At 71.0% G+C, this 922,746-nt stretch carries 790 protein-coding genes, 11 pseudogenes and 2 riboswitches (2 of these 803 running past the window's edge); of the genes and pseudogenes, 350 read left to right on the top strand and 451 right to left on the bottom strand.

The genetic code is table 11. The features are described from left to right. Window positions 1–428: the 3' portion of a LysE family translocator gene (locus tag OG992_RS04525; RefSeq protein WP_266302458.1), read on the top strand. 223 nt of this gene lie to the left of the window's left edge; only the last 428 of its 651 coding nucleotides appear in the window; its start codon lies beyond the left edge, outside the window; it ends in the stop codon at window positions 426–428. Between the two features lie 8 nt (window positions 429–436). Here the strand turns inward: OG992_RS04525 and OG992_RS04520 are convergent, their stop codons facing one another. The 3 genes from OG992_RS04520 to OG992_RS04510 are packed head-to-tail and all read right to left on the bottom strand — an operon-like array spanning window position 437 to window position 3,301. Next, a complete protein-coding gene (locus tag OG992_RS04520; RefSeq protein WP_266302457.1) occupies window positions 437–1,261 on the bottom strand; it encodes an SDR family oxidoreductase in 825 nt (274 codons plus the stop codon). Next, complete coding sequence (locus tag OG992_RS04515; protein ID WP_266302456.1) at window positions 1,258–2,598, bottom strand: NAD(P)/FAD-dependent oxidoreductase; 1,341 nt, start codon at window positions 2,596–2,598, stop codon at window positions 1,258–1,260. The genes OG992_RS04520 and OG992_RS04515 overlap by 4 nt, the downstream gene beginning before the upstream one ends. A 55-nt stretch (window positions 2,599–2,653) precedes the next feature. Beyond that, window positions 2,654–3,301 (bottom strand): TetR/AcrR family transcriptional regulator, encoded by a 648-nt coding sequence (locus OG992_RS04510; protein ID WP_238685582.1) that lies wholly within the window; start codon window positions 3,299–3,301, stop codon window positions 2,654–2,656. A 57-nt stretch (window positions 3,302–3,358) separates the two neighbouring features. Here OG992_RS04510 and OG992_RS04505 point away from each other — a divergent pair, with 57 nt between their 5' ends. From OG992_RS04505 to OG992_RS04495, 3 genes are all read left to right on the top strand, one after another. After that, complete coding sequence (locus OG992_RS04505) at window positions 3,359–4,717, top strand: MFS transporter (protein ID WP_238685581.1); 1,359 nt, start codon at window positions 3,359–3,361, stop codon at window positions 4,715–4,717. 26 nt (window positions 4,718–4,743) lie between these two features. Next, window positions 4,744–5,898 carry a hypothetical protein gene (locus OG992_RS04500; protein WP_266302455.1) on the top strand — a complete coding sequence of 385 codons (1,155 nt, stop codon included), beginning with the start codon at window positions 4,744–4,746 and terminating at the stop codon, window positions 5,896–5,898. Window positions 5,899–6,129: 231 nt separating this feature from the next. Beyond that, on the top strand, window positions 6,130–6,471 hold the full coding sequence (locus OG992_RS04495) for an RNA polymerase-binding protein RbpA (protein ID WP_091398247.1): 342 nt from the start codon (window positions 6,130–6,132) through the stop codon (window positions 6,469–6,471). An 86-nt stretch (window positions 6,472–6,557) separates the two neighbouring features. Here the strand turns inward: OG992_RS04495 and OG992_RS04490 are convergent, their stop codons facing one another. From OG992_RS04490 to OG992_RS04450, 9 genes are all read right to left on the bottom strand, one after another. Beyond that, complete coding sequence (locus tag OG992_RS04490) at window positions 6,558–7,088, bottom strand: FxsA family protein (protein WP_266302454.1); 531 nt, start codon at window positions 7,086–7,088, stop codon at window positions 6,558–6,560. 92 nt (window positions 7,089–7,180) lie between these two features. Next, a complete protein-coding gene (locus OG992_RS04485; RefSeq protein WP_238685579.1) occupies window positions 7,181–7,990 on the bottom strand; it encodes a polyprenol monophosphomannose synthase in 810 nt (269 codons plus the stop codon). A gap of 34 nt (window positions 7,991–8,024) precedes the next feature. Continuing rightward, entirely contained in the window at window positions 8,025–9,686 is a 1,662-nt protein-coding gene (lnt, locus tag OG992_RS04480) for an apolipoprotein N-acyltransferase (RefSeq protein WP_323181941.1), read from the bottom strand. A gap of 521 nt (window positions 9,687–10,207) precedes the next feature. Then, a complete protein-coding gene (locus tag OG992_RS04475; protein ID WP_266302453.1) occupies window positions 10,208–11,545 on the bottom strand; it encodes a glutamate mutase L in 1,338 nt (445 codons plus the stop codon). Between the two features lie 40 nt (window positions 11,546–11,585). Continuing rightward, complete coding sequence (locus OG992_RS04470; RefSeq protein WP_266302452.1) at window positions 11,586–11,993, bottom strand: hotdog domain-containing protein; 408 nt, start codon at window positions 11,991–11,993, stop codon at window positions 11,586–11,588. Then, complete coding sequence (locus OG992_RS04465; RefSeq protein WP_266302451.1) at window positions 11,990–12,739, bottom strand: OAM dimerization domain-containing protein; 750 nt, start codon at window positions 12,737–12,739, stop codon at window positions 11,990–11,992. Before OG992_RS04465 ends, OG992_RS04470 begins: the two co-directional genes overlap by 4 nt. Continuing rightward, complete coding sequence (locus OG992_RS04460) at window positions 12,736–14,295, bottom strand: lysine 5,6-aminomutase subunit alpha (RefSeq protein ID WP_238685576.1); 1,560 nt, start codon at window positions 14,293–14,295, stop codon at window positions 12,736–12,738. The genes OG992_RS04465 and OG992_RS04460 overlap by 4 nt, the downstream gene beginning before the upstream one ends. Beyond that, window positions 14,292–15,857 (bottom strand): amidohydrolase, encoded by a 1,566-nt coding sequence (locus OG992_RS04455; protein ID WP_266302450.1) that lies wholly within the window; start codon window positions 15,855–15,857, stop codon window positions 14,292–14,294. Before OG992_RS04455 ends, OG992_RS04460 begins: the two co-directional genes overlap by 4 nt. Window positions 15,858–15,861: 4 nt before the next feature. Then, window positions 15,862–16,911, bottom strand: a complete 1,050-nt coding sequence (locus tag OG992_RS04450) for a zinc-binding alcohol dehydrogenase (RefSeq protein WP_266305149.1) — start codon at window positions 16,909–16,911, stop codon at window positions 15,862–15,864. Between the two features lie 153 nt (window positions 16,912–17,064). On the opposite strand from OG992_RS04450, the gene OG992_RS04445 reads away from it, so the two are divergent. After that, the gene (locus OG992_RS04445; RefSeq protein WP_266302449.1) at window positions 17,065–18,456 is read left to right on the top strand and encodes a KamA family radical SAM protein; all 1,392 of its coding nucleotides are present in this window, start codon (window positions 17,065–17,067) and stop codon (window positions 18,454–18,456) included. A gap of 55 nt (window positions 18,457–18,511) precedes the next feature. On the opposite strand, the gene OG992_RS04440 is transcribed toward OG992_RS04445, so the two are convergent. The 3 genes from OG992_RS04440 to OG992_RS04430 are packed head-to-tail and all read right to left on the bottom strand — an operon-like array spanning window position 18,512 to window position 20,729. Next, window positions 18,512–19,570 (bottom strand): hypothetical protein, encoded by a 1,059-nt coding sequence (locus OG992_RS04440; RefSeq protein ID WP_266302448.1) that lies wholly within the window; start codon window positions 19,568–19,570, stop codon window positions 18,512–18,514. After that, window positions 19,570–20,133 carry an RNA polymerase sigma factor gene (locus tag OG992_RS04435; protein ID WP_266302447.1) on the bottom strand — a complete coding sequence of 188 codons (564 nt, stop codon included), beginning with the start codon at window positions 20,131–20,133 and terminating at the stop codon, window positions 19,570–19,572. Before OG992_RS04435 ends, OG992_RS04440 begins: the two co-directional genes overlap by 1 nt. A 47-nt stretch (window positions 20,134–20,180) precedes the next feature. After that, the gene (locus tag OG992_RS04430) at window positions 20,181–20,729 is read right to left on the bottom strand and encodes a TetR/AcrR family transcriptional regulator (protein WP_266302446.1); all 549 of its coding nucleotides are present in this window, start codon (window positions 20,727–20,729) and stop codon (window positions 20,181–20,183) included. Between the two features lie 113 nt (window positions 20,730–20,842). On the opposite strand from OG992_RS04430, the gene OG992_RS04425 reads away from it, so the two are divergent. Continuing rightward, window positions 20,843–21,787: an NADP-dependent oxidoreductase gene (locus OG992_RS04425; RefSeq protein ID WP_266302445.1), complete on the top strand. Its 945-nt coding sequence runs from the start codon at window positions 20,843–20,845 to the stop codon at window positions 21,785–21,787. Between the two features lie 3 nt (window positions 21,788–21,790). Here OG992_RS04425 and OG992_RS04420 read toward each other — a convergent pair whose 3' ends face one another. Both OG992_RS04420 and OG992_RS04415 read right to left on the bottom strand, forming a co-directional pair. Further along, window positions 21,791–22,453 (bottom strand): polysaccharide deacetylase family protein, encoded by a 663-nt coding sequence (locus OG992_RS04420; protein WP_145788528.1) that lies wholly within the window; start codon window positions 22,451–22,453, stop codon window positions 21,791–21,793. A 655-nt stretch (window positions 22,454–23,108) separates the two neighbouring features. Continuing rightward, entirely contained in the window at window positions 23,109–23,303 is a 195-nt protein-coding gene (locus OG992_RS04415) for a CsbD family protein (RefSeq protein ID WP_088989634.1), read from the bottom strand. 157 nt (window positions 23,304–23,460) lie between these two features. Between OG992_RS04415 and OG992_RS04410 the strand changes: the two genes are divergently transcribed. Beyond that, window positions 23,461–24,072 carry a histidine phosphatase family protein gene (locus tag OG992_RS04410; protein WP_210785778.1) on the top strand — a complete coding sequence of 204 codons (612 nt, stop codon included), beginning with the start codon at window positions 23,461–23,463 and terminating at the stop codon, window positions 24,070–24,072. On the opposite strand, the gene OG992_RS04405 is transcribed toward OG992_RS04410, so the two are convergent. From OG992_RS04405 to OG992_RS04395, 3 genes are all read right to left on the bottom strand, one after another. Further along, complete coding sequence (locus OG992_RS04405) at window positions 24,002–24,508, bottom strand: Lrp/AsnC family transcriptional regulator (RefSeq protein ID WP_091398289.1); 507 nt, start codon at window positions 24,506–24,508, stop codon at window positions 24,002–24,004. The genes OG992_RS04410 and OG992_RS04405 overlap by 71 nt on opposite strands. 107 nt (window positions 24,509–24,615) lie before the next feature. Then, window positions 24,616–25,758, bottom strand: a complete 1,143-nt coding sequence (locus OG992_RS04400; RefSeq protein ID WP_266302444.1) for an acyl-CoA dehydrogenase family protein — start codon at window positions 25,756–25,758, stop codon at window positions 24,616–24,618. After that, window positions 25,755–26,870 carry a Xaa-Pro peptidase family protein gene (locus OG992_RS04395; RefSeq protein WP_266302443.1) on the bottom strand — a complete coding sequence of 372 codons (1,116 nt, stop codon included), beginning with the start codon at window positions 26,868–26,870 and terminating at the stop codon, window positions 25,755–25,757. The genes OG992_RS04400 and OG992_RS04395 overlap by 4 nt, the downstream gene beginning before the upstream one ends. 202 nt (window positions 26,871–27,072) lie before the next feature. On the opposite strand from OG992_RS04395, the gene OG992_RS04390 reads away from it, so the two are divergent. Then, window positions 27,073–28,440 (top strand): glycosyl hydrolase family 18 protein, encoded by a 1,368-nt coding sequence (locus OG992_RS04390; RefSeq protein ID WP_266302442.1) that lies wholly within the window; start codon window positions 27,073–27,075, stop codon window positions 28,438–28,440. 100 nt (window positions 28,441–28,540) lie between these two features. Here the strand turns inward: OG992_RS04390 and OG992_RS04385 are convergent, their stop codons facing one another. Next, entirely contained in the window at window positions 28,541–29,905 is a 1,365-nt protein-coding gene (locus OG992_RS04385) for an MFS transporter (RefSeq protein ID WP_266302441.1), read from the bottom strand. Window positions 29,906–29,943: 38 nt separating this feature from the next. Beyond that, window positions 29,944–30,897, bottom strand: coding sequence for a DMT family transporter (locus OG992_RS04380; protein ID WP_266302440.1), 954 nt, complete (start codon window positions 30,895–30,897; stop codon window positions 29,944–29,946). A 93-nt stretch (window positions 30,898–30,990) separates the two neighbouring features. On the opposite strand from OG992_RS04380, the gene OG992_RS04375 reads away from it, so the two are divergent. Beyond that, window positions 30,991–31,881: a LysR family transcriptional regulator gene (locus OG992_RS04375; protein ID WP_238685564.1), complete on the top strand. Its 891-nt coding sequence runs from the start codon at window positions 30,991–30,993 to the stop codon at window positions 31,879–31,881. A gap of 55 nt (window positions 31,882–31,936) precedes the next feature. Here OG992_RS04375 and OG992_RS04370 read toward each other — a convergent pair whose 3' ends face one another. Continuing rightward, entirely contained in the window at window positions 31,937–32,815 is an 879-nt protein-coding gene (locus tag OG992_RS04370) for a winged helix-turn-helix transcriptional regulator (RefSeq protein ID WP_266302439.1), read from the bottom strand. Between the two features lie 205 nt (window positions 32,816–33,020). Further along, complete coding sequence (locus OG992_RS04365; RefSeq protein ID WP_238685562.1) at window positions 33,021–33,515, bottom strand: CAP family protein; 495 nt, start codon at window positions 33,513–33,515, stop codon at window positions 33,021–33,023. Between the two features lie 249 nt (window positions 33,516–33,764). Here OG992_RS04365 and OG992_RS33770 point away from each other — a divergent pair, with 249 nt between their 5' ends. The 3 genes from OG992_RS33770 to OG992_RS04350 all read left to right on the top strand — a co-directional run bounded on the left by OG992_RS33770 (window position 33,765) and on the right by OG992_RS04350 (window position 36,628). After that, window positions 33,765–34,277 carry a DUF3040 domain-containing protein gene (locus OG992_RS33770; protein ID WP_323181781.1) on the top strand — a complete coding sequence of 171 codons (513 nt, stop codon included), beginning with the start codon at window positions 33,765–33,767 and terminating at the stop codon, window positions 34,275–34,277. A 58-nt stretch (window positions 34,278–34,335) separates the two neighbouring features. Further along, complete coding sequence (locus OG992_RS04355) at window positions 34,336–35,292, top strand: 5'-3' exonuclease (RefSeq protein ID WP_266302438.1); 957 nt, start codon at window positions 34,336–34,338, stop codon at window positions 35,290–35,292. A 127-nt stretch (window positions 35,293–35,419) separates the two neighbouring features. Further along, complete coding sequence (locus tag OG992_RS04350; protein WP_238685560.1) at window positions 35,420–36,628, top strand: low temperature requirement protein A; 1,209 nt, start codon at window positions 35,420–35,422, stop codon at window positions 36,626–36,628. 14 nt (window positions 36,629–36,642) lie between these two features. Here OG992_RS04350 and OG992_RS04345 read toward each other — a convergent pair whose 3' ends face one another. Continuing rightward, on the bottom strand, window positions 36,643–37,401 hold the full coding sequence (locus OG992_RS04345) for an Asp/Glu racemase (protein WP_266302437.1): 759 nt from the start codon (window positions 37,399–37,401) through the stop codon (window positions 36,643–36,645). Beyond that, window positions 37,398–38,225, bottom strand: coding sequence for a hypothetical protein (locus OG992_RS04340; protein ID WP_238685558.1), 828 nt, complete (start codon window positions 38,223–38,225; stop codon window positions 37,398–37,400). The genes OG992_RS04345 and OG992_RS04340 overlap by 4 nt, the downstream gene beginning before the upstream one ends. Before the next feature lie 252 nt (window positions 38,226–38,477). Here OG992_RS04340 and OG992_RS04335 point away from each other — a divergent pair, with 252 nt between their 5' ends. Next, on the top strand, window positions 38,478–38,684 hold the full coding sequence (locus tag OG992_RS04335) for a hypothetical protein (RefSeq protein WP_007460667.1): 207 nt from the start codon (window positions 38,478–38,480) through the stop codon (window positions 38,682–38,684). A 243-nt stretch (window positions 38,685–38,927) separates the two neighbouring features. Here OG992_RS04335 and OG992_RS04330 read toward each other — a convergent pair whose 3' ends face one another. Then, window positions 38,928–39,290 (bottom strand): helix-turn-helix domain-containing protein, encoded by a 363-nt coding sequence (locus OG992_RS04330; RefSeq protein ID WP_238685557.1) that lies wholly within the window; start codon window positions 39,288–39,290, stop codon window positions 38,928–38,930. Window positions 39,291–39,385: 95 nt separating this feature from the next. On the opposite strand from OG992_RS04330, the gene OG992_RS04325 reads away from it, so the two are divergent. Then, on the top strand, window positions 39,386–40,267 hold the full coding sequence (locus OG992_RS04325) for an NAD(P)-dependent oxidoreductase (protein ID WP_266302436.1): 882 nt from the start codon (window positions 39,386–39,388) through the stop codon (window positions 40,265–40,267). 161 nt (window positions 40,268–40,428) lie between these two features. Further along, window positions 40,429–41,388, top strand: a complete 960-nt coding sequence (locus OG992_RS04320) for a TIGR03557 family F420-dependent LLM class oxidoreductase (protein ID WP_266302435.1) — start codon at window positions 40,429–40,431, stop codon at window positions 41,386–41,388. A gap of 203 nt (window positions 41,389–41,591) precedes the next feature. On the opposite strand, the gene OG992_RS04315 is transcribed toward OG992_RS04320, so the two are convergent. The 5 genes from OG992_RS04315 to OG992_RS04295 all read right to left on the bottom strand — a co-directional run bounded on the left by OG992_RS04315 (window position 41,592) and on the right by OG992_RS04295 (window position 49,984). Next, the gene (locus OG992_RS04315) at window positions 41,592–42,953 is read right to left on the bottom strand and encodes a right-handed parallel beta-helix repeat-containing protein (protein ID WP_266302434.1); all 1,362 of its coding nucleotides are present in this window, start codon (window positions 42,951–42,953) and stop codon (window positions 41,592–41,594) included. 261 nt (window positions 42,954–43,214) lie between these two features. Then, complete coding sequence (locus OG992_RS04310; RefSeq protein ID WP_238685554.1) at window positions 43,215–45,311, bottom strand: amino acid transporter; 2,097 nt, start codon at window positions 45,309–45,311, stop codon at window positions 43,215–43,217. Window positions 45,312–45,398: 87 nt separating this feature from the next. After that, window positions 45,399–45,800, bottom strand: coding sequence for a hypothetical protein (locus tag OG992_RS04305; protein WP_238685956.1), 402 nt, complete (start codon window positions 45,798–45,800; stop codon window positions 45,399–45,401). A gap of 376 nt (window positions 45,801–46,176) precedes the next feature. Continuing rightward, window positions 46,177–46,947 carry a DUF5995 family protein gene (locus OG992_RS04300; RefSeq protein WP_266302433.1) on the bottom strand — a complete coding sequence of 257 codons (771 nt, stop codon included), beginning with the start codon at window positions 46,945–46,947 and terminating at the stop codon, window positions 46,177–46,179. Window positions 46,948–47,086: 139 nt separating this feature from the next. Continuing rightward, window positions 47,087–49,984, bottom strand: a complete 2,898-nt coding sequence (locus OG992_RS04295) for a helix-turn-helix transcriptional regulator (protein ID WP_238686195.1) — start codon at window positions 49,982–49,984, stop codon at window positions 47,087–47,089. Window positions 49,985–50,178: 194 nt separating this feature from the next. On the opposite strand from OG992_RS04295, the gene OG992_RS04290 reads away from it, so the two are divergent. Beyond that, window positions 50,179–52,401: an adenylate/guanylate cyclase domain-containing protein gene (locus tag OG992_RS04290; RefSeq protein ID WP_266302432.1), complete on the top strand. Its 2,223-nt coding sequence runs from the start codon at window positions 50,179–50,181 to the stop codon at window positions 52,399–52,401. A 19-nt stretch (window positions 52,402–52,420) separates the two neighbouring features. Here the strand turns inward: OG992_RS04290 and OG992_RS04285 are convergent, their stop codons facing one another. Further along, a complete protein-coding gene (locus OG992_RS04285) occupies window positions 52,421–52,966 on the bottom strand; it encodes a YciI family protein (protein WP_266302431.1) in 546 nt (181 codons plus the stop codon). Window positions 52,967–53,130: 164 nt separating this feature from the next. Between OG992_RS04285 and OG992_RS04280 the strand changes: the two genes are divergently transcribed. Both OG992_RS04280 and OG992_RS04275 read left to right on the top strand, forming a co-directional pair. Next, entirely contained in the window at window positions 53,131–56,415 is a 3,285-nt protein-coding gene (locus OG992_RS04280; RefSeq protein WP_266302430.1) for a BTAD domain-containing putative transcriptional regulator, read from the top strand. Between the two features lie 91 nt (window positions 56,416–56,506). Continuing rightward, a complete protein-coding gene (locus tag OG992_RS04275; protein WP_266302429.1) occupies window positions 56,507–57,199 on the top strand; it encodes a hemerythrin domain-containing protein in 693 nt (230 codons plus the stop codon). A 92-nt stretch (window positions 57,200–57,291) separates the two neighbouring features. Here OG992_RS04275 and OG992_RS04270 read toward each other — a convergent pair whose 3' ends face one another. Then, the gene (locus OG992_RS04270) at window positions 57,292–57,939 is read right to left on the bottom strand and encodes a TetR/AcrR family transcriptional regulator (RefSeq protein ID WP_238686190.1); all 648 of its coding nucleotides are present in this window, start codon (window positions 57,937–57,939) and stop codon (window positions 57,292–57,294) included. Between the two features lie 50 nt (window positions 57,940–57,989). Here OG992_RS04270 and OG992_RS04265 point away from each other — a divergent pair, with 50 nt between their 5' ends. Then, a complete protein-coding gene (locus tag OG992_RS04265; protein ID WP_266302428.1) occupies window positions 57,990–58,919 on the top strand; it encodes an NADP-dependent oxidoreductase in 930 nt (309 codons plus the stop codon). Between the two features lie 87 nt (window positions 58,920–59,006). Here the strand turns inward: OG992_RS04265 and OG992_RS04260 are convergent, their stop codons facing one another. The 6 genes and pseudogenes from OG992_RS04260 to OG992_RS04235 form a co-directional block, all read right to left on the bottom strand. Continuing rightward, window positions 59,007–59,573, bottom strand: a complete 567-nt coding sequence (locus tag OG992_RS04260) for a dienelactone hydrolase family protein (RefSeq protein WP_266302427.1) — start codon at window positions 59,571–59,573, stop codon at window positions 59,007–59,009. A gap of 147 nt (window positions 59,574–59,720) precedes the next feature. Further along, window positions 59,721–60,290, bottom strand: a complete 570-nt coding sequence (locus OG992_RS04255; protein WP_266302426.1) for a kinase — start codon at window positions 60,288–60,290, stop codon at window positions 59,721–59,723. Beyond that, window positions 60,290–60,409 (bottom strand): annotated as a pseudogene (locus tag OG992_RS04250) (pentapeptide repeat-containing protein); the annotation flags it as partial. The gene OG992_RS04255 and the pseudogene OG992_RS04250, both read right to left, overlap by 1 nt. 80 nt (window positions 60,410–60,489) lie before the next feature. Further along, entirely contained in the window at window positions 60,490–61,596 is a 1,107-nt protein-coding gene (locus tag OG992_RS04245; protein WP_266302425.1) for a nucleotide disphospho-sugar-binding domain-containing protein, read from the bottom strand. A gap of 57 nt (window positions 61,597–61,653) precedes the next feature. Next, entirely contained in the window at window positions 61,654–62,961 is a 1,308-nt protein-coding gene (paaK, locus tag OG992_RS04240) for a phenylacetate--CoA ligase PaaK (RefSeq protein WP_266302424.1), read from the bottom strand. A 78-nt stretch (window positions 62,962–63,039) separates the two neighbouring features. Then, window positions 63,040–63,489, bottom strand: coding sequence for a MarR family winged helix-turn-helix transcriptional regulator (locus tag OG992_RS04235; protein ID WP_266302423.1), 450 nt, complete (start codon window positions 63,487–63,489; stop codon window positions 63,040–63,042). Window positions 63,490–63,625: 136 nt separating this feature from the next. On the opposite strand from OG992_RS04235, the gene OG992_RS04230 reads away from it, so the two are divergent. The 7 genes from OG992_RS04230 (at window position 63,626) to OG992_RS04200 (ending at window position 70,135) form a co-directional block, all read left to right on the top strand. Then, window positions 63,626–64,846: an MFS transporter gene (locus OG992_RS04230; RefSeq protein ID WP_266302422.1), complete on the top strand. Its 1,221-nt coding sequence runs from the start codon at window positions 63,626–63,628 to the stop codon at window positions 64,844–64,846. Between the two features lie 142 nt (window positions 64,847–64,988). Beyond that, window positions 64,989–65,747 carry a trans-aconitate 2-methyltransferase gene (locus OG992_RS04225; RefSeq protein ID WP_266302421.1) on the top strand — a complete coding sequence of 253 codons (759 nt, stop codon included), beginning with the start codon at window positions 64,989–64,991 and terminating at the stop codon, window positions 65,745–65,747. A gap of 85 nt (window positions 65,748–65,832) precedes the next feature. Then, window positions 65,833–66,306, top strand: coding sequence for a CrcB family protein (locus OG992_RS04220; RefSeq protein ID WP_266302420.1), 474 nt, complete (start codon window positions 65,833–65,835; stop codon window positions 66,304–66,306). Beyond that, window positions 66,303–66,665 (top strand): fluoride efflux transporter CrcB, encoded by a 363-nt coding sequence (crcB, locus tag OG992_RS04215; protein ID WP_266302419.1) that lies wholly within the window; start codon window positions 66,303–66,305, stop codon window positions 66,663–66,665. Before OG992_RS04220 ends, crcB begins: the two co-directional genes overlap by 4 nt. Before the next feature lie 115 nt (window positions 66,666–66,780). Next, window positions 66,781–67,305 carry a PadR family transcriptional regulator gene (locus OG992_RS04210; RefSeq protein ID WP_091398392.1) on the top strand — a complete coding sequence of 175 codons (525 nt, stop codon included), beginning with the start codon at window positions 66,781–66,783 and terminating at the stop codon, window positions 67,303–67,305. Then, window positions 67,302–67,982 carry an ABC transporter ATP-binding protein gene (locus OG992_RS04205; RefSeq protein WP_112672048.1) on the top strand — a complete coding sequence of 227 codons (681 nt, stop codon included), beginning with the start codon at window positions 67,302–67,304 and terminating at the stop codon, window positions 67,980–67,982. The genes OG992_RS04210 and OG992_RS04205 overlap by 4 nt, the downstream gene beginning before the upstream one ends. Continuing rightward, a complete protein-coding gene (locus OG992_RS04200; RefSeq protein WP_266302418.1) occupies window positions 67,979–70,135 on the top strand; it encodes an FtsX-like permease family protein in 2,157 nt (718 codons plus the stop codon). The genes OG992_RS04205 and OG992_RS04200 overlap by 4 nt, the downstream gene beginning before the upstream one ends. A 3-nt stretch (window positions 70,136–70,138) precedes the next feature. Here OG992_RS04200 and cobA read toward each other — a convergent pair whose 3' ends face one another. The 12 genes and pseudogenes from cobA to cobN form a co-directional block, all read right to left on the bottom strand. Continuing rightward, window positions 70,139–71,818 carry a uroporphyrinogen-III C-methyltransferase gene (cobA, locus tag OG992_RS04195; protein ID WP_266302417.1) on the bottom strand — a complete coding sequence of 560 codons (1,680 nt, stop codon included), beginning with the start codon at window positions 71,816–71,818 and terminating at the stop codon, window positions 70,139–70,141. After that, a complete protein-coding gene (locus OG992_RS04190) occupies window positions 71,815–72,411 on the bottom strand; it encodes a precorrin-8X methylmutase (RefSeq protein ID WP_266302416.1) in 597 nt (198 codons plus the stop codon). The genes cobA and OG992_RS04190 overlap by 4 nt, the downstream gene beginning before the upstream one ends. After that, window positions 72,408–72,605, bottom strand: a complete 198-nt coding sequence (locus OG992_RS04185) for a DUF362 domain-containing protein (RefSeq protein ID WP_238686175.1) — start codon at window positions 72,603–72,605, stop codon at window positions 72,408–72,410. The genes OG992_RS04190 and OG992_RS04185 overlap by 4 nt, the downstream gene beginning before the upstream one ends. Further along, window positions 72,593–74,320, bottom strand: coding sequence for a precorrin-3B C(17)-methyltransferase (gene cobJ / locus OG992_RS04180; protein ID WP_266302415.1), 1,728 nt, complete (start codon window positions 74,318–74,320; stop codon window positions 72,593–72,595). The genes OG992_RS04185 and cobJ overlap by 13 nt, the downstream gene beginning before the upstream one ends. Next, a pseudogene (gene cbiE / locus OG992_RS04175) lies at window positions 74,317–75,591 on the bottom strand (precorrin-6y C5,15-methyltransferase (decarboxylating) subunit CbiE); the annotation flags it as partial. The pseudogene cbiE and the gene cobJ, both read right to left, overlap by 4 nt. Next, window positions 75,579–76,730, bottom strand: coding sequence for a cobalt-precorrin-5B (C(1))-methyltransferase (locus tag OG992_RS04170; protein ID WP_266302413.1), 1,152 nt, complete (start codon window positions 76,728–76,730; stop codon window positions 75,579–75,581). The pseudogene cbiE and the gene OG992_RS04170, both read right to left, overlap by 13 nt. Next, on the bottom strand, window positions 76,727–77,572 hold the full coding sequence (gene cobM, locus OG992_RS04165; protein ID WP_266302412.1) for a precorrin-4 C(11)-methyltransferase: 846 nt from the start codon (window positions 77,570–77,572) through the stop codon (window positions 76,727–76,729). The genes OG992_RS04170 and cobM overlap by 4 nt, the downstream gene beginning before the upstream one ends. After that, window positions 77,569–78,348 (bottom strand): precorrin-2 C(20)-methyltransferase, encoded by a 780-nt coding sequence (gene cobI / locus OG992_RS04160; protein WP_266302411.1) that lies wholly within the window; start codon window positions 78,346–78,348, stop codon window positions 77,569–77,571. Before cobI ends, cobM begins: the two co-directional genes overlap by 4 nt. Continuing rightward, the gene (locus OG992_RS04155; protein WP_266302410.1) at window positions 78,345–79,700 is read right to left on the bottom strand and encodes a cobyrinate a,c-diamide synthase; all 1,356 of its coding nucleotides are present in this window, start codon (window positions 79,698–79,700) and stop codon (window positions 78,345–78,347) included. Before OG992_RS04155 ends, cobI begins: the two co-directional genes overlap by 4 nt. Next, window positions 79,694–80,305 carry a cob(I)yrinic acid a,c-diamide adenosyltransferase gene (cobO, locus tag OG992_RS04150; RefSeq protein WP_112673096.1) on the bottom strand — a complete coding sequence of 204 codons (612 nt, stop codon included), beginning with the start codon at window positions 80,303–80,305 and terminating at the stop codon, window positions 79,694–79,696. Before cobO ends, OG992_RS04155 begins: the two co-directional genes overlap by 7 nt. 72 nt (window positions 80,306–80,377) lie before the next feature. Beyond that, entirely contained in the window at window positions 80,378–82,564 is a 2,187-nt protein-coding gene (locus tag OG992_RS04145) for a magnesium chelatase subunit D family protein (RefSeq protein ID WP_323181780.1), read from the bottom strand. Further along, complete coding sequence (cobN, locus tag OG992_RS04140; protein WP_266302409.1) at window positions 82,561–86,229, bottom strand: cobaltochelatase subunit CobN; 3,669 nt, start codon at window positions 86,227–86,229, stop codon at window positions 82,561–82,563. Before cobN ends, OG992_RS04145 begins: the two co-directional genes overlap by 4 nt. 280 nt (window positions 86,230–86,509) lie before the next feature. Beyond that, a riboswitch (cobalamin riboswitch) is annotated at window positions 86,510–86,639 on the bottom strand. A gap of 340 nt (window positions 86,640–86,979) precedes the next feature. Here cobN and OG992_RS04135 point away from each other — a divergent pair. Next, window positions 86,980–87,486, top strand: coding sequence for an MBL fold metallo-hydrolase (locus tag OG992_RS04135; RefSeq protein WP_266302408.1), 507 nt, complete (start codon window positions 86,980–86,982; stop codon window positions 87,484–87,486). Window positions 87,487–87,579: 93 nt separating this feature from the next. On the opposite strand, the gene OG992_RS04130 is transcribed toward OG992_RS04135, so the two are convergent. Continuing rightward, window positions 87,580–88,539, bottom strand: a complete 960-nt coding sequence (locus tag OG992_RS04130) for a helix-turn-helix transcriptional regulator (RefSeq protein WP_238686166.1) — start codon at window positions 88,537–88,539, stop codon at window positions 87,580–87,582. 58 nt (window positions 88,540–88,597) lie between these two features. Here OG992_RS04130 and OG992_RS04125 point away from each other — a divergent pair, with 58 nt between their 5' ends. After that, window positions 88,598–89,893: an MFS transporter gene (locus OG992_RS04125; RefSeq protein WP_266302407.1), complete on the top strand. Its 1,296-nt coding sequence runs from the start codon at window positions 88,598–88,600 to the stop codon at window positions 89,891–89,893. Between the two features lie 7 nt (window positions 89,894–89,900). Here OG992_RS04125 and OG992_RS04120 read toward each other — a convergent pair whose 3' ends face one another. After that, window positions 89,901–90,236: a hypothetical protein gene (locus OG992_RS04120; protein ID WP_124859681.1), complete on the bottom strand. Its 336-nt coding sequence runs from the start codon at window positions 90,234–90,236 to the stop codon at window positions 89,901–89,903. A gap of 127 nt (window positions 90,237–90,363) precedes the next feature. Between OG992_RS04120 and OG992_RS04115 the strand changes: the two genes are divergently transcribed. Next, window positions 90,364–90,945 (top strand): RNA polymerase sigma factor, encoded by a 582-nt coding sequence (locus tag OG992_RS04115; RefSeq protein WP_266302406.1) that lies wholly within the window; start codon window positions 90,364–90,366, stop codon window positions 90,943–90,945. After that, window positions 90,938–91,657 (top strand): hypothetical protein, encoded by a 720-nt coding sequence (locus OG992_RS04110; RefSeq protein ID WP_266302405.1) that lies wholly within the window; start codon window positions 90,938–90,940, stop codon window positions 91,655–91,657. The genes OG992_RS04115 and OG992_RS04110 overlap by 8 nt, the downstream gene beginning before the upstream one ends. Here the strand turns inward: OG992_RS04110 and OG992_RS04105 are convergent. After that, complete coding sequence (locus tag OG992_RS04105; RefSeq protein WP_266302404.1) at window positions 91,646–91,948, bottom strand: hypothetical protein; 303 nt, start codon at window positions 91,946–91,948, stop codon at window positions 91,646–91,648. The two genes, OG992_RS04110 and OG992_RS04105, sit on opposite strands and share 12 nt — an antisense overlap. Window position 91,949: 1 nt before the next feature. Between OG992_RS04105 and OG992_RS04100 the strand changes: the two genes are divergently transcribed. The 3 genes from OG992_RS04100 (at window position 91,950) to ileS (ending at window position 96,351) form a co-directional block, all read left to right on the top strand. Continuing rightward, a complete protein-coding gene (locus OG992_RS04100) occupies window positions 91,950–92,231 on the top strand; it encodes a hypothetical protein (protein ID WP_238686162.1) in 282 nt (93 codons plus the stop codon). Window positions 92,232–92,262: 31 nt separating this feature from the next. After that, window positions 92,263–92,925, top strand: a complete 663-nt coding sequence (locus OG992_RS04095) for a hypothetical protein (RefSeq protein ID WP_266302403.1) — start codon at window positions 92,263–92,265, stop codon at window positions 92,923–92,925. 279 nt (window positions 92,926–93,204) lie between these two features. Continuing rightward, window positions 93,205–96,351: an isoleucine--tRNA ligase gene (gene ileS / locus OG992_RS04090; RefSeq protein ID WP_266302402.1), complete on the top strand. Its 3,147-nt coding sequence runs from the start codon at window positions 93,205–93,207 to the stop codon at window positions 96,349–96,351. A gap of 74 nt (window positions 96,352–96,425) precedes the next feature. On the opposite strand, the gene OG992_RS04085 is transcribed toward ileS, so the two are convergent. Next, window positions 96,426–97,688, bottom strand: coding sequence for an MFS transporter (locus OG992_RS04085; protein WP_266302401.1), 1,263 nt, complete (start codon window positions 97,686–97,688; stop codon window positions 96,426–96,428). Between the two features lie 160 nt (window positions 97,689–97,848). On the opposite strand from OG992_RS04085, the gene OG992_RS04080 reads away from it, so the two are divergent. Together OG992_RS04080 and OG992_RS04075 are read left to right on the top strand one after the other, a co-directional pair. Next, window positions 97,849–98,838 (top strand): LacI family DNA-binding transcriptional regulator, encoded by a 990-nt coding sequence (locus tag OG992_RS04080; protein ID WP_266302400.1) that lies wholly within the window; start codon window positions 97,849–97,851, stop codon window positions 98,836–98,838. Window positions 98,839–98,929: 91 nt separating this feature from the next. Beyond that, window positions 98,930–99,658: an alpha/beta hydrolase gene (locus OG992_RS04075; protein ID WP_266302399.1), complete on the top strand. Its 729-nt coding sequence runs from the start codon at window positions 98,930–98,932 to the stop codon at window positions 99,656–99,658. A gap of 12 nt (window positions 99,659–99,670) precedes the next feature. Here the strand turns inward: OG992_RS04075 and OG992_RS04070 are convergent, their stop codons facing one another. Together OG992_RS04070 and OG992_RS04065 are read right to left on the bottom strand one after the other, a co-directional pair. Continuing rightward, window positions 99,671–100,795 carry an aromatic acid exporter family protein gene (locus tag OG992_RS04070; RefSeq protein ID WP_266302398.1) on the bottom strand — a complete coding sequence of 375 codons (1,125 nt, stop codon included), beginning with the start codon at window positions 100,793–100,795 and terminating at the stop codon, window positions 99,671–99,673. Between the two features lie 496 nt (window positions 100,796–101,291). Next, entirely contained in the window at window positions 101,292–101,921 is a 630-nt protein-coding gene (locus OG992_RS04065; protein ID WP_238686155.1) for a TetR/AcrR family transcriptional regulator, read from the bottom strand. Window positions 101,922–101,988: 67 nt separating this feature from the next. Here OG992_RS04065 and OG992_RS04060 point away from each other — a divergent pair, with 67 nt between their 5' ends. Beyond that, window positions 101,989–103,152, top strand: a complete 1,164-nt coding sequence (locus tag OG992_RS04060; protein ID WP_266302397.1) for an FAD-dependent oxidoreductase — start codon at window positions 101,989–101,991, stop codon at window positions 103,150–103,152. On the opposite strand, the gene OG992_RS04055 is transcribed toward OG992_RS04060, so the two are convergent. Further along, complete coding sequence (locus tag OG992_RS04055; RefSeq protein ID WP_266302396.1) at window positions 103,122–103,586, bottom strand: NUDIX domain-containing protein; 465 nt, start codon at window positions 103,584–103,586, stop codon at window positions 103,122–103,124. The two genes, OG992_RS04060 and OG992_RS04055, sit on opposite strands and share 31 nt — an antisense overlap. Before the next feature lie 248 nt (window positions 103,587–103,834). Here OG992_RS04055 and OG992_RS04050 point away from each other — a divergent pair, with 248 nt between their 5' ends. From OG992_RS04050 to OG992_RS03975, 16 genes are all read left to right on the top strand, one after another. After that, entirely contained in the window at window positions 103,835–104,539 is a 705-nt protein-coding gene (locus OG992_RS04050) for a DUF3153 domain-containing protein (RefSeq protein ID WP_266302395.1), read from the top strand. Window positions 104,540–104,684: 145 nt separating this feature from the next. Beyond that, a complete protein-coding gene (locus OG992_RS04045) occupies window positions 104,685–105,020 on the top strand; it encodes a hypothetical protein (protein ID WP_210787143.1) in 336 nt (111 codons plus the stop codon). A gap of 11 nt (window positions 105,021–105,031) precedes the next feature. Beyond that, window positions 105,032–105,640 (top strand): glycine zipper family protein, encoded by a 609-nt coding sequence (locus OG992_RS04040; RefSeq protein ID WP_266302394.1) that lies wholly within the window; start codon window positions 105,032–105,034, stop codon window positions 105,638–105,640. Continuing rightward, window positions 105,637–106,335 (top strand): carboxypeptidase regulatory-like domain-containing protein, encoded by a 699-nt coding sequence (locus OG992_RS04035; RefSeq protein ID WP_238686150.1) that lies wholly within the window; start codon window positions 105,637–105,639, stop codon window positions 106,333–106,335. The genes OG992_RS04040 and OG992_RS04035 overlap by 4 nt, the downstream gene beginning before the upstream one ends. 23 nt (window positions 106,336–106,358) lie before the next feature. Next, entirely contained in the window at window positions 106,359–107,621 is a 1,263-nt protein-coding gene (locus tag OG992_RS04030; protein ID WP_238686149.1) for a phage tail sheath subtilisin-like domain-containing protein, read from the top strand. Between the two features lies 1 nt (window position 107,622). Further along, a complete protein-coding gene (locus OG992_RS04025; RefSeq protein ID WP_030327509.1) occupies window positions 107,623–108,105 on the top strand; it encodes a phage tail protein in 483 nt (160 codons plus the stop codon). Beyond that, the gene (locus OG992_RS04020) at window positions 108,080–109,426 is read left to right on the top strand and encodes a hypothetical protein (RefSeq protein WP_266302393.1); all 1,347 of its coding nucleotides are present in this window, start codon (window positions 108,080–108,082) and stop codon (window positions 109,424–109,426) included. Before OG992_RS04025 ends, OG992_RS04020 begins: the two co-directional genes overlap by 26 nt. Further along, on the top strand, window positions 109,426–110,307 hold the full coding sequence (locus OG992_RS04015) for a hypothetical protein (protein WP_266302392.1): 882 nt from the start codon (window positions 109,426–109,428) through the stop codon (window positions 110,305–110,307). Before OG992_RS04020 ends, OG992_RS04015 begins: the two co-directional genes overlap by 1 nt. After that, entirely contained in the window at window positions 110,304–111,896 is a 1,593-nt protein-coding gene (locus OG992_RS04010; protein ID WP_266302391.1) for a contractile injection system protein, VgrG/Pvc8 family, read from the top strand. Before OG992_RS04015 ends, OG992_RS04010 begins: the two co-directional genes overlap by 4 nt. Further along, complete coding sequence (locus OG992_RS04005) at window positions 111,896–112,234, top strand: hypothetical protein (protein ID WP_238686145.1); 339 nt, start codon at window positions 111,896–111,898, stop codon at window positions 112,232–112,234. The genes OG992_RS04010 and OG992_RS04005 overlap by 1 nt, the downstream gene beginning before the upstream one ends. Continuing rightward, a complete protein-coding gene (locus tag OG992_RS04000; RefSeq protein WP_238686144.1) occupies window positions 112,231–112,665 on the top strand; it encodes a GPW/gp25 family protein in 435 nt (144 codons plus the stop codon). The genes OG992_RS04005 and OG992_RS04000 overlap by 4 nt, the downstream gene beginning before the upstream one ends. Then, window positions 112,662–115,334 (top strand): putative baseplate assembly protein, encoded by a 2,673-nt coding sequence (locus tag OG992_RS03995; protein ID WP_266302390.1) that lies wholly within the window; start codon window positions 112,662–112,664, stop codon window positions 115,332–115,334. The genes OG992_RS04000 and OG992_RS03995 overlap by 4 nt, the downstream gene beginning before the upstream one ends. Next, complete coding sequence (locus OG992_RS03990; RefSeq protein ID WP_238686142.1) at window positions 115,315–115,830, top strand: phage tail protein; 516 nt, start codon at window positions 115,315–115,317, stop codon at window positions 115,828–115,830. The genes OG992_RS03995 and OG992_RS03990 overlap by 20 nt, the downstream gene beginning before the upstream one ends. Further along, complete coding sequence (locus tag OG992_RS03985) at window positions 115,827–116,756, top strand: hypothetical protein (RefSeq protein ID WP_238686141.1); 930 nt, start codon at window positions 115,827–115,829, stop codon at window positions 116,754–116,756. Before OG992_RS03990 ends, OG992_RS03985 begins: the two co-directional genes overlap by 4 nt. After that, complete coding sequence (locus tag OG992_RS03980) at window positions 116,753–117,214, top strand: hypothetical protein (protein WP_238686140.1); 462 nt, start codon at window positions 116,753–116,755, stop codon at window positions 117,212–117,214. The genes OG992_RS03985 and OG992_RS03980 overlap by 4 nt, the downstream gene beginning before the upstream one ends. 30 nt (window positions 117,215–117,244) lie before the next feature. Continuing rightward, window positions 117,245–118,018 (top strand): hypothetical protein, encoded by a 774-nt coding sequence (locus OG992_RS03975; RefSeq protein WP_266302389.1) that lies wholly within the window; start codon window positions 117,245–117,247, stop codon window positions 118,016–118,018. 83 nt (window positions 118,019–118,101) lie between these two features. Here OG992_RS03975 and OG992_RS03970 read toward each other — a convergent pair whose 3' ends face one another. The 6 genes from OG992_RS03970 to OG992_RS03945 are packed head-to-tail and all read right to left on the bottom strand — an operon-like array spanning window position 118,102 to window position 124,036. After that, on the bottom strand, window positions 118,102–118,956 hold the full coding sequence (locus OG992_RS03970; RefSeq protein ID WP_266302388.1) for a PmoA family protein: 855 nt from the start codon (window positions 118,954–118,956) through the stop codon (window positions 118,102–118,104). Continuing rightward, complete coding sequence (locus OG992_RS03965; protein ID WP_266302387.1) at window positions 118,953–119,633, bottom strand: hypothetical protein; 681 nt, start codon at window positions 119,631–119,633, stop codon at window positions 118,953–118,955. The genes OG992_RS03970 and OG992_RS03965 overlap by 4 nt, the downstream gene beginning before the upstream one ends. A 4-nt stretch (window positions 119,634–119,637) precedes the next feature. Further along, the gene (locus tag OG992_RS03960) at window positions 119,638–120,522 is read right to left on the bottom strand and encodes a carbohydrate ABC transporter permease (RefSeq protein WP_238686137.1); all 885 of its coding nucleotides are present in this window, start codon (window positions 120,520–120,522) and stop codon (window positions 119,638–119,640) included. After that, the gene (locus tag OG992_RS03955; RefSeq protein WP_238686136.1) at window positions 120,522–121,505 is read right to left on the bottom strand and encodes a carbohydrate ABC transporter permease; all 984 of its coding nucleotides are present in this window, start codon (window positions 121,503–121,505) and stop codon (window positions 120,522–120,524) included. Before OG992_RS03955 ends, OG992_RS03960 begins: the two co-directional genes overlap by 1 nt. 31 nt (window positions 121,506–121,536) lie before the next feature. Beyond that, a complete protein-coding gene (locus OG992_RS03950; RefSeq protein ID WP_238686135.1) occupies window positions 121,537–122,886 on the bottom strand; it encodes an ABC transporter substrate-binding protein in 1,350 nt (449 codons plus the stop codon). A 19-nt stretch (window positions 122,887–122,905) separates the two neighbouring features. Then, a complete protein-coding gene (locus OG992_RS03945; RefSeq protein WP_238686134.1) occupies window positions 122,906–124,036 on the bottom strand; it encodes a LacI family DNA-binding transcriptional regulator in 1,131 nt (376 codons plus the stop codon). A gap of 236 nt (window positions 124,037–124,272) precedes the next feature. Between OG992_RS03945 and OG992_RS03940 the strand changes: the two genes are divergently transcribed. From OG992_RS03940 to OG992_RS03905, 8 genes are all read left to right on the top strand, one after another. Beyond that, window positions 124,273–125,601, top strand: coding sequence for a Gfo/Idh/MocA family protein (locus OG992_RS03940; protein WP_266302386.1), 1,329 nt, complete (start codon window positions 124,273–124,275; stop codon window positions 125,599–125,601). A gap of 25 nt (window positions 125,602–125,626) precedes the next feature. Further along, on the top strand, window positions 125,627–127,060 hold the full coding sequence (uxaC, locus tag OG992_RS03935; protein WP_266302385.1) for a glucuronate isomerase: 1,434 nt from the start codon (window positions 125,627–125,629) through the stop codon (window positions 127,058–127,060). Next, on the top strand, window positions 127,057–128,361 hold the full coding sequence (locus tag OG992_RS03930; protein ID WP_266302384.1) for an enolase C-terminal domain-like protein: 1,305 nt from the start codon (window positions 127,057–127,059) through the stop codon (window positions 128,359–128,361). The genes uxaC and OG992_RS03930 overlap by 4 nt, the downstream gene beginning before the upstream one ends. Beyond that, on the top strand, window positions 128,352–129,845 hold the full coding sequence (locus tag OG992_RS03925) for a mannitol dehydrogenase family protein (RefSeq protein WP_266302383.1): 1,494 nt from the start codon (window positions 128,352–128,354) through the stop codon (window positions 129,843–129,845). Before OG992_RS03930 ends, OG992_RS03925 begins: the two co-directional genes overlap by 10 nt. After that, entirely contained in the window at window positions 129,835–131,049 is a 1,215-nt protein-coding gene (locus tag OG992_RS03920) for a Gfo/Idh/MocA family protein (protein ID WP_266302382.1), read from the top strand. The genes OG992_RS03925 and OG992_RS03920 overlap by 11 nt, the downstream gene beginning before the upstream one ends. 51 nt (window positions 131,050–131,100) lie before the next feature. Continuing rightward, complete coding sequence (locus OG992_RS03915) at window positions 131,101–132,456, top strand: polysaccharide lyase family 1 protein (RefSeq protein ID WP_266302381.1); 1,356 nt, start codon at window positions 131,101–131,103, stop codon at window positions 132,454–132,456. A gap of 169 nt (window positions 132,457–132,625) precedes the next feature. After that, a complete protein-coding gene (locus OG992_RS03910) occupies window positions 132,626–133,351 on the top strand; it encodes an HD domain-containing protein (RefSeq protein ID WP_266302380.1) in 726 nt (241 codons plus the stop codon). Between the two features lie 150 nt (window positions 133,352–133,501). Beyond that, on the top strand, window positions 133,502–134,995 hold the full coding sequence (locus tag OG992_RS03905; protein WP_266302379.1) for an FAD-binding oxidoreductase: 1,494 nt from the start codon (window positions 133,502–133,504) through the stop codon (window positions 134,993–134,995). Between the two features lie 78 nt (window positions 134,996–135,073). On the opposite strand, the gene OG992_RS03900 is transcribed toward OG992_RS03905, so the two are convergent. Beyond that, the gene (locus tag OG992_RS03900; protein ID WP_266302378.1) at window positions 135,074–135,439 is read right to left on the bottom strand and encodes a barstar family protein; all 366 of its coding nucleotides are present in this window, start codon (window positions 135,437–135,439) and stop codon (window positions 135,074–135,076) included. A 76-nt stretch (window positions 135,440–135,515) separates the two neighbouring features. Next, window positions 135,516–135,965, bottom strand: coding sequence for a ribonuclease domain-containing protein (locus tag OG992_RS03895; RefSeq protein WP_266302377.1), 450 nt, complete (start codon window positions 135,963–135,965; stop codon window positions 135,516–135,518). Window positions 135,966–136,210: 245 nt separating this feature from the next. Here OG992_RS03895 and OG992_RS03890 point away from each other — a divergent pair, with 245 nt between their 5' ends. From OG992_RS03890 to OG992_RS03880, 3 genes are all read left to right on the top strand, one after another. Beyond that, complete coding sequence (locus OG992_RS03890) at window positions 136,211–137,041, top strand: hypothetical protein (RefSeq protein WP_266302376.1); 831 nt, start codon at window positions 136,211–136,213, stop codon at window positions 137,039–137,041. 441 nt (window positions 137,042–137,482) lie between these two features. Further along, window positions 137,483–138,622 carry a hypothetical protein gene (locus OG992_RS03885; protein ID WP_266302375.1) on the top strand — a complete coding sequence of 380 codons (1,140 nt, stop codon included), beginning with the start codon at window positions 137,483–137,485 and terminating at the stop codon, window positions 138,620–138,622. A gap of 209 nt (window positions 138,623–138,831) precedes the next feature. After that, complete coding sequence (locus OG992_RS03880) at window positions 138,832–139,224, top strand: hypothetical protein (protein ID WP_238686122.1); 393 nt, start codon at window positions 138,832–138,834, stop codon at window positions 139,222–139,224. Window positions 139,225–139,820: 596 nt separating this feature from the next. Here OG992_RS03880 and OG992_RS03875 read toward each other — a convergent pair. The 11 genes from OG992_RS03875 to OG992_RS03825 form a co-directional block, all read right to left on the bottom strand. Further along, the gene (locus OG992_RS03875) at window positions 139,821–139,997 is read right to left on the bottom strand and encodes a hypothetical protein (RefSeq protein ID WP_266302374.1); all 177 of its coding nucleotides are present in this window, start codon (window positions 139,995–139,997) and stop codon (window positions 139,821–139,823) included. Between the two features lie 13 nt (window positions 139,998–140,010). Next, window positions 140,011–140,727, bottom strand: a complete 717-nt coding sequence (locus tag OG992_RS03870) for a hypothetical protein (RefSeq protein WP_266302373.1) — start codon at window positions 140,725–140,727, stop codon at window positions 140,011–140,013. 12 nt (window positions 140,728–140,739) lie between these two features. Continuing rightward, window positions 140,740–140,991, bottom strand: coding sequence for a hypothetical protein (locus tag OG992_RS03865; RefSeq protein WP_266302372.1), 252 nt, complete (start codon window positions 140,989–140,991; stop codon window positions 140,740–140,742). 318 nt (window positions 140,992–141,309) lie between these two features. Next, window positions 141,310–141,696 carry a hypothetical protein gene (locus tag OG992_RS03860; protein WP_266302371.1) on the bottom strand — a complete coding sequence of 129 codons (387 nt, stop codon included), beginning with the start codon at window positions 141,694–141,696 and terminating at the stop codon, window positions 141,310–141,312. 166 nt (window positions 141,697–141,862) lie between these two features. Next, the gene (locus OG992_RS03855) at window positions 141,863–142,120 is read right to left on the bottom strand and encodes a hypothetical protein (RefSeq protein WP_266302370.1); all 258 of its coding nucleotides are present in this window, start codon (window positions 142,118–142,120) and stop codon (window positions 141,863–141,865) included. Between the two features lie 729 nt (window positions 142,121–142,849). Beyond that, entirely contained in the window at window positions 142,850–143,419 is a 570-nt protein-coding gene (locus OG992_RS03850) for a carboxymuconolactone decarboxylase family protein (RefSeq protein ID WP_266302369.1), read from the bottom strand. 75 nt (window positions 143,420–143,494) lie between these two features. Continuing rightward, a complete protein-coding gene (locus OG992_RS03845; RefSeq protein ID WP_266302368.1) occupies window positions 143,495–144,121 on the bottom strand; it encodes a restriction endonuclease in 627 nt (208 codons plus the stop codon). A 248-nt stretch (window positions 144,122–144,369) separates the two neighbouring features. After that, window positions 144,370–144,942 carry a hypothetical protein gene (locus OG992_RS03840; protein ID WP_266302367.1) on the bottom strand — a complete coding sequence of 191 codons (573 nt, stop codon included), beginning with the start codon at window positions 144,940–144,942 and terminating at the stop codon, window positions 144,370–144,372. Between the two features lie 32 nt (window positions 144,943–144,974). Beyond that, complete coding sequence (locus OG992_RS03835; protein WP_266302366.1) at window positions 144,975–145,934, bottom strand: DUF559 domain-containing protein; 960 nt, start codon at window positions 145,932–145,934, stop codon at window positions 144,975–144,977. Window positions 145,935–146,133: 199 nt separating this feature from the next. Continuing rightward, window positions 146,134–147,759, bottom strand: coding sequence for an ABC transporter permease (locus OG992_RS03830; protein ID WP_266302365.1), 1,626 nt, complete (start codon window positions 147,757–147,759; stop codon window positions 146,134–146,136). Continuing rightward, window positions 147,756–148,721: an ABC transporter ATP-binding protein gene (locus OG992_RS03825; RefSeq protein ID WP_266302364.1), complete on the bottom strand. Its 966-nt coding sequence runs from the start codon at window positions 148,719–148,721 to the stop codon at window positions 147,756–147,758. The genes OG992_RS03830 and OG992_RS03825 overlap by 4 nt, the downstream gene beginning before the upstream one ends. A gap of 109 nt (window positions 148,722–148,830) precedes the next feature. On the opposite strand from OG992_RS03825, the gene OG992_RS03820 reads away from it, so the two are divergent. Continuing rightward, entirely contained in the window at window positions 148,831–149,760 is a 930-nt protein-coding gene (locus tag OG992_RS03820; protein WP_266302363.1) for a TetR family transcriptional regulator, read from the top strand. A gap of 44 nt (window positions 149,761–149,804) precedes the next feature. On the opposite strand, the gene OG992_RS03815 is transcribed toward OG992_RS03820, so the two are convergent. After that, window positions 149,805–151,598 (bottom strand): ABC transporter ATP-binding protein, encoded by a 1,794-nt coding sequence (locus OG992_RS03815; protein WP_323181778.1) that lies wholly within the window; start codon window positions 151,596–151,598, stop codon window positions 149,805–149,807. A gap of 82 nt (window positions 151,599–151,680) precedes the next feature. On the opposite strand from OG992_RS03815, the gene OG992_RS03810 reads away from it, so the two are divergent. Together OG992_RS03810 and OG992_RS03805 are read left to right on the top strand one after the other, a co-directional pair. After that, window positions 151,681–152,112 carry a MarR family winged helix-turn-helix transcriptional regulator gene (locus tag OG992_RS03810; protein ID WP_112590140.1) on the top strand — a complete coding sequence of 144 codons (432 nt, stop codon included), beginning with the start codon at window positions 151,681–151,683 and terminating at the stop codon, window positions 152,110–152,112. 97 nt (window positions 152,113–152,209) lie between these two features. After that, a complete protein-coding gene (locus OG992_RS03805; protein ID WP_266302362.1) occupies window positions 152,210–153,994 on the top strand; it encodes an N-acetylglutaminylglutamine amidotransferase in 1,785 nt (594 codons plus the stop codon). Window positions 153,995–154,016: 22 nt separating this feature from the next. On the opposite strand, the gene OG992_RS03800 is transcribed toward OG992_RS03805, so the two are convergent. The 3 genes and pseudogenes from OG992_RS03800 to OG992_RS03790 form a co-directional block, all read right to left on the bottom strand. Continuing rightward, the gene (locus OG992_RS03800; protein ID WP_266302361.1) at window positions 154,017–155,150 is read right to left on the bottom strand and encodes a glutamate--cysteine ligase; all 1,134 of its coding nucleotides are present in this window, start codon (window positions 155,148–155,150) and stop codon (window positions 154,017–154,019) included. A gap of 67 nt (window positions 155,151–155,217) precedes the next feature. Then, window positions 155,218–156,426, bottom strand: a pseudogene (locus tag OG992_RS03795) (RNA polymerase sigma factor). A 2-nt stretch (window positions 156,427–156,428) separates the two neighbouring features. Continuing rightward, window positions 156,429–156,785, bottom strand: coding sequence for a YciI family protein (locus OG992_RS03790; RefSeq protein WP_238686107.1), 357 nt, complete (start codon window positions 156,783–156,785; stop codon window positions 156,429–156,431). A gap of 362 nt (window positions 156,786–157,147) precedes the next feature. Between OG992_RS03790 and OG992_RS03785 the strand changes: the two genes are divergently transcribed. Further along, window positions 157,148–158,452, top strand: coding sequence for an FAD-dependent oxidoreductase (locus tag OG992_RS03785; protein ID WP_323181940.1), 1,305 nt, complete (start codon window positions 157,148–157,150; stop codon window positions 158,450–158,452). 108 nt (window positions 158,453–158,560) lie between these two features. Here OG992_RS03785 and OG992_RS03780 read toward each other — a convergent pair whose 3' ends face one another. Both OG992_RS03780 and OG992_RS03775 read right to left on the bottom strand, forming a co-directional pair. After that, window positions 158,561–161,194, bottom strand: a complete 2,634-nt coding sequence (locus OG992_RS03780) for a discoidin domain-containing protein (RefSeq protein WP_266302359.1) — start codon at window positions 161,192–161,194, stop codon at window positions 158,561–158,563. A gap of 229 nt (window positions 161,195–161,423) precedes the next feature. Continuing rightward, window positions 161,424–162,623 carry an ROK family transcriptional regulator gene (locus OG992_RS03775; protein ID WP_238686104.1) on the bottom strand — a complete coding sequence of 400 codons (1,200 nt, stop codon included), beginning with the start codon at window positions 162,621–162,623 and terminating at the stop codon, window positions 161,424–161,426. Window positions 162,624–162,858: 235 nt separating this feature from the next. On the opposite strand from OG992_RS03775, the gene OG992_RS03770 reads away from it, so the two are divergent. The 4 genes from OG992_RS03770 (at window position 162,859) to OG992_RS03755 (ending at window position 167,458) form a co-directional block, all read left to right on the top strand. Continuing rightward, the gene (locus OG992_RS03770) at window positions 162,859–164,157 is read left to right on the top strand and encodes an ABC transporter substrate-binding protein (protein WP_238686103.1); all 1,299 of its coding nucleotides are present in this window, start codon (window positions 162,859–162,861) and stop codon (window positions 164,155–164,157) included. A 70-nt stretch (window positions 164,158–164,227) separates the two neighbouring features. Beyond that, window positions 164,228–165,220, top strand: a complete 993-nt coding sequence (locus tag OG992_RS03765) for a carbohydrate ABC transporter permease (protein WP_266302358.1) — start codon at window positions 164,228–164,230, stop codon at window positions 165,218–165,220. Then, window positions 165,213–166,052, top strand: a complete 840-nt coding sequence (locus OG992_RS03760) for a carbohydrate ABC transporter permease (protein WP_266302357.1) — start codon at window positions 165,213–165,215, stop codon at window positions 166,050–166,052. Before OG992_RS03765 ends, OG992_RS03760 begins: the two co-directional genes overlap by 8 nt. Before the next feature lie 29 nt (window positions 166,053–166,081). After that, a complete protein-coding gene (locus tag OG992_RS03755) occupies window positions 166,082–167,458 on the top strand; it encodes a GH1 family beta-glucosidase (RefSeq protein WP_266302356.1) in 1,377 nt (458 codons plus the stop codon). 59 nt (window positions 167,459–167,517) lie between these two features. On the opposite strand, the gene OG992_RS03750 is transcribed toward OG992_RS03755, so the two are convergent. Then, window positions 167,518–168,087, bottom strand: a complete 570-nt coding sequence (locus tag OG992_RS03750) for an NTP transferase domain-containing protein (protein ID WP_266305147.1) — start codon at window positions 168,085–168,087, stop codon at window positions 167,518–167,520. A 119-nt stretch (window positions 168,088–168,206) separates the two neighbouring features. Here OG992_RS03750 and OG992_RS03745 point away from each other — a divergent pair, with 119 nt between their 5' ends. The 6 genes from OG992_RS03745 (at window position 168,207) to OG992_RS03720 (ending at window position 173,443) form a co-directional block, all read left to right on the top strand. Continuing rightward, window positions 168,207–168,704: a 2Fe-2S iron-sulfur cluster-binding protein gene (locus OG992_RS03745; RefSeq protein ID WP_266305146.1), complete on the top strand. Its 498-nt coding sequence runs from the start codon at window positions 168,207–168,209 to the stop codon at window positions 168,702–168,704. Beyond that, complete coding sequence (locus tag OG992_RS03740) at window positions 168,701–169,684, top strand: xanthine dehydrogenase family protein subunit M (RefSeq protein WP_266302355.1); 984 nt, start codon at window positions 168,701–168,703, stop codon at window positions 169,682–169,684. The genes OG992_RS03745 and OG992_RS03740 overlap by 4 nt, the downstream gene beginning before the upstream one ends. Then, window positions 169,681–171,771, top strand: a complete 2,091-nt coding sequence (locus OG992_RS03735) for a xanthine dehydrogenase family protein molybdopterin-binding subunit (protein ID WP_266302354.1) — start codon at window positions 169,681–169,683, stop codon at window positions 171,769–171,771. Before OG992_RS03740 ends, OG992_RS03735 begins: the two co-directional genes overlap by 4 nt. Window positions 171,772–171,799: 28 nt before the next feature. Continuing rightward, window positions 171,800–172,165, top strand: a complete 366-nt coding sequence (locus OG992_RS03730; protein WP_266302353.1) for a helix-turn-helix transcriptional regulator — start codon at window positions 171,800–171,802, stop codon at window positions 172,163–172,165. After that, the gene (locus OG992_RS03725; protein WP_238686098.1) at window positions 172,165–172,806 is read left to right on the top strand and encodes an SRPBCC family protein; all 642 of its coding nucleotides are present in this window, start codon (window positions 172,165–172,167) and stop codon (window positions 172,804–172,806) included. Before OG992_RS03730 ends, OG992_RS03725 begins: the two co-directional genes overlap by 1 nt. A 121-nt stretch (window positions 172,807–172,927) precedes the next feature. Next, window positions 172,928–173,443 carry an NUDIX domain-containing protein gene (locus OG992_RS03720; RefSeq protein ID WP_266302352.1) on the top strand — a complete coding sequence of 172 codons (516 nt, stop codon included), beginning with the start codon at window positions 172,928–172,930 and terminating at the stop codon, window positions 173,441–173,443. Window positions 173,444–173,544: 101 nt separating this feature from the next. Here the strand turns inward: OG992_RS03720 and OG992_RS03715 are convergent, their stop codons facing one another. From OG992_RS03715 to OG992_RS03705, 3 genes are all read right to left on the bottom strand, one after another. Next, the gene (locus tag OG992_RS03715) at window positions 173,545–175,491 is read right to left on the bottom strand and encodes an ABC transporter ATP-binding protein (protein WP_266305145.1); all 1,947 of its coding nucleotides are present in this window, start codon (window positions 175,489–175,491) and stop codon (window positions 173,545–173,547) included. Between the two features lie 75 nt (window positions 175,492–175,566). Beyond that, a complete protein-coding gene (locus tag OG992_RS03710) occupies window positions 175,567–177,024 on the bottom strand; it encodes an ATP-binding protein (RefSeq protein WP_266302351.1) in 1,458 nt (485 codons plus the stop codon). An 86-nt stretch (window positions 177,025–177,110) separates the two neighbouring features. Then, entirely contained in the window at window positions 177,111–178,769 is a 1,659-nt protein-coding gene (locus OG992_RS03705; RefSeq protein WP_238686095.1) for an FAD-dependent oxidoreductase, read from the bottom strand. Window positions 178,770–178,920: 151 nt separating this feature from the next. On the opposite strand from OG992_RS03705, the gene OG992_RS03700 reads away from it, so the two are divergent. The 7 genes from OG992_RS03700 (at window position 178,921) to OG992_RS03670 (ending at window position 186,128) form a co-directional block, all read left to right on the top strand. Further along, window positions 178,921–181,158, top strand: coding sequence for a hypothetical protein (locus OG992_RS03700; RefSeq protein WP_238686094.1), 2,238 nt, complete (start codon window positions 178,921–178,923; stop codon window positions 181,156–181,158). A 43-nt stretch (window positions 181,159–181,201) separates the two neighbouring features. Beyond that, on the top strand, window positions 181,202–181,693 hold the full coding sequence (gene smpB, locus OG992_RS03695) for an SsrA-binding protein SmpB (RefSeq protein WP_238686093.1): 492 nt from the start codon (window positions 181,202–181,204) through the stop codon (window positions 181,691–181,693). Between the two features lie 309 nt (window positions 181,694–182,002). Next, window positions 182,003–182,395, top strand: coding sequence for an SCO5389 family protein (locus tag OG992_RS03690; protein WP_266302350.1), 393 nt, complete (start codon window positions 182,003–182,005; stop codon window positions 182,393–182,395). Between the two features lie 541 nt (window positions 182,396–182,936). Beyond that, entirely contained in the window at window positions 182,937–183,359 is a 423-nt protein-coding gene (locus OG992_RS03685) for a molybdopterin-binding protein (RefSeq protein WP_238685181.1), read from the top strand. A 68-nt stretch (window positions 183,360–183,427) separates the two neighbouring features. After that, entirely contained in the window at window positions 183,428–184,231 is an 804-nt protein-coding gene (gene modA / locus OG992_RS03680; RefSeq protein WP_266305144.1) for a molybdate ABC transporter substrate-binding protein, read from the top strand. Next, window positions 184,228–185,064, top strand: coding sequence for a molybdate ABC transporter permease subunit (gene modB, locus OG992_RS03675; RefSeq protein ID WP_266302349.1), 837 nt, complete (start codon window positions 184,228–184,230; stop codon window positions 185,062–185,064). The genes modA and modB overlap by 4 nt, the downstream gene beginning before the upstream one ends. Further along, the gene (locus tag OG992_RS03670) at window positions 185,046–186,128 is read left to right on the top strand and encodes an ABC transporter ATP-binding protein (RefSeq protein WP_266305143.1); all 1,083 of its coding nucleotides are present in this window, start codon (window positions 185,046–185,048) and stop codon (window positions 186,126–186,128) included. Before modB ends, OG992_RS03670 begins: the two co-directional genes overlap by 19 nt. A gap of 320 nt (window positions 186,129–186,448) precedes the next feature. On the opposite strand, the gene OG992_RS03665 is transcribed toward OG992_RS03670, so the two are convergent. From OG992_RS03665 to OG992_RS03650, 4 genes are all read right to left on the bottom strand, one after another. Then, entirely contained in the window at window positions 186,449–186,862 is a 414-nt protein-coding gene (locus OG992_RS03665) for a type II toxin-antitoxin system Phd/YefM family antitoxin (RefSeq protein ID WP_266302348.1), read from the bottom strand. Window positions 186,863–186,891: 29 nt separating this feature from the next. Beyond that, window positions 186,892–187,464 (bottom strand): GNAT family N-acetyltransferase, encoded by a 573-nt coding sequence (locus OG992_RS03660; RefSeq protein ID WP_266305142.1) that lies wholly within the window; start codon window positions 187,462–187,464, stop codon window positions 186,892–186,894. Window positions 187,465–187,545: 81 nt separating this feature from the next. Beyond that, window positions 187,546–187,986 carry a hypothetical protein gene (locus OG992_RS03655; protein WP_266302347.1) on the bottom strand — a complete coding sequence of 147 codons (441 nt, stop codon included), beginning with the start codon at window positions 187,984–187,986 and terminating at the stop codon, window positions 187,546–187,548. A 34-nt stretch (window positions 187,987–188,020) separates the two neighbouring features. After that, window positions 188,021–189,247: a hypothetical protein gene (locus tag OG992_RS03650; protein WP_266302346.1), complete on the bottom strand. Its 1,227-nt coding sequence runs from the start codon at window positions 189,245–189,247 to the stop codon at window positions 188,021–188,023. A 176-nt stretch (window positions 189,248–189,423) separates the two neighbouring features. On the opposite strand from OG992_RS03650, the gene OG992_RS03645 reads away from it, so the two are divergent. Next, window positions 189,424–190,977 carry an NAD(P)/FAD-dependent oxidoreductase gene (locus OG992_RS03645; RefSeq protein WP_266302345.1) on the top strand — a complete coding sequence of 518 codons (1,554 nt, stop codon included), beginning with the start codon at window positions 189,424–189,426 and terminating at the stop codon, window positions 190,975–190,977. A 33-nt stretch (window positions 190,978–191,010) separates the two neighbouring features. Here the strand turns inward: OG992_RS03645 and OG992_RS03640 are convergent, their stop codons facing one another. Beyond that, on the bottom strand, window positions 191,011–191,829 hold the full coding sequence (locus OG992_RS03640; protein WP_266302344.1) for a hypothetical protein: 819 nt from the start codon (window positions 191,827–191,829) through the stop codon (window positions 191,011–191,013). A 48-nt stretch (window positions 191,830–191,877) separates the two neighbouring features. Beyond that, window positions 191,878–192,603, bottom strand: a complete 726-nt coding sequence (locus OG992_RS03635; protein WP_266302343.1) for a TetR/AcrR family transcriptional regulator — start codon at window positions 192,601–192,603, stop codon at window positions 191,878–191,880. Between the two features lie 22 nt (window positions 192,604–192,625). Here OG992_RS03635 and OG992_RS03630 point away from each other — a divergent pair, with 22 nt between their 5' ends. Further along, window positions 192,626–193,753 (top strand): NAD(P)/FAD-dependent oxidoreductase, encoded by a 1,128-nt coding sequence (locus OG992_RS03630; protein ID WP_266302342.1) that lies wholly within the window; start codon window positions 192,626–192,628, stop codon window positions 193,751–193,753. A gap of 38 nt (window positions 193,754–193,791) precedes the next feature. Then, a complete protein-coding gene (locus OG992_RS03625) occupies window positions 193,792–194,328 on the top strand; it encodes a hypothetical protein (RefSeq protein ID WP_266302341.1) in 537 nt (178 codons plus the stop codon). 156 nt (window positions 194,329–194,484) lie between these two features. On the opposite strand, the gene OG992_RS03620 is transcribed toward OG992_RS03625, so the two are convergent. Beyond that, window positions 194,485–195,330, bottom strand: a complete 846-nt coding sequence (locus OG992_RS03620) for an SAM-dependent methyltransferase (RefSeq protein WP_266302340.1) — start codon at window positions 195,328–195,330, stop codon at window positions 194,485–194,487. Window positions 195,331–195,563: 233 nt separating this feature from the next. Here OG992_RS03620 and OG992_RS03615 point away from each other — a divergent pair, with 233 nt between their 5' ends. Further along, window positions 195,564–199,028 carry a ThuA domain-containing protein gene (locus OG992_RS03615; protein WP_266302339.1) on the top strand — a complete coding sequence of 1,155 codons (3,465 nt, stop codon included), beginning with the start codon at window positions 195,564–195,566 and terminating at the stop codon, window positions 199,026–199,028. 148 nt (window positions 199,029–199,176) lie between these two features. Here the strand turns inward: OG992_RS03615 and OG992_RS03610 are convergent, their stop codons facing one another. Then, window positions 199,177–199,644 (bottom strand): nuclear transport factor 2 family protein, encoded by a 468-nt coding sequence (locus OG992_RS03610; RefSeq protein ID WP_238685169.1) that lies wholly within the window; start codon window positions 199,642–199,644, stop codon window positions 199,177–199,179. Window positions 199,645–199,840: 196 nt separating this feature from the next. On the opposite strand from OG992_RS03610, the gene OG992_RS03605 reads away from it, so the two are divergent. After that, on the top strand, window positions 199,841–200,485 hold the full coding sequence (locus OG992_RS03605) for an alpha/beta fold hydrolase (protein ID WP_266302338.1): 645 nt from the start codon (window positions 199,841–199,843) through the stop codon (window positions 200,483–200,485). 69 nt (window positions 200,486–200,554) lie between these two features. Here the strand turns inward: OG992_RS03605 and OG992_RS33765 are convergent, their stop codons facing one another. Further along, complete coding sequence (locus OG992_RS33765; protein ID WP_323181775.1) at window positions 200,555–203,626, bottom strand: S8 family serine peptidase; 3,072 nt, start codon at window positions 203,624–203,626, stop codon at window positions 200,555–200,557. Between the two features lie 271 nt (window positions 203,627–203,897). Here OG992_RS33765 and OG992_RS03585 point away from each other — a divergent pair, with 271 nt between their 5' ends. After that, entirely contained in the window at window positions 203,898–204,857 is a 960-nt protein-coding gene (locus tag OG992_RS03585; protein WP_266302337.1) for a DUF4034 domain-containing protein, read from the top strand. A 154-nt stretch (window positions 204,858–205,011) separates the two neighbouring features. Next, window positions 205,012–206,571 (top strand): acetolactate synthase large subunit, encoded by a 1,560-nt coding sequence (locus OG992_RS03580; RefSeq protein ID WP_266302336.1) that lies wholly within the window; start codon window positions 205,012–205,014, stop codon window positions 206,569–206,571. Here OG992_RS03580 and OG992_RS03575 read toward each other — a convergent pair. From OG992_RS03575 to OG992_RS03535, 9 genes are all read right to left on the bottom strand, one after another. Then, window positions 206,568–207,731 carry a hypothetical protein gene (locus OG992_RS03575; protein WP_266302335.1) on the bottom strand — a complete coding sequence of 388 codons (1,164 nt, stop codon included), beginning with the start codon at window positions 207,729–207,731 and terminating at the stop codon, window positions 206,568–206,570. The two genes, OG992_RS03580 and OG992_RS03575, sit on opposite strands and share 4 nt — an antisense overlap. Further along, window positions 207,724–208,527 carry a sugar phosphate isomerase/epimerase gene (locus OG992_RS03570; RefSeq protein ID WP_266302334.1) on the bottom strand — a complete coding sequence of 268 codons (804 nt, stop codon included), beginning with the start codon at window positions 208,525–208,527 and terminating at the stop codon, window positions 207,724–207,726. Before OG992_RS03570 ends, OG992_RS03575 begins: the two co-directional genes overlap by 8 nt. Window positions 208,528–208,583: 56 nt before the next feature. Then, window positions 208,584–209,735, bottom strand: a complete 1,152-nt coding sequence (locus OG992_RS03565; RefSeq protein ID WP_266302333.1) for a dihydrodipicolinate synthase family protein — start codon at window positions 209,733–209,735, stop codon at window positions 208,584–208,586. Beyond that, complete coding sequence (locus OG992_RS03560; protein ID WP_266302332.1) at window positions 209,732–210,883, bottom strand: Gfo/Idh/MocA family protein; 1,152 nt, start codon at window positions 210,881–210,883, stop codon at window positions 209,732–209,734. The genes OG992_RS03565 and OG992_RS03560 overlap by 4 nt, the downstream gene beginning before the upstream one ends. A gap of 38 nt (window positions 210,884–210,921) precedes the next feature. Beyond that, a complete protein-coding gene (locus OG992_RS03555; protein WP_266302331.1) occupies window positions 210,922–211,716 on the bottom strand; it encodes an ABC transporter ATP-binding protein in 795 nt (264 codons plus the stop codon). 4 nt (window positions 211,717–211,720) lie between these two features. Beyond that, entirely contained in the window at window positions 211,721–212,725 is a 1,005-nt protein-coding gene (locus OG992_RS03550) for an ABC transporter substrate-binding protein (protein WP_210782234.1), read from the bottom strand. 23 nt (window positions 212,726–212,748) lie between these two features. Next, complete coding sequence (locus tag OG992_RS03545) at window positions 212,749–213,717, bottom strand: ABC transporter permease (protein WP_238685161.1); 969 nt, start codon at window positions 213,715–213,717, stop codon at window positions 212,749–212,751. Window positions 213,718–213,883: 166 nt separating this feature from the next. After that, window positions 213,884–214,600 (bottom strand): cupin domain-containing protein, encoded by a 717-nt coding sequence (locus OG992_RS03540; protein WP_238685160.1) that lies wholly within the window; start codon window positions 214,598–214,600, stop codon window positions 213,884–213,886. Beyond that, complete coding sequence (locus OG992_RS03535) at window positions 214,593–214,937, bottom strand: cupin domain-containing protein (RefSeq protein WP_124856015.1); 345 nt, start codon at window positions 214,935–214,937, stop codon at window positions 214,593–214,595. The genes OG992_RS03540 and OG992_RS03535 overlap by 8 nt, the downstream gene beginning before the upstream one ends. A gap of 93 nt (window positions 214,938–215,030) precedes the next feature. Here OG992_RS03535 and OG992_RS03530 point away from each other — a divergent pair, with 93 nt between their 5' ends. Then, on the top strand, window positions 215,031–216,104 hold the full coding sequence (locus tag OG992_RS03530; protein ID WP_238685159.1) for a LacI family DNA-binding transcriptional regulator: 1,074 nt from the start codon (window positions 215,031–215,033) through the stop codon (window positions 216,102–216,104). Next, window positions 216,101–217,120: a phosphotransferase family protein gene (locus tag OG992_RS03525; protein ID WP_266302330.1), complete on the top strand. Its 1,020-nt coding sequence runs from the start codon at window positions 216,101–216,103 to the stop codon at window positions 217,118–217,120. The genes OG992_RS03530 and OG992_RS03525 overlap by 4 nt, the downstream gene beginning before the upstream one ends. 50 nt (window positions 217,121–217,170) lie before the next feature. Here OG992_RS03525 and OG992_RS03520 read toward each other — a convergent pair whose 3' ends face one another. Next, on the bottom strand, window positions 217,171–217,833 hold the full coding sequence (locus tag OG992_RS03520; RefSeq protein WP_266302329.1) for a fasciclin domain-containing protein: 663 nt from the start codon (window positions 217,831–217,833) through the stop codon (window positions 217,171–217,173). A gap of 134 nt (window positions 217,834–217,967) precedes the next feature. Between OG992_RS03520 and OG992_RS03515 the strand changes: the two genes are divergently transcribed. Continuing rightward, window positions 217,968–218,453: a GNAT family N-acetyltransferase gene (locus OG992_RS03515; RefSeq protein WP_266302328.1), complete on the top strand. Its 486-nt coding sequence runs from the start codon at window positions 217,968–217,970 to the stop codon at window positions 218,451–218,453. 224 nt (window positions 218,454–218,677) lie between these two features. Here OG992_RS03515 and OG992_RS03510 read toward each other — a convergent pair whose 3' ends face one another. Then, entirely contained in the window at window positions 218,678–219,958 is a 1,281-nt protein-coding gene (locus OG992_RS03510) for an MFS transporter (RefSeq protein ID WP_266302327.1), read from the bottom strand. Between the two features lie 134 nt (window positions 219,959–220,092). Beyond that, the gene (locus OG992_RS03505; RefSeq protein WP_266302326.1) at window positions 220,093–220,653 is read right to left on the bottom strand and encodes an NADPH-dependent FMN reductase; all 561 of its coding nucleotides are present in this window, start codon (window positions 220,651–220,653) and stop codon (window positions 220,093–220,095) included. 137 nt (window positions 220,654–220,790) lie between these two features. Between OG992_RS03505 and OG992_RS03500 the strand changes: the two genes are divergently transcribed. Beyond that, a complete protein-coding gene (locus OG992_RS03500; protein ID WP_238685153.1) occupies window positions 220,791–221,264 on the top strand; it encodes a MarR family winged helix-turn-helix transcriptional regulator in 474 nt (157 codons plus the stop codon). Between the two features lie 34 nt (window positions 221,265–221,298). Here OG992_RS03500 and OG992_RS03495 read toward each other — a convergent pair whose 3' ends face one another. From OG992_RS03495 to OG992_RS03465, 7 genes are all read right to left on the bottom strand, one after another. After that, a complete protein-coding gene (locus OG992_RS03495; RefSeq protein ID WP_266302325.1) occupies window positions 221,299–221,799 on the bottom strand; it encodes a DUF1772 domain-containing protein in 501 nt (166 codons plus the stop codon). A 48-nt stretch (window positions 221,800–221,847) separates the two neighbouring features. Beyond that, window positions 221,848–223,698, bottom strand: a complete 1,851-nt coding sequence (locus OG992_RS03490; RefSeq protein WP_323181774.1) for an IucA/IucC family siderophore biosynthesis protein — start codon at window positions 223,696–223,698, stop codon at window positions 221,848–221,850. After that, window positions 223,695–224,303, bottom strand: a complete 609-nt coding sequence (locus OG992_RS03485) for a GNAT family N-acetyltransferase (RefSeq protein ID WP_266302324.1) — start codon at window positions 224,301–224,303, stop codon at window positions 223,695–223,697. The genes OG992_RS03490 and OG992_RS03485 overlap by 4 nt, the downstream gene beginning before the upstream one ends. Beyond that, window positions 224,300–225,577, bottom strand: coding sequence for a lysine N(6)-hydroxylase/L-ornithine N(5)-oxygenase family protein (locus OG992_RS03480; protein WP_266305139.1), 1,278 nt, complete (start codon window positions 225,575–225,577; stop codon window positions 224,300–224,302). The genes OG992_RS03485 and OG992_RS03480 overlap by 4 nt, the downstream gene beginning before the upstream one ends. A gap of 61 nt (window positions 225,578–225,638) precedes the next feature. Then, complete coding sequence (locus OG992_RS03475) at window positions 225,639–227,177, bottom strand: aspartate aminotransferase family protein (protein ID WP_266302323.1); 1,539 nt, start codon at window positions 227,175–227,177, stop codon at window positions 225,639–225,641. Window positions 227,178–227,275: 98 nt separating this feature from the next. Further along, window positions 227,276–228,133 carry a siderophore-interacting protein gene (locus OG992_RS03470; RefSeq protein WP_266302322.1) on the bottom strand — a complete coding sequence of 286 codons (858 nt, stop codon included), beginning with the start codon at window positions 228,131–228,133 and terminating at the stop codon, window positions 227,276–227,278. Window positions 228,134–228,137: 4 nt separating this feature from the next. Beyond that, window positions 228,138–229,169 (bottom strand): ABC transporter substrate-binding protein, encoded by a 1,032-nt coding sequence (locus OG992_RS03465; RefSeq protein ID WP_238685147.1) that lies wholly within the window; start codon window positions 229,167–229,169, stop codon window positions 228,138–228,140. A 157-nt stretch (window positions 229,170–229,326) separates the two neighbouring features. Here OG992_RS03465 and OG992_RS03460 point away from each other — a divergent pair, with 157 nt between their 5' ends. The 4 genes from OG992_RS03460 to OG992_RS03445 all read left to right on the top strand — a co-directional run bounded on the left by OG992_RS03460 (window position 229,327) and on the right by OG992_RS03445 (window position 234,392). Continuing rightward, complete coding sequence (locus OG992_RS03460; RefSeq protein WP_266305138.1) at window positions 229,327–230,355, top strand: iron ABC transporter permease; 1,029 nt, start codon at window positions 229,327–229,329, stop codon at window positions 230,353–230,355. 76 nt (window positions 230,356–230,431) lie between these two features. After that, entirely contained in the window at window positions 230,432–231,460 is a 1,029-nt protein-coding gene (locus OG992_RS03455; RefSeq protein WP_238685146.1) for an iron chelate uptake ABC transporter family permease subunit, read from the top strand. 29 nt (window positions 231,461–231,489) lie between these two features. Beyond that, window positions 231,490–232,314 (top strand): ABC transporter ATP-binding protein, encoded by an 825-nt coding sequence (locus OG992_RS03450; protein WP_266302321.1) that lies wholly within the window; start codon window positions 231,490–231,492, stop codon window positions 232,312–232,314. Continuing rightward, window positions 232,311–234,392 (top strand): penicillin acylase family protein, encoded by a 2,082-nt coding sequence (locus tag OG992_RS03445; RefSeq protein WP_266302320.1) that lies wholly within the window; start codon window positions 232,311–232,313, stop codon window positions 234,390–234,392. Before OG992_RS03450 ends, OG992_RS03445 begins: the two co-directional genes overlap by 4 nt. Before the next feature lie 61 nt (window positions 234,393–234,453). On the opposite strand, the gene OG992_RS03440 is transcribed toward OG992_RS03445, so the two are convergent. From OG992_RS03440 to OG992_RS03425, 4 genes are all read right to left on the bottom strand, one after another. Further along, complete coding sequence (locus tag OG992_RS03440; RefSeq protein ID WP_266302319.1) at window positions 234,454–238,167, bottom strand: S8 family serine peptidase; 3,714 nt, start codon at window positions 238,165–238,167, stop codon at window positions 234,454–234,456. A gap of 243 nt (window positions 238,168–238,410) precedes the next feature. Continuing rightward, on the bottom strand, window positions 238,411–239,019 hold the full coding sequence (locus tag OG992_RS03435) for a bifunctional 4-hydroxy-2-oxoglutarate aldolase/2-dehydro-3-deoxy-phosphogluconate aldolase (protein ID WP_238685142.1): 609 nt from the start codon (window positions 239,017–239,019) through the stop codon (window positions 238,411–238,413). 67 nt (window positions 239,020–239,086) lie between these two features. Then, complete coding sequence (locus tag OG992_RS03430; protein WP_266302318.1) at window positions 239,087–240,112, bottom strand: sugar kinase; 1,026 nt, start codon at window positions 240,110–240,112, stop codon at window positions 239,087–239,089. 95 nt (window positions 240,113–240,207) lie between these two features. Then, a complete protein-coding gene (locus tag OG992_RS03425; RefSeq protein WP_266302317.1) occupies window positions 240,208–241,071 on the bottom strand; it encodes a S1 family peptidase in 864 nt (287 codons plus the stop codon). 171 nt (window positions 241,072–241,242) lie between these two features. Here OG992_RS03425 and OG992_RS03420 point away from each other — a divergent pair, with 171 nt between their 5' ends. Together OG992_RS03420 and OG992_RS03415 are read left to right on the top strand one after the other, a co-directional pair. Then, window positions 241,243–242,424: a low temperature requirement protein A gene (locus OG992_RS03420; protein WP_266302316.1), complete on the top strand. Its 1,182-nt coding sequence runs from the start codon at window positions 241,243–241,245 to the stop codon at window positions 242,422–242,424. A 95-nt stretch (window positions 242,425–242,519) separates the two neighbouring features. Beyond that, window positions 242,520–243,704 (top strand): low temperature requirement protein A, encoded by a 1,185-nt coding sequence (locus OG992_RS03415; RefSeq protein ID WP_238685138.1) that lies wholly within the window; start codon window positions 242,520–242,522, stop codon window positions 243,702–243,704. 11 nt (window positions 243,705–243,715) lie between these two features. Here the strand turns inward: OG992_RS03415 and OG992_RS03410 are convergent, their stop codons facing one another. The 12 genes from OG992_RS03410 to OG992_RS03355 form a co-directional block, all read right to left on the bottom strand. After that, complete coding sequence (locus OG992_RS03410; protein ID WP_238685137.1) at window positions 243,716–244,288, bottom strand: nucleosidase; 573 nt, start codon at window positions 244,286–244,288, stop codon at window positions 243,716–243,718. 37 nt (window positions 244,289–244,325) lie between these two features. Beyond that, window positions 244,326–247,016, bottom strand: coding sequence for an Hsp70 family protein (locus OG992_RS03405; protein WP_266302315.1), 2,691 nt, complete (start codon window positions 247,014–247,016; stop codon window positions 244,326–244,328). A 102-nt stretch (window positions 247,017–247,118) separates the two neighbouring features. Next, window positions 247,119–247,562, bottom strand: coding sequence for a GNAT family N-acetyltransferase (locus OG992_RS03400; RefSeq protein WP_266305137.1), 444 nt, complete (start codon window positions 247,560–247,562; stop codon window positions 247,119–247,121). Between the two features lie 25 nt (window positions 247,563–247,587). Then, on the bottom strand, window positions 247,588–248,403 hold the full coding sequence (locus tag OG992_RS03395) for a TetR/AcrR family transcriptional regulator (protein ID WP_238682381.1): 816 nt from the start codon (window positions 248,401–248,403) through the stop codon (window positions 247,588–247,590). Window positions 248,404–248,444: 41 nt separating this feature from the next. Continuing rightward, window positions 248,445–249,002, bottom strand: coding sequence for a DinB family protein (locus OG992_RS03390; protein WP_266302314.1), 558 nt, complete (start codon window positions 249,000–249,002; stop codon window positions 248,445–248,447). A gap of 123 nt (window positions 249,003–249,125) precedes the next feature. Next, window positions 249,126–249,881: a dihydrofolate reductase family protein gene (locus tag OG992_RS03385; protein WP_238682383.1), complete on the bottom strand. Its 756-nt coding sequence runs from the start codon at window positions 249,879–249,881 to the stop codon at window positions 249,126–249,128. Next, window positions 249,878–250,579 (bottom strand): GTP cyclohydrolase II, encoded by a 702-nt coding sequence (gene ribA / locus OG992_RS03380; protein WP_238682384.1) that lies wholly within the window; start codon window positions 250,577–250,579, stop codon window positions 249,878–249,880. Before ribA ends, OG992_RS03385 begins: the two co-directional genes overlap by 4 nt. A gap of 58 nt (window positions 250,580–250,637) precedes the next feature. Further along, window positions 250,638–251,576 (bottom strand): lysylphosphatidylglycerol synthase transmembrane domain-containing protein, encoded by a 939-nt coding sequence (locus tag OG992_RS03375; RefSeq protein ID WP_238682385.1) that lies wholly within the window; start codon window positions 251,574–251,576, stop codon window positions 250,638–250,640. 66 nt (window positions 251,577–251,642) lie between these two features. After that, a complete protein-coding gene (locus tag OG992_RS03370) occupies window positions 251,643–252,461 on the bottom strand; it encodes a class I SAM-dependent methyltransferase (RefSeq protein ID WP_266302313.1) in 819 nt (272 codons plus the stop codon). Beyond that, window positions 252,458–253,504: a glycosyltransferase family 4 protein gene (locus OG992_RS03365; RefSeq protein ID WP_266302312.1), complete on the bottom strand. Its 1,047-nt coding sequence runs from the start codon at window positions 253,502–253,504 to the stop codon at window positions 252,458–252,460. Before OG992_RS03365 ends, OG992_RS03370 begins: the two co-directional genes overlap by 4 nt. Continuing rightward, the gene (locus tag OG992_RS03360; RefSeq protein ID WP_238682388.1) at window positions 253,501–253,899 is read right to left on the bottom strand and encodes a 6-carboxytetrahydropterin synthase; all 399 of its coding nucleotides are present in this window, start codon (window positions 253,897–253,899) and stop codon (window positions 253,501–253,503) included. The genes OG992_RS03365 and OG992_RS03360 overlap by 4 nt, the downstream gene beginning before the upstream one ends. A gap of 2 nt (window positions 253,900–253,901) precedes the next feature. Next, window positions 253,902–254,885 carry a zinc-binding alcohol dehydrogenase gene (locus OG992_RS03355; RefSeq protein WP_238682389.1) on the bottom strand — a complete coding sequence of 328 codons (984 nt, stop codon included), beginning with the start codon at window positions 254,883–254,885 and terminating at the stop codon, window positions 253,902–253,904. Between the two features lie 200 nt (window positions 254,886–255,085). On the opposite strand from OG992_RS03355, the pseudogene OG992_RS03350 reads away from it, so the two are divergent. From OG992_RS03350 to argJ, 3 genes and pseudogenes are all read left to right on the top strand, one after another. After that, window positions 255,086–256,186: pseudogene (locus OG992_RS03350) on the top strand (choice-of-anchor A family protein); the annotation flags it as partial. A 75-nt stretch (window positions 256,187–256,261) separates the two neighbouring features. Beyond that, on the top strand, window positions 256,262–259,936 hold the full coding sequence (locus tag OG992_RS03345; protein WP_266305136.1) for a hypothetical protein: 3,675 nt from the start codon (window positions 256,262–256,264) through the stop codon (window positions 259,934–259,936). A gap of 374 nt (window positions 259,937–260,310) precedes the next feature. After that, window positions 260,311–261,459, top strand: coding sequence for a bifunctional glutamate N-acetyltransferase/amino-acid acetyltransferase ArgJ (gene argJ, locus OG992_RS03340; protein ID WP_266302311.1), 1,149 nt, complete (start codon window positions 260,311–260,313; stop codon window positions 261,457–261,459). A gap of 18 nt (window positions 261,460–261,477) precedes the next feature. Here the strand turns inward: argJ and OG992_RS03335 are convergent, their stop codons facing one another. After that, complete coding sequence (locus tag OG992_RS03335; protein WP_266302310.1) at window positions 261,478–262,074, bottom strand: helix-turn-helix transcriptional regulator; 597 nt, start codon at window positions 262,072–262,074, stop codon at window positions 261,478–261,480. Between the two features lie 76 nt (window positions 262,075–262,150). Here OG992_RS03335 and OG992_RS03330 point away from each other — a divergent pair, with 76 nt between their 5' ends. The 3 genes from OG992_RS03330 to OG992_RS03320 all read left to right on the top strand — a co-directional run bounded on the left by OG992_RS03330 (window position 262,151) and on the right by OG992_RS03320 (window position 267,372). Continuing rightward, window positions 262,151–263,725: a bifunctional NAD(P)/FAD-dependent oxidoreductase/class I SAM-dependent methyltransferase gene (locus OG992_RS03330; protein ID WP_266302309.1), complete on the top strand. Its 1,575-nt coding sequence runs from the start codon at window positions 262,151–262,153 to the stop codon at window positions 263,723–263,725. Between the two features lie 247 nt (window positions 263,726–263,972). After that, window positions 263,973–265,715: a hypothetical protein gene (locus OG992_RS03325; RefSeq protein ID WP_266302308.1), complete on the top strand. Its 1,743-nt coding sequence runs from the start codon at window positions 263,973–263,975 to the stop codon at window positions 265,713–265,715. Window positions 265,716–265,977: 262 nt separating this feature from the next. Further along, on the top strand, window positions 265,978–267,372 hold the full coding sequence (locus OG992_RS03320; protein WP_266302307.1) for an NAD(P)/FAD-dependent oxidoreductase: 1,395 nt from the start codon (window positions 265,978–265,980) through the stop codon (window positions 267,370–267,372). Window positions 267,373–267,407: 35 nt separating this feature from the next. Here the strand turns inward: OG992_RS03320 and OG992_RS03315 are convergent, their stop codons facing one another. From OG992_RS03315 to OG992_RS03305, 3 genes are read right to left on the bottom strand one after another with little or no spacing between them, the layout of a single operon-like run. Continuing rightward, window positions 267,408–268,175, bottom strand: a complete 768-nt coding sequence (locus OG992_RS03315) for a nucleotidyltransferase domain-containing protein (RefSeq protein ID WP_266302306.1) — start codon at window positions 268,173–268,175, stop codon at window positions 267,408–267,410. Window positions 268,176–268,212: 37 nt separating this feature from the next. Next, complete coding sequence (locus tag OG992_RS03310; RefSeq protein ID WP_266302305.1) at window positions 268,213–269,553, bottom strand: hypothetical protein; 1,341 nt, start codon at window positions 269,551–269,553, stop codon at window positions 268,213–268,215. Between the two features lie 5 nt (window positions 269,554–269,558). Continuing rightward, complete coding sequence (locus OG992_RS03305; protein ID WP_266302304.1) at window positions 269,559–270,035, bottom strand: hypothetical protein; 477 nt, start codon at window positions 270,033–270,035, stop codon at window positions 269,559–269,561. Between the two features lie 103 nt (window positions 270,036–270,138). Between OG992_RS03305 and OG992_RS03300 the strand changes: the two genes are divergently transcribed. Both OG992_RS03300 and OG992_RS03295 read left to right on the top strand, forming a co-directional pair. Further along, window positions 270,139–271,005 carry a copper resistance protein CopC gene (locus tag OG992_RS03300; RefSeq protein ID WP_266302303.1) on the top strand — a complete coding sequence of 289 codons (867 nt, stop codon included), beginning with the start codon at window positions 270,139–270,141 and terminating at the stop codon, window positions 271,003–271,005. Window positions 271,006–271,253: 248 nt separating this feature from the next. Beyond that, window positions 271,254–273,659 carry a ricin-type beta-trefoil lectin domain protein gene (locus OG992_RS03295; RefSeq protein ID WP_266302302.1) on the top strand — a complete coding sequence of 802 codons (2,406 nt, stop codon included), beginning with the start codon at window positions 271,254–271,256 and terminating at the stop codon, window positions 273,657–273,659. A 75-nt stretch (window positions 273,660–273,734) separates the two neighbouring features. Here OG992_RS03295 and OG992_RS03290 read toward each other — a convergent pair whose 3' ends face one another. Next, window positions 273,735–274,694 (bottom strand): hypothetical protein, encoded by a 960-nt coding sequence (locus OG992_RS03290; protein ID WP_266305135.1) that lies wholly within the window; start codon window positions 274,692–274,694, stop codon window positions 273,735–273,737. Window positions 274,695–274,867: 173 nt separating this feature from the next. Beyond that, the gene (locus OG992_RS03285) at window positions 274,868–275,254 is read right to left on the bottom strand and encodes a DUF2267 domain-containing protein (protein WP_238682405.1); all 387 of its coding nucleotides are present in this window, start codon (window positions 275,252–275,254) and stop codon (window positions 274,868–274,870) included. A gap of 181 nt (window positions 275,255–275,435) precedes the next feature. Here OG992_RS03285 and OG992_RS03280 point away from each other — a divergent pair, with 181 nt between their 5' ends. From OG992_RS03280 to OG992_RS03270, 3 genes are all read left to right on the top strand, one after another. Further along, window positions 275,436–275,768 carry a nuclear transport factor 2 family protein gene (locus tag OG992_RS03280; protein WP_238682406.1) on the top strand — a complete coding sequence of 111 codons (333 nt, stop codon included), beginning with the start codon at window positions 275,436–275,438 and terminating at the stop codon, window positions 275,766–275,768. Window positions 275,769–275,865: 97 nt separating this feature from the next. Beyond that, window positions 275,866–276,417 (top strand): ATP-binding protein, encoded by a 552-nt coding sequence (locus tag OG992_RS03275; protein WP_266305134.1) that lies wholly within the window; start codon window positions 275,866–275,868, stop codon window positions 276,415–276,417. 105 nt (window positions 276,418–276,522) lie between these two features. Next, complete coding sequence (locus OG992_RS03270; RefSeq protein ID WP_112672939.1) at window positions 276,523–276,900, top strand: nuclear transport factor 2 family protein; 378 nt, start codon at window positions 276,523–276,525, stop codon at window positions 276,898–276,900. 1 nt (window position 276,901) lies between these two features. Here the strand turns inward: OG992_RS03270 and OG992_RS03265 are convergent, their stop codons facing one another. The 4 genes from OG992_RS03265 to OG992_RS03250 all read right to left on the bottom strand — a co-directional run bounded on the left by OG992_RS03265 (window position 276,902) and on the right by OG992_RS03250 (window position 281,240). Continuing rightward, window positions 276,902–277,429 (bottom strand): hypothetical protein, encoded by a 528-nt coding sequence (locus OG992_RS03265; RefSeq protein WP_238682407.1) that lies wholly within the window; start codon window positions 277,427–277,429, stop codon window positions 276,902–276,904. 158 nt (window positions 277,430–277,587) lie between these two features. Next, window positions 277,588–278,058, bottom strand: coding sequence for a molybdenum cofactor biosysynthesis protein (locus OG992_RS03260; protein WP_112589888.1), 471 nt, complete (start codon window positions 278,056–278,058; stop codon window positions 277,588–277,590). A 94-nt stretch (window positions 278,059–278,152) separates the two neighbouring features. Continuing rightward, window positions 278,153–280,255: a sorbosone dehydrogenase family protein gene (locus tag OG992_RS03255; RefSeq protein WP_266302301.1), complete on the bottom strand. Its 2,103-nt coding sequence runs from the start codon at window positions 280,253–280,255 to the stop codon at window positions 278,153–278,155. A gap of 37 nt (window positions 280,256–280,292) precedes the next feature. Next, window positions 280,293–281,240 (bottom strand): LamG-like jellyroll fold domain-containing protein, encoded by a 948-nt coding sequence (locus OG992_RS03250; RefSeq protein ID WP_266302300.1) that lies wholly within the window; start codon window positions 281,238–281,240, stop codon window positions 280,293–280,295. Between the two features lie 133 nt (window positions 281,241–281,373). Here OG992_RS03250 and OG992_RS03245 point away from each other — a divergent pair, with 133 nt between their 5' ends. Further along, window positions 281,374–282,408, top strand: coding sequence for a LacI family DNA-binding transcriptional regulator (locus OG992_RS03245; protein WP_266302299.1), 1,035 nt, complete (start codon window positions 281,374–281,376; stop codon window positions 282,406–282,408). A gap of 15 nt (window positions 282,409–282,423) precedes the next feature. Here the strand turns inward: OG992_RS03245 and urtE are convergent, their stop codons facing one another. From urtE to OG992_RS03215, 6 genes are all read right to left on the bottom strand, one after another. Then, complete coding sequence (urtE, locus tag OG992_RS03240; RefSeq protein ID WP_238682411.1) at window positions 282,424–283,116, bottom strand: urea ABC transporter ATP-binding subunit UrtE; 693 nt, start codon at window positions 283,114–283,116, stop codon at window positions 282,424–282,426. Continuing rightward, a complete protein-coding gene (gene urtD / locus OG992_RS03235) occupies window positions 283,116–283,892 on the bottom strand; it encodes an urea ABC transporter ATP-binding protein UrtD (RefSeq protein WP_238682412.1) in 777 nt (258 codons plus the stop codon). Before urtD ends, urtE begins: the two co-directional genes overlap by 1 nt. Then, a complete protein-coding gene (urtC, locus tag OG992_RS03230; protein WP_266302298.1) occupies window positions 283,889–285,076 on the bottom strand; it encodes an urea ABC transporter permease subunit UrtC in 1,188 nt (395 codons plus the stop codon). Before urtC ends, urtD begins: the two co-directional genes overlap by 4 nt. Next, window positions 285,073–285,960 (bottom strand): urea ABC transporter permease subunit UrtB, encoded by an 888-nt coding sequence (urtB, locus tag OG992_RS03225; RefSeq protein WP_112605839.1) that lies wholly within the window; start codon window positions 285,958–285,960, stop codon window positions 285,073–285,075. The genes urtC and urtB overlap by 4 nt, the downstream gene beginning before the upstream one ends. A 75-nt stretch (window positions 285,961–286,035) precedes the next feature. Continuing rightward, window positions 286,036–287,280, bottom strand: coding sequence for an urea ABC transporter substrate-binding protein (gene urtA / locus OG992_RS03220; RefSeq protein ID WP_238682415.1), 1,245 nt, complete (start codon window positions 287,278–287,280; stop codon window positions 286,036–286,038). Between the two features lie 419 nt (window positions 287,281–287,699). Further along, window positions 287,700–288,782: a substrate-binding domain-containing protein gene (locus tag OG992_RS03215; RefSeq protein WP_238682416.1), complete on the bottom strand. Its 1,083-nt coding sequence runs from the start codon at window positions 288,780–288,782 to the stop codon at window positions 287,700–287,702. A gap of 96 nt (window positions 288,783–288,878) precedes the next feature. On the opposite strand from OG992_RS03215, the gene OG992_RS03210 reads away from it, so the two are divergent. Then, window positions 288,879–289,382 carry a MarR family winged helix-turn-helix transcriptional regulator gene (locus OG992_RS03210; protein ID WP_266302297.1) on the top strand — a complete coding sequence of 168 codons (504 nt, stop codon included), beginning with the start codon at window positions 288,879–288,881 and terminating at the stop codon, window positions 289,380–289,382. 457 nt (window positions 289,383–289,839) lie between these two features. Then, window positions 289,840–290,031 carry a hypothetical protein gene (locus OG992_RS03205; RefSeq protein ID WP_266302296.1) on the top strand — a complete coding sequence of 64 codons (192 nt, stop codon included), beginning with the start codon at window positions 289,840–289,842 and terminating at the stop codon, window positions 290,029–290,031. A 6-nt stretch (window positions 290,032–290,037) separates the two neighbouring features. Here OG992_RS03205 and OG992_RS03200 read toward each other — a convergent pair whose 3' ends face one another. The 7 genes from OG992_RS03200 to OG992_RS03170 form a co-directional block, all read right to left on the bottom strand. Further along, window positions 290,038–290,754: an urease accessory protein UreD gene (locus OG992_RS03200; protein WP_266302295.1), complete on the bottom strand. Its 717-nt coding sequence runs from the start codon at window positions 290,752–290,754 to the stop codon at window positions 290,038–290,040. After that, window positions 290,754–291,425 carry an urease accessory protein UreG gene (ureG, locus tag OG992_RS03195; protein WP_323181773.1) on the bottom strand — a complete coding sequence of 224 codons (672 nt, stop codon included), beginning with the start codon at window positions 291,423–291,425 and terminating at the stop codon, window positions 290,754–290,756. Before ureG ends, OG992_RS03200 begins: the two co-directional genes overlap by 1 nt. A 118-nt stretch (window positions 291,426–291,543) precedes the next feature. Beyond that, window positions 291,544–292,290, bottom strand: a complete 747-nt coding sequence (locus OG992_RS03190) for an urease accessory protein UreF (protein ID WP_266302293.1) — start codon at window positions 292,288–292,290, stop codon at window positions 291,544–291,546. After that, complete coding sequence (locus tag OG992_RS03185; RefSeq protein WP_266302292.1) at window positions 292,290–293,993, bottom strand: urease subunit alpha; 1,704 nt, start codon at window positions 293,991–293,993, stop codon at window positions 292,290–292,292. The genes OG992_RS03190 and OG992_RS03185 overlap by 1 nt, the downstream gene beginning before the upstream one ends. Further along, complete coding sequence (locus tag OG992_RS03180; protein WP_308193602.1) at window positions 293,990–294,337, bottom strand: urease subunit beta; 348 nt, start codon at window positions 294,335–294,337, stop codon at window positions 293,990–293,992. Before OG992_RS03180 ends, OG992_RS03185 begins: the two co-directional genes overlap by 4 nt. Further along, the gene (locus OG992_RS03175) at window positions 294,334–294,636 is read right to left on the bottom strand and encodes an urease subunit gamma (protein ID WP_030335444.1); all 303 of its coding nucleotides are present in this window, start codon (window positions 294,634–294,636) and stop codon (window positions 294,334–294,336) included. The genes OG992_RS03180 and OG992_RS03175 overlap by 4 nt, the downstream gene beginning before the upstream one ends. A 66-nt stretch (window positions 294,637–294,702) precedes the next feature. Beyond that, entirely contained in the window at window positions 294,703–294,864 is a 162-nt protein-coding gene (locus tag OG992_RS03170; protein ID WP_266302291.1) for a hypothetical protein, read from the bottom strand. A gap of 83 nt (window positions 294,865–294,947) precedes the next feature. Between OG992_RS03170 and OG992_RS03165 the strand changes: the two genes are divergently transcribed. The 4 genes from OG992_RS03165 to OG992_RS03150 all read left to right on the top strand — a co-directional run bounded on the left by OG992_RS03165 (window position 294,948) and on the right by OG992_RS03150 (window position 298,045). Beyond that, complete coding sequence (locus OG992_RS03165) at window positions 294,948–295,343, top strand: hypothetical protein (RefSeq protein ID WP_266302290.1); 396 nt, start codon at window positions 294,948–294,950, stop codon at window positions 295,341–295,343. Then, entirely contained in the window at window positions 295,244–296,053 is an 810-nt protein-coding gene (locus OG992_RS03160; RefSeq protein ID WP_323181772.1) for a GAD-like domain-containing protein, read from the top strand. Before OG992_RS03165 ends, OG992_RS03160 begins: the two co-directional genes overlap by 100 nt. A 384-nt stretch (window positions 296,054–296,437) precedes the next feature. Then, entirely contained in the window at window positions 296,438–296,800 is a 363-nt protein-coding gene (locus tag OG992_RS03155) for a hypothetical protein (protein ID WP_266302288.1), read from the top strand. 228 nt (window positions 296,801–297,028) lie between these two features. Beyond that, window positions 297,029–298,045, top strand: coding sequence for an acetylserotonin O-methyltransferase (locus OG992_RS03150; protein ID WP_238682426.1), 1,017 nt, complete (start codon window positions 297,029–297,031; stop codon window positions 298,043–298,045). An 89-nt stretch (window positions 298,046–298,134) separates the two neighbouring features. On the opposite strand, the gene OG992_RS03145 is transcribed toward OG992_RS03150, so the two are convergent. Further along, complete coding sequence (locus OG992_RS03145; RefSeq protein ID WP_238682427.1) at window positions 298,135–298,986, bottom strand: alpha/beta fold hydrolase; 852 nt, start codon at window positions 298,984–298,986, stop codon at window positions 298,135–298,137. Window positions 298,987–299,127: 141 nt separating this feature from the next. On the opposite strand from OG992_RS03145, the gene OG992_RS03140 reads away from it, so the two are divergent. Next, window positions 299,128–299,994 carry a metallophosphoesterase gene (locus OG992_RS03140; RefSeq protein ID WP_266302287.1) on the top strand — a complete coding sequence of 289 codons (867 nt, stop codon included), beginning with the start codon at window positions 299,128–299,130 and terminating at the stop codon, window positions 299,992–299,994. Between the two features lie 5 nt (window positions 299,995–299,999). Here OG992_RS03140 and OG992_RS03135 read toward each other — a convergent pair whose 3' ends face one another. Continuing rightward, window positions 300,000–301,196 (bottom strand): epoxide hydrolase family protein, encoded by a 1,197-nt coding sequence (locus OG992_RS03135; RefSeq protein WP_266302286.1) that lies wholly within the window; start codon window positions 301,194–301,196, stop codon window positions 300,000–300,002. 145 nt (window positions 301,197–301,341) lie between these two features. Here OG992_RS03135 and OG992_RS03130 point away from each other — a divergent pair, with 145 nt between their 5' ends. After that, window positions 301,342–301,791 carry a hypothetical protein gene (locus tag OG992_RS03130; protein WP_266302285.1) on the top strand — a complete coding sequence of 150 codons (450 nt, stop codon included), beginning with the start codon at window positions 301,342–301,344 and terminating at the stop codon, window positions 301,789–301,791. A gap of 131 nt (window positions 301,792–301,922) precedes the next feature. On the opposite strand, the gene OG992_RS03125 is transcribed toward OG992_RS03130, so the two are convergent. Beyond that, window positions 301,923–302,138 carry a hypothetical protein gene (locus OG992_RS03125; protein WP_266302284.1) on the bottom strand — a complete coding sequence of 72 codons (216 nt, stop codon included), beginning with the start codon at window positions 302,136–302,138 and terminating at the stop codon, window positions 301,923–301,925. A gap of 195 nt (window positions 302,139–302,333) precedes the next feature. On the opposite strand from OG992_RS03125, the gene OG992_RS03120 reads away from it, so the two are divergent. Further along, the gene (locus OG992_RS03120) at window positions 302,334–302,531 is read left to right on the top strand and encodes a hypothetical protein (protein WP_238682431.1); all 198 of its coding nucleotides are present in this window, start codon (window positions 302,334–302,336) and stop codon (window positions 302,529–302,531) included. 191 nt (window positions 302,532–302,722) lie between these two features. Here the strand turns inward: OG992_RS03120 and OG992_RS03115 are convergent, their stop codons facing one another. Both OG992_RS03115 and OG992_RS03110 read right to left on the bottom strand, forming a co-directional pair. Then, window positions 302,723–305,110 (bottom strand): discoidin domain-containing protein, encoded by a 2,388-nt coding sequence (locus OG992_RS03115; RefSeq protein ID WP_266302283.1) that lies wholly within the window; start codon window positions 305,108–305,110, stop codon window positions 302,723–302,725. A 124-nt stretch (window positions 305,111–305,234) separates the two neighbouring features. Continuing rightward, window positions 305,235–306,287, bottom strand: coding sequence for a GDP-mannose 4,6-dehydratase (locus OG992_RS03110; RefSeq protein WP_266302282.1), 1,053 nt, complete (start codon window positions 306,285–306,287; stop codon window positions 305,235–305,237). A gap of 292 nt (window positions 306,288–306,579) precedes the next feature. Here OG992_RS03110 and OG992_RS03105 point away from each other — a divergent pair, with 292 nt between their 5' ends. The 11 genes from OG992_RS03105 (at window position 306,580) to OG992_RS03055 (ending at window position 319,765) form a co-directional block, all read left to right on the top strand. After that, complete coding sequence (locus OG992_RS03105) at window positions 306,580–307,617, top strand: sugar transferase (RefSeq protein WP_238682434.1); 1,038 nt, start codon at window positions 306,580–306,582, stop codon at window positions 307,615–307,617. Continuing rightward, the gene (locus OG992_RS03100; protein ID WP_266302281.1) at window positions 307,610–309,175 is read left to right on the top strand and encodes a lipopolysaccharide biosynthesis protein; all 1,566 of its coding nucleotides are present in this window, start codon (window positions 307,610–307,612) and stop codon (window positions 309,173–309,175) included. Before OG992_RS03105 ends, OG992_RS03100 begins: the two co-directional genes overlap by 8 nt. Then, a complete protein-coding gene (locus OG992_RS03095; RefSeq protein WP_238682436.1) occupies window positions 309,172–310,020 on the top strand; it encodes a class I SAM-dependent methyltransferase in 849 nt (282 codons plus the stop codon). Before OG992_RS03100 ends, OG992_RS03095 begins: the two co-directional genes overlap by 4 nt. After that, entirely contained in the window at window positions 310,020–310,871 is an 852-nt protein-coding gene (locus OG992_RS03090) for a class I SAM-dependent methyltransferase (protein WP_266302280.1), read from the top strand. Before OG992_RS03095 ends, OG992_RS03090 begins: the two co-directional genes overlap by 1 nt. Then, window positions 310,871–312,178 carry a glycosyltransferase family 2 protein gene (locus OG992_RS03085; protein WP_266302279.1) on the top strand — a complete coding sequence of 436 codons (1,308 nt, stop codon included), beginning with the start codon at window positions 310,871–310,873 and terminating at the stop codon, window positions 312,176–312,178. Before OG992_RS03090 ends, OG992_RS03085 begins: the two co-directional genes overlap by 1 nt. Continuing rightward, window positions 312,171–313,334, top strand: a complete 1,164-nt coding sequence (locus OG992_RS03080; protein WP_238682439.1) for a glycosyltransferase — start codon at window positions 312,171–312,173, stop codon at window positions 313,332–313,334. Before OG992_RS03085 ends, OG992_RS03080 begins: the two co-directional genes overlap by 8 nt. Further along, a complete protein-coding gene (locus tag OG992_RS03075) occupies window positions 313,331–314,647 on the top strand; it encodes an O-antigen ligase family protein (RefSeq protein ID WP_266302278.1) in 1,317 nt (438 codons plus the stop codon). Before OG992_RS03080 ends, OG992_RS03075 begins: the two co-directional genes overlap by 4 nt. Further along, on the top strand, window positions 314,644–315,591 hold the full coding sequence (locus tag OG992_RS03070) for a glycosyltransferase family 2 protein (protein ID WP_266302277.1): 948 nt from the start codon (window positions 314,644–314,646) through the stop codon (window positions 315,589–315,591). The genes OG992_RS03075 and OG992_RS03070 overlap by 4 nt, the downstream gene beginning before the upstream one ends. Next, the gene (locus OG992_RS03065; RefSeq protein ID WP_266302275.1) at window positions 315,591–316,790 is read left to right on the top strand and encodes a glycosyltransferase family 4 protein; all 1,200 of its coding nucleotides are present in this window, start codon (window positions 315,591–315,593) and stop codon (window positions 316,788–316,790) included. The genes OG992_RS03070 and OG992_RS03065 overlap by 1 nt, the downstream gene beginning before the upstream one ends. Further along, complete coding sequence (locus OG992_RS03060; protein WP_238682443.1) at window positions 316,790–318,814, top strand: hypothetical protein; 2,025 nt, start codon at window positions 316,790–316,792, stop codon at window positions 318,812–318,814. The genes OG992_RS03065 and OG992_RS03060 overlap by 1 nt, the downstream gene beginning before the upstream one ends. Window positions 318,815–318,901: 87 nt before the next feature. Next, entirely contained in the window at window positions 318,902–319,765 is an 864-nt protein-coding gene (locus OG992_RS03055) for a TylF/MycF family methyltransferase (RefSeq protein WP_266302274.1), read from the top strand. Between the two features lie 68 nt (window positions 319,766–319,833). Here OG992_RS03055 and OG992_RS03050 read toward each other — a convergent pair whose 3' ends face one another. Next, entirely contained in the window at window positions 319,834–320,880 is a 1,047-nt protein-coding gene (locus tag OG992_RS03050) for an LCP family protein (protein WP_266302273.1), read from the bottom strand. Window positions 320,881–321,067: 187 nt separating this feature from the next. On the opposite strand from OG992_RS03050, the gene OG992_RS03045 reads away from it, so the two are divergent. The 6 genes from OG992_RS03045 (at window position 321,068) to OG992_RS03020 (ending at window position 326,937) form a co-directional block, all read left to right on the top strand. Then, on the top strand, window positions 321,068–321,217 hold the full coding sequence (locus tag OG992_RS03045) for a peptidase (RefSeq protein ID WP_088989215.1): 150 nt from the start codon (window positions 321,068–321,070) through the stop codon (window positions 321,215–321,217). Beyond that, window positions 321,214–321,756, top strand: coding sequence for a hypothetical protein (locus OG992_RS03040; RefSeq protein WP_238682446.1), 543 nt, complete (start codon window positions 321,214–321,216; stop codon window positions 321,754–321,756). Before OG992_RS03045 ends, OG992_RS03040 begins: the two co-directional genes overlap by 4 nt. After that, window positions 321,746–323,296 (top strand): glycosyltransferase family 2 protein, encoded by a 1,551-nt coding sequence (locus OG992_RS03035; RefSeq protein ID WP_266302272.1) that lies wholly within the window; start codon window positions 321,746–321,748, stop codon window positions 323,294–323,296. Before OG992_RS03040 ends, OG992_RS03035 begins: the two co-directional genes overlap by 11 nt. A gap of 6 nt (window positions 323,297–323,302) precedes the next feature. Then, window positions 323,303–324,166 (top strand): choice-of-anchor P family protein, encoded by an 864-nt coding sequence (locus OG992_RS03030; protein WP_238682449.1) that lies wholly within the window; start codon window positions 323,303–323,305, stop codon window positions 324,164–324,166. Window positions 324,167–324,172: 6 nt separating this feature from the next. After that, entirely contained in the window at window positions 324,173–325,333 is a 1,161-nt protein-coding gene (gene wecB / locus OG992_RS03025) for a non-hydrolyzing UDP-N-acetylglucosamine 2-epimerase (protein ID WP_266302271.1), read from the top strand. 128 nt (window positions 325,334–325,461) lie between these two features. Then, window positions 325,462–326,937: an acyltransferase gene (locus tag OG992_RS03020; RefSeq protein WP_238682451.1), complete on the top strand. Its 1,476-nt coding sequence runs from the start codon at window positions 325,462–325,464 to the stop codon at window positions 326,935–326,937. A 65-nt stretch (window positions 326,938–327,002) separates the two neighbouring features. Here the strand turns inward: OG992_RS03020 and OG992_RS03015 are convergent, their stop codons facing one another. The 3 genes from OG992_RS03015 to OG992_RS03005 all read right to left on the bottom strand — a co-directional run bounded on the left by OG992_RS03015 (window position 327,003) and on the right by OG992_RS03005 (window position 330,613). After that, entirely contained in the window at window positions 327,003–328,223 is a 1,221-nt protein-coding gene (locus tag OG992_RS03015) for a YeiH family protein (protein ID WP_266302270.1), read from the bottom strand. After that, a complete protein-coding gene (locus tag OG992_RS03010; RefSeq protein ID WP_181548476.1) occupies window positions 328,223–328,369 on the bottom strand; it encodes a hypothetical protein in 147 nt (48 codons plus the stop codon). Before OG992_RS03010 ends, OG992_RS03015 begins: the two co-directional genes overlap by 1 nt. A gap of 369 nt (window positions 328,370–328,738) precedes the next feature. Beyond that, window positions 328,739–330,613 carry an adenylyl cyclase gene (locus tag OG992_RS03005; RefSeq protein WP_266302269.1) on the bottom strand — a complete coding sequence of 625 codons (1,875 nt, stop codon included), beginning with the start codon at window positions 330,611–330,613 and terminating at the stop codon, window positions 328,739–328,741. A gap of 230 nt (window positions 330,614–330,843) precedes the next feature. Between OG992_RS03005 and OG992_RS03000 the strand changes: the two genes are divergently transcribed. Both OG992_RS03000 and OG992_RS02995 read left to right on the top strand, forming a co-directional pair. Next, window positions 330,844–331,788 carry a hypothetical protein gene (locus OG992_RS03000; protein WP_266302268.1) on the top strand — a complete coding sequence of 315 codons (945 nt, stop codon included), beginning with the start codon at window positions 330,844–330,846 and terminating at the stop codon, window positions 331,786–331,788. 39 nt (window positions 331,789–331,827) lie between these two features. After that, complete coding sequence (locus tag OG992_RS02995) at window positions 331,828–332,382, top strand: hypothetical protein (protein ID WP_238682458.1); 555 nt, start codon at window positions 331,828–331,830, stop codon at window positions 332,380–332,382. A gap of 48 nt (window positions 332,383–332,430) precedes the next feature. Here the strand turns inward: OG992_RS02995 and OG992_RS02990 are convergent, their stop codons facing one another. Continuing rightward, window positions 332,431–333,165 carry an AfsR/SARP family transcriptional regulator gene (locus OG992_RS02990; RefSeq protein ID WP_238682608.1) on the bottom strand — a complete coding sequence of 245 codons (735 nt, stop codon included), beginning with the start codon at window positions 333,163–333,165 and terminating at the stop codon, window positions 332,431–332,433. Window positions 333,166–333,364: 199 nt separating this feature from the next. Here OG992_RS02990 and OG992_RS02985 point away from each other — a divergent pair, with 199 nt between their 5' ends. Both OG992_RS02985 and OG992_RS02980 read left to right on the top strand, forming a co-directional pair. Continuing rightward, the gene (locus OG992_RS02985; protein WP_266302267.1) at window positions 333,365–336,433 is read left to right on the top strand and encodes an AfsR/SARP family transcriptional regulator; all 3,069 of its coding nucleotides are present in this window, start codon (window positions 333,365–333,367) and stop codon (window positions 336,431–336,433) included. A 65-nt stretch (window positions 336,434–336,498) separates the two neighbouring features. Further along, window positions 336,499–339,531, top strand: coding sequence for a BTAD domain-containing putative transcriptional regulator (locus OG992_RS02980; RefSeq protein ID WP_266302266.1), 3,033 nt, complete (start codon window positions 336,499–336,501; stop codon window positions 339,529–339,531). A 7-nt stretch (window positions 339,532–339,538) separates the two neighbouring features. Here OG992_RS02980 and OG992_RS02975 read toward each other — a convergent pair whose 3' ends face one another. The 6 genes from OG992_RS02975 to OG992_RS02950 all read right to left on the bottom strand — a co-directional run bounded on the left by OG992_RS02975 (window position 339,539) and on the right by OG992_RS02950 (window position 347,822). Continuing rightward, window positions 339,539–340,093 carry a dihydrofolate reductase family protein gene (locus OG992_RS02975; protein WP_266302265.1) on the bottom strand — a complete coding sequence of 185 codons (555 nt, stop codon included), beginning with the start codon at window positions 340,091–340,093 and terminating at the stop codon, window positions 339,539–339,541. A gap of 61 nt (window positions 340,094–340,154) precedes the next feature. Beyond that, complete coding sequence (locus OG992_RS02970; RefSeq protein WP_266302264.1) at window positions 340,155–340,733, bottom strand: hypothetical protein; 579 nt, start codon at window positions 340,731–340,733, stop codon at window positions 340,155–340,157. Between the two features lie 17 nt (window positions 340,734–340,750). Continuing rightward, complete coding sequence (locus OG992_RS02965; RefSeq protein ID WP_266302263.1) at window positions 340,751–342,595, bottom strand: S9 family peptidase; 1,845 nt, start codon at window positions 342,593–342,595, stop codon at window positions 340,751–340,753. Further along, complete coding sequence (locus tag OG992_RS02960; protein WP_266302262.1) at window positions 342,596–344,374, bottom strand: N-acetylglutaminylglutamine amidotransferase; 1,779 nt, start codon at window positions 344,372–344,374, stop codon at window positions 342,596–342,598. It lies immediately after the preceding gene. A 99-nt stretch (window positions 344,375–344,473) separates the two neighbouring features. Next, window positions 344,474–347,143: a carboxylate--amine ligase/circularly permuted type 2 ATP-grasp protein gene (locus OG992_RS02955; RefSeq protein ID WP_266302261.1), complete on the bottom strand. Its 2,670-nt coding sequence runs from the start codon at window positions 347,141–347,143 to the stop codon at window positions 344,474–344,476. Between the two features lie 112 nt (window positions 347,144–347,255). After that, on the bottom strand, window positions 347,256–347,822 hold the full coding sequence (locus OG992_RS02950; protein WP_266302260.1) for a DJ-1/PfpI family protein: 567 nt from the start codon (window positions 347,820–347,822) through the stop codon (window positions 347,256–347,258). A gap of 53 nt (window positions 347,823–347,875) precedes the next feature. Between OG992_RS02950 and OG992_RS02945 the strand changes: the two genes are divergently transcribed. Next, on the top strand, window positions 347,876–348,820 hold the full coding sequence (locus tag OG992_RS02945; protein WP_266302259.1) for a GlxA family transcriptional regulator: 945 nt from the start codon (window positions 347,876–347,878) through the stop codon (window positions 348,818–348,820). Between the two features lie 124 nt (window positions 348,821–348,944). On the opposite strand, the gene OG992_RS02940 is transcribed toward OG992_RS02945, so the two are convergent. From OG992_RS02940 to OG992_RS02920, 5 genes are all read right to left on the bottom strand, one after another. Further along, window positions 348,945–350,297, bottom strand: a complete 1,353-nt coding sequence (locus tag OG992_RS02940) for a cellulase family glycosylhydrolase (RefSeq protein WP_266302258.1) — start codon at window positions 350,295–350,297, stop codon at window positions 348,945–348,947. Between the two features lie 110 nt (window positions 350,298–350,407). After that, a complete protein-coding gene (locus OG992_RS02935) occupies window positions 350,408–351,010 on the bottom strand; it encodes a dihydrofolate reductase family protein (protein WP_266302257.1) in 603 nt (200 codons plus the stop codon). 133 nt (window positions 351,011–351,143) lie between these two features. Then, entirely contained in the window at window positions 351,144–351,710 is a 567-nt protein-coding gene (locus OG992_RS02930) for a TetR/AcrR family transcriptional regulator (protein WP_238682474.1), read from the bottom strand. 4 nt (window positions 351,711–351,714) lie between these two features. Then, window positions 351,715–352,275, bottom strand: a complete 561-nt coding sequence (locus OG992_RS02925; RefSeq protein WP_266302256.1) for a carboxymuconolactone decarboxylase family protein — start codon at window positions 352,273–352,275, stop codon at window positions 351,715–351,717. Between the two features lie 33 nt (window positions 352,276–352,308). Further along, a complete protein-coding gene (locus OG992_RS02920; RefSeq protein WP_266302255.1) occupies window positions 352,309–352,668 on the bottom strand; it encodes a hypothetical protein in 360 nt (119 codons plus the stop codon). 172 nt (window positions 352,669–352,840) lie between these two features. On the opposite strand from OG992_RS02920, the gene OG992_RS02915 reads away from it, so the two are divergent. Next, entirely contained in the window at window positions 352,841–353,818 is a 978-nt protein-coding gene (locus OG992_RS02915) for an aldo/keto reductase (protein ID WP_266302254.1), read from the top strand. Here the strand turns inward: OG992_RS02915 and OG992_RS02910 are convergent. Both OG992_RS02910 and OG992_RS02905 read right to left on the bottom strand, forming a co-directional pair. Continuing rightward, entirely contained in the window at window positions 353,812–354,576 is a 765-nt protein-coding gene (locus OG992_RS02910) for a YqjF family protein (RefSeq protein ID WP_266302253.1), read from the bottom strand. The two genes, OG992_RS02915 and OG992_RS02910, sit on opposite strands and share 7 nt — an antisense overlap. 37 nt (window positions 354,577–354,613) lie before the next feature. Further along, window positions 354,614–355,771, bottom strand: coding sequence for a winged helix DNA-binding domain-containing protein (locus OG992_RS02905; RefSeq protein WP_266302252.1), 1,158 nt, complete (start codon window positions 355,769–355,771; stop codon window positions 354,614–354,616). 270 nt (window positions 355,772–356,041) lie between these two features. On the opposite strand from OG992_RS02905, the gene OG992_RS02900 reads away from it, so the two are divergent. The 3 genes from OG992_RS02900 to OG992_RS02890 all read left to right on the top strand — a co-directional run bounded on the left by OG992_RS02900 (window position 356,042) and on the right by OG992_RS02890 (window position 358,545). After that, entirely contained in the window at window positions 356,042–356,965 is a 924-nt protein-coding gene (locus OG992_RS02900) for an RNA polymerase sigma factor (protein ID WP_266302251.1), read from the top strand. A 112-nt stretch (window positions 356,966–357,077) separates the two neighbouring features. Next, a complete protein-coding gene (locus OG992_RS02895; protein ID WP_266302250.1) occupies window positions 357,078–357,962 on the top strand; it encodes an alpha/beta fold hydrolase in 885 nt (294 codons plus the stop codon). Window positions 357,963–358,083: 121 nt separating this feature from the next. Then, window positions 358,084–358,545 carry a DUF5709 domain-containing protein gene (locus OG992_RS02890; RefSeq protein WP_266302249.1) on the top strand — a complete coding sequence of 154 codons (462 nt, stop codon included), beginning with the start codon at window positions 358,084–358,086 and terminating at the stop codon, window positions 358,543–358,545. Between the two features lie 55 nt (window positions 358,546–358,600). Here the strand turns inward: OG992_RS02890 and OG992_RS02885 are convergent, their stop codons facing one another. From OG992_RS02885 to OG992_RS02865, 5 genes are all read right to left on the bottom strand, one after another. Next, window positions 358,601–360,181, bottom strand: coding sequence for a DHA2 family efflux MFS transporter permease subunit (locus tag OG992_RS02885; RefSeq protein WP_238682490.1), 1,581 nt, complete (start codon window positions 360,179–360,181; stop codon window positions 358,601–358,603). A 720-nt stretch (window positions 360,182–360,901) separates the two neighbouring features. Beyond that, entirely contained in the window at window positions 360,902–362,152 is a 1,251-nt protein-coding gene (locus OG992_RS02880) for an HNH endonuclease signature motif containing protein (RefSeq protein ID WP_266302248.1), read from the bottom strand. 107 nt (window positions 362,153–362,259) lie between these two features. Beyond that, window positions 362,260–362,835, bottom strand: a complete 576-nt coding sequence (locus OG992_RS02875) for a DinB family protein (RefSeq protein WP_266302247.1) — start codon at window positions 362,833–362,835, stop codon at window positions 362,260–362,262. 78 nt (window positions 362,836–362,913) lie between these two features. Then, window positions 362,914–363,717, bottom strand: a complete 804-nt coding sequence (locus OG992_RS02870) for an IclR family transcriptional regulator C-terminal domain-containing protein (protein ID WP_238682497.1) — start codon at window positions 363,715–363,717, stop codon at window positions 362,914–362,916. Between the two features lie 4 nt (window positions 363,718–363,721). Beyond that, window positions 363,722–365,158, bottom strand: coding sequence for an amidohydrolase family protein (locus tag OG992_RS02865; protein WP_266302246.1), 1,437 nt, complete (start codon window positions 365,156–365,158; stop codon window positions 363,722–363,724). Between the two features lie 198 nt (window positions 365,159–365,356). On the opposite strand from OG992_RS02865, the gene OG992_RS02860 reads away from it, so the two are divergent. The 7 genes from OG992_RS02860 (at window position 365,357) to OG992_RS02830 (ending at window position 372,064) form a co-directional block, all read left to right on the top strand. Beyond that, window positions 365,357–366,493, top strand: a complete 1,137-nt coding sequence (locus OG992_RS02860; protein ID WP_266302245.1) for a CaiB/BaiF CoA-transferase family protein — start codon at window positions 365,357–365,359, stop codon at window positions 366,491–366,493. Next, window positions 366,478–367,248 (top strand): citryl-CoA lyase, encoded by a 771-nt coding sequence (locus OG992_RS02855; protein ID WP_266302244.1) that lies wholly within the window; start codon window positions 366,478–366,480, stop codon window positions 367,246–367,248. Before OG992_RS02860 ends, OG992_RS02855 begins: the two co-directional genes overlap by 16 nt. A 30-nt stretch (window positions 367,249–367,278) precedes the next feature. Then, window positions 367,279–368,142 carry an extradiol ring-cleavage dioxygenase gene (locus OG992_RS02850; protein WP_238682502.1) on the top strand — a complete coding sequence of 288 codons (864 nt, stop codon included), beginning with the start codon at window positions 367,279–367,281 and terminating at the stop codon, window positions 368,140–368,142. Further along, a complete protein-coding gene (locus tag OG992_RS02845) occupies window positions 368,139–368,501 on the top strand; it encodes a hypothetical protein (RefSeq protein WP_238682508.1) in 363 nt (120 codons plus the stop codon). The genes OG992_RS02850 and OG992_RS02845 overlap by 4 nt, the downstream gene beginning before the upstream one ends. Then, window positions 368,498–369,463, top strand: coding sequence for a zinc-binding alcohol dehydrogenase family protein (locus OG992_RS02840; RefSeq protein WP_266302243.1), 966 nt, complete (start codon window positions 368,498–368,500; stop codon window positions 369,461–369,463). Before OG992_RS02845 ends, OG992_RS02840 begins: the two co-directional genes overlap by 4 nt. An 84-nt stretch (window positions 369,464–369,547) precedes the next feature. Beyond that, a complete protein-coding gene (locus OG992_RS02835; protein WP_238682510.1) occupies window positions 369,548–370,972 on the top strand; it encodes an aldehyde dehydrogenase family protein in 1,425 nt (474 codons plus the stop codon). A gap of 258 nt (window positions 370,973–371,230) precedes the next feature. After that, complete coding sequence (locus tag OG992_RS02830) at window positions 371,231–372,064, top strand: helix-turn-helix transcriptional regulator (protein WP_266302241.1); 834 nt, start codon at window positions 371,231–371,233, stop codon at window positions 372,062–372,064. Between the two features lie 6 nt (window positions 372,065–372,070). Here OG992_RS02830 and OG992_RS02825 read toward each other — a convergent pair whose 3' ends face one another. After that, window positions 372,071–372,874, bottom strand: coding sequence for an AraC family transcriptional regulator (locus tag OG992_RS02825; protein WP_266302240.1), 804 nt, complete (start codon window positions 372,872–372,874; stop codon window positions 372,071–372,073). 50 nt (window positions 372,875–372,924) lie between these two features. On the opposite strand from OG992_RS02825, the gene OG992_RS02820 reads away from it, so the two are divergent. Next, window positions 372,925–373,347 carry a DUF2000 domain-containing protein gene (locus OG992_RS02820; protein WP_238682513.1) on the top strand — a complete coding sequence of 141 codons (423 nt, stop codon included), beginning with the start codon at window positions 372,925–372,927 and terminating at the stop codon, window positions 373,345–373,347. A gap of 96 nt (window positions 373,348–373,443) precedes the next feature. Then, on the top strand, window positions 373,444–375,057 hold the full coding sequence (locus OG992_RS02815; RefSeq protein WP_266302239.1) for a ricin-type beta-trefoil lectin domain protein: 1,614 nt from the start codon (window positions 373,444–373,446) through the stop codon (window positions 375,055–375,057). 51 nt (window positions 375,058–375,108) lie between these two features. Here the strand turns inward: OG992_RS02815 and OG992_RS02810 are convergent, their stop codons facing one another. Both OG992_RS02810 and OG992_RS02805 read right to left on the bottom strand, forming a co-directional pair. Beyond that, window positions 375,109–377,628, bottom strand: a complete 2,520-nt coding sequence (locus OG992_RS02810) for an ABC transporter permease (RefSeq protein WP_266302238.1) — start codon at window positions 377,626–377,628, stop codon at window positions 375,109–375,111. Between the two features lie 8 nt (window positions 377,629–377,636). After that, a complete protein-coding gene (locus OG992_RS02805) occupies window positions 377,637–378,395 on the bottom strand; it encodes an ABC transporter ATP-binding protein (protein ID WP_238682516.1) in 759 nt (252 codons plus the stop codon). 146 nt (window positions 378,396–378,541) lie between these two features. Between OG992_RS02805 and OG992_RS02800 the strand changes: the two genes are divergently transcribed. From OG992_RS02800 to sthA, 4 genes are all read left to right on the top strand, one after another. Further along, window positions 378,542–379,744 carry a sensor histidine kinase gene (locus OG992_RS02800; RefSeq protein WP_266302237.1) on the top strand — a complete coding sequence of 401 codons (1,203 nt, stop codon included), beginning with the start codon at window positions 378,542–378,544 and terminating at the stop codon, window positions 379,742–379,744. After that, complete coding sequence (locus tag OG992_RS02795; protein ID WP_238682518.1) at window positions 379,741–380,379, top strand: response regulator transcription factor; 639 nt, start codon at window positions 379,741–379,743, stop codon at window positions 380,377–380,379. Before OG992_RS02800 ends, OG992_RS02795 begins: the two co-directional genes overlap by 4 nt. A 294-nt stretch (window positions 380,380–380,673) precedes the next feature. Next, complete coding sequence (locus OG992_RS02790; RefSeq protein WP_266302236.1) at window positions 380,674–381,696, top strand: fibronectin type III domain-containing protein; 1,023 nt, start codon at window positions 380,674–380,676, stop codon at window positions 381,694–381,696. Between the two features lie 53 nt (window positions 381,697–381,749). After that, window positions 381,750–383,153, top strand: a complete 1,404-nt coding sequence (gene sthA / locus OG992_RS02785) for a Si-specific NAD(P)(+) transhydrogenase (RefSeq protein ID WP_238682520.1) — start codon at window positions 381,750–381,752, stop codon at window positions 383,151–383,153. A 129-nt stretch (window positions 383,154–383,282) separates the two neighbouring features. Here sthA and OG992_RS02780 read toward each other — a convergent pair whose 3' ends face one another. The 9 genes from OG992_RS02780 to OG992_RS02740 all read right to left on the bottom strand — a co-directional run bounded on the left by OG992_RS02780 (window position 383,283) and on the right by OG992_RS02740 (window position 397,229). Next, window positions 383,283–384,590: an endo-1,4-beta-xylanase gene (locus OG992_RS02780; RefSeq protein ID WP_238682610.1), complete on the bottom strand. Its 1,308-nt coding sequence runs from the start codon at window positions 384,588–384,590 to the stop codon at window positions 383,283–383,285. Between the two features lie 115 nt (window positions 384,591–384,705). Continuing rightward, window positions 384,706–386,016: a PHB depolymerase family esterase gene (locus tag OG992_RS02775; RefSeq protein WP_238682521.1), complete on the bottom strand. Its 1,311-nt coding sequence runs from the start codon at window positions 386,014–386,016 to the stop codon at window positions 384,706–384,708. A gap of 309 nt (window positions 386,017–386,325) precedes the next feature. Beyond that, the gene (locus OG992_RS02770) at window positions 386,326–388,464 is read right to left on the bottom strand and encodes an alpha-glucuronidase (protein WP_266302235.1); all 2,139 of its coding nucleotides are present in this window, start codon (window positions 388,462–388,464) and stop codon (window positions 386,326–386,328) included. Continuing rightward, window positions 388,461–390,494, bottom strand: coding sequence for a beta-galactosidase (locus OG992_RS02765; protein WP_266302234.1), 2,034 nt, complete (start codon window positions 390,492–390,494; stop codon window positions 388,461–388,463). The genes OG992_RS02770 and OG992_RS02765 overlap by 4 nt, the downstream gene beginning before the upstream one ends. Further along, on the bottom strand, window positions 390,491–391,180 hold the full coding sequence (locus OG992_RS02760; RefSeq protein ID WP_266302233.1) for a DUF624 domain-containing protein: 690 nt from the start codon (window positions 391,178–391,180) through the stop codon (window positions 390,491–390,493). The genes OG992_RS02765 and OG992_RS02760 overlap by 4 nt, the downstream gene beginning before the upstream one ends. A gap of 87 nt (window positions 391,181–391,267) precedes the next feature. Then, window positions 391,268–392,905: an extracellular solute-binding protein gene (locus OG992_RS02755; RefSeq protein ID WP_238682525.1), complete on the bottom strand. Its 1,638-nt coding sequence runs from the start codon at window positions 392,903–392,905 to the stop codon at window positions 391,268–391,270. Between the two features lie 55 nt (window positions 392,906–392,960). After that, window positions 392,961–393,869, bottom strand: a complete 909-nt coding sequence (locus OG992_RS02750; RefSeq protein WP_238682526.1) for a carbohydrate ABC transporter permease — start codon at window positions 393,867–393,869, stop codon at window positions 392,961–392,963. Further along, window positions 393,866–394,855: a sugar ABC transporter permease gene (locus tag OG992_RS02745; protein WP_238682527.1), complete on the bottom strand. Its 990-nt coding sequence runs from the start codon at window positions 394,853–394,855 to the stop codon at window positions 393,866–393,868. The genes OG992_RS02750 and OG992_RS02745 overlap by 4 nt, the downstream gene beginning before the upstream one ends. A gap of 10 nt (window positions 394,856–394,865) precedes the next feature. Next, window positions 394,866–397,229: a glycoside hydrolase family 3 N-terminal domain-containing protein gene (locus OG992_RS02740; protein ID WP_266302232.1), complete on the bottom strand. Its 2,364-nt coding sequence runs from the start codon at window positions 397,227–397,229 to the stop codon at window positions 394,866–394,868. A gap of 319 nt (window positions 397,230–397,548) precedes the next feature. Here OG992_RS02740 and OG992_RS02735 point away from each other — a divergent pair, with 319 nt between their 5' ends. The 3 genes from OG992_RS02735 (at window position 397,549) to OG992_RS02725 (ending at window position 407,262) form a co-directional block, all read left to right on the top strand. Continuing rightward, window positions 397,549–398,586, top strand: coding sequence for a LacI family DNA-binding transcriptional regulator (locus OG992_RS02735; RefSeq protein WP_238682529.1), 1,038 nt, complete (start codon window positions 397,549–397,551; stop codon window positions 398,584–398,586). A gap of 21 nt (window positions 398,587–398,607) precedes the next feature. Further along, window positions 398,608–399,606: an acetylxylan esterase gene (locus tag OG992_RS02730; RefSeq protein ID WP_238682530.1), complete on the top strand. Its 999-nt coding sequence runs from the start codon at window positions 398,608–398,610 to the stop codon at window positions 399,604–399,606. A gap of 150 nt (window positions 399,607–399,756) precedes the next feature. Further along, on the top strand, window positions 399,757–407,262 hold the full coding sequence (locus OG992_RS02725) for a CHAT domain-containing protein (RefSeq protein WP_266302231.1): 7,506 nt from the start codon (window positions 399,757–399,759) through the stop codon (window positions 407,260–407,262). 23 nt (window positions 407,263–407,285) lie between these two features. On the opposite strand, the gene OG992_RS02720 is transcribed toward OG992_RS02725, so the two are convergent. The 12 genes from OG992_RS02720 to OG992_RS02665 form a co-directional block, all read right to left on the bottom strand. Then, on the bottom strand, window positions 407,286–410,930 hold the full coding sequence (locus OG992_RS02720) for a hypothetical protein (protein ID WP_266302230.1): 3,645 nt from the start codon (window positions 410,928–410,930) through the stop codon (window positions 407,286–407,288). A gap of 430 nt (window positions 410,931–411,360) precedes the next feature. Beyond that, window positions 411,361–411,825, bottom strand: coding sequence for a MaoC family dehydratase (locus tag OG992_RS02715; protein ID WP_238682533.1), 465 nt, complete (start codon window positions 411,823–411,825; stop codon window positions 411,361–411,363). Window positions 411,826–411,842: 17 nt separating this feature from the next. Then, a complete protein-coding gene (locus OG992_RS02710; RefSeq protein WP_266302229.1) occupies window positions 411,843–412,991 on the bottom strand; it encodes an acyl-CoA dehydrogenase family protein in 1,149 nt (382 codons plus the stop codon). Window positions 412,992–413,037: 46 nt separating this feature from the next. Next, the gene (locus tag OG992_RS02705) at window positions 413,038–415,863 is read right to left on the bottom strand and encodes a LuxR family transcriptional regulator (RefSeq protein ID WP_266302228.1); all 2,826 of its coding nucleotides are present in this window, start codon (window positions 415,861–415,863) and stop codon (window positions 413,038–413,040) included. Between the two features lie 64 nt (window positions 415,864–415,927). Beyond that, entirely contained in the window at window positions 415,928–416,539 is a 612-nt protein-coding gene (locus tag OG992_RS02700; RefSeq protein ID WP_238682536.1) for a TetR/AcrR family transcriptional regulator, read from the bottom strand. 94 nt (window positions 416,540–416,633) lie between these two features. After that, entirely contained in the window at window positions 416,634–417,401 is a 768-nt protein-coding gene (locus OG992_RS02695) for an SDR family oxidoreductase (protein ID WP_238682537.1), read from the bottom strand. A 144-nt stretch (window positions 417,402–417,545) separates the two neighbouring features. Next, on the bottom strand, window positions 417,546–418,832 hold the full coding sequence (locus OG992_RS02690) for an ABC transporter substrate-binding protein (protein ID WP_266302227.1): 1,287 nt from the start codon (window positions 418,830–418,832) through the stop codon (window positions 417,546–417,548). Window positions 418,833–418,918: 86 nt separating this feature from the next. Next, window positions 418,919–420,031, bottom strand: coding sequence for a branched-chain amino acid ABC transporter permease (locus tag OG992_RS02685; RefSeq protein ID WP_266302226.1), 1,113 nt, complete (start codon window positions 420,029–420,031; stop codon window positions 418,919–418,921). Further along, window positions 420,028–420,906, bottom strand: coding sequence for a branched-chain amino acid ABC transporter permease (locus OG992_RS02680; RefSeq protein ID WP_091399163.1), 879 nt, complete (start codon window positions 420,904–420,906; stop codon window positions 420,028–420,030). The genes OG992_RS02685 and OG992_RS02680 overlap by 4 nt, the downstream gene beginning before the upstream one ends. Before the next feature lie 33 nt (window positions 420,907–420,939). Next, window positions 420,940–421,662, bottom strand: coding sequence for an ABC transporter ATP-binding protein (locus OG992_RS02675; protein WP_238682540.1), 723 nt, complete (start codon window positions 421,660–421,662; stop codon window positions 420,940–420,942). Continuing rightward, the gene (locus OG992_RS02670; protein ID WP_266302225.1) at window positions 421,659–422,447 is read right to left on the bottom strand and encodes an ABC transporter ATP-binding protein; all 789 of its coding nucleotides are present in this window, start codon (window positions 422,445–422,447) and stop codon (window positions 421,659–421,661) included. Before OG992_RS02670 ends, OG992_RS02675 begins: the two co-directional genes overlap by 4 nt. Window positions 422,448–422,583: 136 nt before the next feature. After that, complete coding sequence (locus OG992_RS02665) at window positions 422,584–423,483, bottom strand: alpha/beta hydrolase (RefSeq protein WP_238682542.1); 900 nt, start codon at window positions 423,481–423,483, stop codon at window positions 422,584–422,586. A gap of 184 nt (window positions 423,484–423,667) precedes the next feature. On the opposite strand from OG992_RS02665, the gene OG992_RS02660 reads away from it, so the two are divergent. Beyond that, on the top strand, window positions 423,668–425,929 hold the full coding sequence (locus OG992_RS02660) for a catalase (RefSeq protein ID WP_323181769.1): 2,262 nt from the start codon (window positions 423,668–423,670) through the stop codon (window positions 425,927–425,929). Window positions 425,930–425,994: 65 nt separating this feature from the next. On the opposite strand, the gene OG992_RS02655 is transcribed toward OG992_RS02660, so the two are convergent. From OG992_RS02655 to OG992_RS02645, 3 genes and pseudogenes are all read right to left on the bottom strand, one after another. Further along, the gene (locus tag OG992_RS02655; RefSeq protein ID WP_266305132.1) at window positions 425,995–426,366 is read right to left on the bottom strand and encodes an RICIN domain-containing protein; all 372 of its coding nucleotides are present in this window, start codon (window positions 426,364–426,366) and stop codon (window positions 425,995–425,997) included. A gap of 93 nt (window positions 426,367–426,459) precedes the next feature. Then, window positions 426,460–428,040 (bottom strand): annotated as a pseudogene (locus OG992_RS02650) (protein kinase); the annotation flags it as partial. 183 nt (window positions 428,041–428,223) lie between these two features. After that, entirely contained in the window at window positions 428,224–429,096 is an 873-nt protein-coding gene (locus tag OG992_RS02645; RefSeq protein ID WP_266302224.1) for an LLM class F420-dependent oxidoreductase, read from the bottom strand. 149 nt (window positions 429,097–429,245) lie between these two features. On the opposite strand from OG992_RS02645, the gene OG992_RS02640 reads away from it, so the two are divergent. The 3 genes from OG992_RS02640 to OG992_RS02630 are packed head-to-tail and all read left to right on the top strand — an operon-like array spanning window position 429,246 to window position 432,570. Further along, on the top strand, window positions 429,246–430,409 hold the full coding sequence (locus OG992_RS02640) for an acyltransferase (RefSeq protein ID WP_266302223.1): 1,164 nt from the start codon (window positions 429,246–429,248) through the stop codon (window positions 430,407–430,409). Then, entirely contained in the window at window positions 430,406–431,548 is a 1,143-nt protein-coding gene (gene alr, locus OG992_RS02635; protein ID WP_266302222.1) for an alanine racemase, read from the top strand. The genes OG992_RS02640 and alr overlap by 4 nt, the downstream gene beginning before the upstream one ends. Beyond that, complete coding sequence (locus OG992_RS02630; RefSeq protein ID WP_266302221.1) at window positions 431,545–432,570, top strand: D-alanine--D-alanine ligase family protein; 1,026 nt, start codon at window positions 431,545–431,547, stop codon at window positions 432,568–432,570. The genes alr and OG992_RS02630 overlap by 4 nt, the downstream gene beginning before the upstream one ends. A 12-nt stretch (window positions 432,571–432,582) precedes the next feature. Here OG992_RS02630 and OG992_RS02625 read toward each other — a convergent pair whose 3' ends face one another. From OG992_RS02625 to OG992_RS02610, 4 genes are read right to left on the bottom strand one after another with little or no spacing between them, the layout of a single operon-like run. Then, entirely contained in the window at window positions 432,583–433,086 is a 504-nt protein-coding gene (locus OG992_RS02625; protein WP_238682547.1) for a hypothetical protein, read from the bottom strand. Further along, entirely contained in the window at window positions 433,083–434,543 is a 1,461-nt protein-coding gene (locus OG992_RS02620) for a sensor histidine kinase (RefSeq protein WP_238682548.1), read from the bottom strand. The genes OG992_RS02625 and OG992_RS02620 overlap by 4 nt, the downstream gene beginning before the upstream one ends. After that, on the bottom strand, window positions 434,540–435,232 hold the full coding sequence (locus OG992_RS02615) for a response regulator transcription factor (RefSeq protein WP_238682549.1): 693 nt from the start codon (window positions 435,230–435,232) through the stop codon (window positions 434,540–434,542). The genes OG992_RS02620 and OG992_RS02615 overlap by 4 nt, the downstream gene beginning before the upstream one ends. Window positions 435,233–435,248: 16 nt before the next feature. Further along, window positions 435,249–436,262, bottom strand: coding sequence for a phosphatase PAP2 family protein (locus tag OG992_RS02610; RefSeq protein ID WP_266302220.1), 1,014 nt, complete (start codon window positions 436,260–436,262; stop codon window positions 435,249–435,251). Between the two features lie 233 nt (window positions 436,263–436,495). Here OG992_RS02610 and OG992_RS02605 point away from each other — a divergent pair, with 233 nt between their 5' ends. Continuing rightward, window positions 436,496–437,002, top strand: a complete 507-nt coding sequence (locus OG992_RS02605) for a winged helix-turn-helix domain-containing protein (protein ID WP_238682551.1) — start codon at window positions 436,496–436,498, stop codon at window positions 437,000–437,002. Between the two features lie 73 nt (window positions 437,003–437,075). Here the strand turns inward: OG992_RS02605 and OG992_RS02600 are convergent, their stop codons facing one another. Further along, complete coding sequence (locus OG992_RS02600; protein WP_266302219.1) at window positions 437,076–441,500, bottom strand: S8 family serine peptidase; 4,425 nt, start codon at window positions 441,498–441,500, stop codon at window positions 437,076–437,078. Between the two features lie 240 nt (window positions 441,501–441,740). On the opposite strand from OG992_RS02600, the gene OG992_RS02595 reads away from it, so the two are divergent. Together OG992_RS02595 and OG992_RS02590 are read left to right on the top strand one after the other, a co-directional pair. Beyond that, a complete protein-coding gene (locus OG992_RS02595; protein WP_238682553.1) occupies window positions 441,741–442,265 on the top strand; it encodes a winged helix-turn-helix domain-containing protein in 525 nt (174 codons plus the stop codon). A 92-nt stretch (window positions 442,266–442,357) separates the two neighbouring features. Then, window positions 442,358–442,864, top strand: a complete 507-nt coding sequence (locus OG992_RS02590) for a VOC family protein (protein WP_266302218.1) — start codon at window positions 442,358–442,360, stop codon at window positions 442,862–442,864. Between the two features lie 67 nt (window positions 442,865–442,931). Here OG992_RS02590 and OG992_RS02585 read toward each other — a convergent pair whose 3' ends face one another. Then, on the bottom strand, window positions 442,932–443,822 hold the full coding sequence (locus OG992_RS02585) for a diiron oxygenase (protein ID WP_266302217.1): 891 nt from the start codon (window positions 443,820–443,822) through the stop codon (window positions 442,932–442,934). A 48-nt stretch (window positions 443,823–443,870) separates the two neighbouring features. Between OG992_RS02585 and OG992_RS02580 the strand changes: the two genes are divergently transcribed. From OG992_RS02580 to OG992_RS02545, 8 genes are all read left to right on the top strand, one after another. Then, the gene (locus tag OG992_RS02580; protein WP_238682556.1) at window positions 443,871–444,599 is read left to right on the top strand and encodes a TetR family transcriptional regulator; all 729 of its coding nucleotides are present in this window, start codon (window positions 443,871–443,873) and stop codon (window positions 444,597–444,599) included. Then, the gene (locus OG992_RS02575; protein ID WP_238682557.1) at window positions 444,596–444,895 is read left to right on the top strand and encodes a DUF4873 domain-containing protein; all 300 of its coding nucleotides are present in this window, start codon (window positions 444,596–444,598) and stop codon (window positions 444,893–444,895) included. The genes OG992_RS02580 and OG992_RS02575 overlap by 4 nt, the downstream gene beginning before the upstream one ends. Beyond that, on the top strand, window positions 444,896–446,389 hold the full coding sequence (locus tag OG992_RS02570; RefSeq protein ID WP_266302216.1) for an NAD(P)/FAD-dependent oxidoreductase: 1,494 nt from the start codon (window positions 444,896–444,898) through the stop codon (window positions 446,387–446,389). Then, entirely contained in the window at window positions 446,379–447,251 is an 873-nt protein-coding gene (locus tag OG992_RS02565) for an SDR family oxidoreductase (protein ID WP_266302215.1), read from the top strand. The genes OG992_RS02570 and OG992_RS02565 overlap by 11 nt, the downstream gene beginning before the upstream one ends. Next, the gene (locus OG992_RS02560) at window positions 447,248–448,108 is read left to right on the top strand and encodes an alpha/beta fold hydrolase (protein ID WP_238682560.1); all 861 of its coding nucleotides are present in this window, start codon (window positions 447,248–447,250) and stop codon (window positions 448,106–448,108) included. The genes OG992_RS02565 and OG992_RS02560 overlap by 4 nt, the downstream gene beginning before the upstream one ends. 41 nt (window positions 448,109–448,149) lie before the next feature. Then, complete coding sequence (locus tag OG992_RS02555; protein ID WP_266302214.1) at window positions 448,150–448,770, top strand: TetR family transcriptional regulator; 621 nt, start codon at window positions 448,150–448,152, stop codon at window positions 448,768–448,770. A gap of 78 nt (window positions 448,771–448,848) precedes the next feature. Next, window positions 448,849–450,429, top strand: a complete 1,581-nt coding sequence (locus tag OG992_RS02550) for an MDR family MFS transporter (RefSeq protein WP_238682562.1) — start codon at window positions 448,849–448,851, stop codon at window positions 450,427–450,429. Between the two features lie 233 nt (window positions 450,430–450,662). Beyond that, window positions 450,663–452,222 carry an OFA family MFS transporter gene (locus tag OG992_RS02545; protein WP_238682613.1) on the top strand — a complete coding sequence of 520 codons (1,560 nt, stop codon included), beginning with the start codon at window positions 450,663–450,665 and terminating at the stop codon, window positions 452,220–452,222. An 87-nt stretch (window positions 452,223–452,309) separates the two neighbouring features. Here the strand turns inward: OG992_RS02545 and nrfD are convergent, their stop codons facing one another. The 4 genes from nrfD to OG992_RS02525 all read right to left on the bottom strand — a co-directional run bounded on the left by nrfD (window position 452,310) and on the right by OG992_RS02525 (window position 458,537). Further along, window positions 452,310–453,275 (bottom strand): NrfD/PsrC family molybdoenzyme membrane anchor subunit, encoded by a 966-nt coding sequence (nrfD, locus tag OG992_RS02540; protein WP_238682563.1) that lies wholly within the window; start codon window positions 453,273–453,275, stop codon window positions 452,310–452,312. Beyond that, window positions 453,272–454,315 (bottom strand): 4Fe-4S dicluster domain-containing protein, encoded by a 1,044-nt coding sequence (locus OG992_RS02535; RefSeq protein WP_266302213.1) that lies wholly within the window; start codon window positions 454,313–454,315, stop codon window positions 453,272–453,274. The genes nrfD and OG992_RS02535 overlap by 4 nt, the downstream gene beginning before the upstream one ends. 3 nt (window positions 454,316–454,318) lie before the next feature. Continuing rightward, on the bottom strand, window positions 454,319–457,594 hold the full coding sequence (gene fdh, locus OG992_RS02530; protein WP_266302212.1) for a formate dehydrogenase: 3,276 nt from the start codon (window positions 457,592–457,594) through the stop codon (window positions 454,319–454,321). Window positions 457,595–457,739: 145 nt separating this feature from the next. After that, window positions 457,740–458,537 carry a PrsW family intramembrane metalloprotease gene (locus OG992_RS02525; protein ID WP_238682565.1) on the bottom strand — a complete coding sequence of 266 codons (798 nt, stop codon included), beginning with the start codon at window positions 458,535–458,537 and terminating at the stop codon, window positions 457,740–457,742. A gap of 297 nt (window positions 458,538–458,834) precedes the next feature. Between OG992_RS02525 and OG992_RS02520 the strand changes: the two genes are divergently transcribed. Continuing rightward, a complete protein-coding gene (locus tag OG992_RS02520) occupies window positions 458,835–459,833 on the top strand; it encodes a hypothetical protein (RefSeq protein ID WP_266302211.1) in 999 nt (332 codons plus the stop codon). Between the two features lie 27 nt (window positions 459,834–459,860). Here OG992_RS02520 and OG992_RS02515 read toward each other — a convergent pair whose 3' ends face one another. The 4 genes from OG992_RS02515 to OG992_RS02500 all read right to left on the bottom strand — a co-directional run bounded on the left by OG992_RS02515 (window position 459,861) and on the right by OG992_RS02500 (window position 464,088). Continuing rightward, the gene (locus OG992_RS02515; protein ID WP_266302210.1) at window positions 459,861–461,723 is read right to left on the bottom strand and encodes a hypothetical protein; all 1,863 of its coding nucleotides are present in this window, start codon (window positions 461,721–461,723) and stop codon (window positions 459,861–459,863) included. Continuing rightward, window positions 461,720–462,484, bottom strand: coding sequence for an ABC transporter ATP-binding protein (locus OG992_RS02510; protein ID WP_266302209.1), 765 nt, complete (start codon window positions 462,482–462,484; stop codon window positions 461,720–461,722). The genes OG992_RS02515 and OG992_RS02510 overlap by 4 nt, the downstream gene beginning before the upstream one ends. Before the next feature lie 70 nt (window positions 462,485–462,554). Further along, entirely contained in the window at window positions 462,555–462,974 is a 420-nt protein-coding gene (locus OG992_RS02505) for an ASCH domain-containing protein (protein ID WP_266302208.1), read from the bottom strand. Window positions 462,975–463,014: 40 nt separating this feature from the next. Then, window positions 463,015–464,088, bottom strand: a complete 1,074-nt coding sequence (locus OG992_RS02500; RefSeq protein ID WP_238682570.1) for an XdhC/CoxI family protein — start codon at window positions 464,086–464,088, stop codon at window positions 463,015–463,017. Between the two features lie 118 nt (window positions 464,089–464,206). Between OG992_RS02500 and OG992_RS02495 the strand changes: the two genes are divergently transcribed. From OG992_RS02495 to OG992_RS02460, 8 genes are read left to right on the top strand one after another with little or no spacing between them, the layout of a single operon-like run. Next, window positions 464,207–465,079 (top strand): xanthine dehydrogenase family protein subunit M, encoded by an 873-nt coding sequence (locus tag OG992_RS02495; protein ID WP_266302206.1) that lies wholly within the window; start codon window positions 464,207–464,209, stop codon window positions 465,077–465,079. Window positions 465,080–465,081: 2 nt separating this feature from the next. Next, on the top strand, window positions 465,082–465,630 hold the full coding sequence (locus OG992_RS02490) for a (2Fe-2S)-binding protein (RefSeq protein WP_088948676.1): 549 nt from the start codon (window positions 465,082–465,084) through the stop codon (window positions 465,628–465,630). After that, window positions 465,627–468,017: an aerobic carbon-monoxide dehydrogenase large subunit gene (locus tag OG992_RS02485; protein ID WP_266302205.1), complete on the top strand. Its 2,391-nt coding sequence runs from the start codon at window positions 465,627–465,629 to the stop codon at window positions 468,015–468,017. The genes OG992_RS02490 and OG992_RS02485 overlap by 4 nt, the downstream gene beginning before the upstream one ends. A gap of 10 nt (window positions 468,018–468,027) precedes the next feature. Beyond that, on the top strand, window positions 468,028–468,894 hold the full coding sequence (locus OG992_RS02480; RefSeq protein WP_266302204.1) for an XdhC family protein: 867 nt from the start codon (window positions 468,028–468,030) through the stop codon (window positions 468,892–468,894). Between the two features lie 3 nt (window positions 468,895–468,897). Next, window positions 468,898–469,473 carry an NTP transferase domain-containing protein gene (locus OG992_RS02475; RefSeq protein ID WP_266302203.1) on the top strand — a complete coding sequence of 192 codons (576 nt, stop codon included), beginning with the start codon at window positions 468,898–468,900 and terminating at the stop codon, window positions 469,471–469,473. Further along, window positions 469,470–470,339 carry a MoxR family ATPase gene (locus tag OG992_RS02470; protein ID WP_266302202.1) on the top strand — a complete coding sequence of 290 codons (870 nt, stop codon included), beginning with the start codon at window positions 469,470–469,472 and terminating at the stop codon, window positions 470,337–470,339. Before OG992_RS02475 ends, OG992_RS02470 begins: the two co-directional genes overlap by 4 nt. Continuing rightward, window positions 470,336–471,184 (top strand): SRPBCC family protein, encoded by an 849-nt coding sequence (locus OG992_RS02465; protein WP_266302201.1) that lies wholly within the window; start codon window positions 470,336–470,338, stop codon window positions 471,182–471,184. The genes OG992_RS02470 and OG992_RS02465 overlap by 4 nt, the downstream gene beginning before the upstream one ends. After that, window positions 471,181–472,419, top strand: coding sequence for a VWA domain-containing protein (locus OG992_RS02460; protein WP_266302200.1), 1,239 nt, complete (start codon window positions 471,181–471,183; stop codon window positions 472,417–472,419). The genes OG992_RS02465 and OG992_RS02460 overlap by 4 nt, the downstream gene beginning before the upstream one ends. Here OG992_RS02460 and OG992_RS02455 read toward each other — a convergent pair. The 5 genes and pseudogenes from OG992_RS02455 to map all read right to left on the bottom strand — a co-directional run bounded on the left by OG992_RS02455 (window position 472,344) and on the right by map (window position 477,877). Further along, entirely contained in the window at window positions 472,344–473,300 is a 957-nt protein-coding gene (locus OG992_RS02455; RefSeq protein WP_238682577.1) for a LysR family transcriptional regulator, read from the bottom strand. The genes OG992_RS02460 and OG992_RS02455 overlap by 76 nt on opposite strands. A 157-nt stretch (window positions 473,301–473,457) precedes the next feature. Continuing rightward, complete coding sequence (locus tag OG992_RS02450; protein WP_238682578.1) at window positions 473,458–474,258, bottom strand: FkbM family methyltransferase; 801 nt, start codon at window positions 474,256–474,258, stop codon at window positions 473,458–473,460. Between the two features lie 35 nt (window positions 474,259–474,293). Beyond that, window positions 474,294–475,949, bottom strand: a complete 1,656-nt coding sequence (locus OG992_RS02445) for a sulfatase-like hydrolase/transferase (protein WP_238682579.1) — start codon at window positions 475,947–475,949, stop codon at window positions 474,294–474,296. 293 nt (window positions 475,950–476,242) lie between these two features. After that, window positions 476,243–476,917: pseudogene (locus OG992_RS02440) on the bottom strand (CDP-alcohol phosphatidyltransferase family protein); the annotation flags it as partial. A gap of 183 nt (window positions 476,918–477,100) precedes the next feature. Continuing rightward, on the bottom strand, window positions 477,101–477,877 hold the full coding sequence (gene map, locus OG992_RS02435; protein WP_266302198.1) for a type I methionyl aminopeptidase: 777 nt from the start codon (window positions 477,875–477,877) through the stop codon (window positions 477,101–477,103). Window positions 477,878–477,942: 65 nt separating this feature from the next. Between map and OG992_RS02430 the strand changes: the two genes are divergently transcribed. After that, window positions 477,943–478,245: a helix-turn-helix domain-containing protein gene (locus OG992_RS02430; RefSeq protein WP_210785397.1), complete on the top strand. Its 303-nt coding sequence runs from the start codon at window positions 477,943–477,945 to the stop codon at window positions 478,243–478,245. A gap of 182 nt (window positions 478,246–478,427) precedes the next feature. Beyond that, on the top strand, window positions 478,428–479,294 hold the full coding sequence (locus OG992_RS02425; RefSeq protein WP_266302197.1) for an aldo/keto reductase: 867 nt from the start codon (window positions 478,428–478,430) through the stop codon (window positions 479,292–479,294). A gap of 253 nt (window positions 479,295–479,547) precedes the next feature. Here OG992_RS02425 and OG992_RS02420 read toward each other — a convergent pair whose 3' ends face one another. Both OG992_RS02420 and OG992_RS02415 read right to left on the bottom strand, forming a co-directional pair. Next, window positions 479,548–480,720 (bottom strand): beta-propeller fold lactonase family protein, encoded by a 1,173-nt coding sequence (locus OG992_RS02420; RefSeq protein ID WP_238682585.1) that lies wholly within the window; start codon window positions 480,718–480,720, stop codon window positions 479,548–479,550. Between the two features lie 178 nt (window positions 480,721–480,898). Then, window positions 480,899–481,783, bottom strand: coding sequence for a LysR family transcriptional regulator (locus OG992_RS02415; RefSeq protein WP_266302196.1), 885 nt, complete (start codon window positions 481,781–481,783; stop codon window positions 480,899–480,901). 82 nt (window positions 481,784–481,865) lie between these two features. Between OG992_RS02415 and OG992_RS02410 the strand changes: the two genes are divergently transcribed. Then, window positions 481,866–483,116, top strand: a complete 1,251-nt coding sequence (locus tag OG992_RS02410) for an MFS transporter (protein ID WP_266302195.1) — start codon at window positions 481,866–481,868, stop codon at window positions 483,114–483,116. Window positions 483,117–483,133: 17 nt separating this feature from the next. Here the strand turns inward: OG992_RS02410 and OG992_RS02405 are convergent, their stop codons facing one another. Continuing rightward, window positions 483,134–483,883: a glyoxalase gene (locus OG992_RS02405; protein WP_266302194.1), complete on the bottom strand. Its 750-nt coding sequence runs from the start codon at window positions 483,881–483,883 to the stop codon at window positions 483,134–483,136. A 166-nt stretch (window positions 483,884–484,049) separates the two neighbouring features. Here OG992_RS02405 and OG992_RS02400 point away from each other — a divergent pair, with 166 nt between their 5' ends. The 4 genes from OG992_RS02400 to OG992_RS02385 are packed head-to-tail and all read left to right on the top strand — an operon-like array spanning window position 484,050 to window position 487,304. After that, complete coding sequence (locus OG992_RS02400; protein WP_266302193.1) at window positions 484,050–484,976, top strand: hypothetical protein; 927 nt, start codon at window positions 484,050–484,052, stop codon at window positions 484,974–484,976. After that, on the top strand, window positions 484,973–485,425 hold the full coding sequence (locus tag OG992_RS02395; RefSeq protein ID WP_266302192.1) for an ABA4-like family protein: 453 nt from the start codon (window positions 484,973–484,975) through the stop codon (window positions 485,423–485,425). Before OG992_RS02400 ends, OG992_RS02395 begins: the two co-directional genes overlap by 4 nt. A 5-nt stretch (window positions 485,426–485,430) precedes the next feature. After that, a complete protein-coding gene (locus OG992_RS02390) occupies window positions 485,431–486,681 on the top strand; it encodes a sensor histidine kinase (RefSeq protein ID WP_266302191.1) in 1,251 nt (416 codons plus the stop codon). Next, window positions 486,678–487,304, top strand: coding sequence for a response regulator transcription factor (locus OG992_RS02385; protein WP_238682592.1), 627 nt, complete (start codon window positions 486,678–486,680; stop codon window positions 487,302–487,304). Before OG992_RS02390 ends, OG992_RS02385 begins: the two co-directional genes overlap by 4 nt. Window positions 487,305–487,307: 3 nt before the next feature. On the opposite strand, the gene OG992_RS02380 is transcribed toward OG992_RS02385, so the two are convergent. Next, entirely contained in the window at window positions 487,308–488,024 is a 717-nt protein-coding gene (locus OG992_RS02380) for a YoaK family protein (protein WP_266302190.1), read from the bottom strand. A 70-nt stretch (window positions 488,025–488,094) separates the two neighbouring features. Between OG992_RS02380 and OG992_RS02375 the strand changes: the two genes are divergently transcribed. Beyond that, window positions 488,095–488,775, top strand: coding sequence for a GntR family transcriptional regulator (locus OG992_RS02375; RefSeq protein WP_167457549.1), 681 nt, complete (start codon window positions 488,095–488,097; stop codon window positions 488,773–488,775). A gap of 23 nt (window positions 488,776–488,798) precedes the next feature. Here the strand turns inward: OG992_RS02375 and OG992_RS02370 are convergent, their stop codons facing one another. The 9 genes from OG992_RS02370 to OG992_RS02330 form a co-directional block, all read right to left on the bottom strand. Beyond that, window positions 488,799–490,589 (bottom strand): gamma-glutamyltransferase family protein, encoded by a 1,791-nt coding sequence (locus tag OG992_RS02370; RefSeq protein ID WP_266302189.1) that lies wholly within the window; start codon window positions 490,587–490,589, stop codon window positions 488,799–488,801. Beyond that, complete coding sequence (locus tag OG992_RS02365; protein WP_266302188.1) at window positions 490,586–491,587, bottom strand: ABC transporter ATP-binding protein; 1,002 nt, start codon at window positions 491,585–491,587, stop codon at window positions 490,586–490,588. Before OG992_RS02365 ends, OG992_RS02370 begins: the two co-directional genes overlap by 4 nt. After that, window positions 491,584–492,600, bottom strand: a complete 1,017-nt coding sequence (locus OG992_RS02360) for an ABC transporter ATP-binding protein (RefSeq protein WP_238682596.1) — start codon at window positions 492,598–492,600, stop codon at window positions 491,584–491,586. Before OG992_RS02360 ends, OG992_RS02365 begins: the two co-directional genes overlap by 4 nt. Beyond that, window positions 492,597–493,484 (bottom strand): ABC transporter permease, encoded by an 888-nt coding sequence (locus OG992_RS02355; protein ID WP_266302187.1) that lies wholly within the window; start codon window positions 493,482–493,484, stop codon window positions 492,597–492,599. Before OG992_RS02355 ends, OG992_RS02360 begins: the two co-directional genes overlap by 4 nt. Beyond that, window positions 493,481–494,437 carry an ABC transporter permease gene (locus OG992_RS02350; RefSeq protein WP_091399352.1) on the bottom strand — a complete coding sequence of 319 codons (957 nt, stop codon included), beginning with the start codon at window positions 494,435–494,437 and terminating at the stop codon, window positions 493,481–493,483. Before OG992_RS02350 ends, OG992_RS02355 begins: the two co-directional genes overlap by 4 nt. A gap of 6 nt (window positions 494,438–494,443) precedes the next feature. Next, the gene (locus OG992_RS02345; RefSeq protein WP_266302185.1) at window positions 494,444–496,120 is read right to left on the bottom strand and encodes an ABC transporter substrate-binding protein; all 1,677 of its coding nucleotides are present in this window, start codon (window positions 496,118–496,120) and stop codon (window positions 494,444–494,446) included. A 117-nt stretch (window positions 496,121–496,237) separates the two neighbouring features. Next, window positions 496,238–497,425 (bottom strand): MFS transporter, encoded by a 1,188-nt coding sequence (locus OG992_RS02340; protein ID WP_266302184.1) that lies wholly within the window; start codon window positions 497,423–497,425, stop codon window positions 496,238–496,240. A gap of 127 nt (window positions 497,426–497,552) precedes the next feature. Continuing rightward, window positions 497,553–501,587: a discoidin domain-containing protein gene (locus OG992_RS02335; protein WP_266302183.1), complete on the bottom strand. Its 4,035-nt coding sequence runs from the start codon at window positions 501,585–501,587 to the stop codon at window positions 497,553–497,555. Window positions 501,588–501,756: 169 nt separating this feature from the next. Next, entirely contained in the window at window positions 501,757–502,323 is a 567-nt protein-coding gene (locus OG992_RS02330) for a TetR/AcrR family transcriptional regulator (protein WP_238682601.1), read from the bottom strand. A gap of 111 nt (window positions 502,324–502,434) precedes the next feature. Between OG992_RS02330 and OG992_RS02325 the strand changes: the two genes are divergently transcribed. Beyond that, complete coding sequence (locus OG992_RS02325) at window positions 502,435–503,826, top strand: MFS transporter (protein WP_266302182.1); 1,392 nt, start codon at window positions 502,435–502,437, stop codon at window positions 503,824–503,826. Between the two features lie 619 nt (window positions 503,827–504,445). On the opposite strand, the gene OG992_RS02320 is transcribed toward OG992_RS02325, so the two are convergent. From OG992_RS02320 to OG992_RS02305, 4 genes are read right to left on the bottom strand one after another with little or no spacing between them, the layout of a single operon-like run. Continuing rightward, window positions 504,446–506,380 carry a Na+/H+ antiporter NhaA gene (locus OG992_RS02320; RefSeq protein WP_238686984.1) on the bottom strand — a complete coding sequence of 645 codons (1,935 nt, stop codon included), beginning with the start codon at window positions 506,378–506,380 and terminating at the stop codon, window positions 504,446–504,448. Window positions 506,381–506,423: 43 nt separating this feature from the next. Beyond that, window positions 506,424–507,929, bottom strand: a complete 1,506-nt coding sequence (locus OG992_RS02315) for a tripartite tricarboxylate transporter permease (protein WP_238686983.1) — start codon at window positions 507,927–507,929, stop codon at window positions 506,424–506,426. A 20-nt stretch (window positions 507,930–507,949) separates the two neighbouring features. Beyond that, window positions 507,950–508,411, bottom strand: coding sequence for a tripartite tricarboxylate transporter TctB family protein (locus OG992_RS02310; protein WP_238686982.1), 462 nt, complete (start codon window positions 508,409–508,411; stop codon window positions 507,950–507,952). Window position 508,412: 1 nt separating this feature from the next. Then, window positions 508,413–509,435 (bottom strand): tripartite tricarboxylate transporter substrate-binding protein, encoded by a 1,023-nt coding sequence (locus OG992_RS02305; RefSeq protein WP_238686981.1) that lies wholly within the window; start codon window positions 509,433–509,435, stop codon window positions 508,413–508,415. Between the two features lie 145 nt (window positions 509,436–509,580). On the opposite strand from OG992_RS02305, the gene OG992_RS02300 reads away from it, so the two are divergent. After that, entirely contained in the window at window positions 509,581–510,264 is a 684-nt protein-coding gene (locus OG992_RS02300) for a response regulator transcription factor (RefSeq protein ID WP_266302181.1), read from the top strand. Between the two features lie 4 nt (window positions 510,265–510,268). After that, entirely contained in the window at window positions 510,269–511,750 is a 1,482-nt protein-coding gene (locus OG992_RS02295; RefSeq protein WP_238686979.1) for a HAMP domain-containing sensor histidine kinase, read from the top strand. A gap of 22 nt (window positions 511,751–511,772) precedes the next feature. On the opposite strand, the gene OG992_RS02290 is transcribed toward OG992_RS02295, so the two are convergent. Further along, the gene (locus tag OG992_RS02290) at window positions 511,773–512,717 is read right to left on the bottom strand and encodes a TAXI family TRAP transporter solute-binding subunit (protein WP_266302180.1); all 945 of its coding nucleotides are present in this window, start codon (window positions 512,715–512,717) and stop codon (window positions 511,773–511,775) included. A 133-nt stretch (window positions 512,718–512,850) separates the two neighbouring features. Here OG992_RS02290 and OG992_RS02285 point away from each other — a divergent pair, with 133 nt between their 5' ends. The 3 genes from OG992_RS02285 to OG992_RS33895 all read left to right on the top strand — a co-directional run bounded on the left by OG992_RS02285 (window position 512,851) and on the right by OG992_RS33895 (window position 513,934). Continuing rightward, window positions 512,851–513,024: a hypothetical protein gene (locus tag OG992_RS02285; RefSeq protein WP_266302179.1), complete on the top strand. Its 174-nt coding sequence runs from the start codon at window positions 512,851–512,853 to the stop codon at window positions 513,022–513,024. A gap of 67 nt (window positions 513,025–513,091) precedes the next feature. Beyond that, window positions 513,092–513,292 (top strand): DUF4926 domain-containing protein, encoded by a 201-nt coding sequence (locus OG992_RS02280; protein WP_266302178.1) that lies wholly within the window; start codon window positions 513,092–513,094, stop codon window positions 513,290–513,292. A gap of 3 nt (window positions 513,293–513,295) precedes the next feature. Further along, a complete protein-coding gene (locus tag OG992_RS33895) occupies window positions 513,296–513,934 on the top strand; it encodes a DUF6308 family protein (RefSeq protein ID WP_353962151.1) in 639 nt (212 codons plus the stop codon). A 489-nt stretch (window positions 513,935–514,423) separates the two neighbouring features. Here OG992_RS33895 and OG992_RS02275 read toward each other — a convergent pair whose 3' ends face one another. From OG992_RS02275 to OG992_RS02250, 6 genes are all read right to left on the bottom strand, one after another. Continuing rightward, on the bottom strand, window positions 514,424–516,007 hold the full coding sequence (locus OG992_RS02275) for a DEAD/DEAH box helicase (protein ID WP_266302177.1): 1,584 nt from the start codon (window positions 516,005–516,007) through the stop codon (window positions 514,424–514,426). A 311-nt stretch (window positions 516,008–516,318) separates the two neighbouring features. After that, window positions 516,319–516,570, bottom strand: a complete 252-nt coding sequence (locus OG992_RS02270; protein WP_266302176.1) for a hypothetical protein — start codon at window positions 516,568–516,570, stop codon at window positions 516,319–516,321. After that, on the bottom strand, window positions 516,567–516,875 hold the full coding sequence (locus tag OG992_RS02265; RefSeq protein ID WP_266302175.1) for a DivIVA domain-containing protein: 309 nt from the start codon (window positions 516,873–516,875) through the stop codon (window positions 516,567–516,569). The genes OG992_RS02270 and OG992_RS02265 overlap by 4 nt, the downstream gene beginning before the upstream one ends. 398 nt (window positions 516,876–517,273) lie before the next feature. Next, entirely contained in the window at window positions 517,274–518,548 is a 1,275-nt protein-coding gene (locus tag OG992_RS02260; RefSeq protein ID WP_266302174.1) for a serine/threonine-protein kinase, read from the bottom strand. 50 nt (window positions 518,549–518,598) lie between these two features. Beyond that, window positions 518,599–520,782, bottom strand: a complete 2,184-nt coding sequence (locus tag OG992_RS02255) for a UvrD-helicase domain-containing protein (protein ID WP_266302173.1) — start codon at window positions 520,780–520,782, stop codon at window positions 518,599–518,601. Next, window positions 520,779–527,207 (bottom strand): DEAD/DEAH box helicase, encoded by a 6,429-nt coding sequence (locus OG992_RS02250; RefSeq protein WP_266302172.1) that lies wholly within the window; start codon window positions 527,205–527,207, stop codon window positions 520,779–520,781. Before OG992_RS02250 ends, OG992_RS02255 begins: the two co-directional genes overlap by 4 nt. A gap of 258 nt (window positions 527,208–527,465) precedes the next feature. On the opposite strand from OG992_RS02250, the gene OG992_RS02245 reads away from it, so the two are divergent. Together OG992_RS02245 and OG992_RS02240 are read left to right on the top strand one after the other, a co-directional pair. Continuing rightward, window positions 527,466–530,015: a DUF262 domain-containing protein gene (locus OG992_RS02245; protein WP_266302171.1), complete on the top strand. Its 2,550-nt coding sequence runs from the start codon at window positions 527,466–527,468 to the stop codon at window positions 530,013–530,015. Between the two features lie 72 nt (window positions 530,016–530,087). Next, window positions 530,088–530,672: a hypothetical protein gene (locus tag OG992_RS02240; protein WP_266302170.1), complete on the top strand. Its 585-nt coding sequence runs from the start codon at window positions 530,088–530,090 to the stop codon at window positions 530,670–530,672. Window positions 530,673–531,052: 380 nt separating this feature from the next. On the opposite strand, the gene OG992_RS02235 is transcribed toward OG992_RS02240, so the two are convergent. The 5 genes from OG992_RS02235 to OG992_RS02215 all read right to left on the bottom strand — a co-directional run bounded on the left by OG992_RS02235 (window position 531,053) and on the right by OG992_RS02215 (window position 534,447). Next, window positions 531,053–531,496, bottom strand: coding sequence for an NUDIX domain-containing protein (locus tag OG992_RS02235; RefSeq protein WP_266302169.1), 444 nt, complete (start codon window positions 531,494–531,496; stop codon window positions 531,053–531,055). Between the two features lie 27 nt (window positions 531,497–531,523). Beyond that, window positions 531,524–532,324: a protein phosphatase 2C domain-containing protein gene (locus OG992_RS02230; protein ID WP_266302168.1), complete on the bottom strand. Its 801-nt coding sequence runs from the start codon at window positions 532,322–532,324 to the stop codon at window positions 531,524–531,526. A gap of 14 nt (window positions 532,325–532,338) precedes the next feature. Then, window positions 532,339–533,292 (bottom strand): hypothetical protein, encoded by a 954-nt coding sequence (locus tag OG992_RS02225; protein ID WP_266302167.1) that lies wholly within the window; start codon window positions 533,290–533,292, stop codon window positions 532,339–532,341. Between the two features lie 61 nt (window positions 533,293–533,353). Further along, window positions 533,354–534,094 (bottom strand): TauD/TfdA family dioxygenase, encoded by a 741-nt coding sequence (locus OG992_RS02220; RefSeq protein WP_266302166.1) that lies wholly within the window; start codon window positions 534,092–534,094, stop codon window positions 533,354–533,356. Window positions 534,095–534,114: 20 nt separating this feature from the next. Then, the gene (locus tag OG992_RS02215; protein ID WP_112678173.1) at window positions 534,115–534,447 is read right to left on the bottom strand and encodes a hypothetical protein; all 333 of its coding nucleotides are present in this window, start codon (window positions 534,445–534,447) and stop codon (window positions 534,115–534,117) included. A gap of 271 nt (window positions 534,448–534,718) precedes the next feature. On the opposite strand from OG992_RS02215, the gene OG992_RS02210 reads away from it, so the two are divergent. From OG992_RS02210 to OG992_RS02190, 5 genes are all read left to right on the top strand, one after another. Continuing rightward, window positions 534,719–535,222, top strand: a complete 504-nt coding sequence (locus OG992_RS02210; protein ID WP_266302165.1) for a hypothetical protein — start codon at window positions 534,719–534,721, stop codon at window positions 535,220–535,222. A 161-nt stretch (window positions 535,223–535,383) separates the two neighbouring features. After that, a complete protein-coding gene (locus tag OG992_RS02205) occupies window positions 535,384–536,808 on the top strand; it encodes a hypothetical protein (protein ID WP_266302164.1) in 1,425 nt (474 codons plus the stop codon). 140 nt (window positions 536,809–536,948) lie between these two features. Then, on the top strand, window positions 536,949–537,263 hold the full coding sequence (locus tag OG992_RS02200; protein ID WP_266302163.1) for a hypothetical protein: 315 nt from the start codon (window positions 536,949–536,951) through the stop codon (window positions 537,261–537,263). A 210-nt stretch (window positions 537,264–537,473) separates the two neighbouring features. Next, a complete protein-coding gene (locus OG992_RS02195) occupies window positions 537,474–538,355 on the top strand; it encodes a helix-turn-helix transcriptional regulator (protein WP_266302162.1) in 882 nt (293 codons plus the stop codon). Beyond that, complete coding sequence (locus OG992_RS02190; protein WP_266302161.1) at window positions 538,348–538,542, top strand: DUF397 domain-containing protein; 195 nt, start codon at window positions 538,348–538,350, stop codon at window positions 538,540–538,542. The genes OG992_RS02195 and OG992_RS02190 overlap by 8 nt, the downstream gene beginning before the upstream one ends. Window positions 538,543–538,746: 204 nt before the next feature. Here OG992_RS02190 and OG992_RS02185 read toward each other — a convergent pair. From OG992_RS02185 to OG992_RS02145, 9 genes and pseudogenes are all read right to left on the bottom strand, one after another. Next, window positions 538,747–539,021 (bottom strand): annotated as a pseudogene (locus OG992_RS02185) (IS5/IS1182 family transposase); the annotation flags it as partial. Between the two features lie 129 nt (window positions 539,022–539,150). Continuing rightward, window positions 539,151–544,064: a class I SAM-dependent DNA methyltransferase gene (locus OG992_RS02180; protein WP_266302160.1), complete on the bottom strand. Its 4,914-nt coding sequence runs from the start codon at window positions 544,062–544,064 to the stop codon at window positions 539,151–539,153. Window positions 544,065–544,140: 76 nt separating this feature from the next. After that, on the bottom strand, window positions 544,141–546,942 hold the full coding sequence (locus tag OG992_RS02175) for a helicase-related protein (RefSeq protein WP_266302159.1): 2,802 nt from the start codon (window positions 546,940–546,942) through the stop codon (window positions 544,141–544,143). Between the two features lie 13 nt (window positions 546,943–546,955). Next, window positions 546,956–548,017 carry a serine/threonine-protein kinase gene (locus tag OG992_RS02170; protein WP_266302158.1) on the bottom strand — a complete coding sequence of 354 codons (1,062 nt, stop codon included), beginning with the start codon at window positions 548,015–548,017 and terminating at the stop codon, window positions 546,956–546,958. 195 nt (window positions 548,018–548,212) lie between these two features. Continuing rightward, entirely contained in the window at window positions 548,213–548,593 is a 381-nt protein-coding gene (locus tag OG992_RS02165) for a hypothetical protein (protein WP_266302157.1), read from the bottom strand. Between the two features lie 29 nt (window positions 548,594–548,622). Next, a complete protein-coding gene (locus OG992_RS02160; RefSeq protein WP_266302156.1) occupies window positions 548,623–550,005 on the bottom strand; it encodes a WXG100 family type VII secretion target in 1,383 nt (460 codons plus the stop codon). Next, the gene (locus OG992_RS02155; protein WP_146765155.1) at window positions 550,002–550,334 is read right to left on the bottom strand and encodes a hypothetical protein; all 333 of its coding nucleotides are present in this window, start codon (window positions 550,332–550,334) and stop codon (window positions 550,002–550,004) included. Before OG992_RS02155 ends, OG992_RS02160 begins: the two co-directional genes overlap by 4 nt. Beyond that, on the bottom strand, window positions 550,324–550,740 hold the full coding sequence (locus tag OG992_RS02150; RefSeq protein WP_266302155.1) for a YbaB/EbfC family nucleoid-associated protein: 417 nt from the start codon (window positions 550,738–550,740) through the stop codon (window positions 550,324–550,326). The genes OG992_RS02155 and OG992_RS02150 overlap by 11 nt, the downstream gene beginning before the upstream one ends. A gap of 208 nt (window positions 550,741–550,948) precedes the next feature. Then, the gene (locus OG992_RS02145) at window positions 550,949–552,853 is read right to left on the bottom strand and encodes an N-6 DNA methylase (protein ID WP_266302154.1); all 1,905 of its coding nucleotides are present in this window, start codon (window positions 552,851–552,853) and stop codon (window positions 550,949–550,951) included. Window positions 552,854–552,955: 102 nt separating this feature from the next. Here OG992_RS02145 and OG992_RS02140 point away from each other — a divergent pair, with 102 nt between their 5' ends. The 5 genes from OG992_RS02140 to OG992_RS02120 all read left to right on the top strand — a co-directional run bounded on the left by OG992_RS02140 (window position 552,956) and on the right by OG992_RS02120 (window position 559,265). After that, entirely contained in the window at window positions 552,956–553,480 is a 525-nt protein-coding gene (locus tag OG992_RS02140) for a DUF4352 domain-containing protein (protein WP_266302153.1), read from the top strand. Window positions 553,481–553,711: 231 nt separating this feature from the next. Next, window positions 553,712–554,605: a hypothetical protein gene (locus tag OG992_RS02135; RefSeq protein ID WP_266302152.1), complete on the top strand. Its 894-nt coding sequence runs from the start codon at window positions 553,712–553,714 to the stop codon at window positions 554,603–554,605. An 82-nt stretch (window positions 554,606–554,687) separates the two neighbouring features. Then, window positions 554,688–557,141 carry an AAA family ATPase gene (locus tag OG992_RS02130; protein WP_266302151.1) on the top strand — a complete coding sequence of 818 codons (2,454 nt, stop codon included), beginning with the start codon at window positions 554,688–554,690 and terminating at the stop codon, window positions 557,139–557,141. Continuing rightward, on the top strand, window positions 557,138–557,536 hold the full coding sequence (locus tag OG992_RS02125) for a hypothetical protein (protein WP_266302150.1): 399 nt from the start codon (window positions 557,138–557,140) through the stop codon (window positions 557,534–557,536). Before OG992_RS02130 ends, OG992_RS02125 begins: the two co-directional genes overlap by 4 nt. Window positions 557,537–557,654: 118 nt before the next feature. Continuing rightward, window positions 557,655–559,265, top strand: coding sequence for a hypothetical protein (locus tag OG992_RS02120; protein ID WP_266302149.1), 1,611 nt, complete (start codon window positions 557,655–557,657; stop codon window positions 559,263–559,265). Window positions 559,266–559,504: 239 nt separating this feature from the next. Here the strand turns inward: OG992_RS02120 and OG992_RS02115 are convergent, their stop codons facing one another. Then, entirely contained in the window at window positions 559,505–559,852 is a 348-nt protein-coding gene (locus OG992_RS02115; protein ID WP_266302148.1) for a hypothetical protein, read from the bottom strand. Window positions 559,853–560,304: 452 nt separating this feature from the next. Between OG992_RS02115 and OG992_RS02110 the strand changes: the two genes are divergently transcribed. Then, entirely contained in the window at window positions 560,305–560,688 is a 384-nt protein-coding gene (locus OG992_RS02110; RefSeq protein WP_266302147.1) for a hypothetical protein, read from the top strand. 98 nt (window positions 560,689–560,786) lie between these two features. Continuing rightward, window positions 560,787–561,623 (top strand): aldo/keto reductase, encoded by an 837-nt coding sequence (locus OG992_RS02105; RefSeq protein WP_238686970.1) that lies wholly within the window; start codon window positions 560,787–560,789, stop codon window positions 561,621–561,623. Window positions 561,624–561,675: 52 nt separating this feature from the next. Here the strand turns inward: OG992_RS02105 and OG992_RS02100 are convergent, their stop codons facing one another. Further along, entirely contained in the window at window positions 561,676–562,149 is a 474-nt protein-coding gene (locus tag OG992_RS02100) for a VOC family protein (protein WP_266302146.1), read from the bottom strand. A gap of 104 nt (window positions 562,150–562,253) precedes the next feature. Here OG992_RS02100 and OG992_RS02095 point away from each other — a divergent pair, with 104 nt between their 5' ends. Beyond that, window positions 562,254–563,270 (top strand): YafY family protein, encoded by a 1,017-nt coding sequence (locus OG992_RS02095; RefSeq protein WP_266302145.1) that lies wholly within the window; start codon window positions 562,254–562,256, stop codon window positions 563,268–563,270. A gap of 80 nt (window positions 563,271–563,350) precedes the next feature. Here OG992_RS02095 and OG992_RS02090 read toward each other — a convergent pair whose 3' ends face one another. Then, entirely contained in the window at window positions 563,351–565,420 is a 2,070-nt protein-coding gene (locus tag OG992_RS02090) for a phosphocholine-specific phospholipase C (protein WP_266302144.1), read from the bottom strand. 133 nt (window positions 565,421–565,553) lie between these two features. Then, complete coding sequence (locus OG992_RS02085) at window positions 565,554–566,480, bottom strand: AraC family transcriptional regulator (protein ID WP_266302143.1); 927 nt, start codon at window positions 566,478–566,480, stop codon at window positions 565,554–565,556. 103 nt (window positions 566,481–566,583) lie between these two features. On the opposite strand from OG992_RS02085, the gene OG992_RS02080 reads away from it, so the two are divergent. From OG992_RS02080 to OG992_RS02060, 5 genes are all read left to right on the top strand, one after another. Next, window positions 566,584–567,414 carry an NAD(P)H-binding protein gene (locus tag OG992_RS02080; protein ID WP_266302142.1) on the top strand — a complete coding sequence of 277 codons (831 nt, stop codon included), beginning with the start codon at window positions 566,584–566,586 and terminating at the stop codon, window positions 567,412–567,414. Between the two features lie 79 nt (window positions 567,415–567,493). Then, on the top strand, window positions 567,494–568,537 hold the full coding sequence (locus OG992_RS02075; protein WP_266302141.1) for an SEC-C domain-containing protein: 1,044 nt from the start codon (window positions 567,494–567,496) through the stop codon (window positions 568,535–568,537). An 89-nt stretch (window positions 568,538–568,626) separates the two neighbouring features. Next, a complete protein-coding gene (locus tag OG992_RS02070) occupies window positions 568,627–569,373 on the top strand; it encodes a metallophosphoesterase (protein ID WP_266302140.1) in 747 nt (248 codons plus the stop codon). 2 nt (window positions 569,374–569,375) lie between these two features. Further along, a complete protein-coding gene (locus tag OG992_RS02065; RefSeq protein ID WP_266302139.1) occupies window positions 569,376–570,011 on the top strand; it encodes a LysE family translocator in 636 nt (211 codons plus the stop codon). Window positions 570,012–570,102: 91 nt separating this feature from the next. Beyond that, window positions 570,103–570,597, top strand: coding sequence for a DUF2231 domain-containing protein (locus OG992_RS02060; RefSeq protein WP_266302138.1), 495 nt, complete (start codon window positions 570,103–570,105; stop codon window positions 570,595–570,597). Between the two features lie 10 nt (window positions 570,598–570,607). Here the strand turns inward: OG992_RS02060 and OG992_RS02055 are convergent, their stop codons facing one another. The 12 genes from OG992_RS02055 to OG992_RS02000 form a co-directional block, all read right to left on the bottom strand. After that, a complete protein-coding gene (locus OG992_RS02055; RefSeq protein ID WP_266302137.1) occupies window positions 570,608–571,051 on the bottom strand; it encodes a DUF1801 domain-containing protein in 444 nt (147 codons plus the stop codon). A gap of 164 nt (window positions 571,052–571,215) precedes the next feature. Further along, window positions 571,216–574,557 (bottom strand): S8 family serine peptidase, encoded by a 3,342-nt coding sequence (locus tag OG992_RS02050; RefSeq protein WP_266302136.1) that lies wholly within the window; start codon window positions 574,555–574,557, stop codon window positions 571,216–571,218. A gap of 101 nt (window positions 574,558–574,658) precedes the next feature. After that, the gene (locus OG992_RS02045; protein ID WP_266302135.1) at window positions 574,659–575,651 is read right to left on the bottom strand and encodes an LLM class flavin-dependent oxidoreductase; all 993 of its coding nucleotides are present in this window, start codon (window positions 575,649–575,651) and stop codon (window positions 574,659–574,661) included. Then, window positions 575,648–575,974, bottom strand: a complete 327-nt coding sequence (locus OG992_RS02040) for a TIGR04076 family protein (protein ID WP_238686957.1) — start codon at window positions 575,972–575,974, stop codon at window positions 575,648–575,650. Before OG992_RS02040 ends, OG992_RS02045 begins: the two co-directional genes overlap by 4 nt. Further along, a complete protein-coding gene (locus tag OG992_RS02035; RefSeq protein WP_266302134.1) occupies window positions 575,971–576,342 on the bottom strand; it encodes a nuclear transport factor 2 family protein in 372 nt (123 codons plus the stop codon). Before OG992_RS02035 ends, OG992_RS02040 begins: the two co-directional genes overlap by 4 nt. 38 nt (window positions 576,343–576,380) lie before the next feature. Continuing rightward, window positions 576,381–578,024: a DUF885 domain-containing protein gene (locus OG992_RS02030; protein ID WP_266302133.1), complete on the bottom strand. Its 1,644-nt coding sequence runs from the start codon at window positions 578,022–578,024 to the stop codon at window positions 576,381–576,383. After that, entirely contained in the window at window positions 578,021–579,259 is a 1,239-nt protein-coding gene (locus tag OG992_RS02025) for an amidohydrolase family protein (protein WP_266302132.1), read from the bottom strand. The genes OG992_RS02030 and OG992_RS02025 overlap by 4 nt, the downstream gene beginning before the upstream one ends. 8 nt (window positions 579,260–579,267) lie before the next feature. Next, window positions 579,268–580,245, bottom strand: a complete 978-nt coding sequence (locus OG992_RS02020; RefSeq protein WP_238686953.1) for an ABC transporter ATP-binding protein — start codon at window positions 580,243–580,245, stop codon at window positions 579,268–579,270. Then, window positions 580,242–581,219, bottom strand: a complete 978-nt coding sequence (locus tag OG992_RS02015; protein ID WP_238686952.1) for an ABC transporter ATP-binding protein — start codon at window positions 581,217–581,219, stop codon at window positions 580,242–580,244. The genes OG992_RS02020 and OG992_RS02015 overlap by 4 nt, the downstream gene beginning before the upstream one ends. A gap of 1 nt (window position 581,220) precedes the next feature. Next, a complete protein-coding gene (locus OG992_RS02010; protein WP_238686951.1) occupies window positions 581,221–582,120 on the bottom strand; it encodes an ABC transporter permease in 900 nt (299 codons plus the stop codon). Further along, window positions 582,117–583,202: an ABC transporter permease gene (locus OG992_RS02005; protein ID WP_266302131.1), complete on the bottom strand. Its 1,086-nt coding sequence runs from the start codon at window positions 583,200–583,202 to the stop codon at window positions 582,117–582,119. The genes OG992_RS02010 and OG992_RS02005 overlap by 4 nt, the downstream gene beginning before the upstream one ends. A gap of 10 nt (window positions 583,203–583,212) precedes the next feature. Beyond that, window positions 583,213–584,817 carry an ABC transporter substrate-binding protein gene (locus OG992_RS02000; RefSeq protein ID WP_266302130.1) on the bottom strand — a complete coding sequence of 535 codons (1,605 nt, stop codon included), beginning with the start codon at window positions 584,815–584,817 and terminating at the stop codon, window positions 583,213–583,215. Window positions 584,818–585,107: 290 nt separating this feature from the next. On the opposite strand from OG992_RS02000, the gene OG992_RS01995 reads away from it, so the two are divergent. From OG992_RS01995 to OG992_RS01975, 5 genes are all read left to right on the top strand, one after another. Next, on the top strand, window positions 585,108–585,644 hold the full coding sequence (locus tag OG992_RS01995; protein ID WP_124772961.1) for a helix-turn-helix domain-containing protein: 537 nt from the start codon (window positions 585,108–585,110) through the stop codon (window positions 585,642–585,644). A gap of 140 nt (window positions 585,645–585,784) precedes the next feature. Then, a complete protein-coding gene (locus OG992_RS01990) occupies window positions 585,785–587,668 on the top strand; it encodes a Xaa-Pro dipeptidyl-peptidase (protein WP_266302129.1) in 1,884 nt (627 codons plus the stop codon). Window positions 587,669–588,748: 1,080 nt separating this feature from the next. Then, window positions 588,749–589,411 (top strand): C39 family peptidase, encoded by a 663-nt coding sequence (locus tag OG992_RS01985; RefSeq protein ID WP_266302128.1) that lies wholly within the window; start codon window positions 588,749–588,751, stop codon window positions 589,409–589,411. A gap of 244 nt (window positions 589,412–589,655) precedes the next feature. Next, entirely contained in the window at window positions 589,656–590,570 is a 915-nt protein-coding gene (locus tag OG992_RS01980) for a DUF1996 domain-containing protein (RefSeq protein WP_266302127.1), read from the top strand. A gap of 71 nt (window positions 590,571–590,641) precedes the next feature. Continuing rightward, window positions 590,642–591,262, top strand: a complete 621-nt coding sequence (locus OG992_RS01975) for a DUF305 domain-containing protein (protein WP_266302126.1) — start codon at window positions 590,642–590,644, stop codon at window positions 591,260–591,262. A 55-nt stretch (window positions 591,263–591,317) separates the two neighbouring features. Here the strand turns inward: OG992_RS01975 and OG992_RS01970 are convergent, their stop codons facing one another. The 12 genes from OG992_RS01970 to OG992_RS01915 all read right to left on the bottom strand — a co-directional run bounded on the left by OG992_RS01970 (window position 591,318) and on the right by OG992_RS01915 (window position 605,590). Then, complete coding sequence (locus OG992_RS01970) at window positions 591,318–592,139, bottom strand: CoA ester lyase (protein WP_266302125.1); 822 nt, start codon at window positions 592,137–592,139, stop codon at window positions 591,318–591,320. Continuing rightward, window positions 592,139–593,326, bottom strand: a complete 1,188-nt coding sequence (locus tag OG992_RS01965; RefSeq protein ID WP_266302124.1) for a CaiB/BaiF CoA-transferase family protein — start codon at window positions 593,324–593,326, stop codon at window positions 592,139–592,141. The genes OG992_RS01970 and OG992_RS01965 overlap by 1 nt, the downstream gene beginning before the upstream one ends. Then, the gene (locus tag OG992_RS01960) at window positions 593,323–595,272 is read right to left on the bottom strand and encodes an SUMF1/EgtB/PvdO family nonheme iron enzyme (protein ID WP_266302123.1); all 1,950 of its coding nucleotides are present in this window, start codon (window positions 595,270–595,272) and stop codon (window positions 593,323–593,325) included. The genes OG992_RS01965 and OG992_RS01960 overlap by 4 nt, the downstream gene beginning before the upstream one ends. After that, window positions 595,269–596,207: a ribokinase gene (locus OG992_RS01955; RefSeq protein WP_266302122.1), complete on the bottom strand. Its 939-nt coding sequence runs from the start codon at window positions 596,205–596,207 to the stop codon at window positions 595,269–595,271. The genes OG992_RS01960 and OG992_RS01955 overlap by 4 nt, the downstream gene beginning before the upstream one ends. After that, window positions 596,204–597,565: an ADP-ribosylglycohydrolase family protein gene (locus OG992_RS01950; protein WP_266302121.1), complete on the bottom strand. Its 1,362-nt coding sequence runs from the start codon at window positions 597,563–597,565 to the stop codon at window positions 596,204–596,206. The genes OG992_RS01955 and OG992_RS01950 overlap by 4 nt, the downstream gene beginning before the upstream one ends. Next, window positions 597,562–598,731, bottom strand: coding sequence for an ADP-ribosylglycohydrolase family protein (locus OG992_RS01945; RefSeq protein ID WP_266302120.1), 1,170 nt, complete (start codon window positions 598,729–598,731; stop codon window positions 597,562–597,564). The genes OG992_RS01950 and OG992_RS01945 overlap by 4 nt, the downstream gene beginning before the upstream one ends. A 4-nt stretch (window positions 598,732–598,735) precedes the next feature. Continuing rightward, window positions 598,736–600,028 (bottom strand): sugar ABC transporter substrate-binding protein, encoded by a 1,293-nt coding sequence (locus tag OG992_RS01940; protein ID WP_266302119.1) that lies wholly within the window; start codon window positions 600,026–600,028, stop codon window positions 598,736–598,738. Between the two features lie 40 nt (window positions 600,029–600,068). After that, entirely contained in the window at window positions 600,069–600,908 is an 840-nt protein-coding gene (locus tag OG992_RS01935; RefSeq protein ID WP_112678219.1) for a carbohydrate ABC transporter permease, read from the bottom strand. Between the two features lies 1 nt (window position 600,909). Beyond that, window positions 600,910–601,845: a carbohydrate ABC transporter permease gene (locus OG992_RS01930; protein ID WP_238683877.1), complete on the bottom strand. Its 936-nt coding sequence runs from the start codon at window positions 601,843–601,845 to the stop codon at window positions 600,910–600,912. Next, entirely contained in the window at window positions 601,842–602,945 is a 1,104-nt protein-coding gene (locus OG992_RS01925; protein WP_238683878.1) for a LacI family DNA-binding transcriptional regulator, read from the bottom strand. The genes OG992_RS01930 and OG992_RS01925 overlap by 4 nt, the downstream gene beginning before the upstream one ends. Window positions 602,946–603,141: 196 nt before the next feature. Further along, window positions 603,142–604,767, bottom strand: a complete 1,626-nt coding sequence (locus OG992_RS01920; protein ID WP_266302118.1) for an ABC-F family ATP-binding cassette domain-containing protein — start codon at window positions 604,765–604,767, stop codon at window positions 603,142–603,144. Window positions 604,768–604,978: 211 nt separating this feature from the next. After that, the gene (locus OG992_RS01915) at window positions 604,979–605,590 is read right to left on the bottom strand and encodes a TetR/AcrR family transcriptional regulator (protein ID WP_266302117.1); all 612 of its coding nucleotides are present in this window, start codon (window positions 605,588–605,590) and stop codon (window positions 604,979–604,981) included. 132 nt (window positions 605,591–605,722) lie between these two features. On the opposite strand from OG992_RS01915, the gene OG992_RS01910 reads away from it, so the two are divergent. After that, window positions 605,723–606,817, top strand: a complete 1,095-nt coding sequence (locus tag OG992_RS01910) for an aldo/keto reductase (protein ID WP_266302116.1) — start codon at window positions 605,723–605,725, stop codon at window positions 606,815–606,817. 181 nt (window positions 606,818–606,998) lie between these two features. Here OG992_RS01910 and OG992_RS01905 read toward each other — a convergent pair whose 3' ends face one another. From OG992_RS01905 to OG992_RS01890, 4 genes are all read right to left on the bottom strand, one after another. Then, complete coding sequence (locus OG992_RS01905) at window positions 606,999–607,973, bottom strand: alpha/beta fold hydrolase (RefSeq protein WP_266302115.1); 975 nt, start codon at window positions 607,971–607,973, stop codon at window positions 606,999–607,001. Window positions 607,974–608,048: 75 nt separating this feature from the next. Further along, entirely contained in the window at window positions 608,049–608,945 is an 897-nt protein-coding gene (locus tag OG992_RS01900) for an acetyltransferase (RefSeq protein WP_266302114.1), read from the bottom strand. Window positions 608,946–609,103: 158 nt separating this feature from the next. Further along, window positions 609,104–610,303, bottom strand: a complete 1,200-nt coding sequence (locus tag OG992_RS01895; protein WP_238683883.1) for a low temperature requirement protein A — start codon at window positions 610,301–610,303, stop codon at window positions 609,104–609,106. A gap of 115 nt (window positions 610,304–610,418) precedes the next feature. Continuing rightward, window positions 610,419–611,960 carry an NAD(P)/FAD-dependent oxidoreductase gene (locus tag OG992_RS01890; protein ID WP_266302113.1) on the bottom strand — a complete coding sequence of 514 codons (1,542 nt, stop codon included), beginning with the start codon at window positions 611,958–611,960 and terminating at the stop codon, window positions 610,419–610,421. 219 nt (window positions 611,961–612,179) lie between these two features. Between OG992_RS01890 and OG992_RS01885 the strand changes: the two genes are divergently transcribed. Together OG992_RS01885 and OG992_RS01880 are read left to right on the top strand one after the other, a co-directional pair. Then, window positions 612,180–613,142 carry an AraC family transcriptional regulator gene (locus tag OG992_RS01885; protein WP_266302112.1) on the top strand — a complete coding sequence of 321 codons (963 nt, stop codon included), beginning with the start codon at window positions 612,180–612,182 and terminating at the stop codon, window positions 613,140–613,142. Between the two features lie 236 nt (window positions 613,143–613,378). Further along, entirely contained in the window at window positions 613,379–614,485 is a 1,107-nt protein-coding gene (locus tag OG992_RS01880) for a glycoside hydrolase family protein (protein WP_266302111.1), read from the top strand. Between the two features lies 1 nt (window position 614,486). Here the strand turns inward: OG992_RS01880 and OG992_RS01875 are convergent, their stop codons facing one another. Next, window positions 614,487–615,380 carry an NAD(P)-dependent oxidoreductase gene (locus tag OG992_RS01875; RefSeq protein ID WP_238683890.1) on the bottom strand — a complete coding sequence of 298 codons (894 nt, stop codon included), beginning with the start codon at window positions 615,378–615,380 and terminating at the stop codon, window positions 614,487–614,489. Between the two features lie 140 nt (window positions 615,381–615,520). On the opposite strand from OG992_RS01875, the gene OG992_RS01870 reads away from it, so the two are divergent. Then, window positions 615,521–615,940 carry a PPOX class F420-dependent oxidoreductase gene (locus OG992_RS01870; protein ID WP_196926210.1) on the top strand — a complete coding sequence of 140 codons (420 nt, stop codon included), beginning with the start codon at window positions 615,521–615,523 and terminating at the stop codon, window positions 615,938–615,940. 59 nt (window positions 615,941–615,999) lie between these two features. Here OG992_RS01870 and OG992_RS01865 read toward each other — a convergent pair whose 3' ends face one another. Continuing rightward, window positions 616,000–616,884, bottom strand: coding sequence for a bile acid:sodium symporter family protein (locus OG992_RS01865; protein WP_266302110.1), 885 nt, complete (start codon window positions 616,882–616,884; stop codon window positions 616,000–616,002). Window positions 616,885–617,030: 146 nt separating this feature from the next. Between OG992_RS01865 and OG992_RS01860 the strand changes: the two genes are divergently transcribed. Then, window positions 617,031–618,374, top strand: a complete 1,344-nt coding sequence (locus tag OG992_RS01860) for a glycoside hydrolase family 18 protein (protein ID WP_238683892.1) — start codon at window positions 617,031–617,033, stop codon at window positions 618,372–618,374. Window positions 618,375–618,435: 61 nt separating this feature from the next. Here OG992_RS01860 and OG992_RS01855 read toward each other — a convergent pair whose 3' ends face one another. The 3 genes from OG992_RS01855 to OG992_RS01845 form a co-directional block, all read right to left on the bottom strand. Continuing rightward, window positions 618,436–620,697, bottom strand: coding sequence for a hypothetical protein (locus OG992_RS01855; RefSeq protein ID WP_266302109.1), 2,262 nt, complete (start codon window positions 620,695–620,697; stop codon window positions 618,436–618,438). Between the two features lie 10 nt (window positions 620,698–620,707). Then, the gene (locus OG992_RS01850) at window positions 620,708–622,801 is read right to left on the bottom strand and encodes a hypothetical protein (RefSeq protein WP_266305131.1); all 2,094 of its coding nucleotides are present in this window, start codon (window positions 622,799–622,801) and stop codon (window positions 620,708–620,710) included. Between the two features lie 203 nt (window positions 622,802–623,004). Next, window positions 623,005–623,382 (bottom strand): hypothetical protein, encoded by a 378-nt coding sequence (locus tag OG992_RS01845; RefSeq protein ID WP_266305130.1) that lies wholly within the window; start codon window positions 623,380–623,382, stop codon window positions 623,005–623,007. A 187-nt stretch (window positions 623,383–623,569) separates the two neighbouring features. Here OG992_RS01845 and OG992_RS01840 point away from each other — a divergent pair, with 187 nt between their 5' ends. Then, window positions 623,570–626,362 (top strand): M14 family zinc carboxypeptidase, encoded by a 2,793-nt coding sequence (locus tag OG992_RS01840; RefSeq protein ID WP_266302108.1) that lies wholly within the window; start codon window positions 623,570–623,572, stop codon window positions 626,360–626,362. Between the two features lie 71 nt (window positions 626,363–626,433). On the opposite strand, the gene OG992_RS01835 is transcribed toward OG992_RS01840, so the two are convergent. From OG992_RS01835 to OG992_RS01820, 4 genes are all read right to left on the bottom strand, one after another. Then, window positions 626,434–626,625, bottom strand: a complete 192-nt coding sequence (locus OG992_RS01835; RefSeq protein ID WP_196923666.1) for a DUF397 domain-containing protein — start codon at window positions 626,623–626,625, stop codon at window positions 626,434–626,436. After that, window positions 626,616–627,416 (bottom strand): helix-turn-helix transcriptional regulator, encoded by an 801-nt coding sequence (locus OG992_RS01830; RefSeq protein WP_196923667.1) that lies wholly within the window; start codon window positions 627,414–627,416, stop codon window positions 626,616–626,618. Before OG992_RS01830 ends, OG992_RS01835 begins: the two co-directional genes overlap by 10 nt. 166 nt (window positions 627,417–627,582) lie before the next feature. Further along, a complete protein-coding gene (locus OG992_RS01825; protein ID WP_266302107.1) occupies window positions 627,583–628,233 on the bottom strand; it encodes a GNAT family N-acetyltransferase in 651 nt (216 codons plus the stop codon). Between the two features lie 63 nt (window positions 628,234–628,296). Beyond that, window positions 628,297–629,442 (bottom strand): MFS transporter, encoded by a 1,146-nt coding sequence (locus OG992_RS01820; RefSeq protein WP_266302106.1) that lies wholly within the window; start codon window positions 629,440–629,442, stop codon window positions 628,297–628,299. Between the two features lie 54 nt (window positions 629,443–629,496). Between OG992_RS01820 and OG992_RS01815 the strand changes: the two genes are divergently transcribed. The 3 genes from OG992_RS01815 (at window position 629,497) to OG992_RS01805 (ending at window position 633,342) form a co-directional block, all read left to right on the top strand. Then, window positions 629,497–630,240 carry a helix-turn-helix transcriptional regulator gene (locus OG992_RS01815; protein WP_266302105.1) on the top strand — a complete coding sequence of 248 codons (744 nt, stop codon included), beginning with the start codon at window positions 629,497–629,499 and terminating at the stop codon, window positions 630,238–630,240. Window positions 630,241–630,388: 148 nt separating this feature from the next. Next, window positions 630,389–630,991, top strand: coding sequence for a hypothetical protein (locus tag OG992_RS01810; protein WP_266302104.1), 603 nt, complete (start codon window positions 630,389–630,391; stop codon window positions 630,989–630,991). Beyond that, a complete protein-coding gene (locus OG992_RS01805) occupies window positions 630,988–633,342 on the top strand; it encodes a VWD domain-containing protein (protein ID WP_266302103.1) in 2,355 nt (784 codons plus the stop codon). The genes OG992_RS01810 and OG992_RS01805 overlap by 4 nt, the downstream gene beginning before the upstream one ends. A 118-nt stretch (window positions 633,343–633,460) precedes the next feature. Here OG992_RS01805 and OG992_RS01800 read toward each other — a convergent pair whose 3' ends face one another. Beyond that, complete coding sequence (locus OG992_RS01800; protein WP_146766340.1) at window positions 633,461–633,838, bottom strand: hypothetical protein; 378 nt, start codon at window positions 633,836–633,838, stop codon at window positions 633,461–633,463. Continuing rightward, window positions 633,835–634,212 carry a hypothetical protein gene (locus tag OG992_RS01795; protein WP_146766342.1) on the bottom strand — a complete coding sequence of 126 codons (378 nt, stop codon included), beginning with the start codon at window positions 634,210–634,212 and terminating at the stop codon, window positions 633,835–633,837. The genes OG992_RS01800 and OG992_RS01795 overlap by 4 nt, the downstream gene beginning before the upstream one ends. 147 nt (window positions 634,213–634,359) lie before the next feature. Here OG992_RS01795 and OG992_RS01790 point away from each other — a divergent pair, with 147 nt between their 5' ends. Further along, entirely contained in the window at window positions 634,360–637,119 is a 2,760-nt protein-coding gene (locus OG992_RS01790) for a BTAD domain-containing putative transcriptional regulator (RefSeq protein WP_266302102.1), read from the top strand. Window positions 637,120–637,200: 81 nt separating this feature from the next. On the opposite strand, the gene OG992_RS01785 is transcribed toward OG992_RS01790, so the two are convergent. Further along, a complete protein-coding gene (locus tag OG992_RS01785; RefSeq protein ID WP_266302101.1) occupies window positions 637,201–639,261 on the bottom strand; it encodes a cellulose binding domain-containing protein in 2,061 nt (686 codons plus the stop codon). A 440-nt stretch (window positions 639,262–639,701) separates the two neighbouring features. Here OG992_RS01785 and OG992_RS01780 point away from each other — a divergent pair, with 440 nt between their 5' ends. Together OG992_RS01780 and OG992_RS01775 are read left to right on the top strand one after the other, a co-directional pair. Continuing rightward, complete coding sequence (locus tag OG992_RS01780) at window positions 639,702–641,036, top strand: PHB depolymerase family esterase (protein ID WP_266302100.1); 1,335 nt, start codon at window positions 639,702–639,704, stop codon at window positions 641,034–641,036. Window positions 641,037–641,562: 526 nt separating this feature from the next. After that, window positions 641,563–642,270, top strand: a complete 708-nt coding sequence (locus tag OG992_RS01775) for a vancomycin high temperature exclusion protein (protein WP_266302099.1) — start codon at window positions 641,563–641,565, stop codon at window positions 642,268–642,270. Window positions 642,271–642,276: 6 nt separating this feature from the next. On the opposite strand, the gene OG992_RS01770 is transcribed toward OG992_RS01775, so the two are convergent. Next, window positions 642,277–643,296, bottom strand: a complete 1,020-nt coding sequence (locus tag OG992_RS01770; protein ID WP_238683901.1) for a LacI family DNA-binding transcriptional regulator — start codon at window positions 643,294–643,296, stop codon at window positions 642,277–642,279. Between the two features lie 206 nt (window positions 643,297–643,502). Here OG992_RS01770 and OG992_RS01765 point away from each other — a divergent pair, with 206 nt between their 5' ends. Next, window positions 643,503–645,128: a glycoside hydrolase family 43 protein gene (locus OG992_RS01765; protein WP_266302098.1), complete on the top strand. Its 1,626-nt coding sequence runs from the start codon at window positions 643,503–643,505 to the stop codon at window positions 645,126–645,128. 46 nt (window positions 645,129–645,174) lie between these two features. Here OG992_RS01765 and OG992_RS01760 read toward each other — a convergent pair whose 3' ends face one another. From OG992_RS01760 to OG992_RS01750, 3 genes are all read right to left on the bottom strand, one after another. Continuing rightward, window positions 645,175–645,798, bottom strand: a complete 624-nt coding sequence (locus OG992_RS01760) for a hypothetical protein (protein ID WP_238683903.1) — start codon at window positions 645,796–645,798, stop codon at window positions 645,175–645,177. A gap of 141 nt (window positions 645,799–645,939) precedes the next feature. Beyond that, window positions 645,940–646,653 carry a hypothetical protein gene (locus OG992_RS01755; RefSeq protein WP_266302097.1) on the bottom strand — a complete coding sequence of 238 codons (714 nt, stop codon included), beginning with the start codon at window positions 646,651–646,653 and terminating at the stop codon, window positions 645,940–645,942. After that, complete coding sequence (locus OG992_RS01750; protein WP_238683905.1) at window positions 646,650–647,249, bottom strand: RNA polymerase sigma factor; 600 nt, start codon at window positions 647,247–647,249, stop codon at window positions 646,650–646,652. The genes OG992_RS01755 and OG992_RS01750 overlap by 4 nt, the downstream gene beginning before the upstream one ends. A gap of 271 nt (window positions 647,250–647,520) precedes the next feature. On the opposite strand from OG992_RS01750, the gene OG992_RS01745 reads away from it, so the two are divergent. From OG992_RS01745 to OG992_RS01730, 4 genes are all read left to right on the top strand, one after another. Beyond that, a complete protein-coding gene (locus OG992_RS01745) occupies window positions 647,521–648,732 on the top strand; it encodes a chitosanase (protein ID WP_266302096.1) in 1,212 nt (403 codons plus the stop codon). Window positions 648,733–649,013: 281 nt separating this feature from the next. Then, window positions 649,014–649,499, top strand: a complete 486-nt coding sequence (locus tag OG992_RS01740) for an HAD domain-containing protein (RefSeq protein WP_266302095.1) — start codon at window positions 649,014–649,016, stop codon at window positions 649,497–649,499. A 433-nt stretch (window positions 649,500–649,932) separates the two neighbouring features. Further along, window positions 649,933–651,183 (top strand): HNH endonuclease signature motif containing protein, encoded by a 1,251-nt coding sequence (locus tag OG992_RS01735; RefSeq protein ID WP_266302094.1) that lies wholly within the window; start codon window positions 649,933–649,935, stop codon window positions 651,181–651,183. 682 nt (window positions 651,184–651,865) lie between these two features. Next, a complete protein-coding gene (locus OG992_RS01730; protein WP_238683909.1) occupies window positions 651,866–653,758 on the top strand; it encodes an ABC transporter ATP-binding protein in 1,893 nt (630 codons plus the stop codon). Window positions 653,759–653,859: 101 nt separating this feature from the next. Here the strand turns inward: OG992_RS01730 and OG992_RS01725 are convergent, their stop codons facing one another. The 4 genes from OG992_RS01725 to OG992_RS01710 form a co-directional block, all read right to left on the bottom strand. Beyond that, entirely contained in the window at window positions 653,860–654,396 is a 537-nt protein-coding gene (locus OG992_RS01725; protein ID WP_266302093.1) for a PepSY domain-containing protein, read from the bottom strand. Between the two features lie 106 nt (window positions 654,397–654,502). Beyond that, window positions 654,503–655,057 carry a DUF5872 domain-containing protein gene (locus OG992_RS01720; RefSeq protein WP_238683911.1) on the bottom strand — a complete coding sequence of 185 codons (555 nt, stop codon included), beginning with the start codon at window positions 655,055–655,057 and terminating at the stop codon, window positions 654,503–654,505. Window positions 655,058–655,085: 28 nt separating this feature from the next. Next, on the bottom strand, window positions 655,086–656,381 hold the full coding sequence (locus OG992_RS01715) for a HAMP domain-containing sensor histidine kinase (protein ID WP_238683912.1): 1,296 nt from the start codon (window positions 656,379–656,381) through the stop codon (window positions 655,086–655,088). Next, window positions 656,378–657,073, bottom strand: coding sequence for a response regulator transcription factor (locus tag OG992_RS01710; RefSeq protein WP_091399570.1), 696 nt, complete (start codon window positions 657,071–657,073; stop codon window positions 656,378–656,380). The genes OG992_RS01715 and OG992_RS01710 overlap by 4 nt, the downstream gene beginning before the upstream one ends. Window positions 657,074–657,175: 102 nt before the next feature. Between OG992_RS01710 and OG992_RS01705 the strand changes: the two genes are divergently transcribed. Further along, complete coding sequence (locus OG992_RS01705) at window positions 657,176–657,664, top strand: septum formation initiator (protein ID WP_238683913.1); 489 nt, start codon at window positions 657,176–657,178, stop codon at window positions 657,662–657,664. Window positions 657,665–657,692: 28 nt separating this feature from the next. On the opposite strand, the gene OG992_RS01700 is transcribed toward OG992_RS01705, so the two are convergent. Further along, on the bottom strand, window positions 657,693–658,529 hold the full coding sequence (locus OG992_RS01700; protein ID WP_238683914.1) for a MerR family transcriptional regulator: 837 nt from the start codon (window positions 658,527–658,529) through the stop codon (window positions 657,693–657,695). A 78-nt stretch (window positions 658,530–658,607) separates the two neighbouring features. On the opposite strand from OG992_RS01700, the gene OG992_RS01695 reads away from it, so the two are divergent. Together OG992_RS01695 and OG992_RS01690 are read left to right on the top strand one after the other, a co-directional pair. Then, entirely contained in the window at window positions 658,608–658,970 is a 363-nt protein-coding gene (locus OG992_RS01695; RefSeq protein ID WP_238683915.1) for a nuclear transport factor 2 family protein, read from the top strand. A gap of 37 nt (window positions 658,971–659,007) precedes the next feature. Further along, window positions 659,008–659,796 (top strand): SDR family oxidoreductase, encoded by a 789-nt coding sequence (locus tag OG992_RS01690; RefSeq protein ID WP_238683916.1) that lies wholly within the window; start codon window positions 659,008–659,010, stop codon window positions 659,794–659,796. Between the two features lie 315 nt (window positions 659,797–660,111). On the opposite strand, the gene OG992_RS01680 is transcribed toward OG992_RS01690, so the two are convergent. Continuing rightward, window positions 660,112–664,053, bottom strand: coding sequence for a ThuA domain-containing protein (locus OG992_RS01680; RefSeq protein ID WP_266302092.1), 3,942 nt, complete (start codon window positions 664,051–664,053; stop codon window positions 660,112–660,114). A gap of 255 nt (window positions 664,054–664,308) precedes the next feature. Further along, the gene (gene rpsD / locus OG992_RS01675; RefSeq protein WP_266302091.1) at window positions 664,309–664,917 is read right to left on the bottom strand and encodes a 30S ribosomal protein S4; all 609 of its coding nucleotides are present in this window, start codon (window positions 664,915–664,917) and stop codon (window positions 664,309–664,311) included. Window positions 664,918–664,958: 41 nt separating this feature from the next. On the opposite strand from rpsD, the gene OG992_RS01670 reads away from it, so the two are divergent. Beyond that, a complete protein-coding gene (locus OG992_RS01670; RefSeq protein WP_266302090.1) occupies window positions 664,959–665,690 on the top strand; it encodes a DUF2470 domain-containing protein in 732 nt (243 codons plus the stop codon). 136 nt (window positions 665,691–665,826) lie between these two features. Next, the gene (locus tag OG992_RS01665; RefSeq protein WP_112678265.1) at window positions 665,827–666,117 is read left to right on the top strand and encodes a DUF1540 domain-containing protein; all 291 of its coding nucleotides are present in this window, start codon (window positions 665,827–665,829) and stop codon (window positions 666,115–666,117) included. 63 nt (window positions 666,118–666,180) lie between these two features. Here the strand turns inward: OG992_RS01665 and OG992_RS01660 are convergent, their stop codons facing one another. The 7 genes from OG992_RS01660 to OG992_RS01630 form a co-directional block, all read right to left on the bottom strand. Then, entirely contained in the window at window positions 666,181–666,954 is a 774-nt protein-coding gene (locus OG992_RS01660) for an ABC transporter ATP-binding protein (protein ID WP_266302089.1), read from the bottom strand. Beyond that, a complete protein-coding gene (locus tag OG992_RS01655; RefSeq protein ID WP_266302088.1) occupies window positions 666,951–668,036 on the bottom strand; it encodes an iron chelate uptake ABC transporter family permease subunit in 1,086 nt (361 codons plus the stop codon). The genes OG992_RS01660 and OG992_RS01655 overlap by 4 nt, the downstream gene beginning before the upstream one ends. Before the next feature lie 2 nt (window positions 668,037–668,038). Continuing rightward, complete coding sequence (locus tag OG992_RS01650) at window positions 668,039–669,046, bottom strand: iron ABC transporter permease (RefSeq protein ID WP_238683921.1); 1,008 nt, start codon at window positions 669,044–669,046, stop codon at window positions 668,039–668,041. A 31-nt stretch (window positions 669,047–669,077) separates the two neighbouring features. Further along, the gene (locus OG992_RS01645; RefSeq protein ID WP_266302087.1) at window positions 669,078–670,100 is read right to left on the bottom strand and encodes an ABC transporter substrate-binding protein; all 1,023 of its coding nucleotides are present in this window, start codon (window positions 670,098–670,100) and stop codon (window positions 669,078–669,080) included. Window positions 670,101–670,237: 137 nt separating this feature from the next. Beyond that, window positions 670,238–671,698 (bottom strand): GTPase, encoded by a 1,461-nt coding sequence (locus tag OG992_RS01640; RefSeq protein WP_238683923.1) that lies wholly within the window; start codon window positions 671,696–671,698, stop codon window positions 670,238–670,240. Continuing rightward, entirely contained in the window at window positions 671,695–673,551 is a 1,857-nt protein-coding gene (locus tag OG992_RS01635; RefSeq protein ID WP_238684376.1) for a dynamin family protein, read from the bottom strand. Before OG992_RS01635 ends, OG992_RS01640 begins: the two co-directional genes overlap by 4 nt. Window positions 673,552–673,666: 115 nt before the next feature. Continuing rightward, a complete protein-coding gene (locus tag OG992_RS01630; RefSeq protein ID WP_238683924.1) occupies window positions 673,667–674,548 on the bottom strand; it encodes an IniB N-terminal domain-containing protein in 882 nt (293 codons plus the stop codon). 302 nt (window positions 674,549–674,850) lie between these two features. Here OG992_RS01630 and OG992_RS01625 point away from each other — a divergent pair, with 302 nt between their 5' ends. From OG992_RS01625 to OG992_RS01595, 7 genes are all read left to right on the top strand, one after another. Continuing rightward, window positions 674,851–676,110, top strand: coding sequence for an Hsp70 family protein (locus OG992_RS01625; protein WP_238683925.1), 1,260 nt, complete (start codon window positions 674,851–674,853; stop codon window positions 676,108–676,110). Window positions 676,111–676,115: 5 nt separating this feature from the next. Further along, window positions 676,116–678,677, top strand: coding sequence for a LuxR C-terminal-related transcriptional regulator (locus tag OG992_RS01620; protein WP_266302086.1), 2,562 nt, complete (start codon window positions 676,116–676,118; stop codon window positions 678,675–678,677). Next, window positions 678,674–680,626, top strand: coding sequence for a nitrate- and nitrite sensing domain-containing protein (locus OG992_RS01615; protein ID WP_266302085.1), 1,953 nt, complete (start codon window positions 678,674–678,676; stop codon window positions 680,624–680,626). The genes OG992_RS01620 and OG992_RS01615 overlap by 4 nt, the downstream gene beginning before the upstream one ends. Beyond that, entirely contained in the window at window positions 680,623–681,072 is a 450-nt protein-coding gene (locus OG992_RS01610; protein WP_238683929.1) for a roadblock/LC7 domain-containing protein, read from the top strand. Before OG992_RS01615 ends, OG992_RS01610 begins: the two co-directional genes overlap by 4 nt. Beyond that, window positions 681,050–681,430, top strand: coding sequence for a DUF742 domain-containing protein (locus OG992_RS01605; protein WP_266302084.1), 381 nt, complete (start codon window positions 681,050–681,052; stop codon window positions 681,428–681,430). Before OG992_RS01610 ends, OG992_RS01605 begins: the two co-directional genes overlap by 23 nt. A 74-nt stretch (window positions 681,431–681,504) precedes the next feature. Continuing rightward, entirely contained in the window at window positions 681,505–682,242 is a 738-nt protein-coding gene (locus tag OG992_RS01600) for a cellulose binding domain-containing protein (RefSeq protein WP_266302083.1), read from the top strand. A 101-nt stretch (window positions 682,243–682,343) separates the two neighbouring features. Continuing rightward, entirely contained in the window at window positions 682,344–684,260 is a 1,917-nt protein-coding gene (locus OG992_RS01595; RefSeq protein ID WP_266302082.1) for a glycerophosphodiester phosphodiesterase family protein, read from the top strand. Window positions 684,261–684,311: 51 nt separating this feature from the next. On the opposite strand, the gene OG992_RS01590 is transcribed toward OG992_RS01595, so the two are convergent. From OG992_RS01590 to OG992_RS01575, 4 genes are all read right to left on the bottom strand, one after another. Continuing rightward, window positions 684,312–684,908 (bottom strand): hypothetical protein, encoded by a 597-nt coding sequence (locus OG992_RS01590; protein WP_266302081.1) that lies wholly within the window; start codon window positions 684,906–684,908, stop codon window positions 684,312–684,314. 162 nt (window positions 684,909–685,070) lie between these two features. Continuing rightward, a complete protein-coding gene (locus tag OG992_RS01585) occupies window positions 685,071–685,634 on the bottom strand; it encodes a GerMN domain-containing protein (RefSeq protein WP_266302080.1) in 564 nt (187 codons plus the stop codon). Next, the gene (locus OG992_RS01580) at window positions 685,631–686,986 is read right to left on the bottom strand and encodes a cell wall metabolism sensor histidine kinase WalK (protein WP_266302079.1); all 1,356 of its coding nucleotides are present in this window, start codon (window positions 686,984–686,986) and stop codon (window positions 685,631–685,633) included. Before OG992_RS01580 ends, OG992_RS01585 begins: the two co-directional genes overlap by 4 nt. Then, window positions 686,983–687,672, bottom strand: coding sequence for a response regulator transcription factor (locus tag OG992_RS01575; protein WP_112678279.1), 690 nt, complete (start codon window positions 687,670–687,672; stop codon window positions 686,983–686,985). The genes OG992_RS01580 and OG992_RS01575 overlap by 4 nt, the downstream gene beginning before the upstream one ends. 152 nt (window positions 687,673–687,824) lie before the next feature. Between OG992_RS01575 and OG992_RS01570 the strand changes: the two genes are divergently transcribed. From OG992_RS01570 to helR, 4 genes are all read left to right on the top strand, one after another. After that, window positions 687,825–688,154: an STAS domain-containing protein gene (locus OG992_RS01570; RefSeq protein ID WP_238683935.1), complete on the top strand. Its 330-nt coding sequence runs from the start codon at window positions 687,825–687,827 to the stop codon at window positions 688,152–688,154. Then, complete coding sequence (locus OG992_RS01565) at window positions 688,151–688,765, top strand: STAS domain-containing protein (RefSeq protein ID WP_266302078.1); 615 nt, start codon at window positions 688,151–688,153, stop codon at window positions 688,763–688,765. Before OG992_RS01570 ends, OG992_RS01565 begins: the two co-directional genes overlap by 4 nt. A gap of 48 nt (window positions 688,766–688,813) precedes the next feature. Then, a complete protein-coding gene (locus OG992_RS01560; protein ID WP_266302077.1) occupies window positions 688,814–689,194 on the top strand; it encodes a YccF domain-containing protein in 381 nt (126 codons plus the stop codon). A 154-nt stretch (window positions 689,195–689,348) separates the two neighbouring features. Beyond that, on the top strand, window positions 689,349–691,484 hold the full coding sequence (gene helR / locus OG992_RS01555; protein WP_266302076.1) for an RNA polymerase recycling motor ATPase HelR: 2,136 nt from the start codon (window positions 689,349–689,351) through the stop codon (window positions 691,482–691,484). Window positions 691,485–691,510: 26 nt separating this feature from the next. Here the strand turns inward: helR and OG992_RS01550 are convergent, their stop codons facing one another. Continuing rightward, window positions 691,511–693,592, bottom strand: coding sequence for a PQQ-dependent sugar dehydrogenase (locus OG992_RS01550; protein WP_266302075.1), 2,082 nt, complete (start codon window positions 693,590–693,592; stop codon window positions 691,511–691,513). A 173-nt stretch (window positions 693,593–693,765) separates the two neighbouring features. Then, window positions 693,766–694,314 (bottom strand): RNA polymerase sigma factor, encoded by a 549-nt coding sequence (locus tag OG992_RS01545; RefSeq protein ID WP_266302074.1) that lies wholly within the window; start codon window positions 694,312–694,314, stop codon window positions 693,766–693,768. Window positions 694,315–694,370: 56 nt separating this feature from the next. Between OG992_RS01545 and OG992_RS01540 the strand changes: the two genes are divergently transcribed. Then, window positions 694,371–695,735 (top strand): serine/threonine-protein kinase, encoded by a 1,365-nt coding sequence (locus OG992_RS01540; RefSeq protein WP_238683942.1) that lies wholly within the window; start codon window positions 694,371–694,373, stop codon window positions 695,733–695,735. On the opposite strand, the gene OG992_RS01535 is transcribed toward OG992_RS01540, so the two are convergent. Beyond that, window positions 695,732–696,445 carry a hypothetical protein gene (locus OG992_RS01535; RefSeq protein ID WP_238683943.1) on the bottom strand — a complete coding sequence of 238 codons (714 nt, stop codon included), beginning with the start codon at window positions 696,443–696,445 and terminating at the stop codon, window positions 695,732–695,734. The two genes, OG992_RS01540 and OG992_RS01535, sit on opposite strands and share 4 nt — an antisense overlap. Window positions 696,446–696,695: 250 nt before the next feature. Here OG992_RS01535 and OG992_RS01530 point away from each other — a divergent pair, with 250 nt between their 5' ends. The 4 genes from OG992_RS01530 to OG992_RS01515 all read left to right on the top strand — a co-directional run bounded on the left by OG992_RS01530 (window position 696,696) and on the right by OG992_RS01515 (window position 701,650). Then, entirely contained in the window at window positions 696,696–698,732 is a 2,037-nt protein-coding gene (locus tag OG992_RS01530; RefSeq protein ID WP_266302073.1) for a serine hydrolase, read from the top strand. 42 nt (window positions 698,733–698,774) lie between these two features. Next, complete coding sequence (locus OG992_RS01525) at window positions 698,775–700,070, top strand: sensor histidine kinase (protein ID WP_266302072.1); 1,296 nt, start codon at window positions 698,775–698,777, stop codon at window positions 700,068–700,070. 8 nt (window positions 700,071–700,078) lie between these two features. Further along, window positions 700,079–700,723 carry a response regulator transcription factor gene (locus OG992_RS01520; protein ID WP_238684378.1) on the top strand — a complete coding sequence of 215 codons (645 nt, stop codon included), beginning with the start codon at window positions 700,079–700,081 and terminating at the stop codon, window positions 700,721–700,723. Window positions 700,724–700,852: 129 nt separating this feature from the next. Further along, window positions 700,853–701,650, top strand: coding sequence for an SAM-dependent methyltransferase (locus OG992_RS01515; RefSeq protein ID WP_238683946.1), 798 nt, complete (start codon window positions 700,853–700,855; stop codon window positions 701,648–701,650). A gap of 106 nt (window positions 701,651–701,756) precedes the next feature. On the opposite strand, the gene OG992_RS01510 is transcribed toward OG992_RS01515, so the two are convergent. Further along, entirely contained in the window at window positions 701,757–702,854 is a 1,098-nt protein-coding gene (locus OG992_RS01510) for a winged helix DNA-binding domain-containing protein (protein ID WP_266302071.1), read from the bottom strand. A gap of 875 nt (window positions 702,855–703,729) precedes the next feature. On the opposite strand from OG992_RS01510, the gene OG992_RS01505 reads away from it, so the two are divergent. Beyond that, complete coding sequence (locus OG992_RS01505) at window positions 703,730–709,192, top strand: carboxyl transferase domain-containing protein (protein ID WP_266302070.1); 5,463 nt, start codon at window positions 703,730–703,732, stop codon at window positions 709,190–709,192. Between the two features lie 86 nt (window positions 709,193–709,278). On the opposite strand, the gene OG992_RS01500 is transcribed toward OG992_RS01505, so the two are convergent. The 10 genes from OG992_RS01500 to OG992_RS01455 form a co-directional block, all read right to left on the bottom strand. Further along, the gene (locus OG992_RS01500) at window positions 709,279–709,740 is read right to left on the bottom strand and encodes a hypothetical protein (protein ID WP_266302069.1); all 462 of its coding nucleotides are present in this window, start codon (window positions 709,738–709,740) and stop codon (window positions 709,279–709,281) included. A 301-nt stretch (window positions 709,741–710,041) separates the two neighbouring features. Beyond that, complete coding sequence (locus OG992_RS01495; protein ID WP_266302068.1) at window positions 710,042–710,620, bottom strand: sigma-70 family RNA polymerase sigma factor; 579 nt, start codon at window positions 710,618–710,620, stop codon at window positions 710,042–710,044. Window positions 710,621–710,790: 170 nt separating this feature from the next. Next, window positions 710,791–712,617, bottom strand: a complete 1,827-nt coding sequence (locus OG992_RS01490; RefSeq protein ID WP_266302067.1) for an ABC transporter ATP-binding protein — start codon at window positions 712,615–712,617, stop codon at window positions 710,791–710,793. After that, window positions 712,614–714,320 carry an ABC transporter ATP-binding protein gene (locus tag OG992_RS01485; RefSeq protein WP_266302066.1) on the bottom strand — a complete coding sequence of 569 codons (1,707 nt, stop codon included), beginning with the start codon at window positions 714,318–714,320 and terminating at the stop codon, window positions 712,614–712,616. Before OG992_RS01485 ends, OG992_RS01490 begins: the two co-directional genes overlap by 4 nt. Before the next feature lie 55 nt (window positions 714,321–714,375). Then, a complete protein-coding gene (locus OG992_RS01480) occupies window positions 714,376–714,966 on the bottom strand; it encodes a gluconokinase (protein WP_266302065.1) in 591 nt (196 codons plus the stop codon). Beyond that, window positions 714,956–716,185: a D-mannonate dehydratase ManD gene (gene manD, locus OG992_RS01475; protein WP_145795781.1), complete on the bottom strand. Its 1,230-nt coding sequence runs from the start codon at window positions 716,183–716,185 to the stop codon at window positions 714,956–714,958. The genes OG992_RS01480 and manD overlap by 11 nt, the downstream gene beginning before the upstream one ends. 31 nt (window positions 716,186–716,216) lie before the next feature. After that, on the bottom strand, window positions 716,217–717,365 hold the full coding sequence (dgoD, locus tag OG992_RS01470; RefSeq protein ID WP_266302064.1) for a galactonate dehydratase: 1,149 nt from the start codon (window positions 717,363–717,365) through the stop codon (window positions 716,217–716,219). 7 nt (window positions 717,366–717,372) lie between these two features. Beyond that, entirely contained in the window at window positions 717,373–718,188 is an 816-nt protein-coding gene (locus OG992_RS01465) for a carbohydrate ABC transporter permease (protein WP_238683956.1), read from the bottom strand. Beyond that, window positions 718,185–719,138 carry a carbohydrate ABC transporter permease gene (locus OG992_RS01460; protein WP_266302063.1) on the bottom strand — a complete coding sequence of 318 codons (954 nt, stop codon included), beginning with the start codon at window positions 719,136–719,138 and terminating at the stop codon, window positions 718,185–718,187. Before OG992_RS01460 ends, OG992_RS01465 begins: the two co-directional genes overlap by 4 nt. Window positions 719,139–719,213: 75 nt before the next feature. Then, window positions 719,214–720,452, bottom strand: a complete 1,239-nt coding sequence (locus tag OG992_RS01455; RefSeq protein ID WP_266302062.1) for a sugar ABC transporter substrate-binding protein — start codon at window positions 720,450–720,452, stop codon at window positions 719,214–719,216. Between the two features lie 183 nt (window positions 720,453–720,635). Here OG992_RS01455 and OG992_RS01450 point away from each other — a divergent pair, with 183 nt between their 5' ends. Continuing rightward, window positions 720,636–721,409, top strand: a complete 774-nt coding sequence (locus OG992_RS01450) for a FadR/GntR family transcriptional regulator (RefSeq protein ID WP_266302061.1) — start codon at window positions 720,636–720,638, stop codon at window positions 721,407–721,409. Window positions 721,410–721,427: 18 nt separating this feature from the next. Here the strand turns inward: OG992_RS01450 and OG992_RS01445 are convergent, their stop codons facing one another. The 6 genes from OG992_RS01445 to OG992_RS01420 form a co-directional block, all read right to left on the bottom strand. Beyond that, window positions 721,428–722,753 (bottom strand): carbohydrate-binding domain-containing protein, encoded by a 1,326-nt coding sequence (locus tag OG992_RS01445; RefSeq protein ID WP_266302060.1) that lies wholly within the window; start codon window positions 722,751–722,753, stop codon window positions 721,428–721,430. Window positions 722,754–722,905: 152 nt separating this feature from the next. After that, window positions 722,906–723,361 (bottom strand): DUF6069 family protein, encoded by a 456-nt coding sequence (locus OG992_RS01440; RefSeq protein WP_266302059.1) that lies wholly within the window; start codon window positions 723,359–723,361, stop codon window positions 722,906–722,908. A 113-nt stretch (window positions 723,362–723,474) separates the two neighbouring features. Beyond that, on the bottom strand, window positions 723,475–724,473 hold the full coding sequence (locus OG992_RS01435; RefSeq protein WP_266302058.1) for an RNA polymerase subunit sigma-70: 999 nt from the start codon (window positions 724,471–724,473) through the stop codon (window positions 723,475–723,477). A 126-nt stretch (window positions 724,474–724,599) separates the two neighbouring features. Next, window positions 724,600–725,508: a hypothetical protein gene (locus OG992_RS01430; protein ID WP_266302057.1), complete on the bottom strand. Its 909-nt coding sequence runs from the start codon at window positions 725,506–725,508 to the stop codon at window positions 724,600–724,602. A gap of 12 nt (window positions 725,509–725,520) precedes the next feature. Then, a complete protein-coding gene (locus tag OG992_RS01425; RefSeq protein WP_323181762.1) occupies window positions 725,521–726,282 on the bottom strand; it encodes an SDR family oxidoreductase in 762 nt (253 codons plus the stop codon). Window positions 726,283–726,308: 26 nt separating this feature from the next. Next, entirely contained in the window at window positions 726,309–727,148 is an 840-nt protein-coding gene (locus tag OG992_RS01420) for a fumarylacetoacetate hydrolase family protein (protein WP_266302055.1), read from the bottom strand. Window positions 727,149–727,260: 112 nt separating this feature from the next. Between OG992_RS01420 and OG992_RS01415 the strand changes: the two genes are divergently transcribed. Genes OG992_RS01415 through OG992_RS01400 form a run of 4 tightly spaced genes read left to right on the top strand, consistent with a single transcriptional unit; the run spans window position 727,261 to window position 730,772 of the window. Continuing rightward, complete coding sequence (locus tag OG992_RS01415; RefSeq protein WP_238683966.1) at window positions 727,261–727,980, top strand: GntR family transcriptional regulator; 720 nt, start codon at window positions 727,261–727,263, stop codon at window positions 727,978–727,980. A 28-nt stretch (window positions 727,981–728,008) separates the two neighbouring features. Further along, the gene (locus OG992_RS01410; RefSeq protein WP_266302054.1) at window positions 728,009–728,719 is read left to right on the top strand and encodes a (Fe-S)-binding protein; all 711 of its coding nucleotides are present in this window, start codon (window positions 728,009–728,011) and stop codon (window positions 728,717–728,719) included. Next, on the top strand, window positions 728,716–730,161 hold the full coding sequence (locus tag OG992_RS01405; RefSeq protein WP_238683967.1) for a LutB/LldF family L-lactate oxidation iron-sulfur protein: 1,446 nt from the start codon (window positions 728,716–728,718) through the stop codon (window positions 730,159–730,161). Before OG992_RS01410 ends, OG992_RS01405 begins: the two co-directional genes overlap by 4 nt. Next, window positions 730,158–730,772 (top strand): LUD domain-containing protein, encoded by a 615-nt coding sequence (locus OG992_RS01400; protein WP_266302053.1) that lies wholly within the window; start codon window positions 730,158–730,160, stop codon window positions 730,770–730,772. The genes OG992_RS01405 and OG992_RS01400 overlap by 4 nt, the downstream gene beginning before the upstream one ends. On the opposite strand, the gene OG992_RS01395 is transcribed toward OG992_RS01400, so the two are convergent. After that, window positions 730,761–731,270 (bottom strand): signal peptidase II, encoded by a 510-nt coding sequence (locus OG992_RS01395; protein ID WP_266302052.1) that lies wholly within the window; start codon window positions 731,268–731,270, stop codon window positions 730,761–730,763. The two genes, OG992_RS01400 and OG992_RS01395, sit on opposite strands and share 12 nt — an antisense overlap. Window positions 731,271–731,457: 187 nt before the next feature. Between OG992_RS01395 and OG992_RS01390 the strand changes: the two genes are divergently transcribed. Genes OG992_RS01390 through OG992_RS01370 form a run of 5 tightly spaced genes read left to right on the top strand, consistent with a single transcriptional unit; the run spans window position 731,458 to window position 736,591 of the window. Further along, window positions 731,458–733,047, top strand: coding sequence for an ABC transporter substrate-binding protein (locus OG992_RS01390; RefSeq protein WP_266305129.1), 1,590 nt, complete (start codon window positions 731,458–731,460; stop codon window positions 733,045–733,047). Further along, window positions 733,017–734,036 (top strand): ABC transporter permease, encoded by a 1,020-nt coding sequence (locus OG992_RS01385; protein ID WP_266302051.1) that lies wholly within the window; start codon window positions 733,017–733,019, stop codon window positions 734,034–734,036. Before OG992_RS01390 ends, OG992_RS01385 begins: the two co-directional genes overlap by 31 nt. Continuing rightward, the gene (locus OG992_RS01380; protein ID WP_238683971.1) at window positions 734,029–734,913 is read left to right on the top strand and encodes an ABC transporter permease; all 885 of its coding nucleotides are present in this window, start codon (window positions 734,029–734,031) and stop codon (window positions 734,911–734,913) included. Before OG992_RS01385 ends, OG992_RS01380 begins: the two co-directional genes overlap by 8 nt. After that, a complete protein-coding gene (locus tag OG992_RS01375; RefSeq protein ID WP_266302050.1) occupies window positions 734,910–735,914 on the top strand; it encodes an ABC transporter ATP-binding protein in 1,005 nt (334 codons plus the stop codon). The genes OG992_RS01380 and OG992_RS01375 overlap by 4 nt, the downstream gene beginning before the upstream one ends. Beyond that, window positions 735,911–736,591 (top strand): ABC transporter ATP-binding protein, encoded by a 681-nt coding sequence (locus tag OG992_RS01370; protein ID WP_266302049.1) that lies wholly within the window; start codon window positions 735,911–735,913, stop codon window positions 736,589–736,591. The genes OG992_RS01375 and OG992_RS01370 overlap by 4 nt, the downstream gene beginning before the upstream one ends. Before the next feature lie 78 nt (window positions 736,592–736,669). Here OG992_RS01370 and OG992_RS01365 read toward each other — a convergent pair whose 3' ends face one another. Continuing rightward, window positions 736,670–737,569 (bottom strand): ABC transporter substrate-binding protein, encoded by a 900-nt coding sequence (locus OG992_RS01365; RefSeq protein WP_266302048.1) that lies wholly within the window; start codon window positions 737,567–737,569, stop codon window positions 736,670–736,672. Window positions 737,570–737,745: 176 nt separating this feature from the next. Between OG992_RS01365 and OG992_RS01360 the strand changes: the two genes are divergently transcribed. Next, window positions 737,746–738,105 (top strand): ankyrin repeat domain-containing protein, encoded by a 360-nt coding sequence (locus OG992_RS01360; protein WP_266302047.1) that lies wholly within the window; start codon window positions 737,746–737,748, stop codon window positions 738,103–738,105. 60 nt (window positions 738,106–738,165) lie between these two features. Here OG992_RS01360 and OG992_RS01355 read toward each other — a convergent pair whose 3' ends face one another. After that, window positions 738,166–739,059, bottom strand: a complete 894-nt coding sequence (locus OG992_RS01355) for a sigma-70 family RNA polymerase sigma factor (protein WP_266302046.1) — start codon at window positions 739,057–739,059, stop codon at window positions 738,166–738,168. 108 nt (window positions 739,060–739,167) lie between these two features. Here OG992_RS01355 and OG992_RS01350 point away from each other — a divergent pair. From OG992_RS01350 to OG992_RS01340, 3 genes and pseudogenes are all read left to right on the top strand, one after another. Further along, a pseudogene (locus tag OG992_RS01350) lies at window positions 739,168–739,278 on the top strand (transcriptional regulator); the annotation flags it as partial. Between the two features lie 536 nt (window positions 739,279–739,814). Beyond that, entirely contained in the window at window positions 739,815–740,345 is a 531-nt protein-coding gene (locus OG992_RS01345; protein WP_238683977.1) for an AAA family ATPase, read from the top strand. Between the two features lie 351 nt (window positions 740,346–740,696). Then, window positions 740,697–741,065 (top strand): hypothetical protein, encoded by a 369-nt coding sequence (locus tag OG992_RS01340; RefSeq protein WP_238683978.1) that lies wholly within the window; start codon window positions 740,697–740,699, stop codon window positions 741,063–741,065. A 1,051-nt stretch (window positions 741,066–742,116) separates the two neighbouring features. Here OG992_RS01340 and OG992_RS01335 read toward each other — a convergent pair. Next, complete coding sequence (locus OG992_RS01335) at window positions 742,117–743,715, bottom strand: MFS transporter (protein ID WP_266302045.1); 1,599 nt, start codon at window positions 743,713–743,715, stop codon at window positions 742,117–742,119. 133 nt (window positions 743,716–743,848) lie between these two features. Next, entirely contained in the window at window positions 743,849–744,826 is a 978-nt protein-coding gene (locus OG992_RS01330) for an NAD(P)/FAD-dependent oxidoreductase (protein WP_266302044.1), read from the bottom strand. Between the two features lie 79 nt (window positions 744,827–744,905). Here OG992_RS01330 and OG992_RS01325 point away from each other — a divergent pair, with 79 nt between their 5' ends. The 4 genes from OG992_RS01325 to OG992_RS01310 all read left to right on the top strand — a co-directional run bounded on the left by OG992_RS01325 (window position 744,906) and on the right by OG992_RS01310 (window position 748,351). Further along, window positions 744,906–745,508, top strand: coding sequence for a helix-turn-helix domain-containing protein (locus tag OG992_RS01325; protein ID WP_266302043.1), 603 nt, complete (start codon window positions 744,906–744,908; stop codon window positions 745,506–745,508). A 276-nt stretch (window positions 745,509–745,784) separates the two neighbouring features. Next, on the top strand, window positions 745,785–746,678 hold the full coding sequence (locus OG992_RS01320) for an NAD(P)H-binding protein (protein WP_266302042.1): 894 nt from the start codon (window positions 745,785–745,787) through the stop codon (window positions 746,676–746,678). Beyond that, a complete protein-coding gene (locus tag OG992_RS01315) occupies window positions 746,675–747,511 on the top strand; it encodes an NAD(P)H-binding protein (protein ID WP_266302041.1) in 837 nt (278 codons plus the stop codon). Before OG992_RS01320 ends, OG992_RS01315 begins: the two co-directional genes overlap by 4 nt. A 282-nt stretch (window positions 747,512–747,793) precedes the next feature. Further along, window positions 747,794–748,351 carry a hypothetical protein gene (locus OG992_RS01310; protein WP_266302040.1) on the top strand — a complete coding sequence of 186 codons (558 nt, stop codon included), beginning with the start codon at window positions 747,794–747,796 and terminating at the stop codon, window positions 748,349–748,351. Window positions 748,352–748,611: 260 nt separating this feature from the next. Here the strand turns inward: OG992_RS01310 and OG992_RS01305 are convergent, their stop codons facing one another. From OG992_RS01305 to OG992_RS01295, 3 genes are all read right to left on the bottom strand, one after another. Further along, the gene (locus OG992_RS01305; protein WP_266302039.1) at window positions 748,612–749,544 is read right to left on the bottom strand and encodes a GNAT family N-acetyltransferase; all 933 of its coding nucleotides are present in this window, start codon (window positions 749,542–749,544) and stop codon (window positions 748,612–748,614) included. Between the two features lie 537 nt (window positions 749,545–750,081). Beyond that, window positions 750,082–751,074, bottom strand: a complete 993-nt coding sequence (locus OG992_RS01300; RefSeq protein WP_266302038.1) for a zinc-dependent alcohol dehydrogenase family protein — start codon at window positions 751,072–751,074, stop codon at window positions 750,082–750,084. Between the two features lie 109 nt (window positions 751,075–751,183). Next, window positions 751,184–751,630: an acyl-CoA thioesterase gene (locus OG992_RS01295; protein WP_238684380.1), complete on the bottom strand. Its 447-nt coding sequence runs from the start codon at window positions 751,628–751,630 to the stop codon at window positions 751,184–751,186. Between the two features lie 202 nt (window positions 751,631–751,832). Next, a riboswitch (cobalamin riboswitch) is annotated at window positions 751,833–752,047 on the bottom strand. A gap of 130 nt (window positions 752,048–752,177) precedes the next feature. On the opposite strand from OG992_RS01295, the gene OG992_RS01290 reads away from it, so the two are divergent. The 6 genes from OG992_RS01290 (at window position 752,178) to OG992_RS01265 (ending at window position 760,379) form a co-directional block, all read left to right on the top strand. Beyond that, window positions 752,178–754,271, top strand: a complete 2,094-nt coding sequence (locus OG992_RS01290) for a copper resistance protein CopC (protein WP_266302037.1) — start codon at window positions 752,178–752,180, stop codon at window positions 754,269–754,271. Window positions 754,272–754,336: 65 nt separating this feature from the next. Next, window positions 754,337–754,939, top strand: a complete 603-nt coding sequence (locus OG992_RS01285) for a copper chaperone PCu(A)C (RefSeq protein ID WP_266302036.1) — start codon at window positions 754,337–754,339, stop codon at window positions 754,937–754,939. Between the two features lie 23 nt (window positions 754,940–754,962). Beyond that, window positions 754,963–756,177, top strand: a complete 1,215-nt coding sequence (locus OG992_RS01280) for a Dyp-type peroxidase (RefSeq protein ID WP_266302035.1) — start codon at window positions 754,963–754,965, stop codon at window positions 756,175–756,177. Then, on the top strand, window positions 756,174–756,755 hold the full coding sequence (locus OG992_RS01275; RefSeq protein ID WP_266302034.1) for a copper resistance protein CopC: 582 nt from the start codon (window positions 756,174–756,176) through the stop codon (window positions 756,753–756,755). Before OG992_RS01280 ends, OG992_RS01275 begins: the two co-directional genes overlap by 4 nt. A 58-nt stretch (window positions 756,756–756,813) precedes the next feature. Beyond that, window positions 756,814–759,069, top strand: a complete 2,256-nt coding sequence (locus OG992_RS01270; protein ID WP_266302033.1) for a cytochrome c oxidase assembly protein — start codon at window positions 756,814–756,816, stop codon at window positions 759,067–759,069. Further along, window positions 759,003–760,379, top strand: coding sequence for a PepSY domain-containing protein (locus OG992_RS01265; protein WP_266305128.1), 1,377 nt, complete (start codon window positions 759,003–759,005; stop codon window positions 760,377–760,379). Before OG992_RS01270 ends, OG992_RS01265 begins: the two co-directional genes overlap by 67 nt. A 48-nt stretch (window positions 760,380–760,427) precedes the next feature. Here OG992_RS01265 and OG992_RS01260 read toward each other — a convergent pair whose 3' ends face one another. Then, window positions 760,428–761,561 (bottom strand): cupin domain-containing protein, encoded by a 1,134-nt coding sequence (locus OG992_RS01260; RefSeq protein ID WP_266302032.1) that lies wholly within the window; start codon window positions 761,559–761,561, stop codon window positions 760,428–760,430. A gap of 13 nt (window positions 761,562–761,574) precedes the next feature. Then, window positions 761,575–761,835, bottom strand: a complete 261-nt coding sequence (locus tag OG992_RS01255; protein ID WP_266302031.1) for a hypothetical protein — start codon at window positions 761,833–761,835, stop codon at window positions 761,575–761,577. A gap of 198 nt (window positions 761,836–762,033) precedes the next feature. Between OG992_RS01255 and OG992_RS01250 the strand changes: the two genes are divergently transcribed. Both OG992_RS01250 and OG992_RS01245 read left to right on the top strand, forming a co-directional pair. Continuing rightward, window positions 762,034–763,605, top strand: coding sequence for a helix-turn-helix transcriptional regulator (locus OG992_RS01250; RefSeq protein ID WP_266302030.1), 1,572 nt, complete (start codon window positions 762,034–762,036; stop codon window positions 763,603–763,605). A 7-nt stretch (window positions 763,606–763,612) separates the two neighbouring features. After that, window positions 763,613–764,440: a hypothetical protein gene (locus OG992_RS01245; protein WP_266302029.1), complete on the top strand. Its 828-nt coding sequence runs from the start codon at window positions 763,613–763,615 to the stop codon at window positions 764,438–764,440. 3 nt (window positions 764,441–764,443) lie between these two features. On the opposite strand, the gene OG992_RS01240 is transcribed toward OG992_RS01245, so the two are convergent. Continuing rightward, a complete protein-coding gene (locus tag OG992_RS01240) occupies window positions 764,444–765,454 on the bottom strand; it encodes an aldo/keto reductase (protein WP_238683996.1) in 1,011 nt (336 codons plus the stop codon). 116 nt (window positions 765,455–765,570) lie between these two features. On the opposite strand from OG992_RS01240, the gene OG992_RS01235 reads away from it, so the two are divergent. Together OG992_RS01235 and OG992_RS01230 are read left to right on the top strand one after the other, a co-directional pair. Next, window positions 765,571–766,179 (top strand): TetR/AcrR family transcriptional regulator, encoded by a 609-nt coding sequence (locus tag OG992_RS01235; RefSeq protein WP_238683997.1) that lies wholly within the window; start codon window positions 765,571–765,573, stop codon window positions 766,177–766,179. A 162-nt stretch (window positions 766,180–766,341) separates the two neighbouring features. Continuing rightward, a complete protein-coding gene (locus tag OG992_RS01230; protein ID WP_266302028.1) occupies window positions 766,342–769,179 on the top strand; it encodes a BTAD domain-containing putative transcriptional regulator in 2,838 nt (945 codons plus the stop codon). A gap of 9 nt (window positions 769,180–769,188) precedes the next feature. Here OG992_RS01230 and OG992_RS01225 read toward each other — a convergent pair whose 3' ends face one another. The 10 genes from OG992_RS01225 to OG992_RS01180 form a co-directional block, all read right to left on the bottom strand. Beyond that, entirely contained in the window at window positions 769,189–771,363 is a 2,175-nt protein-coding gene (locus OG992_RS01225; protein ID WP_266302027.1) for a peptidase domain-containing ABC transporter, read from the bottom strand. Next, window positions 771,360–771,857 (bottom strand): hypothetical protein, encoded by a 498-nt coding sequence (locus OG992_RS01220; protein WP_238684000.1) that lies wholly within the window; start codon window positions 771,855–771,857, stop codon window positions 771,360–771,362. The genes OG992_RS01225 and OG992_RS01220 overlap by 4 nt, the downstream gene beginning before the upstream one ends. Then, a complete protein-coding gene (locus tag OG992_RS01215; RefSeq protein WP_266302026.1) occupies window positions 771,850–775,188 on the bottom strand; it encodes a type 2 lanthipeptide synthetase LanM family protein in 3,339 nt (1,112 codons plus the stop codon). The genes OG992_RS01220 and OG992_RS01215 overlap by 8 nt, the downstream gene beginning before the upstream one ends. A gap of 93 nt (window positions 775,189–775,281) precedes the next feature. Then, complete coding sequence (locus OG992_RS01210) at window positions 775,282–775,560, bottom strand: mersacidin/lichenicidin family type 2 lantibiotic (protein ID WP_091399738.1); 279 nt, start codon at window positions 775,558–775,560, stop codon at window positions 775,282–775,284. Window positions 775,561–775,648: 88 nt separating this feature from the next. Next, complete coding sequence (locus tag OG992_RS01205; protein WP_112603060.1) at window positions 775,649–775,900, bottom strand: mersacidin/lichenicidin family type 2 lantibiotic; 252 nt, start codon at window positions 775,898–775,900, stop codon at window positions 775,649–775,651. A gap of 73 nt (window positions 775,901–775,973) precedes the next feature. Continuing rightward, complete coding sequence (locus OG992_RS01200; protein WP_266302025.1) at window positions 775,974–779,291, bottom strand: type 2 lanthipeptide synthetase LanM family protein; 3,318 nt, start codon at window positions 779,289–779,291, stop codon at window positions 775,974–775,976. Window positions 779,292–779,324: 33 nt separating this feature from the next. Beyond that, a complete protein-coding gene (locus tag OG992_RS01195; RefSeq protein WP_266302024.1) occupies window positions 779,325–780,149 on the bottom strand; it encodes an AfsR/SARP family transcriptional regulator in 825 nt (274 codons plus the stop codon). A 286-nt stretch (window positions 780,150–780,435) separates the two neighbouring features. After that, on the bottom strand, window positions 780,436–781,065 hold the full coding sequence (locus OG992_RS01190) for a VOC family protein (RefSeq protein WP_238684004.1): 630 nt from the start codon (window positions 781,063–781,065) through the stop codon (window positions 780,436–780,438). Between the two features lie 64 nt (window positions 781,066–781,129). Further along, the gene (locus tag OG992_RS01185) at window positions 781,130–782,320 is read right to left on the bottom strand and encodes an MFS transporter (protein WP_238684005.1); all 1,191 of its coding nucleotides are present in this window, start codon (window positions 782,318–782,320) and stop codon (window positions 781,130–781,132) included. Between the two features lie 101 nt (window positions 782,321–782,421). Next, window positions 782,422–782,901 (bottom strand): MarR family winged helix-turn-helix transcriptional regulator, encoded by a 480-nt coding sequence (locus OG992_RS01180; RefSeq protein ID WP_266302023.1) that lies wholly within the window; start codon window positions 782,899–782,901, stop codon window positions 782,422–782,424. Window positions 782,902–782,988: 87 nt separating this feature from the next. On the opposite strand from OG992_RS01180, the gene OG992_RS01175 reads away from it, so the two are divergent. Continuing rightward, window positions 782,989–783,834, top strand: a complete 846-nt coding sequence (locus OG992_RS01175) for an SDR family oxidoreductase (protein WP_238684007.1) — start codon at window positions 782,989–782,991, stop codon at window positions 783,832–783,834. Between the two features lie 77 nt (window positions 783,835–783,911). Here the strand turns inward: OG992_RS01175 and OG992_RS01170 are convergent, their stop codons facing one another. The 3 genes from OG992_RS01170 to OG992_RS01160 all read right to left on the bottom strand — a co-directional run bounded on the left by OG992_RS01170 (window position 783,912) and on the right by OG992_RS01160 (window position 786,154). Beyond that, a complete protein-coding gene (locus OG992_RS01170; RefSeq protein WP_266302022.1) occupies window positions 783,912–784,796 on the bottom strand; it encodes a pyridoxal-phosphate dependent enzyme in 885 nt (294 codons plus the stop codon). A gap of 64 nt (window positions 784,797–784,860) precedes the next feature. Beyond that, complete coding sequence (locus OG992_RS01165; RefSeq protein ID WP_266302021.1) at window positions 784,861–785,394, bottom strand: hypothetical protein; 534 nt, start codon at window positions 785,392–785,394, stop codon at window positions 784,861–784,863. A 43-nt stretch (window positions 785,395–785,437) separates the two neighbouring features. Then, window positions 785,438–786,154, bottom strand: coding sequence for a GAF and ANTAR domain-containing protein (locus tag OG992_RS01160; protein ID WP_266302020.1), 717 nt, complete (start codon window positions 786,152–786,154; stop codon window positions 785,438–785,440). Window positions 786,155–786,312: 158 nt separating this feature from the next. Between OG992_RS01160 and OG992_RS01155 the strand changes: the two genes are divergently transcribed. Beyond that, window positions 786,313–787,023 (top strand): DNA alkylation repair protein, encoded by a 711-nt coding sequence (locus OG992_RS01155; protein WP_266302019.1) that lies wholly within the window; start codon window positions 786,313–786,315, stop codon window positions 787,021–787,023. Here the strand turns inward: OG992_RS01155 and OG992_RS01150 are convergent. Next, window positions 787,002–789,299, bottom strand: a complete 2,298-nt coding sequence (locus OG992_RS01150; protein WP_266302018.1) for an LLM class flavin-dependent oxidoreductase — start codon at window positions 789,297–789,299, stop codon at window positions 787,002–787,004. The two genes, OG992_RS01155 and OG992_RS01150, sit on opposite strands and share 22 nt — an antisense overlap. A gap of 143 nt (window positions 789,300–789,442) precedes the next feature. Here OG992_RS01150 and OG992_RS01145 point away from each other — a divergent pair, with 143 nt between their 5' ends. Continuing rightward, window positions 789,443–789,967 carry a MarR family winged helix-turn-helix transcriptional regulator gene (locus OG992_RS01145; protein WP_238684013.1) on the top strand — a complete coding sequence of 175 codons (525 nt, stop codon included), beginning with the start codon at window positions 789,443–789,445 and terminating at the stop codon, window positions 789,965–789,967. A gap of 73 nt (window positions 789,968–790,040) precedes the next feature. Here OG992_RS01145 and OG992_RS01140 read toward each other — a convergent pair whose 3' ends face one another. Continuing rightward, complete coding sequence (locus OG992_RS01140; protein ID WP_266305127.1) at window positions 790,041–790,868, bottom strand: SAM-dependent methyltransferase; 828 nt, start codon at window positions 790,866–790,868, stop codon at window positions 790,041–790,043. A 224-nt stretch (window positions 790,869–791,092) separates the two neighbouring features. On the opposite strand from OG992_RS01140, the gene OG992_RS01135 reads away from it, so the two are divergent. Further along, a complete protein-coding gene (locus tag OG992_RS01135; RefSeq protein ID WP_266302017.1) occupies window positions 791,093–792,028 on the top strand; it encodes a hypothetical protein in 936 nt (311 codons plus the stop codon). Window positions 792,029–792,204: 176 nt separating this feature from the next. Then, a complete protein-coding gene (locus OG992_RS01130) occupies window positions 792,205–793,905 on the top strand; it encodes a cellulose binding domain-containing protein (RefSeq protein ID WP_323181760.1) in 1,701 nt (566 codons plus the stop codon). A gap of 98 nt (window positions 793,906–794,003) precedes the next feature. Here OG992_RS01130 and OG992_RS01125 read toward each other — a convergent pair whose 3' ends face one another. The 8 genes from OG992_RS01125 to OG992_RS01090 all read right to left on the bottom strand — a co-directional run bounded on the left by OG992_RS01125 (window position 794,004) and on the right by OG992_RS01090 (window position 806,234). Continuing rightward, window positions 794,004–794,990 carry a LacI family DNA-binding transcriptional regulator gene (locus tag OG992_RS01125; RefSeq protein ID WP_266305125.1) on the bottom strand — a complete coding sequence of 329 codons (987 nt, stop codon included), beginning with the start codon at window positions 794,988–794,990 and terminating at the stop codon, window positions 794,004–794,006. Window positions 794,991–795,102: 112 nt separating this feature from the next. Beyond that, window positions 795,103–796,830: an IlvD/Edd family dehydratase gene (locus OG992_RS01120; RefSeq protein WP_266302016.1), complete on the bottom strand. Its 1,728-nt coding sequence runs from the start codon at window positions 796,828–796,830 to the stop codon at window positions 795,103–795,105. 83 nt (window positions 796,831–796,913) lie between these two features. Next, complete coding sequence (locus OG992_RS01115) at window positions 796,914–797,798, bottom strand: carbohydrate ABC transporter permease (RefSeq protein WP_238684017.1); 885 nt, start codon at window positions 797,796–797,798, stop codon at window positions 796,914–796,916. Continuing rightward, window positions 797,798–798,739: a carbohydrate ABC transporter permease gene (locus tag OG992_RS01110; protein WP_112589083.1), complete on the bottom strand. Its 942-nt coding sequence runs from the start codon at window positions 798,737–798,739 to the stop codon at window positions 797,798–797,800. The genes OG992_RS01115 and OG992_RS01110 overlap by 1 nt, the downstream gene beginning before the upstream one ends. A gap of 76 nt (window positions 798,740–798,815) precedes the next feature. Further along, entirely contained in the window at window positions 798,816–800,156 is a 1,341-nt protein-coding gene (locus OG992_RS01105; protein ID WP_238684018.1) for an ABC transporter substrate-binding protein, read from the bottom strand. A 104-nt stretch (window positions 800,157–800,260) separates the two neighbouring features. Beyond that, window positions 800,261–802,444, bottom strand: a complete 2,184-nt coding sequence (locus OG992_RS01100) for an esterase family protein (protein WP_266302015.1) — start codon at window positions 802,442–802,444, stop codon at window positions 800,261–800,263. A gap of 104 nt (window positions 802,445–802,548) precedes the next feature. Further along, window positions 802,549–803,544, bottom strand: coding sequence for a LacI family DNA-binding transcriptional regulator (locus OG992_RS01095; protein ID WP_266305124.1), 996 nt, complete (start codon window positions 803,542–803,544; stop codon window positions 802,549–802,551). A gap of 317 nt (window positions 803,545–803,861) precedes the next feature. Further along, a complete protein-coding gene (locus OG992_RS01090) occupies window positions 803,862–806,234 on the bottom strand; it encodes a glycoside hydrolase family 3 N-terminal domain-containing protein (protein ID WP_266302014.1) in 2,373 nt (790 codons plus the stop codon). Window positions 806,235–806,518: 284 nt separating this feature from the next. Between OG992_RS01090 and OG992_RS01085 the strand changes: the two genes are divergently transcribed. Further along, window positions 806,519–808,042 carry an alpha-N-arabinofuranosidase gene (locus OG992_RS01085; protein WP_266302013.1) on the top strand — a complete coding sequence of 508 codons (1,524 nt, stop codon included), beginning with the start codon at window positions 806,519–806,521 and terminating at the stop codon, window positions 808,040–808,042. A 111-nt stretch (window positions 808,043–808,153) separates the two neighbouring features. Here OG992_RS01085 and OG992_RS01080 read toward each other — a convergent pair whose 3' ends face one another. The 7 genes from OG992_RS01080 to OG992_RS01050 form a co-directional block, all read right to left on the bottom strand. Further along, window positions 808,154–809,701, bottom strand: a complete 1,548-nt coding sequence (locus tag OG992_RS01080; protein ID WP_266302012.1) for an alpha/beta hydrolase-fold protein — start codon at window positions 809,699–809,701, stop codon at window positions 808,154–808,156. A 351-nt stretch (window positions 809,702–810,052) separates the two neighbouring features. Further along, complete coding sequence (locus OG992_RS01075) at window positions 810,053–811,570, bottom strand: aldehyde dehydrogenase (NADP(+)) (protein ID WP_266302011.1); 1,518 nt, start codon at window positions 811,568–811,570, stop codon at window positions 810,053–810,055. Continuing rightward, window positions 811,567–812,775 (bottom strand): fumarylacetoacetate hydrolase family protein, encoded by a 1,209-nt coding sequence (locus OG992_RS01070; protein WP_266302010.1) that lies wholly within the window; start codon window positions 812,773–812,775, stop codon window positions 811,567–811,569. Before OG992_RS01070 ends, OG992_RS01075 begins: the two co-directional genes overlap by 4 nt. Further along, window positions 812,772–813,953: a mandelate racemase/muconate lactonizing enzyme family protein gene (locus OG992_RS01065; RefSeq protein WP_266302009.1), complete on the bottom strand. Its 1,182-nt coding sequence runs from the start codon at window positions 813,951–813,953 to the stop codon at window positions 812,772–812,774. Before OG992_RS01065 ends, OG992_RS01070 begins: the two co-directional genes overlap by 4 nt. 8 nt (window positions 813,954–813,961) lie before the next feature. Next, on the bottom strand, window positions 813,962–814,792 hold the full coding sequence (locus OG992_RS01060; protein WP_266302008.1) for a carbohydrate ABC transporter permease: 831 nt from the start codon (window positions 814,790–814,792) through the stop codon (window positions 813,962–813,964). After that, window positions 814,789–815,736, bottom strand: a complete 948-nt coding sequence (locus tag OG992_RS01055) for a carbohydrate ABC transporter permease (RefSeq protein ID WP_266302007.1) — start codon at window positions 815,734–815,736, stop codon at window positions 814,789–814,791. The genes OG992_RS01060 and OG992_RS01055 overlap by 4 nt, the downstream gene beginning before the upstream one ends. Before the next feature lie 76 nt (window positions 815,737–815,812). Then, complete coding sequence (locus tag OG992_RS01050) at window positions 815,813–817,087, bottom strand: sugar ABC transporter substrate-binding protein (RefSeq protein WP_266302006.1); 1,275 nt, start codon at window positions 817,085–817,087, stop codon at window positions 815,813–815,815. Window positions 817,088–817,222: 135 nt separating this feature from the next. Here OG992_RS01050 and OG992_RS01045 point away from each other — a divergent pair, with 135 nt between their 5' ends. Next, window positions 817,223–818,014 carry an IclR family transcriptional regulator gene (locus OG992_RS01045; protein WP_266302005.1) on the top strand — a complete coding sequence of 264 codons (792 nt, stop codon included), beginning with the start codon at window positions 817,223–817,225 and terminating at the stop codon, window positions 818,012–818,014. 19 nt (window positions 818,015–818,033) lie between these two features. On the opposite strand, the gene OG992_RS01040 is transcribed toward OG992_RS01045, so the two are convergent. Further along, entirely contained in the window at window positions 818,034–818,348 is a 315-nt protein-coding gene (locus OG992_RS01040; protein ID WP_266302004.1) for a chorismate mutase, read from the bottom strand. A gap of 123 nt (window positions 818,349–818,471) precedes the next feature. Next, complete coding sequence (locus tag OG992_RS01035) at window positions 818,472–819,089, bottom strand: TetR/AcrR family transcriptional regulator (protein WP_238684032.1); 618 nt, start codon at window positions 819,087–819,089, stop codon at window positions 818,472–818,474. An 81-nt stretch (window positions 819,090–819,170) separates the two neighbouring features. On the opposite strand from OG992_RS01035, the gene OG992_RS01030 reads away from it, so the two are divergent. Together OG992_RS01030 and OG992_RS01025 are read left to right on the top strand one after the other, a co-directional pair. Continuing rightward, window positions 819,171–819,599, top strand: coding sequence for a hypothetical protein (locus OG992_RS01030; protein WP_266302003.1), 429 nt, complete (start codon window positions 819,171–819,173; stop codon window positions 819,597–819,599). Window positions 819,600–819,610: 11 nt separating this feature from the next. After that, window positions 819,611–819,997 carry a hypothetical protein gene (locus OG992_RS01025; RefSeq protein ID WP_238684034.1) on the top strand — a complete coding sequence of 129 codons (387 nt, stop codon included), beginning with the start codon at window positions 819,611–819,613 and terminating at the stop codon, window positions 819,995–819,997. A gap of 137 nt (window positions 819,998–820,134) precedes the next feature. Here the strand turns inward: OG992_RS01025 and OG992_RS01020 are convergent, their stop codons facing one another. The 4 genes from OG992_RS01020 to OG992_RS01005 form a co-directional block, all read right to left on the bottom strand. Next, window positions 820,135–820,386 (bottom strand): hypothetical protein, encoded by a 252-nt coding sequence (locus OG992_RS01020; protein ID WP_266302002.1) that lies wholly within the window; start codon window positions 820,384–820,386, stop codon window positions 820,135–820,137. Between the two features lie 170 nt (window positions 820,387–820,556). Further along, the gene (locus OG992_RS01015; RefSeq protein ID WP_266302001.1) at window positions 820,557–821,147 is read right to left on the bottom strand and encodes a TetR/AcrR family transcriptional regulator; all 591 of its coding nucleotides are present in this window, start codon (window positions 821,145–821,147) and stop codon (window positions 820,557–820,559) included. Further along, window positions 821,140–821,976, bottom strand: a complete 837-nt coding sequence (locus OG992_RS01010; protein ID WP_266302000.1) for an alpha/beta fold hydrolase — start codon at window positions 821,974–821,976, stop codon at window positions 821,140–821,142. Before OG992_RS01010 ends, OG992_RS01015 begins: the two co-directional genes overlap by 8 nt. A gap of 76 nt (window positions 821,977–822,052) precedes the next feature. Continuing rightward, the gene (locus OG992_RS01005; RefSeq protein ID WP_266301999.1) at window positions 822,053–822,835 is read right to left on the bottom strand and encodes a hypothetical protein; all 783 of its coding nucleotides are present in this window, start codon (window positions 822,833–822,835) and stop codon (window positions 822,053–822,055) included. Window positions 822,836–822,888: 53 nt separating this feature from the next. Between OG992_RS01005 and OG992_RS01000 the strand changes: the two genes are divergently transcribed. Beyond that, entirely contained in the window at window positions 822,889–823,491 is a 603-nt protein-coding gene (locus OG992_RS01000) for a bifunctional 2-polyprenyl-6-hydroxyphenol methylase/3-demethylubiquinol 3-O-methyltransferase UbiG (protein ID WP_266301998.1), read from the top strand. A 94-nt stretch (window positions 823,492–823,585) separates the two neighbouring features. On the opposite strand, the gene wrbA is transcribed toward OG992_RS01000, so the two are convergent. Continuing rightward, window positions 823,586–824,185, bottom strand: coding sequence for an NAD(P)H:quinone oxidoreductase (gene wrbA, locus OG992_RS00995; RefSeq protein WP_196923813.1), 600 nt, complete (start codon window positions 824,183–824,185; stop codon window positions 823,586–823,588). Window positions 824,186–824,383: 198 nt separating this feature from the next. On the opposite strand from wrbA, the gene OG992_RS00990 reads away from it, so the two are divergent. Both OG992_RS00990 and OG992_RS00985 read left to right on the top strand, forming a co-directional pair. Next, entirely contained in the window at window positions 824,384–827,212 is a 2,829-nt protein-coding gene (locus OG992_RS00990; RefSeq protein WP_266301997.1) for a BTAD domain-containing putative transcriptional regulator, read from the top strand. Window positions 827,213–827,275: 63 nt separating this feature from the next. Next, window positions 827,276–828,838 carry an alpha/beta fold hydrolase gene (locus OG992_RS00985; protein ID WP_266301996.1) on the top strand — a complete coding sequence of 521 codons (1,563 nt, stop codon included), beginning with the start codon at window positions 827,276–827,278 and terminating at the stop codon, window positions 828,836–828,838. A gap of 117 nt (window positions 828,839–828,955) precedes the next feature. Here the strand turns inward: OG992_RS00985 and OG992_RS00980 are convergent, their stop codons facing one another. Next, on the bottom strand, window positions 828,956–829,348 hold the full coding sequence (locus OG992_RS00980; RefSeq protein ID WP_238684043.1) for a nuclear transport factor 2 family protein: 393 nt from the start codon (window positions 829,346–829,348) through the stop codon (window positions 828,956–828,958). 346 nt (window positions 829,349–829,694) lie between these two features. Between OG992_RS00980 and OG992_RS00975 the strand changes: the two genes are divergently transcribed. Then, window positions 829,695–831,458 carry an alpha/beta hydrolase-fold protein gene (locus OG992_RS00975; protein WP_266301995.1) on the top strand — a complete coding sequence of 588 codons (1,764 nt, stop codon included), beginning with the start codon at window positions 829,695–829,697 and terminating at the stop codon, window positions 831,456–831,458. 65 nt (window positions 831,459–831,523) lie between these two features. Here the strand turns inward: OG992_RS00975 and OG992_RS00970 are convergent, their stop codons facing one another. Next, a complete protein-coding gene (locus OG992_RS00970) occupies window positions 831,524–832,237 on the bottom strand; it encodes an alpha/beta fold hydrolase (RefSeq protein WP_238684045.1) in 714 nt (237 codons plus the stop codon). 236 nt (window positions 832,238–832,473) lie between these two features. Between OG992_RS00970 and OG992_RS00965 the strand changes: the two genes are divergently transcribed. The 4 genes and pseudogenes from OG992_RS00965 to OG992_RS00950 all read left to right on the top strand — a co-directional run. Further along, on the top strand, window positions 832,474–833,112 hold the full coding sequence (locus OG992_RS00965; RefSeq protein ID WP_274530921.1) for a DNA alkylation repair protein: 639 nt from the start codon (window positions 832,474–832,476) through the stop codon (window positions 833,110–833,112). A 74-nt stretch (window positions 833,113–833,186) separates the two neighbouring features. Then, entirely contained in the window at window positions 833,187–834,425 is a 1,239-nt protein-coding gene (locus OG992_RS00960) for an MFS transporter (protein WP_266301994.1), read from the top strand. 981 nt (window positions 834,426–835,406) lie between these two features. Then, window positions 835,407–835,691: a hypothetical protein gene (locus OG992_RS00955; RefSeq protein ID WP_238684048.1), complete on the top strand. Its 285-nt coding sequence runs from the start codon at window positions 835,407–835,409 to the stop codon at window positions 835,689–835,691. 163 nt (window positions 835,692–835,854) lie between these two features. After that, window positions 835,855–836,181, top strand: a pseudogene (locus OG992_RS00950) (ADP-ribosylation/crystallin J1); the annotation flags it as partial. A gap of 478 nt (window positions 836,182–836,659) precedes the next feature. Here the strand turns inward: OG992_RS00950 and murQ are convergent. After that, window positions 836,660–837,553: an N-acetylmuramic acid 6-phosphate etherase gene (gene murQ / locus OG992_RS00945; RefSeq protein WP_238684049.1), complete on the bottom strand. Its 894-nt coding sequence runs from the start codon at window positions 837,551–837,553 to the stop codon at window positions 836,660–836,662. Window positions 837,554–837,805: 252 nt separating this feature from the next. On the opposite strand from murQ, the gene OG992_RS00940 reads away from it, so the two are divergent. Genes OG992_RS00940 through OG992_RS00930 form a run of 3 tightly spaced genes read left to right on the top strand, consistent with a single transcriptional unit; the run spans window position 837,806 to window position 843,458 of the window. Then, window positions 837,806–839,371, top strand: coding sequence for a sodium:solute symporter (locus OG992_RS00940; protein WP_238684050.1), 1,566 nt, complete (start codon window positions 837,806–837,808; stop codon window positions 839,369–839,371). A gap of 11 nt (window positions 839,372–839,382) precedes the next feature. Continuing rightward, window positions 839,383–840,567: an anhydro-N-acetylmuramic acid kinase gene (locus OG992_RS00935; protein ID WP_266301993.1), complete on the top strand. Its 1,185-nt coding sequence runs from the start codon at window positions 839,383–839,385 to the stop codon at window positions 840,565–840,567. 23 nt (window positions 840,568–840,590) lie between these two features. Further along, window positions 840,591–843,458 carry an FAD-binding and (Fe-S)-binding domain-containing protein gene (locus OG992_RS00930; RefSeq protein WP_266301992.1) on the top strand — a complete coding sequence of 956 codons (2,868 nt, stop codon included), beginning with the start codon at window positions 840,591–840,593 and terminating at the stop codon, window positions 843,456–843,458. Window positions 843,459–843,527: 69 nt separating this feature from the next. Here OG992_RS00930 and OG992_RS00925 read toward each other — a convergent pair whose 3' ends face one another. From OG992_RS00925 to OG992_RS00905, 5 genes are all read right to left on the bottom strand, one after another. Next, window positions 843,528–844,451, bottom strand: coding sequence for a SpoIID/LytB domain-containing protein (locus tag OG992_RS00925; RefSeq protein WP_266301991.1), 924 nt, complete (start codon window positions 844,449–844,451; stop codon window positions 843,528–843,530). Between the two features lie 6 nt (window positions 844,452–844,457). Continuing rightward, window positions 844,458–845,342, bottom strand: a complete 885-nt coding sequence (locus OG992_RS00920) for a peptidase inhibitor family I36 protein (RefSeq protein WP_266301990.1) — start codon at window positions 845,340–845,342, stop codon at window positions 844,458–844,460. 33 nt (window positions 845,343–845,375) lie between these two features. Beyond that, entirely contained in the window at window positions 845,376–846,239 is an 864-nt protein-coding gene (locus OG992_RS00915) for a peptidoglycan-binding protein (RefSeq protein ID WP_266301989.1), read from the bottom strand. Window positions 846,240–846,446: 207 nt separating this feature from the next. Then, window positions 846,447–847,469 carry an NBR1-Ig-like domain-containing protein gene (locus OG992_RS00910; protein ID WP_266301988.1) on the bottom strand — a complete coding sequence of 341 codons (1,023 nt, stop codon included), beginning with the start codon at window positions 847,467–847,469 and terminating at the stop codon, window positions 846,447–846,449. A 176-nt stretch (window positions 847,470–847,645) separates the two neighbouring features. Continuing rightward, the gene (locus OG992_RS00905; protein WP_266301987.1) at window positions 847,646–849,094 is read right to left on the bottom strand and encodes a serine hydrolase; all 1,449 of its coding nucleotides are present in this window, start codon (window positions 849,092–849,094) and stop codon (window positions 847,646–847,648) included. 130 nt (window positions 849,095–849,224) lie between these two features. Between OG992_RS00905 and OG992_RS00900 the strand changes: the two genes are divergently transcribed. After that, the gene (locus tag OG992_RS00900) at window positions 849,225–849,806 is read left to right on the top strand and encodes a TetR/AcrR family transcriptional regulator (protein WP_266301986.1); all 582 of its coding nucleotides are present in this window, start codon (window positions 849,225–849,227) and stop codon (window positions 849,804–849,806) included. Window positions 849,807–849,850: 44 nt separating this feature from the next. On the opposite strand, the gene OG992_RS00895 is transcribed toward OG992_RS00900, so the two are convergent. The 8 genes from OG992_RS00895 to OG992_RS00860 all read right to left on the bottom strand — a co-directional run bounded on the left by OG992_RS00895 (window position 849,851) and on the right by OG992_RS00860 (window position 858,192). Beyond that, window positions 849,851–851,890, bottom strand: a complete 2,040-nt coding sequence (locus OG992_RS00895) for a hypothetical protein (protein WP_266301985.1) — start codon at window positions 851,888–851,890, stop codon at window positions 849,851–849,853. Window positions 851,891–852,046: 156 nt separating this feature from the next. After that, the gene (locus tag OG992_RS00890) at window positions 852,047–852,193 is read right to left on the bottom strand and encodes a hypothetical protein (protein WP_167337290.1); all 147 of its coding nucleotides are present in this window, start codon (window positions 852,191–852,193) and stop codon (window positions 852,047–852,049) included. Window positions 852,194–852,325: 132 nt separating this feature from the next. Continuing rightward, window positions 852,326–852,967: a GNAT family N-acetyltransferase gene (locus OG992_RS00885; RefSeq protein WP_266301984.1), complete on the bottom strand. Its 642-nt coding sequence runs from the start codon at window positions 852,965–852,967 to the stop codon at window positions 852,326–852,328. A gap of 112 nt (window positions 852,968–853,079) precedes the next feature. Further along, a complete protein-coding gene (locus tag OG992_RS00880) occupies window positions 853,080–853,913 on the bottom strand; it encodes an ABC transporter ATP-binding protein (RefSeq protein WP_266301983.1) in 834 nt (277 codons plus the stop codon). Further along, window positions 853,910–854,899, bottom strand: coding sequence for an iron ABC transporter permease (locus OG992_RS00875; RefSeq protein ID WP_266301982.1), 990 nt, complete (start codon window positions 854,897–854,899; stop codon window positions 853,910–853,912). Before OG992_RS00875 ends, OG992_RS00880 begins: the two co-directional genes overlap by 4 nt. Before the next feature lie 95 nt (window positions 854,900–854,994). Further along, window positions 854,995–855,783: a trans-aconitate 2-methyltransferase gene (locus OG992_RS00870; protein ID WP_238684058.1), complete on the bottom strand. Its 789-nt coding sequence runs from the start codon at window positions 855,781–855,783 to the stop codon at window positions 854,995–854,997. Beyond that, a complete protein-coding gene (locus OG992_RS00865; protein ID WP_266301981.1) occupies window positions 855,780–856,784 on the bottom strand; it encodes an ABC transporter substrate-binding protein in 1,005 nt (334 codons plus the stop codon). Before OG992_RS00865 ends, OG992_RS00870 begins: the two co-directional genes overlap by 4 nt. A 193-nt stretch (window positions 856,785–856,977) precedes the next feature. Beyond that, window positions 856,978–858,192 carry a cellulose-binding domain-containing protein gene (locus tag OG992_RS00860; protein WP_266301980.1) on the bottom strand — a complete coding sequence of 405 codons (1,215 nt, stop codon included), beginning with the start codon at window positions 858,190–858,192 and terminating at the stop codon, window positions 856,978–856,980. 430 nt (window positions 858,193–858,622) lie between these two features. On the opposite strand from OG992_RS00860, the gene OG992_RS00855 reads away from it, so the two are divergent. The 4 genes from OG992_RS00855 (at window position 858,623) to OG992_RS00840 (ending at window position 862,792) form a co-directional block, all read left to right on the top strand. Continuing rightward, complete coding sequence (locus tag OG992_RS00855) at window positions 858,623–859,009, top strand: YciI family protein (protein WP_238684061.1); 387 nt, start codon at window positions 858,623–858,625, stop codon at window positions 859,007–859,009. Continuing rightward, a complete protein-coding gene (locus tag OG992_RS00850; protein ID WP_266301979.1) occupies window positions 858,991–860,217 on the top strand; it encodes an RNA polymerase sigma factor in 1,227 nt (408 codons plus the stop codon). The genes OG992_RS00855 and OG992_RS00850 overlap by 19 nt, the downstream gene beginning before the upstream one ends. 14 nt (window positions 860,218–860,231) lie before the next feature. Beyond that, window positions 860,232–860,474, top strand: a complete 243-nt coding sequence (locus tag OG992_RS00845; protein ID WP_266301978.1) for a VOC family protein — start codon at window positions 860,232–860,234, stop codon at window positions 860,472–860,474. Window positions 860,475–860,662: 188 nt separating this feature from the next. Then, window positions 860,663–862,792: a ThuA domain-containing protein gene (locus tag OG992_RS00840; RefSeq protein ID WP_323181758.1), complete on the top strand. Its 2,130-nt coding sequence runs from the start codon at window positions 860,663–860,665 to the stop codon at window positions 862,790–862,792. A gap of 19 nt (window positions 862,793–862,811) precedes the next feature. Here OG992_RS00840 and OG992_RS00830 read toward each other — a convergent pair whose 3' ends face one another. Then, window positions 862,812–863,288, bottom strand: coding sequence for an Rrf2 family transcriptional regulator (locus OG992_RS00830; protein ID WP_266301977.1), 477 nt, complete (start codon window positions 863,286–863,288; stop codon window positions 862,812–862,814). 110 nt (window positions 863,289–863,398) lie between these two features. On the opposite strand from OG992_RS00830, the gene OG992_RS00825 reads away from it, so the two are divergent. Next, window positions 863,399–863,866 carry a cupin domain-containing protein gene (locus OG992_RS00825; protein ID WP_266301976.1) on the top strand — a complete coding sequence of 156 codons (468 nt, stop codon included), beginning with the start codon at window positions 863,399–863,401 and terminating at the stop codon, window positions 863,864–863,866. Between the two features lie 81 nt (window positions 863,867–863,947). Here OG992_RS00825 and OG992_RS00820 read toward each other — a convergent pair whose 3' ends face one another. Beyond that, a complete protein-coding gene (locus OG992_RS00820) occupies window positions 863,948–866,428 on the bottom strand; it encodes a M14 family metallopeptidase (protein WP_266301975.1) in 2,481 nt (826 codons plus the stop codon). A gap of 231 nt (window positions 866,429–866,659) precedes the next feature. On the opposite strand from OG992_RS00820, the gene OG992_RS00815 reads away from it, so the two are divergent. The 3 genes from OG992_RS00815 to OG992_RS00805 are packed head-to-tail and all read left to right on the top strand — an operon-like array spanning window position 866,660 to window position 868,407. Further along, window positions 866,660–867,688, top strand: coding sequence for a hypothetical protein (locus OG992_RS00815; protein WP_266301974.1), 1,029 nt, complete (start codon window positions 866,660–866,662; stop codon window positions 867,686–867,688). Continuing rightward, window positions 867,675–868,202: a hypothetical protein gene (locus tag OG992_RS00810; protein WP_266301973.1), complete on the top strand. Its 528-nt coding sequence runs from the start codon at window positions 867,675–867,677 to the stop codon at window positions 868,200–868,202. The genes OG992_RS00815 and OG992_RS00810 overlap by 14 nt, the downstream gene beginning before the upstream one ends. Window positions 868,203–868,239: 37 nt before the next feature. Beyond that, window positions 868,240–868,407, top strand: a complete 168-nt coding sequence (locus OG992_RS00805) for a hypothetical protein (RefSeq protein WP_266301972.1) — start codon at window positions 868,240–868,242, stop codon at window positions 868,405–868,407. 40 nt (window positions 868,408–868,447) lie between these two features. Here the strand turns inward: OG992_RS00805 and OG992_RS00800 are convergent, their stop codons facing one another. From OG992_RS00800 to OG992_RS00790, 3 genes are all read right to left on the bottom strand, one after another. Continuing rightward, window positions 868,448–869,401 (bottom strand): cyclase family protein, encoded by a 954-nt coding sequence (locus OG992_RS00800; RefSeq protein ID WP_266301971.1) that lies wholly within the window; start codon window positions 869,399–869,401, stop codon window positions 868,448–868,450. A 111-nt stretch (window positions 869,402–869,512) separates the two neighbouring features. Continuing rightward, a complete protein-coding gene (locus OG992_RS00795) occupies window positions 869,513–870,391 on the bottom strand; it encodes a DUF1963 domain-containing protein (protein ID WP_266301970.1) in 879 nt (292 codons plus the stop codon). A 62-nt stretch (window positions 870,392–870,453) separates the two neighbouring features. Next, window positions 870,454–870,873 (bottom strand): VOC family protein, encoded by a 420-nt coding sequence (locus OG992_RS00790; RefSeq protein WP_266301969.1) that lies wholly within the window; start codon window positions 870,871–870,873, stop codon window positions 870,454–870,456. Between the two features lie 230 nt (window positions 870,874–871,103). On the opposite strand from OG992_RS00790, the gene OG992_RS00785 reads away from it, so the two are divergent. Then, window positions 871,104–872,291: an amidohydrolase family protein gene (locus tag OG992_RS00785; RefSeq protein ID WP_266301968.1), complete on the top strand. Its 1,188-nt coding sequence runs from the start codon at window positions 871,104–871,106 to the stop codon at window positions 872,289–872,291. A gap of 14 nt (window positions 872,292–872,305) precedes the next feature. Here OG992_RS00785 and OG992_RS00780 read toward each other — a convergent pair whose 3' ends face one another. Further along, window positions 872,306–872,740 (bottom strand): glutaredoxin domain-containing protein, encoded by a 435-nt coding sequence (locus tag OG992_RS00780; protein WP_238684072.1) that lies wholly within the window; start codon window positions 872,738–872,740, stop codon window positions 872,306–872,308. Between the two features lie 259 nt (window positions 872,741–872,999). Between OG992_RS00780 and OG992_RS00775 the strand changes: the two genes are divergently transcribed. The 6 genes and pseudogenes from OG992_RS00775 to OG992_RS00750 form a co-directional block, all read left to right on the top strand. Beyond that, entirely contained in the window at window positions 873,000–874,514 is a 1,515-nt protein-coding gene (locus OG992_RS00775; RefSeq protein WP_266301967.1) for a family 43 glycosylhydrolase, read from the top strand. A 140-nt stretch (window positions 874,515–874,654) separates the two neighbouring features. Further along, window positions 874,655–876,232, top strand: coding sequence for an RICIN domain-containing protein (locus OG992_RS00770; protein WP_266305122.1), 1,578 nt, complete (start codon window positions 874,655–874,657; stop codon window positions 876,230–876,232). Between the two features lie 55 nt (window positions 876,233–876,287). Next, window positions 876,288–876,797 carry a hypothetical protein gene (locus tag OG992_RS00765; protein ID WP_266301966.1) on the top strand — a complete coding sequence of 170 codons (510 nt, stop codon included), beginning with the start codon at window positions 876,288–876,290 and terminating at the stop codon, window positions 876,795–876,797. Window positions 876,798–876,806: 9 nt separating this feature from the next. After that, window positions 876,807–877,328: a hypothetical protein gene (locus OG992_RS00760; protein ID WP_266301965.1), complete on the top strand. Its 522-nt coding sequence runs from the start codon at window positions 876,807–876,809 to the stop codon at window positions 877,326–877,328. Between the two features lie 54 nt (window positions 877,329–877,382). Beyond that, window positions 877,383–878,789, top strand: a pseudogene (locus tag OG992_RS00755) (cellulose-binding protein); the annotation flags it as partial. 33 nt (window positions 878,790–878,822) lie between these two features. Then, window positions 878,823–879,251 (top strand): annotated as a pseudogene (locus OG992_RS00750) (RICIN domain-containing protein); the annotation flags it as partial. 70 nt (window positions 879,252–879,321) lie between these two features. Here OG992_RS00750 and OG992_RS00745 read toward each other — a convergent pair. Beyond that, on the bottom strand, window positions 879,322–880,587 hold the full coding sequence (locus OG992_RS00745; RefSeq protein ID WP_266301964.1) for a PHB depolymerase family esterase: 1,266 nt from the start codon (window positions 880,585–880,587) through the stop codon (window positions 879,322–879,324). Between the two features lie 169 nt (window positions 880,588–880,756). Then, window positions 880,757–881,356 (bottom strand): hypothetical protein, encoded by a 600-nt coding sequence (locus OG992_RS00740; protein WP_238684077.1) that lies wholly within the window; start codon window positions 881,354–881,356, stop codon window positions 880,757–880,759. A gap of 349 nt (window positions 881,357–881,705) precedes the next feature. Here OG992_RS00740 and OG992_RS00735 point away from each other — a divergent pair, with 349 nt between their 5' ends. From OG992_RS00735 to OG992_RS00725, 3 genes are all read left to right on the top strand, one after another. Beyond that, complete coding sequence (locus OG992_RS00735; RefSeq protein ID WP_238684079.1) at window positions 881,706–882,845, top strand: sensor histidine kinase; 1,140 nt, start codon at window positions 881,706–881,708, stop codon at window positions 882,843–882,845. After that, the gene (locus OG992_RS00730) at window positions 882,842–883,504 is read left to right on the top strand and encodes a response regulator transcription factor (protein WP_266301963.1); all 663 of its coding nucleotides are present in this window, start codon (window positions 882,842–882,844) and stop codon (window positions 883,502–883,504) included. Before OG992_RS00735 ends, OG992_RS00730 begins: the two co-directional genes overlap by 4 nt. A 98-nt stretch (window positions 883,505–883,602) precedes the next feature. Beyond that, a complete protein-coding gene (locus OG992_RS00725) occupies window positions 883,603–884,268 on the top strand; it encodes a DUF2306 domain-containing protein (protein ID WP_266301962.1) in 666 nt (221 codons plus the stop codon). Between the two features lie 72 nt (window positions 884,269–884,340). Here the strand turns inward: OG992_RS00725 and OG992_RS00720 are convergent, their stop codons facing one another. The 11 genes from OG992_RS00720 to OG992_RS00670 all read right to left on the bottom strand — a co-directional run bounded on the left by OG992_RS00720 (window position 884,341) and on the right by OG992_RS00670 (window position 896,107). After that, the gene (locus OG992_RS00720) at window positions 884,341–884,673 is read right to left on the bottom strand and encodes a TraR/DksA C4-type zinc finger protein (protein WP_266301961.1); all 333 of its coding nucleotides are present in this window, start codon (window positions 884,671–884,673) and stop codon (window positions 884,341–884,343) included. Window positions 884,674–885,088: 415 nt separating this feature from the next. After that, window positions 885,089–885,823 carry a VOC family protein gene (locus OG992_RS00715; RefSeq protein WP_266301960.1) on the bottom strand — a complete coding sequence of 245 codons (735 nt, stop codon included), beginning with the start codon at window positions 885,821–885,823 and terminating at the stop codon, window positions 885,089–885,091. A gap of 58 nt (window positions 885,824–885,881) precedes the next feature. Then, window positions 885,882–886,241 (bottom strand): DNA polymerase ligase N-terminal domain-containing protein, encoded by a 360-nt coding sequence (locus tag OG992_RS00710; RefSeq protein ID WP_266301959.1) that lies wholly within the window; start codon window positions 886,239–886,241, stop codon window positions 885,882–885,884. Window positions 886,242–886,291: 50 nt separating this feature from the next. Next, the gene (locus tag OG992_RS00705; protein ID WP_266301958.1) at window positions 886,292–887,404 is read right to left on the bottom strand and encodes a Gfo/Idh/MocA family protein; all 1,113 of its coding nucleotides are present in this window, start codon (window positions 887,402–887,404) and stop codon (window positions 886,292–886,294) included. Then, window positions 887,374–888,084, bottom strand: coding sequence for a ThuA domain-containing protein (locus OG992_RS00700; protein WP_238684387.1), 711 nt, complete (start codon window positions 888,082–888,084; stop codon window positions 887,374–887,376). Before OG992_RS00700 ends, OG992_RS00705 begins: the two co-directional genes overlap by 31 nt. A 241-nt stretch (window positions 888,085–888,325) precedes the next feature. Further along, entirely contained in the window at window positions 888,326–888,565 is a 240-nt protein-coding gene (locus OG992_RS00695; RefSeq protein WP_238684085.1) for a hypothetical protein, read from the bottom strand. Window positions 888,566–888,881: 316 nt separating this feature from the next. After that, window positions 888,882–889,913: a hypothetical protein gene (locus OG992_RS00690; RefSeq protein ID WP_266301957.1), complete on the bottom strand. Its 1,032-nt coding sequence runs from the start codon at window positions 889,911–889,913 to the stop codon at window positions 888,882–888,884. 376 nt (window positions 889,914–890,289) lie between these two features. Then, window positions 890,290–891,783, bottom strand: a complete 1,494-nt coding sequence (locus tag OG992_RS00685; protein WP_266301956.1) for an RICIN domain-containing protein — start codon at window positions 891,781–891,783, stop codon at window positions 890,290–890,292. Between the two features lie 51 nt (window positions 891,784–891,834). After that, window positions 891,835–893,274: a glycoside hydrolase family 43 protein gene (locus OG992_RS00680; protein ID WP_266301955.1), complete on the bottom strand. Its 1,440-nt coding sequence runs from the start codon at window positions 893,272–893,274 to the stop codon at window positions 891,835–891,837. Between the two features lie 36 nt (window positions 893,275–893,310). Continuing rightward, entirely contained in the window at window positions 893,311–894,720 is a 1,410-nt protein-coding gene (locus tag OG992_RS00675; RefSeq protein WP_266301954.1) for a family 43 glycosylhydrolase, read from the bottom strand. A 544-nt stretch (window positions 894,721–895,264) separates the two neighbouring features. Continuing rightward, window positions 895,265–896,107, bottom strand: coding sequence for an ATP-grasp domain-containing protein (locus OG992_RS00670; RefSeq protein WP_266301953.1), 843 nt, complete (start codon window positions 896,105–896,107; stop codon window positions 895,265–895,267). 61 nt (window positions 896,108–896,168) lie between these two features. Between OG992_RS00670 and OG992_RS00665 the strand changes: the two genes are divergently transcribed. Then, window positions 896,169–896,768, top strand: a complete 600-nt coding sequence (locus OG992_RS00665; RefSeq protein WP_238684091.1) for a GNAT family N-acetyltransferase — start codon at window positions 896,169–896,171, stop codon at window positions 896,766–896,768. Between the two features lie 22 nt (window positions 896,769–896,790). On the opposite strand, the gene OG992_RS00660 is transcribed toward OG992_RS00665, so the two are convergent. Together OG992_RS00660 and OG992_RS00655 are read right to left on the bottom strand one after the other, a co-directional pair. After that, window positions 896,791–897,666: an endonuclease/exonuclease/phosphatase family protein gene (locus OG992_RS00660; RefSeq protein WP_266301952.1), complete on the bottom strand. Its 876-nt coding sequence runs from the start codon at window positions 897,664–897,666 to the stop codon at window positions 896,791–896,793. A gap of 151 nt (window positions 897,667–897,817) precedes the next feature. Beyond that, a complete protein-coding gene (locus OG992_RS00655; protein WP_323181756.1) occupies window positions 897,818–898,444 on the bottom strand; it encodes a disulfide bond formation protein DsbA in 627 nt (208 codons plus the stop codon). Between the two features lie 39 nt (window positions 898,445–898,483). Here OG992_RS00655 and OG992_RS00650 point away from each other — a divergent pair, with 39 nt between their 5' ends. From OG992_RS00650 to OG992_RS00640, 3 genes are all read left to right on the top strand, one after another. After that, window positions 898,484–899,011 (top strand): MarR family winged helix-turn-helix transcriptional regulator, encoded by a 528-nt coding sequence (locus tag OG992_RS00650; protein WP_266301951.1) that lies wholly within the window; start codon window positions 898,484–898,486, stop codon window positions 899,009–899,011. Between the two features lie 44 nt (window positions 899,012–899,055). Then, window positions 899,056–899,586 carry a GNAT family N-acetyltransferase gene (locus tag OG992_RS00645; protein ID WP_266301950.1) on the top strand — a complete coding sequence of 177 codons (531 nt, stop codon included), beginning with the start codon at window positions 899,056–899,058 and terminating at the stop codon, window positions 899,584–899,586. Between the two features lie 92 nt (window positions 899,587–899,678). Further along, window positions 899,679–900,281: a GNAT family N-acetyltransferase gene (locus OG992_RS00640; RefSeq protein WP_266301949.1), complete on the top strand. Its 603-nt coding sequence runs from the start codon at window positions 899,679–899,681 to the stop codon at window positions 900,279–900,281. Window positions 900,282–900,323: 42 nt separating this feature from the next. Here the strand turns inward: OG992_RS00640 and OG992_RS00635 are convergent, their stop codons facing one another. The 8 genes from OG992_RS00635 to OG992_RS00600 all read right to left on the bottom strand — a co-directional run bounded on the left by OG992_RS00635 (window position 900,324) and on the right by OG992_RS00600 (window position 905,057). Then, window positions 900,324–900,863, bottom strand: a complete 540-nt coding sequence (locus OG992_RS00635; RefSeq protein WP_238684096.1) for an SUKH-4 family immunity protein — start codon at window positions 900,861–900,863, stop codon at window positions 900,324–900,326. After that, on the bottom strand, window positions 900,860–901,402 hold the full coding sequence (locus OG992_RS00630; RefSeq protein WP_266301948.1) for an SUKH-4 family immunity protein: 543 nt from the start codon (window positions 901,400–901,402) through the stop codon (window positions 900,860–900,862). The genes OG992_RS00635 and OG992_RS00630 overlap by 4 nt, the downstream gene beginning before the upstream one ends. Beyond that, window positions 901,399–901,929 carry an endonuclease gene (locus OG992_RS00625; protein ID WP_238684098.1) on the bottom strand — a complete coding sequence of 177 codons (531 nt, stop codon included), beginning with the start codon at window positions 901,927–901,929 and terminating at the stop codon, window positions 901,399–901,401. Before OG992_RS00625 ends, OG992_RS00630 begins: the two co-directional genes overlap by 4 nt. Beyond that, complete coding sequence (locus OG992_RS00620; RefSeq protein ID WP_266301947.1) at window positions 901,922–902,416, bottom strand: hypothetical protein; 495 nt, start codon at window positions 902,414–902,416, stop codon at window positions 901,922–901,924. The genes OG992_RS00625 and OG992_RS00620 overlap by 8 nt, the downstream gene beginning before the upstream one ends. A 4-nt stretch (window positions 902,417–902,420) precedes the next feature. Further along, window positions 902,421–902,744: a hypothetical protein gene (locus OG992_RS00615; RefSeq protein WP_238684100.1), complete on the bottom strand. Its 324-nt coding sequence runs from the start codon at window positions 902,742–902,744 to the stop codon at window positions 902,421–902,423. Then, on the bottom strand, window positions 902,741–903,163 hold the full coding sequence (locus OG992_RS00610) for a YbaB/EbfC family nucleoid-associated protein (protein WP_238684101.1): 423 nt from the start codon (window positions 903,161–903,163) through the stop codon (window positions 902,741–902,743). Before OG992_RS00610 ends, OG992_RS00615 begins: the two co-directional genes overlap by 4 nt. A gap of 189 nt (window positions 903,164–903,352) precedes the next feature. Next, entirely contained in the window at window positions 903,353–904,369 is a 1,017-nt protein-coding gene (locus tag OG992_RS00605; RefSeq protein WP_266301946.1) for a sensor histidine kinase KdpD, read from the bottom strand. Then, window positions 904,362–905,057, bottom strand: coding sequence for a response regulator transcription factor (locus OG992_RS00600; protein WP_238684103.1), 696 nt, complete (start codon window positions 905,055–905,057; stop codon window positions 904,362–904,364). The genes OG992_RS00605 and OG992_RS00600 overlap by 8 nt, the downstream gene beginning before the upstream one ends. Before the next feature lie 159 nt (window positions 905,058–905,216). Between OG992_RS00600 and OG992_RS00595 the strand changes: the two genes are divergently transcribed. After that, window positions 905,217–906,296: an NAD(P)-dependent oxidoreductase gene (locus OG992_RS00595; protein ID WP_238684104.1), complete on the top strand. Its 1,080-nt coding sequence runs from the start codon at window positions 905,217–905,219 to the stop codon at window positions 906,294–906,296. Here OG992_RS00595 and OG992_RS00590 read toward each other — a convergent pair. After that, window positions 906,268–907,632 (bottom strand): hypothetical protein, encoded by a 1,365-nt coding sequence (locus OG992_RS00590; RefSeq protein WP_266301945.1) that lies wholly within the window; start codon window positions 907,630–907,632, stop codon window positions 906,268–906,270. The two genes, OG992_RS00595 and OG992_RS00590, sit on opposite strands and share 29 nt — an antisense overlap. Window positions 907,633–907,779: 147 nt before the next feature. On the opposite strand from OG992_RS00590, the gene OG992_RS00585 reads away from it, so the two are divergent. The 9 genes from OG992_RS00585 to OG992_RS00545 all read left to right on the top strand — a co-directional run bounded on the left by OG992_RS00585 (window position 907,780) and on the right by OG992_RS00545 (window position 916,098). Next, a complete protein-coding gene (locus tag OG992_RS00585) occupies window positions 907,780–908,457 on the top strand; it encodes a glycosyltransferase family 2 protein (RefSeq protein WP_266301944.1) in 678 nt (225 codons plus the stop codon). Next, window positions 908,454–909,134, top strand: a complete 681-nt coding sequence (locus tag OG992_RS00580) for a DUF2064 domain-containing protein (RefSeq protein ID WP_266301943.1) — start codon at window positions 908,454–908,456, stop codon at window positions 909,132–909,134. Before OG992_RS00585 ends, OG992_RS00580 begins: the two co-directional genes overlap by 4 nt. 122 nt (window positions 909,135–909,256) lie before the next feature. After that, window positions 909,257–909,844, top strand: a complete 588-nt coding sequence (locus tag OG992_RS00575) for a class I SAM-dependent methyltransferase (RefSeq protein WP_323181938.1) — start codon at window positions 909,257–909,259, stop codon at window positions 909,842–909,844. Then, window positions 909,841–911,007, top strand: coding sequence for a molybdopterin-dependent oxidoreductase (locus OG992_RS00570; RefSeq protein WP_266301941.1), 1,167 nt, complete (start codon window positions 909,841–909,843; stop codon window positions 911,005–911,007). The genes OG992_RS00575 and OG992_RS00570 overlap by 4 nt, the downstream gene beginning before the upstream one ends. Next, window positions 911,004–911,429 carry a hypothetical protein gene (locus tag OG992_RS00565; RefSeq protein ID WP_238684110.1) on the top strand — a complete coding sequence of 142 codons (426 nt, stop codon included), beginning with the start codon at window positions 911,004–911,006 and terminating at the stop codon, window positions 911,427–911,429. Before OG992_RS00570 ends, OG992_RS00565 begins: the two co-directional genes overlap by 4 nt. A 46-nt stretch (window positions 911,430–911,475) precedes the next feature. Continuing rightward, the gene (locus OG992_RS00560; RefSeq protein WP_266301940.1) at window positions 911,476–912,315 is read left to right on the top strand and encodes an S-methyl-5'-thioadenosine phosphorylase; all 840 of its coding nucleotides are present in this window, start codon (window positions 911,476–911,478) and stop codon (window positions 912,313–912,315) included. 78 nt (window positions 912,316–912,393) lie between these two features. Continuing rightward, complete coding sequence (locus OG992_RS00555; protein WP_266305120.1) at window positions 912,394–912,966, top strand: DM13 domain-containing protein; 573 nt, start codon at window positions 912,394–912,396, stop codon at window positions 912,964–912,966. A 373-nt stretch (window positions 912,967–913,339) separates the two neighbouring features. Continuing rightward, window positions 913,340–914,692 (top strand): ricin-type beta-trefoil lectin domain protein, encoded by a 1,353-nt coding sequence (locus OG992_RS00550; protein ID WP_266301939.1) that lies wholly within the window; start codon window positions 913,340–913,342, stop codon window positions 914,690–914,692. 119 nt (window positions 914,693–914,811) lie between these two features. Further along, the gene (locus tag OG992_RS00545) at window positions 914,812–916,098 is read left to right on the top strand and encodes a ricin-type beta-trefoil lectin domain protein (protein WP_238684390.1); all 1,287 of its coding nucleotides are present in this window, start codon (window positions 914,812–914,814) and stop codon (window positions 916,096–916,098) included. A 218-nt stretch (window positions 916,099–916,316) separates the two neighbouring features. Here the strand turns inward: OG992_RS00545 and OG992_RS00535 are convergent, their stop codons facing one another. The 4 genes from OG992_RS00535 to OG992_RS00520 all read right to left on the bottom strand — a co-directional run bounded on the left by OG992_RS00535 (window position 916,317) and on the right by OG992_RS00520 (window position 919,264). Continuing rightward, window positions 916,317–917,576: a PP2C family protein-serine/threonine phosphatase gene (locus OG992_RS00535; RefSeq protein WP_266301938.1), complete on the bottom strand. Its 1,260-nt coding sequence runs from the start codon at window positions 917,574–917,576 to the stop codon at window positions 916,317–916,319. Next, window positions 917,573–918,379, bottom strand: a complete 807-nt coding sequence (locus tag OG992_RS00530; RefSeq protein WP_266301937.1) for an alpha/beta fold hydrolase — start codon at window positions 918,377–918,379, stop codon at window positions 917,573–917,575. The genes OG992_RS00535 and OG992_RS00530 overlap by 4 nt, the downstream gene beginning before the upstream one ends. 97 nt (window positions 918,380–918,476) lie before the next feature. Beyond that, window positions 918,477–918,620: a hypothetical protein gene (locus OG992_RS00525; RefSeq protein WP_266301936.1), complete on the bottom strand. Its 144-nt coding sequence runs from the start codon at window positions 918,618–918,620 to the stop codon at window positions 918,477–918,479. Window positions 918,621–918,820: 200 nt separating this feature from the next. Further along, on the bottom strand, window positions 918,821–919,264 hold the full coding sequence (locus OG992_RS00520) for an STAS domain-containing protein (protein WP_266301935.1): 444 nt from the start codon (window positions 919,262–919,264) through the stop codon (window positions 918,821–918,823). Window positions 919,265–919,486: 222 nt separating this feature from the next. Between OG992_RS00520 and OG992_RS00515 the strand changes: the two genes are divergently transcribed. The 3 genes in view from OG992_RS00515 to OG992_RS00505 are tightly spaced (at most 12 nt apart) and all read left to right on the top strand, a layout consistent with a single transcriptional unit that may run on beyond the window. Beyond that, the gene (locus OG992_RS00515; RefSeq protein ID WP_266301934.1) at window positions 919,487–921,313 is read left to right on the top strand and encodes a thiamine pyrophosphate-requiring protein; all 1,827 of its coding nucleotides are present in this window, start codon (window positions 919,487–919,489) and stop codon (window positions 921,311–921,313) included. A gap of 12 nt (window positions 921,314–921,325) precedes the next feature. Continuing rightward, window positions 921,326–921,952, top strand: a complete 627-nt coding sequence (locus tag OG992_RS00510) for an HPP family protein (RefSeq protein ID WP_266301933.1) — start codon at window positions 921,326–921,328, stop codon at window positions 921,950–921,952. Further along, window positions 921,921–922,746 carry the start of a molybdopterin oxidoreductase family protein gene (locus OG992_RS00505; protein WP_266301932.1) on the top strand. 1,610 nt of this gene lie beyond the right edge of the window, so 826 of the gene's 2,436 nt are visible here — the first part of the coding sequence; its start codon is at window positions 921,921–921,923; the stop codon falls past the right edge of the window. The genes OG992_RS00510 and OG992_RS00505 overlap by 32 nt, the downstream gene beginning before the upstream one ends.

Here is a 922,746-nt window from a genome sequence, read left to right as displayed (position 1 = left end):
TGGTGAAGCTGGCCGGCGCCGGCTACCTGCTCTGGCTGGCCTGGCGGACACTGCGTCCGGGCGGGCACTCGCCGTTCACGCCCGCGCCGCTGCCGCCGGACCCGCCCCGGCGGCTGTTCACCATGGGCCTGGTCACCAACCTGCTGAACCCGAAGATCGCGATCCTCTACGTGTCGCTGCTACCGCAGTTCATCGACCCGACGCGGGGGCATCTGGCCACGCAGAGCCTGCTGCTCGGTCTGACCCAGATCGTCGTGGCGCTGAGCGTGAACGCGCTGATCGTGCTCAGCGCCGGCTCGCTGGCCGGGTTCTTCGCCCGCCGGCCGGTGTGGTTGCGGGTGCAGCGGTGGGTGACCGGCACGGCGCTCGCGGCGCTGGCCGTGCGGATCGCCGCCGACCGGTCGCGCGCGGCCGTCGCCACGCCCTGACCCGGTGCTCAGTGCCCCCGGTGGCGGCCGAGCATCCCGGCGGCCAGTGGCGCGGCGTCCAGGTCACCGGCGGCGAGCCGGGCGGCGAGGGTGCGGCGGACCAGTCGGTCGGCCAGGGCGGGAGCGTGCCGGCCGACGGCCATCTCCAGCCGGCCGCGTGCGGTGGTCGCCACGTCCCGGGGTGCCCGTCGGGCGGTGGCGGTCCGCAGGATCGCCGCGACCACCCCTTCGACGGGTTCGGGGCGCGACACTCCTCGCAGGGACAGCCCTGCCTCGGCGGTGCTGTCGTGGATCGGGGAGGCGACCATGCTCGGGTAGACGACGCTGACCCCGACGTGGCTGCCCACCTCGTGGCGCAGCGCGTCGGCGTAGGCGACCAGGGCCCGTTTGCTCACCCCGTACGCGGCCGCGAGCGGCAGCGGCAGCACCGCCATCCGACTGGATACGAAGATCACCCGCCCGCGTGCGGTGACCAGCGGGGGCAGCGCGGCGGCGGTGGTGCGCCAGGCGGCGAGCAGGTTGACCTCCAGTTGCCGGCGGACCACCTCGTCGGGCGGCAACTCGGCCGGAGCGGGACCACCGACCCCGGCGTTGTTGATCAGCAGGTCGAGCCCGCCGAGTCGGTCGACGACGGCCCGCACCGCCGCCGGCACGGCGTCCGGGTCGGTCAGGTCGCAGCCCAGCACCGGAACGTCGTCGTCGGGACGGGCGTGCAGGTCGAGCCCCACCACCCGGGCGCCGGCCGCGCTCAGGGCGGCGCCGAGGTGGCGGCCGAAGGTCCCGCTCGCCCCGGTGACCAGCACCCGCCGACCGGCAAGTGTTCGGTCCCTCACCGGGGTGCCCTTACCCGGGGCGTCGCGCCGGAGCGGGCGCGGCGGGTCCCGGCGGTCAACTCCCTGGCCAGCTCGGCCAGGTAGACGTCGAAGTCCACCCGCATCGCCGGGCGGCGCTGACCCCAGCGGGCGGTCGCGGCCCGCAGTTCGGCCCGGCACGCGGCGCGCTGTCGCTCCGGGTCCGGCAGCGCGTACCGGCCGGCGAGGTGCGCCGCGATCAGCTTGGCCTGCGCCTCGACCAGCGGGAACGCGGAGCCGGTGGACTGCATCAACCCGACGAAGCTCAGCCCGGGGGCGTCGGGGTGGAACACGTGCCGGTACAACGGAAGGGTGTCGGCGCCTCCGGCGAGCAGCGCCGGGTCGAGGAACGGGACGTCCACCCGGTAGCCGGTGCACCAGATGATCAGATCGACGCTGTCGCTGCGGCCGTCGGTGAACTCCACCCGGTCGCCGTCGAGGGCGGCGACGCCGGGTCGGGCCTCGACGTCACCGTGGGTCAGCCGCGACAGCAACCCGTCGGAGAGCGTCGGGTGGTCCTGGAGGAAGCCGTGCGTCGGCGCGGGCAGCCCGTAGCGGGCGGGGTTGCCGACTGTGGTGCTCAGCATCGTCTGGCTGATGCGTTGGCGCAGACGCCACGGCAGCCGGCGGGCCAACGCCCCGTTGAGAGTGTCCGAAGGGCGCCCCAGCAGGTACTTCGGCACCACCCAGACGCCCCGGCGCAGCGACAGCAGGGTCCGGGTGGCGGCGTACGACGCGTCGACGGCGATGTCCATCGCGGAGTTGCCGCCGCCGACGACCAGGACCCGCCTGCCGACCAACTGCTCCGGGCCCCGGTAGTCGTGGCTGTGGATCTGCTCGGCGGTGCTGGTGCCGGGGTAGCCGGGGTCGGGCAGCCGGGGCACCCGGTTGTGCCCGTTGGCGACGACCACGGCGTCGACGGTGACCTCGACCGGGCCGCTCGGACCGCTGGCGGTGACCGTCCAGGTGCCGTCGGGGTGCTGGGTGACCCGCTCGACGGTGTGACGCAGCCGGATGGTGTCGGCCAGCCCGAAGCGGGTGGCGTAGTCGGCGAGGTAACCGGCGACACGACGGTGGTCGGGGTAGTCGGGCCAGTCGGTCGGCATCGGGTGGTCGGCGAACTGGGTACGACCACGGCTGGTGTTGAGGTGCAGCGTGCGGTACGCGGGTGAGTCGGGTGCCCCGTACACCCAGAGGCCACCGACCTGCTCGGCGGCCTCGAAGCCCACAGTTGGCACGTCGGCGTCGCGGAGTGCCTTGACCGCGGCGAGGCCGGCGGCGCCGGCCCCGATCACCGCCACCCGCTGTGGTACGCCCATTGCCGCCCCCATTAATCCAACGTCCGATGGATAATCGTCGCGTGGCGGCGGCCCGTCAAGGGGTCGGCGGTCCGTACAGCCCGTCGAGCAGGCGATGCACGAACGCCCGGAACTCGCGCCGTTCCCGAGCCCCGGGCGCGCCCGCGGCCAGCGCCACCACGTGCCCGTGCGTCGCCCACACCAGACTGCGCACGGTGATGTGCGGGGTCGGCTCGGCCAGCGCGCCGGTCGCCGCGGCGGCGGTGAGCAGCTCCGCGACCAGCCGGTACAACGGGTCGGCGTAGCGCTGGTCGAGTTCGGCGTGCCGCTGCGGTTCCAACCAGCGGCGCAGCCACAGCGCTGTGGTCTCGGGGCGGTCCTCCAGGAAGTCGACGAAGACGTCGACCAGCTCGTGCAAGGCCCGCCGCGCCGCGTCCGGACCCGCGTCGAGAGCGGCGCGGGCCTGCTCGGCGGCCTCGGTCAGCACGTCCCGCTCGGCGGCGAACACCCGGGCGAAGCACGCGTCGTAGAGCGCCGCCTTCGTACCCGTGTGGTGCGCGACAGTGGCGACGTCGACCCCGGCGGCGGCGGCGACCTCCCGCAGCCCGACGGCGTCGAAGCCCCGCTCGGCGAAGAGCGCGGTCGCCGCGGTGAGCACCACCTCGCGGGTCGGCCGGGTCTCGTCACGGCGGGGCCGACCCGGGCGGCGGCGGGGCATGGTCATGACCGCCATTCTGCCCCTAGAATCCAGCAACCGTTGGATTGCGGAGAGGATGCGGCGATGACCGGGCTGGACCGGCGGCCCGCGGCCGCCACCGACGCGACCCTGCCGCGCGGCCCCCTGGCGGGCTTCGCGGCCGGCTCGCTCGGCATGGGTGTCTGGGTGACGGTGCCCGGCCTGCTGCTGCTCTACTTCCTCACCGACGTGCTGGCCGTCGGACCGTGGCTGGCCGGCCTGGCGCTGCTGCTGCCGAAGATCGCCGACGTGCTGCTGCACCCCTGGGTGGGGCACCGCGCCGACGTCGAGCAGACCCGACGCGGCGACCGTCGTCGCCTGTTGCTGCTCGGCTGCGCCCTACCTGTCGCGTTCGCCGCGCTCTTCGCGGTGCCCGGCGGCCTGACCGGCGCGCCGGCGGCGGCGTGGGTGGCGGTGTTCTTCATCGCCGGCAACCTGCTCTTCGCCGCCTACCAGGTCCCCTACCTGTCCACCCCGGCCGACCTGCGCATCGGCTACCACGAACGCACCCGGCTGATGGCGTTCCGGATGGTGGTGCTCACCCTGGGCATCCTGGTCTCCGGGCTGCTGGCCCCGCTGCTCACCGGCGGCGACGCGGCGACACGGGACGGCTACCAGCGGATGGGCGTGGTCCTGGCCGTGGGGATGCTGGTGGCCATGCTGGTCGGTGTCGCCGGCATCGCCCGGCTGCGCGGGTCCGCGCCGGCCAGCGCCGCGTCCGGGCACGGTGGGTGGCGGGCGTTGCGCACGGCGCTGCGCGACAGGCAGTTCCGGTGGCTGGTCGCCGCGTACCTGGCGATGTCCACCACCACCCACCTGGTGCTCGCCGGGGTGCCCTACTACGCCGAGTACGAGCTGCGCGCCCCCGGCCTGACCACGGTGCTGGTGGCCGCGTTCGTGGCGCCGGCGCTGCTGGTCACCCCGGCCTGGCTGGTGGTGGCCCGACGCGTCGGCAAACAGCGGGCGCTGCTCGGCGCGCAGGGCGCGTTCGCGATCGGCTCGGTGGTGCTGGCGGTGGGCCGACCGGCCGGCCTGCCGGTGCTGGTCGCCGCGGTGGCGGTGCTCGGGGTGGCGTTCGCCGGCATGCAGCTGCTGCCGTTCTCGATGCTGCCCGACGTGATTCGCGCCGCCAGCAACGCCGGCAGCACCGGGGCCGGCACCTACACCGGGGTGTGGACGGCCACCGAGGCCACCGGCGCGGCCCTGGGCCCGTACGCGTACGCGCTGTGCCTGACAGTGGGTGGTTTCGTGGCGTCCACGGCCGGTGAGTCGCCGGTGCAGCCGGACGCCGCGCTCGCTGCGGTCCGCTACGGCTTCGGGTTGCTGCCGGCGGTGACGATGCTCGCGGCGCTGCTGCTGCAACGCCGCTACACCCTGGACGCGACGGCCCGGGCGGCGAGCTGATCGGGCGGCACTAGACTTCGCCCTCGATGGACGCCCAGCCCAGCACCACCGAGACCCGCCCGTGCGCCCACTGTGGAGCGCCGGTGCCGCAGCGAGTCGGCGCGGGCCGACCGTTTCGCTACTGCCGCGACAACGACGGCGCCTGCCAGCGCGCCTCCCGCAACAGCCGGATGCGCCACCGCAACGCCCCCGGTCTGCCCGGGCAGGTCGCCCGCACCTGGGAGGCGGTGGACCGACTCGAACAGATCGTCGAGACGTTGACCGAGTCGCTGCACGCCGAGTTGTCCCCGGTGGGTGTGCAGCGCCAGCTCGCGCAGGTCCGCGCGGAGGCCGCCACCGAGATCGCGGCGGCGCAGACCGAACGCGACGAGGCCCGCGACGACGCCGAGACCGTGGCGGCCGACGCGGCGCGCGCCCGCGAGCAGGCCCGCGAGGCCCGCGCCGAGGCCGACGACGCCCGCCAGCGCGCCGAGCTGGCGCAGCGGCAGGCCACCGCCGCCGACGAGCGGGCGCGGCACGCCGAGGCCGCCCGCGACCAGGCGCGCCACGATGCCAGCGCCGCCGAGGCGCTGCGCGCCCAGGCCGAGCGCGACCGCGACCAGGCCCGCGTCGAGGCGCGGGACCTGCGCGCGGAACGCGACGCGCAACGGCAGCGGGTGGCCGACCTGGGCGTGGAACGCGACGCGCTACGCGCCGAGGCCGAGCGGGCCAGCCGGGCCGCCGCCGAGGCGACCGAGCGGGCCGGTCGGTGGCAGGCCGAGGTGCACGACGTCCGCCGCCAGATCGAGCAGTCCCGCGCCGACGCGGCGCGGACCCGCGCCGAGGCCGCCGACGCCGCCCGGGCGCGCGAGCAGGCCGACCGGGCCCGCGACCGCGCCGAGGTCGCCGCCCGGCAGGCCGACGACGCCCGGCAGGAGGCCGCCGAGTTGGCCGCGCGGCTGCGCGCGGAGGTGGCGGCCCTGGCCGCCCAGCGCGACACGCTCACCGCCGAGCTGAGCGTGGCCCGGCAGGCCGCGGCGACCGCCGAGGGTCACCGCACCGCCCTGACGGTACGACTCGACGCCGCCGAGACCGACCGGGACCTGGCCCAGCGGCGGGTGGCGCAGCTCGGTGACCAGGTCAGTGACCTGGCGTTGGCGCTGGCCCGCCTCGGCGCCGCCACTCCCGGCGACGCCACCTGATGATCGTGGCGCAACCTTCGGTAGGCTCGGGCGGTTAACCTCCCCGGTGGCAGCGGACACACACCGTTGTCCCGACCCGCCTGGGGATCACCTCACCGGGTGAGCGTCCCGGCCGGTTACCCTTGGTCCCGGCCCACCCGTGGACGCCTCACGCCCTCGGGCGGGAATGGCTCGACGGGGACGCACCGTTACACCCAGAAGACCAGCACCACGAACGAGGGGAAGTCGATCATGGGCGAGCGTATGCTGCGCGGAAGCCGCCTTGGCGCGGTGAGCTACGAATCCGACCGCAACACGGAGCTCGCGCCGCGTCAGACCCGCGAGTACCTCTGCGCCAAGGGCCACCAGTTCGAGGTGCCGTTCGCCGTCGACGCCGAGGTCCCGACGACCTGGGAATGCAAGTTCGACGGCAGCGTCGCCCGACTCGTCGACGGCAACGAGCCGGAGCAGAAGAAGGCCAAGCCGCCGCGTACCCACTGGGACATGCTTCTGGAGCGGCGTTCCATCGCCGAGCTGGAGGACATCCTGGAGGAGCGCCTGCAGGAGGTTCGGACCCGCCGCGGCCGCGCCTGAGCCGCACGACGCACGACGACGGCGCCCCCGGGGTCTTCCCCGGGGGCGCCGTCGTGTCTGTCTTCAGCGGGGTAGCTGGCCTGGTCTCAGTGCCGGCCGGGTTCGACGATCTCGCCCTCGATGGCGCGACCGCCGTCGACCACCACCGGCTGTTCCGGCTGGGGAGTCGGCTGCGGGGTGGGTTGCGGCGCACCTTGGCGCACCCGCACCGTGCGGGGCCCGAACAGGTCACCGGCGACCATCGACGACACCCGCCGCTCGGTGGCGCGGCGCACCCCGGCGCGGGCCAGTCGACGCACCGGCGGCACCAGCAGCAGCAACCCGACCAACCCGCTGACCAGGCCGGGCACCGCCAGCAACAGCGCGCCGGCCAACCCGACGAGCCCATCGGTCACCTGCCCACCCGGTGGCTGCCCGGCCGCCGCGGCGGCGCGGAACCCACGCCAGGCGCGCATCCCCTCGCGGCGCAGCAGCACCAACCCCAGCAGGGACGCGGCGAACACCAGCAACACCGCCGCGCCGAACCCCAGCGCCCGCCCCACGCCGACGAACACCGCCAGCTCCAGCACCACCGCCAGCAACAGGGCCAACGGTACGAACCTCAGTCCTCCGCGCATCTCACCTCATCGCCATTCCTGCGGACACCACGGACGTGTTTCGCTCATCCAGCATGACACGGCCGCGCCCACGGCCACCGTGCCTGACCCGCTCACGGCCACCGTGCCTGGCCGGTGGCGGTGCCGTGCAGGCCCCGGCGCACCGCCTGGCGCCGGTCGCGCACCCCCCAGGCGGTGATCCGCCACAGCGCCTCGGCCACGATCTTCGGGCTCATCTTGCTGTCGCCGCGTTCCCGCTCGGCGAAGGTGATCGGCACCTCCACGATCCGCACCCCGGCCCGGTGCGCCAGCCGCGACAGCTCCACCTGGAACGAGTAGCCCTGCGAGGTCACCGACTCCAGGTCGATGGCGTCCAACGCGCTGATCCGGTACACCCGGTAACCGCCGGTGGCGTCCGAGACGGGCATGCCCAACGCCAGTCGCGCGTACAGGTTGCCGCCACGCGACAGCAACAGCCGCCGCAGCGGCCAGTTGAGCACCCGCGCGCCCCTGGTCCACCGGGACCCGATGACCACGTCGGCGTCGCGGGCGGCGTCCAGCAGCGCCGGCAGGTCCTCCGGGGCGTGCGAGCCGTCCGCGTCCATCTCCACGACCGCCTGGTAGCCACGCTCGCGCGCCCACCCGAACCCGGCCAGGTACGCCGCACCCAGGCCCTGCTTGCCCTGGCGGTGCATCACCTGCACGTGCGCGTCGCCGTCGGCGAGGGCGTCGGCGATCGCGCCGGTGCCGTCGGGGCTGTTGTCGTCGGCGATGAGGATCCGCACCGCCGGGGCGGCCCGCCGGACCCGGCCCACGATCACGGCGATGTTGTCGGCCTCGTTGTAGGTGGGGATCACCACCAGCACCCGGCCCACCCCGGGCACCTCGTCCGCGCGTCGGATCGTATCGGTCGCCTGGATCACGGTTCCTCCGCTCCCGCCGGCGTACCGGCTGTTGCTATCCGGGCCTGACCCGCTGCCGCCGGCGCAGCACCGCCGCGCCGACCAGGGCCGCCGCGGCCAGCGCGGCGAGCGCCACCTCGGGCCACCAGCCGAGGCGGGTGGCGAGGGTGCGTCCGTCGTCGAGCCGCAACTGCCGCACCACGACCTCCCGGGTGTTGAACCCGGTGGCATCGCTTACCCGCCCGTCGGGTGCGACGAACCCGGACACCCCGACCGTGGAGGCCATCAACGCCGGCCGTCCGTGCTCCACCGCCCGCAGCCGCACCATGGCCATCTGCTGGCGGGCCTCCGCCACGTCGAAGGTGGCGTTGTTGGTCTGCACCACCAGCAGTTGCGCCCCGCCGGTGACGGTGTCGCGGACCACCTCGTCGTAGGCGACCTCGAAGCAGATCACGTCACCGAGCACGGTGGGGCCGGCGCGTACCACGCCCGGGGTGCTTCCGGGTACGAAGTCGTTGCGGATCAGGTCGACCTTCTTGCTGACCATCCGGGCCACGTCGCGCAGCGGCACGTACTCGGCGAACGGCACCGGGTGGCGTTTGGTGTACAGCTGCCCAAGGTCCGCGCCGGTGCCGGGGCGCCACAGGATGCCCGCGTTGCGGACCTGCCCGGCGTCGGGACCCAGCAGCACCGCGCCGACCAGGATCGGCGCGCCGATGGTGTCGGCGGCCTGGGAGATCCGCGCACCGGCGGTGGGGTTGCGCAGCGGGTCGATGTCGCTGGAGTTCTCCGGCCACACCACCAGGTCGGGTCGCCGCTGCTGCCCGGCGGCGACCCGCTCGGCCAGTTCGATGGTGGCGTCGACGTGGTTGTTGAGCACCGCCTGCCGTTGGGCGTTGAAGTCCAGGCCCAGCCGGGGCACGTTGCCCTGCACGATCGCCACTGTGACGGTGTCGCCGGACCCGGCGGTGGCCACCGGCACCAGCAGGCCCCCGGCGGTCAGCGCGACGGCCACGACGGCCGGTACGACCACCGGCGTCCACGGCCGCGCCGCCGCACCCCCGGGGCGTGCCGGGCCGTCCAGCGGGCCGTCAGCGCCCGGCGTGGCGTCGCCCGGCGCGGTGGTGGGCTCAGCTGCCCGGCGTTGGGCGGTGACCCAGCCCCGCCAGGCGGCGGTGACCAGCAACCCGCCGATGAGGGCCACGACGAAGGTGACCAGCGGGGCGCCGCCGAGCGCGGCCAGGCGCAGCAGCGGTGAGCCGTCCTGGCTGAACGCCAACCGCCCCCACGGGAACCCGCCGAACGGGGTGCGGTCGCGCAGCGCCTCCTGCCCGACCCAGAGCAGCCCGGTCAGCGCCGGCCACGCCCAGCGGGCGCGGTCGACCAGCGGCGACACCCAGGCGGTGGCCACCCCCAGCAACGCCAGGTAGCCGGCCTGCAGCAGCGACAGCAGCACCCACGGCAGGTAGCCGGTGTGCAGGTTCGTCCAGGCCAGCAGCGGGGCGAAGAACGCCACCCCGGTCAGGAAGCCCAGGCCGGCGCCGGCGCGTAAGCGCCGCCGATGCGCGGCGGCGGCCAGCAACGCCACCCCGACGGGCGCGAGCGGCCACACCCCGTACGGGGGGAACGCCACCAGCAGGGCCAGCCCGGCGGCCACGGCCAGGGGCACGGCGACCCGCAGCGGCAGCGGCCGACCGGGAACGACCGGCCGGGGCAGCGCCGCCGGGGTGTGCGTCTCATCCCGGTCCAGGGTCGTCACCGCTTCACCTCGATCACGGGGCGAAGGTTACCTGGCTGGCGGGTGCACCGGACCCGTCGGGCCGTCGGGCACGAACCGCCCGGTGGACATGAAATCGGGGCGCGGCTCGCGCCGCGCCCCGATGCTCCCAGGCCCTTCCCGGCCGGTGTGGCGAGGATGGGGCACGACGACCTTCGGACCGACCGGACGTGGACTGGCTGCCCCCGCCGGGCCGTTGTCTACTGGCCGTGCACCTCACCCTGCCCGTACACCGGTAACCGCGGCCGGTTCGCGCCGCCCCGCCGACCCCCGCCCGCTGGACCTGGCCGCCGCGACGATGATGCTCAAAAATGTCGCTCGGCCAGCGGACGAAGGGACGAAGCGAACAACAGCCGCTTCCCGTGGTAGGACTCAAAGACGGTACGTGCCGACCCCCGTCGGTTGTCAACCCGCAGCCGGCCTGTCGTGTGTTGCGACACGGCGTGTCGGGTCGGCGAGTCTCAATGCGTCCGCAGATGCTGACGCAGCAGCGCCTGCGCCGCCCCCCGGTGCTCCTCGGCGAGCAGCCCTCCGGCGGCCAACACGTAGTCGGCGTCGACCACCGCCGCGGCGGCGCGCGGCAGCGCCCACCCGCCGGCGTGGTCGGCCAGGACCGCCGTCAGCACCTGCCCGGACACGTCCGGCGGCGAGTGCCGCAGCACCCCACCGGAGCCCACCAGCATCCGCACGTCGCGCAGGTCCCTCCCGGCCCGCTCACCGGTGGCGGCGCCCCGGGCGTGCCGGCGCAGCGCCACCGTCGCGGCGAGGGTGGCGATGCGCCGGTCCACGGCCCGCTCGACGTCGTCGACGGCCAGGAACGCCGGGTCGGCCGCCCGCCGCGCCGCGGCGGCACCCAGGTCGTCGGCTTCGCCGTCGGTGAGCAGCCGCTCCTCCGCGGCGGCCCGCACCACCCCGGGGGCGCTCCACCGCATGCCCAGATCGCCCTCCACGGTGCGGGCCCGCCACAGGCTGCCGGCGACCTCCCGGCCCGGCCCGGTGGCCCGCTCGTCGGGCGTGAGCACCGAGTACACGTCGGTGGTGGCCCCACCCACGTCGACGACGGCCAGGTCACCGCCCAGGGTGTCGGCGAGCACCTCCACACCGGTGAGCACCGCGTCGGGGGTGGCCGCCCGCACCAGCCGCGCGAACCGGGCACCCCGCGACAGTCGTTTACCACCGATGACGTGGCGCAGGAACACCGCGCGGATCGCCGCCCGCGCCGACGCCGGGGCGAGCACCCCGATGCGCGGCAGGACGTTGTCGGCGTCGGTGACCGGCACCCCGGCGTCACGCAGCAGCCCGGTCACCTGCTCGCGCACGTCGGCGTTGCCCGCGTACACCACGGGCCGGCGCCACCGGGCCCGGGCCAGGCGGGTGGCGTTGTGGGTGACCGTGTCGGCGTCGCCGCCGTCGGTGCCGCCCACGAGCAGCACCACGTCCGGGCGGGCCGCCCGCAACGCCGTCAGGTCGGCGGCGCCGAGCCGTCCGGCCGCGACGTGCACCACGTGCGCGCCGGCGGACAACCCGACCCGCCGGCCGGCCTGCGCGGTGACCAGCGGCTCGTAGCCGATCACGGCCAGGCGCAGCCCACCACCGGCCGACGAGCACACGTACCACGGCACGTCGCGCACGCCGAGCCCGGCGGTGGCCGCCGCGACCGCGGCGTCCAGGCCGTGCAACACGTCGGTGCCCACAGTGGTGGGCGCCGACGCCGCACCGGCCAGGACACCGGCGGCCAGGTCCACGACCGCCACCTTCGTGTACGTGGAACCGACGTCGGCGCAGACCGCCAGGGTCACGAGCTTCCCTGTTCGCGACTGCGGGGCTCGCAACCCCGGCTCACTCCTCGCGACTCACGCTGGCGGCGGGGACGACCACGGCGCCGGTCGCGGTGACCGCCACGATCGGCGGGTCGAGGACCTCCGCGGCGGACGCGGAGCGGTCCGGGCGGCCCCGGCACACCACCGCGCACTCCAGTTCGAGGGTGCGGCTGCGGGTGCCCACCCGCGACACCCGCGCGGTGACCTCCACCACGTCCCCGGCGTGCACGGGCGCGTGGAAGCGCACATCGGCGTACCCGGCGAACAGGCCCTCGTCACCGTCGGTGCGGATGCACACCTCGGTGGCGACGTCGCCGAACAACCCCAGCGCGTACGCCCCGTCGACGAGGTTGCCGGCGTAGTGGGCGTGCGAGTACGGCACATACCGCCGGTGCGTCACCGTCAACCCGAGCCGTGCGTCGGTCATGCCATCGCCTTCCGTTGCGTGATCAGGGCGTGCACGAGGTAGCTGGCCACCTCGCCGGGCGTGGTGCCGCGACCGAAGATCCGGTCCACGCCCAACTCGTCGGTCATCGACTCGTCGAAGCGGGGACCACCGACGATCAGCAGCGGACGCCGCCCCGCCGGCATCGCCTCCCGGAACGCGGCGGACATCTCCCGGGTGTTGTGCAGGTGCGCGTCGCGTTGGGTGACCACCTGCGACACGAGCACCGCGTCGGCCTTCTCCGCCCGGGCGGTCTCCACCAACTCCGGCACGCTGACCTGCGCGCCCATGTTGGTGACCTTCAACTCCCGGTAGTACTCCAGGCCCTTCTCCCCCGCGATGCCCTTGACGTTGAGGATCGCGTCGATGCCCACCGTGTGCGCGTCGGTGCCGATGCACGCCCCGACCACTGACAGCTTGCGCCGCAACCGCTGCTTGATCACGGTGTTGACGTCCTTCGCCGACAGCAGCGCGAAGTCGCGTTCCACCACCTGCACGGCGCCCAGGTCGACCAGGTGGTTGACCCGCCCGTAGACGACGAAGAACGTGAACCCGTCGCCCATCGGCTTGGCGTGCACCACCATCGCCGGGTCGATGCCCATCTTGTTGGCCAACTGCACCGCCGCGCCCTCGGCGCGCTTGTCGTGGGTCACCGGCAGGGTGAACGACACCTGCACCATCCCGTCACCGGTGGTGTCCCCGTACGGGCGCACGATCTGCTTGCTCACGCGGCGGCCTCCAGGATGTCGGTGGCCGGGTTGCAGTAGTCGGCCTCGTGCGCGGCGACCCCGGACAGGCCCTTGCCGCGGTCCGCGGGCCGCTTCATGATCCCGAAGGTGCCCTCGGCGATCGCCGTGAGCAGCGTCTGCTCCCCGATGCGCTCCAGCAGGTCCAGTGCCTCACCGAGGACCTGGTTGGCGCGGCGGCGGATGAACCCGCCCGGCGCCGGCACGAAGTCCTCGTGCAGCCCACCTGCCGCGCCGAGGACGTAACGCACGTTCTGCAGGGCGATGTCCCGGTCGGACAACCACGGCGTCACCACCGCCTCGGTCATCATCCCCACCAGCAGGATGCCCTGACCGGTCAGCGCGCCGGCCAGGTTGAAGAACCCGTCGAGCAGGTTGCCCCGGAACACGTCACCGGTCATGTGCTTCGTCGGCGGCATCCACTTCAACGGGGCGTCGGGGAACAACTCCCGGGCCAGCAACGCGTGCGCCAACTCCAACCGGAACGACTCCGGCACCTCCGGGTTGATCTCGAACGCGTGCCCCAACCCCAACTGCCAGTCCGCCAGCCCCGCCTCGTGGGCGAAGAACTCGTTGAGCAACTGCGACACCGTCACCGTGTGCGCCTCGTCGACAGCGTCGGCGGTGGTCAGGTAGTTGTCCTCACCGGTGTTGATGATGATCCCGGCGCGGGCGTGCACCTGCCGGGAGAACCGCTGGTCGACGAACGTGCGCACCGGGTTGATGTCGCGGAACAAAATCCCGTACATCGAGTCGTTCAACATCATGTCGAGGCGTTCCAACCCGGCCAGCGTCGCCATCTCCGGCATGCACAGCCCGGACGCGTAGTTGGTCAACCGCACGTAACGGCCCACCTCCTTCGACGACTCGTCCAACGCCGCGCGCATCAGCCGGAAGTTCTCCTGCGTGGCGTACGTGCCGGCGAACCCCTCCCGGGTCGCGCCCTCGGGCACGTAGTCCAGCAACGACTGCCCGGTGGACCGGATCACCGCGATCACGTCCGCGCCGGCGCGCGCCGCCGCCTGCGCCTGCGGAATGTCCTCGTAGATGTCACCGGTGGCGACGATCAGGTAGATCCACGGTCGCTGCGCCGGGTCGCCGTGGCGCTTCACCAGCCGGTCCCGCTCGGCGCGCCGCCGGTCGATGCGCCGAATGCCCGCGCCGACCGCCTTGCGCGCCGCCGACCGGGCCGCCGTGGCCGCCCTCCCGGTGGGCAGGGCGAACCGCACCGACCCGGCGGCCGCCTTCTGCGCCAGCAACGTCACGTCGGTGCTGCCCTCACGGACCAGGGCGTCGAACACCGGCACCGCCACCCCGTGACCCAACCCCACGTCCGCGGCGACCGCGTCGACCAGCCGGTTCACCCACGGAATGCCATCCGGGTCGGCGCCGGTCACCCCGGCCAACCGCAGCACCGCCCGCTCCACCGACACCGTGGTGTGGCTGCGCGCCAAGTCCACCACCGGCTGCCCGGCCCGACGCGCCAACTCCCGCGCCCGCGCCACCAGCACCGGATCAAGATCAAGCTTTCCGGTCATGATGACCCTTCCTCGTAGATGACCTCACCACGCAGCACCAGACGCCGGCACACCGGCAACGGCGTCGGATCGTCCGGACCCCGCGCCTCCGGGTCCTCGGCCTGCAACACCGGCAGACCCCGCTCGACCCCCGCCGGCGTCGACCACACCGCGAACGTCGCCGGCGCACCCAACGCCAGGACCCCCTCGACGTCCAGGTGCACCGCCCGCCACCCGCCCCGGGTATGCGCCGCGAACGCCGAGCGCACACCCATCCGCTGCGCCGGGTTGTGGTGCGCCACCGCCGCCCGCACCGAACCCCACGGGTCCAGCGCGGTCACCGGCGAATCCGACCCGAACGCCAACGCCACCCCCACCGAGTGCATCGCACCCATCGGGTTCGACTCCAACGCCCGGTCCAACCCCAACCGCGTCTCGTACATCCGGCCCGCGCCGCCCCACAACCGGTCGAACGCCGGCTGCATGCTCGCCACCACCCCGTACTCCACGAACCGCGCGATCAACGCCTTACTCATGATCTCCGCGTGTTCGATGCGGTGCCGGGCCGCGCGCAACCGCTCCACCCCCACCGTCCGCGCCGCCGCCGCGAACCCGTCCAGGACGGTGCCGATCGCCGCGTCACCGATGGCGTGGAAACCACCCTGCATGCCGTGCGCCGCGCAGTCCAACAGGTGATCGCGCACCTGCTCGACCGACAGGTACCCGTGCCCGCAGCCGTCACCGTCGCCGTACGGCCGCGACACGTGCGCCGTGCGCGAGCCCAACGCCCCGTCGGCGAACAGGTCCCCACCGGCGCCGACCGCGCCCAACTCCCGGGCCCGCGCCGCGCCACCCAACTCACCCCAGTACCCGTACACCTCCGGCAACCCCGCGCCGGAGATGCCCAGCAGACCGGTGAAGTCCTCCTCGTCGGAGATCTCCGGGCCACCACACTCGTGCACCGCCGCGATCCCCAACGACGCCGCGTGACCCAGGGCCACCCGCTGCGCCGCGACCCGCTGCGCCCGACTCACCGACGCCTGCGCCGCCGCCCGCACCACGTGGTGCGCGTCGCGCCGCAACCAGCCCGACGCGTCGTACCCGGCCACCTGCGCCGCCTGCGGACACGCCGCCAGCAACGCCGACGACACCAACGCCGAGTGGATCGACGCCTGCGACAGGTACACCCGCCGGCCACCGGCGGCCCGGTCCAGCGCCGCGGCGTCCGGCAACGTCGGATCCGACCAACCCGACTCGTCCCAGCCGTGCCCCAGCACCACCGCGTCCGCCGGCAGACCCGCCGCGAACCCCGCCACCGCGTCGAGCAGCTGCCCCGCCGAACGCACCCCGGACAACGCCAACCCGGACAACGCCAACCCGGTGTCGGTGGCGTGCACGTGCGCGTCGACGAACGCCGGCGTCACCAACGCCCCGCCCAGGTCCACCACCCGGTCGGCCGGCGGCGCGTCACCGTCGGTCCCCAACCAGGCGATCCGCCCACCGGACACCAGCAGCGCGGTGGCGCTCGGGTCGGCGGGGCAGTGCAGCACGCCGCCGCGATACAACGTCGAGGGGTTCGTCATGACCTCAGTCTGCCGCGACCCGCGCCGCGAACAGCTGACGCACCCCAGGCTCGGCCCGCAGCAGCCCCAACGCCAACTCCGCGTGCCCCGGCACGTACCCGTTGCCCACCAGCATCGTCAAATCCGCCGCCAACCCCTCCGCGCCCAACGCGGCCGCGGAGAAGCTCGTCGCCATCGAGAAGAAGATCACCGTCCCGCCGTCGGCGGTGGCCAGCACCGCCCCGTGCTCACACCCCGGCACGTCCACGCAGACCACCGTCACGTCCGCCGGCACCCCCAGCGCCGTGGTCACCGCGGTGGACAACCCCACCGGGTCACGTGCGTCGGCCAACGCCACCACCGACGCCAGACCGGCGGCCGTCAGCGCATCGCGCTCGGCCGCCACCGGCACCACCCCGACGGTACGCGCGGCGCCCGCCCGTCGCGCCGCCGCCAGTGACAGCGACCCGCTCTTACCCGCCCCACCGATCACCGCGACCCGCACCGGCGTCGGATCACCGCTACGCCGACGCTCCTCGACGTAGCGCGACACCACCCGGGCGGTCAGCGCGGGCGCCCCGCACACGTCCAGCACGGCGAGGGACAACTGCGGGTCCTCGCCGTCGGGCAGCACAGCGGCGATGGAGCGCGCGAACAGGATCGCCCACCCGTCGCAGGGCACCTGCTCGCTGCGCCCGTCCCAACGGGCCAACCCATCGGTGATCACCAGGGGCGTCAACGTCAACGACACCAGCGTCGCGACCTGCTGCCCCGCTCTCAGCCCCAGCGGAGACCGCCGACCGGCCTCCTCGACCGTGCCGATCAACATCCCGCCGGAACCGGTCACCGGGTTCTGCATCTTCCCCCGGGTCGCGATGATCTCCAGCACCTCGGCGCGGACCGCGTCACCGTCCCCGCCGTGCTTCTCGGACAACTGCCGGAAGCTCGCCGCGTCCAGGTTGAGCCGCTGCACCCGGATCCGCACCTCGTTCGGCGCGATCGCCGCCGACGTGTCCAGGCGCCAGGCCGCCTGCGGCAGCACCCCCGCCGGTTGCACGACGCGGTGCAGTCCCACCGGTGACGTCACGCCAACCTCCCCCTGACAGCCGTCCGAAGCCCCGGTCAAGGCTCGCGTAACGGGAAAACTTACGGCAGACTAGTTTCTGTACCGAATATTTTCCAGTAGCCTTCGGGCTTCGATGATCAGCCGCAACACCGAGGAGGGGCCGTGACCCAGACCATCCCGCACCCCCGTCACGTCCCGGCCGCCACACCGACCGCCGGGCAGCCCTACGAATACCACCGCCGCCCCCTGGTCGAACCCGACTGGACCCGCTTCCCCGGCTGGCGCCACGTCACCCGCGACCAGTGGGAATCCGCCCAGTGGCAGCGCGTCAACTGCGTCAAGAACATCAAGCAGCTCCGCGCCGTCTTCGGTGACCTGATCGACGAAACCTTCTACGCCGACCTCGAGGCCGACCAGTTGGCCCTGGCCACCATGTCCATGCTGGTGCCACCACAAATGATCAACACGATGGTGCCGTTCGCGACCCTCACCACCGAGGCGCTGCTCGCCGACCCCATCCGCCGCTACATGATCCCGGTCGCCTCCGACCGACGCACCGACTGGCCCTCACACCCCTACGCCAGCCGCGACAGCCTCCACGAGCACGACATGTGGGTCGCCGAAGGGCTCACCCACCGCTACCCCACCAAGGTCCTCGCCGAGCTGCTCTCCACCTGCCCCCAGTACTGCGGGCACTGCACCCGCATGGACCTCGTCGGCAACTCCACCCCCGCCGTCGACAAACTCAAACTCACCCTCAAGCCCGTCGACCGCTACGACGCCCACATCGCCTACCTCAAGGCCCACCCCGGCGTCCGCGACGTGGTCGTCTCCGGCGGCGACGTGGCCAACGTCCCCTGGCGCAACCTCGAGTCGTACCTCATGCGCCTGCTGGAACTGGACACGGTCCGCGACATCCGGCTCGCCACCAAGGCCCTCATGGGCCTACCCCAACACTGGCTGCAGCCCGACGTCGTCGAGGGCCTGGAGCGGGTGGCCCGCACCGCCGCCCGCCGCGGCGTCAACCTCGCCATCCACACCCACGTCAACCACGCCCAGTCGCTCACCCCACTGGTCGCCAAGGCCGCCCAGACCGCCCTCGACGTCGGCGTCCGCGACGTCCGCAACCAGGGCGTCCTCATGCGCGGCGTCAACGCCACCACCCCGGAACTGCTCGACCTCTGCTTCGCCCTCCAAGGCGAAGCCGGGATCCTGCCGTACTACTTCTACATGTGCGACATGATCCCCAACGCCGAACACTGGCGGGTTCCGGTCTGGCACGCCCAACAACTCCAGCACGACATCATGGGCTACCTGCCCGGCTACGCCACCCCCCGCATCGTCTGCGACGTCCCCTTCGTCGGCAAGCGCTGGGTGCACATGCTCACCGACTACGACCGCGAACGCGGCATCTCCTACTGGACGAAGAACTACCGCACCTCCATCGAATCCGCCGACCTGGAGGCGCTCAACAAGCGCTACGCCTACTACGACCCGATCGACACCCTGCCCGAGGGCGGCCAGCAGTGGTGGCACGACCACCGCGACGACTGACCCACCGACAGCGGCGCCCCCGGGGTGGTCTTCCCGGGGGCGCCGCTGTCTTCCGTCACTGGCAGCCCAAGCCCGGGACGTAGGAGGGTCGCAGGGTCCCAGCCGAAATCTCGTCGGCGTACTCCCAGAACACCTCCGGCCAGTCGCCGGCCTTGTCCATGTCCCGCAGCACCCGCCACCCGTGACTGCTCCGCAACGCGTCGGCGGCCCGCCGCACCCCGGCCTCGTCCCCACTCGCCCTCGCCCGCTGCCACTCCGCGATCCACCCGCAGCCGACCCGGGACGTCACACCCACACCGAACTGGTACGAGTCACTCACGCCGATGTCCTCCAGCGCCGCGACGTCGAACCCGGGCGGCAGCGGCACATCGGCGAGCACCTTCGCCGCCCTCTCCCCCACCGGCATGACCATCTCCGCCGGAAGCGCGGCCAACCACGTCCGCGCGTCCACCCGGACGATGTCCGCGAGAACCCTGTCCAGGTCCTCACGCGACCAGTTCCCGGAGGTGCTCATCTCCACCACCACGTCGTCGTGGGGACGCAACAGCACCGTGAAATCACCGTTGAGGTTCTGGAACAGATCACCCGGCCAACCAGCGACCCGCACCGACTTCGGAGGACCGTCGGCCAGCCGATCGGAATAGCGATACGTGTACACCCACGCCGAAAACCAGTTCATCTCCAACTCCCGCTCACCCCGGCGAAAACGGATCATGCCCAGCTCCTCGGTGAAACCCGACAGATCAGTCACCTTCCAGCCAGGCCGATCGATCAGCAGCCGCGGGTTCCGCTCCGCCGCCCCCAGCACCAACGGCGAAAAGACGACCCCCTCGGCCGGGGTGACAATCGGAGAAACCCCACCGCCCTCGGCCTGCCCCCGCAACACCATGGAGGCCGGCACGACGCTCATGAGCACCGCTGCCGCCGTCACCACGCCCGCGAAGCGACGCACCCGCAACCGCCGCCGCGCAATACCGGCACCGCCCTCGACCCCCGACTCGGACACGATCTCCTCCAAGAGGGCTCGCTTCACCCCTGCGAGGTCCCCGACGCCACCGAGCCCACCCGGGTCGGCATCCCGAACCAGCCGGTCAACACGCTCATCGCCGCTCATCAGTCCTCCGTACGGGTAGGCGCGGTCAACACATCCAGCACATGTCCGGGCGGCCCCGGGTCGTCACCAACCAGCCCCCGCAACCTCGCCCGCGCCCGCAACAACCGGGTCCGAACCACGGTGGAACCCACCCCCAGCACCGCAGCCACCTCATGCGGCCGCAGACCCTCCCAGACGGTCAGCATCAGCACCTCCCGGTCCACCTCAGCCAGACCCGCCAACGCCGCCCGAACCGCAAGCCGCTCCGGCACCTCACTCCCCGGATCGGCGACCGAAACCACGATCTGCTGGCGCAACCGCTCACCGAGGCGCTGCCGCCGAACACCACCACGGTGCTGGTTGGCCAACACCCGCCGGGCCACCCCGTACAGCCACAGCCGAGCCTCACCGCCTTCCGGAATGTCCTGCCGGCGACGCCACGCCACCAGGAAGGTCTCCGCGACGACGTCAGCCGCATCCTCCGGATGCGCGACCCGACGCAACGCGTACGCCAACAGCGCCTCGAAGTCCTCGGCGTAGACCCGCCGGAAGCGGTCCTCGTCCTGCTCTGTCCCTGAGCTCACATCCAGTCCATGTCCGGTGTGACGACAACCGTAACAGCCCGCACCGGTCAGGCGCGGAGACCGGCGAGCACCAGATCGGCGACCCTACCGATCACCTGGGCACTCGTCGTAGCCGGCAACCGCCGTAGCGACGCGATGGCCAGCAGGCCGGCCCGCACGTCGTCCACGTCGACGCCGTCGCGCAGCACACCCGCCGCCCGGGCCCGCCCGACCAGCACGTTCAACGCCTGCGCGTGCTCCCGCCGCTCCCGCTGAAACGCCGCACTCACCTCACCCGGCCCCAACAACGCCTCGTTGAGCGCCCGGTCGTGGATCTGCCGCTCGGCGAACTCGCGCACCACGCCGGACAACGCCCGCCACGGGTCCGGGTCGTCGAGCGCGCGGCGCATCCGCACACCGCAGTCGTCCACCCGCTCGGCCAGGACCGTCGCGACCAACTCCGTACGCGTCGGGAAGTGCCGGTACAGGGTCGCCACACCTACCCCCGCCCGTCGCGCCACCTCCCGCATGGGCACCTCGAGCCCCGCCGACGCGAACGCCTCCCGTGCCGCCGCCACCACCCGGTCACGGTTGAACCGGGCATCGGCACGCTGCATCTGAGACATCTCCGACCGCCCTCCCTCTCACTTGACCCCACAGCGGAACGGCCGCTCCGTTTCCGGCCTACGGTACGACCATCACCCCGTCTTCCCAGGCAGAGGAGCCCCTGATGTTCGCCGTGCAGTACGACCGGTTCGGCGGCCCCGAGGTACTGCACCTCGGGACCACTCACGCGCCACGGCCCCGGGCCGGCCAGATCCGCATCCGCGTCCAGGCCGCCGGCGTCTCCCCCGTCGACATCGGCCTCCGCTCCGGCCGCACCCCGATGAGCGCCCAACTGCCGCTGCCACACATCCCCGGCGTCGACGCGGCCGGCATCGTCGACGAGATCGGCGACGACGTCGACGGGGTCACCCTCGGCGACCATGTCTTCGGCATAGTCGAGCTGGCCAGACTCGGCGGCGCGAGCGCACAGTTCGCGGTACTACAGCTCTGGGCGCACAAGCCCACCGCCATGCCCTGGGCCCAGGCGGGCGCGGCGGGCACCAGCATCGAGACCGCCACCCGTGCCCTCGACGTGCTGGACCTACGGCCCGGCATGACGCTCCTCGTCGACGGCGCCGCCGGTGGCGTCGGCAGCACCGCCGTCCAACTCGCCACCGCCCGCGGCGTCCACGTCATCGGCACCGCCCGCGCCGACAACCACGACTTCCTCCGCCAGCTCGGGACGACACCGGTCACCTACGGCCCCGACCTCACAGGCCGCCTCGACGCCCTGGGCGTGACCCGGATCGACCGCGCCCTCGACGTCGCCGGCGCCGGGTCCCTGCCCGAACTGCTCCACCTCACCGGCGACCCGACAGCGGTGCTCACCCTTGCCGACTTCACCGCGCCCACCCACGGCGTCCGACTGTCCATGGGGCAACTGGCCGGCGAACCCGACGGCCGCCACGGCCTGCCCGCCGCAGCCGAACTGTTCACCGAGGGCCGGTTCAGGGTGCCCATCGAAGCGACCTTCCCGCTCGAGAAGGCGGACGACGCGCACCAGACGGCCGAGCACGGATCCCGCCGCGGAAAGATCGTCCTGACCGTCGACGACGTGCAGGAAAGCTGAGCCTCAGCCCTCGGCCAGCACCTCGGACAACGGCGCCGGCACCAGCCCTCGCTCCCGCAACCCGGCCAGGATGTGCGGCAACGCCTCATCCGTCATCGCCGCGTTCGCCTCGGTCACGTGCATGATCACCACCGAGCCGGGGCGTACGTGGTCCAACACCGCCCGCACCAACGGCTTCCACGCCGTCGCGAACGGATCGCCGCTCACCACATCCCCGTCGACCACCGTCACACCCAGCGGCGCCAACGCGTCCAACGCCGCCGCGTCGTGGCACAACCCCGGAAACCGGAAGTACCGGGTCTGCCGACCCCCGTACGGCGCGATCACCTCGAACGTCTTCGCCACATCGCCGGCCAGCTCGTCGACCGGCAGCCGGGGCAGGTCGTAACAGTCGGCGGTGAACGCCGCGTGCCCGTAGGTGTGGTTGGCCAACTCGAAGCGCGGGTTGCCGGCGATCCGCCGGGTCACGTCCGGATACCGCTTGACCCACTTGCCGGTCAGGAAGAACGTCGCCGGCACCTGCTCGCGCTCCAGCAGGTCGAGGATGCGCAGGTTCGCGTACGACTTCACCCGCCCGGCCCGCAGGCTGGCCAACATCCCGTCGGTCATGTCCGCGTCGAAGGTCAGCGCGACAGTGGCACCGGTGCGCGGCCCGTGATCCACCACCGGCGCCCTGCTCCCCACCCGCGTCGCCCCCGGGACAGCAGCCGCAACCGTCGGCGTCGGGGCACTCTGTGGGGTGGTGGGAGCCGTCGGCGTCGGAACCGCCTGCGAGGCGCCGGCCGACGGCGCGGCCGCGGAGGCGGACGAGCCGACGAAGACCGGCCCCTCCGGCGGTGGAACCCGGGAGGCCGTGCACGCGACACTGCCGACAACGGCAGCCGCAACCAGTACGCCGCACCACAATGGGCGGAGGCGGGGTCGGATCACGCCGCAGATCATCGCAGACGCGAAAGCGCCTCACTGTCCCGCGCGCACCGTCCCGAACGCCGGCGGACGCACCTCGCCCACCTCGTCCAGAGCAGGCAGTGGCCCCTGGCGACGCGGGCCTTGCGCGCGTCGCGCGTCGGGGCGGTGCCGCTCCGGTAAGCGATATACCTCAGAGGCATAAATATGACTCCCAGGTATATGGCTCACCAAGAGTTCTCCCGCCCGAGAGGGTGCCGAGGCCGCCACCGCAGTTGGCCACGCAGGGCCGAGCGGGGCGTTCATGGTGACCGCCACGCCCAGCAGGAAAGAGGCCAACGCGGCCAGCACCAGGGAACGCAGCACGACGGGTCCCCGGGCGACGGTGCGCCCGGGGACCCGTGGACCGCTCAGGTCACTTCGTGAACGAGTCCTTCACGTTGCGACCAGCGTCCTTGACGTTCTGACCGGCCTGCTTGGCGCGCGCGTCGCTCTGCTGGCTGGCGCCCTCGCCACGCATCCGCTCGTTGTCGGTCATGTCGCCGACGCGCTCCCTCGCGGCGCCGGCCATCTGCTCAACCTTGTTCTTTGCCTTCTCGGTGAAGCTCATCGCGCCTCCTCGGTCTGGCGGTTGTCCTGGCTCGCTTGCCCGGTCTCCGGGTGCCGAAACCGGCAGTGCCGGTCGGCACACCCGCTAAGGCATCCTAGGAAGATGGGTAGTGGGAGGGTCTCCTGTCGGCACCGCCCCACGATGGTTAACTGACCGCATGGGAGAGCTCCTGCTGATCCGGCACGGCGAGACCACCTGGAGCGCCAGCCTGCGGCACACCTCGTACACCGACCTGGAGCTGACACCCGACGGCGAGCGACAGGCGCGCACCCTGGCCGCGTTCCTGGCCGGCCGGCGCTTCGTCACGGTGCTGACCAGCCCCCGCTCCCGTGCGCTGCGCACCGCGCAGCTGGCCGGGCTCACCGTCGACGCCGTCGACGAGGACCTCAGCGAGTGGAACTACGGCGAGTACGAGGGCCGCACCACCGTCGACATCCACGACGACGATCCGCACTGGAACATCTGGACCGACGGCTGCCCCGGCGGCGAGTCCCCCGCGCAGGTGGGCGAACGGCTCGACCGGGTGCTGGCCCGCGTCACTCCCCTGCTCGACCGTGGCACCGTCGCGCTGGTCGGGCACGCGCACAGCCTGCGGGTGCTCGGCGCCCGCTGGATCGGCCTGCCCCCGTCCGCCGGTGGGCGGCTACGCCTGGACACCGCCACGGTCAGCGCGCTCGGTCACGAACACGGCCGGCAGGTCATCCTGCGGTGGAACCAGCCGGCTCCTCCGGCGCCCGGGACCGCGACCGACTCGGTGCCGCAGAGCTGATCTTCGGTGGCCGGTTCTCGTACGGCGTGGACAACACCACAGTCGTCCGGGTCGTGACGTTCGCCGAGGTGCGGATCTCCTGGAGCACCCGCTCCAGGTCGGTGGGGCTGGCCACCCGCACCAGCAGCAGGTAGAAGTCCTCCCCCGCCACCGAATAGCAGGAGTCGATCTCCGGCAGGTGGGCCAGTCGCTCCGGTGCGTCGTCCGGCTGCGACGGATCGAACGGCCGGATCGCCACGAACGCGGTCAGCGGCAGGTCCAGCGCCTCGAACGACACCCGGGCGGCGTACCCCTTGATCACCCCGCGCTGCTCCAGCCGACGGACCCGCTGGTGCACGGCGGACACCGACAGCCCCACCCGCTCGGCCAGGTCGGTGTACGACAGACGGCCGTCGGCGGTCAGCGCGGCGACGATAGCGCGGTCGATCTCCTCCACGGCGTGCAACCTACCGGGAAAACCGTCGCACGGCGACGAGGTACCCGAGTGGCGGACCGCTGTGGGCCGTGACGCACCCACCGCGGCCCCACCACCGCGTGCCGTCGTCAGCCCTTGGCCAGCGCCCGGGAGATCACCATCCGCTGGATCTGATTGGTGCCCTCCACGATCTGCAACACCTTCGCCTCACGCATGTACCGCTCCACCGGGTGGTCGGCCACGTAACCCGCGCCGCCGAGCACCTGCACCGCGTCGGTGGTCACCCGCATCGCCATGTCGGTGGCGAACAGCTTCGCCTTGGCCGCCTCGATCGAGTACGGGCGGCCGGCGTCGCGCAGCCGGGCCGCCGCCAGGGTCAGCGCGCGGGCGGCGGAGATCTGGGTGGCCGCGTCGGCGAGGAGGAACCCCAACCCCTGGAAGTCGATGATGGAGCGCCCGAACTGCTGCCGCTCCCGGGCGTAGGAGACCGCGTAGTCCAGGGCGGCCTGGGCCAGCCCGACAGCGCACGCCGCGATGCCCAGGCGGCCGGAGTCCAGCGCGGACATCGCGATGGTGAAGCCCATCCCCTCGCCGCCGATCAACCGGTCGGCCGGCACCCGCGCCTCGTCGAAGGCGATCTGCGCCACCGGGGAGGCGCGCAGCCCCATCGTCCGCTCGGCCGCCTGCGGGGCGATGCCGGCGGTGCCCGCGTCGGCGAGCAGGCAGGAGATCCCCTTCGGGCCGGGCCCTCCGGTGCGGCAGAAGACGTTGTAGAAGTCGGCGGTGTGGGCGTGGGTGATCCACGCCTTGGTGCCGGAGACCAGGTAGGCGTCCCCGTCACGATCCGCCCGGGTGGTCAGCGCCGCCGCGTCCGAGCCACCCTGCGGCTCGGAGAGGCAGTACGCGCCCAGCAACTCGCCACCGAGCATGTCCGGCAGCAGCTTGCGCTGCTCGTCGCTGCCGAACGCCGCCACCGGGTAGCAGGACAGGGTGTGCACGCTGACCGCTTCGGCGACGGCGAGCCAGCGGCTGGCCAGGATCTCCAGCACCTGCAGGTACACCTCGTACGGTTGCGCCGCTCCGCCGTGCTCCTCGGGGTAGGGCAGGCCGAGCAGGCCGGCGCGGCCCAGCGTGCGCAGCACCTCGCGGGGGAACTCGGCGCGTTCCTCGAAGGCCGCGGCCTTCGGCGCGAGCTCGCCGTCGGCGAGCTCGGTGGCGAGACCCAGCAGGTCGTGGGCCTCGTCGGTGGGGAGGATCCGGTCGACAGTCATAGCGCGATGAGCTCCGTGGGGGTGGTGTTGAGCCGTTGCACGCCGTCCGTCGTGCAGACGACGATGTCCTCGATGCGGGCGCCGTGCCGGCCCGCCAGGTAGATGCCCGGTTCGATGGAGAACGCCATGCCGGCGTCGAGGGGTCGGTCGTTGCCGGCCACCAGGTACGGCTCCTCGTGCCCGTCCAGGCCGATGCCGTGGCCGGTGCGGTGCAGGAACGCGGGACCGTAGCCGGCGGCGGCGATCGGCGCGCGGGCCGCGGCGTCGGCCGCCGCGGCGGTGGTCCCGGGGCGCACCGCCTCGACGGCGGCGCGTTGGGCGTCGCGCAGCACCGCGTAGTAGTCCAGGAAGTCGGCTGGCGCCGACCCGCCCGCCAGGTAGGTGCGGGTGCAGTCCGAGCGGTAGCCCGACGCCATGGTGCCGCCGATGTCGACCACCACCGGCTCGTCGACGCCGATGGGACGGTCGGAGGTGCCGTGGTGCGGGCTGGCGCCGTTGGGCCCGGCCGCCACGATGACGAAGTCGACGGTGACGTGCCCGGCGGCGCGGATCGCCGCGGCGATGTCGGTGGCGACCTCGGCCTCGGTGCGACCGGGGCGCAGCCACTCGCCCATCCGCAGGTGCACCTCGTCGATCGCCGCGCCAGCCTCGGCGAGCGCCGCGACCTCCGCCGGGGACTTGCGGATCCGCAACTCGCGCAGCACCTCCCCGGCGAGCCGTTGCGCGGCGTCGGGCAGCGCCGCGCGCAGGCCGAGGACCTGCTCGGCCCACATCCGGTCGGCGAGCCCGACCGCGGCGACCGGGCCGTCGAGGGCGGCGACGACCAGAGGGTACGGGTCGGTGCCGTCGACGTGGTCGACGATGCGCACTCCGGTCGCCGGCGCGGGGGACGCCTCGGCGGCCGGGCGTTCGAGCCGGGGCACGACGAGGGTCGGCTCACCCTCGGCGGGCAGCACCAGGCAGGTGAGCCGCTCCCCCGCGTGGGCGTCGTACCCGGTCAGATACCGCAGGTCGGAGCCGGGCGTGAGCAGGAGGGCGTCCAGGCCGGCGGCGGCCGTCGCGCGCTGCGCGGCGATCAACCGATCCGGCGGATACAGCTCGTCGAGTCCCACCCCGTCAGCTTAACGGTCGTTTGGGCAAACCCCATATCGACACCGATCGTCGGAAAATCCATCGACGTTGATTGACGCGGACAGTTAACACTCTTTAAGATTTGGCTGCCTCGAGGCCCACCCGTCCCTGCGTCCCCGCACCCCCCGCCCGCGACAACCCTGCGCGGGCGGGTGTCGTCCCCCGCCCACGGGAAGGCCCCCGATGTCCTCACCACTGCGCCGCACCCTCGCCGCCGGCCTGCTCGCGCTGGCCACCGCCGGCGCCACCCTCACCGTCACCAGCGCCCCCGCGCAGGCCGTGGTGCTGCCGAACAACTTCAAGAGCGTCGGCTACATGCCCTCCTGGGCCGGCAACATCAACACCATCCAGTACAACAAGCTCACCCACATCAACTACGCCTTCGTCCTGCCCAACAGCAACGGCACCCTGCAAGGGGTGGACGGGGCCCGGCTCTCCTCGCTGGTCTCGCAGGGGCACGCCAACAACGTCAAGGTCTCCATCGCCGTCGGCGGCTGGAACGACGGCAACGACTCGGCCTTCGAGACGCTCGCCGCCAACGCCACCAGCCGCACCAACTTCGTCAACAACCTGATCAACTTCGTCAACCAGTACAACCTCGACGGCGTCGACATGGACTGGGAGTACCCCGACCCGGGCGCCTCGGCCAACAACTACACGGCGCTCATGACGCAGCTCAGCAGCGCCCTGCACAGTCGCGGCAAGCTGCTCACCGCCGCCGTGGTCAGCGAGGGCGGTAGCGTCCAGGGCGTCCAGACGGCAGTGTTCAACCAGGTCGACTGGCTCAACATCATGGCGTACGACGGCGGCAGCCCGCATGCCAACTACGACTGGTCGATCAACAGCATCAACCTGTGGAAGGCCCGCGGCCTGCCGGCCAGCAAGGCAGTCCTCGGCATCCCGTTCTACAGCCGCCCCGTCTACTACAACTACTCGTACCTGGTCGGACTCGACCCGGCGAACGCCAACCGGGACTGCGCCACCATCGGCGGCAGCCAGCAGTGCTGGAACGGCATTCCGACAGTCAAGCGCAAGACGCAGTGGGCCCTCGCAAACGCCGGCGGCGTGATGAACTGGGAGCTGTCGCAGGACACCAGCGGCTCGACCTCACTGCTCAGCGCCATGTACGACACCATCATGGGCGGCACCACCCCGCCGCCGACCGGTCGCACCGGTCAGATCACCGGGATCGCCGGCAAGTGCGTCGACGTGGCCTCGGCGAGCACCGCCAACGGCGCCGCCGTCCAGCTCTGGGGCTGCAACGGCACCAACGCGCAGACCTGGACCGTGGCCAGCGACAGCACGCTGCGCGCCCTCGGCAAGTGCGCCGACATCACCAGCGGCTCCACCGCCAACGGCGCGAAGGTCCAACTCTGGGACTGCAACGGCAGCGGCGCGCAGGTCTGGCAGGCGCAGTCCAACGGCACGCTGCGCAACCCGCAGTCGAACAAGTGCCTCGACGCCAGCGACAACAGCTCCGCCGACGGCACCCGGTTGCAGATCTGGGACTGCTTCGCCGGCGCCAACCAGCGTTGGACGCTCCCGGCCTGACGGTAAGGGTTGAGGAAGGGCCTCTTGTTGACGTACGTACGTCAACAAGAGGCCCTTCCTCAACCGGCCCCGCGCTGGGGTTGCTGTCCCAGCTCGCCAATTACTTGATCATGGCGCGGTCAGTGTTCGGCGATGGTGGACCGGACAACAGACCCGGCGTTTCAGCCACCGGACGGTTCGCACCGGCCAGCGCCAGGGACCCGGTTCGTTGATCGGCGCCGTCGTTCTTGCCCGCCGGCGATTCTGGCAAGTCGCGGCGGGTGCGAAGGGGCGAGAGAAACACGGGCAGGAAGGCCACCGTCAGCACGGCACCCCCTACCCAGAGCGTGGCGTGCGCGGTGGCCAACTCGCCGATCAGTCCGGCCACGGCGGCGCCGATCGCGAGTGCGCCGGTGAGCAGGAAGCGGAAGGTGGCGTTCATCCTGCCGAGGAGGGAGTCCGGTGTCATCCGCTGTCGCAGGCTGACGCCGAGTACGTTGTCCATGCCCGTCTTGAACAGGGCGAGCAGCCATCCGGTCCCGGCGAGCCATAACCAGGGGCCCCGGTCGATGAGCGGTACGAGCAGTCCGGCGGGCGCCAGGCACAGGCCGACGAGACCGAGCGCGCGGCCGTAGCCGAGCCGTCCGGCGATGGGGCGAGCGCAGCGGGATCCCAGCAGCAGGCCGGCCCCGCCCACCGCCCAGAACAGGCCCAGCGCGCCGGCCGGGAGGCCGAGTTCCCGGATGAACAGCACCGGAAGCATGGTATTGATGATCTGCGAGCCGAGGTTGGACAGGGTTGCGGTGAGCGCGAGGGCCCGTAGTTCCGGGTTGTTGAAGACGTGCTGCAGCCCTTCGGCGATCTGTGTGCTCAACCGGGTCGCTTGCCCCGTCCCGGCCGACGCCGGGGTACGGCGAATGGCGGTGAGCCGAAGGGCCGAGGCCAGGTAGCCCACGGCCGCGCACGCCACCGCCACGGGCGCGCTGAGTAGCTGGACCAGCGCCCCGCCCGCGCCCCGCCCGGCTATGTTGCCGACCGCCATCAGGCTCACCACGGCGGCGTTCGCCTGGACCAGGCCGTCACGGCCGACGACTCGCGGCAACACGCTCTGCGCGCCGACATCGCTGAAGACGGTGGCGCAGCCGTTCAACAAGACGACCAGATACAACTGCCAGAGCGTGAGGGCGTCCCACCACCAGGCCAGCGGGATGAGGGCGAACAGCGCGGCTCGGGCCAGGTCAGCGGTGATCAGTACGCGCCGATGGCGCATCCGGTCCACCCAGGCCCCGGCGGGAAGACCGATGAGGAGGAAGGCGGCGGTGCTCAGGGTGGCCAGTGCCCCGACCTGGCCGGGACGGGCGTCGAGGGCAGACACGGCGATGAGCGGGACGGCGACGTACCCGACGTTGGTGCCGAGTTGGCTGAGGCTCGTCGCGGTGAACAGGGCGCGGAAGTCGGAGTTTCGCCACGGGGAGTTGGGTTGCATGATCCGTTCATCCGGTGGTTGGGTTCGCGGCACCGCCGTCATCCGGCAGCGGCCTTGCTGGTGGGGGCGGTATGGGTGCCGGGTGTCGCGGCATCCTCGCTGACCGATCGCGGAGGCTGCTGTCGCCGGGTCATCGCGACACCGAGGAACACGACGACCATCCCCGCGATGACCCGCAGACCGATTTGCTCATCGAGCACGATCGCCCCCAGCGCCACCGAGACGATCGGCAGCAGGTACCCGACGGTGGCGGCGCTGGTCGCCCCCTCGTCCGCGATCAGCCGGTAACTGAGGTAGAAGGTGAATCCGGTGCTGAGGATGCCGAGAAGGGCGACCGCGATCACGGCCTTCGGATTGAATTCCGGCGGTGTCATCCCGCCGGCTGGCAAGGCCAGCGCGCTCAGCGCGGTGGCGGTGAGAAGCTGGGCCGCGGCGAGGGCGATCGGGGCGGTGCCCCTCCCGGTGAGCTTTCGGGCCATGTAGGCGAAGGCGACGGCGTAGCTCGCCGCCGCGCCGAGTAGGGCAAGAGTGCCCCAGCTCAGCAGCCCGGCCGCATGCCAGGGGGCGAAGATCAGCAAGGTACCGGCGAAGCCGAGCAGCAGCCCGCCCAGGCGGACCGGGCCCAGGCCACGTTCTGCCCCGATCCCGATGCCGATCAGCAGAGACCACAGCGGCGTGGTCGCATTCAGCACGCCGGCCAGCCCGGAGTCGACGGTCTGCTCGCCGAGGCTGAAGAGGAAGAACGGCAGGGCGTTGCAGAAGAAGGCGGCCACGACGAGATGGCACCAGGTCGTCCGGTCCCGGGGCACTCGCTGGCGTGCGGACCAGGCCAGGCCCAGCAGGACCGCCGCGCCGAGCGCGGAGCGCGCGAAGGTGATCTGCAGGGGGGTCAGACCGTTGTTCAGGGCCAGCTTGATCCAGAGGAAGCCGGAGCCCCACAGCAGCGCGAGCACGGCCATCCGTCCCAACGCGCCACGTCCGCCAATGTTCACTTCTTGCCTCCCGGTCGAATCGACATGAACGCTGCCGGAGCGGACTCGACAGGACAAGTGAAAGGTTCTTCAGAGACCGTTAAGCTCAGCTACATGATTGACGTACGCCGCATGCAGGTCCTCCGCGCGGTGGTTGCCACGGGCTCGGTGACCGCAGCGGCGGCGGATCTCGGGTACACCCCGTCCGCGGTCAGCCAGCAGGTGGCGGCCCTCGAAAAGGAGGCCGGGATCGCGCTGTTGGAGCGCGTCGGCCGGGGCGTACGGCCGACGGCTGCCGGACGGCTGCTCACCGAACACGCGGCCATCATCGGCAAGCAACTGGCCGAGGCGGAGACGGCGCTGGCCGATCTGCGGGCCGGGCGTACCGGGCGGCTGGCGATCGGCTACTTTGCCACCGCCGGAGCCACCCTGATGGCACCCGCGCTCGCTCGGCTCCGGCAGGCGTACCCGGGCGTCCGGGTCGACCTCAGGATGACCGACCCCGCCGACCCGCTGCCGGCGGTGACGCAGGGCCGGATCGACCTGGCCATCGTGGTCAGATCCGCGGATCGGCCACCGGAGGGCGTCCACCTGGTCCACCTGCTCGACGACCCCTATCGCGCCGCCCTACCCAAGGGGCACCGGCTCGCCTCGAAGCGGGTCGTCGACCTGATCGATCTGGCTGGTGAGCCGTGGGTCGGCAGCGAGTGTCCCGGCCCGTGCCTCGATGTCATCCTCGACGGCTGCGCTGCGGCCGGCTTCCAGCCGAACGTGGTGGCGCGGAGCGAGGATTACGCCACCGCGCAGGGCTTTGTCGCCGCAGGCCTGGGCGTCAGTCTGATTCCGGAGTTGGGGCTGGCCAACCGGCACCCCGGCGTCGTGATGCGCAAGATCCGCAACCCGGAACCCGTACGGGCGATCCAGGCGGCGGTGCGGCAGACATCGCTGGGCCAGCCGGCGCTCGACGGATTGCTCGCCGCACTGCGGCACGCGGCAACCGACTGAGGGCCAACCTCGGGGGCGCGGCGGGACTGCCTGGGACAGCTCCCCCAGCGGGGGCTCACACCTGGTGCGCGCGGACCAGGGTGAGCATCTCGTCCACCGACCCCGCTGGGTCGGAGACCGGGAACTGCAAGGCTCGCACCACCGCCTGCGGGTCGACCAGCAGGGTCAGCCGCTTGAACCGGGTCATCCCACCGGCGCGGAAGACGGGCAGCAGCAGCCCGGCGGCCAGCCGGCCGTCCTCATCGGACAGCAACGGGAAGGGCAGTTCGGCGTACGCGGCGAAATCGGCGAGCTGGTCGGGCCGCTGGGTGCTGATGCCGTACACGCGCACGCCGGCGGTCACGAAGTCCGGATGACGCTTGGCGTAGGTGGTCGACTCCAGGGTGCACCCCCGGGCGCCGGGAATCTCCGCCCAGCCGGGCGGATAGCCGTGCGTTCCCGGCGCGTACGCCCCGGGGAACAGGTAGAGGACCGTCCACGCACCCGTCGCGGCCACCGCCACCGGTTGCCCGTCGGCGGCGGTCAGGACGACATCGGGCAACCGTCGGCCGACCAGGTCGTGCGCCCGGCGCGCCTCGGCCGAACCCGCGTCGGCCGTCGCGGTCACGTCACCGTCGCCCATCAGATGCCTCGTTCCCCACTCCTGCAGCGCGATCAGCACCGGCAACAGCCCCTCGCCCCTCGCGGTGAGCAGGTAGTCGTAGCGCGGCGGGTGTCGTGAGTACGGGCGGCGCTCCAGCACACCGTGCTCGACAAGCGCGCCGAGGCGCTCGGTCAGCGCCCGCCGACTGACACCCAGCTCGCGTTGCAGCCCGTCGAAGCGGGTCGTCCCGCCGGCGACGTCACGCACGATGAGGAACGTCCACCAGTCCCCCAGTACGCCGAGCGCCTGCGCGATGCCGCAGTCCGCATCGGCGAGATCCTCTCGCCGCACCCGCTACCTCCATTGGTCCCGTCCGACTATAGTCCGTTCCAGATTGGAACTCGCCGGCTTGACGAACGGGGGACGGCGACATTCCCGTCGACGAACGGGCCGGGGCGGGGCGGGCATGCCCGTCGCCTCGGCCCTGAGGGCGGTTCGGGGGCAACCCCCGGGGGCGCACCGGTCACCACCGGTACGCCCGCCGGGGGTCGGCGTCTCAGCTCGCGGGCGTCACGTTCATCACGTACTGGCCTCCCATGTTTCCGGGCGGCGAGAAGTTGGCCACGATGAAGGTCTCCCACCATTTCGCGCCCTGGCCGGCGACCCGCCCCACGCCCAGCTTCGTGGTGTTCTTCCAGACCAGCGCGGTGAAGTGCCCGATGGCCTTCGTGGAGTCGATGGCCTTCCCCGTGGCGAAGTCGTAGTTGCTGATCTCGCTGTACCAGGAGTCGACGGCAGCGGTCCCGGAGCCTGCCGTCGGGCCAGTCGAGGCGCCCGCCCACGACCCGTTCTCACCGGTGTCCGGTCGCAGACCCTCGTGGGTGAGATTGCCCTTCTCGGCCATGAAGGACGCCCGCGACTTCGAGTACTCCACGAGCTCCAGGTCGAGGGTGAGCAACGACGATCCGTGCCGCGCCCGCAGTTCGTTGACCTTGCTCAGCACCTCTTGCAGGAACTCGTCGTTGGTTCGATCCGCGAATCCATCTCGCATGATGTGACACCTCTTCTGAAGAAGAACGGCGGAATGTCTGCCCCTGGTGGGCGGCTCGGCCCTCGACGGCTGACACGGCGGGTCGGATGGCCATCGACAGCCTTCCATCGGCAGACACGAAAGAGCCGTCACTGAAGGTGATGGATTGATGACAGAAGCGATAACACCGGCTCTCGCCGGTGAACCGATGCGGAGATGCCGCAGCGGGCCTGGCCGCACCGCCCCAGGTGGTGACCGGGGCACCCTGGCGTGGACGCACCGTCAGCGGCACGCGGTCTCAGACCCGAACGACATCAGCGGCGTGACAGAGAATTTCCTCTTCTCTGTCACAACGGCGATTTCACACCCCGCCGTCGACCGGTGCCGTTCGCTGACGACATCGACGCTGCGTCGCCACCCGATTGCCCACCTCGTCACGACTTCGGCACACCGGCCGGCAGGTGCTCCGCCTGCAATTTCCGGCCCCGCGCGTCCCCGCGGCCCCTAGCCTGGGATCGGGACGCCCGCGCGGGCGACCCGACCGGGAGGACCGACGTGGCAGGGAACCAGGCGAACCGGGCGGCGACCCGCCGTCGCCGCCAACTGTGGGCCGGGGTCCTCGCACTCGTCGGCCTGGTCCTGCTGGTCATCGGCGTCACCGTCGCCGACGGCGTCGCGGCCTGGGTCGAGGTGGTGGTCGCCATCCTGCTGCTGGTGACCAGCTACGTCGTGCAGCGCCTGGCCCGACGGGAGACCGTCTACCGGCCCGACGAGCGACGCTGACACCACCGGCGGCCGGGCGTACACCAGATCGTCGGACGGTTGTGCCAGGCTGTCCGGCGTGGCACACCGACCCCCGATCCTGCTGATCGACGCAGCCAGCCTCTACTTCCGGGCCTACTTCGGCATACCGGAGTCCGCAGCAAAGGCTGAGGACGGCACCCCGGTCAACGCGGTGCGCGGCTTCCTCGACATGCTCGCCACCCTGATCCGGGTGCGGGGCGCCGACCGGATGATCTGCGCCCTGGACTACGACTGGCGCCCGGCGTGGCGGGTGGACCTGCTGCCGTCGTACAAGGCGCACCGGGTCGCCCCGCAGGGCGGCGAGATCGTTCCGGACACCCTCTCCCCGCAGGTGCCGATGATCCTGGAGGTGCTGACCGCTGTGGGCATCACCGCGGTCGGCGCGACCGGTTACGAGGCGGACGACGTGCTCGGCACCCTCTCGGTGACCCAGCCCGGCCCGGTGGAGGTGGTCTCCGGCGACCGGGACCTGTTCCAACTCGTCGACGACGCCCGACCGGTCCGGCTGCTCTACGTCGGGCGCGGCGTCGCCAAGCTCGACGACTGCGACGACGCCGCCGTACGGGCCCGCTACGGTGTGCCCGCCGACCGGTACGCCGACTTCGCCGCGCTACGCGGCGACCCGAGTGACGGGTTGCCCGGGGTGGCCGGCGTCGGCGACAAGACCGCCGCCCGGCTGATCGAACGCTACGGCAGCATCGCCGGCATCCTGGCCGCGCTCGACGACTCCGACTCGTCCTTCGCACCGGGCCTGCGCGCCAAGCTGGTCGCGGCCCGCGACTACCTGGGCGTCGCGCCGACGGTGGTCCGGGTCGCCCTGGACGTGCCCCTGCCGGAGCTGCCCACCGCGCTGCCGAGCGCGCCGGCCGACCCGGACCGGCTGCTCGAGCTCGCCCAACGATGGAACCTGGCCGGCTCGGCCCGCCGCCTCGTCGACGCCCTCGCCGCCCCTCGCGGCGGCGAGAAGCCCTCGACATCCCCGCAAGCGCGGTAACCACCCGACACGACCCGGTCGGGGGACGAGCGGGCGAACGCGGGATGCCGGGCTCGCCCGCCCGTTACCGTCCGCAGAGGTGGACCGGACAGGTCCATCGAGTCGAGCGGTTCCGCAGGAGTATCCCGTGCACCTCGCCGCGCCGGAGCCCGGATCGCCACGGGCCAGCGGTCCGCCGGTGCGCGACCCGGAGGGCCCACGTCGGGTCACCCTCCTCGAACTCTTCTTCGACCTGGTGTACGTGGTCGCGCTGGCGCTCATCTCACGGGGAATGGTCGACCAGCTCGACTGGCACCGCGCCGCCGAGGCACTGATCATGCTGGCCGCCGTCTGGTGGACCTGGGCGATCACCACGCTGGTCACCGACCTGTACAACCCGGAACGCACCGAGATCAAGCTGCTGATCAGCGCGGTGATGTTCGGCGCGCTGCTGATGACCACGGCGATCCCGGAGGCGTTCAACGATCGGGGGCTCGTCTTCGCCGGCACCTACGTGGCGATCCACCTCGGGCGTGGCCTGTTCCTGATGCCTGCGGTACGCCGCGAACCGCAGACCCAGCGTCGGGCGGCCCGCATCTTCGTCTGGTTCGCGGTGTCGGCGATCCCGTGGCTCATCGGCGCCTTCGTCAGCGGGGACGCCCGGATCGCGTGCTGGGCCATCGCGCTCGTCATCGACTACACCGGCTTCCGCCTCGCGTACCCGGTGCCGGGGCTCGGGGTGGTGCCCGAGAAGCAGCGCAACGTCACCGCCGAGCATCTCTCCGAGCGCTACCAGCAGTTCTTCATCATCGCGCTCGGCGACGCCATCCTGACGATCGGCACCATGTTCAGCATGGAGCACAACGAGGCCGAGAACATCGGGGCCTTCGCTGTGGCGTTCCTGACCACGCTGCTGCTCTGGCGGATCTACGTGCACAAGTCCGGCGAGCTGCTGCCGACAGCGATCCAGGCAGCCCGGTCGCCCAGCAAATTCCTGTTCAGCGCGCCGTACACCCACCTGTTGATGATCGCCGGCGTGGTCACCACGGCGGCCGGCTTCCACCTGGTGCTGCACGAGCCGACCGGGCGGACGCCGCCGGCCTGGCTGGCGGTGATCCTCGGCGGCCCGGCTCTGTTCCTGGCCGGCCGGGCCTCGTTCGAGTACGAGGTGTTCAGCCGGGTGTCGTGGTCGCGACCCGGTGGGGTGCTGGCGCTGCTGACCATCGCCCCCGGCGTGCTGTACCTGCCGCCGGTCTTCGCCTCCCTCGGCGGGCTGCTGGTGCTGGTCGGCGTGGCCTACGCGGACTTCCGGCGTAGCCACGGCAAGCCGCCGGAGGCCCCGTCACCCCCGCACTGAACCACACCCGCCTTTTATTGCGGAATCGGGCCGGCCAGCAGCCGACCCGCGTCGGGCACGTACGGCTCGACACCCAGACCGGTGAGCAGTTGATGCACCGTCGCCGTCGCCGCGGTGAGCACCGGGCGACCGAGACCGGCCTCCACCAGCGGCACCACCGCCAGTGACGGCAACTGCACGCAGGCGGAGAGGACCACGGCGTCCACGCCGGTCACGTCCAGACGACCGGCCAGCTCGACCAGACGCTCCGCGGGGATGCGCCCTACCGCCACGTTGTCCGGCTCGCAGAGGCTCACCGCGTCGGTCACCCGCACGCCGTACGCGGCGAGGTAGGCGACGACGGTCGCTGTCAACGGCGGCAGGTACGGCGCGACCAGGGCCACCCGGCGGGCACCCAGCGCCCGCAGCCCCGCGACCAACGCGCCGGCACTGGTCACCACCGGCATGTCGTGCCCGGCGCGACCGGCCGCGCGGCCCAACCGCCGCTCGGCCCGCTCGTGCGCGCCGGCGCCCTCGCACATCACCGCCACCAGACAGGCGTACGCGAGCACGTCGCAGCGGGCGTCGGCCAGCTCGGCGGCACACCGCAGGGCGGAGCGGTTCATCCGGGCCAACTCGTCGGCGGTCACCTGACGCAGCCGTACCCGACTGGCGTGGGTGGTGAAGCGGACCGTCGGATCAACGGCCTCACGCCGGCGCAGCATCGCCGGGATCTCGGTTTCCATTGTGGTGTTGGAACTGGGCACCACCAGGCCGATGCGATAGCCGCTCACACCAGTGCCCCGGCGTACCCACGGACCTGCAATCGTTCCCGGGCACCTCCGGCCAGGCGCACCTGCAGGCCGAGCGGCGCGGCGGCGCGGCGGACGTCGTCCAGGTGCAGCGATCCGTGCCGGTCCACCGTGAGCACCGGCGGTTCTTCGAGGTCACCCTCCGGCGCGTGGAACGAAAGCAGGGTGACCGAGGTGGTGAGGTAGCCCGGGTACGCGGCGCGGGCCGCGGCCTCGTCCCGGTGGACCAGCACCACCAGATCGTCGAGATGGGCGAAGTCGGCGGCGAGGGCGCCCGCCTTCCAGTGCGCCGGTTCCTCGGCAGCGCCGGTGAGATGCCGGGAGCGGTTCGCCGAGGTGATGTAGAGGTGATCCGTTCCGGTCTCGGCGAGCGCCCGCTCGAAGAAGGCGTTGGACGGGCACGTCAGCCCTGGTGCGATCACCTGGGTGGTCCGCAAACCCTGGTCGACCTGGGTGAGGTGGTCGGGAAGCCGGTCCGCGGCCGGCCCGCGGAAGCCGAACGGCCCGGCCCCGTAGAGGGCGTCCATCAGCGCCCGCACCCGGCCGACCGGCAACCGCGGCGAGATCCGCGTCCAGTCGAACATCCCGGGGATCCGGCCGATCGCTGTGGTGATGCTGCCGACCTGCTGGACCGGTCGGCCCTTGGCCAGGTTGACCCGGCGCACGGTGGCCGCGTCGGGACGCGTCACGATGACGTAGAAGTTGGCGAACGCCGCCGCGACGATCGCGCCGCCGGCAAGCGCGCGGGCCGCGACCGCGACGTCCTCGGGGCGGTCGATGTAGAGGGGCGGTGTCGGGGCGTCCATGAGTCCTCCTCGGCGGGGCCGTGAGGCAGTTCTACGTCCACTCACCCGGATGACGGCGAGGTCGGTCGCCGATCCGATAGCCGACAGGCGCTACCCGGTGCGGGCGGCGGATGCCCGGGCGGTACACAACGGCGGACGGCATCGGCCGGATGGGGGATCCGCGGGGGGTCGTAGCACGCAACCGTTAGCCGCGCGACCCGATTGGGTACAACGGCTGCACCTCAGATCCACCACATACCTCAGGAGGCAGCGATGCGCGGCACCTCGATTCTCGGAGTCATCGTCGTGATCTGGTTGGTGATCGGCGCCATCGCCGGTGGCCAGCGCGGTTACTACAGCGGCGACGACACCAATTGCGCCGAGGCCGGCACCATCCTGGTCACCATCGTGGCCGGGCCGTTGAACTACATCGGCGCCAACCCGAAGGTCGACTGCAAGCTGCCCGAGCCTTCCAAGTAGACGACAGACGCACCACGGCCCGTGCCCCCGCAGTGGGGGCACGGGCCGGCGCGGTTTCGGCGAGGTCGCTCCGGAGCCCAAGGGCCTGTTTCATAAGGGCGGTCGAGCCGAGGCGGAGTCCGGGCGGCGATCCGGCAAGGCGCGGTTTCGTTCGGATACCGGTGTTGTATCCGGACGAAACCGCAACGCCGCCGGTCGTCGTTCGGGCCCGCCGCAGGCCGGCCAGTTCTTATGAAACAGGCCCTAGCCCGTCTCCTCCCCCGACCGCGCAACTGTCGACCGGTCGCGTCCCCAGGCGGCCAGCGGCTCGAGGGCCTCGTTGAGGCGAGTGCCGTCCTCGGTCAACGAGTACTCGACGCGGGGCGGCACCTCGTCGTAGGAGACGCGGTGCACGACGCCGTCCGCCTCCATCTCCCGTAGGTGTGAGGCCAGCACCTTCTCGGTGATCCCCGGAAGCAGTCGACGCAGCTCGCCGAAGCGACGCAGGGGGTGCTCGTGGAGCGCCCAGAGGATCAGCACCTTCCACTTGCCGCCGATCACCTCCATCGCGGTGTCGATACCGCACGCGTGTCCGTCCGCGGTGCCCGGCCGGTTCACCGTCGCCATAACCACCCCTCCGACGTGCTCGCTCACCCCCTGGTGAGTACGCACTCCGAAGTGCGTACTTGATCATCTGAGGGCCGATGACCAGCCTAATCGGCATGGAACCGAACACTGTGGAGAAACCTTCCGTCACGATGCTGGGACTCGGCGCGATGGGTACGGCGCTGGCCCGCGCCTGGCTTGCCGCCGGCTACCCGCTCACCGTCTGGAACCGCACCCCTGCCCGCGCAACAGCGCTCGCGTCCGACGGGGCGAGGGTCGCGGGCAGCGCCGCCGAGGCGGTCGCGGCGAGCACCCTGGTCGTCGTCTGCCTATTGGACGACAGCTCGGTCGACGAGGTGCTGGCCGGTGTGGACCTGGTCGGCCGGGACCTGGTCAACCTGACCACCAGCACCCCTACCCAGGCCCGCGCCCGCGCGGCCTGGGCCCGCAGCCGCGGCGCCCGCTACCTGGACGGTGGAATCATGGCTGTCCCGCCGATGATCGGCGTCCCGGCGGCCGGCGCATACGTCTTCTACAGCGGCTCGCGAGCGCTGTTCGAACGGCACCGGGAGACGCTGGGCGTCCCGGTCGGCACCACCTACGTCGGCGAGGACGCGGGCTTCGCGGCCCTGCACGACGTGGCTCTGCTCAGCGCCATGTACGGGATGTTCGCCGGGGCCGCGCACGCCTTCGCCCTGATCCGTCGGGAGGACATCGACCCGGCGGCGCTCGCCCCACTGCTCGCCGACTGGCTCGTCGCGATGGTCCCGGCGGTGCACCAGACCGCCGACCAACTGCGCAGCGGGGACTACACCACTGGGGTCGTCTCCCCTCTCGCCATGCAGGTGGCCGGAACGCCGACCTTTCTGCGCACCGCCGAGCAGCAGGGCGTCAGCCCCGAACTGCTCCGCCCCTACTTCGACCTGATGCGCCGCCGCCTGGCGGAGGGCGGTGGCGAGGAGGACCTGACGGGAGTCATCGATCTGCTGGTGCGGTGAGATGCCCGGTGGCGGGAGGCGGTCCGTTGGTGCCTCCCGCCACACACCGCACACCGCCTAAGGCATCCTAGGAGGCTGGTGTGCGACTTACCGGCGTTTGTCCGCGCCGAGGCCGGGAACCGCCGATGCCTCAGTCAGCGAACGGGATCGGGAGTGTGGGCATGCAGATCGGCTACAAGCTGGCCGCCGAGGGGTACGGCCCGCAGGACATCATCCGACAGGCTGTCCTGGCCGAGCGGGCCGGCTTCGACTTCGTCGAGATGAGCGACCACTTCCACCCGTGGCTGGACGCGCAGGGACACTCGTCCTTCACCTGGAGCGTGCTCGGCGCCATCGCGGCCAAGACCAGCACCCTGCGCCTGGCCACCGGGGTCACCTGCCCGACCGTCCGCTACCACCCGGCGATCATCGCGCAGGCCGCGGCGACCATGGCGCTGATCTCCGACGGCCGGTTCACCCTCGGGGTGGGCGCCGGAGAGCGGCTCAACGAGCACGTGGTCGGCCAGGGCTTCCCCAGCGTGCGCGGGCGACACGAGCGACTACGCGAGGCGCTGGAGATCATCCGGCTGCTCTGGCAGGGCGGCTACCAGTCGTACGAGGGCCGGCACCTGCAACTGGAGGACGCCCGGATCTTCGATCTGCCGGACACTCTGCCCGTGATCGCGGTGGCGGCCAGCGGTGAGGTGTCGGCACGGCTCGCCGCCGAGTTGGGCGACGGCCTGTTCGCCACCGAGCCGGACGCGTCGATCGTCGAGCACTACCGACGCGCCCAGGGTTCGGGGCCGCGCTACGCCGAGGTGCCACTGGCCTGGGCCACCGACGAGCAACAGGCGGTGCAGGCGGTGTTGCAGACGAGCCGATGGATGGTCACCGGCTGGAAGGTGATGAGCGAGCTGCCGAACCCGGTCAACTTCGACGCGGCCAGCGCGTACGTCGAGGAGAAGCACATCCGGCAGCTGTTCGCCGTCGGTCCGGACCCGGAGCCGCACGTCGCCAAGGTCCGGTCGTACGTCGAGGCCGGCTTCGACCACATCGTCCTGCAGAACGCCGGCCCCGACCCGGACGGCTTCCTCGACTTCTTCGCCGGCGACCTCTCCGGCCGTCTGCGCGCGATGGGCTGAGAGCGGACCATCCGCTCGCCGACGAGCGGGCCAGGAGGCTGGTTTGGAGCATTCGCCGCCGGGCCGTCACCCGCATGACCATCAGCTCCACCCAGGGGTACAGCCGGCGCACCCGGCCCACTGGCGATCGGTCGATCGCTCCTGCGGGCCGGGTGCGTTCCGGACCGGTGTCCGCCACCCGGCGGGCCACCTTGCTGACGTGGTCAGCGGAAACAGTTGGGAACCGGCGCCGTGCTGTCCAGGCAGTTGCTGGGCTCGTTGCCGCTGATCTCGGTCTCGTCATCGACCTTGGCCTGGGCCTTGTCCACGAAGAGGCCGCCAGGCCGCACGTCGGAGACGTTGTCGGCCACCCGGCTCTTGAACAGCGAGACCTGGCCCATGGTGACGAAGATGCCGCCCGCCTTCTTGTCGGCGTCGTTGCGGCTGACGGCGCTACGGCGCACCAGCAGGTTGGACTTCTCGGAGTAGATCCCACCACCGTCGCCTTCGGACGTGTTGTGCGTGATGGTGCTCTCGTCGAGCGGAAGCAGGCCCTGGAAGGTGGAGATGCCGCCGCCCTTGACCGTGGCGGTGTTGTCACGGATCGTCATGCCCCGCAGGTAGAGCACCGCGTCCGAGTTGGCGATGCCCCCGCCGACCTCGGCGGTGTTACCGATCACCCGGACGTCCGAGACCTTGCTGCGCGCCGAGAAGCTGGCGAAGCCCCCGCCCTGCGCCGCCTTGTTGTCGGCGAACGTGCTCCGGTGGACCTCGGCCGCTCCCCGGTAGTTGCCGAGCCCACCGCCGTAGCTGGCGGCGGTGTTCTCGAAGAACTTCGACTTGTCCAGGGTGAGCACGCCACCGTTGAGCAGCCCTCCGCCCTTACCCTCCTTGCCGATGGCGCGGTTGCCGACGAAGGTGCTGTCGCTGATCGTCATGTTGCCGTCGTTGAAGACCGCGCCACCGCCTCCCTCGGCGGAGCGGGAGGTGCTTCCGATGATCGTCGTGCGCCGCACGGCGGCGGCGGCTCCATGGACCACGTGGATGCTGCCCCCCTCGGCTGCCGACCGGCCGTTCTTGAGGACGACGTCACTCAGGTCCAGCTCACCACCATCGCGGACGGTGAAGAACCGGAACTCCTCGGCGTCTGGGTCGCGCCGGATGGTGGCGCCCTCCCCCCGGATGGTGATGGCGTGGTAGATGACAGGCAGACCGGCCTTGTCGTCCTTCGGATCGCGCGGGGGCGCTTCGGCGTCCCCGGGGTTCTCCGCGGTGTCGGCAGCCTCGCGGGCGTCCCGGATGCCGCCGTCGTAATCGTCGGGTTGCTGGAATGCCTCGGTGAGGGTGTAGGTGCACTTGCGCGCCAGGCGAAGCTCGCCGCCACCCTCGGCGTTGGCACGGACGAGCGCCGCGATGAGCCGGTCGGAGTCGCAGGGCACCGTCACCCGGTCGGCCGCCGCAGCCGCCACGCCGGTCAGACCCGTCGTCGCCACCACCATGCCGCCAGCCACCAGACCACCGGTTAAGAACCACCGGGACCGCCGCCTGGGCCGCGCTGGGCGTCGACTCGCTCGGTACGTGAACATAGAACTTCCCTGCCCCTCGTGCATCTGACACGGCCGCCCCCAAAACAGGCGCGGGGTGGCTAACGTCCCTACCGCCACCGAAATGACGATACGACGGTCAAATGTGACAAGGCAGGCGAACGTGAATAACCTTGCGATTGCGCTTGGGCACCCCCTTCCGCCGCCCCCCGGCACAGCAGGGTCGAATCCGCCCGAAACAGCGGTTGGGGCCCGCTCCAGGCCCAGGGGCCAGCCCTTATGGCGGCCACGTCGGCGCCGAGCTCACCCGCCGACGTGGATGCCGGGTCGACGCAGCGGGTCCCGTTCGGTCCGGCGGATGATCTCCCGCACCACCGGCGGGGTGTCTCCCCGGCCCAGGATGAGGTAGCGCGCCAGGTGCGCGATCGGGCTGCCCTCCGACCACTCGAAGTGCGCGTGCGGCCGGACTCCGGTGGCGTCCCGCAGGGCCAGCAGGATCGCGGCGATCGCGTTCGGCGCGGCCGGGCTGTTGGCCCGCAACACCCGGAAGCCGCCCACCTCGATCCCGTGCACGCGCAACACCTGACTGAACTCCGACGGATCGACCACGTCGATCTCCAGGAACAGCACGTCCGCGGCCCCGGGCACCGGATTCATCCCCCGCTGCGCACGCTCCTTGATCGTGTACTCCTTCACCGACCCCTTCTGGCGCTTGTTCGCGATCAGGTGCAACTGCCCGTCGTGCGCCAGCGACTCGGTGATGAACCGACGGGCCGCCTCGTCGAACTCGATCCGCTCGGCGCGCAGCTCGGTGGTCCGGGTGACCCGGGAGACCAACGAGACCACGATGATGCCGAGGATGAACAGCGCGGAGATCGTGATGCCGTCCGGCTGTTCGATGACGTTCTCCAGCAACGCGTACAGCAGCACCAGGGTCAGCACTGTGAAGCCGATCGCGGAGCCACGCCGGTGATGACGGGCCGCGGAGATCGTCACCGCCACCGCCCCGGACACCATCATGGCCAGGATCCCGGTGGCGTACGCACCGGCCTGGGCGTTGACGTCGGCGCGGAAGGCGATAGTGATGGCGACGCTGACGACGGTGTAGACGATCACCACGGGGCGTACCGCCCGCGCCCACTCCGGCGCCATGCCGTACGACGGCAGGTAGCGCGGCACGATGTTGATCAGCCCGGCCATCGCCGAGGCGCCGGCGAACCAGAGGATGAGCACGCTGCTCACGTCGTAGACGCTGCCGAACACCTCCCCCAGGTAGGTGTGCGCCAGGAACGCCAGCGCCCGCCCGTTCGCGCCGCCGCCCGGCCGGAACTCCTCCGCCGGAATGAGCGCCGTGGTCACGAAGGTCGTCGAGATCAGGTACACCGACATGATCAACGCGGCGGTGGTGAGCAGCCGACGTGTGTTACGGATCCGGGCGGCGAGCCGGGCCTGCTTGTCCGGGCCGTCGGCCGCCACCAGGGGCATCATGCTGACCCCGGTCTCGAAACCGGACAGCCCCAGCACCAGCAGCGGGAACGCCAACACGGCGGTGAGCAGCACCCCGCCCGGGCCGCCACCGGTCGAGGTCACCGCGGCCGTCCAGTTCGACACGATGCCCGGGTCCTCGACGATTCGGGCCACAGCGACCACGACGATCACCGCGTTGAGGACCAGGAAGACCGCGACCAGCGGGATGGCCACCACCACCGCCTCGCGGAACCCGAGCAGGAACACCCCACCGAGGATGAGCAGCAGCACCACAGTCACCACGACCGGCACCACGGACCCGTGCAGGACGTCCGGCAGGTACGGGTTCTCCAGCAGGTGCACTGTGGCGTCGGCCGAGGAGAGGGTGATCGTGATGATCCAGGAGGTGGCCACGAAGCCGAGCAGCACGAGGACGAAGATCTTGCCCCGCCAGAACGGCAGCAACCGCTCCAACATCGCCACCGAGCCCTGACCGTGCGGGCTCTCGTGGGCCACCCGCCGGTACATCGGCAGCATGCCGAACAGGGTGAGCACGACGATCAACAGGGTTGCCAGCGGGGAGAGCGCCCCGGCCGCCACCGCCGCGATGCCAGGCAGGTACGACAGCGTGGAGAAGTAGTCCACGCCCGTCAGGCACATCACCTGCCACCAGGCGTGCCGACGGTTCTGTCCCTCGGTCGCCTCGGGGCCGGGCGGCTGCACCTGGTGCTGGAAGAGCCACCGGCGCAGCGGGCTGGCCGGCGGCGCCGAGCGGGCCGGGGTGGCCACGCGTTCGGGCACCACGACGCCGTGCCGGCCGCCCCGGTGTGGGCGGGCCGGGTCGCGGGCCGCCCGCAGCGCCGGGTCCGGGCCGCTCGGCGCGTGGCGGCGCCCGTTCCAGCGCCGTGGTTTCGCCCGGTGCTCGTCAGCCATCGCCAGTCCCACCCTCACAGGTCCTGATCTGACGGTAGGCGGTGACCCGGCGCCTGATCGGCGGAACCGGGTACCTGTTGGGCCTGCTCAGGACAGGTCCGCGACGGCGAGCAGCCGGGCCAGCGCGGGTGGGTCGGCGACGGTCACCGTGGCCGCCGGGTGCCGGGGCCGCCCTCCGGGCACGAGCGCCGGCACCGGTACGCCGAAGCGCAGGCAGATCCCGCCGGCCGCGCTGCTGCCGAAGGTCGCACCGCCGTCGGCCAGCGACAGGTGTGGGCCGATCGCCCGCCACCAGCGGTACGGCCCGCTCAGCTCGACGGCGGTGACGTTGTCCCGGTCGGTCCGCAGCCGCCACGGCCCGTACCGGATCATCAGGTCCCGTTCGGTGACGGCGACCCAGGCCGTCGCCGGGCGGACCCCCAGCAGCGCCAGCACTGGGCGGAACACCGGGTCGAAGCGGAACGGAAACCGGGCCACGACGCCGGTCATCGGGCGCCGGGCCGAGCGGTGGGTCGCGACACCGGGCCGCCCGGCCGCAGGGGGCCGGGCCGCGCGGGCCGGGGGCGGGCGGCGGGCCGGCGCCGGGCCAGGACGGTCATGGCGCGGGCGTACCCGATCCGAGCCCGCCGACACCCCCGGATCCGCACACCGTGGAACTGATCCCCGTTCGGCGCTCCCCCACCGCCGGCCGGCACCCCCCGGGCCGGCCGACGGCGGCAGACGGTCGACACCCCCCGGGCCGACCGGCTGTCCCCCTGCGTGACCGGCCCGACCTCGGGCGGGCACGCTGGGGTGGAACTGGTGGGACGCGCCCCCGCGCTCCGCCGCCCCCCACGGGGCGGAGCGCGGAGGCCCCCCGTCCCGGCTACTGCAGGAACGCCCCGAGGGGCGAGAGCAGCAACCGGCCGAGCGCCGCGGCGTTGTCGTCCAACCGTGTGCGCTCACACTCGCGGGCGTCCGGATCGTGCCGGCACCGCCAGATCTTCTGCGCGTTGCGCCAGGCGACATCGCGGGTGTACTCGACCAGTTCCCCCTGGTACCAGTCGTCGATGTCGCCGTTGAGCATGTCGATGAGCAGCTGCCACCGCTCCAGGTAGCCCCGACGTAGGCCAGGGATCTTGTCCGCGAAGATGTTGTTGATCTCGAGGTAGTCGTGGTGCTGGTCGCTGCCGTCGACCGGCTCCGACTCCAGGTGGTCGAACGTGGTCACCAGGGCGAACGGCAGGTCGAAGTTGATGTGCGCGTTCACCCCGGCCGCCGCCGACGGCAGCGGGCGGGCATCAGGCCCCCGCATCCGCTCGAAGAGGCACGACCACGCCTTCGGGGTGCCGGGGCTGGAGTCGGTCCACAGCCGCATCGCGTCGAAGTACCGGGCGGCGAACTCGACGTCGAGCCGGGAGAGGAAGACCGGATCGACGAAGCGGTCGTCGTACAGCCCGTCCAGCACGCTGCTGGTGATGGTCAGGTAGAGCTTGTTGAAGTCGGCCAGGGGGCAACTGTCTTCCAACGGTGGCAACCGGACCAGCATGTCCTGGAGCTTGGTCAGATGATCGACCACGGCCGGCACGTCCGCGGGATGATCGGCGAGCAGGTCGACGATGTCCCGGTGAACGGGCCCCCAGACCGGTTCGATCATTTCTCCTCCATTGTGGTCGGCGGCATCCCCCGTGCCGTCGTCGACGCGGCCCAGCCTCTCAGCCGACACCCGCCCGCCGGATCAGTAAAACGACGTATCCCGGCGCGAACACGCGCCGGGATACGTACGCAGTGATGGGTCAGGCCCGTTGGTTGCGCAACTGGATCGCGCTGGCCTGCACGCGGGTACGGACCTGGAGTTTGTCGAAGATGTGCGACACGTGCACCCCGATGGTCCGCTCGCTGATGAACAGCCGCTGACCGATCTCCCTGTTGGTCAGCCCCTCGGCGACCAGGGCGAGCACTTCCCGCTCCCGGGCGGTGAGCGCCGCCAACTCGTCGTCGGACGCCTCGACCGGGACGCCGCGGGCACCGGTGCTGCTGTCGCGCTCGTCCAGCGACACCCGGGCCCGCCCGGCCAGCTCGCGGATCTCCGAGGTCAACGGCACCGCGCCCAAGCCCTGCGCCACCCGGTACGCCTCCCGCAGGAGCTTGCCGGCGGTGGCCACCCGGCTGCGCCGAGCCAGCAGCGCCTCGGCCTGCCGCAGCCGTGAGTAGGCCGCCGGATAGGGGTGATTGCGTCGATCCCACTCGGCCGCCGACGCGGCCCACAGCTCCGGATCGCTGCCGTCGAGGCGGCTGACCTCGGCGGCGCACAGCGCCAGGAAGCCCTCCACCACCGAGCGCACCGGCCGAGCGGCACCGGCGCTCTTGCGGGCCACCCGTTCGGCCACCTCCCGCAGCCGGCGTACCGCCGTGGGGTCCACCTCCACCGTGCGGCTGGCGTGCGCCTCGGCCTCGGCGCGCAGGCCGTGCCAGACCAGCGCCGAGAGGATCATCACGTCGTCGGAACGGCTCTCGGTGAGGCCGCGCTGCACCGCCTGCCGCGCCACATCGTGCCGGCCCTCCCACATGGCCAGCCCGGAGCGCAGGGTGAGCAACGGAATGACGTGTCGCGCCCCGCCGCCGGCGAGCAGGGTCGCCACCGCGTCGAGATCCCGACCGGCGGCCTCGATGTCGCCGTAGCCCACCGACAGCCGGCACCGGGCCAGCAGCAGTTCCACGGCGTCCGCACCGGACGGTCGGTGCCGCAGGGCCGCCGCCACCACCTTCTCCGCCTCGGCCCACTGGCCCACCCGGAACAGCCCGTTGATGGCGATGGCCAGCAGCCGGGTGCCCCAGGTGCGACCCAGCCCCAGCTCGGCCACCCGCTCGGCGCCCCGCCGGGCCACCACCACGCCCTCTTCGAGGACGTTCAGCGGCCCGGTCAGCAGCTCCGCCAGGTGCAGGTACGCGCAGGCCACGTCCTCGGGCTGACCGGCACGCTCGGCGGTGTCGAGGGCGTCGCGCATGACCGCCAGACCGGCGTCCGGGTCTTCCAGACAGGCGTCGCTGAAGCCCAACGCCGAACTGGCCAGCACCACCTCGGTTGCCGAGCCCGCCACGTTCTCGGCCAACGCGAGCGCCTCGCGGGCCCGCTCACCGGCGTCGGCGTAGCGACCCAGGTGCAGCAGTAGCTCGGCCAGGCGGGCGGCGGCGCTCGCCCGGTCCCGAGGGGAGCAGTCCCCCGCCTTCAGCGCCCGCTGGTATTCCTCCTCGGCCAGCGCGGAGCGACCGGCGGCGGCCAGGTAACGGGCCCGGCGGATGTGCAGCGCGCAGCTCGGCTCGCCACCCCGCAGCGTGGCCAACTCCTCCAGCAGGGCCAACGCGCGGGCGTGCTCCCCGCAGTGGTGGGCCGCCTCGGCGGCGTTCTCGAGCAACTCGACCCGGTCCACAGTCAGCGGGCCCGGCTCGGCGGCCAACTGCAACGCCGCCGACCAGTGCCGGTGCGCCTCGGCGTAACCGTGCAGCCGCTCGGCCTCCTGGGCGGCGGCCACCGCCGCCGGCAGAGCGCGCGCCGGCTCGCCGGCCAGCCGCCAGTGGTGCGCCAGCCGGGCCTGGTGCAGCTCACCCGGCGCCGTGGTCAGCGCCTCGGCGTAGCGGCGGTGCAGCCCGGAGCGCTCGGCCGGCAGGAGCTCGTGCGCCAGCACCTCGGCCACCAGGCGGTGCCGCAGCCGGTAACCCTCGTCGGCGCCGACAAGCAGCCGGTGCGCCACCGCGGCCCGCGCCGCGGCGATCAGCTCGTCCTCCGGCATCCGCAGCACCTCGGCCAGAAGCCAGTGCTGCACCGGCTCGACCCCGGCGGCCACCGCGTGCACCACGGCGTGCGCGTGCTGGGGCAGCGCGTCGACCCGGTCGAGGAAGATCTCCCGCAGGGTCTCGGACAGGCCGTCGCGGCCGTCGCGCAGATCCCGGGCCAACTCCTCGATGACGAACGGGTTGCCACCACTGCGCTGCCACACCTGCTCGGCCGCGTCCGCGGTCAGCGTCCGGCCGACCACAGCGGCAGCGAGCGTCTCGGTGTCGGCCCGACCCAGCGGCGCCAGGTCGAGCACCCGCACCGTGCGGAGCCGACGCAGCTCGGTGAGCACCCGGCGCAACGGGTGCGCGCCCTGCAACGACTCGGCGCGCACCGCCGCCAACACCGACAACTGAAGATCACCCAAGCCGGCGAGCAGGTAGAGCAGGAGCTGCCGGGTGCTGCGGTCGACCCACTGGAGGTCGTCGAGGATCAGCACCAGCGGGCGACCCTCGGCGATCAGATGCAGGCCACGGGAGACCCGCTCCAGCAACGCGCCAGCGCCGTCCGGGCCGGCGGTCTCGTCGGCGAACATCTGCAGCAGACCTCGCACCGCCGAGGAGGTGCGGGCGGGCGAAGCGGACACCTCGGTGTCGAACCGGCGCAGCGCCTGCAACAGCGGGTGCAGCGGGGAGGCGTCGCCGATGTCCAGGCAGCTGCCGGTGAGCACGACGGCGCCCCGCTCCCGTAGGTGGTCGCCGATCTCGCCCAACAGCCGGGTCTTTCCCACACCGCTCTCGCCGGTCAGGAAGACCGCCGCGGTCTGCCCGTGCGCGGCGTCGCCGAGCAACGCGGACCGAACCGTCTGCACCAGCTCGGCCCGGCCCACGAGCGGTGCGGTGTCCACATCGCTGGCCATGCCACGCAGCCTAATCACAGTGCCCCTCACCGTTCTACGGCCGCCCATCGCTTGTGGTACTCCTCGCGTCGACTTTGCGACTAAAGGTTGCAGGTGGCCGACATACGTCGTTCGGCAGATCCCCCGTCGGCCCACTAATGCCAATCTCCGGAGGTGATCAGGCAACAGCGGGAAGAAAGGCCGGTGCGACACCCATGACCACCAGCATCATCGTCGACACGCAACGGACCGTCACCCCGCTCTGGCCGGTACCCCAGGAGAGGCGCGTCGTCACCGTCCTCTTCGCGGACATCGTCGGCTCCACGGCCCTGGTGGACCGTCTCGACCCCGAGGACGTCCGAGCGTTGCAGCGGGCCTACTTCGACACCGTCGCAGGTGTGCTGCACCGCTGGCACGGGGTGGTGGAGAAGTACATCGGCGACGCCGTGATGGCGCTCTTCGGCGCTCGGCACTCCGACGGCTTCGACGCGTACCGGGCGGTGCGCGCCGGGCTCGAGATCCAGGCCGCGCTGGACCGACGGCCCATGGTCGACGGCATCAGGCTGCGTGTCCGGGTCGGTGTCGCCACCGGCGAGGTCGTCGTCGACCTGGGCGACGTCGTCACCGGTGGGCACGGCGTGGCCAGCGGCGCGGTGATCACCACTGCGGCCCGCCTGCAGGAGTACGCCGCGCCCGGTGCCGTGGCGCTCTGCGCGGCCACCGCGCGCGCCACCGCCGGCCTGATCACCCAGCGTCAGCTGACGCCGGTGCCGGTCGCCGGCCGGGTGCCGCCGGTGCCGGTCTGGCACGCCGTCGGTCCGGTACGCCCCGGCGCCGACCGGCACGACGGCCCGTTGATCGGTCGACGCCGCGAACTGGCGACCATCCGCGACCAGGTGGGCGCGGCCATCCGAACCCGGACACCACGGTGGATCTCACTGGTCGGCCCCACCGGCAGCGGCCGCAGCCGGCTGCTGCACGAGCTGACCCGTGGGTTGACCACGGTGGACGGATTGTCGGTCCGCTGGTGCGTGGCGCACTGTCAGCCGTACCCCGATCAGGTGTTGGCGCCGGTCGCGCACCTGCTCCGCGGCCTCGCCGGGATCCGGCACAGCGACGGCCCGGCGGCGGTCCACGACCGGCTCGTCGCCGCCCTGACGCCGCTGTTCCCGCCGACCCGGGTGGCCACCGCGGTTCCGGCGCTCCAGCGGATGCTGACCACCCCGGACGGCTCGGCCGCCGCCCTCGCCGGCGCGTCGATCTGCCGCGAGGTCCTGCTGCGGCTGGCCGCCCACCGGCCGCTGATCGTGGCCGTCGACGACCTGGACCGGGCCGCACCCGCGGTGAGCCGTTTCCTGCACGCGCTGTTCGGCGCGGCGACGGAGCGCGGGCTGCCGCTGGCCCTGCTGACCGTGCACCAGCCGCAATGGGCCGACACCCGGCCCGGTCCGGCCCGTCAGATGACGATCGGACCACTGGCCACTGTGCAGTCCGGACGGCTGCTGCGCCACCTGCTCACGCGGGCCGGGCAGCCGGTGGCCCTGGTCGACCGGCTGCTGCCGCTGGTGGGAGGACGCCCCGGGCACGCGGCGGCGTACGTCACGTCGCTGGTGGACGGCGCCGACCCGGCGGCGCTCCCGCTGCCCGAGGCGGTACGCCGGGCCGTCGGCGCGGAGCTGGACCACCTCGACGGTGAGCGGCGGGCGGTGCTGATGGCCGCCGGCACCCTCGGCGGCCTGATCTCCGGGGCGGCCGTGGACCGGGCACTCGGTTGGACGCCCGGCCGGTCCGCACCCGCGCTCCGCACGCTGGTCGCCGCCGGGCTGCTGCTCCCCCATCACGTCGACGGGTACGCGTTCGCCGCTCCAGCGCTGCGCCAGGTCGCCGCCGAGCGGTTGCCCCGCGCCCTGCGCGCCGTCTTCCAACACCGACTCGCAGGCGCGCCGCACCTCGACACCGTGCACCGGGACGCCAACCCGCCCGCTGGTGCGGTCAACGGCTCGGCGGCGAGGAGTGCCGAGATCGTGCGCCTCGACACCGTCGGCGCTCGGACCGGCCGCCTCGACGCGGTCTTCGCGGCGCTGGCCTCGACCGGGCCGGGCGGTGCCACCGGCCCGACCGCGCCGAGGCGACGCAGCCCCATCCCGACGAAGGCCACCCGTCCCGCCGCGTCGGGTTCCGACGCCAACCGTACGGAGGGCCCACGCCGGCTCCGAGCCGTCGCCTCGGCGGGCGACGTACCGCCGACGCCGGCGACCCGACCTCCGCGCGGTGCGGGCGGTGACCTGTCCCGGGACATCGGACGGGCCGCAACGCCGATCCGATCCGCGCCGACGAGTTCGGCTGGGCACTGGACACCCGCCGATGCCGGGGTGGTGCGGGCAGTACCCCGCCCACCGTTGATCCGCCCACTGGACGGCCTGCCCGCCTCTGCCTGACTCTGGGCATCGGGACAGGTCAGGACGGTCTTCCGCCGAACTGCCAGTTATGCACCTCGATGTCGACGTACCGGTCGGCCGTCAGGATGGCGCGCGCCGCGTCGGGGTTCGGCGCCCGGAGCAGCGCGGCGGTGCCGAGCCAGGTGACGCCGTCGTCGGCCAGCAGCGGCCCGTACGCGATCAACTCGTCCGGGTCGGGCGGCACGGCCAGGTCGACGGCCTGCCCGGCGCCGAGCCCGAGCACCAGATACCGGTTGCCACCGGTCCGGCCGCCGGGGAAGTCCCACATGGTGCGGCCCAGCGTGTTGCGCCACCGACGCAGCAGCACGTCCCGGTACACACCGGCCTGGTAGTTGGGTTCCTCGAACGCGAATGCCCGCGCGGCGGCCCGGTCGGGCACGTCGACGATGTGCACGCTGCCGGTGGGCGTGTCGCCGACGAAGGTCGGGCCGCGGGCGATCATTCCCGCCGCGTACCGGTCCATGTACGACCAGTGCTCGGGCAACAGTTCGTCGCGCAACGTGGCCGAGCCGGGCCGGTCACTGTGGTAACAGAGAAACTCCACGCCGCATTCTCGCCGGGTGCCCCTCGTCGGCGGCGGGCCGGGTGCCGCAGTGGCCCTCCGGTACGGACGCCGAGGCCAGCAGCGCGCGCCTGCCACGTGCTGGCTGCCGGGTGTCCCGTGGGAGCGGATGAACCGCCCACCAGCGCGACTAGGATTGGTCCGTCATGCTGGTACGGGTGCTCGGGCCGCTTGAGGTCGAGGTCGACACAGGCGGGCCGGTCGACCTCGGCGGCCCCCGCCAACGCGCCGTGCTCGCACTGCTGCTCGCGGCCCGCGGTGAGGTCGTCTCCGTCGGGCAGATGATCGAGGATCTGTGGCGGGGTGACCCGCCACCCCGGGCGATCGCCTCCCTCCAGGCGTACGTCTCGCATCTGCGCCGCCTCCTGGAGCCGGCCCGCGAGCGACGAACGCCGGCCCGGGTCCTGGTCACCGCGCCACCGGGCTACGCGCTGCGGCTGCCGGCGGACGCCGTCGACGCCGGTCGGTTCGAGACGCTGCTGGCCGAGGCGCGTGCGGTCGGCCCCGTAGACCCGGGCCGGGCACGCCGGTTGCTCAGCGTCGGGCTCGATCTGTGGCGCGGTCGGGCGTACGCCGAATTCGCCGGTGAGCCGTGGGCGCAGCCGGAGGTGCTGCGGCTGGAGGAGCTGCGGCTCGGCGCCCGGGAACTGCTGCTCGACGTGACAGTGCGCTGCGGCGACGCGGCCGAGGCGGTGCCGGAGGCGGAGCTGTTGACCCGGCAGGCGCCGCTGCGGGAGGAGAGCTGGCGGCTGCTGGCGCTGGCGTTGTGGCGTACCGGTCGGCAGGGCGACGCGCTCGCCGCGCTGCGCCGGGCCCGGGCGACCCTGGCCGACCAGCTCGGACTGGACCCGGGCCCGGCGTTGGTCGAGGTGGAGTCCGCCATCCTGGGCCAGCGACTCGACCTGCTGCCACCGGTGGCGGCGACAGCGGTACGCGTTCAGCGGCAGGCGTCGGAGGAGGTCTTCGTCGGCCGGGAGGCCGAGCTGGAGGCGCTCCGGCAGACAGCCGCCGAGACGGTGGCGAACGGGCCGCGAGTCGCTCTGCTCAGCGGCGAGGCCGGGGCCGGCAAGACGAGCCTGCTCACCCGGTTTCGGGGCGAGCTCACCGCCCACGGCTGGCTGGTCGCCGTCGGCCGCTGCCCCGAGGTCGAGGGCGCCCCGCCGGCCTGGGCCTGGGTCGAGGCGCTGCGGCAACTCGCCGAGCAGGCACCCCCGGGTGACCGCGCACCGGCGCTCGCCCCGCTGCTCGGTGGGGGCGACGGCGAGCCCGGCGGCGACGTCACCGCCGGCCGGTTCCGGCTGCACCGCGCCGTCGGCGCCTGGTTGGACGCCGCAGCGGCCCGCAGACCGGTCACCGTGATCCTCGACGACCTGCACGCCGCCGACGCGGAGACGTTGCTGCTGTTGCAGAGCGTCACCGAGATGACCACCGGCACCGTCCTGTTCGTCGCGGCGCTGCGTCCCGCCGACAACACCGAGCGGCTCGCCGACACGATGGCCGTCCTGGCCCGCCGGTCACCACAGCGGATCCCGTTGGGCGGTCTGAGCACGTCCGAGGTCGAACGGCTGCTCGGCGCGCTGTCCCGCAGCACCGTCGACCCGGACACGGTCGCCGCGTTGGCCGAGCGGACCGGCGGCAACCCGTTCTACGTCCGGGAGTCGGCGCGACTGCTCGCCGCCGAGGGCACGCTCGTGGCCACCTCCGACGTGCCCGAGGGCGTACGCGACGTGCTGCGCCGACGACTCTCCCGTCTCCCGTCGACGGCCGTCTCGGTGCTGCGTCTCGCCTCGGCCGTGGGGCGGGAGGCCGAGGTGCGAACGCTCGTCGACGCCGCCGGCACCGACGAGGGCACCGTCCTGCGGGCGCTGGAAACCGGGTTGGCCGCCGGGTTGCTCACCGAACCGGCGCCCGGGCGGGTGCGGTTCGTGCACGGCTTGGTCTGCGACACCATCTACACCGACCTGCCACAACTGCGCCGCACCCGCCTGCACGCGCGGATCGCCGCCGCCACCCGTCGGATGCGGCCCGACGACTACCCCGCCCTGGCCCACCAGTACGCCCGCGCCGCGTCGGCCGACACCGCGCCGCTCGCCGTCGACTACGCCATCCGGGCCGCCGAGCTGGCCGAGCGGCGGTACGCGTACGACGCCGCGATCGAGCTGCTCGGCAACGCTGTCGAGGCCGCCGCCGCTGTCGCCGGGGACCGCGACGCGCTCCGGGTCGACCTGCTCGGGCGGCTGCTGCGCGCCCAGGCGCGGGCCGGCGCGGTGGCGGCCGCCCGGCAGACCCGCGCTCGGGCGGTCGACGTCGCCGCGGCGTCCGGCCGCGACGACCTGCTGGTCGCGGCGTTCACCGCGTGGACCGTCCCCACCCCGTGGCTGACCCACGAGTACGGCGTGGTGGACGACCGGGTCGTCGAACTGCTCACCCGACTGCTGCGCGCCGACGACCTGGACCCGGTCGCCCGCTGCCGGCTGCTGGAGGCGCTGGCCACGGAGTTGGACGGCGAGTCCGATCCGCGAGGCGTGGCCGCCGGACGGGAGGCGCTGACTCTCTCGCAGCGGCTGGACGACCCCGAGCTGCGCGCTCTCGGGCTGGCCGCGCGGCTGCGCACCATGAGCTACGAGCGGGAGGCGCCGGACCGCCGGGCCTTCGCCCTGGAGCTGCGTGACCTCGCCGACGAGCACGGGCTGGTGACCTACCGCTCGGTCGCCGAGCAGGCGCTGGGCCACTGCGCTGCCGCGCTCAACGAGCCGGACGAACTGCGCCTCAGCGTCGCCCGGCAGGGGCGGCTGGCCGAGACGTACCAGCTGAACGAGGCGCAGACGATCAACCTGTGCTCGTTGGGCGCCCTCGCGCACATCGCCGGCGACTTCGACGCGGCGCGGCGGCACTACGATCAGGTCGCCGTGCAGATGCGGCGGCAGGGTTCGCTGCACGCCGAGGCCTTCCACTACTTCTCGACCGGCACCCTGCTGATCAGCCAGGGGCGGTTCGGTGAGCACCTGGAGGCGACGCGGCGGGTACGGGGGTCGTTGGGCCCGATCGTGGACGACCTGCTGGCGCTGGCGCTGATCGGGAGCGGACGCCTGGACGAGGCGCGGGCCATGCCGATCGGGCGGCACACCTACCGCCCGGACTATTTCGAGTCGGCGCTGCTCAGCGTGCGCGGGATGGTCGTCGTGGCGCTGGGTCGACGGGACCTGGCCCACCCCGTGATCGACGCGCTGCTCCCGGTACGCGACCAACTGGCCGGTTTCTCCACCACAGCGGCGGTGGTGCGGCCGGTCGCGCTGACCCTCGGTGAGCTGTTCCGGCTGGTGGGCCGCACCGAGGAGGCGACCCTGCACTTCACTCTCGCCGCGCGGGTCGCCCGCCGGTGGGAGTCGCCGCACTGGCTGGCCGAGGCGACGGCGGCGATGGTCCGCTGACCGTCAGGGTTGGTGGATTCCAAGCCGGTTCCAAGTGGCACCGAGCATGATCAACAGATCTGTGCCAGTTGATCCCTCGGAAAGGTCACCGTTGAACCAGAACCACCGCGAAGCCATGGCCGACGTACGCGACATGTACATGGCGCACTCGGCGCTCCGTCGCGAGTTCAGCCTGCTGCCGCAGCTCGTCCGCGACGTCACCCCGGGCGACGCCACGCGCGCGGAGGTCGTCGGCGCCCACGCCGAGATGCTCTGCCACATCCTGCACCTGCACCACGAGGGCGAGGACCTGCTGCTCTGGCCCCTGCTGCTGGAGCGCGGCGGCGCGGAGGCCGCGGCGATCGTGCCCACCATGGAGGCGCAGCACCACGCCATCGAGGACGCCCACGCGGCGGTGGTCGGCCTCCTCCCCCAGTGGCGCCGCACCGCCCGCGGCGGTGAGCACCTCGCGGACGCCCTGGAGCAGCTACGCGCCGCGCTGATCGAGCACATGGCCCTGGAGGAGAGCAAGATCCTGCCGCTGGCGCAACGGCACGTCACCGCCCGGGAGTGGATGCAGCTCGGCGAGCACGGCATGAGCAAGTCCCCGAAGAAGCAGCTCCCGCTGGCCTTCGGCATTGCCATGTACGAGGGCGACCCGGAGGTGGTCAAGGCCGTGCTGGCGCACGCTCCGCTGCCGGCCCGGCTACTCATGCCGATCATCGCGCCCCGGCTGTTCGCCAGTCACGCCAAGCGGGTGCACGGCACCGCCACGCCCCCGCGCATCGGCGCCAGCGTCCGCTGAGCGAGGTCGGCGAAACTCCGCCTCACCCCTGCACATGATCGATCCGGTGACCCGGCCGGCCGGGATCCCAGCCGGCCGGGTCGCCGGGACTGCTAGCCCACTTGGCTGCCTCTGGATACCGACGCCGGCGGTGCCAACCGCGCCACGGGCGGGAGCGGCGAGATGTCCGGAGAGGCTTGGAACGCCGAGATGGCGAGCGCGGCGAAGCGCCGCGAGGCGCTGACCTGAGTAGTCGGTGAGGTCGCGTGGATACCGCTGTTGGCCATGAGCACGAGGATGACGTCGTCCAGGACGAAGTCGGGGCGGAGGCGACCGGCGTCCTTGGCGCGGCGGGCCAGCTCGTCGATCGCTCTGAGCGCGTATTCACGGCGCGCCTCGAAATCAACTGCTTTGGGAAAGGTCGATATGAGAGCTGCGGTAAAGCCTCGGTCGCGTGCGTGCAGTTCACACATTTTCTCGATCACGAGACAGAAACCGCGCCATGGATCCGAATCGGCAAGGCCCTCGTCGACAACGCCGCGACACGCGTACATCTGTTCTGTGAATGCCTCGGTGACCAGCATCTCCTTGGTCGGAAATCGGCGGTACAGGGTGGCGGGTGCGACTCCGGCCCGCCGGGCAACCTCCCGCATCGGCACGTCCAGGCCGTCAACGGCGAAGACCGCGCGGGCGGCGTCGAGGATGCGCTCGCGGTTGTCCAGGGCGTCGGAGCGAAGAGCGTGAGGCAAACGATCGGTCACGGCTCTCACTTTAGCGAGGCGGACAGCGGCGTGCGTTAGCGTCCGTCTGCATGAGGGCTTTGCAATTTTCGAAGTACGGTCCCGCGAGTGTCCTTGAGGTCTCGGAGGCACCGGAACCCCATGCCGGACCCGGCCAGATACGGGTGGCCGTTCGGGCGTCGGGTGTCAATCCGGCCGACACCTACGTTCGCGCCGGCCGATTCCAGGAGTGGATTCCGCTCCGCCTGCCGCACGTGCCCGGTGTCGACGCTGCCGGCGTGGTGGACGAGGTCGGTGACGGGGTGACCACGGCTCGGGTAGGCGACGAGGTTTTCGGGATCACGGACTACGCCCAGATGGGCGGAGCGAACGCCGAACAAGCCGTCCTGGCCGCGTGGGCACGGAAGCCGGCCGCCCTGACCTGGGAGCAGGCCGGCGGCGCGGCGGGCAACATCGAGACGGCCACCCGAGTGCTCGACCTGCTGGGCGTCAAGGACGGCACCACGCTGTTGATCGAGGGCGCGGCCGGCGGGGTCGGTACGACCGCGATCCAGCTCGCTGTCGCTCGCGGGGCGGCCGTCATCGGCACGGCCAGCGACCGCAACCACGAGTTCGTCGCCTCGCTCGGGGCGATCCCGACCACCTACGGCCCCGGGCTGGCCGAGCGTGTCCACACTCTGGTGCCCGGCGGGGTGGATGTCGTACTCGACTGTGCCGGCTCCGGTTCGCTGCCAGACCTGGTCGGCTTGGTAGCGAGCCCGGACCGGGTGGTGAGCATCGCCGACATCAACGCTGCTGCCTACGGTGTGCACCTGTCGCGCGGCTCTGGCCCCGGCGCGGACACACCGGCACTCGACGGAATCGCCGCCGCCGGTGAACTCGCCGAGCGGGGTCGTTTCACAGTGCCGGTCGCGGCCATGTTCTCGCTGGAAGAGGCGGCCGCCGCCCACGAGCTGAGTGAATCCCGCCATGCGCGAGGCAAGATCGTGCTGAAGCCGTAGGTGCCCCGCAACCTCTGTCCACCTGACCCGAGCACGCGCGGCCGACCATCCGGTGTGGTGGGCGAGCGCGGTCCGCGGGACGGGTGCTCAGCGGGCGGCCAGGAAGGCCAGCACGCGCGGCCAGACCGCCGCGGTGGCGTCCGGGGAGTGCTCGGCCAGGTCCGGGTCGGTGAACAGGTGACCCACGCCGGGATAGCGGAAGACCGCCAGGTCGGCACCGGCGTCGGTCATGCCCTGCTGCCACTCGTCGACCTCGTCCGGCGCGTCGTACGGGTCGGGGTCGGCGAGGTGCAGGTGCATCGGCAACCCGGGTCGGACCGCGTCCGGGTCGCCGCCGGTGCCGTGCAGCAGGAGCAGACCGGCGGCGGCGGGGCGTTCGGCCAGCAGCGCCCCGGCCACCCCGGCGCCCATCGAGAAGCCGGCGAGCACCGTCTCCGGTGGCAGGTCACGCAGCGCGGCCCGGGCCCGGTCCAGAACCACCTCGTGGCCGATCTTGTCGAGCAGCGCGAAGCCGTCCTCGACGGTGTCGGCTGCCGGGACGCCGTACAGGTCGGGGGTGCTGACCTGGTGCCCGGCGGCGCGCAGCCGGTCGGCGGCGGCGCGCACGGCGGGTCGCAGCCCGTACACGGAGTGGAACAGCACGACGTGTCGCATCCGGTCATCCTGCCGCAGCCGACCGGCCGTCCGGTGTGGCCACGCGGACGGGGACCATGATCGTGGTCGAGTCGTCGGGTAGCCACCCGGGGCTGATGGTGGCGAACGGTGCGCCGGATGGCGACATCGGTAGCCGGCTGAGCTGCTCTACGGGGACGGAACGGTCGGAGGCAGGTCGTCGTCTCGGCCGGTCTGAGGTAGCCCGGCCACGGTGGCGATGGCCTTGACGGCCTCGTTCAGTCCGGTGGTCTCGGGTAGGACGAGTTCGTCGGGCCAGTCCAGGACGTCGTGGGCGGCGTACCAGCCGCTCATGTGCTCGGCGGTGAACTCACTGACCTGCGGGCGGGTGAGGTGTCGGCGCAGGGTCTCGGCCAGGGACACGTCGAGGTAGCAGAACAGGGACCGGCCGCGGTGGTCGTCCCGCAGGGAGGTCAGCACGCTGCGGTAGCGGCTGCTGTGCATGATGCCCTCCAGCACCACGTGGTAGCCGTGGTCGAGGGCGATCCGAACGGTCTGCGCGATCAACGCCGGTGCTGCCCCGCCGGGCTTGTCCCGCTCGCGCAACAGGATGCGGCGCAGGTAGTCCTGCTCGACCAGGGCGCAGCCCCGGCCGTGCCGGCGTCGTAGCTCGCGGGCGATGCTGCTCTTGCCGGAGCCGGAGTTGCCCCGGACGCAGACGAGGATCGTGTCCGGGCTGCCAGTGGGTTCAGCTAGCACGCTGCGCCCTCGACGAGGGCTTCGGTGAGGCCGCCGTCAAGGTCAGTCGTGGTGTCGAGGTCGTCCGGTTCGAGGTCCGGCAGCAGGACCTTCACGTCGCCGATCGTGGTGGTGCGCATGTGTCCTCAACCTCTGTGGGCGCGGGGTGGGCACGCCATCCCTGCGGTCCGTCGTCACGACGTCACCCGCGAATCAAGAGTCAGACCAGTGCCGCCAGCCGCGCGACCAGGTCCGTCGGTGGCGGCATCGCGGCGATCTCGCGGCTGACCTGCGTGGCAGCGGTCCGCAGGCGCTCGTCGGTGAGCAGCTGGGTCAGTGCCCGCGCGGTGATGTCCCGGGGGCGTAGCGCCAGGCCGGCGCCGCGGCGGGCCACCAGCTCGGCGTTGTGCCGCCGGTCCCCCGGACCCGTGGTGGCCAGTTGGGGCCGGCCTGCGGCGAGGGCGCCGAAGGCGCTGCCCGCACCACCGTGGTGCACCAGCGCCGCGCTCGCCGGCAACGCCTCGTCGAGCGGAATCCAGCCGACCACCCGTACGTTGCCGGGCACCGAGCGGGCCGAACGTTCGTCGGGGCGGACCAGCACGATCTCGGCGTCCACCTGGGCGGCGGCGGCCACCACGGCGGGCATCGGCCCCCGGTCGCCGGGGCCGGTGAGGGTGCTGCGGGTGACCAGGATCCGGGGGCGCTCACCCGGCTCACGCAGCCAGGCTGGCAGTTCCCCGCCGCCGACATAGGACGTGTAGCGCATCGGCCAGCCGCCCTGCGTGGCGACGCTGGGTGGGGCCACGGCGAGGGCGGCGGCCGGCGCCGGCAGCTCGGTGAGGCCGTGGCGGCGCAGTGCGGCGCCGAGTCGGACGACTGTGGCGCGGACCAGGTCCCGGCCGTCGAAGAGGGCGTTCTCCTGGCGTACGGCCGGCACGTCGAGCCGGGCGGCGGCCACCGCACCGGCGACCGCGAACGGCTCGTACAGCACCAGATCCGGCCGCCACCGGGTGGCCAGCGCTACCACCGGGTCGGTGAGCTGGTCGTTGAGCGCGCCGAACAGCAGGCCGGCGCCCCGGGTGCCGGCGGTGCCGGCCATTTCCGCCCGTGCGATCAGCGGATGGCGGGGGAAGACCCGCAGCGCGATCCGGCCGAATTCGAAGCCCGGCGCGATGTCGTGCACCGGCAGACCAGCGTCGGCGGCGGCCAGGGCTCCGCCGCCGGTGGCCACCAGCACGTCGTGGCCGGCGTCGCGGAGCGCGACAGCGAGCGGCACCAGCGGGAAGACGTGCCCGACGAGCGGGGCGGAGACCACCAGCACGCGCATGGGCACGATCCTATGTCGACCACTGCCACTGCCGAGGACCCGGAACGTCGGCAGCGACTAGCCGGACGGTCGCTGGTCGACGATGCGGCGCATTTTGCCCATCGACCGCTCCACGGTGTCGGGGGCGAGGACGTCGACCGCCACGCTTACCCCGATGGTGTTCTTCACCAACTGGACCAGCGCGTCGCCGGCCCGGTCGGCGGCGTCTACGTCGATGTCGGCCCGCCGCTCCACCCGCACCGTCAGGGTGTCCAGCCGACCGCGCCGGTCGAGGACGCACTGGAAGTGCGGTGACAGCTGCGGGGTGCGCAGGATCAGCTCCTCGATCTGGGTGGGGAAGATGTTCACCCCCCGCAGGATCATCATGTCGTCGGTGCGGCCGGTGATCTTCTCGATCCGGCGCATCGGGCGGGCGGTGCCGGGCAGCAGGCGGGTCAGGTCGCGGGTGCGGTAGCGCACGACCGGCATCGCCTCCTTGGTCAGGGAGGTCAACACCAGCTCACCCCGCTCGCCGTCGGGCAGCACCGCCCCGGTGACCGGGTCGATGATCTCCGGGTAGAAGTGGTCCTCCCAGAGGTGCAGCCCGTCCTTGGTCTCGACGCACTCGGTCGCCACGCCGGGGCCCATCACCTCGGACAGCCCGTAGATGTCGACGGCGTGGATGTCCAATTGCTGCTCGATCTCGCGGCGCATGTCCTCGGTCCACGGCTCGGCCCCGAAGATGCCCACCCACAGTGAGGTGGCGCGTGGGTCGATGCCCTGGCGGCGCATCTCGTCGACGATGGCCAGCAGGTAGCTGGGCGTGACCATGATGACCTCGGGCTCGAAGTCGCGGATCAGCATGACCTGACGCTCGGTCATGCCTCCGGAGACCGGGATGACGGTGCAGCCCAGCTCCTCGGCCCCGTAATGCGCGCCGAGGCCGCCGGTGAAGAGCCCGTAGCCGTACGCGACGTGCACCCGGTCGCCGGGGCGGCCACCGGAGGCGCGGATCGAGCGGGCCATCAGTCGCGCCCAGGTGCGCAGGTCGTCGCGGGTGTAGCCGACCACCGTCGGCCGGCCGGTGGTGCCGGAGGAGGCGTGCAGGCGGGCGACCCGCTCCCGGGGTACGGCGAACATGCCGAATGGGTAGTTCTCCCGCAGCTCCGCCTTGCCGGTGAACGGGAAGCGCGCCAGGTCGTCGAGATCCCGGCAGTCGTCGGGGTGCACCCCGGCCGCGTCGAACGCCTGCCGGTAGTGCGGCACGTTGTCGTACGCGTGCCGCAGCGACCAGCGCAGTCGGTCGCGTTGCAGGGCGCGCAGCTCGTCGATGCCGGCGCGCTCGATCGGCTCCAGCTCCTCCGGACGAGGGGTGCGGTCCTGCATCGGCTGCCTCCTTGGCGCGGCGGTCCCGGTGGGGCTGCGGGTACCGTACGCCCGCTGTCGCCGGGCCCGGCGGGGCGGTCAGCGGGTGGCCGGCAGCCGGTGCAGGGCGTCGACCAGCGGCGCCAGCTCGGGGGTGGCCTCCGCCTGGGCGAGCGCGTCAGCGAGCACCCGGTCGTGGGTCGGTCGGGTCTGGGCGAGCAGCTCGGAGCCGGCCGGGGTCAGCTCGGTGTAGATGCCGCGCCGGTCGTCGGCGCAGAGGATGCGGGTGAGCAGCCCTCGCTGTTCGAGGCGGGTGACCAGCCGCGTGGTGGCGCTGCCGGAGAGCGCGGCGGCGCGGGCGAGCTGGCTCATCCGCATGTGCCAGCCGTCCTGGCGGGAAAGCGCGTCGAGCACCGTGTATTCGACGACGGAGAGGTCGTGGCCGGCCTGTAGGGCCCGCTCCAGGGATGTCTCGATCAGCCCGTGCAGGGCGGCGAGGGTGCGCCAGCCCTGCGCGCGGATCTCGACCGCGTCGTCGGCGATGCCCATGCCGGCCCTCCTCGGTGTGATCTGAACGGACCCCAGGTTACCACGCTTGCGCCGATATGAAGCGCGTGCAAGTATTTCGTTGCCGGCGCGCGTAGTTGCACGCGCCGCATATCTGACCCCTCCCGATGGGAAGACCATGTCCGTACGCCCACAGTCCCTGCCGCCCGGCCTGATCGCGCTGGCCATCGGCGCCTTCGGCATCGGGCTCACCGAGTTCGTGATCATGGGGCTGCTGCCCGAGGTGGCCGCCGACTTCGCGGTCACCGAGCCGGTGGCCGGCTGGTTGATCTCCGGCTACGCGCTCAGCGTGGCCGTCGGCGGCGTCGCTCTCACCGCGGCGGTCACCCGCCTACCGCGCAAACCCGTGCTGCTCGGCCTGATGGTGCTGTTCATCATCGGCAACCTGCTCTCCGCCATCGCCGGCGACTACGCCGTGATGATGGCCGGCCGGATCGTCGCCGCGCTCTGCCACGGCGCGTTCTTCGGCATCGGCGCCGTCGTCGCCGCCGGCCTGGTCGCACCGGCCCGACGGGCGGGCGCCATCGCCATGATGTTCGCCGGCCTGACCATCGCCAACGTGCTCGGCGTGCCGTTCGGCACCTTCCTCGGGCAGCACTTCGGCTGGCGGTCGACGTTCTGGGCGATCACCGCCATCGGGGTGGTCGCCCTGATCGGGTTGGCCCTGCTCATCCCGGCGGCCGACACCGCCAACGCCGACCGCCCGGCCGGAGGGCTGCGCGGCGAGTTGCGGGCCTTCACCCACCCGCAGGTCTGGCTCTCCCTGGTGATCACCGTCCTGGGCTTCGGTGGGATGTTCGGCGCGTTCACCTACATCGCCTACACGTTGACCGAGGTCAGCGGCTTCGCCACCAGCACCGTGCCGTGGCTGCTCGTCCTCTTCGGCGTGGGGCTCTTCGCGGGCAACCTGCTCGGCGGCCGGGCGGCCGACAGGTCACTGTCGCGCACGCTGGTCACCGTCCTGGCGGTGCTCACAGTGGTGCTCGTCGGCTTCGCCTTGACCGCCACGAATCCGGCGCTGACCATCGTCGCGCTGGTGCTGATGGGCGGTTTCGGCTTCGCCACAGTGCCGCCGCTGCAAATGCGGATCATGCGGTACGCCCACCAGGCGCCGACCCTGGCGTCCGGGGCGAACATCGCCGCGTTCAACCTCGGCAACGCGTTGGGCGCCTGGATCGGTGGGGTGACCATCGCCGCCGGACTCGGCTACACCTCGCCGATCTGGGCCGGCGCCGCACTCACCCTCATCGGTCTGGGCGTGCTCCTCGGCGCGCTACGGCTGGCCCGCCGCGACGAGCCGTCCCGGGCCGACGCGAGCCTGGTGGACGCCCCGGTCTGACCTCGCCGGAAAGACGACGCCGGGCCGGGCGGATGCCCGACCCGGCGTCGCTCTGATCATCGCCCTGCCATCTTCTCGCAATTGCAAAACATGTGCAACAAGGTCTGGACAACGCGCTCGTGCCGTAACTAGCCTGATCGTCATGAGTCCTTACATCGTGGATCCCTGGGCCTGGCAGGAGAGCTGGGACCGCCAGCAGGAGGCCTACCTCCCGGACCGGGAACACCGGTTCACCGCCATGCTCGACACCGTCGACGCGGTCCTCGACGGCCGGCCGCCGCGCGTGCTCGACCTGGCCGGCGGCACCGGCAGCATCTCGCTGCGGACGCTGGCGCGCTTCCCCGCCGCCGAGACGACAGTGGTCGACCTCGACCCGGCGCTGCTCGCCATCGCCGGCGCCTCACTGGCCGAGCGGGCCACCATCATCACGGCCGACCTCGGCACCCCCGAGTGGCGCTCCACGCTCCCCCACCAGGATTACGACGCCGTGCTCACCGCCACCGCCCTGCACTGGCTGCCGGCCGAGCGGCTCGGGCAGCTCTACGCCGAACTGCGCGACGTGCTGCGACCGGGCGGGGTCTTCGTCAACGCCGACCACATGCCCGACGACACCCTGCCGGAGCTGACCAAGCGGCTGATGGACCGGGCCCGGGACCGGCGCAACGCCCGGTACGCCGCCGGCTCGATGCTGTCCTGGTCGGACTGGTGGGATCGGGCCGGCGCCGACCCGGCGCTCGCCCCGTTGGTCGCCCAACGACACGAGATCTACCCGACCGGGCACAGCCCCGAGTGGAACCCGCCGGTCTCCTGGCACCTCGCCGCGCTCACCGTGGCGGGCTTCAGCGAGGTCGGCACGGTCTGGCGAGGCGGCCCGGACGCCGTTGTCGCGGCAGTGCGCTGACGCCACCCCTCGCCAGCAGCGCGCTGACGCCGCCCTCACCGGGAGGTGACCGACGTCGCCGTCGCCGGCACTAGGCTGAGGAGCCGTGCCAGAGCCGTTCGAGCCGCGTACCGACCCCGACGTCGACCTGCGCGTCCCCGCCGACCGCCGCGAGCTGACCGCGCGTCCCGCGACGATCCTCGCCGCGATCGCGGCCGGCGGGGTGCTCGGCGCGCTGGCCCGGGCCGGCCTGCAACACGCCGTTCCGCACCCACCGGCCGGCTTCGGTTGGGCCACGTTCACCATCAACACGTCCGGCTGCCTCCTGATCGGCGTGCTGATGGCGGTGCTCGGGCACCTCGACGGCGGCCCCCCGTTGGCTCGTCCGTTCCTCGGGGTCGGGGTGCTCGGTGGTTTCACCACCTTCTCCACCTACGCGGTCGACGTCCAGCAGGCGATCGTCGCGGGCGCACCGGGCACCGCGCTGGCGTACCTCGCCGCGACGGTGCTCGGGGCGCTCGTCGCGGTCGCCGTGGGCGACGCCGTCACCGCCGGGCTGCTGCGTCGGGTGACCCGATGACAGTGCTGCTCATCGCCCTGGGCGCGGCCGTCGGTGCGCCGTTGCGCTACCTCACCGACCGGGCCGTGCAGTCCCGGCACGGCTCGGCGTTCCCCTGGGGGACGCTGCTCGTCAACGTGTCCGGGTCGTTGCTGCTCGGCGTCCTGGTCGGGTGGCCGGCCAGCCCGTCCGTCAGCGCGTTGCTCGGCACCGGGTTCTGCGGCGCGCTGACCACCTACTCCACCTTCAGCTACGAGACGCTGCGGCTGACCACTGGCGGTCATCGGCTCCTCGCGCTGGCCAACGTGCTCGGCAGCGTGGCCGCCGGGCTCGCCGCGGCTACCGTCGGCTACGCGGTGGCCCGTGCCCTGATCGGCTGACCGCACACCAGCCGCAGCGCGCCCGTCTCCATCCCCAGCGAACGCCTGACCAGCGACGATCCACCACACACCGAGGGTATATACGCGAGGTATACCCTCGGTGTAGTCTGCTGGCATGAGCGTGCCACTGACCCTCCTCGGACTCCTCGAACGCGAGCCCAGCCACGGTTACGACCTGAAGCGCGACTACGACGCCTTCTTCGGCCGGGGCAAGCCACTGCCGTTCGGCCAGGTCTACTCCACCCTGAGCCGACTGGCCCGCGACGGCAAGGTGGTGATCAGCGACGTCGCCCCGGGCTCCGGCCCCGACCGCAAGCGCTACATCATCACCGACGTCGGCGCGACCGAGGTCGAGCAGTGGCTGACCCAACCGGTCGACCCGGAACCGCATTTGCAGACGGTGCTCTTCGCCAAGGTCGTGCTCGCGCTGATGCTGGACCGCCCGGCCGCCGAATACCTCGACACCCAGCGCAGCGCGCACCTGCACCGGATGCGGGAGCTGACCGAGATCAAGCGCGCCGGCAGCCTGGTCGACGCGCTGCTCGCCGACCACGGCCTCTACCACCTGGAGGCCGACCTCCGATGGATCGAGATGACCGGCGCCCGCCTGGACGCCCTGCGGAAAGAGGTACGGCCGTGAGCGTCGTGATCGAAGCGCGCGACGTCGAGTTCTCCTTCGGTCAGACCCCCGCCCTGCGCGGCGCCAGCGTCGCCGTGGAGGCGGGCGAGATCCTCGCCGTCATGGGCCCCAGCGGTTCGGGCAAGTCCACCCTGCTGCACTGCCTGGCCGGCATCCTGGTGCCCGACTCCGGCGAGATCCTCTTCGACGGGGCCCGGGTGCACGCCATGGCCGAGACCGAGCGCAGCAGCCTGCGCCGGGACCGGTTCGGCTTCGTGTTCCAGTTCGGTCAACTCGTCCCCGAGCTGACCGCTGTGGAGAACGTCGCGCTGCCGCTGCTGCTCAGCGGCGTACACCGCAAGCAGGCGCTGCCCAGGGCGCGAGCCTGGTTCGCGCGCCTCGGGCTGGACGGCCTGGAGCAGCGGCGCTCGGGTGAGCTCTCCGGCGGGCAGGCGCAACGGGTCGCCCTGGCTCGCGGCCTGGTCGCCGAGCCGCAGGTGCTCTTCGCCGACGAGCCGACCGGCGCGCTCGACTCGCTCACCGGCGAGCAGGTGATGGACCTGCTGGTCGGGGCCGCCCGCGAGCAGGGCACCACCGTCATCCTGGTCACCCACGAGCCGAGGATCGCGGCGTACGCCGACCGCGAGGTCATGGTCCGCGACGGGCGCGTGAACGCGCCGGACCGGATCGCCTCGTGATCCGCTTCGGGCTCCGCCTCGCCGTGGCCGGCGGCCGTGAGGCGCTCACCCGCCTGATCGTCATCGCCGCCGCCGTCGCGGTCGGCAGCGGTCTGCTGCTGACCACTCTCGCCGGGGTCAACGCTGTCAACTCCCAGCTCACCCGGTACGCGTCGGTCTATCCCAACGCCTCGACGGGCGGCGACGCCGATCCCCTGTGGTGGTCGACGCGCGAGGACTACTTCCACGGCAAGCAGATCATTCGGATCGACGTCGCGGCCACCGGGCCGAGCGCCCCCACTCCGACCGGCATCCCGAGCACGCCCGGCCCCGGGGAGTACTACGCCTCCCCCGCCCTGCGCGACCTGCTGGCCGCTCACCCGGCCGACGAACTCGGCGAGCGCTATCCGGGGCGCGCCGTCGGCACCGTCGGCCCGGCCGCACTTACCTCACCGGACACCCTGCTCGTCATCATGGGTCGCACCCCCGACGAAGTGGCCGCGCTGCCCGCCGCCACGAAGCTCACCCGCGTCGGCGACACCCCCGCGCTCCCCGAGACAACGATGAACCTCATCCTGGGCGTGATCGCCGGCGGGCTGCTGTTCCCGTTGCTGATCTTCGTCGGCACCGCCACCCGGCTCAGCGCGGCCCGCCGGGAGCAGCGCTTCGCCGCGATGCGCCTGGTCGGCGCCACCCCGAGGCAGATCTCGGTGGTCGCGGCGGTGGAGGCGACTACCGCTGCCGTCGTCGGCACCGCCGTCGGCTTCGGCCTGTTCTACGCCTTCCGCGGCCCGATGGCTGGCATCCCGTTCACGGGCATGCCGTTCTTCCCCAGCGACATGTCGCTGGGCCTGCTGGACGTCCTGCTCGTGGCGCTCGGCGTCCCGGCCGGCGCGGCCGTGGCGGCCCAGGTCTCGTTGCGCCGGGTACGGATCTCGCCGCTGGGCGTCACCCGGCGGGTCACACCCCGGGCGCCGCGCGCGTACCGGCTGATTCCGATGGTGCTCGGCGTCGCCGTGCTGCTCTTCGCCATCGGCTTCCGGCCCGAGACGTCCGACGGCCAGGCCGCGGTGTTCCTGCCCGGACTGCTGCTCATCATGGCCGGCCTGGTCTTCGCCGGCCCGTGGCTGACGATGGTCGGCGCCCGGGTGATGGCCCGGTACGCCAACCGCCCGGCCACGCTCATCGCCGCGCGTCGCCTCGCTGACAACCCGAAGGCCGGCTTCCGGGCGATCAGCGGCATCATGCTCGCGCTCTTCGTCACGAGCGTGTCCGTCGGCGTGATCACCACGATCGTCGCCAACCGCGGCCCGGCACCGGTCGGCTCGACCGAGGCGGGACAGGTGTCGCTCTACCTTCCTGAGGATGCACCGGCGACGCCTGACTCGCTCTTCACCGACCTACGCTCGATGACCGGCGTGCGGTCGGCCTTCGCGGTGCGCGAGAACCCGGACTGGATGAGCGCCAGCGAGCCCGGCCTGATCGCGTGCGCCGAGATCCCGAGCGCGTACGGCCGGTGCGCCGAGGGCGCCACCGTCGCCGAGGTAGCGACGGGTCTCATCCCCTTCCGGGAGTCGGCGTCGTCCACCAGGGTCTGGCCCGCCGCATCGGTTCCACTCGGCGAACTCCAACAGCTGCCGGTGATGTCGATCGTCGTCGACACGGACGGTTCCGCCGCCACCATCGAGCGCTCGCGGACCGTGCTCGAGACCGCCCTGCCGGCCTTCCGGGTGGCGCCGAACGTGCCCGGTGACTTCGAGTCGGAGTTCGCCAACACGCTACGCGGCTGGGAACAACTGGCAAACGTCATCATCATCGCCAGCCTCGCGCTCGGTGGGTGCAGCCTCGCGGTCAGCGTCATCGGCGGTCTCACCGAACGCCGACGCCCGTTCAGCCTGCTGCGCCTCAGCGGCGCTCCGGTGCGCGTCCTGCGCCGGGTGGTGGCGTTGGAGAGCGCCGTGCCGATGCTCGCCGTCGCCGCCGTCGCCATCGGCATGGGCCTCCTCGCCGCCCACCTGTTCCTGCGGGCACAGATGGGCTACACCCTCGTCGCGCCGCAGCCGGGCTTCTACGTGATCGTCGTGGTCGGGTTGGCAGCCTGCCTCGGCGTCATCGCCTCCACCCTGCCGCTGCTGGAACGCATCACCGGGCCGGAGACCGCCCGCAGCGAGTGATCGTCAGGCCGTCGGCCCGGTGGTGGTGAGAGCCACCACCGGGCCGAGGACGAAGACAGCGGGTGGGCCGATGCCCTCCCGGGCGGCGACGGCGCCGATCTCGTCCAGCCGGGCGGGCACCGACCGCTGGGCGGGCAGCCCGGCGTCCTGCACGGCCAGCACGGGGGTCTCCGGGGCGCGACCGTGCTCGATCAGCACGTTCGCGATCTTGGCGATGGTGTCGACCGCCATCAGCAGCACGACGGTGCCCCGGGCTCGGGCCAGCGCCGCCCAGTCGACGAGAGAGTCGGGGTGCCCGGGCGGCAGATGCCCCGACACGACAGTGACGTCGTGCGCCACGCCCCGATGCGTCGCCGGCACGCCCGCGAGAGCCGGAGCGGCGAGCGCACTGCTCACCCCGGGCACCACAGTCACCGGCACCCCGGCCGCCGCGCAGGCCTGCACCTCCTCGTGGCCGCGCCCGAAGACGTACGGGTCACCACCCTTGAGCCGGACCACCCGGCGACCGGCGCGGGCGTGCGACACCAGGGCCTCGTTGATCGCCTCCTGGGCCATCGACGGGCCACGGGGCACCTTCGCCGCGTCGACCACCAGCACGTCGGGGCGCAGCCCCGCGAGCAACCCCTGCGGGGCGAGGCGGTCGACCACCACGACGTCCGCCGCGTCGAGCAGCGCCTTTCCGCGTACCGTGATCAGGTCGTCGGGCCCCGGCCCGCCGCCGACCACGGCGACCGAGCCGTGGTCGTGCCCGTGGTATGCGTGCCCGTGGTCGTGGTGGTCGTGCCCGTGATCGTGATGGTGGCCGACCGGGTCGTCGGGGTGGTCGTGCGGGCGTTGCGGGCGACCCACCTTGTCCGCGAAGCCGGGCATCAACACCCGGTAGGCGCAGGTGTCGCAGTTCATCCGGATGTCCCCGCCCAACGCCTCGGCGTACCGCTCCCCGACGAGGTCGGCGAGGGCGTCACAGTCGCCGATCACCTCGGCGACGCGGACGTCCAGGTCGGGGTGGGCGGCGGCGAACTCCGCCGACTGGGCGACGATCCGGTCCGGCAGCACCCCGGCGAACAGGAAGTAGGGAGCCACCACGATCCGCCGCGCGCCGAGACGGCGCAGACGCTCCAGCACGGCCGGCACCGACGGCTGCGCCAGGGAGATGAACCCCGGCTCCACGCCCGCGTAGCCGCGTCCCTCCCAGAGCAGGCGGGCGACCTTGGCGACCTCGGCGTTGGCGTCCGGGTCGGTGGACCCCCGACCGATCAACGCCACCCACGTGTCGGCCCGGCCGGCGCCGGACAGCTCCGTGTCGGCCCGGCCGGCGCCGGACAGTGCGGCGTCGATGCGCTGTTCGAGGGCTTCGTGCAGCAGCGGGTGGGGGCCGAGCGGGCGGCCGTAGCGGTAACTCAGCCCGGTGTGGCGCTGCTGCTCCCGGGCCATCGCGGCGGGGATGTCGCCCTTGCCGTGACCGGCGCCGGTGAGCACCAGCGGCAGCGCCACCAGCGCCCGGTGCCCCCGGGCGACGAGCGCGCCGACCGCGTCGGTCAGCGGCGGGCGGGACAGCTCGATGAAGCCGCCCTCGACGTCGCCGATGTCGCCGCGACCGCGGACCCGCTCGACGAGAGCGGCGAACTGCTCGACCCCGGCCGCGCTGCGCGTGCCGTGCCCGACGATGACCAATCCGGTCATGACTTCTCCTCGACGTAGAGCAGGGCGTTGAGGGCGGCGGCGGCGACCGCCGAGCCACCCTTCTCCCCCACGTTGGACACGGCGGGCAGGCCGCTGGCCCGCAGCGCCGCCTTCGACTCGGCGGCGCCCACGAAGCCGACCGGCAGGCCGACGACGAGCGCCGGTGCGGCATCCACTGTGAGCAGTTCGACGAGCGCCGTGGGCGCGCAGCCGACCACCCAGACCGCTCCGGTCCCGACCCGCTCCACTGCGATCCGGACGGCCGCCGCCGAGCGGGTGATGCCGGCCGAGCGGCCCAGCGCGGCGGCGGCCGGCTCGGCGACCGGGCAGACCAGTTCCAGGCCGGCGCGGGTGATTCCGGCGGCGACCATCGCCACGTCGGTGACCACTGGCGACCCGGCGCGCAGCGCCGCCAGCCCCGATTCCAGGGCGGCCTCGTCGCACACCAACTCGTCGACGTACGCGAGGTCGGCGCTGGCGTGCACCACCCGCTCGGTCACCGCGCGGCTCAGCGGCGGCAGGTGCGACAGGTCGACGCGCTCGCGCAGGATGCGGTACGACTCGGCCTCGATGGGGTGCACCACCCGGCTCATCGGGCTCCTTCACAACGGTCGGGCTCGACGACGCGGATCGCGTCGACCGGGCAGATCTCCAGGCACTCCAGGCAGCCGGTGCACAGGTCGGCGCGGACCGTGAGGCCACCGGCGACCGGGCGGATCGCGTGCGTGGGGCAGGTGAGCAGGCAGGCGCCGCAGCCCTGGCAGGCGTCGATCGTCACGAGCGCCATCGGTACCCCCGGGGTGTGACCATCCGGCCGGCGACCAGCCGGGTGTCGCTGCTGCCCACGACCACGACGCTGTACATGTCGACGATGGCCGGGTCGAGCGTGGCCACCGTGGCGAGGTGCACCTGTTCGCCGGGGCGGCTGGCATTGCGCACCACACCGACGGGGGTGTCCGGTGGCCGGTGCGCGGCGAGGATGCCGAGCGCCTTGCCGAGCTGCCAGTCGCGGGCCCGGCTGCGCGGGTTGTAGAAGAGCGTCACGAAGTCACCCTCGGCGGCGGCGGTCACCCGCCGCTCGATGACGTCCCACGGGGTGTGCAGGTCGGACAGGCTCACATAGGCGTGGTCGTGGCCGAGCGGTGCGCCGAGCAGCGCCCCGGCGGCCAGCGCCGCGGTCACCCCGGGCACGCCGACCACGTCGATCCGCTCGTCGGCGTACTCCAGGGCGGGGCTGGCCATCGCGTACACCCCGGCGTCGCCGGAGCCGATCAGTGCGACCGCCCGGCCGGCGGCGGCCTCGGCAACGGCGGCGCGCGCCCGCGCCTCCTCCGCGCCCAGCCCGCTGGAGAGCACCCGGGTGCCGGGGCGGAGCACGTCGCGGACCTGCTCCAGGTACTGGTCGAGGCCGACCACCACGGCGGCGCGACGTAGCTCGGCCACCGCGCGGGGGGTGCGCAGGTCGGCGGCGCCCGGCCCGAGGCCGACGACGGCGAGCCGGCCGCGTGGCGCGTGCCGGGCCACCGCGACGGTGGCCATCGCCGTCGCGGTCTTGCCCACCAGCAGCGTCGCGTCGTCGGCCCGGCCGTCCGGGCCGAGCAGGGCCGCGGCCTCCGCCACGCTCGGCGTGCCGACCGCGGCCCGGACCACCTCGCTGGGGTGCGGCACGTCGACCGCCGCCAGCCGCGCCGCCGGCCAGGTCACCAGGGGTACGCCGAGCGCGTCGGCGGTGCTGCGGATGCCCGCCTCGTCGGCCTTGATGTCGGCGGTGGCCAGGCAGCGCAGGCTCGCTGGGTCGAGGCCGGCCTCGGCCAGCACCCGGTGCAGCAGCTCCGCCACCTCGGCGGCGGGTACGCCCCGACTCGCCCCCACGCCGGCGACCAGCGACGGCGGCCGCAGCACGGCGGTCCGTTCGTCGGGTGACACGACCCGGTCGGTGACCAGCAGCCGGTACCCGGTGTCCGTCGGGTCCTCGTCAGCGGCGCGCACGTTCGGGGGCAGGGCGGGCAGCGGCCAGTCGGCGTCGGCGATCAGCCGGACCGGCTCGCCGTCCAGGATGGCCCGGGACACCGTGGCGACAGCGCCCTGCACGGGCCAGCCGAGGGTGTCCAGCCCCGGCAGGTCGACAGCGTCGGTGGCGGTGGTGATCACCGGTCGGGCGTCCAGCAGGGCGGCGACCTGCTCGGCGAGGTCGTTGCCCCCGCCGGCGTGCCCGCCGAGCAGCGCCACGGCGTGCCGGGCCGCCTCGTCGACGACCACCACCGCCGGATCGGTGCGCTTGTCGTCGAGCAGCGGCGCGACGATCCGCACCACAGCCCCGGTGGCCAGGAACGCGATGACCGCGTCACACCCGGCCCAGGCGGTCCGCAGCGCGTCGGCGACGGTCTGTCCCTCGACCAGCCGGGCGTGCGGCCAGGCGGCGGTCAGGATGTCGGCGTGCCGGCGGCCGGCGGCGGTGGCCGCCACCAGGCCGATCCGGGCGGGCGGGTTCTGGTCGGTCACTGGCCCTCCCCGGTGAGGACGACCACCGGGTTGGTGGCCGCGAGGCGGATCGACCCGCCGGGCAGGTCGGCGAGGCGGGCGGCGGAGAGCTGGCTGCCCTCGACCGTGTAGCCGGCGGCGCGCAGCAGGCCCACTGCCGGTGCGACCCGGTCCAGTGCGGCCAGGGTGAGCACCACCCGCTCGGGTTGGCGGGACACCACTGCGGTGAGGACGTCGACACCGCCACCGCCGACGAAGACCGCGTCGGGCTCGGGGAGGCCGGCCAGCGCCGCCGGCGCACGTCCGGTAACGAGCCGGACGTGTACGCCGTGAGCGGCGGCGTTGGTCTGGACGGTCGCGCCGGCGCCGGGGTCCTGTTCGACGGCGAGCACTGCCGCGCCGAGCAGCGCGCACTCGATGCCGACCGACCCGCTGCCCGCCCCGATGTCCCAGATCAGCCGACCCAGGCGGGGGCGCAGGCGGGCGACGACGAGGGCGCGCACCTCCGACTTCGTGATCATGGAGTCGCGGTGGGCGTACCGGGCCTCCGGCAGCGCCCAGCCTCCGGCTGGCGCGGCGGCGGGCTGGTTGTCCGACCGCATGCCACCGGGCGCGACCAGAGGAGCGGCGTCGGGTGCGGGGTCCGCTGCGTCGGGGGCGGGTTCGGTGGCGTCGGGGGCGGCGAGGCTGAGCAGGACGTGCGGGTCGGCCCAGGTCTCGGCGGCGGCCTGCTCGGGGGTGACCGCGCGGATCCGTTCGGCGGCGGTGCCCAGGTGCTCGGCGACCAGCAGACGGCGGGACCAGCCGACCAGGCCGGCGCCCAGTTCGGCCGCGCCGGCGCCGGGCGCGGTGAGCACCGCGACCAGTGGCAGCGCCCGACAGGCGTTCACTGCGGCTCGGGGGTCGCGCCCGTGCGCGCTGACCACCGCGGCGCCGTCCCAGGGCAGCCCGGCGCGGGCGAACGCTGTGGCCACACTGGACACCGCCGGCACCACCCGCAGCGGCAGCCCGGCCGCGCGCAGCCGCCGGACGATGCCGAACAGGCCGGGATCGCCGCTGGCCAGCACCACGGCCGACACCCCGGCGTCGACGGCCTCGGCGAGGCGGCGCAGGGCGGGAGCGAGCGGCCCGAGGGCGACGGTGTCCGCGACGGCCGGTACGGGCACCGCGGCCAGGTGCCGGGCGGCCCCGACCACCAGCCCGGCGGCGGCCAGCACCGGGGCGAGCGCGGGGTGCGGCGGTGCGCCCGCGGCGTCCAGGCCGACCACCGTCACGCCGCTCACCGGGGCCACCGGCCGGACGAGGCGACGACGTGCGCTCCGGCGAAGTCGACCATCGCCACGTCGACGGTGACCGTGGGCCCGGCGAAGCGCCGCAGCACCTGGCGGACCCGCTGGCAGAGCAGGTCGCCGGCCGGGGCGAGCAACCCGGCGGCCTCCCACAGCTCGTACGCGTGCCGCCCGGTGTTCGCCTCGGTCACGGCGGCGACCAGCGACGGGTCACCGCCGGCCTCCGCGGTCACCGCGCCGAGTAGGGAGAGGTCCACTGTGGAGCGGGTGTAGTGGGTCATCAGGATGCCGGCCGCCAGTTTGGCGAGCTTGCCGGCCATGCCGACGAAGACCACACCGGTCATGCCGTCGCCCACGGCGGCGGTCACCGCGGCCCCGGTGAAGTCGCCGACCTCGACGAAACAGACCTCGGGCAGGTCGGGCAGGAGCGCGCGGGCGGCCCGCTCGGTACGCCCGCCGGTGCAGAGCACCACTGTCGGCTCGCCCTGGGCGGCCATCACGTGCACGGCCTGCACGACGCTGGCCCGCCACGACGCGGTGGAGAAGGGACGGACGATGCCGGTGGTGCCGAGGATCGAGATGCCGCCGAGGATGCCGAGCCGACGGTTGGTGGTCTTGCGGGCCATGATCTCGCCGCGGGGCACACTGATCACCACCCGGACTCCGACCTCGCTGAGGTCGACCACCTCGGCCACCGCCTCGCCGATCATCCGGCGGGGGGTGTCGTTGATCGCTGGGCCGCCGACTGCGAGCCCGAGGCCGGGCTTGGTGACGGTGCCGACGCCGGCACCACCGGCCAGCCGCAGGCCGGGGACGTCGGTCCAGTTCACCGTGGCGGTCAGCTCGGCGCCGTGGGTGACGTCCGGGTCGTCCCCGGCGTCCTTGACCACCACCGCTTCGGCCCGGACCGGTGGGGTGCCGGTCACCTCGCAGCGTTCCACCGGGAAGCGCACCCGACGTCCGGCGGGCAGGCCGATCTCCACCTCCTGCTGGGGGGTGCCGGTGACCAGCGCGGTGACAGCGGCCTTGGCCGCCGCCGTGGCGCACGCGCCGGTGGTCCAGCCGGTGCGCAGCGCGGTGGGCCGGACCTTCGCGGTACGCGGCAGGTCCGGCTCGCGCAGCGGCGGCTCGGCGTACGTCATGGTGTGTGCCCCGGTGTGGCGGTCCCCCCGGTACGGGCGCCGGCCTGGCGACGCAGTTCGGCGCGGGCGGCCGGCTCGGCCCGGCGGAAGGTGTGGAAGTGCCCGGGGTGGTAGAGGTGCGAGCGAGTGCCCTCGGCGGCGAGGGCCGGGCCGACCAGGAAGAGGGTGTGCTTCCACAGTTTGTGCTGCTTGACCGTCGCCTCCAGCGTGCCGACGGTGCATCGCACCACCAGTTCGTCGGGCCAGGTCGCCTGGTACGCCACCACGGCAGGGGTGTTCTCCGGGTAGCCGCCGGCCAGCAGCTCGGCCTGCACCTGCCCGGAGCGGGCGGCGGACAGGAACAGCGCCATTGTGGTGCCGTGCCGGGCGAAGTCACGGACCCGCTCGCCGGGCGGCATTGGGGTCTTGCCACCTTCGAGGCGGGTGAGGATCACCGACTGGGCCACCTCGGGCACTGTCAGCTCGCGCCCGACGATCGCCGCGACGGCGGTGAACGAGGACACCCCGGGCACAATCTCGACGGCCAGGTCGAGCGCCCGGCACACGTCCAGTTGTTCCTGCACCGCGCCCCACAGGGCCGGGTCTCCGGAGTGGATCCGGGCCACGGTCAGCCCCTGCTCGGCGGCGCGCCGGTAGAGCGGCAGCACACCCTCGATGGGTAGCTGCGACGAGTCGACGATCTCCGCGCCGGGGCGGGCGTGGTCGAGCACGTCGGCGTGCACCAGGCTCGCCGCCCAGATCACGATGTCCGCCTCGGCGATGACCCGCGCGGCCCGCAGTGTCAGCAGGTCCGCGGCCCCCGGGCCGGCTCCGACGAACCACACCTTGCCGTCGCTGGTCACAGCTTTCCTCCTCGGTGCTCGCGGCGGGCCGGAACCAGCAGCGTCGACAGGTAGGGCAGGTCGTGCTCGGTGTCGCCGACCGGCCCGACGCGTTCACCGGGCAGCCCCAGGCTGCGTCCGAGCACGGCGTCGGCGAGGCGACCCTGCCGGCGCAGCTCGGCGAGCAGTTCCGGGTGCCGACGCCAGCCCTTGTAGGCGACGACGGTGCCCGGCCCGGCGAGGGCGTCGGCGAAGAGCGCCAGGCCGGCGGTGGCCGGCAGCAGGGTGAGCGGTTCGCGTCCCTCGCAGAGCGGGATGCCGCTGCGGGCCGCCAGCTCCTGCATGGCGGTGACGCCGGGCACCGTCGCCACCCGCACCGTCGGGCGCAGCGCGCGGACGCTCTGGGCCAGGTAACCGAAGGTGGAGTAGATGTTCGGGTCGCCGATGGTGGCGAACGCGACGGACCGCGCGCCCGCGTCGATCGCCTCGACCACCACCCGGGCGGCGTCGTCCCAGGCGGCCGCCCGACGCGCGGTGACCCCACCCCGGTCGTCCAGCGCGAACGGCAGCCGGCGCAGCCGCTCCGGCGTGACGTGGGAGCGCACTGTCGCCTCGGCCCGCCCGACGTCCGCGCCCGGCGGCGTCGGGCCGGCGGTCACGGTGGGCGCGACCCGGTCCGCCATCACGGGTACGAAGACCACGTCGGCCTCGCGCAGCAGCCGCACCGCCTTGACGGTGAGCAGTTCCGGGTCGCCCGGGCCGACGCCGACCCCGGTGAGCGTGGCGTCGGCGCTCATCGGCACGCCTCGACCAGTCGCCGGGCGGCGTCCGGGTGACCGGCCCAGTGGGTGTGCAGGTAGGACGCGTGCACCCGACCGGTGACGAAGCCGTGCTCGGTGTCGTTCCAGCGCCACGCCGACGCGTCGCCGTGCCCCGGGTCGGTGGTGGTGCGGTGGAACTCGTGGCCGCGAACCGGCTCGCCGGCGCGCGCCACCGGGGAGTCGGTGACGGCGAGGGCCTCCCGGTAGCCAAGGGTGAGCCGGTCGGTCATCCGGGCGGTCAGGTCCAGCCGGCCGCACATCGGTACGCCGTCGAGGGACCGCCCGAGGTAGAGCAGTCCGGCGCACTCGGCCACGATCGGCCCGTCGAAGTCGGCCAGTTCGGCGCGGAGCGCGGTGTTGTCGGCCAGCGTCTGGGCGTACGCCTCGGGGAAGCCGCCGCCGATCACCACCGCCCGGGTGCCGGCGGGCAGCGCCGCGTCACGCAGCGGGTCGACGGTGACGACGTCCGCGCCGGCCGCGGCGAGCAGTTCGGCGGTCTCCGCGTACGAGAAGGTGAAGGCCGGACCACCGGCGAGGGCGACGCGTGGTCGCTCGACGCCGGCCGGCCCGCCGACTGCGGCGACCGGGTCCCAGGCCGGGGTGGTCAGCGGCGGGGCGGTCCGGGCCAGTTCGAGCACGGCGTCGAGGTCCACAGTGGCCTCGACCAGTTCGGCGAGCGCGGTGACGATCGCGACGGATTCGGGTGCCCGCTCGGCGACCGGCACCAGTCCGAGGTGCCGGGCCGGCGCGGCCACCTCGGCGGCGCGGGTGACAGCGCCGAGCACTGGCACGTCCACCTCGGCGAGGGCGTCGCGCAGCAGCGTCTCGTGCCGGGGTGAGCCGACCCGGTTGAGGATCACCCCGCCGATCCGTACCGCCGGATCGAACGCTGCCATGCCGAGGGTGAGGGCGGCGGCCGACCGGCCCTGCGCGGTGGTGTCCAACACCAGCAGCACGGGTGCCTCGATGAGCCGGGCGACGTGCGCGGTGGAGGCGTAGTCGCGGCGGCCCACCGCACCGTCGTGCAGGCCCATGACGCCCTCGACCACGGCGATGTCGGCGGGCGTGGGGACGCTCGCGCCGTGTCGCAGCAGGGGGGCGATCCGGTCGGCCCCGACCAGGAACGGGTCGAGGTTGCGCCCGGGTCGGCCGGCGGCGAGGGCGTGGTAGCCCGGGTCGATGTAGTCGGGGCCGACCTTGTGCGGGCTGACCGTCAGGCCCCGTCGACGCAGCGCGGCGAGCAGCCCGGTGGCCACAGTCGTCTTGCCGTGGCCGCTGGCCGGGGCGGCGACCACCACCCGGGGCAGCGCCCAGTGCGCGCTCACCACTCGATGCCCTTCTGGCCCTTCTGGCCGGCGTCCATCGGGTGCTTGACCTTGGTCAGCTCGGCGACCAGGTCGGCGGCGGCGACCAGGCGCGGGTCGGCGTCCCGACCGGTGATCACGACGTGTTGGAAGCCGGGGCGGTCGGCCAGGGTGGCGACCACCTCGTCGACGTCCACCCAGCCCCACTTCATCGGGTAGGTGAACTCGTCCAGCACGTACAGCCCGTAGCGCTCGGCGGCCAGGTCACGCTGGATCTGCCGCCAACCCTCCAGGGCGTCGGCGGCGTGGTCGGCGTCGCCGCCGCGCTGGATCCAGGACCAGCCCTCGCCCATCTTGTGCCAGGCCACCGGCGCGCCCTGGCCGGTGCGCTCGTGCACCTCGCCGAGCGCCCGGAAGGCGTTCTCCTCCCCCACCCGCCACTTGGCGCTCTTGACGAACTGGAACACCCCGACCGGCAGCCCAGCGGTCCAGGCCCGCAACGCCAGCCCGAAGGCCGCCGTCGACTTCCCCTTCATCTGTCCCGTGTGGACGATCAGCAGTGGCCGGTGCCGCCGCTGCCGGGTCGTCAACCCGTCAGCGGGCACCGAACTCGGTTGTCCCTGCGGCATCAGTCCGTCCCCCGTCCCGCGGACACTCCCGCGATCTTGCGGTTTCTGTTGGTCATATGCGCTCTTGGTCCGTTATGCCGCGACAGAAAGTGCAAGATCGCGGGAGTGGGGGTGGGTGAGGGCTTCGAGGGGGGTTCTTGGGGCGTTCAGCTGGGTGGCCAGGCGCGCGGCCAGGTGCAGTCGGACCGGGCCGGATTCGCAGTCGACGACCACGCACGGAGCCCCCGTGGCGGCCAGGATGCCGGCCGCCGCTGCCGCCCGGTCCAGCGGGCGGGTGCCTGCCGTGGCTCTCCCGTCGGTGACGATGAGGACCAGTGGGCGGCGCTTCGGGTCGCGCAGGCGCTCCACCCGCAACAGGTCCGCGGCGGCGAGCAGCCCCTCGGCCAGCGGCGTACGCCCGCCGGTGGGCAGCTCGGCCAGCCGGGTCGAGGCGGCCAGCACCGACGAGGTCGCCGGCAGCAGGGTCCGGGCGCCGCCACCGCGGAACGCGATCACCGCAACCTTGTCCCGCCGCTGGTACGCGTCGGTGAGTAGGGCGAGCACCGCGTCCTTCACTGTGGTCATCCGCTGTCGGGCGCCCATCGAGCCGCTCGCGTCCACCACGAACAGCACCAGGTTGCCCTCGCGCCCCTCACGAACCGCCTCGCGCAGGTCGTCCCGGCGCAGTCGCAGCGGGCCGGCGACCCGGCCCCGGGCCGCCTGGTGGGGCGCGGCGGCGCGGATCGTGGCCGGCAGGTGCAGCGCGCCCACCCGGCCCGCCGGCACCCGGGCGCCGGTGGTGCGGCCCCGCCCGGTGCGGGCCCGCGACCGTCGGCCCGGCACCCCGTCACCCACGCCGGGCGCGGTGAGCACCCGCGCCTTCAAGCCACCCCGGGGTACGGCCACCGGCTGGGACTCCCCGCCGCCGGTCGGGTCGTCGGCACCGGTCGCCGATTGCCGGCCACCGCGCGGACGCGAGTTCTGGCCGCCGTCGCCCTGCTGGTGCTGCGGCCAGCCGCCGGTGTCGTCCGAGCCGTCGGTGCGCCCCTCGGGGCCGGCGCCGTTCCGCGCCGTCGAGTGCTCCGTCGACCCGGCTTCACCCTCGTCGACGCCGTTGCCGCCCTGCGCTCCGCCGCCACTCGGGCCGCCCCCGTTTGGGCCGCCCCCGTTTGGGCCTCCGTCACCCGCCGGGCCGCCGCCCTGCGGGCCGCCGCCGTCCGGGCCACTGTCGTCGGGGCCGGCGTCGTCCGGGTCGTCGGGGTGGGCGTCCTGGGCGCGCTGCAACGCCTCGTCGAGGCGCTTCTCGTCCAGCCCCGGGGTGTCGAACGGGTCGCGGCGGCGGCGGTGCGGCAGCGCCAGCCGGGCGGCCACCCGGACGTCGTCGATGGTGACCCGGTCCCGGCCGTGCCAGGCGGCGTGGGCGAGGGCGGTCCGGGCGGTGACGATGTCGGCCCGCATCCCGTCCACGTCGAACGCCGCACACACCTCGGCGATCTGCCGCAACGCGGCGTCCGGCAGTCGTACCCCGGGAAGTCGGCGGCGGGCGGCGGCCACCTGGCCGGCGATCTCCGCGTCGGCGTCGGCCCAGCGGGCGGCGAAGCCAACCGGGTCCGCGTCGGCGGCCAGCCGGCGGCGGACCACCTCGACCCGGATCTCCGGGTCCCGGCTGGCGCCCACCTCCACTGTGAGCCCGAACCGGTCGAGCAGCTGCGGGCGCAGCTCCCCCTCCTCCGGGTTCATCGTGCCGACCAGCAGGAACCGGGCCGCGTGGCTGACCGAGACGCCCTCCCGCTCGACGTGGCTGCGGCCCATCGCCGCCGCGTCGAGCAGCAGGTCGACGAGGTGGTCGTGCAGCAGGTTGACCTCGTCGACGTAGAGCACGCCCCGGTGCGCGGCGGCGAGCAGGCCCGGCTCGAAGGCGCGTACCCCCTCGCCGATCGCCTTCTCCAGGTCCAGCGCGCCAACCACCCGGTCCTCGGCGGCGCCCACCGGCAGCTCCACGAGGCGGGCCGGACGGGTCTCGGCGGCGGCGTCGGCGGGGTGAGGGCCGTCCGGGCAGGCCGGGTCGGGCTCGGCCGGGTCACAGCCGAAGCGGCAGCCCACCACCTGGCGCACCGGGGGTAGCAGCGCGGCGAGGGCCCGGACGGCGGTGGATTTGGCGGTGCCCTTCTCGCCCCGGACCAGCACCCCGCCGATCGCCGGGGAGACCGCGTTGAGCAGCAACGCCAGCCGCATGTCGGCCATGCCGAGCACCGCGCTGAACGGGTAGGTCGCGGTCATGCCCGGTCCTCCAGATCGCCCTCACTGGCCAGGTACGTGTCGCGCAGCCGGTCGAGGGTGGCCGGCTCCGGCTCGGCCCACAGCCCCCGGTCGGCGGCCTCCAACAGCCGCTCGGTGATGCCCCGCAACGCCCACGGGTTGGACTTCTCCAGGAACTCCCGGGTGGTGTCGTCGAAGAGGTACGCGGCGGCCAGGTGCTCGTACATCCAGTCGTCGACCACGCCGGCGGTGGCGTCGTAGCCGAACAGGTAGTCCACTGTGGCCGCCAGCTCGAACGCGCCCTTGTAGCCGTGCCGACGCATCGCGGCGATCCACTTCGGGTTGACCACCCGGGCCCGGAACACCCGCCGGGTCTCCTCGCCCAGCGTGCGGGTACGCACGTCGTGCGGCATCGCCGAGTCACCCACGTACGCCTGCGGTGACGTGTCGGTGAGATGGCGGACCATCGCCACCATCCCGCCGTGGTACTGGAAGTAATCGTCGGAGTCGACGATGTCGTGCTCGCGGGTGTCCTGGTTCTTCACCGCAACCGCGATCCGGGCGAACGAGCGCTCCATGTCGGCGCGCGCCTCCCGCCCGTCCAGGCCCCGGCCGTACGCGTAGCCGCCCCACACCGCGTACACCTCGGCCAGGTCGGCGTCGCTGCGCCAGGTACGGGCGTCGATCAGGGGCAGCAGCCCAGCGCCGTACGCGCCGGGCTTGGAGCCGAAGATCCGGGCGGTGGCCCGCCGCTCGTCGCCGTGCTCGGCGAGGTCGGCGGCGACGTGCGCGCGCAGGTAGTTCTCCTCGTCCGGCTCGTTGAGGGCGGCGACCCGCCGGACGGCGTCGTCGAGCAGCGCCACCACGTGCGGGAACGCGTCGCGGAAGAAGCCGGAGATGCGCACCGTGACGTCGACGCGGGGGCGGCCCAGCTCGGCGGTCGGCACCACCTCGATGCCGGTGACCCGCCGGGACCTGTCGTCCCAGACCGGCCGGCAGCCCAGCAGCGCGAGCACCTCGGCGATGTCGTCGCCCTGGGTCCGCATGGCGCTGGTGCCCCACACCGTCAACCCCACCGAGCGGGGGTACGCCCCGGTGTCGGCGAGGTGCCGGGCCAGCAGCGAGTCGGCGAGGGCCACCCCGACGTCCCAGGCGTTGCGGCTGGGGATGGCCTTCGGGTCGACGGAGTAGAAGTTGCGGCCGGTGGGCAGCACGTTGACCAGGCCCCGGGTGGGTGAGCCGGACGGGCCGGGCGGCACGAACCGTCCGTCGAGCGCGCCGAGGGTGTTTGTCAGCTCGTCGGTGGTGCGGTCCAGTCGGGGCACCAGCTCGGTGGCGGCGAAGTGCAGCACCGCGGCGACGTCCGGGATCGACCGACCGGTCACCTCGGCCACCACGGCGTCGACAGTGTCCACGGCCCAGCCCAGGGTCTCCATGCCGACGACCAGCCGCCGCGCGAGGGCCTCGATGAGGTCGATCGCGTCGGCGGCGGTGCCGGCCGGCCCGTCCACCACGTCGGTCAGCGCCGCGGGCAGCGCCAGTCGCTGTCCCGGCGACGCGAGCAGTTCCTGCTCGTCGAGGGAGTACGCGACGGCGAGTGCCTGTCGCAGGCCGGGCAGGGCCCGGGCGCCGCCCCAGATCTGCGGGGCGCGCAGCACCGCCAGGACCAGGTTGACCCGGGGCTCGCCGGTGGGCGCGTCGGCGAGGATGTGCAGCCCGTCGCGGATCTGGACGTCCTTGACCTCGCACAGGTACCCGTCGAGGTGCAGCACGAAGTCGTCGAAGTCGTCCGCGTCGGGCATCGCCTCGGCGTGCAGGTCGTGGTGCAGCTCGGCGGCGCGCACCAGGTCCCAGATCTGGGCCCGCACGGTGGGCACCTTGGCCGGGTCGAGGGCCTGCACTGTCGCGTACTCGTCGAGCAGTTGTTCCAGTTTGGCCAGGTCGCCGTAGGTCTCGGCGCGGGCCATCGGCGGGACCAGGTGGTCGACCACCACGGCGTGCGCTCGCCGCTTGGCCTGGGTGCCCTCGCCGGGGTCGTTGACGATGAACGGGTACACCAGCGGCAGGTCGCCGAGGACCGCGTCGGGCGCGCAGTCCGCGGCCAGGCCGAGGCCCTTGCCGGGCAGCCACTCCAGGGTGCCGTGCTTGCCCAGGTGCACGACGGCGTCCGCGCCGAAGCCACCGTCCGCGGCGGGCGCCGTCAGCCAGCGGTACGCGGCCAGGTAGTGGTGGCTGGGCGGCAGGTCCGGGTCGTGGTAGATGGCGATGGGGTTCTCCCCGAAGCCGCGGGGCGGCTGGATCAGCAGCACCACGTTGCCGAAGCGCAGCCCGGCGAGCACGATGTCGCCGCCCTCGGTGTACAGCTCGCCCGGCGGCTCACCCCAGTGCTCCCGCATCCGCTCCCGCAGCTCGGCCGGGACCTGGTCGAACCAGCGCCGATACGTCGACCCCGGTATCCGGGCCTCGGCGGCGGCCAACTGCTCCGGGGTGAGCCACTCCACGTCGTGACCACCGGCGGCGATCAGCGCGTGGATCAGCGCGTCACCGTCGCCGGGCGGTGGCGCGTCACCCAGGTCGTAGCCGGCCTCGGCCAGCGCGGCGAACAGCCGGACCGCCGAGGCCGGCGTGTCCAATCCGACGGCATTGCCGACCCTGGAGTGCTTGGTGGGGTACGAGCTGAGCACCACGGCGACCCGCTTGTCGGCGTGCGGCACGTACCGCAGCCGGGCGTGGCGCACCGCGATCCCGGCGACCCGGGCGGCCCGCTCGGGGTCGGCGGCGTAGACCGAGAGCCCGTCGGCGTCGATCTGCTTGAACGAGAACGGCACTGTGACGATCCGGCCGTCGAACTCGGGGATGGCCACCTGCATGGCGGCGTCCAGCGGGGACAGGCCGGCGTCGCTGTCGGCCCACTGCGCGCGGGTGCTGGTGAGGCAGAGCGCCTGGATGACCGGCACGTCCAGGGCGGCCAGTGCGCCGACGTCCCAGGCGTCCTCGTCGCCGCCACCGGAGGCGTCGGCGGCGACCGCACCTCCGGCCGCGAGCACAGTGACCAGCAGCGCGTCACAGCGGGCGAAGAGCCCGAGTGGGCCGGCGCCCGCGGTCAGCCCGCGCAGCGAGCCGCAGAAGATCGGCAGCGGGTTACCGCCGGCTTTGTGGACCGCGTCCGCGAGCACGTCGACGAAGTCGGTGTTGCCGGCGAGGGCGTGTGCCCGGTAGAAGACGATTCCCACTGTGGGCCGGTCCGGGTCGGCGGGGTGTTCGCCGTGCACGCCGTACGCCGGGGTGGGCGCGGGTGCGGCGAATCCCTCGCCGGTGAGCAGCACCGTGTCGGAGAGGAACCGGGCCAACTGCCCGAGGTTGTCCGGACCGCCCTCCACGAGGTACACCAGCGACTGGGTGACGACCCCGGACGGCACCGTGGAGATGGCCATCAGCTCGGCGTCGGGCAGCGCCTCGCCGCCGAGCACCACCGTCGGCACGCCGGTGGCGAGCACCGCGGCGAGGCCATCCGCCCACGCCTGCCGACCGCCGAGCAGGCGTACGACGACGAGGGCGACCCCGTCGAGCAGGGCGGGCACCTCCTCGGCGGCGACTCGGGCGGGGTTGGCCAACCGGTAGTCGGCGCCGCTGGCGCGGGCGGCCAGCAGGTCGGTGTCGGCGGTGGACAGCAGCAGGATGCGCACGGCATGCTCCGGAAAGTGACGCCCTGGACCCTCACGGGGGTGACCGGGGCGATGCGAGTGGGTACGGCGTCAGCCGGTACGACGGCCCGCGCGAACGGCGCACCGACGCATGCGTCGGGGCCGGACAGCGCCGGGCGATCAGCTCAGCGGTGCCGGTGGCCGGTGTCCTTGGAACGCACTGCCTGGAGCGCGATACGACGATAGTCGTCGATGAATGAGACGCCGTGCGTCATCGGGTCCTCCTCGGGTGTCCACGCCCTGGGGTACGTCCCGACGGCCGAAGTATCCTGGCTTCCGGATCGACGCTCTCCCCCGGCCTTCCAACCGCAGACACACGGCCGTGACTCACGAGGGGGGATCGCTCCCCGGTGACAGTGGCGGGACCGCGTCGGATTCGCACCGACTTCCTTCACTGCCGTCAGGCCGCGAATGCTGCCACACCGCCGCGCCGCCGGTCAACGCCGGTCCGACCCCGCCGGGCGGACGGGACTCATCGAGATTCAACGATTAATACGAGCGCGACTCCGCGCGACGGAATGCCTCAGATCAATGTGCGACGTCCTTTGCTCTGCTTACCTATGTGCACCAGACACGGAGCGTCACCGGCGCCTATAGGTAAGCAGAGCAAAGGTGGCCGGACGAGTCCTGACCTGCGCCGATCCTCCGGCAGGGCGGTGCCGGCCGACACCCTCACCTAGGATCGGCGAACGCCACACCAGTGTCCGCGATCAATCTCGGAGGTCGATCATCATGGTCGCCCCGCAGTTCCATCACCTGGCGGGCCGTGTCTGGCAGTATCCGGGCGATCCCGACCCGGAGGCGGTCCAGGCCGGTGTCGCCGTCGTCGCCGACGAACGCGGCAGTGTGATGATCGACGCCGGGCAGAGCCCCGCGCACGCCCGCGAGATCCAGGCCGCGCTGGCCGCCGCCGGGCTTCCGGAGCCGCGCTGGCTGGTCTACACCCACCATCACTGGGACCACGTGTGGGGCGCCTGCGCCTGGCCCGGCGTGGAGATCGTCGGGCACGAGACGGCCGTGGCGCTGCTGCGCGCCGAGGCCGCCCGGCCGTGGAGCCACCCCTACCTGCAGGAGCAGATACGCGCCGATGCCCGCCTCCGCCCGAGCTTCTCAGCCCGCGCACGCGCGATGGCGTCCTGGGAAGACTTCGCCATCCTGCCGCCGACCCGCACCTTCGCCGACCTGGACGAGCTGCCGGTCGGGGTCGAGCTACGCCACGTCGGCGGCGGGAGCCGATGACGCTCGAGCAGGCCCGCTCGGCCGTCGAGGGCGCCTGATCCAGGCGGCAAACGCTCTCCGGCACCGGGTGCGGGCACCTGACGCCGTGACCCTTCAGAACGATGAGGCCCCGGCCACCAGCGTCCGTGCCGCATCCGTCCACCAGTAGAGGACCTCCCGGCCTGACCGGCGCTTCTGGAGCAAACCGGCATCCGTCAGCACGCGCAGGTGACCACCGACGGTACCGAGCGGCAGCCCGGTCGCGGCGACCACGGCCGTGGTGCTGACCGGCTCAGCCGCCTGCACCAGAATCGTGCTCCGCGCGTTCCCGAGCAGGCGGCGCAGTGGATCCGGGGTGGTGAGAGCCGCCTCGGCGAAGATTCCCGTCACCGGATAGACGATCCCGAAGCGGTCGGGCAACCTCCAGGAGATCCAGCCTCCCCGGCAGTGGGCCGCGAAGAACGTCAGCGTCCCGCCGCGCACGTCGGACGGTGGGTAGGGCCGCTCCTCGACCTGCAGCCGGCCGTTGCCCAGCCAGCGCGTGCCGGGCCTCATGTCGTTGAGGACCCCGGACCATCCGTCCCGGCCCAGCCGGGAGATCCGGGACACCACGTCGGCGCGCAGCACCGACTGCCGGCGCGGCCAATCCGCCTCAATGGTGTGGTGCCAGACCCAGCGCAGGAGAGCGGCCGTCCGGCTCGCCAACCCCGAACCGCGCAGTTCCGCAGCCAGCGGAGAACGTACGTGGGCCAGATCGGCACGGATCCGGTCATCCGGCAGCGATTCCAGCTCCACGAGTTCGTCGTCCAGCGTCATGTCCGGACGGGCGGGCGGCACCGTCAGGAAGTCGGCCATCCAGGAGGACGATATGGCGTGCGCCAGAATGGCCCGGGTCACCGGGTCACCGTCGAGATAGCCCCGGAAGGCATCGACGTGCTGGTCCCGCCAGACCCGATGCCACGGAAGCGGCTGAGCCCGGCGCAGGATATTCAGCGCCCCCAACGTCTCGGTGAGCTGCGAGGTGCCGAAACGCGCCCGCGCCATCACTTCGGCGTCGACCAGGAACACCGCCACGTTTCGCCTCCAGTCGAAACTCTAGGGAGGTGCCGCAGGATGTCGCAAGCTCCTGGCCATGCACAGCGACACCCAACCAGGCGACCCGACGACAGTGAGCACGCGGAACTTCAACGCCCTGTGGGCCGGTGCCGCCATCACCAACCTGGCTGACGGCGTCGTCAAGCTGACAGTGCCTCTGGTGGCCGTCTCGATGACGGACTCCCCTGCGCTGGTCGCCGGTGCCACCCTGGCCAACACCCTGCCCTGGTTGCTGTTCGCACTGCCCGCCGGTGCCCTCGCCGACCGGGTGGACCACCGGCGCCTGATCATGACGATGGCCGCCGCGCGCGCCCTGGTCCTCGCCGTGCTCGTGGGCGCCGTCCTCGTGGACGCCCTCCCGCTGGCCGGCCTGTACGCGGGTGCGCTGCTCCTCGGCACCGCCGAGGTGTTCGCCGACACCACCCGGATGTCGGTCGTGCCGATGGTCATACCCCGCAGTCGCATGGAATCCGCGTTCGCGAAATTGACAGCGACCGAGACCGCGGCCAACGAGTTCATCGGGCCCCCGCTGGGTGGTCTGCTCGCCGCCGCCGGACTGGCCGTGGCACTCGGTGCCGGCGGCGTTGGTTACGCAGGCGCACTACTCGCACTGGCAGTCATGACCGGTCACTACCGCAGCAGCGGTCACCCCGGACCGAGGGCGAAGCTTCCGGGCCTCCGCGTCGACATCCGCGAGGGCATCCGGTACGTGTGGCAGGCAAGAATTCTGCGGTCCCTGCTGCTGGTGGCCGGTGCGGCGAGCGGGTGCTGGGCGGCCTGGATGGCGGTCATCGCCGTCTACGCGATCGCACCCGGACCGATGAACCTGAGCCACGCGGAATACGGCCTGCTGATCGGAGCCCTGGGGGTGGGCGGCGTGGTGGGAGCCTCCGCCGCACCCTTTCTCACCCGCCGCCTCGGACGGCGGGTCGTCCTCGCCGCGTCGATGGCGAGCTTCGCCGTCCTGCTGGTAACACCGGCCATCACCTCGTCCCCCCGGCTGGTCGCCGCGGCGACCGTCCTGGGCGGCGCCGGCTCCGGCGCGTGGAACGTCACCTACAGCTCGCTGCGCGCACTCGTCGTGCCCGACGAGATGATGGGGCGCTACAGCGGGGTCAGCCGCCTGACCAGTTGGGGTTCCATGCCGCTCGGGGCCCTGGCCGCCGGCCTCACCGCCGAACTGGTCAGCGTCAGAGCGGTCTTCTGGGGCGGAGCAGCTCTCTGCGTCCTGGTGCTCACCGTGACGGTACGAACTGTCACCTCACCCGAATTCCGACTGGTGCAGGCCCGCGCTACCGCTCTCCACGAACCCGCGCCGGCCCAGCCGCACTGACCTGGCCTCAGCGGGCATGGCGCTCCGGGTGGGCCCGGCTCCAGGTCCGCATCCGTTCCGGGTAGCCGGTGCGCGCCGCCTCGTACAGCGGCACCGCGTGCTTGCGGGCGATGGACCCGGCCGCGCGCGGCGTTCCGGTACGGCGGCGGATCCACTCGCCGTCGTGCGCGATCGCCACCACAGTGGTGTCCGTCGCGGTCGTCTCCGGCTCCAGGTAGAACTCCACCCCGCGCCGGGTGGCCACGAACGCCTCCAGCGCCGCGAGGTCGTCGCGGGTCGCCTCCCGGTCCAGCTTCGTCGGGGTCGCCTCGGCACCCCGTGACCGGCGGTTGAACCAGCTCATGCCCGCCCCTCTCCTCGACGTCCCTCCAGTGCAGCACCGGTTCCTGGCAATACGCTGCACGCCGGATGGGAGAGAGCTGACCCACGTCGGGAAATCCCCGTGGAACCCGCGGCGGGTGGGCGGTGTCATGAGTGTGATCCGAACGGAGGCTCCCCTGGACGACGAGGCGCTCGTCACCCGCGCTCGGGCAGGTGACCTGGAGGCGTACAACCTCCTGGTCGCCCGGCACACCGCGTCCGCGTACCGGACCGCGGTGCTGCTCGGCGCGGGCTCGGACTCCGAGGACGTCATCCAGGAGGCGTTTGTGAAGGCGTACCGGAAGCTGTCCCGATACCGGGGTGACGCGTCCTTCCGGTCGTGGCTGCTCGCGATCGTCGCCAACGAGACCCGCAACCTGCACCGCTCCCGTGGCCGGCGCGACGGGCTCGTGCTGCGGGCGGCGGCAGCGGACCCGACGTCCGAGATCGCCGAGGACGATGCGGTCGGCGGGGTCCTCGCCGGTGAGCGCCGGGCGTCGCTGGTACAGGCGCTGCGACAACTGCCGGTACGGGACCGTGAGGTGATCGTCTGCCGGTTCTTCCTCGATCTCACCGAGGAGGAGACGGTGTCGGCTCTGGGCTGGCCCCGGGGCACTGTGAAGTCGCGTACGTCCCGGGCGCTGGCGAAGCTCCGTGGCCTGCTCGACAGTGCGGAGGTCCGGCATGGGTGACCTCGAACGGGAACTGCGCGACCTGTCCACCTGGCTGGACACCCCCGATCCGCCCGACGTGACCGCCCGCGTCCGCGTACGGCTCGGCACGCCGTCGCCCCGGCGGCGCCGGTGGCGGTCGCTCGCCGCGGTGGCGCTCGTCGCCCTGCTGGTGGCGGTGTTGCCGCCGACGCGGGCCGCGATCGCCGACGCCGTCACGGGGCTGCTGCGCTTCGCCGGGGTCAGCATCGCCACCTCGCCCGCCCCGACGCCGCCCGCCGGCACCGCGTCGCCGTTGCCCGGGCAGCGGACCGTCGCCCTGGACGAGGCCCAACGGTCGGTACGGTTCCCGATCCGCCTGCCGGCGATGCTGGGCACGCCCGAACAGGTGCTGGTCGCCGACCCCGACGCCACGGGCCGGTACCGGGTGGCGACGCTGCTCTACGACGGGGGCGCGCTGCGCGTCGACGCGTTCGACGGTCACCTCGACCTGGCCTTCCACAAGGAGGTCAGCCCGCCGGGCGCGAACTGGGTCCAGGTCAACGGCGACTTCGCCGTCTGGGTCGACGGCCCGCACGCGTTGTCCTACGTGGACCGGGCGGGCGAGATCCGCCGGGAGACCGCCCGACTGGCCGGCTCGACCCTGATCTGGCAGGACGACGACGTGAGCTACCGGATTGAGGGCACCCTCACCAAGGCCGAGGCGATCGAGATCGCGCGCTCACTGGGCTAGGAACCCGGCGGGCGTGGGCGGTGTCGGAAGGGTGGACGAGTCGTCGACGCGTACCGGAAGGGGTGAGATGGTTTCCTGGGGCAGGTTGACGCTGGCATCCTCGGTGGTCCTGCTGGCGGGGTGCACGACCACGACCAGCGGAGCGGCGCCAACGGCGGGTGCGGCCACCACGGCGAGCACCGCGACCGCCTGCGCGGCGCGGGTCGAGACGGGGTCCCTGCCGGACTGGGCGGACGCCGGGTTCAGCGGGGACGCGCGGGTTCCGCACGTCTTCGGCGCGAAGGGTGACATCGTGGCGGTGCTGTTCGCCCATCCGCTGCGGCAGGTCCGGACGGACGGGTCGAACAACAAGATCCTCTGGGTGGCCCGCGCCGCCACGACCTCGCCCGACCCGACCGCGCCGGCAACCCTGGTGATCACCGCGAGACTGGACGGCACGGACACCCGGGTGATCCGGGAGGTCGCCGGTGGCCCCGGTCCGTCGATCATCGACCTGCCGCAGGCCGGTTGCTGGCGCCTCGACCTGCGCTGGTCCGGGCACACCGACACGATGGACCTGGTCTACGCCCCCTGAGCCAGTGCCCCGGCCGGCTAGGCTGCCCGACGTGCTGGAGGACATGCGGACGGCGGCCCGCAACAACGCCGAATGGTGCGACATCGTCTGCGGCAGCCAAGGGCTGGTCGGCCGTACCGACGCCGACGCCTGGTCGGTCCCCCACCGTTCGCCACAGTGGTACCCGGACGCGGTCACAGTGCGGCCGGGCGTCGACGCCGAGGCCCTGCTGGCCCGGATCGACGCGGGGCCCGGCGCGTCGGTGAAGGACAGCTTCGCCGACCTCGACCTGTCCGGGTACGGGTTCCGGGTGCTCTTCGACGCCCAGTGGATCCACCGGCCAACGTCGGCACCGCCTGTGGACACGCCGCTGACCCCGGTCACCACACCCGACGAGTTGGTGGCCTGGGCGGCGGCCCACGGCGGTGGAGAGCTGTTCCGCCCCGCGCTCCTGGCCGACCCCCGCGTACGGGTGCTCGCCCGCCACGACGACCGGGGTGTGATCACCGGAGGAGCGGTGCTCAGCGGCGACGGCCCGTACGGCGTCTCCAACCTGTTCACCCGCACCGACAACTCCCGGGACGTCTGGCGCGCGGTGTCTGCCACGATGCCCAACGCGCCGCTGGTCGGCTACGAAACCACAGCGGACCTGACGTCGGCGCTGTCCGCTGGCTTCACCACCACCGGCCCTCTCCGCGTCTGGCTGCACGCCTAGCGCTCTGGCCACTGGCTCCGCGCACGGACAGCTATGCTGGGCGGCATCGGCACCGATCCGGCCATCACCGGGGAGCCTCCGGAAGAACGGGCAGTTCGACCGCCTCAGTAGAACCGGACGTCGCGGCACGTCACGTCGTGAAATTGAGCGGCGCCCGCACCATCGAGGCGCAAGCGGGGTGGTACCGCGGAGTCCTGGCCATACGCCCGGCGCTTCGTCCCCGCGTGGGCAGTGAGCAGATGCCCGCGCGAGCGGACGTGGAGTGTAGGGAGAACGTCGGTGCCGGACGGTCCGTCGAAGTCGCCATTCGTGCCACTACCCACCAAGATCGATCTTGGTGGGATGGACCGTGCGGTCATCGAGTGGTGGCAGGCAAACAACGTGTTCAACCGGAGTCTGGAGCAGACTGCCGACGGTCCGCCGTGGGTGTTCTACGAGGGTCCGCCGACCGCCAACGGCACGCCGGGCACCCACCACATCGAGGCGAGGGTCTTCAAGGACCTGTTCCCCCGGTACCGGACGATGCGGGGCTTCTCGGTGCCACGCCGTGCCGGGTGGGACTGCCACGGCCTGCCCGTTGAGCTCGCGGTGGAGAAGGAACTGGGGCTCAGCGGCAAGCCCGACATCGAGAAGATGGGCGTCGCGGAGTTCAACGCCCTGTGCCGCACCTCGGTGCTGCGGCACGTGGACGAGTTCGTCCAGCTCAGCGAGCGGATGGGTTACTGGATCGACCTGGAGCACCCGTACCAGACCATGTCCCCGGAGTACGTGGACAGCGTCTGGTGGTCACTGAAGCAGATCCACGACGGCGGGCGACTGGTGGAGGACTTCCGGGTCGCTCCGTACTGCACCCGCGACGGCACGACCCTGTCCGACCACGAGGTGGCGCAGGGGTACGAGACCGTCACCGACCCCTCCGTGTACGTGCGGTTTCCGTTGCGCGGGGAAGTGGCCGGTCACAGCGGTGTCGACCTGCTGATCTGGACCACCACCCCGTGGACCCTGGTATCCAACACCGCCGTCGCCGTACACCCCACTGTGACGTACGCCCTGGCCCGCACCGAGCGGGGCACGTTCGTCGTCGCCGAACCGCTGACCCGGCGGGTCCTCGGCGAGGAGGCGGAGATCCTGGCGACCGTACCGGGGTCGGCCCTTGAGGGTCTGCGGTACGAGCGGCCGTTCGACCTGGTGGACATCCCGGACGCGCACCGGGTGGTCCTCGCGGAGTACGTGACGACCGAGGACGGCACCGGCCTGGTGCACCAGGCGCCGGCCTTCGGCGCGGACGACCTCGCGGTCTGCCGCGCGTACGGGTTGCCGCTGGTGAACCCGGTCGCCCCGAACGGGAGGTTCAACGACGGCATCGACCTGGTCGGTGGGGTGTTCTTCAAGGACGCCGACGCGTTGCTCATCGACCGCCTCAATAGGTCTGGTCGGTTGTTCCGGCACGAGCCGTTCGAGCACCCCTACCCGCACTGCTGGCGGTGCCACACCCCGCTGATGTACTACGCGCAGCCGTCCTGGTACATCCGGACGACCGAGGTCCGCGACGAGCTGACGCGGGAGAACGAGAACACCAACTGGTTCCCGGAGCACATCAAACACGGCCGCTACGGCGACTGGCTGAAGAACAACATCGACTGGGCGGTGTCCCGCTCCCGGTACTGGGGTACCCCGCTGCCGCTCTGGCGATGCCCGGACAACCACATCACGGCTGTTGGTTCCCGTACCGAGCTCGGGGAGCTGGCCGGCGCCGACCTGTCCGAGCTGGATCCGCACCGCCCGTACGTCGACGAGATCACCTTCGCCTGCCCGGACTGCGGCCAGGTCGCCGCCCGCGTCCCCGAAGTGATCGACGCCTGGTACGACTCCGGGGCGATGCCGTTCGCGTCGTTGGGCTACCCCCACGTGCCGGGCAGCAGGGAGATCTTCGAGCGCACCTACCCGGCCCAGTACATCTGCGAGGCGATCGATCAGACGCGGGGGTGGTTCTACACGCTGATGGCGGTGGGCACGCTGGTCTTCGACCGGTCCCCGTACGAGAACGTCGTCTGCCTCGGACACATCCTGGCCGAGGACGGCCGCAAGATGAGCAAACACCTGGGCAACATCCTGCTGCCGATCCCGTTGATGGACACCCACGGCGCCGACGCGGTGCGCTGGTTCATGGCCTGCTCCGGCTCACCGTGGTCGCCGCGCCGGATCGGGCCCGGCCCACTCGACGAGATCGTCCGCAAGGTGTTGATGACCTACTGGAACACCGCGGCGTTCTTCTCCCTGTACGCGGCGAACTCGACGTGGGCGCCGCACCTGGCGCAGCCGGTCGCCCAGCGACCGGTGTTGGACCGGTGGATCGTCGGCGAGGTCCACGACCTCGCGGCCGCCGTCGACGAACGGATGCAGAACTACGACACGGCGCGCGCCGGCCGACTGCTCGCCGACTTCATCGACGACCTGTCGAACTGGTACGTACGGCGGTCGCGGCAGCGTTTCTGGGAGGGCGATCCCAACGCCCTCACCACCCTGTACGAGTGCCTCGACATCCTCACGCGGCTACTGGCGCCGTTCATTCCCTTCGTCACGGAGGAGGTGTGGCAGCAGGTCGTCCGGCGCGGTGCCGAGTCGGCCCCCGAGTCGGTGCACCTGGCGACCTGGCCCACACCCGACACGACAGTGATCAGCACGGAGTTGTCGTCCCAGGTGGCCACGGCGCGGGCATTGGCCGAGGCGGGCCGGTCCGCGCGTAAGGCGAGCGGCCTGCGGATCCGCCAGCCGTTGAGCCGGGCGCTCGTGGGTCTGCCGGCCGGCACCGTCCTCCCGCAGGCGTTGCTGGACGACATCGGCGACGAGTTGAACGTCAAGGTCCTCCAGCCGCTCGATGCCCAGAGCGGGGTCATCGACGTGCAGGTCAAGGCGAACTTCCGGACCCTGGGCCGCCGGTTCGGCAACCGTACCCAGCACGTCGCGAAGGCAATCGCCGGCGTGACCCCCCGGGACCTGGTCGACGGCGTCCGGGCGAACGGGACGTACCCACTGTCGGTCGACGGCGCGCAGGTCGAGGTGGGCCTGGACGACATCCTGATCACGGAGGTGCCGCGCACCGGTTGGGTAGTGGAGTCCCAGCGCGGCGCGACGATCGCGTTGGACACCGAGATCACCCCCGAACTGGCGGCCGAGGGCGTCGCACGGGACGTCGTCCGCATCATCCAGCAGGCCCGCCGCGACGCCGACTTCGAGGTCTCCGACCGGATCACGGTGTCGATCGCCGCCCCCGCGGACGTCGCGGCGGCGCTCTCCACGCATCAGAAGCTCATCGCGCACGAGACCCTCGCGCTCCAACTGACGGTCGTGGACACGTTGTCGGAGGGGTTCCCCGGCACCGTGGGCGACGGTCAGGACATCGTCGTGCACGTCGTGCGGGCCTGAGCGGGCGACCGTAACCGGCGCGGGTGCGCGGCGCAGTCGGCCGCGCACCCGCTACCGCCCGGCGGCGAGGTGGGTCAGTTCTTAACCACCGACGGAGCGGTCTCAGCGGAGTGCGGCGGACGCAGCACCGGCACCAGCAGCAGGGTCGGCAGCAGCAACAGCGGCACCGCCAGCAGCGCGCGTAGGGTGCCGACCTCGTCGCCGACCAGCCCCAGCAACGGCGGGCCACCGAGGAACGCGGTGTAGCCGATCACCGCGACCACGCTCACCCGCACCGCCGCGTGCGCCTCGTCGTCGGCCGCCGCGCTCATCCCGACGGGGAAGCCCAGCGACGCACCCAGGCCCCACAGCGCGACGCCGATGACGGCCACCGGCCCGGAGCCCGCCAGCACGGCCAGGCCGGCGCCGACCACGGCAAGGCCGATGGTGCCGCTGAGCACCGGCACCCGACCCCACCGGTCCAACGCGATGGTGCCGACAGTGCGGCCGACGGTCATGCCGACCACGAAGACCGCGAAGACCGCCGCGCCGGCGGCCTCGCTCAAATCCCGTCCATCAATGAACGCCACGGCCAGCCAGTCGTTGGCGGCACCCTCGGTGAACGCCGCCACCAGCACGAACAGGCCGATCAGCAGGGTGCGCGGCTCCCGCCAGGCGGCGAGTTGCGCTCGGCGACGGGCGGCCGGGGTGGCGTCCGCCGGGTCGCCGGTGTGGTCGCTGCCCACGGGCAGGAACTTCCGGGCGGCGAGCGCGGTGCCGGCCAACACGACCACCGCCACCGCGACGAGATGCGCGCCGACCGACACGTCGAACCGGGCCGCCCCGGCGCCGAGCGCCGCTCCGGCCACCGAACCGAGGCTCCACCCGGCGTGGAACCGGGGCATGATCGTGCGGCCCAGCCGCCGTTCCACCGCCGCGCCCTCGACGTTCATCGCCACGTCGCAGGCGCCGGAGCCGTAGCCGAGGGCGACCAGTCCCAGGGCGACGATGGCGAACGACCCGGTCATCGTGGCGCCCAACCCCGCCACGGTCAGGCCGACCGCGACCAGGACGGTGGCCATCGTGACGGTGCGGGCGGCACCGAACCGCTGGGCGAGCAGGCCGGAGGTGGGCATGGCGAGCAGCGCGCCGACGCTCATCGCCAGCAACAGCAACCCGAGTCGGCCGGCGGAGAGGTCCAACGCCTCCCGGACGGCCGGGACGCGGGAGAACCAACTGCCGACGGCCAGCCCGTTGAGGGTGAAGGTGACGGCGACGCCGTTGCGGGCGAGCCGCACCGCCCGCAGGGTCGGCGAGGCGTTGTCCGGGGCTACGGGTCGACTGGTGGGGGCGCTCACGAGGGTGGGTCCTCTTTCTCGGGGTGATCTCCTGGCACGATCGCACACCTGAGAGCGCTACCACCACAACCGGGAACCGCCCCTTACCGCTGCTGGTCCGGCCGGGGCATGATGTGAGCAGGCGTTGGTCCGACCGGACGGGCCGCCGCGGGAGGCGACGATGACGACAGCGGCACACCGACCGGCCACTCTCGAGGACGTGGCCCGGGTCGCCGGGGTGTCCCGGTCCACGGCGTCGCGGGTGATCGCCGGCACCGGGTTCGCCTCGCCGGCCGCCCGGAGACAGGTCACGGCAGCCGTCGACCAGCTCGGCTACGTGCCCAATCCGGCTGCCCGGGCGCTGGTCCGCGGCGGCGGCGTACGCCTGGTCGTGGCCGTCCAGGGGACCAGCGCGGCGGTGCTGGACGATCCGTACGTGCACCAGGTGGTCGGCTCGGCCGCCCGGGTGTGCACGCCCGCCGGTGTCGGGGTGGCGCTGTACTGGCTGCCGTTCGGCGACCCCCGCAGCCTCGACCAACTCGACGGGGATCGCAGCGTGTGCGGGGTGATCCTGGTCAACACGACCGAGGAACTGCTGGAGGCGGTGCCCCGGTCGCTACGCGGTCGGGTGGTCTCGATCGGCGTCGGCTCGGCGACAGTGCCGTCATTCGACGTCGACAACGCCGCCGGCTCCGAGGAGGTGCTGCGCCATCTGTACGCCTCGGGTCGGCGCCGGATCGCCATGGTGACCGGCCCCCGCTGGCTGCCCTGCGCGCAACGCCCGGTGCGGACGTACCGCCGGCTCATGGCCGAGGCTGGCCTACCGGAGCGGATACTGCCCGGGGACTTCCGGGCGGCCCGCGGCCGTACCGCGGCCGGCGAGGCGCTCAACCGCTGGCCGGACATCGACGCGATCTACGCGATCAGCGACGACACCGCGCTCGGCGTGATCGCGGGCCTGCGGGACGCCGGTGCGCGGGTGCCCGGCGACGTCGCGGTGGCCGGCTTCGACGACATTCCGTTGGCCGGGATGACCGCCCCGGCGCTGACCACGGCGAGTCATCCGGTGGGGCGGATCGCCGTCGCCGCGGCCACCGCCCTGCTGGATGGGCGCCCGGCGGCTCCGGTGACCCTCTTCCCGTCCGCCCTGGTGGCGCGGGCCAGCGCCTGAGTCGACGCTCGATCGAGCACGCCGACGGTTAACCCCGCACGGGCCGGGTAACCGCGTTGGACCTTTCGTCCACCGCGAGGAGCGCCGAACCGTGTCCGACTCCGCGCCGTCGCACTGGGACCCGGCGCCGAGCCCCCGGGACGGCCGGTTGACCGCCCGCCGCCACCCGCCGGTGGCGCCGGGCCGCACCGGGCTGGTGCCGATGGCCGGCCCCGATGGCGGCCGGCTGGCCCTGGGGTACGCCCCAGAGCCCGCCAGCGACGGTTCGGCCTACCGGTTGGTGCTGCTCCTGCACGGTGCGGGCGGCTCGGCGCGACAGGGGCTGGACCTGCTCTTGCCGGTCGCGGACGCGCAGCACCTGCTGCTGGTCGCCCCGGACTCGTCAGCGGCCAGTTGGGACCTGATCGCCGGCGGCTTCGGGGCGGACGTGGGGCGCATCGACGGGCTGTTGGCGACCGTCTTCGACACCTACCCAGTGGCCGACGTGACGGTCGGCGGCTTCTCCGACGGCGCCTCGTACGCGCTGTCGCTGGGCCTGGGGAACGGGGATCTGGTCGACGCGGTGCTGGCCTTCTCCCCCGGTTTCGCCGCGCCACCGGTCACCCACGGTCGGCCACGGATCTTCATCTCGCACGGCGTCGACGACCGGGTGTTGCCCATCGACGTGTGTAGCCGTCGCCTCGTTCCCCACCTTCACGACCTCGGCTATGACGTGACCTACCAGGAGTTCCCCGGCGGCCACGAGATCCCCGCACCGATCCGCGATTCCGCCATCGTCTGGCTCACCGCCCATCCCCCACGGGCAGGGAACCACAGTTGAGCGGTGTGGACGTCAGACCGGCGGAAGGCCCAGGGCGTCGTCGACGCGGGCGAGGACGGCGGCGTCGTCCTCCGGGTTGACGCCGCGCAGTAGGTCGATGGCCGTGGCCCGGACCTGACCGATGATCATCACTAGGGGCAGGGTCTGCGTGGGACCGAAGAGCTGCCCGGCGGCGTGTACCGCTGCCAACGCCGACTCGTCGGCCCGGGTGGCGTGTCGGTCGGCGGTCTCCTCCTGCCCGTTCAGGTCGGCGGCGAGGGCGGCACCGGCCTGACGGACCGCCTCGGCCAGTGACCGCAGGGCGGCGCCCAGCTCAGGCGGGGCCGCAGTGTGCAGCCGGCTGAGGGTCACGCCCGCACGGGCCAGCACCCGGACGTTACGGACCGCGTAGTCGATCTGGCGGATCGACTCGTCCACCGAACGCAGCCGACCGATGTGCCGACGTCGACGGACGTTGAGCCGCAGCGCCTCACCGGCGGCCAGCACACCGTCGCGCAGTCCGTCCACCCGGGCGTCCATCCCCCGCGCCTGCCGCAGCGCGGCGACCGCCGCCGGCTCGTCGCGGTCGTCCAACGCGTCGGCGATCCCGCCGAGCAGCCCGGCCAACTCGTCGAAGGTCCGCCGCACCTCGGCGACCAGCGGCGCGAGGGGATGCCGGGCGTCGACCAGCAGGCTGGCCGCGAGGGCGACCGCGCCGCCGACCAGCGCGTCGACGAAGCGGAACGGCACCAACGAGCCGTCCGGCGGTGCGACCACCACCAGGTAGAGCGCGGAGACCGCCGCCTGCACCAGCGTCACGCCGGTGGCGCCGAAGGCCACCGCGAGGAGGACTGTGAGCAGGATGACGGTGAACACCGTCCAGGTGCTGCCCGGGCCGAGCGCCTGCACCACCAGGTCCGCGACGAGCACCCCGGCGGCGACCCCGAGGACGACCTCGACGGCCCGGCGGATGCGCTGCCCCCGGGCCTGCCCGAGGACGATCAGCGCGGCGGCTGGCGCGAAGAAGGGCTGCGGGTGCCCGAGCAACCGGGTCGCCAGCAGCCAGGCCACGGTCGCCGCGACGGTCGCTTCCAGCACCGGCCGCCAGCCGTGCCGCAACCGCCCGCCGGCCGTCCGCAGGCCGCTGAACCGCACCATCGCCCAACCTCCCCCACCCACCCACCCACGCCGCCCGGCCCGCCGCCACGGCCCCGACCCCGACCCCGACCCCGACCCCGACCCCGGCCCCGGCCCCGGCCCCGGCCCCGGCCCCGGCCCCGGCCCCGGCCCCAGCTCACCACACCCGCCACCAGCTCACGCCGGCACACCGCCAGCTCACCGCAGCACCCTGTCCGCTCGCCCTTTGGAGCTGATGCCGTAGACGAATCAGGCGCGATGTCGTAAGCGGTTCAGCTCCAAAGGGCCGGCCCACGACACCATGCCGGCGGCCCACGGCATCTCGGGGCGATCGTCTCCCATCACGCGGCGGACCTGATCACCGGGCTGCTCGCGACCCGGCCGGGTGCCAGCGCGCAGACGGGCCCACACCCAGCCAGGCCCGCACACCGTCGGGTCCGCACGCAGCCGGGCCCACACACCGTCAGGCCCACACCGTCAGGCCTGACGGCCCGCTCGCCGACCGGCGCCGGCCGGGTCAGCTTCCGGTGAGGGCGCGTAGCAGCGTACGGACGGCGGCGCTCAGGTCGGCCCGGCTGGCCGCGGTGCCGGGCGGTGGGGCGCTGAGCGCGCCCGCGCCGGCCAGCCGGTCGAAGAGCAGCCCGTCCACGAACGCCACGAACTGGTCGCCCTGCCGGTCGGGGTCGGTGGCCCCGGCCCGGGTCAGCAGGTCCCGGGCCTGCACCCGCAGGCCGGTGCCGTGTTGCAGGATGCCGCGCAGCTCGGGCCGGTGCACCGCCTCCAGCAGGCAGGCGTAGCGGGCGAGGCTTCGGCTGCGTCCGGTGCTCAGCCAGCGGTCGAGCACCTCGGCGACACCGCCCGCGAGGGCGTCGAGGTCGCCGCTGTCGAGCCGGGGGGCAGGCGTCGGGGGTGGCGGGCCGGTCGGCAGGTCGTACGCGGCCAGGTCGGCCCGGTCCCGCTCGGCGAGCCGTCCGACGACTGCCTCGATCAGCGCCTGTCGGGTCCGCAGGTACGCCGAGGTGGTGCCCGGCGGCATTCCGGCGCGGCCGTCGACCGCCCGGTGGGTCAGGGCTCGCATGCCACCGTCGGCGATCAGTTCGATGGCCGCGTCGGTCAGTGTCGCGATCCGGTTCTCCCGCGCCGTCATGGCACTCCTCCCTTCTGGTGGTCCGGAGGTAGTATCACTCTTCTACAGGTGTAGAAGGAGGATCGACATGGACGACTCACACGCGGTGGTGGTGGGCGCCGGCATCGGCGGGTTGAGCGCGGCGCTCGCCCTGCACCGGCAGGGGTGGCGGGTCACCGTGCTGGAGCGCGCCCCCGAAATGCGCGAGGTCGGCGCCGGCCTGAGCCTGATGGCCAACGCCGTACGCGCGCTGGACGCCCTCGGCCTCGGCCCGGCCCTGCGCCGGGGTGGACACGGTGAGGCACCCGGTGGGATCCGCGACCGGCACGGGCGATGGTTGTCCCGGGTGGACGCCTCGGAGATGATCCGGCAGCTGGGCACCACGGCGCTCGGCGTGCACCGGGCCACGCTGCACCGCATCCTGCGCGAGGCCCTGCCGGCGTCGTCCCTGCACACAAACGCCGTGGTGGAGCACGTCGAACCCGGCCCGGACCACGCCGAGGTGCGCTACCAGGGGCCGGACGGCCCCCACACTCTCACCGCCGATCTGGTGGTCGGTGCCGACGGCCTGCGTAGCCGGGTGCGCGCCCAGCTCTGGCCGCACCACCCCGGCCCGGTGTACGCCGGATCGACGACGTGGCGGGCGGCAATCGCCTTTCCCGATCCGATCCCGGCCGCCATCACCTGGGGGCCGGGAGCCGAGTTCGGCATGGTGCCGATCGGCGACGGTCAGCTCTACTGGTACGGCGCGCTGAACGCCCCGCCCGGCGGCCACGCCCCCGACGAGTTGGCAGCCGTGCGGGAGCGCTTCGGCGACTGGCACGACCCCATCCCGGCGCTTCTCGCGGCAACCCCACTCGACGTCGTGCTGCGCAACGACATCAACTACCTGGCCGAGCCGCTGCCCTCGTACGTCCGGGGCCGGGTGGCGCTGCTCGGCGACGCCGCCCACCCGATGACACCCAACCTCGGGCAGGGCGCCGGGCAGGCCATCGAGGACGCGGTGGTGCTCGGAACGGTCTGCGCCAGCGGCGCCAAGGGAGTGCCCGCCGCCCTGGCCGCGTACGACGAGCAGCGTCGACCACGCAGTCAGTCCATTGCCCGCGCCTCCTACGTCGCCGGCCGGTTCGGACAGCAGCTGCACAACCCGATTGCCCTCACGATGCGGACCATCGCGTTGCGGCTCACCCCGGGCCGGGTCGCCCTGCGCAGCATGGCCCGTTACGCGGACTGGCGACCACCGGCGGGCTGAGCTGGCCCAGCGATCCGGCCGGTGGCCAGGGCGGCGTACTCCGCCGAGGCGAGGAACTCGGTCAACACCTCCACGGTGCCCGGCGTCCACTGACGACCGTCGAGCACCTCGGCACCGGGGACGAAGAGCATCGCCGCGCCCTCGCCGAGCACCACGTCCTCCTGCCGGGCCCTGGTGCTGCCGAGGAAGTAGTGCTTCTCGCGGGCCAGCTCGGGCAGCGATTGCACGGCGACCGGTTGCAGTGGACCGTCGGCGCGCAGGCCGGTCTCCTCCAACAACTCCCGCTCGGCGGTCTGCTCCGGCGTCTCCCCCGGCTCGCCGTGGCCGCCGGGCAGCCCCCACACGTTCGGGTGGTGCGTCGCGTCGCCGTCGCGCAGTTGCAACAGCAGCTGCCCGTCGGGATCTACCAGCAGGACGCACGCGACAATTCTCATCGGACCAGACTACGGCCGACGAGGAACCATCGTTGCCCCAAAGCTCCAGAATAGTCATTCGGGTCCTCGTGGGGGCCAATCAAAGACGACAGCGCGCCGGTACAATCGGCGACTTCGTTGTGACCGATCGCTGACTGCTGATAGTGAAAGCGATCACACACACTGACCCCATGAACAGGAGAGTCAACCGCGGTAGGGCACTCCGCGTCGCGGTGTGCCTCGTTCTTCTCGCCGCGCTGAGCGGCTGCATGCAGCTCAACATGGGGTTGACCGTCAACGCCGACGACACGGTCGACGGGCAGCTCCTCCTGACGGCCCAGAAGTCCGTGCTGAGCGGTCGTAACAAGAACCTGCCGGTCGCCTTCGCCGAGCTGCGGCAGAACATCCCCGCCCTACCGGCGGGCGAGGAAACCCTTTACCAGGACGACACTTTCTACGGTTCCCAGATCAGTTACCGCAAGGCGCCGCTGGCCGGTTTCGACACCGAGAGCGTGAAACTGGTCAGGGATGGCGATCTCTACCGCTTCACGCTGCCGCTGGATCCGAAGAAATATGGCGGAAAGGTTGCGGAGCAGAATCCGCAAAACCAACAGGCGTTCCTCAAGCTCATGTCGTTCGAGATCTCGGTGACATTTCCCGGACGGGTGATCGACAGCAATGGCACCGTCAACGGCCGTTCGGTCAGTTGGAAGGTCGATCCCAACCAGGAGAAGCCAGCCGAACTGCGGGCGGTGGCCGAGGCGCCACCTCGACCGTCCACCTCGCCGGTTGCCGCCGGCGAGGAGGACGACGGCGAATTCCCCTGGCTGCTCGTCGTCGGCGGTGTCCTCCTCCTGCTGCTGCTCGCCGCGGTGGGCGTACTCCTGGTGCGCCGCCGTCACCCCGCGGCGCCGGTGGCGCCCGGTCCGACCCCGCCGCCGGGCCCGCCCGCCGGCGCCCCGGGGCCTGGCTGATCCATCTGGTGGCCGGCTCAGCCGGCCACGCCCGGCTCCGGCCGCCCCCGGAAACGACGGCGACCGGCCCCGGTGCTCCCCGTGGGGGGCATCGGACCTCACCACCACCACATCCCGGTCGCACCATCGCAGAAGGGGGATCGTCATGAACGATCTCTTCACCTGGGCAGCCCTGGGGACCATCGCCGGCGCGAGCGCCGCCACCCTGCTGGCCACCAACGTCATCGGCGGGCTGATCGGCCCGAGCGGCGACAAACTCCGCAAGTGGATCGCCATCGCCATCGCGCTGCTGCTGTCCTACCTGACAGCGGCGTTCGCCGACGACGCCGGCGCCGAGAAGTGGATCATCGCGTTCTTCAACGCGCTGGTCATCTTCTCCGCCGCGCTCGGCGTCAACCAGTTCCCGCCCGGCAACCGACAGGCGACGCCGACCCAGGTCGCGAGCGGTCGTGAGCCCCGAGTCTTCCGTTCCTGGGTCTGAGGGGTGTCGTCATGGTCTTCGGAATTCTCAGCGCAGCCATCCAGGTCGGCTTCGCCGCCCTGCTCGGCTTCCTCGCCGGTGGCTCGATCGGGCTGCTGATCGGCGCCGTCGTGGGCCTGGTGGTCGGCACGGTCTTCGGCTGGTCGGTGGCCTCCGCCGGGGTGTACGGCTCGGACGCCCGCGGCATCTTCCTCTTCGTCGTCGACCACACCTGGAGTCTGCTCAACACTGTCGTCGGCGCCATCTACCTGACCGTGCACCTGATCTTCGGGCACTCACTGGACCGGCCCACGTCACTGAACAGCGGTCGGGTCAGCGTGGTGGAGGGGGTCTCGCCCCGTTACGCCACCACCATCGGCACCGTCTGCGCCGGCTCCAGCTCCGGCATCCAGCGGCACGAGGACGTGCACATCTTCCAGGGTCGCCTGCTTGGGCCGCTCTACATCCCCCTCGTCCTGGCCAACTACGTCCTGTTCACCATCGCGCCGGTGTGGCTGCTCTACCACGACCACACCAACGCGCCGATCAACCGCTTCACCCGATACTTCGAGATCGGCGTCTACCCGCACGTGTGGAACGAGGCCATCGCGTACCGGATCCAGGGGACGCCGCCGCGATGACCACCCACGGGCGCGGACCGATCGAGACCGCCACCGCCGAGTTGGTCGCCTGGGTGACCAGCGCGGCGGGGCAACCGGTCCCGGTCGGTCCGCCCCGCGCGTGCGACGACGCCGACGGACTCACCCTCTGGCCGATGGACCTGCGCCCTGCCCGGCAGACCCGCTCCAGCGGCGCGGTCCGCGAACCGTACCGGTTCACTGTCCGCCACCTGCTCTGCGTCACCGGTCCGGCCGGGTTGCCCCGGCTGGACCGGGTGCTCACCGCCGCGACCAGCGACGGCAACTACCCGGTCGTGCTGGAGGCCGGCGACCCACCACTGTGGACGGCGTTCGGTACGGCGCCCCGCCCGGCGCTGCTGATCGACGTGGCGGCACAGGTGGACCACCCGACTCCGGCCGCGCCGCCGGTGCTGCAACCGCTGCGGTTGCGGCAACTCGACGTGCGCAGCCTCGGTGGGCGGGTGATCGGCCCCCAGGAGCAGCCACTGGCCGCGATGCGGGTCGAGCTGCCCGCCACCGGGGCCGCCACCCACACCGACACCGAGGGCCGGTTCCTGATCGTCGGCGTTCCGCATGACCCCGAGCACCCGAGCCCGGTCCGGCTGCGGCTGACCGGACGCGGGCTCGTCCTCACCGCCGACGTCGACCCGACCGAGGACGACATCGTCATCGTCTGCGCGCCACCGACCCACTGACACCCACAGGCACAGGAGGACCGATGCCCAGTTACTTCTCCCCCGGCATCTACGTCGAGGAGGTCCCCAGCGGCGCCCGACCGATTGGGCCGGCGAGCACCAGCATCGCCGCCTTCGTCGGCGTCGCCCCGGACCGCTCCGCCCACCTGGGCAAGGCGGTGCCGGTCAACAACTGGACGGAGTTCCTGCGGCTCTTCGCCGGTGGGGAGCGGGTGGAGAGCACCCCGCTGGCTCGCGCGGTCTTCGGCTTCCTGGACAACGGGGGCGCGCGCTGCTGGGTGGTCAACGTCGGCGAGGGTGGCGCGATCACCGGCTCCGGGCAGCGGCGCGGTGGTCTGCAACTGCTGGAGGCCGTCGACGAGATCTCCATCATCGCCGCGCCCGGTTTCCACGACGTGGTGTCCCACGAGGCGCTGCTCAGCATGGCCGAGCGCACCCGCACCATGGTCGCGATCTGCGACCCGGCACCGGACATCGACGACATCTCCGCGTTGACCCGGGTGGCCACCCCGTCCTCCGGAAAACCGCCCAAGCCCGCCGAGGGTACGGGAGGCGGCGCGGCCGGCGGTCCCGGCGGCAGCGCGGCCCAGCCGGGCGGCTCCGGCGGCCACGAGGGGGCCGCCTACCGGCCGCGACAGTCCGAGTTCGGCGCGTTCTACTACCCCTGGCTACGGGTACGCGACCCGATCAGCGGCGAACTGGAACTCACCCCGCCGAGCGGGCACCTGGCCGGCATCTGGGCCCGCACCGACGCCCTGCGCGGAGTGCACAAGGCACCGGCCAACGAACCGGTGCGCGGCGCCGTCGACCTGGGCTACCTGGTCACCCGACCGGAACACGACGTGCTCAATCCCAAGGGCGTCAACGTGATCCGCTACTTCGCCGGTGAGGGCATCCGCGTCTGGGGCGCCCGTACGCTCGCCGCCGAAGCCAGCGAGTGGCGCTACCTCAACGTCCGACGCCTCAGCATCGCCATCGAGCAGGCCATCGCCAACGGCACCCGGTGGATGGTGTTCGAGCCCAACGACTTCACCCTCTGGCGTTCGATCCGACGCGACATCGGGGCGTTCCTCACCCGGGTGTGGCGCGACGGCGCGCTGCTGGGGCGCAGCCCGGAGGAGGCGTTCTTCGTCAAGTGCGACGAGGAGACCAACCCGCCGGACGTCCGCGACGCGGGCATGGTGATCGCCCACATCGGCATCGCGGTCGTCAAGCCCGCCGAATTCGTGGTGTTCAAGCTGAGCCAGTGGGCCGGCGGCACCGAGACCGAGACGATCGGAGGCTGACATGCCCACCACCGCCACCCCGCAACCCGGGGCCCCGGTCGACCCGTACCGGGCCTACAACTTCCGACTGCTCATCAACGGCGTCACCAACGGCCACTTCACCGAGATGACCGGGTTGGAGGTGAACATCCCCGGGCAGCCGTACCGGGAGCACGGCCTGGGTCGGATGCGGATGGTGCCCGGTCAGGCCGAGTACGAGCCGGTGACGCTGCACTTCGGCCTCACCGCCTCCCGAGAGTTGTGGGACTGGGTGAACGCCACCGCCCAGGGCACCCTCAACCGGCGCAACGTCTCGGTGGTGCTGCTCGACTCGGTCGGGACGGCCGAGGTGCTGCGCTGGAACCTGATCGACGCCTGGCCCACCCGGTGGCGCGGGGCACACCTCAACACCCTCAGCCACGAGATCGCCATCGCCTCGCTGACCCTGCGCTACGAGGGCCTGGAGCTGGAGACCGGCGGTGCCACCGCGCCGACGCCCGCGTAGCTGGCTGGCCGGCCGGTTGCGCTCGGCGGCCGGGGCGGTGCAGCGCCTCGCCGGGCGGGTCGAGCCCGCAGGGCAGCTTCCACCGTCGACGCAGACGCCCGTGGTGGCCCCACGCCGCTTCGGGGAGCCTCCGCGGCACTGGCTGGACCTGGTCGCCGCCCACGCGCCCGGCCTGCTGCATGACCTGGAGCTCGACCCGTCCCCGACCGGCATCGCCGAGGTCGGGGCCCACAGCGACGGGCAGGGCGGATCCACCGGTCGGGTCGACGCCGACGGTGCGGACCCGGCCGCGAACGCCAGGCCCGGCAGGTCCGGCAGGTCCAGCAGGTCCGACGGGTCCGGCAGGTCCAGCAGATCCGGCAGGCTCGGCAACGAGGGGGACGCGGGTGGTTCCGGTGCGAGCGGGACGCCTTCGTCCGGCTCGGACCTGACAACCCCGCCGGCCGGATCCACCTGGCCGCACGCGTCGCGCCCGCCAGCCGGATCCACCTGGTCGGTGAGACCGAGCGCGGAGGTGCCTCCGGAACGGCGGACGACCCGGCTCGACACCACGAACCCGGACACCACGAACCCCGACACCACAGCCCTCGACCCCACGGCCGCCGACGCGAGCGAGCTGCCCCGGTCGGATGGACCCCGACAGCCGATCCCCTCCATGGTCTTCGGGCAGCACAGTTCGCCGAGCGTCCGCCCGCACCGGGCGGAGGCCGAAGTCACCCGAACCACCTCACACCCGCCCCTGGAAGCTCTGTGGTCCGGCGAGGTCGACCACTGGCGTTCCGCCGACTCGTCTCCCGTACGACCCACCGCCGACCGGCTCTCCGGTGGTCGCGACGGGTTCCGGGGCGACGGGGACGGTCAGCCCTCGCCCAGGGAGGACCCGAGCGGTCACCTGCGTGGCGATGCACCCAGCGCGGCCCGGTCGCCGGGAGTGGACGCGGTGGTCGCGCACCGCCCCGTGAGCAGGTCGAACCGGGACGGGATCGACCCGGCCTGGACCGGCTACACGGCGACGAGCGCCGGGAACCCGTCGACCTCTGCACACGGCGACCTGGATCGCCTCGCTGACGGTGGACCCTGGCTGGCCCTGCCCGGCGAACCGGCGCGACCCCGGCCACCGGCCCCGCCGCGCGACGCCGGTACGGGAACGGCCAGCGGCGGACGAGCGCCCGGCATTGACGGGCCGCCGCCCAGCGCGGTGGCGCGGAGCGTCGACCCGTGGCCGGCTCTGCCCGACGACACCGCGCTGTGGTCTGTCGCCGGCACGGCGGTGGACACCGCCCAGCTGACCCGACTGGACCGGGAACAGGCGGCTGACTGATGGAACGCGTCGCCTTCCTCATCGACTCCTCAGGCGTTCGGGTGGACTGCCTGCTCAACCCGGAGACCGTGCAGGTGACCCGGCTCGCCGGCGTACGCCAACGGGGTGCCGGCGGCGGGCAGCTCACCGGGGCCGGTCTGGCCGACGACCCGCTGGTCTTCACCGGCGGTGGCCGTACCGAGCTGGTGCTGGACCTGCTCTTCGACGTCGACTTCGTGGAGGCGCAACTGCGTCCGGCCGACGTCCGGGTGCTCACCCGTCCGCTGTGGATGCTGGCGGAGAACTCCACGGCCGAGCATGGTTGGCTGCGACCGCCGTTGGTCCGGTTGGTCTGGGGCAAGACCTGGAACGTGCCGGGTGTGATCATCGCGGTGGCGGAACGGTTCGACGCGTTCACCGGCACCGGGTCGCCACGCCGGTCCTGGCTGCGGCTGAAGCTGGTCCGCGCCGCCGAGACGGCCGATCAGGCCGAGGCCGGCTTCGCCGAGGAGTTGGCCGCCGCGAGCACCCCGACCGCCACGCCGGGCAGCGCGGTGATCGCCGCCGGTGACGGCGCGGCCGAGCCGGGTCGCTCCGGTGTGCGTTTCGACCTGCTGGCCAACGACGCGCTGGGCTCGCCGCTGCGCTGGCGGCTGCTGGCCGACCACAACCGGATCACCGATCCGTTGGCCGTGCCGGCCGGCACCACCCTCGCCGTCCCACCACCCGGCGCGCCGAGCGGTGGATCGGTGGTGGGTGCGGTGACCGGCGCCGCGCGGGCGCTGGCCGGCGCGGCGGGTGCCGGCGCGTCGTTCGTCGGGGCCTCGATCGCCACCGCGCCCGCCGCCTGGGGCCCGTCGGGCCCCACTGCCACCAGCACCAGCCCGGGGGGTACGCCATGACCAGCGTCGCGCCCCGGGCGTTGATCGTCCTGCTGGACGGCGCCGAGCTGGTCGGCGCGGCTCGTCAGCGGGTCCGCTCAGTGCGGGTCGCGGCCCGGCTCGACCAGCCCACCCAGGCCGAGCTGGTGCTCGCCACCACCGCCGGGACCGGCGCGTTCGACCCGGCGGTACGCCCCGGCACGGCGCTCGACGTACGGCTCGCCGACCACGCGGACGCCCTGTTCACCGGTGAGGTCACCTGCGTCGAGGTGGAGTACGCCGCCGACGGGGCGGCGGTGCTGCGGCTGCGGGCGTACGACGCGCTGCACCGGCTGCGTAAGCGGCAGGGGTTGCGGGTCTTCACCTCGGTGACCGCCGTCGAGCTGGCCCGGGAGCTGTGCGGCGCGGTGGGGCTGACGGTCGACGCCGAGGTCGACGGCCCTCGGTTGGAGCGGCTGCTTCAGCACCGGCACAGTGATCTGGAGCTGCTGCGCGAGGTGACCGGCCGGGCCGGGCTGCACCTGGCCGCCGACGGGGACACGGTCCGGCTGGTCACCCTCGCCGGCTACGGGGAGCCGGTCGCGTTGGCGCTCGGCGCGGGGGTGCACACGGTGCGCCTGTCCATGAACACCGACCAGGCCAGCGGTGCCAGCGCGGCCCTGGGCTGGCATCCGCAGCGGGCCGAGGTGATCAGCCAGCAGGTCGACGCGGCCCGCTGCGGGCGGCCCGCCGACGACCGCCCGGATCCGGCGGACGTGGGTGCCGACGGCGTTCGCACCGCCGTGAACCAGCCCGGCCGCAGCGACGACGAGTTGGCGGCGCTGGCCCAGGCCCGGCTGGACACCCGGGCGGCGGCGCTGGCCACGGCCGAGGGGGTGGCCGAGGGCGATCCGGCGTTACGGCCGGGCCGTCGCGTCGACCTCGGCGGGGTGCCCGACCCGGTCGCCGGGACGTACGTGCTGACCGAGGTGGTGCACACGGTGGACGGCAACGGGCACCTGACCCGTTTCTCCACGGTGCCGCCGGCCACCCCGACAACCCCGACCGGCGGCGCGGTGGTCACCCTCGGCAGCGTCACCGACGTCGCCGACCCGGACCGGCTGGGACGGGTCCGGTTGACCCTGCCGGCGTACGGGGACCTCGACGCCGGCTGGCTCGCCGTGCTCTGCCCCGGCGCCGGGCCGGGCAAGGGTCTGGTGGCGCTGCCCGATCCGGGCGACACCGTGCTGGTGGTGCTGCCGGGCGGCGAGCCGGCCTCGGGCATCGTGCTCGGTTCGCTGTTCGGCGCCGTCGAGCCGTACGACGCGGGCATCGACGACGGAAAGGCCCGCCGCTGGACGATGCGCACCGCCGGCGGGCAGTCGATCGTCGTCGACGACGTGCGGCGCAGCCTGCGGCTGGGCACCCAGGGAGGCAGCTTCCTGGAGCTGACCCCCGACCTGGCCACCCTGCACGCGGCGTCCGACCTGGTGATCTCCGCACCCGGCCGGGCCATGGTGGTGCGCGCCCGCAGCGTGGACTTCCTGCACGCCGAATCGACCGAGGACCCGACCACCGCGGCGGAGCAGGCCCGTTCGCTCGCCCGCGCCCACCATGAAGGAGGCGGCTGATGCGCTGGATCCACAGTGACTCCGTGATCACCTGCGATCACGACGGCCGGGTCGAGAACCGACCCTCGCGGCACTGGGTGACCGTCACCGGTGTGCCCGTGCTCGTCGACGACGACCCGGAGGGACGCAAGATAGTCGCCTGCCCGAACTACGGCCCGACCATCAAGCCGTGCACGACGACGCTGACCGTCCGGGTCGGCTACAGCGACTGGGTCCGCGTCGACGGGCACCGGGTGGTGCTGTCGCACCTGGAGGGGTTCACCAACGGCACACCGCCAGGGTTGGTCAAGCACACGGTGCGCGACCCCCGCCAGCAGTTCCTGGGGGCGGACCGATGAGGGCCTTCCGCTTCGTCGGCGCCGGCTTCGACGCCGGTCGCGCCGGCGGGTTGGCGCTCACCGCGGCCGGCGGCCTGGCGATGACCGAGGGCGACGAGAGCGTCCGGCAGGCGCTGTTCCTGCTCCTGTCGACCACGCCGGGCGAGCGGCTGATGCGACCCGGGTACGGCTCCCGGCTGCACCGGTTGATCTTCGCGCCCAACGACGACACCACTGCTGGTCTGGCCATCCACTACGTCCGGCAGGCCATCGCCCGCTGGGAGCCCCGCGTCGAGGTGATCGACGTGGACGCCGGGCCGGACCCGGACGACGCGTGGCGGTTGGTGATCCGGTTGGACTACCGGGTGCGGGCCAGCCTGACACCCGGGCAACTGGTCTTCTCAGTGGATCTACTCCCGGTCGACGAGCCCGCCCAGGGAGGAGCGTCATGACGCTGCCCGTGCCGCACCTGGACGATCGCGGCTTCCTCGACCTGGTCACCGAGGCCCGGGAACGGATCCGGCAGTCCTGCCCAGCGTGGACCGACCTGTCGGCGCACGACCCCGGCATGGCGCTGGTGGAGACGTTCGCGCACCTCACCGAGGTGATGATCTACCGGTTGAACCAGTTGCCGGAGAAGGCGTACGTCTCGTTCCTGAACCTGCTCGGGGTCACCCGGCACGCGCCGACGGCGGCCTGGGCGGACGTCCGGTTCACCCGTACCGGCACCGACCGCGGCGCGGTCCGGATCCCGGCCGGGCTGCGGGTCGCCGCGGCCCGGGGCGCGGACCCCCGGCCGGTCGTTTTCGTCACCACCGAGCCGACGTCGCTGCCCGCCGACGAGACGTCGGTGACGGTACGGATGCACCACTGCGAACCGGTCGAGGCGGAGCTGCTCGGGGTGGGCACCGGCCAGCCGGGGCAGGTGCTGCGCGCGGCGCACGCGCCTCTGACACACACCGCCGAGGCGCTGGACCTGCTGCTCGGGGTGGAGGTGCCGGCCGGCACCGTCGAGCTCGGCGCGGCGGCCCGCGAGCACGACGGTCGCACGTTCGAGATCTGGCAGCCGGTGGACAGCTTCGCCGGGCTCGGCCCGCAGGCCAAGGCGTACCTGGTCGACCGCTGCTCCGGCACTGTCATCTTCGCCCCGGCCCTCGACCTGCGACCCCCCGCCGGGGCGACCCCGCCCGGCGAGGTCACCGCCGACGCGACCGCACCGACGAGCACCGTGCCGCCGGTGACCGTCGCGGCGGTGCCGCCGGCCGGACGGCAGATCCGGCTCTGGTACCGCGCCGGTGGCGGGCCCACCGGCAACGTGGCGGCGGGCACGCTAACCAGCCTGCGTGACCCACTACCGGGGGTACGCGTGGACAACCCCGCCCCGGCGGCCGGCGGTCGGGACATGGAGGCGCTCGAGTCGGTGCTGCTGCGCGGCCCGTACGAGTTCTTCGCCCAGCAGCGGGCGGTCACCGCCCGCGACTTCGAGGTCCTCGCGACCAGCTCCGGCGCGGTGGCGCGGGCGCGGGCGTTCACCCGCGCGGCGGTGTACAGCTTCGCCCGGCCGGGGGAGGTCGAGGTGGTGCTGGTGCCGTACGTGCCCGAGGCGGCCCGACCGGGCGGTCGGCTACCGGTTGCGGTGCTGCGCGAGCACGAGGTGCCCGAGGCACGGCACCGGGTCGAGGCGGACCTGGAGGAACGCCGGATGCTCGGCATCCGCTCCCGGGCCACCTGGGCGCGGTTCAAGGCGGTGTCCGTGCGGGCCCGGGTGGTGGTCCGCCGCGAGGAGGACGTGGACGCGGTCCGTCGCCGCATCCACGACCGGCTGCACCAGACGTTGAGTCCGCTGCCCACCGCGCTCAACCCGACCGGCTGGCCGTTCGGCGAGCCGCTGCGGGCGTCCAACGTGTACCGGCTGCTGGAGCACGCCGAGCCGGGGGTGCGCTACGTCGAGTCGGTGCGGTTCGTGGTCGACGAGGCCCCCGACGCCGGCGTCCGCGCCCTCGCCGTGGACCAGTACCAGCCGCGCACCTGGTACGCCGGGCGCGGCCCGGTGCTGTTCCGCTCCAGCAACGGCGGCGCGGGTTGGGAACCTGCCGGTCGCTTCGACGACGAGACGGTGCTGCGGGTGGCGCCCGCGCCCGCGCCGGTACGGCCGGGCATCGTCGCGCGTCCCGGCTCGGTGGCAGTGGTGACGCTGCGCGCCTCGGGCGGCTCGCGGGTGCACCTGAGCACCGACCTGGGCGAGACGTGGTCGCTGCTCACCGACCTGGACTCGCGGATCTCCGACGTGGCCTGGCTGGACCGCGACGGCGCGGGCGCGCTGCTGGCCGCCACCGACACCGGCCTGTACGAGGTGTCGCTGCTGCCCGGGGCGGTGCCGTTGCAGATCCTGGTCGACCCGTCCGACGCCGACCGGGGCTTCTACGCGGTCCGCACGTTCGTCTCCGAGCGGGGCGCGCCGGGGGTGGCGGTGGCCGCGCAAGCCAGCTTCGGGGTGTACCTGTCGACCAGCGGCGGCCGACCCGGCAGCTTCACCCACGTCGGTCTGGCCAACGTGGACAACCGGGTCCTCGCCGTGCAGTACGACGGCCCGGCCACCCTGCTGTGGAGCGGCGCCGGCGAGCCGGATCCGAAGAAACCCGGCCAGGGCTGTCATCGCACCCGGCTGTTCGAGTCCGACGTGAAGTGGCAGTCGATGCAGGCGGGGTGGAGCGGCGGCACCTGCCGGGACCTCGCGTTCGCCGGACAGCAGGCGGTGGCGGCCACGCAGAGCGGCGGGGTGCTGCGGCTGGACACCCTGGCCGCCCAGCCGCAGTGGCAGGCGGTGTCAGTCAACTGCGGGTTGCCGTTGCGGGACCGTACCCGGTTCGTGCCGGTCGACGCCATCGCGGTGAGCGGCCCGACGGCCGGGAGCGCCGCGCCCGGCGGCACCGGCGCGACGGAGCGGCTGATCCTGGCCAGCGGCGAACGCGGCGTGCACCGCAGCGCCGACGCCGTCACCTGGACGCCCAGCGCCAACCAGGCCACCGCCGACGTGGTGACAGTCCCCGATACCTGGCTGCTCTGCTCCGGCGAGCACGACATCGAGGTGGTGCGCCAGGATGCGACGCTCGGCGATTGAACGGCTGCTGCCCGCCGCCTATCAGCGGGCCTGCGTGCCCGGCAGCGTGCTCTGGGCGCTGCTGGACGTGATGGAGGGGCTGCACGCCCCGGACGAGGCGATCCTCGCCGAGGTGGACGCGCTGTTCGACCCGTACCGGGCGCCGGACGGGCTGGTCGTGCGGTTGACCCGCTGGGTGGCGATGGACCACGTGGTGGCCTCGCCCCGACCGGACACCCCGCTGCCGCTGCCGGTGGGTCGGCTGCGCGACCTGGTGGCCAACGCCGCCCTGCTGGCCCGATGGCGCGGCACCCCGTACGGGATGTGCCGGGCCCTGGAGCTGGCCACCGGGATGTCGGGCTTCGGCATCGACGAGCCCGCCGACCAGCCGTTCCACGTCGTGGTGCGGGTGCCGGTCGCCGCCGCCGGTCAGCTCGCCGTGATCACCCGCATCGTCGAGGCGGAGAAACCCGCCTCGGCCACTGTCGAGATCGTCCTGGAAGAGGAGTCGTCATGACCACCGAGTGGGCGGTCGTCGCCGCCGCCGAGCAGTTCACAGTCGACCCGCGCAACAGCGGCGAGCTGACGTTCACCGTCTCCAACCCGGGCAACGCGCCGGACACGGTGGTGTTCGACGTGGCGCCCGGTGACGGCTCGCAGCGGGCGTGGTTCACCGTCACCGAACCCCAACGGGTGGTACCCGGCCAGGGCTCGGTGTCGTTCCTGGTCAAGCTCGCCGTGCCGGCCGGCACCCCGCCTCGGCGCTACGACATGACCGGGTTCGCGTACTCGGCGAACACCGCGCCGGAGGAGAGTTCCCGCTCCAGCGGCCGGGTCACGTACGAGGTGCGGGCGGTCGCGCCGCCACGGCGTACCCCGTGGTTGTGGATCGCCGCCGCGGCGGCGTTGGTGCTGGTGGTGGTCGCCGTGGGGGTGGTGTTGCTGACCCGCGACGGCGAGCCGGCCCCCGGCGAGCCGCGGGTGGTCACCGTCGAGGCGGAGAGCCTGGTGCCAGGGGCGGTGGTGGACTCCCCGGCGAAGAACGGGGCGAAGGTGGAGGCGCAACCCAACTGCTGCGGAGTGACCTGGTCCGGCGACAGGCAGCTGTTCTTCCAAGGGCTTGCCATCGGCGACAAGGTCACCGTGACGGTGCAGATCCCGGCCGACGGCACCTGGCGTTTCGCAGCGGTACGCACCACCTCCCTCGACTACGCCAACACCGTCTTCGCCATCGACGGCAACCAGGTTGGCGGCACGTTCCTCGGTTTCACGCCGACAGTGCGCAAGACGGAGTTCCTGGACGTCGGCACGGTCCAGCTCGCCAAGGGCCCCCACCAGGTCACGCTTCTGGTGGTTGGTAAGACGCAGGGCACCAACCGCTACTTCGCGGGCGTCGACGAGATCCGGTTCACCGAGATCGTGGCGAAGGCCGTGGCGCGATGAGTGGTCGGCAGAAGGCGCTGCTGGGGCTGTTCGCCGTCCTGCTGGTGGCGCTGTTCGTGGTCGCGGTCAGCACGGGTCGCAACCAGCCGGGTGATCCGGAGGCCCGGCACGGGTTGGTCGAGCGGTTGGGCGCCCTGGGCGGCGAGCGTTCCGCCGTGGATCCGGCGACGGTCAGCGCCGACTGCGCCGACGACGCAGGCCGGCTGACGTTCTCCGGCAGCTGCGTGGTGCGCATCGCGGACCCCGGCGGGCTGCACACCCTGATGCTGCGCAGCGCGGCGCGGTTCACAGTTGTCGCCCGGGCGCCCGGCGACGCCGACCTCACCATCCGCGACGAGGTCGAGCCGGCGGCGGACGGCACCGGCGCGGTGGCGAAGATCGCCGTCGACCAGGCCACCGAGGTGGGCCTGGTCTGCCCCGGCCTGGGCGGCTGCACTGTCGTCGTGGCCACGTCCTGACCCGACCCGGGCTGAGAGGAAGGTGCCGCCGTGGGTGACCTGCGCAAGCCGTTCCTGCTGCTGGCCATGCTCGCCATCGTCCTGGCGATCGGGGTGGAGCTCGGTGCCGGGCTGCTGCTCGGCGGCGCCGACGCCGACGCGGCCCTCGCCGACAGCGCCGGGGCGCTGGACGTGGAGATCGACGACGTGTCAGGGGTCAGCGAACCGTCCGGCCGGGGCACCGGCTACCTGGCGCTGATCGACGCCGTGGCGGTCTGGAGCACCGGGCTGTTCTGCCTGGGCCTGCTGCTGCCCGAGCGCGTCCAGGGTCGGGTGCAGGGCGTCGCCAGCCTGATCTTCTCGATCATCCTGATCATCGTCGGGCTGGTCGCGCTGGTCGTCGCGTTCGTGGAGCTGTCCATCATGGTGTCGCTGTTCCTGGCCGTCCCGTTCGGCACGCTGGCGTACCTGGCGCTGTGGGGGTTCTTCCCGGTCGGCGAGGCGGCGGTGCTGCTCGGGCTGGTGCTGCTGCTCAAGCTGGTGTGGGCCGGGATGCTGGTGCTGGCCCAGCCGCGCTTCCTGCAGAACAAGGGTCTCGTCCTGCTGATCCTCACCACACTGCTGTGCACCGTCGTGCTGGAGTTCCTGCACAACCTGGTGCCGGTGATCCTGGTCAGCATCGTCGACGACGTGGCGGCGTTGATCTTCGCGATCATCGCGATCGTCTGGGGGCTGGTGCTGTTGATCGGCTCGATCCCGGCGATCGTCAAAGCCGTCCGAGTAACCGCAGCCCTACCGACCCGCACCAGCTCCTCACCCCGTTGATCATGAAGTTGTTGCCACTCCGCCCGGCGTGTCGTGGCAATAACTTCATGGTCAACGAGGGGTGTTCGGGCTCGGAGCCCCGCTCAGAGTGGTCTTGGCACCGTCGTGACCAGGGCGTCGACACCGTTCCGGTCGAGGGTTCCGTCGGCCACCCACACCTGGTATCGGCCGTGCCTGCTCCCACCAGCCGGCACCACCGCCGGGCGGTCGAACGCGAACGCCACACAGACCCCCGGATACATGCTCGTCCGCACGAACCACCGGTCGCCGCGGCCGAGGCCCGCGAAGACCAGTGTGTACGCCCCGCCACCCGACCCGGCGCCGGTCAGCGCGAGCCACGGCGCCGCGCTGCCGTTGACAGTCTCCTCCCCGGCCGCGTCGGCGGTGAACACCGCCGAATCGCCGTCGGCGGCGGCCCGCCAGAAGAACCCGCCATAGCCGGCCCCGCCCGGGCGGCCGTTGGTGGCCGGGCTGCCCAACCGGATCTCCCGGTGCTCCGGGGCAACGAGGACGGACTCCAGGTCGAGCCGCCAGGCGTCCGGCGCGACCACCGACGCGGCGAGCCACCTCCGCTCGGTCAGCAGCACCCCGCCGGCCCTGTCGCGCCACTCGACATCGTGCGCGTACCGGCCCGCGGACCGTTCGACCTCACCGGTGTGCGCGATGACGCCGTGGTCGTCGCGCCACGTGTAGCCCACGTCGCGGACGTAGGTGCGCCCGCCCCAGAGGTTGCTGCCGTCGACGTCCTGCACCGCGAGGGACGCCCCGAGGTGCCACACGTGGTCGGCGGGGAGCGCATCGGTGACCACCGTTCCGCCGAGCGTGCGTACCGGGTGCAGGTACGGTCGGGGCCCGTGTCGCGCGTCCAGCGCCGGGTCGAGGATGTACTCGGCCACCTCAGTGGTCCCGACCGTCAACCGAACCGGCTCCCCGCTCACGGCAGCTCCCGACGGCCGGCGACGGCGACCGACACCCGCCGGCGGGCGTTGGGGTCGGCTGGTCTCTGCCGGCCGCCGACGACGGCGACCGACACCGGCCGGCGGACGGTGACGGCGTGCAGGGCGGCCACCGTGTAGCCGGCGAGGATCGGCACCGCGACCGGGGTGACCAGGACGGTGAGCAGCCCGGCCAGCGCGACGACACCGGTGAGCGCCGCCCAGCGGGTGGGCACGTCGAGGCAGGCGCGGGCGGCGGAGCGGGCCGAGGCCCACCACCGCCCGCCCCCGTTGCCGCCCACCTCGACGACGACCAACCCGCCGTACCCGGCCAGGCCGGCCGCGATCAGCGCCGTCACGAGCAGCGCAGCCGGGCCGCCCGGCACCCGGCCGGTGGCCAGCGCCGCCAGGTCGGCGGCGAGCAGCACGGCGCTGGCGAGCGCGAGCAGGCTCACCGGGACACCGGGCAGCACCGCGCGGCCGAACCGGCGCAGTGTCGTGCGCGCCGACGGCCAACTGCCGGTACGCGTCCAGTCGTGCACCGCCGCGCTGGCCGTGCCCGCCGCCGCGGCGGCGGTGAGCAGGGGAACCGCCGCGAGGGTCAGCAGGATGCCCAGCAACGCCAGGTCGGCGGCGTCGCGGGCGACGTCGCGCCAGTCCCGCCGCCCGCCGGTGTCCACGGGTTCAGCCCTTGATGCCACTGGTGTTGATCCCCTCGACGAGCATCCGCTGGAACGCGACGAAGAACAGGAAGACCGGCAGCAGCGACAGCACCGACATGGCGAACATCGGGCCGACCGCGCTCTGGCTGGTCGAGTCGATGAACAGGGTCAGCGCGACCGGAACGGTGTAGTCCTCCAGTTGGGACAGGAAGACCAGCTGGCGGAAGAAGTCGTTCCAGGTCCAGATGAACGAGAAGATCGCCGTGGTGACCAGCGCCGGGCGGCTCAGCGGCAGGATGATGTGCCGGAAGATGCCGAACGGGCCGGCGCCGTCGATGCGGGCCGCCTCGTCCAGCTCCCGGGGGACGCCCCGCATGAACTGCACCATGAGGAAGACGAAGAACGCCTCGGTGGCCAGGAACTGCGGGATGAGCAGCGGCAGGTACGGCCAGTCGCCGCCGACCAGCCCGAGCGTGCGGAACAGGATGTACTGCGGAACGATCAGCACGTGCTGCGGCAGCAGCAGCGTGCCGATCATGACGGCGAACCACATGCCGCGTAGCCGAAACCGCAGCCGCGCGAAGGCGTACGCGGCCAGCAGGCAGGAGAGCCCGTTGCCGATGACGGTGAGCAGGCTGACCATGGCGCTGTTGAGGAAGAACCGACCGAAGCTGACGTCGAAGTTGGACCACCCGGCGGTGTAGTTGCCCGGGGTGAAACGCTCGGGCAGCAGCCCGACGTTGTTGACGATCTCCTCCTGGGACTTCAGCGAGGTGCCCACCATCCAGATCAGCGGGTAGAGCACCACGGCGACGATCGCCACCAGGATCAGCAGTCGCAGCACGGGCCGTCCGCCGGGTCGTCGGCGCGCGGTCGGCGCTGCGGTCGTCGGGGTCACCGTCACCATCACCGGTCCTCCCCGTCGGAGTAGTGCACCCAGAACCGTCCGGTGCTGAAGAAGATCGCGGTGATGACCGCGATGGCGAGCAGGAACACCCAGGCCATCGCCGAGGCGTAGCCCATGTTGAGGTCGGTGAAGCCGGTGATGTAGAGGTTCAGCGTGTACATCAGGGTGGAGTCGACAGGGCCGCCGGTGCCGTTGCTGAGCACGAACGCGGCGGTGAAGCCCTGGAAGCCGTTGATGGTCTCCAGCACCAGGTTGAAGAAGATGACCGGGGAGAGCATCGGCAGTGTGACGTTGCGGAACTGACGGAACCGGCCGGCCCCGTCGACCGACGCGGCCTCGTACAGCTCGGTGGGCACCTGCTTGAGCCCGGCCAAAAAGATCACCATCGGTGCGCCGAACTGCCAGATGGCCAGCACCATCAGTGTTTCGAGGGCCCAGTCGGGGTCGTTGACCCACGGCTTGCCGGTGATGCCGACGAGGCTCAGCAACGAGTTGAACGCCCCGTCGCGGTTGAACATGTTGACCCAGACGATGGCCAGCGCGACGCTGCCGCCGAGCAGGGACGGCAGGTAGAACAGCCCGCGGAACAGCCCGACGCCGCGCCAGGCGCGGTTGAGCAGCAGCGCCACGCCGAGCGCCGCGGCCAGCTTCAGCGGTACGGCGATCAGCGCGAAGGTCAGTGTGACCCGCACCGCGTGCCAGTACGACGGGTCGGCGGTGAACATGCGTTCGTAGTTGGCCAGCCCCACCCACTCCACCTCGGAGAAGGGGGTGAGGATGTCGTAGTTGGTGAAGCTCAGGTAGAGCGAGAGCACCATGGGGATTGCCGTGACACCCATCAGGCCGATGAGCCACGGCGACAGGAAGACGTACCCCGCCAGACCTTCGCTGTGCCGGAAGCGTCCGGGCCCACGCCTCTCAGCGTGGGCCCGGTCGGATCCGGGGCCGCGTCGGGTCGGGTCGGGTGCCGTGGTCAACGCCACGAACAGCTCCTCTCCTCGCCTCGCGGCGCGGTCAGGCGATGGCGGACTTGCACGCCTCGATGAACTGGGCGGCGGCCTCGGCGGGGGTGGCCCGGCCGTACTGCGCGTTCTCGGCGGCCTTGATCAGCTCGGACTTCACCTTGCTGTGGCCCTTGATCGGCACCTGCGGTGACTTGCCGAACTTCTGGGTCAGCTCCGCCTCGACGGCGATGGACTGCTTCATGGCCGGGTCGGTGGTGTCGTCGCTGACCACGCGGCGCAGGTCGAGGTTGGACGGCAGACCGCGGTCGGTGCCGAGCAGTTTGACCGCCTCCTGGTCGTTGTTCAGGAAGTTGATCACGTCGACCGCGACGTCCTTGTTCTTGCTGCCCTTGAACACCGACCAGTACATCGAGGCTCGGGCCCACTGCGCGCTCGGATCACCGGGGTAGGCGATCACGCCCAGCTCGTCCTTGGTGTTCTTCTTCAGGTCCGGCATCTGGTTGGCCCAGACCCAGGAGGTCGCCGACTTGCCGGTGACCACCAGTTGCTTGGTGACGTCGCTGGAGTTGCCCTCGTGGATGACGTCGGCGCTCGGGGTGGCCTTGCGGTCCCGGGCGCCCTTCCACAGGTCGAACCACTTGGTCACGTCCTCGGCGGTGAAGCCCAGCTCCTTGCCCTTGTAGAGGTCCTTGCCCTGCTGGCGCAGCCAGACCCAGAACGCCTTGTAGTCGGCGCTCGGGTCCTGCGTGCCGGGCACCTTGGTCTTGGCGGTGACCTGCTCGGCCCAGGCGATGTGCTGCTCCCAGGTCATCCCGGTGGTCGGCTCGGGCAGGTTGTTAGTGGTCAACAGCGTCTTGTTGTAGACCAGGCCCTGGGTGTTCTCCCCGGCGGCCAGACCGGCGAGCTTGCCGTCGACCACGCCGTACTGCCAGAGGCTCTCCGGGAACTTGGACGTGTCCAGTTTTCCGGACTCCTGGTACGAGGTCAGGTCGAGCGTGGTGTTGCGGGCCGCGTACTCGGCGAGGTAGTTGTCGTCGATCTGGAACAGGTCCGGCGGGTTGCCGCCGGCGGTGAGGGTGGCCAGCTTGTCGAAGTAGCCCTGGTTGGCCTGCCAGGTCTTTTCGAAGGTCACGTTCGGGTGCTTCTTGGTGTAGAGGGCCAGGGCGTCCTCGGTCAGCTTGGCCCGGGCGTCGCCACCCCACCAGAAGATGGAGAGCTTGACCGGGGCGTTCGGGTCGGCGGCGCCTCCGTCGTCGTCTCCGCAGGCGGCGGCGCCGAACATCAGCGGTGCGGCGACAGTCACGGCGAGCAGGCCACGCAGCAGGCGCCGCCGAGGCAGCGGGGTACGGTGGGCGCGCCCGACGGGCGCGGCAGTGGTGGGGGGCGTTGCGGGGTGCATGTGCGCTCACTCCTCGGCATTAGGAGGCGACGGCGTCACCGGTGGCCGCAGTCGGGGTGCCCGGGTCCGCAGGGCAATGCGGGCCCGGGCCACGTGGTGCGGCCAGGGGACGTGCCGGTCGGGCGTACGGGCCCGGGCCGGTCGAGTCGCGGATGACCAGGTCGGTCTGGAGCATTACCTGTGCGGTGGTACGACGGACGCCGAGCGCCGTGCCGGCACCGGACCCCCGCGCACCGCGCGGTGACTCGATGTCCTGTTGCAGCAGCATGTCGACGGCCGTCCGGCCGGCGGCCCCGGTGGGTGTGGCCACCGTCGTCAGTTTGGGGCGGGTCAGCCGGCTCAGGGTGATGTCGTCGACCCCGACGACGCTCACCTCCTGCGGCACCCGGACCCCGAGCGCGTCCAGCCCCTCGATCAGGCCGATCGCCATCAGGTCGTTGTAGGCGAGCACTGCCGACACCCCACTGCGTCGCACCTGCTCGGCGACGGCGGAACCGCCGACCTCGGTGGGCGCGTTGGGGCCGAGCATGGTCAGCTCCGCGCCGCCGGCTCGGGCGGCCGCGCCGGCGGCACGGCGCATCTCCCGGTTGGTCCACGAGCTGCGCGGGCCACCGAGCAGCGCGATGCTGCGGTGCCCCAGGCCCACCAGGTGCTCGATCGCCGAGCGGGCACCCTGCCCGACGTCCATCAGCACGCAGGGCAGGCCGGTCACCTGGCGGTTGACCACGACCAGTGGCACCTCGCGGCTGAGCTGCTCGATCAGGCTGTTGCTCATCCGAGGGCTGCACAGCAGCACCCCGTCCACCTGCTTGGCCAGCGCGTGGACCAGTTCTTCCTCGGCGGTCGGGTCCTCGTTGGTGTCGGCCACGAAGACGTGATAGTCGCGGTGTCGGGCCTGACTCTCCGCCGCCTTGATCAGCGGCGGGAAGAACGGGTTCGCGATGTCCGCGATGATCAGCCCGATGTTGTGCGTCCGCCCGGTGATCAGTGCCCGGGCGGCGCGGTTGGGCCGATAGCCCAGATCTTCCGCGCAGGCCAGCACCCGGACCCGGGTCTCAGGGTTGACCAGGTGTGGAGCGGAGAAGGTGCGGGACACGGTGGAGATGTGCACACCGGACGCGCGGGCGACGTCCCGGATGGTGACTGGCACGGCGGCCCCTTCGTCCGATGTGGTGGCGGTCACGCAGGTGTGGCCCATTAATGCAAACGGTTGCGCCAGTGTCAACGGTCAATGATTACGGCTTCGTTGCACCCACACTCCTCTTGGTCACCTGCCGCCCCTCAAACACTGACAAATGACGCCGATCCCGCCGTCGTCGTTGACGCGAACGGATCGATCGTGATTACTTCATTGCAAACCTTTGCAGGATCACGGGAGGCGACCGCATGTCACCGAGAGCCGCCGGGCGAGTCCGGTACGCCGTCGTGGGCACCGGCGCGCGGGCAGAGATGTTCGTCCGGGCGCTGGTGCTCGACCACGCCGACACCACCGAGCTGGTCGCCTTCGCCGACGTCAACCAGGCCCGGATGGACGCGCACAACCGCTGGCTGGCCGAGCTGGGCCACCGCCCGGTGCCCACGTACCCGGCCGGTGACTTCGCGGCCATGCTGGACAAGGAGCGCGTCGACGTCGTCCTGGTCACCAGCGTGGACGTCACCCACGACGAGTACGTGGTGGCCGCGCTGCGCGCCGGTCGTGAGGTCGTCACCGAGAAGCCGATGACAGTGGACGTGGCCCGCTGCCGGCGGATCCTGGACACGGTCACCGAGACCGGTGGGCGGGTCACTGTCGCCTTCAACTACCGCTACAACCCGCTGCACGAACAGGTTCGCCGGCTGCTCGCCGAGGGCGCGGTCGGCGAGATCGGCTCGGTGCACTTCGAGTGGCTGCTCGACGTCCGCCACGGCGCCGACTACTTCCGCCGCTGGCACCGCGACAAGGCCACCTCCGGGGGGCTGATGGTGCACAAGGCCAGCCACCACTTCGACCTGGTCAACTGGTGGCTGGCCGCCACGCCCGTCGAGGTGTACGCGGCCGGCCGACTCTTCTTCTACGGCGAGGACGGTCGCCGGCACGGCTACGCCCGCGACTACGACCGGGCGCACGGCTCCCCCGCCGCCACCGACGACCCGTTCGCCCTGCGCCTGGACGCGCACCCCCGGCTGCGCGAGTTGTACCTCGACGCCGAGGCCGAGGACGGCTACCAGCGCGACCGCAACGTCTTCGCGCCCGGTGTGAGCATCGAGGACGACATGGCGGTGCTGGCCCGCTACTCCACCGGCGCCACGATGACCTACCACCTCACCGCGTACGCGCCCTGGGAGGGCTACCGGGTGATGGTCAACGGCAGCCGGGGCCGACTGGAGCTGGACGTGGCCGAGAACGACTACGTCGACAGGGGCACCGCCGGCGCGGTCAAGGGCGCCGCCCTGCACGGCGCCGAGGCGCCGGCCGAGGGCGGTGGTGCGACGCTTACCCTGCGCCCGTTCTGGGCCCCGCCCCGGCAGATCCCGGTGGAGGGTCGCAGTCGGCACGGGCATGGCGGCGCCGACGCCCGGATGACCGGGGTGCTCCTCGGCGGTCAACCCGACCCGTTGGGCCGCGCCGCGACCGCCGACGACGGCGCGTTGGCACTGCTCACCGGTCTGGCCGCCAACCGGTCCTTCGAGACCGGCCAACCCGTCCGCGTCGCCGATCTGCTCACCCCCCGCTGACACAGGAGACGAGGAGCCCCACTCCGTGCCCACGTTCGACCACACCGACCTGCTCCTGCCGCCCGAGCCGGGCCAGCGCGCGCTGGCCCGGGAGCTGTACGCCCTGGCGGCGGAGCAGCCCATCATCTCGCCGCACGGGCACGTCGACCCGGCCCTGCTCGCCGAGGACCGCCCCTTCCCGGACCCGGCCCAGTTGCTCATCGTGCCCGACCACTACCTGACCCGGATGCTGCTCAGTCAGGGCGTACCCCCGGCGGATCTGGGTGTGCCCACCCGCGACGGCAGCCCGGTGGAGACCGACGGCCGGGTGATCTGGCGACGCTTCGCCGCGCACTGGCACCTGTTCCGGGGCACCCCGTCGCGACTCTGGCTGGAGCAGACCTTCCGCACCGTGTTCGGGGTGCACACCCCGCTTGGCCCGAGCACCGCCGACGCCCTCTACGACGAGATCGCGGCCCGGCTCGCCGAGCCGGACTTCCGGCCCCGGGCGCTGTTCGAGCGGTTCAACATCGAGGTCCTCGCCACCACCGAGTCGCCGCTGGACGATCTCGCGCAGCACGCCAAGCTCGCCGCCGACGGGTGGGGTGGGCCGGGCGGTCGGGTGGTCACCACGTTCCGCCCGGACGACGTGGTGGACATGGAGTTCGAGGGGTGGTCGACGAATGTGGACCGGCTCGGCGATCGGGCCGGCGAGGACACCGGCACGTACGCCGGCTACCTGGCGGCGCTACGGGCCCGACGCGCCGCGTTCATCGCCGCCGGCGCCACCTCCTCCGACCACGGCCACCCCACCGCGCGCACCCTGGACCTGACCCCGGCCGAGGCCGAACGGCTCTACGACCGGGGCCGGCGCGGCGAGGCCGACGCCGCCGACGCGGAGGCGTTCCGGGCGCACATGCTCGTGGAGTTCGCCCGGATGTCGCTCGACGACGGCCTGGTCATGCAACTGCACCCCGGCGCGGTGCGCAACCACAACCGGTGGTTGCACGCCCGGCACGGCCGCGACGTCGGCGGCGACATCCCGCAGGCCACCGAGTACGTCCACGCGCTCGCGCCGCTGCTGGAGCGCTACGGCAACGACCCCCGGCTGCGACTGGTCCTCTACACCCTCGACGAGGACACCTTCACCCGCGAGTTGGCACCCCTCGCGGGCGGGTACGCCGCGCTGCTGCTCGGCGCGCCCTGGTGGTTCCTGGACTCCCCTGAGGTGCTGCGCCGGTTCCGGGAGACGGTGACCGAGAGCGCCGGCTTCTACAACACCACCGGGTTCGTCGACGACACCCGGGCGTTCTGTTCCATCCCGGTACGCCACGACGTGGCCCGCCGGGTGGACGCCGGCTTCCTGGCCCGGCTCGTCGCCGAGCACCGGCTGCCGATGGACGAGGCCGCCGAGACCATCGTCGACCTGGCGTACCGGCTGCCCAAGCGGGTCTTCAACTTCGGAGGACAGGCTCAATGACGGTCACCATCACCTCCGTCGAGGTGCACGACGTGCGGTTCCCCACCGCCGCCCGGGGCGACGGCTCCGACGCGATCAACCGGGGTGACTACTCGGCGACGTACGTGGAGCTGGGCACCGACGCCGGCCCGACCGGCGCCGGGTTCACCTTCACCAACGGCCGAGGCAACGAGATCACCTGCGCGGCGGTGCGTGCCCTGGCCCACCACGTCCAGGGCCGCACCATCGAGGAGATCACGGCCGAGCCGGTGGCGTTCTGGCGGTCGCTCAGCGCCGACGTGCAGCTGCGCTGGCTGGGCCCGGAGAAGGGCGTCATCCACATGGCGACCGGCGCGCTGGTCAACGCGGTGTGGGACCTGCGGGCCACCCTGGCCGGCAAGCCGATGTGGCGCTTCCTCGCCGACCTGCCCACCGACGACCTCGTGGCCAGCGTCGACTTCAAGCACATCACCGACGCGCTCACCCCGGACGAGGCAGCGGCCATCCTCGACAAGGGACGCGACGGGCTGGCCGACCGGTTGGCCGCCCTCGACCGTGACGGTTTCCCGTCGTACACCACCTCGGTCGGGTGGCTCGGCTACCCGGACGACAAGGTGCGGGCGCTGACCCGGCAGGCGTACGCGGACGGCTGGCGGGCGATGAAGATGAAGGTCGGCGGCCCGCTCGCCGACGATCTGCGGCGGGCCCGGATCATCCGGGAGGAGATCGGCCCGGACGCGCTGTTGATGATGGACGCCAACCAGGTCTGGGACGTCGACGAGGCGATCACCGCGATGGCGGCGCTGGCCGAGGTGGACCCGTACTGGATCGAGGAGCCCACCCACGCCGACGACATCCTCGGGCATGCCCGGATCGCCCGCGCGGTGACCGAGTTGACCGCCGGCCGGTGCCGGGTGGCCACCGGGGAGGTGGCCGCCAACCGAGTGATCTTCAAACAGCTGCTCCAGGCCGAGGCGATCGGGGTGATGCAGGTCGACGCCTGCCGGGTCGGCGGCGTCAACGAGGTCCTGGCCGAGCTGCTGCTGGCGGCGAAGTTCGGCGTGCCGGTCTGCCCGCACGCCGGCGGCGTGGGCCTCTGTGAGTACGTCCAGCACCTGGCGATCTTCGACTACCTGCGGGTGGGCACCGGTCTGGACGGTCGGATGATCGAATACGTCGACCATCTGCACGAACACTTCGTCGACCCGGTGCGGACCCGCGGTGGTCGCTACCTGCTGCCCGAACGGCCCGGTTACAGCGCCACCATGAAGCCCGCGTCGATCGCCGAGTTCCGCTTCCCGGACGGTCCGGCATGGCGGTGACCGTCGGGGCCTCCCGGCTCGGCATGGGCATGCTGCGCCGCCTGCCCGCCGAGGCCCGCCCGCTGATCCGGCCGGGCACCGTGCCGACCGGCGTCGTACACCTGGGGTTGGGCGCGTTCCACCGGGCCCACCAGGCCGTCTTCACCGAGGCGGCGGTCGGCGCGGCCGGGGGTGACTGGGGCATCGTGGCCGTCGCCCCGCGCAGCAGCGCCGTGGTCGAGGCGATCGCCGCGCAGGACAACCTGTTCAGCGTCAGCGCCCTCTCCGCGGCCGGCAGCTCCACCCGCGTGGTGGGCGCCCTCAGCGGTGTCCGGCACGCGCCCAGCGACCCGGACGCCGTGGTGGCGTTGCTCGCCGACCCGGCCGTCCGCGTGGTGACCCTGACCGTCACCGAGAAGGCGTACCAACTCGACCCGGTGACCGGCCGACTGTCCCCGGATTCGGCGCTCGCCGCGGACCTGGCTGGCGGCGCGTCGCCGACCACGGTGCCGGGGCTGCTGCTGCGCGGGCTGGCCGCCCGGGCCGCCGCGGACGCCGGGCCGGTGGCCCTGGTGAGCTGCGACAACCTACCGGCCAACGGTCGACGACTGCGCGGCATGCTCGACCAGGCGGTCGGCCGGGCCGGCGGGGTGCCCGCCGGGCTGGTCGACTGGGTGGCCGGCAACGTCACCTGCCCCGGCACCATGGTGGACCGGATCGTGCCGGCCAGCACCCCGGAGACGATCGAGGCGGCCCGGCGGGCGCTCGGCGTGACCGACCTGGCCGCGGTGGCCGCCGAGCCGTACGCGCAGTGGGTGATCGAGGACGACTTCCCCGGCGGTCGGCCCGGCTGGGAGTTCGCCGGGGCGGTGCTCACCGACGACGCCGGCCCGTGGGAGCGGTTGAAGCTGCGCGCCCTCAACGGGGTGCACTCCGCCATCGCGTACCTCGGAGCGTTGGCCGGTCGGGAGACGATCGCCGACGCGCTGGAGATCCCGCACCTGCGTGACGTGCTGCGCCGGCTGATCGCCGAGGACGTGGCGGCCAGCTTCACCCCACCGGACGGGGTGCTGGTGGTCGACTACGGCGAGCAGGCCCTCGCCCGGTTCGGTAACCCGGCGATCCACCACCGCACCCTCCAGGTGGCGATCGACGGCTCCCAGAAGCTCCCGCAGCGCGTCCTGCACACGATCGCCGACCTGCGCGCGACCGGGCGGTCCGCGCGCTGGGGCGCGCTGGTCGTGGCGTCCTGGTTGCGCTTCGCGCTGGGGTACGCCGACGACGGCCGGCCGTTGCCGTTCCAGGACCCACTGGCCGGGCCGATCCGGGCCGCGCTGGACGCCGGGGCGCAGAGCCCGGCGGGCGCTGTCGACGCGGTCTTCGCGTTGCGCGACGTCATCCCGATGGAGGTGGCCGAGGACGACGAGGTCCGCGCCGACGTGATCGCCTGGCTGACCGCGTTGGAGCGGCACGGCGTCGAGGCCACACTGGCCGGTGCCCGGTGACCGGGTCCACCCGGACCGGTCGGCGGTGAGCGGGGCAACCCGGCCGCCCCGGGTGGCGGTGATCGGGGCGAACGGGCACGGTCGCTGGCACCGGCGGGTCATCGCGCCCCTGCACGACGCCGGTCGGTTGCGGTTGGTCGCCCTGGTCGACGTCCGACCGGTGGAGGACGACCCGGCCGCCCCGGTGCCGCCCGGGGTGGCGGTGTTCACCGACCACCGGGCGATGCTCGCCGCCACCCGACCGGAGGTGGTGGTGATCTGCACGCCGCCGCACACCCACCTGGCGATCGCCCGTGACGCCCTGGCCACCGGCGCGGACCTGCTGCTGGAGAAACCGCCGGTGCTGTCGTTGGCCGAGCACGAGGAGCTGACCTGGGCCCTCACCGCCGCCGGTCGGGTGGCCCAGGTCGGTTTCCAGGCGGTCGGCTCGGCGGCCCTCACCGCGCTGACCGACGCGCTGGCCGCCGGCCGGTTGGGCACTGTCACCGGCATCTCCACCATCGCCGCCTGGCAGCGGCCGGACGCCTACTACACCCGCTCCCCCTGGGCCGGTCGACGAAGTGTGGACGGCCGCCCGGTGCTGGACGGCGCGCTCGTCAACCCGCTCGCGCACGCGGTGATGCAGTGCCTGGCGATCGCCGAGGCGCTCGCCGGGGCGACGCCGTGGCCGGTCGCGATCGAGGTGGAACGCTATCGGGTCCGGCCGATCGAGGTGGAGGACACCGCAGTGCTGCGGGTCCGGTTCCGCGCCGGGCCGCCGGTGCTGGTGGCGGTGACCCTGGCCGCCGAGGAGTTCGTGGCGGGCGAGGTGGTGGTGACCGGTACGACGGGACAGGCGGTGCTGGAGTACCCGACCGACCGGCTGCGCCTGCCCGGGGACGTGGTGACCCGCCGGGTGCCGGGGCGGCTGGGCCTGCTGGAGAACCTGCTCGCCCACCGGCTCGACCCGTCGGGCGTGCCACTGATCGCACCGCTTGCCCGTACCGCACCGTTCACCGCGCTGCTGGACGCGTTGCGGCCCGCGCCGGAGCCCCGACTGCTCGACGGCGAGCTGGTGACCACCCTCGGCGAGGGCGGGGAGCGGGTCCGCCACCTGCGTGGCGTCGTCGACGTGTTGCGCCGGGCGGCCGAGCGCGGGGCGCTGCCCAGCGAACTGGGGGTGCCGTGGGCGTCCGGCGCGTACCGCGCCGAGCTGGCCGGATAACGGCAGACACCACGTGGACGGACCTCCACCACAAACGAACGGAGTGAGTCGATGCGCAGAATCCTCGGCGGCGCCACAGTGGTCGCCCTTCTCCTCGGCGCCGCGCCGGCCGCCGCCGCTGCCCGTCCGGACGTCCCGTCCGCCGACCGGCTCTCCTGGTTGGCCGACCACCTCGGCCGGCAGACGCTGCCCGAGCGCGACGGTTGGGCGGCCGACGGCCCCGGCACCACCGGCGGCTCGGCGGCCACCCCAGAGCGGACCCGGGTGGTCCACGACCGGGCGGAGCTGGTCGCCGCGCTGGGCGGCGACAACGCCGGCAACGCCACCGACGCCACCCCGAAGCTCATCTACGTCGACGGCGCCATCGACGGCTTCGAAGGACCCGGTGGCACACCGCTGAGCTGCGACGACCTGGCCGACCCGGCCTACCGGTTGGACGCCTACCTGGCCGCGTACGACCCGGCGGTGTGGGGACGGGTGCCACCGAGCGGGCCGCTGGAGGAGGCTCGGGTGCGCTCGGTGACCAACCAGACCCGGCAGACTCAGATCAACGTCGGCCCGAACACCACTATCGTCGGGCTGCGCGGCGCTCGACTGACCGGCCTCACCCTCATGATCGACCGGGCGTCGAACGTCATCGTGCGCAATCTGACCCTGGTCGACGCCCGGGACTGCTTCCCCGCCTGGTCGCCGACCGACGGTGACGCCGGCAACTGGAACAGCCAGTACGACCAGATCTCGGTACGCCGCAGCGAGAACGTCTGGGTCGACCACAACACCTTCACCGACGGCGACAACCCGGACAGCGCCCAGCCGGTGTACTTCGGTCGGCCGTACCAGGTGCACGACGGGTCCCTGGACGTCACACACACCGCCAGCCTGGTCACCGCCTCCTGGAACCGCTTCACGGGTCGGGACAAGCTGCTGTTGATCGGCTCGTCCAACACCGTCGGCCCGGACGTGGGCCGGCTGCGGGTCACACTGCACCACAACCTCTTCGACGGCGTCCTGCAACGGCTGCCCCGGGTGCGTTTCGGTCAGGTCGACATCTACAACAACCACTACCAAGTCGGCGGGGAGGACTTCCAGTACGCGCTCGGCGTCGGTGTCCAGTCGGCGATCTACGCGCAGAACAACTTCTTCACACTGGACGCGGCGGTCGACCCGGCGGACCTGCTCTACGACTGGGGCGGCACCGCGGTGACCGAGCGAGGCTCCTGGGTCCGCCAGGGCGGCGGGGCGGCCCGACCGGTCGACCTGCTGGCGGCGTACAACGCGAATCATGACCCCGACCTGGCCGGAGACGCGGGGTGGACGCCCACCCTGCGCCGCGACCCCGTGCTGCCGGCACCGCTGGTCCCCCTCCTGGTGAACCCGCTGGCCGGCGCCGACCGGCTGCCGATCTAACCCGCCGAACGGCTCCGCGATCTTGCACTTCCTGTCCCGACACACAGAACGATCCACTCACATCTACGACCGGAACTGCACGATCGCGGCGGCGGCGCGCGGCGCGGTCGCGGTCGGGTCGGCGACGTACGGGCTCATCGATCAGGTGAAGATCGGCTATAAGTGACGCATGGAGTTCCCGCCGCACCTGGGTAGCATGCCGATGCACGCGATCACCGAGATCCACGGCGAACCGGGCCTGCTGGAACGTTTCCGGTTGGAGGTCCAGCAGTTCGACGACGCAGCCCGGGCGCGGTTGACCGCCGCGCTCGATCTCGCCGCCGAACTGCACCGCGACGATCGACGCGTGCGCGAGCCGTACCTGAACCACCTGCTGCGGGTGGCGATCAGACTGATGCACCACTACCAGGTGCGGGACGTCGACGTGATCGTCGCCGGTCTGCTGCACGACGCGGTGGAGGACCATCCGGTCGAGCTGGCCGACGGCGACCCGGGCACCGACCCGACCGGGGCCGCGCTGGCCGCGCTGGCCGCGCGGTTCGGGCCACGGGTGGCCACCCTGGTCGCCGCTGTCACCAATCCGGTGTACGACCCCGAGCGGGACCGCAACGCGCAGTACCGGGAGCATCTGGCGGTCAGCCTGGACCGGGAGCCCTGGGCCCGGGTGATCAAGGTGTCGGACTTCACCGACAACGGGGTGGGCGTGATCCACACGGTCGGGCCGAAGGTGATCTCGTCGGCCCGGAAGTACCGGCCGCTGGTGCCGCTGTTCCGGGACCTGATCGGCCGGCCGGACACCCCGTTGTCGCCTGCGGTGAAGCGGCACATCTTCGGCCAGCTGGACCTCGCCGAGGAGCGGTTCAGCGCCATCCTGGACCAGCCCGCCCCGCACTGACCCGTTTCCGGATCACCCGACCGGGTTCCGTGACAAGTTCTCAGATCTGCCGGGAAGCTTCGGGCCTTACGGTTGGTTTGCGCCAGATGAGAGGAAATGCCCCTCTCGGTTCACTTTTCGGGCGTGTCACCAATCGAGAGGATTCGGACCATGCGCGACCTTTCCCGTCGTGACCTGCTCAGGGCGACGGCCGTCGGCGCCGGGGCGGTCGCCATCCCGAGCGTGATCACCGGCAGTTCGGCCGTCGCGGCCGACGGTCCCGGTTGGCCTTCCGACACGAAGTTCCCGCCAGCGCGGCTGACCGGCCGGATCGTCCGCCCGCAGAGCCCCCACTACGCGGAGGCCAGCCTCGGCTGGGACGAGCTGTTCGTGCACTATCCGCTGGTCATCGTCTTCGCTCAGGAGACCCAGGACGTGGTCAACGCGCTCACCTGGGCGCGGCAGCACAACGTCGCGCTGCGGGTACGCAGTGGCCGACACAACCTGGAAGGCTGGTCGAACGTCGACAACGGCATCGTGATCGACGTCAGCGAGCTGAAGGACGTCCACATCGACACCGCCACCCGCACGGCGAAGGTCGGCGCGGGGCTCACCCAGTCGGAGGCGGTGACCGCCCTCGGGGAGCACGACCTCGCGGCGACGACGGGCACGGAGGGGACAGTGGGCCTCTCCGGCGCCACCCTCGGCGGCGGTCTCGGTTTCTTCACCCGCTACCTCGGGATGGCCTGCGACAACCTGATCGGCGCGGAGATCGTCGTGGCGGCGGGCGCCGACGGGGCGAAGGTGCTCGAGGTCGACCCGTGGAACTACTCGGACCTGCTCTGGGCGCTGCGCGGCGCGGGCAACGGCAACTTCGGGATCGTCACCTCCCTGACCTACAAGGTCGCTCCGGTCACCAGCGTCGCGTACCTGCAGGTGACCTGGCCCGGTCTCGACGACCTGCACGAGGTCTTCGACACCTGGCAGCGCGTCGCACCCTTCACCGACCCGCGCCTCGGCAGCCAGGTCGAGGTCCACCCGACCGAGATCCTGTTCTTCGCGGTCCTGGCGGACGGATCCGAGGCGGAGGCCAGGGAGCTGCTGGCGCCGATCCTGTCGATCGGCAACCCCACAGTCACCGTGCAGACCGGCAACTGGGGCGACGTCTACGCCGGCTTCCAGACCCCGAGCGAGGACGACCCGGCGAACTGGAAGTTCTTCTCCCAGTTCACCCGCGAGCCGTTTCCGGAGAAGGCGGTCAGCATCGTCCGCGAGTTCATGGAGAAGGCGCCCTCGCCCGACAGCAACTTCTTCACCCAGGCCTTCGGCCGGGGAGCGCAACGACAGGAGCCCTTCGGCGGCTCGGCGTTCCCGCACCGCGACGCGCTCTTCTACTCGGAGCCCGGCGCGGGCTGGGGCAAACGAGGCGAACCCGACAGCGGCGATGCCATCACCCCGATCGCCCAGACCTGGATCGCCGAGTTCAGCCAGGCGCTGCGGCCCTACGTCGACGGCGCCTACGTGAACGTGCCGAACATCGGCATGGCCGAGTGGGAGAAGGCCTACTGGGGGCACAACTTCCCGCGCCTGCGCAAGATCAAGGCGAAGTACGACCCGCACAACGTCTTCCAGTACGAGCAGAGCATCCCGCCCGCGACGCACTGATCCGTGATGACCGGCGGTGCGGGTGGCACCCGCCCGCACCGCCGGGCACCGCCGCCGACGGCGGGCTCGAATCACCGGTCAGGAGGGCACCGCCTCGTCGAGGACGACGCGCAACGGGTGCGGGGCGCTGGTGGCGAGGTCGCCGAGCACGGCGAGCAGCCGACCGTACTGATCGGACGGCTCATCGACGAGCAGTTGGCCGGCGTCGGTGATCAGCACCGTAAGCGGACCGGCGTCGAGCTGGTCCCGGAGGACGTCGGAGAGGGCGTCCCAGGTCTCCCCCAGGTACGCCGGCAGGGCCAGTACGGAGGCGAGCGCGGCGAACAACCCGGCCCTGGTCCGTGTCGTCGCTCCGGGCAACACCACAGCGCCGGGCACGTCGAGGCCGCCGCCGTGGCGAACGATCAGCCAATCGGGCACCCGACCCTCGTGCTCGGCGACCATCACGTTCCTCCTGATCTGATCGGTACGACGACCCGCGGCGGGGCCGACCGATTGCGGCCGGCCGGCCCCAGGTCGGTCAGAGCCGGTAGAAGTCGGTGTAGTGGTTGGGCGAGAACCAGGTGACCCCGGTGCTGCGGTTCACCACGATCCGGTACGCGTCCCGGGCGGCGCCCTGGGTGCGCGGGTAGACGTCGTACTCGTGGTAGGTGGCGTTGGTGGGCAGTTGACCCTCGTAGTTGTAGAACCGGCCGCCGGCGAAGTTGGACTTCCCGCCGCTCCAGGAGTACCAGCCTCGGCTGGTCGGGAACCCCTTGGCGGACCAGCCCGAACGGGCGGTGCGGGCGTCCGCGCAGCGGCTCATGGTGCAGGAGCTGTAGACCGCCGCCGAGGCCGGATCGGTCAATCGAGGGGAGACCACGGACGGGCCGACCAGCGCGGCGGCGACCAGGGCGAGGAGCAGTGCGAGGGTGGTGGTACGCCGGCGGATCGCGCCGAGCGTGGCCAGCGGGGACACGAGGGTGGACACAGGCTGCCTCCAGACCATCCAATCCATCGATCCGAATGATTGTCGGACCGAACCTAGTCTCACCGCTGCCGGTCGACGACAACACCCCTCGGCACCCCAACTGCTCCGCAATGGTGGGTGAACCCCGAATGATCACCAGTCTGGTTGGTGTCGATATGCCGTCTGCTCGGTGACGGCGTGGCGGCAGGCATATCGGGCACCGGTTGTTAGCGTGAGACGCGGATCCGTGACCGTGGAGGGGTGCCATGACGGACGCCCCCGACGGGAGGCCGAGGCCCGCGGACCGGTGGCGGCGCCGGGGTGTACGCGGGTTGACCATCGCCCGCGACGGCGGTGTGCGCGGTTGGCGGTGGTGGGCGCGTAGCTGGGATCGACTGGTCGCCGCGCTTCAGGACGAGGCGCCCGTCGGCTCCGCTGCCGCGCCGTCGCCGTCCGGTCCACTCGTCGAACAACGCGACGCACCCCGGCTGATCGCGGTCCCCGCACGCGGGTACGTGTACTCGTTCTACATCCGCGCCACGTTCGCCTGGTCGTCACCGGCGAGCCTGCGGTCCGAGGTGCTGAGCTGGTACGTGCAGTACTTCCAACCGAACGCGATCCAGCGGCTGACCCGGCTGGCCGCCGACGCCGGCCGGGACCTGCCGCCGAACCGGGCAGCGGACCTGGAGGTGGCGTTGCAGCGGGCGCTCGCCGACGATCCCGTTTGGCGCTACCGGCGGGGCGAGGTCGTCATCACCTGCCGACCCGACGCCGCCGTCCGGCTCGACGACCGGATCCTGCCGGCACTCAAGCCGCACATCGACCGGCTGGTCAAGCTGGAGTACCAGTTCGACGAGCAGCTCCGGCAGGCCAGGTACGCCGAGGAGCTGAGCCGTCGGTGGACGGCGATCCTTAACGAACACGTCGACGAGACAGCTGACCAGGACATCACCGACGCCCGTGACCACATGCTCACCGCCCAACAGGACGCCGCACGCTGGATCAACGAACTCCTCAGCCACCACCCCGACCCGACCCCCTCTGCCTCCGTCCCACCCCAACAGACTCGCTCGGCCCCTGATTCATCCCCTTCATGATCACTCGATGGTCTGTAGTTCGGTGGGGCTGTTGCGGCGTTTCGGGTCAGGTAGCGGGGAGGTAGGCCACTCGGGCGGGTCCCCCCGGAGGAGCGGGCAACAATCGGCAGAGGCACTGTCCGGTACATGTCATTGACATTGCGTCACGAAGCTGACAAGACTTTGCATTCCCACGCCGCCGATCAGCCACAAGCCGACGGTCGCCCCTCGTGATCCGGTCACTCTGTGCGACCCGCGCTGCCACTACCGCCGCTGCGCTCGCCGATGGGCAGGCCATCGGCCAGCCACCTCAGCGCCCTCGAGCTCCGTCCAGAAGCGATGCGAAGTGCTGCGCCAAGTCCGGTGTGGACAGGTAGAGCAGAAGGGAGTTCTCGTGGAACCTCATCCCCGCGGCGCTGTTCGAGTTCCGCATCGGCGCGTAGGGAAGCGGGCGGTGGGCTGATGCTCCGAATCATGTTGTGCGGCGCCCACGACACAGAGCGCTACCGCGAGGACTTCATTCACGTCGCCAACGGCTTTGACGCGGAGGTCTGGCACTACCTGTCCGGAGACATCCTGCACGTCAACCATGCGCAGGCAAGCTGGGAGACCAACTCGCGCGACACCGTGCAGCATGCACATGTGTGCGTGTTCGTCATCGTCGAGGCGTACGGAGAGATCACGTGGAGGACGGAACTGCGGGAGGCGCTGGCCATCGGGAAGCCGACCCTGGTCTTCTGCCTGGATCGGACCTACCAGGTGTACAAGACTCTCACCAGAGAGGCCGCCGGAATCCTCGACCCCGACAAGCAGAAGCTTGTCGACATCCTCAGCGAGGTGGAGTCAGAGCGACGGCTGACCATCATCCCGTTCTCGTACGGGGGCTTCAAGGACCGCTTCAAGAGTCAGCTGTCCAGACTGACAGAACTGGCCCTACGCCAGATGGAGGAACGCAACAAGCGGGCCGCGGTGGTCCGGCTGTTCAATGAGGGCACTCGGCTTAGCCGGTCCGAACTACTGGTCGGCGCTGAAATCGCGGTCGACGAGTTCGAGAACAAGATCGCTCGTAAGCAGGCGATCCGCGTGCTCGCCGCGCACCGTGCCGCAGACGAGGAGATCATCATCGCGCTGATGTCCAGCATGGAGCAGGGCGTACAGCGACTCGCGATCGAGCTGCTACCGCAGCTCTACGCACCCCGGCCCGCCGATCCGGACTTCTTCGCGCACTGCATCTCGGTGGCCAACCGGGCCGCCGACGTCGGCGTCGCCAGACGCCTCATCCCGGCGCTGGTCGGCATCGATCTGCCCGCCGCCGTTCGCGCGATGGCGACGCTCGAACTTGTCGAGTCCGGTGCCCGCCGCCGGCTGGCCGAAACCCTCGAGACGTACGAGCAGCGCATCACCGATCCCGAGGTCGTCGACGGCGTGTGTTCCCTGCTCACGCGCTGCCTGACGAGCGAGGCGGAATTGGACTGGAAAAATCGCTGCCGCGCGTTCTACGAACGGCTGACCTCGGGTCGGCCCGGCGACCGCGGCCACTCCAGCCACAATGGCGATGGACAGCCGCAATGTCCGGACGACGGCAACCGAGCGGCCGATTGAGCCCACCGAAGCTCCAACGCAATTTCGTCCGAAAGTCGTCGTCGAATTGACAGATCTTGTATAGCGCGTGAATCAGGGGTTGCGGTTTCCCCGTAAGTGGAGTGCACTCACTTTTGCCCCGAACGATGGGCAGAAGGCCGGTGCGACCGAGCAATTAGTTCTGACGCATGAGCGCCTTCTCCGCCAAGAAACGGCATAGGAGGGTCAACATGGCGACTTGGGCCGACCTCAAATCCTACGTACGGTCGAACTACAAGATTTCCGATGACCAGCAGGACCTGATCAAGCTCGTCTTCGAGACCGGGAACCTCCGTTCGCAGGTAGTGCTGCTCTGGCATGTCACCCTGGCGGACGGGTCCGAGGAGTGGGTGCAGATCGAGTCGTCCTTCGGGGAGTTGCACTCGGTCAACGTGGTGCAGGCGCTGCGCGAGATCGGAAACACGGTCTGCGGTGGGATGTCCGTCCTGGGCGACATGGTGACGTTCCGCCACGCCGTGCCGCTGCTCAACCTGAACATCAACGAGTTCGAACGGCCACTGGCGCTCGTGACCTCGACCGCCGACCGCCTTGAGCAACTCCTCACCGGGGCCGACCGGTACTGAAGCGTGACGCGTCGGCTGGGCGGCTGCATCCAGCCGGAGGACGTCACTCGAAAGGCCGATAGGGTGCCTATTGTCGATCAGTATTCTGTGACGGCAGATAAAGGCGCGCTGCCCTCTGAACGACCATCCAACACTCGCACCCCTGGGCGCCGTCTCCGCTGAGAGCGTGTTCGAGAAGGTCCGTTGAAAACGGTGTGGCGGGATGACATCCGCCGGCGGCGAAATACCGGCCTGGAACGATTCGACGCCGACACGAAGCAGGCGTGGCGGCTGGTGTTCGAGAAGAACTGGCGCGGATGACGCGCGGCGAAGTGAAACAGGAGGCAACGATGGGCTGTGCATGCGTCAAGGCAGGCAAATCGAAGTGCGCGTGGTGCAAGGAGGCTGAAGGGCTCAGGCGGAAGCCCTCGGGCCACAACTGTCAATGGGGAACTTGTTCCTGACAACCGCCGAGCCGTAGATGCCCCTGGTCTGTCCGGCTGGCCAGGTCAGGGGCCTTCGGAGCTGGGCGAACCTGCTCAGTATTCGTGAGCGACCGGCGTTGCCGGAGACCGAGTGAGTCGCACCGCTGCCTGCTGATCCACAGTCCTAAACCGTCAGCGGTGGTTGTGGTTGCCGGCGGCGGACTTGCCACCGACTCCGCGGCAGGTCGGGCAGGTTTCGTCGATGTGGTAAGCGTTGCCCCGGTCCAGGCGCGTACGCCGCACGACACCGGTGCCCCGGCAGGTCCCGTACTTCATGCAGTTGTCGCAGTTCGGGTCATAGCCAGGCATGGTTGCTCTGTCGTCAGATGCTCGGTCGGGGAAGCGGGATGTAGGGCTCCAGCTCTGCGCTCACCCAGTGGGGCGGTGACTGCAGCGCCAGGCCGACATTGACGAAGACTTCGTAGAGCGAGGCGGCCTGCTTCCACTGGCTGCGGGAGCGGGTCGGGTCCTCGTCGCTGTACCGCGCGTCGATCAGAGCGAGGTACGCCCCTGAGTCGTCCCGGCACACGTGGAGGGTGTTCGAATCGCGGTCGGCGGTCAGCGTGGCGACGTGGCGCACCTCGCCCGGTGCCAGCTCACGCAGCCCGGACCGCTCCGGCGGCGGCGGCGGGATCGTCGGGAGCGAGTTGGTGACATCGCCGCCGGTGTCGACCCACCGGTTCCACTCGTAACCACGCACCCGCAGCGGCGGGACGCCGTTCTGGCGCAGGAAACGGATTCCACCGTCCAGCACGACCTTTGCGTCGTCACCCTCGAAGCCGAGGCCGAGCAGCTCGGCCACCACCCGACTCGCCCCGTACGCCGACCATCCGCCCTGTGGGGTCACCTCCCAGGCGAGCGCGGCAGTCAGGCCGGCCGGGTCGGACTGGCTCAGCGGCAGCAGCGTCGACAGCATCCCCCACGCCTGTTCGGGCCCGATGCCGCTGCGCTCGCCGTACCACTCGTAGCGGGCGAAGTCCGCCAGCATGGCGGCGGTGCCAGGCGGCAGTTTGCCCGGACGGCCGCGGTGATTCGACATACCCTGGTCCTCTTACATCCCGGCGGCGCGCCGACGCCGCTCCCTGGCCTTGTCGTTGAAGACAATCCGTGGCTCCGGGCGACCCCGGGCAAGCCAGACAACAAAGCTGACCGGCCAGAACATCAGAGTCAGCAGGGACCCGACGAACCATTCCAGACCGACCCCGCCCTCACCAATGATCTTGATCCGGCCCTGCCCGAGACCCGCCCTGGCTCGCACGTAAATCAGGCCGATGAAGAAGCCGAGGAAATAGATCAGCGGCATGACACATTCCATTGACGTGCTCCCATCGCACACAGGCCATCCGTGGTGGCCGAGGGGCTGAGACTGATCTTCTGTCGATCCATGCCGCATCGGCGCTGACGGTTGAGCCACGCTCACTGTGCGGCGGGTGGAGGCTCACCGTACGGAGCCTCACGCAGCGACATCAAGAACTTCGAATGAGTTACCGTCGGGTATGGCCGGTCCGGTCCCGTCGACGAGACCGGACCGGACGGGGCAGGCGGGAGACGGCCATCAGGAACTGACCGGTCGGCCGGGCACTTCACCTACCGGCCCGGCCGACCAGGCCGAATCGGTTGCTCAGGCCAGAACGCTGCGGTGGGCGTTCACCACCCAGGCGTCCGGCAAGCCGATCCACTCGTTGTCGCCCACCCGCACCACCGCACCGTCCAGCTTGGGCAGCAGCGCCGGGCCCTCCATCCGACAGAGCACCCACACGCCCCCCGCCCCACCGCGCGCCGCGTCGGCCAGCTCGTAGAGCCGGTCCATTGCCCGGTACCGCGCCAGCACCGCCGCGTCGTGCAGCGGCACCGGCCCAGTCGCGGTCGACAACGAGGCGCGCAGCGCCGGCACGGTGAGCTGCCACGCCTGTTCGACGTACGCCCCGAGCTTGGCCAACTCCGGCGACTCGGCCGTCCGCCGGCTCGGCGCGGCGGTCACCGACGGCCGCCGCTGCAGGATCGACACCGACGACGAGGCGGCTTGCGGCGGCGGTGGGACGTACCTGTCGCGGTCCCAGCGCAGCTCGAAGCCGGCTTCGGCGAGCAGCCGGTCCAGCAGGGATGCCGCCGCCGGTCTGGTCGACCCGGCGGCGGCCGATGGGCCCGAGAGCGCCCGTCCGAGCAGCTACGCGCTAGGAGGTGAAGGTCCAGAGGAAGTAGAAGCCGGGGGCGTTGGGGCCGTACTGGCGGTACTCGCAGTAGTACCGGCTCCACAGGCCGGTCCGAACGCCCTCGCTGCCATAGCTGTTGCAGAACTGACCGTCGGAGTAGACGTTGCGCAACGTCCCGCCCGGCGGATCCGCCGCAGCCGGAGTAGCGCTGGCCCCGACCAATCCGCCCAATGTCAGCGCCACCGCCGTCACCAGGGTCGCCCATCTGCGTCCGCGCATGAAGCCTCCTCGTATCACTGTCCACAGTGCATAACGGCGCCACGCCGAGCCGAGACCAGGACATCGAAGTTCGTGAAAGTAGAGGCTCGCATGGGCGCGTGTGGTTCGACTCCCGACAACGGGCGGCGCTACCGCGACGATCCGCCAGCGATCTCCGTCGAATGGGCATCCGCCCTGAACACGCGTCAGCCGCCGTGCCACATGGGGCGTCACGACGGACACCCTGCTAGTGGGGCAATCACCGAGCACCAGCCGGTCAGGTTGCAGAATGGTAGATCATCTGAGAGCGGCGGTGGAGCAGGCGGCCCCCGAGCGGACGACCGCCCTTCCAGACCCACCACACGGACCTCCCGCGCTCCCGCCTGCCCTCAGAGAGGATCGTCGTGGCTCAGGTGTATCGAGGTGGCCAGCCCTATCCCGCCGGCCACCCAGGCAGGTAGACGCCGCACGAGGTGCGGACCCCGGCATTCCGCCGCTTCAGCGAGATTCCTTAGCTGCCAGACGGGCCTGCGCGCCGTCCGCATCCATTGATGGTGTCGGATTGCTGATGGACGTGGCCGAAACGATCTGCAGGCCCGATGGCGACAAGCGCCTGGGCGATTCCGTCCCAGGGCTTACCGAAGGCGAAGTCGCCGCGCGGGCGTTGCGAGCGGCGAGCGCTACCTCCTCGACAAGTCGGCGCTCGCCCTCTGGTGCTGGGACAGCCCGGTTGGTGCGTTCTCTCTGGGTCTAGCCGCCGAAGCTCAGCGCCCGCCGCAGATCCACGTCCAGGCTCTCGTCGTACTGCGGATCGGGCTCAGCCCCGGCAGCGCTAAGGACGGTGCTGAAAAAGCATCTGGCGCCAACGGCGAGGATCACGTGGAAGATGTCCGCGTCATCGAGACCGAGGCCGCGCAACCCCACGACGTCGGCCTCGGTGACGGAGTTCGCATCGGCCGCGACCTTTCCGGCGAAGGCGACGACTGCGACCTCCTGCGCGGAGAGACCGGCGCTGCCATGGTCCGACGCGATGGCGGCGACGGTTGGCGCGTCGAAGAACTTGTCGCGTAGGACCTTTCCATGTGCCAGGCCGCAGTAGGAGGATTTCAGGGCCCTGGCTGCGGCGAGGGTCGCCAACTCATATCGGCGCAGCTCCATCCCGGCCTTCACCGCACCGTTGAGCTGCTGCCAAGCCCTGTACACCGCCGGACTCTGGGCGAACAACCTGGTGTAGTTGGGAAGGTAGCCCATCGCCTTCGTGTCGGCCTCGAACAACCGCTCGGTGTCCAGCGACTGCTCTGCCTGCTGCAGGAAACTCATCCGACTCCTCCCATGCTTGACCCGGGACAGTACGCCGTTGGGACTACGGACGCTGTCGGGAAATCGGCGTGGGCGTCAATGCGATCCGCCTCCCGCGATGGACCCCAGCGCTGGTCTCCCCGTCCAGGCCCACATTTCCAGCGCATCCCGGTCGACGAGCGTGATGTTGAGCTGTCGGGCTATCTGAATACCGTCGCCCGCGGTGAAGAAACTGTTAGTCACGAGCATGCAGATCTCGCCACCGTGGATGTCCCGACAGGTGCCGGCGAACCGCTGGATCGCGGCACTGCCGACCCGGTTGTTAGGGCTCTGCCGCTTGCACTGCACCACGACGCGTCGGCCGTCGGGGGCGATCGCCAGGACGTCCGCTCCCCGGTCGCCGGAACCACCGCACACCCTCACGTCCCGAAACCCGGACGCGACCAGGATCCGGGCGAACCACTGCTCGAACTCGGGTCCGCTCATCGTGTCCGTCACCGCGATCAGCCTGTCCCGCTGGGCCTGGTCGGCCCGTTCGCGGGCACGCTGCTTCGACACGACGAGACCCACCGTGGCCGCCGCCATGACGACGAGGCTCACCAGGAGAGCGGACCAGTATGGATGCCGCTGAACGAAATCGATGACCATGCGGAGGAGCACGAAAGCGACGACGGCACACAGCGCCAGAGCCCAGCCGTTGGCAGATCTGCCGCCACCGGCCACGCGGCGGACCGTCGATCTGCGCCGAATGCTGCCCGTGCGCCGTCTTCGGTAATGCGCCCGAACCCGTGCGCCACCCTTCCTGGTGTGGGACCTGACATACGGCACGAGGCACCTCCCCGGTCGGGAAAGCCTCAGTGTCGCGGTAGCGTGCGACAAACCCCCTGCACGGCCGTCGATGGTGTCCGGTACCCGTCGCGGTCGGCGTCCCATACGGGAGCGCCCGCAGCGAGCCCCCGGCACCGCCGCGCTCAGTTGGCGGGCACCTCCGGCTTCGCGGTGGACCGGTCGACCAACGCCCGCCGCAGCGTCGCGGACTGCTCCACCGACCCCCCGTGCACCCCGAGACTGTGCCGGGCCGCCCGGTAGTACCCGTCGCGGGCCTCGTCCACGCGGGTCAGCATTTCCGCCACGTCCGATGGCGGCTCGACGATTCCCCGGGCGAGCCGTTCGACCTGCCAGATCGCGTCCCGCCAGTCTGCGGCGGCGGCGACAGTCGGCTCGTCGCCGAGCAGCAGCAGGTTCTCCCAGACGATGGTGCGCCGAGCGTCCGCCTCAGCCAGCCGGACTAGCCCCTCCTCGCGGTCGATGGGGTGGCTCCGCGATCCCGGCCGGTGGTCGGCCGTCAGTCGCAGCGCCACCGCGTGACTCTCCTTGAGGGCGTGCGCGTAGTCGACGTACGCGTCGAGCCGTCGCTCGTCCCAGCGGACGCTCTGGCTTCGCCGCCACCGGGCGCGGTCGGCGAGGGAGGTGGCGAGGATCGTGCCCAGGGTGCCAACCAGGACGCCGAGGAGCGCCGGAAGCTGCGTCAAAAGGTCGCTCACGCGCTCGAGGCTGCCAGCACCAGGCAACCCCCTCACCCTCTGCCCACCGCGTCAGTTCGGCGGGTCGCCAAGATGGCAAGGGTTTCCCGGCGTACTTCGTCGACGTCGTGCACGAGGCGGCGGTGGGCGAAGCGAACGACCAGGATCCCGACGGCCGCCAGCAGGGCATCACGGCGCAGGTCGATCTCCCGCTGGTCTGGGCTGCCGTGGGTGGTGGCCCCGTCGAGTTCGATGTTGACCCGTTCCCGCTCGGCGAACATGTCGAGGTACACCAGGCGGCGCCCGACACGCACCGGCACCTGCCGGCGGAGCGCCGGCATTCCGGGACCGGTGAAGACGTGCTCGTGTCCCCAGATCTCGAGCGGGCTGCGGCAGCCGTCGGCAAGCTGCGTCAGCAGATGCCGGAGCGCCGCCCGGTCGATCAGCTTCGGCGCCCGCTCCAGGGCTGCCGACAGCCGTTCGGGTGTGGTCAGCCAGTCGTTGACCGCTCGGATCACCGACGCCCGTCGGTCGGCGGGCGGCATCGTCGGCCACGAGTCGACGAGTGCCTGTTCGAGGCGGGTGACCGTCAGGCCCCGCCGAACTATCACCTGCGGCGGCTCGATGGTCAGGCCGTGGCGTCGATGCACGATCACCCCGGGCCGGGTGCGCACGCTCGCGCTCGCCGGCACGCTCAAGTGCACGAGGTCACCAACCACCTCGGGGCGCAGTCCCCATACGGCGAGCGCGCTGACATGACTGAGCGCGCCGCAGCCGCCGGCCCAGGCAAGAGCCGCCCGCCGGCTCAGGGCAGGGTCGAGCCGACTCAGAGCCGGAGCGCCGGGTCGCCCACCGACGAGGTGCGCCGCCACGAACACCTCGGGCAGCACCCGTACCAATTCGCCGTTACGGCAAGCCTGCTGAAGCGTCCACGACGGCACCACCTGCCCGGCCGCCCCGAGCGTCACCAGCCCACCGCCAAGCTCCACGAGTTCCCGAAGCACCGAGTTCACGCACGGAACCGTGAAGCTTTACCCCAGCCCTCCGCAACCGCACCAGCCGGCCCTCTGTGGACAGCCGCCGACCTGTGTAAAACGCCCGGCCGGAACTTACCTGTGCTAGTTCAGGTGATCGGTGGCAGCTCAGCAGGGCTGGCGTCGGCGTGTCGAGTCGCTCAGCTGCCAGCGATCATCGGGACGCCCGAGCCGTGGCTCAGGACGGGACGTCGCGGTGCCGGAAGGCGGCCACGCCGACCGCGAGCAGGGCCGCGGCCACCGCCGCCAGCACCACCAGGGGAAGCACCGCCGGGTCGACAGCGGGCACGGCCGGCACATGGGTGTACGGCGAGACGTTGAGCGCGGCCTGCGGCAGCTCCAGCACGGCGCCGAGCTGCCCGAGGAGCAGGAAGACCAGCAGCGCCGTCCAGGACAGCACTACCGACCAGCGGGGCAGCAGCCCGAAGATCGCGGTCACCACGCCGGCGATCACGAGCAGGGCGGGTAGGCGCAGCAGCGCGGCGCCGCCCAGCTCGACGGCCTGGCCGAGCGGGTCTCCGGTGACGATGCCGTAGCCGAGGCCGGTGGTCACGCCGGCGAGCAGCAGCAGGGCGAGCGCGCCGAGTGTCGCGGCGAGCACCTGGGTGCCGAGCCAGCGGGTACGGCTGACCGCCGTGGCGAGGGCGGCCTCCAGCACCCCGTCGGCTTCGTCGCCGCGTACGCGCAGTAGGGCCTGCACGACGTACGCGCCGATGGTCAGGGCGAAGAGGCCGAGCATCGCCGCCAGGTACGCGTTGATCAGGTCGGCTCCGCCCCCCATCGCGTTGATCGCTTCGGCGGCGGCGGGATTCGCGCCGATCATGTCGTTGAACTCGTCGCCGGCGACGCCCATGGAGAGGCCGAGCACTGCCACCCCGACAGCCCAGCCGAGCAGCGTGCCGCGCTGCGTCCGCCAGGCCAACCCGGTGGGGCTGAGCAGCCGTGGCGCTCCGGTGGCCGGGCCGCGTCGGGGGGCGATCAGCCCGGCGCCCTGGTCGCGTCGCTCGGCGAGGGTGTACGCCAGCGCCACTCCGGCGAGCAGCAGCGCGACGGGCAGGGCGAGCACCCACCAGCGTTCACCGTCGAAGGCTCGTACCTGGTTGCCCCAGCCGAGTGGGGAGATCCACGACGGCCAGGCGCTGCGCACGCGGGTGCCGTCGGCGCTCTGTTCGCCGAGGACGTCTCCGGCGGCGCGCAGGACGAAGGCGAGCCCGACGGTGGCGGCGGCGAGCGCGTTGGCGCCGCGCGAGGTGACGGAGAGCTGGGCGGTGACCGCGGCGATCGCGGTGAAGGCGACCCCGACGCCGCCGATCGCGGCCGCCGCCGTGACGGAGCCGGCGAGCGGCAGACCGGCGCCGACCAGCGCGACCGCGAGCAGCACGGCGGCCACCGTGTTCGCCGCGACGATGACGAGCAGCGCGGCGGTGAGCGGCGCGTAGCGGCCGACCACGTTGGCGCCGAGCAGTTCGGCCCGGCCGGTCTCCTCGTTCTGGCGGGTGTGCCGGGTCACCGCGAAGGTGCTCAGCAGCGCGACGATCAGGGCCAGCGTCACGTACGTCTCGGCGACGACCACGGCACCGAGGTCGGTGCCGTGGATGGGGCCGTTGAAGGCGCGGGCGACCAGACTGGACGCCGAGGTGGTGGCGTAACCCAGCCGGGCCTCCTGGTCCGGGTAGATGCCGGCGACGCTGCCGGCGAGGGCGTAACCGAGCAGGGGCGTGCCGAGGATCCAAATGGCGAGGCGGATCCGGTCGCGGCGCAGTACGAGCCGGGCCAGTCGAGTCGTGCCGGTGAGGGCGCTCACCGGGCACCGCCCTGCGAGGCGTCAGCCTGCAAGTCGGCGTCCGAGAAGCCGGCGGCGGGAGCACCAGATGCAGCAGCAGCGGGGTCGTCGCCGTAGTGGCGGAGGAAGAGCTGCTCCAGGGTGGGTGGTGTGCTGGTCAGCGCGCGGACGCCGAAGCGGATGAGCTGGCCGAGCAGCTCGTCGAGGTGGGCGGGCTCGACCTCCAGGTGGGTGCGGCCGTCGACCTCGTGCACGTCGTGCACGCCGGGCAGCGCGTCCAGGCCGCTGACCGGGCGGGCGGTCTCGACGGTCACCGCCGTGCGGGTGAGGTGGCGCAGCTCGGTGAGGGTTCCGGATTCGACGGTGCGGCCCTCGCGGATGATGCTGACCCGGTCGCAGAGCGCCTCGACCTCGGCGAGCACGTGACTGGAGAGCAGCACTGTGGCGCCGGCCTGCTTGACCCGCCGGACCTCGTCCTGGAACACCGCTTCCATGAGGGGATCGAGGCCGGAGGTCGGCTCGTCGAGCACGTACAGCTCCACCGGGGAGGAGAAGGCGGCGACGATGGCGACCTTCTGCCGATTGCCCTTGGAGTAGGTGCGGCAACGGCGGGTCGGGTCCAGGTCGAAGCGGTGCAGCAGCTCGTCGCGGCGACGCCGGTCGAGGCCGCCGCGCAGTTGACCGAGCAGATCGATGGCTTCCCCGCCGGTGAGGTTGGGCCAGAGGTTGACGTCGCCCGGCACGTACGCCAGCCGGCGGTGCAGGCGGACCGCGTCGCGCCACGGGTCGGCGCCGAGCACCTGGGCGTCACCGGAGTCGCGGCGGAGCAGCCCGAGCAGGATCCGGATGGTGGTGGACTTTCCGGAGCCGTTGGGCCCGAGGAAGCCGTGCACCTCCCCCTGCTCCACGCGCAGGTCCAACCCGTCGAGTGCCCGGATGGCGCCGAACGTCTTGACCAGGTTGCCGATCGCGATGACGGGCATGGCCCCTCCTGCCGTTGGCTACGTCGACCATCACCACTGTACTGACCAACGGTCAGTCGAATCAATGGTGATCGTGCCCACCGGTCAGGACGTCGCTAGGCTTGCCGGCATGACCGCCGATCCCGCGGACGACACCCGCACCCGGATCCTGCGCGCCGCGCTCGACCTGTTCGCCGAACACGGCTACCAGCGCACCTCGCTGCGCCAGATCGGCGAGCGGCTGCGGCTCTCCAAGACCGCGATCCTGTACCACTTCCCCGCCAAGGAGCATCTGCTCGCCGCCCTGGTCGAGCCCTTGGTGGCGGACCTGGAGGCGCTGCTCGACTCGGCACGGACAGAGCCCACCGAGCGGGCCCGGTGGACGGTGCTGGAGGGCTGGCTGGACATCATGCTCGCCCACCGCCGGCCGCTCGGCATGCTCTTCCACGACATCGCGCTGATCGGTCGGGGCGACACGTACCACCGCCTGATGGAGGTCGCGATGCGGGCCAATGACCTCATCGCCGGACCGAACGCTGGGCGCCGCGAGCGGGTCCTCGCGGTCCAGGCGGTGGGCGCGTGCAGCGATCCGGTCGTCTTCTTCACCGACGTGTCCGACGAGGTGTTGCGCGCCGACATGCTCGACGGCGCACGCCGACTACTGGCCCCGCTGCCCGCGGACACCGCGGCCGGCCCACCCGCGGACACCTCGGCCGAGCCGCGCACGGACTCCTCGGCCGGGTCACACGCACACGCCGCAGCGAGGACACGCACGGACGCCGCCGGGTCACACACGGACGCCGCAGCCAGGCCACACGCGGGCGCCGCCGGGCGGAACTCAGACGCGACCCCGGGGAGCGCGACCGCGGCGATACCAGCGGGCACGGCCAGCGGGGCGGCGAGCCGACGTCGGCGGCCGGGACGGCCGCCCGCGCTGGGTCGGGAGCAGATCGAGGCGGCTCGGCGCATGCACGCGGCGGGCACCCACTCCGTGGACGCCATCGCCGCGGCGCTGGGTGTCTCGCGGGCCACCGTCTACCGCCACCTGACCGCGCCGTAACGAGACAGTTCCGAGACTGTTTCGAGACGGTTGTGATCCGGTGTTCAGGCCGCCAGCGTGGCGTAGCGGCCGTTGCGGTCCAGCAGGCTGGCGTGGGTGCCGGCCTCGACGATCCGACCGTGGTCGAGCACCGCGATCTGGTCGGCGTCGCGGACCGTGGAGAGCCGGTGGGCGATGGTGATCGTGGTGCGCCCCTGGGCGAGCACGTCGAAGGCCCGCTGTACGGCGCGTTCGGTCTCGGTGTCCAGTGCGCTGGTGGCCTCGTCGAGGACCAGGATGCGCGGGTCACGCAGCAGTGTCCGGGCGATGGCGAGGCGCTGCTTCTCACCGCCGGAGAACCGGTGCCCGCGTGAGCCGACCATGGTGTCGTACCCGTCGGGCAGCCCGGCGATCAGGTCGTGGATCTGGGCGGCACGAGCAGCGTCCTCGATCTCGGTGTCGGTGGCCCCCGGCCGGGCGTAGCGCAGATTCTCCCGGACGGTGGTGTGCAGCAGGTACGTCTCCTGGCTGACCACGCCGACGATCGCGGCCAGGTCGGCCAGGCGCAGGTCGCGCAGGTCGACGCCGTCGATGGTGATCCGGCCGGCGGTCGGGTCGTGCAGCCGGCTGACCAGCCCGGCGAGGGTGCTCTTGCCGGAGCCGGTCTCGCCGACCAGGGCGAGGCTGGTGCCGGCGGGCACGTCGAGGGTGATCCCGGCGAGGGCGGCGGTGTCGCTGCCCGGATAGCCGAAGGTGACGTCTTCCAGGCGCAGGTGGCCGCGTACCTGGGCGGGGTCGAGACGGACCGGCTCGGTGGGGTCGGCCACGTCGACCGGAAGGTCCAGGTATTCGAAGATCCGCGCGAAGAGCGCCAGCGAGGCGGTGAGCGAGACACCCACGTTGAGCAGGCCCATCAGCGGTCGGAACAGGCCGCCCTGCAGGGCCGTGAAGGCGACAAGGGTACCGATGCTCAGCGTGCCGGCGGTGCCGGGCAGCCCGGCGGCGAGGTAGATGACCGCCGGTACGGCGGCGAAGATGATGCTCATCGAGGCCATCCGCCAGCGGCCGGCCAGCTCACTACGCAACTCCAGGTCGACCAGGCGGGCCGAGGAGGCGGTGAAGCGGTCGATCAGCGCGGGGCCGGTGCCGAGGGTCTTGGCCAGCTGTATGCCACTGATCGAGAGCCCCTCCTCCACCGTGACGTTGAGGTCGGCGAGTTCGCGTTGCCGTTGGGCGGTGATCTCGCGGCGCATCCGGGCGACCCGACGGGTGAGCCAGATGGCCGGCGGCAGCACCACGAGCGAGACCAGGGAGAGCTGCCAGGAGAGCGCGACCATGGCGACAGTGGTGGCGACCACTGTGGTGAGGTTGGCGGCGACGGCGGTGGCGGTGGAGGTGACCACCGACTGCATGCCGCCGATGTCGTTGGTGATCCGGGACTGCACCTCGCCGGTGCGGGTGCGGGTGAAGAAGCCGAGCGACTGGCGCTGGAGGTGGCTGAAGACGTCGGTGCGCAGCCGGTGCATGACCCGCTGGCCGACCTGGGTGGAGATCCAGGTCTGCACGACGCCGAGGGCGGAGGTCACCGCCGCGACGGCGACCATGCCGACGACCAGCCAGACCAGCAGCGTCACGTCGGCCTGCGGCAGGGCCCGGTCGATCACGGCACGCAGCAGGAACGGGGTGGCCATCGCGATGATCGAGGAGAGCACGATGATCGCGGTGACGGCGGCCAGGGCGGGCCGGTGGGGGGTGAACAGGCGACCGATGCGGCGCAGCGACACCTGACGGGCCTGCGTCTTCTCTTCGGCGCTGACGGTGCGGTGGCCGCGGTCGCGGCCCTTCGGGGTGGGTTCCAAGGGGGCACTACCTTTCGTCGACAATATTGCTGAGGTTACCTCATCATGAGGGAGCAACCACATATCCTGCTACCGTATTCCGGTGACCGAGCACACCGTCGAGAGCGCCGACGACGAGAGCCTGGCGGAGACGTTCTGGGCCGTGGCGTCCCGTCTGCGCCGGCAGAGCCGCGACTCACTGGCGCCCTGGGACGTCACCCCCAGCCAGTCCCGGGCCCTCGGCGTGCTGGCCCGGCACGGAGAGGTACGCCCCGGCACCCTCGCCGAGCACCTGCGCATCGCGCCCCGCTCGGCGACGGAGGTCGTCGACGACCTCCAGACCCGAGGGCTGGTCGAACGCCGACCCGACCCGGCCGACCGTCGGGCGACGCTGGTCGCGCTTACCGAGGAGGGCGACCGGGTCAGCACCGCCATCCGGGCCGCGCGCCGGGCCGAGGCCGACCGCTTCTTCGGCCACCTCAACGACACCGACCGCGCCGAGCTGGCCCGCATCCTGCGCACCCTGCGCGGCTGACGGGTTTGCTCCCCCCGCCCACGGGTAGCCAGCGGCCCCGTCCGGTCGGCGGGACCGGCCGACACCGGTCGGGGCGAGGTGACGGGAGGCCCGGCTGATGTGCGGGATCAGCGGGGAGGCGCGGTTCGACGGCCGCTCGCCCGACGCGGCGGCGGTCACCCGGATGACCGAGGCGATGCGCTCACGCGGCCCGGACGACGAGGGTCTGTTCGCCGACGGTTGGGTGACCCTCGGGCACCGCAGGCTGACCATCATCGACCTGTCCGACGCGGGCGGGCAGCCGATGGTCCGCGACGACCTGGGCCTGGCGTTGGTCTTCAACGGCTGCATCTACAACTACCCGGAACTGCGCGAGGAGTTGCGCCGCGCCGGGTACGCCTTCCACTCCACCAGCGACACCGAGGTGATCCTGGTGGCGTACGCCCACTGGGGTGAACGTTTCGTCGACCACCTGGTCGGCATGTTCGCGATCGGGCTGGTCGACCGGGTCCGGCGGCGGTTGATCCTGGCCCGCGACCGGCTCGGCATCAAACCGCTCTACCTCGCCGAGACACCTGGGCGGCTGCGGTTCGCCTCGACCCTGCCCGCGCTGTTGCGGGCCGGTGACGTCGACACCGGCATCGATCCGGTGGCGCTGCACCACTACCTGTCCTGGCACTCTATCGTGCCCGCGCCGCGGACGGTACTGCGTGGCGTGCGCAAGCTGCCACCGGCCACCCTGCGGGTCATCGAGGCGGACGGGAGCAGCCGCGAGGAGGTCTACTGGCGACCCGACTACGTGCGGGAGCCCGCCGACGCGGGGATGGACGCCGCCGACTGGCGGGCCGCGATCGGCGGCGCGCTGCGCGCGGCGGTACGCCGACGGTTGGTCGCCGACGTGCCGGTGGGGGTTCTGCTCTCCGGCGGACTGGACTCCAGCCTCATCGTGGCGCTGCTCGCCGAGGCCGGCCAGCAACACCTGCGGACGTTCAGCATCGGCTTCGACAGCCGCGACGGCGAGTCCGGCGACGAGTTCCACTACTCCGACCTGGTGGCCCGCGCGTACGACACCGACCACCATCGGATCCGACTGGCCGACGACGATCTGGTGCCCGCCGTCCGACGGGCCGTGCTGGCGATGACCGAGCCGATGGGCAGCCACGACGTGGTCGCCTTCCACCTGCTGTCCGAGCAGGTGGCGCAACACGTGAAGGTGGCCCAGTCGGGTCAGGGCGCCGACGAGGTGTTCGCCGGCTACGGCTACCACCAGCCACTGGTCGAGGCGCCCCGGCACGGCGCCGCCGAGACGTTCGCCGCCGCGTTCTTCGACCGCGGTCACGACGAGCTGCGCCGCATAGTCGGCCCGGCGTACGCGCTGGAGCACGACGCCAGCCGGGACCTGCTCACCGGGCACCTCGCCGCGCCCGGGGCGCAGACCGCGCTGGACGCCGTGCTGCGCCTGGACACCCACCTGATGCTTCCCGACGACCCGGTCAAGCGGGTGGACAGCATGAGCATGGCGTGGGGTCTGGAGGTGCGTACGCCCTTCCTCGATCAGGACCTGGTCACCCTGGCCGCGCACTGCCCGCCGGAGCACAAGGTCAGCCAGGGCGGCAAGGGCGTGCTCAAGGAGGTCGCCCGTGAGGTGCTGCCCGCCGAGGTGGTCGACCGACCCAAGGGCTACTTCCCGGTGCCGGCGCTGCGCAATGTGGACGGCCCGGTGCGCGAGCTGGTGGCCGAGGCGTTGCAGGCGCCGGCCGCGCGCGAGCGCGGGCTGTTCCGCCCGGAGTACGTGGCACATCTGCTGGCCGAGCCGGACCGGGCGGAGGCCGCGGCTGGCAGCAACAAGCTGTGGCAACTCGGCCTGCTGGAGCTGTGGCTACAGACCCACGACATCCGCTGACCCCGGTGGGCAGTGCCGGGGGTCAGCCGGCGGCGGTGCGGGCGACCAGGTCGTCGAGGACCGCGTGCAGGTCTCCGGCGCGCTCCAGCACTCGCCGCTGCCGGGTGGCGCCGGTGCCGTCGCGACGCAGTCGGGCGAGCTGCGCCAACACCTGTCCGAGGTCGCCGTGGCGCAGCAGGGCCGGGGCGATCACCGCCATCAGCTCGTCGACGAGTGCCCAGGCGGGGCGGGTCCCGCCGGCACGCAGGTCGATCAGCTCGCCGTCGAGACCGTCGTGGGCGGCCCGCCAGTGCGCCGCGGCGACCAGGCAGTCCCTGACGTTCGGGGCGCTCACCCCGGCACGTACGTCGTCGGCGAGGGTGGCCACGAGGGAGCGGACCAGCGCGGCGACCAGCACCGCGTCGTCCACCTCGGTGCAGACGTCACCGACCCGCACCTCCACCGTCGGGTAGGTCGACGACGGTCGGGCGTACCAGTAGACCATCGCCGCGTCGAGCATGATGCCGGCGGCGATCAGCTCGTCGACAGTGCGGTCGTAGTCGGCGACGGAGTCGAAGTACGGCGTCGGACCGATACTGGGCCAGCGTTCCAACTGCATCGAGCGCCAACTGGCGTGCCCGGTGTCGTACCCGTCGTGCAGCGGCGAGTTGGTGGTGATCGCCTGCACCACCGGCAGCCACACCCGCAGGTGGTTGCAGACCTGCACGGCCAGTTCCCGGTCGGGCAGCCCGACGTGCACGTGGCAGCCGCACACCGCCGGGTCGTGCGCCACCGGGCCGTACCGGCGCGACATCGCGTGGTAGCGCGGTTCGTCGGGCACCGTCCGGTGCGGTTCGGCCACCGGTGTGGCGCCGACCGCCACCAGTCGGGCGCCGGCCGCCGTGGCGGCCTCGGCGGCGGAGCGGCGCAGTGCCACCAGGTGCGCGCGCAGTTCGGTGAGGTCGGCGCAGACCGGGGTGACCATCTCCACCATGCTGTGCCGGAACTCCTGACGGCTCTGGTCCCGGGCGGGGCCGCGCAGCGCGGCTAGCACCTGGTCGGCGACAGGGAGGTTCCGGCCGCTGTCCGGGTCGAGCAGCAGGTACTCCTCCTCCACGCCCAGCGTGAGGGTGGACAGGTCGGGCGCGGTGTCGACGACTGTCGGTCGGTACGCCATGGCCCCTCCCCATCCCCCTGCTACGGCGGTGCCTCGGGTTCCCGGCCGCCCCTGCGGCAAACCGCCCTCAGGGCGTCGCCAGGGCCGTCGCGCGTGCGGTGAGGAAGGCCCGTTCGGCCGCGTTGTCCGTCAGGGCGACGGCCGTCCGGTACGCCTCGACGGCCTCGCCGCCCCGGCCGAGCCGAGCCAGCAGGTCGGCGCGGACCACGTGGTAGACGTGGAAGCCGACCAGGTCGAGGCGGTTCACCTCGGTCAGCGCGACCGCCGCACCGGACACCTCGGCGAGCGCGACGGCCCGGTTCAGCGCCACCACCGGGCTGGGGGCGACAACCCTCAGTTGGTCGTACAGCTGAAGGATCTGCGCCCAGTCGGTGTCGGCGGCGCTCCGCCCGGCCGTGTGCACGGCGGCGATCGCGGCCTGGATCTGGTACGGGCCGGGCCGGTCGCGGCGCAGGCAGCGGCGGACCAGGGCCTGACCTTTGGCGATCAAGGCGCTGTCCCACCCGCGCCGGTCCTGCTCGGCCAGCGGCACCAGCTCGCCGTCGGCGGTGGTCCGCGTCGCCCGGCGGGCTTCGGTCAGGAGCATCAGGGCGAGCAGGCCGAGCGCCTCCGGTTCGTCCGGCATCAGCTCCACCAGCAGCCTGGTCAACCGGATCGCCTCGGCGCACAACTCGGCGCGGACCAGGTGCGGGCCGGCGCTGGCCGTATATCCCTCGTTGAAGATCAGGTAGAGCACCGCGAGGACGCCGTCCAGCCGGCCGGGCAGGTCGGCGTCACGGGGCACCCGGTACGGGATCCCGGCGTTACGGATCTTCGACTAGGCGCGGACCAACCGCTGCGCCATGGTCGGCTCCGGCACCAGGAAGGCTCGGGCGATCTCGGCGGTGCTCAGTCCGCCGAGCAGCCGCAGGGTGAGCGCGACCCGGGTGCCCGGGGCGAGCGCCGGATGGCAGCAGGTGAAGATCAGCCGTAGCCGGTCGTCGTGCACCGGTCCCTCCTCGGCGGGACTGTCGGCGGCGTACAGCAGGGCCGCCTGGGTGTGCCGGTCGACACGGGACGCGTCGCGGCGCAGTCGGTCGATCGCCCGGTTCCGGGCCGTGGTGATGATCCAGCCGGCCGGACTGGGCGGCAGGCCGGTCGTCGGCCAGCGCGCCGCCGCGACGACGAAAGCCTCCTGGACGGCCTCCTCGGCGAGGTCGATGTCGCCGAGGAGGCGAACCAGGACGGCAACCGCACGGCCGTACTCCGCGCGGAACACCGCCTCCACGTCGAGCACTGTCAGTCGCCGGCCCCGGCGTGGAAGGGGCGCACCTCGATCGGCAGGGTCGTGGCCAGCGCGTAGCGGCGACCCCAGTGCAGGGCGGCGTCCAGGTCCGGCACGTCGATGATCGTGATGCCGCCCAGGTACTCCTTGCCCTCCACGAACGGTCCGTCGGTGATGAGCACCTCGCCGTCGCGAGGCCGCAGCACGGTGGCGGTCTCCGGGCCGTGCAGGCCCTGCCCGAAGACCCACGACCCGGTGGACGCCAACTCGTCGCGCAGCTCGCCGAGCTGACGCATCACCCCGGCCAGGAACTCCGGCTCCGGCGGCAGCTCACCCTGCGGCTGGTGGATGCTGAGCAGGTAGCGCGTCATCGTTCCTCCTCACGGACGGCCGGCCCGTCGCCGACCTCTCATCCTCCACACGATCGGCCGCTGCCCGAATCGACAGGCCGGCGGAAAGTTTCTCGGTGGCCGGGCCGGCCCCGGCGTTGGCGTGCCCTTTGCTCTGCACCCGCCGACGCGACACTGCCCCGGCGGCCGACCCGGGCCCCCGGCGTCGGGCTGCCCTTTGCTCTGCACCCGCGGAGGCGACGGTGCGCAGACACGGGTGGTGCCTCGGCGGGTGCAGAGCAAAGGACGCAGGACAGGCGTACGGTCCCTCAGTGCGGCGACCAGGCTGGTAGCCATGCCTGCGACGGTTGTGGGTAGACCCCGGTGTGGTCGACGGCTTGCGGGTGGTCGTGGTCGGCGCCGGCTTCTCCGGGCTCGCCGCCGCGCTGGCGCTCACCCGTGCCGGCGCCCAGGTGCGATTGTTGGAGGCCCGAGACCGGGTGGGCGGTCGGGTGCTGACCCGATGGCTGCCCGAGCTCACGCAACTCGACCTGGGGGCGCAGTGGATCGGGCCGACCCAGGACCGGATGTACGCGTTGGTCGCCGAGCACGGGTTGGCCACCTTCGCCTCGGCATCGGTCGGCGCGCCCACGGTGCTCTGGGCCGGTGCGCCCCGGGCCGAGCCGCCCGCACAGGTGGGCCGGGTGCTCGGTCTGCTCGACGAGTACGCCGCACGACTGGACCCGGCCGCACCCTGGGCGACGCCGGAGGCCGCACTGTGGGACCGGACGACCCTCGGCGGGTGGCTCGCCGCCACGGCCGGGGACGACGACACCGCCGACTACCTGGGGCGGGTGCTCGCCGGCGGGCTGCTGGCCACCGGCGCTGACGAGCTGTCCCTGTTGCACCTGCTGTTCTACCTGCGCAGCGCCGGCGGGACCGGGCCGTTGCTGGGGATGGCCGGCGGCGCGCAGCAGGACCGGATCGTGGGCGGGCCGCCGGCGCTTGCCGAACGGATGGCCACCGCCCTGCCGCCGGGCGCGCTGACGCTGGCCGCGCCGGTGCGGGCCATCGAACAGACAGCCGCCGGCGCGACGGCGTGGACCGACACCGGGCGCGTCGACGGCGATGCCGTGGTGGTCGCGCTGGCCCCGGCACTGGCCGGCCGGATCCGGTACGACCCGCCGCTGCCCCCGTTGCGCGACGGGCTCACCCAGCGCATGCCGATGGGTTCGGCGCTGAAGGTGCACGCCGTCTACCCGGAGCCGTTCTGGCGTGCCGACGGGCGCTCCGGGGTGGCCACCACCAGCGCCGGTCCGCTCACCGAGACGGTCGACAACTCCACCCCCACCTCACCGATCGGGGTGCTGACCGGGTTCAGCTACTCCACCGACGCCGCCACGCTGCGCGGCATGTCCGCCGCGCGGCGTCGACGATGCCTCCTGGAGGCGTTCGCCAGCGTGGTCGGGCCGCGCGCCGAGGACCCGGTGGATCTCGTCGAGTACGACTGGTCGGCCGACGAGTGGACCCGGGGCTGTTTCTCCGGTGCGTTCACCCCGGGCACGTGGCGGACGTACGGCCCGCACCTGCGGACGCCGGTGGGGCGGGTGTACTGGGCGGGCACCGAGACGGCCACCCGCTGGAGTGGCTACCTGGAGGGCGCGGTGCTCGCCGGTGAACGGGCGGCGGCCGAGGTGCTGATTGGCTGAGCGGCACGACCGCGCCGGCCCGGTCTCGGCGGGACCGGGCCGGCCACGGCCCTGGGTGCTACCCGGCCGACCCGGTCACAGAGGACCGGGCCGGCGCGGGCGCCCCGGTCAGGGATAGGTGGTCAGGTACACCTGCTGGTTGGCCGCGTTCGCGGTGCCACCGGCGTTGTTGATCACCCGGTTGATGGTGCCGACGCCTCCGAGCGAGACGGTGACCATGTTCGTGAAGCGCACGTTCGGGTTGGTGGGCACCTCGAAGGCCCGCTCCTCCACGACGGCGGGGTTGACGTTGAAGTAGCTGTAGCTGCCCAGCCCGAACGCCTGGTGGCTGGTCACCGAATCGGCCACCTTGTACGCGGCGTAGCCCCGGGTCGACCCGTTCATCCAGGCCGCCTGGTTGGGCGGGTCGTAGGGCAGTTCGTTCTGGTAGAAGTACGTCCGCCCGCCGTTGCCGTTCCAGATGGTCTGGTACTTCTGGTAGTGCTCGACGAAGAGGCCGTACATGGTGACGTTGTCGCCGTTGACAGTGAGCCCGGTGTCGGCGGTGTTCAGCGTCCACCCGGTCGGTACGCCGCTGGCCGCGTGGTCGGCCCGCCACAGCCACATGTGGTCGCCGATCACGTTGTCGCTGTTGACGGTCAACGTGTTGGTGGCCTTGCCGACGTGGGGCCCGCCGATGCGGAAGAACACATCGTGCAGCGAGGTCGGGTTGCTGGCGTGGCTCGCGGACGAGCCGGACGGCCCGACCTCCATCAGCACCGGCGAGTTCGTCGTACCGGCCTCGAACATGATGCCGGCCACCTTCACACCGTCCACATCGGCCACCCGCATGCCCACCGCGCCGTTGTCGGCCTGGATGGTGGCCAGGCCGAGACCGAGGACGACGGTGTCGGCCCGGTTGACCTGGATCGGCTCGGTGACGTGGTGCACGCCCGGGGTGAAGAGCAGGTGCCGCCCCTGGGCGAGGGCCGCGTTGATGGTGGCGGCGCTGGTGCCGGGCTGGACCACGAAGAACTGCGACAGCGAGATGGACGAGCCGGCCGGGGTCTTGTTGTACCAGCTGGTGCCTGTCGAGTTGGTGCGCAGCGCGGGCACGAAGACCCGGTACTCACCGGTGCCGTCGACGTAGAGGAACGGCTTCTCCCGTATCTGTGGGGTCTGCGGGATGACGGTGTGCGACGGGTTGGGGAAGCTCGGCGCGGGAGCGCCGTTGACGCCCTGGAAGACCATGTTCCACACCGAGCCGGTCCAGCCGTTGCCGAACTCGCTGTTGCGGGAGTACCACTGCTGCTGCGAACCGGAGACGACCAGGCCGTCGATGCGGGTGTCGGCCATCAGGCCACCGCTGGACCAGCCGTCGCCGCCGTTCCAGAGCTGGATCTGGTTCTGCGCGCCGCGCAGGTGCATCCGCCGGTACGGCGCCGCCTGGGACACCGCCCAGCGCTCCACGGTCTGCCCGGCGGGCAGGGTGACCGACAGGTTCTCGGCGGCCCGCCAGAAGTTCTGGGTGGCGTTGCCGCCGAACCAGAACGCCTCGGCACGCACGTGGCCGTTGAGGTTGACGTCGTCGGGGCTCATGCCGAGGCCGGCGACCTGGGTGAAGAAGCCGAGGTTGACGTCGGCGGTGTAGTTGCCGGGCTTGAACAGCACCGCGTGGCGCTGCGGGCCGAACTGGTTGGTCTCCTGCTGGGTGAAGAGGGTGTTCAGTCGACTCTGGATGGTCGACGTCGGCGTGCTCGGGTCGAAGACGTAGGTGTTCGGCCCGAGGTTGGGGTTGTACGGGTCGGTAGTGCCGACCGGGGGTTCACTGGTGCCGCCGGTCGTGTTCACCGCCAGCTCCCACAGCGAGTAGCCGTAGGCGGTGCCCCGGGCGGTGCCGTACATCCGCAGGTAGCGCCCGCTGCCGGTGACGGTGAGGGACTGCGTGCCGCCGGTGGCCGTGGTGGTGGAGTAGATCGTCGTCCAGGTGGCCCCGTCGGCCGAGGTCTGGAGCTGGAAGGCCCGGGCGTACGCGGCCTCCCAGGTGAGAACCACCCGGCAGATGGTGCGGGTGCTGCCGAGGTCGACGCGCAACCACTGCGGGTCGCTGGCGGTGCTGGCCCAGCGGGTGCCCTGGTTGCCGTCGACCGCCGCGGATGCCGCGAGGCCGGCGTCCTGGCTGGACGAGGCGGTCGCCGGGCCGCCCTGCGCGACGTTGGTGCTGCCGCAGGTCGGCGTGCTGCCGCCGGTCTCGCCGTACACCTGGAACTCCCAGAGCGAGTAGCCGTAGCCGGTGCCCCGGGCGGTGCCGTTCATGCGTACGTAGCGGCCGGCGCCGGTGACGGTGAGGTTCTGGGTGCCGCCGGTGCCGGTGGTGGTCGAGTAGATCGTCGTCCAGGTGGCACCGTCGTCGGAGGTCTGGAGCTGGAAGGCCCGGCCGTAGGCGCCCTCCCAGAGCAGGTTCACCTGACTGATGGTGGCCCGGGCGCCCAGGTCGACCTGGAGCCATTGTGGGTCGCTGAACGCGCTGGCCCAGCGGGTGCCGGTGTTGCCGTCGACGGCCGCGGAGGCCGGGGTGCCGGCGTTCTCGCTGGACGAGGCGGTGGCGGGGCGGCCCTGGGACAGCAGGGTGGGTGCGGCCTGCGCGGGCGCGGTGGCACCGGTCGGGGTGAGCGCCGCGACCAGGGCCACGGTGAGCCCGACCAGCAGATGCCGGACGACGCGTCGAGGACGCGGGCGTACGGATGTTGCACGAGATGTCATGACATCGCCTGTCGATAGGGGGCTACGAGGGGGTGCCGCGTGGATGGGATCGGCTCGCCCCGTGGCGCCGTGGGTGGTGCCGCCGATGCGGCGTCGCGGGTCGGAGAGCGCTCTCGTAGGAGTGTTGCGGCGAGATTGCGACGGCGTCAAGACATCGATCTATAACTTCGTTATTTATCCCGAGGATTCTTTTTGGGTAATTTGCCGACGGCGCAGCAGTCGTTCCCGCTCAGCGGCGGACGCCACCCTCGGTGAGGAAGCGGGCGATCGGGAGGGTTGCCGCGCCCAGCGCCACCGCGTCCACCCCGAGCCGGCACAGCTCGATCGACGCCTGCTCGTACGGCTGGCGCAGCGCCTGCCGACCGGCGGCCTCCCGCACGGCCGGCAGCAGGTCGCCGAGGGCCATCGCCGCCCAGCCGCCGAGCACCACGCGCTCCGGGTTGAACAGGTTGATCAGGTTGGCCACCCCGGCGCCGAGGTACCCGGCGGTGTCCTCCAGCACCCGTCGGGCGGTGGCCGAGGTCTCGGCGGCGGCGACCAGCGCGGCGATCTGGGACTCCTCATCGTCGCCCGGCACCGGTCGACCCCGGCGCGCCTCCCGGTAGCGGTCGATGATCGCCTCCGCGCCCACGTACGCCTCCAGGCACCCGCGCGCGCCGCACCGGCAGACCCGGCCGCCGTACACCAGGGTGGTGTGCCCCCACTCCCCCGCGCTGCTGGACGCGCCCCGGTAGGTGGCGCCGTTGGTCACCACCGACGCGCCCACCCCGGAGCCGACAAGCGCGAAGACGGCGTGCCGGGCGCCACGGCCGGCGCCGAACCACATCTCGGCCTGGCCGAGGGTCTTCGCGCCGTTGTCGATGTGCAGCGGAAGGTCGGTGCCAGCGCCGATCAGACGCTCCAGCGGCACCCGGTCCCAGCCGAGGGCCTGGGCGTGCACGACGGCCTCGGTGCCCTGCTCGACCACGCCGGAGACACCGATGCCGACGCCGAGCACGTCGCCGGGGGCCACCCCGGCCTGGCCGGTGACCGCCTCGATGCCGGCCAGCACGTGCCCGGCCACCAGGTCGGGCTCGGTGCGGGCCGGGTCGAGCGGGTACTCGACGCTGGCCAACAGGGTCATCGCGAAGTCGAACAGCTCCACCCGGACCCGGGTCTCGCCGACGTCCACGCCGATCAGGAAGGCGAAGCGGGGCGCGATCCGCAGCAGCATGCTGGGCCGGCCGCCGTCGGACTCGGCGGCGCCGACCTCGGCGACCAGCCCTTCGTCGATCATGTCGGCCACCACGTTGCTGACCGCGGGTTGGCTCAGCCCGGTGCTGCGCACCAGGTCCTGCCGGGTGAGCGGGCCGTCCAGGAAGAGCTTGGTCAGCAGGGCGGACCGGTTGCGCAACCGCACGCTGCGGTTGGTGGCACGCGCCAGCTCCACTCGTCACCTCGTTCCCGTCGGCCGTTCGAGGCGACTGTAACCGCCTCGTGCTTGACGACCCACCGGCCAGCAACTTTAATGACGACATAAATTAAGCCGTGATGTAACTCCCGGGAAACGCCGACGGACCCCGACGGCGCACCCCCGAACCCTGTCCGCAGCCGGCCCCCGTCGCCCGACCCCTATCGGTGACGAAGGCCGGCGGACCCCCACCACGCACCGGAAGGGCTGACCCGTGTCGAGACGACACCTCGGGATATTCACCGCCGCCGTACTGGCGGCCGCCTCGCTGACCGCCTGCGGAGGCTCCGGCGACGACTCCGCCGCATCGCCGAAGACGCTCACCTACTGGGCCAGCAACCAGGGCGCCAGCCTGGAGGCCGACAAGACCATTCTCCAGCCGGAGTTGGACAAGTTCGAGAAGCAGAGCGGGATCAAGGTCACCGTCGAGGTGGTCCCCTGGTCGGATCTGCTCAACCGCCTGCTGGCCGCCGCCGCCTCCGGCAAGGGCCCGGACGTGGTCAACATCGGCAACACCTGGTCGGCGTCGCTGCAGGCCACCGGCGCGCTGGTCGAGTTCGACGACGCCGCCCTGCAGGCCGTCGGAGGCAAGGACCGGATCGTGCCCGCCGCGCTCGCCGCCGCCGGCGCCCCCGGCAAGCCGCCGGCCGCCGTGCCGCTCTACAGCATGGCGTACAGCCTGTACTACAACAAGAAGTCGTTCGCCGACGCCGGCATCACCGCGCCGCCGACCACGTGGGAGCAGCTCGCCGAGTACGGCAAGAAGCTGAGCACCGGCGGCAAGTGGGGCCTGGCTATCGAGGGGGCCAACCCGTCGGAGAACGCCCACCACGCCTTCACCTTCAGCCAGCAGTACGGCGGCGAGTGGTTCGACTCGGCCGGCAAGCCGACCTTCGACACCCCGCAGAACGTCTCGGCGATCAAGCGGTACATCGACTTCATGGCCGCCGACAAGATCACCAACCCGAGCAACGCCGAGTACGCGCAGAACCAGTCGGTCTCCGACTTCGCCAACGGCAAGGCCGCCATGCTGCTGTGGCAGTCCGCCGGGTCGAACCTGAAGACGCAGAACATGCCCGCCGACGCGTACGGGGTGGCCCCGGTGCCGTTCCTGGCCAGCCCGCCGGCTGGCGGCAAGAAGGTCAACAGCATGGTCGCCGGGATCAACATGGCGGTCTTCAAGCACACCAAGAACAAAGACGGCGCGCTGAGCTTCGTGAAGTTCATGACCAGCGACGAGGAGCAGACGATCCTCAACAAGACGTACGGCTCGCTGCCGGCGGTGAAGACCGCGGCCTCCGACCCGGCGTTCAGCGCCACCGAGCAGAAGACCATCCAGGAGACCCTTGTCACCACCGCGGCCCCGCTGCCGCAGGTCCCCGATGAGAGCACCTTCGAGACCCTGGTCGGCACCGCGATGAAGGAGCTGTTCGCCGACGCGGCCAGCGGCAAGCCGGTCACCGAGGCGTCGGTGAAGGCCAAGCTGACCGACGCGCAGCAGAAGATGCGCTGACCCAGGCGTCACCGGTGGCCGTGGTCGGGCGCTGAGCCCGACCACGGCCACCGCCTCCGAGAGGACCCCGATGGCAACCAGCACCACCGCGCCGGACGCCGACCGACGCGAACCCCGGGCCGGGTCGCCGGCCCGGCGGCCGGCCCGCCGGCCCCGCGGCCCCCGCCGCTCGCTCCTGCCGTACCTGCTGCTCGCACCGGCCGTCGTGCTGGAACTCGCCATCCACGTGATCCCGATGGTGGTCGGGGTCTGGATGAGCCTGCTGGAGCTGACCCAGTTCCACATCCGTGACTGGTCCACCGCGCCCTTCATCGGGCTGGAGAACTACCGGGCGACGCTCGACCTCAACAGCGCCGCCGGCAAGGAACTGCTGCACTCGTTCTGGATCACCCTGGCCTACAGCCTGCTCTCGGTCGGGTTCGCCTGGCTGCTCGGCATCTCGGCGGCGGTGGTCCTGCAACGGCCGTTCCGTGGACGCGCGATCCTGCGGGCGCTGTTCCTCACCCCGTACGCGCTGCCGGTCTACGCCGCCGTGATCACCTGGAGTTTCCTGCTCCAACGCGACACCGGCCTGGTCAACCACGTACTCGTGGACCAGCTCGGGCTGATGAACGAACGGCCGTTCTGGTTGATCGGCGACAACAGCTTCTGGTCGCTGCTGGTGGTGTCGGTCTGGCGCAACTGGCCGTTCGCGTTCCTGTGCCTCATGGCCGGGTTACAGAACGTGCCCGGTGAGCTGTACGAAGCCGCCGCCATCGACGGCGCCGGGTTCTGGCGCCGGCTGCGCTCGGTCACCCTGCCGATGCTGCGGCCGGTCAACCTGGTGCTGCTGCTGGTGCTGTTCCTGTGGACGTTCAACGACTTCAACACCCCGTTCGTGCTGTTCGGCGGTTCCGCGCCCGAGCAGGCAGACCTGATCTCCATCCACATCTACCGCAGCTCCTTCAAGACCTGGGACTTCGGCTCCGGGTCGGCGATGTCGGTGGCGCTGCTGCTGTTCCTGCTGGTCGTCTCGGCCGCGTACCTGCTGATCACCAACCGTCGGAGGGACGACCATGCGTGAGACCGCCGGTGAGCGTTGGGGCCGGCGCATCGTGCTGACCCTGCTCACCCTCTTCGTCGTCATCCCGCTCTACGTCATGGTCACCTCGGCGGCGAAGCCGTTGCAGGACGTGCAGAACGGCTTCACCTGGTGGCCCAGCCGGCCCACCCTGCAACCGTTCATCGACATGTGGAGCACCGTGCCGCTGGCCCGGTACCTGGTGAACAGCCTGGTGGTGTCCACCATCGCGGCGATCTGCTCGGTGGCGGTGGCCATCTTCGCCGCGTTCGCCGTCAGCCGGTACCGGTTCCGCGGCCGGGGCCTCTTCTCGGTCACGGTGCTGTCCACGCAGATGTTCCCCGGCATCCTGTTCCTGCTGCCGCTGTTCCTCATCTACGTCAACCTGGGCAACGCCACAGGCATCGAGCTGTACGCCAGCCGCACCGGCCTGATCATCACGTACCTGACCTTCTCGCTGCCGTTCTCGATCTGGATGCTGGTCGGCTACTTCGACTCGATCCCCCGGGGTCTGGACGAGGCGGCGCAGGTCGACGGCGCAGGGCCGCTGCGCACCCTGTTCCAGGTCATCCTGCCGGCCGCCGTGCCCGGTGTCGTCGCGGTCACCGTGTACGCGTTCATGACCGCCTGGGGCGAGGTGCTCTTCGCCTCGGTGATGACCGACGAGGGCAGCCGCACCCTGGCCGTCGGCCTGCAGGGCTACTCCACCCAGTTCAACGTCTACTGGAACCAGATCATGGCCGCCTCACTGGTGGTCAGCATCCCGGTCGTCGTCGGGTTCCTGGCCCTACAGCGCTACTTCGTCGCCGGCCTCACCGCCGGCGCTGTCAAGTGAGTCATCCACACCCAGAGGAGAACCGACCCGTGCCCGACCTGTCCAAGCTGCCACCCGACTTCCTCTGGGGTGTCGCCACGGCGGCGTACCAGATCGAGGGGGCCGTCGACGTCGACGGCCGGGCGCCGTCCATCTGGGACACCTTCTCGGCGACCCCCGGGACTGTCGACAACGGCGACACCGGCGCGGTGGCGTGCGACCACTACCACCGGTGGCCGGAGGACCTGGCGCTGGCGCGCCGACTCGGCGTGGACGCGTACCGTTTCTCGGTGGCCTGGCCCCGGGTCATGCCCGACGGCGTCGGGCGGGTCAACGCCGCCGGGCTCGACTTCTACGACCGGCTCGTCGACACGTTGCTCACCGACGGGATCCGACCGTTCGTCACGCTCTACCACTGGGACCTGCCGCAGGTCCTGCAGGACCGGGGTGGTTGGCCGGAGCGCGCCACCGCCGAGGCGTTCGCCGACTACGCGGCGGTGGTTGCCGCCCGCCTCGGTGACCGGGTCGCCGACTGGTGCACCGTCAACGAGCCGCTCTGCGTGTGCTGGATCGGGCACCTGGAGGGCAACATGGCCCCCGGCGAGCGGGACCTCACCCGGGCGGTGCACGCCTCGCACCACGTGCTGCTCGGGCACGGCCTGGCCACCCAGGCGATCCGCGCCAACGCCGCCCGGCCGGCCTCGGTCGGTCTGGTGGTCAACCTCAGCCCGATCGAGGCGGCGACCGACCGACCCGAGGACGTCGCGGCGGCCCGCCGGGCGGACGGACACGTCAACAGGTGGTGGCTGGACCCGATCCACGGGCGTGGCTACCCGGCCGACATGATCGCCACCTACGGGGTCGAGCCGCCGGTACGTGGCGACGACCTGGCGGTGATCGCCACGCCGACGGACTTCCTCGGGGTGAACTACTACTTCCGTCAGCTGGTGGTCGACGACCCGACCGGCGCGGCCCCGTACGCCCGGCAGGTGCCGGTGCCCGGTTCGGTGGAGACCGCGATGGGCTGGGAGATGTACCCGGCGGGCCTGGAGCGGCTACTCGTCGACGTGCACGAGGAGTACCGGCCTAGCCGGATCATCGTCACCGAGAGTGGCTCGGCGTGGCCGGACGAGGTCACCCCGGACGGCACGGTGGAGGACAAGGAACGCACCGACCACCTGGAGCAGCACCTGGCCGCGTGCGCGGCGGCGGTGGCCCGAGGGGTTCCCCTGGACGGCTACTTCGTCTGGTCGTTGCTGGACAACTTCGAGTGGGCGTACGGCTACGACAAGCGCTTCGGGCTCGTGCACGTCGACTACACCACCCAGCGTCGGACGATGAAGGCCAGCGGTCTGCGCTACGCCGAGTTGATCCGCGCCCACCAGCGGCTCGCCCGCACCACCGGCACCGCGACGCCGGTGGCCTGAACGGGGGCGGTGCGAGCGGCCGCCCGGGGTGTCGACCCCGGGCGGCCGCTCGGCGGCGCTCAGATCCGGGGCAGGTCGGCCGGGGTGTCCACGTCGACCGGGGACCCGACGTCGTCACAGGGCACCTCGACCACCAGGTCCGGTCGGTCGCGCAGCAGGTCGCGAGCGCCCCGGTCGCCGACGGCGTACCCGCTCAGCAGCGGCCAGGTTCGTCGAGTCAGCAGGATCGGGTGCCCGCGCCGGCCGGCGTAGGTGGCGACCGCTATGACCGCACCGTCGGCGTACGCCGCGCGCACCCGGCGCACCGCGATCGGGCTGAGCAGCGGCTGGTCGACGAGGACCACGACGGCGGCCGGCGCGGCGGCTGGCAGCGAGGCCAGGCCCTTCAGCAGCGACGAGCCCAGTCCGTCGGACCAACCGTCGTGCCGGACGGGCACCCCGCCGGGCAGGTCGGGCACCTCGTCGGCGCCCGCGCCGAGCACCACGTGCACGGGCGTGCAACCGCCGTCGCTGAGCAGCGTGATCCCGCGCCGCACCAGCGGCACGCCGTCCAGCTCGACCAGCGCCTTCGGGCGGCCGTAGCGCCGCCCGGCGCCGGCCGCCAGCAGCAGCCCGGCCGTCACCGGCATCACCCCCGTACGAAGGGCTTTGCGTTATTCGCCCTGGAATATACTGACAAAGCTAGTCTGGGCCGGTGCAGGGCGGAGGAGAGAACGCGACGACGATCGACGAGCGCCACTCGTCCCGGGTGACGGTCGAGGTCAACGGCGCGTCCCGCGAGGTGACCCTGGACAACCGCACCACCCTGCTCGACGCGCTGCGCGAGCACCTCGACCTGACCGGGGCGAAGAAGGGCTGCGACCACGGCCAGTGCGGCTCTTGCACGGTGCTCCTCGACGGCCGGCGGGTGAAGAGCTGCCTGGTCTTCGCGGTCACCGTGGACGGCCGGTCGGTGGTGACCGTCGAAGGGCTGGCCGGGCCGGACGAGCTGTCCCCGTTGCAGGCCGCTTTCATCGCGCACGACGCGTTCCAGTGCGGCTACTGCACCCCCGGGCAACTCTGCTCCGCCCGAGGCATGCTCGACGAGGTCTCCCGAGGTTGGCCCAGCGCTGTCACCGACGACCTGAACACGGCCGCCGAGCTGACCGACGCGGAGATCCGCGAGCGGATGGCCGGCAACCTGTGCCGCTGCGCCGCGTACCCGCACATCGTCGCGGCCGTGCGCGAGACGGCGGCGTCCTCGTGAGGGCGTTCCGCTACCACCGGCCCGCCGACGTGGCCGAGGCGGTCGCCGTGCTGGCGGCCGAACCGCAGGCCGCCTACCTGGGCGGCGGAACCAACCTGGTGGACCTCATGAAGCTCGGGGTGCAACGCCCCGACGTGCTGGTCGACGTGACCCGGCTTCCGCTCGACACCGTCGAGGAGCTGCCCGACGGTGGGCTGCGGATCGGCGCGACGGTCCGCAACAGCGACCTCGCCGCCCACCCGGTGGTACGCCGCGACTACCCGGTGCTGGCCCGCGCCCTGCTCGCCGCCGCCTCCGGGCAGCTGCGCAACATGGCCACCACCGGCGGCAACCTGTTGCAGCGCACCCGCTGCGTCTACTTCCAGGACACCGGCAAGGCGTGCAACAAACGGGAGCCGGGCAGCGGTTGCGCCGCCCTGCACGGCCAGAACCGCGACCTGGCGGTGCTGGACTGGTCCGAGCAGTGCGTGGCCACCCACCCGTCCGACCTGGCCGTCGCGCTGGCCGCCCTCGACACGGTGGTGGAGGTGCACGACGCCGACGGCCCCCGTGACGTCCGGATCGCCGACTTCTACCGCTCCCCCGGCACCCATCCGGAACGGGAGACCACACTGGCCCGGGGCGCGCTGATCACCGCCGTGCGGCTGCCGCCCCTACCGGCCGCGCGCCGCTCGACGTACCTCAAGGTGCGCGACCGGGCCTCGTTCGCCTTCGCCGCCGGCTCGGTGGCCGCAGTGCTGGACCTCGACGGGGACGTGGTCCGCGACGTGCGTCTGGCGTACGGCGCGGTGGCGCACCGGCCGTGGCGGGCGTACCGGGCCGAGGAGGAGCTGCGCGGTCGTCCGTTCAGCCCGGAGCTGGCGGCCCGGGCCGCCGACGCGGAGCTGGCCGAGGCGCGCCCCTTACGGCACAACGGCTTCAAGCTGCCCCTGACCCGGGCCATCACCGTGCGGGCGCTCACCGAACTGGCGTCGTCGTGAGCACCGGGGCGGTCGGCCGGGCGTACCCCCGCCTCGAAGGCCCGGCGAAGGTCACCGGCACGGCCCGGTACGCGGTGGAGTACCCGATCGACGGGGTCACCTACGGCTGGGCGGTGCCGTCGGCGGTGGTACGGGGGCGGATCACCCGGATCGACACGACCGAGGCGTTGGCGTCGCCCGGCGTGCTGGCCGTGGTGCACCACGGCAACGCGCCTCGGATGGCGCCCGGCCCGCAGCCGGAGCTGCGGCTGTTGCAGGAGCCGACTGTGCACTACCGGGGGCAGTACGTCGCCGTGGTGGTGGCCACCAGCCTGGAGGCGGCCCGCGAGGGCGCCCGACTGGTCCGGATCGACTACGACACCGGCCCGCACAGCACAGTGCTCACCGACGGCCATCCCGGCCTGTACAAGCCGGACCAGGTCAACCCCAGCTATCCGACGGACACCGCCGAGGGCGACTTCGACGCCGGGTACGCGGCCGCCCCGGTGCGGGTGGACGTCACCTACCGGACGCCGGCGTACCACAACAACCCGATGGAACCGCACGCCACCACCGCGCAGTGGCGCGACGGGCGGCTCCTGGTGCACGACTCCACCCAGGGCGCGACACCGGTGCGCGCCACCCTGGCCGAGCTGTTCGAGTTGCCGCCGGAGTCGATCCGGGTCGTCGCCGAACACGTCGGCGGGGGCTTCGGCAGCAAGGGGTACGCCAAGGCGTCGGTGGTGCTGGCCGCCCTCGCCGCCCGGCACGTGGACCGCCCGGTCAAGTTGGCGCTGACCCGCCAGCAACTGTTCGGGCCGGTCGGCTACCGCACCCCCACCATCCAGCGGGTCCGCCTCGCCGCCGACACCGACGGCCGGCTCACCGCCATCTGCCACGACGCGATCAGCCAGACCTCCACCATCCGGGAGTTCGCCGAGCAGACCGCCGTCTACACCCGCAGCATGTACGCCGCACCGCACCGCCGCACCACGCACCGGCTGGTCCGCCTCGACGTGCCCACGCCATTCTGGATGCGCGCCCCCGGTGAGTGCCCCGGCGCGTACGCCCTGGAGTCCGCGGTGGACGAGCTGGCCATCGCCGTCGGCATGGACCCGGTGGAGCTGCGCGTCCGTAACGACACCGCTGTCGACCCCGACCAGGGACGCCCGTTCACCAGCCGCAACCTGGTGGCCTGCCTGCGCGAGGGCGCACAGCGGTTCGGCTGGTCCGGCCGTGACCCGTCGCCCCGGTCCCGACGCGACGGACGCTGGCTGATCGGGACCGGGGTGGCCGGGTCGAGCTACCCGGCCCGAGCCCGGCCGTCAACGGCGATGGCCACCGCCCGGCCCGACGGGAGCTTCCTGGTCCAGATCAACGCCACCGACATCGGCACCGGCGCCCGGACGGCGATCTGGCAGGTGGCCGCCGACGCGCTCGGAGTGCCGCCGGAGCGGGTGGAGATCCGCATCGGGGACAGCGCGCTGCCGACGGCGGCGCTGGCCGGCGGCTCGATGGGGACCGCGAGCTGGAGCTGGGCGGTGATACGCGCCGCGCAGGCGCTGCGCGAGAAGCTGCGCGACGGCGGGCCGCCGACCGGCGAGGTGACCGCCGAGGCGGACACCACCGAGGAGGTGGGCGGGCAACCCGCGCTGCCCCGGTACGCGTACGGGGCGCAGTTCGTCGAGGTGCGGGTCGACGCGGACACCGGCGAGGTACGGCTGAACCGGATGCTCGGGGTGTTCGCGGCGGGGCGGGTGGTGAACCCGACGACGGCGCGCAGTCAGCTCATCGGCGGCATGACGATGGGGCTGTCGATGGCGCTGCACGAGGAGGGCCTGCTCGACGAGCGGTACGGCGACTGGGTCAACCACGACCTGGCCACCTACCACATCACCGGCTGCGCCGACGTGGAGTCCATCGAGGCGTACTGGCTGGACGAGCGCGACGACGAGCTGAACCCGGCCGGGGTGAAGGGCGTCGGCGAGATCGGCATCGTCGGCGCCGCCGCGGCGGTCGCCAACGCCGTGCACCACGCGACCGGCGTACGGATCCGGGAGCTGCCGATCCGGCTGGACAAGCTCATCGGAATATCAGACTTGGCTTAAATAAGCCGTCAGTGATACAACTGTCGTCGTGCACGCCTTCGACGTGCTGGGCGATCCGGTCCGGCGCCGCATCCTCGAACTGCTCGCCGGTGGCGAGCAGACCGCCGGCGCGGTCAGCGCGGTCATCCGCGAGGAGTTCGGCATCTCCCAGCCCGCCGTGTCCCAACACCTGAAAGTGCTGCGCGACAACGGCTTCGCCACAGTGCGGCCGGAGGGAGCCCGGCGGCTCTACGCGGTCGACCCACGCCCACTGCGCGAGGTCGACGGCTGGCTGGATCACTTCCGCCGGTTCTGGACCCCACCCCTGGCGGCACTCGCCACCGAGCTGGCCCGGGGCCGACGTGAGCGTCGGCTGCGCGGGCCCGCCGATCCACCCGATGAGAGGAACACCTGATGTTCGACGCCACCGAGCAGATCAACGCCGTCCAGCGGAAGGTCGGCAGCCGCAACCTCGAAGCCGGTGAGGCGCGGGTCACCACGATCAGCCAGACCTACCAGGCGACGGCCGAGGATCTGTGGGACGCCTGCACCAGCGCCGAGCGCATCCCGCGCTGGTTCCTGCCGATCTCCGGCGACCTGCGGCTGGGCGGCACGTACCAGCTCCAGGGCAACGCCCACGGCACCGTCGAGAGCTGCGAGCCGCCGCACCGCTTCACCGCCACCTGGGAAATGGGCGGCGAGGTGAGCTGGATCGAGGTGCGCGTCACCCCGGTCGGTGACGAGCGGGCCCGCCTCGACCTGGACCACATCGCGCACGTCGACCAGGACCGGTGGGCCCAGTTCGGGCCGGGCGCGGTCGGTGTCGGCTGGGACCTCGGACTGCTCGGCCTCGCCTCGCACCTGGCCGCCGACGGCAGCGGGATCACCCCGGAACAGGGCGCCGAGTGGACCGCGTCCGCCGAGGGACGACGGGCCATGGAGCTGAGCAGCCAGCTGTGGTGCGAAGCGAGCATCGCCGCCGGCACCGACGCCGACGAGGCGAAGGCCGCCGCCGAACGCACCACCGCCTTCTACACGGGCGACCCGGCGGCCTGAGCGCGAGACGAGGCGGCGGCTCGGCAGGCGGGGCGGCGGCGGACGGCGGCATGACGGGCTGGGCGGGGCGCGAGGCGGCGGCGCGACGGGCTGGGCGGGGATCGGAGTAACGTGCTGCGGCATGACCGGCACGCCGTACTCGCACTGCTCCTACTGCGGCGCCGCCTACCCGCCGGCCGCCGGATGGCCGCGAGTCTGCGCGGTCTGCGGCGAGACCGTCTGGCGCAACCCGCTGCCGGTGGCGGTCGCGGTGCTGCCGGTCCGCACCGCCGAGGGCCTGGGAGTGGTGGTGGTCCGCCGGGACATCGAGCCGGCCCGCGGCCTGCTCGCGCTGCCCGGCGGCTTCATCGAGTACGGCGAGGAGTGGTCCGACGCACTCGTGCGGGAGCTGCGGGAGGAGACCGGCCTCATCGCGGCGGCCGAGGACGCCCGCCTGTTCGCTGTGCACGGGGCGCCGGCGGGCGGCACGATGATGGTCTTCGGAGTGCTGCCCGAGCGGGCGGCCGAGGACCTGCCACCGTCGGCGCCGACCGAGGAGGCGACCGAGTGGCTGGTGCTCACCGACCCGGTCGAGCTGGCCTTCTCCACCCACACCCGGGTACTCGCCGACTTCCTCACCCCCGCCCACCACGCCTGACCCCACCGTCTGACCCCGCCAACCGCCCGATTCGCCGGCGGCCCAGCGGCGGAAGATCGAGCACGATCTTGCGGGACGAAACGGGACGGGGTGTCTGGCTGTTATCGAGGGTGGACCTCGTCGGTGCCGGTCAGGTAGCCGCTGGCCTGGAGTTCGAACAGCTCCCGGTAGAGGCCGCCGGCCGCCATCAGCTCATCGTGACTGCCCTGCTGGACGAGGCGGCCCCGCTCGAGCACGAAGATCCGGTCCGCGTGCCGGACGTTGGCCAACCGGTGGGTGATCAGGACGACCGCCCGGTCGGGGTGGCGGCGCAGGTGTTGGAACAGGGCGTGTTCGGCGCGGGCGTCCAGTGCCGCCGAGGGTTCGTCACAGATCAGCAGGGCCGCGTCGCGGTAGAGCCCCCGGGCGGCGACCAACCGCTGCCACTGCCCGCCGGACAGCTCATGGCCGTCCTTGAACTCGCGGTCGAGCAGGGTGTCGTAGCTGTGCGGCAAGCCGATGATCATGTCGTGCGCGGCGGCCGCGTCGGCCGCTTCCTGAACGGTGGGGCCGGAGCGCCCCGGTGGGCGGTCGTGCCGTCCGACGCGGATGTTCTGACCAGCGGTGAAGGGGAACTTCCAGTACTCCTGGGTCATCACCGCCACCTGGGCGCCGAGAGCACGCGGGTCCAGCTCGGCGGCGTCGACGCCGTCCCACCGGATCACCCCACCGGTGGGCCGGTACAGCCCGGCGATCAGCTTGGCCAGGGTGGTCTTTCCGGAGCCGTTCTCACCGACGAGCGCGATCACCTCTCCGCGCCGGATGGTCAGGCTGACCCGGTCCACCGCCGGGGTGTCGGTGTCCGGGTAGCTCAGGCTCACCTCGTCCACCTCGATCACGTCGACGGCGTCGGCTACCCGGTCGCCGCCGCTCGGCACCCGGGCATGGGCGCGGGCCAGGAAATCGCGGTAGTCCTGGTAGTAGAGGGCGTCCTCGTACAGTGAGTTCGTGGCGACGACCGCGACGCCCAGGCTGGTCCGCGCGGACTGCAGGGCGAGCAGGGCGGTCGCCGCGGCGGCGAGGGCGACCATTCCGCCCAGCAGGAGGCCGCCGAGGACCGCGTACACGCCGAAGGTGGCCAGCCCCGCCACCGTCGCGCCGACCACCCGCGTGCCGGTCTGTGCCCGCACCAGCCGCAGCTGGGCGCGGGTCTCGACGGCCATCACGCCGCGGTACTCGGCGAGCAGAAAGTCGCGCATCTGGTAGGCACGCACCTCGGCGGCGGTGTGCCGGTTGGCCATCAGGTGGGCGAGCATCCACATCCGCCGTCGGCGGGTGATCCGAGCCAGCATCGCCAGATACTCCCGGCGAGCCATCCGCACCGCCGTAATCCCCTGGGGCACCGCGGCGAGTAGCAGGCAGGGCAGCAGCAGCGGCTGGATGACGGTCACCGCCACGGCGGTGGCGAGCATGCCGACCACGCCGGTGACCAGGTTGACGGTGTGGTCGACGATCCACGCCGCCTCCCCCATCCCTCGATCGCGCACCCGGTCCATCTCCTCGGCGAACCCGGCGTCGTCGAACGCTGCCAGGTCGACTGCTGTGGTGGCCTCGAACAGCCGCAGCTCCACCTGGTAGTTGATCTGCGGGGTCAGCCGGGCCTGGGCCCAACCGGCCGCGATGGTGAGGCCGCCGCGCGCCGAGACGGCCGCTGCGGCCACGATCAGCGCCGGCAGGGCTGAACGCACCCGGTCCGGGGTGGGCCCGGCGGCGAACAGCTCCCGCAGCACGGAGGTCGTGGCGAGCAGGCCGAAGGTTGTCATCACCCCGGCGGCGACGTTCAGGCCGATGGAGGCGAGAGTGTCCATACGGTTGGTGGACCAGGCCAGCGCCACCGCCTCGCGAACCAGTCGGGGCAGCCGCCGGGCCACCGCCCAGAAGCTGGTGTGCGCGAACGTGCTCGCGTGGTGCATCCAGGCGGCGTCCTCCAGCTCCGGCAGCACTGAGCTGCCACCGGCCGGGTCGATCGGTCGGTCGTCGTCCTCGGCAGCGGTGCGCTGGCGGGCCATCGACTCCACGGACCCTCCTCAGGGCGGGGATCACGAACGCCGCCCGAGACTACTGCCCGCGACCATCCACTGTCTCTAGGTAGTCGGCGCGTCGCGTGGCCCGTCCGGTGGCCCCTCGGTGATCGGCAGCAGGACCCGGAAGGTGGTGCGGCCCGGCTCGGTCTCCACCCGGATGTCGCCGTGGTGTTTGTGCACCACGATCCGGTACGAGATGTCCAGCCCCAGACCGGTGCCCGCGCCGACCGGCTTGGTGGTGAAGAACGGCTCGAAGATGCGCGGACGCACCTCCGGCGGGATGCCCGGCCCGGTGTCGGTGATCTCCACAGTCAGTTGGTCGCCGACCCGTCCGGTGCGGACGGTCAGCACACCCTTCTCCCCCATCGCGCCCAACGCGTTGTCGATCAGGTTGGTCCACACCTGGTTCAGCTCGGCCGCGTACGCCGGGACGGGTGGGAGGTCCCTGTCGTACTCGCGGACCAGCTTGACCTCGGCGGGGATCTTGCCCTTGAACATCACCAGCGTGGCGTCGAGCAGGTCGTGCACGTCCACCACCCGGTGCGGCGCGCGGTCCAGCTGCGAGTACTGCTTGGCCGCGCCCACGAGCCCGGAGATCCGGGTGACCGCGTCGCCGATCTCGCGCATCAACAGCTCGGTGTCGACGGTGTAGGTGAGCCAACGCACCGCCGCCTCCAGGTCCGCGGCGCCGACCGCTGCCTTGACCTGCGCCAGCCAGGCCGCGTCGAGCCCACCGCCGACCAGGATCGGCGCCAGGTCCCAGGCCCCGCCGACCCCATGGTCCTCCAGCCAGTCGGTGAGGGTGTCCTCGGCGTCGGCGGTGGCCATCGGGGTCAACTTCGGCGCGGTGGCCACCCGGGCGACCGCCTCCTCCTGCAACGCGACCAGGCCGTGCAGGGCGCTCCCGTCGAGCCGCCCGTCGGCGATCATGGCGAGTTTGTGCCGCATCCCGGCGACCCGGTCCCGCAGAACCGACGTGGCCCGCACCGCCGCCGCGGCCGGATTGTTCAGCTCGTGGGTCAACCCCGCCGAAAGCGAACCGAGGGCCAGCAACCGCTCCCGCTCACCGACGATGGCCTGGCTGTCCCGCATCCCGAAGAACAGCCCCTCCAACAGGTGCATGGGCATCGGGAACCAGGACCGCAGGGCGTACGCGAAATCCTCCGCCGGCAGCACGAAGAACTCCGCGTCGGTCACCGCCCGCAGGCTGTTGCGGTAGATCTGCTCGACCTGGTCGCCCAGGTACGCCTGAGTGGCCCCGCCGTACACGCCGCGCTGGTCGGTCCGGCTGACCTCGACGTCGTCGCCGCGCACCAGGCGACTCAACGCCACCGCCCCGCGCACCAGCACGAAGAAGCAGGTAGCGGGCTCACCCTCGCCGTACACGAGGGTGCCGCCGGCGCGCTGCTCGACCCGGCCGTGCTCGGCCAGCCAGTCGAGCTGCCCGTCGTCGAGCGCCTCGAACAGGAACAGAGTGCGCAACTGCGCCGGTGTCAGCCGGTCAGACTCGGTGGTCACAGGGACTCCTTCGCTCGCGACTGCGGGGCTCGCAAACCCGGCTCACTCCTCGCGCTCACAGGGACTCCTTCGCTCGCGGAACCGGCTCATTGGGCCTCCAGGTAGCGGTGCACCAGAGACACCGCCATCGCACCCTCGCCGACGGCCGAGGCGACCCGCTTGACCGACTCGGCCCGCACGTCCCCGGCGGCGAATACGCCCGGCACGCTGGTCTCCAGGTGGTACGGGTCGCGCGACAGCGACCAGCCGGCCGGCCGCCGCCCTCCGGCGAGCAGATCCGGACCGGTCACGATGAAACCACGGTCGTCGCGGACCAGCACCCCGTCCAGCCAGTCGGTGCGGGGCTCCGCGCCGATGAAGATGAACAGCCAGGAGGCGTCGACCGAGCGGGCCTCCCCCGTACGGGTGTCGCACAGGGTGAGCCGTTCCAGGTGGTCCTCCCCCGCCCCGCCGACAACAGCGGTGTGCGGGTGCACGGTGATCCGGTCGATCCGTTCCAGCTGGTCGATCAGGTAACGCGACATCGATGCGGTCAGGTCCGCACCACGGATGAGCAGGTGCACCCGCGACGCGTACCGGGAGAAATGGACCGCCGCCTGGCCTGCGGAGTTGGCCCCGCCAACGATGTAGACGTCCTGCTCGACGCAGCTCGGCGCCTCGGTGGCGGCGGCGCCGTAGAACACCCCCCGCCCGGTGAAGTCGGCCAGCCCCGGAGCGTCGAGCACCCGGTACGACACGCCGGTGGCCAGCACCACCGTGTGCGCGGCGATCTCCGTGCCGTCACCGAAGCGCAGCAGTCGGGCACCACCGGCCTCGCTGAGACCGACCACCTCCCGGGCGCTGAGCAGCTCGGCGCCGAACTTGACCGCCTGCCGCCGAGCCCGATCGGTCAACTGCGCGCCGGAGACACCGTCCGGGAAGCCCAGGTAGTTCTCGATGCGGCTGCTCTGCCCGGCCTGACCGCCGGTCGCCCGTCGCTCCACGAGCACCGTGCGCAGTCCCTCCGACGCGCCGTACACGGCCGACCCGAGACCGGCAGGGCCGCCGCCGATCACCACCAGGTCGTAGAAGTCACACGCCGGCACCACCGTCAACCCGGCCAGCGCGGCCAACTCGGCCTCGCTCGGGGCGACCAGTGCCTTGCCCTCCGCCGTCACCACCAACGGCACGTCCGCCTCGGTGGCCCCGGCCGCGTCGAGCAACCGGACGCCCTCCGGATCGTCGGACAACAGCCACCGGTACGGCACCAGGTTGCGGGCCAGGAAGTCGCGGACCTTGAACGACGGCGCCGACCAGCGGTGCCCGACGACCCGGATCTCCGCGCTGGCCGCGTCCGGGGTGACCGCCCACGCCTCCAGCAGCCCGTCGACCACCGGGTACAGCTTCTCCTCCGGCGGGTGCCAGGGCTTGAGCAGGTAGTGGTCCAGGTCGACCACGTTGATGGCCTCGATCGCGGCGTCGGTGTCCGCGTACGCGGTGAGCAACACCCGGCGGGCCGCCGGGAAGATGTCCATTGCCGCTTCCAGGAACTCGACGCCAGTCATCTCCGGCATCCGGTGGTCGGCCAGCAGCAGCGCCACCTGTTCGCCGCGCAGTTTGACCTCGCGTAGGGCGTCCAGCGCCTCCGGCCCGGAGGACGCCCGCAACACCCGGTAGCGGTCGCCGTAGCGGCGCCGGATGTCCCGGGCCACCGCCCGGGACACCACGGGGTCGTCGTCGACGGTCAGGATCACCGGGTTCGCCATGGCGCCATGAAATCACCTGCCGAGGGTCGACCGCACCATCGCCGAGGCCCGGCTCACGGTTGACCGCCCCACAGGCGGGTAAGCCGGGGAGCCGTGTGGGTGGCCGGCCATCGACGCCCCGCCCGGCTGCCGCGCACACCTCGGGGGGCCCATGGCGGACGCGACACCGACCGGACCGACGACGTCACGCGGGATCGTGGAGCTGCGCGTGCACGGTGTCTCCGGCGCGGGAGCGGACCAGGTGTTGGACCGGCCGTACGTGCACCAGGTAGCCGGGGACCGCAGCGGAGGTTTCTACCGACCGCGCCCCGGCTATCCGGACTCCACCGGGACGGACGGGGTGACGCTGGAGGCGTACCGCTGGAGTGACCTGCCGTCCGGCACGGCCGTGCGGACGCTGTCACTGGTCTTCCTGCTGCCGTTCATGCTCTGCAACGTGGCGCTCTGGATGCGCCCGGCGAACACCGTCTCGCAGCGTGGCTTCATGGCACTGTGCCGGGTGCTCGCCCTGACCCTCACCATGCTCTACGTGCTCTCCATCGTCGGGGTGGCGCTGGACCTGATCGCCTGGCGCTGCATGGACACCCCATCGTGCCTGGCCGGCCGGAACTGGCTGTCCTGGCTCGGCGGGCGCCCGGCCGGGCTGCGCCTGGGTGTGCTGGCGCTCGTGCCGGTCGCCGCCATCGGGCTCGTCTGGTGGCTGGGCGCTCGCCCGGGCCATTCGTTCGACGCGTTCCGGACGCCGTCGACCCCGACGTCGAAACACCAGTTGAGCGCCGTCGGCCAGTGGGACGGCGAGCCGCTGGTGGGTCGACTGCGCTCGGTCCACGTCGCGGTGGCGTTCGCCACGCTGAGCGCCAGCCTGCTGGCCGCGCGAGCCAGCCAGCACCGCTCGTGGGTGATGGTGACCCTGCTGACGGCCACCGCGGCGGTGCTGCTGGCCTGCCTGGTCCTGGTCACCGTGGTGCCGAGCATCGACCGCACCGACCCGTCGCCACGGGTGGACGGGGCCTTCCGCGGGCTACGCACCATCGCCTGCGGCCTGACGATGCTGGTGATCGTGCACGTCGTCATCAGCCCGGCACCCTGGCCACAAGGTGGTGCGCTACCCGGTTACGGCGCGATCGTGGCCTGGCTGTTCGTCAGCCAGACGGTGCTGGTGGTAGCGCTCGCCGCGCTGGTGATCTGGCGGCGGGGCGGCGGGCAGAGCCGGTCACCCATCCGCGCCTTGGGAGCACCGGTCTTCATGACGATCTCGGCCGGGCTCGCCGTGGCGTTCTCGGCCGAGCTGGTCTACCGGGTGGCGGACCTGCTCGATCGCAAGGGGACGACAGCGGACGGCCTGGAGACAAGCCCTCCCCTGGCGTACAAATGGGCGATCTTCGGGTTTTTCCTGGCCGTGGTGACCGCACTGCTGGTGGCCGGCCTGGTCACCAGGCTGACCCGGCGCGGGCGGCGACGGGCCGCGCGGGCGATCGTGGCCGCCGACTTCCCGGAGGCGCCGCCACGCGCGGCGGCCCGGCTGCGGCGGGTCGAGCAGGCCGTGGCCCGGGCCCGCTTCACCGAACGGTTGGAACCGCTCTCCGTGGTGTACGCCGGCCTGGCGGCGCTCGGCCTGGCCACCAGCGTGCTCGGCCTGCTCCAGCTCCCACCCGGCGACGTGGCGCAGCGCTACATCGGCGTGCCGGAAGGGATGGTCAACTTCCTGATCGGTTCGGGTAGCTACGTGATCGCCGCGATCCTGCTCGGCCTGGTGGTGGGCGGCATCTTCGCGTACCGGACGGCGCAGTTCCGCCGGTACGTGGGTGTGCTCTGGGATCTGGGCACCTTCTGGCCCCGGGCGGCGCACCCGTTCGCGCCGCCCTGCTACGCCGAGCGGGCCGTGCCGGAGCTGGCCAAGCGGATCACCTACCTGGTGGAACAGGGGCAGGGTGTGCTGCTGGCCGGGCACAGCCACGGCTCGGTGCTGCTCGCCGCCACGGTCCTGCAACTGCCCACCCGGATCACCGAGCGGGTGGCCCTGCTGACGTATGGGTCACCGCTGGGCCGGCTGTACTCCCGGCTGTTCCCCGCCTACGCCGACGAGCCGGCGCTGCGGGAGATCGGCGAACGGATCGGCTGGCGCTGGATCAACCTGTGGCGCGACACCGACCCGATCGGCGGGTGGATCTTCGCGTCCCACCGCCCGGGGGAGGCCGAGACGCTGACCGGTCCGCCGGCGACCGTGGACCGGAGGTTGACCGACCCGCAGGACGTGGTGCCGGCGCCCAGCGACAGCGTTCCACCACCGATCCTCGGGCACTGGCCGTGCGAGTCGCAGGATGCGTTCGGGGAGGCGGTACGCGACCTCAGCGCACGACTGCTCCCCGCACGCCCGGCACGCGACTGAGCCGGCCGGCACGACTGCTCCGGCGGCCGGATATCGTCGCCTGGTGACCCCGTCCACGCCACCCGCCCGCCGGTTGATCGCCTCGAACAAGAAGGCCCGGCACGAGTACACAGTGCTGCGCACGTACGAGGCGGGCATCGTGCTGGTCGGCACCGAGGTGAAGTCGCTGCGCGAGGGGCGGGCCTCGCTGGTCGACGCGTTCGCGCACGAGCGCGACGGCGAGATCGTGTTGTACGGCCTGCACATCGCCGAGTACACCTACGGCACGTGGACCAACCACGCCCCGCGCCGCAACCGCAAGCTGCTGCTGCACCGCGCCGAGATCGACCGGATCCTGGACAAGGTCCGCGAGGGCGGGGTGACCCTCGTTCCTCTGTCGATGTACTTCGAGAACGGCTACGCCAAGGTCGAATTGGCCCTCGCCAAGGGCAAGCGCTCCTACGACAAGCGGCAGACACTGGCCGAGCGCGACGCCAACCGGGAGATCGCCCGCGAGCTGGGCCGGCACCTCAAGGGCCACCCCCGCCGGCCCTGACGCCGCCACGGGTCCTCCGCGCGCTCTCAACGTGCGGCGCATTCGCAAGGCCCTTCGCGGGCTCTCGTCGCGAGCGCCGTCGCACGCGCTGCGAGCGGTCGCCTCCGCACGCATGCTCTCGCGGGCGCCTCCGCACGCATGCTCCCGCGGGCGCCTTCGCGCAGGCGCTTCGCAGGCGCGTTCGCATGTGCCTGCGTGCGGTCGCGGCGTGGCGCGCCGGGACATCGTTGACGTCGTCCGAGAGACGTGGTCTGCTCAGTCGACGCCGTTGTTGAAAACGGTAATCATTAGCTGAAGCGGAGGAGAACCATGTCACTCACCGTCCCGCCCGCCCTGCTCGACGCCGCCGAACGCGGCCCCATCGACGACGAGGCGTTCATCGCCTGCGTCCGCGACTCGCTGCCGTACGCCTGGGCCACCGTCAGCCGGGTGGTCGCCGAACTGCAGGCCGGCGACGCCGACCTGGCCGACAACGTCGTCCCGCCGCCCACCGACGCCGACCGGGGTCAACTGCTCCGCGCGCTGGCGAGCGACGCGATCCGCGGTGGCCTGGAGCGGCACTTCGGCGTACGCCTGGCCTTCCAGAACTGCCACCGCGTCGCCGCGTTCCGCCCGTCGGCCGTCGACAGCGAGCGCTACCGCCGCTTCGTGTCGATCCGTGGCCAACTGCTCAACCAGTCCCCCGAACTCCGCAACTGCTGACCGTCGAGGCGGGCGGGCTCACGCGGGCCCGCCCGCCGCACACCCCCAGATCTGAGCAACTTCCCGCATGTTGCTGCCTTCGACGCGGGAGAGGCAGCAACATCCCTGATGTTGCGCGGATCTTGACGACGGACACCCGTCCCGACCGCCCGGGAGCAAGGTTTGGGCCGCCCTGCGTCTCGCGCCTCGCGCCTCGCGCCTCGCGCCTCGCGCCTCGCGCCTCGCGCCTCGCGCCTCGCGCCCCGCGCCCCGCGCCCCGCGCCCCGCGCCCCGCGCCCCGCGCCCCGCGCCCCGCGCCCCGCGCCCCGCGCCCCGCGCCCCGCGCCAAGATCGTGCTCGAACCAGGATGTAGTGGCCTCATCGATCGCCGACACCACTACTTCGTGGTTCGAGCGCGATCTTGCGGGCTCGCCCCGAGGGGAGCCGTGGCGTCCTGAGACGCCCAGCAGGACGCAACTGCGTGCCTTGGCACGCCTGATCCACGCGATTGCTGCCTGTTCCGGGCTTCTTCCCTAGCAGATGCGGGCATTAGGGTGGGCGGGTGACGACCTACCGGATCGGGGAGGCGGCCGACCTGCTCGGCGTCAGCGCCGACACCATTCGCCGCTGGGTGGACGCCGGGCGCCTGACGGCCGCGCGCGACGAGCACGGCCACCGGGTCGTCGACGGCGTCGACCTGGCGGCGTTCGCTCGCGCTCAGGCCACCGACCCGGATGCGGGCGCCGAGTTCTCCTCGGCCCGCAACCGGTTGCGCGGCATCGTCGTCGACGTCCGTAAAGACACGGTGATGGCCCAGGTCGACATCCAGGCGGGCCCGTTCCGGGTCGTGTCGCTGATGAGCCGGGAGGCCGTCGACGAACTCGACCTGCGGGTCGGGTCGGTGGCCGTTGCGGTGATCAAGTCGACCACCGTCGTGGTGGAGCGGGCCGCGCCCGCCCCGGCGCGCGGACGGTCGGCCAGATGAAGGCGGAGACGGTCGGCCAGATGAAGGTGGAGACGAACGCGCGGGTGAACGCGGAGGCGGTTGCGCGAATGAACACGCGGACGGTCGCGCGGAGCAGGCGTACGGCGGTGGCTGTCCTGGTGGCGACCGGCCTGGCGGTGACCGGCTGCGGCTCGGGCGACGGCCGGGCAACCGGCAGCGGTGGGGACGGCCGGGTGACCGGCCCGGTGACCGTATTCGCGGCCGCCTCGCTGACCGAGTCGTTCACCCGCATCGGGAAGGACTTCGAGGCTGCCAACCCGGGCAGCCGGGTGACCCTCAACGTCGCCGGCAGTTCCGCCCTGGCCAACCAGATCACCCAGGGCGCACCGGCGGACGTGTTCGCCTCGGCCGCCCCGGCGAACATGGCCCCTGTCATCGAGGCCGGCGACGCCGACGGCACGCCGAGCGTCTTCGCCCGCAACCAGCTGGTGATCGCGGTGCCCCTGGGTAACCCGAAGGCAGTGGCCGGCCTGGCCGATCTGACCAGCCCGGGTGTGAAGGTGGCGCTCTGCGCCAGTCAGGTGCCCTGCGGCGCGGCGGCCCGCACCGCAGTGGACGCGGCCGGCGTCGCGCTGACGCCGGTCACCCTGGAACGAGACGTCAAGGGTGCGCTCGCCAAGGTGAAGCTCGGCGAGGTCGACGCGGCGCTGGTCTACCGCACGGACACGCGGGCGGCGAGCGCCGACGTGACGGGTGTGGAGTTTCCCGAGTCGGCGCGGGCGGTCAACGACTACCCGATCGTCGCGTTGAAGGACGCGCCGAATCCCAACGGGGCACGGGCCTTCGTCGCGTACGTCCGCTCGGCGCCGGCGCAGGCTGTCCTCGCCGAGGCGGGGTTCCAGGCGCCGTGAGTCAGGTCCACGACCACAACGCACCCCGCGATAGCCCGGCCGCGCCTCGACGGCGGGGTCGAGTGCCGGCGGCGCTGCTGATCCCCGCCGGGCTGGGGTTGGTGTTCCTTGTCCTGCCGTTGGCGGGGCTGCTGATCCGGGCACCGTGGACGACCCTGCCGGAGCGGCTCACCGAGCCGGGCGCGTTGACCGCCCTGCGGCTGTCGGTGCAGACCGCCACCCTGGCCACCGCGTTCTGTCTGCTGCTCGGGGTGCCGCTCGCCTGGGTGCTGGCCCGGGTCGAGTTTCCCGGCCGTCGGCTGGTACGCGCGCTGGTCACCGTGCCGCTGGTGCTGCCGCCGGTGGTCGGTGGGGTGGCGCTGTTGCTGGTCTTCGGCCGGCGTGGCCTGCTCGGCGGCTGGCTCGACAGCACGTTCGGCATCACCCTGCCCTTCACCACTATGGGTGTCGTGCTGGCTGAGGCGTTCGTCGCCATGCCGTTCCTGGTGATCGCCGTGGAGGGTGCGCTACGCGCCGCCGACCACCGCTTCGAGGAGGCCGCGGCGACGTTGGGCGCCAGCCGGTGGACCACCTTCACCCACGTCACGCTGCCGCTGGTGGCGCCCGGTCTGGCCGCCGGGGCGGTGCTCTGCTGGGCGCGGGCGCTCGGCGAGTTCGGTGCCACCATCACCTTCGCCGGCAACTTCCCCGGTCGGACGCAGACCATGCCGCTCGCCGTCTACCTGGCGTTGGAGACGGACCTGGAGTCCGCGATCGTGCTCAGCCTGGTGCTGCTCGTCGTGTCGGTGGGCATCCTGGTGGCGCTGCGAGACCGCTGGATGACCACCGCGTGAGCGACCGACTTCTCGACGCGCGCCTCGTCGTCGACCGGGGCGTCTTCCGGCTCGACGTGCCGCTGCGGGTCGCGCCGGGCGAGGTGGTGGCGCTGCTCGGCCCGAACGGCGCCGGCAAGACCACAGCGCTGCGGGCGCTGGCCGGGCTGCATCCCCTCACCGATGGGCACGTCACCCTCGACGACGTCGACCTGGACCGCCCGGCGACCGGTGCCTGGGTGCCCACCGAACGCCGGTCGATCGGCGTGGTCTTCCAGGACTACCTGCTCTTCCCGCACCTCACCGCGGTGGACAACGTGGCCTTCGGACCGCGCCGGCACGGCGTCCAGCGGCGGGCCGCCCGCGCCACGGCCCAGGAGTGGCTGGGCCGGGTGGGGCTTGACGCGCAGGCGCAGCGCAAGCCGCGGCAGCTCTCCGGCGGTCAGGCGCAACGGGTGGCGCTGGCGCGCGCGCTCGCCGTGGCACCGTCGCTGCTGCTGTTGGACGAGCCGCTCGCCGCGCTGGACGCCCGCACCCGGCTGGACACCCGCGCGGAGCTGCACCGGCACCTGTCCGCGCACGCGGGCGCGACGGTGCTGGTCACCCACGACCCGCTGGACGCGCTGGCGTTGGCCGACCGACTGGTCATCGTCGAGGGTGGCCGGGTGGTGCAGGAGGGCGACGGGCCGAGCGTCACCGCCCGCCCGCGCACCGACTACGTCGCCCGGCTGGTCGGGCTGAACCTGTACCGGGGTCGCGCCGACGGGCACGGGGTGCGGGTGTCGCCGGAGCTGACCCTCACTGTCGCCGACCGGTTGGACGGTGAGGCGTTCGTGGCGTTCCGCCCGGCCGCGGTGGCTCTGCACCCGGCTCCACCGGCGGGCAGCCCACGGAACACCTGGGCGGGCACAGTGGCCGGCGTCCAGCGTCACGGTGACAACGTGCGGGTGCAACTGGACGGACCGATCGGGGTGGCCGCCGACGTCACGCCGGCCGCCGCCGCCCAGTTGCGGCTGATCCCCGGCCAGCGGGTCTGGGTGGCGGTCAAGGCGACCGAGACCCACGCGTACCCGGCCACCGGCTGACCCGACGACGACGGCCCGCGCGAACGCCGGCCCGCGCGAACGCCGGCCCGCAGCGGAGCGCAGGCCCGCGCGGACGCCGACCCGCGCGGACGCCGACCCGCGCGGACGCCGACCCGCGCGGACGCCGACCGGCTTGCCCGCCAGCGCGGACCCGTCAGCCGGCACGATACGGCCGCACACCCGGCGCGGCACCCGCCTCAGCTGGTGCAGCCAACGCCACGCGGGCGCCGCCAACGCCACGCGGGCGCCGCCAACGCCACGCGGGCGCAGCCAACGCCACGCGGGCGCAGCCAACGCCGCCGCGCCGGTGCGGACGCGAGTCAGCCGGCGAGCAGGTCGGCGTGTGCGGCGCGCAGCCGGGCCAGCGTCGGGTCGCTGCCCGGGACGACCCGGTTGTCCAGCTCGGCCCACACCTCGGCCAGCGCCGCGCGGACCGCGCCAAGCTCGGCGGCGTGCCGCTGTGTGCTGCGTCGGTGCTGCTCCTCGAGGCGGCGGGCCCAGCCGGCGGTGACCGTCGCGAGCCGGTCGGCGTCGGCGCGGGCCTGGGCGCCGCTGCGGGCGGCTGCGGCGGGGACGATCGCGGCGACCGGGCGGGGATCGCCGTCGCGGGTGACGACGGTGACCGCGTCGGTCAGCTCGGCCAGCGCGATGAGCTGGCTGAACCGGGTGCGCGCCTCACGCAGCGGCACGGAACGCGGCGGGTCGGAATGAGGGGTGAGCGCGGGGACGGCCATGGATGCATGGTGCCGCGCGGGTATGACAACTATTCGCTGTCGTCAGTGGACGGTGCGTGGCGGGCGGACCACTCGTCGGCCAGCACCGACCAGACCTCGATGTCGATCCGACCGTGCGGACCCGGGCTGACCTGGCGCAGCGTGCCGTCGAGGCGCAGGCCGAGCCGGTCGGCGAGGGCCTTGCTGCGGGTGTTGTCGGCGGTGGTACGCCACTCCACCCGGTGGATGCCGCGCTCGCGCACCGCCCAGTCGACGATCCGGCGCACCGCCGGGGCGACCAGGCCCCTGCCCTGCGCCGCCGGCTCCACCCAGCAACCGACCTCGCACACGCCCCGGGTCACGTCGAACGACACGAACATGACCCCGCCGACGAGCGTGCCCCGCCACCACAGCCCCCAGATGCCACCGCTGTCGCCGGCCCAGAGGTCGGCGTACCGCTGCAACACCGCACGGGCCGACGGCAGGTCGGTGGCGACGAAGGACGGTGACACCCAGGGCTGGATGTGCTCGCGGGCCCGGTCGAGGTGGGCGAGGAACTCCTCGGCCCGCCACGGGTTCAGCGGACGCAGCTCGACGTCCTCGGTCAGCGGCAGGGCGAACACCGGGCCTCCACTCAATGTGCTTCTCACGTCCGTAGGAGGCTCGCACAGGCCCCTCGGTCGAGGCACGGCCGCCCTCCGCGCTCACTGCGGCAGGTGGGTCCGCAGCGCGGCGAACTGGGCCACGGTCAGGTAGGAGGGGTTGGCGGCCTGCGGCTGACGGAACACCTCCAGGGCGGCGAGCCGGTCATCGGCGCGCAACAGCCGCCGGGGCACCCGGTTCCGTTCGGCGAGGATGGGCAGATCCAGCGGCACCGACCACGGTTGTCCCGGTGCGCCTGGCTCGGCCGCCCCGGTGACCCGCCCGACGCCCCACACCCCGTACGGCAGTCGGCCCCGGCTGCCGCTGGCCCAGAACACCACCGGCTGCCCGGCGCACATCAACCGCGCCCGGTAGCCGGGACGTACGCACCAGCTCGTCACCAGTGGCTCACTGGCGAACCGGGCGCTGAGGTCGACCAGGTCCGCGTTGCCCTTGATCAACCAGGTGCCCAGGTCGTCGAGGCGCACCCGTGGCTCGGTCATCGTGTACCTCTTGCCCGGCTGACGGCAGCGTCAATCAGATGATCATGTGGGTCCAGTAGCTGAGCCAGAGCACGAACAGCACGCCCTGCACCACTGCGAGCGCTGCGGTCAGCCACACGTCGACGCTGGTGTGGCGGGCCCAGCGGGCCAGCACCAGCGCCACCGGAAAGGCGGCTAGCAGATAGCGCAGGAGGCTCTTGTACACCGGTGGGCCCATCGACAGCGGCACCAGCACCATGAGGACGCCGTACACCAGGTAGGCCAGCTCCCGGCGGCGGAACCCGGCGACCAGCACGGCGAGGACAGCCACCGCGAACCACGCCCGCGCGGCGTCGCGCGGCTCCCCGGTCAACCCGTCGAGCAGCACCGGAACGGGGTTCTGCACCTCGATGCCCCAACCGGTCTCCTGGGCGTGCTGGTAGGCGAACCAGTCCCCGCCCCGCCAGCGGCAGTACGCCATGAAGGTGAACCACCCGGCGGGGAGCAGCAGCAACGGCCAGCCGATCCGGAGGTAGCCGAGCAGGGCGCGCGGCCGGAGCCGCCAGTCATGCTGCCGCAGCAGCACCAGGGCCAGCGGCAGCGCCACGAGCAGGCCGACGGAGCGGCTCATCGCCAGGAAGTAGCCGATCACGCCGACCAGCAGCCACCGGTGTCGCTCGGCGTAGTAGAAGGTGGCCAGCGCGAGGCAGACGAAGAGCGACTCGGTCAGCGCGGCCTGGAACAGGAACGCGGTCGGCAGCAGCAGCAGGTACCGGGTGAACCGGCGGGCGGCGTACGCGTCGCCGAGGAGCAGCTCCGCCAGCCGGTAGCCGTACCAGAGCGCCAGCAGGAACGCCGCGTTGCTGATCACCAACAGGGCCAGTGCGTTGTCGCCGCCGAGGACCGTGCCGAGGGGCCGGGCCAGGAACGGGTACAGCAGCGGGAATCCGAAGTCTCGCCACGGCCCGCTCAGGGGCAGCTCGCTCAGCCGCAGGTAGAGCAGCGAGTCCCAGGCGAACCAGAAGGAGATCCACCGGTGCCCGGAGATCTCCCGCTGCTGCGCCCACATCAACGCCTCGTCCGGCGGCGGGGCCCCGGGGACGCCGTCCCAGGCGTGAAGGACCAGGAGGCCGACCAGGGTGAGCAGCAGCTTCGCGCCGAGGAACAGGCCGATGACGTACGGCCAGGGCGCCGGCACCCGGCGGGCCAGGCGTGCTCCACCGCGACCGGCCGCGACCGCCCGCGCGGCAAGCGTCGCCGCGCCGCTGCGCCACCGGTCCATCCGCCCCACTTCCCCGCTCCCCCGGTCCGCCGGCCGCGCGGGGAAGTCGCTCTTCTCGTGGTACGCCGCAGCGCTCCCCGCCGAAGCGAGGACCAACTACCACCAAGTGTGACATTCTGCCCAGAGCGGGTGGACGCCGCGCCTCAACCATGGCGGTGAGCAGGGAGCGCGTCAGCATGAGCGAGCAGAACGGCACTGTGGTCATCGGTGCGGGGCCGGCCGGGCTCACCGCGGCGTACGAGTTGCTCCGGCACGGCCGGTCGGTGCAGGTGTTCGAGGCCGACGAGGTGGTCGGCGGGATCAGTCGGACAGTGGAGCGCGACGGGTGGCGGTTCGACATCGGCGGGCACCGGTTCTTCACCAAGGTGCCCCGGGTGGAGGCGTTCTGGCACGAGATCCTGCCGGACGAGGACTTCCTGACCCGGCCCCGGATGAGCCGCATCTTCTACCGGGGCGCCCTGTTCAACTACCCGCTCAGCGCCGTCAACGCGCTGCGCAATCTGGGTCTGCCGGAGGCCGTCCGCTGCCTTGGCTCGTACGCCCGCGCGCGACTGCGGCCGCCACGGGACCAGTCACACTTCGAGGGATGGGTGTCGGCCCGGTTCGGCTGGCGGCTGTACTCGATCTTCTTCAAGACGTACACCGAGAAGGTCTGGGGCATGCCGGCGGACCGGTTGCAGGCCGACTGGGCGGCGCAGCGGATCAAGAACCTGTCGCTGGCCACGGCGATCCGCAACGCGCTGTTGCCCCGGCGTCGGCGCACCGATGTGACCAGCCTGATCGAGGAGTTCCAGTACCCGAAGTACGGGCCCGGGATGATGTGGGAGCGCTGCGCCGAGCAGGTCCGCGAGCGGGGCGGGCACGTGTCCACCGGCAGTTGGGTCACCGCCGTGCACCGCGACCCGGCCCGCCGGCGGGCGATCAGCGTGACGGTCAACGGCGCGGGCGGGCAGCGTACCGAAGCAGCCGACCACGTGATCTCCTCCATGCCGATCTCGGAGCTGGTGACCGCGCTGCACCCGCCCGCGCCGCCGGAGGTGCTGGCCTGCGCGGCCGACCTGCGCTACCGCGACTTCCTGACGGTCGCCCTGGTCGTGCCGGCGGAGTTCTCGTTCCCTGACAACTGGATCTACGTGCACGACCCGGGGGTACGGGTGGGCCGGATCCAGAACTTCGGCTCCTGGTCGCCGTACCTCGTCAAGGACGGCCGCACCTGCCTGGGCCTGGAGTACTTCGTGTTCGAGGACGACGAGATGTGGCGTACCCCGGATGCCGACCTGGTGGCCCTCGCCACCGCGGAGCTGGAGCGGTTGGGGTTGGTTCGACAGGGCGTGGTGGAGGCCGGCTACGTCGTGCGCATGCCCAAGGCCTACCCGGTGTACGACGAGCGCTACCAGCACAACGTCGACGTGATCCGGGCCTGGCTGACCGAGGCGGTGCCGAACGTGCACCCGGTGGGTCGCAACGGCATGCACCGCTACAACAACCAGGACCACTCGATGCTGACCGCGATGCTCACCGCCGAGAACATCGCCACCGGGAGTACGCACGACGTCTGGTCGGTCAACGTGGAGCAGGATTACCACGAGGAATCCTCTGGCGGTGACAGCCGGCGGGGCACCGGCCGGGACGCGCCGGTGGTGCCCAGCCGAATCATCGCGGCGCCGATCACCCTGCCGGAGGGGTCGGACGACCGAGCCCCTGTCGCAGCTCCCCCGTCTCACGCCTGAAGCTGAGCACGCTCTGGCGGCACGGGCGGGTGCTCACCGCGGCAGGTGCGTGCAGTGGGCCACCGTGGCGTCGTCCGGGCTGTGCGCCTCCGCGCCACCGGTGGTCTGCGCCTCGGCCTGCCGGACGCGGGCGATGACGCCGGTCGGCCCGCTGGCCCGAAGCAGGTCCAGCACGCCCGGCCAGTCGGTCCGACCGTACGGGCTGACGATGCGGCTGGCACCGTTGCTGAGCAACGCGACACCGTTCAGGTCAGCGAGGGACCGGCTGCCGGTCACCGCCTCCCGCGCCGCGCGCGGGTCATCCTTGGCTATCCAGTAGCCGCCCGGCTGGTTTCGGCGGGCACGCAGCGCGGTGACGCAGGAGGCCCGCACCCGGTCGTACTCCGGCGTTTCCTGGGCAATGCCGGCCAGCGGCGCCGCGCATTCCCGCCGGGCGGTCATCTCGCGCTCATCGGTGATCACCAGCGGGCCGTCGTCGGCCTGGTCGATGACGAGGAAGGAGTCCGCGAGCAGGAGCCAGTCCAAGCGGTCCTGGTGGACGCGGACCATCGCGACGGTGGCCTGCGGGCTGCCGGGGTCTGTGATGTCGCAGGTGTCGCCGTGCTCGGCGGCGATCTCGCCGATGGCGGTGGCGAGGATCGCGGCGAGATCTGGCCGGTCGCCGCGCGACAGGTGGCCGAGCAGCGCGCCGCCGAGGCGGTGTGTGTACCAGGCGACGCCGTGGGAGCAGAGCGATTCGGCGCCCGGAATGCCGGCGCCGTCGAGCAGGACGGCAGCGTCGGGAACCGCGCCGACGAAGTCCTCGTTCGGCCGATCGGCCCTGCCGGCGCTCGTCGCCAGGCTGACGTCCACTCGTGGGCTCCTGTCTGGACTGGTGAGCCGCTGGCCGCAGCGCACGGATCAGGTCGAGCGTCGGCGGGTGATGCCGTCCAGGATGGTGGTCAGGTTGTGGTGGAAGGTCTCCTCGGCGTCGAGGTGGGCGCCGTCGATGACGAGCCGGGCCACTGTGGGGTACCTGCCGGTTGTCAACATGCGCGTCAGGTAGGGGCCGAGGCTGGCCTGGAAGGCGGCTTCATCGGTGCCGGTGGAACGTGCGGTGCGTCGTTCGGTGACCTCTCTGCGGACCGATCCGATGATGACGGCGTTGAGGGCGCCCACGGCCCGCTGGAGATCGTCGATGTCCACCACGCCGGGGGCCGCATTGAGCGCCGCGGCGGTCGCTTCGCCCACGGCGAGCGCGTGTGGCCCCAGGTGCGGCCGTCCGCCGAGCACGTCGGAGAACCACTCATGCTCAAGGGCGGCAGCGCGGGTCGCGTGGGCGATGGCCAGCACTGTGTCGCGCCACCCGGAGCGCTCGCCCACCTCGGCGATCCGGGAATAGACGACGTCGACCATGAGATCGAGGAGCTCCGACTTGTTGATCACGTAGTCGTAGAGCCGCATCGGACCGACTCCGAGCTCTTTAGCGATCTTGCGCAGTGACAGCCCGTCGAGGCCGTGCGCGTCGGCAAGCCGGATCGCCGTAGCGGCGATCCGCTCGCGGCTCAACGGCACCGGCACCGCCCGAGGCTGAGGTTCGGGCCGCTCCCAGACGGGCAGCGGCTCGTTACCGTACGGTGTATCCACCAATACAGTGTACGGTAGCGCCGTGAGAACGCGAATTGCGATCGCCGGTGGCGGACTCGGCGGGTTGACGCTGGCTCGGATCCTGCACCGACACGGCATCGACGCCGTGGTGTACGACCGGGAAGCAAGCCGATCCGCCCGACCCCAGGGCGGCGCCCTCGATCTGCACCCGGAGTCCGGGCAACTGGCCCTGGCCGAGGCGGGTCTCGCCGGCCGGTTCCGGTCGGAGGCGCGGCCCGACGGCGAGGAACACCGCATCCTCGACCCGACCGGACGCACCCTGGTGCACCACGAACCCCAACCCGGCTCGTTCTCCGGACGTCCCGAGATCGACCGGAGCGCACTGCGTGATCTCCTACTCGACTCCCTTCCCGGCGACACGGTCGCCTGGCGCCACCGGCTCGTCGCGGCGACCCCCCGACCCGACGAGGGCTGGGAACTGACATTCCACGACGGCCACCGAGCCAGCTGTGACATCCTCATCGGCGCGGACGGCGCGCGATCGGTCGTCCGGCCACTGCTGACCGACGTCGAACTGTCCTACGTGGCAACGCTCGTGGAGCTGAACGTCGCCGACGTCGACAGACGTCACCCCGATCTCGCCGAACTGGTCGGCCCCGGGAACCTGTGGTGCGTCGGGGTGAACCAGATTCTGGCGGCGCAACGTCTCGGCGACGGCAACCTCCGGGTCGGGATCTCGCTGCGCGAAAAGGACCGGCCCCTGGATACGTATCGCACCACGGAGGCACTGCTGGACCTGTTCGCTGGCTGGAACCCCCGACTCACCGCACTCGTCAAGGCCGCCGAGAGCGCGCCGACGCCACGCGTGATCGAGGCGATGCCCATCGGTACGCGCTGGACCAGCCGGCCGGACGTCACCCTCATCGGCGACGCCGCGCACCTCATGCCACCGGTCGGCGAGGGAGCGAACCAGGCCATGCTCGACGCCGCAGAACTCGCCAGCCAGCTCGCCGCCCACCCCGCCGACCCGAATTCCGCGATTCGGACGTACGAGGAGTCGATGTTCAGCAGGATTCAGCCGATCGCCGAGATGTCCGCACGAGTCCAGGCGATGATGCTGTCCCCTACCGCGGCGGAAGACATCGTCCGCTTCTTCACCCGGCCGGCGGAGCCCGCACGCACAGAATGACATCTGGCGCCGTCGACGCGACTGGCGATAATCGTTTCATGACGACGGATGTGCACAGTGAGTCCGGTCTCCGGAAGGCCACCCTGACAGATCAGGACCTGGTGGAAACCTCGTGGGATTACTGCCGAATTCACGCGCTCGCCGTCACCCACGACGAGGGTCCGATCGAAGATCCGACAGGGGACTATCGCGAGGACGACGACCTCGATCCCACCGCACCGTCGGCCTTGACGTTGCATCTCGACCTCGACTACATCGTGCGCCGGATCGATCCGGGGCCGATGCGGCAAATCCACTTCTGGGTAGCGCCGGCCACCTTGATCTTCCACAACGTGTGGGACATCGTCGGCGGCTTGCACTCCATCTGTCTGCCGTTCGAGTTGAAAGGCCTGCGTCAGGAGGCCCCCGCACGGTCAGGGGAGCCCTGCTGGCACCTGGAGGGGCGCGACCTGGACCTGAGGTTCCAGGCGTCGGGCTACACCCTCTACCTGCGCCAACCCCCGCGTTACGGCAATCGAGTGCTCCGGATGGCCGAACGGGGCGGCATCAGCTTCGACCCGAAGCCGTTTGCCTGACCCAGGAACGGCCCGGCCCGTGGCTCAACGCCCGACGCCCTGGCGGCGACACCCCGACGGCGACCGACGTGTCTTCGACCGGCTCCTGGCCTCGGATCCTGACGCGTAAGACGTGACCGTGCGCCCAGTGCGGCTCGGGCATCTCGGCACGACCGGTCAGGGCTTGCGGGCCACCGCGCCATAGATGGAGGCGTCGGCCAGGGGCGGACGCTGCTCCAATGGCACCTGCGGCCGCCACTGGGTGACCGGGGCGATGCCCGGTTCGGCCAGCTCCAGACCGGTGAAGAAGCGGGCGAACTCGGCGCGGTCGCGGGAGACGGCGTCCTGCTTCATCCGGCCCGCGGCGAACTCGGCCTCCATCCGCCTGACGATCTCGGCGGGGAGGTGGTCGGTGGTGAAGTGGGTCAGCGCCAGCCAGCTGCCCGACGGCAGCGCGTCGAGCAGGCGGGCGACGCGCTCGTGTGGGCGGTCGTCGTCGGTGAGGAAGTGCGTCACGGCGATCAGCACCAGCGCCACCGGTTGGGACAGGTCAAGGGTGGCGTGCAGTTGCGGGTCGGCGAGGATCTTCTCCGGGTCGCGGAGGTCGGCATCCAGGTAGGCGGTGGCGCCGGCCGGGTCGCTGGTCAGCAGCGCCCGGGCGTGGACCAGCACCATCGGGTCGTTGTCGACGTAGACCACCCGGGAGTCGGGGGCCACCGACTGGGCCACCTCGTGCGTGTTGTCGGCGCTCGGGATGCCGGTGCCGATGTCGAGGAACTGCCGAACGCCGACCTCCTCGGCGAGGAAGCGGACCGCCCGGCCGAGGAAGGCCCGGTTCTCCCGGGCGAGCGTGCGCACCCCTGGGTAGACGGCCGCGATCTGGTCGCCGGACTCCCGGTCGACGGCGAAGTTGTCCTTGCCGCCGAGCCAGTAGTTGTAGCGGCGAGCCGGATGCACAGTCGTGGTGTCGATCCGGTCGGCACCACGGCCCTCAGGCAATTCCGACGTGGACGGCACCGTCACGAGACCTCCCCAGGTCGACGGGACACGCCGCATCCACACAGTCACCGGGCGCATCCAGAGGACATCTGGAGCCGTACCCATGGGCCTGCGGGGCCCGCCGACGCGCGGACGCCGCCGGAGCGGGAAACCGCTTACCAGGAGGCTATTGACGGTCATCACTGGCTGTCAGTACCGTGATGCGGGCAGCGAGAAAGCGCTTTCCGACCCCTCACCGTCCGACAGGGAGCGCCCCCATGCCCCGACACCTCCGTGCGTTCTGCCTGATCCTGCTCGCCATCGCCACAGTGGTGAGCACCACCACCGCCCTGCCCGCCGAGGCCGCCCCGCGCTTCCGGGTGCTGGTCTTCTCCAAGATCACCAACTTCTACCACGACTCGATCCCGGCCGGCATCGCCGCGATCCAGCAGCTCGGCGCCGCCCACAACTTCGAGGTCGTCGCCACCACCGACGCGGCTGCCTTCACCGACGCCAACCTCGCCACCTTCGACGCTCTCGTCTTCAACAACACCAACAGCCTTCCGACCTCGGGTGACCTGCTCAACGCCAGCCAGCGGGCCGCGTTGCAGACGTTCATCCGCAACGGCGGTGGTTGGGCCGGCCTGCACGCCGCCTCGGCCAGCGAACGCGACTGGCAGTGGTACGAGGGGCTGGTCGGCACGATCTTCGACTACCACCCCGACTTCTCGTCCACCGGCGGCACCTTCCCCGGCCGGGTCAAGGTGCTCGACCGGGCGCACCCCTCGACGCGCAACCTGCCGGAACTCTGGGAGCAGAGCGAGGAGTGGTACAACTGGCGGACCAACCCGACCGGCAACGTGCACACCCTCGCCCAGATCAAGGTGCGCGACGGGATCAACGGCCTGGACGAGGGCGTCGACCACGCGTACTCCTGGTGTCAGCGCTACGACGGCGGCCGGTCCTGGTTCACCGCCGGAGGGCACGCCAGCTCCCAGTTCAGCAGCCCGACCTTCCTGGAACACCTGCGCTACGGCATCGAGTGGGCGGCCGGCGCGGTCGCCGGTGACTGCTCGGCCACCAAGACCAGCAACTTCGAACGGGTGGGGCTGGTCACCGAGAACCTAGCCGACCCCTTCGAGTTGGCCGTCGGCCCGGACCGGAAGGTCTACTACATCCAGCGCACCGGCGCGCTGAAGGTGGTCAACTCCGACACCCTCCAGGTCACCACGCTGCTGGACTTCGCCTACACCTCGGCGATGACCGACCAGTCCGACGGGCTACTCGGGATGACCCTGGACCGCAACTTCGCCAGCAACGGCTGGATCTACCTGCTCTGGTCGGACAAGACCCTCAAACAGCTCAACCTGTCCCGGTTCACCGTCGCCAACAACAGCGTCGCGCTCTCCTCGGAGAAACGCCTGCTGACCATCCCCACCTATCGGGGCGAGGGCCGGGCCAACTCGCACATGGGCGGGTCGTTGGCCATGGACGCGGCCGGACGGCTCTACGCGGCGATCGGCGACAACACCGACCCGTTCGCCTCCAGCGGCTACACCCCCGTCGACGAACGCGCCGGCCGCGCCGCCTGGGACGCCCAGGGCACCGCCGGCAACACCAACGACCTACGCGGCAAGATCCTGCGGATCACCCCACAATCCGACGGTACGTACACGGTGCCGAGCGGCAACCTCTTTCCCGCCGGCACCGCGAGGACCCGGCCGGAGATCTACGCGATGGGCATGCGCAACCCGTTCCGGATCACCATCGAACCGCAGACCAACGCGGTGCTGGTGGCCGACTACGGTCCCGACGCCCGCGCCGCCGACCCCAACCGCGGTCCGGAGGGGACCGTCGAGTTCAACCGGATCACCAGCGCCGGCAACTTCGGATGGCCCTACTGCGTGGGCAACAACATTCCCTTCAACGACTACAACTTCGCCACCAACACCTCGGGGGCGAAGTTCACCTGCGCCGCGCCGGTGAACAACTCACCCAACAACACCGGCCTGACCACCCTGCCGGCGGCGAAGTCCGCGCTGGTCTGGTACGCGTACTCCGCCTCCACCCAGTTCCCCGAGCTGGGCACCGGCGGTGGCGGGCCGATGAGCGGCCCGGTCTACGACTACGACCCGGCCAACACCCGCACCACGAAGTTCCCCGAGTACTTCGAGGGCAAGTGGATCACCTATGAGCTGACCCGCAGGTGGTTCAAGACGCTGTCGATCCACAAGACGGCGCAGAGCTTCAGCAACGCGCGCTTCGGCCCGACCGCCGTGGGTGACCTCCAGTCGATCAACGGGATCTTCGGCAACATGAGCTGGATCCAGCCCTTCGAGGCGGAGTTCGGCCCGGACGGTTCGCTCTACGTCATCGACTTCGGCGAGGGCACCGGAAGCGGTCGCGGGGGCAGCAACGCCGGCGCGGGCATCTACCGGATCGACTACGTCGCCAACGGGCGGCCACCGACCGCGAAGATCGCCGCCACCCCCGACACCGGACGTACGCCGCTCACTGTGACGTTCTCCTCCGCCGGGTCGTCCGCCGGTGACGGGTCGGCGCTCAGCTACGCCTGGGACTTCACAAACGACGGCAGCACCGACTCCACCGCCGCCAACCCGAGCCACACCTACTCGACGGCCGGGAAGCACACCGCCCGGCTGACAGTGCGCAACAGCGGCAACGGGTTGACCGCCACAGCGGTCACCGACGTGGTGGTCGGCAACACCCGACCGACGGTGACCATCACAGTGCCCGACGGCGGGTTCTTCGACTTCGGCGACAAGATCCCGTACACGGTGACGGTCACCGACCCGGAGGAGACGACCATCGACTGCGCCAAGGTGACGGTGCAGACGCAGCTCGGCCACGACTCGCACGCCCACCCGCTGGACGTCTACACCGGTTGCTCGGGCCTACTCGCCACTGAGGCCGACGCCGGTGACGGCCACGGACCGGGGCAGAACCTCTACACCCTGATCACCGCGCAGTACACCGACGGTGGCGCGACCGGCGGCGTACCGGCGCTGACCGGCTCGACCCGCGTGCAGTTGCAGCCCAAGAGCAAGGAGGCCGAGCACTTCAGCGCCCAGTCCGGCGTCACTGTCAACGATCGGGCCACCGCCCGCGCCGGCAAGCGGCTCGGCGAGGTCGACCACAACGACTGGGTGGCGTTCGGGCCGGCGGACCTGCGCAACGTCGGCTCGGTGACGCTCGGGGTGACCAACGGCGGGCTCGGCGGCACCATCGAACTGCGCACCGGCTCGCCCACCGGCACGCTGATCGGCACGGCCACCATCGGCTCCACCGGCGGGTGGGACAACCTGGTCTCCCCCACCGTCACGCTGACCAACAAGCCCACCGGCACTACCACGCTGTACGCGAAGTTCGTCAACGCCGCCCAGGTCAATGGCACCCCGGACCTGCTCGCCCTGGACTGGCTGCGGTTCAACGGCGCCGGCGTCAAACAGGAGCCGGGCGGGACGTTGTCCCTGGCCGCCAACCCGACCGGCGGCGTCGCACCGCTGACCACCACGCTCACCGCCACGGCGACGGCACCGTCCGGGCAGAGCATCACCGACTACGCGTGGGACTCCGGCGACAACAGCGCCATCACGCACGGGGCGACACTACGGTCGACGGCGCACAGCTACCCCCGCAAGGGGACCTACACCGCCCGGGTGACGGTCACCTACACCAGCGGGGAGACCCGCTCGCTCAACCTCACCATCACGGTCACCTGACCCAGGTCGCCGGCGGGCGGGAGCGTCCCGCCCGCCGGCGCTACCACGCCGATCGCCCAGGCCCCGGAGTTCCTCGGCGCCGTCATCAGCCGCCGAGGAGCGCGTCACCTCGCCGCGGCAGATGCGTGCGCAGGGCGTCGGGCGCGAATCAGGGTCGGGCTGCGCCCTCGATGGAGGCGCTTGTTTGGGGACGGAGTGCGGTCAGGAGGCTGTCGAGTTGACCCCAGGCCCGCGCGCTCGCGATGGGGTCGATGTAATCTCTGGACTCGATGATGAGCCCATTGCGGATACGCATCACGAAGACGCAGGGCACAGTGAACGCCTCACCTGTCTCGGCTACCCGCCCCTGATAGGCAAACTCGGCGACGATCACCTCCGGGTCCGCAGTCTCATGAATCGTCACGTCGACTGGCTTACGGACCAGCGTCCGGGTGACGGGAGGCGGCGCGGTGAAATGCTCGTGCAGTTCGTTGCGGCTACGCAGCGACGGCGGGTTGAGCGGGTGGAACGGATGTGTGACAAGGGTCTGTTCGGCGTACAGGTCGGCTAAGTCCTCGTACGGACCGTCGCAAACTCCGTTCACCAGTCGGAGGAACGTCTCGCGTGGGCTGCTCATGGCGGGCTTCCTTCGAAATCGGTAGACGTCACCTGGGCCACGCCGAGGACTACCTCCGGGGTGGCCGGTGCCCCATCGACGGCACCCTACTGACCTGAACCTCGATGTGACTGTCCCGAAGCGCATTCGTCGTCCGTATCCGGTGCATCCTCATCGACAGAGGTGCGTGTCATACCCGTGTGTGAGGCTTCGGGGCATGGCGACATTCGTTCTGATCCACGGCGGCGGGGGCAGCGCCTGGGACTGGCATCTCCTTGTCCCCGAGCTGACCAGCCGCGGCCACGACGTGGTCGTACCGGAGCTGCCGATCGAGGACAGATCTGCGGGGTTCACCGAGTTCTGCCAGACGGTCGTCGACGCGATCGGCGACCGGAGCGATCTCGTGGTCGTCGGGCACTCGTACGGTGCGTTCACCGCGCCGCTCATCGCCGACAAGCTGCCGGTGCGGCTGCTCGTCCTGCTCACACCAATGGTCCCCAAGCCCGGTGAAAGGCCCGGTGACTGGTGGGCCAACACCGGTTACCGCAGCGCCGAGGGGCTCAGTGAGGAGCAGCAGTTCTACAACGGTGTCCCGGCCGAGGTCGTCGCGGAGGCAGCATCACACAGCCGGGACCAGGTCAGCGCGGAGGGCGACGAGCCGTGGCCCCTGGACGCCTGGCCAGACGTGCCGACGACGGTCCTCCTCGCCCGCGAGGACCGGTTCTTCCCGGCGGACTTCCAGCGCCGGGTTGCCGCTGACCGCCTCGGCGTCGTCCCGGACGAGATCGACGGCGGGCACTGCGTGTCGCTCAGCCACCCGAAGCAGCTCGCCGACCGTCTCACCGCGTACCCGCTGCCCTGAGGTCGTGACCACGGCGTCACCGTCGGTGGGGCGGTGCACCTCGGCACCGCCCCACGCTCGGTTGAACGGTTACTGCCAGGAACTCTGTTGGGTGTAGACGAGGTTGCCGGGGACCACGGTGCCGTTGGTGCGGTACTCGGTGTACGCCCAGAAGTCACCCTCGGCCAGCGGCTTGTTGGGCTTCAGCGTGAAGTTGAAGCCCTGACCGCGCTCCGAGGTGGAGGGCAGCGTGAGGGTGGCACCCGAATACGTGGCGTTTCGGCCGATGATGGCGTGGCCCAGCTCGAAGTCGACGACGGGACCACCGGGGTACTGTGCGAACACGTACGCGGTGTAGCGCCCCGGCTCCGGCAGGAACTTGTACGCCTGCTCGGCGCTGGTCCAGAACCTGTCACTGCTGTAGACGAGGGTGTCGCCCTTGTACAGGTAGAGATCAAGGTTCGTGTTCGGATCGGCGGTGTTGGCCTCGACGACAATGCCGGCGGTGTTCGCCGGCACCGTGAAGTCGACAGTCTTCACTCCGGTGGCGCTCGGGTCGAACACGCCCCCGTAGACGCCGGCCGGCATCGAGTACGACGTGCGCCGCATCGGGGTGTAACCGGTGCTGCGACCGACGAGCGGGCCGGTGAAGCCCGGCTGGACCATGCCGAAGGCGCCGTTGGCCATCCGGGCGAACTCCTCGCCGTCGTCCGCGTACGGCCGGGCCGAGATGCCCCACGGGCGGGCGGCGACCGGGATCCGGGCGCTGTGCGCCTTACCCTGCCAGGTGATCGACCCGGTCACGTAACGGTCCCAGGGCGCGCTGCCCCGACGCAGCGTGATGGTGACCGTCGCGGACGTGCCGGGCGCCAGGGTCACCGATGCCGGCGACACGGTGACCTTCATGCCGGGCAGACCGGACACCGACGAACGGTAGGTCTCCCGCGCCTTACCCACGTTGGTGAGGGTGCGGGTGAGGGTCACCGGGCGGGTCCCGTCGTACTCGCGCAACGAGATGGCCGGCAGGTTGAGGGCCTTGCCGTCGGGTTCGGTCGTCTCGCTGAACTCGATCAGCTCCGCCGCCGTGGGCTCGATGACCAGTCCCGGGTCGGTGGCCCGGGGCAGGTTGATGAAGCCGCTGCCCTGGTCGAGGGGGTTGCTGGTGCCGACGGTGTCGGTGGCGGTGGTGCGCAGCGCGGAGGCGACCGCGCCGGGTGACCAGTCCGGGTGCGTGGCGCGCAGGATCGCCGCCGCCCCGGCCACGTACGGCGAGGCCATCGAGGTGCCGGAGTACGCGTCGTACTGTCGCCCGAAGTTGCCCGCTGGTGAGACCGCGGCGATGATGTTCGACCCGGGCGCGACCAGGTCGGGCTTGAAGACGCCGAGGGTCACCTTGTCCGGGCCGGTGGAGGAGAAGTCGGCCACGCTCGGTATGCCCGGGACGCTGGAGCCGTCACCGCCGGTGCGCAACGACACGGTGGCGTCGGTGGGGTGGCGCATCAGGTAGTTGAACAGCGTGCCGGCCTGCTTCTCGGTCGGCAGGTAGACCACCGGGAAGTTGAAGATGGAGTTGATCCGGTAGTTGCCGACCGGGTCGAACACCATCATCGCCGCCCCGCCCTTGGCCTTGATCTCGGCGGCGGAGCCGAACATGTCGGACAGCGCGCAGGCGACCACCTTGCCCTTGATCTTGGCGGGGTCCAGGCTGCCGGGCTCGCAGTAGACCGCGCCCAGATCCGGCGAGCCGGCCTGATCGCCGAAGACCAGCGGCAGTGCGCCGCCGCCGGGCAGGGCGTCCAGCGAACCGCCGACCAGCTTCGTGCCGTCGCCCAGCTTGGCGGTGGCCTCGTCGAGCTTGGTCACCGCCGCGCCGACAGTGGTCACCCAGGGTGCCGCGTTGCTGATGGCCCCACTCACGATGCCGGTGTTGCCGGCCGACGCCGCGACGAAGACCCCGGCCAGCGAGGCGTTGAGGAACGCCATGCCGATGGGGGTGTTGGCCTCCCAGTCGCCGAGCTGCGAGCCGATCGAGAAGTTCAGCACCTGCACGCCGTCGGCGACGGCCGCGTCGATGCCGGCGATGATGTCGGCGTCGTAGCCCATGCCACCCCAGAGCACCTTGTAGACGGCGATCTGAGCATCCGGCGCCACCCCGGAGACGGGACCGAAGCGGCGACCGTCGATCGTGACGTTCGAGATCGGCAGGCCGGCAGCCGTGGAGGCGGTGTGGGTGCCGTGCCCGGACGCGTCGCGGGGGGACAGGAACTCGCCCTCGGGCACCGAACCACCGCCGGCGAGCCACGAGTCGGCGAAGTACCGGGCACCCACGATCTTGCCGTTGCAGTGCTCGGCCACGAAGGCCACACCGGTCTGGCAGGTGCCGTGCCAGTTCGCGGGAGCGGGCATCGTCTTGGCGAACGACGCGCTCTCCGGCCAGATGCCGGTGTCCAGGACGCCGATCACCATGCCCGCGCCCGTGCCGGGGCCGGGCTTGGCCGGCCGGCCGGAGCGGTCCGTCGGCGCCGACTGGTCCGCGTCACTCGAGGTGGCGGGCGTCGGGTTGGCGGCGGTCGCGGCGGTCGCGGTGGGCGGCGCCGAGGGGGTGCCGAGGGCCCGCGAGGCGGTGACGGCGCGGACGCGCTTGTCCGCGCGCAACGTGCTCACCTGCTGGGCGGTCAGCTTCGCCGAGAACCCGTTGAAGGCGGTGGTGTAGACGGCGTTGACAGTGACTCCGGCCGCGGCGGCGACGGCGCCCCGCCGCGTGTCGAGGTGCCGGCGGTACGCCTGCGACGGCGTCGACGTCACGTCCAGCCGGTTACCCGCCGCGGGGCGGGTCCGCGCCAGACCGGACACCCCACCGGCGTACGTGGTCAACGGGTCCTCGGCCAACTCGACGACGTACATGCCGGAGCCGGTCTCGTCGACGGCTGCCTTCGGCGTTGTCGCACGGTTGCCGCCGGGTCGACGGTCGGCCCCGTCGGTCAGGATGACCTTCCGGTCGGAGCCAGCGGTGAAGTAGCCGGCGCCACTGCCGTTACTTGGCGATCCAGCGGGTGCCGCCGACGCCGTTCCCGCGACACCGGTGGTACCGGTGATCAGGGCGACGACCAGCGTAGGTATCGCCAGTCTTCGCAGCCTGTTTCCGCTCGTGCCTGTAGCCACGAGGCTCCTTTCGATTGCTCCCTTGTGGAGCGTCTTTCATTGGTCGCGACCCGCACTGGGAGCGCTCCCCCACCCAAGTCCACGACGGTTAATCGAAGATTTGCGCGGTGTTACGGATCACTGGTGCGTATAAGATCACAACGCCTCGGCGATGCCGCCCAGCCCCACGAGTCGGCTCCGCCACCGCCGAGGCGCGCACCGGTCAGCCCGCCGGCCGCGTGATCATCTAGTATCAGCGGCCACCTGGCGTACGACATGGGGGTTCGGTGGCATGTGGTCATTCATCAAGCGGTCAAAGGCCCCGGCCCTGGACCCGACCTATGGTGACCCGCACCGCAAGGCCCTGATCCGGGCGTTGGAGAAGCGCAGGTGGAAGTTCGCCCGGGAACTGCTCACCATGGCCGCCGATCCGGACGAGATGGCCTACCTCATGGAGGCGGTCGGCGGGGTCGACGGGATCCAGGACTGGATCGGCGACTGGATCGACGCCGAGCCCGAGTCGACGCTGCCCGTGCTGGTCGCCGGTTGTCACGCGGTGCACTGGGCGTGGGAGGCACGCGGCGGCAAGCGGGCCAAGTACACCGCCGCTGCCCAGTTCAAGGCGTTCCATGAGCGGTTGCACTACGCCGAAGCGTTGTTGGAGAAGGTGCTCGCCCAGGAACCCGACAACGTCACCGCACGAGCCTGGCTGGTCACCAGCGCACGGGGCCTGGGCATCGGGGCGGCGGAGGCTCAGCAGCGCTTCGAAGCGGTGACGCGACTCCACCCGGGGCACGTGGTCGCGCACGAGCAGCGGTTGCAGTATCTGTGCAAGAAGTGGTCCGGCAGCCACGAGGAGATGTTCGACTTCGCGCGGAGCGCCGCCGCGGCGGCCGGACCCAACAGCCTCCTGCACGAACTGGTGGCCGTCGCCCACTTCGAGAGGTGGGAGGCCACCGACGTGGAAGAGGGCAACGCGTACTTCGACTCGGACGAGGTCCGCGCCGAGCTTCTCACCGCCGCGGAAAACTCGATCTTCCACCCGGACTACATTCCCGCCGGTCCCGGCTGGGCGCCACGGCTGGCGATCTTCGCGCTGACCTTCGAACTGGCCGAGGAGTTCGACGCGGCCGCGCACGTGTTCGCGTTGCTCGACGGGATGGTCACCGAGTGGCCGTGGTCGGTCCTCGGCGAACCGGTCGAGAAGTTCACCGCCTCCCGCGACTGGGTGGCCACGAACCGGAGCGACTAGCTAGCAGACGAGGGTAGCCACGTTCGCTCCATCCCCGTTCCATCGGATCGCCTCCTCACCTACCGGGCTATTTGCCGGAACCTAGCATCGGTGGTCCGAAATACGAGCTTAGTATCGAATCACTGCTGATCCGACCGGCGATGGGGTGACGTGCGTGAACGGCGCGGAAGCACTGCTGCGGACGCTTGTCGACGGCGGGGTCGAGGTGCTCTTCACGAACCCCGGCACCACCGAACTGCACCTGGTCGGAGCGCTGGAGTCGGTTCCCGAGCTGCACGGCGTACTCGCTCTCTTCGAGGGCGTGGTCAGCGGCGCGGCCGACGGTTACGCCCGGATCGCCGGCAAGCCCGCCGCGACGCTGCTGCATCTCGGGCCCGGTCTCGCGTACGGCCTGACGAACCTGCACAACAGCCGCCGCGCCAACTCGCCGGTGGTGAACATCGTCGGGGACCACGCGACGTTCCACACCGCCTTCGACCCACCGTTGAACTCCGACATCGCCGCCCTCGCCGGATGGCTGCGCGGTCCCGTCCGCCGCCCCGAGGACGCCGCCGGCGCCGGCCCGGACGCCGCTGCCGCCCTCGCCGCCGTCATGGAGCCACCCGGCCAGATCGCCACCGTGATCATGCCGGCGGACGTGTCCTGGTCCGACGGAGGCGCGGCCGGCGCTCCCGTGCGGCCCCGGCCGGCGCCGACCGTCGGCCAGGGAACGATCACCCAGGTCGCTGAGGCTCTGCGGAGCGGCGAGACGACAGCACTGGTGATCGGCGGACCAGCTCTGCGGGAGGCGGGCCTGCTGGCAGCGGGCCGGATCGCCGCGGCGACCGGTGCACGCGTCTTCCAGGAGCTCTACTCCAACCGAGTCGAACGAGGGGCAGGCCTACCGGCGTTCCCCCGGCTCGGCTTCTATCCCGACCAGGTGCTCGACCAACTGAACGGGGCGCGGCACGTCGTCGTCGCGGGCACCAAGGCGCCGGTCTCGTTCTTCGCCTACCCCGACCAGCCGAGTCTCCTCGTACCCGAGGGCGCCCAGACGCACGTCCTGGCCGAGGTCGGTCAGGACGCCGTCGCCGCGCTGGTCCGGCTCGCCGACCTGGTGGCACCGGACGCGACGGCCCAGGTCACCGACCCGCACCGACCGGCGCTACCTACCGGCGCACTCACAGTGCAGAACTGGGCCGACGTCATCGCGGCACTCCTGCCCGAACGGGCCATCATCATCGACGAGTCCGTGAGCTCCGGCACCGCCCTCGCCGCCGCCACCGCCGGCGCTCCCCGACACGACGTGCTCATGCAGACCGGTGGCGCCATGGGCGACGGCCTGCCCCTGGCCGTCGGCGCCGCCGTCGCCGCACCCGACCGGCCGGTGGTGGCGCTGGTGGCCGACGGCTGCGTGATGTACACCGCCACCGCGCTCTGGACCCAGGTGCGCGAGCGGTTGAACATCACCAACGTGATCCTCAACAACCACGGGTACGCGATCCTGCGCCAGGAGTGGGGCTACTTCAGCAAGCAGCCGGGCTCTGTCGACCCCGACGCCAATCCGCTGTTCGACCTGACCAACCCTCAGATCGACTTCGTCGGGCTGGCGAACGCGTTCGGGATGCCCGCCACCCGCGCCACCACCGCCGAGCAACTCGCGGAGCAGTTCTCCGCGGCGCTGAACCAGCCGGGCCCGCACCTCATCGACGCCACCATCCCCGCTGCGGCCTAGGCTACGTCTCCTCGTCGCCGCCAGAGCACGGTGCACGCCGCGGCCAGGGCCAGTCCGAGCAGTGGGGCGACACCCACCCCGGCGAGCGTGCAGGCCACCGCGAGCAGCGCCGGTGGCATCCAGCACCAGGCGGGCACGGTACGCGGGACACGACCACGCCGACGTGCCGCGGCTTCCACTGCCATCGGCACCACCAGCACCGGTAACGCGGCGGCCAGCACTGTCAACCAGGGCAGCACCAGACGGTCGAACCGCGCCACCGCCAGCATCCCACCGAGCACCGCGACGAGAAGCATCGCCGCCCGCGCCGGCAGGCGGGGAGCCAGACCGCGCAACGCCAGGGAACCGGAGTACGTGGTGGTCAGCGCCGCCGCGAAGACCGCCACCGCGACGAACAGATTCGCGTACGCGGCCAGCCCCGAGCCGGTGGCGAGCAGCGCGACCACGTCGGCCGAGCCGGTCCGCAGCCACAGGCCGGCCCCGGCGAGCACCCCGAGCAGCGCCGGCCCGATCAGCAGCCCCACGCACCAGGCCAGGTCCCGCCTTCGGGAGAGGCCCACGCTGAAGTCCGGTGCGCGCAGCGCGAACACGGCCGCGTACCCGATCAGCGCGGCGGCGTCGGCGAGCCCGCCGCCGGCGAGGCGGACCGGCGCACCGGGTGGTGGCAGCACCGTCAGGCACCAGCCGACCAGCACCACCGCGCTGAGCGTGGTGACCACCGCGACCCGGTTGCCGAGCCGGGCCGGCGCCCAGGAGACGGCGAGGACCGCCACCTCCAGCAGCACCGGCCCGGCCCAGCCCGGCAGGTGGGTCAACGCGGCCAGCGAGGCCCCGCCGAGCCCGACGTTGAACCCGTTCCACCCGATCATCGACACGGCCAGCACCGCCGTCAGCAGCAGCCGCGAGGTGTCCCCCAGGTACGCGGGCAGCACGGCGGTCAACGTCCCGCCGTCGCCGAGCGGCCGGCGTAGCCCGATCCGGCCCTGCCCCCAGAGCAGGGCCGCCATCAGCGTCCCGCCGACCAGCAGCCCGGCCACCGGCACCGCACCGCCGTGTCGGGCGGCCATCGCCGCGCCGAGCACCAGGGTGGCGGGTGCGGTGCCGATGCCCAGCCAGGCGCCGACCGCCGCCGGCCAGCGCCGTTCGGGAAGGTCAGGCAACGTGGCGTAGGTAGCCGGCGATCGCCGCGTCGAGCACCTCCGCGCCCGGACCCGCCCACACCTCGGCGGAGAAGACCTCCACCTCGATCGGGCCGACGTAGCCGGCCGCGTCCACCGCCTCGCGCAACCGACGTAGCTCGATGCAGCCGTCACCGGGCAGCGCCCGGCCGAGCAGCACCCCCTCCGGTAGCGGGGTCACCCAGTCGCAGACCTGGAACGCCGCGATCCGGGCGCCGGCCCGCGCGATCTGCGCGTACACCATGTCGTCCCACCAGACGTGGTACGCGTCGACGACCACGCCGACCACCGCCGGGTCGAACCGCTCGGCGATGTCCAGCGCCTGGCCGAGGGTGGCGATCACGCACCGGTCGGCGGCGAACATCGGGTGCAGCGGCTCGATGGCCAGCCGTACCCCGGCGGCGTCGGCGTGCGGGGCCAGTTCGCCGATCGCGTCGGCGACCCGACGCCGCGCGCCGTCGACGTCCCGGCTGCCGGCGGGCAGCCCACCGGAGACCAGCACCAGCTCCGGAGCGCCGAGTGCGGCGGCCTCCTCGATGGCGCGCAGGTTTTCCGCCCGCCAGTCGTCGGCGGAGAAGAAGCCGCCCCGGCACAGCGACGTGACGGCGAGGCCGGCGTCGCGGACCAGTTTCGCCGAGCGGGCCAACCCGTACTCGGCCACCGGCTCCCGCCACAGGCCGATGCCCGGTACACCGGCCGCCACGCATCCGGCCACCACCTCGGGCAGCGGCCAGCGCTGGGCGGTGGCCTGGTTGAACGAGAACCGCGCGAGGCTCACTGGGCTGGTCTTCGCTCCCGACTGCGGGGCTCGCAAAGCCGGCTCACTCCTCGCGCTCACTGGGCCACCCCCGCGACGGTGAACAGCGCTCGGGCGCGGGCGGCGGCCAGGTCGGCGTCGGGCAGCAGCCCGGCCGCGTCGGCAAGGGTGAGCAGGGTGGCCAGGTGCGCCGGAGACCGACCGGACTGCGCGCCACCGACCATCGTGAAATGGTCCTGGTGCCCGGCCAACCAGGCCAGGAACACGATCCCCGTCTTGTAGTGCCAGGTCGGCGCCGCGAACAGGTGCCGGGCCAGCGGCACTGTGGGCCCGAAGAGCTCGTCGTACGCCGTCAGGTCCCCCCGGTCCAGGGCGGCCAGCGCGGCGGCGGCTGCTGGCGCGATGGCCGCGAACACCCCGAGCAGCGCGTCGGAGTGACCCACCTCGTCACCCCGGATCAGCTCCGGGTAGTGGAAGTCGTCGCCGGTGTAGAGGCGTACCCCGGCCGGCAGGCGGCGGCGCAACGCGACCTCCCGGTCGGCGTCCAGCAGCGACACCTTGATTCCATCCACACTGGACTCGTGTGCCTTGATCAGCTCGATCACCGTGTCGGTGGCCAGGTCCAGGTCGACAGCACCCCAGTAGCCGGTCAACGCCGGGTCGAACATCGGGCCCAGCCAGTGCAGCACCACCGGTTCGTCGGCGGCGCCCAGCAGCTCGTCGTAGACCCGCAGGTAGTCGTCCGGACCGCGTGCGGCGGCGGCCAGGTGCCGGCTGCACATCAGCACCGGTCGGGCGCCGGCGGCGCGGACGTCGTCGAGCTGCTCGGCGTACGCGGCGGTGACCGCCGCCAGTGTGGCCGGGCCGACCGGCAGCTGGTCGGTGTTGACCCCGGCGACGATCCGCCCGCCGACCGCGCGGGCCTCGGCGGCGCTGCGCCGGATCAGCTCCCGGGTGGCCGGATAGTCCAGCCCCATCCCCCGTTGGGCGGTGTCCATCGCCTCGGCGACCCCCAGCCCGTACGACCAGAGATGCCGCCGGAAGGCGAGGGTGGTGTCCCAGTCCACCGCCGCCGGGGCGCCCGGCACGTTCTCCGCGCCCGGATCGGCGACCACGTGCGCGGCGGCGTACGCGATCCGGCTGGTCGCCGGCGCGGCCGGTCGGGTGAAGCCGCTCCCCCCGGCGAGGCGATGCCGCCGTCCACCGGGCAGCACGACCTCGGCGCTCATGAGCGCAGCTCCGGCACCTCGATGCGACCACCTTCGCGGGCGGAGCGCAGCCCCAGCTCGGCGAGCTGCACGCCGCGCGCGCCGGCCAGGAAGTCCCACCGGAACGGCTCGCCGGCCACCACGTGCCGCAGGTACGCCTCCCACTGCACCTTGAAGCCGTTGTCGAACTCCTCGTTGTCGGGCACCTCGGCCCACTGGGCGCGGAAGTCCTCGGTGGCCGGCAGGTCCGGGTTCCACACCGGCTTCGGAGTGACCGCCCGGTGCTGAACCCGGCAGTTGCGCAGGCCGGCGATCGCGCTGCCCTCCGTGCCGTCGACCTGGAACTCCACCAGCTCGTCGCGGTACACCCGCACGGCCCAGGAGGAGTTGATCTGCGCGATCACCCCGCCGTCGAGTTCGAAGGTGGCGTACGCGGCGTCGTCGGCGGTGGCCGCGTACGCCTGACCGGCCTCGTCGACCCGTTCGGGCACGTGGGTGGCGGTCACGCAGGAGACGGCGGTGACCCGGCCGAACAGCTCCTCCAGCACGTAGTGCCAGTGCGGGAACATGTCGACCACGATGCCGCCGCCGTCCTCGGCCCGGTAGTTCCACGACGGCCGCTGAGCCGGCTGCCAGTCGCCTTCGAAGACCCAGTAGCCGAACTCGCCGCGCACCGAGAGGATCCGGCCGAAGAAGCCGCCGTCGATGAGGCGCTTGAGCTTGCGCAGGCCGGGCAGGAAGAGCTTGTCCTGCACGACACCGGTGCGGACACCGGCCGCGTCCGCCGCCCGGGCCAGGTCGAGAGCCGCCGCGGTGTCCTCGGCCAACGGCTTCTCCGTGTAGATGTGCTTGCCGGCCTCGATGGCCTGCCGGATCGCCTTCTCCCGTTGCTGGGTGACCTGCGCGTCGAAGTAGATCTCGACATCGTCGCGGGCCAGCGCCGAGGTCAGGTCGGTGGTCCAGTCGGTCAGCCCGTGCCGTTCGGCGAGTTCCCGGAGCTTCGTCTCGTTGCGCCCGACCAGGACCGGTTCCGGCCAGACGGTGGTGCCGTCGGCCAACGCCACACCGCCGGATTCGCGGATGGCCAGCAGCGACCGGACGAGGTGCTGCCGGTAGCCCATCCGTCCGGTCACGCCGTTGACGATGATGCCGATCGACCTGCGGGTCATGGTGTTCCTTCCGTCGTGCTGGTCGTGCCGATCCGCGCTCAGTGGTTGGCGGCCGCGCTGCCGAGCAACCCACGCAGGTCGGTGGCGAGCCGGTCGAAGCGGGGATCCGACATCACCTGCGCGTAGTCGCGGTGCGCCGGCAGCTCGACCGGGAAGGAGCGGATGATCCGGCCGGGCCGGGGACTCATCACCACGACCCGGGTGCCGAGGAAGACCGCCTCGGCGATGGAGTGGGTGACCAGCACCACAGTGGTTCCGGTCTCCCGCCAGATCCGGTGCAGTTCGGCGTTCATCTGCTCGCGGGTCAGTGCGTCCAGGGCGCCGAACGGTTCGTCCATCAACAGCACCGGCGGGGAGTGCAGCAGCGCGCGGCAGAGCGCCACCCGCTGCTGCATGCCGCCGGACAGCTCGTGTGGCAACGCCTTCTCGAAGCCGGTCAGGCCGGTCATCTCGATCAGCTCGTCGGCGCGGCGGGCCGCCTGCGCCCGGTCCATGCCGCGCATCTCGGCCTGGAGCAGGATGTTGGCCCGGGCACCGCGCCACTCCAGCAACGCGGCCTTCTGGAAGACGAAGCCGATCTCCTTTTGCGGGCCGCGCACCGGGCGTTCCAGCAGCGACACGTCACCGCTGGTCGGCTTGACCAACCCCGCGACGATCTTCAGGAGGGTGGACTTGCCGCAGCCGGACGGGCCGACGATAGTGACGAACTCGCCGGGCTCGATGTCCAGCGACACGTCGTCCAACGCTGTGGTCTGCGACCGTCGGGTGGTGAACCGGACGGTCAGCCCGGACATCCCGATGGCGGTGCCGGTGGCTGCCGGCGCGGCGGTCACCGGGTCACCCCTGCGCCGCGTACGAGGAGTCCCAGTACGCGCTGGGCGCTCCCGGGTCCTTCAGCTCGGCGTAGCGGGACATCAGGTCGATGGTCTCGGTCCACTGGGCCTCGGTGTTCACCCCGGGCGGGCCGTCCGCGCCGATCAGTGGCATGTTGAGCGTGAGCTGCTTGGTGAGCACCTCGGGCGCCGGCTCGTTCTCGGCCAGAGCCGTCATCGCGCTCACCGCGCCGGCCGGGTCCCGGGCGGCGTCGGCCCAGGACTTCTGGGTGGCCCGGACGAACTTGCGGACCAGCTCCGGGTCCTTCTGCAGGGTCTGGGTGTTGGCGATCAGGCCGGTGCCGAGCAGGTTCATCCCGTAGTCGGCGAAGAGCAGCACGTCGACCTTCTTGCCGGTCTTGCTCTCGATGGTCGGCGCCTGGTCGTGGAAGAAGCCCATGATGGCGTCGACCTTGCCCTCGGCCAGGGCGGCGATCTTGCCGGCGGCGTCGACGTTGACCACCTTGACGTCGTCCTTCTTGAGCCCGTTCTTCTCCAGCCAGGCCGGGAAGGTCGCGTAGAGGGCGTCGCCGGGGGTGCCGCCGACGGTCTTGCCCTTGAGGTCTGCCGGGGTCTTGATGTTCTCCTCGGTGAAGAACTCCACCGAGGACGGACCCTTCTCCAGGTACGCGCCGAGGCTGCGTACCGGCATGCCGCTGGCCACCGACTTCAGCAGCACCGGGCTGTCCGCCCACCCGAAATCGGTCTGCTTCTGGGCGACCTGCTTGACGGTGTTGCCCGAGCCGTTGCCGGGCAGGATCTTCAGGTCGATGCCCTCGGCGGAGTAGTAACCCTTCTGCAGGCCGTAGTAGAAGGGCGCGTGCTCGCCGTAGGGCACCCAGTTGAGGGTGAGGGTGACCTGCTTGCTGCCGTCGGCGTTGGTGCTGCCGCCGGGGTCGTCCCCACCGCAGCCGGTGGCGGCGAGGAGCAGGGCGGCGGTGGCCAGGATGGTGGTGGCGGTGCGTTTCATCGGTGCCTCCGTGATGGGGTCGGTCAGGAGGTGGTGAGGGACACGCCGGCCCGTCGGCTGGCGTGCCACGGAATGAGCAGTGCCTCGGCGATCTCGACCAGGACGAACAGGACGATGCCGATGGCCGACATGAGGATCAGGTCGGCGAACAGCAGTGGGGCGTCGAGGTTGCCGTTGGCCAGCAACAGGACGTAGCCGAGCCCCTCGCTGGCGCCGACGAACTCGCCGACCACGGCACCGACAACGGCGAGGGTGACGGCCACCTTCAGGCCGGCCATCAGGTGCGGCAACGCGTTCGGGAAGCGGATCTTGCGGAAGGTGCGCCACGGCCCGGCGCCCATCGTTGCGGCGAGGTCGAGCAGTTCCGGGTCGGTGGAGCGCAGTCCGGCCACGCCGGAGATGACCACCGGGAAGAACGCGATGAGCACCGCCAGGATGATCTTCGGGGTGAGGCCGAGGCCGAACCAGACCACCAGCAGCGGCGCGATGGCGATCTTCGGGATGACCTGTGCGAACAGGACGATCGGGTAGAGCGCCTTGTCCAGGGTGCGGGAGTAGGCGATGGCGACCGCCGTGGCCAGGCCCAACGCGGCGGCCAGCACGAAGCCGAGCACCGTCTCGTAGAGGGTCACCAGTGTGTGCCGGGCCAGCTCGGACCACTGGGTGGTCATCGTCTCCCACACCTGGCCGGGGGTGGGCACCAGGTAGTTCGGGACGTACTCGCGGGCCGCCACGAACCACCAGGCGGCGAAGAAGACCGCGAGCACCAACGCCGGGCGCCAGAGCGAGTCGGCGAAGGTCACGGCCCGGCGACCGAGCGTGGGCCGGGGTGGACGCCCGCCGCCGGGTGGCGTCGTCACGACAGTGGACGAAGCCCTTCCGTCGAGGCCGTCCGCACCGCCGCTGCCGGGCCCGGCAGCGGCTGCTCGCGCACCACTGGCCTGGTCGGCGGCGGCCTGCCGGCCCGCCGTGTCCAAAGAGTTCTCGGTCACGCGGAACCTCCTCGGGGCCCGGCACGACGCCCATGGACCGGGCCGGTCGGCGGATCAGGCAAACGCTTTCCTGGAGCGTAGGCGGCCCCCTCACGCCGGGCAAGGCCTTTCCTCGATCTGTTTCCACCGATGCCTGGGGACCACAGCGGCCGTCCCGAAGGGACGCTCAGCCGGCCGCCGGGTAGGTGTCGAGAAGGCCACACATACCCAGCCGGCCCCGCTCGACCGGCTCGTTGACCGCGAACACCCCGGCGTCGCCCAGGTGGCCGGGATCCCCCCGCTCCAGGGCGTCGAGCTGCGCGGCGGTGTCGGCGGCGGCACGACCCGCGCCGGCCTCCCACCGCTGCCGCCACCGCGCCAGCAGCGGCTGGCGCAGGGCGACCGCGGCGGCGTGGAACGCGGCCAGCGCCGCCGGCCCACCGGAGCGCAGCGCCTGAAAGCCGGTCACCGCCAGATCACGACGGCGGTACGCCGCAAGCACGTCCGCGCCCGGCGCTCCCCCGTCGGGCAACGCCGCCGCCTCGGCGTACGCGGCCGGGTCGGCCAGCACCTCGGGTGGGAAGGTCAACACCGCGTCGCCGGCCTCGGGCAGGCCGCTGTTCTGCATCAGCACCACGATGCTGAGCCCGCCACCGTTTACCAGTCGGTGCACGGTGCCCGGCTCGAACCAGACCACCACCCCCGGCCGCAGCGGCGTCTCCCGGTAGCCGGCAGTGGTCACTGTCTGCACCGCGCCCTCGCCACCGGTCACCACGTACCCCTCGGTGCAGCACAGGTGCACGTGCGGGGTGCCGCCGACCAGGCCGTCCGGGGCCACCGTGTCGTAGACGCGCAGCCGGGACACCCCGACCCCGCCGGGCAGCGGCGCCGACCGATCACGCATCGAAGTACTCGTCGGCGTCGTCAGCGGCCGGCAAAGACACCAGCAGCACTGTGAGGTCGCCGATGGCCCGGTGCCGGCAGCCCGGCTTGATCAGGAACGCGGACATCGGCCGAGCCGGGTGACGGACCCCGTCCAGCTCGATCTCGCCCTCACCGGCGAGCACGACGTAGTACTCGGTGGCGATCCGGTGGTGGTGCGTCACCGCGTCCTGCACCTGGAGCAGATGCACGCTGGCCTGGCCCTCGCTCTCGGCGATGAAACCCCGGCGGGTGGTCCCACACGAGCAGCGTCGGGCGGGAAGGTCGTCAAGTTGAAGTACCGCGAAGCGATCGGACACGGCCGGGCCTCCCTGCGGGAAAGGGCTTTCTCTGCGGTACGGTGACGCTAGCCGGCACGACGAAACGCCGTCAACAGATCGAGGGGGCGGGCCATGGCGACCCTGTCCGATGTGGCCCGCCGAGCGGGCGTCTCGCCCGCCACCGCCTCCCGCGTCATCAACGGCAGCAGCAAGCCGGTCACCGACGAGCTGCGCGAACGCGTGCTCGCCGCCGTCGCCGAGTTGCAGTACGTGCCGAACGCGCACGCCCAACTGCTGGCCCGCTCGCACCGCAGCGCTGTCGGCGTGATCGTGCACGACGTCTCCGACCCATACTTCGCCGAGATCACCCGAGGGCTGCAACGGGTCGCCACCGACCAGGGCCGGCTGCTGATGATCTGCAACAGCTACCGGGACCCGGACCGCGAGTTGGAGTACGTGGAGCTGCTGCGCGGCCACCAGGTGGCGGCGCTGATCCTGGCCGGCTCGGGCTACCACGACGAGGCGTTCACCCGACAACTCAACGAGAAGCTCGCCGCGTACGAGGCAACCGGCGGGAGGGTGGCGGTGATCGGCCGGCACGAGCACTCCGGCGACGCGGTGATGCCGGACAACCGGACCGGCGGCTACCTCGCCGGGCGGGAGCTGTGCGGTCTGGGGCACCGGGCGATCGGCGTGGTCGCCGGCCCACGCATCCTGACGACCACCACCGACCGGCTCGCCGGCCTCCGGCAGGCCCTCACCGAGCAGGGCCGCGAGCTGCCCGAACGGCGCATCCGGTACGCGGAGTTCGACCGCGACGGCGGCGCCGAGGCCACCGCCCGACTGCTCGACGCCGACCCGGAGCTGACCGCGATCGTGGCGCTCAACGACTCGATGGCCATCGGCGCGCTCGCCACCCTGCGCGCGCGTGGGTTGGCAGTGCCGCAGCAGATCTCGGTGCTGGGTTTCGACGACATGCCGATCGCCCGGGACGTGACCCCGGCGCTGACCACAGTGCGACTGCCCCTTGTCGACATGGGTGTGCGGGCGATGTCCCTGGTGCTCGGCGTCGGCGCCCCGACGCCCCGGGTCGAGGTGCTCCCCGCCGAACTGGTCCGCCGCGACACCGCCGGTCCCGTCCCACTGTCCACCCGCGCCACAGCGGGTTCCGCGCCACGCGCGCGGCGAGGTGACGCCACGTCGTGACCGGTGCCAGCCCGACCCAGCGCCGCCTCACGCGCGCCGATGTCGCGTACCTGGTCGGTGCGTCATTCGGGCCACACACCCGGGTCCGGGACGCCGGTCCGCTGGCCGGCGGCGGGTACGCCACGGTCTGGTGGGCGCTGCTCGACGACGACAGTCGGGTGGTGCTGAAACTGGCTCCGCCGGCCGGAACGCCGCTTCTACGCTACGAGCGCGGGCTGTGCGCTGCCGAGGAGCGGTACTTTCGGCTCGTCGCGCAGCGGGCGCCGCAGGTGCCCGTCCCCCCGGTGCTCTGGCGCGGCGCCGACCCGGCGTACGGCGAGTGGTTGGTCACCGCGATGCTGCCCGGCCGGTCGCTGTCCGACCTGGCCGAGGCCGGTGTCGCGGTCCACGACGGCCCGGCGCGCTACGACCTCGGGGTGGCTCTCGCCGCGTTGCACCGGGTGACCGGTGAACGGTTCGGGTACGACGACGATCGGGCCGGCGGGCCGACCTGGCGGGCGGCGTTCACGGCGATGCTCGACGCGCTCCTGGCCGACGCGGCCGACTGGGGCGTCCGACTGCCGGTGACCCCGGAGCACCTGCGTGCGCTGGTGGGGCGGCACGCCGACGTGCTCGACGAGGTGCGCCGCCCGGTGCTGCTGCACTTCGACTGCTGGGACGGCAACGTGCTGGCGGCGCCCGACGCGGACGGCCGGTTGCGGTTGCGCGGCCTGGTGGACGGCGAGCGGTTCCTCTACGGCGACCCACTGCTGGACCTGGTCTCGCCGCTGCTCTTCCGACGCGTCGAGGACGAACCGGAGCACCCCCTGCTGCGCGGCTACCAGGCCAACGCCGCCGAACCGTTGGTGCTGAACGCCTCGGCACGCCGCCGGCTCGGCCTCTACCGGTTGCACCTGTACCTGCTGATGACCGTGGAGATGCCCAGCCGCGGGATGACCGTGCGCAGCCATCCCGGGCGGTCCGCCCGGCTGGCGGCACTGCTCGACGAGGAACTCGCCGCGCTCGCCTCGGGCTGACGCCCCGGCGCGGGTGGCGTCCGGCACGTGGTCGGACGCCACCCTTCGGGTCAGGGCAGGTCGATCGGGCGCAGTACCCGGTCCACGGCGTGCGCGATCTGCCGGTTGCCCTTGTTGACGTCGTAGGAGACGACGCGCGCGTCACGGTCGTTGGTGTCGGCGTCGACCAGCCGCACCTGACGGAAGAAGTACAGGTAGGTGCGCACGTCGACCTCGACTGTCGAACCGAGCGCGGTGGTCAGGTCCGTGCCGTCGGCCCGGACCGCCGTCTTGCGATCGATGGTGGCGCCCGGGACCACGTGGTAGAGCAGCACCGACTCGACGGTGTCGATGCCCAGCCCGGCCACGGCGGTGAAGGCGGCGCTCTCACTCGGCAGCTTCCGGGCCTGCGTGATCTCGCGGACCAACTGCTGGAACGCGGCGTCGGTGGGGATGAACGCGGTCAGCGCCACGGTGCCGTCGGTGAGCACCTTGACCGGAGAGTTCGGCTTGGCCTCCAACACGGCCAGCACGGCCGCCGTCAGCACGTCGAAGTCACGCGAGTTGCGGTCGAAGCCGCTGCTGTCGCGGGTGAGCACCTGGGCGAGTGACGTCGTGCCGAGCGGCTTGGGCTTGCCGGTGGCCTGAGCGGCCGGTACGGCGACAGCGGTGGTGGCCAGCGCGGTGGCCATGGCACCCACCGCCATCCGGGCGGCGATTCGTGCGATCTTCATCAGCGGGCCTTTCGTCGAAGCGACCGGATCCGTGACGTCTCGTCACGATCCATGCTTCGCACCGGGTAGGCCGCGCAGATGCACCAGCGGATAACGGATTGTCCGGGGCTCCTGCCGGGGCCTAACCTCCCCAGGTGCTGATTCGGGAGTTCGTCGACCGGGACTGGTCCCAGGTGTGGCCGATCATCGAGGAGGTGATCCGGGCACAGGAGACGTTCCCCTACGACCCGGCGATGACCGCCGAGCAGTCGTACGGCATGTGGGTCGAGGCACCGCCGGGGCGGACCGTCGTGGCGGTCGACGGTGAGCGGGTGCTCGGCACCGCGAAGATGGGCACCAACCGGCCCGGGCCGGGCGCGCACGTGTCCACCGCCAGCTTCATGGTCGCCGCCGACGCGCGGGGCCGGGGCGTGGGCACCGCGTTGTGCCGTGACGCCCTCACCTGGGCCCGCCGGCAGGGGTACGCCGGCATGCAGTTCAACGCCGTGGCGGAGAGCAACACCTCTGCGGTGCGGCTGTACCTGCGGGAGGGCTTTGCGGTGATCGGCACCGTGCCGGGCGCGTTCCGTCACCCCACCCTCGGCCGGGTCGGCCTGCACGTGGTGTACCAGGAGTTCTGACCGCGCCCGGTCCGCTCGCTCAGGAGGCCACAGTGGTGGTCGGCGCCTTTGGAGCTGATGTCACAAACGAATCGGCCGCTGGCCGGGCCGTCCGGATCTTCCCCACCGCCTGGAGCGCCCCCACCGCCTGAATCGTCTACGACATCAGCTCCAAAGCGTCTCCACCAACGGTGCCGCCGTCACCACCAACGGTGCCGCCGCTCCCCACCAACGGTGCCGCCGTCTCAACCAGCGGTGCCGCCGGCCGGGGCCGGGCGCAGTCCGGGCTGCCCGGCGGCCGGCTCCGCGCCGGCTCGGCGGATCGGGGTGAAGAGGCCGCCGACCGCGACCAGCAGGCATCCCGCGCCCGCCGCGAGCGTCACCGCCGGAGCACCGTAGCGGCCGGCGGCCCAGGTCAGCACGACAGCGCCGGCCGGACCGAGGGCGTAGTGCGTGCTCCAGAACGCCGACGTGACCCGGCCCAGCAGGTGATCGGGGGTGATCTCCTGGCGCAGGGACATCGAACAGATCCCGCCGACGCTGAGACAGCACAGGTACACGGCGGTCAGCGTGGTGACAGCGGGCACTGTGGTGGCGATGCCGACCCCCGCCACGGCGAAACCGCAGATCGCGTGCGCGCCGATCCAGGTGGGGCCGAAGCCGCGACGGCGGCGCAGCGGCGCCACCAGCAGCGCGCCGGCGACAGTACCCAGCGCGGCCAGGCCGAGCACCGTGCCGACGGTGCCCTCGGAGCCGCCGAGGTCGTGCGTGACGTGGTAGATCAACACGTCGACGAAGCCGTAGGTGAGGAAGATGAAGACCGACAACAGGACGGTCAGCGCGCGCAGCACGGGTTGCCGCCACAGGAACCGTGCCCCGGCCAGGAACTCGGCCAGCGGGCGTTGCCGGGCCACTCCCTCGTCCACCTGGACGGGGCGCAGTCGAATCAGCCACAGGCCGGCCGCCGAAAGCGCGAAGCTCACCGCGTTGACGGCGATGGCGGTGGCCGGGCCGAAACGGGCCGCCACCACACCGGCGAGCAGCGGCCCGAGGACGGCCGCCGCCGCGTACGTCGCCTGCAACCGGCCGTTGGCCTCGGTGATCCGGTCGGAGTCCACGAGGTTGCGGATCGCTGTCACCGCGGCGACCTGGAACAGCATGCCGGCCGCCTCGCAGATGGGCAGCACGACGAAGAGCAGCCAGACCTGCGGGCCGGCGAGCCACGCCAGTGGCACCACTGCGTAGAGCACCAGCCGGGTCAGATCCGCCACGACCATCAGGGTGCGGCGGTCGTACCGGTCGACCAGCACCCCACCGAAGATCCCGGCGACGACGGACGCCGCGCCCGCGACGGCGGTGAGCAGGCCCATCCGCGCCACCGACCCGGTCGCCTGGAGCACCAGCAGCGGCACCGCCAGGAAGGCGAACGAGTCGCCGGCCGCCGAGAGCGACTGGGCGACCCAGTACGTGCCGAAGGTCCGGTCCCGCCAGAGCGGAGCCCGACCAGCGGCGGCGGATCGGCTCATCGCGCCAAGGGTAGTGAACGCACCCCCTCCGACGCTGGCCGTGGGCGTTGCGACACGGTGAGCCGAGACGGTGCTTGAACGCCCGGAAACGGCCGTGGGATCCCCCACGGCCGTTTCCGACAGGCGCGAGACGCTCAGGCCTTGCGCAGCGGAGCGAGCGCCGTGCTCCAGGCCACCACCTGGTCGAGCGTGGCGGTCAGCGAGTCCTGGTGGAACTGATTGGGCTTGAAGACGCTGAAGTTCTCGAAGTCGGTGAAGAGCGACAGGGCGACCTGCGAGCGCACGTCGGCCATCTGGAGCTCACCGGAGATCAGACGCAGGTGTTCCACGGCGCGCGTCCCGCCGACCGAGCCGTAGCTGACGAAGCCGACGGCCTTGTTGTTCCACTCGGCGTAGAGGAAGTCGATGGCGTTCTTCAGGGCGCCCGAGGTCGAGTGGTTGTACTCGGGGGTGACGATGACGAACCCGTCGAACGACGCGATCGTCTCGGCCCACCGCTTGGTGTGCGGCTGGGTGTACTGGCCCATCGAGGGCGGGTACGCCTCGTCGAGGTGCGGCAGCTGGTAGTCGAGCAGGTCGATCAGCTCGTACTCCACGTCGGAGCGCTGCTTGGCGATATCGAGCACCCAGCGGGCGACGGCCTCGCCGTTACGCCCCGGGCGGGTGCTTCCGAGGATGATCCCGATCCTGGTCATGTGTGGCGCCTTTCAGAGGTCCTTGCCTGACGACCGGAACGCTAACCGCTGCTTGATTGGTCAAGCAAATATGTTGCCTATGGGCGTGATCACACGGAGGGTAAGCACTTGCTCAGTCAAACAAGTATGATAGGAGGATGTCCAACCCCTCCGCAGCGACGCCGCAACCCCTCACCTCAGAAGAGGAATCCCTGGTCCGCGCCCTGGGCCAGGTGATGCACGTCCTGCCCCGCGCGATCGACGCGGACATGGTCGGTGACCGTCAGCTACCGCTCACTGAGTACACCGCGCTGATGAACCTCTCCGAGACACCAGACCGGCGGATGCGCATGAACGAGCTCGCCGCGCTCTGCCACCTCTCCCTCAGCGGCATGACCCGCACAATCATCCGGCTGGAGACGCAGGGCCTGGTCCGGCGGGAACGGTGCGAGGAGGACGCGCGCGGCTGGAACGCCGTCCTCACCGACGCGGGCTACGCCCGCCTACAGGAATCCTGGCCCAGTCACCTGGCCGCCGTACGCCGCCGGTTCCTCCAGCACTTCGAGGGCTTCGACCTCGCCCAGCTGGCCCGCGCGTTCCAGGGGGCCGGCACGGCAGAGCCCACCGACTGAGCCGACGCCGGCCCGGTCGGTCGCTCATCCGGCCTCAGCCGAGCAGCCGGCCCTCGGCCACCAGCGCCCACGCCAACAACCCGAAGGCGCCTGTCGACGCGACGGCGCGGACCACGTTGGCGCGTACCCAGGTGACCTCGAAGCGCGCCCGCAGCGCCGCGAGGTCGGTGGCGTCGTCGAGGTCGCCGGCGCGGGCCAGCACGTTGTTGAGCGGCACGTTGACCACGGCGGTGACGCCGAGCACCACCAGGTACAGCAGAAGCCCGGCGACGATCCACGGCAGCACCGCCCGACGCTCGGCCCCCAGGTGCAGCGCCGCCGCCAGCAGCGTGAACAGCAGCGCGCCGCCGAAGCACACAGCGAACCACAGGTTGAGGATCGACTCGTTGATCCGCCGCATGGCGAGCACCAACGTCCGGTCGTCGGTGCGGGCCAGACCCGGCATGACCGCGTACGCGAAGGCGGCGAACAGCCCGGCGGTCAGGCCGGTGGTCAGTGTGGCGGCGAACAGGCTGGCGGTACTCAGAACTCCCATCCTCCTATTGCACCCGTTGGCGTGCGCGCTGACCAAACGCGATAGCGGTCACCGGGCCGGAGCGTGGGCGGCGAGCGGGTTGGTGAGGGTGCCGACGAACTGGAGCGCCGCCGACGGGTCGGCGAGGTCGATCATCTGCTGGTTGTTGCGCAGCTGTAGCCGGTTGAGGCAGGACAGCGTGAACTCCGGGGCGAACAGGTCGTAGTGGCGGACCCGCTCGGCCAGGTGCGGCACCCGGTCGAAGTAGTCGGCGGCGCAGGCCGCGACAGTTCGCCAGAAGTCGTCCTCGGCGAGCACGCCGGCCTCGACCAGGACCGCGTTGAGGTGCCGCAGGAAGCAGTCCACCACGTCGGTGAAGATGGTCAGCAGCTTGGTGTCGTCGGGCACCTCGACGCGGATCCGCTCCACCGCCGCCGGCAGCTCGACCGTGTCGCTCATCACCGCGATCTCCTCGGCGATGTCCTTGAAGATCACCCGCTGGACGGTGTCCTGCTCGTCGAGGACCAGGATGACGTTCTCGCCGTGCGGCATGAACGCCAGGTCGTGGGCGTAGAAGCTGTGCAGCAGCGGGGTCAGGTAGGCGTCCAGGTAGCGACGCAGCCACACCTCGGGCGCCAGGCCGGACCGGGTGATCAGCGCCGCCGCCAGTGAGCCGCCCTCGTCGTCGACGTGCAGCAGCGCGGCCATGGTGGACAGTCGCTGCCCCGGCTCAAGCTCGGGCACCGGGCTCTCCCGCCACAGGGCGGCAAGCATCTTGCGGTACGGGGAGGTGCGCTCGGTGGCCGCCTCGTACTGCCGGTGCCGGTAACCCACAGCGGCCCGTTCCCGGATGACGGTCAGGCCGGTGCCGGTCAGTACCTCGTCGGCGGCGATCAGGTCGGCCAGCCAGTCGTTGATCGCCGGGGTGGCCTCCATGTACGCGGCCGACAATCCCCGCATGAAGCCCATGTTCAGCACCGACAGCGCGGTCTTGACGTAGTGCCGACTCGGCTCGCTGACGTTGAAGAAGGTACGGATGGACTGCTGGGCGAGGTACACGTCCGGCCCGGGGCCGAGGTGCACCAGCCGCCGCTCGGCCAGCTCCCCGGCGAAGGTGACCGCCAGCTTGTTCCACCACTGCCACGGGTGCGCCGGGATCAGGTGGTAGTCGGCGAGGTCCAGCCCGAGATCGGCCATCGTGGCCGCGAACCGGGCCCGGGTCTCGGCGTCCAGCTCGCTCTCGATCAGCGTGTCGTAGTCGAGGTCGGCGGCGCTGCTGAACGTCGAGTGGTCCCGGTGCGCGGCCAGCCACTCCAGCCGCACCGGCGCGGCGGCCTCCGGGGCGTACCGGTGGTACTCGTCGACGCCGAAGCCGAGCCGGCCGTTGTTCGCCACGAAGCAGGGGTGGCCCTCGGTCATCGAGGTCTCGATGGTCTGGAAGTCGGCCTCGGCCAGCTCGGCGGCGCTCGGCGCGGCCTGGGCCAGCTTGTACGCCGTACCCGCCAGCGTCGAGGTGATCTCCTCCAGGTAGACCGGGAGCACCCGCGCGGAGAGCCCGAGGGTGTCGCGCAGTTCGACGATGAAGTCCACCGCGTCCGGGGCCAGGGAGGTGCCGTCGCGGTGTCGGGTGATGCTGTCCGCGTCGATCTGCCAGTGCGCCAGGGCGAGCACCCGCGCCGCGAACCGGTAGGTGACGGTGCCGTCGTCGCTGCGGACCTCGTACCACTGCCGGTCGTCGGGGCCGGCCACGGCCTCCGGGGTGAGCAGCCGCTCGTGGGTGAACTCGGCGAGCGCCTTGCGGACCAGCAGTCGGTTGGCCCTGGCCCAGCGCTGCGGGGTGAGGTGCCCGACCGGGTCGCCGGAGGCGTTGTGCGCGGCGGCGGCGACGGGCGGGTGGGTGGGGACGGCGGTGGTGGTCACGCCGGGGCTCCTTCGGTTCGGGTGGCAGCGGCGCGGTCGGCGGCGACGCTGTCGGCGGCGGCCTGGAACTGTGCTCGGGTGCAGACGCTGAGCAGCGCGCCCTTCTCGGGCTTGGCGATCGGGCCGACGACGGTGAAGCCGACGGCGGCGTTCAGCGCGTGCACGGCGGTGTTGCGCACGTCCGGTTCGACGACCACCCGTCGGGTCGTCGGGTCGTCGAAGAGCCACGCCATGACGGTGCCGATCACCGCCCGGGTGAAGCCGTGCACCGGCGCGTCGACCGGCGCGCAGAGGAAGTGCATGCCCACGTCACCGGGCTGGTGGTCGTACAGGCCGACCAGCTCGACGTGGGCCGGGTCGTAGCGCTCCGCGAGGAAGGCGGGACTCCCCCGCCACAGGCCGAGGTACGCGTCGTGGTGCGGGTGCTCGGCGATGCGCCGGTACTCCTCGGTGACCTGGGCCGGGTCGGCGTCCTGCATCATCCAGAACGCCGCCTTCGGGTGGGTCACCCAGGTGTGCAACAGCGCCGCGTCGGCGTCCGGATCGAGCGGCCGCAGCGCGAACTCACCGAGCCCCTCGTCGACGCGGGTGAAGACGCTGGTCACGACGACACCCCGAACTCCTGGAAGGTGATGCTCTTCTCGATCGGGTAGTGCTCCCGGCCGAGCAGCTCGCTGATGATCCAGGAGTTGCGGTAGGCGCCCATGCCCAGGTCCGGTGAGGTGATGCTGTGCGTGTGGGTGCCCGCGTTCTGCAGGAAGATGCCCCGCCCGCTGTGGTCGATGCTGTAGTTGCGGGCCACGTCGAAGCGGCCGTGCGCGTCCCAGCGGATCCGGTCTGACACCGGCGTGAGGAACTCCGGCACCCGGTAGTGGTAGCCGGTGGCCAGCACCAACCCCTCGGTACGCAGGGCGAAGTCGCGTTCCTGCTCCACCTGACGCAACCCCAGCGTGTACTGCCCGTCCTGGTGCTCGGCGCTGACCAGCTCGGTATTGGTGAGCAGGCGGGTGTTCACCGGCCCGTGCACGCTGTGCGCGTAGAGCAGGTCGAAGATGTCGTTGATCAGGTCGGCGTTGATCCCCTTGAACAGGCCCTTCTGCTCGGACTCCAGCCGGTAGCGGGTCGCCTCGGGCAGCGCGTGGAAGTAGTCCACGTAGTCCGGTGAGGTCATCTCCAGCGTCAGCTTGGTGTATTCGAGCGGGAAGAACCGCGGCGACCGGGTCACCCAGTTGAGCTGGTAGCCGTACCGGTCGATGTCACCGAGCAGGTCGTGGTAGATCTCGGCGGCGCTCTGCCCGCTGCCCACCACTGTGATGCTGCGCTTGGCGCGCAGCGCCGAACGGTGCTCCAGGTAGTGGGAGTTGTGCACGGCGTCGCCCGGCAGGTCGGCCACGGCCGGGGGCAGGTGCGGCGGGGTGCCGGTGCCGAGCACCAGATGCCGGGCCCGGTACTCCACGGTCTCCCCCGTGCCCGTGCTGGCCCGCACCACGTACCGCTCGTCGGCGGCGTCGTACTCCACAGTGGTCACGCTCTGGCCGAAGCGCAGGTTCGGCAGTTTCGCCGCCGCCCACCGGCAGTACGCGTCGTACTCGCTGCGCAGCGGGTAGAAGCTCTCCCGGATGTAGAACGGGTAGAGCCGGCCGATCTCCTTGAGGTAGTTGAGGAAGGAGTACGGCGACGTCGGGTCGGCGAGGCTGACCAGGTCGGCGATGAACGGGGTCTGCAACCGGGCCGACTCCAGCAGCATGCCGGGGTGCCAGGCGAGGCTCGGCCGGGCCTCCAGGAACACGCCGTCGAGTTCGTCGATCGGCGCGGTGAGGCAGGCGAGACCCAGGTTGTACGGGCCCAACCCGATGGCGATGAAGTCGTGGGTGGACATCGAGGTCTCCAGGCGCGGGTTCGTGGTCACGGCGTCAGCCGACAGGGCAGGTTCATCGGCGTCAGCCGACGGGGCAGGTCAGGTCGGCGTCGACGTGGTCGTGCACGTACTGGCCGGCATGGGTGGCGATCAGGTCGAGCACGTACCCGACGTCGTCGACTGTGGTTTCCGGGTTGAGCAGTGTGAACTTCAGGAAGTGCCGGCCGTCCACCCGGGTCCCGGCGACCACGGCGAGACCGGACGCCGCGAGGGCTTCCCGGGCGTGCAGGTTGGCGGCGTCGGCCAACTCCCGGCCGGGGCCGGTGGGCAGGTAGCGGAACACCACTGTGCTCAGTTCCGAGCGGGTCACCACCTCGAAGCGCGGATCCTCGCTGACCAGTCGCCAGGCGTCGGCGGCCCGGTCGACGACCTCGTCGAAGAGCCCGCCGAGCGCGTCCGGGCCCATCACCCGCAGGGTGAGCCAGAGCTTCAGCGCATCGAACCGGCGGGTGGTCTGCATGCTCTTGTCGACCTGGTTGGGGATGCGCTGCTCCACCATCCGGGCCGGGTTGAGGTAGTCGGCGTGGTAGGTGACGTGCCGCAGCGTCCGCCGGTCGCGAACCAGCAGCGCGCTGGAGCTGACCGGTTGGAAGAACGACTTGTGGAAGTCGACGGTCACCGAGTCGGCCCGCTCGATGCCGTCGAGCAGGTGCCGGCGCGTCGGCGAGACGAGCAGACCGCAGCCGTACGCGGCGTCCACGTGCAGCCACACGCCGGCTGCCGCGCAGATCCCGGCCAGGTCCGTCAGCGGGTCGATCGAACCGAAGTCGGTGGTTCCTGCCGTCCCGACGACGGCCATCGCCACCAGCCCGGCCTGCCGGCACCGGGCGATCTCCTCACGGACGGCGGCCGGCCGGATCCGTCGCCGGGCGTCGGTGGGTACCGCGATCACCGCGTCCGGGGCGAGGCCGAGCAGTTTGGCCGACTTCTGCACGCTGAAGTGACCGGCGGCGGAGGTGAGCACCCGCAACCGGGGCAGCAGTTCGGCGCGCGCCGACGGGCCGATGGCGTCGGCGCACGCCTCCTCCCGGGCCAGCAGCAGCGCCTGGAGGTTGGACTGGCTGCCGCCGCTGGTGAAGATGCCGTCGGCGAGGGGGCCGAGGCCGATCCGCTCGGCCGTCCAGTCGACCAGCCGGCGCTCGATGAGGGTGGCCCCGGCGCTCTGGTCCCAGGTGTCCAGTGAGGAGTTCACGGCGGTGAGCACCGCCTCACCGAGCAGTGCCGGGATGGCCACCGGGCAGTTGAGGTGGGCCAGGTAGCGGGGGTGGTGGAACCAGACGGCGTCGCGCAGGTAGACGTTCTCCAGCTCGTCCAGTGCGGCGCCGGCGTCGCCCAGCGGACGGTCCAGGTCCACCCGGTCGACCACTGGGGCCAGCTCGGCCGGCGTGATTCCGGTGCCGGGGCGGTCCACAGTGGCCACGCGGCGGGCGACCCGGTCGACGCCGTCGGCGATCGTCCGGCGGTACTGCTCGACCGAGCCGCCGTGCAGCAGCTGGGCCCGCGCGGCGGTTGACGCCGGTGGCGGCGTGGTGGTCTCGACGGGGTACGTCGGCACGGTCACGGAATGTCCTTCCACGTTCTCGACGAGGGGCAGCCGGAACCCTCCCCGGCGCGGCGGTGCGCCTCGGGGCAGTGCTGCCGATCGGTTGGGGTCGTCAGTCAGGCGGTGGCGCCGGCAAGCGCCTCGGCACGCAGGTCCTCTTCGGATAGTCCGCGTCGCCAGTAGCCGGCGAAGGTCACCCTCCGGCGGTCGAAGCCGCGCTCGTCGACGAGGTGCCGGCGCAGCGCCCGCACCACGCCGGACTCACCGGCGATCCAGGCGTACGGGGCGCTGCCGGTGGGGAGCCGGGCGGCACGAAGGGAGCTGACCAGCAGGTCACTGCCGGGCGGTGTGCTGCCCCGCACGATCCACCTGATCTCGGCGTCGGCCTCGGTGGGCAGGTCGGTGATGTCCGCGGCGTCGGGCACCTCGATCCAGGCGCGCACCCGGGTGCCGGCGGGCAGCCAGGCCAGGATGCCCTCGGTGGCCGGCAGCGCGGTCTCGTCGGCGGCGAGCAGCACGAGGTCCGTGCCGTCCGGCGGGCGGAAGCAGACGCTGCGGTTGTCGGGCACCGCCGGACCGAGCAGCAGCACCCGGTCGCCGGGGCCGGCCAGGGCCGCCCAGCGGGAGGCGGGGCCGGTGTCACCGTGGCTGACGACGTCGATGTCGATCTCGGTGTCGGCCGGGCGGTGCTCCCGGATGGTGTACGAGCGCAGCACGGCGCGGACGTCCGCCGGCAGTGCCCGCCAGCCGCCGAACCAGTCCTCGCCCTGTTCGACCGGGACCACCGGGGCGTGCTGCCCGGGGTGTGGCAAGAACAGCGAGACGCTCTGGTCCCGGCCGCCGCCTGCGAAGTCGGCCAGCTCCGCGCCACCGAACGTGACCCGGATCAGCGAGGCGCCCACCCGGTGGGCCCGGACGACGTGCGCGGCGTAGAAGCGGTACTGCGAGGCGATCGGTGCGGCGCTCGTACTCATGGCGTCAGCTGACCTTCTTCGCGTTCCGGATGGCGGTGGCGAGGTTCTCCAGCAGTGGCGCGGAGCCGGCGTACGAGAAGCGGGGTACCGCGTCCCAGGGGCTCACCTGGTTGGCAGTGACCGCCGGCAGTTGCTGCCAGGTGGGCTTGGCGGTGAGGTCCTTGGCCTGCAGGGTGGTGCTGCGGTTGTCCAGCAGGATCAGGTCGGCCGGGAACTTGCCGGCGCTCTCCCAGCTCAACGCCTCGAAGTAGTCGCCGGCTTCGAGCTTGGTGGGGACCACGATGTCGACGCCCAACTCGGCGAAGTACATCAGGTCGGTGCTGACCTTCGGGTTGGAGACGTAGAAGAGGTCCGGGCTGCCGGAGCAGGCCATCACCTTGATCCCGGGGTTGGCCTTGACCGCCTCCCGGACCGCCTCGGCGGCGGCGTCGAAGCGGGCCTTTCCGTCGGTGACCTTCTTCGCGGACAGGTCCGCGCCGAGCGACTCGGCCAGCGCCGCGTACCGCTCGATGGGTTTGGTCATCGGCACCCGGGCGGTGGTGATCGCCACACTGGGCGCCAGCGGGAGGATCTTGGCCTTGCTCTCGTCCGGCACGTACCAGAGCGCGTCGGGGTCGTACATGTGGGTGACCAGCAGTTCGGGGCGCAGCGCCGCGTACTTCTCCAGGCTGAACTCGCCCCACACGTTGCCGAGGATCTCGACGCCCTCGACGTTCAGGTCGCCGGCCTGCGGCTCGGCCGTGCCGTCGGCGCGCTTGGTCTCACCGAACACGCCCACCAGCTGCTTGTCGAGACCGAAATCGATCAGGGCCGCCGCCACGCCGGTGAAGGCCACCACGCGGGCCGGACGGGCCGCCGCCTCGACCTTCGTGCCGCGGTCGTCGGTGAACGACCAGGGCCCACTTCCGTTGCCGGCGGCGGGCTTCGCGGCGTCGTCCTTGCCACAGGCGGCGAGCAGGGTGGCCAGCGTGGCAGCGCCACCGGCGGCCAGCAGGCCGCGGCGGGAGAGGCGGCGGGCGGACAGGGCATCGGGCATGGTGTTGTCTTTCGATCAAGGGTTGGCCGGGGTCGACCAGGGCAGCGGGGTTAGGTTAGCCTAACCTCGGTCATTGTCAACAGCGGTACGTCGTGTCGCCACCACCCCGGAGCCCACACTGGACGCCACACCCACCGTCACCCGACCGGCACCGCCCGTGCCAGCCAGGGAAACGGCCGTACCCCCGGGCCGGCGTGGCCGTCGGGCGGCCCGCGCCGCCGGCCTGGTCGCCGCCGTCGCACTGCTCGCGGTGATCGTGGTGCTCAGCATCGCGGTCGGCGCGAAGGCCATGCCGCTCGCCGACGTCTGGTCCGGGTTGCTGCACCGCGACGCCACCGAGTACGCGGTGGTGCACCGGATGCGCCTGCCCCGCACCCTGCTCGGGCTGCTCGCCGGCACCGCCCTCGGCGTGGCAGGCGCGGTCATGCAGGCCCTCACCCGCAACCCACTCGCCGACCCCGGGCTGCTCGGCATCAACGCCGGCGCGTCCGCGGCCGTCGCCACCGCCGCCGCGTTCCTGGGCGTCACCGCCGTCGGCGGGTACGTCTGGTTCGCGCTGCTCGGCGCGGCGGCGGTGACCGCGCTCGTCTACGCCGTCGGCGGCGGACGCGGCGCCACCCCGGCCCGACTCGCGCTGGCCGGGGCGGCGCTCAACGCGACCCTCTACTCCTACGTGAGCGCGGTGATGCTGCTGGACACCGCGTCGCTGGAGCGGCTGCGTTTCTGGACGGTCGGCTCACTGGCCAGCGCGGACTCCGCGACGGTGACCCGGGTGCTGCCGTTCATCCTCATCGGGCTGCTGGTCGCGCTCGGTGCCGCCCGTCCGCTGAACGCGCTGGCGCTCGGCGACGACGCGGCGCGAGCCCTCGGCGCTCGCCCCGCGCTGATCCGCGCCGCCGTGATCGTCGCCGTCACCCTGCTCTGCGGCGCGGCGACCGCCGCGTGCGGGCCGATCGTCTTCGTCGGGCTGCTCGTGCCGCACCTGGTCCGCGCCCTGACCGGTCCGGACCTGCGCTGGCTGCTGCCGTACTGCGCGGTGCTCGCGCCCGCGTTGCTGCTCGGCGCCGACGTCCTCGGCCGGGTGCTGGGCCGCCCCGGAGAACTCCAGGCCGGCATGGTGACCGCTGTGCTGGGCGGCCCGCTCTTCCTGTGGCTGGTCAGCCGCCGACCGGTGGCGCGACCGTGAGCGAGCGGAGCGAGCGAACCGGCAGGCTCAGGATTGTGGCGCGTCGCGCCAGCGCGCAGCGAAGCGGAGCGATGGCGTGACTGTCATTCGTACTTCATGGGGGTTGTCGCTGCGGTTCCGGCCCCGCGCGTTGGGCGTCGGGGCTGGCGCGGCGGTGCTCGCGGCCGGCTTCGGTCTGGTGGCCCTGGGCAGTGGTGACTACCCGATGGGGCCGGCGGACGTGCTGCGCACGCTCACCGGCGGTGGCACCGTGGCCGAGCAGTTCATCGTGCTCGAGCTGCGCCTGCCCCGGCTGGTCACCGCCCTGTTGGTCGGTGCGGCCCTGGCTCTCGCCGGCACCGTGTTCCAGTCGCTGGTCCGCAACCCGTTGGGCAGCCCGGACATCCTGGGCTTCACCCAGGGGGCGTCGACCGGGGCGCTGGTGGTGGTCGTCCTCGGCGGCAGCAGCCTGGCGTTGGCCGGCGCGGCGGTCGTCGGTGGTCTCGGCACCGGTCTGGTGATCTACGCGCTCGCCTGGCGGCGCGGGGTGCACGGCTTCCGGCTCATCCTGGTCGGCATCGGGGTGTCCGCGATCCTGACCGGTGTCAACGGCTACCTGCTGACCCGGGCGCCCCTGATGGAAGCCGCCCGCGCGGTGCTCTGGCTCACCGGCAGTCTGGACGGGCGGGGTTGGGCCAACGCCGGGCCGCTGCTCGCCGTCCTGGTCGTGGTGGCGCCGCTGGTGCTCGTCGGCTGCGCCCCGGCGCTGCGGATGATGGAGCTGGGCGACGACGCGGCCAGCGGCCTGGGCGTGCCGGTGCGCCGGCTGCGCCTGGTGCTGCTCGCTGCCGCCGTGCTGTTGGTCTCGTTCGCGGCGGCCGCCGCCGGGCCGGTGTCGTTCGTGGCGCTCGTCGCCCCGCACGTGGCGAAACGACTGACCCGGGCCCCGGGCCCGAACCTGCTGCCGTCGATGGCCGTCGGCGCGGCGCTGCTGGTCGGGGCCGACCTGGTGGCGCAGCGCGCGTTCGCCGGGCACCAACTCCCGGTCGGCGTGGTGACCGGCGTGATCGGCGGCGGTTACCTGGTCTGGCTGCTGGCGATGGAACGTCGGGCGGGCCGGCTGTGAACACCAGTGACGCCCTCGAAGGAGCACCCATGCGATCCGGCGATTCCCGACTCGGCGGCACCGCGCTGACCCTCGCCTACGACCAGCGCACCATCGCCGAGAACCTGACAGTGGCGGTGCCCGACAGGTCCTTCACCGTGATCATCGGGCCGAACGCCTGCGGCAAGTCGACGCTGCTGCGCGCCCTGTCCCGGATGCTGCGCCCCAGCGCCGGTGCGGTGCTGCTGGACGGGCGGGACATTCACGACCTGCCGGCCCGTACTGTGGCCCGTACGCTCGGCCTGCTGCCGCAGTCGTCGATCGCACCGGACGGCATCAGCGTCGCCGAGCTGGTCGCCCGGGGTCGCTACCCCCATCAGGGGCTGCTGCGGCAGTGGTCCCGCGAGGACGAACGGGTGGTCGAGGAGTCGATGGTCGCGACCGGGGTCGACGACCTCGCCGACCGGGCGGTGGACGAGCTGTCCGGCGGGCAACGGCAGCGGGTCTGGATCGCCATGGCGCTGGCCCAGCAGACGCCTCTGCTGCTGCTCGACGAGCCGACCACGTACCTCGACATCGCCCACCAGATCGAGATCCTGGACCTCTGCGCCCGGTTGCACGAGGAGCAGGGCCGCACCCTTGTCGCGGTGCTGCACGACCTGAACCACGCGGCCCGCTACGCCACCCACCTGATCGCGATGCGCGACGGACGCGTGGTGGCCGCCGGGGAGCCGGCGTCGGTGGTCACCGCCGAGCTGGTGGCGGAGGTGTTCGGGCTGCCCTGCCGGGTGATCGACGACCCGGAGACGGGCACCCCGCTGGTCGTCCCCGCGGCCCGACGCCGCGCCACCACAGTGGTCCCGGAGCCGGCATGAGCGAGCACAGCGAGCGAACCAGCAAGCACGGCGGCGAGCGGCGTTTCCGCGACGCGTGGGGAGTGCCGCACCTGCGGGCCGACGACCCGCTCACGCTGGCGGCGGCGCAGGGCCGGGTGACCGCGTACGACAGGGCCTGGCAGATCGAGGTGGAACGGCACCGCGCCCAGGGCACCAGCGCGGCGTTCCTCGGGCCCGACGCGCTCGACTGGGACCGGTTCGTCCGGCAGGTCCGGCTCGACGACACCGCACGCCGCTGCCACGCCGCGCTGGACCCGGCGACCGCCGAGTGGGTGGGCGCCTACGTGGACGGCGTCAACGCCGCTCTCGCCGCCGGGGCGGCCCGGTCACCGGAGTTCGCCGCCACCGGGCTGCGCCCGGGTCGGTGGGAGCCGTGGACGCCGCTCGCGGTCTGGCTGGGCCACCACATCCTGTTCGCCGGGTTCCCCGGTAAGCTCTGGCGCGAGCACGTGGCGCAGCGGCTCGGGCCGGACGCGGTCGATCTGTTCGCCACCGACGGGCCGGCCGTGGCCGGCAGCAACGGGTGGCTGCTGGCTGGCGAGCGCACCGGCACCGGGGCCGCGCTGCTCGCCGGTGATCCGCACCGGTTCATCGAGGATCCCGGTGTCTACCAGCAGATCCGGCTGGCCTGCCCGGAGTACGACGTGGTCGGGTTGGCGGTGCCGGGAGTGCCGGGCATCGCGCACTTCGGGCACACCGGCGGAGTGGCCTGGGCGATCACCAATGCGATGGCCGACTACCAGGACGTGTACGCGGAGCGGCTGCGCCGCGACGGCCCCCGGGTGCAGGCGCTCGGCCCGGACGGCTGGCGACCGGCGCACCGCCACGTCGAGACGATCGAGGTGGCCGGGGCCGACCCGGTCGAGGTCGAGGTGGTGGAGACCGACAGTGGTCCGGTGATCGCCGGTGGGCCGGACGACGGGACGGCGGTCAGCCTGCGCTACCCGCCCCGGGTCCGGGGTGACCTCGGTTTCGCGACGCTGCCGGAGCTGCTGCGCGCCCGCACCGTGGCCGACGTGGACCACGCGCTGCGGCACTGGGTGGAGCCGGTAAACGTGGTGCAGGCGGCGGACACCGCCGGAGGGCTGTTGCACCGGGTCGCCGGCGCGGTGCCGGTACGACACCCCGAAAACGGCCGGCGGGTGGTCCCCGGATGGGACGCCGCGTACGCCTGGCAGGGCTGGCACGCGCCGATGCCCCGTGCCAAGGTGGTCGGTCGTTCGGTGATGGCCAACGAGCGCGGGCTGGCGGCGCCACTCGGGGTGGAGTTCGCCCCACCGCACCGGGCGCATCGCATCGCCGAGTTGCTCGACGCCCGTCCGGCCTGGACGGCCGACGAGATGGCCTCGGTGCACACCGACACGTACCTGGGCTCGGCCGGGCCGCTGCTGGCAGTCCTCGCCGAGTCGACGGGGCTCGGTCCGGCCGCCGGCGCGCTGCGTGAGCGACTACTACGCTGGGATCGCCGGATGGCCGCCGACAGCACGGACGCGGCGGCCTACGCCATCCTGCGGGCGGCTGTCGTACGCCGGATCGCCGCCCACCCGGCGCTGGCCGCGTTGGCCGAGCTGCCCGCGTACCCCGAGGTGTTCGCGCCCTGGCTGGCGCTGACGCCGCGCGTCGGTCACGCGCTGGAGCACCTGCTCGGCGCGACCCCCCTGCCCGATGTGGACATCACCGCACTGGTACGCGCGGCGGCCGAGGAGGTCGCCGACGCGGCGGCCGAGCCGGTGCCCTGGGGGGACCTGCACCGGCTGGCGGCGTGGCGGGCCCTGCCCGGCCCGGACACCGGGCCCGGTCCCCGGCTCGACGGTGACCACGACTGCGTGTTGGCCACCTCCAGCGTGCCCGGGGTCACCCACTGGTGCTTCCGGGGGCCGGCGGCGCGCTTCGTCTGGGACCTGGCCCGCCGCTCGGACAGCCGCTGGGTCGTCCCGCTGGGCGCCTGCGGGGTTCCCGGCGACCCACACCACGACGATCAGAGCGCCGCCTGGCTGGGCGGCGACCTGCTGCCGGTCGTGACGGACTGGGACCAACTCGCCGAGGAACGCCACTGACGGCACCGGCCGCCGCTCGGGGTGTTTCGCGCATCCCGAGCGGCGGCCGGCCGCAGTGCTGTCAGCGCAGGCCGAACGCCCGGCTGATGCTCTGGCTCACGGTGTTGCCGGCGGTGTCCCGCGCCGTGGTGCGCAGGCTCACGAAGCCGGCCTTCGCCGGTGCCGCCAACGAGGTACGCCAGCCGTCGCCGTGCCGGGTCAGCCGCTGCTTCTGCCAGGTCGCCCCGTCATCGTAGGACACCTCGACGGTCACCGCGCCGATCGTGCCCGTGACGTCGGGCAGGTGGGAGGCGACAACTGTCAACGGTGCCCGCCGCGACGCCTTGCCGGCGGAGTCGATGGCCACCTGGTAGTCGAGCTGGATCATCGGCAGCACCTCGGCCGACTCCTCCCCGGTGACCGCCGAGTGGAAGCCCCACTCGGTGCGGGTCTGCCGGGAGTACGGGTTGGTCCACGCGGCCCTGTCGTTCTCCACCACCAGCCGGTACGGCAGTCGCTGCCCCGCCAGCCCGGAGACCTGGAGGTACTCGGCGTTACCCCAGTCCAGCTCCTTGTCGCCCTGGTAGAGGGTGGTCCGGTTGACCATGTCGTAGTTCGCGTACGCCTCACCGATGTGTCCGCCCCCGTCGCCCCAGCCGGGCGCGGGCAGGTAGACGGTGTCCAGGTAGCGGACCGGCACGTAGTTGCCGCCCATCCGGGGTCGCTGGATCGGCCCGAACCAGGTGACGGCGCTCGGCTTGCTGGCCGGGTACGTGGCGACCGCCATCAGGTGCTGACCGGTCTCGCCGGCGATGAACGCGTCGTCGATCCACCGCTGGTCGGCGCTCACCCAGTCGGTGCGTCGGCCCTGCGCCGGGGCCGGCTCCTGGTTGCTCGACGCCCAGCCGCGCCAGACGTCGGTACGGAACTCCAGCGCCTTGCCCTGCCGGTAGTTGCGGAACTCCACGTCGACCCGGGCCAGCTGCCGCTTCGTGGGCCGGTAGGTGGGGTCGGCCGGCACCGTGCCGGTCCAGTGGTGCGCCACGTCGTACAGGTAGGTGGTCTCCGGATGCGACTCGACGGTGAGCCGCACCGCGCCCCGCTCCAGCGCGGCGATGAGCTGCCCACCCTCGTCGGCGCCGAGGGTCGCCACTGTCACCGGGGCCGGGCTCTCCGGGCTCCACGGTGCCTCGTCCCACGGCTGGAGCCGACCGACGCCGTCGTTCACCACGAGCAGCAACTTCGCCCCGGCCGCCGCTGCGGCCTGTGCCTGGGTGGCGATGTCCACACTGTCACTGCGGCGCACCACAACGGCCCGGTCCCGGACCGGACGCTTGGCCAGTCCCGTCGCCGACGCGTCGGCGACGTAGACCGCGTCCAGCTGGCGACGACCGGCCGGCAGCGCCGGGGTAGCCCGCTTCACCAACAGATCGTCGTACGAGCGACCGCCCGCCGAAACGGTCAACGCCGGCTGCTCCAGCCGCCACCGAGCACCGAACTCGAACTCGCCGTCGGTCACCGGACGGCTCGTCGGCAACGCCCACATGCTGTCGTACGAGTCGTCGGGCAGCACCTGACTCTCGGTGAGACCGTTCTTCGTGGACCGGTGGATGTCCATCCGCAGCGCGCTGGCGGTGGCCTCCTGCGGCACCCGGGCCTGCACCTGTCGGGCGGCCCGCGCGTCCAGGGTGACGGTGCGGTCGCGGTCCAGGTTCACGTCGGTGAAGCTGAGCATCGCCATGCCCTTGGAGTGCGGCCCGTGCGCGCCGCGCACGTCCGCGGAGATCCAACCGTTCCAGCTTCCCACCGGCAGCCGCAGCGTGGCGGTGCCGCTCTCGGGCAGGTCCACGGCGGTGAACAGGGTGTCGGCGGTGAGGATGACCTTGCCGACGAGCGGTTTGCCGTCGCGGTCCTTGGCGACCAGCGTCAGGTTCTGCCGCTGGCCCTCCTTGCCGGCGCCGATCAGGGTGCGCCCGCGCACCGCGCCGGTGTCGTCGGTGGCGACGATCATGCCGCTGACCTGCTTCTCCACCGGCAGCTTGTCGTACGCGGCGGTCACCGTGACGGTGGCGGTGCCGCCGGCGGGCACTGTGACCCGGTCGGCGGAGAGCGCGAACAGTCCGGCCGGCGCGGTGGCCGCGTCGAGGGCCAGCTTCAGCTCGACCGACGCGCTGGCGAGGTTGGTGTAGGTGACCGTACGGTCGACGCTCGTGCCCGGCTGCTGCGGCCACGCCTGGAAGCCGGAGTAGGCGCTCGGGGTGGCGAAGACTGTGGCGTGCGCGGCGGCGACCGCGTCGACCCGGCCGGCACCCGCCTCGTAGGGGGTGTACTCGGGGGTGGCCTTGACCGTGCTGACCAGCGCTTCCTTGATCCGCTGACCGGTCCAGTCCGGGTGTGCGGCGGCGACCAGCGCGGCCGTGCCGGCCACGTGTGGGGTGGCCATCGACGTGCCGCTCATCAGCGTGTAGTCGCCGGAGCCGCCCCGCACGAGGTGCGAGCGGGCCGCCAGGATGTCCACGCCGGGGGCGGTGATCTCGGGCTTGAGCCCGCCGTCGCCGGCGCGTGGCCCCTGGCTGGAGAAGTCGGCGAGGTGGTCGGTGGCGTCGACGGCGCCCACCGTGAGCGCGGAGTTGGCGGCACCCGGGCTGCCGATGGTGGCCGGGCCGCTGTTGCCGGCGGCGATCACGAAGAGGGCGCCGGTCTCGGCGCTGAGTCGCTCGACCGCCTGGCTCATCGGGTCGCTGCCGTCGGTGGCCTCACCGCCCAGGCTCATGCTGACCACCCGGGCCTTCTGCTCACGGGCCGCCCACTCCATGCCGGCGATGATCCACGAGTTCTGTCCGCTGCCCTCGCTGTTGAGCACCTTGCCGATGTGCAGGCGGGCGCCGGGGGCGACGCCCCGCTCGGCGCCACCGGACGCGGCGCCGGTGCCGGCGATCGTCGAGGCGACGTGTGTGCCGTGGCCCTTGTAGTCGAGGATGTCGGGCTCCTCGGGCACGAAGCTGCTGGACTCGGCGATCTGCCCGACGAGATCCGGGTGTTCGGCGTCCGCACCCGAGTCGAGCACCGCGACGTCGACACCGGTGGCGGTGTTGCCCTCGGCCCACAGCTTCGGCGCGCCGATCTGCGCTGTGGACTCGGCCAGGTCCGCGTGCACCCGACCGTCCAACCAGACCTTGGCGATGCCGTTGGCCAGGGTCGGGGCGTCACCCGTACGCCGGGTCGAACCGGCGGTCAGCGCGGTCCAGAACCGGTCGGCGGCGGCACGCTGGCGGGTCAGCGCCGCGCCCTGCACGCTGTCCAACTGTCGAACCAGCTCGGCGCCGTCGACGGTGGGGCGGGTGCGGTTGCGGGCCGCCGCGTCGGTCATCGTGACGATCAGCGGAAGCGCGTCGGTGTGCGCGTCGTCGTAACCGTCGGCGATGAGGTCGGTGACGTTGAACAGTTGCCGGTCCAGCACACCGCTCGTCACATAGGACAGCGCGGCGTCCGGGTAGACGTAGGTGTCGCCGTCGCGCACTGTGCGGTGGAAGCTGGGAGTGCTGCCGTCCGGCCGGCGCACTGTCGACACCGTGCTGCCGTCCGCCGCTGTGGTGACGGTGACGGTGTCACCGGTGATCAGGGTGACGGTGGACGCGCGTCCGGCGGCGGCCGGGGGTTGACCCGCCGGTCGGTCGGGGTTGTTCGGCGGGGCGGCGGCCGCTCCCGCGCCGGGTGGGGTGAACCCGGCCGCCAGGGTGAGGGCGGCGCCGAGGGCGATCAGCCCGGATCGGCGGCGCCGGTGAGACAGAGCCACGATGACCTCTTTGTGTCGAGAAGTGGTACGCACCACAGCATCGACGCAGAGCCCACCCCCACCGCGCACCGCACCCCGGCGCACTTACGCCATGGCGCAACCCCGCCACGCGTGCCCCACGTTGCCTCTCACCACCCGCGTCGATCTTGCACTTACGGTCACCGATGTGCCCCGATTCGCGACCTTCGTCGGGACAGAAAGTGCAAGATCGCGGCTGGGTGGTTGGGGTGCGGGGCGGGGGGGTTAGAGGGCGCTGCGGGTCAGCTTGGCTAGGGCGTCCAGTTGGGTGGGGTCGGAGAGGGCGGAGCCGACGGCCACCACGCGTACGCCTGCTTGCAGGAACGCTCCCGCGTTGCCGGCGTCGAGGCCGCCGGTGGCGACGAAGCGCACCTGCGGCAGCGGGCCGGCGACGGCCTTGAACCAGGCCGGGCCGAGGGAGATCGCGGGGAACGCCTTGAGCCAGGTGAGGCCGTGCCGCAGTGCCTGCTGGGCCTCGGTGGGGGTGGCCACACCAGGCAGGTGCGGAAGGCCACGCGCGGCGGCGGCGTCGGCGACCGCGAGGTCCAGGCCGGGCGCGACGGTGAACCGGGCGCCCGCGTCGGCCGCCGCGGCGACCTGGTCGACGTCGAGCACGGTGCCGGCGCCGACGATCCGGTCACGCGCGGCCCCCGCCTCGACGGCGGCCCGCAGCGCCGGCACCGCGTCGGCGGTGGCCACCGGAACCTCCACCACGTCGATGCCGAGATCCCAGGCACGCTCGGCGAGTCGAACGGTCTCGGCGACCGGCAGGCCGCGCAGGATCGCCATCACCCGGGCGCCGCCGAAGATGTGGTCGAAGTCCGGTGTGGTCATGGTGCACTCCATCCGAGGTCGCGGTGGGACTGTTGCTGCTGGTCGGGTCGCAATCCGCCGGCCCGGCTCAGGTCGTCGCGCCCGGGTCGGTCGGGTCGAGTGGCGACCAGGCGTCGGCGGGGGCGTCGATGAGTTTCTCGAACCAGGCCCACTGCGGGACGGGGGCATTGTCGCCGCTGCTGGTCAACGCCTGTGCCGCGACGAGGTGACCGAGGCGCAACCGCCGCACCGGGTCGAGGCCGCGGAGCAGCCCGGCCAAATAGCCGGCGGCGAAGGCGTCCCCGGCGCCGACCGGTTCCACCACCGTCACCCGGGGCGCGGGAACGAAGACCGGTTCGGCGTCGCGGACCAGCGCGGTCGCGCCCACCGCGCCGTCCTTGACCACCACGGTCTCCGGATCGGGCAACAGCTCACGGACGGCCGCCGGGTCGGTGGCGCCCCAGAGGGTTTCCGCCTCGTCCTGCCCGACGAAGACGAGGTCGCAGCGGTTGGCGAGGTCACGCAGCACCGGCGCGGCCTGCTCGGCGGACCACAGCCGGGCCCGGTGGTTGACGTCGAAGCTGACCAACGCCCGCGCCAGCGGCCGGTCGGTCACCGCATGCTCGACCAGCGCCCGGCAGGACGCGGACAGCGCCGGGGTGATTCCGGACAGGTGCAGCACCCGGGCACCCGCCAGCGCCGGGTCGGCCAGCGTGGCGGGGTCCATGCGGGCGGCCGCCGACCCGGCCCGGTAGTAGTGCACGGCGGTCCCCTCCGGGCCGGGGTCCTTGACGTACAGGCCGGTGGGAGCGGCCGGGTCCACGCAGACCTGGTCGACGCGGACTCCGGCGGCGGCGACGTGCCGGACGACGGCCCGACCGAAGGGGTCGTCGCCGACCCGGCTCACCCAGGTCGTCAGGTGTCCCAGGCGGGCCAGGTAACCGGCCACGTTGGACTCGGCCCCACCGACCGAGACGGCGACCCGCTCGGCGCTCTCCAGCGGCTCACCCGGCGCGGGACAGAGCACCACCATCGTCTCCCCCACGGCCGCCACCTCGATCGACGGAAGGCCGGCCGGAGCACTCGGCTGGTCAGGTCGGGGGGCGGTCGGCATCGGGCACACGTCCTCGCGGCGGGGGTGCTGGGCGTCGCCGAGCCTAGGTGTCCCGCGCGGGACGGGCAACCTGTCGCGCGTCACACCTCGACGTCTCAGGGCAACGTCAGCCCGTACGCGGCCAGCACCTCCGCGATCGGCTGGTAGTAGGTGGTGCCGCCGGCGGTGCAGTTGCCGGTGCCACCGGAGAGGATGCCGAGGATCCTGCCGGTGGAGGCCACGTAGAGCGGTCCACCGCTGTCCCCCGGCTCGGCGCAGATGTTGGTGCGGATCAGTCCGTAGATCACGCCGGTGGCGTAGTTGACGGTCTGGTTGAGACCGGTGACGGTGCCGCAGCGCACGCCGGTGGTGCTGCCGCTGCGGCACACCGCCTGACCGATGTACGCGTTGCCGGGACCGTTGATGGTCAGCAGGCCGGGGTAGGTGTAGACCGCGCTCGGGTGGGCGATCCGGCCGGTGTAGCGGATCAGCCCGTAATCGTTTGTGGGGTAGCTGGTGGCGGTGCGGGTGCCGAGCACTGTGGTCTGGGCGCTGTCGGCGTACCAGGTGGCGGCGGCGGTGGTGCAGTGCCCGGCGGTGATCACGTAGTAGGTGCTGCCGCTGCGCGCGTTGGCGCCGAGCGAGCAGCGCGCGCCACCGCCGCCGTAGATGCCCTGCCCGCCGGCGATCAGGGGGCGCAGCGTTCCGGGTTCGCGGCGAAGCAGCACTCCGGCCCGGTCGGTCACCGCCCGCAGCGCCGCCAGTTCGTCGGGGGCCACGGTGTCGTCGACGGTGAGGGTCATCCGGCCGGTGGCGGGGTCGAGACCCCAGGCGGTGCCCGGGGTGCGTACCCCGGTCAGCGTGGCCGTCGGATCGGCGGCGGGCGCGGCGGACCGGTCGGGGACGGCGGCCTGCGCCGCGCCGGGCGCGACGAGCAGCAGGGTGGTCAGGACGAGGGCGACCAGCGGGAAGCGGCGCATCCGAACCTCCGAAGAGATCGAGACTGACGGATGCGGCAAAGCATCGCCCGGCGCCCGACACCGTGGCAACCTCCGGACGCCCTCTTCCCCGACGGGCGGGAATCACCGATCCGGGGACGGCCTGTGTCGGGGCCGCCGATAATGCCTCGGAGACGCGGCGGGAGGCCAGGCATGACCACCAAGGGGAATGCGGCGCTGGTACGCCGGTTGGACCAGTCGACCAGGGCGACACTGCTGGAGTTGCTCTTCGACGTGGTCTTCGTGGCCGCCCTCGCACTGACATCGAAACTGCTGTCCGAAGAGCTCTCCTGGTCCGGCGGCGCCAAGCTGCTGCTGATGCTGACAGCGGTCTGGTGGACGTGGTCGGTCACCACGACCACTACCGAGTTCTACGATCCTCAGCAACGCCCGATCCAGGCCATTCTGATGATCGCCATGGTCGGCTCGGTGGGGATGGCGGCCTCGCTGCCGATGGTCAGCATCGGGCACCTGATGCTGTTCGTGATCTCGTACGTCGGCACGCACGTGATTCGTTGCGTCATTCTGGTCACCGCCCTGCACCGGCAGGGGCACCGGACGGCCAGGGAGCGGGCCACCCGGTTCCTCTGTTGGTTCACGGCATCCGGCGTCTTCTGGGTCCTCGGCGCGCTGTCAGAGACTCCGAACTGGGGGCTCTGGACGATCGCCATAACGATCGACCTGGTCGCCGGGGCGGCCCGCTACCCCACACCCTGGCTGGGTCGGGTGCCGCTCGCGCAGTACGGGCGGACGACCGAGCACCTGGGCGAGCGGTACCAACAGTTCATCATCCTGGCCCTCGGCGACATCATCCTGTTGCCGACGTTGCAGGTCAGCCGGGGCCACCTCGATCACCTCCGGCTCGCCTCCCTGCTCTGCGCCTTTGCCACCATGCTGCTGCTCTGGCAGATCTACGTCTTCCGCGCTGGCGAGTTGTTGGTGGCGGCCGGGTCCAAGGGGAGCCGGGCAACGCGGCTGGCTCCGTTCACCCATCTGGTCATGTTGGCCGGCGTGGCCGCCACTGCCGCCACCTTCGACCTGGTCGTCACCAGGCCGACCGGAACGACGCCGGTGCCGTGGCTCGTGCTGATCATCGCCGGTCCGACGCTGTTCGTGGTCGGCCGCGTCCTGTTCACCATGGCGGTGTCGTGGGTCGTGCCGTGGCGGCGAGTTGCCTGGCAGCTCCTGCCGCTGCTGGTGCTGCCGTGGGCCGGCGGTTGGCCGCCGGTGCTGGTGGCCACGATCGTGGCACTCGGGTTGGCCGGTCACATCCTGTTTCCCGGTGCGGCCCGGGAGACCACGCCGGGCCTGCGGCTGCGGCAACCCGCCGACTGACCCCTGCCCCTCCCCGGCCGGCGGGAATCGCCGATCCCGGGACGGGCCGCGCCGGCACCGCCGATAATCCTCGGAGACACGGCGGGAGGCCGGGCATGACCACCGGAGGCACCGCGGCACTGGTACGCCGGCCGGACGGTTCGACCCGGGCAACGCTGCTGGAGTTGCTCTTCGACGTGGTCTTCGTGGCCTCGCTCGCGCTGACCTCGACCCTGCTCGCGGAAACCCACAACTGGTCCGGCGCCGCGATGGTCCTGCTGATGCTGACCGCGATCTGGTGGACCTGGTCGGTCACCTCCACGACCACCGAGTTCTACGACCCGCAGCAACGCCCCATCCAGGCCATCCTGATGGTCGCCATGGTCGGTTCGGTGGGGATGGCGGCGTCGTTGCCGATGGTCTCCGACGGGCACGCGATGGTCTTCGCGATCTCCTACGTCGGCACGCACGTGATCCGCGGCATCATCCTGGTCACGACGTTGTACCGGAAACGACATCGGGCGGCCATGGTCCGGGCCACCCGTTTCTTCTTCTGGTTCGTGGTGTCCGGCGTCTTCTGGATCACCGGCGCGGTGTCCGGCACTGTGAGCTGGGCCCTCTGGACCATCGCCATCACTATCGACCTGCTCTCCGCGGCGGCCCGCTACCCCACGCCCCGGCTGGGCCGGGTGCCCTTCGACCAGTACGAGCGGACCACCGCGCATCTCGGCGAGCGGTACCAGCAGTTCATCATCCTGGCCCTCGGCGACATCATCCTGGTTCCCACGCTGCAGGTCAGCCGGGGCCCGCTGGCCGGGCTCCGGGTCGCCGCGCTGTTCTGCGCGTTCGCCATCATGCTGCTGCTCTGGCAGGTCTACGTCTTCCGGGCCGGCGAGTTGCTGGAGGCGGGGGCCGGGCCGAAGTCGGGCCGGCCGGCCCGGGTGGCTCCGTACACCCACCTGGTGATGCTGGCCGGGGTGGTCGCCACGGCGGCCTCGTTCGACCTGGTCGTCACCCGGCCGACCGGCACCACGCCGGTGGGGTGGCTCTTACTGATCCTGGGCGGCCCCGCGCTGTTCGTGATCGGCCGTGCCCTGTTCACCCTGCTGGTGTCCATGCTCGTGCCGTGGCGGCGAATGCTCTGCCTCCCCCTGCCGCTGCTCACGCTGCCGTGGGCCGGCCGCTGGCCGCCGCTGCTGGTCACCGCCGTCGTGGCGCTCACGCTGGCGGCGCACATCCTGATTCCCGGAGCGGCCCGGGAGACCACACCGGGCCTGCGGATGCGGCAACCCGACGACTGACCCCTGCTTAGTCAGGCACAGTGTCGACCGGCCCACTCGGCGAGGTCCCGGGCGCACGCGTCCACCGACTCCTGCCAGGTCCGGGCCGCACCATCGCCCGCCTCGTCGCTGACCTGCTTGACCAGCCGGCACGGCACGCCGGCCTGCGCCGCTGCCCAGGCCACCGCGTACCCCTCCATGTCGACCAGGTCGGCGCGCTGCGCCAACCGGTCCCGCTCGGCGTCGTCGGCCACGAAGGTGTCACCGGTCGCGAGCACCGCGCCCTCGGCGGCCAGCGACAGCGGCGCCCCGTAGGTCTCGCCGGTGAGCGTGCGCAGCAGCTCGGTGTCCAGGTCGTGCTGGAGCACTGTGGCGACCTCGTGGATGCCGGCCAGCCCGGGGCGCAACGCGCCGGCCGTACCCAGGTTGAGCAGCAGGGCGGGGCGCGGCCCGGCGGCCAGTACCGCGGCCACCGCGCTGGCGGCGTTCACCTTGCCCATGCCGGTGAGCAGGACCGGCAGGTCGGGTGGCAGGTAGCGGGCCTCCTCGCCCACGGCAAGAACCACCAACGGACGATCGGCGCGGACCGTACCTCGAAGATTCACCGGAGCATCGTACGAGCTGACCGGTGGGCCGACGACGTCAGTCGTCGGTGAAGCGGTACAGCACGAAGTCCTTCTCCGCGCCACAGGCGATCACGTGGGTGTTCCACGAGCAGGACGAGCTGCGCACGTCCTTCAGCTCACCCAACTCGTCGACCTCCCCGGACTCGGCCCACACCCCAGCCAGCACCCGGTTGTCCGCGACCAGGCTGGGCGCCTTGGCGAAGACCAGCAGGTTGCCCGCGTCCAGGCGGACCGCCACCCCGCCCCGGTCGCGCAGCACCGGCTTGCCGGCGGCGTCGAAAACGGTGACGGTGGGCTCCGGCAACTCCCGTTGGGCGAGCACCTGCTCACCCAACGGAATCAGGCCGGTCACGCCCGGCGCCGACCACCTGATCATGCCCTCACCCTCGGTGGCCGCCACCACCTCGGTGCGCGCCGCGTCGTTGTTGGGCACCTGCAACAGGCAGGCCCGCCGCTCACCGCAGGCCACCAGCTCCTTCGGGCGGTACTCGTCGTTGCCGGAACGGTGCAGCACCACCGGCTCGGCGTCGGAACCCAGGTCGTACGCGAGCAGCTGGTAACCGCCCTCGTTGGCGGCCACGTACAGGCGGTCCTCGTGGGCGACCACCAGATCGTCGAGGTCGGCGACGCTCCCCCACTGGCGCAGCACCGCGCCGGATGCCATGTCGAGCAGCCGCACCGACCGGTCCGCACCCACCTGGACGAGTCGCCGCCCCTTGCTCGTCCACGGGTTGCGGGGCGTGCCGTCGAGGAAGGCAGGTCCGCCCGCCGCCGCGTCGGTGCCGACCGGCCGGACCACGGTACGGCCACCGGCGTACTGGCCGCGGGGGTTGGGCTGCGTCCACTTCGCCGAGCCGTTGGTCAGGCGCAGGCCGACCAGTTCGTCAGCGGCCCGGTCCACCAGCACCGCCGTGTCGTCGGCGAAGTAGACGTCGTCGTCACCACTCAGTACGCGCTGCCAGCGCTGCTCGCCGGTACGACCGTCGAGGACGGCCAGCGGTCGGGGGGTGCTGTCGCCCGGTGCGTCGGCGAGGACCGCTACCGCCCCGGGGACGGCGATGATCGTCTCCCAGTCGTCGGCCCGCACGTCGGTCTGCTCGCGCCACAACTCGCGGCCGTCGCCCGCGTCGACGGCCACCACCTCCAGCCGGTCGTCGGGCAGCGGAAACGCGAGGTAGGCCCGGTCGTCGAGCACCGCCGTCCACATGTCGAGCGGCCGTTCGGCGCCAGCCGACAGCCGGGACAGCTCGCGCAGCGAGTCGAACGTCAGATCCGGATAGCGGTCCCGGGTCAGGTAGAGCGTCGCCGCGGCGGCCACCCCGACCAGGGCCAGCACCGCGCCGAGCACCACCCAGCGCGCCCGTCGCCAGCCTGTCGCGCCGCCGGCCGGGGTCGGGGTGGCGCCGGCCAGGCCCGGCCTGGGCGGCGGCCCCGCCGGCGGGGTCGACCCCGGCCAGGGCTGCGACGGTACGACCGGCGCGGGCGATCCAGCCGGCGCGGGCGGGCTCACCGGAGCCGGCGCGGGTGGCGCGAGCGGCGCTCCCGCGTACGCCGGGGCAGGTAGCGGCTTGCGCAGCGGCAGGTCGGTCAGGGCGCCCTCGGCCACCGGCAACTCGGGCTGGTCCAGCACGGTCGGCGCGATCCCCAGCTCGGCGTGCAGCATGCGGGCCACCAGCGGGATTCGTGACGACCCGCCCACGAGGAACAACCCGTCGAGCTGATCGGGGCGCAGCCCGGCGGCGGCGATGACCTCCCGGGCCCGCTGCACCGCCCGGCGCAGCAGCGGCGTGGCCACCCGCTCGACGTCCGCCCGGGTCAGCTGGATCGTCTCGGCCACTCCCGGCACCGCGACCGGGGCGACCGTAGACCGGGACAGGGTTTCCTTCGCACCACGTACCTCGTCTGTGAGCCGGACCTGGTCGCGGCGCTGCGCCGGATCCGCCGGTCGGGTGAGCCGGGCCCACTGCGCGGCGTGCCGCTCATCGACCAACTCGCCGACCCGCCGCACCAGCGCCGCGTCGAGGTCCAGACCGCCCAGGTCGGGCAGGCCACCGTCGGCGACCACGCTGAAGCCGGAGTCACCCCAGGGGTCGGCGCCCTCGTTGCGCAGCACCGCGACGTCGAGCGTCCCGCCACCGAAGTCGAAGACCGCTATCGCCCCGCCGACCGGCACCGGACGGTGCAGCACCTGCGTGTAGTAGCGGGCGGCGGCCACCGGCTCCCGCAGCAGCCGGGTGCCGGGCGGCGTCGGCCCGGCGAGGGTGTGCTCGGCGGCCTGCGGCCAGCCCGCCCGCAGCAGCGCGTCGGCGAGGACCTGTCGCCGCGTCGCGTCCCAGGCGGCCGGGCAGGTGACCACGGCCGGCGGCAGGAAACCCACGGCGCCCACAGCTGCCCGGCCGACCGCCGCCAGCACCGCGGCGAGCAGGTCGGCCGGCGGGTACGCGCGGTCGCCGAGCCGCACTGTCGGCTCGTCCACCCGACGCTTCGGGTTCGCCTCGAACCGGGCCGGGTCGGCCTGCGCCAACCGGCGGGCGTCCCAGCCGGTGTGCAGGGTGCCGTCCGGGTCGGCGTAGACGGCGGACGGACTGAGCGGTTGACCGTCCATCAGCAGCGGACGGGTCCGCCCGTCCGGCCAGCGCAGCACCGCGACGGTGTTGGACGTGCCGAGGTCGATGCCGAGGGCGAAACCCTCGTGCTGGCCTGCCATTGCCCGATACCTCCGCCGCGACGAGGGGAACTCGACCCCGCATCGTACGCAGGCCCCGCCGCACCCCTGATCACTCGGTCCAGGGTCGTCCACTGCCTCCGGTCAGTGCGTGGAGTGGACGCCCACCACCTCGTTCTCGCTGGTCTCACCGGTCAGCTGGAACCCGAGTTTCAGGTAGAACTGCTCCGGGCCATCCGGCCCCGGCTCCCACGTCGTGTAGACGCGGTCGTGCCCACGTCGGCGGGCCTCGTCGCGAACGGCCTGTACCGCGAAGCGGCCGTACCCCCGGCCCTGGTGCTCGGCGGCGATGTTGAGCCGCCACAGCCCCGAGCGCCTGTCGTCCGATTGGGCCGGGTCCCACACGATGTCGAAGAAGCCCATCAGGAAGCCGACGATCTCGTCATCCTCGACGATCAGTCGCGGCCACGCGATCTCGGGCTGCGCGTACGCCTCGGCGAGGGACCAGGCGACCGGAGACGAGAACTTCTCCTGGTCGGGCCGCACGCTGACCCGGCACGCGGCCTCCACGTTGTCTTTGGTGATCATCTCCAGTCGCGGCACGCCGGCCACCCTACCGAGTGGGGCTGTGCAACAGGCCGTCGAGCAGCCCGCGCAGGCCGAACTGGAACCAGGTGTCCAGGTCGGCGTCAGGTGTGGTCTGCCCGGCCGCGGCCAGCCACTGTCGGTCCCGGGTACGGCCGGTCCGCTCCAGCCGGGTGAGGGTCGCCGACCACCAGGCGTGGTAGGTGGTGTCGTCCTCGGGGTCACGCCGGATGAGCAGGGCCATGCCCTGGATGTAGCCGCTGAGCGCCAGGTAGGCGCGGAACGCCTCGGCCGGTTCGTACCCGGCGCTGGTGAACGCCGTCACCACCCGGTCGACCATGGCGAGTACCGCCGGCCCGGTCGGCGGCCGGTCGGTGGCGAGGATGGCCAGCAGCCAGGGATGTCCGCGGTACATCGCCCACTCGTCCCCGGCCAGCCGTTCGAGCCGTTGGCGCGGATCGCGCGGTAGTGGCGCGGTGCCGGGCGGGCGGGTGGCGGTGATCTGCTCGGCCATCGCGGCGAGGAGATCGACCCGGTTCCGGACGTGCCGGTAGACGGCGTGGGCGGGCAGGCCGGCGCGTTGGGCGAGGACCCGCAGGGAGACGGCGTCCAGACCGCCCGCGTCCGCCAGCTCGACCGCGAGGGCGACCAACCGGTGGCGCGGGTCGCCGCCGGTCGGCGCGGGCAGGTCCCGAATACGACGTGGGCTGCTGGTGGGGCCGTGCTCTCGACGCCTGCGGTACGCGCGGGCCTGGCAGCGACGGGAGCAGTAGCGGCGCGGGCGCCCCCGGCCGGTGCCGACGGGCAGGTCCGCCTCGCACTCGACACACCGGGCACTGAGCACGCCGCCTCCGGTTTCGTCACGGCACTCGTGTGGCGAAAGTACTACGGTCGAGCAGCCGGGCCGCCCCGATCGGTGCGTGCGGCGCGGAGCAGCCGGAGCTGACCGATCTCCGCGACGTTCTTCATCAGTTCGGAGTTGACCCAACCGATCGTGTGCGTGACGGTGTGGTCGGTCCCGTCCGGCCAGGGGAACGTCGCGATGCGGTCGAGGTCGCTGTCGCTGTCGCCGAACTGGTCGAGCAGACCCAGCCATTCGGTGCGCAGTCCACGCAGCCAGGCGACACTCGGCTCGCCCGCGCCCGGCCAGACAACGGCCGTGCGCTGCCGGGCTGATCCACCCCGGAGATGGTCCATCGCCACCGTCCACCACCAGCCGACGTGCCAGGTGAGCCAGCCGATCGTCGGCACCGGGACCGGGTCGGGTTCGGTGTCGGCCCAGTCCGGGGTCCAGGTGCCGTCGGTGCTCTGCCGCACCGACCAGCAGTGGTCGGCCGGCTCCCAGAGGAAGTCCGCATAGTCGAGTCGCTCAAGGTGGTACTCGAACAGCGACCACGTCAGGTCGAACTGCCAGCGCAGCAGGGCCAGGTTCGGTACGGACATCCGGAAATCCTGTCCGAACCCACCCCCACCGTCCACACAAATAACGCCACCCCACCCACCCGGTCGGGATGATCATGAGGTTGGCGGGGTCCGTGGAGATCGAATCACCCGCCAACCCCATGATCAACGCGTGGGACCGGTAGGGGCGGGCGGGTCCGTGGGGCGGGCGGCGGGGTTGGTGGGGCAGCGGTCGGAGAGGGCGTAGCGGAGCAGGACCACGTCGCCGATCTGGCGGGCCTCGGCCAGACGGGCGCGGCGACCCGGGTGCCAGGGGAAACGACCCTCGCCGACGAAGCGGGGCGCCCGGCCGTCACCGACGAAGAACGGGGCGACCACCAGGTGCAGTTCGTCGGCGAGACCCGCGGCGAGGAACTGGGCGTGCACCGTCCCGCCGCCCTCCACCATCAACCGTTGTACGCCCCGCCCGGCCAGGTCGGTCAGCAACCACCCCGGGTCGACGGGCTCACCCGCGTCGATCACGGTGGCCAGTCGGCCGACCCGCTCCTCGGTCTTGTCCCGCGCGCCAGTGGCGCAGTAGACGAGCCGGGCCGAATCACCGGCGGTGAAGAAGCGGGCGCTCGGGTCGAGGTCGCCCTGAGCGGTCAGGGTGACCTTGGTGGGCGAGGCGGGTCGACCGGCCGCCACCCGCTCGGCCCGGCGGCTCGGGGAGCGCACCAGCAGCCGAGGATCGTCTCGTCGGACGGTGCCGGCGCCGACCAGGATGGCATCGCAGCTGGCCCGGACCGCGTCGACGCGGTCCAGGTCCTCCTCGTTGGACAGCAGTAACCGCTGCTCGGAGGCGTCGTCGATGTACCCGTCGATGGAGGCGGCACAACTCAGCAGCACGTACGGCCGCGTCGGGCCCGGCCGCCAACTCATCGGGAGACGGGCCGCTCAGGCGCCCGGCCCGCGAGCACATCCGCCGCCTCGACTGCCTCGGCCGCCTCGACCTCCGCCGCCTTGGCCGCCTTCGCCGCCAGGTATTCGGCGTTGGCCGGCGAGAGGAAGACGCTGGTGAGCACCCGTTCGGCAACGTCCACGCCGAGCCGGGTCAACTGCTCGGCCTTGTCCGGGTTGCTGCTCAGCAGTCGGACCCGCGGCACGCCCAACGTGGCCAGCATCTGCGCGGCGGCGGTGTAGTCCCGCTCGTCCTCGCCCCGGCCCAGCGCGACGTTGGCCTGGTAGGTGTCCAACCCGGCGTCCTGCAACGCGTACGCGTCGAGTTTGGCGTACAGGCCGATGCCACGGCCCTCCTGCCGGAGGTAGAGCAGGAAACCGCCGGTCTCGGCGATCCGCTGCACCGCCTCGCGCAGTTGCGGCCCGCAGTCGCAGCGTTGGCTGCCGAACACGTCGCCGGTCAGGCACTCGCTGTGAGGACGGACCAGCGGGGCTACTCCCCCGGCGGCGAGCCGGTCCAGGGCTCCCGCCCAGTCGCCGAGGCCGAGGGCCAGGTGCTCCCGACCGTCCACCAGGCCCTTGAAGGTGAACACCCGGGCTGTCGTGGTGTAGCCATCCGGAAACGCCAGCGGCACCGTGACCTGCGTGCGGATCGTGGCAACCGGCAATGCTTCGGGCATGGGACTCCTTTGTCCGGCGCCACCGCCGTCCGGCGACGCGTACCGTCTCACAACCGACTCAACATCCGCCGCCGGAGGCGGCTTCCCGAGCGGCGACCGGAATTCGACGCCGACGGGCCAGCAACACGGCGGCCCCGGGCAGGCTGGCCACCAACACCAGTGCGCCGTAGACGGTGGCGGTGGCGATGCCCTCGGCCGCGCTGAGGCCGGCCGCGCCGAACACCCACGCCGCCACCCCCTCGCGCGGCCCGAAACCGGCCACGTTCAACGGCAGGCCCATGGCGAGCAGGGCGAGCAACGTCAACGGCAGCAGTCGGGACAGCGGGGCGTCCGATCCGGCGGTACGCGCCGCCACCAGGAAGGTGGCCAGGTGACCGGCGACCATCACGGCCGAGGCGACCAGCACACCGAACCAGGTGCGCCGCGCCAGCAGGCCCGACCGTACGTCCGCCACGGCGGTACGCAGTGCCGTCGCCCAGCGCGACCCGCCACCGTTCGGGAGGACCCGGGCCAGCAGCACGACGACCAGCCCGCCGGCGACGAGCAGCGCGGCGGCGACCGGCAGGTACGGCCGGACCGGCGACGGGAAGGCGGCGAGCACCACCAGCGCGACCCCGACCAGGACCACCTGCCCGGCGGCACGCTCCCAGACCACAGCGCGGATGCCCCGGCTCACGTCGCCGGCGTCGCGGCCGTGGCGTACCGCCCGGTGCACGTCGCCGAGCACCCCGCCGGGCAGTGTGGCGTTGAGGAACACGGCCCGGTAGCAGTGCGCCACAGCGGTCGCCAGTGGCAGGCGTACGCCGAGGCCGCCGGCGACAAGGCTCCACCGCCACGCCGCGCAGACAGTGGTGAGCACCCCGATGACCAGCGCCGCAGCCAACGCTGACGCGTCGATCAGTCGTACTCCGGCGAGGAACGGGCCGCTGCCCACCTGCCACAGCAGGACGGCGAGCAGACCCACCCCGCCGACCACTCGTGCCCAGGCCCAGAACATCGGCGCCGGCCTCCTTTTTGAAGATCGTCCACTTGCCCTAGTGCACGTACCCAGGGCGTGAACGGTTCATCCACCCGCGAGGAGGTCAGTGTGTTCGACGAGCACCGTGAGTCGGCCGGCAGCCGCGTCGGCCAACCGGCGGCGGGCGTACGCCTGGGCGGGTTCGGCCAGGTCGGGGCGCTGCTCGCAGGCGGCCCCGAGCCATCCTCGGAACCATTCGGCGGTCAGGTCGGACTGCTCCGGGCCGAGACGCCACGGGCTGAGCCGTTCCCGCACGTCGACGCCGAGCCGGGCGAACGCGGCGGCGGTGGCGGCGACGGCGTCCGGGCCGAGCAGCCGCCGGCCCTCGACGGTACGCCGCTGGTGGTCGTTGAACGCGGCCTCGACCGCCTCGTCGAGCGGGTCGGCCGGGGTGAACCGGACCCGCCCGGTCACCGAGATGGCGAACAGGGCTGGCCGGCCGACGCAGGCGGCCGCCACCCGTTCGACCTCCTGGGCGGTGAGCATGTCCAGCAGCGCGGATGCGGTGACCAGGGAACCGTCGGCGAGGTCGTCGGCGGTCAGCCGGGTGAGGTCGCCGCAGCGGGTGTGGACGGTGACCGGGGCGCCGTCGGCGGCTGTCACCCCCCGCATGCCCTCGGCGGCCCGGGCCAGCAGGTCGGCGTCCCGGTCGTGCAGCACCCAGTGCTGCGGTCCGGGTAGCCGGGCGGCCAGCCAACGACTCATCGACCCGGTGCCGCTGCCCAGGTCATGGATCACCGTCGGGGTGTCGCCGGTCAGCCGGGCCCGGACGGCATCCAGCAGGTCCTCGGCGCGCGCCGCCGCGTCGGCCGGCTCACGCAACCGCAGCCAGTCGGCGAACGGCAGGGTCTCCTCGGCGGTCATTCCGCCACCTCCTTCAGCACGCCGGCCAGCAACCCGGTGGTCACCGGCCAGTCGGTCAGGGTGTCGCGCCGGGCGAGAGCGGCCCGCCGCAGCCGGGCGCGTAGCGCGTCGTCGTCCAGCCAGCGGATCAGCGCGGCGGCCAGCGCCGCCGGGTCACCGGGTGGGACCAGCAGTCCCGGGCGGTCACCGCCGGGCGCGTGACCGAGCGCCTCCGGCAGCCCGCCCACCTCGGTGGTCACCACCGGCAGGCCGCGGGCCAGCGCCTCGGTGACGACCATGCCGTACGTCTCGCCTCTCGACGGCAGCACCAGCAGGTCGGCGGCGGCGTACGCGTCGTCCAACGCCGCGCCGGTCAGCGGGCCGACCAGTCGCACCCGCTCGGTGAGGCCCGCTCCGGTCAACCGGTCGCGCAGCCGTTGCACCAGATCCGGTTCGCGGGCCAGAGTGCCCACGCAGAGCATCGTCCAGGGCCGGCCGACCAGCGTGGCCAACGCGTCGACCAGCACGTCGTACCCCTTGTGGTGGGTGACCGCCGCGACGCAGAGCAACCGGTCACCGGCCGCCGAGCCGGCTGCCGGCGGCGCGGGCCGCACCCCGGGCGGCGCGGCCCGGACCCGGCCGGCGAGGGCCGGATGGCGGGCCAGCAGGGCTCGGCGGGTCCACTCGCTGGTGGTGACGACGGCCCGGGCGGTGGCCAGCGCGCGGGCCTCCGGCTCGTCGTCCAGCGGCAGGTGCACCAGCAGCACCAGGCGCAGCCGACGGGCGTGCGGGGCGAGCAGGTCCGGCACGGCCGAGGCGATCAGGCCGTCGATCAGCACCACGGCGTCGTCGGGCGCGGCGGCGAGCACCCCGCCCAGCGTCGCCCGGTCGGCCGGATCGGGATGCGGCCACGTGCCGGGCACCGGATGCTCGTGCACCGACCAGCCGCGCTCGCCCAGACCGGTACAGATCCGCCGGTCGTAGGAGTTGCCGCCGCTGGGCGTGGCCGGATCGTCGATGTCACCGGGCAGGACGACGTGCACCGCCCGGCCCGCTTCGGTCACAACGACCGCTCGTAGCTCGCCCAGGCGATGTGCGACTCGTGCAGGGTGACAGTGATGCCGGTCAGGTCGCGCGCCCCCGCGCCCAGCTCACCGGCGTGCACGCGTTCGACCAGCCGGTCCGCGACCGTACGGGCCAGCACCTCGGTGGTGGTGTTCACCCCGGCGAAGGCCGCCTCGTCGTCGAGGTTGCGGTAGGTCAGCTCGCTCAGCACGGCCCGCAGCTGCTCGGTGGCCAGGCCGATGTCCACCACGATCCCGTCGGCGTCCACGTCCGGCCGGCGGAACGTCGCGTCCACCACGAACGTCGCGCCGTGCAGCTTTTGGGCGGGCCCGAACACCTCACCTCGGAAACTGTGGGCGATCATCATGTGGTCCCGAACGGTCACGCTGAACACGATCACTCTCCGTCTTCGTAGGTAATGAGGTGGCAGAGCGCGGGCAGGTCGCCCGAGGTCAGTCTGGCGAGCACGTCGGGTAGCTCCGCGAAGCGCGAGGCGCCGGTGATCAACGCGTCGAAGGCCGGGTCGTCGAGCAGGTCCAGGGCGAGCGCCAGTCGGTCGGCGTAACTGCGCCGTCCCCGTCGGGCGGGTGCCACCATGCCGACCTGGCTGCTGCGCACGCTGAGTCGACCCGAGTGGAACGCCCCGCCCAGTGACACCTGCACGGGGCGGTCGCCGTACCAGCTCAGCTCGATGACGGTGCCCTCCGGGGCGAGCAGGTCCAGCGACTGTTGCAGGCCGGCGGCGGTGGCGCTGGCGTGCACGACCAGGTCCCGGTCGCCACTGGCGTCGGCCGGGTTGGCGAAGTCGACGCCGAGGGCCCCGGCGACGCCGGCCCTGCGGGCGTCGGTGTCGACCAACTCGACGTGCACGCCGGGGAACCGAGCCAGCAGCGCCGCGACGCAGCAGCCCACCATGCCCGCGCCGATCACTGTGACCCGGTCGCCGACCAGCGGCGCCGCGTCCCACAGGGCGTTGACGGCCGTCTCCACAGTGCCGGCGAGCACCGCTCGGGCGGCCGGCACACCCTCCGGCACCGGCACCACGGCACTCACCGGCACGACGTACGCGCTCTGGTGCGGGTGCAGGCAGAACACCGTTCGCCCGAGCAGCTCCGGCGGGCCCTGCTCGACGACGCCGACGCTGAGGTAGCCGTACTTCACCGGGCCGGGGAACTCGCCCTCCTGAAACGGCGCGCGCATCGTGGCGTACTGGTCGGCGGGCACCCGGCCGGCGAAGACCAGCGTCTCGGTGCCCCGGCTGACCCCGGAGTAGCGGGTCCGGACCAGCACCTCGTCGGGGCCCGGGGCGGTCAGCGACACCGGCTGGATCTCGGCCACGCCGGGTTCGCGCACCCAGCAGGCGTACGCCTCGCGGATCACCGTCGCGCACCTCAGCTCTGCTCCGGACCGAATCGATCGGCCGTGTCGGGCCCCGGTCGGGGGTTGTCGATCATAAACACGGAAGTTCGGTGCGCACAGTTCGAAGCCCGCCCGGCAGGGCCACCATTCGGACAAACGCGGCATAAGGGTGTTTTTGCCCCTATAAGCTCCCCTGGCACATTCGAACCAACGGGGGCGTGATGAGGATTTCGTGGTGGGGTAGCCGCAGGTCACGGGCGACGGCGCTGGCCGCCGTCGCGGGCGTGCTGACGGTCAACGGTCTGCTGGTGCCGGCGCCTGGCGCACCCACCCCGATCAACCCGGTACTGGCCGCCGTCGACGAGGCCATCGGCCCCGTCGACCCGGTCGCCGAGGCGCTGAGCTTCGGCGTGATGACCGAGGGCAACGCCACAGTGAACAACGACGAGAACGAGGGAACCCTCGCCGTCGGCGGCGACCTCACCTTCGGCAACTACCAGCTCGCCGGCGCGACCGCCGGATCGTTCGTGGTGCCCGGCGACGCCAACCCCACCGCCCTGGTCGTGGGTGGACGGGTCAACTTCGCCGGCAGCGTCGGCGGCAGCCGCCTCCAGGTGCTCTCCAACGGCTACGCCAAGGTCGGCAACCTGACCGGCACCTTCGTCCGCAACACCGACAACAACGGCGCCCAGGTCAACACCCGGATCCTGCCGGCGAACGACTACGACGCCTCACCCCGGGTGGAGCTGGTCACCCGGCAGCCGGTTGCCAGCGTCGGGCCGACCTCGCCGATCAACTTCGCCGGGGCGTTCGCCGCCTTCCGGGACACCACGGCCGGCCTGGCCACCTGCGACAACACAGTGGTGCTGCGGACGCCGAACGGCGACGTGCTGCCCCGCCCGATCCCGCCGGGCAGCAACGCCGTCGTCACGTTGACCCCAGGCGTGACGAACGTGCTCAACCTGACCGCCGCCGACCTGGCCAACATCCAGACCCTGACCTTCGCGAGCCAGCCGACCGCCGACACGCCACTGCTGGTCAACGTGGACACCAGCGGCGTGGGCAACACGTTCGCCTGGACCGCGCCGAACTTCGCCGGGATCGGTGGGCCGCAGGCGCGCTACGTCCTGTTCAACTTCCCGACCGCCACCGCGCTCACCCTCACCCCGAACGCCGCCACCGTCGAGGGCACCATCTACGCCCCCAACGCCAGCCTCACCGACCTCTCCTCCAGCAACACCGAGGGCAGCGTCATCACCCGTACGCTTGACCACCGCGGCGGCGAGATCCACTACTTCCCGTTCAGCACCACGCTCTCCTGCGCCGGCGCCACGCCCGCCGACATCGCCCTGATCAAGTCGTCGAACACCACGCTGATCACCAGCGTCGGTCAGCAGGTGCCGTACTCGTTCCACGTGGTCAACACCGGCGGCGTCCCGCTGACGGCCATCTCGGTCACCGACGTGCAGACCCCGCCGTCGTCGAACGCCAACCTCGGCCCGATCACCTGCGCCGCCACCACGCTCGCGCCAGGGGCTCAGACCGCCTGCACGGCCACCTACACGGTCACCCAGGCCGACCTGGACAACGGCGGCGTCACCAACGTCGCCACCGCACAGGGCAGCCCACCCACCGGTCCACCGGTCGTCTCCGACCCGAACTCCCTGACCATCCCGGCGCCGGCGCTCACCGCCGCCGTCACCGTGGTGAAGTCGTCCACCACCACCTCGATCACCTCGGTCGGGCAGCAGGTGCCGTACCGGTTCCTGGTCGCCAACACCGGCGGCCTGACCCTGACCAACGTGGCCGTCACCGACGTGCAGACACCGCCGTCGTCGAACGCCAACCTCGGCCCGATCACCTGCGCCGCCACCACCCTCGCACCCGGCGCGAGCACCACCTGCACCGCCACCTACACGGTCACCCAGGCCGACCTGGACAACAACGGCGTCACCAACGTCGCCACCGCACGGGGCACCCCGCCCGGCGGCGGTACGCCGGTCACCTCGCCGCCCTCGACGCTGACAATCCCCGAAGCCGGTCTGATCGCGGCGATCGCCATCCTGAAGACCTCGACCACCACATCGATCACCACTGTCGGGCAACAGGTTCCGTACCAGTTCCACCTGCTGAACATCGGCGGATTCACCCTGACCGGCGTGAACGTGACCGACCTGCAGACACCGCCGTCGTCAAACGCGAACCTCGGCCCGATCACCTGCGCCGCCACCACACTCGCACCGGGCGCGCAGACCCTGTGCACCGCCACCTACACGGTCACCCAGGCCGACCTGGACAACGACGGCGTCACCAACGTCGCCACCGCGCACGGCACCCCAACGGTCGGCGCACCTGTCAGCTCGACGCCCTCGACACTCACCATTCCGGAGACCGGCCTGGTCGCCTCCATCGCGATCCTGAAGACCTCCACCACCCCGTCGATCACCTCTGTCGGGCAGCAGGTGCCGTACCAGTTCCACGTCGTCAACACCGGTGGGTTCACCCTCACCGGAGTGACAGTCACGGACACGCAGACACCGCCGTCATCCAACGCGAACCTCGGCCCGATCACCTGCGCCGCCACCACCCTCGCCCCCGGCGCGCAGACCACCTGCACCGCCACCTACACCGTCACCCAGGCCGACCTGGACTTCGGCTCGGTCCGGGACAGCGCGACCGCCCAGGGCACACCACCCGGCGGTCGGCCGCCCGTACAGTCGCCGCCGGCCACCCTGACGATCCCGAGCGACGTGGTCGTGCCCGGCATCTCAGTGGTGAAGTCGTCGACCACCACGTCGATCACGGCGGTCGGTCAGCAGGTGCCGTACCGGTTCCTGGTGGCCAACACCGGCGGCGTGACGCTCAACGACGTGAACGTGACCGACGTGCAGACCCCGCCGTCGTCAAACGCCGACCTCGGCCCGATCACCTGCGCCGCCACCACCCTCGCCCCGGGCGCGAACACCACCTGCACCGCCACCTACACCGTCACCCAGGCCGACCTCGACAACGACGAGGTCACCGACGTCGCCACCGCACACGGCACACCGGCCGGCAGCGACGACCCGATCGACTCGACGCCCTCGACGCTGACCATTCCGGCGGCCGACCTGATCCGGTCGATCTCGCTGCTGAAGTCGTCCACCACCGTCTCGATCAACACGGTCGGGCAGCAGGTGCCCTACCGGTTCCTGGTGGCCAACACCGGCACCGTGACGCTGTCCTCGGTGAACGTGACAGACGTGCAGACACCGCCGTCGTCAAACGCCGACCTCGGCCCGATCACCTGCGCCGCCACCACCCTCGCGCCCGGCGCGAACACCACCTGCACCGCCACCTACACCGTCACCCAGGCCGACCTCGACAACAACGGCGTCACCGACGTCGCCACCGCACACGGCACCCCGGCCGGCAGTGACACGCCGATCGACTCGACGCCGGCGACGCTCACCATTCCGGACGCGGGAGTCATCGCCGCGATCCAGGTCGTGAAGACCTCCACGACGGTGGCGATCACCGCGGTCGGTCAGCAGGTCCCGTACCGGTTCCACGTGGTCAACACCGGTGGGCTCACGCTGACCAACGTCAACGTGACAGACGTGCAGACCCCGCCGTCCTCCAACGCCGACCTCGGCCCGATCACCTGCCCGGTCACCACCCTGGCGCCCGGCGCGAGCACCACCTGCACCGCCACCTACACCGTCACCCAGGCCGACCTCGACAACAACGGCGTCACCGACGTCGCCACCGCACACGGCACACCGCCGGGCGGGGGCGCTCCGGTCGACTCGCCGCCGTCGACACTGACCATCCCGGAGTCCGGCCTCGTCGCCGACATCGAGGTGATCAAATCGACGACCACTGTGGCGATCGCCGCGCCGGGCCAGCAGGTGCCCTACACCTTCCTGGTCGTCAACACCGGCGGTTTCACCCTCACCAACGTGACGGTCAACGACACGGTGCTGCCGCCGTCCGAGCGTGGTGTGCTCAGGCCGATCACCTGCGGTCCGCAGAACATCCCGAACGGCGCTGTGACGTTGTCACCGGGCGCCTCCATCCAGTGCCGGACGACCTACACGGTGACCGCTGAGGACTTCGCCGGCTCGTCGCTGCGCAACGTCGCCACGGCCACTGGTACGCCCCCGTTCGGACCGCCGCCGGTATCCCCACCGTCGCCCGTGGACATCCCGATCCCGCACCCGGCGATCGCCATCACCAAGTCGGTGACGCCCACAGTGGTGTCCTCGGCAGGCGATGTGGTCACGTACCGGTTCGTGGTGACCAACACCGGTACCACAGCGCTCAGCGCGGTGACCGTCGACGAGACCGACTTCTCCGGCACCGGAACGCCCGGGGCGATCACCTGCGGCACGCCGCCGGTCGCCAACGGCGCGGTCAGCCTGGCCGCCGGGACGAGCACCACCTGCACGTCGACCTACGCGGTCACCGCTGCGGACGTCGAGGCCGGCCGAATCACCAACACGGCCGTCGCGGCCGGCACGCCGCCGACCATCCCCGGCCAGGCCCCACCCGCACCGGTACGCTCCGCGCCGGCCTCCGCCGAGGTCACAGCCACCCGTGGCGCGGCGATCACCGTGGTGAAGTCGAGCAGCACCGACAAGATCGTCCGACCGGGGCAGCACGTGCCCTTCCAGTTCGTGGTCACCAACACCGGTCAGGTGTCGCTGACCGGGGTGACGATCACCGACGCGCTGACCGCGCCGGCCTCGGCTGCCAACCTCGGCCCGATCACCTGTGGTCCGGAGCGGACCCCGAACGGCTCCGTCACCCTCGCGGCCGGTGCCGCGGTGACCTGCACGGCGACGTACACGGTCGGCAAGGCCGACTACCACAACGGGTCGCTGCGCAACACCGCGACGGCGACCGGCACCCCGCCGGACGGCCCGGCGCCGGTCTCGCCCGAGTCCACCATCACCATTCCGGTGAAGGGAAAGCTCCCAGTGACCGGTACGTCGTTCCCGGCCGGGCTCTGGATGGGCGCCGGCGTGCTGGCGGTGCTCCTGGGCGCGGCGCTGCTGCTGGTCGTCCGGCAGCGCAGGATCCGCGCCTAGCGCGGACCTGATCGCGGGGGTCGGACCGGAGGCGAACCGGTCCGGCCCTCGCGGCACGTCACCGCCACCGCGTCGCGCCCGGCCGCCTCGCTCCGAGGCCATCCGGTCGGACCACGGTGCGGCGGACCGCCCCCTGGGATGCCGCAGCCGGGCATCCGTCGGCCAGCTACCTCATTGATACCGTGGGTCACGAAGGGCTGGCCGCTGTGACTGCCCGTCCATGTGCTTCGGCTTGCGCCGTGGCGGCGTCCGGAGGTCCGCTCCCCCGGTGACCGACAGGCGACAGGTGTCCGAGCTGGTGTGAGCCTTGACGTCGGGCCGCCGCTGGGTTCGAGGGCCAGGAGCGGGCCGAGACGAGAAGGATGGAGCAGTACATGATCGTTCCGCAGGGGTTCCGCGCGGTGGTCGCGAACGCCGGGCTCAAGGATGACGAGGACGACTTCGCCGCCCTGGTCTCCGAGGTGCCAGCGGTCAGCGCCGCGGTGTTCACCCGCTCCCGGTTCGCCGGCCCCAGCGTCCTGCTCAGCCGTTCGGCGGCGTCGACATCGTCCGCCCGCGGCGTCGTGGTGCTCTCCCGCAACGCGAACGTGGCCACCGGCAAGGAAGGGCTGGAAAACGCCCGCGAGGTGCGGTCCACAGTGGCTCGCACCGCCGGGCTGGACGACGACGAACTGCTCATCGCCTCGACCGGGGTGATCGGGAAGCAGTATCCGATGCCGAGGGTGCGACAGCGCCTGGCCGAGCTTCGGTGGCCCTTTCCGCCTGCCGATTTCGACCGGGTCGCCCGGGCGATCATGACCACCGACACCACGCCCAAGGTGGTGCGGGCCAGCTGCGGAGCGGCGAGCATCGTCGGCGTCGCGAAGGGCGTCGGCATGATCGAACCGAACATGGCGACCCTGTTGACCTTCTTCTGTACCGACGCCCGCATCGAGCCGGCCGACCTGGACCGGGTGTTCCGGTCGGTCATCGCCCGCACTTTCAACGCGGTCAGCATCGACACCGACACCTCCACGAGTGACACGGCGGCGGTCTTCGCCAACGGCCTGGCCGGGCCGGTCGATCTGGACGAGTTCGAACAGGCGTTGTATACGGTCGCGCTGGATCTGGTGCGGATGGTCGCCCGCGACGGCGAGGGCGCCAGCAAACTCATCGAGGTCCGGGTCAGCGGTGCCCGGGACGGCGAGCAGGCCAAGTGGGTGGGCAAGGCCGTCGTCAACTCGCCGCTGGTGAAGACAGCCGTGCACGGCGCGGACCCGAACTGGGGCCGGGTAGCCATGGCGGTCGGCAAGTGCGAGGACGACGAAGACATCGACCAGCAACGGGTCCGGATCGGCTTCGGCGGTATCGAGGTGTATCCGGCGCAGGCCACCGAGGAGACGCTGGTTCGGCTGCGGCGCCACCTCGAAGGCGACGACGTGGTGATCGAGGTCGACCTGGGTATCGGCGCCGGCGCCTTCACCGTGTACGGGTGCGACCTGACCGACGGGTACATCCGGATCAACGCTGACTACACCACCTGAACGGCGGCGCGTCCGGGGCTACTGGTGCTTGTCGGGCCTGGCCGGGCGGGCGCGGACGTGCAACCGCTCCCCCTGCGGCCCGAAGAGACTGAGGGCTTCGGCGGTGCCGGGGCCGGGGTTGAAGAAGAGGTGCGGGATGCGGGTGTCGAACTCGGCCACCTCTCCCGGGGTCAGCGTCAGATCGCGGTCACCGAGCAGCAGGCGTAGCCGGCCGGAGAGCACGTAGAGCCACTCGTACCCCTCGTGAGCCTGCGGGATTCGGCCCCCGGCGGACGGGTCCGGCGGGAAGATCTGCTTGAAGGCCTGGACACCGCCCGGTCGGCGGGTCAGCGGCAGGTACGTCACGCCGTGGATGACTATCGGTTTGGGGCGTACCCGGGGGTCGCCGGTGGCGGGGGCGTCGACCAGTTCGTCCAGCGCCACCTGGTAGGCCCTCGCCAGCGGGAGCAGTAACTCCAGGGTGGGGCGACGGCTCCCGGACTCCAGCCGGGACAGGGTGCTCACCGAGATGCCGGTCAGGTCGGCGAGCTGGGTCAGCGTGGTCCCGCGTTGGTGACGTAGGGCACGCAGCCGGGGGCCGACGGCCGCCAGGGCGGCGCTGTCCTCGTTTGCCATAACGGCAAGGATAGTTGCCACCCTGCCGGCGGCGACGGATGGTGGGCGCAGCCGACGAAGCAAGAGGGAGATACCGGTGGACGAGACATACGACGTGGTGGTGGTGGGCGGCGGCGCCGCAGGGCTCAGCGGGGCCCTGGCGCTGAGCCGGGCCCGACGGTCGGTGCTGGTGATCGACTCCGGTGAGCCGCGCAACGCGCCGGCCGACCGGGTGCACAACTACCTGGGCCGGGAGGGAACGCCGCCGGGCGAGCTGCTCGCGATCGGACGGGCCGAGGTGGCCGGGTACGGCGGGCAGTTCCGCACCGGACGCGTGCGGGCGGCGACCCGGGACGACGACGGGTTCCGGCTGAGCGTGGACGGCGGGGACTCGGTGCGGGCCCGCCGGCTGCTGGTGACCACCGGTCTGACCGACGAACTGCCCGACGTGCCCGGCCTGGCCAAGCGGTGGGGTCGTGACGTGCTGCACTGCCCGTACTGCCACGGCTGGGAGGTTCGGGACCGCCGCATCGGCGTCCTGGCGACCAGCCCGCTGAGCGTGCACCAGGCCGAGATGTGGCGACAGTGGAGCTCCAGCGTGCTGCTCCTCCTGCACGACTCCCCCGCACCCGACGCGGAGACCGCCGAGCGGCTCGCCGCCCGCAGCATCGCTGTGGTGCCCGGCCCGGTCGCCGCGGTGGAGGTGACCGACGACGCGCTGACCGGTGTACGGCTCGCCGACGGCCGGGTGGTGGCGCTCGACGCGATAGTGGTGGCGACGCGGCTGACCCCCCGCTCCGACGTGCTGGTGGGGCTCGGTCTGGCCCCGGAGGAGGTGATGATGGGTGAGCACGTCATCGGCGCCCAGATCTCCGCCGACGCCACCGGCGCGACGACCGTCCCGGGTGTCTGGGTGGCGGGCAACGTGGCCGACATTCGCGGTCAGGTGATCACGTCCGCCGGGGCCGGCCTGAACGCGGCGGCGGCGATCAACGCCGATCTCATCGCCGAGGAGACCCGGGACGCGGTGGCCGCGTACCGGCAGTTGGTGGCCACGACGTTCGAGGAGCCGGCGTGGGAGGAGCGCTACCAGTCCCGGCCGTCGGTCTGGAGTGGCCGACCGAACCCGCAGCTGGTCGCCGAGGTCACCGATCTGGCCCCGGGGCGCGCGCTGGACGTGGGCAGCGGCGAGGGCGGCGACGCGGTGTGGTTGGCCGAGCGCGGCTGGCAGGTGACGGCGGTGGACATCTCCAGCACGGCGTTGAGCCGGGCCGCCGCGCACGCCGAGGCCGCCGGCGTGGGCGATCGGATCGAGTTCACCCACGCCGACCTGCGGGACAAGCCGCCCACCGAGGAGGCGTACGACCTGGTGTCCGCGCAGTTCATGCACCTGCCCCCGGCGCAGCGGCGGGAGTTGTTCGGCCGGCTGGCCGCGGCGGTGGCACCGGGCGGTGTCCTGCTGATCGTCGGGCACCACCCGTCGGATCTGTGGGGGTCGGCGCACCGGATGCACATGCCGGACATGATGTACACCGCTCAGGACGTGGCCGCCGATCTGGAGCCGGCCCACTGGGAGGTGCTGGCGGCTGAGGAACGCTCCCGCCTCGTCACCAACCCGAACGGCGAGGACATCACCCACCACGACGCGGTCCTGGTGGCCCGCCGACGCTGACCTCGCGCCGAGGTGACCTGCGTCGATCATGGAGTTGTGGTGGATGACAAAGGTGGTGGAGCACCACCTTTCCGGCACCGCGAGTCGATGATCGGCGCGGGATCGGGGGAACGCGGGACGGCAACGTGAGAGGTGGTGGGGCAGGACTTCGCATGAGGTCCGGTCGGCGGTAGCGTTGCGCCACACTGACGGCCCGTGGGGCAGGCGACCGCCGACCCTGACGCCCCGATCGTACGGAGGATGGTGCATGTCCATCGGCGCTGAGCCGCACGCAGCACGCGACGATGCGGCCTCCCGGCCGAGCTTCGAGCTCGCCCTGCGCGGATACGACAAACGCCAGGTGGACCGGCACCTGGAGCAGCTCGACGGCCAGATAGCCATGCTGAGCGGAGAGCACGGGCGCTCCGCCGTCCGCGTCCGTGAACTGACCGCCGAGGTGCAGCGGCTACGCGCCGAACTGGCTGAGCTTCAGGAGCAACCCGTGCAGGTGGACCGCGCTTCGTTCCACGATCTGGGCCCGATGGTCGGCGAGATCATGGCGCTCGCCGAAAAGCAGGCCGGCATCATCACCGAGTCGGCCACCGACCGGGCCAACGAGCTGCGCAGCGAGTCCGAGCGGATCCTCGCCGACACCCGTGAGCGGGCCGCGCAGGCACGTCAGGATCTGGCCGAGGAGCTGGCCGCCCGGCGGGCCGAGCAGGAGCAGGCGCACGAGGAACGGCGCACCCACGCCGAAGCTGAACTGACAGCGATCCGCGAGCACGCCGAGCAGTTACGGGCCGACGGTGAGGCCGCGCACGAACGCGCCCAGCACGAAGCCAAGCGGATCACCGAGCAGAGCGCACAGCAGCTCAACCAGACCCGGGTGGCCGCCGACGCGCTGATGAAGTCGGCCCGTACCCAGATCCAGCAGGAACTCCAGTCGGCCCGCTCCAAGCACCAGCAGGAGATGGCCCAGTGGCAGGCCACCGTGGAGCGAGAGGTCAACGAGCGGCGTACCGCCGCCGAGCAGGACATCGCCGAACAGCAGGCCGCCGCCGAGCAGGAGTTGGCCGAGGAGCGCAGCGCGACCGAGCAGCAGATCGCCGCGCTGCTGGCCGAGGCGCAGCAGCACGTGACCGAGCTGCGCAACCGCGCCGACGAGCAGGCCGCCAGCCATCAGCAGCAGCTCGCCGCCCTGCAGAAGGAGCTTGAGGAGCGCCGGCAGGAGGCCGCCGAGCTGAACGCCGAGCTGGACACCGGCCGCCAGCAGCTCGCCGAGATCCGCCAGGAGGGCGAGACGCTGGAGAACGAGCTGTCCCGAATGCAGCAGCGACTCGGTGAGGTCCGCCGGGACCTGACCGCCGAGAGTGCCCGGTTGGACGAGGCCCGGCGTGCCGGGGACTCCGCCGAGCGGCACGCCAAGGATGTCCGCGCCCGCGTACAGCGGGAGGCGAAGCGGGTGGCCGACCTCGCCGCCGCCGCGGTCATGGCCGCGGCAGCCGGCGGTACCGAGACCGCTGAGTACCCGATGGTGGGTTCCCGCTCCAGCGCCGACCGGCCCGCCCCGGAGCGGGTAGGCGTCGAGCGGCTCACCGTCGAGCGCGTGGGCGTCGACCGGTACTCCGCCGAGCGACCCGCCGTGGACGACGCGGACGCCGATCGCGCCACCGCCGACCGCGCCCCGCTCAACGCCGCGCCTGCCGACCGGAGCCCGGTCCAGAGCGGCTACGCCGACCTGACCCCGGTAGGCCAGGCCAACGGCGACCGGTCCCCGACCGAGCAGGCGAACGGCGACCAGGCCCCAGCCGAGCAGGTGAACGACGAGCATGCTGGCGCACCGGCGGTGGCGGACGAGTCGGTGGCCTCCGACCGTACGGCAGCCCGGGACGTGAGCGCCGACGACGCCGAGCCGACCTTCCCTCGGCACATCGGCACTGACGCACCGACGCCCGTACCGTTCCTCGCCTTCGGGCAGCCGGCCAGCGAGAACGGCGCCGTCCGGCACTGACCTCAGCGGCGATCGAACCCGGGCCCGAAGCGAATCCGCGCGGGCCCGGGTCCCGTCCCCGCCGATCTTGCGATTTCGGTCGCCGAGATGCGCGGAATGCCCCCTACGTCGCGACAGTAAGTGCAAGATCGCGGAATGGGGGCGGCCCGGGCGGATTCTGCGCGGAACCGGGTCGCGGTGCCCGTTTGAGCTGGCAGGCTGGGCTGGCCGCCGCGCACCAGCGGTGGCCGCCGGCCTGGCCGGTGACCGAGAGGAGCGCCCGGTGACCGACCAACCGGAGGAGTTCGACCTGCTCGTCGTCGGTGGCGGCAAGGCCGGCAAGACGTTGAGCATGGACGTCGCCCGATCCGGGCAGCGGGTCGCCATGGTCGAGCGCGGCATGATCGGCGGTAGCTGCATCAACGTCGCGTGCATCCCGACGAAGGCCCTGGTGACCAGCGCGCGGGCTGCCCGCCAGTTGCGGGACGCGTCGGCGCTCGGCCTGACGGTGGAGGGTGGCCGGGTCGACATCGACCTGTTGCGCGCGCACAAGCAGGACGTGGTCGAGGGGATGGTCGCCGCCAACCGGCAGCAGTTTCTCGACTCCGGCCTGCACCTGGTGATCGGCGAGGCCCAGTTCGTCGGCCCACGAACCGTACGGGTGGCACTCGCCGACGGCGGCGAGCGACTGTTACGCGGCAGCGACGTGGTGATCAACACGGGCACCCGCCCCCACCTGCCGTCGGTGCCCGGGATGGCCGAGGCCGGGGTGCTCACCAGCGACGAGTTGCTGCACCTGGACCGGCTGCCGGCCCGGCTGGTGGTGCTCGGCGGCGGCACCGTCGGGGTGGAGTTCGCGCAGATGTTCGCGCTGTTCGGCAGCGCTGTGACACTGGTGGAGGGTGGTCCACGGCTGCTCACCCGCGAGGACCCCGACGTCAGCGACGCGGTGACGCGCGTCTTCCTCGATGACGGCATCGACGTACGGGTGGGTGTGGCGGTCGCGCGGGTCGACCGGGAGGCCGATGACTCGCTGCGGGTGACGCTGGACGACGGCAGCGTGGTGATCGGGGATGACGTGCTGGTGGCGGCCGGCCGGGAGCCGGTCACCGACGGGCTCGGCCTGGACGTGGCCGGCGTACGACTCAGCGAGCGGGGCTTCGTCGACGTCGACGAGCACCTGCGCACCAGCGCCGAGCGCACCTGGGCGGCCGGGGACGTCGCCGGCAGCCCGCAGTTCACCCACGTCTCGTTGGACGACTACCGAATCATCCGGGCGAACCTCGCGGGAGGCCAGCGCAGCACCGCCGACCGGCTGATCCCGTACACCGTCTTCACCACCCCGGAGCTGGCGCGGATCGGGCTGACCGAGACCGAGGCGCGCCGCGCCGGGTACGACATCCAGGTCGCCCACCTGCCGGTCGCCGCCATCCCCCGGGCGCGCACCCTGCGTCAGACCCAGGGCATGTGGAAGGCGGTCGTCGACACCAGCACCGACCGGATCCTCGGCGCGGCGCTGCTCGGCGCCGAGGCCGGTGAGGTGATCACCTCGGTGCAGATGGCCATGCTCGCCGGGATGCCGTGGACCGCCCTTCGGGACGCGATCATCACCCACCCGACCATGACCGAGGGTCTCAACCTGCTCTTCGCCTCGATGAAGGCGAGCCCGGTCCGCTGAGCGCCGCGCGGCCCAGCCCCGCAGCGGCGAAGCGGCTACCCGGCGATCTCGTCGCGTACCCGTCGTTGGAAGGCGCGGGCCTGCGCACCGGTGGGCGGCGGCCCGCCGTGCCGCGCGGCGACCGCCTGACGGATCACCTCGGCCGGGTCGCCGGCGTCGATCAGCCGCTGCCCGGCGGCCACCTTCGCGAGCCAGACGCCGTCGCGGTGGCGCACCAGTGACCGGCAGGCGCCGAGTACGGCGTCCTCGGTGCCGGGCGCGGGTTGGTCGGCCGGCGGTGTGGGCAGGGCGAGCCACCAGGACAGCGCCTCGATGAGCAGGCGGCGCAGGTCGGCCGGGGCGAGGTCGGTGAAGGCCTCTCCGGCCGGCGGGCCGAGCAGTGGGAGTCCACTCTGCTGCAGGATGCTGCGATCGAGGCCGTACCAGAATCGGCCGTCGGCGGCCGGGCGGTCGGCGGGGTCGAGGGTGCGCCGGAACGGCATGCCGGCCCCGGTGTTCAGTTCGACCTCGAAGCCGGGCTCCGGGGTGCCGGAGGCGGCCACCGCCCGGTCGTAGACGACCAGTTCCAGTCCGCGCGCGGGGCAGGGCAGCGCCTCGTGCCGTAGCCGGGCGACCAACGTTTGCTTGGCGGTGTCGGTGAGCGGCCCGGCGCTGAGCAGCGCCACGTCCACGTCGCTGCGGCCTGGCTGGTACGCCCCGAGCCCCACCGAGCCGGCCGCGTACGCGCCGACCAGGTCGTCGCCGAGCACGTCCCGGGCGGTGCTGATCAGCTCGTCGAGGTAGCGCTGAAGATCGGAGTCCACGGGCCATCATGACGCACGGGTCGGAGCCCGGGCGGGGCTACCCCGCGTAGAGCAGCAGCAGACCGGCGACGGTGTAGGCGACCATCAGTGCCAGCAGGGGTAGTTGGCCGGCCACCGCCCGGGCCCGGGGGAACAGGTACAGGGCGCGGTCGTGGGCGAGCAGCGTGCCGAGCAGGTGTCCGAGGATGATGACGGTGATCTGGAGGGTCGCCACCCCGGAGGGCGTGATCAGCGCGGTCTGCGGTTCCCAGTCGGCGGTGCCGAGCCAGTTGGCGCCGGTGCCCAGGGGGTCGGAGAGCAACGCGACGGTGCGCTGGCCCTCCAGGATCAGTAGCGAGTAGTAGTGCGCGACCACGTACCCCACAGCGATCGGCACGATGGAGTGGGCGATCTCGCCCGGCACCCCCCGGGCCTCGGCGGCGTCGGCGCGACCGATGCGCGTCGCGGCACCGGTGGCGGCGAGGTACGCCACAGCGACGGCGGCGATGACGAGGCTCAGACCGGCGCTGCCGGTGACCGCCGGGTGCAGGCCGTTCTCCTGGCTGAAGCGCAACCAGCCCGGCGCGTTGGAGAGGCTGTCGAACATGGTCGAGCCGAGCAGCACGATCACCACGGCGACCAGCCCGGGGCGGGGTCGCAGGCCGGCGATCCCGTCGAGTGGGTTGCGCCAGACCAGCACGCCGTCGGCGGCCCGGCCGAGCGGGGCGAGTTGACCGATCACTGTGCTGTACGCCTCGAACGGGTCGGCGTGGTCGAACCAGCCGGCGCCGAACAGCACCGCGCCGGCCAACAGGACCACCGCGTATCCGGCCAGCCAGGCGGTGATGACCGGCAGGGTGGCCCGGTCGGGGGCGACGAGTTCCAGCCAGACGAACCCGAACAGTGTGGCGGCGGCCGGCCACCATCCGACGCTGTCGGGCAGTTCACGGAGCCCACGGTTCGGGTCGCGCCGCGTCGCCAGCGCCGCGAGCAGGTGCACGGTGCGCAGCGGGTTGACCGCCCGCCAGATCGGGCCGAGCAGCAGCGACAGTGGGGCCAGCCCGACCCAGAGCAGCACGTAGAGCGCGCCGGCGGTCGGGTTGTCAGCGGTGTCGGGCCCGCCCAGCAGACCGAGGCAGAACCAGGCGGCGGCGAGCAGGCCGAGCCCGCGCAGCGCCCACCGCAACGCGGACGCGTCGACGAGTCGGGCGAGCCACTGCGGCACCGGGCGACCGCCGGTGGCGTCCCGGTCGAGCCGGGGTTCGCGCCAGAGCAGGCCCAGCGCCACGAACGTGACGACGAGGGTCAGCGCGGCGGCGACGACGAGCTGCGGCAGCGTGATCGGCAGGTCCTGACGGCCACCGACGCCGTGTGCCAGCAGCGTGGGAGCGACCGTCATCTCGTTCAGCGGACGACGAGCTGGAAGAGCACCAGCTCGGACTCGTGCGTCTCCACCTCGAACAGCCCGGTCTTGTCGGCGCGGAACTCCACCGAGCCGGGCGTGCCGGCCGGCAGGCGGGCGCCCAGGTCGTAGCCGTGCACGTGCAGTTCGTCGGCCACGTCGGAGGTGACGGTGATCCGAACCATCTGACCCTTACTGACGGTGACCCGTCCAGTGGGCGGATCGACCCGCTTCTTCGCGATCGTGACGGTGATCTGTTTGTCCACCGCGTCGGTGCTGGCGGAGGCGCTGGGCGTGCCGGTGGCCGTCGGGGTCGACGCGGTGGGGGTGGCCCCCGACGGGGCGACGGACGTGGGTGCCGGCGAGGGGGTCGCCACCGAGGGGTCGTCGTCCTGCCCGCAACCGGCGAGGAGCAGGGCGCCGAGGGTGGCGGCGGCGAGGGTGGCGGCGGTCCGGGCGGCGGGGGTACTGACGAACACGGGCGAACTCCGAACGACGCGAGGGGGACGGGTGTCGGGTTGATCGTCGGGGAGGAGAACTCTACGTCTTGTTCGGTGCGGGGGAAATGACCATGATGAACGAATGCGATCGAAGCTGGTCACTGTGCGTGAGGTTCTGAGCCGTGTCGTGGCTGCGCTGGCGGCGACAGTGGTGGTGTCGCTGCTGCTGCCCGTCGCCCCGGCGTCCGCGCACGGCCAGCTGGCGACCTCCACCCCGCTGAAGGGCACTGTCGTACGCGAGCCACTGACCCGGTTGGCGTTGTACTTCACCGAGAAGCCGGCGTCCAACGCGCACTTCGCCATCAGCGGTCCGGACGGGTCGCGAGTGGACAACGGGTGGTCCTACGGTGAGCCGAAGCGACTGGACAAGCCGGTCACCGAGTACTTCATGGTCAACGGTGTGTTCGAGCCACGGCTCTACCACACCGGCTTCCCGGCGATGGTGACCGTCGCGCACTGGCCGGCGAAGGGCCGCTACACCGCCAGCTACCTCTCGGTCGCCTCGGACGGTGAGGCGGTGCGGGGCGAGGTGACCTTCGACTACCAGGGCCCGGGCACGCCGGCCCCGGCCGGTTGGTCGGTGCCCACGGCGGGGCCGGATCCGGCGCTGCTCGCCCAGGCCGAGGGCGAGGGCTCGACCAATCCTGGGGCCACCGGCAGCTCCGTCGCCCCCACCGGCGCTGCGGCGAGCGAGCCGGCTGACGCCGCGAAGGAGCAGCGCGACGGCGGGTTCCCGGCCTGGTTGGTCCCGGCCCTGATCGTCGTCGTGGTCTCGGCGATCGTGCTGGTGGCGGCTCGCCGTCGGCCCTCGGTACGCGGAGCCTCCACTGCGGACAGTCGGTCCGCCGGCGGCGCGGGCCGAGGCGGAGCCGCAACCCGCAAGTCCGCCAACCCGACTCGGAAGACCGGCAATCGGAGCGGTGGCCCGCAGCGGCGCGGACGGCGGTAGGCCGGCGCAATAGTCGGGCATTCTTCGCGTACTATCGCGAACTTTCGCACGGACATTGGGAACTTTTGATGTATCGAGGCGAAGCCATGGACAGTCCAATCGAAACGCCTTAATGTTCCGAGCCATCCACCCGGTGTTTCCGCAATGTCACTCGTCGGCGTCGAGGACGTTACGGAGCCGGGCCGACGGTCATCGTCACCGCTGATCCACGCCGGCCGTCGGACACTCCACTGCCTCCTGGAGGAACGATGGGCACACGCCTGCTACGCCGACTCCACCATCCCGTCCTGGGTGCGCTGACACTCGTCCTCGCCGCCGGTCTCTGGGCCGTCCCCGCCAACGCCGCCCCCGCGCAGGAACCGGGCGTCACGCTGCGCGTCTTCGACGTGCAGGTGCCGCTGTCCGAGCTGTGCACGCTCAAGCCCGCCCAGACCCCGAACGTGGACAAGCTGATGTCCACGGTCAACTGGACCTCGGCGGCCGACTTCGGCTTCGAGGACAACTTCGTCTCGCAGGTGCTCGGCAACATCACCACCACCCAGGCCGGCAGCTACACCTTCCGGCTCAGCAGCGACGACGGCTCCAAGCTGTCGATCGACAACGCCGTGGTGATCAACCACGACGGGCTGCACGGCGCGACCCCGCCGAAGGAGGGCACGGTCACCCTCACCGCCGGCCTGCACCCGCTGCGCATCGACCACTTCGAGCGTGGGGGCGGGCAGCAGATCACGCTGGAGTGGAAGACCCCCGGTTCGTCGACCTTCGTGGTCGTACCGAACTCTGCGCTGAGCACCGACGCCGGCGTGGTCCGGGTGACAGCACCCGGACGCAAGGAGTGCGAGGGGGTCTCCGACACCCCCGGCGACGGCCTGCCGCTGACCGGCGTGCACCCCGGCTACACAGTGACCAACCTGCGGCCCAGCGGCTTCCAGCCGAAGGTCACCGGCATGGACTGGCTGGCCGACGGCCGGCTGGTCATCAGCACCTGGGGCGGCAGCGACCAGTCCGGCAGCTCGCAGGACGGCGAGGTCTGGATCCTCGGCAACACCGGTGGGTCGACAACCCCGGGCAACGTGACCACCAAGAAGATCGCCGGCGGCCTCAAGGAACCGATGGGGCTAAAGATCGTCGACGGGGTGGTCTACGTGACCGAGAAGCAGCGGTTGACCCGGCTGGTGAACACCGGCGGTGACGAGGCGGCCGAGCGCCTCGAGACGGTGGCCACCTGGCCGTACGGCGGCAACTTCCACGAGTTCGCGTTCGGCCTGCTCTACCAGGACGGGTTCTTCTACCTGAACCTGTCGGTGTCGATCAACTCCGGCGGCGCCACCACCAACCCGCAACCGGCCACCAACCGCGGCACCACCCTCAAGGTCAACAAGGACACCGGCGCGGTCAGCTACGTCGCCGGCGGCCTGCGGACGCCACACGGGATCGGCTGGGGCCCGGAGGGCGGCATCTTCGTCACCGACAACCAGGGCGGCTGGCTGCCCTCGTCGAAGCTGGTGCACGTCAAGCAGGGCCGGTTCTTCAACCACTTCACGAACCCGGCGGGCCCGTTCGACACCGCTACGGTCACGCAGCCGGTGCTCTGGATGCCGCAGAACGAGATCGCCAACTCGCCCAGCACGCCGCTCTACCTGACCAGCGGTCGCTACGCCGGCCAGTTCGTCATCGGTGACGTGACCTACGGCGGCCTGCAACGGGCGAACGTGGAGAAGGTCAACGGCGAGTACCAGGGCGCGCTGTTCCGGCTCACCCAGGGCCTGGAGGCGGGCGTCTCCGAGGTCAACGTCGGCCCGGACGGCGCGATCTACGTCGGTGGGCTCGGCGCGGGCGGCAACTGGGGCCAGACCGGCAAGCTGTCGTACGGCCTGCAGAAGCTCACCCCGAACACCGCCACCACGTTCGAGATGCTCGCGATGCGCGCCACCACTACCGGCTTCGAGGTGGAGTACACCCAGCCGGTGTCGGCGGCGACCGCCGCCGAGCTGGCCGCGCGCTACAAGCTCAAGCAGTGGCGGTACGTGGCGACGTCGAACTACGGCGGCCCGAAGATCGACGAGGAGACGCTGACCGTCACGTCGGCCACCCTCTCGGCGGACGGCAAGAAGGTCAGCCTCACGGTGCCCGGTCGCAAGGCCGGCCGGGTGGTGCACCTGCGCTCGCCGCGCCCGTTCACCTCCACCAGCGGCGAGTCTCTGTGGAGCACCGAGGCGTGGTACACGCTCAACTCGATCCCGGGCAGTCCCCCGCCACCGACCGGCGGCACCATCACCGGCGTCGGCGGCAAGTGCCTGGACGTCGACAACTCGGGCACCGCCGACGGCACGAAGATCCAGCTCTGGACCTGCAACGGCACCGCCGCGCAGTCGTGGACGAAGGTCGGCGACACGTACCGGGTGCTGGGCAAGTGCCTGGACATCGACAACGCCGGCACCGCCAACGGCACGAAGATCCAGCTCTGGACCTGCAACGGCACCGGCGCGCAGGTCTGGCAGCCGCAGGCGGACGGGTCGATCCGCAACCCGCAGTCCGGCAAGATCATGGAGGCCGCCGGCGGTAGCAGCGCCGACCGCACCCAGATCCAGCTCGGCACGTACGCGGGCGGCGCACACCAGAAGTGGGTGGTCAGCAGCGGGGTAACCGGCTGACCTCGGACGAAGGGGTGCGGCCTGACCGGCGGGTCAGGCCGCGCCCCGCCCCGTCCGTGGTGCGAGGAACGCCGCTCAGCGGAACAGCACCGGCCGGTTCCCCCGGGCGCCGACGAGCTGGCCCCGGATGTTGATGTCCTCGATCGAGTCGGTCTCCCACACGCCCCGGGTGGTCAGGTCGGTCATCACCCCGTCGCGCCAGAGGAACGGGCGCCACGCCGCTGTGGTGGTGCTCTGGCCCACCACAGTGCCCCGGTCGTTGATCGCGGTGGCGCGGCTCCAGTAGCCACCGAGCGTGCCGAGGTCGGTCAACGTCCCATTCTGCCAGCGGAACGCCCGCCCGTTCGCCGCGCCCACCACCTGGCCCCGGTTGTTGACCCCGACGGCCTCGCTGCCGATCTGGGTGAAGACGCCGTTGCGCAGGAGACCGCCGACGCAGGTGCACGGGTAGTCCTGCGGCGGCACGTTGAACCCGCCCACCACGTCGCCCGCGTTGTTGACGTCGGCGGTGAACTCGTAGAAGTACTCCAGGCCCAGGTCGGTGAAGACACCGTCGCGCCACAGGAAGCGGTGCGGCATCTCGCCGGCCGGTTCGCTGGTGCCGAGCACCTGCCGCCGGTCGTTGACGCCGATCGCCACGCTGTTCTCCCCGCCCAGGGTGCCCAGGTCGTGGAGCTGACCGTCGCGCCAGAGCACCGCGCGGGTCAGGTAGTCCGAGCCGAAGGAGGTGATCGCCACGTCACCGAACTCGTTGACGTCCACGGCGCTGGAATCCGTGTCGCCCGGCAGCACGCCCAGGTCGGTGATGACACCGTGGCGCCAGAGCACTGCGTGCCGGGCTCCGCTGGCGACGGTGCTCCAGCCGACGATGTCGCCGCGGTCGTTCATCGCCGTCGCAGCGCCGTCACCCCCGCTCAGGGTGCCGAGGTCGACGACCCGATAGCTGTGCGGGGACGCGGTGGCGGGAGCGGGAGCGAGGGTGATCAGCACGACGACTGTCGTCGCTGCGGTCAGCAGGGGACGCGGGGACACCATGGACGCCAAGGGGGACGCTCCTCGGATCGGAGCGGCGACGATCCGGCGGACGGGCGCGGGACCACCACCACTGCGCGTTCGATCGGTAACGCACAGTAGATCCGGTGTCGTGGCGGCGCGCCAGGGACCGAACGGTCACCGACGCCCGAGGCGCGCGGCGGTGGGGGCGTCGGTCAGGGACCGTGCGGCAGCGGTTGCGCCAGTGCCCGCAGGTCCGCCGGGAGTTGGGCCAGGGCGTCCTCGAACTCGCGGTGCCCGACCACCCGGTGCATCGTCTGGAGCACGGCGCGGGTGCCGCGCTCGGCGGCCGGACGGTCGATCCCCGCGCGGTCGGCCACCCGGCGCAGGAACTCGTCGTAGCCGAACGGTTCCGGCGGCTCGGCGGCCTTGACCAGCAGCGGGCTCAGCTCGCCGGCCAGGTGGGGGGCCAACGCGCCCGCCTCCCCGCCGCTGAGCCGCTCGGTGAGGGTCCGCAGGACCGCCTCGGTGAGCGGGCGTGCCTGCTCCGGCGGGAGACCCGCCCGTGCCGCAACCTTGTCGACGAACGCCAGCTCGGCCATGCCCCCGCCCTTCGCTTTCGGAAACGCGTGGCTACCCGGGCCCACCGGCAGCAAACCCGGCGGCCGCAGCGGGAATGGTTCTGCTGGTTGCTCCGCGCGGTGCCGCCCGCTTCTCGTACGGTGAGGTCGGACCGGGAACCCGACGGCTGCCCGACGGCGGCCCGTGCCGCAGGAGGAGCAGATGGCCCTCGACCTGCCCGACGTGATCGACCGGTACTTCCGGGCCGTCAACGACCGGGACCTGGACGCCTTCGTCGCCTGCTTCGCGGACACCGCGAGCGTCGCCGACGAGGACCGCCTGTACGACGGGCGGGCCTCGATCCGCGCCTGGCGGCAGAAGACGATGGACGCCTACTCGTACACAGCGGAACCGGTCCGGGTCACGTCGCAGGCGGGCGACTCGTACCTGGCCATCACCCGGGTGTCCGGTGACTTCCCCGGCAGCCCGATCGAGCTGCGGTACCGGTTCACGCTGCGCGACGGGCTGATCGGCGCTCTGGACATCCGTCCCTGACGGCGAGTGCCGCCGCCGGGGCCGCGACGCTGGTCGGGCCGGCCCGCAGGTGATCAACCGCCGAACGGACGAGACAGTCAAGCGGGCAGTGGGTGACATGATGTGGCGACAACGGCTGTCGCTACGAGAAGGGTTCCTGCTGCCCGATGGCGCACTTCGAGGCTCGCACGCCCACGACACCCGCGCGGAACGCGGTGCCGCTGGCCGGGCAGCCGCATCGGGCGGGCTGATGCCGGGCGAGCGACGGGAGACCGTGGCCGAGCAGAGTGTCCCCACCCACGCCGCGGACACCATGGCGTATCAGGTCGCTACCGACATACGAGCGCTGCGCGCGTTCGTCAGCGCCGGGGCGCTGGCCCGTGGCCTGTCGGCCGAACGGGCGGAGCTGTTGACGCTGGCGGTCAGCGAGCTGGCCACCAACACGTTGCAGCACACCACCGGCGGCGGCTGGGTGCGGCTCTGGGCCGAGTCGGGTCAGCTGTTCTGCGACGTGGTCGACCAGGGGCCGACGCGGGCGTTCGGCCGGAGCATGCCGGCCGCCGATTCGGTACGGGGTCGCGGGCTGGCCATCGTGGAGCAGATCTGTGACGAAGTCGCCGTGCTCGCCAGTCCCGGGGAGACAGTCGTACGGATTCGCCTGGGTCTGTGAACGTCGGCGGCGATCCACCCCCGTCCGCGCCGGGTTGGCTGCCACAATGCGGACAGCCCGGGCCGACGGTGGCACCGGGGTCGGACAGAACGGGAGGACGCCACCATGCCGGACAGCGCACGCGAGGCTGAACTGCTCGACGCCGAGCGCACCCTGCAGGCCGCCCAACGGGCCGGTGACGTCGCCGCCCTCGATCAGTTGCTGGTCGACCAGCTGATCGCCATCGGCCCGGACGGGCGTACCCACAGCAAGCAGGATGACCTGGCCGCTCACCGGGATCGCCGCACGGTCGTCGAGGAGTTGGTGGAGGAGGAGTTGGACCTGCTCGTCGTGGGCAAGACGGGGGTGACGTTCTTCCTGGGCCGGGTGTCCGGCTTTTCCGAGGGGGCGCCGTTCGCGGCGCGGCTGCGCTACACCCGGACGTGGGTCCACGACGACCCGCACGGCTGGCGGGTCCTGGCCGCACACATCAGCCCGGTCTGACTCAACTGCCGTCCTCGTCGTCCTCGTCGAGCAGGCCCTGCTCGTCGAGGAACGCGAACCACCGGTCGTCGGCGGGGGTCAGGTCGGCGTAGCCCGGCCCGAGCAGGTAGTAGTCCACGAAGGATTCCACGTCGGGGGCGAGCTCCTCGAACGCGTCGGACATGAACCACTCGGTGCCGGTGGGTGGGAAGTACCAGATCGCTCCGGTGCCACGATCCATGAAGATCGGCTCGTCGCTGCGGACGCCGACCACCAGCCAGCCTGCCCGGTCCTGCGGGATGGACGAGAAGTCCGGCGCGTAGTCCAGGTGGTACTGCATCCCCGCGAGGGTCGACGAGGAGGCCAGCTCGACCCGACCCGTCCGCAGCCCGTCGGCCACCAGCAGGAGGTCCCGCAGGTCGGCCGGGAGCCCCGCCGGTACGGCGTCGATGGCCGCCCCCTCACCGAACTCGGCGTAGGCCAGGCTGTCCGGCACATCGGCCAGCTCAGCCCGCAGCTCCTCGATGAGCTGCCGCAGCTCGAGGTTCAACGCACCACCTCTGTTTCGGATGAGGTCCCGTCCGGCATTGCCCCCGGCTGCCCGGAGACCTGCGAGCCGATGCGCGGTTTGGTTCTACCACGCGCCAGCTCGCCAGAGCGTCACCTCGCCGAATCGGCCAGCCGAGCCGGCACCGTCGAATCCTTTCCTCAGCTGACGACGGCGTCGATCGCGCCGACGCGCAGGGTGCCGTCGTTGAGGGGCGTGCAGCGGATGCCGCCGGTGGTGCGCAGTGCCTTCCACGTTCCCGGGCCGACGGTGACGTCCATCCAGGCGCACGGTCGGGCCGCCCGGTTGACCCGCAGGCTGACCGGTCCGTCGCCGGAGTCCAGCACCAGCACCCTGCCGATCAACTCGTCCACGGCGATCCCGGTGGTGAGGATGTTGCGCCGCACCTCGGCCAGGCCGATGCCGACCGGCAGCGACTCCTGGGCGATGACTGTGACGCTGGCGTCGCGGTGTGCCTGCTGGCCGAAGTACCGGTCGCCGACGATGCCGAGGCCGGCCCGGATCCGGACGGCGTCGACCAGCTCACCGGGCGGGGCCGGGGCCGGGCCGTCGGCGGGCCGGCCCAGGAAGCGGTGCACGGGCGAGGCCAGCAACTCGACGATCTCCGGCATGGCAGGAAGTCTACGAAGCGGACCGGACCCCGCGGGCCAGGTCGGCGGATGACCCGGTGGGACGGCGGCGCGAGCGCCGCCGTCCCCACTCGGCTCAGGCCGGCGTGCCGGTCACGGTCAGGTTTCGTATGCGCCCCACGTTGTCGAACGAGCCGAAGCCGACCCGGCCCGAGCCGAACGTGGTGTCCTTCGCGGTCAGCAGCGGGTCCCGGTGCCCGTCGACGTAGACGGCAATCTCACCGGTGGACGGCAGGTGCACCACCCGAACCCGGTGCCAGTCGGCGTCGGTGATCGCCGGGTTGGCGCCTCGGGAGCGGCCGTTCCACTGGTGGTCGATGCGTTCCCGGTCGGCGTTGTTCACCTTGAAGATGCCGTTGTGCGGATAGATCGTGTTGTCGGTGGAGAGGTGGGCGTAGTAGAACTCGGTGTCCGAGCGCCAGCCGAAGACGATGATCACGTCCCGGTTGGTGATTTCCACCGGCGTGTCGAGTCGTACCTGGGCGTCGAGCCGCACCGACGACCACGCCGGGCCGTTGGTCAGCACGGCGTACTCGAAGGGCCGGCGCGGACCGGGCCGGCTCTCCCCGGCCTCGGCCAGGATGACCTGGTCGCCTGTGAACTGCCACTTCGCCGGCGTCACCGGCGCCCAGTTCGCGGCTGCGGCGGTGCGACGGAGGGTGACGTCCCCGACGTCACCGCTGGCGAACTCCCGGGTACCGGTCACCTTCCAGACCTTTCCGTTGGCCTTCGCGACGACGTAGAGCTCACCGGCGGCGTCGGTGCCGAAGCGCAGGTCCACCCGGTTGGGGTCACCGGGCGCGCCCGGTGACGACAGGTCGCGCATCCGGACCGGGGTACCCGCCGCGTCGAAGAGCGCGAGCTGGTGGATCGTGGCCAGCCCCCGGCCCCGGCGCATCTCGTTGGCCTCGGTGGAGAGCACCCGGCCGTCGACCAGGTCACCGAAGACGTACGTGCCGCGCAGCGCGGGCAGCGCCCGCCCCCGGTAGACGAAGCCGCCGGCCACCGCGACACCGACGTCGTCGGTGCAGTTCCAGCCGGCGGCGGGGTCGTGATCGTACGCGGCGACCGGGTAGGTGTAGCCGTACCTGTCGTCGTCGGCGGGCAGCGGGAGCAGCCGGTCGCAGGGGTTCGTGGCCGCCTTGTCGAAGACGAAGGAGCCCTCGCGCTCGCTCCAGCCGAAGTTGTCCCCGGCACGGACCTCGTAGATGGCCTCGACGGCGTGTTCGCCGATGTGCCCGAGGTACATCCGGCCGGTCGCCCGATCCCAACTGAACCGGTGTGGGTCCCGGAAACCCACTGCGTAGAGCTCGCCCAGCGCGCCGGCCCGGCCGACGAACGGGTTCCCGGCGGGGATGCCGTAGCGCCCGTTCGCGGAGTTGGTGCCCCGGGGGTCGATCCGCAGCAGCTTGCCGTGCGGCAGGGCCAGGTTCTGCGGGTCGGTGTTGCGGGCGCCCTGGCCACCGTCGCCGACGGCCAGGTACAGCAGGCCGTAGTCACGGTCGTGGCGCTTGGCAGTGGGGTTGAAGTTGATCTCCTGGATGCCGTGCACCTGGCCGCCGAAGCCGATGCGCAGCACCTCCCGGTGCGTACCGGCGAAGGTGGCGGCGGCCGGATCGGTCGCCGCCCACTCGGTGATGACGCCGTGGAAGAGCGTGTTGGGCTGGGCGTAGTCCGGAGTGACGGTCGTCGTCGACGCCAACTCGGTGTGGATGGTGTAGAACCGGCCGTTCACCCCGAACTCCGGGTGGAACGCGACGTACCCGAAGCCCTGGCCGAGCCCACGACCGGAGAAGAACCGCGGCGCGAACGTCGCGGCCACGTCCAGGTAGACGTGCGGCACGCCGCCCTCGACCAGGTAGAGGCTGCCGTTGAGGTCGGGCACCGCCCGCCGGCCGGAGCCGTCGGGCACCTCCATGATGGTGTTGATCCGGGCGGTACGCATGAGCCGCGCGTCGGTCGGCGCCGGCGTGGGGTACGACTGCGGGAAGCTGGCGTACTCGCTGAGGACCAGCCCGAGTCGGGACTGGACCGGCATGTCGGGGATCGGGTCGTCGACCGCGTCGGCGGCTCGTGCCGGCGCGGCGACCAGTGTGGACAGGATCAGCACGAGGGCGGTGAGGCCGGCCCTCACTGTGGGCCGGCGGACGGTGCCGGCGCGGCGGTGCAGGGTGCGCACGCGTGTCTCCTTCTCGGTGGGACGGTGCCGAGGGTGGTCAGCGGGCAAGGTGGCGGTACTGCCTCCGCACGTCGTTCGCGGAGACCACACTGTCGAGGAACATCAGGCCGTCCATCCGGCAGTCGCACGGGTTGCGTTCCAGGGTGTCCTGGGGAAAGCTACCGCCGATCTTGATGCCCCGGGGGTCGGACGCGGTGGTCACGTGCGGGCCCGGCCCGGACACCAGCCACGGGTCGTCGGCGCGGGTGTAGAAGCCGTCGACCGGTTCGCCGTTGCGGTAGAGGGCGAGCGCGCCGGTGGTGAAGTCGAAGGTGGCGGCCAGGTGCACCCACTCCCCGACCGGCAGCAGCTCGCGCCAGTCGCGGGTGGCGGCGAAGGTCTGTGAGTTGCCGCCGTCGAGCCGCCGGCCGAGCGCGACGAGACGCAACTCCCCGTCGACGTCGATCAGCTCCAGCAGGGCGCGGACGCCGTGGCCGTCGGAGTCGCCGGTCAGCACTCCGGCCAGGCCGATCGCGTTGTACCTGTCGTCCGGGTCGGCGGTGGTGGAGTTGGGCAGCGGGCTGTCCATGTTCAGCTTGAACCAGCCCATGACCGTGGTGCCGGCGGTGGCGCTGAAGGCCCGCAGCGTCCGCACCCCGCTGGCCGACCAGGTGCCGGCCTTCCAGTCGTCGTTGCCGGCGACGGCGGGGGCGACCTGCCGGGTCTGTACCGCGTTGCGGCTGCCCCGGTAGGCGCGGTCCGGCACCCGCATGGCGACACCGCCGTTGATCAGCTCGATCTCGGTGCCGGAACGCCCCTGGTCGCGCTCCAGGGCGGGGTCGCCGGGCACCGGGTGGTCGAAGTCGTACGCGGCGACCAGGTGCGCGCGCAGCGCCGGGTGGACGTCGGACGGGATGCTGCGATCCGCCTGCGCCGGTGGCGCGCTCGCGCCGGTCAGTGCGCCGATCGCCAGGAGGGAGACGGCCGCTCGTCGGGCCCTGGACATGGCTGTCACCTCGTTTCGCGGCATGCCGGATGCCGGTCACGTAAGCGCTTACGTAAGCGCTTACGTACCCTAGGCTTCGATCGATGTCGCTCGCAACAGATCGGGCGGCATGAATGTTTTCGGAGGATTGCGGATGCCCAGGGCCAGCCGGCGGCCGCGCCTCGTTGACGTCGCCGAACACGCCGCCGTCTCCCTGGCGACCGCCTCCCGAGCACTCGCCGGCCGCGAGGGGGTCAGCGCCGAGGTCGCCGACCGGATCCGGCAGATCGCCCGTGAGCTGGGCTATGTGGCCAACCCGTACGCCCGCACCCTGGCCAGTGGGGCCACCACCACCGTGGGGTTGATCGTCCACCAGGTCGACGACCCGTACTTCTCCGAGATCGCCGCCGGGGTCATCCAACTCGCCGCCGAGCAGGGGCTGCTGGTGCAGATCTGCCAGTCCGGCCGCGACCCCGACTACGAGCTGCAACAGCTGCGCCACCTCATCGCCCAACGGGTCGGCATCGTGCTGATCAGCGGCTCCGGCTACGACGACCCACGGATGGAGAGCGCGGCCCGCGCCGAACTGGCCGCGTTCCAGGACCACGGCGGACGGGCAGCCGCCATCGGACGACACGCGCTCGGCGTCGACGCCGTCCTGCCGGACAACGAGGCCGGCGGCCACGCGCTCGCCCAGCACCTGATGGACCTCGGCCACCGGCGGATCGCTGTCGCCGCCGGCAGCGCCGGCCTCACCACGGTCGCCGACCGGCTGGCCGGGGTGTCGTCGGCCCTGCGGCAGCGCGGGCGGTCCCCCGCCGACCTCGCCGTCGTGCACAGCGACTTCACCCGCGGCGGTGGACGCGCCGCCGCCGAGCAGATCCTCAACGAGCATCCGGAGACGACGGCGATCATCGCGCTCAACGACGTGATGGCGATGGGCGTGCTGTCGACGCTGCGGTCCCGCCGCGTGCCGGTGCCCGCGCGGATGTCGGTGGTCGGCTTCGACGACGTCTCCGTGGCGGCCGACCTCGCGCCCAGCCTCACCACCATCCGCCTGCCGATGACCGAGATGGGCCGCACGGCACTCACCCTCGCGCTCAAGCCGCGCACGACACGCCCTCGCCGCCGCCCTACCGGGCACCTGCTGGTCGTCCGCGACTCGACCGGGCCCGCACCGAGAACCTGACCGACGCCACCCCGATCACACCGCCAACGCCGCCCGGACCTCCCGCTCGGCCGTGACGCCCCCGTCGCCGTGCGAGGTGACCCGACCGGACTCCAACACGTGGTAGCGGTCCGCCACCCGCAGCGCGAAGCCCAGGTGCTGCTCGACGAGGAGCACGCTGAACCCGGACTGCCGGGTCAACTCGACGATCCGCTCCTGGATCTCCGCGACCACCGACGGCTGGATACCCTCGGTCGGCTCGTCGAGCATCAGCAGCCTCGGCCGGGTGATCAGAGCTCGGGCGATGGCCAACTGCTGGCGCTGGCCGCCGGAGAGCAGCCCGGCCCGGCGCCGCAGCAACTGGCGCAACGCCGGAAACAGATCCAGCACCTCCGCGGTGGCCACCGCCCCGTCGCGCCGACCGTCGGCGACCAGCCGCAGATTCTCCGCCGCGGTCAGGTGCGGGAAGCACTGCTGACCCTGCGGGACGTACGCCATCCCCCGCGCCACCCGCTCGTGCGGTCCGGCGCGCGTGACGTCCTCGCCGTCCAGCTCGACGGTGCCGGCACTCGGGCGCAGCAGCCCGGCCGCGACCCGCAGCAGGGTGCTCTTGCCAGCGCCGTTGTGCCCGAGCACGGCGGCCACCCCGTCGGGCGGAACCGCCAGATCGACCCCGTGCAGCACCCGAGAACGCCCGTACCCGGCGTGCACCCCGCGCAGCGTCAGCATCATGCCTCCAGGCCGGTACGGGCCGACCCGGCGTCGACCGGGTGGCCAAGGTAGACCTCCTGCACACGCGGGTCCGCCTGGACCTGCGCGACTGTGCCCTCGCTGAGCACCCGGCCGGCGTGCAGCACTGTGACGCTGCGCGCGAAACGACGCAGGAAGTCCATGTCGTGCTCGATCACGACGACAGTGCGATCCCGGCTCACCAACTCCAGCAGAGCGCCGGTGGCGTCGCGTTCCTCGTGGCTCATCCCGGCGACCGGCTCGTCCAGCAACAGCAACCGCGCGTCCTGCACCAGCAGCATGCCGATCTCCAGCCACTGCTTCTGGCCGTGTGCGAGCGTCCCGGCGAGGTCCGCGGCCCGCTCGGCCAGACCAATGGTCTCCAGCGCGGCGGCGATCTCGTCGGGCACACCTCGGCGACGGCGGGCCAGTGTCGCCCAGCTGCGTCGGGCGCCCGCCGCGATGTCGAGGTTCTGCAACACCGACAGCTCCTCGAAGACCGTCGAGGTCTGGAAGGTTCGCCCGATGCCGAGCCGGCTGATCCGGTGCACCGGCCGGCCGAGCAGTTCCTCGTCACCGAACCGGACCGAACCGGTGGCCCGGACCAGACCGGTGATCGCGTCGACCAGTGTGGTCTTGCCGGCGCCGTTCGGCCCGATCAGGAACCGGATGTCGCCGGCGGGCACCTCCAACGAGACGCCGTCCACCGCGGTGAAACCGTCGAAGCTGACCCGCACGTCACTGACGGACAACCCGTCCAACCGCTCGCCGCTCATGCCGCCGGTACCTCCGTCCGCTCGGCGCGTCGTCGGCCCAGCGACAACCGCCCGCGCCGCAGCGGCTGCGCGTCGACGTCACGGCGGCGGGCCAAGGCCCACAGCGACGCCAGGCCGCCGGGAAGGAACGCCACCACGACCACGAAGAGCAACCCCTGCAGGTACGTCCAGGTGCCCGGGAAACGCTCGGAGAGGGCGGTACGCGCCCAGGCCACCGCCACCGCGCCGAGCACCGGACCGAGCAGTGTCGCCCGGCCGCCCACCGCGACGCCGATGACGAACTCGATCGACGGGACGATGCCGATCAGCGCGGGCGAGATGATGCCCACCGCCGGCACGAACAGCGCACCGGCCAGCCCGGCCATGCCCGCCGCCACCACGTACGCCACCAGCTTGACCGACGCCGGGTCGTAGCCGAGGAAGCGGACCCGTTCCTCACCGTCGCGAACCGCCACCAGCAACTCGCCGTAGCGGCTGTGGATGAGCTGGCGGGCCAGTGCGAGCAACGCCAGCAGCGTCCCGGCGATGATGAAGTACACCATCCGCTGGTTGACCGGGTCGTCCAGGTCGTAGCCGAAGAAGCCCTTGATGTCGGTGAGCCCGTTGGTGCCACCCGTGGTGCCCTGCTGGCCGATCAGCAGGATCACCATCGCGGCGGCGAGCGCCTGACTGAGGATGGCGAAGTACGCGCCGCGGACCCGGCGACGGAAGACCAGCGAGCCGAGCCCGAAGGCGACGATCATCGGCAGCAGCACCGTGGCGGGCAACGCGAACCACGGGCTGGCGAACGGCCGCCACCACAGCGGCAGCTCGTCGAGTTGCCCGTACAGCTGCATGAAGTCGGGCATCCCACCCGGACCCGCGTCGGCGAGCTTGAGGTGCATGGCCATCGCGTAGCCGCCCAGGCCGAAGAAGACACCCTGGCCGAGCGTGAGCATCCCACCCCGGCCCCAGGCGATCCCGATGCCGACCGCGACCATGGCGACGCAGAGGTACTTGGCCAGCAACGCCAACCGGAAGTCCGACAACACCAGCGGGGCGACGGCGAACAGCAGCGCCGCGCCGAAGGCGAAGCCGGCCAGCGTCCGCATCCGTGAGCGGCCGGCGGGGCGGCCCGGTGGTACGGCGCCGGCGGGCGCCGGGCGGACGGCGGTGTCGGGTGGCGCGGGGGTGACGGCTGTCATGCGAGGCTCCTGGTCCGCAGGGTGAACAGGCCCTGTGGCCGCCACTGGAGGAACGCGACGATCGCCACGAACACGATCACCTTGGCGACGCTGAGGGTGGTCAGGTACTCCCCGGTGGCCTGGAGCACGCCGAGGGCGAAGGCGACGATCACACTGCCCTTGAGTTGGCCGATCCCGCCGACCACGACGACCAGGAAGGCGTCGATGATCAGGTTGGTGCCCATGGTCGGGCCGATCGGGCCGAGCAGGGTGAGGGCCACCCCGGCGAGCCCGGCCAGGCCGGAGCCGAGGAAGAAGGTCGTCCGGTCGACCCGAGAGGTGGCGATGCCGGACACGGCGGCGAGGTCGCGGTTCTGCACCACAGCGCGGATACGACGCCCGAGCGGGGTGAGTCGCAGCGCCAGGGTGAGCGCCGCGACGGCGGCCAGCGCCAGGGCCAGGATGAACAGCCGGTTGTTGGCGATGGTCAGCCCGCCGGGCAGCGCCACGTTGCCGGTGAGCAGCTCGGGCGCGCGGGTCTGCACGTTCGGGCTGCCGAAGATGTCCCGGGCCAGTTGTTGCAAGATCAGTGACACGCCCCAGGTGACCAGCAGGGTGTCCAGCGGCCGGGCGTAGAGCCGGCGGATGAGCAGCACCTCCAGCAGGACACCCATGGTGCCGGCGACCACGAACGCCACCGGCAGCGCGACCGCCAGCGACAGGCCGGCGCCGGTGATGCTCTGTTGCAGGACATAGGTGGTGTACGCGCCGGCCATGATGAACTCACCGTGCGCCATGTTGATCACGTTCATCTGGCCGAAGGTCAGCGCGAGGCCGAGCGCGATGAGCAGCAGCACCGCGCCGATGCTGATGCCGGTGAAGAGTTGACCGAAGAGGACTGTCACTGTGGGTACTCCGAACTGCTGGTCGGGTGGCCCGGGCGGAGCGCGCGGCAACGCGTTCCGCCCGGGCCGGCGTCGTCAGCTCAGGCCGCTCGCCCACGGGTAGGTCTTGAGGTACGGGTCCGGCGCGACCGGCTTGCCGGAGTTCCACACCTCGGTGATCAGGCCGTCCGCGCCGATCTTGCCGATCCGGGCGGTCTTGGCGATGTGCTGGGTCTTGCCGTCGACGGTGACCAGACCCTCCGGCGCGTCGAAGGTGATCCCGTCCGAGGCGGAACGGACCTTCTCCACATCGAAGGCCCCGGCCTTCTCGACCATCGCCTTCCACAGGTGCACGCTGACGTACGCGGCCTCCATCGGGTCGCTGGTCGGCTTGTCCGCGCCGTACTTCGCCTTGTACGCGGCCACGAACTTCGAGTTCGCCGCGCCCGGCGTGGTCTGGTAGTAGTTCCAGGCCGTCAGCTGGCCCTCCAGGTACTGGGTGCCGATGCCCTTTACCTCTTCCTCGGCGATCGACACCGACACCACCGGCATCGCGGCGGCGCTCAGACCCGCCGACTTGTACTCCTTGAAGAAGGCCACGTTGCTGTCACCGTTGAGCGTGTTGAACACCGCGTCCGCGCCGGACGACTTGACCTTGTTGACGATGGTGCCGAACTCGGTGGAGCCCAGCGGCGCGTAATCCTCACCCAGCACTGTCATCCCGTTCGCGGCCGCGTACGCCTTGATGATTTTGTTCGCGGTTCGCGGAAAGACGTAGTCGCTACCGACCAGATAGACCGACTTGGCGCCCTGCGACTTGAGGTAGTCAAGTCCGGGAACGATCTGCTGGTTGGTCGTCGCTCCGGTGTAGAAGATGTAGGGCGACTGCTCAAGTCCCTCGTACTGCACCGGGTAGAACAGCAACGCCTTGTTCTTCTCGAACACCGGCTTGACCGCCTTGCGGCTGGCCGACGTCCAACAGCCGAAGACGGCGGCCACCCGGTCCTCGGAGATGAGCTTCTCGGCCTTCTCGGCGAAGGTGGGCCAGTCCGAGGCGCCGTCCTCACCGACCGGCTGGATCTTCTTGCCGAGGACACCGCCGGCCGCGTTGATCTCTTCGACGGCGAGCATGATGGAGTCGCGGACGGTGACCTCGCTGATCGCCATGGTCCCGGAGAGCGAGTTGAGCAGGCCCACCTTGACGGTGTCGCCGGAGACGTCGGCGGTGACGCCGGTCGCGCCGCCCTCGTCGGTGGTCTTGCTGCCGCACGCGGTCAACGCGGCCGCGGCGACCAGGGTCATGGCACCCGCCAGGATGCGGCGGCCCCGGAATAATGACATCTACTCTCCCTGCGGTGCACTCAAGTGGCGTTAGGACGGTCGGTGCGGTCCGATGGAGCTGACGTGGGCGGTGCCAAGGTCGACGGGTGGACGTCGCGCAGGGCACCGGATCGGTTATGGGCACCGAAAGCGTCGACCGGCATGATTGCGCCGGTGTTTCCCAGTCCTTAATTGACTGTTTCCGAGGGGCCGTCGAGGCGCGCACGAAAATCGGCCGACACCGTTGGGGAGGAAACGGTGTCGGCCGTTCGGAAAGACGCAGAATAAGTGCCACCACAATGGCTGGCGGACGAATCCGCCAACGGTGGGCACGCAATGGTGAGACCTGACCCCGTGGCCAGATACTTCACGCAGGAAGCATCTTAGGACGGGATCGGGTGGCGCTGTCAAGGGTCGGGTGGGCTGACTGCCCCCCCGGTTCAGAGCTGGGCGAGCACTGTGAAGTCGAGCCCGTCGGCCTCGGCCAGGTAGATGCGCTGCCGGACGTGCCGCTGACGCAGCCGCAACCGCCCACGCGGCCCCTGATAGGTGACCGTGTCGGCGGCCGTCTCGATGGCCCGCACGTCGAGGGTGCGGGCCTGGCCGATCAGCGCGGCGAGCAGCATGACGCCCTCGTAGCAGGACTCCCCCAGGCTGCCCAGCGGCGGCGCCTCCACCCCGAAACGCCGCGCGAACTCGCCGTGGAAGTCGAGATTCTCCTGGGTGACCAGCCCGGCGAAGAAGCCCGCAGTGCTGTACAGCCTCCGGGTCGCGCCGGCGCCGCTGGCCAACAGCATGTTCTCGTCCATCAGGGTGCTCAGCCGCAGGCAGCGCTGGTCCAGGCCGGATCGGGCGAACGCGCGGTTGAACCGCACCGCGTCGGCACCGACCAGCAGCATCAACACGGCGTCCGCGTCACTGTGCTCGATGCGGCGCAACACCTCGGTGAAGTCGTGCGCGTCCAACGGCAGGAAGTGCCGGCCCACCACCTGCCCACCGGCGCGCAGCGCGTACCGCTGGGCGGCCCGGGACGTACGGCGCGGCCACACGTAGTCGTTGCCGACCACGAACCAGCGGCGCACACCCTGTTCCCCGGCGAGGAGCCGCATCGCGGGCCACAGTTGGGCATCCGGCGTCTCGCTGGTCAGGAAGACCCCTTCGGTGTGTTCGCCGCCCTCGTAGAGTGCGGTGTAGACGTACGGCACCCGGTGCGCGACGCGGGGCGCCAACGCCTGGCGCACCGAGGAGATATGCCACCCCGTCACTCCCTGCACGGCCCCCACCGACACCAACGCCTCGACCTCGGCGGCCACCTCTGCCGGCGGTGCGCCACCGTCGACCGGCACCAGGCGAACCTCCCGGCCCAGCACGCCACCGCACCGATTGATCTCCTCGACCGCGAGCTGCGCGCAAAGCTCACAGGTGGGGCCGAACATGCCGGCCGGCCCGCGCATCGGATAGACCAGCGCGATGCTGACCACGGCACGGTCGACGGTCAGCCACGGCGGTGCCGGCGCGGACATGAGCACATGATTGCCCGGCCCACGACGGAAGACCAGCGTTCACCACTGACCGGGACGACTCGCTACCATGACAGGGCCACCGGCCCAGGGAGTTTCATGTCACACGTGCCCGGGATGCCAGCCGACCTGCTGCGCTCGCTCACCCGCGCCGAACGGCTGCTCTCCCGCCGGCTGGGCGCCATTCTGGCCGACGACGCGATCAGCATCGAGGCGTGGCGCGTGCTCTGCCTGCTCGCCGACGGCCAGGGCCACCCGATGAGCGAGGTGTCCGCCGAGGCGTCGCTGCCGCCGGGCACCCTCACCAAGCTGGTCGACCAACTCGTCGACCGCAACCTCGTCTTCCGCCGGATCGATCCGATCGACCGCCGACGCATCCGGGCGTACCTGACCGCTCGGGGCCGCCGTGAGCACGCCCGCCTGGACGAGCGGGTCCGAGCCAGCATCGCCGAACTGGGCATCACGGAGATGGGCGTCGCGGAGACCAGCGAGCCGGGCACGCCCCCGGCCGCCAACCTCGTACGCCAGCTCGACGACCTGATCGACCGCCTCGACCCGGCCCGGCAACGAGTGCACGCCGACGCGGCCGGCCCACACCGCTGACCCCTTTCCCGCTCCCCTTCCCCTTCCCCGCTCCCGCTCCGGGCTCCCCGCTCCGGGCTCCGGGCGTTCGGGCGCTCGGGCTCCGGGCGTTCGGCTCCGGGCGTTCGGCTCCGGGCGTTCGGGCTTGCGGACGTTCGGGCTCCGGGCGTTCGGGCTCGCGGGGCGTTCGGGCTCGCGGGGCGTTCGGGCTCGCGGACGTTCGGGCTCCGGGCGTTCGGGCTCGCGGGGCGTTCGGGCTCGCGGTTCGTTCGGCACGGCCGTGAGCGCGGCCCGACCTCCCGCCCCACACGGCAGGAAGCGTGATGTCTGTGAGTCATCGTGATGACTCACAGACATCACGCTCTCTGGAGTGTCCGCCGGCCGGCACCGTCGTGCTCTGCACCAAACCTGGCCTCGGAAACGGTCTCGGCGGTCGAGGCCAATCCCCGCTCGGCCGCCGCGGGGCACACGGGCCATGGTGGCGTCGCGCAGGGCCAAGACGGCATTGCGCCAAGACCAGCAAGACCAGGAGGACCAGGAGGCCCAGCAGGACCGGCAGGCCCAGCAGGACCGGCAGGACCGGCAGGACCGGCAGGACCGGCAGGACCGGCAGGACCGGCAGGACCGGCAGGACCGGCAGGACCGGCAGGACCGGCACTCGGCCCGGTAGCGGCTCCTAGATCGTTAGGTGGGTGCGCAGGGTGTGCGCGTCGGGAGCGGTGGCCGTCCACAGTGTGGCGGGGCCGCCGGCCAATGGCAGCCGGGCGACGCTACCCTCGGCCGTTGGCGGTTCGGCGGGTCGCGAGGGGTCGACCACCAGCAGCGATCCGGTGGCCGGGGCGCCGCCAAGGACCGCCGGGCCGGCCCAGCCCGGCGCTTGCGGTCCCACCGCGAGGGACTGACGCAGCAGTGGTCGACCCGCGTAGTCGACCCGGGTGTGTACGACGGCGCCGCCGGGCGCCTCGCCGTACCGGCCGCAGATCAGCTCGTCGCGCCACCGCAGGCTCGCGCCGGCGGCCAGCTCGATCCGGGACTCGGCGAGGTGCGCGCAGCCGGCCGCCGCGACCAACTGTTCCGGAAGCCAGTGCAGGGTGGCGTCGGCGTGCACCACCGCCCGCACCGCCATCCGGGAGACGGCACCCGCGCGACCCGGCAGGGCGATCGACGCGGCGACGCTGTGCACCCGGACGGCCGCGCCCGGCCCGACCTCGATCTCCAGGCGCAGATCGTCTCCGGCGAGTGGTCCGGCCGCCCCGCCGACGAGGTGCACAGTGGCGACACCACCGTCGGTCGGGGTCTGGCGCAGCAGCAACGGCGTTTCGCCGTGCAGCTCGACCAGGGCCGTACCGCCCCGACCGTCGGCCCGGGCGACCAGCCGAGCGAGCGCTCGCATCAGGCCGGGCCGACCGGCACGGCCAGCGGGTGCAGGGCGGCGTGGTGGGTCAACTCGTGCCGGATCCAGTCCGCGACCGACGTTGCCGTGGGGTCTCCCACGATGGACAGGAAGAGGGTCGGGAGGTCGCCGCGCCGGGCCCGCGCGTCTCGATCCATGACGGCGAGGTCGGCACCCACCATCGGCGCCAGGTCGGTCTTGTTGATCACGAGAAGGTCGGCGGCGGTGACCCCCGGCCCGCCCTTGCGGGGCACCTTGTCCCCGCCCGCCACGTCGACCACGAAGATCTGCCGGTCGACCAGCCCCCGGCTGAAGGTCGCGGTCAGGTTGTCCCCACCGCTCTCCACCAGGACGAGGTCCAGCGGGCCGACCGCCTCGGCCAACTCGTCAACGGCGTCCAGGTTGGCGCCGATGTCGTCGCGGATCGCCGTGTGCGGGCAGCAACCGGTCTCCACCGCGCGGATCCGGGCCGGGTCCAGCACGCCGGCCCGCCGGAGGAAGTCGGCGTCCTCGGTCGTGTAGATGTCGTTTGTCACCACGCCGAGCCGCAACTCGTCGGCGAAGGCACGGCAGAGCGCGGCCACCAGGGCCGTCTTACCGGAACCGACCGGTCCGCCGATGCCGACCCGCAGGGCACGGCCGGCACGCGCCAACGGCGGATGGGGGTCCACCCCCGGCTCCGGATGGGTGTGCGGAACGGTCTCGTCATGGGGTGGTATGGCCGCTGGCGGCGTGGCCGCCGACGGAGTGATCGGTTCGACGGCGGGCACAGCGCTCGGCACAACGGTGTCAGGACGCAAAGAGACGCACCTCCCAGGTGGCATGGATTTCGGCATGAATGTCGGCCAGTGGAGCGGCGGCGGCCGGCAGCCGCTCCGGTGGGTCGTCGGCGGCCCGCGCCGCGTCGGCGGCCGTGCCGTCGCAGGCGTCGGCCAAGCCGACCAGCAGGGCCTGGACCTGGTACGGGTCGAGGCCGAGCAGACGTACGCCGGCGCTGGCCGCCCCGGTCAGCGTCCCGTACGCGGCGATCGTGGCGGTCTCGACGCGGGACAGCCCGGCCGCGGCGCAGAGCAGCCCGAGCACCAGCGGTTGGTGTGCCCCACCGGGCGTCGCGGGCAGATCGGCGAACGGGGCGTCCGGCCAGATGGTCCGGCCGGCACGCAGCAACGCCCGGCCCTGTCGGCGCGAGACCGCCCGTAACGCCGGGGCGGCGGTACGCGCGTCCAGCTCCGCGTCGAGCCGAGCCAGCGCCCGCGACCGAGCGGCGGACTCAGCCGGCGCGTCCGACGGTCGGGCGGACCGGGCCGGGTGCGCCGAGCCGATCGTCTCGGGCATCGCCACCCGGTGTGCGGCCGCCGCGAACGCCGCGCCGACCAGACCGGCGGTGGCCAGTCGCCCGGCCAGGAACGCCTCCAACGACGCCAGGTCTGTGACCCGGCCGGCGGCGACGGCCGCCTCCAGACCACCGGAGTGCGCGTGCGCCCCGGCCGGGAAGCGCCCGTCGGCCAACAACAACAGCAGGCTCGGCGTCGCCATCAGAACAGGAAGTACCGCTGGGCCATCGGCAGCCGGGTCACCGGGTCCGGCTCCACCACCTGCCCGTCGATCCGTACCGTGAAGGTGTCCGGGTCCACCTCGATGCGCGGCATCGCGTTGTTCTCCGGCAGGTCGGCCTTGCCCCGCGACCGTACGTCACTCACCGGCACCACCCGACGACGCACGTCCAGGCGGAGCCCGGCGTCCAGCGCCGCCGGGGCCACGAAGGCCAGGCTGGTGGCGGCCGCCGCCGCGCCGTACGCCCCGAACATCGGCCGGGGCAGCATCGGCTGCGGTGTCGGGATCGAGGCGTTGGCGTCGCCCATCTGGGCGTACGCGATCATGCCGCCCTTGATCACCAGCAGCGGCCGGACGCCGAAGAACGCCGGGTCCCAGAGCACCAGGTCGGCGAGCTTGCCCGGTTCGACCGAGCCGACCTCCCGTTCCAGCCCGTTGGCCATCGCGGCGCAGATGGTGTACTTCGCCACGTACCGTCGGGCCCGGTGGTTGTCGGCGGGCCCGTCGCCCGGCAGCGCGCCGACCCGGTCCTTCATCACGTGGGCGCTCTGCCAGGTCCGCGTGATCACCTCGCCGACCCGGCCCATCGCCTGCGAGTCGGAACCGATGATCGAGATCGCGCCGAGGTCGTGCAGCAGGTCCTCGGCGGCCATCGTGGACGGTCGGATCCGGCTCTCGGCGAAGGCCAGGTCCTCCGGCACCGACGGGTTGAGATGGTGGCAGACCATCAACATGTCCAGGTGCTCGGCCAGGGTGTTGTCGGTGTACGGCCGGGTCGGGTTGGTCGACGACGGCAGCACGTTCGGTTCGCTGGCCACGGTGATGATGTCCGGTGCGTGCCCGCCACCGGCTCCCTCGGTGTGGTACGAGTGGATAGCCCGTCCACCGATCGCCCGCAGGGTGTCGGCGACGAAGCCGGCCTCGTTGAGCGTGTCCGTGTGGATCGACACCTGGACCCCGGAGGCGTCCGCCACCCGCAGGCAGGCGTCGATCGCCGCCGGTGTGGTGCCCCAGTCCTCGTGCAGCTTGAAACCGCCCGCACCGGCCCGCAGTTGTTCCCACAGGGCCTCGCTGGAGACGGTGTTGCCCTTGCCGAGCAGCAGCACGTTGACCGGCATGGTGTCCAGCGCCTCGTGCATCCGGGCCAGGTGCCAGGCGTTCGGGGTGACGGTTGTCGCGCGGGTCCCCTCGGCCGGCCCGGTGCCGCCGCCGACCATCGTGGTGATGCCGCTGGCCAGTGCCTCGGTGACGATCTGCGGGCAGATGAAGTGCACGTGGGTGTCGACAGCGCCGGCGGTGAGGATCCGCCCGTTGCCCGCGATCACCTCGGTCGACGGGCCGATGACCAGGTCGGGGTGGACACCGGGCATGGTGTCCGGGTTACCGGCCCGGCCGAGGGCCACGATGCGCCCGTCGCGCAGCCCCACGTCGGCCTTGACCACTCCCCAGTGGTCGAGCACCACCGCGCCGGTGATGACGGTGTCCAGTGCCCCCTCGGCGCGGGTGGCACGGGACTGTCCCATCGACTCGCGGATCACCTTCCCACCGCCGAAGACGGCCTCGTCGCCGCCCACGCAGTGGTCGGTCTCCACCTCGATCAGCAGGTTGGTGTCGGCCAGTCGGATCCGGTCACCGGTCGTCGGGCCGTACAGGTCGATGTAGCGGTCCCGCCGCACGGCGCTCACCGCGGCGACCCGTCGGCCGTGACCGCGTGCGGCGACGGGTCCAGCGGTCCCGCGCACTCTGCGCGCAGGCCCGGCACGACGCGTGCGCCGCCGAGTGGCACGAGGTCGACGCTGCGGTTGATGCCCGGCTCGAACCGGACGGAGGTACCGGCCGGAACGGCGAGCCGTTGGCCCCAGGCCGCGCCCCTGTCGAACGACAGCGCCGGGTTGGCTTCGGCGAAGTGGTAGTGCGAGCCGACCTGCACCGGGCGGTCGGCGGTGTTGACCACGAGCAGTGTGGTCACCGGACGACCCACGTTGATCTCGACCGGGTCCGCCGCCGGCAGGATCTCCCCGGGGATCACGGGATCGGGTGGTGCACCGTCACGAGCTTGGTGCCGTCCGGGAACGTCGCCTCCACCTGCACCTCCCTCAGCAGCTCGGGGATGCCGTCCTGGACGTCGTCGCGACCGAGAACCGCCCGGCCGGCGGACATCAGGTCGACCACCGACCGCCCGTCGCGGGCCCCTTCGAGGAGGAACGCGGTGATCACCGCGACGGCTTCGGGGTAGTTGAGGCGCAGGCCGCGTTCGCGGCGGGCGCGGGCGACATCGGCCGCGACGTGGACGAGCAGGCGGTCCTGCTCGTGCGGGCTGAGGAACACGGGGCTCTCCCGGTGGGTCGGCGTGCCCCGGCTCGTCGTCGGCTCCGCAAGGAGCCACGCCGGGCATCAGCGCCCGGGGACGAGCTGGGAGTCACACGACCGCCGGGTCACCGCCGACGGGGCGACCCGGGACTCCACCATCCCGGCCCGTACGACGGGCATCCGGCGGTGTCGGGTCGGATGCGGACCGCACCGCCCACCGCTGAGCAGACCGTAGAGGATCGCCACCGACCGAGGCAACAGTCCATCAGGGATCTGGTTGGCTACCGGTCCGTGTTCCGGTGGAGCGGTAGGCAGGGGATGATCACCGGATGACGGCGACGAGGGGTACCCGGGCACTGCTCGGTGTTCTGTTCCTGGCGGCGGCCACGGTCGGGGCGTGGATCCTCTGGCTGGGCTGGGACACCCGGTACACGGTCGACGCGCAGACCGGCGCGAGCAGCGGCCCGTACGAGCCGTGGCAGGTGATCGGCTGTGTGTTGACGCTCGTGCTGCTGGCCGCGCTCGCCGGGACGCGGCTCAGCCCGTGGCTGGTGGCGCCGGTGATGACTGTGGCGTTCACGGCGGTGTGGTCGTGGCGGGCCGCGTCGACCGACGACAGCGGGTTGTGGGTGGTCGGGGGGATTCTGGTTCTGGTCGGCATGGCGGCCGGCAGCACTGTGGTGAGCCTCGCGGGGCGGCGGGTCGGCCAGCGGTTCACCGGCTGACCCGGGCAAGCCTGTTTCGTGCGGGCGATGCCTACTCCCGCCAGCCGGTCAGTTCCACCCCACTGGTGCCGACGGCGCGAATCGCAGCCGGCACACGGTACGCCGTGGGTGTACCTTGGCGAGTCGCCATATGCTGCCCGGCTAGCTCGCCGGCAGATCAGCGGCACTGGCGTACGTACGGATTCGCCGGCTTCGGTAACGGATCGTTCTGGTTGTGTGATCCCGAGGTGTGGCAGCCGGCGGTCGACGCGTGGACCAACGGCCTTGCCCTACCGGAAGAAGAACGATGGATTGCCGTGAGCCGCAGCGCGTTCGGCGATGTGCAGGTGTGGGGGCAGCAGACAGGCTCACGGTTGACGATCAGCGCGCAGTACGGGTGGGTGGTCCACACGGATCGGGCGGACCGCGCGATGTCGGACGATCGCCGCGATGACCGGCTCTACGCGCTGTTGATGTCCCAGGACCGCCGCAGCGTTGACCTTCACGGCGCCGACAGGAAGCCGTTGTTCGATCGGATATTCGCACTGCGTGGTCCGGTGGGCCCCAACACCATCTATGGCTTTGTCCCGGCCTTGGGTCTCGGCGGGGCGCTGCGCCCCGACCAGGCCGAGATCGTCGACGGACCCGTTCATCTGGAGCTGCTCGCCGAGCTCTCCGAGCGCCGCGTCGTGGACAGGGAAGGCCTCCTGCATATGTGGATCGGTCAGTGACCGGCCCAGGCGCCGCCGACAGCCGGACGGCAGCTGGGCGCCAGCGAGCACGGCCGGGCCTTCGCATGTGCCCGTCAACCAGCCTCCCCGGCCGGCGTTGATGGTGTGGCGGCCGGTGCGGGCTACCGACACGGGCCTGAAGGGGCGTGCCGCGCGCCTCCTGACCAGTGACCCGACCGACGATGCCGGATGGCCTGCCGACCTGCCTGCAGGTGTGACGGACGTGGTCATCGTCGAGGACACGCCCAGCCCGACAGCCACTCTGACGGTGCAGACCAGCGGGGACGCCGCTCCGACGAGGACGCGGGTCAGGTTTGACCAGCTCGCGGTACGCGATGCGGTCGTAGAAGGGTGACTGCGGTGTCAATGGGTGTCGTTCAGGTCATGGTCGTCGGACTGGCTGTGCTTCTGCGACTGACGACGTTCGGCTGGTACGCCATCATCGCGACCATCGTGAGCGCTTTCTCGCTCGGCATCGTGCCCGCGATCGTGCTGGGGCCGCTGATCTACGCCGGATTCGCCGCGCCACCGTCTGCGTGGCCCCTTCTCATCGCGGCCGACGTCCTGCTCCTGGTGTCTGCGTTGACCTTCGAGGACGGCGGTGACAACGAGGGCACGACTCCGCTGGAGGTGCTCACCGGCCGTCGTGGACTGTCCGGTCGCGCCACGGACAGCGCGTTCCGGTTCTGCGGCAGCGCCTACCTACTGACCCTGCCGGCACTTGTGGCTTGGACGATCGCCGGTTAGCCGGAGGCAGCCGGTCAGCGGGATGCGGCGGGCTGCGGCGCTGCCACGCCGGCGAACGGGACGTCCACGTGGTCGCCGGTCCCGGTGCTCGGGGTCGGTGTGCTGCGTCGGGCCTGGTTCAACGTGGACCGGCTCTGGGCCGGGGTGCTGGTGGCCGCAGGGATGGTGACGCTGCTCCGGGCGTGAGCGTCCATCGTGGAAACGTGTGATGTGTGATCTCATGTCGTGGTGATCACCCCGACTCCCCTCATGCGTCTGGTGGCCGGTGTGTGGGGGTTCAAGACCCTCGCGGCCGGCGTCGAACTCGGTCTGTTCACCCGGCTCGCCGGCGGGCGGACGATGACCGTCGAGCAGGCTGCCGCCGAGTTCGGGCTGCCCGACCGGCCCGCTGACCTGCTGCTGGCCGCCAGTGCGTCGCTCGGCCTGTTGGAGAAGGCCGGCGACGGTTACCGCAACTCCGAGTTGGCCGAGCAGTTCCTGGTCGAGGGCCGCCCGTACTACTTCGGGGCGCAGGTCCGCTACTCGGACCTGCGCACCTACCTGCCCTGGCACCGCATCGGCGACGCCCTGCGCACGGATCGACCCTTGACCTGGGACCCGGAGGCCCAACAGTCGATGTTCGACACCGAGGACCCCCAGATGCTGGCGCAGTTCTGGGACGCGATGTTCTCCACGTCGAGCTTCACCGCCAGCGCGCTGGCCGACGCGTACGACTTCTCCGCGCATCGCCGGTTGCTCGACGTGGGCGGCGGCGCGGGCGCGTTCCCGATCGAGTTCTGCCGACGCCTGCCCGAGCTGCGGGCGACCGTCCTGGATCTGCCGCACGTCTGCGTGCGCGCCCGGGAGCGGATCGCCGAGGCTGGGCTCACCGGGCGGATCGACGCGGTGGCCGGTGACTTCCTCGCCGACCCGGCGCTGCCGGACGGGCACGACGTCATCCTGCTCAGCATGATCCTGCATGACTGGGACGAGCCGACGAACCGGGCGTTGCTGGCCCGCTGCCACGCGGCGTTGCCGTCCGGCGGGGCGATCGTCGTCTGCGAGCTGTTGCTCAACGACGAACGCACCGGACCGCCGGAGGCGGCCCTGATGGGGATGAACATGCTTGTCGAGACCGAGGGCGGCCGGAACTACTCGGGCGCCGAGTACGCGGCGTGGCTCACCGACGCCGGCTTCGTCGACGTGCGTACCGTGCCGTTCGACGCGCCCGGCGCCAACGGCGCGGTGGTGGCCCGCCGGCCCTGACCGACGACGACACCCGGCCCCGGTGCGAACCGTGGGCCGGGTGTCGCGGCGCCTCACGGCGCGGGCGTCCGATCGGCTACCGGTACGGGTCAGGCGCGAGCCTTGGCGGGCTGCTTCATGAAGTCCAGAACCGCCTTGTTGACCTCGTCGGCGTGGGTCCACGGGATACCGTGCGGCGCGCCCTTGAGCGTGACGAGCGTGCCGGTCGGCATCATCGGCCCGAGCCGCTGACCGGTCACCGGATACGGCAGCACCCGGTCCTGGTCACCCTGCACGATCAACACCGGAATGTCGATCTTCGGCAGGTCCTGACGGAAGTCTTCCTGCCAGGCGTTCACGCTGTCGTGGGTGGCCTTACCGGAGGCCATCGCGCCGATCTGCCAGTGCGCCCGGTACGCCTCTTCGCTGACCCGCTTGCCCATGTTCTGGTCCGGGTTGAAGAACGCGTCACAGAAGGACGTCAGGTAGGCGAACCGGTCCTTGATGATGGCGTCCTGGAAGCCCTTGAACAGGCTCCGCTCGACGCCCTCCGGGTTGTCGCTCGCCTTGGCCAGCATCGGTTGCAGCGGGCTGAGCAGCACCGCCCGGCTGACCCGTTGCGAGCCGTAGTTGCCCAGGTAACGGACCACCTCGCCGGTGCCCATCGAGTGACCGATCAGGGTCACCTCGTTCAGGTTCAGCTCGGTCATCAACACGTCCAGGTCCGCTGCGAACGTGTTGTAGTCGTACCCGAAGGCCGGCTGGGCGGAGTTACCGTTACCGCGGCGATCGTAGGTGATCGTCCGGTATCCGGCGTCCTGCAACGCCCGCGTCTCCTTCTCCCAGGTTGCGCCATTGAACGGGAAGCCGTGGATCAGCACCACCGGCTTACCGGAACCGTGATCCTCGTAGTACAGGTCGATGGGCGCGGAGTTTTCCGTCCCCACGGTGATGAAAGGCATGTTTGTCTCCTGCTCCGGTCTCGGGCTGTCGGACCCCCCGCGCTTTCCCGTCGGGTCGCCGGATATGCGGGCCCTCAGATCGGGCGCGAACGGCAGGCGCAGAGCTTCCGCGGGCCGCCCGTGTCGTCCTAACCTCGGGGGGTGAAACTTCCGCCCCGGCTGCGGGCCGTCAGCGACCTGCACGTCGGGCACCCGCAGAACCGCGCATTCGTGCAGGATCTACACCCGGACAACGAGGGCGACTGGCTGCTCGTCGCCGGTGACGTCGCCGACCGGTTCGCCGACGTCGAGTGGGCACTCGGGCTGCTGAGCAGTCGGTTCGCGCGGGTCGTCTGGGCGCCGGGCAACCATGAGCTGTGGACACCACCGCGCGACCCGGTCACGCTGCGCGGCGAGGAGCGCTACCGCGAACTGGTGCGGATGTGCCGGCGGTTGGGGGTGCTCACCCCGGAGGATCCGTACCCGGTGTGGGACGGCGACGGCGGCCCGGCCACCGTCGCCCCGCTCTTCGTGCTCTACGACTACACCTTCCGGGTGCCCGAGGCGCGCACCCAGGAGGAGTCGCTGGCCCTGGCGTACGCGGCCGGTGTGGTGTGCACGGACGAGGCGCTGCTGCACCCCGACCCGTACCCGAGCCGGGAGGCGTGGTGCGCGGCCCGGATCACCGAGACCGAACGCCGGCTGGCCGAACGCGACACGGCGCTGCCAACGGTGCTGGTCAACCACTACCCGCTGGTGCGGGAACCCACCGACGTCCTGCTGTACCCGGTCTTCGCCCAGTGGTGCGGCACCGTCCGCACCAGCGACTGGCACCTGCGCTTCGACGCGGCCACAGTGGTCTACGGGCACCTGCACATCCCCCGCACCACCGTCCACGACGGGGTGCGTTTCGAGGAGGTCTCCCTCGGCTACCCCCGCGAGTGGCAGCCCCGAGGGCCGGTGCCCGACCCGGTGCGCACCATCCACCCGGCGGACGACTGGCGCCGGCGCTGGTCCGTCAGCGGGTGAGGCCGTCAGGTCTTCCGCAGCGGCCCGAACGCGGCCCGCACCTCGGCGGAGAAGAGTTCCGGCTCCTCCCACGCCGCGAAGTGCCCGCCGCGGTCAGCCTCGTTGAAGTACGCGATGCCGGGGTAGACCGCCTCGGCCCAGCTACGCGGAGCGGCCCAGATCTCGCCGGGGAACGTGGTGAAGCCGACCGGCACCGTGACCGGCGGCGGAGCCTGACCGGCCGCCTGGGCCGCTGCTTGAAACCGCCCCTGCTCCCAGTACCACCGGGCGGACGAAGCACCGGTGCCCGTCAACCAGTACAGCGTGATGTTGTCGAGGATGCTGTCCCGGGTGAGACCGCCGGCCGGCTCACCGTCGAGGAACGCGCGGGAGATCTTGTAGTAGCTGTCCGTGTCGTGGTCGAGCATCCAGGCCGCCATCCCGACAGGTGAGTCCAGCAGCGAGTAGCCGATCGTCTGCGGCCGGGTGGACTGCTCCAGGAAGTAGCCGAAACCGTCCATCGAGAACAGCTTGAGCGCCTCGAGCGCGGCACGTTCCTGCTCGGAATTCGCCGGCAGCTTGTCCTTGATGCCGACCGCCCCGGCGAGCAGGTTGACGTGGATGCCGAGCAGCCCCTCGGGTGCTTGACGTCCCATGGCGTCCGTAACGGCCGCGCCGACGTCGCCGCCCTGTGCGACGTAACGCGAATACCCGAGGCGGTCCATCAGTTTCGCCCACGTCTGTGCCATCCGCGCGGAATCCCAGCCAGGCTCGGTCGGCTCGCCGGAGAAGCCGTAGCCCGGCAACGACGGCAGCACCAGGTGGAACGCGTCCTCGGGCGTGCCGCCGTGCGCCGTCGGGTCGGTCAGCGGGCCGACGACCCCGAGCAGCTCGGCGACCGAGCCCGGCCAGCCGTGCGTCATGATCAGCGGCAGGGCGTTCTCGTGCTGCGACCGTACGTGGATGAAGTGAATCTCGACGCCGTCGATGTTCGTCGTGTACTGCGGCAGCGAATTCAGCGTCGTCTCGCACGCACGCCAGTCGTAATCGGTCATCCAGTAGCGGGCCAACTCCTGGATCGTCGCCAGCTGCACACCCTGGGATCGATCGGTGACCAACTCGCGGGTGGGCCAGCGGGTAGCCGCAATCCGGCGACGCAGGTCGGCGATCACGTCCTCCGGCGTGTCGAGCCGGAAGGGACGAATTTCGCTGTCGTTGGACATCTTCCCTACCTCGCAAAGTCGAGTCGGCCAGCGCCGATGCACCGACGTGCCGGACTCGCCCAGTCTCACAGCGGGCCGGTGCCACCCGGGCCGAAACGCGAATCGCCGCCGCTCCTCCACGTGACACCCATGGGAAGATCAACCAGTGAGCCAACCGGACGAAGACGACGACAACTGGCTGAACGGCGAGGACGTTACCTGTCCGGAGTGCCACGAACGCCTCCACCGCCTCGACCACTCGCCACTGCTGGACTGCTATTTCCTCTACTGCGACAGCTGCCCGATGCGGGTGGATGTCGGTTACTACGACAAGACGTTCAGGACCATCGCGGACGCGCTCCCCTCCGAGGACAGGGCCTACCCCACGCTGATGGCGGCACTTGAGGCGCGACTACGGCGATGCGACTGCGGCGGGCGATTCCGGGACTCGGCGCCTCGGCGCTGTCACCGGTGCTCCACCGTCCTGACCGACATCAGCGAGCCCTCCGGTGTCGACGTCTGGCCGGGTTGGTGGACAGATGAGACGGACACCGGCTCCCTGGAAGAGACGTTCACCGCCAGGTACTTCCGCACCGAGGACCTCTGGGAGCACTGACCCTGCCGTTACGCACCGTCCACCCGGCCTACGACCTGCGCTGGCGCGCGTCCATCAGCGGGTGAGGCCGACCACAGTGGCCAGTCGCGCCACGCCGGCCGGCGCCGGTCGCGCGCGGGCAACATCGGCGATCACGGTACGCGCCAGAGGCCGACACCGAACCTCAGCCGGCGCGACACTGTCCGCAGCTCGTCAGCTCGGCTGCTCTGGCCGCCGCCAGCGGCGGCCAGAGCAGCCTGAAGCAGCAACGTCCCACCCACCGCCCACTCCCACCGCCCACTCCCGGCGGTCGCCCTGACCCCGGTGATCGCCCTGACCTCGGCTACCGCGCCGACCTTCGTGATCAAGAGGTTTGCGGGAAGTTTGACCTTCAAAAGTCCCGCAAATCTCTTGATCACCATCGTGGGATGAGGGCCGTGACTCACGCCCGCGCTGGGGGCACCGACGCCGCCTGCGACTGGGGTCGGGAGTTGGCGCAGCACGCTTCAGGCATCCATTCGGCGTTAGAGCTTCACCTGGACCAGTCCGCTAGCGTCACCAAGGTGACCTGGACGGAGCCCGCCACGTGGTACGCCAACCTGGCTTCGTTTTACGCCGCCGCTGCGGCCTTCATCACCGACCCGGCCGGCAACGTGCTGCTCGTCAAGCCATGTCGTCCTCCGAGCGGCCATCCCGACGGCTTCGGTCAGCGCCCGAGACCGTCAGTTCATCCGGCGCCTCAGCTGACCACCGCGCTTTAGGCTCATCGAGCGCTTGGAGGCGAAGTCACCCGAGAATGCGCAGTCGTCACGAAGCACTGGGACCTCGACGGTTCTCGTTGCGGCAGCTCACGTGAACCTGTCCGCCTCGACGTTGGCCTTGGCGATGTGCGGCTTGCGCCCGTGCGATGAGATGGGCGGCCGCCGCTCCCCCGGCGGCCGCCCACGCCCGATCAGCTGGCGTAGACCTCCAGCGTCGACAGCTGCCCGGCCGGCCAGCCGGTGTTGCCGGTGACGGTGATCCGAACGTAGCGCGCCTGCGCAGCGCTGAAGGTCAGCGTCACCTGATTACCAGTGGCCGGGTTGAAGGTCCGCCCCGCCGACCCAACGAGCGTCCCGAAACTCCCCCCGTCGGTGCTGCCCTGCACGGCGAGAGTCTGCGTCCGGCTGCCCCACGCCGACGACGGCGGCAGCTTCAAGACCACCCGACCGACAGTGCGCGAGGAACCCAGATCGACCTGCACCCACTGCGGGAACGCGCTGTTGGCGCTCTCCCAGTAGCTGTTCGCGTCACCGTCCACCACGTTGCCCGACCCGTAGCTCTGGACGTGGCTGCTCTCCGACGTGGGTCGGCCCCGGGCGAGGTCCGCGTTTGCGGCGGCGTCCGTGGTGACGGTGACCGCCGAGGACGCGCCGGAGGTGTTGCCGGCGGCGTCGCGGGCGGTGACGGTGAAGGTGTACGCGGTGGACGGGCTGAGCCCGCTCACCGTCGCCGTGGTGCCGGTGACGGTGGCGACGACGGTGCCGCCCTGGCGTACCTGGTAACCGGTCACCCCGGTGTCGTCGGTGGAGGCCGTCCACGCCAGGGACACGCTCGTCGACGTCTTGCCGGTGACGGTGAGGCCGCTCGGGGTGGTGGGCGGGTTGTCCGGGACGGTGGTGCCGGCGTACACCTCGACCTGGGCGAGTTGGGCGGCCGGCCAGCCGGTGTTGGCGCTGATGCTGAGGCGGACGTAGCGGGCCGTGGTGGTCGTCAGCGTGCGGGTGACGGTGTTGCCGGCGGCCGGGTCGAAGGCGAACGCGGAGGCCCCGGCGATGGTGGCGAAGGAGTTGCCGTCGACGCTGCCCTGGACGGTGATGGTCTGGGTGCGCGCGCCCCAGCCGGCGGGCAGCCGCACCACGAGCTTGTTGACCTGGTGGCTGGCGCCGAGGTCGACCTGCCACCAGTGCGGGAAGGAGCCGCCGCCGCTCTCCCAGTAGCTGCCGGCGTTCGAGTCCACGGCGTTCGACGCCGGGAACCCGCCGCCCTGGCTGCTCGCCGAGGTCTGTCGACCGGCGGCCAGGTTGCCGGTGACCGGTGGCGGGGTGCCGACCATCGGCGGGGTGGGGCGTACGGCGGTGAGCGCGAGTTGCCCCTTGAGCATCCGGCCGCCGTCGGCGGTGATCCGCAGGTAGTAGTCGGAGGAGCAGGCGACGCCGTCCTCGTCGAGGGCCCGGATGTTCGCGCCGGCCGGGGTGGTGGCCTGGGTCTCGGACGTCTTGGCGATCTGGTTGCCCTCGTTGTATTCGTCGAACATGGACACGTACAGGCCCTGGGAGCCGAGCCGGACCATGTTGTAGATGTGCCGCCAGTAGAAGTCGCCGTGCTTGCGGTGGCCCCCGGCGAGGTCGCCGGGCATCACGCAGGGCAGGTAGTCGATGCCGCGCGCCGCGCAGTCGGCCATGTCGCCGACGTTGACGTTGTTGTAGTACGAGTCCAGCTCCTCCACGGTCCTGGCCCGGTAGACCATCCAGGGCGAGATCGCGTGGAACGCGTGGTAGACGTCGAGGAAGCCGGGGCGGGAGTCCTCGATGCCCTGCCGCCACCAGGTCGGTACGCCACCGATGACGTAGCAGCCCTGGGCCTTGAACCAGTTGATGACCTCCAGGCAGGGCCCGGGGGTGAAGGGTCGGCTGGGTTCGCTGAAGCCGAAGCCCCAGATGCAGACGACCGGTTTGCCGTTCTGCCGGGCGTACGCGGACGACGCGGTGTGCGCGGCCATCTTCGTCGTCCAGTCGGTCTTGATCTCCGACTGGAAGGTCAGCCAGTCGGTGACGTCGTACATGATGTAGAACTTGCGGTTGTGCCGCTCGGCGGCGGAGCGGACCTTCTGGGTCATCGCGTCGCGGGTGGGGCCCTCGTCGCCCATCGGGTTGAACCGTTGCAGCGCGGCGGTGTCGCAGCCGTTCTCCTGCATCCAGCGGAAGTGGGTGTCCACCGTCTGCTGGTCGTAGGAGGAGAAGAGGGTGGCCGGCTGGCCGTTGCCCAGGTTGGGGTAGGCGGTGGGATAGGTGCGGGTGTACTCGCGCATGTCCGGCCAGGACACGATCGTGGTGTTGGCGGGTGAGGGCGGCTGGAACCGGTCGCGGCCCCAGTGCCACCATCCGCCGATCGGCGCCCCGTCGCCGGGTGCGCTGAACCAGCCCTGGTAGCCGACCGTCACCTTGCCGACCACGTCCCCGGGAGGACTGGCGGCCTGCGCGGGGCTGGACATGCTGGTGAGCAGCTCGGTGGTGGAGGCGGTGGCGAGGGCGGACCCGGCCAGCACCGATGTGACGAACCTGCGGCGGGAGACCGCCATGACGACCACTCCTTCGGGACGGAAGGCATTGACGGCCATCGTGGCAGCAGTGGATGCCGACCCGCAAGAGTTAGACTGATCAATGAAAATCCCGATCAGATGACGGGAATTACGCGCTGAGGCCTCAGCCGCTGACGGCGCGCTCCAACGCCCGCGCCGGGGACAGGATCTGGCTGCCGGCCTGGCGACGGCGGGCGTCGCGCACCGTCATCCGTACGCCCTCGGTGAAGCCGATCTTCGGGTACCACCCGAGCAACTCGCGCGCCTTCCTGGTGTCCAGCGCCATGTTGCGCACCTCGCCGGGCCAGGGCAACGGCTCGTAACGGGCCGCGTTGCCGACACCGGACGCCTCCCGGACGGTGTCGTACACCTCGTTGACGCTCGTCTGCCGACCCGAGGAGATGTTGACCATACCCACCCCGGGGTGGTGGCAGGCGACGGCGATCGCCTCGGCGACGTCGCTGACGTGGATGAAGTCCCGGGTCTGCGTGCCGTCGTCGTAGATCACCACCTGCCGGCCCCCGAGCAGCGCGTCGGCCATCAGGGACACCACGCCGCAGTCGCTGCCCTCCTGGCGGGGCCCGTAGACGTTGCCGAACACCATCGAGGTGTACGGCAGGCCGTGCTGACGCCCGTACCAGTCGAGGTAGTGCACGCCGGCGGCCTTGCTGACGCCGTACGGGCTCACCGGGGCGATCGGGTAGTCCTCGCGGACCGGCAGGTCGTGGGCGGGGACGCTGCCGAAGATGGCGCTGCTGGCCGCGTTGATCACCAGCCGTACGCCGCCGCGGGCGCAGGCGTCCAGCACGTTGACGGTGCCGAACACGTTCACGTCGGCGTCGTACAGGGGCGACCGCCGGGCCGCGGGAACGCTCGGCTGCGCGGCGAGGTGCACCACCACGTCCGGCTGCCACTGGTGGATGACGTCGACGCCCTCCGGCGTACGGATGTCACCCGAGACGACGTCGGCCTCGGTCAGTCCGCCGTACGCGGCGTCGGCCAGGTTCTCGATCCGGCCGGTGGAGAAGTTGTCGAGCACCCGGACCTGGCTGCCCATCAGCATCAGCCGGGCGACCACGTGGCTGCCGATGAAGCCGGCGCCGCCGGTCACCAGCACGCGCCCGGGAATCAGGTCCGTCGGCGGGTCGACACCGGCGGCAACAACTGGCTGGTCCATGTGGAACTCCTTGGAACGACGGGGTTGTCGGCCCTCAGCGGCAACCGGACGACCGGGCACGACCGTAACCCACCAAATACCCACTAAAGGTGTGTTTCGCCCAACGGTCTGGGCTGAAATGCGACGTTCAAAGCAAGACGTCCTGTTTTTATCCATCCGGGACTATTGGGGCATTTGTGACTAGTAACTTACTCCCGGGGTGCTCGTCCGCATGCCCTCGAAGCACCTGACGGAGGAGGAGGTCGGCGCGTTGAGAAAGACCCCGGGACCCGTGACCGCGGACTCAGCTCCGATGCCAGGCAACGACAGCGCGGCCCCGCACGACCTCGCCGAGGCACCGTGGTCCCAACCGCGAGAACGTCCGGAGATCCCGCTCCAGCTTCAGGAGTTGTTCGCCCATCAGGAGCAGGTCCGATCCGACCAGCACCGACGGCGGGCCCGCGTGGTGGTGCTCGAGGCGAACGACGCGACCACCACGCCCGACCGCCTCGACGAGGAGTTCGACGTGGCCGTCCGCCTCCCGGTGCCGGCCCGCGCCGAGGAACTCGCCAGGGTGCTGGCCACCGTCCGCCCTCGACTCCTGTTGCTCAAGCACTCCCTGGAGAGCATCGACGATCGCATCATCACCAGTTGCATGAGTGCCGGCGTCGAGATCATGGTGCTGGCCCGCCCCGTCTACGGTCTGCTGCGAGCACCGGCCATGGCGCGCTTCGGTGGGCTGCCGTGGATTCGGCTGGGATCGGGCGGCACCCGCCGACCCCGTGGCGAGCGGCTCAAGCGGTTCTTCGACCTCAGCGTGATCCTGCTCAGTGCCGTCGTGGTGATTCCGTTGATCGCGGTGATCGCCGCAGTGGTGTCGTTCACTGGCCCACCGTTCTACCTCCAGCAACGCGTCGGCACGGGTGGCCGACTGTTCCGGGTGGTCAAGTTCCGGACCATGCGGGTCGGCGCCGAGCAGACCACCGGCCCGGTCCTGGCCCTGCCGGACGACGTCCGGATCACCCGACTGGGGCGCTGGCTGCGACGGTCCCGGCTGGACGAGTTGCCCCAGCTCTGGAACGTGCTGCGCGGCGAGATGAGCCTCGTCGGGCCCCGCCCGGAACGACCGGAGTTCATCGCCGGCTTCGACCGGCTGCCCGACTACGACCTGCGGCACCTGATCCGGCCCGGACTGACCGGCATCGCACAGCTCACCGGCGGATACGCGGCCACCGTCGAGGACAAGCTCCGGTGTGACCTGCTCTACCTCAACTGCCGCTCCATGCGGGTCGACCTCACCCTGCTCCTGCTGACAGTGGTCGAACTGTTCCGGGGGTTCCCCCGTGGCTAGTGCGGCCCACGCGGTCGAAACCCGGGTCACCCGCAACACGGCCAGCATGCTGGCCGCGCGGGTGATCATGGCGGTGTCCGGGCTGGTCTCGGTGCCGGTCATCTACCAACGGCTCGGGCCGCGGGAGTTCGGGATCTGGGTAGTGCTCGCCGGTCTGCTGGCGATGGCCGCCCTGATCGACCTCGGACTCGGCTCCGCACTGGTCCGCGAGGTCGCCCGAGCCGAGAGCGCGGCCGACCGGGACCTGGTACGTCGGCTGCTCGGGCTGGGGCTGGGCTGGGCAGTGCTGCTGGGCCTGCTCACCCTCGGGGCGCTCGGCGCCGGCTGGCCGTGGCTCGTCGGGCTGCTACGCCTCGGTGACCTGGCCGACGAGGCGTGGCAGGCCACCGTGTGGCTCGTCGTCGGCCTGGTGGCCGGCGCCGTGGAACTGCCGTGGCGGGCCGTGCTCGAAGGCGGCCAACGGTACGGGTCGCTCGCCGCGATCAGCGCCGGCACGGCGATCCTCGCGGCCGCCCTCGCCATCCTGGTGGTACGCCTCGGTGGCGGCCTGGTGGCGTTGGCCGCCTCGGCCGCCGCGACCGGGGCGATCCGCACCCTCCTGCTCGCCGCGACGACCCACCGCCAGTGCCCGGACCTGTCCCCCCGATGGGGTCGAACGGACCTGGCCGACATCCGCCGGATCGGCGGCTACGGCCTGCGGGTGCAGGTCTCCAGCGGCGCCGGCATGGTCAACGTGGAGCTCGACCGCCTCGTCCTCGGTGGCGCCTTCGGCCCCGCCGTGGCCGGCGGTTTCGACCTGGGCAGTCGCCTGCTCAACCTGCTCCGTCTGCCCCCGGGTTTCGCCCTCGTCGTGCTGTTCCCCGCAGCGGTCGCCCGCACGGTTTCCCGGGGCACCGGTTGGCTGGACCGGTTCTACCTGGCCGCCACCCGGTACCTCGCGCTGTTCCTGGCCCCGGCCACCGCGGCGCTGATGGTCAGCGCCGATCCGCTGGTCCGGCTCTGGCTGGGCCACCAGGTCCCCTGGGCGGCGGCGAACATCATGATCCTCGCGCCCGCGTACGCCCTCAACCTGATCACCGGGGCGGCGACGATCGCCGCCCGCGCCGAGGGCAGGCCCGGGTTGGAAACGCGCTACGTGCTGCTCTCCGTCGTCCTCAATCTGGTCCTCACCGTGCCGATGCTGCTGCTGTGCGGGCCGCTCGGCGTACCCCTGTCGACGGCGCTGGCGGTGGTGCTCAGCACCGGGTACTTCCTTGTCTACTTCCACACCGCCACGGCCCGGCCGCTGGCCCCGCTGGTGCGGGCGATCTGGCCGCCGCTCGCCGCCGCCGTCGCGGCCGGGTTGGTCGCGGCGGCGGCCAGTCAGTTCCTGCCGGACGGCCCGGGACGACTCGACGCCGCCCTCGCGGTGTCATCCCGGGCGGGTCTGACCCTGCTCATCGCCGGCACGCTGCTCATCGCCGGCGGACACCTGGGCGCGAGCGACCGGATGCGGCTGCACCGGCTGCTGCGCGCGCCGACGGCCGTGCTGTCGCCGAGCACTGGCGGTCCGCGATGAGCGTCGAGCACCGCACCGCGCGGTGCGTGCTGTGTGGGCCACGGCAGGCCCACCTGCCCCGACTCGGCGGGCTGCTGCGCCGCTGCGAAGGCTGCGGCTTCAGCTGGACCGCGCAGGAGCAGGCCGCCGAGGACGGACGCTACGACGAGGACTACTTCGCCGAGGGCGGCTACGACGACTACTTCCGGGCCGCGCCACGCCGGTTCGAGGCACGGCGGCGGCTGCGCTGGCTGCTCTCCACAGTCCGCCCCACGGTGCTGCTCGAAGCCGGTCCCGCCGGGGGCTACTTCCTCGAAGCCGCCCACCGCGCCGGGATCATCGCCAGCGGCATCGAGGTCAGCCACGCCGCCGCCGCCTTCGCCCGCGACCACCTCCACATGCCCGTACGCCAGGGTCACTTCGAAACCATCGCACCCACACTCACCGCCGACGTCGTCTGCGCCTTCCACGTCCTCGAACACGTCGAAGACCCCCGCGCCTTCCTGCACGCCGCACACAACGCCCTCACCCCCGGCGGCTGGCTCGCCCTCGAAGTACCCAACATCGCCTCCGCCGCCGCCCACCGACTCGGCACCGACTGGCCGGGCCTGCAACCGCGCTACCACCGCTGGCACTTCACCCCCGACACCCTGGTCCGGCTGGTGACCGACCTCGGCTTCGAGGTGGTCCGGCAGGACACGACTGTCTTCCGCTACTACATGCCGCTCGCCTACCGACTGCGGCACGCACGACATCTACTCCCCGCCGACGTGCTCGGGCTCCGCTCACCGCGGCTGACCCACCCACGCCTCGGCGACCTACTCCGGGTGATCGCCCGGGCGCCACGAACCGGACGGAGCACCTGATGAAACTCGATGGGATCGAGCTGGTCCGCTGCCAGCTCTGCGGCCGCGCCGGTGGGCACTCGCCGACCCTCGGCGAGCTGCTGTGGAGCTGCCCGGACTGCGGCTTCGTCTGGACCGCTGGCAGCGCCCCGGCCCCGGAGGAGCTGTACGACGAGGCCTACTACACGACGGACGGCTACCAGGACTACTTCGCCTCCGCCGGTCAGCGCCGGTTCGAAGCGAGCCGCCGGTTGCGCTGGCTGCTGTCCGGCGTCCACCCCACAGTCCTGCTGGAAGCCGGCTGCGCCGGAGGTTACTTCCTCGAAGCCGCCCACCAGGCCGGCATCACCGCCAGCGGCATCGAGGTCAGCCACGCCGCCGCCAGCTTCGCCCGCGACCACCTCCACATGCCCGTACGCCAGGGCTACTTCGAAACCATCGCACCCACACTCACCGCCGACGTCGTCTGCGCCTTCCACGTCCTCGAACACGTCGAAGACCCCCGCGCCTTCCTCCGCGCCGCGCACACCGCCCTCACCCCCGGCGGCTGGCTCGCCCTCGAAGTACCCAACATCGCCTCCGCCGCCGCCAACCGACTCGGCACCGACTGGCCCGCCATCGCTCCCGCGTACCACCGCTGGCACTTCACGCCCGACACACTGAGTCGGATGCTTGTGGAGTCCGGGTTCCGGGTGATCTTCCACGACACGGTCTTCTCCCGGTTCTACTGGCAGCCGGCGGCACGGCTGCGCAACGCCCGCGATCTGCTGGTCGCCGACGTCGCCGCCAGCCGCTCACCCCGGGTGACGCACCCACAACTCGGCGACCTGCTGCGGATCTTCGCCCGGCGCGACGACCGGGCAGTGGCCTGATGGGCTCCCCGCTGCTGTCGGTGCTGCTGGTCAGCTGGAACACCCGCGAGCAGACCCGGCAGTGCCTGGAGTCGCTGGCGTCGACAGTCGACCCCGACCTGGACTACGAGGTGGTGGCCGTCGACAACGGCTCGTCCGACGGCTCGGCGGACATGCTCGCCGACCAACCCCGGGTCCGGCTGATCCGCAACAACCACAACACCGGGTTCGCCGCCGCCGTGAACCAGGCGTACCGCCGGGCGAACGGGCAGTTGATCCTGCTGCTCAACAGCGACATCCGGTTCCACCCGGGCGCGCTGTCGCGGATGGTCGAGCACCTGCGGGAGCGGCCGGACGTGGCCGGGGTCAGCCCGCTGTACCTCAACCCGGACGGCACCTTCCAGCAGCACTACGTCCAACAGCCCAGCTTCACCGCCACCATCGCGCTGGTGACCGCGCTGCGCCGGCTGCCCGGGTTCCGCCAGGCGCTGCACCGGTTCCAGATGCGCGGCGAGGACTTCAGCCGGCCCCGGCAACTCGCCTCGGGCAGCTGCATGCTGCTGCGCCGCGCGGTGCTCGGACAGCAGACCATCTTCGACGAGACGTTCCCCGTCTACTGGAACGACGCGGTCCTCGCGCGGCAGCTCGACCAGGCCGGGCACCAGCTGTGGATGCTCCCGGACGCCGTGGTGACGCACAGCCGGGGCGCGTCCTGCCGGCTGCTCGGGCCGACCATCCGCTTCCGACACCTGCTGGGCAGCCTGGTCGGGTATCTGCGGCTGACCCAGCCCCGGTACCGGTTGCCGGTGTTCCGGGCCGCGCTGATCGCCGATCACCTGGTCAAGCGGCTCTTCGGTCGGTCCGTACAGCTGGGCCTGGGCGACCTGCTCGCCGCGCTGCGCGGCGACGTCGGCCCGCTGCCCGACGGTGACACCCGCGACTGGGTGGTGCTGTTCAGCCGGACCCGCTGGTCCGTCGAGGGGCATTCGACGGTGCTGGGGCAGTTGGCGCCCGGGCAACGGCTGCTCTTCGTCGACCCGCCGGGACGTCGGCCGCGCTGGCGGTGCGAGGTGACCCCGATCGGCTCGGCGGCCTGGCACGCCGTCGCGCCGACAGCGCTACCGCTGGGTGGTGCGGTGCCGCTTGTCAACTGGATCAACCGGCGGATCGCGGCCGGTGCGCTGCGTGGCTGGCTGGACCGACACGCCGGCGCCCGCCTGCTGCGACTCGACGACGAGCGCGCCCGCCCGGTGCTCGGCCGCCTCGGCGAGGACGAGTTGCTGCCCGCCGGAGCGCCACGTCCGATGGAACGGTCGGGCCGTGGCTGAGCACACCACCACCCTGCAACCGGCGGCCGCAGCGGTCGTGACGCCCGCCGACGACAGCGACTGGGTGGTCATCTTCAGCGGCACACCGTGGGCGAACGGCGCCCACCGGCAACACGCGCTGGCCCGCGAGCTGACCGTCGACCACCGGGTGCTCTTCGTCGACCCGGCCGGGCACCTCCCGCGCTGGCGGGTCCAGGTTCGGCAGGTGGCCGACGGTCTGTGGCAGTGCGCCGCGCCGACGCTGCTGCCGTTCGGCCGGCACCTGCCCCCGGTCAACCGGGTCAACCGCTGGCTCGCCGCGCGGGTGCTGCGCCGCTGGTTCCAGCGGCGGGCGGCATCCGTACGACTGCTCTGGCTGGACGAGGACCTGGCCGCGCCGGTGGCCGCCCGGCTGGGCGCCTCCGCCGTCGTCTACGACGCCACCGACCTGGACTGGACGTTCACCCGACCCTGGAACCGGTGGCACCTGCGCCGCGCGCTGCGCTCCGCCGTCGGCGCCGCCGACCTCGTCCTCGCCTCCTCCACCGCGCTACCCGACCGGATGCCCGCCTCCGACCCGGCACCGGTGGTGCTGGCCAACGGATGCGACCCGCACCGCTTCTCGCCGGACGGCCCGGTCGCGCCCTGGCTGCTCAGCCTGCGCCGACCACTGATCGGCTACAGCGGGGCGGTCGACACCCGGGCCTTCGACGCGGACCTGGTCGCCACTGTGGCGCGCGCCCATCCGGAGTGGACGTTCGTGTTGATCGGTCCGTCCACCCGGGCCGGCCGTGCCCCGCTCGCCGGACTGTCCAACGTGGTGCTTGTCGACGCCGTCCGCTTCGCAGACGTGCCAGGCATCCTGCGGGCCTGCGACGTCACCATCATCCCCTACCGGGTGGGCGGGCTGATCGACTACGTGCACCCGAAGAAGTGCTTCGAGTATCTGGCCCTCGGTAAACCCGTCGTCGCGACGCCGCTGCCGGCGCTGCAGGCACTGGGCGACACCATCGCCCTCGCCGCCGACCCGGCGAGCTTCGCCGCGGCGCTGGCCGACGCGCTGGACCGCGCCGACGCGCCCGACGACGCCGCCCGACGCCGGGAGGTCGCCACCCGCAACAGCTGGTCGGCACGGGGCGTCCAGCTGCGTTCCCTGTTGGCGGGGTTGCCGCGATGAGAGTGCCGATCGTCGCGCCCGGTGTGGTGCTCGCCGGCGCCGCGCTGGGCGGTGTGGTGACAGTGGTGACCCTGCTGCCCGGGCCGGTCGGCCTGGCCGCCGCCATCGGAGTGCTGTGTTTCGGCGCGTTCCTGCTCTGGCCCTGGGCCGTCCTGCCGGTCGGCATCATCGGCGGCGCCGTTGTCGGTGCCCTGCTCAGCGGCGGCGACGTGCGCGGTTACATCGCGGTGAAGGTGCTGCTGTTGGCCGCCGGCGGCGCCGCGCTGGCCGCCCGCCACTGGCTCGGGGCGGAGCGGGGCATCCGGCGCACCGCCGCCGACGTGGGAATGCTGGTCCTGGTCGGGTTGACAGTCGTGGCGGCCACCTACGGCCTGGCCGTCGGCAACCTCCCGGCGGAGGTGCTGGTCGCCGCGTACCAGGTGGCCACGATCCCGGTGTACTTCTTCGTCGCCACCCACACCCTCACCACGCCGCGTCGGATCCTGGCCGCCGGCATCCTGTACGTGGTGCTGGCGGGGGTCTTCACCGCCATTTCGGTGGCGGCACCGGGGCGGCACGGCGGGCTCATCACCCTCATGGCCATCCCCGCGCTGATCTGGATCGCCGGTCGGGTGCGGGGTTGGCGTCGGGCCGGCGCCCTCCTGCTCGGCGGCTTCTTCGCCGTCGACGTGCTCCTCGCGTCGTACCGGGGGATCTGGCTCGCCGCGGCGCTGACCGGGCTGATCATGCTGGTGCGCGGCGGCCGCACGGTCCGTGCCGGCCTGGCCGCCACCGCCGCCACGGCGGTCGCTGTCGCCGCGATCCTCGCCCTGCAGCCAGGGGTACGGGAGCGGGCCACGGAGATCACCAAGGGGTTCCAGCAGTCCGCCGGTTACCGGGGGGTGGAATCCGAGGTGGGTCTGGGCGTCTTCGCCGACCAGCCGCTGGTCGGGGCCGGCCTCGGACAGACCACGCCGGACATCTACCTGTCCGGCTTCACCTTCACCGACGTCGGGCCGGTGTACCACGCCTTCTACGTCACAGTCCTTGCCAACCTCGGGCTGGTCGGGCTCCTGCTGGTCCTCTGGCCGATCCTGCGCAGCATCCGCGTCGGCCTGCGCAGCCGGGACGGGATCACGCTGCCGTTCGCGGCGCTGTCCTGCGGCTTCCTGGCCGCCGCCCTCTTCGCGGCGCCCACCGACGGGCACTGGGAGCTGGGCCTGCTGCCGGCGCTGACCCTCCTCACGGCACACCACGAGGGGGCGCGGCTACGGCGACCCGCCCGGCCACCGCTGCTGCGCGGCGCCCTGACCCGAACGGGTGTGGCGGCATGAGCGCGGCCGACGCCACCGCAGTGGTGGTCACCCACAACTCGGCGGGACAGATCGTCGCCGCCCTGACCGCGCTGCGGCAGGCGCGGGTGCCGGTGCGGTTGGTGGACAACGCCTCCACCGACGGCACCGTCGACCTCGTCCGAAGCCGGTTCCCGGAGGTGACGGTCCTCGCCAGCCCCACCAACACCGGATTCGCCACCGCCGTGAACCGGGCCGCGGCCGGGGTCGACACCGACGTCGTGCTCCTGGTCAACCCGGACTGCGTGGTCACCCCCGGCGCGGTGGCGGAACTGGCCCGGGTGCTGCGCGACCGACCGTCGGTGGGCATCGCGGGGCCACGGCTCACCGACGCGCACGGCCGGGTCGCGATCAGCGCCCACCGGTTCGAATCCCTCGGCACGGTGCTGGCCAGCCGGTTCGGTGGGTCGCTGGTGCCGGTGTCGCTACGACGGCTGCTCAGCGGCCGGCAGCGCCGGGCCGCGTACGACGCCTGTGTGCGCGGGGCGCAGCCGGTGGCAGTGGACTGGCTCTCCGGTGCCTGCCTGGCGGTGCGCCGCGAGCTGTTCGTGGCGATCGGCGGCCTCGACGAGGGCTACTTCCTGTACTACGAGGACGAGGAGCTGTGCCTCCAGGCGGCCCGGCGCGGCGCCGAGGTGCTGTACGTGCCCTCGGTGACCGCCGTGCACACCGGCGGGGCGAGCAGCTCCGACCCGGCCTGGATCTGGCCTCACCTGTACCGCAGCATGCTGCGGTTCTTCGCCCGCCACCGCGCCGGCACCCTGCGCGCGGTACGCGGCGTGGTGCTCCTGCGCGCACTGATCGGTATCGGACTGGCCGGGGCGCGAATGCCAGTGCAACCCCGGGCCGGGAAGGCCCGGCTGCGGGCCTGGACCCGCGTCGGCCGGATCGCGGTCACCCGACCTGAAACGAGAGGAGGAGCGTGATGCACGTCCTGACAACTGTCGTCGGCAAGCGCACCGAACACTGGACGGACCTGTTCGACGTTCTGTGCGAACAGCCGGACGTCACCCTCACCGTGCTCGCCGCGGACGTGTCCCCGGGGACCCGCCGCGAATTGGCCCGGCTGGCCCGTCGACACCACCGGCTGCGGTACCACGTCGTTCCGCACCTGCTCGGTGAGTCGTTGACCGGGCACATGGCCTCGGTGCTGTTCCGGTTGCCCGGCCAGCACGACGTGACCACCGCCCGCCCGGACATCCTGCACGTCATCGGCGAGGCCGCGTACCTCACCACCTGGCAGGCGCTGCGGCTGCGTCAACGCTGCTGGGCCGGGGTGCCCACCACGTTGTACGCCGCGCAGAACGTGGTCACCCGCTTTCCGGTGCCGTTCCCCCGGATCGAGCGACAGTCCTACCTGTCCGTCGACCACGCCTTCCCGATCACACCCGCGGCGCTGAACGTTCTGCGGATCAAGGGCTACCGGGGCCCGGCCACCATCGTGCCGCTCGGCGTGGACACCCGGACGTTCCAACCACTGCCCACCGATCCGGCCGCGCGCCCGTTCACCGTCGGGTTCGTCGGGCGGTTCGAGCCGCACAAGGGCGTGGTCGACCTGTTGCGCGCCGCCGAGCTGATCGACTGCGACGTGTCGCTGGTCGGTGACGGCAGCCTCAGCGCCGAGATCGAGCGGGCCGCCGCGCGCCGACCGGGCCGGGTGCACCGGCACGGCTGGGCCGGGCACGCCGAACTGCCCACGCTGCTCAACGACATGGACGTGTTGGCGATGCCATCGGTCGAGGTGGTGCAGCGCAACACCCTGCCGTGGATCGGCATCCCGCTGCGCGAGCAGTTCGGCCGGGTGCTGGTCGAGGCGATGGCGTGTGGCGTACCCGTGGTGGGCAGCGACGTCGGCGAGATCCCCTACGTGGTGGGCGACGCCGGTCTCGTCTTTCCGGCCGGCGACGTCACCGTGCTCGCCGCCCGCCTCGCGCGGCTGCGCGACGACCCGGCGCTCGCCGGGCAGTTGGCCAACAGGGGGTTGGCCCGTGCCGGCGCCGAGTTCGGCTGGGACCGGATCGCCGAGACCCTCTGCACGACCTGGCGCGGGCTGCGGTCCCCGGCCCGGTCCCTCCGCACATCGCCCGCCGAGGCCGGGCACCCAACCAGAGAGGCGATCGCCTGATGAGCGCGTCGATAGATGTCAAAGGTCTGCTCGGTGCCTCCTGGCGCCGGGTGGGCGTACCGCTGCTCGGCCTGTGCGCGGGCCTGGCCGCCGCGCAGGGAGTGACACAGCTCCTCCCGGCGCGTTACGAGGCGGAAGCCTCCGTGCTGGTCAGCGCCGAGCAGACCGACGAGGACAGACCTGCCGATCTGGCCCTCGCCCAGAACCTCACGCCCACCATCGCCCGACTGGTCGGGTCGCGGGAGGTCGCGCTGGAGGCGGCGCGTTCGCTGCAGCTGCCCGAGCGGGCGGTGCTCGGTCACGTCAGCGGCGAGTACGAACTCGGCCTCCAGATCATCACCGTGCACGCGAGCGCCAGCACCGGTACGCAGGCCGCCGCGATCGCGAACGCCGCTTCCCGCGCCGTCAGTCAGCAGTTGGGCCGGCTGGACATGGGCGGTTCCACGAGCATCAACGCGCGGGTTCTCGACACCGCCAGCCCGCCGGCCCGGCCGGCCTTCCCGAAGCCGCTGCTCAACGGCGTGCTCGGGGCCCTGGCCGGGCTGCTGGCCGGTTGGGGCGCGACCATCCTGCGCGACCGGTTCGACAGCCGGCTGCGCGACATCGGCCAGATCGAGGCACGCCTGGGCCTGCCGGTGATCGGGGTGTTGCCGAAGCTGCCGCGCCGCTTCGCCCGCCATCACGCCGCCGCGTTGTACGGCCGCACCAACGTCGCCGACGCGGTACGTGCCACGATCTCGACGCTGAGTGTGCTCACCGCTCCCCTGCCCCGCCGGCGAATCCTGGTCACCAGCGCACACGACGACGACGGCAAGGCGTTGGTGACCGCCCTGCTCGGTCTCGGCATGGCCGACGAACACTGTCGGGCCACACTGGTGGACGGGGCGGTACGGGACCCGGTGCTGTCGGGCCACTTCCCGGAGGCGCCGCACACCTGGCAGCAGGTGCTGGCCCAGAAGTGCCCGCCGGTGCGCCTGGTCGACTTCCCCACCCTGACCGTGCTGCCGGCCGAGCCTCGCGAGGGCGCCGACACGGAGGCCCTGCACGAGCTGGGCGGGCTGCTCAACGTGCTGGGCGAGGACGAGGACTGTGTGATCGTCCACGCGCCGCCGATCCTGGCCGGACGGGAGATCTCGGCGTTCGCCCAGCACGCGGACGGCGTGCTGCTTGTCGTCCGCGCCGGCAGGACGAACCTGGACGACAGCACCCGGGCGGCCCGGCTCGTGCAACAGCTCGGGCTGCCGCTGGCCGGTGTCGTGGTGATCGGGGCGGTGCCCCGCACTGACCACCGGCCGAGCAGCGAGCAACCGGCCCTGGTGCCGGGCGCGGCCCAGGATGCCCTGGCGCTGCCGGCGACGAAGGCGGGCGCCCAGGGCGCGGTCATCCGTGAGCTGGTCAGCGCCCTGGTCGAGGACAAGTCCGGACCGCCCGGACGGCACCGCCGACAGAGCTCGGGTGAGTCGGCCCCGGCCGGCAGGACCGTCGAGGGTAGGACGGTCGAGGGCACGACGGTCGACCGCAAGCCCGTCGACCGCAAGCCGGTGGGCAGTGCGACGGCCGAGAGCGCGACGGCCGAGCGTCAGCCGGTCGAGAGGACGACGGCCGGGCGCACCGCGTACGGCAGCGTGGCGTCCACGGAGGCGCCGGCCGGACCGACCCGGATCGAGGATGCCATCACCCAGCCGAATCCGGTGGTGACCGATGTCCCGGACCAGCCCGAGCAGGTGCCGACGCGCACCGCCCAGCCCGAGCCCGCGGCTCCGGCCTGGGGCGGCGGTCCCGCCGTGGCGGCTGTTCTCGGCCGACCGTTGGCCCGACCCGAGACGGTCTGGCGGTCGCCGGTGGCGGAGGCAGCGCCACCGGAGCCTTCCCCGGACACCCCGGTTGCCCACCTGACGGACCACTGGCCGGTCTTCGGGCAGGAGTTGCTGACCGCCGGGCGGCCGAGTGCGGAACAGCCCTCCACCGGGCCCATCGTGCTGCGACGGGCGGTAGCCGTCGGCGACGCCGAACGCCGGGGCTGACGACGGACGGAGCGACGGTCGGCGGCCCGCCCACGACAGGCGGCCCGCCCAGCTGGCCACGAACGACACTGACAAGGAGATAGGCCGATGAGTGAGATGTTGATACCCACACAGGCGTCCGAGCCGTCGCTGGACGACCCCCGCGCCCTCTACTGCGATCTGCTCAAGAAGGCACTGACCCGCTACGTCTTCCGCGAGACGTGGATGCCCTACCACCCACGCCAAGGGTCCCTGCACGGCCGGATCCTCCAGCGCGGCCGGCACCTGCTGCAACGTAAGGGCCTGGAGCTGGTGCTCCAGTTCCCCTTCGACGCGGAGGCGCGGGCCACCGGCCGGGACTGGCCACCGGAGGCCGAGACCATGATCGGGCTACGGCGGCTGGACAACCTGGAGCGATGCGTCAAGGACGTGTTGGAGCGGGGCGTGCCCGGTGACCTGATCGAGACCGGTGTGTGGCGCGGCGGGGCGGTCATCTTCATGCGCGGGATGCTGCGCGCCTACGGCGACCGGGACCGGACGGTGTGGGTAGCGGACTCGTTCCGCGGCCTACCGAAGCCGGCTCCCCACCGGGTCGAGGACGTCGAGGACGCGCTCTGGCAGGTGCCGTTCCTGGCGGTGTCGTTGGAGCAGGTTAAGGCGAACTTCGAGCGCTACGGGCTGCTCGACGACCAGGTCCGGTTCCTCAAGGGCTGGTTCTCGGACACCCTGCCGACCGCGCCGGTGGAACAGATCTCGGTCATGCGTCTCGACGGGGACCTCTACGACTCGACGATGGTGGCGCTGCGCTCGCTCTACCCGAAGCTCTCCGTCGGAGGCTACGTGATCATCGACGACTACCACGCGGTGCGCGGCTGCAAGCAGGCCGTCGACGACTTCCGCGCCGAGCACGGCATCGAGGACGAGCTGCACCAGGTGGACTGGACCTGCCGCTACTGGCGGCGGTCGCGCTAGACCTGGGCCGACAGTGACGGCGGGTGGGAGGTCTCAGGACCTCCCACCCGCCGTCTTCGTACCAGTGCTCAGTTGGCCGGTGGCGTCTGCGGGTTGGCCGCTACCCACTGCGCCACCCGGTCCTCGCGCAGGGCGGCGAAGAGCGCCGGGGCACGGACCTCGTCCAGGCGTACGGCGGACCCGGCCGGGGTCTGCAGGTTCGCGTCGCTGAACGGGACTGTGACGAACTGGACCGTCTCCGGCTTCACCTTGCGCAGCACGAGGGCGAGGTCGGTGAGGTTCAGGTCGCGGTCGACGACAAGAGACTCGGCGGCGGTGGTGAGCACCCGGTCGAGTCGGGTCGGGCTGGTGAGCAGATTCGTCGCGGTGACCCGCTCGGCCAGGGCACGTACCACGAGCTGCTGGTCGTAGATGCGGCCGAAGTCTCCGCCGGGCACACCGTGCCGCTGCCGCATCAGGTCGTCGGCCGCCTTGCCGTCCAGGTCGTGGCAGCCGGCGGGCCAGGTGGCGCCGGTGTCCGAGGACTTGACGGTGTACGGCAGGCACACGTTGATCCCCTCCACCGCGTCCACCAGCTTGCGGACGGCGGCGAAGTTGGCCACCAGCACGCCGTCGAGTGGCAGCCCGGTGAGCGTGGCGACCGTCTCGGCGGCCAGCGCGGCCCCGCCGAACGCGAACGCGGCATTGATCTTGTTGGGACCACCGGCCCAGGTCTGCCCCGCCGCGGGCACCTCGACGTAGCTGTCCCGGGGGATGGAGACGACGGTGGCGGCCTCCCGCGCGGCGTTGACGTGCACCAGCATGATGGTGTCCGACCGCTGCCCGGGGTAAAGGGCCTGGTCCGGCTCGCCGTCGCGGGAGTCCGACCCGAGCAGCAGGAGATTGAGCGGCCCCGACTCCCACCGGCGGTCGTCGTGGGTGCCCTGACCGAGGATGTCCTCGCGCTGCACGCGGCTCTCGTACCTGTGCTTCAGGCCGAAGCCGACGGTGACGAGGCCCGCGCAGAGCACGCCGAACATCAGGAGCAGGGCGAGGCCCGCCTTCTTCCAGCCGGCCATCGCCCGCCACCTCGACGGCGCCGGCGTGAGCGTGCGGCCGGGGATACCGGTCACCATCTTTACCACCTCTGCACGAACTCTCGGGACGCTGAACCTGTTGCGGGGCAAGGGATGTAGCCGTTCGAGTCACCCGCCTGCCCACTCATGAAGCATTTAATCACTCTTTAGGGTCTCTATGCCGCTTTATACTCTTTGCCCGATTCTGCGATGCCATTCTGGCCTTCGAGTGAGCGAGGGAGTTGACATGTACGGAGTACCCACCAAGGGGCCACACATCGGAGGTGGCCTTGCCGCCACCGGGGTTGCTGTCCAGTCCTGGTTGCTGGTCGGCGTCGGGCTGGTAGTGCTGGGATTGGCACTGTGGCTCGTCGCCATGCTGGGCCGCGAGCGATGACAGGTGCCCGACGCGGGTCGTGGCTGCGCGCCAGCGCGGGTGGCCTGATCGGAGTCGCCGCCGCCGTCGCCATGCTCTGGCGGTGGCACGACATCGCCAGCGCGGAGGCATGGCTGAACGCTCATCTCGTCAACGCCGTCGGGCTGGCGGACACCAAATCCATCGGCGCGGCCGTGATCTTCCCACTGGACGAGCGCTGGGTCGGCTTCATGGTCTCCAGCGGCTGCTCGGTAGCCATGTTGCTGATCCCGCCGATCGTGCTCGCGTCGACGTTGGTCGGGTTCCGCCGCATCTCACTGACGCGTGGACTCAACGCCCTGGCGATGGCCGTCGTGCTGCTGGTCACCGTGAACCAGCTCCGACTCGGCGCGGTGGTGGTCTCGATGCAGACCTGGGGCTTCAAGCTGGGCTACGAACGCAGCCACGTGCTGATCGGCTCGGTGATCACGACCGCCGGTCTGATCGCCGTCACCATCCTCTTCGTGGTCCTGGTCAGCCGGACCAAGCGGATCTCCGGGACGGTCGCCGGTGTCCACTGAGACGCAGTCGCTCGCCCTGCTCAACACCGCGGCGTTCCTGCTGTGCGTCAGCTTCTGCGCGTACGTGCTGAGCATCCTGGTGTTCCACCTGAAGAGTGGACGTAGTCGGGGCGGCAGCCCGGACGGCTTCGACTGGCACATCATCGTGCCGTGCCGCAACGAGGCGTCGGTCATCGGCGAGACCGTGCGGCGCCTGCTCTGCGACTTCCCGCAAGCGACCGTCTGGTGCGTCGACGACGCCTCCGACGACGGCACGCTGGCCGAACTGGCCGCGTTCACCGACCAACCGCGGGTGCACGTGGTCCAGCGTCAACTGCCGGACGCGCGACAGGGTAAGGGCGCCGCCCTCAACGCCGCCTGGCGACGCATCGAGCAGTCGTTGCCCGGCAACGCGGACCGTACCCGGGTGATCGTCGGGGTGCTGGACGCGGACAGCCGACTCGACCCCCAGGGTCCGGTCGCCCTCTCCGGCCGTCAGTACTTCGGCTCGGCGCAGGTCGGCGCGGTCCAGGTGGAGGTGCGGATGCTCCAGTGCGCGCCGCGCCGGTACGCGCAGCCGACCGAGGTCGGTCGCTGGGGACGACTGCTGATCCGGCTACAGGACATGGAGTTCCGCGCCCCGATCGCCGCCATGCAGTCGCTGCGGCGACGCACCGGCAGCGTGGCGATGGGCGGCAACGGGCAGTTCACCCGGCTGTCTTTGCTCAACGAGATCGCCGACCAGCACGGCACACCGTGGCACGGCGCCCTCCTGGAGGACTTCGAGCTGGGCCTGCACATCCTGCTGGCCGGTGGCCGCACCGAGTACTGCCCGGAGAGCTGGGTGGCCCAGGAGGCGTTGACCCGGATCCGCCCGCTGGTGCGGCAGCGCACCCGCTGGGCCCAGGGGTCGATGCAGTGTGGCCGTTACCTCGGCAGGGTGCTGCGCTCGCCGCGCATCCGCAACTCGGCCACCCTGGAGATCGCCCACTTCCTGGCCGCGCCGTGGACCCAACTGCTCGGCACACCGATCTACGTCGCCTGCCTGGTGGTGATGTCCTACTACATCGACAACACCGCCGGCGGACTGCGCGGCTGGTGGAGCAGTGGCGGCTGGGGCGTACCCCCGCTGGTGCTCGTCTTCGGCATCGGACCGTTCGCCCTGTGGGGCATCGTCTACCGGATCCGTTGTGAGCCGCAGCTGTCGATTTCCAAGGCCCTGCTGCTCGGCGTCTGCCACTGGCTGTACAGCTACGCCCAGTCGCTGGCGGTCTGGTTGGCCTTCGCCCGCATGGTGACGGCCCGCACGGACTGGCAGAAGACCGCCCGTGCCGCCGATCCGCAGCCGGCTCCGGCTCGGGCCGTGGGCCGGGTGGCCGTCGGCCAGGCGGCAGTGGGTCGGGCCGCCGTGCCGGCCCAGCCGAGTCGGGGCCAACCGGCACGCCGGTCGCGTCGCAACGACGGACCCCGGTCGATCCGACCGCCCCGGCATCTCAGCCACCTCTCGCACCTCGCCACCCCCACCACAGACCGCCCCGCAACCGCCCACACCAGAAAGTAGACATCTATGCCACGAGTTAGATCCGGTCTCGCCCGCACCGCCGCGGTGCTGGCCGGTGGTCTCGCCATGGTCGTCCTGGCGGCCTCTCCGGCGATGGCCGACACCTCCCAGTCCTCCGCCTCGGCCCTTCAGATCAGCCTGTTCGGTGGTGGCCTCGCCAGCTCCGGCACGGCGTCGGCCACCAACGACGGCACCACCGAGTCGATCTCCGGTAACCAGAATCCGCCGCTGGGCGTGCTCGGCGGGCAGACCGTCATCACCGCAGGGGTGCTGGGCCAGAGCGTCCGGGCGTTCAACGACGGCACCTCGGCGGCCTGCGCCGGCGTGCTCGGCACCGGCGGCTCGATCACCATCGGACCCGGCGGGTCGTGCCTCGTCACGCCGGGCGCCGGGGTGACGCTGACCCTCGGTACCAGCGGCCTCGCCACGATCGCACTCGTCGCCGACGCCATCTACTCGTCGTGCCAGGCCACCAGCAGCCCCTCGGCGACCGGCACCGCGAGCCTGGTCAACGCCCGGATCGTCTCGACGATCCTGGGCATCGAGACGACCCTGCTCGCCCTGCCGGTCAACCCGGCGCCGAACACCGGCCTGAGCATCCCGGGGCTGATCGACCTGACCCTCAACGGCCAGTCCAGCTCCGGCGTGGGCCAACTCACCGTCACGGCGCTGAACCTGACGGCGCTCGGTGGAGCGCTGGCCGGGGTCACCATCGGCACGTCGAGCTGCGGGGCCAACGCGGTCGCGCCCCCCATTCCGGTGATCCCGCTCGCCGGGGCACCGCTCGCACTCGGTCTCGGCGCGCTCGTGGCCGGCACCACCGGCGGGTTCTCGCTCTACCGGCGTCGCCGCGCGGCTGCCAGGAGCTGACCCGACATGTGTGCGAGCAGCTCGACACCGCGAGAGGTCCTGATCCTCGCCGGCACCAGGCCGGAAGGAGTGAAGACCGCGCCTCTGATCCGCCGTCTCCTCGATGATCCGAGGTTCACGGTACGGGTGGCGGATACCGGTCAACAGCCGGGACGCGTCGCCGAGGCACTCGCCCCGTTCGGTCTCCGCCCGGAGGTGAGCCTGCGCCCGCAACGGCGGAGCGGCTCGCTCGCCGAACTGGCGGCGGCACTGATCACGGGCATCGACGAGTTGCTCACACACCACCGTCCAGCGGCGGTCGTGGTGCAAGGGGACACCACGACCGCCCTGGCCGGCGGGACGGCCGCGTTCTGGCGGCACGTCCCGGTCGTCCACCTGGAGGCCGGGCTGCGGACCAACGACCTGGACCGACCGTTCCCCGAGGAGGCCAACCGCGCGATGCTCGCCCGCATCGCGGCGCTGCACCTGGCGCCGACCCCGGCGGCTCGGGCGAACCTCATCGGTGAGGGCATTCGCTCCAGCGCGATAGTGGTGACCGGCAACACCGTCGTGGACGCCCTTCACGACCTGGTGGAGCGCGGCATGGCCCAGGCGCCGGACTGGGTCGACGCGGCCCGCAAGCTGGTGGTGGCCACTGTGCACCGGCGGGAGAACTGGGGCGAGGGGGTGGCTGCCACCGTGGATGGGCTCCGTCGCCTGGCGCGCGCGTGCCCCGACGCCCAGATCGTGATGGTCACCCACCCGAACCCGCAGCTCAGCGCGGAGGTCACCACGGGCCTCGCGGGCGTCGCCAACGCCCGGGTCACGCCACCGCTGCCGTATCCACAGATGGTCGGGCTGCTGCGGGCGGCCGACCTGGTCGTCACCGACTCGGGCGGGCTCCAGGAGGAGGCCGCCACCCTGGGGGTGCCGTTGTTGGTCACCAGGGATACCACGGAACGTCCGGAGGCCCTGACGCCGGGCCGCGGCGAGCTGGTGGGCACAGATCCCGAACTGCTCCTGTCGGCGGGGCTCCGCCACCTTGCCAGCGGGCGGGCCGCCGTCGTGGGCTCGCCGTTCGGCGACGGGCGGGCGAGTGACCGCTCCGTCGTCGCCCTGGCGGGGCTGCTGAACGTACCGGCCCGTCGGGTGGTGCAGCGTCGCCGCACCGCCGCCGCCATCGGCTGACGGCAGCCAACCTGGACAATCATCCCAATTTCCGGACAAACCTCCTTTACCCACTGATAATTGGCACATCGATCGGCAGCGCTCCGATCCGTCGGTCCACACAGTTCAGTGATCAGAGGAGTTCCCAGGTGCAGGCGAAGTTGAACGGGCAGCGTTCCGCGACGCTGCAGGGCAGATACTCCGCCCAGCACAACGCCTTCGGCGTCCTGCGCCTGGCGATGGCTTGTGGCGTGATCATCGCGCACGCCGGCCCGCTCGGCTTCGGCCAGCACAACCTCGGCGCGGCCACCTTCGGCCGGCAGAGCGACCTCGGAACCCTCTGCCTGTACGGATTCTTCCTGATCTCGGGATTCCTCATCACCGACAGCGCGCTGCGCTCCACGCTGCGCCAGTACGTCCGCGCCCGCCTGCTGCGGGTCTTCCCCGGGCTGTGGGCCTGCCTGCTGGTCACCGCGTTCGTCTTCGCCCCCCTGGCGGCGCTGTACGAGAACGGCAACCTCGACGGGTTCTGGGGGCACCCTGAGGGGCCCTTCGACTACGTCACGACGAACTTCCTCGCCTCGATGGAGCAGTTCCCCATCTCCGGGTTGCTGGCCGACACTCCGTACGGCCAGATCGTCGGCGGGCCGAGCGCATTCGACGGTTCACTGTGGACTCTGCGGTACGACCTGGCGTTCTACGGGATCGTCGGCATCCTCGTGGTGACCTCGGTGCTGCACCGGGCGCCTCGCGCGGTACTCGTCCTCACCGCCGTCTGTTACGCCCTGGTCCTGCGGGACTTCTTCACGGCGCCGACCTGGAGCTCCCGCCCGCCGCAACACGGCGCGATCGGGCCGTTCCCCCTGCTCGGCGCGTTCGCCGCCGACTGGACGCTGATGCTCGGCTTCCTGTTCCTGCTCGGCGCCGCCGCCCGCCTGTACGCGCACCGGATCCCGGTGACCAGAGAGCTGGGCGTGCTGGCCGGCGTCGCGTTGGTCGGCTCGCTGTGGCTGGGCGGGTTCTTCGCTGTGGGTGTGCCGGCGTTCGCCTACCTGGTGCTCTTCGCGGCCGTCGCGCTGCCGAAGCGGCTGTCCGGAATCAGCCGCCGGCACGACTACACGTACGGCATCTACATCTACGGCTTCCCGGTGCAGCAGATGATCGCGCTGCTCGGCGGGGCCCGATTCGGGATGCTCGGCTACATCGTGCTGAGCCTGCTCGGTGCCCTCGTGTGCGCCGTGCTCTCCTGGCACCTGGTGGAACGGCCCGCGCTCGGGTTCAAGACCGGCAGCGGACGCGCCCGGCACCGGCGCGCGGGGCGCACCGCCAGCCCCCTCCCCGTGCTGATCCCCAGCCCGGTGACAGTCGCGGGAGCCGAGGCGCGCACCGGCACCGGCCGGCACAAGGCCGGTGCCCGGCACAGCCGGTCGGCGAAGAACACCCCCGTCACGGCAGCCGTGCCGCGCCGCGCCAAGCGGCCCACCGAGACGGCGGCGTCGTTCCTGGCGGCACCCGCACGGACCAGGAAGGATCTTCCGTTCGACCCGGTGAAGACGCCCACCTCGCACACCCGGTCGGGTCGGTCCCACCGCGCGCCGACCACCTCGACGACACCACCCCGCTGATCGCGATGGGGCCGGAGCCAACCTGGCTCCGGCCCCACCACCGTCCGCAGGGGCGGCCGGCCGACTCAGGCCGAGAAGTTGCGGAACAGCAGGGACGCCAGGGCGAGCGCCAACGCCAGGTTGAACACCGTGGCACTGGCGAACACCGCCACCGGTCGCCAGCCCGCCTCCCGCAGCGACGCGACCCGGACCTCCAGGCCGATGCTGACGAAGGCCAGGATCAGGAACCACACGCGCAGGTCGTTGACGACGGCGATGGTGGCCTTGCCGTCCGCGCCAGTCGCGTCGAGATACCAGGTGGCGATGACCGAGGCCGCTATGAAGCCGAGGACGAACTTCGGGAACCGCGTCCACAGCTCACCGAGGCCCGGTCGGGCCGCGCCGGGCCGTCGTTCCACCTTCAGGGTGAAGTACGCGGTGAGCGCGACCGCCACCACGCCCATCAGGGCGTTCTGGGTGACCTTGACGATGCTGGCGATCTGGAGCGCCTCCTCACCGGCGAGCGCACCCGCCGCGGTGACCGCCGCGGTGGTGTCGATGTTGCCACCGATCCAGGCGCCGGCCACCGCGTCGGAGAGCCCGAACACGTCGGCCAACCAGGGCAGGATGAAGATGGACGGCAGCGCGAAGACGATGACCAGACTCGCCGTGTAGGCCAACTGTTCACGACGGGCCCGCACCGCGCCGGCGGCGGCGATCGCCGCGCTGACCCCGCAGATCGACACCGCCGACGCGAGCAGCGCCCGCAACTTGTCGTCGAGGCCGAACCTGCCGGCCAACCACCAGGTGAACAGGAACACCCCGCTGATCAGCAGGATCGCCTGGGCGATCGCCGGGCCGGCGGCGCTGGCGATGACGGCCAGGTTGATCGACGCCCCGAGCAGCACCAGACCGGTCTTGATGAAGAACTCGGTTCGGAACGCGGCGGTGATCCGGTCCCGCCACCCGAGCACTGTGACGGCGACGTTGCCGAGCAGGCCGAGCAGGATCGCGTAGACCGGGTACTCGACAGCCGCTCCGACGTCCTCGATGGCGGTGCCCTCGGCCCAGGCCGGGACGTTCTGCTCCAGGTAGCGGGTGAGCGCGGCGAGACCGACCACGATCAGCAGGCCGAGTGCCGTCCACGCCCAGAATGCCCCGTCACGCGCCGCGTTTGTCGGCTCGACAGGATCGGCGGTGGTCGACGACGTGTCGCGCTCGATCACGTCCTCGGCGGGCGGCTCGTCGACGCGTGCGTCGCCGACCGTGGCGGCCTCGGTGCCCGTGCGGGTCGCGTCGGCGGTCATCAGGGGACCAGTCCGGCGGGGATGGCACCGAGCAGGACCAGTGCGAGCAGGGCCAGGCCGAGGATGGTCGCCGCCCAGTCCTCGTTGAACGCGAGCCGGGACGCACCGGCCGTCGGCGGGGTGGGCGGTGGCTGGTCGGATGTCATGGCGTACCTCCATGGTGGTGAGCCGAGCCGGCGGTGCCGGATCGGTCAGAAGCGCGGTGACGGGCGTGCGGAGCCGCGCCGGGTCACGAGTCGACGCGTGAGCCGGCGGTGCGGCCGGAAGAGGGGTGCGGTGCTGCGGTGCTCAGTCGGTGCCCGGTGCGCTCGGACACAGCTCACTGGCGGTTCGCATCAGGTCGACGACCCGACGCGAGGTGAGGAGCGGACCGACCGGCATTCACGTATTTTCCTACCGACTCGATAGGAATTCAAGACCGTCGACGCGAATTCTTCCTCTGCTGACGCCCCCACCACGGACGACGGGGCCGGAGCCATCGCCGGCTCCGGCCCCGTCGGTACGCCCGATCCCCGCTACGGGGTCGGGTACTGCGTCAGGTAGACCGGAGCGCCGACCCTGGTCATGTCGGCCGCGTCCCCGACGCCGTTGACCACATGGTCGATCGTGCCGGCGCTGAGGTTGACGGTCATGATGTGATGCAGCCGCACCCCCGGCCGGTTCGGCACCTCGAAGCCGTTCTCGGTGTGGATCGACGGGTTGTTCTGGTTGAACACGTACACCCCACCCCCGTACAGGGTGTGGTGACGCACCCGGTCACCGACCTTGTACCCGGCCCAGCCCTCGACCGCGCCCTTCATCCAGTCGGCCTGCGTCGGCGGGTCGTACGGCAGCTCGTTCTGGTAGAGGATCGTGGTGCCGTGCTCGCCGTTCCAGACCGTGTTGTGGCGCTGGAAGTGTTCGACGAAGAGGCCGGTGGCGGTCACGTGGTCGCCGTTGATGACGGCCCCGTAGCGACCGGTGTTGGTACGCCAGCGGTCGGTGTCACCGTTGACGCCCTCGGTGAAGCCCTCGACGCCGTGATCACCGCGCCACACCCAGGTGTGGTCGATGAGCACGTTGTCACTGTTGACCTCCAGCGCGGTGTTCGTCCGCCCGATGTGCGGGCCGCCGACCCGGAAGTACACGTCGGAGAGGGTGGTCGGGTTGTGCGGGCTGCTCGCGTCGCGGCCGTGCTCACGTCCGACCCGCAGCAGGACCGGCGACTCGACGAGGCCCGCGTCGATCGTGACACCCGCGACGATCACCCCGGGAACACCGGCCACGTCCAGCGGGATCGCGCCGTTCACGGCGGTCAGCGTGGCGTGCCCGATCCCCAGCACCACTGTGTTCGGGCGCCGGATCTCGATGCTGCGCGCGATGCCGTACGTGCCGGGCGTGAGCAGCAGGTGCTTGCCTCGCGCCAACTGGCTGTTGATGACGCGCACCGAGTCCGACGGCTTGGCGACGAAGAAGTCGCCGATCCCGATGGTGCGCCCCGGCGTGATGCCGTCACCCCAGGAGACGCCCCGGCTGTCGCGCTGCGCGGCGGGCACCCGCACCTGGTAGCGACCCTTGCCGTCGACGAAGAGGTAGGGCTTCTCCCGGCTGAGCGGGGTGGTCTCCAGAGTGGTGTACGGCGGGTCGGGGAACGCGGCGTCGTCCGGCGCGCCCTCGACCCCCGCGAACACCTGGTTCCACACGGCGTTGGACCAGCTACCGACCTCGCTGTTGCGGGTCAGCCACTGTTGCTGCGACCCGTTGGTAGTGGCCGGCAGCCGTGAGTCGGCGATGAACCCTCCGCTGGCGTACTGCGGGCCGGCGGTGCAGTAGTCCATCAGAGACAGACCGCCGCCGCCGATGTTCAGTCGGCGCATCGACACTGCCTGGGAGACCGCCCAGAAGTTCGCCGACGACCGGCAGTCGTCCTGGCCGGCCGCGTTGATGGTGAGCGACAGGTTGGACAGGGTGCGCCAGAAGTTGACCAGTGCGAGGCAGTTGCCGGTGCCGCCGTCGGCCAGACAGCGGTTGTAGACCTCCAGCTTGCCGTTGACTGTCACGTCGGTGGGCGAGGCGCCCAGGCCGGACACCTCGGTGTAGTAGCCGACCTTGGCCTGCAACGGCTGCGCGGCCGTGCCGTACGTGCCGGGCTTGAACAGGTAGGCGTGCCGCTCGGTGCCCATCTCGTTGTCGACCTGCCGAGCGTGCGCCGCGTCGAGGGTCTGCTGGATCTCGCCGACCGGCATGGACGGGTCGAAGATCGTCACGTTCGGGCCGAAGTCGGGTGCGCCGTGCGTCGGGCGGCCGGCGCTGGCCCCCGTGCTGGTCATCGTGGTGGCGGTGGTCAACACCACTGCGAGCAGGAGGGTGCGACCGGATCTCCGGCGCACGTCTCGGGACGGGGTTGTCATGTGGTTCGTCCTCTCCGCTGGCCGGGCGTACTTCCGGCGCAGCTGGGGGCGGTGAGAGCGCTCTCTGACCCTTGCCGCCGGAGGTAGGGCCGGGCCGGAAGGGGTTGAGATGTTTCTACCCGTAAATGCGGCCGCACGCCACGAGCGCCGCACCGCGAATGTTGGCGGGCCAGGCGCTCACGGTACGGCGACGGTACGAAAAGGGAACACCGCGCTGGTCTGCTCGGCTCATGCGAGTACGCGGAACACCCGGAGCGTTCCGGCCCGGACGGCGGGCGATCGTCGTCATCGTCACCCTCGCCCTGGCACTGCCGCTGGCCGCGTCGTCGATCGCCGGTGCCCGGTCTGGCTCCACCTCGGCCGCACCGGCGCTGACCGTCGCGCCGTCGTCCGATCCGGGCCCGTCCGGGCCCGTCACGGCCGAGGATCGGCGGCTTCTGGTGCGCGCCGAGTCACTGCTCACCCGGGACTGCATGGTCCGCGCGGGATTCCAGTTGTGGCTGGGCACGTCGCCACCGGCAGACGAGCTGCTCTCCTTCCCGTACGTCGTCGACGACATCGCGTGGGCGCGGAAACACGGTTTCGGCTCGGACCTGGTGAAGGCGGTCGACGCCCGCCGGCGCACCGACCCCAACCAGCGCTACGTCAGCGGCCTGTCCCCCGAGCGCCGGGAGGCGTTCCTGGCCGCGCTCAACGGCGCCCGCCCGGAAGGGCTGGAGGCGCGGCCCTCCGGCGGGGTGATGCGGCGCAGCGCCGAGGGATGCACATCCGAGACGCAGCGCCGGCTCTACGGCGACCTGGCCGAGTGGTACCGGTCGAGCAAGGTGGTCACCGACCTGACGTACCTGCGGCAGCGGCGGGTCCTCGCCGATCCGGCGTGGACGGCCGCGCTCCGACCGTGGGCGCGGTGCCTGCGGCAGCAGGGCCACACCGCGGACACCCCCGAGCGGTTACGGGAGAGCGTCGGCACCCGGGGGCGGGCGGACGAGATCGCCGCGGCGGTCGCCGAGGCGCGGTGCGCCCAGAACGGCCTCGCCGCGACGACACGGACGCTGGACGCCCGCCACGGCGACGAGCTGACGGCGGCGTACCACCAGGACGTGGCGGCGAAGAACCGGCTGGAGCACGGGGCGCTCCCCACGGCCCGGGCCGTGGTCGCCGCCGAGCACCAATGAACGCCGAGGCGATGGTCGCCCGGCGAGAAGGAGGATGAGATGAGACGTATCCACCTGGTCCTGGCGGGAGGCGCGATGCTCGCCACGCTGCTGGCCGGCGCACCGGCGGCCGCATCCCCCGCGCAACCGGGCGCGCTCGGATCGGTCAGCCAGGCCGCGCCGACCGATCGCGACGGCCGGGCCGAGCGGGTCGACCTGCCCCGGAGAACCCCACAGGACGGGGCGCGGACCGCGGCAGCGGCCGACGGCTACTTCTACGCCTACGAGCACGCCTACTGGGGTGGCCGCTGGTGCGCGTGGGCGGGCAACGCGAGCAACTGGGTCAACCCGGGCGGCGCCGCCACGACCGGCCAGTGGGACTGCGGCGGCGACTACAGCTTCGACAACATCGCCACGTCGGTCTGGAACAACGGTGTCTACCACGACTACGACGCGGTACGGATGCGCACCGGGGCGTTCCTCACCGGTGGCAGCATGTGCCTGTCGCGCGGCGACTACTGGGCCGATTTCACCCTCGGCTACCAGGCGTTCGACGACGGCACCCCCGCCGACAACCAGATCAGCTCGCACTACTGGGGCTTCGCCTGCTCGTGACACCGAGCCGGGCGGGGGCCGCAGCGCCCCCGCCCGGCACCACCATGCTCAGCGGCAGACATCCCCACCGAGCAGCGTCCGGTGCAGGTCGCGCAGCTCCCGCCCCGGCTCGATGGCGAGCTGCGCCGACAACTCCGCTCGCCAGTCCCGGTAGACACCCAGGCCATCGGCGGTACGTCCGCTGCGGTGCAGGGCGAGCATCAGTTGCCCCCGCAGCCGCTCCCGGAACGGATGCCGCCGGACCAACGCGACCAGCTCGCCAACCACCTGCGGGTGGTGGCCCAGGTCCAACCGCACGGCCACCCGCTGTTCGATCGCGGCGAGCCGTGCCTCCTCCAGTCGCGGCGCCTCCGAATCGGTCAGCTCCTCGGTGCCGTCGGCCAACGCCGGCCCGCGCCACCATTCGAGAGCCGTGCTCAACGCGGCTGACGCCTCCGCCGGCCGGCCCGCGTCGCGCAGCACTGCGGCCCGCCGCACCTCGTCGAGGAACCGGTCCAGGTCCAGCTCGCCCGCTTCCAACCGAACCGCGTAACCGTCGCGCCAGGAGCGGATGCGATCGGCGCCGAGCGCCCCCCGCAGCTCGGAGACCCGCTTACGCAGTTGGGTACGCGCGGTCGTCGGCGGCTGCTCGGCCCAGAGCAGGCGTACCAGCCGGCCCACCGACACCATCCGGCCATGTGCCAGCAGCAGCGCGGCCAGCACCGAGCGCTGCTGCGGACCGGCCAGCCGCACCGACTGACCGGCCCGGACGGCCTCAATCGGCCCCAGAATGCGGAACTCCATCTGCGTCACCTGCTCCTCCTCGTCGCCGAGGGAACTGTCGCAGCGGGCGTCGTCGAAGCGCTGTCACCGCACTGTCACGCACCCTGCGGCTGGGCGGTCACCGTGCGTCAACGTCCACACCGCCGTGTCGGACCGTCGTGTTACCGTCGCTGCCGGTCGACGTCGCGAGGCGTCTGGTCGGCCGACGCTGGGGGCTTTCGTGGAGTGGGATTTCGCCGTGCTCGGCGCGCTGCGCGTATCCCGGTACGGCCGCACCATCCCCGTCCCGGCCAACCGGCAGCGGGCGCTGCTGGCCACGCTGCTGCTCAACCGGGGTGAGACGGTGAGCGTCCCCGCGCTCGTCGATCGGGTCTGGGGCACGGGGGCACCCATCCACGCGCGAGCCGCGCTGCACTCGCTGGTTCGGCGGCTGCGCAGCACCCTGACCATCGAGGGCCCTCCCGGCGAGCTGATCGCGACGCACGCCAGCGGCTACCTCCTGGAGCTGCCGCCGGCCGCCCTCGACCTCTCCCGCTTCGACGCGCTCGTGGCGACGAGTCGCACCGCCGATCCACAACGCCGGGCCGACCTGCTCCGGGAGGCCCTGGCGCTGTGGCGCGGCGACCCGTTGGCGGACGTCGACTCCGAGGTGCTGCACCGCGAGGACGTGCCGGCGCTGACCGAGCGGTGGGCGCGCGCCAGCGAGGTCTACTTCGACACCGAGCTGACCCTCGGCCGGCATACCGAGATCGTCGCCGGGCTGCGGCGGGCGACCCGACGCAGCCCGCTGCGCGAGGGGCTGTGGGCGCAGCTGATGCTCGCGCTGTATCGCGATGGGCGGCAGGCCGAAGCCCTCGATGCCTTCCATCGCCTCGCCACGATCCTCGCCGAGGAGTTGGGCGTCGACCCGGGGCCGGCGGTGCGGGAGCTGCGCGACGGCATGCTCCGCGCCGACCCCGCGCTGAGCTGGCGACCACCTCCGGCGGCGGCCACGGCCACCCCCGCGGCGCCTCCGATGTCGTTGCTCCCGGCCGACATCGGCGTACTGCACGGTCGTGTCGCGACAGTCGAGGCCATCCGACGCTCGATCGTCACCGCCGCCAGCGAGGGACGTCTACCGCTGGTGTCCGTGTCGGGCGCTCCGGGCATCGGCAAGACCGCTCTCGCCGTCCACCTGGGTCACCAGCTCGCCGACGAGTTTCCCGACGGCCAGTGGTACGCGCGACTGCGCGGTCAGCACAGGAATCAGGCTCGCCCGTTCGACGTCCTGTCCGAGCTGCTCACCTACTCGGGCGTGCCCCCGGCGGCCCAACCCGCCACCGCCGACGCCCGGGCAGCCGCGTTTCGGGCGGCGCTCGCCGGTCGCCACGTCCTCATCGTCTTGGACGATGCCGCATCAGCGGAGCAGGTCGAGCCGCTGCTGCCCGGCGCCGGCGGCTGCGCGGTGATCGTGACCAGCCGCAGCACGCTCGGCGCCCTGGTGGCGCTACACGGTGGACGGGCCGTCGGTCTGGACCCGCTCAGCCCGGACGCCGCGGCCGACCTGCTCGTCGCGGTGTTCCGGGATCACGGGTTCAGTGTGGCACCGGACGTCGTCCACGACCTCGCCGCGCTCTGCGGAAACCTCCCGCTGGCGTTGCGGATCGCGGCGGCCAACCTGGCCACCACCGGCCCGGAGGACGCCCGCGCGTACGTGCGGCGACTGCGGGACGGAGACCGGCTCGGTGGCCTCTCCGTGCCCGGCGACCCCCGAGTGGCGCTGCGCGCCGCGATCACACCGTCCTATCAACGGCTCGGCGGCGCCGAACGGCGCGCGCTGCGACTGCTCGGGTCGACCCCCACCGACTGCTTCACCACCGAGGACCTCGCGGCGCTGGCGGACGTCGACTGGTCCACTGCGGACGCCATGCTGCGCACCCTGACCAGCAGTCACCTGGTCCGCCCCGCCCGGGGCGGTCGGTTCGTGACCCACGACCTCATCCGCCTGTACGCGGCTGAGCAGTCCCAGCACGAGGACACCGTCCATCAGCGCGCCGAAGCCCTGGGTCGACTGTTCCACGGGTACCTGGCCATCGCCGACGCGCTGGCACGGCGCAACTACCCCCGGATGGCGTTCCTGCCCCGACCCGCCGGCTCGGTCCGGCGTACGGCGGTGGCCGCGCAGCCCGAGACGCCGAGCTGGTTCCACGCCGAGTACGCCAATCTGCTCAGCGCGATCCGGCACGTGGCGCAGCACGGCCCACGTGAGATCGCCTGGCACCTCGCCGACCGGATGCGCGGCTACCTCCAGGAGACCGGGGCGCACGGCGAATGGCGCGAGGTCGTCGAGTTGGGCCTGACTCAGGCCCAACGTGAGGGCGATGACCCGGGGGTGGCCGCGATGCAGTCGAGTCTGGCGACACTGAGCGCCAGCCGGGCCAACTATGCCGACGCGCGGCGGCGGTTCCGGGCGGCTCTGACCATCCAACTGCGTCTGGGCAACAGTGCCGGGCAGGCGTCCATCCTCAACAACCTGGGCATCGTGCACCGGGAGGAGGGCCAGCTGACCGAGGCGGGCGAGTGCTACGCACAGGCACTGCGGCTCTACCGCGAGGTGGGCAACCGGCACGCCGAGTGGAGCTGCCTGGGCAACCTCGGCGTCGTCCGGTTGGAACTGGGCCAGGTGCACGACGCGGTCCAGGCCCAGCAGGCGGCGCTGGAGGGTTACACGTCCCTCGACGTCACCGAGCAGCCGCGCAACGACATCGCCAACGTCCTGCACAACCTCGCCGTCGGTGTGCGCGCGCTCGGCTGGCCCAGCCTGGCGGTGCTGCACCTCACCCATGCCGTGGTGCTGCGTCGACAGGTGGGCGACCGCTACGGCCTCGCGACCGATCTTGACCAGCTCGCCGCCGCGTACGTCGACCTGGGCTACCACGTCAAGGCGCAGGGCCTCGCCCAGGAGTGTCTGAGCATCGCCCGCGCGATCGGTCGACGCCGGGTCGAGGCGGAGGCCCTGGCCACCCTCGGCACCGCCGCGCTTGGCCTGCACGGCCCGGCACCGGCGCTCAAGCTGCTGCACCAGGCGTTGCGGCTGGGCCGGGAGATCGGTTACCGCCGAGCCGAGGTCAACGCGCACCTCGGCCTGGCGGCCGCGTACCGGGCGGCCGACCGACACCAGGAGGCGGTGAGGCACGCCCAGATGGGCGAACAGCTGGCCCGCGCGGCCCAGCACCACCTGCTGGCCCGGCAGGCCCGCGCGCTGCTCGGCGACGCCGAGCCCGAGCCGCTGCTGCGCTCGGCCGGCTGAACCACACCGCGGCGGCGTCCGGCGGACGCGCTCCGGGTCAGCGCCGCGCGGTTAGGATGACCGCCGTGCAGTTCGGGGTGCTCGGGCCGCTCGCCGTGACCACGGACACCGGCGAGCCGGTGGTGGTGCCCGGCACCAAGGTGCGGGCGTTGCTGGCCGATCTGTTGGCCAACCGCAACCAGGTGGTCTCGGCGGACCGCCTCATCGACGACCTGTGGGGTGACGACGCCCCCGCCAATCCGGCCGGAGCCCTTCAGGTGCGGGTGTCGCAACTGCGCAAGGCGCTCAACGACGCCGAGCCCGGCGCCCGTGAGCTGGTCGAGTCCCGGCCACCCGGCTACCTGCTGCGGGTCGACGCGGTCGACGTCGGCCGCTTCGACGAGCTGGCCCGCTGCGCCGATGTCGAACGGCTGACCGAGGCCCTCGCGTTGTGGCGCGGCGAAGCGTACGCCGACATGGCCGACGCCGAGTTCGTGCGGGCCGAGGCGTCCCGCCTCGCCGAGCAGCGCCTCGTCGTTCAGGAGCGGTTGGCGCAGGCCCGGCTGGCCCGGGGTGAGCATGACCTGGTGGCCGCGGACCTGGCCGAGTTGGTCGCCAGACACCCGCTACGTGAAGGCCTGCGGGCGGTGCAGCTGCGCGCGTTGTACGCGGCCTGCCGCCAGTCCGAGGCGTTGGAGAGCTACGCCGAGCTGCGGGCCCGGCTCGCCGAGGAGCTGGGCCTCGACCCCGGCCCGGAGCTGGTCGCCCTGCACCGCAGGATCCTCGAACAGGACGCCGGCCTGGACGCCCCGCCGAGGGCGGCGGTCATCCGGAACGATCTGCCGGCCCCGCTCGACGAGTTGATCGGGCGGGACGAGGCGCTGGCCGAGCTGCTGACGCTCTTGCCCCGGCAGCGGCTGGTCACGCTGCTCGGGCCGGGCGGCGTCGGCAAGACCCGGCTGGCCACCGAGACGGCCCGCGCGACGTCCTACCCGGACGGTGTCCGACTGGTCGAGCTGGCCCCGCTCCCGGCCGGTGACGCCAGCGTCGCCGAACAGGTGCTCGGCGCTCTGGGCGCCCACGAGGCCGCGGGAACGACCCAGTCCCCCGCCGACCGGGTGGTCACAGCCCTGCGGCACCGGCAGGTGCTGCTCGTGTTGGACAACTGCGAACACGTCATCGAACCGGTCGCCGAGCTGGTCGCCCGGCTACTGCGCGACGTGTCCGGGGTGAGCGTGCTGGCCACCAGCAGAGAGCCACTCGGGCTGACCGGTGAGCTGCTCTGGGAGGTACCCCCGCTGCCGGTGCCGGACGACGGTGACCTGGACGCGGTCCGGCGCTCGGCGGCGGCCCGGCTGTTCGTCGCCCGCGCCGCCGCGCAGCAGCGCGGTTTCCGCCTCGACGGGCAGACCGCGACGGCGGTGGCCCAGCTGTGCCGCCGCCTCGACGGTCTGCCGCTGGCGTTGGAGCTGGCCGCGACCCGGGTCCGCGCGCTGGGCGTACGCGGGGTGGTGGACCGGCTCGACGACCGGTTCCGGCTGCTCACCACCGCGCAGCGGGACGTGCCACCACGGCAGCGGACGCTCACCGCTGTGATCGGCTGGAGCTGGGACCTCCTGGACGAGTCCGACCGTCTGGTGCTCGCCCAACTGGCGGTGTTCCCGGACGGCTGCACCCCGGAGGCCGCCGAACAGGTCTGCCGAACCGACCTGGACGCCCTCGCCCGGCTGGTGGACCGGTCGCTGGTGGTGCTCGACGACTCCGGCGCGGCCCCCCGCTACCGGCTGCTCGAATCGGTGGCCGCGTTCTGCCTGGAACGCCTCACCGACGCCGACGAGGTACGCGGGCGCCACGCCACCTACTACACCGAGCTGGCCGAACGCGCCGACCCCGGGCTGCGCGGGGCCGACCAGCAGCGGTGGCTAGCGCTGCTCGACACCGAGCTGGCGAACCTGCGCTCGGCGCTGACGCACGGTGGCGGGCTGCGCCTGGCGGTCGCACTGAGCTGGTACTGGTTCCTGCGCGGCCGGCTCACCGAGGCACGGCGGGCACTGGCCGTGCCCGGCGACCCGGAGCAGGAGGCCCGCGCGGCACCCTGGCGGGTCGGCTTCGCCCTGTCGCAGGGTGAGGTGATCGCGCCGGACGACGTACGCGCCGCCGTGGCCGCCGACCCGAGCGGTCACGCCGCCTGGTTCGCGGCCAACGCGGTGATCGAGCACGGCGACCTGGCCCTGGCGTCGGAGTTGCTGCCGACCGCCGCCGCCGACCCGTGGACCGAGGCCGCGGTGCTCACCTCGGTGGCCCACATCGCTCACGCCAACGGCGACCAGGCCACACTGGAGCGCACCGCGACCCGCAGCGCCGCGCTCTTCGCCGACCTCGGCGACCGGTGGGGTCGGCTCCGGGCGACCGAGTGGGTGGGTGGGCTGGCCGACATGCGCGGCGAGCACGAGCGCGCCTTCGCGCTGCACCGGGAGGGGCTGCGCTGGGCCGAGGAGTTGGCGCTGTGGCCGCAGGTCTGCGCCGAGCTGTCCTGGCTGGCCTGGCTCGCCGTGCAGACCCGCGACTACGCTCAGGGTCGGGAACTGGCCGAACGCGCCTACGACCTGGCGGTGGAGCAGGGCTCGCCCGGCGCACTGATCTTCGCGGAGATGAGCCTCGGGCTGGCCGCCCGCCGCGACGGCAAGCTCGATCTGGCCGTCACCCACCTCAGCCACCTCGCCGACCTGGGTCGGGGAGAGAGCCAACCCGCGCTCTACCTGCCGATGGTGCTGGTGGAGCTGGGCTACGCCGTCGAGCAGGGCGGCGACCCGGACGCCGCGTTGGCCCTGCACATCGAGGCGTTCGAGGTCGCCGAGGTGATGGCGACGATGCGCGATGCGGTCGGCCCCCTGGAGGGGATGGCGGCGGCGGTGCGCTCCCCCGAGGTCGCCGCCCGGCTGCTCGGCGCCGCGGCCGCCGCCCGGCTCGCCACGCAGTCCCCCGCCGCGCCGGCCGAACGCGACGACACCGACCGGGTGACCACACGACTGCGGGCTGAACTCGGGCCGGAACGCTTCGAGGCGCTGCTCGCCGAGGGCGCGCGGCTGAGCCCGGGCGAGGCCCGGGCCCAGCTCTGACCGGTGCTCAGGAGGCCACCTTCGGCTGGTACGAGGCCACGATCACGCCGCTCTTGTGCACCCGGGTGTCGACCAGGTCGAACGACGCCTTGACGTCGGTCAGCGGCGCGGTGAGGCTGGGGCCGCCCTCCAGCACCGGGTGGATCCAGAACCGGACCTCGTCCACCAGGCCCGCCCGGATCAGCTGGGTGGTGACCGAGCCGAAGCCGTACTGGATGATGTTCTTGCCCGGCTGGGCCTTGAGCGCGGTGACCGCCTCGACCAGATCGCCCTGGAGCACCTCCGTGTTGTTCCAGGTGGGGTTGGTCAGGGTGGTCGAGGCGACGTACTTCTTGACGTTGTTGAAGTACGCGGCGCCAGTGGTCGGGTCGCTCTCATCCATGTTCGGCCAGACGGAGGAAAAGCCGTCGTAGGTGGCCCGGCCCATCAGCATCGCGTCGGCCGCCTCGGTCTGCGCACCGGCCAAGCTGGCGGCCTCCTCGTCGAAGTACGGCATGGTCCACATCGGGTTGTCGATGACGCCGTCGAGGGTGATGTAGGTCGAGTTGACGAGCTTGCGCATCGGGATCTCCTGGGTGTTTGTCGTGTTCTCCGGTGACACCCAGAACTCTGCCGGAGGCCCCTTACGATTCGCTTTCGATGCTCTTACCCGCGTCGTCGGTCGGGCCCTGCGCCGGGTCGGTCAACGGGATCGGCAGCGCCTGCGGGGTCACCATGCCGGCGCCGGTCGAGTGGGCTGGGGCGGGGCGGTCGCCGCCGCGGCTGTGCAGCCGTCCGCGCCCGGCCGGACCGGCCCGTCGGGTCACCTCGACGGTCACCATCCGCACCGGCGGTGGCGGCGCTGTGAAACGCCCGACGCCCCACCGCACCCAGATCGGGATCCGGCCGGCGTCCGCCTCCGCGCGCAACTTCTGCACCGTACGGGCCCGGTCGGTGTGGTCGACCTCCACCACGACGGGCGGACCGTCCGGACGGGCACACGCCACATCGAGCACCGAGTGCCGCTGCTCCAGCGGCGGTGGCAACGGCAGCACGCTGGGCGCGCGCCGGTAGACCCGCCAGCCCTGGGCCTCGGCCCACCGCACCACCGAGTCGATCACCCGCGCGGTGACCTCGTCGGTGTCCAGGTCGACGAAGGTCACCTCGGCCAGCCAGCGACCCAGTTCCGCGGCCAACCGCTCGCCCTGCGCCGCGACCTCCACCGGCGCAGGATAACGCCTCAGCCGACGACGGTCGCGGTCGCGGCGAGGTGCCGGGTCAGCCAGCCGGTGGTGGCCGTACGGGCCGCCTCGGCGTTGGTCCGCGAGAGGAAGTCGTGCCCCTCCCCGGCGAGCACCAGGTGCCCGTGCGGCACACCGCGGTCGGCGAGGGCCTGGGCGACCTGCGCCGACTCGCCCGCCGGCACGTTGGTGTCGTTGGCGCCGTGGATCAGCAGCAGCGGCACGTCCAGCCGGTCGATGTGGGTCAGCGGGGAGAGGTCGCGCAGCAGGTCGGCGTCCCGCTGGGGGTCGCCGTACTTGCTGACGGCGGCGGCGGCGATCCACGGCTCGGTGCCGGCGAAGAAGGTCCGGAAGTCGGAGATGCCGCACTCGGCGACCCCGGCGGCGAACAGACCGGGAAAGTTCACCAGCACCGCGAGGACCAGGTAACCGCCGTAGGAGCGGCCCAGAACGCCGAGCTGGCCGGGCCGGGCGACGCCGGTGTCGACGAGGTAGTCGGCGCAGGCCGCCACGTCGGCGATCGCGCCGTAGCGGCCGGCGAGGTTGTCGGCGGCGACGAACGAGCGGCCGAACCCGGACGACCCCCGGACGTTGGGCGCGAAGACCGCGATGCCCTGGGCCACCAGGGCCTGGAACAGCGGGTTGTAGCCGGGACGCTCCTGCGCCTCCGGGCCACCGTGCAGGCTGATCGCCGTCGGCCAGGGACCCGGCCCGGCCGGGCGGTAGAGCCAGCCGGAGAGCGGAAGCCCGTCGCGGGCCCGGAGGTCGACCAGCTGCGGCGCGACACCGGCATCGTCCGTACGCGGGCCGGTGTCCGGTCGCAGCGGGCGCGGCGCCCCGGTCGACGGGTCGACCAGCCACACCTCCCGTGGTTGCACCGGCCCCTGCGCGGTGAGGCAGAGCAGACCGCCGTCGGCGGCGAGGACGACGTCGCCGAGCACCTCGCCGGGGGCGGCGACGGCCCGCTGCACACCGCTGGCGAAGTCGAGCAGGGTCAGCTCGCTGCGCCCGCCGTAGGTGTTCCACAGCAACGCGCCGCGCTGCCCGTCCGCGCTCGGCGTGACGTCTTCCAACTCGGCATCCGGTCGTCCGGCCAGCCGGGTCGGCGGCTGCTCCGGTCGGGCGAGGTCGACCCGTACCAGCGCGGCGAGTTCGGAGAACGCGTCGGTGCGGGCCAGCACGCTCGTGCCGTCCGGGCCGAACCAACCCTGGTCGGTGCTGCCCCGCCCGGTGTCCGGGAAGAGCCGCCGTCGCACGCCGGTGGCCACGTCGAGCACCTCCAGCCAGCGGGCGTTACGAGGGCCGCGGCGCAGCAGCGCGGTGCCGGCGTCCGGGGTCACGTCCAGGAGGGTGAGCAGGTCGCCCTGGGCGAGCACCCGCCGGTGCCCGGTGGCCGCGTCGACCAGCAGGGCCTGCCCGTGCTCGTCGGTCTCGGTGACCGCCAGCACCGCGCCGTGAGGCAGCCAGCCGGCCAGCGCGGCGCTGCGGCGGCCGAACCCGGCGACCTGGTGGCGTCGCGTGCCGTCCGGGCGCAGCACCCACAGCTCCGTGCGGGGCGCGCCACCGGGGGCGACGACACAGGCCAACCACTGGCCGTCCGGGGACCAGCTCAGCGCGAGGACCGGCTCGTCGCCGACGGGCAGCGCGACGGGCTCATCCGCGTCGACCTGACAGACCCAGACGCCGGGCGTGCCAGCCCGGTCGGAGAGGAACGCCACCCGGCGGCCGTCGGGGGACGGCGCGGGGGCGAAGTCCTCACTGATCGGCACCGGCGGCGACACCGGCCGGTGGCTCGCGGGTCGGGGCCGCCGGGTGGTGCGCGGCGGCTCAATCCGTACGCTCATCTAAACCCCGATCCGCTGCAACCAGAGCTCCAGCAGCCCCAGCTGCCAGAGCGCGTTGGAGCCCAGCGTGGTCCGCCGGGCGTTCGGCGCGTCCAGCAACTCCTCCAGGTAGTCCTTGCGGAACAGGCCCCGCTCGCGCGCCGCCTGAGCGGTCAGCGCGTCCCGCACGTCGTCGAGCAGTGGGCCGGAGAGGTGCCGGATGGCGGGCACCGGGAAGTAACCCTTCGGCCGGTCGATCACCTCGTCCGGGACGATGCCCCGGCTCGCGGCCTTCAGCACCCCCTTGCCGCCCTGCGCCAGCTTCATGCCGGGTGGGCAGGCGGCGGCCAGCTCGACCACCTCGTGGTCGAGGAACGGCACGCGGGCCTCCAAACCCCAGGCCATCGTCATGTTGTCGACCCGCTTGACCGGGTCGTCGACAAGCATCACCAGGCTGTCCAGGCGCAGCGCCGAGTCCAGCGCGGTGTCCGCGCCGGGTGCGCCGAAGTGCGCGGCGACGAACTCAAGGCTGGCGTCGTGGTCGAGCATCCACTCGGGCGCCAGGTGCCCGCCGAGCGCGTCGTGGCGACGGTCGAAGAACACCCGGGCGTACGCCTCGACGGCGTCCGCGCGGGCCACGTTGGCCATCGGCGGGTACCAGTCGTAGCCGGCGAGGATCTCGTCGGCGCCCTGCCCGGACTGCACCACTGTGATGCGCTGCGAGACCTCCTCGGAGAGCAGGTGGAACGCGACGCAGTCGTGGCTGACCATTGGCTCGCTCATCGCCGCGATGGCCTGGTGCACGGCGGGGACGAACCGCTTCGCGCCGATGCGGATCTGCTGGTGGTCGGTGTCGAAGTGGCGGGCGACCAGGTCGGAGTAGTGGAACTCGTCGCCGCTCTCCCCCGCCGCCGCCTCGAAACCGATGCTGAAGGTGGCCAGATCGGTCTGGCCCTGCTCGGCCAACAGGGCAACGATCAGGCTGGAGTCGAGACCGCCGGAGAGCAGTACGCCGACCGGCACGTCGGCGACCATCCTCCGTCGTACGGCGGTGCGCAACGCCGCCATGAGCCGTTCCTGCCACTCGTCGGCGGACATGGCGGGGGCTGCGGCCCGGTTGAACTCCGGCCGCCAGTAGGTGGTGTCGGCGCTCCGGCCGTCCGCGGTGACGACCCGCACGGTGGCCGGCGGCAGCTTGCGGACCCCGGCGAGGATCGTGCGCGGCGGTGGCACCACCGAGTGGAAGCTCATGTAGTGGTGCAGCGCCACCGGGTCGAGGTCGGTGTCCACGTCACCGGCGGCGAGCAACGCCGGCAGGGTCGAGGCGAAACGCACCCGGCCCGGCCCCTCGGCCAGGTAGAGCGGTTTGATGCCGAGCCGGTCCCGGGCCAGCACCAGGGTGTGCGTGGCCAGCTCGACCAGGGCGAAGGCGAACATCCCGTAGAACCGCTCGACGCAGGCCGTCCCCCACCGGTGGTACGCCTTGAGGATCACCTCGGTGTCCGAGGTGGACCGGAAGGAGTAGCCGGCGGCGGTCAGCTCGTCGCGCAGCTCCCGGTAGTTGTAGATGCAGCCGTTGAAGACCATTGCCAGACCCAGCTCGGTGTCGACCATCGGCTGGGCGCCCGCCTCGGACAGGTCGATGATGCGCAGCCGGCGGTGCACCAGGGCCACCGGCCCCCGGTGCCACCGACCCTCGCCGTCCGGGCCGCGGGAGGCCAGGACGGGAAGCATCCGTTCGACGGCGGCCAGGTCCGGTGGCGCCCCGTCGAGGCGGAACTCGCCTCCGATACCGCACATGGCACACACCTTCCATCGGCTGGATCCGCTGAGGGCCGCTGACCGGTCCAGGCTTGGCGGACCGGGTTGCGTCCCGATGACGGGTGGGTCAAGCGTCGGTTACGCCGACGGTTCGTCGGCTCCACCGAGCAGCCAGGTGTCCTTCGACCCGCCGCCGCGCGACGAGTTGACGATCATGCTGCCGGCCGGCGCCACCCGGGTCAGCGCCACCGGCGCGACCTCGGCGGTGTCACCGAGGAACACGAACGCCCGCAGGTCGACATGGCGAGGAGCCAGCGCCGTGCCGTCGAAGACCGGGTGGGTGGTCAGCGCGATCATCTCCTGGGCGATCCACCGGTGCGGGGCCGCGAGGATCTGCTCCCGGACGGCGTCCAACTCCTCCGCCTCAGCGCGGGGGCCGATCACCACCCGGTCACCGCCGTACCCGTCGACCGGCTTGAGCACCAGCTCGTCGAGCCGACCCAGCACCTCGGCCCGCTGCTCGGGCAGCCCACACAGGTACGTCGGCACGTCCCCGAGCAGCGGCTTCTCGCCCAGGTAGTACTCGATCAGCCGCGGCACGTACGCGTACAGCGCCTTGTCGTCACCGACACCGTTGCCCAGCGCGTTGGCCAGCGTGAGCCGCCCGGCGTGCACGGCGGCGAGCAGCGGCCACCCCAGCGGCACGCCGTCCGCCCCGGGCGCGTGCAGCAGCGCCTCCTCGTCCATCCGCAGGTAGATCACGTCGACCTCGCGGCGGCAGCCCTCGCGGACCAGCCGAACCCGGCCCTCCTCCACCAGCAGGTCGCTGGTCTCGGTCAACGGGACACCCATCTCGTCGGCGAGCAGCCGATGTTCGAACCACGCCGGGTCACCGGGGCCGCTGCTGAGCACCACCACGGCGGGGTCGTCGGCCGCGGCGGGCGCCGCGGCGACCAGCGCCCGGTACAGCATCGCCGGCGTCTCGTCGGCGGGCAGCAGATCCTCCGGCACCGGCAGCTCCGGCAACACCGCCTGGGTCAGCCGACGGTTCTGCACCGCGTAGCCGATCCCGGAGGGCACCCGCAGGTTGTCCTCCAGCACGTACCAGCCGCCGTCCGGGTCCCGGACGAGGTCGGTGCCGGACACCTGGGCGCGGGTGCCCCGCCGGCCCATCAGCGCCCCGGTCGGGCGCAGCCCGGGTGAGGACTCCACCACCCACGCCGGCACCACGCCGTCGGCCACCACGGCCCGGTCGGCGTAGACGTCGCGCAGGAACGCGTCGAGGGCGCGGGCGCGTTGCACCAGGCCGGTACGCAGGGTCCGCCAGTCGGCGGCGGGCACCACCCGGGGCACCAGGTCGACCGGGAAGAGCCGGGTGCTCGCCTCGCCGGCCACGCTGAACGTCACGCCGCGGGCCCGCTGCTCCTCGTCCCGGTCGTGTTCGCGTTGACGCAGGGCCCCGGCGCCGAGTTGGCGCAGGGCCGCGAGCATCGGGGCGTACGCCGGTTGCGGTCCGGCCGGTCCGAAGACCTCGTCGCCGGCGTCGGCGTACGTGGGCAGCACTGGCGGTGTCGGCGCACCCGGCAGCGGACCGCGGACCCGGCCCCGGGTCTCGTCGAGCAACAGGTCGACCACGTCGGCCAACCGGCCCCGTCGCTCGTACGCCCGCCGCTGCCGGGCGGCGGAGCTGCCCCGTTCCAGCGCGTACCGGGTCAGCTCGCTGACCTGCTCCCAGTCCCCGGTCGCCCGCAGTTGTGGGCGCAGGTCGGTCACCAGGCGGCGGACCGCCTGGGCGGCCGGCACCGGTCGGGCCGACCGGGGCAGGTCGAGCAGGTCACCTTCCAACCCGGAGCGGGCGGCCCGCCACACGGCGGCGCGCAGCACCGGTGGTCGTACGGCGGTGCGCTCCACCCCGGCGCGCAGGGCGGCGACCTCCCGCCGGACGAGCGCCCGGAACAGACCGGTGAGCAGGACGATGGTCTCCACGTCGGCGTTGGCGTCGGTGATCCGCAGCTCCACTGTGGGCACGTGCGCCGACGGTCGGACGTCGAAATAGATCATGGCGGGGTCGGTGATGGTCTCGGAGGAGATCAGCTCGGCGACCAGCGCCTCGTGGTCCGCGGCGCTGGTCACCTCGCCCGGGTCTCCGGCGGTGGGCCAGCGTTGCCAGACCAGGGACCGGACGCTGGCGTAACCGCTGTCCTGGCCCATCCAGTACGGCGAACTGGTGGAGAGGGCGAGCAGCACCGGCAGCCACGGCTGGACCCGACGGGTGACCGCCACCGCCAGGTCCCGGTCGGAGACGCCGACGTGCACCTGCGCGCCGCAGATCAACTGCTCCCGGGCGAGCATCTGGTACTCGTCGAGCATCCGCCGGTAGCGGGAGGTGGGGGTGACGCTGGGGTCGCCGTCGGCGCGCAGCGGCACCGTACCGGCCGCCACGATGCCCAGACCGGCCCGGTCGGCGACCTGGACGGCCGCCTGACGCAGCCGGGTCAGCTCGGCGCGGATCTCGTCCAGGGTGCGGCAGACCTCGGTGTTGGTCTCCACGACGCTGCGGTGCAACTCGGCGGTGAACGAGGCCGCCGGCAACCGGTCGAGCAACTCCCCGGCGCGGGGCACCAACTCCCGGGTGTGCAGGTCGACGACGTGGAACTCCTCCTCCACCCCGATCGTGGCCAGGTCCGCCGGGTCGCCGTCGTCCAGCGACAGGAGCGGGTTCGTACGGGGGGTGGGCAGCGTCCGGCCGTTGCCGGACCGGCCCACCGGCTCGTCGTACGTCGGCGCGTTCGTGGTGTTGTCGGCCATGGTCACCCCGGTTCGCGTGTCGGTGGTCTGGCTGTCCGACGAGCGTTCCCAGGGTTGGTACCGGGGGTGTTTCCGGCGCGTTAAGGTGACGCGCCCGTTCTGTCCGTGCTGCTCAGCGGCGCGGAGCCCGGTACTCGATGGACGCGGCGACCCGGTCGGCAGTGGTGGCGCCGAGTTCCCGTTCCGTGAGCCACAGCCCCAGATCGAGCCCGGACGAGAGCGCGCCAGCGGTGACCCGGTCACCGTCGTCGACCACCCGCTCGTCGAGGACCGTGACGTCGTGGGCGCGCAACTCGTCGTACGCGTTGCGGTTGGTGGTCGCCCGCCGGCCGGTCAGCAGGCCGGCTGCGGCGAGTAGCAGCGCACCGGTGCACACCGACGCCGTCCACCGCGCCGATGGCGCCAGTGCGGCCAGCTTCGCCGGCAGCACAGCGCGCTGCGCCTGGGCCCAGGCACCCTCGGAGGCCCGGTTCAGCCATCCGCCACCTGGGACGATCACGCCGTCGGCCTGACCCAGCACCTCGGGCACCTGAAATTGGACACCACGCATGCTGGTGACCAGCCCCGACCGTTCGACGGCGACCAGCGCCACGTCGAAGCCGGCCATCGACAACACCTCGAACGGCCCGAAGACGTCCAGTTCGTCGAAGCCGTCGAATACCACGATCTCGATGCGCATACGGCCCAGAATCTCCTGCCGACCGGGCGGCGGCGAGTGGCATCCTTGCCATCATGCGTAAGAAACCCGCCACGCATCGAGTCGCCGTCCTCGCCCTACCCACTGTTGTCGCCTTCGATCTGACCATCGCGACGCAGGTGTTCGGCCACGAGGGCCACGGCCGGTACGCGATGACGGTGTGCGCACTGGACGGTGGTTCGGTCACCACCACCACCGCAGGCCTGGAGCTGACGGTCGCCGCGACGCTCGACGCGCTCGACGATGCCGACACGGTGATCGTGCCCGGATTCCGCCGTGGCCCGGCGCCGCCGCGTGCTCTCGATGCGCTGCGGCAGGCACACCGTCGTGGCGTCCGCATCGCGTCGATCTGCACCGGTGCCTTCGCGCTGGCCCAGGCCGGTCTGCTCGACGGTCGCCGCGCGACGACCCACTGGGCGCACGCCGACGCGCTCGCTCACGAGCATCCACTGGTGTTCGTGGACGCGAACGCGCTGTACGTCGACGAAGGCGAGGTGATCACCAGCGCCGGGCTCGCCGCCGGTCTGGACATGTGCCTCTACCTCGTCGGACGCGACCACGGGCAGGCTGCCGCCCTCCAACGGGCCCGCCACATGGTCACACCGCTGCACCGCGCCGGCGGTCAGGCCCAGTTCATCCCGGTCGGCGTTCCGGGTGAGGGCGACGAGTTGGCCGGGGTCATCACGTGGGCGAGCGGCAACCTGCACCGCCCGATCACCGTCGCGGACCTTGCCCGGCAGGGTGTGATGTCCAGCCGCACGCTGCACCGCACTTTCCAAAGTCGATTCCGGATGAGCCCACGAGCGTGGCTGATCCAGCAACGGCTGCGCGCCGCCTGCACCCTGCTCGAGAATGGCGGGATCACCATCGACGAGGTCGCACGGCGTACCGGCCTGGGCACGGCGACCAACCTCCGTGCGCATTTCCAGCGGGCCTTCGCCACCACCCCTACCGCCTACCGGCGGGCCTTCACACAGTGACCCTCCGACGGTGGCCGTGGCGCGGTAGTGATGGCTGCCGGTGATGTCGGGGTGTCCCGCCGGCCTGGACACCCCGACACCAGCAGCCTCGATTCGATCAATCCCAGTCAAGGAGCGGCCGGGCTCACCTCATGTTCGCCACCACGAACGGCGCGTGGCCGTGCAAGTAGTTGGTCCACCCACCGGTCACCGGCGCCCCCGGGCTGAGCAGGTTTGTGGTGTCGGTGCCGACGTCGAGCTTCCAGGCCGTCCAGGAGATACCGTTCGCCTTCATCCAGTCGACCCAGGACTGCGCCTCCGGCAGGCAGGCCCGGCCGTCGAGGCCGCCATCGGCGTTGCTGGCGCCCCACTCCGTGACGAACAGCGCCAGACCCGCGCGGATCGCCGCGTCACCCTTGGCGCGCAGCGACGCCCCGTGCGTGCAGGAGTAGAAGTGCAGGGTGTACATCAGGTTGGTGCCGCTGACCGGGCTGGCCGCGGCGACGTCCACGTCCTGTGACCAGGTCGGGGTGCCGAGCACGACGATGTTGTCCGGATCGGCGGCGCGGATCGCGGACACCACCGCCTGGTGGTACGGCTTGATGACGTTGGTCCAACTGACCTGGAGCGGCTCGTTGTAGGGCTCCCAGATGACGTTGGGCAGGTGGCCGTACCGGCGGGCCAGGTCACCGAAGAACGCCACCGCCTGCGACTGGTTGTTCTGCGCCTCGTGCGCGTGCCAGTCGACGATCACGTAGACCCCGGCGGTGACCGCGTTGTTGACGATGGTCTCCACCTGGGCGCGCGCCTTGGACGGGTCACTCAGGTACGCCCCGGCCGGCTCCACGCCCATGGCCGCGCGGATCACCTGGAGGTTCCAGTTGTCGCGCATCCAGGTCAACGCGGAGAGGTTCTCGGCGTACGGGGCGGTCTCCCAGTTGAGCCACATGCTGCTGATGCCCCGCAGCTGCACCCGCGCCCCGGACTTGTCGCACATGGTGGTGCCGCAGACCCGCAGTTGCCCGTGCCGCTCGACCGGCGTGCCGGTGGTCGGCGGCGGCGTGGTCGGGGGCGGGGTCGTGGGCGGCGGGGTGGTCGGGGGCGGACCGCCGGCGCAGGACGCGCCGTTCACAGTGCAGTTCACCGGGGTGCCGGTGCCGTTGACGAGGAAGCCGAACGAGGTGGAGGCGCCGGCGGCGAGGGTGCCGTTCCAGGACACGTTGGCGAAGGTGTAGTGGCTGCCCGAGGTCGTCTGTTGCGCGTTCCACGACTGGCTGACGGTCGAGGAGGACGGCAGGTCGAACTCGACCCGCCAGCTGGTGATCGGTGCGGAGGTGTCGTTGGTGACGGTGACCTGCCCCTGGTAGCCGTTGCCCCAGTTGTTCGTCACGGAGAACACGGCGGTCGCCGCGCTGGCCGGTGTGGCGGCGACCGCTGCCACCGCACCGGCGAGCAGGCTGGCGACGGCCAGGGTCGTGACAAGTCTCAGTGTGCGCATGCGGAACCCGCTTCGGATCGACGGTGGTGGTCTGAGGCGGGGCGGCGCCTGCGCGCACAATATCGATCAATGCCAATGGGGGCAAGGCGGGGCAGCGGTCCCCGCGGCACTCAGGCGGCTGGGCGTACCCCGTAGGCCAGGTGGGTGACGCCGTCGTCCTCCACGACGCTGAACGGACCGTACAGCTGAAGTGGCGCGATCTTCAGGTTGGCGAAGAGCGGGATGCCGGCCCCGAGCAGGACCGGGACGAGGTCGATGTGCACCTCGTCGAGCAGGCCGGCCTCGACGACCTGGGCGGCGATGGTGCCGCCGTTGACACTGACCTCCTTGTCGCCGGCGAGCGCCGTCGCCCGGGCGACGGCGCTCTCGATGCCGTCGGTGACGAAGACGAAGGAGTCGTTCTCGGGCGCCCAGCCCTCCGGCACGCTGTGCGTGACCACCACGACGGGCACGTCCAACGGATGCCGGCCACCCCACCCGCTGGTGATGTCGAAGAGCCTCCGGCCGACGACGAGCGCGCCGGTCCGCTCGGTGAGAGCCCGCAGATGCCGGGCGCTCGTGGCGGAGGTCCGGAAGGTCAATTCGGGGTCGGCCGTCGGCGTCTCGACGTCGCCGTTCTCGTACCACTGGAAGAGGTACTCGAAGCCACCGTGGGACGCGTCCGCGATGTAGCCGTCCAACGACATCGTCGCCCAGGTCGTCACCTTCGTCATCGATCCACTCCTCGGTCCGTGCCGTGCCGGCTCGTCGGCGAGGCCCACTGTCTGGCCCGCAACCCACTGTCGAAGCCGGCGCGACAGTCCTCGACACGTCGGCCGAGCTTTCTCCCAGTGTCAGCCCTGGCCGTCACTGGCGCAGCGCGTTGAGCACGAGGTCGGCGTACCGGCGCCACACCGCCGGGTCACGCTCGTCGAGCACGATGAGCTGCCGGACCGCGCCGCACAGGATTACCCGGATGTCCAGCTCCCCGGCGTCCGGGCGGACCTTGCCGGACGTTCGGGCCGCCGCCACCAGTTGCCCGATCAGATCCAGGATGCGCGCCGCGGGCACCAGCCTGCCCTCGAAGAACGCGTCGGCGAGGACCCGGTCGCGCGCGAGGCGTCCGAACAGGTCGGGCACGAAGGAACACCACTCCCGGTACGCGTCGACGCCGTCGAGCGCCGCGCGGGTGCGCTGCTCCAGCTCCTGAAACTGCCGCTGGACGACCGCGACGATCAGGTCTTCCTTGCTGGGGTAGCTGCGGTACACAGTGGCGCGGCCCACCCCGGCCCGCTCCGCCACCTGCGGCACCGTCACCTGCAGACCCTGCTCGCTGAAGAGCTCCCGGGCGGCGGCGAGGACCCGCTCCTGGTTGCGACGGGCGTCCAGACGCCGGTGGGGAGCATCCCTGTCGCTCGGCGTCGGTGGAGTCATGGCCTCAGTCTGCCCGCTCGGTCTCGTCGGTCAGCAGCGGCTCGTCGCCGTACACGGTGGTGAGTTCGACGTCGAGCACCGTGGCCACCCGGCCGAACGACCAGTAGTAGCCGATCACCTGGAGCACCTCGACGATCTCGCGCCCGCTGAGGATGTGCCGCACCTGGTCGAAGAGGTCATCGGGAACGCGCGGTGACCGCACCACCTCGGCGGCGAACCGGATGAGCGTGCGGTCATGACCGGAGAGGTGTGGGTCGTCGATGTCCCGGCTGCTGATGATCTCCCGGGTGCGCTCGTCGACGCCGGCCGCCGCCGACATCGGGCCATGCTGGGCTGCCACGAACTCGCACCCGGTGTACTCGGCCACGGTGAGGATGACCAGTTCCCGCGAGCGGGCGGGCAGCTCCAACGAGGTGAACTGCGCCCTCGCGAGCTGGATGAAGAGGTTCACAGTGCCGATCGAGTGGGTCAGCATCTTGACCATCGGGTCGGGCGGCAGGGCGGACAGGACGTCGCGGACGTCGGCCGGAATCGCGTTCGGGTCGGGGTCGGCAAGGCGGGGCATGGCTCTCTCTCCTGCGTTGGTCGTCGAGACGGTTCAGGCGGACAGGTCGAAACCCGTCTCGCTGAGGTGGCGGAAGCGGCCGTCCTCGGCGTACGTCCCGAAGACGGCGATCTCCCGTCTGGCGGTCGACCCGTCGGCCAGGGTGATCTCGTAGACGTGTCGTTCGGCGTAGCGGAGACCGTCGCGCAGCTCGTCGAGGACCAGCACGGTGCCGCTGGCGATCTGACCGCGTACCTGGGTCACCATCGCGACGAATCCGGCCCGGTCGAGGGTCTCGCCGTCGCTGCGGTGGGTGTAGTCGGGGGCGTAGAACTCGTCGAGCGCGTCGGTCAGGTCGCGCGTCGGCTCGAAGACCACAGCGCGCAGGGCGTCGCTGATCCGTACCGGGTTCATGGGGGCTCCTCGTGGGTCGCCGTCGGTCATATCCGGACTCGCAGGTCCGCTTAGCGCCCACCGTACCGGACTCCCGAGTCCACTTCCGGTGAGAGTCGTCACGTGCCCGGGGAACACCCGCACCCCGCCACGGCGAGTGCGGGTCCGCCCGTCCGGTCGTAGCGTGGGGCGCATGCGAACCACCACGTTGGGCAGCACCGGACCCGAGGTCGGCGTCATCGGCCTCGGCTGCATGGGCATGAGCCACGGCTACGACATCACCGGCCCTCGCGACGACGACACGTCGATCTCCGTCATCCGACAGGCGCTGGACCTGGGCGCGACGCTGATCGACACGTCGGACGTGTACGGGCCGTACACCAACGAGGAGCTGGTCGGGCGGGCACTGTCCGGCGGGCACCGGGAGCGGGCCGTACTGGCCACGAAGGTCGGCCTGGTGGCCACCTCCCCCACCGGTGGCCCCGGCAACTCACCGAAGATCGGCAACAACGGCCGCCCGGAGCACATCCGTTCGGCGATCGACGAGAGCCTGCGCCGGCTCGGCACCGACCACGTCGACCTCTACCAGCTCCACCGGGTCGATCCGGAGGTGCCCATCGAGGAGTCCTGGGGCGCGATGGCCGAGGTCGTCGCGGCCGGTAAGGCCCGGCAGCTCGGGTTGTCCGAGGTGACCGTCGCGCAGATCGCGCGGGCCCAGGCGGTGCACCCGGTGGCGTCGGTGCAGTCCGAGTTGTCACTGTGGACGCGTGACCCGTTGACCGAGGTGTTGCCGTACTGCGGCGAGCAGGGCATCGCCTTCCTGCCGTTCTCCCCGCTCGGGCGCGGTTTCCTCGCCGGCCGGTTCACCTCGTTCGACGACCTGCCCGCCGACGACTTCCGGCGTGGCCTGCCGCGCTTCCAGCAGGACGCGCTGCGCGCCAACCTCGCCATCGTCGCCCGGGTCCGGGAGATCGCCGACCGGGCCGGCTTCAGCCCCGCGCAGGTCGCCCTCGCGTGGGTGGTCGCCCAGGGTGACCAGGTCATCCCGATTCCCGGCACCAAGACCCCGAAGTACCTGGTGGACAACTGCTCGGCCGCTGACGTGCGGCTCAGCGTCGAGGACATGGCCGACCTGGACGCGCTGCCCGCACCCGAGGGTGGCCGCTACTGAGGTTCCGGCGGCCCGGCACCACGTGACCGGGCCGCCACCGGCGGGCCGAACCTGACCGCGACACCTGGCGAGTAGAGCACGCTGACCGGTGGCCCGACCGGTGCCGGCAGCCCAGCGGCGGCTACCAACTCGTCATCCAGGTGCAGCACCTCGGCCCGGTGCAGCGGCCAGCTCGGATGCCAGTTCGGCAGGTGCAGCGTGCGCCCGTACGCCCGGGTGTGCAGCCCCCAGCGGGCGGTGACGAAGTGTTCCAGCGGGGTCGGCTCGACGATCCGCTCCCCCGCCCGCACCACCATCCGGCTCGTCGCGCCCGCCGGCCCCGGCCAGCGCCGCCGGCAGCGGTAGGTGCGACGGTCACCGTCGCGATCCAACCGCATCGACGACCACAGGTACGGCAGGCGCAGCGTCGCCCGCGCCACCAGCACCGGCAGCAGACGGGACGCGTCGAGCGACCGGAACACGACAGCTCGCCGGCCGGCGTCATCGACGGAGTAGAGCCGGACGTTGGTTTCCCAGAAGGTGCCGAAGTACGGCACCCCCGGGCCTCGGCCGAAGCCCAGCCCGACCATCCGGAAGCCGATCAGCCCCACGTAGCTGACCCCCTGCAGTGTGTCCGGACGAGTGCCGGCGGGCAGCAACGGCGCGACCACCTCCGGAGCGACGGCCCAGTGCAGGAAGGTGAGGTCCTCCCAGCGCTGGCGTAGGAGCGCCCAGGGAAACGCCTGCCGGGGCGCGTGGTCGACCGGTTCGGGGTGCACGCTCTCATCGTGGCCCAGGCGGTGGGCCGGCGTGGCCTCAGGCGTGCGGACCGACGCTGACGGTGCCGATGGTCAGCGACGCCCTGCCGTCCAGGATCTCGCCGATCCGCTCGACCTCCTCCGCCAACGCCCGCTGCTGGGCTGCGCCGAGCGTCCGCAGCGGCTCGACGGTGACCCGGATCGCGCGGCCGGAGCGGCGTTGATGCCACACGCCGGCGACCACCCCGTCGACCAGCAGCACCGGATAGTTGCCGGCCTGGCCACCGGCGAGCGCCCGCTCGGCGGCGGCACCGGGGAAGAGCCGTTCGCGGGGGTGGCAGCCGACCGCGTACGCGTCGAAGTACGGAAGGAGCCGCAACCCGGACGGCCGGTCGTCGGGGAATTCGGTGTCGTCGGCGGCCACCCAGGCCCGGGTGCCCTCCACCGTCACCTCGGTCAGGTCCAGCGAGTCGAACAGCAACGTCGCCCACCCCGGCGCCACCGCCAGCCACCGGGCGAACTGTGCCGGGGTGGCCGGCCCGTACGCGTGCAGGTAGCTGCGGACGAGGGCAGCCAGGGCGGCGGGACCGGGCATCGGCGCGAAGTCGGGCAGCCACCGGGTCGGGCTGGTGTACGTGCTGGCCCGACCGCGATTCGGGCCGAAGCAGACCAATCCGGCCCGGGTGGCGGCGGTCATCGCGGCGATCCACCGGGGCCACTTGTCCTGGAACGCCTCCATGACCAGGTCACCCGCCCACGGGCCGGTACGGGCGACGACCTCCTCGGTCAGCTCGGCGGTGGTCAGGTCGGCCTCGGCGACCGCGTCGGCGATGGCCGCGATGACCTGCTCGGTCTGCCGGGGCGTCAGCAGGACCACGCTCCGCTCCCAGGACGGGGCCGGCAACGCGGTCAGCGCGCCGACCCACATCGGCAGGTCCGCCGCGGCGAGCAGGTGCACGGTTCCGCGTGGCCCACGGGTCTTGACCAGGGTGCGGTCGGTCCACAGTGCGCGGCGTACCAGGGCGCGGGTCGTGCCCGGCACCCGCAGCCCGATGGACAACTCGGCGGCCGACGCGATCTGGGCGTGCGCGCCGCAGATCGCCGACACCACGTCGGCGACCCCACCGGCGTCCGGTGCCGCGCCCGCCGCCGGTGGGCACAGCCGGTGTCGCTGTAGTCGTCGGGCGGACACCTGCGCCCAGCTCAGCTCGGTCATCGCAGACCCGCGAAGAACGCGCGGACGCCGACCACGCACCATCGAAGGGCTTCGACACGGCAGGTCCTCATGCCGCCCAGGCTACGACCGGCGTGTGTCACTTTCCGGCAACCGTCGTCGGCCTCGGGGCGGTGACCCTCGCCCCTCCCGCAGCATTGGCTCAGAACCGAGACGTTCACACGTCGTAGGCTGGTAGCGGCGATGGACACCGGAATAGCCGCCCAAAGCCCTACAGATGGGACGCTCCGGGACTTGCGAGAGGACGTACGCGTGACGCAGAGCGACGGAGAGCTGGTAGTGCTCGCGCAGGCGGGAGACGCGGCCGCGCTGGGCGCGCTGCTGGCCCGGCACGAGGCGGGGATGCGGGCTGTCGCGCTGGGCGTCCTCGGTTACGGGCCGGACGCCGAGGACGCGGTGCAGGACACGATGGTCGTCGCCCTGCGTCGCATCGGCGAGGTGCGCGACCCGAGCGCCGTCGGCCCCTGGTTGCGGGCCATCGTCCGCAACAACAGCCGGATGGCGTTGCGCGGGCCCAGAGCCGTCCCGGTCGCCGAACCCGAGTGGTTCACCCGCCCCGCCGACACACCCACCCCGGAGGAGGCACTGGACCGAGCCGCGATGCGCGACTGGGTGTGGCACTCCATCGGGCAGCTGTCCGAACCTGACCGGCTCGTCACCCTGCTGCGGTACTTCAGCGACGCGTCCTCGTACGAGCAGATCGCGGCCGTGTGTGGCGTGCCGGTCGGCACCGTCCGCAGCCGCCTCAGCCACGCCCGTCGGGCGCTCGCCGGCGGCCTGCGGACGGCGGCGGACGCCGCGCACACTGACGTCGCCGCCTCGAACGACTCGCGGTGGCGAGAAGGCCGCGACATGATCACCACGGCGATGGGCGGCGACTTCGAGCGGGTGGTCCGCGAGAGCTGGTGGCCGGACGCCGAGATGATCGTGCCGGGCGGCCCGCGCGGTGGCCGTGATCTGGCCATCAACGGCATGGACCGCGACCTGACGGCCGGGGTACGTCAGCGGCTGCGCAACGTGGTGGCCAGCGGCGACGTGCTGATCTGGGAGACCGACCTGATCAGCCCACCCGACGACCCGGAGCACTGCCCACCCGCGGCGCTGTGGTTGCAGGTGCTGCGCGAGGGCCGGGTGCGCCAACTCACCCTCTTCCACCCCGTCCCCGCGCTGGTCTGAAAAAACTCCTCCGACGAGCGAACTTTTCCCTCGACCCGCGCATCTGGTCCGCGTCATGCACCAGTTGCCGTGTCGGCCGACGCCGCGCGGGTCTCGGATCGGGAGATAGTTCATGGGTTTCACCAGCCACGACGTCAGCGCCCTCGCACCGGGTGCCCACACGTTCACAGTGGATGGCGTTCGGCAGGTCTACCACGTCGCCGGCACCGGCCCGGTCTGCGTGGCGCACTCCGGCGGGCCGGGCATCGAGTGGGCCTACCTGCGGACGCCCAGCCTTGAGACGCACTTCACGATGGTCTACGTCGAGCCGGTGGGCACTGGCGCGTCGGGGCAGCTCGACAACCCCGACGATTACCGTCTCGACACCTACGTCCGGTTCCTGCACGCCGTCGTCGAACACCTCGGCGAACCCCGGGTGTACCTCCTCGGGCACTCGCACGGCGGCTTCGTCGTCCAGCGCTACGCGCTGGCCCACCCGGACCGGATCTCCGGCCTCGCCCTGTACGACACCTCGCCCGTCACCGGCGCCGAGTTCTGGGGCGAGGCGATGGCCGGCCTCGCCGCCTACCCGCAGCGGCACCCGGACCGGCCGGAGGCGGCGGCGGTCCCGGGTGCCTTCGCGCAGATCGGCGGCGCGACGGACGACGACTCTTTGGGGGCCGCTCTGCGCGCCGCCCTGCCGGTGTACTTCGCGGACTTCTGGGGCCGACAGACCGAGTTCGCCCCGTTTCAGGCGGCCGTCCGAATCTGGGCGACGCCGGCCGGCGCGCAGGACCCGACGCCCTTCGACGTGCGGGAGAACCTCGCTGAGATCACCGTGCCCGTCGTGGTGATCGTCGGGGCGTACGACTTCATCTGTGGCCCCCGCTGGGCCGAGCAGTTGCACGCGGGGCTTCCGGACTCGCGGCTGGTGACGCTGGAGCGAAGCGGACACTTCGCGCACATCGAGCAGCCGGTGGAGTTCACCGACGCCGTGGCGGAACTGCTGAAGCGGTGACCCACAGTGGCACCGCCCGCCGCGAGGTCCGTTCGTCACAGCGGGCAGACCTCGGCGAACGGGCGCGTTGCACGGTCATAGGCTGAGCGCTTTGCTGCACCGTGACGAAGAGGAGACCGCCGTGAGCCAGACCGAACGGATGGATTCCGTCGACGAGTGGAACGTGGCCGAGGACGACGGAGTCCTGGACGCCTCCGACACCCTCGACGACGACCGGGTCGGCGACCCCCTCGACACCGGCATCATCGCCGAGGACCACTGGACGGCGGCAAACCGGTTCGGCACCACGCCGGCCGAGGAACGGGCGGGCGAGTCCCTGGCGCAACACCTCGCCCAGGAGGTGCCGGATGTCGACCCGTACGCCGAGGGTGGCGACGACGAGGACGAGCTGACCCGCCGGGGGTACGAGACGGAAGCACGCGCCGGCCGTCTCGTCGCCTACGACGACGGCGTCCGCGAGGACGACGAGGCCGAGTCGGTGGCGTGGGACGCCGGGATCGACGCGGGTGCCGCCAGCGCGGAGGAAGCGGCGATCCACCTGGTCGAGGACCCCAACGGACCGGGCGACGGTCCGTTGCGCTGACGCCGTACCCGCCGCGCTCGGCACCTCACCGGGTGCCGAGCGCGGCCGGGCGCGGTCAGTGGATGACGACGGGCGTCCTGACCTGCTCGCCCTGCGGGTCGTCGAGCTGCGCCGGCTGACGTCGGCGCGGCAGGAACGCCGCCGGGATGATCGTGAGCACGACCAGGGCGAACGCGACCCAGAACGTGCTCGCGAACGACTTGGCGGCGAAGTCCAGACCACGCTCGATGATTGACGGGTCCACCGGCATCTGCTGGAGCAGCTCCGGCCGCTGCTGGGCGGCGATGGCCAGCCCGGCCTCGGTGACCGGCTTGCCGCTCTCGTCCACCAGGCCGGGGATCGGCCGGGAGCCGTTCAGCTCGTTGGTGAGGATCACCGACATCACGGCGGCGCCGACCGAGCCGCCGATCTGCTGGAGGATGTTGACCAGCGTCGAGCCGCGGGCCACGTCGTTGGCCGACAATGTCCGCAGCGCCGACGTCATGATCGGCATCATCGTGCCGCCCATGCCCAGACCCATCACGAACAGCGACCCACCGAGCAGCCAGTACGAGGTCTGCGGATCGACCTGGGTGAAACCGAAGAACCCGACGACGATGAGCCCCAGCGCGAACGGGACCGTACGCCCGATCGGCACCCGGTCGGCCAGCGTGCCGGCGATCGGCATGGTGATCATCGCGCCGATGCCCTGCGGCGCCATCAGCAGGCCGGCCGCAAGCGTCGACTCGCCGCGCACCTGCAGGAAGTAGCTCGGGAACAGCAGGCCGGCGCCCATGAACGCGATGATGAACACGAACATCGTCACCGACGCGATGGTCAGGCTGCGGTTGCGGAACAGCCGCAGGTCGAGCAGCGGGTGCCGGGGCTTGAACGAGTAGAGCACGAACGCCACCACCAGCGCGCCGCCGACCAGCATCGGGGCCCAGACCTTGGCCTCGGCGAAGGTGCCCGCCTCCGGCAGGGACGACACGCCGTACAGGAAGAGGGCGAGACCCGGCGAGAGCATGAGCATGCCGACGAAGTCGAACGACTCGGACGGCTCGGGCGCGTCCTTCGGCAGCGCGACCTGCGCGTAGATCAGGGCGATCACGCCGATCGGCAGATTGATCAGGAAGATCCAGTGCCAGCTCGCGGTGTCGATCAACCAGCCGCCGAGGATCGGGCCGCCGATCGGCCCCAGCAGCATCGGGATGCCGAGGACCGCCATCAACCGGCCGATCCGGTGCGGCCCGGCCGCCCGGGTCATGATGGTCATGCCCAGCGGCATGAGCATGCCGCCGCCGAGGCCCTGCAGGACCCGGAAGCCGATCAGCTCGCCGATCGTGTCGGCCATGGCGCAGAGGCCCGACCCGATAGTGAACAGGGCCAGCGCCACCATGTAGAGCCGTTTGGTGCCGAACCGGTCCGCCGCCCACCCGCTGAGCGGGATCACTGTGGCGAGGGCGAGGGTGTAGGCGGTCATGGTCCAGGCGACGCGGGCGTAGGACGCGTCGAACTCGCTCTGGAATTTGGGCAGCGCCACGCTGACCACAGTCACGTCGAGGATCGACATGATCGCGCCAATGACGACGACGCCCGCCACCTTGAGCACCGCGCCGTCGAGTTTGTCCGATGTCGCGAGGGATTGCTGTGTCACTAACTCTCCTGAAGTCGATTGAGCCGGCCGACGGTGGGCGGTGGCGGCGATGCCGCGCCAACCGGGCGCGGGGCGCGACGTGCCAGGACGACGGCGCGCGGAGGAAGACTAACCGCCAGCTGTGACGGTTCGCCGCCGGATTTCGTGACGGCCCGACCGCGTATCCGATCGGCCGTGCGACTGTGGCCGGACGTCGGGGTGGCAATCAGCCGGCAGAGTCGCGAGCTAGGTGTTTCGCCCAGTGCGGCCCGGGGGTCGGCTGTGCGGCTGTGCGGCTGCCAAGCGATCACCGTCGTGAGGGTTGGCACGTCCACCCACGGCACAGCGGCGATGTCGAACCGAGAATCGCGCTACCCCCCGGCACGCACGAGGGAGTCGGGTACGAGATCGCGGCGGAGCTGCGTGCCGGGCCCTGGTTGCGCGCCTCCCTCCGCCTCGGTGGACGCGCGGGAGTGGGGTGAGTCCCGTCCGCCTGGCGGGGTCGGACCGGCGTTGACCGGCGGCGCCGTGCCGGGCCCTGGTTGCGCGCCTCCCTCCGGGTCGGTGGACGCGCGGGAATGGGGCCGTGCCGGGCCCTGGTTGCGCGCCTCCCTCCGCGTCGGACCCGCAGGCGTGGGGCCGTGCCGGGTGGGCACTCCATCGGCCCACTGGCCGTGGGGCGTGCGGGGCTGGCCACTCGAACGGCCTGCTGACCGGGGTGATCGTGTGTGCTGGTGATGCTCACGTCCGTCGGTGGTAGTGGTTGCGGCGGGGGACCTGTTCGGGGTCGAGCCAGGCCGGTGGCACGAACTCGGGGTGGCCGTCGCCTGCCAGCCGCACCGCCCAGTCGCTGTGGTGCAGGTGCCGGTGGTGGTGGCCGCAGAGCAGGACGGCGTTGGCGAGGCTGGTGTCGCCGCCGTCGGCCCAGTGGTTGATGTGGTGGGCGTCGCACCAGCGCGGTGGTCGGTCGCAGCCCGGGAAGGCGCAGCCCCCATCCCGCAGCACCAGGGCTCGCCGGAGGGAGCCGGTGATGAGACGACGTTGTCGGCCAAGATCGAGTGGTTGGCCGGCTCCGTTGAGGACTGCGGGGAGGATGGCGGCGTCGCAGGCGAGGCGGCGCACGGCCTCGGGGGTGAGGCGCAGGCCGGTGTCGAGGGCACCGCTGCCGAGTTGCCGGGTCAACCCGTCGTAGCTGGTGGTGACGACGATCTGGGCGGGATCACCACCGTGCTCGGGCAACTCGCCGGTGCGCAGGACGAGGCGGCACACGTCGCTGAGAGCGTCGTGCCGGCGTTGCCCGGGAGAGCGCTGGTCGTCAGGGCCCGAGGGTGCGCTGAGCGGGTCGATGGCGGCACGGAGCAGCCCAGCGGTCTCGGTGTCGAGGATGCCGGTGAGTCGCAGCCGGCCATCGCTGAGGGTGGAGAGGGTGAGGTGGCGGTCGCGGGCGGCACGGCGGGCCTCGGCGTCCAGGGCTGCTTGGGCGGCGGCGTCGGCGATGTCGGGTGCGACGTGGTCGAGGATGCGGGTGCTGAGTTTGCGTAAGAGGGTGGGATCGAATTGCCCGGCCCACTCGACGAGCACGCCGAGGGCCTTGTCGGCGACCTCGGGACCGGCGGCGGTCTGCACGCTGTCGACCGTGTCGGCGATGACCCGGGCCTGATCGACGGCGATGTGGCCATCGGCCAGTGCGTGGCGTATCCCAGGGTTGCCGGTGTCCAGAACCTCGGCGAGGTCGACGAGGCGGCGGGCGGCCGGGATGGTGAGGCATAACCGTTCGCGGAGCCAGACCGCAGTGGAGGAGGCGCCCTGCGCGGTGGGGACGCCTCGGCCGTCGAGCTCACGGATCAGAGCCAGTTTCACCGCCGCGAGCCGCTGCTCGATGCGGTGAGCGGTGTCGAGTGCGGCGATCAACTCGTCCTCGGGTCGTGCCCACGTGGGCGTATCGGCGCAGGCCGCGATGGCGCCCTCTGCCTGCGTCAACTCTTCGACCACGACCCGAACCTAGTACAGCTATACGACACTTCAGTCACCATGATCGATCCGCGGCAGACCGGCCCAGGCAGCAGACCGGCTAACTGGCTGCCATGACCGGCAGAGACCTAGCTGCTGCGCTTGCCGGCGTCGAGGGCAGCCTGCTCCACTCGCTGGCGGTGGTCCAGCCACCATGACTCGTCCACGTGGGGCAGGTTGTCGTTGCTGGGCAGCAGCCCGGCCGTGCCGTCGATGAGTTCACGGACGATGTCGGCGTGGCCGGCGTGCCGTTGGGTTTCCGCGATGACGTGGACCAGGACGTGGTGCAACGTGACCGCTGCATCGCCCCACCACGGCACGTGGCCTACCTCATCCAGGGCAAGGGCATCGATTGTCGTGTCGGCGTGGGCGATCGCGCGACCGTACAGTGCGACGATCTCCTCGCGGGTCTCATCCGCGCTCGCCCACATGTCGGCATTGGTCTCCGCCTCGTCGCCGACATATGGCAGCTTCTGCTCGAACGGTCGGCTGAACACGACGCCGAAGTAGAGGATCTCCATGGCCGCCGCGTGCTTCACCAGACCGAGCAAGTTGGTCGCGGTCGGGGTCAACGGACGCCGAATATCGTATTCGCCGAGCCCGTCGAGCTTCCACAGCAGCGACTCGCGGCCGCCCTTCAAGTAACTGTGCAGGTCTGCCTTCATCGCGGCACTATGACATCGGCTCGGGTGTCCGTGTTGTCCCGGACGACGCGCGAAGCTCAGGATCGGTAGGTCACGCCCCTAGGCCGTGGCCACCGGAACGGCGGCGGTGAGCGCCCAGTCGTGCCCGATGTCGGCGGCCGCGCGCAGCAACCTCGGTAGGTGCTCCTCGCGCAGGGTCTCCAGCGAGGTCTCGGCGGCGTGCACTGTCACGTTGATGGCGGCGACGACTCGCCCGTCGCCGTCGCGTACGCCGGTGGCAACGGACCTGATCCCCGGTGCCAGGTCCTGGTCGGCGAGCGCCCAGCCCTTCGCCCGGACCTCGCGCAGCACGGCGTCGAGGTCCCCCGGCGCGGGCTGCCAGCGCGGTGTGATGCCGGAGCGGCTGGGCTCGGCGAGGACGGTCGCCAGCGTGTCCGGCGGGAGGGCCGCGAGCAGCACCTTGCCCATCGACGTCGCGGGTGCCGGAAAGCGGGTGCCGATGGTGACACCAAGCGTGACGATCTTGGGGACGGCCACCCGGGCGACGTAGACGATGTCGCTGCCGTCGAGTTGGGCCATCGAGGTCGACTCGTTGGTCTGCGCGACGAGCTTCTCCATGTGTGGCCGGGCCACGTCCCACATGTTCAGCGCGTTGACGTACGCCATTCCCAGCTCCAGGACGCGCGGGGTGAGGGTGTGGCCGCGGCCGACCGCGCGGACGTAGCCCAGCGATTCGAGCGTGATGAGGATGCGCCGGACGGTGGGGCGGGCCAGGCCGGTGGCGGCGGCGAGTTCGCTGAGCGTCATCGAGGGGCAGGCGGGACGGAAGGAGCGCAGGACGTCGAGGCCACGGGCGAGAGCCTCGATGAAGTCGGGCCCGGCGCCCCTTCCGTTGTCACTCATGTCCTTAATGCTTCCATTGCGCCGACCCGGCGTCCCACTCGGTGTACTGGTACGGGTTCTCCAGGATCGCGGTCTCGGGGACGTCCGGGTTCATTCCCCGCTGCCACGCCTCCTCCCCCATCGTCTCGCGCAGGTGGTCGATGGTCGCGGCCACCCTGGCCCGCGCGGCGGCGAGGTCGACGCCGACGAGGCGGCCGTCGCGCTTCACGACCCGGCCGCCCACCAGCACCGTGTGCACGTCGGCACGCTGGGCCTGGAAGACGACGTGACCGTGCGGGTTCAGGATCGGGAACATCGCCGGCGAGGCGTCGTTCTTGATCAGGACGACGTCGGCCTGACGGCCGGGGGTGATCGCGCCGATGGTGGCGTCCATGCCGAGCGCGTGGGCGCCGCCTCGGGTGGCCCACTCGACGACCTGCTCGGCGCGCAGGTGGCAGTGGCTGATGGTCTCCTGCTTGGCGTGCGCTTCCAGGTGCTCCCGGGAGCGGTCCGCGCCGAGCGTGCTCCGCATCGCGGAGAAGAGGTCGCCGCTCCACCACACGCTGGTGTCCATCGACAGTGACACCGGGATGTCGTGGTGGCGCAACTGCCAGGTGGGTGGGTAACCCTGGCCGGCGCTCTGCTCACTCTCTGTCGAGACGGAGACCGAGCCGCCGGTCGCGGCGATCCGGTTGTACGAGTCCTGGGTGAGCGTCGCCGCGTGCACGTACACGGTGGACGGGTTCATGAACCCGTTCTCGTGCATCAGCCGGATGCCGTCGTCGTTGGTGGCGCCCCACACGCCCGCGTGGGTGGTCACCGCGACGCCCAGTTCACGGGCCACCTCGAACGCGGCCCGTTCCGGGAAGGCGGGGTCACCGGTGACGTCGAACGCCAACTGGAAGCCGGCCAGCTTGCCACCGTCGATGCGGCGGCGGTGGAAGTCGCGGAACTCCGGCGAGGTGGCCCACTCCCACGGCCCCTGCTGGATGTTGCCGTAGGCGAGCACGAACCGTCCGTCGACCGCCTCCAGGGCGTCCACGGCGGCGTCGGCGTGCTCGGGTGTCTGCAACCCGTGCGACCAGTCGACAGTGGTGGTGACGCCGGCGTCGATCGCCTCGATCGCGCCGAGCAGGTTGCCGGCGTAGACGTCCTCGGGCCGGAACAGCTTGCCCGACTCGAGGTAGTACCAGACGAAGTACTGGGTCAGGGTCCAGTCGGCGCCGTACCCGCGCATCGCGGTCTGCCACAGGTGCCGGTGGGTGTCGACCATGCCGGGCATGAGGATGCCGTCGGTGGCGTCGATCTCCAGGGCGTCGTCGGGTGCGGTGAGGCCGACGCCGACCTGCGCGATCCGGCCGCCGACGACCAGCACGTCGGCGCCGGGCAGCACCGTGCGCGCGTCGTCCATGGTGAGAACCAGGCCGTTACGGAAGACCACCGGCCGGTCGGTTGCGCTCATTCGCCACCCATTCCTTTCGGAGTACGAGGGGAATCCGGACCGTTGTCCGCTGTGCGGCCAGCCCGAGTGGCGCAAGTGTGGTCCCGGTCACGAAGCGTGTCAAGAGGGTGGTCCCGATCGACGAACACACCGTTGACACGCACCGTGCGGCGTCGCATGCTGTCCCGGCGGACAGGTGTCCGCAGAACGGGCGGAAACATGGTGCAGCATTCGACAGGCCCACTGGCCGGCCTGCTCGTCGCGGACTTCTCCCGGATCCTCGCCGGGCCGTACGCGACGATGCTCCTGGCCGACCTGGGCGCCCAGGTGATCAAAGTGGAGAGCCCCGGTGGCGACGACACCCGCACCTGGATGCCGCCCACCCGCGACGGGGTCTCGACGTACTACCTCGGCATCAACCGCAACAAGCGGTCGGTCGCCCTGGACCTCAGGAAACCCGACGACCTGGCCGCCGCGCAGGAGTTGGCCCGCCGCGCCGACGTGCTGATCGAGAACTTCCGGCCCGGTGGCCTCGCCCGGTTCGGCCTCGACTACGACACCGTCACCGCGAACAACGACAAGATCGTGTACGCGAGCATCAGCGGCTTCGGCACCGGCGCCGGTAAGGACTTCCCCGGCTACGACCTCATGGTGCAGGCGATCTCGGGCCTGATGAGCCTCACCGGCGACCCGGACGGATCGCCGTACCGGGCCGGCATCTCCGTCTTCGACGTGATGGCCGGGCTGCACGCCAGCATCGGCATCCTCGCCGCGCTGCACCACCGTGGCGAGACCGGACGAGGCCAGCACGTCGAGGTCAACCTGCTCAGCTCGGCGCTGTCCGGGTTGGTCAACCACTCCAGCGGCTACGTCGCGGGCGGCACCGTCCCGTTCCGGATGGGCAACGCGCACCCCAGCCTCTTCCCGTACGAGCCACTGCCCACCGCCGACGGCGACCTGATCGTCATCGCCGGCAACGACGGGCAGTTCCGCAAGCTCTGCCAGGTGCTCGACCTGCCCGGCCTGCCGGACGACAGGCGCTTCGGCCGCAACCAGGACCGCACGGCCAACCGGGAACAACTGCGGCCGCTGCTTGTCGAACGCCTCGCCAAGCGGACCACTGACGAGTGGTTCCGGGACCTGCTCGCCGCCGGCGTCCCGTGCGCGCCGATCAACACCATCGACGGTGGTGTGGCGCTCGCCGAGGAGCTGGGCCTCGACCCGGTCGTCACCGTCGGAGACGTGCCCGGTGTCCGCAACCCCATCACCTTCTCCGACACCCCGGCCCGGTACGAGCTGCCGCCGCCGGGGCTCGACGAACACGGCGAGGAGATCCGCGCGTGGCTGAAGAACTGAGCTTCCCCACCGGGATCGGCACCTCCGACCCGACCACCATCTCCCTGCTCGGGCAGGACCTGGCCGCCGACCTCATGGGCACTGTGGGCTTCGGCGAGCTGGCGTACTGGCTGGTCGCCGGCCGCCGCCCCACCCTGGGTGAGGTACGGGTCTTCGAGGCGGTGCTGGTGGCCCTCGCCGACCACGGCTTCACGCCGACGGCGATCGCCGCCCGGCTGACGTACCTGTCCGCGCCCGAGTCGTTGCAGGGCGCGCTCGCCGCCGGCCTGCTCGGCGGCGGCTCCCGCTTTCTCGGTGTCACCGAGGACTGTGGACGCTTCCTCGCCGACACGCTCGCCCAGGCCGGCGACGTGACCGACTACGACGCGGTGGCGCTCGACGCGGTCACCCGGGCCAAGCGGGAGCGTCGACTGGTCCCCGGGCTCGGGCACCCCGTGCACAAGGAGCAGGACCCACGCACCCCCGTGCTGATCAGGATCGCCACCGAGGAGGGTCTGCATGGCCCGCACCTGCGGCTGTTCGAGGCGATCGGACGCGTCCACCCGCAGGTGCTCGGCCGCACCCTGCCGCTCAACGGCGCCGGAGTCTGCGGGGCGGCCCTCGCCGACCTCGGGCTCCCGGTCGAGATGCTGCGCGGTTTCGCCCTGCTGGCCCGCGCGGCGGGGCTGCTCGGGCACCTCGCCGAGGAGCGACGACGACCGCTCGGCATGGACATCTACCGCACCGTCGACCGCAACGCCGTCTACGAACCCTGATCTGCTCTTCCACCCCCGAAAGGAGCGGGAATGGCCTCCATCGTCGCGGTCATCGCCTCCACCCACCACCCCTTCTACTACCGGGCCAGCACCGCGACCGGCGAGGATCGGCCACCGTTCGCCGACGAGTGGACCCGCAAGATCCTGGCGTTCCGGGAGACGTTGACCCGAGCCCGGCCCGACGTGCTGGTGATGGTCGGCTCCGACCACTTCCACCAACTCTGGCTGGACAACATGCCACAGTTCCTGGTCGGCAAGGCGCCCCACTACGACGCCAACTGGTACAACGAGGAGCGCGAGTTCGGGCTGCCCCGGATGCTGCTCAAGGGCCAGGAGGACCTGTCCGGGCACATCCTGCGGGCCGGGCTCGACGCCGGCTTCGACCTCGCGTTCAGCAACGAGCTGCGCATCGACCACAGCATCACCTGCCCGATCATCACGCTGCGGCCCGAGGCCGACCTGCCGATCGTGCCGATCTACACCAACATCTTCGCGCCGCCGCTGCCGCAGCCGAAGCGTTTCGTCCAGCTCGGCCAGAGCATCCGCGACATCGTCGAGTCGTGGCCGTCGCACCTGCGGGTGGCGGTCATCGGCACCGGCCACCTCTCACTGGAGCTGGGCGGCCCCCGGCAGTTCGGCCCGCACGGCCCGGACCCGGAGTTCGACCAGCGGGCCGTCGAGTGGATCGCCAACGGCGACCTGGACGAGTGCCTGCGCGAGGTCACCCTGGACAGCCTGCACTCGCCGGGCAACGCCACCCACGGCTTCATGGACTTCATGCTGATGATGGGCGTGGCCGGCGCCGGCGTGAAGGCCGACTACGTGGACACGCTCGATCTGTTCCACACCATGGAGGCGTACTTCACCTGGTACCCGAACGGAGCGCCGGCATGAGCAAGTATCTGCTGAACAAGTTCCTCTTCATGGTCGACCGGGACCCGGAACTGGTCGAGCGCTACCGCAGCGAGCCGCGTGAGCTGGTCGCCTGGTGGGAGGCCGAGTGCGCCAACACGGTGCTGAACTGCCACACCGGCGAGGCGAGCACCTGGTTGCGCTTCGACGACGTGGAGCGCGAGGCGTTGGCCACCCACGACCACGTGAAGCTCTTCGAGTTGGGCGCGCACCCGTTCCTCACCCTGACCCTCTTCATTGCCCTCTTCGAGCGGGACAACACGCAGCCGCTGGAATACCAGAAGTCCTACGGCGCGCGACTGGCCCACTTCTCGATGCCCTACCCGGACATCGCGACGTGATCCGCGCGGCTGTGCTCACCACCTGCGGCGCCGCACCGACGATCGCCGAGCGGCCGGTGCCCGTACCGGCCGACGGTGCGGTGGCGGTCACCGTCGAGGCCGTGCCGATCACCCCGCTGGACGTGCTCTGCGCCAGCGGCACCAGCTACTTCGGACCGCCGAGCACCCCGTACGTGCCGGGTGTGCAGGGGGTCGGTCGGCTCGCCGACGGCACCGCGGTCTGGTTCGGCACGTCGGCCGGGATGCGCTCCGGTGTCGACGGCAGCATGGCGACCACCGTCACAGTGCCCACCGTCGACGTGGTGGCGCTGCCGGCCGGCGTACCGCTGACCCTGCTCGCGGCCCTCGGCCTCTCCGCTGTCGCCGCGCACGCGGCGCTGACCCACGCCGGCGGCCTCGCGGCCGGCGAACAGGTCATCGTGCTCGGCGCCGGGGGTGTGGTCGGTCAGGCCGCCGTCCAGCTCGCCCTGCTCGGTGGCGCCCGCCGGGTCATCGCCGTGGCCCGGTCGGCCGCGGCGCGGGCCCGCGCCGAGGAACTCGGCGCCGCCGTCGCGGTCCCGCTGCTCCCCGACGACGATGTCGCGTCGATGGCCGACCGGCTGCGCCACGCCGCCGACGGGCCGGTCGACCTCGTCCTCGACCCGGTCTTCGGTGTCCCGGCCGCGGCGGCGTTGCGGGTGCTGCGCCCGGGTGGGCGATTGGTCAACCTAGGTAGCGCGGCCGGCGCGACAGCACCCATCGAGTCCGCCGTGCTGCGCAGCGGCGCGTTGCGGATGATCGGCTACACCAACAACGGGTTGTCGACCGCCGAGCGGGCCGCCGCGCTGACAGTGGTGGCCGGGCACGCGGCGGCCGGCCGGCTCACCGTCGACCACGAGATAGTGCCGTTCGACGCCATCGCGGAGGCCTGGGCCCGACAGGACGCCGGCACCACCGCCGGCCGGATCGTCCTCGCGCTCTGAGGGGGCCGAGCCCCAGCCAGGGATCGCGGAACCGTGGATAAACCGCACCTGGTTGGGGTTCGGCGGCGGTGCGACGGTCGGTCCATGACACCTTCCACCTACACCGTCGCCGGCCACTGGATCGGTGGCGAGACCGTCACCGGCTCCGCCGGCACCCTTCCCGTCGTGAACCCGGCCACCGGCGAGGTCGTCGCCGAGACCCCGGCCGGCACCGCCGCCGACGTCGACAGCGCCGTCGCCGCCGCCCGAGCCGCCTTCCCGGCCTGGTCGGCGACCACCCCGCAGCACCGGGCGGACGTGCTGCGCCGCCTCGGCGCCGGCCTCGCCGCCCGCACGGAGGAGATCGCTCAGGCGATCACCGCCGAGATGGGCTCTCCGATCGGTATGTCCCGGACCGCCCAGGTCGCGTTCCCGGCCGCCGTGGTCGAGTCCGTCGCCGGCCTGGCCGACGACTTCGCCTGGACCGAGGAGGTCGGCAACTCGCTGATCGTCCGCGAGCCGATCGGTGTCGTCGGCGCGATCACGCCGTGGAACTTCCCGCTCCAGCAGATCGTCTCCAAGCTGGCGCCGGCCCTGCTCGCTGGCAACACGATGGTCTTCAAGCCGTCCGAGAACGCCCCGCTGACCGCGCGCGTCCTCGCCGAGGCCGCCGCCGAGGCCGGCGTACCGGCGGGTGTCTTCAACGTCGTCTACGGCACCGGCGCGACCGTCGGCGAGGCGATCTCCGCCCACCCGGACATCGACATGATCTCCTTCACCGGCTCCACCCGGGCCGGGCAGCGGATCTCCGCGGTGGCCGCGGCGACCGTCAAGCGGGTCGCGCTGGAGCTGGGCGGCAAGGGCGCGAACATCATCCTCGACGACGCCGACCTGCCCGCCGCTGTCGAGCGGGGTCTCATGATGGCGTTCAGCAACGGCGGTCAGGTCTGCGGCGCGTGGCCGCGGATGCTGGTACCCGCCTCCCGCCAGGACGAGGTCGTGGCGTTGGCCGTCGAGGCCGCGAAGCAGTACACCGTCGGCGACCCGGGCGACGAGGCCACCCGGATCGGCCCGATGGCGTCCGAGACCCACCGGCAAAAGGTCGTCGGCTACATCGAGCGGGGCATCGCCGACGGCGCCCGGCTCGTGTTCGGCGGCCCGCAGCGGCCCGAGGGGCTGACCGTCGGGGCCTACGTCCAGCCGACGATCTTCGCCGACGTCGACCCGGCCTCCGCGATCGCCCAGGAGGAGATCTTCGGCCCGGTGCTGACGATCATCCCCTACGCCGACGAGGAGGAGGCCGTGGCCATCGCCAACGGCACGCTGTACGGCCTGACCAGCGGCGTCTTCGGTGAGCCGGAGCACGCGTTGGCGATCGCCCGGCGGCTGCGCGTGGGCCAGGTCGACGTGAACGCCGGCCACTGGAACCCGCTCGCCCCGTTCGGCGGCTACAAGCACTCCGGCAACGGCCGCGAGTTCGGCCGCTTCGGGCTGGAGGAGTTCCTGGAAACCAAGTCCATCCAGCGCTAACCGCACCAGCCCCCGCCCCCGCGCCCGCCCCGCCCCGCGCGCCCCGCCCCGCCCCGCCCGCGCCGATCTTGCACTTTCGGTTGCCGACATGGGGTGTTACAACCCTTATGTCTCGACAGAAAGTGCAAGATCGCGAGATCAAAGGGCGGGGCGGGGGCGGGGCGGGGCCGGGGCGCGGGGTGGAACACCGGGGCAGGGATGGTCTGTTGCAATCCATGTGCCGGTCCGCCCACCGGCACCCACCGATCGGAGACACCCGTGGACCGCGCCCAACTCGCCAGCTTCCTGCGCACCCGCCGCGAGGCGCTCCAGCCCGAGGACGTCGGGTTGCCCCGGGGCCCCCGTCGGCGTACCGGAGGGCTACGGCGCGAGGAAGTCGCCACGTTGAGCGGGATGTCCACCGACTACTACAGCCGGTTGGAGCAGCAGCGCGGACCGCACCCCTCGGAGCAGATGCTCGCCGCCCTGGCCCGGGGCCTGCGGCTCACCCTCGCCGAACGCGACCACCTGTTCCAGCTCGCCGGTCACGCCGTTCCGCGCCGCGCGGTGCGGGCCGACCACGTGAACCCGGGAATGATGCGCATCCTCGACCGGATGCACGACACCCCGGCCCAGGTGGTGAACCACCTGGGCGAGACCCTGGCGCAGACCGCCCCGGCCGTCGCCCTGCTCGGTGACGAGACCCGGTACACCGGGTTGGCGCGCAGCGCGCACCACCGCTGGTTCACCGACCCGACGGCACGGCAGCTGCACCCGGCGCAGGACCACCAGACGCAGAGTCGACTGCTCGTGGCGCACCTGCACGCGGCGTACACCCGCGACGGGCGCGGCTCGCGGGCCGCCGCGGTCGTCGACGACCTGCTGGCCAGGAGCCCGGAGTTCGCGCAACTGTGGCGGGAGCACCCGGTGCCCGCCGGCTACTGCCCACCGAAGCACTTCGTGCACCCGGAGGTCGGGGCGTTGGAGCTGCACTGCCAGACGCTGGTGGATCCCGACCAGTCACAGACACTGTTGGTCTTCACCGCCGTACCCGGGTCGCCGAGCGACGAGAAGCTGCGCCTGCTCGCCGTCATCGGCGGTCAGCTCGTCTGACGGCGATCAGCTCGGTCGGGGATAGCGGGCCGGGCTGACGCCCAGGTAACGCCGGAAGTGGCGGGTCAGGTGCGCCTGGTCGAAGAACCCGGCCGCGACGGCGGTCTCGACGGGCCGCTGCCCGGCGAGGAGCAGGCGACGCGCCAGCTCGACCCGACGGCCGGTCAGGTACGAGTGCGGTGGCACACCGTGCGCCTGGGTGAACGTCCGGACCAGGTGGGTCGGGTGGGCGTGCAGCAGCTCCGCCGCCTCCCCCAGCGTGACGCCCTCGACGGTCCGGGCGTCGAGCAGCTCCCGTAGTCGCACAGCGAGGCCGCGTCCAGGAGGCAGGACACCTGCCGGGGAGCGCTGGCGGAGCTGACGGCGGAGCCGGTCCAGGATGAACGCCAGCCGGCTCTCGGCCTCGAACTCGTCGCCGGGTGTGGCGAGCACCTGGTGCAGGTGGTGGATCCGGTCGCGCAGCTGCGGATCGGCCAGGTCCGGTTCGTCGACGGCCCGGCCGACCAGCTCGGCGTCGAGCGCCGAGGTGTCGAGGTACAGGACCCGCTTGCGGAAGCCGTCCGGTGTGGCGGAGCTGCCGTCGTGCGGCACGTACGGCGGCAGGAGGGTGACCGACGTGCGCAGCGCGCCGTGCCGGTGCCGGTCCAGGTCGAAGCGGACCGCGCCGTCGTCGACGATCAACAGCGTCCACACGTCGTGGATGTGCCGGGGGTAGGCGTGGTCGACGAAGTGGGCGTGGAAGACCTCGGCGACCCCGGCTACCGCGGGTCGCCACGCGCTGACGTGCGAGCCCGCCCGGCGGGTGTCCACGCTAAGAACGTACAAGACCGACAGGCGTCGGGGCGGGCAGGCTCGACGGCATGACCGAACCGATCCGCTTTCCCACCAAGATCGCCGTACTGCTCCGCAACGACCTGGCGAGCTGGCAACGGCTGAACGTCACGGCCTTCCTGGTCAGCGGCATCGCGAGCACGCTGCCGGAGCTTGTCGGCGAGGAGTATTGCGACGCGGACGGCACCAGCTACCTGCCGATGTTCGGCCAGCCGGTGCTGGTCTTCGCCGGGGACCGGGCGACGGTGGCCGGTGCGCACTCGCGCGCCCTGGCCCGTGGCCTGCGGCTGGCGATCTTCACGTCCGAGCTGTTCGCCACCGGCAACGACCGGGACAACCGCGCCGCTGTGCAGGCGGTCGGACGGGAGAAGCTCGACCTGGTGGGCCTGGCGCTGCATGCGCCGCGCAACGTGGTGGACAAGGTGCTCAAGGGTGCGTCCATGCACCCGTAACGGCATCCGTGGCGACGAAGACATTGATATCGGTGTGTATGACTGTAATGATTAACACGCTTTACAGTTGTTTCGCCGCCCGGAAGGACCCCCCACATGGCGCGACGATCGGCCGGGCTCCTGCCCCGCCGCCCCCGCATCAGACTGACCTCCGCGCTCGCCGCGGCCCTGCTCGCCGTACCGACCGGCCTGATCGTCGGCGCATCGCCCGCGGCGGCGGCCGCGACGGGCGCCATCACCGGGTACGGCGGCAAGTGCGTCGACGTGGCCGCCGCGAACCCTGCCAACAACACACCGGTGCAGCTCTTCACCTGCAACGGCTCCACGGCACAACAGTGGACGGTGGCCGACGACGGCACGATCCGGGCGCTGGGCAGGTGCCTGGACATCGCCGCCGCCAGCACCGCCAACGGCGCCCGGGTGCAGATCTACGACTGCAACGGCACCGGAGCACAGCAGTGGTCGCCCAGCGCCGGGCAACTGGTCAACCCGACCTCGGGCAAGTGCCTCGACGCGACCGGCCCCAGCTCGGCCGACGGCACCCCGCTGCAGATCTGGAGCTGCACCGGCACCGCCAACCAGACCTGGGCACTGCCCACCGGCGGCGGCACCACACCGCCGCCCTCCGGTGGTTTCACCCACCCGGGCGTGCTGGTCAGCCGAGGCCAGCTCGACTTCGTCCGTGGCCGGGTGCAGGCCGGCGCGCAGCCGTGGGCGGCGGCCTACAACCAGATGATGGGCAGCCGGTACGCCTCCCTGTCGCGCACCCCGGCGCCCCGTTCGGTGGTCGAGTGCGGTTCCTACTCCAACCCGAACAACGGCTGCACCGACGAGCGGGAGGACGCGATCGCCGCGTACACCGACGCGCTCGCCTGGTACGTCACCGGTGACGCCCGGTACGCGCAGAAGTCGATCCAGATCATGGACGCGTGGTCGGCCACCATCACCGCCCACACCGGCAGCAACGCCCCACTGCAGACCGGCTGGGCCGCCTCGGTCTGGCCCCGGGCCGCCGAGATCATCAAGTACACGTACACGAGTTGGCCCAACGCCAACCGCTTCGCCACCATGCTGCGCAACGTCTACCTGCCGGTGGTGCGCAACGGGTCGAACAGCAATGGCAACTGGGAACTGACCATGATGGAGGCCGCCGTCGGCATCTCGGTCTTCCTGGAGGACCGGTCCGCCTACGACGCGGCGGTCAGCCGCTTCCTCAACCGCACCCGTGCCTTCGTCTACCTGCCCAGCGACGGCGCGTTGCCGTACACGATGCCCGGCAGCGGCCTGGACACCAGCGCGGAGATCATCGGCTACTGGCAGGGCCAGTCCACCTTCGTCGCCGGCCTCGCCCAGGAGACCTGCCGCGACTTCGTCCACACCGGGTACGGGATCTCCGCCATCTCGCACGTCGCGGAGACCTCACGGATCCAGGGACGGGACCTGCACCCACAGGTCGGTGAGCGGCTGCGTCAGGCGCTCGGCTTCCACTCGCGCTACCAGCTCGGCGAGGCGCCACCCTCGTGGCTCTGCGGCGGCAGCCTCACCCGGGGCCTCGGGCCGATCACCGAGGTCGGCTTCAACGCGATGAGCACCCGGCTGGGCAACGTCATGACCAACACCCAGACCCTCACGCTGCAACAACGCCCGGCCGGCACCAACAACCTCTTCGTCGCCTGGGAGACGCTGACCCACGCCAACAACCCCAACTGACCAAGCCGTCGTGGGGTGGCGCCACGATGCGGTGCCACCCCACGACGGTGCTCAGTTGTCCGCCCCCAGCGCCTCCACCGGGCTGACCCGCGACGCCCGACGGGCCGGTAGCACCCCGGCCAGCGCGGTCAGCCCAACCAGCACCACGAAGAGCCCCGCCAGCGGCAGCAGCGGCGCGGTCAGCGGAGCCTCGATCCCGAGGGTCTGGACCGCCAACCAGGCGTACGGAATGCCGAGCACCAGGCCGATGGTCGCGCCGATCACCCCGTACAGGCCGGACTCGACGGTCAGCATGGTGCGCAGACCGGTCCGGGACAGCCCGATCGCCCGGAGCAACCCGGACTCGCGTACCCGCTCCACCACCGAGAGCGCGGTCGTGGAGCCCACGCCGACCACAGCGATCAGCACGGTCAGGCTGACCAGACCGACAGCAATCCAGACCAGGGTGCGCACCAACGCGTCGTTGCGGTCCCGTTCGTCGGCGAGCACCGCGAGGCCCACCCCGTCGCTGCCACCGATCGCCTGCCGCAGCGCCCGCACGCCGGCGGTACGACCGTCCTCGCCGGCGCCGGCCGCGTCGGCCAGCAGACCGCTGTACGCGGCCGGCACACCGAGCCGGTCCAGGTCGGCCGGATCGGCGAGGATGCCCGCGTGTAGCGGCCCGTCACCGGGCAGGACCGCGGCCACCCGCACGTCGACACTGCCGGTGGCGACGGCGAGCGTGACAGCGTCGCCGGCCCGCAGACCCGCGTCCCGCGCGACCCAGCTGTTGAGCACGATCCGGCCGGGGCCACGATCGGTCAGGCTGCCCTGGGCCACGTCCAGGGCGCCGGTGCTCGGCAGCGCGGCCAGGTTCAGGTCGCTCGTCGGATAACCGGACTCGACGTCGCCCAGCTTGTCGGCGCCGCGCAGCAGCGTGGCGTCGCCGACCATCCGGTACGGCACCACCCTCGCCAGCGCGCCGTGTGCCGCCTCGGCCCGGGTCACGACGGCCGGCGGGAGCGTCCCACCGTTGCTGGTGACCTCGAAGTCGGTGGGGGCCGAGAGCGCCATCTCGCGGTCGGCGAGGATCTGCAGCGACGCGCCGCCGATGACCACCCCGGAGATCAGGGTCACGCCCAGCGCGACCACGACGGAGACCGCGGCGGCGCGGCGCGGCGTCCCGCCGATCCCGCCGACCGACATCCGCCCGAGCGGCCCGAGCTGACGCAGCGGCCAACCCACCACGGCCAGGACCGGGCGCACCAGCAGCGGGCCGAGGGCCACCAGCGCGAAGAACGCCAACGCGCCGGACCCGACCAGCAGGAACAGTGGCATCGACGGGTCGTAGTCCGACTGCTCCGGCTTCGGCAACTGGCTGATCGTCCCGACCGCCGCCAGAACCGCGCCGACGGCCAGGAGCAGCCCGAAGACCAGACGCGGCACACCGATGCCGCGACGGCCGGCGGTGACGCTCGCCGCCCGCAGTGCCTCCAGTGGGGAGACCCGGGCGGCCGACAGCGCCGGCGCCAGCACGGCCAGCACGGTGATTACGACGGCACCGATCACCACGGTGACCGCCTCCGCCAGTGGCAGGCCCGGCGAGGAGACCTCGTGGCCGGTGGCGCGCAGGATCGCCGGCAGCGCGTACCCGAGAGTGAGGGCGCTGGCGACCCCGACGACGCCGGCGACCAGCCCGGTCAGGGCTCCCTCGGCGGTCAGGGCCCCCACCAGGGTGGCCCGACTCGCGCCGACCGCCCGCAGCAGCGCGAGCTGCCGCATCCGCTGCGCGAAGACGATGCGGAAGGTCGAGGTGACCACCAGCGCGGCAGCGACGACAGCGATGGAGACGAACATGCCGACCAGGATGAAGAGTCTCCCGACCTGTTGGGCCGCCGCCTGGGCCTCAGACTCGCGCACCTCGGCGCCGGAGCGGATCGGCTGGCCGGCGACCGCTGCTGTCACCCGTTGGCGGACCGCGTCGGTCGAGGTGCCGGAGGCCACCCGCACGTCGACGCGCTCCACAGTCGTCAGGCGCGCCCAGGCGATCACGGCGCTGTCCGGGGCGTACGCGTCGTAGCCGGCGTCGACGCCGCTCTCCACCAGGCCGGTCACTGTGAGCGGGGCGGGCGTGGTGAGTTCACCGCCGGTGCCGCTGGTGGTGGTGCCGACCGAGAGCCCGAGCCGTTCGGCGGTACGCGGCGTGATCGCGATCTCGCCGGGCTGATCCGGGTAGCTGCCCTCGATCACCCGGACCGTGCTCAGCGGGCCGGTACCCGCATCGGACTGGAGGTTGAGGTACCCCTCGCCGATGGAGACCCCCGTCGAGACCCGGGCCACCGCCTCGGCCACCCCGGGCACGGCTCGGATCTGCCGCACGTCGGCCACTGCGGGTGGCGGCACGTCGACGGTGCCGATCACCAGGTCGGTGACGGCCGGGGTGCCGCTGAGGTTGTCCCGCACGGTCCGTTCGGTGATCTGCTGCACCAGCACGGTGCCGAACACAACGAACGACGCGACCAGGATCGCCAGGCCGGTGAGGATCAGCCGGCCGGGCCGCCGGGCCGCGGCGGTCGTCTGGGTACGCAGCACCGTCGCCCTCATCGGCGGGCCGCCAGGTCACGCAGGGCGTCGGTGACCGACACCTGGTTCGGCTTGTCGATCTCGCCGGCCAGCCGCCCGTCGGCGAGCAGCACCACCCGGTCGGCGTACGCGGCGGCGATCGGGTCGTGGGTGACCATGACGACGGTCTGGCCCAGGTCGCGTACCGAGTCGCGCAGGATGGTGAGCACCTCCGCCCCGGAGCGGGAGTCGAGGTTGCCGGTCGGCTCGTCGGCGAAGACCACCTCGGGCCGTGCCACCAGCGCCCGCGCCAGCGCCACCCGCTGCTGCTGGCCGCCGGACAGCTCGCTGGGCCGGTGGTTCAAGCGGTCGCCGAGGCCCAGCACCCGCACCAGGTGCGCGAGCAGTTCCGCGTCGGGCTGCCGACCGGCGAGGTCCAGCGGCAGCGTGATGTTCTGCGCGGCGGTGAGCTGCGGCAGCAGGTTGAAGGACTGGAAGACGAACCCGATCCGCTCCCGGCGTACCCGCGTCAGCGTCCGGTCCGACTGACCGGTCAGCTCCGTGCCGCCGAGCAGGACGCGACCGGAGGTGGCAGTGTCGAGGCCGGCGAGGCAGTGCATCAGTGTCGACTTGCCGGACCCGGACGAGCCCATGATCGCGGTGAACTCGGCCCGGCCGAAGCCGACCGAGACCCCGTCCAGGGCACGGACGGCGGTGTCGCCGCTGCCGTACACCTTCACCAGGTCGACCGCGGCGACCGCGGCGTGGCTGGTCTCCGGCGGGGCGTGGGTTGTCATCGTTCCTCCAGTGGCTGCGTGGTGACCGGCACAGCGTCGCCGCCACCGGCGGGTGCGCGCATCGGCCCGGGGCCGGGTATCGCCGGTGCCGGGTCTGCCTTTTGGCCGATCCGCCACCTCCACCCAGCTGGCTACGCTGGGTCACCATGAGCACGCCGGATCTTCGACGTCTGTGGGTACGCCTGGCCCAAGCAGCCGGGCTGGTGGCCTTCGGCCTGCTCGCCCTCTTCGACTTCGCGGCCAGCACGGCGGATAACTCCGGCATCGGTACTCTTCTGCTCCTGCTGGTGCCGATGGGGTTGGCGGTGGCGACGGTGCCGCTGTGGCTGCCGGTGCACCGGCTGGGCTCCCGCCGGCTGCCGCTGGCCGCGCTGGCACTCGCCACCGCCTCACTGGCCGTGACCGCAGGGGTGGTGCTCCTCTCCGGAGGCGGCGGCATCCTGCTCGCCCGCACCTGGGGGCTCGCCGAGTCGGCAGGGCTGATCGGCGTGGTCTTCGTGGTGAGCCGCTGGGGCGCGCCGCGGCTCACCCCGTGGGCCGCGGTGGCCGGCGGGCTCGCCGTCGCCGCGATGCCGCTGCGCGTCGGCACCGAGAACCTGCTGGTGATCTTCGGCCTGCTCCAGGTGCTCGCCGCGGCCGGCGCCGCCGGGGTGGGGCTCTACCTGCGCATCATGGCCGCCGGCCGGGAGCGGGCCATCGCGCTGGTCCGGGCCGAGCAACGTGCCGAGTTCGCCCGGGATCTGCACGACTTCATCGCCCACCACGTCACCGGCATCGTGGTCCAGGCACAGGGCGCCCGGTTCGTCGCCGAGCAGGACCCGCAACGGGTGATCGTCGCCCTGGAACAGATCGAGCGGGCCGGCGCGGAGACGATGGCGTCGATGCGGCGGATGGTCGGCATCCTGCGCAACCCGGACGCCCCGCCGGACGCGCCGCTGGCTCCACTGGCCGGGGTGACCGAACTGGAGCCGCTGCTGACCGGGTTCAACGGCGCGGCGAACGCGCCGGCACGACTGCACATCGACGGCGACCTGAACGGACTGCCGGTGGAGGTGTCCACGTCGGCGTACCGGGTGGTGATGGAAGGGCTGACCAACACCCGCCAGCACGCGCCGGACGCGCGGTCCGTTGCCGTGGCCGTGCGGCGTACCCCCGACTGGTTGCTGGTCCGGGTCGCCGACGACGGCGCGTCGCCGCGCACCGCGCCGGCCCGGGGGCACGGCTTCGGTCTGATCGGCCTCACCGAGCGGGTACGCGCCCTCGGCGGCACGATCACCGCCGGACCCGGCGTCGCCGGTGGCTGGGTGCTCGACGCGGCGTTCCCGCTCCGCGTGGCGGTGACGCGGTGATCCGGGTGCTGATCGCCGACGACCAGGCCATGGTCCGGACCGGCTTCGGCATGATCATTGGCGCCCAGTCGGACATGGAGGTGGTCGGCGAGGCCGCCGACGGCGTCCAGGCCGTCGAACTGGCCCGACGACTGCGCCCGGACGTGGTGCTGCTGGACATCCGGATGCCCCGCCTCGACGGTCTCGAGGCACTGCGGCTGCTCGCGGGCCCGGGCGTCGCCGACCCGATCCGGGTTGTCGTCGTGACGACCTTCGACCTCGACGAGTACGTGCACACCGCGCTCTCCAACGGCGCGTGCGGCTTCCTGCTCAAGGACTCCGGCCCGGCCCTGCTGGTGGAGGCGGTCCGCGCGGCAGTGTCCGGCGACGCGCTGATCAGCCCCTCGATCACGGTACGGCTGTTGGAGCACCTCAGCTCGCCAGCCCCGGCGCGCGACGACGCAGGCCTGTCGCCACGGGAACTCGACGTCGTGAAGCTCGTCGCCAGGGGCCTGACCAACGCCGAGATCGCCACCCAACTCTTCATCGCCGTCGGCACTGTCAAGACCCACCTGGCGAGCGTGCAGATGAAACTGAAGGCCCGCAACCGGGTCGAGATCGCCGCCTGGGCGTGGGAACGCCGCCTCGTCGGCTAGATCGGGCTCGCGGGCGGCGGCTCGCGGGCGGCGGCTCGCGGGCGGGTTGGTGCCTTGTTCGTTGCCTTTGGAGCTGATGTCGTCAACGAATCAGCGGCACCGGTGGCCACCGATGTCGTAGACGATTCAGCTCCAAAGGCAACGAGCGGCACACATCCACCAGCCCTGGGGCGACTGCGCGCGCCGAGGTCGGCGGCCGAGCCCGGCGGGGCAGCCTGCCGAACCACAGTGACCTAGTATCGACGGGGATGGATTGATGGAAGCGGTGGGCGGCCGGAGTCGGGGGTATACATCGTGCGCGAACGTCGAAGTCAAGGAATCCGGTCGAAGGCCGCCGCGCTGGTCGCGTCCGCACTGACGGCAACCCTGGTCGCCGCCGGCGCGACGCCGGCGTACGCCGCCGACGACACCACACCGCCCACCGCGCCCGGCCCGATCACCGTCGTCGCCATCGACACCACCTCGGTCGAGCTGACCTGGGCGGCCTCGACCGACGACGTGGGCGTGGTCCGCTACCCGGTCGGCGCGCGATTCGAGGATTCCGGCGCCCAGTATTCGACCGACACCAACAGCATCCGGATCACCAACCTGCGGCCGTCGCGCACGTACACCTTCTCGGTGTGGGCTCTGGACGCGGCTGGCAACAGCTCGGTGTCCAACCCGACACTGCGGCTGACCATGCCACCGGGCGACGACCAACCACCGAGCGCGCCGGGCCAACCGGTGGCGTACGACGTCGCCGCCACACAGGTGTGGCTGCGGTGGGCCCACTCGGTGGAGAACGTCGCGCTCGACCGATACGAGGTGTTCCGGGTCGACGCCGGCGGCACACTCACCCGGGTCCGTGAGGTCTACCAGTACCCGCCCGTGAACAGTGCCCAGATCAGCGGGCTGACGCCGAACACCACGTATACCTTCGTCGTGCAGGCCCGCGACGAAATCGGAAACCTGTCCCCCCTGTCCACACCGGTCACCGTGACCACCCTGCCGCCGCCCCCGAGCTGCACGGTCCGGTCCGACGTGCGGCAGTGGCCGGACGGCTTCGTGGCGCACCTCGTCGTGGAGAACACCGGCGCCACGGCGATCGACGGCTGGACGATGACGTGGCGGTTCTGGGCCAGCCAGCAGGTCCGTGGCATCTGGGGCGCGAAGGTCGTCGACCGCCTCAACAACAGCTACCTGCGGGTGCGCGACACCGGTCGCAACGCGGTGATCCCGCCCGGCGGCACTGTGTCGCTGGGGCTCGTCGCCTCCGGCACGCAACTGCCGGAGGAGATCACGCTGAACGGCGGCCTCTGCACTGTGGCAGACGAATAACGCTCGACTCCGGGGTCTGGCGCGCGCCGCGACATCTTGCGACGCTAACGCCTGTGTATGACTACGACCTGTTGGTGCTGGGCTCCGGGCCCAGCGGTCAGAAGGCCGCGATCGCCGCCGCCAAGCTCGGCAGGCGAGTCGGCATCGTGGAGCGCCGCGACATGATCGGTGGGGTGTGCATCAACACCGGCACCGTGCCCTCCAAGACGCTACGCGAGGCAGTGCTCTACCTGACCGGCCTGAGTCAGCGGGACCTGTACGGCAGCAGCTACCGGGTCAAGGACGACATCACGGTCAGTGACCTGGCCGCCCGGACCCAGCACGTGATCACCAGGCAGACCGACGTCATCCGCAACCAACTGGCCCGCAACCGGGTCGCGATGATCACCGGCACCGGGCGTTTCGCCGACGCGCACTCGATCTGGGTCGACGGCGGCTCCGGCCGCGAGTCCAAGGTGACCTTCGACAAGATTGTCATCGCCGCGGGCACCCGCCCGGCCCGTCCGGACAGCGTCGACTTCGACGACCGGACGATCGTGGACTCCGACGGGGTCATCAACCTCCAGGCCGTACCCCGCAGCATGGTCGTGGTCGGCGCCGGCGTGATCGGCATGGAGTACGCCTCGATGTTCGCCGCCCTCGGCACCAAGGTGACTGTGGTGGAACGCCGCGAGCGGATGTTGGATTTCTGCGACGACGAGGTCGTCGAGTCACTCAAGTACCACCTGCGCGACCTGTCCGTGGCGTTCCGCTTCGGCGAGGAGGTCGCCGCCGTGGAGAAGCACCAGACGGCGGCGCTGTGCATCCTCAAGAGCGGCAAGAAGATCGTCGCCGACACGGTGATGTACTCGGCCGGGCGGCAGGGTCAGACCGACGACCTGGCGCTGGAGGCGGCCGGGCTGGAGGCGGACCGACGCGGCAGGATCACTGTCGACGCCAACTACCGCACCTCGGTGGAGAACATCTACGCCGTCGGCGACGTGATCGGCTTTCCCGCGCTCGCGTCCACCTCGATGGAGCAGGGCCGGCTGGCCGCGCAGCACGCCTGCGGCGAGCCGATCCGGGAGATGCACGGCCTGCAACCGATCGGCATCTACACGATCCCGGAGATCAGCTTCGTCGGGCAGACCGAGGCGCAGCTCACCGAAAGCTCGACACCGTTCGAGGTGGGCATCGCCCGGTACCGCGAATTGGCTCGGGGTCAGATCGTGGGCGACTCGTACGGCATGCTGAAGCTGCTCGTCTCCCCCGACGACGGCCGACTGCTCGGGGTGCACGTGTTCGGCACCGCCGCCACCGAGATCGTCCACATCGGGCAGGCGGTGATGGGCTGCGGCGGCACCATCGACTACCTGGTCGACGCGGTGTTCAACTACCCGACGCTGGCCGAGGCGTACAAGGTCGCCGCCCTGGACGCGTCCAACAAGATCCGCAACATCATCCGCATCGACGGCTAGCCCGCCCCCGGTGATCAAGAGGTTTGCGTCATGACAGGCCAGGCAGGATGACGCAAACCTCTTGATCAACGAAGGCTGGGGTGGGCCGGTGCGGGGGCGGAAGCCGCCTCCGCACCGGCCGGTGGGGCTTTAGCTTGCTGAGCAGGTGGGACTGAGGCTTCCGGCGGTGCCGTTGGCCTGGAAGCCGTACTCGGTGGATTGTCCGGCGCCAACCCGGCCGTTGTACGCCACGTTCGTCCAGTTCGTCGTGCCGGTGTTACCGCTGCGGTTGGCGTTCCACGCGTTGGTGACCGTCGCGCCGGACGGGAGACCGATGCCGACGGTCCAGCCGCTGATGGCCGACGAACCGGCCGTCACCTTCACCGTGGCCACGAAACCACCCGTCCACTGGTTCACCGACACCGTCGCCGTGCAGCCACCCGAGCCCGGAGGCGGAGTCGTGGGCGGATCGGTCGGCGGGTCGGTGGGCGGGTCCGTGGGCGGGTCCGTCGGCGTGGTGCCGTTGTTCAGCGCGGCGAGGACCGCGTCGTACGCGGGCTTCTTGGAGCCGTTGTTGTTGAACAGCAGCGGGGTCTGCGAAGCTCGCCACGAGTCACTGTCGCGGATGCCCCACACGGTGATGCCGTTGCAGCGGGCCACGGCCAGGCAGTCCTCGACGACGCTGCGGTACGTGTTCGCCGAAGCGCCCTGGATGTCCAACTCGGTGATCTGCACATCCACACCGAGCGCCGCGAAGCTGGACAGCGTGGTGCGGTAGTTGCTCACGTACGGGGATTCGTTGTTGAAGTGCGACTGGAAACCCACGCAGTCGATCGGCACGCCACGGGCCTTGAAGTCGCGCACCATGTTGTAGACGCCCTGGGTCTTGGCGTGCGTCCAGTTGTCGGTGTTGTAGTCGTTGTAGCAGAGCTTCGCGCCCGGATCCGCGGCGCGCGCCGCCCGGAACGCCGCCTCGATCCAGTCGTTGCCGGTGCGCTGGAGGTTGGAGTCGCGACGGCCTCCGGAGCTGCCGTCGGCGAACGCCTCGTTCACCACGTCCCACGCGACGACCTGACCCCGGAAGTGGGTGGCCACCTGCGTCACGTGGTTGAGCATCGCCTGCCGCAGCGCGCTGCCGCTCATGCTCTCCATCCAGCCGGGCTGCTGCGAATGCCACGCCAGCGTGTGACCTCGCACGCTCATCCCACGGCTGCGCGCGTGGTTGACGATCTGGTCCGCCGCCCCGTAGCTGAACTGATTCTGCTGCGGCTCGGTGGCGTTCATCTTCATTTCGTTCTCGGCGGTCACCATGTTGAACTCACGGTTCAAGATCGTGGTGTACGCACTGTCGGAGAGCTTGAATCCGGCCACCGCGGTGCCGAAGTACCGACCCTTCTCGGCGGCGGACGCGCCGAGCGTCGTCCCGGCGGCCGCGGGTGCCGTCGCGAACAGCGCCATGCCGGCGGCGAGGGCACCCGCGCCGGCCAGCGCGATGGCGGCTCTGGATGCCGCCTTCCATCTCGTACTTCTCATTGTGTGACTCCTTCTGGGGGTGGTGGGGTGGGAAGGGAAATCAGGACACCGAACAGGCGGCACCGTTGAGGGCGAACGAGGTGGGCTTGCCGGTGCCGCCCTCGTGCGTGGCCTGGAAGCCGATCTCGACCGACGCGTTCGGGGCGATGGTGTTGTTGTAGGAGACGTTGCGGGCGGTCACCGCACCGCTCGCCGGGGCGTACTGGGCGTTCCAGCCGCTGGTGATGCGCTGCCCGGTGGGCAGCGTGAAGGTCAGCGCCCAACCGTTCACGGCGGTGGCACCGGTGTTGGTGATGGCCACGCTCGCGGTGAGGCCGCTGTTCCAGGCGTTGACCGTGTAGCCGACCCGGCAGGCGCCCTCGGTCGGGGGCGGCGTGGTCGGGGGCGGCGTGGTCGGGGGCGGAGTCGTCGGCGGCGGCGTGGTCGGCGGCGCGGTGCCGTCCAGCCCGAAGAAGCGGATCACCTGCGCGGCGTCGACCGGGATGTTGTGCGTGACACCCTGCATGCTGATCGCCTCGACCGGCGCCAACGGACCGCTGCCTCCGTACCGGGTGCGGGTGTAGCCCGACTGCGGGGAATCGGTGTACGTCGGGGTCTGACTCAGCCCGTGCACGTTGGTCCACTGCTTGACCTGCTCGCCGAAGTTCGGGTAGCGCAGCGTCTCGTCGTTGGTGCCGTGCCAGATCTGCATCCGGGGCCGCTGGCCGGTGTAGCCGGGGTACGCCTCCCGGACCAGGTCACCCCACTGCTGCGCGGTCCGGACGAGTTGCCCGTTGGCGCACTGGCTGTTCCACTCCGAGGTGCCGCCGGTGGCGAAGCAAGCGAACGGGACTCCGGCGAACGAGGCGCCCGCCGCGAACACGTCCGGGTAGACGCCCAGCATGACGTTGGTCATCATCGCGCCGGAGGAGGTGCCGGTGGCGAAGATCCGCGCGGGGTCGGCGGAGTAGCGCTGCCGCACGTGGTCGACCATCGACATGAGCCCGACCGGGTCGCTGCCGCCGCCACGGCGTAACGCCTGCGGCGAGTAGACGTCCCAGCACTTGCTGCTGCGGGTTGCCGACGGGTAGATCACGATGAACCCGTACCGGTCGGCGAGTGAGGCGTACTGGGTGCCCGAGTGGAATGCGGGGCCCGTCCCGGTGCAGTAGTGCATGGCCAGGAGGATCGCCGGTCGGGTCGCCACCCGGTCCGGGACGTACAGGTGCATTTGCAGGTTGGTGGGGTTGGTGCCGAAGTTCGTCACCTGCGTGAGCGTCGCCGCCGACGCCGGGGTGGCGAACGTCAAGGCGGCGGCGGCCAGTGTCACGGCCGCCATGACGACGCCAAGCATTCTCGTCTTCAGTGTCATCGTCGCGATCCCTTGCGAAAAAGGCGCGTGGAAGGGGACTTAAGTCGAGGACTGCCCTTCGCCCGACCTTGACCGCGGCTCGCGTGACCATGTCAGCTTCGATCGAGCACCCTCGATTGTCAAGACTTCCGGAAACCTTTCGCCGCAACGGTTCCGGCGGTCACCTGCGTCGGAATGGCCATCGACGGGCATGGTCAGCACCGACGGGCCGCGATAAATTATCGGGACGTTTTCGGAACCTGCCAGGCCGGCTGGGGCGCGCGGCACGAGGGCGGCCCGACCGGATGGTCGGGCCTCCCCCACCGCCGCTCAGTAGATGTCCCGCCCTCGCTCGTCCGGCACCCCGGACTTGCGGAAGAAATACGTGTTGATCTGGTCGCGCCACTCGGTGGCGCAGCGCACCTGCTCGTCGAGGCGTTCGGCGACCCGCTCGTACACGCTCGGGTCGATCATGCCGGTCAACGTCTGCCACTTCCGTCGCATCACCGTCACCTCCTCGACCCCCGCGAAGTGGGTGTCGTAGATGTGCTGGATGACTGTCGAGCCGCTACGCAGCACATGCCCGTACGGCACATGGTGGAAGAAGAGCAGCAGCTCGTCGGGGCAGGTCTCGGGTGACTCGTACACCTGCGCCCAGTACGGCGGGTACTGGCCGGCGAAACCGGTGCCCGACGCGCGACTGCGATCCACGCCGACGCCGTCGCGGTCGGCGAAGTGGTAGGTGCCCCACCGCGTGTACTCGTACCCGTCGACGCCGGGTCCGTAGTGGTCGCCGGGGTTGACCATGAAGCCGACGCCCAGCGGGGCGGTGTAGCGCTCGTACGTGCGCCACGAGTCGTCCATGATCTCGTGCAGGGTCCGCCGCACCAGCTCCGCGTCGGCGGTCGCCGACGGCGGAAAGGTCAGTGTGATCCACTCGTCGAGGACGGCCGTCGGGTCCCGCCGAGGGTCCCAGGCGAGCCGGCCGAACGTGTACAGGTTGGCCTGCGCCAACGGATGCCCGGTCCAGAAGAGGTCGTCGCCGACGTTAGCGACGGCGACCATCCCGCCGCCCGCCGCCGACTCGCCCGTGACCACGTCGGCGATCGTCCGCCCGCCCGGCCCCCAGGGGGCGAAACCGAGGACCTCACCCCACCACGGGCCGAGGTGGCAGACGTGCCGCTGTTGGCCCGTGTACTCCTGGGTGACCTGCAACTCCACCGCCAGCCGGGTCGCCGGCATCGCGGCGAGCACCGGTGAGACCGGCTCGCGGGTCTGGAAGTCCACCGGGCCGAACTTCACCTGGACGACCACGTTGGTGCGGAACCGCCCGTCGAGCGGGGCGAAGTGGTCGTACGCGGCCCGAGCCCGGTCGGTGGACCGGTCCCGCCAGTCCTGGTGGTGGTTGTAGACGAACGCCCGCCAGTGCACCACTCCCCCGTGCGGGGCGAGCGCCTCGGCCAGCAGGTTCGCCCCGTCGGCGTGGTCACGGCCGTACGTGAACGGGCCGGGTTGCCCCTCCGAGTCCGCCTTCACCAGGTAGCCGCCGAAGTCCGGGATCCGGTCGTACACCCGCCGGGTGGTAGCGGCCCACCAGACCCGCACCGCCTCGTCCAGGGGGTCGGCGGTCGGCAGGCCACCGAGGACCACCGGCGCGGCGAAGCTGACCGACAGGTGCACCCGGATGCCGTACGGGCGCAGCGCGTCGGCGATCTCGGCCACGTCGCCGAGCCGTTCGGTGAGCAGCAGCGCCTCGGTACGGGCCACGTTGACGTTGTTCACCGATATCGCGTTGACCCCGCAGGAGGCCAGCAGCCGCCCGTACTCCCGCACCCGGGCCAGGTCGCCGCGCGGACGGCCGTCCCGCCAGAAGATCGAGCCGCCCGCGTACCCCCGTTCGACCTGGCCCATCACCGGGTGCACTGCCACGTTGTCCCAGTGGTTCAGCATGCGTCGGCGCAGCGCCGGCCGATGCCGCTCCGGGGGGCGAGCCGGGTCGAAGGCCGCCGCGCAGAGCCGGACCACGTGGAAGAGCCCGTACAGCAGGCCGGCGGGAGCGTCGGCCAGCACCGCTGTCACGTCGCCAGCCCGCGCCAACACGAAACCCTCGTCGCCGAGCGTCCCGCCGTCGCCCAGCTCGACCAGCGCCGCCTCACCTGCCGCGCGCGCCGCCTCCACCGCCGGGTTGGGCAGCTCAGGGGCGTCGCGCAGGGCGAGCACCAGGTCGACGTCGACGTCCCAGGACGGGGAATGCCACACCCTCCCGCCGTATCGCGCGCAGGCGCGTGAGACCTCGTTGAGGACGGTGTCGACGAGCAACCCCTCGCCGTGCAGCAGGATGCGGCGCGCGCCGAGCGACCGGAACGCCTCCGGGGGCAGCCAGGCCGGATGGACGCGCGGCTCGCCACCGTCCATCGGCTCCTCGACGAACATCAGCTGCTCCAACTCCACCGACTCTTCGGCGTTCACCGGTCCTCCTCCAGCACGACAACCCCGTACGCCGGCAGCCGCAGCGCGCCGCCGGCCGCCGTACGGTCGCCGGTGAGCAGGTCGACGCCGCCGATCCGGGCGGTCACCTCGACCGGCTCGGCGCGGTGGTTGAGCAGAAACAGCAGCCGCGACCCGTCCGCCGCGACCCGCACGGCGGATTCCAGGTTCGGCACGTCCGGGTAGGGCCCGAGCAGGTCGTGCCGGGCGAGCACCTGCCGCACCACCCAGGACACCCCGGCCTGGTCCAGTCCGGCCGCCACGTACCAGCCGTCGCCGGCGCCGAAGGAGTTGCGCGTCACCGCCGGGGTGCCCGCGTAGAAGTCGGCCTGGTAGGTGCCGATGACCTGCGCGCCCTGTGGAATCACCAGCTCGAACAGCAGCCGCGCGTCGACGTCGAGCTGATCCGCGCCGTCGCCGAGGTGGACCGTGTTGACCACGTCCGGGCCGCGGGCGTCCCACTCGTCGACCCGGACGCCCATGAGCTGCCCGAGCGGGCCCGGTACGTCCATCAGGAACGCCTGGTCGTTCTCGTCCACCCGGCCGGACAGGTAGGTGGTCAGCACCGACCCGCCGCGCGTCGCCACCGCCTCCAGCCGCTGCGGCAGGTCACCCTTGAGCAGGTGCAGGGCCGGGGCCACGACCACGTCGTAGCGGGACAGGTCGGCGGTCACCGCGATGACGTCCAGGTCCACACCGGCGTCCCAGAGCGCCCGGTGGTACGCGAGCACTACCTGCTGGTAGCGGACCAGCCGGGACGGGCCGTCGGACAGCTCCAACGCCCACCAGCTGTCCCAGTCGAACAGCAGCGCCACCCGGGCCGGGGTCCGCGCGCCCAGCGACGCCGGGCCGAGCCGTTCCAGTTCGGCGCCCAGCTCGGATACCTCCCGGAACACCCGGGTGTCGGAGCGACCGGCGTGCCCGATGACCGCGCCGTGGTACTTCTCGCTGGCCCCACGAGAGGCACGCAGCTGGAAGAAGAGCACCGCGTCGGCGCCGTGCGCCACCGCCTGCCAACTCCACAGCCGCATCAGACCGGGGCGCTTCAACGGGTTGACGTCGCGGCACGCGGTGAAGCTCGGGGTCTGTTCCATCAGCCAGAACGGCTGGCCGCCCTTGAGCCCGCGCATCAGGTCGTGGGTCAGCGCCATCCGGGCCGCCGACTCGTCGTCGGGCGGGTAGTTGTCCCAGGAGACGAAGTCCAGGTGAGGGGCCCAGCGGTGGTAGTCGATCGGCCGGTACATGCCCATGAAGTTCGTGGTCACCGGCAGCGTCGGGCTGGACTCCCGGATGGCCGCCTTCTCGTCGCGGAAGTTGGTCAGCATCGCGTCGGAGGTGAACCGCAGGTAGTCCAGTGTGATGCCCGGGAACGCCGTGTGATCCGGGCCGCGCCAGTGCTCGGTCAGCGCCGACGGCGGCTCGATCTCGTCCCAGTCGGTGAAGGTGTGTGACCAGAAGGTGGTGTACCAGGCCTCGTTCAGCTCGTCGAGGGTGCCGTAGCGGTGGCGCAGCCAGTTCCGGAAGCCGGCCGCGCAGAGCCCGCAGTAACAGGCGCCGCCGTACTCGTTGCCGACGTGCCAGGCGAGCACCGCCGGGGTGTCGGCGTAGCGGCGGGCGACCCGGCGGGCCAGCTCCGTGGAGAGCCGGCGGAAGACCGGCGAGCTGGGGCAGGAGTTGTGTCGCTGGCCGAAGCGGTGCTTGCGGCCCTCGAAGTCGGTCCGGGTCACTTCCGGGTACGCCTTCGCCAACCATGGTGGGTGAGCTCCGGTGCCGGTGGCCAGGCAGATCCCGCGTCCCTCGGCACTGGCACGCTCGACGATCCTGTCCAGCAGCGCGAAGTCGTAGGTGTTCTCGGCGGGCTGGGTGAGCGCCCAGTCGAACACCCCGAGGGTGACCAGGTCGATCCGTGCGCTGTCGAAGAGACGGTAGTCCTGCTTCCACACGTCCTCGGGCCACTGTTCCGGGTTGTAGTCGCCCCCGAAGGGCACCTTGGCGCTGAGGGGCAGGCTCATGAGGTGAACTCCTTCCGGATCAGGTGGATCATCGGATCGCTGATGCGCAGGTACGCCAGCACCGCGATCGACGCGAGCAGCATCAGCACCGCTTCGGAGAAGACCGCGGTGATCCCGGCCGTCGCGGCCAGCAGCAGGGCGTTGCCGAGGGAGACACCGGGGGTACGCACGAGGAAGTGCACGGCCAGCCGGAACACGTCGCGGGTGCGGAAGTCGAACAGCGAGGTGATCACCAGGGCGTTTGCCGCGCAGAGCGTCACGCCCACTCCGATCAGCACCAGCGGCACTGCCCACCAGCTCGACAGGCCCACCGCACCGCGGTACGCGAGGTTCACGGCGAGCACCGTCAGCCACAGCAGCGTCGGCACCCAGACGCGCAGCACGCCGGACACGTTGGCCCGGTAGCCGCGCCAGAACAGGGCGGCCGGGTGCAGGTCGGTCAGGTCGGTTCGCTGGTGGCGCAGGGCGTACAGGGCGGCGGAGATCGCCGGGCCGATCGGCACCAGGAGGAGCGCGGCCAGCGGCAGGTTGCTGGGGTCGCGGCCCAGCAACAGCAGTGGGAGCAGGGCGGGCAACGTGGTGAGCAGCAGGAGCAGCTCGACCACGAGCAGGATGTAGACGCGCGAGGTGATCCGCGACAGTGGTCCGTCGCCGAACTGTCGCCGGGTCTGAGTCGCGCCACTCACGCTCGCTCCCTCCGGTCGACTCAGCTGATCCGTGGTCGCGGGAGTCCGGTCGGGCCGCGACAAGGCCGCCCGACCGGACTCCGCTGATCAGCCGTTGTTCTTCTGGAACCGCTCGTACGCCTTGTTGACCAGGTCGATGTACTGGTCGGAGTTCTTTGCCTTCAGCTCGGCCACGTACGCGTCCCACTCGCTCAGTGGGCGCTGGCCCAGGGCGAACTTCAGCGTGTTCTGGGTGACGAAGTCCTTCAGCGGAGTCTCCCAGAGCGACACCTGCTCGCGCTCCTCGTCGGTCAACGGAGCGGGCGGGGGCACCAGCCTCGGCGTGCGAGCGTCCATCACCTTCTGGAACTCCAACTCCTCCGGCGAGAAGAACCCACGGACCAGGTCGGGGGTGCCACCGTAGGAGAAGACACCGTTCTGGAAGCCGAACTCCTTCTGCAGGTGCTTGGTGCCCTTCGGGTTGACCCCGAGGAAGTCGACGTCGGGCGTGACCGAACGCTTGCCCGAGGCGTCCTTGGTGAAGGTGGTGCCCTCGACACCCCACTTGGCGAACTCCATGCCGGCGTCGGAATACCAGAGCCAGTCGATGAACTGCATCATGGCCACGAAGTTCTTGCTCTCCCGGGCCTTCGAGGAGATCATGATGCCGTTCTCCAGCCGGGGGAACGGGTTGATCTCGCCGGCCGGGCCGATCGGCAGCGGGATCTTGGCCATCTTCGCGCTCGGCAGGGTCTTGGCCAGGTCGGGCCGGTGATTGTTGACGAGCGTCTGCGCGTTGCCGGTGACCACGAAGGACTTGCCGTTGGCCAGCTTCTGCCGTGCCTGGTCATCGGTCTGGGTGAAGCTCTCCGGGTCGAGCAGGCCCTCGGCGACGAGCTTGTGCAGGTAGGTGAGCATCTGCTTGTACTGCTCGGAAGCGCCGGTGTAGTTGAACTTCTTCGCCGCCGGGTCCCAGGTGGCGTGCTGGTAGTCCCAGCCGGCCTGGGTGCCGTGGGCCGAGCCGAGGATGTTCAGCAGGGCCCCGGTCGGGTTGGGCTTGCTGAACAGGTCGGAGTACGGGTAGACGTTCGGGTACTTCGCCTTCATCGCCTTGAGCACCGTGTACAGCTCGTCCCAGGTCTTCGGGACGGCCAGGTTGAGCTCCTGCATGATGTCGGTGCGCACCAGGACCGTGTAGTCCTGGGTGGGCTTCTCGTGCATGCCGGGCAGCAGGTAGAACTTACCGTCGGACTGCCGCAGGTTGTCGATCTCCGGCTTGAGGTTCCACTTGGTGATCTTTTCCTTGAGGTTGGGCATCAGATCCAGGTAGTCGCTCACCGGAAGGATCGCCCCGGAGGACACGAACGCGTTCTCCTGCGGGTGGTACGTCTTCGGGATGATCAGCGGGGCGTCCCCGGCGCCGATCAGCAGGCTGCGCTTCTGCTCGTAGTCGCTCAGCGGCACGGCCACCGGTTCGATCTTGACGTTGGTCCGCTTGGTGAGCTCCGACCAGAACAGCCAGTCTTCCTTCAGGGGATAGAACGTGTGGTTGTTGTAGAGGGTGGAGAACGAGAGCGCCTCGGTGGCCTTGAACTGGTCACCGACGCCGTAGTTGGCCATCGCGCCGACCCGGTTCTCGGAGAGGTCAGTCGACTCACCGGGGTCCTCGGAACAGGCGGTGGCAAGGGAGAGCGCAAGCAGACCCGCTGTGGCTACTGCCACGCGGCGCCACGTCTTGTGGAGCATGGCTCGTCCTTTCGGTGGTGGGGGGTTGCGTTGGGGAAGCGGTGTGGCGCCGGCGTCATCCCTTGACCGCGCCGAGCATCACTCCGCGGACGAAGTACCGCTGGACGAAGGGGTAGATCGCCAGGATCGGCAGGGTGGTGAGCACGATCGTCACGGCCTGGAGGGTGGCCGCGGCCTGGACCTTGTCGGCGTCGGCCGCGGCCGACTCGGCGCTCGTGGCGCCCGCGATCAGGTTGCGGAGGTACACGGTGACCGGCAGCAGATCCTGGCGGTCGATGTAGAGGAACGCGGTGAACCACGAGTTCCAGAAGGACACCGCGTAGAAGAGCACCATCGTCGCGATGATCGCCTTCGACAGCGGCAGCACGATCCGCAGGAGGGTGCCGTACGTGTTCAGCCCGTCGACGGCCGCGGCCTCCTCCAGCTCGCTCGGCAGACTCTCGAAGAACGCCTTCATCACCAGCAGGTTGAACACGCTGATGGCATTGGGGATCACCACGGCCCAGATGGTGTTCTTCATGCCCAGGCTGGTGACCAGCACGTAGTTGGGGATCAGGCCACCGGAGAAGAACATGGTGAACAGCGCGACACCGATGAGGAACGGGCGCCCCTTGAGCTGCGGCTTCGACAGCACGTACGCGTAACACGTGGTCAGCACGATCGAGATGAGCGTGGCGACCACCGTGTACACCACTGTGTTGCGGTAGTTCGTCCAGAACATCGCGTCCGACATCAGCAGCTTGTACGCGGTCAGGTCGAAGCCACGCGGGACGATTGTCACCTTGCCGGCGATGATGTACGCCTCTTCGCTGAGCGACCGGGCCACGATGTTGAGGAACGGATACAGCGTCACGACCACGACGCCGAGCAGGACGATCGTGTTGACCACCCGGAAGATCCGGTAACCCCGGCTGTCCACCGGCCCGCGCGTCTTCGGGGCGTCGATCTTCGTACCGAGGGTCACCACAGGCTCGTCCCCACAGTGCGACGGGAGATGACGTTCGCCGACAGGACGAGGATCAGCCCGATCACCGCCTCGAAGAGGCCGATGGCGGCCGCGTAGCTGAAGTTGCTCGACTGGAAGCCCATCCGGAACAGATAGGTGGAGACCACATCGGCTGTCGGATACGTCAACGGGTTGTAGAGCAGCAGGATCTTCTCGAACCCGACCGCCAGGAAGCTGCCGATGTTGAGGATCAGCAGGGTCACCATCGTCGGACGGATGCCGGGCAACGTGACGTGCCAGGTCTGCCGCAGCCGGCCGGCGCCGTCGATCCGGGCGGCCTCGTACAGGTCCTCGTCGACGGTGGTGAGGGCGGCGAGGTAGAGGATCGTGCCCCACCCGACGGTCTGCCAGACCTCGGACGAGACGTAGATGGTGCGGAACCACTCCGCTTTCTGCAGGAACGCCACCGGGTCGCCACCGAACAGGCTGACGATCTGGTTGGCAGTGCCCTCGATCGAGGTCAACTGCATGACCATCGCCGCCACGATCACGATCGACAGGAAGTGCGGCAGGTAGGACACGGACTGGACGAACCGCTTGAAGCGGCGGGCCCGGACCTCGTTGAGCAACAGCGCCAGCACGATCGGCAGCGGGAAGCAGAACAGCAGGGTCAGCGTCCCCAGCACCAGGGTGTTGGTGAACACCTCCCAGAACGTCGGGTCGCTGAGGAACATCCGGAAGTAGCGCAGCCCGACCCAGTACTCACCGAAAATGCTGCCGCCCGGCTTGAAACGGCGGAAGGCGATGATGTTGCCGATCATCGGCAGGTACCGGAAGACCAGGAAGAACAGCAGCGGCAGGATGGCGAGGGAGTAGAGCTGCCAGTCCCGGCGCAGCGCCTGCCGCCAACTGCGACGGCGTCGTGGCGAGCGCGGGGCAGGGCTCTGCGCCTGCTGCGGAGAACTCGGCGGCGCCGGCGGCGGTGGCCGCAGGGTGGATGTCATCCTTGGCCTCCTATGCCGACTGTGGAACGGCCACGAGGGGCTCGATCCGCACCGAGGTGAGCAGTTCCCGCTCGAAACCGACCTGGCGTTCGGCACCGACCAGCCGCAGCGGCAGGGCCGCCGCCACGTCGCCGCTCGATCGGCCGAAGCGCAGCTCGACGTCGCCGGGCTCGACGATCCGTTGGCCGGTCAGCCCGGTGAACGACGCCACGTCGGCAGGTACGCCGAACGTCACGTGCGCCACCTCACCGGCCGCCAACGGCAGCCGGGTGTAGCCGATCAGCCGGACCACCGGACGGGTGGTCTGCGCGACCGGGTCGTGCAGGTAGAGCTGCACGACCTCGGTGCCAGCCCGCTCACCGGTGTTGGCGACGGTGATCCGTACCCGCACCTCGCCGTCGACCGGCCAGGCGATCGGATCTTCGCGCGGTTCGACCACCGTCGCGTCGGACCACTCGAAGGTGGTGTAGCTCAGCCCGTGGCCGAACGGGTACGCCGGGGTCGGGTCGATCGAGGAGACCTTGTTGCGCCGGCCGAGCGGTGGCGCCAGGTAGGTGCTCGGCAGCCCGCCGGCGTCGCGGGGAACGCTGACCGGCATCCGCCCGGAGGGGTCGACCGCGCCGGTGAGCACCTCGGCGAGCGCCTGCCCACCGAGCTGACCGAGGAAGAACGCCTGCACCACGGCCGCCGCGTCGTCGAACTCCGGGCCGAGCGCGTACGGGCGGCCGGCCATCGACACCAGGACGACCGGGGTGCCGGTGGCGAGGACGGCGCGGACGAGGTCGCCTTGCACGCCGGGTAGTCGCAGGTCGACGGCGTCGCAGCCCTCACCGGAGGTGCCCCGGCCGAACATTCCCGCCCGGTCGCCGACGGCCAGCACGCACACGTCGGCGGCGGCCGCGGCGGCGACCGCGGCCGGGATGCCCGAGGTGTCCTCGCCGGTGATGGCGCAGCCCGGCTCGTGGGTGAGCAGCGGGACACGTCGGGCCAACTCGTCGCGCAGTGTGGGGATGTCCAGGCCGAGCCCGAAGTCGCTGTGGTTGACGCCCACGTGGTTGGGGAACGAATAGCAGCCGAGCATGGCCATCGGGTCGTCGGCGACCGGACCGACCAGGGCGACCCGGCTACCCATGGGCAGCGGGAGGACGCCGGTGTTGCGCAGCAGGACGACCGACTCCCGGGCGAGGCGAAGGGCGATGTCCTGGCTGGCCTCGTCGTCGAGACGCAGGGACGCCACGTCGTCGGGCAGTTCCTGCCAGCCCTCGTCGAGCAGACCGAGCTCGATCTTCTGGATCAGCACCCGACGCAGCGCGCAGTCGATCAGCGCCTCGTCGACCTCGCCACGGCGAGCCGCCTCCACCAGCGGCTCACCGAAGGCGTCAACCGTGGGCAGCTCGACGTCGATCCCGGCCCGCAGGGCGAGCCGGGCCGCGTCGGCGGCATCTCCGGCGACTCCGTGCAGGGTCTGGAGGAACCGTACGGCGAAGTAGTCGGCCACCACGGTGCCGGTGAAGCCCCACTCGTCACGCAACAACCCGGTCAGCAACCCCCTGTCGGCCGCGACGGGTAGGCCGTCGATCTCGGCGTAGGAGTTCATCACCGAGCGCGCGCCGCCGAGGCGCAGCGCCATCTCGAAGGGCGGCAGAATGACGTCGGCCAGTTCGCGGCGCCCCATCGGCACCGGCGCGAGGTTGCGTCCGCCTCGGGAGGCGGAGTAGCCGGCGAAGTGTTTCAGCGTGGCCACCACGCCGGCCCGCTCCAGGCCCCGCACATAGGCGGCACCTGTCGTCCCGACCAGGTAGGGGTCCTCGCCGATCGTCTCCTCGGTGCGGCCCCAGCGGTAGTCCCGGGTGACGTCCAGCACCGGGGCGAGGCCCTGGTGCACACCGGCTGCGCGCATCGACCGCCCGATCCGGTCGGCCATCGCCTCGACCAGTTCGGGGTCGAAGGACGCGCCCCAGCTCAGCGGGGTCGGGTAGACGGTGGCCCGCCACGCCGCGAACCCGGTGAGGCACTCCTCGTGCACCTGCGCGGGAATGCCGAACCGGCTGGCGGCCACGATCTGCGCCTGCGAGGCCGCCAGCGACCGGGCGCCGGACACCGGGTCGACCGGGGCGGTGCCGAACGGGCGGGTCAGCTGGCCCAACCCGTACTGGATGACAGTGCTCCACTGCGGCAACTCGCTGATCATGTCCGACTGGTGCGGTGCGACGCCCTCGCCACTGGCGTCGGCGCCGACCCAGACCCCGACGAGCTGGGCGATTTTCTCTTCGAGGGACATCAATGGCAGAAGCGCCTCGGCCCGCTCGGTCGGCGACAGCCGCTGATCACGCCACGGCGCGGCGCCACCGTCCCCGAGCGACTGACTTCTCATCCCCTGACCCCTTAGCTCCGGCCACATCCCCGCGCCCTGGTGGAACCAGGTCTGTGGCGGACGTTTCCCACGATCCGAAACTTTCCGGAAACCTGCGTAACCTTTTCGGCAACCTAAGTGCCCCATCGATGCCTGTCAAGAGTCTCAATCGGACCACCAGGGGTTGTTTCCTGCACACGGTGATCCCACGATTGGCGCTCCGTCGCCGACAAGCCTCGCAATGCCGCTCGAATGCGCAGCCCGACTGCGACACCTACTGGCGTGAATGTCTCGTCATGTTAAGGTCGCCCGAAACTTTCGAATGTTGTATGAGGCCGCGATGACAGAGCACCGCCCGCTCGACCCACCCGCCTCCACCACCATCGCGACCATCGCCAACGATGTCGGCGTCTCGGTCGCGACCGTGTCCAAGGTCCTCAACGGACGCGGCGACGTCGCCCCCGGCACCAGGGCCCGGGTGGAGGCGAGCCTCGACCGCCACCAGTACCAGCGCCGCGCACGGCGACACGCGACAAGCGGCGGCCGGGTGGACCTCGTGTTCCACGAGTTCGACACGGGTTGGGCGATGGAGATCCTGCGGGGCGTCGAGGCGGTGACCTCCGCGGCCGGCATCGGGCTGTCGATCGCCCAACTCGACGGCGCGCACCGCCCGCCGGCACGATGGTTGGAGGCGTTACTCGCCGACCGCCCCCTGGGCGTGGTGTTCGTCCTCTCCCACCTGGCCGAGGCCCAGCAGCAGCACCTGCGCCGGCAGGGCATACCGTTCGTCGTCGTCGACACCGACAGCGCCACCTCGGCGTCCGTGCCGACCGTCGGGTCGAACAACTGGAACGGCGGCCTGCTCGCCGCCCGGCACCTGCTGGAGCTGGGGCACCGCCGGATCGCCATCATCTCCGGGCCACCCGACGTGCTGTGCAGCCGAGCCCGCGCCGCCGGCTTTCAGTCGGCCCACGACGAAGCCGGGATCGTGGTCGACCGCGAGCTGATCCGCTACGGCAGTTTCTCCGCCGGAGCGGGGCACGCCCACGGGCTGCGACTGCTCCAACGGCCGGACCGACCCACGGCGATCTTCGCCGGGTCGGACATCCAGGCCATGGGTGTGCTCCGGGCCGCCCGTCAGTGCGGCCTGCGAGTGCCCGAGGACCTCTCGGTGATCGGGTACGACAACCTGCCGGTCTCCGCCTGGACCGACCCGGCGCTCACCACGATCAACCAGCCGCTGCGCGACATGGCCGGCATCGCCACCCAGATGTTGCTCGACCTGACCAGGGGGAACGAGCCGGCGACCAGCCGGATCGACCTGGTGACCGAGCTTGTCGTCCGGGAGAGCACCGCGCCGCCCGCCCACCCGTACTGACCCCGGCCCCTGCGAGGACCCGTGCCCCACTCCGCCTCCACCGTCGACGACCTCCAGCGGTACGCACCCGAGGTCGCCGAACCCGACGACTTCGACGAGTTCTGGCGGGCCACGCTCGCCGAGGCGGCCGCCGTGCCGGTACTCGTCGACGTCCGCCCCGAACCCACCGACCTGCGGCTGCTCGACTCCTGGGACGTCACGTTCGCCGGCTTCGGTGGCGACCCGGTCCGCGCCTGGTACACCCGCCCGGCCGGGGTTCGAGAGCCGCTGCCGGCGGTGGTCGAGTACGCCGGCTACGGTCGCGGGCGCGGCCTGCCCCACGAACGGCCGACGTGGGCGGTGGCCGGGTACGCGCACCTGCTGATGGACAACCGGGGCCAGGCGGGGCAGCACGGCGCCGGGGACACCCCCGACCCGCACGGCGCGCCGGGCGGGCCCTGGCCGGTCACCTGGGGAATCCTCGATCCGCGCACCTACCACTACCGCCGCCTGATCACCGATGCGGTGCGGGCGGTCGAGGCGGTCCGCGCCCTACCGGGGGTCGACGATGACCGGGTCACGGTGGTGGGCAACAGCCAGGGCGGCGGCATCGCCCTGGCGGTGGCGGGTCTCGTCGAGGAACTCAGCGCGGTGTTGACCACCGCCCCGTTCCTCTGCGACATGCGCCGGGCCGTCGCGCTCACCGACCTCGCGCCGTACGGCGAGATCGCCCGGTACCTGGCGGTGCACCGGGAGGCCGAGGAGGCGGTGTGGCACACGCTGTCCTATGTCGACGGGGTGAGCTTCGCGCGTCGGGCGACGGCGCCCGCGCACTTCGGGGTCGGCGGACGCGACACCGTCTGCCCGCCGCGAACCGCCTTCGCCGCCTACAACCACTACGGTGCGGCGAACGGAAGGTCGGTCCCGCCCGAGCGGGAGATGCACGTCTACCCGTTCAACGGCCATGAGGGCGGGGAGGCCGTGCACGTGCGGCGTCAGCTGCGCTGGCTGGGCTCGGTGCTCCACGCAGCTCGGGCTTGAGCGCGTCCGACGATCGATGATGCCGCTCGCTACGGTTGATCTGGCGGTTACCCGACTGTGCTCCAGTCGTGTGGGAGCCGCCCGCAGCGGGCAATATGAGCTGGCAGAGGATCCGCACGACGCCTTCTGATGACAGTCGGGGTGCGCGCCATGGCTCAGCGGGTAACTGTCCACAGTGACGACGAACTGGCCGGAGTGCCGCGGAGCCCGGATACCGCAGAGCTCATCCGGTGGTATCTCGACGATCACCTGCGGACGTCGTTCGAGATCGGCGACGTCCGGGCCGGACAGGCCGAGACAGCCATCGCCGGCGAGGTCCGTCCACCGACGCCGCCGCCAGCGCCGGTAGATCTGCCGGGAGCGCAGTTGCGTGTGATCGTCCTGTTCGGCGACCCGGACAGCAGCGGGCAGCATCGGCTGGTGGCTCGGCAGGTGGCGGATCGGCTCGGCGCGCTGCGGACGCCGGTCGGTATCGAGGCCTACTACACCCCCCATGGACCCGATCCCGAAAAGGTGGTCGCGCACGTGCGGTCACAAGCTGAGGCGGGCCGGCCCTTTCACCTCATCCACGTCGAGGACGGGGTGCCGATACAGGACGGCATCGGCGCGCTCGGCGTACCGATCGTGGTGCTTCCCGGTGGTCGGTCCGACCCGGCGAGCCGAGAGGCGGTCAGGGCCCAGGCGGTGCGCATCGTCGAGGATGGCGCCAAGGCGGTCATCACCCTTGGTTCGGCACTGCACGCGACGGCCGCGGCGGAGTTCCTCCTGACCGTCTACGACGAACTGCTCAGCGGAGGGCATCTGACGGAGGCGGTCGCCGCAGGCCGCCGTCGTCTCGCTCAGGGAACCCCCGACTCGGTCGTCCGGCGGCGCGCCGACCGGCTGCTGCCTGCGCTCTTCCTCAGCGCCGACCCACGTATTCCCCGGGCACGCACCGATCGCGAGCCCGGTCGCACCGACGAGAAGCTGAACGAGTTGCGAGACGCTCGCGGCAACCGCCCGGGAACATTGCACTCGATGTCCGATCCCGTCGGGTGCGACTCACTGATCGCCGCGACCCAGGCCGCAGCGCGGCAGAAGAGACCGGTGATCCTGCACGGACCATCCGGCTCGGGCAAGAGCGAGGCGGCCCGGGCCTTCGGACGGTGGTGGGTGACCACGGGGCAGACGGCCGGATACGAGCGCGTGCTCTGGCATCCGATCGAGTCTGGGGCACCGACGTTCGCGGCCGCGCACCTCGCCGCCGCGCTCAGCCGCCAGGTCCACGGACGTGACCATCAGCCGCTACGTCCCGGCAACCGCGCCGCCTGGGTGGACCGGGTGCTGACCGCGCTGTCCGATCGGCCGATGCTGATCTTCCTGGACGGTCTGGAGATCGCCCACTCGCTGCCCGACCCGGGTTGCACGACCCCGGTCCTCACCGCCGCGGAGGCCGGTGAGTTCGCCGACTTTGTCCGCCGGCTGACGGAGACCGGCAGCACCGTCGTGATCACCAGTCGCACCACCGAGGACTGGATCGTCGACGCCACCCGCATCGAAGCCCGCGGCTTCGGCCAGGCCGAGGCGATGGAGTTCACCGAACGACAACTGTCGGAGGCGACACGGTCCCGGCCGGCGTTTCTCGAGGTGATGCGACGAATCGGCGGCAACCCGTTGAGCCTGCGCCTGGCCGTACCCCTGCTGCAGTCGGGAACGCCGGAGCAGTTCCTCGCCGAATCCGGCCTCGTGACAGCGCTACCCGCCGAGGAACAGACGTCGCTGCCGTGGGTGTTCGCGTACGCCCTGACGAAGTTGAGCCCGCACGCGCGGCGCCAGCTCGTCGTGACCAGCCTGTTTCGGGACTACGCCGACCTCGACGCGCTTGGCCTGGTGTCTCGTCATGGGCACATCCCGGCCCGGATCGCCGATCGTGACGCCGACGTGTGGAAACCGATTCTGGAGGAGGCGAGCCGGGCCGGCCTGTATCGCTACGCCGGCAGCTACCTCTACCTGCTCGACCCCGCGGTCCGCCGCTACCTGGACCTGGCCTGGCGGGTGGAGGCCGCTGAATCGTACGAGGCGGAGCACGGAACGACCTCGCGCTTCCTGTACCACATCTACGCGCAGATCGGACCTATGCTCCTCAAGCACGACCTGGCCGGCGAGGACCCCGAACTCACGTTCTGGATGATCCACTTCCAGCGGCACACCTACGGCACGGTAGTCGGCGGCGCGCTCGCGGACGGCGACTGGGGTATGGCCGCAACCATCTACCAACCGCTGGACGAGCTGGCGGACAGTCGGTGCCTGTACGCGGAGTCCCTGCTGTGGTTCGAGCGTTGCCGCGACGCGCTCGACAGCGACGAAGGATGGCCGCCTCCGCTCGGCGGCAGGGCCGGCACCCTCTGGCACCAGCAGATGATGGCGCAGGCCCGCAAGTGGCTGCGTGCCGGCGACGTCGATCACGCCGAACGGCTCTACCTGCAGGTGCATGACGCCATCGCGGCACGCGACGAGTTCACGAAGAGTCTGCGGGTGCTCGAACACCAACTCGGCCGGGTCGCCGAGACCCGCCAGCGCTGGGACGACGCAGAGCGGTGGTACCGCCGGGCGCTGGTCGGCATGGACGAATCGGAACGCGCCAACACGTACCATCAGCTCGGTTTCGTCGCGGAGAACCAAGGCGATCTCGAGGAGGCGGAACGTCTCTACCGGCAGTCACTCGACATCGTGACCCGGGCAGGGGATCGGGCCGCCCAGACCATCCGACTGCAGTCGCTGGCGATCGTGGCGAGAAAGCGGGACCGTCTCGGTGCGGCCGAGCATTGGCTGCGGCTGGCCCTGGACGCGCATCTGGCCATGGACGACCGCATTGGCACCGCCGCCGTCTATCGCAATCTGGGTGAGGTTCTCGAGGAACGCGGTCGGCTTGAGGACGCTGAGCAGCTCTATCGGCGCTCCGCTGAACTGTTCCTGCACAAGTCCGAGACAACCAGGTACGGCGATGTCTGCCGGCTGCTCGGCCTCGTCACCCAGAGGCGCGGCAAACCCGCCGAGGCGCAGCACTGGCAGACTCAGTTCGTCGAGGTCGCCGAGCAGGTCGGCGATCCCCGCGCAATGGCGGACGGCTACGACAACCTCGGTCAGCTACTCGATCAGCAGGATCGGCCGGACGAGGCCAAGACCTGGTTTCGCAAGATCATCTCTCTAGGCGAGGAGCGAGACTCGGATGGGCTGATCCTCCGTGGACGCCACGCGCTCGGTCGGCTCCATCTGCGCCGCCACGAAGAAGAAGCGGCCGAGCACGTCGTCCGGGAGGGGCTGGTCCAGGCGCAGAGACTGGATCGCGGCGCGCTCGCTGGCACCTACGGTCTGCTCGCTCAGATCGGGATGTCGCGTGGAGACACTGGTCAGGCGCTGGACGACGCGATCAGTGGCGTCGCTCTGTTCGATGACTTTCACAGTGTCCACGGCCGGACCATTCTCGACTCACCGGCGACCTCCCTCATCACCATCGCAAAGGCGGTGGGGTTCGGGGCGCTGGAGGAACGCTGGCAGACGGTAACCGGTACACCTCTGCCCGACGAGATCCGCGAGCAGTTGGCATTCGAAGAGGCGCTCGGCATCGACAGCGGCACCATGACGCGAAACGCCATCGCAGCCGGAATGACGGATCGCGGGGAACTGTCGGAGTACCTGCACGCGATGACGATGTGGTGGGCGTACCAGGCCGGGCTCGCCCAGGCCGACATGACGGAAGCGCTGGTCACCTTGGGCCGCCTGATGCCGGACCGGGAACAGTTGGTGCCCGAGCCACTGCGGGAGCTGCTGCGAACCATGACCGCCGCCGACCCCGGCGTGGCTGACAGTGACCCAGCGGCCTGGGGCGCCGAGGCGAGACGGCTGATGCTTGATCCCCACACCCGGGCCGATCCGGCCGCCCTCGACCGGCTGATCGGCCTGCTCCGCTCGTACCTCGGCACCCTGCCTGAGGGCTCACGGCACTGGGCCGCCTCACTGACCAACCTCGCCACCCAACTCCAGCACAGATTCCGCCTCAACGGCTCCGCCGCGGACCTGGACGAGGTCATCGAGATCGGCCGGACCGCGGTGGCGGCGTTTGGCGACATGCCGGAACCGCGCGCTGCGGCGCTCTTCAACCTGAGTAACGGCCTCGTCATCCGATACGAGGCCAGTGGCGCGACCGCCGACCTGGACGAGGCCATCGAAGGGCTGCGGATCGCGGCGGACCTGCCGTCGCCGCATCACAACCGCATCCTCTCCACGCTGGCGGTCACTCTTCGGATGCGCTTCGAGCGCACTGGAGCGGCTGGCGACGGGGACGACGCGGTAACCCTGGCACGCCAGGCTCTGAACGGCACGGATCCCAGCGATCCGGAGCTTCTCGGAGCGTTGATGAGCCTGTCGGCGGCGCTGTTGGAACGCTTTCAGCAACGCACCGTACCCGCGGACATCGAGGAGGCCGCGGAGTACGGCCACCGTGCGGTCACGGCGGCCCAGCCGGGTGGTCGTGACCGCATGAAGGCGCTGAGTAACCTGGGCCGGATCCGCACCCTGCTGTTCGGCATCACTCGCCGTACGGCTGACATCGACGGCGCCGTCGAGGCCACCGGCCAAGCCGTCGACCTCTGCGACGAGGACGACCCGGATCGACCATCGTTGTTGGTGAACCACGTAGGGGCGATGGCCGTCAGGTACACCACCACCGGACGCGACGACGGGTTGGAGGCCGTACTGGACGACGCCCGCCGCTGCGCCGACCGAACAGTCCCGACCGTCCGCTCCCAGCTACTGAGCGGGGTGGCGATCATCCTCCAGCACCGCTACCGGCTCTCGATGCGTCCCGAGGACGGCGCGGCCGCAGCTCGGGCCGTGCGAGCGGCTGCCGCCGAACCCGAGAAGATGGCGATCATCGACGTGGCGCTAGGCCTCTACCACGGCTCGGCCGAGGACGACGGCGCCGCGGCTCGGCTCATAGCGAGCAGCCGCGCCGAGATTGAGGCTGCGGAGGCCGACGGCACCCAGCCCGGCTCGACCCTTCTCAGCATGCTCGGCGGCGCCCTCCTGATCAGATTCGAGCAGTCGGGCGAGCGAGCCGATCTTGAAGAGGCGATCGCCGTCCTCCGCCGGGCCGTCTCTCAGGCCGAAGACAGAGCGACGCCGCGCCCATCCTCCGACCTGCGGCGGGTACAACTGGCGTCCGCCCTGCTGCTGCGCTCGGAGGTGGAGGGAAGCCGCGACGACATCGAGGAAGCTGTCACGCTACTGCGGGACGCGGTCACCGGTCTCCCGGCGGAAGGGTCGGACCGGGTGATCGCCATGCTCTCCTATGCGTGGGCGCTGCACGGCCGGTTTCGGTACAGCAGCGACGTGGGCGACCTCGACCTGGCCGCTGCCGTATCCCGTCGGGCGATCGCCTCGACACCCACTGACCATCCCGGGAGCCGGGTCGAGCTTCTCACCGCCCTGGCCGAGATCCTGACCGAGCGGTACAGGTACACGGGCAACGGCAATGACCTCATGCAAGCCGTACAGGTGTCCCGCGAAGTCACCGAGACGCTGCCCGCAGACGACCCGGCCCGCATCGGTCACCTCATCTCCCTGGCCTCCCGGCTGCACACCCAGTACGAGCACGACGCCGATCCGGCTACGCTAGCGGCCGCGATCACGACCGCCACGGAGGTCACGGCGCTGGCACCACCCGGTGCCGCCGACCACGCGGCGGGGCAGGCCACACTCGCCCGGATCCTGCTGACGGCGAGCGAGCCAGAATTGGGTGGGGACATCGACCTCGCCGTCGACGCGGCACTGCGGGCGGTGAACGCCACCACCGTCGAGGACGTCAACCGCCCACAGTGGCTCGCGGTATTGGCCGAGGCGCTGGTCGGGCGCGCGCTGACCCGATCGTCCGCCGATGACCTGCAGCTCGCCGCGGAAGCACTCATCTCCGCGCTTCACCTGGACCCCGGGAACGCCAGCCTGCGCGCCGACTGGGCGAATCTCTTCGACCTGGGCATGGCTGGTTCGCCCGATCCGGAGACGCCGAAATACGCGATGCGGTACTGGCACGATGCCGCCCTCGCCCCGCGCACACAGCCGGCGCAGCAGGCGCGATCGGCACGCGCGTGGGCGGAACGAGCCGCTGTGGCAGGCGACCTCGGCCAGGTCCGGGAGGCCGTCGAACTGGTCACCGGCCTGCTGCCGCAGCTCGTGGAAGAGGGGCTCAGCGAAGCCGACCGGCTGCGTCACCTGGAAGACCTCCAGGGTCTCGGACCACTCGCGGCCTGGATGGAGCTCGCCGCCGATCCGCCGCGGCTCGAGGCGGCCTGGGAGCGGCTGGAGAACGGCAGGGCGTTCCTCGTCCGTCAGGCGCTCGACGCGCACAACGATCTGACCGGCCTGCGCCATGACCATCCGTCGATCGCCGAAGACGTCGAGCAGCTACGGTGGTTGCTCGCCCAAAGCCACCGCCGGGACCACACCGCCGGACCCGGCGGGTACGAGCCGCGGGAGCTGGCATCGCAATGGCGCGACCTTCTCGACCGGATCCGGGCGCTGCCCGGCCACGAACGGTTCGGGCTGCCGCCCACTGTAGGCGACCTGCGCGCGGTCGTCGGTGAACGCACAGTGGTGGCCATCAACGTCACCCCGTACGGGTGCGCCGCGCTCATTCTGACCGCGGACACGGCCGACCACGTTCCGCTGCCCGAGCTCCGGCAGGATCGACTACGTGAGCAGGCCGACCGGTTCCTCCGAGCGGTCGACCCCGGTCCCGACCACGAGTACGACGCCGACGGGGTGCGCGCGGTACTCGCGTGGTTGTGGGACACGACGATGGAGCCGGTCCTGCACGCGCTGGGGCACACCACCGCGATCGGCGCGGACGAGGCCTGGCCGCAGATCTGCTGGATGCCCACCGACGTGCTGTCGATGTTGCCGCTGCACGCGGCAGGCCACCATGACGACGACGAGGGGGACCCGGCGCGCCGGATCACCCTGGACCGGGTGGTCTCGTCGTACACGCTGACCGTCCGTTCCCTGGACCAGCGTGGCCGGCCGGACACGATCGACGGCACGGGCGTGCTCCTCGTCGGCAGCAACTCTCCCGTCGGGGACGGGTACGCGCCGCTGGCCCTCGCCGAAGCCGAGTGTGAAGCGGTGCGACGCATCCTCGGCGCCGTGCCGGAACCGCTGGTGGGCGACCGTGCCAACCCGGCAGCGGTGCTGGCCGCGCTACCCGGGACGACGATCGCGCATTTCGCCTGCCACGCCGTGGCGGACTTCGACGACCCGGCGGCCGGCTATCTGCAACTACACGACGACGTGCTGACCGTGGGACAGCTCATGAGTGCCGACGCGCCTCGGGCTTGGCTTGCGTATCTCTCCGCCTGCACCACCGGGGTCGTCTCGCCGCGGCTGCTCAACGAGCCGGTCCACCTCGCCTCGGCATTCCAGATCGCGGGTTTCGTACACACCATCGCCACCCTGTGGCCGATCTCCGACGTACTCGCACCGTTCGTGGCCTGGCATCTCTACCGCAACCTGACACGAGGGCTGCCACCCGCGGTAGCCCTGCATCACACGATCCACGCCGTGCGGAAGCGTCATCCCCACAAACCGCAGTTCTGGGCTTCACACATCCACTTCGGACCGTGAGTTGCCACGATGGACGGCCGTGGTCACGGCTCCAGCAGGCTCTGGACCGGGGCACACGCGCGGCAGGGCCAGACTCGTACGGTGCCGTCGTCATGGGTCGAGACGAGCCGCTGGCCGTCCGGGCTGAAGTCGACGGTCTCCACGGAGGCGCCGAATCCGCCGACGGTCACGGACTGCGCGGCCTCCGACGCGCGCCACAGCCGAGCGGTGCCGTCCTTTCCAGAACTGATGACCCATTGCCCATCCGGGCTGAACGACACGTGCCAGACGGGACCCTCGTGTCCTCGCAACACCATCGGCGCGCTGCCGCTCGTGACGGAATGGATCTGCACGGTGCCGTCGAAGCCGGCACTGACGACCCGTTGTCCGTCCGGGCTGAAGGCCACCGCCCATACCAGTCCCTCGTGACCGGGAAGTAGTAGTGGTTCGGCGGTGCCGGAGGCGTCCCAGATCCGTAGTGTGCCCTCCGCACCAGCGGTGGCGACCTTCCTGCCGTCCGGGCTGAAGGCGGCGTATCGGATCTCTTCGGCGACTCGATGGACCACCGGGGAACCCTGGCCGGTGAGGTCCCAGATTCGCAGGCTCCCGTCGTTGCTGACGCTGGCCAGGCGACGGCCGTCAGGGCTGAAGTCGGCGATCCACGCCTGCTTCTCGTGCCCGCGAAGCACCACAGGATCGTGTCTGCCGGCGAGGTCCCAGACTCGTACGCTGCCGTCGCGGCCGCCCGTGGCCACACTCGTCCCGTCCGGACTCACGGTGAGACCGTAGACGTCGCCGTCGTGCCGGCCGAGCACCCGAGGCTCGGCCGGTGTGGCCAGGTTCCAGACCTGTACCGTGCCGTCCTCGCCGCCACTGACCACCCGCTGCCCGTCCGGGGTGAACGCGGCGGACCAGGTGGCCTTCTCGTGGCCCCGCAGGATCAGACGATCGCTGCCCGCGTCCCAGATCCGTAGCGTGCCGTCATCGGCCGCGCTCACCAGCCGGGATCCGTCCGGGCTGAACGCCAACGCCCAGACCCGGTTGGTGTGGCCGCGCAGCACCAACGGGTCACCGGCGCCGTTGGCGTTCCAGATCCGTACGGTCAGATCGTCACTGGTGGTCGCGATCCACTGCTCGTCCGGGCTCAGCGCGAGCCCTTCCACGGTGCCCTCGTGCCCACGCAACACCACCGGGGCCGCCGATCCGGTCAGCGGCCACACCCAGGCCGTACCGTCGGTGCTGGAGCAGGCCAGGCGGGTGCCGTCCTGGCTGAACACCATCGTCCTGGTGGCCTCTCGTGGCCCGGTGAGGATCCTTCTGGTGGATCGCGCGGCCAGATCCCAGAGCCGTACCGTCGTGTCGTGGCTGCTGCTGGCCAACCGGCGCCCGTCGGGGCTGAAGGCCACACCGACAGCGACCTTCGTATGCCCACGCAGCACCACCGGTCGGCCGCCACCGTGAGCATCCCAGACCCGAACTGTGGTGTCCTCGCCAGCACTCGCGACCGACCGTCCGTCGGGGCTGAAGGCCACTCCCCAGACCGGGCCCTCGTGCCCGCGGAGGACGACGGGCCCAGCGCCTCCATCGACCTGCCAGATCCGGACGGTGCCGTCCGAGCCGGCGGTGACCAGTCGCTTCCCGTCCGGGCTGAACATCGGGCTCCAGACCTGTCCCTCGGGTCCGCCGGTGAGAGCCAGACCTGGTCCGGAGACGCCGTGCCCGGCCCAGGTCCACACCCGCACCTCGCCGTCCGCCCCGGTGGCGGCCACCCGCCTCCCGTCCGGACTGAACGCCACGCCCAATGCCTTCTTGCTGCTCATCGGCACAATCGCCTGCAGTCGGTCATCGACGGCGGCCTGGCGGAGCACCATCTCCGCACCGACGGTCGGGCGTGTGGTCAGAGCGCGTCGGGCGAGGCGCTGCGCCTGCTGCGGATCGATCCGCAGTTGGTTGTTGGCCTCGACCGTCAGCTGCCGGGAGACAGCGAGGTCTCGTTCGGCCGCCGCCCGGTCCGCTTGCACGAGCGCCACTACCGCGAGGACGCTCACCACGACAACGATTGCCGCGAGCCCGGTCAACGCCACGCTGGTCCGGCGCCGTCGGGCTGCCCGGCGCCGACTCTCTCGCGCACGGCTGGTCTCCAGAAAGTCCCGTTCCAGGTCACTGAGGTCCAGCACCTGATGTGTTGCCCAGAGCGCCAACTGAACCCCCCGATACAGGAATCCGTCCACGCGGTCGTGCCGATCCCACTCGGCGGCAGCCTCCGTCAGCCTGCGGTGCGAGCGCAGCAGCTCCCGATCTTCGGTCAGCCAGCGACGCAGCCGGGGCCATTCCTGGATCAGGGCCTCATGGGCCACCATGACGCCCTTCTCGTCCGCCGTCACCAGCCGCGCGGCTGTCAACCTGCCCAGCACCTCGGCCGCGGCCAATGGGTCTGCCCCGCCCACCAACTCGGCCAGGGGTGCCCGGCGTCGGGTGTCCTCGGTGCCGTCACCGAGGGCGGTCAGGCGCAGGAAGATGTCCCGTGCCAGCCCTCGCTGCCCCTCATCGAACTGCGCGTACACCCCTTCGGCAGTGCGGGTGATGGCGCCGTTCACACCCCCCGACTCGCGGTAGTGGGCCAGTGTGATCCGCTTGCCCTGCCGCAGGCGCGACGTCTCCAACAGCGCGTGGGACAGCAGCGGCAGCGCACTCGTCTGGCCGCCAACGTCTGCCACGGCCATCTCCACCAACGCCGGGTCCACCAGCAACCCGGCGCGCTCGGCAGGGCCGGTGATCGTCCGACGCAGATCCTTCTCGTCCATCGGGCCGATCAGCAGCTGGTGCTCGTGGAGAGCGGCCACCAGGGCCGGGTAGGCGGCACACCGACCATAGAAGTCGGCTCGCACTCCCAGCACCACGCGGACCCTGGGGACCTCCGCCGCGGCGAGCAGCGCGGCAACGAACCCCGACCGCTCCCCCTCGTCGCGACAGAGCGTGAAGAGCTCCTCGAACTGGTCCACCACGATGAGCATGGTCGATCCCGATGGACGGGCATCAAGAATCTGCTCAATCGTCGCGCGGATGCTGGCGGGCTCATCGACCAGGTGACGCTGGGCCGTGTCACGAGCCAGGTCCGGTTCACTGACGAGCTGGAACGCGAGTTCTTCGATGGGATGTTCGCCCGGCGTCATCAGCACCGTGGCCCAGGCCGGCTGACCCTTGGCGGGATTGTCGACCACTGCCGCTATCAGACCCGCTCGGAGCAGGGATGACTTTCCCGCACCGGACGGGGCGAAAACCGCGACGAACCGGAGGCGGGTGAGCATTTCCCGGAGCTGAGCCACCAGGCGCTCACGTCCGAAGAACCATTCCGAGTCTTCCGGCTGGAACGCTGCCATACCCCAATACGGCCCGCGGCTGCCCCCCACCGTCTCGGCGGACGTCATGCTTGCGATCAGACTGTGCCACCGTTGGGTCCATTCGGCCGGATCGCCCTCACAGGCGGCCACGTACGCCAGTGTCACCTGAAGGCTTGGCACGGTCTCGCCGCTGGCCGCCTTCGCCAGGGTGGTCACCGAGAAGTGCGCGCGTCGGGCCAGTTGACGGTAGGTCGGCGAACCTGCCTTCGTCCGCAGTTGGCGCAGGTCGAGCGCGAACCGCTCCAACTCGCCTGCCTCCGGGTCGAGCGGCCGCTCAGGTCTTCCCACCTTGTCCCCCGTCACAGAGTTGTTTGTCAGCCTGGCGACATGATTGGCAAACAATCCATCAGGGACTATATCTAGTTCCGTGGAAGCCGATCGACGACTGTCGGGTAGCGGCCACAGCGCAACTAGGCGCGCGGCCACGTTCGATGATCCGACGCGATCGACGACACGGAGGAGGACCGGGAGGGGGTGTGTGATGCACACCAGAAACGGCATCGGCGTTGTTACCCGCAGCACCGATCGTCGTCCTGGAATCGGGGGGTGTCACGCAATCCCGGATAGGCGAGGGGGATTTTATTCGATTACGATTTCCCTATCACTCTGGCGACCAGCTCGAGGAACAAGACCAGTTCGTTTCCGCCTCGACCGCTAGGGCGGTGCGGTGACGGGGCGGCGACGGGATCCGTCGCCGCCCTGTCAGCACCCGGAAGGGTCACTGCTCCACGGCGCGGTAGAGCCGGCTCACGGTCTCGGCCACGCAGACGGGCTTGCCGCCGCTGTCGCTCTCCACCGTGACCGTCACGACCAACTGCACACCGCCGCTGACCGGCGACACGTCGGCGATGGTGGCGGTGGCGCGTACGGCGGCGCCGACCCGCAGCGGCGCGGGGAAGCGCACCCGGTTCAGCCCGTAGTTGACGCCCATCGCCACCCCCTCGACCCGGTAGAGCCCGCCGGCCAACGCCGGCAACAGCGACAGGGTGAGGTACCCGTGGGCGATCGTCCCGCCGAACGGCCCCGCCGCGGCTCGGACCGGGTCGAGATGGATCCACTGGTGGTCGTCGGTGGCGTCGGCGAAGAGGTCGACGCGGCTCTGCTCGATGCGCTGCCACGGACCGGGCCCGAGGCTCTCGCCGGTCGCGGCGGCCAACTCCTCGAACGAGGTGAAGACTCTCATGCCGGATCTCCCTACAGCTAGAAGGCGTTGACGCCGGTGAGCGCGCGGCCGATGAGGAGTTGCTGAATCTGACTGGTGCCCTCGTAGAGGGTGGCCACCCGGGCATCGCGTAGGTACTTGCCGACCGGATACTCGTCGATGTAGCCGTACCCACCGAAGACCTGGACCGCGTTGTTGGCCGCGCGGACGGCGGCCTCACTGGCGAAGAGCTTGGCCATCGACGCCTCGGTGGCGAACGGCTGGTCGCGGTCGATCAGATCGGCCACCTGCCACACCAGTAAGCGGGCGGCGGCGGTGTCCACAGCGATGGCGGCGAGCAGTTGTTGGACGAGCTGGTGCCCGGCGATCGGTTTGCCGAACTGGGTGCGCTGCCCGGCGTAACCGACCGCCGCGTCGAGGCAGCCCTGGGCGATGCCGACGCAGCCGGCGGCCACCGACATCCGACCCTTGGCGAGGGTGGCCAGGGCCAGCCGGAATCCGGCGCCCTCGGCCCCGAGGCGGGCCGTGTCGGGCACGCGCACCTCGTCGAAGCCCAGCTCGCCGGTGGCCTGACCGCGCAGGCCGAGCTTGCCGTGGATCTCCCGCCGGGTCAGCCCCGGGCTGTCGGTGGGCACCAGGAACGCGCTGATTCCTCGGTGCCCGGGGCCGCCGGTGCGGGCGAAGACCAGCGCGACGTCGGCGGTGGTGCCGTTGGTGATGAACGTCTTCGTGCCGGTGAGCAGCCAGTCGGTGCCGTCGCGGACCGCACGGGTGCGCAGGGCGGCCGCGTCCGAGCCGCTGTCCGGCTCGGTCAGCGCGAAGCAGCCGAGTGCGCTGCCGGCGCAGAGCCTCGGTAGCCACTCGGCGCGCTGTTCCGCGCTCCCGTGCGCGGCGATCGACTTCGCGACCAGGCCGAGGGAGACCGAGACGATGCCGCGCACCGCCGAGTCGCCCCGGCCCAGTTCCTCAAGGACCAGGCAGTACGCGAGGTGGTCGCCGCCGGAACCGCCGTCGGTCTCGGCGATGGTCAGCCCCAGGAAGCCCAGGTCACCGAGCATGCCGACGATGGTGGGGTCGACTGATTCGCGGCGATCCCAGGCGGCCGCGTGCGGCAGCAGCTCGCGGTCGGCGAACTCGGCGGCCAGCTGGCGGACCGCCGCCTGCTCGGCGGAGAGGGTGAGGTCCATGACGCTCAAACTAGCGGTGATAGTTAAACGCGTCCAGACCGGACGTTCACCGGTCGGAGGCCAGACCGACGTGCCGCTCGGCGGTGAACGCGCGGGCCAGCTCGGTCCGCGAACGGATGCCCAGCCGATGGAACACGTTGCGCAGGTGGTGGTCGACAGTGCGGGTGGAGAGGAACATCCGGACGGCGATCTCCCGGTTGGTGGCGCCCTCGGCGACCAGCTCGGCGATCCGCAGTTGCTGGCCTGTCAACAACCGCGCCGCGGGCAAGTCCGGCGGACCGATCGACTCCCCGGCCGCCCGCAGCTCCGTGGTGGCCTGCTCGGCCCAGCACTCCACCCCGAGCAAACTGAACATCTCGCGGGCCTGGTGCAGGTGCGTGCGCGCGTCGCGAGGGCGTCGACTGCGGCGCAGCTCCTGGCCGAAGAGCAGTTCGGTGCGGGCCCGCTCGAACGTGCCGGCCTCGGTCGGGTGCAGGCGCAGCGCCGCCTGGAAGTCCCGCTCCGCCTCGGCACCGCCCCGGGGGGCGAGCAGTGCGTGACACCGCGCGGACAGGGCCCGGCGCAACGGGCTCGCGGTGCTGCTGGCCCACCTGTCGAACGCGGCGAGCGCGGCCGTCGCCGCCGGCCGGTGCGCCAGGTGCGCCGCCGCCTCCACCAGGTACGGGGTCGCCATCACCTGCACGAGGACCTGCCCCCGACGCGTGCCGAGCCGAGCCAGCGACGCCAACCGCTCCGCGGCCTCGGCGTGCCGACCGTCGACCAAATCGAGCACCGCCAGGGCCCACGCGGCGAGCGCGTGCGGGCGGCTGCCCGGCGTCGGAGACTCGCCGATCTCGCGGATCCGCCGCAGGCTGGTCTCCCGATCGGCCCGGATCGCGGCGAGGACGGCGAGCATGCCCAGGTGGACGTTGGCGCAGTTGACCTGCCCGGTCGCCCGGGCGACGCGCAGCCCGTCGCGGGAGGTCTCCGCCGCCGCCTCGTGTCGGCCCAGCCAGTACTCGGCGACCGCCCGCAGCTCCAACGCCCGCGACAGCATGGACAGCTCACCCCGTTCCCGGGCCAGCTCGACGGCACGCTCGGCGAGCCGGTGAGCCGCGCCGTCCACGGCCACCAGCAGTCCGGCCGCCGCGGCGCAGCTGAGCGCGGTGGGGGTCAACGCCCAACCGGTCAGCCGGTCGCCCAGCACCACGGCGCGGCGCAGCGCGGGCCCGGCTCGCTCGTGGTCGCCCCGCAGGGTCGCCGCCACCCCGGCGATCAGGCACCCCATGACCTCCAGGGCCGGCGGGTCGTCCGGGCGCCGCAACGGCAGTGCCCGCCGGCCGACCTCGGCGTACCGGTACTGGTCGCCGGTGAAGCAGACCGCCTCGCCGGCCCGCACCAGCCCGGTCAACGCCAGGGCGCGGTCGGTGCCGTCCACCGCCGCGGCGGAGGCCAGCAGAGTGGCAGACGCACTCGACGCGGTGCCGCAGCGCAGCTCCAGCTCGCCGCGGAGCAGGTCGGCACGGCCTCGGACGACCGGGTCGACGCAGACCGCGCGCAGGCGGTCGAGCAGCAGCCGGGCCTCGTCGGGTTGCCCCCCGGCCCAGGCGTATCGGGCGGCGGCCAGCAGACGGGCGGCGGTCAGCCTCGGCCGGTCGCTCAGTTCGGCCGCCCACCGAAGGGCCACCGAGGCGGCGGCCCAGCCGTCGGATCCGCCGACCGCCGCCTGTTCCAGCTCGGCGGCGAGGACCGGATCGGAACCCGCCGTCGCGGCGGCGAGGTGCATCGCCCGGCGCAGCCGCTGCCCGTCCGCGACCAGCACCTCGGCGAGCAGTCGGTGCGCCGCGCGGCGCTCCGCGAGCGGCGCGCTGGCCGCGATCATCGTGCGCACCAGCGGCTGCGGAAAGGTGACGCCTCGTTGCTCGACGCGCACCAGGCCGGCGACCTCCGCCGGGGCGAGCGCCTCGACCTCGGCGCCGGCAGCCGCCGCGGCCCGGATCAGGGTGCCCGGCTCGCCGTCCTCGTCGAGCGCGGCGAGCAACAGCACCCGTCGGGTTTCCGGGGGCAGCCGGTCCAGCCGGGCTCGGTACGCGCGACCCAGCGCTCCGTCCGCCGGTGGCGCTGCCGGCAGCGACTCCTCACCCCGCCACTGCCCCGCGGTGAGCACATCGGCGAGGTCGACCAGGGCCTGCGGATTGCCGCCGCCGATAGTGGCCAACGCGGTCAGGGCCGACGCGGCTGGCCGGTCGGGGAGCCGGTCGACGCCCTCGCGCCCGGACAGCCGATCGAGTCGATCGGTGAGGACGGCGCGGCTCTCGTGCTCGGTCAGCGCGCGCAGCCGGTGTGCCGGTATCCCGTCGAGGTTGGCGGTGACGTCCGCGCTGAGCAGGACGGCGAGCGGCAGGTGCCGCAGTCGGCGGGCCACGAACGCCAGCACCTGCGCGGTCTGCGGGTCACCTCGGTCGATGTCGTCCATGGTGGCGAGCAACGGCCGGTCCCGGGCGGCGGCGGCGAGCAGCCCGAGCACCGCCATCGACAGGGTCAACTGCCGGTCGGCCGGGCAGCTCTCCCCGGCCAGTGCGCGCCGCAGCAGTTGGCGCTGCTCGCCGGGGAGCCCGGCGGCCCGGTCGAGCACCGGGTCGACCAGGCGTTGCAGGCCGGCGTACGGCAGGGCGGCCTCCTCGGCGAGCCCGCTGCCGGCCAGCACCGTGCAGTCACTCTCGGCGTGCCGATGGGCGTAGCCGAGAACTGCCGTACGGCCCGATCCGGGCTCTCCGCGCAACAGCAGGGCACCGCCGGCGTTGGTCATGCCGTCGAGCAGGCTCCGGACAGCCCGGCACTCGTCGTCCCGGCCACGCAGCACGGTTAGTTGCACTCTTGATGCAGTAACCATGCCTGCCAGTGTTACCCATCGGAAACCGAATGGAAAGAGGGGTCGATATCGGGCCGGGCCGGAATCAGTCGGGCGCGACCTCGGCCAGCAGGGCGCCCACGGTCCGGGCCATCACCGCGCGGGCCTGGTCCACGCCGAGACCGAGCCCGTAGCGCAGCATCGACCAGGCCTGCCAGGTGCTCGCCGCCACCAGGGCGTTGAGCAACTGCTCCCGTCCCGCCCCGGCCTCGGCCAGCTCGACGGCGAAGAGCTCCTCGACCTCGTCGCGGACCCGTTCGATGTGCTTGAGACGGTTGCGGTGCAGCTGTTCGGAGACCGGCTCACGCATCTGGGCGGCCCGCGCCGACGACGCGATGAGCTGGAGCAGTCGAGCCCGCTGCCGGCAGTACGCGTCGACCCGCTTCGCCAACGGCAGGCCCGGTGAGATCGGCCGGTAGGCGGCGTCCTGCTGGCGGAGCACCTCCGCGCCGCTGGCCTCGAAGAGCGTCTCCATGTCCTTGAAGTTGGTCCAGAGGGTGCGCAGCGAGATGCCCGCCCGCTCGGCGATGCGCTCCCCGGTCGGACGCAGGTCGCCCTCGGAGATGAGCGCGAGGTGCGCCTCGACGATGGCCGCGCGGGTGCGCTCGGCGCGGGCGGTGCGCCCGTCGACCCGGCCCGCCACATCGACTGCGTCCATCCGCCCTCGCCCCCTCACCGCCACGGCGTCCCCCGACGCACCGCCGAGTCTAGACAGCCGTTGATCAGCGGCTCCGGACGCTCCGCCGACGCCGTCATCCGACCCTGCCGGTCAGCGAGACGCCGCCGTCGCAGACGATGGTCTGCCCGGTGATCCAACTGGCGTCGTCGGAGGCCAGGAAGGCGACAGCGCCCGCCACGTCCGACGGCAGACCGAGGCGTCCGAGCGGGTACCGTGCGGCGACCTCGGCCTCCCGCCCGTCGTAGAGGGCGGCGGCGAAGCGGGTCTTCACCACGCCGGGGGCGACCGCGTTGACCCGGACCGTCGGCCCCAGTTCCACGGCGAGGCTGGCGGTGAGGTGGTTGAGCGCGGCCTTGCTGACCCCGTAGCAGGCGATTCCGGGCGACGGGCCGAGCCCGGCGATCGACGAGACGTTGACGACGCAGCCGCCTCGCTGGCTCATGCCGGCGGCGCAGACCTCCTGCACCCAGCCGAGCGCCGCGACAACGTTCACGTCGAGGATCTTGCGGGCCGCGGCCAGGTCCAGCTCGACCAGCGGGCCGTGCACCGGGTTGATGCCGGTGTTGTTGACCAGCAGATCCACCGGCCCGAACGCCGCGCCGACCTGGCTCACCGCGGCGGCCCGATGCTCGGGATCGTCGGCCCGGCCCGGCACCGCGAGGGCGTGTGCCGGACCGCCCAGGGTGGCGACCGCCTCGGCCAGCCCTTCGGGGCGGCGGGCGGTCACGCCCACCCGCGCGCCTTCGGCGACGAGGCGTTGGGCGATGGCCAGACCGATCCCGCGACTGGCGCCGGTGACGATGGCGACCCGGTCCGCGAGTCGGCCCGAATATGCATTCACGGTGCAGATAGTAAGAGCGTCTATCGGTATCGGTCAACGCCTGCGGCGATCGAGCGGCAGACCGCTCCGGCAGCACGCGCGCAGCAGTCCGACCGGGCGTGGTCAGGGGAACCACGCCCGGTCGGACGTCGGGGCTGCGGGGCCTCAGGAGACGGTCGGCACCCCGTTCGCCGGTGGCGCGGCCGGGGTGGCGGTGTACTCGTTGACCGCCCCATCCGCCTCGTCGGTCTCGTACGCCGGCCCGAAGTAGCTCTGCACTCCCCCACTCACCCGGCTCAACCGCTGGCCGCCGTACCCGGAGTGGTCAGTGGCGGAGAAGCGCAGCGGCACCAGCCCGGGGCCCTGGAAGCCGCCCTTCTGCACGGCCTCCAGCACCTTCTCCCGGGTGAGGTCCTTGCCGGCGGCGAGCAGTGTCTGCACGAAGAGGTAGCCGACCGACATGCCGTAGACGGTGTTGCCGTCGAACGGCGCGTCCCCGTTGTGCTCCTTGTTGATCTTGGTGAAGAGCTGGACCCACGGGTTCGCCGTGTCGTTCTGCATCGGCAGGTAGTTGGTGCCGACCATTCCCTCCAGCAGCGGCGCCGCGGCGCCGAGTTGCTTGGCCAGGGTCGGGTGGTCGGCGCCGACGTTGGAGACCAGCCACTGCGGCTTGAAGCCCAGCCGGGCCGCCGTGCCGACGGACAGCGCGGTGAAGCCGGGCACTGTGGCGAGCACGACGACCTGGCAGCCGGCCGCCTTGAACGCGCCGATCTGCGGCGCCACGTTGGTGTTGCTGGTGACGTACGTCTGCTTGACCGCCACGGCACCGGCGCCGAGCACCTTCTCCACGCCGGCCAGGCTGTCCCGGCCGAAGTCGTCGTCCTGACCGAGGAAGCAGACCTTCTGCCCGGCCAGGTTCGTCTTCGCGTAGTTGGCGAGGATCTTGCCCTCGACCGTGTAGTCCGGGTTGAACCCGAACGTGCCCGGGTACTTGTCCGGCTGGTCCCAGCTGCGGCTGCCGGAGGCGACGAAGAGGTCGGGCACCCGGTTGCTCTTGAGGAAGTCGAGCACACCGGTGTGCGTCGGCGTGCCCAGACCATTGAGGACGGCGAAGACCTTGTCTTGGAGGACGAGCTGACGGACCACCTGCTGGGTGTTCGCCGGGTTGTAGCCGTCGTCCATGATCTTGTAGGTGATCGTGCGGCCGTGCACTCCGCCGTTGGCGTTGACGTAGTCGAAGTAGGCCTTCGTCGCCGGGGCGATCTTCGAGTAGCCGGCCGAGGCCGGGCCGGTCAGCGGCATGTGGGTGCCGACGACGATCTCGGTGTCGGTGACGCCCGGCACCGACGCACCGCCGGAGCCGGGGCCGTCGTCGCCGCTACAGCCGGCTGCGGTGATGAGCAGGGCAAGGGTGCTGGCGATCGCGAGGCCGCGATGCGCTTTACGGTGCATGGGAAACACCGACCTTTCTCGGTCCGGTTTTCTGTGGGGAACGGTGTGGTGGTGGGGCGCCCGGCCGAGGCCGGACCGAGGACAGCTCAGGAACGCCGGGTCGGCCGCCTGGCCAGCAACGCCCGGCCGAGACGCGACAGCAGACCCTGCACACCGCCGGGGGCGGCGATCATGACGACGATCAGGGTGAGACCGAAGATCGCCAGGGGGAGGTTGCCCTCCAGCCGCTGCGCCACAGCGGGCGAGAGCGTGAGCATCTCGGTCACCGAGTGGGTCAGATCGGGCAGGGCGACCAGCAGGACGGCCCCCCACAGCGCACCGGTCAGTCGACCCAGGCCACCGATCACCACGGCCATCAGCAGGAACAGCGACAGGGTCAGCGAGAACGCGCCGGGTGAGACGCTTTGCGCGAGCACCGCCAGCAGCGCACCGCCGAGCCCGGCGGTGGCGGCGCTGACCACGAACGCGAGGACCTGGGTGCGGGCCACGTGGATGCCGGCCAGACGGGCCGCCACCTCGTCGTCGCGGACCGCCCGGAAGGTACGCCCGTACCGGCTGCGGATCAGGTTCGCCAACAGCAGCAACGCGAGCAGGGTGGCCGCGCCGGTGACCCAGAGCTGCCACCGCTCGTACGGGAAGTACGGGCCGAGCGACAGCGGTGGCGGCTCCACCGGCACCGACAGCCCCTGCTCTCCGTTGAACACGCCGTCGAAGGTGACCGCCAGCGCCGGCACCACCACTGCCACCGCGAGGGTGACCCCGGCCAGATAAGGGCCGCGCAGCCGGGCCGCCGCCACACCGACCACCGCGCCGACCGCGACGGTGCTGACGATCGCCGCAGCCAACGACAGCGGCAACAGCCAGCCGCCGGTCATCCCCCGGTCGGCGAACGCGGTCTGGCACAGCGCCACCGTGTAAGCCCCGGTGGCCATCAGCGCGCCGTGTCCGAGCGACAGTTGACCGTTGAGCCCGGTGAGGACGGTCAGCCCGGCGGTCGCGCAGAGGTAGGCCGCCACCGTGGCGAGCTGGAAGTTGCGGAACGGCTCGACGGAGTAGCTGACCGCCACCAGCAGCAGCCCGGCGGCCGCCACCACGGCGAGGTGGCGCAGCAGTGTGGAGCCGCGTCGGCTGTCGACCGGTCGGCCGCCCGGGTCGTCGAGCTGCTCCCTCGGCGGCACTGCCGCCCTCGTGGCGCTCACACCCGCCTCGCCGCGACCGGGGCGAACAGCCCACCGGGCCGGACCAGCAGCACCGCCAGCAGCAGGACCAGCACCGCGAGCGGGGTGAGGTCACTGCCGGCGTAGCCGCTCACGTAGGAGAGCAGCAACCCCACCACCAGCCCACCGACCACCGCCCCCGGTGGACTGTCCAGCCCGCCGACCACCGCCGCGGTGAACGCCGAGACGAACACCAGGTCCATCGCGTGCGGGTGCAGGCCCAGCTCGGTCGGTAGGACCAGCATGGCGGCCAACGCGCCCACCCCGGAGGCGAGCGCCCAGCCGAGGGTCAGCATCCCACCGACATTGACCCCGAGCAGCCGGGAGACCTCCGGAGCGAAGGCCGCCGCGCGCATCCGCAACCCCACCGGGGTACGCGCGAACATCCAGGCCAGGCCACTGACCACCACGCCGATCGTGGCGAAGACGAACAGGTCGTACGGGGACAGCACGGCGACCCCGCCCACGGTGAGGGCGGACCGGCTGAACGGGGCCTCGGCGGGGCGGAACTCGCTGCCGTACACCATGCCGAGCACGGCCTGGATCAGCAGCACCAGCCCGAGCGCGACGATCACCGGGTTGAGCGGTGAGGCGTGGTCGACGTGCCGCATCACCACCCGGTCCACCAGCGCACCGAGCAGCAGGCCGGCGACGATCGCGACCACGAAGCCCAGCCAGTAGGAACCGGTAGCGGTGCTGACCGTGTAGGCGACGTACGCGGCGGCGACGGCCATCGCCCCCTGGGCGAAGTTGACGACCCGCGCCGCCCGCCAGATGAGCACCAGGGCCAGCGCGAACGCGGCGTACACCGCGCCCCGGGACAGGCCGTCGACGGTGAGGAAGACGAAGCGGTCCAACAGTCCTCCCTCCGGGGGACGAGATGGTGGTGGTCAGAAACCGAGGTACGCGTGGCGCAGGTCGACGTCGTCGCGTAGCTGCACCGCCGGGGCGGCGATCACCACCCGACCGAGGGACATCACGACGCCCTGGTCGGCGACGGCGAGCGCGCTGCGCACGTTCTGCTCGACCAGCAGGACGGTCAGCCCGGTCCGGTCACGCAGTTGGCGGAGCAGGGCCATGGTCCGGGCGACCACCCGTGGCGCCAGGCCGAGCGACGGCTCGTCCAGCAACAGCAGACGGGGGCGGCCGACCAGGGCCCGACCGAGCGCGAGCATCTGCCGCTCGCCGCCGGAGAGCTGGTGACCGAGGTGCCGGCGGCGTCGGGCCAGCGGCTCGAAGAGCTGGTAGACCTCGTCGAGGGCCCGCCCGGCGTCGGCCCGGTCGCGCCGCCACAGGCCGCCCAGCCGCAGGTTCTCGTCGACGGTCAGCTCGCTGATCACGCCCCGGCCCTCCGGGACGTGCGCCATGCCGCGTCGGACGAGCTGCTCCACCGGCGTACCGCGAAGGTCCTCACCGGCCAGCAGGACCTGGCCGGCGGCCGGGCGGATCATGCCGGAGAGCGCGCGCAGGAGGGTGGTCTTGCCGGCGCCGTTGGCGCCGACGACAGCGGCGATCGTGCCGGCGGGGATGGTGAGGTCGATGGCCCGCAACACGGGCGCGGCGCCGTAACCGGCGACCAGCCCTCGCACGACGAGAAGGTCGGTGCCGCTCATGGGGAGACCTCCTCCTCGACTGTGGCACCGAGGTACGCGTCGGTGACCGCCGGGTCGTCGCGGATCTCGTCCGGGGTGCCGGCGGCGATGACCCGGCCGAAGTCGAGGACCACGAGTTCGTCGCAGACGGCCATCACCAGGTCCATGTGGTGCTCGACCAGGAGCACGGCGCAGGGGTCGGTGTCCCGTCGGGGCAGTTGCCGGACCAGCTCCGCCAGCTCGGCGATGTCGTCCGCCCCGAGGCCACCGGCCGGCTCGTCGAGCAGGAGCAGCCGGGGCCGGGCGGCGAGCGCGCGGGCCAGGGCGACCCGCTGGCGTACGGCGAAGGGCAGGGTGGTCGGCGCGGCTCCGGCGTGCTCGGCGATGCCCAACTCGTCGAGGATGGCCAGCGCGTCCCCGCGCAGCCGGCGCTCGTCGCGGTCGCTGGCCGGCAGCCCGAGCAACGCCGGGACGAAGCCGGCACGGGCGGTGTGCGAAGCGCCGGTCATCACGTTCTCCAGCACGCTCAGCCCGGCGAAGAGGCCGGTGCCCTGGAGGGTCCGGGCGATGCCGAGCCGGGTCAGCCGGTGCGGCCGTGGCCGCAGCGGCCGGCCGTCGAGGGTGAGTGAACCCGTCTCCGGTGCGACGAAGCCGCAGATCACGTTGAACAGCGTGGTCTTGCCGGCGCCGTTGGGCCCGATGACGCCGACCACCCGGTTGGGTGGCACCCGCAGGGACACGTCGTCGAGGGCGGTGAGGCCGCCGAAACGGACGCCGATGTGGTGCAGTTCGAGGCCGCGCTCCATCACCCATCCCTCTGTCGTGGCGGGTGTTTATTTACACTCGCAGTGTACGTTTCTCGGGTTTGGCGTCAAGACCTTCAATGGCCCTTTACGCACGTGGACGGGGCGGCCGCCAGCGGCGACCGCCCCGTGACCGCCGTCAGGCGCTGGGACAGGTGTTGCGGTACTCCTGGATCTGCGAGCCGCTCGGGCCGGGGCAGAGGAACTGCTCGTAGCGGGTGTCGTCGTCGACGAACCGCTTCAACCAGGCCACCATCTGCCGCGCGGTCGGCGTGTTGGTGCTCTGCGGGAAGAAGTGGCTCGCCCCGTTCAGCTCCAGGTACGCCTTCTCGGCGGAGGCCGGGATGCTGTTGTAGAAGGGCACCGAGTGCGACGAGACCGGCGCGACGCTGTCGCTCTCCCCGCCCACGATCAGCGTGGGCACCCGCAACTCGGACCAGCTCTTGTCCGTGTTCCACGGCGCCAGTGGCACCGCGGCCTGCAAGGACGGCCGCGACGAGGCCGCCTCCAGGCTGCCCCCGCCACCCATGGAGTGACCGGCCACAGCAAGTCGACTGCTGTCGATCCGGGTCCGCACCGAGCTGCGCTGGGTGAGGTAGTCGAGCGCGGCGAGGAGCTGCCGACCCCGGCTGGCCGGCTGGTCCAGCCGACTGTTGGTCTCGATGCCGATCACCACGAAGCCGTGCGAGGCGATGCGCGGTCCGAGCCAGCTGATGCTGGACCAGGCGGCGGTGTAACCGGGCGAGATGGCGATGGCGCCGAAGGTGCCCTCGCTGGTGCTGGTCGGGTAGTAGATGACGCCGCCGCCGAAGCCGGTGACGCTCAGCGAGGACACGCTCTGCGAGGACGTCGCGAACGGGCCGCGGCTTGCCTCCAGGATCGCTGTGGTCGGGGCGGGGCCCCTGTCGTACGGGCCGGCGGCCTGGGCGGCGCCGGGGGATCCGGCCAGGATGCCACCGGCGGCCAGGACGGCGGCCAAGGCGAGCCGGGTGGCGCGGGCTGCGACGGAACGGGGACGGGTGGTGGTTGGTGAGGACACGTCGGGCACTCCCTAAAGTCGAGGGATATCGACGTATGTCAGTTTTGGCTGCTTGGCCGATCCCGGCATCGGCGAAATCACCAGTCCCGGCGCAGGATGCCGAGATGAGTCGTGTTTCGACCCTCTGACCTGGGGTAGCAGGGCAGGCGCCGGCCCGCACACGCGCCATGGAGAGGTTCATTCAGTGGATTCCAGCAAGCCCGCCGAGGCAGTCAAGAACGTCGTGAAGACCGCCTCAGGAAAGATCGCCGACGCCCTCACCCCGGACATCCCCGGTGCGCCGGGGAGCGCGCCACCGCCGCTCGAGGAGCCGACGACGCCGCACGACCCGCTGCCGCCGAAGCCGGAACAGGGGGCACCGCAGACGCGCACGCCAACCGGCGCGCAGACCGGCGCGCCGACGATCGCGAACGGTCAGCAGGGGGCCTACCTCACGACCGCGAACGGGGCGCGGCTGCGCGACACCGACCACTCGCTCAAGGCCGGCCCGCGCGGCCCGGTGCTCCTGCAGGACCACCACCTCCGCGAGAAGATCACGCACTTCGACCACGAGCGCATTCCGGAGCGTGTGGTGCACGCCCGAGGCGCCGGCGCGCACGGGGTGTTCACCGCGTACGGCACCGCCGAGGCCGTCACCAGGGCCGGCTTCCTCAAGAAGGGACGCGAGACCGACGTCTTCGTCAGGTTCTCCACGGTGCTCGGTTCGCGGGGTTCCGCCGACACCGTCCGCGACACCCGTGGCTTCGCCACGAAGTTCTACACCGACGAGGGCACCTTCGACCTGGTCGGCAACAACATCCCGGTCTTCTTCATCCAGGACGCCATCAAGTTCCCGGACATCATCCACGCCGGCAAGCCGCACCCCGACCGGGAGATCCCGCAGGCGCAGAGCGCCCACGACACCTTCTGGGACTTCGTGTCGCTGCACACCGAGGCGCAACACCACACCATCTGGAACATGTCCGACCGGGGCATTCCGCGCTCGTACCGGACGATGGAGGGCTTCGGCGTGCACACCTTCCGCCTCGTCAACGAGGCCGGGGAGACGGTGCTGGCCAAGTTCCACTGGAAGCCGAAGCTGGGCGTGCACTCGCTGACCTGGGAGGAGGCCCAGCTGATCGGCGGCATCGACCCGGACTTCCACCGCCGCGACCTCTACGACGCCATCGAGGCCGGCGCGTACCCCGAGTGGGAACTGGGCATCCAGGTCTTCCCGGACACTCCGGAGGAGACCTTCGCCGGCATCGACCTGCTGGACCCAACGAAGATCGTGCCGGAGGAGTTGGCCGAGGTGCAGCCCATCGGGCGGCTGGTGCTCAACCGGACGCCGACGAACTTCTTCGCCGAGACCGAACAGGTCGCCTTCCACCTCGGTCACCTGCCCCCGGGCATCGACGTCACCAACGACCCGCTGTTGCAGGGCCGGCTCTTCTCGTACGTCGACACGCAGCTCACCCGGCTGGGCGGGCCGAACTTCACGCAGATCCCGATCAACCGCCCGCACGCCGCCGTGAACGACATGCTGCGCGACGGCTTCCACCAGCACGCCGTGCACGCCGGCGTCGCGCCGTACCGACCGAACTCGCTCGACGGCGGCAACCCGTTCCCCGCCGGGGACGCCGAGCACGCCTTCGTCGACGTGCCGGTCACTGTCGCGCAGGCGCCGAAGGTACGCGCGAACCCGGCCTCGTTCGACGACCACTACAGCCAGGTCCGCCTGTTCTGGCTGAGCATGTCGCCGGTCGAGAAGGAACACATCATCCGGGCGTACACCTTCGAGCTGGGTAAGTGCTACCACCAGGCGATCAAGGAGCGTCAGCTGCGGAGCCTCGCCAACATCGACCCGGTGCTGTGCGAGCAGGTCGCCACCGGCCTGGGCCTGCCCGCACCCCAGCCGACAGTGCCGCTCCCCGACGTCACGCCCAGCCCGGCGCTGTCGCAGGTCGGTCGGGAGTGGCCGAGCGACGGCCGGATGGTCGGGATCGTCGTCGACCCCTCCGGCGACCTGGACGGCGTCGACGAGGTCCGCCGGGCCGTGTTCAGCGCCGGCATGGTGCCGCTGCTGATCGCCCCGCACGGCGGCATGGTGGGCGACCTGTCGGTGCAGCGCACCTTCGCCACCGGCCGATCGGTCGAGTTCGACGCGGTCCTGCTGGCCGGAGCGCCGGCGCCCGCACCGGATGCCCTACCGGCCCGCGACGCCAAGGCGGGCACGCCGGAACCGGCCACCGTGGACCCCCGCGTGCTGCTGCTCGTCGAGGAGTGCTGGCGGCACGCCAAGGCGATCGGTGCCTGGGGCGCAGGTGTCACGGTGCTGGAGCAGGCCGGCGTCGCCGGCACCCCGGGCGTCGTGGCGGCGGGCTCGGGCGCCGAGGCCCTGACCGCGGTGCAGCAGTTGATGGCCGCGCACCGCGTCTGGGAGCGGTTCCCCGCAGCGGTCGCCTGACCCAACCACCGACGAGGGCCGTCCTCCGTGTCACCAGGAGGACGACCCTCGTCGGTGTCCGGGCGCTATCGCCGGGTCCACTGCAGATGGCTCGTGCCGGCGCTACAGCTGCGCTGCTCGATCATCGCGCCGTTCGCGGTGCTCTGGCCGACAGTGCCCAGGCACAGTCCGCTGTGCGCGTTGACGAGTTGCCCGGCCTCGTTCAGTGTGAACTGTTGCGCCGGGGTCGTGTTGCAGGTGGTGAGCTGGATCGCCGCTCCGGCGTCGCTGGACGCGGACAGCACGTCCAGGCAACGCCCACCCAACTGCATGCTCCGGTCCGAGCGCATCGCCCAGAGCTGGTGGGAGGCGCGGTCGTCCCGGCAGTCCCAGATCCCGAGCCGGACCGGGTCGGGTGATTCCGGCGCGCTGACGTCCAGGCACCGCTTGCTCGCCACCCCGACGAGCCGGCTGCCCGACCGCGTCGGGGGCACGCTCGGGGTCGGTGACACTCGACGGTCCGGCGTGGCCGACGGGGTGGCCCCACCCGCCGTCGACGCCGGCCGGAAACCCGCGGTGATCTCCCGGAACGCGTCCGTCCCGGCGACCGCCCAGGCGGACTCGGGTGTCAACCAGGCGATGCTGTAACCCTGACGCTTCTCCGTCGTGAAGGTGCGCTGGCGCCCGCGCATCGCGGTGCCCGCCTCGCTGGTGTAAACCCACTCCAGGTCGGCGGCCTTGAGCTGGTAGTTGACGGCGAGCAGCTCGACCCGGCGGTAGTCGCGGTACCGCTCACCGACGGCCGGGCCGGCCAGTTCGGCCAACGGGTCGGTGCGCGGCGAGTCGGTCTGGCTGACGACCAGCATCCGTTCGCCGCCCGGCTCGTGCAGTTCGACCCGCTGCCCGCGCCGGACGATCTGCCAGTCGCGCGGCGCCGGCATCGAGAAGCCGCTGCCGTCCCGGTAGACCGACCACGAGATCGGTCGGAGCGCAGCGGTCGTCGATGCGGCACCGGGCGTCGACGGCGCACCCGGCACTGCGGCGTCCACCAACTCGGCCCCTCCCCCGGCCGGCCGCGACGCACGGCGGGTGGCCAGCGGAACCCCGACCGCCAGGCCGAGCGCGACCACTGCCGCGAGGCCACCGAGAAGCCAGGTCCGCCGTCGGCGGGCCGGTCCCCGACCGGCACGATCCGCTGCCACCGGGGCCGACGACTGGGGTACGTCGGACGCGTCGATCGGATGGGCCGTGATCGCCGTTGACGCGGCGGGCGCCGGACGCCACATCACCGCGATGGGCGGCCGGGGTGTGCCGTCCAGCGCCGCCCGGAGCAACTGCTCGGCCGCGTCGGCGTCCATCCGCTCGGCCGGGTCCTTGCGCAGCAGACCGGCCAGCACCGGCGCGAGCGGTCCCGCCCGTCGCGCCGCGGGCGGCGGCTCGGTGACCAGAGCGGTGAGGCTCATCAGACTCGACGGCCGGGCGTACGGCGACTGGCCCTCGACGGCGGCGTACAGGGTCGCGCCGAGCGACCAGAAATCCCCCTCCGGACCCACAGTGCCCCGCATGGCCCGTTCGGGAGAGACGTACGCGGGCGAGCCGAGCACCACACCGCTGAGGGTGAGGTTCACGTCCTCGACGGCGGTGGCCAGGCCGAAGTCGGTGAGCACGATCCGGTCGTCCGCGCCGACGAGGATGTTCGCCGGTTTGACGTCGCGGTGCATGATCCCGGCGCGGTGGGCGGCGCGCAGCGCGCCGAGCACGGCCAGCCCGATCTCGGCCGCCCGCACCGGCGGGACGGGACCGTCGGTGGTGATCGTGTCGTGCAGCGAACGGGACGGCACGTACTCCATCACGATCTGCGGGTCGCCGTCGGCGCTCAACAGCACATCGAAGACCCGGACGACGTTGACGTGGTCGAGTTGCGCGATTACCCGGGCCTCCCGAAGTGAGCGGACCCGCAATTCCTGTCGCGCCTCAATGGTCAGGCCGGGGGGCGGAACGATTTCCTTGATGGCGACGTCCCGTTGCAGCATTCGGTCGCGGGCTTTCCACACTCGACCCATTCCGCCCTGGCCGATGAGCTCGACGACGTCATACCGATCGGTAACAAGAAGCGGCAACATCTGCGACACCCGGAGAGGCTACCTGGCACGTCGTCGAACAATTTCCGGCAGTAGAAGCGAACCACCGTATGTGATTCGGCTCATCCTCGCCGGCAACGTCGTTTGTGGAGCCACAGACGGCGCGGGCGCACCGTTGAGCCACCAGGAATTGGCTATGTGTTCACGGTGGCACCCGCGCCGGTCGAGGCGGGCTCAGTCGATGTCGGCCAGCCGGGGCAGCACCTCGTCACCGAGCCGCCGGGCGAACTCGATCGGGTCCCGATCCGGCGTCACCTGCACCTCGCTCACCCCGAGCGCGGCGTACTCGGACACCTCGGCGAGGAACGCGTCGGTGTCGTCCAGCGGCGCCTGGGCGGCGACCACCGTCTTCTCGATGGTGTCGTAGTCGCGGCCCTCGGCGGCGCAGTGCCCGCGCAGCACATCCAGCTTGCGCGCGACGTCGTCGCTACCGCCGCGGCCGAACAGGTTGCAGGCGTCGGCGTACCGGGCCACCAGCAGCAGGGTCTTCTTCTCGCCGCCACCGCCGATCATGATGGGCGGTCGCGGGCGGCTCAACGGCTGCGGCGAGTTGATGGTCTCGGCGAGCTGGTAGTGCTTTCCGTTGAACGGGCCGTCGTCGGCACTCCACATCTGAAGGCAGATGCGCAGCGTCTCCTCCAACCGCTCGAACCGCTCGGCCACCGGGACGACCGGCACACCCAGCCCGAGCTGCTCCCGCTCGTACCAGGAGGCGCCGATGCCGAGGCGGGCCCGGCCGCCGGAGAGCACGTCGAGGGTCGTCACGGTCTTGGCGAGCAACCCCGGGTAGCGGTACATCACCCCGGTGACCAGTACGCCCAGCGTCATCCGCTGGGTCATGGCCGCGACGTAGCCGAGCGTGGTGTACGCCTCCAGCATCGGCTCCTCGGCCGCGAACACCGCGTCCATCTGGAAGAAGTGGTCCATCACAGTGAACGACGCGACGCCGGCCTGCTCGGCGACTGTCGCCGTCTGCGCCAGGGTCGGTGCGATAGCGGCCGGGTCGGCCGGGGTCGAGTAGTTCCAGTAGTGCAGCCCGAGCTTCATGTTCGACACCTCCGCACCGAGCCTAGTGCCGCCTGGCTTCCGCCGGGGGCGGCTCGGAACCGCCCACGGATCGGGTCCGACGGCGTCCATTACCGGACCGTGACAATTCGTGGATCACGTGCGGATATCCGGCTGGCAGCTTTCGGTGGGTGATCCAACAGCTCTCTCCGACCGAATCCCGGCCCGCCGAGCCGGAGCCCGACGCGCCACGCGTCCGGTTCCGCCACCGCCAACGGACCGGACCCACCTCTGCCTCCGCGACCGCACCCGCCGCCGGATCACACCGGGCGCAGTGGGCCGATGCCGCGAAGGGCGTCTGCATCATCCTCGTCGTCCTGTGGCACGTCGTCGTGAAGGACTACCTCCAGATCGACTGGCACATCGGCGTACCGGTGCCGGGGTTCTGGGGGATGCTGGGTGAGCAGTTCCTCCCGCTGCGGATGCCGTTGTTCTTCACCATCTCGGGCCTCTTCGCGGCGAACGCCGCCCAGCGGCCGTGGCGGGTGGTCGCCCGCAGCCGGGTCGCCGGGTTCCTCTACCTGTACGCCGTCTGGCTGCTGATCCACACAGTCGTCCTCGCCGCCGCGCCGGAACTGCCGACCGACCGGGCCACCTCGGCGCTCGGCGTGCTGGAGCAGCTCACCATCACGCCGTCCAACCTCTGGTACCTGTACGCCCTGGCGCTGTACTTCACGATCGCCACGTTGACCCGCCGGGTGCCCCGGGCGCTGGTCCTGGTCCCCGCCGCCGCGCTGTCCGCCGTCGCCGCCGCCGGCCTGCTCGACACCCCGGGCAACCGCGCCGGCCTCTACCAGAACCTGGTCTTCTTCCTCGCCGGCCTGTACCTGCGGCCGCAGATTCAGCAGTGGGCCGCCACCGCCACCCGCCGCCGGCTGTTGCTCACCTCGGGTGGCTACGTCCTGGCCCTCGCCGCGATGGCGGTGACCGGCGCCCAGCAGTGGTTCGGGGTGTGGCCGGCGGTCTCCGTGGTGGCAGTGATCTTCGGCATAACCGCCGCTGCCCGGCTGTCGCGGTGGTCGGCGCTCAGCGAACCGCTGGCTAGGCTCGGCCGCATCACCCTGCCGATCTACGTCATTCACATGCCGGTCCTGGCCCTGCTGCACCGGCTGTTGCTCGCACCGGTTTCCGGGCTGGGTGGGTCCGCTCAGGGCCTGATCGTGCTCGGTTATCCGGTTCTGCTGAGCGGGCTGGTGATCGGTCTGAGCCTGGCCGTTCACCGCGGGCTGCTGGCGGCCCGCGCGGGCTGGCTGTTCGCGCTGCCCGGCTCGCGACGGGTGGAGGCGGCCGGATGAGCGCCCTCGCCGAAGCCCTGATCGACCTGGACGCGATCGCCAGCAACGTGCGGACGATCGCGTCGGTCACCGGCACCGGACTGATGGCCGTGGTGAAGGCCGACGGGTTCGGCCACGGCGCGGTGCAGGTGGCCCGGGCCGCGCTGCGCGCCGGCGCGTCCTGGCTGGGAGTGACCTCGACGGCCGAGGCGCTGACCCTGCGCGAGGAGGGTGTGACAGCACCCACGTTGAGCTGGCTGCACAGCCCGGATGACGACTTCGGTATGTTGATCAAGAGTGGCGTCGACGTCGGCGTGTCCACGACGACGCACCTGCACGCCGTCGCCGACGCGGCCCGTCTGCTCGGCGTGCCGGCGACGGTGCAGCTCAAGGCGGACACCGGGTTGTCCCGCAACGGGGCCGCCGGGGACGACTGGCCCGAGTTGGTCGGTTGGGCCCGCAAGTACGAGCGAGAGGGTGGGATCCGGGTGCGCGGGGTGTGGTCCCACCTCGCCGACGCCGACCTGCCGGGCGCCCCCGCGCTCCCCCGTCAGGTGGCGAACTTCGAGGAGGCGCTGCGGACCGCACGGTCGGCTGGCCTGGATCCTGATCTCGTTCACCTGGCCAACTCGGCGGCCGCGCTCTGCGCACCGCGGACCCGCTTCGACCTCTGCCGGATCGGGATCGCCCTCTACGGCGTGGACCCGTTCGGCGTGAGCGGTCCGGGCGGGTTCGAGCTGCACCCCGCGATGACCCTGCGGACGAGCGTGGTCAACGTCAAGCGGGTGCCGGCCGGCACTGGCGTCTCCTACGGGCCCGAGCACGTGACCGGCACACCGACCACCCTGGCGCTGCTGCCGCTCGGTTACGCCGACGGGCTGCCCCGGGCCGCGGGTGGCCGCGCCTCGGTGTGGCTCGCCGGCCGGCGGTGCCCGATCGTCGGGCGCATCGCCATGGACCAGTGCGTGGTCGACGCCGGGGATCTTCCCGTGACGATCGGCGACCCGGTCGTGGTGTTCGGCCCGGCCGAGGGCGACCAGCACCCTCCGACGGTGGTCGAGTGGGCCCGCTGGGCCGACACCAACCCGCACGAGATCTTGACCGGCATCGGGGCCCGGGTGGCCCGCGAGCACCTCCACGGAAGGGCACGGAACTCATGACAACCCGACTGGCAGTGCTGTACGGCGGGCAGAGCGGCGAGCACGACGTGTCCTGCCGCTCGGCGGCGAGCATCCTCGCCCACCTGGACCGTGAGCGGTACCAGGTCACCGAGGTGCTCATCGACCGCGACGGCGGGTGGCACGTCGGCGGCCGACCGACGCCCCTGCCTGCGGCGTTGCGCGTCCTGCGTGCCCAGGACGTGGTGTTCCCGGCCCTGCACGGCCCGTACGGCGAGGACGGCACCGTGTCGTCGCTGCTGGAGTGGCTCGGCGTGCCGTACGTCGGCAACGGCGTCTTCGCCAGCGCCGCCGGCATGGACAAGGGGGTCACCAAGCGGCTCCTCGCGGCGGAGGGCCTGCGGGTCAGCCCGGGAGTGACACTGCGTCCCGGCGAGGCCCTGTCGCCCGACGATCAGCGCCGGCTGGAGCTGCCGGTCTTTGTCAAGCCGGCCCGCGCCGGGTCGAGCCTGGGCGTCGTCAGGGTGGACGACTGGGCGGGAGTTCCCGCCGCGCTGGAGCAGGCCCGCCAGGTCGATCCGAAGGTGCTCGTCGAGCAGGGAGCGCGGGGACGCGAGATCGACGTGGCGGTCCTCCAGCACCCGGACGGCCGGGTACAGGCCGGCCCGCCGCTGGAGATCCGGGTGACCGGTGCCGGCTTCTTCGACTACGACGCGAAGTACGACGGCGGGGCGATCTTCCAGATTCCCGCCCCACTCGACGCGGCGACCACCGAGGTGCTCCAGGACCGTGCGATTCGCGCCTTCCAGGCCCTCGACTGCCGTGGACTGCTGCGGGTCGACTTCTTCCTGCCCACCGAGGGGTCGCTCGAGCCCATCGTGAACGAGGTCAACACGTTCCCCGGCTTCACCGCCGCGTCCCAGTTCCCGCAGATCTGGCAGCAGGCCGGCATCGAGTTCGCGGCCCTGATCGACATCCTGATCGCCGGCGCGCTGGCCGACGAGGACCACGGCCACCACAGCGCTTTGCCCCGGCCGGTCCGAGCGGTCGACCACCTGGTGTGAGTTGGTGCCCGGTCACCTGATCGGGCACGCCCGGGGCCCTCGGGCGCCGTCCGACCCGACGATGGCGACGGTGGTGGCGGTGTTCGTCGCGCTGACCTGCGCCGCGGCGGCGACCGTCGTGCAGATGATCTGGTCGACCGCGTGCGCTGACAACGCCTGCGCGGCGATGTTCGCCCGCACCGTGAGGTCACCGGCCTGACCGGCTCCCGCCGTGACGGTGACCGGGTCGAGGCCGGCCGGAACGTCGCTGGTGAAATCCTGGGCGCGTTCGTTCTCCTGCGGACCGGCCGCGAGCAGCGAGAGCGCGGCGGCGGGCGACGGGGCCGTGTTGACCGGGCGGAGAACCAGCACCAGTTCGCCCTGCCCGAGCAGGTAGAGCCAGGTGCCCTGGGCGGGGCCGCTGATCGGCGGGCGACCGGTGATGACAGCGCTGGGTTGTACCCCACAGCCCGCCGCGAGCAGCGTCAGGAGCAGTCCGCCGGCGAGCAGTGCGCGGCCCGTTCGTCGGCCGGTCACCGCGCACCTCCGGTGTCCGCCGTTTCGCGGGGCAGGCGGAGGGTGAACACCGCGCCGCCGTGGGTGCCGTTGCTCGCGACGAGACTCCCCCGACGCTCGCCGTGGCGGTGCAGCCGCGCGTTCTCCCAGGAGATGGCGAGGCCGAGGCCGCTGCCCTCGGAGCGGGTTCGCGCGGTGTCGGCCTTGTAGAGGCGGTCGAAGACGTGCGGCAACACCTCCGCGTCCAGTCCGGGCCCCCGGTCGGCCACCTCGATGGTGACCCAGTCCGGGTCGGCGCCGAGTCGCACCGACACCGGCTCGGCACCGTGCCGGAAGGCGTTGCCGACCAGGTTGGCGACGATGACGTCCAGTCGGCGGGGGTCGAGTCGGGCCACGATGCCGGGTGGCAACTCCGTTCGTACCCGGCCCAGCCAGCCGCGGATCCGCAGGGTCGCTGTCACCGCCGCGGCCACGTCCACGTCGTCCAGGGCCAGCCGCGCGGTGCCGGAGTCGAACCTGCTGATCTCGATGAGGTCGTTGACCAGTTGGGTGAGGTTCTGCGTCTCCTGGCTGACCAGCCGTGCGGCTCGGCCCGCGTCCCCTGGCAGGTGTTCCGCCTCCTCGTCGAGCACGTCGGTGACCGCCGTCATCGCGGCCAGCGGCGTCCGGAGTTCGTGCGAGACGTCGGCAACGAAGCGCCGGGCGTCGGATTCCAACCGCCGCAGCTCGCCGACCTGCCGCTCCAGCGTGCCCGCGGTGTCGTTGAAGGTCCGTGCCACATCCGCCAGCTCGTCGGCGCCCCGGACCGTCAGCCGGGTGCTCAGGTCGCCCTCACCGAGGCGGCGCGCCGCCCGGCTGAGGTCGCGGACGGGTCGCAGGACGCCGCGGGCGGACAGCAGGGCCAGCAGGACGGCGAGGATCAGGGACAACCCGCCGGTCCACCACGCCCTGGTGGCGAGCTGGTCGATGCTCTGCTGCTCGGGCACGAGATTGCGCACCGAGTAGACCTCCACCCCGGACGGGCGGGACGTGCCGTCCGGGCGCTCCAGCGCCAACTGGGTACCGATGAGCAGCGCGGGCTCCCCGGCGAGTGAGACCCGCTGCCAGGCGATGCGACCGTCACGGACCTCCTGCCGCAGCTCGGGGGTGAGTGGGTCGGCGAGTTCGGAGCCGCCCTGTGCCCGCATGTCCCGGTACACGACCACAGCGAAGCTCTCCCGGTCGCTGAGGCGCTGGGCCAACACTTCGAGGTCGTCCTGGGTCGGCGGCAGCTGGGCGATCGGGTAGACCTTGGTGAGCTGGTCGGTCAGCGACATCACCGCGGCGTCCTGCGCCTGCTGGAGGATGACGGTCCGAGCCTGGAAGTAGCTGCCACCAGCCACCGCCACCGTCGTGGTCACGCCGAGCAGCGCGAACGCCAGGACGAGCCGGACCCGTAGACCCGAGACCCATGCGCCGACCCGGCGCCACTGTGTCACAGCGGCCCGAACCGGTATCCGAAACCACGCACGGTCTGGATGTAGACCGGTGCCGACGAATCGGCCTCGATCTTGGCGCGTACCCGCTGGACGCACGCGTCCACGAGTCGCGAGTCGCCGAGATAGCCGTGCTCCCAGACGGCCTCCAGCAGTTGCTGGCGGCTGAGAACCTGGCCCGGCGTGTGCGAGAGTTCGAGCAGCAGCCGCAGCTCCGTCGGGGCGAGGCTGACCGGCGTCCCGTCCTTGCTGACCACCAGCGCGGCCCGGTCGATGGTCAACTCACCGTGCTGTTCCAGGCCGGTCCGCTCGCCGCCGCGCCGCGAGTCGCCACCGGTCCGGCGCAGCACCGCGCGGATGCGCGCCTCCAGCACCCGGGCCTGCACGGGCTTGACCACGTAGTCGTCGGCGCCAGCCTCCAGGCCCGCGACCACGTCCATGTCGTCGTTGCGGGCGGTGAGCATGATGATCGGCAGGTCGCCGAGCTGCCGGATCCGGCGGCAGACCTCGAACCCGTCCATCCCGGGCAGCATGAGATCGAGGACCACGACATCGGACGGGGTCGTGCGCAGCCGCTCCAACCCCTGCTCACCGGTGCCCACGGCATGCACGGTGTGGCCCTGTCGGGTGAGCGCCAACTGCAGTCCGTCGCGCACCGTCTGGTGGTCTTCGATCAACAGCACCTGGGACATGTCGTCAAGTATCCCATCATGAGATCTTTCGGGTTTCGGTCGCTGGCGGTGGCTGCGTGGGGCTCCGCGGGGAGAGCGGCACCGCGAAATCCGTCGAACGCACCAGGAACACCACAGCGCCCACCAGGAACATCGTCGACGCGGCCGCGGCCACAATGGCGATCAACAGGCCGCGCTGCACCGACGCGGCCAGACCGGGAACAACCACCAGCAGCGCCCAGACCAGGACGACCAGCCCGACCCCCGCCTCGGCCAGCCTGCGCCAGAGGCTGCCACCGTCCGAACCCCCGGTCATGTCGCGGCCGTCGGACCAGGTCGCCAACGCTGCCGCCGCCAGGCAGAACACTGTCACCCCCAGCAGTACGCCACCGAGCACGTCACTGAACCGGTGCCAGCCCGCGATCATCGTGGCGGAGGCGATCACCGAGACACCCGCCGCGCCCGGCGCCGCCAGCCAGCGCCGGGCCCACCCGGGCAGGACCAGCATGAACGCCAGTAGCAGGGCGGTCGCCGCCGCGACATGGCCGCTGGGGAAGCTGTTGTGAGTGGTGGAGCTCAGGATCTGGAGATCCGGGCGGGGCAGCTCCGATTTCACCGCGCCGGCCAGCAGCACCGCGCAGACGACAAGGCCCACACCGACGACCCCCGCCACCAGCCGCCGGCGGAGCACACCCACCAGCAGCACCACACCGAGCAGGGCCGCGATGAGGCTCGGGCTGCCGAAGGTGGCCAGCACGCTCTTGGCCGGGCCCACCAGCACTGTCTGCTGCTCGTACCCTCCGCCCCGCTCGGCGCGCGGCAGGAGCACGCCGTCCAGCCACTGCCCGGGGTACGTCCGCACGAAGACGGCGGCGGTGAGGGTCAGGGCAACGAGACCGGACAGCGCCGCCACGAGCAGTCGAAGCCCCAGCGGCACCGCCGCGCGGGCGTGGGGTAGCGGTCGCGCCGGACCGGGCGTCGACCGCCCGACGGAGTACAACGATCCGATGGACATGGCGACCATGCTCGCCCCGGAAGGTCCGTACCCCATGCTCGGATTGTCTTGGTTCTGTCACAACCACCCCCACCGCTTCCGGAAAAGCGGATCGTCGGCGGTGGAGCCGGGTGGGCTGAACGGCGCCGTGGGATTCACATGCTTACATGCAACTATGTTTTACCCAGCCGAGATCAGCCACCACTAGGGTCAGGACGCCGATCGATGTTTCGGTCGGCGGCGCGAAAAATCCATCCGGAGTGAGTTGGGGAACCGGAAGGTGTTGGCACATGCAGGGAATTCCAGTGGCCAGCCTGGTCATCGGCATCGCATCCTCGCCGGCCGAGCGGCGACATCTGGCCCGGCTGCTCGGCGGCAGTGACGCCTTCCTGATCGTCTCGACAGTCGACCAGGCACGAGAGTTCCTCGGGGTGGTCGAGGCACCTCCCGCCCCGGCTCCCCCGACCGCTGTGGCGCTCGCCGAGGTGGCGCCGAGCCCACAGCCACCACCACCGGATCTGGCCGTCGACTCCGACCGCCGGGTGCTGCGCTGGCGCGACCAGGAGATCGACCTGACCCGGCTGGAGCACGACGTCCTGCTCTGCCTGGTGCACGCGCCCGGTCAGGTCTGGACCTACGAGCGCCTGCACCTCGAGGTCTGGGGCAACCGGCACCTCGGCCGGGGCTCCGACATGCACTCGGTGATCCGCCGGGTGCGTGGCAAGCTCGCCAGTCTCAACGCCACGGCGACGATCCACTCGGTACGCGGCGTCGGCTTCCGGCTCGCTCCCGTCTGATCACCCCGGACGCGGTCCGGCCCGCCTGGTCGGGGACCAGGCGGGCCGGATCTCTTCGGCTAGTGCTCAGGCGTCAGCACTTGATGGGCGCCAACCCGAAGTTCTCCACCGTCGGATTGGCGGTGTCGATCCTGGTCTGACGGGTCTGCGGCTTCCAGCCGTCCTTGGCCACGATCATCGTGAGCGGGTTGTTGCGGCGGTCCACCCAGTAGGCGTACTTGCCCTCCGCGTCGGTGGCGAAGGTGTACGACGCCGCCCACGAGTCGACCTGCACGACCGCGCCGGTGAGCGGCGCTGTCGCACCCTGGCAGCTGGTGCCGGTGACCGTACCCATGAGCTTGCCCCAGGTCTTCGGGGGGTTCGCGGTCATGGTCACCGCGACCGGCGCCACCGAGTACGGGGTGTTCTCGGAGATCGCGACCGCGCCGGCGTAGGTGCCCGGCTGGTCCACGTTCGCCGTCAGACCGACGGTGACAGTGACCTTCGCACCCGGTGCGAGGGTGACCGCCGACTTGTCGATGGTCATCCAGCTGACGTCGGCCGCCGACTCGGAGCATCCCTCGAAGCCCGGGAGCACCTCGCTGTCCGGAGCCGCGTTGAAGCTGCCGGACGAGCCGCCGATCTTGTAGAAGCCGCACGCCGCGCCGCCGCGGTACCGCGCGGTGTTGGAGTTGGGCAGGTTGGACCACGAACCGGCGGCCGGGTCGAAGGCGAAGCCGGCGTTGCTGATGGCCCCACCCTGCGAGCCACCGACGACGAGGAGCTTGCCGCTGGCGACGGCGTACGAGCTGGCCCAGTTGTCGGCCGGCGCGTCGGCGACGGCGGTCCAGGTGTTGGCACCCGGGTCGAAGGCGTAGCTGGACTTCTGCGCGACGGAACCGTCGTTGCCGCCGGTGCAGTAGAGGACGCCGTCGATCCCGCCGCAGGAGGCGAAGGCCACCGACTTCGGGTAGTTGGCCATCGTCTCCCACGTGTCAGCGGTCGGGTCGTACCGGACGACGCTGTTCGACATCGGCAGACAGGCCGCCGTCGTGCAGCCACCGACCGCGTACAGCTTGCCGTCGACGACGGCCTGACCGGCCGCGGCCCGCGGTGCCGGGTTGTCGGCAAGCTCCGTCCAGGTGTTGGCCCCCGGGTCGTAGGACCAGGTGGCGGAGTCCGGGCCGGCGTCGCCCCAGCCGCCGCTGACAATGATCTTGCCGTTCACCACGCCCGCTGTCACTGCGTTGCGAGCGCCGGGAAGGTCGGCGATAGCCGTCCAGGTCTGCGCGGCCGGGTCGTAGGCGTAGTTCTTGGTGGTGGAGGCCTCACCGTCTCCGCCACCGAGCGAATACACCTTGCCGTCCAGGTTCACCACCCGGTTGTCCATGATCGTGGCCGGGTAGTTGGCGATGTCGGTCCACGGCGCCGCCTGCGGGCCGACCGCCGCGGCAGCGGCCTTGGCCTCCTTGCCGGACGCCCTGGCGGCGAACGACGTCGGTACGGTGAGCCGCTGCTCCGGTGCGCCGCTGGACCCGAGCACCTGCTGGCGGGTGACCTTTGAGCCGTCCGCCCGCAGGAGTTCGAACCCGTTGTCCCGCTCACCGAACTTGACCTCGACCGGCGCGCCGCCGGTGTTGGTCACCGTGAACGACTTGCTGGTCTTGCCGTTGGGCATCTGGAGCGTCGCGCTCAGCTGCGTCGGCGTCACCGCCAGTCGACCGGCCGCGAGCTGGAAGTTCGCGGTGGTCGCCCAGTCGGCCTCGACGTCGACAGGCTTGGTCTGGCTGACGTAGTTGCCGGCGGTCGCCGTGAACGGGTGCTCGCCGGTGAGCGACGAGTAGATCCAGTAGAAACCGTCGGCCAGCCCCGGGTCGTCCGGGGTCGCCACTGTGACGGCCTTCTCGGCGGGCCGGTCCTTGCTGGTGACGGTAGCGCCGTTGACGTAGCTGTCGTCGTTCTTGTCGCGGACGTTGCCGACGACCAGACCGCCGTCGACCGGCACGCAGGTGACCTGGCTGCCGATCAGGACGTTGTCGACCTCCCACCACCACTCGTACGAGGCGTCGTAGTAGTGGAACCGCACCTGCACCTGCGCCTGGCCGGCCGCCTGCGGGATCGGAATCTCGGTCAGCTTCGGTCCCCGGACGTCGGTCTCCTGCCGGAGCACGTTGGTCCAGGTGGCACCGCCGTCGATGCTCAGGTCCACGTCGGCGGTGTCGTCGTTGAGCTGGTTGAAGTCCTGGTTGAACCGGATGACCGGGGCCGTGACGCTGGTCAGGTCGACCACCGGGCTGACCAGGGAGGTGTCCTGGCTGGTGCCGGCACCGTAGTTGTCGCTGTCGATCATCGCGAAGTTGCCGGTGCCGCCGGTCAGGTTGCCCCGGTCGCCGTCGTCGGTGAACGTCCAGACCTGACCGCTGCCCGCGTTGTCGACGACTGTCCAGCCGGCCGGCGTGGTCGTGGCGTCGAAGGTCTCGTACTCACCGTCGGAGCCGGTCGTGTACCCCGGCGCGGTGGTGCAGACGCTGCTGTCCACCGGCACGGCGACATTGGCGGTGGCGTTTCCCGAGCCGACCACGACCTCCTTGGTGACGGTCTGGTAGCCCGGGTACTGCGGCTCGTACCTCAGGGTGTACGTCTGCCCGGCCGGCAGCTTGATGCTGTAGCGGCCGTTCGACGGGGTGGTGTAGTCGTAGACACCGGACACGCCGGTCACTGTCACCTTCGCGTACAACGGCCAGCCGTGGCCGGAGCCGTCGGTGACCGCTCCGGTGACGTTGACACTCGGCACCGCCGTGAGGGCGACGTTGAGCGTCGTGGTGGCGCCCTTGGCGACCGTTGCCGTCTTGGTGGTGCTGGCGTACCCGAACGCCGCGACGGCGACCTGGTAGTCGCCGATGGGGAGTTGGCTGGAGAACGTGCCGTCGGCACCGGTGGTCAGCTCACGCTCGGACGCGCCGGTGAGCGTCAGCGTCGCGCCGGCGATCGGGGCACCGGAGGTCGCGTCGGTGACAGTGCCGGTCAGCGTGCCGATGTCGCCGGTCGGGGCGGCGTTGAGCAACGCGAGGGCGTCCAGTCGGCCTTCGCCGTAGACGTTGTTGTCGGCGGCGGTGCCGCCACACTGGTCGTCGGCCTTGTCGATCGCGGCGCCGTTGAGTAGCGCGCGGGTCGCGTTGACGTCGCCGACCAGCGACGGCGCGGCCGAGTACAGCAGCGCGATCGCGCCCGCGAGGTGCGGTGAGGCCATCGAGGTGCCGCTGATGCTGCCGTAGGCGCTGCCCGGGATGCTCGACCGGACGTTCACGCCCGGGGCCGAGATGTTGGGCTTGATCTCGCCGTTCTGACCGGCGCCGCGGGCAGAGAAGCCGGCGACGTTGTTGTTGCTGTCGTACGCGCCGGTCGAGTAGTTGCTGACGAGGCTGCCCGGCGAGCCACTGGTCTGGCAGGCCGGCCCGCTGTTGCCGTTGGACCAGGCGCCGAAGATCCCGGACGCGGTCCAGGCGTTCGTCACGTCCTCCATGAACGGCTCGTTGGACGGATCCTGGGTGCCCCAGGAGTTGTTGATGATGTTGGGGCGCTTGCTCGCGTCCGCGTTCTGACCGTTGAGGTCCAGCGGTTCGAGCATCCACTGACCGGATTCGACCAGAGCGGCGTCACTGGGGCAGCATCCGTTCGCCGCGATCCACTTGACCCCGGGGGCGACACCGATCTGGTTCGCGCCGTCGGAGCCGGCCATGGTGCCCATCGTGTGCGTACCGTGGCCGTCGCCGTCGCACGGGGCGGTGGCGCAGGCCCCGGTGGCGTTTGCGGCGTTGAACCAGTTGTAGTTGTGGTCGAACGTCCCGTCGCCGTTGTTGCCCCGGTAGGCGTTCACCAGCGCCGGGTGGTTGAACTGGACCCCGGTGTCGATGTTCGCGACGGTGATGCCCTCGCCCTTGACGCCGTACTGGGACCAGACGTCGTCGGCGTTGATGTTGGCGATGCCCCACTCCAGGGCGTTCACTGTCTTCTCGTCGGTGCCCTTGGTCGTCTCCGGCACCTTGTACGCGACCGGCGCGTAGAGGCCCTCGACCTCCGAGTGCCCGGCGAACTTCTGGGCCATCGCCAGCGAACCGCTGTTCACCTTGATGGCGTTGGTGGCCCAGAAGGTCTGGTATTTGGTACCCGAGCTGTCGAGGTCGGCCCGGATCTTGCCCTGGCTCGCGGCGGCGGTCTTGCGCAGCGCGTCCGCCACCGCCGTGCCACGCTTCGACCAGTCCTTGATGGCGCTGGCCTTGCTCAGGTCCGCCCGGTCCTTGAACCGGATCCAGAAGTCCCCTTCACTCTTGGCCTGGAGTTGCTTGGCGAGCTCCGGTCGGATCTTGTCCCCGGTCTGGGCGCCCGCCCCCATCGCACCGCCCGGCGCGGCCTGCGCGCCCGAGCTGATCGTGGCCAAGCATGTCGCGGCGAGGATCGTCGCCGCGCCGGCGCTCACCAAAGATCTGGCCGCGCGCCGCCATTGTGGACGTCTGAACATCGGTGCTGCCTCCCTCAGAACGACCCAGGGTGTAATGGGCCATGGTGGACCTCCCCCATGCACCGCGCGGGTCACGCCGGTTGCCCGAGTGGACACTATGATCGAGAAGAACGGACGATCAAGAACTTGCCGTGAGCAACTTGTCGCTAAGAGTTGCCCCGGCTGGCGGCACGCTTGCCAATCATTGTCAGAACCGTGACGAGAGCTGGGCAGGGATGCCCATCGATCCCGGGTGGTGCGGTGGCCGAGGACGAGGCAACGGTGAACAGGGGTGATCCGGCCGACGAGCCGTTCCCGCTGCTGATCGCGGTGACCCCGTCGCCGGCCGAGCGCATCCGGCTCGCGGAGCTTCTCGACGGCATCGCACCGCTGCTGCTGGTCGCCGACCTCGACGAGCTGCGCCGGCTGATCGCCGCACCGCAGCAGGTGGCCGTCCCGTCCGAGCCGACGCCGGTCGCCGCCCTGGTGATCGACTCGGCCCGCTCCAGCGCCCGCTGCGGGGAACGTGAGATCGACCTCACCCGCCTGGAACACGACCTGCTGACCTGCCTGATCACCGAGCCGGCCCGGGTCTGGAGCTACGCCGAGCTGCACCGGTCGGTCTGGGGTGACGAGGGGCGCGAACGCAAGGCGGACGTGCAGTCGCTGGTCAAGCGGCTGCGCCGCAAGCTGCACGACCTGGGCACCGGGGCCACCATCGATGTCGTTCGCGGGGTGGGGCTGCGGCTGACCGATCACCAGCAGGCGCGGGTCGAGCGGGCCTGACAGCGACGTCGCATGAACTGATCTCGCCCTGGGTACGCCAGGAAGATCAGCATCAACACAGGCGACGAAGAGCGCTGGTAAGGAGAGTCAGGATGGCATTCCCCAATCCCTCGACCGTGTCCATCGGGCTGAAGAAGGCCGCGCACGTCGGGATCGCGGTGAGTGACCTCGACCGCTCGGTCGCGTTCTACCAGGCCCTGCTCGGCGCGGAACCGGTCGTTCGGGACGAGAGCATGCACGGCGCCGGTTTCGCGCAGTCACAGGGGTTGCCGACGACGAAGCTGCGGTACGCCACGTTCAACCTCGACAACCTCGGGATCGACCTGATCCAGTTCCAGGAGCCGGTCGGCGACGCCGCCCAGGTGGCGGCCAACCGGCCCGGCTCGATGCACCTGTGCTTCCACGTGGACGACGTGCGCGCGGTCTACGACCGGATGAGCGAGGCCGGGTTCGAGTTCCTCGGAGAGCCGTACACGTTCGCGTCGGGCGAGGTGGAGCCGCCAGCGGCGGTCGGCACCGAGGTCGCGTACTTCAACGACCCGGACGGAACGAACCTGGAGATCATCGCGCCGAAGGGTGGCTTCGCCCGCAGCGAGTGAGCCACACGGGCGGCGTGGGGTCCGGCCGGGACGGCCCGCCCCACGCCGCCCCCTGAGGGACAACGGGTCAGATCAGCCCGGCCCGGGCCCACAGCAGACGCCCCGGCCCCGCCACCAGGCCAACGTCCGCCAGGTTGGCGTGCACCCGCGCCGCGGACCAGCGCAGGGTGGCACGCCAGTGCGGGTTGGCGCGGGCAGCGGCCCGACCGACCGCCGACGGAATGCCCACCGCCGCGTACACGTCGGGATGGATCAGGCGGTTGGCGATCGTGGAGGCGGCGCGACCGACCAACAGTCGGGCGTACGCCATGCCGACCGGACCGGTGGCCGCGACCGCGTGCGCCAGTTCCTCGCGGGCGAACCGGACATGTCGCGCCTCCTCCACCACGTGGATGCGGGAGACCATCCGGATGAGCGGCTGGAGCGATTCGTCCGCCATGATCTCGCGCTGGAACGCGTCGAGGATCTCCTCCGCGATGAGGATCGCGGCGTACATCCGAGGGCCGCTGGCGGTGGCCTTGAGGAAACGCCCGAGGTGGTGGTCCACAGCGCTGGCGCGGTAGACCGGACAACCCGTCGCCTCGATCAGCCGGCCGAACATGATCGAGTGCCGGCACTCGTCGGCGACCTCGGTCAACGCGTACTGGGCCTGCCGGCTGGTCGGGTCGGCGCGGTAGTACTCCCGGATCAGCATCTGCATGAGGATCGTCTCGAACCACAGCCCGGCACTGGCCGCGCTGGCCACCTCGTGTTTGGTCAGCTCGACGCGCTGCTCCTCGCTGAGCTGCTCCCACAGCGCCGTGCCGTAGAGGCTGCTGCGCCGCGGCGGGAGCCAGTAGGCGCCGGGGGTGTGCGGGGCGTCCCAGTCGATCTCCACGGTGGGGTCGTAGCTGGTCCGCAGTGAGGACGTGAGCAGTCGCTCGGCGATTGCCGCACGCCCGGTTTCCGCCGCCTCCATGGCTCCTCCATATTGACGTGACGACCAGTAACTGTTACGAGTAGTAGCATGCAATTGCCGCTCACCGATGTCAATGCATCCGACCCGCCGGCCACGCCCCCCGACGGCAGTCCGAAGGCGAAGGGCAACGGCCGCCGAGACCGCTGGGCAGACCATCGCGAGCAACGACGGCAGCAGTTGGTCGGTGCCGCCGTGCAGGCGCTGCTGCGGCACGGGCCGGAGGTCGACATGGAACAGGTGGCCGCCGCCGCGGGCGTCAGCAAACCGGTCCTGTACCGCTACTTCGCCGACAAGTCGCAGCTCTGGGTCGCTGTCAGCGAGGTGGTGGCGGCCCGGATGGTCGACACCATCGCGCCCGCCATCGAACAGGTCCGCGAGGAACGTGGCCTGGTCGAGGCGACGATCGACGCCTACCTGGGCGTGATCGAGTCGGAGCCGAGGCTCTACCGGTTCCTGATACACCAGTCCGGCGACCCCGGCATCCACCAGGTGATCGCCGGCACCAGCCGGCAGGTGGCCGCCGGGCTCGCCCGGGTGATCGGCGACCGGCTCCGCACGCTGGGCCTGGACGCCGGTCCCGCCGAACCCTGGGCGTACGGCCTGGTGGGCTTCGTGCAGGCGGTCGGCGACTGGTGGACCACGCACGGCCAGCCGATCAGCCGGGCCGCCCTCACCGACTACCTGACCGCTCTGCTGTGGAGTGGCATCGAGGGGGTACGGGCCAGCGCCGACCTGCCGCACGAGCTGACCCGCGCCCACGAGCGGATCGTGCCGTGAGCTACCACGGCCCGGCGGGTGTCGAGGGCAGCGCGGTCCGGGTGCACCTCAGCGGGCGGTGGGAGCCGGTCGACGGCCGCTTCCACTGGGGCGGACGCATCGAGCCCGAGCCACGAGTGGCCCACCTGCTGCGCTCCGGCCGGCGCGACGTCGAGGTGCGCATCGCCGACCGCGTCCGGGCGGCCCGACTGGCCGAGGTCGATCCGTGGGGCGGCGTACGGATCACCGGTGTGGGCGATCCGCCCTGGCCGCCAGTGGCCGACCCGACTCGCGCGCCCGAGCTCACGGAGGAGTGAATGGAGACAGACGTTGCCATCATCGGCGCCGGCTTCGGTGGCCTGGGCGCCGCCATCCGCCTCCAGCGGGCCGGCTTCAGCGACTTCCTCGTCTTCGACCGGGGAGCGGACGTCGGCGGCACCTGGCGTGACAACAGCTACCCCGGCTGCGCCTGCGATGTCCCGTCACACCTCTACTCGTTCTCCTTCGCCCCCAACCCCGGCTGGTCGAACACGTTCTCCAGCCAGCCCGAGATCTGGGACTATCTGCGCGGCTGCGTCGACCGCTTCGGGATACGCCCGAGGTTGCGGTTGCGCCACGAGGTGCGCGAGGCGAGGTGGGACGACCAGCGCCAACGCTGGCTGCTGCGCACCTCGGGCGGTGACCACAGCGCCCGGGTCCTGATCTGTGCCGCCGGCCCGCTCAGCGACCCGGCCGTCCCCGACCTGCCCGGGATCGACGAGTTCGCCGGCACCGTGTTCCACTCCGCCCGATGGCGGCACGACCACGACCTGACCGACCGGCGCGTCGCGGTGATCGGCACCGGCGCATCAGCCATCCAGTTCGTGCCACAGATTCAGCCGACGGTCGAGAAGCTGACGCTCTTCCAGCGCACCCCCGCCTGGATCATGCCGAGGATGTCGCGCCGGATCAGCGCTGTCGAGCAGGCCGTGTTCCGCACCGTGCCCGGCGCACAGCGGGCCGCCCGGGCAGGGCTCTATCTGGTACGCGAAAGCATGGGTCTGGGCTTCCTGCACCCCGCGGTCAACCGCCTCGCCTCGCGCCTGTCAGTGCGTACGCTTCGGCGTCAGGTTCCCGACCCGATCCTGCGGGAGAAGCTCACCCCCCGCTACGCGATGGGCTGCAAGCGGGTGCTGATCTCCAACGACTACTGGCCGTCGCTCACCCGACCGAACGTCGACGTGGTCACCGCCGGCATCGCCCGGATCGTGCCGGACGGTCTCGTCACCGACGACGACGTCCACCACCAGGCCGACACGATCATCCTCGGAACCGGCTTCCACGTCACCGACTCCCCCGTCGTACGGCGCATCCACGGTCGGGGCGGGCGCAGCCTGGGCGACGTGTGGACCCCCAGCATGCACGCGTACCGGGGCACTACCATCGCCGGCTTCCCCAACCTGTTCTTCCTGCTCGGCCCGAACACCGGGCTCGGGCACACCTCGGTGGTGCTGATGATCGAGGCGCAGCTACATCTGGTGCTCTCGGCCCTGCGTCACATGCGGGCCACTGGCATCCAGGCCATCGAGCCCACCGCGCGGGCGCAACGGCGCTGGACCGAGCGGGTCGACCAGAAGATGGCCGGCACCGTCTGGCAGACCGGCTGTTCGAGCTGGTACCTCGACACCACCGGTCGCAACACCACCATCTGGCCGGGCTTCGCCACCAGCTTCCGGATGCGGATGCGCCGGTTCCGCCCGGCCGACTATCAGATCGCCCCGACCGGCAACACGCCCAACGAATCGGAGCGGGAGCACGCCGATGCGCTTTGACCTGGCGGGCAAGACCATGCTCATCACCGGCGCGGCGCGCGGCATCGGGGCGCAACTGGCCCGCGAGGCCGTCGCCCGCGGAGCCCGGGTCGCCCTGGTCGGTCTGGAGGGCGAACTGCTCGAACAGCTCAGCGCCGACCTCGACGCGCACTGGTACGAGTGTGACGTCACCGATCAGGCGGCGTTGGACACTGCGGTGGCCTCCACAATCAACCGCTTCGGCGGCATCGACGTCGTCGTGGCCAACGCGGGCATCGCGAACCTCGGCACCGTCGCCGTCGGGCCGGTCGACGCGCTGGTCCGTACCGTGGAGGTGAACCTCTGCGGCACGATCCGCACTGTCAGCGCGGCGCTGCCTCACGTCACCGCCGCCCGGGGCCACGTCCTGATCGTCTCGTCGGCTGCCGCCTTCACGGCGATGCCCGGCATGGCCGCCTACTGCGCGTCCAAGGCCGGCGTGGAGCAGTTCGCCAACGTGCTCCGCCTGGAGACCCGCTCCTGCGGCGTCACAGTCGGCACGGCGCATCCGATCTGGATCGACACCGACCTGGTCCGCGACATCCGTGACGACCTGCCGTCGTTTCGCACCACGCTGCGCCGGTTGCCGTGGCCGCTGTCCACCGTCGTGCCCGTGGAGCAGTGCGTCGACGCCCTGCTCCACGGCATCGAGCGCCGCAAGCGCAAGGTGTACGTGCCACGGTCGCTCGCCCTGGTGCAGGCGCTGCGGCCGGTGGTGCTGAGCGGCCTCTCGGACGCGTTGATCACCCGGTTCGGCGGTCAGACCATGGTCGGCCAGATGGAAGACGAGGTACGCCAGCTCGGGCGTTCCTTCGGCAGGACGTCGGTGGGAGAGCGGTCATGAGCATTCATTTCCGGCGTGCGGGCAGCGGAGAGCCGCTCGTGCTCATCCACGGCATCGGTCACCGTCATCAGGCGTGGGAGCCGGTGTTCGACCGGCTCACCGCCCACCACGAGGTGATCGCGCTCGACCTGCCCGGCTTCGGGAACTCCCCGGTGCCCGGCACCGGCATGCCCGCCGACATGGCCGCCACAGTGGCCGGGGTCCTGCCGGCGCTGACCGAGTGGGGGTTGGAGCGTCCGCACGTCGCCGGCTACAGCCTCGGCGGGGCGATCGCCCTGGAGCTTGCCACCACCGGGGCGGTCGCCTCGGTCACCGCCTTCTCCCCCGCCGGCTTCTTCACAGCGGCGGAGCGCCGCCGGGCACTGGCCATCCTCCGGATGCTGCGGGCCAACTCGTACCTGCCCACACCGGTCATGCGGGTCGCACTGCGCTCGGCGTACCTACGGGCGTTGTGCTTCGCGCCGCTGATGGCCCGCCCGACACTGCTGGATGTCGAGCGCGCGCTGGGCGACGCGCTCGCCCTGCGACGCGGGGTCGGCTTCAACGCCGTGGCCCGAGCCGCCCGCGACTATCGCTTCGACTGCCCTCGGCTGTCCGACGCGACGGTGCCGGTGACCATCGGCTGGGGGGACTGTGACCGGATATTCGGCGTCCACCAGGCCGAGCGCGCCCGGGCCGGCCTGCCGGCGGCACGGGTGGTGACGCTGCCCCGTTGCGGGCACGTGCCGATGAGCGACGATCCGGACCTGGTCGCCGCGCTCATCCTCGAGACCACCGGCGTCGTGCCCCACACCGAACGACCGGATCCCTCGGACTGCGTCCCTGTCACGAGTCAGGAAGATCACTTCACAGTCTAAAAACTTGCAGGCTGTGCAAGTTCGCTCCTAATCTCGCCGGCGTGACCGACACCGACCACGCTGCGCCCGGACGTCGCGACCGCAAGAAGGCGCAGACGCGCGCCGCGCTGACCGCCGCCGCGTTGCGGCTGGTCGCCGAACGCGGCCTGGAGCACGTCACTGTTGAGGAGATCAGCGAGGCCGCTGACGTGTCCTCGCGGACCTTCTTCAACTACTTCACCTGCAAGGACGAGGCCCTCACCGACGATCCGGCACTCGACGGCAACCCGGTCGTGGCGCGACTGGCAGCCGCCCCGACGCAGGTGTCAGCGTTGCAGGCAGTGCGGGTCGCCCTCGACGAGTCGGTCGACTCGATCCAGGCCGACCGGGAGTTGTGGCGGCTGCGACTGACGGTCATCGCCCAGAACCCCGCGCTGCTGCCCCGACTGGTGGCCGGCAACAGCGCGACCGAGCAGGCCATGGTCGCGGTCGTCGCCACCCGCCTCGGCGTCGGCCCCGACCACGGGCACCCTCCGCTGGTCGTCGCTGTCGCCGGTGCCGCCTTCCGCACCGCGATGCTGCGCTGGGCCGCCGGCGACGACGCCCGGCCCCTGCACGACTTCGTCGACGAGGCGTTCGCCGCGATCGCCGCCGGCCTGCCGGATCCGCCGTCCCCCTCCTGACCCGCAGGTCCCCGCCCCGCCCCGCCGCATCAGCTCCGGGGCCAGCCACTGGGCCACAAACCCGACAAGGGAGCGTCAATGACCACCACCGTCCCGCCCGCCGACACCGCCGCCGTCGGCACGCGCATGTCGCGTCGGGAGGTTCTGCAGGCCCTTTCCGGCCTGATGGTCGGCATGTTCGTGTCCATCCTCGCCTCCACTGTGGTGGCGAACGCGCTTCCGCGGATCATCGCGGATCTGAACGGCAGCCAGACCGTCTACACGTGGATCGTCACCAGCGAACTGCTCGCCATGACGGCGACGGTGCCGCTGTGGGGCAAGATGGCCGATCTGTACAGCAAGAAGCTGCTCATCCAGTTGTCGCTGGGACTGTTCGTGGTGGGTTCACTCATAGCGGGCTTCACGCCGAACGTCGAGGTCCTGCTGCTCAGCCGGGTCGTCCAGGGCATCGGCGCCGGCGGCATGACAGCGCTGGCCACGATCGTCATGGCGGCGATGATCCCGCCGCGTGAGCTGGGCCGCTACGCCGGCATCTTCGGCGCGGTCTTCGGTGTGGGCACCATCGCCGGTCCGCTCATCGGCGGCCTGCTCGTCGACACGTCGTGGCTGGGCTGGCGGTGGTGCTTCCTGATCGGCGTCCCGTTCAGCATCATCTCCATCGCCCTGCTCCAGCGCACCCTGCACCTGCCGGTCGTCCGCCGCAAGGCGAAGATCGACTGGTTGGGCGCCCTGCTCATCACCTCGGGCATCTCCACGCTGCTGATCTGGTCGTCCCTGGCCGGCAACAAGTTCGACTGGGCCTCCGGCTGGACGGCAGTGATGGTCATCGGCGGTCTGGTTCTGCTGGCGCTGGCCGTGGTCGTCGAGTCGCGGGCGGCGGAGCCGATCGTCCCGCTCAGCATCTTCCGCAACCGCACTGTCTCCCTGGCCACCATCGCCAGCGTGCTGGTCGGTGTCGCGATGTTCGGCGGCACCGTCTTCCTGTCCCAGTACTTCCAGATCTCGCTGGGCAAGTCGCCCACCGTCGCGGGCCTGATGAGCCTTCCGATGATCTTCGGTCTGCTCGTCTCGTCGACGGTGGCGGGCCAGCTCATCACGAAGTACGGCCGGTGGAAGGCGTACCTGGTGGCCGGCGCCGCGGTGATGACCGTCGGGATGCTGCTGCTGGGCACCATCGACGCCAACACCAGCGTCCTCGTGCTGTCGATCTACATGGCCGTGCTGGGCGTTGGCGTCGGCATGCTCATGCAGAACCTCGTGCTCGCCGCGCAGAACGACGTACCGGCCCACGAGCTCGGTGCCACCACCTCCGTGCTGACGTTCTTCCGCAGCATGGGCGGCGCGATCGGGGTCAGCGCCCTCGGCGCGGTCCTGGCAAGTCGGGTGACCTCGCTGACGGCAGACCGCCTCGGCCCGGCGGCGACCGCCGGCGGTGGCTCCGCCGAGGTGCCCGACCTGTCCACCCTGCCCGAGCCGGTGCTGCGCATCGTGCAGGACGTGTACGGCATCGCCACCGCTGACCTCTTCCTCGTCGGCGCGCCGATCGCGCTGCTCGCGCTGATCGTCGTGCTGTTCATCAAGGAAAAGCCGCTGCACACCCTGAGCGGGGACGAACGACGCGCCCAGGAGGAGGCGGCCGCAAAGGTCGCGATTCACTGAGCCGTACGCCAGTAGAGCGGGGGCGGGCCGGTTGGCCCGCCCCCCGCTTTCGCGTTTCTCGGTAACGACATGGTGTGAACCCGCTGCCACGTAACGTGAGATCGAGCCGGTCAACGGCTGACGCCAGACGTGCGCCGGGCCGCCACTGCGGCGGCGCCTCTCGGCCAACTGCCGGGTCGGACAGCTCGGCAACGTCGCGGCCCACTCAGCCGCAGGAGGTGTGGACGATGCCCATGCTGTCGGTCTTCGATCCTCGGCACACTGTCGCTCCCCCGGGATACAGCCGCTGGCTCATCCCGACCGCGGCACTGGCCGTGCACGTGTGCATCGGCCAGGTCTACGCGACGAGCGTCTACAAGAACTCCCTCATCGCGCACTTCGACGTCAGCCAGACGGCAATCGGGGCGATCTTCAGTATCGCCATCGTCATGCTGGGCTCGTCGGCGGCGGTCGGTGGCCGTTGGGTGGAGCGGAACGGACCGCGCCGCGCGATGTTCGTCTCGGCGTGCTTCTGGGCCGTCGGGTTCCTGGTCGGCGCGCTCGGTATCGCGACCCAGCAACTCTGGCTGCTCTACCTCGGGTACGGCGTCATCGGCGGCATCGGGCTCGGCATCGGCTACATCTCGCCCGTCTCCACACTGATCAAGTGGTTCCCGGACCGCCCCGGCCTCGCCACCGGGCTGGCCATCATGGGGTTCGGCGGCGGCGCCCTGGTCGCCGGCCCGCTCGCGCGCCAACTGCTCTCCCTCTACGACTCCGGCTACAACCCCAACAACCCGGCCGCCGTGGCGTCGGGACATGCCCTCGTGGCGCTCTTCGTCACGTTCGGCATCGGCTATTTCGTGATCATGATGTTCGGCCCGTTCAACGTCCGGGTTCCAGCCCCGGACTGGCGGCCCGCCGGGTTCGACCCCGCGAGCGTCGCCGCCCGGCCTCTGGTGACGACGGCGAGCGTGTCGGCGTCGAACGCCGTGCGTACCCGGTCGTTCTGGTTGCTGTGGATCGTGCTGTTCTGCAACGTCACAGCGGGCATCGGCATCCTGGAGCAGGCCAGCCCGATGATCCAGGACTTCTTCCGGGACAACGGGACCGCCACCACGGTCTCGGTGACGGCGGCGGCCGGTTTCGTGGGAGTGCTGTCACTGTTCAACATGGCTGGGCGGTTCGTCTGGTCGACAACGTCGGACCTCATCGGCCGCAAGCCCATCTACATGGTCTACCTCGGCGTCGGCATGGTGCTGTACCTGCTCCTCGCCGTGGCCGGGCACTCCGCTACCGCTGTCTTCGTGCTGATCGCCGCCGCGATCATCTCCTTCTACGGCGGCGGCTTCGCCACCATGCCCGCCTACCTGCGTGACCTGTTCGGCACCTTCCAGGTCGGGGCCATCCACGGCCGGATCCTCACCGCCTGGTCGGCCGCGGGTGTCGCCGGCCCGCTGATCGTCAATGGGATCCTCGACACGCAGGGCAAGCCTGGCACCCTCACCGCTGCGGCGTACCGGCCCGCGCTGTTCACAATGGTCGGCATCCTCGCCATCGGGTTCATCGCGAACCTGCTGGTGCGTTCCGTGCCCGAGCGGTTCCACGAACCGAACCGAGGGCCGACCTCGCCCGTGGCGAAGGCCACCGTCACCGAGCCGGTCGCTCTCGGGCGGGACAGCCAGCCGCCGGCGCCGCCGCGCGTCGGTAACCAGACCGGGCGGCTCTGGTTGTCGTGGCTGCTGGTCGCGGTGCTACTCGGGTACGGCATCGTGCAGACCGCCATCACCGCCGCGAAGTTGTTCACCGGCTGACCCGCGGCGGCCGTCCCGGCCAGACCTCTCTGACATGGCAACGGAAGGCACCCCCTTGCAGGGGCGCCTTCCGTTGCGTCGATCCGCTCAGAGCCCGGTCGCCGACTGCTTCTGGGCGAGCCGCTCCCGTTGTGGCACGACCGTGTACTTCGGATCGCGGGCCGACACCCGTCCCGCCTCGAAGACGCCGAACCGGGTGGCGATCGACGATGCCACGAGGGCCGCGCCGGAGATCGCCGCCAGGACTCGGCTACGTCGGCTGACCAGCGCGGTGGCGGCGCCCACGGCGAGCAGGGCGCGGCCCGCCTTGACCAGCCGGCCGCTACGCCCGTGCGTGTAGGGCTCGCTGGTGAGGCCCTGCCGCTCCAGCTGGTGACCTCCGCCGAACTCGATGGCCGCGGCGGCCAGGGCGAGTCGTCGCAGTGGGGCGGTCTCCGCGGCCGGTGCCGCGATCAGTCCGACCCCGGACGCGGCGGCGAGCGCGCTGCCGGCGAAGACGAACGGCAGCGACGGGTAGGCGTCGTGCCAGGACGGCACTGCCGTGTCGGCGAGCAGCACCCCGGTGTACGTGGCCAGCGCCGGCGCGGTGGCCGCGGCGGCCAGGCCGGCGACGTTGCCGATGGGCGGTGCGATCCGACGGGCGAGGCCGAGCACGCCGTGCTGCGGAAGCAGCGGTGCGAGCTCGGCGACCGCTGCCACACCGGCCAGTGGGCCGAACGCCGCGAGAATCCAGGTGCCCACCGACATCGGCGAGGTCACCTTGGCCACCCGGAGCATGTGGTGGAAACGGGCCGGCCGGCCGAGGTCGTGCACCAGCAGGTACGTGCTGGCGGCGACGCCGCCGAGGGCGGTCCAACGGCCCACCTGGCGCAGTCCCTGTCGTCCGGTCAGCTGGGCGCCCGCGCCGATCAGCGCACTTCCGGCGGCAAGGCCTCCGGTGAACAGGTAGCCGGCGATGTCGTACTTCCACACCGGCGGCTTCAGTACCGGTCGGCCGTAGTAGGAGGCGAAGTCGGCCGGCGGCACCGTGAGCTGTTCACCGCCGCGGGTCATGGCCGCCTGCCCAGGAACGCGACCGCCGTGGCGACCGCCATCGTCATCGCCGCCAGGCCGGCACGCTTCCACATGGCCGGCAGGTCGCGGGTGGTCACTATCGGGTCCGGTGGCAGCCCGTACACCTCCGGCTCGTCGAGCAGCAGGAAGAACGCGCCGTCACCCCCGACGCCGTCGTTCGGGTCGTGCCCGTACAACCGCGCCTCCGGCACGCCCCGCTCGTGCAGCTTCGCCACCCGCGCGGCGGCCCGCTCCCGCAACTCGTCCAGTTCCCCGTACTGGATCGACTCCGTCGGACACGCCTGCGCGCACGCCGGGGTCATGCCCGCGCCCAACCGGTCGTAGCACAGCGTGCACTTCCACGCCCGACCGTCGTCCTTGCGTTGATCGATGACGCCGTACGGGCAGGCGGAGATGCAGTAACCGCAGCCGTTGCAGATGTCCTCCTGCACCACCACGGTGCCGAACTCCGTCCGGAACAGGGAACCTGTCGGGCAGACATCCAGGCAGGCCGCGTGGGTGCAGTGCTTGCACACGTCCGACATCATCAGCCAGCGGAAATCCGTCCGTCCCTCCGCGCCCGAGCCCCTCCCCGGCGGCTGCGCGCCCGGCATCCCCAGAAACTCCGGGCCGCCCGACATGCGGGCCGCCGCGGCGGGCGAGCCGGTGTCCAGGCCGGGGTCCGTTCCAGTGTCGGTGCTGGTACGCGCGCCGACCGCCGCCGTCACCGGGCTGATCGCCGGCCCGTCCGGCTCCCCCGCGAACGCCGGAGTCGCCCAACCGGCCGAGCGGGGCTGCTCCACGAACGCGACGTGCCGCCACGAATTCGCTGTCAACGCGCCCGTGTTGTCGTACGACATGCCCAGCAGGTCCAGCCCACTCTCGGGGACGCCGTTCCACTCCTTGCAGGCCACCTCGCACGCTTTGCAGCCGATGCAGACGCTGGTGTCGGTGAAGAACCCCATCCGCGGCGGCGGGTCCTCGTAGCCGGCGTCCGGCGCGGGGTCCAGCGGCCCGTACAGGGCGTTGGCGTGGGGCATCGGTCAGGCCTCCTGGTCGCTGCTGCTGTCGGCGACGTCGGTCGTGACCATCGGCGGATACCGGTGGACGAGGTTCCCCGACCGCCGCCGGTAGTCGACGACGAGGTCCACCAGGTCCTGTCCTCTGGGGCGTCGTCCCGGTCGGACGTCGCACGTGCCGACCTTGCTCTCCTGGATCAGGACGTTGGGGTCGAGGGTGATGCCGAACAGGTCGTTGGCCGAGTCGCCGGTCACCAGGCCCTCGTAGCCGAAGTGGTACGGCAGCCAGACCTGGTGGATGATCCGGCCATCCACTCGCAGCGGCGTCACGCGGTCGGTCACCAGCACCTTCGCCTCGACCGCCGCCCGGCTGGTGACCAGGTGCGCCCAACCCAGATGGGTGAGACCACGTTCGGCGGCCAACTCCGGCGACACCTCGACGAACATCTCGGGCTGCAGCTCGGCCAGCGGTGACACCGTCCGGCTCATCCCACCGGCGGTGTGGTGCTCGGTGAGCCGGCTGACAGTGAACACGTACGGGAACACCTGGCTGTGCTCCTGCGGCGGGCTCGGGTTGAGTGTGTTGATCGGGTGGGTGTAGACCTTGCGGGTCGGGTTGGCCTGCTGTCGGTAGAGCGGGTTGCGTATCGGCGACTCGACCGGCTCGTAGTGGGTGGGCATCGGTCCGTCGAGCACGCCGGTCGGCGCGTACAGCCAGCCTTTGCCGTCGCCCTGAAGGATGAACGGGTCGTCGCCGGCAATTCCCGCCACACCCGAGGCGTCGTGCGCCGGTCGGTAGGACGGCGGTTTGGTCTTCTCGAAGTCCGGAACGTCGTAGCCGGTCCACTCGCTCTTGTCCGCGTCCCACCAGACGTAGCGTTTGCGCTCACTCCACGGGTTGCCGTCCGGGTCGGCGGAGGCACGGTTGTAGAGGATGCGCCGGTTCGCCGGCCACGCCCAACCCCACTCCGGTGCCACCAACGACTGCTCCGAGCCGGGTTTGCGGCGGGCCGCCTGGTTGACGCCGTCCGCGTACACCCCGGTGTAGATCCAGCAACCGCCGACCGTGGAGCCGTCGTCCTTCATCTCGGTGAACGACGACAGCGGCCGGCCGGTCGCCACGTCGTACCCGTTGATCTCGCGCAGCACCGCCTCGGCGCTCGGCTCCGCGTGCGGACCGTGCGTGGGGTAGTCCCAGGCGAGGTCGAGCAGCGCACGGTCGCGCGGCTTCGTCGACGTCGCCAGCCGTTCCCGGATGACACGGCCGAGGTGGTAGAAGAACCACAGCTCGGAGCGGGCGTCGCCTGGCGGCTCGACGGCCTTCTCCCGCCACTGCAACAGCCGCTGCGTCTGGGTGAAGGTGCCCTCCTTCTCCACGTGGGAGGCGGCCGGTAAAAAGAACACCTCGGTGCGGCACCGCTCGGGTGCGATCTCGCCGGTCTCGATCTCCGGCGCGTTCTGCCAGAACGTCGCGCTCTCGATCATGAACAGGTCGCGGACGACCAACCAGTCGAGGTTGGCCATGCCGAGCCGCTGCGCCCGGCCGTGCGCCGAACCGACCGCCGGGTTCTGCCCGAGCAGGAAATAGCCCTTGATCTTGCCGTCGATCATGTCGAGCACCTGCTGGTAGGTGCCGTGATCGCCGGTCATCCGCGGCATGTACCCGTAGCAGTAGTCGTTGTCGGCGGTGGCCGCGTCGCCCCAGTACGCCTTGAGCAGGTTGACGCCGTAGGTGCGGGCGTTGCCCCAGAAGCCCTTCTGCCCGGGGTGCGCGATGCTGTCCACCCACTCGTCCAGGGTCGGGTGATTGGCGTGGTGCGGCATCGGCAGGTAACCCGGAAGCAGGTTGAACAGCGTCGGGATGTCGGTGGACCCCTGGATGCTGGCGTGCCCGCGCAGGGCCATCACCCCGCCACCCGGGCGGCCCACGTTGCCCAGCAGGAGCTGGATGATCGCGCCGGTCCGGATGTACTGCACGCCGACGCTGTGCTGCGTCCAACCCACCGAGTAGACGAGCATGCCCGTCCGGTCCCGGCCGGAGTTCTCCGTCCACGCACGGGCCAGTTCGAAGAACTTCTCCTGCGGAATGCCGCAGACCCGTTCCACCATCTCCGGTGAGTAGCGGGCGAAGTGCCGCTTGAGGATCTGGTAGACGCAGCGCGGGTGCTGCAACGTCTCGTCCCGTTCGGTCTCGCCGCCGACGGGCGCGCCGTGTGACTCGTTCTCCAGCCCGGCCGCCGTCTCCCGCTGTGTCTCGCTGTCGCGGGTCGTCTGGTTCTGCGAGTGACCCTCGTACCGCCAACTGGCCTGGTCGTAGGTGGCGTTGTCGTCGTTGAAGCCGGAGAAGAGGCCGTGCATGTCCTCGGTGTCGGCGTACTCCTCGGTCACGATGGTCGCGGCGTTGGTGTAGGCGACGACGTACTCCCGGAAGTCCAGCTCGTTGTCGAGGATGTAGCGCACCACCCCGCCGAGCAGCGCGATGTCGGTGCCCGCCCGGATCGGCAGGTACGAGTCAGCCAGCGCGCTCGTTCGGGTGAACCGCGGGTCGACGTGGAAGACCTTCGCGCCCCGACGCTTGGCCTCCATCACCCACTGGAAGCCCACCGGGTGTGCCTCGGCCATGTTCGAACCCTGGATGACGATGACGTCGGAGTTCGACAGGTCCTGCTGGTACTGGGTGGCGCCGCCACGACCGAAGCTGGTCCCCAGACCGGGGACGGTGGAGGAGTGTCAAATACGGGCCTGGTTCTCGATCTGGAGCGCCCCCATCGCGGTGAACAACTTCTTGATGAGGTAGTTCTCCTCGTTGTCCAGCGTCGCCCCACCCAGACTGGAGATACCCAGCGTCCGGTTGAGCGGTCGACCCTCGGCGTCGACGTCCTCCCAGGTCTCGTCCCGGGCGGCCAGGACCCGGTCGGCGATCATGTTCAACGCCGTGTCGAGGTCGAGGTCCTCCCACGCGGTGCCGTACGGCCGGCGGTAGCGGACCGTTGTCTGCCGCAGCGGGCTGGTCACCAGGCTCTTGCTCGCCGAACCCTTCGGACAGAGCCGACCCCGCGAGATCGGGCTGTCCGGATCACCCTCGATCTGACTGACCTGCCCGTCCTTCACGAACACCCGCTGACCACACCCAACAGCGCAGTACGGGCAGACCGAACGGGCCACCGAGTCGGCGGTATCGGTGCGGGCGGTGAGCGCGCGGGACCCGTCGGACTTCGCCGCCGCACCCCGGCCCAGCGGGTCGGTGCCGGTGAGCTGGCGATAGACCGGCCAGCCCTCGAACCAGCTGCGCACCCCCATCGCCGCACCTTCCCGACCAATCCCGCCAAATATGAACACTCTGACGTTAGATGAGGTGCCGGCCCGGTCGCAGCGGGATCACGAACAGTCAAGCCTCCCCCAGCCTTTTGGTGCGGGCCGGGAGAGGCATGGAGTACGACTCTGATCAGTGCGGTTGCAGCTGGCCGATGTGCTGGTCGCCGAAGGTCCGGTAGCGGCGCAGCTCCCAGAACAACCAGCCGATGCTGATGATCGCCAACACGACGAAGACCAGCGAACCGGAGAACGTGTCCCAGAGGGTGTGCAGGACGACGACACCCACGAACGTGCCGATGAACCCGAAGAGCCGAGCGACGCTCGGACTCGCCAGCAACGCCCAGAGCGCACCGGCGGTCAGCCCGGTCCAGGCGGTGTGACCGGCGGGCGCCGTCAGACCCCGGATGAAGAGCGTCTGCTCCACCGCGCCGATGTTGCCCTGCGAACTCAGCAGCGCGCTGAAGGCGTAGCCCATCGTCTCCAGCGCGGCGAACCCCATGCCGGCGGCGATGCCGATGATCAGCCCGTCGGAGGGCACCCGGCGACGACGCTGGGCCACCACCGTGAACAGCAGCACCACCGGGACGATCAGCTTCGCCGACTCCTCGATCAACGCGACGAACACCATCGGCAGGGTGCCGAGGCCGCGCAGGGTGTCGTACTCCAGGGTGCCGGCGACCACAGTGCCGATCACACCGCCGAAGAACGCCGATGTCACCAACACCGACGCCGGCACCTGCCACCGCCCGGTCCGGGCCTGCGCGAACGTCAGGAAGGTCAACGGCACCAACGTCGCCCCGAGCAGGATCAACGCCGGTACGAAGTTCGGATTCTTGGTGCTGACGAGGGTCCGCAGCACCGCCAGATAAAGGATCAGCCCGATGCCGAGCACTCCGACCCACGCCCACCGGCGCCAACGATCACCCATACCGCGCAGTCTGGCGGACCAAGGTTACGAAGACCAGCCACGGCGCGGAGATCCTGACGACTCCACTCAAAGGCGCTGTCGGACAACGATCGGCGGACGGCCGAATCAGCGCTTCTGAAACATCAACGCCGCCGCCTCTGCGGTCACCTCGATCGCCCAATCAAGCTGGGGACAGTCATTGCGACCTTGACCGATCTTTTCCAGTGCAGCCCGCAGCCGACATCCCAGGGCCGGCTGTCACGGTTCGTCAGGGCGACCACCCAACGCTCTGCTCCTCGTGGTGCGTAGGCTCACGCCGTGCGCCCGTTACTGATCGCCGAAACGGTCGTGACGCCGTCGAGCTTCGTCGAGTGGGTGGCCGGCGCGGGGACGCTGGTCTGGGACCGTCACTCGCTGCGGGTGTTGGACCCGGATCTGACCGTCGCGCTCGCGTGGGACGTGGTGAGCCCCGACGCGGATCCGATCCTGGCTGTCGGCGTGGCACCGGACCGGTCGCGGTTCGCGCTGGTGGGGCTACGTGAGATGCAGGTCCGCAGTGCCGACGGCCGCGTTCAGTGGTCGGCCGAGCACGGTGCAGCACTGTCGACCGGATGGCCACAACCACACTGTCACCTGGCCGGTGACGGCCTTGTCTGGCTGTTCGTGCCCGACGGTTCCGGTGACCATGTCGTCGCATGGGACTCCGCAGGCGGTTCGGAAGTCGGCCGGCATCATCCACTCCAGACCATCGAGGGTGCAGCCACTGTCGTCCCGCACGCCGATCAGGGACGCGTCGGGGTGCACATCGCGGTGGGCCCGGAGACCTGCCTCAGCCATTGGTTGACGGCAGTCGACAGGAAGCAGGTCGTCGTGCAGACCCTGAACGGCTGCCTGGCCGACCTGAACGCCAGTGGGGTCTTCTTTCTCTCCATGCCGCACGGCAGCGGCCGGATGTCGGTACGCGAGGTCGCCGATGACAGCGTGCGGGTCGAGCGCCACTTCGACGACATCCCGGGGTTCGGCGACTCCGACGACTACCGGATTCACGAGGCCGCGGCGGTCGTATCCGACGACTGGGTCATGGTCGGCGTCGCGACCGATCAGGGCGACGCCGAGCAACATCTTCTACTCTCCACCCGCACGCTGCGCCCGCAGACCGTGATGGATTACGGCATCGACATGCCCCAGAACTCGATCCGGTCCGCGGGCGGACAGGGACGGTGGTTGACGCACGACGCCCGCCTCGGAGTGGTCCGGCTCTGGCAACTCCGGGAGCCACACACAGATGAGGTCGAGGGCCAACTCGCGCTGCTGTAGGCGGGCGACCCCGCGTACGCGGGACCGTCACCCGGGGGGAGCAGGTTGGGCAGCGCCGCCGGGTTGCGGTCGGCGATCCCACAGCACCAGGCCGGTGAGCAGCATCGCGACGCCCAGCCCGACCATGGCCAACCCCACCGTCGTACGCGCGCCCCCATCGAGGTGGCCCGCCACGATCCACCCGCTGTCTATCCCGAACGCCAGCGGCATCAACCCCTGCGGGATCACCGGGATCCATCCGACTGTCAGCAACCCCAGCGCCCACGCGGTCGACGTGTTCTCCCGATACCACTGCACGTCCCAGGTCAGCGGGAGCACCGTCTCCGGGGGCCGGCTCCGCTGACCGGCCGCGGCGAGCACCGCCGTGCCACGGCGGGCGAGCCGCTCGTCGGCCAGCCACAGGCCACCCCACCAGGCTGAGGCGCCTCCGAGCAGGCCGACCAGCGGCAGCAGCGGTGCCGCTTCCGGCGGACCCCAGACCACCAGGGCGAGCACCGGCGCGGCGGCGAGCAGCCCAGCCGCGATGGCGACCAGCACGCTGACGATGTCGGTCGGGTTGTCGGCCGCGGTCGGATGCCGCGGGTCGGCCACCGGGCGTACGCGCAGCAGCGACACCCACACCGGCGCCGACGCGCCCGCGCCGAGCAGGGCCGGCAGGGTGCAGAGCGCGGCCAGCGGGTCGACGTCGGGGGCGAGGAGGATGCCCGCGACGGTGAGCAGCACCCCGATCGGGGTGACCAGTACCAGCCACGCCAGGGCCCTGCCCCGGACCTCGGCCCGTTCGCCGCCCGGCGTGGTGAGCGGCAGCCACAACGCGGTGCCGTCCAGCCCGACCAACCCGGCGGACATCGCCGCCGCGCCGAGCACGGCGAGTGGCCCGGCCCACGGCAGCAGCAGGTCCACGTCGGACAGCAGCGGCAGTCCGGCGAGCAGCGCCCCGTACACCACAGCGAACGCCAGATACTGCAACCGCAGCGGATGCCGCGTCCAGGAACGCAGCTCACGGCCGACGACCGCCCGCGTCGCGGCCGGCACCCACCCCAGCCACTCGCGTTCAGCTGTGGCCGGTGACGGCGCGGTGGTCCGGCGCGGCCGGAACGGCGCGCCGGCGGCGATCACCCGTCGGACGAGCATGATGTACGCGGCGGCGCAGAGCGCCACGATGACGACCAGGCCCGCCATCCTGCGTACCCCTTGCCCGGTTGGCCCGGTCACGGCGGCGACCGGCCAGGCGCTCGGCACGTACGCCATGGCCCGGACCACCTCCTGCGGCGCTGCCACGAGCACTACCGACACCCACGGGAAGACCGCCCACAGCGACCCGGCGACTCCCATCGCCGTGCCGGTGAAGACGCCGGTGAGCAGCGCCCCGGCCGGACCGCCGGCGTGGCCGACGACCTCCAGCGCGATGGCCGAGCCGATCAGCCCGAGCAGCCAGAGCAGCACCGCGCCCCCGGCGGTGACGAGGACCGCGACGGTGCCGTACTGGGCGGCGTGCACCGGCAGCGCGGCGAGTGCCACCAGCGAGACGGCCGGGCCGACGCCGATCGCCGACGCGGCGAGCAGACCGATCGCGGCCGGCACCCCGCCAATCGGCTCCAACCGCAGGTGGGCCGGGCGGACCCGGCCGCGCCCGCCGCCGAGCAGCAGCGGCAACACGATCCAGCCGAGGACCCACGCCCCGGCGAGCAGGCCGAGGGTGTGCTGGTCGCCACGGAGCGCGTACCGGATCAACCAGGCGGCGGCGAGCAGACCGACCAGGCCGGCGACAGTGGGCCCGGGGTGCTCGCGCAGCGAGCGACGCAGCATCGTCGCGCGCATCCGGGCCGGTACCGCGATCGCGCCGAGGGTGCCGCCCAGCCGGCCGGGGGCGGTCAGTTCCGCGCTCATCGTGGCCCGGTCAGCCAGTCCAGGCCGGCGCTGCCGGAGGCTTCGGCGCCGACCAACTCGACGAACCGGTCCTCCAGGCTGCTGCCGGCGGCGACCTCGGCGACCGACCCGGCGGCGACCACCCGACCCTGATGGATCACTGTGACCTCGTCGCACATCTGCTCGACGAGCAGCATCGAGTGGGTGGACAGCACGCAGGTGCCGCCGCCGGCCACGAACCGGCGCAGCACCTGGCGGATGGTGGCCGCGGAGACCGGGTCGACCGCCTCGAAGGGTTCGTCGAGCACGAGCAGCCGGGGCGCGTGCAGCAGCGCCTGGGCGAGGCCGAGCTTCTTGCGGGTGCCGGTGGAGCAGTCGGCCAGCGGGGTGCCGGCGCCCTTGGCCAGGCCGAGCACGTCGATCAGTTCGGCGGCACGGTCGGTGGCCGTGGCCCGGGGCAGCCCGCGCAGGCCGGCGCTGTAGCGCAGCAGTTCGGCGCCGGTGAGGCGTTCGGGGAAGTCGAGGCCGTCGGGCAGCACGCCGGTCAGCGCGCGGGTCTGGCGGCGGTCGCGCAGCGCGTCGTGGCCGAGGATCCGGATCTGCCCGGAGTCCGGGGTGACCAGACCGACGGCCATCCCGATGGTGGTGGACTTGCCGGCGCCGTTGGGCCCGACGATGCCGTGGAAGGTGCCGGGGTGCACGGTCAGATCGATGCCGTCCACCGCGCGATGCGCCGCGAAGGTCTTGACCAGGCCACGGATCTCGAGTGCCGGGGGGATCACGCGCCGAGCATAGGTGACCTTGCCAGACGGCGTGGCCCGCTGCCCAGCGGTCCACAGTGGGCGAGGCCGCTCAGGCGAGGTGCACCAGTCGGAAGCGCTCCGTCACCACCAGGGTGTCGTCGTCCACTGTGAAGTCGGGGTCGCCCAGCTCGGCGCGCACCTCGGCGCTGTGCCAGAACGCCTCGTGCCCCGCACGCCACTGCGCCACCGACTCGTCGCCCTCCCCCTCGGCCAGGGCGTGTGGCAGGTCGACCTCGGCGAGCCGGACCACCCGTACGTCGGTCAGCTCGATGGCCGCGACCCGACGGCCGGCGGAGTCCACCACTGCGGAGACCTGACCCACCTCGGGCAGCGGCTCGTTCGCGCACTCGTACCCGACCAGCAGGCCGCTCGTCGACGTCTTCGCCCCGGACAGGATCGCGCCCACGAGCTTGTCCCGCAGTGGCCCCGGAAACGCGAACTCGGCAAGCGGAAGATCATCGAGGTCCATCCGCGGAGGGTACCCGGATGATCGGAGGGTTCACGTCGGGTCAGCTGTGGTGGATCGGGGTCGCCAGGTCGCTGAGCGGGCGACCCGTACCGCCCCAGGTCTGGGCGGTGATCTCGGCGGCGATCGCCACGGCCGTCTCCTCCGGTGTCCGCGCGCCCAGGTCCAGCCCGATGGGTGAGCAGAGCCGGGCCAGCGCGCTCTCCGGGACACCCGCCTCGCGCAACCGGCGCATCCGATCGTCGTGGGCACGCCGGCTGCCCATCGCGCCGATGTAGCGGGCGGGCGTGGCGAGGGCGACCTGGAGCAGCGGCACGTCGAACTTGGGGTCGTGGGTCAGGACGCAGAGCACAGTACGGTCGTCGACTGTCGTCGACTCCAGGTACGCGTGCGGCCAGCGCACGACGAGATCGTCGACGTCCGGGAAACGCGCACGGGTGGCGAACAGCGGGCGGGCGTCGCAGACAGTGACGTGGTAGCCGAGGAACGTGCCGATCCGGGCCATCGCGGCGGCGAAGTCGATCGCACCGAAGATGATCATCCGGGGTGGTGGCACGTACGACTGGACGAACACGGCCACCTCGTCGCCGCGCTGCTGCCCCTGGCGGCCCAGGTGGATAGTGCCGGTGACGCCGAGGGCGAGCATCCCGGTCGCCTGCCGGGCCGCCGCGTCGTCCAGGTCGGGTGCGCCGAGGCTGCCCGCGACCCGATCGGGCCAGATCACCAGTTGGGCGTTCTCGACCGATGCGGTGGCGACCGGACGGCCGTCGCGGATCGCGGCGAGGACCTCGTCGAACTCGGCCATCGCGACGCTCGGTTGCACCAGGACCTGGATGGTGCCGCCACAGGTCAGCCCGACGTCCAACGCGTCGTCGTCGCTGACGCCGAAGGTCTGGGTGTGCGCCGTGCCGGTCTGGATCGCGGTCCGGCAGAGTTCGTAGACAGCGCCCTCGACGCAGCCGCCGGAGATGCTGCCCACCACGTCGCCGTGCGCCGACACGGCCATCGCCGCCCCGGGTTGCCGGGGCGCGGACTGCCAGGTCCGCGCGACCGTCGCGACGGCGAACGCGACGCCCTCGGCACGCCAGCCGGCCAGCCCGTCGACGATGTCCCGCATGGCCGCACGATCCGCGAGCCCCGGCGGCACCGTCAACGGCGACCTAAGCAGTTGCTTAGGTCGCCGTTGACTTTGACCACCGCCGGGCAGAGATTTTGCCGGACTGCGGAGGTGCGACATGCAGGTGCCGGCACCGTTCGAGTACGAGCGAGCCACCAGTGTGGACCATGCGATCAGCCTGCTGGAGCGGCTGGGCGGGACTGCCCGCCTGATCGCCGGCGGGCACAGCCTGTTGCCGATGATGAAGCTCCGGCTGGCCAACTTCGACTATCTGATCGACATCAACGACCTGCACGGCGAGTTGGGTTACGTCGAGGCGGGCCCCGACGAGATCCGCATCGGTGCGCTGACCCGGCATCGGGAACTCCTCGAATCACCAGTGCTGGCGGCGGCGTTTCCGATCTTCGCCGACGCCGAACGGGTGATCGCCGACCCGGTGGTGCGTAACCGGGGCACGCTGGGCGGCTCGCTGTGCCAGGCCGACCCGTCCGAGGACCTGTCGGCGGTCTGCACGACACTCGACGCGCGGTGCGTGATCCGTGGTCCGGGCGGAGCGGAGCGGGTCGTGTCCATGGAGGAGTTCCACGTCGGGCCGTACGAGACGGCAGTCGCTGACGACGAGATCCTGGTCGAGATCCGGCTACCGGTACGGCCCGGCTGCGGCAGCGCGTACGCCAAGGTCGAGCGCCGGGCCGGCGACTGGGCCGTGGTGTCGGCCGGCGCTGCGGTGTGGCTCGACGGCGGCGCGATCGTCGACGCCCGGGTCGGGCTCGCGGCGGTCGGCCCCAACACCACTGGCATCCCGGCCATCTCAGCGGCGCTGCGCGGGCAGGAACCCTCGGAGAGCCTCTACGAGCAGGCCGGGGCGATCGCGGCGGACAGCTGCGACCCGGTGACCGACCAACGCGGCAGCGCGGACTACAAGCGGCATCTGGCCGCCGAGCTGACCCGGCGGACCCTGCGCCGGGCCGTCGAACGGGCGAGGAGCTGAGCATGCAGGTCACCATGACCGTCAACGACGTCGAGGTCACCCGGGAGATCGAGGCCCGGCTGCTGCTGGTGCACTTCCTGCGCGATGTGCTGGGTCTGACCGGCACGCACTGGGGCTGCGACACCAGCAACTGCGGCACCTGCGTGGTCTGGCTCGACGGCGAGCCGGTGAAGTCGTGCACGGTGCTCGCGGCGATGGCCGGCGGCCACCAGGTACGGACCGTCGAGGGTCTCGCCAAGGGCGCCGAGCTGGACCCGATCCAGCAGGGGTTCATGCAGTGCCACGGTCTGCAGTGCGGTTTCTGCACCCCGGGAATGATGATGACCGCGCGGGCGCTGCTCGACCGCAACCCCGACCCGAGCGAGACGGAGATCCGGGAGGCGATCTCAGGTCAGATCTGCCGGTGCACTGGTTACGCCACCATCGTGCGTTCGGTCCGCTGGGCCGCCGTGGCCGAGGCGCAGGCCGCCGCCCAGGTCACCGAGACCACCGAATCGACCGAGGCCGGCGAGATCGACAACGCCGGCCAACCCGCGGAGGCCGTCGCATGACCACCGTGCACGAGCGCGTGGACACCTTCCACGACAACGACCAGAAGCCCGTCGGGTACGGCCGGATGCTGCGCAAGGAGGACCCGCGCTTCCTGCGGGGGCGCGGCCGGTACGTCGACGACGTCCAACTGCCCGGCATGCTGTATCTCGCGATCCTCCGGTCGCCGGTGGCACACGCCCGGATCGTCAGCATCGACACGAGCGCCGCCGAGGCGTCGCCGGGGGTGAAGGCGGTGGTGACCGGGGCGATGCTGGCGCAGCAGAACCTGGCCTGGATGCCGACGCTCTCCAACGACGTACAGGCAGTGCTCGCCACCGACAAGGTGCGTTTCCAGGGCCAGGAGGTGGCCTTCGTCGTCGCCGAGGACCGGTACGCGGCACGTGACGCGCTGGAGCTGATCGACGTCGAGTACGACGTCCTCGACCCGGTGATCGACGCGCGCCGGGCGTTGGAGTCGGACGCACCGCTGATCCGCGACGATCTGGACGGCAAGACGAACAACCACTGCTTCGACTGGGAGACCGGCGACGAGGCGGCCACCGAGGCGGTCTTCGCCCGCGCGGACGTCGTGGTCAGCCAGGATCTCGTCTACCCCCGGGTACACCCGGCGCCGATGGAGACGTGCGGGGCTGTCGCCGACTACGACGCTGTCGACGGCAAGCTGCGACTCTGGTCGACCACCCAGGCCCCGCACGCGCACCGCACCCTCTACGCCATCGTGGCGGGCCTGCCCGAGCACAAGATCCAGGTGATCTCGCCGGACATCGGCGGCGGGTTCGGCAACAAGGTGCCGATCTACCCCGGGTACGTCTGCGCGATCGTCGCCTCGATCGTCACCGGCAAGCCGGTGAAGTGGATGGAGGACCGCTCGGAGAACCTGATCAGCACCGGTTTCGCCCGCGACTACATCATGCGCGGGGAGATCGCCGCGACCCGCGACGGCCGGATCCTCGGCATCCGCACCAACGTGCTGGCCGACCACGGCGCGTTCAACGGCACCGCCGCCCCGGTGAAGTACCCGGCCGGTTTCTTCGGGGTCTTCACCGGCAGCTACGACATCGAGGCCGCCTACTGCAAGATGACGGCGGTCTACACCAACAAGGCGCCCGGCGGCGTCGCGTACGCCTGCTCGTTCCGGATCACCGAGGCGGTCTACCTGGTCGAGCGGATCGTCGACTGCCTCGCCGACGAACTCGGCATGGACCCTGCCGAGCTGCGCCTGAAGAACTTCATCCAACCGGAGCAGTTCCCGTACACGACGAAGACCGGCTGGGTGTACGACTCGGGCAACTACGAGCCGACGATGCGGCTGGCGATGGAAATGGCCGGCTACGACGAGTTGCGCCGCGAGCAGGCCGAGAAGCGGGCCCGGGGCGAGCTGATGGGCATCGGCATCGCGTTCTTCACCGAGGCCGTCGGCGCCGGGCCGCGCAAGGACATGGACATTCTCGGGCTGGGCATGGCCGACGGCTGCGAGCTGCGCGTCCACCCGACCGGGAAGGCAGTGGTACGCCTCAGCGTGCAGTCACAGGGGCAGGGGCACGAGACGACGTTCGCGCAGATCGTCGCCGAGGAGATCGGGATCCCCCCGGCGGACATCGAGGTGCTGCACGGCGACACCGACAACACCCCGTTCGGCCTCGGCACGTACGGCAGCCGCTCGACGCCCGTCTCGGGCGCCGCGGCGGCCCTGGTGGCCCGCAAGGTCCGCGACAAGGCCCGGATCATCGCCTCGGGAATGCTCGAGGTGTCGGTCGCCGACCTGGAGTGGGAGAAGGGCGCGTTCCACGTCGCCGGTGACCCGGGCCGGTCCGTCACGATCCAGGACATCGCCCTGCGCGCGCACGGCGCGGGCGACCTGCCCGAGGGCATCGAGGGTGGCCTGGAGGCGCAGATCTGCTACAACCCGTCGAACCTGACCTACCCACACGGCGCGTACATCTGCGTGGTGGACATCGACCCGGGCACCGCGCAGGTGACGGTCCGACGGTTCATCGCTGTCGACGACTGCGGCACCCGGATCAACCCGATGATCATCGAGGGGCAGGTGCACGGCGGGTTGACCGACGGGGTCGGCATGGCCCTGATGGAGATGATCGCGTTCGACGAGGACGGTAACTGCCTCGGCGCGTCCCTGATGGACTACCTGATCCCGACGTCGCTCGAAGTGCCCGACTGGGAGACCGGCTTCACCGTCACGCCGTCGCCGCACCACCCGATCGGCGCGAAGGGCGTGGGCGAGTCAGCCACAGTGGGGTCGCCGCCCGCGATCGTCAACGCGGTCATCGACGCCCTGAAGCCCTTCGGCGTCCGCCACGCCGACATGCCGCTGACGCCGTCGCGGGTCTGGGACGCGATGCGCGGCCAGGCCCGGCCGCCGATCTGAGGAGCCGAGGATGACCACCATCGCCGAACGCGCCCGGGAGCTGACCGACACCCGGGAGCCGTTCGTCCACGCCACAGTGGTGCGCGCGCAGGATCCGACGTCGGCCCGGCCGGGCGACGACGCGGTGATCCGGTCGGACGGCTCGATCGAGGGCTTCGTGGGTGGGGTGTGCGCGGAGAGTTCGGTGCGGGCCGCCGCCCTCGACACCCTGCGCGACGGCACCGCCCTGCTACTGCGGGTGCTGCCGGAGGGCGCGACCCCGTTCCCGGACACGCCGGGGGCGCGGGTGGTGGTGAACCCGTGCCACTCCGGTGGGGCGATCGAGGTGTTCCTCCGGCCGATGCTGCCGGCCCCGGCGCTGCGCGTGGTCGGTGACACCCCGATCAGCGCCGCCGTGGCGACCCTGGCCGGGTTCCTCGACTTCGACGTCGTCGCCGCCGACGACAGCACCGGCTGCACCGCAGTGGTGGTGGCCGGGTTGGGCACTGGCGAGCCGGAGGCGATCCGGGCCGCGCTCGACGCCGGCGTCGGGTTCATCGCGGTGGTCGCCAGCGGCAGACGCGGAGTGGCCCTGCTCGACGAGCTGGGCCTCACCGACGCGGAACGCGCCCGCGTCCACACCCCGGCCGGGCTGGAGATCGGCGCACGAACACCAGCGGAGATCGCCCTTGCGATCATGGGCGAGGTGGTCCGGGCCATCCGGGTGGACGGGTTGGCCGCGGCCTCCGGCGCGCCGGCCGCCCGACCGCAGCAGGCCGTCGACCCGGTGTGCGGGATGACAGTGCTGGTCGGGGCGGAGACGCCGCACGCGCGCCTCGGCGGGCAGGACTTCTGGTTCTGCTGCGCCGGTTGCCTCGCGAGTTACTCGGCGGCGTGACAGGTGTTCCTGACCGGCGTGGTGCTCGCCGCGGGAGCGTCGGCGCGGTTCGGTGAGGCCAAGCAACTGCTCCCGTACCAAGGGCGGACGCTGCTCGACGCCACACTCGACCTGGCCCGCTCGTGCGGCTTCGACCAGTTGCTCGTCACCCTCGGCGGCGCGGCGGGCGACATCCGCGACCGGGTGGACCTGACCGGGTGCCAGGTCGTGCAGAACCCGGCGTTCAGCACCGGCTGCGGGTCGTCGGTGCGCACCGCCGCACGGGCGGTGGACCCGCGCGCCGACGCGCTCGTGCTGCTCCTCGGCGACCAGCCCGGCGTCCGCGCCGAGGACGTCCGCCGGGTCGCCGCGGCGGGCACCCCGCTGGCCGTCTGCCGGTACGCGGACGGCCTGGGTCATCCCTTCCGCTTCGGCCGCGAGGTGCTGCCCGAGTTGTACGACCTGCACGGCGACAAGGCCGTCTGGAAGCTCCTGCACTCCGGGCGCCACCCGGTGACCGAGGTGACAGTCGACGGGCCGGTGCCGATCGACGTGGACACCCGGGCCGACTACGAGCGCCTGCTGGCGGGCGGGGCATGAAGGACGCCGAGGCCGTCCGCCACCGCCTCGACGCCGTCGACTACCTCGTCGACGACGGCATGGCGATGGCCCTCTTCCTGGCCTTGCGCCTCGGACGACCCCTGCTGCTGGAGGGCGAGCCGGGGGTCGGCAAGACCGCCGCCGCGAAGGCGTTGGCCCGCGCGCTGGAGACACCGCTGATCCGGTTGCAGTGCTACGAAGGGCTCACCGCTGGCGAGGCGCTCTACGAGTGGAACTACCAGCGGCAACTGCTGGCGATCCGACTCGCCGAGGCGCACCACACCCGGCTCACCGACGCGGACCTGTTCAGCGCCGAGTACCTCCAGGAACGGCCGATCCTGCGGGCCGTACGCCACAGTGGGCCGGTCCCGCCGGTGCTGCTGATCGACGAGATCGACCGGGCCGACGACGAGTTCGAGGCGCTGCTGTTCGAGTTCCTCGGCGAGGCCGGCATCACGATCCCCGAACTCGGCACCTTCACCGCCCGCACGCCACCGGTCGTGGTGCTCACCTCCAACCGCAGCCGGGAGTTGCACGACGCGCTGCGCCGCCGCTGCCTGTACCACTGGATCGACTTCCCCGAACCGGCCCGCGCCGTGGAGATCGTCCGCCGGGCCGTACCGGGCGCGACCGAGCCGCTGATCCAGACGGCCGTGCAGTTCATCGGCGGCGTACGCCACCGGGAGTTGGAGAAGGCGCCCGGGATGGCGGAGACCATCGACTGGGTGGGCGCGCTGTCCGTGCTGGGCGTCACCGATCTGGCCGCCGACGGTGTCGTCCAGACCATCGGCACCATCGCCAAGACCCCCGACGACCGCGCCGTGGTCGCCGCCGCGCTCGGCGCCTACCAGGAGAGTCCGCCATGAAGATCACCAACGAGTTCGCGGTCACCGTCCCGATCGAACGGGCCTGGGCGGTGCTCACCGACCTGGAAGGGCTCGCGCCGTGCCTGCCGGGCGCCCAGCTGACCGACGTCGACGGCGACGTCTACCAGGGCCGGGTGCGGGTCAAGGTCGGACCGGTCGTCTCGGAGTTCGCGGGCACCGCCCGGTTCGTCGAGAAGGACGACGCCGCGTACCGCGGGGTGATCGACGCGAAGGGCCGGGACGCCCGCTCGGCCGGTACGGCGTCCGCGCTGGTCACCGCGCACCTGCGGCCGGACGGCGACCGGACGGTGGTCAGTGTGGACACCGATCTGAAGATCTCCGGCAGGCTGGCCCAGTTCGGCAGCGGCATGATCAAGGAGGTGTCGGGCAAGTTGCTGGCCCAGTTCGTCGCCAATCTGGAGGCCAAGCTCGCCGCCGAACCGCCGGCGCCGCATTCCGACGCCGAACCTGTGGCGGCCGCATCCGCAGCGCCGCCCGAGCCCACCCCTGCGGCGTCCACCGCGCCGCCCGAGCCAACTCCGGCCGCGTCCGCCACGGCGGTCGCGACAACGCCCAGCACCGCCGCCGTGGCAGCCTCACCCGTCGAGCCGTCAACGGTCGTGTCGTCACCCGCCGGGTCGTCGCCGGTTCCGCCAGGGCCAGGTTCGCCGCCGTCGGGCGTCAGGCCGTCGGGCGATGCCGTACGTGTCGCGCCGACCGCCGAGCCGGAGGCGCTCGACCTGCTCAGCATCGCCGGCGGGTCGGTCACCAAGCGCCTCGTACCGGTGCTCGTCGGTCTGGTCGCGGTCGGCGCGGTGATCGCCTGGCTTGTCGCGCGCCGGTGAGCAAGGGCGTGCTGCGCGGCGTCGACCGGGCCGCGTTCGCTGTGGCGCTGGCCGGACGCCTGCGCCGAGCCGGCATCCCGGCCGGGCTGACCACCGTCGACGACTTCGTCCGGGCGCTCGCCGCCAGCCCACCCGACTCGATGTCGTCGCTCTACTGGACCGCCCGGATCAGCCTGGTGCGACGGCACACCGACGTCCCCGCGTTCGACCGGGTCTTCGCGGCGATCTTCGCGGACCCTCCACCGTTGTCCCGACCGCAGCGGTCCGCACCCCCGGCCGACGGGCCCGACGACGTGTACGTCCGGGTGCCGGCCGACACCGACGACGCGGGGCCGGGCGGCGGGCTGCCGTGGGCGACACTGCCGCCGACGGTCGCCGAGACACCGGAACACGACACCGAGCTGCGACTGCCCGAGCGTCGCCCCAGCGCCCACACCGGGCTCGCCGACCGTCCGTTCGACGAACTCGACGCCGCACAGGTCACGCAGCTCGGCGACGCCCTGCGCGCGGCCGTCGCCGACTGGCCGACCCGCCGCACCCGGCGGCACACCGTCGGCTCGTCCGGTGCCCGGATCGCGCTGCGGGCCACCATCGCCCGAGCCCGGCGTACCGGCTGGGAGCCCGTCGAGGTCGTCCGCGCGCGCCCGGTACGGCGGCCACGCCGGGTCGTGTTGCTCTGTGACGTCAGCGAGTCGATGCGGGCGCAGGCGACCGCGTACCTGCATCTGATGCGGGCGTTCGCTGTGGTCGCCGACGCGGAGGTGTTCGCGTTCGCCACGACGCTGACCCGGCTCACAGTGGTGCTCCGACACACCTCGGCGGCCGAGGCGGTCGGGCAGGCCAGCGCCGCCGTGACCGACCGGTACGGGGGCACCCGGATCGCCACGAACCTGCGTGCCCTGCTCACCTCCCACCACGCGGAGGCCGTACGTGGGGCGGTGGTGGTGATCGGGTCGGACGGTTGGGACAGCGATCCGCCCGCCGACCTGGCAGCGGTGATGGCCCGGCTGAGCCGCCGCGCGTACCGGATCGTCTGGTTGAATCCCCGCGCCGGCGCACCCGGCTTCGCCCCCCGCGTCGGCGGGATGGCCGCCGCACTCCCCTACTGCGACCGGATGCTGCCGGCCGGCACCTTCCAGGACCTGCTGGTCGTCGCCCGTCAGCTCCAGAGCGTCACGTGCACCGACGGCCGGAAGTGGCCGACGCTGACGCCCGCGCCGCGCATCATCGCCTGAATCGCCCTCGGCGTCGACGCGAAGCGCGACAGCTCCTCGGCGGCCGACATCGCACCCGGGGTGGCGAGCACCTGCGCATGCCACACCGCCTCCATCGTCGCGTGCGGCCCCACCACCTGCCCGAGCTGGCCCTGACGGATGTCCGGTGCGACGGTGAACGCGAGGGCCGGTGCCACCCCCCTGCCCCGTTTGGCCTCCCCCAGCGCGGCCGCGTGGCTCTGGAAGATCTGCTGCCGATCGTCCGGCACGGCCAGCCGGCGCAGCAGCGCCGGGACCGCGCCCCACTCGGTGGCGGCCGACGGCCCGAGCAGCCAGGTCTGCTCCCGCAGCTGCCCCGGCGACGCCGCCAGGCCGGCCAGTGGATGCTCCGCGCCGACGGCGATCACGAGCCGGTAGTTCATCACCGGCCGGCAGCCGATGGCGCTGTCGACGACCGACGGCTGCGGCCCGATCGCGATGTCCGCGGCGCGGGTCAACAACAGCGACCCGAACGATCCCGGGTTGCGCACGCTCAGCTCGACGTCGAGGTCGGCGGCCCGCTTCGCGAAGAGTTCGAGCAGTCCCGGCGCGGCGAACTCGGCGAACAGGCTCGACGCCGCGACCCGCAGCATCCGTCGGCCGCGCGTCGCGGCGCTGACCTCCAGCATGGTGCGGTCCTGCAGGCCCAGCAGTTCCGCCGCGCGACTGGCAAGCCGCAGCCCTCCCGGGGTGAACGCGAGGCCGGCCGCCGTCCGGGCGAAGAGCTTGTCGCCGAATTCCTTGCGCAGTTGGGCGATGTGCAGCGACACCGCCGACTCGGAGACCCGAAGCTCCGCGGCGGCCTGTTTGACCGAGCCCAGTCGGACCACGGCGACGTACGCGCGCAGCTGTGTCGGGGTCATCGGCGTCACCCTCTTCCCCGCGATCGCGTGGCTCGGCTCGGCGTCGAGACGAACGTCGATCATCCCGCGCTGGTTCGTCCCACCGCCAGCGGCCGATCATCTGATCGTCGGGCCCAGTGTCGGTCACCGTGGACCGAGGCGGTGACGAGTGCCGCGATCAGCTCTCGGTGGTTGCCGCCCGGGTTCCGGACACGCAGTACACGTCGCCGGAGTTCGCGGTGTGCGGCAGGTCGTGCAGGTGCGTCGCCAGGTCGCTCGCGGACATCCACCGTCGAAACGTCATCGACTTGTCGTCGCCCACCGCGACGTCGAAGCCGTCGAAGCCCAGCGCGGTCAGGCGATCGAGACACCGGTCGGCGACCGCGCGCGCGATGGTGGTGAACTCGAACGACAGCGCGGGCAGTGGGCGGCTCAGGCCAGCCAGCACCTCGGCTTCGAAACCCTCAACGTCGATCTTGGTGAAGGTCGGCACGCCGTACGTCTCGATCAGCGCGTCGACGGTGACCACCGGGACCTCGATGTCGGTGTCCCACACCTGGCCCTCCCATCCACCCGCGCCCTTGGCCGCCCGGACGAAGTCCGGTGAGGCGGTCGAGACGGTGGGGTTGGCGGAGTTGACGTGCAACCGGGTACGCCCGGGGAGCGCGCCACACGCCGCGTCGACAAGTGTCACCTGGTCGTCATCGGCGTAGATCGCCCGTAGGGCGCGCAGACACAGCGGCTGCGGTTCCACGGCGACGACCCGGGCACCGAGACGGCGGAAGCTCGCGATGTGGTCGCCCACGTGGGAGCCGATGTCGAAGACGAGGTCCCCGCCGCCGACGAATCGGGAGTAGAACGCGTCCATCCTCGCGTCCCGCTCGGGATCGCCGTAGTAGACGTCCAGCGACCGGTGCAGCAGGGACAGGGCCGGGTCGGTCCGGAGCGCGGCGATCCTGGTGTCGGTGGTAGCCGTCATCTGTCTGGGTCCAGTCCGTGAGAGAGGTGGCCGGTTTACGGTCCGAAGGCGGTCAGGAACCGGTCCCGGAAGGCGTCCATCCGCCAGACCGGCGCCTGCGGCCCGGGCTTCAGCCCGTCCTGCCATCCCCACCCGGAGATCCGGTCCAACACGGCCCGATCACGGGTGATGATCGAGATCGGCACGTCGTGGCTGGCGTTCTCGCCGGTGACGACAGCGGCGGGTTGGTGGTCACCGAGCACGATGAACACGAGGTCGTCGTCTCCGTAGGTCCGCACGTAGGAGATGAGCGTGCCGAGGGTGTACTCGATGGATTTTCGGTAGTCCGCCCGGATCTGGCCGGTATTGCGGCGTTTCTCGTCCGACCGGCCCGCGCCGGCCCCACGGTAGACAGCGCCGTCACCGACGTCGGCCCAGTCGAGCAGCGGCGGGACAGGCGTCCAGGGCGCGTGACTCGACACCAGAGCCAGCTCGGTCATCACGTTGCCGTCACGCTTGGTCTGCTCCAGGCGCTGCCAGCTCGCCAGTGTGTACTGGTCGGGCGGGGTGCCGAAGCTGAACTTCGGGCCACGGTACGCGAGCGCCTTGGCGTCGTAGAACCGGTCGTAGCCGAAGAAGGAACCCTCCGGCCACGCCCTGGTGACGGCGGGCATCACGCCGACGGTCTGCCAGTTCGCCCGTCGGAAGGCGCCGTTGAGGGTCATCCGGTCACTGGCCAGCAGGGTGCGGTGCCGCTGGTCGTTGTCGATCCAGAGGCCGGAGAGCAGCGTGTCGTGCGCGAGCCAACTGCCGCCACCGAAGGTCGGCGAGGTGAGGAAGCCGCTCTGCGCGGCGAAACCCGCCACGCTCAGCTCGCTGGTGCCGCGGTCGAGGACCGAACCCACCTGCGGCGCGAACTCCGGGTCCTCGACGGCGTCGCGGCCGTAGCTCTCCACGAAGGCGATCACCACGTTCTTGCCGCGCAGCGCTGTCAGTAGCTGGTCACCGGGGGTGTCGCCGAACCTGTCGGCCTCGATCAGCGCGCCGAACGTCTCGCGGTCGTCGAGGCGCAGGCGCACCTGGAAGCCGTGCCCGTTGGCCAGGGTGGTGGCGGAGGTGTCGGCGACCGGCACGCCCTCGACCACCCGCACGTTGAACGCGGCGCAGGCCACCCAGACGACCACCAGCGCGGCCACGATCCGGGTGGTCCCGGTGCGGTGCCGGACCACCAGCCGCCGCAGTCGCCGCATCGACAGCGTGACCAGTGTGGGCAGGCCCACGAGCACCACCGCCAGGGTGATGGCGACGCCGATGGCGGCGGGTCGACCGTACGACTCGCTGAGGAAGGCGAACCCCTCGTCGAGGAGCGCCCAGTCGAGCACCGGGTCGAACGCCCGGCTCAGCGAGGCGGTGAACCCCAGGTCGAGCAGCTTCAACAGGCCGAGCAGGCCGAGGGCCACGCCGGCCAGCGTCGCGACCAGTCGGCTGCCACGAGACGGCAGGGCGAGCAGGAGGGCCACGACCAGCAGCGCCTCCAGGGGGACCCGCGCGAACGCCGCCGGGCTGAGCCGGCCGAAGTCGTACGGCACGGTGAGGACGAGCAGCACGAGCAGCGCGGCCAGCACTGTCGTCAGCCGGGCGGCGATGGAAGGTTTCGGCCGATCCTCGACGTCGGTGCCGTCGTCGGTGCCGTCCGGGGCCTCGTCCCTCATCGCCCTCCGTCCCTGGCTCGGCAGCTGACGTACACGCGTCAAGAGCGACAACCCGGGCATCCTTCCATGATCTTTGTTGGGCGCGGCATCCGGGCGGCTCAGACGCGGGCGATCCCGCGTCGGACCACGGCGACAGTGGGACGGTCCGACCACGGCAGGCCATCGGCAGTACCCGGGGTCAGCTCGGCCAGCCCCACTCCGGCGCTCGGGGCGCTGTGGCTGGCCGAGCTGGCCGGCTGGACCATCGCGCCCGGGGCGCCGTGGATGACGGTGCGGCGGAGGCGCCGGGTCGTCCAGAGCCAGGCGACGTCACGCCCGAACGACTCGACCAGCAGCGCCACCGAAACCACCAGCACCACTGTCGTCAGCGGTGTGGGCAGCACGTCGGCCATCGCCACCGTCAACGCCACGCCCTGGATCGCGGCGACGACCTTGCTCCAGTACCGCGGCGGCGCGGATCCCCGCATCCACTCCAACACCCAGGTAGCGGCGCCGAAGAGGTAGCGCATCGCGCCGATCACGAGCACCCAGCCACCCACAGTGGGGGCCACGTGCAGGCAGAGCACCAGGACCAGGAAGGAGTCGATCTCCATGTCGAAGCGCGCGCCGAGCTCGCTGGTGGTCCCGGTGCGGCGGGCCGTGTACCCGTCCACGGCGTCGAGGGCCAACGCCACGCTGGTGAGGACGACCATCACTGTGACCGGCGCCGACCGGCCGAACGAGTCCGCGGCCAGGGCCGTCACGCCGCCGACGAGGATCGCCCGGCTCAGGGTCACCCGGTCGGCCGGGCTGAGCGCACCCGCGCCCGAGCGGGACATCCCCCGGCTGAGCAGGGCACACAGGACCACCCCGTACGCCAGCCCCGCCACCCAGCCCGCCGTGCCCAGACCGACAGTCTCCGCCAGCACCGCCAGCAGGACGATCTGCACGAGCAGTCCGATGACCGGACCAGTTCGAACCGTTGACATCGTGCCTCCGTGACTCTGGTGGGTGACCCTGACCGTCATCACGGAAAATATGACCGATCGGTTCATTCTGAACGCGACCCGGCAGGGTGCCACGGAGGGACGTGCCCCTTCGGTGGGCGGTTAATCGTCCATCGTGGGCCCGTCGTCGGCTGACCGATGAGGGCGTCGATCGTCTCGTACGGGTCAGGGCGTCGTCGGCAGGGTGAGCACGTCCGCGCCGTCGTCGGTGATGGCGATGGTGTGCTCGCTGTGCGCCGTCCGGCAGCCCGTCGCGCTGCGGAGGGTCCAGCCGTCGGCGTCGGTGACGAGCGTGGCGGTGTCCGCCATCACCCACGGCTCCAGCGCCAGCAGCAGCCCCGGGCGTAGCCGGTAGCCACGACCGGGGCGCCCGGTGTTGGAGACGTGCGGGTCCTGGTGCATCGTCGATCCGACGCCGTGGCCGCCGAACTCCGTGTTGACCGAGAATCCCGCCGCCTTGAGGACCGAGCCGATCGCGTGGGAGAGATCACCGATGGGAACGCCGGGGCCGGCGGCGGCGATCCCCGCCTGCAACGCGCGCTCGGTCGCGTCGATCAGCGCGAGACTCTCCGGAGGCCGCGTGTCGCCCACGATGAAGCTGATGGCCGAGTCCGCGACGACTCCACAGTGCGAGACGGCGAGGTCGAGCGAGAGCAGATCGCCGTCGGCGAGCGGGTAGTCGTACGGCAACCCGTGCAGCACGGCGTCATTCACCGACGTGCAGATGTAGTGGCCGAACGGCCCACGCCCGAAGGACGGCTCATAGTCGACGTAGCAGGACTGCGCCCCGGCCTCGGTGATCATGGCCTGCGCCCACCGGTCGATGTCCAGGAGGTTGGTGCCGACCACGCAGCGGCTTTTCAACGACTGGAGGATGCCGGCGACCAGCGCTCCGGTGTCCTTCGCTCGCAGCACGTCGGTGGGGCTCAGGATCTCGATCATGCAGCGCCTTCCTCGGGCGACCAATAAGTATCCCGGCCATATTATCCCGGTACTAGAATCGGGTCATGGTCAGGTTGCCGCTCACTCCCGAAGAGCTCGAACGCGGACAGCGCCTCGGCGCGCTCCTGCGTCGCGCCCGTGGAGAGCGTTCGATGCTCCTCACCGCGCTGGACGCGGGCGTCTCGCCAGAGACCCTTCGAAAGATCGAGTCCGGCCGGATAGCCACCCCCGCCTTTCCGACCATCGCGGCGATCGCCGACGTCCTCGGCCTCTCCCTCGACGCCGTCTGGTCGGAGATCAACACGTCGGACGGCAGCGCCGAACTCCCCCGGCCGACACGCACCGCGCGCGAGCGGTTGGCGTCCTAGCGCGCGGCGGTCTGTCGCCAGCGCGAAACGCGAACGCGGTCAGGACCCGAATGATCTGCGGGCTGTCACTGCACTGCCGGCAACGCGCTTCCCACGATAAATAACCTAACAGTGGATCTTCCCGATCGGTATCGGGCAGACGCCCGACTGCGCAGGTCAGCGGCGGTGGCTAAGTTCGCCCAATGCCCACCAACATGATCAGTGCGGAATCTGCGGGTACCTGGACGCTCGGCGACCTGAGCGTCAATCGGATCGGATTCGGCGCAATGCGCCTGACAGGTAACGGCAGCGCGGCGAGCGACCGCGCGCGGGTCATCGGGGTGCTACGCCAAGCGGTCGACCTCGGTGTGAACCACATCGACACGGCGGCGTTCTACTTTTCGCCGCTCCGGTCGGCCAACGAGTTAATCAACAGCGCACTGTCGCCGTACGCCGATGATCTGGTCATCACCACGAAGGTCGGACCGGGCCGCGACCCCTCGGGAGAGTGGCTGCCGCTGGCCCGACCGGATCAGCTGCGTGGACAGGTCGAGGAGAACCTACGCCAACTCGGCCGCGACCATCTGGACGTCGTGAACCTGCGCCAAGACGGACTGGAGTCGGTGGCGGAGCACTTCGGCGCGCTGGCCGAGCTCCGTGACGCCGGACTCATCCGGCATCTCGGCCTGTCCAACATCCGTCCGCACCACCTCGCGCAGGCGCAGGCGATCGCCCCGGTGGTCTGCGTGCAGAACACGTACGGTGTCGACACCCGACGTACGCAGGATCAGCTCGTGCGTACCTGCGGTGAGCAGAACGTCGCATTCGTGCCGTTCTTCGCTCTCGCCGGCGACCGACGTGAGGCCGGCGGCGTGGCCGCCAACGCGGCAGTGGAGGCCATCGCGCGCACGCACGGCGCGACGCCGGCACAGGTACGGATCGCCTGGACCCTCAGCCGCGGCCCGCACCTGCTGGCCATCCCCGGTACCGGCAACCCCGATCACCTGGTTGAGAACCTCGCCGCCGGGGCTCTGGTCCTGTCGCCGGAGGAGTTGGCCAGCCTCGAGTAGCGGCCCCGGCAGGATGCAGTGACCCCGCTCATCCGGGGCCGCCACCATTGCCGCTTTGGCCTTCGTCCACACGTTCTGTGGCCGTTCGTCGTTCAGGGGTCCGGTAGCCGGGGCTCGACCGGGCGGGGGTCGACCGAGCCCACGCAGGCCGGTCGGTACGGACCGGGGGAAAGCCGCGCGAGCGGCCTCAGCCTCGTGACACGACGAGAGCTGGTCCCGGTCGACGAACGACCGGGACCAGCGGGTGGCGCGCTCAGGAGGCGGCGATGCCCTCCATGCCGATGCCGTCGGCGAACTTCGGCAGACCCTCCACTGTGGTCACGAGATTCAGCGACCCGTCCTCGTGCACCTTGTAGCCCTGCACGTTGCCGGCGGTGGCGTTCTGCACATACAGGAAGCCGTCGCTGGTGGTCATGTCGATCGACCCGCCGTTGGTGTCCGCGGCGACGTTCTTGACGAGTTCGAGCTTGCCGTCGTCGTTGACCCGGTAGGAGCTGATGGTGGAGCTGCCGGCGTTGGCGACGAAGAAGTAGTCGCCGACGCGTTGGATCCAGCACGTCGCCTGCTGGCCGTTGGGCACCGACGGGCCGACCTGGTCGAGCGCGCCGTCGTCCTCCAGCTCGAACCGGCTGACCGCGTTCGCGCCCGACTCGGTGACCAGCAGCGAGTCCTCGCTGTCGAAGGTGAAGCCGAACGGGGCGTTGCCCGCGTCGCTGATGACGGGGTTGCGGGACAGTTTGCCGTTGCGACCGATCTCGTAGCTGAACATGACGTTGGCGGCCTTTGTCGACACCAGGACGAACTCGCTGTCCGGGTCGATCTTGACCTGGGCCGGGGCGGTCCCGAACGCCGGCGGGTTGCCGTTGTGCAGCCCGAGCGACCGGTTGGCGTCCTCGATCCGCGACAGTCGGCCCTTGTGCAGCTCGAAGCCCTGCACCGAGCCCTCGCCACCGGCGTTGAGGACGTAGACGAGGTCGCCACGGGCCGCGACGCTGACCGGCAGCAGGCCGCCGGACCAGATGACCTGGAGCTTGTGCAGCTTGGTGCCCTCCACCCGGAAGACCGTCACGGTGTTGCTGCCGGCGTTGACAGCGAACAGCAGTCCGCGGTGGTAGGTCAGGGAGCCCTGCGAGGCCAGTGCGTCGAGCGGCGCGCCGATGGTGAAGCCGCCCAGCCCGCCGGTCTCGTACTCGCCCGCCTTGGTGAGACGGCCGTCCTCGTCGCGGTCGTACACCTTGATGGTGTTGCCCTCGGCCTTGTTGGTCTGAACGAAGACCGCTCCCTCGTCGCCGTGGTGGTAATCACCCCCCTTGCGGTCGTCGTGGTACCCGGGGCCGCCGCCATCGGCGAAGGCGGCCCCGGGGATCGATCCGATGCTGGTCAGACCTGCCAGGAGGGCTGCCGCGAGCGCGACACTGCGCTTCATCACTGACTCCTTATGCACCCGAAGGGAGGAATACGAGTTTTCCTCTCCTTCGAAAGCTATCGGAGCAGCTAGGTGGGTATGCCTCACTTACCCTAAAGCGGTAATTTCGTGCCGTTCTGTGGAATGAGCGGACGTGTGGACGCAGGTGGCATAGGAGCGAAGCGGACGTCCGGGACCGTCAGGGCAGGAACTCGGCGGTCAGGCTGATCAGCGCACGGGCTGCGGCCCCGACCGGCCGGTCCACCGGGGTGGCGAGCGAGGCCGTCCAGTTCAGGTCGGCGCCGGTGACGCTCAGCAGGCGCACCCCGTGGTCGTCGGCGACGGCGAAGCGGGGCAGCAGCGCGATGCCGAGCCCGTGGCGCACGTGTTCAGCGCCGGTGGCGATGTCGGGGATCTCGATCGTGACGCGCCGGGACAGGCCGGCGGCCGCGAACGCCCTGTCGGTCACGGCCCGGTTGCCGTAGCCGACCGGGGAGTCGATGAAGTCCAACCCGGCGATGTCGGCGAGGGTGAGCGCCTCGCGGGTCGCCAGCGGGTGGTCGTCCGGGACGACGAGGTCGAGTGCCGAGCTGGCCAGCTCGGTGAGGTGAATCTCCGCAGGAGGTGTGCCGGGCAGCGAGACGAACGCGAGGTCGAGCCGGCGTTCCGCGAGGGCGTCGATGAGCCCCTGGGAGCCGTGCGGGGCGACGCTGGTGTGCAGCAGCACTCCGGGGTGCCGGCGGTGGAACTCGCCGAGCAGGGCCGGCAGGTGCAGGAGTCTGATCGAGGTCATCGTGCCGATGCGCAGGGTGCCGCGCAGGCCGCCGTGCACCTCGGCGACCGCGTCGCGGGCGTCGCGGGCCGCGTCGAGGGCGATCCGGGCGCGCGGCAGCAGCGCGGCACCGGCGTCGGTGAGGCGTACGCGCTTGGAGTTGCGGTCCAGCAGTGACGCGCCCAGTTCGCGTTCGAGGGTCTTGACCGCGGCGGAGACGGCGGACTGGACGACGTGCAGGCGGGCGGCGGCGCGGGTGAAGTTCTGTTCCTCGGCCACTGCGACGAAGTACTCAAGTTGGCGGAGCTCCACACCACCAAGTATCACCGATCGCGATCGTCGCGAGCATCAACTTTCGTTGGACCTGATGCTTGGGCGAGGCAACAGTGGGGTCATGTCCTTGTCGACCCTGACACCCGGCCCCACCACGTCCGACCGCCGCGACGGCTCGTCCCGCCGACACGGCCGTGGCTTCTGGGCCATCGCCCTGGCGTTTCTGACCGCGATGGCGTTCTGCACAGTGCCTGCCCCGCTCTACCCGCTCTACATGGCGCGGGACGGTTTCTCCACGTTCATGGGCACTATCGTGTTCGCGGTCTACGCGGTGGGCGTGGTAATCAGCCTGCTGCTCGCCGGTCACGTCTCGGACTGGGTCGGCCGCAAGAAGATCCTCATCCCGGCGTTGGTGTTGGAGCTGGTGGCCGCCGCCCTGTTCCTGGGTGACCCGTCCCTGCCGGTGCTGCTGGTCGCCCGGCTGGTGAGCGGGCTGGGCATCGGCCTGATCACCGCGACCGCCACCGCGTACCTCCAAGAGCTGCACGCCGCGCACCGGCCCGGCTCGTCGGGCCAGCGCTTCGAGATGGTCTCCACCGCCGCCAACATCGGCGGGCTGGGCGTCGGCGCGCTGGTAGCGGGCGTCCTCGCCCAGTACGTCGACGCGCCGCTGCGTACGCCGTACCTGGTGTTCGCCGTCCTGTTGGCGGCGAGCATCGTGGCGGTCGCCCTGACCCCGGAGACCGTCGAGGAGCGGCTGGTCAAGCCCACCTACCGGCCACAGCGGATCAGCGCCGACCACGGGGACCGGGCCGGCTACCTGGCCGCGGCAGCCGCCGGGTTCGCCTCCTTCGCCGTGTTCGGCCTGTTCACCTCTGTCGCCCCGGGTTTCGTCGCTGGCGCCCTGCACCTTCCGTCGCGGGCCCTGGCCGGCGCGATCGTGTTCGCCGTGTTCGGCGGCGCGGCAGTGGCGCAGACCCTCACCAGCCGGCTGGCCGCCCCGGCGAAGGTGCGCCTCGGGCTGCTCGCCCAGGCCGTCGGCGTGCCCGTCCTGCTGGTGGGGATGCACACCGCCAGCCTCCCGGTGTTCCTGGTCGGCGGGGTGGTCGCCGGCATCGGCGCCGGCGTGCTCTTCAAGGCCGCCGTCGGCGCCGTCGCGGCGATGGCCGCGCCCGCCCAGCGCGGCGAGGCCCTGGCCGGGCTGTTCCTCATCGGCTACCTCGGGATGATCCTGCCGTCCGTCGGCATCGGCGTCGCCACCCAGGCCGTCAGCGCCGGCACGGCGATGAACTGGTTCACCGGGTTGCTACTGGTCATGCTCGCCGGCGTGGCGGCGCTGTTCCGCCACAGCGCAGCGGCACAAGCCCGATGAGCGGGGGAGGTCCGGGGTCAGCGCACCTCGGGCCACCACGGTTCGAGGAGGGTGGGGTCGGCGACGTACTGCGCCACCAGTGTCCGCTGCTCCGGGGTCAGGGACAGCGCCTGGAGTCGGGCGCCCCACTCGGGCACCCGGTCGGCCTTGTCCAACGCGATGGCCAGCTCGATCAGGCCGGCCAGCGCCATCGCCCGCTCGACCACCGGGGCGTCCTCGGCACGGCGGCGCATCCCCGAGTCGAGCGCCCGGTAGGCCGCCCGGTCGTCCATCTTGAACTCGCGCAGGATCCGCGCGTTGTCGAGCACCCGGGCCAGCCCGTCAAGCTCCTCCGACCCGCCGTACTCCACGTCCTCCGGCTCGTCCCGCTGGATGAAGACGATGGAGTTGCCCGACGGGTCGACGATGCTGAACCGCGACGACCCGGCGCGGTAGCGGGTCATTCGGGGTAGACCCTTGACCAGCACCTTGCCGTAGCTGCGGCGCATCGCCTCGGCGAACACCGCGTGGTACGAGCCCACCGCGTCCACCATCACCAGGCAGCCGCCGGAATGCTCCTTCGCCGGGTCGAGATCCTTCGGCGCCGGGCCGTAGTGCAGCTGGAACCCACTCCAGGTGAACGCCAGATACACATATGGCTTGAGCTGCTCAAAAGCCACCTCGAAGCCGAGCGCCCGCCAGAACGCCAGGGTCTCCTCCGGGGCCGCGCAGTGCAGCAGCGGCACTGTGGTCTCGTTCGGTTGGACACGGTCCGCATTGGTCGTCATCGTCACTCCCGGTCCGGTCGGCAGGCCGGCCATTGTGCCAGTACCACCGAGCGGCCCCGACGGGTTTCGTCTCCTACCCAGGGAGGAGGCGCGCTCCGACCACCGGCCGCAACCGGGGCTCGGGGTCGGACGCGATCGGCGGGCACGGCCACGAACATCTACAGACATGACTACCGATGTGCGCAGGGCGACGCGCTGGAACCGCCCACTGATGATCCTGGTATCCGTGATGGCAGTACTCGGCGTCGTCACCGTCGTCGGCATCCTCGTCGACCCGCGCGTCCTCACCGGGGCGCCGATCTGGCTCAAGCCGTTCAAGTTCGCGGTGTCGTTCGTGCTGTACGGCGCGACGCTCGCCTGGATGCTCTCCCTGCTGCCGCGACGCAGCCGGGCCGTCGAGAGGGCGGTCGTCGTCATCGTCGCGGTGGCGGTCGTCGAGAACGCGTTGATCGTCGGCCAGGTGATACGCGGACAGACCAGCCACTTCAACGACAGCACACCGCTGAACACCGCGCTGTTCGCGGCGATGGGCGCGGCGATCATGGTGCTGTTCTTCGCGCACCTCGTCATCGCGATCGTCGTGATGATCCAGCGGATTCCCGATCGGGTCGCCGCGACCGCCGTCAGGTGGGGGCTCGGCCTGTCCCTGCTGGGCATGCTCGCGGCAGTGCCGATGGCGCTGCCGACGCAGGACCCGGGGATCGAGGGAATCACTGGGGCGCACAGCGTCGGCGTGCCCGACGGTGGACCGGGGTTGCCGATCGTGGGCTGGAGCACCACCGGCGGTGACCTGCGGATCGGGCACTTCGTGGGGCTGCACGCCCTCCAGGCGTTGCCGATCCTGGCGATCCTGCTGAGCCGGTTCGCGACGCGGTTGGGCGAGCGCACCCGCGCCCGGCTGCTGGTCGTCGCGGGCAGCGCGTACGGCGTACTCACCGTGCTGTTGACCTGGCAAGCCCTGCGCGAGCAGCCGCTGCTGCGGCCGGACGCCGTCACGCTCGCCGCGGTCGCGGCCCTGGTGGTCGCGACGGCGACCGCGACCGGCCTGGTGCTGGCCCGCCGACGTCGCCCGGAACTGGCGCTGGCCGCGTGACCGCGACGCTCTTCTCCCTGACGTTCGCGGTGGCAGCGCCGTTCTGGGCGCTGATGATCCTGCTGCCGCGCTGGTCGTGGACCGCCCGGATCATCGCCTCGCCGCTGATCGTGCTGCCGGTCGTGGTGATCTACGCGCTGCTGGTGCTCCCGGCGTTCGGAGAGGTGCTGCCGGCCGTGGCGTCGCCGACCCTGGCCGGGGTGCGCGACCTGCTCGGCACCTCCAACGGGGCCGCGGCGGGTTGGGCGCACATGATCGCGTTCGACCTGTTCGTCGGGCGGTGGGCGTGGTTGGACAGCCGCGAACGGGGGGTGCCGGCGCTGGTGATGGCTCCGGTGCTGGTGCTGACCATCCTGCTCGGACCGCTCGGCCTGGCCGCGTACCTCGCGGTCCGGATCCGGTGGCGGCGGCCGACGGCCGCCGCCACCGGCCCGCAGCACCTAGGCTGACCACCGTGAGCTGGCCGGGGCGACTGTTCGACATGCGGGACTCGCTCGTGCGGATGCTACTGCTCGATCTCAGTGGGCTGTGCTACCTGCTCTTCGTTCCGCGCTCGACCAGCACGCCCACGACGACACAGTGGATCCTCGCGGTCCTCGCGTTCACAGTGGCGCTGGCGGCGCACCGTCGGCCGGTGGTCAACCTGGTGGCACAGGCCACCCTGCTGACGGTCGCGATCGGCCTGGTCGACGACTTCACCATCAACCAGGTCGGCGCGAGTTGGGCCCTGCTCGAGATCACCATGCGAGCGCGCCGCCCCCGGACCATCTGGCTGTCCACCGCGCTGCTGGTCGTGGTCGACCTGACCGACTCGGTCGGCGACCCGGTCGGCCAGGTCGCCTCGGGCGTCGTCGGCCTGGCCCTGGAGGTCGGTGTGCCGGTGCTGCTCGGCCTCGTCATCCGCACCAACCGGGAGCTGAGTCGGCAGGCCGTGGAGCGGGCCGTGGCCGAGCAACGCCAGCACGAGTCGGAGAGCCGTGCGGCCCGCGCCGACGAACGCGGCGCCATCGCCCGCGAGCTGCACGACGTCGTCGCGCACCACGTGGCGTCGATGGTCCTGCGGGTCGGCGTGGCCCGGCACGTGCTCACCGACCTGGACCCCCGGGTGGGCGAGGTCTTCGACGACGTGCACGGCACCGGCACCGCGGCCCTCACGGAGTTGCGCCGGCTGGTAGCGGTGCTGCGCAACCCCGACGGGGTACGCGGCGACGCGGCGTTGACCGCTATCGAACCGTCAGCACTGCCGGCGGCGATCGGCGCGTCCATCGACCGGGCCCGGCAGGCGGGTGTCACTGTGGAGGCCGATCTCGACCCGGCTATCGGTTCACTCGACGCGGTACGCGGCATGGCGGTGCTGCGACTGACCCAGGAGGCGCTGACAAACGTGGCCAAACACGCGGGGGCGTCCGCGCTCGCGCACCTCGTGGTCGCTGTCCGGGACGGCTGCGTGCACTGGGAGGTCACCGACAACGGACGCGGCGGGCTGCCGGCGGGCGTGCCGGCCGGTGGCGGGCACGGCATCACCGGAATGCGGGAACGCGTCGAGGTCCTCGGCGGCCGGCTGGAGGCGGGCCCGACCGGCGCCGGGTGGCGGGTGCGTACCGTCCTTCCGGCCGTGGCCGCCGCACCAGCCGACGCGCCGGTCGGGTCGGTGCCCCGCGAGCGGGAGGCCCCGGCCGGGTCGCCCGCGCCGGAGCCGGCGTGATCCGGGTGCTGCTGGTCGACGACCAGCACCTCATCCGGGCCGGGCTGCGCATGCTCTGCGAGGCCCAACCCGACATCGAGGTCGTCGGTGAGGCCGACAACGGCCGTGAGGCGATCCCGCTGGCCGGGCGGCTCCTCCCCGACGTCGTCGTCATGGACCTGCGGATGCCCGGTGTCGACGGGATCACGGCCACCAGCCGGATCCTCGCCGAACGCCCCGCCACCCGCGTCCTGGTGCTGACCACGTTCGGCGACGACGACCACCTCTACCCCGCGCTGACCGCCGGAGCGTGCGGGTTCCTGCTCAAGGACGCGCCCCCGACCGAGCTGCTGGACGGCATCCGACGGGCCGCCGTCGGCGACAGCCCGTTCAGCCCGGAGGTGCTGCGCCGCCTCGTGCAGCGCGCGGTGCGCGCCCGCCCCGGGTCGCCGCCGGCCCTGCCGGGCCTGACCGCCCGGGAACGTGACGTGCTCAACCTGGTCGCCGAGGGCCTGTCCAACACCGAGATCGCCGACCAGCTCCACATCGGTGTCACCACCGTCAAGACCCACATCACCAGCCTGATGACGAAGACCGACAGCCCCAACCGGGTACGGCTGGCCCTGTTCGCTCGCGGCGTCTGACGCTCAGGCCCGCATCCGCGCGGACACGGCGATGACGAGCACCAGCGGCACGATCAGCAGGGCCGGGGCGACGACAGGCAGGTGCAGGGCGACCAGGGCGCCGACCGCCGCGCCGACCATGAGGGCCAGCAGCACCTGGACCTTGGGACGCAGGCTGGCCCACGGGCTGCGCGCGGCGACCCCGGCGATCAGGCTGGTGAGCGTGCCGGTCAGGTACGTGGAGGACAGGCCGGACACGCCGAAGCGCTGGATGGCACTGCTCTGCACGCCCAGGGCGACCGCGGACAGCATCAGTAGCGCCAGGTGGACACCCGCGTCGGGCGTGTGCAGGGTGATCTCCCAGACGACGGCGAACACGACGAACACCGACAGCTCCAGGACCAGCGCCCAGGTGACTCGCCGGGGCCAGACCGGATCGTCGGGCTGTGCCGAGCCGACGACGCGGGCGCCCGCGAGGACACCGACGATGAAGCTGACGATGGCGCAGCCCGACGTCAGCGCCAGGTCGGCTTCACCCCGGCCGGCCGAGAGCCCGAGCAGGACCATGTTGCCGGTCATCACGCTGGCGAAGGCACCGCCGAGGGCGAGGAAACCGAGAGCGTCGGCGCTCCCGGTGAGGAAGGTGAGGACGACGACGAGCGCCTGCCGTCGCCGCAGCAGGCGCTCGTCTCGGCGCGGGGCGACGCGAGGGTGGGTGACGCGGGGCGCTGTGCTCGACACTGTCGGCCACCTTCCAGTAATTGTTCTTCGTATACACTTTGTCCGGACACGTTCACGGAGAGGCGACCAGGTGGCTGAAGACCTACGGGACAAGCTCGGCGCGCAGCACCTGCCGCTACGCGATCAGGTCCTCGCCGCGCTGCGGACCGCCATCATCGACGGCGACTACCTGCCCGGGGAACGGCTGACCGAGGACCGGCTCGCCGAGGACTTCGGCGTCTCCCGCAACCCCGTCCGGGAGGCACTGCGCGTCGCCGAGGCGGAGGGGTTCGTCGTGATCCTCCCCCGCCGGGGAGCCGTAGTCGCCTCACCGAGCAGCGGGACCATCACCGACATGTTCGCCGTGCGACAGCGCCTGGAGACGCTGGCCGCCCGGCTGGCCGCCGAGCGGGCCACAGCGGCCGACGTGGCGTCCCTGCGTGCCCTGCTCGACCAGGGCCGCGAGGCGACGCAGCGCCACGACCTGGCCCGGGTCGCCGAACTGAACAGCACGCTGCACCTGCGCATCCTCCAGATCAGCGGAAACCCCTGGCTGTCGTCGATCGCCAAGTCGCTCTACCTCCATGTCCAGTGGGTCTTCCGGCTCGGGGCGGCCGAACGCGCGCCACACTCGTGGGCCGAGCACATCCAACTCGTCGACGCCATCGAGTCGGGCGACGGTGACCGCGCCGAGCGGGCCGCGCTCGACCACCTCGACGCGGCATCCGCAGCGGCCTACGAGAACGCCGAAGGCGGCTACGGCGCCCGCTGACGGGCGCGCGGCCATGGCGCCAGCTACCGGCCGCACGCGTAGCCCTGCATCCCCCGGGGGTTCGCACCGGCCGCCAGCACTCCCGTCACCGGGTCACGGGTCACCGCGCAGAGCCGACCGAGGCTCCACCCGTCGGTGACCCGCACCTCGTGCCCGTACGCCCGCAGGGCCTCCAGCACACCCTCGTCGAGCCGGTCCTCCACCACCAGGACACCGGGCTCCATGTCGCGGGGATAGAACGACCCCGGCAGGCTGACCGTGTGCCACGCCGGCGCGTCGATGGCCTCCTGAAGGCTCTTCCCACCGACGAGGTGCCGCAGCAGGAACGGCAACTGCCACTGGTCCTGCTGGTCGCCACCGGGGGTGCCGCAGGCCAGCACCGGCTGACCGTCACGGTGCACCATCGTCGGGCTCAACGTCGTACGCGGGCGGCGGCCCGGCGCCAGTGACGAGGCGAGCCCCTCCTCCAGCCAGAACATCTGCAACCTGCTGCCCAGCGGGAAGCCCAGCTCCGGAATCGTCGGGGAACTCTGCAACCAGCCGCCGCTGGGCGTAGCGGAGATCATGTTGCCCCAGCGGTCGACCACGTCCACGTGACAGGTGTCGCCCCGGGTCACCCCGTCCGACTGCACCGTCGGCTCTCCCGTGGTGGCATCCGTCGGCCCGGTACGCCGCCCGGCGCCCTGTTGAACGTGGGCGGGCAGGCGCGGCTGCGCCCCGTCCGGACGCCCCGGCCGCAACTCCGTCGACGCGCGATCGCCGATCAGGGCGGCCCGCTCCCGCGCGTACTGCGGCGAGAGCAGCGCCTTGGCGGGCACGTCGGCCCCGTCGCCGTACCAGGCCTCCCGGTCGGCGAAGGCGAGCTTGAGCGCCTCGACCTGGGCGTGGATGCCCGCCGCGGTCGTCGGGTCGTACGCGCCCGCGTCGTCGAGCGCGTCAACGGTGGCCAGGGACTCCAGCAGCACCGGGCCCTGACCCCAGAAACCGGTCTTCGCCACCGAGTAGCCGTGCCAGTCGAGGGTGGCGGGCGACTCCCAGCTCGCCGAGTACGCGGCCAGGTCGTCGCCGGTGACCAGCCCGGCGTGCGGGCGGCCACTGGAGTCCTGGAACGGTAGCCGGCTGAACGCGTCGATCGCCTCGGCGACGAAACCGGTGCTCCAGGCCCGGCGCGCGGCCTCAATCTGGGCCTCCCGGTCGACGCCGGCCGCCCGTCCCGCCTCGACGAGCCGGCGCAGGGTGTCCGCGTACGCCGGGTTGGTGACCAACTCCCCCGCGGCCGGTGGTCGGCCGCCGCGCAGCCAGAGCGCGGCGGAGGTGGGCCAGTGTTCCTCGAACAACGACCGGACGGCCGCCACCGTGTCACCGACCCGGGCCACCAGCGGGTGTCCGGCGCCGGCGTAGCCGATCGCCGGCTCCAGCACCTCGGCGAGGGTGAGCGTGCCGTGCTCGCGCAGCAGCAGGAGCCAGGCGTCCACCGCGCCGGGTACGGCCGCCGCGAGCGGCCCGGCGCCCGGGATGAGGTCCATCCCGAGGGACCGGAAGTGCGCGATGGTGGCGCCGGCTGGCGCCGGCCCCTGCCCGCACAGCACCTTCGGTCGGGGATCCCGTGCGGTGGCCACGATGGCCGGCACCTCGCCGCCCGGCCCGTTCAGGTGCGGCTCGACGACGTGCAGGACGAAGCCGGCGGTGACCGCCGCGTCGAAGGCGTTGCCCCCGCGTTCCAGGATGCCCATCGCCGACTGGCTGGCCAGCCAGTGGGTGGAGGACACCATGCCGAAGGTGCCCTGCAACGTGGGTCGGGTGGTGAACGTCATGACAACACCTCACTGGGATCTGCGGTACGAACGTCGGGACCGGTGCCGTCCGGCCGGACCAGGTGGCACGCGGCCATGCCGTCGCCGACGGCGGTCTGCGCCGGCACCTCCGTCGCGCACCTGTCGAAGGCGAGCGGGCACCGGGTCCGGAACCGGCAGCCGGACGGTGGGTCGAGCGCGGACGGCAGGTCGTCGCCGAGCAGCACCGGTTGACGGAGGCGCTGACGCACCGGGTCGGCCACCGGCGCGGCGGAGAGCAGCGCCTGCGTGTACGGGTGGGCGGGCCGGGCGAAGATCCGCTCGCGGCTACCGGTCTCGACGAGCTGACCCAGGTACATGACAGCGATGTCGTCGGCCAGGTACTCGACAGCGGAGAGGTCGTGGGTGATGAAGAGACAGGCGAACCCGATGTCGCGTTGCAGGTCGGCGAGGAGGTTGAGCACCGACGCCTGCACCGACACGTCGAGCGCGCTGGTGGGTTCGTCAGCGATGAGCAGCATGGGCTCGGAGATCAGGGCCCGCGCGATGCTGACCCGTTGGCGTTGCCCGCCGGACAGCTCGTGGGGATAGCGGCGGGCCACCTCGGCGCGCAGGCCCACCCGTTCGAGTTGGGGGGCGACGCGCGCATCCCGCTCGCGCCGGGAGATCCGCTTGCCGGCCAGCCGCAGCGGCTCGGCCACGATCTCGCCCACCAGCATCCGCGGGTCCAGTGACGCGGCCGGGTCCTGGAAGACGATCGACACCGCGCCGCGATGGGGACGCAGTCGCCGTCGGGACAGGTGGGTGACGTCAGTGCCGGCGATCCGGACAGTTCCCGCTGTCGGTTCGACGAGCCGCACCACGCATCGGCCCACTGTCGACTTCCCGGAACCGCTCTCCCCCACCAGGGCCGTGACCCGGCCCCGCAGGATGGTCAGGGACACCCCGTCCACGGCACGCACCGGGCCGAAGTGCATCACCAGGTCCGCGATCTCCAGGGCGTTCGGCTGCGGCGTCATCGGTTCGCCTCCTGAACTGCCGTCGGTGCCGTTGTGCAGGGGTGCCAACAGGCCGCGAGATGGTCGGTGCCACCGACATCCTCCAACGGCGGGGCGGCCGCCCGGCACTGCTCGTCGGCGGCAGGGCAGCGATCCGCGAAGGTGCAGGCGTCGGGTTGGCTGGCCAGGACGGGCACCAGCCCGGGGATCTCGGTCAACCGGTCGGTGCCGGCGTGCCGGCCCGGCTGCGGTGACGCCGACAGGAGCCCGGCCGTGTACCGGTGCCGGGGATGGGCGAACAGGTCGTCCACCGGCGCCCGTTCCACCACCCGGCCCGCGTACATGACGACGACGCGGTCCGCGATGTCGGCGATCACGCCGAGGTCGTGGGTGATGATGAGGACGCTCGTGCCGAGCCGGTCGCGCAGGTCCCGCAGCACCTGGAGGATGCCGGCCTGGACGGTGACGTCCAGCGCGGTGGTCGGCTCGTCGGCCACCAGCACCTTCGGGCCGCAGGCCACCGCCATCGCGATCATCACGCGCTGGCGCATGCCGCCGGAGAGTTGGTGCGGATAGTTGTCGACCCGCTGGGCGGCGGACGGGATCCCGACGAGCGTCAACAGCTCGACGGCGCGGGCCCGCGCCGCCCGTCGGGACATCCGTTCGTGGACCTGGAGCACCTCGCCGATCTGCCGTCCGACGGTGAGCACCGGGTTCAACGACGTCATCGGTTCCTGGAAGATGTAGGCGATCTCCCGGCCACGGACGCGACGCAGGGCCGACTCGCGGGCCCCGACCAGCTGGGTGCCGTCCAGGCGCACCGATCCGCTGACCCGGGCGCTGCCGGGTAGCAGCCCGGCGAGGCTCATCGCGGTGACGCTCTTTCCGCACCCCGACTCGCCCACCATTCCAACGATCTCCCCGGCCGCGAGGTCCAGGCTGACTCCGTCGACCGCCGAGACGGTGCCGGTCTCGGTCGGGAACGACACCGACAGGTCGCGGATCTCCAGCACGGGCGCGGAGGCGGTGGTCATCGCCGGTCTCCCTTCGGGTCGAGGGCGTCGCGCAGGGCGTCACCGAAGACGTTGAACGCCAGCGCCAGACCCATGATCACCACGCCGGGGAAGACGGCGGCCCACGGTGCGCGGGCGGCGAACTGCTGGGCGGTGGCCAGCATGGTGCCGAGACTGGGCGACGGGGGCTGGATGCCGAGGCCGAGGAAGGACAGCACCGCCTCGCCGAGGATCGCGGCCGGGATGGCGACAGTGGCCTGCACCAGGATCACCGAGGTCGCGTTCGGCAGGATGTGCCGGGCGAGCACCCACAGGTCGCTCGCGCCGTCCACGACGGCCGCCGCGACGAAGTCCAGCGACTTGAGGCGCAGCGTGTCCGAGCGGACGACCCTGATCACCCCGGGGATCTGGGCGATGCCGATGGCCACCGCGGCGTTGCCGAGGCTGGCACCGCGGATGGCCGCCAACCCCACCGCCATGATCAGAAACGGAAACGCCAGCAGCAGGTCGGTGAAGCGCGAGATCACCGCGTCCCAGGCCCGGAAGTAGCCGGCGGCGAGCCCGAGCGGCACCCCGATGACCAGCGACGTGGCCACCGCCAGGAGCCCTACCTGCAACGAGGCCCGTGCGCCGAGCATGATGCGGGAGAGGACGTCCCGGCCGAGGTCGTCGGTGCCCAGCAGGTGCCCGGCGGTGCCGGGAGGGGCGAACGTACGGGCGAAGTCGGTCTGGTCGACCGAGTAGGGCGCGAGCCAGGGCGACAGCAGCGCGATGACACCCGCCAGCGCGAGCACGACGAAGCTCACCACGGCGAGCGGGTTGCGCCGCAGCCGCCGCAGCACCCGGGTACGCCGGGTGATATCGGCGGTGCCGGTCTCCGCCATCGGTACGGTGAGGACGGTCATGCCGGATCTCCCGTCACCCGGATGCGTGGATCGATGACCGAGTAGAGCAGGTCCACGAAGAAGTTGATCACGATGTAGGCCGCCGCGGTGAGCAGGACGACGGCCTGGATCACCGGGTAGTCCCGCTGGAACACCGCGTCGATGGTCATCTTGCCGAAGCCCGGCAGCCCGAAGATCTGTTCGGTGACGACAGCGCCCGAGATCAGCCCGCCGAGTTGGAGACCCACGACGGTCACCACCACGATGAGGCTGTTCCGCAGGGCGTGCCGGGTGATGACGGCGCGCGGTCGCAGGCCCTTGGCCTTCGCCGTCCGGACGTAGTCGGAGGAGAGCGAGTCCAGCATCGCCGAGCGGGTCTGCCGCATGATGATGGCGGCCAGGCCGGTGCCGAGGATCACCGCCGGCAGGACGATGTGGTGCAGGTTGTCCACCGGGTCCTCCAGGATCGGCACGAAGCCGGAGGCGGGGAAGAGCCCGGTCGCCACGGACAGGTAGAGGATCGCCAGCAGCCCGAGCCAGAAGTGCGGCACGGACAGGCCGATCAGGGCCAGACCGTTGGCGAGCCACTCCGCCGGACGTCCACGACGGACGGCCGCGAGCACCCCGGCGCCGACGCCGAGCGCCGCCGCGATGAGGATCGCCAGGACGGACAGCTCGACGGTCACCGGCAGGGCTGTCGTGAGCATCGAGGAGACCGGGGTGCCGGTGCGGATCGACACCCCGAAGTCGCCCTGCGCCATGCGCTCCACGTACTGGGCGAACTGCACCGGCAGCGGCTGGTCCAGCCCGTAGTGCCGACGGATGGCCTCCAGGGCCTCCGGCGACCGGTCCTCCCCGGCCAGGGCGAGGGCCGGGTCGCCGGGGAGCGCCCGTACGCCGACGAAGACCACGATCGTCGACAACAGCAGGGTCAGCGCCGACTGCCAGGCGCGGGTGAGCAGGTATCGGGCCACGACGGCCTACTTGCCGAAGCCGGCGAAGGCGGCCCGGATAACGCCGTCCGGGTAGACCTGGAGGCCCTGGATCTGCTTGCTGACGGCGGTCAGGTTGCGCTGCCGGTAGAGGTAGATCAGGGCGTCGTCCTGCTGGAGCAGTGCGACCGCCTGCCCGTACAGCTTCCTGCGCTCCTCGACGTCACCGGCCTGGCGGGCCTGGGTCAGCACTGTGTCGAGCTGCGGGTTGCTGTAGCCGGCGACGTTCTGGCTGGCGCCGGTGCCGACGAAGTTCGTGATGTTGGCGTCCGGGTCGATCCGGCCGCTCCACCCCAGTTGCAGCAGCTCGAAGTTGCCGCGGTCCTGCTCGTCGAGGAGCGACGAGTACTCCACCGGGTTGATCTTCAGGTCGAATCCGCCGTCCTTGACCATGGACTGCAACGCCTGCGCGAGACGCAGCGTGTCAGGGGTGTTCGAGGCGAGCATCGTGACCGTGTACGGCGTCCGCACGCCGGCTTCGGCCAGCAACTGCTTGGCCTTGGCGGGGTCGTGCGCCGGGCAGGTCTGCGCCTCGGGGGACGAGAACGTGCTCGCCGGCGAGATCGGGGAGCAGGCGGCGGCGTGCAGACCGTTGAAGACCGCGTCGACGAGGGCCTTGCGGTCGATGGCGTGCTCGAAGGCCTGTCGCACCTTGGCGTTCTGGGCGAGGGGGCGGTTGATGGGCTTGGCTGCGGTGCCGACGCCGTCGACGTTGCCGACGTTGATGGTCAGGCCCTGGTAGCCGAGGGACTGCGACTGGAGGACGGAGACCGCCGCGTCCTGCCGGAGCGAGGCGACGTCCTGGGTGGAGACCGAGTCGGCGACCTGCGCGTCACCGGAGCGCAGGTTGGCGGCGCGGATGCTGGCGTCGGTGAGGATCCGCCACGAGATGCCGTCCAGGTGCACCTTGCTCGCGTCGTAGTAGTTGGGGTCCCGCACCACCTCGATGGAGTTCTGCGGCACCCGCTTCGCGAACTTGAAGGGGCCGACGCAGACCGGCGCCGAGGCGAAGTCGTCGCCCTTGGTCCGCAGCGCCTGCGCACTCATGATCATGCCGGCCCGGTCGGCGAGGGCCCCAAGCAGTGGTGCGAACGGCTGCTTCAGCCGCAGGACGACTGTCTGCGCGTCAGGGGTGTCGACGCCGTCGATGGGGCCAAGTTCGCTCTTGCGCGCCGACCGGGCGTTGGTGAGGTGGCGTTGCAGGGTGGCCTTCACCGCGGCCGAGTCGAACGCCGTGCCGTCCGCGAAGCGCACGCCGGGCCGCAGCGGAATGGTCACCGTCCGGCCGTCGCCGCTCGTGGTGGGCAGGGCAGTCGCGAGCTGCGGTACGACCTGCGCCTGCTCGTTGACGTCGTAGAGCTTCTGGCACATCGCCTGGAAGACGTAGCGGGAGTAGAGGCTTCTCGACAGCGTCGGGTCCAGCGCGTCGGGCTCGGCGGAGAGGGCGATGACCAGCTTGCCGCCCTGCTTGACGGCGGCGGGGTCGGCGGGCGTACCGAAGGAATCCTGGCCTGCCGCCTGGTCGCCGCCGGACTGGTCGCCGCCTTCGTTGTTCGACACCGGTGAGCAGGCGACGACAGTGCAGACGACGGCGGCCGCCGCCACGGCGGCCCGGAGCACCCGGCTGCGGGGCGGGTTCGTGTCGCGGACGGAGAGGTTCGTCATGGAGAGCTCCTCAGGTGGGCGATTCGGGGAGCGTATGTTGTATACGATGACCGCCGCAAGACCTCCGTGAATGGCCCGCCAGGCACGCCGGTTGCCCTGAACTGGCCGCGCCGGTGATCAGCCCGCGGGCCGTGTCCGGCCGCCCCGGACCAGGCTGAGCAGGACGACCAGCGCGAGCACCGCCACCACCGCGCTGAAGACCTCGCCGGCCGGGCGCAGGCCGATCGTCTGGATCAGCAGACCGACCCCGACCGCTGGCACACCGAGCATGGCGAACAGGATGGCGAAGAAGGTCGACACCGCCTCGGCCCGGTGCTGCGGTTCGGTCTTCATCGTGATCGTCGCGATGCCGTCGCCGACCGCCACCCCGGACGCGACACCGGTGATCGCCGCGCTGACGATGAGCGTCGCCAGCAACGCCATCCACATGCTGAACGCGAGCAGGCCCGCCCCCACGACGAGGCCGGCGCAGGCGCTGGCCAGCGCGGCGCGCGAGGACAGCACGCGGGTCAGCAGTTGACCGAACGCGGCGCCGGTGAACGCCACGAAGACCACCAGCGCGGCAAGGGTGTGCGAGGTCTCGTGCAGGACCATGCCGAGGAACAGCCCACTCACCGACGTGAGCACCCCGAGGGCGGCGAAGCCCGCGCCGGCGGTGAGCGCCGAGCGGACGAAGGCCCCGCGGATGGTCGCCGGCACGTGCAACCGCTGCACCCGCAAAGTCACCGGCGAACGTTCCCGGACCGTCTCCGGCACCCCCCGCAGCGCGATGATCGCGATCACCGCCAGGATCAGCACGATCACCCAGGGCAGCCGGAGTGGATCGGGTGCCACGTCCGACACGATCCCGGACAGCAGGGTGCCGGCGGCCAGGCCGCCCAGGTTCGCGAAGATCGACACGGTGGCGGCCCGCTTCGGGTGCCGAGGGTCGATCAGCTCCGCCAACGCCGCGGTCGCGGCACCGATGATCAGCGCGGCGGACAGCCCGGCGAGGATCCGACCCACGATGATCATCGCCAGGTCCACGGCGGCCAGGAACACGGCGTCGGCGGCGACCGAGAGCAGCAGCGCGATGAGGATGACCGGACGTCGGCCGATCTGGTCGGAGAGCCGACCGAAGACCAGCAACCCGACGACGACTCCCAGCGCGTACAGTGCGTAGACCACTGTCACTGTCAACGACGAGAAGCCGAACTCCAGCTCGTAGAGCGGGTAGAGCGGCGTCGGCACCGTGGTGCCCACGAGCGTGATCCAGAACGCGAACGCGACCCGTACCGCGCCGGACGTGGAACCGGACCGTGTCACACGTACAGCATGGGTATCGGTCCCGAGCCGAGGTGCGGTAACGGATCTAAACGCCCGCATCAGGTGGCAGCGCACGGGTCCACGGTGGGAAGCGGAGCCGCACAGCGCCGCCTCCCACCGCGTACTCCTAGGAGTTGTACGCCTGCGCGGTCACCGTGACCTGGCGGGCGAGGCCCGACCGCGCCGGCCAGGAGATGCGCACCTCGCGACTCTCCCCCGGCAGGAGCCAGAAGTAGTTGTCGTCGTAGCGGGCCGGCAGGACCCGCTCACCGCGCTGGTCGCGTACGGCGAGCCGCACCAACGCGGCGACCGTACGGCCCTGGTTGCGGACCGTCGTGGTGACGGTGTTGCGCCGGTCCACGACGCGTACGGTGCTCGACGACGTCGACAGTCGGGTGCTCGGCACGTCGTTGAGCGCCCGCAACTGCTCGGCCTTGTCGTAACGCCAGTAGGTGTTCTCCGTGAGCAGCCGGTCGCGGCTGTCCCGCAACTCCAGTCGCACGAGGTGCAGTCCGCCGCCGTCCGGCGCGGCGAGCGGGAAGACCGCCGTGGTGGCCGAGCGGGCCACGTCCACCCGCTGACGCTGGGCCGAACCCAACGACCGGCCGTTCAGGTCGTACCGTCGGGCGCTCACAGTGACTCCGCTGAGCGGGGCGGCAGTGTGGTTGACCACCCGGACCTGCCAGGTACCCGGGTCGGCCTGGACGTGGACCGGCTCGCATCCCTTGCGGGCGCCGTAGTAGGCGCCGTTCACGTCGAGGTCGTAGTCGTAGGTCTGCCAGACCGTGCTGTGCCACGCCGGGTGCGACATCCACAGCAGCAGACCGGTGGCGTCCTGCCACAGGTTGGCGTTCCACGCCTCGAACATGGCGCGGTGGCTCTCGTAGTTGACGAACTGCGCCCGGGTGGCGAACTCGTCGAGCGACTCGGACTCACCGAGCCGCGCGTCGATCGCCGCCTGGTACGTGCCGACGCGCTGGTTACCGATGGTCGACCAGTCGTGGTAGTTCCACACCTCACCGATCGGCCACTCCGGCGCGTCACCGACGAGGTTGCGCATGCTCTCGGTCACCGACACCACTGGCATGCCGATCTCGGTGTGGAAGCCGAACGAGTCCGCCTCGTAGATCGTCTTGTCGGTGTAGGTCGTCGGGTCGACCCAGCCGTAGGGCCCCCGCCCGCTCACGATGCCGCTGGCGGAGTTCGGGATGTAGAGGATCTCCGGGTGCTCGGTGGCGACGGCCTGCTTGAGCCCGGCGTCGACGATCGGCGGCGGGTCCCCCTCGTTCGCGCCGCACCAGACGACGATGCTCGGGTGGTGGCGGAACCGCCGGATGGTGTCGGCGGCGATGTCGACGTAGCCGGGCGGGTTGGGCAGGAACGCCCCGGCCTGCCAGAAGTCGTTCCACACCAGGATGCCCTGCTCGTCGCAGGCCTGGTAGAGCTCCTCCCGGTTGCTACTGCCGAGCCAGTTGCGGATCATCGTGAAGTTCATGTCGCGGTGCATCTCGACCGTGTCGGCCAGCCGGTCGGGCAGCACCCGACGCAGCAGTTCGTCCCAGCCCCAGTTGCCGCCCCGGGCGAACACCGGCACACCGTTCACAGTGATCTTCAGCTCGGTGATCTTGTTGCTGACCGCCTTGACGTCGGTCCAGCGCTGCCCGTCGTCGGAGACCTGAATGACGAAGTCGCGGGCGTACGCCTGCTCCCAGACGATTGTCACCTGGTCGAAGCTGACCGGAGCGCCGAGGTCCACCTGGATCCACTGGTTGTCCTCGAAGGTCGACGACCACCGGGTGCGGGGGTTGCCGTCGACGGCCCGGTCGGGGCCGTTCGAGTCGCCGTCGGACGACGACGCGGTCGCCGTCCGGCGCAGGGCCAGGTCGACGTCCGGCTCGGCCTGCCGCCGCACCGAGAGCGCCCACATGGACACGCCCCACGAGGTCACCCGCGCGCCGGTCTGGATGCGCAGGTGCTGCGCCGTCTGACTGGCGAACGTCTCGACCTGGGTGGCCCGACTGCCCAGCGGGGTGTCGTTGCTGACCGACGTCACGTCGTTCCAGGCGTCCCCGTCGACGGAGGCCTGCACGCGGTAGTCCAGCGCGTACGCCTGCTCCCACACGATGGTGACCCGGTCGAAGTCCACCGCCGCGCCGAGGTCGACCTGGATCCACTGGTCGTCCTCGGCCTGCGAGGCCCAGCGGGTCGCCGCGTCGCCGTCGACGGCCTTGCCGGGCCCGTTGCCGTCGTTCTCCGAGGACGACGCGGTGGCGTCGCGGCGCAGGGCGAGATCCGGACCGGTGCCGTCGGCCACCGACAACGAGAACATCGAGATGCCCCAGCCGGTGGCGCGCTGGCCGGCCTGGATGCGCACGTGCCGGGCGTGCTGCCTGTCGAACGTGACCGTCTGGGTCGCCGCGCCGTCGACGAACTCCAGCGCGGGTTTGCCGGGGGGCGAGATGACGATCGGCTGGTGCCAGTCGTAGGCGAACTCGCGGACACCGAAGCGGAGCGCACGCCGGTCGCTGACCGCGCGCTTGACGGTGGCGGTGAGCGTGAGGTCGTACAGGTGGGGGTCGCCGTAGCCGTTGGGCCACCAGAGCCGGGGGTTGCGCAGCCGCAGCGCGCGGGAACGCTCCGGCGTGAAGGTGACAGTGGTGCTCCCGCCGGCGGGGACGGTCACTGTCGACTCGACGCGTACCTTGTCGAACTCCGCGCGGACGGTGACAGTGGTGGCGCTGGCCGCCGCGTTGCGGACCGGGACCCGGATGGTGACCTCGGCGGTGTCGGTGCCGGGAAGGTCGGGCAGCGTGGTCTGTACGTGCGGGTCGCCGATGACCACGGCGCCGGTGCTGCGCAGGCGGACGTGGTCCCAGAGGCCGGTGACCCGGTCACGGACGGCCGGCATCCAGTCCCACCCGGACACCGCCAGGTAGGTCGGCGCGTCAAGGTAGTGGTGGGCCGACTGGAGGAAGGTACGACCGTCGGGGCCCTTGTCGCCGGGGGTGCCCGGGTGCGGCATCGGGGTGACCCGGACGGCGAGGACGTGCTCGCCACGGTGACCGGCCAACGCGTCGGTGATGTCGAAGGCAGCCCGCGCGAACGGGTGCTTGACGCTGCCGACCCGCATGCCGTTGACCCAGGCCGTCGCCTCGTGGTTGATCCCGTCGAACTCCAGCCAGATCCGTCGGCCGGCCGAGGTGTCCAGGTCACGCGGCAGCCGCAGCGCGCGCCGGTACCACCAGGTGTGCCGGGACAGCGCCTCCGGGATGCGCATGTTGTTGAAGCCGGCCACCGGGTCGGGCAGGTGTCCCTGCTCGACCAGTGTGCCCAGCACGGTGCCGGGTACCGTCGCCGGCAGCCAGGACCGGACGTCGACGCCGGCACGGGAGAGTTCGGCGCCGTCGGCGGTGCCGGCGAAGTCGTCCATCGTCAGCGACCAGCCCGACTCCAGCGGCACCGTGCCGTCGGCGGCGACCCGCAGCTCGGGTGCCGGGCCGGTGTTGCCGCCCTCCCAACTGGTCCAGCCCTCGGCCTTCGGCCGGCCGGCGAGCGGCACGCCGTAGACCTGGAAGCCGTTGAGGCCCACCGGGTTGCTGTTGGAGCGCTTCGTGGCGGTCATCCGGATCCACCGGGCGGTGACCGGCTCGGGCAGCTTGATGGTCTGTGCCCCGCCTTGGCCCTCGCTGGTCTCGTACACCGACCGCCAGGCACTGCCGTCGGTGGAGACCTCGATCCGGTACGCCGTCGCGGCGCTGGAGAGGATCTCGTCACCGTCGGTGTCGGTGTAGTTGCCGTCGAACGGCCCGTCGGTGAGCGTGGCCTCGAAGACCAGGGAGACGGCCTCGATCCGGCACGGCGCCTGCAGGTCCACTGAGATCCACTGTGGATCGCCGACGGCGGCACGCCATCCACTCCCCCGGACGCCGACCTGCGGCAGGCCGTCCACGGCGAAGGCGGCCGGCGTCGGCGCGTAGTCGGTCGAGGAGACCGTCACCGGGCGGTACCGGGCCAGGTCGGTGACGGTCGGGGTGGCGGTCGGCGTCGGCCCGGCGGCGGACGCGAGGGCGTCCGGGAGGGCCGCGGTCACCCCGACCGACGCCAGCAGCGTCGCGCCGGCGGAGAGGAAGGTACGCCGGGAAATCGGCGATGGGTCGGACATCTTGCCTCCAGACATGACAACGTTGTCAGATGGCGGGGGTCTGTGACAACGTTGTCAGATGGTGGCCCGATGTTTCCCGAGAGTCAAGGGTCCGAGTCCATCGTGATTCCCCGAACACGTTCCGCAGCTGTTCCACTTCGGACATCGCGGCGCGGGCCGACCGCCGAGGTCACTCCGGCTGCGCGCTCAGCCCGTCCAGGGCGACAGTGAGGACGTGATCGCGCTGGTCGGCCCGGGGAAAGTGCCCGGAGGCAATGGCGCTGGCCAGGCGCATGACGTCGTCGATCGTCACGTCGGCGCGCACCTCGCGCGCCCGCTGGGCCCGCTCCAGCAGCGGCCCACCGGCCGCGTAGAGCGCCCGCCGGCACTCCAGGTAGGCGGTGGACTCCCGGTTCAGGCCGGCGGCCAGCGGTTGCTTCGCCCCGATGTACTCCACGAAGCGCCGCAGCCAGGCGTACAGGCCATCGCGGGGGGCGAGGCTCTCGGCCTCCCCGGCGGTCGCGCACACCGCCTCGACCTCGGTGACGTAGACGTTCTCGATCAGCACCTCCCGGGTCGGGAAGTTGCGGTAGAGCGTCGCGATACCCACTCCGGCGCGGCGGGCGATCTCCTCCAGCGGAGCCTCCGCGCCCTGCTCGGCGAAGGCGACCCGGGCCGCCGCCAGGATCGCGTCGTAGTTGCGGGCGGCGTCGGCCCGGTGCGGGCGGGCCACGCGCAGGTGGGTGAGGGCCGTCACGATGCGATGTCTCCCAGCGCTAGCAACCGGAGGCCGACTATCACTAGAGTGATAGCACGCCTCCACTTATTCGGAGGTCTCCTATCAGTCTAGCCCGAAAGAAGGCGGACCATGCCCGCTCCCCGTCGCGGGATCGCCCTGGCGCTCATCCTCGGCTCGCAGCTGATGATGACGCTGGACACCTCGATCATCACGACCGCGTTGCCGCACGTGCAGCGGCAGTTCGGCTTCTCCCCGTCCGGGCTCTCCTGGGTGCAGAACGCCTACGTCCTGGCATTCGGCGGACTGCTCCTGCTCGGCGCCCGAGCCGGTGACCTGCTCGGCCGCCGCCGCGTCTTCCTCGCCGGGATCGCCCTGTTCACCGCGGCGTCCCTCGCCGCCGGCCTCGCCCCGAGCGGCAGCTGGCTGATCACCGCCCGCGTCGTGCAGGGCCTCGCCGCCGCGCTCGCGGTGCCCTCCACGCTCGCGCTACTGGTCGCCGACCACCCCCAACCGGCGGCCCGAGCCAAGGTGATCGCCCTCTACAGCGCGGTCATCGGCGCCGGCGGCAGCGTCGGCATCGTCATCGGCGGCGTCTTCACCGACCTGCTCTCCTGGCGCTGGGGAATGCTCGTCAACGTGCCGATCGGCATCGCCATCGCGCTGCTCGCACCACGGTTCCTGGTCGAGACCGAACGCCGCGCCGGTGCGTTCGACCTTGGCGGGGCGCTGACCTCCACCGGCGGCATGACCGCCCTGGTGTACGGCTTCATCCAGGCCGCAGCCGCCGGCTGGAGCGCACCGGGGACCGTTGTCTCGTTGGGTCTCGGCGCCGTCCTGCTGACCGCCTTCGTGCTGATCGAACACCGGGCACCACAGCCCATCACCCCACTGCGACTCTTCCGCAGCCTGGAGCGCTCCGGGGCGTACGCCGGGCGGATCCTCATCGTCGGCGCCACCTTCTCCACCTTCTACTTCCTCAGCCAGTACCTCCAGGAGGTGCTGCACCTCAGCGCCCTCCAGACCGGCTTCGCGTACGTGCCCATCACCGGCATGTTCTTCGCCATGGTGTACGCCATCCGGCCCCTGCAGAACCGGCTCGGCCGCCCCATCCTGCTGGTGGCGTCCCTCGTGCTCGCGCTCGCCGGCATGGCGTGGCTGTCGCGCATCTCGACCGGCTCCAGCTACTTCCCGGACGTGCTACTGCCCCTGCTGGTGATCGGAATCGGCCAGGGCATCGCCATCATCCTGATGACCCAGGGCGGCGTCGCCGGAGTCGAACCACAGGACGCCGGCGCCGCGTCCGGCCTCGTCAACGTCGCCCACCAACTCGGCGGCTCGCTCGGCATCGCGATCCTCACCATCGCGTACACCCGCGCCAGCTCCGCCACCGACCCGACGGCGGGCTTCCACGCGGCCTTCACCGGCGCGGACGTCTTCTTCCTGATCGCCCTGGCCCTCGCTGTCGTCGTGGCCGTCGCGGGCCGCCGCGCCAACCGGCTCGCCGCCCTCCCGGTCACCTGAACGCCCCGGGGGCGCCCGGGGCCGCGCGCGCTGCGGGGCCCCCGGCGGGCAGGGCCGGGGCGGGCGGGGCTGAGGCGGGCAGGGCTGAGGCGGGCAGGGCTGAGGCGGGCAGGGCTGAGGCCTGGAGGGCTGAAGCGTGCCGGCCCCGAGGGCTGTGGGCGCGGGCCCCGCGGCCCGGGGCTGCGGGGCTGCGGGGCCCTGGGCTGCGGGGCCCTGGGCTGCGGGGCCCTGGGCTGCGGGGCCCTGGGCTGCGGGACTGCGGGACTGTATGGGATGGCGCGCTGCCTTTGGAGCTGATGCCGCAAACGAATCAGACCGAATGCCTGCCGCTTCTTCCTGCCGGCTGGAAGGCGGCGGAGCGGATGATCAGGTCGAGGTCGCGGATTGTCCCCCTCCCGGCCGCGCCCCGGAAAGCCCTCGGCCGGCAGCGCCGCCGGTGATGTCGCAAACGATTCAGCTCCAAAGGAGCCGGCCAACACCTCCGCACCCCGCGACGCGGAGGCGGGCTCGGCAGTCACGGCGGCGGACGCCGTTGATCCGGCGACGCCGCGACTGTCGGAGGGCGCCGGGAGGTGACCGGTGCGCTCGTCGACCGCATGGCGCGGTGACGGCCACGCGGTCAGCTCGCCGGACCGGCCTCGCGGCGGCCGGGGTCCCGAGGGTGGTACTCGGGGCGGAGCTTCGCGCTGGCGAACGCCGACTTCACCGCCGCCGAGAGCGCGGCGATGTCGTACGCGCCGTGGTGCCGCCGGCCGTTGATGAAGAAGGTCGGGGTGCCGGTGACGCCGCTGAGGTCGGCGGAGTCGACGTCCTCGGCGATCCGGTCCACGCCCATCCGCTTCACCATGTGCTCGCGGAACCCGTCCAGGTCCAGGCCGAGCTGTTCGGCGTAACCGAGCACGTCAGTGGGATTGAGAGCGTCCTGGTGGGCGAGCAGCAGATCGTGCATCTCCCAGAACGCGCCCTGCTCCCCCGCCGCCTCGGCGGCCTCGGCCGCGAGTTGAGCATGCGGGTGGACGTCGGTGAGCGGCAGGTGCCGCCAGACGTACCGGACGTTGGCGAAGTCCGCCAGCAACTCTCGGACCACCGGCTCGGCCTGCCCGCAGTAGGGGCACTCGAAGTCGCCGTACTCCACCACCGTCACCGGCGCATCGAGCGACCCCCGCATGTGGTCGCGATCCGGATCGACCGGCAGCATCAGGTCGACGATCCCCTCGGTGACGCCCAGCAGCGCACGCGTCCGCCGCGCCGGCGAGAGCCGGCCGACGGCGCGGAACACCAGCCAGGTGACGACTGACGCGCCGAGCGTCGCCACGAGGATGCCGAACTTCGCCTCGTCCAGGGCCGGGCCGCTCAGGGCGTGGGTGGCGATCAGGAGCGCGACGGTGAACCCGATGCCGGAGATCGTGCCGACCCCCGCGACGGCGACCCACCCGACGGGCGGCCGGAACCGGTTACCGCTGAGCCGGGTCACCAGCCACGCGGTGGCCACGATCCCGGCCGGCTTGCCGACGACGTACGCGACCACGACGCCGACCGTGACCGGAGAGGTCACGGCCCGGGCCAGCAGGTCGCCGTCGATCACGATGCCGACGTTGGCCAGCGCGAACAGTGGTACCACCACGTAGCTCGCCAACGGGTGGTAGAGCGTCTGCAACCGCTCGTTCGGCGACAGCGCCGAGGTGAGCCCGGCTCGGGCCATCCGGGCCAGTTGCGGGGTGGGTTGTTCCCGGAAGAGGCGGAACTGGTCGCTGGCCCGCTGCAGGTCGCCTCGGCCGGGAGCGTAGGCGTAGGTCAGCAACCCCATCACCAGACCCACAGCGACCGGGTCGACACCGGACATCGAGACGGCGAGCCAGGCCGCCACCCCGAGCAGCGCGTAGACCGGGCCGAACCGCACCCCGCAGCCCCGGACGAGCAGCACGACGCCGAAGATCGCCGCCGCGACGATCAGCGCCGTCAGTGAGGGGTGGTGCGGGTACGCGATGGCCAGCACCGCGATCGCTACCACATCGTCGACGACGGCGACGGTCAGCAGGAAACCCCGCAGCCGTTCCGAGAAGCGTGGCCCGAAGACGGCCAGCGCGCCGAGCGCGAGCGCGGTGTCGGTGGCCATCACCGCGCCCCAGCCCGCCGCTGTGGTGTGCCCGGCGTTGATGGCGAGGTAGATGGCGATCGGTACGAGCATGCCGCCGACCCCGGCCAGCATCGGCAACGCCAGGCGACGCCGCTCCCGCAACTCGCCGATGTCGAACTCGCGGCGCAGCTCCAGCCCAGCGACCAGGAAGAAGAACGTCATGAGCCCGCTGTTGACCCAGAAACGCACGTCGTGTGACACGCGCCAGTCGCCGAGCTGGATCGAGAAGGAGGTCTCCCAGACCGACTCGTACGACGACACGTGCAGGTTGGCCCAGACCAGAGCCACCACCGCGGCGATCAGTACCACCCGCGCGCCGCCGGTCTCGGTACGCAGGAACGAGCGCAACGGGGCGTTGAACCGCCTGTCCCAGACGGTCCGGCTGGTCCAGCCCCGGGGCGTGTTGTCGCTCGTCACGGGAACAATCTTCGTCGACCTGACCGTCACGTGGTCCGGATTGCTACTCCTCCTCCGCGAAGACGACGGCGCGGCGCCGTCGGATCGTCGGCAGGACGGCGACGACGAGCGCGACGAGCGCCAGGGCCAGCAGCGCCGCGGAGATCGGCCGGGTCACGAAGACCGACGGGTCGCCGCGGGAGATGATGAGCGCCCGGCGCAGGTTCTCCTCCAGCAGCGGGCCGAGGACGAAGCCGAGCAGCAGGGGCGCCGGCTCGCACCCGCACTTGATCAGGACGTAGCCCAGGATCCCGAAGAACGCGATGGCGTAGACGTCGTACGCGTTGGAGTTCAGCGAGTAGGTGCCGATCGCGGCGAACAGGATGATCATCGGAAAGAGCACCTGGTACGGGATGCGCAGCATGCGCACCCAGAGGCCGATCAGCGGCAGGTTCAGCAGCAGCAGGAGCACGTTGCCGATCCACATCGACGCGATCAGGCCCCAGAACAGCGCCGGCTCGTCGTTGATGACGTTCGGGCCCGGGGTGATGCCGTGGACGATGAACGCGCCGATCATCAGTGCCATCACCGGGTGGGCGGGCAGGCCCAGGGTGAGCAGCGGAATGAACGACGTCTGCGCGGCGGCGTTGTTCGCCGACTCGGGGCCGGCGACGCCCTCGATCGCGCCCCGCCCGAACTCCTGCGGCCGCTTCGAAATGCGCTTCTCGACGGCGTACGAGGTGAACGAGGCCAGCACGTGGCCGCCGCCGGGCAGCACACCGAGCGCGGCGCCGAGACCGGTGCCCCGCAGGATCGGGGCGACGATGCGACGCCGGTCCTCGCGGGTCGGCCAGAGGTTGGTCACCTTGCTGACGATTGCCGTGCGGGTCTGCTCGTTCTCCAGGTTGCGCAGGATCTCGGCCACCCCGAACAGGCCCACGGCGACCGACACGAAGTCGATGCCGCCGTACAGCTCGCGCTGCTCGAACACGAAGCGGGGCGTTCCGGTGTAGATGTCCTGGCCGACAGTGCCGAGCAGCACGCCGAGCGCGATCATCGCCAGTGCCTTAAGCGCCGTGCCCCGTGCCAGCGCGATCGACACGATCAGGCCGAACAGCACGAGTGAGAAGTAGTCGGCCGGGCCGAACTTCAACGCGACACTGGCCAACGGCGGGGCCGCGGCGGCCAGCGCCACGGTGGCGACCGTACCCGCGACGAAGGACCCGATCGCCGCGGCCGCCAGGGCGGGGCCGGCCCGGCCCTGGCGGGCCATCTCGTGCCCGTCCAGCGCGGTGACCGCCGCTGACGACTCACCGGGCAGGTTGATCAGGATGGCGGTCGTCGAGCCGCCGTACTGTGCCCCGTAGTAGATGCCGGCCAGCATGATCAGCGCGGTGACCGGTTCGAAGCTGAACGTGATCGGCAGCAGCATCGCCACGGTGGCCGTGGGCCCGATGCCGGGCAGCACACCGACAGCGGTCCCGAGCAGCACTCCCACGAAGCAGTAGAGGACGTTCTGGACCAGCAGGGCCGTCGAGAAGCCCAGCGCGAGGTTGTCGAGGAGTTCCATGCCTCAATCCGGATGCCGCGTCAGAAGCCCAGCCAGGGGCCCCACAGCGGGATCCGCAGCTGAAGTCCGACGACGAAGATGAGCGTGCTGGCAACTGTCAGCCCGGCGGCCACAGCCACCGCCGTGAGCAGCCGTACGCGGGCGCTGGCCAGGGTGGTGAGCAGTGCGGTCACCGCCGTCGTCGGTACGAACCCGAGTCGCCGGATGGTGAACCCGAAGAACAGGACCGCGAGCACGATGACGGCGACCGCGCGCCACGGGATCGGCCCGAACGAGATCACCTCACCGGCGACGAGGCCCTTGCCGGCGATCGCCAGGCCCAGCGCGACGACTGCCGCGCCGACCAGCAGCGGGAAGGCGCCTGGGCCCATCCGGGTCGGGGTGCCCAGCTCGTAGCCGAGCGCCCCCACCACGAATGCGCCACCGATCAGGACGAAGATCCCCCCGGCGAGGACGTCCGGGAACGACCGTCGGCGCTCCACCTCAGGAGACCTTCACCCCGGAGTCGGCAATGATCTTCGCCCAGGTGCCGAGCTGCTCGTCGAGCTTTGCCCGGTGCGCGTCCGGGGTCGCGTCCTGGGCCGGGACCGGCGCGGTGCCGAGTTTGGCCATCTGGTCGATGACCGCCTGGTCGGCCAGTGCCACCTTCAACGCCTCGGACAGCTTCTGCACGATCTCCGGCGGTGTGTCGGCCGGAACGTAGAGACCGTGCCACACGCTGACCGTCAGCTGCGGCAACCCGGCCTCGGTGGTGGTCGGCAGGTCGGGAAGGCTCTTGACGCGCTCGGGTGTGGTGACCGCGTACGCCTTCACCTTTCCCGCGGCGATCTGGCCGCTGGTGTTTGTCGTCTGGTCGCACATGAAGTCGACCTGGCCACCGACGAGGTCGGTCAGCGCGGGTCCGGTGCCCTGGTACGGAACCTCCTGAAGCTTCACACCGGTGGTGCTCTGGAACAGCAGACCGCACAGGTGCGACGCCGCGCCGATACCGGCGTTGGCCAGCGTGACCTTGTCGGCGTTCGCCTTCACGTGGGTCACCAGGTCCTGCAGCGTCGCGGGCGCGAAGTCCTTACGCGCGACGATCGTCATCGGCACCTCGGTGACGAGCCCGACCGTCTCGAAGTCCTCCAGGGGCTTGTAGCCCAGGCTCTTGTAGAGGGCGGGCGCCGTCGACATGCCGATGTGGTGCATGAGCACCGTGTAGCCGTCCGGCTTGGCCCGCGCGACATCGCCGGCGCCGACAGTGCCGCCGGCACCCTCGACGTTCTGGACGACGATCTTGCCGCCGAGCTTCGCGGCCATCGGCCCGGCGATCATCCGGGTGACAGTGTCCGTCGGGCCACCCGCGCTGAACGGCACGACGATAGTGATGTTCTCGTCCGGATAGTTCGCGGCGTCCCCTCCGCCGGCGGCACCCCCGTTACCCGAACAGGCGGCGGCGAGCGAGACGACACCGATCGCGGCGATCAGCCGCGCGGTGGCCCGGTACCTGCTGGTCGTTCGCATACGGCGACCTCCCTATCAACGCATGGACATCCCTCGGCGCGTCAGTGGCCCCCAGTCTCGGCTGGTCGGGGCCCGGATGGTGTCAGAAAAATCCCAAGAACCCGGGCCGGCACGAGCACCGATCCGGGCCGTACACTTCGCCGGTATGCGGATAACCGTCATCGAGGATGACGACCGCGTGGCGCGGGGCCTGGTGACCGTCCTGACCCAGGCGGGCTTCGAGGTTCACCGTGTCGCCACCGCCGCGGAGGCCGAGCGCGCCGCTCCGTCCGACGTGGTCCTCGTCGACCTGGGTCTCCCCGACGGCGACGGGCTCGACCTGATCCGCAAGCTACGTGACCAGCCGCAGACCGCCGTCATCGCGGTGACCGCGCGGTCCGAGGAGCACGAGCGGGTTCGTGGCCTGCGCGCCGGCGCCGACGACTACATCGTCAAACCGTTCGGCATCCCCGAGTTGCTCGCCCGGATCGACGCCGTCCTGCGGCGCACCCGGGCCGCTCGCGCTCTGGGCCAGACCGACGAGCCGCTCGTCCTCGGCCCGATGCGGATCGGCGTCGGCACCCGCGAGGTCACCGTCGACGGCGCGCTCGTGCCGTTGACCCGTAAGGAGTTCGAACTACTCCTGCTCCTGGCCCGGCGGGCACCCAACGTGGTGAGCCGTGACGTCATCCTCGACCAGATCTGGGGCGCGACCTGGGAGTCGTCCAGCCGCACCCTGGACACCCACATCGCGGCGCTGCGGCACAAGCTCGGGCCGGACGTGGTCATCCGGACCGTCCACGGCGTCGGCTATCGGCTGCTGGCCGACCAGCCGGAGCTGATCGGCTGACCGCGTGCACCGCCGGCTGCTCGTCGTCCTGGTCCCCCTCGCCGTGCTGCTCGTCGCGGCGCTCGGGGTGCCGCTCAGCATCACAGTCGCCGAACGGGAGATGCAGGAGACGTACGTCAACCGACTCAACGACGTCGGCCGGTTCGCCTCACTGGCCGAAACCGCGCTGTCGACCGGCCGTACCGAGGCGTTACAGCAGGAGCTGACGCGGTACCACGAGCTCTACGGCATCCCGGTCGCGCTGATCGACACGTCGGGCGCGGTGCTGCTCGGACCGGCCGACGAGTACCAGAAGGCGGCGCGCGCCGAGGCGGCGTTGCCCCGGATCGTCACCGCGGCGCTTGCCGGCGCGCGCTCCGAACCGTCCTGGGAGTGGGCGCCGTGGGACGACTCCGCACTCGTCGTGGCGGAGCCGGTCGGCCGGGACAGCGAGGTCGTCGGCGCGGTGGTGACGATCTCCGACCTGTCCCGGACGCGCGAGCTGATCCTCGTACGCTGGGCCCGGCTGGCCGGGCTCGGGCTGCTGCCGTTGCTCGCGCTGACGGCCGTCGCCTGGCCGGTGTCGGCGTGGGTGCTGCGCCCGGTGCGGAAACTCGACGCGGCGACCTCACGGATCTCCGAGGGCGACCTGACCATCCGCGCCGACGCCGAGGCCGGCCCCATCGAACTGCGGCGGCTGGCGCGGTCGTTCAACACCATGATGGACGCCGTCGAGAACGCCGCCCAGCGACAGCGCGCCTTCGTCTCCGACGCGTCACACCAGCTACGCAACCCGTTGACCAGCCTCCGGCTCGCGGTGGAGAGCCTCGCACCACACCTGCGGTCCGACGGCGACGGACAGCAGGTGTACGACGTCGCCGTCGACGAGCTGAAGGCGATGCAGCGGATGCTGAACTCGCTGCAGGCCAGCGCGCGGATGGAGAGCCTGCGCACGGCATCGCCGGTGGACCTCGACGAGGTGCTGGCGACCCGGGTGGACCGGTGGCGTGCCCTGACGGCCACGGCCGGGCAGAGCCTGACTGTCGACGTACCCCCGGGGTTGCGGTTGTTGGAGCCGCCCGGCGGTCTGGGCAGCATCCTGGACGAGCTGATCAGCAACGCGTTACGGCTGTCCGACGCGCAGGCCGTGCAGGTGACCGCACAGGTCGTCCCCGCCGGTGGTGCTGGTCTCCCGGTGACACCGGTTAGCGCGGGCGACGCAGCCGTGGTCACGGTCGCCGTCCGCGACGATGGTCAAGGCATCGACGCATCCGAGCGGGCCCAGGCGTTGCAACGCTTTTGGCGCTCACCTCGGCACCAGAACGTGTCCGGGACCGGGCTGGGCCTGGCGATCTGCGCCGACCTCATCGGGACGGCCGGGGGTGAGCTGCGGCTGGAGGAGGGCCTGCCGCGTCCGGACGGCTCCGGGCACGGGCTCGCCGCGGTGGTGGTGTTGCCGGTCGCTCCCCAGGTTGCCTCACCGTCCGACGCGTCCGCGTCGGTCTGACGCTCCGGCCCCTGTTGCGGCGTCAGCGTTTGCGGTCGCGGAACCAGGCCGCCGCACCCGGGTGGAGCGGGACCGACGCGGTGGAGATCCCGGTACGCACGTTGATCTGCCACGCCTCCGGAAGGGCCTCGGCGCCATCGCGACCAGCGGAGGTGATCGCCCCGGTGTGCCGGAAGACCGTGTCGGTGATGGAATAGACCAGGTCGTCAGGCAGGTCGTCGCGCGCCAGCAACACGTTCGGTACGGCGACGGTACGCGTCGCCGGGACGCCGTCGTACGCAGCCGCGTGGATCATGGCCGGGGCGTAGGGCCCCGGGTACGCCGTGAAGAGCCCGTCCGCCTGCGCGTCCAACGGAATCAACCGGATCGGGTGCCGCTGCGCCAACTCGGTGATGGCGGGCGTAGGGACGCCGGTCAGCGAGAACATCGCGTCGATCGTCCCGTCGCGCAGTGCCGCCGCCGACTCGGCCTGGCTGAGGTTCCGGCCGTCGGCTTTGAGCGGGCCGAGCCTCAGGACCCGCAACGACGTGAATTCCGTGCCGGAGTCGTGGGCACCGAGGGACACCCGCTTGCCCTCAAGGTCCCGAAACTCGCCCATCGCCGAACCGGCCATGACCACGAGATGCAGATGACTGTCGTAGAGCCGGCAGATCGCCGACAGCCCTCCGGGCGCACTGCCGTCGCTGGTGATCAGCGCGTCCAGGCTGGTCAGCCCCAGGTGCACCTCACCGGCCCGCAGCATTCGGATGTTGTCGGTGGACGCCCCGCTCGGCACTGTGGTCACAGTGACACCCGGCACCTGCGCGGAGATGTGCTCGGCCAGCGCTCCGCCGATCCGCCGGTAGACCGCCCCCGCCGGCCCGGTCGCCAGTCGCAGGTGGACCGGGTCCGCCTCGGGCCGCCGCGAACAGCCAACGAGCAGCCCACTGCCAGCCAGCAACACCGCCCGCCGACTGAACCGCGTCATGCCGAGATGATACGGATGCCGCCCCCGGCTGCGCCGATCTTGCACTTTCGGTCGTCGAGATGCGGGTCTTTGCGTCATTTGTCGCGACAGAAAGTGCAAGATCGCGGACCTCGGGTCGTTGTGGATCGACGACTTGCCCGCTGTAACACAGCGGGAGATCGTCAGCCACTGGCGCAACGGGCTGGTGACGGCTGGCGAGCAGCAACTGCCGGAGACCGAGCACAAGGTCAACGTCATCCGCAATCTTCAGGAGTTGGTGGACGCCACCTATTCCGCAGGGTTTCCCGAGACGCACGACCCTGGGTAGCCAATGCGACCCCGCGGCTCTGCCGCCGACCGCACGATCACCAGTTCCCGCCAGGAAGGATGACGCGTTGAAGCTGTATGACGTGGTCGAGCTCCGAGAGCCCCGGCCGAGTGAACAACTGTCTGCGGGCGCGGTAGGAAGCGTCGTTGACGTCTTCGACGGCTCCCCGCCTATGTACGAAGTCGAGTTTGCCGACACCGATGGCCGCACCGTCGCCATGGTCACGCTCCGGGCCGATCAGGTGGTGCAGCGCGATGGCCACCTTTGATGAGTGGCAGACGGCGTACGACGTCGTCTACCGTGCGCTGCCAGCGGCGTCAGATCTTGCCTGCCCGAACTGCGGGCAGCGGACCCTACGGATCGTCTTCACGGCACGGCCCGCAGCCAATGCCGGGTACGTCTCGCTCTGGTGCGACACCTGCTCAGCCGCTACTACGACCCGACGGGCAACTTCGCCGGGGCGACCTACAGGACCGTTTTACCGAACGAGCCGGGGCAGATCACGGCTGCCGACCTGTTCGCTGTGACATTGCTCAGCGTCCGGCTGCGCCCAGCCGCCGCCCGCCGTCTACTTGATGATGAGCACCATCGCAACCAGTACAGCGCCGCTCGGCGGCCGTACCAAGAGGCGCCGACCTGGCAGAGGAGGGCGGAAGCAGAGTCGACATTCGAGACTCGCCCTACGGGCTCTCGACGTCGCGCTTTGGACGCACGCCATCAAGCTGGACGCTTCGTAGGCCCCGAATTCCGTCTCCTCAACATCCAGGGCTCGTGTCGCAATTCCGCCGACGATCCACCGTCACCTTCACGGAGTCAGTTGGTCATCTCCGCTGGGGGGACGCGGGGTCATTGTCGCTTGTACCCTCCACTTTCCAGATCCCATATGGCAGAAGACGCTCAGCTTCCTTGAGGAACAGGCTCCGCTCAGCAGGCGCTTTGAAGCGGAGGGTCGCCCTTCCACCGCTGAGGCGCCAAGAGTTGGCGGTCGTACCTCCCCACGAGATCTGCGGGTGCCGTCCCTGATAGCAATGCTGTGCCAGTGCACGGAGTACATGCAGGACGACCAAATCGCCCGTCTGCAGGGTGATGCTGTACTTGCAGGCAGCGTAGTCGGCGGCAGGCATTGCGAGGTCCTTTCCCTACTGAGGGTCGAAAACAGACGGCAGGAAGGGGCGCTGCTCGGCGATAGTGAGCAGCTGAGACTTGTCCATCGCCTTGCGCACGCCAGCCCTGATTTGCTCTTGGATGTCGCAATTCTCCTAGAAGAGCTGTCGGTGAAGGCGAACCGCTGCACGGGGTGGACCTCCTGAGTACTAGTCCAGGGGCACCGACGACATTACCGGCTGCCTTCGAGCCGCAGCCGACCATGCGTCGCCGATGCGGCGTCAGCCGACGACGGTCAGAGCCGGGAGCCGGCGGGCTGGGTCGCCAGCCTGCCCCAGAGGTGCCAGGCGAGCAGGTCCGCGCCAGCGGCTGACCTGTCGAACCATTCGGTCTCTTGGGCGACATCGCTGACCTGCTCAAGAAAGCCTTCGTGAGCACCGGCCTCCGGATCCTCGGCTGTGCCTTTGACGTACAGGATGACGAATGTAGCCGCGCGCCGGTCTACCTTGGGGCGGATGACCCGACCCATGCGCTGAATCATCTGGCGCTTACTTCGGCTGCCGGCCATCATGACGCCGACGTCCGCCTGCGGGACGTCGATTCCCTCGTCCAGGATTTTCGGAGCGCTCAACACCTGTATCTGCCCGTCCTTGAACGCCGCCAAGCGCTGCTTGCGTGTCAGGGAATCCATGCCGCTGGTGAGTTCCATCGCCCGCACACCGTTCGCCCGCAGGATGCCCGCCGCGCGCACCGCGCTGCTCTTGGTCTCGCCGAACACCAACCCGCGCTCCGCCGTGGCCAACACCGGCACCAACATGGCGAGTGCTTCGTGCTTGTTCCGACAGTCGGCCAGCACCTGACGACGTTTGCTGAAGGCATCCAGGTAGCCTCGTGCGTCCCAGGCCGCACGCGAGTTGCCGCTGCCGCCTTCACGAAGATGGTTGACGGACGCCATGAACTCACCAAACGGCTCCGCCGGGCAGCCGTGGTCGAGGATCAGGCGGCGCCGGAACGTCCGCACCCGCCTGTCGTGCTCGTCATGGGCCTCCTGCTCGTCGGTGCTGAAGTCAACTTTCACGAAGGCGATACGGAACGGCGCCAGGATCTCGTCGGCAAGGCCGCGGTCGTAGGTGCAGCCCGCCACCACGTCGCCGAAGTACGGCGTGAGGTGCTCGGACAACCCGTTGTCATCACGCTCGTACGTCGCGGTCAAGCCGAGCCGAGCGCCGAAAGCCGGCTCGAGAGCCTGGGCGAAGTACCGCGCCCCATACCGGTGTACCTCGTCGGCGACCAGCAGGCCCGGCATACCCGGCGGCAGCATCTCGTACTTCGCTGCGGAGTTGACGATGGCGATCACGACCGAGTGATCGGTGAGTTCGTCGGCATGGCCGTCCCCCTGCCGACCCACGCGGGCACCCTGGAGACTGCTCCGTAAGACCTCGTACCACTGGTCTAGCAATTCACGCCCGGGGACGAGCACCAGCACCCTCTCGCCGGCATCCAGCGCCGCCGCGGCCGCCAGTACCCCCACGGTGGTCTTGCCGGTGCCGGTGACAGCCTCCACCACGCCTCGGCGGCCATTGCTCACCCACGCATCGAACGCCTCGGTCTGCCAGGATCGCGGATCCTTGCCGACGTAACACCTGGGTAGTGCCCGCGGTGCCGGAGAAGGAATTGCTGCCCCGCTCCGTACCGCTGCCGCAGTCAGTCGCCAACGTGGTGGCGTGGCGTCGTCATGATCGAAGGTCGCCGGCCTGGCGTACAGCGTCCGGTTGACATCCGTCGTGGTCAGCTCAGCCCGTCCGAGGCGATGCAGCCCGGCGAGCAGTTGCCGCTTGTTCTGACCTGGCGTCACCGCGAGCAACTGCCACAGCTCCACCCACAACCGTCCCGGCTGCATCCGTTCCCTCTCCCGTCGGACAACCCACCACTCGTCTCGCTTGCCGCGATCACGTTGGGCCCGCCCGTTACGGTGCGACCGTCAGTCGAGCAACACAATCAGGCAAAGGCTGCCCACCGGCTGGCCGTACGCCTGACATTCATTCCACTAAGGACTAGGTGACGCCGATGACGACATGTTTTGCGTCGATAGGCCAACCAGCGGCGTCGATTCCGGCAGTTGTCCATAATCAGACACCGTTTCGCATTCCTCGGGTCGGGTGCTCGGCCCCTCGACTCCCAAGCGGTTCTTCACCTCCATAGCCGCCGGGCGCAGGCGCCGTCGTGGCCGTCGCCGAGCAGGCAGCGCCGGCCGCCGGGCAGCCGCAGATCGCAGAAGACCCGGTACCGGACGAGCTGATGGTCCTCCTCGGAGACGGTGGTCTCGCCCGGGTCGGCCATCGGCAGCACCAGCATCGGGCGGCCGATGACCCGGGCGAGGCGCTGCGCGGCGGGCAGGTCAGTGGCAACGACGGGCAGGTGGATGATGTACCGCTGACTCATCGGCTCTGGTCCCGCTCGTTGCGGGCGCGGGCCTGATCGGTCTGCCAGCGACGCAGCCCGGCCTTGATCCGGGCCGTCTCGCGACGGCTCTCGGCGAGGGCGGCGTAGACGGCGACCATGTCGACGGCGACCCGGTCGAGGAAGGCGTACACGTCGTCGCGGTTCAGACCGCGACGCCCGAGCCGGGTCGGCGCGAAGCGGCGCTCACGCACCTGCCACGGCAGCAGACTTGTGTACGCGGCGGAGCGGTAGGCAGCGCCACCGCCGGCTGGGGTTGGTCGCTGGTTGCGAGCCTCCATGTCCATCCACCTTCCTGATCGTGGACAGGGGGGGGCCGGCTCGCTCATCCGGTGCGGCAGACACACCCCGCCCTGACAGCGCAGCTTCTCTCAGCGGTACGGCATCACGGCTGCTCAGCGAGGGTTGTTCGGGGAAGCACGGCGGCCGTTCGGGGGGACCGGCCGGCCGCCGTGCTGGTATCAGCCTGCGATGGGTGGCAGCCGAGACGCAATGTCTCGGGCAGTGATTTCACCGGTCTGCACTGACTTTCTTTGCTGCAATTCAGGTGAGTTGCAGGAGCGGGTGATTCCGTGTTGCGGGGTGGAACGATAGAGCGCGGGGATACCCGAAGGCTTGGACCGATCGTGAGCTGTAGCGGTTGGCGGAAGGCTGCCAGGACGGGGCGGAGACTGCTCCGGGTGAGTTAGCAGATTGAGAGCGGACCGGTGGCGTCGGCGGATTCGCCCATCTCAAGCTGGCAGGCCATCACCTGGTGTCGGCACTCCTCGACAAGATCCTGCTCCTCGTCCGACTGATCGAGGTCCCGGGCCAGCGCCGCGAACGCGTGACGGGCCTGCCGGAAGTCACCTGCGAGCATCAAGAGGTTCGCGAGATCCACTCGTAGCGCCACGATCTCGGCAGTGATCCCCTCGCCACCTTGCGGCACCTTGCGGAGGGCCCGCTCCAACGTCTCGGCTGCCTGCACGAAACGCTCGTTCTCGGCGAGTTCCCTCGCCTGCGCCCGCAACTCCACCAGGTTCTGCGGGGATCTTTGCGGCGGAACCGGTACGGGGGCGGTGTGCGGTGCGGTGCTGGAGAGCGTGTTGTCCGTTCGGGCGGCCAATAGCCCCGGAGAGTCGCCGTCGTCGAGGAAAGGCATCAGGAGCTGACGAACCTCACCGGCCGATGCTGGTCTTTCCGCTGGGTCCTTGGCCAGCAGGCAGTAGATGAGGTGCGCCAGGTCATCGGGAACGTCCGATCGGTACTCGGTGATGATGGGAATGGGTGCATCGATATGACGGCGCATCATGTCCGGGGCGTTTGCCGCCTCATACGGAGGGTTCCCGCCAAGCATCTCGAAGAGGATGCAGCCCAAGGCGTACAGATCGGCAGCAGGCCCGACAGGGCCACCCTGGGCCTGCTCGGGTGCGATGTAGGCGGGGGTCCCGAGCGTCCGCCCGGTTACGGTGAGTCGGGATGCTTCGGCCGGGCCGAGCAGTGCCGCCACACCGAAATCGAGCACCTTGACCACCCCCGCCGGGGTGATCATGAGGTTCTGGGGCTTCAGGTCGCGATGTACCAGGGAGGCGGCGTGGGCGGCCACGAGCACCGAACAGACCTGGGCGGCAATGGACGCCGCCTCGCTGACAGGCAGTCGTTCCTGCTCGGCGATGTGGTCGGCAAGGACGATTCCCGGCACGAGCTGCATGACGAGGAAGAGATCTTCACCGTGTATGCCCAGGTCGTGCACGGCCGGCACACCGGGGTGGTCAAGTCTGGCTGTCGCTCTCGCCTCCCGCCGGAAGCGCTTGCCCGCCGTCTCACGCTCGTCCTCCGGCACCTCCAACTGCCGGAGAAACTTGATCGCCACCGGCCGGTCAAGTCGCTCGTCGAAGCCGGCCCAGACCTGACCCATTCCTCCGCGACCGACCGGATACGTCAACTCGTACCGGTCACCGACACGATCCCCCGCTTGCACCTACAGCCTCCCACGCATCGCACGCCGACCCGCCTGAGCAGGAGCGGCAATCAGGCTAGCTGTCGCTGTACGAGCCGCCCGGTCAGGAACGGACTGGGCGTGCCGTGCCAGAACACCGCAAGCTCGTCGCGGGAACGGGTGGCGGCGACGAAGAGCAACGACCGGTCGCGCTGGCGTTCACGCTGGTAGCGCTTCGGGTCAGAGTCCCGGTATCTGCTGATCATCTGCCGAGGCACCAGGCCGTCGCTGACCCCAGCGATGATCATGCGCTGGTACTCGAGGCCCTTGAACCGGTGCATCGTGCCGATGTGCACGCCGTCAGGGCGCTTCGGGCCGTCCGGGCCGATCTCCACCACTTCCAGGCCATCAGCCTCCAGTCGGCTGATGACGTCCGCCGCCAGGTCCTTGGTCGGTACGCAGATGGCAACCGAACCGTCCGTCGGACTGCCCCAACTGTGCAACTGCTCGACGATCAGGTCCCGCTCCTGCGCCCACGTCCCGGCACCGCGAAAGACCGGGCGGCCGCCACGCAGCAGCGATCGGTAGCCGGCCAGATCCTCCTCACCGCCGTCGAGGTCGTCGTACACCTCCCCGGTCATGATCTGCAAGGCGTCGGCGAGGATCTGCCGTGTGGTCCGGTAGCTCAGGGTGAGCCGGGACGACCGACCGCGAATGTTGACGCCGAGGCTGCTCAAGGTGACGTGGTTGTCGTAGATGCGCTGGTGGGTGTCGCCGGTGAGGAACATGTCGTCCGGGCCTGGCGCGACCATGGCACGCAGCATCTTCCAGTGGGCGGCGCTGAGATCCTGTGCCTCGTCGACCACCACGTGGCGGTAGCGCGGCCGGTAGAACCCGCCGGACGACTCGCCGGCGACGCCGGTGTTCTGGGCCGTACGGTCCATCTCGATGCGGGCAGCCCGTTGTGCCACCTGGCGCCAGGTCCAGACGCCGCGGTTCTCCAGCCAGGTGGTGAAGCGCTCGGTCAGTTGCCAGATCTGGTCCCGCTCGATCCGCGAGAGGCTGCGGCCGCGATTGGGACGGCGGGCCTTGAAGTAGTCCGTCCGCGAGTTGAGCACCTGACCGAGGATCACCTGGGTCCACTCAGCGGCGAGGAACTCCGCCTCCCAGGCGGTCTCGCCGGTCTCGATGAGGAACTCGTCCCACAGCTCAAGGACTCGACTGTCGTCCACCACCCGGCGGCTGCCACCTGCCTTGGCTTCGGCCACCACCCTGCTGGCCAACCGGTCGATGTTGACAATGTCGACGCGCGACACCAGCTCCTGCCCGCCCAACGCCATGAGCCGGGTCCGCAGGTCGGCCGCCAGATTCCGGTTGAAGGTGGTGAGCAGGATCGGCTTGTCCGCTCCGTCTGGCAACTGCCGGGCGAGGTGCGCCACGCGGTGCAGGGCGACGATCGTCTTGCCGGTGCCTGGGCCACCACCGACCCGTGCCGGGCCGTTGTAGCGGCGCTCGACCAGCTTGCGCTGAGTGGGGTGCAGGAAGATCTGCCACCGCTCGAAGGCTTCACCGAGCATCGCCTGCAACGCCTCGTCGTCGGAGGTCACCTGCGTGGCTGGCCGTTCCACTGCCGCCTCGAAGTCCTCGGGGTCGACCGGCTCGTCGGCGCGGACCGGGTCCGTGACCTGTTGCAGCACATCGTCGTAAGGGGTGCCGTCGAAGAGCGCGAAGAGCACGTCGGTGGTGAGCTGCGGCGCCCTGTCCAGCAGTTCCAGCAGCTCGGCCTCAGTGGTCAGTTCCCGGATCTGTGGGAGCAGCGGCTCGGATACGCCGAGCTCCAACAGCTGGGCGTCGGTGTAGGTGTCGAAGAGCGGTTTCTGCGCGGGCTCCGGTTCCACATCCGGCGGCACCACCCGACCGATGATGCTGTCACCAACGGGCGCCATGTCGATGACCTCGATGCCGCCGGTGATCCGGTTGATGCGGTACGCGTACCGGGATAGGTCGTCGTACACCTCACCGCGGTGCTTGACCGCGACGAGCAGGTAGTCGCGCTCGGAGATGTGCAGCAGCAGCGCGCGATAGTCCTTGTTGACCCGGGCGGACATCAGCCGGGAGTCGCTGTTGAGCGCCTTCAGGTTGAGCCCCGGGTTCTCCGGGTTGTGCCGGAACTTGTGCATGAACTCGTAGACCGCTCCGATGTCGGCGCGGGTGAGCTTCATGACCTCCTTGTCGGCGCGGTCCAGCATCCGCAGGGTTGTTGCTTCGGTGCTCATCGACGTTCTCCCCCGCTTGTCGCCTTGATCTCTGCCGCCAACTCGTCAGCCGACCATTCCCGAGCGGTGCGGGCGTGCCAGCCGGCTTCCGCGTACGCCCGGTCGCGATCTTCCGTCTCCGGGTCGTCGGACGGACCGGTGAGCACGATGGCGATTCGCCGGTCGGGCCAGGCCAACTCAGCCTGCCAGCCCTGGTCGCCCAGCTCGTAGCCGACGACCGGTGCGGGCAGGTCCTGCCGCGCGAGCTGCTGGACCAGCTGATCCAGGGTGTTCTCGGCCGGGTCCAGGTACCGCAGAACTTCCCGCCACGGCGACTCCGTGTCGAGCGTTTCGGGATCGGCGGCCGCCGGCTGTGTCGCGACGCCAAGCCACGTTGCCGTCTCCTCGTCAAGCGGCAACGCGCGTTGAGCCAGCACGAACCCGGTGCCCTCGGTGACCGCCATCGAGGCCGGCTCGAACGCTTCAAGTGTGGACACGGTGAGCTGACCTGCATCGCCGCCACCATTGCCGAGGAACTGGATGACGTTGCCCCACGCCAGCCAGGCGGCCCAGCGTTCCTTGTGCCCCTCGCCCGCAACAGCGGCCGGCAGGTCGTCGACGACCGCGAGAGCCGACATCGTCGGCAACGGCCTGCTGCGCGCGTCGAGAACGACCGTCACCGGGCAGCCTGCGTTGTCCTGAGATAGGGCGACCATGATGTGCCCTGCGGTGGAGGCGGGCAGGGATCCTCCACGCAGAGCGGCGGTCAACCTTTCCGCGACGCCAGCGGAGTCGGTGGCGCTCTTGTCTCGGGCCTGTTTGAGCATGCCCCACAGGGCGGCTTCCGCCCGCCGCTGCCAACCGGTGAGGTCAGGATCGGCAAGGAAGCGCATGAGCTGGTCGATCGGGTTGACCCAGATCGTCTCCTCAAGTTCTATGGGATCCGCGCCGGGAACCATGCCGCGGAACTTGTCCCTGGCGGTCTGCTTGCTCAGTCCGCCGTACGGCATCCACCGCCCCTGCCCCTCCGCGCTCCCCCAGGTCTTGACGTCGTCCCAGGTGGCCGCGAAGACCAGGTAGCCGTGGGCGCGCAGTCGGGCCCGCTTCTCGGCGTCGTCCGCGAGCCGGTTGTACTGAGATGAGGCGTGGTACTTGAACCCGTCCAGATAGACCGCCACCTCCGGTGAGGGGGCGTCGAGGCGCTTGAAGTGGACGTCAGGGCGGGTGCCTCGAACGGTGTTCTGCAGCTTCATCTGCCAGTGGGTGACGCTCTGGCCGTTGTCGCGGACGAACCGAAGGTCGGCGATGCGGGCGCCGTCATGATCGGTGCGCGGTTCGATCCGCAGGCCCGAGTTGGGTGTCTCGCCAAGCGCCAGCAACTTGGTGAGGAAACGCATCTCCAACTCGCTCTCCACCTGGTGGATCAGCGAGATCTCGTCCGTGCGGGTGCCCTCCTGGACGTCCCAGGTGTCGAGGAGCTTGCCCAGCATGCCCAACGCCTCGTCGCGGCTCATCAGGGCGAAGTGCTCGTTACGCGCGTGACGTAGGAGACAGCGGTGACACACCGCTTTGCCTTCGTTTCGACAGATGCAGTCGGCGATTCGCTGCCGCGCAAGTTCCAGAACCGCGCGGAACTCCTCCGGCTTGGCGAGGCGGTGCAGATAGCCGGTTCCCTGCGGCTGAGTGTCGTAGACGACCACGAAGTTCCGCGTTCCGTCGCTCTGCCCGTCCGGCATGGTTGCCGACACAGCCTGAAGGTGCGCCGGGTCGCCCCCGTACTGTGCGGCGATGCCGAGACGGATAGCGGCGGCGAACGACGCGATGCGCTCCTGCACCACTGCCGTCGCGGCCGGGATCAGGATGCGCAGCGCCTCGGTTTCCAGCTCGTGGGCGAGGATCAGATCGACGTGGGCGTCCGCAGCGGCGGGCGAGCGCCGGTACGGGCACCAGGGCCGGTGGTGCTCGGCGCCCTTCACGACGGTCGATCCGGAGGCCTCCGCGGCGAGTTGTTGACTCACCGCGGGGACGCCGTCAACAGTGGTCCCGCCGCATGCGGTGCAGGTGTGGAACCGATTGATCCGCACCTCTTCACCCGCGAAGAGTTCAGCCGCCCGGTCGTAGCGCTGCGCTCCAAGGTTGAAGTGCCGGATCATCGCGTGCCGGCTGTAGTCGACACCGAACGTGTCATGAGCGTGCCGCCAGGACGAATCGACCTTCGCCGGGTCCACGTCGACGGCGACAGCGGTGGCGTAGAACCGCCGGTCCCGGTCATCGCTGTCGTCGCGGATGCGGGCGTCGTCGCGCTTGTCGCGGCTGAGCACCCGGGTCGGTTGGAGCACCTGGAACAGTCGTCCGTGATCGGCGATGCCCGGGTCGGCGCATCGCGGGCAGGCGCTGGTGTCCTCCTTGGCAAGGTGTGTGCGGACGTAGCCGCACTGCGCGCAGATCCGCCACTGCTCGTACGCCGGCCGGTCCGCCGGACCGACGTCCAGCCCGGAGATCTCGTGTTTGTAGCCCCGCACGTAGTAGCTGTTGCCGGGTGCGATCTCGACCAACGCCTGCCGGGCGGGGCGCGCGTACTCCCGGAGTTCGCTGTGGAACCGACGGTCGCCGTCGGTCTTGTCCTCCCAGGTCAGGGTGGCTTCCAGGTCGGTCCGGCTGTCGATGAGCGCATAGTTGGGCAGCAGACCGAACTCGACCAGGGTGCCGTGGGCGGCAGCCGCGCTGACCTCTCGCAGGCGGCGGCGGACCGCACCCTCCTCGGCCTTCAACATCTTGATCTCGCGGGCGTGGTCCGGGTCACTGGGCACCAGCGTTCCCCGGGCGGTGGCAAGCTCCTGCATCCGTCGACGCAGGTCGGCCAACCGGAATTCCCAGACCTCGTCGGCCTCCTTGACCCGGTGGACGATGCCGTCCACCGCGAACTCGCGCAGCTGGTCGGCGGCGGCCCGCAGGACCTTGTCGCCGAAGAGGACCAGGAAGTCCTCCACCAGCCGGCTACCGTCTCGACGACCAGCCTCGGCGAGGCCCGTCAGCCAACCCGTCGGGCCGAACAGCACGTGCGCCCGCCGTGGCATCGGCAGCACTCCGGCCAGACGGCCGCGGGCGGCCAGGTCGATCAGGTGGGCGAGGTACTGGCGGCGCAGGATCTCCACGGCGGAGAGAAAGCAGCCGGGCGGGACGATCTGACCGGCGATCATGTCACGAGGATCGGTGAGGTAGTAGCGATCCCGCTCGGATCGCCCAACCAGGGTCAGCACGAGCGCGTTGCCGCTCTTGCGGCCGGCGCGGCCCGCCCGCTGGACGTAGTTGGCCGGACCGTGCGGGAGCGAGGCGAGCACCACGGCGGAGAGGGCGCCGATGTCGATGCCCATCTCCAGTGTCGGCGTGCAGGACAGCACGTTCGGGTCGGTGTAGCGCTCGCCTTCGCGGAACTGCTTCTCCACCGTCTCCCGCTGTGCACGGGTGAGCATGCCGGTGTGTTCGCCGGTGACCACCCGGAACACCGGGCTGTCCAGGTAGAGCCGCCGGTAGTAGTCGTCGGCTGCGGTGTCGTCGTGGGCGGCCTGGAGTTGGCCGCGGCAGCGGTACTGCCGGCACGGCTGGCCGATCCAGTCGGCCACCCGGTCGGGGTGCTCGGTCTGCTGCCAGTGGCAGGTGTCGCAGCCGACTCCGGCGGTCACGGCGGAAGCGTCGTCGAGTCGGGTCACCCGCAGGTGGCCGGGCATCAGCCCGTACACAGTGTTGCCGTCCTCGGTGTCGCCAACGGCGACCACGCCTTCTGCGGCGAGGGCCGGCAGCAGCTGGCTGAGGAAGCCGGCAGCGTCACCGGAGTCGAGGCCAAGGCAGCGCGACGTCCAGTCCTGATACCAGTTGCCGCGCGCGGTGATCACGTCGAACTCCGAGCGGGACTTCGGCGTCGCGAGCAGGAAAGCGGGCGCGGACAGGCCCTTCGGGAACGCGGGCATCCCTGCCGGCCGGCCGCCCCAGATCTGCCACCGGGTGCCGCCGCGCTTCAGGTACGGCACCAGCCACTCGTGGAACACCGCACCCCGGGTCCGGAGCCGTTCCAGCAGACCGCGGAGGAAGGCGAGGTATCGGGCGTCGTCCGGCGCCATTCCGGCCAGGTGACCGGGGCCGGTGAGGTGGACGTCCCGGCATATCGCGGCGGCCCGCGCCGGATCGTCGAGGGCCACCTCGACGGAGACGCTACGGGTCAGCTCCAGGGTGCGGCCCTGCCGGGAGCGCAGCCCGGTCTCCATAACGGTGGCAAAGACAAGCCGCTCGCTGATCAGCTCCCAGGTTTCCCGGCTACCGCTGTGCTCACCGGCGAGCAGGCTGTCGACGCCGGGCTGATCGTGCAGGTCCGGCGGCACGACCGTGGAGAGGATCTCCGGTTGCGCCGCCGCCTCTATCATCCTGGCGAAAAGGTCGTCGAGCCCGATCGACTCCCCGGCCTCAAGCCGGCTGGCGAGCAGGGAGCGCAGCGAGAACGAGTAGGACCGGTTCGCGACGAAACCGGCCCGGTGCGCGGCATCCTGCACCGAGTCGTTGAAGAGCAGCGTCTTCTTCTCGGCCTCGTCAAGCTCGCCACCGGTGAAAAGCTGCGTGATCGCCACCGAGGCGAGGGTGGCCAGGCCGGCACCGAGGAAGCGGATCCCGTGGTCCAGTTCGCAGGACGGGCACCGGTCCTTCTCGGCTCCGTCGATGTCGAGCACGTCACCGAGTACGACGATCGCGTCGTCCGTGGGCTTGCGATCGCGCTGCTCGTCGAAGGGGCGCACTCGACGCCCGTACTCCAAGACCAGCAGGCCACGGGAGCGCTGACGTACCTCGTCGTCGGTCGCGGCGATCAGCGCGCGGACCCGGCGCTTGTCCCGACCGACGCTGGCGCGGTAGATCTTGTCCGGGTCGGTCTCCAGCTCCTGCGGGTCCTTCTCCGGCGACAATGCCATCCAGCCGGAGCGGCCGCAGTGCCGGCAGTAGATGGCCGGTAACCGTGGGTAGCGGTTGTCGGCGACGACCACGTCGGCGTCGGTGGCGTACGGGTCCAGCTCGCGCGGCGCTTCGCCGTACCAGCCGAAGGCGGCCTCGCGGGAGGTGCCGCGCAGCATTCGGGAGACGGCGCGTACCCACAGGTGGGTTTCGATGTTGAGCAGCGGGCGGCCGGGAGCCTCCGGGTTCTGCGCCACGGAGAGCAGGCCGACGAACCGGGCGAGAGCCTTCGCCGTGATCTCGGGCGGGGTCTTCATCACGCTGCCCCAGCCGGTGGCGTTCTTGCGGGGCAGCACGTCGATGATCTCGTCGAGGGTGCACGGCCGTGTCTGAAGCGAGTCGAGCACCGCCTTCGTCAAGGGATGCTGACGGAGCAGGCCACCGAGGCGTGCCGGGTCATTGAGGCAGCGCTCGCCGAGGACAAGCTCGGCGACCTTGGCCATCATCTCCTCGGGGTCGCGGTCGTCGACGGCCGCGAGCTGCTCCGGGGTGGGCAGTGGCAGGCTGAAGTCCTGGCTGGCGATGAACTCGCCGGCCTCGTAGCGGTCCTCCCCCACCAGCGACCCGGCGTCGAAGGCGACGCCGAAGACCTGCTCGGCGACCTCGCGGATCGCGGTACGACCGTCCCGCCCGCCGCCCTCACCGAGCGTGGCGGAGGTGGCCACGGGACAGATCGGCCCGAGCGGCCGCTCCGGCTCGTCGAGGTCGAGCGCGGCGGCGAGCCGGCGCAGCAGCATCGCCACGTCCGTGCCCTGCGCGCCGTCGTAGGTGTGGAACTCGTCCAGCACCACGTACGCCGGCTCGGCACCCTCCCACAGCGGCAGGTCGTCGGCGCGCTGAAGCAACAGGTCCAACATCTTGTAGTTGGTGATCAGGATGTCCGGTGGCGTGCGGCGCATCTCCGACCGCTTGGTGAAGACATGCGGGTACTCGATGGCCGCGACATCACCGATGTAGAGACCGGCGGTGACCTGGCTGAGCGCCGGGTCGGAGAGCAACTCGTTGATGCGAGACGTCTGGTCGGTCGCGAGGGCGTTCATCGGGTAGAGCAGGATCGCCTTGACGCCGGCCCTCCCCTGCTGTTTCTGCCGCCGGCAGTGGTCGAGCACCGGGATCAGGAACGACTCCGTCTTACCCGAGCCGGTGCCGGTGGTGATCAGGGTCGGCTCGGCAGCCTTGCCCTTCGTCGACAACCGGGCGAACGCGTTCGCCTGGTGCAGGTAAGGGGTGAAGTCGGCGGGCGCCCAATCCAGATTCGCCCGCCAGTCGCCCTCCGCCGGGCGGAAAGGGGTGCGGATCCGCAGGTACGGGCCGCGGAAGATGCCCTGCTCCGGGTGGGAGAGAAAGCCCTCCAGACCCTGGCGTACGCCGTCCTCGGTCAAGCCGAAGGTGGTGGTCAGGTACTGGGTGAGGGTTCGACGCAGGGTGTCGGCGGCGATGGTCGGCCTCATGAGCGGATCACCGCCGCATGCTACTTCACCCCTTACCGGGGTTGACCTGCCCGACAGCCCGATCAGCGGGCAAGTCGGATTCGCGACAAACACGTTCCAGGGCGGGCGCCGAGAAACACGCTCTCACCACGGCTTACATCCGGCTATGCAGCCCTACCACTCTCACGGGCGGCGATGAATAGGTATACGGCTCTCTGTGATCCGCCTTATTATCGCGTGCCGGAACGGCTCCGGAACGAATGAGGTGACGGCTACCCGATGGTCGCAGCGGCAGAGACCACCCTGCAGGGACTACTCGAAGGCACGAAGCAGTATCAGGTGCCCCTTTACCAGCGCACCTACTCGTGGCAGGGCCACCAACTGGAGCGGTTGTGGGACGACCTCGTCCGGCTAGCCGAGGACAGGGCCGCGAACCCAAAAACGACCCACTTCATTGGGTCGCTGGTGCTGGCACCCAGCCCCAACAACGGCCCTGCGGGCGTTGGGGTGTTCTTGGTGGTCGATGGCCAACAGCGATTGACGACCCTGTCCATTCTGCTCAGCGCCATCCGGGACCACCGGGTAGCCACCGAAGACGATACCCACCGCGACCGACTCACCGGCCAGTATCTGATCAACCAGTGGGTGCCCGAGCGCCGCTTGAAGCTCGTCCCCACCCAGGCCGACCTCGACGCTTATCTGGCCTGCGTAGACTCCTCGGCGCAGGCCGGTGGGGGTGAGGTCGGCGCAGCCTACAAGTTCTTCCGCGACCGGCTGGCGGCTCCGGCCGCCGCAACACAGGTCAAGGACCTGGAAGATGCGGTGCTCTTCGGGTTAGCGCTGGTCTCGGTGATCGCGCACCCCGACGACAACGTCTATCGAATCTTCGAGTCGCTGAACAACACCGGCCTCAAACTGACCCAGGCCGACTTGCTGCGAAACTACCTGTTCATGCGTCTGCCAGACCGCAGCAAGACCGTGTACGACGCGCACTGGCTGCCGTTGCAGCAGCGGTTCAACTCAACGGAGTTGGAGACCCTGTTCTGGTTGGACCTGGTGCAGCGCGACCCGCGAATCACGCAAGGCGACACCTACGCGCGGCAGCAGGCGCGGCTCGACCGGCTCGGCACGGAAGATGACATCGAGGCCGAGGTGCGTCGATTCGGTCGTCTCGGCCGGCTGCTGGAAATCATCCTGCATCCCGACAAGGAGCAGGACTCGGACGTACGTTTCCGGCTGGAGCGATTGCACACCTGGGGCACGACTACCGTCTACCCGCTCCTGCTGCACTTGCTGGATCGTCGCAGCCTGGGCACTGCAACCAGCGCGCAAGTCGCGTCGGCAATGCGGTACGTGGAGAGTTTCCTCGTCCGGCGGCTGTTGATCGGCCGGGCCACCGCGAACATCAACCGCAATCTGCTGTCCATCGTCACCGAGATGAACAAGGACCTACCGGTAGACCAGGCGGTACACGCCTACCTGTCGGCCGGCCGCAAGTACTACGCGACGGACGCCGATGTACGCCACGCAGTACGCTCCCTGCCGTTCTACACCAACGGAAGGGCATCGCAACGTTCGCTGGTGCTGCGCTGGTTGGAGGAGTCGTACGACAGCAAGGAGCCGGTCTCTCCGGCGAAGCTGACCATCGAGCACGTCCTGCCGCAGAGCATGGGTCCAGAGTGGCAGCGTATGCTCGCTGCGGACCTCGAACCGCACGAGAACGTCATTGAGGTGCACGACGCCCTGAAGCACACGTTGGGCAACCTCACGCTGACCGGGTACAACGCCGAATTGGGCAATAGTCCCTTCGCCGTGAAGCGGGTCGACCTAGCCAAGAGCGGCGTACGTCTCACTCGGGACATCGTCGCCTGTGAGCGCTGGGGGCGACCGCAGATTCATGCCCGCGCCGACGCCCTTGCCGAGCGGATCATCAATCTTTGGCCAGGACCAACCGGGCCGACGGTCGATCAGTCCGAGGTCCGTTGGGATCTTATGGAAGCGGCACTCTCCGCGATGCCGGCCGGCTCCTGGACGACATACGGAGACCTGGCAGCGTTGATCGGCACCGCACCCCAGCCGGTCGGCAATCGGCTACGCGCCGTTCCAGTTCCCAACGCCCACCGTGTGCTGCAGGCTGAGGGAACGAAGGCCGGTGGTTTCCGTTGGCCCGACGGGCGCACGGACGACCCGGTCTCGGTGCTGAAAGCTGAAGGCGTCTTGTTCGATCAGCATGGCCGGGCCGACCCAGGCCAACGCATCGACCTCGACGAGCTTGCACAACTGACCGGCCTAGCCCCAGACGAACTGCCCCGGCGGCTGCCCCAACCTCGACCCGGTGATGGGCAGTCCCTCGCAGAACGTTTCACCGAGCAGCTCGGGGTACTGCAAGGTCCGGTCGTCGCCGGAGCCACGCTGACACTGCTCGACCGATGGACCGAGATGGGTGGCACGCTCCTCTACGGCGGTGGAGCGGAGACATCCTGCTTCCTAATGGCCCGCGAACGTGGCCACCGTGACGGCGACATCTGGCCGGTGACCCTTTACCCCAGTGGGAAAGTTGAGGTGGTCTTCCAGCACATGGCCAGTCGCTTGCCGTTTGACGACGTGACACTGCGTGAACAGTTCCGGCAACGACTTAATCAGCTTCCCGGCGTGAGAATCGCCGCCGCGAAACTCACACTTCGACCCGGCATCCCACTGACCGTCCTCGCCGACCACGCCGCCGCTTCGGCCCTCGTGGAGCACCTGCAGTGGTTCTACGACCAAGCGCATCTGTCCGAGGAAGCGGACGAGTCACTCGCGGATCAGACCGAGCCGTATTCCTTGTAACCCTTCAAGTAACTTCCCGACATAGACGATTGGTGGATCGCCCCGCACGTCGGTAAAATCTAGAGTTCTGCTGTGGCCCTGAAAAGAACCGCACCAGAGGTGCTCAGCATCGAACTCGGCCCGGTAAGGATGTGGCGTGACGACGCGTCCGAGCTGGTTAAGCTCCTGTCTCAGTGCTGCGACAAGCCACCGAAGCTAACGGCTGATGATTACGAGTTGGACGACGTCGACGAGGATTTCGACGCACTACTGAAGCAGGGTTTGAAGGAAATCGCGCAGTTCACCCTCGTCGGCGATGACGGACGAGTGCGCCTGCAGCTCGGCGCCACCAACACCGTCGAGATCACCACACCAACCCTGCGTGACAAGGGGGCACTGGGCGAGGCCAGCAAGATCATCCGTCGGTGTCGTCGTTTTGAGTTCGGAGCGGCTGTGGTCACATTACTAGGTGCCTCGATCATCAGCGTGCTTCGGTTCCGCTTCCCTGGTCTCGGCACACCCCTCCTGCGCTGGGAAACCGAAACAGTGATCTACACGAGTACGCGGGCGCAGTCGCCAACGTTCTGGCAACGCAAGCGTGACGACGTCTGGATCAACGCGGTATCCCTAGCCATGGGTGGTGTGATCGGTTACTTCGTCAACGAGATGACCGGTTGACCCTCCGAAATCCCATCCTCTTCCGCGTTCGCTACGCGCGCTGTCGCGCTTCACGAAGGCATGGCGTCTTGTCCGTCCGCCACTGACTTAGGTCGAACGACTCTCGCAATGACTCGTGCGATCTCTGAGCCAACAGTCGCTACCGGCGATCAACTCCTCCGACCAATGCGTCGACGACGCGCTCGGGTACGCCAAGACGCGCGAGGCGTACACCGGCATCACAAGAGGTTTACCCCTGGACGTCGGCAAGGGCGGGATGTCGACCATTCACGCGCAGGGGCTGCACCAGTTGGGAGTGTCCACCACCCGCCTCACCGCCTCCCCGCGTACCAAGGGGCGGCCAAACTATGTCCGACTCGGGGCCGCCGCAGGCAAACCCGCTACGTCGTCAGCCGACGCTTGTGCCAGCGCTGGATGGTCCGCTTGTAGGGCTCGGGCATGTGCAGATGAGGCACCTCGTCGTACGTGAACACGCCAAGCTCCTTGTGCTCGGCGGAGTAGACGAGGGCCTCGTCGCCGACGTAGGTGGCGCCGAAGCTCACGATGAACACGTGCCGGATCGGCGTGATCTCGTAGATCCAGGAGTCGATGATGTCGACCTCGGTGATGGTCAGCCCAAGCTCTTCGGCGACCTCACGACAGACGCCGTCCTCGGGCGTCTCGCCTACTTCGAGTTTGCCGCCGGGCAACTCCCACTCGTCACGCTCGTTGCGTAGCAGTGGCACTCGGCCGTGGTGATCGATGACCAGCTTGACCGAGATCGGTAGTTGGTACTCGAAATACCCCGGGTTTCTTTCGACCAGGTACGGCGGTCGTTCCGTCATGCGGGAAGCCCTTCCATGTGTGCGGCGTCAGTTCGGGGCCAGCAGGAGGGCGGCGATGTCGTCGGCCCGCTTGAACCGGCCGCCGCCACTGTCGGGGTCGTCTTCCACGTCCCGGATCAGCTTCTCCAGGTAGTGCAGCCCTCGATCGCGCGCGTCGGGGACCACCTGGGTCCATGAGCGGTAGAGCCCATAGTCGGTGACCAGACGAGCGAAGCCATCGGTGCAGAGCAGTATGCAGTCGGTGTTCATCCATTCGCCGGCAGCGGTGTGTGGGCGAAGCTGGCGATTCGGGTGCCCGGAGAAGACCGACTCGGCATCACCGGAGGTCATCGTGTGTAGCCGGCGCTGGTGCATCGCCGCGACGACCCGGTCCGCCTCGCGATCGTTCGTCGCCACCGCCGCAGCTTCACGACGATCGAAGTAGCCGGTGGACAGGACCGTCGGGTGAGCGCCGTCGACAACGACGGTGGCGTCGCCGATGCGGGCGAGTTCGTAGCCGGTGCCCTGGTCGACGCAGACCGCTATGGAGCAGGCGGGTGGCACCCTGCTCGCAGGGAACGACAGGGCCGCCTGCTCGCGGGCCACGTCATCGGCGATCGACGTCAGCAGTGCGGCGGCCGGGCCTCGGTACTCATCGAGGCCGGCTCCGGTCAACCGTTCACCGATGCGGTCGACAAGCCACTGCACGTCACTGTCAGCGGGCAGCGCGGTGTCGTCGTACACGTCGGTGGCACCGTCGATGACCCAGGCGAGGGTGCCGCGGTGGCCGACACGGTCCTCGTTCGCCCGCGCACCACCGGCGGAGGTAATCGCTTCTCCTACCTTCATGGCTGGTCCAACTCTCATGACATCCACGAGGCCGGCACGAACATTCCCGCCCCGATCATCGCGCACCCGATGACGACCGCTGCGATCACCCGGCGAACGCGGCTGTTGTTGACGAGGGAAAACGTACCGAAAACGACGCTGATCGCACCGGACGCCACGAGCATGAGGCGAAGGCCCTCCACACCGCTGCTCTGGCTGGCGATGTTGCTGGCGGTGGCGATGAACGCCACCACGGCTGCCAGCAGACCCAGGAGTTGCAGTTGCTGGCCCTTGAACTCGGTCAACTCGGTGCGGAAGCGGGCGTGGGCCTGGGCCCATCGGGCGCGCTCCTGCATCAGATCGATCCGAATACGACTCGACTGGTACTGGGTGAGCCGGCGCAGGTGGTCCCGGGAGGTGCGTGGCTCAAGTTCGATGGCCTGAGCGACGGCAGTCCTCGCCGCCTCGAACTCCCCTCGCAGTGCCAGCACCCGCCCTTTTGTCTCGTAGTAGTGGGCGATACGGCCCTGGGTCAAGGTGATCGCCCGGTCGACGTGCCGCTCCACCTCGTCGAGGTCACGCGCTGGGCCGGGGTCCTCCAGACGTTCGAGGTATTCGATCCAGAAGGCGGCCAACTGGTGGACCACCGCCGCCACGTCGGGCATGGAGGCGACCGCCTGACGGGAGTATTCGACCGAGCTGCGAAGCGAGGCGAGGTCACCCTTGGCTCGGGCCACGATCGCCCGAAACGTATGGAAGTAGGGCTCAGCTCCAAACTCGTCCTCGTGATCTCGGACGACCGAGCCGTATTCAGCGTGGCGCTCTTCGCGTCGTAACCGCAGCAGAAGCGCGTAGAGCGCCGCGAACCGGGATCGGGCGCGGATGGTTCGATCGTCAAGGGCGGCTCGCAGCAGCGACTCGGGGTCCGGGTACGCCTCGATGACGGTTCGGATCGCCTGCGGAAAGGCGGCGTCGGACGGTGGCGGCACCCGCGACAGCGCGACGACGAGGTGGGCTCGGCTCTGCGATGACGACTCTGTCGGGCGTGGTTTAGGAACTCGCAAAAGGAAACCCCCGATTCAGCCACGCGTACGGATGGTCGCTGTTGACGCGCGCCAGGAACCGCACGATGCTCCTGTCCCCGGTGAAGGCTGTTCGCCCGTGCATGAAGCGATGATTGTGAACGAGGTAGCCGTCACCCGAGCCCAGATGCAGTGATCGTGTCGTATCGACGATCAGACGACGGATCTCGGCCACAAGATCCGTACGTCCGTCCGCGCTGTACGGACCGGCAACCCGGTCGTCGCGGTAGCGGATTCGGGCGTGGCCCGGGGTGAACTCGACGAGAGGTGGGCCCGATCGACCGGTCGCCGTCCTCAGCCGCAATTCGGCGATCGTGGCATCCTCGGCCCAATGGCGGACGAGCGTCAGCACCCGGCTGCCGTCCACCAGGGTGGCGCTGCCCCCTGCCCTCGCCGGAGCGAGCATCAGTGTGGCGAGCACACTCGGTGGCTGTGCGTGCAGACTGCGATCGGTGTGCGGCAAGAGCGGCAGCTCGGTGAAGCCTGCTTCGTTGTTGTCACCATCGCCGGTGCCCATTCGGGGCGCGATGACGGTCAGTCCTTCCGCGACCTGGTGAGGATGGCCGACCGGGACCGTCCAGCGGTCGAGGAGCGCCCTGACTTCGGCAACTGACGCCTCCTGAATCAGGACGACGCCGTCGCGGGCGAGGGTGGCGGGCAGCAGATTTTGTCTCACTTCGACAGCATGTCCCGCCTCCACCAGCAGCATTCGCCTTCGCCTACCCGCGGTCAGTCCTCAGGCTCGTCCAGTTCGACGGCGGCCGGAAGCTGCGACCGGTCGGGGGGCCGCACCGGAGCGGGAGTGGGCAACGCACCCAGACCGGCCCCGTCCAACGCGGTGTGCAGCGTTCCGACCAGTTCCTTGAGCACGTCTTCCCGGGCCTGGTTGTAGGCGAGCTGTGCCGCCGCACCAGCGGCGGCACCGGCGCGCTCGTAGCCGCCCCAGGTGTCCAACCACTCGTAGGAGCCGTTGACGCGCCGCATGCGGGCGACCCAGTAGATGGATCCCTGCTTGCGAACCGTCCAGTAGCTGCCATCGGCCGTGTAGTTCCGGTACGCCATACCGACCAACCTATCGACCCGGCTCGTAGGTCACCTCAGCCTTACGTCCACTTCGGACGACGCGCCGCATTGGCAGGCCAGAAGGAGCCATCCTTGCGGCATTTGGCCGCTAACTGGCAAAATTTAATTGCGACGGTACGCAATTTGCACTATTGGGATTTCGCTCAACTTGAAGCCGTCAAGCCAGATAGAAGACAGGTTGGTTCTTCGACCACCAACTGATCTGCTTTCATCGGTCCATACAAGGCGGTTAGCGCGAAGGAGAATGTCTATGTTCATCGTGGCGACGCAGGATCCAAGAACACGCGGCAATTCTGAAGGACCCGATTCCGGTGCGGCAGCGTGGGGTGCTCTCCTGCCCATCGACGCCGGCCTCACCCAGGCCGAGGCGGATCGGCAGTTGGCCACCTACCTGGCCGGGGTGCAGGCGGGCGAGCCGCTGTGCATCCGCGCGCACGGCAACGACGAGGAGATCGGCGACGCCGAGGCCGGCGCGAAGGACTGGGGTTGGACCTACAAGAAGCTGGCCCGGATGCTGGCCACCCACCTGACCGCCAAACCGAGCGTCGTCCTGATCCGGTCGTGCGCCGAAGAGGTGACCAACTTCCCCACTCAGATGGCGGTCCGCCTGGAGTCGAACTGGCCGGTCGCGAACCACCTCGACAGGGTCGTCATCTACGGCTACAACACGTCTGTCAGCATCAGCACACCCGTCCCCTCGCCGCAGCAGCTGACCAAGAACATCCAGGTCCAGCCGGTCATCGTCTCGTTGTGACCCGCCGCCGAGCCGAGCAATTCATCGTGCACGCCGACTTCTCTCCGCATTTCGGGTTGCCCGCGTAGCGAGCTGGCGCACTCGCGTGACATTGACACTCCGAGATTCTTCAATCACTCTGGGTGCCTGTCTCGTGCAGTGCGTCAGCACCGGGGGTGGGCGTGGAGATTGATTCGCTCGTAAAGTCGCTGAGCTACCCGTCGCTGCTGGCGCTCAGTTCCTCCCCCGAACTCGTCGACGACGTGCTCCGGTACGCCACGACACACGCCAAGACGCGCGAGGCGTACTGGCACCACAAGACGTTGACCCCGGTGGACGTCGGCAGCGGCGGGATACGGACCACGCCCGCGCAGGTGCTCCATGAGCTGGGGGTCGCCACCACACTGTTGACCGCGTCCCCACTGTCGCAGGTGGCTCGGCACTGGGCCGCTGTCCGCTACTGCGCCACGCTCACCAAGAACGGTGGGCGTCTCGCGCTGACGCCGGATGCCAACGAGGTCGTCTATCACCACAAGGTGACCCAGTCCGAGCAGTTGGGCATCGGCCTGGCCCTCGTGGTCGCCAAGCGTCTGTTACGCAAACAGTATCGAGGGTGGACGTTCCACGCGGTTGACGCAGAGGTGGCGTTGAAGGCGGGCTTCGTGGATGGCGGCGGTGCAGTGCAGCCGGTCTCGCGGACCAAGATGCGGCCGGACTACATCCTGCTCGGCCATCACGCCACGAGGAGACACAGGCGGATGAAGATTGTGATTCTGGAGTGCAAGGGCACTCACGGTCCGCCGAGCTTCATCCACGGGCAGCTCGCCCGAGCCGCCGTACAGGTGGAGGCGTTGTCGGTGGGCGGGAGCCACCCGCCGTCGCTGATGGTCGCCTCGCACCTCACCCAGGCCGGGATCACCGCCTACGTGCTCGACCCGCCTGGCGATGACGAGTTGTGGTCCGGCGACGACGAAGAGCTTGACGGTCTGTTGAGCACCGCCCCCGAGGACCAGTACTGGCGACCGCGCACGGTTTCCCCTCCGGAGCCCGAAGCGAGACAGGCACCCGAGGACGTACCGTCGCCCGCCGACGAGATCATCACCGATCCGGATCTGGCCGAGGAGTTGCCGTCCGGTGCACCCCAGGTCTTCGACATCCCCGAGCAGCAGCGTGGGTGGTTCACTCAGATCTTGACCCGCGCCGTGGCGGCCACCGCCCTGCTCTTCGCCGGGAACAGCGCCGCCGCCAGCGGCTATGCCACTCCCCGCCAGCGAGGGACGGAGGATCCGGCATTTCAGCCAGGGCTGTTCAACCTGGACCCCGCGTGGGCGACGAGCAGCGCAGCGACATTCGCGCTACCCGACGGGCTCTCCGCGGAGGGCACCCGGCATCGCGCACCCCTGGGCCAGGGAAGGGTCCTGGAGGTCTTCCGAGGCGTGGAAAGCCGCCTCTACCGCGAGTTGGCCGAAGGCCAGGTCAGCGCCTACCTGAGGAATGCGCCGATCTTCTTCGGCAGGCGGGCGGCGTCGCCGGCCGACGGCAGCCTGTACTCGTTCGGCCAGGATGGAACCGTCCTGGTCGTCCGGGTCCTCAACGACGGCGGGTGAGACGGCCCCTACGCCCACCTCGCCGCTACTTCCCGGCACCACCGAACCGGTCGTGCTTGGCAGAATCCGACGGATGAACGCTCCGATGGTTGATGCCTGCGGCGTCCCCGGCATGCTGGCCTTCCCGTGGTGATCGACAGATGATCCGACAGACATCGCCCTGGGCTACAAGCCCTCTGCTGCGGTGGAAGCTCGCCACGCCGTTGATCGGGCTCAGCCTGTTGATGGTCGTCCCGGCCGTGTTCGGCACCGTGACCTGGTGGTCGCTCTACGGGGTCGGCTACCGGGCGCTGAACGTCGTCATCTGCCTCGTCCTCACCGCTCAACTGGCGGTGGCGGTCTCCATCGGCGTCCGACCGAGCAGGGACGTGCCCTGGACGAGGGCCGGGCTGGTCATTCTCGGCATGCTGGTCGCCTGCGGCCTGGCCCGGATTCGCCACGAACTCAAAACCTGACCCACCCCATTCCACCCCCGACAGTACGCCGAATAAGCGCGCGTGGGAATTGCGCGTTCATGGCTGCTGTCGGGGGTGCCTTGTATGGTCAGAGGCGTAGTTTCTTGGCGTGGCAGCACCCAATGGAATTGATTCCCGGGCGCAACGGCCGCGCGTTTCACCGATGGCGTCCGGATGTAACAAAATGCAACACGGAGAGGGCGGGAGCCGATGGCCGACGACATGGGATCAACAGTGCCGCGACGGCAGCTCGGGCGGGCGCTGCGCGAGCTACGCACCGAGGCGCGGATGACACTGGACGGCGCGGCCGAGGCGATGCAGTGGAGCCGGCAGAAGATGTGGCGCATCGAGACCGGCCTCGGCCCGGTCCGCACCCTCGACGCCAAGGCCATGTGCGAGCTGTACGGGGCGACGCCCGATCTGACCGGCGCCCTCACCGCCCTGGCCGCCGAGACCAAGGCCAAGGGCTGGTGGCACTCGTACGGCGACGCCGTCCCCGACTGGTTCGAGCTGTACGTCGGCCTGGAATCCGCCGCATCACGGCTCAGGGGGTACGACGAATCGCTGATCCCCGGTCTCTTGCAGACAGAGGCGTATGCCCGGGGTGTCTTTCAGAACCGCACCGACATGAGCGAAGAAGAGCTGGAGCAGTACATCAGCATCCGGCTCCAGCGACAGGGCCTCCTACGGCGTCGGTTGCCGAAGGCACCTCAGCTCAGCTCAGTGCTCGCCGAGGCGCTGCTGATCAAGCAGATCGGCAGCCGGGCGGTGATGGTCGAACAGCTTCGCCACCTGAACGACCTCGCCGGCCTACCGAACCTCTCCATCCGGATCCTGCCGCTATCAGTCGGGGCGCACTACGGCGCGCTCGCCGGCACCTTCATGGTGCTCGACTTCCCGCTGACCAACCGAGTCGTCCCGGAGCCGTCCGTCGTCTACAGCGAGTCGCTAACGGGTGCCCTGTACCTCGACCGGCCCGAGGAGATCGCCGCCTACGAGAAGGTGTGGGCGAGCCTTACGTCTCTGGCTCTCGATGAGCAACAATCGAAGCAACTGATCAACAAGATCGTCGGAGAGGTCCATCATGGCTGAACTGGCCGGCGCCGTGTGGCGCAAGAGCACCCGCAGCGGCGACAACGGCGGTGCCTGTGTTGAGGTCGCTGACAACCTGCCCGGCCTCGTCGCGGTACGCGACAGCAAGGACCCGGCCGGGCCAGCCCTCACCTTCTTACCCGCAGCCTGGACCACTTTCGTCAGATCCACCAAGTCTTGTCGCTGAGCCCTAGATCAGACGGAAGCGCGGGCCGCCGATCCCCCGACCGTCGTGTTTGGGTCAGGCGGTCGCGTTCCGCTGACGGCTGGGGCACCTGGTCGATAATGACCACCGGTTGCGCCATATCTCCGCGTTCGCCGGGTGGACCGCCTGCGCCGGCTCTCAGGGTTGCGCCAACGAACACCGTTGGACACCCGCCATAAACTTGTCGTGCCGCTGATGCGGTCCGGCTCGCAGTACGGCTTCGGGTCTGCCACGCAGTCGAGCTCAATGAGCGTGTCGTCCAGAATTGAGTCCGCCAGTCGCCGAATGCTCCCCATCGGAGTAGACAGGTACTCAGCGACCGCGGCGAGCAGGGCGATCGCTTCCTGCACGTAGCGGCCAAGCAGTGGCGACACCGGCGGGGAACCCGGCCGCGAACGGGTGTAGGTGTCACCGTCACACAGGTGGTCTACGGCGAAGAGCGCCTGTCGGCCCGGATCGATACCTTCCCCAGCGAAAGTCGAGCTGAATACGCTACATGAATCTTAGTAAATGTCTTTGAAGTCATCCACGACCTACCACAAGAACGCCAAAAGCTTCCCCCTTTTGAGAGTTCCGATAATGCCAACGGGTTACGACGGCCACTGCCCCACGTCAATCGCACCCTGAAGCTGCTTGCTGAACACCTCATGTGCCTGCCGGTACTCCTTCTCCCGATCCGCCTTCACGAAGGGCGCGGAGTATCCCTCCAGCGGCGGGTTGTGATCCGGATCATCAAGGTAAGCCACTAATTGCCCATATGCTTCGTTCGGCTGGTTGACGCCGCGCGCGTAGTAGTCCTTGGTTATCCTGCGCCCATTGCCGTCGAACCACATGGCGGACTCATACTCGTTCAGAACTGGGAACCGTGCGCTATACATAGACAACAGCTCATCGTCACCGATTCCGAGCCAGACCGCGATAAGCGCATCGAGCTCAACCAGAGCAGATCGGCGAGCCCGCTCTGTACGGAGTGGAAGTTGCCAGGTCCACGCGCGGTCGACTTCTCCAAGGACCTGCGCCTCGGGAAGCGCGGGCCATTGTACTGCCCAATCTTCAACCTCCCATTTCTTGTCGAAAAGTCTCTGCCAGAGCGGTGCGTACGCCTGCGTGACGCAATTCAGCCGCAGAACACGCAGGAGCGCCGCAGCGGCGAGCGGATGTTCGGGGTCAGGCGCAGGCATCGCCCCTGCATTGTTTACATCCAAATGGCCACGACCGGTGATGCGAAGAAGGTAGTCCAGCGGCAAAGCTGCCCAGAATGCCGCATGCAGAGCCGTCTCTCGTTCATCACCAACCACCATTGACCGGACGGCATGAATATGCGTTGGCCCTGGGGGGATGATGGCTGCAAACAGGCTTCGTTCCGTCGTGAGCGGCACCATCTCGCGCCATGCTAGGCGGTAGTAGTCGGTGTAAGGTCGCCCATTCCATGTATCCTGCGCTTGTCGGTAGGCAGCTCGGCCAACACTCCGCCGATAGTTCGTCCGTGGGACCGCATCTCCGACGACATCCGTCAAATTCCACGGCTCGTAGTCCTTGTTGCTCCGACAGGGAATATTGGGATTTTTGGCTAGAGGAGTGGCAACACTCAAATGTGGACCTTGCAAGATGACTTCAGACCAGTCGTGCGGGTCTGAACCCTGCCATGCAATAAGTCCGGCATCCTTTGCCCCCTTTTCATCGAAGCCTCTTGCAATAAGAGACTTTCGATCGATAAGGCGTTGCCGCACTTTCGCCATCGCGGCGATAGCGCCTTGCTCGCCTAAGGTGATCGGTTGAAGCAGCCTCGTCTGGCAGACAGCAACGTCAAGGTCACCTACCACCATTCGCCACTCAGCGAGCACCGACTCATCAACGGTGATAAGCCGGCCGCGATGCGGCCGCAGATCCCATGTTCCTTCCGCTTTCATCCCCGGCAGGGGGCCATGCCCGTCGTGCTCTAGAGAACCAACGAGCGTTTCGGGCGCGTAGAGCCAGCTAACATGCGTAAAGTCAATGTGGTCCCGCGCTGGCCCGTATACATGGATACCGAACTCCTGTCGCCAGTTGATTTCCCCGAATAGTAGTCGCATGTTTTGAAAGTGTGCATGGAGCCTCAGGTGCTCGTAAGCCGCCGCACGTAATCTGCCCTCTCGCGCACCGTTGAAGTGGCTGTCGGGGTGGATTAGGCCAGCTATGCCCACCCGGGCCAGGTTAGACCACACACGGCACGCGAATGCTCGATACAAGTCCGGCTGGGTGCCCGCGAGCAAGCCGTAGGTCGCGGGAGCTGAGTAGAAGGCGACATACCCGGTGTTGGCGGTGAACTCTTGGGCGAAGAAGCCATCGGCTCTCGCGGTCAGAAGCCTTCGACGGTGCCACTCGCTCGGCGGGGCGTTGGCGGTCAACACAAACCAGGGGTCGCCCTCCGCGAGCACGCTATCTTCCTGCCATCGCGGCCGCACCCAGGGTGGGTTGCCGACCTGGAGGTCGAAGCCGCCCTTGGCGAAGGCTTGAGCGAAGTTGAGTTCCCAGTGGAAGAAGCCCTGTTGCTCGGCAATCTGGTCGACAGCCAGCAGCCAGGGGAAACGGTCTGACAGCGTCCACGGCGAGTCGACGCCGATCACGGCGTCGAGCTTCCGCTCGAAGTCGCTCATCTCGCTCAGGCTGGTCAACTTTCGGCCGTAGAACCGCTCAGTGTTCTCGTCCACGTCACTGCGTCCGACGAGCGCTTCGGCGAAGGTCAGCCAGTCATCCAGGTTAGACAGCGGCACCTGCTGGCGAAGCTGCTCCGCCACCGTCATCCGCCTCGTGCCGGTTGCCTTCGTCGGCATCTTTATCTGCTGCGGTTGCACGTTGCCGAAGATGTCCGCGGTCTCGTAGACGGCCGGTTCCTCGTACGCCGGCTCGTCCTTAATGTGCGAGACCTGGACCGGCGTGGCTGGGTACGCCGGGTCGGAGCCGTCGAGTAGCCCAACCTTGTCCAGCGGCCAGAACCACAGCGCGCACCAGACGTCCATCAGCGTCTTGAGCCGCCAGTACGGCGTGCCCGGCGCGGTCAGGTCGGCGAGGATTTCCTCCCGCAGCACCGCCTCGGTGACCGGCGGCAGGTCGTCAGCGCCCCAGACCTTGATGTCACGGCGGATCTCCCGCTCCGAGATGTCGAGCCGCTGCTGCACCAGGCCCCACAGAAACTCGACCCGTCGTGCCAGGGCCTGCAACCGCTGGACCTGTGAGTTCTTCCCCTTGGCGGACGGCGTGCGTTTCATCGCCGTACGCCACGCCTTTAGTCGGGCGGTCTCGGCCGGCGCCAGCTCGCGGGCCTCCTTCTCGCCCGCGACCGCGCCCCAGCCGTCGGCGGGGAGCAGGAAGTGGTGAATGGTGCCCTCGTCGATCGGCCCGTCCCGGAAGGGCTGTTCCTTCGGGACGGTGGTGAGCCACGACTTGTCGGCGAGCTGCTTCGGGCCGTAGGTCTTGCGGCCGGCGCCGATGAGTGAGTTGCCGCGTTGCAGGTGCAGACCGAACCAGGGTGCCTGGAGGCCGGCGTGCATGACGTTGAGCCAGAGCGACACCTCGGCCAGCTCGACGGCGGTGCGGTTGAGGTCGACGCCGTAGCTGTTGTGCAGGGCGATGTACGCCTTCACCCGCTGGAGTTCGAGGTGGTAGTCCTCCGGGTCGAGGGTGACGTCCAGTTCCTTCTGCCGGCGGCGCAGGTATTCGGCGGCGACCTGGTTGATCGCCTCGTTGAGGAACGCGCCGGAGCCGAGCGCCGGTTCGCAGATCGTCCAGTCCAACAGTTCACGGGCCGGGGTGATCGTGTCGTCCTGGTCGAGCCGGTACTTGAGGGCGAGCTGGACGGTGACTTCGGTGAGCGACTGCGGCGTGTAGTAGGAGGCGCTGGTCTGCCGGTCCCGGCCGGCGAGCCGGTAGACGAACTGTCCCGGCTCGTAACAGACCCGGCTGCGGACCCCGGTGTACGCGTCCTCCTTGTAGACGAAGACACCATCGTCGTACTCGTCGACCTTGGAGGCCGGGATCATCCACGAGCCGTCCTTCGGGTCGCCGTTCTTGGCGACCTCGTAGAGCTGCTCGGTCGCGACGAAACCGGTGTACGACATCAGGCCCTCGTAGACCGCGCCGAGCTGGTTGATGCCGAGCTGGGCGTACGAGATGAAGCCGCCGCGGCGCTTCTTGCCGCCCTTGGTGAGCATCAGCCGGCGCAGCACCTCGTAGAGGACCTTGTTGCGCAGCCGCGTGTCGATTTTCGGGGCTTGGTCGTCGTCAGGGTCGCTGCCGGGCTCGGCGATGAGCCGGCCGATGAGCTTGGTCTTCTCCGGCAGGAACAGGTCGGAGCGCATGGGCTCGAAGCGCAGCCCCTCCCCCTCGCTGGCCTTGTCCTCGACGTCCGCGCCGCCGCGCGGGCGGTGTCCCTCGTTGACCATGCGGAACAGCAGGTCGAGTGACTCGTACAGGTGGGTGCCGTCCTCGGCGGAGGGGGCGAGGCGGCGGGAGACGAGGTCACCGAGGCGGGCCAGGCTGTAGCCCTCGACGTACTGGGGGTCGTTGACCGGCAGCACGCCCAGTTCGGGGCGGGCCTCGGCGTAGAGCAGGAACAGGATCCGGTAGAGGTAGCGCAGGGACTCCCGGCCAAGTTCCTTGGCCAGCTCGTCGAGGTCCATCACCTGCTGCGGCTGGTATCCGGCACGGCGGATCTGGTCGAGGACCTCGTTGGCAATGAGTTCGACGGAGACCTTCAGGCCCTCGCGGAGTTCGCTGGACACCCCGACGGCGTGCTGGCGGGAGCCGGCGACCAGGTCGGCGAGGGGTTCGGTGCCGCCCTCGGCGGGTGGGCGCAGCGAGTCGGCGCCGAAGAGCGCGGCGACGACGTCCAGTTCCTTGTCGTCGTTGCGGGCGTACGCGGTGTCGAGGCTGACGGCCAGGTAGCGCCCCTCACCCCAGACGGTGCGGTCGGCGAGCGTGATCACGCCGCCGCTGAGGATCAGCACGTAGCGGGGCTTCGGGCTGTCGGCGGCGAAGAGCAGGGAGGCGAGCTTGGCGCCCGTCTCGATGGTCTCGGTGGTCGACAGGGTGAGCGGGTCGAGGAGGCGGCCGGCGTCGTCCGGGTCCTGTGCTGCCTCGGTGTCGACCGCCCAACCGCAGTCCAGTGCGATGATGCCGTGTGCGGTGGTCAGCTCGGCGTGGGCGACTTTGACCTCGTACTCCTGGCCGTTGCGCTCGACGGTGATGGTCTGCGGCTGCGGGTCGAAGCCCAGCGCCCGCAACACGTCCTGGTGCTGCTTGCGCAGCCGCTCGGGGTCGAAGAACTCGACGTCGGTCAGCTCGGTCTTGGCGTCGAAGTACTGCCGGCGCATGCCGCGCAGGCCGGTGCGCGGCGTCGGCTCGCCAGACTTCTCCGTCTCGGCCCACTGCTTGAGCAGACCGCCTTTGAGGGTCGTGGGCAGGATCTCGGCGAGGTAGTGCGCGGAGAGGTACTCGCCGCGGTTGGTCAGCGACTCGAAGCTCATGCCGGCACTCCGCTTCGCTCCGTGCCGCCCTGAGGCACCATCGCACTCAGCCTGATGATTCGCTCGCTACGCTCGCTCATGCGGTACTCTCCTGCGACGGTACGAGGACGGCGAGCACCCGCAGCAGCGGGTCGCCGGCTGTTTCCAGGCGGTCGAGCAGGTCGTGCTGCTCCTGGACAGTGGTGTCGACGCGTTGGCGTCGCTTCTCCCGATGCGCGGCGGGCAGCTCATCGAGGATGCTGGCCTGCTGGAAGGTCCTCAGCTGCTCGCGGTGCCGCCGCAACGGCTCGGCGTTGGCCTCGGCCCACTCGGCGCGCTTGCCTTCCAGATACTGCCGGGCGACCTGGACGGCTTCCGGCAGCAGATCCTTGAGCTGGTCGATCGCGATGGCCTCGGCGCGGTTGACCATCACCGGTCCGACGTTGGCCTCCCGCAATACCTCGTCCATGGGACGGATCGTCGGCGACGCGGGCAGGTCGGAGACGGCCATCCACTGGACCACGGTGGGTTGGCCGAGGCGGTTGGCGTAGACGCCCTGGATCAGGAACGTCGGCGCGGTCACGTCGGCGGTGAGCACCGGGGCCTGCTGGCGACCCAGCCGGATCAGGACCTTGTCGACCAGCCAGTCGACCATCGGGTGCACGTCGCTGAGGAAGGCGATGTCCGGCCACATCGGGGTCTTGCTCTGCCGGGCCTGGTCGAGCTTGCGCTGGGCGAGCGCACGGTCGAAGGTGACCTTGAGTCGGAGGTCCTCACCCTCCCGATGCGCCCGCAGGTAGGTGCGGGGCAGGTCGGTGAGCCGGTGCACCAGGTCGTCAGGGGCGAGGAAGGTCATCAGTTCGTCCTCGCGGCGCAGGTCGATGTGATCCTCGGGCCGGTCCTCGTAGATCTCGTAGAGGGCGGCGTCGACGAAGTCCTGGGTGGAGTCGAAGAGCTTCGGCACCTTCGCCTGGGGCACGTCCTCCGCTACGGGAGCGGTACCGACCTCCCCGAAGAGGTCAGCCATCACGTCGACCTCGGCGTGGGCAGCTTCGTAGGACTCGTCCACCGACTTGCCGGCGAGCAGGTCCCGGACCAACCGGTCCTCCTCGGCCTTGGCGTCGTACTGGCCCGTCACCGCCTCGACGCTGCCGAGGCTGCGGTGGGCGGTCTCCTCCCGGTTGAGCAGCTTCTCAGCGACCGTTCGGTCGTCCTTGGCGTCCTCGCGGTCGGAGGTGAGGATCAGCGCGCGGAACTGCGGCTGGTGCTTCTGCCCGTAGCGGTCGATACGGCCGTTGCGCTGCTCGATCCGGATCAGGCTCCACGGGATGTCGTAGTGGATCAGGTGGTGGCACTGCTGGTGCAGGTTGACACCCTCCGAGGCGACATCACCGGTGAAGAGCAACCGGACGTCGCTGCCGGCCAGCTCGAACTCCTGCAGGATCGTCTGCTCGTCCTTGTCGGCCACACCGCCGTGCAGCACCCGGATGGCGTTCGGCTTGAGGCCGAGCATTCCGGGGACTACCTCGGCGAGCCACTTGATGGTCGGCACCCGCTCGGAGAAGACCACGGCCCGGGTTGCGCTGTTCTTGCCGACGCCGATCTTCCTCAACTCGTCGACCAGGCCCTTGAGCTTGCTGGAGTCGCTGTCGGTCATCGCGGAGGTCAGCTCCGCGAGCCGGTCCAGGGCCGCCCGCTCGGTGCCGGTGGCCTTCTTGCGCCGGTTGGTCACCGTCTCGTGCAACGCCCGGTGCGAGGACAGAAACGACTTCAACAAGGTGTACGGGAAGAGTCGGTGCTGCCCCGTGATTGGCTCGTCGGTCCACTTGCCGGCCAGCCACACATCGGTCAGCTCGTCGAAGATCTGTTCCTCGATCGTGGTCGCTGTGCAGTGCAGAGCCTCAGACGGGCCGCGGTCGGCCCAGCGGTCACCGATCTGGTCGCGTACCTCCGGGCTGATCTTCGTGCGGCGCAGGTAGAGGTGCGCGATGTCGCTGGCCTGGTAGTCCTTCTCGTTGGCGATCGCCGCCGGGTCGAGCAGCGAGATCAACTGCGCGAACGACTCCTTGTCGCCGTTGTGCGGGGTGGCGCTCGCCAAGAGCAGCGCGTCGGTCTTCGCGGCCAGGCGGCGGGCCAGCTCGTTGCGCTGGGTGCCCTTGTTGATGAGGTTGTGCGACTCGTCGATGACGACTGCGTCCCAGGTGGTGGCGTCGAGGTGGTGGCCGAACTGGCCGGCGTCCTTCAGGGTGTCGACCGAGATGATGGCCCGTTTGAAGTAGGTGAACGGGTTACGCCCGGCCGGGATCTCCTGCTGAATGCGCTGAATGCCGGTCGAGTCGAGCCGGACCAGCGGGATCGCGAACCGGGTCCAGAGCTCCCGCTGGAACTGTTCGAGGACCTGCTGGGGAGAGACCACCAGGATCCGGTCACCTCGGCCCCGGCGGATCAGCTCGGCGAGGATCAGCCCGATCTCCAGGGTCTTGCCCAGACCGACGACGTCAGCGAGCAGGATCCGCGGCCGCAGGCCGGACAGCGCCAGTTCGACGGGTCGCTGCTGGTAGGTCAGCGGGTCGAGCAGGAACCGGTCGGCGAGGGCCAACCCGCGCTCGGTGCGCGGCAGCGGAGTACGCCGCAGCACGGCCTCCAGGAAGAGGCGGCTCTGCCGGAACCGCGACGAGGTGTCCTGGATGAGGTCCGTCTCCTCGGGCACCAGCGGCGTGATGTCCTCAAGGTCGGTGAAGAAGGTCGCCTCGACGTCCTGCACGAACTCGGAGACGCCAACCGCCTTCACCATCGTGCCGTCCGCGGTGCCGGTCTTGACGCTGCGGATCAGCCATTCCTCGTCGCGGACGACGATGCGGGAGCCCGGGGCGAAGGTCGCGGCCTGGGTGGTGGTCATCGGTGGTGCCTTCCTACAGGGTCGAGCGGCGGGCGTACTGGCGGCGCATCTTGTCGACGAGCCACGTCACATCGGCTGGCGCGTTGGGCCGCTTGGCGTCGACCTTCGTGGGTGTCGTCTCCGGCACCGGTACGGTGTCCGCCTCGATGACCGGCGTGCCCTCCGGGTCCTGTTGCGGATCATCCAGGTCCGGAGGGACCAGCAGTTCCGTGCCACCGTCGTAGGTGAGTTCGGCGACTTCCTGGCGCAGGGCGTGGACGCTCTTGCCGCTGGCAGCGGTGGCGACCGCCAGCAGCCGGGCGCGAACGTCCGTCAGGCCGGGTCGGGCTGTGGGGTCGAAGGCGAGCATCGTGCCGAGCAACTGCACCAGCTCCGCCGGCACCCCGGACAGGTCAGGAAGGTCACTCGGCTCGCTGATGCGCAGCAGCAGATTCCAGGAGTTCGTCGGCGGGTAGAGCCCACGCCCGGTCAGCGCGAAGACCAGTGTCGCGGCAAGGGCGTATACATCGACCGCCGGCGTGAGGTCCCGCTCACCCTTGACCTGCTCGGGCGACATGTAGGCGGGAGTGCCGACCAGGGCACCCGGCTCGGTCAGGTAGTCGTCCCGCTCGATCAGCACCGCCAGGCCGAAATCGATCAGCTTGGGGCCGTCGGGGCCGAGGATGATGTTCTGCGGCTTGAGGTCGCGGTGCAGCAGCTTGACCTGGTGCACCTTGGCCAGGCCTTCAGCGAGCATCGCGCCGGCCATGGCGGCCAGCGGCAGGGGAAGCGGCCCCCGGGCGTCGACGTGCTGACGCAGCGTGGCGCCGGGAACGTACTCCACGGCGAGCCAGGCCGGGTTCGCGTACGGGTCGGCGCCCTCAAGGCGGGCCACCCGGGAGCCGAAGACCAACTTGAGGCTGTCGACCTCGGCGGCGAACCGCTCGCGCACCGTCGGCGCCTCGATGAGGTGCTGCTTGATCACCTTGACGGCGACCCGCTCGGCGGTCGGCGACACCGCGAAGAACACGTCGCCCATACCGCCTGAGCCGAGCGGCCGCACCAGTTCATAGCCGCCGATTCTGCCCAGCGTCATTCGTCCCCCTCACGATGACACAGACCCAAATTGCTCGTCTGGCCTGTCGGCTCGACGCCTGGCAGACGCATGACCGTACAACGTTGAACTTTCGACGAGGAAGCGTCCGAATGGCGGTTCCTATGAGACGTTGAATCCATACTTCAGACGGCTCGATGCGCCGCCGTCGGATATCTGACGACACCAGAAAGCGTGTCAGCTGTTCCAGAACATCAGGTCGCGGGCCTGCCGCGAACAAGCCGTCAGCTCCGGCACGCCCCGCGAAGGGACGACGTAGTCACGCTCGCGGATGAGCGCGAGGAAGTCCGCCGGCAATGTGACGCGGTGACGCCGTACGTAGTAGGCGAGGTCCTTCCGCCAGAGCCAGTCACCGTCGGTCAAAACGGTCGAGCCGTTCATCACCTGCCGGGTCGAGTCGAAGGCATCGTTGGCGACGTCCATTACATCGATGAGGACGTGTCCCGAGTTCAAGTAGCTGACAACCTGGGTGAGGTCGGGCAGTTCCTCATCGGCGACGTTGTCGAAGATGCTCTCCTGCGGCTCGGCGGAGCGGACCGGCCCGAATTCGCGGAACATCCCCGCCACCCTCAGCTGACCGCCGCCCATCAACGCCCACCGTTCGGATAGAAGGTCTTCCACTCTCCGTCACCCCGGATCATCGGGGTCTGCCCCACCGGACCATACCGGTCGACACCGACCGCGTCCGTCGGCGCCGTCACGGGCACCCCGAGGGCGTCAGCGACCTGTTGCGCCGCTGGTGGCACGCCGGCTTCGGGGGCGACGGTGCCGGTGTGACAGGAGACCAGCCGTACCGGGCCACCGTCGTAGTGCGGGTTGGCGCGGATGGCATCGGCGACCTGCTGTGGGTGGGTGAAGTTGGCGGGGTGGTCGGCGCCGTCAGCGCCCACGAGGCCGGGCCGGAACAGCCCGGTGCGTTCGCCGTGTACGACCACATCGTGATGGCCGGGGATCGGTGCCACGGCGTCGAAATTGCGCATCGTGGCGCTGTCGTAGCCGATGGCGGTGCTGTTCGGGCGGTGGTAGACCGGATCCCCGGCCGGGAGGTTCGCGTCCGGCGGTGGCGGCGCCTGCGGATGCGCAGAGGGATCCTCCCAGTCCGACCGACGCCCCATCGAGTCCAGGTCCGGGTCTCCCGAGGCCGCAGGGCGCCCACCGGGTGCGGTGCCGTTGGCCGGGCTGACCGGGTCGGTGCGAGCGGCCCGCCGCAGTAGGCCATTGAGCTCGTCGATCAGGTCGCCCAAGCGTCGGAGCAGCGGGACCAGCCGACGCAGGCTGCTGATCAGCGCGCTGATCAACCTGCCGATCCGCGCCGCCCACTTAGCCACCAGGCTACTGACCTGAGAGATCACCAGCGGAGTCGCCAAGCCCAACGTCGCGCCGGTCTCGGCCAGCCAGAGCGGCAGCCGGACCGCCAGCACCGAGACGAAGTCCGCGATCAGGTCCCGGACCAACTCGCGGACCAGCGCCACCAGCAGCCCGGCGCCCTCCACCAACGAAGCGATGCCGTCGGCAGCCCGTGCGATGCCCTCCATCGCCCGCACCTGGCCAGAGATGTCCGCCCGGTAGGCGCGCGCCGAGGCGCCCTCCCACTCGGAGAGCTGCGACGAGATCGCCGTTTGCAGATCAGTGGCCGCATCGGTGCTCTGCTTCGCGACGTTGCGCCACGTTGACGCGTACGCGTCGATCTGATCCGGGTCGCCGGCCAGCCAGTCCAGCGCATCCGACAGCGGTTTGACGTGTTCGAGCAACCAGCCGACGCCCCAACTGACCAGCGAGCCGAGCGGGTCGAGCACGGTGGCCAACGCATCCATCGACGTGGCGACACCACCGATCGTCGAGTCGATCCAGCTTCCCGACTCGATGCCCGACACGGTGTCAGCGAGGTCCTCGACCAACCCGAGCCCGGTGTACCACTGGGTCGAGTCCTGGCGCTGCACCACCAGCGGGTTAGCCGCCATGTCGGTCACAGCGGCAGTTCCAACCGGCCGGCACTGTCGGCAAGTCGTCGTGCGCTCGCCGCGTCAGCGGCTTCGGTCGCGGCAGCAACCGCTCGTAGGTTGGCTGCCGCCTCACGCAGTGCCGTGGCGGACTCTCCCAACGCCGTCACCGCCCTGTCCGCAACCGGGTCGATCAACCGAGGTAGGAACGCGCAGATCTGCCCGTACGCTTCAGCACCCATCTGCACGTACGCGGCCGCTCCGCGAGCGGCCTCCATGCTGTCGGCGGTGCCGTTGACCGTTGCGGCGTGCCGAATCACCGCCTCCACCGACATCTGCATTCCAGCGTCACCAGCCATTTCTGGCGTCCCGCTCCCACCGATCGGGCTCGTCAGGGGGCCTGGGGAACCGCCTCGCGAAGGAGTCGGTGACCGCCCGCCCGGACTCGGAGTCGACGCCCACGGTGTCGTGCACCGCAATGCTCACCTGCTCGGTCAACCCGGCCTGTGCACGGGCGATCGTGGCCATGATGATGCTGGCAAGTTCGGCACCGGGTATCCGCTGAACGCGGTCGTCCAACCGAAGGTCCGTCAGCGCCCCCGAGGCGGCGACCGTCACGCGCACCGCACCGTCCGCGCCGGTCGCCGACGCCGCGATGGTCGCGACCCGGTCTGACAGTTCGGCCGCAGCCTGAGCTCGTGCCGACAGCTCGGCCGTCCAGGAATGCATCAGTTCCTGTGCCGCGTCCGGATCTTGGCCCAGCATTCCCAACCTCCCCACTACGCACCTCAGCGCCATCGTTCGACCGACGCCGAGCCCACCACTCTGCACCACGATCGCGATGAACGATGCCCCTCAGCCGTCGAGCGCAGGCTCGACAGCGATCGATCAGGTTCGCCGAGCGGGGACTCAGTGCTCCGGGACGACGACCGGAATCACGTTCGGTCGCCTCGGTAACAGCCGAGGCACCGCCTCATCGGAGGTCGGCGTCTGGCCGGAGGGCCCCACGTGCCAACCCGTCGGCGGTGAGTTGCGCCAGCTCCGCTCCCAGTAAGGCGGCCTGCCGGATCGCCGACTCGAAGGCGTCGAGGCGCCGGAACGCGTCTCCATGCGCCCGCTGCTCGTCGAGCGACAGCCGCCGCACCTGCGCCCGTCGAATGTCGAACCGCATCGTTCCCGAGAGACTCGACGACTGCTTCTCGTTTGCCGACGTCCGCAGCTGACCGGCCAGGAACCACGGATCCAACGCCGCCGGATTGGGCCGCAACAGGTACAGGTTGCGCCCCAACAGCGCCCCCTCGGCGGTGACCACCCGGGCGGTGAGGTGCCGCGCGATCATCGGCACCACCACGTCCCCGACAGCAAGCGGGATCTCCTGTCCGAACCGGTCGTCGACCCGTCCGGACGCCTCTACCCCGGCGAGCACGTCCTGCACGGTGAGCACCGGCGGCCCGTCGGGTGCGGGTGTGGACGTGCCGGCGCGGACCGGACCGATCAGTTGCAGCGCCCCGGTCTTCGCCAACTCTCCAACGGTGCGGAGGAGGCCGTCCGGCCCGTCGGGCGCGGGCGTGACCTGCGGCAGCAGCGCCGGCAGCTCGCCGACGATGGCGGCCAGTCGTTCTCTGGTGCGTACCAGATGCTCTCCGGAAGCCTCGCCCACGACGGCGGGTTGCCGGCGTGCGGGGGTGAGGTCGACTTCCTCGTCGAGCAGCTCGATGACCGGGACCGCGCGGGCGAAGCCGGCCTCCTCGACGTCGCCGTCGGGGGCGGCAACGAAGGTCCGCCACGTGGCCAGCACGCGCGGTGCGGTGTCGGCCAGGTCGCCGTTTGCGGCGTCGATCAGCAGCGCCCGTGGTGGTGGCGGTGCGTCGGTCGCGGCGCGTCGCAGCACCCACAGGTGCAGGGGTACGCCGTGCGGCGCCGCCACGCCCGGTGGGAGCGCGATGACGGCGCGCAGGTGACCTCGGCGCAGCAGTTCGCCGCGGATGCGTTTGCCGGCGCGGCGGCTGGCGACTGTGGGTGGCATCAGCAGGACGGCGTGCCCGCCGACCCGTACGTGGGCGAGGGCGTGTTGCACCCAGGCCAGCTCGGGTTCGGTGCGGGGTGTGGTGCCGACGATCCAGCGGGGGTCGTGGCCGAGTTCCTCGTCGCCCCAGTTGGTGGCGCCGAAGGGTGGGTGGCAGACGACGGCGTCGACGGCGCGGCCGGCGAAGGCGTCGGCGCGCAGAGAATCACCGGTGCTGACCTCCCCGGGTGCGTCGTGCAGGGCCAGCCACAGGCCGGCGAGCCGGGCGAGGTCGTCGTCGAGTTCCTGCCCGTACACGGAGGTGCTGCCGGCGCGGACGGCGGCTCGCAGGATGGCGCCGGAGCCGGCGGCCGGGTCGAGCACTGAGCCGCCGCCGACGTTGGCGAGCCCGATCATCAGGTCGGCGAGGTCGTCGGGGGTGGCGAAGGGGCGGCCGGGCCCTGGTGCGGAGAACCGCTGCCACAGCTCGTCGAACGCGCCCTGCGGGCCCAACTCGTCGGCGAGGGCGTCGACGTCGGGCAGCAGCGGCGTGAGTTGGCCGTCGATGCTGGCGCTGCGGGAGCCGCGTTGACGGGCCAGCAGCAGGGCGCCGACGGCGGCGAGGCCGGCGGCCGGGGAGTCGCTGGCCGCGGCGAGGTGTCGCCAGAGCCGGTCGGCGGTGGCGAGCTCGGGGAGCTTGCCCTGGGTGCGTAACCACTGCTCGACCTGGATCAGGTCGAACTCGGGGCTCGCCGTCGTTCCGCCCACCGGGGCGGGGAAGTCGGGATGCCGTTTACGCCAGTTGCTGACCGCAGCGCGACCGACACCGGCGAGCCGGGCGATCTCCGCTGCCGTGATCGTCGGGTTCTCCACGCCGAAAGTTTCGCACGCCTGTCAAGCATGAGATTGTCTGTTGACAGTGTTGTCGGACGATGCTCTTATTGACCCCGCAACACTCACTTCAGGAGGACAACGATGCGCAAGACCACCACTCTCGCCCTGCTCGCCACCGGCCTCATCGCCCTGGGCTGCGGCTCCGGCGCCGCCGACAAGCCCACGAGCTCCAGCGCCGGCGACAAGGGTGAGGACGCGCCGGCGAAGACCGCGAAGGTGGGCGAAGCGGCCCGGGACGGCAAGTTCGAGTTCACTGTGAAGTCGTCCAAGTGCGGCGTCGCCAAGATCGGCAGCGACCTGCTCGGCGCGAAGGCGCAGGGCCAGTTCTGCCTGGTCACGCTCAACGTGAAGAACATCGGCAAGGAAGCGCAGATGCTCGACGGCGGCAGCCAGAAGGCGTACGCGGCCGACGGCACCGAGTACTCCGCCGACACCGGCGCGGCGATCTACGCGAACAAGAACGCCGAAACGTTCCTCAACGACATCAACCCCGGCAACCAGGTGACCGGCGTCGTCGTCTTCGACATCCCGAAGAACGTCAAGCTCACCAAGCTCGAGTTGCACGACTCGATGTTCTCCGGCGGCGTCGACGTCGCCCTCGGCTGATCTCCCCCCACCGCCCGGGGCGGGCATCCCACGCCCGCCCCGGCTGTTCACAGCCCGCCTGTTCACAGCGTCGGTCGGGGCACCTAGCCCTCTGCGGAGGACAGAACGCCGATTGGTGCTGACCCCTGCCTACTGATTCGTCTACGTCATCAGCTCGAAAGCGTCTGACTCCCCCGTCACTCCGGTCCGCCTGGTTCCAGGCCGCGGACCTTCCTCCCTGCGGAGACGACAATGGCCCGTTCTGAGCCGTACGACGCGCTCGCCTGCACCATCCGCCTGCACCGAGCTGTCCGCGCGTCCGGCGCGCTGCTCACCACTGCCCTACTGGCCACGATGCTGACCAGCTGCGGCGACGAGAAGCGCTCCACCGCCACGCCGGTGACCGCCACGCCGAGCATGTCCGCCTCCCCCAGGACGTCGCCAACGCCTCCTCCTCCCGACCGGGACGGCGACGCTGTCCCCGACTCCAGCGACTCCTATCCGGACGACCCGAAGAACACCCCGCAGCAGCCGCCGGTCAGCTTTGAGTGCGACACGGGTAACGACTGGGATGCGCTGCTCACGGTGCGGCCCGGCAAGGACGGCCGGCCGGACTTCAGCGAGGTGTGGGCGGCGAAGCCGACGTCCTGCGATGCCCAGACGGAGATCCAGCCCGTAACCGACACCGAAAAGGCCGCGCTGACGACGTCCAAGTACGACGACGGGGATATCGCGACCCTGTACGAGATGTGTGCCGCCGTCGACCCCGAGGACACGTACTTGGAAGCTGGCTTCGCCGCCAGCAGCGAGCAGATCCCCGAGATCAACGCAGCCCTCCTGCTCTGTCCCAGCTACCCGTACGCGAAGAAGTGGCGCGAGACGGTGAAGCGCGGGCAGGTCGACGCGGACCTGGCAGCCCAGGGTCGGATCTTCGACGAGGGCACGTTCCGCGTCGGTAAGGAGATCAAGCCCGGCACGTACGTCACCACGGATGTCGACGGCTGCTACTGGGAACGGCAGGACAGCTCCGGCCACACGATCGACAACTACTTCACCAATAGCGCCCGCCGAGTGCAGGTGACGATCCGCTCCTCCGACTACGCCTTCAGCTCCCAGAGCTGCGGCGAGTGGCGCCCCGCGCGCTGAGCCGCAGCACCGACATCCACCGCTCACCCCGGGCGGGCCGACGAGCCGTCGGCCCGCGGACACCACACGCCTGGAGACGACCATGACCCAGCCCGCACAGACCACCGCCCCGCTGATCGAGCTGATCTTCGAGCGACTGGCCGCCGCTGACGACGTCCCGACCGAGACCGCCGAACTCGTCCTCGCCGCCCTTACCGGCGAAGACGACCTGACCGCCGCGCTCGCCGGCACTCCTACCCGGCTCGACCCCCGCTCCCCCACCGACGACGGCCCGGCGGAACGGATCTGGTTGAAGTCGGTGACCGTCGCCGGGTTCCGTGGCGTCGGCCCGGAACGGACCATCCAGATCGGCCCCGGGCCGGGTTTCACACTGGTCGTCGGCCGCAACGGCTCCGGCAAGTCCAGCTTCGCCGAGGCCGCCGAACTCGCCCTCACCGGGGACAGCGCCCGGTGGGCCGACAAGACCAGCGTCTGGCGTACCGGGTGGCGCAACCTGCACAACCCGGACCCGTGCTGGGTGGATGTGGAGCTGCGCGTCGACGGGGTGGCCACGCCGACCCGGGTGCACCGCGCCTGGCCGGTCGGGGCCGCGCTGGTCGACGCCGAGGTGACGGTCACCAGCGTACGGGGCCGGCACGCGGACCTCTCCGAGCTGGGTCTGGCCCGCTCGCTGGAGCTGTACCGGCCGTTCCTCACTGCCGCCGAGCTGGGCAAGCTCGCCGCCGGAACACAGAGTCAGCTCTTCGACGCGCTCTTCGCGATCCTCGGGCTGGACGCGCTCACCGACGCCGACCAGCGTCTGCTGCGCGCCGCCCGGCCGCACGACAACACCATCAAGGAGGTACGCGCACAGCGCACCGCCCTGATCGCCATGCTCGACGGCATCGCCGACGACCGGGCCCGGCGGACCGCCGCACTGTTGCGTGGCCGGGGCGCGGTCGACCTCGCGGCGGTGACGGCGATCCTCGACGAGCCGGACGCGGCGACCACCGACCGGGAGGTGTTGCTGTGCCGGGCGCTCGCCGCCCTCGCCCCGCCGCCGGTCGACGAGGTGACCCGGCTCGCCGGTCAGCTGCGGGAGGCGGCGGTCGAGGCCCGGCGGTACGACGGTGGCCGGTCCCGGGCCGCGCTGCGGAGCGCCGAGCTGCTCCGCCTCGCCCTCGAACATCACCAGGACGAGGGCGACGGGTCATGCCCGGTCTGCGCCACCGGCACCCTCGACGGTGGTTGGCGGGCCGCCGCCGCGCAGTCGCTCACCAACCTGCGGCAGCGCAGCGTCGCCGCCCAGACGGCGACGACCCGGCTGACGGCTCTGCTGCGGCAGACGCACCACCTCATCGACGACCTCGTTGTGCCCGAGGGCCCCGGGTTGGAGCCGACGGCCGGGGTGCTGCGTGACGCCGTTGCGGTGCTGCGGCGCGTACCCGGGGAGCCGGCCGAGCTGGCCGACCACCTGGCCGCGCGGTACCCGGCGGTGGTGGCGGCGGTCGACGCGGCCCGCGCGTACGCCGAGGGGTTTCTGCGGCAGCGCGACACTGGCTGGCGGGCGGCGGCGGCCGAGGTGCGCGAGTGGGTGGCCACCGTCGGCGGACTGCCGGCGCGGGAGGCGACAGTGGCCCGGTTGAAGGCCGCGCGCGCCTGGCTGAAGGACACCGGCGCGACGATCCGCAACGAGCGGGTCGCACCGTTTGCCGGGCACTCACAGCGAATCTGGGCGCAGCTGCGGCAGGAGAGCAACGTCGAGCTGGGGTCGATGACGTTGGAAGGCGCGAACACCCGGCGGCGGGTGGTCTTCCCGGTCAGCGTGGACGGCGCCGACAACGGCACGGCGCTGGGTGTGATGAGCCAGGGTGAGATGCAGGCGCTCGGGCTGGCGACGTTCCTGCCCCGCAGCTGCGCCCCGGAGAGCCCGTTCCGGTTCATAGTGGTCGACGACCCGGTGCAGAGCATGGACCCGTCGAAGGTGGACGGTCTCGCGCGGGTGCTCGCCGAGCTGGCCGAGCAGCGGCAGGTGGTCGTCTTCACCCACGACACCCGGCTGCCGGACGCGGTCCGCCGTCTCGGTCTCGGCAAGGCGCGGATCATCGAGGTGACCCGCGCGGAGAAGTCGGTGGTGACGCTGCGGCCCGGCTCCGACCCGGTGACCCGCTACCTGGACGACGCGTACGCGTTGGCGCGTAACGAGGAGATCCCCGCCGACGTGCGCGGGCCGGTGGTCGCGGAGCTGTGCCGCTCTGCCGTCGAGGCGGCATGCCATCGCTCGGTCTGGCGGAACCGGGTGGCCCGAGGCGTTCGGCACACCGACATCGAGGAGGCGATCGAGGAGGCATCCCGACGGGTCGCCACCACCGTCGCGTTGGCGGTGTTCGACGACGCCGAGAAGGGTGGTGACGTGCTTGGCTGGCTGGGCCGCCGGCACGGACGACGTGCGGTGAACGCGTACCAGGCATGTCGGGAGGGTGTGCACGGCGCGTACCTGGCCGACCTGCCCGGCCTGGTCGCGGACGCCCGCCTCCTCGTGGCGGCGCTGTCGTGACCGCGCCGACGCCGCAGCGCTGCCTGGCGGCGGCCGATCAGCTGCTGCGCGGGGCCGGGCTGCTCGGCACCACGGCGGTGACCGCGGGCTGGTGGCCGCGGGCCTGCGCCTGCATGATCCGGCTCGCCCTCGAAGCCGGTGTCGACGGCTACTGGCGGCGCGTGCAGCCGGCCGTGGCGGCGTGCCGGCAGGGCCGCGCGAAGCAGTTGATGCTGCGCGGCCGGCTTGGTCCGGGCCGCGAGACCGCTCGTCGCGTGGCGTTCGCCTGGGTGACGCTCTCCGCCGCCACGCACCACCACTGCTACGAGCTTGCCCCTGGCGCAGCGGAGCTGCGGCGCCTACACACCGAGGTGAGCACCCTGCTCGCACAACTGGAGCCCACGACCCGCAGGTGATCTGTTCAGTCACTCGCGTGTGGACCTTACGCGAAATCAGGTACCGCTCCGGATGAGCCAGGGTGACCACGTTGACACGTAATGTGATGCTCTCGCTGTCGATCATGAAGGACGTGGGATGGCACCCGAAGCCGAGGCATCCGAGAACGAACTCTCCACACTCGTTGACAACGGCACCCTCGACGCCACGGTTCTCCCCAACGACGAGCCGACCGTCAGCCTCGTCGAGATCGAGCCGGGATTGGCCGTGCTCTTCGGGGACCAGCCGCCCATCGGCTTCGACGTGATCCCTTTCGAAATGATGAGCGCTCACGCAAACCAAGGCCTTACCGACAAGCTCGCGATGGCCTCGGGCATCGGCAATCTCGCGGCGCAGGGTGCACAGGGTGCGACCACGGTGCAGGGGCTCGTGCGTTTGGCGCCCGAGACGTTGCAGGTGCTCAAGACCGCGCAACCGATGACGTCAGGCGGCTGGAACCTGGGTGCACTCGTCACGACCAACGGGAAGATCGCCAACCTGGTGCGCTGGGCACCCGTGACAGGGGCGCAGACCGCCTCCATCCTCAGCGCTCTCGGGCCGGCCGCCGCACTCCTGGCACTGCAGGTGCAGCTGGCGTCGATCTCACGTCGACTGGACGAGAACGTCCAACTGACTCGTGACGTTCTTCGGGCGCTGCACGAGGATCAGTGGGCGACGCTGCTCGGCCTGCATGAGACGACGCTGCGCGCCGTACGTGAGGCCCAGGCGGCCAGCGGCGTCAACGACCACGTCTTCGCCTCCATCGCGACCAGGGACGCAGACCTGCGCAAGCAACGACACCTCTTCACGTCGCTCGTCCGTCGGCACATCACGGCGCTCGATACTGACGGGCAGAGCCGTCGCACCTACGTTCAGAAGAACGTCGACCAGATTCTCGCCGACGCTCACGGCATGCTCATGGCGGAGTGGTCCTGGTATCGCTTCCAGGTGTTGCGCGCGGGACACATCAGCCGCGACGAGGCCCATGCCGCCGAGAACGAAGGCCTGCTGGCCGAGTTGGTCGCCGAGACTCAGCGTGAGCACACCCAAGTCATGGAGGACGTGGCGGATCTGCTTGCCGGTCTTGAACGTCAATGTCGTCTGATCGCCGAACTTCCGGCCGAGTTCAGTCTGCCGTTCACCGCGAAGCGCCAGGACATCAAATCCGCTGTCGACATGGCCGAGGCGTTGGCCGAGCGGGTGGCAATTCTTCGCAACCGTGTGCACACCCAGACCGCTCCGCTGGATCCGCCTCTCACCGTCTTCGCCGAGGCTGTGCCAGATGAGGTGCTGCGAATCCTCCGATGGGTCGTGCCTGGCGAGGAACCCCTGCTGGCCATCGCCGATGTCAACCTCGACCGCCTCGTCGGCGAGGACGCCTACCTGGGAGTGACACCCGCACGTCTTTTCATATCGGCACAGAGTTCGGTTCGCAAACAAGGCACGATCGAGCGCGAGTTCCCTCTCTCGGACGTTCGCTACGTGCGATTCCGCGAACGCGACAAGCGAGGCCCAGTCCTGGACATCATCACGACGGACGAGAACATCAGGCTCACCTTCGACGACTGGGCCGGCAAGGGGCAAGGGTTGGACGACAGCCGTCGGCTCGCCAATCTCCTGGCCGCCGCGATGAATCTGCCCGAGACCGAGCGGCGTACCGACCCGCTGCTGAGCGGCGGTTCCTCGACTGAGCGGGCGATCACCCGGTAACCGGCCGCGATCGGATCGACCTGTATCTGGTCCACTGGCCGAACCCGGATCCCCGACCCGGAGCACTACTACCCCGACGAGGCCCCCTAACTAGCGGCACCATCGCCTGCCAGACGTGTGTCACTCTGGCCAGCCCGGCGACGTCCCGGCGTCGCCTGCTTGGCCGGCGGGGTGATCCGGGCAATTCCGGGTCGGTGCTTTCCCGGTGGCCGTCCGCTATCGACCACCGGGAACGCTTGTCAACCGGCCCGGTAGGAGAGGTAGTAGCCCTCGTACGGCCAGCTGTGGAAGTTGTTGAGCTCGGACGCAGCGCCGGTGCAGTCGGAGGTCCGGTAGCCAGAGACGGAACCGAAGCCGTTCCAGCCGATCGCCCAGATCGCCTTAGCCGGGACCGGGCGGCAGATACCGTCGGGCGTGGCCTGCCTGCCTACGATGATCTGCGTGTAGGCCTGGTAGAAGACGAGGCCGGTGTCGGGAACCTTGAGCGTCTCGACAGCGGCTGCGGGCGACGCCGGTGTCGTCACGGCCAGTGTGGTGACCAGGGCGGCGGCGAGACCCACAGCGATTCGGCTGGTAAATCTGCGCATGAGCTTCCCTTCCTAACGGCGTTCAGGGACGGGACCGGAGCTCGTTCAGCCCAGGCCTATATTTACTTGCATCGATTATGTTCCCCGTGTCAACCAACCCGCCGCTGATCGCTGTCGCCGAGCGGCCCGAACGCGGAGCCGGTCGCCTACTACCCGAGTCGCGGAGGCGTTCGGAGGTGGCCGAATCGGCCGGCGGCCGGGTTCCCGGCTGGCGTCCTGCCGTCAGTGGCCGTAGGTGCCACGGCCTGCGGTGCGGGAGCAGCTCGTCGCCCTGACTCCTGCCGCCGACCGGTGGTCCTGCTGTCGTCGCAAGCTGCGGCGATCGTGACGCATTGCCCACATTATTGCGAATGGTGCGGCCGTCCACCTGGGCGGTAGCGCAGGTGGTTGACGGCGCAACTTTCCCGCGGTAGCTTGAGTCAATTCATCCTTATCAATGGAAGTAGGTAGCCGTGCTGTTGAAACCCCTCGCCATCGCCGGGGTCATCGCAGGTGTGCTGGCTGTTGCCCCTCCTGCCTCGGCGGCAGCCCAGTCGGGGGCCGGCGTCTACCCGCCCGGGAACTGCCAGCCGGGCACATTCTGCGTCTGGCCCCACTGGGATCACCCGAACGGGGTTCCTACGGCGACTCCGTCCCTGGTGACCACCACGGAGTGGAGCGGCAACATCACGGGTTTCAACTACTACAACTACACGAACCGGAACGCCGAGATTAGCTGGTCGTTCACCACCCAAGGAATGACTTTCACCGGCACGGACTGCGCTCCTCCTGGTGACGGATTCTTCTACGTTCCCATGACGGTGACGAAGGTGAGTTGGCGGACGCGCGTCTGCTGAATCCCGCCGTTTTCTGCCTTCCGGGTTGCCCGTTCCGTCGTGTGCGCTCGACATCGAGCCACCGTCGGCGCGCAACTCGGGCAGGTAGGGTCCCAATCATGACGATTCCCCATCTTGCGGCAGCCGACGGCACCACCCTGCCGGCGATCGGGCTCGGCACGTACCGGCTGAACGGCTCGGCGGGTGTCGACGCGATCGGTCAGGCGATCCGGGCGGGCTACCGGTTGATCGACTCGGCGGTGAACTACGAGAACGAGGGCGCTGTCGGTCGGGCGGCCCGGTCGGCCGGTGACGTGCGGGACGAGCTGGTCGTCACCTCGAAGCTGCCGGGACGGCACCACCGCTACGACGAGGCGCTGACCACCATCGAGGAGAGTGTGTTCCGCACCGGCCTCGACCGCGTCGACCTGTACCTGATCCACTGGCCGAACCCGAAGGTCGACCTGTACGTGCAGGCGTGGCGGGCGCTGATCGAGGCGCGTGAGCGTGGGCTCGTTCGGCACATCGGGCTCTCCAACTTCCTGCCCGAGCACATCGAGCGGCTGGTGGCCGAGACCGGCGTCGCCCCGGTGGTCAACCAGATCGAGGTGCACCCGTACTTTCCACAGCAGGAGGCGATCGACTACCACCGGGAGCACGGCATCCTGGTGCAGGGCTGGAGCCCGCTCGGCCATGGCAACGACCTGCAGCAACACCCCGTCGTCGTGGAGATCGCGACCGCGCTCGGCGTCAGCCCGGCGCAAACGATCCTCGCCTGGCACGTGGCCCGTCAGGTGATTCCGCTACCCAAGGCCGCTTCCCCGCAGCGGCAGGCCGAGAACCTGGACGTCTTCGGTATCAAGCTCACCGACGCGCAGGTCGAGGCCATCACCGCGCTGGGCCGCCCGGACGGGCGGCTCTCCGACCAGGACCCGGCGGTGTACGAGGAGTTCTGACGGACCCGACCCGGCCATCCGGGGCGAGGCCCTGGTGACCTCTACACCAACGTCAGCCGTGGGGAGCGAACTCGGCACTCTGGACGTACTCCATTGCCTTGGCGAACTCGGGGTCGTCGAGCCGTCGACCCATCTCCTCCTCGGTGGGCTCGGCCACGCGCTGGTGGATCCACCACAGGTTGCCGAGCGGGTCGCGGAAGCGGCTGACCCGGTCGCCCCAGAAGAGCTCGGTCGGCTCGGTGACAACGCTCGCTCCGCGTTCGACGGCCCGGCTGAGCACCTCGGCGTCGTCGGCGACGTAGAGACGCAGGAAGGCGGGTGTGGCTGGCCACTGGGGTTTGTCGAACATCATCACGACCGAGTCGCCGATCCGGACCTCGGCGTGGCCGATCACACCGTCCACTTCCATGCGGGCCAGTTCGGTGGCGTCGAAGACGCCGACTATGAAATCGATCAGTGCGCCCGTCCTCCCCGGCGAGATGATCCAGGGGGTCACGGTGTGGTATCCGTCGGGAACGACCTTCATCGGTTTGTCTCCTTCTTCAGGTGCGGCTTCGGCGCACTGAGATGGACGACGGTAGACCCGATCTAGGCTGGCAACTGTCCTAGATCGAAACGCATCATGGGAGCATGCGCGACACACCGGCCCGCCTGTTACGACTGCTCTCCCTTCTGCAGACGCCCCGCGAATGGCCCGGCAGCGAACTCGCCGAGCGTCTCGCGGTCACCCCGCGGACCGTGCGCCGCGACATCGACCGGCTGCGTGAGCTGGGCTATCCGGTCCAGGCCAGCCTGGGCGTACTGGGCGGCTACCGGCTGGTCGCGGGTAAGGCGATGCCTCCGCTGCTGCTCGACGACGAGGAGGCAGTGGCGATCGCCGTCGGCCTGCACACAGCGGCCCGGCAACCGGTCGCCGGCATCGCCGAGGCGTCGGTGCGGGCGCTCACCAAACTGCAGCAGGTGCTGCCGCCGCGGCTGCGCCGCCATGTCGGCACCCTCGCCGCGGCCACCGTGTCGTCGACCGCGGCGGCGGTGTCGCTTGTCGATCCGACGCAGCTCATCGTCCTCGCGGCGGCGGCCTCGGCACACGAGCGGGTCCGCTTCGACTACTCCAACGGCGACGGCGGCGTCAGCCGGCGGCTCGTCGAACCGCACCGCCTCGTCGTGGTGGGCCGCCGTTGGTACGTCGTCTCCTACGACAACGAGCGCGAGGACTGGCGCACGTTCCGCGTCGACCGCATCGAACAGGCCACCACAACCGGGGTACGGGTGGCGCCCCGCGAGCTTCCGACCGACGACGCGTCCGCGTTCGTAACCGACCAGATGCACAGCCTGGCACCGGTGTTCCGGGCGGTGGCGACGCTCGCGATGCCGGCTGAGCAGGCGACTGCCCGGCTGGGCGACCATGCCGGAGCACTGACGCCGCTCGACGACGCGTCGTGCCGATGGCACAGCCCGGAAGACACAGTCGACTGGCTCGCCTTCCGGCTCACGCTGCTCGGGTGCGACTTCACGGTCCACGAGCCGGTGGAGCTGGTCGACCATCTACGTCGGCTCGGCGACCGCGTCGCCCGCGCCGTGGCCGCGCCGGCAGTGGACGTCCCGACGGGCGGAGGCCGTGATGAGCGTTATGACTCTGCGGTATAGACATACCGCTGAGTCATAACGCTCACCACCATGGCCCCGCCGACCACCGCGCGCGTCATCCCCCGCCGGGTCGGAACGCCCTAAACGAGCCCGCCGAGGGCCGGGTCGCTGATGCTGTCCTTGCCGTTCTCGACATGACCCGCGCACCGGTACGCGAAGTCGGCGTCACCGGCGACGGAGACCGTCAGGTCGTACCAGCCGTGGGTGCGGGCGAGCGCCCACGTGACGCGCTCGGTCTCGCCGGGGCGCAGCGACAGCGTGACCGGTCGAGCTTTGTACCCGTCGCGGACGGTCACCTCGACCCGCTTCGAGCCGCGGTTCTTGAGGGTGAGGGCCAGTTTGTAGTCGTGCTCGTCGTAGGCGGGGGTGACGTCGAGCTGGGACCGACCGGCGGTGAACCGGCGGAAGAACCCGTTCGGTCCGTGTACCGACAGGTCGTAATCGGGGGTGACCGGCCAGGTGTCGGTCAGGTGCTTGCCCGGCTCGACGGTGTAGCTGCGTGGGGCGTCCGCGCTGCCGGCCTGGCGGACCTGGAAGACCGCGGCGGCCCCGCCGGAGTTGCGGAAGTCGATCCGGAACGCGTCGTCGCCGCGGTGCCCGTCGGCGTGCAGGGTGTACGGGATCGGCCGCGCCGGGCGTACCCCGTGCTCCTGCTTCGGCAGCCGCTGGTCCGCCGGCGGGACCGGCACCTCGTCGGGGTGCCGGACCAACTCGTCGGGCTTGAAGTCGTCGGTGTCGGGCAGCCTGACCTCGCGTGAGCGGTTCGGGTGCCGGAAGTCGAAGGCAGTGGTCAGGTCGCCGACGACGGCCCGCCGCCACGGGGTGATGTTCTGCTCGATCAGGTCCGGGCGGCCGTGCCCGAACCGCGCCTCCAGGAACTTGATCAGTGAGGTGTGGTCGAAGACCTGCGAGTTCACGTAGCCGCCGCGCGTCCACGGCGAGACGATGACCATCGGCACCCGGATGCCGAGGCCGTACGGCCCGGCCGGGTGGTCGGCGTCGCCGGGGAAGATCTCGTTGGTGGTCGGCACTGTCGACTGGCCGTGCTCGCGGGTCTGCGGGGGCGTCGGCGGGACCACGTGGTCGAAGAAGCCGCCCTCCTCGTCGTAGGTGATGAAGAGCGCCATCTTGCTCCACACCTCGGGGTTCGAGGCGAGGATGTCGATGACCTGGGAGATGTACCAGGAGCCGTAGGCCGGCTCCCAGTTCGGGTGCTCGGTGTACGCCTCGGGGGCGGTGATCCAGGAGACCTCCGGCAGGCGTCCCGCCTCGACGTCGGCGCGGAAGTCGGCCAGCAGCGCCTCCGGGTCGCGGCCCTGGGTCCTGACCTCGGTGCCGGTCTTCGCCTTGTCGGCCAGCGGCGTTCCCGGCTGCGCGTTCTGGTACTGGTGGAAGTAGAGCAGCGAGTTGTCGCCGTAGTTGCCGATGTACGGGTCGTTCGTCCAGCCCCAGGACCCGGCGGCGTTGAGGCCGGTGCCGACGTCCTGGTAGATCTTCCAGGAGACGCCGTTGCGCTCCAGCCGCTCCGGGTACGTGGACCAGTCGTAGCCGGCCTCCGCGTTGGTGATCACCGGGCCGCCGCCCTTGCCGTCGTTGCCGACCCAGCCGCTCCACATGTGGTAGCGGTTCGGGTCGGTCGGACCCATCAGGGAGCAGTGGTAGCTGTCGCAGACGGTGAAGGCGTCGGCGAGCGCGTAGTGGTAGGGCAGGTCCTGGCGGGTGTGGTAGGTCATCGCCGTGACGCCCTTGTTCGGCACCCACCCGTCGAACCGGCCGTCGTTCCAGGCGGCGTGCCCGTCGTTCCAGCCGTGCGGCGGGTCCGGCAGGAAGGTCTGGCCGAGGTCCTTCACCTCGGGGCGGAAGGGCAGCAGCTCGTCGGTCCCGTTGGGCTGGTGCCACACGTCCTTGCCGGATGGCAGTGTCGCCGGATGGGGGTCACCGAAGCCGCGTACGCCGCGCAGGGTGCCGAAGTAGTGGTCGAAGGAACGGTTCTCCTGCATCAGGATGATGACGTGCTCGATGTCCTTGATCGAGCCGGTCCGGTTGTTCGCCGGGATGGCGAGCGCCTTGCTGAGGTCCATCGGGAGCGCCGCGCCGATCGCGGGAACTCCCATCGCCTTGAGGAACGTACGGCGATCCACGGTGCCCATAACTCCGCCTTTGTGCGACCTGGTCGGGAAACTGGCGACCGGACGCTACCGACGACGGGTTGACGGCAGATGACAGTGGTTGGTTGGTTTTGCGACCACTCGTCGACCGGCTCTGGGCCTGAAGAGCAGCCGCTCAGGCCGCCGTGGTGTCGACCCGGGTGAGCCGTCGATGCCCGCTGGGGCTCATGCCGTGCACGCGTTTGAAGGCCGCGCTGAAGCCGAACGCGTCCGCGTACCCGAGGTGACGCGCCACGGCGGCGACGGTCGCTGTCGATTCGGCCAGCATGTCGGCGGCCAGTGTCATGCGCCAGTCGGTCAGGTAGGTGAGCGGCGGTTCGCCCACCATCGCGGTGAACCGTTTGGCCAGCGTGGACCGGGACACCCCGGCCTGCGCGGCCAGGCTGGCCAGGGTCCACGGCCGGCCCGGCGCGTCGTGCATGGCGCGCAGCACCGGGCCGATCGTGTCGTCGCTCAGCGCGCGGTACCAGCCGGGCGCCTCGGCCTCCGGCTGGTCGAACCAGTCCCGCACCGTGCACACCAACAACCAGTCCAGCAGGCGGTCCAGCACGACCTGGCGTCCGGGCCGACCCGCGTCGAGCTGGGCGTCCAGGTAGTCGCGCAGCGCGGCGCAGTCCTGGTCTTCCGGCACGACGAGCACCGGCGGCAGCGCGCCCAGCAACCGCTGGGGCACTCGACGCCGGACGTGGTAGACCCCGACCAGCAGCACGAGGCGGTCGGTGTGGTCCGCGCCGACCGGGTCGGCCACCCCGGTCTGGCCGCGCCGGACGTCTCGCAGTTCCCCGGGCTCGAAGCTCGACCGGGGCTCGGCGGCGAACACGAACGGCGCGGGCCCACGCACGGTGGCCGCCTCGCCGACCCGGACCAGGCGAGGCTTGTCGCTCTCCGGATGGGAGATCCAGCCTTCGCCGCGCATCGGGACGCAGAGCGTCAGCGGGGCGCCGTCGGTGAACCGCAGGGCCGAAGGCGGCGTCAGCACCGACCGGCCGAAGGCCGCGCCGTCGGCGTGCAGACCGCGCAGCAGATTGTCGAACGGGTCCATGTCACCGACGATAGATCGCGGAGGATGGACCGCGGACGATCGGACATGCCTGGCGTACGACAGGACATGTCCCGCCCTCGACCGGGCGCGTTGACTCGTGGTCATGACGACTGACGCACCTTCGATTCTCGTGATGGCCGGCACCGGCAAGACCGGTCGCCGGCTGGTCCAGACGCTGCGGGCGACGGGCCGGCGCGTCCGGGCTGCCTCTCGCTCCGGTGAGGTGCGGTTCGACTGGTCGCGGCGGGACACCTGGCGACCTGCCCTGGCGGGCGCCTCGGCCGTCTACCTGCTGGCGCCGGAGGACCCCGCGCTGGCGGCCGACTTCGTGACCCAGGCGGTCGACTCGGGTGTCGGCCGGTTCGTGGCGCTCTCCGGCCGGGGAATCGACCGGGTCGGTGACTTCTCCCCCGGCATGCTCGCCGCCGAGGAGGCGGTGCGGAAGTCCGGCATCGAGTGGACGATCATCCGGGCGAACAACTTCAGTCAGAACTTCAGCGAGGACCTGTGGCGCCAACCACTGCTCGACGGTCGGCTGGCCCTGCCGATGAGCGCCACGCCGGAGCCGTTCGTCGACGTCCAGGACGTCGCCGATGTGGCCGCGACCCTGTTGACGTCGCCCGGTCACCACGAACAGGTGTACGACCTGTCCGGTCCTCGTGCGCTCACCTTCGCCGAGGCGGTGGCGACGATCGCCCGGGTGACCGGCCATTCGATCCGCTACGTGGAACTCACCCCGGAGCAGTACCACGTCGAGCTGCTCGCCGAGGGTTATCCGGCGGAGACGGCCACGGCGCTGAACGCCCTGTTCGCCGGGATGCGGGCGGGCCATCTCGCCGAACCGACCGACGGGGTGCGTCGGGTTCTCGGACGGGACCCGCTCGACTTCGACACCTACGCCACCCGGGCTGCGGCGGCCGGCGCGTGGTCGTAGTCCGCCCCCGGGCGGCATGAGAGCGGCGTAACAGGTGATCTGCCCGCATACCGTGAGCACCCCGACGTACCGTGAGATCGTGCCGACGAGAGAGATACTCACCAAGGCTGACCTCGCCGACCTTCGCCGTTCGGCGCTCGGGACGGCCGATCCGCTCGGTGTCGCCGCCACCCTCGCGCAGGCCGCCGAGCAGGGCCGGCTGGAGGATCCGGACGACGCCGGGGACGCGCTGACGCTGGCCGCCGAGATCGCGGAGATCCGGGCCAGGCCCGAGGCCGCGCTGCGGTACGCGGAGCAGGCCCTGGAGGCATATCCGTCCGGCGATGATCCTCGGGCCGGGTTCGCCCGGGCGCTGCGGGTCCGCGCCCTGTTCCGGGCCGGTGGGCGCGACGACGAGGCGATGGCGGAGTTGACCGCGTTGCGCCCGTTGCTGCTCGTGCAGCCCGACGCTCCCGCCTACGTCAGTGCCGCGCTGGACGCCGGTGGGCGTTCGGCGACCGCCGAGACGTGGCTGAGCGAGGCGGTCGACACAGTGCTCAACGAACGCGCGACCGCCGCGTCCGGGCCGGCCAGCACCACGATCGACCCGGTGGTCGATCTCGGTCCGCCGGACGCGCCCGGTGTCACCTTCTTCCTGTTGCAGCAACGGCATCGGGTACGCCGGAATCTGAACCTGCCGCACGACCGGCAGGACGACCTGGCGGACCGGTTGGAGACCCAGCTCGTGCGTCGTGCCGGGGAGCGTCGGGACGCCGAGTCGGATCTGCTCTTCTGGCCAAGGGCCGAGTTCGATCGCCTGCTCGCCGAGCACCCCGCCCTCACCGAGGTGTACGGGCCGGACTGGGACGCTCACCGGGGCCGGTTGGAGACGGAGTTGGTTCGGTTGCGGGGTGCCGGTCAGGCGGGGTTGGGCGTGTTCGGCGCGACGGTGGCCGGGTTGACCGCGTTCGCCGGTCGGCGCGGCGGCGATCCGGCCGACGCGGCGGTCCGGGCCGGCTACGCGGCCGAGGTGTCGGCGCGGCCCAGCGCACGGATCGCCTGGCCGCCGGAGCGCAACGACGCCTGCTGGTGTGGGTCGGGTCTCAAGTACAAGAAGGACTGCCTGCCGCGCTCGCGGAGCTGACCGCGGCGGCTATCGCGCTGCGGTGGCCGACCTGACCCGGAGTAGCGTCCCTAACGGCTTCGACACCAATAGCCATTAGGAGGGCCTTCGTGCTGGTCATCGCGCATCTCAGTGACACCCACCTCGACAGCCATCCCCGGTCAGCCGAGCGGACCGCCCGGGTCATGGACTACCTGCACGGCCTGCCGCGACCTGTCGACGCGATCCTGATCACCGGGGACATCGCCGAGCACGGCGAGGTGGCCGAGTACGAGACCGCCGCGAGGCTCTTCGACTCCCCGCTGCCGGTCATGGTCTGCCCCGGCAACCACGACGTGCGCGACGCGTACCGCAAGGGTCTGCTCGGGGACGACCGCGGCGGCACCGGCCCGATCAACGCCCGCCACGACGTGGCCGGGGCGGTCTTCCTCCTCGCCGACTCCTCAGTGCCCGGCGCGGACGACGGTCACCTGGACGAGGAGACGATGGCCTGGCTCGCCGACGAGTTGGGTTCGGTGTCGGCCGCAACGCCGACGTTCATCGCCCTGCATCACCCGCCGGTGGTGCTGCACCACCCGGTCATCGACCCGATGCGGCTTCTGCCGGCCGACCCCCTGGCCGAACTCGTCGCCGCCCACCCGCAGGTCGTCGCGGTGCTGACCGGGCATTTCCACACCGCTACCGCGAGCACCTTCGCGGGCCGTCCACTGCGGATTGCCCCTGGTGTGGTCTCCACGCTGCGGATGCCGTGGGAGGGCGAGGGCCCGTTGACCACCCAGACCCAACCGCCCGGCGTCGCGTTCCACGTGTACGACGACGCCGGGCTGCTCACCACCCACTACCGGGTGGTGGTTTGAGCGTGCACGGGGTCGCGGTGCTCGGCTTCCTGCTCGCCGTCGCGCCGATCACCGCCACGCCGGGCGCGAGCCTGACCCTGGTCGTCTCGCGGGTCGCCAGCGGCGGGCGGCGGCAGGGCTGGTGGGTGATCCTGGGTACGGTGACCGGGCTCTACGTGCACGCCACGCTGGCCGCTGTCGGCCTGGCCGCGCTTGTGCTCCGCTCGTCGCAGGCGTTCTGGGTGGTCAAGCTGGTCGGGGCCGGTTATCTGGTCGGGCTCGGGCTCTGGATGCTCTGGTCCGCGTCACGCCGTCGCGTGCGGCCGGGACGGCGACCGACGGTTTCCGCCCGAAGGCTGCCCTGGCGCGTGGACCACCCGTACCTGCAAGGGTTGCTCGGCAACGTGCTGAACCCCAAGGCCGCCGCCATCTACCTGACGTTGGCGCCACAGTTCCTCGAACCGGGCCGACCGGTGCTGGTGCCGATGCTGCTGCTCGCTACCGCGCACGCCGCGTTTGCCACCTGTTGGCTCGCCGGCTGGACGGTCGTCTCCGGCGCCGCCGCCCGGTTGCTGCGCACCGCATCGGTGCGGCGACTGCTCGATCGGCTGACCGGCGTGCTGCTGGTCGGCCTCGGCGTCCGTGCGGCGGCGACCTGAGCGATCGGCGGGATGACACGCCCGCGTGGTACCGATAGCGTCCCTGTGTGGACGATCAACGTCCAGGCCGATGCCACCGGAGGAGACGCCGATGTTCGAGGAGTTCATGGGCATCCCGGCCCACCCTCTGCTGTTGCACGCCGCTGTCGCGTTCGTGCCGCTGCTGGCCGTGCTGACTGTCGGTTACGCGTTCGTCCCGCCGATCCGGCCGCACACCCGGTGGGTGCTGGGGCTGCTCGCCGTGGGCGCGCCGGTCGCCGCCCTGCTGACGAAGCTTTCCGGCGACGCCTTCCTCGAGCGGCTGCGCGCCGCCAACCGGGTCACCCCCGAGTTCCTGCCGAAGCTGGAGGCCCACCAGGAGTTCGGTGACATGACGCTCTACACCAGCATCGGGTTGGGCGTGGTGGCCCTGGCGCTGGTCCGGCTCGTCCCGCCGAGGGCCGCCGACGCCAGCGCGGATGGACGGCCCGGTCGGCCGCTGACCCTGGCGTTGCAGGTGTTGTCGCTGGTGGCCGCCGCCGTCACCGTGTATTACGTGGTGCGCACCGGCGACTCCGGGGCGAAGGCGGTCTGGGAGGGCCAGTGACGTCGGCGGTTCATCGGCGGCTGGCCCGGTCGACGCCCCTGTGCGCCTGGACGGTCCGCTCGACCATTTGCCGCAGCACGCGCTCGTCGACGTCGTCGAGCCGCTTCAGGTAGATGCACCCCTTTCCGGCGCGGTGCGGGCCGAGCCGGGCAAGGAGCGCGGCGTCCCGCTCCTCGAGACCGTCGCCGGTGAGGTAGAGGACGAGGTGTTGTTTGCGCGGCGAGAACCCCACCAGGGCCGCGTCGCCACTACGCCCGCTCTCGTAGGTGTAGTGGTAGCTGCCGAAGCCGACGATGCTCGGGCCCCACATCACCGCCGGCTCCCCGGTCAGCTCACCCATGATCGCGCGGAGCCGCCCTGCGTCGGCCCGCCTACGTTCGTCGGGGATGCTGGCCAGGAAGTCGTTGACGCTGATCGCGGTCGGAACGGTTGCTGGCTGCTTCGCTGTGGCCATGACGTGATGCTGTCACCTGCCTACGACGAGAACCGCCTCAACGGTCAGGCAACCTCGTCGCGTGTTCGCCAGGAGAGCGCCACGAGCCACCCCGAGATGAGCACCGCTCCGACGGCGAGGTGGTGCGACCCGGCCGGAGCCGGGCCGCACCACAGTGTCGACGATCAGCCGGCGTGGTACGCCCGGATGATGGTCTGGTCGATTCCGCTACCGCCGTTGGCTGCGGCCTTCACCCGCAACGACACGGGCTGCCCGGCGACGGCCGTCGGCAGCGCGACCCGGTAGCTGTCGCCGCTGCCGGTGACCCAGGCCGACTTCCAGGTGGCACCGTCGTCCGTCGAGGTCCAGACCTGGAACGACGTCACCTTCTGCGCCTTGATGCCCCGCATCTGCCGGACGGCGAGTTCCGCCGTTCCGCCGGTGGCGTGGTTGTTGGTGTCCATCGGCAGCGCGTAGTCCACGGCGAGCAGCGGCAGCGGGACGCTCCCGGTGCCGTCCGGCCCGGCCGACCGGAACGTCCACGACGTGTTGACCTTAGTGGAGATCGGCAGGATCAGGCTCGTGTCGACGTCGAGGGTCAGCCGGTAGTCGGCCACCTGCTGCGGCACTGTGAAGTCGGCGAGCGGGCGGTCCCGCTCCTCGACCAGTTTCCCGTTGCGGTACAACGACAGCTTGCGGTTCACCCCGATCGCGGAGCCCTGGAGGCAGTCGGCCCGCTGGTGCTGGTCGGTCAGCGACACCAGGTCGATGTGCAGGTTGCCCCGGGTCCGTGCCGGCGCGGTGGCGCAGCTGTGGTCGACGCCGGCCGGGTCGTCGTACCAGCCGGAGTGCAGCGGCTGCCGCGCCCAGACCTTGGTCTGACGGCTGCCCGGCTGGTAGGTGCGGGGGGCTTCCTGGGCCGACAGACCACCGTAGACACCCTCGTCGGCCCAGCGGTAGCCGGCCGAGAGGTAGTCGGTGCGGTACGGCGGCAGGTTGCCCTCGTGGGTCTGCGTCACCGGCACCCCGTCCGCGGTGAAGCCGCTGCGGATCAGTTGGGTGACCATCCCCTCCGAGTCCACCTGGTGGAAACGCTCCTCGATCCGGGCGAGTGTGGCCTGCTCGGCCATGTTCACCCGGAAGGCGGGGTCGGTCGGCACGCCGCCCGCGTACTCGTGCACCAGGTTGTAGCGGTACGGCGTAGCGGTGCCGGCCGGCGAGTCCAGGTTGACCGCCGCCCAGGTGCGCCGGGAGCCGACGGTGGGCTTGGGCAGCGCTGTGGTGCGGACCGTCGTCTTCGCCCCGTACCCGCTGATCTGGTGCCACCAGGACAGGCCGTTCGGCGCGGTCTGGACGTTGGTGAGGTCGGTCCGGGTGGGCGTGGTGGGCACCCCGTCGACAGTCGCCGTCACCGGCTTGGCCCGCGCCGGGTCGAGCGTCACGCTTCGGGCGCCGCGCACCTCCAGGTCGGTTTCGGCGGCGAGCGTCGTCTCCAGGACGTCGCTGTCGACGTAGTAGGCGACGGACGCGCCGAGGATCGCGTACCGGCCGGCCGGCACCCGCACCGTGAAGGTGTCTCCGGGCGTGCCGCCCGCGCCGCCGTAGTAGATCACCGGGTCGGTGAGGTTGGTGACCATCAGGTTGATCCAGCTCTCCGCGCCGTCCTTCAGGCCCGGCATCGGCTTCGTCTGGATCGTCAGATCGTAGCTGGGCTGCTCGACGAAGAAACTCACCGGGGTCGTCGCGACCAGCTTGCGGCCGGAACGGGCGGTGACGGTGGCCAGGTAGAAGCCCGGTCGGGCGGCCAGCGCCGCACGGTTGACCCGCAGGGTCGCCGCGGCGGTGGCGCCGTGCTTGAGCGTCAGCCGGGTCGTCGAGAGCGACGCCGCGCCGCGCGGCACCGGTTGGCCGTCGTGGTTGACGATCGACACGTCGAGGTCGAGAACGGCCGTCGACTCACCGGTCCAGGTCAGCTTCGTCTCGCTGGTCCCGGACTGCGGGTGGGCGAAGGTGCCGAGGTTGACCACCGGCTGGTTGCTGGTGGTGCCGCCGAGGGCCCGGACCGCGTTGAGCCGACCGGCGCCGACGGCGTACGGGTCGATGCCACTGAGCGGGTCGGCGGCGCCGACGAGGGCGGCCTTGAGTCGCTCACCGCTCCAGTCCGGGTGGCGCTGGGCGAGCAGCGCGGCGGCGCCCGCCGCGTGCGGGCTCGCCATCGAGGTGCCGCTGATGGCCTCGTAGTACCTGTCGATCGGGTCCTGGAGGTTGGTGCCGGCGGCCCGGGCGGCGACGATGTCGACGCCGGGGGCGACCAGTTCCGGCTTGGCCACGTTGCTGGTGACCAGCGGCCCACGGCTGGAGAAGTCGGCGAGCTTGTCGTTGCGGTCGACAGCGCCGACGGTCAGCGCGCTGGCGGCCGAGCCCGGCGAGGAGATGGCGCCGCCGCTGTTGCCGGCGGCGATGACGAAGAGCGCGCCGGTGGACTTGCTCAGAGCGTCGACGGCGAGCGACAGCGGGTCGCTGCCGTCGTCCGGGTCGCTGCCGCCGAGGCTCATGTTGATGACGTCGGCCCGGGTGGCGGCCCACTCCATGGCGGCGATGATGCCGGAGTCGTCGCCGAAGCCGTTGTCGTCGAGAACCTTGCCGACCACCAGCTTGGCGTCCGGTGCCACGCCGCGACGCTGACCGTGGGCGGCCGCGCCGGTGCCGGCGATGGTCGAGGCGACGTGCGTACCGTGGCCGTTGTGGTCGACGGCGTCACCGCCCTCGACGGTGAAGTCGGCCCGGTCGGCGACCCGGCCGACCAGGTCCGGGTGGGTGAAGTCGGCACCGGTGTCGAGCACCGCTACCCGGACGCCCTTGCCGGTGTAGCCGGCCTTCCAGGCGTCCGGCGCGGCGATCTGGCCCAGGTTGCGGTCCAGGCCGGCCGGTCGCCCACCGCCGGTCAGGGCGGTGGCCCGGACCTTGCGGTCGAGCCAGACCTTCTTCGCGCCGGCGAGCAGCGAGTTGGTGGCGAGCTTCGCCGTGGCCGGGCTCTTCTTGGGTACGCGGCCGGCGACCGCACCGATGCTGGGCAACGACAGCACGTCACCGAGCGCGGCCACCCGGGCGGACGCGGTGGCGGGCTGCACGATGAGCGGCAGCTCGGCCGCGTTGTCGTCGTCGTAGCCGTCGGCGATCAGCGTGGTGACATCGAACAGGTCGGGGTCGAGGACCGAGCCGAGTTGGGACGCGACGCGGGCGGGGATGACGTGCAGGTGACCGTCGGGGCCGCAGCTCTGGTGGATCACCGCGTTCTCGTCGGCCGGCCGGATCGTGGCCTGTGGGCAGCCCGATCCCGTGTCTCGTACGGTCACCACGTCCCCGGTCAGCAGGGTGACGGTGTGCGTCTTGCCGTCGGCCGTGGCTGCGGGTGCGCCGGTCCGACCGATGTCGCTGGGTCCGGCCGTGGCGGCGCCGCCCGGTAGGGCGGTCAGCGTCGTGGCCGTGACGGCGACGGCCAACAGCCATCGCGTTTTCCTGAGCATGTCGCTCCTCGTCTAATGTGGACGAAGCCGCCTCTTCGGACGACTCCGGCAAGATCATATGCAGGTGAACGATCTTCGGGGAGCCTTCGACGAGGAGGTTTTCACGCCCGTAACAGTGGGAGCACCCGCCTGCCGAGCAGGTCGATGCCGCCGTGCGGCGTCAACCCGTGCGGGGTGCCGAACTCCACCCGGCTCGCCCCGGCGTCGAACACCGCCGCGGCCTGTCCGGCGACGTGCTCGGGCGTGCCGGAGAAGGCGAACAGATCGAGCAGGTCGTCGCCGATCAGCGCGCCGGCGAGGTCGTCCTCCCGCCGGCCGACGTGCTGCTTGATCCGGCCCAGCAGCTCCGGGTCCACCTCGATCGTCGGGTCGAGGGCGGCGACCACCGCGAGGTACATGGCCACCTCACGGCGGGCCACCCGGCGCGCCAGCGCGCCGTCCTCGTCGACGACGGTGACCGCGCCGAGCACGACACCGGTGCCGTCCGGGTCGGCGACCGCCGCGTCGTCCAGCCAGGCGCGCATCATCCGGGCCATCGCCGGGTTGGCCGACCCGCCGACCTTGACCTCGCCGGCGAAGCCCGCCGCTGCCCGTGCGGTCTGCCGCCCCCAGGTGCCGACGAGGACCGGCACGTCGGCACGGGCCGGTGTGTACCGCAGCGAGGTGCCCGGCGCGAGTGTGAACTCCCCGCCCTGGAAACCACTGTCGTCACCGGCGAGCAGCAGCCGTACGACGGCGACCGTCTCGACGATGCGCCGGATCGGACGGACCTGCGGCACACCGATCTCGTTGAGCCAGGTGCCCCGCGCCAGGCCCAGGTAGGCCCGGCCCCGTGAGGCCAGGTCCAGCGCGGCCACCTGACCGGCGACCTCCACCGGGTGCATGGTGAAGGGGTTGAGGCACGCCGCGCCCAGGCGGATCCGCCGGGTGTGCCGGGCCGCCACCAGCAGCGGGAAGATCGGGGGTTGGTACATCAGGTCACCGAAGACCGACAGCACGTCGAAGCCGTGCCGCTCGGTCAGTTCGGCCAGCTCCGCGTACTCGTCGGCGGACTTGTCGGACTGTAGGCCGATGCCGACCAGCCCAGCGCTCACGTCAACTCCTCGGTGGGGATGCGCTGAAGGCCGGTTCGTTCGATGCGCATGATGAGCCGCTCGTCCGGGTCCGGGCAGGCGACGTGGCTGTCCCGGGCCATCCAGTCGCCCTCGGCCAGCGCCCGCTGCTTCGCCGGCAGCAACGGCAGGCACGCCGCCAGGGCGTAGAGGCAGAAGTGCCCCCCGGCGGGGATGGTGAGTCGGTTGGAGCCGGTCAGGTCGATGTGGTCGCCCGGTTTCAGGCCGCACACCGAGCGGCCCTCGATCCGCTCGACCACGATCCGCAGGTCGTACAGGTCGGTGGTGGGTTCCTCGGCGCTCATCGCACGGCCTCCGCGTGGTGGTGCACGATGCGCCAGGAGCCGTCCTCGCGGCGCAGGACGTCGGTCACCCGGAAGCACTCGTCCGGCCGGTTGTCGGCGAAGCGGGCCCGCAGCACGTAGCGGACCAGACCGGTGTCGCCCCAGGCGTCGGCACCCAGGTGTTCCGGCGCCACCGAGATCGGCGCCGGCCCCGTCGCCCGGGTCGCCCGCCGGTCCCGCAGGTCGTCGAGCGCCGGCAGGCCGGACAGCAGTCCGTCGGCGTCGGACTCCCAGAACGTCAGGTCGGGGTGCAGGTGCGCGTCGAAGGCCTGCCGGTCGCCGAGGGACCGGTACAGGTCGGTGATGGTGGTGCGGAGCTCATCGCTCATCGGCTGTCACTTCCGATCGGGTACGGCGGTGCGGGGGGTCAGGGCAGGTCGGCCAGGCGGGCGCGGAGCGGATCCAGTCCCATGGGTCCGAGCGCCAACGCGGTGTGGTGGAAGCGTTTCCGGTCGAAGGCCGCACCCTCGCGGCGCTCGGCGTCGCGGCGGGCCTGCTGCCACAGTCGCGCGCCGACCTTGAAGGCCAGGGCCTGCGCCGGCCAGCCGAGATACCTGTCGACCTCGAAGCGCGCGGTCTCGGCGTCCAGGCCGGCGACGCGGGTGAGGACGTCCACCGCGAGCGCGGGCGTCCAGCGGCGTTCCTCGGTGAAACCGTTGCCGGCCGGGATCGGCAGCCCGAGGTGCAGGCCCAGGTCGATGACCACGCGAGCGGCCCGCCACATCTGTCCGTCGAGCATGCCGAGCCGCTCGGCCGGGCCGGCGTACAGGCCGATCTCGTCGGCGAGGCGCTCGGCGTAGTGCGCCCACCCCTCGGCGTACCCGTGCACCTGGCAGAGGGTGCGCTGCCACGGGTGCAGGGCGGCGGTGGTGAGGGTGACGGCGTGCTGCAGGTGGTGGCCGGGCAACCCTTCGTGGCAGAGCGTGCCGACGTGCCGCCACACCGGCACCGTCGACTCGCCAGTGGGCACCGACCACCAGATCGCGCCGGGACGCGTCAACGCCGGGTCGGGAGGCGTGTAGTACATGACCCCGGACGTGGCGGGGCTGATCCGGCACACCACCCGGCGCGTGGCGGACGGAATGTCGAAGTGGGTGCCGTCGAGGGCATCAGTCAGCTGCTCGGTGCGCTGGCGCAGCCACTCCTCCAGGGCGGGCCCGGCCGCCACCCGACCGGCCGGGTCGGCGTCCAGGGCCGCCCGCGCGGCGGCCACCCGCGAGTGGCCCAACTCGCCCGCGACGGTCCGCAGCTCGGCGGCGGTGCGGGCCAACTCCGCCCAGCCGTACGCGTACACCTCGTCCAGGTCGACCGTCGCGCCGAGGAAGCTGCGGGCGGTGACCCGGTAGAGGTCGCCGCCCACACCGTCCACAGCGGATGCGGCGGGTGCCAGCTCCGCGCGGAGGAACGCGGCGAAACCGGCGGTGGCGGCGGTCGCCAGCCGCGCACCCAATTGCAGCTGCGCGGCGAGTGGGCCGCCGGAGTAGCCGTCCACCAGCCGCCCGTAGAAGTCCGCGCGGGTCCAGGCCATGCACTGGTTGGCGACCACGAGCACCTGCCGGCGGGCGACCAACTGTCCGCGCTGCGCCGACCGACGCAGCGTTTCGGCGTACCGGGCGAGGGCCTCGGGCACCTGGCGCAGGTGGACGGCGACCACCGCCCAGTCGTCCTCGGTGTGCCGGGGCAGGGTGTCGAAGAGCTGCCGGAGCAGGTGCACCGGGGTGGCCAGCGGGGCGAGCAGTCGGGTGGTGAAGCCCGCGTCGTACAGGTCGACCTCACTGGCCAGCCGGTCCAGCAGGGCATCGGCCAGGGATCGCTCACCGGGGCCGTGGGTGGTCGCCGCGGCGGCGGCCGTCGCGGTGCGTCGGGCCAGCTCGGCGCGGGCGTCGAACCCCTCCGGCGAGAGATCCGGGACGTGCGACGCGGGCGTACGCCCCACCGCCTCGGCCGCCTGTGGGTCCAGCTCGGCGAGCGCGTCGAGGTACCCGTCGGCGACCTGGGTGATGCTACTCATCGCGGTACGCCGAGCCGGCCGTGGTCGTCGCGGTACGCCACCCCGCCCTTCAGCACCGCGTGCAGGGTGCGCAACGCGGAGACCGAGCGGGTCGGGTCGTCGCGCAGCACCAGCAGGTCGGCGTGCTTGCCGGCCTCGACGGTGCCGAGGGTGTCGGCACGACCCAGCCACTGCGCGGGGCGGGTGGTGGCGGCCTTGAGCGCGTCCGCGACGGGCATCCCCGCGTCCACCATGAACTCCAGTTCGCGAACGGTCGCTGTGGTCTCGTCGTAGCCGGCGTGCGGGGGCATGTCGCTGCCCAGGGCGATCGGCACGCCGTTGCGGATGGCGTGCTGGAGGCTCTCCCAGTGCCGGGGACCGGCCGCGAGGGCCCGGTCCATCAGCCAGCCGGGCACCCCGGAGTCGCGGAAGAACTGCTCGCAGCGGCTCACCACGATCGTCGGCACGTACCAGACACCCCGGTCGGCCATCAGTCGGGTGACGTCGTCGGTCAGCTCGTACCCGTGCTCGACGCAGTCGAGGCCCAGCTCGACGGCGCGGCGGACCGAGTCGGCCGGGCCGGCGTGCGCGGTGACCTTGCGCCCCCAGTCGTGCGCCACGCGGATGACAGCTGCCATCTCGTCGTCGAGCAGCTGCGGGGTGTCGATCGCCTCGTGCTGGCCGGCGATCCCGCCGGAGATGCAGACCTTGATCAGGTCGGCGCCGGCGCGGAGCTGTTCGCGGGTGGCCCGCCGGAACCCGTCAGCGCCGTCGGCCTCCAGGGCGTCGGCGTCCCAGCCGTGCCCGCCGGTGCAGCAGAGCGCGTGCCCGGCGGTGAAGATGCGCGGGCCGTCGACAGCACCGGCCTCGATCCCCCTGCGTAGGGCGAAGTCGGCGTATCGGCTCTCCCCGACGAGGCGGGCGGTGGTGACACCGGAGTGCAGGGTGCGCCGGGCCGAGTCGGCCATCAGCAGCACCAGCTCGGCCAGGTTCGCGCCGTGCACCGTGTCGGCGAGGTGGCCGGGCAGCCCCAGCGAGAGGTGGACGTGCATGTTGGTCAGACCCGGCATGACGTGCTCGCCGCCCAGGTCGACCACGCGGGCCGCGCCGGCCTCGGCGAGGACGTCGTCGACCTGACCGACGGCACGGATCATCCCCTCGGCGTCGATCCAGATGCCGCGATCCGGTTGGAGGGCGTCCTGGACACCGTCGTAGAGGGCGAGATTGACCAGGACCTGTTCGGTGGGCTTGCGCATGGGCGTCCTCAGAGTGAGCGCGCGGCGGTCGGGGCCGTCGCGGAGTCGGTGAGCCAGCAGGCGACGCTGCGGCCGCCCAGGTCGACTGTGGGTGGCTGCTCCCCGCAGGGCGCGAACGCGTGCGGGCAGCGTGGCCGGAAACGGCACCCGGTGGGCGCGTTGGCCGGGTCGGGCACCTCCCCGGCGAGGATGGCGGGCAGGCGCGGGGTGGTCCCGATCTGCGGCACCGCGTCGATCAACGCCCGGGTGTACGGGTGTCGGGGCTCGCGCCACAGCTCGCGGGTGGGTGCGGCCTCGACGATCCGGCCCAGGTACATCACGGCGGTCACGTCGGCGATCTCGTGCACCAGCGCCAGGTCGTGGGAGATGAAGAGCATGCCCATGTCGAGGTCGCGGACCAGCCCGACGAGCAGGTTGACCACCTGGGCCTGGGACGAGGCGTCCAGCGCGGTGACCGGCTCGTCCGCGATGATCATCCGGGGTTCCGGGGCGAGCGCGCGAGCGATCGCCAGACGCTGCCGCTGACCGCCGGAGAACTGGTGCGGATACCGCTGGGCGGCACTGGTCGGCATGGCCACCCGTTCGAGCAGCTCGTGCACCCGGGCTCGGCGGGCCGACCCGGTGACCGCGGCCGGCACGCCGTCGAGGAGTTGGGAGCCGATGGTGCGCCGGGGGTTCAGCGAGGCGTACGGGTTCTGGAAGACCATCTGGAGGCCGACCTCGGCGCCGGAGCGGGGCCGCCAGCCCAGCGGGGTGACCGGTCGGCCGGCGTACTCGACGGTGCCGGCGCTCGGTGCGCTCAACCCGACCGCGACGCGGGCCAGTGTGGACTTGCCGCAGCCGGACTCGCCGACCAGCCCGACGATCTGGCCGGGCGACACCTCCAGGCTGACCCCGGCGACGGCCCGCACCCGGCCACGCCCTCGGGAGCGGTACTCGACCTCCACGTCGGTGAAGGACAGTCGCGCGGGCGCTGTGGTGTTCACGCGGCCACCTCCAGGTGCGGACGGACCACGCAGGCCACCGATCGGTCGGCTCCGGCGGGGGTGAGCGGGGGCGGGGCCTCGCCGCAGGACGGTTCGGCGTACTCGCAGCGGGGTTGGAACGGGCAGCCCGGCGGCGCCTCTCCGGGTGCCGGCGGGGCGCCCGGGATGGGCCGCAACGTCCCGCCGGTCTGGGTGCCGTGCGGTCGGGCGCCGAGCAACGCGGCCGTGTACGGGTGGGTGGGGGCGGTGAGCAGGCTGCCCGTCGGGCCGGTCTCGACGACCCGTCCGGCGTAGAAGATGTAGCCACGGGTGGTGAGGGCGCTGAGCACCCCGAGGTCGTGGGTGATGAACGCGACGGCCAGCCCGGTCTCGGCGCGCAGCCGTTCCAGCAGGGCGAGGATGCCGGCCTGCACCGTGACGTCGAGGGCGGTAGTCGGTTCGTCGGCGATCAGCAGTCGGGGCCGGGCGGCCAGCGCGATGGCGATGGCCACCCGCTGCCGCATTCCGCCGGAGAACTGGTGCGGGTACGCGCGCAGCGCCCGCTCCGGGTCCGGGATGCGAACCTGATCGAGCAGCTCCACCGCGCGGCGGCCGGCAGCTCGACGGTCCATCCGCAGGTGCACCCGCATGTGCTCGGTGAGCTGCCGCCCGACAGTGAGCATCGGGTGCAGGGCCGCGCTCGGATCCTGGAAGACCATGGCGATGCCGGCGCCACGGACCCGCTGCCAGCCCCGGGCGTCCAGGTTCAGCAGTTCGGTGCCGGCGTACCGGGCCGAGCCGGTGACCGCAGCCCCCGGGGGCAGCAGCCCGAGCAGGGTCTGCGCGGTGAGGCTCTTGCCGCAGCCGCTCTCCCCCGCGATGCCGACCAGTTCCCCCTCGTCGACTGTCAACGACACGTCGTGCAGGATCGGCAGCGGGCCACGCGGTGAGGGCAGAGTGACGGCCAGGGAGTCGACGTCGAGCAGCGGTGCCACCTCAGCGTCCCTTCGTGTAGCGGGGGTCGAGCCGGTCGCGCAGCGCGTCGCCGAGCACGTTGAAGGCCATCACCACGGTGAGGATGGCGAGGCCGGGGAACACGCTGACCCACCACATCGACAGGTCCTGCGCGCCGAGGGCCACCATCGAGCCCCACTCGGCGGCCGGCGGGCGCGGGCCCAGGCCGAGGAACGACAGGGCCGCGAGCAGCAGCACCGCGTTGCCCAGCTCCAGGGTGGCCAGCACGATCGCCGGGCCGATGCTGTTGGGCAGCACGTCGCGGCGCAACGCCCGGATCGGCCCGACGCCGAGCAGGCGGGCGGCGTTGAGATAGTCGTCGCCGCGCATGCTCAGCACGGCGCTGCGGATCACCCGGGCGTAGACCGGCCAGGAGACGATGACCAGGGCCAGCACGGCGTTGCGGGTGTTCGGGCCGAATGCCGCCGTCACCGCCATGGCCAGGATGATCTGCGGGAACGCGAACACCAGGTCGGTCAGGCGCATCAGCGCCTCGTCGACGAACCGGCCGACGTATCCGGCGACCAGCCCGAGCAGCCCGCCGACAAGCAGGGCAAGGGAAACGATCGCCAGGGCCAGCGGGATGGACAGGCGGGCGCCGTGGACGACCCGACTGAGAATGTCGCGGCCGAGCGAGTCGGTGCCGAACCAGTGCGCCCCGGAGGGCGACGCGTACGTGTCGGCGCTCTGCGCCAGCGGGTCGTACGGTGCGACGACGTCGGCGAGCAACGCCAGCAGCAACCACCCACCGAGGATGGTCAACGCCACCACTGTGACCGGCTGACGCCAGACCGGTCGGCTGGTCGAGCCGCCACGCAGTCGGCCGAGCCAGCGGCGTCGGCCCAGGGCCTGCTCCGCCTTCGGGTCTGCACGTGTCGTCATGACAACCGGATCCTCGGATCGATGAGCCCGTACAGCAGGTCGACGGTCAGGTTGACCAGCGTGTAGACCAGTGCCACGAAGAGGCTGACGCCGAGGATCGCGGGCAGGTCCAGCGCCGTGGCGCTGCGGTACGCGTACTGGCCGACGCCGGGCCAGCCGAAGATGCTCTCGACCAGCACCGTCCCGGAGAGCAGCGAGGCGAACGCCAGGCCGGAGACGGTGACCACCGGGACGAGGCCGGCGCGCAGCAGGTGCCGGCGCAGCACCACCCGGGTCGGCAGACCCTTGGCGTACGCGGCCCGGATGTAGTCCTGCTGGAGCACCTCGAGCATCGCCGAGCGGACGAAGCGGACCAGCATCGCCACCGTCAGCGAGGTCAGCACGAGCACCGGTAGGGACAGGTGCTGGGCGGCGTCCCAGGCGACGTCCCACTGCCCGGCGAGCGCCCCGTCGACGGTGTACATGCCGGTGACGGTGGGCGGCGGGCTGAAGTCCGTGGAGAGTCGTCCGCCGCTGGGGGCCAGGCCGAGCTGGTAGAAGAAGACGTAGAGCACCACCAGGGACAGCCAGAACGGCGGGGTTGACAGCCCGAGCAGGGCGCCGACCCGGACCAGTTGGTCGGTGAACCGGCCGTTGCGGACCGCCGCGAGCATGCCGACCCCGGTGCCGATGAGCAGCGCCAGCACCATGCTCGGCAGAGCCAGTTCCAGGGTCGCCGGCACGTAGTGCAGCAGGTCGTCCAGGACGGCCCGCCCGGTCTGCTGGGATTGGCCGAGGTCGCCGTGCAGCAGGTTGCCCAGGTAGTGCAGGTACTGGGCCCAGAGCGGCTGGTCCAGGCCCCACTTCTCGCGGAAGGCGGCCACCGCGGCGGGGTCGTTGAGCGCCTGGTCGGAGAGGTTGGCGGTGACCGGGTCACCGGGCACCACGTTGACCAGACCGAACGTCACCACTGTGACGCCGAGCAGCAGGCCGGCGGTGACCGCCACCCGCTTGGCCAGGAAGGTCAGCAGCGGGTGGGCACCCCGGGGCCGGGACGCGGTCGTGGCGACCGCGCCCGGCTCACCGTCGTGGACTGTCGTCATGTCGTCGGGACTACTTGCGGCCGACCGCGGCGACGTCCACCTGCCAACCGGCGGCGGTGTAGTCCGCCCCGGTCAGGTCAGTGGTCGCCACGACGGTGGAGGAGTTGCTGGCCAACACGAGGTACGGCGAGGACGCGTTCATCAGCCGCTGCCACTCCTGCATGGCGGTGGCCCGGCCGGCCAGGTCGAGGGTCGCGGTGACCTTCTTGCCGGCGGCTACCACTGCCGGGTCGGCCCGCTCGACCGTCCAGCCGGAACGCAGCGCGGTCGCCTGGCCCGGTGCCATGTTGTTGATCAGTGAGTCGGCGACCGGGTAGTTCAGGCTCTGCGGGGTGAATCCGAGGGGTGACTTCCCGCCGCGCATCTCGTCGAGGAACGTGGTCAGCGGCTGCGGGTTGAGTTCCAGCTTGATGCCGGCCTCGGCGGCGTCGCCCTGCACCTTGGTGGCCACAGTGCCGAGGTCCACACCCTTGTAGGTGATGGCCGGGTAGGTGAACTTCACCGTCGGGTTGGTCAGGCCGGCCTCGGTGAGCAGCGCCTTGGCCTTTGCCACGTCCCGCTTGGACTCCTCGCCGGCTGGCAGCGCGCCCGGGAAGGCGGGCGCGACCAGCCCGGCGCCGGGGGCGGCGCCCTTGCCGTACAGGGCGGCGATGCCCTGGTAGTCGATCGCGGCGCGCAGGGCCTGGTTGAACTTCGGGTTCGAGGTGACCGCCGAGACGCCCGGGTCGGCGTTGAGGAAGAGGAAGTAGACGGTGTCCTGCACTCCGGAGGTCTGCAGGGTGCCCGGCAGTCCGTCGAGGAGCTTGCCGGAGATGTCCAGGGAGATCTCGGCGGCCTCGGCGCGCTGCATGGTCAGCTTCTGGGTCTGCACATCCATGTTGCGCAGCACCACCCGGGAGAACTGCGGCTTCGTGCCCCAGTACTTCGGGTTGGCCTCCAACACCACCTGCGACGAGGGGTCGTAGGACTTCAGCACGTACGGGCCGCTGCCGACGGAGTTGGTGTCCAGGTACTGCTGCGCGGTGTCGCCCTGGGCGGCGTCGGCACCGTCGCGGGCGCCGTGCTCCTTGGCGACCTTGGAATTGATCACCGCTGTGGACGGCATCGACAGCACCACCGGAATGTTCGGGTCGGGGGTGGCCGAGGCGACCACGACTGTGCTGTCGTCGGTCTTGGTCACGGTCAGGCCGCTGACGGTGACCGCGGGGCTGCCCTTGATGTTCTTCAACCGGTTGAGCGAGAAGACGACGTCGTCGGCGGTGAGCGGGCTGCCGTCGGCGAACGTCACGCCCTGCCGCAGCTTGAAGGTGAACGTCGTGGCGTCCGGCGACGCCTGGTACGACTCGGCCAGCGCGGGGACCGGCTTACTCACGTCCGAACCCTTGAAGGTGAGCAGGGTGTCGTAGAGGGCGTGCACGGCGGTCAGACCGGTTGCCTCGTAGACCCGGCCGGGGTCGAGGGTCTTGAGCACGAACGAGGTGTTCACGGTGAGGGTCTTCGCCGTACCGTTCGCGTTTCCACCACTGCCGCCGGCGCTGCAGGCGCTGACGGAGAGGACGGCCAGCGTCGCCAGAGCGGACGCTCCGGCGAGGAGCCGGCGGGGAGACACCGACATGCTGTTCCTACCTTCGTATCGCGCGGCCCGCCGTGCGGGATCCGCGGGGCGTCGACGTCCGGCGGGCGACACCACGCATCGGCCGGGCCGATGGGATGACGGCGTCGCGGGCTTCTCGGGGGCGTCGTCTCGGGGTTGGATGTAGACCGGGCGGCAGGCGTCCGGTTCGCGCCTCGATGCGGCTTGTTCACTTGAGCTGAACATCGCCGCCTGATGTTTAGTGATCCTAAACATGGCCGTATAGTTTGGTCAATCAAGATTCAGCCACACTGTATTTGGAACGAGGACACATGCTCGGTGACCGACTCCGCGATCTGCGTCAGCAGCACTCCCTCACGCTGCGTCAGCTCGCCACAGCCGCCGACGTGTCCCCCGCCCTGCTCAGTCAGATCGAGAACGGCGCGACCGACCCCAGCCTCTCCACCCTGCGGAAGCTCGCCCAGGTCTTCGACACCTCGATCGCGGAGCTGTTCTCCGAGCCCGAGGCGCCACCCGTGCACGTCAGCCGCGTCGGCGCCCGGACCAGACTGGCCGCGCCACCCGGCCAGATCACCTACGAACGACTCACCCCCGGCCGCGGCGACCTGGAGGTGCTCCAGGCCCACCTCGCACCCGGCGACGCCAGCTCGGCCGAACCGTGGGCGCACCCGTCGACCGAATGCGCGATCGTCATCACCGGCGAGGTCGTCGCCGAGATCGGCGGTGAGTCGTACACCCTCACCGCCGGCGAGTCGGTCACCTTCGACTCGCGCCTGGCGCATCTCTACCGCAACGCCAGCGACCAGCGCGCCCACCTGATCATCGCGGTGACGCCACCGACCCCCTGACCGACCCCCGCTGACCGACCACGGTGGACAGGCGAGGGGATCGACGGGACGCCCCGGCGGACCTAGCATGACCACGAATGGATCTTCGAGATTGGCCCCTGCCGACCCCCGGCGACCAGCCCAACCGAAGGGAGACGCGCATGCGTCGACCCCGTCATCTGGCACTCCTGAGCGTCGGCGTGTCCGGCGCTCTGGCCCTCAGCGCAGCCCCACCCGCAGCTGCCGCCCCGCCCACGCCCACCACGCCCACCGGCATCGTGGTCAGTGACGGCATGACCCAACCGGTGTTCTCGCTCGCCGACGCGATCGAGGAGCGGGTGTTCGTCCAGACCACCGTGGACACCGACCACGACGGTCGGCCCGACCGGGTGGCGATCGACATCTCCCGCCCCCGGGAGACCGCCACCCAGGGCTTCAAGGTGCCTGTCATCTTCGAGCACAGCCCGTACCGCAAGGGCACCTGGGGCGACGTGCCGTACCCGAGCGTGCTGGTCGACGACCTGCCGCAGAACGGCCTGACCGACCGCGACGGGCGTCGCGCCCTCGACGCCGACGCACAACGCGCCCAGGCCAAGGCCAACCTGCCCGGCTCGCTGGACGACTACTACGTGCCCCGCGGGTACGCGGTGGTGCTCGGCCAGAGCGTCGGCACCGGCGACTCGGACGGCTGCCCGACCAGCGGGGACCAGGCCGAGACGCTCGGCACCAAGGCGGTCATCGACTGGCTCAACGGCCGGGCCAAGGGGTACGACGCGAACGGCGCCGCGGTCACCGCCGGCTGGACCACCGGCGCCGTCGGCATGACCGGTGTCTCCTACAACGGGACGCTGCCCAACCAGGTGGCCACCACAGGCGTCAAGGGGCTCAAGACCATCGTGCCGGTCTCCGCGATCAGCAGCTGGTACGACTACTACCGGGCCAACGGTCTGGTAGTCGCGCCCGGGACGTTCCAGGGCGAGGACCTCGACATCCTGGCCCAGTACACCGCCGGGCAGGCCCGCGCCGAGGGGCAGTGCGCCGACGAACTCGCGGAGATCACCGCGAAGCAGGACCGGGTCACCGGCGACTACTCGACGTTCTGGCGCGACCGCGACTACCTCGACGCCCGCGACGTCAAGGCCAGCGTCTTCGTCGTACACGGCCTCAACGACTGGAACGTGAAGACCGAACACTTCGCCGGCTGGTGGGACCAGCTCGCCAAGCGCGACGTGCCCCGCAAGATCTGGCTGCACCAGGGCGGCCACGGCGGTCCCGGCAGTAGCGCCTCGGTGACCCTGCCCAGCGGCCAGACGTGGACCTACAAGCAGACCGAGAACCGCTGGTTCGACTTCTGGCTGTGGAACGTGCGCAACGGCATCATGGACGAGCCGACGGCGGTGCTCCAGCGCGAGGACCGCGCCTACACCACGTACGCCAACTGGCCCGACCCGGCGGCGCGGGAGGTCGGCCTGCGCTTCGCGGCCACCGACGGCACCGCACCCGGCGCGCTCACCACCGGCAAGCCGCCGAAGGCCAAGGTCGAGCAGAGCTTCGTCGACGAGGGCCGGACCATCCACCCGGACACCCTGGTGTCCAACCCGGACACCGCGAGCGCCAACCGACTCGCCTACCGCTCCCCCGAGCTGACGCAGAGCGTGCGCATCTCCGGGCGTCCGGAGATGCGACTGCGGATGGCGATCGACAACAAGCCGGACGCGAACCTCACCGCGTACCTGGTCGACTACGGCCCGGCCGGGTCGACCGCCGCCCCGACCGTGGTGACGCGAGGGTGGATGGACCCGCAGAACCGCAAGAGCGCCGCGCGCACCGAGCCGGTCAAGCAGGGCAAGCTGTACGACTACCGGTGGACCATGGAGCCGAAGGACTACATCTTCCCGGCGGGACACCGGATCGGCGTGGTCGTCTTCTCCAGCGACCAGGAGTACACCCTGCTGCCGTTGGGCGGCACCGAGCTGCGGGTCGCACCGAACGACAGCGAACTGCGACTGCCGGTTGTCGGCGGGCGGAGCGTCCTCGGGTTCTGATCCCGTCCCTGTGCTCCCGGGTGGGGCAGTCCGACATGTTCGGGCTGCCCCACCCGCACGTCGGGACCACCCCGCCGGCCGTAGCCCCGCGCGTGCTACCGCGCAGGTGCCGCCCCGCAGGTGCCGCCGCCAGGTGTCGCCGCGCAGGTGCCGCCCCGCAGGTGCCGCCCCGCAGGTGCCGGTGAGCCGCCACCCGTCCGCCGTGCCGGGTTCGCGGCACACTGACGCCGCGTCGGACCGGCCGGCGCCTGCCCAGGTCCGCATGATCGTGCTCGATCCTGGTTGTAGTGGCCTCGTGGGATGGGGAAGGGCCTGCTTCCTGGATCGAGCACGATCTTGCGTCGGGTTCGCAGGGCCCGCTGACCCGGACCGGGCCAAACGACGCGCTAACCCGAACCGGGCCGCCGGGCTACACGACGCCCTAGGCCGGTCGTGGGCGCGCCGAATGGCCCAGACCGGCTTGATCGACTCGACTTTCATGATGTCGGGGTGTCCCCGGCACCCGGACACCGCGACTGTCGGAACCCGAGTGGATCAGGTCGCCGTGGCCGCCGTGTCGGGTTTGGCGGGCCGACAGGGTGGGTGTTTTGTCGGGTTTGACGTCGCGTGTCGGGTGGTTGAGGCCACCCCGACGGCGGAATCGGTGGCCGGGCCGGGTCGTTATACCTGACAGACCACCGCAACAGTCCGGGTCACGGTTGCGCCGGCCCCGCCGGCACAGCCGCCAGGCCCTCCCGCCAGGCCCTCCCGCCGGGAGACAGCCGCCGGGAACATCCGCCGGGAACATCCGCCAGGCCGCCCCGGTTACACCCCCCGCACCGCCGAGCACCACAACGGCGGCCGGGCGCGGCAGCCGCCGGGAACACCCGCCAGGCCGCCCCGGTTACACCCCCCGTCCGGCCGAGCACCGCAACCGGCCGACACCCTGCGGGAATGACCCGCCACCGCGAACCGTTACACCCCGTCCCGACGCCGACCCCCCTGTTGCGGGTCGCCGGGCACAAGCTTTCCCGCACGGTCGCGCCACCCCCCTGTTGAGTGCCGTGCGGGCACACCCCCGATGCAGAGGAGCACGCCATCATGCGTACCGATCTGATCCGTAAGACCGCCCTGACCGCCGCCGGCCTCGCCTTCACCGGAGGCGCCATCGCCGGCCCCGTCACCACCGCCTTCGCCGCACCCACCACCAGCAAGCCGGCCACGCAGACCCAGACCGACCGCAAGGGTCACGGTGAGCGGGAGTTGGGTGTGCGCTACGAGGCGCAGCCGAACTTCTACTACTGCGGGCCCGCCGCGACCCGCAACGCCCTGAGTGTGCAAGGCAAGAACATCAACGTCGACGACATGGCCAAGGAGATGGGCACCACCGAGGCCGGCACCAACTCCATCAACGACATCACCCCCGTCCTGAACAAGGAAACCGGCAAGGCTGACGCCTACCGGTCGGTGGAGATCAGCACCCCGGATGCTGACGCCACGCAGACCGACAAGCTGCGCGCCGACATCGTCAAGACCGTCGACGACGGCCGGGCCGTGGTCGCGAACATCGCCGGCACCAGCACCGACACCGACGGTGTCACCCACTCCTACGAGGGCGGGCACTACATCAGCGTCGTCGGCTACCACGACAACGGCGACACGGTGAAGATCGCCGACTCCGCCGACCCGAACACCGCCTCCTACTGGATCAGCGTCGAGCACCTCGCCGACTGGATCGCCACCCGCGGCTACGCCACCAGCTGACCCCCCACCACCACGAACGACGAAGGGCCGGACCCCCACCACGGGGCCCGGCCCTTCGTCGTCTTTCCACCATCTGCGGCACGTATTGACAATTGTCGACTTCAGCGTGAGGCTGGGGGGCAGTGAGAGCGCTCTCTCGCACCGGCCCAACCGGCCACCACCAAGTCTGGCCAGGCACAACTCCGATGCCTTCGGCGGCGGCGCCGGAGCTGTCCCTGACCCGTCCCCCGACAGGAGTCACGAGATGGACAGGGCCGCACCCCTCTCCGGCATCCCCCGCCGCCTGCGCGTCGCCACGGCTATCGGCGCCCTGCTGGTGCTACTCGGCACGTTCCTGGTGTCCACCACCAACCGGGCCGACGCCGCCCCCGGCCAAGCCGGCGCCGACTTCGGCGCCAACGCCATCCGGGTCGCCGAGTTCCCCGCCGACTGCACCTACAGCCACCGACTGCCGGACGACCCGATCGTCTTCCCCGGGCTGCCCGGTGCGTCGCACATGCACAGCTTCTTCGGCAGCACCGTGACGAACGCCAGGACCACCCTCCCGGACCTGGTCAACTCGCCCACCACCTGCAACCCGCGGGTGGACGTCTCGTCGTACTGGGTGCCGACCCTGTATCGGGACAACGTCGCGGTGGAACCGGCGATCGCCACGTTCTACTACCTGGGCGAGGGCGTACGCGCCGACGTCGTCGCGAACACCCAGCCGTTCCCGCTGGGGCTGCGGCTCGTCGCCGGCAACGCGAAGGCCACCGGGCCGAACGACAGCATCGCCCGCTGGTCCTGCCTGCACGCCGGGCACGTGCCGCCGTCGAAGGACTTCGTCAACTGCCCGTCGGGCACCATGCTGGAGTCGTACCTGGACTTCCCGCAGTGCTGGAACGGCCGTGACCTCGACTCGCCCGACCACAAGAGCCACCTGGCGTACCCGGTGAACCAGGCCTGCCCGAGCACCCACCCGGTGCACGTGCCGAAGTTGCGCCAGGTGCTTCGGTACCCGGTGACCGGCGACCCGTCGCGGTTCCGGCTGGCCTCCGGGCCGGGCTACACGATGCACGGCGACTTCTTCAACGCCTGGCCGGTGGCGGAGCTTGCCCGCCGGGTCCAGGACTGCATCCGTCCCGTGATCAAGTGCGGTCACGACGGCCGACCGATCTGAGCGACAGCTCCACACCACGGCGGCGGGTCCGGTCACCCGGGCCCGCCGCACTGGTTGGGAAGGGAGATCGGATGCGCCAGCCCACGGCGTCCACGGTGCTCATCGCCGTATTGCTCGTCGCCGGCTGCGGCGGCGGGCCACGGGACGCGACCAGCACCGCCACACCGCCCGTGACCGCGCCGCCGGCGACGACCGCGCCGACACCGACGGGTACGGCGTTCAACCCCACCGACATCGCCTGGCTGCAACTGACGGTGGCGATGACCGAACGCCTGCTGCCCGTCCTCGATCTGGTGCCGGCGCGGACCACCGACCCGGCCTGGCGGCAGACGGCCACCCAGGTGGCGACCACCCGGCGCGCCGACCTGGACCGCGCCCGCCGGTTACTGGCCGACGCCGCGGCCCCGACGACGAATCCGCACGAGGGGCACGACATGCCGGGCATGGCCACCGCGCAGGAGATGACCGCGCTGCGGGCGGCCAGCGGGCAGCCGTTTCACCGTCTGCTCGCCGGGCACCTGCGGGCGCATCTCGCACAGTCGGTCCGGATCGCCACCGCTGAGCAGCAGAGCGGAGTCCAGCCGGCGACCGTGGCGCTGGCGGCGGCAGTGGTCCGGTCCGGCACCGCCGACCTCGAACGGCTCGATCATCTCGACCCCAGACAGCAGCGCGCGCTCAGCCGCGAGCGCTGACGGGCTCCGCCGCGAGCAGGACAGCCTCGACCGGACGGAACAGCGCCGGCGAGGCTCAGGCGGCGTAGCGGGCGGCGAGGTCCACGACACGGCGGGCAGCGGCCACCATCGCCCGGTCGGCGAACCGGCCGTCGGGCAAGACCACGGTCCCCGAATCCCGCTGGTGCGCGTCCGCCACGGCGGCCAGCAGCTCCGCGGCGCGGGCCACCTCCCGATCGGCCGGCCGGAACGCGTCGACGATCACCGGGAGCTGGCGCGGGTGGATCGCCGCACGGCCGAGGAAGCCGAGCCGTCGGCCCGCCGCGCAGGAGGCGGCCAGACCGGCGAGGTCGACGACGTCGGCGTACACCGACATGGCCGGCGGGGCCAGACCGGCCGCGCGGGCCGCGACCACCACCCGGCCGCGCGCCCAGAGCAGACCGTCGTCGTCGCTTACCCCCAGATCCGAGCGCAGGTCGGCCTCACCGAGCCCGATCGAGGCCACCGCCGGGTGGGCAGCGGCGATCGGGTACGCGGCCTCCAACCCGGCCGCCGACTCGATCAGCGGGTGCACTGGCACGTCGACCCGCTCGGCGAGGGCCGCCAGTGTCGCGGCCGACTCGACCTTCGGCAGCCGCAGCCCGGCCAACCCGGGCCGGCCGGCCACCGCCGCCAGGTCGGCATCGAGGTCCGGGCCGGTCAGCTCGTTGACCCGGACCTGCACGGGCACCTGGTGCGCCTCGGTGAGAAACTCGGCGACCGCGTCCCGGGCGTACGCCTTGCGCCCGGCGACAACGGCGTCCTCCAGGTCGAGGATGACCGCGTCGGCACCCGAGGCGACCGCCTTGGCGAACCGGTCCGGGCGGTCGCCGGGCACGTAGAGCCAGCTCAACAGCATCAGAGCACCCCCCGCTCGCGCAGCGCGGCCAGCTCCTCGGCGCTCAGGCCGAGCGCGGCGAAGACCGCGTCGGTGTCCTGGCCGTGCCGCCGACCGGCGTGCCGGATCTCGCCGGGCGTCTCGGCGAGGCGGAACGGCACGTTCTGCATGCGTACCTCGCCCAACTCCTCGTCCGGCACTGTGCGCACGGTGCCCAGCGCGGCGTACTGCGGGTCGGCGAGGATGTCGCGCACGTCGTAGACGGGAGCGACGGCGGCCTGGGCCTCCTCGAACGCGGCCACCACCTCGTCGCGGTCCCGTTGCGCCACCCAGGCGCTCACCGCCGCGTCCAACTCGTCGGCGTGGGCGGCCCGGCCGCTGCCGGTGGCGAACCACGGCTCGTCGATCAGCTCGCCGCGGCCGACCAGCCGCAGCACCCGTTCGGCGATGCTCTGCGCGCTGGTGGAGACCGCCACCCAGCGCCCGTCGGCACAGCGGTAGGTGTTGCGCGGGGCGTTGTTGTTGGACCGGTTGCCCAGCCGGGGCTGGACGTAGCCGAGCTGGTCGTACCAGGTGATCTGCGGCCCGAGCATCGCCATGATCGGTTCGATGATGGCGAGGTCGACCACCTGCCCGGCGCCGGTGACGTCGCGGGCCCGCAGGGCGAGCATCACCGCGTACGCGGCGGCGAGCGCGCTCACCGAGTCGGCCAGCCCGAACGGGGGCAGCGTGGGCGGCCCCTCCGGTTCCCCGGTGGCCGCCGCGAAACCGCTCATCGCCTCGGCGAGGGTGCCGAAGCCGGGCCGGCGGGCGTACGGGCCGACCTGCCCGAACCCACTGATCCGGGTGATCACCAGCCGGGGGTTGACGGCGTGCAGCTCGGCCGGGCCGAGCCCCCACCGCTCCAGGGTTCCGGGGCGGAAGTTCTCCACCAGCACGTCGGCGTCGGCGAGCAGCCGGCGCAGCAGCTCCGCGCCGTCCGGGTCGGAGAGGTTGAGGGTGACGGTGCGCTTGTTGCGGCCGAGCACCTTCCACCACAGCCCGACACCGTCGCGGGCCGGGCCGTGCCCCCGCGACGGGTCCGGCTTGGCCGGATGCTCCACCTTGATCACGTCGGCGCCGAAGTCACCGAGGAACGCCGCCGCGAGCGGCCCGGCGAAGAGGGTGGCCAGGTCGACGACAGTGACGCCGTGCAGTGGCGCGGTCACCGGGTCACCTCCGGCAGGTCGGCCGCACAGCGGAAGCCGACCTGTTCGGAGCGGGCGAGACCGGCGCCGGTGAGCAGCAGCTTCACCGACACGTCCGCCGGTTGCGGGCCTCCGTCGAGGTACCAGTCGGAGCCCTCCGCCCGGTACTGGGCGCCACCCTTGAGGATGGCGAAGCGGGTACGGCCGTCGGAGTGTTCGCTCTCGGTCAGGTTCCACACCAGCGGTTCCCGCCGTACGAGCAGTCCCGCCTCGGCAGCGACCTGCCACTCGTCCTCGGTGGGCAGGCGCAGCCCGGCCCACGTCGCGTACGCCCGCGCGTCGGCCAACTCGACCCCGGTCACCGGGGCGTCGGCCGGGCCGGAGCCGGCGGTGAACCGCTCCGGGCGCACCGGAACGTAGCCGGTGGCGCGCAGGAACTCGGCGTACTCGCCGTGGGTGACCTCGTGCACGGCGATGGCGAACCGGCCGAGCCGCACACTGCGCCGCAGCGTGCCGCTGTGGTGCAGCCGAGGCGGCAGCGGCTTCCACTCGTCGACGTAGGGCGCCTCGCCGTACAGCCCGGTCTCCCGTACCCGGTGCCGGACGACCAGCTCGTGCCGGCCGCCCTCGACGGCGACCAGGCCCGGCGGCACCTGCGCTAGCGGCGTCCACGGCGTACGGACGCGCACCGCGGCTCGGGCCGGGAAGGACGGGTCGCCGGTCGGCGGCTCGTGCCGGTGCGCGGAGGCGAGTCCGCGCGCCACGGCCGCGATCGCGCCGGCCGGGAGTGGGCCACCCACCGCCAGTCGACCGTCGGCGGTCTCGGTGACTGTCAACTCGGCACCGGTGACCAGGTCGACGAAGTGTCGGCCGGCGCTCGGGTCGGTGACCAGCCACGGGCCGTCGTGGTCCGCGCCCCGGTTCACCACCGTCCACAGCGGCTCGTCGTCGTGCGTCCAGCGGGACGCGTACACCTGGCCGTCGCCGGGATGGTCGGCGAGCGGCACCCAGTCCTCGGCGCGCAACCACGCCGCGTGGCTGGCCTGCACCCGGCGCATCGCCCGCAGCACCGCGCGGTCCCGCTCGTTCCAGCCGACCCAGACGCCGAAGACGCTTTCCCAGACCAGCACGCCGACGCCGTTGAGCCAGGCGGAGTGCAGCTCGTCGAGGTGGTCGCGGTGCCAGCGCCGGGTGTGGTGCAGCACGTGCCGTCGCTCGAACCACTTCGCCCGCAGCACGCCGGGCACCTCGGAGTCGGCGAACCACTGCGCCCAGGACATCGCGTGGTCGGCGATGCGGGCCAGCGGCACCCGACTCTCGCCCTCCAGGACCATGCCGGGGCGCACCGTGTCCAGCGCGGCGCGCAGCTCCCCGGCACCCTCCTTGAGGGTGTCCAGGAAGACCCCGTCGACGCCGAGCTTGCCGGCCAGCGTGGCGACCTCCTCGGCGTCGCTGCCCGGCTCGCGCCGGGTGCCGGTGTCCCACGGGTTGTAGTCGACGAAGACCTTCACCCCACGTTGCTGGAAGGCGCGCACCACCTCGGGCAGCTCCGGTACGTCCCGGTACCAGTCGAACTGGTTGCGGTCGTCGAGGCCGATCACCGGGTACGCGTGCCAGAGCACCACCCCGTCGAAGCCGCCGAAGTCCCGCCCGGCCGCGTCGAGGAACTCGTCGACGGTGAAGACGCCGCGTTCGTGGTCGTAGAGCGTCTCGTCCCAGAGCCAGGCCAGGCAGATGCTGAAGCAGTCACCGGCGATTTCGTCGTAGTGCTCGCCGCCGTAGCCGATCCGGTGCCGGGCGTCGACGCGCCACCGGGCGATCTGCTCCCGCCAGGCCGGCCAGTCGGCCCTGTCGGTCGGGGCGGCGAAGATCTTCGCCTCGTCCAGGGTGCTCAGGTCGGCGTGCCCGCCCAACGGCACCTCGGTCGGCCGGTCGATCGGGCGCGGGACGTACGGGTTGAAGCTCACTGTGCACCTCGGTAGGTCGCGTCGTAGAGGGCGTCGATGGCCGGCCGGTCGGGCAGGGCGGTGGACGCTCCGGGCCGCTGGGCGCAGGCCGCGCCGGCGGCACAGGCCCAGCGCAGGCTGGCGGTGACGGTGTCCTCGCTGCTGGCGCCGCCGCGTTCGGCCCAGCCCACGGCGAGCGCGCCGGTGAACGCGTCACCGGCGGCGGTGGTGTCCACCGCGTCGATCTGGGGCGCCGGGACCGCGAGACGCAGGCCGTGTCGATCGGCGTACGCGGCCCCGCGCGCGCCGAGGGTGAGCACCACCCGGGGCACCAGCTTCAGCAGGGCGTCGAGCAGCACCGGTGGGTCGTCGGAGGCGACCTCGGCGACGACGGCCGCCTCGTGCTCGTTGACCACCAGCACGTCGACGAGATCGAGCAGTGCGCTGGGCAGCGCGGCGGCGGGTGCGGCGTTCAGCACCACTGTGGTGCCGTCGGCCCGGGCCCAGTGCGCCGCCTGGAGCACCGCGGTCAGCGGCACCTCCAGTTGCAGGAGCAACACGTCGGCAGCCGCGATCGTCGCCCGGTCGTCAGCGTCTAGCTCGGTCAGCGTGCCGTTGGCGCCGGGCGCGACCAGGATGAAGTTCTCCGCGTCCCGGTCGACGGCGATCAACGCGACACCGGAGGGGCCGGCGGCGGTCCGCAGGCCACTGACGTCCACTCCCGCGTCGACGAGACTGGCCCGCATCCGGGTACCGAACTCGTCGTCGCCGACCGCTCCCACGAAGTCGCAGGCCGCGCCGGCCCGGGCGGCGGCGACGGCCTGGTTGGCGCCCTTGCCGCCGGGTACGGTCCGGAAGTTCTCGCCGAGCACCGTCTCACCAGGGCGGGGCAGCCGCGACGCCGTGACCACCAGGTCCAGGTTGCTGCTGCCCACCACCGCCACCCGCGCGCTCATGCCACGCTCCCTTCCGTCGGCGGCTGCGCCAGGGCGAGGGTCCGCTCGGCCAGCTCGTCGAAGCCGATCCCGTCGAAGCCGCCAATGCTGCTGGCCAGCCGGTTGTGCAGCGGGGCGACCCAACGCGGCGGCAGCCCGGACGCGCCGGTGAGCGCTCCGGTCACCGCGCCGACTGTCGCGCCGGTCGAGTCGGTGTCCCAGCCGCCGCTGACCACAGCGGTGATCGACCGTTCCAGGTCCCCCCGCCCGTACGCCAGGGCGGCGGCCACCAGCGCGGCGTTGTTGCGGACGTGCACCCAGTGCAGGTGGCCGTGTCGTGCGTACAGCTCGTCGACCACGCGTTCCCAGTCGTCGGTGCCCGCGCCGAGGGCGCGTGCCTCCCGGACGGTGGCGGCGAACCGGCTAGCCGGCGGCAGCACCGCCTCGGCGGCGTCCAGCACCTCGTCCACTGTGTCGGCCACCGGCGCGGCGGCGGCCAGCGCCGCCGCCCAGAGCGCGCCGTGCACCCCACCTCGGACGTGGCTGACCGTCGCGTCCCGCACCGCCAGCTCGGCCGCGCGGTCCGGCCGGCCGGGGTTGACCCAGCCGTACACGTCGCTGCGGATCTGCGCGCCGATCCACTCCCGGAACGGGTTGTGCCGGCGGGCGCTCTGCGGCGGCGGGTACCCGAGCAGCAGGTTGCGATACGCCACCCGCTCGGCGGTGAAGACCCGCCCGCCGGGCAGCCAGTCCAGCCACGCCTGCGCCACGTCGGCGCTGGTGAAGCCCCGACCGTGCGTCTCCAGCACGCGCAGCGCCAGCAACGCGTAGTTCAGGTCGTCGTCCTCGGGCATCCCGTCGATGTTCTCGGCGAGGCTGGTCGGCGCGCTGCGCCGGTTCCACGGCCAGCGGGCGGCCACCTCGACCGGGAGTCCCTTCGCGGTGAACCAGTCGCGCAGTGGCCACCGGTCGGTCGCGGTGAGGATCTCCCGGATGCCCTCGCGGGGAATCTTCTCCACCGGCTTGCCGAGCAGGCAGCCGACCGCCCGGCCGAGCCACCCGCCGTGCAGCCTGTCGTACGCCGCCTCGGTCGGCAGCGACCAGCTGGTCGGCCATCCGGCGCGCAGCGTGGCCAGGTCGTCGGCCTCGTCGGCGGTGTCGACGGCGGGCACCGCGTCGGCGGCGTCCAGCAGCTCCGTGGCGAGGGCCCGCAGTTGCGGCGACGCCGGGGTCGCCGACGCCCCACTGACCGGTGGGGTCAGGTCCCCGCCGGCCGCCGTCCACCGCTGGGCGATCGCGGCGACGTCGCGCCCCTCGTCCCGGCTGGCCGCCAGCTCGTGCGGCAGGAGGTCCTCGGGCTGAACCCAGGTGATTCTCACCGGGTCTCGCCCCCAACCCCCCGGGTGGCACCGACGGCCAGCCCGGCGAACCGCTCCGCCCGGCGGGCGAACCGGGCCTGGTCGCGTTCGAAGACCTCGCCGGCCACCGCGGCCAGGACCCGGGCCGGCTCCACCAGGTCGGTCCTGGAGGCGGTGGCGACCACGTCGGACCACTCCGCCGGCACCGCGTCGGCGCCACCGAGAGCCCCGGCGATGGCGGCGGCCATGGTGGCTGTGGAGTCCGCGTCCCGGCCGTAGTTGACCGAGCCGAGCACCGCGGCCCGGAAGTCGCCGCCGGCCACCACGAGCATGCCGAGAGCCACCGGCAGCTCCTCGATGGCGTGCAGGCGACTGGGCCGCCGCGCGCCGAGGCCGGGGCTGCGGTACTCCTCCCCCACCGTGTCGTAGGGGGCGACCGCGGCCCGCAGCGCCGGGATGGCCTGCTTCCAGTCGTGGTGGCCTCGGGCCTCCTTGACCACCGCGTCGATGGCCGCGCGGGTGCCATCGCGGGCCAGGTCCAGCGCCGCCGCCACGACGTCCTCGACGCCCGCGCCGGGGGTCGCGGCCGCCGCGACCGAGGCCGCGAACACGGCGGCGGCCTCCCGCCCGTAGCTGTGCTGGTGCGCGCCGGCGATCTCCACCGCCTCGGCGTACGCCCCGGCCGGGTCGCCCGCGTTGACGATGCCGACCGGGGCCATGTACATGGCCGCGCCACAGTTGACGATGTTGCCGACCCCGGCCTCGCGCGGGTCCGCGTGGGCGTGGTGCAGTCGGGTGACCAGCCACCGTTCGGCGGCCGCGAGCCGGTGGAAGGTCACCCCGTCGCGCTCCAGGTCGGGGATGTACACCACCCGCTCGATCAGGTCGGGAACCAGCAGCTCCACCACGTCGTACGCGTCGAGGTGGTCCCGTTTGGCCGCGTACGCGCGGACCAGGGCGTGGGTCATCAACGTGTCGTCGGTGATGTGCCCGTCGCCCTTGTGGTACGGCGCGAGGGGTCGTGCGGTGGCCCAGTCGGCGTGGTACGGGGGCACGATGCCCTCGACCCAGCCGCCGAAGCGGGTGCGGATCTGCTCGGGCAGCGCCGTCTCGGTGGCGCCACCCAGGGCGTCTCCGACCGCGGCGCCGACCAGGCAACCGACCGATGTGTCGAGCAAGAGTGACATGTCGTTACCTCAGAACCTGCTTGCCACCGTCGACCAGCTGCGTGCCGAGCTGATCGAGGGTGATCTTGTTGGCGAAGTACTGCTGGAGGGCCGGGGTGGCGTACTTGGTCTTCCACTCCGGGTAGCCGTCGGCCTGCTGGAACGGGGCGACGGTCAGGTCCGTGGCGCTGTCCGCGGCGACGTCCCAGCCCTGCTTGCCGGCGGTGAGCTTGACCAGATCCTCGTTGGCCTGCTTGCCGGTCGGCACCAACCAGTCACCCTTGGCCAGGGCTGCCATGTTGGTCGGGTTCAGGAAGTACTCCAGGAACTGCGCGGCCTGCTTCTTGTGCTTGCTGTCCTCGGAGATCGACAGCGTCTGCGGGTTAGCGGCCTGCTTGGTGGAGAGCCCCTTGATCGGGGGCACTGTGACCCACTCGAAGCCGGCTGGCGCCTGCTCGACCATCTGCTGGCGCAGCGACACCGAGCCGGGCAGCATCGCGTACTTGCCGCCGAAGAAGCCGGGCAGGGTGTCCGCGCCGCTCATGCCGAGTGCCTCCGGGGAGGCGGACTTGGCGGTGTAGAGCATGTCGTGGATCCGCTTCGGGATCTCCTTCTCGGCGTCGCCGACCTTCACCTCGGTGCGGCCACCGTCGCCGTAGAAGAACGTGCCGTCGTAGTTGAGCGCGAGGTTCAGCACCCGGTTGGTCGGCGACTTCAGCGCCCAGGCCGCGCCGTACTGGCCGGGCTTGGTGAGCTTCTGCGCGTTGGCCTGGAACTCGTCCCAGGTCCAGCCGCCGTCGGCCGGCGGCACGGCGACACCGGCGGCGTCGAGCAGCTTCTTGTTGGCGATGACGACCTGCGACTCCAGCAGGAACGGCACACCGGTGACCTTGCCGTCGACGGTCGCGGTGTCCCAGATGCCCTTGTCGATCTGCCCCTTCAGGTCGTCCGAGACCAGGTCGGAGAGGTCGGCCAGGTAGCCCTGCTTGCTGAACTCGCCGATCGAGGACGCCTCGTAGTGCACGATGTCCGGCGCGTCGCCGCCCTCGAACGAGGTGAGCAGTTGGTCGTGCACCGAGTTCCAGTCACCCTGGACGTACTCGACCTGGATGTCCGGGTGCTCGGCGTTCCACTTGGCGACCAGATCCTTGTTGACCTGCAGAGACTCCTTCTGCCAGGCGAGGCTGAGGAAACGCAGCTTGGCCGGGCCGGAGGTGGCCTCGTCGTCGCCGCCGGCACCGCACGCGGTGAGCGCGCCGAGGCCGATGACCGTGACCGCGGCGGCCGCCGCGAGTCGACGGAATCGGGTACGGAGCATGGGGGATTACCTCCTTGGTGGTGGTGGTTGGGGGGACGGTTCAGCCCTTGACCGCGCCCGCGAGCGACCCGGACGAGAGCCGGCGCTGCATGAACGCGAAGAAGATCAGGCTGGGCAGCGTGGCCAGCAGTGAGCCGGCGGCCAGGGGTCCCAGGCGGGCGGTGCCCTCGATGCCGACGAACCGGGCCAGCGCCACCGGCAGGGTGGCCAGCTCCGGGGTCTTGATCAGCACCAGTGCGAAGAAGAACTCGTTCCAGGCCGAGATGAACGAGAACAGCGCTGTCGCGACCAGGCCCGGAGCGAGCAGCGGGAAGACCACCCGTCGCAGGACCTGCACCCGGGTCGCGCCGTCGACCGAGGCGGCCTCCTCCAGCTCCCTGGGGATGTTGCGGACGAAGCCCTGCAGCATCCACAGCGCGAACGGCAAAGCCCAGACCACGTAGATCAGCACCAGCCCGGCGTGCGTGTTGGCCAGGCCGACCTGCCGCAGCACCAGGAAGATCGGGATGATCAGCAGCACGAACGGGAAGAGCTGGGACAGCAGCACCCAGCCCAGCGCGGCGGTGCCGAGCTTGGAGCGGAACCGGGCGAGGGCGTACGACGCCGGCATGGCGATCAGCACGGTCAGCACCGCCGAGGCGAGGGAGACCTGGAGGCTGTTGAGCGCCGCCCGGCCCAGCTCCTGCTCGGTGAACGCCTGCACGAAGTTCTGCACTGTCGGGTTGTCGGGGATCAACGTCGGGTGCAGGCGTACCAGTTCGCGCGGCGGTTTGAACGCCGTGGAGAGCAGCCAGACCAGCGGGAACCCGAGGAAGATCAGGTAGCCGGCGAGCGCCAGGTACTGCAGCGTCCGGCTCGTGCGGCTCGGTTTTCCGAACATGTCAGTTCGCCTCCCTGAGCCGGCGACGGAGATAGACAGCGAGCAACGCGATGATGATCACGACCATGACGTTGCCAAGCGCCGCCGCGTAGCCGTAGTTGCCGTAGCGGAACGCCTCCTCGTACGCGAACAGCATCGGCAGCATCGTCTTGCCGCCCGGTCCACCGGCGGTGAGCACGTAGACCAGGCCGAACGAGTTGAAGTTCCAGATGAAGTCCAGCGAGGTGATCGCCACGATCACCGGCGCCAGCGCGGGCAACGTGACGTGCCGGAACCGGTGCCAGGTGCTGGCTCCGTCCACCGCCGCCGCCTCGTGCAGCTCGCGACCCACGCCCTGCAAGCCGGCGAGCAGGACGACTGTGGTCTGCGGCATGCCCGCCCAGACTCCGACGATGATCACCGCGGGCAGGGCGGTGCTGAAGTCGCCCAGCCAGTTCGTCCGCAGTCCGTCGGCGCCGATGCGGTGGAAGAACTCGTTGATCAGGCCGGCGTCGGGGTGGTAGACGAGCTTCCACAGGATGCCGACCACGACGGGCGGCATCGCCCACGGCACGACGGCCAGCACCCGCGCCACACCTCGGAACCGCAGTTGCTGGTTGAGCAGCAGCGCCAGCCCGAGGGCGAGCAGGAACTGCAACACCGTCACCCCGACCGCCCAGAGCAGGCCGATCTTGAACGAGTTCCAGAACAGCTCGTCGCCGAGGAGGTCGCGGTAGTTGGCCAGGCCGGTGAAGCTGACCTCGACGTTGCGACCGGCCCGGGCGTCGGTGAAGCCGAGGTAGATGCCGCGCAACAGCGGGAACACCGACAGCACCAGGATCGGCAGCAGCGACGGCAGCAACAGAAGGTAGATGGTGGTGCGGTCGGAGCGGAACCGGTTCGGCCGGCGGGCCGGCTCGGCCCGCTCGACGTCCGGTCGCTCGGCCAGGGTGGTCATGCGGTCACCCCTTCGCTGGACGGGTGGGTGGTCGGTGGGCCTGCCGGGCCGGTGGCAGGTCGAGGGCCCGGCAGAGTCGCGGCGCTGGACGCGCGTACGACGAGACTTGGCGGCACCTGCTCGCGCCGTGGCGGCAAAGTGGCGTCGGCAATGCGTTGCAGGAGCAGTTCGGCGGCTCGGCGACCACGCTCGGCCGAGCCGAGCGAGACGCTGGAGAGCTGGGGAAACATCATCCGGGCCAGCTCGGTGTCGTCCATGCCGACCAGGGCGACGTCCTGTGGCACCCGACGACCGGCGACCAGCAGGGCGTGCAGTGCGCCGACCGCGATGAGGTCGTTGGCGCAGACCAGGGCGTCCGGGTCGGCGCGGGCGAGCAGTCGCTCGGTGGCGGCGCGGCCGGCCGCGTACTGGAAGTCGCCGACCTCGATCAGCTCGTCGTCGAGTCCGATGCCGTGTCGGGCCAGGGCGGCCCGGAATCCGGCGTCGCGGGCGGCGCCCGGGACGGTGTCGAGCGGGCCGTTGACGAAGCCGATCCGCCGTCGACCGGTGGCGACGAGATGGTCCACTGCCAGCGCCACACCGTGCCGGGAGTCGGTACGCACATTGTCGATCGGAGCGTCCGCGTCGAGCTGGCCGACGACCACCACCGGCACCGGACTGTCCACCAGCGCGGTGAGGTGGTCGTTGGTGACCCGGATCGGTGAGACGATCATTCCGTCCACGTAGCGGTTGGCCAGTCGGCGCAGCAGAGCGGTCTCGTTGTCGATCCGCCCGCCGGTGGCGTGCACCAGCAGTTGCCGCCCGGAGGACGCGACCACGGCCTCGATGGCCCGCATCATCTCCACGTAGACCGGGTTGCCGATGTCCTCCACCGCGAGCGCGATCAGGCCGGTGCGCTGGGACTGCAACGACCTGGCGATCGCGTTGGGCACGTAGCCCACCTCGGCGGCCGCCTCGCGAACCTTGCGGATCGTCTCGGGGCTGCCGCCGACGCCGTTGAGCACCCGCGAGGCGGACGCGATGGAGACGCCGGCGCGGGCGGCGACGGTGTGCACCGTGGGCCGACCGTCCGCCGGTTCCTGTAAACGTTTACGACCCACGTCCGGCACCTCCACCCGATAGCTGTAAACGTTTCCGGGGAGTCTGCTCCGTAGGCGGCGGAGAGGTCAACCCCCCGTTACGAAAACGTTTCCAACCCCCCGTACCAGCGAACCCACCCCCGCCCCCACCCCGTTGATCATGAAGTTATTGCCACGACACGCCGCAGCGGAGGGCAACAACTTCATGATCAACCGTTCAGGTGGGAGCCAGCGGGAGGGGTAGCTCTCGGGCTGGCCAGCGGGAGCGGAGTCTGCGGTCATGGCTGGCCACGACGATGGCACCTGGGCCGACGCCCAGGGCGTCCTCCAACTCGTCGCAGAGCGTCGGCGAGAGGTGGTTGGTGGGCTCGTCGAGCAGGAGCAGCTCCGGCGGATCGGCGACGAGCACCGCCAGGGCGAGCCGACGGCGCTGTCCCACCGACAGGTCGGCCACCGGGCGGTCGAGGTCCGCCGGGGCGAGCAGCCCGAGGGACGACAGCGGTACGACATCGGCTCGCTCCACGCCGACGGCCGCGTCGAAGACCTGCCGGGCCGTCCGCCGCGCGTCAGCGAAGACGGTGTCCTGGGCGAGCAGGCCGACCCGCAGCTCCGGTCGTCGCCAGAGCGTTCCGGCACCGACCAGGTGACCGGCGAGCACGGCGAGCAGAGTCGACTTGCCGGTGCCGTTGGGGCCGGTCACCAACAGCCGGTCGCGGGACCTGAGCACCAGGTGCGCCACCCGCAGTCGGCCGGGAACCTCCAGCCGGTCCGCCGTGACGATGACCCCGTCACTGTCGCCGATCGCGAGCGCCGGCGCGTGGAAGCGCAACGGCTCCGGCGGCACCGGAACGGGGTCGCGCTCGATCGTCTCCAGTCGACGGGCGGCGTCGCGGACGCGACGGGAGATCTGGTTCTGCACGCGGCCGGCGGTGTGCCCGTACCCCATCTTCTCGCTGTCGCGCGGGCCCCGGCCGTGGGCGACCTGGTGCCCAGTCACGGCGGCGGCCTCGCGCAGCTCGGCGAGGAGCGCCTGCTCGTCGTCGTAGCGCCGTCGCCACCGTTGCGCCTCGGCCCGCTTCGCCGTCAGGTACGCGGTGTAGCCGCCGCCGAAGCGGACCGGCCCGTCGACCGCCGGGTCCAGGTCGACGAGATCGGTGCAGACCGCGTCCAGGAAGGCCCGGTCGTGACTGGCGACCACTACCACCCCCGGCATGGCACGAAGCTGGTCCTCGCAGAACGCCGCCGCCGCGTCGTCGAGGTGGTTGGTGGGCTCGTCGAGCAGCAGCGCGCTCGGCCGGCGGACCAGCATCGCCGCGAGGGCGAGCCGGCCACGTTGCCCGCCGGAGAGCGCGCCCACCACGCGGTCGTGGGGCAGCCCGCCGAGACCGAGGCCGTCGAGGATCGTGCGGGCACGCCGGTCGGCGTCCCAGGCGTCGCGGTCCTGTGCCCGTTCCAGCACCTCGCCGTACGCGGCCAGCAGCCGGTCGTGCTGCTCAGTGCCCTGCGGCGAGTCGGCGAGCGCGACGCCGATCCGGTCCAGCTCGGCGAGGTCGGCACGGGCCTCGCGCAGCGCGTCGTCGAGAACGGCGGCGATGGTGGTCGATGCCCGCAACGGCAGTTCCTGGTGCAGGAAGCCGACGTCCGGTGGGCGCGTGACGGTGCCGGAGTCGGGTACGTCGACGCCGGCCAGGACCCGCAGCAGTGTCGTCTTGCCGGTGCCGTTCTCACCGATCAGGCCGATCCGGTGGCCGGGCGCGGCGGTCAGGGAGACGCCGTCGAGCACCCGGCGGTCGCCGCGGACCCGCACGAGGTCCTGGGCGATGAGAGCAGGTCGAACAGACATGGGGAACCTCGGAGACGACGATCCGGGGCGCACATCGGCACCCCGATGGAAGCAGGGCATGACGACGGAGGCCGCGGCGACACGGGCGCGATCACGCGCTCGTCGGCGGCCGGTCCGGGTGCTCACCCGGAGATGTCGTCGTCACCTGCCACGTCTGCTCCGATCTCCGAAAACTCGGGCGCAAGGATAACTCGGCGTCGCTGGCCCCCGCTCAGCTCCCGCCCGTCCGCGGGCCTGCCCGCAGCGAGTCGATGGTGAGGTCGAGGACGGCCTCGAGGTGGTCGATCTTTCCGGTGGAGAGCAGCAGCAGCACACCGCCCTGGATGCCGGCGAGCAGTGCCGCGGCGGCCCGGTCGGCGTCGAGGTCCGGGTCGACGTCGCCCGTCGACTGCATGTGCCGGATGCCCTCGGTGATCGCCTTCTGCCAGCGCCACATGAGCCCGGTCACGATGGCCTGCGCGCCAGGCGCTCGCCGGCCGGTCTGGCCGAGCAGACCGTTGAGGGGGCACTTCACCCCCTGGGCGAGGTACCGCTCGATCAGTCGGTCGCGCCAGGCGAGCCAGGCCGGCCAGGACGTCAGGTTGCTGAGCATCGGCTCCTGGTCGAGGAGCACCTGGTCCGCCTCGTGCTGGGCCACCGCGAGCAGCAGCCCTTCCTTCCCGTCGGGGAAGTAGTGGAAGAGCTGGCCCTTGCTGGTGCCGGTGTGGGCCATCACGTCCTCGAGGCGTACCTCGTCGACGCCGCGCTCGCGGATCTCGGCGGCGGCCCCGGCGACGATCCGCGCCCGGGTCGCCTCGCCCTTGCGGGTCAACGCCCGTGTCATGCGACCTCCTGGGTTCGGACCTGCGGGTCCAACCTATCTCGGTTTTTGGACTTGCAGGTCCATTTTTGCCGAGCAAAGGTCGGGAACGCGCGGCCCGCAGCGGGCCGACACCACGATCGGGAGGGCACCACCGTGAACCACTACTACCTGCTCGGGCGGTCCGGTCTGCGGGTGAGCCGGCTGGCGCTGGGCACCATGAACTTCGGCGTCGACGGGTTCCACGCCGCGTACGGCAAGACCGAGGAGGAGGCCGAGCCGATCTTCCGGCAGTACCTGGAGTCGGGCGGGAACTTCATCGACACGGCGGACTTCTACACCGCCGGCGAGAGCGAGAAGATCCTCGGCCGCTTGATCGACCGGGCCGGCGTCCGCGAACGACTCGTGCTCACCAGCAAGTTCACCAACACCGTCGATCCGAGCGACCCGAACGCGAGCGGCAACGGCCGCAAGCACATCATGCGGGCCGTGGAGGCTTCGCTGCGCCGGCTCGGCACCGACTACATCGACCTGTACCTGCTGCACACCTGGGACCGGATCACCCCGGTCGAGGAGGTCGTGCACACCCTCGACGACCTGGTCCGCGCGGGCAAGATCCGCTACGCCGGGCTCTCCGACGTACCGGCCTGGTACGCGGCGCGGGCGCAGAGCTACGCCGAGGCACACGGGCTGGCTCCGATGATCAACCTTCAGCTGCCGTACTCCCTGGTCAGCCGGGGCATCGAGGCGGAGTACGTAGCGATGGCCCAGACCATGGGCATGGGCCTCACCGCGTGGAGCCCGATCGCCAGCGGCTTGCTCAGCGGCAAGTACCGGCGCACCGGTGACGGCCTGAGCGGGACCGGCCGGTTGACCAACCCGGGCACCGGAGGTCGCCAGGTCAGCGCCAGCGAGTGGAAGGTCATCGAGGCTCTGGAGAGCGTCGCCGCCGACCTGGGCCGCAGCATGGCCCAGGTCGCGATCAACTGGGTCGCCACCCAGCCCGCCGTCGCCTCGGTGATCATCGGGGCGAGCAGCGCCGAACAGGTCAGCAGCAACTTCGAGGCGCTCGACGTCGAGATCCCGGCCGATGCCCGTCGCCGGCTCGACGAGGCCAGCGCGCCGGAACTCGGGGCGCCCTACGTGATGTTCACCCCGCAGTACCAGTCCTGGGTGGTGAGCCCCGGCCTCGGCATCGGCGACAAGCCGGTCGGCTACGCCCCACCGGTCTTCAACAGCGCCGCCGCCTAGAACCTCGCGCGCAGCACGCCGCCGGCCCCCAACCCCCTGCCCCGCGATCTTGCACTTGCTGTCCCGACATAAGGGGCGTCCCACTCATGTCGACAACCAAAAGTGCAAGATCGGCGGGGCGGGGCGGGGGCGGGGCGGGGCGGGGCGGGGGCGGGGGCGGGGCGGGGGCGGGGCGGCGGGGTTACCGATGGGTCGGGGCGTCGTTCGTCGGCGCTGGCTCGCCCTCGTAGAGGGCGACGTACCGTCGGCGCCACTCGTCACCGTCGGCGCCCAGGGCAGCGAGGTTGAGGGTGTTGTGTTCGACGCCAAGCGCCGCCGGCAGGGTGCACACCCGCAGCGGTATCGCGTTCGCGTCGGCGATCCGGCGCGGCACGTCGACCGCTGCCCTCAGGTTCACCACGCCGTCGAGCGGGCTGATCGCGACCGCCGCGGTCCGCAGACCGGTCCGCCGGGGCGGGTTCGGCAGGGTACGGGCGATCGTCAGGTACTGGGTGACGGCGGCGAGGGAGTATCCGCGTGACGTGACGCGGTCCCGGAGGACGCGGCGCCCGTACAGCACGATGAGCGGTTTCACCGCGTAGGCCGGCGCCTGTCGCGGGTTCGGACCGAAGAACGGCGACAGCAACAGCAGATGCCGTACGACGTTGCCCGGCACCTGGGCCAGCCAGGTGGCGAGCACGGCACCGCCGGAGATCCCCACGACGCCGACCTCGTCTCCCAGCGCCGCCGCGACGGCCCAGCCCTGCGCGGCGTACGTCGTCAGCTCACCGGCCTCGACCCGGTGGTGGGCCCGCCGGTCGACGGTCCCGTGCTGGGGCGCCCGGGGAACCCAGACGTTGTACCCACTGTCGAAGAACTTCTCGGCCAGCCCCTCGTACTGCTCGGGCGCGAGGGTGTACCCGTGCAACAGCAGCACGGCCCGGCCGGTCCGGGAGCCGTGGCTCAGCAGGCGACTACGCGACTCCGGTCGCACCTCCGGATCGGCCGTCTCGGCGGCGATCATGGCCGCGGCGGCACGGGTGGCCGTGTCGAAGTCGAGCGGTCGGGCCGGCGGAACCCGTAGCCCACGGCGGCCCACCGGCCAGAGGTAGAGCCCGGCGACCGCCGCCCCGGCAAGCGCCAACCCGCCGACGAGGAGCGCGATGATCTCCGGCATGGGCAGATGCTGACAGGGGCCGCGCTCGACGCCGGCTGAGGGGGTGCGCCCGGGTGACCGGGCGCACCCGGTCAGCTATTCCTGGCTGTTCGGCGGCGCGAAGACGACCCGGGAGCGCAACTGCCGAAAGCCGGTCCGCTCCAACTCCGCCAGCACCGCCACCCGGTGGGCGTCCACGTCGGCGATGACCTCGCGGGCACCGCCGGCGGCCAGCACCCGGACCGCCTCGGCCAGCAACTCGGGTCGGACGGCCTCGTCGAGCAGGCCGAGATAGGCGATGAGTGGAAAGCAGGCGTCGCCGGCCGTTCCGACCAGGCCCACCGGCTTACCCGCGTCCATCGCGACGCGCCATCCGTCGAGGGCGTCGCCCAGCCAGGCGAGCGGATCGGTGGCCAGGTCGACGCCGCCGACCGCTAGTGCGTTCTCGACGCCGGTCAGTACGTCCGGCTCGGCGACCCTGGCGACCAGGGCCTTGACCTCCGCGACGTCGACGGGGGCGCGGAAGTCGTACCGTCCGGAGGACGCCGGTAGGGGGGTGCCCGTCCAGGAACAGCGGAGCCGCTCCCCCCGCTCGACAAGCCCGGCGAGCCTGGCGGCCTCCATGGGCGCCCGCACCACGGCCAGCACCTCGGGCCGACGCCGCCAGTGCGCCGGCAGCGCGGCGTGGTACAGACCGGGACCGCCCAGTGCCTGGTGGGCGGCGCGCAGCAGCTCGGCGCCCACCTCCGGCTCGGCGTCCAGGTCGAACCGTTCCAACCACGGGGCACCGACGGCGCCCGGCGGGAGGACCCAGGCTGCCCGACCGACCACCCGGTCGGCACGGAGAGCGACCCAGGTGCGCTCGGGACGGTAACCGCCGCCGGCGATCCCGTCGGCGTAGGCGACCTGGCGCAGTTGCGGCAGCGGATCAGGCATGGAGTCGAACAGGTTTTCCTCGCCCGCGACGAGCGGACGGATGACCAGATCAGTCATGGGTTGGTCCTCCGGGAAGCGCGCGCCCCGGATCAGATCCGCGCGGACGCCGGAGCGCGGAGGGGGCGCAGAACATCGGACATTGTTCTGACCTCCTTCCAGCTCGACGGCGTGCCCGACGACCATACGCGCAGGGGTCGCCGGCTCGCAACGGATCGTCACAGCGTCGGGTTGGTCTCCGCCCCACGCTTGTGCGCACGCTGGTCGTACACGGTGATGCCGGCCAGGATCACCGCCGCGACGGCCGCCACGGCGACCGGCGGGAGCAGCACCATCGGCGGAGCCGCCACGGCGAGCGCCACCGCGCCGTAGTACAGCGCCCGACATCGTGGCGCGGATCGGTCCTCCCGCTCCAGGGCGCTCCGCCCGATCAGGAACAGCACCGGGCCGCCGAAGATGATGGCCACCAGAGCCCAGTCGATCGGCGGGTGCGGATCCTCGATGACCTGACCGAAGCCGACGGCGGTGCAGATGATGCCACCGACGATCAGCAGCAGGCTGTAGCTCGCCCACCGGGACAACTGGATCCCCTCCCCGCTCGGGGTCGAGGCATGGCCGGACCTGACGTGGTAGAAGTAGATCCGCCAGAACGAGACGACCACCACGAACGAGGCGACGAGGACGATGGTTCCCTCGGTGGTGAAGCCCGGGAAGCTGACCGCGGCGCCGGCTTCGAGCACCACCTCGGCGAGAGCGATCATGAAGAACTGGTTGTACCGCTCGGCGAGATGCTCCTGCGAGACGGTGACCCTCAGGCTGTTCAGCTGTCTCCGGCCTATTCGGGGAAGGGGGTAGGTGGTGGCGGCGCCGATCATCTCGATGGCGAGGGCGATGGTCCAGAAGATGCCTCGACCGAGACCGCCGCTGATGCCGCCACTGATCCAGAGCACGCTGGACGCCAGGTGCCAGGTCAGCACCCGGAGCGAGAACGTGTGCGCCGGGTGGCCCCGCAGGGCGAACGCCAGGAAGAGCGGTCGGCCGACCTGGATGACGACGTAGGTGCAGGCGAAGACGACGCCGCGTTGGCCGAAGGCCTGCGGCAACGTGACGGCCAGCACCAGCGTGCCGAACATCGTCGCCAGCAGCACTGCCTGCAGATCGGGACGTCGGGGGTCGTAGGTGCTCGCCAGCAGGGCGTTGAGCGACCAGATCATCCACATCGCCGTGAAGAACAGGACGGTCTGGCCGGCCTCGGACAGCAGTGTGTGCCGGACGATGGTCAGGTCGTCCGCGACCCGCCCGGCGAGGCGGGCCAGCGCGAAGACGTAGACGATGTCGAAGAGCAGTTCCAGGACGGTCGCCGAGCGAGGACTCTTGCTTTCCCCAAGCCCACGAAAGAACTCGGTGCGCGTCAGCACGGACGGCGAGACAGCTCAGCCGGCCAGGGCCGCCGGCACGGGCACACCACTGTGGTGACCCTGTTCCGCTGCCATCGTCCCCGAGCCTCCCTCGCCGACCGGCCCCGCTTGATCCCTATCTGCGTATTTTATCCATCTTCATCGGGTCTCCGTCGCTGATGGCGGATACCGGATCGGCGGTACGCCGGATCATCTGTGCCGTCACCCTGCGGTACGAGCCAGGGTCGACGGGGAACAGCCACTGCCGTGCCCGGGTCAGCGGGCCGACGTTGAGCCCCAACTCGTCGAGCACCTCGTCGACGTTGTGCATCGAGAACGGGATTATGTTCGTGCCGCGAGCGTGCCGTCCGTTGGTGCGCTTCGCCATCCAGAACAGCCGGGCGCGCACCTCGTCGCGCATCCGGACCTCGGTCGGCAGCGTGAGACCACCCCGCAGGTACGCGGCCGTCCAGACCGCCGCCATCTCCGCGCTGAGCGGGCTGAAGAACGACGAGTTGTAGCCGGCGAACGTCAGCCTCGGCACGCCGATCGGCAGGATCTGCCGGTAGAGCATGAAGTTGCCGGCGTCGTCCTGGAGCCGGGCGTGCAACGCGTCGTCGAAGAACGGCACGTGCTGGCGGAAGCCGGTGCCACAGATCACCAGGTCGGCGGGGAGCACCGTGCCGTCGGCCAGTCGGGCGGCGGGCCGGCCACCGTCGACCAGCAACTCGGTGATCACCTGCTCCCGGTGCACGGCGATGCGGCCGTCGGTGACCCGCTCGAAGAAGCCCTCGGTGGCGAGGCTGACAGTGCTGCGGGCGATGTCCTCGAAGCTGCCCTTGGGCACGAGACCCAGCTCGCGCAGGTTGAACTGCCGGGTCGCTACCGAGCCGACGCTGTCGACCATGCGTTGGCGCAGACCGTTCCCCGGGCCGTGCAGGAACCGCTCGAAGCCCCTCAGGTGCAGGTAGCGGAAGAGCGCCTCACCCATCCGGGTGAGCAGCAGGTACTTGTAGTTGAGCGCACCGCCGAGCTTGCGGGGCATCTTCCAGAGCAGCTCGCGCGCCACCACATGGGTCTGGGCGGCGACCTCGCTCACCGGGACCGCCACGTCGCAGGACGACTTGCCGTACCCGACCACGAGGACGTTCTTACCCCGGGCCGCCTCGATGTCGTGGAACTCCCCCGTCGCCAGGACGCGCCCTCCGGCGGCGGTGAAGCTCGCCTGCCCGTCGAAGGACGGAACGAACGGGTCGCAGAAGATGCCATTGGCGACGATCAGGTGGTCGTACCGTTCCACGGTCAGCGGGGCCTGGGCGCCCGCCGGCCGCGAGGTCACCAGCCACCCGGTCTCGTCGTTGACCAACTCGGCCGAGGCGACCTCCGTGGACAGGCGCAGCGCGCTGGCCAGCCCGAACTTCTCCACGTAGCTCTCCAGGTACCGCTGGACCTGTTCTCCCGACGGCCACTGCGGGTAGTCGGCGGGCATCGGCAGGTCGGAGAGGTGGTAGGTGCCCTTGTCGTTCTGGGTGTGCAGGCCGGGGTATCGCCGGGTGCGGCTCCACACCCCGCCGACGTCGGGCGCGCGCTCGAACACTGTGACGTCGAATCCGCTCTGCCGCAGCACCTTCGCTGCGCTCACACCGGCGAATCCGGCACCCACGACGGCGATCCTCATGGTCTCCTCCGAAGAACGAACGAACGAACGGCGCCGGCGCTGACCGCCCGCGGTGGTCGCACGCTAGCGAGCAGACCGGGAAGGTCGCTATCCGCTCGACGCGGACGCTGTCCGCGGTACGCGACAGCACCCTTTTCCTGTCGGGTCGACGGCTTTCGGGTCTGGTCCGGCCCGGTCACGCCTTACGGTCAGCGCGACGGGACGCCCGGGAGGTGTCGGATGGATGCGGTGACGGTCCGGACGGACGACGTCGACCGGGCTCGCGCCGAGGTGGGTCGGGTCTTCTGTCCACACCGGCTCACCCCGCAGGCGGGTGTGCACAGCGTGCGACTGCGGATGGCGGCTCGCCGGGCGGGCGGGGTGGGCGTCATCGACCTGGACTACGGGCAGGCGGTGCGCATCCAACCGCCCGCGCTGGAGAGCTTCTACCTCGTCCAGATCCCCAGCGCCGGCAGCACGATGGTCCACCATGCCGGTCACAGCGTGACCTCGACCCGCGACGTCGCCTCGGTGCTGTCCCCGTACGACTCCTCGGACATGCGGTGGTCCGAGGGATCGCCCCACCGAATCTTCTACGCCGACCGGCGGGCCGTCGACCGGGAACTGGCCCGCCTGCTGGGCCACCCGGTGGACGACCCGGTCCGCCTCGACGTCGGCATGCTCATGACCACGCCGACCGCGCGGGCGTGGGCACGCGGGGTGGCGTTCCTCGCCGACGAGCTGTCCCAGCCGGCGGACGCGTCCCTGTTCGACCACCCGCAGGTAGCCGCCCGTTTCGAACAGGGGCTCATCGGCAAGCTGTTGCTGGCCCATCAGCACAGCCACTCCCACCTGCTGTCCGAGCCGGGCCAGCACGCCCACCCCGGGCGTCTCGTCCGCCGGGCCTGCGCCCTGATCTCCGAACACCACGGGGAGGCACTGACCGTGGGTGACGTCGCCGAGGCGCTACGGGTGAGCGTACGAACACTGCAGGACTGCTTCCGCCGTGAGTTGCAGACCACCCCGACCGCGTACCTGCGGGCCTGCCGGCTCGACGCGGCGCACCGCACGCTCCGCTCGGCCGCGCCGGGGGCGTCCGTGACGACGGTTGCCCTGCACCATGGCTTCGTGCACCTCGGCCGGTTCGCGACCGAGTACCGGAAGCGGTTCGGGGAGTCACCGTCGGCGACGCTGAGGCACTGACCGGGCCGTCCCGCGTCGTACCGTCCCGGCCGCGTGCTGGGCAGGACCCCGACGGTACGACCTGCGGGCGTCAGGTCAGCCGACCGACCCCGGCGCCCGCGGTCTCGGGCTGGCCGGAGTTGACGAAACTGTTATCCGGCTACCGCCGGCGAGTCTCCTGAGGTGAGGCGTTGGCGGGTTCCCCCGCCACCGCAGCATGGAACAGTGCTGCGACCACACACGAGGGAGTCGAGACGATGCGCGCAACCGGCCAGGGCGAAGCGGACGCCGCGAGGGGAAACCGGGGCGTCCACGCGGAAGCCCGACGTGGGATGCTCGGCCGCCTCCCGATCGGCGCGAGGCGTCTGCTGTGGCCGCTCCTCGTGGCCGCCGTGGTCGCCGTACTGGTGACCGGTGTGATCGTCGTGGTGCAGCCCACCGGGCCGACGCCCGCCCCGGCGGCGACGCAGGCGCTCGACGCGCCGCCACCCACGAGCCCGCAACCCGGCGAACAACCCACCACGACCACGCCCACCGCCACGCCGAGCCCGGCGGGGGCGTCACCGACGCCGCCGCCGACGGCGAAGCCGACAACGGGACGTCCGGTCGCCCCGGCAGCCCCGGTGGCGACCTCGAAACGCAAGGGCGTCGGGGTGTGGACCTTCGACGGCGTCAGCCAGGCGCTGGCCAACTCCGGGGCGAGTTGGTACTACACCTGGGACGTGGCCCACTCGGGCGTCACCAGCCCGAAGGGCGCCGAGTTCGTCCCGATGATCTGGGGGGCGAAGAGCGTCACCGCCACCAACCTGCAACAGGCCAAGAAGAACGGCCGCTACCTGCTCGGGTTCAACGAGCCGGACCTGAAGGGTCAGGCGGAGATGACGGTCGAGCAGGCGTTGGAGCTGTGGCCGCAGTTGCAGGCCACCGGCCTTCCGCTGGGTAGCCCGGCGGTGGCCTGGGGCGGCGACCGGCCGGGCGAGTGGCTCGACCGGTTCATGGCCGGGGCGAAGCAGCGCGGCTACCGCGTCGACTTCATCGCCCTGCACTGGTACGGCGGCGACTTCACCACCGCCAACGCTGTCAACCAGCTCCGGTCGTACCTCCAGGCGGTGCACGACCGGTACAAGCTGCCGATCTGGCTCACCGAGTTCGCCCTGATCGACTTCTCCAACGGCGTCCGCTTCCCCAGCCAGGCACAGCAGGCCGCGTTCCTCACCGCGGCGACCCGGATGCTGGGTGGCCTGTCCTGGCTACAGCGGTACGCGTGGTTCGGCCTGCCCGCCACCGACAAGGACCAGACCGGCCTGTTCCGTACCGGCAGCAGCGCGACCGCCGTCGGCCGCGCCTACCAGGCGGCGCGCTGATCTACAGCACGTCGACGTGGTCCCGCCAGGAGTGTTGCGGCTCGTACCCCAACACCCGGCGGGCCTTGTCGATGCTGAGCAGCGTCTCGTGCTCACCCAGCTCCTTACGGACCTCGACGCCCGGGTAGACCTCGGCCAGCAGGCTGGCGCTGGACCTGCTCATGACGGTGTCGGCGTTGGCGATGACGAAGACGTCGGCACCGGGCTGGTCGTGCGCGAGAGCGCGCTCGACCGCCTGGGCGCCGTCGCGGGCGTCGATGTAGCCCCACAGGTTCCACCGGCGCAGCTGCGGGTCGGCGTCGAACGAGGGAAACGGCGCGTAGTCCTCGACGTCCATGACGTTGGAGAAGCGCAACCCCACCATGACCAGCTCCGGGTCCCACCGGCAGAAGTGCCGCGCCATCTCCTCCTCCAGGGCCTTGTTCAACGAGTACGTCGACTCGGGCCGCGGCGCGTACTCCTCGTCGACCGGCGCGTACGGCGGCGGGGTGTCGAACGGCAACCCGAGCACCGTCTCGCTGGACGCCCACACGACCCGCTTGATCCCGGCCGCACGGGCCGCGGCGAACACGTTGTACGTCGCGGCGGAGTTGTTGGCGAAGGTGGTCGCGTTCGACATCAGCCCGGGGGCCGGGATCGCCGCGAGGTGCACGACCGCGTCGACGCCGCCCGCGTGCTCGTCGGCGCCGCCGGTGAACGCCTCCACCACCTGCCCGTAGTCGGTCAGGTCGACAAGCAGGAACTCGCCGTTCACGTCGCGTGGGTCGCGGCCACCGGCCCGGTCCACAGCCAGCACGTCGACGCCCACGGCGCGCAGGTGGGCGACCACGGCACGGCCGAGCTTGCCGGTGGCGCCGGTGACGACGACACGCCTGGGCAGTGTGGATTCGCTCATGACCACATCTTCGCCGCAGGCGACGTCAGCCCGGCAGCCGGGTGGGCTCGGCCCGCCGCGCCGCGATCGCGATCCGAGCGCGATCGGGCGGGCGGGTGCGTAACGTGCAGGGGTAAACGTTGTCGCGACGAGGAGACTTCATGTCCAAGCCACCGCTTCCCGAGGCCGCGGTCGCCATGCTCCAGAAGCCGAACCCCGCCGTCATGACCACCCTTCGCAACGGTGGCCAACCGGTCTCCGCCGCCACCTGGTACCTGTGGGAGGACGGCCGGATCCTGGTGAACATGGACGAGAGCCGCCGCCGGCTGGAGCACGTCCGCAACGACCCCCGGGTGTCCCTCACCGTGCTCGACGAGGCTGGCTGGTACACCCACGTCAGCATCATCGGGCACGTCGCCGAACTGCGCCCCGACGAGGGCCTGGCGGACATCGACCGGTTGTCGAAGCACTACACGGGCAACGCGTACCCACGCCGGGAACGTGCCCGGGTCAGTGCCCTGATCGAGATCGACCGCTGGCACGGTTGGGGCGCGCAGAAGGACAACAACCAGGTCGGCTGACCGCTGCCGTCAGCCCTGTCGCCTCGACGGCTGCCGTCGGGGCGACAGGGCACCGGCCGTCAGGGCGTCAGAGCGGTGGCGGACCGGGCGCCGACGCGGGTCACCAGGAGGCCGAAGGCCGCCGCGGTGAAGAACATGACGATGCCGTAGACGGCGCCCGGGATCGCCATCTGGGTGCTGTTGAGCAGCGCCGGGCTGAGCGCGATAGTGATGGCCAGGGTGCTGTTGTGGATGCCGATCTCGAAACCGGCGGCCGTCGCGGCGCTCCGGTCGACACCGGCGAGGCGCGGCACCCCGTAGCCGATGGCGAGGCTGAGCAGGTTGAAGGCGAGCACGGCCAGGCCGACCGAGACGAAGTAGTCGGCGATGTTCTCCCGCTCGCCGAGCACCGCGCCGGCGATCACCGCGACGAGTACGACGACGGAGATGATCCGGACCGGGCGGTTCAGCCGCTCGGCCAGGTGCGGCATCCGCGCCCGGATGAGCATGCCGATCGCGACCGGGACGAGCACGATGGCGAAGACCTGGAGCACCTTGTCGAACTGCAGGCCGATGCTCCTGCCGTCGGGCAGGAAGTACGCCGCCGACAGGTTGACCAGGATCGGCAGGGTGAACACGGCGAGCACCGAGTTGATGGCGGTCAGGGTGATGTTCAGGGCCACGTGCCCGCCGAACAGGTGACTGTAGAGGTTGGCGGTGGTGCCACCCGGTGACGCGGCCAGCAGCATCATGCCGACGGCCAGCTCGGGTGCCAGGTCGAACGCGAGGACGAGGCAGAAGCAGAGCGCCGGCAGCACCAGCACCTGGCAGACCAGGGCGATGACGGCGGCTCGTGGATGGTGGGCCACCCGGCGGAAGTCCGCCATTGTCAGTCCGAGACCCAGACCGAGCATGATGATGCCGAGGGCGACGGGTAGTCCGATCAGAGTCACGGCGGAGTCCATGGCACAACATCGTTACCACCCGGTAACGCCGTCACAATCCCCCATGTGGCTGGACGGCTCTTGACCCCGGAGGGTGATCGGCTTAACTTCATCAATCAGATAAGTGTCTTTACTAATTCTGCTTGATGTCTCGTGGGAGTGTGCCGATGCGACCATTCCGCCACCGCCGTCTCACCGCCGTCGTCGCCCTGGCGACAGTGCTGGTCACCGCCGCTCCGCCCACCGCCGCCAGCGCCGGTGACAACCACCAGCGCCGCACCGGTTACCACCGGGTCGGCTACTTCACCCAGTGGGGCATCTACGGCCGAGCCTTCCCGGTCAAGAAGCTCGAAACCTCCGGGGCGGCAAGTCGCCTCACCCACCTCAACTACGCCTTCGGCAACGTCAGCGAGGATGGCCGCTGCTATGTGGACGGTGGGCCGGGTGAGGGCGACGCCTGGGCCGACTACCAGCGTCCCGTCCCGGCCGAGGAGAGCGTCGACGGTGTCGCGGACGCACCGGGCCAGGCGCTCAACGGCAACTTCGGCCAGCTCGCCAAGCTCAAGGCCAAGCACCCCAAACTGCAGGTGCTGATCTCGCTGGGCGGTTGGAGCTGGTCGACGTACTTCTCGAACGCTGCCCGCACCGACGCCTCCCGCAAGGCGTTCGTGACGTCCTGCATCGACCTCTACCTCAAGGGGAACCTGCCCGGCGGTGACGGCGCCGCCGGCGGCCCCGGTGCCGGGGCCGGCGTCTTCGACGGCATCGACCTCGACTGGGAGTGGCCCAACTGGGAGGGTGAGCCCGGCAACGTCATCCGCCCGGAGGACCGGGAGAACTTCACCAAGCTGCTCGCCGAGTTCCGCCGGCAGCTCGACGCGTACGGGCGCACGACCCGCGCGCACCACCCGCTGACCGCGTTCCTGCCGGCCAGCCCGGCCACCATGGACGCCGGCTACGAGGGCCGCAAGATCTTCAAGTACCTGGACTTCGCCACAGTGCAGGGGTACGACTTCCACGGCGGCTGGGACGCACGGGCCAACCAGCAGTCGGCGCTTCGCGTCCCGGCGGGTGCCCCGGACAACCCGGACTTCTCCGTCGAGGTGGCCATCGACGGCTGGATCGCCCGTGGCGCGCCGCGGGACAAGCTCGTTCTCGGCATCCCCTACTACGGTCGCGGCTGGACCGGCATCACCGGCGGCGGCAACGGCCTGTTCCAGCCGGCCACCGGGCCCGCGCCGGCCACCTTCGAGGCCGGGTACGAGGACTACAAGAAGTTGAAGACCCTGGCCGGTAACGGCTACACGGTGCACCGCGACGTGCGCGCAGGACACGCCTGGTTGTTCGACGGTACGACGTTGTGGACGTACGACGACCCGGCGGTCGTGTTGCAGAAGACGCTCTACATCCGACGGGCCGGCCTGGCCGGCGCCATGATCTGGTCGCTCGACGGCGACGACGACAACGCCACGCTGACCAAGACGATCGGCCTCGGCCTGACCACCTGGTAGCCGTACGTGTGCCACCCGGCCCGCCGCCGGCCGACTCCTCGGCTGGCGGCGGGCCGCCGTGTCACGCCGTCGGGCTGCTGTTACCCGACGTGCCGAGGTGGACGTCGACGTCGGCGACCCCGGTCATCTGGTCGTACGCCCTGGTCTTGAGCCGGTTGGTCTGCACCTCGCCGTCGAGCAGCGCCGCCCGCAGAGCCTCCGCGTCCGCGATCTCCTTGCTGGTCACCGCGTCGGCCGCGGTGGTCGCACCCTGCACGACCTCCAGGTGAGTGCCGTCGGTGGGCATCAGCTCGGCCCACTTGGCCAGGCAGTAGACCCGCTCCGGCACCTCCTGGCACTCGCTGGTCAGGTCCGGCATCTCGTCGCCGGTGCCGAGGTGGCTGGTGCGGAACGCACCCAGTTCGTCGACGAACGCGGCCAGTTGCTGCTCCACGGCCGGCGCGAGCCGGGTCGCCACGGCCTTGCCGAAGATCCACCGCAGCGCGGCCAGCTCCATACCGGCCCGCACCGGAAGGTAGAGCTTCGCCCAGCTGGCGTTGAGGAAGTCACTCGGGTCGCGCTCGGGGGCGCGGGCGTCACCGGCTGACCACCAGCCGGGGTACGACACGAACGAGGCGCGCTCCCAGTCGAAGACGCGGTGCCAGAACTCGATCTCCCACGCCTCGTCCCGCACACTGGCCGGGAAGTGCGCCTCGACGATCTGCGAGACCATCTCGTTGACCGGCGAGAACCCGCCGCGCAGCCGCGCCTCGAACTCGTCAGCGGCCTCCTCCGCCGCCGCCAGCGCACCGTCGCGCTTGTCCTGCCAGTCCTGCAGGTCCGTCAGATAGCCCGCTACCAGCGCGTTGTAGGCGGCGTCGTCGGCGTTCTCGGCGACCAGCGTCGGGGTACGCCGGAACGTGGCGGCGAGCTGCACGTCGGCGCCGGGACCGGCGAGCCAGCTGGCCGCGCCGACGTGGATGCGTACCCGCAGCGCCGGCTGACCGTTGGCGTCGGTGACCACCGGAACGCCGACCACCCGAGCCGCGATGCCCGACGGCGGCCGGCGGGTGATCAGGGTCAGGTTCTGCCGAATGGCCTCGATGTCGCCGTCCCACTCCCACCCGCTGTCGAAGGCGACGTCGATGTCGTAGTCGGCGCTCATGTCGCCGGTGAATCCCCACTTGTCGAGTGTGACCACCGGGGAGTAGATGGTGCGGGTCTCCACGGCGGCCGGCACGCCGGGCGCCGGGGGCACCGGCTTGACCGGCATGGTGGGCAGCGCGGCGAGAGCGTTGTCTCTGATCCGCTGGCGGCCGTCGGTGATCTTCTTGGCGAACGCCAGCGCCGGGTCCTTCACCGTCGGCGCCCAGCACACCCGGGCGCCGTAGCGTTCGTGGGCAAGCTCCAGCCGTTGCAGCACCTTGAAGTAGTGCAGAGTGATCGGCGTTGCCCGGTTGGGGTTGCGTACGGTCCGCTTCGAGGTCGACTCCATGCCGGTCTCGCTGACCAACTTGAAGTCGGTCTTGTGCTGGGTGCGGTAGCGGGCGGCGACCTTGGAGGTGGCGGTCTGACTGTCCTTGACCGCACGGCGGCTGGTCTCCTGGCTGGCCGCCGTCACGCTGCGTGTGTAGCCGATCGTGTGGCTGGCGTTGAAGGTGCCCCAGACGCCGGTCGGGCTGGTGTACTGGCCGGTGTGGCTGGCGTTGAGCCCCCAGGTGTCGGTGAGCGACTTCTGCCGCTCGAAGCCCTCCTGCAGTTCCGTGGTGAGCGCGCTGGTCAGCTCGACGTCGGTCTGCTTCTCCGTCTCGTCCTGCTCCTCCAGGGTCAGCTCACGCTTGGTGTAGGTGCGCTGCTCCAGCACCGCCTCCTCGCCGGGCGCGAGCGCCAGCGCGTAGACGTGCTCGCCGAGCGCGAAGCCCACCGGCCGGATCCGGGTCCGGTCGAGGAACGCGATGCCCACGTCGGACTGGAGCAGACCGGCGACGAACTCCGCCTCCTGGTCACCGAGGAGACTCTGGCGCCGGGCCGGCGGCTCACGGTTGGTCATGCCCGAGTCCTGCCCCGGCAGCGCCGCCTCGGCGGCGTCCATGTCGTTGGCCTTCCACAGCCCCGACAGGCCGAGTTCCTTGAGCAGGTGCGGCAGCCGGTCAGGGGAGAGCCCGCCGTACCGCATCGCCTCGATCAGCGCCTGCTTGACGTAGAACGGCAGCAGGGGCGTCTCGCCGTCGTCGAAGGTGAGCTGGACCGGCACGAAGTAGTTGGAGTAGACGTAGCGGTCGGAGTGCGCGGTGCTGAACCCCAGCGTCGCCAGGTCCGCGTCGGCGACGACGACTTCACCCATCGGTGCTCCTCTAGAGTGGCAGTTTGAACAGGGTTTGCAGGCCCTGGTACGTCATCTCGTGCGAGGTGACGAAGAACCCGGGGAACAGCTGGCTGAGGGCGGCCTGCCGAACGACGGTCTCCCGCACGGCGTGCGCCGTCAGCTCCTCCAGGCCGGCGACGACCTCAGCCGGCACCCCGCCCTTCCTGGCCCGCTGGTAGGCGTCCGCGATCGCCTCCCAGCGACCGTCGAACGCCTCGCCGAGGTCGTCGGCGACAGTGCCCCACGTCTTCTCGAAGCGCTCCAGCTTCGTCGACGCGGTCCAGTCCACGTTGGTGACCCGGGCCGCCTCCGAGTCGACCAACAGCAGGTCGCTGCGAAGCTCACCGACGGTCGTGGACGCCTTCCAGCCGAACCGCTCGGCGAGGTGGGCGGCCAACGCCTTTTCCGCGCCGGCCGCGGACGGGCTCCGGGTGAACCCGACGAGGCGCAGCAGCAGGTCCCGGTCCGGGTGGCTGAGCAGGAGCTGGGCGACCGTCTGCCGTAGCACCGCGTCGGAGCCGCGCAGGGCAGCGGCCAGCTCCGGGTTGGCCGCGCGGACCGCCTCGACGACAGTGGCGAGTGACTTCTCCGCGAACGGCTGCAACCCCGGTGAACCAGCGACCAACTGGGCGGTGTCGGCCGCCATCCGCCGGTGCACCTGTTGGCCGAGCCGCCAGGGTTGCGCCTGCCCGGCCTTGCGCAGCGCGCGGAACTCCTCGTACGCGGCGGTCTGCAACGCCCGGTTGAACACGGTGGTCAGGCGCTGCTCGAGCTGACGGGCGATGGCGGCCCGCACCGCGGCGGCCCGGATGTCGCGGGGGGCCTTGGGCGGTTTGAGCTCGCGCAGGTCCTCAACCCGCTTGATGATCTCGTCGAGCGCCTGGTTCAGCTCCGCTCGGCTGGCCGAGCGACCGGCCGACGACACCGTCTCCGACATGCACGCCATCAGGACCGGCTTGCCGTCGGCGCTGATCAGCGCGCCGAGTCGGGCGCCCGCACCCGCCCCGGCGAACGCCTCGGCGTGCGCGGCCTGGTTGAAGACGGTCAGGGTCAGTTCGGCGTCGACAAGCAGCGTCCGGCCCTGTCGGAACAACGCGTCGAGCACCTTCGGCGGAAACAGGGTACGCAGCACGGCCAGGCCTACCTGTGGTGTGGCCAGCAGTGCCGCCCGGCCGATCGCGACGAGCAGCGCGGCGATCTGGGTGGTCAGGAGACGGACCTCGGCGGCGGCCTCCCGGGCGCCCACGATCAGCAGCGGCACGTACCGGATCGCGGCGCGCACCGCCACGCCACCGAGTAGCCGGACCAGTTGGACCAGGCCGGTCAGCACCTGGAACAGGTCGCCGGCGATCCTGCCGAGCAGCCGGCCGGCGGCGAACGGGTCGAGTTCCTCCAGGTGCCGCGCGAATTCTGCCGCCCAGCCGCGCCAGAGCGTCAGCAGCCGCTCGGGCACGGTGCTCGGGTCCAGCGCGGCCACGACGCCGGCCAGCGCCTCGCGGACGACGGTGGCCTGCTCGGCGAGCCGTTGCAGACCGGCCCGGGGGTCCACGGTGAGCACGATCAGGGTGGTCAACTGCTCCTGCTGGAGGCGACCGACCAGCTGCACGAGTTTGCCGAGGTCGACCACCACCGTCGCGAACGACTCCCCGACGCCCACCAGGAAGCCGTCGAGGAACAGCTTCGGATTGATGCCGTTCCAGGCCGCGTAGTGGCGCATCGCGTCGAGCAGCGCGGGGTCGAGGCCGAGCAGGAATCGTCGGAACGCGCCATCCGTGTCGACGTCGGAGGCGGCCAGGTCGAAGAACGCCTCGGCCAGCCTGAGCCTCGCCAGCATCGCGACCAGGTCCCAGACGTTGTCGGCGGAGATCCGGCCGGTCATCGCCTGCAACACCCGGTCGCGGGTCATCGAGCGGGTGGCGTGCGCGTCTACCCAGTACCGTACGGTCAGCGCGACGAACTCCACCCGCGGATCCTGGGTGCGTCCACCGTAGACCGCCGCCCGGTTCTCGGCGGACACCCGCGGCACACTGAACCACTCCCGGATCATGACGGTCTCGCCCGTCGGCTGCCCCAACGTCCCCACCTCCTCCGGCGCAGTGCACTGTCCGGGCAGGGAGATTCGGGCGGTAGCGCTGGGTCGAGAACCCGACATCGATCCACTTCGGAGCGCCTGGCCGGGCGTCCGTGCAGCGATCGATATCGGTCATCGTCGCCCGGGTGGATAATCGGCCCGCGAGCGGCCGTCGTGTGCGGGCAGCGCGGTCGACCTGGTGAGGTCGGGGCCGCTCAGCGGTCGTTCGTCTCGACCGACGGTTGGTGATCGGCCAGAGCACGCACCGCAGCCTCGATGAGCGCTGTCACCTGATCCATGTCGCGAGCCCGGTGCACGTCCACCTCGGCCGACCATCCGTCGGGCCGGGTGAGTTTCACCGTCACATCATCGCGGCGGTGGGTCAGCCAGCCGGCGATCGCCTGCACCAGCACCATGGCGGTGCCCGCGTCGCTGGCCGCCACCCGCAGTTCGTCCGGGGTGTCCGCCGACATCCCGTCGGGGGGCGTCGTGGTCACCCCCTCCCGAAGCCGATCCTCGGCGCGCAGCCAGGACGCCAGCGAACGCCGAGCATCGGCGGACGGAAGATCCGGATGGACCGAGAGCGTGATCATCTCCGGCACGTCTCCTCCTCCCAGACGACGACAAGCCGACGCCACCATCCTGCCACTCCGCGTCGGGACCGGCACGCCGAGTAGTCAGCAATATCGATCAACCCTTGACCGTCGTATCGGCGGTTCATAGGCTCCGGCCACTGCGCGGTTGTTCCCGAGAGGGGAAACACGACTCATGGTCCCATCGATGCGTCCGTTCCGGATGGCCCCCGCCAGGCGGCTGGCGAGTGCCGCCACGATCACGCTCCTGCTCGGCATGACTCCCCTGCTCGGCGGCACACCGGCCGCGAGCGCCGCCCAGCCCTCCCGGTGCAGCGACGACCCGACCGCCCGGTTGACCACAGTGCCCAGCCCGGACGCCGTGCTCGGCTTCCCGCTCGGCACGGGGCAGGAGCGGGTCGTCACCAACGACGAGGTCCGGACCTACCTCGGGGCCGTCGACCGCGCCTCCAACCGGGTCGTCACCGGCGTGATGACCACCAGCGTGCTCGGCCAGCCGCTGCCGTACGCGGTGGTGTCCAACGAACGCCACGTGCGGCCCGCCGCGCTACGCGAGATCGCCGACGACATCCGGGACCTGCGCGACCCGCGCCGGACCAGCGCGCGAACGGCCGCCCGGACGGCGAAGGACAGCCCGGCCATCGTCTGGGTCACCGCGAACGTGCACGGCGGCGAGAAGAGCGGCGCCGACGCGGCGCTCAAGACGCTGTACGAGTTGGCAGCGGGCCTGTCCTGCGCTGTCGCCCAGCGCAACGACAACCTGGTCACCATCATCGTCCCCACCCAGAACCCGGACGGCCGCGACGCGACCCGCCGGCAGAACGAGTTCGGCTTCGACCTGAACCGCGACTGGTTCGCCCGCACCCAGCAGGAGACCGACGGCAAGCTCGAACTGCTGCGCCGCTACCCGCCGCAGGTCTTCGTCGACGCACACGAGATGGGCGGCCGACAGTACTTCTTCCCGCCCAACGCCGACCCGATCCACCACGAGATCGCCGGTGAGGCGGTGGACTGGATCAACCGCATCGGCGAGGCCAACAAGGTCGGCTTCGGCTTCAACGGGGCCTGCGACGAGAACGCCTTCACCGAGTGCTACTTCAACTACGACACGTACGACATGTTCTTCATGGGCTACGGCGACACGGTGCCGACCACCGGCTTCGGCGCGGCCGGCATGACGTACGAGAAGGGCAGCGCGTCGGCGGTGGCCGACCGGGTCCAGCAGCAGTTCCACACCCAGTGGTCGACGCTCGGCTGGGCCGCCGCGAACAAGCGCGAGGTGCTGGAGGGCTACTTCGACATCTGGACCGACGCGCTCGCCCAGGGCAGGGCGGGCACCCTCGAACCGAACGAGGTGGTGCAACCCACAAACGAGGTCCAGTTCCCGGTGCCGGACCTCACCATCCGCTCGTACTTCCTGCTGCCCGACCGGCAGCTCGCCGACGTCCGCCAACTCGTCGAGCGGCTGCGCCGGATGGACGTCGAGGTGTACGAGGTGCAGAAGGCGACCCGGGTGCCCACCGCGCGGGTCTTCGGCGGGCGCAGCGCCACCAACGTGACGGTGCCCAAGGGCGCGTACTGGATCCCGATGGACCAGCCCCAGAAGCACTGGATCCAGGCCCTCATGGGCGAGGACCCGTACGTGCCGTTCCCGTACTTCTACGACGTGTCGTCCTGGAGCAACCCGCTGCTGATGGGCATCAACACCATCTACACCGGAGACTCCGTCCGGCCGAGGGCCGAACTGGTGCGCAAGGTCTCCGGCGGTCGCACCGGTGCGGCGTGGCCCTGGGGCTCGTACACGTACCCGCTCGACTCGGCCGCCGCCGCGGAGTTCACCTTCAGCCTGCTCGGCCGTGGCGTACCCCTGGTCCGTGACCTCACGACCAGCACTGTCGCCATCCCGGCCGCCACTGTGAACCGGACCGTGGACGGGCTGGCCGAATCCCTCGGGGTCAGCCTCACCCCGGGTGGTCGGCCCTCCGGCACCCGCCTCGACCTGCCCGACGTGGGGCTGTTCCAAGGCACCGGCATCTCCACCACCTCCGGCTCACACGGCGAGGCCCGCTACGTACTCGGCAAGCGGTGGGGGCTCGACCTCAAGCCAGTCACCACTGCCGACATCAACGACAACACCGAGGCGTTCACCGGGCGTACGGTGCTGCTGGTGCCGGACGGCGGCAGCGCCACCGGCGGTCTGACCGCCGCCGGGCAGGCCAACCTGCGTGACTGGATCGGCCAGGGCCACACCTACCTCGGGCTGCGCAACGAGGGCACCCGGGTCGCCCGGGCCGCCGGGCTCACCTCGACCACGGAGAAGACCAAACCCGCGGACTACCTGGTGATCGGCTCGCACCTGCGCGTCGACGTCGACCGGGACAGCCCGGTGGCGCTGGGTCGCCCGGCGGAGGACTTCGAGTTCAACAACAGCGACCCGATCCTCACCCCGAGCACCACCGGGACGAACGTCCTCACCTACCCGACCGGTGACACCTTCTGGGCCAACGGTTTCACAGTCGGGGCGGAGACGCTGAAGGGCACCGCGGCGGTCGTCGACGAGCCGACCGGCGCCGGTCGGGCGGTGCTGTTCGCGTTCAATCCGCTCTTCCGCGCGTACAACGAGAATGGTCTGCACCTGGTCGCCAACGCGCTGCTCTACCCGCCGACGGCCGCGCCCGACGCCCGGCGTCCGGCCGGCGTCGACGCGGCGCGCGCCGGCGCCGCCGCCGCGCCGGTGCCGCCGGACCTGGGCGGCGGGTGGCGGCCGATCACCATCCAGGTGGCGGCCGGCGACCTGCCCCGCGCCCGGGCGATCGTCAAACGCTTCACCACCGACGCACAGGCGTCCGAGAAGAACGGCTCGGCGTACGTCGTGATCCCGAACCCGCAAGGGCTCCAGGTGGACGAACACCCGTTCGCAAGAGATCTGGTACGCGCGCTGCGCGAGGCGAAGGTGCCGCTGCGGTCGGTGGTGAGCTAACCGACTCCCGCACGGTGAAGCGCCCGTCCCCTGAGTTGGGGGCGGGCGCTTCTGCGCGTTCGGGGTTGGGGTTATGGCCGCCGGGCGACCTCGGCGACGAAGGCCCGCCAGGCCACCGGCCCGAAGACCAGCGCCGGACCTTCGGGGTCCTTGGAGTCCCGCACGCCCACGATGCCGGGCAGGTTATCGGCGACCTCGACGCAGTTGCCGCCGCCGGAGCCGCTGCGGGTGGACTTGCGCCACGTAGCGCCGGTCAGGTCCATGACGTCACCACTTCCTTCATCAGATCCAGCGACTGCTGGCGGGGTAGCGCCTCGCTGCGAACCATCTCCCACCTCGACACGAGGGTATCCACATCGTCGTCGCGGTCGATGACGACGCCGCCGAGTTGGTTCTCCATCTCGGCCACCCACTTGTGGTCGGGCAGCCGGGCCAGGCTGAACGGCCCGGTCAGGCCGACGTGCATGCTGACCTCGTCCGGCAGCAGGTGAATGCTGATGTTCGGCCGTTCGGCGAGGGTGGTCAACTGCTTGATCTGCCCCGCCATGATGTCGCGGAAGTCCGCGCCGGCGCGGCGGAGCACCGCCTCGGCGATGACGGCGACGAAGTGAGGGGCAGTTGCCTTCGTGAGGGTCTCCTGCCGGTCCATCCGGTGGGCGAGCCGCTTCTCGACCTCGTCGTCGCTCAGCGTGTCGTTGCAGCGGATGACGGCGCGGCCGTAGCTCTCCGTCTGGAGCAGGCCCGGAACGAGGCTCGGCTGGAAGCACCTGAGCTGCGTCGCCGTGCGCTCCGCGTCCAACCACGGCAGAAACCACGACGGGGCGCCGAGCTTGCCCACCATGCGCTCGAACAGCCCGCCGTTCTTGAACGCCCGGTCGGCGCCCTTGATGAAGTCCATCGTCAGCGCCCGCGTCTCGCTCTCCACCGCGCTGACGTGCGAGGCGCTGAAGCCGGCGCCCCGACCGAAGGAATCCTGGGTCATCCCGGAGGCCCCTCGGGCACGGCGAATTTCGGCCACGATGAACGCGGCGAGCGGGTGCGGCAAGTCGGCCATTCGTACTCCCCCACAGCTACCCACGCCGCTATCCGACGTGGAACGCTTCGCCAGCTCGATCCGATCCGGTGAGCGTTCCTTAGCGTAGTTGTCTCCACAGCGGAGCGTCAGTATCGACGCGGCTGGTGGGAGGACAAGAGGTCAGAGTTGTCGACGGAATAGATCGCTAGTTCTGCTCGTGCGCCGCCTGCCGTGCCAGCAACTTCTCCTTCGTCGCTGGCCAGACGTCATCGACGATCGAGTACAGCACGGTGTCACGCCATGTACCGTCCGCCCGGCGCCGGTGCTTGCGCAGTACGCCTTCGCGGGACGCTCCCAATCGCTCGATCGCCTGCTGAGACCGGATGTTGTTGATGTCGGTCTGCAGGGCGATCCGGACCGCGCCGAGGGTTTCGAACGCGAACGTCATCATGGTGAGCTTTGAATCCGTGTTCAGGCCCGATCGCCACCAGGTCCGGCCGAGCCAGGTGTAGCCGATGGACAGCGCCAACAGAGCGGGTTGCGGATCGACGAACGATGTCGTTCCGACGAACTCACCGGTACGTGTATCCACCTGGGCGTAGGGGAGTCTGGTGCCGGTGGCTCTGGCGGCGAGCGCGGTGGTGATGTGCCGGGTCGCGTCCTCGATGGTGACGGGTTGGAGCAGCGCGCCGCCGGGTGGACTTTGCCAGCGGAAGACTTCGGCGTCGTCGGGTTCGGTGCCTGCCGCCGCGAGGTAGCCGGAGGCATGTTCGAGCGTCAACGGCTCCAGCCGGATTCTTCGACCGGTGAGGACTGGCAGCGCGTACCAGAGGTGTTCGTCAGCCACGTCGCGCATGTTTCCACACGATCTTCACGGTCACGATGTGGTTTCGTCGCCCGTGGCCCGTCGAGCCATGCTTCAGCGCCTCGGCACGGCCGGCTCGGGGAGCGTACGGAAGAGCAGCCAACTCAGCGCGGGCATCAGAATCAGCGGGGCGAGGGCAACCTGGAGCGAGATCGCGTCGGCGACACCGCCGATGAGTGGACTGACCAGGCCGCCGACGCTGACGGTCAGGCCCAGTGTGATGCCACTCGCGGTACCGACGCGGGTCGGGAGGTAGTCCTGGCCAAGGGTGATCTGGAGAGAGAACGGGATGTAGAGCCCGGCAGAGGTCAGCGCCACGAACAGATAGAACGCCGGCCCGGGGACGAGCACGACCCCCGCGACGGCGACGATGCTCACCAGGTACGACCAGCGCACGACGGTGACCCGGTCCCAGCGGCCAGCCAGGTTGCCTCCCAGCACCGTACCCACCGCTCCGCCGAGGTAGAGCACCACCAGCGCCGCCGTTCCCGCCAAGGTTCCCCCGCCGGTGCGCTGCGGCGCGTAGAGCGCCAGAAACGTGCTCAGACCGGCGAATGCGATGGAGCGGCAGACCACGGCCAGCGACAGCCGGCCGAACGAGGCCCTGTCGTCGGTCCCGACCCATCGCGGGGTATCGGAGCCGGCCCCGTTCGTCGGGCGCAGCGCGCGAAGCACGGGCAGGCACAGCACGCTGCCCGCGAGGGCCGGCACCACGAGCAGCGGAGTGAGTCGCAGACCGCCGCTGGCGACGACGGCGGCGACCAGAATGGGCGCGACGGCGAAGCCGAGGTTGCCGCCGAGGGAGAACCAACCCATCCCGGTGTGGCTTCCGCCGCTGGCGATCCGCGCGACCCGGGCGGACTCGGGATGGTACGCCGCGACTCCGATCCCGGAGACGGCCACGAACGCCAGCGTCAACGGGTACGAACCGGTGATCCCGCTGCACGCGATTCCCAGTCCGCCGAGGATCGTGCTCACTGGCAACAACCAGGGCATTGCCCACCGGTCCGTCAGGGCACCGAACAGCGGTTGCGCCACCGAGGAGAGCAGCGAGCCGGCGAGCACCACGCCGGAGGCCGCCGCGTAGGTGTAGGCACGCTCGGCGATGAAGAACGGTACGAGCGCGGCGACAGCACCCTGGTAGACGTCCACGCACCCATGCCCGACGGACAGCAAGATGATCGTTCTGTTTCTCCGCACGCCGCCATGCTCGCCGCTCCCCGACCTGTCGGGCTTCCGATAGCCTGCCAACCAATGACGAGAATCCGCCACCGGCCGGTGGCACCGACTCGCGCCCAGCAGCTGGCGTCCGGGTCCGTGATCGACGTGCACCGCCACGACGACCATCAGATCGTCTACGCCGCCCGTGGTGTGCTGGCCATCACCACCGATGCGGGTGCCTGGGTCGTCCCCGCCAGCCGCGCCATCTGGGTGCCCGCCGGAACCGCGCACGCGCACCAGGCCCACGGCGCACTCGAACTGCACCTGATCGGCCTGCCCGCGACCGATGACCCGCTGAATCTGACGGAGCCGACCGTGCTGGCCGTCGCGCCGCTGCTGCGCGAGCTAATCCTCGCCTACACCCGCGCCCCCCAGGATGACAGCCCCGCGCGTGCACGGCTGCGGGCCGTCCTGCTCGACCAGTTGCGGTCCTCGGCCACGGAGCCCGTGCACCTGCCCACGCCCACCGAGCCCCGGTTGAAGGCACTCTGCGCAATCCTGTACACCGACCCGGCCGACAACCGCACCTTGGCCGTGCTCGGCAGGCAGGTCGGCGGAAGTGACCGTACGCTGTCCCGCCTGTTCCGCTCCGACCTCGGCATGACCTTCCCGCAGTGGCGTACCCAACTGCGGCTGCACCGTGCTCTGGTGATGCTGGCCGAGGAGGTTCCGGTCACCGCGGTGGCGCATCGATGTGGATGGTCCTCTGCCAGCGCGTTCATTGACGTCTTCCGCCGGGCCTTCGGGCACACCCCGGGCAGACACGAGCACCGGTAGCACGGACGACCGGGCAGACGGGGATTCGCCCGCTGGTCGGCTAGCGGACATCCACCGGGCCGGATCACGACAGCGCTCCCGGCACCCTGCGGCGCAGGCTGGCCGGGATCTGTGCCGACCCTCGGCACCCGGAGGAGGCTCGCGGCCCATGGGCGTACCCCGCGCAGGGACGGCGGTGCTCGCCGGCGGTCTCGCCCTGCTGCTGATGGCCACCACGGTCGGGTGCAGACGGTCGCGCCCGTCAGCGGCCCCGAGCGGCGGCACGGCGACGGTCGGCCTGACCGTCAGTGCCGGCCAACCGTCGTACCGGGTGGGTGAGCAGATCAGTCTGCGGCTGAAACTGGTCAACAACCGCGACGCCGAGTGCCAACTCAGTCGGGTGCCGGACGGGGCGGTGACGGTCATGTCGTTGACCCGCGACGGCACGGCGGTGGCCCCCGCGGTCGGCGGCGCCGCCTACTACCGGGACTTCACCGCGTATTTGGTGGAGAACCTGGTGAAGGTACCGCCGCGTGGGTCGGTGGAGCTGATGTTGGGCAGCGACCCGCAGAGCCCGGTCGGCGCGGCGCTGACCACCAGCGCGCCGGACGGGCGGGGTGGAGCCACAGTGACCTGGTGGCCGGTCGACCAACCGGGGGCGTACCGGCTGGTGCTGGGCTACCTGCGAGCGCCGCTGCGCGGTGTGCCGGCGGATGCCTGCGCCGCGACGGCCGAGCAGGGCACTGTCGCGTTCGAGGTGAAGGGCGGGTGACCGGGTTGCGGAGCCGGGTGCGAATGGGCGTTGTGCTGGCGGGCGTCCTGGTGCTGCTCGCCCCACAGGCGGCGTCCGCCGTGGTCAGCGTCAACGCCGACCTGCAAACGGAGTACGCGGGCTGCGTCGGACAGATCCGCGGCTCCGGCAACGGCGCCGTGCTCGACGAGCTGGAACGCTCCGGCAAGAAGATCAAGGTACGCAGACCCATCCTCGGCTCGGAGAGCAGCACCACGACATACGTCCCGGGTAGCGACGTACAGATCAACTGGGTGCCGGAGAACGACGGGCGGAAGCTGGACGACGAGGGTTCCGGCTTCACCGAGGACCAGTGCGCCACCCTCATCCACGAGATGAACCACGCCCTCGACGAGGTGAACGACACCGACCGGGGCCAGTTCTGCACGCAGGGCGGTCAACAGGCGAGCACCGTGGACCCCGCCGAGGTGCACGCGGTGTTGGCGGAGAACGCGTACCGCAAGGCCGTGGGGGTGCCGCTGCGCACGACGTACAGCGGAGTGAAGCTGCCGTCGAACGGCAAGGACTGCGACCGGCCCAAGCCCCGACCTGCCGGCGGTGGTGGTTGTTCGATCTCGGTCATCGGCAAGGGTTACCGGTGCGCGAACAGCAACGGCGACCCGCACCTGCTCACCTACGACGGCCTGCGGTACGACTTCCAGGCCGCCGGGGAGTTCGTGCTGACCCGCTCGACGACCGACGACTTCGAGGTCCAGGTACGACAGACGATGTTCCCGGCCAGCTCGGTGGTGGCCGTCAACTCGGCCGTCGCGGTGCGGGTGGCCGGTGACCGGGTCGGCGTGTACGTCACACCCGACGGCCCGGCGGTCCGGGTGAACGGCGCCGCGCCGGTGTCCGCGCCCGACGGGGTGAAGCTGGCGCCCGGTGGCACCGTCACCACCTGGGGAGATGGCACGGTGACTGTGGAGTGGCCGGACGGTGCCCGACTGACCGCGCAGCCGATCGGCGTGTGGGGGCTGAGCGTGAGCGTCAGCGCGCCCACCGCACGGGCCGGGACGCTGGAGGGTCTGCTCGGCGACCACGACGGTGACCCCGGCGACGACCTGGCCGTGCGTGGCGGGAAGCGGGTGGCGCAGCCGCCCACGTTCGAGGCGCTGTACCCCGGCTTCGCCGACAGTTGGCGCGTCGAGGCGCAACTGTCGCTGTTCGACTACGAGCCGGGGCAGAACACCGGCACGTTCACCGATCGGCGCTTCCCGGACCGGCTGCTCACCGTCGGGGACCTGCCCAACCGGGCCACCGCCGAACTCGTCTGCCGGCGGGCCGGTGTCACCGATCCGCAGATCCTCGCCGACTGTGTGCTCGACGTCGGCCTCACCGGGCAGGTGGCGTTCGCCGAGGACGCCGCCCGCGCGCAGCGCGACGCGCCCGCTGCCGGTGACGTCGACCTGGCGGTGACCCGGGCCGGCGCCACGGCGGCGATGAAGGTGCCGGGCCGGGCCGGTCAGAAGATCTTCGTGGAGGTGCCCGCCGCCACCGTGCCGGATCGCTGCGGGGTGTTGCTGCTGCTCGACCCGCAGGGCCGTCAACTGGCGACCGGATGTGTCATCTCCGGCATCGGATTCATCGACACGACCACGTTGACCGCCACCGGCGACCATCAGGTGGTGCTCGACCCGTGGGACGCCGACCTCGGTCGAGCGACGGTACGGGTCGTCACGGTGACCGACGAGGAGAAGACCCTCACGCTGGACGGGCCCCCGGTCCGGGCGACGCTCGCCCAACCGGGTGCGATCAGCCGCCTGCCCTTCGACGGCCGCGCCGGTCAGAAGATCTTCGTCCAGGTCACCGACGCCACACTGCCGGACCGGTGCAACCTGCTGCGCCTGCGCGACCCGGCCGGTGAACAGGTGACCAGCGGCTGCGTGATCGGCGGCCAGGGGCATGTCGACGGGTTCGTCCTGCCGGCCACCGGCCGGTACGTGCTGGAGGTCGACGGGACCTCCACCGACACCGGCTCGGCGAACGTGCGGCTACGCGACGCGCACGACGACGAGGCCGACACCGTCGCCGACGGCCGGGCCGCCACACTGACGGTCAGCCGACCGGGCGCGGTGAGCCGGCTGAGGTTTCCCGCCGACGCGGGTCGACGCGTCACCGTCGAGGTGACCGCCGGGAGCCTGCCCGACCGGTGCGGTGTCCTGCTCCTGACCGGCCCGGACGGCGACGCGATGGGCAGCGGCTGCGTCATCGGCGGGTCCGGCCGGTTCGAGACGGGTCCGCTGCCGAAGCGCGGCACGTACACGCTCGTGCTGGACCCGTGGGCCGACGAGACCGGCTCGGCGACCGTCACCGTCCGTCAGGTCGGTTGAACCTGCCGTCCGCCGGCCGGCCCGCCCCCGACCGGGCATCGGTCGGGGACGGGCCGTTGAGCGTCCTTCGCGCGGGGCAGTGACCTGTTGTTGTGGTCGACGCCCAGGTCACCCGGCGCTAGGCGACCCCGCTCCGCCACCGGTCACAGGTGTCGGTGGCCCAGGCCGGCTGGTCCACGCAGGAGCGGAACCGGACGGTGCGCCCCTCACCGAAATTGTGGTTCCACTGGGAGCAGTCGCCGCTGCTTCCCGGGTTGTAGTGCGAGCCGGTCTGTAGGGATCCGTCGATGCGGACGTACTCGAACGCGACGTACGAGATGAGGCCGTCCGAGGACGTGTCGCAGTTCTCGAACTTGTCTCCGTAGCTGATGAACCGCGACGACGAGCCCGTGACCTCGGACACCGCGTCGGTCCCGGCGTACGCGCTGGTTCCGGTCGCGAGGATCGTCGCCGTCGCGGCGACGGCTACCACACTGAGTTTTCCGAGCGTCCTCATGCGACACCCACCGCCCAGTTGCTGCAGGGATCCGGGATGATTCCCGGCATGTCGAGGCAGGCACGGAAGGTGACGCTGCGGCCCTCGCCGAAGTTGTGGTCGTACGAGGCGCAGGTCCCGCTTCCGAGGCCGTTGTACTCGAGGTCGCGCTGGACAGTGCCGTCCTTGCGGATGTACTTGTACTCGTTGTAGACGTTCAACCCGTCGGTCTCGGTGTCGCAGACCGAGAACGAGTCGCCGTAACTGGTGAACGTCACCTTCGCGCCGGACACCGTGGCAACCCGGTCGGTGCCGGCCTGTGCGATGCCGCCCGTGCCCACCAGGACCGCCGCGGTCGTGGCGACCACGACGAGTGGTCGTTTCAGCCATCCCATGTCGTTCTCCTCCATCTCGTTGCCAGCCCGTCCTGGGCTGTCCCGATCGACTATCGACGTCGGGTCTGGGGCCGGTCTGGGACGGACCTGGTATCCGCTGGTGGAACCGGGGTAAGACATAGACGGCGCCTGGGTGAGGAGATGCGAGTGGCGGTGCGATTCGGTTTGCTCGGGGACGTCGTGGCGACAGTCGACGATCGCCCGGTCACCCTCGGGCATGCCCGACAGCAATGCGTCCTGGCCGCGCTGCTCGTCGACGTCAACCGGGCGGTCTCCGTCGACCAGCTCATCGACCGGGTCTGGGGTGAGAGCCCACCGCAGCGCGCCCGCGACACCCTCTACGGCTACCTGTACCGCTTGCGCCGCAACCTGGCCGATGTTCCCGACGCGGCGATCACGCGCCGGTCCGGTGGTTACCTGCTGGCCGTCGACGAGATGGCGGTGGACCTGCACCGCTTCCGCCATCTGCGTGACGAGGCCCGCGCCGAGCGGTCCGAGGACGACCGCCTCGCCCTGTTCGACAAGGCACTCGGCCTCTGGCGCGGCGACCCGTTCTCCGGGCTGGACGCGTTCTGGCTCGACACCGTGCGGACGGATCTGGAGCAGGAGAAGCTGACAGCGGAACTCGAACGCATCGATGCGGCGCTGCGGGTCGGCCACCACGACGAGATTCTGGCGGACCTGTCGCGGCTCGTGCCGGGGCAACCGTTGAACGAGCGCCTGGCCGGCCAGATGTTGCTCGCGCTCTCCGGCGCGGGCCGGTCGGCCGAGGCGCTGGAGCACTACCGGCGTTTTCGGGACCTGCTGGTCGAGGAACTTGGCGTGGAGCCCAGCCCGCATCTCCAGCAGCTGCACCGGTCGATCCTGGCGCCGGAGGTCGCGGCGGACCCCCCTCAGACCGGGTCACCTGTCCCCCGACAACTGCCCATGCCGTCCGGGTCGTTCACCGGCCGGTCCGATGATCTGGCGCAGCTCGACGCGGCCCTGCTGACGAGCGGTGGGACGACCGGTACCGCGGTGGCCGTGAGCGGCACCGGCGGGATCGGCAAGACCTGGCTCGCGCTGCACTGGGCAGCCACCCACCTCGACCGGTACCCGGACGGTCAACTCTTCGTCAACCTCAGCGGTTTCCACCCCACCGAACCGCCGATGACCCCGGGTGGCGCGGTACGCGCGATTCTGGACGCGCTCGACGTCGCCCCGACCGCTGTGCCGGCCGATCTCGACTCCCAGATCGGCCTGTATCGGAGCCTGGTGGCCGACCGACGGATGCTGATCGTGCTGGACGACGCCCGGGATCCCGATCAGGTCCGCCCGCTGCTGCCCGGCTCGGCCGGTTGCGCGGTACTGGTGACCAGCCGGAATCAGATGTCGGGCCTGGTGGCGACCGAAGGGCTCCGTCCTCTGCCGCTCGGCTGTCTGAGCCGGGATGAGGCCCTCAACCTCCTCGCCGGCCGGCTCGGCCGGGACCGGCTCTCGGCGGAGGCTGACGCGGCGGGCAGCATCGTCGGGGCGTGCGCCGGTCTGCCGCTCGCCCTGTCGATCGTGGCGGCCCGGGCCGCCACGAATCCGGCCCTGTCGCTTCAGGACCTGGCCGACGAACTCGCCGACCACCACCATGGGTTGGACGCCCTGGCCGACCGCGACGCCGTTGCCGACGTACGGTCGGTCATCGCCGCGTCCTACCGGGCGCTGAGCGCGCCAGCGGCCGCGCTGTTCCGCCTCTTCGCGCTGTACGCCGGCCCGGACGTCAGCCTGCCGGCGGTGGCCAGCCTCGTCGGGCTTCCCGTCCAGCAGGTACGTGAGCCGCTCGACGAGTTGCTCGGGGCCCACCTGGTGGACCTGACCGGTCCGGATCGCTACGCGTGCCACGACCTGCTGCGGGCGTACGCCGGCGAGCTGCTGGACGACAGCGAACGGGCATCCGCTGTGCGCCGGCTGTACGACCACTGGCTGCACGGGGCTCACGCTGCCGCGCTGACGATCGAGCCGCATCGCGACCGCATCGATTTACCACCGCCGGCCGCCGGGACAGCCGTCGCCTCGTTCACCGACAGCGAGCAGGCACAGCTTTGGCTCGACGCGGAACGGCTCGTGCTCCTCGCCGCGATCGACCAGGCCGCCGAATCCGACTTGGACGGTCACGCCTGGCGGCTGGCCTGGGCCGTGGCCACCTACCTCAGCAGGCTGTCCCGATGGACGGATCTGGCCTCGGCCCAGCGCACCGCCGTGACCGCGGCGCGGCGGGCGGGTGACCTCGTCGGGGAGGCACACGGCCACCGCGATCTCGGCTTGGCGCTGCACCAGCTCGGCGAGGTGACCAACGGGTTGGGCCACCTGCGGCGCGCCGGCGAGCTGTTCGGGCGGCTTGGCGACCTCGCCGGCGAGGCGTACGTCGCGCTCTACCTCGGCTGGGTGCACGAGGGGCAGGGTCAGCACCGGGAGGCGCTGGAGTGCGACGAGCGGGCCCTCGTCCTCTTCGGCGAGGTCGGTCACCTGGTCGGACGGGCGAAGGCTCTCAACGCGATCGGCTGGGATCACGCCCGCCTTGGCGACAACCATCGGGCCGCCGACCACTGCCGGCGCGCTCTCGCTCTGCACGAGGAGGTCGGCAACCTGACCGGAGCGGCCAAGACCTGGGACAGCCTCGGCTACGTCCACCACCAGCGGGGTGACTCCGACGAGGCCTGCGTCTGTTACCGCAGGGCGCTGGAACTCTACGAGCAGTCGGATGACCGGTGGGGCGTGGCCGAGACGTTGACCCGGCTGGGCGACGTCCTGCACGACGCGGGTGACGTCGAGGCGGCCCGGGGCACCTGGCTGCGGGCGTTGCGCCAGCTCACCGAGGACAATCCGGTGGAGATCGCCGAGCTGCGCCGTCGACTCGACAGCGCCGGCTCGCCGTGACACCCCGCCCGCCGATCGGACGGTGGCACGTGGTGGTCCGGCCGACCAGACGAAAGGGTCTGCCGGACCACCACTGTGGTGTCAGCCGGTGCTACAGATGGTGCCGTTGAGGGTGAACGCCGTGGGCAGCACGTTCGGCCCGCCGTACGCGCCGACGAAGCCGGCGCTCACGGTGCCGCCGGCGGCGATCTGCCGGTTGTCGGTGGTGGGTGTTACCCGCACAGCGGTGCCGACCTGCTCCCAGGTGGCGCTCCAACCATTGCTCACCTGTTGCCAACCGGTGGGCCAGGTCCAGGTGAGCGTCCAGCCGTTGATCGGGCTGGACCCGTTGTTGATGATCTCGACGCCACCGATGTAGCCGTTGCCCCAGTCGTTGTTGGCGCTGAAGCGGACGGTGCACGCACTGGCGGCGGGACTGCCGGTGGCGAAGGTGAGCGGCGGTGAGGCCCAGGAGACCCGTCCGGCGGTGTCGCGGGCCAGCACGTTGACTGTGTACCTGCTGCCCGGCACGAGGTTGTCGACGGTGAACGAGGTGGTCGTCGTCTCGCCGAGCTGCTCGCTGACCGCGCCGTGCTGCCGGTGCACCTCGTACTTGGCGATCGGGTCGGCGCCCGGGGTGGACGCCGGCCAGGTGATCGTCGCCGCGCGGTCGGTGACACCGCTCGCGCTCGGCTGGCCCGGTGCCGCCGGCCGACCGGCCGTCGCGCCGGCCGGGCGCAGCACCAGCGTTGTCAACGAGTACGCCGGCAGCGTCCGGCTGGTCGCCGAGCCGGACTGGCTGGTGACGATGCCGGTGGCGCCATTGGTGAGGGTGGACACCGTCGGCGCGACGCCCGACGGGGTGAACCCGGCGTAGTCGATGGTGACCGGGTGGTCGTTGTCCGGGTCCTTGTTCACCAGCAGCACGGCGAGGTCACCGTTGCTCCGGCGGACGGCGTGAGCGGTGACCAGGGGCTCGTCTGTGCCGGCGCGAACGAACTGGTCGCCGGTCTTCGCGAAGAGCTTCATCATGCTCAGCCCGTGGTACGGCGCGAACGGTGTGTTCAGCGGTGGTTGGCAGGCCGAGCCGTCCTCGGTGCAGGCCCCGCTGGAGAGCATCCCGAAGTCGCCGTAGTCGGTCTGACCGGCCACCTGCGTCACGGTGCCCATGCCGTTGTGCACGTTCCACCAGTGAGCGGTGAAGACGCCGCTCTCCAGCAGACCGCTGTAGACGTCGGCCAGGAACAGCGCGGCCGGTTGGGTGTTCCGGCCGGCGTCGACGTTCAGCTCCGTGAAGCTGATGCCGATCCGGTCGGCGTTCGCGCCGGCGTACCGGGCGAGCTGCTGCCGCAGCAGGTAGGTGGCGTCGGGGAGGTGGTTGACGCGGGCCAGCGACTCGGCGGCGGTGCCGCCCGGGTACCAGTGCACGTCCACGAAGTCGATCTTCGGGCCGGCGATGGAGAGCACTGTCTGGTTCCACGGGCCCGGGTCGCTGCCGGCGGTGATCCCGTCCGGCCAGTTGCCCGGCATGGTCAGCACCGCTCCGACCTTGATGCTGGGGTCGACCGCCTTCATCGCGTCGGCGTACTCGACGACCAACCTCGCGTACTGCGTCGCGCTCTTGTCGGGGTGGTCGTCGGCCTCCCACGCGGACCCGTAGTGGCCGTTGCCGTAGTTCTCGTTGCCGACGGTCCAGTAACGCGCGTCGTAGCCCTTTGTCACGTTGGCGTACCGCACCCAGTCGGCGGCCTCGGCGGGCGTACCGGTGCCGTAGTTCGCGATGATCATCGGCTGCGCGCCGACGCGCCGGACCGCAGCCATGAAGGTGTCGAAGTCGGTTCCCGGCGCGACGTAGCCGCCGGGCGCGGTGTGGTCCTTCCAGTGGTAGATGTCGGCGTACGAGCCGCCGGGGTAGCGCATCATCTGCACGCCAGCATCGCGCAGCAGGTCCGACGTCTCGGCGGTGCCGAGGTTCGAGTCCCAGATGGCGTGGTTGACGCCGAGGGCGGTGTCCGGCACTGTCGCCAGACCGGCGCGGGTGTTGACGGTCACGGTGACCGGGTCGGCCGCCGCGCTGGCGGTCGGTGGGTTGACGCCGGCGAGCGCGCTCGTGGCGAGCAGCAGGCCCGTCAGGAGTGCTGTTCGGGTCTTCGGTTTACGCATGGGCGGGGTTCCTTCGCGCAGATGAGCCGCCCGGCCGGTCAGGGTGCGACGCGGTGACGGGCGATCTCGTGGACGGCGGACCCTGGTTGGTCCATCGCTTGTGTCACCGTCCGCCGAAGATCACATCTGGATCCCGGCTGCCCAGTGGACGGACGTCAGCCCCGCGCGCGGCTCTTCATCGACGTACCACAATGGCACTGCCGGTTCGGCAATCTCAAGGTGTGTCAGGCGCCGTCTTCGCCGCGCTCGCCGCGCCCTGAACGAGGCCCACTGACACTCACCCGCAGACGTCATACGTTACGGCTTGACGAACGGCATGTTATCGCTCACAGTCGATGCGGGTGTCGCGCGCCTCGGGCTGAACCGGCGCCGTCGTCGACCGCCTCCACCGACCGCCGCGCTGCCGCCGGGTCCCCGACTCACGACAAGAGGAACCGCCGATGAGATCAAGGATCGCACTGCTGGCCGCCGCGCTGGCGACGGCCCTGGCGACGACGACGGCCGTGGTCACGGTCGCCACCCCGGCGTCGGCCGCGACGCTCACCCAGGTGACCAACTTCGGCACCAACCCGACTAACCTCCAGATGCACCTGTACGTGCCGGATCGGGTCGCGACCCAGCCGGCCCTGCTCCTCGCTCTGCACTACTGCACCGGCAGCGGTCCGGCGGTGCACAGCGGCTTCGGCCTGAGCACCCTCGCCGACCGCTACGGCTTCATCGTGATCTACCCGTCGGTGACCCGGAGCAGCAAGTGTTGGGACGTCTCGTCACCGCAGGCCCTGCGCCGTGACGGCGGCAGCGACCCGGTCGGCCTCAAGTCAATGGTCGACCACGTCCGCAGCCGCTACCCGGTCGATGCCAACCGGATCGGCGTGGGCGGCTTCTCCTCCGGCGCGATGATGACGAACGTCATGGTCGGCCTCTACCCGGACCTGTTCCACGCCGGGTTCAGCTCCTCCGGGGTCCCGTTCGGGTGCTTCGCCACCACCAACGGCGCGGAGTGGAACAGCGAGTGCTCCGGCGGACGGATCGTCAGGACCGCGCAGCAGTGGGGTGACCTGGTCCGCAACGCCTACCCCGGTTACTCCGGCAAGCGTCCCCGGTTCCAGATCTGGCACGGCACCACGGACACCACGCTGAGCTACGTCAACTTCGCCGAGCAGATCAAGCAGTGGACCAACGTGCAGGGCGTGTCGCAGACCCCCAGCTTCACCGACTCCCCGCAGACCAGCGCCACCCGCACCCGGTACGGAGGCACCGGCGGCACGGCGCCCATCGAAGCGATCAGCTTCCAGGGGTACGGCCACTCCATCCCGTTCGACGCCGCCCAGGCCATCCGGTTCCTCGGCTTCGATTCCACGAGCCCCACCACCCCACCACCCGGCGGCGCTGCCGCGCCACTGCGCAACAACGGTGCCAACCGCTGCCTGGACGTCCCGTCGCGGTCGCAGACCAACGGCACCCAGCTGACGTTGTGGGACTGCAACGGCGGCACCAACCAGCAGTGGACCTCGACCGCCGCGAAACAACTCCAGGTGTACGGCACGAAGTGCCTGGACGCCGAGGGCGCCGGGACCTCGCCAGGCACCCGCGTGATCATCTGGGACTGCAACGGGGGCACCAACCAGCAGTGGAACGTCAACACCGATGGCACTGTGACCGGCGTGCAGTCCGGCCTGTGCCTGACGCCCAACGCCGCCGGAACCGCCAACGGCACCCCCGCGGTGCTGTCGAGCTGCAACGGCACGAACAGCCAGCGGTGGACCCGAAGCTGACGCGCTGACCGACGTCTTGGCGTACCCCGTCGGTTGCTCGTGCGGGTGGCGTCCCGCTGCTCGGGCCCGGACTCCGAACAGCGGGACGCGACCCGGCGGCCAGGGCGGGGGCCGACGGTCGCCATCAGGGCGGCCCAGGTACGGACTCCTGCCCATCGGCGTCCGCTGGGCAGGTGAGCGGAACCGGTTGTCGGCGCACGACTTTCCGGCTGCTCTGGTGCCCTGGAATCCCGGTGGCCGTTCATGCCTCGGCCGCGTGACGCGCGGGTCGCCCGATGGTGGTCTCGGGCCGTCTCGCGCCGGCCACGTGCCACCCGCCCCACGCCACGATCGTCGTCCAGCACGCCTCGGGCCAATGGCGACAGCTCCGTCACAGCGGCCCGAAATCCGTCGAGGATCGACGACTGTCCGTCACGTTAGCGCTAACAGTGAGCGATTGTCCATAGACAACGGTCTTCGTTTGCTGGTCGGGGCGGTGCGGGTACGCGGACGACAGTCGTGAGCGCGGGCGGAATAGCCTTGCGGCATGCGGGGACGATTCGGTGCGGCCAGACGGTGGTACGGGGAGCAACGGCGGTTGGTCCGTCGCACAGTCGTCGCGCTCGCGGTGGGGATCGTGGTGCTGACCGGCGGCACGGTGGCCAGCGTGTCGTGGATCCGTGACACCGCGGAGGGCCACCTCTACGGTGAGGCCGAGGTGCCGGACGCCCCGGTCGCCCTGGTCCTGGGCACCAAGGTGGACGCCGACGGCACGCCCTCACCCGTCCTCACCGCCCGGTTGGAGATCGCGCGGCGGCTGTTCGACACCGGCAAGGTGCGGGCGATCCTCGTGTCGGGCGACAACATGAACGCCGACTACAACGAGCCCGCCGCGATGCGGAACTGGCTGGTGGAGCGGGGTGTGCCAGCGCACAAGGTGGTGCCGGACTACGCCGGCTTCGACACGTACGACTCGTGTGCGCGGGCCGAGCGGATCTTCGGGGTGCGGCAAGCCACTGTGGTGACCCAGACCTTCCACCTTCCGCGCGCCGTGGCGCTGTGCCGGCGCCTCGGCATCGACGCCAACGGCGTGGGAGACGACAGCGCGAAGCAGTACGCCCAGACGTGGTGGTTCAGTTCCTCCCGGGAGAACGGCGCGTGCGTGAAGGCAGCGCTGGAGCTGCTCTCCGGTCGGGATCCGGCGCACCTCGGCCGCCGGGAGACGGGCGTCGACGACGCGTTGCGCGTCGACTGACGGAGGTCACGAGCGTCGTGGTGCGGCGCTGTCGCGGACGATGAGCTCGGTGGCGAGTTCGACCCGGGGGCTCTCGGTCCTCTCGCCGCTGGCGAGGCGCAGCACGGTCCGCGCGGCCAGCATGCCCATCTCGGCCAGAGGTTGCCGGACGGTGGTCAGTGGTGGCGAGCACCAGCGCACCTCCGGCAGATCGTCGAAGCCGACCACGCTGACGTCGTCGGGCACCCGCAGACCCCGTTTGCGGACCGCCTCGTAGACGCCGAGCGCCATCTGATCGCTGGAGGCGCAGATGGCGGTGGGCGGGTCCGGCAGGGCCAGCAGTTGCGTACCCGCGGTGAAGCCGGCCTCGTGGTAGAAGTTGCCGGGGCGGATCAGGGCGTCGTCGATGGGGATCCCGGCGGCGCCGAGGGCCGCCCGGTAGCCGTCCATCCGGGCCCGGCTGCACATCAGGTGCGGCGGGCCGGCGATGAAGCCGATGCGGCGGTGGCCGAGGCTGATCAGGTACTGGTTGGCGCTGAGGCTGCCTGCCCAGTTGGTGGCGCCGATGGTGGGTGACTCCTGCGGGTCGACCCCGGCCGGGTCGATGATGACGACAGGTAGGTGGAGCCGGCGCAGCTCGGCCTGCAACGGTGGGTTCACCATCGAGGTCACGAAGATGATTCCCTCGGTGGAGCGCGTACGCATGTTGTCGAGCCACTGCTTGGCCGAGGAGATGCGCCAGTGGATGGCCGACACGACGGTGCCGACGCCGCTGGTCTGGCCGACGTCCTCCACCCCACGGATGATCTCCACGGCCCATGGGCTGTCCAGGTCGTTGAAGACCAGGTCGATGAGGGCGGCGTCGGTACGCCGGGACGGTGAGCGGCGGCGGTAGCCATGCCGGTTGAGTAGCGCCTCGACGCGCTCCCGGGTGTCGGGGGCGACGTCGGAGCGGCCGTTGATGACCCGGGAGACGGTCGGCACGGAGACTCCGGCCAACCGCGCGATCATGGCGATGGTGACGTTTCGGCCGTTCTCCGTGCCCACGGTCCCCCCTGCGGAGCTATGGATCTCCGAAACTTTCAATGCTTCGCCGGTAATGATGATCGATGGCCGGCACGCTACGAGCTGTTGTCCCAGCGGTCAAGACCTCTGTCCTATTGCGAAAAGACCGGCTAGCGTAAGCAGGGCTTCCAGTGATCCGGGACGATGTTTTTCCGGAAGTTCCAGACAGCCCGTCCAGAGGAGTGCTCGTGTCGACCGACATCGCTAACGTGGCGACCGCTACCCGGTCGATCCGCAATCCCGTCCTCGCCGGGTTCCACCCGGACCCGTCGATCCTGCGCGTCGACGACGACTACTACCTGGCCACCTCGACCTTCGAGTGGTATCCGGGCGTGCTCGTGCACCACTCGCGTGATCTGGTGAACTGGCGCAGCCTGGGTGGGGTCATCACCGAGAGGCGCCTGCTCGATCTGCGCGGATGCGGTGACTCCAACGGGGTGTGGGCGCCCGACCTGACGTACCACGACGGTCAGTTCCACCTCGTCTACAGCGACGTGGCCAGCTTCGCCAGCGGCTACTGGGATCCGCAGAACTTCCTGGTCACCGCCGAGGACATCACCGGCCCCTGGTCCGATCCGGTGAAGCTGCACGGGCGCGGGTTCGACGCGGCGTTGTTCCACGACGACGACGGCACGACCTGGCTGCTGGGCATGAGCGCGGACTGGCGGCCCGGCCGCGACCGCTTCGGTGGCATCGAGATCCAGCAGTACGACCGGGCCGCACGCCGTCTGGTCGGCAGCCCTCGCATCCTGTTCACCGGTTCCCCGGTCGGTGTCACCGAGGGTCCGCACCTGTACCGCCACGACGGCTGGTACTGGCTGATCACCGCCGAGGGCGGCACCAGCTGGGAGCACCAGGTCACCGTGGCGCGGTCCCGGGAGCTGTTCGGACCGTACGAGGTGGACCCGCACGGGCCACTGCTCACCTCCTTCGGACGGCCCGACCTGCGGTTGCAGAAGGCGGGTCACGGCAGCCTGGTCCACACGCAGAACGGCGAGTGGTACCTGGCCCACCTGGTTGGCCGCCCATACTCCCCGCTGGGCAACTGCGTGCTGGGTCGGGAGACAGCGATCCAGCGGGTCGAGTGGCCGTCGGGCGGCTGGCCGCGAATCGCCGGAGGGGTGCCCGCGGACGACGTCATCGCACCCGACCTGCCCGCGCACCCCTGGCCGGCGGAGCCCGAGACGGACCACTTCGACGCCCCCGAGCTGGGCCGGTGCTGGTCGACGCTGCGTCGACCAGCCACCCCAGACTGGGTCGACCTGCACACCCGCCCGTCGTACCTGCGGGTCCACGGCGGGCAGTCGCCGGTCGGTCGACAGGCACCCAGCCTGGTCGGGCGACGCGTCGGCGCACGGAAGTGCTCGCTGGAGACCGTTGTGGAGTTCGAACCGGCCGACCACCGCCAGCTCGCCGGGATCACCGCCTACTACAACACGCTCAACTGGCACCACCTCTACCTGACCCGGGCCGACGACAGCCGGACGGTGCTGGAGCTGCTCAGCTCCGACAACGGGCGGCGCACCGCGTACCCGGAGCTGACAGTCGACGTCGACGGCGTCACGCGGGTCGGCCTGCGGGCCGTTTTCGACGGGCCTGCGGTGCGCTTCGACTACGACCTCGGCGCCGGTTGGCAGCGGCTACCGGTCGAGCTGGACGCGACCATCCTGTCCGACGAGCACGCCGCGCTGATCATCGACGGCGAGCCGGCGGCGTGGGGCTTCACCGGGGCGTTTCTCGGCCTGTGGGTGCAGGACCTGGGCGGCGACGGCGTGCACGCCGACTTCGACCTGGCCACCTACCGGGAACAGTGACCACGCGGACGGCACTCGGCGGGTGCCGTCCGCGTGCCCACTCGTCCTACCTGGCCTGAGCGGCGACGGCCCGAAGCTGGCCGAGGGTGGTGCGGAAACCGTGGCCGGACGCGGCCGGGTCCTCGGCGTTCAGGCCGCTGACGGCCATGGTCTGCGAGCGGGTCGTGGCGACGGCCTCCGCGTCGGACCCGGTCACGTCGAACACGCCGAAGTCGCCGCTGAGCGTCCGGAACGTCGGGGCCGCCGGGTCCTGGGCGAGGTAGAGCACCACGACCTGGCCGGCCTCGAGCTTCGACATGTGCGCCATGTCCGGCACGCCGTCGGGCAGCGGGGCGAGCGTGATCCGCGCCCCGGCCCGCACTGTCGATCCGGTCGTCGCGCGCAGCACCTCGTCGACCCGGAATCCGGCCGCCTCGACCTCACCGCGTACGACCAGGTCCGCGGTGTCGCTGAGCTGCCGCACCGTGGCGTACCCGCGCAGCTTGCCCTTGATCGGCGGGGGCGCGACCTCGGTCGGTGTGGCGGCGCTGCTCGGGGCGGCGCTGCTCGGGGCGGGCGCGGCGGCCGGGTCGGCGCCACCGCCGCTGCCGCAGGCGGACAGGACCGCGGCGGACAGCACGGCGGCGGCCGTGGCCCACAGCGGCCGCGTACGGCGAAGGTCGACTGCCATGGAACGCTCCTTGCGTCTCGGTGCCGTCCCGGGCCGTCTCGCCCGGAACGCGGCACTGCTTACGCCTTCTATCTGTGCGTCCCGGGCACCGAGTTCCCTTCTTTTTCGGGCTTCTTTTTCTCGCGCTCAGCTTTCCGCGGGTCAGCGCCGCTCGCGCGCGAGCTGACGAAGCTCGGCCAACGTGGTGACGAACGCACGACCCGCCGCGGTGGCGTCCTCGGTCCGCAGACCGGTCACCGACATCGCCGGTGACCGGCTGGTGGCCGTCTCCGCGGCGAGGTCGAAGATCCCGAACTCGCCGCCGAGCGGATGGTAGACGCGCGCACCCGGGTCAACGAGGCCCAGGTAGAGGACTGTCGGTCGGCCGGCCGCCCCGGCCAACTCCGCGGCCACCATGATCTCGGTGGGCACCGAAGTACCCGGGGCGCGGTACAGCACCTCCGCCACCCGGTAGACCGCCCGCCCGTCCGTCACCGACGCCACCTCGCCGCGGACCACCAGGTCGGCCGTGTCGGTGAGTTGGCGCACCGTGCCGTACCCACGGTTCTTCGCGGCCGTGCCCGGCGGCGCCGGCCGAGCGGCCGGACGGGTCGCCTCGGGTGACGGGGGCGCGGCCGGGGGCGTGTCGCCGGACCGGGCCGCGAGCCCTCCGCCGATCCCCGCGACAACCAGGACCAACGCGGCCGCCGCGAGCGCGGGCCGCAACGACACGAAGGCCCTCCTTCGGGTACGCGGCTCCTGCGCGATCGCCGCCAGCAGGCGGGCGCGGTGCAGCTCGTGCCGGCCCGCCGGCAGGTCGTGGTCACCGGGGTGGGGCACGATCTTCGCCCACTCGGCCGGGTCCGACGCGCTCACTGGCTGCCCTCCCGCACGAGCGAGGCGTCCACGACCGGCGGCCGTGCGGCGCGCGGCGGGGCGTCGACGAGGGTACGGAGTCGGGCGCGGGCCCGCGACAGCCGGGAGCGCACAGTGCCGACCGGAACGCCCAGCGCCTGCGCCGCGGACTCGTAGTCCAGGCCCTCCCACAGGCACAGGGTCAGCACCTCGCGCTCGGGTCGGCGCAGCCGGGCCAACGCGTCGATGGCGGCGGCGATGCGTCGGCTGTCGTCGAGTCGGCCGGCGACCTCGTCGGCGTGGTCGGGCAGTGTGAAGTCGGAGGCGAGCAGCGCTGCGGCGACCCTACGGTAGCGACGGTTGCTGCGGGTGTGGTTACGGGCCTCGTTGGTGGCGACGCCGAGCAGCCAGGGCCGCAGCGACCCGCCCTCCTCGCTGACCCGCTCCCGGGAACGCCAGGCCTGCAGATACGTGGCGGCCATGACGTCCTCCGCCGTGGCCCAGTCGGCGGTCAGCCGGAACGCGTGGTTGTACACCGAGCGCGCGTACGTGTCGAACAGCTCGGCGAACGCGCCGGGGTCACCGGCTCGCACCCGAGCGCGCAGACTCGACTCCATGACCATTCTCTGTCCGTCGGACGGTGCTGGTTCCGACGGACCGGCCCCTTGATCAGTTACGGCCCGACGATAGCCACCGGCGGGTACGTCCCGCCAACGACGGGATGAACAGACGCCGTCACGCCTCGCGGTCGTCGATTGACGAGGAATCGACGTACTGGTATCTGTTAATACAGTTTCCTGATGCTTGGCCCGGCGCGGCGGTTCGGCGCCGTAGGGCACCGCGAACCGACCGGCCGGCGGCACGCCGCCCCTTCCCCGAGGAACACCCATGGTTCACAAGAGAACAGCCGCCTACGTCGTGGGCACACTGCTGGTCGGCGTCGCCGCCGTCGGCTACGGCCTGCCGTCGGCGAGCGCCGCGACCGCCGGCCCGATCACCGGCCTCGGTGGTAAGTGCATCGACGTGGCCGGCGCCAGCTCGGCCAACGGCACGGCCGTCCAGCTCTACGACTGCAACGGCAGCGCGGCCCAGACGTGGACCGTCGGCAACTCCGACACCTCGATCCGGGCACTCGGCAAGTGCCTCGACGTGACCGCCGCGTCGACAGCCAACGGCGCCAAGGTGCAGTTGTACGACTGCAACAACACCGCCGCGCAGAAGTGGACCGCCAGCAACGGCGCGCTCGTCAACTCCGGCTCCGGCAAGTGCCTCGACGTCACCGACCGGAGCACCGCGAACGGCGCCCGGCTGCAGATCTGGACCTGCGGCGGCACCACGAACCAGCGGTGGACCCTGCCGGGCGGCGGCAGCACCCCCACCCCCACGCCCACCACCCCGACCGGCACCAACCTCGACGACCCGGCGAAGAAGAACGTCGCCATGCAGCTCGTCTCGGCCGCGGAGAACTCCTCACTCGACTGGCGCGCACAGTTCTCCTACATCGAGGACATCGGCGACGGGCGCGGCTACACCGCCGGCATCATCGGCTTCTGCTCCGGCACCGGAGACATGCTCGAACTGGTCGAGGCGTACACCCGCACCAAGCCGGGCAACGTACTCGCCGGCTACCTGCCGGCGCTGCGCACCGTCAACGGCACTCCGTCGCACGCCGGCCTCGACCCCAACTTCCCCCGCGACTGGCGGACCGCGGCCACCGACTCGGTGTTCCAGGCCGCCCAGGAGGCCGAACGCGACCGGGTCTACTTCAACCCATCGGTACGCGACGGGAAGAACGACCAGGTCCGGGCGCTCGGTCAGTTCGCCTACTACGACGCGGCGGTCATGCACGGGTACGAGGGCATGCGCCAGATCCGCAACCGCGCCCTGAACCGGGCCAAGCCGCCAGCCCAGGGCGGCGACGAGCGGACCTGGCTCAACGCGTTCCTCGACGAGCGGGTCGTCGAGATGAAGAAAGAAGTGGCCCACTCGGACACCTCCCGCGTCGACACCGCCCAGCGGGTGTTCCTCAACAACGGCAACTTCAACCTGAACACGCCGCTGGTGTTCGCCGTGTACGGCGACCAGTTCCGGATCGGCTGAGCGGCTGGAGTGGTGGCGGGGTCGTCGGCGATCGCCGGCGGTCCCGCCACCCGGCCCCCATCCCTACGCCCCGCCGCCTGGCGCCTACTCCTGTCCCTGCCTGGCCGCTTGGTGGCTGCCCGCACGTGCCCAGCCGCCTGGCGCCTGCCCGTTTCCTGACCGGCCGCCTGCTGCCTGCCCGGCCGCCTGGCGTCTGCCCGGCCGGTCCTGGCGGGCGGGCCTTGGCCGCTGACGCATCTCGCGGTCACCATCGGTGGACCATTTACGGCAGGATCCTCCGAGTGAACCGGCCCCTGCTCCTGCTCGACGTCGATGGTGTCCTCACCCCCTACGGGACCCCTCAACCACCTGCCGGTTACACCGAGCACCACCTGTTCCCCGGCGAAGAGCCCGTCCGTGTCAACCTCCTCCACGGCGCCTGGATCACCGAGGCGAGCGCCGTCCTGGACATCGCCTGGGCCACGAGCTGGAACGACGAGGCCAACCAACTCCTCGCCCCACTCCTGCGCATCGCTCCTCTGCCCGTGATCACCATGCCACCCGCGCCGTTCCACCCCAGCGACAAGATTCCGGCCATCGCCGCCTACGCCCAGCAACGGCCCGCGGCTTGGATCGACGACCTCCACACGCCGCAAGCCAACAGCTGGGCGGCAGCACGCAGCAGCCCAACCCTGTTGATCACCGCCGACCCGACGATCGGCCTCACGCGCGACTCCGTCGATCACGTCATGACTTGGGCCAAGGCCCTTCAACGCCCGTCCGGCTAATCCCTAGCGACGCGCCCGGCTCTCGCCGTATCCCTAGCGACGCGCCCGGCCCTCGCCGTATCCCCAGCGACGCGCCCGGCCCTCGCCGTATCCCCAGCGACGCGCCCGGCCCTCGCCGTATCCCTAGCGACGCGCCCGGCTCTCGCTCATACCGGGCGACCGGCAGCCTCGCCGACACGCAGCCCTCCCTGATGTCGCGCACCGCCAGCGCCGCCGACACGCAGTCCTCGGTCACGCCAGGGACCGGCAGCCGCCGACACGCAGCCCTCGCTGATGCCAGGCGCTGTCGATACCAGCTCCCGGCACCGCCGAGCAGCACGCCCACCACGGCCACCATCTGGCTGAGTTCGGCATCGATGAGCCCTTCGGGAACCAGCCGATCAAATCGATCATGGTGAGTGAAATTGTCGTACACCTGTTCTAGTCTCGGGTCATGGTCGAGGAGTTGGCGCTGGCAGACGACGCGGTCGCGGCCTGCGTCGACGCCCCCGCCTGGGCCCTGCCGGAGCCCGAGCTGATCGCCGCACTCGATGCCGCGCACCGCTTGGAGCAACGCCTCGCCGCCGTCAAACTCACCCTCGTCCGCGAGCTCGACGGCCGCGGCACGCCCCGCGCGCATGGGGCCTCCTCCACTGCGGTCTGGCTGCGCGAACGACTGCGACTCACCATCCCCGCCGCCCGCCGCCTGATCGACCTCGCCACCGCCCTCGACACCGGCAACCCCGGGATCCGACAAGCGCTAGCCGACGGGCACATCAGCGTCGACCAGGCCCGGGTCATCACCGACACCGCCACCACCGTGAACACGTCGACCGGCGCCGAGACCGCCGACAAAGCCGTCGGTGTGCTCGTCGGCTGGGCCAGCCAGTTCGACGCCACCCACCTGCGCAAGCTCGGCACCCGCATCCTCGACCACGTCGCCCCCGACATCGCCGACGCCGCCGCCCAAGCCGCCCTCGACGCCGAAGCACGCCGCGCCGCCCGCGACCGGCACCTCACGTTGTCCGAGCAGACCGACGGCCGACTGCGGCTCACCGGCACCCTCGACGCCGAAACCGCCGGCCTGTTCCGCGCCACCATCGACCCATTGACAGCCCCGTCCGGACCAGATGACACCCGCTCGCCCGGTCAACGCCGCCACGACGCCCTCGCCGACGTGTGCCGACTCGCCCTCCGAAGCGGCGAGCTACCCGACAGCGGCGGCGACCCCGCCCAGATCGTCGTCACCACCACCTACGACGCGCTGACCCGGCAACTCGGTGCCGGCGCACTCGACATCGGCCTACAGCTCACCCCGGACACGGTGCGCCGGCTCGCCTGCGACGCCACCATCCTGCCCACCGTCCTCGGCGGCACCGGCCAAGTCCTCGACGTCGGGCGACAACGCCGACTCATCACCGGGCCGCTGCGACGCGCCCTCGTGCTGCGCGACCGCGGCTGTGCGTTCCCCGGCTGCGACCGACCACCCCGCTGGTGCCACGCCCACCACATCCACCACTGGGCCGACGGAGGCACCACCAACCTCGACAACGCCGTCCTGCTCTGCGGCCACCACCACCGCCACCTGCACCACAGCGACTGGATCATCCAACTCGGCCACGACGGCCACCCCGAATTCGTGCCACCCGCCTGGCTCGACCCCGAACAACTCCCCCGCCGCAACCACTACCACCGACGAACGTAAGAGCAGCCAGTCGAGGACGATCACCCGTGTCGGGCCCACACCGTCGGCCACCCCACACCGCCTAAGGCATCCTAGGAGGCTGGTTGGCCAGGCCCCCCGCGTGAAGGCCGAAGCGTTGAGCGGCGCGTCGGGCGCATGCCGGCTGGGTCAAGAAGAGAGCTGCTCTCAACGGCTCGCGCTGACCCGCAGCAGCCCACGACGGCCTGCGCCGGGCCGCAAAGCCGCGTCGGCCTGCAAGCCAGATGACGCCGCCGCCGGGCAACAGGCACCCGACGAATCGCAACGGCTTACGACCGCCCGCGCCCGGCCGCAAAGCCGCGTCGGCCTACGAGCCAGATGACGCCGCCGCCGGCCAACAGACGCCCGACGAATCGCAACAACTCCGACCGCCAGCGACGGCCAACCACAATCCGCAACGCATACAGAACGCCTACGCCGCCTGCGGCGGCCCACGACGACCCGCAGCGGCCCGCAGCGACCCACGGCGGCTCGTGGAACAACCTCCACGGGGCCAGTGCTTCACGGCCGCGAGGTCGTCGTCGTCGAGCGCGGTACCGGATGTCGACGGCACCGCTGCGGTCCCTGACTACGGCCAACGTGAACGACCCGCAGCCACAGCCTCGCGTGGCGACTTGACCTCAAGCTCGGGTGAGGTCCTAGCCTCCAATATCGGAGGTTACGCATGAGCATGGAAGTTACCGCGTGGATGTCCCTGCACCACGCGATGAACGCGCAGGATGAGCGGCCGCTGTCCCGCGCCACCTTGAAGCGGATCGCACAGTTCGCACGGCCACACCGCGCCTTGATCGTCAGGTTCCTGTTGTTGAGTGTGGTGACGGCGGTCCTCACGGTGGCGGCGCCCGTGCTCGCCGGTCGGGTGGTCGACGCGATCGTCGACGGCGCCGACAGCAGCGTGGTGATCCGGTTGGCCGTACTGATCGCCGTGATCGCCCTCGCCGAGGCCGGGCTGGGTCTGGTGACGCGATTTCTCTCCGCCAGCATCGGTGAGGGGTTGATCGTCCAACTGCGCACGGCTGTCTTCGACCACGTTCAGCGCATGCCGGTGGCGTTCTTCACGCGGACCCGAACGGGTGCACTCGTCAGCCGCCTGAACAACGACGTGATCGGCGCGCAGCGGGCCTTCAGCGACACCCTGTCGAGCGTGGTCGGCAACGCCGTCACGCTGATGCTGACGTTGGCCGTGATGCTGACCTTCTCGTGGCAGATCACGCTGCTGGCGCTTGTCCTGTTGCCCATTTTCGTTCTCCCGGCCCGTCGGATGGGTTCGAGGCTCGCTCAGTTGCAGCGTGAAGCGGCCGAGCACAACGCGGCCATGAGCACCCGGATGACCGAACGTTTCTCCGCACCCGGTGCCACGCTGGTCAAGCTGTACGGGCGGCCGGCCGAGGAGTCCGCCGAGTTCGCGGCGCGGGCCCGTCGGGTCCGGGACATCGGCGTCCGTGCCGCGATGCTCCAGTGGGTCTTCATCACCGCGCTCACCGTCGTCGGCTCGCTGGCACTGGCCCTGGTCTACGGGCTGGGTGGTCTCTTCGCCCTACGGGGCAGCCTCGACGCCGGGACGGTGGTCGCCCTCGCGCTGCTCCTGTCGCGGCTGTACGCACCGCTGACCTCACTGGCCAGTGCTCGGGTCGAGGTGATGAGCGCGCTGGTCAGCTTCGAGCGGGTGTTCGAGGTCCTCGACCTCAAGCCGCTGATCCTCGACAGGTCCGACGCCCGGCCACTTCCGGAGGGACCGGTCGCGGTCGAGTTCGACGGGGTCCGGTTCGGCTACCCCTCAGCGGACAAGGTGTCGCTCGCGTCCCTGGAGGACGTGGCGAAGCTCGATACGCGCGGCGGTGAGGAAGTGCTGCACGGGGTGTCGTTCCGCGCCGAGGCGGGGCAGATGGTGGCGCTCGTCGGCTCCTCCGGGGCGGGCAAGTCGACTATCGCGCAGCTCGTGCCTCGCCTCTACGACGTCGAGGACGGCGCGGTGAAGCTGGCCGACGTCGACGTACGTGAGCTGTCGGCCGAGTCGATCCGGACGGCGTTGGGCGTGGTGACCCAGGACGGGCACCTCTTCCACGAAAGCATCCGCGCCAACCTGGCGTTCGCCCAGCCGGACGCGACCGAGGACGAGATGTGGGATGTGCTCCGGCGGGCCCGACTCGACGACCTGATCCGGTCACTTCCCGACGGGCTGGACACCGTCGTCGGCGAGCGCGGATACCGCCTCTCCGGCGGGGAACGGCAACGGCTCACCATCGCACGCCTGCTGCTGGCTCGTCCGCGCGTGGTCATCCTCGACGAAGCCACAGCGCATCTCGACTCCACCTCGGAGGCGGCGGTTCAGGACGCCCTCGCCGAGGCGCTGACCGGCCGGACGAGCGTGGTCATCGCGCACCGGCTCTCCACCATCCGGGCGGCCGACCAGATCCTCGTCGTGGAGGCGGGACGCATCGTCGAACGCGGGCGTCACAGTGATCTGCTCGCGGCCGGTGGCCGCTACCACGAGTTGTACCGCACCCAGTTCGCCGAGGACCAGCCGACGGTGCAGGAGCAACGCGTCGCCATCTGACGCACGCGTGGTCGGGCTGCCCACGTGGGCAGCCCGACCACCGCGTCACAGCGAGCCGCCGCTCACCCCACCGAAGCACCCGGGATGAGCGGCGACCGTGGTCAGTCGTTGTCGTCGTCGTCGTCGTCCTTGTCGTCAACGTCGTCGGCGTCGTTGTCGTCAGCGTCGTCGGCGTCGTTGTCGTCGTCGTCGACCGGCTCCTGCTCGGCCTTGACCACCGAGCCGTTGTCCCGGTCGACGTCCACCTCGTGCTCGGTGTCGCCGGCCACGATCTCGACGCTCCACACCGGTCGGCCGTTCTCCTGCTCGGCCTCGACCTCGACGATCTGACCGCCGCCGGCCTTGGCGAGCGCGATCTCACCGGCGCGCTTCTCGTCGACCGCGCTGCCCGCGGGCGCGCTGCCGGTCGACGGCGTACCGGACGGGGTGCCGGTCGACGGCGTACCCGATGGGGTGCCGGCCGACGGCGTACCGGTGGCTGCCGGCGCGTCGGTGGCCGTCGGCGCGACGGTTGCCGCGGCGAGTGCCGTGCCGCCGGTCCGCGAGTCGTTCGCGGCGTTGACGCCGAGCGCGACCCCGGCCACCGCCAGCACCGCCGAACCGCCGACCGACGCCAGAAGCAGATTGGTGCGCTTCATCGTGGTGTCCACCTTTCCTCGGTTGTCGACTTCGAGGATCGGCCAGATCGGGATAGCACCGCGCTGTCCGGACGCTAAGGGCGGGTTAAGGCGGTCGGGGGCCGGGTCAGCCGCGCCGGTTGAGTTCCGCTTCCAGCCGCTGGACGAGCGTCTTGCGGTCCTTGCTGGCGCGCTCGTTGCGCAGCGCGGTCTTGAGCTGTCGCGTGTCGAGGCCACGGACCAGCTTGGCCGCCTCCGCGACCGACATCTCCGTCATCCGTCCGGCCGTGGTGGCGTCCCGACGCGCCCGTTTGGCCGGCCCGGTGTTGGCGACGTACTGCTTGCCGGATCGGGACGCTTCGCGCTTCTTCGTGTCGGTCGCGCGTTTCTGGTTCTCCGACATCTCCTCCCAGGCCTTCTGGGGCAGGTAGCGACTCGTCGTGGCGCCCTTGCGCGCACGGGTGTCGCCCTCCTTCGTCTGCCACTTCTCGTTGCCCCAGCGCTGGAGAGACTTCTGCCGCTCGTCCTTTTCGCCCAGGAATCCGCCGCCGCGCTTCTTGTACTCCTGAGTGACCAGCTGTGACTTGCGCGCCGACCACTGCCCCGGCCGGCCGCCCTTGTCGGAAGCCTTGATTTCTTCCTTGATCTGCTCTCTGAGCTCGGGTTTCGTATACCGCGCCATGACTGGCAGCTACCCGGCACCGCAGCGGCTATGCGTCCCGCGGCGACGTCGGAGGCCCGAGCCGGAGCAGCACCTGCGCGCCGCCTCGCGGGCCGGCCCGCAACTCCAGCCGGCCCCCGGCGGCCTGCGCGGCGCGCCGGGCGATGTCCAGGCCGAGGCCGGTGGACCCGGCCGCGCTGGCACCCCGCCGGATCGCCCCGGCGGGCATGCCCGGGCCCTCGTCGGCGACCGTGAGGACCACCTCGCCCGCCTCGCCCGCCGCACGGGCCAGCCGGACGGCGAACGGCGTCCCGTCGGGGGTGTGCGCGAAGACGTTGCCGAGCAGGGCGTCCACGGCCGCCGTCAGGTTGTCGGCGGCCACACCGACGGGCAGAGGGCCGGGCGTCAGGTCGAGGGTGACGGCCCGGCCGGTGTCCTCGGCCAGCACCGACCAGAACGCGACCCGGTCGGCGACGATCGCCGCCGCGTCCGAGGAGGCCGGTTGCGCCGGCGCGTGCCGCCACCGGGCCTGCCGGATCAGCCCCGTGACCGCCCGTTCGAGCCCGTCGGCGGCGGCGGTGATCCGGGCGGCGTCGTCCGGGTCACGCAGCGACTCCGCCTCCAGCCGCAATGCGGTCAGCGGCGTACGCAGCTGGTGGGACAGATCGGCGACCTGTTCGCGCTCCTGCACCAGGAGCACCTGGATGCGGGTGGCGAGATGGTTGAGCGCGCCGGCCACCTCGCGCAGCTCGCGCGGGCCGGCCGGCGTGACCCGGGCGTCCAGCTCGGCGTTGGCCAACCGGTGTGAGACTGCCGAGAGGTCGCTGATCGGCCGGACCAGGGTGCGCGCCAGCCGGTCGGCAACCAGGAGCCCGATCAGCACGAGGATCACGCCGAGCAGCGCCAGCACCAGCCAGGCCCGGGTGACTCCGGCGGTCAACTCGTGCTGCGGCACCGCTATCCGGATCACCCCGGTGCCGTCCGCCCGACCCTGCACGGCGATGACCACCTCCCGGCCGGCCGCCGACTCGCCGGTGAGGCTCTGTCCGCGGGCGGCGAGGGCCACAGCGGGCGTACGTGGTGTCTGGGCGCCGAGCACCGTGCCGTCGGGCAGGAAGACGCTCACCGGTCGACCGGAGTCGGCGGCGAGTTGCTCGACGGTGAGCCGGATGGTCGCCGCGTCGGCGGTGCCGACCACCGGCACCAGGCTCTGCGCGTCGGCGGTGGCCCGAACGGTGGCCCGGTCCTCGGCGACGGTGCGGACCAGCAGCGCCAACGGCACCAGGAACGCGATGAGGGTGAGGACGCTGACCGCGGCGACCAGCAGCGCGAGACGTGCCCTCACGGCTGCGCCGCCGGGGCTTCGAGACGCACCCCGACACCACGCACGGTGTGCAGGTAGCGAGGCTGTTGGGCGTTCTCCCCCAACTTGCGACGCAACCAGGACAGGTGCACGTCGACGGTCTTGTCGGCACCGCCGTACGGGATCTGCCACACCTCCGTGAGCAGCTCACGTTTGGTGACCACCTGGCCCGGTCGGCCGGCGAGGTGGTGCAGCAGATCGAACTCACGGGGCGTCAACTCGACCGCGACCCCGTCCAGGGTCACCTGCCGCGCCCGGGGGTCGACGCGCAGCCCGCCGACGACGAGCGCCGGGACCTGCCCGTCGGCGCCGGAGGGACCCCGCCGCAGCACCGCCCGGACGCGGGCGTCGAGCTGCGCCGCGGTGAACGGTTTGACCACGTAGTCGTCGGCGCCCGCGTCGAGCACCCGGACGATCTCGGTTTCGTCGTCACGCGCCGTGGCCACGATGACCGGCACCGAGCTGACCGCGCGCAGCATCCGCAGCAGCTCGCGGCCGTCCAGGTCGGGCAGGCCCAGGTCGAGCACGACGAGGTCGGGCCGGTCCTCCAGCGCGTCACGGAGCCCGGCCATCGCGGTCGAGGCCGCCGCCACCGCGTGGCCGCGTTCGCGCAGGGCCCGGATCAGCGGGGTACGGATCGTCAGGTCGTCCTCGATGAGCAACAGGCGGGCCACAGCTGGCAGGCTAACCGCTGCGACTGGCAGCGCCGCGCACGTTAACCACGCCTTAGCGAACGGATGTGCAAACGACAAGGACGGATCGGGGATAGTCAGGGGATGGGCCGTCGTTCGATCCTCGTCGCCACCGGTTGGGTGGCCACCGCCGCCATCGCCACCCTCATCGGCCTGGGCGCGATCCGGTTGGTGGGCGAGAGCCTCACCGGCACCCCGGGCGGGGTCCGCAGCGAGGCCGAAATCGAGCGGGCGCTCGCCGCACCGGAGCCGGCGCCCACCACGAGCACCGCCCCGGCCGCGCCGGGCACCACAGGCACCGCCTCGGCTACACCGGGCACGACGGGCCCCGCACCGAGCGCCAGCTCCGGGGCCCGCCGGGGGTTCGCCACCGACGGCGGCACGGCAGTCGCCGAGTGCGGCGTCGGCGGCGTACGCCTCGTCTCCTGGGCGCCCGCGCAGGGTTACCGGGTCCGCGACGTGGACCGGGGCCCGGACGACGACGTCGAGGTCACGTTCCAGGGGCCGACCCGGGAGTACGAGTTGAAGGTGCGCTGCATCGGCTCGGAGCCGGTGGCCGTCGCCGACGACTAGCCGGGACGTACACATGAGTGGTGTTCGCCTAACCACCGTGACGTTCTCGACCGTCGGTCCGCCCACCCACTCCGGTCACTCGGAACACCGGCCACCCGATCTCGGTGCGCCACGCGGCTGGATCGCTTGCGTCCCGAGGTCCGACGAGGTAGACCTCCCGCACGGGCCCCGCCACCGACATGGCGTTCTTCACGACCCAGGTACCGAGCTCGCCGTAGGTGACCTCGATGCCATCGTGCTCGCCAACATGGGTGGCCACTGCCAGTTCCGCGGCGGGTAGGGTCGCGGCGTGCACCCGCCCGGTATGAGGTGGAGCGGCCGTCGGCAGGTAGACCAACACGTGACCGCGGCCCTGCTCGAACAGGGAGTTGTCGTAGGTGCCACCCGGTGGACCGGTCACCGCGTCGCCAACTGCCACCTCCAACTCGGCCATTGCGCCCGCGAACCAGGCCTCGACCTCGCCCTCGTCGACCACGGCCGCCACCGCCGCGACCGTGCGGGCGGGCTCGGCACGAAGCTCAACCTTGATCGGCGCGGGGTCGGGCCGGAGCAGGCGGCGCAGCGACGCGACAGCGGCTCGGGTGCGGTCGAGTTCGGCCTCCAGGCGTTGGAGGTGGTCGGCGATCAGGGTCGCGCGGACACCGGGGTCCGGGGACCGCAGGATCCGCTGCACGTCGCCCAGGGGGACGTCGAGTTCGCGGAGCCGGTTGATCACCTGGGCGGTCGGGATCTGCTCGATGGTGTAGTAGCGGTAGCCGGAGGTCTCGTCCACTACTGCGGGTTCCAGCAGGTCGCTCTCGTGGTACCGACGCAGGGTCCGCACGCTCAGGTGGGTCAGGCGCGAGAACTCCCCGATCGTCAGCACCCTCGCAGTATGAAGGCTCCCCCAGGGGGAGAGTCCAGCGCTTGACCTTCCTGCACCGCGAGGCCACACGGTGGGCTCATGACACACCACAACGACCTCCGGTCCGATCCACTGCCAACCACCGTCCGCGGTTTCCTCGCCGCTCACGTCGTTCGCGACGCCGACACGGCTTCGTCGTTCTTCGCCGAGGACGCGGTCGCCGTCGATCAGGGCGAGTCCTTCCGCGGCCGAGAGCAGATTTACGCGTTCCTGCGGGACGCCGGCTCCGAGTTCGAGTACACGACCAAGCAGATCGGCGCTGCCCGCATCGACAGCAGTCACTGGGTGGTGACCCTGCGGCTCGAGGGAACCTTCCCAGGCGGCGTCGCCGAACTCGACTACCGGTTCACGATTCGTGAGGACCTCGTCACTGAACTCGTCATCGCCAACCACGGATCCTGACAAGACCCCCACCACGTCAATCTTCAGGGGAGAGCGAATGCCTACTTCAGATCGCGATCGTCTCGATGGACGCCGTGCGTTGGTCACGGGCGGATCGAAGGGCTCAGGCAAGGCCGTCGTCGAGAGACTGCGGGAGATGGGTGCCGACGTCTACGTGACGGCCCGGACGATGCCCGAGGGGTACGAGCACCCCGACCGGTTCATCGAGGCCGACACCTCGACGGTCGAGGGCGCGAAGGCGGTGGCCGACCGGATCGCCGAGACCGGCGGCGCACTGGACATCCTGGTACACGTCGTCGGAGGTGCCTCGACGCCGTCCGGTGGGTTCGCGGTCATCACCGACGAGCAGTGGATGATCGAGCTGAACTTGAACCTCCTCGGAGCGGTGCGGCTCGACCGAGCCCTCCTACCGGCGATGATCGAGTCCGGCTCGGCGGTCGTGCTGCACTTCACCTCGATCCAGCGTGAACTTCCTCAGTACGACGCGTCCCTGGCCTACGCGGCAGCGAAAGCCGCGTTGCGTACCTACAGCAAGGGGCTCGCCAACGAGCTCGCCCCGCGCGGCGTCCGCGTCAACGCGATCAGCCCCGGCGGCATCGAGACGGAGGCCTACGAGAGGTTCGTGGACCGAATCGCCGAGGGCAACGGGATCAGCCGCGAACAAGCCAAGCAGAGCATTTACGACTCCCTCGGAGGCGTACCCCTGGGACGGTTTGCCAACACCGAGGAGATCGCCGACCTGGTCGGGTTCCTGGTCTCGGACCGCGCCTCGGCCATCGTGGGCGCCGAGTACGTGATCGATGGCGGAACAGTCCCTACCGTCTGAGCCCGCAAACGGTTTCGAGCAGGCACGTGCGAGTCCTGTGAACAGGCTTAACCTGACCGGTCTGGCACCGACCTCGGATGGCGCAGCCCTCGCGCAACGGCGCCGCAGCACCGTGACACCGGGTGCGTCCGGGTCAGCGCCTCGCGCCTGGAGGGGCCGGTGCTCGATGATCCACGCTTCCACGTCTTCCACCAACCACACCGCTCCCCGGGCCAGCCAATCGAACGGCTCGGGTAGGTCTGACCGACTGGTGATCTGCACGACGAGTCCGCCCCCACCGCCGAATCGACAGTGGGGGCGGACTCGGGTGGTGGTTCAGCTCGCGTACGCCTCCAGTTCCCAGAGTGAGTGGCCGTATCCGGTGCCCCGGGCCGTGCCGTTGATCCGCAGGTAGCGACCGTTGGCGCCGAGGGCGGTGTGCTCGTCCACGCCGCCGTCGGCCCCGGTCACCGTCTTCACTGTGGTCCAGGTGGTGCCGTCATTCGAGGTCTGGATCTGGTACGCGCTGCTGTACGCCGCCTCCCAGCTCAGCTTGACCCGGCCGATCGCCGTGGCGCTGCCGAGGTCCACCCGGATCCACTGCGGGTCGGAGAACGTGCTCGACCAGCGGGTGGTGAGGCTGCCGTCGACCGCCTGGGCGCCGGACACGTCGGCCCCCTCGTTGCTGGACGTTGACGTGGGCTTGTTCAGCAGCAGGTTGCCGCCTGTCGGGGTTCCGGTGCCGCCGTACACCTCGAACTCGAACAGCGAGTAGCCCCAGGCGGTCCCCCGGGCCGTGCCGAGAAGCCGGACGTACCGGCCGGACCCGCTGAGCCCGGTCAGGTCGTCCACGCCGCCGTCACCACCGGTCACCGTACGGATGGTGGTGAAGGTGACGCCGTCCGGTGAGGTCTGGATCTGGTATCCGCTGCCGTACGCCGCCTCCCAGGTCAGCTTGACGCGGTTGATGGCGGACGTGGCACCGAGATCCACGTCGATCCACTGTGGGTCACCGAAGGCGCTGCCCCATCGGGTACCCGCCACGCCGTCGAAAGCGTTGGCCGCCGTGAACGCGCCCTCGAAGCTGGACGCGCGCGCCGGCTTGCCCCGGGCCAGGTTGGCACCCGGCTCGGGATCCGGGTCCGGGTCCGGGTCAGGTCCGGGACCGCCGGGGGTGGTGGACAGGGTGAACTCGTCGATGTCGAAGTACGGGCCGGTGCCCTTGAAGACCAGGAACAGGGTCCGGGTGCCGGTCGGGGCGGTGACCCCACCGGTGACAGTGGCGAAATTGGCGTACCCGCCGGTGGACACGACGGTGGCCGAACCGACCAACGGCCCGGTCGGCGAGTCGACCCGCAGCTCCAACGTGCCGCCGCCACCGGCCGGGGCGCCGACCCGGGCACTGAACGACTGGACGCCGGTCAGGTTGTAGGGGCGGAACGAGATCCAGTCGTTGTTGTCGATGTAGCCGACCGCCGCGCCGCCGTGCCCGGCTGCCCCGGCGACGATCTGGACGCCGGACGAGTCACCGAAGTGCTCGGCCTGACGTACCCGTGGTTGCAGCACCGCCTGGGTGTGCGTGGTCAGCGCCGGTTGGCCACCACCGCCCAGGTCGGTGTACTCGGCGTCGATGATGCCGAAGATGTTCGCCGCCGTGTCGTGCTCGCCGTCCGCCGAGGTCTGGATGACCCCGGTGCAGCCCTGCACGCTGCCGAGCTGGTGGCCGTGCGAGTCGTGGCCGAGCACGTAGTTCACCTTTACCCGGGCGCAGTTGATAGCACCGTCCTGGGCGTCGGTGACGGTGACGGAGAACGGCACGGCGTCGCCGAAGGTGAAGGTCTGCCCGTTCAACGGGGTGTTCACGGTGACCACCGGGGCGCTGTTGCCGACGGTGACGACCACGCTCGCGGTGGCCGTCTTGCCGGTGGTGTCCCGGACCGTCAGCGTCGGGCTGCGGGTTCCGTTTGTGGTGTACGTGAAGCTCGGGTTCGCCGCTGTCGAGTCGGTGGTGCCGTTGTTGTCGAAGTCCCAGGCGTAGGTGAACGGGTCGCCGTCCGGGTCGAGGGTGCCGGCCGAGGAGAAGGCGACTGTCAGTGGCGCGCTGCCACTGGTCGGGGTGGCGGACACCCTCGCGATGGGTGCTCTGCCCTCGCGGGCGTACTCGATGCGGTAGAGCGCCGAGTTGGCGTCGCCGTTGAACCAGCCGGTGCCGTAGTCGAGCACGTAGAGCGCGCCGTCGGGGCCGAACTCCATGTCCATGACCTGGGTGCCGGTCCACGGGAACGGGTTGATCTTCAGCGGTTGGCCGGACGCGTCGAGCTTGATGTTCTTGATCCAGCGGCGACCGAACTCACCGGCGAAGTAGGTCCCGTCGTAGTACTCGGGGAACGCCACTGGCGAGGTGTTGTTCGGGTCGTACCGGTAGACCGGCCCGCCCATCGGCGACAGGCCACCGCCGGTGAACTCCGGCGGCGAGCCGGAGCCGCCGTACGGCAACCAGGCCGAGATGGCCGGTGGCAGCTGGGTGATGCCGGTGTTGTTCGGTGAGTTGTTCACCGGCCCGCCGGCGCAGTTGAACTTCGCCCCGGAGGGCCCGGACGGGAAGGTGTAGTCGTTGTAGGCGTCGTTGCGGGCGGTGCAGTACGGCCAGCCGTAGAAGCCGGGCCGGTCGATCCGGGCGAACTCGACGTTGCCCGCCGGCCCCCGGTTCGGGTCGGCGGTGCCCGCGTCGGGACCGTAGTCACCGAGGTAGACGATGCCGGTGGCCTTGTCCACGCTCATCCGGAACGGGTTGCGGAAGCCCATCGCGTAGACCTCCGGGCGGGTCCGCGCGGTGCCCGGGGCGAACATGTTGCCGGCCGGGATGGTGTAGCCGCCGGCCGCGCTCGGCTTGATCCGGAGGACCTTGCCGCGCAGGTCGTTGCTGTTCGCCGAGGTGCGCTGCGCGTCGAAGGCCGGGTTGCGTCCGGCCCGCTCGTCGATCGGGGTGAAGCCGGCCGAGTCGAACGGGTTGGTGTCGTCACCGGTGGACAGGTAGAGGTTGCCGGCCGCGTCGAAGTCCATGTCACCGCCGACGTGGCAGCACATGCCCCGGCTGGTCGGCACGTTGAGGATCAACGTCTCGCTGGCCAGGTTGATGGTGTTGTCCGCGTTGACGGTGAACCGGGCCAGCCGGTTGACGCCCTCCCAGACGGCGAATTGGGCCGGCGTGCCCTCGGCGGGCGCACCACCGCCGGGAGTGCTCAGTGGCGGCGCGAAGTACGCGTACACCCAGCGGTTGGTGGCGAAGTTCGGGTCGGCCTTGATGCCCTGCAGACCCTCCTCGTCGCCGGTGTAGACCGGCAGGGTGGCGGCGATCTTGGTGTTGCCGGCGGCGTCGGTGTGCCGGATCACGCCGTTGCGGGAGGTGTGCAGCACGCCCCGGTCCGGCAGGACGGTGAGGCTCATCGGCTCACCGGTCTCGGCCGCGCCCTTGGCCAGCTCCACCTGCTGGAAGCTGCTGGTGACGGTGGGGCCGCAGTCGGCGTCGACAGCGCCGGCGGCCGTCCGGATGCCGCCGAGCAGGTGCTGACGGAAGTTCGCCTCGGTGTACGACGCGTCGGTGTGCCCCAGGCCGGTGTACCAGGCTCGGCCGCCGGAGTAGTTCTGGCACCAGGAGATCGGGTGGTCGGCGCCCATGCTCCCCCCGGTGTAGGTGCTCTCGTCCAGGGTGGCCAGTACGTGCGCGTTGCCGCGGGGGTTGGTGCGGTAGTTGTACAACTCGTCGAACCGGGTCCACCGCTGCGGCAGCGTCGCGGTGGACGGGTGCACCTGGTCGGCGACCTTCACTGTGACGTTCTGCTCGGCCGGGTGCGAGGCGAAGTACGCCCCGACCAGTCCCCCGTACCACTGCCAGTCGTACTCGGTGTCGGAGGCGGAGTGCACGCCCACGTACCCACCGCCGCCGCTGATGTAGCGCTCGAACGCGGCCTGTTGGGCGGCGTTGAGCACGTCGCCGGTGGTGGAGAGCCAGATCACCGCGGCGAACCGGTCCAGGTTGGCGTCGGTGAACTGGGCGGCGTCCTCGGTGGCCTCGACGGTGAAGCCGTTGGCCGCACCGAGCTGCTGGATCGCGGCGATGCCCGGGGTGATGGATCCGTGCCGGAACCCGGCGGTCTTGCTGAAGACCAGCACGGTGAACGGTGCGGCGCTGGCCGTGGGTGGCGAGGCGACGATGCCGCCCGCCACGAGGATCGCGCTCAGCGCGAGGCCGAGCCACGATCTCAGGGATCTGCGCACAGTGGGGTCCTTTCGCGGTGCGAGGGACGGCGTGCGCCGATCACGCCTGGCGGTGGTGGGACGAGATATGTGAATGCATCGTTGCGTCCGGATCACGGGCGCGTCAAGCACTTCCCCACCATCCGTGAGAGCGTTATCTCCGCAGGTCAGGGGCGACCGTGCGAAGTGAGATCGAATAACGGTTTTCGGGCCGCGATCCATCCGCGGAGGGCCCCGGTGCAGGTGCCCGCACTCGGGACCCTTCCCAACCCCCGGTCAGCGTGAGTAGTACTCGACGATGAGCTGCTCGTCGCAGACCACCGGGACCTCCGAGCGGAGCGGAAGCCGGGTCAGCCGAGCGGTCAGGCTGGACAGGCTCACCTCGAGGTAGGGGGCGAGACGTTCCGGGGCGTGCGCCCCGGCCGCCGCGACGACGAACGGAGCCTTGCCCCGACTGCGTTGCGCCACCTCGATGACATCACCAGGTTGCAGCCGCGCGGACGGCCGGTCCAGGCGACGGCCGTTAACAGTGACGTGCTGATGGGTGACGACCTGGCGGGCCTGGTAGATGGTGCGGGCGAGACCGGCTCGCAGCACCAGCGCGTCCAGCCGACTCTCCAGCTCGACGATCAGCTCCTCACCGGTCTTGCCGGGCCGGCGCACGGCCCGGTCGAAGGCGCGCCGGAGTTGGCCCTCGTGCAGGTCGTACTGCGCCTTGAGCCGTTGCTTCTCCAACAGCCGGACCTTGTAGTCGCTGGTGGTGCGTCGGGCCCGGCCGTGCTGCCCCGGCGGGAACGGGCGGCGTTCGAAGTAGCGCACGCACTTCGGGGTCAGCGCGAGGCCCAGGGCACGGGAACGCTTGACCTTGGGACGGGACTGATTCATGCTTCGCCTCTCAAGTAAGGTAAGCCTAACCTTATTAGGAGATGATCGCCTTGAGCAAGCCCTCGACCACCACGGCGGACTCCACTGACGACGCGGGTGTCCGAATCCGATCGATGCTCGTCGCCGCCGACTCCCTCACCCTGCACATCCCGGGCGTCGAGGCGTACGTCGTCGGACGACACCTCGTGATGAGCGACGGGCGGCTGCGGATCGACCTACCAGTCGGCTGCCACCTGGCCGAACACCTCACGCACCAGCGGGAGACCGTCGCGATGGTCGAGGTGACCGACCTGGCGCCCACCCCGGTCCGCGACCGGGTGCGCGGGCGCGCCACGCTCACCGGTTGGTTGGCGACCGAGGCCGACACGACCGGGAGCGATCAGGAGCTGGTGACGGTCCTCGACCTCGCCACCGCCGAGCTGACCGTCGACGGTCGCACCGCGTGCGTCGACCCGGACGAGTTCGCGACCGCCCAACCCGACCCGCTGGCCGCCGTCGAGGCGGATCTGTTGTGCCACCTCGACCACCACCACCCGCACACCGTCGAAGGGCTGAGCCGCCTGATCCCCGCCCGCCACCTTCAGGGCGTCCGGCAGGTCCGGCCGGTACGCCTGGACCGCCACGGTGTCGTACTCCGGTTGGAGCTGGGCACTGGTGATCGGAACGTCCGGCTGAACTTCCGGGCACCACTGCGGCATCCGGTCGAACTCGGGGCGCGGATCGAGGAACTGCTTCGGCACCCGCGCGGCTGCCGCGCCCGGCACGCGCGCTGACGATCGCCGCCCTCGTCGGCGGTTAGGCAAGGCTGGCCTATGCAAAACATCCCGAAAAGAGGCGGCTGATAGGGAGTTGTCCCGTCGAGGCCGGGTATCACGGTGACCCGGCACCACCGACGGAAGCGAGATCGCCATGACCGACATGCTGGAGATGCCGCGGGTACACGAGTGCACTGTCACCGACTGCGGCTACAACCACGACGGCTGCCACGCGTTCGCCATCACCATCGGGCAGCAGAACGCCAGCTGCGCCACGTTCATCGACACCTCGGCGAAGGGCGGGCTGGACCGCGTCATAGCGCAGGTCGGCGCCTGCAAGCGGGACGACTGCCAGCACAATGCCGAGCTGGAGTGCCACGCACCGTCCATCCGGGTGGGTCCGGGTCAGGACATCGCGGACTGTCAGACGTACGAGCCGCGCTGATCCCGGCGCGACGCGATCGAGGGACGGCCGCCACGGCCGTCCCTCATCCGCGTTCGAGGCCGGCTACGCGGGGACGACCATCGGCGTGCCAGCGATCGGGTCGGGTACGACGAGGCAGCTGAGACCGAAGACCTGCTCGACGAGGTCGCCGGTGACCACGTCGACCGGCGCTCCCTCCGCGACGATCGCACCGCCGGACATCGCGATGAGGTGGTCGCAGTAACGGCAGGCGAGGTTGAGATCGTGCATGACGATGACGATGGTCTTGCCGGACTCCGCGTTCAGTTTGCGCAGCAGCCGCAGCAGCTCGACCTGGTGGTTGATGTCCAGGTAGGTGGTGGGTTCGTCGAGCAGCAGCAGGTCGGTGTCCTGTGCCAGGGCCATGGCGACCCAGACCCGCTGGCGTTGGCCACCTGACAACTCCCGGATCGGACGGTCGATCAGGTCCGCGGTGCCGGTGGCGTCGAGAGCCCGGGCGACGGCGTCGTGGTCGTCGTTGCTCCACCGTCGAAACCACCCCTGATGGGGGTAGCGGCCACGGGCCACCAGGTCGGCGACGGTGATGCCGTCGGGCGCGACGGGAGTCTGCGGGAGCAGCCCGAGCACCTTTGCCACGTCGACGTTACGCAGGTCGGCGAGGGGTTTGTCGTCGAGGAAGACGGCGCCGTCGCGCGGTGCCAGCAGTCGGGCCAGGCCACGGAGCAGGGTGGACTTGCCGCAGGCGTTGGCACCGACGATCGCGGTGACCTTGCCGTCGAGCACTGCGACGTCGAGGCGGTCGACGATGGTCCGGTCGTCGTAGCCGAGGGTGAGACCCTCGGCGCGTAGTCGGGTCATCCACCCGCTCCTTGTCGGTTGGTGGTGGCCAGCAGCCACAGCAGGTAGGGCGCGCCGACCGCACCCGTCACCACGCCGGTGGGCAACGGTGTCGGCAGCACGTGCACGGCGACGAGGTCGGCGGTGAGCAGCAGCGCGGCACCGACCAGGGCGGCGGGCAGGACCCCCTGGGCCGCCGGGCCGAGGAGCCGGTTGGCGATCGGCCCGGCCACCAGGGCGACGAAGGCGATCGGGCCCGCCACCGACACCGCCAGGGCCACCAGCACCACGGCGGTGCCGAGCAGCCCGGCCCGGCTGAGCTCGGCCCGGACACCCAGCATCCGGGCGGCGTCGTCACCGAGTGCGAGGGCGCTCAGTGGCCGTTGCAGCAACGTGGCGACCGGCAGCAGGACGATCAGGGCGCCGGTGAGCACCCACAGCTCCGTGGTGCTGGCCTGCCCGACCGACCCGATCAGCCAGTGCATGGCCTGGCGGGCCTCGAAAAGCTGCGCCCGGCTGAGCACGTAGCCGACCAGGCCCTCGAAGAAGAGCGCCACCCCGATGCCGATGAGGATGAAGCGGTAGCCGCTGACGCCGTCGCGCCAGGCCAGCAGGTACATCGCCAGTGCGGCGGCGACCGCGCCACCGAGAGCGAGACCGCTGACGACGAGCCCGCCGGCCTGGAGGAGCACGATCCCGGTGACGGCCGCCAGCCCTGCCCCCGAGGTGATCCCCACGAAGTCCGGGGACGCGAGGGGGTTGCGCAGCAACTGTTGGAAGATCGTGCCGGACGCGCCGAGGGCGAGCCCGACAGTCAGGGCTGCGGCCGCGGTCGGCAGCCGCAGGCCACGGACGACGAAGTCGACGCTGGGATTGTCGGACAGGTGCAGGACCGAGGCGATCACCTCGGCGGCGCCGATGCGGAAGCTGCCCACCATCATGGTGAGCACGAAGAGGGCGGTGACCGTCACGGTCAGGGCACAGGTCACCACGATGGACCGGCCGGCTCGACGCCTCCGGTTGGCGCGCAGCGCCGCTGCCGTGCCGGACGGGGCGGAGCGGCGGTCGGTCGTTGTCGTTGTCGTTGTCGTTGTCGTCACCATGCTCAGACCTCCGACAGTCGGCCGTAGCGCACGATCGCGATGAACGCGGGCGCGCCGATCAGCCCGAGGATCACGCCGACCTGAACCTCGTCGGGGGCGGCGGCCATCCGGCCGAGCACATCGGCGAGGAGCAGGACGATGGGCGCCAGCAGCATCGAGTACGGCAGGATCCAGCGGTAGTCGGGGCCGCAGATGAACCGCGCCAGGTGCGGTACGACGAGCCCGACGAAGACGATCGGTCCGCAGGCCGCGGTGGCGGCCCCGGCGAGCATCGCGACCACGGCGAAGGCGGCCACGCGGGTACGGGTCACGTTCTGGCCGAGGCCACGCGCGACGTCCTCGCCGAGCGCGAGGCCGTTGATGGCCCGCCCGAAGCCCAACGACGCGGCCAGGCCGATCAGCAGGAACGGCGCGACCCCGGCCAGGATCGGGGTGTACCGACCGGCGAGCGACCCCACCTGCCAGAACCGCAGCTCGTTGAGGGCGTCCACGTTCGTCATCACGACCCCGCTGGTCACCGACGCCAGGCCGGCGGTGACCGCCGCGCCCGCCAGAGCCAGCTTCACCGGGGTGGCACCCTCCCGGCCGAGCGAGGCGACCGCGTACACCAGGGCCAACGCCGCGATCGCGCCGGCGAACGCGAACCAGACGTAGACACCGACGCCGCGCACCCCGAGCACGGTGATGGCCAGGACCACGAACGCGGCGGCCCCGGAGTTGATGCCCAGGATCCCCGCGTCCGCCAGCGGGTTGCGGGTGACGCCCTGCAGGATCGCCCCGGCCACCCCGAGCGCGGCGCCGACAAGGATGCCGAGCAGAGTGCGGGGTACGCGCATCTCCAGCGTGACGGTGCTGCTGATCGGTCCGTCGCTGTCGAGGCTGAACAGGGCGTGCAGCACCTCGGTGAGCCCGATCGACCGCGAGCCCATTGTCACGCTCAGGAAGCCGACGAGGGCGAGGACCGCACAGAGGACGGCGAGCCCCGGCCCGAGGGCAGAGGCTCGCCGCACGCCTCCCGTCGAGGTGCGCGTCCCGATCTGGTTAGTTGCCGACATTCGGATCAGCGGCCTTGACCGCCTGGGTCAGCTTGTCCAGCTCGGTGGCGAAGTCCCCGTAGGTGTGCAGCCAGAACGCCGGCCAGGAGACGGTGGCACCGACCTTGGCAGCCTTGATCTTGGACCAGGTCGGCTGCTTCGTGCTCCACTCGGCGTTGGCGGTGGGCGTGAAGGATCGGCCGTCCCACAGGATCAGGTCCGGCTGGTACTTGTCGGCGTTCTCCCAGCTGAGGTTCTCCCAGTACGGGAAGGCCGGGTCCGGGCTGGCCGGGTTGATCACCTTCAGGCCCCAGGTCTGCAGGTCCAGCAGCTCGGGCGCGTACTCGGGGTTCGCGACGTAGACCTTCTCCGTCGAGGGCGACATCGCCGCGACCGTCAGGTCCGGCTTGGCCGAGGTGGCCGCCTTGAACGCGGTCACCGCGTCCTCGAAGCGCTTCTTGTTCGCCGCGATCTGTGGGCTGGCCACGTCGGCGCCGAGGCTCTCGGCGAGGTCCTCGTACCCCTCGGCCAGCGCGACGATGGACTTGCCCTGCGTGACACCGACGACGGGGGCCAGTTCGGCGAGCTTCTTGCTCTTCTCGTCGACGCCCTCCTCCATGCCGCTGTGCGCCTTCTCGGCCGGCCACCAGTCGCCGACGATCAGGTCGGGCCGCAGGGCGGCTGCCTTCTCCACGTCGATCTTGCCCCACTCCTCGCCGAGGATCTGGATCCCGGTGAGGTCGAGGTTCTTCAGATTGGGGTCGGTCTTGACCGACTCGTCGGCGTAGACGCCGACCGGCTTGATGCCGAAGGACATGAGCGCCGCGGCCTCGCCGGCGTGCGCGATGATCCGCGTCGGTGTCTTGTCCGCCTTGACGACCTTGCCCGAGCCGTCGTTGAAAGACCAGGGGCCGGAGGCGGTGGCAGCGGCGGCGGTGTCACCGGTGCCCGTGTCGTTGCCACAACCGGTGAGCCCGCCGAGCACGGCGCTCAGCGCCGCGACGGCCAGGACCGGACGCCATGAGTGCATGGTGAGGTTCCCGATCTTTCGAAGAGAAGCGAGCCATCCGGCCCGAAAGTTAGGTTAGGCTAACCAACACTTCCGGTTTTGGCCAATGCCGGGTGCCCCCACCTCGAAAGACGGCCGCGAAACGGGCGATCGGACGCTCAGCGACCGCCCGCGACCAGCTCGGCGATCATCCCCTCGCAACTGCGGACGACCACCTGAGCGCCGCGCCGCTGCGCCAGCGGGAGCAGAGGATCCTCCGCCCGGTCCCGCCACCGCCACTGCGCGTCGGAGGCGACCTCCCAGAGCTGCCGCACGTCGGCCTCATGCTCGACACCGAGCCGAGCCGCGAGGCCCACCCCGTCGCCGCCGACCAGCCGTTGCGCCTCGGCGGCCAACTCCGCGTCGAACCCCAACCGGGTGTTCCGCAGCGCCACCAGCAGGCGCAGCTCGCGGAACTCGTGCGCGCCGGCGAGGATCTGCTCCACGGCGCCGACCAGCTCGGCGGAGCCCCGGGTGGGCTCGGCCCGCAGCAGCGCCTCCACAGCGGCCAGCGCGGACCGCGCCTTGAGAGCGTCGCGGCGATCGATGAAACACCGCGTCACCGACTCACGCAGCTCGGTGAGACCGCTGCGCCGAATCAACTCCGCGGAGAGTTTCACCCGGCTGTCGAACCCGCTGCGCACCAGCGTGGCCGCCAGCCGGACACCGAAGACCCCGAACCGACCCAGCAGCGCGGCGCGCACCTCGGTGTCCAGCCGCACCGGCAGTTCGCCGCGGAGGAAGCGGTCGGCGGAGATGAGGTGGGTGTCCAGCTCCGCCCGAGGCACCTGAGCCAGGGTCGCGAGCGCGGCGAAGTCGGATTCACCGAGCATCCGGCCGGCCAGGCCGATCATGCCGCTGCACGCCACGACGTTGACGCTGAGCGCGTTCACCCTCGGGTCGCGGTAGTGCCGGCGGGCGAGCTGACGGGCCGTGAGCAGACCGTCGATCCGGCCGCCGCCGGTCTCGTCGGCGCGGGACAACACCATGACCACGTTGACCGCAGCGGACTGTCCGACGGCACTGTCCCGTGCGGACTCCAGCACCCGCAGGTCGCTGTCGCGACCGTCGCGGGTCAGGTACAACACCGCGTCCGAGTCGCGCAGCACCCGCTCCAACACCGGCGCCCGGCCCTGCTCGGCGCCGGCGGTGACCGCCGGGGTGTCGATCAGCGTGATCTGCCGCAGCGCCCGCGTCGGCCACCGCACCACGATGTCCCGTACCTCCCCCGCACCCCAGCCCAGATCCACCCGCAACCCGGTCGCCGACTTCACCACCGCCAACTCCTGCGGCGGCTGCCCGACCGGGTAGGCGGTGGCACGCGGCGCGGCCCCGTCCTCGTACCAGGTGAAGGCCCCGTCCGCCCGCTCGACCGGCGCTACCTCCTCGCCCATCAACGCGTTGAGCACCGTCGACTTGCCCGACCGCCACGGGCCGACGATGGCGATCCGCAGCGGCTGCTCCAACCGGGCCACCTGTTGCCGAAGCTCGGCGACGGCCCGGGGATTGTCCTGGTACAGCTCGATGGCCTGGTGCAGCAACCCCCACGCCGCCTCGTCCAGTCGCACCCCCACTGTCATGCCTGAGGCTCCAGCAGCAGCGGGGCGGAACGGGCACCGGTCAACTGTTGAGCCTGCTCGTACACCGCCGCCAACCGGGTCATCTTCGACCGGATCTCGCGCTGCCGCTGCTCGCGCACCGAGGCGTCGGTGTCGGCCTCCTGCTTCGCGCTGCGGAACGACTGCACGATGGCCTCCTGCAGCTCCTCGGTCAGCCCCGTGAAGTGATCCCGCAGCATCCGCTGCACCTGCCGGGCGGCGTCGCGGCAGTCGCGAATGATTCGGACGAAGAAGTCGTCGACATGCCGCTGGATGGCCGTCTTGACCGTCGCCTGCCGACGGCGGAGCAACTGCTTGCTCTCGTCCCGGATGCTCTTGCCGCCGAAGAGCGCCCCGATGCCGACCGAGACCGGATTGATCATCGGCATGCCGGCCAGGGTGGTCGCCAGACCGAACATCAGCATGCCGCCGTACGAGCCCTTCATGCCGGTGAACAGCTTCTGACCGGTGGTGAACCGGTCGATCGTCGGCCGCTGCAGCTCGGGCATCCGCTCGCCGATGTCGTCCGGCATCGTCATCGACCAGGGCGGCAGGACGTCGTAGCCGTACCTGTCGAAGTTGGCGGCCACCCGCCGGGCGATCCAGTCACAGCGCTGGATCAGCCACTCGTGGTTCGCCTCCGCCGCCTCCACCAGGCTCCGCTCCAGCCAGTCCTGGAAGGTGTCCCAGGCGACCAACGGGTCGGCCGTGTCGAACGCCTCGTCCACCGCGCGCAGGATCTGTCGGGTCCGGTCACGCAGGTCGTACTCAAGGTCGGCGAGCAGGTCGGTGATCTCGTCGGTCAACGTGTTCTGCCACCGGGTGGAACACCGGCGCAGCTCGTCGACCTCGCGCTGCGCCGCGTGCAGCCGGGAGATCGGCCCGGACTGCTCCTCGACGTCCTGGGTCGCCAACTCGGCGCGCAGCGGCGCGGCCAACTGCTCCACCACCGTCCGGGCCACCGTCTGCACCGCAGCCCGGGCCAGGTGGTCGGCCTTGCCGGCCAGATCACGTTGCAGCCGGGCGATCAGCGCCGGGAAGCCCGACTCGGCGTTGAGCACGCGGTCGTCGGCCGCGGCCGCGCGCAGTCGCAGCGCCGCCGAGACCGGGATCAGCGTCGCCGGAACCCCCGCCTCGGCCAGGTGCTGCCGGTTGCGCTCGGCGACCGTACGCCAGTCCGCGACCAGATCGGTCTTGCTCTGCACCACCACCACGTTCGGATGCGAGCGCATGATGTGCAGCAGCATGTTCAGCTCGGCGACCGACAACTCCCGAGTGGAGTCGGAGACCAGCAACACGGTGTCCGCGCGGGCCGGCGAGGCGACCGTGGCGGCGGCGCCGATGCTGGCGACCTCGTCGGTGCCGGGAGTGTCCACCAGCACCAGCCCGGCACCGAGAAGGGCACGGGGAAGTCCGATCTCGACGTACGCCGGACCGCCGCCCGGCCGACGTCCGACCAGGCCGGCAACGCCCGCCGCGACCTGGTTGAGCGCCACCGGGGTCCGCTCGACGGCCACCGCGTCGGCGGTGCCGGCGGGGTGCCCCGGGGCTGGCTGCGGCGCCTGCGCCACCGCCGCGGTGGGGGCCTCGGCGTGCCGCACCACTGTCGGCAGGACCGTCGTCCGGCCGTCGCCGACCGGGCACGCCGGAGCGTTGATGATCGCGTTGATCAGCTGACTCTTGCCCTGGTTCGGCTCGCCGATGACCAGGACGCGCAGCGTCGGGTCCAGCAGTTGCGCGCGCTTCTGCCGCACCGTCTGAAGTAGGTCACCGCGACCGTGTGCAGTGCACGTGCGGGCGATCTCATCCAGCACGTCCAACCAGATCCCGGCCATCACCGCACCAAGTGTGCGGATTTCGGCTTAATTATCAAGAGGGACCGGATGTGGAACCGGGAAGGGCCGGATCGCCCGAGACGATCCGGCCCTCCGCTCCGACCGGAGATCCGGTTCAGAGCAGACCGCCGGTGATACCCAGCAGCCCGTGATCGGACGAGGCGTGTGAGTCGCCGAGCACACCGTCGGTGACCCCACCGGTCACGTCACCGACAGTGTCGGTGACACCGGGGAGGAGGCTGTCCACCTGGTGCGTCACGCCGCCCACAGTCGACGGCACGTCGAGCGGCGGGACCCCGCCGACGACACCGTCGCCATGCCCGAGGCCCAGCCCGTTGAGGGTGTCGTCGACACCCAGCGAGCTGACGACCCCACCGAGCTGACCATGGGTGCCGGAGAGGACACCACCGGTCAGGTCGCCGCCGATCAGATTCGAGTCAGTGACGCCGAGCAGACCGCTCGGGTCGCCGACGGTGCCGGTGACGTCACCGAGCACCGGGTCCGCGATCGCGTCCACCGGCTGCACCACGTCGGCGTCGAGGGTGTGCGCCACGTCGGAGACACCGGCCAGGTCGGTGTCGAGGCCGTACGGACCGACGCCCAGACCGATGCCCGGCAGCACGGTGACCCCGGCGGCGGCGGTCGACGGGTCGACAGCGATGGCGCCGAGCACGCCGGCCTTGACGTCCACGCCACTGGGCGAGCTGGTGACGCTGATCTGCTGCGCCACGCTCTGCAACTGACCCACCACGTCGGTGGTGTCGGTGAGCAGCGGGTTCAGACCGAGCTGCTCGACCGGCGAGGCCAACGGCGCGAGGCCCGCACCCGGCGCGTAGTCGACGACCAGCGGTACGACGTCCTGCACGTCCGCGGCGGTGATGTCGGTGAGCCCTGCACCCCGCAACGCGCCCTCGGGGTCGAGGTCGAAGGCCGACCGCGCGTCCGGGTTCGTCAGTAGGTCGAGCACGAAGTCGTGGAGCGTCTGCTGCGAGTCCATGTGCCGGTTCTCCTCGGATGTGGCATTGGCGGGGTGTCGTACGTCGACGGTGACGACGCTATTGCCGGGGGTCGCCCCCGGGCATCGGGGCTGAACCCGCATCCGGGCCGGTTGAACTAGGGGCTCCCCCACCTCGTACGTTAGGGGGACAGGGGGAAACCGTCCCGGCGAGATTAGGGTCCCGACCAGGGACTGATCTCTGGTACGAACGTAGGAGCCCGCGGGGTTCGCCGGGGGTGGGTCGTCGGGGCAGCCGAGGCCATCGCCACCGACCGGCCGACTCACGGGGAGAGACAGAGACGATGCCGTACGTCCTGGGGATAGACATCGGAAGCAGCAACACGGCCGCCGCCGTCGCACGGCGACGCGGCGCGACCTGGACCCGTCCCGAGGCCGTCCCGTTGAGCGCCGGCTCACCTCTCATGCCGTCGGTGTTGTGCCTGGCCGAGGACGGTTCGCTGCGCGTCGGCGAGCCCGTGACCGACGACGGCAGCCGCACCACCCGGGACTTCGTCCACCGGATCGGCGACGACGTGCCGGTGCTGCTCGGCGGCGAGCCGTGCGCGCCGCAGACGCTGACCGCCGAGCTGGCGGCGTGGGTGGTGGAGCGGGTCCACGCCCTGGAGGGTGGGGCGGCCGAGGCGATAGTGCTCAGCCACCCGGCGGGGTGGCGTCCCTACCGACGGGAGGTGCTGCACCGGGCACTGTCGGACCTGGGCCTACGGCACGTGACGTTGCTGCCCCGCACTGTGACCGTCGCCGAGAGCCACGCCGCCCGCGGGTTCGCGGGCAGCACGGCGGTGGTCTACGCCCTCGGGGGCAACAGCTTCGAGGCGGCTCTGGTGCGCCGCACCCCGCGCGGCACGTACGAGACGTTCGGCACCCCGCAGGGTCTCGACTCGATCGGTGGCGCCGACTTCGACGAGGCGCTCGCCGAGCACGCACGTACCGTGCTGGCCCGGGAGTTGGCCGCGACCGGTCGTCGCGGGGCCCAGGTCGCGTTGCGCGGGCTGCGCGCGGAGTGTGACCGGGTCAAGCGGGTGCTGACAGTCGACCTCACCGCCGACGTGGTGCTGACCCTGCCGAGCGGCCCGGCGCGGGTGCCGGTGACCCGGGCACAGTTCGAGGCCATGATCCGCCCGACGGTGCAGGCCACAGTCGACCTCCTGCTCCGGGCCGTACGCAGTGCCGACCTGACTCCGGCGCAGCTCGACGGCGTGCTGCTGGCCGGCGGCTCCACCCGGGTCCCGCTCGTGACCGAGCTGATCGGCGCGGCCCTCCCGGTGCCCGTCGAGGTGGAGCCGGACGCACAGTTGACCGCTGCCACCGGGGCGGCGATGGCCGCCTGTCAGGTGGTGTCACCACGCCCTCGCCAACCGCCGCCGGCCCGCGTTCCGGCACCGGTCAGCGGCGCCGGGCGAGCCACCCTCCCGGCACCACGTCGTGCCCATCACACCGTTCCGGGCGATCCGCCACCGCGGCCCCCGGTCCGGGTCCTCCCACTGGAACTGCCGAAGCCGTCCCGCCTGGCGCTGGCCCGCGGCCGTGGACGCGAAGGATAAGCCCGATGATCATGAATGACCTCGCCGCACCAGGGTTGACAGTGGACAAGGGGTTGCAGGCGCTGCTGGACACTGTCGCGCAGGACCCGACCGGCCCGCTCGCCGTCGGCGTCGCCGGCCCGGCCGGTCACGGAAAGACAGCGCTCCTCGCCGAGCTGGAGCGCATTCACCAACGCGCCGGGATCGCCGTCCGCACGACCGCCCCGGAGCCGGACGAGCCGGTCGACCCCGACACCGTGGTGCTCGTCGACGACGCGCACCTGCTCGACGACGCACGGACCGAGGCGCTGCTGCGTCTGGCCGCCGGCCGGCGACATCGGTTGGTGGTCGCCCACCGCCCGTCGCCCCGGTCAGCGGCGTTCAGTGAGCTGGTCGACGCCCTGCGACGCGACGGGCAGGCAGTGCTGCTCACGCCGTTCACCCGGGAGCAGACCGCCGCCTATCTCGCCGCCACACCCGAGCTGGGCCGCGCCGCCGACCTGGTCGACTTCGTCCACACGCAGACTGCCGGCGTACCCCGGGACGTGGAACGGCTGGCCCACGGCCTGGTCGGCGCGGAGACCCGGACCGGCACCGTGGACCCACCCCGGTCCGTCATCCTCGAGTTCGGGCCGGACCTGGACGTCCAGCCCGCCGCGGTACGACGGCTGCTGCTCGCTCTCGCGGCCGGCGGGGCACTGCCGGTGAGCATGCTCGGTGCGCTGCTGGGCCGGGACCCGGCGGGAGTGGACGAACTGATCGCCACGACCCGGGCGGCCGGGCTGCTCGGCGCGGACGGCCGGCTCGCACCGATCGTCCGGCGGGCCGTCGCGACGCTCAGCCCCAGCACCGAGCGGACAGCGGTCTGGCGGCGGCTCACCGAGTTGCAGCTCGCTCGGGGTGGCGCGGTGCTGCCGCTGGTCCGCTCGCTGCTCGCGGTCGGCGCGCTCGGCGACTGCCCGGCCGCGACACTGGCCGCCGCGGCGGACGAGGCGCTGGCCGACGAGCCGGCGTTCGCCGCCGAACTGTTCGCGGCGGCCACGGCGGCCGGGCAGCCACCCAACGCGCGGCAGGCGCTCGCCGCCGCGCTCGCCGGTGACCTCGACGACGCGCTTCGGCTGGCGGACCGACTCCTGGCCACTGCCGCTCCCCCGGAGCGCTCCGAGGCGGCAGTGGTCGCCGCCACCGCCCTGGCCCACCGTGGTCATGTCGGTCGCAGCGTCGAGTTGTTCCGGTGGTCGGGCACCGCCTCGGCGGCGGCGTTCGCCATCGTCGGCGGGCTGGCCACCGGTGACCCGGCCGCTCGCAGCGAGTCACCGGCGGGTGACCCGGCGGGTGAACCCCCGACCCTGCACGCCAGCGCCGCCCGACTGATGGCCAACGGTGTACGGGAGAGCGTGACCGGCCCGCCGACCGCCGCGCTGTCCGCGCTCGTGCAGGCCGCCGCGCTGCTGGAGCCGGACGGCCGGGCGGCCCTGCTGCCGGACAGCCCGGCTGCCCTCGCCGCGTTGACGGCCGTGCACTGCGGTGAGTTGGACATCGCCGAGCGGGTGCTGCACCGTGCCCTGGGGGCCGGTGTCGGTGGCCCACTGATGGCCCGCCGCCACCGGCTGTTGCAGGCCTGGATCCTGATGGTCCGTGGCGAGATCCACGCCGCCGGTGAGCGGCTCGCCACAGTGACGCTCGACGGGCGACCACTGGAGTCACGCGACCAGCTCTTCGCCGCCGCGATCCGGATGGGCGTCGGCCGGCGCAACAGCGACCTCGGGGCGCTCAAGCGGGGTTGGGGGCAGGCGCTGGAGGCCGTGGTGCGGCACCCCGTCGACCTGTTCACCCTGCTGCCGTTGGGTGAGCTGGCCATCGCGGGCGCGCGGCTGGGTGACCTGGCCCGGCTGGAGCCGTACCTGCACCAGGGGCGTGCGCTGCTCGACCGCCTCGACAACCCACCACTGTGGAGTGTGCCGCTGCACTGGAGCGGACTGCACGCCGCCATCCTGACCGGCGAGCCGACGACCGCCGACGAACACGTCGCGGCGTTGCTCGCCGCCGCTGGCCACAGCCGGTACGCGGCAGTGGTCGCCGCCGCCGCGGAGAGCTGGGTGGAGGTGCTCCGGGGGGTCGTCGACCCGACCCGGGTGGAGGCCGCGGCCCGAGGACTGCACGACACCGGGTTGTGCTGGGACGGCGCCCGCCTCGCCGGCCAGGCGGCCATCCGCACCGCGGACCGACGGGCGATGACCACCCTGCTGGAGTGCGCCCGAGCGTTGCAGGGGCGGCCCTCCGGTGGGCAGAGCGAGCAGACACCGACGACCGGTGCGAGCACGGCACGGGTCGCCGGTCCGACGCAGCATGGTCTCAGCGACCGCGAGTACGAGGTCGCCGAGCTGGTGCTGGCCGGATTGACCTACCGGGAGATCGGCGATCGGCTGTTCATCTCGGCCAAGACCGTCGAACACCACGTGGCGCGGATGCGCAACCGGCTCAACTGCGCCAACCGCACCGAACTACTGGCGCTGCTGCGCACCCTCGTCGCCGACCGGGCCAGCGACACGGCCGGTCAACCGTGGCCGCAGCGGGCGACCCGATGACCCGTGACGAGGTTCGGCTGATCCGGACCAGGCTGGCCGTGCTGGCCGCCGTGCTGGTCACGCTCTGGTCGTACGCGGCCTACGTGTCCAGCCAGGATGCCATCGACCTACTGCGCGTCCGGGCGCTGGCGGACACACTGGGCCAGCCCATCGACCGCCTGATTCTGGGCCTTCAGACGGAACGCCGGATCACCGTCGAGACGATGGCCGGGACGGAGCAGACGACGCCCGCGCTGGTCGGGGCCCGCGAAGGCACCGACCGGGCCGCCGCCGAGATCCGCGAGTTCACCAGGGGCCGCGACCTCCGGTTGCTCAGCGCCGGCAGCGTGCGCGACCGGGCCGGCGAGCTGGTCCGACGGCTGGACGGCCTGGGCACGACCCGATCCCAGGTGGACACCGGCCGACTCGACCAGGGCGCGGCAGTCGACGGGTACGACGAGGTCATCGACGTCGCCTTTCGGGTGTACGGCCCGGAGTGGGGCGCGTACGAGAGCGGGTTGGCCGCCGACACCCGCGCGGTGATCGCGCTGGCCCGCGCCCGGGAGTCGCTCGCCCGGGAGGACACGCTGGTCAGCGCGGCCCTGACCGGCGCACGGCTCGGCGTCGACGAGCGGCGCCGGCTGACCGCCCTGGTCAGCATCCAGCGGTACGCGCGCACCGAGGCCACGGCCGGCCTTCCGCCCGACGGCCAGGCCGAGCATCAGCGCCTCGCGACCGGCCCCGAGTTCGCGGCCCTGCTCGCGCTGGAGGACCGGCTGCTGCTGCAGGCCGGCACCGCCAACGCCCTGGCCGGTCTCACCATCCAGGGCTGGCGGGCGGCGGCGGACGCCGCCCTCGGCGCGCTGCAGGCACTGGTGACGAACACCGCCCGCAGCAGCGTCGAGCGGGCCACCCCCGGTGCCGCAGTGCTCATCGCGCGTACCGGGGCCGTCGTGGGGCTCGGCCTCATCGTCGTGCTGGTGCTCCTGCTGAGCTGGGCGGGCACCGTCCGACGCCTGACCGACGAGTTGACCACTACCAATGCCGACCTTCCGGCTCCGGTGCCGGACACGCCGGCCCCGGCTCAGGAACCGGCGACGCCGGGGGGCGACGCCGAGCGGGAGCTGTTCCTGGGGCTGACCCGACGCAACCAGGTCCTGCTGCGCGACCAGCTCAGCCTGCTGGACGGGATGCAACGTCGGGAACGATCCACCGAGGAGACCGGCGAGCTGTTCCAACTCGACCACCTCACCACCCGGGTCCGACGCAACGTGGAGAAACTGATCACCCTGGCCGGCGCGACACCCGCCCGCCGCTGGCGACGCCCGGTGCCCCTGCTCGACGTGGCGCGCGGCGCGGTCGCCGAGGTGCCGGACTACCACCGGGTCCTGATCGCGCCGCACTGGCCGTGGTCGCTCGCGGGGTCGGCCGTCACTGACGTCATCCACCTGCTGGCGGAGCTGATCGAGAACGCTCTGGCCTTCTCCGGGGCGGAGACCACCGTCCGGGTCAGCGGCGAACAGCGACCGCAGGGGTGTGCCGTCCTCGTCGTCGACGACGGACCCGGCCTGGACGCCGCCGCGCTGGTCGAGGCGAACCACCTGCTCGGCAACCCGCCACCGGACGGCCCGCCAGAGGGCCTCGCCGGCTGGTACGCCGCCGCCGTCCTGGCCGGCCGTTGCGGCGCCCAGGTCTCGCTGCGCCCCAGCCGGCGCGGTGGGACGGCCGCCGTCGTGCTCCTACCCTCCCGGCTGATCTCGGTCACCGACACCGGCCGCACACCGGCAAGCGCACCACCCGACAGCCCGTACCCACCGGCCCGCGCCGGCGCCACCCCGACCGACCCCAACGGCAACGGCGCGCTGCCGACGCGGGTCCGCCACCCCGGGCCGACCGGCCCGGAACACGGCAGGACCAGCCTCGACACTGTCGAGTTGCCGGTCGCCAAAACAGCAAGGAGACAACAATGACGTCTGCAGTGGTCACCGAGGACGGCCTGACCGACGCCCTGAACGACCTGGTCGACCGGGTGCACGGCGCGGAGTTCGCCGTGGTGCTCTCACCGGACGGGCTGCCGCTCGGTGGCTCGCGGCGGGTGGGGGCGAAGCTGGCCGAGCAGATCTCCGGCGTGGTCGCCGGACTTATCGCGTTGGGGCTGGCCGCCACCCGGACCTGTGACGCGGGTCAGCTGCGTCAGGTAGTGGTGCAGATGTCGCGAGCGTTTCTGTTCATCGCCACCATCCCGAACGGGACGATCCTCACCGTGCGGATCGCCGGTGACGACGTCGAGGTCGGTGACATGGCGTACGAGGTGGCGCTCTTCGTGGGGCAGGCCGAGCAGCACCTGCCGATCACGCTGGGCCCGGCCTCCTCGGTGACGATCGGGGACACTGGTGCACACCAGCGGCACCACTGACGAGGCGTGGTACGACGACGACGCGGGCCCGGTGGCCCGGCCCTACACGATGACCGGGGGGCGCACCGCCCCCGCACGCGGCCAGTTCGACCTGATCTCGCTGGTCGTCGCTCGGAGGGGCGTCATGCCTCCCACACCGCTCTTCCCCGAACAGGCGCGGATCGTCGAGCTGTGTCACCATCCAGTGTCGGTGGCCGAGGTGGGCGCCGAGTTGGATCTTCCGCTGGGGACGGTCCGGGTGCTGCTCGGTGACCTGCTCGCGGCCGGGCTGATCGAGACGCACGAACCGCCGATGCTGTCTGAGCTGCCGACCGAGGATCTGCTCGAGGCGATACTCGTCGGGCTTCGCGGGTTGTGACCGGGCAGGTGCCATCCGCGACCCGGACGGATCGTGGGCACGCACCCTGCGACGAACTGAAGGAGAGACTGGCAGTGCCGGCAACACCACCCCAGCCACGCCGTACCGTGGCGATCATCCTGCTGGATCGAGTCGTGGCCCTCGTCAGGGCCACGCGGCGGGTGCTCACCGGTCGGGAGGACGTCTCGCGGGCCACCTGGGTGGCCGTCGTCGCGGCGCTCGGGGTGCTGATCGCGACGGCCGTGTCCATCGTCGGGGTGCTGCGTACGCCGGAGAAGATGACGCCGGTGACCCTCGACCCGCCGCCGTCCGTCGAGCAGGTGGGAGCGTCCCCGTCCGCCACCCCCCGGGCGCAGGCGCGACCGGCGCTCACGAGCCCGGCGGTGACCGCTGCCCCGTCCGCCTCGGCCTCCTCGGTCCCACCGGCCGTCACGTCGTCGACCCGGCCCACGCCGACCGGTGCGACAGCCGAACCCACCCCGGCGGCCCTGGGCGCGGCCTTCGCCATCACTGACAACGCCCTGCTCAGCTACGGCGCGACAGTGACGATCAGCAATCCCGGCGCGGTCCCGGCGCCGGGGTGGACGCTTGTGGTCACCCTGCCCCGGGAGTCGCTGGGGGTCAGCGGGGTCGAGGGGGCGCAGGTCAGCCGGGACGGTGCGGTGTGGACGTTCGTGCCGGACCCGAACACCGGCCAGGTGCCCGGCAACGCCTCGGTCCCCGTGACGTTCCGGGTCAATGGATCGTTGACCGGTTCCGCCCCCAAGGCGTGCACGATCGACGGGGTCGCCTGCTCCGGCCTGTCGAACTGACCAATCCGGGACGCTCGGATCGAGCGCGGTACACCAGGCGTTCCGGCGGCCGCCATGCTTGATTGATCATCAGTTCGGGCGCGCTTCGTACCGTCGCGTCCATGACTGTCCTACCCGCATCACCGTCGCCTCGCCACGCCGGGTCACGCCTCGGCGCCCTGGGTACCCGGGCCGCCGCCTCCGCCGCCGCTCTCGCCGTCACGGGCGCTGCCGTCGCGGTCGCCGTCGCGACCTCGTCACCCGCCACCGCCGAGCCGGGCAGCGTCGTCGTCTCGGAGAACTTCTCGGCCGGGTCGTTGCCCGCCGGTTGGCACGCGGTCGACGGCGCCTGGAAGGTCGAGAACGGCCGACTGTACGGAACCTCCGCCAGCTCCAGCGAGAACAACAAGATCACCTTCGGTCGGCACCTGAACGACTTCCGCCTCGAGGCGACAATGCGCTTCGAGTCGGTATCGGCCGCCACCCGCTGGGCCTCGCTCGGCATCGACGTCCCCGCCAGTGGCGCGACCCCCTGGTGGATCGCCACCATGCGCAGCGGCACCACCGCCGCCAACGGGCTCGAATTCGCCCAGCGGACCACTGCCAACGCCTGGGTCGTGACGAACACCGCCTCCGCCCCGTCCGCCGCCGGCACGGGCCGGGACGTGCGCGTCGCTGTCGAGGTGCACGGCAACCAGGCCCGCTGGATCTTCGACGGGCGGGAGGCGATGCGGACCAGCAGCCTCCAGCGTTCCGCCGACGGCGTCCAGGGGCTCTTCGTCAACGGTGCGACAGTGTCGTACGACGACGTCACAGTCACCGAGCTGGCCCCGAACGGCTACCTCCGCCCGGAGGGCAGCCCGTTCACAGTGATCGCCCACCGGGGCGCGTCCGCCGCCGCACCGGAGAACACCCTCGTCGCCCAGGAGATCGCCCGTAGGGGCGGCGCCGACTGGATCGAGAACGACGTCCAGCCGAGCAAGGACGGCATCCCGTTCATCCTGCACGACGGCACCGTCGACCGGACCACCGACGGCACCGGCAACATCCGGGACCTGACCGCCGCACAGATCAAGGCGCTCGACGCCGGCTCCTGGTTCGGGCCCCAGTACGTCGGCGAGCGGGTGCCCACCCTCGCGGAGCAGCTCGCCGACCTGCGGACGCGGGGTGGCAACCTGCTCGTGGAGATCAAGGGCAAGCACACCCGCGACGAGGTCGCCACGATCATCCAGGTGATCCGGGACGAGCAGATGATGGGCCGGGTCTTCATCCAGAGTTTCGAGGTCGACGCCCTGAAGTACACCTACGAGATCGCTCCCGAGCTGCCGCTCGGCCTGCTCCGCGGCACAGTGGACGCCGACCCGGTGGCGATCGCGAAGGAACTGCACCTGACCGCGTACAACCCGGACGGCAACGCGCTGTTGGCCAAGCCGGAGGTGCTCGCCCCGCTGCACGCCGCCGGGGTCGCCGTGATGGCCTGGACGATGGACTCCGCCGGTCTGTGGCAGCGGCTGGAGCGGATCGGCACCGACGCGATCATCACCAACCGGGCTGCCGAGCTGGTCGGCTGGAACTCGGCGTTCGTCCAGCGGGCCCCCGCCGACCCCACCGTGCGGATCACCTCGCCGGCCGGCGGGGCGCGGCTGGACCGGGCGCAGTCCCCGGTGATCGCTGTCGCCGCGACCAACGCGGACACCGTCACCGTGACGCTGGACGGTAAGAAGTCGGCCGCCGGACGCAAGCTCGACCTGGCCACGCTGACCGCCGGCCGGCACACCATCACCACCGAGGCGACCGGGCCCGAGGGCACCGCCACCGCGACCAGCACCTTCACCGTGACGGTGAGCCAGGCCGGCCTCGGCTACCTGATCCTCACCTCGGGCGCGGACCCGGCCGCCGTCACGGCGATGACCACCAAGCTGGCCCACGCCCAGTACGCCGAGCTGGCCACCTACGCCGACCGGCAGGCCGGCAAGCTGGTGCCGGCGGAGGTCGCCAGCGTCATCGCCGCCGACGCCCGCACCCTCGCTCTGAAGTAGTGGCTCGACGGGTGGCGCTGGTCCGAAGGGGGCCAGCGCCACCCCGAGTCCTTAGCGGACGGTCGCGGGCGACTCGGTCCGTTCCCCGCGCTCTCGCACCAGCGGCAGCGCCGGGGCCAACGCCAGCGCCATGCACAGGCCGCCGATCGGAAGCAGATCGAGAGTGACCGCCGGCAGGACGATGCCGGCGAGGAGCAGCGGCACACTCCACCACGGCAGCCGCCGTCGGGCGGCGAGCATGCCCGTCAGCACAAGGAGGCCGAGGAAGAAGAACTGGGGTACGACGTCGTAGAAGGCCACCTCCACGCCGGGGATGTCCTTGAATTGCGCGCCGAGCCTGGACATCTCCGCCCGGTCCGCGGCCAACAGCCCTTCGACGATGTCGGCGACGAACTGCACCATCGTCGCGGCGAGCCCGACCAACGTGAAGGCCACCACGCCGGTGCGCCAGCGGCTGCGGGACAGCAGGCGGGACAGCGCGAGCACACCCGGGACGAAGCACACCATGCCGGCGAGAGCGACCAGGTGGGCCGCCTGCCAGTCGAGCCCGGGGCCGTACACCCCGTCGGATCGTGCCCAGAGACGGACCAGGCCGTAGGCCAGGATGCCGACCGGACCGGCCAGCACGTAGAGCGCAGCGCGTTTCATGCCCGCCATCATCTGGCCGCCGACGCCAGCCGGCCTCCGGGAGCTTCCCTCGGATCGCCCTGGCTTTCGTCTCAGGTCTTCCACCGAGCAACCCCGAGACCCCGCCACCGTCGAGCGGTCGTCGTCGACATCGGGGTGACCCGTGCTCCCGGTGGCGCGCGCTCAGCGTTCGCTGATGAGGGGGGCGTAGTCGCCGCGGGTGAGCGGCCTGCTGGACAGGGAACCGTCGGCCCGGGGCACGCCGAGAGCCCTGCCGTCGCGCAGGAAGGCCACAGTGGAGACGTCCTCGCGGCTGGTGAGCGTACAGACGATCTGCCCGAAGGCGAGGACCTCGTCGCTGCGACCGCCCACCTCCGCGGGCTCGTCCACCGCGACGAGGGCCTGCGTACCGGTCACTGTCGCGCGAGCGGCGTTGACCGCCCCCGGCAACGCACTGGTCAGATCGGTGTCCCGTTCGGCCCCACTGGGCCCGGCGAGCAGGTGCCGCAACTGGTCCGCGATGCTGGGTGCCCTGTCGACGCGCCGGACCACGGGGACGATGCGGTTGTCCCGGACCAGGCAGAGCGTCTCGGCGGCACTGCCGGCCGGTGCTGTGGTGTCGGCGGGAGCGGCGCTGCTCAACGGCCCTCGTGGGGGCGGCACCGTGCGCGGGGTGTCGTCGATGGGGATGCCGCATCCGGTCAGCAGCACGGCGAGGGCCAACGGGACGATGCGGCGGCGCCTCACGACAGGCTCTCCGGCAGGGTCACCCGGAAGCAGGCGCCCCCACCCGGACGGTCGGCCACCGTCACCTGCCCCGCGTGCGCGGCGGCGTGCTGGGCTACCAGTGCCAGCCCCAGACCGGTGCCGTCGCCGGCGCCACGGGTGTGGGCTGCTCGCCCCCTGACGAACCGGTCGAAGATCGCCTCGCGGTCCTCGACGGGAACGCCCGGACCGTCGTCGTCGACCTCGATGACGCCGCTGTCCCCGTCCCGGCCCAGACGAACAGCCACCGGGCCACCGCCGTAGGTGACGGCGTTGTCGAGCAGGTTCGCCAGGATCTGGGCGATCCGCCGCCGCTCGACCTGCCACGTCGGGGGCACGTCCGGTGCCAGGCGGACGAGGGTGCCCGGCAGGTCGTACGCGTCGCAGGTCTCCCGGGCCAACTCCACCACGTTCACCGGGGCACGGTGGGCCGGCTGGTCACTGCGGGCCAGGTCGATCAGGTCGTTGACGAGCCGTTGGAAACGGTCGATCTCGTCGGCGACGAGCCCGGCGGCAATGGCCGTCCGTTCGTCCTGGTGTTCCCGTCGGCGGGCCAGGACGCTGGCCGCCGCGGCGAGGGTCTGCAACGGGGAACGCAGTTCGTGGCTGACGTCGGCGGCGAACCGGCGGTCCCGTTCGATGCGCAGGGCGAGGCGGTCGACCATCTGGTTGAACGACGAGGAGAGTCGGGTGAGGTCAGTGTCGGTGGCCGGGTCGAGCCGGGCGGTGAAGTCACCGGCGGCGATCTTCTCGGCCGCGTCGGCGACCGCTGTCAGCGGCCGTAGCCCGTGACGGGTGGCGTACCAGGCGAGGGTGGCGCCGGATCCGGCGACCAGCACCGCGACACTGGTCAGCGCGAGGGCCAGCACCTGGAAGGTCTGCTCCAGCTCGCGCAACGAGTTGACCTCGAAGTACGTCGCGGACGCCGACAGCGGCACACCGACCACCAGGGCCGGTTGCCCGTCGACGCGGACGCGCTGCACGGCCGGCTCCCCGGCGGAGACGACCCGCAGCAACTCGCCGGGGATGGCGGCAGTGGTCCCGGGATCGGCGGCGCGGGCGTACCACTCGCCGTTGAGGTGCAGCACCGGTCGACGGCTTCCGCCGGTGTCCAACGACCGGAGCACCTCCACCACGTCCGGGGTGTCGGTGTCGAGGCCGGCATGCACCACGGCGGCGTCGAAGTAGGCGGCCCGCAGGGCGATGCGTTCGCGGTCGTCGAGCAGGGACCGGCGCGTCAACTCGTAGGAGATCAGGGCCATCGACGCCGAGAGCAGGAGCGCGCCGACGGCGAACGCGGCGGTCACCCGGGTGCGCAGTCCGAGGCGTCTCATCGTTGCAGCTTGTAGCCCAGGCCCCGCAGGGTGACCAGGTGCCGGGGGTTCGCCGGGTCCGGCTCGATCTTCTGCCGTAGGCGGCCGACGTGCACGTCGACGAGCCGTTCGTCGCCGCTGTCGTACCCCCAGACCCGTTGCAGCAACTGCTGACGGGACAGCACCCGGCCGGCGTGCTCGGCCAGCTCACACAGCAGTCGGAACTCGGTGCGGGTGACAGTGACCTGTTGGCCGGCGCGGCGTACCTCCCCCGCCTCCGGACTGATCTCCAACTCCCCGAAGGCGACCGCCGGCACGGGCTCCGGTGCCGAGGTCGTGACCACCGGCCGGGCGCGGCGGCGCAGAGCCCGCAGGCGGGCGGTCAACTCCCGGATGGCAACGGGTTTGACCACGTAGTCGTCGGCGCCGGCTTCCAGGGCGGCCACGATGTCGTCGGTGCCGTCGCGGGCGCTGACCACCACGATCGGGACGTCGTCGTCACGGCGCAGCTGCCGGATGCACTCGAAGCCGTCGAGGCCGGGCAGCATCAGGTCGACGAGCACGTAGTCGGCCGGGTGGTGGCGTTGGGCGCGCAGGCCCTCCTCGGCCGTGGCCGCGCCGAGGGCGTCGTAGCCCTCGTCCTCGAGTGCGAGCAGCAGCGCGAGCCGGATGCGGTCGTCGTCCTCGATCACCAGTACGGCCGTCATCCCGGAATCATCCTCGGCCGACCGCCGGGCGGCCAACCGTGCCCGCCAGCCGGCGGTTTTGTCACACAACTGTCACAGAGCCTTGCAGTGACCGCCAACCCCGCCCAGCACGGTGGGAAGGAAGCGAGGGGCGAGGAGAGAGGGGTACGGCAATGGCGACGCCGGTGCTGCCCGCGAGGTACACGCTGCCGCTGGTCGAGGTTCGCGTCACCGAACTCGATCTGGCCTGTCTGCCGGAGGTCGGCGCGGCGTTCGACCGACTGCTCGCACTGCGCCCCGCACAGGTCGTGCTCGACCTGTCCGACTGCCAGCACCTCGACGCCGCCGCCATCGGCCTGCTGCTCGACCTGCACCGGCGGTTGACTCGCGCCGACGCGGCCCTCACCGTCCGCGATCCGAACCCCCGGGTCCGGCGCATCCTGCACATCACCCGCCTGGACCAGGTGCTCTCGATCATGAGCGAGGAAGGACCAGCAGCATGACCGTCGTCCCGGACGAGTATCTGATGACCCTGATCTGCGACACCTGCGGCGAGACCATCCGCGGCACCGCCTGCGTGCTCCCCGACGCCGAGGTCGTCTGGACCCTGGTGGCCGAGCACGGCTGGAGCGGTTCCCCCTTCGCCACCGGGCCGCACCGCTGCCCGCACTGCAGCCTCCTGCCCGCCTCGACCGGTGGCCACGCGTCGCGCGACGACCACGGCCCCGGCGGCATCCTCGGCATCGACCACCTCGACGGCACGACAGTCATCGCCGCCACCGGTGACATCGACCTGGACACCGGCGAGAACCTGCGCACGGCCCTGCGGCACGTGGCCGAGGTGGGCGGGCACGTCGTGGTCGACCTGAGCCGGGTGCACATCATCGACTCGACCGGCCTCGGTCTGCTCGTCCGCGCCCACCGTGACGCCCGCGATCGCGGTGTCACGCTCTGCCTCGCCGCGCCGTCGCGATTCATCCGCACCGTCCTGCACACCATGCGTCTGGACGGGGCCTTCCCGATCTTCGACAGCCGCGACGACGCCCTCGCCCAGTTGGCCGACGGTGGCGAGAGGACTGTCCCCGAGGCCCACGCGGTGGCCGTCCCCCGCTGAGGCACGAGGCGAGCCAACGGAGTGGCGAGCATGTTTCATGCTGGAGTAATGATTCGTTTCGTACTGAATGTGCTGTGGCTCGTCTTCGGCGGTGGCCTCGTGCTGGCGGTCGGCTACGGCATCGCCGCGTTGATCTGCTTCGTCCTGGTCATCACCATCCCGTTCGGCGTCGCGTCGCTGCGCCTCGCGGTCTACTCGCTGTGGCCCTTCGGCCGCACTGTGGTGCCCAAGCCGGGCGCGGGCGTCGGCTCCGGCCTGGCGAACATCCTCTGGGTGGTGCTGGCCGGATGGTGGCTGGCGCTCTCCCACATCGTGGCGGGCATCGCCCTGTGCGTCACGATCATCGGGATTCCGTTCGGCATCGCCAACTTCAAGCTCGTGCCGGCCGCGTTCTGGCCCCTCGGCCGCGACGTCGTCGACGTGCCCTGAACACGGAAAACGGGAGACACCAGGTCTCCCGCCACTTCTAACTTATACCGCACTGGGGGGCTTGCGGCAAGACCCCATTTATGACGCAGAATCGTCGGCCGAAGCCACATTCTGCCGAAATGGAAGTCATGAATTGGATTCCTCGCCTACCTCCGTGTTCGAACTTCCCGATCACCTCGCCCCCAAGGCCGACCCGGCGCTCATCGCCCACGATGAGCGGCATTTCGCGGCCATGGCGCGGGGCCTCGCGCAGCTGAGCGCCGAGCTGTCCGACCGTCTGGACACCGCGCGCCGGGCGCCCGGCGGCAAGGGCCGGCAGGCCGTCGACCGGGACGAGGAGGTCCGCCGGTTGACCGCCCGCCTGCGCTCGTTGAGCCGCTACGGGCTGGACCTGTGCCTCGGTCACGTGGTCGAGGCGGACAACCCCGAGCCGGTGTACGTCGGGCGTCGCGGTCTGACCGACAGCACGGGTCGGCGGCTGCTGCTCGACTGGCGTTCACCCGCCGCCGAGCCGTTCTTCGGCGCGACGCATGCCAACCCGATGGGCCTGGCGAGCCGCCGTCGGTACCGCTGGACCCGCGGCCGGATCAGCGACTACTGGGACGAGGTGTTCACGCCGGACGGGTTCGTGGGGCACGCCGTCGCGCTCGACGACCAATCCGCGTTCATCGCCAGTCTGGGCAGCGCCCGGTCGGCCCGGATGCGCGACGTGCTCAGCACGATCCAGGCAGACCAGGACGCCATCATCCGGGCAGGGTCGGCGGGCGCTCTCGTGGTCGACGGCGGTCCGGGCACCGGCAAGACCGTTGTCGCCCTGCACCGCACCGCGTACCTGCTCTACTCCGACCCGCGCCTCGGTCAACGCCGGGGTGGGGTGCTCTTCGTGGGGCCGCACCAGCCCTACCTGGCCTACGTCGCCGACGTCCTGCCCAGCCTCGGAGAGGAGGACGTGCAGACCTGCACCCTGCGCGACCTCGTCGAAGAGGGGGCCACCGCAACCGCCGACACTGACCCGGATGTGGCCCGGCTGAAGTCCTCGGCCGAGTTGGTCCGGGCGATCGACGCGGCCGTCCGGTTCTACGAGGACCCACCGACCGCCGAGATGACGGTCCCGGTCGGCGACTCCGACGTCCGTCTGAGCGCCGACGACTGGGCCGACGCGTTCCGGGCGCCGGGTCCCGGCACCCCGCACAACGAGGCGCGCGAGGAGATCTGGGAGGAGTTGCTGACGATCCTCGTCGACAGGTACGACGGCGAGGAGCCGGACGACGTGCTCCGCGACTCGCTGCTGCGTAACAGGGAGCTGCGGGCGACGGTCAACCGAGCCTGGCCGTTGCTCGACGCGGCCGATGTCGTGGGTGACCTGTGGTCGGTGCCCGCGTACCTGCGCAGGTGCGCGCCGTGGCTCAGCCCCGAGGAGGTCCGCACGCTGCAACGCGACGAGCCCCGGGCCTGGACCGTGTCCGACCTGCCGCTGCTCGACGCGGCCCGGCAGCGGCTCGGCGACGCGGAGAGGTCGGGGCGCACCCGCCGGCGTGACCCGGCCGCCGCCGTGGAACGCGAGCACATGGCCCGGGTCGTCGACGAGTTGCTCGCGGCCGACACCTACGACGACGGCGAGGGTCTGCTGGCGATGCTGCGCCAACCCGACCTGCGCGAGGTCCTGGTCGACGAGTCCGCGCTGCCGGACGCCGACCCGGACCTGCTGGCCGGCCCGTTCGCGCACATCGTCGTGGACGAGGCGCAGGAGCTGACCGACGCCCAGTGGCAGATGCTGCTGACGCGTTGCCCGTCGCGCAGCTTCACCATCGTGGGAGACCGCGCCCAGGCCCGGCACGGGTTCACCGAGTCGTGGCAGGAACGCCTCAAGCGGATCGGGCTCGACCAGGTCACAGTGGCGTCGTTGAGCATCAACTACCGGACGCCAGCGGAGGTCATGGCGCAGGCCGAACCGGTCATCCGGGCCGTGCTCCCCGACGCCAACGTACCGACCTCCATCCGCGGCAACGGGCTTCCCGTCGTCCACGGACCGGTCGCCGACCTGCTGACGATCCTCGACACCTGGCTCGCCACGCACACCGACGGGATCGCCTGCGTCATCGGCGACCCGACCTTCCCGCCCACGGCCCGGGTCCGGTCACTGAGCCCGGAGCAGGCCAAGGGGCTGGAGTTCGACCTGGTCGTCCTCGTCGACCCGGAAACGTTCGGCACCGGCATCTCCGGGGCGGTCGACCGCTACGTCGCGATGACCCGGGCCACCCAGCAACTAGTGCTCCTGACCAGCGGCTGAGGGGCGTGCCGCACATCGATCAGGGTCTAGTTGCCGAGCGTGACGTGCAGGATCCTCTCGTTGCTGTTGTTCGGGGTGCTGTCCTTGTCACCGACGTTGGTGGTGGTCAGCCACAGCCCTCCGTCGGGAGACGGCTCCACCGTCCGCAGCCGACCGTAGGTGCCACTGAAGTACGTCTGCACGTTCGTCAGGCTGCTGCCGCTGATCACCGCGCGGTACATCCGAGCGCCTCGGGCGCAGGCCACGTAGAGCGCGTCACGCACGATCGTGATGCCGGAGCAGGACCCTTCGGCAGTCGGATAGGTGCGCGCCGGCGCGATGAACCCGGCCGTACCGCAGGTGCCGCTGGTGCCCTCGCACGCCGGCCAGCCGTAGTTTCCACCCTTGGTGATCAGGTTGGTCTCGTCCATTACCGAGTTGCCGAACTCCTGCTCCCACAGCCGGCCCTGCGAGTCGAACGCGAGCCCCTGCGGGTTGCGGTGGCCGTAGCTCCACACGTAGTTGCCGAACGGGTTGTCCGAGGGAACGGTGCCGTCCGGGTTGAGTCGCAGGATCTTGCCTTCGAGGCTGGACCGGTCCTGGGCGTAGTTGCCGTTCTGGGCGTCGCCGGTGCTGGCGTACAGCTTGCCGTCCGGGCCGAACCGCAGGCGACCACCGTCGTGGTACTTGTTACGCCGAATGCCGCTGAGCAGGACCTGCTCGCTGGCGGTGTTGAGTCGCCCGTTCTCCAGCCTGATCCGGACGATGCGGTTGTCGCTCGGCGAGGTGTGCATGATGTACAGCCAGCGGTCGCTGGAGTAGCTGGCCGAGATGGCGAGCCCCAACAAGCCACCCTCACCGTCGGTGCTCTGCACGTTCGGCACCGTGCCCAGGTTGGTCTTGGCCCCGGTGGTCGGGTTGAGCTGGATGATGTCGTGCGCGTCGCGGCGGTTGTAGAGAACGCTGCCGTCGGGCAACGTCACCAGACCCCACGGGACGTCGGTGTCGGTGGTGACCTGTCGCACCCCGCACACCGGGTTGGCGCACGCCGCGCCGGTGGTCACCGTCGCGGTGCCGCTGCGCGACGAGGCGTTGTCCTGCGCGTCCCGAGCCACCACGTAGTACTGGTAGGAGGTGTTCGCCGCCAGACCGCTGTCGGTGAACGTGGTCGCCGGCGGCGCGCCGGTGACCGTTCCCACCTTCGCGCCGGCCCGGTAGATGTCGTACGCACGGACCCCGATGTTGTCTGTCGACGCGGTCCAACGCAGGGTCACAGTGGTGCCCGACGCGGTGCCGGTGAGCTGTTGCGGCGCGGTCGGTGGCTGACTGTCGGCCTGGCAGGGCGGCGGAGTGATCGAGACGGTGGCGCTCGCCTGCGACACGTTGCCGCCGGCGTCACGGGCGTTGACGTACAGGCCCCAGGTCGCCCCGGCCACCACTGTCAGGTTGGTGGAGAGCGTCGTGCCACTCACCGACGTCATCAGCTGGCCGTCGTGGTAGATGTCGTAGAAGGCCACCGCGACGTTGTCCGTCGAGGCGTTCCACGCGAACGTCACCGAGTTGCAGGTCAGGCCGCTGACCCGTGGGCTACCCGGCGCCGTCGGAGGCTGACTGTCGGCGCTGCCGAGAGATGTCGTCCACCGCTGGTTGGACTGCCCGTTGCAGGTCCAGAGACCGACTGTGGTGCTGTTGGCGGTGCCCGCGCCGGAGACGTCCAGGCACAGGCCGGACTGGACCCCGACGATGGTCCCGGAGGTGGTGATCCGCCAGCGTTGGTTGGCGCCGCCGGTGCAGCCGCTGATCTGCGCCGCGGCGGGAGCTGTGGTGTCCTGGCCGACCACGTCCAGGCACATCGTGTCGTCGTAGACCCGCAACTCACCACTGGAGGTCAAGGTCCACGCCTGGTTGGCCTGGCCGTTGCAGTCGTAGATGTTGATGCCCGCACCGGCGGTTCTGACGTTGCCGACCACGTCCAGGCAACGACCGCTGGCCACGCCGACGACTGTCGACGGCGCCGCGGCGGCCGCCGGCACACCGACGGCCAGGCTCAGCAGCGTCACCGCCACCATCGCCACCGGCAACAGCCGCCGTCGTGGGCGTCGTGGGCTTCTCCGCGCGATGACTCGCATCCGTCCTCCAGGCTCAGGGCGTCGACAGGCTCAGGGCGTCGACCGGCCCACCCAGACGACCAAGCGCCCGACCACGCCGAACAGACACATCGACCATCAAAGATGCGATCGCCACACATGTCAAACGATGTCCGCCGATCGGGGGCAAAACCACGGATCGGCGTACGCATCGCTCAACTACCCCCCAACGCCTCCCGGACGTACCGACGGGCGTGATGGATCCGGGACTTCAGCGTGCCGATCGGGATGCCCAACTGCCCGGCGATCTCCTGATAGTCGAGCTGACACAGGTCGCGGAGCACGAGGGCCGTCGCCAGCTCCGGCCGGTGCGCCTCCAGCCGGTCCAGCGCGTCCAGCAGATCGAGGCGCGATCCGGCGATGACGCTCGTCGTACGGGGGTCGGCCACCTCGACGGGCAGCAGCGTGCTGGGCCGCTCGGCCGCTCGCCGCCGCAGTGACCGGTAGGTCTGGCGGGCGCAGTTGGCGACCACCGTGTGCAACCAGGTGGAGAAGAGCGACCGCCCCTCGAACCGTTGGATGTGCCGGGCCACCTGCAACAACGCATCCTGCGCCGCCTCCTCCGCGTCCTGCCGACAGGGCAGGAACCGCCCGCACTGCTCCAGCACCCGTGGACCGATCGCGGCCAGCAGCGCGTCGAGTGCGAGGCTGTCGCCGGCCGCCGCCCGCCTCGCCAGCTCCTCGGTGTCAGATTCCTTCGCCACCCGCGCTCCCCCGCTCGTGGGCGTCACCGGAGTCCCGGTCGCCGGATAATACGATCGTGTCCATCCCGCCGCAGGTTGGCCGGTACCGCATCGCGCGCCCCGTCGGCGCCGGTGCGTTCGCCACCGTGTGGCTGGCGTACGACGACGAGCTGCACTCGCCGGTGGCAGTGAAGGTGCTCGCCGACAACTGGTCGCAGCGGGCCGACATCCGGGGGCGCTTCCGCCAGGAGGCCCGGTTCATGCGGCAGGTCGACTCCGATCACCTGGTCCGGGTGTTGGACATCGGTGAGTTGCCCGACGGCCGGCCGTACCTGGTGATGACGTACGCCGCCGGTGGCACGCTCGCCGACCGGCTGAGCGGCGGGCCGATGCCGGTGCGCTCGGCGCTGCGAATCGCCGCCGACATCGCCAGGGCGGTGTCGATCCTGCACGACAGCGGCGTGCTGCACCGCGACCTCAAACCGTCCAACGTGCTGTTCGACACCAGCCCGGCCGGCGACCGGGTGTTGGTCGCCGACCTGGGGCTGGCCAAGACGCTCGCGCACGCGTCCGGGTTCACAGTGGTCGCCGGCACGCCCGCCTACATGGCGCCCGAGCAGCTCGTCCCCGGCGGAGGGATCGACGTGCGCGCCGACGTGTTCGCGATCGGCGCGCTGACGCACCACATGTTGACCGGTTCGCCGCCCGGGCAGCCGGTGACGGCGGCACCCCGCGCACCCGCCGCCGTCGAGCGCGCCGTCCGCCGGGCCCTGCATCGCGATCCGGACCGCCGCTGGCCCACAGCGGCCGCGTACGCCGCCGCGTTGGAGGGTCTGCTCGCCAGCCGGCAGTTGGCGGCCCGCCCGCCGCCGCGGCGCATCCGCCGGTTCCTCGCCGCCGTCGGCACCGTGACCGCGACGCTGGTCATGGCCGGATCCGCCACCGCCGCCACCGCGCCGCACGGCTGGACCCGGGTCGGCGACACGACCGGCGCCGTCTCGGTGGCCGTTCCCGACGGCTGGGCGCGGCAACTGCGCGACGGCGGCTGGGACCCGGCGGTGATCGGCCTCGCCGACGGGCGCGGCCCCGGTCTGCTCGTCGGAGCCGATCTCGCCGACTGGTCCGATGTCGACAGCGCGACACCGGGGGTCTTCGTGGGAGTGAGCCCCGGGCTGCGCGGAGCGGAGCAACCGGCGCTGCCCGATCACAGCGGATGCACGCCCGCCGCAAGCCGGGCGGTCACCGTCGCCGCGTTCGGTGGGACCGTCCGGCACTGGTCGCGATGCGGTGGCGCGCAGACGTCGTTCAGCGAGGTCACCCTGGTCGCGGCCACCGGCACCTTCGGCGTGTACGTCCAGGTCAAGCAGACCGACGGCGTCGACCGCACCGACGAGATCCTCGGCACGCTGCGGGTGAACGGCTCGATGGTCGCGCAACGCTAGTACCGTTCCCAGTTGCCGGCGTAGTCGATGGTGCGCCACCGGCGTGTCTCAGTGCCGCCATCGAGCTTGCGGACGGTGGCCTGCACCCTGTTGTCTCCCAAGACACGGTACGACAGAAACGTCATGACCCGGTCATCGCTCGGACTGGAATCGTCCCCCAGGATGACCGGCTGCGCCCACCGCTCTCGGCCGGTGTAGTCGAGCTGAACCGGCACGAGGGCCTGCCGCCGCGCGGCGTCGGAGTTGCCCAGTTCGACGAGGACGAGCGCGTCCTCGGTCGACGGCAGACTCACCGGCTCCTCGGTGATGAAGTCGGCGTACACCGGTCGCGCGCCACCGGGCAGGATTCGGCAGGGGATGTCGAGGCCGTTCGACCCGTTCCGGAACTTCACCGTGTCGGACTCACCGCAGAATCTCAGACCGCGGATGACAGCGTTGGGCCAGTCGGTCCGCCTGATCTCGCTCACCGGAGCGGCCGGGCGGGAGGTGCGGGTGGTCGGGGCGCCCGGGGTGGCGCTGCGGGTGGCCGGAGCACTCGGGCCCGCGCTGCCGGTCGCCGGAGCGCTCGACGCCGACGGGCTCGGCGGGCTCGCGCTGGTGGACGGGGAGCCGGCGGGCCCGGCGTCGCCGCCGACCCGTTTCACCGGTGACGTGCAACCGGCGACGAACGTAAGGGTGAGCATCGCACCGACGAGCAGGTTGCCGCGCATGGGTGGTCCTTCCTCCACGGGGTCTGTCACAGGGTTTGATGCACCGGTACGGGCGGTGGTTCACGCGACCGGGGCGACACCTCTGCCCACCATCGGCGCACCCGCCCCTCCTCCTCAAGTCGTAGGCGCATTGCCGTCTCGCGCCAGATGGCTCGGGGCGATCACTCGAACAGGCTTGTCCCAAGGCATCGGGTGACGCCGTACGGACCTGTTCCGGACACCCGTTCGCCAGGAAAGGCACCGGCAGACGATGCGCTCTCTTCCCCTTCCCGCCCCCGGTTCACCCCGACCCGCCCGGCCGGTCGTCCGACTCGGCGCGGTGCTGGCGACCGCTGTCGTCCTCGCCGTGGGCGCCGCCGGCTGCGGCGCGCAGCAGCACAACCCCGCACCGCACATCGATGCTCCGGCGGCGCCCGCCGTGGCGAGCGGGACGGGTTCCGCCCTGACCGACACCGACGTCAACGCCTGGCTCGACGGCCTGTTGCCGGCCGCGCTCGACCGTACCGACATCGCCGGGGCCACTGTCGCCGTCGTGAACAACGGCAAGATCCTCACAGCCCGGGGGTACGGGTACGCCGACACCGGTGACGGCGGCAACGGTGCCGTACCTGTCGACCCGGACCGGCACCTGTTCCGGATGGGATCGGTGTCGAAGCTCGTCACCGCCACCGCGGTGCTGCAACTCGTGCAGAGCGGGAAGCTCGACCTCGACACCGACGTCACGACGTACCTCGACTTCGAACTGCCGCTGCGCTACGAGCGGGCCGTCACACTGCGGCACCTGCTGACGCACACCGCCGGCTTCGAGGAGCGGATCGCCGGCCTCATCGGCACCGACGGCGGCGACCTCAACCTCCGCAGGGCCCTGATGACCGACCCACCGGAGCAGATCTACCAGCCCGGCACCGTCCCCGCGTACTCCAACTACAGCAACGCGCTCGCCGGCTACATCGTCGAACGCGTCAGCGGGACGCGCTTCGAGGAGTATGTCCAACGCACCGTCCTGGACCGCGCCGGCATGCCGTCGTCGACCTTCGCGCAGCCCCTCCCGGCGGCGCTGCGCGACCGGATGTCCAACGGGTACGACACCTCCGCCGGGCCCGCCGCGCCGTTCGAGATCGTCGGTACGCCCCCGCCCGGTGCGCTGAGCGCCCCGGCGACGGACATGGCGCGATTCATGCTCGCCCAGCTCGGCGAGCCGGTGGGCTTCGCGCCCCTGCTGGACCAGCCGACCCGTGAGCTGATGCAGCGGCCGGCACTCGACGCGACGTCGCTGGGCACGCTGGCCGACGGGCCCCGGATGACCCTCGGATTCTTCGCCGAGGACCGTAACGGCCACCGGATCCTCGGCCACGGCGGCGACACCAAGTACTTCCACTCCCACCTGCAGATCTACCCCGACGACCGGGCCGGCATCTTCCTGTCCCTCAACAGCAACGGCTCCGGCGCCCTCGACAGCCACGAGCTTCGCGAGTCGATCGTGAACGGCTTCGCCGACCGCTACTTCCCCGCCCGCGACGACCAGCCGACCGCCGGCGTGGACCCGGCGACCACCGCCCAGCACGCCGCGCTGGCCGCCGGCACGTACGAGTCCTCACGAGCGATTCAGAGCAACTTCCTGACGGCGATCGGCCTGGTCGGTCGGACCACTGTCAGCGTCGCCGACGGTGACCGGTTGCTGGTGGAGCCGGGCCCACTGTCGGACTCCCCCGCCCTCTACGAGGAGGTGGCGCCCTGGGTCTGGCGCGAGGTCGGCGGGCAGCGCACGATCGCCATGCGGGCGACCGACGACCGGGTCGAGGCGATCAGTTTCGACTCCGCGTTCGCGTTGCTGCCCGTCGAGCCGGCCCGCGCCTCCATGGTGGCCGTTCCGGTGCTGGCCCTGTCGACAGTCGTGCTGCTGCTCACCGTCCTGTCCTGGCCGGTCGGCGCGATCGTCCGCCGTCGACTGGGCCGCGCTCCCCGGGAGCGGGCGGGGCGCACCGCGCGGATCCTGAGCCGCCTCGCCGTCGCCGGCACGCTGCTCGCGTTCGCCGGCTGGGTGCTGAGCATCGGCAGCATCATGAGCCTGCAGGACGTTCCCGGGCCCGTCCTGCGCACCATTCAGGTGCTGCAACTGGTCGGATTGCTCGGAGTGCTGCCCGCCGCGGTCCGGCTGGTCGACGACGTGCGACGCCACGTCGGCTGGCGGCGGATCACCGGCAGCGGCCTGATCCTGTTGGCTCTCGCCGGCGCGGGCTGGTTCGCCGTGGAGTTCCACCTGCTCGCGCCTAGCATCTCCTACTGACCCGCCCGACCCGGGACGATCCGGAGCAAGGATGCGCACCCCATGAGGGACCACACGGACACCGATTTCGGCACACGACGACTGACGAAGTGGCTCGACGGCCGGCTCACCCGGCTCGGGATGACCGGAGTGTTCCCCCGGGACTGCCTGCTGGCCGCGGTGCTGACCGTCCTGACGTTCGTACTGCTCACCTCGCTGTTCTGGTTCGTGGCACCGGAGGACGGGGTGTCGTTCGACCCGGCGCGGGCCTGGCTGCTCGTCGCCATCTGCTGCGCGCAGGCGATGCTGCTGTGCCTGCGTCGGGTCCGGCCCCTGCTCTGCCTCGCGCTCGTCGTCGGCCTCCAACTGCCCATCATCGGCTTCTCCCTGCCCGAGGCGACCATCCGGGGCCTCGCACCGTTCGTCGTGGCGTACACCGTCGGGTCGTTGCTTCCGGTTCGCCGTGCGCTGCTGGCCGTCAGCGCGGTCGTGGTGGTGGAGTCGATCGGGGCGGCCGTCGTGGTGACCCCGGATCTGCTGACGGCCGTCGCGTACGTCTCGGCGAGCGCCCTGACCTACGCCAGCGCGACCTTCGTCGGCGGCTACGTGGCCACCTACCGGCGCTACGTGGAGCTGGTCCGGGTGCGGGCGGACGAGGCGGTCCGGGAGCAGCGCACGAAGGTCCAGGCGGCGATCGGCGCGGAGCGTTCCCGGATGGCCCGGGAGTTGCACGACGTGGCCGCGCACCACCTCTCCGGCATGGTCGTGCAGGCGGCGGCGGTCGAGCGGCTGATCGACCGGGACCCGGTGGCCGCGAAGGCCGGTGTGGCCTGGATCCGCAGCCAGGGCAAGGAAACCCTGGACAACCTGCGGCTGGTCGTCGGTGTGCTGCGCGGCAGGCCCGGGCACGAGGGCGGCGACGGTGCCGCCCCGGTGCCGGGGCTGGGCATGCTCGACGACCTCGTCCGTACCGCGGGCAGCCTCGCCGGCCCGGTGGAGTTCGTCCGGGAGGGCGAGCAACGCGAGGTGCCACCGATCGCCGACGTCGCGCTCTACCGGATCGCGCAGGAGTCGCTCAGCAACGCCCGCCAGCACGCCCCGGGTGCCGCAGCACGGGTGGTGCTCCGCTTCGAGCCCCGCTCGGTGTCGCTGGAGGTGGTGAACGAACCCGTCGCGCCGCGACGCGTACCGGCGGCACGGACCGGCGGCGTCGGTCTGGTGGGCATGCGTGAGCGCGCCCAGCTGATCGGGGCGACGTTCACCGCCGGCCCGACGGCGGCCGGCGGCTGGTCGGTCGCCGCGACACTCCCGACGAACGGCCCCGCCGCGTCCCGTCCGAAGGAAGAGGCCCTCGCGTGATCAGAGTGATGCTCGTCGACGACCAGGCCGTCGTCCGGGCCGGTTTCCGCGTCATCCTGGAGCAGTCTGGCGAGATCGAGGTCGTCGCGGAGGCGTCGAGCGGGTCCGCCGCCGTGGAGCTGGCCCGCCGGCTGCAACCGGACGTCATCTGCATGGACGTCCGGATGCCGCACGGCGACGGACTCACCGCGACCCGCCAGATCGTCGCCGAGGCGACCGGAACGCCACCGGCGGTCCTGGTCGTGACGACCTTCGACCTCGACGAGTACGTCTTCGGCGCGTTGGAGTCCGGCGCCAGCGGCTTCATCCTCAAGGACTGTGAGCCCGAGGAGCTGATCGAGGCGATCCGTCGCCTGGCGAGCGGGTACGGGCTCGTCGACCAGACCGTCACCCGTCGGGTGATCTCGGAGTTCGCCAGGCGTACGCCCGCTCCCCGATCGGACGCGGCGGCGGCGCACCAGCTGACCGCGCGGGAGACCGAGATCGTGGAGCTGCTCGCGCAGGGCCTGTCGAACGTCGAGATCGCCGAGCGGCTCTTCATCGAGACCAGCACCGTCAAGTCGCACCTCGGGCGGGCCATGGCCAAGATCGGTGCGCGAGATCGGCTACAGACCGTCGTGTGGGCGTACCAGAACGGGGTGGTCCACCGGTGACAGCGACCCTGATCCCCTGCCTGGCGACGGTAGGTCCACCCCTGGTCGAGAGTGGACATTGCCGGAGTACGATCCCGGGCGTACCGCTGTGGTGACCTCCAGCTGACGACCCCTCGATTGGAGCCAGGCATGGTTGGCCCGGACCCCGAACTCGCCGCGAAGCTTCAGCCCGACGTGCCGCACGCGGCACGGATCTGGAACTACTGGATGGGCGGCAAGGACAACTTCCAGTCCGACCGGGCGGCCGGCGACGCTGTCGCCGAGGTCTACCCGGAGATCGTCCTGATGGCGCAGCAGTCGCGCGTGTTCCTGGTGCGGGCCGTGCGTCACCTCGCGGCCGAGGCGGGCATCCGGCAGTTCCTGGACATCGGCACCGGCCTGCCCACCATGCAGAACACGCACGCGGTCGCCCAGGGCGTCGCGCCCGACTCGCGGATCGTCTACGTGGACAACGACCCGATGGTGCTGGTGCACGCGCGGGCACTGCTGGCCAGCACGACGTCGGAGGGTGTCACCACCTACGTCCCGGCCGACTACCACGACCCGGAGAAGATCCTCGCCGAGGCGGCGCAGACGCTCGACTTCGACCAGCCCATCGCCGTGATGTACATGGGCGTGATGGGCTACGAACCCGACCTGGACGTGGTCCGCTCGATCGTCGGGCGCACGATGGACGCGGTGCCGTCCGGCTCACACCTCGTGCTCTGGGACGGCACCAACACCAGCCCGGCGGTGGTCTCGGGTGCCGAGCGGCTGGCGCAGAGCGGCGGGGTTCCGTACATCCTGCGCAGCCCGGAGGAGCTCGAGAGCTGCTTCGACGGGCTGGCGATGGTGGAGCCGGGCCTGGTGCCGATCCCGCTGTGGCGACCGGAGGAGCCCGACGCCGTCGGGATCGACGCCTACGGCGCTGTGGCCCGCAAGCCCTGACCGACACGACGTCCGCCCCGCACCCGCCATCGCGCCGGAGCGGGGCGGACGTCGTTCACCGCGCGCACGTCAGGGTCAGGCCGTCGGGCACCGATTGCGTCGGCCCTCAGCGGGGAGACGAACCGACCCGCACCCGGTCGCTCTCGTTGTCGGAGAGGAAGGACGCCAGGGCCTGCCCCTGCTCGGTCACGGCGGCCCGGTCAGCTCGGGAGAAGCCGCGTAGGGGGTTGACGGTCACCGTTTCCGACTCGACCGTCCAGGTCGCGGCGACCCGGCCGTCGACGAGCACCACGCGCTCGCCGGCCACCGAGAGGAGACGGTGCGCGTCGTCGATGATCCGGCTGCGGTCGTCGTAGCCGAGGATCGCATTGTCGAACGCCGGCAGGAACCGCACCGGGGCGGGTGTCTCCGGGTCGGGGCGCGGCGCGTCGGGGAGGTCGATCAGCTTCCGGCCACGCTCGTCGCGGAAGGTCACCAACTCGTCCCGCATGGCGGTCACCGCAGCGGGCAGCCCGGCGAGGCCGCACCAGGCCCGCAGGTCGGCAGTGGCCGCAGGGCCGAACGCGGCCAGATAGCGGCGAACGAGCAGTTGGCCGACCGGATCGGTGCCCGCCGCGGTCGACGGGGCGATCTCCCGGTCGAGCCACGCGGAGAGCAGGACGTAGCGCGCGCCCCCCGTCGTCCGCCACAGCCCGCGCGGCGGCACCTGTGTCATCGGGAGCAGCGCGACTGCTATCTCGCCCAGCACCCGCGGCCCCGGCGTCGGCCAGCGCTCGGCGAGCGCCCGCCCGATCTCGGGCATCGAGCGGGGCTCACCGTCGGCCACCACCGCCCGCGCGGCAGCGGCGAGGGCGTCGAGGTCCACCCCGTCGAGCTCGCCGCGGTAGACCCCGAGCACGCGTTGGCGCAGCATGGCGTCGTGACGGTTGCGCCAGGCCACGAGGTCGTCGGCGACGAGCAGGTGGACGGTGCGGCGCATGAGGTGGGTACGCACCACGTGTCGCTGGGTCAGCAGGGTGGAGAGCACCGTCGGGTCGAACGCGCGCAGCCGCGACCACAGCCCGATGAACGGCTCCTGCGGCTCCTGGGCCTGCAGGCCACCGAGGTGGGCCACGGCGTCGAGCGGCCGCAGGTCGGCGCGGTCGAGCAGCAGCTGCCGGGCGAGCGTCGCGCGGTTGAGCGCCCTGGTGTCGAGAACTGTCATCGGGTCCCTTCGGCCGGCGTCATTATCTGACCTGGGGCCGACGGTCCGGGTGCCCGACCGTCTCGGCTGAGCGAACTCGCCCCGTCCGGGGCAGCGGACGGGGCGAATTCGGGTGCGTACACCGATCGGTGCTTGCCCACGACGATCCCGATGCCGTTGGTGACCAGACGCTCCGTACCGTCGGACCGGCTGTTGCGGGCGGTGGCCGCGGTCTGGCCCGGCTCACGGACGGTGACAGTGCTCGATCCGCCGCCGCGTCGGGGTGCAGCAGGTCGAGGGAGACCTTGTCCTTCTTCAGGTCGCCGGTGAGCGGGTGACCGAGGGTGACGTCCCGGGGCGTGGCCACCTCGAACGAGCCGTACGTGACGCCAGGGGCGAGCCGCGCGGTCGAGGTGATGGGATCGGGGCACCCGTCGCGGGTACCGTGGCCCTCGCCGCGTGGGCGACGCCGGCCGGCGTGACGAGCGTGGTGAGTCCCGCCGCGAGCAGCAGCGCCAGACGTGGGCGTACGAGGTGCGGTGACCTCATTGCCGCTCCTTCCCTGGTGCGTTCCTGACCTGGTCCGGGATGGTCGAGCCGGGCCGGCGGTTGACCGGACCGGCGATGATCTTCCTGGTCAGCCGATCACCCGGGGATCAACTCGGGAGGCTGCGGACGTGAACCGCCCGCACCGCCTTGATCAACTGCCGGAGTGCCAGATCGGGTCGGTACGTCTTCCGGTGTGCCAAAAAGTTTTGTGCATTTCCTACAACTGAGGGACGGTGGGTTCGGTGGTTGCGCCATAGCGCTGGCCGCCGCCACGCGGAAAGGTGATCACTGCTGGGAGCCGTCGTCTCCCGGCGCGCAGGTCGAGGTCTAGCTAAGGGGTTTTTCGGGTGTTCAACCGTGTCGCCATCGTCAACCGTGGTGAAGCCGCCATGCGGCTCATCCACGCGGTCCGCGAGCTGGCCGCGGAGACCGGCATCCAGCTCGAAACCGTGGCCCTCTACACCGATGTCGACCGAAGCGCCACGTTCGTCCGCGAAGCGGACATCGCCTACGATCTCGGCCCGGCGTCCGCACGCCCGTACCTCAACCTGGCGGTGCTGGAGCGCGCCCTGACCGAGACCGGTGCCGACGCCGCGTGGGTCGGCTGGGGCTTCGTCGCCGAGGATCCGGCGTTCGCCGAGCTGTGCGAGAAGATCGGCGTCACCTTCGTCGGGCCGAGCGCGGACGCCATGCGCCAACTCGGCGACAAGATCGGCTCGAAGCTGATCGCCGAGGAGGTCGGCGTGCCGGTCGCGCCGTGGAGCCGCGGCGCCGTCGAGACCCTCGCCGCCGCCCAGGCCTCGGCAGCCGAGGTCGGCTATCCGCTGATGCTGAAGGCGACCGCCGGCGGCGGCGGGCGCGGCATCCGCGTGATCAGGAACGAGGCCGAGCTGGTCGACGCGTACGACCGCACCAGCCAGGAGGCGGCACGGGCGTTCGGCAGCGGCATCGTGTTCCTGGAGCGCCTCGTCACCGGGGCCCGGCACGTCGAGGTCCAGGTGATCGCCGACGGACAGGGCACCGCCTGGGCGCTCGGCGTCCGCGACTGCTCCGTGCAACGACGCAACCAGAAGGTCATCGAGGAGTCGGCGTCGCCGGTGCTCGACCCGGCGCAGGCCGCCGAGCTGAAGACGTCGGCGGAGCGGCTGGCCGTGGCTGTCGGTTACCGAGGCGCGGCGACCGTCGAGTTCCTCTACCACCCCGGGGACCGGTTGTTCGCGTTCCTCGAGGTCAACACCCGCCTCCAGGTCGAGCACCCGATCACCGAGCTGACCACCGGGTTCGACCTGGTCAAGGCGCAGCTACACGTCGCCGCCGGCGGGCGACTCGACGGTGCGCCGCCGGCCGAGCGCGGGCACGCCATCGAGGCGCGGCTCAACGCCGAGGACCCCGACCGCGACTTCGCCCCGTCCCCCGGCCGCATCGCCCGGCTGGACCTGCCCAGCGGCCCCGGCATCCGGGTGGACACCGGCGTCAGCGAGGGTGACACCATCCCCGCCGACTTCGACTCGATGATCGCGAAGATCATCGCGTACGGCCGTGACCGCGACGAGGCGCTCGGCAGGCTGCGCCGGGCGATGGCGAACACCACGGTGATCATCGAAGGTGGGGCGACGAACAAGAGCTTCGTGCTCGACCTGCTCGACCAGCCCGAGGTGATCGACGCCAGCGCGGACACCGGCTGGATCGACCGCGTCCGCGGCGAGGGCCGCCTCGTCACCCACCGCCACTCCGCTGTCGCCCTGGCCGCCGCCGCCATCGAGGCGTACGAGGAGGAGGAGCGCGTCGAACGGCAGCGGCTGCTGTCGACGGCGGCCGGCGGGCGCCCACAGGTGCAGCACGCCAGCGGCCGACCGTTGGACCTCAAGCTGCGCGGCGTCGGCTACCGCACCCGGGTGGCGCGGGTCGGCGCGCACCGGTTCCGGGTCGGCATCGAGACCGGCCCCGTCGTGCGCACCGCCGACGTCGAGCTCGACCGCTTCGACCGGCACACCGGTCAGATCGTCGTCAACGGCATCCGCTACCGCCTGCTCACTGGCACGTACGGGCCGACCCACCTGGTCGAGGTCGATGGAGTGACGCACCGGGTCAGCCGGGATGAGGGTGGCGTCCTGCGCTCCCCGATGCCCGCGCTGGTCGTCGCCACGCCGCTGGAGGTCGGCGCGGAGGTCGAGGCGGGCGCGCCGGTGCTGGTGCTCGAAGCGATGAAGATGGAGACGGTGCTGCGGGCGCCGTTCAAGGCGCGGCTCAAGGAGTGCGCCGTGTCGGTGGGCAGCCAGGTGGAGGCCGGTTCGCCGCTGCTGCGCCTGGAGCCGCTCGCCGACGGCGCCGAGGAGACCCCTGACGACCCGAGCACCGAAACCGTCGAACTGGACCTGCCCACCGCCGCCGCGGACATCCCGGCGTACGAGCGCAGCCGGCGCGGTCAGGAGGACCTGCGGGGTCTGCTGCTCGGCTTCGACGTCGACCCCCACGACGACCGCCGGGTGCTCGACGACTACCTCACCGCGCGACGGACGGCCACCGAAGCCGGCCAGCGGCCCCTGGCCGCCGAACTCGACCTCATCGAGGTGTTCGCCGATCTCGCCGAACTGAGCCGCAACCGGCCGACGGGCGAGGACGGCGGCGCCGCGCACGTGCACAGCGCCCGGGAGTACTTCCACACCTACCTGCAGAGCCTCGACGTCGAGCGGGCCGGGCTGCCGGACGCCTTCCAGACGAGGCTCGGCAAGGCCCTCGGCCGGTACGGCGTCACCGACCTGGACCGCACCCCCGCCCTCGAAGCCGCCGTCTTCCGGATCTTCCTCGCCCAGCAGCGCGCCTCCGCTGACGCGCAGGTCATCGCGGCGCTGCTGCGCGCGTGGCTGCGCGAGACCCCGCCGGACGAGACGCTGCGCGAGCCGGCCGGCCTCGCGCTGGAGCGGCTGATCGCCGCGACGCAGGTCCGCTTCCCAGTGGTCGCGGACCTCGCCCGCGGCGTGGTGTTCGCCTGGTTCGCCCAGCCGCTGCTGCGCCGCAACCGCGCCCGCGTCTACGCCGAGGTCCGTGGGCACCTGCGGCACCTCGACGCGCACCCGGACGCGCCGGACCGCGCCGAGCGCATCGCCGAGATGGTGCGCAGCACCGAGCCGCTGGTCCGGCTGCTCGGTCAGCGGCTCGTCCGCGACCACCTCGACAACGCGGTCATGTTGGAGGTGCTGACCCGGCGCTACTACGGCAACCGGTCGCTCACCAGCGTGCGCACCCGCGAGGTCGCGGGCTGCACGTTCGTGGTCGCCGAGCGCGCCGACTCCAGCGTGGTCTCCGCCGCGGTCAGCTTCGACGCGCTGGGCAGCGCCCTGCGCGGGCTGGCCGAGCTGGCCACCGGCGAGGAGGCCGTGGACGCCGACATCTACCTCGGCTGGGAGAACCAGCCGGAGGACTTCGACGCGATGGCTGCCGCGCTGGCCGAGGTCATCGCCGCGCACCCGCTGCCGCCCCAGGTCCGTCGGGTCACCACCACCGTCGCGGGTCGCGGCGGGGCGGTCATGCACCACCACTTCACCTTCCGCCCGTCGGGCGCCCAGTTGACCGAGGACCGTCTGATCCGTGGGCTGCACCCGTACATCGCGCAGCGGATGCAGCTGGAGCGGCTGCACAAGTTCGACCTGACCCGGCTGCCGTCGTCGGACGAGGAGGTCTACCTCTTCCAGTGCGTGGCGCGGGAGAACCGGGCCGACGAGCGCCTCGTCGCGTTCGCGCAGGTGCGTGACCTGACCGAGCTTCGCGAGCAGGACGGCCGCCTGGTCGCGCTGCCGACGGCCGAGGACGCCATCGCCACCTGCCTCGACTCGATCCGCCGCGCCCAGTCGCGGCGGCCGTCGAAGACGCGCTTCAACACCAACCGCATCGTGGTCTACGTGTGGCCGCCGAGCGAGCTGACCCGCGAGGAGATGGAGATGATCGCCGGGCGGGTCCGCCCGACGACCGCGGGCGCCGGCCTGGAGGAGATCCTGTTCATCGCGCGCCAGCGCGACCGCCGGACCGGCGAGCTGACCAAGATCGCCGTACGGATCTCGTTCGACGCCGCGGGCGGCGCCGAACTGGCCGTCGGGGAGCCGCCGGTCGAGCCGATCGAGCCGCTCGACGAGTACCGGCTCAAGGTGCTGCGGGCCAGCAGCCGCAACACCGTGTATCCGTACGAGCTGACCGGCCGCCTCGGTGACTTCGTCGAGCACGACCTCGACGACGACCACGTGTTGGTGCCGGTGGACCGGCCGAAGGGGCGCAACAGCGCCGCCATCGTCGCCGGGGTCGTGACGACGCCGACCGAGCGCTACCCGCAGGGTGTCACCCGGGTGGTGTTGCTCGGCGACCCGACGAAGTCGCTGGGCGCCCTGTCGGAGCCGGAGTGCCGGCGCGTGATCGCCGCACTGGACCTGGCCGAGCGGATGCAGGTGCCGCTGGAGTGGTGGGCGTTGTCCGCCGGGGCCCGGATCTCGATGACCTCCGGCACGGAGAACATGGACTGGGTGGCCGCCGCACTCAAGCGGATCGTCGAGTTCACCCAGGCCGGCGGTGAGATCAACATCGTGGTCGCGGGCATCAACGTCGGCGCGCAGCCGTATTGGAACGCCGAGGCGACGATGCTCATGCACACCAAGGGCATCCTGGTGATGACGCCCGACTCGGCGATGGTGCTCACCGGCAAGCAGTCGCTCGACTTCTCCGGTGGCGTGTCGGCTGAGGACAACTTCGGCATCGGCGGCTACGACCGGGTGATGGGGCCGAACGGGCAGGCGCAGTACTGGGCGCCGAACCTGACGGCCGCACGGGACGTGGTGATGGCGCACTACGACCACACGTACGTCGCGCCCGGCGAGGACGCGCCCCGGCGGGCGGTCACCACCGACCCGGCCGACCGCGACATCTCCGGCTTCCCGCACGACGTCGCGGGCAGCTCCTTCGCCACCGTCGGGGAGATCTTCTCCGTCGAGTCCAACCCGGACCGCAAGAAGCCGTTCGACATCCGAACGGTGATGCGGGCCCTCTCCGACCAGGACCACCCGGTGCTGGAGCGCTGGGCCGGCATGGCGGACGCTGACACCGCTGTCGTGCAGGACGTCCACCTCGGTGGCATTCCGGTCTGCCTGCTCGGCATCGAGTCCCGGTCGGTGCCCCGGCACGGCTTCCCGCCCACCGACGGTCCGGACACCTACACGGCGGGCACGCTGTTCCCCCGCTCGTCGAAGAAGGCCGCGCGGGCGATCAACGCGGCCAGCGGCAACCGGCCGCTCGTCGTGCTGGCGAACCTGTCCGGCTTCGACGGCTCACCGGAGTCGATGCGCAAGCTGCAACTTGAGTACGGTGCCGAGATCGGCCGGGCGATCGTGAACTTCCGGGGGCCCATCGTCTTCTGCGTGATCTCGCGCTACCACGGTGGTGCGTTCGTGGTGTTCTCGAAGGCGCTGAACCCGAACATGACGGTGCTGGCGTTGGAGGGCTCGTTCGCCTCGGTGCTCGGTGGCGCACCCGCCGCCGCTGTGGTGTTCTCCGCCGACGTCAACGCTCGTACTGCTGCCGACCCGCGGGTGCGGGACCTGGAGGCCCGCACCGCCGCCTCGGCCGGCACCGAACGCGCCGCGCTGACAGCGGAACTCGACGAGCTGCGCTCGTCGGTGCGCGCGGAGAAACTCAGCGAGGTGGCCGCGGAGTTCGACCGGGTGCACAACATCCACCGCGCCGTCGAGGTCGGCTCGGTGGACGCCGTCATCCGCGCCGCCGAGTTGCGTCCGCGCATCATCGAGACCATCGAGGCCCGCCTGGGGTAGAGCGGCCGGAACGCCAGCACCACGTCAGCACCACCGGTCGACGACCGGTGGTGCTGACCGTTGTGGGGGGTGAGGTGCTTGGCGGTCTAGCTGAGCGCCACGTTCAGCGCTACAGCGACGGCGAGCCAGACGATGACAGTGCCGATACCGATACCGACCATGGCGAGCGCCTTGACGGCGGTTGTCATCCGGGTGTGGGCAACCGTCAGGTTCGCCCAGACGCCCAACGCCCCTACCAGCGCGCCCAGGATGCCGCCGACGGTGAACAGCAGGATCGGCAGCATAACCAGGATGCGCAGGAAGATCGGCATGGAGGGCCCGGTCCGGTGCTTGACACCGTTGACCTCAACGGTCGGGTACGGGTCGGCGAGAACGTTGCGGACCGTGGCCTGGACGAGACCACCGTCCACCGCGGGCAACGAGTAACGTCTGCCCGTCCTGGGGGCCGGCACTCCGCCGACGGTGACGGCAGGGTGGCCAAAGAATGCCGTGGTGGCGATGACTATCGGGCCAGCTACGCCGGCGACGTTGAGGGGTTCGGTGTTCACCGGCGTGATCTTAGGAAGCCCGGTACGCCCCGTCCATTCCGCTGACCGAACGGGGAGGGCCGCCCGCAGACGAGCACCGGTCCGGAGCCGGCGCGGAGCGTACGCGGCCGAACAGCTTCACCCCGTCGGCGGCGGGCAGGGCGTCGGCGGCCCACATCGCGGCGTCCGGGCCGATGGGAAGGTGGACGTAAAACAGGGGCGTCTGTGGTGGGTCAGGGAAGGCGCGCGCCACCCCACCGACGCCCTGAAGTCCCTTGTAGAACGAGGCGTGCCCGCTGTCGAACAGCGCGGCGATCCACCCTCAGCCGGTTCGTCGCCCGTGGCCCTGGTCGCTGTCGGCCTGCCAGGCGCCGACGAGATCCTCGCGCGCCCGGGCGACCCGGGAACGGATCGTGCCGACGGGGCACTGGCAGACGTCCGCCGCCTCGGCGTAGGACAGGCCGAGCACCTGGGTGGCGACGAACGCCTCACGGCGCTCCGGGGTCAGTCCGGCGATCAACTGGTGCAGGGTCACGCCCTCGTCGGCACCGGCGGTGATCGCGCCGGCGGCCTCGGCCGCCGCCTGCCAGTCCGGAACCGACGCCAGCCTCGGCCGGGCCACCGCCGTCCGGACGTGATCCACGGCAACACGCCGGGCGATGGTGAAGACCCAGGTACGGGCCGACGAGCGGCCGGCGAAGCCGGGCAGGTTGCGAATTGCCCGCAGGAACGTCTCCTGGGTCAGGTCGTCGGCCTCGCCCGGCCCGGCCAGGTGCGACAGGAACCGCCAGACCTGGTCCTGCAGTGCCCTGACGAACGCCGTGGCGGCCTGCCGATCACCCCGGCCCGCCTCCCGCGCCCACCGGGTCACCTGGTCGTCGTCAGCGACGCCGTTCCGCACAGACCACCGTCCTGTGTGCCACGGGCGCTCCTTCATGCCGAGATGCCGTCGTCGGAACGCCGCCGGTCGGCCGCGCACTCTGGTGGTCGCCGGCCGGCCCGGAAAAGTTCCCGAGGTTCCCCCGTTCGAGTGATCTCGCGGAGGTCCGAGGTGACCGGAACCGGAGCCGCTCAGCTCGGGACGGGCTGGTCCGCGCTCTCGCGTTCTCGCGGGACCACGGGGTCGGGCATGCTCCACGAGCGCCACAGCTGGCTGTACCCACCCCCGGCCCTGAGCAGTTCGGCGTGCGTGCCGTGCTCGGCGACGCGTCCCTGGTCGAGGACGACGATGCGGTCCGCGGTGGCCGCCTGGCTGAGTCGGTGGGCGACGATCAGCGTGGTACGACCCTCGGTGGCCGCCACGGCGGCGCGGTCGAGGTCGCGTGCGCCGGCGCTGCCCGCCTCGGCGGTGGCCTCGTCGAGGACCGCGACGGCCGGATCGGCGAGGATCAGTCGGGCCAGTGCGAGCTGCTGGGCCTGGGCCGAGGTGAGTTGTCGCCCACCCTCCCCCACCGCCGTGGCGAGGCCGTCCGGCAGGGTCCGCACCCACTCGGTGGCGCCGACGAGGTCGAGGGCGGTGGCGATCTCGGCGTCGGTGGCGTCCGGGTCGGCGAGGCGCAGGTCGTCGGCGAGCGGGCCGGCGAAGACGTGCACCTCCTGACTGATCAGGGCGATCTCCCGACGGAGGCGGTGCTCGCCGAGTTGGGTCAGCGGCACGCCGCGCAGGGTCACCGCACCGTCGGTGGGCGCGATGATGCCGGCGATGATGCCGGCGAGGGTGCTCTTGCCCGCACCGCTCGCGCCGACCAGGGCGACGCGCTCCCCGGGGGCGAGACGCAGGCTGATGTTCCGCAGCACCACCGGCCCGTCGTCGTAGCGGTGCTGCCCGACGGTCACCTCCAGTGCCGCCGGTACGCCCCGATCGTGGCGGGTGGGCTCGGTGCCGGAGGGGGCCGCGGTGTCCGGCAGGGTGGTGACCCCGACGAGTCGAGCCAGACTTGCCCCGGCCTGCAACACCGAGTCCGACTCGAACAGCAGCAGGCCGATGGGGTTGAAGAGGCGGTGGAAGTAGAGGGCGGCAGTGGTGGCGGCGCCGACGGTGGCCAGGTCACCGCGTACCAGCAGGAAGCCGGCGAGCAGCACGGCGGCGAGCCCCACGAACTCGGAGCGGTTGATGCGCAGCCCGAAGCGGGTGTAGAGACCGAAGATCTCCAGCGACAGGTCGCGGGCGACGCCGGAGCGCTCCGCGATCCGTGCGACGTGGGCGTCCTCCATCCGGTAGGCGCGCACTGTCGCCGCGCCCCGCAGCGCCTCGGCCGTCGCCTGCGCGCGCTCGCCCGTCGCTACCCGCTCGCGGGCGTAGTACGGCACCGACCGCTTCAGGTACCAGCGCAGCGCCACCGCGTACGCCGGGGCGGCGACCAACCCGGCGATGCCGAGCCGCCAGTCGAGCGCGAAGAGCCCCGCCGCGGTCAGCACGACGGACAGCAGCGCGCCGAGGAAGGCGGGGCCGCTGGTGGCGATCACATTCGTCACCACCGCCACGTCGTCGCCGGCACGGGCCACCAGGTCCCCGGTTCCGGCCCGTTCCAGGGTGGCCGAGGGCAGGTGCAGGGCCCGGTCGAGGACCCGCTCCCGGAGTCGGGCCAGCACTGTCTCGCCGAGGCGTGCGGCGACCGCCGCTCCGACCGCGGTGAGGAGTCCCGCGAGCACGGCGGCGCCCGCGATCACGGCGGCCCAGGCGATCACCCGAGGTGTGTCGGTCCCGGCGATGACGTCGTCGACGAGGCGCCCGAGGACCCAGGGGGCGACCAGCCCGGTCGCGGCGGCGGCGATCAGCAGCGTGCCGGCGACGGCGCTGAGCCCTGGCAGGAGGGCCAGCTCGGTACGGAGGGCGGCCCAGGTCTGCCGGCCGGTGGCCGTCGGCAGCAGGTGCCGGGTGATCGGCTCGGACGTCATCGCAGGGTTTCCTCCCGGTAGCGGGCGTCGCTGGCGAGCAACCGCTCGTGCGGACCCTCGGCGACGACCCGTCCCCGGTCGATCACCGCGACCCTGTCGGTGACCCGCAGCAGCGCCGGGCTGGTGGTGATCAGCACCGTGCCGCGAGAGCCCGTCCCGCGAGCCTCGGCCAGCCTGGTGGCGAGCAACCCCTCGGTCACCGCGTCGACAGCCGTGGTGGGGTTGTGCAGCACCAGCACCGGCGGGTCGGCGACCAGCGCCCTCGCCAGCCCGATCCGCTGCCGCTGGCCACCGGAGAGGTTCGCGCCGCGTTCGGTGAGCAGACGGTCGAACCCGTGCGGGTGCGCGGCGAGCACGTCCTCGGCCGCGGCAGCCCGTACGGCGGCGCGCAGCACCTCGTCGTCGACGGAGGCGCCGGCGCTGAGGTTGGCGCGCAGCGTCCCCTCGAACAGCGCCACGTCGTGCTGTTCGACCAGGACCACGGCACGCGCGGCGTCGATGTGCAGCTCGTCGGCGGGTACGCCGTCGACGCGGACCGTGCCCCGATGGTCCGCGCGCGGCACGCGGCCGGCCAGCAGAGCGACCAGCGCCTCGCCCTCGCTCGGGTCGTAGGCGAGCACGCCCAGGATCTCACCGGCGCGAACGCGCAGGCTGACGTCGTTGAGGCCCGCGTACGAGACGCCGTCGAGGGCGAGCCGGGACGGGCTCGGTGCGGGCGGCCCGGCGTCGCCCGGCTGGACTATCGGCGCGGCGCCGAGGACCCGGGCGACCCGCCCGGCGGAGGCTCGGGCCATGGCGAACAACTGGACGCAGTACCCGAGCGTCTGCACCGGCTCGGCGATGAACTGGGCCAGCCCGACCACTGCGACGAGCTCGCCGATGGTGAGCCGGCCCTGAAGCGCGAGCCACCCGGCGACTCCGGCGACCGTCGCGAGGAAGAGGCCGTTGACAGTGGTGGTGAGTCCGAGGTGCAGACCCTTTGTGGTGGCGGCGCGCAGGGTGACGTCGAGCGCGTGGCGGCTGGCTCCCGCGTACCGGCGGGCGGCGTGGTCCTGCGCGCCGATGCCGCGCAGCACGCGCAGGCCGCTGACGAGGTCGACGGCGAGGGCGGTAGTGGCGGCGAGCGCCTCCTGCTGCGACGTGCTGCGCCGGGTGAGCAGCGGCGCCATCCGCTGGAGGGCGACGACCAGCAGGGGTACGCCGATGAGCACCCCGAGGCCGAGAGGGACGTCGACGACGAGCAGCGCGACGGCCGCGACCACGATGGCGGTGAGTGCCGCGGCGGTGAGTCCCGCGACCCGCACGACGAGCGCGGACAGCTCGGCGTCGGAGGCCGTCACCGACAGCAGTTCGCCGTCGCGCATGCCCGACCGGCGTCCGCGCGGGTCGAGGGCGCTGCGGACGATCTCGACCCGGGTGGCGTGCGCCTCGTGTTCGACGGCGGCGAACGCCAGTCGTGCGCCGGCCCGGTAGGCGAAGGCGAGCACTGTGAACAGGACGGCCAGGCCGGCCAGCGAGAGCAGCAGGGCGCTGACGTCCCCGGTGGCCACCGCACGGTCGATGACCACGCCGATGGCCACCGGGACGAGGGCTTCGGTGGCCTGGTGAGTGCAGAGCAGCGCGATGCCGGCGGCCACCCGGGCGCGCTGTCGACGCAGCGCGCGACGGAGCACCACACCACCGGTGGTCTCGGCGACTGTCATGCTCGGATCGATGAGGGCACGGCGACGGACTCCACTACGATTAGGGCAGGCTAACCTAACATGCCCCCGAAGTGGGATTGGACGCGCGGTCCCGGTGCTCCCCGACCGGCACCGAGGCGGGCAGACCGAGACCCTTCATGGCCGCCGCGACCAGGGCCTCCGGGGGCAGTGAGACATCGAGTACGAGCACCGCCTCGTCCGGCTCGGCCGGTTCCAGCGTGGCGAGCTGCGACTCCAGCAGGCTGGCCGGCATGTAGTGGCCTTCGCGCCGGGCCAATCGGGCTCGGATGACCTCCGTCGGCCCGTCCAGGTGCACGAAGTCCACCCGGAATGGACCCTGGCGGAGCACGTCCCGGTACGACCGCTTCAACGCCGAGCAGGCCAGCACCGTCGAGCGGCCCTCCGCGCCGCGATCGGCGATCCACCCGGCGATGTCCCGCAGCCAGGGCCACCGGGTGGTGTCGTCCAGCGGTACGCCGGAGCGCATCCGCGCCACGTTCTGCGGGGAGTGGAACTCGTCCGCCTCGGCGAACGTCAGCCCCGCCGCCACGGCGATCCCGCGCGCCACTGTGGTCTTGCCCGCCCCGGAGACGCCCATCACCACTACGTGCCGGGTGGGCCGGGCGCCACGCCGCTCACCAGTCATGAACCGTGCCGTCCTTGAGCCGGTTGAACGGCAGGTACGCCGGCTCGTACGGGAACCGGGCCGCCGCCTCCTCGTCGAGCTCCACCCCGAGCCCCGGTTGGTCGCCCGGGTGCAGGTAGCCGTCGGTGAAGGTGAACGACTGCCGGAACACCTCGTTGGCCAGCGGGGTGTGCTTCATGTACTCCTGGATCCCGAAGTTGTGGATGGCCAGGTCCAGGTGCAGCGCCGCGGCCATGCCCACCGGGGAGATGTCGGTGGGGCCGTGAATGCCGGACTTGATCTGGTACTGGGCGGCGAAGTCGAGCAGCTTGCGCATGGCGGTGATGCCGCCGGTGTGGGTGACAGCGGACCGGACGTAGTCGATCAGCTGCTCGCGGATCAGGGTCTGGTAGTCCCAGACCGTGTTGAAGACCTCACCGATGGCCAGCGGGGTGGTGGTGTGCTGGCGGACCAGCCGCAGCGCCTCCTGGTTCTCGGCCGGGGTGCAGTCCTCCAGCCAGAACAGGTCGTACGGTTCGAGGGCCTTGCCGAGCTTGGCGGCCTGGATCGGGGTCATCCGGTGGTGACCGTCGTGCAGCAGCGGCAACTCCGGGCCGAACTCGCCGCGCACCGCCTCGAAGACCGACGGCAGGTGGCGCAGGTACGCGCGGGTGTCCCAGTCCTCCTCGGCGGGCAGCGGGGTGCGCTGCGCGGGCTCGTAGTCGTAGCGCTGGCCGGTGGCGCTGGGCTGCGCGGCCACGCCGTAGACCGCGTTGATCCCCGGCACCGCGGTCTGCACCCGGATCGACCGGAAGCCCTCGTCGAGGTGGCGACGGATCGAGTCGAACAGCTCGGGGATGTCCCGCCCCGACGCGTGCCCGTACGCCATGATGCCGGTGCGCGACGCGCCGCCCAGCAGTTGGTACAGCGGCATGCCGGCGGCCTTGGCCTTGATGTCCCACAGCGCGACGTCCACCGCGGCGATGGCCGCCATGGTGACCGGGCCGCGCCGCCAGTACGCCGAGCGGTACAGGAACTGCCAGGTGTCCTCGATCCGGTGCGGGTCCCGGCCCATCAGCAGCGGGGCGACGTGGTCACGCAGGTACGAGGCGACGGAGAGCTCGCGGCCGTTGAGCGTGGCGTCGCCCAGACCGGTGATGCCCTCATCAGTGGTGATCTTGAGGGTGACGAAGTTCCGGTCGGGGCTGGTCACGATGATGTCTGCTGCGACGATCTTCACGGGGTGCCTTTCGTTCTCGACGGTCGGGGTCTCACCACTCCGCGTAGGAGCCGTCGGGGTGCCGCCAGGTCGGGCTGCGCCAGGCGTGCCCGCGCTTGTCAGCGGTCCGCACGGCGTGTTCGTCGATCTCGATGCCGAGGCCGGGCGCCGTCAACCGCCGCACGTACCCGTCGACGAAGGTCAGCGGGGTCTGGTCGAGGCAGTAGTCGAGCACCTCGGCGCCCTGGTTGTAGTGGATGCCGATGCTCTGCTCCTGGATCAGGAAGTTGGGTGTGGCGAAGCCGACCTGGAGGCAGGCGGCGAGGGCGATCGGCCCGAGCGGGCAGTGCGGGGCGAGCTGCACGTCGTACACCTCGGCCAACGTGGCGATCTTGCGAACCTCGGTGATGCCGCCGGCGTGCGCGAGGTCCGGCTGGGCCACGGCGATGCCGGCCTGCAACACGGGCAGGAACTCCTGCCGGCTGTAGAGCCGCTCCCCCGTCGAGACGGGGGTGGTGGTGCAGCGGACGACCTCACCGATCAGGTGCGAGTTCTCCGGCACCACCGGCTCTTCCAGGAAGAACGGCCGGTACGGCTCCAGCAGCGGGGCGACCCTCCGGACGTTGGCGAGGGTGAACCGACCGTGGAAGTCGACAGCGACGTCGCGGTCGTCGCCGAGGACCTCGCGGGCGACGGCCACCCGCTGCACGACCGCGTCGAGTTCGGCGACCGAGGCGAGCGCGCCCATCCGCCCCGACGCGTTCATCTTCACGGCGGTCAGGCCCGCCTCGACCTGGGCGCTGATCTGGTCGCGGATCTCGGCGGGCTCGTCACCACCGACCCAGCCGTAGACCCGGATCCGGTCCCGGACCGGCCCGCCGAGCAGTTGGTGCACGGGGGCGCCGTAGTGCTTACCGGCGATGTCCCAGAGCGCCTGGTCCAGACCGGACACCGCGCTGGCCAGGATCGGGCCACCCCGGTAGAAGGAGCCCTTGGTCATCACCTGCCAGTGGTCCTCGATGCGCAACGCGTCCCGACCGGTGAGCAGCTCGCCGAGTTGGTGGACGGCCGTGCGTACGGTCTCGGAGCGGCCCTCGCAGGTCGCCTCGCCCCAGCCGACGATGCCGGACTCCGTCTCGACCCGGACGAACAGCCAGCGCGGCGCGACCAGGAACGTCTCCACCTTCGCGATAGTCGTCATGTCCCGGTCAGCCCTTCGTGGCACCGGCGGTGAGGCCGGAGACGACGTACTTCTGCACGAACAGGGCGATCAGCATGATCGGCAGGGTGACCACTGTCGCGGCGGCCATCAGGCCACCCCAGTCGATGCTGGCGTACCCGACGAAGTCGAAGATCGCCACGGGCAGCGTCTTCGTGTCGGAGCCGGAGAGCACCAGGGCGAACATGAAGTTGTTCCAGGAGAAGATGAAGGAGAGGATGCCGGCGGTCGCGACGCCGGGCACCGACAGCGGGAGGGTGATCCGCCGGAACGCGCCGATGTGGGTCAGCCCGTCGACCAGCGCGGCCTCTTCCAACTCGGTCGGCAGGCCGTCGAAGTACCCCATCATGATGTAGACGATCAGCGGCAGCGACACGAACATGTGGCTCAGGATCAGCACCGTGAAGCCGCCGACCATCTTCAGGTTCGAGAAGACGTAGTACCAGGGCACCAGGAGCGAGACGCCGGGGATGACCCGGGCCATGAGCACGACGAGCGCGGACTTCTTCATGCTGAACCGGCTCATCGAGTACGCGGCGGGCACCCCGAGCAGGAGCGACAGCGTGGTGGCCGCGAACGCCACCCAGAGACTGTTGCCGATGAACTCGAGGTAGTTCGCCTGCTGGAGGACGGTCTCGTAGTTCTTCAGGCTGGGCGAGAAGACGAACGCCTTGGCCGTGTCGTAGATGTCCACGTTGGTCTTGAAGGACGCGGCGATCATCCAGAGCAGGGGTGCCATCAGCGCGAACACCACGACGACGAGGGCCGAGTTGCGGAACACCCGGTACGGCTTGCTCGGCTTCATCGGCCCAGCCCCTTCTTGCGATAGGTGAGGGCCCACATCACCCCGATGATGATCAGGAAGAAGATGATGAGGACTGTCGACGAGACGCCGTAGTCGTTGTAGTCGAAGCTGAGCCCGTACGCGTACACGTTGAGGGTCTCGACCTCGTGGAAGGAACCGCCGCCGCGCCCCTTGGTGGCGTAGAGGATGTCGAACGTCTTCAGCGCGTCGATGCCGCGCAGCAGGATGGCGACGATCACCGTGGGCATCAGCAGCGGGAGGGTGACGTGCCGGAACCGCTGCCAGCTGCTGGCGCCGTCGATCCGGGCCGCCTCCTGGGGCTCGTCGGAGAGCGAGGTGAGCCCGGCGAGCAGGATCAGCACGACCATCGGCGTCCACTGCCAGATGTCGATGAACATCGTCGTCGGCAGGGCCGAGTGCTGCCCGGCCAGCCAGGGTTGGGGGCCGATCCCGATCCAGCCGAGCAGTTGGTTCGCCATCCCGATGTTGGGGTCGAAGATCAGGCGCCACATCATGCCGACGGCCACCGGAGTGGCCACCAGCGGCAGGAGGATCGCGACGCGGACCCACTTCTCACCGCGGAAGGGCCGCCACAGCAGCAGGGCGATCGCCATGCCGAGCATGACCTCGAAGAACAGCACGACGCCGGTGAAGAGGACAGTGCGCCAGACCGCCGGCCAGAACCGGTCGGTGTCGGTGAGCACGTCGAGGTAGTTCTGGAAGCCGATGAACTCGGACTCGGCGCGTACCGAACCCTCGGCGTCGGTCAGGCTCAGGTAACCGGTCCACGCCACCGGAAAGATGATCAGCACGGCGACGAACGCCATGGCGGGTGCCGCGAAGAGCCACTTGCGGTGTTCGTTGGCCCAACGCGACCAGGCCGACGTCGTGTCCGCTGACGCCGCGGGGGCCTCGGGCGAATCGGTACGGGGGGTGAGTACGGCTGACATTGAGATCTCCGGGTTGGAGGGGTCAGGTCCCGGCGAGGCGGCGGAGCCGGTCGGCCCCGCCGCCCTGCGCGTGGGTTACTTCGCCTCGTCGTCGAGGAACTTCTGGAACGCCGCGTTCGCCGCGTCCGCCGAACTGGCGGCGTCCTTGCCGGTGATCGCGTCGACGATCGGCTGGCCGACGATTTCCCGCGCCTGGGCCACCTTGACCACCAGCGGACGGTCGTGCCCGACCCCGTTGGCGGTGCTGACCGTGTTGGCCTCGGCGAGGTCCTTCGGGTAGGAGGCGGTACCCGCCGGGTTCGCCCAGACCGAGGCGCGCGCGCCGGGTACGCCGGCCGTCTGCTGCGCCAGCGCCTGCTCCTTGCCGGCGGCCCACTGGATGAACTTCCAGGCGTTGTCCTTGTTCTCCGAGCTGTCGTTCACGCCGAGGGCCCAGGACGGGATGTTGTACGGCTTCGATCCAGCCGGGCCGGCCGGGAAGGCGGCGAAGCCGACGGAGTCGACGACCTTGGACTTGGTCGGGTCGGTGGCGTTCTTGTAGAGCGAGTTGGCCTCGGTGTAGAAGGCGGCCTTGCCCTGCGTGAAGATCGCCATCGCCTCCGACCAGCTCATGTCGGTGCTGATGTTCTCCGGGCCGTGGTCCTTGAGCAGACCGCCGTAGTAGGCGTACGCCTGCTTGGCCTGCTCGGTGTTGACAGTGGCCTTCCCGCTGGCGTCCACGAAGTCGCCGCCGAAGCTGAAGAGGAAGCTGGAGAACTGCGTGACGGCGGCGGCCTTGCCGGTACGAGCGACGAAGCCGGCGACGCCCGGGTTGTCGGCCTCGATCTTCGCGGCCTGCGCCTTGAGTTCGTCGAGGGTCTTGGGCGGGGCGGTGAAGCCGGACTTCGTCAGCAGGTCCTTGCGGTAGTAGAGGACCTCCTGCTCGGTGATGATCGGCAGCCCGACGACCTTGTCCTCGTAGGTCGTCGCCTGCACCGGCCCGGCCTGGAAGTCACCGAACTCGAAGGCGCTGTCGGACTTGACCTTCTCGCTCAGGTCGGCGAGGTACTTGTTCTTGCCGAACAGCTTCCCCTCCTGAAGGGGCCGGTACATCATCACGTCGAGGTCGTCGGACCCGGCGTTCAGCTTGACGTTGTACTGGTCGGAGAGCTGGTCCTCACCGAGCTGGGTAACTTCGACAGTCAGGCCGGACTCCTTCTCGAACTCCGGCAGGACCTTCTTGATGTTCTCTGTCCACACGTGGTTGACCAGTGTCACGCGAACGGTCTTCGAGCCCTCGCCGCCGTCGTCGCCGCCGCAGGCGGTCAGGCCCATGGCGGCAACCACAGCCAGAGAAGTGCCGATTATCGATCGACGTCGCACGCTTGTCTCTCCTTCTGTCGTGGCCGCCGCCCCCGAGAGAGCCGCTACCTCGGCGTTACATCCGCTTAACATCCGGATGCTAGGCCGAAAAAGCTGATTATCTCAAGAGGTAGATGCAAATGATATGATCTTTGAGTGGAACCGTCCTCATCAGAGGTTGCAGCCGCTCCGGCCCGCCCCGCCGAGTCCGGGCTGCACGCGCGCGTCCTCGAACACCTCGGCACCGCCATCTGCGGCGGCGAGCTGGCACCCGGATCGGTCCTCAACATCGACGAGCTGGTCGACCGGTACGCCGTGTCCCGCTCGGTCGTCCGCGAGGTGCTACGGGTGCTGGCCTCGATCGGATTCATCGAGGCGCGCCGACGGGTAGGTGTGATGATCCGGCCGGCGAGCGCGTGGAACGTCTTCGATCCGCAGGTGATCCGTTGGCGTCTCGCCTCGGCCAGCCGGATGGCCCAGCTCCGCTCGATCACCGAGCTGCGCACCGCCGTCGAACCGCACGCCGCCTACCTGGCCGCCAGCCGGATCGGCCGTGACGAGGCGAGCGACCTCGTCGGGTTGGCGGCGAAGATGTGGGCCGCCGGCGAGGCCGGCGACGAGGAGCGCTTCCTGCACCTCGACATCGAGTTTCACCGGCGCGTCCTGCTCGCCTCCGGCAACGAGATGTTCGTCCGGCTGCAGGAGCTGGTCGCGGAGGTGCTCACCGGCCGGCACAAGCACCACCTCATGCCGCACCACCCGCACGAGCAGGCTCTCCAGATGCACGCCGACGTCGCCCAGGCGATCCAGCGGCGCGACGGGGAGCGTGCCCGGCAGGCGATGGTGCAGCTGATGGAGCAGGCCTTCGACGAGATGAAGTCGCTGTGGGAGCAGACCGGCGAGCCCGAGCGCGGGGCGATCAGACGCTGACCGGGCCCCTCGATCGTCTCAGCGGACCACGCCGATACCCGTGAACGACCTGTCGTACTCGGTGAACGACCGGTTCGTGTACGGCGCGTAGATCCAGGTCCGCAGCGAGTTGGCGGCGGTGTCGACCTCGACCAGGCGTACCGGGTTGGTGCTGTTGGAGTGGAACGTCTGGAGGAACGAGTAGATCTTGTTTCCGTTGACCCCGGTGTCGACCCGGTTGGCGGCGATGCCCGTGTGACCGGAGAAGACGAACCGGATGTTGGCGTACTGCTTGACCAGGTTGTCGAAGAGGTACTGCGGGCTCGTCGCGCCGTACCCGGCACTCTGCTCGATGGCGCCGTTACCGTCGATGTAGTCGTGGGTGACCACTATGACGTTGTGCCGGGGGTTGGCGGCGACGACGCTCCTGGCCCAGTTCACGGCCGCGACCCGGGGCCAGAGTTCCAGGGTCAGCACCATCCACTGCACGCCACCGGCCGTGAAGGTCGAGTACGAGTTGTCGACCTTGCCGGCCTCGAACTGCCCAGTGACCGCGCGGTACTGGCTGACCGTGAAGTACTGGTTGAACACGCTGGTGTCGCGGATGAGTTCGCGGGTGCGGGCGGGGTCGCGGGCGGAGCCGCCGACGCCGGTGGCCTGGGTGTCATGGTTGCCGAGAGCCAGCGCGTACGGGATTGCGGCGTTCTCGATCGGCCGCATCGCGTTACGGGCGATGACGTACTGCGCATGGTCCGGGGTGTCCCAGTTGACCACGTCTCCGGAGGAGGTCACGAAGCGCAGGTCCAGCGCGGACCGGTTCTGCGCCAACCAGTTCGTGCGGTTGAGGAACCGGGGGTCCGAGCTGACCAGCACCTCCTGCTGGGTGTCCGGCAGGACGGCGAAGCTGAACTTCGGGTCGGTGGTGCCCGCGGTCTCCATCCGCGCGGACGCGATGTGGACGTTGCGGTCACAGGAGTCGGCCCGGAAGTCGTTGACGAGCTGGATCCGCACTGTGTGCTGGCCGGCGCCGACCGCCGCGCCGACCGGATAGGTGCCGTAACTGGTCGCGCTGACGATCGTGGTCTGGCCGACGTCGACGCCGTCGACCGTCACCCGGACGGTGGGCCAGCCCTGACAGTTGTCACCGATGGCCCCGATCACCACTCGCCCGGAGCCGCTGATGCTGGTGCTGGCGTAGCTGGAGTTGCCCCAGAGCGAGGCGTGCGTGCCGGACGCGGGTACCGGGGTGCCGGTCGCCGTACGGATCGCACCGTCCACGACGGTGAACGGGGAAGCCTCGGCGGCGCTCGCCGTGCTGCCGACGAACGCTCCCCCCGCGATGACGACCACGGTCGCCACGGCCATCGCCACGATCGTGGACCCTGATCTCCTGATTCGCACCGCTGATCCTCCCTTGTCGACGTACGCCCAGAAGCTGGGCATTCGTAGCCTAGGACGAATCGGGACGACACATGTGAATACTTAACGGCCATCCTGCGTACCCGAGTTGTACCGCATCAGTCGGTCCGGGCACGGAGGCTCCGTGCCAGGACGGGGATCATCACCGCCGCGGCGACGAGGTGCAGCCCGAGGAGGGCGGTGATGGTGGCCGCGTTCGCCCCGGAGATGAGGGGCGGGACCAGCGAGAGCGCTGTCAGCGCCAGCGCCGTCCACCCGAACCGGTCGGCGGGCCGGGCACTCCACCGCCGCAGGGCCGCGGCGATGACGACGCCCACGAACGAGAAGAAGCCGGTCACCACCGTGACACCGGACAGCGGAATCGTCTCGCCACCATCGGGGATCTCGAAGTCGACGCCAGCGGACCGGGCCAGCGCGGCGGCGAGGGTGGTGCCCGCCATCGCCGCGAGCATGGCAGTCACGCCGGTGCCGGCGAGCCCGCGGATTCGGTGGATGTGACTGGGTCGGCCCGATGCCGGGCCGGCGACGAGCTCGGTGTCCCTCGTGCTGTTCATGTCGTCTCCCTCGTCTGGAGGCTGACGTACCGGATGTGTCGACTGGTGTGTGACACTCCGCCGTCACCACGGCGGCACGCGCGCCACGGCGCAGCGTGAGCGTCCACACCGGACTACTCCGTGCCGTCCGCCGGCAGGCGCTCCGGCAGCCCGAGCCGCGGGAACTGGTCGTCGTGGAAGGTGAATATCTCGGTGATTCTGCCGCCGGTGACGCGCAGGACGTCGATCGTCAGCGGCAGGTACGCGCCCTCCTGCTTGCGCCAGTGGTAGAAGGCGACGGCGGGCTGGCGGTTCACCGAGGTGGGGACCGCGCGCAGGCCCGTCATGCCATCGAAGCCGTCCTCGACCCAGCTGTTCACCACGGCGTCGCGGCCGACGTGGAGGCCCGGCGTGGGCGGCATCGAGCAGCGGACGTCGTCCCGCAGCAGGCCGGCGAGCACCTCGACGTTCGTGGCGACGCTGGCGTCGGTGAAGCGGCGCACCAGCTCGCGCGTGCCGGCGTCCTCCTCGCCGCCGGTCCAGTCCTGCCGCTCGGAGGGCAGGTGCTCCCGCATCCCGGCGCGCGCCCGCTGCAGGGCGCTGTTGACCGAGTTGACCGAGTCTCCGAGCAGCTCCGCGACGTCCTTCGCCGGCCAGCCGAGCACGTCCCGCAGGATCAGCACGGCCCGCGGACGCGGCGCGAGATGCTGGACCGCTACCAGGTACGCCAGCTCGATCGTCTCTCGCGCGACGGCGACGGTCTCCGGCTCGTCCGCGTCGCCCGCTGGCAGCTCGTCGAGCAGCCGGTCCGGGTAGGGCTGCAACCACAGCACCTCGCCGCCGGTCGCCGGCTCCGGGCGGCGCCTGGCGAGCAGATCGAGGCAGGCGTTGGTGGCGATCCGGTACAGCCAGGCCCGGAACGTCGACCGCCCCTCGAACGTCTCCCGCCGCCGCCAGGCACGCAGGAACGTCTCCTGCACGGTGTCCTCGGCGTCCTCGAACGACCCGAGCATCCGGTAGCAGTGCACGTGCAGTTCCCGCCGGTGCCGCTGCGCCAGCCCCGAGAACGCCGGCTCGTCGACCTCGCTCAGACCGCTCACGCCCAGCTCCTCCAGCCGCGTGTTCGCACTCATCACGTCATCCTTCCGCCTCGTCATGTCCTGTCGTAGGTATGACGGGCGGGGCCGCGACAACTCATCACTCGGGCCTGAATCGAGTTGGTGAGCGGTGCTGGGATCATGCTCGGCGGAGCGTGGGTGCTACTGGGCGGTGCCGCCACCCGATCGGCCCGCGCCGGCGGAGGGCCGGTGCGCGATGCGGGGCGCCCGCACGGCGGAGGCGTTGCCGGCGCCGGGGCGGTAGTCCCGTGCCGCGCTGGCCACCATCTCGTCGGCGTCGCGAGCGAGCGCCTGCCGGATGTGCGGCGGAACGAACTCGGACGTCGCCATCGCCAGTCGGACCTGCACCGAACGGTCGTCGACCAGGCGGGCCAGATCCTTCTCGCTCAGCTCGACGGCCCGCACCAGCGCGGCACGGACGTCGACCACGGGGTCCGCGGCGAGCACGCTGCGTTGTTCGGCGGTGGTCCGCGGGTTGCGGGCAACCCCCTTGCGTACGCGTGCGGTGCGATCTGCCAGCAAAGCGGTGATCACGTCGGGGTCGTGGGTGTGCGTGGCGAGTCGTTCCCGTACCTCGGGTGACACGTCGTCGATCAGCTTGGCGGCCAGCTCCGGCTCCAGCTCACGGCTCTCCGCGAGGAGACCGCGAAGCTCCTTGTCCGAGGTCTGCGACATGACCTGGCGGATCGACTCGTCACAGGCCGGGTTGCCGGCGACCGCCCAGCGGACCCAGCGGTCGGCGTCCTTCACCAGGCGCATGAGGTTGGCGATCGAGGTGGAGGGGTTCCGCGCCACGGCCTCCCGGACCTGACGATCATGGTCGCGGGTGAGCGGCCGCAGGGCCTGCGCTGGTGCGTCGGCCCGGGAGGCGACCGCCTTGCGGACCAGCTCCGACGGGTCGGACGCCAGGTCGATGAGGGTCATTTGTGGCGTTGTGGGGTCCTGAGCGAGGGCGAGCCGAGCGTCAGCGCTGCCACCGATCGGACGGTGGGCGGTGGTGCCGGACCCGCTGTGACGGTCGGCCTCGCCGACGTCCTGCTGTTTCCCCATGGCGCAATCATGTCACGCGCCCGGTTCGGCAGTACCGGCCGCGGGCGGCACCGGGGCGGGCAGGCGCAGGCCGGACATGCCGCCGTCGACGGCCAGCGAGGTACCGGTCACCGACCTGGTCACGGGCGAGGCGAGGTAGACGACGGCGGCGGCCACCTCGTCGGCGGTCACCAGGCGGCCGGTCGGCTGGCGGGCGGCCAACTGCCGCTTCTCGGCCGTCGGGTCGGCCGCGCCGGCGAGCAGGCGGGCCACCCAGGGCGTGTCGACGGTGCCGGGGGCGACACAGTTGACCCGGACGCCCTCCGTCACCAGGTCGGCTGCCATGGCGAGGGTGAGGGCGTGCACGGCACCCTTCGACGCCGAGTACAGGGTGCGTCGGGGCAGGCCGACTGTCGCCGCGATCGAGGAGATGTTGACGATCGCCGCTGACGACGACCGGCGCAGGTACGGCAGGGCGACGGCGCTGGTTCGGGCCACGCCGGAGACATTGACGTCGAGGACCCGGCTCCACTGCTCGTCGTCGTCCTCCTCCACAGTGCCCACGGCCGAGATGGCGGCGTTGTTCACCAGGATGTCGATGCCGCCGAACGCTGCCGCGACCGAGGCGACGGCCGCGCTGAGGGAGGACCGGTCGGCCACGTCCGCCCGAACGCCGAGTACGCCGGGATCCTCCGGCAGGCCGGACAGTTCCAGGTCCAGGACACCCACCCGGGCGCCGGCGGCGGCGAACGCCCGCACGCAGGCAAGACCGATCCCCGATCCGCCTCCGGTCACCACCGCCACGAGACCGTCACACCGCATCAGGCGTCCCGGAGCGTGTTGCGCTGCCGGCCGAGGCCGTCGATCTCGACCTCCATCACGTCGCCCGCGGCCAGGTACGGGAACCGGCCGGAGAGCGCCACTCCCTGCGGGGTGCCGGTGTTGATGACGTCGCCCGGGTCCAGGACGGTGAACTGGGACAGGTGCCAGACCAGGTACGCCACGTCGAAGATCATGTCTTTGGTGCTGGAGTCCTGGCGGGGCTCGCCGTTGACCCAGGAGCGCAGCCGCAGCGCCTGCGGGTCGCCGATCTCGTCGGCGGTGACCAGCCATGGGCCGAACGGTTGGAACGTCTCGCAGGACTTGCCCTTCGACCACTGGCCGCCGGAGACGGCGAGTTGGAAGTCCCGTTCGGAGACGTCGTTGGAGAGCACGTACCCGGCGATGTGCCCGAGGGCTTCGGCCGGTGAGGCGAGGTAGCGGGCCGGTCGGCCGATCACCACCGCCAGCTCCACCTCCCAGTCGGTCTTCGTCGATCCGCGCGGGATCAGGACCTCGTCGTACGGGCCGACGACGGTGTTGGGCGCCTTGTAGAAGATGATCGGGTCGGTCGGTGGCGCGGCGCCCGACTCGGCGGCGTGCGCGGCGTAGTTCTGCCCCACGCAGAGCACCACCCCGGGCCGGGCGATCGGTGCGCCGACCCGCTGACCGGTGACGTCGATCTCGGGCAGGTCGGTGGCCTCGCGGACCCGCCGGACGCCGTCGCTGGCGAGGAACTCGCCGTCGATGTCGGCGGTGAGTGACGAGAGGTCGAAGTGCCGACCGTCGACGTACAGCACGGGGCGTTCCCGCCCCACCGGCCCGACGCGCATGAATCTCACGAACCCGACCTCCAGTGCATAGGACGCAAAGCCCCTATTTCCTATAGGATGTTGCCTTGCTAGTGTGTACTCGCTCACACCGGCACAGTCAAGGGGTGGCTGAGGAGACGAGATGGCCCAGCAGGAACCTCGCGAGGGTCGACTCCGTCCCGCCCGTCGACTCACCCTCACCGAGGACGTCTACGAGTCGATAAAGACGCTGGTGATGGACCACATCCTTCCCCCCGGCGAGCGGGTCAACATCGACGCGCTGGCCCGGGAGCTGGACGTCTCCCCCACCCCGGTCCGCGAGGCCCTCGCCCGGCTGGAGGCCGACGGCCTGGTCCGTAAACGCCCACTCTCCGGCTACACCACCACGCCGCTGCTCAGTCGCGCCGAGTTCGACGACCTGTTCGACGTCCGTCAACTGCTGGAGGGCGCCACCGCCGGACGCGCCGCCACGCACGCCTCCGCCGAAGCCCGCCAACGGATCAGCGTCGAGGCGGCGGCGAGCATCGACGTGGAGGCCGGCGACGGCTATCGCCGACACGCCGCCTTCACCGCGCTGGACGCGAAGTTCCACGACCTGATCGCCGAAGTCTCCGGCAGCCCGCTGCTGCGGGACACCATCACCCGGCTGCACTCACACCTGCACCTGCACCGCCTCTACTTCCCGGTCGCCGGCGCACCGGACACCAACACCGAGCACCAGCGCATCGCCGCCGCCATCGTCGCCGGCGACGCGGCAGCCGCCACCGAGGCGATGCGCGCCCACCTCAGCGCCGCCCGGGAGCGTCACCTGCCCGCCTTCGACCAGCTCGCCACCCCCGGAACACCGCGCGACTCGGCGTGACCCACCCCCACACCTCCGAGGAGCCGCCATGCGGATCGCCCTCTTCATCACCTGCGTCAACGACCTCGCGTTCCCGGCCACCGGCATCGCTGTCACCCGCATCCTGCGGCGACTCGGCCACACCGTCGACTTCCCCGCCGACCAGACCTGCTGCGGGCAGATGCACGCGAACACGGGCTACCGGGCCGAGGCCATGTCGATGGTGCGCAACTACGTCGACGTCTTCGACTCCTACGACGCCATCGTCGCGCCATCCGGCTCGTGCACCGCGATGATCCGCGACCAGTACCCGCACCTGCACCCGCCCGCCACCTCGGTGGCCGCCCGCACGTACGAGCTGTCCGAGTTGCTCGTCGACGTTCTCGGCGTCACCGACGTCGGCGCCGAGTTCCCGGAGACTGTCACCTACCACCCGACCTGCCACGGCCTGCGCATGCTGCGCCTCGGCGACCGGCCGCTGACCCTGCTGCGTCAGGTCCGCGGGATCAAGCTGGTCGAGCTGGGCGACGCCGAGGAGTGCTGTGGTTTCGGCGGCACCTTCGCCCTGAAGAACCCGGACGTCTCCACCGCGATGCTCACCGACAAGTGCGCCCGGGTCCGCGACACCGGCGCACGGGTGCTCGCCGCCGCCGACAACTCCTGCCTGGCGCACATCGGCGGGGGCCTCGACCGCCACCGCTCGGGCGTACGGGCCGTGCACTACGCCGAGATTCTCGCCGAGACGGGAGCCACCTCATGAACCCACCGGTCGCACCCGCCACCGGGGGCGGGCGGATCCGCACGCCGCTGCCGTTCCCCACCGCCGCCAAGCCGGCCGTCGCCGACACGCAACTCCGGGCCAACCTGCACCGGGCCACCCGCACCATCCGGGCCAAGCGAGCACGCGTCGTCGACGAGGTACCCGACTGGGAGGCCCTGCGCGACGCCGGCTCGGCGATCAAGGCGGACGTCCAACGTCGCCTGCCGGAGCTGCTGGAGCAGTTCGAGGCGTCCGCCACCACTGCCGGCGCCACAGTGCACTGGGCCCGCGACGCGGCCGAGGCGTGCCGGATCGTCGTCGCGTTGACCCGGGCCACCGGGGCCGACGAGGTCGTGAAGGTCAAGTCGATGGCGACCCAGGAGATCGAGCTCAACGAGGCGCTGGAGGCCGCCGGGATCGCCGCGTACGAGACCGACCTGGCGGAACTGATCGTGCAGCTCGGCGACGACACCCCCTCGCACATCCTGGTGCCGGCGATCCACTACAACCGGGCCCAGATCCGGGAGATCTTCCAGCGTCGCATGGCCGACGCGCCGGCCGACCTGAGCGACGAACCGGCCGCGCTGGCCGAGGCGGCCCGCGCCCACCTGCGACGGCGTTTCCTCTCGGCCCGGGTCGCCGTCTCCGGCGCCAACTTCGCCGTCGCCGACACCGGCACGCTCGTGGTGGTGGAGTCCGAGGGCAACGGCCGGATGTGCCTCACCCTCCCCGAGACGCTGATCAGCGTCGTCGGCGTCGAGAAGCTGCTGCCGACCTTCACCGACCTGGAAGTCTTCCTGCAACTGCTGCCGCGATCCTCGACCGGCGAGCGGATGAACCCGTACACCTCGATGTGGACCGGCGTCACCCCCGGCGACGGCCCGCAGGACGTGCACATCGTGCTCGTCGACAACGGCCGGTCCGCGGTGCTCGCCGACCCGGTCGGGCGGCCGGCGTTGTCGTGCATCCGCTGCTCCGCGTGCCTCAACGTCTGCCCGGTGTACGAACGGGCCGGCGGGCACGCGTACGGCTCGGTGTACCCGGGGCCGATCGGGGCGATCCTGTCGCCGCAGCTGACCGGCGTGGCCGACAACGCCTCGTTGCCGTACGCGTCGACCCTCTGCGGCGCCTGCTACGACGTGTGCCCCGTGAAGATCAATATTCCGGAGATCCTGGTCCATCTCCGCCAGCAGGCACCGCACCCACCGGTCGAACGGGCCACCATGCGCGTCCTGTCCTGGGCGATGCGCAGCCCTCGACGGTGGGCCGCCGCCCTGCGCCTGGCCCGGGCCGGCGCGGGGCCGCTCGGGGCGTACCGTGAGCGGCGCACCGGCGCTCGGACGCTGCGGCGACTGCCCTGGCCCGCCTCGGCGTGGACCCGGTCGCGCGACCTGCCGCTGCCCGCGCCGCAGACCTTCCGAGAATGGTGGGGTAAGCAGTGAGCGCACGTGACGAGATCCTGGCGCGGCTCCGGACGGCGCTGGCCGACAGCCCGCCGCCGGTGCAGGTGCCCCGCGGGTACCGCCGGGTCGACGACCGCTCCGACGTGATCGAAACCCTTGTCGATCGCCTGGAGGATTACCGGGCCATCGTCCACAGTGGCATCGACGCCCTCCCCCGACTGCTCGATGGGGTCGACCGGCTCGCCGTCCCCACCGACGTCCCCGCCGACTGGCTGGCCGGCTACGCCGGAGAGCTGCACCGCGACGCTCCCCCGCTGTCACCGGCCGCGCTCGACGAGTTGGACGCGGTCCTGACCGGCTGCGCCGTCGTGGTCGCCGACACCGGCACCATCATCCTGGACGCCGGCCCGGCGCAGGGGCGGCGCGCGCTCACCCTGGTGCCCGATCGGCACATCTGCGTCGTGCGCACCGACCAGGTCGTCGGTCTGCTGCCGGAGGCGCTCACCCGACTGGACCCGCGCGCCCCGCTGACCTGGATCTCCGGCCCGTCCGCCACCAGCGACATCGAGCTCAACCGCGTCGAGGGAGTGCACGGTCCACGCCGGCTGGAGGTCGTCCTGATCAGCCCGCCGGGCGGCTCAGGAGCCTGACGACGGCACCTGCTCGTCGCTGCGGGGCTCGCTAGCCGTCGCGCGCAGCGGAACGCCGCGCACGTTGAGCAGCATGACGATGCCCACGCCGACCACCAGGGCGATGTCGGCGACGTTGCCGACGAAGAACCCGGCGTAGTCGATGAAGTCCACCACGTGCCCGCGAGCGAACCCCGGCTCCCGGAAGAGGCGGTCCAGCAGGTGCGTCGTCGCGCCGCCGAGCACCAGGCCCAACGCCACCGCCCAGGCGCGCGACGTGACCCGCCACGCGACGACAGTCACCGCGACCACCGCCGCCGCCGCGAACACCGCGAAGATCCAGGTGTACGCGGAGCCGATCGAGAAGGCGGCGCCCGGGTTGTACAAGAGCCGCAGTTGCAGCAGGTCGCCGACGACGGTGATGGTCTGCCCGCCGGAGAGCGCGGACTCGGCCCAGTACTTGGTGAGCTGATCCGCGGCGAGCACCACAGCAGCGATCAACACGACGGCGCGGAACATCACGGAACCCTAGCCGGTCACCGGTGACCGTCACCACCGAGGGACGACTCCTGATCAACCACATGATGCATAGCTCTGGTAATTGCCAAAGACTTGCAACTGTGCCACCGTGTTGATCAACGGTTGCGGCGCTGCGCCCACCCGATCAACGATCCTCCCCACACCACAGGAGCCCTCTGTGACCCGGATGCGTCCGACCTTCCGACGCCTCGTGGCGTCGACCGCGGCGGCGGGGATGCTCGTCCTCGTCGGGTGCTCGGCCCCGGCCGACCCCGACGGCTCAGCCGGCGGTGCGACGCTTGTCGTCGCCACCTCCGACGAGCCGGACGCGTTGAACCCGGTGCTCAACTACGGCGTCGACGGCGCCTCGCTGATCTTCGACGGCCTCGTCAGCCGGGACGCCGACAACCGCCTCGTCGCCGGTCTGGCCACGGCGTTGCCGGAGCTGTCCCCCGACGGGCGCACAGTGACCGCGAAGCTCCGCGACGGCGTGCAGTTCCACGACGGCACCGCGCTGACCGCCCAGGACGTCGTCTTCACGTACCAGGCCGTGCTCGATCCGACTGTCGACTCGACGCTCCGCTCCGACCTGGACATGGTCGAGTCGGTGACCGCGCCCGACGCGGCCACTGTGGTGTTCCGGCTGCGCTACCCGTACGCGCCGTTCCTGCAGCGGCTCACCCTCGGCATCGTGCCGGCGAAGCTGCTCAGCGGCCAGGACATCAACACCGCCGGGTTCAACCGCAAGCCGATCGGGACCGGGCCGTACCGGGTCGACTCCTGGACGCCGGGCGACCGACTGGTGCTCACCGCCAACGAGCGCTACTTCGGTGGTCGGCCGAAGAACAACCGGGTGGTGGTCGCGTTCGTCGCCGACGACAACGTCCGCGCCCAGCGGATGCGGGCCGGCGAGTTCGACGCCGCCGAGTTGCCGCCGAAGCTGGCCTCCGGTTTCGACGCCGACGCCACGTACCGGGTGCAGCGGGTGCCGACCGCCGACTACCGCGGCGTGATGCTGCCGACGGGCAACGCCGTCCTCGCCGACCCGGCGGTCCGCCGGGCGCTCAACCTGGCCGTCGACCGGGCCGCGATGGTGACCGGGCTCCTCGGTGGCGCCGGCGAACCGGCGTTCGGGCCGATTCCGCCGACCTCCGAGTTCGCCGACCCGTCGATCATCGGCAAGCCGACCGCCGACCCGACGGCGGCGGGAGCGCTGCTCGACGCGGCCGGCTGGGCCCTCGGCCCCGGCGGAGTACGCGTCAAGGACGGCCGACCGGCCCGGTTCACGCTGATGTACCCGGCGAGCGACACGCTGCGCAAGGACCTGGCCCTCGCCGTCACCGCCGACGCGAAGAAGGTCGGCATCGCTGTCACCCCGGCGGGGCTGACCTGGGACGCCATCGACCCCCGGATGAAGTCCGACGCCCTGCTGATGGGCTACGGCACCCCGTACGACCCGGACTTCGTCTCGTACAAGCTGTTCGGCTCGTCGTTCGCGGGGCAGGGCTACTTCAACCCCGGCTCGTACCGCTCCGAGGTGACCGACCGGGCCCTGCAGGAGGGTCGCGACCAGATCGACCCTGCCCTTCGCACTGCCGCGTACGCGCAGTTCCAGAAGCAGTTGGCCGCCGACGTACCGTGGCTGTTCCTCACCTACCTACGGCACACCTACGTGCTGAAGTCCTCGGTGCGGGGCGTGGCGCCTCGGGTCGAGGCGCACGAGCACGGGGTGGCGAACAGCCTCTGGTGGAACATCGACACCTGGACGCGGTCGTGACCCGCTCCGGTCGCCTGGCCGGGGCCGGTGCGGTGGTCCGGCGTCGGCTCCTGGTCGCCGTGCCGGTGCTCGCCGCGACCAGCGTCGGGATGTTCGCCCTCGGTGCCGCCTCGCCTGTCGACCCCGCCAAGCAGTACGCGGGCGCGGCGGCCTTCACCGCCAGCGAGGAGAACCTGGCCCAGCTGCGCGCGAACTGGGGCGTCGACGACCCCCTGCCGGTGCAGTACCTGCGCTGGATCAGCAACCTGGTCCAGGGCGACCTGGGGTGGTCGACCAGCCGCCACGAGCCGGTCGCCTCGGTGCTCGCCGCCCGGGCCGGCTGGACGTTGCTCCTGATCGGTGTGGCCCTCACCCTGGTCCTGGTCGCGAGCCTGCTGCTGGGCGCGCTGGCGGCGTACCGTCGGGGTGGGTTGTTCGACCGCGCGTTGCGGGCCGCGGCGTACGCGGTGCAGTCGATGCCGGTGTTCTGGCTGGGCCTGGCCGCGATCGCCGTGTTCGCGCTGGCCCTGGGCTGGTTGCCGGCGGGCGGGCTCACCGACGTCACAGCGACCAGCACGTCCTGGTCCGATGTGGCGCACCACCTGATCCTGCCGGTCGGGGTGCTGGCCGTGTCCCAGGCGCCGTGGTTCGTGCTGTTCGTCAGGGACGCGGTGGCGGAGAGCATGCGCGACGACCACGTTCTCGCGGCGCGCGCACGCGGGTTGCCCGGTCGGACGGTGCTGTTCGGGCACGCGCTGCGGACCGCGCTGCTGCCGTTCCTCACCCTTGTCGGCACCCACCTGCCCGAGCTGGTCGGCGGGGCGGTGCTGGTCGAGACGGTCTTCTCGCTGCCGGGCCTCGGCGCCGTCACTGTCGCCGCCGCGCTGGGCAGCGACTTCCCGCTGCTGGCGGCGATCACGCTGGTCACCACGGCAGTGGTGCTGGCCGCGAACCTCGCGACCGACCTCGCCTACGCCGCCGCCGACCCGAGGGTACGACTCGATGGCTGACCTCGCTGCCCGACCGCCGCTGCTGCGGGTGGCCCGGTCACGGCTGCGGCTGCGGCCCGGCCGCGCCGGTGCCCTCGCGGCCGGCCTGGTCCTGCTCGTGGCCATCGCCGGCTCGCTGCTCGCTCCGCTGGTCTGGCCGCTGGACCAGAGCGCTGTAGCGCTGGACCAGACCCGGTTGGCGCCGTCCTGGACCCACCTCGCCGGCACCGACGACCTGGGCCGCGACGTGGCCCACCGCGCGGTCTACGGGCTGCGGGTCTCGCTGCTCGTCGGCGCGGTCGCCGCGCTCGTCGCCACAGTCCTCGGCGGCGTGGTCGGTGGGATCGCCGGCACGCTCGGCGGCCGGGTGGACCGGATCCTGATGCGGATCGTGGACACCATCGCCGCGATGCCGCACCTGCTGCTGGGCATCTTCATCGTCGCCATGCTGCGTCCAAGCCTCGGTGCCGTGATCGCCTCCGTCGGGCTCACCCACTGGCTCTCCACCGCCCGCATCGTCCGATCCGAGTTGTTGAGCCTCCGGACCCGACCGTTCATCGACGCCGCCATCAGCGGCGGAGCCGGTCGACTCCGGGTCCTCACCCGGCACCTGCTGCCGCACGTCCTGCCCCGGCTGGCGCTGGCCACCACCCTGATGATCCCGCACGCGGTGTGGCACGAGACCGCCCTGTCGTTCCTCGGCCTCGGCCTGCCGCCGCACCTCGCCTCACTGGGCAACATGATCAACGACGGCCAGGGATCGCTGCTGACCGGCGCCTGGTGGGCCAGCCTGGCACCGGGCGCGGTCATCGTCGTCGTCACCCTCGCCATCGCGGTCCTCGCCGCCCGTTGGCGCGACCGCCTCGATCCCCGGGTCCGAGCGGAGCTGCACCTGTGACCACCACCGAGACCGTTCCCGCTTCGGTGCCTTCCCGCACCGTGGTGACTCGGCCGCTGCTCGCCGTGGACGGCCTCGGCGTCGAGTTCCGGCTCCGCGATGCGCGCGTGCGCGCCGTCAGCGATCTCAGCCTCACCGTGCGGGCCGGCGAGCTGCTGGCCATCGTGGGCGAGTCCGGCTGCGGCAAGTCCGTCCTGGCCCACGCCCTGCTCGGCCTCCTGCCGGGCAACGCCACGACCACCGGTCACGCCGTGCTGCACCACCCCGGCGCCGACCCGATCGACCTGGTCACCTGCGGCCAACGGCACCTGGCCCGCAGGGTTCGCGGGCGCCGGGTCGGGTTGGTCCCGCAGAGCCCGGCCACCGCCCTGAACCCGGTCCGCACCGGACGGCGACTGCTCGCCGAGACGCTGCGGGCGCACGGCCGCGACCGCGCCGACGCCGACCAACTCGCTGTCGATGTCGGGCTCGACCCGGCGGACCTGGACCGCTACCCGCACGAGCTGTCCGGTGGCATGGCACAGCGTCTGGTCACCGCGCTCGCGCTGGCACCCGACCCGTCGCTGCTCATCGCCGACGAGCCCACCACCGGGCTGGACCGGCCGCTGGTCGACCACACCCTCGACCTGCTGCGCCGTCGCTGCGACAACGGCGCGGCCGTCGTGCTCATCACACACGACCTGGCCGCCGCCCGCCGGGTCGCCGACACCGTCGCCGTGATGTACGCCAGTCGCATCGTGGAACACCGCGACACCGACCAGCTCTTCACCGCGCCGGCCCACCCGTACGCCGCGGCGCTGCTCGACGCCCTGCCGGACCGGGCCTTCCGACCGGTGCCGGGCGACCCGCCGATGCTCACCGCGCTGCCCCCCGGGTGCGCGTTCGCGCCCCGCTGCCCACGCCGCACCGACACCTGCGCGGACCGACCACTGTCGACACCGGTCCCCGGTGGCGGCACGGTGGCCTGCCACCACCCGATCCCCACCGGAGCCACCACGTGACCAGCGCCCAACACCTGCTCGCCGACGAGGTGAGCGTCGGGTACGGCCGCCAGGTCGTCCTCGACGGCGTCACACTGCGGATCGGCCGGGGAGAGACGGTCGGACTGCGCGGGCCGTCCGGCTGCGGCAAGTCGACACTGGTCCGGGTCCTGGCCCTGCTGCACCGCCCCGATCGGGGCCGGGTCAGCATCGACGGCACCGCTGTCGACGCTGTCCGCTACGCCGTGCCGGTCGCCCTTCGGACCCGCGTCGCCGCCCTCTTCCAGAGCCCGCGCGCCGCCGCCGATCCTCGACTGAGCCTCACCGATCTGATCGCCGAACCGCTGCGCGCCACCCGGACGCCCGAGTCGGCGGTCCGGGAACGGGTGGCCGAACTCGCCGACCTCGTCGGCCTCACCGCGGATCTGCGCAGCCGTCGTCCCCACGCGGTGTCCGACGGGCAACTGCAACGCGCCTGCCTCGCCCGGGCCCTCGTCCACCGCCCCGACTACCTGCTCTGCGACGAGGCCACCGCGATGCTCGACGCCTCGACCCAGGCGCACGTCGCCGCCGTCATCCGCGACTACCAGCGAACCCAGCAGGCCGGTGTCCTGGTCATCACCCACGACCAGACCCTGCTGGACCGCTGGAGCGACCGGATCGTCGACCTCGCCGGTGCAGCGAGGGCACCCGCCTGACCCGCGGTGCGGTGCGAATGCCGGGGCAACTGGCGATCGGCGTCGGAGGTCCGTCTCCGCCGCTCAGGCGCGGCACCGTCAACCGACGCCGAGGGGCACCCGCCGAGCGCGGGCGTCGGGACGTCCGGCGAGGATGCCGGCGAGGATCTCCGCGCCATCGACGACCCTCGGGCCGGGGCGGTTGAAGTAGGCAGGCCCGTCGACCACCCACACCTGCCCCTGACGCACCGCGGGCAGGTCCGCCCAACCGGGTTGCGCGGTCGCCACGGACAACTCGTCGACGGTTCGCTCGGGCGTGAACCCGCACGGCCCGAACACCACCACCTCGGGTGCCAGGTCCGCCACCACCGACCACAGGTGCGGGATGCTGTGCGCACCCGGCCCGAGCAGCAGCGACCGCCCACCCGCATGGGTGATCTGCTCCGGAACCCAGTGCCCGCCAGGCATCAACGGGTCGAGCCACTCGACGAACAGCACCGTCGGCGCGCCGGGCACCGGCCCCGGCAACGCGGCGAGGCGACGCTCGGCGTCGGCTCGGATCTCCGCCGCCCTGCCTTCGGTGCCGGTCAGCGCGGCCACGGCATCGACAGTGCCCAGGATCCCGTCGATGGTCCTCGCCTCCAGGGACATCACCCTGGTGTCGAGATCGATCAGACCAACCGCGTCGTTGACCCGCTGGTAGGAGACCGCACACACGTCGCACAGATCCTGGGTCAGGATCAGATCCGGCTTCAGCCCCTCCAGCATGGCGACGTCGAGCTGGTACAACGACGATCCCCGGTGCGCGTCACCGGCGATCGCCGCCGAGATCTCCCGGCTCGTCAAGGTCTCCGGCAGGGACGTCGCGGTCACCGCCGGGATGTCGGCCAGAGCCCCCGGCGGCCAGTCACACTCGTGGGTACGGCCGACCAGGTGCCCGGTCAGGCCGAGCATGGCCACGATGTCCGTGGCCGCCGGCAGCAGGGAGACGATTCGCACGTCCGCCTGCCTACCAGGCGCGACCGAGCCACGTCCACTCACAGATGGCCCCACAGGCCAGGCGGTCTTCGTCAGGCCAGTCGTGTAAATGACCGTGCGTTCGAGTACCTCGCCCTGTCACATCGGCTCGTCGTCTGGGCTCATAAGCACGAGTGCACACCCGTGAGGAGGACACAGTGCAGTTTGAAGAAGCCGCCGAGGCCGCCGACGAAGCGACGATGCGGTCGATGCTGTCCGCCGACCCTGGGCTGTGCGATCGGCATGCAGACCTGGTTACGCGGATGGCCGAGGCGCGCAACTGGCCAACGGTCCGGCTGCTCATCGAGCTTGGCTTCGGCGTCAACGGTGTCACCGCCGCCGGCGCCACCGCCTTGCACCATGCGGCGGCAGCGGGTGAGCTGTCGATCGCGCGCCTGCTGGTCGAGCACGGTGCCGACCACACCGCCCGCGAACCTGGGTTCAACGCGCAACCGGCGGGCTGGGCGCAGTACTTCAAGAAGCGGGAAACCCAGAAGTATCTCGAGTCCCTGGCCTGATGCTGCGCCGTCCGGTCACGCGGCATCAGACCCACAGCTCGTGGAAGTGGTGCTCGGCATTCACCCCACTGTTCGCTCCGCCTGGTTCAGGAGGGCGGACGCGAGGCGGTGGACGCGGTCGGGGTCGCGGACAACGTCGATCCTGACGATCTTTTCGGCCGCGACAGTGAAGGCCATGACAGAAAACAGCTGCCCGTCGCGGCTGATCAACGTTCCGATCGCGCCGTTGACCAGGGCGGGGCGCAGCTGGCCACCGCGTGGGGCGCGCGCCTGCTTGGCCACGGCCGCCGCGCCGCGAACGACGGTCGCCGGCCTGGCGGTGCCGAAGTCGGTGTGCAGGACGACGTCGGGGTCGAGGACCTGCACGAGGGCGTCGAAGTCACCGGTCCACGCAGCCGCGTAGAAGGCACGGACGACCTGCCGCTGGCGCGCTAGATCCGGATCGGGTGAAGGAATCTCGGCACCGTGCAGCCGGCGCCGTGCCCGGCTGGCGAGTTGTCGCGCGGCGGCCGGGGTGCGGCCCGCGATGCCGGCGATCTCCTCGAAGGGCAGGTCGAACATGTCGTGCAGCACGAACGCCAACCGCTCAGCAGGAGTGAGCTGGTCGAGCACGACGAGCAGGGCCAAGCTCACCGAGTCGGCCAGCAACGCCTCCTGCTCGGGGTCGAGGTCCCCGTCCGGGATGACAACCAGGTCGGGCAGGTGCGTGGCGAACGGATCCTCCCGACGGCGTCGGCGAGAGCGCAACATGTGCAGGCACTCCCGGGCGACGACAGTGGTCAACCATCCTCCGAGGTTGTCGATCTGATTCGCGTCGGACCGGCTCAGCCGTAGCCAGGCATCCTGAACAGCGTCGTCCGCGTCAGCCAGCGAACCGAGCATTCGATAAGCCACCGCCCGTAGCCGGGGTCGGTGCTGCTCGAAGCGCGCGGCCAACCAGTCATTCTCGTCCATCGGTCACACCATCCCATCGCCAAGGCTCACAGAGATGAACCCTCAGACACAGCGAACGTGACACCGCCGAATCCGGGACGCGGCACCCCGACGACGCCTGCGAGCGAGCAACACCTGGTCCATCGCCTCGATCCAGGGCACCCCTTCGTCGACCTCAACATCCACAACATCTGGGCATTGCTGGCCGCACGACGCGGTCTCGCTCTCGACAATCCCGCCGCGACTCAAGCGATGAACGTCATCTTCGAGGCTGGCGTCCTCAAACGCGCCGCCCGGACATTGTCGCCCGTGACGCCGACAAGCTGGAATGCCTCGTCCAAGCCGTCGAGTACCGCCACCAGGGCGTCGACACCGTGCAGCGCTGGATCGACAGCTCACGAGCGGCACTCAAGACCGCCAGCGCCCACCGCCTTGCCGACGCCGCCCTCAGCGGGCAACCCCTGGCCTGGGCTCACTCACCCGCCGCAGGAGTAAGCGTCATCACTTGGCGTTGTATTGATCTCGGTGATGGGCGTAGTCGATCAAACTGGACGAGACGCCCTACGACCTGGGCTTAAGAGGTCATAGACGGTCATCGGTGGTCACTGCTAGTTGACCTCAGACAGCCTGGAGGCGGCCTGATCTTGACGCCATCTCCAGGGTCTCCGCCGAGGGATGCGGAGGCGAGCTGCCGGCTCTTGCCACCTTGATGCCTGACGTCTCGCTCACAAGTCCTGTGCACGTTATCCGGTTGCTCAAGCGCGTTACCGTGTCCCGTGATCGTATGGCTCAACGGCACCCACGGCGTGGGCAAGACGACGACCAGCGCGCTCGTGCAGCATCTGATACCGGATTCACGGGTGTTCGACGCCGAGAAGGTCGGCGAAACACTCATGGACATCACACCCGGGCTACCCGCCACGGACAACTTCCAGCACTGGCCGCCATGGCGGCAACTCGTCGTCGAGACCGCCCGCCGCGTGCTCGACTACACCGGCGGCACTCTGGTGATGCCCATGACCGTCCTGGTCGAGCAATACTGGCGCGAAATCAGCACAGGCCTTGACCACCATGCCATCCCGGTACGGCACTTCGTTCTCCACGCTGACGAAGCCACCCTCCGCGGGCGTATCGAGGGGGAACACCCCGTCCCCTCCCCGTTCCGCCTCAAGTACCTCAAGCCCTACGCCGAGGCGGCCCGCACGTGGCTACATGCCGAGGCCGAGGTCGTCGACACTACGAACCTGACTCCCGCCCAGGCCGCCGTGCAGATCGTCCGAGCCACCACGGAAGGCTCACACGTCTAACCTGAGGAATGCGGTTGAGGCAGGGCGGACGAGCTTAGCGCCTGCTGGCGGTGGAGCGGCAGCGGAGCAACGGACGCGTGCCCAGGCGGCGGCGCGTGCGGCCCGTTCAGGGCCGCCTTGAAGACGTACAGAAACTGCTGTACGCAACCAGAAAGGCCGCCTCCCGAACTCGAAAAACGGCCTCTGACTCGCGGAACTGAGAGTGGGTGATGCTGGTATCCGAACCAGGGACCTCTTCGGTGCGACACACGACGGATGGCAGACCGGCGACCACCGCTACCTTGCCGAAGGCACCATGGCACTGATCGCCACGCCCGCCCTCACCATCGCAACGACCGAACTGGCAGCAGCATGACCACCATCGCCTGGCCCGACCGCAGGGCCGACATCATCAACGCCCTGTCCATCCTCGCGGCGCTGCGCCCACATGAGCCCATCCCCTGGCCCGGCCTGACCGAAGCCGTCCACTGGCTCATCGACGACACCTTCTGGGACCAGCGTCATCCCCGCGACGACATCGGCACCATCCTCGCCAGCACCAGCGAGGCCAACGCGATCCGCGCAACACTCGAACCCTTGACGGCCATCCTCGACGAACTCGGACCCACCGCCCCCGACGACGACTACTTCACCCACCCGCGATGGCATGAAGTCACCAACGCCGCAACCAACACCCTCCACCTCATGCCCGGCAAAACCCCAACTCGACCCCGAGACTGAACGGGCGAGCAGAGACTCACGGCTCTACACCACTCCGCGGGGGACGTGGCCGTCACCGCATGCAATTGATACCGACTCGACGGCTCCTGCCCCCGCCGCACGAGAGGCCACGTCCGTCCCTCTGGCCAAGCAGCGCGACCGCCGCCGAACGCCTCCTCGACAACGAGCCCTGGCCGTCCGATCTTGGGCGTCCCGGTCGGCGAAGCTAACGACTCAGCTATAGCGAGTTGCCACAGCCGAACGCCGGCGGCGTCGCGGACGCCCGCGCTATGCCTTGACGGTGACCTGGTGGTTCCCGCAGGCAGCGATCATCGCCGGAATGGCTTGACCCAACCGGGAACGCAGGAAGTCCCCTCCCGGACCCGCACTGCGAGGATCTTGCACACGCTGCACCATTCCCACCGCTGTCACGCCCGCAGACTTCAGGTCCTCGTAAGCCGACCGTTGGAACAGCTCACCCATCCGCCGCAGCTCGTCAGCGGGCGCTATCTCCCCCTGCTCGGCGCGAACCAACATCCCCGCCGACCGGCATCCCGTCACTCCCGGGTCTTCATCCCCACGGTCGGCTAGCTGCCAGTACACCGCGGCGCCACCCACCAGAGCGAGCAGGACAACCGACGCCGCCGCCAGGCCGATCCACCGACGCCGAAGTCTCGAACTAGCAGAGGGACCGAGGGCGGCCTGGGAGTCATGCATTCTTAAGTCTCACTCTTCCTGATCAAGGGAGCCGTAAGCTAACACCCCATACGCGCAGGCTGCGAACAAGCCCACGTGAGCGGACGGGATCGGCACGAGACATCCGGCGCGGCGGTAGTGCCTCAGCAGCCCTCAACGTTTGCTCCCATAACGGCGCTCCCGTCTAGGGGTCCAGTCGAACCAGACGCGAGTGTCGCTCCGCTACAAGAAGGGCACCGGACGCCGCCGCCAACGCCGCCGCGCTCGAACGCAGGTGCAGAAGCCGTGACCACAGCACCTTCAGCCGGAAATACGCACTCCGAATCCGCTCGGATGTTCGACGCCCCCGGGGTCCTCCCGGAGCGTCGGTGCAGATTCAGCCCATGCCTTGGTCGTTGGTGCCTGCGTCATTCGGCTGGACGCGGGTGGTCGTCCAGACGATCAGCGACGCGATCAGCAGGAGGATCGAGCCGACCAGGAAGGCGTGGGTGACTCCTTCGGTGAAGGTCGCCTGCAACAGTGCCCGCCCCACGGCGTCGGGGTTGCCAGGAAGTGCTGTGGTGATCGGGCCGAGCACCTGCTCGGTGCGCTGCCCGGCGAAGTACAGGGACACGCTGCTGAGTACGGCGAGGCCGACTGATCCACCGAGTTGCTGGGCGGCGTTGAACAGGCCGGAGCCGACGCCAGTGTCCTGCGGTGCCAACCGGTAGAGCGAGGCCGGGGTGAGGCCGGCCAGCACCATTCCCATGCCCACGGCCATGGTGATCAGGTACGGGAACACCTGGCCCCAGTAGCTGACATTCCCGCCGACCGTGGTGCCGCCGGTGGCGGCCAGCGCCGCGGCGACCGGGCTGTCCTCCACCGAAAGCCGTGAGAACATCGCCATCGAGAAGGCAGCTAGCAGGCTGCCGATGCCGGCGATGATCCGCGGCTGGATCCGCGTCATCGCCCTGCCCGCCACGGTCGCCGTCACCACGATCCCGAGCGCGAACGGCAGAAAGGCAATGCCGGTCCGCAGCGGCGAGTAGCCGAGGATCTGCTGAACGAACAGGGTCAGGAAGTAGAACATGGCGAACATCGAAGCCATGGCCAGCGTCAGGGCCAGGTAGCCACCGGCCCGGACCCGGTTGGGGAAGATCCGCAGAGGCAACAGCGGATGGGCTGCGCGCCGCTCGATCAGCACGAAGATGACGAGCATGGCCACGCTGACGGCCAGGGTCCCTATCGTCGCCGGGTCGTCCCAGCCATGCCCCTCACCGGGCCTGGTGAGCCCGTAGACCAGACCGACGATGCCCAGCGAACCGGTGACGGTTCCCGGAACGTCGACGAGCCCGCGCTGGCGGGGCGACTCATGCAGCAGCTTCGGGGCCAACACGGCGATTGCCAGCGCGATCGGGACGTTCAGCAAGAAGGTCAGGCGCCAGCCGTCCAGCTCGATTCCCACGAAGCTGTCCACGCTGGTCAGCCAGCCGCCGATGATCAGGCCGATCCCGGCGCCGGCGCCGGACATCGCGGCGTAGACGCCGAAGGCGCGGTTGCGCGCCGCACCCAGCGGGAAGGTGGTGGTGACCAGGGCCAGGGCGGCGGGGGCGATGAGCGCGGCGCTGCTTCCCTGCAGGATACGCACGGCGAGCAGGAGTGGTCCGTTCGCGGCGAGACCGCCGAGCACCGATGCGACAGCGAAGCCCACCATGCCGGTGACGAGCATCCGCCGATAGCCGAACATGTCACCGAGCCGGCCACCGAGCAGGAGCAGCCCACCGAAGAACAGCGCGTAGCCGATGGTGAGCCAGGTGAGACTGGCGCCGGACATGTCGAGGTCCGCGCCGATGAAGGGCAGCGCGATGGTGACGATCGAGCCGTCCAGCACGATCAGCAGCTGGGTGACCGAGATGAGCGCGAGCGCCCAGCCAAGGTGCCGTGTCACCGGCACCTGCGGCGCCTCGGCGACCTCAGTGGGGTTCGTGTTGGCCATGGTTCCTTCCTTGTGGTGCCCGCCGAAGATTGGCCCTGCGCGGCGCGGCGAGGCCGCCGGCCGCGCGCTGGGCCAACCCCGGCTTCGGGTCGGACAGTGGTGCCGACCTTCGGTCAGCTTCGGGTCGTGCTGGTCACGAGGCACCTGCACTCACGTGGCGGTGGCGCTCGACCGCCGTGCGGGTGTCCTCCGCGACGAGGTCGGCGTTGAGGTGTTGACCGGCGGTCGCTCCGGCGGCCGCGGCCGCTCCGACCTGAGCGGTCAGGTCGGTGACGTTTCCGGCCAGCCACACTCCGGGCACCGGGCTGCGGCCGAACTGGTCGGCGGGCAGATGGTGCCCCATACCGCTGGGGTGTTCCACGGCGCGCAGTCCGAGTTCGCTGAGGAAGCCGGCGCGCGCTTCCATCCGGGTCGCGACCGCGATGACCTCTCGCGGTACCACACGGCCGTCGGCCATCCGCAGCCCGGTCAGATCCCCATCGACGGCCTCGGCGGCCGCCACCTCCCCGGTCACCACGTCAATGCCGAGGGCAGCGAACTGCTCCTGCTGCTCCTCGGTGAGTTCGCTGCGGTGGGTGAAGTAGACCAGGTTGTCGCTGAGCTGGCGGAACAACAGGGCGTGGTGCACCGACGGCGCGCCGGTGGCCAGGATTCCGATGGCCCGTCCGCGTACCTCGTAGCCGTGGCAATAGGGGCAGTGCACGACGTCGTGCCCCCATTGCGGTGCCAGCCCGGCCACGTCGGGCAGCACGTCGACCAGGCCGGTCGCGACCAGCAGACGACGGGCATGCAACTGCGTTCCGTCGGCGAGGGTGACGGCGAACCTGTCGTCGTCACGACGGGCGCCACTGACCTCTCCGGTGAGAATCTCCCCGCCGTAGCCGCGGACCTCGTCGCGGCCCGCCGCCAGCAACTCGCCGGGCGCGGTGCCCTCCCTGGCGAGCAGTCCGTGCACTCCGGCCGCAGGGGCGTTGCGCGGCTGACCTGCGTCGATGACGACAACCGAGCGCAGGGAGCGGGCGAGAATCAACGCTCCGCTCAGGCCGGCGGCACCACCACCGATGATCACAACATCAACCGCTCGCGCGGCCCGTTCTCCGTGGTTCTTCACGGCGATCACCTCCGGGCACGACAGTGCGCCGCGACCGGCAGAGCGACAACTTCCTTCCCAGTTATGGCAACATCGGGGGATGTCCGATGACATGGAAGAGGCCATCGCCGCCGCCGGCCCCCGGCTGCAACAGCTGCGGCGCAGCCACCGCCTCACCCTCACCGACGTGGCCGAGAGAACCGGCATCTCGAAGAGCACCCTGTCGCGGCTGGAATCGGGCCAACGACGTGCCAGCCTCGAACTGCTGCTCCCGCTCGCGAAGATCTACCAAGTCACGTTGGACGACCTCGTCAATGCCCCCGTGAGCGGCGACCCGCGGATCAACCTGCGTCCGGTCAGGCGCGACGGGGCGACCCTGCTCCCGCTCACACGCCGGCCGGGTGGCATCCAGGCGTTCAAGATTGTCCTCGGGGCAGGCGGATCGGACACACCGGACCTCCGCACGCATGAGGGTTACGAGTGGCTCTACGTCCTTAACGGGCGCTTACGCCTCATGCTCGGCAGTCACGACCTCATCCTCCTTCCCGGCGAGGCCGCCGAGTTCGACACCCGTACTCCTCACTGGTTCGGGACGCTCGAGGGTGCAGGGGCCGAGTTCCTCAGCCTGTTCGGCCAGCAGGGTGAGCAGGTCCACTTCCGGGCGAAACCGAAGACGCCACGACGCCAGGACAGCGCCGCCTAACGGACGATGGCCAGCCTTCGGCCGCTACTGCCGCCGCCCTCCAGACGCCGCGTTGCTTGTGCAGGGCACCGGCTGAGCAACGCCGTGCGTAGGGGTACCCGCGCCAGCCGGAAGACCGACGCAACCGGGTGCGGTGGCCGTGCATGTCGTACATATGTACGATGTGCGACTTTTGAAATCTCCGCCTAGCCTGCGTGGTGACCGCCGCCGCGCCATTGGCCGTGGATTCGCGGCGGCGGTCTATTGCCCCACTCCAGGTATTCGAGAAGGAGCAACGTGACAATCCTAGTAACCGGAGCGACCGGAAACGTGGGTCGCCAGGTGGTGGCCCAACTGGTCCGGGCCGGGCAACCGGTGCGGGCGATGACCCGCCGGCCGCAGACAAGCCGGCTGCCGGACAGCGCCGAGGTAGTCCAGGGAGACTTCGAACGTCCCGACACCTGGCCGGCGGCGCTGGACGGAGTGCAGTCGGTGTACCTGTTCCCCTTCGTGTACGCCGCGCCCGACCATGGGTTCGTCGATGAGGCGGTCAAGGCCGGCGTCACCCGGTTCGTCGTGCACTCCGCAGCGGCGGCCGGGTTCCCAGCCGGAACCGGAGGCGACGGCGCCCTCGGCCGGCACCTGACCGAAGAGCGGGAAGCGCACCGCGGGTTGGAACTGCTGGTGGAGGCCTCCGGCGCTGAATGGACCCATGTGCGGCCGGGCCTGTTGGCCGCCAACGCTCTGCAGTGGGCCGACCAGATCCGGGCCGGACGGGTGGTGCGCGGGCCGTACGCGTCCGCTGGCTATCCGGTGGTCCACGAGGCCGACGTCGCCGATGTGGCGGTCGCGGCCTTGCTGACCGACGACCATGTCGGTGCCGCGTACACCGTCACCGGCCCGGTGAAGGTCTCGCAGGCGGAGCAGGTCACCGCGATCGGCGCCGCCATCGGCGTGCAGGTGCGATTCGAGGAGCTCGATCCGGCCGAGGCGCGCAGGCAATGGCTGCGCGACGGCTTCGATGAGGAGACCGTCGACTGGATGATTGCGCTGCTCGCCGACGCGATCGACGGGACGGGAGCGTTGCCGCCGACGGACACCTACCTGCGGGTGACGGAGCGACCACCGCGCACGTTCGCCCGGTGGGCCAACGATCACGCCGCCGACTTCCGGCCGGAGGTGACACGATGACGATTCTGGTCACGGGTGCCACCGGCATGGTGGGCCGACACGTCGTCGCCGAACTGGTGAAGACCGGTCATCGGGTCCGCGCACTGACGCGGACGCCGTCGGCGTCGAGCCTTCCGGACGGGGTGGAGGTCGTCGGCGGCGATCTGACGGACCCGCCGTCCCTGGAGCCGTCGTTGAACGGCGTGGAGCGGATGTACCTGTTCCCGGTCGGACGGACAGCGCGTGATGTTGTTGCTGCTGCGAAGCGGGCCAGCGTGCGGCGCATCGTCGTGCTGTCCGGGGCGCTGGCCGACACCGATGACAGTGAGGACGGATACCTGGCGGTCGAGCGTGCGGTCGAGGATTCCGGTCTGGAGTGGACGCATGTGCGACCTGGAGAGCTCGCCGCGAACTGGCTGGACTGGGCTCCAACCATCAAGGAAGGTCGGGTGGTCCGCCGGCCGTACGGGGCTGCGGTGACCCAGCCCACCCATGAGGCGGACATCGCCGCGGTCGCCGCGAGGGTGCTCGTCGAGGACGGCCACACCGGCCGGACCTACACCTTTGCCGGCCCCGAGGCGCTCACCACCGTCTCGCAGGTCGACGCGATCGGCACTGCGATCGGTGCCACGGTGCGATTCGACGAACTCGATCCGGCCCACGCCCGAGCCGAGTGGATCAGCAACGGCTATCCGGAGGCGTTCGTCGACTGGATCTTCGCCATGTGGGCGGAATCCGCGCGTGCCCCCGCCCCGACGAACCAGGAGTGGGCAGACATCGTCCCGCGTCTGACCGGCCGACCCGCGCGGACATTCGCGCAATGGGCCACCGACCACGCGACCGACTTCCGGTAGACCGTTCATAGTGGGGCATGGCGACCCTTCTGGGCCACCATGCCCCACACGACCGCCAACCCAGCACGACGCGCGACGAACGCTCCGCGCAAACATCCTCATCTCGGCATGAGCGGACACCGCCCTCGCCTCTACAGAGAACGCCGACGCCGACTCGTTCGGGTCCGCCGAAGAGGTCACCAGCCTGAAGTGGCTGGTGAGGGCCGTTGCCCGTGGGGTCGATGTCTCAGATGACGGAACCCCTGCGGATTCCTGATGCAAGCGATCGGATACCTTTCATCGATGTTCAGGGGCGAACGCGCCGAGGGCGACCTCGAGCGGGCGCTCGGACAATCTCGCCGTGCTGAGGGACTGCGCGAGCCGGTCAAACAGCCGAGCATCGTCTGGATGGCCGGCGACAGCACTCCCTACACCTATCCGACGCCCAGGGGCCAGGTCCTCGACTTCGTACTGGTGACCTCGTCGGGCCTGCTTGCCGAGGGCATCGGGGCGAACGTGCCCTACGAGAAGGTAGCGGGGGTGTTGCGTAGGTTCCAGACGTCCGTACGCACAGCGACTCCATCGTTTCGCGCCTCTCACGATCTCGCAGAGCCCGACAAGGTCATCGCGACGGCCGTTGTCGCCGCCATCGTCGCCACGTCCGGCGAGCGAGGCTTCGCCGCACCGGCGGCTGAAGGGCTGTTGCTCCTCGACCGCGCCGTCGTCTGGACGCACAGACGAGCCTTCTACGCATACTTAGTGACAGGGCTAGGCGATCAATCCTTCTTTGCCGACGTCGTCGTGCCTTTGGAGGGCATCTCTGACACAGGCATTCAGACCAAGCTTTATACGAATATCTGAAACCTTGCGAATTCCAGTACGGTTTCACCTTCGATCGAATGCATCGTCATTGACATGTACGGAAGTCGCCCTACCGTCTCCGCGAGTCGCCGGGCAGATCCGGATGTCTTGAGGGGTGCTCATCCAACGAGCCGCCGGCACGCACTCCGGCTGCGCGGTAGTCCAGCCCGCTTGACGACGAGCTCGCACCTTCTGATCCGTAGCTTCGGCAAGGCGGTCCGAGCTCGTGCGTTGCAATGTCGGCACCGACCTTTCCTCGTCTATGGCTGGACGTCGTTGGAAAGGTTGATCCGGAACTCCGTGTTGCGGTAGCCGGCGCGACCGAAAGCGGCTGCCATAGGCGCGTTGCCCATGTCGGTGGTGGCGGTGATGCGCGACTCGCCGTTGGTCGCGTGAAGGCGCGTGATCTCGGCGAGCACCTCGTCCACGTAGCCGCGCCCGCGGAACTCCGGCACCACCCCGAGATAGCCGACGTTGACGTTGTACGGGGTCGCGGAGGGAATCGCCATGCCCGCCACCTCGCCGTCGCGCGTGTAGGCGATCCGCCACCACTCCCGCTTACCCGGCGCCCTGAGATAGAAGTCCATATCTTCGCGCGCGGTCGCGTCCACGCCCTTGGCGGCCAGGTTCGCACGGGTCTGGGCATCCAGGCTGCCCTCGGCAATTCTCCTGAACACCGCGAGGAACTCCTCGTCGGAGGCTTCGGTGAACCGTAGCCTGCCGGCCGCGGGGGGTACCCCGTCGGCGGGCGCCCACTCGAACTGCAGCCGCTCCACCTCGCGGATGAGGCCCGCCGCGTGCGCCGCCGCCCGCCGCCACTCCACGGCCGCCAAGGTGGCCGGATCGTCACGCCAGCCGCCGGTGACCTCGATGCTGTACTCCACCGGCTCCGGGAATCCGGCCAGCGCGGCCTTGATCAGCTCGGCGGCGACGGCGGCACGGTCGTCCAGGGCTGGATCCACGTCGAGGCAGTCGAGCGCGACCGGATGCGGGCTCCCCTTCGGCCCCCACCACAATGCCCGTCCCACGACCTGGCCGTCGTGCTCGGCGATCCATGTCCATTCCGGTCGGTACATGTCCTCGGCCAGATCGGCCAGGTAACGGTCGGCGGGGATCCACCCAACGGGCTCGGTCACGATCCACGGCGTCACGCGGTCGAGGTCCGCGGGGGCGGTAGCGCGGTAGGAGATCACGTGCAGAGGCTAGCGAAGCTCAGAGGATGATTCGCGCGGACGGAAGGGCTCCTCTCGCTCGGCTAGAGCAAGGCTCCAGTGCCTGCGGCTCAAGTCCCTGCGGACTCAAGCGGATCTCCTCGTTGGGCAGTCGTAGACCGTCCAGCCTCCCCAGGACGGGGACAAGGTGGAGCGCCCTACCGGGCGAACGACCTTGTTCCCGTCTGGGCAAACGTTCCGACGGTGGCAGGTTCCTCACCTACCGGCTGAACGAGATGTGGTCATCGCAACCATCGGCCTGATGGGTTAGAGCAAGAGTTCGCTCCTGCACCGCCGCGCGTGGTTCCTTACGACCCTGTTTAGGGCCGGCGCCAGCCATCCCGAAACAACACGCCTGACCACTTCGCCAACCTGCACCCAATCTGCTCCCAGTTGCGGGGCCAGGCCCACCAACAGCTCACTGCCTTGACCTGCGCACACTCCCCTGCAAGGCCACCTAGAACCTTGTCGACCGCTGCGCAGAACCACAGAGCACTCCGCGGGAACGAACGGCTCGGCTCAACCGGCGACGTCCACGACGACCTTGCCCTCGGCGGTGCCGCCGGCAACCAGGTCGTGGGCGTCCATGACCGTGTCGAGCGTGAACGCTCGCGGGTCCAGTCGCGGGCGCAACGCGCCGGCATCGGCCAGCGCCGCGATCTCGCGCAGGATGTCGCCGTGGTGTTCGCGGCCCCGGCCGGTGAGCATCGGCAAGAGGGTGAACACCCCGGAATAGGTCGCGCCTCGGAACGACAGCGGGGCGAGCGAGTGTGAGCCCCAGCCCAGCGCGCTGACGACGTGCCCGTGGTAGGTGCGTACCGCCGCGAACGACGCGTCGAGCGTCGCGCCACCGACGTTGTCGACGACGATGTCGAACCCTTCGCCGCCGGTGTACCTCTCGACGTACTCCTCGACCTTGCTCGTCGTGTAGTCGATCGGCACGGCGCCCAGGCTCTCGATCACCCGCATGCTCGCCGGCCCGCCCGTGGCGTACGCCTCGGCGCCGCGCGCCTGGGCGAGTTGCACACCCACGTATCCGACCCCGCCGGCACCGCCGTGCACCAGCACCTTCTGGCCGGCGTGGACCCCAGCCCGGTCGACGAGCCCCTCCCAGGAGGTGATCGCCGCCAGGGGCAGCGCGGCGGCCTCCCGCATCGAGAGTGCCTTCGGCTTGTGGGCAAGCAGCCGGGCGTCCACTGCGGCGTACTCGGCCAGCGAGCCCTGAAGGCCGCCGACGCCCCCGCACAGCCCGTACACCTCGTCTCCCGGCGCGAAGCCGGTCACGTCCGCGCCGACCGCCGCGACGATACCGGCGAGGTCCAGGCCGAGCACCGCAGGCAGCTCGACACGCGCGTGCGCGGCCTTTCCAGCCTGGATCTTCGTGTCGAGCGGGTTGACCCCGCTGGCGACGATCCGCACCAGCACCTGCCCGCGCTCGGGGGTGGGTTGATCGATCTCCTCGACCGTCAGCGGAACGTTGAACTCCCGCAACACCGCAGCGCGCATAACCATCCACACTCTCCGTGATCGAGGCTTCACGTGGACGCTATCCGACCGGATAGGCGGCGGGGCGGGTTCCTCGGACCGCGCCAGCGCCGCCACGGGCGGGCCCGAGCGCTGGTCAGTCGTCTTCGGCACCGTCGAGCAACGCGCGTCGCAGCGCCAGTCGGTGCTTCCGGCGGATCTCCGCCTCCCGGTACCGACGCCGGTCCCCGTCGGTCTCCGGTAGCAGCGGCGGCACCGTCCGAGGCTGACCGTCGTCGTCGATGGCGACCATGACCAGGTGGGCGGTGGCCACGTCGGTGGGCGGCACCGCCCGGTCCCACCGGTCGGCGGTCACCTTGACGGCCACCTCCATCGAGCTGCGGCCGGCCCAGGTGATCCGGGCGTCGACGTGCACGACGTCGCCGACCCGCACCGCGCGGAGGAACGCCGTCTCGTCGATGGCGGCGGTCACCGCCGGCCCGTCGGAGTGCCGGGCGGCGACCACACCGGCGACGGAGTCGATGAGGTTGAGGATCCGGCCGCCGTGCACCGTACCCATCAGGTTGGTGTGGTGCTGGTCCATGATCTGCGAAAGGGTCAGGTGCGACGCCGACGGCGCTCGGCCGGCGATGGTGGTGGTGGTGGTGTCATGCACAGCGGCAGTCCGTCCCTCGGGAAACCACACCGCCGGGTCGCGGACACACGCTGACGAGGACCTGGCCGTGCACCACGCGCACGGCCCGTCACCCGCTCAGCCCACCCGCGAGGCCGACGGCAGCGCACACGGTTGTGTACGCGGCGCCGGCAGGTCTTCGGACTCGCGGGCCTGACCGGTCGCGCCGGTCCCCTACTGGCCGTCGCTTCCCAGGCCGTTGGCCCAGTGCTGATGACGGCGGTCGTTCCCACTCACCGCTGCGGGGCAGCCCCGGATTTTCACCGGGTTCCCTCTTACGACGCCCCGCCGGTCACGACGGGGCGAACCAGCGCCGTCGGCAGCATAGCTGGCCAGGGAATGTGTCCACCCGGGGCGTCCCGCCGCGGCGACGGATGGCCTGATCGTCAACTTTTGTCGTCTGAGGAAGAAGATCGCCAGCTATTGAAAAAAGTCTCGCGAGGGTGAGGATATCCAGATGCGTCGTCTCCCCCAGACTTGCGGGCGGGTGGTCTCGGGCCTCCTCGCGTTCCTCCTCGCCTCGGCGGTCGCCCTCCTCGCGTCCGCCCAACCCGCCGCCGCGCACGGGACCCTCGCCATGTCCACACCGGCGAGCGGCGCCGCAGTGCGCGAGCCGTTGACGGAGGTGCGGCTGTACTTCACCGAGAAGGCCGCCGCCAATGCGTTCTTCACGATCACCGCCCCGGGCGGCGTCCGTGTCGATAACGGCTGGTCGTATGGGGAGCCGAAGCCACTGGACAAGCCGGTACGGGAGTACTTCCTGGTCAACGGTCAGTTCGAGCCACGGGAGTACACGACGGGGTTCCCCGCGGTGGTGTCCGTCGCCCACCTGCCCGCCAAGGGCCAGTACTCGGTGAGCTACCTGTCGGTCGCCTCGGACGGCGACACCGTGCGGGGCACCCTGACCTTCCGCTACGACGGTCGGGTGACGGCAGCGCCGAAGGGGTGGAGCCCGCCGTCGACCCAACCGGACCCGGCGCTGGTGACCGCCACCGAGCAGCACAACTCGTCCGGGCAGGCCTCGGCGGTGCCGACCACCGCCGACGATCCGTCGACCCCGCCGGCCGCGGCGGCCCCGTCGACCGGGTCGACCGAGGAGAGCGGTCCCGGGGCACCGGCCTGGGCCGGCTGGGCGGCGGCGGTCGCGGCGGTCGGGGCGGCGGTCGGGTTCGTCGTCTGGCGTCGCCGATCCGCCGGCACACCCACCGGCCGGGGCCGTGCCTCGGCGGCGACCTCCGGTCGACGCGGCGGTGGCGCCCGTACCACGAATAGGGCCGGCACTGGCAATACCGTCGGCGGCAAGGCCGCCGGGGACAAAACCGCCGGGGGCAAGACCGTCGGCGGCAAGACCGCCGCTGGCAAGACCGTCGGGGGCAAGGCCGGTGCGGCGACCGGCGTCGTCGCGCGTACTGCGAGCGACAAACGGCGGCCCGCCACAGTGCCGGCGGCGCGCAAGGGCACCACGGTCGTCACGGCCCGCACGGGCGTTGCGGTCGATCCGACGCCTACCGATCAGGTGACCACGGCCCTCGCCAGCACGGACGACGAGCTGACAGTCGACACCGGACCACGGCCCGACACGGACCTCGCCGCCGCGACGCCTGGGTCCCGGTTGAGCAACACCCACCTGGCGCTGTTCGTCGGTGGCCTGGTGGCGGCCCTGTTGGCCGGGTTCGGGTTGGCCCGTATCGGCACCGCCGACGAGAGTCCGGCGACCAGCAACGCACGACCGTCAGCCGGCGGATCGCCCGCCTCGGGACAGGTGGGCTCCGCGACCGACGGGCACCAACACCCGGCGGGCACCGGGCCGCACACGCATCGGGGTGACGACGCGACAGGCGCGACGCTGGCGACCGGCACGACGGTCAGCGCCGGTGGGTACACCCTGCAACCGCTGGAGCGGTCCCAACCCCCTGGTGTACGCGCCGACTACCGGTTCCGCATCGTCGGGACCGACAGGCAGCCGGCAACGACCTTCGCTGTCGTCCACGACAAGCCATTGCACCTGATCGTGGTCGGCCGCGACCTGTCCGGCTACCAGCACCTGCACCCGACGATGGCACCCGAAGGCACCTGGAGTGTCCCCCTGACGCTGGCCCGGCCCGGGGGCTACCGCGTCTACGCCGACTTCTCCGTCACCGCGGCCGACGGCAAGCAGCAGCCCCTCGTGCTCGGCGTCGACCACACGGTGCCCGGCGCGCACAACCCGACCGTGCTGCCGCCCGCGGCGGCACAGGCGACGGCTGGCCCGTACACGGTCTCGATGACCGGCGCCCCGACGGTGGGGGTGACGGCGCCGATGCACTTCCAGGTCAGCGCCGACCCGACCGTACCGGCGCAGTTGGAACGGTACCTGGGCTCGTACGGGCACCTGGTCGTCGTCCGTGAGGGCGACCTCGGCTACGTGCACGTCCACCCCGAGCAGGAACTGGTCGACGGGACCGTCAAGTTCTGGCTGACCGCGCCGAGTTCAGGCCGGTACCGGGCCTTCTTCGACTTCCAGGTCGCCGGCACTGTGCACACCGGGGAGTTCACGATCAACGTTCCCTGAGTCCGGAACTTTCTCCGAGCTGCGGCCGACCAACCTCCCAGCAGCAACCATCGGAGGAAGAACACATGCGCACCACCAGCCCGAACGCTTCACGCCGCCGCTCGGCCGCCATCCTCGCCGCCGCGATCCTGACGGTGGGCGTCGCCGGTTGCGGCTCGTCCGACTCTCCGTCGACAGCGCAGGCGAGCCCGCCCGCGTCGGCCTCGGCCAACCCGGACGCTGGTGTGCTCGGCATTCGTGACCCGTGGGTGAAGGCCGCCGACAAGGGCATGACGGCGGCCTTCGGGACCCTGGTCAACGACGGCGACACCGATGTCACGGTGACGAGTGCCACGACCTCGCTGTCGCCGATGGAGCTGCACGAGATGGCGATGAAGGACGGCAAGATGGTGATGCGGCAGAAGCAGGGCGGCATCGTGATCAAGGCCAAGAGCACGCACGCCTTGGAGCCCGGGGGCGACCACCTCATGCTGATGAACCTCACCAAGCCCGTTCAGGCCGGCGACGAGTTGACAGTCACCCTGACCTTCGCCGACGGCAAGACCCAGCAGTTCCGCGCCATGGCCAAGCCGTTCACCGGCGCGCAGGAGAGCTACGCCCCCGGGCACGGCGAGCCGATGCCCAGCATGAGCGCCACGCCGGAGATGAGCATGAGCCCGGCATCGTGACGCGGACACCACAGGTCCGGCCGGTGAGCAGGCGCGGCCTGCTCACCGGCGGAGCACTGGCCGCCGGCGGAGCCCTGGCCGGTGGTGCCGCGATCGCCGGCACCCGCGCGGGGAGGACCGGGCCGCCGACGGCGACCGCCGCCGACACGACGCCCGTGGCGACCGTCGGAGGGCTGGTCGAGCCGTTCCACGGCGCCCGGCAGGCCGGGGTGGCCACCGAACCGCAGGCGCACGCGTCGTTCGTGGCGCTCACACTGCGGGCCGGCGTCGACCGGGCCGCGCTGGGCCGGATGTTGCGGTTGCTCACCGACGATGCCGCGCGGCTCACCCAGGGCCGACCCGCGCTGGCCGACACCGAGGCCGAACTCGGGCTGCTGCCGGCACGGTTGACAGTGACCTTCGGCTTCGGGCCGGGCCTCTACCGGGCGGCCGCCGTCGACGACCGCCGGCCGGCATCGGTCACCGAACTGCCGTCGTTCCGCATCGACCGGCTTCAGCCGGCCTGGTCCGGCGGCGACCTGCTGCTGCAGATCTGCGCTGACGACGCGATCTCCGTCGCCCACGCCCAGCGGGTCCTGATCAAGGACAGCCGACCATTCGCCACTGTGCGGTGGGTCCAGCAGGGCTTCCGGCGCAGCCCCGGTGTCGAGCCGGGCGGCCACACCCAACGCAACCTGTTCGGTCAGCTCGACGGCACCGCCAACCCTCGACCCGGCGCGCCCATGGACACCGCCCTCTGGGTCCCGGACGGCCCGGCGTGGCTGCGTGACAGCACGACAGTGGTCCTCCGGCGGATCAGCATGAACATGGAAACGTGGGACCTGCTCGGCCGGACCGACCGCGAACTGGCCGTCGGGCGACGGCTCGACACCGGCGCCCCGCTCACCGGCACCGCCGAACACGACGAACCCGACTTCGCCGCCACCGACGCCGACGGCCTCACCGTCATCCCCGACTTCTCGCACATGACCCGCGCTCACGTCACCGACGACCGGCTGAAGATCCTGCGCCGGCCCTACAACTACGACGGGGTGCCGACGGTGGAGGGCCACGCGGACAGCGGCCTGATCTTCACCTCGTACCAGGCCGACATCGCCCGACAGTTCCTGCCCATCCAGCGCCGGCTGGCCGATCGGGACCTGCTCAACGAGTGGACCACGCCGATCGGGTCCGCTGTCTTCGCCATCCCGCCCGGATGTCAACCGGGCGGGTGGATCGGCGAGCAGGTGCTCGGATGACCACGCCCACCGTCATGACCGTACCGTCGTCCCGCCCCACCGCCGTCCGGCTCGGCGCGGCGGTGCTCGCCGTCCTCGTCGCGGGGCTCGTCCCGGCCAGCCCGGCCTGGGCGCACAACTCGCTCAAGACGGCCACGCCCGCCCGGGACGCGACGGTGCAGAGCGCACCGACCGAGGTCACGCTCGAATTCATGCAGCGACTCGACCCGGCGTTCACCACCATCGTGCTCACCGACGCCGGCAAGCGGAAGCTTCCTATCGGCGAGCCGGTGGTCACCGGCGCGAAGAGCACGGTCCAGGTGACCGACACCCTGCCGAACGGGACCTACACGGTCGCCTACCGGGTCGTCTCCGTCGACGGGCACCCGGTGCAGGGGTCCTATCCGTTCACTGTGGCCGATCCGACGTCCAGCGCCGCGCCGGTTGCCAACGTCAGCGCGTCGGTACCCGCCCCGTCCGCCGCCGCCGCGAAGTCCGGCGGCGGTCCGAGCGCCGGCATACTCGTCGCGGCTGCCGCGTTGGCCCTTCTCGTCCTGGTGACGGCTGGGCTGCTGTGGCTGCGGGCGGCCCGGCGCTGATCCGACCCTCCCTCGTGCGGTCGGCTCGCCCCATCACCTCACCAAGCAAGGTCAACACGTGTCCGACACAGAACCACGGCAGTCCACCATCGACGATCCGAGCGGTGCCCGCACCGTCGCGGTAACTCCGACCGGTCCAGCCCCGTCCGCCGTCCGAAACAAAGGTTTTCCGGGCTCCGGCTGGTTGGTCACTGTCGTCGCCGTCGCGTCGGCGGTCACACTGTTGGTGCTCGGCCTCCGGGTCGGGGGCGCGCTCACGTCCGCGATCCCGGGCCTCCCCGACGCGGGACCAATCACGACCAGGGCACTACCCGTGTTCCGGCTGCTGTCCGACGGTCTGGCCACCGTCACCGTCGGCATGCTGGTGACCGCCGCGTTCCTGCTGCCCGGCGACGGACGCAGCGTCTCGCCGCACGGCTACCTGCTGCTGCGGCGGGCCGGTGTCGCCGCGCTCGGTTGGTCGGCGACGGCGCTGTCCCTGATCGCGCTGACCGCCTCGGACCTGCTCGGCCAACCACTGACGACGCTCGGGCCCGCGACCGTCGTCAGTTTCGCCACCACCATCTCGCAGGGCCAGTCGCTCACACTCCAGGCCACACTGGCAGTGGTCGTGGCGCTGCTGGCCAGATTCGGGGTGTCCCGTGGGCTCGCCGCTACCGTCGCGGTCCTGGCCCTGGTGGCGGTGCTGCCCCCGGCCTTCACCGGGCACTCCGCCGGGGCCGGTAACCACCAGATCGCCGTCACCAGTCTGGCCCTGCACATCCTCGCCGCCGCGGTGTGGATCGGCGCCCTCATCGCCCTGCTGGTGGTACGACGCAGTCGGCTGCTGGCCGACGCCGCCGCCCGGTACAGCCGCCTCGCCCTGGGCTGCTTCGTCGCCGTGACTGTCAGCGGGGCAGCCAACGCCGCGGTTCGCCTCGGTCCGGTCGACCAACTCTGGCACTCCCGCTACGGCTGGTTGGTGCTCGGCAAGCTCGCCGCCCTGCTGATCCTCGGCACGCTCGGCGCGGTACACCGCTCCCGCACCCTGCCGGCGTTGCGCGCTGGACGGCGATGGGCGTTCGGCCGACTCGCCGCCGGTGAACTGATCGTGTTCGCCGCCACGGTGGGGCTGGCCGTGGCGCTCTCCCGCAGCCCCACTCCGGTCGCCGAAGCCGGCACCGACGCCGACCCGATCACCGAACTGCTCGGCTTCCCGATGCCCACCGCACCCACCGCTGGCAACCTGCTCGGACAGCCGCTGCCGGACATGTTCTTCCTGACCCTCTGCGCTCTCGGCATCGGCGCTTACCTGGCCGGCGTGCGACGGATGCACATCGGAGGGCACCCCTGGCCTCTCGCCCGGACGGCAAGTTGGGTGGGCGGGCTGCTGCTGCTCGCCGCGACCACCAACCTCAGTGTCGCCCGCTACGCGTACGTGCTGTTCAGCGCGCACATGGCCCAGCACATGGCGCTGTCGATGCTGGTGCCGATCCTGCTGGTCGGCGGCGCGCCGATCACCCTCGCCCTCCGCACCCTGCGTCGACCAACCGACCCGGGGGTACGCGGTGCCCGGGAGTGGCTGCTGATCGCGGTGCACAGCCGGCTCACGAAACTGCTCACCCATCCGCTCGTCGCGCTGGGCATCTACACCGCCAGCCTGTTCGGCCTGTACTTCAGCGACCTGCTCGGTGTGCTGATGCGCTCCCACCTCGGTCACCTCGCGATGCTCACTTACTTCGTGGTCGCCGGCTATCTGCTGTTCTGGGTGCTCATCGGGGTCGACCCGGGCCGCCGACGCCTCCCCCATCCCCTGCTGGTGATCATCCACCTGGCGTCGATGATGGCGCACGGCTTCTTCGGCCTGGTCCTCATGCAGACGACCACAGTCATCGCCCCCGACTGGTACCTCGCCGTGCACCCGAGCTGGGCGTCGTCGCTGCTGGCCGATCAGAAGCTCGGCGCCGGCATCGCCTGGGCGTTCGGCGAGCTGCCCGCCGTCGTCGTCATGATCGTCCTGATTCGCCAGTGCCTCCGCGCCGACCGATCTTCGGGAACCGCCGACGGCTCTCCCCCGACTACCAGTCAGGGCCGGCGCGACACCCCACCGGGCGACCAGACCAGTACGGGAACAGCTTCGTACTTCCCGACTCTTCCGATCGGATCACCATGTCTCTCACCGAACTGTCCGGCACGCCGACGGCGGAGCCCGCCACTACCACCGAGAAACCGGCCCGACCCGTCCGGCGCCCGTCAGCGTTCGGCGCGCTGCTGCTGCGGCTGCACTTCTACGCCGGCATCCTCGTCGCCCCGTTCCTGGTGGTCGCCGCACTGACCGGCCTGGCCTTCACCACCACCCCGCAACTCGACACCATCCTCTACGGCGACCAGCTGACCGTCGCCCAGGTGGGTGAGCGTCAACTGCCGCTGGCCGAGCAGATTGGGGCCGCGCGCAACGCGCACCCCGACGGCAGCATCGCCACTGTGCAACCCGGTGACGGCGACCGGACCACGAAGGTGGTGTTCTCCCTGCCCGAGCTCGGCGAGAACCAGCACACCGTCTACATCAACCCGTACACCGGCGAGTCCCAGGGGCAACTCACCACCTGGTTCGGGTCCACACCGGTCACCACCTGGCTGGACGACCTGCACCGCCACCTGCACCTGGGCGCCGTGGGCGAAAACTACTCCGAACTGGCCGCGAGCTGGCTGTGGGTGATGGCGCTCGGCGGGGTCATCCTCTGGTGGCGTCGACGCGGCGCCGCCCGAGCCGCCGCTCGGCACCTGCTCGTGCCGGACCTGTCCACCGGCAAGGGGGTCCGCCGTACCCGGGGATGGCACGCCACCACCGGCATCTGGCTCACCGTCGGACTGCTCTTCCTCTCGGTCACCGGCCTGACCTGGTCCCGCTACGCCGGCGCGAACTTCACCGCAGGCCTCGACGCGCTGAGCGCCCGCACCCCGGAGATCTCCACCAGCCTCACCGCCGGTCCCCCCGCCCCTGCCGAGACCGGCGGGGGCCACGAGCACGGCGCCGCCGGGGCGGGCGGCGTCGTCGAGTCGGCGGCCTTCGATCGGGTCCTGACGGTCGCTCGCGGCGCGGGCCTCTCCGGGCCGGTCGAGATCAGCCCCGCGCCGGAGCCGGGCTCCGCCTGGACCGTCACGCAGGTCGACAACACCTGGCCGGTCAAGAAGGACCGCATCGCCGTCGACCCGGCCTCCAACACGGTCACCGCCCGCAGCGACTTCGCCGACTGGCCCCTGCTGGCCAAACTGAGCGGTCTCGGCATCCAGGCCCACATGGGGATCCTCTTCGGTCTGGTCAACCAGATCCTGCTCGCCGCGCTCGCCCTCGGCCTGCTCTGTGTCATCTTCTGGGGCTACCGCATGTGGTGGCAACGCCGGCCCATCCGCGCCGACCGCCGTGCGATCGCCGGCACCCCGCCGGCCCGCGGCGGCGTACGCGGTCTGCCGCTCTGGGCGCTGCTGATCGGCGTACCGGTGACAGTGGCGATCGGCTGGACGCTGCCCCTGTTCGGGCTCACCCTGCTCGCTTTCCTCGTCATCGACGTGGTGGTGGGTGCGGTGTCTCGACGCCGGCGACCTGCTGCGGCCCCCACCTCCCCGGCACCCGCGGGGAGCTGATCCACCGGACCGGCCGTCCGTCCTCCGACGGACGGCCGGACGCTTCGCTCAGATCACTACCTGTTTGGTGTTCGGCAGGCTGTCGACTATCGACTTCTGCACGTTGATCGTGTCGGCGATGACCTCGTGGGGCGTGTTGGCCATCCACTGCATCACCGAGATGTCCTCGAACCGGGGATGGCGGAACATCTCCAGGAACACCAGTGGCTCGTCCCCGGTGTTCTCGATGTAGTGGCCGTACGCGAACGGGACGTAGCCCACGTCGCCGGCCTGGAAGTCGAACGTCCGGGCTGCGGCCTGGGAGGCGAAGACGCCCATCCGCCCGGTGCCGGAGATGTAGTACTGCCACTCGTCGGTGGTGGGATGCCAGTGCAGTTCGCGCATCCCTCCCGGCTCGACCTCGACCAGGGCCGCGGCGGTGGTCACGGAGGCGGCGAAGTTGGTCGAGTCGGTGATCCGGACCGTTCCGCCGCGGAATCGCTGCGGGGTCTGCGCGAGCATCCGGTGCTTGAAGCTTCGTGGGATGTCACCGGTCGGGCTGACCACCCGATCCTGCTGCAGGGGCGGTGGGACGTCGCCCTGGAAGATGTACTTCTCCCGTTCGGGCAGGTTCTCCATCTGTTCCAGCGTCCAGCCGAAGTTCTTGGCCAGGACGTGTCGAGGGGTGTGGGCGAAGAAGTCGCTGAGGAGGAACGTGTTGTTCTCCGAGAACGCGCCGTCGTCGAAGACCAGCAGGAACTGCGCGCCGTCTTCCAACGCCTGGATGTTGTGCGGCACGCCCTGCGGAAAGAACCACAGATCGCCCGCCTTCACGTCCTCGATGAAGTTGCGGCCCTCGTGGTCGACGGCGCTGATCCGGCAGCTGCCGCTGAGCATGTACGCCCACTCCGACTGCTGGTGCCAGTGGATTTCCCGGTACGCGCCCGGCTCGAGACCGAATTGGACGCCGGACAACTGGCTGGCGATCGGGAGGTCTCGGTTGGTGACCTCGCGGGTCCAGCCACCCTTCTCCACACGGGTGTGCGCCTGCGAGAACGAGAACTTGAGGTTGGGCACCAGCCGGCTGTCGGTCGTTGGTGGAACCAGGAGATCCGGGTTCTGCCGCTCGACCTCCACGTTGCGGCCTGCGAAGGGCGGGGCGCCCTGGTCGCCGCGCCGCGGCTCGGGATCGCTGTTCGCCATGATCGCTGTCTCCTCACTCGGGTTGGATCGGGTGGGGCGCGGAAACGGCCCCGCCCCGCAGCCGTAGCCGGGACGAGATCCCCAGCAGCGCGCGCAGTCCGGGCCAGCCGTACTGGACCGCGATCGCGACCGGAATCGCCGCGGCGGTCGCCATCAGCACCAGGCGGGTCCACGCCGGAGCATGACCACCCGCCCCGGTGCCGGCGTAGAGGACGAACATCAGCAGTACGACCCGGAGCCGATGCAGACCGGGAAGTTCGGTGAGCTGGGCCATGATTCGATGATCGGCGCCGAACGCCGCCCGTCGCATCACGTGATCGCGCCATTACCGCAGGTCAAATCCCGGACGGCGGGGGCCATTCGGCGCAATCCCGCCGGTTCGTCGATCTGCTCGCCCGTACCTGCCACCATGGCTAGGCTCGGTCGCAGGACGGCCTTTCGACACGCCTGGTAACAACCGGGGAGAACGCCATTGTCCGAATCACCCTTCAACGCCGGAACGCTCCCGGCCGACGACATCACCAGCGACGCCGAGCAACGACGGCATCGGCTTTTCGCCACGGCGGATCAGCTCCGGCTGGCCGGACGCGGGATGGAGGCGCTGCACGTCCTGGCGGCGGAGATCGCCACGAGTCGCGACGGCGAGCGCCACCGCGCCCACCTGCTTGGGCGGGTGGCGCAGATCGTGGCACTGGAGCAGCCGACCATCGCCCTCGCCGGCCTGCGGGAGGCGTTGAACCTCCGACTGGACGCCCGCAGCCGCGGCACCCTGCTCGCCCTGATCGCCACGATCGCGGCCCGCACGGGACATCCGGACACCGATGCCCTGCTGCGCGACGCGGGCACGGCGCACGCCGCGTCGGGTGATCAGGCGTCCGCTCGCCAGCTCGCGCTCGGCCGGGCCGCCCGCTCGCTCGCGCACGGTGATCTGCCGGGCGCCCAGGCTGTGCTGGCGGCCCTCGACCCGGATTCCTGGACGGCACGCGCCGACGCCCCGTCCATCCGGGCGGAACGGATCCTCGTGCAGCTCGGCCTGGGCCGGCACCAGGACGCGCGCGCCGCGACACGCCAGGCGCCCGACCTCTCCCTCACCGGGCTGACCGCGCTCGACTGCCTACGCATGGTGGCAGTGGGAGAGCTGCCCGAGGCGGCCGCGCTGGCCGTGACGACGCTCAGCTCCGGCACTGCGGACCTCAGCAGGGAGGTGCGTGCCCTGTTGGTAGCGGTGATCGGCGAGGTGCGCTACCGCCGGGGCGAGCACGACGACGCCCGCGCCATCCTCCGCGCCTGCCTCGCCGAGAACCGATGGCCCGACCGTACGATGTGGACGTTCGCGTTCTGTGTGGCGGTGCGCGATCCCGCCCTCAGCGCGCCGGCCGGCCTGCTCACCACTGTCGTCGCCGACCTGCACCGGTCGGTCCGGTCACTCCTGCCCGTGCCGCACTTCGGCCCCCGACTGGTACGCGCGGCGGTGGCGGCCGACGACACCCGGGCCGCACACCGGGTCACCGAACTGGTCGAGATGGTCTCCACCCGCACCCCGGTGCCGCTGTGGCACGCGCTGGCCGACCAGAGCCGAGGGTTGCGCGACGGCGACCCGGACGCCCTCCGGTCGGCTGTCGACCGGCTGCGCACCACCGCCGCGCGGCCGGCGCTGGCCGACGCGTTGCTCGACCTCGCGAACAATCCCCGGGTACGGCCAGCCGAGGCGCAAGACGCCGCGCACGAGGCGGCTGCCCTCTACGCCCGGATCGGCGCTCCTGGTGACCAGGCGATCGCGGACCGGCGGTGCGCCGACCTCGCCGCCACCCCGCGCCACCGGCCGTCGATCGACGAGCTGCCAAGCCGGGGCATCGGCGCGCTCACCCCCGCCGAGGAGCGGGTGGCCGAGATGCTCGCCGCCGGCGCCACGAAGAAGGAGGCGGCCAGGAGCCTCTTCGTCTCCTTCCACACCGTGGACACCCAACTCCGCTCCATATACCACAAGCTGGGCATTCACAATCGGATGCAGTTGGTGCGGGCCTGGGAACGAACCAGACGATAATCAGCCGATGACCGCGCCAGCCGACCTGACCCCGCTCGCCGAGGCCGTGGAGTGCGAATTCATGCACTCCTACGAGTCGCAGGCGCCCGGGCCCGCGTACACCGATCTCGGGATCGCGACCACCCGCATCGGCGGCGGTGTCGCCCTGGCCATGCGCAACGATCCCTCCGGCGGGTACTGGAACAAGGCCCTCGGCTTCGGCACCACCGAGCCGTTCACGGTGCAGACCCTGGACGCCGTCCTCGACTTCTACCGGGAGCAGGGCGTCGACCAGGCAGTTTTCCAGCTCGTCTCGTCGGTGCTGCCGGCGGGCTTCGACGAGGTCGCTGCCGCGCGCGGGCTCGAGCCGGGAAGCACCTGGGTCAAGCTCGCCGCCCGACCCGGCGACGTCGCCGTGGCGCAGACCCGTCTGCGCGTCGCCCCGGTGCCGGCCGCCGAGGCGCGTCGCTGGGCCGACGTGCTGCTCACCGGGTTCGGCATGCCGACCGGTGGGCTCACCGACATGCTGGCCGCGACGGTCGGCCGGCCGGCGTGGCGACCGTACGCGGCCTGGGACGACGAGGAACTCGTCGCGGGCGGCAACCTGTTCCTGCACGGCGAGGCCGCGTCGCTCAACGCCGCCGCGACGGCCTCCGGGCACCGCGGCCTCGGGGCGCAGTCGGCGCTGATCGCCGCCCGCGCCCGAGCCGCGGCCGAGGCGGGATGCCGGTGGCTGTTCGCCGAGACCGGCAAGCCCGCGCCCGGCCAGCAGAACCCGTCGCTGAACAACATGCGCCGGGCCGGGCTGGTGCCGCTCTACGAACGCCGCAACTGGGTCTGGCGAGCAACTGCCTGAGGTTCACTTCTCGCTGTCGAGCAGCGACATCATGGCGGTCGCGTACCGCTGGCCGGACGCGGCGCCGGCCGGCACGGCACGCTCGATCTCGTCCAGCGTGTCCTGGTCGAGCACCAGGTCGACAGCGGCCAGCGACTCGGTCAGCCGGTCGCGTCGCCGCGCCCCGACCAACGGCACGATCTGTTCGCCCTGTGCCGCCACCCAGGCGATCGCCACCTGGCTGGTGGTCGCCCCCAGCCGCTGTGCGACCCGGCCGAGCGCGTCCACCAGGCGCAGGTTGGCGGCCAGGTGTTCGCCCTGGAAGCGTGGGCTGTTGGCCCGGAAGTCCGTGCCGGTCAGCGCACGGTCGGCAGACCAGTGGCCGCTGAGCAGACCTCGGGACAGCACCCCGTAGGCGGTCAACCCGATGCCCAGCTCCCGCAGCGCCGGAAGGATGGTGGCCTCCGGGCCCCGGGAGAGCAGTGAGTACTCGATCTGGACGTCGCTGATCGGCGCCACCGCCGCGGCCCTGCGGATGCTGTCCGCGCCCACCTCGGAGAGCCCAATGTGCCGGATGTAGCCGGCCTGCCGCATCTCCAGCAGCGCGCCCACTGTCTCCTCGATCGGCACCTGCGGGTTCAGCCGCGACGGCCGGTAGATGTCGATGTGATCGGTGCCCAACCGGCGCAGCGAGTACGCGAGCCGGTCCTTCACCGCCGCCGCCGACACGTCGTACGGTGCCGCCTGGAAGCCGCCGTCGGGTGTCCGGCGTGCGCCGAACTTCACGCTGAGCACCACCTCGTCCCGGCGACGCTCCCGCAGCACGCGGCCGATCAGCATCTCGTTGTGACCCGACCCGTAGAAGTCCGCGGTGTCGATCAGGTTCACACCGGCGTCGATCGCCGCGTGCAGCGTCGCGACGCTCTCCGCCTCGTCGGCCGGGCCGTACAGGTCGGACATGCCCATCGCGCCGAGCCCGATGATCGACACCTCCGGCCCGGAGGCACCCAACCGTCGCCGTCGTAGACCCGTCATGCCCCTCGTCTCCTTCGGTCGTCGTCGCGGTGCGTCGTGGTGTGCGGGCACCGTTGTGTACGCTGTGTCCATATAACCAGCTAGTAGACAGCGTGTCCATATAATCGGGAGGACCAGTGGCCGAGCTCACCCCGGATGCCCAGACGCCAGCGCGCCGTGGTCGCGGCCGTCGCCCCGCCGACCAGGTACGCGCGGAGATCCTCACGGCCGCCGGTGACCTCCTGCTGGCCGAGGGCATGGCCGGCTTCACCATCGAGAAGGTCGCGGCCCACGCCGGAGCCAGCCGGATGACCATCTACAAGTGGTGGCCCTCCAAGGGAGCGCTCGCCCTGGACGGCTACTTCACAGTCGTCGCGCCCACCCTGGCCTTCGCCGACACCGCCGACATCGTCGCCGACCTGACCAACCAGCTCGTGGCCTTCGTCCACCTGGTGCGGGACACCACCGCCGGACGGGTCATCAGCCAACTCATCGGACAGGCGCAGACCGATCCGGAACTGGCCGCCGCCTACCGCGAGCGCTACTCCGCACCCCGCCGGGCCCTCGCCGTCGAAACCCTCAGCAGGGCAATGGCCCGGGGGCAGCTACGGCCCGACATCGACCCCGAATCGGTCGTCGACCAACTCTGGGGCGCCTGCTACCACCGGCTGCTCATCGCCGACCTGCCGCTCACCGAGGACTTCGCCCGCACCCTTGTCGACAACCTCATCCGTGGACTGCGCTGACCGACCAGCGGGCAGGCCACCACGCCACGCCACAGATCGACCGGGCCCCGCGGGCGACCACCCGACCAACATGAAGATCATGTTCAATCGATGCTAACGTCATTGATCGATGCTCATACGATCGTCAGTCTCGCCCGGCCGGCACCGCAACCTGAGGTGAGGATGCCCCTCCACTTCGACCTGCTCGGGCCGCTGACAGTGTCACGGGACGGCCGGCCGGTCGCCCTCGGGTCGACGAAACAGCAGCTGGTGCTGGCCGCTCTGCTGCTACGCCCGGGTGAGGCGATCTCCGCCAACGAGCTGATGACGCTGGTGTGGGGCGACCAGCCCCCCGCCTCGGCCGCCGCGAACCTACGCACCTACCTGCGAGGGCTGCGCCAGGCACTCGACTGCGCCGCGGGCGAGCGCCGCCGGATCCTCACCACACCGGGCGGCTACCTGCTTCGCGTCGACGCGGACGAGCGGGACGTGGACCGGTTCGACGCGGCGGCGGCGCGCGGACGGGCAGCGCTGGCCGCCGGCGACCCGGCGGCGGCGCAGCCGGAGCTGGCCCTCGCGCTCGGCGTGTGGCGGGGGCCCGCCCTCGCCGGGCTGCCGCTGCCCCGGCTCCTCACCGGCCGAGTCGCGCGGATCACGGAGCGGCGGCTGCTGACCGAGGAGGACCACGCCGCGGCGCGGCTCGCGCTCGGCGAGGCAGCCCAGGTGATCCCCCGGTTGCGGGCGCTGCTCGATCGTCACCCACTGCGGCAACGGGCCTGGTCCCAACTCATGACCGGCCTCTACCAGATCGGCGACATCGCCGGGGCTCTGGCAGCCTTCCAGCAGGCCAGGCGCGCGCTGGCCGAGGAGACCGGGATGGACCCCGGCCCCGAGCTGACCCGGTTGCACGACGACATCCTGCACCACCGCCTCGGCCAGCAGGGCGCGACGACCGGGTCGGCGGACGACGCGTCGGCCGGCGCGACGCCGGGCCGCCCTCAGCAGCTGCCACTGGCCCTGCCCGGTTTCGTCGGGCGCAACGCCGAACTCGACCTCCTCGACGCGACCCTCGGCGCCCGACCCGAACGGCCCGCCACAGTGGACATCGTCACCGTCAGCGGCATGGCCGGCGTGGGGAAGACGACGCTCGCGCTGCACTGGGCCCATCGGGCCGCCGAACGCTTTCCCGACGGCCAGTTGTACGTCAACCTCCGGGGCTACGACGACGCGGACGCGGTGTCCCCCGCCGATGCCCTTGTCGACTTCCTCGAGGCGCTCGGCGTACCCGTCGGCCGCATCCCCAGCAGCGTCGAAGCTCGGGCCGGGCTGTACCGCAGCCTGCTGGCCTCACGTCGGATGCTCGTCGTCCTCGACAACTCGCGCGACGCCGAGCAGGTACGGCCGCTGCTGCCCGGCGTGGGTCGGTGCGCGGTCCTGGTGACCAGCCGCGACCAGCTCAGCAGCCTCGCCGTGGCCGAGGGCGCCCGACCGTTGACGCTGGAGGTGCTGACGGCCGCCGAGTCGACGAGGCTGCTCCGCAGCCGGCTGGGTGACGACCGGGTGGCGGCGGAACCGGCGGCGACCAGCGAGCTGATCGAGTCGACCGGCCGCCTCCCGCTCGCCCTGTCCATCGTGGCGGCCCGGCTGACCGCCCGGTCCACCTTCCCGATCGACGCCGTCGCGGCCCAACTACGCCCGTCGGAGTCCCGGCTGGAGCAGCTGGCCGACGGGGACGTCCGCCGGATCTTCTCCTGGTCCTACCGAGCACTGAGCACCGAGGCGGCCCGCCTGCTGCGCCTGCTGGGCCTGCACCCGGGCCCCGACCTGACCGGAGATGCCGCCGCCGCGCTGCTCGGCCGCCCCCGGGCAGCCGTCACCCCGCTGCTGAAGGAGCTGACCCGGCTGCACCTGCTGACCGAGCACCTACCCGAGCGGTACGCCCTGCACGACCTGCTCCGGTCGTACGCGGCCGAACTGGCCCAGGCATCCGACCTGGCCGAGGAGCGACAGGCCGCCGCGCGCCGGATGTACGACCACTACCTGCACAGCGCGCACCCCGGTGCGGTGTCGCTCCAGCCGACCTGGGCACCCATCGAGCTGGAAGCGCCGATGCCGGCGAACGTGCACGTGCCGATGCCCGATCGGGTCGTCGCGGCGGCCTGGTTCCACGCCGAGCACCCCGTCCTGCTGCGGGTGCTGCGTCAGGCCGCCGAGACCGGCTTCGAGCGGTACGCCTGCCAGCTCGCCTGGGCCCTGGCCGCGTACCTCGCGCCTCGGGGCATGTTCCAGGAGCAGCTCGCGGCCCAGCAGGCGGCGCTCGCGGCGGCGCGGCGGATCGGCGACGTCCGGGCGCAGGCGCAGGCCAGCCGGATGCTCGCGCGCGCGCTCATGCGGCTCGGCGACCAGCACGCGGCCGAGCACCACGTACAGCGGGCGCTCGAACTGTACGAGCAGCTTGAGGACCTGGACAGCCTGGCGCTGATCCTGCGCCAGTACACCGAGCACTGCACCCAGTACGGCCGACTGGACGAGGCTCTCAAGCACAGCGCCGAGGCGCTGCGGGTCTCGCAGCTCATCGGCAACCGGTACGCCGAGGCGCGCGCGCTGAACGTCAAGGGTTACCTGCACGCCCTGACCGGCGACTACCACCAGGCCGTCGTCGACTGCGCCGAGGCGTTGGCCCAGCAGGAGGCGATCGACGATCGCGTCGGGCAGGCCGCGACGTTGGACAGTCTGGGCTTCGCGTACCACCGGCTCGGTGACCCGGCCAGGGCTGCTGTCTGTTACGAGCAGTCCGTCCAACGCTTCCAGGAATCGGCCAACCGGTATCACGAAGGGCTGACCCTCGTCCGGCTCGGCGAGGCGCGCGAGGCGATGGCGGACCCTCCGGCCGCCGCAGAAGCATGGCAGCGGGCCATCCGGATCTACGACGACCTGGGCGACCCGGCCGCCGACGTGGTGCGGCAACTGCTGGCACGCGTCGTACCCGGCCACTCCGGCCCGGTGACCCCGCCCGAGTGAGACGCCCGGCTACAGCGGCCGGGCCGTCTGGAGCTGGTCGCGGATCAGCGCCTCGTAGTAGCGCCCGTGCGCGATCAACTCGTCGTGCGTGCCCTGCTCCACCAGGGAACCCTCCTCCATCACACCGATCAGGTCCGCGTTGAGCACTGTGCTCAACCGGTGCGCGATGACGATCCTGGTGCACGACAGCGCCGAGAGGATGTCGTCCACCCGACGCTCGGTGACCACGTCCAGGTGGCTGGTCGCCTCGTCGAGCAGGAGCAGCGGCGGGTTGTGCACGAGGGCACGGGCGAGGGCCAGCCGTTGTCGTTGACCGCCGGAGAGCCCTCCACCGCCCTCGGTGAGTCGGGTCTCGTACGCCATCGGCATCGCCATGATCTCGTCGTGGATCTGCGCGCGCTCGGCGGCGAGGACGACCTCGTCGTAGCTCGCCGACGGGTGCCCGAGGGAGATGTTGTCGCGGACGGATCCGGCGAACAGGGCGGGCTCCTGGGTGACCATGCCACACCAACGGCGCAGCTCGCGGAAGTCGAGGTCCTGGAGGAGACGGCCGTCGAAGCGGACCTCGCCCTCACTGGGCACGTACAGTCCGATGATCGTCTTGGCGAGCGTCGTCTTACCCGAACCGGTCCGTCCGACCAGCGCCACCTTCGCGCCGGCCGGAATGGAGAGGTCGACCCCGCGTACGGCCCAGGCGGCGTTGGCGCTGTAGCGCATGCCGACTCCGCTGAGCGTCACCTGCCCGGAGATGCGGCCCGGTGGCTGGGACGTGGACCGGTCCTGCTCGGCGGCCTCGTCCATCACGTCCCGGATCCGTTCCAGGTGGGTGCCGACCGTCTGTAGTTGACGGGCCGTGTTGACCAGGCCCATCAGCGGGGTGAGCACGGCAGCGGCGAGAGCGTTGAGCGCCAGCATGGTGCCCAGCGACATCGCGCCGGCGACGACCTGGTGCGCGCCGACCCACAGCAGGAGCAGCGGCGAGCCCATGCGGAACACCCCGAGCGTCGCCTCCAACCCGGTCTCCAGCTGACGGCGGTGCAGCGAGGCGAACTGCCGGGTCTGGAACAGCCCGGACCAGCGGCCGAGGACCTGCTGCTCGGCGCCCATCGCCTTCACCGTCTCGGCGCCGGCCAGCACCTCGACCGCGTAGTTCTGCTCCTCGGCCTGCGCGGCGATGTCCCGATGTGTGCGTTCGCGCATGGCCCGGTACGTCGCCACGATCGCGCCGAGTTGCAGCAGACCCAGGCCGAGCACCAGCCAGGCGTAGAGCGGTGTGAACGCCAGGAGCATGCCGATGTAGACGACGACGAACAGTCCGTCGAGGACGAGCGACATCGTCTGGCTGGTCACCAGGTCGCGGATGACTGTGTTGCTGGACATTCGCATCAGCAGGTCGCCGCTGCTGCGCAGTTGGAAGTACGAGTACGGCAGGGCGAGCAGGTGGTCGAAGAAGCGCCGCATCATGGTGTCGTCCATGCGGGCGTGCAGCACGTTGAGAGCGACACCTCGGGCGTAGGTGCCGACGCCCTGGGTGGCCAACAACAGGAGCATGCCGAGGCCGAGGACGGTCAGGGCCTCGACCTGCCCCTTCCCGATCACCGTGTCGACAGCGAACTTGGTGATCAGTGCCGGCAGCAGCACCGCCAGTTGGAGCAGCAGCGAGACGACCAGGACCAGGCCGAGCAGCGGACGGGAGAAGGTCAGCATGCTGCGGGCGAACCGCAGCGAGGCCAGCCGTCCCGGGCTGGGACGGCGCTCGAACTCCTCACCGGGGGTCAGTTCGATGGCGATGCCGGTGAAGCCCTCGCCGAACTCCTCGCGGCTCATCCGCCGCCGGCCCATCCCCGGGTCGACGACGACGGCGCCGCGTCGGTCCCACCGCTCCAGCACCAGATAGTGCCGGAAGTTCCAGTGCACGATCGCGGGCAGCCGCAGCTGCGGCAGTCCCTCGAGGTCGACGCTGACACCTCGGGCCCGCATGCCCGTCCGGCGGGCGAGTTGGGTCATCTGCAACGCCGTGGCGCCGTCGCGGCCGATGCCCAACTGCTCGCGGCACTCGGCGACGGAGGTCCACCGCCGGTAGGAGCTGAAGACCATGGCCAGGCACGCGGCGCCGCATTCGGTGGCGCTCATCTGGAGCATGATCGGCACCCGGCGGCGCTGTCGCAGCCAGCTCGGCGTCATCGGAGGACCCTCCCAACGCCCGGCACCAACTCCAGCAGTGTGGGGTTGGCGACCACGAGACTGAGCCGGCCGAAGGTCTGCTGCGTCTCGCCGGAGAGCAGGACGATGGTGACCGGCCGGGCCACCTCCGCCGGGATGTTCCAGCGCCGAGCTGCGGCGTCGTCGACGACGACCTCGGCCCGGACGACCCGCAGGGTCGCCCGTCCGCCCTCCTGGACCAGTGTGACCTCAGTGCCCTGCGCCGGCTCGGGGTCGAGGCGTCCGGCGAACATGGAGACCAGGTTCGACCCGTCGGCACCGATCGCCGCGCCGTCGACGGTGCGCGGCACCCGCATCACCGCCGCGAAGCCCAGGCCGACCAGGAGCAGCACGGCGAGCGCGACCAGCGGCCGTCCGGAGGATCGGATCGGGCTGCGTGCGGGGCCGTCGTGCACGCCATCGCGGTAGGTCGCCAACGCCTGCGGGCGGTACGGCCAGACCTGCTGCTCAGCCACGCCGGTCACCGCCCACGGCCGGAATCGGAGGCTCGACCAGCAGGATCGACGGGACCCGGTCCGGCAGGGCCAGGCGCAGCAGGTTGTAGCCGATGCCGGCGATGCCGCTCATCAGGCCGGGAGTCTCCGCGCCGAGTGGAACGCCACACAGCCAGCCGTCCCGGTCGATGTAGTCCAGGATGCTGGCGGCCACAAGCTCGGCCTGTCGGGCGGCGTCCTCGTCGCCGCGGACCCGTGCGGCGGCCAGCAGGGCCTCGACGTTACCGAGGTCGCCGTGGCAGATGCTGTGGTTGCCGGTGCCGGTGATGACCTCGCCGGTCAGGCCGAAGCGCAGCATGCCGGTGCTGGCGTCGGAGAGGTCGCGGTCGAGCAGTTCGTGGTCGTCGACGTAGCCGGCCAGGTCGGCGCGGGCGAGCGCGATGCCGGGCCCGCCGTGGCACCAGGCGACCATGGAGTACCGCTCCGGCGTGGTGTCGCGCAGGTCGAGCCAGCACATGTGCTCCGGGTCGAAGGCCGAGCGTTCGTAGCGCATCGCTCCCTCGACCAGCGGTAGGTGGTCGCGGTTGCCGAGGGCGCGGTCCAACCTGGCCAGGGCGACAGCGATGCCGGACCCGCCGTGTGAGAAACCCGCCAGCGGCCGACTCGGATTCACCGCGCCCGCCCAGCCGATGCCGTCGCCGGCCGGCTCGGCCTTGTCCACCAGGATCCGGGCGAACGTGCGGGCCGCGTCGAGGACCGGCTCCGACGGCCGTGCCGCGTGCAGCGCCAGCAGCGCGAGGATCGCTCCGGCCGCGCCGCTGATCACGTCGTACGCCTCGTCCTGCGGCGCGAGGTGCAGCAGGACGGGAACGATGCGGCCGGCGGCGTCCAACAGGTCGTCGCGCTGCCACAGTGCGCCCAGGTGACTCAACGCGTACAGCGGTCCGCCCAGCTCGTTGAAGGCGCCGACTGTGAAGTTCTCCAGGCTCTCCGTCGGCGTCTCGTCGAGCAGGTCGATCTGACGTACCAACATGCCGGCGGCTACCTCCGCCGCGCTGCGGAAGCGCTGCTCGCCGCTGACCTCGCCGAGGTAGCCGAGGAACAGCGCGATCCCGGACAGCCCGCTGTAGAGGTCGATCCCGACCGGGCCGAGCTGCCAGATCTTGTCGGCCACCAGGGTGTGCCCGAGCCAGGCGATCGAGTCCTCGCCGGTGTCGGCCGACAGCAGCAGCCGATCGCCGGCGGCAACCGCGGCGGCGATGAACCGGTCCACGTCGGCTGGAACGGTGGCGGCGCTGACCTGGTACTCCGACCACTGCCCCTGACTCTCCACGCCCATCGTCAGCGCCGCGAGCGAGCTGCGCAGGATCCAGGTCTGCTGGGCCAGGTGCGTTTCGGAGAGGGCGTCGATGCGCTGCCGCGACCGCTCCAGACCGCTGGTGGGCAGCACCCCGGCGACCACCGAGCCGTCTCCGGCGACGAAGTCGTGCGAGGCGGGCGTCGTGCTGAAGAAGGGGATGTCGCCGCGACTGAGCTGCGCCTGCTCGGCGGTGGCGATACGGGCCTCGGCGCCGGGCCACTCCTCCTGCAACCAGAGGAAGCTGAAGAACCGCTCCCGGTCCAGCGCGTTGCGCAGCAGGTCGGGGTGGCGGCTCTCCTGCAACAGCTTGCCGTAGGTGCGGGTGGCGCGCAGGATCACGCGTACCTCGTCACCGGCGAACGCGGCCACCGGCCCGTCGGGTGCCAGCAACTCGTCGCGGTGGCGGTGCAGCAGCCGGTAGGTCTGCTCGAACCCGGCCATGATGTCGGCGCTGAAGTCGAGGGTGTGGTGTGGCGCGTCGCTCAGGCTGGGCAGGTTCTGCCCGCCGCCCATCTCGATCCGCTTGCGGACCAGGCGCATCTCGTCGGTGCCGGATTCCTCCCAGGTGGCGACCGGGGTGGGCGTGAGCTGCCCGGCGGTGCCGGCCAGGCCGCTGAAGTCGACGCCGCCGACGCCGTCGTCGTCCTGGTAGATGATGGGCCGGGGCAGGAGCCCGACCTCCAGGACCGACTCCCGCATCGTCCGGAACGACTCCGCCGAGACGCCGATCTGCTGGTCCGTCTGCTCGCCCTGCGGATGGAAGAGGGCTTCCAGGTCGACAAGCATCGGGTGCTCGCCGGCGGCGATGATGTTCTCCAGGTGGAAGTCGACGGCCGCGAGGCTGTGCAGCAGCGCCAGGTAGCTGCCCTGCCGGGTGTAGAAGCGGCGCAGCGCGTCGTGATCGGCGCACGGCCCGGCGGTGACGAACTCCGACCAGCCGTAGTCACCGCGGTCGAGCACCCACATGGTGCGCAGCGACGGTTGCGCGCCGCGCGCGTTGAGCCAGTCCAGCAGTTGCTGGAAGTGCAGCTCGACCTGCAGCCCTCGGGGCTTGTAGACAGCGCGGGCGCCGTTGGCGAAGCGGACGAACCCGACCGAGCGACCACCGCGGTGGGAGTCACCAGCGCCGAACGACACCTCCGTCACGCTGCCCAGCTCCGCCGGGTCGCCCAGTCTGGCGGTCAGCGCGGTGGCGTCGGCGGTGAGCCGCTGGGCGAACTCGATCCGGGCGTCCACCCAGTTGTCGATGAGGATTGTCGCGTCCCGGGCCAGCACCGGGTACTCCATCAGGACGTCGAGCGTGTACTTCGGGTCGCGTAGCCTCCGGGCGAAGTCCTGGAAGCGCTGCTGCGAGGTCTCCCCCTCCAACTGCCCCTGCAACCGCAGGACGTTGAGCTCCAGCACGAGCACCCGGCCGACCAGCAGGTTGATCGCCCCGTAGGGCGGCTCGCAGAGTTGGTCGGCGAGCAGGTCGGCATCCAGGTGTGGTCCCGGCGTACCCGCGCAGGCCGCGTGCACCGCCTCGCGTACCCGGCGGACGCCGTCGTCCACCAGCGGGCGCACCAGCTCGACGAACGCGGCGTGCGGGTGCGGCTCGTGGTGGTGGTCGTGGTCGTGGTCGTGGTCGTGCCCGTGGTGGTCGGCGTCAGCGCTCTCGCCCGGCCGGTGGTCGCGCCATGCGCGCTCGATGGTGCGCACGTAGTCCGGGATGTCGGCGAACCTGCTGCGGACCGTCTCCGGCGTCTCGCCGAGCACAGTGGCCAGCGTGGGCTCGTCGAGGTCGAGGGCGTCGAGCCAGCTCTCGAACAGGTCCGTGTCACCGGCGAAGACCGGTTCGTTCTTCCACCGATCAAGCCGGAGCCGTCCCCGGTCCTCGTCCACCGAGCCGGTCGGCGCCGCGCCGCCGAGCCTCTCCGGCAGGGAGTACGCCAGGTACCAGCAGGGGTTCGAAACGTCCACCGGGTCGTGGCCGGGCAGGTGCGACTGCGTCATCGGGGGTGCTCTCTCTCGCGCAGCGGTCGGGTCTCGCGGCCGGCGGTGCCCGGACACCTCAGGCGTCCGGGCACCGCCGGTCAAGCGGGTGGATCAGGCGGTGCACAGACCACAGGTCGACTGCGTCTGGCAGGTGCCACAGGTGGTTCCGCCGCACGTCGCGCCACAGGAACCGCACGGGGTCTCCCGGGCGGTGAAGCCGCCGCAGCAGCCGAGGGTCCACAGTCCCTCGGTGCGCGCGCCGGCGATGTGCGCGAGGACGTCGTCACCGAGCTCGACGACGCCGCAGGGGTGCTCCGGCAGCGCCGCCAACTGCTCGGCGGAAAGGCTCGCCCGGTACTCGGGGTCCTTCCAGGCTTGCACGATGTTCATTAAGGGCTCTCCTCAGGGAATTCGGGGTGTGCCGGCGAGGAAACGCGTCCGTGCGGGACGGTTCGGGTTCGCCGCCGAGGTGGTTCGGTCAGCCGCAGCAGCCGGCGGTGAACGCCGCGCAGGTGCCGTTGCAGAAGGTGCCGTTGAAGGAGAAGCAGCCGGCGGCCCCGGTGACCACGGTGATCGTGGGAGTCGGGGTCCACGTGCCGCCGTCGGCGCCGTCGAGCTCCTGGTCGTTCAGCTCGACGAAGCCGGCCGGGTTCGCCGGCAGGCTGGCCCGGTCCTCGGCGCTGAGGGACGCCCGGTAGACCGGGTCCTTCCACGCCCTGATGTAGTCCATGTGAAACTCCGATCTATAGGTGGTGAAGCGCGATACGTGGATGGACCTCCACGGGCGGAACCGTAGGACCGCGCTATGGCAGATCGATGGCACCGCGATGGTCGGTCGGCGGCTCCAGCAGCAGCACCGACGGCACACCCGCCGGGTCGGCCCAGCGCAGGAGCGCGTAGCCGATGCCGGCCAGGCCGCTCATCAGCCCCGGTGTCTCCACTCCCCGGGGCACGCCGCACCGCCAGTCACGATTCTCGATGTCCACGACGGCGGTCGCCGCGATCGCGGCGGCGCGCTGGGCCGCCTCGTCGTCCCCGAGGGCTCGGGCGGCGGCCAGCGCCGCCTCGGCGTTGCCGAGGTCCCCGTGACAGATCGAGTGGTTGTGCAGCAGGTTGCTCGGCTCCAGCGACGCCGTCAGCGCACGCCGCAGGTCGTCGCGCACCAGCGCGTCGTCGGTGGCGTAGCCCAGGAGTTCGGCGCGGGCCATCGCGACCCCGGCCGCGCCGTGGCACCAGGCGACCATGGAGTCGCCTTCCGGCGTGTCCGGGCGCAGGTCGCGCCAGTTGCCGGTCGCCTCGTCGTACGCGGTGCGTTCGTAGCGCAGCGCCGCGTCGACCGCGTCGCGATGCTCGTGCGTCCCGGTGTACCGGTCCCATCGGGCCAGGGCGGTCGCGATACCGGACGCGCCGTGGGAGAAGCCGGCCAGCGGCGTGTCCGCGTAGAGGGTGCCGGACCAGCCGACCCCGTCGCCGACCGGCCGTGCACCGCTGAGCGTGTGCCGGGCCAGCGTCCGGGCGCCGTCGAGCAGGCTGGGGTCCGCGGTGACCCGGTGCAGCGACAGCAGGGCCAGCAGCCCGCCGGCGCTGCCGTTGATGATGTCGTACTCGCGGCTTTCGGTGGCGTGCGTGACCATCGACGCGGCCAGGCCCACGGCGGTGTCGACCAGGTCGGCGCGGTCCAGGACAGCGGTGAGGTGGCTCAGGGCGTACACCGAACCGCCCAGATGGTCGAAGCCACCGACGCCCGCGGTCGCGGTCGGGCCGGCGAGCCAGCTCCGCGCCTCGCGGAGCATCATCGTGGCGGCCCGGTCGGCGGCCTGCCGGTAGACAGTGTCGCCGGTGACGTCCGCCAGCCGGGCGAGGAACAGGGCGATGCCACTGATGCCGTTGTAGAGGTCCATCGCGCTCGGGCCGAGCATCCACACCTTGTCGGCGATCAGGCTCAGGCCCAGCCAGCAGATCCGGTCGTCCTCGGTGAGCGCGGTCGCCAGCAACCGATCCCCGATGATGCGCGCCGCGTCGACGAAGCGTTCAGGTGCGACCGTCGCGGGGGCAACAGGCGAGTGCACGACAGTCGCGGGTACGACCAGCGGCGGCAGGACCACCGCGCCCGGGCGGCTCGCTGGACGCCACCGTGACGGGTCTCCCATGATCAGCGCGGTGAGCGAGGCTTCGATGATCCAACTCTGCTGGGCCAGGTGGTCTTCGGACATGCCCACCAGTCGGTCGCGGACCGCGTCCAGGCCGGTCTGGCGCAGTGCCCCCGGCACCGCGGTGCCGTCGCCGCCGGTGAGGTCCGTCGACGACGGTGTGGTCACGAAGATCGGCACGTCGCCGGCGTACATCTGGGCCAGTTCCGCGGCGATGAGGAGGTCGCGGTCCTCGCGGTCCTCGTGCCCGGCCCACAGGTTCTCGAAGTACCGGTCCCGGTCCAACGCGTCCCGCAGCAGGTCCGGGTGCTGCGCCTCGGCGAGCAGCCGGACGTACGACTCGGTGGCGCGCAGGACCACCCGCACCTCGTCGTGCGCGAACGCGGCCAACGGGCCGGACGGCCCCAGCAACTCGTCCCGGTGTCGCAGCAGGATCCGGTAGAGCGTGCGGTATCCGTCGCCGATCTCGGGCGCGAACTCCGTCACGTCCAGACGCTGCTCGCCGAGGGTGGGCAGGTTCCCCGAACCGGGCAGCGGGACCCGCCGCCGGTCCAGGCGCATCTCGTCGGTGCCGAACCCGTCCCAGACCGTGACCGGCCGGGCGGTCAACTGCCCACCGGCCCCGGACATCCCGCTCATGTCGAACTGGTTGACCTGGTTGCCCTCGGTCCAGAGCACGGGTGCCGGCAGCAGCCCCACAGTGACGACGGACCTGCTCATCAACCCGACCCCGACGCTCTGCAGGTAGCCCGCCTGGTCACCGATCGGCCGCTCCCACTGCCAGTTGTGCAGCATCGCCTCCAGATCGATGAGCATCGGGTGCTCACCGGAGGCGATCACATTCTCCTGATGGAAGTCCGTCGCGCCGAGGGCCTGCAACAGGGCCAGGAGCGCGCCCTGTCGCCGATGGAACCGGCCGAGGGCCTCGCGGTCGGCGCAGGGTCCACTCTCGACGAACTCGGTCCACCCGTACACCTCGCGGTCGACGACCCAGAACGTCCGCAGCGCGGGGTGCGCGCCACGCTCGTTGAGCCAGGCCAACAGGTGTTGGAAGTGGCAGTCGACCTGTAGGCGCCGGGGCTTGTACATCACCCGCGCGCCGGTCGCGAAGCGGACGACCGCCACCGAGCGACCGCCCCGATGGTTGTCCCCCGCCCCGAAGCTCACCTCGGCCAGGTCGCCGAGCGAGTCCGGCCCGCCGCACCGGTCGGACAGCTCCGCGTGGTCGGCGACGACGCGCTCGGCGAACTCCAGCCGGCTGGCCTCCCAGTTGTCGACGACCCGCACCAGATCCCGGGCCAGCACCGGATATTCGCGCAGCAGGCGCAACGCGTGCTGCGGCTGCTCCAACCGGTGCAGGAAGTCGTGGAAGCGCTCGTGCGGGCTGCTCCCGGACAGCTCGCCCCGGATCCGCAGCACGTTGAGTTCCAGCGCCATCGTCCGGGCCACCAGCATGTTGACGGTGTCGACCGGCCCCGGGCCCAACCGCGTGGTCAGCGCCTCGGCGGACAGGTGCGGGTGGCCGTCGACGATCGCCGCCACCCGCGCGCCCAACCGTTCGAGTGCGGCGGCGATCAGTGGCGCGACGAGCGCCGCGAATCCCGCGCTGTCATCGTGTCCGGCCGCGCCGTGGCCGGGTGCCACAGTGGCGGCCCGATGTCGCCGCGCGGCCTCGACCAGCCGCCGGGCGTAATCCGGTGCCGTGTCGAACCGGGCCCGAACGGTCTCGGGCTGCTCGCTCAGGACCCGGATCAGACCGGCCTCGTCGAGCCCGTGCTGGGTCAGCCGCTGCGGGATCAGGTCGGGCCGCCTCGCGTGCACCGGCTCGTCCAGCCACATCTTCAGCCGGATCCGGCCGAGATCCTCGTCGACGGGGCCGGTGGGCACCGCGCCGGTCAGCCGCTCCCGCAGGGAGTGACCCAGAAACCATCCGGCGTCCCCCGGCTGCACCGGGGCAAGGCCGTCGTCCATCTGCTCCGCCTCACCGCGCGGCATCGCCGCGCATCACGTGGTGGTGGCCGCCCGTGCCCGGGCGGGTCCTTCGGGAAAACGGCCCGACACCCAGGGCGGGCCCAGGTCGCCGCGCAACATCGAGGTGTACGCCGCGAGCAGCGCCGGGGTCGGCTCGACGCCCAACTCGGTCGCGAGGCGGGTACGGAAGGCGCCGAACACATCCATCGCCTCGCCCTGCCTGCCGGTCTGGTACAGGGCGGTCATCAGCATGATCGCCAGCCGTTCCCGCAGGGGATACTCCGCCTGCAAGGCGATGAGCGCGGGGATCGCCCGGTGGCAGTCGCCCAGCCGCAGGTGCAGTTCCAGCCGGTGTTCCAAACAGACGACGCGGCGTTCGAGCAGGTGTTGCCGACGGCTCTCCGCGTACGGACCGGTCAGGCCCGCCAACGGCTCGCCCGCCCAGCTCTGCTCGGCCTCGGCCAGTAGCGCTGCGGCCCCGGCGAGGTCGCCGGCCGTCTCGGCGGCAGCCGCCCGCTCAACCGCCTCGTCGAAGTCCGCGACGTCGGTGCGGGCCGACCCGAGACGCAGCCGGTAGCCGATCCGGGAACTGTCGATCGCGGGACCGTCGCTGCCGACGCACGCCGCCTGGAGCGTGCGCCGCAGCCGGTAGATGTACGGCGGGATCAGCTTCGTGCCGGTCGCCGGGGCCTGGCCGCCCCAGACTCCCTGCAGGATCGACGCCGGTGTGACAACGCGGTTCGCGTTGAACAGCAGGATCGCGAAGACCGCCTGTTGCCGGACGGGCCCGAGGTCGAGCCACTCTCTGCCGACCTCGGCGTGCAGCGGGCCGAGGGCGAGAAACCGTACCCGCGTCACGGCATCGCACCGCCCGCACCAGGACTCGTCATCGAGGTCTCCTCCCTACCGGCGGCCGGGGGACCGCACACAGGCGACGAGGCACGGCACCCACCCGGTCAGCTCTGAATCCGGCGGTGCCGCTGGATCGAAGATCATCGTGTCCAGGGGATGGTAGGACGGTCGGCGTACAACTCGCGTACATCGCCCGTACGAACAGCGCGCAGCGAGGAGCGGTGCTGCCGGTGAGTCATCAGGTGACTCACCGGCAGCACCGCGATCAGCAGGTCTTACGCGTGGACGTCGCTCACTCGGGCGGCTTGGCCCCCGACTGCTCGCTGACCATGTACGCCGCGTACCAGTCGGGCCAGTTGTCGTCATGCTCGCCGGTACGTTCCTCGTGCTCACCGTGCGCGGCCGCCGCGCGCCGAAGCGCGCTCGCCAGGTCGCTCGTGGAGCCGAACGACGTGAGGCCACCCTCGATGCGTCCGGGAAGCCTGGTCGTGATCTCCTGCATCAGCCAGGTGTTGCCGTCCGGGTCGCGCAGCGTGGCGCGCGAGAAGTAGCTGCGCCGCTGCGGGTCCGGCCCGTCGACCGGGCCGTCCGGGGTGACGTGGAAGACGTCGCCGACCTCGACACCGGCGGCGGCGAGTGTGTCGTGGGCAGCCTCGATGTCGGACACGATCAGGTACGCCATGGCCGAGCCGGGTGCCGCCGACGTGAGCCCGGGGCCGAACTGTACGGAACACGGGGAGCCGTGTGGCGTCAACTGGACGATGCCGGGCGGGGTCTGGTCGAGCCGCCACCCGAGCCGTTCGTAGAACGCCTTCGCCCGGTCGACATCCGAGACCGGGATGACGATCACCTCAAGCTTGACGTCCAGGCTCTCGATGCGCGACGTCGCAGTCGCCTCGCCCTGGGTCACTTTCGGGCTCATCGCCCCTCCCTTTCTGATCATGACGCTGCTGGATGCGTCAGTGCTCGGCGCCGGCCTCCCGGCATCAGCCCGGCGCCATCCTGGTGGCCCTGCGCACGCCCAACAGGGCGACCAGGGCGAGGAGGATGACGGCGACGGAGTACTCGTCGGCGGTCCTCGGCAGGCCGCCGGCGTAGACCACGAGGAAGCCGGCGATCACCGTGGGGAGACCGAAGCCGACGTAGCAGACGACGTAGAGCACTGACAGCACGCTGGCGCGTTGGTGTGCCTCGACCAGCGGCATGACCGTCTTGAGGCTGCCCTGGAAGCCGCTGCCGAAGCCGACGCCCCCGAGCGCGAGGCCGACGAAGAAGACCGGGATGGACTGCGCCATGACGGCCACCAATGTGACGATCATGCCCAGGATGAGCGCGACGATCCCGGTCAGGATCACGGTCCGCGCGGCGGTGTTGCGCTGGACCAGCACGGCGATCGACCCGAAGACGGCGAAGACGAAGAGGACCAGACCGCCGACCACGATCGACGTGTTCATGAGGCTGCGGATCAGCGCCGGGCCGAGCGCGCCGAAGAACCCGGCCAGCGCCCAGACCGCGAAGAGCACCGGGATGACGACCAGGACCGGTTGGCGCACCGAGCGGGGCAGCGTGATGTCCGGCCGCAGGCTGCCTCGGGCCCCGGCCATCGGGGTGACCGTCTCCGGCATCAGCGCGACCCCGACGGCCTGGATCAGCAGGATCACGAGCAGCACGACGTACACCAGTCGCGTCGGCGCGGGCAGGAACTGGATGAGTAGCGCCGAGAGCAGGGCGCCGCTTCCGGTTCCGATGCCGGGGGCGATCGAGTTCGCGAGCGTGCCCCGGGCCCGGTCGATGTCGAGCATGGCGGCGCCCACCGCGCCGGTGGCGGCACCGGCTGCCAGCCCCTGCACGAGGCGGGCGACCAGCAGGGCCGCAACGCCGTTGGCGACGATGAAGACGACAAGCGCGAGCATCTGCACAGCGATCGCGACGGCCAGCACCGGCCGCCGACCGACGTGGTCGGACAACCTGCCGAACGTGAGCAGCGACGCCAGCACCGCCAGGGCGTAGACGGCGAACACCACAGTGGTGGTGACCGGCGAGAAGTGCCAGCGTTCCTGGTACACACCGTAGAGCGGGGTCGGGGCCGCCGACGCGGCCAGGAACGACACCAGGACCGACGCCAGCAGCACCAGGGAGACCGTCGGTGTGAGTCGGGCCCGCCCCGCGATAGGCATGTCGGTGCTCCTCGGCTGCGTGGAAGGCGGTCAGCCCGGGGCGGTCCGCCGGCCCCGGGGGGCCACGGCGGCGTACCCGGTTGACGCCGGCACATGCCAGCTCAGCCCTCGGTGTCCGGGCCGGTCGCCGGGAGGCTCGCCACGCCGCGGGCCAGCGCGTCTCGGAAGTCGCGGTACCGGTCGGGGCCGAGCGTGTCGGCGAGTTTCTGCTCGATCAGGTGCACGAAGCCGTCGGAGGCCGCGATGAAGCGGAGACCCCGATCCGTCGGCACGATCAACTTTGCCCGGCGGTCGGCTGGGTCGGGCGTACGCCGGACGTAGCCCAGCCGTTCCAACTCGTCGAGGATCGCGCCCATCGTCTGCTTGTTGCGGCCGGCCAGCCGGGCCAGTTCGCCGGGGCGGGTGCCCTCGGCGTCCAGGTACGCGAGGACCGCGCCGTGGCGCGGCCGGACGTCGTCGAACCCCTGCTCCGCCGAGCGTCGGAAGATCTCCCGCTGGACACGCGCGGAGAGCTGCACGGCCAGGATCCCGAGGTCGGGGTCCTGCTCCTTCAGTGTGCTGCGCTTCATAATTTGGTCCAATCATTGGACTGTACAAGTTTTGGACTATATCGTCGGTGCCGGCGACCGGTGGTCCGACCTCGGTCCGCCTGACCGAGGAGGATGACCATGACCATTCTGATAACCGGGGCAAACGGCACCGTGTCGCGGGAGGTGCTGCGGGAGTTGGCCGGCAAGCAGCCGCTGCGCGCCCTCGTCCGGGACGCGTCGCGCACGCCAGGGCTCGATGGGGTCGAGTACGTCGTCGGCGACCTGGACCGCCCCACCACACTGACCGCCGCCTTCGAGGGCGTGACGACGCTCTGGCTGCTGATGCCGATGGGCCCACTGGCACCGAGCCAGAGCATGAACGCGGTGTGGGCGGCCCGGCAGGCCGGCGTCCGGCACGTCGTCCGGCTCTCCGCGATCGGCGCCGCGCACGACGCGCCCACCCGCAACGGCCGCCTGCACGCGCTCTCCGACGCGGAGCTACAGGAGTCCGGTATCCCCTGGACCATCCTGCGACCGAGTCACTTCATGCAGAACCTGCTCGGCGCCAAGGCCGGTGAGCACCTCTACGGTCTCTTCGGTGACGCGCGGGTCGGCCTGATCGACGCCCGGGACATCGCCGCCACAGGGGCAGCGATTCTCGCCGCGCCGGAGCAGCACCAGGGCAAGATCTACACTCCCACCGGCCCGGAGAGCATCACTCTCGACCAGGCGGCCGACGAGATCGCCCGCACCCTCGGCGAGCCGGTGCGCTACGTGCCGCAGAGCCCGGAGCAGGCACGCGACGGCCTGCTCCAGGCCGGCCTCGACCAGTGGTCGGCCGAGGTCCTCGCCGAGTACCGGGTCGCCTACGGTTCCGGGTGGGGCGACTTCACCAACGACCACGTCGAGCGGATCGTCGGCCGGCAGCCGCGGAGCTTCGCCGAGTTCGTTCGCGATCACCGCGAGCACTTCGCCAGCGTCTGATCCGTCGACAGCTCGGCACGGTGCCCTCCGGCGCGATTCCACCGGAGGGCACCGCCGTGCGTGCCCGGCCGGTTCCCCTACAGCTCGGGGTGGCCGAAGAGCCCCGGCAGCCCGCCGGTGTGCACAAAGACGACCCGGTCGCCGTGCGGAAAGCTGCCGGCCAGAAGCGCCGCCATCGCCCGACCGGTGTACGTCGGATCCAGGAAGACCCCCTCCGTACGCGCGGTCACCTCCAGCGCCGTCCGGACGGCGTCGGTCAGCGTGCGGTATCCCGCACCCACCTGGGTGCCGTCGATCCGCAGCGCGTCCGGTTCGACCTCGTCGGCGAGCAGCCCGGCGACAGTCGCCCGTGGGTCGGGCACGGCGCCGACATCCACGCCGATCACCCGCTGCGCGCCCAACTCCCGCACCAGGCCGGCCATCGTCCCGCCGGAACCGAGCGCCGCCACCACCTCGACCCCGTCGGCGTCAGGCAACTGGGCCCGCAACTCCCGACCGCAGTCCACATAGCCCTGGATCGACGCGGGTGAGGTGCCGCCGAACGGGATGACGTACGCCGATCGTCGCTCCGCCTCGACCGCCACCACCTCGGCGAGCGGACTGTCTCCGGCCCAGACGATCTCCGCGCCGGCGAGCCCGTCGAGCAGCAGGTTGCCTCGTCGACGCTCCGGGGGCGGGCCGGCGAGCACCAGCACACAGGAGAGGCCAAGCCGCGCGGCAGCGGCAGCGGTGAGCCGGGCGTGGTTGCTCTGCGGCGCCCCCGAGGTGATCAGCGTGGTGGCGCCGTCGGCGATCGCCTGCGCGCAGGTGTACCGGAGCTTGCGGATCTTGTTGCCGCCCCCGCCGAGGCCGTTGAGATCGTCGCGCTTGAACCAGAGCTCGGCCAGCCCCAGCCGGGCGGCGAGCCGGGGTGCGGCCTCCAGCGGCGTCGGCCAGGTACCGAGGGGAACGGGTGTGATCATCCGTGCAGCTAAACACTCCCCGGCCGCGCACGCAGCTTCCTGGCCGTGGGCGCTCTTCCGAGGGCTAGGCCCGGCGTGCTGCTGCCCGGGGCAGCGGACCGACGTCCGAGTGGCGACCGGAACGCAGCGCCGCGTGCCGCTGCCCGGGACCCGCTCCGTCGCGGGCGGCGAGCGCGTCGGCCACCGCTCCGGTGGCGAACGCGTAGATGGACTTGTGCAACACGTCGATGGCGAGTTCGGGGCGGGGCCAGGTCAGTGGGGGCGCCCCCACGCCGGTGGCGTTCTCCAGGATCTGGTCGTTGGTCAGGCGCACCGCCGTGAACATCGTCGAAGCCCAGGTGCCCCGCAGCCCGGCCTGCGCCATGACACTGCGCAGCACGCCGACCAGCGCGCCCTGGCCGTAGTGCATCGCCAGGTTCTGCCAGCGGGGCTGCTGCCCTGAGGATTCCGGCAGGCCGGTCAGCCTGACCAGAACCCGGGCCGGCACGTAGGAGTCGGGCCGACCGGTCAGCCGCTGTTCGATCTTCTCGGCGGCTGTCATCACCGCAGCCCCGGCCAGGCCCGCCACCAGCCCCTGCCACACCGCTCGCTTCAGCATGGTTCAGCCCTACCCACGGCCCAGGCACCCACACCCCCGAATCTCAAGACCCTTGGGAGGTTCCCACTGCCTGGCCGACCAGGGCCTCCGCTACCTCGCGCACCTTTCGGTTGGTGTCCTGGGAGATCTTCGACAGCAGCGCGAACGCCTCCTCCGACGAGCACCGCCGGCTGCCCATGATGATCCCCTTGGCCTGCTCGATCACGGCTCGATTCCGCATCGCCTCCTGCATCTGCGCGGCCAGCGTGGCGGCGTTCTCGTACAGGTGCGCGTTGGCCAGTGCCACCGCCGCATAGGCGGCGAAGCCCTCCGCACTGGCGATCGAGGACGGATCGAACGCGTTCGGCGAATCGCTGTAGACGTTGAGCGCGCCGACAACCGAGCCCTGGATGGGAAGCCCGATGGAGAGGGAACTCTGCACGCCGGCGGCGCGAGCCCTCTCCGCCCATGCTGGCCAGCGCTCTTCGGTGTCCATGTCCGGCACGGAGATGGTGTCACCACTGGCGGAGGCATCCAGGCAGGGGCCCCGGTGCTGCTCGTACTGCCACTCGTCCAGCTGACGGGCCAACTCGCCGGTGAATGCCCCGGTCCAACCGACCCGACCCCGCACCAGGGTGACAGTCACCTCTCTCGTCCCGGCAATGCTTCCCTTGGCGAGTTCGGCGATCCGGAGCAGCATGTCGTCCAGGCTGATCTCGTCGAGCCTGACCCGGCCCAGCTCGGCCAACGCGTCGGCGGGATCCATCCTCGGCTGCGTCATCGCAGCGTCCTACCCCCTGAATCAGCCGCTCACACCCTGCCGAGGGTTTGGCGGCCCGCGTTCCCACAGATCAGCTTCAGCGGGTCGGGGCCGCGTGTGGCGGGCCAGCGCTCGGACGCCTACGCCGCGCGGGCTGACCCCCGGTAGCGTCGACGGTCATGGCCACCAACGTCGACGTGCGTCGGGAACTCGCCAGCCTCGCCGATCCACGTCGAGCCGAGGCGTCGAGCCGGTTCCTCCGGATGGTCCCCGGTGGGTACGGCGAGGGCGACCGGGCCCTCGGTGTCTCCGTGCCGGACCAGCGCACCGTGGCCGCCCGGTTCTGGCGCGACCTCTCGCTGGCCGAGACGACGAAGCTGCTCACCGACGGCGCGCACGAGGAGCGGTTGACCGCGCTGTTCATCCTGGTACGGAAGTTCGCCCGGGGCGACGAGCAGGAGCGGGGTCTTATCTTCGACATCGTCCTGGCCAACACCGACCGCATCGACAACTGGGACCTGGTGGACTCGTCCGCGCCGTACATCGTCGGCCCCTGGCTACTCGACAGGGACCGGAGCGTCTTGGACCGGTTGGCCGATTCGAGCCTCGTGTGGGAGCGGCGCATCGCCATCATGGCGACCTTCGCCTTCATCAGGGCCGGTGACTTCGCGTGGACCTTCCGACTCGGCGACCGGCTCCTGCACGACCCGCACGACCTCGTCCGCAAGGCGGTGGGCTGGATGCTGCGCGAGGTGGGCAACCGGGACAGGGCTGCGGAGGAGGAGTTCCTCGCCCGCCGCTACCGGGTCATGCCACGGGTCATGCTGCGGTACGCGGTCGAGAAGTTCGAACCGCAGCGTCGCCACGACTACCTGTCCGGCGCCGTCTGATCGACCGGCCCGGCCGGTGGGATGGGGAAGTTCCGGTTGAAGACGTTGTCCGGGTCGTAGCTGGCCTTGATGGCACGCAGCCGACCGAGGGTGGGCTCGGGCCAGGCGTCCGGCAGTCGAGCCGGATCGGTGTCGCTCTCGAAGCTGAGATACAGGCCGTCGAGGTGCGGGTACAGCTCGGCCCACAGTTTGTCGAGTTGGGGCCGGCGGTCCGGGACCGTGGCGGCGAGTACCGAGAAGTTCTGCTTCCGGTGCGGGTAGGCGGTCGCGTCGCGGGCGACGTCGTTGACCGCCCCACCGACGGATCGAAACTGCATGATCATCACATCGCCGGAATGGATCATGTTTTCCATCAGGTCGGCCGCCTGCGGGGTGACGTGGTGCAACAGACCGCTGCGGGTGTCCCTCAGCCCCTGCCCCCGATGCTGGTTGCCCGGCGGCACGACGATCGCCGGGTACGGCACGAGCTGGGCCTGCTGGTCGAGGATCGGCCCGATCTCCAGGAACGGGCTCAGGGCGGACTGCGCCGCCTCGACGTCGTCACCGGCGTAGACGAGGGTGACGTGGGCGGCCGGGGGGTTGCCACGGCGGCCGGGAAAGAGGGAGAGGAAGCTCGTCAGCTCCCGTGGCGCGTCCTCGACCAGTTGGCCCCACCGGCGCAGCAGTCCGGCGGTGTCCGTCGCGTCCGCGACGAGCTGGGCGTGGACGACCGTGTCGACCTCGTACGCCTCCAGCTCCAGCGCGGTGACCACACCGAAGTTTCCCCCGGCGCCGCGGATGGCCCAGAACAGGTCGGGGTGATGCTCGTCGTCGGCGCGGAGCAGACGGCCGTCCGCGGTGACGATCTCGGCGGCGACGACGTGGTCGATGGTCAGGCCGTGCTTGCGCGCCAAGTACCCGACGCCAGCGGTGGTGGCGAGACCACCGACGCCCACGTCTCCGTAGTCGCCCGAGCTCATGGCCAGGCCGTACGGGGCCAGCGTCTGGGCCACGTCGCCCCACCGGGCACCCGGCTCCAGGCGCACTCGTCGGGTCGCCCGGTCGAGAACCTCGACCTTGTTCATCCTCGACATGTCGATGACGACTCCCCCGTCGTTCGTCGACCGGCCGCTGATGCCGTGCCCGCCGCTGCGCACCGACAGCGGGACATCCTGCGTCCGGGCGTACGACACGGCGTCGATCACCTCGGCGGCGTTGCGCGGACGGATCACCAGGGCCGGCGAGCCGTGCCAGCTGTAGGTGTGGCGTACCCGCTCGTACTCCTGGTCACCGGGCTCGACGGACCTGGCGGCCAGCGACGGCGGCAGCGCGTCGTAGTCGAGGCCGGGGTGCCGCTCGGCCAGCGCGACGGTAGTGCGGACCGGCCCGCTGCCGACCTCACCCCCGGCGCGCTCCCTGGCGACGGCCTCCCGCAGCGCGGGGGCGATCTCCTGCCCGAGGGTCTGGATGAGGCGTGGGTCGTCGCGCCCGATCAGGAACGTGCTGAATCCCTCCTCGATGACCAGCGGAAGGAGTTGGTCGACCCACTGCTCCACGGGCCCCTGGAGGAAGCCGCGGCTGCGCGACGAGACATCGACAGTGAACAGGTTGAGCAGCCGCCGGATCTCCCGGGGCTCGCGGCCCGCGGCGATGGCCGCGTCGTCGATGAGCCGGTTGGCGGTCACCCGGTCCGGAGATCGCAGGTATTCGAGCGTCGGCAGCCAGCCGTTGGCCTTCTGGCCGGTCAGTGCCAGCATCTTCGGCTGGTACGCGCCGAGCCAGATGTCGATGTCGTGTGCCGGCTTCGGGCCGCGCTGCATGCCGGGCACGGGGTAGTACTCCCCGTCCAGCCGCAGCGGCCCGGTGGCGGTGTCGTCCCAGACGCCGCGCAGGACGTCGATCGCCTCCCGCAGCGCCGCGACTCCCTGCCCCGCTGTCAGCCGACGTGCCCCCATGCCCGCGATACCGTCCCAGAACGCGCCGGCGCCGAGGCCCAGTTCGAATCGGCCGTGCGACAACCGGTCCAGGCTCGCCGCGGCCCGGGCCAGCACGGCCGGCGGGCGCAGCGGCAGGCTGAGGACGTTCCCGGAGATCCGGAGCCGCTCCGTGCGGGCGGCGACCCAACTCAGCAGGGTCCAGGTGTCGAGGAACTCCGCGTTGTACGGGTGGTCCTGGAAGGTGACCAGGTCCAGTCCCGCGGCCTCGGTCAACTCGGCCAGCGCTACCACCTGATCCGGGTCGTGCACGCTGGGTGTCAGGAACGACCCAAACCGGAGTTCGTGCCCGTAGTCCGACATTGCTTCCCCATCCACGCGATCGTTTGATCAACTTATCATGTTTAAAATCTATCGTTTGTTGAACAACCTATCTTCGCCGCCAATCATTCCTGGGTGCGGTGATGTCGGATGATGATCAACGCGCCGGCCACTAGCATCGGGACATGTCCGCGAGCGATCCGTGCGAGCTGCCGGCCGACCGCAAGCGCGGTTCGAACTTCGGTTGGTCGCTGGGCATGGTGCTGCGCAACTGGCACGAGCGCGTCGAGGAGCTGCTGAAGGACCTGCCGCACGGCAGTCGCGGCTATCACATCCTGGCCGTCGTCGTGCACGAAGAGGTGCCCACGCAGGCCGCCCTGGCCGCTCGTCTGGCCATCGACCGCAGCGTGCTGACCTACGTCATCGACGACCTGGCGAACGCCGGTCTCATCGAGCGCAGGCCCGACCCCCAGGACCGGCGGGCCCGACGGGTGGTGGCCACCGAACGCGGACGCCAGACGCTCGCCGAGGCCGAGCGGCGGGTCGCCCACGCCGAGGACCACGTGCTGGGTGGGTTACCCGAGGAGCAGCGCGAGGTCTTTCGCGACCTCGCCGCCCGGGCCGCCGAAGCGATCCATGCCGCCGCACCCGCCACGGACCCCTGCGTGGCGGTGCGGAGCGTCCTTCCTCCCACCGACCAGTCCGGCTGACCGTCAGTGCCGGGCGGCGGCGTAGCCACCAGGGACGCCCCACCCCGGCGCCGACCGCCGCCGCACGACAGCGTCAGCGCTTGCGGCCCAACCCGCCGAAGGCGTCGATGTCGGCCGGCGTGTCGACCGCGTCGTCCGGTCGCCACTGCGGGCACGGTACGACGCCGGGCTCGACCAGCTCCAGACCGTCGAAGAAGCCGGCGATCTCGCTGGGAGAGCGCAGGGTGTACGGAGTCGCGCCGCTGTCGTTGTAGTCGTCCTGCGCCTGCTGTATCTCGGCGCTGATCAGGCTCGTGCCGTCGTTCAGCGAGAGGTAACTGCCGCTCGGCAGCGCCGTCACCAACTGCCGGGTGATCGAGCGGGCCGCCTCGTAGTCGGGCACGTGGCCCATGACGCCACTGAGGATGAGGCCGATCGGCTGCGTGAAGTCGAGCGTCTGACCGGCCTCGGCGATGACCGCGGCCGGATCGTGCAGGTCGCCGTCGATGTAGGCGGTCCTGCCCTCGGGCGTGCCCACCAGCAACGCGCGCGCGTGCACCAGCACCAGCGGGTCGCTGTCGACGTAGACGATCCGCGCGTCCGGGGCGATCCGTTGGGCCACCTCGTGCGTGTTGTTGGCGGTCGGCAGCCCGGTGCCGACGTCGAGGAACTGGCGGATGCCCGCGTCGGCGGCGAGGAACATGATCGAGCGAACCAGGAACTGCCGAGAGGCGCGGGCCACATCGACGACGCCGGGGAAGACCTGGCGGTACTGGTCCCCGGCCTCGCGGTCCACGGCGAAGTTGTCCTTGCCACCGAGCCAGTAGTTCCAGATCCGCGCCGAATGCGGCACCGACGTGTCGATCTTCTGCTGCACGTCGGCCTCACCAGCCTCGGGCCGGCCGGTCGTCGGCGATTCCATGGTCACGACGAAACCCCCATGTCGAACGCGTACGCGACGTCGTCGCGGGACGGCCCAGTCGAGGAAGTGGCCACCCGTGACCGTGCCACGGTATAGAAGGCCGAGGATTCGCACCACACCCGGTCGCTCCACAGCAGACCCGACCCGGCTGATCCCTCGCGCGAGGGAGTGACGTCCCCTGTCAGCGGGGCCTGCCCACCCTGGGACGACGGCAGGATCGGTCCATGACGACATCGACACGAATCGTCGGGCGGAGCGTCCATGGCCTGACGTACGCAGTGCTCGGCTGGGCCGTGGCATACGGGGGCGTGCGTCTGGCCTGGACGGTCGGCGAGGCTCCGGAGTTCGGGCGGCTCGGGCTGGACCTGCTCGGCTTCACCGGCTGGTGGTCCGTCGCGTTGTGTGCGGCCGCGGGCGGGCTGGCGGTTGCCCTGGACCAGGTGGCGACCTGGCGACCGGCGATCGCGGGGCTCGCCTGGACGGTCGCCGGAGCGCTGGTCGCGGCAGCCGCGATCCTGCTGCCGGAGTTGGTGGGCTTCCTGCTGTTCACCGTCGGCCCGTTCTTCGACCCGCTGGCGTTCGTCAGCCGGCTGGCCTGTGTCACCGGAGCGGTACTGCTCGCCCTGAGCACCGCGCGTTATCAGCGGCGCACCCGTGGCGACTGCCCAGCCTGCTGCCGGACGGTCCGACCGGGTACGCGGCGCTCGGCACCCGCGCGGTGGGCGCGCTGGGCGGCGTGGGCCGCTGTGGGCGGTCTCGTGACCCGCTTCGCGGCCCAGTTCGTGGTGGGGTTCGACCGCGTCGACCAGAGCGCCTCGCTGCTCGGGCTGGAGATCGGCCTGGTGCTGGCCGGAGTGCTGTTGCCACTGGCGCTGGTGTACCACTGGGGTGAGGTCTGGCCGGGGTGGGTTCCGCTGCTCGCCGGGCGCACCATTGCTCGCCTGCTGCTACTGGTGCCCGGCTTCGGGCTCGGCGCGGGCATCGTGGCCTACTTCGGCATGGGGATGGTGCAGGTGACGTCGGGCTCGCACAGCGAGTTCTCCGACGCGTTCCTGTGGGTGGCGATGTCGGCGTACCTCGTCATGGGGGTGGGCCTGGTGATCGCGTCCACGGACTACCACCTGCGCACTCGCAGGCAGTGCGGTGCCTGTGGCCGGTGACGGCACCATCGCACCCGGGCCGATTGCATTGACAGGAATCGTTGGACGAATTAGCTTTCTGGAATCGACACCTGGGAGCGCTCCCAATTCTTCGCCGCCCACACCATCGCTGAATCTCGCCCGCAGACGAGCCCTCCCGAGGCGTGGAAGCCACCACCACTTTCAGGAGGAGTTTCATGAGAAAGAGAAGAGTGACCAACGCCGCCCTGGTATCGGCCGGCGCCGTCCTGCTGGCCTCGGCAGCGGTCGCCGTGGCGATGCCAGCGGGGGCCGCAGCCGCCGGCTGTTCGGTCACGTACAGCGTGTCGTCGCAGTGGCAGGGCGGCTTCGGCGCCAACGTCGCCATCACCAATCTCGGTGACGCGGTGACGAGTTGGACCCTGACCTGGAACTACAACGCCGGACAGACCGTCACGCAGGCGTGGAACACGACGCTGACGCAGAGCGGCACCGCCGTCACCGCCAAGAACGTCAGCTACAACGGGGCCATCCCGACCAACGGGACCGTCTCGTTCGGCTTCAACGGCTCGTGGACCGGCAGCAACCCCGATCCGACGACCTTCGCGTTGAACGGGGTGGGCTGCACCGGTGGCACCGAGCCGACCCCACCGCCGACCGACCCACCGCCGACGGACCCGCCGCCGACCGGGCCGGCGGACATCACCGTGAACAGCGCGACCAAATACCAGACGGTCGACGGGTTCGGGGCCGCGCATTCCATCTGGGGTAGCGCCTGGTCGACGGCGGACACGCAGACGCTGGTCGGGATGGGCGCCAACCAGTTGGGGCTCTCCATAGTGCGGACCGGCCTGTCGCCGGAATCCAGCGAGTGGGCGACGCACGTGAACTCGTTGAAGACGGCGAAGTCGTACGGGTCCAACGTGAAGATCCTCGCCTCACCGTGGACCGCGCCGGCGGCGTGGAAGACCAACAACAGCCGGGTCAACGGCGGCAAGCTGAGGACCGACTACTACGACGACTACGCCAACCACCTGAACAGCTACGTGCAGTACATGCGCGGCCAGGGCGTACCCATCGACGTCACGTCGGTGCAGAACGAGCCGGACTGGCACCCGGACTACGACTCGATGGACTGGAGCGGCACCGAGCTGCGCACCTTCGTGCGCGACCAGGGCACCAAGGTGCAGAACACCAAGCTGATGGTGGCCGAGGCGGTGAACATGAACTACAACTTCACCGACCCGACCCTCAACGACGCGACCGCCCGCAACAACATCGGCTACGTCGGCGGGCACCTGTACGGCACCGAGGAGTCGGGCCGACTGCGGCCGTACTCGCTGGCGCAGCAACACAACAAGCCGGTGTGGATGACCGAGTGGAACCTGCACGCCGCCGACGGTGGCGGCTCCAACATCTGGGGCAACCCCGCCAACGCGGCGGTCTGGAACGAGACCCTCGACGACATCATGCGCACGGTGCACAAGTCGATGGAGGCCAACTGGAACGCCTACATCTGGTGGTACGGCAAGCGCTACTACTCCTTCATCGGTGACGGCGAGTCGGCGTTCGGGACCGTCGCGGGCGCTCCGCTCAAGCGCGGGTACGCCTTCTCGCAGTACGCCAAGTACGTCCGCCCCGGCTACCAGCGGGTCGCCCTGTCGAAGAGCTCGAAGGCCTCGCCGCTGGAGGTGACGGCCTACCAGGGGGACGGGAAGATCACTCTGGTGATCCTCAACCGCTCGAACAGCGCGGTCAACAGCGCCGTGATCCAGGCCCCGCAGAACGTCAGCCGAGCCGAGCACTACCTCACCTCGCAGAACGCCAACGCGGCCAGCCAGCCGACCAGCGTGAACGGCGGTCAGGCCACCATCAACGTCGGCGCCCGCAGCATCTCGACGCTCGTCTTCACCCTCTGAACACCTCTGCACCCGAACACCGTCGACGTCGCGGGAGCCCCGGCCACACGCCGGGGCTCCTGCCCGTCGGCGGGCAGCCGGTCCAGATCGTCGGCTGTTCAGGTGGCGGTCGGCGCCGCCGTGCTCTGCCGCACCACGAGCTTGGGGACGACCAGCGGCAGACGCTGCGGCACCGTGTCGTCGATGGCCTGGGTGACGGCGGTGATGGCACGCCGACCGACAGCGTCGAAATCCTGCTGGATCGTCGTCAGCGGCGGGATGAGGAAGGGCGCCTCGGGGACATCGTCGAATCCGACGACGGAGACGTCGTGTGGCACCCGCCGCCCCCGCTCGTGCAACGCGCGCAGCACGCCGATGGCCATCTGGTCGTTGGCGGCGAACACCGCAGTGGTTGCGCGCATCGCACCGATCCGCAGCCCGGCGGCGTAGCCGCTGTGCGCTCTCCAGTCACCCTCGACCGGCTCCGGCGGGCGTAGGCCCGCGGCACTCATCGCCTGACGCCAACCTTCGAGCCGAGCGCGGGCCTCCGCCCAGTTGAGCGGACCGCTCACATGCACGATCTCTCGATGCCCGAGGTCGAGGAGGTGCTCGGTGGCCATCCGGGCGCCGAGCACCTGGTCGACGCCGACTGTCACGCTGGCCCGGGACAGATCGCCCTCCACGACGACGAAGGGAACACCCGAGCGCGTCATCCGCACCACCTCGAGGGCCTCGTCGTTGCCGGCGATCATCACGACGCCCTCCACGCCGACGCGCATGAGGTGTTCGGTGGCGTCGCTGAGCGCCCGCACCGTCACCTCGGAGAGGCTCACCGAGGTGGCGAAGTAGCCGGCCGCGCGGGCGGCGTCCTCGACGCTGCGATGGATGCTCGTCGGGCCGAACAGCGTCCTGGCCGTGCCGATGATGCCGATCATCCCGGACCGTCCGCGCACCAGCGCGCGGGCGGCCGTGTTGGGACGGTAGTCGAGCCGTCGGATGGCCTCGAGGACCCGCTCCCGCGTCTCGCGCCTGATGCTGGGTGCCCCGTTGATGACCCGGGACACCGTCTGGTGTGACACGCCCGCCAGGCGAGCGACGTCGGCCATGACCGGGGGCCGGTCGGCCGCTGTCACAGCGGCCTTTGCGTGAACTCGCACTGGCGGGCCGTCCGTTCTTCCATGGAATCAGTTCCTCGTGGGCCTCGTCCGTTCGTGGCCGTCAGTGTGAGTGACGGGGCACCGCGCTGCCGCTGCCACCGACGAGGAAGTCGAGGTCCGCGCCGCTGTCAGCCTGCAGGACGTGCTCGCTGTAGAGCCGTACCCAGCCCCGGTCGGCCACCGGCTTCGGAGGCTGCCAGGTGGTGCGCCGTTGGGCCAGTTCGGCGTCGTCGACGAGGAGTTCCAGGCGGCGCGTCGAGACGTCGACGGAGACCAGGTCACCGGTGCGAACCAGCGCGAGCGGGCCACCCACTGACGCTTCCGGTGCCACGTGCAGGATGCAGGTGCCGTAGCCGGTGCCGCTCATCCGAGCGTCGGAGATCCGCACCATGTCCGTGATGCCGTCCGCGAGCAACCGTCGGGGCATGGGCACGTTGCCCACCTCCGGGAAGCCGGGGTAGCCCCGTGGTCCGGCGTTGCGGACGACGATCACCGTGTCGGGGGTGACGTCGAGGTCCGGGTCGTCGGCGGCGACGACGTACTCCTCGATCCGGTCGAAGACGAGCGCCGGGCCGGTGTGAGTGAGGAGGTGGGCGGAGGCGGCGGAGACCTTCAGCACCGCCCCGGACGGCGCGAGCGAACCGCGCAGCACCACGGTGCCCGAGCCGGCGGGCTGGAACGGCTCCTCCATGCTGCCGATCACGTCCCGGTTCCAGCACTGGGCGCCGTCGACGTTCTCCGCCACGCTCCTGCCGCTGACGGTGATGTGGTCCATGTGCAGCAGCGGGGCGAGTTCCTTCATCACCACCGGGAGGCCGCCGGCGTAGAAGAAGTCCTCCATCAGGTACGTCCCGGACGGCATGAGGTTGACGAGCATGGGCACGTCGGCGGTGAGGGTGTCGAAGTCCTCCAGCGACAGGGGGACGCCGAGGCGTCCGGCGATCGCGAGCAGATGTACGACGGCGTTGGTGGAGCCACCGATTGCGGCGTTGACCCGGACGGCGTTCTCGAACGCCTTCCTGGTCAGCACCGAGGACAACCGCTGGTCCTGTTCGACCATGGCGACGATGCGGCGTCCGGCGCCGTGCGCGAGCGCGTACCGCCGGGAGTCGACCGCCGGGACGGCGGCCGACCCCGGCAGCTGCACACCCAGCGCCTCGGTCACACAGGCCATCGTGGACGCCGTACCCATTGTCATGCAGTGGCCTCGGCTGCGGGACATGCCGACCTCCGCCTCGGAGCAGTCGGCCGCGGTCATCCGACCGGCCCGCATCTCCTCGGTGAAGCGCCAGACGACAGTGCCCGAGCCGATGTCCTGGCCGCGGAACTTGCCGTTGAGCATCGGGCCGCCGGTCAGCATCAGGGTCGGCAGGTCGACGCTCGCCGCTCCCATCAGCAGGCCGGGGGTGGTCTTGTCACAGCCGGACAGCAGCACCACCCCGTCGAGCGGGTTGGCGCGGACCGACTCCTCCAACTCCATTGCCAGCAGGTTGCGGTAGAGCATGGTCGTGGGTCGCATCAGCGGCTCGCCCAGGCTCATCGCCGGGAACTCCAGCGGCAGGCCCCCGCTCTCCCACACGCCCCGCTTCACCGACTCGGCGAGGTCGCGCAGGTGCGCGTTGCAGGGTGTCAGCTCCGACCAGGTGGTGGCGATGCCGATCACCGGGCGACCGTCGAAGACGTCGTCCGCGAAACCCTGGTTGCGCATCCAGGACCGATGGATGAACCCGTTGCGGCCTTCCGCACCGAACCACTCCCCGCTGCGCAGCGGTCGATTCGTCGTCGACATCAGCACACCTCTCTGTCATCCGTCCGGCCGCGTGCGCGGCGATCAATCGCGTGTGGTGGGTTGGCTGGTGGCGTTAGCGCGGCCTACCGCAGCCCTCCGACGGAGAGGCCGCCGCGCCAGTGTCGTTGCAGGCTGAAGAACGCGATGATCAGTGGGATCACGGACACCAGGGAGCCCAGGATGATGAGGCTCCACAGCGAGGTGGTTCCCGCGTTGTTCGCGGACGCGATTCCCTGCCAGAGGCCAAGACCGACGGTGACCGGGAAGAGCCGGTTGTCGGAGAGCATGGCCAGCGGCAGGAAATAGTTGTTCCAGGACGCCACGGCCGACAGGAGCAGCACGGTGACCACCGCGGGACGCATCAGCGGGAGGGCGATCTGAAGGAACGTCCGCACCTCTCCCGCACCGTCGACCCGCGCCGCGTCCAGGAGTTCGTCGGGCACCGCGTCGCGCGCGTACACGTGCATCAGGTAGACGCCGAACGGGTTGAGCAGCGACGGGAGGATCACCGCCCAGACCGTGTTCGTCAGGCCGAGCCGGGAGAACATGATGAAGGTCGGGATGACCAGAGCGGTGGCGGGCACCATCAACGCGCCGAGCACGATGGCGAAGCTGAAGCGTCGGGCGGCGAATCGGTACTTGGCGAACCCGTAGCCGGCCATGACCGCCAGGACGGTGGCGCCGACGCCGCCGGCGATGGCGTAGAGCGTGGAGTTGAGCATCCACCGCAGGTAGATGCCACCGTCGTAGGTGAAGAGCTGCCGCAGGTTCCCGATGTAGTCGATCTGGTCGGTGAACCAGAGGGTGTTGCCGCCGCCGAACAGGCCGGGTGCGTCCTTGGAGCTGTTGACGATGACCCACCAGAACGGCACGAGGAAGTAGATCACCAGGAAGCCGAGGAGGATCTGAAGCGGGAGATAGCGCTGCGGTCGGCGGGCGCCGGCGCGGACGCTGGTGTGGTCGGTCATCAGAGGAAGCTCCTCCGCTTGCGGGTGAAGAACAGGAAGGCGTACACGCAGATGAACACGAGCCCGCCGAGGGCGAAGGAGATCGCGGACCCGTAGTTGAAGTTGGCGAGCGAGAACGCCTGTTGGTACGCGTACATGTTCGGGGTGAAGTCCGAGCCGATCGTGCCCGCGGCGAGGTATCGCAGGATCTGCGGTTCGTTGAAGAACTGCAGGGTGCCGATGAGCGAGAAGACCAGGATGAGGATCAGGGCGGGCGCGATCAGCGGGATCTTGATCCGCGTCGCGATCTGCCACCGCCCGGCGCCGTCCATCCGGGCCGCCTCGTAGAGCGTCGGGTCGACGCCCTGCAACGCCGCGTACAGGATGATCATGTAGTAGCCGGCCCACTGCCAGGTGACGACGTTGAGTAGCCCGTAGAAGATCAGGTCACTGCTCAGGAAGTCGGGTGCGGTGGCGCCGAACAGCCCGAAGATGTCGGTGAGCGGGCCGAAGCCCCGGCTGTAGAGGAACCCCCACATCACGGCCCCGATCACGGTGGGGATCGCGTACGGCAGAAAGATCATGAGGCGGGAGAAGCGAGCGAACAGTGTGGTCACCGAGTCCAGGATGAGGGCCAGCGCGAGCGCGATGACGATCTGCAGCGGGATCGAGACCAGCGAGAAGCGGATGACGAACCACGCCCCGGACAGGAAGCTCGGGTCGGTGAACGCCTTCACGTAGTTGTCGAAGAGAACGAAGCTGGTGCCGCCGATCAGCTTCTTCTGAAAGAGACTGAGGTACAGCGCGTACCCCAGTGGCGCGATGAGGAACGCCAGGAACACGATCCCGAACGGCCCGACGAAGAGCCACCCCATCAGGTGTTCGCGGAGGTGCACCTTGCCACGGATCTTGCGCGTCTCAGGCTGAGTACGCGGTGCGCGCTTCTCGGTCAGGGATGTCATCTTGGTCTCCGGGACGTGGACGCTGAGGGGGGCGGGTGGGCCGGCCGGCCAGTGCCGGCGCGGCCCACCCATCCGGTCACTGAACGGTGAAGCCTTGTTCCTTGGCGTACTTCGCCACGTCCTCCTGGAGCCGGTCGGCAGCCTGCGAACCGGTGACGGAGCCCTTGATGATCTCGCTGACCTGTTTGGTCATGGCGTCGAGGTAGTACTGACCGAAGGGGGCGTACGCGACACCCTTGTAGGCCTCGGCGGCGGGAAGGTAGACCTCCTTGTTCGCCTGCTGGCCGTTGAAGAACGCCACCTTCAGGTCGACGAACGCGGGGTCCTTGAGCGCCGTGAGGTTCAGCGGGAAGATGATCTGGTTGGTCCAGCCGTCGGTGAGCGACTCCTTGTCGGCGTAGAGCCCGTAGGCGACCTTCGCGGCCAGCTCCGGCTTCTTCGCCTGCTTGGTCACCGAGAAGGCCGACCCACCCCAGTTCACCTGCACCGGGTTGGCCGGATCCCACTGCGGCAGCGGCGCCACCGCGAACTTGCCGGTGTCCTGACCCTTACCGACGCCCGCGCCGGTGAGGTAGCCGGGCGCCCACGCCGCCGAGATGTACGTCGCGTAGTTGCCGTTGATCACGCCGGAGATGTACTCCGGGGTGAACTGGTCCTGCGTACCGACCAGGCCCTTCTTGGCGAGGCCACCCCAGTAGTCCAGCACGTCCTTGGACGCCTGGTCGTTGAGCTTCACGCCGATCGCCTTCGGCTGCGCGGGGTCGTAGGTGAAGGGCGCGGCGCCCTTCTGGATCTGCAGCGCCATGGTGAGCGCCGGGACGTTCGCGCCGAGGTCACCGAACAGCGGGCCGCCGGCGTCCTTCACCTTCTGCGCGGCCTGCTCGTACTCGGCCCAGGTCTTCGGCGGCGTGATCTTGTACTTGTCGAAGACGTCCTTCCGGTAGATCATCGCCGCCGGACCGCCGTCGACCGGGACGCCGTAGACCTTGTCGCCGACCGACACGTCCTTCCAGGCGCCCTCGCCGTAGTTGGCCTTGACCGCGTCGAAGCCGTACTGCTTGATGTCGACGAGCGCGCCCTGGATCTGGAACGTCGGGATCCGGTCCGCCTCGACCATGATCACGTCAGGTGCGCCGGTGCCCGCCGAGATGGCGGTCTGGAACTTGTCGTACTCGTCGCTGCCCTGGCCGACGTTGGTCCAGCAGACCTGCACGTCGTCGTGCTGCTTGTTGAAGTTGTCGACGACGAGTTGGGTGTTGGGGTACCAGCCCCACATCGTCACGACCGGCACGTTCTGCTTGGTGATGGTGTTCGTGCAATTGCTCGCGTCGCTGCCGCCCTCGTCGGAGGAGCAGGCGACGAGGCCGGTCCCCGCCGCGAGCATGGCTACCGTGGCGAGTATTCGTCTTCTCTTCATTGAGATGGTTCCCTTCGGCGATGGCGGTGCACTGCATCCATGCGCTGGCGGGCGCCACCGGAAGCAGGAAGCCCTGCTCCCGGTGGCGTCGCCGGCGAAGGCTCCTAGCGCTTGAACAGACGGGGCGCCAGGTCGATGAGGTTCTTCTGCCACACGTCCCAGCCGTGCGGCCCGGGGGTGACCCCGTCGAACTCGTAGCGGATACCGAGGTTGTTCAACGTGGTCAGCGACGTCATGAAGCTCGGGTACACGAAGTCGGTCTGGTCACCGACGTAGAGGCGCAGCATCTTGGTGCCGTTGTTGATCGCCGCCACGTCGACGCCGGCGCCGCTTCCGAAACCGGCCGAGAACGCGGCGACGTAGGCGAATTCGCCCGGGTAGGCCCGCAGCACCCCGAACGCCTGCCCGCCGCCCATCGACAGGCCGGCGAGGGCCTGCTGCGACGGATCGCTGGAGATGTGGTAGCGGGCACGGGCCGTCGGAACGATGTTCTCCCGCAGTTCCCGGTTGAAGTTCGACGAGTTGCCGTTGCCCATCACGACGACCATCGGCGTGAGGTCGCCGTCGAGGAACTGATTGTCGAGGATCTGCTTGGCGCGGCCCATCTCGACCCAGTCCGTGTAGTTCTGGCCACCGCCGTGCTGGAGGTAGAGGACGGGGTACGGCTGCGTCCGGTGCGGGTCGTACCCGGGTGGGGTCCACACCAGCGCGGTCCGGTCCTGGCCGGCCACCGTGCTGGCGTAGGTCATGTTCTCGACCTTCCCGCCACGACCCGCGGGTACGTCCGACAGCAGTCGGGCGCCCGGCCCGGGGATGAAGAAGGTGCTCCACATCGGCTCGGTGGTGACGGTCGTCGGGTTGGAGGTGTCCTTGACCGCGACCCGGTCCACGATCAGCCGGTAGTAGTAGAACCAGGGCTTCAGTGGGCCCACCGTTGCCCGCCACCGGTCACCGTCACGGGTCAGTGGCAGTCGCAGCCAACTGCCGCCCGGCGCGACGTTCGCCCAGACCGTGACGTGCTGAGCGTCAGCGAAGTCCGTGGTGGTCTCGAAGGTGACGAACCCGTCCTCGGTGACGAAGGGCGTCGGGGTGGTGCCGGCCGGCGGCGGGGTGAACTCCCGCTTGAGCGGCTGGTGACCAGGGCTCGGCCCGTGGTCGGCCACGTGCCGGAACAACCGCGGCACGAAGTCGACGAGGTTCTCCTGCCAGGTGGTCCAGGTCGCGCCGCCGTCGGGGTTGACCCCGTCGAACTCGAACCGGACGTCGGCTCGACTCAACGCCTTCGTCAGCCGGTAGGTGGTGTTGTACGCGGGATCGGTGACGTTACCGGTGTACAGGCGCAGCAGCTTGACGCCGCGGTTGATCGATTTAGCGTCCTTGCGGTCGATCTCCGGAGCCGAGGTGCCCGAGAACGAACCGACGTAGCCGAACCGACCCGGCTTGGTGAGCGCTGCCCGCAACGCCTGCGCGCCGCCGTCGGACACGCCCGCGATCGCCTGGTGCGCCGGGTCGCGAAGGACCCGGTAGTTGTCGGTGACCGCGTTCCGGAGGTCCTTCAACTCCTTGTCGTCCGAGGCGTCGGCGTTGTTGATCACCACGACCATCGGGCTGATGGCGCCGGCGGCGGAGAGGTTGTCGAGGATCTGCTGGGATCGTCCAAGGTCGAGCCAGTCGCTCGCGGCCACACCGCCACCCGACTGCAGGAAGAGCGCCGGGTACCCCTTCGGGCCCTTGGCCGCGTAACCCGGTGGCGTCCAGACCAGGGCGGAGCGCTGCGCGTTGCTGCTCCGATAGGTCAACGTCTCGATCTTTCCACCGGTGCCGGCGGGCGCGTCGAGCAGCCACCGCGCCGAGTCTCCAGCGACGAGGAAGGTGCTCAGGAGCGGGTTGGACGCGACACTGGTGCTGTTCGTCGGGTCCTTGATGCTCTTGGTGTCGTCGGCGGTGAGCTGGTAGTTGTACAGCCCGGGCTCCAGCGCGCCGAGAACGCCCGACCACACGTCACCCCGACGGGTCAGACCGAACTCCGCCCAACTGGCCGACGGACCGAAGTTTCCCTCCACGACGACCTGCGAGACGGTGCCCAGGTTCTCCTGGACGTACGCCGCCGGGACGGCGAACGTGGCGTAGCGGTCCGCGGAGACGTCGAGCCACGGCGTGTCCGCCGCTGCTGCTTGCGGCGCGATGAGCACCGCCGCGGTGGCGATGACCCCGGCGGTGAACGCCGCCGAGAGCCGCCGGCGTACGCCCAGACGGCGTAAGCGCCCATGATACTGTTCGGTAGTCACACTCCACTCCTTTCATGTGCCGGCAGCGGATGCGACCCGACTGACCGGCTCAACTCAACTGTGGATCTGGCCGTGTGTGCTGGTGCACCTCCTTCACGCTGATGTCATGGTCGTGCCGCGCTCTTCGGTGGTGCCGTCGAGTCGCGTACGACGAGGCTGGTCGGAAGCACGATCTGGCTCGGCTCGTCCCACTCGCCGGTCACCAGTGACTTCAGCATCCGCGCGGCTTCGTACCCGAGCTGATACATCGACTGGTCCACGGTGGTCAGACCCGGCTGGGTCAACGCCGACTCGGGGATGTTGTCGAACCCCACGACGGACAGGTCCCCCGGCACCGAGAACCCCAACTCCCTGGCGACCTCCAGAACCTTGAGGGCCATCCCGTCGCTCGCCGCGAAGATCGCCGACGGCGGGTCCGGTCGCTGCAGCAGGACGCGCGCCAGCGGAGTCGCCGACTCGGGGTTGAAATCACCTCGGCCGATCAGTGTCGGGTCGACCGGAACCCCGGCGGTGCTCAGCGCGGCCCGGTATCCCTCCTCCCGCGACCAGGCCGAGGCCAGGCTGTCGCGGCCGGCGATGAACCCGATGCGCCGATGGCCCAGGCCGAGCAGGTGCTCGACAGCTGTGGTGGCGCCAGCGAGGTTGTCGGATATCACCGAGGGCGTCGTCGAGCCCCGCACTGGGTCGATGGCCACGACCGGCGTCCGGGTCCGGAAGTCACCCCAGGGCGTGACGACGATGCAGCCGTCGGTGAGAGTGCCCGACAGTCGGGTCAGGTGCCGCTGCTCCCAACCCTCCGAATACGACCCGTAGAGGTCGCTGTTGGCGTAGATGATCAGATCGAAGCCCGAGCGGCTCAGCGCCTTCATCACGCCCTTGAGCACTTCCGCGGTGTACGACTGGAAGCTGTGCGCCACGAGGCCCAGAACGTTGGTGCGGCTGCGCCGAAGGCTGGTGGCCACCAGACTCGACTCGTAGCCGAGCTGCTCGATGGCGGAGCGCACCTGAGCGACTGTGCGAGCGCTGACGCCGTAATGCCCGTTGACGACGCGCGAGACGGTGGCGGTGGAAACGCCAGCAGCTCGGGCGACATCACTCATTGTTACCGGCGCATTGACTTCAATCATGCCGCTCTTCTCTGGACTGCAATCGTTATCGGTTACGTTTCCAGGATGTTGCCAACGTAACTGAGAACGATTACGAACACAAGACCTCTTCGTCCTTAACCGACCGTCGAGAACAAGGTCCGAACTGGACGCCCACGAGGGGTGCGATTGACCTTCGGACGCCGTTGCGAATAACGCAATCGCATCGTCTCCCGGGGTCGACGTGGAGCCTGATTTTGGCGTTGGTGCCACCCGTTGACAACAGGACGACACACTCCGTCAAGAACCATTCACCGTCCCCGGGTGAACGATCACAGTTGCCGAACTTCGACGGCCCCGGTAAAGACCTTCGACGCCGGCCGGTCCGGGTCCGCACTGATGACAAATGTGCCGGCATGGGTGTGGTCGGCAGCCGAGAAGCCGACGTACACCTCGATCTGCCCGGCCTCCACCGAGTAGGCCATGCTCCGGTCGTAGAAACCGAGCTGGCCGGTGGGGAGCGCGAACCGCACCGCCACCCGCTGGCCGGCGGCGGCCTCGACGCGGGCGAAGGCCTTCAGCTCCAGCACCGGCCGCGTGATCGTGGCCTGCGGGTCACGGACGTAGAGCTGCACCACCTGCTCCCCCGCCCGGTGTCCGGTGTTGGCGAGTGTGACCTCGACACCGACGCTGTCCCCGGCGCGGACCTCGGCGCTCTCCAGCGTGGCCTCCTCGATCACGAACGAGGTGTACCCGAGGCCGTGGCCGAAGACGTAGCGCGGGGCGACCGGCGCATCCACGTAGTCGCCGTGCCAGTGTGACCGCCCCCCGGACACCTTGTGGCCGTAGAAGACGGGGATCTGGCCCACGCCGCGGGGATACGAGATCGGCAGCTTTCCGCTCGGGTCGACCTCACCGAGAAGCACCTCGGCGATCGCCTGCGCCCCGGTCTCCCCCGGCAACCAGGCCATCAGCACCGCGGCGCACTCCTCGTGCAGGAAGTCGCTGCCGACCGGTCGGCCGGCGACGAGCACTGCCACGACGGGTGTGCCGGTGGCGACGACGGCCCTGACGAGTTCCTCCTGCACGCCCGGCAGGTCCAGACTGGACCGGTCCCGCGACTCGCCCGTGGTGGCCCCGGGTGTCAGCCCCGAGCGGTCACCCAGGACCAGCACCGCGACGTCGGCCGCCGCGGCTGCCGCGACCGCCTCGGCGAACCCCTCGGTCGACGGGTCGAGCACGTCGCAGCCCGGGGCGAAGCGCAGCCGGTCGCCCAGCCGCGCCGCGAGTTCGTCCCGCACCGTGGGCACACCGTCGATGCTCTCGTCGATCTCCAGATCGTCGGGGATCGTCATCATCTCGCCGAGCAGGCCGCGCCGTTTGCGTGCCGCGACCAACGCCTCGATGTGGGCCGCGAACGAGTAGTCACCGAGCAGGTGTCGGGCGTCGTCGGCGTTCGGGCCGATGAGAGCGACAGTTCCGGCGCCCGCGAGCAGCGGCAGCGCTCCGTCGTTCTTGAGTAGGACGAGGCTGCGGCGGGAGATCTCCAGCGCCACGTCCCGGTGCCGCTCGGCGTTCGCCGAGGTCGCGGCCGCGTCCTCGTCGACGTACGGGTTCTCGAAGAGCCCGAGTTCGACCTTGTGCCGAAGGATCCGTGCGACCGCCTCGTCGAGCTGGGCCTCGCTGACCTCGCCGGCGTCCAGGGCGCGGGTGAGGGCGTCCGCGTACGCGTCCGTCGCTGGAAGCTCGACGTCCACGCCCGCACCGAGGCCCACCGTCGCGGCCTGCTGCTTGTCCTGCGCGAAGTGGTGGTACGAGTGGAGGTCGTTGACGGCGAAGTAGTCGGAGACCACGCTGCCCGTGAAGCCCCACTGCCCACGCAGGACGTCGGCGAGGAGTTCCTGGTTGGCATGGCACGGAACGCCGTCGAGCTCGTGGTAGCCGGCCATCACCGACTGGAGCCCGCCGTCGCGGACCGCCGCCTCGAACGGATACAGGTACACCTCGCGCAGCAGACGCGGCGGCAGGTGGGCCGGCGCCCAGTTCAACCCACCCTCGGACGCCCCGTAGCCGACGAAGTGCTTGGCGGTGGCGAGGACGCCGTCGGTCAGGTCGGTGCCTTGCAGGCCCCTGACGAACGCCACGCCCATCCGGGACACCAGGTACGGGTCCTCGCCGTAGGTCTCCTCCGTCCGGCCCCACCGCGGGTCGCGCACCACGTCCAACACCGGCGAGAGCCCCTGATGACTTCCCATGGCGCGCATCTGTGCGCGAACGACGTCCGCCAACTGTCGGTTCAGCTCCGGCGCCCAGGTGCTCGCGACGCCGATCGCCTGCGGGAAGATGGTCGCCTCGCGGGCCATCACCCCCGAGCAGACCTCCTCGTGCACGATCGCCGGGATCCCCAGCCGGGTCTCGCTGACCAGGAAGCGCTGGATCGCGTTGGCGGCCCGCGCCACCTGCGCCGCCTTCAGGCTGGTCGCGCCCGCGACGCGGGTGACGTGCCCGAGGCCGTGTCGAAGGATCGGCCGGGCCCGCTCGGCCGCGAACCGTCCGCCCTCCAGCAGTGTGAACGCCCACGTGCTGCCCAGTTGCGCGAGCTTCTCCTCGCGGGTCATCCGGGCCAACAGGTCCGACACCCGTTCGTCGACGGGCGCGGTCGCATCCGCGTAGGTCGCCTCGGTCTCCGGCTCAACAGTGGTCACCCGGTCACCCCAATCACCGCGACAAGCTGGTCTTTCGCCCGGGGCGGCAGGACCCGCGGGGGATGCCGGCGAGACATTGGTCCAGGCGTCGTGTTCCCTTACGTAAACGTAATCGGTAACGTTTACATAGATCGAGAACGTAATCGAAGTCGATCACGTTGTCCAGAGCTCACAGTGCCTCCACCACCCCTCGGTCCCGGCGCTCGGGCAGTGCTGCCGGCGTCGGACCTGCACGAAGGGAGCCAGCCCTGAACACCCACCCCGACAGCGCGCCGGAGAACGGCGTGCACACGGCCCGTCTGACCCTGGACCCTCGCCGACACGTCGCGCCGGTGCCGCGGCGGCTCTTCGGCTCGTTCGTCGAGCACCTGGGTCGCTGCGTCTACAACGGAATCTACGAGCCGGGGCACCCGACGGCCGACGCCGACGGCTTCCGGGGCGACGTCCTCGCGCTGGTGCGTGAGTTGGGCGTCACCACGGTGCGCTACCCGGGCGGCAACTTCGTCTCGTCCTACCGCTGGGAGGACGGCGTCGGCCCGGTCGACAAACGGCCGGCGAGGCTCGACCTCGCCTGGCACAGCCTGGAGACCAACGCGTTCGGGCTCGACGAGTTCATGCGCTGGGTCGGCAAGGCCGGCGTCGATCCGATCATGGCGGTCAACCTGGGCACCCGTGGCACCGCCGAGGCCGTCGACCTGCTCGAGTACGCCAATCACCACGGTGGGAGCCACCTCGCCGACCAGCGCCGCGACAACGGCGCCGTCGATCCGTACGGGATCAAGCTGTGGTGCCTGGGCAACGAGATGGACGGCCCGTGGCAGGTGGGTCAGCGCAGCGCGACCGAGTACGGGCGACTAGCGGCGCAGACCGCGAAGGCCATGCGCCGCTTCGAACCCGATCTCGAACTCGTCGCCTGCGGCTCCTCACACCTCGGTATGCCGACCTTCGGCAGCTGGGAGCGCGACGTGCTGACCGAGGCGTACGACGACGTGGACCTGATCTCGCTGCACGCCTACTACCAGCCGGTCGACGACGACCTGGCCAGCTTCCTCGCCTCGGCCGAGGACATGGACAGGTACATCGACGCCGTCACCGCCATCGCCGACTCGGTCGGAGCGATCCGCCGGTCGACCAAGAAGATCATGATCGCGTTCGACGAGTGGAACGTCTGGTACCAGTCCGCCGCCCCGTCCACGCCCCCGAGTGGCGAGGACTGGCCGGTCGCGCCACCCCTGCTGGAGGACCACTACAGCGTGGCCGACGCGGTAGTCGTCGGCGGCCTGCTCATCAGCCTGCTGCGGCACAGCGACCGGGTGAGCGCTGCCTGCCAGGCCCAACTGGTAAACGTCATCGCACCGATCATGACCGAGACGGGCGGCTCGGCCTGGCGGCAGACCATCTTCCACCCCTTCGCCCGCACCGCCCGGCACGCCCAGGGCACCGTGTTGGACGTGCTGCGTGACGGCAGCACGACGACCACCGACCGCTACGGCGAGATCGACGCGGTCGACGCGGTCTCCACCTGGGACGACACCACCGGGGAGATGACCGTCTTCCTCGTCAACCGCGCCCTCGACACCCCGGCCGAGGTGACCATCGACGTCGCCGGCGCCCAGGTCAGCGACATCATCGAGTGCGTCAGCGTCGGCGGCACGGACCTGCAGGCCAAGAACACCGCCGACGGTCCGGACCACGCCGCGCCGCGCCCCAACGAAACGGCACGCGGCGCCGACGCCAGCGTCCAGCTGACTCTTCCGCCCGCGTCCTGGTCCATGTTGCGCCTGCGCGCCACAGACACCACCCCGTGATCGGCTGACGAGCAGTCCCGGACGTGCCCCGGCCGCGCACACCCTGGCAATCACCAGGGGTGCGCGGCCGGGGGCTTCCCCACCACAGGGAGTACGGGGTCCAGCCTGTCGCTACCGAGCGTCGACCGGGGAGCTGTGGGAGTCGTTGAAGAGCTTGTCGCCCTGGTAGCGGGCGACCACCGGCGCGCTCAGCGCACCATTGACGGTCTTCTTCAGCCGGGCGACTCCGTGGTGCACCGGGGCCGACCCGAGGTGCGTATCACCCGCGGAGAAGTCGACGGTGCCGGAGGGTGTCGACGTGCTGGTGCTGACCGTGCCGACCGTCGCGGTGGCGGTGACCTTCGTGTGGTGCGACGGGCCCGCCGGTGACGTGGCGACGTCGAGATCGGTGGTGGTGGCCCGGAACGTCAGGGTGCGCAGGTAGTGGTTCAGCAGCGGACGCCACACGTGCCAGGTGTGCACGCCCGGCACGTTGTACTCGTCCAGCTCGACGCCGGCGGCCCGCAGGGCGGCGGCGTTGCGCTGCGAGTTCTCGGCGATGTTGCCCAGCCGGTCCTGCAGCCCGGTGCCGATCATGATGCCGCCGGCCACCGACTTCATGCTGTCGACCTGGGCCTGGGTGGCGGCCGGGCCGCCCGCGCTCCAGGCCGCGTGGTAGCCGAACAGGTCGGTGTGGTTGTACATGATGGTGTACGCCCGGCTGCCACCTGCGGAGAAGCCGGCGAACGCGCGGTCCTGCGCCCGGGTCGAGACGCGGTAGTTCTGCTCGACGAACGGGAAGATGTTGTTCCGTAGTTCGTTGACGTAGCCCTCGTTGCCACCGGGGAGGCCGTTGAAGTCGGTGGACACGATCACCATGGGCTGCGCCGCACGGTCCTTGATCGCGTTCTCCAGGATGAGGTGGGCCACGCCCTGCATCGTCCAGGCGGTCGAGTGGTCGCCGCTGCCGTGGCTCAGGTAGAGCGTCGGGTACGGCGTGACGCGGTTGGGGTCGTAGCCGTGCGGCAGGTAGACGACGATGTCGTGGACTCCCGCCGGGTTTGTCGACAGCGGCGAGGTGTACCGCCGGGACTCCAGCCGGCCGACCCTGGCGACCGGCGCCTGGTAACCGGTGTCGTACGTCGGGAACTTCCGACTGGCCGGGACGTAGATCGTGCTGCGTACCGCGCCGGGCGCTCCCGGGTACTGCGGCTGGATCTGCCACCGGTTGGCGGGGTCGTCGTGCAGGGCACAGCCGGTGGCGAGCTCGTTGGCGCAGTCGTGAGTGAACGCGTACCGGAACGTGCCCGCCGGCAGCGGGGTGGTGAAGGTCCAGACCCCGTCGGGGCCCTTCCGCATGGCCTGGATGTGCCACGGGGTGGCCGCGACGTCGCCGGGTTGCCACTCGGCGGGCGGCCGCGCGTCGCCGCAGTCCTGGCAGGCGATGTTCTCCGGTCGGGAGTAGAACCAGTCGCCGTAGACGTGGACCTGCTGAACGTCCTCGGGCGCCCGGTACCGGAAGGTGACTGTGTACCCGGTCGGGGGCTTGTCGGTGCGGGTGACGGTCGGGCCCAGCGGCGCGGGCGGTGCGGCCGAGGCCGCCGGTGCGGCGACCGTTCCGGCCGTCACTGTGACGGCGGCGAGCAGCGCGAGCATCAGCCGGCGTGTCGGTGCCGGCATCGGGGGACGGGGAGGTGCGACGGGCATGGTCCTGCTCCCTCTTCGGCGTGTGGTCAGACCGCACCGAGCGGCCGACCGACCATTCGATGGTGAGGTGAAGGGATACCAGTAACGAGCGATGCAGCTATTGCGAGCGCTAACATCGTTCCCTGTCGAAAACACAACCATGAATTGCATTGACGGTCAAGACGGAAATCGGAGCGGAGAATCGCGTCCAAACAATTCGGGCGCGCGTCATCGGCACCAGGACGACTGGCGCGCGAATTCTCTGTCCGGTCGATGTTGTCGAGAAATTCGCGCGCCAGTCACAGGTGGCCCGGAAACGTGCCCGGGAGAGACCGGCGGACGCGGTTATTGGACCGCTGGCTGCAACCTTCCGTCGACTCGCCGGGAAATGGTGGTGTACTCGTCGCGCAACTCCTCGGGGAGGACCCAGGCCGGGGCGTCCTGCCACGCCAGCGGGCGGAGGAACCGTCGGATCGACGTGGCGCCCACCGACGTGTGCACGGCGTTTGTCGACGGCCACGGGCCACCGTGGTGCTGGGCCCACGACACCCGGACACCGGTGGGGTAGCCGTCGAAGACGATGCGACCCGCGCGGGCGGCGAGCACGTCGACCAGTCGGCGTACGACGTCGGCGTCGTCGCCCGGTCCGCTGTGGAGCGAACCGGTCAGCGACGGCGGTACGGAGGCCAGCGCGGCGTCGAGGTCGGCGACGTCGTCGTAACGGACCACGATCAGGAGCGGGCCGAAGCACTCGTCGGCGATCTCGGCGGTCAGGCCGGCGAGGCCGACCTCCAGGAGGGTCGGTGCCACTGTGAAGCCCGCACCGGGTTCGACAGTGGGCCGCGCCGACACCCGGGCGCCGGCCCGCTCGAACTCCGTGGACCGGTTCTCGTACGCGTCCCGGATGCGCTCGTTGAGCAGGACCGTGCCACCCGACGCGTCGACTCTGGTCCGCAGCGCGTCGACCAGGCCGTCACCACACGGATCCGACGGAACGAACGCCAGGCCGGGCTTGGTGCACAACTGACCGCCCGAGTTCGTGAAGGAGCCGAACAGCCCCTCGGCGATCTGGTCTGCTCGGGCGGCGGCCGCGTCGGGCAGGACGACGATCGGGTTCACACTGCTCAGTTCGGCGTACAGGGGAATGGGGTCGGGCCGCTCGTCGATGGCCGCCTGGATGGCGCGGGCGGCGTTGACCGAGCCGGTCAGGGCGGCCGCACGGATCGTCGGGTGGCGCACCAGCGCGCGACCGGCCTGCTCCCCGTACACGGTCGCGACGACACCCTCGGGCCCGCCGAGGTCGCGGACTGCCGACTCGATCGCGGCGGCGGAGGCGTGCGAGGTCAGCGGGTGCGACGGGTGGGCCTTCAGGATCGTCGGACACCCGGCGGCGAGCGCCGCGGCCGTGTCACCGCCGGCGACCGAGAAGGCGAACGGGAAGTTGCTGGCCCCGAAGACCGCCACCGGCCCGAGGGGTACCAGCATCCGCCGCAGGTCCGGTCCACGGCCGAGCGGTGTGTCGGCGGCGTGGTCGATGGTGGCCTCGACGTACGCTCCGTCGCGCAGCACCTCGCCGAACATCCGGAACTGGAGCGCCGCCCGGGTGAGTTCCCCGTCGAGTCGCGCGTGGCCCAGCCCGGTCTCCGCCTCGGCGGCAGCGACCAGATCCACCCGACGGGACTCCAGCGACGCGGCGATCGCGTCCAGCAGCTCCGCGCGGCCGAGCCTCCCGCGCGCGGCCAGCCACTGCGCCGCCGGGGCCGTCTGACCGGCGATCACCTCCAGTCGAGACTCGTCGGTCTCGGTGAGCTCCGTCGCGCGACGCTGACCGTCGCGCGGATCGACAGTGCTGACCACGTTCACAGCAGTCCTCTCCTTACCAGATTGCCCATGAGATCGCGGACGCCGAAGTGCCAGGGCTCGCACTCCTCCGCGTGCCGCACCCGGTTGACCAGGGTGCCGAGCGCCGGGCAGCTGATCCGTACCACGTCGTCGACCTTGTGGGTGAAGCCCTCACCGGGGCGGTCCCGGTCCTGGATGGGCGCGAACATGGTGCCGAGCATCAGCGCGGCCCCGTCGGGATAGTGGTGGTGCGGCCCGATCAGCTGCCGGACCAGCTCCTCAGGATCGCGCGACATCTGGGTCATCTCCGAGACCGCCTCCAGGTGGAAGTCGTCCTCGCCGAGAACCTCCAGGCGCACCTCGAGTTCGCGGACCCGGTCCATGCCGAACCGGTCGTCGAAGAGCCGGATCAGGGGGCCGAGGGCGCAGGAGGCGTTGTTGTCCTTCGCCAGGGGAAGAAGGAGCGCCGAGCGGCCCTCGATGTCGCGCAGGTTCACGTCGTTGCCGAGGGTGGCGCCGACGATCCGGCCACTGGACTGGACGATGAGCGTGACCTCGGGCTCCGGATTGTTCCAGGTCGACGCGGCGAGCACGCCGACCGGAACGGCGGTGCCGACGGCGGAGAGGATCTGTCCCTTGGTGAAGATCTCGGCGTCCGGGCCGATGCCCACCTCCAGGTACTGGCTCCACATGCCCTCGGCGACCAGCATGCTCTTGAGCCGTTCCGCCTCCGGCGAGCCCGCCTCCAGGTTGTGCAGGTCGACACCGACGTCGGCGAGCATGCGGTGCCGGATGTCCGCCGCCAGCGCCAGGTCTCCCCGCGCCCGTTCCTCGATCACCCGCTCGATCATGGAGATCGGGAAGGTCACGCCAGCGGCCTTGAGCGCCTGGAGGTCGACCGGGGCGAGCAACCAGGGCCGGCCACGGTCCCGGGTCGCGGCCCCCGTGTTGGCCAGTATCTCCCCGAAGTCGCCCACCCTCGGCCCGTCGAGCCCAACCACCGTCGCGGCGGGATCGGGCAGCTCGCAGATGTCGCGGACGGTCGGGAACCGGTGACTGATGTCGATGACCTCGCCGTCGCGGACGGTCACCGGTGAGGGGCCGCCGCCGGACGGGTCCCAGATCCGGCCGATGAGGACGCTGTCGGCATCGTCCGGCAACGCCTCGGCGGCGGTGCCGACCCAGTCCGCGGCCGCGACCGACCCCCGGGGCCGTGGCAACGTCATGAGTCGCTCTCCAGGTTGAAGAAGGACCGCTCGTCGCGGGGACGGATGTCGAAGACGGCGTCCTGGAACATCCGCAGTGGATGCGGTGTGAACGGATGCTGCTCGATGGCGGTGAGATCCACCTCGATGCCCAGGCCGATCCCGGTCGGGACGAGGATGTCGCCGTCGTCGGTCAGCACCAGCCGCTCGTTGGTGATCTCGGGACGCCAGGGCACGTCGGTCGCCATGATCTCCAGGTACCGGAAGTTGGGCAACGTCGCCCCGAGTTGCAGCGTCGCGGCGGTGCTGATTGGACCACTCGGGTTGTGCGGCGCGAAGCCCACGTAGCTGGTCGCGGCGAGCGTGGAGATGAAGACCAACTCGGCGATCCCGCCGGCGTGCGTCACGTCGGGCTGGACGAAGTCGACCGCCTGGCGGGCCAGCGCCGGCGCGAAGCCCTGCCGCCCGTACCACCGCTCCCCCGCGGCGATCGGCACCGGCGACGCGCGACGGATGTCGACGAGCGCATCGAGGTTGTCCGGTGGGCAGGGCTCCTCGAACCACACCGGGTCGAACTGGGCGATCTCGGTGGCGACCTTGATGGCGTGACGGACGTCGAATCGGCCGTGCCCCTCGACGAACAGCTCCACCTCGCGGCCCACCGCCTGACGGACGGCGTCGATCTGGGCCAGCACCCGGTCCAACTGCGCGGTGGTGATGGTCAGGTCGTAGTTCTCGAACGGGTCCCACTTGAGGCCCCGGAAGCCCGACTCCACCGTCCGGCGCGCGGCGGCCGCGTAGTCCTCCGGCGTGACGGCACCGGAGAACCAACCATTGGCGTACGCGCGGACCCGGTCGCGGGTCGCGCCGCCGAGAAGCCGGGAGACCGGTACGCCGAGCTCGCGCGCCGAGATGTCCCAGAGGGCCATCTCCAGCGAGCTCAACGCCGTCATGATCACCGGACCGCCGCGCCAGTACCAGTCCCGCGCGGTCTCGTAGAGGATCTTCGAGATGCTTGTGGGATCCAGGCCCACCACCGCCTCGGCCAGCTCGGCGATGGCCCCCTGGACGGCACGTTCCTTGCCCTCCAGGGTGGCCTCACCGAGCCCGACGATCCCCTCGTCGGTGTGGACCCGCACGATGACGAGGTTCGTACGGTAGAAGTCGACGACCAGTGTGTCGACAGAGACGATCTTCATCTTTCGGCTCAACCCTTCACCGCACCGGCGGTCATGCCGGACACCACGTACTTCTGCACCAACAGGTAGAAGGCGACGGCGGGCAACGTGAACAGGAAGGCGACAGCCATCACCGTCTGGATCGGTGTACCCAGTTCGCCGATGAAGTTCGCGATGCCGACGGAGGCGGGTTGCAGGTCGGGGTTGAAGATGAACGTCACCGCGAACACGTACTCGTTCCAGGCGTGGAAGAAGGCGATGACCGCTGTGGCCGCGATCGACGGCGCGATGAGCGGCACGTTGATGCGGGTCAGGGTGGTGAAGGGCCGGGCGCCGTCGGCGCGCGCGGCCTCCTCCAGTTCCTTCGGGATTCCGTCGATCGCGCCCTTGAGGATCAGCGCGACGATCGGCAGGACGAAGGCGGAGTTCACCAGGACGAGGCCGGTCAGCGAGTCGAGCAGTTCGAAGCGGCGGAACAGCGCGAACAGCGGGACGACCATGAGCGCCTCGGGAAGCATCTGCGTGAACAGCAGCACAACGGTCAGCACGGCCTTGCCCCAGAACGAGAACCGGGACAGTGCGTAGCCGAGCGGGATGCCCAGGCCGACGGAGAGAACCATCGTGCCGACAGCGATGATCAGGCTGTTGAGCAGCCACCCGGGAGCCTTGCCCTCGGCGAGCGCGTCCACGAAGACCCCGAACTGACCGAGGTCGGGCGTGAGCCGGGGCTGATCGGCGAAGAGGTCGCTGTTGCTGGTTAGCGCGGTGACGAACATCCAGTACAGCGGGAACACCGCGACACCCAGCACGACGAGCACGGCGACGATCCGTGCGGTGACACCGAATCGGAAGCGCCTCATCGGACGTCCCCCTTCTCCACGGCACGGGCGACCAGGCGGCTGCCGATGATGACGATGAGCGAGATGACGACGCCGACCATTCCGATGGCCGCCGCCGATCCGAGTTCCTTCGAGTCGAACGCCTGCGAGTAGAGGTCGATGACGAGCGTCTCGGTGGCACCGACCGGTCCGCCCTTGGTCATCAGCCAGATCAGCTCGAACCGCCGCAGCGACCAGATCGTCATCAGCAGGGCCAGCAGGCCCACCGTCGGCTTGATGACCTGCCAGGTGACCGCCCGGAAGGTGGCCCATCGTCCGGCGCCGTCCACTGTCGCGGCCTCGTTGAGGTCCTGCGGGACGGACTGCAGGGCGGAAAGCAGCACCACCGAGGTGAACGGGAACAGCTGCCAGATGGTCGTGGCGAGCACCGCCGGCAGCGCGTAGCGCGAGCTGTCCAGGATGGCCCCACCCGGGACGCCGAGCCCGACCGCGTCGAGGAAGCGGTTCACGATGCCGTACTGCGCGTTGAGCATCCAGGTGGCGATGAGCGCGACCGCGATGCCCGGGGCGGCCCAGGGGACGGTCACCAGCGCCCGTGCCACGCCCCGGCCGCGAAACTTCTTGTTGAGCAGGAGCGCGACGGCGAGCCCGGCGCCGATCGCGACGACCACACAGGTGATCACGTAGACACAGGTGATCAGCAGGGTGCGGTGGAATTCGGGGTCACCGAAGATCCGGTTGTAGTTGTCGAGCCCGACCCACTCGCTGCGGGTGGGATTGAGCAGCCTCGTCCTGGTGAAGCTGAGGTACACCTCCTGAATGAGGGGCACCGCCTGGAAGACGAGGATGAACAGGGCGGCGGGTGCCAGGAACAGGTAGGGCGTCCACTTGCTGCCCAGCGGGCTGGGCCGACGCCGGCCTGGGGGTGTTGTCTTCGGTGCTCCGGTCTGCTCGACCACAGTCATCGGGTTCGGTCCTTCTGGGGGAAGGACGCTGCCGGCGCACGGATCGTCGCGCCGGCAGCGTCGCCGTGTCGAGCGGTCAGCGCACCAGTTCGGTCGCCTGCTGCTGGGCGCGATCCAGTGCCGACTTGAGGTCGGCCTTGCCCTGCAGTGCCGCGACCACGTTCTGCACAACCACCTTGCGGATGTCCGGCGTCTTCGCCTCGAACCCCAGCACGATCTGCGGCAGGCTGGTCTCGGTGAGCCCGTCGAAGACGGGGAGGAACGGGGTCGCCTTGAGCGCCTCCGCGCTGCGCTGCGTGGTGGTGGCGACGCTGCTCGCGCCGAGGATCTCCTGCAGCTTCACCTGGTTCTGCGGCTCCAGCGCCCACTTGATGAAGGTGCCGGCCTCGTCCTTACCCTCGCTCGCCTCGTTGATGACGATCGGTGCGAGGATCGCGCCCTGCTTGCGGACCGGGAACGGGATGGGCGCGACGGTGAAGTTCAGCTTGGCGTTCTGGCCGCGGGTGGCGGTCACGTAGCCGCCGTTGTTGAGCTCCATCCCGACCTTGCCCTCGGCGAACATCCGCCGGAACGTCGCCGCGTCCGCGCCGCGCGGGATCACGTTCGCGTCGTACAGGTCCTTGAACGCCTGGAGACCCTTGAGGTTCTCGGGCGAGTTGATCGTCAGGTTCTTCCCGTCGGACCACGCCCCGCCGAAGCCGTAGACGTAGTTGAAGATGTCCTGCCAGACACCGGCCTCCTCTGCCTCCGTCTGGCGGAACGCCAGGCCGAAGACGTCACCCTTGGTCAGCGACTTCGCGGTGGAGGCGAACTGCTCGTAGGTGGTCGGGGGCGTCGGGATCAGGTCCGCGTTGTAGAACATCGCGTAGTTCGACGCTTCGAAGATGACGCCGTGCCGGACGCCGTCGTGGACCATGAACTGGTCCGGCTGCTTGAGCAGGTCGTACTTGCTGGCGTCGATCATCTTGTCCAGCGGCGCGACGAGGCCGGCGTCGGAGGCCGCCTCGAACTCGGGCATGTCGAAGCGAATCAGGTCGGGGCCCTTGCCGCTGCCCATCTGCGTGAGCACGGTCTGGCCGAAGGTCGGGTACGGCACCGCGGCGGCGGACACCTGGACCTTGGTCTGGCTCTGGTTGAACTCGTCGAGCCACTTCGTCAACAGGGGCCCGCGGCCCGGGTCGCCGAAGGTCGAGGCGGCGAAGGTCAGTTTGGTGACGCCGTCGCCGGAGTCGCCGTCCGAGCCGCAACCGGTCAGGAGGGTGGCGACCAGGCCGAGGGCGCATGTCGCCCTGGCGATGCCGAAATGAGCGCGCTTATTACCCATCGTTACTCCACTGTTACGTGTTGGCATCGAACCGATTAAATTGCAACGATCGTAGCGTCATGTGCAACGGTGTCAAGTGGCGATTGCGCATAGCGTCATCTATATTGCATAATGTGCAATGAGAGCGACGGCGTTGCCCGTCGCGCGAGGGGAGACACAGCCTTGGCGCAATCAATCCGCCGCGCGATCGACCTCATCCGTCGATCCGCGGAGCACCCGCTGTCCCTCACGGAGGCTGCGGACGTGCTCGGCGTCCACAAGTCCACAGCCCTGCGCATCCTGCAGACACTGGAGTCCGCGCGCTTCGTCCGCCGTACCGGCGCGGGCACCTATGTGCTCGGCAGCGGCCTGATCGAGCTGTCCGAGCTCGCGCTCGGCTCGATGGACCTCCGCCAGCCCGCTGCCGCGCACCTGCGTGCGCTGCAACGCGCGACCGGCCACACCGTACACCTGGCGCAACTGACCGGCGACGAGATCATCTATATCGACAAGGTGGACAGCCCGGCGTTCGACGCCGTCAAGCTGCCCTCGCGGGTGGGACGGGCGGTGTCCATCTACGCGAGCGCTGTGGGCAAGACGATCCTGGCCTACCTTCCCCGGCAGGAACGCGACCGCCTTCTCTCCCACGTCGTCTTTGAGAAATTCACCGACACCACGTTCACCGACCACGGTGCCCTGGAAGCCGAACTTGCCCGCATCCACGACTGCGGCTGGGCCGTGGACAACGGCGAGCACGACGCGTACGTGATGTGCGTGGCCGCGCCGATCAGGGACTCTCGGGGACAGGTCATCGCCGCCGCCTCGATCACGGCGATCGAGGTCATCGCAAGCCTCGACCAACTCAAGAGCAACCTTCCGCTGCTCCTGGAGACCGCCAACGAGATCTCGTACGAGCTCGGCTACGCGCCGCCCGCCTTGGCGAGCCAGGACGGTGAGATCCGCTCCGCGACCTGAGCGCGCACGCTTCGGGCGATCACCGCGTTGTCGGCGCCGACCCGCCGGTGACGCGGTGGTGCTCGTCGGTCTCCATGTCGATGAAGGCCTGGATCATTCCCCGGTAGATCTGTTCGATCAGATCCGGGTCGGCGCCGGCCTCGCTGGCCACCGTGCGGACCCGGGCCACCACCTGCGCCACCCGGTCCGGCGCACGGACCGCCTGAGCATCGCTCTTGAGCGGGGCGGCCTGCCGGACCAGTGCCTCCCGCCTGGCGAGCAGCCCGACCAGTTCTCGATCCAACTCGTCGATCCGCGCACGGATCTCGGTCAACGTCGCCGCAGTCTCTGCCACGCCGGAAATCGTCGCACGACGCCGACACGATCAGGCGACCCGTTCGCCCGCCCGTCCTCGGCGGCTCGACCGGGCGGCACGGGCACCGTCGACTTCCTGCTCGCGGACGCCTGAGCCGTTCACTCAGCGCAGCAGCGCCATCCGGTCGATGATGGAGTCGAGCAGCCCCGGCGGCCACGGGAACAACGGCGCCGCCACCTGAAGCTGGGCGAATCCGTGCAGCCCGACCCAGAGGGCCGTCGCGTCGGCGAAGAGGTCCGCGCTGGTCGATCGTTCCGCCGCGACGCAGTCGGCGAGCGTACGCCGGAAGACCTCGAAGGCTCCCATGCCGAGCACGGCGAGCTCGTCCGCCATGGCCGGGGCCCGCTCAAGCGCCTGCCCCGCATCCCAGACGGCACCGAACATCACCCGGTACTGATGGGGCCGGCGTTCGGCGAAGGTCAGGTAGGCCACGCAGATCGCGCGCAGGCGCTCGACCGGATCCGCGTCATCCAGTGCGCCCAACTCCTGCTCGAGGATGCCGAACGCGCGTTGCGCGACAGCGAGCAGGATCGAATCCAGGTCCGGAAAGTGCGGATAGATCGACGGTGCGGAGATGCCGGCCCGCCGGGCGACCCCCCGCAGGGTCACGTTCTGCGGCGGGTCGTCCTCCAGGAGCGCCATGGCGGCGTCGAGGATCTCGTCGCGCAGCTGGGCACCTTCGCCGCGCTTGTTGCGGGCCCGCGTTCTCGGTGTGGTCACACTCTGACTTTACAGGCGTTAGGCGAGGGCGTAAGTTAACTGATGTAAGTTAACAGGCGTTACCTAAGGATGGAGCCTCTCATGACCACCGCTACCGCTACCCGAATCGACACCGCCGGCCCCGCGCACCGCGCGGACCTCGTCGGCCGTGGGCTGGCGGCCCTCGCATCCCTCGCCACCGGCGTCGCGTTCGTCAACGGCGTACTACTGACACTCAACGCCAGCGACGACCGTCTGTTCATCGAAGGCTGGCGAGTCTCCAGCTTCGGCATCTTCGCCGCGCTCTTCGCCCTGCTCGCGGTCAGGCCCCGACAAGCGGCCGGTGTCTGGGAGATCGTTCTCGTCGGCAAGGCCGCGCTCGTCGTGTTCGGCGCGCTGATCGGAGACGTCCCCGAGGCACGCCTGTCGGCCATCATCGACTTCGGGCTCGTCGCCGTCGTCGCGGCCGCCTACCTGCTGTGCCGTGGCTGGTTGGCGTGGCGTCCCGCGACCACCAACCCGACCCGATGACGGAGACGACAATGCCCCCCATCTCGCCTTCCCGGCGCGTCGACCGTACCGTCATCATCTCGATCTGGACGGTCCCGGTCCTGGTCGTCGGCCAGTTCGCCATGCTGGCCATCGTCCCGGTCGTCCTTGCGCTGACCGTCAGCCTGCGGCACGCCCACCTACACGGACTACGCCGCTGGACGGGAGCACTCGCCACCGCCTACGCCGTCCCGCTGATCCTCTGGGCCATCGGGCCCGACCGCGCCCCGAGCCTGTCCAAGGACATGCACCCGGTCTTCGCCGCACTCATCGTCGTGGCCGCGCTGGCCGCGGCAACTGCCTTCCACCTCGGCCGTCGTCGACCGAGCAGGCCCGACGGCTCGTCGAGCGAGCAGCAGCACTTCCGACCCGCGCCGTGACCGATCCGCCTCTCCCCCGCCTGCAGGGAAGCGTCGGGTCGCCCGTCGCCGTCATCGGACGGCGACGGGCGACCCGAGCGCTCAGTATCGAGGGAGCGGACCCCACTGATTGACGGGGTCGTCCAAGGAGTGACGGGTCAGCGGAGCGGCAGGGTGGCCAGCGCGAGGTTGGGGTCGATGCCGGTGCTGTACGCGGCACTGAGCACGTAGACGGTGCGGCCACGCACAGCCACCGAGGTCGGGTTCTGCAACCCGTCGGCGGCGGTCATCAACGTTCGGGAACGGCCGGCCGCGTCGACGCCCACCACAGTGTTCGGTCCGTTCAGCGTCGCGATGACCCGGTGGTCACCGACGAAGGCGACGTCGCTTTCGAACCCGGCGCCGCTCACCGTACGTCGGCACGCCGGTGCCCTCCGGCCGCAGCTGGGAGCGCCGGGCCTGGAGGAAGTCGCCGAGCTGTCCTCTCGCGTTGATGGCTCGAAGTATTGCGAGCCCTGCCGGCCCCAGCCACTCCCCGCCAGGGGTAGGCACCGCAGGCGACCGGTACCGGTCCAGGCGGTCAGCGGGCGGCGTCGCTGCCGCTGGCGGCGCCGGCGCGAAGGCCCTGATCGATGAAGTTGATCAACCAGGTGAAGCTCTCGTCGACGGACGCGTCGATCTGGAAGCCACCGGCCGCCTCCAGGGTGGCGAAACCGTGCAGGACGCTGCGCAGCGTCCGCATGGCGTGGATCTCCTGGCCGGGATCCAGGCCGTACCCGCTCAGCATGGCCGCCCAGGAGGCGAGCACCCGTTCGCTGGCCGGGATGAACGGGTCGTCGGGGCCGGTCGGGCGGGTGGCGTTGGCGGCTGCGTATCGGCCCGGGTGTTCCCGCACGTACGCCCGCATCGCCTGCGCGCCAGCGGCGAGGGCATCGCTGCCGGACCGGCCCTGAATGCCGTCGCGGATGGCATCGCCGGCCTCGGTCATGGCCAGGACGGCGATCCGGTGCGCCAGCTCGGCCTGGCTGGTGACGTGCTTGTAGAGCGAGGGGGTCTTGACCCCGAGCCGTTCGGCGAGCAGACCCATGCTGAGGTTGTCGAAGCCGACCTCGTCGACCAACGCGGCCGCGGCCTCGGTGACCGATGCCGGGGTGAGCCGGGCCTTACGCAATGGTCAGCGTCCGGGCGAGGAAGGGCAGGGCCAGGGCGAGGACCTCGTCGGGCGTCTGGGCGTGCGGGTAGTGGCCCGCCCCCTCGATGACAGCCAGCTCGCCGAGCCCTCGCGGCAGGTCGGCGAGGATGCGCTCCCCCTCGGCCCGCGGGTCGGCCCAGTCCGGGTCGGCGCTGCCCTGGATCACCAGGACCGGGCAGGTGACGTTGGGCAGTTGCCGACCGGCGTCGTCCGGGCTGCTCTTGGCCATGGCCTGGAGGACCTTCATCCGGCCGGGCTCACTCATCGTGGCCTCGATGCGCGTCAGCTCGCTGTGCCAGTCGGCGGGCTTGGTGGGGTACGCCAGGTCGAGGTACCTACGCCAGTTCGCCAGGCTGCCCCGCAGGAGAACCTGCGCCAGTTGGGTGAAGCCGGCCCGGAAGCGCTTCACCCGCACCAGCCCGCCAAGGTCGAAGGACTGTGCGCGGGTGAACGGCGCCAGCTCGATGGCGCCGACGATCAGCTCGGGCGCGGTGGCGGCGGCGATGGTCGCGGCACCCCCGCTGATCGACTGGCCGATGATCACGGCCGGCCCGCCGAGGTGGCGCACGACCGCGACGAGATCACCGGCGATGTCGGTACGGCTGTAGCCGTCCCAGCCGAGGCTGGAGTCGCCGCAGCCACGGATGTCGACGTTGGCGACCCGGTATCCGGCCGCGGCCAGGGCCGGGGCGAGGAAGCGGTAGGAGTGCCGGGTGTCGCCCATGCCGTGCGCCAGGACGACCAGTGGGCCCTGCCCGGTGACCTCGTAGGCGATGGTGTTGCCGGCAATGTCCAGGTATTCGGTCATGACGTCCTCCAGTGAAGCTAACGTGATTAGCTAAAGGCTAACCGCGTTAGCTTCAGAAGGCAAACGCCGGTCCCCGCTACTTCCCTCCGCCCATGCCGAGCTGGGGATAGAGGGCGTCGGGGGCGGCGACCGCTCCAGCCGGCCGAGCGACAGTGACTGTCGTACCGAAGTCGCTGTAGCGCAGCGACGCGTTCGGCAGCCCGCTGGCCTCCGGCATCAGGAAGCTGACCAGCCGACCCTCGGTGTCCAGCGATGCCCGGAACGCGTGGCTGCGCGCGCTGTCCGGGAAGACGGCACCGGGACCGGGACGGAAGCTGATCCCGTTACCGGCGCCAATCCGGGTCGCGTCGAGTGTCCCCGAGATCTGCGGGCCGTCAGCTCGTGCGGTGACGATGGCGTCGATCAGGCGGCCCGAGCCGCCGGAGTCGTTCCTGCCCGGCGCGAAGCTCAGGCCGAAGTCCGACGGCATCCGGGCCGGGTCGAGGGCCATCCACCCGTCGCCGACACCGGGCATGGGTAGACCGGTCGTCATGTAGACCTCGTCGTCGATCATCCGGATCTCGATGACCCCACCCGGCGCCGAAATCTTGGCGTTCAGACGCTTGTGGACGTTGTCGGTGTGCGACAGCGTCGTGATCTGGCTGGCGATGTCGACGTCGCTGCGATAACTCGTCTGATTGACGAACGCCGTGCCCCCACGCAGCAGACCGATCGCCTCAGCCGTCGTGGTGGCATCAGCACTGGCGGCCGACATCGGGGCGGATTCAGTTTTGGGTTCGTTCTCGGTCGGCGCGCCAACCGAGCAACCCAGCAGGAGCAGGCCCGCAGAAATGCCGGCCAGTGTGGCTCGACGTGTCATGGCCATCACGGTAGGCCGCCTCAGCAAGGTCTGGTGCCCCGTATAGTGCCGCGATGGAAACGGACACTGTACGGCAGGCTTACGGGTCCGTCGCGGAGCTCTACATCGAGCTGTTCGGCACGAGCCAGCAGGTGGACACCGACGACCTCGCCCTCATCAGACGACACCTGGGCAGCCGACCCGGCCGCGTACTCGATCTGGGGTGCGGGCCTGGCCACCTCACCGGCTACCTTCGTGAGCTGGGCGTCGACGCAACGGGGATCGACCTGGTCCCCGAGTTCATCGCGCATGCGCGCGCGTCCCACCCGGGCGTCGAGTTTCACATCGGTTCGATGGAACGCCTGGACGCCGCCGAGGACTCCATCGACGGCATCCTGGCCTGGTACTCGTTGATTCATCTTCCGCCGCCGGAGGTCGACGACATGCTCAAGGAGTTCCGGCGCGTGCTGGTCCCGGCCGGGCGACTGGTCCTGGGCGTCTTCGACGCCGACGAGGTCGGCGCCTTCGATCACAAGGTCCTGACCGCCTACCGCTGGCCGGTCGACGAGATCTCCGAACGACTCGGCCGGGCCGGTTTCCGGGAGGTCGAACGCCTCCGGCGGCCCGGCACCGACGAGCATCGACCGCTTGCCGCCATCGCGGCGATCGCGGTCTGAGGACGCCGAGGGCCGACCTCCCGTCGTGGGAGACCGGCCCTCGCCCAACTGAGCACCCGCGTGGACGCGGGCGTCCGTTAGAGCGCCAGCGCGATCAGGCGCTGAGCTTGCCGGCGATCTTGACGACCCGCTCGGCCATGTGGTCGAGGGCAGCGAACTGGGCGTCGCCCAGCGGGGCGTCGTTGCTTCCGCCGGTGACGTGCGAGACGCCGTACGGGTTTCCGTCGGCGAACTTCAGCGGGTCGGTGTAGCCCGGGGCGACGACCAGACCGCCGAAGTGGTGGACGGTGTTGTAGAGCGCGAGAAGCGTCGACTCCTGGCCGCCGTGCGCGGTCATGGAGGCGGTGAAGCCCGCGTACACCTTGTCGGCGAGCAGGCCCTGCGCCCACTGCGGGCCGAGGGTGTCGATGAACTGCTTGAGCTGGCTGGCCACGTTGCCGTAACGGGTGGGCGTGCCGAACAGCACAGCGTCCGCCCAGACGACGTCGTCGGCGGTGGCCTTCGGCTCGTTCTTCGTGGCGTCGAAGTGCTGGCTCCAGGCGGCGTTGGAGGCGATGGCCTCGGCCGGGGCAAGCTCCGGAACCTGACGCAGCCGCACCTCGGCGCCCGCCTTCTCGCCGGCCTCGGCGAGGCGCTTGGCCATGGCGTGGAGAGTTCCGGTGGACGAGTAGTAGATGACGGAGAGCTTGGTCATCGGAGGCATCCTTCCCAAAGTAGTTGCCGCTGATAAATTTGCGGCCGCAACAATCTCGACTGTAGCAGTCGCCCCTGCGGCACCCCAACGTCCTGACCATGCCCACCTGCGTGACGGAGCACACCACTCGACAGACGGGGGTGGACCGCGGCCGCCCAGCCGATGAGACGGAATGATTCGGACCCCTACGATGAGGCGATGGACCCCGCTGGGGCGCCACCGGCGGCGCGGTACCAACTACTCGGGCCGGTCGAGGTGCGGTCGGCCTGCGGGGAACGGCTGGCCCTCGGCACGCCGATGCGGGTGCGCCTCCTGGCCGTGCTGATGTCGCAGCCGGGCGCCGGGTGGTCCATCGACCAACTCGTCGACGAGCTGTGGCAGGGGCGCCCACCGAAGACGGCAGCCGGCAACGTGAAGACCTACGTCTGGGCGTTGCGCCGGGCGCTGCGCTCCCCGGGCTTCCCCGACCCCGCCATCCTCGCCGGGCCCACCGGCTACCGCCTCGCCCTGGACGGGCTGACGGTGGACAGCGTGGCCTTCGACGACCTGGCCCAGCGCGGGTATTCCGCGCTGCGGCACTGTCACTGGGCAGCCGCCCAGGAGTCGTTCGAGGCCGCGTTGGCGCTCTGGCGTGGGGAGCCGTTCGCGGGCCTCCCCGGCTGGGGCGTGTTGCTCTCCGTCCGAGCGCGGCTCCAGGAGCAGCGGTCGAGCCTGGCCGAAGAGGTCGCGGACCTCCAACTGCGCGCCGGACGGCATCACGAGCTGATCGAACCGCTGCGGAGCCAGGTCGACGACGATCCGCTGCGCGAGCGCCCATGGGGGCAACTGATGGTGGCCCTGGCGCGGACCGGCCGGCGGGCCGACGCGCTGGCGACGTACCGGCAGCTCCGCCACCTCCTCGCCGAGGAGGTGGGAGTCGAGCCCGGTCCCGACATCCAACACCTGCACACCCGCATCCTGCGGGCGGAGCGAGAGCTGTTGACATCCGATCCGCGGCCACCGGAGAGAATCGCGCCGCGAATCGTCCCCCGGCAACTGCCGGCCCCACCGACGTTGTTCACCGGCCGGGCCGGGGACCTGGCCCGGCTCACCACGCTGCTGCTCGGTGACTCCCCCTCTGCCAGCATCGTCGTCATCACCGGTACGGGCGGCGTCGGAAAGAGCTGGCTGGCACTGCGCTGGGCGCACGACAACCTGCATCACTACCCCGACGGGCAGCTCCACGTCGACCTGGGGGGATTCGGCACCGCGACGCAGGAGGCGTCACCCTCAGCCGTCGTCGTACGCTCGCTTCTGCCCGCCCTGGGTGTGAAACCCCTGGAGATCCCGGCGGAGCCGGCGGCCCAGTTCGCCCTGTACCGCAGCCTGACCGCGGACCGACGGCTGCTCGTGCTGCTCGACAACGCCCGCGACGCGGAACAGGTGCGGCCGCTGCTTCCGGGGTCGACAGGCTGCGGTGTGCTCGTGACGAGTCGCCACACCCTGCCCGGCCTGGTCGCCACCGACGGCGCCCAACCTCTCGCGCTGGACCTGCCCAGCGACGACGAGGCGCGCCAACTGCTCGTCCGCCGACTGGGTGCGCAGCGGGCCGCCGCGCAGCCGGCAGCGGTGGACGAGCTGATCAGACGTACCGCGCGGTTGCCCCTGGCCCTGTCCATCGTGGCCGCGCGAGCCGCCGCCCGGCCCACATTTCCGCTCCAGGCCATCGCCGACGATCTGGCGGCGAGCCGGGGCGGGCTCGCCGCCCTGGCCACCGACGATGCCGCCACCGATGTGCGCACCGTGCTCTCCTGGTCGTACCGACTGCTCAGCGTGGACGCGGCCCGACTGTTCCGCCAGATCAGCCTGCACGCCGCCCCGGACGTCAGCACGGCGGCGGCGGCCAGCCTCGCCGGGGCGCCACCGCACCTGATCCGGCAGGCGCTCGACGAGTTGACCCGGGCGAACCTGCTGGCCGAGCCGTCCCCCGACCGCTACCGCTGTCATGATCTGCTCCGCGCGTACGGGGAGGAGCTGACGCACACGCTCGACCGTCCGGCCGACCGTAGCGCCGTCCGGAGGCGCGTGCTGGACCACTACCTGTGTGTCGCTCATGACGCGGCGAGGCTGGTCGACCCCGGCTGGCAGCCGCTCGATCCGCCGCCCCTGCGCGCCGACGCGTCACCGTCGGCGTTCGCCGACCACCGGGCCGCGTTGGCCTGGTTCACCATCGAAGCGCGGGTGCTGCTGGCCGTCGTCGACGACGCGGTAGCGCACAGCTTCGACGCCCACGCCGGGCAGCTCGCCCAGTCCCTCACGCCCCTGCTCAGCCGGCTCTCGCAGTGGCACGACCTGGCCACCGTGCAGGCCGTCGCGGTCACTGTCGCGCAGCGTCGCGCCGACCCCCGGGCCGAGGCGCTGGCCCACCGGGATCTCGCGCTGGCCCACATCCAGCACCGCCGGTTCGGTGCGGCCCACCATCACCTCCGGCGCGCGATGGCCCGGTACGACCAGGCCGGCGACCGCCCGGGGCAGGCCAGCACCCACCTGCACCTCGCCTGGCTGTCCGACATCGAGGGCGACGCCGGGGCGGCACTGCCGCACGCCAGGCGGGCGCTGGCGCTGGCCAGCGGCACCGACGACCGGCTCGGCGAGGCGGCGGCGCTCAACGCGCTCGGCTGGAGCCACGCGCGGCTCGACGAACACCCCCGCGCCATCACCTACTGCGAGCAGGCGCTCGCGCTCTACGAGGAGGCCGAGGACCGGCTCGGCGCGGCCCACACCTGGGACAGCCTCGGATTCGCCTACCACGGCCTCGGGAAACTTCCGACAGCCGCGGACTGCTACCGGCGCGCTCTGGCGCTCTATTCCGACGTCCAGGACCCGTGTGGAAGGGCGGACACACTCGTCCGCCTCGGCGACACCCATCAGGCGGTGGGTGACCACGACACTTCGCTCGACCTGTGGAGACAGGCGTTGGCGATCCTCGACCGGGTCGGTCATCCACAGGCCGCGGTGCTGTCCGAGCGGCTGGCCGCGTACCACTGAACTCCCGGTGCCGACCGTTGCGGCGTGGATCCGACGTGGACCGGCCGTCGGCAGGCTGGACGAATGTTGACCACGAAGAGAACCACCTTCCGGCATCCGCCCGGGGTTGATCGTCGACGGCGGCGGCTCCTCGGCAGCCTCTCGGCCGTCGTCGCGGTCCTGGTCGCCCTCTCGCTCAACGCCCCACCGTCGCTCGCGGGCACCACGCCAGCCGACGGCACCGGGCCGGCCACCGTAGACACCACCGGCGGGTGGAACGGTCGGATCGACTGGCAGGCGTGCCCGGAACGGCCCGACGATCCGGGCACGCGGTGCGGCACCCTGCTCCTGCCTGTCGACTGGGCCCGACCGGGAGGGGAGACCTTCCCACTGGCGCTGGCTCGGCGCACCGCCACCGACCCGGCCGCCCGCATCGGTGCCCTGGTCTTCAATCCCGGCGGTCCGGGCCTGTCCGGGGTGGACGTGGCACTGACGGCCGAGAGCCAGCTCGGGCCGGACGTGCTGCGCCGCTTCGACATCGTCGGCTTCGATCCCCGGGGCACCGTCCGTAGCGCGCCGGTGCGCTGCTCATCGGCGCTGCTGGCCCGGCACCCCTCCCTGACGCCCGCCGACGCGGCGGAGTTCGAGCGGCTCCGCACCTACAACCGCCAGCTGCGCGACGACTGCCGCGCCCAGAGTGGCCCCCTGTTCGACCACCTGGACAGTGTGAGCGTCGCGCGCGACACCGACGCCATCCGGGCCGCACTCGGTGAGCGGCAGCTGAGCTTCTATCAGTGGTCCTACGGCACCCTGATCGGGCAGTCCTACGCCGAACTGTTCCCCGACCGTGTCCGCGCACTGGTCATGGACAGCGTGATGGACCACAGCCAGGGGGTGCGGGAGTACTTCCGCGGTGGTGCGGCCAGTAACGAGGAGCTGTTCCACGAATTCGTGACCTGGTGCGAGCGGAACTCTGGTTGCGCGCTGCACGGACGTGACGTGCCGGCGCTCTACGACCGCCTGATGCGCCGCGCCGACGCCGGCACGCTTGTCGACGCGACCACCGGCGCCCCGCTGACCTGGTTCGAGCTTGGGTTCGCGACAGTCGTCAACTTCTTCGACGCGACCTGGGCCGATCTCGCGAACATGCTGCTCGCGCTGGAGCGGGGCGAGGCCGCCGCACTCGCGTCCCCGATGGTGCCGGTCGACGGCGACGAGACCCTGACCGAGTACGCCCTGCCGGCGTTCTGCCAGGACTGGTCGCTGCCCGTCGACGGGTTCGCCGACTGGAACCGGTACCTCGACCTGTCCCGCGCCACGGCACCGCACCTGCGGGCCTCCCCGTTGGCAGTCCGCTTCGCCGCGATCTGCCTGGGCTGGACGGCGAACAACCCACAACATCGGCTGCGGGTCCGGACGAGCGCGCCGCTGCTGGTGCTCAACGGGCGGTACGACCCGGCCACCCCGTACGACGGGGCCCAGCGGGTGGTACGCCAGCTCGGCAGCCGTGGCCACCTCGTCACCTACGAGGGGTCGGGCCACGCCAGCTACCCACGGACCGAGTGCACCCGTCGTCAGGTGGAGCGGTACTTCATCACCAGAAGCACACCGCCGGTCGGCGCTAGCTGCCCGGCCGCCCCGGTCTGACGGGTCGACGTCATCACGGTGACGCCCCAGCTCACGGCAGGTGGTGCGACCGGTCCGACGGAGCGTCGGTCAGGTCCCCTACCCCGTCGGCTGGGGCGTCGCCGCAACCGTTTCCGGTCAGGAGCCGTCGGGCGGGTCGGCGGGCTGCTGTCCCGGCCAGAACGGCCACTCCTCGAATGAGCGGCACCGCCCGTCGTCAGCGAATCGCATGACCCACAGGTCGCGGTACTCCTGGTCGACCGGGTCGCCGTAGCGGACCTCCTGGCACGACACGGCGGTGTCACCCTCGACCGCGACGATCTTCGTGGTCAGCTGGAACACCTCGTCGGGGCCCTTGCGCTGCTTCTCCCACATCCGGGCGATGGCCGGCAGGCCGACGACGGGCGTCCAGTACGGCCCCTGCTGGTAGCTCGCGTCCTCGGTGAAGAGCGTGACCAGCGCGTCGGTGCCCGGGGTCCGCCAGAGTCGCTCGTAGGTGGCCAGCCAATCCGCGACGTGCTTCCTGTCCATGGCCCTCACCTTGCCATCCGAGCGCCGGTCAGCTGGGAAAACCCGCAGGCCGCAGGTGGCGCACCCATCGAGGCGCTGGCCGGCCTCGGCCCTGGACACCCTTGACATCGAAAGCTTCAGCCAGCCACACTCCCGATGCTAATTCGATTTAGCGACCATCGAAGCCCTCAACTCCCCGCACCGGACCAGACCGCGACGAGCGACCACCACAAAGGAGTCTTCGCGCATGAGGGAAACGACCGGAAGACGCAGGCTCCGGCTTGCGATCTCGATTCTCGCGCTCACGGCACTCGGAGCGGGGGCCGCCGTCCCCACGCCGGCTGCCGCCGCCGGCAGGCCCGCACCAGTGCCCGGTGCGACGGTCAAGGCGGACCGCACCTCACCGACCGGACAAACAGTCACCTTCGTCTACCGCAATCCCCACGCCACCCAGGTCCGCCTCGCCGGAGACCTGACCCTGCTCGACGTCAACACCGGCACCACGCGCTACCAGCCGGAAGAGTGGCAGCCGGGGCGCTACCACGCGGGCGGCACCGAGTTCCTCCGAGAGATGACCAGGGACCCGAAGGGGAACTGGTCGGTCTCGGTCCCGCTGCACGCCGGAGGTCTCAGCTACTGGTACCGGGTCTGGGACCCGACGCGGGGCTGGGAGAACAAGCGCATCTGGGACCCCGCCTCGACGAACCCCCGGCCGCCGGGCGACTCCTCGTTCCGGGTCAGGAACAACGACGTGCTCGACGCCGTGCACGTGCCGTACGCCAAGAAGCAGGACGACCCGGTGCTGAAGGCGCGTGCGGACTACGAGTTGCCCGTGGCCGACCGCGCGAAGCGGGGAACCGTCCGGTACGTCCCGTACACCACGATCCTGGGCGACAGCGGCCACTACCTCGGCGTCTACCTGCCGGCCACCTACGACGCCAACCGCGCGAAGCCGTACAAGGTCGCGTACCTCGCCCACGGCATCTTCGGCGACGAGACCGATTTCATGGTCCCCGCGAACGTCCCGAACATCCTGGACAACATGACGGCCAGGGGCGAGATCGAGCCAACGGTGGTCGTCACGATGGGCAACCACTTCACGGGCACCGGCCTCGGCTTCGCGTCCTACAACCAGACCAACGCGGCAAACAACCTGGTCCAGACGATCCTGCCCCTCATCGAGAGCAGCTACAACGTCTCGACCGAGCGCTCCGGGCGGGCCTACGCCGGGTTCTCGTACGGCGGGATGACGGGCGGCGTCGTCATCAGGAACTACCCGACCACCTTCGCGTTCTACGGACACTTCTCCGGCAATCCGTCGCTCACCACGCAGGACTACGACACCATCGCGAACGCGGTCGGGGACGACAACCTGTCCGTCTTCCTCGGCAATGGCATCTTCGAGGGCAACCTCAACGCCCAGAACGCCATCGCGAACAACTTCCGGGCCAGGGGATACGCCGCCGCGACGACCCAGGTCCCCGGCGCGCACGACGGAATGACGGCGGGCCAGCTGTTCACGATCTTCGCCCGGGATCACCTGTGGTCGGGGGTGGACTCCGTGTCGGTGACGCCGGCGACGGTGAACCTGACGAAGGGTTGGAACTGGGCCAGGCAGTTCACCGCCCAGGTGAGGACCAACGAGGGTGTCAGCCCGGCGGTGACGTGGTCGGTCCAGGGAGCGACATCCACCGGCACCACCATCTCCGCGGCGGGTCTGCTCTCGGTCGCCGCCGCGGAGACCGCGTCGTCGCTCACCGTCGTGGCGACGTCGGTGGTCGATCCGACCATGTCACGCTCGGCTGAGGTCACACTGACGCCTCCGGGCCCGGCACGGGTCGCGGTGCAGGCGAAGGCCACGCCGGCCTCGGTCGTCAGCGGTGGCACGTTCACGCTGACCGTCGACGTACGGGCACAGTCTCCGCACCGCAAGGCTCCGAAGGTGACCGGCGAGGTCGCCGTCACCTTCGGCGGCACCACCCAGGTCGTTCCGCTCCGTGGTGGCGCGGCCGTCGTCGAACTGCCGACCGGCGGGCAGCCCGCAGGAATGTACCCGGTGCACGTCGCCTACTCCGGCGACAGGGTCCACGCCCCCACCGCAGCGGTCCACCAGCAGCTACGGGTTCGCTAGCCAAAGGCGGTGGTGGGCCGGCGACCTGTCGTCGTCGGCCCACCGCCAGCTGTCCGGCCGGACCGTCAGCTCACGCCCCGAACCGCCTCGATGATGGTCTCGGCGACCTCGCTCGGCCGGGCCACAGCCATCGCGTGCGAGCCGCCGACGACCTCACGCTGCCCCCGGGGGTTGGCCCGCTCGGCCATGAACCGGTGCACGTCGGCGGGGATGTTCTTGTCAGCGTCCCCGAACACGAACCAACTGGGCAGCGACCGCCAGGCGGGGTCGCCGGTGAGCTTGCCACCCAGGCCTTCTTCGGTGATCGGCCGCTGGGTCCGGGCCATCAGCGCGGCCACGTCGTCCGACGAGTCCGCGCAGAACTGCGCGTGGTACTGGTCCTGGCCGATCGCCACCTCGTTCCCACCGCTCGACAGCGGGTACTGCACCAGCGTGTCGGCGAGCGTGCTGCCGGGGAACTTCGCCGACAGCGTCATTGCCGACTCTCCCGTGTCCGGAGCGAAGGCGTTGACGTACACGAGGGCCCGCACCGAGGTGTCGCCGGCAGCGGCCTGCGTGATCACCATGCCGCCGTACGAGTGGCCGACGAGGACGACAGGACCGCCGATCCCGCTGACGACATCCCGCACGTACGCGGCATCGCCCGCGACGCTCCGCAGCGGGTTCGCGACGGCCACCGAGTCGTACGCGGCGCCCAGCCGCTCGAGCACACCGTTCCAGCTCGCCGACTCGGCGAACGCACCGTGCACGAGCACGATGGTGGGCTGTGGATCAGGCATGACAGGTGCCCCCTCACTCCGTGAAGCTGTTCACCGCCGGTCGCACTGGTACGCCTGGATACCCGTTACGCGAGTGTGAAACGTTCGGCCCGACGGCTTGCGCCCGGCCTGCTGAACGTGTCGGTCGGGGCCGCGCCGGGCGTCCGGTGTCCCACCGTCGCCGTAAGGTGCACCAACCCGACGGGAAGGAGGCTGTGGTGGCTGCGACGACGTCGACTGAGACGGTGGCCGAGGTGATGGCCGAGCTGGCCGAGTTGGAGGACCCGAAGGCACGGGAGGTGAACGCCAGACACGGTGATGATCATGCGGTGCACCTCGGCGCGCTTCGCGCGCTCGCGAAGCGGCTGAAGACGCAGCACGACCTCGCGCGCCAACTCTGGTCGACGGGCGATGCGTCGGCGCGGCTGCTGGCAGTTCTGATCTGCCGTCCCAAGGCGTTCGAGCGGGACGAGTTGGACGTCATGGTGCGCGAGGCGCGCACCCCGAAGGTGCACGACTGGCTCGTGAATTACGTGGTGAAGAAGAGCCCGCACTCCGAGAATCTGCGGCGGGCCTGGTTCGCCGACCCCGATGCCGTGGTCGCGAGTGCCGGCTGGGCGCTGACCACCGAACGTGTGACGAAGAAACCCGAGGGTCTCGACCTTCCGGGGTTGCTCGATGTGATCGAGACCGAGATGAAGGACGCGCCGGATCGCCTGCAGTGGGCGATGAACCACTGCCTGGCGCAGATCGGCATCGAGCACGCCGAGCACCGCGCTCGGGCGATCGCCATCGGCGAACGCCTTGAGGTGCTGAAGGACTACCCCACCTCCCCCGGCTGCACGTCTCCGTTCGCGCCCACCTGGATCGGCGAAATGGTGCGCAGAGCGGGATAGGCAGCGGGTTCTCGGTCAGCCCGCATCGGCGGGGTCGACGCCGTCTCCCGCGCGCCCCTATAGTGAGTTCCATTATGGGACTTACTGCGTTCTGGCGATGGTGGGTCGCCGGCACGACGAGCCAACTCGGCTCGGCGGTCGGCACACTGGCCCTGCCGCTGACCGCGCTGACAGTGCTCCACGCGTCGGCGTTCGAAATGGGTCTGATCACGGCGGCGGGCTACCTGGCGTACCTTCTGATCAGCCTGCCGGCGGGCGTGATCGTGCAGCGCCTGCCGCTGCGCGGCATGCAGGTCGTCCTAGATCTGGTCCGGGCCCTCGCCATCGCGTCGGTCCCGCTGGCCTGGTGGTACGACATGCTGACGGTGGCCCAGCTGGTCGCGGTCGCCCTGGTGGTGAGCTTCGCCAACGTGCTGTTCGACGTGGCGAACCAGACCTTCCTGCCGGAGATCGTGCCGCCCGCGCAGTTACAGGCCCGCAACAGCCTCACCTCGGGCACACACGCCGCCACCGCGCTGGGCGGGCCATCCCTGGGCGGCCTCGCCGTGCAGGTGCTGGGTGCGGTGCCGACGCTGTTCGTGGACGCCGTCAGCTACCTGCTCTCCGCCGTGCTGCTGCGCACCCTGCCGGCCCGGCGGGTGCAGCGACCGGCCGAGCGGCCGCCGATGATCACGATGATCCGCGAGGGCTGGCACTTCGTGCTTCGGCACCCGATCATCGGACCGGCCATGTGGGACGCCACCGCGACGAACTTCGTCAACGGCGCCATGCTCGCCCTGTTCCCCTTCTACCTGGTGCGTGAGCTGCACGCGTCGCCGCTCATGGTCGGGCTGTTGATCGCCGCCGACGGCCTCGGCGCGCTCATCGGCGCGGCGTTGACGACCCGCTTCACCGATCGGTTCGGCACCGCACGCGGCCTGATCATCGCGGCCTTCGTCGGCGTGGTCGGCGCCCTCATCATCCCCCTGGGCACCGGCACCGCCGCGTTAGTGGCCTTCGCGGTCGGAAACCTCATCTTCGCGAGTTCCACCGTGGTGCTCAGCGTGACCACCCGCACCTACCGGATGCTCGCCAGCCCACCGGAACTGCTGTCCCGGGTGATCGCCACTGTCAAGTTCGTGTCCTGGGGCGCCATCCCGCTCGGCGGCCTGCTCGCCGGCATCCTGGCCGGGCCACTCGGCGCGCGAACCACCCTGTTGATCTTCGGGGGGCTCACCGTGTTGTCCCCGATCATCTACCTGTCGACGCCGATCCGCCGACTGCGCGACCTGCCGCTCGACCCCACGCCGACACCCGCCGAGGCGAGGGTGTGACCCGATCGGGTGCGCTCCCGGTCCGTCCACATCGTTCACCGGAGATATCGACAGAAGGTGTAGCCCCCGGTCCCCCGGGGCAAGAACCCGCACATGGAGGGAACGGCAGGGTGCGAGGGTCAACAGCTCGGCCGGCGGCACCGCACCGGTGAGCCGGACCTGGCAGGCCTGGCGACCGCGCTGCCGGCGGCCTCCCTCTGATGCGGCTGAGGCACAGCCTCCCCCCGGTGGCGCTCGGCGCGGTGGCGCTCGGCGCGGCTCTGGGCGCCAACCCTGCCCACGCCGACACCCCATCGCCGTCGCGGCTCCCGCTGGTGGAGGTCGCCACCTCGCCGGAGGCCATCACGGTTTCGGTGGCCGACCTCGTCGAGGTGCGGCTGACCGTCCCTTTGCCCCTGCCGACCGCTGCCGTCTCCCTGCCCCTGCCCCTGCCGTCGACGGACCCGCTGCCCCTGCCGTCGGCCGTTCCGCTGCCGACGCCGTCGGCCGAGCCCTCCACCACCCGGCCAAGTCGGCCGGCCGGCACACCGTCGCCGCAGGCCACACCCGCGCCCTCGGCCTCGGCATCCCCGAAGGCACGGATGGCCTCACCGCCATCGCCGGCACCGTCGACGCGTGTACCGGCGACGGCGACCCGAAGCGGCGCTCGTGGCACGTCCGATGGTCACGCGTGGGCGCAGGCACGGGCGACGATGACCGCCGTCACCGGACAGCGGCCCAACCCGCCCGTCCGTCCCGCACCGGGGCCACCGGCGTTCGTGCTGGCGCTCGCGTCCGCACCGACCGGCGTCGGCGGCGGCGGCGCTGATCCACCCACGTCAACAGCCGAAGTTTCGCCGCCCATGTCGCCGCTGCGGCCAGGTCTTACCGTCACCGCCGTCGACAGGCGCGCTACCAGCCGTCCCGTCGAGCGGGGTCCTCCCCCGCCCCGACACCTCCTGATCACCCACTCGCGTCCACGACGTTGATCAGGAGAGGTTCATGGAAATCGCCGTTATCTGGATCCCCGCCCACATCGAGCCGTCGGAGCCCGCCGTCGCGAGGTGTCTCAGCCACCTTCGCGAACACTCCTACCGATTCGCAGGAATCATGCGGGCACCCTGGGAGACCGTCGAGCAGACGATGATCGACGGGGAGGTGGATGTCGTCGTCATCGCCGACTTCGCCCACCTCCCGCCGGATCGGTCCCCCCGGATCGAGCTGGCCAGCTCCCCCGACGGCGTCGCGGACGAGGACCGAACGGTTCCGGACCCACAGCTCGACTGACACCAGAAAGCGCCCCGTCCGCTATGGACGGGGCGCTTCGTCGAAGTAGCAATCTGCCGTCGTCCACGGCGTCGCGCTCATCGGCGAAGTGTCGGGGCCGAGAGGGCAGAATGTCGGGCGGTGGCATCATGCCGCCATCACCGGGACTGACAGGGAGCAGACCATCGGCACCTCCGACACGATCACGCTGTGGCGGCCCACCGGGCAGGCCGAACTCGACCTCGTGGCGGCGGCCGGCTGGCGGGCTTGGCCACCACGCCTGCCCGACCAGCCGATCTTCTACCCGGTGCTCAACCGCTGGTACGCCACGAAGATCGCCCGCGAGTGGAACGTCCCCGCCAAAGGCGTCGGTTACGTGACCCGGTTCGACGTGCGACGTTCCTACCTGGACCGCTACGAGGTTCAGCAGGCCGGTGGTCGCGATGTGCTGGAGTACTGGATTCCCGCCGAGGAACTCGACGACTTCAACGCCAACATCGCCGGCGCGATCACCGCCGAGGCCGAGTATCGGGGCCCAGTCGACGACGAGGAGTTCACCGACGCGGAGGAGGCCCTGGGGCGAGCGCTGCCCGAGGCGTGGCGCACCTACCTGCGGGGCGAGTCGTGGTTCCGGCGGGGTTGGATGGCCACCGAGGCGTACGTGTGGCTCAATTCCCCACGCGAGATGCTCGAGCTGCATGAGGCATGGGACCAGGCCACCGCCGCGCACCCCGGTATCGCGATCATCGGCGGTGACGGCTCCAGGGAACAGCTCGTCCTCGACCTGCGCAGTGACCCCGCCCCGGTGCTGCTTGTCGACATCGCCAGTGGCGGGTGGGACACCGCCATCCGGCAAGCCGACGATGTCAGCCAGCTCATCGACCGCATCGAGGCGGGCACCTTCGCGTTCGACCTGGAGGACTGACCCGAGCCGGGCAACGAGCTACCGCTGCCCCGGCCCGGTCACGACGCCCCGGCGAATCCCCGGGTCAGGCAGCGACGGCCGCCCGGACGTCGTCGTCGGCGGCGCGCAGCCGGGCGGCGGCCTCCTCGGCGGTGCAGTTCGCCAGCAGCAGCACGATGGCCGTCTTGGCGTGCCCGTTCGCCGCCGCGAGCGCCCGCGCGGCCGTGTCGAGGTCGGTGTCGGCGGCCTCGGCGACGATCCGCCGCGCCCGGTCGACGAGCTTCTCGTTCGTGGCGTTCATGTCCACCATCAGGTTGCCGTACACCTTGCCGAGCCGTGCCATCGTGGCAGTCGAGAGCATGTTGCAGACCAGCTTCTCGGCGGTGCCGGCCTTGAGCCGGGTGGAGCCGGTGAGCACCTCGGGGCCGGTGGGCACCTCGATGGCGACGTCGGCGTGCCGGCTGGTCACCGCGTCGGTGTTGCAGGCCACCGAGACGGTCGCCGCGCCGAGCGCGCGGGCGTGATCCAACCCACCGACCACGTACGGGGTACGGCCGCTGGCGGCGAGCCCGACCACAGTGTCGCGGGCGGTCAGGCCGACGGCGTCCAGGTCGGCGACGGCGCGGGTCGGGTCGTCCTCCGCGCCCTCGACGGCGACGCCGAAGGCTCGTGCCCCGCCGGCGAGCAGACCGATGACCCGCTCGGGCGTCGTACCGAAGGTGGGTGGGATCTCGACGGCGTCGAGCATGCCGATCCGGCCGCTGGTGCCGGCGCCGAGGTAGATCAGCCGTCCGCCCTGACGGAGCGACGCCACTATGACGTCGACGGCGGCGGCGATGTCCGGCACGGCCCGGCGGACGGCGTCGGCGACCGTCTGGTCCTCGTCGTTCATCGCGAGAAGCAACTCGGTGGGAGACATCAGGTCGAGGTCGCCGGTCTTGTCGTTGCGGGTCTCGGTGCCGAGGGTGCTGAGGTCCACGGGGTGCTCGTTCCTCTCGCTGGTGTGCAGTCGCCGGCCGGCGGGGAGAGGGCCTCCGGTGGCCCGGCGGCTCGCCGTCGAGCGTGTCCTCGCGACCGGCCGCCGCGGCCAGGCCGAGGGCGCAGCTGCGAACAGTCCCCGTATCAGCAGGCTGAAACCACAGCGTAACCAGCCCGGACGGGCAGTGGCAAAAAGTTTCGCGCTAGGCTGGCCCAACGTCACTTATTGACAACCGCTGGTTGGGAGCGAGCCGTGCGTCAACTCGACCTCGTCGTGATCGTGCTGTACCTCGTGGTGATCGCCTACGTCGGACTACGCCTGTCCGGTAAACAGAAGTCCGCCAAGGACTACTTCGTGGGCGAGGGTCGACTGCCCTGGTGGACCGTCTCGTTCTCCGTGGTCGCCACTGAGACCAGCGTCCTGACCGTGATCAGTGTTCCCGGCGGCGCCTACAGCGGTCAGGGCTTCGGCAACGTCGAGCTGGCCCTGGGCTACGTCATCGGTCGGGTCGTCGTGGCCGCGGTGCTCATCCCGCTCTACAAGCGGGGTGGGTTCGTCAGCGCCTACCAGTACCTCGGTGAGCGGTTTGGCCTGAAACTCCAAGGGCTCGCGTCGGTGACGTTCGTCTTCACCCGCCTGCTCGCCGAGGGTGTACGCCTGTTCGCCTCGGCCATCCCCATCAAGCTTCTTCTCGACGAGTTCGGGCTGAACGTCGGCTACCAGGCCATCATCGTCGTCCTGACGCTCATCACTGTGGTCTACACCTACCTCGGTGGCATCAAAGCGGTCATCTGGACCGACGCCATCCAGATGGGGCTGTACCTGGGCGGGGCGATCCTCGCCATCGCCGTGCTCAGCCACGCCGTCGGCTTCGACGGCTACTCGCAGGCGCTGGACGCCGGCAAGTTCCAGCTCTTCGACACCAACTTCGCCCTCTCGCACGTGCTCACCAGCCCGTTCGCCCTGCCGACCGCGATCATCGGTGGCGCGATCTTCGCGATGGCCAGCCACGGGTCGGACCAGCTGATCGTGCAGCGCATCCTGTCGACCCGCACGCTGCGCGAGGGGCAGAAGGCCATGATCTCCTCGGGCATCTTCGTGGTGATCCAGTTCGCGGCGTTCTCCCTGGTCGGCGCGCTGCTGTGGTCGTACAACAAGGGTCAGACCTTCAAGGAACTCGGCCTGGCCAGCAGCGACAACCTCTACCCGAGCTTCATCCTGCACGCCCTGCCGGTAGGCATCTCGGGTCTCCTGGTGGCCGGCATCCTCGGCGCCGCCATGGGCTCGCTCTCCTCGGCGCTGAACTCGATGTCGAACTCCACGGTCGCGGACTTCATCCACAGCTTCTTCCGCAAGGTCCCATCCGACGACGCGATGCTCCGCCTCGCCCGGGTGATGACCCTGGTCTGGGCGGTGCTGATGGCGGTCTTCGCCTGCGCGTTCAGCTCCAGCACCGGAAACGTCTACCTGACCGGTTTGACCATCGCCGGCTACACCTACGGGGCGCTGCTCGGCGCCTTCCTGCTCGGCCGTCTCGTCAAGCGGGCCAACCAGGTCGACGCGGTGATCGCCTTCCTGGTCACCGTGGCAGTGATGACCTACATCGTCCGCTACGTGAAGATCGATGTGACGACCGCCGGGACGACCACCGCCACCGCCATCGCCGCGCAGTGGCTGGTCCCGATCGGCGTCCTGATCACCCTGGTCGTCGGCGCGGTGTCCAGCCGGTTCCACCCGGCCCCGGAGACACCGTACGACCATGGACGTCGCGACGAGATCGACGACGACGCGGCGGCGACGCCAGCCGGCCGGGCGTGAAGGAGAACGTGATGCGCGTGATCGGCCTGATGTCCGGAACCTCCTACGACGGCATCGAAGCCGCCGCGGCCGAGCTCGAAATGAGCGGCGACACACTGCGGATGCGACCGCTGGGCCGGCTCAGCCACCCGTACTCCGACGAGTTGCGCACGCAGATCGCCGCGGCCCTGCCACCCGGGGCGACCACCACCGAGGCGATCTGCGTGCTGGACACCGGCATCGGCCAGGCCTTCGCCGAGGCCGGCGTGCGGGCCCTCGCCGACCTGTGCGACGGCAGTGCCGACCTGGTCGTCTCGCACGGGCAGACCATGCACCACTGGGTCGAGGACGGCACGGTTCGGGGCACCCTCCAGCTGGGTCAGCCGGCCTGGATAGCGGAGGCCACCGGCCTTCCGGTCGTCGCCGACCTGCGCAGCCGCGACGTGGCCGCCGGCGGCCAGGGCGCTCCCCTGGTCGCCCTCTTCGACGCGCTGCTGCTGGGTGGCCTGCCCGGCGTCCCGGCCGCGCTGAACCTGGGTGGCATCGCCAACATCACCGTCGTCACGCCGGACGCGGACCCGCTCGCCTTCGACACCGGTCCGGCTAACGCGCTCCTCGACGCCGCCGCCCGCCACTTCAGCGGCGGCACCGAGGAGTACGACCAGGACGGGCGCGGCGCCGCCGCCGGGCAGGTGAACCCGGACCTGCTGCGGCGGCTGCTCGACGAGCCGTACTACCGGCTGCCCGGCCCGAAGAGCACCGGCAAGGAGCTGTTCCATCTGCCCTACCTGCTCGCCGCCCTCGCCGACGCGCCCACACCGGACCCGCGGGACGTGTTGGCCACGCTCACCCGACTGACGGCGGTCACTGTGGCCGGCGCCTGCCGCGACCACGGCGTCACCCGACTCGTCGTCTCCGGCGGCGGCGCACACAACCCGACGCTGATGCGCATGATCGCCGACGAGCTGCCCGGCGTCGAGCTGTCCTCCAGCGACGACCTGGGCATCGCGTCGGACGCCAAGGAGGCGCTGGCCTTCGCGCTGCTCGGCTACCTGACAGTGCACGGGCTGCCGGGCACCCTGCCCTCGGGCACCGGCGCGCGACACGCCTCGGTGCTCGGCAGCATCACCCCCGGCCGGCAGCCGCTGCGGCTGCCGGCACCGGCCAGCACCCCGCCCCGCCGACTGCTGATCGCCGAGTCTCCGGTGGTCGACTGACCACCCTCCTGGGAGGATCGCCCATGAGCACCGCCGTACCCGCGCCAACCTCGGCCGGCGCTCGCGCCCGCGAGGTCGCCGAGCTGCTGCGCTCGCGCCTCGACGACCCCACCCGGGCCAGCGCCGAGCTGCCCCGACGGTTGGCGGCGGCGCACGACGCCTCGCCGTACCTGTTCGAGCCGCAGGCCGTCGTCCGCGCCGCCTCGGCGGCCGAGGTGGGGGCGCTGATGGCCGGCGCCCGGGAGGCCGGCGTGCCGCTGACCCTGCGCGGCGGCGGCACCAGCCTCGCCGGGCAGGCGGGCGGCGCGGGCGTGCTTGTCGACGTCCGCACCGACTGGCGGCACGCCGAGGTCCTCGACGACGGCCGCCGCATCCGGCTCCAGCCGGGCCTGACGATCCGGCAGGCCAACGCCCGGCTGGCCCGCTACCGACGCCGGCTCGGCCCGGACCCGGCCAGCGAGGCCGCCTGCACTGTGGGCGGCATGGTGGCAAACAATTCCAGCGGGATGACCTGCGGCACCACCGACAACGCGTACCGCACCATGGAGTCGCTGCGCTTCGTGCTCCCGTCCGGCACCGTCGTCGACTCCGGCGCCCGAGACGCCGACGACCGGCTGCGGGCCGACGAGCCCGAGCTGCACGCCGGGCTGCTGCGCCTGCGCGACCGGGTGCGATCGACGCCGGGGTCACGCGCCACCATCGAGCGGCTGTTCGCGATGAAGAACACCATGGGGTACGGGCTGAACTCGCTGCTCGACCACAGCACCCCGGTCGAGATGCTCGCCCACCTGATGATCGGCAGCGAGGGCACGCTCGGCTTCGTGGCCGAGGCCGTCTTCCGTACCGTCGAGATCCACGACCACGCCGCCACCGGCCTGCTGATCCTTCCCGGCCTCACCGACGCCACCGACGCGCTGCCGGCCCTGCTCGCCGCCGGCGCCCGTACCGCCGAGCTGCTCGACGCGGCCGCGCTACGGGTCAGCCAGCGCGATCCGGGCGCCAGCGCGGCCCTGCGCGGGTTGACGGTCACCGGCCACGCCGGACTGCTTGTGGAGTTCGCCGAGGACAGCGCGGAGCAGTTGGCCGCGACGCTGGCCGACGCCCGGCCCGTGCTCGACCGGCTGCCGGCCGTCACCGGCACCGAGCTGACCCGCGACCCGCGCGAACGGGCCAACCTCTGGCACCTGCGCAAGGGCCTCTACACCGCCGTCGCCGGGGCCCGCCCGCCCGGCACCACGGCCCTGTTGGAGGACGTCGCGGTGCCGATGCCGCGCCTGACCGGCACCTGCGATGGTCTGATCCGCCTGTTCGACAGGCACGGCTACCCGGACGCGGTGATCTTCGGACACGCCCGCGACGGCAACCTGCACTTCATGCTGACCCAGTCCTTCGACACCGCGGCCGAGATCGACCGCTATGCCCGGTTCACCGACGACATGGTCGACCTGGTGCTCGCCGAGGGGGGAACACTCAAGGCGGAGCACGGCACCGGCCGGGCCATGGCACCCTTCGTCCGCCGGCAGTACGGCGACGAGCTGTACGACGTGATGCGCGACCTCAAGCGGTTGTGCGACCCGAGCGGCCTACTCAACCCCGGTGTGCTGCTCAACGACGACCCGACAGTGCACCTGCGGCAGCTCAAGGCCGTCCCGACTGTCGACCCCGAGCTGGACGCCTGCGTCGAGTGTGGCTACTGCGAGCCGGTCTGCCCCACCGCCGACGTCACCACCACGCCCCGGCAGCGCATCGTCCTGCAACGGCAGATCGCCCTCGCCACCGCCGCCGGCGACGAGGAGCGCCGCCGGGAGCTGACAGCCGACTACGAGTACGCAGCAGTGGACAGTTGCGCCGCGGACAGCCTCTGCGTCACCGCCTGCCCGGTCGGCATCGACACCGGCGCGGCGATGAAACGGCTGCGCGCCGAGCGGCACAGCCCTCGCGCCCAGCGCACCGCCCGCACTGCCGCCCGGCACTGGCAGGCCGCCGTGACTGGCGTCCGGGTGGGGCTGACCGCCGCGCACGCCGTGCCGACGCCGGTCACCCGCGCCGCCACCACGGCGATCCGCGGGCTCGGCGCCACCGAACTCGTGCCGCTGTGGAGCGACGACATGCCGCGCGCCGGCGCGCCCCGCCCCACCCCACGCAGCGCGCCGGACGCCCAGGCGGTGTTCTTCGCGGCCTGCGTCGGCAGCCTCTTCGCACCCGAGGACGGCTCGTCCGGCGGTTCGGCGGCGGCGTTCCTGCGCCTCTGCGAACTGGCGGGGGTGCCGCTCGTCGTGCCGACCGGCACGGCGGGCCTGTGCTGCGGAACCCCGTGGCAGTCAAAGGGCTACCCCGCCGGTCACCGAGAGATGGCCGAGCGGACCCTGGCCGCGCTCTGGGCGGCCAGCGACGAGGGCCGCCTGCCCGTCGTGTGCGACGCGTCGTCGTGCACGCACGGGCTGACGCAACTGACCGCCGCGCTGGCCGAGGATGACCGGGCACGCTACGGCGCGCTGCGCTTCGTCGACAGCGTGACCTTCACCGCCGAGCACCTCCTGCCGGCGCTGCCGCAGCCCCGGCGACTGGGCTCGCTGGCCCTGCACCCCACCTGCTCCACAGTGCACCTGGGCGGCATCGACGACCTGCGCGCGGTGGCCGGGGCGGTCGCCGACACCGTCACCGTGCCGGACAGTTGGGGCTGCTGTGCCTTTGCCGGTGACCGTGGGCTGCTGCACCCCGAGGTCACTGCCGGCGCCACAGCGGCGCAGGCCGCCGAGATCAACGAGCGCGACCACGACGCGTACGCCTCCTGCAATCGCACCTGCGAGATGGGCATGAGCCGGGCCACCGGTCAGCCGTACCGGCATGTGCTCGAACTGCTCGTCGAGGCGGTCGAGCCGCCGGCGTAGCCGGTGCCGTACCCGCGAGCGCGCCGCCCGCCGCAGATCTGCGGCGGGCGGCGCTGTTGGTGCCCTACCTCAGGAGAGCGCGATGTCGCGGTAGTAGTAGCGCAGAATCGCCTGGTAGTTCTTGCCCTCGTTGGCGAGATCACGCGAGCCGTACTGCGACAGCCAGTCCCCGTCCACCCAGCCACCACACGCGGTCGTCGTCGCGCAGTAGTGCGCCCGCAGGATGTTGCCGCTGCGGGTCATCCGGGCAGACCAGGTCCGGTCCACCGCCGCGGACGTCGACGACTGCGCCGACGACGGCCGGTAGACCTGGTCGCCGGTGTCGTCCCGGACGTCGTAGCACTGTCCGCCGGACGTCTTGCGGGTCGAGTGCAGCGCCCAGTACCAGGCGTAGCTCTTGACCGCCATCGCACCGGCGTCCAGCGAGGCGGCCGGCCAACTCGTCACCCACTCGTTCGGGAGGACGTTCTTGACGTACGTCTTGAAGTCGACCCGATCGACCCGGCCGAGACTAACCCGGTAGACGAGGATGGTGCTCGGCAGTTTGCTGTTGGTGCCGTCGGTGCTACAGCCCGTCGGCCCGCTCACCAACTCGTGCGAGGCGTTGTTGTTCTTCAGCGTGGCGTTGAGGTTGCCTTTCGCGCCGGCCGCGAAGTCCTGGCTGGCACCGGCGAAGTTGCTGTTGAAGTAGACCCGCACCGTCTTGCTGGTCCGGTTCCACACCGACGCCGCGTTGTTCTTCACGCACAGACCCTTGCCGCTGCCCGCGCCCTTGAAGTCGTAGCAGGTCGGTTGGGTCGTACCGTAGTCGTCCAGTGAGTCGGTGAAGTCGGAGACCGAGCCCGCCTGGTTGCTGTTGTAGTAGTAACAGAACTCGCCACTGTCGCAAGTGCCATCCCGCATGGCCGCCGCTGCCGGCGACGCGACACTCAGGATCGAGGTGGACATGGCGAGGACTGCGCCGACGATGGCCAGGCCCTTGCGGATACTCATGGTGTCCTACTTCTCGTTGTAGCCCTGGGAGTTCCAGAACGCGGTCGGGTCGGCGTTGTCCAGGGTGGAGTCGCCGACGCTGACGGCCGCGTGGGTCTGCCGACCGGCCCGAACCTCGACGTGGGTGTGCGCGCCCGAGCTGGACGACACCCCGTGCCACGACTCATCGGCGATGATCTCGCCCTTGCTGATGGCGTCGCCCACGCTCACACCGGACCTCGGCGCGGTGTGCAGGTAGATCACCGACTTGTTGAGTGAGGAGTTGTAGACGGAGACAGTGGACAGGCCGCCGCTGCCGGTGTTGCCCCGCGCGACGTAGATGACAGTTCCGGAGACCAGGGCACGCACGTCCGAGCCGACGCTGCGGGCGATGTCGATGCCCTCGTGCCGACCGGGCGTCGTGGTGTAACCGTCGAAGGCGCACGTGACAGTGCCGCCGCTGGCCTGGTACAGGGCGTACGACAGGTTCGTGCGCGTCGACGGCGAGAACTGGTGCGAGGCGTTGTTGTTCTTCAGCGTGGCGTTGAGGTTGCCTTTCGCGCCGGCTGCGAAGTCCTGGTAAGAGCCGGCGTAGCCGCTGTTGTAGTAGACGCGTACCGTCTTGGTGCTGCGGTTCCAGACCGAGGCGGCCTCGTTCTTGATGCACAGGCCCTTGCCAGCGCCAGTGCCCTTGAAGTCGTAGCACGAGGGCTGCTCGGTGCCGTAGTCGTCGAGCGATCCGGTGAAGTCCGAGATCGATCCCGCGTTGCCGCTGTTGTAGTAGTAGCAGAACTCGCCACTGTCGCAGACCCCGTCTCGGGCCGCCGCCGACGCGGGCGATGCGACGCTGAGGATCGAGGTGGTCGCGGCCAGCGCGACGCCGACGGCCGCGAGGCTCTTACGGATGTTCATGGTGTCCTTTCAGAAACGGTGAGGGGGTACGGGTCACTGCCCGCGCTGGTACTGCTCCCAGGTCCTGATCGGGACCTGGGGGCCGTCGTCCGGTCCCTGGTTGGCCAGGCCGTTCATGCCGAGGTGGTAGTCGCCGACCTGGTGCTGCGCCTGGCTGGACAGGTCCGTGTCGTTGATCGCGGTGGCGTGGATGTGCCACGGCCAGTCACCCTGATTCGGGTTGCGGACCCAGGCCGCGAAGCCGACCTGGCGCAGGGCCCGGGCGACGGCGGTGCGCTTGGCAGCGGTCATGCCGGTGACCGCGATGTCCACCACACCCCCGCCGTCGTGCGTACCGGCCGAGGTGGGGTCGCCCCCGGGGTTGTACGAGCCCTGATCGAGCACCAGGGGGTAGCCGAGCAGACGTTGCGCCTCGGCCAACATCGCCCGCGTACGGGCGTTGACGACGTACCCGTCACGCGGGACCTTCGCGCCCGGGCCGATGGCATTGCTGACGGTGTAGCGGTTCTGCCCGAGCTTCGTCAGCGACGTCGTACCGGGCAGCCCGTTCGCGGCCAGCCCGGTGTAGCCGAGCGAGCGCTGGTACGCCGCGTACGCCGAGACGGTCTGGGTGCCGAAGTAGCCGTCGACCCATTGCGCGTTCAGCAGACCCTGCGCCTGCAGCGCCTGTTCGACGGCGAGTACGGAGTTCTTCGCGCCCGGGGTCAGCGTGTTGTCGGCCCGGCGGGGGTCGATCTGAGCGGCCAGGACGGTGGCCTCCATGTCCACGACCGGTCGCGCGGCCGCGGTGACGGTTCGCTGCGCTGTGGCGCCTGATGTCGCGGCCCACGCGTGGGCCGGGACGCCGACTGCCACGCAGAGCGCGGCGAGCCCGACGGATAGCCAGGGACGGTGCACTGTCGATCCTCCTCGCAGTTGGTGAGTCGTTCGGAACGGACATCACCTTGCGAGAATCGGCCTGCTGTTCGGTACCCCTGCTGTCCTGTCAGATCCGTCAGGCCGTCACCGACCTCGGTGGATGTGGTGTTGTCAGCTTTGGCGGCGCCCGGCTCTGACACCGATGGTCAGCACTCTGACACCGGTCGAGGTGACCGGGGAGCGCACTCAGGCGGTGACGGTGACCATGAAGTACACCGGCCGGCGGGTGGGAAAGTACTCCTGCCCGTTCTCGTCGACCATCTTCCAACTCACCCAGCACTTCCCAGGACGACTCGGCGCGGTGACCTCGACACTGATCATCACCTGCTCGTCGGGCGGTGTGTCACCGATCGCCACCCGGTCCGGCACCTGGCAACCGTCGGCGTCGGCGGTGGGGTTGGTCCGCTGGAGGAAACGGTTGTGCCAGGCGACCTTCCCCACGTTCTTGAGGGCCCACACCTTGACGAACTGCGAGTTCACCCGCACCCGGGTGCCGTCGGGGATGGTGACGTCGGAGATGAACTTGCTGGAGTCGCCGGGGATCAGCGAGTCCGAGAACGGTGACGCCGACGGCGACGGCGCGGATGACGCCGCCACCGCGCCGGAGCCGTCCCGTGACGACCGGCCGCGAACGACGACGCCCAGAACGGCGACCATCGCCACCACCAGGACCACCGCTGCGGCGGCGAGCCATGGCAGCCGGTGCCGCCGTGCACCCGCGACGTCCTCGTCGGTCGGCGGATAGTCCGTGCTGCGCAGCGCGTTCTGCTCATTCGGGGACGACGCGGGGACGACGGACACGACAGGCCCGTCCGGTTCCGGGGTGTCGGTGCCGGTGTCGGGCTTCTTTCCGCCGGTGGTGATCGGGGTCTCGTCGCCGGTCGGGGACTCGGTGCTGACCGGCGCGGTATCGCCGTCTTCGGTGCCGTGCGCAGACGCGGGGCGCTGTGCGTCCTCCCAGCGACGCCGCCACTGGACCTCGTCCGCCTCGCAGGCTCGAACGAACTCTCGCACGGTCTCCCAGGAGGGGAACCTGGTCCCGGCGGCGGCCTCGTGCAGCGTGGTGTGCGAGATCCGGCCCGACCGCCCCGCCATCTTGCGGAACGACGGGTCGCCGGCGGCTGTCCGCAGGGCCCGTAGCTGTTCGGCGAACCTCTCGGCGGCCTGTCTGTCCTGAATCGACTGGGCGGCGGCACGCTGGTCCTTCATCACTCCCCCATGTCAGACGACGTCGTCAGGCGTTGTCAGAGCGTGTCAGAGGGTATCGAACGGGACAAGGCCGTCATCAATGTGGTGCATCGACGGCACCGGGCGCGACGGTCCCGGTGCTGGCGATCACCGGGACCGCGCACGCCGGGACCAACCCGCGTTGCGCCGCCGCGTCTTCAGGCGACCTTGGGCGTGGCGCGCATGCCCACGTAGCAGACCCGAGTGCCGTTGGTGAGGGTGGAGAAGACCACCGGCATGTAGTCCTCGCTGAACGACGGTCCCGCGCCGGAGGCGGCGAAGACCGTTGCGGTGACCGGTTCGAGGTCCATCTCCAGGGGCGGCGACATGCCTGCCATGTCGTCGACGAACTCGTACCGCAGGTGCGGTGTGCCGTCGTCGGTGCGGGAGACGGTCAGGACGACACCCTCACGCCGGTACGTGCCGAGCAGCGGTTCGAGGTCGATCGGGGGTGGCACGGGGGCCGGGGCGAACGGCGCGGGCATTGTGACGTCGGCGAGTTCGGAGAGCAGATCGCGGAACAGGTCGGCGTAGAGCAGTCGGGCCGCGCCGCCGTTTGTCATCAGGACCACTGCGAGGTTCGCGTGCGGGACGACGCGCAGGTAGGCGTACTGACCGATGGCCGCGCCGTCGTGGCCGTAGCCGGGGACGCCGTTCCAGTCGTAGAGCGTCCAACCCAGACCCCACCCGTCGGCGCTCACCGTCCACTTGTCGGGCACGTCGACCGCGCGGTGTCGCATGGCGGCGACAGCTTCGGTGGACAGCACCCGGGAGCCGTCGGGCGCGAGGCCGCCGTCGAGGTGCATCCGGGCGAAGCGGGCCATGTCGCCGGCGGAGACGATGACCCTGCCCGCCGGCCCCATGGAGCGGGGCATCAGGTCCCAGGACGGGGCCGGGTCGGGATAAGCGCCCGATTCGCCCAGGTGGCTCATGGCGACGCGGAAGCGCAGGGCCTCCTCCGGCAGCGTCATCGAGCGTGCCAGGCCGAGCGGCTCGAACAGGAGGCTCTTGAGCGCCTGGTCCCAGGTGAGGCCGGTGAGCTTTTCAATGACGCGGCCCAGGACGATGTAACCGAGCCCGCCGTACGAGATGGCTGTGCCGGGCGGGCAGTCCAGCGCCACCCGTCCGGCGGCGCTGACGTATCGGGCGAGGCAGTCGTCACCCCTGCCGCCGTCGAAGTTGAAGTCGTTTGTCACGCCGCCGGTGTGCGACAGCAACTGCCGAATGGTGATCGTCCTGGTCGCCTCGGCGTCGGGGGTGGCGAACTCCGGCAGCACGTCCACTACCGGCGCGTGGAGGTCCAGCTTTCCCTCGTCGGCGAGCCGCATGATGAGCGTTGCGGTGTAGACCTTCGCGATCGAGCCGGACAGGAACACCGAGTCCGGGGTGACCGCCACGTCGGTGCCACGGTGCAGCACCCCACTCGCCAGCTCGTGGACCTGCCCGTCGAGCAGCACGGCCAGGCTCGCGCCGGGGACGTGGTGCGTGTGGCGCAGCTCGTCGAACCGCCGCTGCCAGCGGTCGACGTCGAATCGCCGGCTGGGCGACCTCCGCACGGACGGGGGGTGCAGGTCGCTGTCGGCGTTCCGGATCAGCGTCTCGGTCATGGTGCTTCCCTTCGGTCGGTCAGGCTTTGGCACGGCACGGCACGTGCCGTGCCGCTGGTGGATCGCGCTCAGTTTGGCCACGCACCCGGAGGATTGTCAACGGCACGTGCCGTGCCGTTACAGTGGCGGCATGAGCGACGACCGCCGCACCAGGGCCACCGACCGGACCAACGCGATCATGCGTACGACGTTGGAGCTGGCGCAGGAGGTCGGTTACGCCAAACTCAGCATCGAGGGGGTCGCGGCCCGCTCCGGCGTCGGCAAGCACACGGTCTACCGGCGCTGGCCGTCCAAGGGCGCTCTGTTCCTGGACGCGGTGCTCACCTCCGGCGAACCCGCACTCGACTACCCCGACACCGGCGACATCGTGGCCGACCTGCGCCAACAGATCCACGCGGCGGTCGACCTCCTGGGCCAGCCTCCACTGGGCCCCCTCTACCGGGCCCTGGTCGGCGAGGCCCAGCACGATCCGATGGTCGCCGCCGCGCTCAACGAACGCTTCATCCGCCCGCAGGCGGACCGGACCCTCGCCCGGCTGCGGAGCGCCCAGCAGCGGGGGCAGATCTCATCCGACTTCGACCTGGACGTGGCCATGGCGATCCTGTCCGGCCCGCTCTACTTCCAGTTCCTCATCACGCAGGAGCCGCTGACCCACGAGTACGTCGATCGCGTACTCGAGGCGCTGCTCGTGGGGATGACGCCACGGTTCTAGCGCGGGGCCGGCCCGCCGGGATGGTGGTCCCGGCGGGCCCGGAGTCACGGGCAGGGTGTCCGCGCGCAGACGTCGACGACCTTGCCGGTGAGCAGGAAGACCGCCTTCTGTTTCTGGGCTGCGGCCTGGGCGCGGGGGAACTCGTGCGGATCGTCGCCGAACTCCGGCCCGGCCGGGGCGAGGTTGGTCGGCGGCGGCGCGTACGCCGCGCCGCTGTTCCAGATCACGATCGCCGAGCCGGTGTACGGGTAGCGGTGGATCGGCGTGATACCCCAGTACGGCCGCACGTCCAGTGACCAGCCGTCGGCGAGCGCGGGAGTGTGCAGGCGCGCGCCGATGGTGCGCGCCTGCACCTCCGCCGCGGCCGGCGAGACCTGCTGGTCGCCGAAGGCCACGTGCATCAGCACCTGGTGCGCCGGGGTGCGCGGTAGTGGCCGGTCGGTCATGTGCTGGGCGTACCCGTTGGCCTCGGACCGGTCCCACAGCATCTGCAGCAGTGCGAGGATCAACTGTTGGTCGACAGTGTCCGGGTAGTAGCCGTCCAGCACGGTCTGGAACGGCGCGAAGTCCACGCTGCGTTGCAGCAGTGTCGAGTAGTTCATCGCCGGTACGCCGAGCACCGACCGGGTCCAGTCCTGGGCGATGGCGGTGAGCGCCCCTCCGTTGATGCCGCCCTGGCTGTTGCCGTCGTAGTGCAGCCCGCCGCCGCGATCGATCAGCGGCCGGGCGGTGGCGTCGCGGAACGCCGGATGGGCGGCGAACCCCGCCGGGTGGATCATCGCCCGACCCAGGAAGAGGAAGTTCAGGAAGCTCTGCTGCAACCGGTCCGCCACAGCGGGGAAGACGCTGAGGTCGGTGAACGCGTTGGCCACGAAGGGAACGTCGGCAGCGGCCATGCCGATCCAACTGGTCGCGCAGAAGGTGAAGTTGTGGGTGTTCGACATCGTCCTGACGTTGCCGGCGTTGATCTCGGTCGGTCGGCCGAGCAGTCCATGGCCGTAGAGCGAGAGGTGGGCCGGCCGCGCGGCCGAGGCGCTGCGCGGAATGTTGCAGACGAAGTCGGCCGCCACCGTCGCTCCGGACGGCGTGGGCAGGGCATTCGGGGTGGGCGGCGTCCCGGCGCCGCCGGCCGGCCCGTAGTGCAGGCGGGAGCCGGGGCCGCCGTCGCCGGTCAGATAGGACGGTACGCCGATGGTGCCGGTCACCTGCCGGGCGATGAGCGGATCCTGCTCCGGTGAAAAGTCGGTCACCTGGGTGACGGTGACCGGCGGCGCGGCCCGGCCGAGGTCGGCGAACGCGTCGTCCCGGACCGCCACCATCCGCCCGGTCAGCCCGTGCCGGCTGGCCACAGTGAAGTCCCAGGCCAGGTAGAGACTGTGCCGCGTGACGCCGGCCCGGCTCAGCTCGGCGGCGATGCGCCTCAGCTGCTGCCCCCGAGCGTCCCACTGCTTGAGGCCGGCACCGGTCAGGTACGCCGTGAACGCCTTCGGCGCCGGAATCAACGCCCCGTTGCCGTCGCGCAGGCCGCGCAACCCGACGACGTAGCGGGTGCCCTCGGTCAGCGCCACAGCCGGCCGGATGATCAGCAGTTGCCGGTCGGGCTGGCCGGCGGCGTGCGCGTCCACCTCGGCCCAGTACGGCGTGCGCTCGCCGGTCCGGGCATTGAGCAGCACGATCGGCGCGTTCGACGCCAGCGAGCGGCCGATGTCGGTGACCGGCGCGATCCCGCTCGCCACGGCGTCGAGGCCGGGTACGCGCACCAGGATCGGTGAGCCCGGACTGAACCCGTCCTGCCGGTTCCACTCCGTCGGGTCGATCGGGGTCCCCTGCACGTTGGCGGGCATCGCGGCGGCGGCGAACCGCACCCGCTTGCCGGTGGGGCTGCTCCGGTCCGGCACCGTGAAGTAGTCATTCGGGAACGGCAGCAGGCAGGCGGTCGGGTCGATCGGGTCGCAGGACGGGTGCGCGGCCGGCGCGGGAGTCGTTGGCGGTGCGGCGGGGGCCGCCGTGCCGAGCAGGACGGCGCCCGCCGTCACCAGCACGGACACGGTGAGACGGAGCCCTCTGGAGGTGGTCACACGCATCTCCTTCGACGCTGGACGGCGGATCGACGGGTGGTGTTCTTCCTACGCGTGTGAAAGAGACTCAGCAAGCGAAACACAGTCGCGGCCGGTGGTCGGGCAGCCCGATCACGCTCTGGCTGCCGGCCACCGGCCGCATCGACGACGACTAACGAAAGGTCAGTCGGTGATCACCGGCCAGGCGTAGGCGAGCAGGGCGCAGGCGGCGCCCAGAAGCGCGAGCGAGACGCCCCTCGTGGGCAGCGGCAGAGCAGCGAGCACGATCAGGATGACGGCGACAACGTAGAGAAATGCCTGGACCGACATGGTGCTCTCCTCGATCAGGGGTAACGAGCGGCTGACTTCATCCGCGGGATGCCCCCGGTCGTGATCTCGGAAACCCTCCTGCCGATCACGGTTTGGCCCACAGTGGCAGGTGCCGATCGTCCGATGCGCTACCTACGTCGGGAGAAGAAGCGCTTCGGCGCCCACCGGTCGAAAGCCCGCCGCCTGAAAGGCGCGCACGCTGCGCGCGTTGCCGGCGGCCTGCTGGGCCCAGACCGGCTGGCCGTCGGGCACCAGATGTCGGGCGGCCGTGGCCAGCGCCCGCCCCAGGCCCCGGTGGCGACGCTCGTCGTCGACCTCCACCGCCGCCTCCCAACGACCGGCCACGCCGCGGCCGAGCACGACCACCCCACCCTCGGCGGCCCAGACGCGGATGTCGTCACGGCGCCGACGTGACCTGACCTCACGAGGATGACCGGCGTCCGCCAGTTCGGTAAGCGGCAACGGAGGTGGCCCGGCAAGGCAACTCGCGACGGTCAACAGGTCGATCGTGTCCATGCAGCGCCGGGTGCGTTCGAGCAGCGCACCCAGGAAACGCGGATTCATCGTGGCCGCCAGGGAGTCGCAGTCGAGGGTGGCCAGCGTACGACGTACCCACTGGGGATCTTCGTCGGTGAACACCACCGAGTGTCCGGTGAAGGCGATGACTCCGGCGTCGCGGCGGCTCGGCTGCGACACCACAGTGGTCCCGCCGTCCGGTGGCGGGAAGTGCCCGTACGCCGCCGCTTCCAGGATCTCGGCCAAGGTGCGGTCCATGGTCATCTTCTCCCCCGGTATACGGACCAAACAGTGCTCGGACATCCTCCCGCTTGGAGTACGGCACTGTGCCGCGATGCATCGGCCCCCGCTTCGTCAGCTCCGTCGGCGCCTACGTCGCGTGGCTGCGGTACCAGATCCGAGGCCGACCGTCAGCGGTGATGTCGACGTCCGTACGCACCTGGTAGACCTGCTCTATTTGGCTGGTGGTGAGAACCTCGACGGGTGTGCCGGCCGCGACCACCCGCCCGTCGGACAGAAGCACCAGCCGGTCGCAGTACTGCGCGGCCAGATTGAGATCGTGCAGGGTCACCACGACGGTGCTGGCCGACTCGGCGAGGAACCGCAGCAGATCCAGCTGATGCCGGATGTCCAGATGGTTGGTCGGCTCGTCGAGCAGCAGCAGATCCGGTTGCTGCACCAGCGCGCGGGCCAGGTCCACCCGCTGCCGCTCACCGCCGGAGAGGCTGGACCAGCGCCGCTGCTCGAACCCGGCCAGGCCGGCGTCTGTGAGCGCGCGCCGCGCCAGGTCCAGATCGGCGGCGCCGACCCCGGCAAGGCGTGGCCGGTACGGGGTCCGGCCCAGCAGAACCACCTCCAGTGCGGACATCTCCACGTCGGTGGCCACCTGTTGGGTGACCACCGCGATCCGACGAGCCAACGCACGCCGGGGTATCGCGTCCACCGCGACGCCGTCGAGCAGCACCCGCCCGGACTCCGGCCGCGCCAGCCCGGCCAGTAGCCGCAGCAGGGTCGACTTGCCGGAGCCGTTCGGCCCGAGCAGCCCGACAGTGGCACCCGGTGCGGCGGTGAGCGCCACCCCGGCCAGGATCCGTACGCCGGCCACGCCCCACCCGATCCCGTCCGCGTCCAGCCGCGCCGGCGACGCTCCCGCCAGGGAAGGGTCACCGCCCAGTCCCCGGCCGGTGGTGCCCGTCGCGATCACGGCGTACCCGTCCGGCGTCGCATGACCAGCGCGAACACCGGCACCCCGAGCAGCGCGGTGAGCACGCCCACCGGCAGTTCCTGTGGTGAGAAGACGGTCCGCGCCACGGTGTCCGCCCAGATCAGGAAGATCGCGCCGATCACCGCGCAGGCGGGCAGCAACGTGCGATGCCGGGAGCCGAACAGGAACCGCACGGCGTGTGGCACTGTCAACCCGACGAAACCGATGGCGCCGCTCGCCGCGACCAGCGCGGCTGCCATCAGAGCGGTGACGGTGAACAGCAGCAGCCGGGTGCGCCCGGGAGAGAAGCCGAGCGAGCGGGCGGTATCGGTGCCGAACGCGAATGCGTCCAGCGCCGTCGCACTGGTCCAGCACACCAGCAGGCCGACGCCGACAACCACCGCGCTCAGCGTCACCGACGACCAGGAGGCCGCCGTCAGCGAGCCGAGCAACCAGAACGTCACGCTACGGGTGTCCTGGGTGTGCGCGTCGGAGATCACGATCAGACTGGTCACCGCGCTGAAGAGCTGTGAGACGGCCACCCCGGCGAGAACGATCCGGGTCGGCTCGCCGGCCCGCCGGCCGGCCAGCAGCAGCACCGCGCCGAACGCGGCCATGCTGCCGACGAACGCGCCGGTGGTCAGGTCGACCGGGCCGGCGCCGATCCGGATGCCGAGTACCAGCACCGCCACCGCTCCGGTGGAGGCGCCGGACGAGACACCGAGCAGGAACGGATCGGCCAGCGGGTTACGCGTGAGGGCCTGTAGGACGGCCCCGCACACGGCCAGACCGGCACCGACCAACGCGGCCAACAGCACCCGGGGCAACCGGAGATCCCACACGATGCTGTCCGGCAACGGCGGTAGGGGCTGCACCGGGAGGCCCACATGGCTGGCCACCGCGCGTAGGACGCTGTCGACCGGCAGATCGGCCGAGCCCACGCTGACCGCCGCCGCGACGGTGGCCAGTAGCAGGAGCAGGGCCAACGGAAGGACGTACCGACCATTTCTCGAGATGCCGGGAGGGGGTGGCGAGTCCCGCCGGCCGCTCGCCGAGTCTGGGGATCGTGCGACTCGCGGGTTCATCGGCGGGCGAACACCACGTAGTCGTCCAGGTACTGCCAGACGGTGCCGACCTCGGCGAACCCTGCCGTGCGAAGGGCAGCCAGGTGGAATTCCAGTGACGCTGGGGCCTGCGGCGGCCGGTCGGCGAACCGCAGTTCCCGCTGGGCTGCCAGCCCGGCCAGTTCCGGGTGTCGGGCCGCCTCGGCGTACCAGGCGGAGTAGGTGAGCGCTCCGGCAGCGAATGTCTCCTGCTGCACCTGCGCGTCGTGCCGACCGGCGATGTCGCGCAGGGTGGGCGCCGATTCGTCGTATCGGAGGTGGTCGGCGTTGAGCAGCACACCACCGGCGGGCAGCAGCCGCGCCACTGTGGTGTAGACCCGCAGCAGTTGTTCCGGTGCGAGCCAGTGCAGTGCCGTCGAGGTGAGCACGGCGTCGATCCGCCGTCCGGTCAGAGCGTGCTCCCAGCCGTCGGCCACCAGGTCGACGTCGTGGACCTCGACCCGTGCGCTGTACCGGTTCACAGCACGCCGCGCGACCTCCAGCAGGATCGGGTCGTAGTCGACAGCGACGGCGGTGGCGCGGGGGAACTGGGCCAGCATCCGGTCGCTGATCGCACCGGGGCCGCAGGCCAGATCGAGGATCGCGGGGTCGTCCGGGCAGTGCAGCCGCAGCACGTCGGCCATCACGTCGAACCGCAGGTCGCGGTGGGCCACGTAGGCGGACTGCTGGTCGTTCCAGAGTTCGAGCAGACGGCGGGCGGCCGACTGGTCCAGCGCGGCGACCTCGGCGCCGGCCGGCGGGGTCATCGGGCGGTCCCGTGCAGGTTTGCGCCGACCAGTTCCGCCGCCTGGACGCTGCGGATCGACGGGTCCATCGACGAGCCGGGCACTGTGACGAACCGTCCGGCGACCACCGCGTCCAGCTTTGATGTCACCGGGTTGCGGCGCAGGAAGTCGATCTTCGATTGGGCACTGTCGCCGTCGCCGCCCCTGGTCAGATCGGCCACCACGATCACCTCCGGGTTGCGTTTGGCGATCTCCTCCCAGTTGCCGGCCGGCCACTTCTGGCTGGCATCGGTGAACGTGTTGCGGGCGCCCAGCAGCGAGCTGATCGCGTCCGGAACCCCGCCGTGCCCGGCCACGTACGGGGTGCTCGTTCCGGAGTAGTACCAGAGGAGTGACGGGCCGGCGCTCGGCACGGCCGTCGGCGCCGCACCTCGGGCGGCGGCCAACCGACTCTGCTGGTCGTGGATCAGCTTGTCGGCCCGCTCCGGGACGCCGAAGACGCCGGCGATGTCGCGGATCTCGTCGAAGATCCCGTCGAAGGTGACCGTCTGGGTGGCGTCCGCCGGTTTCTCGCAGGCGAACTCGGAGAGGTACGCCGGCACGCCGAGCGTGGCCAGGTCAGCGCGCGAGCCGGCGGCGTCCGGAGCGTACGCGGAGGTGTAGGTCGAGTAGACGAAGTCCGGATTCGCCGCCCGGACCGCCTCTCGTGAGGGGTACAGCTTGGCCAGCACCGGCACCTTCTCGTACGCGGGGCGCAGGTCGGGCAGCACCGGGTCGGTCTGGTAGCTGGTGCCGACCATCCGATCGGCGAGACCGAGGCTGAGCATGATCTCGGTGGCGTTCTGTTCGAGTGCGATCGCGCGCTGGGGTGGCGCGGTGACGCTGACCGGCAATCCGCAGTTGGTCAGCTGGACCGGGGTGGCCAGGTGGCCCTGCGCGGCCGGCGCGGCGGCTCCCCCGTCGGAGCAGCCGGCCGCGGCCAGTACCAGGCACAGACCCACCTTAATGAAAACGGTTTTCATGGGCAGGAACGTATCAACAGCGCCTCGGTGGCCTGGCCGGCGGGGGTGCGGTGCGCCAGCCGGCGGACGCGTGCCCGCATCCGCTCAGGCCGACGCGGTCGAGGGTGTGACCCGGAACCTCGGTCACACCCTCGACGCACTCATCACCATGGCGGGGCACCGCTGACGGGCCCCGTTCACGACCCCGGAAGGGTCAGCAGCCGATCCGGCTGGACCCCAGCGCGACGTCGTCGTACCAGAGGGTGTCGGCTCCGCCGCCGTAGCTCTCCCAGCCCAGTTTCAGGTCGATGAGCTGCGGCCGCCAGGTGCGGTTGTGCCACTGACCGTCGATGTCGTGCGTCGGTACGCCGTCCGCGGTCAGCCCAGGGATGGCGGTGCCGTCCACCCAGGTACGCAGCTGACCGGCCGCGCCGTCCACCATGAACTCCACACAGGTCCACCGGTTGGTGGGCAATGGCAGGCTCTGCGCCACCCCGGCCGGGCTCTGCTCGGGCAAGGTCGCGTCGTCGGAGGCGCGGTTCCACTGCAGGGCGCCGTTCTGGCCACCCAACCGCAGGTCCTTGTTGCCATCGGCGGCGTCGGCCATCGCCATCATCGTGGTGTGTTCGGTGGGCTGGGCGGTGGTGTGCCGGACCCAGATGCGGCCGTACCGGACGTTGCCCACGCTGCCGAGGTTCTTAGTGGACCTGATGAAGACGTGGTTGCAGTACCCGGCGGCGCCGCTGATCCGAACCGACCGGCTGCCGCTGTGCGTGGTCGCCGTGTCGATGGTGGCGGTACCGGCGCCGGAACAGTCCGGGCTCACCACGGCCCAGTCACCGGACGGCGTCGACCCGGTCTGGCCCTCGAAGCCGTCGCAGAGCACCGCGCCGGCACACCCGGTCGGCGGCTCGGTGGTGGGCGGCGGGGTGGTCGGCGGAGGTGTCGTCGGCGGCGGGGTAGTGGGCGGAGGTGTCGTCGGCGGCGGGGTGGTCGGCGGCGGCGTGGCGCCGTTGCACGGTACGCCGTTCAGGCTGAACCCGGTCGGCGCGCCACCACTGGAGCCGTACGTGCCCTGCAACCCGAACTCGGTGGAGCCGCCGGCCGGGATGCTGCCGTTGTACGACGCGTTGCGGGCGGTCACCGTCGATCCGGACTGGCTGACCGTGGCGTTCCAGCCGCTGGTGACCCGCTCGTCCCCGGCGTATGTCCAGGTGACGGTCCAGCTGGAGACGGCCGCGTCCCCCGGGGAGACCTTGACGGTGGCGGTGAATCCGCCGGGCCACTGGTTGGGCGTGTAGTCGACCCGGCAACCCTGGGCGGCCACGGCCGGGCCGCTGAGTAGTGCCGCTCCGGTGGTGGTCGCGGCGGCGGCCAGCGCGGCGGCGACCACCAGGGTCGCGGCGGGGCGGGCGCGGAAAATCGTCATGAAGGGTCCTTCTGCCATCGAGCTGGGCGGAGACGGCACGGCGGCGCGTCCTGGACGGACGCGGCGCGACAACGTGCCCTGGATGTGGCGCAGCGGTGCGCCACAGCGACCGGTCGTGCGTACGACCGAAGTGCCCGGCTCGGGGGTGGACCTGTCAGCCGCCAACGGCCCGGTTCACCCGGACCCCGGCGGCGCCCATCCTCAATCTATTGACGATTGCCGATCGAATCAAGCGTCGGTGACCCCTGACTGCCGCGCCGATCTTGCAGTTTCGGTTGCCGATTTGGGCGGGGTGCCACTTATGCCGGGACAGTAAGTGCAAGATCGCGGAGCAGGGGCCGGTTTTCGGGGCCGTGTCGATCCGCGGGTTGCCCGTTCGACGTGGGGATGCTGGGACCGGGAGGCGGCCCCGTCGGATGAGGAGAACGCGATGTCGAAGTACATGTTGATCATGCGGGGCACCGATGAGACGAATGCGGCCATGATGGCCAACATCGACGAGATGATGGCCACCACCCGCCAGTTCATCGAGGACATGATGAAGGCAGACGTTCTCGTCGCGGCCGAAGGGCTGGACGATCCGCACCAGGGCGTCGTGGTCGACTTCGGTGGCGAGGCACCGGTGGTCACCGACGGTCCGTACGGCGAGACCAGGGAGCTGTTCGGGGGCTACTTCCTGCTCGATGTCGCCACGAAACAGGAGGCGGTCGAGTGGGCCGAGCGGGTCCCGGCGGTCCGCGGGTCCAAGATCGAGGTCCGGCGGGTGGCCGAGGCCGACGAGGTCCCGCAGGGTGGCGAATGCGACGGCCAGATCTGATGGGTACGGCCGACGTCGAGGCCGTCTGGCGGATCGAGTCGGCGCGGATCGTGGCCGCGCTGACCCGGTTCACCGGTGACTTCGGGCTGGCCGAGGACGCCGCCCAGGAGGCGGTGGCCGAGGCGCTGGTGTCCTGGCCGCGTGCCTCTCCGGCCAATCCGGCCGGGTGGCTGATGGCCACCGCCCGGCGGCGGGCGATCGACGCGATCCGCCGCCGGGTCGCCCTCCAGGAGCGGTACGCCCTGTTGGCGGCCGATCCCGCGCTCGTTCAGGAGATCGACCCCGACCGGATCGACGACGATGTGCTGGCGCTGATGTTCGTCAGCTGCCATCCGGTGCTCTCCCGCGAGGCGCGGGTGGCACTGACCCTGCGGGTGGTCGGCGGCCTGTCCACCGAGGAGATCGCCCGTGCGTTTCTGGTGCCGGTGCCGACCGTGCAGGCCCGCATCACCCGGGGCAAGAAGGCGATCGCGGCGGCCCGGGTGCCGTTCGAGCTACCGCCGGCCGGTGAGCGCCGGGAGCGGCTGGGCGGTGTGCTCAGCGTTCTCTACGTGATCTTCACGGAGGGGTCGACGGCCACGTCGGGTGACCGGCTGCTGCGCACCGACGTGGCGTACGAGGCGATCCGGCTGGCCCGCACACTTGCCGCGCTCCAGCCGAACGAGCCGGAGGTGCACGGCCTGCTCGCCCTGTGCGAGCTGACTGCCGCGCGCTTCCCGGCCCGGACCGACCCCGACGGCGCCCCGATCCTCCTCGCGGACCAGGATCGCCGGTTGTGGGACTTCCCGGCGATCCGCCGTGGGCTGGGCGCGCTGGCCAGGGCATCGCAGCGCGGCCTCGGCCCCTACGGTCTACAGGCCGCGATCGCGGCCACGCACGCGTCGGCACCCTCGGTCGAGGAGACCGACTGGGCCCGGATCGTCCGGCTCTACGAGACGCTCGGCCGGCTCGCGCCCTCGCCGGTGGTCGAACTCAACCGGGCCGTCGCCGTCGCCATGGCCTCGGGTCCGGCGCCGGCCCTGGCCATCGTGGACGAGCTGGTCGCCTCGAACCGGCTCCGCGGGTCGCACCTCGTCCCGACCGTACGCGGCGAGCTGCTGACCCGCCTCGGCCGGCTTGCGGAGGCGCGCACCGAGCTGGACCTCGCCGCCCGGCTCTGCGCCAATCAGCGCGAACGCTCGGTGCTGCTCGGCAAGGCGGCGCGCTGAGCAACCTGGGTTGGGTGGCCCGCTGCACCTCGTCCGACCCCGACGTGGCCGTGCAGCTCGTCTCCGGCGACGCGACCGCACCCGAGGACTCGGTCATCAGCCCGCGGGTGGACGACGTGGACGGCGCCTATGCCGAGGCGCAGCGGCTCGGTCAGGAGATCGTGCACCCGCTCACCACCGAGCCGTGCGGCAGGCGACGGTTCTTCGTCCGCGACCCGGACGGCAACGTCGTCAACGTGGCGGCGCACCGCTCCTGAGGCGATCGGGACAATCCCGAGGGATTGACCCTTACCGACGCCCGATGTTAACTGCATATCAACGATGTGGATCGATGTTCATCCGGTTGGTTCGAGCCTGCCTGGTGACACCGCTCCGCGTCGTCTCGCCATCGCCCTCGTTTCGGCGGACGCGGGCACACCGGGCACTTCCTCACAAGGAGCCCTGCATGCGCAGACGCGCCATCAGCACGCTCGCCGCCGCCGTCGTCACCGGACTCACCCTCGCCGCCGGTGCGGCGACGGTCACCTCGACCCCGGCCGAGGCCGCACCGCTGGGCAAGGTCCTGGTCTTCTCCAAGACCGCCGGCTTCCGGCACTCCTCCATCCCCAACGGCATCGTCGCCATCCAGCAGCTTGGCGCGGCGAACGGCTTCACCGTCACCGCCACCGAGGACGCGACGACCTTCACGACCGCCAACCTCGCCCAGTACCAGGCGGTGGTCTTCCTCAGCACCACCGGCGATGTGCTCGACGCCGGCCAGCAGGGCGCGTTCGAGGCGTACCTGGCTGCCGGCGGAGGCTTCGTCGGAGTGCACGCCGCCGCCGACACCGAGTACGACTGGCAGTGGTACGGCGGACTGGTCGGCGGGTACTTCGCCTCGCACCCGGCCACCCAGCAGGCGACAGTGCGGGTCGAGGACCGAGCCAACGCCTCGACCGCGCACCTGCCGTCGACCTGGACCCGCACCGACGAGTGGTACAACTACCGGACCAACCCCCGCTCGGCGGTCAAGGTGCTGGCCAACCTCGACGAGTCGTCGTACACCGGTGGGTCGATGGGTGGTGACCACCCGATCACCTGGTGCCACAGCTATGGCGGCGGACGCTCCTGGTACACCGGCCTCGGCCACACCGAGCAGAGCTACGCCGACCCGAACTTCACCCGCATGCTGCTGGGCGGCATTCGGGTGGCGGCCGGGGCGGTGGCGGCCGACTGCCGGCCGGAGCCCGGCTACACCCCGTTGTTCGACGGCACCCAGGCCAGCCTCGGGCAGTGGCGGCAGGCGGGGCCGGGCGGGTTCACAGTGGCGGACGGCACTCTCACGTCGAACGGTGGCATGGGTTTGCTCTGGTACCCGGTGCGCACCTTCGCCAACTACTCGCTCAAGGTCGACTGGATGATGCCGGGCGACGACAACGGTGGGGTCTTCATCGGGTTCCCCGATCCGCAGGGCGATCCGTGGGGCCCGGTCGCCGCCGGTCACGAAATCCAGATCGACGCCACCGACGGCGACCCGACGCGCACCACCGGCAGTGTCTACAGCTTCCAGGCACCCAACCAGGCCGCCCGCGCGACAGCGCTCAACCCACCCGGCTCCTGGAACACCTACGAGATCGGCGTACACGGCCAGCGGGTCGAGATCTGGCTCAACGGCGTCAAGATCAACGACTACGTCAGCAGCCGGGCCATCGCCAACGGCTACATCGGGTTGCAGAACGACGGTGCCGGAATGGACATCAACTACCGCAACGTGCGGATCAAGACCGACGGTTCGAGTGAGCCGCCCGCCACCGACCTGGCCCAGGGCCGCCCGGTGACGGCTTCCAGCGTCGAGCCGGGCAGCGCGCACGCCGCGGCCAACGCCGTGGACGGCACCACGACCACCCGCTGGGGCAGCGCGTACACCGACCCGCAGTGGATCACCGTCGACCTGGGGGCCTCGTACGCGATCAACCGGGTTCGGCTGGCCTGGGAGACGGCCCACGCACGGGCGTACCAGGTCCAGGTGTCGCCGGACAACGTCACCTGGTCGCCGGTGCACACCACTACCACCGGAGACGGCGGCGTCGACGACCTCACTGTCACCGGCACCGGCCGTTATCTGCGGTTGTACGGCACCCAACGCGCCACCCAGTGGGGCTACTCGCTGTGGGACCTCAACGTCTACGGCAGCGCCGCCGGCGGCACAGTGCTCTCCCGGGGCAAGCCCGTCACCGCGTCCAGCGTCGAGCCGGGCAGCGCGCACGCGGCGGCCAACGCCGTGGACGGCACCACGACCACCCGTTGGGGCAGCGCGTACGCCGACCCGCAGTGGATCTCGGTGGACCTCGGCGCGTCCCGCACCCTCGACCGGGTCCGGCTGACCTGGGAGGCGGCGTACGCGCGGGCCTACCAGATCCAGGTCTCCCCGGACAACGTCACCTGGACGCCGGTGCACACCACGACCACCGGCGACGGTGGCGTGGACGACATCGCCATCTCGGCCACCGGTCGCTACCTGCGCGTGCAGGGCACCCAGCGCGCCCTGCCCGCGTACGGCTACTCGCTCTGGGAGCTGGAGGTGCACGGCCGCTGACCGCGGGCCGGACTACGCCCTAGCGCAGCTCCACGATCCTGGCGCGGGTGTTGGCTGGGGCCTCCGGGTGCCCGCGCTCGACGTCGGCCCGGACGTCAGCAACGGTCTTGCCGGCCAGCTCCCGCCGCCAGGCCAGGTCGGCGCCACGCATGGCCTGGGCGAACGCGCAGGACTGTCGATAGTCGACGCCCGCGTGCTCGTCCGGGCCCTTGCGGAGGATCTGGTCGCACTGGAACAGCTCCTCCGGGCCCTCGATCGCGGCCACTATGTCCAGCAGGGAGACCTCCGCCGGGGCGCGGGCGAGCTGAAAGCCCCCGCGCGGCCCCGAGGTCGACGTCAGGATTCCGGCTCGGGCCAGGGCCTGGAGCTGTTTGTTCAGGTACGCCGGCGGCAGCTCGTAGAAGGCGGCGAGGGTGCTGGTCGGCACCGGGGCGTCCAGCCAACTCAGGTTGAGGCACGTGTGGAGGGCCCATTCGACGCCCTGACTCATCCGCATGATCCTGGACTCTACCTGTCCAGAATTTGGGACGTCGGATGTGATCGCTGGCGTCGCTGATTCTGGACATCTAGTGTCTAGGAATCGTTGAACGACGAAGGAGTCGAAAAATGACTGTGGTACGCGCGGCCCAGGCCGAGGTTCTCGACAGCGATCCGGCCAGCGTGATCACGCTGCTCCTCGACCCCGAGCACACCGGCGGCGCCCTGACCAGCAACCGCACAGTGCTCAAGCACGGCACTGACGGTGCGCCGCCGCACCTGCACACCCACTCCGGCGAGTTCTTCTTCGTGCTCGACGGCGCCCTGGAGGTACTCGTCAACGACGAACTGCGCACCCTGCATCGGGGAGACGTGCTCTTCGTCCCGCCGAACACCCCACACGCCTTCGCCCCCGCCGACGGCCGGGACGCCGACTTCCTCGTCGTGATCACCCCCGGCAAGCCCCGGTTCGACTACTACCGACTGCTCGACAAGGTGCACCGGGGCGAAGCCACCTGGCAGGACGTCGCCGAGACCCAGGACCGTTACGACAACCACTACGTGGACAGCCCCTTGTGGGCCGGCCGACGAGGCTGACCGACGCGACCTGTTCGTGCAGAGGCTGCCCCGTCGGCGCGGGCGATCCGCACCGACGGGGCAACGACTGTCGGACTGGCGCTACCTCTTGGCGATCCTGATCGTCGCGCTGCGGTAGTTGTTGCGCCTGTCGTTCTTCGTCGGGTCGTAGTTCTTCTCGATGTTGCCGGCGCTGTCGACCGAGAACCAGCGGAACGTCGTCGTCTCGGTCACGTGGAACACCTGCCCCGGCTCACGGAACTCGGTCGCCGCGTAGCGGGGCGATTCGAGCGTGGGCCGGCTGCCGTCGGTCGTGTAGTAGATGGTGGCCGGCTCGCTGGTCTCGAAGTGCACGTCGACAGGCCCGGAGTAGCGCCCCGCGCCCGGGACCAACCGGGACGTCGGGTCCTTCTTGTCCCTGCCCCAGTCCGCCGCGACCCGGAACATCTCCATGATCCCGTTGGCGTACTCCATGGTCTCGGCGTGGCCACTGACGAGCTCGGGGTTTCCGTCCCACTCCGGCTGGAACGAACCGCCCTGCCAGTCACCGGTGGCCGGGTTGTAGACGGAGCCGCCGACCTCCCAGCCGAACGCGTAGATCCCGTAGGTGTGGTACAGGTCCTCGCGTACGTTGCCCGCCGAGGAGTAGAGGACGTCGGACGAGCCGCCGACGTTCTCCGGCGTGACGACGGTTTCCCGGTGCGCCTTGACCTGCGACAGGATCCGGGCGGCGGACTGCCAGTAGAACGCCTCGTCACCCAGTGGCGGACGCGGCGTGGTGATCCGGCCATCAGCGATGTAGGCGCCGGGCTGCCAGAAGAGCTGGCCGCCGTTGGAGTGCACCGACATCATGAACTTGATGTTCTTGTACTTCTCGACCAGCCAGATGATGTTCTTCGACTCGGGCTCGGACAGCTCCTCCGGCCCCTGGTAGGTGCCACTGACACAGTTGGTCGACCCTCCCGCGTAGCCGTCGTGGCCCGACCCGACCCGATAGTTCCGGTTCAGGTCGACGCCCCAGGAGTTCCGCTGCGCCGGATCGGCACTCGCGTCCGGGCAGTGGTTCGTCATGTTCTTACGCTGGGAGGCGAAGTTGTAGAAGCTGTAGTTCGCCCCGTCGGGGTTGTTGGACAGGATGAAGAAGACGTCGGTGTTCTCGACGATCTTCTTCGTCTCCCGGTCGGACCGGTAGTTGTGCACCAGACGCTCGGCCGACTCGAGGCTGGTCGTCGCCGGCACCCACTCGCGGGCGTGGTCCTGCGCCTGGATGAGCACACCGGGCTTCTTACCGTCACGGTGCTTGCCGATCCGCAGGACCGGGATCGTCGCGGGGCCTCGCGGCACCTCGCCCTCCGGTGCTCCGACGCGCTTCTGGTCGAGGAAGTCGGTCAGCGCGACCGGGCCGGCCGTCGGAGCGACGATGCCGGTGCCCTCGTTTGTGCGGTACGGGTGCGCCCGGTCGATGAGCCCCGCGGAGCGGCTCCGCAGCGCCTCGGCCACCTCGGCGGCCGTGCTCGTCGGTGCGCCCGAGACGTCAGTGGCGAGCAGGACACGGACCGCCTTGCCGGTGACCTCCACCGCCAGCGGGAGATCCGGCTCGGGCCGGTCCACGAAATCCACAGTGACGTCGTTGCCGCCCTGGTGACCCCATGCGGCCGAGGAGACGACGACCGCCGCCTGCCCCGCGCCGCCGATCTGGGCCTGCGCCTTGCGTTGGTACCCGTTCGTCTGGTTCGGCAGGTAGACGATCTCGGCAATGTCCGGGTACTGACGGGCGATCTCCTTGGCGCGGCTGTAGAGCTGCTGCGGGTGCCGGTAGCCGTCCACGAAGTCCGACTTGTAGGACGGGTTCTCCGTCAGCGGCGGTGGGGCGTCCTCCAGCCAGTTGGAGACGACGCCGGTCGCGACGCCACCGGTGGAACTCGTCAGCTTGATCGTGCTGGGGCGTACGTCGAGCTTGAAGAGGTTCCGGTGGAACATGTACTGCCCGGAGTCGACGAACCGGCTCATCGTCCGGGCGAAGCCGAACGGCGTGCCCTTCCCCGAGTCGTTCTCCACCTGCATCCCGACGATCGGGTCCGCCTGTTGCCCCTCGGTGGTCCGCGCCTCGACGTAGAGGAAGCCCTGGCCCTTCGTGGTGAACCAGTCGGCGCGGACGACACGTACCGTCGCGTCGTGGCTCGCCGGCTGGGAGGCCCGCGCGCCGGCCGCGCCGATGCCGAGGCCGCCGTCGGCCTCGTCGCTCCAGGCGAAGCCGGCGCGCTCGCCGAGCACCTCGACGCCCATCGCCGTGAGTTCGGTGACCTGCTCGGCGGTCACCACCGCTTCGCCCTCGATGCCGTTCGGCACACGTCGGAGGCCGTGTTCGAGATCGAAGCCGGCAGCTGCCACAGTGTCCAGCATGTCGGCACCGGTCAGCCTGATGTGTACGAGGCGTACCGACTCACGATCCTCAGGCTGGGATCGGCCGGTGGCGGCCGACGGCCCCGTGGGATCCGCGCCCGCAGGGCCGGTCGTCACGAGGATGCTACCCACCAGGGTGGACAGCGCGAGCAGCGCGATGCGCCGTTGTGATCGCCGCATTCCCCCTCCTTCTGCCTACGACGGGTGATTGCCGGCGGACCGGTCCGGTGAGCGTATGTGCGTTAGCGGCTGCAGTGGTTCACGTCGATCGAATTTGAGCATTCCTTGAGGCGACCATCGCCGGCCCCGCGCCGCCGCGTCAGTAACCTCGGCGGCCTCTCCCCCGACCGAGGGAGCGCCTCCCCATCTGTCGGGGAGGAGAGCTGATCCGCAGCCGGCGATCGTAGGTCCATGGCTGTCGTTGAGATACCGACCCGTGCCAGAGCGTGGGCGCTGGCGTGTGCCGTGTTCGTCGTCGCCGCGGTGACTCAGCGGCTCTGCTGGATCGCGGGTGGCCGGTGGGGGTACACCGCCTGCGACCGCACCGACCTGGTCGACCCGGCGGGCGGGTGCGGTGCGGACCAGGTCGTGGCGTTGCCGTTCTGGTCGGGGTGGGGAGCGGTGGGGGTCGGCGTCGCCCTCGCGGTGGTGCTCGGGTGCACGGTCCGGTTTCCCGGCGCCTGGGCGACCGCCGGCAGCTGGGCCGCCGCCGCGCTGCTCCTGGTGGCCGCGTTCCCGCTGCACCTGCTCTTCGAGATCCCGGCGGCGCTCGCGGGACGGCCCTCGGACTGGCGTGACCTCGGAGCCCGGCTCCTGCTGGTGGCCGGTGGCGTCCTGTTCGCCGGGCTCGCGAACGCATCCGGGCCCCGGCGCGGACCGGCCGCCGTCGGCTACCGGCCGGTGCCGCGGTGGACGCGCCGCTGGGCGTACGTCGCCGTGGCGCTGCCAGTGGTCGGCTGGGCCGTGCCCCACGCGCTGTGCGTGCTCGGCGTTCCGGTCGGCATCTCCGGGCGGGAACTGAACGACATCGAGCGGAACCTCTCCACGGCGACGGGTTTGGCGATCACGCTCGTCCCGCCGCTCGCCGGCCTGCTCGTTCTCGGTCTGGTCCAGCGGTGGGGGCAGCAGTTTCCGCGCTGGGTGCCGGGACTACACGATCGACAGGTCCCCCGACCGCTGGCGGTGATCCCGGCCGGCGTGGTGGCGCTCACGCTGGTCGCCTACGGCGTGCTGAGCATCGCTGTGCTCGTCGGCCGACTGCTCACAGGTGACACGCGCTGGTCCGACGTGTGGGACGGGTGGGCCGTCACCGCCACGCTGCTGGTCTTCCTCGGCTGGGGAGTGTCGTTGGCCGTCACCACCACCGGTTACGCCCTGGCCACCTCGACCGACGCCGCCATGACCGCCTCCCAGGATCGGAGCGTCCATGAACCACGCTGACTCTCCCCGCGTCTCGACCGCCGACCCGCCGCCCTGGGCGATCTGGGCCGCCTATGCCGTACCGCTCTGCGTTCTGCCGTCCGCACTCTGGCGACTGTCGTTGGTGTTCACCGACGATGGCACCACGCACTGGTACATGGTCTTCCTGTCCGCGCTGTCGATGGGACTGGCCCTGTTGACACTCGGGCTGGTGCACCGGTGGGGACAGCGAGTTCCGCACTGGGTACCCGGCGTCGGAGGCCGTCCCATCCCGGCGCGTCCGGTCGTGCGCATCGCGCTGACCGGCGGCTGGTTGCTCGTCGCCATCTGCGTGTACTTCCTCCTCAACCACAGGTTCCACTTTGTGCAGAGCATCTGGGTAGGCATCGGTGAGGACGAACCGGTGCACCCGACTCCCGGCTGGGAGGTGCTCCGCTACTACGCCCCAATGCTCGCGTGGGGCCCGCTCGTCATAGCCGTGGCCGCCGACTACCGCCGGCGTGCAGCCAATTTTCGAAGACTGGAGAAGCCATGAGGATCCGCAGCACGAGGCGACCACCGAGCGCACCATCGTGTGCGGCGGCGATGGCGGCGGCACCACCTGCGGAGACAGCGCTTTCTTCGTGGGGTGGCTCACCCTCGCGACCGCCTACCGGGACAAGGATTTCGGCCAGTGGCTCGCCTCTGACGACCGGTACGCCGATGAGATCCTGACCCGACCCGTCCTGGAGCTGAACTGAGCCGCGCCGCGACAAGCCCTCGCCGCGTACTCCTTCCCGGTCAGAACGTGGCGATCGGGTTGATCGGACTGCCGGACGTGCCGGCGAAGCGGACGGGTGCGACCGCCAGCTGGAAGTCCCACTGGCCGAGCTCGGTGGCCGTCGTCGCGCAGGCCTCCAGGTCGCAGTTGTCGAGCATCCACAGACCCATCGCGACGAGGCTCACGGCGTGGACCGGCATCAACACGTCGTCGTACCCCGACGGCTGAACGTCCTGGGGGGTGTCGGCACCGATCAGCGCCACCCCGCGTTCGTGCAGCCACGGCAGGCAGGACGCGTGCCAGCCAGCCTGCGTGAAACCGCTGGCCGCGCCGTTCTCGTGCCGGAAACGGCCATAGCCGGTCCGCAGGAGTACCGCGTCGCCGGGTCGCACCCGCACGCCCTGGCGACGCTCGGCCTCCTCGAGATCGTCGGGAAATACGCCCTGCCCCGGCTCCAGCCATCGCACACCCCGGGCCGCCGCGACGTCCAGCAGGACACCCCGCGTGACGATCCCGTTCGCGGCTGCCGTGACGGCCGCCCACGCTGAGCCCGTCGCGGCGTCGACCAGCGAGTGCGACCGCCCGTTGTACATGGTGCCGTCCCAGTAGAGGTGGCACGGCGAGTCGAGGTGGGTGAGGGTGTTGCCGTGGAACGAGATGCCGAGCCGCTCGGACGAGAAGCCCCAGCGCCGGTCGGCGTGGAAGGCGGGCGGCATGTTCTCGGCACCCGGCATGTCGGCGGTGCACGGGCACGTCGTCGTCGACCGCTCCATGTCTCCCGGTGCGGAGACCTCCCACGCGCAGGACACGCTTCTGCCGTGTCGTACGGCCCGCGCCGCCGCCAGCCGGACATCGTCGGTGATGTGGTTCAGCGTGCCGCGCTCGTCGTCATCGCCCCACCGCCCCCAGTTGGACAGCGTGTCGAAGTACCCGAGCACCTCGTCCTGGGTCGGCATCGGTCGTCCTGCCGTCATGTCAGCATCGACTCCTCGTGTCACGCGGTGTCGAGGCACCGCAGGTCAGGGTATTCCGCCGCATGATCGACGGACGACCGCAGGCAGCGCAGGTGCGCTGCCGTCGCCGTTCTACTCACTGAAGTCGGTCACGGAGAGCGCCTCGTCCAGCCGGCCGGCGGTCAGATCGTCGTGGCGGACGACGAAGCTGCCGTAGTAGAACCCGTCGGCCAGCGGAAACCGGGCGAGCGACACCCATTCGCTCGTCAGCCGGTGCTTCTCCTTCTCCACTTGGGAATACCACTGCGCCACCGGGACGACGATCTCACCGGCCTTCTCCCGCCCGGCTAGGGTCTGCTCCGCGATATTCCTCATCACCTCGTCGTCGGCATACCCGCCGATATCGGCGCTGGCGAGCCCTTCATCGGGCGGCCAGAGGCCGTCGGCCAACGCGCGGAGTTCCTCCAGGTGCGGCAGGTCGCGCTCCAGGTCACGGGCCAACTGCTGCTGGAAGGACGAAAGGTCGTCCTCGTCCTCGTCGTCGTGCGTCGCGATCCACGGGGGCAGCTCCGCGCCCAGCGTGGCGTGGAGGTCGTACTGCTCGCCGACGAAGTTGGGGATGCTGGGTTCTTCCGCCACCTCGGTTGCGGTGTCGGCCGGCACGTACACGACTCGGGCGTACCTCCGGTCGCCGGTGCCACCGGCGAGGTGGTCCTCCTCGTGGGCCAGGAAGAAGAGCAGCGACCCATCTGCCGGCAGGCCGAAGCCGTCGACTCTCGGTAGCGCCGCGCAGTCGACGGAGAAGATGAACGGCAACGGGCTGGCTCCGGCGGTCGGCCAGTCGGTGCCCACCGGCAGTCGGGGCAAGCCACCGAACTGCCCGACCGGGGCACCGCCGGAACCCCCGCCCAACCGGATCGACAGACGCAGCTGTTCGGTGAACCTGCCGATCTCGTCGTCCGGGATGCCCGCCGCGAGCGCGGCACGGCGGAGCTGGCCTTGATGATCCATGGCCCAGCATGATGCCATCAAGCTACGACGAGAGGATGCTGGGCGGCCGGATGGCTCGATGGTCAGAGGCCCTGACCCACCTCGACCAGGTAGCCGTCCGGGTCGCGCAGGTAGCAGCGGATCTCCGTTCCGTGGTCCTTCGGCTCGGTGAGGAAGTCCGCGCCCCGGGACTTCCACTCCTCGTAGAGTTTCCGAATGTCCCGGACCCGGACGTTCATCGCGCAGCTCAGGGTGTTGGAGTCGGCTGGCGCTTTGGCCTGCACCGTCGGCTTGTCGTCCGTCGGACCGCCCTCGACGTTGATGATGATGTAACTGTTGAAGAACTTCATGATCAGTGCGCTGCTCTCGTGGACGCAGGTCGCCCCGAACACCCGCTCGTAGTACTCCCGCGACCGCGCCAGATCGCGAACGATCAGCAAGGTTGCGAGGAACATGCCGTCCTCGGGCTCGAAGTAGTCGGGTGCCGGGTTGGCCAACGCCATGACCGTCCTCCTGTCGTCGCCCGTTCAGCGCGAGAAGTCGGGCGGTGTCGTATCCCCCGCAGATGGTGGCGAAAACGCCACCGCGGCGGGTGATGCCCCGACTGGCCCGACAGGTGCCGACCCGGCCGGGGGATGGCATATCGCTCTGGCGAGGGAGGCCGGGTGCCCGTGGCGGTGCGATGGTCAGGCCAGGACCGGTGGCCGCTGTGGCCGAGCGGGTTGGGGTGACGATGACGCAGCAAGCTGTGCGGGTGGCCCGAATGCTCGACGGCGAACGGCTCGTGGACGGTGGGGTGCTGGTCCTGGTTGACGAGGGGCGCGTCGCCGAGGTGCACCGGGGTAACGCCGAGGTGCCGGAAGGCTGGCCGGTGCGCGAGGAACCGAACGGCACGCTGCTGCCCGGTCTGGTCGACGCGCACGTGCACCTGTGCGCCGACGCCGGGTCCGACGCGCTCGGCCGGCTCGCTGATCGTCCCGAGTCAGACCTCGACGGGGTCGTCGAGGCGTCGCTACGTACGCAGCTGGCGGCTGGCGTCACGACGGTCCGGGACCTGGGAGACCGACGTGACGCGGTGCTGCGGTGGCGGGATCGGCGGGTGCGGGACGACCTACCAACGGTGGTGGGGTCGGGCGCACCGCTCACCAGCGTCGGCGGGCACTGCTGGTCGCTGGGGGGTGAGGCGAACGGTGTCGACGGGGTCCGCGAGGCCGTACGCCTGCGGGCGGCGGCCGGAGCAGACCTGGTGAAGGTCATGGCCAGCGGTGGGGTGTTCACCCCGGGCACCGACACCACGAGGCCGCAGTTCACCGATGAGGAACTGGCCGCCGCACTGACACAGGCCCACGAGCTGGGTCTGCCGGTGACCGCGCACGCGCACGCGCTCAGCGCGGTCGAGCAGGCGCTGCGCGTCGGCGTGGACGGCATCGAGCACTGCACCTGCGTGACCGGGGCCGGCGCCCGTGTTCCCGCTGAGCTCGCGGACCGGCTGGCCGCGTCGGGGGTGGCGGTCTGTGCCACGCTCGGCACCGACCCGGCAGTGGTCACGCCACCTGAGGTGGTGGAGATGGCGGCACGGGCCGGGCTCAGTGAGGCCGCGCTGCGCGACGGCGTCGCCACACTGCACCGGGCCGGGGTCCGCCTGGTCGCCGGTTCGGACGCGGGCCTCGGGCCCGCGAAGCCGCACGGGATCCTGCCCGAGACGCTGGTCGAGTACGTGGCCTGCGGTATTCCCGCCACGGTCGCTCTCACCGCGGCGACCTCGGTCGGAGCCGAGGTGTGTGGCCTGGGGCGACGCAAGGGCCGCGTCCGCCCCGGGTTCGACGCTGATCTGCTGATCGTGGGCGGCGACCCGACGAGCGACATCACTGTGCTGCGCCGCCCGCTCGCTGTGTACCTCGCCGGTGACCTCGTGAGATGAAGGGCGTCGCCGGGTCAGGACGAGCGGAGCTGCTCGCGGACCCAGGCCCGGTCGGGGTTCACGACGGCCTGGTCGCCGAGCACGACGGTGGGCACTGTCTCGTTGCCGCCGGCCACCGCCCGGACGGCGGCGGCAGCGGCCGGGTCGTTCCAGATGTCGACCCAGTGCGCCCGCTGGGCGAGCCGGCCGAGGGAGAACCGGAGCCGCAGGCAGTAGTGACAGCCGGGACGCCAGTACACGATCGGCCGGCCGTCCACCGCGCTGGCCCGTTGCGCCTCGGCGGCGCCCATCGAGCGGGGAAAGGCCCACGGCGACAGCAGCAGCGCCAACGCCAGGAAGACCAGCAACTCGACGCCGCCGACGACAGGCAGACCGTCGGCCAGTTGCGTCACCGCCACCAGCACGCCGAACGCCGCCATCAGGATCGCCAGAACCCACCGTCGCAGCACGCCGAGGACCCTACCTCCAGGTACGCGATGGCCGCTTTTCCGGCCAGGTGGGCGGCCACAACACCTTGACAGGTATCGATGTTAACGCCAACATGAACTCCGCCACCTGATTGCAACGCCACAGTCACATTCCCAGCCCTTCGCGCCTCTCCCCCGGTCCTGCCCGACGTCGCCGCGCGGCGACGACCGGATCGGCTACGGGATCGCCGCGGTCGTACCGGTGCTGGTCAAGGACCGTTCCCAAGCTCGCGGAGGACAGATGCCGCTGCCATTCCCTCGAACCGACCCGAACAGCCGTCGGGCCGTCCACCGGGGGCCCGCCGGCCACGGCATCCCTCGGCGTCTGCGGTCGATGCTGGCCGCGGTGCTGGCGGTCTTGGCCGTGTCGGCCGGCCTGACCGTGGCCACGCCGGCGCAGGCCGCACCCGCCGTCACCTACACGAACCCGTTGGTGAACCAGCGGGCCGACCCGCACATCTTCCGGCACACCGACGGCTACTACTACCTGACCGCGACGGTGCCGCAGTACGACCGGATCGTCCTGCGCCGCGCGACCACCCTGCAAGGGTTGGCTACGGCGGCGGAGACGACGATCTGGAGCCGCCACACCAGCGGCGAGATGGGCGCCCACATCTGGGCGCCGGAGATCCACTTCATAAACAACAGGTGGTACGTCTACTTCGCCGCCGGCCGCACCGACGACGTGTGGCGGATCCGGATGTACGTGTTGGAGAACGCCAACGCGAATCCGTTGGCCGGTTCGTGGACCGAACGCGGCCGGATCTCGACACCCTGGGACACCTTCAGCCTGGACGCCTCGACCTTCGTCGCCAACGGCGTGCGCTATCTGACCTGGGCACAGCAGGAACCGGCGATCGGAAACAACTCCAACGTCTACCTCGCCCGGATGGGTGCCAATCCGTGGCAGATCACCGGCACCGTGACTCGGCTCGTCGTCCCGACGTACGACTGGGAGACCCGCGGCTACCGGGTTGCCGAGGGACCGGCGGTGATCCAACGAAACGGCCGGATCTTCCTGACCTACTCGGCCAGCGCCACGGACGCCAACTACTGCCTCGGGATGCTGAGCGCCTCCGCCAGCGCGAACCTGCTCGACGCCGCCTCCTGGAGCAAGAGCCCCAGCCCGGTGTTCGCCAGCAACGCGGCCACCGGCCAGTACGGCCCCGGCCACAACTCGTTCACCGTCTCCGAGGACGGGCAGAGCGACATCCTCGTCTACCACGACCGGAACTACCGCGACATCACCGGCGATCCGCTCAACGACCCGAACCGACGCACCCGGCTACAGAAGGTGTACTGGAACGCCGACGGCACCCCGAACCTCGGCATCCCGGTCCCCGACGGTGCCACACCGGTGCGGCTGCGCTCACATGACCAGGCCGGCAGCTACATCCGGCACTACGACTACCGGGCCCGGATCGAGCCGAACGTGACCAACCTGGCCGACTCGCAGTTCCGGATCGTCACCGGGCTCGCCGGCGGCGGTTCGGTGTCGCTGGAGTCGACCAACTTCCCCGGCTACTACCTCCGTCACCGGGGCTACGCCCTGTACGTGGAGAAGAACGACGGCTCGGCGCTGTTCGGCGGCGACGCGAGTTTCCGTCGTCAAGCCGGCCTCGCCGACAGCGCCGGGATCTCCCTGGAGTCGCAGAACTTCCCGGGCCGCCATGTGCGCCACCGCGACGGACTGCTCTACATCGAGGCGGTCAGTTCGAGCGCCGAACGCGCCTCGGCCACCTTCCACGTGGAGTAGGCGCCCACGGTCGTCGACACCCGTCCAGGTACGCCCGAAGCCCATTGCAGCCAGGAGGAGCGATGTCCTTCACCAGCACGAGAAAACAGTCCGGCGGTCTGTCGATGCGTCGCGGCCGACGTACGGGCCTGGTGCTCGCCATGATCACCATGCTGGTCGGCGCGGTTGGCGCCGTTATGGTCGGCGCACCCCCGGCAGCGGCGGCGAGCATCGACACCAACGCCTACTACGTCCTGGTCAACCGGCACAGCGGCAAGGTCCTCGACGTCCGGGACACCTCGACGGCGGACGGCGCCGTGATCCAGCAGTGGTCCCGTAACGACGGCGCGTGGCAACAGTTCCAGTTCGTCTCCTCCGGCAGCGGCTACTACCGCCTCAAGGCCCGGCACAGCGGCAAGGTCGTCGACCTCTGGGAGTGGAACACCGCCGACGGCGCCGAGTACCGCCAGTGGTCCGATGCCAACGGCACCAACCAGCAGTTCCAGGTCCTCGACTCCGACAGCGGTTACGTCCGACTGATCAATCGCCACTCGGCCAAGGCACTCGAGGTCTGGGAGCGGTCCACCGCCGACGGCGGCCGGATCAGTCAGTACGCCGACCTCAACGGCCCGAACCAGCAGTGGCAGCTGGTCGCGGTAGGCGGCAGCACGCCACCGACCACCGGCTGTGGCAGCGGGTCGAGCAACGCCGAGGCCGTACTGAGCGGGAGCACCTGGACCGCCCGCAATGGCTCGTCGACTGTCTACTCGGGTTCGGACATGCTGTCGGCGATGCAGGCGGCGGTCAACTCGCTCTCGGCGGGTCGTACGTCGAAGCAGCGGGTGGTGGTTCGTGGCTCCGGCTCGATGAGCGCGGGGTCGCGGTTGTCGCTGCCGTCGTACACGACCCTTGCCGTGTGCGGCACGATCAACGTGACCGGGTCGGGCTCGGGCGACCAGGCGCCGGTGTACTCGCGGGGAACCACTGACGTCGAGGTGCAGAACCTCACCCTTACCGGTTCGCCGCTGTACGGGATCTTCATGCGCAACGTGAACAACCTGACTCTCGGGCAGATCGACATGCGGCTCTCCGCCGGTCTGGGCGTGCGCATCGACAACCACGGTGGAGATCGAGCGGTGAAGGTCCGCAACGTCCGCATCGACAACGTGTACGTGTCGGGAACCGGTACCCACGGGGTGGAGACGTACGGCGTTGACGGTCTGACGATCGGCACTGTCACGGCCCGGAACACCCGGGACTCCGGCCTACTGCTCAACGACACGATCAACGCCACGGTGGGCACTGTCGACGCGCAGGGCGCCGGGGCCGGAACCGGGTACGCGGCGTTCCGGATGGCCAACCGCAACGGCCGGGTGGGCAACTCGTACCCGACGAACATCCGGGTCGGAACCGTGCTCGCGTCCGGCGGCGGCCGGGGGATCTTCTGCGTGTCCGAGTCCGGTGGCGCGGTCATCGACCGGGTGACGATCTCGAACACGGGCAACAACGCGATCCTGGTGGAGAACTGTTACAACGTCGTCATCGCCGGGGTGTCCGGGACGGTGACGGGCGGTGGCGAGGTGCGGATCGCGGCCCGGAGCGAGTTCCCGATCTCCTCTGGCATCCGGTTCCAGAATCTGACAGTCAGCGGGACCAACATCACCCAGAGCCCCTGCGGTGGGGCGAACAACACGATCAGCAACGTCACCCGGGTGAATTCGACCCTGACATGGTGCTGAGAGCCCTTCGGCAGAGCGACTCACGAAAATTGCGAACGAGGGCTATCGTCGCCAGATGCCGAGCTCCCGCCTCGCCGTGACCGCCCTGGTCGCACTCACGGTCGTCGACGTCACCCACACCCTCGTCGCTCTTGGGGCATACGAGCGCCGCGTCGGCGGGGTGACCCATGACGGGTCCGGCATAGTGGAGATCCTCGACAGCATCGTGTCGCTTCGTGAGCTGTCCACAGCGACATTCTGTCTGCTGATCCTCACGCTGCTCACCGCCTCGGCCAGCGTCGCCAACTGGTTCATCCAGACCCGGCGCGCGCGACCAGCGGGCGCACCCACAGCAGGAAGGACGAGGTGGTGGGTTAGCGCGCTCATCGCCGTGCCCCTCAACCTGATCGCAGCCGAGCGGTACCTTTCGGCCACCGCGAACGGCGGCGAATACATGCACGCCGTCCTGGCGGAGACCACACTGCTACTGGTCGCCGCGGCTGCGGCGCTGGTGGCCACCACGACCGCCGGTATCCAGTTCATCCGGCGCCAGGTCGGGGTTTCGCCGGCTGGCGCTTGCGGGTAGCGATGGCCCATGAACCGCAATCTCGTCAAGGCTCTACAGGTCGCGTGGGAGCTGCCGGAGTTCCGTGCCGGGGTGCGACACGTCGTCGATCTCGAGGAGATTGCGGGGCTGCTGGCGACGCTGTCCGTTCCGGACCATGACCACGAGGTGGAGCGCAGCCTGCTGAGCCTGCTGCGGTCCGCCCTGGACACCGTCGAGATTCGGGAAGCGGTGTTGCTGCTTCTGGAGCGGGACGAGGTGCGCAGGCCGCTCGTCGCGGCGGCGGTGGAGCCGTTGGCGGACCGGCCGGGTCAGGCTGCCGCCATCGCGTCGGCGGCCGAGGATCCTGTGGTGCGGCGTGAGGTGCGGGCGGTGCTGGCCAGCGCCAAGGTACGCGAGCTGATCTGGCAGGCGATCGAGAACCAGCTGAGCGACAACCGTTTCGGCCTGATCCGCCGGGCGGCGGTGCTGTTCGTGTGGCACCCGCGCGTCCGGCGTCTCGCGTGGGCGGTGCGCCGGCACGGTGTGCTGCGGGAGCTACGCCGTAAGTAATGATCCACGCCGACCGATGCCAGAGGCGTAACAATTCTGTTAGCGTTAACACTTATGACGATCAATCAGAGCCGGATCGATCGTCGGGAGCACGGTCAACCACGTGACAGCGCAGCAGACCGGTGCCGACCGGGCCGACGGGACCGAGAGGGCGCGTACCACCACCACCCAGGAGGACAAGACATGACGCACGATCAGAATGAGCAGGTGAGCGGCGAACGGAAACTGCTGACCCGGCGCACCGTCCTGACGACGATGGGGGCCGTACCGGTCGCAGCGGTCGCGACGGTCGTGGGGGCCACCGAAGCCGTCGCCGCACCGGCAAGCATCAACCCGTCGGCAACGCGGCAGACGATCCGCGGCTTCGGCGCCATGGCCCACGCGGCCTGGATCGGCGACCTGACCGCCGCCCAGCGGGACACGGCCTTCGGCACCGGCGAGGGTCGGCTGGGCTTCTCCCTGCTGAGGATCCCCGTCAACGAGAACCAGGCTGACTGGAGCCGCGACCTGGCGACGGCGCAGCGCGCTGTCGCGCTCGGAGCCACCGTCTTCGCATCGCCGTGGAACCCACCGGCCAGCATGATCGAGACCTTCACTCGCGGCAACCAGACCAACGCGAGACGGCTCCGATACAGCTCGTACGGCGCCTACGCCACGCACCTGAACGACTTCACCACCCACATGCGCAACAACGGGGTGAACCTGTACGGCATATCGGTGCAGAACGAGCCGGACTACGCGGCCGAATGGACGTGGTGGACGTCCTCGGAGATGCTCCGGTTCCTGCGGGAGAACGCCGGCTCGATCAGCACCAGGGTCATCGCTCCGGAGTCCTTCCAGTACGTGAAGTCCGTGTCGGACCCGATTCTCAACGACTCCGCGGCGCTCGCGAACGTGGACATCATCGGCGCCCATCTCTACGGCACGTCGTACACGAACTTCCCCTACCCCCTCTTCCGGCAGAAGGGCGCGGGCAAGGAACTCTGGATGACCGAGGTCTATTACCCCAACAGCAACACCAATTCGGGTGACGCCTGGCCCGAGGCGCTCGACGTGGGGGAACACGTCCACCGCGCCATGGTGGACGCCGAGTTCCAGGCGTACGTCTGGTGGTATCTCCGGCGCAGTTACGGTCCCATGCGGGAAGACGGCCAGATCAGCAAGCGCGGTGCCATGATGGCGCACTTCGCCAGGTTCGTCCGCCCCGGGTACGTACGGATCGACGCTACGGCGAACCCCGCCTCGAACGTCTACGTCTCGGCGTACCGGGGCGGCGACACGGTCGTCATCGTCGCCATCAACAAGAACACCTCGTCGGTGAGCCAACAGTTCACGCTGTCCAACGCCACCGCCTCCGGCAGTGTCTCGAACTGGCTGACCGACGGCAGCAGGACCGTCGCGCCCCAGGGGGCGCTCAGCATGTCGAACGGCTCGCTCACCGTCACGCTTCCCGCCCGAAGCGTGATGACCTTCGTGACCAGCGTGAGCGCCACCAGCCCCGGGGACACCTACAAGCTGGTCAACGTCGACACCGGCCTGGTTCTCGGCGTACAGAACATGTCCACCGCCGATGGCGGTCTGGCCGTGGTCTGGGGTGACAGCGGCACCGCCGACCACAACTGGGTCCGGGTCACCGACGGCAACGCGTTCCGGTTCCGCAACGTCAACAGCGGCAAGGTCCTCGGCGTCGAGAACATGTCGACCGCCGACAACGCCCGCGTCATGCAATGGAGCGACAACGGCACCGCCGACCATCGCTGGACCCTGGTGGCGAACAGCGACGGGTCCTACCGGATCCGTAACGTCAACAGCGGCAAGGTGCTCGCCATCCTCAACGGGTCCAGCACCTGGGGCACCCAGGCCGTCCAGTACACCGACAACGGCAGCACCAGGAACAACTGGCGCCTGACCCGGGTCAGCTGAACGTCCCCGGCTCCGGGTCGACCTCGCAGGGCCGACCCGGAGCCGTACCTCCGCCTCGCCGGCCGGCAGATCACCGACGGCGGCGGGCCATCCACTGCCAGATATGGGTGCCGTTGAGGCTCGGGTCGTTGCGGGCCACGTAGATCCAGGACCAGTGACCGGGGAACTGGTAGCCGTTCCAGACGACGCGGTCGTAGAGGCTGATCAGCGATCCCGGGATGAGGTCGTGGGCGTGGATCGTGTTGGTCTCTGGTGGCACTGTGTCGTCGTCGCGCGAGGTGACCAGCCAGGTCGGGGTCCGAATGCTCGCCAACTCCGCGTCGGTAATCAGCGGCGGGCCCTCCCCGCTGAGCGGCTCGACGACACCGCAGATCGGCACCGAGGCGGCGAACAGGTCGGGGTAGGTCGAGGTCATCTCCAGGGACATGTAGCCGCCGTTGCTGCAACCGACCACGTAGATCCGGTCCGGGTCGACACGCTTGCGACGGACGAGGTCAGCAACGATCTCGCGGATCAGCGGGGCGAACCGGGGGCCGTCCTCCATCCAGTAGGAGGTGCTCTGCGGAGCGACGACGTACGCGCCAGAGAAGATCCGCTGGGCCTGCGGAGTGGCGAAGCCGAGCGCTCCCCGGTTGGCACGCAACGTGGTCTCGTTGTCGTAGTAGTCGTCAGGCAGAGAGGCGCCCTCGCCGCCACCGTGCAGCCAGACGATCAGCGGTCGCCGGCCGTGCCGGGGCGAGTGGTCGGGCGAGTACAGCCGGTACTTCATACCCGACCCCGAGACGTGGTAGCTGAAGGCGTCCACCTCCGGGTTCGACAGCCCTGCCTGCACGAAGCGGCTGATGGTCACCGGCGAGCCGCGACGCCGGACGACCGGGGTGTTCTGGGTGATGGTGTAGACGAGGTCCAGCCGGACGTTGCGGCCCCTGCTCAGGATGTAGCCGAGGGTCCCACCGCCGGGTTGGCCCTCGGCGTGGCTCAACTCCAGCACGATGTTGCCGTGCCGGTCGAGCCGGGCCCTGGTGACAGTGCGGTCCAGGTCGTACTCGCTGAAGATCTGGTCGCCGGGAGCGATCGGGATCGGGCTGGTGGCCTTGGCGTGCACTGTGAACGTGCCGGGGGTCAGCCCGGCCGGGTCGATCGGCCCGAGCCGGCGGGTGTCGAGGGTGACCGAGGTGACCTGCTCACCGCCGTCGAGCGTTCTCGCGTCGAGGGTGAAGCTCACGCTGGTGGAATGGCGCCCATCGGCGTGGGCGGCGGCGCCGGGCAGGGCCAGGCCGATGGCGGCACCGGCCCCACCGGTCAGGACGGTGCGGCGAGTGACAGACGTGGACATGCGGGCCCCCGGTACCTTGCGATGTAGAAGCTCATCGATGGCATCTCAACGTAACGCCGCGGAGATCCGCTGGCAACCGGTGCCGGCACGAGTGATCAGGGCGCCCCGCGCCCTCGGAGCTAGGCGGAAGACGCCCTGACCAGTCACGGGAGGAAGGCCGCCCGCACAGTCAGCTCAGGCGCTGGAACACGGAGAACGGGTAGACCCAGGCGGGGTTGAAGATGAGGCCCAGCCGGTGCAGGTACCGCTGGCAGGCGCTCGGCTGCGCCGGGTCGGGGCAGAACGTCACCCACAGCTCGGAGTAGCCGTCCTTCTCGGTCGGGCTGTAGCTGACGACCTGGTCCCGCACGACGAACTGCATCGAGGTCAGTCGGGGGTCCTGCACGTCGTTGGGGAAGGAGAGGGACGTGTCCAGGCCGTACAGCACGATCTCGTTGGAGAACAGGCAGACGCTCGCCTGGAAGTGCAGCTCGTAGATGGTGGTGTAGGCGGCGGTCTCGTAGACCTCCTCGGAGACCTCCTCGCGGTAGCAGGGGGTGCCCGGCGGGAACGCGGGCGGCGTGGGCACCGGAATCGCGTTGGTCGTGATGTCACCGGTGGTGCGGGCCGAGCCGCTCGACGGCGTCGCGCGCAGGCCGCCGTCGGAACAGGCCGCCTTCGTCGTGCAGATGGCAGCGCCGGGCGCCGCCGACGCGGCCGCCGCCGGGACGGTGAGCGTCGCCGCGAGCACGGTCAGGGCCAGGACCAGAGGCTTGAGATGTACGGACACGTAACCTCCAATGGTTCGATCAGTGCGCTCTGCACCCGAGCAGAATCGCCGATCGGGCCGGGCCTCTGGCCGGGATTCCGTACACCGCGCGCGACCTCGGGGACCTCTGGGGCGAGGCGGACACTCTCAGCCGGCTCGGTGACACCCGCCACGCCCTCGGCGACCCCGTTTCCGGCCGGGCCGACTGGCAGCGGGCACTGGACATCTTCACGGCCCTCGACCATCCGGACGCCGCCGCCGTCCGCGCCAAACTCCAGCTCACGTAATCGAGCCCATCGCCCAGAGACCGGCCACCCGGGTCGTACTTTGGGACGATCTGGAGTCGCACCACCGTTCGTACGATGAATCAATGCATCCTCGCCTGCACGCGGTGTCGACCGAGCCGCGTGTCTCCCCCGCTCCGGCGCGGACGTGGCGCGACTGGGCGATGATCGCCGCTCTCGCGCCGGCGATCGTGGTGGAAGGAATCTTCCGACCCGATCTGCCCTGGCGGGTGGGCTGCGTCGTGGTCGCGCTCGCGCTGCTGCCCACGCTCCTGTGGCGGCGTACCGCACCGCTCGCGATGGTGGTGATCGCCTTCGGCTGCACGACGGTCGCCCCGTTCGTGCTACCCGGCGATCCCTGCCAGCTGTTCACTGCGAGCTTCCTGGTCCTCCTGGTCTACGCGCTGTTCCGCTGGGGCTCCGGCCGGGAAGCCGTGCTCGGTTCGTTCTTCGTGGTGGCCAAGGTGACAGCCGCCGGGCTGGTCGGCTCGGTCGACGGCGGTGAACTGGTCGCCGGCTTCGCGGTGATGTTCGCCGCCGCCACGCTGGGTGTCGCCATCCGCTTCCGCGCCGCCACCCGGCTGCGCGAGCTCGATCGGGTGAAGCTGTTGGAGCGTGAACGGCTCGCCCGCGACCTGCACGACACGGTTGCCCACCACGTGTCGGCGATGGCGATCCGCGCTCAGGCCGGCATCGCCGCGTCGACGACCGAGCCGGATGCCGCCGTCGAGGCGCTGCGCACCATCGAGGCCGAGGCGTCCCGCGCGCTTGCCGAGATGCGCGCGATGGTCCGCGTCCTGCGCCGCAACGAGCCCGCCGATCTGGCGCCCAACCCGCAGGTAGCCGACATCGGGCGGCTCGCCGGCCAGTTCCGCACCGGTCCGGCCGTCGACGTGGAGCTGCGCGGCGACCTCGACGACCTTCCGCCCACTGTCGGCTCCGCGCTCTACCGCCTGGCCCAGGAGTCGGTCACCAATGCCCGTCGCCACGCGCGCCACGCCACCCGGATCGAGGTCAGCGTCGCGGCCGATGACACGTCAGTGCGTTTGCGGGTCAGCGACGATGGCGAGGCCGGCGCCGCCCGTCCGACCGGCTCGCCCGGTTTCGGCCTGGTGGGCATGATGGAGCGCGCCGACCTGCTCGGAGGCACCTGCGAGGCCGGCCCCGATCCCGACAGTGGATGGACCGTCACGGCCGTGCTTCCGCGCGAGGGGGTCGGCGCGTGACGGTTCGCGTGCTCGTGGCGGACGACCAGGAGATCGTCCGTACCGGCCTCACCATCATCCTGAACACGCAGCCCGGCATCGAGGTCGTCGGTGGAGCGGGCGACGGCCGCCAGGCGGTCGAACTCGCCCGGCGGCTCCGCCCCGACGTGTGTCTGTTCGACATCCGGATGCCGGGCTTGGACGGCATCGAGGCCACCCGGGCGCTCGCCGGGCCAACGGTCCCGGAGCCGCTCGCGGTGGTCGTCATCACGACCTTCGACCTCGACGAGTACGTGTACGCGGCGCTGCGGGCCGGCGCCCGCGGCTTCCTGCTCAAGGAGGCCGGCCCTGACCTGCTCAGCCAGGCCGTGCACGCCGCCGCCAACGGGGACGCGCTGATCGCGCCGAGCGTCACCACGCGGCTGCTGAAGGCGTTCGCCGACGCGGATCCGGCCGCACCGCGCACGCAGCCCATCGAGGCGCTCACCGACCGGGAGGAGCAGGTCCTGGTCGCCGTCGCGCGGGGACGCACCAACCAGGAGATCGCCGACGAGCTCTACATCACGTTGAGCACTGTCAAGTCGCACGTCACCAGCCTGATGACCAAGCTGGGGGTGCGTAACCGGGTCGAGGTGGCGATGTGGGCGTACGAGACCAACCGCCGTCGACGGCACTGGTGACCGGCGGAAGTACGACGACCGTCTCCGACCATGGGCCAACCCGATCGCGGCCCTTGTGCCGATGAGCGGGGGCGGGTGCGGCGTCCACCATCGGTGGCATGACGATGCGCGAGTGGCGGCTACCGGCCGCGTTGATCCTGCTGGGCCTGATACCGATGCTCGCCGGCGCCGGACGCCTCACCGAGCTGGGCAGCGGACCGGAGGTCACCGCGGCCAACGCGCGCTTCGTCGCCGATCCGCTGCCGGTGGTGCTGCACATCGTCGGCGCGGTGGTCTACACGATCCTCGGCGCGTTCCAGTTCGTGCCCCGTCTGCGCCGTCACTCTTGGCACCGCCGTGCCGGCCGCGCGCTCGTCCCCTGCGGGCTGACGGTCGCCTTCACCGGCCTGTGGATGGCCGTCGCGTACGACCTACCGGCCCATGACAACGACGTGCTCGCCGGCATGCGACTCGTCTTCGGCTCGGCCATGGCCGGCGCGATCCTGCTCGGTCTCGCCGCCGTGCTCCGCCGGGACATCGCCCAACATCGCAGATGGATGGCGCGCGGCTACGCGATCGGCCTCGGCGCCGGCACCCAGGCGTTCACCCACGCGCCGTACCTCCTCGCGACCGGTGAACTGCCCAACGGGAACCTCCGGGCCGGCCTGGTGGTCGCCGGCTGGTTGATCAACCTTGCGGTGGCCGAGTGGTACCTGCGCCGTCCGGCTCCGGTCGTCACCGCGGCGGCCCTGCGCCGAGCTGAGCCCGAGCGGCAGAAAGGCTGAGGGGCTGCGGTCCCCCTGTCGCACCTGACGGTGTGGCTGCCGTGCCGGCGGTACGGCAGCCACACCCTGGCGTCACCTGTTCTGCTTCTCCTGGCACGGCACGCAGAAGCGAGCGTGCGGGAGAATTTCGAGCCGCTCGGCCGGGATGCTCTGGCCGCACCTGTGGCAGGCACCGTAGGTGCCGTCGCTGATCCGGTTCAGCGCACCGGTGATCTGCTCGATGTTCTGACGGGTGGCCAGCAGCAGCGCGGCCTGGTTGTGGGCCTCGCCGGGGTCGCCGGTGTCCGCGTTGAGCTCGGTCAGTTCCCGCAGCCGAGCCGTCTGGGTGGCGAAGTCGTCCGCCAGGGACGCTCGCAGGTCAGCCAGCCAACTCTGGTCGAGAGTAGGACGATGATCGACGCTCATGATCTGCCTTTCAAGGGGAATGGTCGGGAAAAACAAAAAGGGCCGAAGCTTGGATAGCTTCGCCCTGGCGGTCGCTCTGGATATGCAACGACTCCGCAGGTGGGCCTCGGCCGGTTCGCGTCGGGCTCAACATTGTGTGCGTGGGCACGGTGTGCGGCGCGCGGACAACCGGCACCCGCATGTCGGCCTTGGGACGGGTCGCCGTCGGCACGCGCACAGCACCGCCCGCCGCCACCTCGGTGGCGGCGGGCGAGCGGAGAGTCACCGGCGGCATGCCCCCACCATAGAGCGGGGTTGCCCTAATGCCAACGGTCGCGGTGGGACCTCGTTCCACCACTTTTCGCCACAATAGGGCCGTTGCCCGAACTCGGTCGGCGACCGTCCGGTTCTCCGTCGGCACGGCGCCGCCGGTTGGTCAGCTCGGGGTGAGGAGGCAGAACTCGTTGCCCTCCGGGTCGGCGAGCACCCGCCACGGGACGTCCTGCCCCAGGTCGATGCGGGTCGCGCCGAGACTCCGAAGCCTGGTTTCCTCGGCCTCCGGGTCGTCACCGGGGTACGGACGGACGTCGAGGTGGACGCGGTTCCACACGCTCTTCACATCAGGGGTACGAACGAACTCCAGGTAGGGGCCGACGCCCTTGGCGGAGCGCAGTCTCGCACCCTGATCGGTCACCTCGTGCAGTGTCCAATCCGTGGCCTCGCTCCAGAATCGGGCCATGGCTCGCGGGTCAGCGCAGTCGACCACCACGGCGGCGATCGGTCCGGTGTCCCGGTAGAGCTCCCGGGGCTCCAGCACGCAGAACTCGTTGCCCTCCGGGTCGGCCATGACCGTCCACGGCACGCCGCCCTGACCCACGTCGGCAACGGTTGCGCCCAGATCCGTCAGGCGGGCGACCACCTGCGCCTGGTGGGCCGCCGAGGTGGTGGCGAGGTCCACGTGCACGCGGTTCTTCACCGTCTTGGGCTCCGAGGAGACGACGAGGTCGACGCAGACGGCGACGGGGTCAGGGTAGACGAAGCCCTCGGGTTCGAGGTTGGTCACGCCAGGTCCCTCACTGGAGATTTCCCAACCGAGCGCCTGCGCCCAGAAACCGCCCAGTGCGGAGTCGTTCCGAGCCTTCATGTTGATCTGAACAAGCCGTGTCGCCATGCCGCGATGCTAGGGCCTGCGTCGAGGTCTCGCTGACCGTCATCGCCGCCTACCCCCGCTACCGTCTGCGCTCGTCCGGGGGCTGTTCCTTCGTCAGGTGCAGCAGCCATCCCTCGCCGGTGCGGATGAGCGCGTATCGCCGGCGATCGGTGCGGCCGTGCAGCGTGAACAGCATCCGGCGGTCGGTGCGATCGTGCTCCTCCCAGGTGCCGATGTCGGCGATCGACTTGTCGACGTCCTCGTAGGTGAGGTGATCGAGGTCGTGGTCGGGCACGGCGATCGCGAGGCGGTTGTCGCTGGGGCTGTCCGGTAGACCGCGGGGCACCGCCCACGACCGCAGCACACCGTCTTCTTCGAGCCGCAGGTCGAAGTGCGGTCGTGGCTTGCGGTGATGATGCAGGACGAAGGCGGGTGCCACTCCCTCATTGTCGGTGCCGACCGGCCCTGCCGCTTGTTAACGCGGCCACCTTATGAGGCCTGGTACGCCTTCCAGTCCTCGATCTGCGTGAGCGGAACCGGCACGGGCCGCTCCACCACTGTCGTCAGCTCGATCCGCCGGCCCTCGGCCGCCGACCGGAGCAGGCTGGTCATGGTTTCGAGTACGTGCAGTGCGACGTCGCCGTCAGCGCGCGGTGGGCGCTGACCGTCGGCCCTGACCAGGTCGATCAGACCGATGCCCCGGGAAGCCTCGGCGTAACCAGCCCGCGGGTCGAGAGCTCGCCATCCGGTGTCCCCGAGCGCGAAGAGGCGGACCTCACCGTCGAAGTAGTTCGGATCGGGTACGGCGAGCGTGCCGGCCTCGCCGTGCACCTCGATCGGCGCGGCCGTCGTCCGGACGCCGTCGAAGCTCGTCGTGATGGTGGAGAGCGCACCGTTGGTGTGCTCGAGTACGCCGGTGAGGTGAGTGTCCACCCCCACCGGGATCCGCTGCCCGGTGCGGGGGCCCGAGCCGATGACGCGCTCGGCGCGCAGGCGGCTGGCGGCTCCGGTCACCGCCCGGACCGGCCCGAGCAGGTGGATGAGCGCCGAGATGTAGTACGGCCCCATGTCCAGCAGCGGGCCGCCGCCCGGGGCGTAGTAGAAGTCAGGATTGGGATGCCAGCGTTCGTGACCCGGAGTGACCATGACGGCCGAGGCGGACATCGGGCGGCCGATGACCCCGCCGTCGATCGCCGACCGTGCCGTCTGCGTACCCGTACCCAAAACGGTGTCCGGCGCGCACCCGACGCGGACACCGGCCGACGCGGCACGTTCGATGATCGAGCGACCGTCCGAGAACGTCACGGCGAGCGGCTTTTCCCCATACACGTTCTTGCCGGCGTCGATAGCGCCCAGCGAGATGTCGGCATGGGCGGCAGGGATGGTGAGGTTGAGCACGGTCTGCACGTCCGGGCGGGCGAGCAGACGCTCGACGCTCATCGCCTCGGCTCCAGGAATCGTGGCCGCGACCTCGGCCGACCGGGCGGCGTCGAGGTCCGCCACCGCGACGATGTCGACCTCGGGGTGGGCCGCGAGGGTGTCCAGGTACGCGCGGGAGATGACCCCGAGACCTATGACGCCGACGCGGTGCGGGTCGCCCACACCATTCCCCTCTCGATCACGGTACGGACATCCGCGTGCTCCAGCACGTCGAGGCTGTGCCCCGGGGTCGTCACGACGATGCGCCCGGCACCCCACTGTCGGGTCCAGATCGCCGGTGAGGTGACCGGCCGACGCCACGGATGCCAGGCCTGCGTCGGGTGGGTGGTCACGGCCAGCACGTCGATCAGGTCATCGTGCAGCACCCAGTACTGTTCGGTGACCAGGTCGAAGTCCTCGATGCCCGCGGTGATCGGGTGCTCCCGGCCGAGGTCGGTGACGCGCACCGTGTGCGGCAGGAAGTTGTCCTCCGGGCCACCGTGACGCTCACACGGCTCCCGGCCCGGATGGGTCGCGAACTGGCCGCCCACCAGGTGCAGGTATTCGGATGACGCGCGGAACGAGTCGACGATGCCGCCGTGCCAGCCGGTGAGACCCGTGCCGGCGATGACCGCCGCGCTGAGGCCCGCCACCTGGTCCGCGGTGATCTGCGACATCGTCATGCACTGCACGACGAGGTCGGTCTCGGCCATCTCGGCGGCGTCGGCGTAGATCTCCGTCGACTCCTCGACCCGCACGGCATAGCCGCTACGTTCGAGGAAGGGGAGGAACAACTCCGTCGCCTTGACCGGCTGGTGCCCCTCCCAACCGCCCCGAACCACCAGTGCTCTCCGCTGCGCCACCGTCGCTCCCTCCCACGGGTCCGTCGCCACCGGGCTGGCCGCTCCCGCCCCGACGACGTGCCGCCGATGCCCGTACGTGTCGAGCACCAAAACCCTACCCGTGGTAGCCGACGAAGCCGACTGACGCGAGCTTCCGGATTCCACTGTGGCCGGTCGCCGTACGATGCACCGGTTCCGGACCGGCGCAGGGGATCCGAGCCGGTCGGGTCGCAATAGCGGGTGCCGTGGCGGGATCTGCTGATCAACCGCTACGGCGGTTACCGTACTGGCGAGGGCTCTGGACCGAGCCGCGGCCACCGAGGTGCTGACCCTTTCCATGCGGCTGCGGCGAGGCCACCTTGCCCTTCGCGCGTCGGGCAGCCCGATTCGTGGGAACGGCAGACGCCTCCGCCTCCGCCTCCGCCTCGGCCTCGGTCTCGGCCGTTGTCGAGGTGTCGGCAGCCGCCGTGGGGTCGTCTTGGGCGGGTTCGTGCTCCGGCATCGGCTTCTCCTTGGATGTGGTGGGGTCCTGCGGGCCATCGACGGCCGGCGGCCGTGGACTGATCGACGCCGAGGTGCGCGCCTTGACGGTAGCGCAACGCCAGACCCAGGCGAGGTGTTCCCCCGCTCCGTGCTGGCGGGCACGCTCGTCGCCGCCAGCCCCGCCCACACTCGCAGCCAGCCGGAATGCGAGTCCTCCCGCCTCGGCCGTCCGCTGCCGTGACCGCCGCTGCCTAGGCCACGCCGGCGGTGACAGCGCAAACGCTGTCACCGCCGGCTCACCACCGTGCGCCGTGCTGGTGGACACGAGTCCGTTACTACGCCGGCTTCGCGTTCCGGGGCCACTCCGCAGCCTCCGGGAGCAGGTCGAAGATGCGGCCCATGGAGTACGGCTGGTACGTCGTCTGGGACTCGGCGATCTTCTCCCAGTCGGAATTGGTGAACTGGAACATCCACAGGGCGTCCAACTCGAAGTCACCGTGCCCTTCGGGAAGGTGTTCGAAATCCTGCTTCATCTCGTCGACATCGAGGCCGGCACTCGTCGTGTGGCTCTCGAGGTGAGAGCGCGCTGCCTCGTCGAGCATCAGCAGCTCAGCGATGGTGTGTGGCACCGGCGTCACTCCCCTGGCCAGCAGGTCACACAGGTCGACGCAGGTCTGCGCGAGCCGAACGAAGAATTCTGGCGGCTGAGCGATCAACGAAGCCGGAAACCCGACCGCGGGACCTTCGATCCCCCACATGAGGCCATCCGCCTGATCAACGAGGACCTCCGCCATACCGCACAACGACTCGTAGAGAGCAGCAGCCCAGCGAGGGCCGACGCCCCACATGGGACATACGCACACTTCTTCGTCGTCGTCCGCGCTCTCCATCAGGCAGCGGCACGATCCGCCGGGACCGCACTGGCCGCTGCCGACATCATCACCTCGGCGTTCGGCATACGATGGACAGCCGTCGCAGTAGTCGCACCCATCGGCGGGACACTGCGCGGCGGGAAACAACCCCGCCCAATCGATCTTGCTGCCATCCCTCGGCAGGTCGGGGACGTCGAGTTCGCTCACGAACCAGGTGGCAAGGAACTGCCGTTCATCGGTGACGTCGACGCGCTGTTGCGCTGCTTGCTCAAGCCCGGCTCGGACGCTTGCCGGCAGACTGAGCCAGAGGCCGGAGAAGTTCTCCTGCCCCTTGTCTGGAGAGTTCAACAGGTTGCAAATGGCGATCGCCTGGTGTGGCCAATCGAGCGTCGCGATGGCATCCAACTCGTTGCCGTTGCCTTTGTCGACGATTGCCATGACACGCGACTTGGTGGTGGTGTGTTGGGGCACGAAGGCGATTACTTCTCTGGGCACGACAGCTCCTCCCGGGCGCGCATGAGGGCACGCTGGGCTACGAAGTAGGAACAGAGGTCCGCGCTGGTTGTCCCGGTGCTTCCGTGGACTCCGCTTCGCGGGACATCAAACTAGCATGCCTGTCAATTGCAGGACCGGGCTGCGAGCCGGAGCAGAGCCGATCGCTGAGGATCCGCATCCGCCACGAACGGGTAGTTGCCGCTGAGCAGCCTGCCGTCGAGCCGGGTGAGATAGCGCAGCGGGCCCCGGTTGACGGCGTCGCCGGTGCGCCCGACGCGGGCCGTCCTCCGGACAACGACGGATCGCCGACATGCACAATCCATCGTTGTCCGGCCGGGACGACCACAGTCAAGTGGCCGTCACGTCGAGACGACCGTCAGACGGTGGTGCGGGACCACTGCTGGTTGGTGCCGGAATTGCACGAGTACTGCTTGAGGACCACCCCGTCCGCGGTCGCCGCGGCCGGTACGTCCACGCATTTGTTGCTGTGTCGTGCCCGGAGCTGGAAGTAGCCGCCGTTGGTGACCATCTGGAACTGCTGGTTGGTGCCGGTGCCGCAGGTGTACTGGACGAGCTCGGCGCCGTCGGCGGTCGACGCGCTCACCACGTCGAGACACTTTCCGCTGTTGCGGCTGACGATGCGCCAGTAGCCGCTACCGGCGTCCTGGAACTGCCACTGCTGCCACGCACCGCCGCTGTACGTGTACTGGCCGACGCGCGCGCCGTTGTCGGTGTTCGGCTGCTGGACGTCCATGGCCTTGCCGCTGTGCCGCGCATCGATCCGGTAGAACGTTCCCGTCGTGGGCGGAGGCGTCGTCGGGTCGCCGCCGCCGATGGTGTCGCCATAGGCATAGCGGATCCGGTCGGCGCCAGAAGTGTTGCGGATGGTCAAGTTGAGATTGGTGCCGCTGCCGCTGAGGGCGAACATCGAATACCAGTCGTGACCGGAGCCGGAGTTCTTGCCGCCGAGGGCGGGCCAGTAGGTGCCGCCCATCTGGTTGTCACGCATGACCTGAGCCATGGCGCGGATGTGGCGCACGAAGTTGTCGGTGCTGTTCGCGTCGGCGTAGTTGAGGCCGTTGTCCATGGGCCCGCCGAACTCGGTCGCGACCGCCCGGGAGGCACAGTTGCCCAGACGCGTCTGCATGTGGCTTCGCCAGGCGTCGTAGGTCATCGAGCCGTAGAAGAAAGCGTAGTGGTGGAAGGACAGCAGGGTCGAGTTGAAGCGGCTGTCGTTGCAGATGTCGCGCAGGTCCTGGCTTGCGCCAGTGCCGCCGATGAGCACCCGGCTGGGCACGGCCGAGTAGTGGGTGCTGAGCCAGTTGGCTGCGATGTCGCGCCACTGTGCCGAGCTGTAACCGCCCGGCTCGTTCATTGGCTCGAAGTACACGTTGGTGTTCGAACCGTAGGCGCTGGTCACGCTGGACCACATCGTGTTCCACGCGGCGAGGTTCGCGATCCTCGCGCCGGAGGAATGGTCCGTCCAAAAGGCGAGGATGACCTTGAATCCACGGGCAGTTGCGGCGTCAATGGCGCCCCGGTAGGCGTTCCACCAGGTGGTGTTGGCCACTGTCTGAGTGTTGATAGGCAGCCGGACGGTGTTGATCCCCATGGTGGAGGCCATGTCGTCGTAGAGGGCGTTGGCCTTGGCCTGCACTGTCGCGTAGCTGTCGGATTGGCTCAGGCCCTGCACGACGAGCGGGCTGGTGCTGAAGTTGTCACCCAGTTGAGCCCAGTTCATGCCTCGGAACTGGTTGGTGGCGGCGGCGGCGGGCGACGACGCGACGACGACCACGCCGCCAACCATCGCCGTCATGGCGGCCACCAGGGCGATCAACGTCCGGCGCATCGACCGGCTGATCCGTTTCATGCGTTGTCCAATCACTAGTTCGTGCCTCTCCGGGCCCGACATGTTGAGGGGTTAGCTGGTCACGCGGAAGGTCGCGTCGGCGCGGCTCTGCGCGTCGGACACCGGGTCGAGCCGGAGCAGGTAGGCGTAGTGCCGGAGGTAGCGGTCCGGGTGGCTGTAGGACTGGAACGACGTCCACGAGGAGTTGGCGAGACCGGCGACCTGCCGGAAGGTGGCGTCGGCCGCGAAGGTGGCGGTGCCGTCGTTGGCTTCCAACCGGAAGTCGTATCCGTAGTGGCGCAGGTAGTGGCCCGGATAGTTGACCGACTGGATGGAGACGGTGCCGGAGCCGACCAGGCCGGGCACCACCCGCCACTGGCCGTCCTGGGCGGGGCTGACGTTCGGGTCGATGCGGACGTCGTAGTCGTAGTGCCGCACGTACCGGTCCTGGAAGTTGTACGACTGGATCCGGTTGACAGCTGCGGCGGGCCAGCGGGCGAGCACCCGGTTCTGTTCGGCAGCGGTCAGGTTGAGGATTGAACCGTGCCGCTTCTTGGTGCCGCCCATCGCGTACGAGCCGGACGCCGGCAGCCGGTAGGCGCTCGGGCTCGACGGGTTGGTGGTCAGGACGGGCAGGTAACCGCGTCCGCTGGCGTACTGGTCCAGGTAGAGCACCCACTCGTTACGGGCGTTGACCTTCATCCACATCGGCCCTTCGACCTGGGCCCCGGTCAGCCCGATGCCGGACAGGTTCCCGAGGTTCGTCCAGGTGCCGAGGAGCGAGTTGCTGCCCTCGAGGGTGATCTGGGCGTCCCGGGAGGCCCGGACGTAGCGGTAGGCGCCGACACCGGATGGCACCTCGACGATCTGCGTGTCGATGATCTCCTGGTTGCCGGGTCGGCTGACGTAGATCTGCGGAGTGGTAATGCCGCGGAAGTCGGTCGTGCGCGCGTAGTAGATGCGGTGCTTGGCCGCACCGTTGAGCGGGACGTTCGTCGCCCAGTAGAGGACGTAGTCACCGGTGTCCGGGTTCCAGATCGCCTCCGGGGCCCAGGCGTTGCGTCCGTCCGGGATCGCGCCGGCGACGTTCAGCAGCCACGGCGCCGACCAGTTGACCAGGTCGGTGGACTCCCACACGACGAGGCTCCGGCTGCCGTTGTTGATCGCGTTCGACCAGTCCTGACCGCACGCGATGCACAGGTCGGTGGCCACGATCCAGTACCTGTCACCGCCGGGTGAGCGGACCAGGGCGGGGTCCCGGACGCCGCGGGTGCCGATGGGGGAACGCAGCACGAGCCCACCGTTGTTCAGGTCGGTCCAGCGCAGGCCGTCGGTGCTGTGGGCGAGGTAGATCTGCTGGTCGGTCGACGACTCGCCGGTGAAGTGCGCCATCAGGTAGCCGACGGTCGGGTCGAGCGCGGCTGCCTGCTTCGGTGTCGCCGCCGACCAGGTGGTGAACAGCAGGCATGCGGCGATCGCCACCGCGCAGAGCCGGGCGAGGACTCTCGACATGGGTCTTCTCTCCTTCGCGGGGCGCGGACGAGTCAGCTAGAGGGTCGGTACGACGGGGCGGATGGTGCCGTCGGCGTTGAACTCCATCCGGTCGATGGCGGTCTCACGGTTGGTGCCGTTGCCGGTCGGTACGGCGAACCGGTGGTAGGCGATGTGCCAGGTGTCGCTGCCGGGTGCGCGGACCACTGAGTGGTGGCCGGTGCCCTTGATGCCGACGTCGAGGCGTTTTTGCAGCACCACGCCGCGCCTCGTCCACGGCCCGAGGGGTGATGAGCCGGTGGCGTAGGCGACCCGGTAGTCCTCGCTGCGCGTGTCGTTCTCCGACCACATGAAGTAGTAGAGACCGTTGCGCTTGAACACGAACGGGGCCTCGTTGTAGCCCGACGGGGTGATGACCCGCGCCTGCGCCGCGTCGAAGGAGACCATGTCGGCGTTCAGCCGCACCGCCCGCGCGACGCCCTGCCCCCAGTACAGGTAGGACTGGCCGTCGTCGTCGGTGAACACCATGGGGTCGATCGTCTGCCCGCCGGAGAACTGGTCGCTGCGGATCAGCGGTCGGCCCAGCGCGTCACGGAACGGTCCGGTGGGGCTGTCGGCCACCGCCACGCCGAGCTGTTTGGCCGTGTTGCCGCTGGCCGCGCCGCCGCTGAAGTAGAGGTAGTAGCGGCCGTTGGCGGTCGCCACCGCCGGCGCCCAGGCCGAGTTGTCCGCCCAGGACACGTCCGGACCGTGGTCGAGGATCACGCCGTGGTCGGTCCAGTTGACCAAATCGGTGGAGGAGAACGCCTTGTAGTACGTGCCGGCCCAGCTCGCGTAACCGTCGGTGGTCGGGTACAGGTAGTAGCGGCCGTTGACGACGGCGATGTGCGGGTCGGCGAAGAGGCCGGGGATCACCGGCCCCATGGTGGTCCTGGGTGCCCAGGGCGCGACGGGGCGGAAGGAGCTGTCCGCTCGGAAGGCGGCCGTGTCCTGGTAGGCGTCGAGCCAGAGCGCGAAGTCGCGGTGCCGGATCCGCCGGTTCGGGTAGTTGTACGAGACGAGCGCCACCGATCCGCTGACCGAGCCCTCCACGGCGCAGAAGGTGGCGTCGGCCCGGAACGCCGCGTCGCCGGTGTTCGCGTCGACCCGCAGCCGGTAGTCGCGGTGCCGCAGGAACATGCCGGTCTTGGTCTGGAACGAGTAGCAGGTCGGCGACGCCAACCCGTTGACCACTGTGAAGGTGGCATCCAGCTTGGTCTGGTTGGTGCTGCTGGAGGTGACCGGGTCGAGCTGACCGAGATAGTCGATGTGCCGCACGTACCGTCCGGACTGGTTGACCGCCTCCAGCGAGACCGCTCCGGTCGGCAGCGTGGCGGCTTGGGCCGGCCCGTCGGCCACCACCACAACAGCTGCGGTGGCCACGGCGGAGAGCACGAGGAGGCAACGGAGACGCGTGGTCGATGCCACTGTCATACGTCGTGGAACCACCATCCCGGCCCCTCTCGAAAGATCATCTATGTTAGCGTTAACAAGAACGGGCCGTACTCTGGCTCGGGTTTTAGCGGTTCAGGTAACCGGCGACGCGCCCGCACGGGGCACCCCTGGCGTGACACGCGACTACAGGCACAATGTGTTCGGTTCGTAAATTTCGCGTTGCGGACAAGTGTTAGCGATCGCATAGACCAGTGTCAAGGGATCAACCGTGGTCGCTCCCCGGCATCCGGCGAAGCCGGTTGTCACGCTCGATCCGCTTCGTGGGTGCCCTGCTCTCTGAGCGCCTGACGCACCTGCCTGAGCGCGAAGCGGGCCGATCGTGGGGTGCTGCGGGATCTCGCGTCGTGGGCCCCGATCGCCTCGGAGCAGGTCATCCGCGACGCGCAGCGGGTCCTGCGGCAGTGACACCCGAATCGTCGAGTCCGACAACACGGACCCCCAGTCGCCGGGTGTGCCCACTGTGTCTCTGCCGGCGAAGCCTGAACTGGCCGCGGTGTCGTCGACAGTGGTGCGAGGGTTAGCCGTGTAGGGCGGCGATTAGCGCGTCGGGTTCGACGGTGGTTGGCCGATCGCTGACCTGCCCGTCGCCGAGTTCGATAACCCGCCACACGCCGTCGGCGCGTAGGGCGAGGTCCACTGTGACGAAGGGCAACCCGAGCCCGGCGATCATCGGGGCGACCGGCTCCAGGTCGACCTCCACCGAAGGGAAATCGTTCGGGGTGTCCGGATGTGGGCCGACCAGGACGCACTCGCCGTTGACCCACCAGGTGCGTACCTCGGCGGAGGTGAACCGCTCGAAGCGACGCAGCACGAACCCGCCCACGAAGTCGTCCTCACGCAACTCCAGGAACCGGCTCGCCACTCTCCGGACGGCCACCGCGTCGTCGAGTTCGGGGATGAAGGCGGCATCGTTCCAGTAGTGCTTCATCGACTTGGTGTAGTCGCGCAGCACCGCCGGTCCCGCACCGAGCGCGACACGCGCGCGGTCAAGATCTGCCTGCTCCGAGCCGTGGGTCCACACCGACGCCGGGGTGACTGCCGCCAACGCGGCATACCAGCCGGGCAGCTCGTGTGCCCGCCGATACTGCTCACCACCGGTTCTCAACACCACACCGCGCTCGGCGAGAGCCTCGGCGAACGCCGCGTACCGCTCGCTGCGCAGCATCCAACCGCGGTAGACCGCCACGCCGCTGCCCGAGACCGAGGCCACCGCCCGACGTACGTCAGCGCCCCGCGCCAAGGCGTCGTGGTCGACCACCGCCACCTGGAATCCCGCAGCACGGGCCGCTTCAGCCTCGGCCACGAAGTGCTCGTCCGGGCGGCGTGGACGTAGCGGGTTCGCGGGAACGATCAGGATCACCTCCGTATCCTGCCCGCGGAAACTGGTTGCCTGTCGCCGGGGTCGCGCCGACGATCAGTCGATGCCCAGTGACCAGGCAACCCCTGACTTCTCGATCAAGCCCACCCTCACCGGTGAGCGAGTGATCCTGCGGCCCTTCGTCGACGACGACCTGGACACCTTCTGGGCGGCGGTGGCCGACCCCGAGGTGGCCAGGCTGACCGGCAGCCCGGCCGACGACGCTCCCGACGAGGAGCGAATGCGTTCCTGGTACGGCAGCCGCAACGCGCAGACCGACCGACTCGACCTGGCGGTCGTGGACCGCGCCACCGGGGCCTGCGTCGGCGAGGTGGTCCTCAACGACTGGGACCCCGACAACCGGAACTGCAACTTCCGCACGCTGCTCACCGCCGCCGGCCGCGACCGGGGCCTGGGGACCGAGGCGGTACGCCTGGTCGTCGGCCACGGTTTCGAAAGGCTCGGCCTGCACCGCATCTCGCTGGAGGTGTTCGCCTTCAACCCCCGGGCCTGGCGGGTGTACGAGAAGGTCGGCTTCGTTGCCGAGGGTGTGCTGCGGCAGGTCCTGCGCGACGGCGACGACTGGGTTGACGCCACTGTGATGTCGATCCTCGCTCCCGAGTGGGCGGAGCACCGGGGACACCCCGAGCGCCGAGGCTCGTAGCAGCGGTCGAGGACCGAGGGCGTCAGCTCTGGATGGAGAACGTCGCGACAACACCGTTGTGGTCCGACCTGGTGCCACCGACGATGTCGTAATCGGTCATCCACATCAACTGGCGTTCGGGCAACCGCTTCCAGAAGTAGACGTAGTCGATGTGCCGGTTGCCGTGCGTTCCGGTGCCCTTCTCGCCGTACAGGTTGTAGTTGGAGCGCAGATTCGGTAGCTCGTTGGCCTCGAAGACCTGCCACGGGAACTTCGCGTACCCGTAGCTCCGGTCGGCACTGAAGTCGACGTTGAGGTCTCCGCTCACGATGACCTGGCCCTCGTCCTGCTTGTCGACCGCCAGTTCCTTGAGACCCTGGAACTGCGCCTCGGCGCACCTGGTGCGCGGCAGGTCCTCCGGCCGGCCGGCGGTTTCGATGCTGGCCACCGCGTGGGCGTTGATGTGGGTCACGTTGCGGCCAGTGGACTTGTGCCGGTACGTGACCCAGTTGTTGTACCGCGCTGGCGGCACCTCGCCCGGACCGTTGGTGTCACAGACGAAGATCGAGCCCTTGTCGAGTACGTCGAACATGCTCTTCTTGGCGATCAGCGCCTCGCCGGCCTGGTTGATGCCGCCCGGCGCGTACAACCACCAGCCGTTGTCGGCGGCCCAGCTCGCCAGGAACGTCTTGCGGGCACCAACCTCGTTGAGACCGACGAGGTCGGCCTTGGACGCGATCAGGTTCAGGTCGTGCACGAAGTCGGCCTGGCTCAGCCCGTAGTAGATGTTCAGCGTGGCCGCCTTGAAGCCCACGCTCGCGGCAGCGGCTGGTGCGGCCGGCAGCAGGGCCGCCACCAGTGCGACCGCGCCCGCGAGGGCGCCCAGGGCGCGGGTCGCCCAGTCCGTTGTGCTGCGCATCGAATTCCCTCCGGATAGGCCGCCGGCGATGGCCGGCCAACGGACACTATCGACTGGAGCCGACGCGACGCCGAACATCCGGTGACGAAGCACCGACAGACCTGCGTCGGCCAGTGCCGGTCGACCAGATCCCCCATCGGCAGTGGTGGAGCTACGCAAAGGTAAGGCCGTCGGACCGGGCGCGTTTGAGCTCGGAGAAGGCCCGGCAGCCGGCGAGCAGGCGAGCGCCGTCGAAGACACGGATGGCCTCCTCGCCACGAGGGATCGAGGTCAGCACGGGGCCGAAGAAGGCCACGTCGTCGACGACGACAGTGGGGGTGCCGAGGTCCTCGCCCACCAGTTGCTGCGCGCGGGCGGTGCTCGCCCGCATCTGCGGGTCGAGGTCGCTGCGGTGGGCGGCGTCGGCCAGGTCGACCGGGAGGCCGGCCTCGACCAGGGCCAGCGGGACGACGGTGTCGAAGTCCTTGTCGCCGGCGTCGTGGATCCGGCGGCCGAGCGCCGGGTACAGCCGCGCGAGGGCGGCGGGGCCGTGTTGCGCGGCCGCCGCCACACACACCCTGGCCGGCCCCCACGCCCGGTCGTTGAATTCGCGGTACCAGGGCTCCAGGTCACGGTGTTCGTTGATCACCGCGAGGCTCATCACCTCGAACCGAAGGGTGAGCGGCCGCATCTTCGCGACCTCCATGAGCCAGCGGGAGGTGATCCAGGCGAACGGACAGGACGGGTCCACGTACGCGGTGACCACTGGAGCTGACGTTCGAGGCAATTTGTCTTCCACGGAAGACAATTTATCTTCCCTGGAAGGTAAGATGCAACTGTGGAAGACGACCGAATCGCCGACATCGTTGGGCAGTGGGGTCGCGAGCGACCAGACCTCGACCCCACCCCGCTGCTGATCATCGGTCGCATCCAGCAGTTGGCCGCCGTACTCGATGAGGCCCTGCGGCCGCCGTTCGCCGCGGCGGACCTCGGCAACGGCGACTTCGACGTGCTCGCAGCGCTGCGCCGCGAGGCTGAGCCCTACACGCTCACGGCGGGCCAGCTGAGCCAACGGATGCTCGTGACCACCGGAGCCGTGACCAAGCGGGTGGACCGACTGATCGCCCGCGGCCTCGTGTCGCGCTCGGTCTCCACAGCCGACGCGCGCGGCAGAGTGGTCGGGCTGACGCCGACCGGCGTGGCGTTGACCGACCGGCTCATCGAGGAACATCTGGCCAACGAGGCGGCCATCCTTCGCGGCCTGACCGACAGCGACCGCCGAACCCTCGAGCGCCTCCTGGCGGTGATGAATCGAACCCTGACCTCCGGAGATCGTGGACCCGGGGGCGGCGGCCACGACGGGTGACGCCCTCGGTCATGATCGGCCAGTCCTCGGATTACCATTCCGCCATGGACGACACCACCGGCGGCGTACGCATCAGACGCGGTGGCCCGGCCGACGCGCCCGCCGTACTGGACATGCTCGACTCCGCGGTGGTCTGGATGAACGACCGCGGCAACACCGAGCAGTGGGGCACGACGCCGTTCTCGGAGAAACCCGAACGGGCCGCACAGGTCGATCGGTACCTGACCGAGAACCTCCCGTTCATCGCGGAAGTGGACGGGACGCCGGCCGCAGCCCTGGTGTTGGATTCCGGGCCCGACCCCCGGGCACCGATCGCGCCCGCTGAGGAACCCGAGCGGTTCGTCCGCCTCCTGGTCTCCGACCGACGATTCGCCGGCCGGAAACTCGGGTCGGCTCTGTTGGCCCACGCCGTGGAGGAAACCCGGCGAGCCGGCGTGCGGTTGCTCCGGGTCGACTGCTGGGCGGGCGGTGACGGCGAGTTGGTGGCGTACTACGAGCGCCACGGGTTCACTCCCACCGAGACCTTCCTGGCCGGATCCTGGCCGGGGCAGGTGCTGGCCCAGCGGATCGATTGAGCCGTGCGCCCTTTGCCACTGAGCGTGGGGTGGGGGCCATCGGACCGATATTCGGGCGTCTCGCCGGGGCGCGTCCACTAGCGTCCCGCCTCATGGAGAACACCACGGTACGCACTGAACGCCTCGAACTCCGCCCGGTGCGGGACGAGGACATCGATCGGATCCTGGAGTACCGAAACCTACCGCAGGTCACGCACTGGCTACTCCGTACGCAGGTCGACAGTGCGTCCTTCCGCGCGGCATGGCGACGCGCGGCCACCGACCCCGACGATCACAGCATGGCGGCCACGCTCGACGGCGTGGTGATCGGAACCGTCTCTCTCGGCGTCGTCGACGGCATGGGTCAACCCGGCATGCCACAACGGACCGAGGCTGAGCTCGGCTACATCTTCGATCCCGCCTACGGCGGACGTGGGTACGCGACCGAGGCGGTGACCGCAGTGGTGGCGCACGCGTTCGACCGGCTGGGCGTTCGGAGAATCACCGCCGGCTGCTTCGCTGACAACCTCGCCTCGGTGCGAATCCTGGAGAAGGTCGGCATGCGTCGTGAGCAGCACGGCGTCGGCGACTCCTGGCACGCCGAACTGGGCTGGGTGGACGGCTACACCTACGCGCTCCTCGCCGAGGCATGGCATCGAGAGGCGGCACCGTCGGAGCAGCCGGTCGCGTCCATACCGGTGCCGCGAGCACGGTGAACCTGTGGCGTCACGGCGACCTGCCTGCCGGCAGTGGCGAGGCTAGCCGCTGGTGGACTCCAGCTGATCGAAGGCCATGCTCCACCAGGACTTCGGGTCGGCGAACGCGGACGAGTCGACGCCCATCAGTTCCTCGCGGATCGCGGCAGCGCGGGCGGCTCGAGCCCGACCGCCCGGGTCCGTGGCGATGAGCTGCCCGAGCCGGTAGAGGAACTCGACGAACGCCGCGAATGTCGCGTTGACCGCCTCGAAGTTGGGGGTCTCCAGGTCCAGCAACACGACGGCTCCGGTCAGCGCGTCGAGGCAGAAGAGCAGCTGCGGGTCCTCCGGTGAGCTGCCGAGGACGATGTGGATGCGAGGGCTGGCATCGCCGACCTCGATCTTCAGCTTGGAGAACAACTCCATGCCGGAGACGTTGACGTCGACCGTGAACAGGATCGGCACGTCGACCGGGATGGCCCCGAACGGCGGGAAGACCTCTGGCGTCAACGGGCCGAGGACGTCCTCGAACCGGTCGAGCGGGAAGTAGACCATCCCGTCGGCGCCCCAGAGCGCCGTGAGCTCCTCATGTGTGGCGGTCAATCGTCCGTCTCCTCGTCCTCGTCGCCGGGCGTGGTCAGGCCCTGCTCGTCGAGGAAGCCCCACCAGTCGTCGTCGTCGTAGCCAACCTCGCCGTACCCGGCGCCGAAGACGTAGTAGGCGAGGAACGAGTCAAGGTCCGGCGCGACTTCGAAGAACGCCTCACGCATGAACCACTCGTCGGTCGTCTCCGCCGGGAAGTACCAGACCGCGCCGGTGTCGCGGCGGATCAGCAGCGGCTCTTCCTTCAGTGTGCCGAAGACCAGCCACTCGGCGGGTTCGTCAGCGACGCCGGTGAGCTCGGGCATCTGATCGAGGTAGCCCTGGATCTTGCCGATGTTCGCGGCTGCGGGCAGGTCGAACGAGCCAGCCAGGATGCCGTCGGCGGTCTCCAGCAGCTCCCGGACCGACTGCGGCAGACCAGCGGGTATCCGCTCAGCCGGAGCGCCCTGGTCGATCTGTGCCCAGACCAGCGTCGCGGGCTGGTCCGCCTCCAGGTCGGTGCGCAGCTCCGCGATGAGCTCCCGCAGCTCGGGATTCAATCCACTACCTCTATTCGGATCGGCGTGCCGTCGGGCAGCTTCATGATCTGTTGCCAGATCTGCTGACCGACATCCCGGTTCGTGTCGCCGTGCAGCAGCTTCAGATTACTAACGTCGTCGGGGCCACCGAGTTGCAGCTCCCACACATGGTCGGGCTGCTGCAGGCGGAGCCGCTCGGTGAGTTTGTTCGACAGCTTCTTGTCGTGGGGCCAGTACTTGTCGAAGATCTTCTGCCGGATGCGCGCCTTGTAGCCTTTTGTGATTGTTTCGTCCCGGGCGACCGGATTGGCCTGCTTGAACAGCTTGCCCTCGTCGCTGAGCTTCTTCAGCGCGTTCATCTTGCGGTCGAACTGGGCCCGCGCGTGCATCGACTTGCGCTTCACCTTGATCGTGACCTCGGGCAGGTCGTTGTTGCGCACCACCGGCTTGGCGGAGGCCTTCTGCACCGCCGCGCGGACAAGCTTGCCGCCCTTCGGCTTGCCCGACCCGCCACGTTGTTTCGAGCTTTTCGGCGCCCTGCTAGGCATCGAGAAGCTCCTGGATCACCTGATCGATCAGCAGGCCGACGATCTCCCGCGTGATCATCTGGAAGATCGGGATCTCGGCCAGCGACACGCCGAACGTGACGACGGCGGTGGCGATCGCCTGCGCCACCGCGAACGCGAGGATCGCCAACTGCACGATCACCTGGATCTTCAGCGCGAGCACTATCGCGGCGGCGATGATCATCCCGGTGCCGATCAGCATCGCGGCCTGGGAGTAGTCCGGCAGCGCGCCGGGACCGCTCTCCGGTTTGGACCACCACTTCTGGAACGCCTGCATCGACTCGCCCTGGTGCTGCGACCAGACCGCTGCCGCAGCCGAACCGGCCTCCCCGGAGGCGTCCGCGACCGTGCCGGAGAAGTCCAGCCAGGCCTGGCCCATCTCGAACAGCTTTTCCTCGTCGGCCTCGGGCCAGGTGTAGCCGATCCAGCTGAGCGCCGTGATCAGCTCACCCGGCAGTTGCAGTCCCATGTCGTCACCCCAGCATTCCCTGGATGTCTCGCAGCGCGCTCACGGAGGCTTCCTCGACCAACTCGAAGTTGTCGGCCATCTTTGTCAGGTCGCTACCGGCCGAGCCGATCTCTTCGGCGGCCACGCCGATGCAGTCCAGGACCCAGGCTGAGGTCTCCGTGTACGCGATGCCGATCAGCGAGCCGATGTCGTCGGCGCCCCACGGCTCGCCGTATCCCTGCATCTGCGCCTCGAAGCTCTCCAGCTGCCCGATGAAGCGTTCGGCGGCGCCGATGACCTCGTCGCCGCCGGAACGCAGCAACGCGGGCTCGACCTCGAAGCCGTTCATCGGGAACCTCCCCGGGCCATCCGCTCCTGCGCGTCAGTGAGCGCCTGCAGGAACGCGCCGAGCCGTGGCACGGCCGTGTCTCGAACCTGCTCCAGCTGCTCGGTGAGCTGCGAGAGGTCGCCGGAGGCCGGCACCGGGCCGGTGCCGCGCATCGAGTCGATCGCCGCGTTCACGGCCGCGATCACGTGGTCGCAGACCTCGGCCGAGCCGAGCCGCATCATCCGCGGGTCCAGCGTCAGCGACTCCAACCGGCCATCAGCGCCAAACTCGGCACGGACCTGTCCCTCGGCGGACTCACCGACCCGACGCAGGCGCGCGGCCTCCTCGTCCTCCGGCGCGTTGCCGGCGGCGCGCAACGCGCCGACCGTCGCGTCCAGCATGCGAGCGAACTCTCCGCTCGCCGGCTCATTCACCGACATGCGCCCTCCATCGATCGCCTCCGAGACAGTGGAAAGCGTAGTCAGACCCGGCAAATCGTGTGGTCCCGGGAGACGGGTACCCCATCGAGGGTTGTCGAACGGTGCGAGCCGTCTACGGACCGGGGCGACCGGGTACCCCCCCGCGCGCGCTGTGGGTGAAGCTGGCCGATGGCGCCACCGTACGTTGCTTCAGGCGGTCGCCAGACGGACCATGAACTGGCAGCCGTCGGAGGTGTTGCGCACCTCGACCCGACCGCCGTGCGCCTCCACCAGGCCATGGACGATGGCCAGGCCGAGCCCTCCGGACGCCCCGCCGTCACCGGGGCCGGGCGTGCGGGCCGGTTCACCGCGGAACGCGATGTCGAACAGGCGGGGAAGGTCGGCCGGGGGGATGCCGCCGCAGGTGTCGGCGACCGACAGCCAGGCGTGGTCGTCCTCCCGGCCGGCTTCGATGCGTACGGTGCCGTCCTCAGGGGTGTAGCGGACCGCGTTGAACAGCAGGTTGGCCACGACCCGGGCCAGCTCCGGTTCGCTCGCGGCGACCGTCGGCCACCCCGACTCGCTGGCGATCAACGTGATTCGGCGAGCGTCCGCCAACGGGATGGTGCTGGCGAGCGCGTCCGAGACCACCTCTCCGAGCGGCACCGCCGTCAACGACAACCGCAACGCTCCCGCGTTGATCCGGGACAGCTCGAACAGGTCGTCGACGAGTCGGGTCATCCGGTCGGTCTCCAGTCGGATGCGTCGGTGGTACTCGTCGACAGTGTCCGGATCACGCACCACCCGGTCCTCCAACGCCTCCGCCATGGCCCTCAGCCCGGCGAGCGGGGTCCGCAGGTCGTGGGAGACCCAGGCGACCAGGTCACGCCGGCCCTTCTCCAGTTGCCGCTCCCGCTCCCGGGCCTGGTCGCGCCACACCGCGGCGCGGGCCAGCTGCCGGCCGAAGTGCCCACCGACGGCGAGACTGACCACCGCTGCCGCCGCGACGGTGATCAGGACCACCTCAAGGTCGTGCGCGGAGAGGAACATCGCTTCCGCGACCGCCATCACCCCGACGGCGACGGCGACCACAGTGGTGGTGAGCAGCACGTTGAGGTGCACGGTGATCGAGCTGCGCCGGAGCGCACGGAGCAGCACCGCGCCGGCGAGCCCGATGCCGAGCGCCGCGCCGAGGGCGATCGCGAAGATCAGAAGTACGTCACGCATGGGCGGGCTCATAGCGGTAGCCGACGCCCCAGACCGTCACGATCCGCCGCGGATCGGCCGGGTTCGCCTCGATCTTCTCCCGCAGCCGGCGTACGTGCACTGTCACTGTCGAGTGGTCCCCGAAGTTCCAGCCCCAGACCTGCTCCAGAAGCTCGGCCCGGCCGAACACCCGGGACGGATGCCGCATGAGGTGGACGAGCAGGTCGAATTCGCGCAACGTCAGGGCCAGATCCGCACCGGCGAGGCGGGCGGTTCGGGAGGCCGTGTGCACCACCAGGTTGCCGTCGGTGAGCGCCTCTGGCCGCTCGGGTGGCGCCCCGGCGCCGGCGCGACGGAGCACCGAACGGACCCGCAGCACCAGTTCCCGGGGTGAGAAGGGCTTGGTGAGGTAGTCGTCCGCGCCGAGTTGCAGCCCGAGGATCCGGTCGGACTCGTCACCGCGCGCGGTGAGCATGACGATCGGTACGCCGTCCGGCCGTACCCGCAGCGCCCGGCACACCTCCAGGCCGTTGATCAGCGGCAGCATCAGGTCGAGCACGACCAGGTGTGGCGCCTGCCGCTCCACGGCCGCCAGTGCCGCCGCCCCGTCGGCCGCGAGGCTCACCTGGAAGCCGTCGTTCTCGAGGTAACGACGGATGACGTCGCTCACGGTCTGATCGTCGTCGACCACCAGCACACGCTGTGTCACGGACCGTCCCCGTTCCGCCCCGTCAACGTCTCCCCCAGATGTCCATCGGCCCAGCGTAGCCAGGCACCAGACTCCGCCCGCACCGGCAAACCTTGCGAGGTTCTTACGGCTCCGCGCGGAGACCCGCCCAGGCGTACGCGAGGTCATACGGTGACCGGAATGCGGATCCTTGTCACCGGTGCGGCCGGGTTCATCGGCTCACACGTCGCCGACCTGCTCACCGACGACGGGCACGAGGTGGTGGCGGTGGACGCCCTCCTGCCCGAGGCGCACGCCTCGACGGCGCCGCAGTGGACCGAGCGGCACGACCTGGTGGTCGGTGACGTACGCGACGGCGAGTTGCTGACCCGGCTACTGGCCGGCGTCGACGCTGTCTGCCATCAGGCAGCCATGGTCGGCCACGGCGTCGACCCCGCCGACGCCCCCCGGTACGCCGCGCACAACGACCTCGGCACTGCCACCCTCCTCGCGGCGATGCACGCCGCCGGGGTGCGCCGATTGGTGCTGGCCAGCTCGATGGTGGTCTACGGCGAGGGCCGTTATCACTGCCCGAGCCACGGGATCGTCCGGCCAGCCAGCCGCCGGGTCGTCGACCTGGCCGAGGGCCAGTACGAGTCGACCTGCCCTCGCTGCGACCAGGCGCTCTCCCCCGGTCTCGTGCCCGAGGACGCGCCGTTGGAGCCGCACAGCACGTACGCCGCCACCAAGCTGGCCCAGGAACACCTCGCCGGCGCCTGGGCCCGGCAGACCGGCGGATCGGTCTGGGCCCTGCGCTATCACAACGTCTACGGCCCGCGAATGCCCCGCGACACCCCGTATTCGGGCGTCGCGTCGATCTTCCGGTCGGCGCTGGCCGCCGGACGACCGCCCCGGGTGCTGGAGGACGGCCGGCAACGTCGCGACTTCGTGCACGTGACCGACGTGGCCACTGCCAACCTGCTGGCCCTCACGACACCGGCACCGGATCCCCTGACCCCGATCAACGTCTGCTCGGGCGAACCACACACCGTCGGCGAGTTGGCCCACGAGCTGGCGTCGGCGATGGGCGGGCCACCGCCGGTCACGGTCGGGGGCGGGCGGGCGGCGGACGTACGGCACGTCGTGGCCGACCCGGCACGCGCCGCCCGGGTGCTCGGTTTCACCGCCCGGGTCGGCTTCGCCGCTGGCATCGCCGACTTCACCACCGCGGTGATGCGGGAACCGGCATCGGTCACGACACCGTCCACAGTAGGTGGTTGACGGCGAGAGCCGTGGCAGCCTGGGCGGCCAACCACCACCGTCGGTGACAGTGGGGCAGGTGCGCGGTGGCTACCAGCAGCCAGACGGTGAACGGTAGCCAGATCCGCTCGACCTCGGCCTTGCTGAGCCCGGACAGGTCCGCCGCGAGCACCGCCGCCGTCGCCGCGAGGGGCAGCCACACGGTGGGTCCGGCGCTGGCGATCCGCTGTCGGAGGGCCGTCGCGAACGGTGCCTGCGGTGCTCGGATCGACACGGCGGCCACCGCCCGCCGCAGCGCCGGCCCAACCACCGGGCCGGCCGAGAGCAGCAGGGCGGCGAGATTCGCCCAGACCCAGTAACCGTACGGACGTTCCGCCGCCCAGCCCTGGTAGTAACGACGTGCCACCAGGTGGTAGCCGTCCAGCCACCAGAAGCCGGCGACAGTGAACACGGCGACGACGGCCGCGACCGCCGTCGCCGCGACCAGGAACACGGCGAGGCGGTCCCGCGCCCGGAGCAGCACCACTGTCAGCGCGAGCAACCCGACCAGGACGAACCCGTACGACAGGTAGAGCGCGAAGCCGAGCAGCAGCCCGCCCAGTGCGGCACCTGCTCGGCCACCCACCGCCAGCAGCGCCAGCCCGGCGGCGACCACCGCGGCGAAGATCCCGTCCGCGGACGCGCCCACCCAGACCGCCCCCGGGAGGAGCACCAGGAACGGCCACACCGCTCGGGCCGCGTCCTCGGCGCCGAGTGCCCGCAACGTCACCGGAACCGACACCGACACCGTGGCGCCGAGCAGGACGCAGGCGAGCCCGGCGGCGGTCCCACCGCCCAGGCCGATCCGCTCCAGCCAGACGAAGAACAGCAACGCTCCCGGTGGGTGAGCGGCGGCGTGGGTGGACCACGAGTCGGGCTGGAAGTCGAGAATACGGTCGGCGAAGCCGGACAGCATGATGCCGACGTCCGTCACCCGGGGCACCTCGTGCAGGTACTCGGCCTGCACGGTGAGCCGCTCGGTCAACCCCGCGGACCAGCCGTCCACCAGGGCCAGCGACAGCGTCCAGAGCAGCGAGGCGAGGTAGCCGACCGCCAGCAGCCGCGGCCACGGCGTGTCGGTTCCCCAGCGCACGCCCCGCCAGACGAACAGCGCCGCGAGGAGAAGCGCGGCGGGGGTGCCGGGCCCCAGATGGGGCTGCCAGGTCGCGTAGAGCGGCGCCGCGTCGGCGTGTAGCCGTACGCCCTGATGGTTGAGCAGGGCGCCGACGGCGACGGCGAGGGCGAGCACTGCCACCTCGGCGCCGAGGACGATCAGGTCGGCGGACCGGGTTCGTCCCGGCCGGGTCATCATGGTCATGGTGACGGCCGACGATACGACCTCCTACCAGGCATTCGGCGGCCAGACGGTGAGACGTCAGCGAGTCGTAAGATCCGTTGCCGTGTAAGCGATTCGTAAGGAGAAACGGCGGTCCGGACGCCCGGTGGCGGGCCTAGCGTCGCCGGTATGCACACAACGATCGACGTGGTGTTGCCGTGTCTGGACGAGGCGGCCGCACTGCCTGCCGTACTGAGCGGGCTACCGCCCGGCTACCGCGCCATCGTGGTCGACAACGGCTCCACCGACGGTTCGCCGGTCGTCGCGGCCGAGTACGGGGCCCGGGTCGTCCATGAGCCGCGACGCGGGTACGGGGCTGCCGTGCACACTGGCCTGCTGGCGGCGGAGGCGGATCTGGTCTGCGTGCTCGACGCGGACGGTTCGTTCGACCCGGCCGAGTTGCCCAGGCTCGCCTCGGCGGTGCTCGACGGGCGGGCCGATCTCGCCGTGGGGCGGCGTCGGCCGGTCTCGGCGGACGCCTGGCCGTGGCACGCCCGCGCCGGGAACGCGCTGGTCGCGGCCCTGCTGCGGCGTCGCGGCGTGCCGGTGTACGACATCAGTCCGATCCGGGTGGCCCGCCGGGCGGCGCTGCTGGGCCTCGGTGTCGACGACCGCGCGTTCGGCTATCCCCTGGAGTTGCTGCTGCGTGCGGCCGGAGCGGGCTGGCGGATCCTCGAACTGGACGTCGCGTACGCACCCCGGGCCGCCGGGACCCGCTCGAAGGTCTCCGGGTCGGTCCGGGGCACGCTGCGGGCGACCCGGGACTTCGCCGGAGTGCTGCGGGCCGACGCCGGTGGTGGCCGGTGAACGTCCTACTCCTGGTCGCGAAGGCGCCGGTCCCCGGGCAGGCAAAGACGCGCCTCTGCCCGCCAGCCGATCCCACCCAGGCAGCCCGGATCGCGGCGGCGTCGCTGTTGGACACCCTCGCGGCGGTGCGCGCCACCGCCGCGACCATTCCCGTGTTGGCCCACACCGGTCGATTCGCCGACGCCGAGTACGGCGCGGAGTTGACCGCCGCGTTGGCCGGTTGGCACCTGCTTCCGCAGCGCGGTGACACGTTCGCCGACCGCCTCGCGAACGCCCACGCCGACACCGCTGCGGCATTTCCCGGACGGCCGGTGCTGCAGATCGGCATGGACACCCCGCAGATCCGGCCGGCAGTGCTCACCACCGCGCTCGACCGGCTCGCCGAACACGAGGCGGTGTTCGGGCCGGCGCTGGACGGCGGTTGGTGGGCACTCGGGTTGCGCGATCCGAGGCACGCCAACGCATTGCGCGACGTACCCATGTCGACAGACGACACCGGTCACCGCACCCTCGCCGCGCTGCACGGGCGCGGCGTAGACCCGGCGATCCTGCCCGTGTTGCGGGATGTCGACGACTGGTCGACGGCGCTGGCGGTCGCGGACGACCTACCTGGCACCCGGTTCGCGAACGCCGTCGCGTCGGTGGGCGGCCATCTGCTGAGCGGACACCCCCGGTGAACCCGACGATCAGTCTCGACGGTTTCGACGTGGTGCTGGGCGGACTCGGCGGGTGGTCCGCCGACCAGGACGCGTACGGCACGTCGGTCGGCCCGAGACCTGCGACCCCACCCGACCACTGGCTGGTGCACACCGACGGGCGACGTGACCTGTTGCCGGTACGGCGCTGGCACGGTCCGCCCGAACCGGCAGTCGAGTCGGTCGCGGCACGCTGCACCGGGCCCACGATCGACCTCGGCTGCGGCCCCGGCCGGTTGACCAGGGCACTCGCCCAGCGCGGCCTCGTCGCACTGGGGGTGGACATCTCCGCCGAGGCGGTACGTCTGACCCAGGGGCGGGGTGTGGTGGCTCTACGACGCGATGTCTTCGAACCCCTTCCCGGCGAGGGGAGGTGGGCGCACGCCCTGCTCATCGACGGCAACATCGGCATCGGTGGCGACCCGGTCCGCCTGCTGCGCCGGTGCGGCACCCTGATCGCGGCCGACGGAACGCTGCTGGTGGAGGTGGAACCCCCGGGGGCCGGGCTGTGGCAGGGACAGGCGTACGTCCTGTCCGGATCGTCTGGCGATCGGGAACTGCGCGGGCCGGCGTTTCGCTGGGCGCGGGTCGGGGCGGAGGCGGTGGCCCGCGCCGCCGCCGCTGCCGGCCTGCGCGTCGTCGACAGTTTCCGGTTCGGTCAACGCTGGTTCGCCGAGTTGGCACGCTCATGATCCGCCAGCCCCGCGTCCCCGCCCCCGAGGACTTCACCGCGCCCTCGCACTCACCGCTGGTCACCGCCCGGCTCGGCCTCTGGCTCGGGGTGGCGTTCGGGCTGTGTTTCGGCACCGGGCTTCTCAGCCACTACATCCAGCACCCGCCGGGCTGGTTCACCTGGCCGACCCGACCGGTCAACCTGTACCGGATCACCCAGGGCGTTCACGTGCTCTCCGGTGTCGCGGCGATCCCGTTGCTGCTGGCCAAGCTGTGGAGCGTCTATCCCCGGCTGTTCGTCCGTCCGCCGGTGCGTCAGCCGATCCGGTTGTCCGCCCACGCCCTCGAACGGATCTCCGTTCTGGTGCTGGTCTGCGGCGCGTTCTTCGAACTGGTCACGGGTCTGTTCAACGTCGCCCAGTCGTACCCGTGGGGGTTCTTCTTCCCGACGGCGCACTACGCGGTCGCCTGGCTGGTGGTCGGGGCGATGCTGCTGCACGTCGCGGTGAAGCTCCCGGTCGCCCGCGCGGCGCTGAGCACCCCACTACGGCGCAGGAGGGCGGTGCCGACTGCGACACCGGGGCCGGACGATCGGGAGTCGTCGGAGCGACGGGCGTTCCTGCGTACCTCGGCGGGCGTCGCCGGCATCGCCGTACTGGCCACCGCCGGGGTCACAGTGCCATGGCTGCGTCGGGTCTCGCCGCTGGCGTGGCGTTCCGCGTCCGGGCCGCAGGGCGTACCGATCAACCGCACGGCGGCTGCCGCGCGCATCGTCGTTCCCCCGGACTGGCGTCTGGAAATCGTCTGGTCGGGCGGGCGAGGCAGCCTTTCCCTGGCCGACCTGGCGGCCCTGCCGCAACGGACGGCAGAACTGCCGATCGCCTGCGTCGAGGGCTGGAGCGCCTCGGCCCACTGGACCGGCGTGCCCGTCGTTCAGTTGCTCCGCTGGGCCGGCGCCCCGACCGGCCGACCGGTTCGGGTCACCTCACTGGAGACCGACGGCCTGTACGCGGCCAGCACACTCCCTGCGGCCCATGCCCGCGACTCGCTGACCCTGCTCGCCCTGCGGATCAATGGTGAGCAGCTGTCTCCCGACCACGGTTACCCGTGTCGACTCATCGCGCCGAGCCGGCCGGGGGTCCTGCAGACCAAGTGGGTGGCCCGGCTGGAGGTTCTGCGGTGAGAACCGTTCGGCTGCTCCTGTTCGTGGTCGGTGCCGCGGCCACCGCGTACGGCGGTTGGTTGCTCCTCCCCCAGTTCGGCCCCGCCCTGCCGTGGCTGATCGGCGGCCCGGTGCTGCACGACGTCCTGGTGGCACCGCTGGTCGGACTGGTCGGGGTGGCGCTGGGTCGACTGGTGACGAACCGGCTGCGCCTGGCGTGGATCGCCGCGGGCCTGCTGGCCAGCGCCACGTTGGTGCTGGTCGCGGTGCCCCTGCTGTGGCGACCGCCCTCGGCGCCTCCGAACCCGGGCCTACCGGACCGCGACTACCCGTTGGGGCTCGCCGTCGGGCTGGCTGTCCTCTGGGCCGTGATCGTGGTCGTCCTGGTCGTCGCCGCCATTGTCGACCGACGCGTCGCGCACCGACGGGCCGACCGTCGCTGAGTCGACCCCCAGCCGCTTTTCACTGTTCGCCCAGGAGGGGTTACACATGTCAGCAGGAGACACCAGCACGACCGATCGCCCGCCGGTCGCCGTGATCGGTGGATCGGGGTTCTACGAGTTCCTCGACGACGTCGCCGAGGTCACAGTGGACACACCGTACGGACCGCCGAGCGACGTGCTGTCCGTCGGGAGTGTCGCCGGGCGGCCGGTGGTGTTCCTGCCGCGCCACGGACGCGGGCATGCCCTTCCCCCACACCGCATCAACTACCGGGCCAACCTGTGGGCGCTGCGGGCACTCGGCGTCCGCCAGGTGCTCGCACCGGGCGCCGTAGGTGGCCTGCGACCGGATCTGGGGCCGGGGACGCTCGTCGTGCCGGACCAACTGGTCGACCGGACCAGCGGCCGGGAGCAGACCTACTACGACGGACAGCCGCGCGCGGACGGGAAGCCCTCCCGGGTCGTTCACGTGCCCTTCGCCGACCCCTACTGTCCGGTCGGACGGGCCACTGTCCTCGACGCCGCCCGATCCGCCGGTTGGCAGCCGGTCGACGGCGGAACCATGGTCGTCATCGAAGGGCCCCGATTCTCCACCCGTGCCGAGTCGCGCTGGTACGGGCGGGAGGGCTGGTCGGTCGTCGGCATGACCGGCCACCCGGAAGCGGTGTTGGCCCGCGAACTGGCACTGTGTTACACCGCGCTGTCAGTGGTGACCGACCACGACTCGGGCGTCGAGGTTGGCCAGGGCGTGACCCAGCAGGAGGTGTTCACTGTCTTCGCCCGGAACATCGACCGCCTGCGGCTCCTGCTCGGCGACGCGGTGAAGACGTTGCCGGAGGACCAGGGAGCCTGCCCGTGCGGACAGGCGCTGGCAGATATCGAGCGGTGAGCGTCGTAAGAGTTCCGAAAGGGTTCGCGAACAGTTCGATGGCGGTTCCGGCCGTACGCTGCGGGGGTGATAAAGCGGATGTTCCGGTCGCCGGTGGTCCGAGCCGGTCTCGCCGTCGTTGTCGTCGTGGCGATGCTGGGCCTCTACTGGTTCCAACCGTGGAAGCTGTTCACCGACACCTACGTCGACGAGGCGATTCCCCGCGTAGCGGCGACGTCGGCCGCGCCGACTCCGGCGTCCGCGACCCCGGAGTCCTCGACGCCGGCCCCCGCGACCTCGGCAGCCACCCCCGCGGCGAACGAGATCCTGACCGTCGGCGAGTTCGTCACCCATGAGCACCGGACGACCGGCACTGCCGAGATCCACCGGCTCGCCGACGGGAACCACCAGCTCGTCATCCGAGACCTGAACACCTCGAACGGTCCGGACCTGCGGGTGTGGCTGACCGACCAACCAGTCATCCGGGGCACAGCCGGCTGGCGGGTGTTCGACGACGGCGAATGGGTCGAGCTGGCGAAGCTCAAGGGCAACAAGGGCAACCAGGTGTACGAGCTACCGGCGTCAGTCGACCCAGCCGACTTCCGCAGCGTCTCCATCTGGTGCAAGCGGTTCGCGGTCTCCTTCGGCGCGGCAGATCTCACGAGCGCCTGACCGGCCCACCCGGGGCGCAACCTGCCGGACACGGCATTGACATCTTTCACTGCGCGATCTAGCGTCGGGGCGAATCGATTCGACGCCGAGTCGGGTGTTTCGGCACCGTCGGGCGAACGGTCACGTGGTGTTCGGGCGCACTGTGATGGCCACCATCGATTCGACGACGGACTGGTCCTGCGTGGGCGGCGAGACCAGTGACGGAAACCTGTGTCGATGAGCCGGCCGGGGCGCCGCCGGCACATCGCGTCCTCTGGGGTTCGCCCGCGGCGAACGTGGTCGACGGGGTGACCAGCGGTGGCGCGTCGTGGCGGCGTACGGGTTGCCGTGGACCCCTTTCAACCAGTTCGTGCCGAGTGGCGGGAGCCCCTTCATGACAAGACGTAGACCCATCCTTGGACTGCTCGCGACGGCGGCGGCCGTCGTCGTGACAGTGAGCGCGGGAGCACTGGCCGGTGGCGCGAGCACCACCGCGTCGGCCGCGAACATCGGAGTGGCCGCAGCGACCGCCGGGTGCGGCAAGGCGCCCACGTTGACCAGCGGCCAACGGTCCATCCAGAGCAGCGGCCAGAACCGTAGTTTCATCCTGAGGATTCCTGACAACTACGACAGGAACCACGCCTACCGGTTGATCTTCGGTTTCCACTGGAACGGCGGCACCGCCAACGACGTCGACGGCGGTGGGTCCGACGGGGCAGCCTGGTCCTACTACGGGCTGCGGCAGCAGGCGAACAACAGCACCATCTTCGTCGCCCCCCAGGGCAACGGCAACGGCTGGGCCAACCCAGGCGGCCAGGACGTCACCTTCGTCGACGACATGATCAGGGTGATCGAGGCAGACCTCTGCGTCGAGACCACGCAACGCTTCGCGCTCGGCTTCAGCTACGGCGGCGGCATGAGCTACTCGCTGGCCTGTTCCCGACCAAGCGTCTTCCGCGCTGTCGCTGTCTACTCCGGCGGGCAGCTCAGCGGGTGCGGCGGCGGCACCCAGCCGGTCGCGTACATGGGGATCCATGGCATCGGGGACGCGGTGCTCAACGTCTCGGCCGGACGGTCCCTGCGCGACACGTTCGTGCGGAACAACGGGTGCACCGCACAGAGCCCACCCGAACCGAGGGCGGGCAGCCTGACCCACATCACCACCACCTACTCCGGCTGCCGGTCCGGCTATCCGGTGGTCTGGGCCGCCTTCGACGGCGGGCACACCCCCGGCCCGGTGGACGGCGGCGGCGACAGCGGAGCCAGGACGTGGACCAAGGGCGAGGTGTGGAGGTTCTTCACCCAGTTCGGCGGCAGCACCGACCCGACGACGCCGCCACCGACCACCCCGCCACCGAGCGGCACCTCGGCCCTGCGCAGCACGTCCTCCGGACGCTGCCTCGACGTCAACGGCGCCTCGCAGACCAACGGCGCGGCGGCGATCATCTGGGACTGCCACGGTCAGAGCAACCAGAGCTGGACCTCGACCGCCGCTCAGGAGCTGCGCGTCTTCGGCGGCAAGTGCCTCGACGTCAACGGCGCCGGCACCGCGAACGGCAGCTCGGTGATCATCTGGGACTGCAACGGGCAGTCCAACCAGAAGTGGCGGCTCAACACCGACGGCTCGATCACCGGAGTTGGTTCGGGCCGGTGCCTGGACATGGTCGGCAACGGCACTGCCAACGGCACGCGCGTCCAGATCTGGGACTGCACCGGCGCGGCCAACCAACGATGGAGCCGGAGCTGAGCCCGGCGAGGTTCCCGGGACGGGGACCGGCCCAACAGATGTTCCACCACCCACAAGGAGGCTCAACAGTGCCACTTCGCAGACTCTCCGCCCCCTGGCTGGGGGCAGCCATGGCGGTCATGGTTCTGATCGCCGTCGGAATGTACGTCCTCGCGACCGTCGCGCCGGCGGCGGCGGCCACCACCGCCGGCTGCGGCAAGGCGCCCGGACTGAACAGCGGCACCCACACCATCCAGAGCAGCGGGAAGAGCCGCAGCTTCACCCTTCGGTTGCCGGACAACTACAACAACACCTACGCCCACCGGCTGGCCTTCGGGTTCCACTGGTTGGGCGGCACCGCCAGCCAGGTCGCGGGCGGCGGCTCCGACGGAGCCGCGTGGGCCTACTACGGCATGCTCTCCCAGTCGAACAACACCACGATCTTCGTCGCCCCGCAGGGCCTCAACAACGGTTGGGGAAACTCCAACGGTGAGGACGTCACCTTCACCGACGACATGATCCGCATGATCGACAACGCTCTCTGCGTCGACACCACCCAACGTTTCTCGGTCGGGTTCAGCTACGGCGGCGCGATGAGCTACTCGTTGGCGTGTTCCCGGCCGACGGTGTTCCGTGCGGTCGCGGCAATCGCGGCCCCGGGGGCGATCAGCGGATGCAGCGGTGGCACCCAGCCCGTGGCGTACCTGGGCATCCACGGCATCAACGACAACATTCCCAGCGGACGGTCGCTTCGCGACAGGTTCGTCCGCAACAACGGATGCGCCGCACAGAGCCCACCCGAGCCGAGGGCTGGGAGCCTGACCCACATCACCACCGCGTACTCCTGCCAGCCCGGATACCCGGTGCTCTGGGCCGCGTTCGACGGCGGCCACCAGCAGGGCCCGGTGGACGGGTGCGCCGGCTGTGAGAGCGGCGCGCGAAGCTGGGTCAAGCAGGAGGTGTGGCGGTTCTTCACACAGTTCGGGTCGGACGTGCCGCCCACCACTCCCCCGCCGACGACCCCGCCGCCCGGCCAGCAGAACGTGCAGATCGTGGGAAGCCCGTCCGGCCGGTGCATCGACATCCCCAACTCCAGCACCGCCAACGGCGCCCGCCCGCAACTGTGGGACTGTCACGGTGGCACCAACCAGCGCTGGACCCACACCGCCAACCGCACCCTGACCGTCTATGGCAACAAGTGCCTGGACGCCAGCGGCGCGGGCAGCAGCAACGGCACCGCGGTCCTCATCTGGGACTGCAACGGCCAGGCCAACCAACAGTGGAATCTGAACTCCAACGGCACCATCACCAGCGCCCAGTCCGGGCTGTGCCTCGACGCCATCGCCTCCGGCACGGCCAACGGGACACAGCTTCACCTCTGGGCCTGCCACGGCGGGGCCAACCAGCAGTGGGCCAGGCGCGCCTAGTACCGCACCACCCGCCATGTCGGAGACGCGCCGCTCGGGTCCTGTCCCGGGCGGCGCGTTGCCGTCAGGCGGTGAAGCGGCGCAGACCGAGACGTGCGCGGTGACGATCCGCCAGCTGACGGGCAGGCGTATCCAGGCCCGGGTCCGCCGACCGGATCCGGCGAGGATCGCGGCCCGATCGAACCCGCTTGTCGCTGATGAGGGCCACCACCGCGCGGTCAGGCTCGGTGGGATGGGGCACCGATGGCCAGCACAGCGGTGTCGTCGGTGAGTCCGGTGCCGAAGGTATCGAGGAGAGCGGTGACGGCGGTGACGGCTGCGGCGGCGGTCGTGGGGGCGAGAGAGCGGGCAAATCGGGCGAGAGCCGCCGCTCCGTAACGGCCGTCGACGGTCTCACTGCCGACGGGACGAGCCTCGGTGAGTCCGTCGCTGTAGAGGAGGAACGTGTCGCCAGGGTTCACCACCACTGTGGTGTTGGTGTATCGGGAGTCCGGGAAGGCCCCCACGATCCGGCCCTTCGTGGGGTGGTAGTGGATCGAGCCGTCGGCCCGCAGTAGCAGCGGCTCCGGGTGCCCACCACTGGCGATGACAGCGGTGAAGCCGCCGACGGCCGTCGTGGGTGTGAGGATGCCGAACACGACCGTGCAGTAGCGGGCGTCCTCGCGGTATTCCTGCCAGAGCACCGTGTTGAGGTTGCGCAGCGCGGCGGCGGGGTCGGGGTCGTAGACGGTTGCGGCCCGCAACGTGTAGCGGGCCAGGGCTGTGACGGCAGCCGCTTCGACGCCCTTGCCGCTGACGTCGCCCAGGAAGAACCCCCAGCGGCCGTCGACGAGGGGGAACAGGTCGTAGAAGTCGCCGCCGACATGGTCGGTGGAGGCCGCCCGGTAGTACGCGGCGCTGTCCAGTCCGGGTGGAGTCTGCAGCACGGCGGGGAGGAGACTGCGTTGGAGCTTGCCGACGAGGTGCCGTAGCCGTTCGTCCTCGCGCTCGGCGGCCTTGCGGGCATCGAGGAGCTCTCGTTCGTAGGCACGGCGCATTGTGGCGTCGAAGATCGCCGTCCGGATGAGTTGGGGTTGACCCTCGCTGCCGGCCTTGACGATCGACGTGACGAGGACCGGCATCCGGGAGCCGTCCTTGGTACGGAGTTCGAGGGACACACCGCCGATCTCGCCCTGCATGGCCAGAATCGGCGCGAAGTGGGTCTCGTGGTAGATCCGGCCGCCACCGGTGAGGAGATCGCTGAAGCGGCGCTGACCGACGAGTTCCTCGCGGCGGTAGCCGAGCCACGTCAGTAGGGTGCCGTTGATTTTGGCGATGGTGCCGTCCAGGAGGGTGGACAGGTGCCCGCAGGGCGCGTTCTCGTACAGGTCTTCGAGGTCGTCTTCCAGCAGGGCGGGGAACCCTGCTTCACTCGGCCGGGCACTCCTGTCCTCGCCGGGACGTTGGCCGTGAGGGTCGTGCCCCGCAGTGGCGGTCATCGGTAGGCGGCCCGGCAAAACGACGTGATCGCCGCGGCGGTGGCCTCCGGCGCGCTCAACTGGGGGCAATGCCCTGTCGCATCCACGGTCACGAGCCGACTTCCGGCTATCTGCGCATGCACGAACGCGCCGACTTCGGGCGGCGCGATGGCGTCCTGAGCACATTGCAGGATCAACGTGGGAACGCTCACCGCTGCGAGATCCGCACGGTTGTCGGACAGGAACGTCGCACGGGCGAACACCTGCGCCATCGCGGGATCCGTCCGGCAGAAGCTCGCCGTCAGCTCTTCACCCAGCTCCGGCCGCTCCGGGTTGCCCATGATCAACGGTGCCATGCTCGACGACCAGCCGAGGTAGTTGCTCTCGAGTGAACCGAGCAGGTCGTCGATGTCGTCGCGGGTGAAACCACCTCGGTAGTTTTCGTCATCGATGTAGCACGGTGAGGGGGTGACCAGGACAAGCGCGGAGAAGCGGTCCGGTTCGCGGTTCGCCGCGAGGACCCCGATGCTCGAACTGACCGAATGCCCCACGAAGACCGGTTGCTGGAGGTCGAGGTCCCGGCAGATGTTCAGCACGTCGTCGGCGTAGCCGTCCAGGGAGGAGTACCGGTCAGCGTCCCAGGCCGCCGGATCGGCTTGGCCTGATCCGACGTGATCGAACAACACCAGCTGGGCCCACTGTCCGATTTCGGCTGCCACGTGGCGCCACATGTGCTGGTCGCAGCCGAAGCCGTGCGCGAGCACAACGGTAGGGCCGCCCTCACGACCGGTCACCACCACGTTGTTGCGGTCGCGTACACGCATTCGCCTATTTTCCATCACACGCATCCCCGTACCAAATGTTGTTTCACCTGGGCGAACGTCGTCGCACGAACGACCTGGCAGACCCGATGGGCGATGATCACCAGGATCGGCAGGTGAACCGCTCCGTGCTGGCGATGGCCGGCACGGCGGCGGACAATTCGTGTCCTATCCGTTCGACCTTCGCCGTCGCCAGGACCTGTGCCACGCCGAGGGCCGCCAACGCCGGACGGATCTCGGCCACCGCGCCGCCCGAGGGGACCGGCCCGGCCCAGAGCGCCCCGGTGCCGGGGCCGGTTGACGGGTGGCCCCCACCACGCCGGTGCCACCGGCCCGAAGAGCAGGACCGATGGCGTGGTGGAGGCGGTCGGGCCTCGACCCCGGTCGCGAAGTGGGCCGCGCCGACCAGAACCAGAGCCGCGCCCACCACAGCGCCTGCACCCCTCAGGTAGGGCCACTCCCCCGATCGGCGCTCCCCAACCGAGAAGGGGACCACCGACCCGCGTTGGCCACCGGGATGTTCAGGTCTATCCCGGCGCTGCTCACCGCCAGCAGGTAGCTGACGCACGGAGCGGCGGCGCGCAGAGCCAACGTCACCTCGGCAGACTCCGCCGCGCGCTGTGTTCGCAGCAGGGCGCTGATGCCGTGGGCGCTGAAGAACGTCACCCCGGAGAGGTCGAGCACCAGACGAGCGGGTCGCCGGGTGATCACGTGTTCGGCCATCTCACTGATGAGATGAGCGGTGCTCATGTCGACCTCGCCGGAAACGACGATCAGTCGTGCGTGTCGATCATTGCGCAGGTCGAGCGTCATGATCGGTTTGGCGGGCCGAGCGTCCTGCCGAGTGGGCTGAGCGTGCTGCCGAGTGGGCTGTTCGAGGATGGACATGACGCCTCCCGATCTGGTGCATCGGTGAGTCGGACCCTCCCGCGGCGACGAGGCGCGGACGGCGGACCTGGGCGCATGTCTTGACCCGCGAACCACCCTACCCACGATTTTCGCCGCCGACACCATTCGAGCGGTGGGCGAACCTCGATCCGGCGGCGATGGCGGGAATCCCCGAAGAGGTGCCGCTCGTCCGGTTTGGTCCGCCGGCCCGGGGTAGGGCACATGCTGAAGGGCGGTCGAGGCGAGGAGGCGACGGTGGCGGACGCGACGGTGGCGGACCTGGTGGTGGCTCGGTTGGCCGACTGGGGCGTGGACCGGGTCTTCGGCTACTCCGGGGACGGTATCGATGGGGTGATGGGGGCCCTGCGTCGGGCCGGTCGACCGGAGTTCGTGCAGGCCCGGCACGAGGAGACGGCGGCGTTCATGGCGTGCGGGCACGCCAAGTACACCGGCGCGCTGGGGGTGTGCCTGTCGACCCAGGGACCGGGCGCTGTGCATCTGCTCAACGGCCTCTACGACGCCCGGCTGGACTCCCAGCCGGTGCTCGCCCTGGTCGGCCAGCAGGTGACGTCCGTGCTGGGTAGCGGCTACCAGCAGGAAATCGACCTGGTACGTCTCTACGGCGACGTGTGCGCACAGTTCGTGCAGACCGCGTACACCCCGGAGCAGTTGCCGATGCTGCTCGACCGGGCGATCCGCACCGCTCTGGCGACCCGTAGCCCGACCTGTGTGATCCTGCCGCACGACGTGCAGACCGCCCCGGCCCCGGACCTCGGCGCACAGGAGCACGGGATCATGGTGACCAACCCGGGGTTGCCGGTGCCCGAGCTGCGGCCCCGCGCCGATGATCTGCGGGCCGCCGCGAACCTGCTCGACGCCGGGGAGCGGGTGGCGATCCTGGTGGGGCAGGGTGCCCGAGCCGCCGCCGACGAGGTGGTCGAGCTGGCCGAGGCCCTCGGCGCCGGCGTGACGGCGTCGCTGCTGGGCAAGCCGGTGCTGGACGAGGCGCTGCCCTTCCACACCGGCGTGATGGGCCACCTGGGCAGCACCGCCAGCAGCATGGTGATGAGCGAGTGCGACACCCTGCTGATCGTCGGCAGCAACGATCCCTGGTCGGAGTTCTACCCGGCGCCGGGGCAGGCTCGGGCGGTGCAGATCGACATCGACGGTCGACGCCTGGGGATGCGCTACCCCGTGGAGGTGCCCCTGCTCGGTGACGCCGCCGAGACCATCCGGGCGCTGCTGCCGCTGCTCACCGCCCGGCCCGACCGGAGCTGGCGTCAGCGCGTCGAGGGCGAGGTGACCCGCTGGCGGGACATCGCCCGGCAGCGGGCGACCGCTCCTGCCGAGCCGGTGAACCCGCAGTACGTCCTGCACGCCCTCACCGACCGGCTACCCGCAGACGCGCAGGTGGCGGTGGACGTCGGGTCGGTGACCTACTGGTACGCCCGGCACCTGCGGCTGCCCGCCGGTGTGGACGCGCACCTGTCCAGCACCCTGGCGTCGATGGGCTCGGCGCTGCCGTACGGGCTGGCCGCGAAACTCGCCACCCCGCACCGACCGGTGGTGGCACTCGCCGGGGACGGGGCGATGCAGATGAACGGGCTGGCCGAGTTGCTGACCGTCGCGCACCGGTGGCGGGACTGGGCGGATCCCCGGTTCGTCGTGCTGGTGTTGCACAACCGCGACCTGGCCGAGGTGAGCTGGGAGCAGCGGGAGATGGAGGGCGATCCCCGCTTCGTCGACTCTCAGCGCCTGCCCGATGCTCCGTACGCCCGGTGGGCGGAGCTGCTGGGCCTGCGCGGCGTCCGGGTCACCAGCCCGACCGAGGTCGACAAGGCCTGGGACGAGGCCCTGTCGGCGGACCGGCCGACGCTGATCGAGGCGATCGTGGACCCGGCGATCCCGCTGCTTCCGCCCGCGCAGCCCTACGAGAAGGTCGCCACCATGTACGAGGCGCTCGGTCGGGAGGACACCGACCTGGGCCGGCGGGCGCTGGCGCACCTGCGCCGGGAACGGGCCACCGAAGGCTTCGACGATCCGCGGTGACACCGGGCAGGCATGACGAACAAGCTTCGGGAGAAGGATCCTGAGCAGGCGCGGAGCGGCACGAGCGACAGGGGGAACGTGATGGGCCGAGTGGGGCGCTCCGCGCACGCGTTCACCGGCGGCGCACTGGCGGTGGTGCTCGCCGGGCTGGTCGCACTCGTCACCCACCAGCCGTGGCTGTTTCCCAGTCTGGGGCCGGCGGTGATGTTGCACGTGGAGAAGCCGGCGTCGCCGGAGTCCTCGCCGCGCAACACGTTCATCGGGCACGGGGTGGCCCTGCTGGCCGGTTACCTGTTCCTGGTGGCCTGCGGGCTTGCCGACGAACCCTCGGCGCTCCAGGAGGGGGTGACCGGGATGAGGATCGTGGCGGTGGCCGGGTCGCTGGCGGTGACCGCATCGGTGCTGGTGCTGCTGAAGGCGTCGCACGCCCCGGCGGGCGCGACGACACTGATCGTGAGCCTGGGCCTGCTCCGTACCCCGACCCAGTTGCTCGTCGTGGCCGGCGCGGTGGTGCTGGTCACGGTCGTCGACTGGCTGTACGGACGGGTGTCGGGCCGGCCGATGCCACTGTGGGCGGCGCCCGCGCCGTCACCGGAAGGGGGACATCGTGGTGGATCGGATCGCCGACCCGTGGGGTGAGCGGACCCCGTACGGGCCGGGACAGCAGTGGCCGGTGCGGGTGGACCGGTACCTGGCCGACGGCCGGACCGACGCCGACGTGGACCGGTGGGTGCAGTCGGCTTCGGTGCTGCACTCCAACGGCGACGCGCTGGACATCGCGGTCGGCGACGGGCGGATCGTCGGGGTGCGCGGTCGGGCTGTGGACCGGATCAACCGGGGGCGGGTCGACCCGAAGGACCTGTACGGCTGGCAGGCCAACCACAGCCCGGACCGGTTGACCCGACCGCTGGTCCGCGACGGCGGCCGCCTGGTCGAGGCGGACTGGGAGACGGCGATGGGCCGGATCGTGGCCCGGTCGAAGGAGCTCCTCGACGGGCCGGGTGGGTGGGGGCACTTCGGCTTCTACACCAGCGGGCAACTGTTCCTGGAGGAGTACTACACGCTCGGTGTGATCGGTAAGGCCGGTCTGGGCACGCCGCACATGGACGGCAACACCCGTCTCTGCACGGCCACCGCGGCGGCGTCGATGAAGGCGAGCTTCGGCACCGACGGGCAGCCCGGCTCGTACACCGACGTGGACCACTGCGACGCGATCGCGCTGTGGGGGCACAACGTCGCCGAGACGCAGACGGTGCTGTGGATGCGGATGCTGGACCGACGCCGTGGCCCCAATCCCCCGGCGATGCTGGCGGTGGACCCGCGCGCCACCCCGGTCGCCCGGGAGGCCGATCTGCACCTGGCGGTGCGTAACGGCACCAACGTGGCCCTGATGAACGGCCTGCTCCGGGAGATCATCCGACGCGGTTGGTACG

This window comes from Micromonospora sp. NBC_00362 (assembly GCF_026342155.1).
Taxonomy (GTDB): Bacteria; Actinomycetota; Actinomycetes; order Mycobacteriales; family Micromonosporaceae; genus Micromonospora; species Micromonospora hortensis.
Note: the sequence above shows the minus strand (reverse complement) of the source record. Positions and strands in the feature narration are given on the sequence as shown.

Bases quoted from the DNA above. Each gene is read 5' to 3' on its own strand.
- OG992_RS04515 (WP_266302456.1), bottom strand. From the start codon at position 2,598: ATGGGCGTACCACAGCGGGTGGCGGTGATCGGGGCCGGCGCCGCCGGC.
- OG992_RS04510 (WP_238685582.1), bottom strand. From the start codon at position 3,301: ATGACCATGCCCCGCCGCCGCCCGGGTCGGCCCCGCCGTGACGAGACC.
- OG992_RS04505 (WP_238685581.1), top strand. From the start codon at position 3,359: ATGACCGGGCTGGACCGGCGGCCCGCGGCCGCCACCGACGCGACCCTG.
- OG992_RS04500 (WP_266302455.1), top strand. From the start codon at position 4,744: ATGGACGCCCAGCCCAGCACCACCGAGACCCGCCCGTGCGCCCACTGT.
- OG992_RS04495 (WP_091398247.1), top strand. From the start codon at position 6,130: ATGGGCGAGCGTATGCTGCGCGGAAGCCGCCTTGGCGCGGTGAGCTAC.
- OG992_RS04490 (WP_266302454.1), bottom strand. From the start codon at position 7,088: ATGCGCGGAGGACTGAGGTTCGTACCGTTGGCCCTGTTGCTGGCGGTG.
- OG992_RS04470 (WP_266302452.1), bottom strand. From the start codon at position 11,993: ATGACCGACGCACGGCTCGGGTTGACGGTGACGCACCGGCGGTATGTG.
- OG992_RS04460 (WP_238685576.1), bottom strand. From the start codon at position 14,295: ATGACCGGAAAGCTTGATCTTGATCCGGTGCTGGTGGCGCGGGCGCGG.
- OG992_RS04455 (WP_266302450.1), bottom strand. From the start codon at position 15,857: ATGACGAACCCCTCGACGTTGTATCGCGGCGGCGTGCTGCACTGCCCC.
- OG992_RS04440 (WP_266302448.1), bottom strand. From the start codon at position 19,570: ATGAGCGGCGATGAGCGTGTTGACCGGCTGGTTCGGGATGCCGACCCG.
- OG992_RS04430 (WP_266302446.1), bottom strand. From the start codon at position 20,729: ATGCAGCGTGCCGATGCCCGGTTCAACCGTGACCGGGTGGTGGCGGCG.
- OG992_RS04425 (WP_266302445.1), top strand. From the start codon at position 20,843: ATGTTCGCCGTGCAGTACGACCGGTTCGGCGGCCCCGAGGTACTGCAC.
- OG992_RS04415 (WP_088989634.1), bottom strand. From the start codon at position 23,303: ATGAGCTTCACCGAGAAGGCAAAGAACAAGGTTGAGCAGATGGCCGGC.
- OG992_RS04410 (WP_210785778.1), top strand. From the start codon at position 23,461: ATGGGAGAGCTCCTGCTGATCCGGCACGGCGAGACCACCTGGAGCGCC.
- OG992_RS04400 (WP_266302444.1), bottom strand. From the start codon at position 25,758: ATGACTGTCGACCGGATCCTCCCCACCGACGAGGCCCACGACCTGCTG.
- OG992_RS04390 (WP_266302442.1), top strand. From the start codon at position 27,073: ATGTCCTCACCACTGCGCCGCACCCTCGCCGCCGGCCTGCTCGCGCTG.
- OG992_RS04385 (WP_266302441.1), bottom strand. From the start codon at position 29,905: ATGCAACCCAACTCCCCGTGGCGAAACTCCGACTTCCGCGCCCTGTTC.
- OG992_RS04375 (WP_238685564.1), top strand. From the start codon at position 30,991: ATGATTGACGTACGCCGCATGCAGGTCCTCCGCGCGGTGGTTGCCACG.
- OG992_RS04365 (WP_238685562.1), bottom strand. From the start codon at position 33,515: ATGCGAGATGGATTCGCGGATCGAACCAACGACGAGTTCCTGCAAGAG.
- OG992_RS04340 (WP_238685558.1), bottom strand. From the start codon at position 38,225: ATGGACGCCCCGACACCGCCCCTCTACATCGACCGCCCCGAGGACGTC.
- OG992_RS04335 (WP_007460667.1), top strand. From the start codon at position 38,478: ATGCGCGGCACCTCGATTCTCGGAGTCATCGTCGTGATCTGGTTGGTG.
- OG992_RS04330 (WP_238685557.1), bottom strand. From the start codon at position 39,290: ATGGCGACGGTGAACCGGCCGGGCACCGCGGACGGACACGCGTGCGGT.
- OG992_RS04325 (WP_266302436.1), top strand. From the start codon at position 39,386: ATGGAACCGAACACTGTGGAGAAACCTTCCGTCACGATGCTGGGACTC.
- OG992_RS04320 (WP_266302435.1), top strand. From the start codon at position 40,429: ATGCAGATCGGCTACAAGCTGGCCGCCGAGGGGTACGGCCCGCAGGAC.
- OG992_RS04315 (WP_266302434.1), bottom strand. From the start codon at position 42,953: ATGTTCACGTACCGAGCGAGTCGACGCCCAGCGCGGCCCAGGCGGCGG.
- OG992_RS04310 (WP_238685554.1), bottom strand. From the start codon at position 45,311: ATGGCTGACGAGCACCGGGCGAAACCACGGCGCTGGAACGGGCGCCGC.
- OG992_RS04305 (WP_238685956.1), bottom strand. From the start codon at position 45,800: ATGACCGGCGTCGTGGCCCGGTTTCCGTTCCGCTTCGACCCGGTGTTC.
- OG992_RS04300 (WP_266302433.1), bottom strand. From the start codon at position 46,947: ATGATCGAACCGGTCTGGGGGCCCGTTCACCGGGACATCGTCGACCTG.
- OG992_RS04295 (WP_238686195.1), bottom strand. From the start codon at position 49,984: ATGGCCAGCGATGTGGACACCGCACCGCTCGTGGGCCGGGCCGAGCTG.
- OG992_RS04290 (WP_266302432.1), top strand. From the start codon at position 50,179: ATGACCACCAGCATCATCGTCGACACGCAACGGACCGTCACCCCGCTC.
- OG992_RS04280 (WP_266302430.1), top strand. From the start codon at position 53,131: ATGCTGGTACGGGTGCTCGGGCCGCTTGAGGTCGAGGTCGACACAGGC.
- OG992_RS04265 (WP_266302428.1), top strand. From the start codon at position 57,990: ATGAGGGCTTTGCAATTTTCGAAGTACGGTCCCGCGAGTGTCCTTGAG.
- OG992_RS04260 (WP_266302427.1), bottom strand. From the start codon at position 59,573: ATGCGACACGTCGTGCTGTTCCACTCCGTGTACGGGCTGCGACCCGCC.
- OG992_RS04245 (WP_266302425.1), bottom strand. From the start codon at position 61,596: ATGCGCGTGCTGGTGGTCTCCGCCCCGCTCGTCGGGCACGTCTTCCCG.
- paaK (WP_266302424.1), bottom strand. From the start codon at position 62,961: ATGCAGGACCGCACCCCTCGTCCGGAGGAGCTGGAGCCGATCGAGCGC.
- OG992_RS04235 (WP_266302423.1), bottom strand. From the start codon at position 63,489: ATGGGCATCGCCGACGACGCGGTCGAGATCCGCGCGCAGGGCTGGCGC.
- OG992_RS04230 (WP_266302422.1), top strand. From the start codon at position 63,626: ATGTCCGTACGCCCACAGTCCCTGCCGCCCGGCCTGATCGCGCTGGCC.
- OG992_RS04225 (WP_266302421.1), top strand. From the start codon at position 64,989: ATGAGTCCTTACATCGTGGATCCCTGGGCCTGGCAGGAGAGCTGGGAC.
- crcB (WP_266302419.1), top strand. From the start codon at position 66,303: ATGACAGTGCTGCTCATCGCCCTGGGCGCGGCCGTCGGTGCGCCGTTG.
- OG992_RS04210 (WP_091398392.1), top strand. From the start codon at position 66,781: ATGAGCGTGCCACTGACCCTCCTCGGACTCCTCGAACGCGAGCCCAGC.
- cobA (WP_266302417.1), bottom strand. From the start codon at position 71,818: ATGACCGGATTGGTCATCGTCGGGCACGGCACGCGCAGCGCGGCCGGG.
- OG992_RS04190 (WP_266302416.1), bottom strand. From the start codon at position 72,411: ATGAGCCGGGTGGTGCACCCCATCGAGGCCGAGTCGTACCGCATCCTG.
- OG992_RS04185 (WP_238686175.1), bottom strand. From the start codon at position 72,605: ATGGCGCTCGTGACGATCGACGCCTGCCAGGGCTGCGGCGCCTGCCTG.
- OG992_RS04170 (WP_266302413.1), bottom strand. From the start codon at position 76,730: ATGACGTACGCCGAGCCGCCGCTGCGCGAGCCGGACCTGCCGCGTACC.
- cobI (WP_266302411.1), bottom strand. From the start codon at position 78,348: ATGAGCGCCGACGCCACGCTCACCGGGGTCGGCGTCGGCCCGGGCGAC.
- cobO (WP_112673096.1), bottom strand. From the start codon at position 80,305: ATGCCGCAGGGACAACCGAGTTCGGTGCCCGCTGACGGGTTGACGACC.
- OG992_RS04145 (WP_323181780.1), bottom strand. From the start codon at position 82,564: ATGACCGCGACCTACCCGTTCAGCGCGGTGCTCGGCATGGCCGACATG.
- OG992_RS04135 (WP_266302408.1), top strand. From the start codon at position 86,980: ATGGTCGCCCCGCAGTTCCATCACCTGGCGGGCCGTGTCTGGCAGTAT.
- OG992_RS04125 (WP_266302407.1), top strand. From the start codon at position 88,598: ATGCACAGCGACACCCAACCAGGCGACCCGACGACAGTGAGCACGCGG.
- OG992_RS04120 (WP_124859681.1), bottom strand. From the start codon at position 90,236: ATGAGCTGGTTCAACCGCCGGTCACGGGGTGCCGAGGCGACCCCGACG.
- OG992_RS04115 (WP_266302406.1), top strand. From the start codon at position 90,364: ATGAGTGTGATCCGAACGGAGGCTCCCCTGGACGACGAGGCGCTCGTC.
- OG992_RS04110 (WP_266302405.1), top strand. From the start codon at position 90,938: ATGGGTGACCTCGAACGGGAACTGCGCGACCTGTCCACCTGGCTGGAC.
- OG992_RS04105 (WP_266302404.1), bottom strand. From the start codon at position 91,948: ATGTCACCCTTCGCGCCGAAGACGTGCGGAACCCGCGCGTCCCCGCTG.
- OG992_RS04080 (WP_266302400.1), top strand. From the start codon at position 97,849: ATGACGACAGCGGCACACCGACCGGCCACTCTCGAGGACGTGGCCCGG.
- OG992_RS04070 (WP_266302398.1), bottom strand. From the start codon at position 100,795: ATGGTGCGGTTCAGCGGCCTGCGGACGGCCGGCGGGCGGTTGCGGCAC.
- OG992_RS04065 (WP_238686155.1), bottom strand. From the start codon at position 101,921: ATGACGGCGCGGGAGAACCGGATCGCGACACTGACCGACGCGGCCATC.
- OG992_RS04060 (WP_266302397.1), top strand. From the start codon at position 101,989: ATGGACGACTCACACGCGGTGGTGGTGGGCGCCGGCATCGGCGGGTTG.
- OG992_RS04055 (WP_266302396.1), bottom strand. From the start codon at position 103,586: ATGAGAATTGTCGCGTGCGTCCTGCTGGTAGATCCCGACGGGCAGCTG.
- OG992_RS04050 (WP_266302395.1), top strand. From the start codon at position 103,835: ATGCAGCTCAACATGGGGTTGACCGTCAACGCCGACGACACGGTCGAC.
- OG992_RS04045 (WP_210787143.1), top strand. From the start codon at position 104,685: ATGAACGATCTCTTCACCTGGGCAGCCCTGGGGACCATCGCCGGCGCG.
- OG992_RS04040 (WP_266302394.1), top strand. From the start codon at position 105,032: ATGGTCTTCGGAATTCTCAGCGCAGCCATCCAGGTCGGCTTCGCCGCC.
- OG992_RS04035 (WP_238686150.1), top strand. From the start codon at position 105,637: ATGACCACCCACGGGCGCGGACCGATCGAGACCGCCACCGCCGAGTTG.
- OG992_RS04030 (WP_238686149.1), top strand. From the start codon at position 106,359: ATGCCCAGTTACTTCTCCCCCGGCATCTACGTCGAGGAGGTCCCCAGC.
- OG992_RS04025 (WP_030327509.1), top strand. From the start codon at position 107,623: ATGCCCACCACCGCCACCCCGCAACCCGGGGCCCCGGTCGACCCGTAC.
- OG992_RS04015 (WP_266302392.1), top strand. From the start codon at position 109,426: ATGGAACGCGTCGCCTTCCTCATCGACTCCTCAGGCGTTCGGGTGGAC.
- OG992_RS04010 (WP_266302391.1), top strand. From the start codon at position 110,304: ATGACCAGCGTCGCGCCCCGGGCGTTGATCGTCCTGCTGGACGGCGCC.
- OG992_RS04005 (WP_238686145.1), top strand. From the start codon at position 111,896: ATGCGCTGGATCCACAGTGACTCCGTGATCACCTGCGATCACGACGGC.
- OG992_RS04000 (WP_238686144.1), top strand. From the start codon at position 112,231: ATGAGGGCCTTCCGCTTCGTCGGCGCCGGCTTCGACGCCGGTCGCGCC.
- OG992_RS03995 (WP_266302390.1), top strand. From the start codon at position 112,662: ATGACGCTGCCCGTGCCGCACCTGGACGATCGCGGCTTCCTCGACCTG.
- OG992_RS03990 (WP_238686142.1), top strand. From the start codon at position 115,315: ATGCGACGCTCGGCGATTGAACGGCTGCTGCCCGCCGCCTATCAGCGG.
- OG992_RS03985 (WP_238686141.1), top strand. From the start codon at position 115,827: ATGACCACCGAGTGGGCGGTCGTCGCCGCCGCCGAGCAGTTCACAGTC.
- OG992_RS03980 (WP_238686140.1), top strand. From the start codon at position 116,753: ATGAGTGGTCGGCAGAAGGCGCTGCTGGGGCTGTTCGCCGTCCTGCTG.
- OG992_RS03960 (WP_238686137.1), bottom strand. From the start codon at position 120,522: ATGGTGACGGTGACCCCGACGACCGCAGCGCCGACCGCGCGCCGACGA.
- OG992_RS03950 (WP_238686135.1), bottom strand. From the start codon at position 122,886: ATGCACCCCGCAACGCCCCCCACCACTGCCGCGCCCGTCGGGCGCGCC.
- OG992_RS03940 (WP_266302386.1), top strand. From the start codon at position 124,273: ATGTCACCGAGAGCCGCCGGGCGAGTCCGGTACGCCGTCGTGGGCACC.
- OG992_RS03930 (WP_266302384.1), top strand. From the start codon at position 127,057: ATGACGGTCACCATCACCTCCGTCGAGGTGCACGACGTGCGGTTCCCC.
- OG992_RS03925 (WP_266302383.1), top strand. From the start codon at position 128,352: ATGGCGGTGACCGTCGGGGCCTCCCGGCTCGGCATGGGCATGCTGCGC.
- OG992_RS03915 (WP_266302381.1), top strand. From the start codon at position 131,101: ATGCGCAGAATCCTCGGCGGCGCCACAGTGGTCGCCCTTCTCCTCGGC.
- OG992_RS03910 (WP_266302380.1), top strand. From the start codon at position 132,626: ATGGAGTTCCCGCCGCACCTGGGTAGCATGCCGATGCACGCGATCACC.
- OG992_RS03905 (WP_266302379.1), top strand. From the start codon at position 133,502: ATGCGCGACCTTTCCCGTCGTGACCTGCTCAGGGCGACGGCCGTCGGC.
- OG992_RS03900 (WP_266302378.1), bottom strand. From the start codon at position 135,439: ATGGTCGCCGAGCACGAGGGTCGGGTGCCCGATTGGCTGATCGTTCGC.
- OG992_RS03890 (WP_266302376.1), top strand. From the start codon at position 136,211: ATGACGGACGCCCCCGACGGGAGGCCGAGGCCCGCGGACCGGTGGCGG.
- OG992_RS03885 (WP_266302375.1), top strand. From the start codon at position 137,483: ATGCTCCGAATCATGTTGTGCGGCGCCCACGACACAGAGCGCTACCGC.
- OG992_RS03880 (WP_238686122.1), top strand. From the start codon at position 138,832: ATGGCGACTTGGGCCGACCTCAAATCCTACGTACGGTCGAACTACAAG.
- OG992_RS03875 (WP_266302374.1), bottom strand. From the start codon at position 139,997: ATGCCTGGCTATGACCCGAACTGCGACAACTGCATGAAGTACGGGACC.
- OG992_RS03870 (WP_266302373.1), bottom strand. From the start codon at position 140,727: ATGTCGAATCACCGCGGCCGTCCGGGCAAACTGCCGCCTGGCACCGCC.
- OG992_RS03865 (WP_266302372.1), bottom strand. From the start codon at position 140,991: ATGCCGCTGATCTATTTCCTCGGCTTCTTCATCGGCCTGATTTACGTG.
- OG992_RS03855 (WP_266302370.1), bottom strand. From the start codon at position 142,120: ATGCGCGGACGCAGATGGGCGACCCTGGTGACGGCGGTGGCGCTGACA.
- OG992_RS03850 (WP_266302369.1), bottom strand. From the start codon at position 143,419: ATGAGTTTCCTGCAGCAGGCAGAGCAGTCGCTGGACACCGAGCGGTTG.
- OG992_RS03825 (WP_266302364.1), bottom strand. From the start codon at position 148,721: ATGCCCGTCATCGCGATCGGCAACCTGGTCAAGACGTTCGGCGCCATC.
- OG992_RS03820 (WP_266302363.1), top strand. From the start codon at position 148,831: ATGACCGCCGATCCCGCGGACGACACCCGCACCCGGATCCTGCGCGCC.
- OG992_RS03805 (WP_266302362.1), top strand. From the start codon at position 152,210: ATGTGCGGGATCAGCGGGGAGGCGCGGTTCGACGGCCGCTCGCCCGAC.
- OG992_RS03800 (WP_266302361.1), bottom strand. From the start codon at position 155,150: ATGGCGTACCGACCGACAGTCGTCGACACCGCGCCCGACCTGTCCACC.
- OG992_RS03790 (WP_238686107.1), bottom strand. From the start codon at position 156,785: ATGACGCGCTACCTGCTCAGCATCCACCAGCCGCAGGGTGAGCTGCCG.
- OG992_RS03780 (WP_266302359.1), bottom strand. From the start codon at position 161,194: ATGACATCTCGTGCAACATCCGTACGCCCGCGTCCTCGACGCGTCGTC.
- OG992_RS03765 (WP_266302358.1), top strand. From the start codon at position 164,228: ATGGCAACCAGCACCACCGCGCCGGACGCCGACCGACGCGAACCCCGG.
- OG992_RS03760 (WP_266302357.1), top strand. From the start codon at position 165,213: ATGCGTGAGACCGCCGGTGAGCGTTGGGGCCGGCGCATCGTGCTGACC.
- OG992_RS03750 (WP_266305147.1), bottom strand. From the start codon at position 168,087: ATGCCGGTGACGGCCGGGCTGCTGCTGGCGGCCGGCGCCGGGCGGCGC.
- OG992_RS03725 (WP_238686098.1), top strand. From the start codon at position 172,165: ATGTTCGACGCCACCGAGCAGATCAACGCCGTCCAGCGGAAGGTCGGC.
- OG992_RS03720 (WP_266302352.1), top strand. From the start codon at position 172,928: ATGACCGGCACGCCGTACTCGCACTGCTCCTACTGCGGCGCCGCCTAC.
- OG992_RS03715 (WP_266305145.1), bottom strand. From the start codon at position 175,491: ATGGCCCGCCAGCGCACCGCTGCCGAGGACGACGACCGACCGATCGAC.
- OG992_RS03705 (WP_238686095.1), bottom strand. From the start codon at position 178,769: ATGGCGAACCCGGTGATCCTGACCGTCGACGACGACCCCGTGGTGTCC.
- OG992_RS03700 (WP_238686094.1), top strand. From the start codon at position 178,921: ATGGCGGACGCGACACCGACCGGACCGACGACGTCACGCGGGATCGTG.
- OG992_RS03690 (WP_266302350.1), top strand. From the start codon at position 182,003: ATGTCACTCACCGTCCCGCCCGCCCTGCTCGACGCCGCCGAACGCGGC.
- modA (WP_266305144.1), top strand. From the start codon at position 183,428: ATGAACACGCGGACGGTCGCGCGGAGCAGGCGTACGGCGGTGGCTGTC.
- OG992_RS03665 (WP_266302348.1), bottom strand. From the start codon at position 186,862: ATGGCCGTCCCCGCGCTCACCCCTCATTCCGACCCGCCGCGTTCCGTG.
- OG992_RS03655 (WP_266302347.1), bottom strand. From the start codon at position 187,986: ATGACCGAGCCACGGGTGCGCCTCGACGACCTGGGCACCTGGTTGATC.
- OG992_RS03650 (WP_266302346.1), bottom strand. From the start codon at position 189,247: ATGGACCGGTGGCGCAGCGGCGCGGCGACGCTTGCCGCGCGGGCGGTC.
- OG992_RS03645 (WP_266302345.1), top strand. From the start codon at position 189,424: ATGAGCGAGCAGAACGGCACTGTGGTCATCGGTGCGGGGCCGGCCGGG.
- OG992_RS03625 (WP_266302341.1), top strand. From the start codon at position 193,792: ATGACGACGGATGTGCACAGTGAGTCCGGTCTCCGGAAGGCCACCCTG.
- OG992_RS03615 (WP_266302339.1), top strand. From the start codon at position 195,564: ATGCCCCGACACCTCCGTGCGTTCTGCCTGATCCTGCTCGCCATCGCC.
- OG992_RS03610 (WP_238685169.1), bottom strand. From the start codon at position 199,644: ATGAGCAGCCCACGCGAGACGTTCCTCCGACTGGTGAACGGAGTTTGC.
- OG992_RS03605 (WP_266302338.1), top strand. From the start codon at position 199,841: ATGGCGACATTCGTTCTGATCCACGGCGGCGGGGGCAGCGCCTGGGAC.
- OG992_RS03585 (WP_266302337.1), top strand. From the start codon at position 203,898: ATGTGGTCATTCATCAAGCGGTCAAAGGCCCCGGCCCTGGACCCGACC.
- OG992_RS03565 (WP_266302333.1), bottom strand. From the start codon at position 209,735: ATGAGCGCCGAGGTCGTGCTGCCCGGTGGACGGCGGCATCGCCTCGCC.
- OG992_RS03560 (WP_266302332.1), bottom strand. From the start codon at position 210,883: ATGACCCGCAGGTCGATCGGCATCATCGTCAACGGCGTGACCGGACGG.
- OG992_RS03550 (WP_210782234.1), bottom strand. From the start codon at position 212,725: ATGAAACGCACCGCCACCACCATCCTGGCCACCGCCGCCCTGCTCCTC.
- OG992_RS03540 (WP_238685160.1), bottom strand. From the start codon at position 214,600: ATGCGTGATCGGTCGGCGCCGCTGCCCGGCGGGGTCGGGGTGTCCCGG.
- OG992_RS03530 (WP_238685159.1), top strand. From the start codon at position 215,031: ATGGCGACCCTGTCCGATGTGGCCCGCCGAGCGGGCGTCTCGCCCGCC.
- OG992_RS03520 (WP_266302329.1), bottom strand. From the start codon at position 217,833: ATGAAGATCGCACGAATCGCCGCCCGGATGGCGGTGGGTGCCATGGCC.
- OG992_RS03510 (WP_266302327.1), bottom strand. From the start codon at position 219,958: ATGAGCCGATCCGCCGCCGCTGGTCGGGCTCCGCTCTGGCGGGACCGG.
- OG992_RS03505 (WP_266302326.1), bottom strand. From the start codon at position 220,653: ATGACCAGGATCGGGATCATCCTCGGAAGCACCCGCCCGGGGCGTAAC.
- OG992_RS03500 (WP_238685153.1), top strand. From the start codon at position 220,791: ATGTCCAACCCCTCCGCAGCGACGCCGCAACCCCTCACCTCAGAAGAG.
- OG992_RS03495 (WP_266302325.1), bottom strand. From the start codon at position 221,799: ATGGGAGTTCTGAGTACCGCCAGCCTGTTCGCCGCCACACTGACCACC.
- OG992_RS03480 (WP_266305139.1), bottom strand. From the start codon at position 225,577: ATGTCCACCCACGACTTCATCGCCATCGGGTTGGGCCCGTACAACCTG.
- OG992_RS03470 (WP_266302322.1), bottom strand. From the start codon at position 228,133: ATGAGTACGAGCGCCGCACCGATCGCCTCGCAGTACCGCTTCTACGCC.
- OG992_RS03465 (WP_238685147.1), bottom strand. From the start codon at position 229,169: ATGCCCGATGCCCTGTCCGCCCGCCGCCTCTCCCGCCGCGGCCTGCTG.
- OG992_RS03450 (WP_266302321.1), top strand. From the start codon at position 231,490: ATGCGATCCGGCGATTCCCGACTCGGCGGCACCGCGCTGACCCTCGCC.
- OG992_RS03445 (WP_266302320.1), top strand. From the start codon at position 232,311: ATGAGCGAGCACAGCGAGCGAACCAGCAAGCACGGCGGCGAGCGGCGT.
- OG992_RS03435 (WP_238685142.1), bottom strand. From the start codon at position 239,019: ATGACCACACCGGACTTCGACCACATCTTCGGCGGCGCCCGGGTGATG.
- OG992_RS03430 (WP_266302318.1), bottom strand. From the start codon at position 240,112: ATGCCGACCGCCCCCCGACCTGACCAGCCGAGTGCTCCGGCCGGCCTT.
- OG992_RS03425 (WP_266302317.1), bottom strand. From the start codon at position 241,071: ATGCGCCGCTTCCCGCTGGTCGCCCTCGTCCTGACCACCCTGCTGCTC.
- OG992_RS03420 (WP_266302316.1), top strand. From the start codon at position 241,243: ATGACCACCAAGGGGAATGCGGCGCTGGTACGCCGGTTGGACCAGTCG.
- OG992_RS03415 (WP_238685138.1), top strand. From the start codon at position 242,520: ATGACCACCGGAGGCACCGCGGCACTGGTACGCCGGCCGGACGGTTCG.
- OG992_RS03405 (WP_266302315.1), bottom strand. From the start codon at position 247,016: ATGGCAGGCCAGCACGAGGGTTTCGCCCTCGGCATCGACCTCGGCACG.
- OG992_RS03400 (WP_266305137.1), bottom strand. From the start codon at position 247,562: ATGATCACCAAAGACAACGTGGAGGCCGCGTGCCGGGTCAGCGTGCGG.
- OG992_RS03390 (WP_266302314.1), bottom strand. From the start codon at position 249,002: ATGTCCGTACCGAACCTGGCCCTGCTGCGCTGGCAGTTCGACCTGACG.
- OG992_RS03385 (WP_238682383.1), bottom strand. From the start codon at position 249,881: ATGAGTTGGCGGCCGGGCCCGACGCGGCCGTACGTGCTGCTGAGTTGT.
- ribA (WP_238682384.1), bottom strand. From the start codon at position 250,579: ATGCCCGAAGCATTGCCGGTTGCCACGATCCGCACGCAGGTCACGGTG.
- OG992_RS03375 (WP_238682385.1), bottom strand. From the start codon at position 251,576: ATGTTCTGGGCCTGGGCACGAGTGGTCGGCGGGGTGGGTCTGCTCGCC.
- OG992_RS03370 (WP_266302313.1), bottom strand. From the start codon at position 252,461: ATGACCGCCGAGGAGACCCTGCCGTTCGCCGACTGGCTGCGGTTGCGT.
- argJ (WP_266302311.1), top strand. From the start codon at position 260,311: ATGATCGTTCCGCAGGGGTTCCGCGCGGTGGTCGCGAACGCCGGGCTC.
- OG992_RS03335 (WP_266302310.1), bottom strand. From the start codon at position 262,074: ATGGCAAACGAGGACAGCGCCGCCCTGGCGGCCGTCGGCCCCCGGCTG.
- OG992_RS03325 (WP_266302308.1), top strand. From the start codon at position 263,973: ATGTCCATCGGCGCTGAGCCGCACGCAGCACGCGACGATGCGGCCTCC.
- OG992_RS03310 (WP_266302305.1), bottom strand. From the start codon at position 269,553: ATGACGGTCGCTCCCACGCTGCTGGCACACGGCGTCGGTGGCCGTCAG.
- OG992_RS03300 (WP_266302303.1), top strand. From the start codon at position 270,139: ATGCGATCGAAGCTGGTCACTGTGCGTGAGGTTCTGAGCCGTGTCGTG.
- OG992_RS03295 (WP_266302302.1), top strand. From the start codon at position 271,254: ATGGGCACACGCCTGCTACGCCGACTCCACCATCCCGTCCTGGGTGCG.
- OG992_RS03290 (WP_266305135.1), bottom strand. From the start codon at position 274,694: ATGGTGTCCCCGCGTCCCCTGCTGACCGCAGCGACGACAGTCGTCGTG.
- OG992_RS03285 (WP_238682405.1), bottom strand. From the start codon at position 275,254: ATGGCCGAGCTGGCGTTCGTCGACAAGGTTGCGGCACGGGCGGGTCTC.
- OG992_RS03280 (WP_238682406.1), top strand. From the start codon at position 275,436: ATGGCCCTCGACCTGCCCGACGTGATCGACCGGTACTTCCGGGCCGTC.
- OG992_RS03275 (WP_266305134.1), top strand. From the start codon at position 275,866: ATGATGTGGCGACAACGGCTGTCGCTACGAGAAGGGTTCCTGCTGCCC.
- OG992_RS03270 (WP_112672939.1), top strand. From the start codon at position 276,523: ATGCCGGACAGCGCACGCGAGGCTGAACTGCTCGACGCCGAGCGCACC.
- OG992_RS03260 (WP_112589888.1), bottom strand. From the start codon at position 278,058: ATGCCGGAGATCGTCGAGTTGCTGGCCTCGCCCGTGCACCGCTTCCTG.
- OG992_RS03250 (WP_266302300.1), bottom strand. From the start codon at position 281,240: ATGTCCAGGGCCCGACGAGCGGCCGTCTCCCTCCTGGCGATCGGCGCA.
- OG992_RS03245 (WP_266302299.1), top strand. From the start codon at position 281,374: ATGCCCAGGGCCAGCCGGCGGCCGCGCCTCGTTGACGTCGCCGAACAC.
- urtE (WP_238682411.1), bottom strand. From the start codon at position 283,116: ATGCTGACGCTGCGCGGGGTGCACGCCGGGTACGGGCGTTCTCGGGTG.
- urtD (WP_238682412.1), bottom strand. From the start codon at position 283,892: ATGAGCGGCGAGCGGTTGGACGGGTTGTCCGTCAGTGACGTGCGGGTC.
- urtC (WP_266302298.1), bottom strand. From the start codon at position 285,076: ATGACAGCCGTCACCCCCGCGCCACCCGACACCGCCGTCCGCCCGGCG.
- urtA (WP_238682415.1), bottom strand. From the start codon at position 287,280: ATGTCATTATTCCGGGGCCGCCGCATCCTGGCGGGTGCCATGACCCTG.
- OG992_RS03215 (WP_238682416.1), bottom strand. From the start codon at position 288,782: ATGTCCGCGCCGGCACCGCCGTGGCTGACCGTCGACCGTGCCGTGGTC.
- OG992_RS03210 (WP_266302297.1), top strand. From the start codon at position 288,879: ATGTCACACGTGCCCGGGATGCCAGCCGACCTGCTGCGCTCGCTCACC.
- OG992_RS03200 (WP_266302295.1), bottom strand. From the start codon at position 290,754: ATGCGAGCGCTCGCTCGGCTGGTCGCCCGGGCCGACGGTCGGGGCGGT.
- OG992_RS03190 (WP_266302293.1), bottom strand. From the start codon at position 292,290: ATGGCGACGCCGAGCCTGCTGTTGTTGTTGGCCGACGGGCGCTTCCCG.
- OG992_RS03165 (WP_266302290.1), top strand. From the start codon at position 294,948: ATGACGGCGACGAGGGGTACCCGGGCACTGCTCGGTGTTCTGTTCCTG.
- OG992_RS03155 (WP_266302288.1), top strand. From the start codon at position 296,438: ATGGTCGTCGGACTGGCTGTGCTTCTGCGACTGACGACGTTCGGCTGG.
- OG992_RS03145 (WP_238682427.1), bottom strand. From the start codon at position 298,986: ATGCCTTTCATCACCGTGGGGACGGAAAACTCCGCGCCCATCGACCTG.
- OG992_RS03135 (WP_266302286.1), bottom strand. From the start codon at position 301,196: ATGTCCAACGACAGCGAAATTCGTCCCTTCCGGCTCGACACGCCGGAG.
- OG992_RS03115 (WP_266302283.1), bottom strand. From the start codon at position 305,110: ATGGCGGTCTCCCGCCGCAGGTTCGTCACATCGGTGCTGGCCGGGTCC.
- OG992_RS03110 (WP_266302282.1), bottom strand. From the start codon at position 306,287: ATGGACCAGCCAGTTGTTGCCGCCGGTGTCGACCCGCCGACGGACCTG.
- OG992_RS03105 (WP_238682434.1), top strand. From the start codon at position 306,580: ATGCCAGGCAACGACAGCGCGGCCCCGCACGACCTCGCCGAGGCACCG.
- OG992_RS03095 (WP_238682436.1), top strand. From the start codon at position 309,172: ATGAGCGTCGAGCACCGCACCGCGCGGTGCGTGCTGTGTGGGCCACGG.
- OG992_RS03090 (WP_266302280.1), top strand. From the start codon at position 310,020: ATGAAACTCGATGGGATCGAGCTGGTCCGCTGCCAGCTCTGCGGCCGC.
- OG992_RS03085 (WP_266302279.1), top strand. From the start codon at position 310,871: ATGGGCTCCCCGCTGCTGTCGGTGCTGCTGGTCAGCTGGAACACCCGC.
- OG992_RS03075 (WP_266302278.1), top strand. From the start codon at position 313,331: ATGAGAGTGCCGATCGTCGCGCCCGGTGTGGTGCTCGCCGGCGCCGCG.
- OG992_RS03070 (WP_266302277.1), top strand. From the start codon at position 314,644: ATGAGCGCGGCCGACGCCACCGCAGTGGTGGTCACCCACAACTCGGCG.
- OG992_RS03065 (WP_266302275.1), top strand. From the start codon at position 315,591: ATGCACGTCCTGACAACTGTCGTCGGCAAGCGCACCGAACACTGGACG.
- OG992_RS03060 (WP_238682443.1), top strand. From the start codon at position 316,790: ATGAGCGCGTCGATAGATGTCAAAGGTCTGCTCGGTGCCTCCTGGCGC.
- OG992_RS03055 (WP_266302274.1), top strand. From the start codon at position 318,902: ATGAGTGAGATGTTGATACCCACACAGGCGTCCGAGCCGTCGCTGGAC.
- OG992_RS03050 (WP_266302273.1), bottom strand. From the start codon at position 320,880: ATGGTGACCGGTATCCCCGGCCGCACGCTCACGCCGGCGCCGTCGAGG.
- OG992_RS03045 (WP_088989215.1), top strand. From the start codon at position 321,068: ATGTACGGAGTACCCACCAAGGGGCCACACATCGGAGGTGGCCTTGCC.
- OG992_RS03040 (WP_238682446.1), top strand. From the start codon at position 321,214: ATGACAGGTGCCCGACGCGGGTCGTGGCTGCGCGCCAGCGCGGGTGGC.
- OG992_RS03030 (WP_238682449.1), top strand. From the start codon at position 323,303: ATGCCACGAGTTAGATCCGGTCTCGCCCGCACCGCCGCGGTGCTGGCC.
- wecB (WP_266302271.1), top strand. From the start codon at position 324,173: ATGTGTGCGAGCAGCTCGACACCGCGAGAGGTCCTGATCCTCGCCGGC.
- OG992_RS03015 (WP_266302270.1), bottom strand. From the start codon at position 328,223: ATGACCGCCGACGCGACCCGCACGGGCACCGAGGCCGCCACGGTCGGC.
- OG992_RS03010 (WP_181548476.1), bottom strand. From the start codon at position 328,369: ATGACATCCGACCAGCCACCGCCCACCCCGCCGACGGCCGGTGCGTCC.
- OG992_RS03005 (WP_266302269.1), bottom strand. From the start codon at position 330,613: ATGACAACCCCGTCCCGAGACGTGCGCCGGAGATCCGGTCGCACCCTC.
- OG992_RS03000 (WP_266302268.1), top strand. From the start codon at position 330,844: ATGCGAGTACGCGGAACACCCGGAGCGTTCCGGCCCGGACGGCGGGCG.
- OG992_RS02995 (WP_238682458.1), top strand. From the start codon at position 331,828: ATGAGACGTATCCACCTGGTCCTGGCGGGAGGCGCGATGCTCGCCACG.
- OG992_RS02990 (WP_238682608.1), bottom strand. From the start codon at position 333,165: ATGGAGTTCCGCATTCTGGGGCCGATTGAGGCCGTCCGGGCCGGTCAG.
- OG992_RS02975 (WP_266302265.1), bottom strand. From the start codon at position 340,093: ATGCGCAAGCTCGTCAACTCGACCTACATCACCCTCGACGGCGTCATC.
- OG992_RS02965 (WP_266302263.1), bottom strand. From the start codon at position 342,595: ATGAGCGTACGGATTGAGCCGCCGCGCACCACCCGGCGGCCCCGACCC.
- OG992_RS02960 (WP_266302262.1), bottom strand. From the start codon at position 344,374: ATGTGCGGTATCGGAGGCGAGTTCCGCCTCGACGGGGCGCCACCGGAC.
- OG992_RS02955 (WP_266302261.1), bottom strand. From the start codon at position 347,143: ATGGCCGACAACACCACGAACGCGCCGACGTACGACGAGCCGGTGGGC.
- OG992_RS02950 (WP_266302260.1), bottom strand. From the start codon at position 347,822: ATGCGCATCGAGATCGTGGTATTCGACGGCTTCGACGAACTGGACGTC.
- OG992_RS02945 (WP_266302259.1), top strand. From the start codon at position 347,876: ATGCGTAAGAAACCCGCCACGCATCGAGTCGCCGTCCTCGCCCTACCC.
- OG992_RS02940 (WP_266302258.1), bottom strand. From the start codon at position 350,297: ATGCGCACACTGAGACTTGTCACGACCCTGGCCGTCGCCAGCCTGCTC.
- OG992_RS02935 (WP_266302257.1), bottom strand. From the start codon at position 351,010: ATGACGAAGGTGACGACCTGGGCGACGATGTCGTTGGACGGCTACATC.
- OG992_RS02930 (WP_238682474.1), bottom strand. From the start codon at position 351,710: ATGACTCCACCGACGCCGAGCGACAGGGATGCTCCCCACCGGCGTCTG.
- OG992_RS02925 (WP_266302256.1), bottom strand. From the start codon at position 352,275: ATGCCCCGCCTTGCCGACCCCGACCCGAACGCGATTCCGGCCGACGTC.
- OG992_RS02920 (WP_266302255.1), bottom strand. From the start codon at position 352,668: ATGAACCCGGTACGGATCAGCGACGCCCTGCGCGCTGTGGTCTTCGAG.
- OG992_RS02915 (WP_266302254.1), top strand. From the start codon at position 352,841: ATGCGAACCACCACGTTGGGCAGCACCGGACCCGAGGTCGGCGTCATC.
- OG992_RS02905 (WP_266302252.1), bottom strand. From the start codon at position 355,771: ATGACCGAGCTGAGCTGGGCGCAGGTGTCCGCCCGACGACTACAGCGA.
- OG992_RS02895 (WP_266302250.1), top strand. From the start codon at position 357,078: ATGGGTTTCACCAGCCACGACGTCAGCGCCCTCGCACCGGGTGCCCAC.
- OG992_RS02875 (WP_266302247.1), bottom strand. From the start codon at position 362,835: ATGAAGGCAGACCTGCACAGTTACTTGAAGGGCGGCCGCGAGTCGCTG.
- OG992_RS02870 (WP_238682497.1), bottom strand. From the start codon at position 363,717: ATGAGTGACAACGGAAGGGGCGCCGGGCCCGACTTCATCGAGGCTCTC.
- OG992_RS02865 (WP_266302246.1), bottom strand. From the start codon at position 365,158: ATGAGCGCAACCGACCGGCCGGTGGTCTTCCGTAACGGCCTGGTTCTC.
- OG992_RS02860 (WP_266302245.1), top strand. From the start codon at position 365,357: ATGGTGCAGCATTCGACAGGCCCACTGGCCGGCCTGCTCGTCGCGGAC.
- OG992_RS02850 (WP_238682502.1), top strand. From the start codon at position 367,279: ATGGCCTCCATCGTCGCGGTCATCGCCTCCACCCACCACCCCTTCTAC.
- OG992_RS02845 (WP_238682508.1), top strand. From the start codon at position 368,139: ATGAGCAAGTATCTGCTGAACAAGTTCCTCTTCATGGTCGACCGGGAC.
- OG992_RS02835 (WP_238682510.1), top strand. From the start codon at position 369,548: ATGACACCTTCCACCTACACCGTCGCCGGCCACTGGATCGGTGGCGAG.
- OG992_RS02820 (WP_238682513.1), top strand. From the start codon at position 372,925: ATGACCGAACCGATCCGCTTTCCCACCAAGATCGCCGTACTGCTCCGC.
- OG992_RS02815 (WP_266302239.1), top strand. From the start codon at position 373,444: ATGGCGCGACGATCGGCCGGGCTCCTGCCCCGCCGCCCCCGCATCAGA.
- OG992_RS02805 (WP_238682516.1), bottom strand. From the start codon at position 378,395: ATGACAACCCACGCCCCGCCGGAGACCAGCCACGCCGCGGTCGCCGCG.
- OG992_RS02800 (WP_266302237.1), top strand. From the start codon at position 378,542: ATGAGCACGCCGGATCTTCGACGTCTGTGGGTACGCCTGGCCCAAGCA.
- OG992_RS02780 (WP_238682610.1), bottom strand. From the start codon at position 384,590: ATGGCGCTGTTCGCGACGGCACCCGCGGCCGCCGGGACGACGCTCGGC.
- OG992_RS02775 (WP_238682521.1), bottom strand. From the start codon at position 386,016: ATGACACTGAAGACGAGAATGCTTGGCGTCGTCATGGCGGCCGTGACA.
- OG992_RS02765 (WP_266302234.1), bottom strand. From the start codon at position 390,494: ATGAGCCTGCCCCTCAGCGCCAAGGTGCCCTTCGGGGGCGACTACAAC.
- OG992_RS02755 (WP_238682525.1), bottom strand. From the start codon at position 392,905: ATGCTCCACAAGACGTGGCGCCGCGTGGCAGTAGCCACAGCGGGTCTG.
- OG992_RS02745 (WP_238682527.1), bottom strand. From the start codon at position 394,855: ATGACATCCACCCTGCGGCCACCGCCGCCGGCGCCGCCGAGTTCTCCG.
- OG992_RS02740 (WP_266302232.1), bottom strand. From the start codon at position 397,229: ATGAGAAGTCAGTCGCTCGGGGACGGTGGCGCCGCGCCGTGGCGTGAT.
- OG992_RS02735 (WP_238682529.1), top strand. From the start codon at position 397,549: ATGACAGAGCACCGCCCGCTCGACCCACCCGCCTCCACCACCATCGCG.
- OG992_RS02725 (WP_266302231.1), top strand. From the start codon at position 399,757: ATGGCTCAGCGGGTAACTGTCCACAGTGACGACGAACTGGCCGGAGTG.
- OG992_RS02715 (WP_238682533.1), bottom strand. From the start codon at position 411,825: ATGAGAGTCTTCACCTCGTTCGAGGAGTTGGCCGCCGCGACCGGCGAG.
- OG992_RS02710 (WP_266302229.1), bottom strand. From the start codon at position 412,991: ATGGACCTCACCCTCTCCGCCGAGCAGGCGGCGGTCCGCCAGCTGGCC.
- OG992_RS02705 (WP_266302228.1), bottom strand. From the start codon at position 415,863: ATGGTTACTGCATCAAGAGTGCAACTAACCGTGCTGCGTGGCCGGGAC.
- OG992_RS02700 (WP_238682536.1), bottom strand. From the start codon at position 416,539: ATGGACGCAGTCGATGTGGCGGGCCGGGTCGACGGGCGCACCGCCCGC.
- OG992_RS02690 (WP_266302227.1), bottom strand. From the start codon at position 418,832: ATGCACCGTAAAGCGCATCGCGGCCTCGCGATCGCCAGCACCCTTGCC.
- OG992_RS02675 (WP_238682540.1), bottom strand. From the start codon at position 421,662: ATGAGCGGCACCGACCTTCTCGTCGTGCGAGGGCTGGTCGCCGGTTAC.
- OG992_RS02670 (WP_266302225.1), bottom strand. From the start codon at position 422,447: ATGGAGCGCGGCCTCGAACTGCACCACATCGGCGTCCGTTTCGGCGGC.
- OG992_RS02645 (WP_266302224.1), bottom strand. From the start codon at position 429,096: ATGAAGCTCGGGCTGCACTACTGGAACTACTCGACCCCGGCCGACCCG.
- alr (WP_266302222.1), top strand. From the start codon at position 430,406: ATGAGCGCCCTCGCCGAAGCCCTGATCGACCTGGACGCGATCGCCAGC.
- OG992_RS02630 (WP_266302221.1), top strand. From the start codon at position 431,545: ATGACAACCCGACTGGCAGTGCTGTACGGCGGGCAGAGCGGCGAGCAC.
- OG992_RS02615 (WP_238682549.1), bottom strand. From the start codon at position 435,232: ATGTCCCAGGTGCTGTTGATCGAAGACCACCAGACGGTGCGCGACGGA.
- OG992_RS02610 (WP_266302220.1), bottom strand. From the start codon at position 436,262: ATGGGGTACGGACCTTCCGGGGCGAGCATGGTCGCCATGTCCATCGGA.
- OG992_RS02605 (WP_238682551.1), top strand. From the start codon at position 436,496: ATGCAGGGAATTCCAGTGGCCAGCCTGGTCATCGGCATCGCATCCTCG.
- OG992_RS02600 (WP_266302219.1), bottom strand. From the start codon at position 441,500: ATGTTCAGACGTCCACAATGGCGGCGCGCGGCCAGATCTTTGGTGAGC.
- OG992_RS02590 (WP_266302218.1), top strand. From the start codon at position 442,358: ATGGCATTCCCCAATCCCTCGACCGTGTCCATCGGGCTGAAGAAGGCC.
- OG992_RS02585 (WP_266302217.1), bottom strand. From the start codon at position 443,822: ATGGAGGCGGCGGAAACCGGGCGTGCGGCAATCGCCGAGCGACTGCTC.
- OG992_RS02580 (WP_238682556.1), top strand. From the start codon at position 443,871: ATGCAATTGCCGCTCACCGATGTCAATGCATCCGACCCGCCGGCCACG.
- OG992_RS02570 (WP_266302216.1), top strand. From the start codon at position 444,896: ATGGAGACAGACGTTGCCATCATCGGCGCCGGCTTCGGTGGCCTGGGC.
- OG992_RS02565 (WP_266302215.1), top strand. From the start codon at position 446,379: ATGCGCTTTGACCTGGCGGGCAAGACCATGCTCATCACCGGCGCGGCG.
- OG992_RS02560 (WP_238682560.1), top strand. From the start codon at position 447,248: ATGAGCATTCATTTCCGGCGTGCGGGCAGCGGAGAGCCGCTCGTGCTC.
- OG992_RS02550 (WP_238682562.1), top strand. From the start codon at position 448,849: ATGACCACCACCGTCCCGCCCGCCGACACCGCCGCCGTCGGCACGCGC.
- OG992_RS02545 (WP_238682613.1), top strand. From the start codon at position 450,663: ATGCTGTCGGTCTTCGATCCTCGGCACACTGTCGCTCCCCCGGGATAC.
- nrfD (WP_238682563.1), bottom strand. From the start codon at position 453,275: ATGACCCGCGGCGGTGAACAGCTCACGGTGCCGCCGGCCGACTTCGCC.
- OG992_RS02535 (WP_266302213.1), bottom strand. From the start codon at position 454,315: ATGCCCCACGCCAACGCCCTGTACGGGCCGCTGGACCCCGCGCCGGAC.
- OG992_RS02525 (WP_238682565.1), bottom strand. From the start codon at position 458,537: ATGGGTGATCGTTGGCGCCGGTGGGCGTGGGTCGGAGTGCTCGGCATC.
- OG992_RS02515 (WP_266302210.1), bottom strand. From the start codon at position 461,723: ATGAGCGCGGAACTGACCGCCCCCGGCCGGCTGGGCGGCACCCTCGGC.
- OG992_RS02505 (WP_266302208.1), bottom strand. From the start codon at position 462,974: ATGGACCTCGATGATCTTCCGCTTGCCGAGTTCGCGTTTCCGGGGCCA.
- OG992_RS02500 (WP_238682570.1), bottom strand. From the start codon at position 464,088: ATGCGGGACATCGTCGACGGGCTGGCCGGCTGGCGTGCCGAGGGCGTC.
- OG992_RS02495 (WP_266302206.1), top strand. From the start codon at position 464,207: ATGCAGGTGCCGGCACCGTTCGAGTACGAGCGAGCCACCAGTGTGGAC.
- OG992_RS02490 (WP_088948676.1), top strand. From the start codon at position 465,082: ATGCAGGTCACCATGACCGTCAACGACGTCGAGGTCACCCGGGAGATC.
- OG992_RS02485 (WP_266302205.1), top strand. From the start codon at position 465,627: ATGACCACCGTGCACGAGCGCGTGGACACCTTCCACGACAACGACCAG.
- OG992_RS02480 (WP_266302204.1), top strand. From the start codon at position 468,028: ATGACCACCATCGCCGAACGCGCCCGGGAGCTGACCGACACCCGGGAG.
- OG992_RS02470 (WP_266302202.1), top strand. From the start codon at position 469,470: ATGAAGGACGCCGAGGCCGTCCGCCACCGCCTCGACGCCGTCGACTAC.
- OG992_RS02465 (WP_266302201.1), top strand. From the start codon at position 470,336: ATGAAGATCACCAACGAGTTCGCGGTCACCGTCCCGATCGAACGGGCC.
- OG992_RS02455 (WP_238682577.1), bottom strand. From the start codon at position 473,300: ATGACCCCGACACAGCTGCGCGCGTACGTCGCCGTGGTCCGACTGGGC.
- OG992_RS02450 (WP_238682578.1), bottom strand. From the start codon at position 474,258: ATGACGGCTACCACCGACACCAGGATCGCCGCGCTCCGGACCGACCCG.
- OG992_RS02445 (WP_238682579.1), bottom strand. From the start codon at position 475,949: ATGAGGGACGAGGCCCCGGACGGCACCGACGACGGCACCGACGTCGAG.
- map (WP_266302198.1), bottom strand. From the start codon at position 477,877: ATGATCGAGATCCTGAGCCCCACCGACGTGCTGCGAGCGAAGGACACC.
- OG992_RS02430 (WP_210785397.1), top strand. From the start codon at position 477,943: ATGGTCAGGTTGCCGCTCACTCCCGAAGAGCTCGAACGCGGACAGCGC.
- OG992_RS02425 (WP_266302197.1), top strand. From the start codon at position 478,428: ATGCCCACCAACATGATCAGTGCGGAATCTGCGGGTACCTGGACGCTC.
- OG992_RS02420 (WP_238682585.1), bottom strand. From the start codon at position 480,720: ATGAAGCGCAGTGTCGCGCTCGCGGCAGCCCTCCTGGCAGGTCTGACC.
- OG992_RS02410 (WP_266302195.1), top strand. From the start codon at position 481,866: ATGTCCTTGTCGACCCTGACACCCGGCCCCACCACGTCCGACCGCCGC.
- OG992_RS02405 (WP_266302194.1), bottom strand. From the start codon at position 483,883: ATGACGACCAATGCGGACCGTGTCCAACCGAACGAGACCACAGTGCCG.
- OG992_RS02400 (WP_266302193.1), top strand. From the start codon at position 484,050: ATGACTACCGATGTGCGCAGGGCGACGCGCTGGAACCGCCCACTGATG.
- OG992_RS02370 (WP_266302189.1), bottom strand. From the start codon at position 490,589: ATGACGTTCACCACCCGACCCACGTTGCAGGGCACCTTCGGCATGGTG.
- OG992_RS02365 (WP_266302188.1), bottom strand. From the start codon at position 491,587: ATGACGCCGCAGCCGAACGCCCTGGAGATCGCGGACCTGGTGATGCAC.
- OG992_RS02360 (WP_238682596.1), bottom strand. From the start codon at position 492,600: ATGACCACCGCCTCCGCGCCCGTGCTGGAGATCCGCGACCTGTCGGTG.
- OG992_RS02355 (WP_266302187.1), bottom strand. From the start codon at position 493,484: ATGACCGTCCTCACCGTACCGATGGCGGAGACCGGCACCGCCGATATC.
- OG992_RS02345 (WP_266302185.1), bottom strand. From the start codon at position 496,120: ATGACGAACCTCTCCGTCCGCGACACGAACCCGCCCCGCAGCCGGGTG.
- OG992_RS02335 (WP_266302183.1), bottom strand. From the start codon at position 501,587: ATGTCCGACCCATCGCCGATTTCCCGGCGTACCTTCCTCTCCGCCGGC.
- OG992_RS02325 (WP_266302182.1), top strand. From the start codon at position 502,435: ATGCCCGCTCCCCGTCGCGGGATCGCCCTGGCGCTCATCCTCGGCTCG.
- OG992_RS02315 (WP_238686983.1), bottom strand. From the start codon at position 507,929: ATGGAACTCCTCGACAACCTCGCGCTGGGCTTCTCGACGGCCCTGCTG.
- OG992_RS02305 (WP_238686981.1), bottom strand. From the start codon at position 509,435: ATGCGAACGACCAGCAGGTACCGGGCCACCGCGCGGCTGATCGCCGCG.
- OG992_RS02300 (WP_266302181.1), top strand. From the start codon at position 509,581: ATGCGGATAACCGTCATCGAGGATGACGACCGCGTGGCGCGGGGCCTG.
- OG992_RS02290 (WP_266302180.1), bottom strand. From the start codon at position 512,717: ATGACGCGGTTCAGTCGGCGGGCGGTGTTGCTGGCTGGCAGTGGGCTG.
- OG992_RS02270 (WP_266302176.1), bottom strand. From the start codon at position 516,570: ATGAGTCAGCGGTACATCATCCACCTGCCCGTCGTTGCCACTGACCTG.
- OG992_RS02265 (WP_266302175.1), bottom strand. From the start codon at position 516,875: ATGGACATGGAGGCTCGCAACCAGCGACCAACCCCAGCCGGCGGTGGC.
- OG992_RS02255 (WP_266302173.1), bottom strand. From the start codon at position 520,782: ATGAGCACCGAAGCAACAACCCTGCGGATGCTGGACCGCGCCGACAAG.
- OG992_RS02250 (WP_266302172.1), bottom strand. From the start codon at position 527,207: ATGAGGCCGACCATCGCCGCCGACACCCTGCGTCGAACCCTCACCCAG.
- OG992_RS02245 (WP_266302171.1), top strand. From the start codon at position 527,466: ATGGTCGCAGCGGCAGAGACCACCCTGCAGGGACTACTCGAAGGCACG.
- OG992_RS02235 (WP_266302169.1), bottom strand. From the start codon at position 531,496: ATGACGGAACGACCGCCGTACCTGGTCGAAAGAAACCCGGGGTATTTC.
- OG992_RS02230 (WP_266302168.1), bottom strand. From the start codon at position 532,324: ATGAAGGTAGGAGAAGCGATTACCTCCGCCGGTGGTGCGCGGGCGAAC.
- OG992_RS02220 (WP_266302166.1), bottom strand. From the start codon at position 534,094: ATGCTGCTGGTGGAGGCGGGACATGCTGTCGAAGTGAGACAAAATCTG.
- OG992_RS02215 (WP_112678173.1), bottom strand. From the start codon at position 534,447: ATGGCGTACCGGAACTACACGGCCGATGGCAGCTACTGGACGGTTCGC.
- OG992_RS02210 (WP_266302165.1), top strand. From the start codon at position 534,719: ATGTTCATCGTGGCGACGCAGGATCCAAGAACACGCGGCAATTCTGAA.
- OG992_RS02200 (WP_266302163.1), top strand. From the start codon at position 536,949: ATGATCCGACAGACATCGCCCTGGGCTACAAGCCCTCTGCTGCGGTGG.
- OG992_RS02195 (WP_266302162.1), top strand. From the start codon at position 537,474: ATGGCCGACGACATGGGATCAACAGTGCCGCGACGGCAGCTCGGGCGG.
- OG992_RS02190 (WP_266302161.1), top strand. From the start codon at position 538,348: ATGGCTGAACTGGCCGGCGCCGTGTGGCGCAAGAGCACCCGCAGCGGC.
- OG992_RS02180 (WP_266302160.1), bottom strand. From the start codon at position 544,064: ATGAGCTTCGAGTCGCTGACCAACCGCGGCGAGTACCTCTCCGCGCAC.
- OG992_RS02175 (WP_266302159.1), bottom strand. From the start codon at position 546,942: ATGACCACCACCCAGGCCGCGACCTTCGCCCCGGGCTCCCGCATCGTC.
- OG992_RS02170 (WP_266302158.1), bottom strand. From the start codon at position 548,017: ATGACGCTGGGCAGAATCGGCGGCTATGAACTGGTGCGGCCGCTCGGC.
- OG992_RS02165 (WP_266302157.1), bottom strand. From the start codon at position 548,593: ATGTTCCGCGAATTCGGGCCGGTCCGCTCCGCCGAGCCGCAGGAGAGC.
- OG992_RS02155 (WP_146765155.1), bottom strand. From the start codon at position 550,334: ATGGCTGGTGACGCTGGAATGCAGATGTCGGTGGAGGCGGTGATTCGG.
- OG992_RS02150 (WP_266302155.1), bottom strand. From the start codon at position 550,740: ATGCTGGGCCAAGATCCGGACGCGGCACAGGAACTGATGCATTCCTGG.
- OG992_RS02140 (WP_266302153.1), top strand. From the start codon at position 552,956: ATGCGCAAGACCACCACTCTCGCCCTGCTCGCCACCGGCCTCATCGCC.
- OG992_RS02135 (WP_266302152.1), top strand. From the start codon at position 553,712: ATGGCCCGTTCTGAGCCGTACGACGCGCTCGCCTGCACCATCCGCCTG.
- OG992_RS02130 (WP_266302151.1), top strand. From the start codon at position 554,688: ATGACCCAGCCCGCACAGACCACCGCCCCGCTGATCGAGCTGATCTTC.
- OG992_RS02120 (WP_266302149.1), top strand. From the start codon at position 557,655: ATGGCACCCGAAGCCGAGGCATCCGAGAACGAACTCTCCACACTCGTT.
- OG992_RS02115 (WP_266302148.1), bottom strand. From the start codon at position 559,852: ATGCGCAGATTTACCAGCCGAATCGCTGTGGGTCTCGCCGCCGCCCTG.
- OG992_RS02105 (WP_238686970.1), top strand. From the start codon at position 560,787: ATGACGATTCCCCATCTTGCGGCAGCCGACGGCACCACCCTGCCGGCG.
- OG992_RS02100 (WP_266302146.1), bottom strand. From the start codon at position 562,149: ATGAAGGTCGTTCCCGACGGATACCACACCGTGACCCCCTGGATCATC.
- OG992_RS02095 (WP_266302145.1), top strand. From the start codon at position 562,254: ATGCGCGACACACCGGCCCGCCTGTTACGACTGCTCTCCCTTCTGCAG.
- OG992_RS02090 (WP_266302144.1), bottom strand. From the start codon at position 565,420: ATGGGCACCGTGGATCGCCGTACGTTCCTCAAGGCGATGGGAGTTCCC.
- OG992_RS02085 (WP_266302143.1), bottom strand. From the start codon at position 566,480: ATGGACCCGTTCGACAATCTGCTGCGCGGTCTGCACGCCGACGGCGCG.
- OG992_RS02080 (WP_266302142.1), top strand. From the start codon at position 566,584: ATGACGACTGACGCACCTTCGATTCTCGTGATGGCCGGCACCGGCAAG.
- OG992_RS02060 (WP_266302138.1), top strand. From the start codon at position 570,103: ATGTTCGAGGAGTTCATGGGCATCCCGGCCCACCCTCTGCTGTTGCAC.
- OG992_RS02055 (WP_266302137.1), bottom strand. From the start codon at position 571,051: ATGGCCACAGCGAAGCAGCCAGCAACCGTTCCGACCGCGATCAGCGTC.
- OG992_RS02050 (WP_266302136.1), bottom strand. From the start codon at position 574,557: ATGCTCAGGAAAACGCGATGGCTGTTGGCCGTCGCCGTCACGGCCACG.
- OG992_RS02040 (WP_238686957.1), bottom strand. From the start codon at position 575,974: ATGAGCGCCGAGGAACCCACCACCGACCTGTACGACCTGCGGATCGTG.
- OG992_RS02035 (WP_266302134.1), bottom strand. From the start codon at position 576,342: ATGAGCGATGAGCTCCGCACCACCATCACCGACCTGTACCGGTCCCTC.
- OG992_RS02030 (WP_266302133.1), bottom strand. From the start codon at position 578,024: ATGAGTAGCATCACCCAGGTCGCCGACGGGTACCTCGACGCGCTCGCC.
- OG992_RS02025 (WP_266302132.1), bottom strand. From the start codon at position 579,259: ATGCGCAAGCCCACCGAACAGGTCCTGGTCAATCTCGCCCTCTACGAC.
- OG992_RS02010 (WP_238686951.1), bottom strand. From the start codon at position 582,120: ATGACGACACGTGCAGACCCGAAGGCGGAGCAGGCCCTGGGCCGACGC.
- OG992_RS02005 (WP_266302131.1), bottom strand. From the start codon at position 583,202: ATGACGACAGTCCACGACGGTGAGCCGGGCGCGGTCGCCACGACCGCG.
- OG992_RS02000 (WP_266302130.1), bottom strand. From the start codon at position 584,817: ATGTCGGTGTCTCCCCGCCGGCTCCTCGCCGGAGCGTCCGCTCTGGCG.
- OG992_RS01995 (WP_124772961.1), top strand. From the start codon at position 585,108: ATGCTCGGTGACCGACTCCGCGATCTGCGTCAGCAGCACTCCCTCACG.
- OG992_RS01990 (WP_266302129.1), top strand. From the start codon at position 585,785: ATGCGTCGACCCCGTCATCTGGCACTCCTGAGCGTCGGCGTGTCCGGC.
- OG992_RS01985 (WP_266302128.1), top strand. From the start codon at position 588,749: ATGCGTACCGATCTGATCCGTAAGACCGCCCTGACCGCCGCCGGCCTC.
- OG992_RS01980 (WP_266302127.1), top strand. From the start codon at position 589,656: ATGGACAGGGCCGCACCCCTCTCCGGCATCCCCCGCCGCCTGCGCGTC.
- OG992_RS01975 (WP_266302126.1), top strand. From the start codon at position 590,642: ATGCGCCAGCCCACGGCGTCCACGGTGCTCATCGCCGTATTGCTCGTC.
- OG992_RS01970 (WP_266302125.1), bottom strand. From the start codon at position 592,139: ATGCTGTTGAGCTGGCTCTACGTGCCCGGCGACCGCCCGGACCGGTTC.
- OG992_RS01955 (WP_266302122.1), bottom strand. From the start codon at position 596,207: ATGAGCGCGCGGGTGGCGGTGGTGGGCAGCAGCAACCTGGACCTGGTG.
- OG992_RS01945 (WP_266302120.1), bottom strand. From the start codon at position 598,731: ATGTCACTCTTGCTCGACACATCGGTCGGTTGCCTGGTCGGCGCCGCG.
- OG992_RS01940 (WP_266302119.1), bottom strand. From the start codon at position 600,028: ATGCTCCGTACCCGATTCCGTCGACTCGCGGCGGCCGCCGCGGTCACG.
- OG992_RS01935 (WP_112678219.1), bottom strand. From the start codon at position 600,908: ATGTTCGGAAAACCGAGCCGCACGAGCCGGACGCTGCAGTACCTGGCG.
- OG992_RS01930 (WP_238683877.1), bottom strand. From the start codon at position 601,845: ATGACCACCCTGGCCGAGCGACCGGACGTCGAGCGGGCCGAGCCGGCC.
- OG992_RS01920 (WP_266302118.1), bottom strand. From the start codon at position 604,767: ATGTCTGTTCGACCTGCTCTCATCGCCCAGGACCTCGTGCGGGTCCGC.
- OG992_RS01915 (WP_266302117.1), bottom strand. From the start codon at position 605,590: ATGACACGGGCGTTGACCCGCAAGGGCGAGGCGACCCGGGCGCGGATC.
- OG992_RS01905 (WP_266302115.1), bottom strand. From the start codon at position 607,973: ATGCCGGAGATCATCGCGCTCCTCGTCGGCGGGTTGGCGCTTGCCGGG.
- OG992_RS01900 (WP_266302114.1), bottom strand. From the start codon at position 608,945: ATGACTGATCTGGTCATCCGTCCGCTCGTCGCGGGCGAGGAAAACCTG.
- OG992_RS01890 (WP_266302113.1), bottom strand. From the start codon at position 611,960: ATGAGGATCGCCGTCGTGGGTGCCGGATTCGCCGGTGTGAGCGCAGCG.
- OG992_RS01885 (WP_266302112.1), top strand. From the start codon at position 612,180: ATGGATGCGGTGACGGTCCGGACGGACGACGTCGACCGGGCTCGCGCC.
- OG992_RS01880 (WP_266302111.1), top strand. From the start codon at position 613,379: ATGCGCGCAACCGGCCAGGGCGAAGCGGACGCCGCGAGGGGAAACCGG.
- OG992_RS01875 (WP_238683890.1), bottom strand. From the start codon at position 615,380: ATGAGCGAATCCACACTGCCCAGGCGTGTCGTCGTCACCGGCGCCACC.
- OG992_RS01870 (WP_196926210.1), top strand. From the start codon at position 615,521: ATGTCCAAGCCACCGCTTCCCGAGGCCGCGGTCGCCATGCTCCAGAAG.
- OG992_RS01865 (WP_266302110.1), bottom strand. From the start codon at position 616,884: ATGGACTCCGCCGTGACTCTGATCGGACTACCCGTCGCCCTCGGCATC.
- OG992_RS01860 (WP_238683892.1), top strand. From the start codon at position 617,031: ATGCGACCATTCCGCCACCGCCGTCTCACCGCCGTCGTCGCCCTGGCG.
- OG992_RS01855 (WP_266302109.1), bottom strand. From the start codon at position 620,697: ATGGGTGAAGTCGTCGTCGCCGACGCGGACCTGGCGACGCTGGGGTTC.
- OG992_RS01845 (WP_266305130.1), bottom strand. From the start codon at position 623,382: ATGATCACGCTCTCGGTCCATCCGGATCTTCCGTCCGCCGATGCTCGG.
- OG992_RS01840 (WP_266302108.1), top strand. From the start codon at position 623,570: ATGCGTCCGTTCCGGATGGCCCCCGCCAGGCGGCTGGCGAGTGCCGCC.
- OG992_RS01835 (WP_196923666.1), bottom strand. From the start codon at position 626,625: ATGGACCTGACCGGCGCTACGTGGCGCAAGTCCACCCGCAGCGGCTCC.
- OG992_RS01830 (WP_196923667.1), bottom strand. From the start codon at position 627,416: ATGGCCGACTTGCCGCACCCGCTCGCCGCGTTCATCGTGGCCGAAATT.
- OG992_RS01825 (WP_266302107.1), bottom strand. From the start codon at position 628,233: ATGCGCGACGTGGCTGACGAACACCTCTGGTACGCGCTGCCAGTCCTC.
- OG992_RS01815 (WP_266302105.1), top strand. From the start codon at position 629,497: ATGACGAGAATCCGCCACCGGCCGGTGGCACCGACTCGCGCCCAGCAG.
- OG992_RS01810 (WP_266302104.1), top strand. From the start codon at position 630,389: ATGGGCGTACCCCGCGCAGGGACGGCGGTGCTCGCCGGCGGTCTCGCC.
- OG992_RS01800 (WP_146766340.1), bottom strand. From the start codon at position 633,838: ATGAGGACGCTCGGAAAACTCAGTGTGGTAGCCGTCGCCGCGACGGCG.
- OG992_RS01795 (WP_146766342.1), bottom strand. From the start codon at position 634,212: ATGGGATGGCTGAAACGACCACTCGTCGTGGTCGCCACGACCGCGGCG.
- OG992_RS01785 (WP_266302101.1), bottom strand. From the start codon at position 639,261: ATGCGTAAACCGAAGACCCGAACAGCACTCCTGACGGGCCTGCTGCTC.
- OG992_RS01780 (WP_266302100.1), top strand. From the start codon at position 639,702: ATGAGATCAAGGATCGCACTGCTGGCCGCCGCGCTGGCGACGGCCCTG.
- OG992_RS01775 (WP_266302099.1), top strand. From the start codon at position 641,563: ATGCGGGGACGATTCGGTGCGGCCAGACGGTGGTACGGGGAGCAACGG.
- OG992_RS01760 (WP_238683903.1), bottom strand. From the start codon at position 645,798: ATGGCAGTCGACCTTCGCCGTACGCGGCCGCTGTGGGCCACGGCCGCC.
- OG992_RS01750 (WP_238683905.1), bottom strand. From the start codon at position 647,249: ATGGAGTCGAGTCTGCGCGCTCGGGTGCGAGCCGGTGACCCCGGCGCG.
- OG992_RS01745 (WP_266302096.1), top strand. From the start codon at position 647,521: ATGGTTCACAAGAGAACAGCCGCCTACGTCGTGGGCACACTGCTGGTC.
- OG992_RS01735 (WP_266302094.1), top strand. From the start codon at position 649,933: ATGGTCGAGGAGTTGGCGCTGGCAGACGACGCGGTCGCGGCCTGCGTC.
- OG992_RS01730 (WP_238683909.1), top strand. From the start codon at position 651,866: ATGAGCATGGAAGTTACCGCGTGGATGTCCCTGCACCACGCGATGAAC.
- OG992_RS01725 (WP_266302093.1), bottom strand. From the start codon at position 654,396: ATGAAGCGCACCAATCTGCTTCTGGCGTCGGTCGGCGGTTCGGCGGTG.
- OG992_RS01720 (WP_238683911.1), bottom strand. From the start codon at position 655,057: ATGGCGCGGTATACGAAACCCGAGCTCAGAGAGCAGATCAAGGAAGAA.
- OG992_RS01705 (WP_238683913.1), top strand. From the start codon at position 657,176: ATGGGCCGTCGTTCGATCCTCGTCGCCACCGGTTGGGTGGCCACCGCC.
- OG992_RS01695 (WP_238683915.1), top strand. From the start codon at position 658,608: ATGACACACCACAACGACCTCCGGTCCGATCCACTGCCAACCACCGTC.
- OG992_RS01690 (WP_238683916.1), top strand. From the start codon at position 659,008: ATGCCTACTTCAGATCGCGATCGTCTCGATGGACGCCGTGCGTTGGTC.
- rpsD (WP_266302091.1), bottom strand. From the start codon at position 664,917: ATGAATCAGTCCCGTCCCAAGGTCAAGCGTTCCCGTGCCCTGGGCCTC.
- OG992_RS01670 (WP_266302090.1), top strand. From the start codon at position 664,959: ATGATCGCCTTGAGCAAGCCCTCGACCACCACGGCGGACTCCACTGAC.
- OG992_RS01665 (WP_112678265.1), top strand. From the start codon at position 665,827: ATGACCGACATGCTGGAGATGCCGCGGGTACACGAGTGCACTGTCACC.
- OG992_RS01660 (WP_266302089.1), bottom strand. From the start codon at position 666,954: ATGACCCGACTACGCGCCGAGGGTCTCACCCTCGGCTACGACGACCGG.
- OG992_RS01655 (WP_266302088.1), bottom strand. From the start codon at position 668,036: ATGGTGACGACAACGACAACGACAACGACAACGACCGACCGCCGCTCC.
- OG992_RS01645 (WP_266302087.1), bottom strand. From the start codon at position 670,100: ATGCACTCATGGCGTCCGGTCCTGGCCGTCGCGGCGCTGAGCGCCGTG.
- OG992_RS01640 (WP_238683923.1), bottom strand. From the start codon at position 671,698: ATGACAGTGGGGGTGCGACTGGACGAGGCGGCGTGGGGGTTGCTGCAC.
- OG992_RS01635 (WP_238684376.1), bottom strand. From the start codon at position 673,551: ATGGCCGGGATCTGGTTGGACGTGCTGGATGAGATCGCCCGCACGTGC.
- OG992_RS01630 (WP_238683924.1), bottom strand. From the start codon at position 674,548: ATGGACTCGCAGCAGACGCTCCACGACTTCGTGCTCGACCTACTGACG.
- OG992_RS01625 (WP_238683925.1), top strand. From the start codon at position 674,851: ATGCCGTACGTCCTGGGGATAGACATCGGAAGCAGCAACACGGCCGCC.
- OG992_RS01620 (WP_266302086.1), top strand. From the start codon at position 676,116: ATGATCATGAATGACCTCGCCGCACCAGGGTTGACAGTGGACAAGGGG.
- OG992_RS01615 (WP_266302085.1), top strand. From the start codon at position 678,674: ATGACCCGTGACGAGGTTCGGCTGATCCGGACCAGGCTGGCCGTGCTG.
- OG992_RS01610 (WP_238683929.1), top strand. From the start codon at position 680,623: ATGACGTCTGCAGTGGTCACCGAGGACGGCCTGACCGACGCCCTGAAC.
- OG992_RS01595 (WP_266302082.1), top strand. From the start codon at position 682,344: ATGACTGTCCTACCCGCATCACCGTCGCCTCGCCACGCCGGGTCACGC.
- OG992_RS01590 (WP_266302081.1), bottom strand. From the start codon at position 684,908: ATGAAACGCGCTGCGCTCTACGTGCTGGCCGGTCCGGTCGGCATCCTG.
- OG992_RS01580 (WP_266302079.1), bottom strand. From the start codon at position 686,986: ATGAGACGCCTCGGACTGCGCACCCGGGTGACCGCCGCGTTCGCCGTC.
- OG992_RS01575 (WP_112678279.1), bottom strand. From the start codon at position 687,672: ATGACGGCCGTACTGGTGATCGAGGACGACGACCGCATCCGGCTCGCG.
- OG992_RS01570 (WP_238683935.1), top strand. From the start codon at position 687,825: ATGGCGACGCCGGTGCTGCCCGCGAGGTACACGCTGCCGCTGGTCGAG.
- OG992_RS01565 (WP_266302078.1), top strand. From the start codon at position 688,151: ATGACCGTCGTCCCGGACGAGTATCTGATGACCCTGATCTGCGACACC.
- OG992_RS01560 (WP_266302077.1), top strand. From the start codon at position 688,814: ATGATTCGTTTCGTACTGAATGTGCTGTGGCTCGTCTTCGGCGGTGGC.
- OG992_RS01550 (WP_266302075.1), bottom strand. From the start codon at position 693,592: ATGCGAGTCATCGCGCGGAGAAGCCCACGACGCCCACGACGGCGGCTG.
- OG992_RS01535 (WP_238683943.1), bottom strand. From the start codon at position 696,445: ATGCGCGGCAACCTGCTCGTCGGTGCGATGCTCACCCTTACGTTCGTC.
- OG992_RS01530 (WP_266302073.1), top strand. From the start codon at position 696,696: ATGCGCTCTCTTCCCCTTCCCGCCCCCGGTTCACCCCGACCCGCCCGG.
- OG992_RS01525 (WP_266302072.1), top strand. From the start codon at position 698,775: ATGAGGGACCACACGGACACCGATTTCGGCACACGACGACTGACGAAG.
- OG992_RS01520 (WP_238684378.1), top strand. From the start codon at position 700,079: ATGCTCGTCGACGACCAGGCCGTCGTCCGGGCCGGTTTCCGCGTCATC.
- OG992_RS01515 (WP_238683946.1), top strand. From the start codon at position 700,853: ATGGTTGGCCCGGACCCCGAACTCGCCGCGAAGCTTCAGCCCGACGTG.
- OG992_RS01510 (WP_266302071.1), bottom strand. From the start codon at position 702,854: ATGACAGTTCTCGACACCAGGGCGCTCAACCGCGCGACGCTCGCCCGG.
- OG992_RS01490 (WP_266302067.1), bottom strand. From the start codon at position 712,617: ATGACGTCCGAGCCGATCACCCGGCACCTGCTGCCGACGGCCACCGGC.
- OG992_RS01485 (WP_266302066.1), bottom strand. From the start codon at position 714,320: ATGACAGTCGCCGAGACCACCGGTGGTGTGGTGCTCCGTCGCGCGCTG.
- OG992_RS01480 (WP_266302065.1), bottom strand. From the start codon at position 714,966: ATGACTGGTGAGCGGCGTGGCGCCCGGCCCACCCGGCACGTAGTGGTG.
- dgoD (WP_266302064.1), bottom strand. From the start codon at position 717,365: ATGACGACTATCGCGAAGGTGGAGACGTTCCTGGTCGCGCCGCGCTGG.
- OG992_RS01465 (WP_238683956.1), bottom strand. From the start codon at position 718,188: ATGAAGCCGAGCAAGCCGTACCGGGTGTTCCGCAACTCGGCCCTCGTC.
- OG992_RS01460 (WP_266302063.1), bottom strand. From the start codon at position 719,138: ATGTCAGCCGTACTCACCCCCCGTACCGATTCGCCCGAGGCCCCCGCG.
- OG992_RS01455 (WP_266302062.1), bottom strand. From the start codon at position 720,452: ATGGGCCTGACCGCCTGCGGCGGCGACGACGGCGGCGAGGGCTCGAAG.
- OG992_RS01445 (WP_266302060.1), bottom strand. From the start codon at position 722,753: ATGGCCGTGGCGACCGTGGTCGTCATCGCGGGGGGAGCGTTCGTCGGC.
- OG992_RS01440 (WP_266302059.1), bottom strand. From the start codon at position 723,361: ATGAACAGCACGAGGGACACCGAGCTCGTCGCCGGCCCGGCATCGGGC.
- OG992_RS01435 (WP_266302058.1), bottom strand. From the start codon at position 724,473: ATGAGTGCGAACACGCGGCTGGAGGAGCTGGGCGTGAGCGGTCTGAGC.
- OG992_RS01430 (WP_266302057.1), bottom strand. From the start codon at position 725,508: ATGGGGAAACAGCAGGACGTCGGCGAGGCCGACCGTCACAGCGGGTCC.
- OG992_RS01415 (WP_238683966.1), top strand. From the start codon at position 727,261: ATGGCCCAGCAGGAACCTCGCGAGGGTCGACTCCGTCCCGCCCGTCGA.
- OG992_RS01410 (WP_266302054.1), top strand. From the start codon at position 728,009: ATGCGGATCGCCCTCTTCATCACCTGCGTCAACGACCTCGCGTTCCCG.
- OG992_RS01405 (WP_238683967.1), top strand. From the start codon at position 728,716: ATGAACCCACCGGTCGCACCCGCCACCGGGGGCGGGCGGATCCGCACG.
- OG992_RS01395 (WP_266302052.1), bottom strand. From the start codon at position 731,270: ATGTTCCGCGCCGTCGTGTTGATCGCTGCTGTGGTGCTCGCCGCGGAT.
- OG992_RS01390 (WP_266305129.1), top strand. From the start codon at position 731,458: ATGCGTCCGACCTTCCGACGCCTCGTGGCGTCGACCGCGGCGGCGGGG.
- OG992_RS01380 (WP_238683971.1), top strand. From the start codon at position 734,029: ATGGCTGACCTCGCTGCCCGACCGCCGCTGCTGCGGGTGGCCCGGTCA.
- OG992_RS01355 (WP_266302046.1), bottom strand. From the start codon at position 739,059: ATGGACGAGAATGACTGGTTGGCCGCGCGCTTCGAGCAGCACCGACCC.
- OG992_RS01340 (WP_238683978.1), top strand. From the start codon at position 740,697: ATGACCACCATCGCCTGGCCCGACCGCAGGGCCGACATCATCAACGCC.
- OG992_RS01335 (WP_266302045.1), bottom strand. From the start codon at position 743,715: ATGGCCAACACGAACCCCACTGAGGTCGCCGAGGCGCCGCAGGTGCCG.
- OG992_RS01325 (WP_266302043.1), top strand. From the start codon at position 744,906: ATGTCCGATGACATGGAAGAGGCCATCGCCGCCGCCGGCCCCCGGCTG.
- OG992_RS01315 (WP_266302041.1), top strand. From the start codon at position 746,675: ATGACGATTCTGGTCACGGGTGCCACCGGCATGGTGGGCCGACACGTC.
- OG992_RS01310 (WP_266302040.1), top strand. From the start codon at position 747,794: ATGTTCAGGGGCGAACGCGCCGAGGGCGACCTCGAGCGGGCGCTCGGA.
- OG992_RS01300 (WP_266302038.1), bottom strand. From the start codon at position 751,074: ATGGTTATGCGCGCTGCGGTGTTGCGGGAGTTCAACGTTCCGCTGACG.
- OG992_RS01295 (WP_238684380.1), bottom strand. From the start codon at position 751,630: ATGGACCAGCACCACACCAACCTGATGGGTACGGTGCACGGCGGCCGG.
- OG992_RS01290 (WP_266302037.1), top strand. From the start codon at position 752,178: ATGCGTCGTCTCCCCCAGACTTGCGGGCGGGTGGTCTCGGGCCTCCTC.
- OG992_RS01285 (WP_266302036.1), top strand. From the start codon at position 754,337: ATGCGCACCACCAGCCCGAACGCTTCACGCCGCCGCTCGGCCGCCATC.
- OG992_RS01275 (WP_266302034.1), top strand. From the start codon at position 756,174: ATGACCACGCCCACCGTCATGACCGTACCGTCGTCCCGCCCCACCGCC.
- OG992_RS01260 (WP_266302032.1), bottom strand. From the start codon at position 761,561: ATGGCGAACAGCGATCCCGAGCCGCGGCGCGGCGACCAGGGCGCCCCG.
- OG992_RS01255 (WP_266302031.1), bottom strand. From the start codon at position 761,835: ATGGCCCAGCTCACCGAACTTCCCGGTCTGCATCGGCTCCGGGTCGTA.
- OG992_RS01245 (WP_266302029.1), top strand. From the start codon at position 763,613: ATGACCGCGCCAGCCGACCTGACCCCGCTCGCCGAGGCCGTGGAGTGC.
- OG992_RS01240 (WP_238683996.1), bottom strand. From the start codon at position 765,454: ATGACGGGTCTACGACGGCGACGGTTGGGTGCCTCCGGGCCGGAGGTG.
- OG992_RS01230 (WP_266302028.1), top strand. From the start codon at position 766,342: ATGCCCCTCCACTTCGACCTGCTCGGGCCGCTGACAGTGTCACGGGAC.
- OG992_RS01225 (WP_266302027.1), bottom strand. From the start codon at position 771,363: ATGACGCCGAGCTGGCTGCGACAGCGCCGCCGGGTGCCGATCATGCTC.
- OG992_RS01215 (WP_266302026.1), bottom strand. From the start codon at position 775,188: ATGACGCAGTCGCACCTGCCCGGCCACGACCCGGTGGACGTTTCGAAC.
- OG992_RS01210 (WP_091399738.1), bottom strand. From the start codon at position 775,560: ATGAACATCGTGCAAGCCTGGAAGGACCCCGAGTACCGGGCGAGCCTT.
- OG992_RS01205 (WP_112603060.1), bottom strand. From the start codon at position 775,900: ATGGACTACATCAGGGCGTGGAAGGACCCGGTCTACCGGGCGTCCCTC.
- OG992_RS01200 (WP_266302025.1), bottom strand. From the start codon at position 779,291: ATGGACGACGGCCTTGCCCCGGTGCAGCCGGGGGACGCCGGATGGTTT.
- OG992_RS01190 (WP_238684004.1), bottom strand. From the start codon at position 781,065: ATGAGCCCGAAAGTGACCCAGGGCGAGGCGACTGCGACGTCGCGCATC.
- OG992_RS01185 (WP_238684005.1), bottom strand. From the start codon at position 782,320: ATGCCTATCGCGGGGCGGGCCCGACTCACACCGACGGTCTCCCTGGTG.
- OG992_RS01175 (WP_238684007.1), top strand. From the start codon at position 782,989: ATGACCATTCTGATAACCGGGGCAAACGGCACCGTGTCGCGGGAGGTG.
- OG992_RS01170 (WP_266302022.1), bottom strand. From the start codon at position 784,796: ATGATCACACCCGTTCCCCTCGGTACCTGGCCGACGCCGCTGGAGGCC.
- OG992_RS01165 (WP_266302021.1), bottom strand. From the start codon at position 785,394: ATGCTGAAGCGAGCGGTGTGGCAGGGGCTGGTGGCGGGCCTGGCCGGG.
- OG992_RS01160 (WP_266302020.1), bottom strand. From the start codon at position 786,154: ATGACGCAGCCGAGGATGGATCCCGCCGACGCGTTGGCCGAGCTGGGC.
- OG992_RS01155 (WP_266302019.1), top strand. From the start codon at position 786,313: ATGGCCACCAACGTCGACGTGCGTCGGGAACTCGCCAGCCTCGCCGAT.
- OG992_RS01150 (WP_266302018.1), bottom strand. From the start codon at position 789,299: ATGTCGGACTACGGGCACGAACTCCGGTTTGGGTCGTTCCTGACACCC.
- OG992_RS01145 (WP_238684013.1), top strand. From the start codon at position 789,443: ATGTCCGCGAGCGATCCGTGCGAGCTGCCGGCCGACCGCAAGCGCGGT.
- OG992_RS01140 (WP_266305127.1), bottom strand. From the start codon at position 790,868: ATGGAATCGCCGACGACCGGCCGGCCCGAGGCTGGTGAGGCCGACGTG.
- OG992_RS01135 (WP_266302017.1), top strand. From the start codon at position 791,093: ATGACGACATCGACACGAATCGTCGGGCGGAGCGTCCATGGCCTGACG.
- OG992_RS01130 (WP_323181760.1), top strand. From the start codon at position 792,205: ATGAGAAAGAGAAGAGTGACCAACGCCGCCCTGGTATCGGCCGGCGCC.
- OG992_RS01125 (WP_266305125.1), bottom strand. From the start codon at position 794,990: ATGGCCGACGTCGCTCGCCTGGCGGGCGTGTCACACCAGACGGTGTCC.
- OG992_RS01120 (WP_266302016.1), bottom strand. From the start codon at position 796,830: ATGTCGACGACGAATCGACCGCTGCGCAGCGGGGAGTGGTTCGGTGCG.
- OG992_RS01115 (WP_238684017.1), bottom strand. From the start codon at position 797,798: ATGACCGACCACACCAGCGTCCGCGCCGGCGCCCGCCGACCGCAGCGC.
- OG992_RS01110 (WP_112589083.1), bottom strand. From the start codon at position 798,739: ATGACATCCCTGACCGAGAAGCGCGCACCGCGTACTCAGCCTGAGACG.
- OG992_RS01105 (WP_238684018.1), bottom strand. From the start codon at position 800,156: ATGAAGAGAAGACGAATACTCGCCACGGTAGCCATGCTCGCGGCGGGG.
- OG992_RS01095 (WP_266305124.1), bottom strand. From the start codon at position 803,544: ATGAGTGATGTCGCCCGAGCTGCTGGCGTTTCCACCGCCACCGTCTCG.
- OG992_RS01080 (WP_266302012.1), bottom strand. From the start codon at position 809,701: ATGCCGGCACCGACACGCCGGCTGATGCTCGCGCTGCTCGCCGCCGTC.
- OG992_RS01070 (WP_266302010.1), bottom strand. From the start codon at position 812,775: ATGACGTTGCCACGGCCCCGGGGGTCGGTCGCGGCCGCGGACTGGGTC.
- OG992_RS01065 (WP_266302009.1), bottom strand. From the start codon at position 813,953: ATGAAGATCGTCTCTGTCGACACACTGGTCGTCGACTTCTACCGTACG.
- OG992_RS01060 (WP_266302008.1), bottom strand. From the start codon at position 814,792: ATGAGGCGCTTCCGATTCGGTGTCACCGCACGGATCGTCGCCGTGCTC.
- OG992_RS01055 (WP_266302007.1), bottom strand. From the start codon at position 815,736: ATGACTGTGGTCGAGCAGACCGGAGCACCGAAGACAACACCCCCAGGC.
- OG992_RS01050 (WP_266302006.1), bottom strand. From the start codon at position 817,087: ATGCCAACACGTAACAGTGGAGTAACGATGGGTAATAAGCGCGCTCAT.
- OG992_RS01030 (WP_266302003.1), top strand. From the start codon at position 819,171: ATGACCACCGCTACCGCTACCCGAATCGACACCGCCGGCCCCGCGCAC.
- OG992_RS01025 (WP_238684034.1), top strand. From the start codon at position 819,611: ATGCCCCCCATCTCGCCTTCCCGGCGCGTCGACCGTACCGTCATCATC.
- OG992_RS01010 (WP_266302000.1), bottom strand. From the start codon at position 821,976: ATGACCGAATACCTGGACATTGCCGGCAACACCATCGCCTACGAGGTC.
- OG992_RS01005 (WP_266301999.1), bottom strand. From the start codon at position 822,835: ATGACACGTCGAGCCACACTGGCCGGCATTTCTGCGGGCCTGCTCCTG.
- OG992_RS01000 (WP_266301998.1), top strand. From the start codon at position 822,889: ATGGAAACGGACACTGTACGGCAGGCTTACGGGTCCGTCGCGGAGCTC.
- wrbA (WP_196923813.1), bottom strand. From the start codon at position 824,185: ATGACCAAGCTCTCCGTCATCTACTACTCGTCCACCGGAACTCTCCAC.
- OG992_RS00990 (WP_266301997.1), top strand. From the start codon at position 824,384: ATGGACCCCGCTGGGGCGCCACCGGCGGCGCGGTACCAACTACTCGGG.
- OG992_RS00985 (WP_266301996.1), top strand. From the start codon at position 827,276: ATGTTGACCACGAAGAGAACCACCTTCCGGCATCCGCCCGGGGTTGAT.
- OG992_RS00980 (WP_238684043.1), bottom strand. From the start codon at position 829,348: ATGGACAGGAAGCACGTCGCGGATTGGCTGGCCACCTACGAGCGACTC.
- OG992_RS00970 (WP_238684045.1), bottom strand. From the start codon at position 832,237: ATGCCTGATCCACAGCCCACCATCGTGCTCGTGCACGGTGCGTTCGCC.
- OG992_RS00965 (WP_274530921.1), top strand. From the start codon at position 832,474: ATGGCCGAGCTGGCCGAGTTGGAGGACCCGAAGGCACGGGAGGTGAAC.
- OG992_RS00960 (WP_266301994.1), top strand. From the start codon at position 833,187: ATGGGACTTACTGCGTTCTGGCGATGGTGGGTCGCCGGCACGACGAGC.
- OG992_RS00955 (WP_238684048.1), top strand. From the start codon at position 835,407: ATGGAAATCGCCGTTATCTGGATCCCCGCCCACATCGAGCCGTCGGAG.
- OG992_RS00935 (WP_266301993.1), top strand. From the start codon at position 839,383: ATGCGCGTGATCGGCCTGATGTCCGGAACCTCCTACGACGGCATCGAA.
- OG992_RS00930 (WP_266301992.1), top strand. From the start codon at position 840,591: ATGAGCACCGCCGTACCCGCGCCAACCTCGGCCGGCGCTCGCGCCCGC.
- OG992_RS00925 (WP_266301991.1), bottom strand. From the start codon at position 844,451: ATGAGTATCCGCAAGGGCCTGGCCATCGTCGGCGCAGTCCTCGCCATG.
- OG992_RS00920 (WP_266301990.1), bottom strand. From the start codon at position 845,342: ATGAACATCCGTAAGAGCCTCGCGGCCGTCGGCGTCGCGCTGGCCGCG.
- OG992_RS00910 (WP_266301988.1), bottom strand. From the start codon at position 847,469: ATGAAGGACCAGCGTGCCGCCGCCCAGTCGATTCAGGACAGACAGGCC.
- OG992_RS00905 (WP_266301987.1), bottom strand. From the start codon at position 849,094: ATGACCGAGACGCTGATCCGGAACGCCGACAGCGACCTGCACCCCCCG.
- OG992_RS00900 (WP_266301986.1), top strand. From the start codon at position 849,225: ATGAGCGACGACCGCCGCACCAGGGCCACCGACCGGACCAACGCGATC.
- OG992_RS00895 (WP_266301985.1), bottom strand. From the start codon at position 851,890: ATGCGTGTGACCACCTCCAGAGGGCTCCGTCTCACCGTGTCCGTGCTG.
- OG992_RS00890 (WP_167337290.1), bottom strand. From the start codon at position 852,193: ATGTCGGTCCAGGCATTTCTCTACGTTGTCGCCGTCATCCTGATCGTG.
- OG992_RS00885 (WP_266301984.1), bottom strand. From the start codon at position 852,967: ATGGACCGCACCTTGGCCGAGATCCTGGAAGCGGCGGCGTACGGGCAC.
- OG992_RS00870 (WP_238684058.1), bottom strand. From the start codon at position 855,783: ATGACCCCGCCGGCCGGCGCCGAGGTCGCCGCGCTGGACCAGTCGGCC.
- OG992_RS00865 (WP_266301981.1), bottom strand. From the start codon at position 856,784: ATGAAAACCGTTTTCATTAAGGTGGGTCTGTGCCTGGTACTGGCCGCG.
- OG992_RS00860 (WP_266301980.1), bottom strand. From the start codon at position 858,192: ATGACGATTTTCCGCGCCCGCCCCGCCGCGACCCTGGTGGTCGCCGCC.
- OG992_RS00855 (WP_238684061.1), top strand. From the start codon at position 858,623: ATGTCGAAGTACATGTTGATCATGCGGGGCACCGATGAGACGAATGCG.
- OG992_RS00850 (WP_266301979.1), top strand. From the start codon at position 858,991: ATGCGACGGCCAGATCTGATGGGTACGGCCGACGTCGAGGCCGTCTGG.
- OG992_RS00840 (WP_323181758.1), top strand. From the start codon at position 860,663: ATGCGCAGACGCGCCATCAGCACGCTCGCCGCCGCCGTCGTCACCGGA.
- OG992_RS00830 (WP_266301977.1), bottom strand. From the start codon at position 863,288: ATGCGGATGAGTCAGGGCGTCGAATGGGCCCTCCACACGTGCCTCAAC.
- OG992_RS00825 (WP_266301976.1), top strand. From the start codon at position 863,399: ATGACTGTGGTACGCGCGGCCCAGGCCGAGGTTCTCGACAGCGATCCG.
- OG992_RS00820 (WP_266301975.1), bottom strand. From the start codon at position 866,428: ATGCGGCGATCACAACGGCGCATCGCGCTGCTCGCGCTGTCCACCCTG.
- OG992_RS00815 (WP_266301974.1), top strand. From the start codon at position 866,660: ATGGCTGTCGTTGAGATACCGACCCGTGCCAGAGCGTGGGCGCTGGCG.
- OG992_RS00810 (WP_266301973.1), top strand. From the start codon at position 867,675: ATGAACCACGCTGACTCTCCCCGCGTCTCGACCGCCGACCCGCCGCCC.
- OG992_RS00800 (WP_266301971.1), bottom strand. From the start codon at position 869,401: ATGACGGCAGGACGACCGATGCCGACCCAGGACGAGGTGCTCGGGTAC.
- OG992_RS00795 (WP_266301970.1), bottom strand. From the start codon at position 870,391: ATGGATCATCAAGGCCAGCTCCGCCGTGCCGCGCTCGCGGCGGGCATC.
- OG992_RS00790 (WP_266301969.1), bottom strand. From the start codon at position 870,873: ATGGCGTTGGCCAACCCGGCACCCGACTACTTCGAGCCCGAGGACGGC.
- OG992_RS00785 (WP_266301968.1), top strand. From the start codon at position 871,104: ATGACGCAGCAAGCTGTGCGGGTGGCCCGAATGCTCGACGGCGAACGG.
- OG992_RS00775 (WP_266301967.1), top strand. From the start codon at position 873,000: ATGCCGCTGCCATTCCCTCGAACCGACCCGAACAGCCGTCGGGCCGTC.
- OG992_RS00770 (WP_266305122.1), top strand. From the start codon at position 874,655: ATGATCACCATGCTGGTCGGCGCGGTTGGCGCCGTTATGGTCGGCGCA.
- OG992_RS00765 (WP_266301966.1), top strand. From the start codon at position 876,288: ATGCCGAGCTCCCGCCTCGCCGTGACCGCCCTGGTCGCACTCACGGTC.
- OG992_RS00760 (WP_266301965.1), top strand. From the start codon at position 876,807: ATGAACCGCAATCTCGTCAAGGCTCTACAGGTCGCGTGGGAGCTGCCG.
- OG992_RS00745 (WP_266301964.1), bottom strand. From the start codon at position 880,587: ATGTCCACGTCTGTCACTCGCCGCACCGTCCTGACCGGTGGGGCCGGT.
- OG992_RS00735 (WP_238684079.1), top strand. From the start codon at position 881,706: ATGCATCCTCGCCTGCACGCGGTGTCGACCGAGCCGCGTGTCTCCCCC.
- OG992_RS00725 (WP_266301962.1), top strand. From the start codon at position 883,603: ATGACGATGCGCGAGTGGCGGCTACCGGCCGCGTTGATCCTGCTGGGC.
- OG992_RS00720 (WP_266301961.1), bottom strand. From the start codon at position 884,673: ATGAGCGTCGATCATCGTCCTACTCTCGACCAGAGTTGGCTGGCTGAC.
- OG992_RS00715 (WP_266301960.1), bottom strand. From the start codon at position 885,823: ATGGCGACACGGCTTGTTCAGATCAACATGAAGGCTCGGAACGACTCC.
- OG992_RS00695 (WP_238684085.1), bottom strand. From the start codon at position 888,565: ATGCCGGAGCACGAACCCGCCCAAGACGACCCCACGGCGGCTGCCGAC.
- OG992_RS00685 (WP_266301956.1), bottom strand. From the start codon at position 891,783: ATGAAACGGATCAGCCGGTCGATGCGCCGGACGTTGATCGCCCTGGTG.
- OG992_RS00680 (WP_266301955.1), bottom strand. From the start codon at position 893,274: ATGTCGAGAGTCCTCGCCCGGCTCTGCGCGGTGGCGATCGCCGCATGC.
- OG992_RS00665 (WP_238684091.1), top strand. From the start codon at position 896,169: ATGCCCAGTGACCAGGCAACCCCTGACTTCTCGATCAAGCCCACCCTC.
- OG992_RS00660 (WP_266301952.1), bottom strand. From the start codon at position 897,666: ATGCGCAGCACAACGGACTGGGCGACCCGCGCCCTGGGCGCCCTCGCG.
- OG992_RS00645 (WP_266301950.1), top strand. From the start codon at position 899,056: ATGGACGACACCACCGGCGGCGTACGCATCAGACGCGGTGGCCCGGCC.
- OG992_RS00640 (WP_266301949.1), top strand. From the start codon at position 899,679: ATGGAGAACACCACGGTACGCACTGAACGCCTCGAACTCCGCCCGGTG.
- OG992_RS00625 (WP_238684098.1), bottom strand. From the start codon at position 901,929: ATGCCTAGCAGGGCGCCGAAAAGCTCGAAACAACGTGGCGGGTCGGGC.
- OG992_RS00620 (WP_266301947.1), bottom strand. From the start codon at position 902,416: ATGGGACTGCAACTGCCGGGTGAGCTGATCACGGCGCTCAGCTGGATC.
- OG992_RS00615 (WP_238684100.1), bottom strand. From the start codon at position 902,744: ATGAACGGCTTCGAGGTCGAGCCCGCGTTGCTGCGTTCCGGCGGCGAC.
- OG992_RS00610 (WP_238684101.1), bottom strand. From the start codon at position 903,163: ATGTCGGTGAATGAGCCGGCGAGCGGAGAGTTCGCTCGCATGCTGGAC.
- OG992_RS00605 (WP_266301946.1), bottom strand. From the start codon at position 904,369: ATGCGTGACGTACTTCTGATCTTCGCGATCGCCCTCGGCGCGGCGCTC.
- OG992_RS00595 (WP_238684104.1), top strand. From the start codon at position 905,217: ATGCGGATCCTTGTCACCGGTGCGGCCGGGTTCATCGGCTCACACGTC.
- OG992_RS00590 (WP_266301945.1), bottom strand. From the start codon at position 907,632: ATGACCATGATGACCCGGCCGGGACGAACCCGGTCCGCCGACCTGATC.
- OG992_RS00585 (WP_266301944.1), top strand. From the start codon at position 907,780: ATGCACACAACGATCGACGTGGTGTTGCCGTGTCTGGACGAGGCGGCC.
- OG992_RS00570 (WP_266301941.1), top strand. From the start codon at position 909,841: ATGATCCGCCAGCCCCGCGTCCCCGCCCCCGAGGACTTCACCGCGCCC.
- OG992_RS00560 (WP_266301940.1), top strand. From the start codon at position 911,476: ATGTCAGCAGGAGACACCAGCACGACCGATCGCCCGCCGGTCGCCGTG.
- OG992_RS00555 (WP_266305120.1), top strand. From the start codon at position 912,394: ATGTTCCGGTCGCCGGTGGTCCGAGCCGGTCTCGCCGTCGTTGTCGTC.
- OG992_RS00550 (WP_266301939.1), top strand. From the start codon at position 913,340: ATGACAAGACGTAGACCCATCCTTGGACTGCTCGCGACGGCGGCGGCC.
- OG992_RS00545 (WP_238684390.1), top strand. From the start codon at position 914,812: ATGGTTCTGATCGCCGTCGGAATGTACGTCCTCGCGACCGTCGCGCCG.
- OG992_RS00535 (WP_266301938.1), bottom strand. From the start codon at position 917,576: ATGACCGCCACTGCGGGGCACGACCCTCACGGCCAACGTCCCGGCGAG.
- OG992_RS00530 (WP_266301937.1), bottom strand. From the start codon at position 918,379: ATGCGTGTACGCGACCGCAACAACGTGGTGGTGACCGGTCGTGAGGGC.
- OG992_RS00520 (WP_266301935.1), bottom strand. From the start codon at position 919,264: ATGTCCATCCTCGAACAGCCCACTCGGCAGCACGCTCAGCCCACTCGG.
- OG992_RS00515 (WP_266301934.1), top strand. From the start codon at position 919,487: ATGCTGAAGGGCGGTCGAGGCGAGGAGGCGACGGTGGCGGACGCGACG.
- OG992_RS00510 (WP_266301933.1), top strand. From the start codon at position 921,326: ATGACGAACAAGCTTCGGGAGAAGGATCCTGAGCAGGCGCGGAGCGGC.